This window comes from Streptomyces netropsis (assembly GCF_014203545.1).
Taxonomy (GTDB): domain Bacteria; phylum Actinomycetota; class Actinomycetes; order Streptomycetales; family Streptomycetaceae; genus Streptomyces; species Streptomyces netropsis.
Map to the genome: position 1 here is coordinate 57672 of NZ_JACHJG010000001.1, position 922746 is coordinate 980417.

Below are 922746 nucleotides of genomic sequence, written 5' to 3' on the forward strand. Positions count from 1 at the left end.
GTTCAACTACGTCGTCTCCTTCGCGACCATCTCCGGTATGTGGGCCTGGATCATGATCCTGGTCGCCCAGCTCCGCTACCGCCGCAAGGCCGACCGCGGCGAGCTCCCGCAGTCCGAGTTCCGCGCCCCCGGCGCCCCTTGGACGAGCCTCTTCGCCCTTGCCTTCATCTTCATGGTCATCGTGCTGATGGGCATCGACGAGAACTCGCGCGTCTCGCTCTACTGCGCGCCCATCTGGGCCGCGATCATGGTCGTCTCCTACTACGTCCTCAAGAGCCGTAACCCGCAGGCCTTCGCCCGCAAGGACTACACGGTCCACGTCGACGAGGTCGAGAAGACCCACTGACGCACCCGCCGTCCGAAGCACCCGGGCCCGTCCGTACCACTCTCGGTACGGACGGGCCCGTCTGCATATCCTGACGAACATGCTGACCATTACCCAGGCCCTGTACGACCAGATCGTCGCGCACGCCCGCGCCGACCACCCCGACGAGGCGTGCGGCGTGGTGGCCGGCCCGGCCGGCAGCGGCCGCCCCGAGCGGTTCGTCCCGATGCTCAACGCGGCCCGCTCGCCCACGTTCTACGAGTTCGACTCCACCGACCTCTTCAAGCTCTACCGCGACATGGACGACCGCGACGAGGAACCCGTCGTCATCTACCACTCGCACACCGCGACCGAGGCCTACCCCTCCCGCACGGACATCGGCCTCGCGAGCGAGCCCGGCGCCCACTACGTCCTCGTCTCCACCGCCGACACCGACGACGCCGGGCCCTTCCAGTTCCGCTCGTACCGCATCGTGGACGGCGTGGTGACCGAGGAGGACGTGCGCGTCGTCGAGGCGTACTGACCGACGTAACCCGGCCAACAAGATCCGATGGTCCGCAATGCGGGACGAACTTCCGGCGCGAGCAGGGGGAATCGATACCATGTGCCCATGGTTTTCCACGACGTGATCGAGAAGGCGCCGGGCACCCTGCTCGTGGCGCGGCGGCACGTCGATCTGTGCCGCCTCGCCGCCGCGCTGTGTCCGCGCGGCGCCGCCGAGTGAGAGCCGCGGCGCCCGCTTCGCCCGCGCCCCGCGCGAACCGACGAACTCCCCCGCACTCCGACAGGAGCACAACCATGGCCATCGAGGTCCGCATCCCGACCATCCTCCGCACCTACACCGACGGCCGGAAGGCGGTCGAGGGCAGCGGAGCCACGATCGACGAGCTCTTCAAGGACCTCGAGAGCCGCCACCCGGGCATCCGCGAGCGCCTGGTCGACGAGGCCGCCGGCGGCGAGCTGCGCCGCTTCGTCAACGTCTACCTCAACGACGAGGACGTCCGCTTCCTCGCCGGCATCGCCACCGAACTCGGCGACGGCGACAGCGTCACCATCCTCCCGGCGGTCGCCGGCGGCCGGGACTGACCGTGCGCTACGACAGCCCCCTGGCCGCGGTGGGCAACACCCCGCTCGTCCGCCTGCCCCGCCTGTCCCCGTCCCCGGACGTCCGGATCTGGGCGAAGCTGGAGGACCGCAACCCCACCGGCTCGGTCAAGGACCGCCCCGCCCTGCACATGATCGAGCAGGCGGAGAAGGACGGCCGGCTGACCCCGGGCTGCACCATCCTGGAGCCCACCTCCGGCAACACCGGCATCTCCCTCGCCATGGCCGCCCGCCTCAAGGGCTACCGCATCGTGTGCGTGATGCCGGAGAACACCAGCGAGGAGCGGCGCCAGCTGCTCGCCATGTGGGGCGCGGAGATCATCCCCTCGCCCGCCGCGGGAGGCTCCAACACGGCCGTGCGCATGGCGAAGGAGCTGGCCGGGCAGCACCCCGACTGGGTGATGCTCTACCAGTACGGCAACCCCGACAACGCCGGCGCGCACTACGCCACCACCGGCCCCGAGATCCTCGCGGACCTCCCCGAGATCACCCACTTCGTGGCCGGCCTCGGCACGACCGGCACCCTGATGGGTGTCGGCCGGTATCTGCGCGAGCAGGTCCCGGACGTCCGTATCGTCGCCGCCGAGCCGCGCTACGACGACGTCGTCTACGGCCTGCGCAACCTCGACGAGGGCTTCGTCCCCGAGCTGTACGACGAATCCGTCCTCACCACCCGCTACTCCGTGGGCTCCGAGGACGCCGTCCGCCGCACCCGCGAACTCCTCGCCGAGGAGGGCATCTTCGCGGGCATCTCCACCGGCGCGGTCCTGCACGCCGCCATCGGGGTGGCGCGCAAGGCCGAGCGGGCGGGGGAGCGCGCCGACATCGCCTTCATCGTCGCCGACGGCGGCTGGAAGTACCTCTCCACGGGCGTCTACACCGCGCCCACGACGGAAGCGGCCGTCGAGACACTGCACGGCCAGCTCTGGGCCTAGGCCTGTCCGGCGGATCTTCGTGGATCGGCGAGCGGCGTTGGGGGCACCTCCCGGCGGTAGCCGGTGGAGCGTGCGATCGCACGGCGGAGGGTCGCCCTCGTACCGGGCGCACTCGGGCGGCCCCGGCAACGCGGCGAGTGCGCGTGCCGGGCGCCGGGAGCCCACGAAGATCCGCCGGACGGGCCCGGGGAAGGCCCTGCCCTCCCCGGGCGCGGACCGGAGGGCCGGACCGGCCGTGGGTGCCGCCTCGGACGTAGGGGCTGCGCCCCGGCGGCCGGCTTCCGCCTCCGCGCCGGGCACGGCCCGAACGGCGACGGCCGGCCGCCGCCCGGGCGGCACCCGGATGCGGGCCCGCGAGGGTCGGCCCCGGGCCCCGGCCGGTCCCGCGGGGACGGGCCGACCACGGGCGCTGCCTCACCCGTAGGGGCTGCCCTGGCGGTCGGGCTCCGTCTCCGCGCCGGACACCGCCGAGCGGTGGTCCGGCCCCGGCCTCGAACCGGGCCGACGGTGGACGGTCCGACCGAGGGCCCGCCCCGGGCGGAGCGCTCGCGCCGAGCGGTCGGGCAGGGCCCGATCGGCGACGGCCGGGTACCGGCCGGGCGAACACCCCAGAGGGTGACGGCCGGCGTCAGCCCAGATGGCGCACCTGGTCCCACACGGCCGGGTCCACCTCGCCCTGACGGCGCCGGAAGTCCCCCAGCGGCACCCGGCGCAGCTCACCCGACTCCAGGAAGCTCTCCCGCCCCTGCGCGTCGACCACCGATCCCGGAGCGAGCGGGATCACCCCCGGGCGCTCGTCGTGGTACCGGCTGGTGATCTTCGCGACCAGAGCCGTGTTCCCGTGCACGGACAGCACCAGACACGGCCGGTCCTTGCCCCCGGGCCCGTCCTCGTACGGCACCCGCGCCCACCAGATCTCCCGGGCGCGCGGCCGCCCCGGCGTCGCCCGCGGCACCGGACGACGGGCCGGCGGGCGTCCCCGCACGCCCGTACGCCGCGCCCGGCCGCGCAGCCGGCCCAGCCCGTCCACCAACGCCGCCGCGAGGCCCAACGCCGCGGCCGCGGCCACCGCGAGCCACCACGAGGTGTCCACGCCCACTCCCTCCGGCCGTCGCCCATGCCGTGCCCGATGCCCCGACCGTACCGGTGCTCCCCCTCTCGTTCCCCCTGCCGGAGCACCCCTCACCCGCCCCGGCGCGACACGGGCAGCGGCGTCCTTACCGGTGACTTCGCCCACAACGTCCCCCCACGGAGGAGCGACCGCCCGTCCCGCGCTTTACGCTCGACGCACCGCATGGCCCCCCGTAACGAGCCCACGGAGGTTCAGGCCCGCATGAAGCTCACCGTCGTCGGATGCTCGGGGTCGTTCCCGTCCACGGAATCGGCCTGCTCGAGCTACCTCGTCGAGGCCGACGGCTTCCGGCTGCTCCTCGACATGGGCAATGGCGCCCTCGGCGAGCTACAGCGCCACATCGGTCTCTACGACCTCGACGCCGTGCTGCTGTCCCATCTGCACCCGGACCACTGCATCGACATGTGCGGCTACTTCGTCGCCCGCTACTACCGCCACGACGGCGGCCGCGCCGCGGCCATCCCCGTCTACGGGCCGGAGGGCACGGAGGAGCGGCTGAGCACCGCCTACGGCGACGTCCCGCACGAGGCCTCCATGCGCGAGGTCTTCGACTTCCGCACGCTGACCCCCGGCAAGTTCACCCTCGGCCCCTTCACGATCCGCACCGACCGGGTCCGCCACCCGGTCGAGGCCTTCGCCTTCCGGGTCGAGAACGGCGACCGCTCCCTCGTCTACTCCGGCGACACCGGCCCCTGCGAGGCCCTGCACGACCTCGCCCTGGACACGGACCTCCTGCTGTGCGAGGCGTCCTTCACCCACGGCAAGGAGGACATCCCGGACCTCCACCTCAACGGCCGCGAGGCCGGTGAACAGGCCGCCCGCGCCCGCGTCGCCCGTCTCGTCCTCACCCACATCCCCCCGTGGACCGACCCCCTCGCCAACCTCCGCGACGCCCGTTCGGTCTACGACGGCCCGGCCGAGCTGGCCCGCGCCGGAGCGGTGTACGAGCTGTAGCACCGGCGCCCGCCCGCGGGCATGACGAAGCCCCCGACAACCGTGCGCGTCGCGGGGGCTTCGTCGTCCAGGGGAGGACGGGAAGAGCTACTTGGCCTCGGCCTTCGCCAGCTCGGCGAGCTCGGCGTCGGACTCACGGCCCGGCGTCGGCAGGTTGAACTTGGTGATCGCGAAGCGGAAGACCACGTAGTAGAGGGCCGCGAAGCACAGACCCACCACGACGAGCAGCCAGGGCTTCGTGGCGATGCCCAGGTTCAGCACGAAGTCCACCGCACCGGCCGAGAAGCCGAAGCCGTCCTTCATGCCGAGCGCCCAGGTCAGGGCCATCGAGACACCGGTCAGCACCGCGTGGATCGCGTACAGCACCGGCGCGACGAACATGAAGGTGAACTCGATCGGCTCGGTCACACCCGTGACGAACGCGGTGAGCGCGAGGGAGAACATCATGCCGCCGACGACCTTGCGGCGCTCGGGACGGGCACAGTGCACGATCGCGAGGCACGCGGCCGGGAGGGCGAACATCATGATCGGGAAGAAGCCGGTCATGAACTGGCCGGCGTTCGGGTCACCGGCCAGGAAGCGGGCGATGTCGCCGTTGACGGTGCCCTTGGCGCCGTCGTACGAACCGGCCTGCAGCCACGGGAAGGAGTTGAGCAGGTGGTGCATGCCGACCGGGATCAGCGCGCGGTTGGCGACACCGAAGATGCCCGCACCGACGGCACCGGAGCCGACCAGCCACTCACCGAAGTTGTGCAGACCCGTGCCGAGCACCGGCCAGATGTAGCCGAAGACCACACCGATGAGCAGACCCGCGAAGGACGAAAGGATCGGCACCAGACGACGGCCACCGAAGAAGCCCGCCCAGTCGGGCAGCTTGGTGCGGTAGAAGCGCTGGTAGATCAGCGCGACGACGAGGCCTATCACCACACCGCCGAGGACCTTGGCGTCGACCGCCTGCTCCACCATGGCGACCTTGTGGTCGACCACGGCCTCCTTCTTGGGGAGGCTGCCGTCGGTGAAGGTGCCCAGCACCTTCTGGAAGACCAGGTAACCGGCCACGGCGGCCAGCGCGGTGGAGCCGTCGGACTTCTTGGCGTAACCGATCGCGACACCGACGGCGAACAGCAGCGCCATGTTGTCGAGGATCGCGCCGCCACCGGCGGACATGAACTCGGCGATCTTGTTGAGGAACGCCGGGAACGACTCCTTGCCCAGCATGTCGCCCTGGCCGAGCCGGACCATCAGGGCGGCGGCGGGCAGTACCGCGACCGGCAGCATGAGGCTGCGCCCGATGCGCTGGGCGACCGCCATCGCGCCGGCGCCGCGCTTCTTCTTCTCCGGTTGCGCCTCTTCGGGCGCCGCCTTGGTGGCCGTACTCATCGGATTCCTCCAGGTGAGGCGGGCGCTCGGGAAGGGGGTCGGCCCGCTTATGGTCTACACCACTCAGTGGTTTAGACCTGTTGTAGCACGTGAAGCGGGCATAAAGGAATCCATACTTCCATGGCCTGAGCCACACGCCGAACGGCCCCCGGGTCCAAGGACTCGGGGGCCGTTCCGCCCGGCGGGCAAGGGGTCGGCGCAGCGTCACGCTCCCCTCACTTCGCGTTCCGCTATTTGACGTTCTCCTGCTCGATTTCCTCCGCTACCTCCTCCGGCTCCCGCCCCGGAGTCGGCAGATCGAACTTCGTGATCGCGAAGCGGAAGATCGCGTAATAGACCACGGCGAAACACAGCCCGATCGGAATGATCAACCATGGCTTGGTCGCCAGCCCCCAGTTGATGACGTAGTCGATCAGCCCCGCCGAGAAGCTGAAGCCGTCGTGCACCCCCAGCTCCCACGTGATCGCCATCGACGCGCCGGTGAGCAGCGCGTGCACCACGTACAGCAGCGGGGCGATGAAGAGGAACGAGTACTCGATCGGCTCGGTGATGCCCGTGACGAACGACGTGAGGCCGACCGACAGCATCATGCCGCCGACCACCTTGCGGCGATGCGGCCTGGCGCAGTGCGTGATGGCCAGCGCCGCCGCCGGCAGGGCGAACATCATGATCGGGAAGAAGCCGGACGTGAACTGGCCCGCCGTCGGGTCGCCCGCCAGGAACCGGTTGATGTCACCGTGCACGACCGTGCCGTCCGGCTTGGTGTAGTCGCCGAACTGGAACCACACGAAGACGTTCAGGAACTGGTGCAGACCGATCACCAGCAGCGCACGGTTCGCGACACCGAAGATGCCCGCACCCAGGGAACTCAGATCGACCAGCCACTTGCTGAAGCTCGTCAGCGCATCACCCACCGGCGGCCAGATCCACAGGCACAACGCCGCGAAGCCGATCGCCACGAACGCCATGATGATCGGGACGAGCCGCCGGCCGTTGAAGAAGCCGAGCCAGTCGACCAGCTTCACCCGGTGGTACCGCTGCCAGAACCAGGCCGCCAGCAGACCCATCACGATGCCGCCGAAGACCCCCGGGTTCTGATACCCCGCCGCGGCCGGCTCGCCCCCCGCGGTGACGCACACCCCCGCCAGCAACCCGATCGGGATGTGCTTGGAACCGGCCGGGCAGCCGATGGGGAACTGGTGCAGCACCGCGTAATAGACGAGAAAACCCGCGACCGCCGCCAACGCCGTCGAACCGTCCGACTTCTTCGCCATGCCGATCGCCACACCGACGGCGAACAACAGCGGCAGCCCCAGCGACGAATCCAGCAGCGCACCGCCCGCACCCGCCATCACCTTGGCCACGTCGGTCCAGCCGAGGCCGTCCTTGCCGAACACATCGGGCTGGCCGAGCCGGTTGAGGATGCCCGCGGCGGGGAGGACGGCGATCGGCAGCTGAAGACTGCGGCCCATCTTCTGGAGGTTCTGGAAGAGTGTCTGCGTCCACTTCTTGCCCGACGCCCGCCCCTTCGCCCCCTCCGGCACCGCCGCCGCGTTCGAGCTCATCTGCGTCCTCCAGGCCGCCGCCCGGGCGACAGCTCCCTCGGTGTGTGCCGCATACTGGTGTAGACCACTCGTGGTGCAGTTCGGGGCCTCCCGGAACGCACCGCCGGGTGGTCGCCATCTTTCGTTAGATGGCGGACATATGCCCGCGTAGTTGGGCTGAACGTGGGTTACCGTGTGAAAGCCGGTCGGCGAGACCGCCGAAGGGCCGAGACAACCAGGAGTGCACATGGCTTCCAAGGCTGAGAAGATCGTCGCCGGGCTCGGCGGGCTCGACAACATCGAAGAGGTCGAGGGCTGCATCACCCGACTGCGCACCGAGGTCGTGAACCCCGACCTCGTCGACGAGGCCGCCCTCAAGGCAGCCGGAGCGCACGGCGTCGTGAAGATGGGCACCGCCATCCAGGTCGTCATCGGCACCGACGCCGACCCGATCGCCGGCGAGATCGAAGACATGATGTGAGCCACTGAGCTCCCCCCGAAGGGCCCCGCACCGGTTCACACGGAACCGGAACGGGGCCCTTCGCGATGCGGATAGGCTCATCACCATGTCTCGCATCGACGGCCGCACCCCCGAACAGCTCCGCCCGGTGACCATCCAGCGTGGATGGAGCAAGCACGCCGAAGGCTCCGTACTCGTCTCCTTCGGCGACACCAAGGTCTTCTGCACCGCCAGCGTCACCGAGGGCGTGCCCCGCTGGCGCAAGGGCAGCGGCGAGGGCTGGGTCACCGCCGAGTACTCGATGCTGCCGCGCTCCACCAACACCCGCGGCGACCGCGAATCCGTCCGCGGCAAGATCGGCGGCCGCACCCACGAGATCTCCCGCCTCATCGGCCGCTCGCTGCGCGCCGTCATCGACTACAAGGCGCTCGGCGAGAACACGATCGTCCTCGACTGCGACGTCCTCCAGGCCGACGGCGGCACCCGCACCGCGGCCATCACCGGCGCCTACGTCGCCCTCGCCGACGCCATCACCTGGGCCCAGGGCAAGAAGCTCATCAAGCACGGCCGCCAGCCGCTGACCGGCACGGTCTCCGCCGTCAGCGTCGGCATCGTCGGCGGCGTCCCGCTGCTCGACCTCTGCTACGAGGAGGACGTCCGCGCCGAGACCGACATGAACGTCGTCTGCACCGGCGACGGCCGCTTCGTCGAGGTCCAGGGCACCGCCGAGGCCGAGCCCTTCGCCCGCGACGAGCTCAACGCCCTGCTCGACCTCGCCGTCGCCGGCTGCGGGGCCCTCGACGTGGCACAGCGCGAGGCGCTGGCCGCGACGCTGTAGTCCGCCAGGACGAAAGGCAACCGTTCGACGCCGCGCGCGCGTTCATAGCAGTACAGAGATACGGGCGTATGGTCTCGAAGACCATGCGCCCGTAGCCCGTCAACGGGGAGGGAACCGTCCCATGTCCGTGCGCCGCACCAGGCCCGTACGCCACCGCCGTACCACCGCCATCGCCGCTCTCGCCGTCGTCGCCCTGGCCGTTCCGCTGGCCGTCGGGTGCAGCGCGGCGGAGAAGGCCGTCGACTGCGCGCGGCTGGTCGTCGACGTCGGCCAGGACGTCGACGACCTCCAGCGCGCGGTGGGCAACGCGGCCGACGACCCCGGCAAGGCCGACGAGGCCCTGGACACCCTTGACGCGGACGCGAAGAAGCTCAAGGACAAGACGGATAACCCGGACCTCGACAAGGTCGTCGACCACCTCCAGGGCGCCGTCGACAACGCCCGGAAGGCCGTCGACCGCAACGAGGTCCCCGACCTGAGCCCGATCAAGGACGCCGCCGGCGAGCTGACGAAGGTCTGCACGTCGAAGTAGGCCGGGCCCTCCGGTGCCGCGGCGTCCCGGCCCGGATAATCGGAACCATGAAGCGCCTGATCCTCGCCACCCGCAATGCCAACAAGGTCACCGAACTCCGCGCCATCCTCGAGGGCGCCGGCCTCGACATCGAACTCGTCGGGGCCGACGCCTACCCCGAGATCCCCGACGTGAAGGAAACCGGCGTCACCTTCGCCGAGAACGCCCTCCTCAAGGCCCACGCCCTGGCCCGCGCCACCGGCCACCCGGCCGTCGCCGACGACTCCGGCCTCTGCGTCGACGTCCTGAACGGCGCCCCCGGCATCTTCTCCGCCCGCTGGGCCGGCACCCACGGCGACGACAAGGCCAACCTCGACCTCCTCCTCGCCCAACTGGGCGACATCGCCGAGGAACACCGGGGAGCCCACTTCGCCTGCGCGGCGGCACTGGCCCTGCCGGACGGCACGGAACGCGTGGTCGAGGGCCGCCTGGAAGGCACCCTCCGCCACGAACCCGCGGGCTCGGGCGGCTTCGGCTACGACCCGATCCTCCAGCCCCTGGGCGAGACCCGCACCTGCGCGGAGCTGACGGCGGCGGAGAAGAACGCGATCAGCCACCGGGGGAAGGCGTTCCGGGGGCTTGCGCCGGTGGTTCGGGAGCTGTTGGGCTGACGAACGTCAAAAGTCCGGCTCGCGCTTTTGCGAGCCGGACCTTTGATTCAAAGGAATGCGGTCGGAGGGACTCGAACCCTCAAGGGATTTCTCCCACAACATCCTAAGTGTTGCGCGTAGGCCAGTTCCGCCACGACCGCTAGCCGCCAGCCATGGTAGCGGCTGGCGGCTGACGGGGCATCCGGGGGCCTATCGCTTACTTCGGTGGCTCCCCCCTCGGCACCAGGTCCTGGTGGTGGCATGGCAGTTGGGGCAGAGCAGTCGGAGGTTGTCCCGCCGGTCGTCGGTCCAGTCGCCGTTGATGTGGTCGACCTCCAGGGTCATGGGCTTCCCGCGCCATACGGGGCCGGTGCCGCAACTCCCGCAAACCTCGGGAACGCCGATCTCGCGCAACGCCCGGCGCAGCATCACCGTCTTCGTGCGCCGTGTACCGCTGTGCTTGACGAGTATCTGATCAGGAGCCCTTCTGGGCGTGGCCCCGGTTTTGCCGCGCTGGTGCGCCTGCCCGAGAAAGTGCGATGTCGAGATACCGTCGTCGGCTGTCCACTGGCGCAGTAGATCGCGCTGTCTGCTGCTGTTCGGCTTACCGAGCCGCCGCAGAGTGCCGGCTACGGAGAAGGATGCGGATACGGCTTCGCGGAGGGAAGTTTCCGACGGTCGGGGGGCGCTCCTGCGGTACTCACGGCGGCGGAAGTGCGACACATCGATGTCGAAGTGCGCGAAGCGCTCGAACAGATATCGGTGGAGACGGCCGTAGGGGCGGGTACCGAAGAAGGCTATGACGCCCTCGATGTCTGTGCACTGCTGTGCCGCTTCGGTCATCCGTTCCTTGGTGTAGCGGGCGCTGCTGCTCATCGGCTGTCACCAGTTTGCGAGGAGGTGGTAGCTGTTCGGCGCCGTTTGCCCCGTCCCCGATAAGTGTCGGTTGTCGAGTGGCAGTTGGGGCAGAGGAGTCGCAGATTCTCGATGTGGTTGTTCCGCCAGTTCCCATCGACGTGATCCACTTCGAGTGGGAGCGGGCAGCCCTGCCATATGGGGTGGGTGTCGCAGAGAGCACAACGGTCGGCGACCCCGCGTTCCAGCATGACTCGTTTGAGGCGATCGCTGTGTTCACGGCGAGCGCCGACAGGGTCCTGCAAGACCAAGAGCTCCTCGGGCGTCCGGTGACGTCGCTTCTTCCGCGTTCCGTGGACACCGCCGCGTGGCGGGAAATGCGAGGTGTCGATGCCGAGTGCTCGGATCCGCCGACTGATGTGGGTGTGATGGCCTCCCACGGCCTCCAGGCCGAGATTTCGTAGGACCTCACACATGTTCGTCGAAGCGGCGACTGCGGATTCGAGAATCTCTTGGGTCCAACGAGCCCCCTCGCGTTGGAAATGCGCGGTGTCGATGCCCATGCGCTTCATGCGGCCGTGGATATAGCGCCGTGTCGAGCTCTTCGGATCGACCCCGAGTCTCTCCAGTGCCTCCGACAGCGTCCGCGCCGCTCTCGCGGCCTCCGTGAGACGTTCCCGGGTGTACGGACTGACCGGCATGGTTTCCCCTCCGAACGACCGATGGATTCCTGGGTTCGAGACCACGCATCCGTTCGCAGCCTCGAACTCACCAACGAGGGGATCATCGGACAGTTACGCCGTCGGCGGGATATGTCAGAACTTCGGCTCCGGTGCAGCCGAGTTGACCATTTCCGCCGCCTCCTCCTTCGTCGCCACCGACGGCGGCGAGCCCTCCAGCGGCTGGCGGGCCGTTTCCTTCATGCAGGCCACCGCCACCATGCCCACCAGCGCCGCCGCCATCGTGTAGAACGCGGGCACCATGTCGCTGCCCGTGGCGCTGATCAGGCCCGTGATGACCAGCGGCGTCGTGCCGCCGAAGAGGGACGTGGAGAGGTTGTAGCCGATGGACAGCGAGCCGTAGCGGACGTGGGTGGGGAAGAGGGCGGGGAGGGCGGCGGACATGGTGCCGAGGAGGCAGACCAGGGGCAGGCCGAGCATCAGCATGCCGCCCGCCACCGCGACCGCGCTGCCCTGTTTCAGGAGCAGGAACGCCGGGGCCGACAGGGCGAAGAAGCCGGCCATGCCGGCCATCAGCAGGGGCTTGCGGCCTATTCGGTCGTTGAGGCGGCCCACGAAGGTGATGACGGCCATGAGCAGGACCATCGTGCCGATCAGGATCAGCAGGCCGTGGGTGTCGTCGTAGTCCAGTTGGTCCGTCAGATAGGTCGGCATGTACGACAGCAGCATGTAGTCGGTGATGCCGTACGCCCCGGCCAGGACGACGCACAGGGCCAGCCGCGACCAGTGGGTGACGAAGATCTGCCGCAGTTCGGTGGTCTCGCTGGTGAGGTGCTCGCCGGAGCCGTTCTCCTCCTCCAGTTTCTGGAAGGCCGGGGTGTCCTCCAGCTTCAGCCGCAGGTAGAGGCCGACGAGGCCGAGCGGGCCGGCGGCGAGGAAGGGGATGCGCCAGCCCCAGTCGCCCATGGTGTCGGCGCCGAGCGTGGCGGTCATGACCGTGACGAGGCCGGCCGCGCCGACGTAGCCCGCCAGGGTGCCGAATTCGAGGAAGCTGCCGAAGAAGCCGCGGCGCTTGTCGGGCGCGTACTCGGCGATGAAGGTGGCGGCGCCGCCGTACTCGCCGCCGGTCGAGAAGCCCTGGAGCATCCGGAAACAGATCAGCAGGACCGGGGCCCAGAAGCCGATCGTCGCGTACGAGGGGATGAGACCGATGGCGAAGGTGCCGACCGCCATCAGGATCATGGTCAGCGCGAGGACGCGCTTGCGGCCGACGCGGTCGCCGAGGGGGCCGAAGAAGAGGCTGCCCAGGGGACGCACGAGGAAGGCGACGGCGAACGTCGCGAGCGAGGACAGCAGCCGGACCGTGTCGTTCCCGGACGGGAAGAAGACATCGCCGATGGTGACGGCGAGGTAGCTGTAGATGCCGAAGTCGAACCACTCCATGGCGTTGCCGAGGGCCGCCGCCTTCACCGCGCGTCTGACGGTCTTCTCGTCCGTGACGGTGATGTCCGTGCGGCGCAGGCGGGGGTTCTTGCGGCGGGCGGCGGCCCGGAAGAGGGCTCTGTGGCGCCTGACCGCCTGCGGGTCGCGGTCGCGATCGGTTTCGGCGTCGGCCTCGGTGGTGCTGCCGGTGGGCACGGCTCGGCTCCTTCTCGGTCGGGTCGTCGGCGTCGGTTCCGTCCGTCGGCCGCGCTGCCGCGCAGTGCTGTTCGTACGGGACACGCACGAACAGCACTTCTGCGCGATTGCCGACGGCTCAAACCGTTCCCTCGCCTCTTCGCGAGATTGGTCACCCGGAGGACAGCTCGTCGGGTCCGGAGGGAACGCGCGGCGTGATTTCACCGTCACTCAACACGGGGGACGAACCATCCCCCCGTGAACGAGGAAGAGAGCCCGATGACCGACCGCGCCGCGCCTCGCTGGGCCACTCTGCGCACCGTTGTCGCGACCCTGGCGGTCGCGGCCGTTCTGGTCTGCGGCGGGCTGTGGTTCAGCGAGGCCTCGGAGCGGACGAGCACGGTGTCCAAGGCGCCGAAGACGGCGGCGGCGCAGAAGGCGCGGGCGGCCGAGGACGAGCCGACGGAGATCGAGGACTCGGAGCCGCGACAGCTGCCGGGTGTGCGGGAGTGCGGGGTCGGCACCCCGGCCGTGCGGCCGGAGAGCATCATTTTGAACTGCTCGAACGCCGGCATGGTGGCGAGCGGTATCAAGTGGGTCAGCTACGGGGCTGCGGGTGCCGAGGGCAGTGGGGTGGTGCAGGTGTCCGGTGGTGCGAACGGTGCCGCGTCGGCGTCGTACCCGGCGAAGTTCCGCCTCTACGGGGCGAAGAACGTGGACGGGAAGATGGCCTTCACGGGGCTCGAGGTCGAGTACACGGGCGCCACGCGCGTCGGGGACCAGACGGAAATCTTCTCGATCGCGTGATGGGTATCCGTGGCCGGATCGCCCTCGCGATCTCCTTCGTCGCCGCGCTGGCGGTCGTGTTCCTCGGCGTGGCCGTGCACCACATCTCCGGGCTGGAGCGCAGCCGGCAGGCCATGGCGTTCCAGGACGAGCTGCTGAGTTCGGCGCTCCAGGTGTACCACCGTGACGGGACGCTCGCGCTCGGCGCGCAGCTCGACGATTCGGCGCTGCCGTTCGCGTTGTCGCAGGCGGTGGCGCGGGGTGAGTCGGGGACGTACATCAGCACCGGTGGCGATCCGCGGGTGTGGGCGGCGACCGGGGTCGGTGACGACAAGGTGTTGTCGGTGTCGGCTTCGTACCCGGACCGGGATCCGTTGCAGACGGCGCTGGACCGGGCCCTGGTGGTGGCCGGTGTGGCGACGGTCGTGCTGATGGCGGTGGTGGCGTGGTTCGTGGCGCAGAGCCTGTCGCGGCGGTTGCGGCGTAGTGCGGCGGCGGCGCGGCGGATCGCCGCGGGTGCGGCGCCGGACGCGGAGGCGCTGGCGACGGGGGGCCGTGACGAGGTGGCGGAGCTGGGCCGCTCGGTGCATCACATGGCGGCGTCGTTGGCGGCGCGGGTGGAGGCGGAGCGGGAGTTCACGGCGGATGTGGCGCACGAGCTGCGGACGCCGGTGGCCGGGCTGGTGGCGTCGGCGGAGCTGTTGCCGCATCCGCGGGCGGTGGAGATGGTGCGCGAGCGTGCGCAGACGATGCGGGTGCTGGTGGAGGACCTGCTGGAGGTGTCCCGGCTGGACGCGGGGCGGGAGCGGGCGCAGCTGGACGCGGTGGAGCTGCCGTCGCTGGTGCACGGGATCGTCAAGCGGGCGCGTGGGCAGCGCGGTGTCGAGGACGTGGCGGTCGAGGTGGTCGGCGAGGGCCGGATCGTGGCGACGGACGCCCGTCGGGTGGAGCGGATCCTGGTGAACGTGCTGGGGAACGCGGCGAAGCACGGGAAGCCGCCGATCGAGATCCGGGTGGAGGGTACGCGGATCGTGGTCCGGGACCATGGTGACGGCTATCCGCCGGAGCTGGTGGACCAGGGGCCGCGGCGGTTCCGTACGGCGGCGCCGGAGCGTGGCACCGGGCATGGTCTGGGGCTGACGATCGCGGTGGGCCAGGCGGTGGTGCTGGGTGCGTCGCTGGAGTTCGGTACGGCGGAGGGCGGCGGGGCGCAGGTCGTCCTCGACCTGCCGGAGGCGGATCCGCCGCCGGCGGATGCGTAACGGGTCCCCGTGCGGGACCGTTGCGCCTGCGGCGGGCGTCCTCGAACGCCGGACGGGCTGGAAGATCCAGCCCGTCCTGGGTCGTGACCGGGGTCCGGGGCTTACAGCCCCAGATCCTTGATGATCTTGGCGACGTGGCCGGTGGCCTTGACGTTGTAGAGGGCGCGCTCGACCTTGCCCTCCTCGTCGACGATGACGGTGGAGCGGATGACGCCCGTGACGGTCTTGCCGTAGAGCTTCTTCTCGCCGAAGGCGCCGTAGGCCTCCAGGACCGTCTTGTCGGGGTCGCCGACGAGGGTGACCTTGAGGGATTCCACGTCGCGGAACTTGGCGAGCTTCTCCGGCTTGTCGGGGGAGACGCCGATGACGTCGTAGCCGTGGCCGGCCAGGAATTCGAGGTTGTCGGTGAAGTCGCAGGCCTGCTTGGTGCAGCCGGGGGTCAGGGCGGCGGGGTAGAAGTAGACGATGACCTTGCGGCCCTTGTGGTCGGCGAGGGAGACCTGCTTGCCGTCCGCGTCGGGCAGGGTGAAGGCGGGGGCGGTGTCGCCGGGCTGCAGTCGCTCGCTCATGGCTCTCCTCGAGGGTTTTCGCACGCCGTGTCCAGGACGTGTCGACTCCCGAGACTAGCCAGCTCCCCGATCGGGGGTGCCGCGGGGCACGGGGCCGGGCGAGCTGACAGACTGTCCATCATCAGTCTTAATCACTCTTATCGAGACGACGGAGGCAGCGCGGTGCCGGAAGCCAGGACCCCTGCGCAGATCGAGGCGGACATCGCCCGCAGGCGGAGCGAGCTCGCCGTGACGCTCGACGAGATCGGGGTGCGGATGCACCCCAAGACGATCATCGGTGACGCCAAGGCCAAGGTGGCCTCGAAGGTGGACCACACCGCCGGGCGGGCCTACGTGGCCGCGAACCGGATCGTCGAGGACGTACGGGCGCGGTTCGTGACGGAGGAGGGCGCGCCGCGGCTGGAGCGGATCGTGCCGGTGGCGATGGTCGTCGTGGGCGTGGTGGGCCTGCTCACGGTCTCTTCGCGGCGTAACAAGGCGTGATCGTTCCGTAGTGGACGGGGGTCGGCTGGTAGCCGGTGGGGAGTGTCGTCGTCCGTAGCCGGTACGGGCCGATCCGCGACCTATGGCCTCGGCATCCCGCGCGGCCAGGTACGGTCATGGCGTGAGCGCGAACACCACCCACGACAAGCTGCCCATCCGGATGCTCCACGACCGGGTGCTGGTCCGGACCGACATTCCCGAGGGCGAGCGCCGGTCCACCGGCGGCATCGTCATCCCGGCGACGGCGGCGGTGGGCCGTCGGCTGGCGTGGGCCGAGGTGGTGGCGGTCGGGCAGAGCGTCCGTACGGTGGAGCCGGGTGACCGGGTGCTGTACGACCCGGAGGACCGCGCCGAGGTGGAGGTGCGCGGGGTCGCGTACGTCCTGATGCGCGAGCGGGATCTGCACGCGGTGGCGGCGGAGCGCCTGGAGGGGTCCGAGGACTCCACGGGGCTGTACCTGTAATTCCTGACCTGTTGTTCCTGCGGACTTGTGAATCCGTGAATCCGTTCGGTTTGCTACGGTCGGGAGAACCCGACGAGACGCGCCGTACCGGGTCATGACAAGACGACGCACCCCTGTTGAAGCACGTTTCACGGAGGTGCCGTCATGGCATGGATCCTGCTCGCCGTCGCCGGTCTGCTCGAGGTCGGCTGGTCGATCGGCATGAAGTTCACCGAGGGTTTCACCCGGCTGTGGCCGAGCGTGTTCACCGTGGCGGGTATCGCGGCCAGCATGCTGTTGCTCGCGCAGGCCGCGAAGACCCTTCCCATCGGTACGGCGTACGGCGTCTGGGTCGGTATCGGCGCGGCCGGCGCGGCGGTGCTCGGCATGGTGGTGCTGGGTGAACCGGCGACCGCCGCGCGGATCTTCTTCATCGTGCTGTTGCTGGTGGCGGTGGTGGGTTTGAAGGCGACCTCAGGCCACTGATTCGGCTGGGGGTACGGGGGTTACCCCCGGGAGATTGCAGCATTGTGCTGCTGCTGGTCGCGGTGGTGGGTTTGAAGGCGACCTCGGGCCACTGACCCCCATGCGCCGCCCCTCGCTACAAGTCCCCCAGCAGTGACTCCCGGTCCTCCCCGCCGCGTCCGTCCTGCCCTCCGTTCGGGCCGGGGATGAACGGGATGTCCGGTGGGGACGGGAAGTCCGACGGCGGGCCGGGGGGCACGATCGGGGACGGGAAGTCGGTCGGCGGGCCCGGCGGCGTCGGGCGGGTGGTGGTCGGCGGGGCGGAGGAGGTCGGCGGGGCGCTGGACGTGGCCGGCGGCGGCGAGGACTCGGGCGTCTCCATGAGCGGGGCGCCGCCGCTCATCGTCTCCAGGTCGAACTCCTTGACGGGGGTGCCCTCCAGCGCGTCGGCGGTGTACGCGGCCCAGATCTCGGCGGGGTAGCCGCCGCCGTTGATGCGGGACAGGCCCGTCGCCCCGTAGAGCGGTTTCTGCTCGGCGCTGTCGGGGTCCTGGCCCATGACGGCGACGACGGTGGCGAGGTCGGGGGTGTAGCCCGCGAACCAGGCGGCCTTGTCCTCCTCCGCGGTGCCGGTCTTGCCGGCCGCGGGCCGCCCGGCCATCTGGGCCGCGGCGCCCGTGCCGTTGTCGACCACGCTCTGGAGGACGGACGTGGTGGTGTCGGCGGCCTCGCGGGGGACGGCCCGCTTGGTGTTCTTGCTGGGGAGCTTGACGTTCTCGCCGCCCTTGGCGAGCTTCTGGACCAGCGAGTACGCGCCGTGCCTGCCGTGGTTGGCGAGGGTCGCGTAGGCCTGGGTCATGTCCAGGACGCTCGCGGTGGCGACGCCGAGGGCGATGGAGGGGGTGGCGGTCAGGTCGGGGGTGTTGGCGGGGATGCCGAGGGCGATGGCGGTGTCCTTGACCTTGGCGGGGCCGACGTCCTGGGCCATCTGCGCGTAGACGGCGTTGACGGACAGGTCGGTGGCCTTGGTGACGGTGATGGGGCCGTAGGACTTGCCGTCCTCGTTCTCCGGGCTGTAGCCGACGGGCCCGCCGGGGCCCTGGACCTGACGGCCGTCGGTGCCGTCGTAGATCGTGTTCGGGGTGATGGGGCGGCCGTTCTGGGTGGTGGAGTCGTTCTGCACGGCGGAGGTGAAGACGAACGGCTTGAAGGTGGAGCCGACTTGGTAGTCGCGGCGGGTGGCGTTGTTGACGTACTGCTTGGTGTAGTCGACGCCGCCGTAGAGGGCGACGACCTTGCCCGATCTGGGGTCGATGGAGGCGCCGCCGGCGCGGACGTAGCTGTCGACCTTGCGGTCCGGGCTGAGTTCGTCCATCAGTTGCCGCTGCACGGCCTTGACGAAGGCGTCCTGCTTCTTGCGGTTGATGGTGGTGGTGATGCGGTAGCCGCCGGCGGCGAGGGTCTGCTCGTCCACGATCTTGTTGGCGGTGAGGTAGTCCTTGACGGCTTCGACGAGATAGCCGCGCTGGCCCGACATGCCGTTGCGGGCCTTGGACTTGCCCGGCGGCGGGAACTTCATCGTGGCGCGCTCGGCCGGGGTGAGCCACTTCTTCTTGACCATGCCGTCGAGGACGTAGTTCCAGCGGCTCAGGGCGCGCTGCTTGTTCTCGGGGTGGGCGCCGACGTCGAAGGAGCTGGGGGCGTTGAGGAGGGTGGCGAGGTAGGCGCCCTCGGCGGTGTCGAGCTTGTCGGAGTCCTTGCCGTAGTAGGCCTGGGAGGCGGCCTGGATGCCGTAGGCGTTCCGGCCGAAGTAGCTGGTGTTCAGATAGCCCTCGAGGATGTCGTCCTTCGTCACTTCGCGGTCGAGTTTGATCGCGATGAAGAACTCCTTCATCTTGCGGCTGATGGTCTGTTCCTGGCCGAGGTAGTAGTTCTTGACGTATTGCTGGGTGATGGTGGAGCCGGACTGCTTGCCCTTGCCGGTGACGGTGTTCCAGGCGGCGCGGACCATCGCCTCGGGGTTGACGGCCGATTCGGAGTAGAAGTCGCGGTCCTCGGCGGCGAGCACGGCGTGCTGGACGTTCTTCGAGACCTTGGTCAGCGCGACGCTCTCGCGGTTGATCTCGCCGTCGCGGGCGAGCTGGGTGCCGTCGGCGTAGAGGAAGACGTTGCTCTCGGCGACGGCGGCCTTGTTGGCCGGTGGGATGTCGACGAGCAGATATCCCGCGATCACACCACCCGCGATCAGCAGGATGATCAGCAGAACGCCACCGAGCAGCATGCGCCAGGTGGGCACGGCCCGGCGCCAGCCGGTGCGCTCGGGGCGGCGGGGCCTGCCGCCGCCCGGTCGGCCCGGCTGCCCCGGCCGGGCGCCGTGGCCCCAGGCCGCCCGGCCCGCCGACGCGTCACCGTCGCCCGGAGGCCGCTGCTGTGACTGCTCGTCGCTCATGTCTGTAGGGACTCCTCGGCCGTCGTCGCGGGTTCAGCCACGGCGAACGGTGTTGTCGGGCCGTTCCGATGTACGTCGTCTGCCCCGGGAAGCACTCTCGCACCATGCGGTCCGTGCCGAAGCGGCGTGGCGCACCTGCGGCAGCTGTAAAGAGCCGTTTGGGTCAGGCCGATCACTCCGAGGAGTGAAAAACGCATGGTCCGGGCTGGAGCCGTACGGCTAAGCTCCTGCGCTTTGGGGTCAACGGACTAACGAGGCTCAACGACAAGAGGTGACACGGGGATGCGCCTGTACGCCGCGGTGGCGGTCAGCGGATTCCGTCGGCACGCCACCTACCGGGTCGCCACGGCGGCGGGGGTCTTCACCAATACGGTCTTCGGCTTCATCGTCGCCTATACGTTCATCGCCCTGTGGGACGAACGCCCGCACCTGGGCGGCTACGACCAGGCGCAGGCCCTGACGTTCGTCTGGGTCACCCAGGCGCTGCTCGCCCCTGTGGCGCTGATGGGCGGCGGTTTCCAGGAGGAGTTGCAGGAGCGCATCCGGTCCGGTGACATCGCCGTCGACCTCTACCGCCCCGCCGATCTCCAGCTGTGGTGGCTCGCCGGTGATCTGGGCCGGGCGGCCTTCGACCTGCTCGGCCGCGGGGTCGTGCCGCTGGCCGTCGGTGCGCTCGCCTTCGATCTGGCCCTGCCCGTCGACCCCGCCCGCTGGCCGGCCTTCGCCTTCTCGGTGCTCCTCGGCATCGTCGTCAGCATCGCGCTGCGCTATCTGGTGGCGCTGTGCGCGTTCTGGCTGCTCGACGGCGCCGGCGTCAACATGATCAGCGTGCTGCTGAGCATCTTCTTCACCGGCATGCTGCTGCCGCTGAACGTCTTCCCGGGCCTCTTCGGCGAGATCGTGCGGATGCTGCCCTGGTCGGCGATGCTCCAGGTGCCGGCCGACGTCCTGCTCGGGCAGCACACCGGCACCGGTCTGGCCGGGGCGCTGGCGTTCCAGGCGGGCTGGGCAGTGGCGTTGCTGGCCGCGGGCCGGGGCCTGCAGTCGGCGGCCACGACCAAGGTGGTGGTGCAAGGTGGTTGAGGTGTCGGTGCGGAATACCGACGGCCCGGCGCGGGAGGAGGCCGAGGGCCCGGGCCCCCGGCTGCTGCACGGCTTACGGGCGTACGGGCTGATCGTCGCGATGTGGGTGCGCTCGACGATGGCCTACCGCACGTCCTTCGTGCTGATGGCGGTCGGGAACTTCCTCACCAGCGGGCTCGATTTCGTCGCCATCCTGCTGATGTTCTCGCACATCGACGCCCTCGGCGGCTTCTCCCTCCCCGAGGTCGCGCTGCTGTACGGCGCCACCAGTACGTCGTTCGGCCTGGTCGACCTCTTCCTCGGCAACGCCGAACGCGTCGGCCGGCGGGTGCGTGACGGCACGCTCGACTCGCTGCTGGTCCGCCCGGTGCCGGTGCTGGCGCAGATCGCCGCCGACCGCTTCGCGCTGCGTCGGCTCGGGCGGGTCGTCCAGGGCCTGGTGGTGCTGGTCTGGGGGCTCGCCCGGGCGGACATCGCGTGGACACCGGTCGACGTCGTGCTCGTGCCGGTGATGGTGGTCAGCGGAGCGGGGATCTTCGCGGGCGTCTTCGTCGCGGGTGCCGCCTTCCAGTTCTGGGCCTGCGACGCGTCGCAGGCCCAGAACTCCTTCACCTACGGCGGCACGACCCTCCTGCAGTACCCGCCGACGGTGTTCTCCCGGGAGCTGGTGCGCGGGGTGACCTTCGTCGTCCCCCTCGCCTTCGTCAACTGGCTGCCGGCGCTGCGGATCCTGGGCCGCGAGGACCCGCTGGGCCTGCCGGGCTGGGTGGACTTCTGCGGCCCGGCGGTCGCGGCTGGTGTGATCGCGCTCTCGGGGCTGGCCTGGCGGGCGGGCCTCAGGAGCTATCGAAGTACGGGGAGTTGAGCGTTCCGATGGGTGTCGGCGACCGCGATGAGGGATTCATCGAGCTGGACGGTGTCGAGAAGGTCTTCGACGTGCGCCGCAAGGCGGGCTTCCTGCGCCGGGAGCGGCATCAGGTGCGGGCGGTGGACGGCATCGGCTTCACCGTGCCGCGCGGGGAGATGGTCGGCTACATCGGCCCCAACGGCGCCGGGAAGTCCACCACGATCAAGATGCTGACGGGCATCCTCGTGCCCAGCGGCGGCCGGCTGCGCGTGGCGGGCATCGACCCCTCCCGCGAGCGCACCAGGCTCGCCCGGCGCATCGGGGTGGTGTTCGGGCAGCGCACCACGCTCTGGTGGGACCTGCCGCTGCGCGACTCCTACGGGCTGGTGCGTCGCATGTACCGCATCCCCGACGCCCGTTACCGCGCCAATCTGGAGCGCTGCGTCGACCTCCTCGACCTGGGGGCGCTCCTGGACGTGCCCGTGCGGCAGCTGTCGCTCGGCCAGCGGATGCGCGGCGACATCGCCGCGGCCCTGCTGCACGATCCCGAGGTGCTCTACCTCGACGAGCCGACCATCGGCCTGGACGTGGTCAGCAAGGCGAAGGTGCGGGAGTTCCTGCGGGAGGTGAACGCCGAGCGGGGCACGACGGTGCTGCTCACCACGCACGATCTGACCGATATCGAGCAGTTGTGCAAGCGGGTCATGGTGATCGACCACGGGCGGCTGGTCTACGACGGCGGGCTGGACGGGTTGCACGCGGCCGGCGAGAGCGAGCGGACGCTCGTGGTGGACCTGGAGCGGGAGCTGCCGCCGATCGAGGGGGTGGCCGGGGCGCGCACGGTCAAGGTGGAAGGGCCGCGCCAGTGGCTGGCGTTCGCGGCGGGGCAGAGCGCGGCGCCGATCGTGGCGGCGGTGGCCGAGCGGTATCCGCTGGTGGACCTGTCGGTGCGGGAGCCCGACATCGAGGCGGTCATCGCGAAAATGTACGCGCAGCGATCGGGGATGTAGGGGGCGCTCGTTAGGCTGTTCGTCATGATGAGCGAGCTTCCTGACATGCGGGCGTCCGACGCCGAGCGCGAGCGGGTCGCGGAGGCCCTGCGCGAGGCCGTGGCCGAAGGACGGCTGGACATGGAGGAGTTCGAGCAGCGTCTGGACGCCGCCTACAAGGCCCGTACGCACGGTGAGCTGGTCCCGCTGGTACGGGATCTCCCGGCGCCCGGGACGGCGTCCGCGCTCGTCCCCAGCACGTCGTCGGCTCCGGCGTCGGTGGCCGACGCGAGCTGGCCGGAGCGGATCGGCGGCCCGCCGACCTCGAAGGGTGCCGTCGGCATCCTGGGCGCTTTCTCACGCAAGGGCCGCTGGACCGTGCCGCGCGTGTTCACGGCCTTCTGTTTCTGGGGCGGCGGCGAGATCGATCTGCGGGACGCGCGGTTCGAGGACCGCGAGGTGGTCATCCGCTGCTTCGCCATCATGGGCGGGGTGCAGGTCACCGCACCGCCGGACCTCGACGTCGAGGTGTCGGGCATCGGCATCATGGGCGGCTTCGGCGACCGGGGCGGCGATGTGGCGGCCCCCGGCTCCCCGCGGGTGAAGATCACCGGCTTCGCCGTCTGGGGCGGCGTCGGTGTCGAGCGCAAGTGGGCGCGGGCCGAGCGCAAGCGGCTGCGCGAGGAGCTGCGGCGGGAGCGGCTGGAGGGCGGGTCGCGTGACGGCCTGGACGGCGGGGAGCCGCGCAAGAAGCTGGAGTGACGGGGCTTTGACGCGCGGACGGCCGGGTGGGGAGCCTCCCCACCCGGCCGTCCGCGCGTGTGCGTGCCTACAGAGCGGCCGAGGCCTGGCCCTTGAGGGTGTCGAGGTCCAGGGCGTCGGCCATCGCCCGGTAGCCGGCGTCGCTCGGGTGGAGGTGGTCGCCGGAGTCGTACAGCGGCAGCAGCCGCTCCGGGTCGGCCGGGTCACGCAGTGCCGCGTCGAGGTCCACGACGTCGTCGAAGACGTGCCCGGACCGGATCTGCTCGTTGACGGCCTGGCGCACGGCCTCCTGGACCGGCTTGCCGCCCCGGTGGCCGCCGAAGGGCATCAGCGTCGCGCCGACGACGCGCAGCCCGCGCGCGTGCGCCCGCTCGACCAGCTTCCGCAGCCCCGCCGTGATCCGGCCGGGGTCGGTCTGCTGCGGGAGCCGGAGGATGTCGTTGACGCCGAGCTCCATGACCACGGCCCGTACGCCCGTACGGGTGAGGACGTCGCGCTCGAAGCGGTCGAGGGCGCTCGGGTTGTTCGCGGGCACCGTGGCCGAGCTGCCGAGCAGGACGCGGTTGCCGCTGATGCCCTGGTTGAGGACGCCGTAGGCGGGTGCGCCCGGCTCGGTGCGCAGCCGGGCCGCGAGGAAGTCCGTCCAGCGGCGGTTGGTGTTGGGGGTGGAGGTGACGCCGTCGGTGATCGAGTCGCCGATCACGGCGACGGCGCCCTGCGCGTCCTTGCTCCAGACGTCCACGGCGGTGACGTAGCGCCAGTACTTGGTCTTCGTCGGGTAGGCCGCGCCGCCGAGGTCCTCGACCCGGTCGCCCTGGGCCAGGTAGGAGGTCTGGCGGGCGTGCGGGTGGTGGGTGACCGGGCCCGAGGGGGTCGGCGAGTACGTGGTGACGAGCAGATCGGTCGCCTGGGGGACGACGAGCCGGACGGGGTCGCTGACGACGGAGCGGCCGGCGGGGATCGTCACCGTGGGCCGTGCGCCGAAGGTCAGCCGGCGCATGCTGCCGGGCGCCGCGTCGGCGGTGCCGGGCCCGGCGGCGAGGGCGAGGGAGACGTGGGTGAGGGCCAGCGGCTGGGTGCCGTAGAGGTTGGAGAGCTGGATGCGTGCGCCGGTGCCGCCGATGGTGGTGTGCACGACGTTGCGGATCGACTGTCCGGCGTAGCCGTTCGGGGTGTTCGGCTCGGCGGAGGACGGCGAGGTGGACCAGGAGCCGATCCACGCTCCCGAGGCGGCCGACGTGGCGGGGCGGCCGGGCTCGGGCACCTTCGTCGCGGAGCGTCCCTCGGGGCCGCCGACCCCGAGGAATATCGCGGTCGAGACGAGGATCACGAGGGCCGCCAGCGCGGCGAGCACGGCATAGGCCGTACCGCGGGGCAGGGGAGGCCTGTTCATGGGCGGATTTCTCCTGGGGGGAATGCGGAGCGGACGGCTCCGAGGGGTCGGAACCGCGGGACGGGACTAGCACTGATCAGCAACAACGCCCTCGCGGTCCGATCGCCTCACCATGATCCCACGGTGGGGCGCGGGTGTGCTGAGCGGCAAACGGTCACGGGAAGGCCTCGGGAACGATCGGAGAACGGTCGGGAGAGCGCTCACGGATGCGGCCACGGAACGGTCAGGACTGTCACAGATGCGGTCACGAGACATGCCACACGTCGAGACACGTCACATGCGACTTGTCAGACGCCGGGAACTCCACGTCCGTTCCCCGAGTACCCCGGGTAGGGACAATGCACATGACGACAGCCGGAACGGGTGGTACGGATGAATCAGTCCAATTCGGGGGAGTCGGCTGCCGCCGAAAGGGTGATGCCCGCTCGGCCCGGCGGATTCACCTACAGCGCGGCGGACGAGGAGAAAAGGCGCGGTGTGCGCCGGATGAAGGCCACGGCGACCGGACTGCTGGCCGTCGTCGCCGTGATCTACGCCCTCGCGAAGTGGGCGCAGTCCTCCGGCGCGGGCGGCTGGGCGGCCTATGTGGCGGCCGCCGCCGAGGCGGGCATGGTCGGCGCGCTCGCCGACTGGTTCGCCGTCACCGCGCTCTTCCGGCGCCCGATGGGCCTGCCCATCCCGCACACCGCCATCATCCCGACGAAGAAGGACCAGCTGGGCGTCTCCCTCGGCGAGTTCGTCGGCGAGAACTTCCTCTCCGGCGACATCGTGCGCGGCCGGCTGCGCGCGGTCGGCATCGGCTCCCGCCTGGGCGCCTGGCTCGCCGAGCCGGAACACGCCGACCGGGTCACCGCCGAGCTGGCCACCGCGCTGCGCGGCGCGCTCACCGTCCTGCGCGACTCCGACGTCCAGGCGGTCGTCGGCGAGGCCATCAACCGGCGGGCCGACGCGCAGGAGATCGCCCCGGGCCTCGGCGCGATGCTGGAGAAGATCGTCACGGACGGCGGTCACCACCGGGTCGTGGACCTGGTGTGCGTACGGGCGCACGACTGGCTCGTCGAGCACAGCGACTCGGTGATGGACGCCGTCACGGGCGGCGCGCCCGGCTGGACGCCGCGCTTCGTGGACCGCAAGGTCGGCGAGCGGGTCTACAAGGAGCTGCTGCGCTTCGTGACCGAGACGCGCGACATGCCGGACCACCCGGCGCGCGGTGCCATCGACCGCTTCCTCGCGGACTTCGCCCAGGAGCTCCAGTCCGACACGGACACCCGGGAGCGGATCGAGCGGCTGAAGTCCGAGGTGCTGGGCCGGGCCGAGGTGCAGGACCTGATCGCCTCGGCGTGGAGCTCGGTACGGGCGATGATGGTCGCGGCGGCGGAGGACGAGCGCAGCGAGCTGCGGATGCGGGTACGGGCCTCGATCCTCTCCCTGGGCGCGCGCATGACGAGCGACGACCGGCTCCGCGCGAAGATCGACGGCTGGCTGGAGGACGCGGCCGTCTACGTGGTGACGACGTACCGGGACGAGATCACGCTGCTGATCACGGACACGGTGGCGAGCTGGGACCCCGAACAGACCACCCGCAAGATCGAGGCCCACATCGGCAGGGACCTGCAGTTCATCAGGATCAACGGCACGGTGGTGGGCGCGCTGGCGGGGCTGGGCATCTTCACGGTGTCGAGGCTGCTGGGGGCGTGAGCGACTCGGAGGACGTCCCGGTCGGGGACCTGCCGGGGAATGGCCTTGAGTCTCCAGTGACTGGAGACAGCAGGGTGGGGGACATGGACGTCACGACCCTCTACTCGATCGGGGAGCTCTCCCGGCGGACCGGCCTGTCCGTGCGGACCATCCGGTTCTACTCCGATTCGGGGGTGGTGGCGCCGACCACCCGAAGTCCTGCCGGCTATCGGCTCTACGACCTCGACGCACTGCTTCGTCTGGAACTCCTCCGTACCCTGCGCGAGCTGGGCATGGACCTGGCCACGATCCAACGGGTACTGGACCGCGAGCTCTCGGTGGCGGAAGTCGCCGCGGCGCACGCCGACGCCGTGGACGTCCAGATCCGGGTGCTGCAACTGCGTCGGAGCGTTCTGCGAACCGTGGCCGGACGCGGGTCCGATCCCGAGGAGACCAAGCTCATGCACAGGCTCACGCAGTTGTCCGGCGAGGAACGCCGACGGATGATCGACGATTTCGTGGACGGCACCTTTGACACCGTCGGCACCGGTGATGCCGACCCGGCCGCGGTGGCCATGGTTCGCGCCGCCACTCCCGACCTCCCCGACGATCCGTCCAGCGAGCAGGTCGCCGCGTGGGTGGAACTCGCCGAGCTGGTCGGCGACGAGGACTTCCGGGCCCGGATGCGCCGGACGGCCGGCCACCAGGCCGCCGGGCGCCCGCTCGGCATCGAGAGCGATGCCGGCGAGGAACTGATGGAGTACACCCGCCAGAAGGTGGCCGAGGCCAGGGAGTCGGGCATCGACCCGCTCAGCGACAGGGGCGCATCCGTCATCGACGACCTTGTGCACCGCTTCGCCGAGGTGTTCGCGCGCACCCCTGACACGGAATTCCGGAACTGGATGGCCCAGCAGTTCGAAGAAGCACACGATCCCCGGGTGGACCGGTACTGGCGGCTGGTGTGGATCGTCAACGGCTGGCAGGTCGTACCGCACCTGACCCCGGTGTACCCCTGGCTCGTCCAGGCCCTGCGCCATGACCGTGACGCGTAGTCACCGCAGCGGCAGCCGCCCCGGATCCCACGCGGTCCCTGTCACCCGCCGTCCCGTACGGACTTCTCGAGGAGCGTGAACGACTTGGGCGTACCGCCCGGCTGCGGCTTGCCGTCCTTGGTCCCGACGACCCGGTAGCCGGCGTCGACGTAGTACGCACGCAGACGGGCGTTACCGGCCAGGCAGTCCAGCCGTACCCACTCCCGGCCCGCCTCGGCCACGCGGCGCTCCGCGACGCGCAGCAGCTCCCGCCCCGTCCCGGGCGGGACACTGCCGTGGTCCACCATCAGCCGGTGCACATAGCCGGCCGTCGGCGGCTGCTGCCCCCAGGCGTCCTCGTCCTCCCACCACAGCTCCCAGGCCCCGACCACACGGTCGGCGGACTCCGCGAGCCATATCTCCCCACTCTCCATGATCTTGCGGAAGTGGTCCCCGCCCAGCTCGCCAGGGCGCCACTGACCAGTGACGCCCTGGGCAAGCATCCAGCGGGCGGCTTCGTCGCGCAGCCGCACGAGAGTGGCGAGGTCGGCGTCGTCGGCGAGACGGAAGCGTAGATCGTTCACGCCGGGATCCTCGCACGGGTGTTCACCCCTGTAGGGGCCGGCCGCCAGGCGCTACGGCAAGGGCCTAGTCTTCATCTTCGCCCTTCCAGAAAACGGTGACGACGTTCCAGCCACCCTCGCCGAGACCGACGATGACCACCAGCTGACCGTTGGCCATCCCGACCGTGTAGCGCCACTTGCCGTTCGACTGGCAGAAGGCCTTACCGGCGCCGATACGGACAGCGGCCGCGACCTCCGCCTCGCTCACGCCACGCTCGGCCATCCGATCCCGGGCGTGCCCGCTGATCCTGTTGTAGGTCGTCGGCCCCGCGTCCGAGTAGCAACGGTTGGTCGTCTCGTGTCCGCCCCGGGTGGGGGGACCCACGGTCGCCGTTGCGGCCACCGCCGGGCCGGAGATCGACGCCACCGCTGCGGTGACAAGGCTGACGGCCAGGAGGCGAAGGCGCTGCGAACTGTTCACGGTGTTTCCCTTTTCCGGTGCGGTTTGCGCGGCTTGTCGGCCGCTGAGGAAAAGGTGCCAGGCGCCGGTCTACGTGCGATTCACAGGCGATCAACAGCGGTCACCACGGGCCTGCGGCCTCAGACGGGTGCCGCCCAGCGCGGCGTCCGCACGCCGCTCGTCCCCCAGCGGATGCCGCGCCGCACGATGCGCGCCACGTGCCGGGCCGCCGCGCGGTCCGCCCGGTGGGCGCGGTGCGGGGACGGCGTGGCCGTCGGTGCCAGTTCGGGCGGCCGCACGGCGCCGTAGTCCGTGAACCGTCTGGTTCCGCAGTCGTTGCAGCGCGCCTCACCACGGGCCTGTGCCCAGCCCGACCGATGCCCGCAGTTTCCCGGCCGGCCGCCGGTCCCGCCCTTCACAGCGCGTGCGCCCTGCGCCGGTGCGAACGCACGGCGACGAGGGCGTCGCCGGCCTGCTCCTCGTCGCCGCCCGCGACGGCCCGTCGCCGGGCGGCATCGAGTTCGGCGCACTCGGCGCAGTTCATCGGACTCGTCTTCGCCGCGCGGGCCGCCGCCCGCTCTTCGCTCGTCGCCAATCGCAGGACGTCGGCAGGAACTTCCCACTCCAGCCCACCGCCGGGCGTTCTGACCTGTACGCGGTCGCCGATGTGTCCGATCACCTGCACCAGCCGATTCTCTCGGGTGTCCATCACGAACACACCGACTCTGTATGTCATTGCGGCGCCTCTCCCGTCACACCCTCGCTACGCACCGTAGCTGCACGCTCACGATGCACCCCCGCTGTGCGGTGCCGCAACTCGTTGAACTACACATTGCGGGACTTCACTCCTGAGGGTGACCGTCTCGACAGCACTTCGGAACAGGTCCCGCATCTCCACCACACTGGGCAACTCCGGTACCAGAAGGGGAGGAAGTCATGGGACAACCGGCACGCTGCACCGCCCGCCGTCGCAGGCTGGGGGCCGAGCTGAGAGCCCTTCGAGAGGCGGCTGACATCTCGCCTGAAGAGGCAGCGAGGGCCATTCACGGCGACAGATCCAAGATCAGCCGCCAGGAGACCGGGCGGCACCGCGTGACTCGCCTTGAGCTGGACGCGCTACTCGATCTCTACAGGATCCAGGACGAGAAGCTCCGCCACTGGCTCATCGCTCTGGCGTCTGAGGGCAGCAAGCGGAACTGGTGGCGTCGGCATGGTGAGATCCTGCGGGACGGCTTCAAGGAGCTGTTGACTCTGGAGTCCGACGCGGCGCGTATCGCAACCTTCCAGACGCAAGTCGTACCCGGGCTGCTTCAGACGCGGGAGTACGCCGCTGCTGTCCTCGCTGGGTCTTCCGAGCAATTAAGCAAAGAGAAGCTCCAGTTCTATGTCGACTTCCGCATGAAACGACAGAGCATCTTCGATCAGGAGAGGCCCCCGCACTATCTGTGCATCATGTCGGAAGGTGTTCTCCACCAGCAGGTCGGCGGACGCCGGGTCATGGCGGAGCAGCTCAGGCATCTGATCGCCGTGAGCCGGCCACCGGACATGACGATCCAGGTCATCCCTTTCTCTCAGAGCGCCTTCACGAGTACAGGTGGTTCATTCGCTTTGTACTCCTACCCGGACCCACTGGACTTCGACGTTGTGCAGGTGGCCTACCTCGACGGTGTGCTGTACCTGGAGGAGCATGAGACCGCGACGAAGTACCGAAAGGTGCTCGATGGGTTGCGGGCTTCGGCGTTGTCGGCACAGCAATCCATCGAGTTGATCGCATCGATCGCACGTGACCTGGAACATGAATGAGGTATGTCCCTGTGATACGCCACAATCTGCCACCGCACGGCTGGCGCAAGTCCTCGCATAGCGGGGACGACGAGCCTCAATGCGTCGAGGCACAACTGACCGACGACGGCCTCATAGCCATAGGCGACAGCAAGGACCGTGCCAGAGGCGCCTCCACCTTCACGCCATCCGCGTGGACGTCCTTCGTCGGCGCCGTCCAGCGCGACGTGTTCAGCAGACGGGATGTGGGGTGAGGAGTTGGGCGACCGGAACGAGCTCACGTTCAAGAAGAGCAGCTACAGCTCCGTCGTCGAGAACTGCGTGGAGATCGCCCTCCCCGAGGGGCCCGACCCCATAGCGATACGCGACTCGAAGATTCCGGACGGCCCCATACTCTGGTGCGGCCCCCGCGCCTACCGCTCGTTCACCCGGGCCGTCAGAGCGGGTGACCTCCGCCACCGGTAAAGGCGGGCTACCGCTACCGGTAAAGGCGGGCTACCGCTCACAGCGGGACCGGTAGAGGCGGGCTACTGCTCGTGGCGGGACCGGTAGAGAACCACCAGTGCCAGCCCGGCCCCCAGCATGACCATCGCGCCGCCGAGGGCCATCGACGCGCTCATCGGCGGTCCGCTGTGGGCCAGTTCGTGGCCGTTGCCCGCGACCGGGCCCGCGTGCGGGTGCAGGCTCGGCGGTGGCATCGGGCGGGGCAAGGGGGGCGGGGGCTTCGCCCCCGCCGTGGGGTCGGCGGCGGGGGTCGCCGACGGGCTGAACGATTCCTCACCCGCCGTCGGGGGCGACGTCACGCAGACGCCCACGCACGGGCCGGGCCGCGACGCGGCGGCCGCGCTCAACGCGGCCAGAGCGCACATGAGCAGTACGCCGCCGAGCGCGGTCGCCAGGACCGCCAGACCGGCCGTACGGGACCTTCCGCCCTGTTCCTTCCGCATGTACGAAAATATGCATGGACCGGCGCACGGAACCCGGCAGTACACGCACCGGTTCCCCCGGACGTACCCCTGGCGTTACGCCTCCTTGAGTACCTGCCGCTGCCGCCCCAGGCCGTCGATCTCCAGTTCCACCACGTCCCCGGCCCGCAGATACGGCTTGGGTTCCGGTTGGCCCATCGCCACGCCCGCCGGGGTGCCGGTGTTGACGATGTCGCCGGGGTGCAGGGTCATGTACTGGCTCACGTACCGCACCACCTGGGCGACCGGGAAGATCTGGTCCGCCGTGCTGCCGTCCTGCCGCAGCTGCCCGTTGACCCACAGGCGCAGCCGCAGGTCCTGCGGGTCGGGGACCTCGTCGGCGGTGACCAGCCACGGGCCCAGTGGGTTGAACGTCTCGCAGTTCTTGCCCTTGTCCCACTGGCCGCCGCGCTCCATCTGGAACGCCCGCTCCGAGACGTCGTTCGCCACCGCGTACCCGGCTATCGAGGCGAGCGCCTGCTCGTCCGTCTCCAGGTAGCGGGCCGTCCGGCCGATGACGACGGCGAGCTCGACCTCCCAGTCGGTCTTCTCGCTGCCGCGCGGCACGAGCACCGTGTCCTCCGGGCCGACGACCGTGTCCGGGGCCTTGAGGAAGAGGACCGGCTCGGCGGGGACCTTCACCCTGAGCTCGGTGGCGTGGGCGTGGTAGTTGAGGCCGACGCAGACGATCTTGCCGATGCGGCCGACGGGCGGGCCGATCCGCAGACCGGACGGGTCCAGCGCGGGCAGGACGCGGGCGCCGACGGCGGCCCGTACGCGCTCCAGCGCCGACTCGTCCGCGAACAGCCCGGCGTCCACGTCGGGCACCAGGGCCGACAGGTCGCGCAGCGTCCCTTCCTCGTCCAGCAGGGCCGGGCGCTCCGCACCCGCCGGTCCCACACGCAACAGCTTCATCCGTACGACTCCCACGGTCGAAGGGTCGGCCCGGACGGCCTCGTCCGGACCGGCCGATGGGGGACGGCCATCGAGTGAACTGGCCGATCGTGCAAGAACGGTGGCTCCCTCCGCAAGTCCGCGTCCGGCAGTTGGACCCTTACGCGCGGGCCTTGGCCACTGTCCGCGGGGTCCGAAGGGGCGTCAGGTACGCCCGTTCGGCCGCCGTCCAGGCCGTGGTGGTCGCCAGATAGAGGCCGGCTGCCAGCGGCACGATCGCCGCGGTGACCACGGTGCCGAAGGCGAGCAGCGGAAGGATCTTGGTCATGCTCGCCATGCCCGGCACCTGCTCGACCGCGGCGGTGTTCATCATGGGGGCCTTGCGGCTGCGGGTGTACGTCCACGTCGCCACGGCCGCGATGAGGGCGAACAGGGCCAGGTAGACCAGGCCCTGCTGGCCGAAGACCCCGCCGTCGCCGAGGGCGTCCGCCCACCGGCTGCCGAGCGGGGCGCCCAGCAGGGTGTGGTCGAGCAGGCCGTCGCCGCCGGAGCCCGTGGAGAAGAGGTGGTACATCACGTAGAACACGGGGAGCTGCACCATGGACGGCAGGCAGCCGGCCAGCGGCGACGAGCCGGCCTTGGCGTACATCTCGCTCGCCGCCTTGTGCAGCCTCTCCGGGTTGTTCTTGTGCTTGCGGCGGAGCTTCTCCAGTTCGGGCGCGAGCTCGGCCCGGGCTCCCTCGCCACGCGCGGCCGACCTGGCCAGGGGGTGCAGGGCGAGCCGGACGCCCAGGGTGAACAGGACGATCGCGGCGGCCGTCGCCGAGGCGCCGAAGACCGGGTCGATGACGTCGGTGAGATGGGACAGCAGGGTGCCGAGGAATGCGAAAACGGACATGGGGGAGCCCTCCACGGGGTCTCGTCGTGCCGGAAACAGAAGGGGTTTCGGCGTGACGAGCCGCGCGGGCCCGGCTCAGTGAAGTGCGATGCAGAGAGCGGAGCGCCTACGCGGCCGTCGGGAGGGGACGGCCGGGCGCTCGGGGCCGGGGACGGCCCTGGGCATCGGGATCGCGTTGGGCGAGGAACGCCGTACGCAGCTCCCGGTCCCGTATCGCGGTGCGTATGCGGGTCGGTGTGAGCGGGCCCGTGACGCGGGCGGCGAGAACGGCGCAGGCCAGCAACGCGGCCGCGACGGCGGTCGTCGCGGCCAGGGCCACGACGCCCACCAAGCCGCTCTGCGCGAGGAGCAGTTCGGCCAGCAGGAAGAGGAGCACGCTCACGTGCGTACGCATGCTGTCGCGCAGGACATGACGCATCGTGCTCTCCCTCCCCGTGGACCGTTCGTTCAGTCGTTCGTTCCGATGCTAGACGGTGCCACTGACAACCGGCACATCCGGGCCAGGATCCGTGGCCAACACCTCGGAGTCCGGCCGTTCGTCGGCCGTCTTCGGCCCCAGCCAGGAGACCGCCAGCGCGACCACCAGGTTCAACCCGAGGGCGACCGCCCCCGCGTTCACCCCCCACAGCGGATCGTTCTCGGTGAAGACGAGTGCACACACCAGGGTGCCGCCGGCCACCAGACCGCTCACCGCACCCCAGAGCGTCAGCTTCCGCCACACCAGGCCCAGCAGAATCATGGGGACGAGCTGCGCCATGCCCTCGTACGAGATGAGCGACAGCCGCACCAACGTATTGGGCTCGGTGTACGTGAGCAGCAGGGCCAGTCCGCCCGCCGCCACGACCACCACCTGGGCGCCCGTCTTCTGCCGGTCCGGGCGGCCGGCCAGCCCGGGCATGACGCCCAGCACGCTCTTGCCCCACATCGTCCCGATGACCAGCATGAACACCGCCATCGGCACGATCGACGACAGCGCCGCCGCGACCCCGATCACCCCGACCGCCCACGCGGGCAGGGAGTCCACCACGAGCTTGAACAGCGCCAGGTTCGACCCCGGGCCGGCCAGCCCCGGCACCACGAAGATCGCCGCCATGCCCAGCAGCATCGGCACGAACAGCAGCACGTTGTAGAACGGCAGCAGCATCGCGTTGCGGCGCAGTCCGTCGGCGCTGCGCGCGCCGAGGTAGCCCGCCACGGTCGTCGGGAAGATGACCACGGTCAGGGAGTTCAGGAAGCTCGTCGTGACGAACCAGCTCCCGCCCAGGCCGCTGCCGCCGTGTCCGGTGAAGGTGAGCCAGTCCGGCTTCTCCGCCACGAGGCGGTCCAGGAAGGGCCCGTAGCCGTCGAAGTAGTGGAGGGGGACGTAGATCGCGAGGAAGCCCAGGGTGCCGATGACCAGCACGTCCTTGAGCACCGACACCCAGGCGCTGCCGCGCAGCCCGCTCACCACGACGAAGCCGGTGGTGACGGCGAAGGCGATGAAGTAGGCCCAGTTCAGGCTGATCGCGCCGTAGGAGATGGTCGAGACGACCACGCCCATGCCGGTGATCTGCAATTGGATGTACGGCAGCAGGCACACCGTCGCCAGGATCGCGACGGCCGTGCCGAGCCACGGCCGCCCGTAGCGGTGGGCGACCATGTCGGTGATGGAGACGAGGCCGTGCTCGCGGGCGTAGGACCAGAGCATCGGCCCGACCACGTAGCCGATCGCGTAGCCGCAGGACATGTACGCGATGACGTAGAGGACCGGCGCGCCGTGGTTGTAGCCCCAGCCCGCCGCGCCGAGGTAGCTGAAGCTGGTGTAGCCCTCGCCGGCCATCAGCACCCAGATGAAGACCGTGCCCATGCTGCGGCCGCCCACCGACCACTCGGTGAGCCCGCCGCCCGAGCCCCGGCCCCGGACGGCGAAGAGACCGAGGGCGACGGTGAGGACCATGAAGACGCCGAAGACCGACGTCGCGACGGTGGCGTTCACACCCGGCCCCGCTTCCGGTCCCCGCGCCAGGCGAGGAAGACGGCGGCCGGTGTCAGCAGGGTCGCCAGGAGCAGCCAGAAGAAGAGGAAGGGGAGGCCGATCACCGTGGGGTGGACGCGGTCGACGAGGGGCAGTGCGCCGAGGAAGAGCGCGTAGGGGGCCAGCAGCCAGAGCAAGGCGGGACGTTTCAGCACATGGTCGACCCTAGGTCGTGGTGCGGCCGGCCCCTGCTCCGGCCTGTGCGCGATCCCGCCCTCAGGTGGTCAGCACCACCTTGCCCTCGACCTCGCGGCCTTCCAGCGCGGCATGCGCGTCGGCGGCGCGGGAGAGGGGGAAGCGGGTGATCAGCGGGACGAGGCGGCCCGCCGCGGCTTCGGCCAGGGCGCGGGTGGCGAGCTCGCGCATGCCGCCGGCGGGGACCATGGCCGGCCCGATCGCCCAGGTGACGGTGAGCGCGCGTTCGATGATGTCGCTCGTGGTGATCTCGGTGGCGGTGCCGGAGGCCCAGCCGTGCAGCAGGAAGCGGCCGCCGGGGCCGAGCAGTTCCAGGGCCTGACGGCCGGTCGCGCCGCCCACCCCGTCGAGCACCACGCTCACCTGACGCCCGCCCAGGGCCTCGCGGACGCGAGCCGGCCAGTCGGCGTCCCGGTAGTCCACCGCGACGTCGGCGCCGAGCTCCGTGACGCGTGCCGTCTTCGCCGGGCCGCCCGCCACCCCCACGACGGTGGCGCCGGCGTTCCGCACCGCCTGCACGAACAGGCTGCCCAGGCCGCCGGCCGCCGACATCACGAGCACCGTGTCGTCGGCGGTGATGCCCGCGACGGACAGGACCCCCTGGGCCGTGGAGCCGGTGGTGATCGCCGCCACGGCGGTGTCGGCGTCCAGATGGTCGGGGATCGGGTGGAGGGAGTCGACATCGGCGACGGCCTGTTCGGCGTACCCGCCGTACCCGCCCAACTGCGCCACCACGCGTCGGCCCAGCCACTGTTCGTCCACGCCCGGCCCCACCGCGGACACGACGCCGGCGACCTCCCCGCCGGGGGTGATCGGCAGTTGGGGCGGCTGGTGCGGGCCGACGGGGAGGCCGCGCCGGAGGGTGGTCTCGATCCAGTGGACGCCGCTCGCCTCCACATCGATCCGCACCTGACCCTCGGCCGGCACGGGGGCGGGGACCTCTTCGTGCTTCAGGTTCCCGGCGGGGCCGAAGGCGTGCAGTCGTATCGCGTGCATGGCGTGCGCTCCTGGATCGGTGCGTCCCGGGGGCGGGGCGTCGTGATCACCCTCCAACATCAACATTGCTTGAGGTCAAAGAAGCGAGGAAGCTGGGATCGACCCCGGTGATCGTGCCCGAATTCGGGCAGGATTATGGTGAACATCCATGACGATAAGCACAGCGCTATGGTCCTTCGCCTTGGTCGTGGGGCTCCTCACTCTCACCCCCGGCCTCGATACCGCTCTCGTTCTCCGCACGGCCGCGCTCGGCCGCCGCCGACGGGCCTGGGGAGTGGTCCTCGGCATCCAATCCGGCATCCTCATATGGGGAGCGCTCACCTCCCTCGGCGTGACGGCCCTGTTGACGGCATCTCAGATGGCGTACGAGATCCTGCGCTGGGCGGGCGCGGCGTATCTGCTGTGGATGGGCGCGCGGATGCTGGTCGACACCTGGCGCGGCACAAGGGCCGAGGGGGCGGCCGAGAAACGGGCCGTGGAGGACGCCGGGACCCTGTACGAGGGGTGGCGGCAGGGCGCCCTCACCAACCTCCTCAACCCCAAGGTGGGCGTCTTCTACGTCGCCGTCCTGCCGCAGTTCATCCCGGCCGGAGCCCCGCACTTCACGACCGGTCTTCTGCTGACCTGCGTGCACATACTGCTCGGCCTGCTCTGGTCGATCGCTCTGATCGCCTTCGCCCGGGTCCTGCGCGGCTGGCTCCAACGGCCCGCCGCGCGACGGACCCTCGACCGCGTCACCGGCACGGTCATCGCGGGCTTCGGTCTGAAGCTCGCCCTGGGCGACTGAGCCGGGAGGGTCGGCCGCTCAGCCGCCGAACTGCTCGCGCAGCCTGACCGTGCACGGGGGATACCCCTTGTTGGCCTTCTTCGGCAGGATCGAGAAGGAACCGTCGTCGTTGCGGACCGCCACGTGCGGAACGCCCTTGAGCGAGTCGGGCACGTACCTCTTGACGATCTTGTGCAGCTCGGCGACCGCCTGCTCACGCGTCTTGTGGGACAGGGAACGGAGGACGGTTATCTGCTGCTGCGCCAGCCCGTCCTTCACGACCGTTTCCTCCGCGCTGATCCAGTACGTGGCCATCGACATCCCTTCCCTCGGGTCCCGGGCATGCCTACCCATGGACACCGAACAGGAATCGCGCGCCCGCGCTCCGCCGGGCAGCGGATCCGGAGTCCGCTACGCGCCCGCGCGGGAGCGCCTGCGCAGCCACACCAGCGGTACCGCGCCCGTGAGGGCCAGTGCTCCCGGGGCCGTGGCGGCCACGGTGTTGATGCCCTTCTGGTCGAACGTGTCCGCCACCGGCAGCGTGGACCAGCGGTCGATCGGCCAGGCGACGACCACCGCGCGGCCCACCACGCTGTCGACCGGCACCATGCCGCCGCCGGGGCTGTCGCGGTGGAAGCGGGAGTCCGCCGAGTTCTGGCGGTGGTCGCCCATCACCCAGAGGTGCCCCTTGGGGACCTTGATCTTGAACTGGCCTTTCTCCTCCGCGCTGCAGGCCGTGTTCCCCGCGAAGACGTACGGCTCGACGAGCGCCTTGCCGTTGACCTTGACCGGGCCCGTGCCCTTGCACTCCACCGTGTCGCCACCGACCCCGATGACCCGCTTGATCAGGTCCTTCTCCTCGGCGGACGGCATCAGCCCGATGAAGCTGAGCACCTTCTGGGCGGCGTTGGGCTGCGGGGTCGGCTCGTACTTCAGCCAGTCGCTCGGGTCGTGGAAGACGATGACCTCGCCGCGCTCGGGCTCCGAGCCGAACCACGGGGTCAGCTTGTCGACCAGCACCCGGTCGCCCCGCTGCAGGGTGTTCTGCATGGAGTCCGAGGGGATCGAGAACGCCTGTACCAGGAACGTCTTGATCAGCAGGGCGAGCAGGAGCGCGACCCCGATGAGGATCGGCAGTTCCTTCCAGAAGGGACGCTGCTTCTTCTTCGTCCTCGTGCCCGGCCGGTCCGACGACGCCGACCCGCCCTCGGGCCCGTCGTGCTCCGACCGTGCGTCGACCGCCACGTCCCCCACGCCCTGCTCCTCACTCGTGCGTCCCGCCTGCCCCATGCCCGGCGCAGGCCCGCCACTCCCACAACGAGCGGGAGTTCCACGAGCTCGGGAGTCGGATCGTCGTGAACCGATCCTAGGTGACCTGCGGCTTCGCGGCTCACGGGGCGCGGATGTGGTTCACCGCGACCGGAGGCCGGTGCGGGGCACCGTGCGGCGATGGATGAATTCAGGCCGTGACGGTGAGTGAGGCCCAGTGGTGTTGTGACGGTGTGTGAGGGGTGGAGTGCGATGCGGCGGCGCGTGGCGGCGCGTGGCGGCTCTGTGGAAGTGACGGAAGCCACGGGGAGTTGACGGTCGGATATGCGGGCTCTGCCCCGACTTGCCGGGCCTTCAAGATCCCCTTTTCCACTACGCTCCGCGTTGTCGGCCACCTTGGGTAACCGATGGAGGTCGGCGAATTTTCCCCCCTCAACGGGTCGGTACGACCCGGAACTTGGAGAGACGCATGCGTCGTATTTCCGCGCTCGCCGTGACCGCCGCGCTGGCCGGTGGCGTCCTGTTCACGGCCCTGCCCGTCACGACCGCCACCGCGGCCCCCCACAAGACCTGCAACGTGGCCCAGATGGGTCAGCAGGTCGCCGACCTGAAGGCCAAGGCCGCCAAGCTGCGGAAGCTGGGCGAGCCCGAGGCGGCCAACCGCGCCCAGGCCCAGGCGAACGCGATCGCCAAGCAGCGCGCCGCCTGCATCAAGGCCGACGAGACCTCCGCGAAGCCGCGCTGGTAGTAGATCCCCCATCAGGCATCGCCCGTCCCGAGCTTCCGGGGGCGGGCGATGCCTGTTGTCCTGCGGACTGCCGGGGCGTGCGCACCTCCGCTGCGCGGCGGTGTCCTCCATCGCCGGACGGGCTTGATGTGGCTGAGCTCAGCCACATCAAGCCCGTCCGGCGATGGAGGGCGCGCCCGCAGGGCGCCCGCCGCCGCAGGCGGCAAAGACGGCCCCCGCCGGCCAGGCCCTAGCGTCCGACGCACTCCCGTACGGCCACGAGCAGGGAATTCGTCCGGGCGTCGCCGTTGCCGATCATCCGGTTGGTGACGTAGCCGAAGCCGACGCCGAACGCGTCGTCACCGAAGGCCAGTTGTCCGCCCGAGCCGTCGTGGCCGAAGCTGCGGGGGCCGAGCAGGGGGTGCCGTGCCGAGTCGAGGTGGAACCCGGAGCCCCACCGCGCGCCCAGGTCGGGGAACCCCGACCAGGAGGCGCCGGCCGACTGCTCCCGCACCGCGTCGGTGACGGTCTCCCGGGAGAGCAGCCGCGGCCCGCCCTCCACGCCGTGCGCGGCGGCCGCGTACAGCGTGGCCAGGCCGCGCGCCGAGGAGACGCCGCCCGTCGCGGGGAACTCGGCGGTCAGCAGCGCGGGGGAGTTGTAGCCGTGCGGATCGTCGAGGCCGGGGAAGGGGACCAGCCCGTTCGTCGTCAGGATCCGCATGATGAGCGTCTCTGGGTCCGGCAGCGCGGGCCGTCCGTCGGCCTCGACGAGCCGGGCCAGCGACGGGAGTTCGTCCTCCGGCACCCCGATCCAGGTGCTCAGGCTCAGCTCGTCGGCGACGGCCGCGCGGAAGTACGCGCCGGGGGTGAGCCCGGTGATCCGCCGGATCACCTCGCCGACCAGCCAGCCCAGGGTGAACCCGTGGTACTCGAGGGCGGTGCCGGGCTCCCAGAGGGGCTCCTGCTCCTCGAGGGCCTTGACGACCGGGGTCCAGGCGGCGAGGTCCTCGAAGGTCAGGGTGCGGTCGTCGACGGCGGGGAGACCGGCGCGGTGCGCGAGCACCATGCGCGTCGTGATCTTCTCCTTACCGCGCCGCGCGAACTCCGGCCAGTAGTCGCCGATGGGGGCGTCGAGGTCGAGTCGCCCCTCCTGCGCGAGCAGATGGGCGCAGATGCCGACGATGCCCTTGGCCGCGGAGAAGACGGGGACGGCAGTGTCCTCTTCCCAGGCCCGGCCGGTCCGCTGGTCGGCGATGCCGCCCCACAGGTCCACGACCTTGCGGCCGCCCGCGAACACGGTCACGGCCGCGCCGAGGTCACCGCGCTCGGCGAAGTTCCGGGCGAACTCGTCCGCGACGGCCCCGAACCCCTCGTCGGCCCATCCGCTGTGCTCCACTTGCCGCTCTTTCCCTCGCATCGGGGCATGCCGAACCGATGCCCCCCGTGTGCCTTTGGCCAGGCCACGATACGTACGCCGCGCGCGCGGATCGAGCGATATTCCGTGCGCCCGCCCCGGTCGCGCCGCTCCGCGTCACCCCTCGGCGAGGAACCGCTCCAGCGCCTCCACCACCAGCGCGTGGTCGTCCCCCTGCGCCAGCCCCGACACAGCGACCGCGCCCACGACGCCCGTGCCGCGCACCGTGACCGGGAAGGCGCCGCCGTGCGCGGCGTAGCGGTCCGGGTCCAGGCGGGAGGAGTCCTCGAAGGTGCGGCCCTTCGCGCGGAAGCGGGCGCCCACGAGGTAGGAGGACTCGGCGTAGCGCTCGACGACGCGGCATTTGCGGTCCAGCCAGGCGTCGTTGTCGGCGGAGGTGCCGGGCAGGGCGCGGTGGAAGAGGCGTTGCGCGCCGCGCCGGACGGTGATCGTGACAGCGGCGCCGCGCTCGCGGGCCAGCTCGGACAGGAGCGAGCCGAGGCGCCAGGCGTCGTCGTGGTCGAAGTGGTCGAGGACCAGGCGTCGTTCCTGCTCCTCCAGCCGTGCGATCTCCTCGCTCATCGGGTTGCCTCGATCCGCACCGTACGGGCCTGTGCCGCCGAGGCGCGGGCCGCCTCCAGGACGCGCAGGGCGTCCGCCGCCTCCGCCGCCGTGACCGGCGGCCGGCCACCCGTGCGCAGGGCCTCCTCGATCGCCGCGTAGTAGGCGGGGTAGTCACCGGGCAGGGTCGGTACGGGCTCCCCGCCGCCCGTCCGCGGGGACTCGCCCGCCCCGAGGCGACCCCACGCGGACTCGGCCTCGACGCCCCAGGGCGTGCCGTCGGCCGTGGGGCGCAGACCCTCGCGCAGGGCGGCTTCCTGGGGGTCGAGCCCGTACTTCACGTAGCCCGCCTCGCTGCCGAGCACGCGGAAGCGGGGGCCGAGCTGGGCGGTGGTGGCACTCACCCACAGGTGCGAGCGGACGCCGCTCACGTGCGTGATCGCGATGAACGTGTCGTCGTCGGCCTCGGCGCCCTCGCGCCGGACGTCGGTCTCGGCGTAGACGGTGGCGGCCGGGCCGAAGAGGTGCAGGGCCTGGTCCACGACATGGCTGCCCAGGTCGTAGAGCAGCCCGCCGATCTCGGCCGGGTCGCCGGACTCGCGCCAGCCGCCCTTGGGGTGCGGCCGCCAGCGCTCGAAGCGGGACTCGAAGCGCTGGACCCGGCCGAGGGCGCCGTCGGCGATCAGCTTTCGGACGGTACGGAAGTCGTTGTCCCAGCGACGGTTCTGGAAGGCACTGAGCAACAGGCCGCGGTCCTCGGCCAGGGCGGCCAGCTCCTCGGCCTCGGCGGCCGTCGCGGCGAGCGGCTTGTCGACGACCACCGGCAGCCCGGCCTCCAGGGCCGTGCGGGCGAGCGGGACGTGGGTGCGGTTGGGGGAGGCGATGACGATCAGGTCGAGCTCGCCCGCCCGCGCGAAGAGGGCGTCCGCGTCGGCGACCGTGACGACGCCCGGGTGCTCGGCCACGGCCTGCCGCTGCCGGTCGGGGTCGGCCGTGACGACCGTGTCGAGGGCGAGGCCCTCGGTCGCGGCGATCAGCGGGGCGTGGAAGACGGAGCCCGCCAGGCCGTAACCGATGAGGCCGACGCGAAGCGGGGTGCGGGGGGTGCCTGTGGTGCCATCCATGCCCTTCACTTTGGCAACGCTGTTGCGAAAGTGCAAGCGATGGCGACAATGGGCGGTGTGAACAACGGTGTGCAGGACGGTGCGAGCAGCGAGGGTGCGACCGGCGGCAGCTTTGCTTTTGGCGCCAACCTCGCCGCGCTGCGGGACCACAACGCCGCCCTCGTCCTCGGGCTGCTGCGGGACGCGGGCGCGGCGGGCGCGAGCCGCGCGGAGCTGGCCGGGCGGACGGGCCTGACCCCGCAGGCCGTCAGCAAGATCAGCGCCCGGCTGCGGGCCGCGGGCCTCGCCGCCGAGGCGGGCCGCCGCGCGTCCACCGGCGGCAAGCCCGCCACGACCTGGCGCCTGGTCCCGGACGCGGCCCACGCCATCGGCCTCCACCTCGACCGCGACGCCCTGACCGCGATCCTCGTCGACCTCACCGGCACCACCGTCGCCTCCCGGACGGCCCCGCTCGCCTTCGGCGCGGGCGCGGAGGCACTGCTGGGGACGGTGGCGGCGGAGGTGTCGGCGCTGCTGGCGGAGGCGGATGGGGGTGCCGTGGGCGCGGGTCCGGCCGCCGTGTCCCCCGGCCACGGCGGGGGTGTGCTCGCGGGTGACGGCCCGTCGCCGTCCGGGGCCGTGGACCCCCGAGGCGGGCCGCCCGGCTCGGGCGCGCCCCCTGCGGACACCCGCGAAGGCTCGCCGACCGCCGTGCGCCCCGCGCCCCGCGCGTCCCGCGCGACTGGCACCGCGTCCCGCGCGACTGGCACCGCGTCCCGCGCCGACGGCACCGTGCCCCCGGCGACCGGCACCGTGCCCCGCGTGAGCGGCTCCCTCCTCGGCGTCGGCGTCGCCGTGCCCGGGCCGCTCGATCACGCGAGCGGCGTGCTGCACCGGGTCACCGGGTTCCCCGAGTGGGACGGCTTCCCGCTGCGCGACGCGCTCGCCGAGCGGCTCGGGCTGCCGGTCGTGGTCGACAAGGACACCAACGCCGCCGCGCTCGGCCTCGTGCTGCGCGGCGCGGGCGGCGGCGTGCCCGCCGCCGACTCCTTCGCCTATCTGCACCTCGGCACGGGCCTCGGCGCCGGGCTCGTCCTCGGCGGCGGCGTGCACCGGGGGGCCAGGACCGGGGCCGGGGAGTTCGGGCACCAGGTGCTCCAGCTCGACGGGCCGCCGTGCCCGTGCGGCAACCGGGGCTGCATAGAGGCGCTGTGTCTGGGTGCCGTCGCGGCCGGCGACACCGCCCGCGCGGCGCGGCTGCTCGGCGTCGGCGCCGCCAACCTCGTACGGCTGCTGGACATCGACCTCGTCCTGCTCGGCGGCCGGACCGTGCTGGCCGAGCCGGAGCCGTATCTGCGCGGCGTGCGCGCGGTCCTCGCCGAGGACGCCGCCCGCGCGGACGGCCGTACGGTCCCCGTGGCCGTCGCCCCCGGCGGCGGCCGGACGGTGGTCGAGGGCGCGGCCGAGCTGGCGCTCGCCCCGCTCTTCGGGCGGTCCGGCACGGCCTTCGCACCCCGGTCCGATGAGACGAAAATCGTCACATCGGGCGGTATGTGACGGCCAGTCGGCCGCACGGGACCGTGCCGCGCCCGGCTCGTGCGCGCGGGGGGTGGGATGTTCCTGAGGACCCGGAGCCCCCACCCGCACCCCACCCGCAAAGGTCCCGCGATGTCCCTGCCCCGTGCCCTCGTCGCAGTCGGCGCCGCCGCGCTCGCGCTCGCCCCGGCGGCGGCACCGGCGGCAGCGGAGAAGGCCGCCGCGCACCCGGTCGCCGAACAGCCGCCCTGCGGCGACCCCGGCAGCGCCGCCTTCCCGATCAGCTCGCGGCTGAACGGCGGCCCCGAGGCGTACGGGCGCGGCGGCGCCCCGCACGGCTGGCGGCTGGAGCTGCGCAACGACACGGGCGCCGACTGCCAGGCCGTGCATCCCGTCGCCGTCCTCGCCGACCGGAGCCGCACGCTGCGGCCCGGCGACATCCACCTCGACTTCTACGACCGGGGCGCCGAGCGCTGGCGGCCCGTGCGCTTCGAGCGGACCGACGAGGCCGAGAACGTCGGCGTCTTCGACGGCTCCTCGCCGGACTTCCCGGGCTTCGCCGTCCCCGCCCGCCGCTCGGTCACCGTCGACCTGCGCCTGGCCTTCGCGGCCGGCGCCCCCGAAGGCCCGGTCACGGCCAATGTGACGGCCGTGCAGCGACGCGGGAACGACGGCGACTGGGTGGGGGAGTCCGACGACTACACCTTCGCCATCGAGGAGGGCACGCCCGAACCCGCCGAGGAGACCGGGCGGAAGGGGGCCGCCGGACACGCCGGGGACGCCATGGACCCCGGCGCCCCGGACCGCGTCCCGGCCCGTGGCGGCGACGCGAGCCCGTCCGCCGAGGAAGCGAGCCCGCCGGCACTCGCCGACACGGGCTCCTCGCACCACCTCTTCGGGATCGGCGCCGCAGCCCTCGCGCTGCTCCTCGGCGGGGCGGCGCTGATGTTCGCGGCGCGGCGGTCGGGCCGCTGACCCCTCCTACGTCGCCGCCTGGAAGGGCGCGACCGGGAGCTGATTAGGCTGGAGGGGTCAGGGCGGCGCACAAGAGGTGCCGCCCCGGCGTACCCAGCCCCGGCGAGGGGCGATTACGGCAGGAGTCCCACTGTGGCAGAGCGCAAGCCCATCGAGTCCTGGCTGACCGACATGGACGGTGTCCTGATGCACGAGGGCATCCCGGTGCCCGGTGCGGACACCTTCATCAAGCGGCTCCGCGAGTCCGGCAAGCCTTTTCTCGTGCTGACCAACAACTCCATCTACACCCCCCGTGACCTGCACGCCCGGCTGGCCCGCATCGGGCTCGACGTCCCCGTCGACAACATCTGGACCTCCGCGCTGGCCACCGCGCAGTTCCTGGACGACCAGCGGCCCGGCGGCACCGCCTACGTCATCGGCGAGGCCGGGCTCACCACCGCCCTGCACGACATCGGGTACGTCCTCACCGACCACGACCCCGACTACGTGGTCCTCGGCGAGACCCGTACGTACAGCTTCGAGGCGCTCACCAAGGCCATCCGGCTGATCAACGCCGGCGCCCGCTTCATCGCCACCAACCCCGACGAGACCGGCCCCTCCGCCGAGGGCGCGCTGCCCGCCACCGGCTCCGTCGCCGCCCTGATCACCAAGGCGACCGGCCGCGAGCCGTACTTCGTCGGCAAGCCGAACCCGCTGATGATGCGGGCCGGGCTCAACGCCATCGGCGCGCACTCCGAGACCAGCGCCATGATCGGCGACCGGATGGACACCGATGTGCTGGCCGGGCTGGAGGCCGGCATGGAGACCTTCCTCGTGCTGACCGGACTCACCCGCTCCGAGGAGATCGAGCTGCACCCCTTCCGGCCCTCCCGCGTCGTCGACTCGATCGCCGACCTCGTCGAGCTGATCTGACCCGGCCTCAACTGGCCCAAAGGCGATCTGACCTGCTCCGAGCCGATCGGGGGCCTTTGGGCACCGGATGGCGCAATACGGCTACGGAGCGGATGCGACGCCGGAGTCCACCGGGTGAACCTTCTGACGTACCCAGGAGGTTTCACCATGGATTCTGCCCGCTTCGCATTCTGTGGCGTCCTCGTGGCGGCGGCCGTCGTCTGCGCCGCCCCCGCGCACGCCGTCGACGACCCCGCCACCATGTCGGGGACCGTCGAACTCACCCCCGTCACCAGCCACCCCGGCGGCGAGGTGCAACTGCGCGTCTCCGGCTGCGGCAACAACAAGGCGACCGCCAGCTCCGAGGCCTTCGTCTCCGACGCCGTGCTGGCCAAGGACTCGGCCGGGCTCTTCGCCGAGGCGACCGTCCGCTCGACCGTCGCCCCCGGCGTCTACCCCGTCAAGGTCAACTGCGACGGCTACGACGCGATGGCCGCGGGCCGGCTGACCATCGTCAACGAGGGCGAGGAGCCACCCGGCGCCCGCGACCGGCAGGACGACCGCGTCGGAGCCGAGCCCCACGACCGGCCCGACGGCCACACCGTGCCCGACGGCCGGCTGCCCGGCAACCACACCCTGCCCGACTCCCCCACCTCCGAACTGCCCATCGCACCCGTCCCCGCGGGCGGCGGCGGCACGTCCTCGATGGCCACCGCCGAGGCACCCGGCACACCGGGGCTCGTCCTCGCGGGCGGTACCGCGCTGATCGCCGCCGGAGTGATCTGGTACCGCCGCCGCAACGAGGCCGCGCAGCGCCGCGACACCGACGAATCGCGGCACTGACGGAACGCGGCGCGAGTCGATGTCCGAACCGCGTGCCAGCGGCACCGGCCGCCTCCTGATCGGAGTGACCTGGGCCGTGCTGCTGCTGGCCCTGTGGCTGTGGGGGCGGGAGATCACCGAGGGGCACGGCTCCGCCACGCCCACCACCGGTGACGTCGCCGCGGCGGGCCGCCCGCTGGGGCGCTCCCTGCCCCCGGCCCACGAACCGCTGCCCGCTTCCCGGCCCCGGGGTCTGTTCATCAAGGCGACGGGCGTCTGGGCGCCGGTCGAGGAGCGCGGCCTCAACCCGACGGGGGCGGTGGAGCCGCCGCCGTACTCGCGGTCCAACGCCGTCGGTTGGTACCGCGGCGGCCCGCAGCCCGGCAGTCCCGGCGCCGCCGTCCTCGTCGGCCACCTCGACACCCCCCGCGCCCGTGCCGTCTTCTACGACCTCAGCGCGCTGAAACCCGGGGAGACGATCACCGTGGCCCGCGTCGACGGCTCGACCGCCGAGTTCACCGTCGAGGACGTCTCCGTCTACTCCAAGGACCGCTTCGACGCCCGGAAGGTCTACGGGCCGCGCGAGGCGGACCGGGCCGAGCTGCGCCTGATCACCTGCGGCGGCGATTACGACCGGGTCCGGCACTCCTACTCCGCCAATGTCGTCGTGTCCGCCTATCTGACCGGCACGGGCCGGGTGTGAACACCGGGTTCCGGCAGGCCGGTACGGCGGGCTCTGGTCCAACAGGGCGATATGACGCCAAGTCATACCCTGAGCACCCACTGTGGAGGACACGTCTGTGTCAGCATTGAGACGACCGGTCATGTCCCGCGCGGGTCTGGGGGCACCCCCAGGCAGTACAGCCAAGGGGGAGTGGATGTACGGCAGCTATACCGGCCACACACGCAGGGGCCGCACGGGCCCGGCGAGAGCGGCAGCCGCGGTGGGGGCGCTGCTGCTGCTCTCCGGGTGCTTCTCGTCCTCGGACTCCGCCACCCCGAAGGAGCGCGAGTCCTCCCGGCCGCCCACCCAGCAGCCCAAGGCCCAGGCCCCGTTCTGGGTCAATCCGCAGGCCACCGCCGCCCGGCGGGCCGACCTGCTGCGCCGCGACGGCAAGGCCCGGGAGGCCGAGCTGCTCGGGAAGATCGCCGCGCAGCCGGTCGCGGAGTGGATCGGCGTGGACGACCCGGAGGGCCAGACGCGGGGCTTCACCCAGGCCGCCGCCAAGGCCGACCGGGACGCGCTGCTGGTGCTCTACAACATCCCGCACCGCGACTGCGGCCAGTACTCCCGGGGCGGTGCCGCCGACGGCGACGCGTACCGCCGGTGGCTCGACAAGGCGGCCAAGGGCATCGGTGACCGCAGGGCGACCGTGATCCTGGAGCCGGACGCGCTGCCGCACATCGAGGACGGCTGCACGCCGCAGGAGTTCCACGAGGAGCGGTTCGCGCTGCTCAACGAGGCCGTCGGCAAGCTCAAGGCGCTGCCGCGCACCAAGGTCTATCTGGACGCGGGCAACCCCAGCTGGGTCAGGCCCGCCGGGCGGATGGCGGCACCGCTGCGGCGGGCCGGTATCGCCAAGGCCGACGGATTCGCGCTCAACGTCTCCAACTTCCAGACCACCCGGGCCAACAAGGACTACGGCCGCAGGCTCTCCGCCCTCGTGGGCGGCAAGCACTTCGTCATCGACACCAGCCGCAACGGCAACGGCCCGCTGAGCGGCGGCGACCACGAGAAGGCCTGGTGCAACCCCTCCGGCCGGGCCCTCGGCGTCCCTCCGACCACCCGGACCGGGGACTCGCTGGCGGACGCCTACCTCTGGGTCAAGCGGCCGGGGGAGTCCGACGGCGCCTGCAAGGGCGGCCCGGACGCGGGTCAGTGGTGGGAGACCTACGCCCTGGAGCTCGCCCGCAACGCCGACTGAGGCCGGGGCCCCGGCCGGCTAGTCCGGGTCCCCGACCCGGGGGACCTTGATCCAGACCGCCTTGGACGGGGTCCCCTGGTCGTCGATCACGTGCAGCATGTACCAGCCGGGGGGCATCAGGGACGTGTCCTCGGGCAGCGTGACGGTGATGTCGTTCGCGGTCTTGGTGAGTTCCAGTTCGATCGAGCGCTGTTCGATGTTGGTGACGTGGGTGAAGGAGCCGGGCCGGATCAGCCGCGCCTTGCGGATGGCCTGGGAGTGCGCCGTCCCGTAGGTGGTCTTCTCGCCCGCCTTCACCGTTCTCGGTGCGGTGTCCCGCAGCTCGGGGCGTGAGTCGCGGAAGAGGTAGGGCGGGGTGTAGAGGTCCATCTGCTGCTGGAACGTGGCGGGTTTGGAGTTGGCCCGGTCACCGAAGAGCGAGTCGGAGCCGAAGGTCATGACCCGCCCGTCGGGCAGCAGCAGCGCGCCGGAGTGGTAATTGCGGCCCACCAGCGGGTCGGCCACCGCGCGCTTGGTGTTGGACTTCGGGTCGTACAGCTCGGCCTTCAGGACGTTGGAGGCGCTGCGGCCGCGGTAGTCGCCCGAACCGTTGGTCGTCAGCACGGTGTCGTCGGGCAGGATGACGCTGCTCGGGTAGCGGGCCTTGGCGTAGAGGTCGGGGCCGTCCCGGAAGCGCGGCCGGGGGTCGTGCAGATCGACGATGCGGGTCTTGGCGGTGGACTTCTTGTTCTCGCCGACCCCGCCGCCGCCGAGCACCATGTACCGCTGGGCCTGGGCGGGCGGCAGCAGGACGGACATCGAGGTCTCCAGGGTGTCCGGGTCGCTCATCCCGGGCACCTCGGTGAACGCGTTGCTCTCCAGGTCCCACACCCCCGGCACCCGGCCCTTGTCGGCCGGGCCGTAGCCCGCGTTGGACCCGGTGTAGAAGATGCGGCCCTTGTCGGTGAGGAAGAGGGCGGGGTAGGTGGGGAAGAACCGCTCCTTGGGGAGGTAGCTCCACTTCTTGGTCTTCGGGTCGTAGACCTCGTTCTTCCCGGGGACGACCTGGCCGATGTCGTCCAGCCCGGAGACGGACAGGACCCTGCCGTCGGGGAGGGTGGTCAGGGTCGGATACCAGCGGGCCTCCCGCATCGGGTCGACCGGCACGTACCTCTCGGCGACGGGGTCGAACTCGAAGGAGTCCTTGATGCCCTGGAAGTCCTTCTTGTCGAAGGAGAGCTTGTTGGCGATGCCGTAGACGTTCTGGGCGTCCTTCCCCTTGAGCCCCTCGATGCGGTAGTTGTCGGTGAGGCCGGTCTCGTACTTGGGGCCCTGGCCGAGCGCCTCCACGTAGACGCGCGCGGTGCTGGCGCTGACGGTCACCTTGCCCCCCTCCCCTTGCGTCTTCTTGGCGCGGGGCACGAGCAGGGGGTCGTTGGACTCGAAGGTCTTGCCGCTCTTCCCGCCGGTGAAGCGGGTGCCCGCCGGGAGGGTCATGGGCTTGTCGGGGTCCTCGTTGTGGACGATCATCAGCCCGCCCGCCTTGGTGATGTCGCCCTCCAGCTTCTCGTAGCGCTGGGTGCCGCCCGCGACCAGCAGCTTGCCGTCGGGCAGCTGGGTGTGCCCGGCGCAGAAGAGGTCCTTCGGGGTGGCGATGTTCTTGTAGGTGTTGTGCGCGGGGTCCCACAGGACCGAGCGGAAGCTCTTGGCCTCGAAATTGGCGGCGTTGTTCCCCGAACCGGCGACGAGCAGCACCTTGCCGGTGTGCAGCAGGGCCGCGTGGATCGTGTTGATCCGGTATTCACGGGGCATGTCGACCGCTTGCCAGTGGCCGTTCGCCGCCTTGTACCCCGGTTGGTTGATCTTGTAGTCGTAGTATTTGGTGGAGGCGTAGCCCCAGATGGCGGGCCCGTTCATCCCCGCCAGGACGACCGCCACCGCCGCACCGATGCCTACGCGGCGGGTGCGGCGGCTGACGAGGAACGGGCGGGCTCTCATGCGCGGGCCTCCACGGCACGGTCGGTGTGGCGGAGGGTCCACCACCAGGCGACGATCGGCGCGACAGTGATCGCGAGGGCGAGCGAAGCCCAGGTGGTCATCGCAACATGGGTGTGGCCGAACCAGAAGGAGGCGGCCAGCGAGCCGCCGAATACCACCAGGAAGAACAGGTGCACACGGAACGTGCCGAACAGAGTGTCGGGACTGGCCGAGTCGCCCTTCGGCGTCACCACGAAATTGCTCTTGCGGCGCAGCACGGCGTCCATCAGCGAGCGGGCGTAGATCGGCGCGGACAGCGCGGACATCACCATGCCGGCGAGCCCGCCGGAGCCCTCGGGTTCGTGCGGCGAGACGTTGTGCCGGCGGTTCCAGATGTACAGGCCGATCTGCAGGGCGGCGGCGTCGCTGTAGAGCATCATCCAGATCTCCGAATTGATGGAGATGCCGGAGGCGCCGAGGCCGAGGAAGAGGGCGCAGCTCAGTGCGCCCAGCATCCAGTTGATGGCGGTCATCGGGTAATAGATGACCATCAGGGTGTAGTTGAGGAATTTCCCGGGGGAGAGGGTGAAGGGGCCCTTCCAGAACTGCTTGAGGATCGTCTCGTAGGTGCCTCGGGACCAGCGCAGCTGCTGGGTGAAGAAGTCGGTCCACGCGTTCGGCCCCTCGCCGACGGCGAGCACGTCGGGGGTGTAGACCGAGCGCCACTTCTTCCCGGTCGCCGGATTGCGGTGCCGGTGCAGTTCGAAGCCGGTCGCCATGTCCTCGGTGATCGAGTCGTAGAGCCCGCCGATGCCCTTGAGGGCGCTGATCCGGACGGCGTTGTTGGTGCCGACGAACATGGGCGCGCCGTAGCGGTTGCCGGCCCGCTGGATCAGGGCGTGGAAGAGGAACTGCTGGCTCTCGGCGGCCTTGGTGACGGCCGCGTCGTAATTGCCGTAGACCTGGGGGCCGACGACGAAGGCGATGTCGGGGTCGCGGAAATAGCCGAGCATCCGCTCCAGGAAGTTGGGCAGCGGCACGTGGTCGGTGTCGACAGAGGCAAAGAAGTCGTAATCGTCGCCGTGGGCGTCCAGCCAGGAGTTGTAGTTCCCGTGTTTGGTCTTGGCGCGGTGCGGGCCCTTCTTCTGGTTCCACTTCTCGACGCCCTTGCGGGAGAAGTGGCGCACCCCGAGCCGCCGGCAGACCTCCTTGACCTCGGGGTCGTCGCCCTCGTCCAGCAGCCAGACGTCCAGCGGGCCGCGGTGCCGCAGCCGCGTCGCGCCCTCCAGGGTCCGGGTGACCATCTCGATCGGCTCCTTGCCGGGCACGAACGAGGTCAGGAAGGCGACCTTGGTGCCGGTCTCGGGCACGACGGGGACCGGGTCGCGGGCGACCAGCGTCGCATGGGCGTTCGACGTGACGTTCAGGGTGCGGAACAGCTCGATGAGGCCGATGGAGACGAGCATCACGGCGTCCAGGGCCCGCATGGCGGTCGTGGCGTGGTCGCGCTCGGTCCAGTGCGCGGGCTGCATCAGCCACACCAGCAGCCCCAGCGACACGACGGGCGCGGCCCCGAGCAGCAGGGCCGCGCGGATCCGGTGCGGCTCGTCCGCGAGGAGGCTGCGGTAGCGGACGCGGTAGGGCCCGGTGGGGTCGGGCTGGGTCAGCGGGCCGGCCAGCCGACTGTAGTGCTCGTAGTCGAAGCGGGGCCGTGGCCTGCGCTGATGCGGCGGGGCGGCGCCGGGCGGGGCCGATACGGCCACCCCGGCCGGCCGGGCCGGATCCGGCGGGACCTGCGGGGCCGGCCGAGGGGGCCCCGATCCGGGCTCACGGGGCGGGCGCGGGCGCGGGCGCGTGGCCGAGGACGGGTCGTGGGACTGCTGCCGGGCATGGGCAGGCGTCGACGTCATGAGTCATCCCCCCGACACGCAGCGGGCTGCGTGTGTCAGATCCTGAGCCCGGCCGACCCCCCTCGGCCGCTCGGGCGCAGGGGCACCGGCTCCCCCCGGCGCCCCACCCGACTCACTGATCACACAGTGAGACCGAGTCGTTGCTGTCGGTTCAGGATCTCCGACCCCGCGTCATGATCGCAAGGGTGAAACGAGGTGGTTACCGGGCAAAGCGGTGCGCCGAACGGAGGAGTGTGCGAAAGGTGCCGAAGGGGGTGAGACGCATCCCGCGGCCCGCCCCGGACACGACGAAGGCCCTCACCGATGGTGAGGGCCTTCGTCTGTCTGTGCGCCGCCAGGGACTCGAACCCCGGACCCGCTGATTAAGAGTCAGCTGCTCTAACCAACTGAGCTAGCGGCGCCTGCTGACAGAGAAAACTCTACCTGATGTTCGAGGGTGCTCCCGACCACCCCGCGAGCCACCCGAGAGATCGGTGGATCTCCCGCCGTGATCGGCGGATCCGCGCCGACGTGCGGTTTCTCCGGGCCGTTGAGAAGCTGTGCCGAGTACGGACGCGTGCCGAGCGGTCCTACGGACCGCCGGGGCACGGCGGGTGCGGACCCATTGGCGGCCGCCCCGGACGGGCGTACGGAAAGGCGGTGGGGCGGTGCGGACTCCGGCATTCACCGATGAGATACCCGACGGGCCCGGATGCGCGCTCTGCGTGGACGCGGCGGCCTCCACCCCGACGCGGGCGGAGGAGAGTGACCCTGCTCACGCCCCTCGTGCCGGGCCCCACGCCGGGTGCGCCCGGCACCGGTGCGCCCTGCGCGGCGCGATCGTGGCGGCCGTGGGGGTGGCGGTCATCGCCGGCTCGGGAGCGGGTGCCGCGGCCGCGCCCGAGCCCGCGGACCCGGTGGGCGGGGACAGCTCCGTATACGAACCCGGCGACCCGGAGGATCCCGCGCTCCCCGGCGCCCCCCTCGCGGACGAGCCGCTGCCGGACGAGCCCGGGCCGCAGGAGCCGGGGCCGCAGGAGCCGGGGCCGGAGGGGGCGATACCGGAAGGGTCGGCCCTGGAAGGCGTGGCCCCGGACGGTTCCACGGCCCTGGAGCCGCCGTCCGAGCTCACCGCCCCGCTCAGCGATCAGGACATCCCCGGCGCCGCCGTCCTGCGGGCGCCCGGCGAGCCCGTGATCCCTCCCGGCCCCCTGGCCCCGCCCGACCCGGTGGCCCCGGAGGATCCCGACCACACGCCGCAGGCTCCCGCCGCCGCCAAGCCCAAGCTGGAGTCGGCCGTCACCTTCGCGCTGGCCCAGACCGGCGACCCGTACAAGCTGGGCGGCAACGGCCCCCGCGCCTGGGACTGCTCCGGACTGATCCAGCAGGCCTACCGCCGCGCGGGCGTGAAGCTGCCGCGCATCGCCGCCGACCAGTACCGCGCCACCCAGCGCATCACCCGCCGCGACCTGCGCCGCGGTGACCTCGTCTTCTGGTCGACCAACGGCAAGGCGTCCGGCGTCCACCACGTCGCGATCTATCTGGGCGGCGGCAAGTACCTCGAGGCGCCCCGGCCCGGCAAGAAGGTCCGCATCTCGACCTTCTCCTACTACAGCCCGAACCTGTACGGCCGACCGCGCTGAGGGGGCGGGGGGCTTGGCTAGGGTGCGGGCATGGGGATCATCACCGAACTGGCGGCCGACGCCTGGAATCTCACGGCGGCAGGCGACCGCCGTGTCGTCCTGGGCATCGCGGGCCCGCCCGGGGCGGGGAAGTCGACGCTCGCCCGGGCGCTGGTCGCCGAGCTGGAACGGCTGCACGGCTCCGGCGCGGCCGCGTATCTGCCCCTCGACGGCTTCCACCTCTCGAACGCGCAGCTGGAGCGCCTCGGCCTGACCGACCGCAAGGGCTCCGCGCCGAGCTTCGACGTGTGGGGCTACGCCGCGCTGCTGCGCCGGGTCGTGGAGGAGCGTGAGCGCAGCGTGTACGTACCGGACTACGACCGCGTCCTCCACGAGCCGGTCGCCGCCCGGCACGAGGTGCCGCCCGCCACCGGGCTGGTGGTGACCGAGGGCAATTACCTGGCCTGTGACGAGCCGGGCTGGCGCGAGGCCCGCCGGTGGCTGGCGGAGGTCTGGTATCTGGAGACGCCCGACGAGGTACGTCAAGGGCGTCTGATCGAGCGGCAGTTGGCCGGAGGACGTGACATGGCGGGCGCGCGGGCCTGGGAGCTGGGCAACGACCGGCCCAACGGTGAACTGGTCAAGTCCTCACGCGTGAACAGCGACCGGATTCTCGCTTCCTTTGGCCTGGACATGACTATTTCGGAGGACTAATCTCCGACTTGGTCTAGACCGCACACTCCACCCACCTCACAGAACCCCCCACGTTCTCGAGGGAGCGAAGCATGCGCAAAAAGATCAGTGCGGTGATCATCGGCCTCTCGGTCGCCGGCGTGTCCCTGCTCGCCACCGGCAGTGCCAACAGCCACGGTTACACCGACTCCCCCACCAGCCGGCAGGTGTTCTGCGCGAAGGGCACCGTGAAGAACTGCGGCGAGATCCAGTACGAACCCCAGAGCGTCGAGGGCCCCAAGGGCTTCCCGTCCCGCGGCCCCGCCGACGGCCGGATCTGCGCGGGCGGCAACAGCCGCTTCGCCCAGCTCGACGACCCGCGCGGCGGCCAGTGGCCCGCGACCAAGCTCACCGCGGGCCAGGGCTACGGCTTCCGCTGGAAGCTCACCGCCCGGCACGCCACGACCGACTTCCGCTACTACATCACCAAGGACGGCTACGACCCCACGAAGCCCCTCACCCGTGCCGACCTCGAACCCCAGCCCTTCATGACCGTGCCCTACGGGGGCCGCGTCCCCGAGGCCACCGTCACCCACCAGGGCACCGTCCCCACCCTGAAGACCGGCAAGCACGTCATCCTCGCCGTCTGGACGATCGCGGACACGCCCAACGCCTTCTACGCCTGTTCGGACGTCCAGTTCTGACCTGGGATCCGACCTGAGCCGAGACGGCCCCGGGCCGGCCGGGAGACCTTTCAGCGCGTCCCGCGCGCCGAGGTCTCCCGCGCCGGTCCGGTCACGTTTCGCGGACCGGTTCGGTCCGCCCGGCGGGCTCGGTCGGCTCGGCGGGCTCGGTCGGCTCGGCGGGCTCGGCGGGCTTGACCGGCCGCAGCGCGATCCGGGCCAGCACGCCCGCGACGACCAGCGCGATCACGGCCAGCAGGGCGTAGTCGGGCACGGCGTTACCGATCCGGGAGGCGAGCTGCTCCAGCTCGAACTCCTGGTCGGCGTCCAGGATCCCGGGCAGCCCGGTCGTCCCGTCGTAGGCGAGGAAGAGCACGCCGATGCCGATGAAGAACAGCCCGGACACCAGCGAGGTCGTGTGCAGCCGCAGCCTGCCGACGCGCAGTTCCCGGCCGCGCAGCCAGCCCCGGCCGCCGAGCTCGAACCGGTCCCAGAACACGGCCAGCACGAACAGCGGCAGCGCCATGCCCAGCGCGTAGACGGCGAGCATCGACGCCCCGTACACCGGGTTGCCGTTGACGGCGGTCACGGTCAGCACCGCGCCCAGGATCGGCCCGGCGCAGAAGCCCGCCAGCCCGTAGACGCAGCCCAGCAGGAACGTCGACGCGGCCGAGCGCGGGGTGATGCGCCCGGCGGCGGCCTGGGCCTTCCTCGACGCGAAGCCGAGGCCGAGGATCTGGGCGGCGCCCATGGCGATCACGACCCAGCCGCCGACGGTGATCAGCAGATCGCGGTGGCCGTTGAAGAGCCGGCTGGCGGCGGTGGAGGCCGCACCGAGCGGTACGAGCGTGGTCGCGAGCCCGAGGTAGAAGACGCAGGTGCGGGCCAGCAGCTTGCCGGGGCTCGCGAGGGAGTACGCGAAGAACGCGGGCAGCAGCAGCGCGCTGCACGGGCTGAGCAGGGCGAGGGCGCCGCCGAGGAAGGCCGCGAGGTAACCGATGTCGGTCACTTCTCGCTCTTCCCGCTGTCCCCGCCCTTGGCCGGGCCGGCCGTCTGCGCCGCCTTGGCCGCCTTGGCCTGGGCGATCGCGGCCTCGAAGGCGCTCATCGGCTGGGCGCCCGCGACGGGCCGCCCGCCGACGAGGAAGGAGGGGGTGCTCTGCACGCCGAGGGCGTAGCCCTCCTCCTGGTCCTTCTTCACCGCGGCCTCGGACGCCGAGCCGTTCATGTCCTCGCGGAACCGGTCGACGTCGGACACGCCGGCCGTGCGGGCCATCTCGACCAGCTTGTCCTCGGCGAGCGCGTCACCCTTGCGGAGCTTGGCGAACAGCTCGTGGTGGAACTGCGGGAAGCGGCCCTGCTGCCCGGCGGCCCAGGCGGCCCGCGCGGCCCGCATCGAGTCCTTGCCGAAGATCGGGAAGTTGCGGAACTCGATGCGCAGCACGCCCTCGTCCACGTACTTCTTGATCAGTTCGGGCTGGGTCTCGCGGGTGAAACGGCCGCAGTACGAGCACTGGTAGTCGGCGTACTCGACGAGCACGACGGGCGCGTCGGTCCGGCCGAGGGCGAGCGGGTCGCCGTCCTTGCGGCGGCTGGTGGCCTTCTCCGCCTCGTCGTAGGCGGACTGCTGGGGGTCGGCGGCGGGCTCGGCGGAGGCGGACGCCTCCCGCTTGCCGGAGCCGCCGGCGTTCTTGCCGATCGCGATGCCGGCCGCGACGAGCGCGATGACGAGGGCGAGGACCGCGCCGATGGCCGCGAGGCGGCGGGCGGGCGTGGTGAGCGTTGCGGACATGAGGAAGAGGCTCCATGGGTCTGACGGATTCTGGGCATGCCGGAGTACGGCCCGGGCGGGCCGTGGTGGGCGGGTCTAGATCCGTAGGACGGGGAGCAGCTCGGCGCAGCCGGCGACGGGTGCGGGCGGCGGCCTCGGCGCGGTGGCCGGCGGCGGGAGCGCGGCCGGCGGCGCCGTGCGGGTCGCGGCGGGTCCGGTGAGCGGGTCGCCGTGCCCGGCCGGGACGACGGCCTCGGCCCCCTTGAGCGGGAGGTCCTGCGGCCGGCACGTACCGCCGGCGTCGCCGGGGTCGGCGCGGACGGCGTGGGGGTCGCGGATCTCGGGCCGGGTGTCCTGCGGGACGGCGGCCGTGGTGCCGCTCGCCGCCCGCGCGTACGCGGACGGGACCGCACCGGAGAGGACCGGGCCGGACAGCGCAGGGCCGGAGAGGACCGCGAGGAGGAGCAGGAGCAGTGCGGCTGCGCCTCGACGGCGGTGCTGCGGCACGTGGCCCTCCTTCCCGGTCCCGGTCACGCGCGGCAGGGCCCGCCGCGGCCCTCCATGCTACGGCGGCCGGCCTCGCGGACCACCCTGGTGAGAGCACGACGAAGGCCCTCACCGATGGTGAGGGCCTTCGTCTGTCTGTGCGCCGCCAGGGACTCGAACCCCGGACCCGCTGATTAAGAGTCAGCTGCTCTAACCAACTGAGCTAGCGGCGCCTGCTGACAGAGAAAATAATACCCGGTCCGAACGGGTGCTCCGAACCACCCGTCGCCCGGACCCCTCCTGCCCCTCCGCGCAGGGGCCCGAGGGCCTCACAGGGCCATCGACAGCAGCAGGGGAGCCGCCTTCCGGTTCAGCGTCTCGGCGGCCTGCCGCAGCCGGTGGGCGTGCGCCAGCGGGAGGGAGAGCGCGAGGCAGCCGACCGAGTGTCCGGCCGTTATCGGGACGGCGGCGCAGACCGTGCCCACCGCGTACTCCTGGAGATCGAGGACGGGGACGGTCGCGGGCTGGGCGTCGAGCTTGCGGAAGAGGACCTTCTCGTTGGTGATCGTCCGGGAGGTGAGGCGGGCGGTCTTGTGGCGCGAGAGGTGGCCGCGCCGGTCGTCGTGGTCGAGCTGGGTGAGCAGGCACTTGCCCAGCGCGCTCGCGTGGGCGGCGGCGCGGAAGTCGACCCACTCGTTGACCTTGGGGGTGCCGGGGCCGTCGGCGTACTGCGTGATCCTGACCTCGCCGTCGATGTAGCGGCTCAGATAGACGGCCGCGCCGATCGAATCGCGCAGGGCGAACAGCGACTGCTGGAGCTTGCGCTCCACGGCCTTACCCCGGTCGCCGCCGGAGCCGAGCAGCACCAGGGACTCGCCGATGATGTAGGCGCCGTCGCCGACGCGCTCCACGTAGTCCTCGCGGCGGAGCATCAGCAGCAGATGGGCGAGGTGTCCGACGGGCAGGCCGGTCTCGCGTGCGATCTGGACCTCGGTGACGCCGCCGGAGTGTCTGGCGACCGTCTCCAGCACGCGCAGGGCGTACTGCACCGAGTGGAACGGCGCGGTCGGCTCGGGTTTGAGCGCCACGGTTTCCCCCTAGCGGTTTCCAGCGAGTATCCGCTCTCCACGATAAAGGCGAAAGGGGCCTTCCGGAGCGGGTGTTGAGGAGTTGGACCGGGATGTCGGGCGGTTGTCCTGGGACGCACCCTCTCGGCATATGCCCACGTCATAAAGAGGACGGTCTCGCGCGGCCGGGAATAAGCGGAGTGGTGCTCCGGTTGGGGTGGGCGTCGTGCGGGACACCACCGCGCGGCGGGACGAACGAGACGCAGCGCCAACCAGGGAGGCGGGCCACCGTGGCCGACGAGCGGGACGACATCATCCGGGCCGAGCCCAAGGGAAGCGCGCCGGTGCCGCTGTCCGTACTGGACCTGGCGACCGTCGGCAGCGGCCGGACCGCCCGGCAGGCGCTGGGCACCACGGTCGAGCTGGCGCGGCTCGCCGAGCGCCGGGGCTTCCACCGCTTCTGGGTGGCTGAGCACCACTCGATGCCCGGCGTGGCCAGCTCCTCCCCGGCCGTCATCCTGGCCCACCTCGCGGCCCACACCGACCGGATCCGCCTCGGCTCCGGCGGCGTCATGCTGCCCAACCACGCACCCCTGGTGATCGCCGAGCAGTTCGGCACCCTGGAGGCCCTCGCGCCCCGCCGCGTCGACCTCGGACTCGGCCGGGCGCCCGGCACGGACGGCGCGACCGCCGCCGCGCTGCGTCGCTCGGACCGGCTGCGGGAGGGGGCGGACGATTTCCCGCAGCAGCTCGCCGAGCTGACGCGGTTCCTGGACGACGACTTCCCCGACGGCCACCCCTACGCCCGCATCCACGCCATCCCCGGCCCCGTCCAGGGCAGGGTCCCCGGCGGGGTGCAGCGGGCGGACCGGCCCTCGGTCTGGCTGCTCGGCTCCTCCGGCTTCAGCGCTCGGCTCGCCGGGGCGCTCGGCCTGCCCTTCTCCTTCGCGCACCACTTCTCCGCGGCGAACACCGTCCCCGCGCTCCAGCTCTACCGCGACTCCTTCCGGCCCTCCGACGTCCTCGACCGCCCGTACGCCAAGATCGGCGTCCAGGCGTTCGCCGCCGCCGACCCGAAGGAGGCCCGCCGTCAGGTCCTCACCGGCGCGCTCGCGATGCTGCGGCTGCGCACCGGCCGGCCCGGGCTGGTCCCGACGCCGGAGGAGGCCGAGACGTACGACTTCGGCGCGGCCGAGCGGGAGTTCGTCGACGACTGGCTGCGCAATGTCGCCTTCGGTACCCCGGACGAGGTGCGCGCGGGCCTTGCCGCCCTGGTCGAACGGACCGGCGCCGACGAGCTGATGATCACGACCAACGCGCATACGCCGGGGCTTCGGCTGCGCAGCTATGAACTGATCGCGGACGCGTACGGCCTGCCGGACGCGTAGGGCCTGTCCGGCGGATCTTCGGCTGCGGGCCGTCCTTGCCGCCTGCGGCGACGAGCGCCCTGCGGGCGCGTCCTCAATCGCCGGACGGGCTTGATTTCTGCTGGGCTCAGCCGATTTCAGCCCGTCCGGCGATTGAGGACACCGCCGCGCAGCGGGGGTGCGGACGACACGGCCCGCAGGGCCCGGTCACATGACCCGCCGGACAGGCGCGGGGCCCTCAGGGCCGTACGCCCGTGCGCAGCAGCGCCGAGATGCGGTCGGCCGGCACCGGCCGGGAGTAGAACCATCCCTGGCCGGTGTCGCAGCCGATCCGCCCCAGCCGCTCCGCCTGCTCCGCGCTCTCCACGCACTCCGCCGTCACCGTGAGCCCCAGCCGGTGGGCGAGCTGGACGAGCGCCTCGACGATCGTCTCGTCGGCCGGGTTGGGGTGCTCGTCCGCACGGAAGCCGTGCACGAACGACCCGTCGAGCTTGAGGGTGGAGACCGGGAGGCGGCTGAGGTAGGCGAGGTTGGAGTAGCCGGTGCCGAAGTCGTCGATGGCGATGGCGATGCCCATGTCGCTGAGCTGCTGGAGCTGCTGGAGGGGGCGGCCCGCGGAGCCCATCAGCGCGGACTCGGTCAGCTCCAGCTGCAGCAGGTGCGGCGGCAGCCCGGTCTCGGCGAGGATCCGGGCCACGTCCGTGACCAGGTCGGAGTCCCACACCTGGCGCACCGCCACATTGACGCTGACGACGAGCTGCTCCTCGGGGTGGTCGAGCTGCCAGCGGCGCGCCTGGCGGCAGGCCGTCGCGAGGATCCAGCGGCCCAGCGGCACGATCGCCCCCGTCTCCTCCGCCAGGCCGATGAACCGGTTGGGGGCCAGGGTGCCGAACTGCGGGTGGCGCCAGCGCACCAGCGCCTCCACCCCCCGCACGATCCCGTCGCCCAGCCCCACCAGCGGCTGGTACTGCAGGACGAACTCGTCGCGCTCGACGGCGGGCCGCAGGGTGCTGGAGAGGGCCTGGCGGGTCATCCGATGGGCGTTGCGCTCCGGGTCGAAGAGCGTCCAGCGGGCCTTTCCGTCCGCCTTCGCCCAATACAGGGTGGTGTCCGCGGCCTGCATCAGCTCCGTCGCGTGCGTACCGGCCGCCGGGCGCTCGACGACGCCGATGCTCGCCGACACCGAAAGCCGCTGCCCGGCCACGTCGAAGGGCCGCTGGAGCGCGGTCTGTACGGCCGCGGCGAGGGTGACGAGCTGCTCGGTGCCCGCCGACCCCTCGACCAGCAGCGCGAATTCGTCGCCGCCGAGCCGGGCCACCAGATGGCCGTCGGGCGCCGCGCACTCGCTCAGCCGCTGGGCCACCAGCCCCAGCAGCCGGTCGCCGGCCCGGTGGCCGAGGGTGTCGTTGACGGCCTTGAAGCCGTCCAGGTCGAGATAGCACAGCCCGATCCGGCCGCCGCCGTCCCGGGACACGACCGCCGCGGTGAGCGCCGCGGCCAGCCGCTCGAAGAACAGGCTCCGGTTGGGCAGCCGGGTGACCGGGTCGTGCATCCGCAAGTGCCGCAGCCGGGCCCGCAGATCCCGCCGGTCGCTGATGTCGGCGACCGACAGCAGGGTCTCGCGGCTGTCGGGCAGCTGGGTGAGGGTCACCTCGGCCCACACGCCCCGGCCGCCGCGGTGTCTGAGGCGACGGGTGCAGTGCAGCACCTCACGGCGGCCGAGCAGCACCTCGCGGTACGCGCTCCAGGTGCGGGCGTCCTCGCGCAGGCCGGTGAAGTCGGCCGCGGGGGAGTCGGCCAGCCGGGCGGGGTCGGTGCCGAGCAGCGCGCCGAGCGCGTCGTTGGCGGTGCGGACGAGTCCGTCGCGGCCGACGACGGCCATACCCAGCCGCGCGGCATGGAAGGCGGCACGGAAATCGCTCGAAGGTACGTTACGTTGCGTGACGACTGAAGGCGTTGAACCGGGCGTGCCGCCCTGGCCGTCGAGGGTTCCGCTCACCGCTCGCTCCCACGTGGCATTCATTCCGCACTGGTTTCGTTTGGTTCTCGTGGATCTCGTACGCGTGGCCGAAAACGCGGCATATGACCGCCCTGTCGGGGGTATCCCGTGCTGGAAATGTGGCGATCATAGGGCTCGCGCAAGGACCGTTCCAGCGTCCCTCTCGTGAGGGCCCGAACCGCCGTCCCTGGTTTGTCCGTTTTTGCATGACCGTGCGCGCTCGTGCCTGAGTCCGGGTGTCCGCGTCTTCTCCATTGACCGTCAGTGACTGAGTGTGATGTACCCAGAAGTCGGCTTAGTCACTCGACTGGGGTAGTGGAACAGGGCATATCACCACAAACAATCAGAGGGTGGGTGAGGTGTCCCGAATCCGTCTCCGGAGGTCGACGTGGTGCGTCCGCAGACACCCATGGGAGTGGACCGGCAGCCCCGCTGGCGCCGTGCCGGAGCCGTGGTCACCTCGATGTGCGCGATCGCCGCCACGACCGTCGTCGCCGGACCGGCGCACGCGGCGGGGCCCGGCGGGCCGTGCGCGCTCCCCCGTAGCCAGGCCCACCACTCCGAGGGCCTCGACACCTGGAACCCGGCCTACCCCCGCCCCGTCGGCCACCTCGACGCCGTCATGGTCTTCCTGTCCTTCCCCGGCTCCCGCCCCCGCACCACCCCCGCCCAGCTCGCGGCCGACCACTTCCCCGGCACCTCCCGCTTCTTCGACCGGGCCTCCTACGGGCGGTTCTCGCTGCACCCCCACCCCGTGAACCGCTGGCTGCGCATGCCGCGGTCGGCCGACTCCTACCGGATACAGCGCGACTGGGACGGCGACCGGCGCGCCGCCTATCTGCGCGACGCCCTCGCCGCCGCCGACCGCGTGGTGGACTTCGCCCGCTACGACCTCGTCTACCTCGTCGCCGACCCCGACGCCCCGGGCGTCGACTCCGACGCGACGAAGGTCGTCAACCTCGACCGGCCCGTCCGGGTCGACGGCACCGTGCTGCGCCGCATCGTCACCGTTTTCGAGCACCACCCGCCGGACCGCAACGTCCTCGCCCACGAGACCGGGCACGTCCTGGACCTGCCCGACCTCTACCACCGGCCCACGGACGGCAAGGGCGACTGGGACACCCACGTCGGGGACTGGGACCTCATGGGCAGCCAGTTCGGGCTCGCCTCGGACCCCTTCGGCTGGCACAAGTGGAAGCTGGGCTGGCTCACCTCGCGGCACGTCCGCTGTGTCCGGTCCGCCGGCAGCAGCCTGCACGCCCTCCACGCGCTGGAGGCCCCGATGACGCCCGGCATCGACTCCCGGACCCGGATGATCGTGGTCCGCACCGGCGAGACGAGCGCCATCGTCATCGAGGCGCGGGGCGCGTCCGGCAACGACACCAGCACCTGCTCCGAGGGCGTGCTGGTCTACCGGGTGCTCAGCGACACCGCCTCCGGCGGCGGGCCCGTCCAGGTGCTGGACGCGCACCCCGACAGTCAGGCCTGCTGGGGCGAGTCCGTCTACCCACCGCTGGCGGACGCACCGCTGCGCGCGGGGGAGTCCCTGTCGACGGGCCCGGACGGGGTCCGGGTGCAGGTGCGGGAGCGGACGGCCGACGGGGCGTGGACGGTCGCGGTGGAGCGCGAGTGAGGGCCGGGCTCCCCGTGCCGCACGGGAACACGACGAAGGCCCTCACCGATGGTGAGGGCCTTCGACTGTCTGTGCGCCGCCAGGGACTCGAACCCCGGACCCGCTGATTAAGAGTCAGCTGCTCTAACCAACTGAGCTAGCGGCGCCTGCTGACGTGGAAGACTTTAGCACCCTGCTCCGGTGGAACGAAAATCCGTAGAGCCGCGCGCGGCCGCAGCCCGGGCGGGCCCCCGTTCAGAGCGGCGCGGGCGTGCGCACGAGGGCCGACGCGGCGACGGGAGCGGCCTCGGTACCGTCCCCACCTGCGGCCTGGTCCGCCGCCCCCTCGCGGGCGGCCCGTACGCACGCCCACAGCAGGACCTCCGGGCCCGGGAGCCAGGGGTGCCGCACCTCGGGGGCCACCAGCCAGCGGGAGACGGGAGCCGTCGGCTCGTCCTCGCCCGGCGGGTAGAGCGCGGGGGCGGTCACCGCGTCGCCCTTGCCGTGGCACAGCAGCGGCGGCACGGCGCGGGACCACTCCTCCCAGGCGAGCAGCGCGGGCAGCCGCTGGGCGGTGCCGGGGGCGGCGAACAGCAGCAGCCGGCCGCGCTGCGCGGCGACCGGGCCGGAGCCCGGGCCCGCGGACCATAAGCGGTCCAATAACCGGCGGCCGAACAGCGCCGGCGCGCTGATCACGTCGAACGCCGTGCCGCAGGGGAGCACGACCGGTGCGCTCGGCTGGTCGCACCACAGGGCGTGGACGCTCTGGGGGGAGGGGCTGGCCGAGGCGAGCCAGTCGGCCCCGGCGAGGGTGACGTAGGCGGCGGTCGCCCGGTGGGGGGACTGGCGAGGGGACTGATGAGGGGCTTTGCAGGAAGCCTGATGGGGGGAGGTGCGGGGGTGCGGGCGGGCGGGGCGCGGGTCGTGCGGCCAGGAGCTCATGGGTCCTATATTCAGCGCCATCTCCGGGGCCGCTGCCAGGAGTTGGCCGAACTCGGGACAAGGTGACGGGGGGTGCGCTACTTTGTGCGCCGCATATGCCAACGGCCCATGATCGAGGACCATGGGCCGCCGTGGCCACCGGGCGGTCAGTCGACCGCTCTGCCGCTGCGCAGCAGGTCACGGCCGAACTCGACCATCTTCTTCGTGTAGTCCTCGCTCCACTCGGCGCGCGCCGCGATCACGGCGGTGGGCAGCCGGTCGAAGCGCCGGGGGTCGGCGAGCTGGGCGGCGGCCACCGCCTGGTACTCCACCGCCCGGTCGGCCGCCGCGCGGAAGGCCAGCGCCAGCTCGGTGGAGCGGGCCAGCAGCTCGCGCGGGTCCTCGATCGACTCCAGGTCGAAGAAGTGCTCGGCCTCCGCGACGGCCTCGGGCGGCTCGAAGAGCAGCTGCGCGGGCTTCAGGCGGCGCGGCCCACTCTCACCGCGCGCGTCGGGAGCCGACTGCGGCTCGCACATGTACATACCTCCAGGATCGTCTCCACCGCCATCCATTGTCCTGCGCCGCGCAAGTACGCCCACGGGCTAGGGGTTCCCACGGGGGTTTCGGCCCCGGGAGCCGTGCCACTCGGTGGTCGGACCAGTGGTCCCAGTGGGGACCTCGCCGCCTGCTGCCCGTACGGGCCGCCGCCGGCGAGTCAGGCTGCGGCCCCTGTTCATGGCCGCCAGGCCACGCGGTGGTCGGACCAGTGGTCCCAGGTGGACATCATCGCCTCCCACCCGTCCGGGCTGTTTCCGTCGGCCGCCTGCGGCGGCGTGCCGGACTCCGTCCGGCGAGTCAGGGGGCAGCCCCTGTTCATGGCCGCCAGGCCACGCGGTGGTCGGACCATTGGTCCCAGGTGGACATCATCGCCTCCCACCCGTCCGGGCTGTTTCCGTCGGCCGCCTGCGGCGGCGTGCCGGACTCCGTCCGGCGAGTCAGGGTGCGGCCCCTGTTCATGGCCGCCAGGCCACGCGGTGGTCGGACCAGTGGTCCCAGGTGGACATCATCGCCTCCCACCCGTCCGGGAACTTCACCGTCACTCCCAGTTGCACGGGCTCCGCCGACGGGTGCTCGTCCAGCAGGCGGTCGACGCCTGCCCGGCACACCACGATGCACGCGTGCCGGTGCCGGGAGGCCAGCACGCACAGCCGGCCCGTCTCCAGGTGGAACGCCGTCGCGTCCGGGCGCCCCGACAGCGGATGCAGCATCACCGTCACATCGAACTCCCGGCCCTGGAGCCGGTTCGCCGTGTCCACCGTGACGCCGGACACCCCCAGCCCGGCGAGTGCGGCCCGGACGGCCGCGGCCTGGTCGCGGTGGGCCGTGCCCACCGCGATGCGGTCCGCCGTGAGCGGCACCGGGTCCGGCGACCGCTCGCTCGTCGCGACCCCGCCCCGGTCCAGCAGCCGCCGCACCACCAGCGCCACCGCGCCGACCGCCTCCGGGTCCGTCCGCGGCGTGTGGCGGGCGGGCAGCTCCAGCAGGCCCCAGCCCGACTCGGCCGCCTCGTCCAGCACCCGGTCCGGGCCCGAACCGTCGGAGGGGACGCCGAAGGCCAGCCGCCGGTCGCCGTGACCGGTGCCGCTGCGGAAGGGCGTGTACGGATAGAAGGCGTCCGAGACGAGCGGCGCGGCGGACGCGGGCAGCCGCCAGGACACCGGCAGCCGGTGCTGGGGCAGGCCGGGGTTGTGCGCCAGCAGCGTGGTCACCGCGCTGGCGGACGGGTCGTACGACAGCCCCGCCCACTGGGCCGAGCCGTCCGGGCCCACCACGCTGAACGGGTCCAACTGGCCGGGGTCGCCGACGAACAGCGCCCGCTCGAACAGCCCGGCCACCGCGAGCAGCGCGTCCGAGCGCATCTGGTACGCCTCGTCGACGATCGCGTGGCCCCACGGCTCGGTGACCTTGGTGTGCGCCCACTTCGCGGCCGTGGAGACGACGACGTCGAGCCCCGCGAGCTCCGCGGCCTTCGCGGACGTCACGACGGACGCGAGAGCGTCGAGCGCCGGGTCGTAAGGGCGCGCGTCACTGCTGTGCAGCCGCCCGACGGGCAGCTCCGGGTCCTGCTCGGCCAGCCGCAGCACCAGGTCGTCGACCTGGGCGTTGGTCTGCGCGACGATCATCAGCGGCCGGCCGGCGGCGGCCAGCTCGCGCGCGGCCCGTACGACCAGCGTCGACTTGCCCGCACCCGGCGGGGAGTCCACGACGACGCCGCGGTGCGGGCTGTGCAGGGTGTCCCGCAGGATCGCGTCCGTCGCGGCGGTGGCCGCCGCCGCGGGGTCGAACGACGCCGTGCGGGGTGCTCGCAGGGTCACAGGGCCACCCGCCGGGCAGGGGCGGGCGGCATCCGGTACTCGGTCACAGGATGTCCTCCGCGGTCACCGGGTCGGGGCCGTCCTCCGACGTGCCCGGCGGGCCGCCGTGGGTCCAAGGCGTCTGCTCGGGGTCGGGCAGCTCCGGGCCGCCCCGGGGAGCGTGCTCGAACAGAGTCCAGCACACGTGGTCGCCGGGGACCGGCACCGACCCCGGGTCGGGGACCTTGCCCCGGCCCATGCCACCGGTCAGCCGGACGGTCAGCGCGCCCAGCCGGTGTACGACGAACTCGGCCGACTGCGCCTTGCCGTCCGCCAGCGCACGGTGCACCTTCGCGCCCTCGGCGACGTGCGGGCCGTCGTCCGTCCGGACCGTGACCAGGGGGCGCGGACGCGGGACCTTCGCCTGCGAATACTCCATGACGACCTCGGTGACCTCACCCGCGAACGCCTCGCCGGCGAGCCGCCGCGCCGCCATGACCAGCGGATCGTCCAGCGCCTCCTGGGCCTCCAGCTGCGCCTGCGCGGTCTCCCGCGCCGCGAGCTTGCGCGCCGCCGTCACCGCGTCGTCCCGCTTGGGCTGCGGCGGCTCCCCGGCCCGTACGCGGTCGCGGTGCGCGGTGTACGACCAGCGGTCCCGCTTCCACCGCTCACCCACCCTGGCCCCCTCGGGGAGGGCACGCAGCAGGTCGACGCCGTGCCACACCGCGTCCCACGTGGGGCGCAGCTGCGACGTGAGGAGGGCGCCGATCTCGTGCTCGGCGCCGGCCAGCGCGTCCCGCGCGGAGGGGTGGTACGGGCCGGCCTCCAGGACGTCCGCCCGCGCCCGGTCGTAGCGGGCGACGGCGGGCGCCAGCCGCTTGTTGTCGAAGACCGGGTCGGTCGAGGGGCCGGCGGGCGGACAGAGCAGCAGCCCGTCCGGGCCGCGCCCGAGCTCCGCGCGGACGGCCGCCTCCGCGCCCGTCGTCCCCGCAGGGGGATCGATCCAGGCGAGCAGCGCGCCCAGGTGCTGGTCCTCGAGGTTCGACTGGCCCGTCGCCCAGTGGCGGCCCAGCAACTGCGTCATCGGCAGCAGCAGCGACGAGCCGGGCACCCGGGCCCGCTCGCCGAAGTGCGTCAGCCAGCGGCCGAGCAGCGGCACGCGCGGGGGAGCGGGGTAGGGGGTCTCCGGGTCCTGCTCGGCGGTACGGCGGAACCGCATGGAACGCCCCAGCAGCCGTACGTACTCGACGCCCGCGCCGCTCGGCACCAGCAACTGCGGGGCGTCGGCGCACAGCTCGACCTCGACCGGCACCTTCTTGCCCGTCTCCGGGTCGGTCTCCTTGCGCTGTTCCGCGACGACGTCGTCGGCGAAGGATTCGATGTACGGCAGCACGGCCTCGGCCAGCTCGGCGAGGAAAGCGGACCGCAGATCCCGGTCGCGCGGCTGCGCCACCATCAGCAACCGCGGCGCGTCCCGCTCGGTCCCGACCAGCGCGCCGAGCGGCGCCCCCGCCTCACCGGCGGTCGTCAGCGGCACGAACACGAGCGGCCGCCCGGCCACATGGCGATGCCGCACGGTCGCCATCGGCCGCGCCCGCCCCTCCCGCACCGCCTCCAGCCGCGCGAGCGTGGTGATCAGCGACATGCGGCCTCCGTACGGGTGCGCGGCGCCGCTGCGGCGGACGGGCCACAGGCGGGCGTGCGATGGGGGCGCCCGGGCGGGCAGTGTTCCGAGGCGCCGGCCCCGGCGCGACCGCCGGCGTGCCGGCCCGCGTCGGCCGGTGCGTCGGTCGGTGCATCGGCCCGCGTCGCCGGGCGGGTCACGACGCGCCTCCGGCGCCCGGTCCGGTGCCGCAGCCGGCCAGTGCCTCCGCGCGCAGCGCCGCCGCGCGGCGGAGGGCGGCGACGGTGGGGTCGGCGGGGTCGCCCGTCTCCCCCAGGGCGGCGGAGAGGACCGATCCGACCGTGGTCAGCGCGCCCAGCTCGCCACGCACCCCACGGCCCAGCGTCTCCACCGCGCCGGCCTCACGGGCCCGCGCCCGGCAGTGGAACGCCAGCTCGCACGCGGCCAGGCACTCCGGTGCGTAGGCCGCGCCGACCGACTCGACGGCGGTCGCCAGCTCCGCGGCGGGCCGGGTCGCGGTCCGGCCGTCGTCGGCCAGCCGCAGATCGAACGTGGTGTCGGGCGGCAGCGCGGCGGCGATGTCCTCGACCCGGGTCAGCCGGGCCAGCTGACGGCGGGTGGTGGCCAGCTGCTTGCGCACGTCGACGAGCTCGGCGGCGGGAAGGTTGGAGAAGTCCTTGGGGCAGACCAGCAGGATGTGATGGCGCACGCGCGCGGCACGGGTCCGGCCGGAGACCGGGGCGTCGTCGGGGTGGCTGCGGGCCGCACCGTCCGCACCGGCGGGATGCGGTGCGGTGGCGTGGCTGTCCTCGGGGAGGGCGAGCGGCCGCGCGGGGCCCGTGTCGTCGTGCTGCCGGCCCTGTGTCCGGTCGGCGACGGTCGCCGGATCGTCCGCCCGGGTGTGGGCGCCGGGCCCGCTGCCCGGGTTGTTCTCGTGGCCCAGTGGACGCGCCACCCCGTCCTCGTCGTCGCCCGGCCCGGAGGGCATGGGCAGGCGCCCCGCCACGTCCTCCAACGCCAAGGCGTACACCGCCGCCTGCCGCGCGGCCGCGCCCACCTTCGACGTGTCGGCCGCGCCGTCGATCATCGCGAAGGACTTGATCTCCACGACGGTCCAGCTGCCGTCGGGGTGGACGACCACCGCGTCCGGTTCCAGATAGACCGGGGTGCCGGCGACCGGGAGGGCCAGCAGGGGGTGGTCCAACAGCGTCCACCGGCCGGCGGCCGTGGCGTCGCGCAGGGCCAGGGCCGTCCGGGCCGCGCGGCCCTCGGGCCCGACGGCCGACAGATCGGGGGCCGGGGCGGGGTCCGGACCGGGCTCGTGCGAACCCTCGCCCAGCCGCTCCCGCAGCAGACGGATCAGCTCCGCGCCGCCGTCGCCCTTGACGCGGGCCTCGAAGGCGTTGCCCCGCACGAAGGCGAACTGCGACTGCCCGAAGGTCGCCGGCGAGCCAAGGGCCCGGGCCAGCGCGCCCTTGTCGATCCCGGCGCCGTCGAGCAGCGCCCGGCGGTGACAGCCGGGGTTGGCGGCCAGCGCCGCGAGGGCGCGGGCATCGAGCGGGTGCGGTGCGACGGCCGGGCCGCGCAGGTCAGCGAGTCGCTGCCGCAGCCCCGTCGGGGTGGCTGTCGACGGCCCCGCCGCGGGCCGGCTGTCGAGGGATCTGGTCACTGGCGTCCGCCTCGCGATGTCTCTCCGGCGCCCCCGGACGGTCCTCCGGGGCCCCTGCTCCGGAGGGCGTCGACCGGGGAAGCGCTGTACCCGCCGAAGTCTCGCACCCGCCACTGACACTCGCGGGCGTCTCGGTGGTTTCCACGTCGGCCGTCGCCCGGAAGCGAGCCTTGATCCGTTCGACGAGCCGCAGCACCGGACGGGCCAGCAGGAAGCCGACGCCCATCACGACGGCGCCCGCGACGGCGTCCAGGAAGTAGTGGTTGGCGGTGCCCATCACGATGATCGTGATGGCCAGCGGGTAGCCGACACCCGCGATCTTCGCCCAGGTCGTACGGCCGTAGCGCCACAGCACGACGCCGCACCACAGGGCCCATCCGACGTGCAGGCTGGGCATGGCCGCGTACTGGTTGGTCATCCCGCCGAGCCCGCGCGGGGCGCTGGCTTCGCCGCCCCACCAGCCGTAGGAGCCGTACTGGGCCATCGTGTCGACGAACCCGTAGCCGGGGTCGAGCAGCCGGGGCGGGCAGGTGGGCAGCAGGGTGAAGCCGATCAGCCCGATCAGGGTGGAGACCATCAGCCACGTCCGCAGCGGACGGTAATCGGCCGGGCGGCGCTTGAAGAGCCAGACGAGCAGCGCGGGGGTGAGCAGGTAATGCAGCGACGCGTAGGCGAAGTCGGCGGGTATGCCGAGGGAGGCGTGCTCGGTGAACAGCCGGTTGAGCGGGTGTTCGAAGTTTATTCGGAACGTTTTTTCAAGATCGAGAATTGACAGGCCGTGGTCGACGGCTGATTGCACGTCTCCCCGGACCAGCAGCCGCCCCGCCGAGTACGCGGCGTACACCACGGCGATCAGCGGCAGCTCGGTCCACCAGCGCGGCCGCTTCCCGAGTGGTGCGGTGCGGTACATCCGGACGCTCTCCATGTGTTCAGGCGGCCAACAAGCGCGCATGCAACCGTACGGTGTACGCCACTTGGCTTGCACACCGCCCCGTGACTTCTCGGTTGCACCCTGTTTGCCCGCTGTTGTGCGGTGGTCTACGGGTCGTGAGGAAGGAGACGCCTGAATTGCCCACAGGGTTGCCTGTGAAAGGGGTGAGCGATGATGGGGGTGGGACGAGCGAGTCTGTCGTTCTGTCGCCAAAATCACCCAAATCTTATGAAGGGGGCCCCTCCATGGCACCGCGCATCCTGCTGGCCCGGCACGGACAGACGGAGTGGTCGCTCTCCGGCAAGCACACCGGCCGTACGGACATCCCGCTCCTCGACGAGGGGCGGCGCGGGGCCAAGCTGCTCGGAGAGCGGCTGCACCGCGAGCCGTGGAACGCGCTGCCGGGCGTCGAGGTCCGCACCAGCCCGCTGGTGCGCGCGAAGGAGACCTGCGAGCTGGCGGGCTTCGGTGACCGGGCCACGTCGTGGGACGCGCTGATGGAGTTCCACTACGGCGCGTACGAGGGCATGACCCCGGACGAGATCAAGGCGGCGCGGCCGGGCTGGCTCATCTGGCGCGACGGCGTCCCCGAGGGCGAGACGCTGGCGGAGGTCGGCGCGCGGGCGGACGAGGTCGTGGAGTGGGCGCGCTCGGCCGACCGTGATGTGCTGATCTTCGCCCACGGCCACATCCTGCGCGTCATCGGCGCCCGCTGGCTCGGCCTCGACGTCTCCTTCGCCTCCCGCATCCGCCTCGACCCGACCTCGCTGTCCATCCTCGGCTGGGCGTACGGCGCCCCGGCGATCGAACGCTGGAACGACACGGGGCACCTCGCGTAGCGGTACGAGGTGACCCCGGCTTCGCGCTCGGCGCGCGGCCTGTGCGCGGGTGTCCTGACGACGGCGGCCCGGTCTTGCCGCCTGCGGCGGCGGGCGCCCTGCGGGCGCGTCCTCAATCGCCGGACGGGCTTGTTGTGGCTGAGCTCAGCCACCAAGCCCGTCCGGCGATTGAGGACACCGCCGCGCAGCGGAGGTGCACCCGTCAAGCCGGGCGCGCAGCCGACTGGCGTGACAAGAAGGACGCCACCACGGGATCGCGTTCGTACGGGCGCAGCAGGCGGGCCGTGGAGGCGAGCATCGCGCGGATGCGTGAGGAGCGGACCTGGTCGAGCAGGTCCAGGACGCGTTCGCCCGCGGCTGCCGCCTCGTCCGGGCGGCCGGCGCGGGCCAGGTCGCCCGCGAGTTGCGCGGTGAACAGCGCCGTGTTGCGCGCGAAGTGCGAGTCCTGGAGGAAGACCGCCTGCCGCGCGTGCTCCACCGCGCGCGGCCAGTCGCCGAGCACCGACCAGCACTGTGCCTCCAGCCCCTCCAGTTCCGCCTCGCCGAAGAACGTCATCCACTCCGGGTCCGTCGCCCCCGTGCCCCGCCCGAAGAGCGTGCGCGCCCGCAGCAGCGCCGCCTCGCACGCCGGACGGTCCCCGAGCCCGGCCCAGCCGCCGGCCTCGCGCAGCGTCAGCAGGGACATCAGCCGGGTCGAAGAAAGCTTCCGCCCCGCCCGCTGCGCGGCCTGCGCCGCGCGTACGGCCTCTCTCGGCCGGTCCGCGTCGCGCGCGAGGAACGCGGTGTTGCAGAACGCGTGCGCCTCCAGTGCCGCGTCCCCCGCGACCCGCGCGGTGGCGAGGGCCTCCGCGTAGTGGGAGCGGGCGTCGGCGAACCGGCCCGAGTCGTGGGCCAGCCAGCCGACCGAGATCGCCAGCTCGCCCGCGCTCGCGTGCAGCCGGTCCGCGACCGACTGCCGCCGGGTGCCCGCGTCGAGCAGTTCGTACGCCACCCGCAGGGGCTGCGCGGCGCGTCGGTAGAGGCCGTCGCCGCCGTGCCGGTCGTCGAGGACCCGGATGCGCCGCACCGCCCGTTCGACGGCGGAGGCCTCGGCCTCACCGACGCGGCGGGGCGGGCGGGCGCCGGGGACGCCGCCCAGCGAGGCGGTGGCCACCGCGGCCGTGCCGCTGGTCATGAACGCGCGACGCAACACGTCGCTCTCCTTGGTGCTGTCCGACCGGTGCCGGTCGAAGGGGTTGTCCAGGTGGAACTGGTGGTCGTGGTGCGGCGGATTATCGAAGGGGTCGAAGGGACTGCCGGCGTGGCCGCCGGCGATTCCGTCCGAGGGGGCGGAGCCGTGGGGCGCTTCGGGGATCTCGGATTGCGGGGGCGGCGTGCGTCCCACGTCGCGCGCCCCCCGTCCGCGTACCGCGTCCCGTGGCGCGAAGCCCATGTCCGCTGGCTCACGGCCGGGGAACATGTGCCGGAACACCCGTTCGTAGGCGTAGTTGGGGCAACGGATCTCCCCGGATTCGACACGTCCGATGTAGCGCGCGTCGCAGGAGACCTGCTCGCCGATCTCGCGGGCCGCACGCCGTACGGCCGCCGCGAACTCGCCAGGTGAGCGGTGCCCTCGCAACTGCCGGAAGGCGGTGTTCGGACGGGGTGACGAGGATGCGTGGGACGACGCCATGGCCGGACCCTCTCCCTGGCGAGTGCCGCCCCGCGCGTGCTCCGGGGCGGGCGGCTGTACTTGCCTTTGCGGCATGAAAACCGTACCGGCTGTGAGCCGTTCACTACGCTCGGTTTGGCTACAAAACGGATATCTCACGCACCATCCGCCATGAACTGCCATCCTTTGCGGCGGCTGTGCGCCGTAGCCGTTGACGCGATGGGGCGTTGGAATCCTTGGAGTGCGCTCGACGCGGAGTGCCACGGCGGAGGAGGCGTTTCCCTTGGTGGAGGCCGGAGTGGACATCGGTGGTTCGCGTACGACGGCCCTGCACCGGCCGCGCCAGGACCGCAGCCCGTTCCCGTACCCGCCCGTGACGTTCGACGACGCCGGCCCGTGCGACCTCGTCACCGTCCCCGCCCGCCAGGGCCTGGAGGCGGTCGACATCCTGCGGCTGCGCGACGGCGTGGGCCCCGTCCTGCACGACGGCACCTGCGACACCCTCGGCTTCCTCGTGCCGCCCGGCACCGCCGCCGGCTGGGACGTGCCCGGCAGTGCCTGTACGCAGACCTACGGCTGCGGACCCCGGGGCGTCGCCGAGACCCCCGTCACCGGCACCGGCTGGCTGGTCCCGCCCGACGTGGCCTTCACCGCTTCCACCGACCCCGCCGTGCTGAGGGCCGCGCTCGGCGAGGCGGCCCGGACGATCGAGGCCGTCGACCGCTGCCGCTAGCCCGGCCGCACTGCCACCGGACCGGAACGCAACGGGCCGCCGCGCGGGCCGCCGGGGCCACGGGCGATACTTGCCAGGTGGCGAAGGGCAAGCAGAAGCAAGGGCGCGGGCGTACCGCGGAGCCGGTATCGGCGCAGGTGGCCGGCGGTCTGGCGGAGCTGGTGCCCGACCGGGACCGGCCGCGCGGCCGCACCCTCCTGATCGACGGGGCCCCGCAGTCCCATGTGGACCTCGACGACCCCGCGTACCTCGACTTCGCCTATCAGCGGCGCCTCGGCCACATCGCCGACCTCGTGGCACCGCCCGGCAAGCCGATCCAGGCGCTGCACCTGGGCGGCGGCGCGTTCACCCTCGCCCGGTACGTCGCCGCGACCCGCCCCCGCTCGACCCAGCAGATCGTCGAGATCGACGCGCCGCTCGTCCAGTTCGTCCGCACCGAGCTGCCCCTGGACGGCGGCTGGCGGATCCGGGTGCGCGGCGGCGACGCCCGGGAAGGGCTCGCCAAGGTGCCGGACGGCTGGGCGGACCTGATCATCGCCGATGTCTTCAGCGGCGCCCGCACCCCCGCGCACCTGACCAGCGTGGAGTTCACCGGCGAGGTCCGCCGGGCTCTGCGCCCGGGCGGCTTCTACGCCGCGAACCTCGCGGACGGTCCGCCGCTCGCCCATCTGAAGGGGCAGATCGCGACCGCGGCCGCCGTCTTCCCCGAGCTGTGCCTGACCGCCGACCCGGCGGTGCTGCGCGGGCGGCGCTTCGGCAACGCCGTGCTGCTGGCCTGTGACCGGGAGCTGCCCGTCGCCGAGCTGACCCGGCGGGCCGCCTCCGACCCGCACCAGGGGCGGGTCGAACACGGCCGCGCACTGGCCGACTTCACGGGCGGCGCGGCGCCGGTCACCGACGCCGCGGCCCGGCCCTCGCCGGCGCCGCCGCCCGACGCCTTCGCGTAGGGCGGTGCTGGAAACAGCGCCGAACGGCGTTCAGAACGGCGGGAGTTGCCCGCTCCGCGCCACCTGGGAGTACCACCGGGCACTGGACTTGGGTGTACGGGCCTGGGTGGCGTAGTCGACGTACACCGCGCCGAAGCGCTTGCTGTAGCCGTACGCCCACTCGAAGTTGTCCAGCAGCGACCAGAGGAAGTAGCCCCGCACGTCCGCGCCGTCGGCGATCGCGCGCCGCACGGCGTCGAGGTGCGCGTGCAGATAGGCGATGCGGTCCGGGTCGTGCACCACGCCGTCGCCGTCCGGCTTGTCGTCGTAGGCGGCACCGTTCTCGGTGACGACGAGCGGCAGTCCGGGGGCCTCGCGGGCGAAGCGGGTCAGCAGGTCGTAGAGGCCGGTGGGGTCGACGGACCAGTCCATCGCGGTCCGTTTGCCGGGCGGTTGGTGGAAGGCGACGCGGTCCGCGCCGGGCCAGGGGGACCGCTCGCCGCCCCCATGGCCGTCCGTGCGCGAGGGGCGGCTGTCAGTGGTGCCTGATACCACTGTGGGTGCGTAGTAGTTGATGCCCAGCGCGTCGAGGGGGTGGTTGATGGTGTCCGGGTCGCCGTCGTACACGAACGACCAGTCCGTGATCCCCGCCGTGTCGGCCAGCAGGTCCTCGGGGTACACACCGTGGAGCATGGGATCGGTGAAGATACGCGTGGCCAGGGCGTCGACGCGGCGCGCCGCGTCCACGTCCTCGGGTGAGGCGGTGCGGGCCCTGACCGCGCTGGGGTTGAGGGCGACGGACAGCCGCGCCCGGCCGGGGAGGGCCGCGCGCAGCGCCGCCGCGCCGAGACCGTGCGCCAGGTTCAGATGGTGCGCGGCACGCAGCGCCGCGACCTCGTCCGTACGGCCCGGGGCGTGCACCCCCGAGCCGTAGCCGAGGAAGGCGCTGCACCAGGGCTCGTTGAGGGTCGTCCACAGCTCGACCCGGTCGCCCAGCGCCTCGGCGACGAGGTGGGCGTAGTCGGCGAAGCGGTGTGCGGTCTCGCGCTCCGGCCAGCCGCCGGCCGCCTCCAGCTCCTGCGGCAGGTCCCAGTGGTAGAGGGTCAGCATCGGCTGGATGCCGTGCGCGAGGAGGTCGTCGACGAGGGCGCGGTAGAAGTCGAGGCCGTGCCGGGAGGCCGGGCCCCGGCCGGTGGGCTGGACGCGCGGCCAGGAGACGGAGAAGCGGTACGCGCCCAGCCCGAGCTCCGCCATGAGTGCCACGTCCTCGTGGTGGCGGTGGTAGTGGTCGGTGGCGGTGTCCCCGGTGTCCCCGCCGAGGACCTTGCCGGGGATGCGGGCGAAGACGTCCCAGATGGAGGGGGTGCGCCCGCCCTCCCGCGCGCCGCCCTCGACCTGGTACGCGGCGGTGGCCGCGCCCCAGAGGAAGCCGGGCGGGAAGTTCACGGACGGGGAGGGGGATGTGGAGGGCGAGGAAGAAGGGGTCATCGAAACGCTCCCGAGGTGGGGGAAGGGGAGGGCGAGACAGGTGAGACAGGGGGACACCGGGGGCTCAGCCCTTGACGGCGCCCTGCATGATGCCGCCGACGATCTGCCTGCCGAACAGCGTGAACGCGAGGAGCAACGGCAGCGTGCCCAGCAGCGCGCCGGCCATGATCACGGCTTGGTCGGGCACATAGCCGCGGCCCAGCCCGGTGAGGGCCACCTGCACGGTCGGGTTCTCCTGGGTCAACGCGATGATCGGCCAGAAGAAGTCGTTCCACGCCTGGACGAAGGAGAGCATCCCGAGGACCGCCATCGCCGGCCGTGCGACGGGGAGGACGATGTGCCACACGACGCGCCAGCTGCTCGCGCCGTCCACGCGGGCCGCCTCGATCAGCTCGGTGGGCAGTGCCTCCACGAGGTACTGCCGCATGAAGAAGACCCCGAAGGCGCTGACGAGCGTGGGCAGCACCACCGACTGCAGTCGGTCGGTCCACTCCAGCTCGGCGACGACCATGAAGAGGGGGACCACGCCGAGCTGCGGCGGGATCATCATCGTGCCGATCGTCAGCATCAGCAGGACGCTCTTGAACCGGAAGCGCAGTTTGGCGAAGGCGAAGCCGGCGATGGTGCAGAAGAGCACGGTGCCCAGCGCGATGGCGCCCGCGACCAGCACCGTGTTGAACAGCGCGAGGCCCATGTTGGCGTCGGTCCACGCCGTCCCCAGGTTCCGCGGCAGATTGCTGCCGAACCACAACGGCGGCGGGGTCCGGGCGAGCCGGGAGCTGTCCCGCGAGGCGGCGACCGCCGTCCACACCAAGGGGAAGAGCGAGCCGACGGTGAAGAGCGCCAGCACCGCGTAGGCGACGGGGCCGCCGTGCAGCTGCCGGCCCGCGCGCCGGGTGCCGGGCCCCGGTCGCGGGCCGGGACGGCGGGCCGGGGCGGCCGCGGGAGCCGGCGGGTCGGTCGTCGTGGTCGTCGTCACGGCAGCCCCTCAATGACTCTTGCGCAGTCGCCGCGCGAGGGTGGCGTTGACCGCGGCGATCAGCAGCAGGATCAGGAACATCGTCCAGGCGACGGCGCAGGCGCGCCCGAGGTGGAAGGAGAACCACCCCTGTTCGTAGAGGTAGAGGCCGAGGGTCTGGAACTGGTGGGAGGCGCCGCCCTTCTGGCCGCCCGCCCCGCCGAACAGCAGCGGTTCGCCGAAGAGCTGGGTCGCCCCGATCGTCGAGACCACGATCGTGAAGAGGATCGTCGGCCGCAGCGCGGGCACGGTGACGTGCCGGAACTGCTGCCACCGGGAGGCGCCGTCGAGGGCCGCCGATTCGTAGCGGTCGTCCGGCACGGCCTGCATGGCGGCCAGGTAGATCAGTGCGTTGTAGCCCGTCCACCGCCAGATCACGATCGAGGAGACCGCGAACTGCGAGGTCCAGGTGCCGCTCTGCCAGTCGACCGCATCGATCCCCACCGCCCCCAGGGCCCAGTTGACCATCCCGTAGTCGCGCCCGTAGAGCAGCACGAAGACGAGCGTGGCGGCGGCGACCGAGGTGGCGTACGGGGTGAGCAGCGCGACGCGCCAGAAGTTCGCCGCGCGCAGCCGGTAGTGCAGCAGATGGGCCAGGCCCAGGGCCATCAGCAGCTGGGGGACGGTCGACAGGACGCCGATGGTGAAGGTGTTGCCCAGTGCGTTCCAGAAGAAGTCGTCGTCCAGCAGCCGGGTGTAGTTGCGCAGCCCCACCCACCGCATGTCGTCCGGGGCGGCCAGCTCCACCCGGTGCAGTGACGCCCAGCCCGTATAGAGGAGGGGGAAGAGCCCGAACGCGGCGAAGAAGAGGAAGAACGGCGCGACGAAGGCGTACGGGCTGTAGCGGACGTCCCACCGGTAGAGCCGGCTGCGCACACGGCCCGCCCGGCCGGGGCCGGGGTCATGGCCCGGGGGCCGCCGCGGGGTGCCGCCCTCGTCCCCGGCACCCGTGCCCCGGGCCGCGGTGGCGGTCGTGGTCATTCGTCCACCGCGTTCTCGATCTCCTTCTGCGTCGCCTTCCAGGCCGCGCGCGGGGACCTGCCCTGCTGGTCGATCTGGAGCAGCCCGATGTCGGTGAAGGCGGTGCCGATCTGCTGCTCGTCCGGGCCGATCACCAAGGTGGGGATGTTCTTGGCCGCCGCAGCGAAGATCCGTCCCGTCGGGGCGCCGCCGAAGTAGGGGTGCCTGGCGTCCCTGACCTGCGGCATGTCGTACGAGGACGGGGTGGAGGGGATGCTCGCCTGCCGGTCGAAGAGCTTGGCCTGCTGCGCGGGCGCGGTCAGCCAGACCGCGAGCCTGACCGCCTCGGCCTTGTGCCGGGCCGCCTTCGGCACGCCGATGAAGGAGCCGCCCCAGTTGGCGGGTCGGGGCGCGGCTGCCACGTCCCACTTGTCCTTGCCCGCGGCGCCCGCCTTCTCCTTGATGTAGCCGAGCATCCACGGCGGGCAGGCGACGGTGGCGAAGCGCGCGTTCGCGTACGCCTGGTCCCACGGCTTCTCGAACTGCTTGAGCCGTGCGGTCAGCCCGCCCCGCGACGCCTGCACGGCCAGGTCCCAGGACGCCTTGACGGCCGGGCTGTCCGCGTAGATCGCCTTGCCGCGCCGGTCGTAGTAGCGCTCGGGGTAGGCGTGGATCGACGCGTTGTAGACCCCGGCGGCCGAGTCGGTGAAGACCGTGCCGGCCGGTGCCCGCTTCTTGTACGCCTGGCCGGTGTCGATGTACTTCTGCCAGTCACCGGCCCACAGCCGGCCGACCGCCTCCCGGTCCGTGGGCAGTCCGGCCTTCTTGAAGAGGTCCTTGCGGTAACACACGGCGATCGGCCCGATGTCCGTGCCGAGCCCGACCGTCCGGCCCTTCCGGTCCGTGGCCTGCTGCCACTTCCAGTCCAGCCAGTCGCTCCTGCGCACCCCCGCCGCCTTCGACAGGTCCTCGAACTTGCCGGACAGCGTCGTGGCCACCTCGTTGATGTTGGCGACCTCCACGGCCTGGATGTCGGCGAGCCCGCCGCCCGCCGCGAGATGGGTGAGCAACTGCGGGTAGTAGGCGTCGTTGCGCTCGATCACGCTCTCCTTGATCGTGACGTCCGGGTGCAGCCGCTCGTACTCCGCGTAGAGACCGGCCTGCTTGTAGCCGAAGACGCCGAAGGTGCCGATCGTGATCGTGGTCTTCCCACTGCCGCCGCCCCCGGTGCCGCTCGCGGCGGTGCCGCCGTCCCGGGCGCAGCCACCGAGGAGACCCGCGAGCGCGGCGACGGCCCCGAGGACCACCGCCCGACGCCGGTAGGTGCCCGTGCTGCCGCGCAATTGCGTCCTCCTGATGCTGCCGACGGAACCGGTGGTGCGTCAGTGACGGGGCAGGCCCTAGAAGTCCGCGAGAGCCTCCTCGGGGACGCCCGCCCCCTCGATGACGCCGTGGACGGCAAGGCAGTAGTAGGTCCCGTCGATGTCGTCCGTCACCCCGTTCGTCGCCCTGCAGTCCGCCTCCGAGATCGGGCCCGGATCCGCCACGGACGGTGTCGCCCCGATGACGGCGAACGCCAGAGCGGTACAGGAGGTGACGATGATGGATGCGAGCCGACGGTGCATGGGGTGCCTCTTTCCTGGGAGAGGCGGGGCGGCTGCCCCGCCTCCCGCTCATTGAAGGGCCGCGCGTGTCGCCAACGCCGCCACTACCCGAAAGGGTGAGGGCGTGTCTCGTCGAAGTCACCGGGATGGGTGTGCGCGGGGGTGGCTCAGTGGACGGTTCCGGCGATGAGATCGGCCGCCCCTTGGCGGAGGAGCTCGGTGCTGACCCGGCCGCCGAGGTCCACCGGGTCGTCGGCCGGGCCACGGATATGGGCGCGGACGAAGGTGGACCCGGCCTCGTCGAAGACCATGCCGCGCAGCGAGAGCCGCCCGTCGACCTCGGTGTCGCAGTACCCCGCGATGGGCGAGTTGCAGTGACCGCGCAGGCCGTACAGCATCGCCCGTTCCGCCGTGGCCTCCGCCAGCGTCCGCGCGTCGCCCAGCTTCCGGAGCAGCCCGAGGAGATCGCCGTCGGCGCGGCGGCACTCCAGCACCAGGACCCCGGCGCCGACGGCGGGCAGGATCTCGTCGACGGTGAAGACCTGCCGGGCCCGCTGTCGCAGCTCGAGCCGCCCGAGTCCCGAGGCCGCCACGACCAGCGCGTCGAGCGCGGGGGTCATGGCCTTCGTACCGTCGAGCTTGCCGAGGCGGGTGCCGACGGTGCCGCGCACCCGGACGACCCGCAGGTCCGGCCGGGCGCGGCCGAGCTGCGCCCGGCGGCGCACGGAGGACGAGCCCACGTGCGCCCCGTCGGGCAGATCGGCGAGCGTGCGCACCGCCGAGTCCTCGGGCACGACGAGGACGTCACGGACGTCGTCGCGCGGCAGCATCGCCGCGAAGACCAGGCCCTCGGGGAGGGGCCCGTCACCGGGGACGTCCTTCAGACAGTGGACGGCCAGGTCGATGTCGCCGCCCTGCAGCCGGAGGTCGAGGGCCTTGACGAAGAGGCCCTTCCCGCCGAGCTTCGCGAGATCGCCCTGCCACTGGTCGGCCTCCGTCTCGATGGGGACCACGTCGATGTCGAGATCGGGTTGGAGTTTGAGCAACAGCTCGCGGACCCGCTCGGTCTGGGCCAGCGCCATGGGGCTCTTGCGGGTGCCGATGCGCAGCGGGCGGCTGTGGGGGGAGGGGTTCACAGAAAGCACCATGGCACGTCGCCCGGACCCCGGTACCGGCACCGGACACCGTCCCGCTGACGACGGATCAGCCGCAGGGGAGAGAAAACGGAGAGGAAGGGAGGGGAGAGGCAGAAGAGAAGAGGGGGCGCAGACACGACGAAGGCCCGGTCTGTTCTCACAGACCGGGCCTTCGTCATACAGGGTGAGTAACGGGACTTGAACCCGCGACATCCTGGACCACAACCAGGTGCTCTGCCAGCTGAGCTATACCCACCATGTCCGGTGCGTTTCCCACCGGCTGAGAAAAAGTGTACAGGGTCTTCAGGGGTGCTCGCTCCCAGATGACACGCGTTCTGGGAGCGAGCTGCGTCACTATCCCTGGGCGGGCAGGACGTGCTTGGCCGCGATGGCCTTCGCCGTGTCCGAGTCCGGGCCGGGCTGCGGTACGAAGATCGCCTCGCGGTAATAGCGGAGCTCGGCGATCGACTCCCTGATGTCGGCGAGTGCCCGGTGGTTGCCGCTCTTCTTCGGACTGCTGAAGTAGGAGCGGGGGAACCAGCGCCGGGCCAGCTCCTTCACCGAGGACACGTCGACGATCCGGTAGTGCAGGTGGTTCTCCAGCTCGGGCATGTCGCGCAGCAGGAATCCACGGTCGGTGCTGACCGAGTTTCCGCACAGCGGGGCCTTGCCCGGCTCCGGGACGTGCTCGCGCACGTACGCCAGGACCTGACGCTCCGCGTCCTCGAGCGTCGTCCCGCCGTCCAGCTCAGCGAGCAGCCCGGAGGCCGTGTGCATCTGGCGCACCACCTCGGGCATGGTGGTCAAAGCCTCGGCGGGCGGGCGGACGACGATGTCCACGCCGTCGCCGAGGATGTTCAGCTCAGAGTCGGTGACCAGGGCGGCCACCTCGATGAGCGCGTCGTTCGACAGCGAGAGCCCGGTCATCTCGCAGTCGATCCACACCATGCGATCGTTCATGCGTCTCACCCTACGGGGCGTTCCCGCTGACCGGGCAGGCGTGGGCTGTAGAGGTCGGACTCCGGCTTGCCGGGCTCGGGGCCGAGGCCGCCATGGCCGCCGGGGCCGCCATGACCGGTCACATGACCGAGATGACTGCCAGGTCCGGAATGGCCGCTATGTCCACCATGTGGTGGTGGAGGTGCCAGCGATGCGCCGGTCACGGCGTGGACGCCGGCCATGGCCGTCCGTCGCATCGCCATCACCGAGGACTCACCGGGCCGCTGCTCGGGCAGATCCTGCCGTTCGAAGCGGTCCCCTCTGTCCGGACGGTCCGGACGCTCGCCCCGCTCCGGCCGGTCGGCCGAACCGTTCTGCGGCCGGCGCGCCCGGTAGGCGGCCCGGTAGGCGGCGGGGGAGGACCCCAGCTGCCGGCGGAAGTGGCCGCGCAGGGCCACCGGCGAGCGGAAGCCGCAGCGCCCGGCGACCTCGTCCACGGAATAGTCCGAGGTCTCCAGGAGCCGCTGCGCCTGAAGCACCCGCTGGGTGATCAGCCATTGCAGCGGAGCGCTCCCGGTGAGCGAGCGGAACCTCCGGTCGAAGGTGCGCCTGCTCATATAGGCGCGCGCCGCCAGGGTCTCCACGTCGAACTGCTCGTGGAGGTGCTCCAGCGCCCAGGCGACGACCTCGGCGAGCGGGTCGGCGCCGATCTCCTCCGGTAAAGACCGGTCGAGATAGCGCTCCTGCCCGCCGCTGCGGCGTGGCGGTACGACGAGACGACGGGCCAGGGCCCCCGCCGCGTCGGCGCCGTGGTCGGTGCGGACGATGTGCAGGCACAGGTCGATGCCTGCCGCGGTGCCCGCGGAAGTCAGTACGTCACCGTCGTCCACGAAGAGCTCCCGCGGGTCCACGTGGACCGACGGATAGCGCTTGGCGAGCGTGGGCGCGTACATCCAATGGGTGGTGGCGGGCCTGCCGTCGAGCAGTCCCGCGGCGGCCAGTACAAAGGCACCGGTGCACAGCCCGACGATGCGGGCGCCCTCTTCATGGGCGCGGCGCAGCGCGTCGAGTGCTGCGGTCGGTGGCGGCTGGGTGATCGACCGCCAAGCGGGCACCACGACAGTGCCCGCCCTGGAGAGTGCCTCCAGGCCGTACGGTGCGGTCAGTTCAAGGCCGCCGGTTGTTCGCAATGGCACATCTTCGCCCGCGCACACCAGCAATCGGTAGCGGGGGACCCCTGCGTCCTGTCGGTCGATGCCGAACACAGAGAGCGGAATGGAGCTTTCGAAGATGGGGCCGCCGCTGAATAGCAGCACTGCGACGATCTCCCGGCGGCGGCGTCCGGAGAGCTTGCGCGCGGTCTCCGGTACGGTCGTGGAGTCCTGGCTCATGGCGCTAAGCCCCCCTCGGCGGTCGAGTCCTCTCGGTCCTGCACGTTTCCCCTCGGTCCTGAACGGTTCCCCCGCCGGTCATGGCCAAGATCGAATCTACTGCGTCGAATGGAGACGCGGTGACCAGTTCACCACCCGGCTCTATGTCGACATGACAACTTGGCGCGAAGCGTTCGATCACGAAGCGTTGCACTTGCAGGCCCCGGTGAAAAGTACGCCTCTCGCCCATGCCCACTCCCCGTAGGGCGCAACCGCCCTCAACGGTCCTTTCCTTGCTGGTCGACCGGCTGTTGGGAGGTGCTTTGGCCAAGGGATGGAGTTCGGCCCCAAGTTGGCTGAAAACCTACGGGTGCAGGCGTGCGAGGCCGTCAGTCGACCGGATGGGCGGCGCCGGGGTGACGGGCGCCGCGGTGGGAACCGGTACCGGTCCGGCCCCGCCTGCCGCGGTGCGGAATCGACTGTTCCGCCGCTACCCGGGCGGCACTGCGCTCCGACTGGCGCAGTAGGGCGTGGCAGGCGCAGGTGACCGCCACCAGACCGGCCGCCGTGCCCGCGGCGCCGCCGAAGGACTGACCGCACATCAGCAGGACGACGGGGACCAGGGCGCAGCTGAAGGCCGCCCAGCGGACTACGTCGCTCACCGGATCGGGGGATTCCCCTTCGGTGGCGTCGGCGCGGGCGGACTCGCGGGTTCCGGGCACGGAACGGCTCCCTGGTGGCGGCTGCTGGCGGTAGTACAACGCCCGGCCGGGCCCCGGGTCACTGGGGAGAGGGCATCAGGACCATGGTCGGGGCATTGCGTTGCGCGCCGCCCTCGTGCATGCTCCGGGGAACGCCCCGGGGGGTGTGGATCCGGCGGGCCTGGCCGGGCGGCCTCTGGGCAGCCGACGAGTGGCGCCGTACCCTGGGGGGTAAGCACTTGAAAAGATGAATCCCGGACGGATTTTTTCGTCCTTGATCATCTGGCCCGTCCCCCTCGACAACTCCAATCAGCCCCCGTCGATCCCCCTCCGCAAGAGGACTCCTTCGCCGAGACACCGATGGCCGGTCACGAATTCTCCGAACCCGCGGACCGCAAGCGGGTCGCCGATCAAGCGGCGCACCCCGAAGCGGCGGAAGAAACACGTCATGCCTGCGATCCGGCGTTCCAGCACGGTGTCGTGGTGGGCTTCGACGGATCCACGTCGAGCGAGCGAGCGCTTGCATATGCAATCGGGATGGCCCGGCGCTCGGGCTCCGGGCTGATCATCGTCCATGTGGCCAACCGGCTGCCGACGACCGTATGGGCGGGCTGTGAGCCGCCGGTCTTCGTGGACGTCCCCGATCACCGGACGGAAGTGCTCGGCCTCGAACTGGCCTGTGCGGACTATCTGTCCGAGGTGCCGTGGATCCTCGTCGAGCGCGGTGGGGACATTTGCCACGAATTGGAGGAAGTCGGCCGGGAGTACGCGGCGGACGCGATCGTGGTCGGCTCCACCCACGGCCTGGTCGGCCGGATCTTCGGCTCCGTCGCGGGGCGGCTGGCGCGGCGCGCTCAGCGGCCGGTCGTCGTCATCCCGTAATCGCCCCGTCGGCGCCGGGCGCTCGGCCATCCGTCAACTCGACCGTTCCGTACGGGAGACGGCGTCCCGGTGCGCCCGGAACGGCGCCGGTTCCGCCTTGACGGGCCGGATGAATCTACTCGCGCGTAGAGGTGGATAGTGCTCCGGTGACGGGTACAACCCGCTACATGTGACGTGCTGCCGGACGGGAGGTGACGGTTCCCGGGACCGGCGGCATCACCGTCGGCGTGAGGGCGACGCCGACGCAGGGGAGGCGGTCCTCCCCGCGCGCGTGGTGGCACGTGCGGGGAAGACCGTCCCTTTTTGCGGCGGGGCCGCCGCCGCTCTCGCGGCAGCGGCCGACCGCCGCCGGGTCGCTCAGTGATCGGTCGCGGGGACAGGCCGCTTCCGTCGAGCTCCCCGGGTCCTACTCAACCGTGACGGACTTCGCCAGGTTGCGCGGCTTGTCGATGTCGCGGCCCATGGCCTTCGCCGTGTAGTACGCGAGGAGCTGGAGCGGGATGCCCATGAGGATCGGGTCCAGCTCGTCCTCGTTCTTCGGCACCACGATCGTGTGGTCGGCCTTCTCCTGCACCTGGTGCGCGACGGCGAGGATGCGGCCGGAGCGGGCCTTGATCTCCTCGAGCGCGGCGCGGTTCTTCTCCAGCAGGTCGTCGTTCGGGACGATCGCGACCGTCGGCATGGCGGGCTCGATCAGGGCCAGCGGGCCGTGCTTGAGCTCGGACGCCGGGTAGGCCTCGGCGTGGATGTACGAGACCTCCTTGAGCTTCAGCGAGGCCTCGCGGGCGACCGGGTAGCCCCGGACGCGGCCGATGAACATCATCGACTTGGCGTCGGCGTACTCACCGGCCAGCTTCTCGATCTCGCCCTCGTTCGCCAGGATCTCGGCGATCTGCTCGGGCAGCTTGCGCAGGCCCGCGATGATCCGCTTGCCGTCGGCGACGGACAGGTCACGGGTGCGGCCCAGGTGCAGGGCGAGCAGACCGAAGGAGACCACCATGTTGGTGAAGCACTTGGTGGAGACGACGCAGACCTCGGGGCCGGCGTGCACGTAGATGCCGCCGTCGGTCTCGCGGGCGATCGCCGAGCCCACCACGTTGACCAGGCCGAGGACGCGGGCGCCCTTGCGCTTGAGCTCCTGGACGGCGGCGAGGACGTCGTAGGTCTCACCGGACTGGGAGACCGCGATGTAGAGGGTGTCGGGGTCCACGACCGGGTTGCGGTAGCGGAACTCGGAGGCCGGCTCGGCGTCGGCGGGGATCCGCGCCAGCTCCTCGATCATCTGGGCGCCGATCTGGCCGGCGTGGTACGAGGTGCCGCAGCCGAGGATCTTCACCCGGCGCACGGCGCGCGCGTCACGGGCGTCGAGGTTCAGGCCGCCCAGGTGCACGGTGGAGAAGCGGTCGTCGATCCGGCCGCGCAGCGCGCGGTCGACCGCGTCCGCCTGCTCGTGGATCTCCTTGTGCATGTACGTGTCGTGGCCGCCCATGTCGTACGACTCGGCCTCCCACTCCACGGTGGTCGGCTGTGCCGAGGTGGAGGAGCCCTCGGTGGTGTACGTGCGGTAGTCGTCGGCCCGGAGCGTGGCCATCTCGCCGTCGTCGAGGGTGACGACCTGACGGGTGTGGCTGACCAGCGCGGCGACGTCGGAGGAGACGAACATCTCCTTCTCGCCTATGCCCAGCACCACGGGGGAGCCGTTGCGGGCGACGACGATGCGGTCCGGGAAGTCGGCGTGCAGGACGGCGATGCCGTACGTGCCCTCGATGTACTTGACCGCCTCGCGGACCTTCTCCTCCAGCGTTCCGGCCTCGGAGCGGGCGATGAGGTGGGCGAGGACCTCGGTGTCGGTGTCGGAGACGAAGACGAAGCCCTCGGCCGTCAGCTTGGCGCGCAGGTCGGAGGCGTTGTCGATGATGCCGTTGTGGACGACGGCGACCTTCTCCTCGGCGTCCAGGTGCGGGTGGGCGTTGACGTCGTTGGGCGCGCCGTGGGTGGCCCAGCGGGTGTGGGCGATGCCGGTGGTGCCGTTGAAGCGCTTGGGCAGGCGCGCCTCCAGCTCACGGACGCGGCCCTTGGCCTTGGCGGACTTCAGGCCGCCCGTCTTGCCGCTCGCGTGCAGGGCGATACCGGCGGAGTCGTAGCCGCGGTACTCCAGGCGCTGGAGGCCCTCCAGCAGCAGCGGCGCGACGTCGCGCTTACCGATATAACCGACGATTCCACACATGGTGTTGACCCTCCCAGGCAAACGATCAGTGATGCTCGGCGGCGGCAGGAGCCGCCGGTCTCAGCCGTAGACGATGCGGCGCAGCTGCCGCAGCGAGAGCTCGGGTGGCGCCACCGCGCGGTGCGGCAGCTCTGCCGCGATCCGCTCGAAGATCTCCGCGTTGTTCAGTCCGCCGGACTGGAGCTCGCGGTGTCGGCGACGCACGAACGTCTCGGTCGTCTCGTCGAAGTACGCCAGGACGTCCAGGACCACCCGGGCGGCCTCGCCGCGCTGAAGCGGCGTGCTGCGCACCAGGTGGTCCACCAGGTCGTCATGGGTCATACGGCGTTCGAGCACCCGTTGATACTGAGGGGTACCGAGGGCTTTCGCAAGAATCCTGCCCGATATCGGGCAGGAGTGAAGATCGAAAGGGTCGGGAGAGCCCAGAAATGTCGGCTTAGAAGCGCTTGAGTACCGCCTGCTTCGCCGCCGCGAACTCCTCGTCGGTGAGGATCCCGCTCCGGTGCAGCTCGCCCAGCTCGCGCAGGCGCCGCAGCAGCGCATCGTGATCGGAGCCGGAGCCGGAGCCGGAGCCGGAGCCGGAGCCGGGGGAGCCGTCCGTGCCCGCGGTGGCGGGAGCGTCGGCCGGCAGGATCCCGGCGAGTGCGGGACGGTCCGCCGCGCCCGCTCCCGAGGGGTGCGGCAGCCGGGCCAGGACCGCGGCCGCGACCAGCGCCATCAGCGGGTCCTTCTTGAAGCCGTACAGCTCGATCGCGTGCGGGTCGTGTTTCGGCGGCGCCTTGGTCGCCCCCATGACCAGGACGAAGCGCAGATAGCCGTTCTCCAGGCCGTGGGAGGGCAGCCACTCCACCGTGGCGACGTCGGCCACCGCGAAGGTGCGCGTCCCGGCGGACTTCTTGCCCTCCTCGGTCTTCCAGTTCCACTCCAGCCGAACCCACTCGCCGTCGAAGGAGACCGTGCCGTCCCCGGCGCCCACCGACAACGGCACGGCCGGGCCCGGCAGCAGATAGCGGTCCGCGGGCCCCTCCGGCACCTGCTCCAGCAGCAGGGCGTTGCGCACCTCGTCCACGAAGTACTCCGCCACGCCCGTCCGGCCCGGCTCGACCGCCAGCTGATACGGATCGGCGCCGTCCGGCAGCCGGCCGCGCGTGGCCTGCGCCAGGGGGTCGGCCCCGTCGCGGAGCCTCAGCCGCAGCCGGCCGCCCTTGCGGCCCGGCTCGAAGGCGATGCCCGCCACTGCCGCCAGCGGCACGGCGAGCTCACCCAGCGTCTGGCGCAGCAGGTGCACCCCACGCTCGCGCCCGGGCACGATCCGTATCGTGTCGCCGTCGAACGCCCACGTACCGTCCTTCTGGAGGATCTCAGCCATGGGTGGGATTCTCGCAGGTGCGCGGGGGCGCCCTACAGGCCCAACTCCCGGGCGATCAGCATCCGCTGCACCTCGCTCGTGCCCTCGCCGATCTCCAGGATCTTGGAGTCCCGCCACATGCGCGCCACCGGGTACTCGTTCATGAAGCCGTAGCCGCCGTGGATCTGCGTGGCCTCGCGGGCGTTGGTGACGGCGATCTCGGAGGAGTAGAGCTTGGCCAGCGCCGCCTCCTTCTTGAACGGCTCGCCGTGCAGCAGCCGCGACGCGGCGTCGCGCCACGCGATCCGGGCCGTGTGCGCCCGCATCTCCATGTCGGCGATCTTGAACTGGATCGCCTGGTTGGCGCCGATCGGCCTGCCGAACGCCTCCCGGGCCTTGGCGTACGACACCGACTCGTCGACACAGCCCTGGGCGAGGCCCGTCGCCAGTGCCGAGATCGCGATCCGGCCCTCGTCGAGGATGCGCAGGAACTGGGCGTACCCGCGGCCTTCCTCGCCCAGCAGGTTCGCCGCCGGGACCCGGACGTCGGAGAAGGACAGCTCGCGGGTGTCCGAGGCGTTCCAGCCGACCTTGGAATAGGGGGCCGCGACGGTGAAGCCGGGCGTGCCGGAGGGCACGATGATCGACGAGATGCGCGGCTTGCCGTTCTCGTCGCGGCCGGTGACGGCGGTGACCGTGACCAGGCCCGTGATGTCCGTGCCGGAGTTGGTGATGAAGCACTTGGTGCCGTTGATCACCCACTCGTCCGTGGCCTCGTCCAGCCGGGCGGTGGTGCGCGTCCCGCCCGCGTCCGAGCCGCACTCGGGCTCGGTCAGACCGAACGCGCCCAGCATCTCGCCGGAACACATCTTGGGCAGCCACTCGCGCCGCTGCTCCTCGGTGCCGAAGCGGAAGACGGGCATCGCGCCCAGCGAGACGCCGGCCTCCAGGGTGATCGCCACGGAGGAGTCGACGCGGGCCAGCTCCTCCAGGGCGAGGCCGAGCGCCAGGTAGTCGCCGCCCATCCCGCCGTACTCCTCGGGGAAGGGCAGCCCGAACAGGCCCATGCGGCCCATCTCCCGCACGATCTCGTACGGGAACTCATGGCGCTCGTAGAAGTCGCCGATCTTCGGCGCGACCACGTCGTGTGCGAACTCCTGCACGGTGCGGCGGAGTTCCTCGTGCTCGGAGGAGAGGCGGTGGTCCAGCGACATGTCTCAAAGCTCCTGGGGGGAAAGGGCGCGGACAGTGCGGGACGGGCTGGGCCGCCCCAGGTGGCCGGCCATCCACACGCTGGTGGCGGTGAGCCGGCCGAGGTCGACCCCGGTCTCGATGCCGAGGCCGTCGAGCATCCACACGAGATCCTCGGTGGCGAGGTTTCCGGTGGCGCTCTTCGCGTAGGGGCAGCCGCCGAGGCCGCCGGCGGAGGCGTCGACGACGCGCACGCCGTGGCGCAGGGCGGCCAGGGTGTTGGACAGGGCCTGGCCGTAGGTGTCGTGGAAGTGCACGGCCAGCCGCTCGACCGGCACGCCCGCCGCGCCCAGCGCGGTCAGGACCGCGCCGACGTGGCCGGGGGTGGCGACGCCGATCGTGTCGCCGAGGCTCAGCTCGTCGCAGCCGAGGTCCAGCAGCCGGCGGGCGACCCGCGCGACCTGCCCGACCGGCACGGCCCCCTCCCAGGGGTCGCCGAAGCACATCGAGAGGTAGCCGCGCACGGTGACGCCGGCCTCCCGCGCCGTGGCCACGACCGGCGCGAACATCTCCAGCGACTCGTCGACCGTGCGGTTGAGGTTGGCCTTGGCGAAGGACTCCGTGACGCTGCCGAACACGGCGATCTCCCGCACGCCGAGGGCGAGGGCGCGCTCCAGGCCGCGCTCGTTCGGCACCAGGACGGGAAGGCGGGCCGCGACGCCGTCGAGCATCGGCATCAGCCGCTCGGCGTCGGCGAGCTGGGGCACCCACTTGGGGTGCACGAAGCTCGTCGCCTCGATGGTGGCGAGCCCGGCGTCGGCGAGCCGGCGGATGAACTCCGCCTTCACCTCGACGGGGACGACCGCCTTCTCGTTCTGCAGCCCGTCGCGGGGGCCGACCTCGTGGATACGGACGCGGTCCGGGAGGCCGGGCTCCGGCACGACCATCGGAAGTCCGTCGATCATGACTCCTCCTGAGGGGCGTCGGCGGGGGTGACGACGGCCAGGACCTGGTCCATGGCGACGGTGGCGCCCGCCGTCACGTCCAGTTCGGTGACGGTCCCGTCGTGCGGCGCGGAGATGACGTGCTCCATCTTCATCGCCTCCACGACGAGCAGGCTCTGCCCGGCGGTCACGACGTCGCCGACGGCGGCCTTCACGACGGTGACCGTGCCGGGCATCGGGGCGGTCAGCGCCCCGGCGTGCGCGGCCCCGGCGCCGCCGCGGGCGCCTGCGGGGTCGTGGTCCTGGACGTGCCAGGCGTCGCCGTCACGGCCGAGCCAGGTGCCCTCCGGGCCGGTGGCGTGGGTGAAGGTGTGGGTGAGGCCGTTCAGTTCGAGGGTGAGGGTGGTGGGGGTGAGGGTCACTATGCGGGTGGGGTGCGCGGGGTTCTGTTCCCCCACCGCTTCCCTTCCCGGAACCGAGGGCAAGCCTCCGGGCCCCCGGGGCGGCAGCGGCTCCGCGCCGGCGGGGAGGGGGCCGGTGCCGGCGAGCTGAGTCGCCGGGGCACCGCCCGCCGCGCCCGGCAGACGGGCCTCTGCCTTCGCCGCGCCGCCGCGCACCTCCACTGCCACCGGGTCCTGACCCGGAATGCGCAAGTGATGGACCGTCCACGCGGGCTCCCCGCCCAGGCGCCAGCCCGTCGGGAGCGAGAACGGGTCCACCCAGCCACCTGCGGGGAGTGCGCTCGGCTCCAGCGCCGCCTGCCGCAGCAGCGCCGCCGCCGCGTACACCTCGTCCGGGACGGACGTCCGCACCAGCGACGCCGCGTCCCGGTCGACCAGCCCCGTGTCCAGCGCGCCCGACACCACCGACGGGTGCGCCAGCAGCCGGCGCAGGAAACCGGCGTTGGTGTCCACGCCCAGGACGGTCGTCTCCGCGAGGGCGGCCCGCAGCCGGCGCAGTGCCGTCGGGCGGTCCGGGCCGTACGCGATGACCTTGGCGAGCATCGGGTCGTAGGAGGTGCCGACCTCCGTGCCCTCGGCGAGGCCGGAGTCCACCCGCACGCCCTCGCCCACGGGTTCGCCCAGGGCGAGCACCCTGCCCGCCGAGGGGAGGAAGTCCACCCGGCCGTCCGCCGTCGGCCGCGCGGTCTCCGCGCAGATGCGGGCCTCGACCGCGTGGCCGGTCAGGGTCACGTCGCCCTGGGCCGGGCCCAGCCGCTCGCCGGCGGCGACCCGCACCTGCCATTCGACGAGGTCCAGTCCCGTGATCAGCTCGGTGACGGGGTGCTCGACCTGGAGGCGGGTGTTCATCTCCATGAAGTAGTACGAGGCGGGGTCGTCGCCCGGCACGATGAACTCCACCGTGCCCGCGCCCGTGTACCCGCAGGAGCGCGCCGCCTGCACGGCGGCCTCGCCCATCGCCGCGCGGGTGGCCTCGTCGAGGAAGGGGGACGGCGCCTCCTCGATGATCTTCTGGTGGCGGCGCTGGAGGGAGCACTCGCGCTCGCCGAGGTGGATGACGTTGCCGTGGCCGTCCGCGAGGACCTGGATCTCGATGTGCCGGGGGCGGTCGACCCACCGCTCAACGAGCAGGGTGTCGTCACCGAAGGAGCCCCGCGCCTCGCGCCTGGCCGCGGCGATCTCCTCGCCCAGCAGCGATGCGTCGCGGACGAGGCGCATGCCCTTGCCGCCGCCGCCCGCCGAGGGCTTGAGCAGCACGGGCATGCCGATCTCCCGGGCCGAGGCCGCCAGCTCCGCGTCGGTCAGACCGCTGCCGGAGGAGCCCGGCACGACCGGCACGCCCGCCGCCCGCACGGTCTCCTTGGCGCGGATCTTGTCGCCCATCAGCTGGATCGCCTCGGCGGGCGGGCCGATGAAGGCCAGCCCGGCGTCCGTGCAGGCGCGGGCGAACGCGGCGTTCTCCGCGAGGAAGCCGTAGCCGGGGTGGACGGCCTGCGCGCCGCTGCGCTCCGCGGCCGCCAGCAGGCGCGGGACGGACAGATAGCTCTCCGCGGCCGCCGCGGGGCCGATCCGCACGGCCGTGTCCGCCTCGCGCACATGGCGGGCGTCCGCGTCGGCGTCGCTGAACACGGCGACCGAACGGATGCCGAGCGCGCGGAGCGTACGGATGACGCGGACCGCGATCTCGCCTCGGTTGGCGACCAGGACGGTGTCGAACATGGAGTCTCCGCTTGTCATGAGGGCGCTCACATCCGGAAGACGCCGTAGCCGGGCGCCGACGGGTCCTTCGCGGGCAGCGGGGCGTTGGCGCAGGCGGTCAGCGCGAGGCCCAGCACCTGCCGGGTCTCCAGCGGGTCGATCACCCCGTCGTCCCACAGCCGGGCGGTGGCGTAGTAGGCACTGCCCTGCGTCTCGTACTGCTCGCGGATCGGTGCCCGGAAGGCGTCCTCGTCGGCCGCGCTCCACTCCTCCCCGCGCGCTTCGAGCTGGTCGCGCTTGACGGTGGCGAGGACGGACGCGGCCTGCTCGCCGCCCATCACGGAGATCTTGGCGTTGGGCCACATCCACAGGAAGCGGGGGGAGTAGGCCCGGCCGCACATCGAGTAGTTGCCCGCGCCGTACGAGCCACCGACGACGACCGTGAGCTTGGGGACGCGGGTGCAGGCCACCGCCGTGACCATCTTCGCGCCGTGCTTGGCGATGCCGCCCGCCTCGTAGCTCCGCCCGACCATGAAGCCGGAGATGTTCTGCAGGAAGAGCAGGGGGATGCCGCGCTGGTCGCACAGCTCGATGAAGTGCGCGCCCTTCTGGGCGGATTCGGAGAAGAGGATGCCGTTGTTGGCGACGATGCCCACCGGGTGGCCGTGGATCCGGGCGAAGCCCGTCACCAGAGTCTGCCCGAACTCCGCCTTGAACTCCTGGAAACGGGAGCCGTCCACGATCCGAGCGATGATCTCGCGCGCGTCGTAAGGGGTGCGGGAGTCGACCGGGACCGCGCCGTACAGCCCCCGCGGGTCCGTCCTCGGCTCCTCGGCGGGCTCCACCGACCAGGGCAGCGGGCCGCGCCCGGGGAGGGTGGCCACGATGTTCCGCACGATCCGCAGGGCGTGCGCGTCGTCCTCGGCGAGGTGGTCGGTGACGCCCGAGACCTTGGAGTGGACCTCGCCGCCGCCCAGCTCCTCCGCCGTGACGACCTCGCCCGTCGCGGCCTTCACCAGCGGCGGGCCGCCCAGGAAGATCGTGCCCTGGTCGCGCACGATCACCGCCTCGTCGCTCATCGCCGGGACGTAGGCGCCGCCCGCCGTGCAGGAGCCGAGCACCGCCGCGATCTGCGGGATGCCGGCGCCGGACATCCGGGCCTGGTTGTAGAAGATCCGGCCGAAGTGGTCGCGGTCGGGGAAGACCTCGTCCTGCAAGGGGAGGAAGGCGCCGCCGGAGTCCACGAGATACAGGCAGGGGAGCCTGTTCTCCAACGCGACCTCCTGGGCGCGCAGGTGCTTCTTGACGGTCATCGGGTAGTACGTGCCGCCCTTGACCGTGGCGTCGTTGGCGACGATCACCACCTCGCGCCCGGACACCCGCCCGATGCCGGAGATGACGCCCGCCGCCGGGGCGGCCCCGCCGTACATCCCCTCGGCCGCCAGCGGCGCGAGCTCCAGGAACGGCGACCCGGGGTCCAGCAGCGCGTCCACCCGGTCGCGCGGCAGCAGCTTTCCGCGCGCGGTGTGCCGCGCGCGGGCCTTCTCGCCCCCGCCCAGTCGTGCGGCGGCGAGCTTCTCGCGCAGTCCGGCGGCCAGCTCGCGGTGGGCGGCCTCATTGGCCCGCCAGGCGTCGGACGCCGGATCTGCGGTGCTCCCCAGCACCGGTGCCTGCTGCATGGACTCGAGCTCCCTTGCTCGGTTAATGAGCGTTAACACGTTTCCTTCAGGTTAACGACCACTAACGCCGCTGTCTAGAATTGATTTCGTGACAGACGCAGCAACCCGCCCCCAGCCCGCCCCCGCCCTCACCCGCCGTGAGCAGATCCTCCGGGAGGCCGCCCGGCTCTTCGCCGAGCGCGGCTTCCACGGCGTCGGGGTGGACGAGATAGGGGCGGCGGTCGGCATCAGCGGCCCCGGTCTCTACCGGCACTTCGCGGGCAAGGACGCCATGCTCGCGGAGCTGCTGGTGGGGATCAGCGAGCGGCTCTTCGACGGCGGCTGCAGGCGGGTCGCCGAGGCCGCCGCCGAAGCGGACGGCGACCCGGCCGCCGTGCTCGACTCGCTCATCGACGGGCACATCGACTTCGCCCTGGACGACCGGGCGCTGATCACCCTCCACGACCGTGAGCTCGGCCAGCTGCGGGACAGCGACCGCAAGCTGGTGCGCTCCCTCCAGCGCCGGTACGTGGAGCTGTGGGTCGACGTCGTCCGCCGGCTCCACCCGGACGCCACCGAGGCCGACGTCCGCGGCGCCGTGCACGCCGTCTTCGGGCTGCTCAACTCCACCCCCCACCTCAGCCGGCCCGCCGCCCTCCCGGGCCGCGCGGCCACGGCGGCGCTGCTGAGGCGGTTGGCGCTCGGCGCGCTCGCCGCCCTGTCCGCGGGCGCGGCGTAGGCCGTGTCGTCCGCACCCCGCTGCGCGGCGGTGTCCTCAAGTGCCGGACGGGCTGTCATCGGCTGGGCTCAGCCGGAATCAAGCCCGTCCGGCGCTTGAGGACACGCCCGAAGGGCGCCCGCCGCCGCAGGCGGCACCCGGCGTTCCCCCGGAAGGGGCCCGGCTCTGGACAGCCTTGGTGACCCCTGGGTAACTTCAGCCGAGCAAGCGCTTAGTAGGGCGTGAGACGAGGGAGGGAGGCGCTGTGCGTCGCACGGTGTTCAACGAGGACCACGAGGCGTTCCGGGAGACCATCCGCGACTTCATCGCCGCCGAGGTCGTGCCGGTCTACGACGAGTGGCGCGAGGCGGGTTCGGCGCCCCGGGAGTTCTACAAGAAGCTCGGCGAGCTGGGCGTCTTCGGTATCGAGGTGCCCGAGGAGTACGGCGGCGCGGGCGAGACCAGTTTCAAGTTCCAGGCCGTCATCGCCGAGGAGTGCGCCCGGGTGGGCGTGAGCTTCGGCGGCAGCAGCGTGCACACCGCGCTCTGCCTGCCCTACCTCCTGAAGTACGCCACCGAGGAGCAGAAGCGGCGCTGGCTGCCCTCCTTCGTCTCCGGCGACATGATGACCGCCATCGCCATGACCGAGCCCGGCACCGGCTCGGACCTGGCCGGCATGAAGACCACCGCCAGGCTCTCCGAGGACGGCACGCACTACGTCCTCAACGGCGCGAAGACCTTCATCACCGGCGGTGTCCACGCCGACCGGGTGCTCGTGTGCGCCCGCACCGCCCCGCCCACCCCCGAGGACCGGCGCGGCGGCATCTCCATCCTCGTCGTCGACACCGCCTCCGAGGGCTACGCGGTCGGCCGCAAGCTGGAGAAGCTCGGCCTCAAGACCTCCGACACCGCCGAACTCTCCTTCACCGACGTCAAGGTGCCGGTGGAAGACCTCCTCGGCGAGGAGGGCAAGGCGTTCGGCTACCTCGGCCACAACCTCCCCCAGGAGCGGCTGGCCATCGCCGTCGGCGCGTACGCCCAGTCCGCCGCGGCCGTGGAGTTCGCCAAGGCGTACGTCCAGGACCGCACCGTCTTCGGGCAGTCGGTCGCCGCGTTCCAGAACACCAAGTTCGTGCTGGCCGACTGCAAGTCCGAGGTGGACGCGATGCAGGCGGTCGTCGACCGCGCCCTCGACGCGCACGACGCCGGTGAGCTGACCCCGGCCGACGCCGCGTCCGCGAAGCTCTTCACCACCGAGCGCGCGGCCGCCGTCATCGACAAGTGCCTCCAACTGCACGGCGGCTACGGCTACATGATGGAGTACCCGATCGCCCGCCTGTACGCGGACACCCGCGTGACCCGCATCTACGGCGGCACCAGTGAGGTCATGCGCTCGATCATCGCCAAGTCGATGGGCCTGTAGGCCGTCCCACCCATCCCGTAAGGAACCACCGGCCACATGAGCGAGCCACCCACCCCCCTGGACGATCTGCTCGGTCAGCTCGACCTCGAGCCCATCGAGCAGGACATCTTCCGCGGCACCACCGGCCGCCCCACCCTGGTGCCCCGGGTCTTCGGCGGGCAGGTGGCCGCTCAGGCCCTGGTCGCCGCGGGCCGCACCGTCCCCGACGACCGCGTCGCCCACTCCCTGCACTCCTACTTCCTGCGCCCCGGCGACCCCGAGGTGCCCATCGTCTACACCGTCGACCGCATCCGGGACGGGCGCTCCTTCGCCACCCGGCGCGTGGTGGCCGTCCAGCACGGGCAGCCGATCTTCCACCTCTCCGCGTCCTTCCAGACGTACGAGGAGGGGCTGGAGCACCAGGAGCCGATGCCGCCGGCGCCGGACCCGGTCACCCTGCCCACCGCCGCCGAGATGCTGCCCCGGCACGCCGGCCTCCTCGGCGGCCCCGACATCGTGGAGCTGATCCTCAAGGCGCGCGGAGCCGTCGACCTGCGGTACGTGGACGAGCCGCCGTTCGCCAGCATGGGGGAGCCGCGCGAGCCCAGGTCGCAGGTGTGGTTCCGGACAAACGGCAAACTGGCGGACGACCCGCTGCTGCACCTCTGCCTCGCCACCTATGTCTCCGACATGACGCTCCTGGACTCCGTCCTGCTCGCCCACGGGCGCGGCGGCTGGGCGGTCGGTGACGTCGTCGGCGCCAGCCTTGACCACGCCATGTGGTTCCACCGGCCCTTCCGGGCCGACGAATGGCTGCTCTACGACCAGGAGAGCCCGACCTCCCAGGGCGGCCGCGGGCTCGCCAGGGGCCGGATCTTCACACAGGACGGGCGGTTGGCGGTTTCGGTCATCCAGGAAGGCGTGGTCCGCGTCCCGCGCGGCTGAGCCAAGTACCCTCCTGGGGTTGATCTTTCGAGAACGATCTCGACTACAGGGAGGGATGCGGCATGTCGCGTGGGGGAGCGCCGATGGGGATGGCGGCCAGAGCGCTGCTGATGACCGTTGGGGTCGTCGGCATCGTCGCCGGCGGCGTAGTGCTGTTCTTCTGGCACGGCAGGATCGTCCAGCTCACCGACTGGCCCCGGCTGTACTCCGGAGTCCTCTTCCGGCTCGCCGAGGCCGCCGTCCTCTACGGAGGCAGCTGGCTGTGCGTCCGTGCGTGGAACGGCGGCCCGGGCAACCGGGAGGAAACGGCCTAGGCCTGTCCGGAGCCGGCTGGACCTGCTCAGGCCTCCGGCGACAACCCCGCCGCGGCCAGCAGGTACGCCGTCATCGGGTCGTAGAAGCGCGGACTCTGGACGTGGTCGTCGATCGGCACGGCGACCTGGAGGGTGCCCTCGGCCTCGGCGAGGAAGAGGGCCGGATCGTTGGAGTCCGCGTAACCGACCGCGTCCAGACCGCGCTGGGCCGCGCACCCCGCCCAGCCGTGGTCGGCGACGACCAGATCCGGCAGCGGGCGCCCCTCGCGGACGAGACCGTCGAGGATCGCGGCCATCGGGGCGGGGGAGTGGGTGTGCCACAGCGTCGCCCCGCGCTCGAAGACGGCGACGTCCGCGAACTGGAAGACGTAGCCCTCGTCCGCCGTCAGCCCGTCCGGGATCACGACGATCTCGCACCCCGCCGCCCGCAGCGCGGCGGCCGTGGCCCGGTGCACGTCCAGCAGCCCGCCGGGGTGCCCGGTCGCGAAGAGCACCCGCTGCCGGCCCATGGCCGCCTTGCGCAGCACGGCGGCCATGCGGTCCAGGGCCGCGACCGTCAGCTCGGGGTCGATGGTGTCCTGGCCCGCGCGGTGGTTCAGCTCGTCGCTGACGCCGCAGCGCTCCGCCATGACGGCCAGCACGTCCTGCTCGTCCGTCCAGCGGTCGCCGAATTCCAGCCCGAACCAGTAACGGCGATCACCGTTCGCGAGCTTGCGGTAGTGGTCGAGGTTGTTCTCGCGGGGCGTCGCGACGTCTCCCGCGATGCGCGTACGGACGAGATGATCGATCAGAGCGGTACGGCTGGGTATCGACATGGGCTCATTCTCCCCCGCGATGTGTGCGCGATGGACGACGCGTCCCCACGCGATGGACGTCGTGTCTATATGGCGAGGCCGGACCCTTCAATCCGTACATGTGCGGAATCCGTCGCCCTGCCTACCCTCGGGTACGTCCTCCACTGCCGCCCCGACGTTGCCCCGACCGTAATTCGTCCGTGATTCGAGAGGCCCCCGCATGACCCCCCAGAACAGCCCCGCCCCCCTTGAACCGCGTGGCCCCGTCGACTCCTCCCGCATCCCGCGCTACGCCGGTCCCGCCACCTTCGCCCGCCTGCCCCGGCTGGACGAGGTCGGCAGCACCGACATCGCCGTCGTCGGCGTGCCGTTCGACACCGGCGTCTCCTACCGGCCGGGCGCGCGCTTCGGCGGCAACGCCATCCGTGAGGCCTCCCGTCTGCTGCGTCCGTACAACCCGGCGCAGGACGCCTCCCCCTTCGCCCTCGCGCAGGTCGCGGACGCCGGTGACATCGCGGCGAACCCGTTCAACATCGACGAGGCCGTGGAGACCATCGAGGCCGCGGCGGACGACCTGCTGGGCACCGGCGCCCGCATGATGACGCTGGGCGGCGACCACACCATCGCGCTGCCCCTGCTGCGCTCGGTCGCCAAGAAGCACGGCCCGGTGGCCCTGCTGCACTTCGACGCGCACCTGGACACCTGGGACACCTACTTCGGCGCCGAGTACACCCACGGCACGCCGTTCCGCCGGGCGGTCGAGGAGGGCATCCTCGACACCGAGGCGCTGTCCCACGTCGGCACGCGCGGCCCGCTGTACGGCAAGAAGGACCTGACCGACGACGAGAAGATGGGCTTCGGCATCGTCACCTCGGCGGACGTCATGCGCCGCGGCGTCGACGAGATCGCCGACCAGCTCCGCCAGCGCGTCGGCGACCGCCCGCTGTACATCTCCATCGACATCGACGTCCTGGACCCGGCCCACGCCCCCGGCACCGGCACCCCGGAGGCGGGCGGTCTGACCTCCCGCGAGCTGCTGGAGATCATCCGCGGCCTGTCCTCCTGCAACCTGGTCTCCGCCGACCTGGTCGAGGTCGCCCCGGCGTACGACCACGCCGAGATCACGTCGGTGGCGGCGTCGCACGCGGCGTACGAGCTGACGACGATCATGTCCCGGCAGATCGCGGCGTCGCGCGCCTGACGCGGTGCCCCGGGGCTCCGCCCCGGACCCTGGTCCTCAATCGCCGGACGGGCTGGATCTCCAGCCCGTCCGGCGATTGAGGACACAGCACAGCGAGCCCGTCCGGCGATTGAGGACACGGCACGGCGTAAAGACCGCGTAAGGCGAGGCGGCCACGGCGCCAAGGGCCCGTAAGGACCCGATCACGGTCCGTGTCCGAACCGGTTGGCTGAGCGGATGCTCTACCGTGCCCCGCAACGCCGCACCCGCCACAGCCACCGCCGGGTCGCCGGCGGTCTCGTCGATCCCAAGCAGCTGATCGCCTCCTTCCCGGAAGCGGTCCGCAAGCTGCACCCGAGGGTGATGGTCAAGCACCCCGTGCTGTTCGTCGTCGAGACCGGGGCCGTCCTCACCACGCTCTCCGCCTTCCTCGACCCGTCCGTCTTCGCCTGGCTGATCAGCGTCTGGCTCTGGCTCACCGTGGTCTTCGCCAACCTCGCCGAGGCCGTCGCCGAGGGGCGGGGCAAGGCCCAGGCCGAGACGCTGCGCCGCACCCGCTCCACCACCGTCGCGCGGCGGCTGCGGTCCTGGCGGGTGGGGATCGGGCGCTACGACTGGGAGGAACAGCGGGTGCCCGCGGCCGATCTGCGGCCGTACGACTTCGTGGTGGTCGAGGCGGGCGAGACCGTACCCGGCGACGGCGAGGTCGTCGACGGGGTCGCGGCGGTGGACGAGTCGGCCATCACGGGCGAGTCCGCGCCGGTCATCCGCGAGGCCGGCGGCGACCGCTCGGGCGTCACCGGCGGCACGAAGGTGCTCTCCGACCGGATCGTCGTCCGGATCACCTCCCGCCCCGGCCACACCTTCCTCGACCGCATGATCGCGCTCGTCGAGGGCACCACCCGGCAGAAGACCCCCAACGAGCTGGCGCTCAACATCCTGCTCTCCTGCCTCACCGTCATCTTCATCCTGGCCGTGGTCTCGCTCCAGCCCATGGCCGGCTGGGCCGGCGCCCCGCAGAGCATCACCGTGCTCGTCGCCCTGCTGGTCACCCTCATCCCGACCACCATCGGCGCACTGCTGTCCGCGATCGGCATCGCGGGCATGGACCGCCTCGTGCAGCGCAACGTCCTCGCCCTGTCCGGCCGCGCCGTCGAGGCCGCCGGCGACGTCAACACCCTGCTGCTCGACAAGACCGGCACCATCACGCTCGGCGACCGGCAGGCCGCGTCCTTCGTCCCCGTCAACGGCATCGCCCACGAGCTGCTCGCCGACGCCGCCCAGCTGTCCTCCCTCGCCGACGAGACCCCCGAGGGCCGTTCCGTCGTCGTGCTCGCCAAGGAGAAGTACGGGCTGCGGGAACGCCCCGAAGGGGACCTGGCGCACGCGCACTGGGTGCCCTTCACCGCGCAGACCCGGATGAGCGGCGTCGACTTCGCCTACGGGGACGAGTTCTGCCGCATCCGCAAGGGCGCGGGCGCCTCGGTGACGCGGTGGGTCACCCAGCGCAGCGGCTCCGTACCCGCCGAGGCGGGCTGGATCGTCGACTCCATCGCGGCCGGGGGCGGCACCCCGCTGCTCGTCGCCGTGGAGGACGCGGACGGCGCCCGGGTGCTGGGTGCCGTCCACCTCAAGGACGTCGTCAAGCCCGGCATCGCCGAGCGCTTCGCCGAGCTGCGGGCCATGGGCATCAAGACCGTCATGATCACCGGCGACAACCCGCTCACCGCCAAGGCCATCGCCGCCGAGGCGGGCGTCGACGACTTCCTGGCCGAGGCCACCCCCGAGGACAAGCTGGCCCGGATCAAGGAGGAGCAGGCGGGCGGCAACCTCGTCGCGATGACCGGCGACGGCACCAACGACGCCCCGGCGCTGGCCCAGGCCGACGTGGGCGTCGCCATGAACACCGGCACCTCGGCCGCCAAGGAGGCCGGGAACATGGTCGACCTGGACTCCAGCCCCACCAAGCTCATCGAGATCGTCGAGGTCGGCAAGCAGCTGCTCATCACCCGCGGGGCCCTGACCACCTTCTCCATCTGCAACGACGTCGCGAAGTACTTCGCGATCGTCCCCGCCATGTTCGGCGGCGTGGCCGGCTACGAGGGCCTGGAGAAGCTCAACATCATGGGCCTGCACAGCTCGACCTCGGCCATCGCCTCGGCGATCGTCTTCAACGCCCTCGTCATCGTCGCCCTGATCCCGCTCGCCCTGCGCGGGGTGCGCTACGCCCCCTCCTCCGCGCACGCGCTGCTGCGCCGCAACCTGAGCCTGTACGGGCTGGGCGGGCTGATCGCGCCCTTCGTCGGCATCAAGCTCATCGACCTGCTGATCCAGTACCTGCCCGGCATCTGACGCGGACACGCAGCGCCATCGACGACGACCACTTTGTTGCGATGGGATGAAAATCGCAGCCCACAGCGTTGGGGCCTTCCGTCAGTGGAGAACAGCGGGAGGTCTCGGGTGGCGGCGACGGATACGACCGGTGCGGCGGAAGACGCCGGTCAGGGCTGGGCGAAACGGCTCGCTCAATACTGTTGGCGATACCGCCGCACGGTATTGCTCGCACTGGGCTCGTCGCTCGCGGGCATGGCCGTCATGGCCCTCGTACCGCTGATACCCAAGCTCATCATCGACGACGTCATAGGCTCCCAGGAGCGCCCCCTCGCCCCCTGGGCCACGCTCCTGATCGTGGCCGCGGTCGTCGTCTACGCCCTGACCTACGTCCGCCGCTACTACGGCGGGCGTCTCGCGCTCGACGTGCAGCACGACCTGCGGACCGAGATGTTCGCGTCGATCTCCCGGCTCGACGGCAAGCGGCAGGACGAACTCTCCACCGGCCAGGTCGTCGGCCGGGCCACCAGCGACCTCCAGCTGATCCAGGGCCTGCTGTTCATGCTGCCGATGATGATCGGCAACATCCTGCTCTTCGTCATCTCCCTCGTCGTGATGGCGACCCTCTCCCCGCTGCTCACCGTCGTCGCCCTCGCCGTCGCCCCCGCGCTGTGGTTCCTCGCCCAGCGCAGCCGCACCAAGCTCTTCCCCGCCACCTGGTACGCCCAGGGCCAGGCCGCCGCCGTCGCGGGCGTCGTGGACGGCGCCGTCACGGGCGTACGGGTCGTCAAGGGCTTCGGCCAGGAGGCGCAGGAGGCCGGAAAGCTCCGCGAGGTCAGCCGCAGGCTCTTCGCCGGGCGGCTGCGGACCGTGCGGCTCAACTCCCGCTACACCCCCGCCCTGCAGGCCGTGCCCGCGCTCGGCCAGGTCGCCATGCTCGCCCTCGGCGGCTGGATGGCCACCCGCGGCCAGGTCACCCTCGGCACGTTCGTCGCCTTCTCCACGTACCTCTCCCAGCTCATCGGGCCGGTGCGGATGCTGACCATGATCCTGACCGTCGGTCAGCAGGCCCGCGCCGGAGTCGAGCGCGTCTTCGAACTCATCGACACCGAACCGGCCGTCGAGGAGCGCCCGAACGCCCGCACCCTGCCCGAGGACGCCCCCGCCACCGTCGAATTCGACGACGTCACCTTCGGCTACGACCTCGCCCGCCCCGTCCTCGACGGCTTCTCCCTGCGCCTCGAGCCCGGCGAGACCGTCGCGGTCGTCGGCGCCTCCGGCAGCGGCAAGTCGACCGTCTCCCTGCTGCTCCCGCGCTTCTACGACGTGACGGGCGGCGCGGTGCGGGTCGGCGGCCACGACGTGCGCGAGCTGACCCTGTCCTCGCTGCGCGCCGCGATCGGGCTGGTCCCCGAGGACAGCTTCCTCTTCTCCTACAGCGTCCGCGACAACATCGCCTACGGGCTGCCGGACGCCACCGACGAGCAGGTCCGCGCCGCCGCCCGCGCCGCACAGGCGGACGGCTTCATCTCGGCCCTGCCCGACGGGTACGACACCAAGGTCGGCGAGCAGGGCCTCACCCTCTCCGGCGGCCAGCGCCAGCGCATCGCGCTCGCCCGCGCCATCCTGACCGACCCGCGGCTGCTGCTCCTCGACGACGCGACGTCGGCCGTCGACGCGCGCGTGGAGCACGAGATCCACGAGGCGCTGCGCGGCGTCATGGCAGGCCGGACGACGCTGCTCATCGCCCACCGGGCGTCGACGCTGGCGCTCGCCGACCGCATCGCCGTCCTCGACGGCGGCCGGCTCGTCGACGTGGGCACGGCGGAGGAGCTCGAGGACCGCTGCGAGCCGTACCGGCGGCTGCTGACCGACCCGGACACGCTGGGCGGCGTCCAGAAGGACCCGGCGGGCCTCACGGCCGCCCCGGTGGCGGGTGCCTTCGGCGGCGAGGCGTCGGCCACGGGCCTGGTGGAGCGCACGGACCTCGACGTCACCGACGTCACCGAGGCCGTGCCCGCCGGGCACGCGCGCGTGGACGGGGTGACCCCCGCCCTGTGGGTGCGCAAGGAGACGGCCGGCGCGTCGGCGGGCGACGGCATGGACGGGGCCCTGGCCGGGATGCCCGCCACGCCCGAACTGCTGGCCAAGGTGGCCGCGCTGCCCCCGGCGTCGGACGTACCCGCCATCGACGAGGAGCAGGCGGCACGGCCCGAGAAGGACTACGGCCTGCGGCAGTTGCTGCGCGGCTTCGGGGCGCCGCTGCTGGTGAGCCTGCTGCTGGTGACCGTCGACGCCGTCGCCGGTCTGCTGCTGCCCGTACTGATCCGGCACGGCATCGACCAGGGCGTCCAGCGCATGGCGCTCGGCGCGGTCTGGGTGGCCTCCGGGCTCGCGCTCGCCGTCGTGATCGGGCAGTGGGCGGCACAGGTCGGCGAGATGCGGATGACGGGACGCACCGGCGAACGGGTGCTGTACGCGCTGCGCGTGAAGATCTTCGCCCAGCTCCAGCGGCTCGGGCTCGACTACTACGAGCGCGAGCTGACCGGCAAGATCATGACCCGGATGACGACCGACGTCGACGCGCTGAGCTCGTTCCTCCAGACCGGTCTGATCACCGCCGTCGTCTCCGTCCTCACCTTCTTCGGCATCCTCGTCGCGCTCGTGGTCATCGACGTGCAGCTGGCCCTCGTCGTCTTCGCGACCCTGCCCCTGCTCGTCATCGGCACCGTCGTCTTCCGGCGCAAGAGCGTCAAGGCGTACGAACTGGCCCGTGAGCGCGTGGGCGTCGTCAACGCCGACCTCCAGGAGAGCGTCGCGGGGCTGCGCATCGTCCAGGCGTTCCGCCGCGAGGCCACCGGCGCCCGGCGGTTCGCCGAGCGCAGCGACGGTTACCGGCAGGCGCGGATACGCGGCCAGTGGCTGATATCCGTCTACTTCCCCTTCGTTCAGCTGCTGTCGTCCGTCGCGGCCGCCGCGGTCCTGATCGTGGGCGCGGGCCGGGTGAGCGCGGGCACGCTGACAGCGGGCGCCCTGGTGGCCTACCTGCTCTACATCGACCTCTTCTTCGCCCCCGTGCAGCAGCTCTCGCAGGTCTTCGACGGTTACCAGCAGGCGACCGTCTCCCTCGGCCGGGTGCAGGAGCTGCTGCGCGAGCCGACGACGACGCCCGTGCCGGCGCGGCCGCGCGAGGTGCGGGAGCTGAGCGGCGAGATCGTCTTCGACGACCTCCACTTCCACTACGGCGACGGCGAGGAGGCCCTCGCCGGCATCGGGCTGACGATCCCGGCCGGGCAGACCGTCGCGTTCGTCGGCGAGACGGGCGCGGGCAAGTCCACGCTGGTGAAGATGGTCGCCCGCTTCTACGACCCCTCCTCGGGCGCCGTCCTCGTCGACGGCCACGACCTGCGGGAGCTGGACCCGACGGGCTACCGGCACCGCCTCGGTGTCGTCCCGCAGGAGCCGTTCCTCTTCCCCGGCACCGTGCGCGACGCCATCGCCTACGGCCGTTCCGACGCCTCCGACGCAGAGGTCGAGACGGCGGCCCGGGCGGTGGGGGCGCACGAGATGATCGCCACCCTGGACGGCGGCTATCTGCACGAGGTCACCGAACGCGGCCGCAACCTCTCGGCCGGCCAGCGGCAGTTGATCGCCCTGGCCCGCGCCGAGCTGGTCGACCCGGACATCCTGCTGCTGGACGAGGCCACCGCCGCCCTGGACCTGGCGACCGAGTCCCTGGTCAACCAGGCCACGGACCGGCTGGCGGGCAAGCGCACGACCCTGGTCGTCGCCCACCGGCTGACCACGGCCGCCCGCGCGGACCGGGTGGTGGTCCTCGACCACGGCCGGGTCGTGGAGGACGGCACGCACGGCGAACTGCTCGCGCTGGACGGGCGGTACGCCGAGCTGTGGCGGACGTTCACCGGAGAGGCGGTTCCGGCGTACCGGGCGGGTGTCGTGGGTTGAGCCGGGAATGATCAGCTTGGGGGATCCGGGGTCGAAGTCCCTGACCGGGAGCCCGGATCCGGACGTCACCGTCTTCTCCGGCGACCCGGTGGAGCTGGTCCGTGAACTCAAGGGCCAGGAGGGCAAGGGGATCTACCTCTGCGGCGGCGGCAACCTCGCCGGGCAGCTCCGCCCGGAGATCGACGAGCTGGTGGTGAAGATCTATCCGTTCGTCGCGGGGGACGGCATCCGGCTGTTCTCGGGCGAGTTCTCGTCCGAGCGCTACGAGCTGGCGGAGTCGCGCACGTTCAAGAACGGCACGGTCGTGGTCCGGTACGTCAAGCGCAGCGGTTGATCATCTTCCGCTTGGCGTCGGTCGGTCGTTGATCAGACGGCGATCAGTCGGCGATCAGTCAAGGGAAAAGTCTGGCGTGGCGGATGACGCCCCCGGTAGGTTCGCGGCGACTTTTGCGAACCCAGGGGAGGGCGAATGCGCAAGGCGCTCAGATGGCTGCTGGCGCTGGTGGTGCTCATAGGTGCCATCGGTGTCGGCGGTGCGACGGCGGGGACGGCCACGGCCGCCACCGAGCCGGACATCAAGGAACGCATCCTGAAGATTCCCGGGATGAGTCTCGTCGAGGAGAAGCCCTACGAGGGCTACCGCTACCTCGTGCTGAACTACACCCAGCCGGTCGACCACCGGAACAAGGCCAAGGGGACCTTCCAGCAGCGCTTCACGCTGCTGCACAAGGCCACGGACCGGCCGACCGTCTTCTACACCTCCGGGTACAACGTCTCCACGACGCCCAGCCGCAGCGAGCCCACGCGCATCGTCGACGGCAACCAGGTCTCGATGGAGTACCGCTTCTTCACCCCCTCCCGGCCGAAGCCGGCGGACTGGAGCAAGCTCGACATCTGGCAGGCCGCCACCGACCAACACCGCCTCTACCAGGCCCTCAAGCCGGTCTACGGCAAGAACTGGCTGGCCACCGGCGGCAGCAAGGGCGGCATGACGGCGACGTACTTCCGCCGCTTCTACCCGAACGACATGAACGGCACCGTCGCCTACGTCGCGCCCAACGACGTGGCCGACAAGGAGGACTCCGCCTACGACCGCTTCTTCGCGAGCGTCGGCGACAAGGCCTGCCGCACCCAGCTCAACTCGGTCCAGCGCGAGGCGCTCGTCCGCCGCACCGAGATCGTGGCCCGCTACCAGAAGTGGGCCGACGACAACGGCCAGACCTTCAAGGTCGTCGGCAGCGCCGACAAGGCGTACGAGAACGTGGTCCTCGACCTGGTGTGGGCCTTCTGGCAGTACCACCTGCAGAGCGACTGCAAGACGGTCCCCGCGACCAACGCCTCCACGGACGACCTCTACAAGTTCGTCGACGAGATCTCCGGCTTCTCGGCCTACACCGACCAGGGCCTGGAGCGTTTCACCCCGTACTACTACCAGGCGGGCACCCAGCTCGGCGCGCCCACCTTCGACTCCCCGCACCTGAAGGGGCTGCTCCGGTACCCGGGGATCTACCAGCCGCGCAGCTACGTGCCGCGTGACATCCCGATGCGCTTCCAGCGCGGCGCGATGGCCGACGTGGACCGCTGGGTGCGCGAGGACAGCACCCGGATGCTCTTCGTCTACGGCCAGAACGACCCGTGGAGCGGCGAGCCGTTCCGCCTCGGCAAGCGCGCCGCGGCCCGTGACGACTACCGCTTCTACGCGCCGGGCGGCAACCACGGCTCGAACATCTCCCAGCTCGTCGCCGACGAGCGGATCAAGGCCACGGCCGAGGTCCTCGAGTGGGCCGGTGTCGCGCCCGCGGCCGTGAAGAAGGACGAGTCGCGCGCCAAGCCGCTCGCCCCCTACGACGCGAAGCTCGACCGGCAGAGCGTCGACCGGGAGCAGACCCTGCGGCCGTGACGTCCCTCGGACACGGCTGAGACGGCCCTAGGCCAGGCGGCGGGCACACCCGACGGGTGTCCCGCCGCCGACCTGTACGTACAGCGCCGTCGACGGCGGGCAGTCGGCGCGGGTGCGGACCGTGCGCGTCACCAGATACTCCGGGGGACGGGCGGGGGAGCCGTCGCAGGCGGTCTCCTTCACCACGCCGCGCCGCTCGGTGTAGACACAGTCGCCGACGACCGTGAGCGGGCCGCCGCCCATGCCGGGGTCGCCCGGGTGCGGCGGCCGCAGATTGCGCATGCAGGCGTAGCCCTCGGGCGCGCTGTCCTCCTCGGAGACGCCGTCGACGGCGGTGATGTGCAGGACGTAGTCGGTGGCGGCCGGGCAGCGCGGACCCTTCGCCAGCGGGCCGTTGAAGCGGGCGAGGACCCTCGCCGCGGCCGCCGGGCCCGCGCAGGTCACCTCTTCGATGGCGGCGGCCGCCCGGCCCCGGCTCGCGCACTCCTCCGCCGCCAGGAACACCGGGCCCTGCCCGGACCGGGTGGGTCCGGCTCCGGTCGGGGGGACGGCCGTCCCCGCCTCGGCGCGCCCGGCCCCCTGACACGCGGTCAGCGTGTACATCCCCACGAGCACCGCGCACACCAGCAGCGCCTTCGGCAGCGCGCCTCGGCGCATGAACTCCCCCGTCCCCGTGATGCGCGTACAGAGTGGCCCGCCCGGCCCCGTACCCGCCAGGCGTGGGCCGGGCTTCGCGGAGCGTGACCGCTCCTCCGGCGAGCCGCCGCCGACGCTCTCGAAGGGGGGTGCGCCGACGGCGGCGTGCTGCCGGTCGCAGGCGGCGGAGAGGGTGGCCGGCGGCGCGGCCAGCGGCGACGCCGGCACCGCTCTGCGAGGAATCAGCGACAGCACGCGCCTTGGACGGGCGGCGCCGCCGGGCGGTTCCGCGGCTGTCTGTCCGGCGGTCGTGGGGGGGCACCACCGCTGCGCGGCGGTGTCCTCAAACGCCGGACGGGCTGATTTGGCCGAGCTCAGCCACTACCAGCCCGTCCGGCGCTTGAGGACGCGCCCGCAGGGCGCCCGCCGCCGCAGGCGGCAAAACCGGCCCGCAGCCGAAGACCCGCCGGACAGGCTCTAAACCGTTCCCTCGGGAACGGACCGCACCGCGCGGCCCCGGCCGGGGAGCCGCATCGTGAGCAGCTTGGCGCGCGGCGCCAGCCGTCGGACCATCGCGAAGACCGACTCCGTACGGGAGTGGTCGGTGTCCAGCACGCTGAAGAGGTTGGCCCCGAGGTAGAAGGCGATCGCGGCGTTCGCGAGGTCGCGCGGCGGGGTGAGCCGGGCCAGCGGGGTGCCGCCGATGACCCGCTCCAGGGTCTCCTCGATGAAGTCCTGCCACGGCTCGGCCCGCGTCCTGATGCCCTCGCGCAGCTCCGGCTTGGCGACGGCGGCGGCGACCAGCTCGGTGAAGAGCGTGAGGTGGCCGCCCTCGACGTCGTCGCGGTAGATGCGAGTGGCGGCCTCGGCGAGCTCCTCGAGGGTGGCGGCGTCCGCGACGGTGGCGCTGTGCAGCGCCATCCGCTCGGCGGAGGAGCGGTCGAGGGCCGCGAAGAGCAGCGGGTCGACGCCGCCGAAGTGGTAGAAGACCAAGGCCGAGTTGACCCCGGCCTCCTTGGCGATCGTCCGGGCACTGGCCTTGCCGTACCCCTGCGTCCGGAGCACCGTCCCCGCAGCGGCGATCAGCCGTTCCTTGGTCTCCACCGTCATGTGCCGCCCTCTCGCAGAGGGCTCATCATACGGTCGGGGCGGGGCCCGAGAAGGAGCCGGAGCCGGGCCGACGCCGTGGTCGGAGGCCGTGGTCGGAGGCCGTGTCCGGGGTTGTGTCCGGGGCCGGGCACCGGTGTCTTCAGGCCGCCCCGGCGCCGTCGAGCAGGCCCAGCAGATACTGCCGTCCGGGCCCGGCCAGCTGGGCGAAGTCGGCCGTGTGGGGATGCCAGAGCTTCTCGTACTCCCAGCTGAGCCAGCCGTCCCAGCCCGCCCGGCTGAGCTCGCCCACGCAGGCGCCCAGCGGCAGCACCCCCGAGCCGAGGGCGAGCGGGGTCGGGTCCTCGGCCGAGGCGACGTCCTTGACCTGCACATAGCCCAGGTGCGGGGCGACCGCCGGGAAGCTGACGGCCGGTTCCTCACCGCCGAGCCAGGTGTGCAGCACGTCCCACACCGCGCCGACGCTGGGGTGCCCGACGGGACCCAGGACCCGGGCGGTATCGGCGGCCCGGGGGTGCGAGTCGTGCGTCTCCAGCAGCACCCGGACGTCCCGGTCGGCGGCGAGCGGCGCGACGGCCCCGAGCCGCCGGGCCGCTCGCGCGTCGGCCTCCGCCGCCGGCGACCCGCCACCACCGGGGAAGACCCGGACGTACGGCGCCCCGAGGTCCCCGGCGAGCCGGATCAGGTCCTCGAGCTCGCCGAGCACGGCCTCGTCGGCCTGCTCCGCGGCGACCCGCGCGTACCCGGCCACGGCCAGGATCCGCACCCCCGCCTCCGCGAACTCCCCGGCCACCCGGGCCCGCTCCGCCGCCCCGATCCCCGGATGCACGGGTTCCTCCGGGTGGGCCCGCAGCTCCACGCCGTCGTAGCCGTACGCGCCCGCGAGCCGCACCACCTCCGGGACGGGCAGACCGGGCACGGCGAGGGTCGAGAAGGCCAGCTTCATACGGGCTCCGTAGGTCGTCGGCGTGGCGCGGGTGGGCGGTGGCGGCCACCGCGCGTGTCCTTCGTGATCCGTTTCCCGCTGGGCCGACGAAAATGCCCCCGGGGCGGCAAACGGTGCGAATCGCCGCATGGGCACCGGCCGAGGTGCTAGCTTCGCAGGCGCTCGTGACAGGTCGTGGCCGGCGAGGAGAGGACCCCCTCCGATGACGCACAGAACGGCCGGGGCAGCCGGGGGCAAGGCCGGTGGTGCCGCCAGGACCGCCAGGACGATACGCATCGCGATGAACGGCGTGACCGGCCGCATGGGCCACCACCAGCACCTCGTGCGCTCCGTTCTCGCCCTGCGCGAGCAGGGCGGCATCGATCTCGGGGACGGGACCGCGCTGTGGCCCGAGCCGGTCCTCGTGGGGCGGAGCGAGGGCAGGATCCGGGCGCTCGCCGAGCGGTACGGCGTCCCGGAGTGGTCCACCGACCTCGACGCCGTCCTCGCCGACCCCAGCGTCGACGTCTACTTCGACGCCCAGATCACCGCCGCCCGCGAGGCCGCGCTGCGCAAGGCCATCGCCGCGGGCAAGCACGTGTACTGCGAGAAGCCGACCTCCCTCGACGTCGGCGGAGCCCTCGACCTCTACCAGCGCGCCCGGCGGGCGGGCGTCAAGCACGGCGTCGTCCAGGACAAGCTGTTCCTGCCGGGGCTGCGCAAACTCAAACGGCTCGTCGACGGCGGCTTCTTCGGCCGGGTGCTGTCCGTGCGCGGCGAGTTCGGCTACTGGGTCTTCGAAGGCGACTGGCAGCCCGCCCAGCGGCCCTCGTGGAACTACCGCGAGGCGGACGACGGCGGCATCACCGCCGACATGTTCCCGCACTGGGAGTACGTCCTGCGTGAACTCTTCGGGCCCGTACGGTCCGTGCAGGCGCACCTGGCCACCCACATCCCCCGCCGCTGGGACGAGCGCGGCGAGCCGTACGAGGCGACGGCCGACGACGCCGTCTACGCGATCCTCGAACTGGAGGGCGGTGTGGTCGCGCAGCTCAACTCCTCCTGGGCGGTGCGGGTGCACCGCGACGAGCTGCTGGAGTTCCAGGTCGACGGCACCGAGGGCTCGGCCGTCGCCGGGCTGCGCTCCTGCCGGGTGCAGCACCGCTCGGTCACCCCGAGGCCCGTCTGGAACCCCGACCAGCCGGCCACGGGCGACTTCCGGGCGCAGTGGCAGGAGGTCCCGGACAACGAGGACGACGGGGCCGGCGCCAACGCCTTCAAGGCGCAGTGGGAGCTGTTCCTGCGCCACGTGGTCCTCGACGAGCCCTGGCGCTTCGACCTCCTCGCGGGGGCGCGCGGCGTGGAACTGGGCCTGTTGGCCCGGATGTCCGCCGCGGACGGCCGCCGGATGGACGTAGGGGAGCCGGGGCGGTGATCCGGCTGCCGGACGCCGCCGGTGCCCTGCGCGCCTACGTGCCCCGCACCGTGCCCCCGGCCGTGCCCCCCAAAGGCCCGCCCCCGGCGTCCCGTACCGTCCTGGCCGCCGCCCACGTCGTCGCCGACCCCTTCGGCAACACCACCGGCCACGGCCCCGCCGACCTCGACTGGGACGCCACCCTCGCCTTCCGCCGCCACCTGTGGGCGCACGGCCTCGGGGTCGCAGAGGCGATGGACACCGCCCAGCGGGGCATGGGCCTGGACGCCCCGGCCGCCGCCGAACTCGTCCGCCGCTCGGCCGCCGAGGCGAAGGCCGTCGGCGGCCACCTCGTCTGCGGGGCGGGCACCGATCAGCTGACGCCCCCGTACGGCACCCCGGCCGACGTCGCCGCCGCCTACGAGCAGCAGCTCGCCCACGTCGAGGGACACGGCGCCACGGCCGTCGTCATGGCCTCCCGGGCCCTCGCGGCCGTCGCCACCGGAGCCGACCACTACAAGGAGGTTTACGGGCGGCTGCTGCGCCAAACGGCCCGACCCGTCATCCTCCACTGGCTCGGCCCCATGTTCGACCCCGCCCTGGAGGGCTACTGGGGCAGCACCGACCTGGACACCGCGACCGACACCTTCCTCGACATCGTCGCCGACCGGCCGGACAAGGTCGACGGCGTCAAGGTGTCCCTGCTCGACGCCGACCGGGAACGCGCGCTGCGCCGCCGCCTCCCCCCAGGGGTGCGCTGTTACACGGGCGACGACTTCCACTACCCCGAGCTCATCGAGGGCGACGCCCACGGCCACAGTGACGCCCTCCTCGGCGTCTTCGACCCGCTGGCGCCCCTCGCGGCCCACGCGACGCGGCTGCTGGACTCCGGTGACCGGCAGGGCTTCCGCGCCCTCCTGGACCCCACCGTCGCCCTCTCCCGGCACCTCTTCGAGCCGCCCACCCGGTTCTACAAGACGGGCGTCGTCCTGCTGGCCTGGCTGGCCGGTCACCAGGATGCCTTCGCGATGGCGGGCGGGCTGCACTCCGCGCGCTCCCTGCCGCACCTCGCGCGCGCCTACGAACTGGCCGACGGCCTCGGGCTGTTCCCCGACCCGGGACGCGCCGAGGACCGGATGGCGCGGCTGCTGGCGGTGCACGGGGTGGAGCGGTGAGCGGCCCCGCGCCTCCCGCCGCACCGGCGGGGTTCAGCCTCAACCAGCAGACCGTACGGCAGTGGTCGCTCCCCGAGCTGGCGGCGGGCTGCGCGGCGGCCGGGGTGCGGCGGGTGGGGCTGTGGCGCGAACCGGTCCGGGAGTACGGCGCCACGGCCGCCGCCCGGCTCGTGCGGGACGCGGGACTGACCGTCACCAGCCTGTGCAGGGGCGGTTTCCTGACCGCCCCCGACCCGGCCGGAAGGGCCGCGGCCCTCGCCGACAACCGGGCGGCGGTGGAGGAGGCCGCCGTGCTCGGCACCGACACCCTCGTGCTGGTCTCGGGCGGTCTGCCGCCGGGCAGCCGGGATCTGGCCGGGGCCCGCGAGCGGATCGCCGACGCGCTGGCCGAGCTGGGCCCGTTCGCGGCGGGGCACGGGGTGCGGCTCGCGATCGAACCGTTGCACCCCATGTACGCCGCCGACCGCTGTGTGGTCTCGACGCTGGGTCAGGCCCTCGATCTCGCCGAGCGGTTCCCCGCCCGGCAGGTCGGGGTGGTGGTGGACACCTACCACCTGTGGTGGGACGACACGGTGGCCGCACAGCTCGTACGGGCGGGGGAGAGCGGCCGGATCGCCGCGTTCCAGCTCGCCGACTGGGTCACCCCGCTGCCCGAGGGCGTCCTGCTGGGGCGGGGGCAACTGGGGGACGGCTGCGTGGATCTGCGCTGGTTCCGCGAACGGGTGGCCTCCGCCGGGTACACCGGGGCCGCCGAGGTCGAGATCTTCAATCCCGCACTCTGGGCGCGCGAGGGGGCCGATGTCCTCGCTGAGGTGCTGGATCGCTACCGGCACCATGTGCTCTGAGTGAGCAGGTGCGTCATTCCGGTCACGGACCGTCGCGATCGGTAACGGATCGATAACTCCTCGAAATCGCTGCAACCCTACGACGCCCGAGTGAGTCGTACATGGCATCGGGCTTCCCGGGGAGGGATCCGGGGGGATTCGGGGAAGCCGATTCTGGGGGGAACGCGAGGGGCCCGGTCGTCGGACCGGGCCCCTCGAATTTTCCCCGTGCGCCGACTCCTCAGGGGTTGTCCACAGGCCCGAACGCCTGTCGGACCCGGGCGGTACCGTCGGGACATGGTGCAACTGGCAGTGGTCGAAGGGGTCCTCGAGCGGATCACCTACGCCAACGAGGAGAGCGGTTACACGGTCGCCCGGGTCGACACCGGCCGGGGCAGCGGCGATCTCCTCACCGTCGTGGGCTCCCTCCTCGGCGCCCAGCCGGGGGAGTCGCTGCGCCTGGAGGGCCGTTGGGGCTCCCACCCGCAGTACGGGCGGCAGTTCACCGTGGAGAACTACACGACGGTGCTGCCCGCCACGATCCAGGGCATCCGCCGCTATCTGGGCTCCGGCCTCATCAAGGGCATCGGCCCGAGGATCGCCGACCGCATCGTCAGTCACTTCGGCACGGACACCCTGGAGATCATCGAGGAGGACCCGAAGCGCCTCATCGAGGTCCCCGGACTCGGGCCCAAGCGCACCAAGTCGATCGCTGCCGCCTGGGAGGAGCAGAAGGCCATCAAGGAGGTCATGGTCTTCCTCCAGGGCGTCGGCGTCTCCACCTCCATCGCCGTGCGCATCTACAAGAAGTACGGCGACGCCTCGATCTCCGTCGTCCGCAACCAGCCCTACCGCCTGGCCGCGGACGTGTGGGGCATCGGCTTCCTGACCGCCGACCGCATCGCCCAGTCCGTCGGCATCCCGCACGACAGCCCCGAGCGGGTCAAGGCCGGTCTCCAGTACGCCCTGTCCCAGTCCACCGACCAGGGCCACTGCTACCTCCCCGAGGAGCGGCTGATCGCGGACGCCGTGAAGCTGCTCCAGGTCGACACCGGGCTCGTCATCGACTGCCTCGCCGAACTCGCCGCCGACGAGGAGGGCGTGGTCCGCGAGCAGGTCCCCGGCCCCGAGGGCGGAGCGCCCGTCACCGCCGTCTACCTCGTCCCCTTCCACCGCGCCGAGCTGTCGCTGGCCGGACAGCTGACCCGGCTGCTGCGGACCGAGGAGGACCGGCTCGCCGTCTTCCAGGGCGTCGAGTGGGACAAGGCCCTGGCCTGGCTCGCCGACCGCACGGGCGCCGAACTGGCCCCGGAGCAGCAGCAGGCGGTCCGGCTGGCGCTGTCGAAGAAGGTCGCGGTCCTCACCGGCGGCCCCGGGTGCGGCAAATCCTTCACCGTACGGTCCGTGGTCGAGCTGGCCCGCGCCAAGAAGGCCAAGGTGGTGCTCGCCGCGCCCACCGGGCGGGCCGCCAAGCGGCTGTCCGAGCTGACCGGCGCCGAGGCCTCCACCGTGCACCGGCTGCTGGAGCTCAAGCCCGGCGGCGACGCCGCGTACGACCGCGACCGCCCGCTGGACGCCGATCTGGTGGTGGTCGACGAGGCGTCCATGCTGGACCTCCTCCTCGCCAACAAGCTGGTCAAGGCCGTGCCTCCGGGTGCCCACCTGCTGCTCGTCGGGGACGTCGACCAGCTGCCCTCCGTCGGCGCGGGCGAGGTGCTCCGCGACCTCCTCGCCCCGGACGGGCCCGTCCCCGCGGTCCGGCTCACCCGCATCTTCCGGCAGGCGCAGCAGTCCGGCGTGGTGACCAATGCACATCGCATCAACTCCGGGGTGCCGCCCATCACTCAGGGGATGACGGACTTCTACCTCTTCCCCGAGGAGGACACCGAGGAGGCCGGCCGGCTCACCGTCGACGTGGCGGCCCGGCGCATCCCCGCGAAGTTCGGCCTCGACCCCCGCCGCGACATCCAGGTGCTGGCGCCGATGCACCGTGGCCCGGCCGGCGCCGGCACCCTCAACGGCCTGCTCCAGCAGGCCATTACGCCCGCCCGCCCCGATCTGCCCGAGCGGCGCTTCGGCGGCCGGGTCTTCCGCGTCGGCGACAAGGTCACCCAGATCCGCAACAACTACGAAAAGGGACAGAACGGCGTCTTCAACGGCACGGTCGGGGTGGTCACCGCCCTCGACGCCGACGAGCAGCGCCTGACCGTGCGTACCGACGAGGACGAGGAGGTCGGCTACGACTTCGACGAGCTCGACGAACTCGCCCACGCCTATGCGGTGACCATCCACCGATCGCAGGGCAGCGAGTACCCCGCGGTGGTGATCCCGGTCACCACGGGTGCCTGGATGATGCTCCAGCGCAATCTGCTCTATACCGCCGTGACCCGGGCAAAACGGCTCGTGGTGCTGGTGGGCTCACGGAAGGCGCTCGGGCAGGCGGTGCGCACCGTGTCGGCCGGAAAGCGCTGCACAGCGCTTGATCATCGGCTCGGAGGTGGCGTTCGTCTCGGTTGAGTTTACCAATCAGGGCGAAGGGGGCAGGATGGGCAGGCTGGGCGGCACTGAGTGCCGCCTTTAGGCCCTATGGCCGACCCCGAGTGCACGTACATCGTCCAAATGGGGGAAGGTAGGGGTAGTCAGGGCACCTCGAAGAAGAGGCACAACGTCGGTGAGGGATGACGTGAGCGACAACTCTGTAGTACTGCGGTACGGGGACGGCGAATACACCTACCCGGTGGTCGACAGCACTGTCGGCGACAAGGGCTTCGATATCGGCAAGCTCCGCGCCCAGTCCGGTCTGGTGACCCTGGACTCCGGTTACGGCAACACCGCCGCCTACAAATCCGCGATCACCTACCTCGACGGTGAGCAGGGCATCCTGCGCTACCGCGGTTACCCGATCGAGCAGCTCGCCGAGCGCAGCACGTTCCTCGAGACGGCGTTCCTGCTGATCAACGGTGAACTGCCGACCGTCGACGAGATGGCGGCGTTCCAGGGTGAGATCACCCAGCACACGCTGCTGCACGAGGACGTCAAGCGCTTCTACGACGGCTTCCCGCGCGACGCCCACCCGATGGCGATGCTGTCGTCCGTCGTCAGCGCGCTGTCGACGTTCTACCAGGACAGCCACAACCCCTTCGACGAGCAGCAGCGCCACCTGTCGACGATCCGACTGCTGGCCAAGCTCCCGACGATCGCCGCGTACGCGTACAAGAAGTCGATCGGTCACCCGGTCGTCTACCCGCGCAACGACCTCGGCTACGTCGAGAACTTCCTGCGCATGACCTTCTCGGTGCCCGCCGCCGAGTACGACCTGGACCCGGTCGTCGTCAACGCGCTCGACAAGCTGCTGATCCTGCACGCCGACCACGAGCAGAACTGCTCCACGTCGACCGTGCGCCTGGTCGGCTCCTCGCAGGCGAACATGTTCGCCTCGATCTCCGCCGGCATCAGCGCCCTGTGGGGCCCGCTGCACGGTGGCGCCAACCAGTCGGTCCTGGAGATGCTCGAGGGCATCAAGGCCAACGGTGGCGACGTCGACTCCTTCATCCGCAAGGTGAAGAACAAGGAGGACGGCGTCCGCCTGATGGGCTTCGGCCACCGGGTGTACAAGTCCTTCGACCCGCGCGCGAAGATCATCAAGGCTGCCGCGCACGACGTCCTCTCGGCCCTCGGCAAGTCCGACGAGCTGCTGGACATCGCGCTCAAGCTGGAGGAGCACGCGCTCTCCGACGACTACTTCGTCTCGCGCAACCTCTACCCGAACGTGGACTTCTACACCGGTCTGATCTACCGGGCGATGGGCTTCCCCACCGAGATGTTCACCGTGCTCTTCGCGCTCGGCCGGCTGCCCGGCTGGATCGCCCAGTGGCACGAGATGATCAAGGAGCCGGGTTCCCGCATCGGCCGCCCGCGCCAGATCTACACCGGCGTCGTCGAGCGTGACTTCATCCCGGTCGAGCAGCGCTGACGCGTAAGCGTGACGTAGCCGTACGACGAAGGCGCCCCACCCCTGGAAGAGGGGGTGGGGCGCCTTCGTCGTGCTCGACGCGGACGCGGACGCGCAGAGAAGCTTCATGCGCCAATGTATGTACCAACTAGAAGGCGCCTCGGCTCCGATCCCCCCACGGGTCGGAGCCGAGGCACCTTCCGTTCCCCGGTTCGGATTCCCCCCACGGGATCCGGCCGGGCGCCTCGGCGTGCCGGGCGCGTGGCACCGGCGGACGCGATCTGCCGGGACGCGTACGGGAGGGCCGCTCAAAGCTCCCCAGGTACGTGCCCCGGCCACGCGTGGCCGGTTTCGTCCCCCAAGACGATCCAGCACTGCATGGTTAGACCATCCACCCCCCTGAATGGTTACCTGCATATTGCTGTGATCTAGGTCTCTTGCCATAACTGGACGTAAAAGGGCAAGCCCACCGTCCGCCAAATCGCACCGGGTGCGGTGCGGGTGTTGTGCCGGTTATGTGGATTTCGTGAAGCGTGGTCGCTGGGCGCTCGGCCCACGTACTGAGTTCTCCGGGGGCAACCGCCGGGCCTCCGGCCGGGGTCGTGGTTCGGCGGGGCCGTGCTGCGTTCTCCGGGGCACCCCCGGGCCCCGGGCCGGGGACGTGGTTCGGCGGGGCCCATGTGCCGTCCTCCGGGGGCAACCCCCGGACCCCGGCCGGGGGTGCAGGCCAGTGCGGCTTACGGGCTGTGTCCTCCGGGGGCAACCCCCGGACCCCCGGTCGAGGCCGCAGTCAGCGCGGCCTACGTGAAGCGCCGCAGGCGCAGACTGTTCGTCACCACGAACACCGACGAGAAGGCCATCGCCGCTCCCGCGATCATCGGGTTCAGCAGTCCGGCCGCGGCCAGCGGCAGCGCGGCGACGTTGTAGCCGAAGGCCCAGAAGAGGTTGCCCTTGATGGTCGCGAGCGTCCGGCGCGCGAGCCGGATCGCGTCCGCGGCCACCCGCAGATCGCCCCGGACGAGCGTGAGGTCGCCCGCCTCGATGGCGGCATCCGTGCCCGTCCCCATCGCCAGGCCCAGATCGGCCGCGGCCAGGGCCGCCGCGTCGTTGACGCCGTCGCCCACCATCGCGACCGTACGGCCCTCGGCCTGGAGCCGCCGGACGACGTCGACCTTGTCCTGCGGCATGACCTCGGCGATCACCTCGTCGATGCCGACCTCGGCCGCCACAGCCTCGGCGACCGCCGTGTTGTCGCCCGTCAGCAGCACCGGCGTCAGCCCCAGTGCCCGCAGCTCCGCCACGGCCCGGGCGCTCGTGGCCTTGACCGTGTCCGCGACGGCCAGGACACCGCGTGCCCGCCCGTCCCAGGCGACCAGCACCGCCGTGCGGCCCGCCGTCCGTGCCCCGGACACCGCCCGCGCCAGCTCGGCGGGCAGCTCGATCCCCTGCCGGGCGAGCAGCGGCTCACGGCCGACCAGCACCTCGCGGCCGTCGACGACGCCCCGCACACCGAGACCCGCCACGTTCTCGAACCGCTCCGGTGTCGGCAGCGGGCCGAGCCGCCCGGCGGCGGCCTGCGCCACCGCCCGCGCGATCGGGTGCTCGGAGGCGTGCTCCAGCGCCCCGGCGTACCGGAGCAGCTCGCCTTCGTCCACGCCGGGTGCCGCGACCATGTCGTGCAGACCCATGCGGCCGGTGGTGACCGTGCCGGTCTTGTCCAGGACGACCGTGTCGACGCGGCGGGTGGACTCCAGCACCTCCGGCCCCTTGATGAGGATGCCGAGCTGCGCGCCCCGGCCGGTGCCGACCATCAGGGCCGTCGGGGTGGCGAGGCCCAGGGCGCAGGGGCAGGCGATGATCAGTACGGCCACGGCGGCGGTGAAGGCCGCGGTGGCGTCGGAGCCGGCCAGCAGCCAGCCGGCCAGCGTGCCGAGCGCGATCAGCAGCACGACGGGGACGAAGACGCCGGAGACGCGGTCGGCGAGGCGCTGCACCTCTGCCTTCCCGTTCTGAGCGTCCTCGACGAGCTTCGCCATCCGTGCCAGCTGGGTGTCCGAGCCGACCCGGACGGCCTCGACGACGAGGCGCCCGGAGGTGTTCACGGTCGCGCCGGTGACCGGGTCGCCGACGGTGACCTCCACGGGCACGGACTCGCCGGTGAGCATCGAGACGTCGACCGCCGAGGCGCCCTCGGTGACCGTGCCGTCGGTGGCGACCGTCTCCCCGGGCCGTACGACGAACCGGTCGCCGACCGCCAGCCGTGAGACGGGCACCCGCTGCTCGCGCCCGTCGCGCAGCACGCTCACGTCCTTGGCGCCCAGCTCCAGCAGCGCCCGCAGCGCGGCCCCCGCCTTCCGCTTGGAGCGCGCCTCCAGGAAGCGCCCGGCGAGGATGAACGTGGTCACCCCGGCCGCCGCCTCCAGATAGATCGCCGACGAGCCGTCCGTCCGCGAGACGGTGAGGTCGAAGCCGTGCCGCATGCCCGGCATGCCCGCCGTACCGAGGAACAGCGCCCACAGCGACCAGCCGAAGGCGGCCAGGGTGCCGATCGAGACGAGGGTGTCCATGGTGGCCGTGCCGTGCCGGGCGTTGGTCCAGGCCGCCCGGTGGAAGGGCAGCCCGCCCCAGACCACGACGGGGGCGGCCAGCGTCAGCGACAGCCACTGCCACTTGTCGAACTGGAGCGCCGGGACCATCGCCATCAGCACGACGGGGACGGACAGCGCCAGCGAGACGGCCAGCCGCTGCCGCGCCCCGCCCGCCTCCCCGCCGCCGTCACCGTGATCCGCTTCCGCGGCCTCCGGCTCCGGCGGGCGGGGCACCTCGGCGGTGTAGCCCGTCTTCTCGACGGTCGCGATGAGGTCGGCGACCTCCACCCCGGGGCCGAAGGCGACGCGCGCCCGCTCCGTGGCGAAGTTGACGGTGGCCTCGACGCCGTCCATCCGGTTGAGCTTCTTCTCCACGCGGGCGGCACACGACGCGCAGGTCATGCCGCCGACGGCGAGTTCCACTTCGGCGGTGGGCGGTGTCGTCCGGGTGGGGGTCGTGCTGGTCATCGCGTCGCTCCTCGCGGGCGGGCGGGGGTGGGGGCGGGTCAGACGCGGCCGGTCAGTTCGTAACCGGCCTCGTCGACGGCGGCGCGGACGGCCTCGTCGTCCAGCGGGGCGGTGGCGGTGACGGTGACCTGGCCGGTGGCGGCGACGGCCTGCACCGAGGTGACGCCCGGGAGCGCGGTGAGTTCGCTGGTCACCGCGGACTCGCAGTGGCCGCAGGTCATGCCGGTGACGCGGTAGACGGTGGTGGAGGCGGTGTTCGTCCCGGAGGTCATGGTGGTGCTCCTCGGTAGATTTCGATCAACTCGACAGCGTCAACACCTTACCCCCTAGGGGTATTCCTTCGGGTGGGGGTCAGGGGTTTTTCCGCCCGGCCGCACGCCTGCCCGTACGCCTGCCCGCGCCCCGACGGGAACGGGCCCCAGGTCGAGGGGGAGCTCGACCTGGGGCCCGGCTGGTGGGGCGGGGGCGGGGGCGGGGAGGTTCAGTCCGTCGATCCGCGACGGGAGCGGTTGCCGGGCCGCCGGGCGACCCAGGCGCGGATGGTGTCCGCGAACCAGTAGGGCTTGCCGCCCTCGGTGAGGTCGGGCGCGGGGAGCAGTCCGTGCTTGCGGTAGGACCGCACGGTGTCGGTCTGCACTCCGATGTGCGCTGCGATTTCCTTGTAGGACCAGAGCCGACGGTCGGTCATCTGTCGCGCCTCTCCGCTGCGCCGCAGCCACGGAGGGGGGATCCGTCGGGAAGCTGCGGCACGGCCGTTCTTGATCACTGAGCCTGCCCCCAATGAACGACGCAGAGTGACCGGGCGAGCGGGGCTGTCGAACGCCTGTGACGGAAGGGCCATGTAAGCGTGACCACTGTGACGTGAAGGTGACACGGAGTCAGTCACGTTCTGGGGTAAGCATGATCAGGGAAACGGCCGGGGGGCGAAGGGGATGATCAGAGGGCAGGGACCCCCGCCCGCTCGGCCACCTCCGCCGGCCGCACGGGCCGGCCCTCCCGCCGGGACAGCTCACACGCCTCCGCGACGACCAGCGCACGCAGCCCCTCCCACCCGGAACAGGGGTTGGGCACCTCGCCGCGCGCGGCCCGCACGAAGGCGGCCAGCTCGGCGCGGTACGCGCCGTCGAACCGCTCCAGAAAGCCGCTCCACGGTCGTACGGGCGCCCCCGGCCCGCCCGGCTCGGCCGAGGTCATGGGCGTACGGTCGTCCAGCCCGACCACCCATTGGTCGCGCTCGCCGGACAGCTCCGTCCGCACGTCGTACCCCGCGCCGTTGTACCGGGTGGCGGTCGCGGTGACGAGCGTGTCGTCGTCCAGGGTGAGCAGGACGGCCGCGGTGTCCACGTCACCGGCCTCGCGGAAGCACGCCGCACCGCCGTCCGTGCCCCGGGCGTAGACCTCTGCCACCTCACGGCCCGTCAGCCAGCGGACGGCGTCGAAGTCGTGGACCAGGCAGTCGCGGATCAGCCCGCCGGACAGCGGCAGGAACTCCGCCGGTGGCGGCGCCGCGTCCGAGGTGACGGCCCGGATGGTGTGCACCCGGCCCAGCCGCCCCGCCCGCAACGCCTCCCGAGCGGCCCGGAACCCGGCGTCGAAGCGCCGCTGGAACCCCATCTGCAACAGCGTCCCCGCCGACTCGACCTCGCGCAGCGCGCGGACCGTGCGGCCCAGATCGAGCGCGACCGGTTTCTCGCAGAAGGTGGGCAGCCGGTTGCGGGCCGCTTCGGTGATCAGGTCGGCGTGCGCGGCCGTCGCGGCGGTGATCACCACGGCCTCCACCTGTGCGAATGCTTCTGCCGCTGACATGACCGAAGTCGCCGGGACCGCCGCCTCGGCGCCCAGCCGCTCGGCGAGCGCGGCGGCCCGCGCCGGGTCGGCGTCGGCGATGACGAGGCCGTCGACGCCGTCGGTGTGCGCGAGGGCGGTGGCGTGGAACGTGCCGATGCGGCCTGCGCCCAGGAGTCCGATCCGCATGTGGGGTGCCTCCGTTTTGTCTGTGGCGGTCCGGGGCCCCGTGCGGCGCCGTTTCGCCTGCGGCGGGCTGTGGGGGTTCGGGCCGTCGCGCCGCCGCGCGTTCGGTGGGGGCGGGCCCGGGACGCTCCGGTGGGTTGCGGGGCTGCGTCGCTTTACGCCCCGCAACCCACCTGCGCGCCCCGGGCCCTCAGGTCCGTGGGGCCCGCGGCGCCTCCGCCCCGTTGGGGGGGGGAGGAAACGTGCACCTCAGCGGTACATGACCGGCCGCTCCGGCAGTTCCACCGCCACACGCGTCCCCGCGGTTTGCGCTCGTACGCCCGCTTCGCAGACGACCGCGGCCGCATAGCCGTCCCAGACGCTGGGGCCCTCGACCAGGCCGCGCCGGGTGGCGTCGACCCAGTGGCGGACCTCGCGGTCGTACGCGTCCTCGAAGCGCTGCCGGAAGTCGGGCGCGATCTCCCCGCCCCACCGCCCCGCGGCGTTCACGGTCAGGCCGTGCGCGTCACCGATCAGCGCCGTGCCGCGCTCGCCGACCGCCTCGCAGCGCACCTGGTAGCCGAAGCCGCAGTTGACGAAGATCTCGACGTCGACGACCGCGCCGCCCGAGGTCTCGAAGAGGACGAACTGAGGGTCGCTCAGCGCTCCGGGCGCCGCCGACGAGGGGGTGGGTTTGAGGACGGTGACGGCGGTGATCTCCTGGTCGAGGAGCCAGCGCGTGGCGTCGATCTCGTGCACGACCGAGTCGTTGATCATCATCTGTTCGGTGAACCCGGGCGGCGTGGACGTGTTGCGGTGGCGGCAGTGCAGCATCAGCGTCCGGCCGAAGTCGCCCGCGTCCAGCAGCGACTTCAGTCGCATGTACTCCGCGTCGTAGCGGCGCATGAAGCCCACCTGCACCCGCCGGTGGCCCAGCCGGGTCTCCGCCTCCAGGACGCGCAGCGCGGACGCGGCGTCCGGGGTGAGCGGCTTCTCGCACAGCACCGGCAGGTCGCGGTCGAGCGCCTCGAGCAGTGCGGCCTCGTGGGCCGGGCCGGGCGAGGCGATGAGGACGGCGTCCACGTCGGCGGCGGCCATGGCGGCGGCCGGGTCCGTGTAGGCGGTGGCGCCGTCGAGGCGGCCCGCGATCGCTTCGGCGCGGTCGCCGTCGATGTCCACGACGGCGGCGACGTGGGCCCCGCCGACGACCTCGTCGAGCCGCCGGACGTGGTCCGCGCCCATCCTGCCCGTACCGATCACGGCTACGCCGAGTGTTCCTCGCTGCGTCATGGCTTCCCTCGTTCTCGTTCGACTGCGAGCCGTCCGTACCGCCTGCATGTCAGCCCGTCCGGCGATTGAGGACACCGCCGCGCAGCGGAGGTGCACTCGCGACGATCCGCCGGCCGGGCCTACGCGCCGCACGAGCGCAGATAGCGGCGGGTGCGCCGGGCGATGGGCAACGGCCGGTCCGGCGGGCAGGGGTACATGTCCTGTTCGACGATGGCGAAGAGGTCGACGTCGAGCTTGCGGGCAGCGGCCAGGACGGGCTCCAGGGCCGGTACGCCGCGCGGCGGTTCGCACATCACGCCGCGCCGGACGGCAGGCCCGAAGGGGGTGCCCTCGGCGAGGACGTCCGCGAGGACCACCGGGTCCACCTGCTTGAGGTGGAGGTAGCCGATCCGCTCGCCGTAGGTCTCGATGAGCTTGACGCTGTCCCCGCCGCAGTAGGCGTAGTGCCCGGTGTCCAGACAGAGGTTCACCAGGTCGGAGTCGGTGGCGTCGAGGAAGCGCTCGACGTGCGCCTCGGTGTCGATGTGGGTGTCGGCGTGCGGGTGGACGACGATGTCGAGCCCGTAGCGCTCGCGCACCTCGCGGGCCAGCCGTTCCGTGCCGGTGGTGAGGTGGCGCCACTGCTCGGCGGTCAGTTCGGGGCTCTCGATCAGCTCGGCGGTCTTGTCGTCGCGCCAGAAGGACGGGATGACGACGAGGTGCCCGGCGCCCGTCGCCCGGGTCAGCTCGGCGACCTGCGCGACGTGCGCCCAGGTGGAGTCCCAGGTGTCCGGGCCGCGGTGCAGGGACGTGAACACCGTGCCGGCGGAGACGGTCAGACCACGCCGTTCCGTCTCGTCGCGCAGCCGGGCGGGGTCGGTGGGGAGGTAGCCGTACGGGCCGAGTTCGATCCACGCGTAGCCCGCCTCGGCGACCTCGTCGAGGAAGCGCTGCCAGGGGACCTGCTGCGGGTCGTCGGGGAACCAGACGCCCCACGAATCCGGTGCGGAGCCGACCCGGATCCGGCCGGGGGAGCTCGGGGCGGGGGAACCGGAGGGGGGAGAAGGGGAGTGGGCGGCGGGCATGCGGCGGCTCTCCTCTCGCCGGTCGGCGGTGACCGGTCAAGGGCTGGTTCTCCCGTGCCGAAGGGCAGGGGTGGGGTTGCCGGTAGCTTCCCTGCCGGGTAGATGGGTGTCAAGGCTTCGTCCGGACATATGGACGTACAGTCAATGCCCCTTCGGGGGACGTCCATATGTAAGGACAAATCCTTGACAGGGTCCCGTGCGCCCGGCTAGACCTGACCGGAGCCGACCGGACCGGATCCGCCGGCGGAAGGACGGAGATGGCAGACATGAGCGAACCGGCCGGGCCGGCCGTGCCGTACGAGCCGGTCGAACCGTACGACCTGCTCACGATGGGCCGCGTCGGGGTCGACCTCTATCCGCTCGAGACCGGTGTGCCGCTGGCACGGGTGGAGACGTTCGGGCGGTTCCTGGGCGGCTCGCCCGCCAACGTCGCGGTCGCCGCCGCCCGGCTGGGACGGCGCACGGCCCTCGTCAGCCGTACGGGCGCGGACCCGTTCGGCGAGTACGTCCACCGGGCGCTGCGCGAATTCGGCGTGGACGACCGGCTGGTCCTGACCACCCCCGAATACCCCACCCCGCTCACCTTCTGCGAGATCTTCCCGCCCGACGACTTCCCGCTCTACTTCTACCGACGGCCCAAGGCACCGGACATGGAGCTGCGCGCCGACGAGCTCGACCTCGCCGCGGTGTGCGAGGCCCGGATCTTCTGGATGACCGGCACCGGTCTCTCCGAGGAGCCGAGCCGCACCGCCACGCTCGCCGCCCTGGAGGCCCGCACGGCCGCGAGGACCGGGGGCGTCACCGTCTTCGACCTCGACTGGCGGCCGATGTTCTGGGCCGATCCGGAAAGGGCCCGTCCCTGGTACGCCAAGGCGCTGGCCCACGCGACCGTGGCCGTCGGCAACCTCGACGAGTGCGAGATCGCCACCGGCGTCCGCGAACCGGCCGACTGCGCCCGGGCCCTGCTGGCCGCAGGGGTCGAACTCGCCGTCGTCAAACAGGGCCCCAAGGGCGTGCTCGCCGCACACCGCGACGGCACCGTCGCCGAGGTGCCGCCGGTGGCGGTCGAGGTCGTCAACGGACTCGGCGCGGGTGACGCGTTCGGCGGCGCCCTGTGCCACGGGCTGCTCGCCGGCTGGGACCTCGAACGCGTGATCCGCTACGCCAACGCCGCCGGGGCGCTGGTCGCCTCCCGGCTCTCCTGCTCGGCCGCGATGCCGACCCCGGCCGAGATCGACGAACTCCTGGCCCGCTCGTGCATCCGCCCGCGCCCGTCCGGCCATTGATCCACGTCCCCGCCCAGGACCCCCGCCAGTGAAAGAGGGCACCTCGTGAGCACCATCGGTATCTCCGACCTCGTGAAGGTGCGGAGCAGGCATCCCGAGGCCGTCGCCGAGGCGGCGGCCCGCCGGGCCCGGCGCCCGCTGGTCGGCGCCAACGGCCGACTCCTGATCATCGCCGCCGACCACACCGCGCGCGGCGTCCTCGCCGTCGGCGACCGCGCCCACGCCATGGCCAACCGGGCCGACCTGCTGGAACGGTTGTGCCTCGCGCTCTCCCGCCCCGGCGTGGACGGCGTCCTCGGCACCGCCGACATCCTCGACGACCTGCTGCTGCTCGGCGCCCTCGAACACAAGGTCGTGGTCGGGTCCATGAACCGCGGCGGTCTCGCCGGCGCGGCCTTCGAGATGGACGACCGCTTCACCGGCCACCGCGCCGCCGACCTGGCCGGACTCGGCTTCGACGCGGGCAAGCTGCTGCTGCGCATCGACTACGACGACCACGGCTCGCTGAGCACGATGGTCGCCACTGCGCGCGCCATCGACGACATGGCAGCCCACCGGTTGCCCGTGTTCGTCGAACCCTTCCTCTCCCGGCGCGTCGCGGGCAAGGTCCACAACGACCTGAGCGCCGAGGCCGTCACCAAGTCCATCGCCATCGCCTCCGGCCTGGCCGGCACCTCCGCCTACACCTGGCTCAAGGTGCCCGTCACCGACGACGCCGACGACATGGCGCGGGTGATGGAGACCTCCACCCTCCCGGCCGTCCTGCTGGGCGGCGACGTGGGCGACGACCAGGACGCGGCGTACGAGAGATGGCGGGCGGCGCTCCGTCTGCCGACGGTCCAGGGGCTGGTGGTGGGGCGGGCCCTGCTGTATCCCTCCGACGGGGATGTGGCCGGTGCGGTGGATACGGCGGTGGGGTTGCTGTGACGGGCCGAGAGACCTTCCCCAGCCCCGCCCCTTCCCGTAACCGGGGCTCCGGTCCGGCGACCCCGGACCGGGGTCCGGGGCGGAGCCCCGGTTTCCCTCACGCGAGCCACGAGACGAGGAGCGCATGACCTTCGCTGACCCACACGTACCGGCGGGGACCGCAACCGGTACGGACTACGCCGTGGACATCACCCCCGACCGCGCCGACTGGCGCTACTCCTCCCTGCGCACCCTGACGCTGCCCCAAAACGGCAGCCACACCTTCCCCACCGGCGACAGCGAATGGATCGTGCTCCCCCTCAGCGGCGGCTGCACGGTCGTCATCGACAGCGGCGAGTCCTTCGAACTCCACGGCCGTGACGGAGTGTTCAGCGCCGTCACCGACTTCGCCTACCTGCCGCGCGACGCGCACGCCACCGTCACCGCCCCGGCCGGAGGCCGGTTCGCGCTCGCCGGGGCGCGCTGCGAGCGCCGGCTGCCCGCCCGTTACGGGCCCGCCTCCGGCGTGCCCGTCGAGCTGCGCGGCACCGGGAACTGCTCCCGGCAGGTCAACAACTTCGCCGCCGCGGGCGTCTTCGAGTGCGACCGGCTCATCGCCGTCGAAGTGCTCACCCCCGGCGGCAACTGGTCCTCCTACCCGCCGCACAAGCACGACGAGCACCGCCCCGGCCTGGAGTCGGAGCTGGAGGAGATCTACTACTTCGAGATCGCCGGCGACGACACCGGCCTCGGCTACCAGCGGGTGTCGCCGTCGCGGGAGAAGGGGACCGACGTCCTCGCCGAGGTCCGCAGCGGTGACGCCGTGCTGATCCCCGACGGCTGGCACGGCCCGTCCATGGCCGCCCCCGGCCACGACATGTACTACCTCAACGTGATGGCCGGGCCGGGCGCCGAGCGGCAGTGGCTGATCTGCGACCACCCCGACCACGCCTGGATCCGCGGGACCTGGCCCGAGCAGCCCGTGGACCCGCGTCTGCCCCTCTACCCCGCCCCGCAGGAACCCGCCCCGCAGGAACCCGCCCAGGGAGAAGCCCGATGACCCGACGGCTCACGGTCGCGCAGGCCCTCGTCGCGTTCCTCGCCCACCAGTACACCGAGCGCGACGGCAGGCGGCAGCGGCTGATCGACGCCTGCTGGGGGATCTTCGGCCACGGCAACGTCGCCGGCATCGGGCAGGCGCTGCTGGAGTCCGAGGGTGCCCTGCCCTACCTCCAGGGCCGCAACGAACAGGCCATGGTCCACGCCGCCGTCGGCTACGCCCGCCAGCGCGACCGGCTCGCCGCGCACGCCGTCACCACCTCCATCGGCCCCGGCGCCACCAACCTCGTCACCGGTGCCGCGCTCGCCACGATCAACCGGCTGCCCGTCCTGCTGCTGCCCGGCGACACCTTCGCCACCCGGCCCGCCGACCCCGTCCTCCAGCAGCTCGAACACCCCGGCGCGGGCGACGTCTCCGTCAACGACTGTCTGCGCCCGGTGTCGCGGTACTTCGACCGGATCACCCGCCCCGAGGCGCTGATCCCCGCAGCCCTCCAGGCGATGCGGGTGCTGGCCGACCCGGTCGAGACCGGGGCCGTCACCCTCGCCCTGCCCCAGGACGTCCAGGCCGAGGCGTACGACTGGCCCGAGGAGTTCTTCGCCGACCGCGTCTGGCACGTACGCCGCCCGGCGCCCGACCCGGCCGCGACCGCCGAGGCGGCGGCGGCCGTACGGGCCGCCCGGCGGCCCCTGATCGTCGCGGGCGGCGGCGTCCACCACAGCGAGGCCGAGGACGCCCTGCGCGCCCTGGCCGAGGCGACCGGCATCCCCGTCGCCTCGACCCAGGCGGGCAAGGGCTCGCTGCGCCACGACCACCCCGCGGACGTCGGCGGCATCGGCCACACCGGCACGGCCGTCGCCGACGAACTGGCCCGCACCGCCGACGTGGTCATCGGCGTCGGCACCCGCTACAGCGACTTCACCACCGCCTCCGCGACCCTCTTCGCGCCCGGCGTCCGCTTCGTCAACCTGAACATCACCTCCTTCGACGCCCACAAGCTCGCCGCCCTGCCGCTGGTCGCCGACGCCCGCGCCGGGCTCCGGGCGCTCACCGAGGGCCTGGCCGGATACCGGGTCCCGGCGCCGTACGAGGCCGAGTACGCCGCCGGGAAGGCCGCCTGGGAGTCGGAGGTCGAGCGCGCCTACGCGGTGGCGGACCCCGACGCCCGCCCCACCCAGGCCCAGGTGCTCGGCGCGCTGGACGCCGTCGTCGGCGACGAGGACGTGATCGTCAACGCGGCGGGCTCGCTCCCCGGCGATCTGCACAAGCTGTGGCGGGCCCGCTCCCGCCGCCAGTACCACCTGGAGTACGGCTACTCCTGCATGGGCTACGAGATCCCGGCCGCCATCGGCGTCCGCCTGGCCGCCCCCGACCGGCCCGTGTGGGCGCTCGTCGGCGACGGCACGTATCTGATGATGCCGACCGAGCTCGTCACCGCCGTGCAGGAAGGCATCGCGATCAAGGTCGTCCTGGTCCAGAACCACGGCTACGCCTCCATCGGCGGCCTCTCGGAGGCGGTCGGCGGCGAGCGCTTCGGCACGGCCTACCGCTACCGGGCCCCCGACGGCACGTACTCCGGCGACCCGCTGCCCGTGGACCTGGCCGCCAACGCCGCCTCCCTCGGGATGGCCGTGCTGCGCGCCCGCACGGCCGGTGAGCTGCGCACGGCGCTCGCGGAAGCGCGCGCCTCGGACCGGCCCACATGTGTCTATGTGGAGACCGAAACAGCCGACAGTGTGTCCGGGGCGCCCCCCGCCCAGGCGTGGTGGGATGTGCCTGTCGCCGAGACCGCGACCCGCCCGGCGGCCGTCAGGGCCCGCCAGGAGTACGAGCGTCACGCCGCCGCCCGCCGCCGTTACCTTGGAACGTAAGAGAGGTCGCAGCAGATGAAGACCGTCAACCACTGGATCGGCGGCAAGTCCGTCGAGGGTGCCTCCGGCGCGTTCGGCCAGGTCACCGACCCGGCCACCGGCGCCGTCACCACCGAGGTCGCGTTCGCGTCGGCCGAGGAGGTCGACGCGGCCGTCGCGGCGGCCAAGGCCGCGTTCGGCACGTGGGGCACGTCCTCGCTGGCGGCGCGCACGGCGGTGCTGTTCCGCTACCGCGCCCTGCTCGACGCCCACCGCGACGAACTCGCCGAGCTCATCACCGCCGAGCACGGCAAGGTGCACTCCGACGCCCTCGGCGAGGTCGCCCGCGGCCTGGAGATCGTCGAGCTGGCCTGCGGGATCACCCTCCAGCTCAAGGGCGAGCTGTCCACCCAGGTGTCCGGCGGCGTGGACGTCGCCTCGATCCGCCAGCCGCTCGGCGTCGTCGCGGGCATCACGCCCTTCAACTTCCCGGCCATGGTGCCGATGTGGATGTTCCCGCTCGCCGTCGCCTGCGGCAACACCTTCGTCCTCAAGCCGAGCGAGAAGGACCCCTCGGCCGCGCTGCGCCTGGCCGAACTCGCCGCCGAGGCCGGGCTGCCGGACGGTGTGCTGAACGTCGTGCACGGCGACAAGGTCGCCGTCGACCGGCTCCTGGAGCACCCGGACGTCGCGGCGGTCTCCTTCGTCGGCTCCACGCCCATCGCCCGCCACATCCACGGCGTGGCCACGTCCCACGGCAAGCGCGTCCAGGCCCTCGGCGGCGCCAAGAACCACATGCTGGTCCTCCCCGACGCCGACCTCGACGCCGCCGCCGACGCGGCCGTCTCGGCCGCCTACGGCTCGGCCGGCGAGCGCTGCATGGCGATCTCGGCCGTCGTAGCGGTGGGCGACACGGGCGACGCGCTCGTGGCGAAGATCCGCGACCGCGCCGAGAAGATCAAGATCGGCCCCGGTGACGACCCCACGTCCGAGATGGGCCCCCTCATCACCAAGGCGCACCGCGACAAGGTCGCCTCCTACGTCCACGGCGCGGCCGCCCAGGGCGCCGAGGTCGTCCTCGACGGCACCGGCTTCACGGTCGAGGGCTACGAGGACGGCCACTGGATCGGCCTGTCCCTCCTGGACAAGGTGTCCACGGACGCGGACGCCTACCGCGACGAGATCTTCGGCCCCGTCCTGTGCGTGCTGCGCGCCGCCACGTACGAGGAGGGCATCGCCCTGATCAACGCCTCGCCGTGGGGCAACGGCACCGCCATCTTCACCCGCGACGGCGGCGCGGCCCGCCGCTTCCAACTGGAGGTCCAGGCGGGCATGGTGGGCGTCAACGTCCCCATCCCGGTGCCGGTCGGCTACCACTCCTTCGGCGGCTGGAAGGACTCGATCTTCGGCGACCACCACATCTACGGCAACGACGGCGTGCACTTCTACACCCGCGGCAAGGTCGTCACCACCCGCTGGCCGAACCCCGAGGACGGCGGCGTCGACCTGGGCTTCCCCAGCCACCGCTGACCTGACGTGAGCGGCCTCCCCCACGTGGGGGAGGCCGCTCACGCGCGCGGGGGGTCCGGCGGGGTGACCCCGCCGGTTGACTGGCGGGCATGAGGAACCACACGCGCACCCGGATGCGCCGCCGTCTCGTCACCCTCGGCCTGCTCGCCGGGCTGCTGGTCCCCACGACGCAGGCGGGGGCCGCGGAGGAGACGCCCGACGGTGACATCCGGGCCAGGGTCGAGGCCGTGCCCGGCATGCGGCTGACCGGTGAGAAGCCCGCCGCCCCCGGCTACCGCTACTTCGAGCTGAGCTACCGGCAGCCCGTGGACCACCGCCACCCCGAGCGGGGGACGTTCGAGCAGCGGCTGACCCTGCTGCACAAGTCCGTCCGGCAGCCGATGGTGCTGTACACGACGGGCTACGCGCTGGGCGCGGACCCCGCGTTCCGCTCCGAGCCCACCAAGCTCGTCGACGGCAACCAGATCTCCACCGAGCAGCGGTACTTCGGCACGTCCCGGCCCGAGTCCGGGGCCGTGGACTACTCGACGCTGGACATCTGGCAGGCGGCGAGCGACCACCACCGGCTGATCCAGGCGCTCAAGGCGCTGTACGGCGGGCCGTGGATCTCCACCGGCGGCAGCAAGGGCGGCATGACCTCCGTCTACCACCGCCGCTTCTACCCCCGCGACGTGAACGGCACCGTCGCCTACTCCGCCCCGAACAACACCGACGACCGCGACGACACCGCGTACGACGCGCTCGTCGAGCGGCTGGGCACCCCGTCCTGCCGCGCCGCGCTCAAGGCGGCACAGCGGGAGGCGCTGGTGCGGCGCACGGAGCTGGTGCACCGCTACGACGCGTGGGCGGCGAAGGAGCGGCGGACGTTCACCACGGTCGGCGGCGCGGACCGGGCGCTCGAACTCGCCGTGCTGCGCGCCGTGCCGATGTTCTGGCAGTACGGCGACGCCACCAAGTGCGCGGAGGTCCCGGCGCCCACCGCCTCGACGGACGAGCTGTACGCCTGGCTGGACGCGACGTCCGGTCTGAAGAACTACACCGACCAGGTGCTCGCGCCCCTGACCCCGTACTTCCACCAGCTGGGCACCCAGCTCGGATACCCGCAGTACCGGGCCCCGCACCTGGACGGACTGCTCCGCCACCCCGGCGTCCAGGACGTCCGCAGCTACGTCCCCCGGGACGTCCCGCTGCGCTTCCAGCCGGGCGCGATGGCCGACGTCGACCGCTGGGTGCGCCGCCACGGCAGTGAACTGCTCTTCGTCTACGGCGAGAACGACCCGGCCACGGCCGAACGCTTCCGGCTCGGCCGCGGCAGCCGCGACGCGTACGTGGAGGTCGCTACGGCCAACCACCGCGCGCGGCTCACGGACCTGACGCCGGAGGCCCGGGCCCGCGCCGAGGCGGCGCTCGGCCGGTGGGCGGGGCGGTAGCCCGGCCCACCGGTGGCGGGCGCGACGCCCGGGTCCGTGATCAGCGGGCGCCGAAGACCTGGGTCCACTTCGGGCCGCCGGAGTCGGAGGCGACGCCCACGCCGATCTCCTTGAACGAGCAGTTGAGGATGTTCTGGCGGTGGCCGGAGCTGTTCATCCAGGAGTTCATGACGGCCGCCGGACCGCTCTGCCCGGCGGCGACGTTCTCGCCGTACGTGCTCCAGCGGTAGCCGGCGGCGGTGATCCGCTCACCCGGGCCCTGGCCGTCGGGGTTGGTGTGGTCCATGTAGTCGCGGGCGGCCATGTCGTCGGAGTGCCGCTGGGCAGCCGTGGTCAGCTGCGGGTTGATCGTCAGCGCGGAGCAACCCACCTTGGCGCGCTCCTCGTTGACCAGGTTCACGACCTGCTGCGCGGTGCTGCCGCCGCCCGTGTTGCCGGTGGGCGGCTTCGGCTTGGGCTTCGGGCGGGCCGGGGCGGCCTCGGGCTTGGGCTTCGACGTCGTGGCGCTCGGCTCGGGCGCCGCCGACTTGGCCGAGGGGGAGGCCTTGGGCGACGGCTTCTTGGACGCCGACGGGCTGCCGGAGGGGGAGGGCTTGGCGGAAGCACTGGCGTCGGTCTTGATCGGCGACGGGGTGCGGTCCCCGAAGGGCACGGCCTGGCCGGGGGCGCTCGCGGTCTTCGGCTCGATGCTCTCGGAGGAGTCGGAGAAGAGGTACGAGCCGCCCACGACGGCGCCGCCGAGCAGGGCGAGCACCCCGGCCCCGATGCCCGCCCGTACGGCGGTGCGGTTGGTGCGGGCGCGGTGGCTGCGGGGAGCGGAGGGCTGGTTCGGTATGGAGGAACGATTCGGCATAGCGGCCTGATTCGGTATCGGGGACGGTTCCGGTGTCGGGGACGCGAGGACGGAGGTGTGCGGGTCGGTGTACGGGGCGGGGTCCGGGGGCGCGGAGTAGGCCACCGGCTGGGTGTCGAGCACGGAGCCGCCGCCCCACCACCCGAGCAGCGCGCCCGAGACGGGCACCAGGCCGAGGCCGACGAGCAGCCCCTCGGCGGGGACGAGGGACGCCCCGGCGCCACCGCAGCCCGCGCAGCCGCGCGTGTGCCGGGCGAGGCGCTTGCGCCACAGCGCGGAGGGGGTGCCGTCCCAGGGCCCGACGAGCTCGGCGAGCTCCTGGCAGCGCGGGGTGGCGGCGAGCGCCCGTACGACGCCCCGGGCGACATCGAGCTGGGCCTTGCAGCGCTGGACGCGCACGGCGGTGTGCTGCGGGGAGAGGTCCAGGGCGGCGGCGACCTCGGCGCGGCTCAGCTCGCCCGCGGCCTCCAGCCACCACAGGGACAGCACGTCCCGGTCCCCGTCGTCCAGCCAGCGGGTGGCCTCCGCGACCTCGCGCCGCTGGCCCGACAGGCCCAGTCGCACGATGGTGAGGTCGACGAAGTCGGCACCGGGATCCGGCACTTCGCGGCCGACCTCCTGGAGTCCGCCCACGGGGGTCTCCTCGCGTTGTCCGTCCCGCCAGTGGCTGCGTATCTGGTTCATCGTGATCGCGACGAGCCACGACCGGCAGGAGGCCGGATCCCGTAGCCCGTCAAGGCCGTTGATCATGCGGAGCATGGTCTCCTGGACCACGTCGTCGACGTCCGCGTGCCCGTTCAGCGCGCGGCCGACGATGTTGTAGACCAGCGGCAGGTACGCGGCGACGAGTTCGTCCTGCGCGGCGGTGTTCCCGGCCCGCGCCGCCTCGATCACGGCCACGGTCACGCTGTCACTCCGCACGTCCCGTCCACCTCTTTCCGCACCTGAGTCGATTGCCGTCCCGACACATGGGAGACCCGAAGCCGCTCATCCAATAACAAGAATGTGGAGATCGGTTCGGGCGGAAAGATCGAAACGGCGGATGCGCGCGGGTGGCGGCGCGCGGCCCCAGGCTGCCGGGCGAGGGTGGGTGCCTGCGGCGAACATCCAGCTCAGGGCGGGTTTCTGGAAGATCGACGGCGCGCCGGGCCGGGCCCGGCGACGGGCCGTGGATCAGTCCGCCGCAGGCCCGGTGTGAAGCACCTCACGTGTGCCTCAACTGCACCGGTGTGCCCTATATGCGCGCCTCGTCACTCGCGTTGCGGGGGTGATCGGCGAGCGGTGATCCGTCCAGGAACTCCGTCACGATCCCCGGCGTCGCCGTGTCCGCGAAGCCCGCCGCCTCCGTGGCCGACATGTCCCGGATGCGGTATCCGTCCTCGCCCGCCGCGACCCCGGCCGTCACGGTGACCACCCCGGACCGGCGGGAGAACGGCGTGTCCGAGAACGTCCACGCCAGCACCGCGTCCCGGCGCAGGGTGACGGTCTCCCGGCCGAACGTGCCGGACCGCACGACGAGATGGCGGCCCCGCACCGCGTGCCCGAGCGCACGGTAGGCATCGCGCGCGAGATGGCAGGCGACCGGGGTCGCGAGCAGCGCGTAGCCCGCCGCGCAGTACAGCAGTACGGGTGTGAGCAGCCACCCCAGCACGGCCAGCGCCACCGTCGGCGGCAGCACGCACCACGTCAGCGCGCGCACGACCCGCCGCCGCAGGGCCACCCGCGGGTGGGGGAGCAGCCCGTCCGTCGGGACCTCCTCGCCCAGCACCCCCGCGCACACCCGCAGCGCCTCGGCGCGGGAGGCGGGCGGCAGGACGGCGCTGCGCTTGCGGTTCTCCTCGCGGTTGCCGAGGCCGCCCGCGACCGCCCGTACGCTCGCCCCGCCGCCCGCGCGCAGCAGCATCGGCTCGCGCAGGGCCACTCCGCGCAGCCTGGCCCGCTCGATGGAGACGGAACGGGTCGTCAGCAGGCCGTGACGGACGCCGAGGGTCGCCTCGTCGGTCCACTCCAGGCGGTACCTCCCCCAGTTCTCGGCGTAGAGCAGCACCGAGCCGATCACGCCGGTCACCACCACCGCGAGCAGGGCAAGCGGGACGGTGAGCCACAGCGCGCTGTGGCCGAACTCCTCGAACGACCGGCGGACGAAGCCGATCCGCCAGGGCTTGATCCCTATCCCGTCGAAGACCCTCCACACGGCACCCAACGCGGCGAAGACACCTCCGAACACCCAGAACGTGAGCGGCGCGTAGCGCAGCCGGCGCGGATCGGCGGTGGCGAGCACCGGGTCCTGGGCGCTCACGGCCCCGGCGCGGGCCAGGAGTTCGGCCCGCAGCCGCACGGCCTCGGGCCTGGACAGGGCGTCCAGGGACAGCTCGCTGCGGCCGCCCGCCGAACCGGCCGTGCCCGCCCGCAGGACCGTGAGCCCCAGGACGCGCTGCACGGGGTTGGCGGTCAGGTCGACGTTGCGCACGCGGTGCAGCGGGACCGACCGCAGCCGCCGGGTGAACAGGCCCGTGCGCAGTTCGAGGGAGTCGCCGGTGACGCGGTAGCGGGTGCGCGACCACGTGACGAACCCGGCGGTGGTGATGACGGCGAAGACGACCCCGATGACACCGAGGGTGATCCAGCCGCGGAGATCCAGGTCACCGCCGGTGGCGAGCGCGGTCAGGGCCAGGGAGCCCAGCGGCGCGGCCATCCAGGCGCAGTGCACGAGGAGGGTGCGGGCGTCGAGCGACCGCCAGCCGTCGGTGTCCCGCCCGGTCACGCGGCGTCCCCCGGGACGGTGCGGGCGGCGGCGGTGATGCGCTCGGCCAGCAGCCGGGCGTCGGCGTCGGAGAGGCCCGCGATCTTCACGTCGCCCGCCGTGGAGGCGGTGGTGACGGTGACCGTGGCGAGGCCGAAGTACTGCTGGATCGGGCCGCGCCCGGTGTCGACGGTCTGGACGCGGGAGAGCGGGGCTATTCGGCGCTTCTGCCAGAACCAGCCGCTCGCGGCGTAGACCGCGGTGTCCCCCAGCTCCCAGGCGTGCACGCGGTACCGCCAGCCCGGCATGGTCAGCGTGTAGGCCAGCGCGGGCAGCACGAGGACGACGAGCAGCAGCGGGCCGAGCCAGGGCAGGGCGCCGGGGAAGAAGAGGAGGGACAGCACGAACAGCGTGAGGGCGGTCAGCAGCAGCGGGCCGCTGACGGTGACCAGCGACTGCACGGTCCACCAGCGCCGGGCGCGGGGATCGACGCTGTTGCGCGGCGGCCGGAGCCTGACGCGCGTGTGGTGCCGGTGTTCGACCATGACCGCCCCCGTATCTTTTACAAGTCAATCGTATTGGCAGGGGTTAAGGTATAGCAATACACTTGACCTGTAAAAATGAGGAAGGGGCGCCAGTGCCCAAGCGGGTGGACCACGAGGAACGCCGCCGGAAGATCGCGGAGGCCCTCTGGCGGATCGCGAGCGAGCGCGGGCTCGACGGCGCGAGCCTGCGCGACGTCGCGGCCGAGGCGGGCATCTCGCTGGGGCAGTTGCAGCACTACTTCTCCAGCAAGGACGAGATGCTCGTCTTCGCCCTCGACCACATCAGCGCCCTCGCGGCCCGCCGCATCGGCGAGCGCGTCCACGCCCTCGCCGAGACCCCCGCCCCGCGCGACATCCTGCGCGAATCGGCGGTGGAGATGCTTCCCCTGGACGACAGCAGCCGCACCGGCAACCTCGTCCAGATCGCCTACTTCGTACGGGCCGTCCACGACGAACGCCTGCGCCGCCACGCCAAGGAGGGCATCCCCGCCCTGCGCGGCCTCTTCGCCCACCAGATCCGGGACGGCATCGCCCGCGGCGAGGTCGCCGCCGACCGCGACCCCGACACCGAGGCGATGCTGCTGATCGCGCTGATCGACGGCCTGACGAACTACACCCTGCTGGAGGTCGTCTCCGGGGCGGAAGCGCTCCGTTTGGTGGACGCGCATTTGGAGGGGCTGTTCACGGCATAGCCGCTGGGTTTGTGCCGCTGCGGCGGCGGGCGCCCTGCGGGCGCGTCCTCACTCTCCCCCGGCTACCGCTGGGAGGTGCCCCCGGACGGGCTGGTTTTGGCTGGGCTTCCGCCCCCCGGGCGGACTGCTGGGGACGGGCTCGGCCGAATCCGGCCCGTCCGGCGATCGAGGACGACCGCCGCGCAGCGGAGGTGCGCGCCCCACGGCCCGCAGGGCCAAGCGCACGCCCGGTAAGGGCAGGGGCTAGCGCCGAGCGGCCCGGTTCCGGCCGCCGGGGCCGCGGGAGAGGACGCCCGCGAGCTCGTCGAGGGCGTCCACCAGGAGCTCCGCGGCGCGCACCGCCACCCCCTCCTCGCCCACGCGCGCCTGCCAGGCGCCGTACGCGTCGAGGGGCCCCGACCAGTCCAGGTCACGCCGTTCCCGGACGGCCGCGGCGGCGTCCGGGAGAGCCGCGCGCAGGGCCGCCGCGAACTCCTCGGCCTCCTTGGAGGGGGCGGCGTCGCGGTCCGGGATGTGCGCCTCCATCAGCATCGTCACCCGCCCCATCGTGGCCAGCGCCGCCTCCGCGCCCCGCTCCGCGTTGCGCGAGATCCCCCGGTGCCGTACGGGCTCCCGCTGGGCGCGGGCGACCGCGTCCTCCCAGGCCTGGCGCGCGGCCCGGGCGTCCAGCAGCGCCTCGCGCACCCGGCGCGGCTTGCGGTCGGCGGGGTGGGCGAACGCGTCGAGGACCGCGAGGGAGTAGCGGCCGTTGGCGGCCAGCCAGTCGGCGAGCCGGTCGCGCAGCTTGGGCGTCTCCCAGGCCGGGAAGAGCGCGTACGCGGCCATCGCGAGCAGCCCGCCCAGCAGGGTCAGGATCACCCGCTCCTCCACCGTCTGCGACCAGCCCTCGCCCGCGATGCCGAGCAGGAAGACGACGTAGGCGGCGATGCACGCCGACGCCACGCTGTATCCGGTGCGCATCAGCAGATACATCAGGGCGATGCAGACCACGGCGAGCGCCGCGCACACCCACGGGCCGGGGTGGGCGAGGGCCATCACCAGCCCGCCGACGAACACCCCGACCAGCGTCCCGACGAAGCGCGCGACCCCGCGCGAATAGGTCTGGCCGAAGTCCGGTCGCATCACCATGACCGAGGTCATCGGCGCCCAGTAACCGTGCCCCAGCGGCAACGCGCTGCCCAGCGCGTACCCGGCCAGCGAGACCCCCGCGACCCGCACCGCGTGCCGCCCGATCGCCGAGGACCAGCGGGCCTCCCGCCGCAGCGCCCGCAGGCCCACCGGCACCAGCCGGGGCACGGTGGGCCGCAGCAGATGGCGGTACTGCTCCTTCTCCCCGGACTTCTTGGGGGCCTTGGCGCCCTTGGGCTCCCCGTTGGCGGGACGGGCCTCCTTGACGGGCTCGTCGGTGGCTTCCACGGCGTCCGCGAGCAGCGCGATCAGCCGCAGCGCGGAGCGGCGGGCCGGCCCCGTGAGCATCGAACCGGACTCGGCCCCTTCCAGGACCGCCATCGCCTCCGGCGGCAGCCGCACCGGCTTGCCCCACCGGATCGACCGCGCCACCGCGTCCAGCACGGTCCCGGCGGCGGCCAGCAGATCCCGTACGTGGTCCCGCTCCGGCCCCTCGGCGGGCGCCCCCACGACGGGGTCGGCCAGCGAGGCGAGCACCGGCCGCAGCCGCTCGGCGACACCGCGCGGCCCGCCCAACTGGCGCGGTCTGTTCCTGGCCTGGCGCGGGGTCAGTTCGGCGGCGCTGCGGGCGTCCATCAGCGGCTGCGCGTCGAACCGCGCCACCGGGTCGTGCCGCAGCCGGCGCGCGTAGTCCGCCTCGGCGGCCAGCGCGTCCGCGAGCGCGTCGCGCTGCAACCCCCAGGGTCTGACCGGGAAGACGACGATGAGCGCTGCCTGGACCACCCCCGCGCAGACGATGATCCCGGCGTGCAGCAGCGCCCCCGCGACGGACGTCGGCAGCGTGACGGTGATGAGCATGACCGCGACGGTCTGCGTCGCGACCATCCCCGACACCGGCCCGACCGCCCACGCCATCCCCGCCAGCAGCGTCCAGACGGCCAGCAGCACCCCGAACACGAGCGGGTCGGCGGCGGCCATGTACCCCACGAACGTACTGACCGCGAGCCCCGCCGCCACCGCCAGCGCCAGCACGGGCCGTGGCCGCCAGCTCCGCTGGAAGGTCACCAGCGCGGAGGCGAAGGCCCCGAACGCCGACGACACCGCCAGTGTCGGCGTGGCGAGCCACAGCACGACCCCGATGACGATCGCCACCCCGGCCGCGCCCCGCACCGCGACCAGCGGCTGCAACTTGGTCCGCTCGACCGTCAGCCCGGTGCGGACGGTGTCCTTCAGCGCCTTCGACCAGGTCATGCCCCCGAGCTTACGGTCCTGACCGCAACTGAGCGGAATGCGACCGACCGCTTATTTCCATGGCTGTTTCCGTGCTCGTTTCCATGCCTGCTTCCCTGACCTGACAGGGATTCACGGGGTCGCACAGGCCCTTCCTCGCGCCCCCGGCCGCAGCGCGTCAGGCGAGGCCGGGCAGGGCCAGCGGGCTCCGGGCGCGCCACTGGTCGACGACGGGCTCCAGCATCGGGCCGATCTCCGGCATCCGCGGTACGAGCGCCAGGGCGCCCACCACCTGGAGCATCCGCGCGCCCTCCATGACGTCCAGGAGGGCCCGGTCCACCCGGGTGCCGCTCGCGCGCTCGTACACCTCGATCCCGCGCGGGCCGACGAGCGTCAGGTCCCACTCCACGGGCCCCCGCGTGACGTCCTCGAAGTCGTTGAACACATAGCCGTCGGCCGTCCGCAGGACGTTGTAGGACGGCGAGTCGCCGTGCAGCGTCTGCATGCGGGCGTCGGGGAAGTACGCGGGCAGATCGCCGACGAGCGCTTCGAGCACCGCGTACTCCCGCTCGACCCGGTCCAGCTCCGCCGTCGTGAGTGACTGCGGGTGCTTCTTGAGCTCCGCGAGCGCCGGCTTCAGCGCGGGCACCAGGGGCGACAGCGTCGGCAGCTCGCCGGGATACCCGGCCAGCAGGCCGTGCAATTGTGCGGCCCAGCCGGTCTGCTCGACGAAGCGGTCCTCCAGCGCCTTGGGGTCGGCGTCGGCCATGTCGGCGAGGCCGTCCGCCTCGCTGACGAACTCCCAGAAGGTCAGCGACCTGCCCTCGAACTCGACCGGTTCGCGCGGCACCAGCGGACTGGGCCGCACGACCGGGGCCCCGCTGTCGGCCAGCCACCCCGCCACGGCGAGTTCGTGCCGCTGCTTGGCGGTCTGTTCCTCGACGGACGCGAGCGCCAGTGTGGGGACCCGCACCACGACCGGGTCCGGCGCGAGATGGACCAGCACGTTGAAGACGTCGTGCAGCACGCGCGGCTCGTCCGCCCGCAGTCCGAGCCGCCGCCCGGCCCTGGTCGCGAGGCCTACGGCCTCCTCGGCACGCTTGCTGAGTGAGTTCGGGTTCACCATGGAACGATCCTGCCCGGGGGAGCGGCGCGGTGTCGACGAGGTTTTCCCGGCCCGGGGCCGCCTCGGCGAGGTGCGGCTGCGGGCTGCTGACATGATCGTCGGATGAACAACCGTTCCCGCGCCGGGGTCCGGCGGCGACTGCGGTCGCTGGCCTACCTCGAGCTGTTCAACATCCCCCTGCAGGCCGGCCTCTGGTTCGGGGTGATCGGCTTCCCGGTGACGGCGGCGAACGCCGTGGGCTTCGCGCTGTTCGCGCTCCTCCTCGTGGAAGGCGCCGCGTACTGGCTGGCCAAGCTCCGCCGGCTCGAGGCCCCGGGGGCGTCCCTCCCGGGCGCCGGGGCCTTCGCGGCCCTCCGTGTGATCAACGTGCCAATACTGGCGGCGGGGGTGCTGTTCACCGTGTGGGCGGCCGTCGACGACCCGGGGGCCGGAAGCTGGCCGGGCCTCGGCTTCGCGCTGTTCGCGGTGCTGGAGCACGTGAACTACTTCCACACCCAGCTCATGTACGACACCGCCGAGGACCGCCGCAATCTGCGGGAGAACGGTCTGCGCCGCGCGCACCTAGCCCGCGACCTCGATCGCGCAAAGGGGCGCGCGAAAAGACGTTTGGGTGCGCCGTCCTTGTAGAGCTAGATTTGCGCGGTTAGTTCGAATGACGGGGAAAGATCTGATGCGCAAAATCACGTGGGCTGCGGCGACCGCGGTGCTCTCGGTCGGCATGCTCACCGGCTGCTCGTCCGCTGACGGAGAGAGCGGCGACACCGCGAAGGCCTCGGCCGGCGCGACGAAGGACACCGAGAAGAAGGACACCGGCAAGAAGGACACCGGAAAGGCCGCCGGGAAGAAGGACGACGCCAGGATCGGCGTCGCCGGTACGGCCTGTGAGCTTCCGGTCTCGTTCGAGGTGGCGAAGGGGTGGAAGCCCGCGGCGTCGTCCGCCGAGGACGCCAAGATGCTGGCCAAGCTGAACGGCCGTACGTCGGTCACGGCCTCCTGCGTGGTCGACGCGAAGCCGGCGGGCCTGCTCGGCAACATGCGGGTCTGGACAGCGGGGCGCACCGACAAGTCGCCGCGCCAGGTCCTGGACGCGTTCATGGCCGAGGAGAAGCGCGTCAGCGAGCAGGAATTCAGCGAGACCAAGGTCGGCGACCTGCCCGCCGCGGAGGTCACGTACAAGGAGTCGAGCCCGCTGCTGGACGAGCCGTCCCCGCAACGGGCCCTCGCGGTGACGACCCCGAAGGGCACGGTGGTCCTGCACCTCACCGCGTTCGACGGCGGCGAGTACAAGGACATGCTCCCGGCCTTCGAGCTGGCCAAGAAGACCATGCTCCCCGCCTCCTGAACCTATCCTCGGAAGCGTCTCCCGAGCCGGATGGACGCAAACTGAGGAGCGGGTGTTATGCGCAAGGCCCCAAGGGCGTTCTGGGAAGTCGGAGCCGCCATCTTGTTCGCCGCCGTCGTGGTTGCGGTGGCCCTTGCGGTCATGGGTGCGTTCGAGGTCGATGAGACGGTGAAGCCGCGTCCCGACAGGGACACTTCCTCCGCCGACCTCGACCTCGACTTCCCCGACCCGCCTCGTCCGCCCGAGATGCCCCACCATCCGGAGATTCCCCGCACGGTGCGGTGAGCGGCTGTCGCCGCTCAGTGCGACATCCGGCCCTCGTTCACGGCGGCGATGAACGCTCGCCACGATCTGGCGGGGAAGAGCAGGGCGGGGCCGTGGGGGTCCTTGCTGTCGCGTATGGGGACGGTGCCGGAGGGTATGTGGGCGGGGGCCCACTCCAGGCAGTTCCCGCCGTTGTTGTTGCTGTAGCTGGACTTGACCCACTCCATGCCGGAGAGGTCTGCAGTGGCACTCATGAGGGAAGCTCCTCCATGGCGGTGTAGATAAGCGCCGCCGTGTCGCTTGGTGGCAGGGCGTATGCAGTGATCAGATCGTAGGTCCGTTGGCAGGTGCCAACAATCTCCGGATCTTCCAGCAACTGGCCCGTCGTGATGCTCTCCTCATAGGCGACTGTGGTGCCGTCGTCCATGGTGAGGAGGGACAGTGAACCGCCCAACAGTCCATGTTCCCCGTGTTCGAATGGCAGAACCTGCACGATGCACGTCGGGGTGTCCACAATGGCGGCCAGCTCGGCCAACTGTCCGCGCCAAGCATCGGTTTCACCGATAGGGCGCCGTAACACGGCTTCGTCGATGATGATCGACAGATCTGGTGGCGAGTCGGCCCGTAGCAACGCTTGACGGCCCATTCGGGCCGCGACTAGCTCTTCGATCCGGCTCACGGTCAGTTTGCGTCCGCCTGAGCGGAAGATCGCGCGAGCGTAGTCCTCCGTCTGCACGAGGCCTGGTACGAAACACCCCGAGTACTCCCGGATGATCCGGGCCTGTGCTTCCAGCTGCATCCGGCGCCGATATTGGTCCGGATGGACCTCGTGCCGTGCCAGCGCGTACAGCCGCTCGAAGTGCCCGTCCGTGCCGAACGCCGCGTCCAGCCGACCGGCCAGATCCGGCGGCGGCATGTGCTCCGCGACCTCGATGCGGGACAGATGGCTCCGGCTGTAGCGGACGACCTCCGCCAGTCTCTCCAAGCTCATGCCCGCGAGTTCGCGGTGTCGGCGGACCTCGGACCCGAACAGGTGGCGGGCGGACCGGTCCGGTGTCAGTTCGCGTGATCGTCGCGCCATGCGCGTACCCCCTCATTTTCCCAAGGTTGGGGTTGGGAAATGAATCTCTTCCGGAGCGTACTCGCGGAGCGCAACGCTGGGGGCACACACGGTCATTACCCCCCCCCACACGTGAGGCACAGGTACTCCCATGCCCGAAACGGCCATGCCCCGCAGCCCGCAGCCCCGACCCGCGCCCTGCCCCGAGTGCCGACTGATCAAGGCGGCCTACGTGCTCGTGTCGCGCGCGGGCGACCGCGTCGCCGCTCGTGGATGGATCGCGGCCATGGGCCGTCACCACCGGGCGGTGCACTGATGGCGGCCGCGCGGCCCTGCGCGCACGTATTCTCCGACCGGGCGGCAGCCCGGGAGTGCAGGCGCTGCGGGGTGCGGCGGTTCGAGGGGTACGGGACGCTGTGGCGGGACGTCGCCCCGGTCCCGCGGGAGCGGGCCACCGTGCGTGGCACCGGCACGGTCACCTTCCGGCCTCCGGGGGAGTTACCGGCGCGCACCGCCCTTCAGCGTCGCCCGCAGATACTCCCGGTTCATCGTCGCGATCGACGACAGCGGGATCCCCTTCGGGCAGGCCGTCGCGCATTCGCCGGTGTTCGTGCAGCCGCCGAAGCTCTGGTCGTCCATCGCGCCGACCATGTCCAGGACGCGCGACTCCCGCTCCGGGGCGCCCTGCGGCAGCACGTTCAGGTGCACCACCTTCGCCGACGTGAAGAGCATCGCCGAGCCGTTCGGGCAGGCCGCGACGCACGCGCCGCAGCCGATGCACTCGGCGTGCTCGAAGGCGAGGTCCGCGACGGGCTTGGGGACGGGCGTGGCGTGGGCGTCCGGCGCGGCGCCGGTGGGGACCGACACGTAGCCGCCGGCGCCGATGATGCGGTCGAAGGCTGAACGGTCGACAACCAGGTCTTTCACGACCGGGAAGGCCGACGCGCGCCACGGTTCGACGTCGACCGTGTCGCCGTCCTCGAAGTGCCGCATGTGGAGCTGGCAGGTGGTGGTCCGCTCGGGGCCGTGGGCCTGGCCGTTGATCACCATGCCGCAGGCGCCGCAGATGCCCTCGCGGCAGTCGTGGTCGAAGGCGACGGGCTCGTCACCGGCGAGGATCAGCTCCTCGTTGAGGTGGTCGAGCATCTCCAGGAACGACATGTCCGGGGAGATGCCCGTGACCTCGTACGTGGTCATGGCACCGGCGGAGTCGGGTCCGGTCTGGCGCCAGATGCGCAGGGTGAGGTTCACGCGTAGCTCCGCTGGGTGGGGTGGACGTATTCGAAGTGCAGGTCTTCCTTGTGGAGCACGGGCGCGGTGCCCGTGCCCGTGAACTCCCACGCCGCCGCGTAGGAGAACTCCTCGTCCTTGCGCGCCGCCTCGCCCTCCGGCGTCGCACTCTCCTCGCGGAAGTGGCCGCCGCAGGACTCCGTGCGGTGCAGGGCGTCCAGGCACATCAGCTCGGCGAGCTCCAGGTAGTCGACGATCCGGTTCGCCTTCTCCAGCGACTGGTTGAGCTGCTCGCCCGTGCCCGGGACCTTGATACGCCGCCAGAACTCCTCCCGCAGCGACGGGATGCGGCCCAGCGCCTTGCGCAGTCCGCTGTCGGTGCGGGCCATGCCGCACTCGTCCCACAGCAGCTCGCCCAGCTCGCGGTGGAACGAGTCGGGGGTGCGGTCGCCGTCGTTGTCCAGCAGGCGCCGCAGCCGGGTGGTGACGTCGGTGACGGCTTCCGTGACCGCCGGGTGCCCCGGGTCGACCGGCTCGTGCGGGTGGCGGGCGAGGTAGTCGTTGATGGTGGCGGGGAGGACGAAGTAGCCGTCGGCCAGGCCCTGCATGAGGGCCGAGGCGCCGAGCCGGTTGGCGCCGTGGTCGGAGAAGTTGGCCTCGCCGATCGCGAAGAGGCCGGGGACGGTGGTCTGGAGGTCGTAGTCGACCCAGAGGCCGCCCATCGTGTAGTGGATCGCCGGGTAGATGCGCATCGGCACCTCGTACGGGTTCTCGGCGGTGATCCGCTCGTACATCTCGAAGAGGTTGCCGTACTTCTCCTCGACGGCCTTGCGGCCCATCCGGGCGATCGCGTCGGCGAAGTCGAGATAGACCCCTTGCCCGCCGGGCCCGACTCCGCGGCCCTCGTCGCAGACGTTCTTCGCGGCGCGGGAGGCGATGTCGCGCGGGACGAGGTTGCCGAAGGCGGGGTAGATCCGCTCCAGGTAGTAGTCGCGCTCGTCCTCGGGGATCCGCGCGGCGGGCCGGGTGTCGCCCTTGGCCTTCGGCACCCAGATGCGGCCGTCGTTGCGCAGCGACTCGCTCATCAGCGTGAGCTTGGACTGGTGGTCGCCGGAGCGCGGGATGCAGGTGGGGTGGATCTGGGTGAAGCAGGGGTTCGCGAAGTACGCGCCGCGCCGGTGGGCGCGCCAGGCGGCCGTGGCGTTGGAGTTCTTGGCGTTGGTGGAGAGGTAGAAGACGTTGCCGTAACCGCCGGAGGCCAGCACCACCGCGTCCGCGAAGTAGCTGGAGACCTCGCCCGTGACCAGATCGCGGGCGACGATGCCGCGCGCCCGGCCGTCGATGACGATCAGGTCGAGCATCTCGGTGCGGGGGTGCATCTCGACGCTGCCCGCCGCGATCTGCCGGGTGAGCGCCTGGTAGGCGCCGAGGAGCAGCTGCTGCCCGGTCTGGCCGCGGGCGTAGAAGGTGCGGGAGACCTGGACGCCGCCGAAGGAGCGGGTGTCCAGCAGACCGCCGTACTCGCGGGCGAAGGGCACGCCCTGCGCCACGCACTGGTCGATGATCTCGACGGAGACCTGGGCGAGGCGGTGCACATTGGACTCGCGGGCTCGGAAGTCGCCGCCCTTGACGGTGTCGTAGAAGAGACGGTGGATCGAGTCGCCGTCGTTGCGGTAGTTCTTCGCGGCGTTGATGCCGCCCTGGGCGGCGATGGAGTGGGCACGGCGCGGTGAGTCCTGGTAGCAGAACTGCACGACGTGGTAGCCCTGTTCGGCCAGCGTGGCGCCCGCCGCCCCGCCCGCGAGCCCCGTGCCGACGACGATCACGGTGTGTTTGCGGCGGTTGGCGGGGTTGACGAGCTTGGCGTCGAAGCGGCGGCGGTCCCAGCGCTCGGCTATCGGCCCGTCGGGAGCCTTGGCGTCGATGACGGGTGCGCCGACGCCGTAGTGCGCGTACTCGGTCATGGTCAGCTCACGACTCCTGTCAGGACACCGAGGGGCGGGGCGAGGAAGCCACAGGTCAGCAGGGCCGCCAGGGCGTTGGCCACGAACTTCAGCGCGCGGTCGCGGCGCGCGGAGTTGGCGCCGAGGGTCTGCGCGGCACTCCAGAAGCCGTGCCGGATGTGCAGGCCGAGGGCGAGCATCGCGACGATGTAGAAGGCCGTGACGGCGGGACGGTCGAAGGACGCGACGAGGTTCTCGTACGGGCGGCCCTGCTGGGCGTTGGGGTTCACGGTGAGGGTGGTGAGGTCGAGGATGTGCCAGACGATGAACAGGGCGAGGATCACCCCGCCCCAGCGCATCGTGCGGGTCGCGTAGCTCGCACGGTGCCGCTTGCGCCGGTACTTCTCCGGTCGGGCTGCCCGGTCAAGCCGGCTCAGCTGGAACGCGGCCACGCCGTGCAGTACGACGGAGGCGCTGAGCGCCACCCGCGCCGCCCACAGGAACCACTCCCGGTGCAGGAAGGGCTCGCCGACGGTGCGGATCCAGTGCCCGTAGTGGTTGAACTCCCCGGCCCCGAAGAACACCTTCAGATTGCCCATCATGTGGGCGACCAGGTACGCCAGCATGATCAAGCCGGTGACGGCCATGACCGCCTTCTTGCCGACGGTCGAGTGCCACACGGTGCCGATGAGGGACGGAGGCCGTTCCGTCCGGGTCGCCAGTGCCATGGGTCCGACGCTAGGCAGCCGCGCTCGATCCGTCCAAGACATGATGGAGCTGGTTTCCATAGGCAATGGCTATCTATGCTGGACGGGTGCAACTCCAACAGCTCCGCTACTTCGCCACGGTCGCCGAAGTCCGGCACTTCACCCGGGCCGCGGAGGTGCTGCACGTCGCCCAGCCGTCGCTCTCCCAGCAGATCCGGGCCCTGGAACGGGAGCTGGGCGCCGAGCTCTTCCACCGGGCCCGGGGGAACATCACCCTGACCGACGCGGGGGAGGCGCTGCTGCCGCTCGCCCGGCGGATCCTCGCCGACACCGAGACCGCGCACCGCGAGGTCCAGGAGGTCGCCCAGCTGCGCCGGGGCCGGGTGCGCCTCGGCGCACCACCGAGCCTGTGCGCGAGCCTGGTGCCGGACGTGCTGCGGACGTACCACGCCCGCTACCCGGGCATCGAGCTCCTCATCGAGGAGGGCGGCTCGCAGGACCTCGTCCGCACCCTCGCCTCCGGCGGCCTCGACCTGGCCCTGATCATCACCCCGCTGGCCGTCGGCGCCCCGGCCCTCGCGACCACGGAACTCCTCCACGAGGACCTGGTCGCCGTCTCCGACCCCGCCTCACCCGCCCCGACCCGACGCCGGGCGCTGCGGGTCGCGGACCTGCGGGGGCTGCCGATCGTGATGTTCCGCCGCGGCTACGACCTGCGCGAGATCACCACCGCCGCCTGTCGCGCCGCGGGTTTCGAGCCGTCCTTCAGCGTCGAGGGCGGCGAAATGGACGCGGTCCTCGGCTTCGTCCGCGCGGGCCTCGGTCTCGCCGTGGTCCCCGGCATGGTCGCGGCCCGCTCCGGCCTGCGCGTCACGCCCTTCGACGACCCCCGCATGCGCCGCACCATCGCGATCGCCCACCGCAAGGACGCGACACCGCCGCGCGCGGCGCGCGAGCTGCGGCGGGTGCTGCTGGAGCACTTGGGGGTGGAGCGCGGCGCACTCGGGTCGTAGTCCCACGTCCAGTCGGTCACAGCCCCGCCTCGGCTTCTGCCGCCTCCAGGATGAGCCTGATCTCGGTGACGGCTTCTCTGCCCGCCTCGCCCTTGTCGATGGCTCGTTCCAGCTCGGGCAGGCGGGCAGCGCGCTCCGGCTGGCGAAGGTCCCTGCCTTCACCCCACCAGCGCCGCCCCCGCGCAGGCCGCGCCCAGGCCGCAGGCCACGCTCGCGACGACGTTCGCCGCCGCGTACGCGCGCTTTCCCTCCTCCGCCAGCCGCAGGGTCTCGTAGGAGAACGTCGAGTACGTCGTGAGCGCCCCGCACAGGCCCGTGCCCAGGGCCAGGTGGACGTCGGCCGTCGCGCCGGTGAGGAGGCCGAGGACGAGGGAGCCGGTGACGTTGACCGTGAACGTGCCCCAGGGGAAGGCCGAGGCGTGGCGGGACTGGACGGCGCGGTCGGTGAGGTAGCGCAAGGGGGCGCCGACCATCGCGCCGGTGATGACGAACAGCCACGTCACGACATCGCCTGCCGGTGGAGCAGGCGGCGGGTCGCCGAGGCCGTCGCCCAGACCGCCGCCAGCGCGGCGACCGGGGTGGCGGCCAGGTAGGCCAGGGCGGTCGCCGTGCGGTCGTCCGCCAGCAACTGCCGGATGTCCACCGCGTACGTGGAGAACGTGGTGAAGCCGCCCAGGATCCCCGTGGCGAGGAACGGCCGCAGCAGCGGGTGGGGCGAGGCGAGGTGGGTCACCACGGTCAGGACGACGCCGATCAGCGCGCAGCCGACGAGGTTGATCAGGAACGTCGTCCACGGGAAGGCGCCGCCGGCGGTCGGCCACAGGAGTCCCGCGCCGTAGCGGGCGGCGGCCCCCAGGCCGCCCCCGGCCGACACCGCGCAGAGCACCGGCCAGTGCTCGCGGACCGTGCCGCGCAGGTCCTCCGCTTCGACGTCGGGGTCGATCGGCTCGATCGTTTCCGCCGGTCCGGGCCGGTCCACGTCCGCCGTCTCCTCCTTCGCCGCCTCCCCTTCACAAGACGGCCCCAGGCTACCGCCGGACCGTGGCGGAGCCGATCGCCGCCAGATAGGCGTCGGCGCGGTCGGGGTCCGTCAGCCAGTCCTGGAAGCCGGCCGGATCCGCGTAGCCGTTCACATAGCGGTGGGCGATCTCCGGGTGGTCGGCCGCCGCCGTCAGTACGCGGCGTACGTGCTCGGGCCGTGGGCCCAGCATGAGGTTGGTGAAGGCGGTGACGTGCCGCGCGTGTTCCCAGAACGCCGCGAACGTCCCGCTCATCCACGCCCGGTCGAAGGCCCCCTCGCCCCGGTCCGCGACCGACCGGAGGTAGCCCGCCGCGCAGCGGGCCGCGCTGTTCGAGCCCTGCCCGGTGATCGGGTCGTTGAGGACCACCGCGTCGGCCATGCCCAGCACGTGCCGGCCCGGGGCGACCTCGGCGACCGGCCGGCGGACCGTCGGGGTGACGGCGCCGAAGAGCGCCGCGCCCGCGTCCGTCGGCTCCGCCTCCGCGCACAGCTCGTACTCCCAGGGCGCGTACCGCCGGAGCAGCTCCAGCGACCGTTTCAGCGTCGCCTCCGGGTCCGGGCGGTCCTGCCAGCAGTCCAACGGGCCGCCGGGGTGCCCCTCCCAGAACAGGATGTGGCACGGGCCCTCGGCGACCAGGGCGGGCAGCACGAAGAACTCGCCCGCCTCCCCGGCGGAGTAGAGCCGTCCGTGCGGGCCGGGCAGATCCGGGCCGCGCCCGACGCCGTGCAGATAGACGCAGGCCAGGGCCCGCTGCGGCCGGTCGTACGGGCTGTGCCGGTCGTCGCGCGCGAAGGTCTCGGCGAGCGCGCCGCGGCCGGAGGCGACCACCGTCAGATCGTGGGCCGAGGCCAGGTCCGCGAGGTCCGCCGGGGTGACCGCCCGGTACTCCACCCGGCCGCCGCGCTCTTCGAACAGCTCCAGCCAGCGTGCCGTCTTGACCCGCTGGTCGACGGACCGGGCGGGCTCGTCGAAGGGGGCGGCCAGGGAGCGGATCCGCGCGCCTGGCGGATCGATCGAGGCCATCGACATGCCCTCCAGGGCCGGGGCCGCGCCGTCCCACAGGTTCAGGCCCGCCGCCCGCTCCAGGGCGAGCGCGGGGCCGAACATCAGCTGCGTGGACATGACCCGCCCGGCCCGGATCCGCTCCGGCGTCCGGTCCGAGACCACGGTCACCTCGTACGCCCCCTCGGCCCGCAGCCCCAGGGCCAGTTGCAGCCCCGCCTGCCCCGCTCCGACGATCGCGATCCTGCGCATCGCTGCCTCCGTTGCCGGTCCCGTTGCCGGTCAGGTGCCCGTCCGTGGTCCCGCGGGGCCACGCCCGCACCCCGTTGTAGCGGTGCCCGGCGCGCGCTGTACAGATGGCGCGCGCCCCCGTCCACCGCCGTCACGACGGACGGCGTGTCCCGCTTCGGTCACCCGTCCGCGCGTTGTACGAAACCTTTGCGAGGTTTGGGCGTTTATCCGGCTCCCGACCGTCACCGGCCGGGAGCTCCTCCCCGTACGACCAAGCAAAGGTGTCTCCCCATGTCACGTATCGCCAAGGCAGCAGTCCTGACCGCCACCATGGGCGCCGCTATCGCTGGCTTCAGCGGCGGCGCCGTCGCCGACTCGGGCGCCAAGGGTGTTGCCGCCGGGTCCCCGGGCATCATCTCGGGCAACGTCATCCAGGTGCCCATCCACGTGCCGATCAACCTCTGCGGCAACACCATCGACATCCTCGCGCTGCTGAACTCGACGAACGGCAACACCTGCGTCAACGCCTGACCGGAAGCGGGCCGGGAGCGATCCCGGCGGCTCCGGGCGGGGCGCTCTCTCTTCGGCCCCCTTCGCCCCGGCCCCGGAACGTTTCGTGTGGCGCCCCCGACCTCGTCGGCGGGCGCCACACGCATGTGCGCGTCCGCCCACCCGACGACCGCATTAGCATGCGCACGTCATGGAGCGCTTCCCTCCGGAGCGCCTCCCTCTCTCGACGGAAGCAACGCATGCGAATCAAGCGGATACTCGCCGCGACCGCCGCCCTCACCGCCCTCGTCACCACCGCCGCCTGCGACGGCGGCAAGGGCAACGGCCACGCGGCCCCGGCCGGGGCGAACGGCACCGGTGCCGCCCGGCCCGACACCGGGCCGCCGTCCGCCGGTTCGCTGGGCGAGGCGCAGAAGTACATCCAGCGCCACACCTCGTGCGAGCAGCTGAGCACCGAGCCCGCGGACGAGCGACTGCCTTCCGACGATCCGGTGAAGCCCGGGGCGTGGTCCGTGACCGAGCGGGGCGTGTGCAGCGACCGGCGCGAGAAGGGCGAGATCCTCGTCTACCGCACCGCCGACATGAAGGAGTTCCAGGCGGCCTACAAGAAGCACGTCATGGACTCGATCGCCGGCGGGAAGGGCGACTACGGGCTCTTCAGCCGTCTCTTCGTCGGCAAGGACTTCGCGGTCGTCCCGAGCCGGACCGAGTCCGCGATGGCCCTCGCCAGGTCCGGGCTGCGCATCCTCACCTGCAACCCCACCTTCGGCGTCCCCAAGGGATACACGAAGGAGCCGGCACTGGTCGAACACTGCGGCCTGAGCGACTTCGTCAACAGCGAGGACGGCAAGGGCAGCGTGAACCACCAAAGCCCGGAGGAGGAGGGGCGGGAACGCGGGGAGAGCGCCCGCCCCAAGGAAGGCCGCAAGCCCGAGGACAGCCTCGGCCTGGCAGCCGCCGGCAGCCTCGCCGAGCTGAGGAAGCTCGTCCACCACGAACTCGGCTGCGAGCAGTTCTCCACCGACCCCGAGACCGTGTCCATCTCCTCCATCGACTACCTGCCCGCCATCGAGGGCGACCACAAGATGTGGGGCGTCGGCGAACGCGGCATGTGCGGCTACCCGGGCGGTGAGCGCCGGGCCCACGCCCTGTCCTGGCTCGACAAGGTCGACGACATGATCACCTTCCAGACCAAGGCCAAGGCCGCCCAGGTGAAGGAGCTCCGGGAGAACGGCGGCCGGCTCAAGGCGACCAGGAGCATGGTGCTCGTCGGGAAGAACGTCGCGGTCGAGACCAACGACGCGGCGTCCCGGCACGGTCTCTACCAGGCGCAGTTCCTCAACCTGAACTGCCAGGAGGGCTTCACCGCCCCCGAGGGCTACCGCTTCGAGAAGCACTGGTCAACGGCTGCGTCCTGACCAACTACGAAGGCAGCTGACCCTCCGTCAGCGCTGCCAGCTGTGCGGGGCGCGGAAGCCCTGCGTACGTTCAAGACGCCGCCACCGCGCCGAGGAGGCGTGATGGCCGCCGCCCCGGCCCCGGCCACCGCTCCCGGCCGCGGCGGCGCGGGCCAGCAGCACCGCCGTGAGGGCGGCGACCTCCTCCTCGCTCGCCCGGCCCCGCTCGACACGGACGAGGTAATCGCTGCTCATCGCTGTCCCCACCCCTCACTCGGCGGGCCCCGCGGGGACCGCGGGGCCGTTCGGCACCTCGGGACCCATCATGTGGGTGGGGTCATGGGGGACCGCTCGAGCCTCGATGGGGCCGCCGACGGTGTCCGGCGGGGGCCGGCGTCGACCGGCGGAACGAGGGCCCGCGACACCGCCGCGGCCCGCGGTCAGTCCTCGACGTCGACACCGTAGCCGCGGGCGAGCGCGGCGAGACCGTGGTCGTAGCCCTGCCCGACGGCACGGAAGCGCCAGACCGGGCCCCGGCGGTAGATCTCCGCGAGGAGCATCGTCCGCTCGGTGGTGGCCGCGTCCAGGGCGGACTGGGTGAGGGGCGCGGCGCTGCCGCCGGGGCCCGTGGTGACCTGGATCGCGCCCACGTCGCCGAACGTCGGGGTGCCGTCGATGGCGGCCGCCACCACCACCTTGCGGACGGCCGGCGGCAGCGTGCCGAGGTCGGTGGTGATGGTCTGCTCCGTCGGCCCGTCGGTGAGGAGCCGCACGGCCCCGCCGGGGCTCTCCGGCGCTCCGAAGAAGACGAAGTTCTCGTCGCGGGAGACCTGGTCGTCCTCGTCGACGAGGAACGCGACGAGGTCGATCTCGGACGTCGTCCCCTGGGCCCAGGAGGCGGTGACGGTCCACGCGGACGCCGTCGAACGGCCCGGCAGGTCGATGACGCCTCCTCTCGGCAGGACCCGTGGGACCCGCCGCCCGGCGGTGGACCGCGCGAGGGGCTCGGCGGTGGGCTCGTCGAGCCAGCCGGAGCCGTGGGCGGGGATCTCGAGCGCGGTGATCCGCCGCATGCGGCGGTCGGTGTCGGCCCCGTCGAGCAGCACCACGTCGGTCACGCCGGCGGACAGGTTGATCGCCGCGGCCCCGCCCAGTTCGACGATCCGCAGGCGCGCCGCCGCCGCGGCCGGGTGGGTGCCGCCCAACACGAGCACCCGCCGCCCCGCCAGGGGCTTGCCCGTATCCGCCGCCGTCGGCTCAGGCTCTCTGGCGGCGGGAACGGGCGCGGGCGGCGCCACGGCGGGTTCGGGCGCGGGAACGGGCGCCGCCGGCGTCGCCACGGCGGGTTCGGCCGGGGGAGCGGCCACGGCCTGCTGCTCGTGCGGCGTTCCGGGCCGTACGTCGCCCAGCAGCCGCAGGAAGGTGTGCTCGTCGACGACGGGCACGCCCTCGGCGACGGCACGCCGCGCCTTGGCGGATCCTGACGCCTGGTCATTGGTGACGAGGACGCTGGTGTGCCGGCTGACGGAGGACATCACGTTCAACCCGGCGGCGACCGACCGGGCGACCAGCTCGGCGCGGGACGTGGCGGTCTCCCCGGTGATGGCGACCTTCATGCCCTGGGCCAACGAGCCCCCGGCGGGCAGCTGTCCGGGGTTGCGGAAGGCGCACGGCGTCTTGGGCGGCTTCGGGGTGAACTGCGCGTCCTGCCGGGGCGGGCAGGTCACCAGGGGCAGCGGCAGATCGAGCCGGGCCGCCTCCCGCAAGGAGGCGCGCAGCACCCCGGCCAGCACGCGCGTGTCGTCCAGCGCGTCGTGTGCGCGGAGCTGGGGAACGCCGTAGTGGGCGGCCAGCGTGCCGAGCTTCAGATCGTCGGTCGCCGGGTCCACCCGTCGGTTCAGCGCCAGGGTGCACAGCCGCTGGGAGACCGGGAGCCACATCCGCGCCCGGGCGAACTCGTGGGCGAGGAAGTCGTAGTCGAACTGCGCGTTGTGGGCGACCAGGACACGGTCCTGGAGCATGGCCCCGATCCGCCCGGCCACCTGCTCGAACGTCGGGGCGCCCGCCAGCCGATCCGCCGTCAGCCCGTGCACGTGCACCGGCCCGGGGTCGCAGCCGGGGTTCAGCAGGGTCGAGAACTCCCCGGTCTGCTCGCCGTCCGGCCCGACCGTCACCACGGCGACGGACAGCACCCGATGCTGCCGCGCCACCAGCCCCGAGGTCTCCACGTCCACCAGCGCCCAGTCGAAGGCGTAGTCGCGCGCGTCTGGCACGGTGCCGGAGGTGCCGGAGGTGGAGGCGAGAGTCATGGCGACAAGGATGATCCGATATTCAACCCTCGTTCAACCCACATGGCCATTTGTCCGTGTCTGCACCCCGGAGGGGAGGGGCGCCAGGTGCGCGAATCGATCGGTCCGGGGGTCGGGTGCTTGCCTCATGGGCCACCGCCGTCACAGGCCTTCCCGGCGCTTACGCCGCCACTACGCGATCCTCGCTAAGGTGCCCCTGACCTGCGAAAAAGCCCTCCGGGAAGGAGGGCTGGACCAGCATGGGAAGAGCGCCCCCGGCAGGACTCGAACCTGCGGCCAAGCGCTTAGAAGGCGCCTGCTCTATCCACTGAGCTACGGGGGCCGGTGTGTGCGGCGGTCGCGGACGGCTGAAGCCCCGGGCTCGGTGGTGCCGTGACCTTGCCGGGGACAAGGATAGGGCTCCGCGTACCTCGTCCCGGTTGCTTCACCTCCGTGACACGATGTGGAGGTTCGGTGAAGCGGTCCTGATAATCGCAGGCAGGTGCGAATTTTGCATCGCTTTTGACGCCTCACGCGCCGGGTGTTGTGTACTCGTTATGCCTGGGCCTCATTCGCCACGCCTCGCGCGCCATGGGCTATACGCTTCAAAAACACAACAGAATTGGGCATTCTGCACGTGTGGCGACCTTGGACGTACGGCCCCGACTGCTCGACGCACTGTCCGCACTGCGTGACCGTGTCGACGCCGCACGCTTCCCGCTCCCCCTTCCCGGCGCCGCCCGCGCCCGTCGAAACCGTGCCGAACTCCTGGCGCAGCTCGACGACTACCTCGTGCCCCGCCTGTGCGCCCCCGAAGCGCCGTTGCTCGCGGTTGTCGGGGGATCCACCGGGGCCGGCAAGTCCACGCTGGTCAACTCCCTGGTGGGCCGTCGGGTCACTGAGGCCGGGGTCCTGCGGCCGACAACCCGTACGCCAGTTCTCGTCTGTCATCCGGACGACCACCACTGGTTCGCCGGGCCGCGGATCCTGCCGGAGCTGCGCCGGGTGTGGGTGCCGGCCCAGGACAACGTGGTCCGGGAGGCGTTCAGCGTGTTCGAGGGGGACGGCCGGGCCGGGATCGAGGAGGCGGCGGACGACGTGGGGGGCGGGGCCGACGAACCCGCCGCCCTGCGGATCGAGACCGACCGGTCCCTCCCCCGCGGCCTCGCCCTCCTCGACGCGCCCGACATCGACTCCCTCGTCACCCGCAATCGTGAACTCGCCGCCGAGCTGATCTGCGCCGCCGACATCTGGGTACTCGTCACCACCGCGACCAGGTACGCCGATGCGGTGCCCTGGCACCTGCTGCGGACCGCCAAGGAGTACGACGTCACGCTCGTCACCGTGCTGGACCGTGTGCCGCACCAGGTGTCCGTCGAGGTGTCCCGGCAGTACGCGGCGCTGCTGGAGGCGGCCGGGCTCGGAGACGTACCCCGCTTCACCATCCCCGAGCTCCCCGAGTCCGCCGGCGGGGGCAGCGGGCTGCTGCCCGCCACCGCCGTCGCGGGGCTGCACGCCTGGCTCGCCCAGCGGGCCCAGGACCCGGCGGCCCGGACCGTGGCCACCGCCCGTACCGTCCGCGGCGTCCTCGCGTCGCTCCAGTCGCGGCTGCCCGGCCTGGCCGGGGCATCGGCCGTCCAGCACGCGGCGGCCGTACGACTGCTCCAGCGGGTGGAGGACGCGTACGGGCGGGCCGCCGAGCGCGTACGACGGGAGACCGCCGCCGGCGAGGCGCTCGCGGGCGACGCCCTCACCCACTGGCGCGGCCAGCCGCTCGACAGCACCCCGGACGAGCTGCTGACCGCCCTCACCGGCTCCCTCACCGCCCTCCTGTGCTGCGCCGCCGACGCCGCGGACGAGGACATCGCCGTGGCCTGTGGCGCCGAGCCCGCCGCCGCGGCCGCCCTCACGCCGCGCGACCCGGACGGCGCCGCCGGCCGGATCGGGGTGGCCGTGCGCCGCTGGCGACGCTGTCTGGAAGAGATCGTGGAGGAGGAGGTACGGGCCCTCGAGCGCGGCGCGGCCCTCGACGCCGAGCGGATCGCCGGCCTCCTCGCCGCGGGTCTGCTGGGCGGCCGTCGGGCCCGTACGGCCGGGGAGACGCTCGCCGAGATGCTCGGGGCACAGGGCGCGCTGCGACTGCGCGACCGGGGCGGACAGTTGCTGGCCGCATGCCTGGAGCAGGTGCTCGACGCCGAGCGGGACCGGCGGACCGCCCACCTCGACGCCCTCGACGTGACCCCCGACCCGCAGGTCGAGCTCATCGCCGCGCTGTCCGTACTGCAGAAGGAAAGGTGACGGCCGTGCACTCCGCCGACAGCCGCGACGAACCCGAAGGCCGCACCGGACGACGTCACGAGCGCGGGGAGCAACAGTTTCCCGACCGCCCGCCCCAAACCTGGGACGACGGGCTGATCGCACGCCGGGCGCAGCCGGAGAGCTCCCGGCGGGGCGGCCGCGACGGCGCTCCCGCGCGGGACCACGGCCGTCCGCCCGCGCGGCCCCCGGCCGCCCCGCCCCGGGTCGCGACGCCCACCGGCAACGCCCTGCGGCCCCGTTTGGAGGCGCTGCGGGAACTGGTCGGGCTGTCGCGGGCGCGGCTGGACCGGCGAACGCTGGCCGAGGCGGGGCGGGTGCTGGAGGAGGCCGAGGCGCGGCAGCGGCACTCCCTCGACCTGACGGTGGTGGCGCTCGCCGGGGCGACGGGCAGCGGCAAATCGACGCTGTTCAACACGCTCGCCCGGGCGCCGCTCTCGGAGGCCGGGGTGCGACGGCCGACCACCGCCGCACCGGTCGCCTGCACATGGACGGACCGCGCGGACGGCCTGCTCGACCGGCTCGGCATCGCCCCGAGGGCGCGCCGGCTGCCGTCCCGCCCCTACGACCCGGGGCTGAGCGGGCTCGTCCTGCTCGACCTGCCCGACCACGACTCGGCGGCGCCGGGCCACCGGGAGCAGGTGGACCGGTTGCTGGGGCTGGTGGACGCGGTGATCTGGGTGGTGGACCCGGAGAAGTACGCGGACGCGGTGCTGCACGAGCGCTATCTGCGGCCGCTGGCGGGCTACGCCGAGGTGACCTTCGTCGTGCTCAACCAGGTGGACCGGCTCTCGGGCGACGCCGCCGACCAGGTGCTGGACGATCTACGGCGGCTGCTGGACGAGGACGGCCTCGCACTCGGCGAGCACGGTGAGCCGGGCGCGGCGGTGCTCGCCCTCTCGGCCCTGACCGGAGAGGGCGTCGGCGAACTGCGGCAGATGCTGGGACAGTTCACGGCGCGGCGCAGCGCGGCGGAGCTGCGACTGGCCGCGGACGTGGACGGCGCGTCGGCGCGGCTGCGCCCCGCGTACATGGCCGAGGGACGGCCGGGGCTCACGGAGCGGACGCGGCAGGAGTTCGAGGACCGGCTGGCGGAGGCGGTGGGCGCCCAGGCGGCCGGGCTGGCGGCGGAACGGGCCTGGCTGCGGGACGCGGAGCGCGCGTGCGGGACGGCATGGGCGCCGGTGCGTCGCCGGTACGAGCGGAAGCGGGCGGCGGCCAAGGGCGGCGCCGGACGGGGCGCGGAGACCGGGGTGACCGGCGCGGGGAGCGGTGGCGCACGGGTGCCGCGCGCCGCGCGGGCCGACGCGGCCCGTCGAGGTGCCACCACCGGGGCGGAGGGCAAGGCTCCGGTTGTCGCCGGGGCCCCGGGTTCCGGGCGTGCTGATCCTGCGACAGATTCCGCTTCGGGTTCCGTTTCGAGTCCCGTTCCGGGATCCGCCGCGGGTTTCGTCCCGGCCTCTGTGTCCTGGCCCGGATCCTCGGGGGCCGGAGCATCCGCGACCGGCGGCCCGGTCGGCTCCGGTCCCGGCATCCCCTCCTCGTCCCGCCGCACGGCCTCCCGGCCGCTCGTCGAGCAGGCCGTGCGGACCCTCGCGTACGAGGCCTCCGTGGGGCTGCCGGGCCCTTGGGCGCAGGCCGTGCGCGAGGCGGCGGGGCGCGGGACCGAGGGGGTGGCCCAGGCGCTGGACGAGGCGGCCTCGGCGGCGGCCGGGGCAGCGCGGCCGCCGCGGCCCAGGTGGTGGGCGGTGGTGGCGGTCGTGCAGGTCGCGCTGCTGACACTGCAACTGGCGGGCGTGGTGTGGCTGGTGGGGGCGGTCGCGGGAGTGTTCGGCGCCGAGTGGTGGGCCCCGGGCCTGCTGATCACGGCCGGCGGAGTGGGCGGGCCGATCCTCGCCTGGGGCTGCCGACTGGCGGCCCGCGGCCCGGCCCGCAGGCACGGGTCGGAGGCGGAGCGCCGACTGCGGGGCGCCGCGGCGGGGTGCGGGCGGGCTCGGGTGCTGGAACCGGTGGTGGCCGAGCTGCTGCGGTACCGGGAGGTACGGACGCAGTTCGTGATCGTGTCGGGAGACGCGCAGGCGTAGACGGGCTGGCGCGTGACGCCCCCTCACCCCTGGGTGTGCCGCCCCTCACTCCTGTGGGGGGCGGCCTTTTCCCCAACGGACCGGTCGTCCACAGGCCCCGGCGGACCCCGCCGATCCGGGGCAGCATGAGGTCACCGGTCAGGGCGGGTCAGTCGAACCATTCGGGGGGCGGTCGGTATGAACGAGACGTTGGTGACGGTCGTGGGGAACGTCGCGACGCAGCCGGACTTCAGGGAGTCGGCGAACGGGGCGGCGGTGTCGCGGTTCCGGCTCGCGGCCACAGTGCGCCGTTGGGACCGGGGCCGCGAGGAATGGGCGGACGCGTACACGAGCTTTTACACCGTGTGGGCATGGAGGACCCTGGCCGCGAATGTGGTCGCCTCGGTGTCCATCGGCGAACCCCTCCTCGTGCAGGGGCGGTTGAGAATTCAGGAGCAGGAACGCGAGGGGAAACGGTGGCTCTCGGCGGACATTGACGCCACGTCGATCGGGCACGACCTCGCGCGCGGCACCTCGGCGTTCCGACGGGTCTCGCCCGCCCGGCCCCTACCGCTCGAGCCCGTGCGGATGACCGGGGTGGCGGGCCCGGCCGACGCCGGTGAACCGCTCGCCGCCCGGGAGCCCGCGGGGGCGGCAACCGCCCAGTGAAATGAGGGGTTTGTCCCGGTGATTTATCGATAATGCCGGGACGAAAGAGCCTTCCCGGTAACGATTCCGATTCGGATCGGTTGAGCGCACGTATGGGTGGGCATCGGGCCGCGGCCGCTCCTTAGGATCCCGTTCGTATCAACGAGGGCTTCTGAGTTTTGAGTTCGCCGGCGAGCCGCACCGATCTGGGTCGATCCACGCTTGCCTGAAAGGAAATCGATGATTTCTGTAACGAGGCGCGGAGCTGCCCGCCTTACCGCAGTGGTCCTGGCCTCCGGAACGGCGGTGACGGGCGCGATAGCCGCCGGGGTCCCCGCCGCAGCGGACGAGGCGCCACAGAATGCGGGCGGTGTCAGCGCCTCGCTCGGCCGCATCACGGCCGGCTCCGAAGCCGTCGTGCGCGACGCGCGCAAGACCGGGAGCGTCCAGGCCGGCCTGTTCGAGATGAAGGTCGACGGCGGCGGCACGCTGCAGACGTACTGCGTCGACATCCGCACCAACACGGTGGAGGGCGCGCGGTACAAGGAGACCGGCTGGAGCGAGTCGTCCCTGCACGGCAACAAGGACGCGGGCCGGATCCGCTGGATCCTCCAGCACTCCTACCCCCAGGTGAACGACCTCGCCGCGCTCGCCAAGGACGCCGGGTCGGGCCCCCTCGACGCGAACACCGCCGCGGCGGGCACCCAGGTCGCGATCTGGCGCTACTCGGACCACGTCAAGGTCGATGCCAAGAACCCGGCGGCCCAGAAGCTCGCCGACTACCTCCACAAGAGCGCCGAGGACGTCGCGGAGCCCAAGGCGTCCCTCACGCTCTCCCCGCCGGCCGTCTCCGGGAAGTCCGGGCAGAAGCTCGGTCCCGTCACCGTCCGCACCAACGCCGGCAGCGTCTCCGTGGCACTCGCCGGTGACGCCGCGGGCAAGGGCGTGAAGATCGTGGACAAGGCCGGGAAGCCGGTCACCACCACCGGCAACGGCGGTCGGCTCTTCTTCGACGTGCCCTCCGGCGCGGCCGACGGCACCATCTCGCTCAAGGCCACGGCCGCCACCAAGGTCCCGGTCGGCCGCGCCTTCATCGGGGACCACACCAAGACCCAGACGCAGATCCTGGCCGGTTCGAGCGAGAGCACCGTCTCCGCCACCGCCACCGCGAACTGGGCGAAGAAGGGCGCCATACCGGCGCTGTCGGCCAGGAAGAGCTGCGCCAAGGGCGGTGTGGAGATCACCGCGGACAACAAGGGCGACCAGGCGTTCACCTTCGAGCTCGAGGGCAGGAAGCACACCGTCAAGCCCGGCGGCTCGGAGACCACGCTCGTGAAGGTGGCCGAGGACCAGGCCTACAAGTTCACGATCAAGGGGCCGAACGGCTTCTCCAAGACCTTCGCCGGGATCCTGGACTGCGAGACCGCGCAGAACACCCGGGTCACCCGGATCGGCACCCACGGCGCACCGGGCGCCGCCGCGCCCTCCCCCCGTCCGAGCAGGACCCCGGCCGGCTCCACCGGCGGCTCCCACGGCTCCACCGGCAGCGGTACCACCGCCGGTGACCTGGCGAGCACCGGCGGTAGCACCGCCACCCCGAAGATCGCGGGCGTGGCGATCGTCCTGGTCGTGGTCGGCAGCGGAGCGGTCTACCTCCTCCGCAGGAACAAGACGGCGGGCCAGTGACGCGAGGCGAGGGCCCCGGCGGGAGCCGGGGCGACGGCCGAGGTGTGAGCCGCGTGTGAGCGGCTCCGAGGTCCCGGCGGGCCCCGCCGCGCCGGGACCGCGCCCGCAACCCGTTTCCGCCCAGGGCGCCCGGTGCGGCAAGATGGGTTGTATCTGCCCACTCATCGATTGCCGGACGGTTTCTCTTGGCTGAGTACATCTACACCATGCGCAAGACGCGCAAGGCGCACGGCGACAAGGTCATCCTCGATGACGTGACGCTGAGCTTCCTGCCCGGTGCGAAGATCGGTGTGGTCGGCCCGAACGGCGCCGGTAAGTCCACCGTCCTCAAGATCATGGCCGGGCTGGAGCAGCCCTCCAACGGCGACGCGTTCCTCTCGCCGGGCTACAGCGTCGGCATCCTGATGCAGGAGCCGAAGCTCGACGAGTCCAAGACGGTCCTGGAGAACGTCGAGGACGGCGTCGCCGAGGTCAAGGGGAAGCTCAACCGCTTCAACGAGATCGCCGAGCTGATGGCGACGGACTACTCCGACGCGCTGCTCGATGAGATGGGCAAGCTCCAGGAGGAGCTCGACCACGCCAACGCCTGGGACCTCGACGCGCAGCTCGAGCAGGCCATGGACGCGCTGGGCTGCCCGCCCGGCGACTGGCCGGTCACCAACCTCTCCGGTGGTGAGAAGCGCCGCGTCGCGCTCTGCAAGCTGCTGCTCGAGGCCCCCGACCTGCTGCTGCTCGACGAGCCCACCAACCACCTCGACGCCGAGTCGGTGAACTGGCTGGAGCAGCACCTCTCCAAGTACGCGGGCACCGTCGTGGCGATCACCCACGACCGGTACTTCCTCGACAACGTCGCCGAGTGGATCCTCGAGCTGGACCGCGGCCGCGCGCTCGCCTACGAGGGCAACTACTCCACGTACCTCGAGAGCAAGCAGGCCCGTCTCAAGGTCGAGGGCCAGAAGGACGCCAAGCGCGCCAAGCGGCTCAAGGAAGAGCTGGAGTGGGTCCGCTCCAACGCCAAGGGCCGTCAGGCCAAGTCCAAGGCGCGTCTCGCTCGCTACGAGGAGATGGCGGCCGAGGCCGACAAGATGCGGAAGCTGGACTTCGAGGAGATCCAGATCCCGCCGGGCCCGCGTCTGGGCTCCATCGTCGTCGAGGTCAACAACCTCTCCAAGGCCTTCGGTGACAAGGTCCTCATCGACGACCTGTCCTTCACCCTGCCGCGCAACGGCATCGTCGGCGTCATCGGCCCGAACGGTGCCGGCAAGACGACGCTGTTCAAGATGATCCAGGGCCTCGAGACCCCCGACTCGGGCGAGATCAAGGTCGGCGAGACCGTCAAGATCTCCTACGTCGACCAGTCCCGCGCCAACATCGACCCGAAGAAGACGCTGTGGGCCGTCGTCTCCGACGAGCTGGACTACATCAACGTCGGCCACGTCGAGATGCCGTCGCGGGCGTACGTCTCCGCGTTCGGCTTCAAGGGCCCGGACCAGCAGAAGCCGGCCGGCGTCCTGTCCGGTGGTGAGCGCAACCGCCTCAACCTCGCGCTCACCCTCAAGCAGGGCGGCAACCTGCTCCTCCTCGACGAGCCGACCAACGACCTCGACGTCGAGACCCTGTCCTCGCTCGAGAACGCCCTGCTGGACTTCCCCGGCGCGGCAGTGGTCGTCTCCCACGACCGCTGGTTCCTGGACCGGGTCGCCACGCACATCCTGGCGTACGAGGGCAACTCGAAGTGGTTCTGGTTCGAGGGCAACTTCGAGTCGTACGAGAAGAACAAGGTCGAGCGGCTCGGAGCGGACGCGACGCGTCCGCACCGTGCCACGTACAAGAAGCTGACCCGGGGCTGACCGTGGCGCGCCACCTGTACTCCTGCCCCCTGCGCTGGTCGGACATGGACGCGTTCGGCCACGTGAACAACGCGGTCTTCGTGCGCTATCTCGAAGAGGCGCGCATCGACTTCATGTTCCGACTGGCGCCGGGGGAGGGCAGCGAGTCCTTCCAGGGCGGGTCCGTCGTGGCCCGGCACGAGATCGACTATCTGCGCCCCCTGGTCCACCGGCATGAGCCGGTGACCATCGAGACGTGGGTGACCAAGGTGGGCGCCGCCTCCCTGACCGTCGCCTACGAGGTCAAGGACGCGGACCAGGTGTACGTACGGGCCTCCACCGTCGTCGTCCCGTTCGACTTCGACCGGGGCAGGCCGCGGCGGATCACCGCCGAGGAGAAGATGTTCCTGGAGGAGTTCCGGGACGACGCCGATCCGGCGGCTCCTGACGCGGGCGGCCGGCGGGGCACCGCGAAGGAGGCCGTCGCCGTATGACGGCGTACCGGCCCGAGCACGGTGAGCGGCTGAGCTTCGCCGACGCCGGGGAGGCGGCCGACCTGGCCGCCTTCCTGGCCCGGCTGATCCACTACGACCGTGCCGCCGCCGTCCGTCTGCAGGCGGGCGGCGGGGTGCTCGGCGTCTTCGGCCGTCCGCCGTCCTTCGAGGTGCTCGCGATCCGCACCGCCCGGCTGACGGACGACGTCTCGCTGGACGTCACCGTTTCGGCCGGGCAGCTGGCCGACGCCCTCGACGCGGCCGGTGCCGGCCGCGCCGCCCGGGCCGACGGCCCGGACATCACCGTGCCCGAGTCCGTCACCGGCCCGCCGTGGGCCGGCCTGCTGCCGCCGCGCGGCGGCTGGCAGCGGGTGGCGGGCCTCCCGGACGTGACGGCCGCGCGGGGCGCGGTCGCCGCCGCGGTCGCGGAGTTCCGCGCCCGTGACGAAGCACTCCCCGAGCAGCACCGGACCCGTGCCGAGCGTGACCGCATCGGTCGTGAGATCTGGTCCCGCACCCTCGGTGACACCCGGCTGCCGCTGCGCGCGGTCCACGCCGCGCAGTCGCTGGGATTCCTGCGGCCCCCGCGGACCGTGCCCGTGCCCCGCACAGGGACCGGGGCCGCCGAGGCCGCGCACGAGGTGTCCACCGAGCCCCGCGCGGCCGTGGCGACGATCGTCGCCCCCGAGCCGCTGGCCCTCTTCGCCGCAGGCGGCTGGCTGCGGCTGCGCACCCCCTACGGCTCGATAGCCGTCCGTACGGGCGGGCTCCCCGGCCTCACCGTCACCCCGGCCTGACGGGCCGGCGGAAGCCCGGGGGCCGGCCCCGCCGGGCGCTCAGCCCTCGGTGTTGACCATCGACGCGGCGGCGTACGTCAGGTAGTTCCACAGCTGCTCGGCGTGGGCGGGCGAGAGCTCCAGCTCGTCCACCGCGTCCCGCATGTGCCGCAGCCACGCGTCGTGCGCGGCGCGGTCCACGGTGAAGGGCGCGTGCCGCATCCGCAGCCGCGGATGGCCGCGGTTGTCGCTGTACGTACGGGGGCCGCCCCAGTACTGGATGAGGAACAGCAGCAGCCGCTCCTCGGCCGGGCCGAGGTCCTCCTCCGGGTACATCGGCCGCAGCAGCGGGTCCTCCGCGACGCCCTGGTAGAAGCGGTGGACCAGGCGCCGGAAGGTCTCCTCGCCGCCGACCTGCTCGTAAAAGGTCTGCTCCTGAAGCGTGCCGCGTGGAATCTTGTTCACGCTCCCATGGTCTCAGACCGCCCGGCCGAGGACCGGCGATGTAGGACCACCGGTAACGGGACTCCGGCACCGGTCCGGCCGTATCCGGCCATACCCGCGAGTAGCCGCGGAGAGGGGCCACAGGAACGTTTCGGCGTCCCCGTGCCCGGCCATCGCCTGCGCCGTCCGCCCCCCCGCCGGGTGTCAGCCCCGGTGGACCGTGATCGTGGTCCACGCCCCGACGTGCACCCGGTCGCCGTCCTGGAGGGGGACGGGGACGTAGGGCTGGATCGAGTCCTCGGAGCCGTTGATCGTCGTGCCGTTGGTGGAGTCCTGGTCGACGACCGCCCAACTGCCGTCCGGCTGCTGGACGAACATGGCGTGCTGGTGCGAGACGCCCGGGTCCTCCGGCGGCCGGGACAGATCGATGTCGGGCGACTCGCCCGTGCTGTGCCGACGGCGGCCGATGGTGACCTGGTGGCCGCTGAGCTGGAGGCGCAGCTCGGGGGAGTACGCGGGGAGGTTGAGCCCGGACGCCTCGGGGCCGCTGCGGTTCATCATCGACCGGAAGTACTCGCGGTCCGGCGCGATGACGGCGACCCAGCCCGCGGGCGGCGCGAGCGGCGGCCCCTGCGACGGCACGGGCGGCGGGGCTCCCTCCGCGACGGCGGCCGGGGACTGCGGCTGCGGCTCGTATCCGTACCGCGGGGTGGACGGGGTGCTCGGCGGCGACAACACCCAGTCGCTCTCACCGAACGTCTGGGCCTGCGGTTGCGGCTGCGGCGTGAGCGGCTCGGCGGGACGGTTGATCTGGGACGGGCGTGAACCGTGGTACTCGAAGCTCTGCGGCGGCGGGGTCGGCCGCGACGGCGGCGGCGGTGCCGACTGGAAGCCCTGGACCTGCGACGGCGGGGTCGCGTACGGGTTCGTCGCCTGCGTCAGGAAGTTGTAGCGGCACTCCTCGCAGAACGGGGCCTGCGCCTCCCGGGGCGTGCGGCAGTGCGGACACAGCTCCGCCTGCATGGTGGCGTCGCCACCGGGATCCGGGAAGCCGTAGCCACCGGAAGCGTCACCGGGCACGCTCTGCGGGCCGCTCGCGCCGGTCAGGGGCGGTGCGGGAGGCGGGGGCGGGGGGACGGCACCCGTGGGTGCGGGAGCCCCCGACATCCGGTGGCCGCACACCTCGCACCAGTCCTCGGCCGCCGACTGATGGCCGTTCGGGCAGGTCGGCATCTCGGTTCATTCCCCCTCGTGTGCCGTTCGGCGACGATCTCCGCCGCGGCCGCCCACATGCGTCCGCCGCGCCCATTCTTCCCTGTTCAGGTCTTCACTTCTTGACGCGAACCGTCTTGGTGGAGCGGGTTTCCAGCGTCATCTGCGCCTCCGCCGAGACCTTCGCCTTCAGCCGCACAGTACCCGCCGCCGCGTCCACGACGTCCACGACCTTCGCGAGCAGTTTCGCGGTGTCATCGTTACCCGAACGGCTGGCCAATTGCACGGCCCGCCCCAGTTTCGCCGTGGCGCCGTCCAGGTCCCCCGACTTGCGCAGCTCCAGGCCCTGTTGGATGACCCGGGCCAGTTCTGCCTGGCCGGTGTAGTGGGCGACCTGCGCGTTGATGGAGGTCGACGCCGCCAGATCGTCCGTCCACACCGCCCGTACGAGCCCCTGCGCGAGCACCTGCGGCGGCGAGCCGTCCGGCGCGGGCAGCACGAGGGAGACCCGCGCGGCGAGCATCTCCTGTCCCACCTCGGCGTTCGGCACTCGAACGCACACGTGGTAGTCCCGCGACTCGTCGCCCCACGAGCCGGTGGGGTAGTCGCCCGCGCGCGGCCCGGCCTCGGTGCGGCGGCCGGTCAAGTCCTCCACCGTCGGTGCCACTTGCTTGACGAACCGCACCTCGGCGCCCAGCGGGGTCCACAGCCGCAGGGAGACGTCCGCGATCTCCTTGCCCATGACGGACTCCATCATTCCGGTGAAGTCCGCGGCCAGGCCGGCCGGGTCGGCGACGATGTCGGCGGTGCCCAGGAGCGCCGACGCGATGCCGGTGACCTCCTTGACCTCCCAGTCCGTCCCCACGCCCCGGGCGTCACAGGTGAACCGGCCCGCGCACGCCTCCAGTGTCGTCAGCAGCTCTTTGGGGCCCTCGTGTTCGTTGCGGCCGTCGGTGAGCAGGATGCCGTGACGTATCGCCGCGTCCGAGGAGGCGAGCAGCTTGTCGGCGAGGCGCAGCCAGGTGCCGATGGCGGTGCCGCCGCTCGCGTTGATCTTGCGCAGGGCCTCCTTGGCCTGGCCGCGGGTGGTGGCGTCCGCCACCGCGAGCCGGCCGCCGCCGGGGTAGATCTCCTTCGCCTGGTGGGTGCCGGAGACGACGGCGAAGGCGACGCCGTCGCGCAAGGTGTCGATGGCGGCGGCGGTGGCGTCCCGGGCGTTGCGCATCTTGGTGGGCGGGTACTCCATCGACCCGGAGGAGTCGACCATGATGACGACGGCCGCGTCCGGGGCCGCCGCGGGAAAGGACCCCGAGGGCGAGGACGAGGGCGAGGAGGAAGCGAAGGCCGGCACGGGCGTCTCTCCGGTGGTGCCGCCGCCGGTGGCGGTGACCGTGACGATCGCATTGACCTCACGGCCGCCCTCGGGCAGATGCGTGTTCTGGTAGACCTCGGCAGAGAACCGGGGCACGCGCGGCTTGGAGAAATTCGCCATCGGATCCGCTCCTTCGTTCCACGTGGACACATGGACGGGCGGACAGGCGCGCCGGTGCCCCGAAGTGACACCGGCGTGCGATCCCCCCCTGGGGGCCCCTCCCAGCGGTAGCTGGGGGAGCTTTGGGCCGTCAGGCCGATCCTGCCCCTTCCGACGGGGTGGGGAACGGCAGGATCGCCACTGTTACGTTGTCGTGGCCCCCTCCGTCCAGGGCGTGACCCAGCAGATGGCGTGCGCACTCCAGCGGCCGCGAGCGGGCGTCCGGCGGCACGACCGCGGCCATCTGCTCGGCGGATTCCGCGTAGTTCCACAGTCCGTCGGTGCACACCACGACCACGCCCGGCCGGTCGGGGTGGAAGGAGGCGGTGTGCGGTTCGATCTCGTACGCGTCCGCGCCGAGCCAGCCGGTGATGGCGTGCGCGCGCTCGTCGGCGTACGCCTCGGCCTCGGACATGAGGCCCGCCGCGACCATCTGGGCGGCCCACGAGTCGTCCTCGGTGAGCCGGGCGGGCTGGGTGGCGCGGTCGTCCGGCACCCAGTACGCCCGGCTGTCGCCGATCCAGCCGACGGTCAGCAGGTCGCCGGTGACGACCGCGCTCACGATCGTGCAGGCCGGGGCGTTCTCCTGGCGGTGCTGGTCGTGCTCGCGCGGCCGGTGGCCGGGCGCGGCGAGGGCGGCCACGGCCTCGGCGGCCCGCAGGATCGCCTCGTGGGTGGCCTCCCTCGGGGGCGTGCCCAGCGGCAGGGCCGTCATCAGCGTCTCGCGCGCGGCCAGGACGGCCGCGGCGGACGCCTCGTCGGGGCGGGTCGCGGACGACACCCCGTCGCTGACGACGGCGATGACGGCCGTGCCGCCGTCGCCCTGGGCCGTGGTGGACACGGCGTACGCGTCCTCGTTCCGGTGGTGGCGCAGGCCCCGGTCGCTGACCGCCGCGACGCCTGCCGACTCGTGCTCCATGTGATCCCGTTCGCGCGGCTGTGCATGCCCGCAGTGTTCGCAGTACCCGTCTTTGTCGATCATCCCCGCCCGGCAGGCCCCGCAGGTCCGGCCGGTGCCGGGACACGCCGGGCCCGAGCCCGGGGCGGCCGTCGGGCCGCCGTGCGCCTGGGCCGGCACCCCGGCCGGCACCCCGGCCGGCGCGTCGGTGGCGCGCGGGTCGGGGACGGTGTCGTGGCCGGGTGCCCGCCCGGGCCCGGCCGGCCCGGGGTGCGGCCCGGTGGCCGGCCGGGCCGCGGGGTCCGTACGGCCGGCCGGGCCCGGGGCGGCGAGGCGGTAGTCCCCTTCTTCGGGTCCCCCGTGCTCCGGCCGCAGCCGTGCCGCGACGGGCCCCGCGCCGTCCCGCGCGGGGGGCAGCGCCGAGAGGTCCGCACCGCAGCGGCCGCAGAAATTGTCGGCCGGCTCCAGGGGCTCGTCGCAGGCGGGGCACACCGTCAGCTGTGGGGGTTGCGGCAGTTGCGACATCGATCACACCCATGTCCTGGGGCGGAAACGGTTGGCCCGTTCCACCAGTTCGATCCTTTCGTCACCGCGCTGGGCGAGCCGGGCGAGCACGCGGTACGAGCGTTCCAGCCCGAAGCGCAGCCCCCGCTCGTCCAGGTCGCTGCCGAGCAGCGTGCGCGGGCCCGGTGGCGCGCCGGGGCCGCCCGGGGCGCCACGGCTGCCGGACAGCACCCAGTCCAGCGCGCTGCCCAGCACTTCCGTGGAGAGCTGTTCGCGGCGCACCGCGTCCAGGCCGAAGTCCGCGAGCCGCTCCACCTGCCCGGCGGCGGCCGTGAGGTCGTCCAGCAGCGCGTCCTGGGCGTGGCGCTGCCGCAGCCGGGCCCGGACCGCCGCGACGCGCGCCGCCGTGTAGTGGATGGAGGCTTCCGGTACGGACTCCAGGGTCCGTACCGCGCCCGTACGGTCCCCGGCGGCGAGGCGCACGCGGGCCAGCGCGAAGGCCGCGCTGACGAAGCTCGGGTCCGTCGTCCACACCAGGCGGTAGTACTCGGCGGCGTTGTCGAGCTGGCCGAGCACCTCGGCGCAGATCCCGAGGGCCAGCTTCGGGGCGGGTTCGCCCGGGAACGCGTCGTAGACGGCGTCGAAGGACAGCGCGGCGATCTCGTTGCGCCCGGAGGCGAGCGCGTGCAGCCCGCGGTACCAGACGACCCGCCAGTCGTCGGGGTGCGCGGCGTCGAGCTCGGCGACGGCCCGCGCCGCCTGCTCCGTCTCGCCGAGTTCCAGCTGGGCGCGGAGCCGGCGCAGCCGCAGCTCCGGGGAGTCCGCGGGCGCGGCCTGGAGCGCCGCGTACACCTCGGCGGGCTGGGAGGCGAGCAGACCGGCGAGGAATCCCGCGTTGGGGTCGGCCGGGTCGACGAGGGGGACCGGCAGGGCGAGGGCGGCGGCCCGGGCGTCGAGCGCGGCCCCCGAGGGGACCGCGGCGACCGGGCGGGCCCCGCCGGTCAGCGCGACCGTGGCGGTGGCCGTGCCTGCCGCGGGACCGGCCACGGACGGCTGTCCGGCGGGCAGGGCCGGCGGCGCGGGTGCCTTGGACCACAGGCGGCCGCGGTTCACCCGGCCGCCCAGCGTGGAGGTGACGTCGGACCGCTCCTCGAACAGCCGGGTGTCCACGACCCGCAGCTCCGGCCCGAACAGCGTGGACAGCGCGGGCCGCGGCCGTCCGGTCTGGAGCGCCACGACCTCCCGCAGCACGCCCGTCAGCTGGTCCGCCATCTCCGCGGCGGACGCGAACCGCCGCCCCGGGTCGGGGTCGGTGGCCCGGACGAGCAGCCGGTAGAAGGATTCGTAGCGGGTGAAGACCTCGATGTGCTCGGGGTCGGGGAGCCGGTCCGCGAAGACGTTCGTGTAGCCCTGGAAGTCGAAGGTGAGCACGGCGAGGGTGCGCGCGACGGTGTAGAGGTCGGAGGCGACCGACGGGCCCAGCTCGGCGATCTCCGGGGCCTGGTAGCCGACCGTGCCGTAGATCGCGCTGCTGTCGTCGTCCATCCGCCGGACCGCGCCCATGTCGATGAGTTTGAGCTGGTCCTGCTGCTGAATGGCGTTGTCGACCTTGAAGTCGCAGTAGAGCAGATTGCGGCTGTGCAGATGCCCGAGCGCCTCCAGCGCCTCGATGCCGTAGGCGCAGGCCTGCTCGACGGGCAGCGGGTCGCGGCGCCCGTCGGGCTGCCGCCGCTCGTTGGCGATCTCCTTGAGCGACTTGCCGCCGACGTACTCCATCACGATGTAGCCGTCGAGGCTGCCGGTCCGCTGGTCGAGGTGCTCGACGAAGTTGTAGATGCGGACGATGTTGGAGTGCTCGATCTCCGCGAGGAAGCGCCGCTCGGAGAGGGCGACGGCGAGCGCGTCCTCGTCACCGGTGTCGAGCAGGCCCTTGAGGACCACCCAGCGGTCGGAGACCGCCCGGTCGACGGCGAGGTAGATCCAGCCGAGCCCGCCGTGTGCCAGACAGCCCGTCACCTCGTACTGCCCGTGGACGACATCGCCCGGGTGCAGCTTCGGCACGAAGGAGTACGGGTGCCCGCACTTGGTGCAGAAGCCCTCGGTGCGCCCGGGGCGGTCGCCGCGCGAACGGCCGACCTGTGCGCCGCAGTCGCTCTTGCTGCAGAACCGCTTGCGCTCGGGCACCTCCGGGTTCGCCAGCACCGCCGCCCGGGGGTCCGGGCGCGGCACGCCGGGCATGGTGACCAGGCCCGCGCCCAGTTTGTTGCGCCCGGAGGCGGCGCCGGAGGAGTGCGAGCTGCGCACCGACACCGACTGGGACGCCGTGCCTTCGGAGCCCCCGGACAGCGACCGCGACAGCCGCCCCGAGACGGACCGGCGGGACCCCGACGACCGCGAGGAGCGTGACGAGGACCGCGAGGAGGCACCGGAGCCGGACGCCCCGGACCGCTCGGACGACTCCGACGGCACCGCCGCGAAGCCGCCGCCCGCGCCGGGGGAGCCGACGCGGCAGATGCCGGCCCGCCCGCCGCTCGTGACCCCCGTGGACGGCGAGGAGAGCGTCCCCACCGGGGTGACGACGGGCGCGAGCCCGCAGGTGTCGCAGTACCTCTCACCGCCGCCGACGTCCTCGTACGTCCCGGCACAGCCGGGCCGCTGGCAGGCGCTGTTCATGATTCCCCCCTACGGTCGGTGGGCTCGTGCGCCGCGGCCCCCGCGGGCGGCGACAGCGTCTCGGCCACCGCCCGCTGATAGCGCAGCACGGCCTCCTCGGCGGCCATCAGATCGCACGGCGCGCTCCACAGCCTGCGGCGCGCGTCGTCGTACCGCTCGGTGAGGAAAGGGTCCTCCGCCAGTCCGTGCCGGGCGACCTTCGCCTTGTACGCGTCGAGGCGGCCGCGGAGTTCGGCCCGCACGGCCAGCGGCGCGGTCACCGCCGTCAACGACTCGCGGGCGCGCAGCAGCTCCTCCTCGGAGCGCTCCTCCAGGCTCTCCAGGAGCGGGGAGAGCCGGTGCCACTGGGCGCGCCGGCGCTGGTCGGCGGCGGCCGACAGCTGTTCGTACAGCGCGGTCGGCGGGCCGGAGACGGCGGGCACGTCGGACCCGGCGATCTTCGAGAGGACCTCGACGCGGGCCTGCCGGGCCTCGTTCAGCGTGCGGTCCGCGCGGGAGAGCACGTCGCGCACCCGCATCAGCCGCTGCTCGGCGTCCTGCCGGACGTCGAGGACGGCCTCGATCTCGCGCCGCACCTCCTCCAGGGCGCGAGCCGCGCGGTCGTAGCGGGCGGTGTCCGGGCGGCCGCCGCCGGGCGCCGAGCTGGGCGAGGCGCCGTTCCAGAAGGCGAGCGGATCGGATATCACCTCGGCACGCAGCGAGGTCAGCTCGTGGGTGATCTGCTCCAGGTCGTCGCCGGAGGGGTGCTCGCCGGGCCGCACGCCCACCGAGTGGGCCAGGGAGCGGGTGCGCTGGAGCTCGGCGGCGAGCAGGTCGATCCGGGCGGGCAGCGCGGACCAGACGGCGTCGGCGGTGACGACCACGTCGAGCGCCTCCGCGTACCAGCCGTTCATCCGGTCGACCAGCTCGGTCAGGCTCAGCTGCTCGCTGAGCCGCGCGGCGGCGGGAGCGAGGGCGGGGGCGAGGGCCAGGGTGCCGCCGCCGGGCAGGGTGACACCGGAGCCGCGCAGCAGGTCGGTGAGTTCGGTCAGCTCGCCCTGGGTGGGCCAGCGGCGGCGGGCACGCAGCTCGCGGGCGGTGGTCAGGACGTCGGTGTAGACGTCGAAGTGCGTCCACAGCCGGGTGATGAGCTGCTCGGCGACCGCCCACCGGCTCTTGGTGACACCGGTCAGCTCGGCGCCCTCCAGGAGACGGCGGCCGGCGTGGTCCTGGAGGGCGAGCAGCGAGGATTCGACGGCCTCGTGCTCAGCGCCCAGTCTCGCCAACGCACGGTCCACCTCCTCGCGGCTCAAGGCCGGCCCGGTGGGCCCCGCGACCGCCATCGATCCCCTCTCCTGTCCGCGGCCCGTGCCGCGTACGTCCGCTGCTGCTCCCACCCTCGCGGGGATGCTCCCCCGAAGGCGTCCGGTCCGTGTCCTCCGGCCGGCGGTTCCCTTCCGACTCCTGTGCTCGTCGCGCCTGTCAGTCCTTGTACTTGGGCACCGGCGGGCCGGGGATTCCCGGGAGTTCGTGGGCGAGCCACTTCTCGTAGGCCCGCATCCACGCACTGGCGGTGCCGCCGCGGCGGTACTCCTCCAGAACCTCGTTGACCCGGCGTACCAGGTCGGCGTCCCGGAGATTCATCGCCACGCCGTACGGTTCGGTGGTGAACGGTTTACCGACGAGTCGCAGCGACGGGTCCTGGGCCGCCTGCCCGGCCGCCAGGGCGTTGTCGGTGATCACCGCGTCCACCCGGCCGAGTTGGAGCCGCACCAGGCAGTCGAGCTGATTGGGCACGGTCAGCACCGAGGCGCCGTGCGATTCGTCGGTCAGCTCGCTCTCCCCCGTGGATCCCTTGGCCGTACAGACCTTCTTCCCCTTCAAAGTGTCGTCGAATGCCTTGATCGGTGAGTCTTTGGGGGCCAGCACCTGCTGACCCGCCTCGAAATAGGCCGTGGAGAAGGCGACTTGTTTGATCCGGTCACAGTTGATGGTCATCGTGCGGGCGATGATGTCCACCTTGCCCTTTTCCAGGGCGGGTATGCGCTGGTTCGTGGGTATCGCGAGAAAGGTGACCTTGTCGGCGTCGCCCAGGATGGCCTTGGCGATGGCCCGTACGAGGTCGATGTCGAAGCCGCTCAGCCGGCCGTTGGCCGGGTCGCGGTAGCCCCAGCGGAAGCTGTTCTGGTCGACGCCCGCGATCAGCCACCCGCGGTTCTTGATGCGCTGCACGGCCGTGCCGTCCGTGCCGCCCGCGGGCCGGAGGCTGGCCTCGGGGTCCTGGCACTTCGCCGCGGCCGCCGGGACCCGGGGGCCGGCCGCCGCCCGGTCCACCGGGCCCTCGCCGCCCCGGGTGCCGTCGGTCCCGGCCGGGCCGGGCACCAGCAGCGCCGCCGTCGCGGCCAGTGCGCACACGGCCGCCGTCACGGCCGTCACGACCACCCCGCGCCGGGCTCCGTATCGTGTCGTCAACGCCCCGCCTCCCCGCGTCATCGGTACTCCGACAGCCTGCGGCCGATGCCGAGCACCGCGCCCGCCGCCCCCAGCACGGCCAGCACGGCGGCGCCGGCCGTCAGCCCGGCGAGCGCCCCGCGCCCGTCGTCCGCCGCGCGGCGGAACTCGCCCTGCTCGTGGGTCAGCGCCCGGCGCAGCGCGTCGTCCACCCGGTCGAAGGACTCGCCCGTGCTGCCCCGCTCGCCGATCACCTTCGGCAGGGCCCGTTCGTAGTTCCCGCCGTCGTCGGCGGTGCGGGCCTCGCCGTGCCGCTGCTGCCACCGGCGGACGTCCTCGATCGCCTTGTCGACCGGGTCGCCGCCCGCGGAGTCGTCGGCGAGCGACCGGGCCCGCTCCAGCAGGGTGCCGCGCTCGGGTCCGCCCCGGTCGCCGCCGACGAGCCGGCGCATGCCCGCGCGGTAGCTCGCCTCGTAGGCGTCGTCGCCGCCGGGGGTGAGCACGGCGCCGCGTGCCACGAGGGTGAGGTTCTCGTCGCCCCGGGCCTGGAGGGAGGCGATGCGGGCCTCGTTGAGCACTTGGAGGGACTTGGCGCCGTGCGCGTAGGAGTCCTCCAGCTCCGCGCGGGCCACGCCGTGCCCGACGACCAGCCACAGCAGCACCACCGTGGTGGCGGCACTCGCGCCGAGCAGACCGTGGTTGAAGACGCGGTTGGTGCGCAGGTACTCGCGGCGCTGGGCCCAGCCGAGCGCCGCGAGGGCCAGCACGCCGGTGCCGAGGGCGGCCCAGGGCCAGCGCTCGGCGTCGTCGTAGTCCGAGCCGAGCCGGCCGGTCTCCGCCTCGTAGAGCCGGCGGGCGGCGGGCAGCAGCTCCTCGCGCATGCGGTCGCTCGCGTAGCGCAGATAGGCGCCGCCGAGCGGGAGTCCCTGACGGTTGTTGGCGCGGGCCGACTCCACCAGACCGGTGTATTGCGGAAGTTGTTCGTTGAGCTTCGCTATCTGTTCGCGTGCGGAGGCCGAGCCCTTGGTGTTGGCCGCGGCCTTCACCAGCAGCTCGGACGCGACGGCGATGTCCTTCTCGTATCTCTGCCGGACCGCGCGCGGCTCCTGGCCGCCCGCGAGGAAGCCGCTGGCGGCGGTGGTGTCGGCGTCGGCGAGCGAGCGGTAGATGTCCGCGGCGTCGGCGCTCAGCGGCTGGCTGTTGCCGACCACGGCGTCCGAGGCCGCCGCCCGGTCGTCGACCTGCCAGGCGGTGACCGCCCCGAAGACGATCAGCAGTCCGGCCAGCACCGCCCCGATGCCGCGCAGCCGCCCCGGCTCGGTGATCGCCGCGGCCCGCAGTCGGTCGAGCCCCTCGCGCCATGCCGTACGCCCGGGTCCGGGACCCGGGGTGCCGGCGGTCGGCTGCGGGTATGACACGAGACCTCCCCCTCGGTCGCCAGGACACCCTCCGCCCGTCGGCGGGGTACGGATGCCCGGCCAGCAGTATGGCCGCAGGAACTGACAAAAACACCGGTAATGCATCGATCTTGTTCAGATCGCGATCTTGGTCGGTGGTGCCGAGTCGGTCCCCGAAGGCGCATCTCCGCTCGTTCCCTCCTTCTCTCCACGCGAGCGCTCCGCGTCCGGTTCCCGTGCGGCCTCCCGCGCCCGCACCACGCACCCGCGCCCGCCCCTCCGGCCGGGGGCCGGAGGGGCGGGCGCGGGCCTGCGAACTGTCAGCGGCGGACCGTCAGCGGTCGTAGGTGTAGAAGCGGGTGTGGTCGAGCATGTCGGCCGGGGTGACGTTGTTCCAGGGGCGCATGGTGTCGCCCAGGTCCACGACGTTGGCGGTACCGGCGGCCGGGAGGTAGGTCGAGGTGGGGTGGGCGCGCTGCCACTCCGCCCACAGCTTGTCTATGAAGCAGTGGTGCAGCCAGAAGACCGGGTCGTTCGGCGAGACGCCGGAGGACATCTGCCCGCCCATCCACACGTGCACCCGGTTGTGGAGGTTCACCCCGCGCCACCCCTCGAGGTGGTTGCGGAAGCCGTTCGAGGAGCTGTTCCAGGGGGCCATGTCGTAGGTGGCCATGGCGAGGACGGAGTCGACCTCGGCCCTGGTGGGCAGCTGGGCGACGCCGGCCCCCATCTCCCGCTGGAGGTATTGGCGGCTGTCGACGTTCACCGTGATGGGCCACTTGCCGCCGCTGTAGGCGAAGGGCCCGGTGGTCACCTGGGCGTCGCGGGGGCGGCCGTTGCCGCCGAGGAAGTCCGCACCCCAGATCGAGGCGGTGGTCGTGCGGTCGGCGGTCCAGTCCCAGTAGGGGAGCGTCACCGAGGCGTCGACGGTCTGGAGCTCCTTCTCGAACTGGATGAGGAACTGCCGGTGCCAGGGGAGGAAGGACGGCGAGCGGTGGCCCACGCGGTCCCCGTTGTCGGTGTCGCTCATGATGAACTGGTTGTGCGTCCGGACGAAGCCGTCGTAGCGCCCGCTCTTCTTGAGCTCCAGCAGGGCGTTGACGAAATTGCGCTTCTCGGTGGCGGTCAGGTTCGCCTGGTTCTTGCGCACTGCCATGGGGGTCGTGTTCCTTTCGGGGAGGGGATGGGGGGAGTGGCAGGCGGGATCAGGTGGCGATCGGGACGAGCGTCGCGCCGCGCAGCTTGTCCACGGCGGCACGGGCCACGGCGCGCGGGTCGGCATAGGTCTCGTAGTGGTTGATGACGCTGATGTAGGTGCCGTCGGCGTTCTGCATCAGGTGCAGTTCCTTGCCGTCGATCGAGACGGCGAAGCCGCCGCCGTGATGGGCCCCGTGGCCGCCTTCGGCGGCCTTGCCCACGATGCGACGCCCCTGGTAGAGCTCGTCGAACGGCACGGGCCCGCCATGGGTGGCCGGGCCGCCGTGACCGGAGTGGTCGGTGGTCGAAGCGGCCTGGGCGAGGGTGCCGGTGCCGGCCAGCACGCCCGGAACGGCCAGGGCCGCTCCCGCGACGGCCACGGCGGTTCCTCTGAGCACAAGACGGCGATTGACGTTGGACGACATGCGTGAACCCCTGGGGATGAGTGATCAGGAGCAGGGTTTGACACGAATGCACCGCAACGCCCTTTAGGCGGCGGTTGCTTGTCGTATTTCGTGATCAATCCGTGCGGAGCCGGATGCTCGCATGACCACCGAGAAGGGGGTGAAACGGATAAGCGGAATGTGGACATTGGGTATATGAAGGGTCAACAAGCGGGAAGAGAGGAATTGCTGCCCCATTGCGCTATTGACGCAGTGTCAGGAAAAAAGTCCGCTCGGAATGATCTTGGTCGAACGATTTGCGGCGCGGGGGCGCTTCGGGTGACGCCTCTCACGGCGCGAAGCTGACGTGAAGTCGCCACCGGCGAGGCGGTTCACGGCCGTTGGGTGCGGCCTCCGCGACGCCGGTGGCGACGGTGTGGGCGGTGCCGTTCGAGGTCGGCTCCGACCGTTGTGACGTGTAGTGCGCACGTGCCTACGTGTAGTGGGCACGCAATCGGCTGCGGGCGGTGTTCGGTGCTGCGACGTGGTCCAGTGCCAGCAGCGCCGCGCCCAGCACCGGCGGCGCCGTGACGACCACCGGCCGGGCCGCGGGGGCACGCTCCGCCAGCAGCGCCTCGATCTGGTCGAGCAGCAGGGGGTGCCGGGCCGCCAGGACGCCGCCGCCCAACACGACGGGCACCTCCGCCTCCAGCAGCTCCAGCCGGGCCAGCGCGACGGCGGCCATGGTGACGATCTCCCGCGCCTGCCGGCTGACGATCGCCCGGGCGACCGCGTCGCCGTCGGCGGCCACCGTGAACAGCAGCGGGGTCAGCTCGTGGCGGCGCCCGGACGGTACCCCGCCCAGATGCAGCGCCTCGATCAGCGCGGGCATGTCGGGCAGCCCGAAGTGCGCGGGTACGGCGTGGGCCAGGGCGCTCGCCTCGCCCCGGCCGTCGTGTGCCCGGGCCGCCCACCACAGCGCCTCCTCCGCCAGGTGCCCGCCGCCGCCCCAGTCGCCGGAGAGCCGGCCGATCGCGGGGAAGCGGGCGGTGCGGCCGCCCGGGGCCAGCCCCGCGCAGTTGATGCCCGCGCCGCAGACGACGGCGACGCCCGTCGGCTCGCCCTCGTCGGGCAGGCCCGCCCGCAGCAGCGCGAAGGTGTCGTTGACGACGGTGACCGAATGCCCCCACCCGTAGGCGGCGATCTCCGCGGTGAGCCGCTCCTCCTCCACGGGCAGATCGGCGTTGGCCAGACAGGCCTGGACGTGGTCCACCCGCAACGGCCCGGACAGCCCCGCCCGGAACGCGGCCTCGGCGACGAGCGGCACGAGTATCGCCACCGCCTGCTCGGTACCCACGACCGGTGGCTGGAAGCCTCCGCCGCGGGCCCGGCCGAGGACCGTGCCGTCGGTGGTCACCACGGCCACGTCGGTCTTGCTGTTGCCGGCGTCGATGGCCAGCACGGCGCCGGGGACGGCCGCCGGGGAGGCGGGATCCGTCCGGTTGCTCATGCCCACGCGAGGTGCTCCCGGTTGTGTGCGAGGAGGTCGTCGGTCAGTCGGTCCGCGTACTCGATCTGGCCCACCAGCGGGTGCGCGAGCAGCGCCTCGAACACCCGGTCGCGGCCGCCCTTCGTCGCCGCCTCCAGCGCGAGCCGCTCGTACGCCGTGACGTGCCCGATCAGCCCGGCGTACAGCGGTTCCACCGGCCGTACCGGCAGCGGGTGCGCGCCGCGCGCGTCCACCGAGGCGGGCACCTCGATGACCGCGTCGTCGGGGAGGAAGGGCAGCGTGCCGGCGTTGAGGGTGTTGACCACCTGGACGTCACCGGTGTCGCGCAGCAGGGACGACGTCAGCGCGACGGCGGCCTCCGAGTAGAAGGCGCCACCCCTCTTGGCCAGCAGCTCCGGCTTCTCGTCCAGCGCCGGGTCGCCGTACATGGCCAGCAGCCGCCGTTCCATCCCGGCCACCTCGGCGGCCCGGGAGGGGCCGGTCCGCAGCTCCTGGACGACGGCGTCGTGCTGGTAGAAGTAGCGCAGGTAGTACGAGGGCACGACGCCGAGCCGGTCCAGCAGTGCGCGCGGCATGCGCAGATCGGCCGCGATCGCGTCGCCGTGCTCGGCGATCAGCTGGGGCAGCACGTCCTCCCCGCCGACCCGCACCGACCGTTCCCAGGTGAGGTGGTTCAGCCCGACGTGCTCCAGCAAGACGTCCTGGGGGGCGACGCCGAGCAGGGCCGCGAACTTCCGCTGGAAGCCGATGGCCACGTTGCACAGCCCGACGGCCCGGTGCCCGGCGGTCAGCAGGGCCCGGGTCACGATCCCGACGGGGTTGGTGAAGTCCACGATCCAGGCGTCCGGGTTGCGCCGCCGGACCCGCTCGGCGATGTCGAGCACCACCGGCACCGTGCGCAGCGCCTTGGCGAGCCCGCCCGCGCCCGTCGTCTCCTGTCCGACGCAGCCGCACTCCAGCGGCCAGGTCTCGTCCTGCTGCCGGGCCGCCTGCCCGCCCACCCGCAGTTGGAGCAGGACGGCGTCGGCGCCGTCGACGCCCGCGTCCAGGTCGGAGGTCCAGGAGATCCGGCCGGGGTGGCCCTGCTTGGCGAAGATCCGCCGGGCGAGCCCGCCGACCAGCTCCAGCCGGTCCGCGGCCGGGTCGATCAGGACGAGTTCCGTCAGCGGCAGCACGTCCCGCAGCCGGGCGAAGCCATCGACGAGTTCGGGGGTGTAGGTCGAGCCTCCGCCGACCACGGCGAGCTTCATACGAGCCTCATGGACATCAGCCCTTTACTCCGGTGAGAGTGACGCCTTCGACGAAGGCCTTCTGAGCGAAGAAGAAAACGATGACGACCGGGGCCATGACCAGCAGCGTCGCCGCCATGGTCAGGTTCCAGTCGACGTTGTGCGCGCTCTTGAAGGACTCCAGCCCGTAGGCCAGGGTCCAGGCGCCCGGGTTCTGCGCCGCGTAGATCTGCGGCCCGAAGTAGTCGTTCCAGCAATAGAAGAACTGGAAGAGCGCGACCGCCGCGATCCCCGGCTTCGCCATGGGGACGACGACGCGCAGCAGGGTGCGCAGCTCACCGCAGCCGTCGATCTTCGCGGACTCCAGGTACTCGGTGGGGATGGTCAGCAGGAACTGGCGCAGCAGGAAGACGGAGTACGCGTCGCCGAACGCCATCGGAATGATCAGTGGCCACAGCGACCCCGACAGATGCAGCTGTTGCGCCCACACCAGATACATCGGTATGACGATGACCTGCGGCGGCAGCATCATCGTGGCGATGACGAGGGTCATCGCCGTGCGGCGCCCGCGGAAGCGGAACTTGGCGAGCGCGTAGGCGACCGGGATCGAGGAGCACACGGTGAAGAGCGTGCCCAGCCCCGCGTAGATCAGTGAGTTCTTCCACCAGTCGAGGAATCCGGGGGTGCGGAAGACCTCCGCGTAGTTGGACCACCGCCACTCGTGCGGCCACAGCTCACCGCTCATCGCCTGTTCGTCGCTCATGACGGAGGTCAGCAGGACGAAGACGAAGGGCAGGACGAAGAAGAGCGCGGCGGCGACGGCGGTGGTGTGCACGGCGATCCAGTGCAGGACGCGGGCGCGGGTACGGGCGGGGGTGCGCGCGGTGGTGATCATGTCGGCTCAGTCCTCCGCCGTCTGCAGGCCGGCGCTCTTGCGCATCAGGAGCGAGGTCACGGCCATCGCGATGGCGAAGAGCACGAGCGAGAGCACGCACGCGGCGCCGGTGTTGAAGTTCTGGAAGCCGAGCGAGTAGACGAGCTGCGGCACGGTGAGGGTGCTGTGGTCGGGGTAGCCGGGCTGGATGACCGAGCCCGGCCCGACGCTGACGCCGGAGGCGAGCTTTCCGGCCACGAGCGCCTGGGTGTAGTACTGCATGGTCTGCACGACGCCCGTCACGACCGCGAACATCACGATCGGGGTGATCGACGGCCAGGTGACATAGCGGAACTTCGACCAGGCGCCCGCGCCGTCCAGCTCGGCGGCCTCGTACTGCTCCTTGGGCACGTCCAGCAGGGCCGCCATGAAGATCACCATGAGATCGCCGATACCCCACAGCGAGAGCAGCACCAGCGACGGCTTCGCCCACGCCGGGTCGTTGAACCAGTTGGGCGCGGAGATGCCGATCGTGGAGAGGATCTCGTTGACCGGGCCGGTCCCCGGGTTGAGGAGGAAGACGAAGGCGACGGTCGCGGCCACCGGAGGCGCCAGATAGGGAAGGTAGAAGGCCGTGCGGAAGAACCCGACGCCGGACTTGATTCTGGTGACGAGCAGCCCGATGCCGAGGCCGAAGACCACGCGCAGGGCGACCATCACGACCACGAGCCAGAGGGTGTTCCACAGGGCGGGCCCGAACAGCGGCATCTGGCCGAGGACGTACTTCCAGTTCCGCAGGCCCACGAAGGTCGGGGCCTGGATCTGGTTGTAGTGCATGAAGGAGAAATAGACGGTGGCGAGGAGGGGGTAGGCGAAGAAGACGCTGAAACCGACCAGCCAGGGGGAGAGGAAAGCGAGGGTGCGCAGCCGTGCGCGACGGTGCTTGCGCCGCAGCTCGGGTGCGGGGTGCAGGGGGGCCATTGCGGACTCCGTCAATCCTGGGCTTGGAGGGTGTCGTCGTCTATCTGCCGGTCGAGCGCGCGCAGGCCCTTGTCGAGATCGCGGACCCTTCCCGCCTCGGCGTCGTAGGCGAAGTCCGTGAGCGTGACGATGTACTGCCCGCCGTTGACGGACGCGGGCATGCCGACGCTGTGGCGATTCCCGGCGATGTCGAGGAAGGTGGTGAAGGCGGGATCGCGGTGCAGTTTCGGTGAGGCGAGCGCGGCCTTCGTCGAGGGCACGTTGTGAATGGCGTTGGCGAAGGCGACGACCTGATCGGTGTCGGCGGTCAGGAAGCGCACCAGCTCCCAGGCGGCGTTCTGGTGCTTGCTGCTGTGCGCGATACCGGCGACGGTTCCGGTCAGATAGCCGCGCCCGTAGGTGCCGGCCTGGTCGTCCGGCACCGGCAGGGGCGCGGTGGCCCACCGGAAGCCGGGCTTCGCGTCGTCCAGCATCCCCACGCGCCATTCGCCGTCCAGGTGCATGGCGAGCTTGCCGGTCAGGAAGGCGTTCCGCGAGGACATCTCGTCGCCGACGGTGGTGCGGAAGTTCTCCAGCGGCCCGTATCCGCCGAGCGCGGTGATCAGATCCCGCTGGAAGGTGAAGAACTCCTTCGCCGCCGTGCCCCGGGCGAGCCGGGATTTTCCGTCACCGTCGAAATAGGTGGGCCCCCACTGGGCGAAGAGCCGGTCCGGGGCGTTCTCGTACAGCCGGAAGTTGGGCATGAATCCCACCCGCCGGTACGAGCCGTCCCCCGCCCGATCGGTGAGCTTCACGGCGGCCCGCTTGAACTCGGACATGGTGCGCGGCGGACCGCTGATGCCCGCCTGCTCGAACGCGTCCACGTTGTAGTACATGCCGAAGGCGTCCGCGAGGAGGGGCAGCGCGCACTGCCTGCCCTCGTAAGAGGTGTAGTCCAGCAGGGTTTTCGGGAAGACCGCCTTCTTGTCCAGGCCGGTCTTCCTCATGAACGGGTCGAGATCGACCCACATGCCCGACGAGCAGTACTGGCCGACGTTGTTCGTGGTGAAGGACGACGCGACGTCGGGGGCGTCGCCGCCGCCCGCCCGCAGGGCCTGGTTCACGGTCGCGTCGGTGACGTTCCCGGTGGACTTCACCCGGATGTTGGGGTGCAGCTTCTCGAACCGGGCGATCGACTCGTCGATCGCCTTGACATCTTTCTTCTCCGACCAGCCGTGCCAGAACTTCAGGGTGACGGGTGCCGTCGGGTCGTCCGCGTCGCTGCCGGTGGACGGATTGGCGCAGCCCGCCAGGAGGAGGACCGCGGTGAGGAGGAAAGCGGCGGGACGTATCGGCACCGGGCCGCCACGTGCCCTGCTGTCCGTCCGGTGGCGTGCCCGGCTGCGTATTCGGCTTCGTAGGCGCGGCATGGCGGGACTTCTTTCACTGCGGAGACAGGAGGGGCAGGAGGGCAGAGACGGGGAACGGGCGGGGTCAGGCGGTGTCGAAGACGGTGTCGCGGGTGGCGGCGAGCGCGGTCCGGAGCGCGCCGTTCAGGATGGGCGCGCCGTCGACGGTGCTCAGCCGCAACTGCGGCCGGGGCAGGGCCAGTCCGGACATCTCCGCCGCGACCAGCTCGCGCAGCCGCTCCCCGCCGGCCCGGCACACCTCGCCCGACAGCACCACGAGCTCGGGGTCGACGACCGCGACCACCGCCGCGAGCCCGAGGGCGATGCGCCGGGCCAGGTCGGTGAGGACGTTGTCGCCGGTGCCCGGCACGGCGGCCGCCCGGGCCAGCGCCTCGGCGGCGGTGCGGGCGTCGATGCCGTAGGTACGGGCGAGTCCGAGCACGGCGGGCGAGCTGACGAGCATCTGGAAGCCGCCGCCCCCGTCCGGCCCGATCGTGGCGTCCGGTCCGCCGCGCGCGAGCGGCGCGCCGGGCAGCGGCATGTAGCCGACCTCGCCCGCGCCTCCGGTCGCCCCCCGCAGTGGCTTCCCGCCCAGCACGATCGCCGCGCCCACGCCCTCGTCGGCCCACAGCAGCACGAAGTCGTCGAAGCCCTGGGCGGCACCGCCGTGTTGTTCGGCGACGGCGGCGAGGTTGACGTCGTTCTCGATGACGACGGGCGTGCCGAGCACCTCGGCGAGTTCCGCGCGGAGCGTGCGCGAGTGCCAGCCCGGCAGATGCGGGGCGTAGCGCAGTGTGCCGGTGCGAGGGTCGAGCGCGCCGGGCGTGCCGATGACCGTGCGGTGCAGCGCGTCCCACCCGAGCCCGGCGCCCCGCAACGCCCCGGCCACGGCCTCGGCCACCAGGGCGGGCGTCCGGGTGCGCACCTCCTCGGCGAGGGCGTCGGCCTCGACGTGGTGCTCGCCGGCGATGCGCCCGGTGATGTCCGCGACGGCCGCGGTGATCCCGTTCTCGTCGGCGACGAGCGCGGCCACGTGCGCGACGGCCGGGTTCACCTCGTACAGCCGCGCGCTGGGCCCGGGCCGCCCCGTGACGCTCCCGGTCGTCACGACCAGCCCGCCGGCCTCCAGCCGGCCGAGGAGCTGCGAGGCGGTGGGCTTGGACAGCCCCGTCAGCTCGCCGAGCCGGGTGCGGGTGAGGGGGCCGTGGGCGATGAGCAGATCGAGCGCGGCGCGGTCGTTCATGGCCCGCAGCACGCGGGGTGTCCCGGGGATCCCGGCCATGGCTTCGCACCCGCCCCTTCGACGTCTCGGGAAGGTCTGTTAGGAAACCTTCCTATTGGTCAGGGACGGTAGGGGCGGGTCGACGCGGCGTCAACAACCCCTCGGCACGCCGCCCGAAGCATGACGCGCGGCCAGGTTTTCCGGAACCGGCCAACCATCCTTCGCCCTGGCGGAATTCTTCCCTTGACGTGCGATTTTACCTTGGGAAATCGTTTGATCGCTGCGTGTAATGAGGCAGGGGTGAGGGCGTGTGGCGCCGCCTGTCCGGCCCCCTGCCACGGCTCTTCCCAAGGAGACCCCTTGTCCGGCGACAGCCACCTGCTCAAGGTCTACAGCGACCGCCCCTACGTCCACACCACCACGGTGCGCCATCAGGGCACGACCGTGGCCCTGGCCATGGACGACCAGCGGCGGCTCGTGTACACGGTGCTCGACCTTGCGCGGCACGACGAGACCAAGGGGGAACTCGACGCCGCCTACTGGTCGGAGAACCCCTTCCCGCTGCGTTTCCCGTCCGAGATCACCGATGTGGGCTTCGCGGCCGTCGGCGCCACCGCGCTGCCGACCGTCAAGCGCGGCGGCAGGGTCGAGGCCGCCCCCGCCGAGCGACTGGACGAGGACGAGGTGGACCCCTTCCTGTCCACGACGGCCAGGCTCACCGCCCTCGCCCCCTTCCACGCCGTATCCGACGGCACGCACATCGTGGTGCTGCGCCAGTCCGTCGGGGCGGCGCACCCCGACGCGGTCCACAAGCTGACCGGCGGCGCCTCCTCCGGCCTTGCGGACCGCGCGGACTACGCCAGGGACCGTGACGGCACCAAGGTGCCCCTGGTGGCGGACACGCTGCTCTGTGACCGCTTCCTGCTCGTCGGCGGCGAACTGAAGCCGGTCCTGGAGGCCCGCTACCGCCGCAGCCGCCACAAGACCCGCCCCGACTCGGCCAAGGACAGCCTCGGCACCACGGACATGGAAGGCCGCCCCTTCCACGAGCCGACCCAGGAGCTGTCGTTCGTCCACAACCTCTCCGGCGGGCGCTTCGCCGCCTTACTCGTCCCCACCGCCGTGCACGGACGGCAGCGCTGGCAGGTCTTCGCGCACAACGACGCCACCGGCCGCATCGACTCCTTCAACGTCGAGCAGGGCCGCGACGGGCTGTTCAACCTCCAGGGCACGCAGGCGTGGACCAGCCCCGACGCCGCGTACCGCGACGCGGTCCACGAGAGCGGCCCCGGCAGCTGCCCGTTCACCGGTCAGCCGCTCGTGCCCGTGGTCAGCACCGAGGGGCACGCCGAGACGGCGCTGGCCTTCGGCGAGGGCGACGCCCATGTGCGCGTCCCCGAGGGGCCGGAGCTGGCGGGCCGCGACTTCACCGTCGAGTTCTGGGCCCGGCGCACGGCCACGGGCCGTCAGGAGTTCCTCGTCGGCCACGGCGACGAGGGCGGCAGCCCCCTCAAGTCCCTGCACATCGGCTTCCGTGACGACGACCGCTTCACCTTCGCGTTCTACGCCGACGACCTGAACTCCGACGTCCCGACCGCGGACACCGCCTGGCACCACTGGGCCTGCGTCTACGACCACACCACCCGGCGCCAGACCGTCTACCGTGACGGCGATCCCGTCGGTTCCCGCACCACCGGCGGCGACTACACCGGCACCGGCGCCCTGCTGCTGGGCCGCGCCCTCGGCCAGACCGCCCGCGCCGAGCTGGACGAGGTACGGATCTGGAACCGCGCCCGCACCGCCGACGAGCTCAAGCGCGACAAGGGCGTCCGCCTCATCGGCAACGACCCCGGCCTCGTCGCCTACTACCGCTTCGACGAGGGCGCCGGCACCCGTCTGCACGACCAGACCGACCACGCCCGCCACGGCGAGTTCCTCGGCAACCCGAAGTGGGTGACCTCCGAGGCGCCCGTCGGCGACCACCCCGGCGTCCGCCGGGACAGCTTCGCGGTGGCCGGCCGCAAGACGGTCTCCGGGCTCTCCGCCGTCCTCTACCACCAGCAGGAGGACTCCGGCACGGGCTACGACCGGGAGCCGAAGCCCGCCAAGCGGCAGGCCCGGGTGCTGCTCTCGTACGCGACCTCCGGACCCGACCCGAAGTCCGGGGCGGCCGGTGACGAGTCGTACCTGGCCACGGTCGACTTCGGCGTGGGGCGCGACGGGCGGCTCGCCCAGATCCCCGACGAGCTGGCCCTGCCGGTGCTCACCGCGCCTGAGGGCAGCTCGGACGTGGAGGCGATCAGCGAGCTGGACGCCCGGGTCCGGGAACTGGTCGGGGAGATCACGGCCAAGGAGACCGAGGTCGCCGACCTCACCCGGAAGACCGCAGACATACCGGAGCTGGAGCGACTCCGCGAGGGCTTCTACGCCCGGTGGCAGGACATCGCCGGCTGGACGTGCCGACTCCGCTTCAAGAACACCCGGGACGGCAAGCCGCAGTACCTGGCCGTGAAGGACGACGGTGCCGGGAGCGAACCGCCGCTGGTCAGGACCTCCGACAAGGAGGCGAAGTCGGCGCTGTGGGCCGTCCTGATTCCCCCGGGGGCGTCCTGGAGCGGCCCCACGCCCTACCACCTGCACAATCCGCACACCGGCAAGGACATGAACGTCGCCGGTGAGCGCCGGGACGACGACGCGCCCCTGATCGTGTGGCCGCGGAGCGCCGGCGCCTGGAACACCCACTTCCACATAGACGAGCGGAGCGACGGCTACAGCACCGTCGTCAACCGGTACAGCGGGAAGGCGGTCTGCGCCCCCGACCGGCTCGGCGACCGCGTCGTCCAGTACGACACCGCCGCAGTCATCGAGTCCGGCGAAGGACTGATCGTCCTCGAGCGGGTCGCACTCCACGAGTTCGGGCACTCCGACATCCGCGACGCGGGCAGGCGCGTCGAGTCCCTCGACGCCCAGCTCGCCGAACTCCGACCCCAGCGTGAGCTGCTGGAGCAGCGGCAGCGGGAGATCGCGGCCCGCCAGGCCGAACTCACCGCCAAGCGCGACGAACTCGCCCGGCTCACCGGCGGTCTCAAGGGCGCCGCCGACATCGCGCTGCCCATGCCGCAGCTCTTCCTCGACCGCACCGGTCTGAGCTGCTCGGGCGCCCTGCTGGCCTTCGCCCGCTCGGCCGACCGGCCGTACCTGCTGGACAGCGCCACCGGAAACGTCGTGCTGTACTTCCGCGGCTCCAACGGACAGTTCTTCGCCGCCTACTACGACACCTTGGTCGTGCGCTCCTCCCGGCGCCTGGCGGCAGGCGACGGCACGGGTCTCACCTTCACCGCCCGCGACTCCGGCACCGACCTGGGCGCGGTACGGGTCCGCGTCACGGAGGGCGACGGGCCCGGTCTGTGCGACGTGAGCGTCGAGCGGGGCGAGGAGAGCGAGACCTGGGAAGGGCTGCCGCGCCGCGCCGCCGACTTCGCCGCGATCGTCAACGGGGCACCGGAGGAGCCCGTCACGGTGGGTGCGGTGAAGTCGTTCGACGCCACCACGCGACTCCTGTCCGGGGGCAAGGCCGGCGACGTCGTCGGGGGCGTCCTCCGGCTCGCCGAGGCCCTCACGGTTCCGCTTCCCGCCCGTACGCCCGTCACCGTCGGCGGCCACCTCTACCTCACGGAGGCCGACCACGCGCCGGGGGCCACTTCGCTCCGGCTGGGTTTCGGCGAGGGCGGACCCGAGCCCCGGCCCGGTGAGGCGGTCCAGCGGCTGCGCTACGACCACCGCCGGGCCGCCTCCAGCCGCCCCGGCGTCCCGCTGTCCGCGGGCTCCCGGCTGGTGTCCGCCGACCCGGGCGCGGCACAGGAGGTGCCGCTCGGCGAGGTGTCCGGCCTGGTCGCCGGGCACGGCTGCCGCTGGCGCGCGGACCAGCCGGGCCGGGCCTACTCCTTCGACGGGCAGCAGAACCTCCTCTCCCTGCCGGAAAAGCAGCTGGACCGGGTCGCGGTGACCCGTGACCTGACCCTGGAGGCGTGGATCAACCCCGAGCAGGTGTCCGGCGCGGCCAGGATCGTCCACGCCGGCACCGGCGAGGCCCCGTACACGCTGGGAGTGTTCGCCCCGGCCGCCGCCGACGTGCCCGCCCTGGACTTCGACGGCAAGAGCGGCGTGGCCATGACCGAGGCAGGCTTCAGCCTCGCCGGCAAGAGCTTCACGGTGGAGTTCTGGGCGCGGCGGAAGGTGGGCTGGCAGGCGCACCGCTCGCACTACGTCGTCGGCCACGGGGCGTCGCAGGGCGGTACGCGGAAGGCCCTGCACATCGGCTTCCGCGACACCGGCTCCTTCACGTTCGCGTTCTACGGTGACGACCTCAGCACCAACTACGGCTATGTGGACACCGACTGGCACCACTGGTCCTGCGTGTTCGACGCGGCCACCCGGGAGCAGATCATCTACCGGGACGGCGCCGAGGAGGCCAGGCGGGTCGCGTCGGGCACCTACGACGGGGAGGGCCTCTTCAGCTTCGGCAGCCACTTCGGCGGCTGGGTGGCCGACTACGCCGCGGTGGAGATGGACGAGGCCCGCCTCTGGGGCACCGCTCGCAGCGCCGCCGAGGTCCGGGAGCTGAAGAACCGCCGGCTGTCCGGCAAGGAGCCCGGGCTCATGGGCTACTGGCCGTACACCGACCCGGCCGCCCGGGTCGGCGGCAAGCCGGGCGTCCTGGACCGCTCGGGCCAGGGCCGGCACGTCTACCTCCGCGGTGGCGTCACCACCGCGGAGGCGCCCGCCGCCCTCGACCAGGCGGCGGAGGCGGCGTACCGCGTCGTCGCCGGGGTCGGCGACCGGCTGGTGGCCACCCGCGACTCCTTCCCCCTGCACGAGTGGGCCCACCTCGCGGCCGCCTACGAGCAGTCCTGGGCCGTCGCGCTCACCGACGGCGCCTACCTCGACGCCCCCGACAACGACGCCCTCGACATCCCCGACGACCTCACGATCGAGGTCTTCTGCCGTGTCGACGCCCTCGGCGGCACCCAGGGCCTGCTGTCCAAGGGCCGGGCCGCCGACGGCTCCGGCGGCAGCGTCCCGTACCGGCTGCTCCTCCTGCCCGACGGCAAGCTGGAGTTCGCCTTCGAGGAGCCGGGCGGGCGGCTCGTACGCCTGGCCTCCACCGAGGCCCTGACCGCCGGGACGTTTCACCGGATCGGTGTCGTCCGCAAGGGCGGCCGGTCGACGCAGGAGCGCAAGGGCAACAAGGAGATCACCGCCGTCGGCGCGGACGGCAAGCCCGTCCAGCAGACCGTGGAGCTCGTGGAGTCCGTCGAGGTCCAGGAGTGGCAGGACGTCCGCTTCTTCATCGACGGCCGCGAGGCCGGCACCGCCCGCTACGAGGGGCCCGGCCCCAAGGGCAACACCGGCACGCTCGACATCGGCCGGGCACGCGAGGGCCTGGAGACGCACGGCTTCACCGGTGTGATCGCCGAGATCCGGCTGTGGGGCGCGGCGCGCGACGCCGCCCAGCTCGGCGCGCCCGTCTCGGCGCGAGACCGGGGCCTGACCGCGCACTGGCGGTTCGAGGAGAACGCGGGCAACACCGCCGCCGACACCACCGGCTCGCACGCCCTGCGGCTGCGCGGCGCCCGCTGGACCCGCAACCCCGACCCGCGCGGCAGCGCCTTCCGGCTCTACCGCAACGGCGTCTCGGTGGCCTGCGACCCGCTGGAGTCGGCGGACTTCGCCGACTACGGCGACGCCCAGCTCACCCTCGGCGCCCGGACGAAGGGGGGCGGCCGGCCGGACCAGGCCTTCCACGGCGTCCTGGAGGACGTGCGGATCTGGCGCACCGCCCGCACCCAGGAGCAGGTCCTCGACAACCTCTTCAGCCGGCTCAAGGGCGAGAAGGAGGACCTGATCGCCTACTGGCCGTTCGACCGGGACTCCACCGACGAGGCGGCCGATCTCGTACGGGACGAGGGGCTGCGCGGCAACCACCTGTCCCCGCACGACGGCGTCTTCCGCCCCTCGGCCGTCCTGTCCACCGCGCCCGTCTCCACCGACACCGCCCAGGTCCGCTCCGCGCTCGCCGCGATGCGCACCCCCTTCCACGAGACGGTCACCGGTTCGCCGGCCGTCGCCGAGTACGCGGACATGCAGTACACCGCCAAGGGCGAGGCGTTCGGCGTCCTCAAGCGGGCGTACGGCTATCTGCGGGACGGCCGGTGGCACCTGGTCACCGGCTACAAGGTCGGCGACCTGGTCAGCGAGTGGGTCAGCCAGGTGCAGTTCGACCCGCAGCTGGTCGGCTACGTGGAGGGCGCGCCGCCGGTCCCGTCGGAGAACCTCACCCCCAACACCGTCGACCCCGACCGCGCGACCTACGACGGCATCGCGTCGGTGGAGTTCACCCAGGCCGAGGAGGTCGTCCACTCCCTGTCGTCGGCCAAGGAGCGCAGCGTCGACGCGGCGTTCGGCTTCGCCCTCTCCAACGAGGTCGACGTCGACATGTGGATGATCACCGCGCCGCTCGGTTTCGGCGTCGCCAAGTCGATGGTGAAGGCGAAGGTGTCGGCGGGCGTCCGGGGCAGTCTGGAGTTCTCCAACAGCTGGGCCGAGGAGACGGCCGTCTCGCAGGGCGAGAACACCGCCCGCTCCATGAAGGTCGACCTCTCGGGCAGCTGGGAGGATCCGCTGAAGCCCCTCAACCCGTCGCTGGGCCGCCGCTACGTGCCCGTGAACACCGGCTTCGCCCTGGTCCAGTCCCAGACCGCCGACGTCTTCGCGCTGCGGCTCGCGCACAGCGGCGCCCTGGTCGCCTACCGCATCCAGCCCAACCCCGACATCCCCAAGGACTGGAACGTCGTCCCCTTCCCCCTCAACCCCCGCTACACCAAGCAGGGCACCCTCGACGGCACGGTCGGTTTCGACGAGCGCGGCAAGGTCCTCGACCCGGACTACACCGCGGCCCGCGACCGCGGCGAGTACAGCTACTACAAGCCGCGCGAGGCCTACGCCATCAAGCGGCGCATCCAGCGCGAGCAGCAGCGGCTGCGCGGCTACTACGAGTCCGTCTCCACCGACACCCACGCGCCCGACCCCACCGCCGAGCGGGCGGGCCGGGTCCTGGGCGGCGCGATCGGCGGCGACACCGCGCCCGGCCGGGGCCGGGACACCACCGGCAGCTCCACCGGTGACGGCTTCTCCCGCCGCGACCTGGTCAACACCTACGTGTGGACGGCGGACGGCGGGTTCTTCGCCGAGACCACCGAGACCACCGACGCCGTCAGCGAGACCACCTCCGGCTCCTACTCGCTGTCCGGATCGGTGGGCACCTCCGTCGGCACGTCCTTCGACGTGATGGGCATCGGCGTCAACGCCCAGCTCGACGCCTCCGTCGGCGGCGGCATGACCGCCACCCGGGCGCGCGGGAAGGAGGCCACCCGCTCCTTCGGGCTCAACGTCACCTGCTCGCCGTCCGGCAACGTCCAGCAGTACGACGCCCACCGCAAGCCGGTCTTCGACTCCGACGGCAAGCCCGTCAACGCGCCCGGCAAGGTGGACGCGTACCGGTTCCTCAGCTTCTACCTCGGCGAGGACACCGAGCACTTCGACACCTTCTTCCACAAGGTCGTCGACCCGGCCTGGCTGGAGGGCGGCACCGATCCGAACGCGGCCGCGCTGCGCCAGGCCCGTCAGTCGGACCGCAAGCCGCCGTGCTGGCGGGTGATGCACCGCGTCACCTTCGTCAGCCGGCTCCTGCCGCCCGTCCCCGCCGCCGAGGCCGCGCCCCTGGAGCGGGCGATGCGGCAGCTGGACGTGGAGAGCAACTACGAGCTCGTCCGGCGCCTCGACCCGTACGTCAAGGGCGCGGCCACCGGGCTGCCCGAGCTCTCCCGGGCGGTGCGCGACGCACTCGCGACGCACCTGCCGGAGCTGAGCCCGCACGCGGAGGACGTGATCGGCTTCCTCGCGCAGTACTACGGCGTCGAGGGCTGACCGGCTGAGCGACGTCCCGCCGACGGATCCGCACCGTCGGCGGGACGGCCGGGCGCGAGGGCGCCGGCGCCCGGAAAATCATGCGACGTCCCGCCGGCACCGGTGTTAGCTTCAACCACCATGGAACCACTCGGCGAGAACGACATACGCGCCTCCTTCGTGAACTGCTCCAAGGGAGAGGCGCGCAGGCTCAGCCTGCCCAGGGGACTGGCCGAACTCCCCTGGGCCGACCTCGACTTCCTGGGCTGGCGCGACCCGGGCGCCCCGGACCGCGGCTACATCGTCGCCGAGCGGGCCGGGGAGCTGGTGGGGGTCACGCTGCGCGTTCCGCAGGGCGGCCCGCGGAGCATGACGAAGACGACGATGTGCTCGCTCTGCCTGACCGCGCACGTCGCCTCGGGGGTCTCGCTGCTCGCCGCCCGCAAGGTCGGCGCCGCCGGCCGCGACGGCAACACGGTCGGCGCCTACATGTGCGCCGACCTGGCCTGCACGCTGTACGTGCGGGGAAAGAAGAAGCCGCTGCTCGCGATGCGCTACAAGGAGACGCTGAGCGTGGAGGACCGGATCACGCGCACGCTGGTGAACCTGGACGAGTTCCTGGACAAGGTCTTCCGGGTCGAGGACGCGGCGGCGCGGGTCTGAGCCGCGCACGGGGCCTGAACGAGCGGGAGGCCGGGGCGATGCCCCGGCCTCCCGTGTACGGCGGTGCGGCTCAGGCCTGCTCGGCCCGGGCCCGGCGGCGGGCGAGCAGTGCCTCGCGGCGCTCGTCGAACTTCGTCGCCTGGTCGTCGAGGCCGCCCATGTACAGCCCCAGCTCCTCCTGGGCGCGCAGACCGTCCGGGCCGAGCCCGGTGATCTCCAGGACCTTCAGGAAGCGCAGCACCGGCTGCAGCACGTCGTCGTGGTGGATGCGCAGGTTGTAGATCCCGCCGATGGCCATCTGCGCGGCGGCCCGCTCGAAGCCGGGGATGCCGTGGCCCGGCATCCGGAAGTCGACCACGACGTCCCGCACGGCGCTCATCGTCTGGTCGGGCGCCAGCTCGAAGGCCTTGCCCAGCAGGTTGCGGTAGAAGACCATGTGCAGGTTCTCGTCGGTGGCGATCCGGGAGAGCATGCGGTCACAGACCGGGTCGCCGGAGTGGTGGCCGGTGTTCCGGTGCGAGATGCGGGTGGCCAGCTCCTGGAACGCGACGTACGCGACCGAGTGCAGCATGCTGTGCCGGTTGTCGGACTCGAACCCCTCCGACATGTGCTGCATGCGGAACCGCTCCAGCGCGACCGGGTCCACGGCGCGCGAGGTGAGCAGGTAGTCCCGCATCACGATGCCGTGCCGGCCCTCCTCGGCGGTCCAGCGGTGCACCCAGGTCCCCCAGGCGCCGTCGCGGCCGAAGAGCGACGCGATCTCGTGGTGGTAACTGGGGAGGTTGTCCTCGGTCAGCAGGTTGACGATGAGGGCGGTCCGCCCGATGTCCGTCACCTTCGACTGCTCGGGCGCCCAGGCCTCGCCGCCCATGACCCCGTCGAAGTTCCGCCCGTCGCTCCACGGCACGTACTCGTGCGGCATCCATTCCTTGGCGACCTTGAGGTGGCGGTTCAGCTCGGTCTCGACGACCTCTTCGAGTGCGTACAGCAGGCGGCTGTCGCTCCACACGGCCCGGGAATGGTGGCGGAGGGGGGCGATGGTCACAGACAGCTCCTGATGCGGGGACGATCTTACTTACGGATCCGTAGGTTACGACACCGTAGGTTAAGTGCACGGTAAACGGCAAGGGCCACCCTTCCGGGGGGACGGTGCGTGCGTTCGCCGTCACCGGGCGTGCGGGGGCGAGGGTGTTCCGGAAGCCGCCGCCGGGTGGGCCCGGGGCGCGGTGGGGCGCGTGAACCGATGCGGCGACGACTCAAGGGCGAGCCGGAGCTGTCCAACCGTCAGATCGAGGAAGCGGCGGTCGAATCGGGGGAGTTGCCGGCGCGCAGCACCTTGACGGGTGCGCCGGGGAGGGGCGCGAGGGCCCGGAGGATTCCCCCGTCGGTCTTGTGGGCCGTTGCCCGGGTACGACGAAAAGCCCGGCGCCCCCGTCCGTGAAGGACCGGGGATGCCGGGCGGCAGAGCTCAGGAGAACTCGGGAAAAAGGGTGGGACAGCCGTTACCGCGAAGTGCGCGGGTGGTGGGTGTCGTGCGTGTGGGGGTTGTCCGAGTGCCTGGCCGCGACCATGCAGAGGCCCGCGATGGCCAGGAAGGCGACGATCGGCGCGGCGACGTAGAGGCCGAGCGTGTTGATCACGCTCATGCCCGGACCCGGGTCGTCACCGTCGTCGCGGGTGAGCGCGAACGCGGGGGACGACATCAGCAGCATCAGCACAGTGCCGGCGGAGATGGCGCCGGCGCGCATGGCGTTCTTGTTGACCTTGTTGCTCACGGGCTCAACGTATCGGACCCGCGTGAGCCCCGCGCGCCCGGGGTCGCCTATGGGTGGCCGACCGGGCCGTTCGAGCCCGTAGCGGGCCATTCCCCCCACGCCCCGCCCCAGGTCTTTCCCCAGCTGCCACCGCTCGGCGCGGTACGCAGCTCGTCCATCAGGGCGTGCAGGCGCGGCGAGGCCGCCAGGTCCTCCAGGGAGACCGGCCGGCCGGTCGCGTCGGCGATGGGGAGCCGCCAGTTCGGGTACTGGTCCCACGTGCCCGGCAGGTTCTGCGGACGCCGGTCGCCGACCGCGTCCGGGAGCCAGACGCCGATCATCCGGGCGGGGGTGCGCAGCAGGAAGCGGTGGACGGCCTTGACCGCGGCCACCTCGTCGCCCGGGCCCTCCGGGAGCAGGCCCAGACGGCCGAAGAGCGCCATCCACTCCGCGATCGCCGTCGCGTCCTCCCGCTGCTCCACGCCGAGCGGACGGGCCAGCAGGCCGAGCCGGTGGCGCAGCTCCACATGGTCGCCGGTGAGGCGGGCGGCCGTGCTCGGCAGGTCGTGGGTGGTGGCCGTGGCCAGGCAGTCGGCGCGCCAGCGCTCGGGCTCCAGCGGCTCCGCGCGGCCGCCCGCACCGTCGTAGTCCCGCTCGAACCACAGCACCGACGTCCCCAGCACCCCCCGCTCGGCCAGCGACTCCCGCACACCCGGCTCGACCGTGCCCAGGTCCTCCCCTATGACGGTCGCGCCCGCGCGGTCCGCCTCCAGCGCGAGGACGCCGAGCATCGCCTCCGCGTCGTAGCGCACGTACGTCCCCCGCGTCGGCTCGCGCCCCTCCGGCACCCACCAGAGCCGGAACAGGCCCATCACATGGTCGATGCGCAGCGCGCCCGCGTGGCGCATCAGCGCGCGCAGCAGATCGCGGTACGGCGCGTACCCCGTGGCCGCCAGGGCATCGGGCCGCCAGGGCGGCAGCCCCCAGTCCTGGCCGTGCGGGCTGAACGCGTCCGGGGGAGCGCCGACCGACATGCCGGCGGCGAAGGCGTGCTGCTGCGCCCAGGCGTCCGCGCCCGACGGGTGCACCCCGACGGCCAGGTCGTGGACGAGGCCGACGCGCATGCCCGCCTCGCGGGCGGCCCGCTGGGCGGCGGACAGTTGCTGGTCGGTGAGCCAGGCGAGCCAGCAGTGGAAGTCGACGCGGTCGAGGAGCTCGCCGCGGGTGCGGGCCGTACGGGCCGAGCGGGGGTCCTTGAGGGCGCCGGGCCAGGTCCGCCAGTCCGGGCCGTGCACCTCGGCGAGCGCGCACCACGTGGAGTGGTCGTCGAGGGCCTGGCCCTGCTCGGCGAGGAAGTCGCAGTACGCGGCGCGGCGGCCGGGGCTCAGCGGCACGGCCCGCACCAGCTCCAGCGCCTGGCGCTTGGCAGCCCACACCGCGTCCCGGTCGATCAGCGCATCGCGCCGCAGCACGCCCTCACGCAGCGCGGCGGCCCGGCCGAGAAGCAGATCGGCGCGCTCGCGCGCCGGACCGCCGAGGTAGGCGAACTCGGCGATGTCCTCGATGCGCAGATAGACCGGATCGGGGAAGCGGCGGGAGGAGGGGCGGTACGGCGAGGGGTCGGTGGGCGCGCCGGGTACGGCCGCGTGCAGCGGGTTGACCTGCACGAAGTCCGATGCGAAGGCCCGGCCCGACCAGGCGGCGAGCTCGGCGAGGTCACCGAGGTCGCCCATGCCCCAGGAGCGGGCGGACAGCAGCGAATAGAGCTGCACGAGGAAGCCGTGGGCGCGCTCGGGCGGCGCGGGCAGCCGCTCGGGGGCGACGATCAGGGGCACACAGGCACTCCGGCCGTCGGGGGCGTGGGCACGCAGCAGGTGGCTGCCGAGCGGCAGGGCCTCCGCGAGGCACCCGCCGCCGGCCCCGCCGAAGAGCCCCGCCCCGTCCCACGCGAGCCCCCGCCCGTCCTCGGTGTCGACCCGCAGGGCCGTGCCCTCCGGCAGCGCGGGCAGCGCCGGACCGTGGGCGCGCGGCGTGCCGTCCGCCGCCGCCCGCAGGACCACCGCCCGGGGCAGCAGCCGGCGGCGCTCGGTCGTGGCGTGGGCGTCCAGGGCGTCCCGGACGGCACGAGGGGTGGAGGCGTCGACGCCCAGCGCGGCGAGGACCGCGACGACGGTGTCCTCGGGCACCTGGCAACCCTGGCCGGGCGCGGGCTCGTAGGAGGTGGCGACACCGTGCAGTTCGGCGAGCCGCGCTCGGCCCATTCAGACCTCCGAGGACTCCGTGCCGAAGGCCGGTCCGTGGACCGTGGCCGTCGGTTCGCTGGTGAGCGGCAGTTCGGTGGCCAGCGGGGGCTCGCTGGTGAGGGGGGTGGCATCGGCGAGCGGCGGCTCGCTGGTCAGCGGGGGCTCGGCCGGGGCGCCGGAGCCGGAGCCGGCCGGGACCGGGCCGTCGAACTCCGGGAGGTACGCGTCGTCGTGCGCGCACGCACACGGGGACGGCACCGGTTTGGACAGGGCGGACAGCAGGAGCTGGGCGGACGCGGCCACGGGGGCCTCCCGGGGTGACGGCAGTGGGTCACGTCTGCACTACCCACTCGGGGCGGTCGCAGACGTACCGGACCAAGGAACGTGTCCCGGGTCACATTACGTTCCTCTATGTCGATTTAGCGGTGCTTTCATGGGCTTCGTTTTCCGTTCCCTCATCGACTCGCCGGGCAATACCGGCACTTCGGTCACGTGCGTTGACACGCATCGCGCCTGGTGATGGGCTCACTGCCCACGAGCGTGCACCTTGGGGCGAGGAGAAAGCCGTGCGGTTCCCGGGTACCGAACCCTCGTACGACAGCCACGGCGGAGAGCGACAGACGGAGCAACCGGCAGAGCGGCACGAGCAGCGACAAAAGGGCCGCTCCCTGCGTGCCGTCGGCACCGGCCGTCTCGGCCGCCTGGGTGACCCCTTCGTCGCCCGCCCCCGCAAGGCCGGAGCCACCGTGCTGGCCGCGGCCCTCCTCGGCGGACTGCTCGGTGGCGCGCCCGGCGCCGTCGCCGACCCGCGCACCGGCGGCGCCACCACCACCGCGGGCCCCGCCGACCGGGAGAGCGCCGACGCCGCGCCCTCGGTCTGGCCGCGCCCCCAGTCGCTGAGCGCGCAGGGGTCGTACGCGCGGATCGGCGACGAGGTCACCGTCATGGCCGACTCCGGCGCCGACCCCTACGCGCTCGAGGCGCTCCGCGAGACGCTGCGCGGCCTCGGCGCCCGTACCGTCGTGGACGCCGGCGCCGGCGGCACCCCGCCGCCGCGCGGGCTGATCGTCTACGCGGGCGGGCAGCCGGCCGAGGACGCCCTGCGGGCCCTCGGTGCCCCCGCCGTCGACGACCTGCCGACCGGCGGCTACCGCCTCGCCACCGGGCAGTTGGACGGGCGGCCGACGGTCGCGCTCGCGGGGCAGGGGCCGGACGGGCTGTTCCACGCGGCGCAGACGCTGCGCCAGCTGGCGGTGGAGCGCGACGGCGGTAAGGCCTTCGCCGGCGTCGTGGTGCGCGACTGGCCGGGCACGGCCGTGCGCGGGCTGACCGAGGGCTTCTACGGCCGGCCCTGGTCACGGCAGCAGCGCCTGGACCAGCTCGACTTCATGGGCCGCACCAAGCAGAACCGCTATCTCTACGCCCCCGGCGACGACCCCTACCGCCAGGCCCGCTGGCGCGACGCCTACCCCGCCGACCAGCGCGCCGAGTTCCGGGCCCTGGCCGAGCGGGCCCGCCGCAACCACGTGACGCTCGGCTGGGCGATCTCGCCGGGGCAGGCGATGTGCTTCTCCTCCGCCTCCGACCTGCGGGCGCTCGGCCGCAAGGTCGACGCGATGTGGGCGTTGGGGGTGCGCGCCTTCCAGCTCCAGTTCCAGGACGTGAGCTACAGCGAGTGGCACTGCGACGCGGACGCCGACGCCTTCGGCTCCGGGCCCAAGGCGGCGGCCGCCGCGCAGGCCAAGGTCGCGGGCGCCCTCGCCCGGCACCTGGCGGCCAAGGGCCCCGAGGCGGCCCCCCTGTCGCTGCTGCCCACCGAGTACTACCAGGACGGGCGGACGGCCTTCCGGCGCGCGCTCGCCGAGGCCCTCGACCCGCGCGTGGAGGTGGCGTGGACGGGCGTCGGGGTGGTCCCCAAGACCATCACCGGCGGTGAACTGGCCGACGCCCGGGCGGCCTTCGGCCACCCGCTGGTCACGATGGACAACTACCCGGTCAACGACTACGCGCAGGACCGTATCTTCCTCGGCCCCTACACCGGCCGCGAGCCGGCCGTCGCCGTCGGCTCCGCCGCCCTGCTCGCCAACGCCTCCGCCCAGCCGGTCGCCTCCCGCATCCCGCTGTTCACCACCGCCGACTACGCCTGGAACCCGCGCCAGTACCGCCCCGAGGAGTCCTGGCGCGCGGCCGTCGACGACCTCGCCGGCCACGACCCCGCCACCCGCGAGGCCCTCACCGCGCTCGCCGGAAACGACCGCTCGTCCGTCCTGGGCGGCGAGGAGTCCACGTATCTGCGCCCCCTGCTGGACGCCTTCTGGGCGGCCCTGTCCACCACGGACACCGGACGGCTGACGGAGGCCGCGGACCGGCTGCGCACCGCCTTCCGGGCCATGCGCGACGCCCGGCAGCGCCTCTCGGGCTCCCTCGGCGGCCTCGATGCCGAGGTGCGGCCCTGGCTCGAGCAGCTGGCACGGCACGGCGAGGCGGGCGAGAAGGCCGTGGACATGCTCACCGCCCACGCGCGCGGCGACGGCACGACGGCCTGGCGGGCCCAGCTGGAGGTCCAGCGGCTGCGCGAGCGGATCCAGGACAGCCGGGTCACGGTCGGCAAGGGCGTCCTGTCCCCGTTCCTGGAGCAGGCGCTGGCCCGGGCCAACGGCTGGACCGGCATCGACCGGCCGCTGCGCACCACCGGCCCGGCCACCGACGGCGACCCGACGACGAGCACCCCGTCCGCCCCCGGCGAGACCCTGACCGTGCGGCTGCCGCGCCCCCGCCTGCTGACCGCCGTCACCGTGCTCACCGCCCCCGCCCCCGGGGTCCGCGGCACCGTCGAGGCACACGACCCCGACCGCGGCTGGCAGCCGCTCGCCACCGTGTCCGAGGGCGGCTGGACGCAGGCACCCGGCAAGGGCGTGCGGGCCGACGCGCTGCGCCTGGTCTGGGCCGCGGGCAGCACGGCGCCGGCCGTCCACGAGGTCACCCCGTGGTTCGCCGACGACCCCTCGGCCGACTTCGAGCTCACCCGCAAGGACGCCGAGGCCGAGATCGGCGGCCGCCCGGCCGTGGTCGACGCACGGATGATCGCCCGGCGGCCGGGGACGGTCCGCGAGAAGCTCACCGTCCTCGCACCCCCCGGGGTCACCGTCCGGGCGCCGGCGGAGATCACCTCGCCGCGCGGCGGCGTCACCACGGCCCGGATCGAGCTGTCGGTGCCCGCCGGGTCCGCCGCCCGCACCTTCACGGTGCCCGTCCGCCTGGGCGACCAGGAGCGGACCCTGACCGTCCGGGCCTATCCGCCGACCGGCGGTCCGAACCTGGCACACGGTGCCCGGGCGAGCGCCTCGGGCGAGGAGACGGGCCGTTTCCCGGCCTCGGCGGCCCTCGACGGCGATCCCGGGACCCGCTGGTCCTCGCCGGCCTCCGACGACGCCTGGTGGCAGCTGGAGCTGGCCCGCCCGGCCCGGCTCGGCAGGCTGGTCCTGCACTGGCAGGAGGCGCACCCCGCCCGCTACCGCGTGCAGGTCTCGCCCGACGGGCGCACCTGGCGGGACGCGGCGGTGGTGGCCGACGGCAAGGGCGGTGTGGAGAGCGTCCACATGGACGCGCCGGGCGCGCGCTTCGTCCGCGTGCAGGGCGAGAAGCGGGCCACCCGGTTCGGCTACTCCCTGTGGGAGGTCGAGGCGTACGCCGTACAGGAACGGCCGGGCCGGTCGGGTGAGGCCGCCGAGGAGGCGGGGGACAAGCGCTGAGACCGGGCCGTCGCCGCGTACGCGCCCTCGGGGCGGAGCCCCGGAACGCCGACGTACGCCTGGACGACGACGGCCCGGTCGACTCAGGCGGAAATGCCGTCGATCCGGGCCATCGCGTCCTGGGCGCCGTATGCCTCCAGGTAAGGCAGCCAGCGTGGATCCCTGTGGCCGGTGCCGATGATGCGCCACGCCAGCCCCGACGGCGGGGCCGGTTGGTGCCGCAGCCGCCAGCCCAGCTCCCCGACGTGCCGGTCTGCCTTGACGTGGTTGCAGCGGCGGCACGCCGCCACCACGTTCTCCCAGGCGTGCTGGCCGCCGCGGCTGCGCGGAACGACGTGATCGACGCTGGTTGCGACGCCACCGCAGTACGCGCATCGGCCGCCGTCACGGGCGAACAGGGCACGGCGGGTGAGCGGAACGGGCCCCCGAAAGGGCACCCGCACGAAGCGCTTCAGCCGGACGACGCTGGGTGCGGGGATGGTGCAGGTCGCGCTGTGCATAAAGGCGCCGGAGTCCTCGAGGCTGATGGCCTTCTCATTGAGGACGAGTATGAGCGCGCGGCGGAGCGGTACGACGCCGAGCGGCTCGTACGACGCATTGAGGACCAGGACATGCGGCACGGGTGCCTCCTTGTACGCCGGCGGCGCGTGGCTCGCGCCGGGACGATCTCCTGCAAGTGTCCCCTGACCCCCGCTCGGAGCGCCACCATCACCGGGTAACGGGCCACAGGTGTTTTCGAGCACACCGCGTTCATCCCCCGCCCAAGACCTGTTCCATCTCGAACACAGCAACGGAACACGACGTCTGCCCCGTTAGTGTGGTGAGTCCGCCCGTTCCGCTTCTCGGCGCGGGCGTGTCCCACACGAAGGGTTCCCTGCTGTGTTCTGGTCCGCTGCTCTGGGCGCAGACTCACCGACCACCCCGCCGCCCTCGTCCCTGGACGAGGCGCAGAGGACGGCGAACGACGCCGCCGGCTGGGTCGAGGAGAACTGGTCCATCTGGCTCAGCAATGGCCTGCGCATCATCCTGATCATCGTGATCGCCGTGGCCATGAGGCATCTGATCCGCCGGGCGATCACCAAGCTGATAGCGCGCATGAACCGCAGCGCCGAGGCCGTCGACGGCACGGCACTCGGCAGCCTCCTCGTCAACGCCGAGCGCCGCCGACAGCGCTCGGAGGCCATCGGCTCGGTGCTGCGCAGCGTCGCCTCGTTCCTGATCATGGGAACGGCGGCCCTGACGGTGCTGTCCGTACTGAAGATCAATCTGGCTCCGCTGCTGGCCAGCGCCGGTGTGGCGGGCGTGGCCATCGGTTTCGGCGCCCGCAATCTCGTCACCGACTTCCTCTCCGGCGTCTTCATGATCCTGGAGGACCAGTACGGCGTCGGTGACGAGGTGGACGCCGGTGTCGCCACCGGCACGGTCATCGAGGTCGGCCTGCGCGTCACCAAGCTGCGCGGGGGGAACGGCGAGATCTGGTACGTGCGCAACGGCGAGGTCAAGCGCATCGGCAACCTCAGCCAGGGCTGGGCCACCGCGGGCGTCGACGTCCAGGTCCGGGCCACCGAGAACCTGGACCGGGTCCGCTCGGTCGTCATCGCGGCCGGTGAGGAGATGGCGAAGGCCGAGCCCTGGAACGAGCGGCTCTGGGAGCCGGTCGAGGTCCTCGGCCTGGACGCGGTCTATCTCAATTCCATGGTCGTCCGCGTCTCGGCCAAGACCATGCCGGGCAAGGCGCTCGGCGTCGAGCGGGAGCTGCGCTGGCGCATCAAGCAGGCCCTGGACGAGGCGGGCATCCGCATCGTCGGCACCGCGCCCTGGGAGGCGGAGGACGAGGCCGGCAGCGACCCGAGCGCCGCCGTGGCGGCCCCGTCGGTGCTCGCCAACCCCACGTCCCCGCAGTCCCTGGCCACGGCCCCGATACCGGCCCCGCTCACTCCGGGCACGGGGGCCCCGCTGGGCAAGTAGGCACCACCGCAGAAACGCCGGGGGCGCCCCGGGCCGCAGTGGCCCGGGGCGCCCCCGTTTCTGTCGTCGCCTATGGGCGTCAGGCCGCCGCGGCGTCCGCCGCCCGGGCCTTCAGCGCCCGCTCGACACCCGCGCGGGACTCGGTGACCAGCCGGCGCAGGGCCGCGTTCGGCTCGGCTGAGGCCAGCCACGCGTCCGTCGCGTCCAGCGTCTCCTGCGACACCAGCAGGGACGGGTAGAGGCCGACCGCGATCTGCTGCGCGATCTCGTGGCTGCGGCTCTCCCAGATGTCCTTGACCACCGCGAAGTACTTCTCGCTGTAGGGGGCGAGCAGCTCGCGCTGGTCGGTCTGGACGAAGCCGCCGATGACCGCTTCCTGCACCGCGTTGGGCAGCTTGTCGGACTCCACGACCGCGGCCCACGCCTCGGCCTTCGCCTCGGCCGTCGGACGCGCGGCGCGCGCCGACGCGGCGTGCCGCTCGCCCGCCGAGGTCTTGTCGCGCTCCAGCTCCGCCGCGATCGCCTTCTCGTCGGCGCGGCCGGTGGCGGCGAGACGCTCCAGCAGCGCCCAGCGCAGCTCGGTGTCGACGGCGAGGCCCTCGATCACCTCCGTGCCGTCCAGCAGCCCCTGGAGCAGGTCGAGCTGGTCACCGGTGCGGGCCGTGGCGGCGAACGCGCGGGCCCACGCCAGCTGGTGGTCGCTGCCGCCCTCGGCGGCGCGCAGCTGCGCGAGCGTCGCCTCGGTCCACCGCGCCAGACCCGTCTCGCGCCAGTCGGGGGCCGCGTACAGGTCCAGGGCGAGCTTCGCCTGGCGCTGCAGCGACTGCACCACGCCGATGTCCGACTCCTTGGTGACGCCGGACAGCACCAGCGAGAGGTAGTCGCGGGTGGCCAGCTCGCCGTCGCGCGTCATGTCCCACGCGGAGGCCCAGCACAGGGCGCGCGGCAGGGACTCGGTGAAGTCGCCCAGGTGCGCGGTGACGGTCGCCAGCGACTCGGCGTCCAGCCGCACCTTCGCGTAGCTCAGGTCGTCGTCGTTGAGCAGCACGACGGCCGGGCGGGCCCGGCCCACCAGCGCCTCGACGGGCGTCAGCTCGCCGTCGACGTCCAGCTCGATCCGGTCCTTGCGGACCAGCTTGCCGTCCTCGTGCTCGTACAGGCCGATCGCGATGCGGTGCGGGCGGAGCGTTGGCTCGCCCTTGGCGCCGACGGGCAGCGCCGGGGCCTCCTGCTTGACGGCGAAGGAGGTGATGACGCCGTCGGCGTCCGTGGTGATCTCCGGGCGCAGGATGTTGATCCCGGCCGTCTCCAGCCACGCCTTCGACCAGGTCTTGAGGTCACGCCCGGAGGTCTCCTCCAGCGCGCCCAGCAGGTCGGACAGCCGGGTGTTGCCGAAGGCGTGCGCCTTGAAGTACGCCTGCACGCCCCGGAAGAACTCGTCCTGACCCACGTACGCCACCAACTGCTTGAGCACGGAGGCGCCCTTGGCGTAGGTGATGCCGTCGAAGTTGACCAGGACGTCGTCCAGGTCGCGGATGTCCGCCATGATCGGGTGGGTGGACGGCAGCTGGTCCTGCCGGTACGCCCACGTCTTCATGGAGTTGGCGAACGTGGTCCACGAGTGCGGCCACTTCGAGCCCGGCGCCGCCGCCTGGCAGGCGATGGAGGTGTACGTGGCGAACGACTCGTTCAGCCAGAGGTCGTTCCACCACTCCATGGTGACCAGGTCGCCGAACCACATGTGGGCGAGCTCGTGCAGGATCGTCTCCGCACGCACCTCGTACGCCGCGTCCGTCACCTTCGAGCGGAAGACGTACTGGTCGCGGATGGTGACCGCGCCCGCGTTCTCCATCGCGCCCGCGTTGAACTCCGGCACGAACAGCTGGTCGTACTTGGCGAAGGGGTACGCGTAGTCGAACTTCTCCTCGAACCACTCGAAGCCCTGCCGCGTGACCTCGAAGATGGCGTCCGCGTCGAGGAACTCGGCGAGCGAGGGACGGCAGTAGATGCCGAGCGGGACGCTGCGCCCGTCCTTCTCGTACGAGCTGTGCACGCTGTGGTACGGGCCGACGATCAGCGCGGTGATGTAGCTGGAGATCCGCGGCGTCGGCTCGAAGCGCCAGACGTCGTCGGCGGGCTCGGGGGTCGGCGAGTTCGAGATGACCGTCCAGCCCTCGGGGGCCTTCACCGTGAACTGGAAGGTGGCCTTGAGGTCCGGCTGCTCGAAGGAGGCGAACACGCGGCGCGCGTCCGGCACCTCGAACTGCGTGTAGAGATAGGCCTGCTGGTCGACCGGGTCGACGAACCGGTGCAGTCCCTCACCGGTGTTGGTGTACGCGCAGTCCGCGACGACCGTGAGCTCGTTGCGCCCGGCGAGCAGGCCCGGCAGGGCGATCCGGCTGTCGGCGAACACCTCGGCGGCGTCGAGCGCGGTGCCGTTCAGCACCACCTCGTGCACGGCGGGGGCCACCAGATCGATGAACGACTCCGCGCCCGCTTCGGCCGCGTCGAAGCGGACCGTGGTCTTCGACCGGTAGGTGCCGCCCTCCTGCGCGCCGGAGAGGTCGAGGTCGATCTCGTACGAGTCGACGGTGAGCAGGCTCGCCCGCCGCCGCGCCTCTTCGCGGGTCAGATTCGTTCCAGGCACCTGGGCATCTCCTTAACATCGCGACTTTCCGCCCATCCTTCCACGCGGACGGGGGCGGACGCCCGTGTTAATTCGCCTGCGGGCCACCCGTGCCGCCTGCGGGCGGCGAGCGCCCTGCGGGCGCGTCCTCAAACGCCGGACGGGCTGGTGGTGGCTGAGCTCAGCCACCACCAGCCCGTCCGGCGGAGCCCCGGGCGTCAGCCGTTGAGTTCCGCCGCCACCAGCTCCGCGATCTGCACGGCGTTGAGCGCCGCGCCCTTGCGGAGGTTGTCGTTGGAGAGGAACAGCGCGAGGCCGTTCTCGACGGTCTCGTCGACGCGGATCCGGCCCACGTAGCTGACGTCCCCGCCGGCCGCCTGGAGCGGGGTCGGGATCTCGGAGAGGGCGACGCCGGGCGCGTCCTTCAGCAGCTGCTGGGCGCGCTCGACGCTCAGCGGACGCTCGAAGCGGGCGTTGATCTGGAGCGAGTGACCGGAGAAGACCGGGACGCGGACGCAGGTGCCGGAGACCTTGAGGCCCGGGATCTCCATGATCTTGCGGGACTCGTTGCGGAGCTTCTGCTCCTCGTCCGTCTCGAAGCTGCCGTCGTCGACGATCGAGCCGGCCAGCGGCAGCACGTTGAAGGCGATGGGGCGCTTGTAGACACCGGGCTCGGGGAACGTCACGGCGTCGCCGTCGAAGGCGAGCTGGTCGGCGGCCTCGGCGACCTGGCAGACCTGGGTGTGCAGCTCGGCGACGCCGGCCACGCCCGAGCCGGAGACGGCCTGGTAGGTGGTGGCGACCATGGCGGTCAGCCCGGCCTCGTCGTGCAGCGGACGCAGCACCGGCATGGCGGCCATGGTGGTGCAGTTGGGGTTGGCGATGATGCCCTTGGGGCGGTTCGCGATCGCGTGCGGGTTGACCTCGGAGACGACCAGCGGCACCTCGGGGTCCAGCCGCCAGGCGGAGGAGTTGTCGATCACTACGGCACCGGCCGCGGCGACCTTCTCCGCGAGCGCGCGGGAGGTGGCGCCGCCGGCCGAGAAGAGCACGATGTCCAGGCCGGAGTAGTCGGCGGTGGACGCGTCCTCGACGGTGATCTCGGTGCCCCGCCACGGCAGCGTGGACCCGGCGGAGCGGGCCGAGGCGAACAGACGCAGCTCGGTGACCGGGAAGTCCCGCTCGTCGAGGATCTTGCGCATGACTCCGCCGACCTGACCGGTGGCTCCGACGATTCCGATCCTCACGGGCGCTCCCTACCTCATACGTTCAGTACGTCTGTACGCGAAAGACGGTGTTACCTGGCTCAACAGTTCCATCATGTGGTGCTACCCGCACCAAAAGTCCAATCCATTGCCGCAGGCCCCGGCCCTTCGGTGACCGGGATCACGAAGACGGGGCGGGCGCCCGTGCGGCGCCCGCCCCGTGTGCCGTTCCGCGAGGGTTACGACACGACCTTCTCGATCTTCACGCTGCCGCTGCCCGCAGCCGTTCCGGCCGCGTTGACCAGCTGGACGTCACCGAAGAAGGTGCGCCCTTCCGGGGCCGCTCCCGCGACCACGACCTGGGCCGTGACCTGGGCGGACGTGCCCGCGTCGAGCTTGACGACCGAGGCCGGGTCGACCTTGATCTCGCCCAGCGAGGGGGCGAAGTACACATCGCGGTAGTCGTACTGCGTGCTGCCCGTGGGCACCTCGTAGCCGGTGACCTCGACGGTGTACTCGCCCGCGGCGGGCTTGTTCAGGCTGACCAGCTCGTCCGAGCCGCCGCTGGTGGAGGCGCCGACGGGCTTGCCGTCCTTGAAGACGGCCAGGTCCAGGTCCGCCTTGGCGTCCGAGGCGCCGCCGATGGTGGCGTCGAAGCGGGAGACGCCCTCGCCGAGGGTGACCTTGGTGGTCCGCTTCTCCCCCTTCTTGATCGACGGCCGGTCGATCTTCGAGGAGCCGAGCTGGCCGCCCTTGAGCTTGCCGTCGAGCGCGGCGAAGCCGTTGGTGGCCTTCCACGACACGGCGGTGGGGTTGCCGATCTTCGCCTCGGGCACGGTCTGCGTGGCCGGGTCGAAGGTGACGCCCAGCACGGAGGCCGTCAGCGCGTACGGGTTCGCCAGGAGCGGGGAGGTGCGGCGGGACTCGACCTCGATCTCCCAGACACCCGGCATCGGGTTGGCGTACGTCCGCAGCTCGGGGCGGCAGGTGTTGGCCGGGTTCGGGTAGTTCGGGTAGCAGTTGACCGTGGAGGTCGGGTCGGCCGGGACGCCGTAGGGGCTGATGGCGATGAACCGGGTCTGGCTGCCCGTGGCCAGGCCGCCGAGCGAGACCTCGAGCGACTTGGCGCCCTTCGGCACGTTCACGAAGTACGAGGTGGAGGCGTTACGCGTGGCCGTGCCGGACGCCTTGACCACGTACGACGGCTGCGCGAGCGGCTGCGCGACGACGACGGTCGACAGGATCTGCTTGTCGACGCCCTCGGTGCGGCCGTCGTCGACGGTGAGGATCGCGCTGTGGATGCCGGCCGTCTTGGCCTTGGCGCGCACCTTGACGGTGACCGGCTCGTTCAGCGGCAGCTTGACCTCGTCGTCGCCGACGATCTTGAACGTGCCGTCGTTGTTCTCCCAGCCCAGCTCGTGCCAGAGGGCACGGTCGGGGCCGGTGGTGCGGGTGACGACGACGTCGTACGTCTTGCTCTCGCCCGCCTTGAGGCCGCCCTCGCGGTCGTAGACGCCGGTGCCGAAGCCCGGGGTCTTGAGCGCGCCGGACAGGGCCGTTGTGACCGGGGCCTTGACCGTGTAGGCGTGGGCGGTGGCGCCCGCGCGCAGCGCGTCCCAGGCGTCCTCGATCTGCATGAGGCCCGCACCCTGCTCGTGCGGCTGGAAGCCCTTGATCTTCTTCGCGGTGCTGGTGAGCGCCGTGCGCAGATCGGCCGGGGTGAGCTTCATCTTCTTCTGCTTGGCGGCCGAGATCAGCAGCGCCGAGGCACCGGCGGCCTGCGGGGAGGCCATCGAGGTGCCCTGCAGCATGCCGTAGCCCGGCGGGAGCTGGTAGCCGGACTCGGCGACGGGCGCGCCCGGCTCCCAGGTGGGAGTCGTGTTGATCGAGGCACCCGGGGCGGAGATCGTCGGGGTGAAGCCGCCGTCCTCACGCGGGCCGCGCGAGGAGAACGGCATCATCGCGTACTTGGCCTGGACCTCGGAGCCGTAGTTGGCCGCCCAGGTCTCCTTCGACACGGACGCGCCGACGCTGATGACCTTGTCGGCCAGGCCGGGGTCGCCGATGGTGTTGGTGCCGGGGCCGCTGTTGCCCGCCGAGATGACGAGCTGGACGCCGTACTCGTCGATGAGCCGGGTGTACAGCTCGGAGCGGGCGTTGTTGCCGTCGTTCAGCGCGGGCAGCCCGCCGATCGACATGTTGACGATGTCGACGCCGCGGTTGACGACGAGGTCGAGCATGCCCTCCGTGAGCGCCACGTTGGTGCAGCCGCCGGACCAGGTGCAGGCGCGCGAGGAGACGAGCTTCGCGCCCGGGGCCGCGCCGTTCATCTTCCCGCCGAACAGGCCGTTGGCGGCGGTGATGCCCGCGACGTGGGTGCCGTGCTCGGACTCGATGACGCCGATGTTGACGAAGTCGGCCTTCTTGCCGACCCAGTCGCCGCCCTTCGGCGTCATCGACACGTCCTTGCGGATCTGCACGACGAAGGGGATGCGCTCGGCGATCGGGGTGTCGGGGTTGTCGGTCCCGAAGTAGCCGATCTGGTACCCGTCCTTGTACGGCTTCATCTCGGCGTCGTTGCCGAAGTCGCCGTTGTCGTCGAGGTCGACGCGGACGGTGCCCTTGGCCTTGTCGTACAGGACCGCCCAGGAGTCGGTGGTGTCGCCGTCCCGGTTGAGGTCGCCCTTCATGTCGCCGCCGGTGGTCACGCTCTCCCGGAAGAGGCTGACGTCGTAGGAACCGGCGGGCACGGTGTAGTTGCGGCCGTTGAAGGAGAAGCTCGGCCCGGAGACGGAGTTCGTCATCGCCAGCCAGGTGCCGTCGGCGTCCGCGAGCGGGTCGGTGGCGGTGACCCAGTCGACGATCTTGCGCTCGCCGGTGGTGGTCCTCTGCAGCGCGGGGTGGCCGAGGTCGACACCGGAGTCGAGGATGCCGATGGTCACGCCGCGGCCGTCGGCCTTCGGGTGGTCCTCGACGAAGTCGACGGCACCGGTCTCGAAGGACGGCTGGTACGGGTTCTTGGCCGGGGTCTTCCTGTCCGGGCCGGGGTAGCTCTTGACCTTCGCGGTGCGCTCGCCCTTGACGGTGTCGGCGCGCGGCGTCGGGTCGGGCAGCTTGATCTCCTGCTGGAGGTCGATGCCGTGCACGGAGGCGAGCTTCTTCGCCTCGTCGATGGCGGCGTCGGCCTTGCCGGTCGGGACGGTGGCCCGGACGTAGCCGAGCTTGTCGTAGGACTGGCCGACCGAGGCGCCCTTGATGGCGCCGAGCTTGTCCTTGATCTGATCGGTCCGGCCGGGGGCCGTCGCGATCATCATGGTGACGGTCTTGTCGCCGTCGGCCTTGGCGTCGGCGAGCAGCTTCGCGTCGTGCGAACCGAGCTTGTCCGAGGACGACTTGACCGGGCCCGGGGCGGGGCGGGGGTCGTCGGCGAAGGCGGGCACGGCGCCCGCGGCGGTGAGCGCGGCCACGACGGAGGCCGCGACGGCTATTCGCGCCGCGCGTCTCGCGCCGCCGACGGGGGCGTTCTGGGGATCGGGGGTCATGAATATCCCTAGGTGACGACGTAGAAGGACATAGGAGGACGTGCAGGACCTGGCAGGACCTGGAAGGAGGCGTCCGGAAATCGGAGCCGGATGAGCGATCACTTTTATGGAAGTGACGGGGGTTTGGGGAGAGTTGTCGGGGCGAGAAAGTAAGGATGGCGTAAACCCGCCATGCGCCACACGGGATGAAGCATGCCGAAGGCCGTGAAGCGGTCAGGGGTGTTCTCGCAGCTCAGCGCGTGTAAGGCAAACGGACTACACCACCGGCCCCGTGACCGGCCGGACCGTTCCCCTCGCGGGTGAACGCTGAGTGAGCGTCAGCGCGCCAGGGGACGAGTGCTGTATGTCTGTTCGCAATCGCCAAGATCGATGTGAGGTGATCGGCGGCGGCCGTTGCGGCCGCGTTCACGCCCAGGTCACTCGCGCTGCCAACGATCCTCACTGACAGAGCCGACTCACAGGACCGCAGCTCAGCAGCCCGTCCCGCCTTCGCGTTCGCACCGGGGAGACCGCATATGCCTCGCAGATCCCGTAGACCCGCAGGACTCGACCGTCGCACGTTCCTCGCAGCGGCGGGCGCCGTCGGCACCGCCACCGCAACCGGGCTCGGACTCGCCCTGGGGCCGGACAGCCGCCAGGCCGCCGCCTCGCAGCCCACGGCCGACCCCACACAGAGCGCGGCCGCCACGGAGGAGGTCGCGGCGGCCGCCCCCACCGGGGCAGGCACCACGCTCGTCTCCGTCGCCGCCCCCAGGGGCACCACCGGCTACCGGCGGCTCGGCGAGGGCCCCGGCTGGCCGCGCGTCGTGCGCTCCGAGCTCGCCACGGGCCGGCCCGGCCGCGAGGACCGCCGCACCACACTGGCCTCCTTCGTGCAGTTCACGGACCTCCACCTGACGGACGTGCAGCACCCGCTGCGCTACGAGTTCTTCCGGGCCGGCGACGCCGGCGCGTGGCGCCCGCACGAGGCGCTCACCCTGCCGGGCGCCGTCGCCCTGGTCGAGCGCGTCAACAAGCTCCGCCGCGGGCCCGCCACCGGCTCGCCGCTGGGCTTCGTCATCACCACCGGCGACAACGGCGACGAGAACGCGAAGATCGAGGCGGAGTGGTTCCTGACCGCCCTCAGCGGCGGCCGGATGAACCCCCAGACCGGCGACCCGCGCCGCTACGAAGGCGTCCAGGACAGCGGCCTCAAGCTGTACTGGCACCCCGACAGCGCCCTGAACGACGACGACAAGAAGCTCGGCTACCCCCGCATCCCCGGCTACCTCCGCGCCGCCACCCGCCGCGTCGACAGCCCCGGCCTGCGGATCCCCTGGTACTCGACCTTCGGCAACCACGACCTCCTCTCCGGCGGCTGCTACCCCGCGAAGGGCAGCTTCATCGAAGAGGTCTGTGTCGGGAACAAGAAGCTCCAGACCATCTCCGCCGCCGAGGCCAAGTGGCTCATGGAGGGCGAGGTCGCGGGCGTCGACCCCAAGGGCGAGCGCATCAAGGCGCTGCTGCGCGAGCACAGGAAGAACCTGCGCACGGTCACCGCCGACCCGCGCCGGGTGCCGCTGACCGCCCGCGAGTACATCGCCGCCCACCTCGACCCCGCCCACAAGGGGCGCGGACCGCTCGGCCACGGCTACACGCGCGCCAACCTCGACTCCGGCGAGCTCTACTACTCCTTCCGGGTCTCGGACCGGGTCGTCGGCATCAGCCTCGACTCGACGGACCCCGGCGGGCACTACCAGGGATCGCTGGGCACCGCCCAACTGAACTGGCTGGAGAAGACGCTGAGGGACCATCGGGACGAGTACGCGCTGATCTTCAGCCACCACCCGAGCTGGAGCATGAACAACCTCACGCCCGACCCCGCCAGGCCCGGCGAGAAGCGGCACGACGGCAACGAGCTGATCGCCCTCCTCCAGCGCCACACCAACGTCCTGGCCTGGATCAACGGCCACAGCCACCGCAACCGGGTGCGACCGCGCGGCAGCTTCTGGGAGGTCTCCACCGCCTCGCACGTGGACTACCCGCAGCTCGCGCGGGTCATCGAGGTCGCCGACAACAAGGACGGCACGGTCTCGCTCTTCACCACCCTCATCGAATCGGACGCCCCCTACCGCACCGAGTACACGGACCTCTCCCAGACCGGACTCGCCTCCCTCTACCGCGAACTGGCCTTCAACGCCCCCGGGTCGGACGGCTCCCTCGCCGGTTCCCCCACCGACCGGAACACCGAGCTCCTGCTCGCCAGGCCCTGACGGACCCGGGCCGGCCGACGGCGGGCCTCACTTCGGCAGGACGACGACGTACGCGGCGGGCTCGCGGTCGGCCGACGCCATCAAGGCGGTACGGGCCACCGCGGCCTGCTGCTCCGGGGCCTCGCGCAGCTTCTTCGGCGTGACGTGCACGATCAGGATGCCGAGTCGCTCCAGGCGCTCGCGCTTGCCCGCCTGCTCCGCCCAGAGCGCGTCGTCGTCCTGGCGCGGCGTCCGGGAGTCGATCTCCAGCGCCACCCCGTACTCCGGCCAGTAGGCGTCCACGCCGCCGAGCCGCGGGCCGCCGGGCAGCCGCAGGTCCACGTTCCACAGCGGCTCGGGCAGCCCGTGCCCGCGCACCACGTCGTACAGTCTGCTCTCCGCGATGGCCCGGCTCTCGGCGAGCAGGGTGTCGACGGCGTCCACCACGGCGGGCCGGTTCAGCAGCCGGGCGCGGGTCAACTCCCGGACCACCGCGCCCGCTTCGCAGTGCCCGCCGCGCACCGCCTCGGTCAGCAGCCGGTGCACCGTCGTCGGCTCGGCCAGTCTTCCCGCCGCGTCGGCGACCGCGCGGGCGGGCGGGGCGACCGGCACCCCCGTCAGCCGGAGCGGACGCGGCAGGGTGTGGGCCCGCACCACCCGTACGAAGCCGGTCGACCGCAGCCGCCGGGTGCGCGGCACGAGGACGTCGATGTGGTCGAGGGAGATCAGCGGGGGAGCGGAGGTGAAGCCGTGCAGGGCGAGCGCCGCCAGCCCGGTGATCATGGCCTCGCCGTACGGGGCGGCCTCCGCCGCGGTGTCGGCGTCGCCCGGCCGCGGCCGGGCCGGTGCGGTCTGGGTGCGCGGCAGGGTGTACAGCAGGCCGGCGTGCAGCCGCTCCTCGCTGGTCGGCGGGCCGGGGCGGAGCAGGAAGACGCCGGGCAGCAACTGCTGCCAGGGGCCGCCGGGCCGGCAGCGCTCGGCGACCGTGGCCCCCGGGACGCCGTGCTCGCGCAGTTGACGTGTCGTCAAAACGCGGTGCCGGACGTCGGAGAGGTGGTGCAGGGGGCGGGGGGACAGGGGGGTGTCGGGGTTCATGCCCCGGCCATTCCCGCTGTCCGCCCACCTCCTAACCGCTGTTACACACCCGTCGGCAAATCAGGACAACTTCGCCCTAAAGTACGGGCGTTCGATGCCGATTACGGCCCGTCGCGCGTCCGTTACCGATGGTGATTCAGTGTGCCGTGCCCGCGTCGCAGTCCTGCGCCCGCAGCGCCCGCGCCAGATCGTCCCGCTCCTCCAGCACCAGCCGCCGCAGCGCGGGCGCCGCGTCCTCGTGCGCCGCGAGCCAGGCGTCCGTCGCCTCCAACGTCCGCCGGTCGTCCTGGAGCATCGGGAACAGTCCGCGCACGACGGCCATGGCGATCTCGATGGACCGCTCCCGCCACACCCGCTCGATCACCTCGAAGTAGCGTGCCGCGTAGGGCGCCAGCAGCTCCCGCTGCCCCGGCTGGTCGAAGCCCGCGATGGTGGCCTCGGCGAGGGCGTTGGAGAGGGCGTCGGACTCCACGACCGCCGCCCACGCCTCGGCCTTGACCTCCGCCGAGGGCCGGGAGGCCAGGCAGCGGACCTGGTGCCGCTTGCCGGTGGCGGTGTTGTCACGGGCCAGCTCGGTGGTGACGGCCCGCTCGTCGGCCGCGCCGTGCGCGGCGAGCGTCCCCAGGAACGCCCAGCGCAGCTCCTGGTCGACCTCCAGGCCGTCGATCTTCGCGTTGCCGTCCAGCAGCCCGCGCAGCAGCTGCAGATCGGCCGCGCTCTCGGCGGTCTGCGCGAAGAAGCGCGCCCACGCCAGCTGGTGGCCGCTGCCGGGCTCGGCGACCCGCAGCTCGCGCAGCGCGGCCTGGGCGAGCCGCCGGCCGCCCTCCTCGCGCCGGTCGGGCGCCACGTAGTGCACCAGGGCGGTCCGCGCGCAGCTCTGCAGCGTCTGGAGCACGCCGATGTCGCTCTCGGCCCCGGCGAACCGCTCCACCAGGCCCAGGTAGTCGCCGGCGGGCAGCAGACCGTCGCGGGTGAGGTTCCACAGCGCCGACCAGCACAGGGCGCGGGCGAGGGGGTCGGTGAGGTCGCCGAGGTGCTCCCGCAGGGTGGCGAGCGAGACCTCGTCGAAGCGGATCTTGCAGTAGGTGAGGTCGTCGTCGTTGACGAGGATCAGCTCGGGCCGCTCGGCCCCGGCGAGCTCGGTCACGACCGTGCGCGGGCCCGCGACGTCCACCTCGGCGCGGGCGTAGCGCACCAGCGCGCCACTGATGTCCTGCCGGCGGTAGAGGCCCACGGCCACCCGGTGCGGGCGCAGCTCGGGGTGCGAGGCGGGGGCCTCCTGGAAGATCGAGAGCTCGGTGATCCGGTCGGCGGCGTCGTAGGTGGCGTGCGGCGTCAGGGAGTTGACCCCGGCCGTCTGGAGCCAGGACCGGGACCAGGCGGTCATGTCCCGGCCCGAGGTCTCCTCCAGCACCCGCAGCAGGTCCGTCAGCCGGGTGTTGCCGAACGCGTGGCGCTTGAAGTAGCGCCGGGCACCCTCGAGGAAGGCGTCCCGGCCCGCGTAGGCGACCAGCTGCTTGAGCACCGAGGCGCCCTTGGCGTAGGTGATGCCGTCGAAGTTGAGCTTGGCGTCCTCCAGGTCACGGATGTCGGCCGTGACGGGGTGGGTGGAGGGCAGCTGGTCGGCGCGGTAGGCCCAGGCCTTGCGCTGGTTGGCGAAGGTGATCCAGGCGTTCTCGAAGCGGGTCGCCTCCACCTGCGAGAAGGCGCCCATGAAGTCCGCGAAGGACTCCTTGAGCCACAGGTCGTCCCACCACTCCATGGTGACCAGGTCGCCGAACCACATGTGTGCCATCTCGTGCAGGATGACGTTGGCCCGCCGCTCGTACGACGCCTGCGTCACCTTGCCGCGGAAGACGAACTCCTCCCGGAAGGTCACGCACCCCGGGTTCTCCATCGCGCCGATGTTGTACTCCGGCACGAACGCCTGGTCGTACTTCCCGAAGGGGTACGGGTAGTCGAAGTGGTCGTGGAAGAAGTCCAGGCCCTGCTTGGTGACGGTGAAGATGTCCTCGGCGTCGAAGTGCTTGGCGAGGCCCTTGCGGCACAGCGCGCCCAGCGGGATGTCGAGGACCGTCCCGTCGTCGAACGTGCGGCGGTAGTGGTCGCGGACGACGTGGTACGGGCCGGCGACGACGGCCGTGATGTAGGTGGAGATCGGCTTCGTCGGCACGAAGCTCCAGGTGGTGCCGTCGGTGCCGTCGTCGGTCGCCGGGCGGGGCTCCCCGTCCTGCTCGCCGTTGCCGAGCACGGTCCAGCCGGTGGGCGCGGTCACCGTGAAGGTGAAGGGGGCCTTGAGGTCCGGCTGCTCGAAGTTCGCGAAGACGCGGCGTGCGTCGGCGGGCTCGTACTGCGTGTAGAGGTAGACCTCGCCGTCCTCGGGGTCGACGAAGCGGTGCATGCCCTCGCCGGTGCGGCTGTACGCGCACTGGGCGTCCACGACCAGCGTGTTCTCGGCGGCGAGCGACGCCAGCTCGATCCGGGTGCCGTCGAAGACGGCCTTGGCGTCCAGCTCCGTGCCGTTGAGCGTGACGGCGGTCACCGACGGCGCCACCAGGTCCGCGAACGTGGCTGCCCCCGGCTCCGCGCAGCGGAAGCGGATGGTGGTCACCGAACGGAACGTGCGGGGCTCCGGGCCCGCGCCCACCGCGGACCGCAGGTCGAGCGCCACCTCGTAGCCGTCCACGGTCAGCAGTGCGGCCCGCTCACGGGCCTCATCACGGGTCAGGTTCTCACCGGGCACGACGGGACTCCCTCGGATGAATGTCTCGTATGTCGAATGTCGAACACCAGGAATCATGGCACGCGGGTTGGTTGTTGATTCAGCTACTGACCTGCCCGAATGAGGAGACCCACGTGACCGTTTCGGAGAAGACCCCCGTCGACTTCTGGTTCGACCCGATCTGCCCCTGGGCGTGGATGACCTCGCGCTGGATGCTCGAGGTGGAGAAGGTCCGCCCGGTCGAGGTGCGCTGGCACGTCATGAGCCTCGCGGTGCTGAACGAGGACAAGCTCGACCAGGTGCCCGAGGAGTTCCGCGAGTACCTGCGCACGGGCGCCTGGGGCCCGGTGCGGGTCCTGATCGCGGCGGCGAAGGAGTACGGCGACGAGGTGCTCGGCCGCCTCTACACCGCACTCGGCACCCGCTTCCACAACGAGGGCCTGCCGCGCGACCGCGAGACGATCGTGGCCGCCCTGGCCGAGGCGGGCCTGCCGGCCCGGCTCGCGGACGCCGCCGAGACCGACGCCCTCGACGCCGATCTGCGCGTCTCGCACAAGGAAGGCATCGAGAAGGTCGGTCAGGAGGTCGGCACCCCGGTCATCGCCGTCCCCGGCGCCGACGGCGGCCAGGTGGCCTTCTTCGGCCCGGTCGTCACCCCCGCCCCCAAGGGCGAGGCGGCGGCCAGACTCTGGGACGGCACGCTGCTGGTCGCCTCGACCCCCGGCTTCTACGAGCTGAAGCGCACCCGGACGCAGGGGCCGGTCTTCGACTGAGTGCGGTGACCGCACGGCCTCGGCTGCCGGGCGGCGTCCCCGTCCGAGTGGTGCCCCGGCCGGGCGCCGGGCGTCGACGGGCGACCGTGGACGAGGTCCCTTAGTGTCCCGATATGGGCCGGACCGACCTCTCCCGGCCGCTCGGCCGTTCCGGCGGCCGGGCGGAGGCAGGTATTCCTGCGGGCAACGCCGCTTATGCGGAGCTGTCCGTCCGCTGGTACGACCTGTTGCTGCGGGCCGTCCTTCACGCGCTGCCGCCGCTGTGGTCGGCGCTCGGTCTGCCACGGGCGGCCGGCACCCTGCGGCACTATCTGCGGGGCAACGGCGCCCCCTACCGGGTGGACGCCGCGGAGCTGTTGGCCCTGCCGGTGGTGCGGGCCGCCGCCGACACCCAGCTCGCCCGCTGGCGCGACGAAGCCCTGGAGCGCTGGTGCGCCGGGCCCCGCGCGGCCGCCGCCTACCCGGCCGACAGCGGCTGGCGTGGAGTGCTGCTCCCCCGGCGGGGCGGCACGGACTGGTGGCTGGCCCTGCGCGGTGTGCAGTACCGGCTGACGGGCACCGTCCGGGTGGCCGCCGACGGTTCCACGAGCGCCGAATACCGGTTCGCCGTCCACAAGAGCTGGAACTTCGACCGCGGCGAGTCGGAATTGGGCATTCCGTTCACCCCGTTCGCCCGGCTGCACGAGACGGGTCTCGCCAGGGAGTTCACCGTCACCGGAGAGGCTTTCGGGCACGCGTGAGGACCCCGGGCCGTGGCGGCGGGCGGGGACGGGGGCATGATGGGGGTCATGACGGGAAGGCCCCCGCGCGATGCGACCGTGCGGGGGCCTTCCCTGTGCCTGCCGCGTGAAGGGTGAGAAGACGATCACGAGCAGGCCGTGTGCGGGGTGCCGCTCGGGCACCCGGGGTGTTACGGGACCAGCAGGAGCGTGTTGCCCCGCTCCTTGGCCGCGGCGTAACGGGCGGCGACGTCCTGCCAGTTGACGACCTGCCACATGGCCTCGATGAAGTCCACCTTCTGGTTCTTGTACTGAAGGTAGAAGGCGTGCTCCCAGGCGTCGAAGACCAGGATCGGGACCGAGCCCTGACCGACGTTGCCCTGGTGGTCGTAGACCTGCTCGACGATGAGACGGCCGCTGACCTGCTCGTAGGCCAGCACGCCCCAGCCGGAGCCCTGGGTGGTGGCCGAGGCCTTGGTCAGCTGGGCCTTGAACTTCTCGAAGGAGCCGAAGGACTCGGCGATGGCGTCGGCCAGCTCGCCCACGCCGTCCTTGTCGAGGGGCTCGCCGCCGCCGTCACCGGTCATGTTCTGCCAGTAGATGCTGTGCAGGATGTGGCCGGAGAGGTGGAAGGCCAGGCTCTTCTCCAGGCCGTTGATCGCGCCCCACTGGTCCTTGTCGCGGGCCTCGGCGAGCTGGTCGAGGGTGTCGTTCGCGCCCTTGACGTACGCCGCGTGGTGCTTGTCGTGGTGCAGCTCAATGATCTTCGCGTCGATGACGGGCTGGAGTGCCGCGTAATCGTAGGGAAGTTCGGGAAGTGTGTAGATGGCCATGCCGAGCCCTCCGACTGCTTATTGCAATTAACTTGCAGGTAAACGCTATCAGCATGTGCGTCTGAGATGCCGTCACGGGGCCGGGACTCCGACCAAAGACCGAGGCGGGGTAGGTCCTGAAGATCAGGACCTACCCCGCCTCGGTGTGCGGACGTGGTGGAGCGTCAGCGCTGGGCGGCCGCCGAACGCTGCTTGAGGTAGCCGATCAGGGCGAGGACGAGCGTCAGCCCGGCCGTGAAGTACAGCTGGAGGCGGGTCTCCTCCTCGCGCAGCATCAGCGCCAGGACCCCGACGATGCCGGCCAGGGCCAGCCAGGTCAGGTACGGGAAGAGCCACATGCGCACGATGAGCTTGTCCTGCGGGATCTGCCTGCGCCCCATGAGCTGGGACACCGCGATGAAGCCCCACACCACGAGCGTGGCCGCGCCGACCATGTTGAGCAGCCACTTGAAGATGGTGTCCGGCCACCAGTAGCTGAGCAGGACGGCGACGAAGCCGAAGGAGGCGGAGGCGATGACCGCGAGGCGCGGCACGCCGTTGCTGACCTTGGCGAGGACCTTCCAGCCCTGGCCGCGGGCGACGAGCGAGTACGCGATGCGCGAGGAGCCGTAGATGTTGGCGTTCATCGCGGAGAGCAGCGCCACCAGCACGACGACGTTCATGATCTGGCCGGCGTGCGGGATGTCCAGGTAGTCGAGGACCGCGACGTAGGGGCCCTTGGCGGTCACCGACGGGTCGTTCCAGGGGATCAGGGTGACGACGATGGCCAGCGAGCCGACGTAGAAGAGGGCGATGCGCCACATCGAGGTGCGGACCGCGCGCGCGACGCCCTCACGCGGCTTCTCGGACTCGGCCGCCGCGATGGTCACGGTCTCCAGGCCGCCGTAGGCGAAGACGGAGGCGAGCAGGCCGACGACGAGCCCGTCGAGGCCGGTGGGGAAGAAGCCGCCGTTGCCGGTGAGGTTGTCGGCCCCCGGGGCGTCGGTACCGGGCAGGACGCCCATGATGGCGAGCACGCCGAGGACCAGGAAGAGGCTGATCGCGCCGACCTTCAGCGTCGCGAACCAGAACTCGAACTCACCGAAGTTCGCCACCGCGGCCAGGTTCGTGACCGTGAAGACGACCATGAACAGCGCGACCCACATCCAGGACGACGTGTCCGGGAACCAGCCGACCATGATCTTCGCCGCGCCTATCCCCTCGGCGGCGACGGCGACGCACAGCAGGGTCCAGAACACCCAGCCGGAGGTGAAGCCCGCCCACGGGCCGATCGTGCGCTCCGCGTGCACCGAGAAGCTGCCCGAGGCCGGGTTGGCCGCGGACATCTCACCGAGCATGCGCATCACGAGCATCACCAGCAGCCCGGACGCCGCGTAGGCGAGCACGACCGCGGGGCCGGCGGCGGCGATGCCGCCGCCCGAGCCGACGAAGAGCCCCGCGCCGATGACGCCACCGAGGGCGATCATCGACAGATGCCGCTGCTTGAGGCTGTGCGACAGGGCCTTGGCGTCGGTGCCGACGTCGTTGGCCGGAACGGCGGTGTTTGATTTCGCGTCGGAAGCCGCGCACTCAGGCGGAGAGGGGGGAATACCGGTCATGATCGTGTCTGCCCCGTTGGGTGTGAGCGGAAAGTTGCCTCAGTGTGAAGGCCACGTTCGCTCAGGACAACACCCTTTGCAGAGGTGTCCGATATTCAGACGTCGGTATGACCGTACGTACCTGATGTATCGCCAGAACAAACGTGTTTTACGGTCGATCTATCGGGCCGGTCGGCCCGTCGCGCGCAGCCGGAGCTCGCGCAGCCCCGCCACCGCGAGCACCGCGCCCGTCGCCGCCGCCGACCACAGCAGCTGCGGCCGGGCCTCGTCGTCGGTCAGCATGAGCACCAGCACGGCGCCCATCGCGGCCAGGGCGACCCAGGTCAGGTAGGGGAAGCACCACATGCGCAGCGTCAGCCGCTCCGGTGTGTCGCGCTCGATGCGCGGCCGCAGCCGCAGCTGGGAGACGGCGATCAGACCCCAGACGAAGAGCAGGACCGCGCCCACCGCGTTGAGTAGATAGTGGAAGATCGAATCCGGCCACTTGAGGTTCAATATGACCGAGATGAAGCCGAAAGCGACCGATGCGAAGACCGCTCGTCGGGGTACGCCACCGTCGGAGATCTTCAGCAGGGAGCGCGGCGCCTCCCCGCGCTCGGCGAGCGAGAAGACCATCCGCGACGAGCCGTAGAGGTTGGCGTTCAGCGCGGACAGCAGCGCCACGAAGACCACGATGTTCATGATCTGCCCGGAGCCCGGCACTCCGATGTGATCGAGGACGGCCACGTAGGGGCTCTGTCCCGGCTTCATCGAGGACCAGGGGAGAAGGGTGACGATGACGAGCATCGAGCCGACGTAGAAGAAGAGGATGCGGTACACGGCGCTGCGCACCGCCCGGGCCACCGCGCGCGCCGGGTCGTCGGACTCGGCGGCGGCGATCGTGACGACCTCCAGGCCGCCGAAGGCGAAGACGACGGCGAGGACGCCGGAGACCACGCCGCTCCAGCCGTTGGGCAGGAAGCCGCCCTGCCCGGTGAGGTTCGTGAACCCCACGGCCTCGGTGTCCGGCAGCACGCCGAAGATCGCCAGCAGGCTCAGGCCCAGGAAGAGGACGATCGCGCCGACCTTCAGCGCCGCGAACCAGAACTCGAACTCGCCGAAGTTCTTCACCGCGGCGAGGTTGGCGGTGGTGAACACCACCATGAACAGCAGCACCCAGCCCCACTGCGGCACCGACGGCACCCAGCCATGGGCGATCTGTGCGGCGCCGGTCGCCTCCACGGCGAGCACGACCACCAGCAGGAACCAGTACAGCCAGCCCACCGAGAACCCGGCCCAGCGGCCCAGCGCCCGCTCCGCGTGCACCGAGAAGGCGCCCGAGGCGGGCATCGCCGAGGACATCTCGCCGAGCATCCGCATCACCAGCATCGCGAGCGCACCCGCGATCAGATACGACACGATGATCCCCGGCCCCGCCACGGCGATCCCGGCACCCGACCCGACGAACAGCCCGGCCCCGATCACCCCGCCCAGGCCGAGCATGGTCAGATGCCGCTGCTTCAGCCCCGCGGACAGCGGTTCTCTCTCGTCGCCGGTACGGGACTCGGCGACAGGCGGTACGTCGTGCATGGGACTTCGTGCTCTCGGGATCTGTGCGGTGGGGCGATCTGTGTGATCTGTGCGATCTGTGCGGTGGGGGCCGCGGCGGATTCAGAGGCTCCGTATGTGTGGACTCCGCGAATCCGGCTACTTCCGACAGATTCTCCCGACCGGGTGGTATGTGCCAAGCTCCGCAGGTCGGGGGTGACGAGCATCACGGTGGCGCTGGGCGCTGGCCTTTGCGCGACGGGGTCCGCGTGCCCGCCTCCTGCCGGCGAGGGCGTCCGCGCCCCTGGCCCCGGCGGGCTCGGCTCGGTGATACCGGCCGTCGCGGCCGGTATCGCCGCCCTCCGGGGCGGGCGAGCTCCCGCGGCCCATCAGGGCGCGACGCCGCGGCCCGGGCGCCCCAGGGCCCGGCCAGAGCTGTCGCTAGGCCCGCGCGGAGAGGGGCGCAGCCGTCCGACGCCGTCGCCCTGCCGGGCGGCACCGGTCCGCGGTGGGGCCCGCGTCCCTGCTGTGGCCTACGCCGGAGGTGCCGGGCGGCACAGGCCCGCCGGGCGGGGCCCGCGTCCCCGCTGTGGCCCACGCCTCGCCCCCGCCCTGCCGGGCGGCACCGGTCCGCGGCCAGGCCCGCGCCCCCGCTGTGGCCCACGCCGGAGTGGCCGGGCGGTACCGGCCCGAGGCGAGGGCTCGGCTCCCCGCTGCGACCCACGCAGCGGCACCGGTCCGCGGCGAGGGCCGCGCCCCGCTGTGGCCCACGCCTCGCCCCGCCCCGCCGGGCGGCACCGGCCTGCCGGGCGGCACCGGCCTGCCGGGCGGCACCGGTCCGCGGTGGGGCCCGCGTCCCTGCTGTGACCCACGCCGGAGGTGCCGGGCGGCACAGGCCCGCGGTGGGGCCCGCGTCCCTGCTGTGACCTACGCCGGAGGTGCCGGGCGGCACCGGTCCGCGGTGGGGCCCGCGTCCCTGCTGTGGCCTACGCCGGAGGTGCTGGGCGGCACAGGCCCGCGGTGGGCCCGCTCCCCGCTGTGGCCCACGCCGGAGGTGCTGTGCGGCGGGCCCGCGTCCCCACTGCGACCCGCGCCGGAGGCGACAGGGTTCGGAAGTCTCCAAGGCTGAGGCCACCGCTTTGTCACGGCTGCCCGGTGCTCACGCGGTGACGCTCGGCTAACGTCAGCCTGTCCTTACTTGCCCAGTCACCTCGCGGAGTACCGATGGCCACCGCCGCTGCCTCAGTTTCCCGGACCGGTACGGTCCTCGCCGATCTGCTCCCCGCCTCCACCGCCGGCCGCGCCCGTGTCCGCGACGCCGCCCTGATCCTCGGCGGCGCGGCCCTCACCGGCATCACCGCCCAGATAGCCGTCCCGGTGCCCGGCTCGCCGGTCCCGGTCAGTGGTCAGACCTTCGCCGCGCTGCTGGTCGGCACCGCGCTGGGGGCCCGGCGCGGTTTCCTCTCCCTCGCGCTGTACGCCGTCGTCGGCATGGCGGGCATGCCGTGGTTCGCCGAGGCCAAGTCCGGCGCCGCGTTCCCGTCCTTCGGTTACGTCCTCGGCATGATGCTCGCCGCGACCGTCGTCGGCGCCCTCGCCCGCCGCGGTGCCGACCGTTCCGTGCTGCGCACCGCGGGCGCCATGGCGCTCGGCTCCGCGATCATCTACGCGGTCGGTGTCCCCTACCTCGCGCTGGCCACGCACATGTCCTTCGCGGACGCCGTCGCGAACGGTCTGACGCCGTTCCTGATCGGCGACGTCCTGAAGGCCGCCCTCGCGATGGGCGCGCTGCCCGCCGCCTGGAAGCTGCTGGGCCGCCGGGGCTGACGCCCCCGCAGGCACCTCTCCACGTACGGGCCGGGCCCGCACCTCTTGCGAAAAGGGGTGCGGGCCCGGCCCGTACACGCGTGCGCGGATTTTTGTTATCGGCGTCCGGCAGCCGCGTCTCCTGAGTGTTGGACTGGCCTCAGCAGACCCCGCACCGGAAGTGGATCCGCGTGAACCGTGAACCCGAGACTGTGACGTTCGACCCCGCCCCCGAGGGGAGCCGGCGCTCCCGCCGGAACCGGGGAAGGCGCCCGCGACGGGCTGTGATGCTGACCGGGGCGGTGGCCCTGATCGCCGTCGCCGGTGGCGGCTACGGCGTGGCCCAGGCGGTGGGGGGCCACGGCGGGGACAGCCGTCCGGCCGCCGGGGCGGCCTCGGTGCGGGCCGAGCGCCAGGTCACCGAGCCGGCCGCCGTCGCCGCCGGGAAGAACGCCGGGAAGGACAAGGCGGCCCCGGCCGCCACCGCCTCCCCGAAGCCGAAGAAGAAGCCCAAGGAGACCGGGAAGGACGCGGCGAAGGCCGGCAAGAAGAGCGGATCTCCCGCCTCGGCCAAGCCCAAGCCGACGAAGAAGCCCAAGCCGAAGCCCAAGGGCACCCCGGCGGGCGGGCGCAACGCAACGCTCGTGCAGCAGGTCGTGGCCATGGTCAACGCGGAGCGGGCCCGTAGCGGCTGCTCGCCCGTCACGGTCAACGCCAAGCTCCAGGCCGCGGCCCAGGGCCACTCGGACGACATGGCCGCCCGCGACTACTACGCCCACAGCACCCCCGAGGGCAAGGGTCCCGGTGACCGGGTGACGGCCGCCGGGTACCACTGGAGGACGTACGGCGAGAACATCTTCAAGAGCCCCAAGGACGCCCGTACGGCGATGGACGGCTGGATGAAGAGCAAGGGGCACCGGGACAACATCCTGAACTGCTCCTTCAAGGAGATAGGCGTGGGCATCAACCTCAGTGCGAACGGTCCCTGGTGGACCCAGAACTTCGGTGCCTCGCGCTAGAGCTCACCGCATACGGAACGGGCCGGGCCCGCACCCCTTGGTGAAAGGGGGTGCGGGCCCGGCCCGAAACGCGAGAGGGGTTACTTCGTGGCAGCCGCCTCGCTCTTGCGGCGGCGGTCCAGGACGATGCCGATGACCAGGACGATCACGCCCAGCAGCGTCGAGAGAAGGACCTGCTGACGGTTGTCGCCACCGTCGTAGACCATGTAACCGAGCACGAAGGTGATCATGCCGATGGTCAGCCACGTCAGGTACGGGAAGAGCCACATCTTCACGAAGTGCCGCTCCGGCGTCTCGCGCTCGATGATCTTCCGCATCTTCAGCTGGGTGAAGCAGATCGCCAGCCAGACGAAGAGGGCCACCGCACCGGAGGCGTTGAGCAGGAACTTGAAGACCGTGTCCGGCCACATGTAGTTGAAGAACACCGACAGGAAGCCGAAGACGACCGAGCCGAGGATCGCGGCCCGCGGGACGCCGTTCGGGCGGACCTGGGCGAACGCCTTCGGGGCGTCGCCGCGCTGGCCGAGGGAGAAGGCCATGCGGGAGGCGGTGTAGAGGCCGGAGTTCAGGCACGAGAGCACCGCGGTCAGCACGATCACGTTCATGATCTGGCCGGCGTGCGGGATGCCGATCGTGTCGAGGGCGGCGACGTAGCTGCCCTTCTCGGCGATCTCCTTGGAGTCCCAGGGGAGCAGCGAGACGACGACGAAGATCGAGCCCAGGTAGAAGACGCCGATGCGCCAGATCACGCTGTTGGTGGCCTTGGTGACCGCGCGCTGCGGGTCCTCGGACTCACCGGCGGCCAGGGTGACGATCTCGCTGCCCATGAAGGAGAAGACGACCATCAGCACACCGGCGAGGATGGCGCCCGGCCCGTTGGGCATGAAGCCGCCGTGCGCGGTGAGGTTGTCCAGCCCCGCGCCCGGGTTGTCCGAGCCCGGCAGCAGACCGAACACCGCGAGCCCGCCGATCACGACGAACGCGGAGATCGCGACGACCTTGATGCCGGCGAACCAGAACTCGAACTCACCGTAGGAGCTGACCGAGCCGAGGTTGGTCGCGGTGAGCACCACCATGACGATCAGGGCCCAGGCCCACTGCGGCACGGCCGGTATCCAGCCTTCGAGGATCTCGGCGCCCGCGGTCGCCTCGACCGCCAGCACCACGACCCAGAAGAACCAGTACAGCCAGCCGATGGAGAAGCCGGCCCAGCGGCCCAGTGCCCGGTCCGCGTAGGAGGAGAAGGAGCCGGAGGTCGGGTTGGCGGCGGCCATCTCGCCGAGCATCCGCATCACGAAGACGACCATCGCGCCCACGAGCGCGTAGGAGATGAGGATGGCGGGGCCGGCGGCGGCGATGCCGCTCTTGGAGCCCACGAAGAGGCCGGCGCCGATGACGCCACCAATGGCGATCATGGACAGGTGGCGGTTCTTGAGCCCGGCCTTCAGGCCGTCCTGGCCGGACGCGGGGCCCTGGCCGGGATCGCCGGCCGTCGGCGCCTTCGTCATTGTCGGCGGTGTCGCGCTCATGGAACGTTTCCTTTGGTTCTCGGGTTTCGAGCTTCCGCATTAGAACTTTTTGCAGGTGTCTTTCGGAAGACCCGAATCCGTATCGTTGTATTCACGGGGTAACCCCCGGCCCCGACGACGAGTGCCCCCCGCGAGTCGTGCCACACTCGGACGCATGCGCGTGTACCTCGGCTCCGACCATGCCGGCTACGAACTCAAGAACCACCTCGTCGAGTGGCTCACGGCCCAGGGCCATGACCCCGTCGACTGTGGTCCGCACATCTACGACGCCCAGGACGACTACCCCCCGTTCTGCCTCCGCGCCGCGGAGCGGACCGCCGCCGACCCCGACAGCCTCGGGATCGTGATCGGCGGCTCGGGCAACGGCGAGCAGATCGCCGCGAACAAGGTCAAGGGCGTCCGGGCCGCGCTGGCCTGGAGCGAGCAGACCGCCGCCCTCGGGCGTGAGCACAACAACGCCAACGTGATCAGCGTCGGCGGCCGGATGCACACCCAGGAAGAGGCGACGAAGTTCGTCGAGATCTTCCTCGCCACGCCGTACTCCGGTGAGGAGCGCCACACGCGCCGCATCGAGATGCTCAGCGCGTACGAGACCACCGGCGAGCTTCCGGCGATCCCCGCCCACCACCCGCAGCAGGGCTGATACCCCTTTGTCCTCAGGCGCCGGACGGGCTGGAGCAGCCTGTCCGGTGCCTGAGGACACGGCACAGCAGCCCGTCCGGGCGCAAACCAGCCCGCCCGGCGCTTGAGGGCCGGGGTCCGGGGCAGCGCCCCGGTCTTGAAGCCGCACCAGTCAACGCAACCCGTCCGGAGGACCCGCCTTGCCCGAGGGGCATACGATCCACCGCCTCGCGGCGGACCACCGTGACCTCTTCGCGGGCCGCCCCGCCCGGGTGAGCAGCCCGCAGGGCAAATTCGCGGACAGCGCGGCCCTGCTCGACGGCCGGGTGCTGGAGACCGCCGAGGCCCACGGCAAGCACCTCTTCCTCGGCTTCGCCGCGACCGGCTGGGTCCACATCCACCTCGGCCTCTTCGGCAAGCTCGGCTTCGGCGCGGGCCAGGCGCCGCCGCCCACCGAGACCGTGCGGCTGCGGCTCGCGAACCCCGGCGCCTACGCCGATCTGCGCGGGCCCACCACCTGCGCGCTGATCACCGACGGCGAGAAGCAGGCGATACACGACCGGCTCGGCCCCGACCCGCTGCGGTCCGGCGACGACCCCGACAAGGCGTGGCGGCGGATCTCCCGGAGCCGCACCACGATCGCCGCGCTGCTCATGGACCAGAAGGTCATCGCCGGCGTCGGCAACGTCTACCGCGCGGAGGTCCTCTTCCGGCACGGCATCGACCCGTACCGCCCCGGCCGCGACCTCACCCGGTCCGCGTGGGACGCGATCTGGGCCGACCTGGTCGTGCTGATGCGCGAGGGCGTACGGAACAACCGGATCGACACCGTCCGGCCCGAGCACATGCCCGAGGCCATGGGCCGCCCGCCGCGCGTCGACGACCACGGCGGCGAGGTCTACGTCTACCGCCGGGCCCACCTTCCCTGCCACGTCTGCGACGGCGAGATCCGCACCGCGGAACTCGCCGCCCGCAACCTCTTCTGGTGCCCCACCTGCCAGTGACCGGCCGGTGCCGCCCGGGGAGGTGTCAGAACCCGTGCGGCAGCCACGGCGCCACCGTGCTGCCGAAGGCCGAGGACGCCTCCTCCAGCGCGGACGGCCGCAGCTCCGTCACCAGGCCCGCGCCCGCCAGCGAGGTCAGTGACACCCCGCCCAGATACACCGTGCCCAGCTCCCGTACGGACAGGGCCAGATCCGGCGCGTCGTCGGTGCGCTCGCAGGACGCGCCCTTCGGGTCGCCGGTCAGCCGCCAGCGCCCGGCGTTCCAGGGGCAGAAGTCGTCCTCCACCTCGAACACCACGTCCACCGGCGTCCGGTACGTACGGGCGGACAACGCCGCGCCCACGTCGACCAGTCGGACGTAGAGCGAGTCCCGCACCCCGATGTCGCAGCGCCGGACGTCGCTCACCAGGTGCAGCAGCGGGTCGTCGACGGGGCGGTTCGTCGCGGTGACCCGCGTCGTCAGGTCGATCTCGGTCAGGAAGCGCCACAGCGCGGCGTACGCCTGCGGGGTCAGTGCCTCCAGGTCGCGCAGGACCACCGTGCCCTTCGCGCCGGCCATGTCCCAGTCGGCGCGCACCGCGTAGCGCGCGTAGCCCACCACCTCGCCGTCGGCCTCCGCGAGCACGCACTGGAGCGCCGAGGCCCCTTCGCGCCGGTCCACCGCGTCGAGCAGCGGCTGCTTCTCCCAGCCCGGCTGCCGGACGAGCATGCCCGGACGGGCGGCTACCCGGCGCGCGTAGACGGCCTCGCAGGCGTCACGCGCATCCTCGGGCTTCGAGTAACGCAACCGCACGCCCTTCGCACCGTCCGACGCGTCGGTACCCGGCGGCACCGCCACCCGCACCCGGGTGGTGTCGATGTTCGCGTGCAGGCTGTGCGTGGCGGCCCCGTAGCCGAACCGGCCGTAGATCGCGGGCTCCGAGGCGGTCAGCACGGCCAACGGCTCGCCCGAGGACCGCACGTCGTCGAGCAGACGCCGCATCATCTGCCGGAGCACCCCGCGCCGCCGGTACGTCGGCCGTACCCCCACCATCGTCACGCCGGCGGTCGGCACCGCCTCCCCGCCGGGCACCGTCATCCGGAAGGCGAACGAGCCCGCCGTGCCGACGACTTCGTCCCCCTCCCAGACACCGAAGGAGCGGTCGAAGCGCGTCAGCTCCCGCCACAGATCCCGCTCCTCGGCGGGCTCAGCCGCCCCGCCGAAGGCCAGTTCCAACGTGTCGTACCACTGATCCCAGTCGGAGGGACGCAGGACCCGAATTTCCATCGTCATGACCCATCCCTAGCAGCGCGTTCCCGGCCCACGCGAACGAATTTCGCCTAGGCTGTGGCTTTCCGAGTCGTTCCCGAGGCCCTCCTGGCGCCACACCGGCGCCTCCCGGGGGACGTGTCGGCGCGGCGTGAATCGACGCACCGCCGAATGGGTGGATAAGGTCCCGATGCAATGACTGGCGGCGCGGAGACCCCGACGGCCCGGATGCGCAAAAGACTGCACCGGGTCCGCACGAGCGTGCGCAAAGCCGGTGTCGACTATTTCCGCGGCGACGGCTCCGACTGGCTGGCCCTGACCGCGCTGCTGCTCGCCGTCCCCGCCCTCGCGTTCGGCACCGTCGCCAACCCCGAGTGGTGCGACCCCGCGGCGCTCGTCCTGCCCATCGTGGCCGGCGGGCTGCTGCTGCGGCCCGCGAGCCTGCTCGGTCTGTACGCGGCCTCGGCCGCCGCCCTCATCGTGGAGTCGGCGACGCTGGACGACCCCGGCTCCCACGGCGCCGACCGGGTCACCCCCGGCACCATCCTCGTCGTCGCCGCGGTGGGCTTCCTCGGGCTGCTCATCGCGCAGTTCCGCAGCCGCGTCGGGGTGCCCTGGCGGCGCGGCGGCACGATGCTCTTCGATCTGCGCGAGCGGATCCGCGTCCAGAGCAAGCTGCCGAAGCTGCCGCGCGGCTGGCACCGGGAGATGGCCCTGCGCCCGGCCGGCGGCCAGTCCTTCTCCGGTGACTTCGTCGTCGCCGGGCGGACGAACGGCGGCCGCACGCTGGAGGTCGTCCTGACCGACGTCTCCGGCAAGGGCATGGATGCCGCCTCCCGCGCCCTGCTGCTGTCCGGTGCCTTCGGCGGCCTGCTGGGCTCCCTGCCGCCCCCGCAGTTCCTGCCCGCCGCCAACGCCTATCTGCTCCGACAGGACTGGGACGAGGGCTTCGCGACCTCCGTCCACCTCGTCCTCGACCTCGACAGCGGCGACTACGAACTGCTCTCCGCCGGCCATCTGCCGGGGCTTCAACTCAGCGCGGGCACCGGCCGCTGGGAGGAGAAGGCCGCCGAAGGCCCCCTCCTCGGGGTCTACGACGGCGCGCGGTTCGACCCCGTCAAGGGCACGTTGCGCCCCGGCGACGTCCTCATGCTCTTCACCGACGGCCTCGTCGAGACGGCCGAACGGGACCTGACCGAGGGCATGGACCGGCTCACCGGCGAGGCCGACCGCTACGTCACCTCCGGCTTCCACGGCGCCGCCTGGCACCTCATCGAGGCCGTCGCCAAGGACGTCAACGACGACCGGGCGCTGCTGCTCATCTGCCGTGACTGAGCCACGCATTGTCACAAGCGCGTGACAGGCGACGGCTGATTCCGCGACGAATGCCACTGCTCGGTAACAGGTGTGCGAGTGCGCCCCCTACTCACGTTGCAGGTGGCAATGCGGGGTTGATAGACATGGCACGCCAGTGCGGGCCGTGGATGTTCGAGCGGCCTGTTGTGAGAGGTGACGGGGGTGAGCTCGTGAAGTTCGATATGGGTAACACGGCGTTGACGGGACTGATGTCTCGGACGCAGGGGTCGAGTGAAGACCTTGGTGGTCTGATCCGCCAGCTGATTGCCGCTGCCGCACCGTTGGAGGGCAAGTTCAACGGTTCGGGCAAAGTGGCCTTCGATCAGTTCAAGGAGCACTCGGACGATGTGACGGCCGCGCTGAACGGCTCGCTGCGCTCGATCCTGGGTGGTCAGTCGGGGATGGACACCTCGTTCGGTCAGGGTGACCAGGAGTCGGCCGACAACGCGAAGCAGCAGATGGCGGCGGCGAACTTCGACGCGGCTCGTTTCTCGGGCCGCTAGGAATACGGGGGTAGTTGACATGGGTGGCACGGGTACGGATCGGCGTAGTTACGACATCGGCGCCTCGACCGAGGTGCAGGGGTCGCTGGACGGCATCATCGGCCGGCTGGAGACGGTGCTCGGCGAGCGCGAGGCGGCAGTGAAGGCGGCGATGGCCGACTTCCAGGCCGACGGCGTCTCGGACGAGTACCACGGCAAGGAGCAGCGCTGGGACAAGGCCGCCGCCGAGGTCCGCTCGATCATCAAGCTGCTGCGCACGACGATGGACAAGAACGACGGCACGGCGCACCAGACGCTGGCCAGGGCCAAGGCCGCCGTCGACAACATCGGCTGACGCCGGGGCACAGGAAAGAAACGTTTTACAGAACGGGGGGCATCGTGTCCAAGTGGGACATCAAGCCGGATGGCGTTCGTGGAGTCCTGAGCAAGACCGCCGAGGCCGGCGGGAAGTTCGAGGAAGAGTTCAAGGCGTACGGCGAGGGCTTGGTGGGCGCCGCTACCTGGGCGGGCACGATGGTTCTGGGCGGGACCGAGATCCCCAAGGGGGGTGCGTTCGGTCCCGTGGCCCAGGCGCTGCAGGAGTTCCAGCAGAAGACTGAGAACGACGTGAAGTTCCTCCCCGTCCGGACGGGGAAGTCCATCACCGGGGCGCGCCTGGCCACTGAGGAGTACCTCAAGGGCGACCTGGAGATGGCGAAGAACAAGCAGGAGGAGTACTCCAAGGCTCCGACTCCGGAAGAGATGAAGGGCCCCAAGAAATGATCGATCTGGGGAAGATACCGACCTTCACGGGCAATCTGGAGACTTTGGAGACGCATGCGGCTTCGCTGAAGACGACTGCCTCCAGCATTCGTGGCACGGGCAAGGACGTCCATAACGCCTTTCAGGCGCTGGATCCGGTCTATGACGCTCCTGAGCAGGAGCATCTGCTCAATTCGACGATTCCGGTGCGGGACAAGGCGGACGAGTTCGCGAAGAAGCTGGAGTCCGTCAGCGGCGCGCTGACGACTTTCGCGTCGACCGCGAAGCCGCTTGTCGACAAGATGAAGCAGCTCCGCAAGGATGCGGAGAAGTTCGTCGCGGACAACAAGGATGACGACGACTGGCAGAAGGACCAGGGCAAGATCGACGAGAATGCGCGTCTTGTCCGTGAGGTCGGTACGACGTGGGTGGCGTTCCAGGGCGTCGAGCGTGATGCCGCCAACAAGATCACCACGCTGGTCGGGGGCACGCATTTCGTCGTCGACGACGGCTCGCACAAGGCCGGCATGTACGGCTTCAAGGAAAGCGACGTCAAGGACGCCAAGGAGACGCCTTGGGGGACGGTCGACGAGCGTGAGTACACGGGCCTGCGGGCCGCGTGGGAGTGGACGAAGGACAACGTCGGCGGTGCGCTGAAGGGGTTCTTCGTCGACGGTGTCTGGGGCACCATCAAGGGCCTGGGCAGCATGGTCAACGTCTTCGACTGGGACAACTTCAAGAAGACGTGGTCGAACATCGGCGACGTCTTCGGTGGTGTCAGCGCGTACATCGCAACGCCGTACGAGTGGGCCATGGACAAGATGTTCGGCCCGGTCGACCACAGTGACACCGACAAGCAGAAGGCGGCCCTGCGCAACTTCGGCAAGTCGATGGTCGCCTGGGACGAGTGGGGCAAGAACCCCTCGAAGGCGGTCGGGATCGTTGCGTTCAACGGTTTGACCCTCGGCGCGGGCTCGTTCCTCAAGCTCGGCAAGGCCGGGAAGGCCGGGATGATCTCCGAGGCCGCGACCGTGATGGGCAAGGCGGGTGTGCTCGTCGACCCGATGAGCTACTTGGGCAAGGCGGCGAGTGTCACCAAGCTCAAGGTCGGCGAGCTCATGGAGGGCCTGAAGGTCAGCCAGGCCGGCGTCGACGACATGGCCCGCAACCTCCCCACCGGCACCTCGCCGCACCCGGGCGAGGCGAACGTGCCTGGGGCCCACGCGGGCGACGGTTCTTCGACCCCTTCGACCCCTTCGACCCCTTCGACCCCTTCCCACTCGGGCGACGGTTCTTCGACTCCTTCGAACCCTTCCCACTCGGGCGATTCGTCCTCCACCCCCGCCGGCTCCGGCGACAAGACCCCCGCCGGCTCCGGCGAGACGACGCCTCCCGGCCGCGAGCACGTCGACCACGAGGGCAACAAGCGCGTCGTCGGCAACGACGGGCACATCCGGGACGAGAACGGCAACGTCGTTCCCGACACCGCTCCCCACAAGGAGCCGCACAAGGACGACCTGCCCAACGTCCACGAGCACGAGACCGCTCCGGCCAAGGAACCGGCCAAGGAGCCGGCCAAGGAGAAGGTGCTCGAGGGCGCGGGCGGCCCCAGCCGCGTGGAGAACGGGACGGGACCGAAGGGCGGCGACGGCACGTCCGGCACGCCGTCCACGGGCGGTCACGCCGCGGACCACCCGACCGGCAGCGGCGCGGGCTCGCACACGCCGTCCGGCGGGAGCGGCGGTTCGCACACCCCGAGCGGTGGCGGCGCGGGTCATGGCACCGGCGGTCACGGCGAGACGCCGGGCACGGGCGCCGGCGCCGGCGGGCACGGCGGCTCGGACGGGCCCGGTGGCTCGGGCAAGGATTCCGGTCACGCCGATTCGGGCTCCGGCTCGGACAAGGGCTCGGGTGCGGGTCACGGCGCGGGTGCGGGTCATACCGGTGACTCCGGCACGGGCTCCGGCTCCGGCTCCGGTGACTCCGGTTCCGGCTCGGGCTCGGGTGACTCCGGCACGGGTTCGGGCTCCGGTGACTCCGGTTCCGGTTCGGGTGATCACACGCCGCCCGGCTCGTACAAGCCGGGTCCCGCCGAAGAGATCCCGCCCCTCAAGCGTCATGACGCGGACTTCTCGGACACGCACAACAGCAAGGGGCAGCGCAAGAGCTACCTCAACGAGGACGGCGACCTCGTACCCGCCAACCCGAACGGTGACGCGACGATCGTCGACCACATCGTGGGACGGGAGCCGAAGAAGTCGGAGAGCCCCTACACCTCGACCAGTGAGGACGGCGCCAACGCCAAGGACTACGGCGGCCAGAAGATCCAGATCGATCTGCCCCGGCTCGTGGACGACATAGCCAAGGGCAAGGTCAAGGGTGTGGAGGTCTACTCGCCGAGGGAGGTCGAGGCGGCGATCCAGCAGGCTGCCGACAAGGTCGCCGGCCGGCCCGTGGACATCAGTGTCCCGCGGGACACACCGCACGCCGAGATCGACGCGAGGGCCGCCGAGATCGCCAAGGAACTCGGCCTGGGCAAGGCCAAGACGAAGAGCCTCGCGCAGCGCATGAAGGACATGATGCACACACGCCGGGACTCGGAGTGGCTCATCAAGGGCGTCGTGCCGCGTGACTACATCAGCGGACCGTGACGACGACCGACGGGCGGAATGCGAAAGGATGCCACTCATGACCCGCTTCAGTGAATTGCTCGGCACGGATTTCGACGGCGAGCCGACGACGGATATCGACGATGTGATCTTCGGGGCTTTCGATGAGCCCGGACACCGGGACCGCGTGCCCGGACTCGTCGAGCTGATGAACGATCCCGCCGAACCGGAGATCGAGCGTTTCCTGGCCTGCGTGGCGCTGGCGACCTGGGGCGAGACGGCTGGGTACGAGGCGGTCGTCCGGGCTGCCGCGGACCCGGAGAACACGCCTTGGTACGACTTCTCGGTCGACCGCAAGTTCTCGGTCGACAGCACGTTCGCGCAGCTCGCGGACGCGGTGGCCGACGGGGACCTGGCGCAGGAAAAGGGGACCGAAGGCCTGCGCGTGGAGGCGGCCCGCGCCTTGGTGCGGCTCGCCGACAGCCAGTATTTCGAGGACAAGCTGGGCGAGTTGTTCGACGACGCCACGCTGCGGGCCATGCTGGACGACATCAAGGAGGCCGTCGACCGGGGCGTGCGGTCCCTGGTGGCGGGCGAGAAGCTCCGGTTCGACCTGCCCACGCAGCTGGTCGACCTGGCCAGTGCGGTGTCGGTTCTCGATGGTCCCTTGGGCGTGGAGATGGCCATGCGCGTGCTGAAGGTCAGTTCCTCCCCCCGCACGTTGAACCATGCCGTCGCGCTCGTCTCCCGTGCCCAGGGCCCGGAGGGCCGGCAGTTCGGTGAGTACCTGCTGACGGTCGGCGATGAGAAGGTGCGCGCGGAGGTCCGCGAGGCGCTGGGCCGCGCCGCATAGGACGGCTGCTCGGCCGAAACGGCCGGCATGCGGAGGCGGCCGGTGCACCGCTACAACGGTGCACCGGCCAACCGGCCTTCCCCGGAATGCCGGCGACGGTGCGGCAGGAACGACGATGAGTTTCTCGGTCCGGGCAGGCTGCCCTTCTCGACGGACTGGTGCCCCTTCTTGAGGAGGTTTCAACGGCCGGAATTCTCGGAGGCCGAGGCCTTCTGGGGATCCGACACATTCCCGGCCGAATGGATAATCGTCCGGGCTCGCGGCTCGAGTCGACAAATCCTTCTCCCGGGGGCGGGTGCGCGGAGTGCCCGGCCCGGGAAGCGCGGACGGAGGGTCAGGGGGCCCGAGCCCCCGGCCCGTCCGGTTCGATGATCATCTGTTGGGGGTCGGCGACGGGGGAGTCCGGTGGCTGCCTGGCGGTGTACTACTGCCCGGCTACGGGTGGAATGTCGACGCGTTTTTGCGTTCCCCCGGTGAAAGTTGATAGTGATGGCGGCCGGTGTGTGTCATGACCGCGCCGTTCCATAGTGCAGTGATTGATTCGGGGGACTCTTGTGGCTACTCCGCCGCAACAGCAGCCATTTCCGGCGCAACAGCCGTTCCAGCAGCAGCCCGGTTTTCCGCCCCAGCAGGGTCAGGCACCCCAGCAGGGCTGGGGTCAGCAGGGCCAGCCCCAGCAAGGCTTTCAGCCGCCCGCGGGGCAGGTGCACTGCCGGCTGTGCGGCGGATTCCCCGCCGTCGAGGCGACCGTGCGTGGGCATCAGGGCATTCTGATCATGATGCGGTTCCTGTCCCTCAAGGGCCCGTTCTGCCGCAATTGCGGAACGTCCGTGTGGCGCGACATGACCGGTAAGACGCTGCTGCAGGGCTGGTGGAGCCCGCTGTCGCTGGTTCTCCTGACCCCGTTCACCCTGCTGTGGAACGTATTCATCAGGGTCAAGCTCAACAAGCTTCCGCCCCCGGTTCCCGGCCAGCCCGGTATGCAGCTGGATCCCGGTCTGCCGCTGCGTCGGCGCCCCGCCGTCTGGGGCTTGCTGATCCCGGTGTCCTGGCTGCTGTTCATGGCCTTTCAGATCGCCCGGGGTTCGTAGGTCCACACCGGCTCGTGGAGCCCGGCTGATCGGGGAATGATGGCGAAGGATTACGACAGTCAGCTGCTGGAGTCGGTGTCGGTACGGCGCCGGCGCATGCGGGACGCCCTGCTCTACGGGGCCCAGCGGGCCCGCCGTACGGCGGACGAGAAGCTCGGCAAGATATTCGCCGGCATCGCCGTCGCGGCGGTGCTGTGTGCCGGTTGTGTGGGGTGGTCGTTCATCCAGCACACCCTGGCCAAGCAGAAAGAGCAGCAGAAACAGCAACAGCAGCGCTATGCGCCGCAGGTGACGCCGTCACCGTCGTTGTCGCCTTCGCCGTCCGCCTCGCACGCGAAGTCTTCGCACACGAAGTCTTCCGTCTCGCATACGAAGCCGTCGGCGTTGCGCACGAAGTCTTCCGCCTCGCAGGCGAAGCCGTCCTCCTCGCATACGAAAACGGCGAAAAATCCGAAAGGAACGCACAAAGTGACGGAGCCGGCCCAGTGATAGGTTCTGCCGCGTGGTGAATGTGGGGGAAAAACAGCGTACGGAATTGAGCAGGATCACTCTCGTCGGCGACCGCCGGCGAGTGGATCTCGTGCTGCCCGCGGACGAGCCCATCGGGCGGCTCCTGCCCGACGTCCTGCGGCTGTTGGACGACAAGGTCGGCGGCCGCCCGGCCGCCCGGCATCTGATCACTGCTGAGGGAACGGTTCTGCCGCAGGACGGGACCCTCGCCGAGGCCGCCGTGCCCGACGGTGCCGTGCTCCGGCTCGTCCGTGTGCACGACGCGCCCTCCGCCCCCGTCGTGCACGACGTCACCGACGAGCTCGCCGAGGACCTGGACGTACGCGCATGGCGCTGGCGGCCCGAGGCCCGGCGGTGGACCGCGAGCCTGGCGACGATCGTGCTGGCCGTGACCGCCGGTGTGCTCGCGCGCACCAGCCTCGGCCCGGCCGCGGTGGCGGCCGCTCTCGCGGTGACGGCCGTGCTCGTCGCGGCCGTCGGCGCGGTCGCCGCCCGCATCGGCACCCGGGCCGGCCAAGCCGGCCGGGGCGGTCAGCGCTCCCAGGCGGAAGGCCTGGCCGGCCAGGCAGGCCAGGCCGGCCGCGACCTCGGCACCACCCTCATGCTGACCGGTGGCGCGCTCGGCGTGCTCGCCGCGTGGACCGCCGCCGACGCGCACGTCTGGACCGGGCCCGCGCGGCTCGCCGCCGTGGCCGGCGCGCTCACCGTGACACTCGCGCTCCTCGGGCTGTTCTCGCCGCTCGGCAAGGGCGGTCTGATCGGCGCCGGGGCCGTCGTCGCGACCACCGGGGCGTGGGAGGCCGTCGCCGCGCTCCAGCACGACCCGGCACGCGTCGGATCCGTCATGGCCGTCGTCTCCGTCGTCGTCCTCGGACTGCTGCCCCGCCTCGCGCTGATGGCGGCCGGCCTCACCGGCCTCGACGACCGCCGCTCCGGCGGCGCCTCCGTCAGCCGCCACGAGGTCGAGACCGCCTTGGCCGCCACCCACCGTGGGCTGGTCCTGGCCACGGTCGCCGTCGCCGTGTCCGCCACGGCCGGCGGGCTGCTGGCCGTCACCTCGCCCTCGTGGTGGACGGTCCTGCTCGCGTCCGTGGTGGTGGTCGTGCTGCTCTCCCGCTCGCGCGCCTTCCCCCTGATCGCCGAGGTCGTCACGCTGCTGGCCGCCGCCCTGGTGCTGCTCGTCCGCCTCGTGGTGCTGTGGATCGACCACATCCCCGGTACCCCGTACGGGCCGCTGGCCGCGCTCTGCGGGGTGGCGATCGTGCCGCTCGCCGTGCTCGCGGTCCGGCTGCCGGAACACGTCGGCGTCCGGCTGCGCCGCGCCGTCGACCTCGTCGAGACCATCGGCGTGATCGCGGTGTTCCCGCTCGCGGTCGGGGTGTTCGGCGTCTACGTACGTCTGCTCCACCAGTTCTGAGCTCCAGGAGAGACCGCATGTCCCAGGACGACTGGCAGGGCGACGTACTGCGCAACCTGCGCAACCTCACCGACGGCCCCGGCGAACCGGGTCCGCCCGGGGAGCCGGCCGGCCGGCCCCCGGCCGAATCCGCCGACGCGCCTTCGCGGGCCGAGGCGCCGGGCCGGCCCGTCGTCGACGCCCGCCCGGCGCCCGCCCCCGCCCCCAGGCCCCTGCCCACGCCCGTCACCATGGAGCTCCCGCTCCCCGACGAGCTGGTCAAGGGCAAGCCGCTCAGCGGGGACTCCGCCGCCAAGCGGACCTCCCGCTCGCTGCGCCGGCTCGTCGGCTCCTCGGCCACCCGCGAGGTGGAGGAGGCGACCCGCGTCGCGCAGGCGCTCCAGCAGCCCCTCACCACGGGCCGGCAGATCGTCGTCACCAGCATCCGCGGCGGCGCGGGCAAGACCACCGTCGCCGCGCTGCTCGGCCGCACCTACGCGCACTACCGCCAGGACCCCGTGCTGATGCTGGAGGCCGACCCGGCGCTGGGCACCCTCCCGGCCAGGCTCGGCGTCACCAAGGTGCGCTGGACGACGAGCGACGTCGCCCAGCTCATCGACCCGTCGATGCAGCTCACCGACGTCGTCGGCTACCTCGTCCAACTGCCCGACCGGGGCTGGCTGCTGCCCGGCAGCCAGGGCCGGGTGGGCAACCGGCTGGAACTGGCCGAATACCGCTCGGTGATGGTCGCGCTGCGCCGCTACTTCGGCATCACCGTCGTCGACTGCGACACCCTCCCGAGCGAGCTGTCCCGCACCGCCCTGTCGGCGGCACAGGCACGGGTGCTGGTCACCCCCGCCACCGTCGAGGGCATCACCACCACCCGATCGGTGCTGGACTGGATGGCGTCGCTGTCGCGACCCAAGATGCTGGAGGGAACCGTGGTGGTCGTCGCCGCGTCGTCCCCCCATATGACGCTTGATGTGACCGCGGCGCGCGAGCATCTCCAGCTCGACGGCGTGAAGGTCCTGATGCTCCCGTACGACCGGCACCTCGCCACCGGCGGCCCGATCCGCACCGACCTGCTCGGCCAGGTCACGCGCGAGGCCGTCACCGAGCTCGCCGCCGAAGTCCTCACCCGAGCCATGAGCAGGCGAAGCAACCGATGAGCACCCGCATAGTCCACCGCCCCGCCCGCACCACCCGGCCGCTGCCCACTCCCGGGGCGCGCACCATCGAGCCACCGCCCAACCTGCCCGAGGGCAAGACCGGCGGCGCCATGCACACCCTCATGCCCATCGCCGGCGTGATGAGCTCCGTCGTGATGATGACGATGGTGCGCAACAGCCAGTTCGCCGGGCTCGGCGCGATCGTGCTCCTCGTCACCGTCATCGGCTCGGTCGGCATGCTGCTGTCCCAGCGCGGCAAGGCCCAGCGCACCAGGCGCCAGCAGCGCGAGCGCTACCTGGAGTACCTGGAGGAGCTCCGCGAGGAGCTGGGCGCCGAGGAGCGCGAGCGCCGCGAGACGGCCCGGGTCCTCGACCCGCCGCCCGAGGCGCTCTACGACATCGTGCGCGACCCCGCCCGGCTGTGGGAGCGGCGCCGCCTCGACGGCGACTTCCTGCGCGTGCGCGTGGGCACCGGCCGGATGCCGGTGCGCCCGCTGGACATCGGCGAGCAGGGCAGCAGCGTCCTCACCCCGCCCGACCGGTTCATGCTCAACGAGGCCGGGGCGCTGAAGAATCGATTCTCCACAGCCACCGACCTGCCCCTGACCGTCCCCCTCGACCGCGCCGGCAACGTCAGCGTCGTCGGCGACCGCGAGGGCGTCCTGCGCGTCGTACGCGCCCTGCTCACCCAGACCGCGGTCGCCCACGCCCCCGACGACGTCGCCTTCGCCCTCGCCTGCCCGGGCGACCGCATGACCGACTGGGGCTGGGTCAAGTGGCTGCCCCACACCCTCGACCCCGACGAGCACGACGGGCCCGTCGCCGCCCGCCGCATCGCCCCCGCACTGGCCCAGCTCGCCCGGCTCATGAACCGGGACCTGCGCGCCCGCGCCTCCTACGCCGCCGAGGTGCGCCGCGGTCTGTCCGGCAAGGACGCCCTGGAGATGGCCGGCCGACTGCTGATCGTCAGTGACGAGTACGGCGAGGACGCGCACGAACTGCCCCGCCCCGACGACGCCGTGTCCCTGCGGGACATGGGCGTCACCGTGCTGCACCTGGTGGCCGAGCGGGTGCAGGAACCCGGCCAGGTCTCCCTGCGCATCACCGTCGACGGCGACCAGGTCCACATCGAGGACCTGCGCCCCGCCGAGCCCGTCACCGCCCACGGCACCGCCGACCGGGCCACCGCCCCCGGCGCCGAGGGCCTCGCCCGTCTGCTGTCCCCGCTGCGGCTGTCCGCCGAATCCCTCGTCGACGCCCCGCTCTCCGGCCCCGTCGACTTCGCCGAGATGCTCGGCGTCGAGGACCCGGCCGCCCTGGACGTCCGGGAACTTTGGCGGCCCCGCGGCGAACGCGCCTTCCTGCGCGTACCGATCGGCATCAGCGACTCCCGCCAGCCGGTCCTGCTCGACCTGAAGGAATCCTCCGAACTCGGCATGGGACCGCACGGCCTGTGCGTCGGCGCCACCGGCTCCGGCAAGAGCGAGCTGCTGCGCACCCTGGTGCTGGCACTCGTCGCCTCGCACCCGCCGGAGGACCTCGCCATGGTCCTCGTCGACTACAAGGGCGGCGCCACCTTCGCCCCCTTCGCCGACCTGCCGCACGTCGCCGGCGTCATCACCAACCTCGAGAACCAGGCCGGCCTCGTCGAGCGCGTCCACTCCTCCCTCGCCGGCGAGGTGCAGCGCCGCCAGCAGGTCCTCAAGGACGCCGGCAACATCGCCGACATCGGGCACTACGCCGCCCTGCGCGAGACCCGCCCCGACCTCGACCCGCTGCCGCACCTCTTCGTCGTCATCGACGAGTTCGGCGAACTCCTCACCGCCAAACCCGACTTCATCGACCTGTTCCTGTCCATCGGCCGCATCGGCCGCTCCATCGGCGTGCACCTGCTGCTCTCCAGCCAGCGCATCGAGGGCGGCAAGCTCAAGGGCCTGGACACCTACCTCTCCTACCGGCTCGGCCTGCGCACCTTCTCCGCCGACGAGTCCCGCACGGTGCTCGACACCACCGACGCCTTCCACCTGCCGCCCATCCCCGGCTTCGGTTACCTCAAGGTCGACACCAGCGCGTACGAGCGGTTCAAGGCCAGCTTCGTCTCCGGCCCCTACCACGGCCCGGTCGCCCGGGACGTCGAGGACGAGGGCCCGGCCGTCCACCTCTACCCGGACTTCAACACCCTCGGCGAGCCCGAGGCGGGCCCCGGCGAGAGCCAGCCGGCCATGCGCCACCGCAACCCCGGCCCCACCGTGATGTCCGTCGTCGTCGACCAACTCCGCGACGCCGCCCGGCCCACCCGCGCCATCTGGCTGCCGCCGCTGCCCCGGGCCATCGCCCTGGACACCTCGGCAGGCCCGCTCCGGGCCGGCGAGCGCGGCATGCAGCTGGCCGTCCGGCCGGGCCCGCTCAAGGTGCCGCTCGGCCTCCTCGACGACCCGGCCAAGCAGTGGCAGGGGCAGTGGGTCCTCGACCTCACCGTCGGCGGCGGCCACGCCGCCGTCATCGGCGGCCCCCAGTCCGGCAAGACCACCCTGCTGCGCACCCTGGCGCTGTCCCTCGCCATGACGCACACGCCGCGCGAGGTCGGCATCTACGGACTCGACCTCGTCGGCGGCGGCCTCGCCGCCCTCTCCGGGCTCCCGCACGTCGGCGGCATCGCCGGCCGCGCCGACCGCGAACGCGCCGTCCGCACGGTCGAAGAGGTCCGCGGCATGCTCGCCGCCCGCGAGGAACTCTTCCGCGAGCACGGCATCGACTCCGTCGAGCGGCTGCGCGAAATGCGCGCCGAAGGCCGGCTCCCCGAGCTGTCCTCCACCGAGATCGTGCTCCTCATCGACGGCTTCGGCGCCCTGCGCGACGACTTCGACGAGCTCGACGACGCCGTCACCGACCTGCTCAAGCGCGGCGGCGGCTACGGCATCCACGTCGTCGCGGGCATGCTGCGCTGGAACGACGTCCGCATCGCCACCCAGTCCCTGTTCGGCACCCGCGTCGAACTGCGCCTGAACGACCCCGGCGACTCCAGCATCGACCGCAAGCTCGCCGAGACCCTGGCCCCGGACGAGAAGGGCCGCGTCCTGACCGACGGCAAGCTCTTCGCCCAGACGGCGCTGCCCCGCATCGACTCCCTCGCCTCGGCCGCCGAGCTGGGCCCGGCCGTCGAACAGGCGGCCATGGTGATCCGCTCGTCCTGGTCCGGCGACGGCGCCCAGCGGGTCAGGGTGCTGCCCACCCGCATCCCCGCCGCCTCCCTGCCGTCCGTGACGTCCGAGCCCAACCGGGTGCCCCTCGGACTGGACCAGACGGCCCTCGCGCCCGTCCTGCTCGACCTGTTCAAGCGGGACCAGCACCTGATGATCCTGGGCGACAGCGAGTGCGGGAAGACCAACCTGCTGCGCCTGGTCACCCAGGGGCTCATGGAGCGCTACTCCGACGAGGAGATCGTCTTCGCGGTCATGGACCCGCGCCGGGGCCTGCGCAAGCTGGTGCCCGAGGAGTACCGCGGCGGCTACGCCCACAACTCCAGGCTGTGCGGCGCGCTGGCCGCGGGCATCGCCACCGAGCTCGAGAAGCGCATGCCCGACGACCTCGCCGCCCAGGACGCCCTCGTGTCCGGCACCTGGTACTCGGGTCCGCGCATCGTCATCCTCATCGACGACTACGACATCCTCACCACCGGCGGCCAGCAACCGCTCGCGCCGTTCATGCCGTTCATCCCCTCCGCGCAGGACATCGGCCTGCACTTCGTCGTCACCCGCCGGGTGGCGGGAGCCTCGCGGGCGCTGTACGAGCCGTTCCTGATGACGCTCCGGGAGAGCGGTTCGACGGCGGTCGTCATGACCGGCGACCGGCAGGAGGGCCAGCTCTTCCCCGGCGTCTACGCGAGCGCCCAGCCGCCCGGGCGCGGCAGGCTCGTGCGCCGGGGCGAGGCGATCCGGCTGGTCCAGACGGCGATCGCCGCCGCGGACGGCGACACCGAGACGACGGCCGACCACGCATGACCAGGGGGAACACCGCATGACCAAGGACGTGATCGCGCTCACCGAGCGCATGCCGGACGCGCTGAGCGTCCTGGCGGGCCTCCTCGCGGGCGGCCCGGACCTGCTGGTCGAGACCACCGGCGAAGGGGCCGTGGTCCAGCTGTGCGACGCCGAGGGCCGGCCGCTCGTCTCGATCGAGGCGCCGCTGATGCTCCAGGTGCCGGGCGAGGCGGCCCGGCTGCTCGGGCCCGGCGCCGAGCCGTCCGGCGACGGCCCGGCGTGGTGGATCGAGGCCCGCGCCACCACGGGCGTCCCCCAGGCCGAGCAGCTCGCGGGTGCTTTCGCGGCCCGGCTGACCATGCTTCTGGGCGGCCGGGTCTGGCCGCCGGACGCCCCCGGCACCGTCGGCGCGGCCAGCCCGGTCGACGTCTCGGGCCTCACGGCCGTCCCGGTCCCCGCCGCCGCCCAGCCGGCCGTCGACATGCTCACCGACGAGGCCGCCGTCGTCCTCCAGGACCGCCCGGTCGTCCCCATGACGAGCTGGCTCTCCGAGGCACTGCGGGCCACCGTGGAGAGCGACCGGTCCCTCCAGATCGTCACCCCGCCGCACTGCCGCCTCTCCCTGCCCACCCGCATGGTGCTGCAGTCCACTCCCTCGCGCTGGGTGGTGCAGGACGAGCGGTGCGGCTATTACGACGGGCTGACCGGCGCGGTACTGCGCTGGCAGGACGGCGCCTTCTCCCCGGACCGGGACGAGAGCGGCGAGACCCCGGTGGCGGACGCCTTCACGGACGTCCGGCCCACCGGCGAGCGTCAGCTCATCGTCTCCTTCCGCACCTTGCACCAGCCTGAGGCGGACCTCGTTCTCGGCGGCGCGCTGGAAGCCGCCTGGCAGGCGCTGACCGGCGGCCCGCCGGCCGGCTGGGGGACGTCGGAGCCGGCCGGTCTGACCTGGTCGCGGCGGCAGCTGACCGACCTGGCCTACGAGCGCGCCCCCCAGCCCACCTGGACGGTGGTCGTCGGCACCCCGGACCGGCCGGCCGTCGCCACCCTGCGTGTGATCCGCACCTCGGAGGGCGTGGAGGAGGACGTCACCCTCACCGTGGGCTACGGCCCCGGGGAGGAGCTGCCCCTGGAGGCACTGCCGAAGCTGGCCGACGAGCTGGTCACCCGGCACGGGCTGAAGACCATGATGTGCCAGCTGCGCGAGGCGCGCCGGGACCTGAGCGCCCCGCCCCGCTTCGAGCACCCGCCGCTGCCGTACGCCCTCGTGCTGGGCCCCGCGGAGGTCCGGGAGGCAGGGCGCGACACCGCGAGCAGGACACCGCTGAAGGAACGCCCGGTGCAGCTGGGCCCGAGCGCCCGGCCGGGCTTCTACTACCCGCTCGGCGACGGCGAGACCGCCGAGAGCTGGACGGCCCTGGAGCAGCTCGTACGCCATCTGCGCGGGGCGCCGCCGCTCTAGGTCCCGTCGTCGACCCGCACCACCGCTGCGCGGCGGTGTCCTCAAGCGCCGGACGGGCTGCTGTGCAGCCCGTCCGGCGCTTGAGGACGCACCGGCTGGGCCGAAGACGCACCGGCTGGGCCCTGGGTCAACGGCCCCGCGTCGCGGAAGCCTTCCCCGGGGCGGTGTCCTTGACGAAGGCCCACTCCATCTTCGGCTCCATCGCGAAGCGGAAGACCCTCCGCACCGGCTTGCTGCACAGTGCGGTCATCATGGCGATCGCGAGCAGTGTCACGACGACCTCACCCACCGGCTGCCGGATCCACGCGTAGGCGTCGTACCACTCCCACCAGCGCGACAGCTTGATCAGGAAGCCGTGCAGCAGATACCCGTACAGGGTCCCCGCGCCGAGCGCCGTGAACCACACCGTCCGCCCGGGCACCCAGGCGAAGAAGCAGGCGATCAGCACGGCCGCGCAGGCGAAGAGCGCGAGCTGCATCACGGGCGCGGCCCACAGCGGCGCATCGAGCTCCTGCACGCTGTCGTTGTGGTAGAACCACGCGGTGTCCATGGTCGGCGCCAGCCAGTAGGCGACCGCTACCGCGCCCGCGAAGACCGGCACCGCCGCGATCCGCACCCAGCGCTTGCGCACGAGGTGGAAGTGCTCGGGCTTCATGTGCAGCCCGATCACGAAGAACGGCAGGAACTGCATCACCCGTTGGAGATCGAAGTCGGTGCCGACCTCGGGGGAGAGCTCGGCGAGGATCGCGATGACGAAGGCGACCGGCACGGGCCACCGGATCAGCTTCCAGATCGGGGTGGTCAGCCGCCAGACGAACAGCGCGGCCAGGAACCAGTTCAGATACCAGGGGTTGAGCAGCGAGATCGGCTCGTTCGGGGAGTCGTCCTCCGCCCAGTGCTGGAAGTACGTGTACGCGACCTCGAAGATCAGGTACGGCACGACGACACCCGTGATGAGCCGCTTGAGCTTGGCGGGGCTCAGGTCGAAGCCACGGGAGAAGTAGCCGGAGATCAGGATGAAGGCCGGCATGTGGAACGCGTAGACCGTCATGTACAGCGCCGTCGCCGCCCGGCCGCCGTGGGTGAGCGGCTCCCAGGCGTGCCCCAGGGCGACCAGGACGATCGCCAGGTACTTCGCGTTGTCGAAGAAGGGGTCACGCTGTGGGGCGGGCGCCGGGCCGGGTGCCGGTATCGGCGGTGCGGCCGGCTGGGAGACGGCGGAAGCGGAGGCCACGGGGTGCGCGGGAGGCGTGGCGGTGGGGGACATTCGAGGCACCCTAGCGGCGGAAGCGGAACGCGTAAAACCTTGCCCGTACGTACGCACACGGCCCATGGCTTACCTCCGCGATACTCGGTAAACCGCCCTAAAAGCCGCCCCGGCACCCCCGCTGTGATTCCGCTGGCGAATCGTCACGCCGCCCCCCTGGTGGCCGAGTTGATGGCACGATGGTTGCCGAGAGGGGTTCCGGGGGCAGCATGTCCTCCGGGGGGCGGCCAGGGAATTCGACCGAGGGTGTGATCAGTTGTGACCACCGTTTCACTGTCTGTGGTGTTACTGCTGGCGATCATCCTGGTGGTGATGTACCGCGCGGGCAACATCAAGGCGGGCCCCGCGATCGTCGCCATACTCTTCGGCTTCTTCCTCAAGAACACGAGCATGGCGGAGCCGATCCAGCGGTTCCTCAACTCGATCGCCGAGACGATCAACAACATCAGGTTCTGAACCGCGGGCGCCCGGCCACGGATGCCCGCCCGCGTGCTCGCCGGCCTGGGGAACCGCGCCCGGCGGGCATGCAAAACGCCCCCGGCCGTGGCCGAGGGCGTGTGCTGGAGCGGGCGACGGGAATCGAACCCGCGTAGCCAGTTTGGAAGACTGGGGCTCTACCATTGAGCTACGCCCGCCGGGTCGGTGCTCCGCCTGTGCGGCGAAGACCGCGGTCATCGTATCAGGGGTGAGCGGCGAGGTGTTGTGGGCCTCGTTCGCCCGTGATCGCCCGGAAATGGGGCCCCGCTCCGATTGTCCGGAACGACTCGCCGACGACCGCGCCGGGCCGCCGGCCGACCGATCGCCAGACGATCACCATCCGCCCCCGCCGTCCCCCTGGGACCCGCCGGGGTGACCTGCGTGGAAATCGCGTGCACCAAGGGGCCTTCGGGCATGTACCCTACGTGTCGCACCGACGGGGTGTGGCGCAGCTTGGTAGCGCGTCCGCTTTGGGAGCGGAAGGTCGTCGGTTCGAATCCGGCCACCCCGACCAGCACGACATGTTTCCCGGGTTTTCTCGGTTTCTTGAGATCTCTCGCCGTTTCCGGACGTTTTCCGGTGTTTTCCGGAGCCTCCAGAGGTTTTCCGGCGCGTCCCGGTCATCTGTACGCGCCGCACGGCCAAGATCACATTGTGGGGCTCAACCAGCTTGCGGTTACTATGCAAGCTGCGCGCCTGTGTGTCTCTCTGCCGGGCGCGGAGCGCTGAACCTCAGCAGAAACCCAGCAGTCAGCCCCAAGGAGACCGAACCGTGAAGAGCGCCGTGGAGACCCTGAACCCGACTCGGGTTCGGCTCACTGTCGAGGTGCCCTTCGAGGAGCTCAAGGCCAGCCTCGACGCGGCGTACAAGAAGATCAACCAGCAGGTCACGGTGAAGGGCTTCCGTCAGGGCAAGATCCCGGCCCGCGTCATCGACCAGCGGTTCGGCCGTGGTGCGGTGCTGGAGGAGGCCGTCAACGACGCGCTGCCGAAGTTCTACACCGAGGCGGTCAACGAGGCCGACCTGAACCCGCTGGGCCAGCCCGAGGTGGACATCACGGAGCTGAAGGACGGCGAGCTGCTGGCCTTCACCGCCGAGGTGGACATCCGCCCGGCCCTCGAGATCCCGGACTACTCCGGCATCGAGGTCACCGTCGACGCCGTCGAGGTGTCGGACGAGGACGTCGAGAAGTCGCTCGAGCAGCTCCGTGACCGCTTCGCCACCACCTCCCCGGTCGAGCGCGCCGCCGCCGAGGGCGACATCGTCACCGTCGACCTGGAGGCCAAGGTCGACGGCGAGGTGCTGGAGGACGGCGTCGCCACCGGCGTCGACTACACCATCGGCTCCGGCCAGCTCCTGGACGGCATCGACGAGGCCGTGACCGGCCTCGAGGCCGAGGGCACCGCCACCTTCACCTCCGAGCTCAAGGGCGGCAGCGCCGAGGGCAAGGAGGCCGAGGTCTCGGTCGTCGTCACCGCCGTCAAGGCCCGCGAACTGCCCGAGCTGGACGACGACTTCGCCCAGCTGGCGAGCGAGTTCGACACGCTGGAGGAGCTGCGCGCGGACAGCCGCAAGCGCCTCGGCCGCATGAAGAAGTACGACCAGGCCACCCAGGCCCAGGAGAAGGTGCTCGAGGAGCTGCTGAAGCTCGTCGAGGTCCCGATGCCCGAGAAGCTTCTCGAGGACGAGGTCAACACCCGCAAGCACAACCTGGAGCACCACCAGCTGGGCCAGATGGGCCTGGACCTGGCGAAGTACCTGGAGATCCAGGGCAAGTCCGCCGAGGAGTTCGACGCCGAGCTCAAGGAGCAGGCCGAGAAGGGCATCAAGACCCAGTTCGTCCTCGACGAGATCGTCAACAAGGAGAAGCTGTCGGTCGGCCAGGAGGAGCTCACCGAGCACCTCATGCGCCGTGCGCAGTCCTCCGGCATGAGCCCCGACCAGTTCGCCCAGGCCGTCGTCGAGGGTGGCCAGGTGCCGATGCTCGTCGGTGAGGTCGCCCGCGGCAAGGCCCTCGCGACCGTCGTCGAGGCCGCCACGGTCAAGGACACCAACGGCGAGGTCGTCGACCTCGACGACGAGGACGAGACCGCCGAGACGGTCGAGGCCACCACCGAGACGGCCGAGGCCGCCGAGGAGAAGACCGAGGCCTGATCCACGGCCTCTGCGTAGCCCGCAGAACCCCTTACGGACGGGCCCGTACGTGTTTCGCACGTACGGGCCCGTCCGTGGTCTCAGGGGCCTGTCACGGCCCCTGGAACCTGCGCTCAGAGCGAACAGTTCCTGATGCGGGATGGCGCCCGCCGGACAGCGCGTTAGGGTCCGTAGATACGAGGGCAGGGGAGACGTTGGAGCGGGCCGGCCGGACTGGCCGCGCCACCCCCGACCTCAGGTAGAAGACGCGGAGACGGCCCGTTGCCGTCAGAGACGAGCAGGTGGATACGTGACGAATCTGATGCCTTCCGCCGCCGGTGAGATTGCCTTCGGTGGTGGCCTCGGCGACCAGGTCTACAACCGGCTGCTCGGGGAGCGGATCATCTTCCTCGGCCAGCAGGTCGACGACGAGATCGCGAACAAGATCTGTGCGCAGCTGCTGCTGCTGGCCGCGGAGCCGGACAAGGACATCTTCCTTTACATCAACTCGCCCGGTGGCTCGGTGACCGCCGGCTTCGCGATCTACGACACCATGCGTTACATCAAGAACGACGTGGTCACGATCGCGATGGGCCTCGCGGCCTCCATGGGGCAGTTCCTGCTGACCGCGGGCACCCCCGGCAAGCGCTTCGCGCTGCCGAACTCGGACATCCTCATGCACCAGGGCTCCGCGGGCCTCGGCGGCACCGCCTCGGACATCAAGATCCAGGCCGAGCAGCTGCTCCGCACGAAGAAGCGCATGGCGCAGATCACCGCGGAGCACACCGGCCAGACCGTGGAGACGATCATCCGCGACGGTGACCGTGACCGTTGGTTCACCGCGGAGGAGGCCAAGGAGTACGGGATCATCGACGAGATCATCACCTACGCCTCCGGCGTTCCGGGCGGCGGCGGCACCGGGGCCTGATACCCCCCGGCAGCACTGCCTCGAAGCCGAATCCCAGCCCACCGATCGCCACCAGGATGGTGAACACCCGCATGAACAACTTCCCCGGCAGCGGCCTCTACACCGGCCCGCAGGCCGAAGCCCGCTACGTCGTGCCGCGCTTCGTGGAGCGCACCTCCCAGGGCGTCCGTGAGTACGACCCGTACGCGAAGCTCTTCGAGGAGCGCGTGATCTTCCTGGGCGTCCAGGTCGACGACGCCTCCGCCAACGACGTCATGGCGCAGCTGCTGTGCCTGGAGTCGATGGACCCCGACCGTGACATCTCGATCTACATCAACTCGCCGGGCGGCTCGTTCACCGCGCTGACCGCGATCTACGACACGATGCAGTTCGTGAAGCCCGACATCCAGACCGTCTGCATGGGCCAGGCCGCCTCCGCGGCCGCGATCCTGCTGGCCGCCGGCACCCCCGGCAAGCGGATGGCACTGCCGAACGCCCGCGTCCTGATCCACCAGCCGTCCAGCCAGACGGGCCGTGAGCAGCTCTCCGACCTGGAGATCGCGGCAAACGAGATCATGCGCATGCGTACGCAGCTCGAGGAGATGCTGGCGAAGCACTCCAGCACGCCGATCGAGAAGATCCGTGACGACATCGAGCGCGACAAGATCCTCACTGCCGAGGACGCGCTCGCGTACGGTCTGGTCGACCAGATCGTTTCGACGCGTAAGACGTCTGTTTCGGTCTGAGTTCCGGTCCGGGCACCGTTGTCGGGTGGCAACCCCCTTGGACCGAGTAGGTCCAAGGGGGGCCCGCACAGGGGGCCCGGCAAGGTACCGTCGATAGGCAAGCACCCGGGTTCGCAGAGCAAGGCGGATCCCAGGCGAAGGGGAAGCACCTCGTGGCACGCATCGGTGACGGCGGCGACCTGCTCAAGTGCTCGTTCTGCGGCAAGAGCCAGAAGCAGGTGAAGAAGCTCATCGCGGGTCCTGGTGTGTACATCTGCGACGAGTGCATCGACCTCTGCAACGAGATCATCGAGGAAGAGCTCGCGGAGACCTCCGAGGTGCGCTGGGAGGAGCTCCCCAAGCCCCGTGAGATCTACGAGTTCCTCGAGGGCTATGTAGTGGGCCAGGAGGCCGCCAAGAAGGCCCTCTCCGTCGCGGTCTACAACCACTACAAGCGCGTGCAGGCCGGTGAGAACGCCGGAAACCGCGACGACGGCATCGAGTTGGCGAAGTCCAACATCCTGCTGCTCGGCCCCACGGGCTCCGGCAAGACCCTGCTCGCGCAGACGCTCGCCCGGATGCTCAACGTCCCGTTCGCCATCGCCGATGCGACCGCGCTGACGGAGGCGGGCTATGTGGGCGAGGACGTCGAGAACATCCTGCTGAAGCTGATCCAGGCCGCCGACTACGACGTCAAGAAGGCCGAGACCGGCATCATCTACATCGATGAGATCGACAAGGTCGCCCGAAAGAGCGAAAATCCGTCGATCACACGAGACGTCTCCGGCGAGGGCGTCCAGCAGGCCCTGCTGAAGATCCTGGAAGGCACGACGGCCTCCGTCCCGCCCCAGGGCGGCCGCAAGCACCCGCACCAGGAGTTCATCCAGATCGACACGACGAACGTCCTGTTCATCGTGGGCGGCGCCTTCTCCGGCCTGGAGAAGATCATCGAGTCGCGGGCCGGCGCCAAGGGCATCGGCTTCGGTGCCACGATCCGCTCCAAGCGCGAGATCGAGGCCAGCGACCAGTTCCAGGAGGTCATGCCGGAGGACCTGGTGAAGTTCGGGATGATCCCCGAATTCATCGGCCGCCTCCCGGTCATCACCTCCGTCCACAACCTGGACCGCGAGGCCCTCCTCCAGATCCTCGTCGAGCCGCGCAACGCCCTGGTGAAGCAGTACCAGCGGCTGTTCGAACTCGACGGCGTGGAGCTGGACTTCGACCGCCCGGCCCTCGAGGCCATCGCCGACCAGGCCATCCTCCGTGGCACGGGTGCGCGAGGCCTGCGCGCCATCATGGAAGAGGTCCTGATGTCGGTGATGTACGAGGTCCCGTCCCGCAAGGACGTCGCCCGCGTCGTCATCACCGAAGACGTCGTCCACTCGAACGTCAACCCCACCCTGGTGCCGCGCGAGCCCCGCATCGTGGGCAAGGACGAGCGGCACGAGAAGAGCGCGTAGCGCTGTCTGTACACACGGAAAGGGGGCGCCCGGCCGGTTTGGCCGGGCGCCCCCTTTTGCCGTGACTACCTCGCGGGTCAGCGCGCGAAACAGGCGAATTCCGCGTGCTGCGCCGTGACGCCGATGCGGCCCAGTTCTATCAGGCATTTCTGCCGGGCTGAGATGGGGTCACCAACGGAGCCGCTCATCCCGTCGTGAGCGAGGCGGCATGCTTTCTCTACCTTCACCCCGATCTGGTACCCCTGGCTGCTCAGGTATGTACGGCACTGAGCAGGGCTGGCCATGGCCGGAGCCGTAGCGGCAAACTGAAGTGCACCCGCGGCAACAACCATGCCTGCGGCTACCGCAACTCGTCGAGCTGCCTTACGCATTCGCGTAGTCCTCATTTCTGTGCGTGGTCAATCCCGGCTCGCGGCGTACCGACGTGGCGGAAGACCAAGATCATCGAATGCACAGCGTGAACCTATGGCTACAGGTTGGCGAGTGCCTTCTTCGCCAGATGTGGCGGATTTACGTTGCTGCGGCGTGCCCCATGCGCATGGATGGCTGGGGGATGTCCAGCAGCTCGTAGGCCCGGTCCGTCGCACGGCAGATGTCAGGCGGGCCTGCGTACGTCCCGGTAGATGCCTGCCGTGACCTTCGCGAAGGCCGTGAGGTCCACGGAGTCCGCCGAGAGTCGTTCGGGGTCGAAGTCGAGGACCAGCATCGCGTCCGACTCGCCCGCCCACGCGCAGGCCGGGGCGTAGGCGCGGTCGTACATCTTCACGACCTCGCAGGCGATGGCCGGGCCGGCATGGCCTTCCGGGGTGAAGTCGTGCCGCTCACTCGCCACGGACGGTTTCCCGGGGCCGCTCTCGAAGCCCTTGAACATGCCGTCCAGGACGGCGTCAGGCTCCCCGATGCCGCCGTACGCGCCCGACAGCGACAGCGTCACCGAGTGATCGGCCACCCGCTGGTAGCGGCCCAGTACGGAAACGGCGCCCTTGGGCATGCCGCCCTGGACGCCGAGTCCCTCCTTCTCCAGCTGCTTGGTCCCGGCATCGAGCCGGTACGCCCCGCCGACCAGCGTCGGCGGGGTGACGAGCGTGACCGCAGGCCCGTCGTCGCCCGGGACGAGCAACAGAACGGCAGCGACGACGGCCGCCGCGACGCCGAGTGCGACGGCCGCGGCGGGGACGAGGAGCCGGCGCCCGGTCAGCGGACTACTTCTTGATTTCCTTGCGCGAATCGGTGCGCACCTTGGCGGTCGCCTCGGACAGCTCCTTCGCAGACATCACCGGGCCGGTGGCGCCCGTGGGGCCCGTGGTGCCGGCGGATCCGGTCGGGGCGCCCGAGGACTGCGTGACCGAGTGCTCGACGACACCTACAGCGCTGCTGTCCCCCCAGACGCAGAAGCTGGTCTCGGACGAGGACGACATGGTGCCGAAGGTCAGGGTAGCCTTCTGCGCCTTGCACTTCATCACCGCGCCGTCGAAGCCACCGGGGTGGAACTCGGTCGTCTCGGTGACGGTCTCGACCTTGGCCTTGAACCTCTCCGTGGCCTTCTGCTGGTTCTCATTGATCTTCGCCAGCATCGCGTCGACCGACTTCTCCGGGTCGGCTACGTCGCCGTAGACAGCCGTCACCTTGAGCTTCTGCTTTTCCGGGCTGGTGTAGAGGGCACGCACGCCGGTGCCGTTGAGGATGCCCATCGCCTTGGCATCCTTGTCGTTGGCGAGGCTCTCCTTCTCCTTGGCCGAGCCGATCGACTCCTTGGTGTACTTCCCGTCGAGCAGAGTCTGCGGCAGCACGATCTCGTACGGCGCCACCTTCCCGTCGCTCCCGCTCCCGCCGCTCCCGCCCAGGAAGAACACCGCGCCGCCGACGATCGCGCCCACCACGACCAGCGCACCGATCACGATGCCGATCGTCTTGCCCTTGCCGCCGCCCTGCGGGGGCACCGGCGGCGGGTACTGGCCCGGGACGCCCGGCTGGCCGTACGGCGGCTGCTGGCCGTACGGGCCCGGCTGCTGGGGGGCGCCGTACGGGGCCTGGGGCTGGCCGTAGGGGGGCTGCTGGCCGTAGGGGGCGGCGGGGGGCTGCTGGGGGTAGCCGTAGCCGGGCTGTCCGGCGGCGCCGCCCTGGCCGTACGGGTTGGGCTGCTGGGGAGGCTGCTGGCCGTACGGGCCCGGCTGGGGGTAGCTCATCGTGTCTCTCTTCGAATGCGGGGGGACTCTCGCGTCAGATGCCCGTCATCCTTCCCGATGACTTACCCAGGCTTTACCGCGGGGCCGCAACGGTTTCGGAACAGTTGACGTCCGCCGTCACCGGTCGATCTCGACGCGCACGTCCTGACGGAGCTTCATCGTCCGGGCGGCGGCCTCGTCGAGGCCGAGGTCCTGGCCGCTGGCCAGCAGCGCCGCGTCCATGGCGAAGACGGTGCCGACCGTGTGTTTGTCGGCCCAGATGCACAGCGGCATCTTCATGGTCCGCGCGCCCGTGTTGCTCCACTTGCTGATCTGGCACTTCATCACGGCGTCGTCGCCGAGCCCGTCCGGGGACATCCGTTGGGGCGTGCCCTCGAATTCGGTCTTCGCGTCGGGGTTCTTCTCGTTCGTGGTAGCCCTGGTCACGCTCAGGAACAACCCGTCCACCATCACCTCGGGGCTCCGTACCTCATCGCCCCACGCGCCGGTGAACCTCAGCTGCTTCTGGGAGAGTTTGTCCTCGCCGGACTTGTACGCGCCCGAGACGCTCCGCGGGTTGGTGATTCCCAGGATCTTGAGATCGTCCAGCTCCTTCGAGCCGAACCCGCTCCCGGACTCGCCGGGGTCCTTCTTGTACTCGCCCGCGACCGTCTCGGGCGCGATGAGTTTGTAGCGCTGCCCGGTCGGTGACGCGGGGGCGCTGGGGGAGGGGCTCGCCGGGGCGGTGGGCGAGGCCTTGCCGTCGGCCCGGTGGTCCGCCTTCCTGCCGCCGTCCTTCAGGACGACGATGCCGCCCACGATCGCGCCGACCACGACGACCGCCCCGACCGCGAGGGCGACCGCTTTGCCCTTTCCGCCGCCCTGCGGAGGTATCGGGGGCGGGTACGGGGGCGGCATGCCCGGCCCCCAGCCGCCCGGCTGCTGAGGCTGTTGCTGCGGCCGGCCATACCCGTAGCCCGGTGGGCCGTACGGATTCGGCTGCTGAGGCTGCTGCTGCGGCGGCGCCCCGTACGGGCCCGGCTGGTGCTGGGTCATCGTCGTCCCCTGCGTCTACGGATGCGTCTACGGAAGATCGGTTCGCGACATCCTTACGGATCGCCCGGCCGCGCCCCGCCCCGGGGCGTAAACGGGTTCGTGAGCGGGCGGCGCCGCCCCGTAGAATCTCCCCGTGACCGAGAACACTCAGCAGAGCCCCGACAGCGGGCCGACGAACAGCAACCCCGAACTGCCGACCCAATACGCGCCGGCCGAGGTAGAGGGGCCGCTGTACGAGCGCTGGGTAGAGCGCGGTTACTTCGAGGCCGACGCCTCGAGCGACAAAGAGCCCTACACGATCGTCATCCCGCCGCCGAACGTCACCGGCTCGCTCCACCTGGGCCACGCCTTCGAGCACACGCTGATCGACGCCCTCACCCGGCGTAAGCGGATGCAGGGGTTCGAGGTGCTGTGGCAGCCCGGCATGGACCACGCCGGCATCGCCACGCAGAACGTGGTCGAGCGCGAGCTCGCCAAGGAGGGCAAGTCCCGCCACGACCTCGGTCGTGAGGCGTTCGTCGAGCGTGTGTGGCAGTGGAAGGCCGAGTCCGGTGGCCAGATCTCCGGGCAGATGCGCCGTCTGGGTGACGGTGTGGCCTGGAGCCGTGAGCGGTTCACCATGGACGAGGGCCTCTCCAAGGCCGTCCAGACCATCTTCAAGAAGCTCTACGACGACGAGCTGATCTACCGCGCCGAGCGCATCATCAACTGGTGCCCGCGCTGTCTGACCGCCATCTCCGACATCGAGGTGGAGTACCAGAACGACGAGGGCGAGCTCGTCTCGATCCGATACGGCGAGGGTGACGCGTCCATCGTCGTCGCCACCACCCGCGCCGAGACCATGCTCGGCGACACCGCCGTGGCCGTCCACCCCGAGGACGAGCGGTACAAGCACCTGGTCGGCACCGAGATCGAGCTGCCGCTCACCGGCCGACGGATCCCCGTCGTCGCCGACGAGCACGTCGACCCGGAGTTCGGTACGGGCGCCGTCAAGGTCACCCCTGCCCACGACCCCAACGACTTCGAGATCGGCCAGCGCCACAACCTGCCGTCGCTCACCGTCCTCGACGAGCGCGCGGTCATCACCGCCCACGGCCCCTTCCAGGGCCTGGACCGACTCGAGGCCCGCAGCGCCATCGTCGCCGCCCTGCGCGCCGACGGCCGCATCGTCGCCGAGAAGCGCCCGTACGAGCACTCCGTCGGACACTGCTCGCGCTGCAAGACGACCATCGAGCCGCGGCTGTCCATGCAGTGGTGGGTCAAGGTCGGCCCGCTGGCCGAGACCGCGAGCAAGGCGGTCCGGGACGGCGACGTCGCCATCCACCCCAAGGAGATGGAGTCCCGCTACTTCGGCTGGGTCGACAACCTCCACGACTGGTGCATCTCGCGCCAGCTGTGGTGGGGCCACCGCATCCCGGTCTGGTACGGGCCGAACGGCGAGATGGTCTGCGTCGGACCGGACGACGAGGCGCCCTCGGGCGAGGGCTGGCACCAGGAGACCGACGTCCTGGACACCTGGTTCTCCTCCGGCCTGTGGCCGTTCTCCACGCTCGGCTGGCCCGAGAAGACCGAGAGCGTCGAGAAGTTCTACCCGAACTCCGTCCTGGTCACCGGCTACGACATCCTCTTCTTCTGGGTCGTCCGGATGATGATGTTCGGGACGTACGCGATGGACGGCACCCCGCCGTTCCACACCATCGCCCTGCACGGCATGGTCCGCGACCAGTTCGGCAAGAAGATGTCGAAGTCGTTCGGCAACGCGGTCAACCCGCTGGACTGGATGGACAAGTACGGCTCCGACGCCGTCCGCTTCACCCTCGCCCGTGGTGCCAACCCCGGCGTGGACGTCCCGATCGGCGAGGACTGGGTCCAGGGTTCGCGGAACTTCGCCAACAAGATCTGGAACGCCACGCGGTTCGCGATGATGAACGGCGCGACCGTCGAGGGCGACCTGCCGTCCGTCGAGCAGATGTCGGCCACCGACCGCTGGATCATGTCGCGCCTGAACGCCACGGTCGCGGAGGTCGACGCGTTCTACGACGACTACCAGTTCGCGAAGCTGTCCGACACTCTCTTCCACTTCGCGTGGGACGAGGTCTTCGACTGGTACGTCGAGCTGTCCAAGACCACCTTCATTGCCGGAGGCGAGCAGGCCAAGGTCTCGGCACGGGTCCTGGGCGAGGTCCTGGACGTCACCCTGAAGCTGCTGCACCCCGTGGTCCCCTTCGTCACCGAGACGCTGTGGACGACCCTCACGGGCAAGGAGTCGGTCGTCATCGCCGACTGGCCCAAGGACTCGGGCTTCCGTGACGAGGCCGCCGAGCAGGAGATCGCCAGCCTCCAGCAGGTGATCACCGAGGTCCGCCGCTTCCGCTCCGACCAGGGCCTCCAGCCCGGTCAGCGGGTCCCGGCGCAGCTCGACCTGAACGGCACGGTGCTGGCGGCCCACGAAGGCGCCATCCGCCAGCTGCTGCGGCTGCAGCCCGCCGGGGACGGCTTCCACGCCACCGCGACCCTGCCGGTCGCCGGCGCCACCGTCGCCCTCGACCTCTCCGGCACCATCGACGTCGAGGCCGAGCGCAAGCGCCTGACCAAGGCGCTGGCCGCGGCCGAGAAGGACAAGGCGCAGTCCACGGCCAAGCTGGGCAACGAGGCGTTCCTCGCCAAGGCCGCCGAGGCGGCCGTGGCGAAGATCCGTAAGCGGCTGGAGACGGCCGAGGCCGACATCGAGCGGCTCACCGCCCAGCTGGCGGGCCTGCCCAAGGCCTAGTCCGGCTCGGGTCCCACAGAGGACCCCACGGCCCTTCCACAGGCCCCTCTTCCATCCGGTCGAGGGGCCTGTTCCGTGTCCGGCGGTCGTGCATCGGCCAGAACAGCACGTACGCCGTCGACACGGCCACGAAGCCGAGCCGGACCAGGCCCTTGGCCGATTCGTCGGGCACGACGAACACGCTCGCGTAGAGCGTGATCAGCGCGATCCAGCTCCACCACGGCACCAGCCGCCGCTGCCCGCACACGTCCCACAGGAGAGTGCCGAGCAGCACCGACGCCGTGTAGTAGGTGTAGACGCTGGGGTCGAGGAGGATGCGGGCGTTCGCGCCCAGCAGGACGACCCCCGCCCAGCGGCCCCGCCACACCGCGACCGCGCCGAGCGTGAGACCGAGCGCGGCCTGGGCCGGCCGGGCCCAGTCGGGCGTCTGGGGGTCGTCGGCACCCAGCCAGCGCAGCGCGGACGCCGGGTTGTTGGGGATCGTGAACTTCGCGGCGGCGAAGGAGTGCGGGTCGACGAGGAAGAACGGCAGCCAGGCCACCGCCACCAGACCCACGCACCACAGGCCCGCGCGCAGCCACTGCGTCCTGGGCAGGGCGAGGATCAGCGGCAGGAACGCCAGCGCGGTCGGCTTGGAGTCCATCGCCAGCGCCAGGGCGGCGCCGACGGCGGCGGCGTTGCCACGGGTCAGGAACCACACGGCCAGCGCGGTGAAGAACAGCGCGAGCACGTCGTCGAGGTGGCCGAAGCGGACCGAGACCTCGATCCACATGGGGATGAAGGCGAGCCCCGCGATCAGGACGCGCTGCCGCAGCCGCTGGTGGTTGGTGCCGGTGCCCAGGAAGTGCGTCGCGGCGCTGCGCCCGGCGAGGACCAGGATCACCAGGCCGAGCACGGACATGAACGCCGCCGCCAGGAACTGGCCCGTGTGCTCCGAGAAGGGGTTGAACAGGCCCGCCACCAGGAAGCTGATGGGCCCCATCTGGAGTTCGGGGTGGTGGGCGTAGAGGTTGAGCCCGCCGGTGCCGTCGCCCGACGAGCCCTGGTAGATCAGCTCGCCGCCCGTGCGCAGGTAGTGCCACGAGAACCCGCCGTTCGGCTCCACCACCGCGAACCACAGGACGGTCCACGCGGTGAGCAGCAGCAGGTGCATCCTTGTGCTGACTTCAGGTACCCGCACAACGCTCCCGTTTCCTCCGCCCGGAACGGCTCCGGGCAGCAGTCCCCGGCGGTCAGATGGCGACGGGGGACGGGAGGTTGTGCTGTGCGCGGGCTGTGTGACTCACCTCATGGTTTGCCGGTGACGGTCCGTAGAACGGTCCGTCAGCTCTCCACGGCCACCGGGCCGGAGAGGACCTGCTCGGCGTTGCGGCGCGTCTTGGCCCAGCCGTTGCGCCCCCGCAGCATCCGGACGAACCCCCGGGCGGACGCCGGGAACAGGTGGTACGCGTACAGCCACAGCGCGAGCCCCCACAGCAGCGCGACGAGCAGCGAGCGGCCCGGCGCGCGGTCCCGGCGGTAGACCGGGCCCCACAGCACGAACGGCAGCACGGAAATGACGGCCAGTGCGAGCACGAGCGGCCACAGGGCCAGAATGCCGCCGAGCGTCTCGCCCGCGCCCTCGTCGGCCATGGACAGGCCCAGGAGGACGAACATCACCGCGCACAGGGCCAGCGTGACCAGGTGGGCGACCGGCTGGAGGAAGGTGTAGAGCGTCTCCAGGACACCCTTGCCGCCGTAGTGGCGCGAGGAGACGATGCGCGGCGCGTAGCGGACGCACTGCAGGTTGCCCTGCGCCCAGCGGGTGCGCTGGGTGAGGAACCGGCGGCCGTGCGGCAGGCCCTCCTGGGAGACCCAGGTGTCGGCTATGTGGGCTATCCGGTCGCCGCCCAGGATCATGTGCAGACCCAGCTCGTAGTCCTCCAGCAGGGCACCGCGCTGCCACGGGCGGCGCTCGGCGGCCGCGATGCGGTCCAGGGCCGAGAGCCGGGTGAACTGGCCGTTGCCGCCGAGACCGACGGAGCCGGTGCGCCCGCGCAGCAGCTGCATCCCGGCGTTGGACACGGAGAACTCCATGTCCTGCATGCGTACCAGCAGCCGGGCGAAGGCGTTGCGGACGCGACCGCGGTCGGGCAGCGGGCGCGGATCCTCGGTGTTCCGCATCCGGACGCTGACCTGCACACCGCCGATCTCCGGGTCGCCGAAGCCGCTCGGGCCGCTGACCCGGGCCAGGGCGTGCGGGTCGAGCTGGCCGTCGGCGTCGATGACGCACACGACGACCCGCTCGCGGTCGGCGTCCTCGCCCAGGAACTGGTTCAGCTCGTCGTACGCGGCGTTGAGGGCCGCGCCCTTGCCGGTACGGGCGTTCGGGCGGTGCCGGCGCACGAGGTGGACCCGGCGGTCCGTCTCGGCCAGCTCCGCGACGATCGCGCCGGTCCGGTCGTCGCTGTCGTCGTCGATGACCCAGACGTGGGCGCCGGGGAAGTCGCTGCGCATCCGGCCGACGGTCGTGGCGACGACGGCCTCCTCGTCACGGCACGGCACGAAGAAGTGCCAGTCGTGGCTCGCGGGGTCGCCGGTGCCGGCCTCGGCCCGGCGCGTGTACGCGTGGCGGGCGCCGGCCCAGTACAGCAGGAAGCAGAGCAGGAGGAAGAAGGGGAAGACGAGCAGGAGGGGGTTGTCGAACATGTGGGGGAAGCTCCTGGGGGGGCAGCCCGTCCGGCGCTTGAGGACCGGGGTCCGGGGCGGAGCCCCGGGTACGGGAAGGGGCGGGGCGGGGGAGAAGGCCTAGGCCGCGGCGGCCAGCTGCTGCGGCGCGGCGACAGCCGCCAGCAGCGCGACGATCCGCTCCGAGGCCGACCCGTCCCCGAAGGGACTCGGCAGGGCCGCCAGGCGCTCCAGGCCCGCCGGGCCTTCCGCGAGGCGGCGCCGGGCGACGCGCCCGATCTCCGCCCCCGGCTCGACGAGGTCCGCGAAGTCCGCCATCGCCTCCGGCCGCTCGGTCGAGCGGCGGACGACGACCAGCGGACGGCCCAGGACCGTGCACTCCTCCTGGATGCCGCCGGAGTCGGAGACGAGCAGCGCGGCGTGCGCGGCCAGTGCGAGGAACTCGGCGTAGCCCAGCGGCGCGGTCACGAACAGCGGGGCCAGCAGCTCCGCCAGCCCGGCGGAGGCGATCCGGGCCCGGGTGCGCGGGTGCAGCGGCAGGACGACCGGAACGTCACCCGCGAGGGCGCCCAGCTCACCGAGGATCGCGCGCAGCGCCTCGGGGGAGTCGGTGTTCTCCGGGCGGTGCACGGTGGCCAGGACGAAGCCGTCGGCGTTCAGCCCGTGGCGGGCCAGGAGCGCGGCCCGCTCGGCGGCGTCGGGGAGCTGGTTGCGCACGGCCTCGACGACGGTGTTGCCGGTGACGGCGATCCGCTCGTCGGCGATGCCCTCGGCGAGCAGGTTGGCCCGGTTGTCCCCGGTGGCCGCGCACAGTACGTCCGCGATCCGGTCGATGAGGACGCGATTGTGCTCCTCGGGCATGTTCCGGTCGTGGCTGCGCAGCCCGGCCTCGACGTGCAGCAGGGGGATGCCGCGGGCGTTGGCGGCGAGCGCACCGGCCAGGGCGGCGTTGGTGTCGCCCTGGACGACGACGGCCAGCGGCGGCTCGGTGGTGAAGAGGGTGTCGAGCTGCGCGAGCGCCGCGGAGATCTGTACGGCCCGGGGCCGGCCGCCGATGCCGGTCAGGAAGGTCGGCTCGGGCAGGCCCAGCTCGGTCAGGAAGCGGCCCGACAGCTCCTCGTCGTAGTGCTGCCCGGTGTGGACCAGGTGCGCGGCGGGGCCGAGGAGGCGCACGAGGTCGGTGAGCTTGACCAGCTCGGGGCGGGTACCGAGGACGATGGCGATGCTGCGCGGGGGCAGGGACACGAGAGGACTCCTGGGGCTGGCAGGCGGTGACAGCTCCAGAGCCTGTGGTGCGTCGGTTGCGCGTCGGGACGGTCGTCGGTTGCCGGACGGTTGCGACCGCCGCGGGGGCGGCGAGTGGTGACTTCGGGCCCTCGCGGTTCCGGGACCTTCGGCCTGCCGGCCTCAGGGGCCTTCGGCTCCCTCCGGCCCCGCTTCGCCCTCCCCGTTCGCACGGTAGCGGTAGCCGAGCCCCCGTACGGCCTCCAGCGGGTCCGCCGCCTCGTCCCCGGCCGCCTGGCGCAGCTTCCGCCGCAGTCGCAGCACCGCGAACTTCACCCGCTCCCGGCCCCTGCCCTCCGGGTCGTCCCACACCCGGTCGAGCAGCTGATCGGTGGTGATCACCCGGCCCCGGTTGCGGACGAGCACCTGGAGCAGCCGGTACTCGATGTCGCTGAGCCGTGCCTCGTGGCCCTGCCAGACCGCCGAGCGGCGGTCGGGCACCAGCCGCAGCCCGTCGTCGAAGGAGTCGCCGGCCCAGCGGGTGGGCGCGCTGCGGCGCAGCAGCGCCTCGACGCGGGCGAGCAGCTCGTCGTTGCCGAAGGGCTTGGGCAGGTAGTCGTCGGCCCCTGCGCGGAGGCCCCGGACCCGGTCGCTCTCGGCGCCGCGGGCGGTGAGCAGCAGCACGGGCAGATCGCTCAGGTCCCGGGTGCGCTCCAGCACCTCCCAGCCGTTGAGCTGCGGCAGCCCGATGTCCAGGAGCATCAGCGCGGGCCGCTCGGCGAAGAGCAGCCGCAGTCCGTCGCGGCCGTTGTCGGCGTGGATGACCTCGTGGCCGGCCTGGGTGAGGAGGGTCCGCAGGGCGAGGGTGAGGTCGGCGTCGTCCTCGACGACGAGTACGCGGGTCATGCCGGTGCCTCTCGGGTGGCGGCCCCGGGGCGCGGGCCGGGACCGGCGAGGGGCAGCCGGATCCGGAACGCCGCCCCCTCGCCCTCCCGGCCGCCCGCCGTGATCGTGCCGCCGTGCAGCTGGACGATGGTGCGGCTGATGGCGAGCCCGAGGCCGGTGCCGGGGTAGCCGCCGTCCTGCGCGTTGGGGGCCCGGACGAAGCCGGTGAAGATCTCCTCCCGGTACTTCTCGGGGATCCCGATGCCGGTGTCGGCGACCTCGATCTCCCAGTGGCCGTCCCGGGGCGCCGCCGTGACGGTGATCCGGCCGTCCGGCGGGGTGAATTTCGCGGCGTTCTCCAGCAGATTGACGAGGACGTGCCGCAGCCGGTGCCGGTCGCCGCGGAGGGCGGGCCCGGGGGCGCAGTCCACCACGGTGAACACGCCGGGCTCCCGGCCCGTGCCGATCCGGTCCAGCACGGCGTCCTCCAGCATCCGGTCCACCTCCACGGGGCCGAACTCCAGCTGGGGCCCGGCGGCCCGCATCCGGGTGGTGAGCAGCAGATCGGAGATCACCCGCTGCATCCGCTCGGCGTTGCGCCGGATGGCGTCGAGGAAGGAGCGCTGGTCCCCGGTCAGTTCGCCGAAGGCGGGGTCGGCGAGCAGCTCGCAGAAGCTGCTGATGGAGGAGAGCGGGGTGCGCAGTTCGTGGGAGGCGGCGGCGGTGAAGGCGTTGCGCTGCCGGGCCAGCTCGGTGAGGGCCAGGTTGTCCCGTTGGAGATCGCGTTCGTTCCGCTTGCGCTCGCTGATGTCGTCGAAGAGCCACAGGGCCCCGAGGTAGGCCCCCTCGTGGCGCAGCGGTTCGACCTCCCGGCGGATGACGCGCCCGTCGTCGAGGGGGATCTCGGCCACCCGGTGGATACGACGGTGGGCCGGCATTCCGTCGAGGGCGCGGGGTCCCGTGTGATCGGCGGCGAAGAAGGCCCGTACGAGGGGGAGGACCGGCCGCAGGGGGGCGCCGGGGGAGAGGTCGACCCGGCCCGCCAGGTCGAACATGCGGACGAACTTCTGGTTGACCGCGAGCACCCGGTCGTCCGGGCTCTGCAGGAGCGCACCCGGGGGCAGCGCCTCCAGGACGGCACCGAGCCGTTCCCGGTCCTCGGACGCCATGTCGCTCACCCAGCTCTCCTCGGGCGGGGGCCCGCACTGCGGTCACCGGAGATTTCGGAAAAACCGTATGTCACGGATCCCGGCCCCGCTTGGCGTGAACCGGCCCCCGGTGGCGGCCAGTCGGGCGGCGCGGCGCCCTCCCGACGAGTGTGACCCCTGCCGCGCCAGCCCGTCCCCGGCCCCGCGCGCCGCCCCGGCTCCGTAGACTGGTCGGCGTGAGCGAGCGCCCCCTGAACGACGACCATGGCGACACGGAATCCGGTGAATCTGGCGGAAACGACCAGTTCGCCGAGATCGTCGAAGCCGAGACCGACCGCGACCCCGACCTCGCCGTGATCGAGGCGGGCAGCCGGACCCTGCGCACCCAGGGCGGGCAGCCGCAGGGCGACGACGTACCGGCCCGCCCGGCCGACCCCGAGGTGGACCGGGAGCTCCGCGAGGTGGAGGCCGAGCTGGCGGGACGCTGGGGTGAGACCAAGCTCGACCCGTCACGGGCGCGCATCGAGGCCCTGATGGACATCCTGGGCCAGCCGCAGCGCGCCTACCCCTCGATCCACATCACCGGCACCAACGGCAAGACCAGCACCGCCCGCATGATCGAGGCCCTGCTGGGCGCCTTCGACCTGCGGACCGGCCGCTACACCAGCCCGCACGTCCAGTCCGTCACCGAGCGGATCAGCCTCGACGGCGCGCCGATCGCGGCCGAGCGCTTCATCGAGACGTACCGCGACATCCAGCCGTACGTCCAGATGGTCGACGACCGCGAGGAGTACCGGCTGTCCTTCTTCGAGGTGCTCACCGCGATGGCCTACGCGGCCTTCGCCGACGCGCCCGTGGACGTGGCGGTCGTCGAGGTCGGCATGGGCGGCACCTGGGACGCGACCAACGTCATCGACGCCGGCGTCGCCGTGGTCACCCCCATCTCCCTCGACCACACCGACCGGCTCGGCGCGACCCCCGGCGACATCGCCGAGGAGAAGGCCGGGATCGTCAAGGCCGATGCCACCGTCGTGCTGGCCCAGCAGCCGGTCGACGCGGCGCAGGTGCTGCTCAAGCGCTCGGTCGAGGTGGACGCCACGGTCGCCCGCGAGGGCATGGAGTTCGGCGTCACGGCCCGCGAGGTGGCGGTCGGCGGCCAGCTGCTGACCCTGCGCGGCCTGGGCGGCGAATACCCGGACGTCTTCCTTCCGCTGTACGGGGCACACCAGGCGCACAACGCCGCGGTCGCCCTGGCCGCGGTCGAGGCGTTCTTCGGGATCGGCTCCCAGCACGCCCGCACGCTCGACATCGACACGGTCCGCAGGGCCTTCGCCTCGGTCACCTCGCCGGGCCGCCTGGAGGTCGTGCGCCGCAGCCCCACCGTCGTGCTGGACGCCGCGCACAACCCGGCGGGTGCGCGCGCCGCGGCCGAAGCGGTCACCGAGGCGTTCGGATTCAGCCGACTCGTCGGCGTGGTCGGCGCCAGTGCCGACAAGGACGTCCGGGGCCTCCTGGAGGCCTTCGAGCCGATCTTCAACGAGGTCGTGGTGACCCGGAACTCCACCCCGCGGTCCATGGATCCGGACGAGCTGGCGGGCGTGGCCGTCGAGATCTTCGGCGCGGACCGGGTCCAGGTCGAGCCCCGTCTGGACGACGCACTGGAGGCGGCGATCACCCTCGCGGAGGAAGAGGCCGAGTACGCCGGCGCGGGTGTGCTGGTGACCGGCTCGGTGATCACGGTCGGCGAGGCCCGGCTGCTGTTGGGAAGGCGCTGACATGAGAACGCTCTGCGCGAGCACCCTGATCGGTGAATTCTTCGTCATCGGTTTCGCCGGTCTGGTGGCCATGCAGACCTCCGACCTGTCCACCGGCACGGTCTGGGCGGTCAGCGGCACCGCGATGCTGCTGAGCGTGCTGCTGTGCGGCATGCTCACCCGGCCCGGTGGCGTACAGCTGGGCTGGCTGCTGCAGATCGGCCTGATCGCGAGCGGTTTCGTGGTCCCGATGATGTTCATCCTCGGGGTGGTCTTCGCCGGTCTGTGGTGGGCCTCGGTGCACTTCGGCCGCAAGGTCGACGAGGCCAAGGCCCGCTTCGCGGCCCAGACGGCGGCGTAGGCCTGGCCGGCGGGCGCCCTGCGGGCGCGTCCTCAGGGGCCGGACAGGCTTGATGTGGCTGAGCTCGGCCGCCGAGCCCGTCCGGCGTTCGAGGACACAGCACCGCTGTGCACGGGGGCCGGGCCGGGCCTGGTTCGGGAGCGCGCCCGGGCCCCTGTACTCTCTGCCGCACCACACCCTGCCTGCAAGGAGCCGCAATATGAGCCAGCGCACCCTCGTCCTTCTCAAGCCGGACGCGGTCCGCCGCGGCCTGATCGGCGAGATCGTCGGCCGGATCGAGCGCAAGGCGAACTGGACGATCAGCGCGCTGGAGCTGCGGACCCTGGACCGGGCGACGCTGGAGCAGCACTACGCCGAGCACGTCGGCCGTGAGTTCTACGAGCCGCTGATGGGCTTCATGGCCTCCGGCCCGGTCGTGGCGCTGGTCGTCGAGGGCGAGCGGGTGATCGAGGGCGTGCGCGCGCTGGCCGGTCCCACCGACCCGATCGCGGCGGCCCCGGGGTCCATTCGTGGCGACTTCGGCACCATCACCCGGGAGAACCTCATCCACGCCTCGGACTCCGAGGAGTCCGCCCAGCGGGAAATCAAGATTTTCTTTCCCGGCCTCGCCTGATACCGGATCAGGCCCGCGCCCATTCTGATCAGGGGCGACCGATTTCTTTTCGGTCGCCCTCTGGCATATGCGCGGCGAACGAGGGAACCTCTCACTCCGACACGACGTCACCATTACTGGGGCGCGCTCGTGTTCCGCCGACAATGGCGGAGGAACCCTCGCACCGTGTTCGAGCGGTCGAGACTACGATGAAGCTTCCGCGCCCCGCAGCGCACCACACCTGCCGACCTCAAGTAAGCATTCGCTCCAGCTGGGAAGGCCAGACGTATCCTCATGGGGAACAACATGTCGTTCATCGGCCGTGACATGGCTGTCGACCTCGGGACCGCCAACACGCTGGTGTACGTCAGAGGTCGCGGAATCGTCCTCAACGAACCGTCCGTCGTCGCCATCAATACCAACACCGGCGGTATCCTCGCGGTCGGCTCCGAGGCGAAGAAGATGATCGGCCGCACCCCGGGCAACATCGTCGCCGTCCGCCCGCTGAAGGACGGCGTCATCGCCGACTTCGAGATCACCGAGCGGATGCTCCGGTACTTCATCCTCAAGATCCACAAGCGGCGCTGGATGGCCCGCCCGCGCGTCGTGGTCTGTGTGCCCTCCGGCATCACCGGCGTCGAGCGGCGCGCTGTCATCGAGGCCTCCACCCAGGCCGGCGCCCGGCAGGTGCACATCATCGAGGAGCCCATGGCCGCCGCGATCGGCTCGGGCCTGCCGGTCCACGAGGCCACCGGCAACATGGTCGTGGACATCGGCGGCGGCACCACCGAGGTCGCCGTCATCTCGCTGGGCGGGATCGTCACCGCGCAGTCCATCCGCGTCGCGGGCGACGAGCTGGACAACGCGATCATCCAGCACATCAAGAAGGAGTACAGCCTCCTCCTGGGTGAGCGCACCGCCGAGCAGATCAAGATCACCATCGGTTCGGCGTACGACCTGGAGCAGGACGAGCACACCGAGATCCGCGGCCGCGACCTGGTCAGCGGGCTGCCGAAGACCGTGGTGATCTCCGCCGCGGAGGTCCGCAAGGCGATCGAGGAGCCCGTCAACTCCATCGTCGACGCGGTCAAGACCACCCTCGACAAGTGCCCGCCCGAGCTGTCGGGTGACGTCATGGACCGCGGCATCGTTCTCACGGGCGGCGGCGCCCTGCTGCGCGGCCTCGACGAGCGGCTGCGCCGGGAGACCGGCATGCCGATCCACATCGCCGAGGACCCGCTGGACTCCGTCGCCCTCGGCTCGGGCAAGTGCGTCGAGGAGTTCGAGGCGCTCCAGCAGGTGCTGGACGCCCAGCCGCGCCGCTGACGCGCGGCTGAAGACCTCCCCCGCCCGGGAGCGGGGGAGGAACGTTGCTCCGCCCCCCCCGGAGCGGCTTCCCGGACCCCTCTGCCGGGGGTCACCGGGGACCCCCGGGGGATTCGCCCCGAGGGCGTCGGCGGTCTTTGGCCGACCGCGCCCCGGCGCACCGGCGCCGCCGGGAAACAACCTGATATACAGGCAGAACGCTCCCGATGACCGGCCCGGACCCGCAGCCCGGCCGGTCCGATGAGAAGGGCACGCCGCCGCACGTGAGGGACACACGAGAGAGCCGGCTGCTGCTGGTGCTGCTGGTCGCCATCGCTTTCGCGCTGATCACGGTGGACATCCGTGGTGGCGAGCGGTCCCCGCTCGACGGTGCCCGGCACGCCGCCGCGTCGGCCTTCGGCCCGGTCGAGGAGGGCGTCGCCTCCGCCGTCGACCCGGTCGGCAACGCCATCGCCGCCGTCCGCGACTCCGGCGAACGCCACACCAGGATCAGCGAACTGGAGCGCGAGAACACCGCCCTGAAGCAGCGGCTCGGCAGCGACGACCGCAACCGCGGCCGGGTCCGCGACCTGGACGCCATGCTCAAGACCGCCGGAGCCGGCCAGTACGGCATCAAGGGGGCCCAGGTCGTCGCCATAGGAGCGGCCCAGGGCTTCTCCTGGACCGTCACCATCGACTGCGGTGCCAACGACGGCATCAAGCGCGACATGACCGTCCTCAACGGCGACGGGCTCGTCGGCCGGGTCACCACCGTCGGACCGTCCACCGCGACCGTCCTCCTCGCCAGCGACCCCAAGTTCACCGTCGGCACCCGGATGGAGAAGACCGGCGAGATCGGCTTCGCCAACGGCCAGGGCGACCGCTCCCTGCGCGTCGAACTCCTCAACGGCAAGGCCGCCGTGCGCGAGGGAGACCGCCTCGTCACCTTCGGCTCCAGCAAGGACAAGCCGTTCGTGCCCGGCGTCCCCGTCGGCGAGGTCAGCCGCGTCGAGCCCGCCGGCGGCGGACTGACCCGCACCCTCCAGGTCCGTCCCTTCGTCGGCTTCAGCAAGCTCGACGTCGTCGGCGTCGTCGTCCAGGCGCCCCGCACGGACCCGCGCGACACCGTCCTGCCGCCCAAGCCGGAAACCCCCAAGCCGGCCCCCACGGTGACCGTCACGGTCACCCCCTCCGCGAGCGCCAAGCCCAGGGACTGAAGACCGATGCGCCTCAACCGGATCCTGCTCTCCACCGTGCTCGTGGTGGTCGCCCTCGTCGTCCAGGTCAGCGTCTTCGCCCGGCTCCACCTCCCCGGAGCCGTCCCCGACCTGCTGCTCCTCGTCGTCATCGGCCTCGCCCTGGTCTACGGCCACACCAGCGGCGCCCTGATCGGCTTCGCCGCGGGTCTCCTCGCCGACCTCGCACCGCCCGCCGACCACGCCACCGGCCGCTACGCCCTCGTGCTGTGTCTCGTCGGCTATGTGGTGGGCCTCGCCCGGCCCGAGAACGGCCGGATGCGGTCGGCCACCGTGCCGATGCTCGTCGTCGTCGCCGCGGCCGTCGGCTCCACCCTGCTCTACGCGGGCGTCGGCTCCCTCGTCGGCGACACCGCCGCCCGCCACGTGGGACTGACCGGCCTCGTCCTCACCGCCGCCGTGTACGACCTGCTGCTCGCGCCCTTCACCGTGCCGCTGGTCATGGCGCTGGCCCGCCGCACCCACAACGACCCGCTCGCCGGCGACGGCTCCCCCGCGGGCGGCGATGGCTCCTACGGCTGGCTCTCCGGCGGCCGGGCCAACCGCATCGGCAGCCAGCGCGGCGGTCTGCTGGCCAAGTCGCCGAAGAACAAGGCCGGACGCATCAAGGGGGTCAAGCGACTGTGAGGCAGCGATTCACCGGTAGCCGGCGGGAGGCGGGGACACCATGAGCAACCTCCCCGAGACCGGGCGCACCTCGCGCGTCACCATCCGGCTCGTCGTCATCCAGATCCTCGTCTTCTCCCTCCTGCTCACCCTCGGCGGCCGCCTCTGGTACCTCCAGATCCGCAGCGGCGACCAGTACACGGCCGAGGCCGCCAACAACCACATCCAGCAGGTCGTCGCCCCCGCCACCCGCGGCTCGATCCTCGACGCCCGCGGCGTGCCGCTCGCCGACAACGAGACCCGCCTCGTCGTCTCCGCCAGCCGCACCGACCTGATGAAGATGAAGGACAAGGGCAAGGGCGTCCTCACCCGCCTCGCGGGCATCCTCGAACTCAAGCCCGAGGACGTCGCCGCCAAGGTGCGGCTCTGCGACGCCAAGACCCCCCAGCCCTGCTGGGCCGGCTCGCCCTACCAGCCCATCCCCATCACCGACGAGGCCACCACCCAGCAGGCCCTGCAGATCCGCGAGCGCGCCGAGGACTTCCCCGGCATCACCGCCGAGCCGACCGCCGTCCGCCGCTACGCCGGCCCCGGCGGCTCCAACACCGCGCAGGTCCTCGGCTACCTCTCGCCCGTCACCGACGACGAGATCATCAAGGCCAAGGACAGCCGCTCCCCGCTGCTGCGCTCCGACCAGATCGGCCGCTCCGGCCTGGAGCGCCAGTACGACACCGAGCTGCGCGGCAAGGCCGGCGTCACCCGCTACGAGGTCGACAACCTCGGCCGCGTCATCGGCAAGGCCAAGAGCGACAAGGCCGAGCCCGGCGCCAACATCGTCACCAGCGTCGACGCCCGTGTGCAGGCCATAGCGGAACGAGAACTGGACCAGGCGATGAAGGACGCCCGCAAGGAGATGGACCGCAACACCGGCGTCAACTACAAGGCCGACGCGGGCGCCGTCGTGGTGATGGAGTCCAAGACCGGCCGCATCGTCGCCATGGCCTCCAACCCGACGTACGACCCCAACGCCTGGGTCGGCGGCATCTCCGCCAAGGACTACCAGGGGCTCACCGGCAAGGACTCCAACTTCCCGCTGCTCAACCGGGCGATCCAGGGCCAGGCGGCCCCCGGCTCGGTCTTCAAGGTCATCTCCGCGACCGCCGCCGTCAACGCCGGCTACTCCTTCACCAACAACTACAACTGCTCCAGCTCGTACAGCATCGGCGGCCAGGTCTTCAAGAACTTCGAGTCCAAGGGCTACGGCCCCATCGACCTCGGCCGGGCCCTGGAGGTCTCCTGCGACACCGTCTTCTACGACCTGGCCTACCGCCAGTGGCAGAAGGACGGCGGCAACAACCCCAAGCACCCGGCGGACTGGTTCTACAAGACCGCCCACCAGTTCGGCCTCGGCAAGCAGACCGGCATCGACCTGCCCAACGAGGTCCGCGGCCGCGTCCCCGACCGCGACTGGAAGAAGAACTACTGGAAGTCCAACAAGGACTCCTGGTGCAAGCAGGGCAAGAAGGACGACGACAGCTACGCCGGGAAGATCGCCAAGGAGAACTGCGAGTCCGGCATGCGGATGCGCGCCGGTGACTCCGTCAACTACTCCATCGGCCAGGGCGACACGCTCGTCACCCCCCTCCAGATGGCCACCATCTACAGCGCCATCAGCAACGGCGGAACCCTCTACAACCCCACCGTCGGCAAGGCCATCGTCAGCCCCGACGGCAAGCGGGTCGAGGAGATCAAGCCCCGGGCCCACGGCAAGCTGCCCTTCGACCGCAAGACCCGCGACCAGCTCGACCGCGCCCTGGCCGGCGTCGCCACCAACGGCAGCGCCGCCTGGCGGTTCGGCGGCTGGCCGCAGAAGCAGATCCCGATGCACGCCAAGACCGGTACCGCTGAGGTCTACGGCAAGCAGACGACCTCGTGGTTCGCGACGTACACCGAGGACTACACCATCGTCATGACGATCTCCCAGGGCGGCACCGGCTCCGGCGCCTCCGGCCCGGCCGTACGCAAGATCTACAACGCGCTCTACGGCGCCGACGATAAGGGCAAGATCGACGCCAAGAAGGCGCTGCTGCCCAGGCCCGAGGCGAAGCTCCCCAGGATCCAGAAGGACGGGACCATCGAGGCCCAGGCGATCCCCAGCCCGCCCGCCCGCAAGGAGGACAAGGAGGACAAGGAGGAAGGCGCCGCGGAGAAGCCGCCCGGGACGGCGGACTCGACACGGAAGCCCGACGACCCGGACTCCACGGAGAAGCCGGACGGTCCCGACTCCACGGAGAAGCCCGACCCGGCAGCGGCAGGGGGGCAGGACGAGTGACCACCACCGACGGCTACAAAGTCCGCCGCTACAGCCCCGAGCGCGGCACCTGGGGCAAGCTCACCGCCCGCGACTCCGTCCTCCGCAGGCTCGACTGGGTCATGCTGCTCGCCGCACTCGCCCTGTCCGGCATCAGCACCCTGCTCGTCTACTCCGCCACCCGCGGCCGCACCGAGCTCAACCACGGCGACCCGTACTACTTCCTGCTGCGCAACATCCTCAACACCGGCATAGGGCTCGCGCTCGCCGTCGGCGCGGTCTGGCTCGGCCACCGCGCCCTGCGCGGCGCGGTCCCCATCCTGTACGGCATCTCCGTGCTGCTCACCGCCGCCGTGCTCACCCCGCTCGGCGCCACCATCAACGGCGCCCGGTCCTGGATCCAGCTCGGCGGCGGCTTCTCCATCCAGCCCTCCGAATTCACCAAGATCACCATCACGCTCGGGATGGCGATGCTGCTGGCCGCCAAGGTCGACGCCGGCGACCGGCTGCACCCCGACCACCGCACCGTGATGGAGGCCCTGGGCCTCGCCGCGCTGCCCATCGTCATCATCCTGCTGATGCCCGACCTCGGCTCGGTCATGGTCCTCGTGGTGATCGTGCTCGCCGTCCTGCTCTCCTCCGGCGCCTCCAACCGCTGGATCGCCGGACTGCTCGGCACCGGCGTCATCGGCTGCGTCCTCATCTGGCAGCTCGGCGTGCTGGACGAATACCAGATCAACCGCTTCGCCGCCTTCGCCAACCCCGCCCTCGACCCGGCGGGCGTCGGCTACAACACCAACCAGGCCCGCATCGCCATCGGCTCCGGCGGCCTCACCGGCTCCGGCCTCTTCCGCGGCAGCCAGACCACCGGCCAGTTCGTGCCCGAACAGCAGACCGACTTCATCTTCACCGTCGCGGGCGAGGAACTCGGCTTCCTCGGCGCGGGGCTCATCATCGTGCTGCTCGGCGTCGTCCTGTGGCGCGCCTGCCGCATCGCCCGCGAGACCACCGAGCTCTACGGCACGGTCGTGGCCGCCGGCATCATCGCCTGGTTCGCCTTCCAGTCCTTCGAGAACATCGGCATGACGCTGGGGATCATGCCCGTCACCGGCCTGCCCCTGCCTTTCGTGTCCTACGGAGGCTCGTCCATGTTCGCCGCCTGGATCGCCGTCGGACTCCTGCAGTCCATCAAGGTGCAACGCCCCGTATCCGCCTGAGGTCTGTCGGCCCGGCCGCCCGAGCATTAGATTCGCCCTATGGCGGATACCGTGCGAGAGATCGAGCGGAAATACGAAGCCGGTGACAGCGCGGGCGAGGCCCGGCTGCCCGACCTGAGCCGGGTCGCGGGCGTCGCGACCGTCGCCGACCAAGGACCGGCCGAGCTCGACGCCGTCTACTACGACACGGCCGACCGCCGGCTGGCGGCCGCGGGCATCACCCTGCGCCGCCGCACGGGCGGCTCCGACGCGGGCTGGCACCTCAAACTCCCCGTCGCCCCCGGCACCCGCGACGAGATCCGCGCACCCCTGTCACCCGGCGTGCCCCGCGCCCTCGCCGCCCTCGTCCGCGCCCGCACCCGCGACGCGGAGCTCGTCCCCCTGGTGCGGATCGTCTCCCGCCGCGAGGTCCACCTCCTCCTCGACGAGCACGGCGGGGTCCTCGCCGAGGCGAGCGCCGACGCGGTCACCGCCGCCCGGCTCGCCGACGGCGGCCGCACGGTCCACTGGACGGAATTCGAGCTGGAGCTCGGCAAGGACACCGACCCCGACTTCCTCGACGTCGTCGAACCCCATCTGCGCGAAGCGGGCCTGCGCACCTCGAAGGCCCCCTCCAAGCTGTCCCGCGCGCTCGCCGAGACCGACCCCGAGCCGCCCGTGAAGCGGAAGCCGCGCCCGGCCGAGCCGGGCAGGCCCACCGCCGGCGACCACGTCCTCGCCTACGTCCGCGCCCAGGCCGAAGCCGTCGTCGCGGGCGACCTCGACGTCCGGCGCGACGTCGACGACTCCGTCCACCAGATGCGCGTCGCCACCCGCCGGCTGCGCAGCGCCTTCCGCACGTTCGGGAAGGTGCTCGACCGCGAGGTCACCGACCCGATCGGGGCGGAGCTGAAATGGCTCGCCGGCGAACTGGGCGTCGACCGGGACCGCGAGGTCCTCTCCGCCCGCCTGCGGGAACGCGTCGACGAGGTCCCGGACACCCTCGTGCTCGGCCCCGTCCGCGCCCGGCTGCGCCGCTGGGCCGCCGGCCGCCACGCGGGCGCGCGCAAACGCCTGCTCTCCGTCCTCGACAGCGAGCGCCACCTCGCCCTCCTCGACACCCTCGACGCGCTCCTCGCCGACCCGCCCCTGCTCCCCGCCGCCGCCGACCCGGCGCGAGGGGTCATCGCCGAGGCCGTCCTGCGCGACTACCGCCGCCTCGCCCGCCGCGTCGACCACGCCCTGGCCACGGAGGCCGGGCCCGGCCTCGACACCGCCCTGCACGAGGCCCGCAAGGCGGCCAAGCGCGCCCGCTACGCCGCCGAGGCCGCGCAACCGGCCCTCGGCAAGCCCGTGAAGCGCTTCGCGCGGCGGATGAAGTCCGTACAGAGCCTGCTGGGCGAACACCAGGACAGCGTCATGGCCCGCGAAGCGCTGCGCGCCCTCGCCGTCCAGGCGCACGCCGCGGGGGAGAGCACGTACACGCTCGGGCTGCTGCACGGCCGGGAGGAAGCCCTCGCGGCCGGGTACGAGCGCGAGCTGCCGGGCCTGTGGGAGAAGGCGTCCGCCAAGCGGCACCGGGCCGCGCTGCGGGGGTGACCCCGCTCCCCCCCGGCGGTGGTGCCCGTTCGCGGTGGGGCGGGGGGTACCACTCCTCGCGTACGCTAGAGAGTCGCCCCCTGCCAGCTCCCGAAGGTCGAGATGTCTGTCGAGTCCGTCTTCCCACAGCTCGAAGCGCTGCTCCCGCACGTGCAGAAGCCCATTCAGTACGTCGGTGGAGAGCTGAACTCCACCGTTAAGCCTTGGGACAGCTGTGACGTCCGGTGGGCGCTCATGTACCCCGACGCCTACGAGGTCGGACTGCCCAACCAGGGCGTCATGATCCTTTACGAGGTCCTCAACGAGCGCGAGGGCGTGCTCGCCGAGCGCACCTACAGCGTCTGGCCGGACCTCGAAGAGCTGATGCGCGAGCACAAGGTGCCGCAGTTCACCGTGGACGCGCACCGCCCGGTCAAGGCCTTCGACGTCTTCGGGCTGAGCTTCTCCACCGAGCTGGGCTACACCAACATGCTCACGGCCCTGGACCTCGCGGGCATCCCGCTGGAGGCCAAGGACCGCACCGTCGACGACCCGATCGTCCTCGCGGGCGGCCACGCGGCCTTCAACCCCGAGCCGATCGCGGAGTTCATCGACTGCGCGGTGATCGGTGACGGCGAGCAGGCCGTCCTGGAGATCACCGAGATCGTCCGGGCCTGGAAGGCCGAGGACCGCCCCGGCGGCCGCGAGGAGCTGCTGCTGCGCCTCGCCAAGACCGGCGGCGTCTACGTCCCGGGCTTCTACGACGTCGAGTACCTGCCCGACGGCCGTATCGCCCGTATGGTGCCCAACCGCTCCGGCGTGCCGTGGCGGGTCTCCAAGCACACCGTCATGGACCTCGACGAGTGGCCCTACCCCAAGCAGCCGCTGGTCCCGCTCGCGGAGACCGTCCACGAGCGGATGTCGGTGGAGATCTTCCGCGGCTGCACCCGCGGCTGCCGTTTCTGCCAGGCCGGCATGATCACGCGCCCCGTGCGGGAGCGAAGCATCACCGGCATCGGCGACATGGTGGAAAAGGGCCTGAAGGCGACCGGCTTCGAGGAGGTCGGCCTGCTGTCGCTGTCCTCCGCGGACCACACCGAGATCGGTGACATCGCCAAGGGCCTCGCCGACCGGTACGAAGAGGACAAGATCGGCCTCTCCCTGCCGTCGACCCGCGTGGACGCCTTCAACGTCGACCTCGCCAACGAGCTGACCCGCAACGGCCGCCGTTCGGGCCTCACCTTCGCCCCCGAGGGCGGCTCCGAGCGCATGCGCAAGGTCATCAACAAGATGGTCTCGGAAGAGGACCTGATCCGTACGGTCTCCACCGCGTACGGCAACGGCTGGCGCCAGGTGAAGCTGTACTTCATGTGCGGCCTGCCCACCGAGACCGACGAGGACGTCCTCCAGATCGGTGACATGGCGGTCAACGTCATCGCCGAGGGCCGCAAGGTCTCCGGGCAGAACGACATCCGCTGCACGGTCTCCATCGGCGGCTTCGTACCCAAGCCGCACACCCCCTTCCAGTGGGCGCCGCAGCTCTCCGCCGAGGAGACCGACGCGCGCCTGGCGAAGCTGCGCGACAAGATCCGCGGCGACAAGAAGTACGGCCGCTCCATCGGCTTCCGCTACCACGACGGCAAGCCCGGCATCATCGAGGGCCTGCTCTCGCGCGGCGACCGCCGCGTCGGTGCCGTGATCCGCGAGGTCTACGAGTCCGGCGGCCGCTTCGACGGCTGGCGCGAGCACTTCTCCTACGACCGCTGGATCAAGTCCGCCGAGAAGACGCTGCCCCCGCAGGGCGTCGACGTCGCCTGGTACACCACGCGTGAGCGCACGTACGAGGAGGTCCTGCCCTGGGACCACCTGGACTCCGGTCTCGACAAGGACTGGCTCTGGGAGGACTGGCAGGACGCGCTCGACGAGACCGAGGTCGAGGACTGCCGCTGGACGCCGTGCTTCGACTGCGGTGTCTGCCCGCAGATGGACACCTCGATCCAGATCGGCCCGACGGGCAAGAAACTCCTGCCGCTGACGGTCGTCAAGTAGGCCGCTGAAGCCTCCCGTGAAGGCCCCGCCGCACCGGCGGGGCCTTCACGCGTTCCGACCCACCGGGGCGCGCCCCCGCGTGAGGCACGTACTCTAGGTAGCAGTACGACCGCTCTCACGAAGGACTGAACGACACTGGGCAAGCGACAGCCCGAAGGTCCGCCGCCCGCACCTGTGGTGCAGCGCATTCGTCTGCGCTACACCAAGCGCGGCCGCCTTCGGTTCACCAGCCACCGCGATTTCCAGCGCGCCTTCGAGCGGGCCCTGCGCCGCGCCGACGTCCCCATGGCGTACTCGGCGGGCTTCTCCCCGCATCCCAAGGTGTCGTACGCCAATGCCGCACCCACCGGCACGGGCAGTGAGGCCGAGTTCCTGGAGATCCAGCTCGCCGAGTTCCGCGACCCCGGGCAGCTCAGGGAGCTGCTCGACGAGTCGCTGCCCGACGGGCTCGACATCACGGACGCGGTGGAGGCCCACACCTCCTCGTTCGCCGACCGGCTGCAGGCCTCCCTCTGGGAGCTGCGGCTCGACGGGGTCGAGGTAGCGGACGCCGAGCGGGCCGTGGCGGCCTTCCTCGCCGAGGAGACCGTCGAGGTCCAGCGCCGGACGAAAAACGGGTTGCGGACCTTCGACGCCCGTGGCGCGGTGGCCCGACTCGAAGCGCGTCAGGCCCCGGCCGATAGGCCCGGCGGCGGTGCCTGTGCGATACTGCGGCTGGTTGTTCGGCATTTGACACCTGCCGTTCGACCCGACGACGTCCTGTCCGGTCTCCGCGCTACGGCCGACCTGGCGCCGCCGGTCCCCGCTGCGGTGACCAGGCTGGCGCAGGGGCTGCTCGATGAGGAGTCCGGCACGGTGACCGATCCGCTCGCGCCCGACCGCGACGCCGCCCCGGCCGCCCCATCCACGGCCGCCGGGCCGAGCGCCGCGAAGGTGCCGGAAGGTTCCGCGTAGGACGGCCGTCGTAGCGCCGCCGATCCACCAGGGAGCCACCCGGGTCCGGCAGGCGCACTGACCAGGAGACTTTCGCCGGTGCCGACAACTCGGCCCCGGCGAGCGAGACGACAGCTCCCGTGCGGCGACCGCGCCCCGGACGGCGGTACCGCGCACATCACGCGGACCGCCGGGTCGGATCACGACGCGGCGCCCGGGAGCGTGACGGGAGAACCGCCCGCATGCTCGAATCTATTGAGCCCACCGAGCCCGAGAACGCGCCCAGCGCACCCGGGAACAACTCCGACGCAAGCCCCAGCGACACGCTGCCGCCCCGACGCCGCCGCCGTGCGGCGTCGCGCCCGGCCGGTCCGCCGGTGGCGGAGACCGCCGCCGTGCAGCCGGCCGTGACGGCCGCCGCGACCGAGGCCGCTCCGGCCGAAGCCGCACCCGTCGCCGAGACCCCCGCCGCCACCGAGGCGGCACCCCCGGCCCGTCCCCGCCGCCGCGCGACCCGTAAGGCGACGGCTCCGGCCGGTGCGCCGCGTGCCTCCGCCGCGGAGACCGCCGAGGCCGCTCCGGCCGCCGCTCCCGCCGAGGCCCCCGCGCCGGTGGCCGTGGAAGCCGCCGCCGAGCCCGCCGCCGAGGTCCAGGACAGCAAGCCGGCCCGTACGCGCCGCCGCGCGGTCCGCAAGGCCACCGCACCGGCGGGTGCCCCGCAGGCCGCCGAGACCCCGGCCGAGGCCGCTCCGGCCGCCGCTGTCGCCGAGGCCCCCGCGCCGGTCGCTGCGGAAGCCGCCGCCGAGCCCGCCGCCGAGGCCGAGGAGGCCCCGGCCGCGAAGCCGGCCCGTACGCGCCGTCGCGCCACCCGTAAGGCCGGCTCCGCCGCCGCGCCGGAGGCGCAGCCCGCCGAGGCCGTGGCCCCGGCCGTGCAGGACGAAGAGGCCGAAGAGGCCGAGGAGACCGAGGACGAGGCCGTGGAGGCGGTCGCCGTGGAGGCGCCCGCGAAGCCGGCCCGCGGCCGTGGCCGTCGTCGGGTCGCCCCCGGTGACGCCGAGGCCGCCACCCAGGCCCTCGAGGCCGCGAAGGCGGAGAGCCGCCGTGCCGCCGAGGCCGCGGAGACCGTCGCCGAGCCGGCCGAGCCCGCCGCCACCGGTGGCCGCCGTCGCCGTGCCGCCGCCGCGGACGGGGAGCCGGAGGCTCCCGCGCGCGGCCGTCGCCGTGCCGTGCGTCCGCCGACCGCCGTGTTCCAGGCGCCGGTGTTCGCCGAGCCCATGTTCCAGACCCCGGAGACCGCCGCCGCGGCCGCCGCCGCCTCCGTCGTGGAGGAGGAGCAGCCCGAGGAGGAGCGCGTCGAGACCGAGCGGCCCGCCGCCGACCGCGGCCGCCGTCGCCGTCGCCGTCGCGGTGAGGCCGCCGAGGCCGAGCCGGTCGTGGCCGAGGAGCGCACGCCCGCCGCCGAGCCGGTGGAGGAGCCCGAGGAGGCCCAGGACGTCGAGGACGCCGAGGACGGCGCGCAGGACGACGAGGAGTCGGGCGACCGCCCCTCGCGTCGTCGCCGTCGTGGTGGCCGTCGTCGCCGTCGTGGTGAGGCCGCCGAGGGTGAGGGTGAGGGCAGCGAGGACGAGACCGAGCGCCGCGCCGAGGCCGCCCTGGAGCCGGAGGCCGAGCAGGACGCCGAGTCCGCCGAGGACGGAGCCGAGGACGAGGACGCGTACGGCTCCTCCAGCAGCCGCCGTCGCCGTCGCCGCCGTCGCCGCAGTGGCGACGCCGCGGAGGCCGAGGCCACCGGTGACGACCCGGAGCGCACGGTCGTGAAGGTCCGTGAGCCGCGTGAGTCCCGCAAGCGGGAGGAGCGCGAGCCCGGCACCGGCTTCGACGAGGTGCAGTCCATCAAGGGCTCGACCCGCATGGAGGCCAAGAAGCAGCGCCGCCGTGAGGGGCGCGAGCAGGGCCGCCGCCGCGTGCCGATCATCACCGAGGCCGAGTTCCTGGCCCGCCGTGAGGCCGTCGAGCGCGTCATGGTCGTGCGCCAGAGCGGTGAGCGCACCCAGATCGGCGTGCTGGAGGACAACGTCCTCGTCGAGCACTACGTCAACAAGGAGCAGGCCACCAGCTACGTCGGCAACGTCTACCTGGGCAAGGTCCAGAACGTGCTGCCGTCGATGGAGGCCGCGTTCGTCGACATCGGCAAGGGCCGCAACGCCGTCCTGTACGCCGGTGAGGTCAACTTCGAGGCGCTCGGCATGGGCAACGGCCCGCGCCGCATCGAGTCCGCGCTGAAGTCCGGCCAGTCCGTGCTGGTCCAGGTCACCAAGGACCCGATCGGTCACAAGGGCGCCCGCCTGACCAGCCAGGTCTCGCTCCCCGGCCGCTACCTGGTCTACGTGCCCGAGGGCTCGATGACCGGCATCAGCCGGAAGCTGCCCGACACCGAGCGCGCGCGGCTGAAGCAGATCCTCAAGAAGATCGTCCCCGAGGACGCGGGCGTGATCGTCCGTACCGCCGCGGAGGGTGCGAGCGAGGACGAGCTGGCCCGTGACGTGCAGCGTCTGCAGGCGCAGTGGGAAGAGATCCAGAAGAAGGCGAAGAGCGGCAACGCCCCGACCCTGCTGTACGGCGAGCCGGACATGACCGTCCGGGTCGTGCGCGACATCTTCAACGAGGACTTCTCCAAGGTCATCGTCAGTGGTGACGGCGCCTGGGAGACCATCCACGGCTATGTCTCGCACGTCGCCCCGGACCTCACCGACCGGCTGCAGAAGTGGACGTCGGACGTCGACGTCTTCGCCACGTACCGGATCGACGAGCAGCTGATGAAGGCGCTGGACCGCAAGGTCTGGCTGCCGAGCGGCGGCTCGCTGGTGATCGACCGGACCGAGGCGATGGTCGTCGTCGACGTCAACACCGGCAAGTTCACCGGCCAGGGCGGCAACCTGGAGGAGACGGTCACCAAGAACAACCTCGAGGCGGCCGAGGAGATCGTGCGCCAGCTGCGGCTGCGCGACCTCGGCGGCATCGTGGTGATCGACTTCATCGACATGGTGCTGGAGGCCAACCGGGACCTGGTGCTGCGGCGTCTGCTGGAGTGCCTGGGCCGGGACCGCACCAAGCACCAGGTCGCCGAGGTGACCTCGCTGGGTCTGGTCCAGATGACCCGCAAGCGGGTCGGCCAGGGCCTGCTGGAGTCCTTCTCCGAGTCGTGCGTGCACTGCAACGGCCGCGGCGTGATCGTCCACATGGACCAGCCGACGACCGTCGGTGGCGGCGGCGGTGGCAAGCGCGGCAAGAAGAAGGGCAAGGCCGGTGCCGGTCAGCCCGAGCACGACCACGTCCACGAGTACGCGGCGGAGGAGCCGGCCGAGCCGATCGAGGCCGCCCCGTCCGCCGAGGTCGAGGCCGAGCTTCCCGAGCTGGAGCCCGTCGCGGTGACCGAGGCGGACCTCCAGCCGTCGGTCGGCGGGGACGAGGAGTGGTTCGGCAGCCCGACCGAGGCGAAGGCCGCGGCGTCGCGCGGTGGCCGTACGCGCCGTCGGGCGACCCGCAAGGCGTCCGCCCCGGCGGGTTCGCCGAAGGCGGCCGAGCAGCCGGAGCCCGAGATCGTCGTGGAGCCGGTCGCGCCGGCCAAGGCCCCCGAGCCGGTCGTGGAGCCGGTCGTCGAGCCGGCCCCCGAGGCGAAGGCCGAGGTCCCGGCGGACGTCGAGAAGGAAGCCGCCCCGGCCGCTCCCGTCCGTACGCGCCGCCGTGCGGTCCGCAAGGCGACGTCCCCGGCCGGTTCGCCCAAGGCGGCCGAGGAAGCCGCTGTGATGGTCGTGGAGACGCCCGCGAAGGTCGTCGCCGAGCCGGAGCCGGAGCCCGTCCGGGCCGAGGAGCCGGCGGCCCCGGCCGAGCCGGTCGAGTCGGTCGAGGCGGCCCCGTCCGCCGAGGAAGCCGAGACGGCGGCGCCCGCCAAGAAGGCGGTCCGTAAGACGGCCGCCAAGAAGGCGCCGGCGAAGAAGGCCACCACCGCGAAGAAGGCGACGGCGGCCAAGAAGACGACGACCGCCAAGAAGGCCACGGCCAAGAAGACCGCCACGAAGACGGCGGCCAAGAAGGCCCCCGCGAAGCGGGCGGCGAAGAAGACGGCAGCCGCCGCCTCCTCCGCCGAGGACTGAGCTGTACGGGGTCCGGGTCCCTTACGGGGCCCGGGCCCCGGTTTGACCCCCCGGACAGGGCCCCGTAACCTTGTCCTTCGGCGTCTGTACGCCAACCCCTGAGCAAATCCCTTCCGGTGAATTCCGGGAGAGGCCGCTCGTCCATTCGGATATGCGCGGGCTGCACGCCCGTGTGAGCGGCTGGCATCAGAGGTCCCGATTACCAGCGAGAGAGTGAGATCCGCGTGTACGCAGTTGTGCGTAGCGGTGGTCGCCAGCACAAGGTTGCTGTCGGCGACATCGTCGAGGTTGACAAGATTTCCGACGGCAAGGTGGGCGACTCTGTCGAGCTCTCCACGCTGCTCGTGGTCGACGGCGAGTCCGTCACCAGCGACCCGTGGGTGCTGGCCGGGATCAAGGTCCAGGCCGAGATCGTGGACCACCACAAGGGTGCCAAGATCGACATCCTGAAGTACAAGAACAAGACCGGCTACCGCAAGCGCATTGGTCACCGCCAGCAGTACACGGCGATCAAGGTCACCGGCATCCCCACGGCTGCGAAGTAAGGGACTGAGACATGGCACACAAGAAGGGCGCATCGTCCACTCGGAACGGTCGCGACTCCAACGCTCAGCGGCTCGGCGTCAAGCGCTTCGGCGGCCAGGCCGTCAACGCCGGTGAGATCCTGGTCCGCCAGCGCGGCACCCACTTCCACCCGGGCACGGGCGTCGGTCGCGGTGGCGACGACACCCTGTTCGCGCTGGCCGCCGGTGCGGTGCAGTTCGGCACCCACCGTGGTCGCAAGGTCGTGAACATCGTCCCGATCGCTGAGTAATCAGCTTTTCGGCACGACATAACACCTTTCCGAGGGCGGGCCTGCTTTTTCCGGTGACGGGGAAGCTGGCCCGCCCTCGACGTGTTTAGTAACAGAGACATCCCCGTATTCATCTGGAGGCACCGCAATGACCACCTTCGTGGACCGCGTCGAGCTGCATGTCGCCGCGGGTAACGGAGGCCATGGCTGCGCCTCCGTTCACCGTGAGAAGTTCAAGCCGCTGGGCGGCCCGGACGGCGGCAACGGCGGCCGTGGCGGCGATGTGATCCTGGTCGTCGACCAGTCGGTCACCACGCTCCTCGACTACCACCACAGCCCGCACCGGAAGGCCGGCAACGGCGCGCCCGGCGCCGGTGACAACCGCTCCGGCAAGGACGGCCAGGACCTGATCCTGCCGGTGCCGGACGGCACCGTCGTCCTGGACAAGCAGGGCAATGTCCTCGCCGACCTCGTCGGTCAGGGCACCACCTTCATCGCCGGCCAGGGCGGCCGCGGCGGCCTCGGCAACGCCGCGCTGGCCTCGGCCCGCCGCAAGGCCCCCGGCTTCGCGCTGCTCGGCGAGCCCGGCGAGTTCCGTGACATCGTCATGGAGCTCAAGACCGTCGCCGACGTGGCGCTGGTCGGCTACCCGAGCGCGGGCAAGTCCTCGCTGATCTCGGTGCTCTCCGCCGCCAAGCCGAAGATCGCGGACTACCCGTTCACGACGCTGGTCCCGAACCTGGGCGTGGTGACCGCCGGTTCGACCGTCTACACCATCGCGGACGTCCCGGGTCTGATCCCGGGCGCCAGCCAGGGCAAGGGCCTCGGCCTGGAGTTCCTGCGGCACGTCGAGCGCTGCTCGGTGCTCGTGCACGTCCTGGACACGGCGACCCTGGAGTCCGACCGTGACCCGGTCTCGGACCTGGACGTCATCGAGGCCGAGCTGGCGCAGTACGGCGGCCTCGACGACCGGCCGCGCATCGTCGTCCTCAACAAGATCGACATCCCGGACGGCCAGGACCTCGCCGACATGATCCGCCCGGATCTGGAGGAGCGCGGCTACCAGGTCTTCGAGGTGTCCGCCGTCGCCCGTACGGGCCTGAAGGAGCTCTCCTTCGCGCTGGCCGGGATCATCGGCGCGGCGCGCGCCGCGAAGCCGAAGGAGGAGGCGACCCGTATCGTCATCCGCCCGAAGGCCGTGGACGACGCCGGCTTCACCGTCACCCTGGGCGAGGACGGCCTGTACCGCGTCCGCGGCGAGAAGCCGGAGCGCTGGGTCAAGCAGACCGACTTCAACAACGACGAGGCCGTCGGCTACCTGGCCGACCGGCTCAACCGTCTCGGTGTCGAGGACGCCCTGCTCAAGGCCGGTGCCCGGTCCGGCGACGGCGTCGCGATCGGCAGCGAGGAGAACGCGGTCGTCTTCGACTGGGAGCCGTCGATGGCCGCCGGTGCGGAGATGCTGGGCCGCCGTGGCGAGGACCACCGTCTGGACGCCCCCCGCCCGGCCGCCGTCCGCCGCCGCGACCGCGACGCGGAGCGGGACGAGGCGGACCAGGAGTTCGAGAAGTTCAAGCCGTTCTAGCGGATCGGGGTGGCTGCGAGGTCGCCCCGTGTCCCGGACGGAGTCCGGGAGAGCCGTAGAGGCCCTCGAGTGTGGGGCGGGACAGTCCGCCCGACGCTCGAGGGCCTTCGTGCGGGCCCGTACGGCCCGCTGAGGGCATGGGGAAGGCCCCGGGAGGAAATCCTCCCGGGGCCTTCCCCATGCCCTGTACGGACGGCTCAGGCGGCGCCGACCGGCGGCCCCGCGGTGAGCGTCTCGCGCTGGGCCGGGATCTCGGCCGCCATGCGGGCCTCCATCCGGACGCGGCGCTCGTCGGCCTTCTCGCAGAGCGCGAGGGCGGCCTGGTTGAAACGGACCAGCGACGGCGGATCGGACGGGCCGAGCAGCTCGACCTTCAGCTCCGCACGAGCCGCCGCGAGGGCGTCCTGGCCGGGCGCGCGGACGGCCGCGAGCAGCGTCCGCACCTCCTCCGCCTCGGGGCTGAGGATCGTGGCCGCGCTGACGGTCGGGAAGCCCGCGCGGAACTCCTCCTCGGTCATGCCGCTGGTGTTGGCCACCGCGTACGGCTTCTCACTGATCAGGTAGTCCGAGACGACGCTGGAGACATCGCTGATCAGCAGGTCGGACTGGTTGAAGCAGGTGTAGAGGGCGGGCCGGGCGGCCGTGATGATCTGGTGCTCCCAGACCGGCAGCGAGTCCCAGTACGCGGCCTCCCAGGCGGCGGTGGCGTCCGCCACGGTCGCCGCGCGGCCCTTCTCCGGAGCGCCCTGGAGGAGCATGCGCTCGACCTCGTCCGCGCTGGGGCGGAAGGTGCTCGTGGTGAGCCGATCCAGCTCGGCCGTGCGGCGCGCCAGCTCGGCGGCAGCCTCGGGACCGGGGCGGGGACCGCCGCGGCGGGCGTTGGCCTCGCGGATCATGGCCTGGATGCGCTCGTTGGCGCGGCCGGCGCGCGGGTCGACGGAGCCGGTCATCGGGTGCGGCTTGTAGAGCAGCCGGACCTTGGGGTCGGCGAGCAGCTCGCGGACGATGTTCTCGCCGGCCAGCATCACCGAGGTGTTGCCGGGCTGGCCGTCCCAGCCTTCCCAGGTCGGGGCGTACAGCACGGTGGTGAAGCCCTCGGCGGCGGCCTTGCCGCGCGGCGCGGTGTACGGCTGGATCGGCGCGAGCTGCGGGCGGCCGACCTCGACGACGTCACGGTCGTCGACGCCGATGTCGGCGAGCTGGTAGCGCTCGCGGGCGGCGGGGCCGGCGACCCAGATCTCGTCGTACGCCTTGGAGTACGGGTTGCAGCTGGAGAGCTTGTCGCTCTCGCCGTGGTTGGTGAAGGCGTGCTTGATCGACGGCATGCGCAGGACCTGCGAGGTCTTACCGGAGTTCGCCGGGTGCAGCAGCATCTTCAGCGACGACTTCTCCAGGGCCATCAGGTGCACGACCTTGGGGATGCAGACGATCGGCACGTCGGTGGCGTCGATCTTCTGCACCATGAAGCGCTCGCGGAGCACGATGACGGGGTTGCCGTCCAGCTCGGCGAGGGTCGAGAGCCACATGTTGGCCTGGTAGGCCGAGCTGGTGCCGCCGGAGAAGTACATGCCGGTGGTGGGCTTGTAGTCGGTCAGCCAGGCGTCCAGCCACTCCAGGGCCTGCTGCTCGTTCGCGATGCGCTTCTTGGGCCGCAGCCAGGTGGCCAGGTAGAGGGCGCCGCCGAGGGACAGGGCGAAGGCGATGCCGACGCCGATCTCGCCCCACAGGGCCTTCTCGGTGCCCGCGGTGATCAGCACGCCCGCCGTGGCGGGGGCGGCGAAGCGCAGCAGCCGGCGGCCCTGCTGGCGGGCCAGCAGGCGCGGCGGCGCGGCCGACAGGCGCAGGCCGGAGGTGTCGACGTTCCGGGTCAGGAACGGCAGGGTGCGGCTGCGGCGCACGAGGATCGCGACGGCCTGGCAGCCGAAGTGGGCGCCGTAGAAGAGCAGCAGCCCGATGAACAGCGGGGTGTACTCGTGCAGCGGGCCGTCGCCGTGCACGCGCAGCAGCCCGACCATGATCAGCATGTCGCGCAGCAGCTGACGCACGGTGACGTCGAAGCGGACCTTGCCGAGCAGCGAGAGCAGACCGGGGTCTCGGTGCTGGAGATAGAGATCGAGCGCGAGGCCCGCCGCCGAGGCGGTGATGAAGAGCGGCACGTTGGGCAGCAGCGCACCCACGAGCTGAGCGGCGAAGAACGCCAGCATCGCGAGCAGCGCCGCGAGCTGTACGACTCGGCGGGAGACGGATCCGGCAGAAGGCACTGGGCGGGCTCCTGGCAGGAGGGCTAGGGGGTGAGGGAGACCGCGATGGACAACGGTCGGCTACCGACCGTATGACGGCGGCTGGGCCAGGAGCAATCTTCCCCGACGGCAATCATCGCAAAATAGGGCCGAACGACCACAATCCTCAGGCGGTAGATTTGCGGGCCGGAAGCAGGCACACCAGCGGCGATCACAGGGGTGTACGTACGTGACAGGGGCAGGGACGCGGCAAGAGGCCGGTCAAGCGGTCGGTCGGGAAGCCGGTCAGGAGCTCCGGCAGGAGGTCGTGGGCGCCCGCAGGATCGTGGTCAAGGTGGGATCCTCGTCACTCACCACCGCGGGCGGGGGGCTGGACGCCGACCGGGTTGACGCGCTGGTCGACACGCTGGCCAAGGCCGGCGGGGAGAAGGAGATCGTGCTGGTCTCCTCCGGTGCCATCGCCGCGGGTCTCGCACCGCTCGGCCTGGAGCGGCGCCCCCGCGACCTCGCCCGCCAGCAGGCCGCCGCCAGCGTCGGCCAGGGCCTGCTCGTCGCCCGCTACACCGCCTCCTTCGCGCGCTACGGCCGCCGTGTCGGCCAGGTGCTGCTGACCACCGACGACACCAGCCGCCGCGCGCACTACCGCAACGCCTACCGGACGCTCGACCAGCTGCTGGCCATGGGCGCCGTCCCGGTCGTCAACGAGAACGACACCGTCGCCACGGACGAGATCCGCTTCGGCGACAACGACCGGCTCGCCGCCCTCGTCGCCCATCTCGTACGGGCCGACCTGCTGATCCTGCTCTCCGACGTCGACGCCCTCTACGACGGCGACCCGAGCATCCCGGGCACCACGCGGATCGCCGAGGTCACCGGCGAGAAGGATCTCGACGGCGTCTCCGTGGGCAGTGCGGGCAAGGCGGGCGTGGGCACCGGCGGCATGGTCACCAAGGTCGAGGCCGCCCGGATCGCGGCCGCCGCCGGCATCCCGGTCGTCCTCACCTCCGCCAGCCGGGCCGCCGACGCCCTCGGCGGCCGCCCGGCCGGCACGTTCTTCCACCGCACCGGCCGCCGCTCCGCCGACCGGCTGCTGTGGCTCGCGCACGCCTCCACCCCGCGCGGGTCCCTGACGCTGGACGACGGCGCCGTGCGGGCCGTGGTCGAGGGGCGCGCGTCGCTGCTCCCGGCGGGCATCGCGTCCGTCGAGGGTGAATTCACCGCGGGTGACCCCGTCGAGCTGCGGGACGCCTCGGGGCGGGCCGTCGCCCGGGGGCTGGTCAACTTCGACGCCCGGGAGATCCCCCGGCTGCTCGGCCGCTCCACTCGTGACCTGGCCCGGGACCTCGGACCCGCGTACGAGCGCGAGGTCGTGCACCGCGATGATCTGGTCGTGCTGCGCCCCTGACGGCCGTCATCCCGGGGCGAGAGTGTGAGGTAAGTCCAGCCTTTCCATGGAGACCTTGAGTAAAACCGCCACACGGCCGCCCGCAGACTGGTCAACTTTGAGCATGGGGGCCGTCGCGGACGGGCGGTGCCCGCGGGCAGCACGTGGTCCGCACCACCGGACACGGTAAGCACCACCGAAACCAGCAGCACCAGCAGCAGCCGGACCAGCACAGCGGGACCCAGAGCGGGAACCGGCACCACACCGCTCCGCCGCACGTGCGCGGAGCAGCGATCAACAGGAGGCCGTCGGTGGTGAGACGAGGGCGCCCAGGGGCGCTGCCCCGGGGGACGGCGGAGCGGACACTGACCAGCGTCGGGACGGGCGACGCGGTGGACGGGACGGCGGGGCCCGCGGGGCCGGACGGAGCGGGCGAGACCGTGCAGGACCGCGGCGAGGTGTCCCGGCTGTGGCACGTCACCCTCAGCGTCTCGGGGTCCGAGGCGCCGCTGGGGGAGGTGCGGCGGGCCCTCGAGCAGCTCGCCCACGACCACCCTTTCCTGCTGACCAGCCGCTACGCCAACGACCACGCCGAGATCCGCTACTGGGAAGAGGCGCGTGATCTGCACGACGCCGCGGCGGTGGCGCTGCGGCTGTGGGGCGAGCACCGCTCGACCGCCCGGCTGCCTCCCTGGGAGATCGTCGGCCTGGAGGTCATCGACCGCGAGACCTACCACCAGCGCATCGCGGAGGGCTACGGCCCGCTGCCGGCCACCCCGGTGGGCGTCCACCCGTTCTAGCCGGGGCAGCGGGGCCGGACGGGCCGGCCGGGGCGACGGCCGCCCCTCCGCGGTGTCCCGCACTGTGGAATGCGGAGTGGCTCCCGCGCGCGGCGGGGCTAGGCTGCCGCCATGAGCAGCAGTGTCTTCCCCTCCCCCCTCGCCGACCCGATGCCGCAGTCCCCGGTGCTGCGGGCCGCCTACCGCGCCCGCGCCGCCGCCGCCGACCTGGCGCCACTGCCGCGCTCGGCGAAGGACGAGGCGCTGCTGGCCATCGCCGACGCGCTGGAGGTCCGCACCCGGGAGATCGTCGAGGCCAACGCCGAGGACGTCGAGAAGGCCCGGGCCGCCGGGACCAGCGAGACCGTCATCGACCGGCTGACCCTCACCCCCGAGCGCGTCCGGGCCATCGCCAAGGACGTCCGGGACGTGGTGGCCCTGCCCGACCCGGTCGGCGAGGTCGTCCGCGGCTCCACCCTCCCCAACGGCATCGACCTGCGCCAGGTGCGGGTGCCGCTCGGTGTCGTCGGGATCATCTACGAGGCCCGGCCGAACGTGACCGTGGACGCGGCGGCCCTCTGCCTGAAGTCCGGCAACGCCGTCCTGCTGCGCGGCTCGTCCTCCGCCTACGCCTCCAACACCGCCCTGGTGCGGGTCCTGCGCGACGCCGTCGGCGGTGCCGGGCTGCCCGCCGACGCCGTGCAGCTGGTGCCGGGCGAGAGCCGGGAGTCCGTCCGGGAGCTGATGCGCGCCCGCGGCATGGTCGACGTGCTGATCCCGCGCGGCGGTGCCTCGCTGATCCGCACGGTCGTCCAGGAGTCCACGGTCCCGGTGATCGAGACCGGCACCGGGAACTGCCACGTCTACGTCGACGCCGAGGCCGATCTCGACATGGCCGTGGAGATCCTCCTCAACTCCAAGGCGCAGCGCCCCAGCGTCTGCAACGCCGCCGAGACCCTGCTCGTCCACCAGGACATCGCGGAGCGGTTCGTGCCGCGGGCCGTGGCCGCCCTGGCCGAGGCGGGCGTGACCGTGCACGCCGACGAGCGCTTCCAGGCGCTGGCGGAAGGGGGGCCCGCGACCGTCGTGCCGGCGACCGTCGAGGACTGGGAGACCGAGTACCTCTCGTACGACATCGCCGCCGCCGTCGTGGACTCGCTGGACATGGCCGTACGGCACATCCGGCTGTGGTCCTCCGGTCACACCGAGGCGATCGTCACCACCTCGCAGGCCGCCGCCCGCCGGTTCACCCAGCTGGTGGACTCCACCACGGTCGCGGTCAACGCCTCGACCCGCTTCACGGACGGCAGCCAGTTCGGCTTCGGCGCGGAGATCGGCATCTCCACGCAGAAGCTGCACGCCCGGGGTCCGATGGGGCTGCCGGAGCTGACGTCGACCAAGTACATCGTCACGGGTGACGGCCATGTGCGCGGCGGCGCCGGACCCGTCGCGTCCTGAATTCCCGTAGCGGCTGCGCGGATTGAGCGGTTCGGGTCTAATCTGGACGGGTGCCGGACGATGTGGGGGGCAAGCCGTTCCCGGACGGCGAAGAGCCCGACAGTCACCGCCACGGAGACGCGGACGAAGAGTTCGCCTCCGTGGTCTTCGATGAGGAGTTCGTGCGGTCCGCCGTGATCCACGAACCGTCCGCGGCCGAGCGGACGCTCGCCGCCGAGCGGGCGCGTGCCGAGGCCGACGCCGCCCGGGCCCGGGCGGGCGCCGGCCCCGCCGACGACGACCCCCGTGACGATGTTTTTGAGGGTTACGAGGGTCCCGAGGGCTACGACGGTTATGCCGGGCCCGGCCCCGAGGGCCGTCCCGCGACCGGCCAGCCCTCGGCCCGGCCGGGGGAGTGGCACGGTCTCGCCCACGACCTCGACCCCGACGACGCCTACGGCCCGTACGGGCGCTACGGCACGGCCCGGGGGCCCTACCGCGGCCATGCCCGCTGGCACCGCCCGGTGGCCTGGCTGCTCGCCGTGCTGATGGGCATCGGCGTGGTCGCCCTGGCCTTCGCCGCCGTCTACCGCGGTGCCTCCTCCGGCGACCGGGGGGATCCGGCGCCGCCCCCGGCGACCACCGGGGTGGACGCTCCGGCGGCCGGACGGCCCGGCCCGTTGCCCTCCGTGTCCGCCGATTCCGAGCCACCGGTGGCCTCCGCCGCGCCGGGCCGGAGCTGACACCTCCAGCCGGTCACCCACCGTGACCGCCCGGCGTGCGGTGACCGGCCGCCGAAGCATGGGCCAAGGCATGGGGTGCCGCTGCCCGGCGATCCGAACCCTCCGTGGAACTTGTCGTGTACCAGGGCGTTTACCGAAGCCCCGGCGGACCTACTCTTGGAGTATGGACGGGCCGCGAGACCCACCCGAGGGGCCGCCCGAGGGCGCCCCGGGTAGCGGGGACGACGAGTACCGATCGGTCGTCTTCGACGAGTCCTTCGTGCGCGCTGCCAGGCTCCAGGAGTTCTCGGCGCAGGAGCGTATGGTCGACCACGCCCACGCCGTCCGCAGCCGCCACGTCTGGGCGCGCATCGGCGCGTCCCGGCAGGTCCTCGTCCTGATACTGCTGATCACCATGGCCTTCGGCACCGCCGTCTACATGGGCCTGCGTCACCCGTACGAGGAGCCCCGGCCGCCGACGGCCGAGGCGCTGCGCACCACGCTCGTGCCGCTCGCGCCGCGCGACCCCGTGCCGGGCGGGATCTCGGCGCGGGAGCTGCTCGACCACAGCCCGGCGGCGCAGTTCCGCGACGGCGAGGAGGGCATCAATCTGCCGCCCGCCCGGCGCACCCAGCACTTCTCCGAGAGCCTGGTGATGACCGCGCTCGCCACCGCCAAGGAGTACACGCTGAAGTCGGCGCTCGACCGCGCCACGCTCACCGGTGGTGCCCAGCGCGGCGTCCGGCTGCTGCTCGACCCGTCCCAACTCGACCAGTTCGACCGCAGTTTCACCAAGCCCGTCGACGACGGGCGGCATGCCGCCACCGGCTGGCTGGTGCGCTTCGACCCGACGCAGATCGCGCTCGCCGACGTGCCCGTGCGGACCCAGGGGACGTTCTCCCTCACCGAGACGACGCCCGGCACGCTGGAGGTCGCCGCCGACCACACCTTCGTCTACGCCGTGCACGCCGTGCGGGCGGGCGGCGGGCAGCACGCGGGGGAGCCGGGGCAGGGCGAGGACCGGGCGTCGCTGTTCACGGTGCGGCGGCAGATGCGCTTCCGCTTCGACCGGGACGATCTGCAGGGGCACCACGTGGAGGTCCTGCAGAGCCACGTCCAGGCCGGGCCGCAGTCCTGCTCGGCCGACGACGCGAGCCATCTGCGGCCGCTGCTGGCCGGGCAGCGGGCCGGTACCGACCGGCCGGCCGACACCGACCCGTACGCGACGGGCCGGGAGTCGGCCGCCCTGTGCGGCGTCATGGCCCCCAGCGCCCAGCCGAGCCTGCCGGGGGCGTCCTGAGTTTCGCCGGGCCGGCGTCTTCGGCTGCGGGCCGTCTTTGCCGCCTGCGGCGGCGGGCGCCCTGCGGGCGCGTCCTCAATCGCCGGACGGGCTGGTTTGGGCCGAGGCCGACCACTCCCCCAGCGGGCTGGGGGAGATTGAGGGCACCTCCGCGCAGCGGAGGTGCGAACGGCCCGGCTAGGGCCGCGGCTCCCCAGGAGGGTCCTTCGGGTCCTTACCGGGCGCCCCGGGGCCTTCCTTGGGGGCGGGCCCAGGGCCACCGCCGAAGGCGTCCCGCAGCCGGCCGCCCAGGTCGGACGCCCCGCCCGCGATGTCCCGCACGAGGCCCATCAGCGGGTCCTTGCTGGAGCGCACCGTCTCGGCGTAGTGGTTCGCGGACTCCCGGAAGGAGTCGGACACCGAGGCGTCCTTGTCCTCCGCGCGGCGCGGGTAGTGGCCGTCCATGATGCGCTGGTAGTCGCGGCTCTCGGCCCACTTCTTCAGCTCGGCGGCGCGCACGGTCGTGAAGGGGTGGGTGCGCGGCAGCACATTGAGGATCTTGAGCACGGAGTCGCGAAGATCGCCGCCCGCCTCGTACTCCTCGGCCTGGGCGAGGAACGCGTCCACGTTCATCTCGTGCAGGTGGTTGCCGCCCGCGATCTTCATCAGACCGCGCATGGAGGCCCGCAGATCCTGTCCCACCAGCAGGCCCGCCCGGTCCGCCGACAGCTCCGACTTGCGGAACCACTCGCGCAGCGCCGTCACGATCGCCATCACCGCGAGGTTGCCCAGCGGAATCCAGGCGATCTTGATCGCGAAGTTGGTCAGGAAGAGCAATATCGTCCGGTAGACCGCGTGTCCGGACAGCGCGTGGCCCACCTCGTGGCCCACGACCGCCCGCATCTCCTCCTCGTCCAGCAGCTCGACGAGGCCCGTGGTCACCACGATGATCGGCTCGTCCAGGCCGATGCACATGGCGTTCGGCTGCGGGTCCTGGGTGACGTACATCGGCGGGACCTTGGGCAGGTCCAGGATGTAGCAGGCGTCCAGCAGCATCGCGTGCAGATGCTGGAACTGCTGGTCGCTGACCCGCACCGAGTCGGACAGGAACAGCAGCCGCAGGCTGCGCTCGGGCAGCAGCCCGCTGAGCGCCTTGAAGACGGTGTCGAAGCCGCTCAGCTTGCGCAGGGCCACCAGGGCCGAGCGGTCCGCCGGGTGTTCGTACGCCCTGGAGGAGATGTCCGGGAACCGCCTGCGCTCGCGGCCCGGCAGCCGCTTCCCGCCCCCGGCCTTGTCGTCGGCGTTGCTGTCGGAGCTGTTGTCACTCATCGAGACCCCCTCAATGGGCTGATCATGGCTCGTCCCCCGGCTTGCCGGACCCCACCCTAGGCGGTGGCACCGGCATGGCTACCGTGGGGACATGCCGCATATCAATGGTTTCGCCACGCAGCCCGGATTCACCGAGCTGCTCGCCGTGTCCAAGGGCGACCAGGGGCCGGGCACGCTGCTGCGCACGGTCCTCGTCGTCGGCGTGGTGGGCATCGTCCTCCTCGCCTGGTTCCTGTTGCGTGGTTACGGCAACAAGGACTGACGCGCCGGAGTCGGCGTGGGGTTGCGAACGGCCCCCGCATACGATGTGGCAGAAGTCTCCACCCGATCCCTGATCCCCGGATCCCATCCCGGATAGGTCCTGCCGACGATGAACCTCATCACCGCCCACGCCGCCGTCGCCACCCTCGCCTCCGAGGGCGAGCACGTCGACACCCACGAGAGCATCAGCCCGTACATGACCGGCGGCGCCGCCCTGGTCATCCTGCTGCTCCTGCTCTGGATCACCACCCGCTTCAACCGCGACCGCTGACCCCACCGGTCCCTGGGGGCTCGGCGTCGAGCCGCGCCCAGTAGGGTCTGCACGCATGGGAGAGCAGACAGGGCCCGTGAAGCGGCGGCTCGGCGTGATGGGCGGGACCTTCGACCCGGTCCACCACGGCCACCTGGTCGCCGCCAGCGAGGTGGCTTCGCAGTTCCACCTGGACGAGGTGGTCTTCGTACCGACCGGGCAGCCGTGGCAGAAGAGCCACAAGGCGGTGTCACCGGCCGAGGACCGCTATCTGATGACGGTCATCGCCACCGCGTCCAACCCGCAGTTCTCGGTCAGCCGGATCGACATCGACCGCGGTGGCCCGACGTACACCACCGACACGCTCCGCGACCTGCGCGCCCTCAACGACGACGCGGACCTGTTCTTCATCACCGGCGCGGACGCGCTGGCGCAGATCCTGACCTGGCGGGACACGGACGAGCTGTTCTCCCTCGCCCACTTCATCGGCGTCACCCGGCCCGGCCACATACTCGCCAACCCGGGGCTGCCCGAGGACCGGGTCTCCTTCGTCGAGGTGCCCGCGCTCGCGATCTCCTCCTCCGACTGCCGCTCGCGAGTGGCGGAGGGCGAGCCGGTCTGGTACCTGGTGCCCGACGGTGTGGTGCGCTACATCGACAAGCGCAAGCTCTACCGGCACAGCGGCTGAACCGGATCCACTCCGGATCCACAGGGCACTGAGGGGCACTGGTGAACGACCGACAGGACCCGTACGCGCACGACCCGTACGCACAGCAGCCGCAGGTGTACGGCTACGACGCCTACGGACAGCCGGTGTACCAGCCGAACGCCCCGGAGCGCGTGTACGACCAGTACGGCCAAGCGCTCCCGCAGCAGTACGGGCACGATGGCGGGCACGACGGACAGCAGTACGGGCAGGACGGCGGGTACGGCACCGGCGCGACGGGACAGCAGCAGGGCTACGGCCATGACTCGTACGGCGCAACGGGACCGCAGAGTTACGACGCGTACCCGGCCGCACAGCCGCAGACCCGGCAGCAGGAGTGGATCCCCCGGCAGGCGGCTGCCCCCGTCCACGAGGAGCCGGGCCACCGGGAGCAGACGCCGGAGCCGGTGCCGATGCCGGAGCCGCGGCGGGCACCGGACGCCTCCGACGCCCCGGCGGCGCCGGAGTACCGCACCGAGCAGTTCTCCTTCATCGAGGAGCCGGACGAGGACTCCGAGGACGTCATCGACTGGCTCAAGTTCAGCGAGAGCCGCACCGAGCGCCGCGACGAGCGCAAGCGCAAGGGACGCAACCGCGTCGTCGCCCTCGTCGTCGTGCTCGTCCTCGCGCTCGGCGGCGGCATCGGTTACCTCCTGCTCGGCGGCTCCGACGCGAAGAAGGACACGACCGCGAGCGGCGGCGGGCAGAAGCGCGACGTGATCGTGGTGCATCTGCGGCAGACGAAGGGCGGGCTCAGCTCCACCGCCCTCCTCGTCGACAACGAGACCTCCAAGAAGGGCACCACGGTCCTGCTGCCGAACGCACTGGCCGTCTCCAAGGAGGGCGGCGGTTCCACCACGCTCGGCAAGTCCGTGCAGGACGAGGGCACCGGCGCCACCCGGGACGCCCTGAACGCCCTGCTCGGCGCCGACATCAAGGGCAGCTGGCGGCTGGACACCCCCTACCTGGAGAACCTCGTCGACCTGGTCGGCGGCATCGTCGTCGACACCGACGCCACCGTCCCCGGCGCGAAGTCCGGCGACCGCCCGCTGGTCCGGCAGGGCAAGGGGCAGGACCTGAGCGGCCAGATGGCCGTCGGCTACGCCACCCACCGCGCGCCCGGCGAGAGCCCGGACAAGCAGCTGGCCCGGTTCGGCCAGGTCATGCAGGCCGTGCTGAAGAAGATGCCCGGCGACCCCGGCCCCGCCACCACCACGGTGGACTCGCTCGCCCAGATCCCCGACCCCTCCCTGTCGGTCAAGGAGCTCGGCGCCTCGCTGGCCCAGCTCGCGACGCAGGCCAAGAACGGCTCGTACGACACCGCCGTGCTGCCCGTGCAGAAGGACGGGACGCTCAGCGCGCAGGCGACCGACAGCGTGGTCAAGGACGTGCTCGGCGGCACCGTCCGCAACACCGCACCGGACGCGACGCCCCGGGTGAGCGTGAAGAACGCGACCGGAGGCAAGACCGCCACCCAGTCCGCCCAGGTCACGCTCGTCAACAGCGGCTACACCCACGTCGACGCCGGTACGGCCGCGGCCGTCGCCGCCGCCTCCACGGTGACCTACGCGGACGACAAGCGGGCGGCCGAGGCCAAGGAGGTCGCCAAGACGCTGGGCCTGCCGGCCGGCGCGGTGAAGAAGGCGGCGGGCGCGCCCAACGCGGACATCACCGTCACCCTGGGCAAGGACTACAAGGGCTGAGCCGCTGCTCCGGGCTGTTTCGCGGCGGGCTCAGGGCCCGTCCGAAACGGCCCGGAAAGCGGTTGGCGGGTCGTGAGACCCTTGAGAGGTACTGACCCTCTTTATCGAAAGCATGGCTTGTGACCGCCACGGACCGCTCCATCGAGCTGATCAAGGCCGCCGCCCAGGCGGCCGCCGACAAGCTCGCGCACGACATCATCGCGTACGACGTCAGCGACGTGCTGTCGATCACCGACGCCTTCCTGCTCGCCTCCGCCCCCAACGACCGCCAGGTCAAGTCGATCGTCGACGAGATCGAGGAGCACCTCAACAAGGAGCTCGGCGCCAAGCCGGTCCGCCGTGAGGGCGACCGCGACGCCCGCTGGGTGCTGCTCGACTACGTCGACATCGTCGTCCACGTGCAGCACAGCGAGGAGCGCGTCTTCTACGCCCTGGAGCGGCTGTGGAAGGACTGCCCCGAGATCGAGCTGCCGGCCGACGCCGTCGCCACCCGGGGCAAGGCCGCCGAGCACGCCGAGAGCCAGGCCGCCGCGGCCGACCTGGACGGTGAGCTGAGCTGAACGGCGCGGACACCGGCACCACGGCACCCGCCCGGGCCGACCGGGGCCGCCGCATCGTCCTGTGGCGGCACGGGCAGACCGCCTGGAACCTGGAGCGCCGCTTCCAGGGCTCCACGGACATCGAGCTGACGGACACCGGTGTCGCCCAGGCGCGCCGGGCCGCCCGGCTGCTGGCCGCGCTGCGGCCGGACGCCATCGTCGCCTCGGACCTGCGCCGCGCCACGGCGACCGCCGCCGAGCTGGCCGCCGTCACGGGCCTGGAGATCGCCTCCGACGCCGGGCTGCGCGAGACGTACGCGGGAGCCTGGCAGGGCCTGACGCACGACGAGATCATCGCGGTCTACGGCGAGCAGTACGCGGCGTGGAAGCGCGGCGAGCCCGTGCGGCGCGGCGGCGGCGAGCTGGAGACCGAGGTCGCCGACCGGGCCGCCCCGGTCGTGCTCGGCGCGGCCGAGAAGCTGCCGGACGGCGGCACGCTCGTCGTGGTCAGCCACGGCGGCACGATCCGCACCACCATCGGGCGGCTGCTGGGCCTGGAGCCGGGGACCTGGGAGTCGCTCGGCGGCCTCACCAACTGCTGCTGGTCCGTGCTGGGCGAGGGCGCGCGCGGCTGGCGTCTGCTGGAGCACAACGCCGGCACGCTCCCCGAGCCGGTGCTCGGCGACGACGTCTGAGCCGGCCCGAAGGACCGACGCCGGCGGCCTGCCGGGACCGGATTTCACATCTGGGCAGGTCGCAGGCTAAAGTTCTTCTTGTTCGCGGGAAACGCCGGGGGAAACGCCGGAAGACCTGAGAACAGCGGGGCTATAGCTCAGTTGGTAGAGCGCCTGCATGGCATGCAGGAGGTCAGGAGTTCAATTCTCCTTAGCTCCACAATCCGGACGATCCCGTCTCCCTCTCAGAGGGAGGCGGGATTGTTTGCTGTTGCGGCACGTTCCCATGGCAGAATCGGACGGCCGGGTGCGGACGGGGCCGAAGGGGAGGGAAAGCGTCATGTCGCTGTGCGTCCTCAAGGGGGTCGACGTTCCTCGCGGCGCGGCTTCCCGCCACGGGCACGATGCGTACAGACGCGTTCACGGACGCGTTCACAGCTGCGATTCCTCTCTCCGCACGGCCCGCCGCCACAGTGGGAGCTGACCGATGGGTGCACACAGCCGGAAGTGCGACTGGTGCGGCAGCGGAACGCCGATCGTCCGCGACATGGAGCCGCTCAACTCCGCGTATCAGTACTGGTGTGTGGAGTGCGCGCGGGCGCTGATCATAAAAGGCGACCCCATCGAGACCTACCGTGAGCTCGAGGGCGAGCCGATCTACGGCCGGCTGCTCGACGAGCACTGCGCATTGAAGCGCTTCTACTCCTTCGCCAGGGCCTGAGGCTCCGCCAGCGGCGCGCCCCCGGGCCGCGGGTGCCGTCGGCCGGTGAGCCCCACAACGGCCGCCAGCGCCAAGAAGGCCGCGCCGAATGCCGGATAGCCGGCGGACAGCAGCATCTGGCCGCCGTTCTGGTGGAGTTCGAGCCGGGCCTCGGAGACGTGCGGGACCCACCACAGGGCGTACGAGAAGAAGAGCGCGCCGGTGCCCGCGGCCACCGCCCACCACGCCGCGCTGCGCCGGGCCGCGGCCTCCGAGACGAGCAGCAGCGTCATCGGGACGCACCACACCCAGTGGTGCGACCACGAGACGGGGCTGACGATCAGCGCCGTCGCCGCGCAGGAGAGCGCCCCCCAGGCCGGCGCGGTCGGTGCGGGCCCCCGCAGCCGCGCCCTGACCGCGACCCCGAGGCCGAGCAGGGCCACGGCCGAGGCGACGACCAGCCACCACGGGCCGGGGTCGCCGGTGTGCAGCAGCCGGGCGAGGACGCCGCGCAGCGACTGGTTGGCGGTGTCCTCGGCGGGCCCGGCCCGCCCGGCGGCGAACACGGTGCCCGTCCAGAAGCGGCGCGCGTCGTAGGGGAGGGCGAGGGCGCCCAGGGCCACCGTGCCGGCGAACGCGGCGGTGGCGACGAGGGCCTGCCGCAGCCAGGAGCCCGCCCCGGGCCGCCGTGCCAGGCCCGAGAGGGCCAGGAAGACCACGAAGAGCGCCGGGGTGAGCTTGATGCCCGCCGCCAGGCCGGTGCCCACACCCGCCCAGCGGTGGTCCGACGGCCGGGTCAGATCCCACAGCACCAGCACGGCGAGCAGCAGATTCACCTGCCCGTAGCGCAGCGTCGTCCACACCGGTTCGCACCAGACGCACAGGGCGGCGGCCGCGAGGGTCACCGCCGCGCGCGGCGGGCGGTGGCCGATCAGCCGCAGCGAGAGGTGGACGAGCGAGATGAGCAGCGCGAGGTTGGCGAGCGTCGCGAGAACGCGCAGCGGGGTGGTGGCGAGCAGGGTGAGGGGGGTGAACAGCAGTGCCGCGAAGGGCGGGTAGGTGGCGAGGAGGCGCGCGTGGGTGGCGCGCATCGCGTAGAGGTCGCCCCCGGTGCGTACGGTCCATCCCTCCGCCCGGTAGACCAGCAGGTCGATCATCGAGACGTGGGCGAGGTGCTGGGCCAGCCAGAGGCAGCCGAAGGAGACCACGCAGCCCGCACCGGCGAGCAGCGTGCCGCGGCGGGCTGTCACGAGGCTCGGCTCCGGGAACCTCCGGGACAAATCGTCATCAGACGGACGACGCTACCCTGTGCGGGCTCGTTTCAAGCGCTGACGGGCCATCGATTTGGCAGATGGCGGGGAGGTCCGTGTAATGTAGTCGATGTCGCCGGGGGAACCGGGCGGGAAAACAAAACAAGGGGCTATAGCTCAGTTGGTAGAGCGCCTGCATGGCATGCAGGAGGTCAGGAGTTCAATTCTCCTTAGCTCCACAGTGAATGAACGGGTCGTCCGAATCGGGCGGCCCGTTCAGCGTTTTCCGGACCACCTTTCGGATCGCCGGTTCGGGTCGCCGTCGCGCGCCCGCGCCCGCTCTCGTTCCTGTTCCTGTTCCTGTTCCTGCCTCCCGGCCCTCCGGGCCCTCTGGTGCCCCCGTCCGGGTGGGGGAGGGCAGCGGCGGCACGCCCGCCGTGCCGCGCCCGCAGCCGCCGCCCAGGGCATGGGCCGCCAGCCAGTGCGCCACCCGCACGGTCTCGCCGAGCGGGCAGGTGTGCCCCGGCAGCGGCAGTACCGCGCCCGCGCCGAGCGTCCCGCCGGCGGTGGCGAGGGCGTCGTGGGAGGCGCCGGGTCAGCCCCTCCTCGGTGAGGCGCGGCACGGAACCGTGTACGGCCAGGTGCGCCCGGCGGTCCAGCCGCTCGGCCTCGTCGAACCCGGCCGTCAGCCGCGGCAGCCCGAGGCCGATGACGGCCGGCAGCTCGGGGAGCGGGCCCCCGGTCACCGGTTCCGGCCCGACGTCTCGCGCGCGAGGTGGCGCGGCGAGCGGGCGGCCGGGCCGGGCGCCCCGAGCGCGTACGGCGGGCGGGGGCGCGGCACGGCCGGTGCGCCGCGCCGGGCATGGGCGCCGCCCGCCGGGGCCGGGTGCCGGACGGGCACCTCGACCGCCCGGGGCGCCTCGGCCCGTCGGCGGCGGGCGCGCACGAACCGTGCGACGAGCGCCCCCGCCACGGCCGCGAGGCAGAGCGCGTAGCAGCCGGTCACCCAACCCGCCGGGGTGCGGCCGGACTTGAGGCCGTGCAGGACCGCGGCGCACCAGGCCGGGTACGCGCAGGCGTGCAGGGCGCGCCACCGGCGGGCGGCGTGCCCGCGCCCGGCGAAGGCGCTCCGCAGGGCACCGCTCGCCGCGGCGAGCACCATGAGGTACCCGGCGAGCGCACCGAGCCCGATCAGCCCGTCCGTGCTGCCTGGGCCGCCTGGGTCGCCTGGGCCGCCCTTCCCGTCCGCACCGGACGGGAAGGGCAGCAGCGCGGCAGGGCCCACCCGGGCGTCCGCCACCTTGAGCGTGACGTGCACGAGGAGGAAGCCGAGCGCGCAGACTCCGGTCGCGCGGTGCACGCCCTGGGCGAGCAGCCGGTCGCGCGGGGACAGCAGCAGCCGGTCGGTGGCGAGGAGCCCCCAGGCGACGGTCGCGGTGAGCGAGACCAGGGCGAGGACGCCGCCCGTGTGGTCGAGGAAGCGGTGCAGGTCCATGCCCCCGAACGCTAGGGAGCGCGTAGGGCGTACGTTCCGCTTCGCGCAACCTCGACGACCGGGGGCCTCGCGACTGCTAGCGTCGGTCCGTTCTGCGGTGTTCCGCCGGATAAACCCGGCCACCTTCGAACCCGCCCCGGGGGACTACGGCGGCGGCCGTCTGTGCGGGCCCTTCGGCCGCTGCGGTAACCTGACCCCATGCGTGCCGTACGCCTTCTGCTTAGCGGGCCGCGCTGATCAAAGCCGACCGGTGACAGTCCGGTCGGCATCGGCGCGGCGTCCCCTCCTGTGCGAGGGGCTTTTTCATTTCCCGGACCGCATGCAGAGACGACGATCGATGGAGCTTTGAGGACGATGAGCGAGACCACTTCCGCCGCCGAGCCGGCTGCCCCGCACCGCTACACGGCCGCGCTGGCCGCTGACATCGAGGCACGCTGGCAGGACTTCTGGGACGCCGACGGCACCTACGAGGCGCCCAACCCCACCGGTGACCTGGCGGGCGATGCCGAGATCGTCGCCCGGCCCAAGAAGTTCATCATGGACATGTTCCCGTACCCCTCGGGTGCGGGCCTGCACGTCGGCCACCCGCTGGGCTACATCGCCACCGACGTCTACGCGCGCTACCACCGCATGACGGGCCACAACGTCCTGCACACCCTCGGCTTCGACGCCTTCGGCCTGCCCGCCGAGCAGTACGCCGTGCAGACCGGTACGCATCCCCGGGTCTCCACCGAGGCCAACATCGACAACATGAAGGCACAGCTGCGCCGGCTGGGCCTGGGCCACGACAAGCGCCGGTCCTTCGCGACGATCGACCCGGACTACTACAAGTGGACCCAGTGGATCTTCCTCCAGATCTTCAACTCCTGGTACGACGCGGACGCGCGGAAGGCCCGGCCGATCAGTGAGCTGGTTGCCCAGTTCGAGAGCGGCGAGCGGGAGGTTCCCGGCACGCGCGCGTGGAGCGAGCTGAGCGAGGCCGAGCGCGCCGACGTCCTGGGCGAGTACCGCCTGGCCTACGCCTCCGACGCGCCCGTCAACTGGTGCCCCGGTCTGGGCACCGTCCTGGCCAACGAGGAGGTCACCGCCGACGGCCGCTCCGAGCGCGGCAACTTCCCCGTCTTCAAGTCCAAGCTGCGCCAGTGGAACATGCGGATCACCGCCTACGCGGACCGCCTGATCGACGACCTGGACGCGCTGGACTGGCCCGAGGCCATCAAGCTCCAGCAGCGCAACTGGATCGGCCGCAGCGAGGGTGCCCGCGTCGACTTCCGCGTCGCCGGCCGCGACGAGAAGATCACCGTCTTCACCACCCGCCCCGACACCCTCTTCGGCGCCACCTACATGGTGCTGGCCCCCGAGCACGGGCTGGTCGACACCGTCGTCCCCGCCGAGTGGCCGCAGGGCACCAAGGACGCGTGGACCGCCGGCGCCCGCACCCCGGCCGACGCCGTCGCCGCCTACCGCAAGCAGGCGCAGTCGAAGACCGACGTGGAGCGCCAGACCGAGGGCAAGGACAAGACCGGTGTCTTCACCGGCGCGTACGCGATCAACCCGCTGACCGGCGAGCAGATCCCCGTCTTCGTCGCCGACTACGTCCTGATGGGCTACGGCACCGGCGCGATCATGGCCGTACCCGGCCAGGACGAGCGCGACTGGGAGTTCGCGACCGTCTTCGACCTGCCCATCGTCCGCACGGTCCAGCCCCCCGAGGGCTGGGAGGGCGAGGCCTACGGCGGCCAGGGCCCGGCGATCAACTCCGCCAACGCCGAGATCGACCTCAACGGCATGGAGGTCGACGAGGCCAAGCGCACCGTCATCGCCCACCTGACCGAGCGCGGCATCGGCGAGGGCACCATCAACTTCCGGCTGCGCGACTGGCTGTTCAGCCGCCAGCGCTACTGGGGCGAGCCCTTCCCGATCGTCTACGACGAGGCCGGCGTCGCCCACCCGCTGCCCGAGTCGATGCTGCCGCTGGAGCTGCCCGAGGTCGAGGACTACTCGCCGCGCACCTTCGAGCCCGACGACGCGGACACCTCCCCCGAGACCCCCCTGTCCCGCAACGAGGACTGGGTCAACGTGGAGCTGGACCTCGGCGACGGCGTCAAGCGCTACCGCCGCGAGACCAACACCATGCCCAACTGGGCCGGCTCCTGCTGGTACGAGCTGCGCTACCTGGACCCGCACAACAGCGAGCAGCTGGTCTCCGCCGAGGCCGAGCAGTACTGGATGGGCCCGCGCGAGGGCCAGCCGCACGGCGGCGTCGACCTGTACGTCGGCGGCGCCGAGCACGCCGTGCTGCACCTGCTGTACGCCCGCTTCTGGTCCAAGGTCCTCTTCGACCTGGGCCACATCGCCTCGAACGAGCCGTTCCACAAGCTCTACAACCAGGGCATGATCCAGGCGTTCGTCTACCGCGACAGCCGGGGCATCGCCGTGCCGGCCGCCGAGGTGGAGGAGCGCGACGGGAAGTTCTTCCACCAGGGCGAGCCGGTCAGCCGGGTCCTGGGCAAGATGGGCAAGTCCCTGAAGAACGCCGTCACGCCGGACGAGATCTGCGCCGAGTACGGCGCCGACACCCTGCGCCTGTACGAGATGGCCATGGGCCCCCTGGACGTCTCGCGCCCCTGGGACACCCGTGCCGTCGTCGGCCAGTACCGGCTGCTCCAGCGCCTGTGGCGCAACGTGGTGGACGAGAACACCGGCGAGGTCACCGTCGTCGACGCCGAGCCCGACGAGGCGACGCTGCGCGCCCTGCACAAGGCCGTCGACGGTGCCGGCCAGGACATGGCGAACCTGCGGTTCAACACCGCCATCGCCAAGGTCACCGAGCTGAACAACTTCGTGACCAAGCTGTCGGAGGTGCCCCGCTCCGTCGCCGAGCGGATGGTGCTGCTGGTCGCGCCGCTGGCCCCGCACATCGCCGAGGAGCTGTGGCGCAAGCTGGGCCACTCCGGCTCGGTCGTGCACGAGGCCTTCCCCGTGGCCGACCCCGCGTACCTGGTCGACGAGGCCGTGACCTGCGTCGTCCAGATCAAGGGCAAGGTCAAGGCACGTCTGGAGGTCCCCCCGGCGATCTCCGACGAGGAGCTGGAGAAGGTCGCCCTGGCGGACCCGGCGGTCGTCGCGGCGCTGGGCGGCGCGGGCATCCGCAAGGTCATCGTGCGGGCGCCCAAGCTCGTGAACATCGTTCCGGCGTAACGGTCGTTCCGGGCGATCCACGGTCGTCACGGGCGGTCTGAGGGTTTGTCCCTACGGGCAGGTCGGGGGTTCCGCTGGAACCCCCGGCCTGCCCTTTCCGTTTACGGTGGAGGGGTAACGCAGATCGGTCCGACCGACCCCGTTGAGGAGCGCTCATGGAAGCCGTGGCCGTGATCGTCGCGCTGATGTTCGCGGTCTTCGTCGCGCTCGGGGTGATCGCCGTGGTCAGGTCCGTGCGAGCGGTCAAGCGCGGTGTGGACCGTACCGTCACCCAGGCCCGCCGCACCGTCGAGGACACGCGGCTGAAGGCCAAGCAGTACGTGCAGCCCGGAGCGCCCGGCGAGGTCGCCGAGCTGCGCCTGTCGCTGCGGACGTCGATGCGCGCCACCCAGGAGGCACTGCGGGTCGCGGCGCCGGACGACCCGTCGCTGTCCGAGGCCCTGGCCCTGTTCAAGCGGCTCAGCGCGCACGGCCAGGAGATCGACGCGGACCTCAAGCGGCTGGAGGCCGAGCCGGACAAGGCCCGCGTCGCCGGGAGCCTGCCCGAGCTGCGGGAGCGCGTGGAGCGCGTCACGCACGGGGCGGATTCGCTGCGGTGGGCGGCGCAGGACCGGGCGCGGCAGTTCGCCGACGACGATCTGGCGGTGCTCAGCGAGCAGATCCGGATGGAGGCCGGCGCGCTGCGGCACTGGACGACGGAGGAGGAGCCGCAGGCCACCCCCACGGCGGCCGGATCCGGGGCCCGGACGCCGGGCACGGCGACGGGCGTCGGCACGGAGGGCGCGGCGGCGCCCGGGGCGGAGCCGGAGCGGCCCGCGATCACCGCGCGGGACGCGTGGCGGCAGCCCGGGTACTCCTGGCAGAAGACCCGCAGGCCCGAGAGCACGACCTGAAGTGATCGCGGGCCCCCGGCCCGCACTGCCGTCCACCGGCCCCGGCGGGTAATCTCCGGAGCATGCCCCGCCATGTCGCGATCGTCACCGACTCAACGGCCTACCTGCCGCAGGAGGCGATGGAGCGGCACGGCATCACCGCCGTTCCGCTGGCGGTCGTCCTGGGCGACCAGGTGCTCGAAGAGGGCACCGAGATCTCGGCCCGTTCCGTCGCGCAGGCGCTCCAGAAGCGCAAGCCGGTGACCACCTCGCGGCCCGGCCCCGAGGTCTTCGCCGCCGCCTACCGCGCGGCGGCCGACGCGGGCGCCACGGGGATCGTCTCGCTCCACCTGTCCGCCGAGTTCTCCGGCACGTACGACGCGGCCGTCCTCGCGGCGCGGGAGGCGCCCGTACCCGTGCGGGTCGTGGACACCGGGATGGTCGCGATGGCCCTCGGCTTCTGCGCGCTGGCCGCCGCGGACACCGCCGCCGCCGGCGGCTCGCTCGACGAGGCGGTGGCCGCCGCCGAGAAGCGCGCGCAGGGCACGGCCGCGTACTTCTACGTCGACACCCTCGACTACCTGCGCCGGGGCGGCCGTATCGGGGCGGCACAGGCGCTGCTGGGCTCGGCGCTCGCCGTGAAACCGCTGCTGCAGCTGGACGGCGGCCGGATCGAGATGCGGGAGAAGGTCCGTACGGCCTCCAAGGCCATCGCCCGCCTCGAGGAGATCGCCGTGGAGCGGGCGGCCGCGGCCCCCGTCGACATCGCGGTCCACCATCTGGCCGCCCCCGAGCGTGCGAACGACCTCGCGGACCGGTTGCGCGAGCGGGTGCCGGGGCTGGTGGACCTGCACGTCAGCGAGGTCGGCGCCGTCATCGGGGCGCACACGGGGCCGGGGTTGCTCGCGGTGGTGGTCTCGGCGCGGTAGCGCCAGGGGCGGACCGGGTCGGACGGGTTTGGGCTGGGCTCGGGCTGGGACGGGCTGGACGGGCTCGGCTTGGGCTGGACGGGCTGGGCTTGGGCTGGACGGGCTGGGGCAGGCTGGGAACGGGCCGGGGCGGGTCCCCTGTTCGGGTGGCGGAGTTTTCCACAACCGGCGGGTTATCCACGGGATTTGGGCTGCCGGAGCGGGTTCGCGTGAAGGCGTCTACGGTCACGTTCCATGACGACTCGCTCACGTATCGCGATGCCTGTGGTGCCTTCTCCGTCCGCCGTCTCTGCCGCTTCCGTCTCCGTCTCCGCCGGGCCTGTCGGCAGTCCCGCTCCCGCGCCGCACGAGCGGGCGGTGGCGCTGTTCGGCGGGGCCGGGTCCGTGTCCGACGGTGGGGACGGGCCGGCCGGGGCGCGGCCTCCGGGGCACGGCAGCCCGGATCCGCCCGATTCCGCCCGGCGGCGGGCCGGTTGGCGCGCCGCCGTGGGGGAGCGGATGCCGATGTGGGTGCAACTGCGGTGCGGCATCGAGCCCAGGACCCTCGCCGCGCTGACGGTCGTCCTGATCGCCGCGAGCGTCTTCGCCGCGTATCACTTCTGGACGGGGCGCCCGCAGACCGTGCGGGCACCCGCCCGTGAGATGCCCGCCGCGATGGCGGCCCCGACCGCGGCGGCGGTGCCGACGGCCGTGCCCGCGGCCACAGCGAGCGTCCGCCCCGGCGGCGTCGTGGTGGTGGACGTGGCGGGCAAGGTGCGCAGGCCCGGCATCCAGCGCCTGCCACCCGGATCGAGGGTCGTCGACGCGCTGAACGCGGCGGGCGGATCCCGGCCGGGGACGGACACCACCGGCCTCAACCGGGCACGCGTGCTCACGGACGGCGAACAGATCGTGGTCGGTGCCCCCGCGAGCGCGCCGGCGGCCGGGGCGGCGGGAAACGCGGGCGGTCCGGGCGCGCCGAGCGGTTCAGGGAGCCCCAGCGGCCCGATCAGCCTCAACGCCGCCACGGTCGACCAGCTCGACACCCTCCCGGGCGTGGGCCCCGTCCTCGCCCAGCACATCATCGACTACCGCACCCGGCACGGCGGCTTCCGCTCCGTCGACGAACTGCGTCAGGTCAACGGCATCGGCGACCGCCGTTTCACCGACCTCCGCCCCCTGGTCCAGCCGTGAGCCCGTCGGCCCGCCACGGCCCGGGAGCGGCCTCCGTGGCGGCGGGGCCCGGCGACACGCCTGGAGCGCCTCCGCGGGCCCGGACGGCCGCCTTGCCCGGCGCACCCACCGGCTCCGGCGGCGATCCGGCCCGGGGCGCACCGCCCCGGGCGTCTCGCCCCCGGGCCTCTCGTTCCCGGACCACCGGGCAGGCCCCTTCCCCTGCCGCCGGGCAAGCCCGTGCCCGTCCGGACGGCCCCGCCGATCTGCGGCTGATGGTGCCCGCGCTCGCGGCGTGGGTGGCTGCGGCAGGGGCGTTGACGGCGGACGGGAGCGTGGTCGCCGTCGCCTGTGCGACGGCGGTGGTGGCCGCAGGGGTACTGGTGGCCGTGGCGCGGCGACGGACGGCCGCACGCGTGGGGACGGCGGTCGCGGTGGCGGCCGTACTGCTGTGTGCCGCCGCCGGCGCCGCGGCGGCCGCCCTGCGGGCTGCCGATACGCACCGGGGGCCGCTGCCGGAGCTGGCGCGGCGGTACGGGGAGGCCACCGTCGAGCTGACGGTCGGCACCGATCCCCGGCCCGTCCGTCCGCATGTGCGCGGAGCGGCCCGCACCACACCCGCCGTCGTGTTCGAGGCCGAAGCGGACCGCGTCGTCACCCCGCACGGCACGGTGGCCACCCGCACGCCCGTCCTGCTGATCGCCCCGCGCTCCTGGCTCGGGCTGCTGCCGTCGACCCGGCTCAAGGCCGACGGGAGACTCGCCCCGCCCGCCCGGGAGGGCGACCGTGTCGGCGCCGTGCTCCGCGTCGGAGGCCACCGGCCCCCGCAGGTCGTCGCACCCCCCTCCACGCTCCAGGTCGCCGCCGCCCGGCTGCGGTCGGGCCTGCGCAAGGCCACGGACGGACTCGGGCCGGACGCCCGGGCGCTGCTCCCCGGACTGGTCGTCGGCGACACCGCCCGCATTCCGCCCGATCTCGAGGACGCCTTCCGGGCCACCGACCTGACGCACCTTCTCGCCGTCTCCGGCAGCAACCTCACGATCCTGCTGGTCGTGCTGATCGGACCGCCGTACCTGGCCACCCGCGCCGAGCGCCGTGGGCTCGCCGCCCGGCTCGGGGTGCCGCTGCGGCTCACAGCGCTGCTGGGCGGCGTGCTCGTGCTCGGGTTCGTCATCGTCTGCCGCCCCGAGCCGAGCGTGCTGCGAGCCGCCGCGTGCGGGCTGATCACGCTGTTGGCGATCGGGACGGGCCGGCGCCGCAGCCTGCTGCCCGCGCTGGCGGCGGCCGTGCTGCTGCTCGTCCTCTACGACCCGTGGCTGGCCCGCAGCTACGGCTTCCTGCTCTCCGTCCTGGCCACCGGGGCCCTCCTGACCCTCGCTCCCCGCTGGGGCGACGCGCTGCGGCGACGGGGCGTGCCGGCCCGTGTCGCGGAGGTCCTCGCGGCGGCAGCGGCCGCGCAGGCCGTGTGCGCGCCCGTGATCGCCGTGCTGGCGGCACGCGTCAGCCTGGTGGCCGTCCCCTGCAATCTCCTGGCCGAGCCGGCCGTCGCGCCCGCCACCGTCCTCGGCTTCGCCGCACTCGCCGTGACCCCGCTCGCGCCGCCCGTCGCCGAGGGGCTCGCGCAGGTCGCCGGCTGGCCCGCGTCCTGGATCGCGACGGTGGCCCGCACCGGGGCGGAACTGCCCGGCGCGGAGCTCGGCTGGCCGGGCGGGTGGCCGGGCGGCCTGGCGCTGGCCGCGGCCACCGCCGTCGCCGCGCTCGCCGCCCGCAGGCTGATCCGCCGCCCCTGGGCGTGCGCGGGCTGCGCCCTGCTCCTGCTGGTCGCCGTCGTCCGCCCGGCCCCGCTGACCCGGGTCGTCACCGGCTGGCCGCCGCCCGACTGGCGGCTGGTGGCCTGTGACGTGGGCCAAGGGGACGCCTTGGTCCTCGCCGCGGGCAGCGGCACCGCCCTCGTCGTGGACGCCGGGCCCGAGCCACGGGCCGTCGACCACTGCCTGCGCGCGCTGGGCGTCGACAAGGTGCCGCTCCTGTTGCTGACCCACTATCACGCCGACCACGTCGACGGGCTGCCCGGCGTGCTGCGTGGCCGCGCGGTCGGCGTGATCCAGGCGACGCCGTTGGCCGAGCCGCCGGGCCAGGCCGCGTTCGTGCGCCGCGAGGCCGGGCGGGCGGGGGTCCCCGTCGTCGCCGCGGCGCCGGGGGAGCGGCGCCGCCTGGGAGACCTGTCGTGGGAAGTGCTGTGGCCACCGCCCCGGGGCACGTCCTTCGTGGCGGAGGAGGGACCCAACGACGCCAGCGTCACCCTCCTCGTACGCACCGCCGGGCTCACCCTCCTGCTGCTCGGTGACCTCGAACCACCCGCTCAGCGGGCCCTGGCGGAAGCCCACCCTGACCTGCCACCGGTGGACGTCCTCAAGGTCGCGCACCACGGATCCGCCTACCAGGACCCGCAGTTGATACGCGGCCTCCACCCACGGCTGGCGCTGATCTCGGCGGGCGCCGACAACCCGTACGGCCATCCCTCGCCTCGCACGGTCGAAGCCCTCCGCTCCCAGGGCGCGGTGGTTCTGCGGACCGACACCGACGGCCCGGTCGCGGTGACCGGCGCGGCCACCGCCGTCGGAGGGGGAAAGGCGAGGTCGGCGGGGCGGAGATGACCCGAAGACCCAGTGGGGGGACTCCGTCGGACGTAGGTCTGTGGGCTGATGCCACATCAGCTCGCATGAGGCATAACTGATCCATGGATGCGATCAACACCGATGCCTATCTCCGCCGGATCGACGCGACCCGGCCCACCGCCCCCGACGCGGACGCCCTCCGTGACCTGTGCCTGCGTCACCTGAGAGCGGTGCCCTTCGAAAACCTGTCCATTCATCTCGGTGAGGAGATCGTGCTCGACGGCAAGGCTCTCGTCGACAAGATCGTGCACGGTCGGCGGGGCGGCTTCTGTTACGAACTCAACGGCGCCTTCGCCGAGCTGCTGACCGCGCTCGGCTACCCCGTGACGCTGCTCGCCGGGCGGGTCATGGGGGAGGAGGGGCTCGGCGTGCCGTACGACCACCTGGTGCTGCGCGTCGAGACGCCCGAGCCCTGGCTGGTCGACGTCGGGTTCGGCCGGAACAGCCACCACCCCCTGAGCCTCACCGAGCGGGGCGACCAGAGCGACCCGGGAGGGGTGTTCCGGATCGCCGAGACCGAGGAAGGAGACCTCGACGTCTTCCAGGGCGACGTGCTGATCTACCGGATAGATCAGCGCCCCCGGCAGCTCACCGAGTTCGAGTGCGCCTGCTGGTGGCACCGCACCTCGCCGAAGTCCCACTTCACCCGGAACCTGGTGTGCTCCCGGCTCACCGAGAACGGCCGGGTCACGATCAGCGACCGTACGCTCGTGATCACCGGTGCCTCGGGCAGGCGGGACCGGACGCTGGCCGAGGACGAGATCCTGCCCGCCTACCGGACGCACTTCGGCATCGACCTGGACCGGGTGCCCGAAGTCCGCGCCACCCCGTCGGCCCGGTAGGCCCGAAGCGGCGAGGACCGCCGCGCCCGGAAGACCGCCACCCCGCCGCTACTCCGCTTCGAGCCAGCCCTCGTACTCCTCGGCGAGCGCGCGCAGTGCGGCGGGGTCCAGGGCGCCGCGCGGGTCGTCGACGACGACGACCCACTGGGCGTCCTCGGCGTCGTCCTCCCCGGCGAGGGCGTCGCGCACGAGTGGGGGCTCCTCCGTCAGACCGAACCGCTGCACGGCTTCGACGGCCACCTCCTCGGCGGCGTCGCGGTCGGGGAGCACCAGCAGGTGCCGGACGGGATCGGAGGCTTGGAAAGAGATGGGAGTGCTGCTCACCCGCCCATTGTGCGTCATATCCGGTCCGCCGCACGGGGAGCGTGTCAGTGGCGCGTGGGATGCTGGACGCGATGGCCAGGAAGACTGCAACCGACGACCCGCTCGCTCCCCTCACGATCGCCGTGGGCCAGGAGGATCTGCTCCTCGACCGCGCGGTGCGGGAGGTGGTGACGGCGGCCCGCGCCGCCGACGCGGACACCGATGTGCGCGACCTCATGCCCGACGCGCTCCAGCCCGGCACGCTCGCCCAGCTGACCAGCCCGTCGCTGTTCGCCGAGCGCAAGGTCGTGATCGTGCGCAACGCCCACGACCTGTCGGCGGACACGATCAAGGACGTGAAGAATTACCTCGGCTCGCCCGCCGAGGAGATCACCCTGGTCCTCCTGCACGCCGGTGGCGCCAAGGGCAAGGGCCTGCTGGACGCGGCGCGCAAGGCGGGGGCCCGGGAGGTCGCCTGCCCGAAGATGACCAAGCCGGCGGACCGGCTGGCGTTCGTCCGGTCGGAGTTCCGGGTGACGGGCCGCTCCGCGACGCCCGAGGCCTGCCAGTCCCTGGTGGATGCGATCGGCAGCGATCTGCGCGAGCTGGCGAGCGCCTGCGCGCAGCTCGTCGCCGACATCGAGGGCACCATCGACGAGGCCGTCGTCGCCCGCTACTACACGGGCCGCGCCGAGGCCTCCAGCTTCACCGTCGCCGACCGCGCCGTGGAGGGCCGGGCGGCCGAGGCGCTGGAGGCACTGCGCTGGGCGATGTCGACCGGCGTCGCCCCGGTGCTGATCACGAGCGCGCTCGCCCAGGGCGTGCGGTCGATCGGCAAGCTGGCCTCCGCCCCGCGCGGTGCCCGCCCCGCCGATCTGGCCCGTGAGCTGGGCATGCCGCCGTGGAAGATCGACCGGGTGCGGCAGCAGATGCGCGGCTGGTCGGCGGACGGCGTCGCGGCGGCCCTGACCGCCGTCGCCGAGGCCGACGCGGGCGTCAAGGGCGGCGGTGACGATCCGGAGTACGCGCTGGAGAAGGCCGTCGTGGCCGTCGCCCGAGCGGCCCGCAGCCGTTCGTAGCCTTGCGGCAGCCTTCGTGGCCTTGCGGCAGCCCCGCGGCGGTTCGTAGCCCTGCGGCCGTTCGACACGGGGTGGACCTGCGATCGGCCGGCCGTCGGTCGGCGGCGGTACAGGCCGTTGTCACCCGGTAGCCCCGCAGCGGGTCGCCCTTCCGGTCCACGGGTTCACCGGATCAGTTCGTCCGGCCATCGGCAGACCCCGGCCGGCCGTCGGTCGGCAGCGATACGGGCCCGTCGTCCCTCGGTACCCCCGCAGCGGGTCGTCCCCCGGTTCACGGGTTCATCCATCCGGCCATCGACAGACCCGGCCGGCCGCCGGTCGGCAGCGATACGGGTCCCTCGTCACCCAGCGGAGCGTCCCGCACCTGCCAGGGACCGGCCCGACCAACCCGGGCCGGTCGCCCGTTACCCCGAACGGCCCTCACCCAGCCCCGAACGGCCGAAGGCCCCGTGCCGCCCTGGGGAAGGGCAGGCACGGGGCCTTCGATATCGAACCGTCGAGCCGTGAGGCTCAGTGCGCCGCACCCGCGTGGCGAACGCAGGCCGCGTGCGGCGCGCATCGCAGCCTGGCTGCGATGGGGTGCCGGGACGGCGCGGTAGAGAGGGTCCGCGGAGTCCGTACCGACGGGGTGGGGCTCACGCCCCGGAATGGCTTCAGGCCTTGAGGGCAGCAGCCTGCTTGGCCAGCGCCGACTTCTTGTTGGCGGCGGCGTTCTTGTGCAGGACACCCTTGCTGGCGGCCTTGTCGAGCTTCTTGCCGGCCGCGGCAACCGCGGCGGTGGCCTTCTCGACGTCGCCGGCGAGCAGGGCCTCACGGGCCGCGCGGACAGCGGTCTTGACCGAGGACTTGACGGCCTTGTTGCGCAGGCGCGCCTTCTCGTTGGTCTTGTTCCGCTTGATCTGGGACTTGATGTTCGCCACGAAAGAGCCTTTTCAGCTTCGTCGGATTTCGATGAGCACCCCGGCCCGAGAGGGCACGAGGCACAGTGGACCAGGCTACCAGCAGCCACGACGGGCTCCCAAACCGGACCGAGGTCGCCGGTCATGGGACGATGGGGGGACGTATAAACCGCGACTCCCGCCGAGACCGCGTTCAAACGCCGAAGTCACCGAATGGACCTTGCGTGCCCGCGACCCCTACCAACGTGCCGGAGCCGAGCCGTACCGACCCGGCTCTGATCCGTAACTTCTGCATCATCGCGCACATCGACCATGGCAAGTCGACGCTCGCCGACCGGATGCTCCAGCTGACCGGCGTGGTCGACTCGCGGCAGATGCGCGCACAGTACCTCGACCGGATGGACATCGAGCGCGAGCGCGGCATCACGATCAAGTCCCAGGCGGTCCGCCTGCCCTGGGCGCCCACCGAGGGCGAGGAGACGGGGCAGACCCACATCCTCAACATGATCGACACGCCGGGCCACGTGGACTTCACCTATGAGGTCTCGCGTTCGCTCGCCGCCTGCGAGGGCTGCATCCTCCTCGTGGACGCGGCCCAGGGCATCGAGGCCCAGACCCTCGCCAACCTGTACCTGGCGATGGAGAACGACCTCACGATCATCCCGGTCCTCAACAAGATCGACCTGCCGGCCGCGCAGCCCGAGAAGTTCGCCGCCGAGCTGGCGCACCTGATCGGCTGCGACCCCTCCGACGTGCTCAAGGTCTCCGCGAAGACCGGCGTCGGCGTCGACGAGCTGCTCAACGAGGTCGTCAAGCAGGTCCCGCCCCCGGTCGGCGTCAAGGACGCCCCGGCCCGCGCGATGATCTTCGACTCGGTCTATGACTCCTACCGCGGCGTGGTCACCTACGTCAGGGTCGTGGACGGCGAGCTGAAGAAGCGCGAGCGCATCAAGATGATGTCGACCGGCGCCACCCACGAGCTGCTGGAGATCGGTGTCTCCTCGCCCGAGATGACGGCCTCCGACGGCCTCGGCGTCGGTGAGGTGGGCTACATCATCACCGGTGTGAAGGACGTCCGGCAGTCCAAGGTCGGTGACACGATCACCTCCCTGCACAACGGCGCCACCGAGGCCCTGGGCGGCTACAAGGACCCCAAGCCGATGGTGTTCTCGGGCCTGTACCCGCTGGACGGCTCGGACTACCCGGAGCTGCGCGAGGCGCTGGACAAGCTCCAGCTCAACGACGCCGCCCTCGTCTACGAGCCGGAGACCTCGGCCGCCCTCGGCTTCGGTTTCCGCGTCGGCTTCCTCGGTCTGCTGCACCTGGACGTGGTCCGCGAGCGCCTCGAGCGCGAGTTCGGCCTCGACCTGATCGCCACCGCGCCCAACGTGGTCTACCGCGTGGTGATGGAGGACGGCACCGAGCACATCGTCACCAACCCGAGCGAGTTCCCCGAGGGCAAGATCGCCGAGGTGCACGAGCCGGTGGTCAAGTCGACCGTCCTCGCGCCCAATGAGTTCGTCGGCGCGATCATGGAGCTGTGCCAGTCCCGCCGCGGCTCGCTGCTGGGCATGGACTACCTCTCCGAGGACCGCGTCGAGCTGCGCTACACCCTCCCGCTCGCGGAGATCGTCTTCGACTTCTTCGACCAGCTGAAGTCCAAGACGCGCGGCTACGCCTCGCTCGACTACGAGCCCACCGGCGAGCAGCAGGCCAGCCTGGTCAAGGTCGACATCCTGCTGCACGGCGACAAGGTGGACGCGTTCTCCGCGGTCACGCACAAGGACAAGGCGTACGCGTACGGCGTGCGGCTCGTCGCCAAGCTGCGCGAGCTGATCCCGCGGCAGAACTTCGAGGTGCCGATCCAGGCCGCCATCGGCTCGCGCGTCATCGCGCGTGAGACGGTCCGCGCGATCCGCAAGGACGTGCTCGCCAAGTGCTACGGCGGCGACATCTCCCGTAAGCGCAAGCTGCTGGAGAAGCAGAAGGAAGGCAAGAAGCGGATGAAGATGGTCGGCAGCGTGGAGGTCCCCCAGGAGGCCTTCATCGCGGTGCTGTCCACCGACTCCGACGGCGCGGAGAAGGGCAAGAAGTAGCCTCCGCGTGAACGGGAAGTAGCCGCGGCGGCTCCCGCCGCCCGGCCGAAAGGCGCCCGCCCCCTCGGGGGGACGGGCGCCTTTTCGTGCGTCCGCGCCCCGGTACGGTCCGGAACCCGCGCCCGATTCGGACCGGAAAAGGGCTGCTCCGGAGTGGTGTGTGCATATGACACTCACCACTGTGGTCACAGCTTGAACCCGTCGTCCACAGCCCCTTACGTGGTGACGGTGCGGGCTCTACTCTGATCACAGTTTGGAAGGTTACTCACGAGTCACCACAGCGAAGTGCGGGCCCCCGGAGGATGCCGTGACCGAGACACAGACTTTGATCGAGAGCCGGCCGCCCTCCGTGGCGACCCTCTTCCTCGACCGTGTCGGGGCGACCCCGGACGCGGAGGCGTACCGCTACCCGGTGCCCGCCGCCTCCGGCGAGGGTCCCGACACCTGGGCCTCGCTCACCTGGGGCGGCGCGGCCGAGCGGGTCTTCGCCATCGCCGCCGGCCTCCTTGACCTCGGGGTGCGCCCCGAGGAGCGGGTCGCGCTCGCCTGTTCCACCCGGGTGGAGTGGATCCTGGCCGACCTCGGCGTGCTCTGCGCCGGCACCGCGACCACCACGATCTACCCCAGCACCAACGTCGACGAGACGGCCTTCATCCTCTCCGACTCGGAGAGCAGGGTGCTCATCGCCGAGGACGCCGCACAGCTCACCAAGGCCCGGCAGCGGCGGGCCGAGCTGCCCGACCTCGCCCATGTCGTCGTGATCAACGCCGAGGACGCCGTCCCCGCCGACGGCGACCCCGAGGGCTGGGTGCTTTCCCTGGCGGAGCTGGAGCGGCGTGGCGCCGAGCATCTGCGCAAGCACCCCGACGCCGTGCGGGACAGCGTGGGCGCCCTGCGCGCCGACCAGCTCGCCACCCTCATCTACACCTCCGGCACCACCGGCCGCCCCAAGGGCGTACGGCTGCCGCACGACTGCTGGTCGTACATGGCCCGGGCGATCCAGGCCACCGACCTGGTGCTCCCCGACGACGTGCAGTACCTGTGGCTGCCGCTCGCGCACGTCTTCGGCAAGGTGCTGACCGCCGGGCAGATCAGCGTCGGACACGTCACGGCCGTCGACGGCCGGGTCGACAAGATCATCGATAATCTGCCGATCGTCCGGCCCACGTACATGGCCGCCGTGCCGCGCGTCTTCGAGAAGGTCTACAACGGCGTCGCGGCCAAGGCCCGCGCGGGCGGCGGTGCCAAGTACAAGATCTTCCAGTGGGCCGCGGAGGTCGCCCGCGAGTACGCCAAGGTCACGCAGGACAACTACCGCCGCACCGGGAACAAGACCGCCCCCTTCGGGCTCGCCGCCAAGCACAAGGTCGCCGACGCCCTCGTCTACTCCAAGATCCGTGAGGCGTTCGGCGGGCGGATGCGCGCCTGCGTCTCCGGCGCGTCCGCCCTCGCCCCCGAGATCGGTTACTTCTTCTCCGGCGCCGGCATCCACATCCTGGAGGGCTACGGCCTCACCGAGACCAGCGCCGCCAGCTTCGTCAACCCCGGCGAGGCGTACCGCACCGGCACGGTCGGCAAGCCGCTGCCCGGCACGGAGGTCCGCATCGCGGACGACGGCGAGATCCTGCTGCGCGGCCCCGGCGTCATGGAGGGCTACCACGGCCAGCCCGAGAAGACGGCGGAGGTGCTGGAGTCCGACGGCTGGTTCCACACCGGCGACATCGGCGAGCTGTCCCCGGACGGCTTCCTGAGGATCACCGACCGGAAGAAGGACCTGATCAAGACCTCGGGTGGCAAGTACGTCGCGCCGGCCGAGGTGGAAGGCCAGTTCAAGGCCGTCTGCCCGTTCGTCTCCAACATCCTGGTGTACGGGGCGGACCGTAACTTCTGCACCGCCCTCATCGCGCTCGACGAGCCGACGCTGATGTCCTGGGCCTCGGAGCACGGCCTGGCGGGCAAGTCGTACGCCGACGTGGTCGCCACCAAGGAGGCCGAGGAGCTGATCGAAGGCTATGTGCGGCGGCTGAACGAGGGCCTCCAGCGCTGGCAGACGATCAAGAAGTTCCGGCTGCTGCCGCGCGACCTGGACGTCGAGCACGGCGAGCTGACCCCGAGCCTCAAGCTCAAGCGGCCGGTGGTGGAGCGGGAGTACAAGGCCCTGATCGAGGAGATGTACGAGGGGGCCAGGGAGGGCTGAGACGGGGCCCGCCCTCGCCGGGCGGGCTTACCGGCGGCATGCCGGACAATGGACGCATGCCTTCCGTACTGCCTGATGGTGAGCCCATGCCCGAGGACGGGGCCCTGCCCCGGCACGCCCTGGAGGGCTCGGGAGCACGGCCCCTCGGGTTCTATCTGCACGTGCCGTACTGCGCGACACGCTGCGGGTACTGCGACTTCAACACCTACACCGCCAGTGAGCTGCGCGGCTCCGGTGGCGCGCTGGCCTCCCGGGACAACTACGCCGACACCCTCACGGAGGAGATCCGGCTCGCGCGGAAGGTGCTGGGCGACGACCCCCGCCCCGTGGAGACCGTCTTCGTCGGCGGCGGCACACCGACCCTGCTGCCCGCCGCCGACCTCGTACGGATGCTGGCCGCGATCCGCGACGAGTTCGGCTTCGCCGAGGGCGCGGAGATCACCACCGAGGCCAACCCGGAGTCCGTCGACCCGCGCTATCTGGCCGAGCTGCGCGAGGGCGGCTTCAACCGGATCTCCTTCGGCATGCAGAGCGCACGGCAGCACGTCCTGAAGATCCTGGACCGCAACCACACCCCGGGCCGCCCGGAGGCGTGCGTCGCCGAGGCCCGGGCAGCCGGCTTCGAGCACGTCAACCTGGACCTGATCTACGGCACACCGGGTGAGTCCGACGACGACTGGCGGGCCTCCCTGTCCGCCGCGATCGGCGCGGGCCCGGACCACGTCTCGGCCTACGCCCTGATCGTCGAGGAGGGCACCCAGCTCGCCCGGCGCATCCGCCGCGGCGAGGTCCCGATGACCGACGACGACGTCCACGCCGACCGCTATCTCATCGCCGAGGAGATGCTCACCGCCGCCGGCTTCGGCTGGTACGAGGTCTCGAACTGGGCCACCACCGAGGCCGGCCGCTGCCGCCACAACGAGCTGTACTGGCGCGGCGCCGACTGGTGGGGCGCGGGCCCCGGGGCGCACTCCCACGTGGGGGGCGTGCGGTGGTGGAACGTCAAGCACCCGGGCGCGTACGCCCAGGCCCTGTCCGAGGGCCGCTCGCCGGGCGCGGGCCGCGAGGTCCTGCCGGACGAGGACCGGCGCGTGGAGCGCATCCTGCTGGAGCTGCGGCTGATCGACGGCTGCCCGCTGTCCCTACTGGCCCCGGCAGGCGCGGCCGCCGCGGCACGCGCCCTGGCGGACGGCCTGCTCCAGACGGGTCCGTACGAGGAGGGGCGCGCGGTGCTGACGCTGCGCGGGCGGCTGCTGGCGGACGCGGTGGTGCGGGACCTGGTGGACTGAGATGCCGGGGCTCCGCCCCGGACCCCGGTCCTCAAACGCCGGACGGGCTGAAAATTCTTAGGGCACCGTCACGAAATCGATCAACTCCTCGACCCGCCCCAAGAGCTCCGGCTCAAGATCCTTGTACGAGCGCACGCTCGAAAGGATCCGCTGCCAGGCGGCCCCCGTGTTCTCCGGCCAGCCCAGGGCCCGGCACACGCCCGTCTTCCAGTCCTCACCGCGCGGCACGCGCGGCCAGGCCGCGATGCCCACCGAGGACGGCTTCACCGCCTCCCACACGTCGATGTACGGGTGGCCGACGACCAGCACGTCCTCGCCCGTGACCTGCGCCGCGATCCGCGATTCCTTGGAGCCCGGCACGAGGTGGTCCACCAGGACCCCCAGGCGCGCGTCCGGGGCGGGGGCGAAGGAGCGGACGATGGCGGGGAGGTCGTCGACGCCCTCCAGGTACTCCACGACGACGCCCTCGATGCGCAGGTCGTCACCCCACACCCGCTCCACGAGCTCCGCGTCGTGCCGCCCCTCGACGTAGATGCGCCCGGCGCGGGCCACCCGCGCCCGTGCCCCGGGCACGGCCACCGAACCGGAGGCGGTCCGCCGGGGCGCGCGGGGGCTCTGCGGGCCGGGGCGTACGAGCGTGACGACCCGGCCCTCCAGCAGGAAGCCGCGCGGCTCCATCGGGAAGACCCGGTGCTTGCCGAAGCGGTCCTCCAGGGTGACCGTCGGGCCCTGCGCCGTCTTCTCGCAGCGGATCACGGCCCCGCAGAAGCCCGTGGTGACCTCCTCGACCACGAGATCGGGGTCGGCCGGGACCTCGGGAGCGGGGGCGGTCTTCTTCCACGGAGGGGTCAGGTCGGGGCCGTACTGTCTGCTGCGCATGGAGCCGTTCCGGTCGGGGGATCCGGGGTCCGGGGTGCCCGGAAGTGCGCGACCTCTGCCGCGCACCAGCCCGACCATAGGAAAAACCGCGCTACAGGCGTTACGACACGCCGAAACGCAGCGCGAGCGCGTCACGTTGCGCCCGGACAAACCCGGCATCCACCACCGCGCCGTGGCCCGGCACGTAGATCGCGTCCTCGCCGCCGAGCGCCAGCAGCGCGTCCAGCGCCGCGGGCCACTGCGCGGGGTAGGCGTCCCCGCCCGCCTGCGGTTCCCCGGACTCCTCGACCAGATCCCCGCAGAAGACGACCTCGGGAGCGCCGCCGGAGTCGGTGACCAGCACCACCAGGTCGTGCCCCGTGTGCCCGGGCCCGACGTCGGCGAGCAGCACCCGACGGCCGCCGCCCAGGTCCAGGGTCAGCTCGCCGGAGACCAGATGGTGCGGCCGTACGAGCAGATCGGCGGCCTCCTCGGCGGCGTCGGCGTCCACCCCCTGCCGCACCGCGCTCGTGCGCACCTCTTCCCCGTCGCGGAGCGCCACGTCGATGCCCATCGCCCCGTAGACCTGCACACCCGCGAAGGCGGCGGTCCCCAGTACGTGATCGAAGTGCGCGTGCGTGAGAGCGATATGCGTCACGCGGCGGCCGAACAGCTCCTCGACCTCCCGACGGATCTCCGCGCCCTCCCGCAGGGACGATCCGGTGTCCACGAGCAGCACCCCGGAAGGCCCGGCGACGGCCCCGATCGTGCAGTCCCAGACCGGCATCCTGCGGCGTGCGATCCCCGGCGCGAGCGGCTCCCAGCGCTCCCGCGCGCCCCGTTCCCCATGATTTTCCATACCGAGACGCTAGCCGGAGCACGGTACGGTTTGCCCGCCAGGGAGGCGCGCGGCGGGACGGCCCTTGCCCTGGCCGTAGTACCCGGCCGTACACTGGCGGGAGGGATTTGGCACTCGTGACCTTCGAGTGCCAGGGACGACCCCGTGAGACGGCTGGACAGGGAGGTGCGCGCGGTGCTGAGCGAACGAAGGCTCGAGGTGTTGCGCGCCATCGTCCAGGATTACGTGGGCACCGAGGAGCCCGTCGGCTCCAAGGCCCTCACCGAGCGGCACCGGCTGGGCGTGTCCCCGGCCACCGTGCGCAACGACATGGCCGCGCTGGAGGACGAGGGCTTCATCGCCCAGCCCCACACGAGCGCGGGCCGCATCCCGACCGACAAGGGCTACCGGCTTTTCGTCGACAAGCTGGCCGGCGTCAAGCCGCTGTCCTCGCCCGAGCGGCGCGCGATCCAGAACTTCCTGGACGGCGCCGTCGACCTGGACGACGTCGTGGCGCGCACGGTCCGGCTGCTGGCGCAGCTGACCCGTCAGGTCGCCGTGGTGCAGTACCCGTCGCTGACCCGTTCGACGGTGCGGCATGTGGAATTGCTCTCACTCGCCCCGGCCCGCGTGATGCTCGTGCTGATCACGGACACCGGACGCGTCGAGCAGCGCATGGTCGACTGCCCGGCGCCGATCGGCGAGACCTCGCTCGCGGACCTGCGGGCGCGGCTCAACAGCCGTGTCGTGGGACGGCGGTTCGCGGATGTGCCGCAGCTGGTGCAGGACCTTCCCGAGTCCTTCGAGCAGGACGACCGAGGAACCGTTTCTACGGTGCTCGCGACCCTGCTGGAGACCCTGGTCGAGGAGACCGAGGAACGGCTGATGATCGGCGGCACCGCCAATCTCACCCGTTTCGGGCACGACTTCCCGCTGACGATCCGGCCCGTGCTGGAGGCGTTGGAGGAGCAGGTCGTGCTGCTCAAGCTCCTGGGCGAGGCCAAGGACTCGGGCATGACCGTTCGTATCGGTCATGAGAACGCTCACGAGGGACTGACCTCCACATCGGTCGTGGCCGTCGGATACGGTTCGGGCGACGAGGCAGTCGCCAAACTCGGCGTGGTCGGACCGACCCGCATGGACTACCCCGGAACGATGGGAGCGGTACGCGCAGTGGCACGTTACGTCGGACAGATCCTGGCGGAGTCGTAAGTGGCCACGGACTACTACGCGGTCCTGGGCGTACGGCGTGATGCCTCGCAGGACGAGATCAAGAAGGCCTTCCGCCGCCTCGCCCGCGAGCTGCACCCGGACGTCAATCCGGACCCCAAGACGCAGGAGCGGTTCAAGGAGATCAACGCCGCTTACGAGGTGCTCTCCGACCCGCAGAAGAAGCAGGTCTACGACCTCGGCGGCGACCCGCTGTCCTCCTCGGGCGGCGCCGGTGGCGCGGGTGGCTTCGGCGCCGGCTTCGGCAACTTCTCCGACATCATGGACGCCTTCTTCGGACAGGCCTCGCAGCGCGGCCCCCGGTCGCGCACGCGGCGTGGCCAGGACGCCATGATCCGGCTCGAAGTGACCCTCGACGAGGCCGCCTTCGGTACGACCAAGGAGATCCAGGTCGACACGGCCGTCGTCTGCACCACGTGCAGCGGCGAGGGCGCGGCCCCCGGCACGTCCGCCCAGACCTGTGACATGTGCCGCGGTCGCGGCGAGGTCTCGCAGGTCACCCGGTCCTTCCTCGGCCAGGTCATGACCTCCCGGCCGTGCCCGCAGTGCCAGGGCTTCGGCACCGTGGTGCCGACCCCGTGCCCGGAGTGCGCCGGCGACGGCCGCGTACGGTCGCGGCGGACCCTGACCGTGAAGATCCCCGCCGGTGTCGACAACGGCACCCGCATCCAGCTCGCGGGCGAGGGCGAGGTCGGCCCCGGCGGCGGACCGGCCGGTGACCTGTACGTGGAGATCCACGAGATCCCGCACAGCACGTTCCAGCGGCGCGGCGACGATCTGCACTGCACGGTCACCATCCCGATGACGGCCGCGGCCCTCGGCACGAAGGTGCCGCTGGAGACCCTGGACGGCATCGAGGAGATCGACATCCGGCCCGGTACCCAGTCCGGCCAGTCGATCCCGCTGCACCAGCGCGGCGTCACGCACCTGCGCGGCGGCGGCCGCGGCGACCTCGTCGTGCACGTCGAGGTGACCACCCCCGCCAAGCTCGACCCGCAGCAGGAGGACCTGCTGCGGCAGCTCGCGAAGCTGCGTGGCGAGGAGCGTCCGATGGGCGAGTTCAAGCCGGGGCAGCAGGGGCTGTTCTCGCGACTGAAGGACGCGTTCAACGGGCGGTAGGCGTCTGGCTGGGGGTTCCGGGGGTTGTCCCCCGGGCCGGCACAGTCCCAAGCTTGATCGACGCGTTCGGGCTTGGCCCGCGACGCACAGCTCGTAGTCGACTCCACGTCGGGCCGGGGCATTCGCCCCGGCCCGACGTGCGTTTCCGAGGGGCCGGCGTCAACGCCCGTTCCCCGTAAGCCAATACGCGGTGCGGTCGCGACCGCCGGTCGGGCCCACACCCGTACGGGTGGAGTCGGAGGTGCGGCCCCGGGGACGGGATCGGCGGCCGGGTTCGATTCGGCGCCGTGCGCGGGGCGTGACACGATGTGGTCATGGCTTTTGAATCCAGGGGGGCCTCGGCGCTGACGGGCCTGTTCCGGTATCCGATCGTGCAGGCTCCCATGGCGGGCGGCACCTCGTGTCCGTCGCTCGCCGCGGCCGTGTCCGAGGCCGGTGGCCTCGGATTCCTCGCCGCCGGGTACAAGACGCCGACGGCGATGCGCGAGGAGGTCGCGCGCACGCGCGCCCTGACCGACCGCCCCTTCGGTGTGAACCTCTTCATGCCGCAGCCGCCCGTGGCCGACCCGGCCGCCGTGGACGCCTACGGGCAGCGCCTCGCGGGCGAGGCCGCCCGGTACGGGGCGCCGCTCGGCGATCCGGACCAGAGCCGCGACGACGCGTACGGGGCCAAGCTCGCGATCCTCCTGGAGGATCCCGTTCCGGTCGTCTCGTTCCACTTCGGCTGCCCGGACCCCGAGGTCTTCGCGGCACTCGCCGGGGTCGGCACGCTGACCGTCGTGACGGCGACCTCCGCCGCCGAGGCGCGGGCCGCGCAGCGGGCGGGCGCCGACGCGGTCTGCGTCCAGGGCGTCGAGGCCGGTGGCCACCAGGGCACCCACCAGGACGACGCGGGGGCGGACGGGTCGGGCGTCGGACTGCTCACCCTCCTCGCGGAGGTCCGTGACGCGGTGACGGTCCCGCTGATCGCGGCGGGCGGTCTGATGCGCGGCGACCAGATCGCGGCCGTCCTCGCGGCGGGTGCGTCGGCGGCGCAGCTCGGCACGGCGTTCCTGGTCTGCCCGGAGTCGGGCGCCCACGACCTGCACAAACGGGCCATGACCGATCCGCAGCTCACCCGCACCGCACTGACCCGGGCCTTCTCCGGCCGCCCCGCGCGCGGTCTGGTGAACCGTTTCATCCGCGAGCACGGCCCGTACGCCCCGGCCGCGTACCCGCAGGTGCACCATCTGACGTCCGGCGTCCGCAAGGCCGCCGCGCAGGCGGGCGACCCGCAGGCCATGGCCCTGTGGGCGGGCCAGGGCCACCGCCTGGCGCGGGAGCTTCCGGCGGGGCGGCTGGTGGAGGTCCTGGCCGCCGAACTGGACGCGGCACGGGCGTCGTTGACGCGAGGCAGTGAACTGCGAGGGAGCGAGACATGACAGCACCGGTCTTCCTGGTCGAGGAGGACTCCCTGACGGGTGTCTTCCCCGGTACGGTCTTCCCCCTCGACGGCCCGGAAGGGCGGCACGCGGTCTCGGTCCGCCGTCTGCGGGTGGGCGAGGACATCGTCCTGACGGACGGCGCGGGCACGGGCGCGTTCGGCACCGTGGCCGCCGTCGAGGGCAAGGACCGCCTCGACGTCGCGGTCACCTCGGTCCGCGCCGAACCCCTGCCCCAGCCCCACATCACGGTCGTCCAGGCCCTGCCCAAGGGCGACCGGGGCGAGTTGGCGGTCGAGACCATGACCGAGACGGGCGTCGACGCGATCGCGCCCTGGTCGGCATCGCGCTGCGTCACGCAGTGGAAGGGCGAGCGCGGGCTGAAGGCGCTGGGCAAGTGGCGCGCGACGGCCCGCGAGGCCGGTAAGCAGTCCCGCCGCCTCCGATTCCCCCCGGTGTCCGACCTCCTGACGACCAAGCAGGTCTCGGCGCTGCTCGCGGACGCCGCGTTCGCGGCGGTCCTCCACGAGGAGGGCAGCAGCGCCCCCCTGGCCACGGCCTCGCTCCCGCAGACGGGCAACATCGTCCTGGTCGTCGGTCCGGAGGGCGGTGTCTCCCCGGAGGAGCTGGCCGCCTTCGCCGAGGCGGGCGCGAAGCCGTACCGGCTGGGTCCGAGCGTGCTGCGCACGTCGACGGCGGGCACGGCGGCGACGGCACTGCTGCTGGGCCGCACGGGGCGCTGGTCGTAAGGGATCGCTCTCCCGCGCCGCGCAGAAGGATCGCTCTCCAGCGCCGCACAGAAGCACCGCTCTCCAGCGCCGCACAGCCGGGTATACGGCTGTGCGGCGCTCGGCATATCCCGGCCGTTCACACCGTGGACATCCCCCGGACCGAGGCCGAGCGGCCGGAAACCGGTCGGTCCGGATCGATCAGTTTGACGAATCGAGCCATTCGAATATCGCTCTTGATGGTTGTTGCACGGACAAGCAAGATGTTCTCCGGAACACGCACGAAGTTGTTCGGCACGGGGGATTGATTGTGACTTCACATCTACGGTGGGCGGACCGTCCGCCGAGTAACCATCGTCATGCGGCCGCGGCGTCGCAGGGCGCGAGGGGCGTCGTACGCCCGTACCGCTCGCCCCGGCCCACTGCCACCGCCCCTGCTTGAGTTCTTCCGGGCACCGCATCGGGCCCGTAGCGCGCGCATCGGCAAACAGACGGATGTCTGTCGAAGGTCATGGGGTGCCGCACACCCCCACTGAGACCGGCCGGATCTGAAAACGCGCCGTATCCCCTCTCCCTGGTTTTCTTCGGTTCCCGTGCAAGGGGCCCGCCCGCCGGGCGGCCGCCCGCGCCCGGGCCGTATTCCCGCGCGCCCGGTCGGCATTTCGCACCCCGCCGCGTCGCGTTCTCGGTCGACCCGCTCTCATCTTTTTGGGGGAAGAGTGTTGCATCAGCCTTATTCCTACCGGCCCAAAGACCTCGTGGAGCCCGACTGGCGCAGAATTCCCGGTTGGCGCGAGGTCACCGAGCAGCAGTGGCGTGATCCGCAATGGCAGCGCACGCATTGCGTGAAGAACGTGCGGCAGCTCCGGGCGGCGTACGGCGATCTGCTGTCGGAGGCCTTCTACCAGGACGTCGAGCGTGACCAGGCGGAGCGGGCGACGATGTCCCTGCTGTTGCCGCCGTACGTGCTGAGCATGATGGTCCCGCACGCCACACCGACCGACGAGGCCATGTACGCCGACCCGGTGCGGCGGCACATGCTCACGGTCTTCTCCGACCGGGCGGAGGAATGGCCCTCGCACCCCTTCGCCTCGCGGGATTCCCTGCACGAGGCCGACATGTGGGCGGTGGAGGGCCTGACCCACCGCTATCCGACCAAGGTACTGGCGGAGTTGGTCTCCACCTGCCCCCAGTACTGCGGGCACTGCACCCGCATGGACCTGGTCGGGAATTCCACGCCCAGTGTCCCCAAGCTCAAGTTCTCGATGAAGCAGGGCGACCGGCACGACGCGATGCTCGACTACGTGCGCCGCACCCCCACGATCCGCGATGTCGTGGTCTCGGGCGGCGACGTGGCGAACGTGCCGTGGCCCCGGCTGGAGTCCTTCGTCGCCGCGCTCCTGGAGATGGAGCACGTCCGCGACATCCGGCTGGCCTCCAAGGCGTTGATGGACCTGCCGCAGCACTGGCTCACCGACGACGCCAAGGCCTCCGTGGCACGCCTGGCCGGCACCGCGCGCAAACGCGGCGTGAGCCTGGCCATCCACACCCACGTGAACGCCGCGCAACAGGTCACCCCGCTCAACGCGGAGGCCGCCAGGACCATGTTCGACCTGGGCGTGCGCGACGTCCGCAACCAGGGCGTGCTGATGCGCGGTGTCAACGACTCGCCCGCGGCGCTGCTCGACCTGTGCTTCGCGCTGCTCGACGGCGCGGGCGTGATGCCGTACTACTTCTACCTCTGCGACATGATCCCGAACGCCGAACACTGGCGGCTCGCGCTGTGGGAGACCCAGGCGCTACAGCAGGCGATCATGGGATATCTCCCCGGTTTCGGCACCCCACGGCTCGTCTGCGACGTGCCGTTCGTCGGCAAGCGCTGGGTCCACCAGGTCGAGGAGTACGACCGCGAGCGCGGCATCTCCTACTGGACCAAGAACTACTTCACGTCACTGGAGCGCGACGCCCCCTACGCGCTCGGCAAGACCTACGAGTACTACGACCCGATCCAGACCCTCGACGCCGATGGTCAGGCCTGGTGGCGCTCCCACACCACCGCGGCGTCGACGGCCGTCACCACCACCAGGAGTGTCAGTGAGTAACGCCAGCCCCGTAGCCCCCATGTCGGCGCGCCGAAAGTTCCTCACCGACCCCGACCTCGGTGCGGGCAACTTCCTCCAGCACGCCCTGGCGCTCAACCCCCACACCGACGTACCGCTGATCTACAGCCACCGCACCGACCCGCGCGGCCAGGTCTCCCTGCGCGGACACAGCCTGCGGGAGCTGGAGGCCATCCGCGACCAGTACGCCCGCTGGTACTGGGCGAACGGTGTGCGCCCCGGCGATCCGGTCGCGCTCTACATCGCCGAGGGGCTCCAGCCGATCCTGCACTTCCTGGCGCTCACCGCGCTCGGGGCGATCCCGGCACTGGTCAACGACGCGATGCCGATCACGACGGCCAAGCGCTACCTCGACCACGTCGGAGTGGTCGGCATCGTCGCCGACGACCCGCGCGTGATCACCGCGGCCTACCGGCCCGGCCAGCCCCGCCCGAAGTTCATCGCTCCGTCGGCGGAGGTACGGGCCCACGACCCGGAGTCCGGCGCGCTGCCCTCGCCCTACCCGTACCGGCACGCCGCCGACGACGTCGTGGCGCTCATCCACTCCTCGGGGACCACCGGCACGCCGAAGTCCACGATGATCGCCCACCGCCAGTTCTGGGCCGGCAAGGAGACGCGCATGCTGCGCTTCCCTGCCGAGCCGGACGACCGGCTGCTGTCCCTGATGCCGCACACGCACGCCGGCGGCCTCAGCTATCTGCTGACCACGGTCCTGCTGGGCGTGCCGACCCTGACCATGGGGGACTGGCGGCGCTCGGTGGTCGAGCCGGTGATGAGGGAATTCCAGCCGACCATGGTCGCCTCCTTCCCGCGCACCTTCGTGGAGCTGGCCACGGGCGACCTTCCCGTGGAAGCCGCCGCCCGGGTGCACACCTGGTTCAACACCGGCGACTCGGCGCACTACGGCCACATACGCCGCCTGGTGAGCCTCGGCGAGCGGCCCGCGGGCCTGATCCAGCCCTGGCTGCTCCCGGAGGGCGGCACGGACCAGAGCGTGCTGCCCGGATCCCGCTTCATCGACGGGCTGGGCTCCTCCGAGATGGGAATGGCGCTCTTCGGGCAGGTCACCACCCCGGAGACCGAACGGAACGACCGTTGCGTCGGGACGCCGGTGGAGGTGGTGGAGAAGGCCGCCGTCCTGGACGACGAGGGCAACGAAGTACCGGACGGCACGATCGGCAATCTCGCGGTGAAGTCACCGTCGCGCACCCCCGGTTACTGGAACGACCCCGAACTGACCAAGAGCTTCGAACTGGCCGGCTACTGGCTGACCGGCGACGTGGCGAAGAAGGACGGCGAAGGGCGCTTCTACCACCTCGACCGGACCCTCGACGTCATCCACACGACGACGGGACCGGTGTACACGCTGCCCATCGAGGAGGTGCTGCTGGCCGACTGCGACGACCTGGTCCGTGACTGTTCCGTCGTCGGGGTGCCCGGTCCGCTCGGCGGCGGCCAGCTCCCCATCGGAGTGCTGCGTCTCCAGGAGAAGGCCGTCGGGCACGACCCGGCGGAACTCCTTCCCCGGCTGAACCGGGAGCTGGTCGCGGCCGGACTGACGACCCTGGCGGCGGTGTTCGTGGCCGGGAGCGACGAGGAATTCCCCACCGGCCCCACCGGAAAGGTCCTCAAGCGGGAACTGCGCACGCGCTTCGCCACGGCACTGAGCGGCGCCGGCGAGGAGACGGGGGGCCGGTGAGCCGGACGACGACGATCTGCGTGATCGGTGCGGGCCCCCGGGGACTGTCCGTCCTGGAACGGCTGTCCGCCAACGCCGCGGCGGCGGAGCAGCAGGTCGTGCTGCACGTGGTGGATCCCTACCTCGGGCTCGGCGGCCGGGTGTGGCGGACCACGCAGCCGACGCACCTCCTCATGAACACCGTGGCCTCGCAGGTCACGATGTACACCGACCCCAGCGTGAACTGCGAGGGGCCCATACGCCCGGGGCCGAGCCTTTACGAGTGGGCGAAGTTCGTCACCCTGATGGAGCCCGTCGAATCCGAGTCCTACCCCGCATGGGTACGGGCCGAAGCCGCGGCGCTGGGCCCGGACTCCTACCCTTCCCGGGCGTTCTACGGCCACTACCTGAACTGGGTGCTGGACCGCCTGCTGTGCACGGCTCCCGAGCAGGTCAGCATGGTGCTCCACCACCACAGCGCGGTGGCGCTCGACGAGGACGAGGACGGCTCGCAGATCGTCACCCTGGACAACGGGGCGAGACTGCTGCTCGACCGCGTCGTCCTGGCGCAGGGCCACATCGAGATGCCGCTGTCCGACCGCGAGCGAAGCCTGCGGGACCACGCCGACTCCCACGGTCTCGACTACTTCCCGCCGGCCAGCCCCGCCGAAGTGGACCTCGATGCCATCGCTCCCGGCCGGCCGGTCGCGCTGCGGGGCCTCGGGCTCAACTTCTTCGACTACATGACGCTCCTCACCGAGGGGCGGGGCGGCACCTACGTCCGGGAGAACGGGCGGCTGTCGTACCGCCCGTCCGGCAAGGAACCGATGATGTTCGCCGGTTCCCGGCGCGGAATTCCCTACCACGCCCGCGGTGAGAACCAGAAGGGCGCGCACGGCCGCCACGGTCCGGGCGCGTTCACCCCCGAGACCATCGCCTCCCTGCGGGACCGACGGCGGTCCGGCGAACGCATCGAATTCCGCAAGCACATCTGGCCGTTGGTCGACCGGGAAGTCACCGGCGTCTACTACCACGCGCTGATCGCCGAACGGCTCTGCGACGACGAGGCCGGTGCGTTCCTCCGCGAATACACCGGCACCCCCCTCGGCACTCCGGCGGACGACCGATTACTGATCCGGTTCGGTATCGAACCGGGCGAGCGGTGGGACTGGGATCTCATCGCCCGGCCCTACCGGGACCACCGCTTCACCACCCCCGGCCGGTTCCAGGACTGGCTGCTCGACTATCTGCGGCGGGATCTGGCGGAGGCACGGCGCGGCAATGTCGACGGCCCGCTGAAGGCCGCCCTGGACGTCATGCGTGACCTGCGCAACGAGATCAGGCTCGTGGTGGACCACGCCGGTATCACCGGCGAGTCCTACCGGGACGAATTGCAGTCCTGGTACACGCCGCTCAACGCGTTCGTGTCGATCGGTCCGCCGCCGAGCCGCATCGAGGAACTGATCGCGCTCATCGACGCGGGCGTGCTGAGGATGATCGGGCCGGGCATGCGGGTGGTGCCGACGCCGGGCGGTGCGTTCGCGGTGAGTTCGGCCGACATCCCCGGCTCGGAGACGGAGGTGACCGCGCTCATCGAGGCCAGGCTGCCGGAGGTGGACGTCCGCACCACCACCGACCGGCTCATCCAGGGCCTGATGGTGCGCGGGGCCTGCCGACCGTATCTGCTGCCCACCGGGACCGACGGGCACGTCGAGGTCGGCGGGCTGACGGTGACCCGCCGCCCGTACCGCCTGGTGGACGCCGCCGGGCAGGCACACCGGTACCGCTTCGCGTTCGGCGTGCCCACCGAGACCGTGCACTGGGCCACCGCGGCCGGGATCCGGCCCGGGGTGGACTCGGTGATCCTCGGCGACGCCGACGCGATCGCCAGAGCCTGCCTGGCCACCGGGACGCCAGAGCGCCCGGCCGTGACGGAACGGGCCCAGGCCGCGCTGTGAACCGCACGGTACGGGCAGCCCCGACCGGCAGCGGACGCCACCGGACCGCACCGAAACCGCACTGAACAAAACGAGGTAGAGGCATGTTTCAGCACAACGGGCCCGATCGCACCGGGGGGAGAGCCCCGCTGGGCGGCGACACCGGGCTGCTCGCCCCGGTATGGGCCGGCACCGGGCTGGAGAGCGCCCTGAGCGACGAGGCATGGGTGGCGGCCATGCTGGAGGCGGAGGTCGCGCTGGCGCGGTCGCAGGCGGCGCTCGGGGTGATCCCGGCCGACGCGGTGGGCCCCATCACCGAGGGCGCGGGATCGGTCCGGATGGACGTCGCCGAACTCGCCCGTCAGTCCCGCGGCGCGGCCAACCCCGTTGTGGTCCTGGTGCAACGGCTGACCGAGGCGGTGGCCGCCGTGGACCCGGCCGCCGCCGAGTACGTGCACCTCGGCAGCACCAGCCAGGACATCCTGGACTCGGCCGCCATGCTGCTGTCCGCCCGGGTGCTGGCGCGCGTCGAGGAGGACCTGGCGCGGACCGCCGTCGCGCTGGCCTCCCTGGCCCGGGAGTTCCGCGACGTGCCGATGGCCGGACGCACCCTCGCCCAGCACGCCGTGCCCACCACCTTCGGACTGAAGGCGGCGGGCTGGCTCGGCTCGGTCCTGGACGCCTCGGAACGGGTACGGCGCACCGCCGAGAGCCTGCCCGCCCAGCTCGGCGGCGCCGCCGGCACCCTCGCCGCCTACGAGGAGTACGCCCGCACCACGGACGCCGCGGGCCCCGGGCACGGACTCGCCCTCGCCGCGCGCTTCGCCGGTGAACTCGGGCTGCGCGAACCGCGGGCGCCCTGGCACAGCCTGCGCATGCCCCTGTGCGACATCGGCTGGGCCCTCAGCGCCGTCACCGGGACGCTCGGCAAGTTCGCCCTGGACGTACAGAACCTGTCGCGCACCGAGGTCGCCGAGGCCGCCGAGCCGTCGGCGGCGGGCCGGGGGGTGTCCTCCGCCATGCCGCAGAAGCGCAATCCCGTGCTCGCCACCCTCATCGTGTCGGCGGCCCGTCAACTGCCCGCCCACGCGCTGGTCCTCGCGCAGAGCATGCTGGCCGAGGACGAGCGCGCGCCCGGTGCCTGGCACGCCGAGTGGCAGCCGCTGCGCGAGGCGCTCCGGCTGGCCGGCGGGGCGGCCCACACCGCGGCCGAACTCGCCGAGGGGCTCGAGGTCTTCCCCCGGCAGATGCGGCGCAACCTCGAACTGACCGGCGGCTCCATCGTCTCCGAGCGGCTCAACGTCGTGCTCGCACCGCTGCTGGGCAAGGCCGAGGCGAAGCGGGTGCTGGCCGCGCTCTCCCGCGAAGCCACCGCCGACGGCCGCCCGTTCGACGAGGTCCTCGCCAAGGATCCGGAGCTGACGGGGAAGCTCCCGGACGGGCTCACCGCGCGGGAGCTGCTGGCCCCGGAGCGGTATCTGGGCGCGGCCGAGGAGATCGTGGACCGCGTCGTGCGGCGGTTCGAGGAGTCCCGTCCGTGGGGAGACCGCTTATGAGTGGTACCCGAAGCCGCGGTGCCGCGGTGCACGCCCGGCCCCGGGGGATGTCGCGATCCGCCGCGTTCTGGCTGATCGGGCTCACCCAGTGCCTGATGTTGTTCGCCTCGAGCGCGCCCTCACCGCTGTACGTCGTCTACCAGGCCAGATGGAAGTTCTCCTCGATCGCGTTGACCGAGGTGTTCGCCCTGTACGCGATAGCGCTGCTGGTGGCGCTGCTCGTGGTCGGCGGACTGTCCGACTACGTGGGCCGCAAGCCGGTGCTCGTCACGGCACTGGTCCTCGAAGCGGTCAGCATGGTGCTGTTCATCGGCGCCGACGGAGTGGGATGGCTGCTGGCGGCCCGCGCCGTCCAGGGCGTGGCCACCGGCGCCGCGACGGGCGCGACCAGTGCCGCGATCCTCGATCTGCACCCCCCGGACAAACCCCGCCTCGGCCCCCTGGTCAACACCACCGCCCCCAACGTCGGCCTGGCGCTGGGCGCCCTGGGAGCCGGGCTGCTGGTCCAGTACGCCCCCCACCCGACGGTCCTGGTGTACGCCCTGCTGCTCATCGCGTTCGTCGTCCTGGCGTGCTGCGTGCCGGCGATCCCGGAGACCTCGCCGCGCGGCCCCGGCGCGCTCGCCTCGCTGGCACCGCGCATGGGGGTGCCGCGCCGGATCCGGCCGCTGTTCCTCGTCGTGGCGCCGTGCCTGTTCGCGGTGTGGGCCCTCGGCGGCCTCTACATGTCGCTGGGTTCCTCGATCGCGGCCGGGATCCTGCACCTGTCGAACCACGTCGTCGGCGGCCTCGTCGTCTTCGCCCTGACCGGAACGGGCGCGGTCGGTTCGCTGCTGCGGCGCAACCGGCAGCCGCGCCGGACGATGACCGGCGGCTTCGTCGCCTTCCTCGTGGGCGTCGGCCTCACCCTCGGCGCGCTGGAGACCACCTCCACGGCCCTCTTCTTCGTCGGGACGGTCGTCGCCGGATACGGCTTCGGCACCGGGTTCCTCGGTGCCTTCCAGACGATCGGGCCCCTGGCAGCACCGGCCGAGCGGGCCCAACTGGTCTCCAGCATGTACGTGGTGTGCTACCTCGGCTTCAGCCTGCCGGCCGTCGCCGCCGGCGTGGCCGTGCGCGAGGCCGGACTCCGGCCGACCGCCACGGTCTACGGCGTGGCGGTGATGGTGCTGGCCGCCGCGGCCACCCTGGGGCTCCTGGCCCAGTCGCGCCGGGACGCACGCCGGACCTCGCCCGTACCGGGGGATCCGGCACCCCAGGGCGCCGGATCCCCACCGTGACCGCGCCCGACCGGACAGAGCGCTGACCCCTCACCCACCCGAAGGTGCACTCATGACCGAGAACCACCGCCCGGCGGCTTCCGTCGCGCCCGCGGACCCCTCGGATGTCGTCGAGCTCTTCCTCCAGGCGGCCCGGCGCCACCCGGAGCGTGCCGCGATCATCCACAACGAACAGGAGCTGTCGTACGCCCGGCTGGAGGGCCTGGTACGCGGCATCGCGGGCCGCCTCGGCCCGGACTGCGGCACGGTCGGCGTGCTGACCGCACGGTCCGCGGACACGATCGCCGCCTTCCTGGGCGTGCTCGCCGCGGGCGGCGCGTACTGCCCGATCGACCCGGCCTTCCCGGCCGAGCGCAAGGAAGCGCTGGTCCGAGCCGCGGGCTGCCGGAGCGTGATCGCTCCGGACGCGGCCGAGGTACCGCTCGGCCTGCCCGCGCTGCGCCTGGCGGAGCCGCACCCGACAGGGCTGCCGCACGCGCCGGCCACGCCCTGGCCTGCGGTGGACCCCGAGGACCCCGCGTACGTGCTGTTCACCTCCGGCTCCACCGGAGCGCCCAAGCCGGTCGCCACACCGCGGCGGGCGATCGCGGCCGCCGTCGACTCCCTCGCCGGGCTGCTCGACATCGCCCCCGCCGACCGCGTGCTGCAGTTCGCGTCCCTCAACTGGGACACCTGCTTCGAGGAGATCCTGCCCGCACTCACCCGCGGGGCGAGCCTCGTCATCGACGACGACGCCTACTCGGCCTCCTTCCCGCGGTTCCTCCGGATGATCGAGCGCCGCCGGGTGACCGTACTGGACCTGCCCACCGCGTTCTGGCACGAGTTCGTCAACCACCTCACCGAGGACCGGGCGGCCCTGCCCGGGACGGTGCGGACGGTGGTCATCGGCGGCGAGGCGGCCCGCCCGGCCCGGCTCGCCGACTGGCGCGCGGTGCCCGGCGCCGACCGGGTCCGGCTGGTCAACACCTACGGGTGCACGGAGACGACGCTGGTCACCCACGCCATCGACCTCCACGGCCCGCTGGCCGTGGGGGACACCTCGCCGACCGCCACCCCGGCGGCCATACCGATCGGACACGCCCTGCCCCATGTGCGCGAGCACATCGGTGAGGACGGTGAACTGCTCATCGGCGGCCCGTCGTTGGCCCTCGGCTACCGGGGGTTGCCCCAGATCACCGGGGAGCGCTTCCGCGCCTTCGACCAGCCGGACGTCCGGGGCTGGTACTTCCGCACAGGCGACCGCGTCCGCCGCGAGGCGGACGGCGCTCTCGTCCACGAGGGCCGGCTCGACGACGAGCTGAAGATCCGCGGCATCCGGGTGAGCCCCGGAGAGGCCGAGGCGCAGATGTGCGGCCACCCGGACGTGGCCGCCGCGGTGGCCACCGGGACCGTGGTCGGCGACCACACCGCCCTGGTCGGCTATGTGCTGCCCCGCCCGCACGCCGACCCCGCCACCCTCGCCGCCGCCGTCCTCCGCCACCTGCGCGAGCGCAGCCCCCGCCATCTCGTGCCCACCCGCATCACCGTGGTGCCCGAACTGCCCCACACCGCGAGCGGCAAGGTCGACCGGGCGCGCACCCACCAACTGTACGCAATCCGCAATGAATTCAAGGAGGCAAGCCGTGCCCGCTGACCGCATCGTCGACGGCATCATCGACATCTTCCGCAGGGTCCTGGAGACCGACGGCGTCCACGCGGATTCCGACTTCTTCGAGACGGGCGGGGACTCGCTGCTCGCCACGCGGGTCCTCAGCGCGATCGTCCGCGACCACGGAACGGAACTGACCATCGCCGAGTTCATCGAGTCGCCCACCCCCAGCACGCTCGCCAAGCGGATCGAGAGCGTGACGCGATGACCGTGATCGTCGTCGGCGCCGGGCTCGCCGGACTCACCGCCGCCACCGCATTGGCCGCCGAGGGCATCGAGGTCACGGTCCTGGAGGCCCGGGACCGGGTCGGTGGCCGCACCCAGGGCATCGAGGTCGCCCCGGGGCAGTGGGCCGACGCCGGGGCCGCCTATCTCGGGGAGCGCCACACCGAGCTGAAGGCCCTCATCACCCGTCTGGGGCTGGCCACCGCACCCACCACCATGACCGGGCAGAGCAGGTTCGCCGTCTCCTCGGCCACGGAGAGCGTCGACGGGCGGTTCCCGCCGCTCAACGCCATCGCCCTGGGCGAGATGTTCGAGCTGCTCGACGAGCTGACCAAGTCCGTACGCGCCGACGCGCCCTGGCTCACGCCGGACGCCGAGCGGCTGGACCGCCTCACCGCCGCCGAGTGGGCCGAGAGCAATCTCCACCACCCCGACGCCCGGACGTTCTTCCCGCTGTTCCTCGGCGAGATGATGGCCGCCGACCCGGCCGACGTCTCGGTCCTGCACATGGCCTTCTACCTCAGCTCCGGGGGCGGAATCCGCTACCTGAACGCCTTCAAGGGCGGAGCGCAGGAGGACCGCGTCGACGGCGGCGCCCACCGGCTGAGCGAGCTGCTCGCCGCGAAACTGGGCGACCGGGTGCGGCTGTCCGAACCCGTCACCCTGGTCGAGCAGACCGGCGACGGTGTGAAGGTGCGCACCGGCACGGGCGTGTACGAAGGCAGCAGGGTGGTCATCGCCGTGCCCCCGCTGCTCGCCGACAGCATCGACTACAGCCCCGCGCTGCCCGCCCCCCGATCGAGCAACGTCACCGCACGGGGCTGCGCGGTCAAGGTGCATCTGGTCTACCCGAAACCGCTGTGGCGCGACCACGGGCTCTCCGGCTGGTCGGTGAGCGCCGACGGACCGCTGCTGTCGACGGTGGACGACTCGCCGCCGGGGGGAGTCGGTGTGCTGACCGGCTTCGTCACGGGAGCCGAAGCGCGCACCTTCGCCGCCCTGTCCGAGGCGGACCAGCGGGCCGCCGTCCTCGCGCAGGCACGCGGGCTCTTCCCCCAACTGCCCGACCCCATCGGGTACCACGTCACCGACTGGGTCAACGCCGACTACAGCCGTGGCTGCTACGCCGCGCTCTTCGGCCCCGGGGACTGGCTCCGCAACGGCCCGCACCTGACGCGCCCGCACGAGCGCGTGCACTGGGCGGGAACCGAGACCAGCACGGAGTTCTTCGGCCTGCTCGAGGGGGCCATCCGCTCGGGCCACCGGGCGGCCGCCGAGATCACGTCGGCCGTGCGCTGAACCGTGCCGCGCCGCGGCACGATGGCCGGGGCGGCGCCCACCCCCGGGGCGTCACCCCGGCCGGCCCCGGCAGGGGCGACCACCGGCCACCGACCACCGAGCCAAGGAGCCCTCTCTTGCCCCTCAACGGCGATGCTCTCAACGGCGATGCCCTCAAGGGCGATGCCATCGACAGCGACGCGGCGACCACGGCCCGGCGCTGCGCGGAAGCCATGTACCGAGGCGACAGGACCTGCCAGGAACTGGGCATCGTCCTCGACCACGTCGACCAGGGGCGCGCCACCGCCCACATGCGCGTCACCGACGCGATGGTGAACGGCCACGGCATCGCGCACGGCGGCTACCTGTTCCTCCTCGCGGACGCCGCGTTCGCCTACGCCTGCAACACGTACGACACCGTCACGGTCGCGCAAGGGGCGCAGGTGACGTTCCTGCGCCCCGCCCAGGTGGACGACGAGCTGACCGCGCAGGCCGTGGAGCGCTCCCGGTTCGGGCGCAGCGGGATCTACGACGTGACGGTGCGCAACGCCACGGGAAAGGTGATCGCCGAGTTCCGCGGGCAGAGCCAGGCCCTTTCCGGCCAGTCGATCCTGCCCTGAGCGTTCCGCGCCCGGCCCACGATCCGCGAACCATTCGACGAGGAGACCACTCATCAACGCCATACCCGATGTACGTGACGGGGACAGGGAAGCGCTACGGATCACCGAGGCCGTCGTCGGCCAGGTCAGGGCGGAGCATCTCGACCTGCCAACGCCCTGCGCGCAGTGGACGCTCCGCCGGCTCCTCGCCCACATGATCGGCCAGAATCACGGCTTCGCCGCCGCGGCCGACGGGGAACGGACCGATCGCACCGTGTGGGCCGACCGCGACTTCGACGACGTCGGTGCAGCCGCCGCCTTCGCCGAGTCCTCGGCCAGGGTGACGACCGCGTTCCGCAGGGAGGGCGTGCTGGACGGTGAGTTCTGGCTCCCGGAGGTGCGCGGCGGGCAGTCGTTCCCGGCCCGTACGGCCATCGGTTTCCATTTCGTCGACTACGTGGTCCACGGGTGGGACGTGGCCAGAACGATCGGCGTACCCGCTCCGTTCGAGCCGGAACTGCTCCGCCAGGTCCTGCCGATCGCCGAGGCTGTGCCGGACGGTGCGAACCGGCGGGAGGAAGGGGCATCGTTCCAGCCGGGCGTCGGGACGGCGAGCGGTGATCTGCTCGACCGGATCGTGGCCGTGCTGGGACGTTCTCCCCACTGGCCCGACGGGAGCGCCCCTCGCTAGGGCCTGTCCGGTGGCTCTACACGGGGCCGACTGTGGTGGGTCTGCCCCGGTCGTCCGGTCTGCGTGCCATCCGCGCCGCGCTCTCGGCGAGCGCCCGGATCCGTGTGTTCTCCTCGGCCGTACGCCAGATCAGGGCGATGGGCGCGACCGGCAGATCGTGAATGCGGACGAAGGCCACGTCCGGCCGTGCGTAATGGCTGGCGACGGACTCCAGCATCGGCGCGACCCCCTGCCCCGCGGCGGCCAGCGTCAGGATCTCCTGGCAGGTGGTCACCGTCTGGCCGCGGCGCAGCACCCTGCCCGCGGGCGTCACGGTGGGCAGGTGGAAAGCCCGCCAGTAGCCGGGTGCCGTGTTGGCCAATTCGAAGACGGTGTCGTCCGCGATCTCCTCGATGGAGATCGAACCGCGTTGCGCGGCGGGATGGTCCAGGGCCGTCGCCAGCATGCGCGGCTCGTGGGAGATCACCGGCCCCACCGTCAGGTCCGGTTCGTCGACCGGCAGGGCGGCCGCGAGGACGTCGACCTCGCCGCGGCGCAACGGCCCGAGGAGATCACCGCACGCCACCTCGCGCAGCACGATCTCCCACTCGGGGGCATCGGTCCGCAGCGCCCTGATCAGGTCGGCCACATAGCGCCCCCCGGCGGCTCCGGTGAATCCGAGCCGGGTGGCCCCCACGAGCCCGCGGGCGTCGCTGACCGCCTGGTCGTACACGGTGACCAGCTGCTTGTACAGCGGCTGCAGTTGGTCGATGAAGTGCGCACCCAGCGTGGTCAGCCGCACCTCGCGGCTGGTGCGCTCGAACAACCGTCCGCCGATGCGCTGCTCGACCTTGCGCACCGTCTGGCTGACGCGCGACTGTGACACCTGGAGCTCGCGAGCGGCCCGCCCGAAGTGCAGCTGCTCACTGAGCGCCAACAGGCACTGGACTTCCCGTAATTCGATCACCCGGCTCACGGTAGGTGGTCTCCCGAAAGGGTGCAACCATCTAGTTGGTTGGATCTTTCAAGAAGTGGTCATGAGCAGGTAATGACGAGGGGTGCGAGCGACGGCGGACCGGGCGGCCGGGCCCGGCCCCGCCGGGGCCGGGCGTGACCGAAAGTCGATCACCGTCGTGCCCGGGTCTCGCCCGGAACCCGCCCGGTCGGGATGCTTGCGGCCATGGCACAGCTCACCTCCCGGGATTACGAGCGCATGCTCGACCTTGTCGTCGCGGTCCTCGAGAACGACGACCCGGATGCGTTATGGCATCTGGTCGCCGGCCACCTCCACGAGGCCTTCGGCTGCAACACGGTGCTGTTCGCGGGGGTCGACCTGGCGGCGCAGGCCGGGCGGGCCGAGGGATGGGCGCCCGACCGGATCAGTCATGCGGTGGAAGACCTCATCGACCGGCGCATACGCCAGCGCCATCCGCTGCTCCCCTATCTCACGGCAGGTGAACGGCGACCGGTGACCATGAGCCAGATCTGCGACCGGTGGCGCCATTCCCAGTGGCGCAGTGAAGCCTTCCGCGACTTCGGTACGACGCAGCAGCTGGGGTTGCCGATGCCCGGCGGGGAGAACGCGCTGCGCACCGTCGTCCTCGGGCGCAAGGGCGACTTCACCGAGCGGGAACTCGCCTTCGCCGCGCGGATCCAGCCACTGCTCGCCGGCGTCGACAGCCATGTGCGGGAGCTGCGCCGGCTGCGCGACGCCGCCGGTCGGGGGGCGGGGGCCGTGGATGCCGACGGGCACGGGCTGACTCCTCGTGAGTTCACCGTCCTCGGGCTGCTCGCGGAAGGACTCACGGCCGATGTGATCGGCCGTCGCCTCACCATCTCCCGGCACACGGTCAACCGGCACCTGGAGAAGATCTACCGCAAGCTCGGCACCAACAACCGCGTCTCCACCGTATCGCTGGCGCGGCGGACCGGGCTCGTGGTGTGAGTAGGAAGTTCTTCCTATGGCGACGCGCCGGGGGCGTGGCCATGCTCTGAGGGCAAAGGGAGCCGACGTCGGTCGCGGGGGAACCGGCGTCGAACCGGGGCCCGGCTGCCCCGAGGCGGGGCAGCCGGTCGGCCACGGGCCCGACCACTCCGTCACCGGACCGGACCGAGTGGCCCGACGCGTTCTTCCGCGCCGCCCGCGCGAGTGGGAACCTCCCTCTATGAGGGCATTGAGGCGACTGCGGGGTCGGCGGGTGCTGTCCGCGGCGGGTGCCGCGGCGTTGACGGGCACGGCGGTCGTGGCTCTCGCCGCCTGCCGGCCCTCCGACGCGCTCGACACGGCGACCGTCTCCGTCACCACCGACCAGCTGGCCACCCGGCAGCTGGAGCGTGAGCACATCCCCGTGCGCTGGCTGACCTGCACCGGAAAGGCGGAGTCCGACGGCAGCACGGACAAGGACGGCAAGCGCAAGGTGACGGCCGTGGGCGTCGACTGCCAGGGCAGGACCGACAAGGACAAGAAGATCATCGCGTTCGGCAAGGTCACCGGCATCAACGGCCAGTCGTGCGTCACGGGCTCGCTGACCGTGAAGGTCGACGGGAGGACCGTCTTCGCGGGCGGTGTCCTCGGCGACTGCGGGCAGGCCGGCGGCGGCCAGGGCAAGCCCCCGCCGCACCCGTCCCCGACGTGCACCGACAAAAAGGGCGACGGCGGGCACGGCACTCACCACGGCGGCAACCAAGGCTCCCAGCAGGGGAAATAGGGACGCGCGGCGGCCTGCGCCGCCCCCGACGACGAACTGCCGGCCCATCCGGCCCGGGGCCGTCGCCGTCCGAGTGCGGCCCGGTAGCATCCGGACCGTACGAGCCGACGACCCGGGAGGAGCCCACCGGTGGCGGGAGAACCGCAGGCCGATTGCCTGTTCTGCAAGATCGTGGCGGGGGAGGTGCCGGCGACCGTCGTGCGGGAGTCCGAAACCGCCGTCGCGTTCCGTGACATCAACCCCCAGGCGCCCACGCACATCCTGGTGATCCCCAAGGTGCACTACCCGGACGCCGCCTCCCTGGCGGCGGCCGAGCCGCAGATCGCCGCGGACATACTGCGCGAGGCCGGTGAGGTCGCGGTGCAGGAGGGCGTGGACGAGAAGGGTTTCCGCATCGTCTTCAACACCGGCGCCGGCGCCGGGCAGACCGTCTTCCACGCGCACGCCCACGTGCTGGGCGGCCGGGGCCTCAACTGGCCTCCCGGCTGACCGAAGCACCCCGCACCACACCGAACAGAACGAAAGCAGTCCCTTGTCCGTACGCGAACTCGTCGTCCTCGGCACCGCCAGCCAGGTGCCCACCCGGCACCGCAACCACAACGGCTACGTCCTGCTCTGGGACGGCGAGGGCCTGCTCTTCGACCCCGGTGAGGGCACGCAGCGGCAGATGCTGCGCGCCGGAGTGGCCGCGCACGACCTGAACCGGCTGTGCGTCACCCACTTCCACGGCGACCACTCCCTCGGCCTCGCCGGGGTGATCCAGCGGATCAACCTCGACCGGGTGCCGCACCCGGTCACCGCGCACTACCCCGCGAGCGGTCAGCGGTTCTTCGACCGGCTGCGGTACGCCACCGCCTACCGCGAGACGGTGAAGCTGAGCCAGGAGCCGGTCTCCGGGCCCGGCGGGGTGCTGGCCGCGGCCCCCTCGTACACGCTGGACGCGCGGAAGCTCTCGCACCCCGTCGAGTCCTACGGCTACCGCCTGGTGGAGCCCGACGGCCGGCGGATGCTGCCCGCGCTGCTGGCGGAGCGCGGGATCGGCGGGCCGGACGTGGGCCGGCTCCAGCGCGAGGGCGCCGTCGGCGGGGTGACGCTGGACGAGGTGAGCGAGGTGCGGCCCGGGCAGCGGTTCGCGTTCGTCATGGACACCCGGCTGTGCGACGGCGTGTACGAGCTGGCCGAGGGCTGTGACCTGCTGGTCATCGAGTCCACGTTCCTCGACGAGGACGAGGGGCTCGCCGTCGAGCACGGCCATCTGACGGCCGGCCAGGCGGCGCGGGTCGCGGCGGAGGCGGGCGTCCGGCATCTGGTGCTGACGCACTTCTCGCAGCGGTACGGCGACCCCACGGTCTTCGAGCGGCAGGCCCGGGCGGCGGGCTTCGAGGGCGAGCTGACGGTCGCCCGGGACCTGATGCGCGTGCCGGTGCCGAAGAGGCGGTGACCACCGCCCCCTCGGCAGCGGAACCCTACGGGAGGAAGTACATCGGGTTGGGGAGCTTGAAGGTGCGGTCGGCGTAGCCGCCCTTCAGGTCGCTGTACTGGTCGCCGAAGTTGGCGACGATGTCGTACCCCTGGGACTCGATGTGCTTCCGCGTGCCCGCCTTGTACTCGACCGTGGTGCAGGTGGCACCGCAGGGCAGGTAGGCCGGCGGGTTCTTCTTGTTCTTCAGGAAGAAGTGCGCGGGGTCGGCGACGGGCTTGTAGCCGACGTTCTTGAGGTTGCGCGCACTCCACTCGCGCTGGTGCTCGCCGCGCCCGGTGACGTAGAAGACCTCGATCCCCTTGGACTTGGCCCAGTTGACGAGCTTCGGCATGCCGAAGACCGGGGACATGTCGGTGGACTTCAGATAGGCGTCCTGCGACTCGGGCGTGAAGTGGAAGCCGACCTGGAGCTCGTAGTTGTAGCTCAGCAGGGTGGTGTCGTCCAGGTCCAGGACGATGGCGGGCCTGGCCTTCTTGCCCCTGGCGTTCTTCGCGCCGTTCTTCACGACGCCCTCGAGGTGGGCCTTGGCCTTCTTCTCGATGTCCGCGACCTGCTTGGCGTAGTTGCTGTCGGGCGAGGCGTAGTGCTGGCCCGCCGCGTCGACGGTGTCGCCGTAGTACGCCTTGATCTTGTCGGTGACCTTGGTGAGGTTCGGGATCTCCTTGTCCGTGCGCGGCGCGGCGTGGTCGGCGGAGGCCGCACCGGCCGCGAACAGACCGGCGCCGACGGCCACGGCGGCGGTGGCGGCCGCTATGCGGACGCGCTTCGAGGAAGAAGAAAGGGTCACGTGCGGGCTCCTGGAGAACAGGGAAGTGAGGCGGTCAGAACAGTTATCTACGCGCGCAGACCCCCGCCGTCAATCTACGCGCGGAGACCGGGACCGACAGGCGGTGATGACGGCACGTCAGGCCCCTTCCGGCGGGCCGCGTCCGCTGCGCGTACGGTGTGGACTGACCAGTGATGAGAAGGGGACCCGCCATGGCGCAGGAAGTACGTGGAGTGATCGCACCCGGCAAGAACCAGCCGGTGCGGGTGGAGACGATCGTCGTGCCGGACCCGGGGCCCGGCGAGGCCGTGGTGAAGGTGCAGGCGTGCGGCGTCTGCCACACCGATCTGCACTACAAGCAGGGCGGCATCAACGACGACTTCCCCTTCCTCCTCGGCCATGAGGCGGCGGGCGTCGTGGAGGCCGTCGGCGACGGCGTCAGCGAGGTGGCTCCGGGCGACTTCGTCATCCTCAACTGGCGGGCCGTCTGCGGCCAGTGCCGGGCGTGTCTGCGCGGCCGCCCGCAGTACTGCTTCGCCACGCACAACGCCAAGCAGAAGATGACGCTGACCGACGGGACGGAGCTGTCCCCGGCGCTCGGCATCGGCGCGTTCGCGGAGAAGACGCTGGTCGCCGCCGGCCAGTGCACGAAGGTCGACCCCGCCGTCTCCCCGGCGGTCGCCGGGCTGCTCGGCTGCGGCGTCATGGCGGGCATCGGCGCGGCGATCAACACCGGCCGGGTCGGCCGTGGCGACTCCGTCGCCGTCATCGGCTGCGGCGGCGTGGGCGACGCGGCCATCGCGGGCTCCCGGCTGGCGGGGGCGGCCCGGATCATCGCCGTCGACATCGACGACCGCAAGCTCCAGACGGCCCTGACCATGGGCGCCACCCACACGGTCAACTCGCGCACCACGGACCCCGTCGAGGCGATCCGCGAGCTGACCGGCGGCTTCGGCGCCGACGTCGTCATCGAGGCCGTCGGCCGCCCCGAGACGTACGAGCAGGCCTTCTACGCCCGCGACCTGGCCGGCACCGTCGTCCTGGTCGGGGTGCCCACCCCCGAGATGAAGCTGGAGCTGCCGCTGCTCGACGTCTTCGGCCGCGGTGGCGCGCTGAAGTCCTCCTGGTACGGCGACTGCCTGCCCTCCCGCGACTTCCCGATGCTCGTCGACCTGCACCTGCAGGGGCGGCTCGACCTCGCCGCGTTCGTGACCGAGACGATCGGGCTGGGGGACGTGGAGAAGGCGTTCGAGCGGATGCACGAAGGCGATGTGCTCCGCTCGGTCGTCGTGTTCTGATCACGGGAGCCCAGTCCGATCAAGCCCGTCCGGCGAGTGAGGACGCGCCCGCAGGGCACCCGCCGCCGCAGGCGGCGAGACGGCCCGCGGTCGGCACGACAAACCGCAGGCGGCACGGACGGCCCGTAGCCGCAGATCCGCCGGACAGGCCTACGCCGGGCAGGCCCGGTCCAGGATGCGGGCCGCGACGGCCGGGGAGTCGACCAGGGGGTGCAGGGCCATGGCGCGCAGCGCGGCGCCGTGGTTCTCGCCCACGGCCGCGTCGATGGCGGCCCGTTCGACGGCCTTGAGCTGGAGCATCAGCCCCAGCTGGTCCTCACGCAAAGGGGCGCACGGCAACGGCCGTGCGCCCTTCGCGCCCACCTCGCAGACCGTCTCGATGATTGCCTCGGGGTCCAGCGCCGGCACCGTCGTGCCGTTGCGGACGTTGAGGATCAGCCGGGTGCGCTCGTCCCTGGCGACCGCCCGCATCAGGGCCAGGGCCACCTGGTCGTAGCCGCCGCCGTCCAGGTCGCACGAGTCGCGCTGCCAGCCGCCGCTGGCCGCCCGGCTCTCGGCCATGTACGTCTCCTCGCGGTGCAGCCGGGTCCGCTCCCACAGCGCGTACGCCCGCTCGGGCTCGGCCGCGGCCGCCGCGAAGAAGCCGCCCTGCTGCTGGTCGAGGAACTCGCCCCGGGTCTCCGGCGACTCCAGCACCGCGTGCAGGGTCTCCCGGCGGAAGTAGTAATAGTGCAGGTATTCGTTCGGCAGCGAGCCGAGGGCCTGGAGCCACCGCGCGCCGAAGAGCTTGCCCTCCTCGAAGGAGGACAGGGCCTCCTCGTCCGCCAGCAGCCCCGGCAGCAGGTCCCGGCCGTCCAGCGTCAACGAGCGCAGCCAGCCGAGGTGGTTGAGGCCCACGTAGTCGAATCCGACCCGGTCCGGGTCGGCGCCCGCCGCCCGCGCGGCGCGCCGCACCAGCCCCACGGGTGAGTCGCAGATGCCGATGACCCGTTCACCCAGAACGGCCGACATCGCCTCGGTCACCATGCCCGCGGGATTGGTGAAGTTGATGACCCAGGCGTTCGGGGCGAGCGCCGCGACCCGCTCGGCGATGTGCAGCGCCACCGGGATCGTCCGCAGCCCGTAGAGCACACCGCCCGCGCCCACGGTCTCCTGGCCCAACACCAGCTCGCCCAGCGGAATCCTTTCATCGCGCACCCGCCCGGCCGTGCCGCCCACCCGGATCGCGGAGAAGACGAAGTCCGCCCCGCGCAGCGCCTCGTCCAGGTCCTCGGCGGTCGTCACGACGGGGGCGCCCGGGACGCCCTCCGCCTGCTCGGCCAGCACGTTCGCGATCACCTTCAGCCGTGCGGAGTCGGTGTCGTACAGCGTGAGTTCGGTGCAGCGCCCCGGTGCCTCGCGCCGCGCGTCGTCCAACAGGGCCCGGTGCACCAGAGGCACCCGGAAACCGCCACCGCCGAGAATCGTCAGCTTCATGGCCCGGAACGTATCGCAGCATCGGGCAGACTGTCGGGACCCGCACCCCGTGAAGAGGAGCAGCGAGCGAGCATGACGATTTTCTCGCCTCATGCGGCACCGCAGACGGCACTGTCCGGCGAGCGTTCCGAGGGGTTCGAGGGCGCCGCCCCGGTCCTCGACCCGCTGGCCGAGGTCCGGGCGGAGGGCGACCCGGAGACGGACGTCTATCTGACCGGGACCGTCTTCCTCGACATCATCTTCACCGGCCTGGACTCGGCCCCCGTGCGCGGCACCGAGTCCTGGGCGCGCGGCATGGGCTCCAGCCCCGGCGGCATCGCCAACATGGCCACCGCTCTCGCCCGGCTGGGCCTGCGGACCTCGCTCGCCGCCGCCTTCGGCGACGACATGTACGGGGAGTACTGCTGGGAGGCCCTCTCCCGTGGCGAGGGCATCGACCTGGGGCTCTCCCGCACGGTCCCCGGCTGGCACTCTCCGGTGACCGTCTCCATGGCCTACGAGGGCGAGCGCACGATGGTCTCGCACGGGCACGAGGCCCCGCCGCCCGGCGAAGGGGGCGCGCCCGCCCCCGAGTGCCCGCCGCCCGCCCGCGCCTGCGTGGCGCTGCTGGTGCCCGGCCGGCAGGAGGAGTGGATCGGCACCGCGGCCCGGCGCGGCAGCCGGGTCTTCGCCGACGTCGGCTGGGACGAGACCGGCCGCTGGGACCCCTCGGACCTGGCCGATCTGGAGCACTGCGAGGCGTTCCTGCCCAATGCCGAGGAGGCCATGCGCTACACCCGGACCGACTGCCCGCGCGCCGCCGCCCGGGCGCTGGCCGAGAAGGTGCCGCTCGCCGTCGTCACGATGGGTGAGCGGGGTGCCTTCGCGGTGGACAGCCGCACCGGGGAGAGCGCCGAGGTGCCGGCCATCGCCGTCGAGGCGCTGGACCCCACCGGTGCCGGGGACGTCTTCGTCGCGGGCTTCGTGACCGGCACCCTGGCCGGCTGGCCGCTCGCGGACCGGCTGGCCTTCGCGGGCCTGACCGCCGCCCTGTCCGTACAGGAATTCGGAGGGTCACTCTCCGCGCCCGGCTGGGTGGAGATCGCCGCCTGGTGGCAGCACGTGCGGTCCTACGACGACTCCCCGTCCGCCCTGCGCCGCTACGCCTTCCTCGACGGCATCCTCCCCGCCGCCGCCCGCCCCTGGCCGCTGCGCCGGGCCGTGCCCACGCTCGGATTCCGCCAGCCGTGACCGGCGGCCACCGGCCTGCTGTGAACGGCCGCCACCGGCCTGCCGTAAAACCCCTCGGGCCGGCCGGCACACCGTCGTACCCTTGATATCCCAAGGATGTCCGGAGACATCGGGCGGATTTCGCTCCATCCGGGCACGTCGGAACGCAGGAAAAGAGGGGATGAGCAGGCCCGAGTGGCCGGCCCATGACTCAGACACCCACACGACCGCAGGCGACAGCCCGGTTCACGGTCCCGGCCAAGCACCCCATGGTGACGGTCCTGGGCTCCGGGGACGCGCTCCTGCGCGTGATCGAGAAGGCCTTCCCCCACGTGGACATCCACGTCCGGGGCAATGAAGTCAGCGCCGCCGGGGAGCCGCCGGAAGTCGCCCTCGTGCAGCGCCTGTTCGACGAGATGATGCTGGTGCTCCGCACCGGACAGCCGATGACGGAGGACGCGGTGGAACGCTCGATCGCGATGCTGCGGGGCGAGGGCGACGGGGACGAGACCCCGGCCGAGGTCCTCACACAGAACATTCTCTCCAGCCGCGGTCGCACGATCCGGCCCAAGACGCTCAACCAGAAGCGCTATGTCGACGCCATCGACAAGCACACGGTCGTCTTCGGCATCGGCCCCGCCGGCACCGGCAAGACGTATCTGGCCATGGCCAAGGCGGTCCAGGCCCTGCAGTCCAAGCAGGTCAACCGGATCATCCTGACCCGGCCGGCCGTCGAGGCGGGCGAGCGGCTCGGCTTCCTGCCCGGCACGCTCTACGAGAAGATCGACCCGTATCTGCGGCCGCTCTACGACGCCCTGCACGACATGCTCGACCCCGACTCCATCCCCCGGCTGATGGCCGCCGGGACGATCGAGGTCGCGCCGCTCGCCTACATGCGCGGCCGGACGCTCAACGACGCCTTCATCATCCTCGACGAGGCGCAGAACACCAGCGCCGAGCAGATGAAGATGTTCCTCACCCGCCTGGGCTTCGACTCCAAGATCGTCATCACCGGTGACGTCACCCAGATCGACCTCCCCGGCGGCACCAAGAGCGGTCTGCGGCAGGTCGTGGACATCCTGGAAGGCGTCGAGGACGTCCACTTCTCGCGGCTCACCAGCACGGACGTGGTCCGGCACAAGCTGGTCGGCCGTATTGTCGACGCGTACGAGCAGTTCGACGAGCGCAACGGAAAGTAAGTAATCGAAGCGATGGCAATCGACGTCAACAACGAATCCGGCACGGACATCGACGAGCAGGCGATCCTCGACGTCGCCCGCTACGCCCTGGCCCGGATGCGTATCCACCCGCTCTCCGAACTCTCGGTCATCGTCGTTGACGCCGACGCCATGGAGCAGCTCCACATCCAGTGGATGGACCTGCCCGGGCCCACCGATGTGATGTCCTTCCCGATGGACGAGCTCCGCCCGCCGGCCAAGGACGACGACGAGCCGCCGCAGGGCCTGCTCGGCGACATCGTGCTCTGCCCGGAGGTCGCGAAGAAGCAGGGCGAGGAGGCGCCGACCGGGCACTCCATGGACGAGGAGCTCCAGCTCCTGACCGTCCACGGCGTCCTCCACCTCCTGGGCTACGACCACGAGGAGCCGGACGAGAAGGCCGAGATGTTCGGCCTCCAGGCGGCGATCATCGACGGCTGGCGTGCCGAGCGCGGGATCGAAGGAGCCTCCCCGGCTCCCACGATCACGTGACCGGGCAGCTGATCGCCGCCGCGGTCCTGCTCCTGGTCGTCGCCTGGCTCGCCGCCTGCGCGGAGGCGGGCCTGGCCCGCACCACCCGGTTCCGCGCCGAGGAGGCCGTCCGGGCGGGCCGCCGCGGCAGCGCCAAGCTGATGGCCGTCGCCGCCGACCCGACCCGCTACCTCAATGTGGCGCTGCTGGTGCGCGTCGCCTGCGAGATGGCGGCCGGTGTCCTGGTGACGTACGTCTGCCTGCGGGAATTCGACAAGACCTGGCAGGCGCTGACGGTCGCCATCGCGGTGATGGTCCTCGTCTCCTATGTGGCAGTCGGCGTCTCCCCGCGCACCATCGGCCGCCAGCACCCGCTCAACACCGCGACGGTGGCCGCGTACGTCCTGCTGCCGCTCGCCCGGATCATGGGCCCGGTGCCGCGGCTGCTGATCCTCATCGGCAACGCCCTCACCCCCGGCAAGGGCTTCCGCATGGGCCCGTTCGCCTCCGAGGCGGAGCTGCGGGCCATGGTCGACCTGGCGGAGAAGGAGTCGCTGATCGAGGACGACGAGCGCCGGATGGTGCACTCCGTCTTCGAGCTCGGCGACACGCTCGTCCGCGAGGTCATGGTGCCCCGCACGGACCTCGTCGTCATCGAGCGCGGCAAGACCATCCGCCAGGCGCTGACCCTCGCGCTCCGCTCGGGCTTCTCCCGGATCCCGGTCACCGGCGAGAGCGAGGACGACATCGTCGGCATCGTCTACCTCAAGGACCTGGTCCGGAAGACGCACATCAGCCGTGACGCCGAGTCCGAGCTGGTCTCGACGGCGATGCGTCCCGCGGTCTTCGTGCCCGACACCAAGAACGCGGGCGACCTGCTGCGGGAGATGCAGCAGCAGCGCACCCACTGCGCGGTCGTCATCGACGAATACGGCGGCACCGCCGGCATCGTCACGATCGAGGACATCCTCGAGGAGATCGTCGGTGAGATCACCGACGAGTACGACCGCGAGCTGCCGCCCGTGGAGGAACTCGGCGACGACCGCTACCGCGTCACGGCCCGCCTCGACATCGGCGACCTCGGCGAGCTGTACGGCCTGGAGCTGGACGACGAGGACGTGGAGACGGTCGGCGGCCTGCTCGCCAAGTCCCTCGGCCGCGTCCCCATCGCCGGCGCCACGGCCGAGGTCGACCTCACCGACGACACCACCGACCCCATGCTGCGCGCCCTGCGCCTGACCGCCGAATCGGCGGCGGGCCGCCGCAACCGCATCGTGACGGTCCTGGTCGAGCCGGTCCGCCCGCCGGAACCGGACGAGGACTGAGCGAGCGCCTTTGCCGCACGCCGGGGTGGCCCGCGACGATCACCGATCGTCGCGGGCCACCGTCGTGCTGAGGCCGGATCAGGCGCGGGCCGCCCGGACGCGGGCGAGGCCGAAGGCGGCCAGTACCGCGATGACCGCGACGACGGCCGCGTCGACGCCGAGGGCCAGCTTGATGCCGCCCAGCGTGGCGTCCGCGAAGCTCGAACCGTCCTCGCGGAGGGTGGCGACGTGCGCGGAGGACAGCGCGCTCAGCAGGGGGATGCCGATCGTGAGGCCGACCTGCTGGGAGCTGGTCACCAGACCGGTGGCCAAGCCCTGTTCTTCGTCCGGCAGGCCGGACGTGGCGATCACGCCGTACGAGACGATCACCCACAGGTGGCCGATGCAGGCGATCGTCACGCCCGCCAGGGCCAGCCAGACACCGGAGTCGGCGCCGAGGCCCAGCAGGGCGGCGGTGAACGCCGCCTGGAGGAGGAGGCCCGTCACCAGGGTGTTGCGGGCGCCGAGGCGGGCGATGACCTTGGGGGCGGTGATGCCCGAGAGGGCGGCGAAGACACCCTGAACGCCGAAGATCAGCCCGCTCTGGAAGGCCGAGAGGTCCAGGACCTCCTGGAAGTACAGGGTGAGCAGGAAGACGACCGTGCTCATCATCGAGAACGTGGTCAGCCCGGCCACGTTCCCCCACGCCACCGTGCGGCGGCGCAGCATCGGCAGTGAGACGAGCGGCTCGGCCGCCCGGGACTCCACGATCACGAACGCGACGAGCAGGACGATCCCCGCCGTGAGCGTGACGATCACGTCCACGCCGCCGAAGCCCTGCTGGGCCGCGGTCGACAGTGCGTAGATCAGCCCCAGCAGACCACCGGTCACGGTCACCGCGCCCGGCACGTCGACCCGGGGGCGCCGCGGGTGCCGCGACTCGGTCAGCAGACCGGGCGCCACGGCGAGGATGCCCACGCCCGCCACGGCCAGCAGGCCCATCGTCGAGCGCCAGCCGAGGGAGTCGGTCATGACACCGCCGAGCACCATGCCGATGGTGAAGCCCAGGGAGAGCAGGGTGCCGCTGATGCCCAGCGCCCGGTCCCGCTGCGGCCCCTCGGCGAAGGTCGTGGTCAGCAGGGACATACCGGTCGGCACGATGACGGCCGCGCCCAGGCCCTGCAGGGCCCGCCCGGCGAGGAAGACCGCCGGGCTCCAGGCGAGCGTGGCGAGCACGGACGCGGCGGCGAAGAGGGCGAGTCCGATGAGGAAGAGCCTGCGGCGCCCGTAGAGGTCGGCGATCCGGCCGAACAGCAGCAGGAAGCCGCCGGAAGGCAGGGCGAAGGCGGTGACCGCCCACTGCAGGTCGGCCTGGCCCATGCCGAGGTCCTCGCCGAGGACGGGCAGGGCGACGTTCAGGATGGAGAAGTCGAGCGCCACGATGAACTGCGCGGCGCACAGCACCAGCAGGATCAGTTTCGCCCGGGCCGTCATGCGCGGTGCGGTGCCCGGTGGTGCGGAAGTGGGGGACGGGGAGGTGTCGATCGCCATGGTCACCACCCTCGGGCTCACGGAATACCCGTGGGGAGACGGTGCTTATGGTGGTGGTCGTACCACCAGGCCGGCCGGTACCGTCGGCCGGCCCACCGGGCGGGGGAGGCGACACGAGGGGGAGCGTTGACCGTCAGCAGGACCGAACCGATCACCACGCCGCACGCGCGCGGCGCCAAGTCGCGCCGCCGCCACGAGCTGCGTGAGTTCCTGATGAGCCGTCGGGCCCGGGTGAGCCCGGCCGAGGCGGGGCTGCCCGACGGCGGAGCCCGCCGCCGCACCCCGGGGCTGCGCCGCGAGGAGGTCGCGGTCCTCGCCGGAGTGGGGGCCTCCTGGTACCAGTGGCTGGAGCAGGGACGCGAGATCACCGTCTCCCCGCAGGTCCTCGACGCGGTCGCGCGGGTGCTGAAGCTGACCGGCCCCGAGCGGCGCCACCTCTATGTACTGGCCGGGCTCAACCCGCCGCGGCCCGAGTCCGCGCCCGACCCCGCGTATCTGTGCGACGGGCTGCACCGGCTGATCGACGCGTGGATGCCGCTGCCGGCGCACGTCATGGACGCGTACTGGAACACGATCGCCTACAACGAATCCGCCGCCCTCGTCATGGGGTTCCGCCCGGAGACCACCCAGAACTGCCTGACCACCTTCTTCACCGACCCCGTCTACCGGTCCCGCGTGGCGAACTGGGAGAGGAACGCGCAACGCGTCGTCGCCCAGTTCCGCGCGGCGCTCTCCGAGCGCCCGGACGACGAGGGCTTCCAGACGATCGTTATGGAACTGTCCGAGGAGAGCCCGGAATTCGCCCGGCTGTGGGCGCGCGGCGACGTGAGCGACAGCGGACAGATGATCAAGGAGATGGACCACCCCCTGGTCGGCACCCTGCGCTTCGAGACCACCCCGCTGCGCGTCCCCGCTCGCCCCGATCTGACTATCGTGATGCACAACCCCGTGCCCGGTACGGACACGGCGGCGAAGGTGGAGTGGCTGAACTCCCCCGAGGGCCGGCGCGGCGGGATGTCCTCGGTCGCGGGCTGACCGGGGCGAAAGCCCGGGCTGACCGGGGCGGGAGCCCGGACCACCCGAAGGGGGAGGGGCCGCCGGTTACCCTTGCGGGCCCGCCCCACCCGCCCACCCAAGGAATCCCTGTGCGTCCTCACCCCCGCCGTGGCGCGTCCGCCGTCCTCGCCGCCTCGGCCCTGCTGCTCGTCTCCGCCTGCGGCGGGGCGCCCGGCCGGGAGAGACCCACCGACGACGGGAGCCGCCCCGAGGCGACGCGCGACGCCGCGAACGGACCGACGAACGCGACGCCGCAGGTGAAGCCCCTCACCCGCGAGCAGACGAAAGCCGCGGTGCTCACCGCCGGGGACCTGCCCTCCGGCTGGAAGGTCATGGGGGAAGCGAGCGACGCCTTCGGCCCGGGGCTGCTGCAGATCGGCACCACGGAGAAGACGCCGTGCCAGCCGCTGCTCGACGCCTTCGTCGGCCGGAGCAACGGCCCGAAGCCGGCGGCCCACGCCATGACCGAGCTGGTCCAGGGCGGCGACGCGGGGTCCATGCTGGTCAACGGCGTCACCTCCTACAGCGCATCCGACGCGGTGAAGATCATGCGGGCCACGCTGGACGTCGACGCCTGCGAGAGCTTCAGCGGCAAGCTGGGCGACGACCGCAAGGCCGACTTCACGGCCGAGCCATTGGACGTCCCCAGGACCGGCGACGAGTCGCGCGCCGTGCGGGTGACCGTCGCGGAGACCGCGAACGAGGCCAGCATGCAGCACGACATCGCGGCCGCCCGGGTCGGCGCCACGATCGTGACCGTCGTGCGGACCAGCTTCAGCACCGCCGACAGCTCCAGCTTCGAGGACGCGCTCGGCAAGGTCGTCGAGAAGGTGAAGAGGACGGAGAGGACGGAGAGGACGGAGAGGACGGAGAGGACGGAGAAGGCCGCGCGGGCCGGCAAGGCCTCCTGACCGGCCCGGCCCGGCGCCCGGGGCCGGGGCACCGTTCAATATGCTCCGCCGTATGACGGACAACGCCACGCTGGACCCCGAAGACCGCAAGCTGATCACGCTCGCCCGATCCACGCGCGCCCGTAACGCCGTGGCCGAGGGCGCCGCCGTGCGCGACGAGAACGGCCGGACGTACGTCGCCGGGACCGTCGACCTGGACTCGCTGAAGCTCAGCGCCCTGGCCACCGCCGTCGCGATGGCCGTGGCCAGTGGCGCGAAGTCGCTGGAGGCCGCCGTCGTCGTCTCCGAGGCCGAGACCGCGTCCGACGCGGACCGCGCGGCCGTCCGGGACCTGGGCGGGCCCGCGACGCCCGTACTGCTCGCGGGCCCGGACGGGACCGTGCGCGCCGCGCTCACCGCGGGATAGCCGGGCCGCTGGTCGGCGGGGGCCCGGGGATCGGGGAGAATACCGAGTATGGACAGTGCTGCCTCCCCCTCCCAGGCCCCTCACCGCGCGGGCTTCGCGTGCTTCGTCGGCCGCCCCAACGCGGGCAAGTCGACCCTGACCAACGCACTGGTGGGGACGAAGGTCGCGATCACCTCCAACCGGCCGCAGACCACCCGCCACACCGTGCGCGGCATCGTGCACCGCCCCGACGCCCAGCTCGTCCTCGTCGACACCCCCGGGCTGCACAAGCCCCGCACGCTGCTCGGCGAGCGCCTCAACGACGTCGTGCGGACCACCTGGGCCGAGGTCGACGTGATCGGCTTCTGTCTGCCCGCCGACCAGAAGCTGGGCCCCGGCGACAAGTTCATCGCCAAGGAACTCGCGGGGATCAAGAAGACCCCGAAGATCGCCATCGTCACCAAGACGGACCTGGTCGACTCCAAGCAGCTCGCCGAGCAGCTCATCGCGATCGACCAGCTCGCCGTGGAGCTGGGCTTCGAGTGGCAGACGATCGTCCCCGTCTCGGCGGTGGGCGACAAGCAGGTCTCGCTGCTGGCCGACCTCATCGCCCCGCTCCTCCCGGAGAGCCCGCCGCTCTACCCCGAGGGCGACCTCACGGACGAGCCGGAGATGGTCATGGTCGCCGAGCTGATCCGCGAGGCCGCGCTGGAGGGTGTGCGCGACGAGCTGCCGCACTCCATCGCCGTCGTGGTGGAGGAGATGATCCCGCGCGAGGACCGGCCGGAGAACAAGCCGCTGCTCGACATCCACGCCAACGTCTACATCGAGCGGCCGAGCCAGAAGGGCATCATCATCGGCCCCAAGGGCGCGCGCTTGAAGGAGGTCGGCATGAAGTCCCGCAAGCACATCGAGGCCCTGCTCGGTACGCCGGTCTACCTCGACCTGCACGTCAAGGTCGCCAAGGACTGGCAGCGGGACCCCAAGCAGCTGCGGAAGCTCGGGTTCTAGGCGGGACGTCCTCCGCCGGTCGGAGGCCGGCGCAGTCGTCCGAAGCCCGGGAGGCCCCTGGGGCCGAGCGGTGCGAGGGCGGCAGTGGGGAGAGGTCCCCAAGCAGCTGCGGAAGCTCGGCTTCTAGCCCTTGCCGCACGCGTTGGGGATCACTCTGGTCCTTGCGTCACCCGTTACGCGCCTTCCTTCAGCACCAGCTGGATCAGCTCGCGCTGTTCCGGCGTGAGGTGCGGGTCGGCGCAGTGGACCGTACGGCCGTCCACCGTGATGTCGTAGTGGAATCCGTCCGGCACACCGCGCGCGGTGGCGCCCGTCTCCGGGCCCACGGCGAGTGCGCGGTGGGCCAGGGCCTGCACATGGGTCGCGTCGGGCCGGCCGGTCGTGTCCAGCTCGGCCCGGCGCTCGATACCGGCGAAACCGCCGGTACGGGTGATGGCAATCCGCATGACGCCATCCTTACCCCGTCCGACCGTCTCTACGAGGTGGGAACCCCCACCTGACCCCAGGCCTTGAGAACGGCCTGAATCTCGTCCCCCTCGCCGAACCGGGCCCGCGCCGCCTCCACGGTCAGCCGCGCGAAGTCCTTGAAGTCGGCGTCCGAGGCGAGCTCGCCGCCGGTCAGCGTGTCGTACCAGATGTGGCCCGCGCGCTCCCAGGCGTGCCCGCCGAGGGCGGTGGCCAGGAGGTAGAAGGCGTGGTTGGGGATGCCCGAATTGATGTGCACGCCGCCGTTGTCGCGTGAGGTGCGGACGTAGTCCTTCATGGTGGCCGGCTGCGGGTCCTTGCCGAGGACGTCGTCGTCGTAGGCGGTGCCGGGCGCCTTCATCGAGCGCAGGGCCTCACCGCGGTCCACGTTGGGGCCCAGCAGGCCCGCCCCGATCAGCCAGTCGGCCTGGTCGGCGGTCTGCCCGAGGGCGTGCTGCTTGATGAGCGAGCCGAAGACGTCCGCCACGGACTCGTTCAGCGCGCCCGACTGGCCGTAGTACTCCAGATTGGCCGTGTGCTGGACGACGCCGTGGGTCAGCTCGTGGCCGATGACGTCGACGGGGATGGTGAAGTCGAGGAAGAGGTCGTTGTCCCCGTCCCCGAAGACCATCCGCTCGCCGTCCCAGAAGGCGTTGTCGTAGTTCTCGCCGTAGTGGACCGTAGCGTTCAGCGGCAGCCCGGCGTCGTCGATGGAGTGCCGTCCGTAGACCTTGAGGAACAGCTCGAAGGTCGCGCCGAGCCCCGCGTGCGCGCGGTTGACCGTGCCGTCCTGGGACGGCTGGTCGCCCTCGGAGTGCACCTTCCGGCCAGGGATCGTCTCCTGGTGCCCGGCGTCGAAGATCGTGCGCCGTGGTGTGTCGGAGGGGGTGCCGGACGGTGCCGCGACACCGCGCAGCGCGGTGATCCGGCGGCGGGTGCGCTGGAGGGAGTCGTGCTCCAGGGTGCGCCGCGCGGGCCCGGAGCGCCGCTCGTCCTCGGACTGCGCGAGCTTGTCGAGGACGTGGGGCGGAACGATGGTGCAGAAGACCTTGTGAGGTGTGGCGTCCATGGCCTGAATGTGGCACTGGGTTTCCGCCGTGTCACTCCTTGCGGTCATGATTAATGAAATCGAGTGGTTGGCCTCCCTTTGGGTGGCACCGTTCCGGATCCCCGCCCGCATCCCGCATGCTGATACGGGGCCTGTCGAATCCGGTCATCTCGGTTAGTGTGCTGTGCATCATGCGTTACGGGCTGCTTCTTCTTAGCTGCCGCGGCGAGGGTCTGTAAGTCGTAGGCCGACCCCCTCCCCGCGGAGTTCGGTGGTGCGCCATTCCCGCCCCCCGTCGGCCGCTCGTTGCAGCGGACACATGAGGAGCCCTACGCAGATGACCGAGATTTCCGTCGGCAGGCCCACGCCCGTCACCGCGGCCACCGTGACCCAGAAGCCGTCCGGGATGCCGATCCACAAGTACGGCCGCTACGAGGCCGTGGACATCCCCGACCGCACCTGGCCGGACAACCGCGTCACCGCCGCCCCCCGCTGGCTCTCCACCGACCTGCGCGACGGGAACCAGGCGCTGATCGACCCGATGTCGCCGGCCCGCAAGCGCGAGATGTTCGACCTGCTGGTCCGCATGGGCTACAAGGAGATCGAGGTCGGCTTCCCCTCCTCCGGGGCCACCGACTTCGACTTCGTACGGTCGATCATCGAAGAGGGCGCGATCCCCGAGGACGTGACGATCTCCGTCCTGACCCAGGCGCGCGAAGAGCTGATCGAGCGGACCGTCGAATCGCTGCGCGGGGCGCACCGCGCGACCGTGCACCTGTACAACGCCACCGCTCCCGTCTTCCGCCGGGTCGTCTTCCGCGGCTCGCGCGAGGAGGTCAAGCAGATCGCCGTGGACGGCACCCGGCTGGTCATGGAGTACGCGGAGAAGATCCTCGGCGACGAGACCGCGTTCGGCTACCAGTACAGCCCGGAGATCTTCACCGACACGGAGCTGGACTTCGCCCTGGAGGTCTGCGAGGGCGTGATGGACGTCTGGCAGCCCGAGGCGGGCCGCGAGATCATCCTCAATCTGCCGGCCACCGTGGAGCGGTCCACCCCCTCCACCCACGCCGACCGCTTCGAGTGGATGTCGCGGAACCTGTCGCGGCGCGAATTCGTGTGTCTGTCGGTGCACCCGCACAACGACCGGGGCACGGCCGTCGCCGCCGCCGAGCTGGCGATCATGGCCGGGGCGGACCGGGTCGAGGGCTGCCTGTTCGGGCAGGGCGAGCGGACCGGCAACGTCGACCTGGTCACCCTGGGCATGAACCTGTTCAGCCAGGGCGTGGACCCGCAGATCGACTTCTCGCAGATCGACGAGATCCGTCGTACCTCCGAGTACTGCAACCAGATGGAGGTCCACCCGCGCCACCCCTACGCGGGCGACCTGGTCTACACCGCCTTCTCCGGCTCCCACCAGGACGCCATCAAGAAGGGCTTCGACGCCATGGAGGCCGACGCGGCCGCCCAGGGCAAGACCGTGGACGACATCGAGTGGGCCGTGCCGTACCTGCCCATCGACCCCAAGGACGTCGGCCGCAGCTACGAGGCCGTCATCCGCGTCAACTCGCAGTCCGGCAAGGGCGGTATCGCCTACGTCCTGAAGAACGACCACAAGCTGGACCTGCCGCGCCGGATGCAGATCGAGTTCTCCCGCACCATCCAGGCCAAGACCGACGCCGAGGGCGGCGAGGTCACCCCGCAGCAGATCTGGTCGGTCTTCCAGGACGAGTACCTGCCCACGCCCGAGAACCCGTGGGGCCGCATCGTCCTGCGCGACACCCAGACCTCGACGGCCGGCGACGGCGTCGACTCGCTGACGGTCGAGGCCGTGGTGGACGGCCGGGACACGATGCTGACCGGTACGGGCAACGGTCCGATCTCCGCGTTCTTCGACGCGCTCGGATCGGTCGGCGTCGACGCCCGCCTGCTGGACTACTCCGAGCACACGATGAGCGAGGGCGCCAGCGCACAGGCCGCCTCGTACATCGAGTGTGTGATCGACGGCGTGGTGCTGTGGGGCATCGGCATCGACCCCAACACCACCCGCGCCTCGATCAAGGCCGTCGTCTCCGCCGTCAACCGCGCCTACCGGAACTGACCTTGGCCTGATCTCGGCCTGATCTTTTCTCGACGGAGGCCCGGCACCGATGGGGTGCCGGGCCTCCGTCCATGCTCATCGTCAATCACGCGCAGCCGAAACCACCGGATCCGGTGGAGTCGGTGGCATGTTCAGCCTGCTCTTGCCCGAAGACCCCCCGCAGGAGGTGCTGACGGACATCACCGATGTGGCTAACATCACGTCAACGCGGCGACGAGGCCGTGGCGTTATGGAGGTGCGCCGTGATGCACGCGCAAGGCCGACACAGCCCGGACCGGTGTGTGGTGGGCGTACGCACCGTCTGGCGCACCGTCGGGGACGGCGACTTCTTCTGCCCCGGCTGTGGCGGTGACCGCAACTACCGGCGCCGCACGGGCCACCGCCGCCTCGTCGCCTTCGGGGTGCCCCTGCTGCCGCGCGGCCCCGTCGGGCCGATCGTCGAGTGCGCGGCCTGTCACGCCAGGTTCGGCATGGACGTCCTCGACCACCCCACCACCACCCGCTTCTCCGCGATGCTCCGCGACGCCGTGCACACCGTGGCCCTCGCCGTCCTCGCCGCGGGCGGCACCGAGGCCCGTACGGTCCGCAGGGCCGCCGTCGGCGCGGTGCGCGCGGCGGGCTTCGCCGACTGCAGCGAGGAACAGCTGATCACCCTGATCGAGGCGCTCGCCGCCGACACGGGGCGCCTGCCCGGCATGTACGCCGGCGGCGCGTTCCCGGCCGGGGCCGGGGGAGGGCGGGGCGGCTTCGACCCCTGCGGCACGGCCCTGGCCATCGAGCTCCACGAGGCGCTGGAGCCACTGGCCCCGCACCTCGCCCCTGCCGGGCGCGAGGCGATCCTGCTCCAGGGTGCGCACATCGCCCTCGCGGACGGGCCGTACCGGCCCGCGGAGCGGGAAGTCCTGTCGACGGTGGGGCGGGCCCTGCTGATCTGCCCGGAGGACACGGATCGCCTGCTGGCGGCGGCGCGGATGCCTATGTAGTGGGCTGCCGTGCCTTGTCCTCAAGCGCCGGACGGGCTGCCGTGCCTTGTCCTCAAGCGCCGGACGGGCTGCCGTGCCTTGTCCTCAAGCGCCGGACGGGCTGCTGTGCCTTGTCCTCAAGCGCCGGACGGGCTTTTCCAGCCCGTCCGGCGCTTGAGGACAACGGGGGCCTGGGGGCTTGCCCCCAGTTCGGGAAAGGGCGGGTAGGGGAGAAGGCCGCCGGAGGCGCCCGCGGACCGAGCCGCCCCGCCCGTACGGGACAATGGCCCCATGAGTCTCTTCCGCGACGACGGCATCGTGCTGCGCACGCAGAAGCTCGGCGAAGCGGACCGCATCATCACTCTGCTCACCCGCGGTCACGGTCGCGTGCGGGCGGTAGCCCGGGGCGTGCGGCGGACCAAGTCGAAGTTCGGGGCGCGGCTGGAGCCGTTCTCCCACGTGGACGTGCAGTTCTTCGCGCGCGGGAACGAGCTGGTCGGGCGCGGGCTGCCGTTGTGCACGCAGAGTGAGACCATCGCCGCGTACGGTGGCGGGATCGTCACCGACTACGCCCGCTACACCGCCGGCACCGCCATGCTGGAGACCGCCGAGCGGTTCACCGACCACGAGGGCGAGCCCGCCGTGCAGCAGTATCTGCTGCTGGTCGGGGGCCTGCGGACGCTCGCCTCGGGCGAGCACGCGCCGCACCTCATCCTGGACGCCTTCCTGCTGCGCTCCCTCGCCGTCAACGGCTACGCGCCCAGCTTCGAGGCGTGCGCGAAGTGCGGTATGCCCGGGCCGAACCGATTCTTCTCGGTCGCGGCGGGCGGGGTCGTCTGCGGGGAGTGCCGGGTGCCCGGAAGCGTCGTACCCTCCTCGGAGTCGATCGAACTCCTCGGCGCGTTGCTGACCGGGGACTGGGCGACGGCGGACGCGTGCGAGCCGCGCCATGTCCGGGAGGGCAGCGGCCTCGTGGCGGCGTATCTGCACTGGCACCTGGAGCGGGGGCTTCGCTCCCTCCGCTACGTGGAAAAGTAACTGGTATCGAGGAGAAGTGGCACGCATGGCACGACGCGGGATTCTGGGCCGTTCCCGACGCGAGTACCTCACCCCTGAACCGCACCCGTCCGGGGCGCGGCCGCCGAAGATCCCGGGCGACCTGGTCCCCAACCACGTGGCGATCGTCATGGACGGCAACGGCCGCTGGGCGAAGGAGCGCGGGCTGCCGCGCACCGAGGGGCACAAGGTCGGCGAGGGCGTCGTCATGGACGTGCTCAAGGGCTGTCTGGAGATGGGCGTCAAGAACCTCTCCCTGTACGCCTTCTCCACCGAGAACTGGAAGCGCTCGCCCGAAGAGGTCCGCTTCCTGATGAACTTCAACCGGGACGTCATCCGCCGCCGCCGCGACGAGATGGACGAGCTGGGCATCCGGGTGCGGTGGACCGGCCGGATGCCGAAGCTGTGGAAGTCGGTGGTCGAGGAGCTCCAGGTCGCCCAGGAGCAGACCAAGAACAACGACGCCATGACCATGTACTTCTGCGTCAACTACGGCGGTCGCGCGGAGATCGCGGACGCGGCGGCGGCGATCGGCCGGGACATCGCGGCGGGCCGGCTGGACCCGTCGAAGGTGAACGAGAAGACGTTCGCCAAGTACCTCTACTACCCGGACATGCCGGATGTGGACCTCTTCGTGCGGCCCTCCGGTGAGCAGCGCACGTCCAACTACCTGATCTGGCAGAGCGCTTACGCCGAGATGGTCTTCCAGGACGTGCTGTGGCCGGACTTCGACCGCCGTGACCTGTGGCGCGCCTGCCTGGAGTACGCGCAGCGCGACCGCCGCTTCGGCGGCGCGATCCCGAACGAGGACGAGCTCGTCAAGGATCCCGCGTCGAAGGCGTGAGCCCCTCGGCGGGGTGAGACCACGGACATGACACGGCACTGCTCCGGGCGTCGGACGACGCCCGGAGCAGTGCCGTATTCGTCAGCGTTCCGTCAGCTCCGGGAGCGCGCGGCGGCGCAGTCGCCGCAGGTGCCGAAGATCTCGATGGTGTGGGCCACGTCGACGAAGCCGTGGTCGGCGGCGATGGAGTCCGCCCACTTCTCCACGGCCGGGCCCTCGACCTCCACCGCCTTGCCGCACTCCCGGCAGACCAGGTGGTGGTGGTGCCCGCTGGAGCAGCGGCGGTAGACCGCCTCGCCCTCGCTCGTCCGCAGCACGTCGACCTCGCCGGCGTCGGCGAGGGACTGCAGCGTGCGGTAGACGGTGGTCAGGCCGACCGAGTCGCCGCGGTGCTTGAGCATGTCGTGGAGCTCTTGCGCGCTGCGGAACTCGTCCACCTCGTCGAGCGCCGCCGCGACAGCGGCCCGCTGCTTGGTGGACCGGCCGCGTACCGGGGGACCCGCGGTCGCCACAGTTGCCTCCTCAAGCTCGCCTGAACACGCATCCGCACGTGGTGCCCGGCCAATTGTGCCAGGCCCGGCGTCATCTCCCGTACGACTGAGCGTTCCCGGGCCCCTACGGGCGGCCGCGGGCGGGCCCGGTCAGGCCTCCACCCGTACGTCGTCCGCGGGGGTGCCGGGCACCTCCAGTGTGCAGTGCTTCTCGGCGTCGGCGGCGCGCCTGGCCCGTTTGCGGGCCAGGGGGGTGGCCAGCGCGGTCAGGGCCAGGAAGACGCCGATCGCGAGCAGCACGATGGTCGCGCCCGAGGGCACGTCCACGTAGTACGAGGTGGCGGTGCCGGAGACGGTCACCAGGACGCCGATGGCGACGGACAGCGCGAAGGTCGTCGCGAAGCTGCGGGCGATCGCCTGCGAGGCGGCCACCGGGATCACCATCAGGGCGCTCACCAGCAGCAGCCCGACCACGCGCATCGCGACGGTGACGGTCAGCGCGGCGGTGACCGCGACCAGCAGGTTCAACAGCCGCACGGGCAGCCCGGTGACGCGGGCGAACTCCTCGTCCTGGCAGATGGCGAACAACTGCTTGCGCAGCCCCACCGTGGTGAGGATCACGAAGGCGGCCAGCACGCAGATCGCGAGGATGTCCTCCTCCGCGACGGTGGTGATCGAACCGAAGAGGTAGCTGATGAGGTTGGCGTTGGAGCCGCCGGACAGGTGCATCAGCATGACGCCGCCGGCCATGCCGCCGTAGAAGAGCATGGCGAGCGCGATGTCGCCGCGCGCCTTGCCGGAGGAGCGGATCAGCTCCATGACCACGGCGCCGACCACGCACACGGCGGTGGCCACCCACACCGGGCTGGTGTTGAGGAGGAAGCCGAGGCCGACGCCGGTCAGCGCGACGTGGCCGATGCCGTCGCCCATCAGCGCCTGGCGGCGCTGGACGAGGTAGATGCCGATGGCGGGGGCGGTGATGCCGACCAGCAGGGCGGCGAGCAGCGCCCGCTGCATGAAGGCGGGATTCAGGATCTCCATCAGGTGAGCAACCCCGTCCGGATCGGTTCGGCAGCCGGGTCGGCGTGCGGGTGGACATGGTCGTGGCCGGGCAGCGCGTGCTGGCCCACGGCCTCCGGTGGCGGGCCGTCGTGGACGACGCAGCCGTCGCGGAGCACGACGGCGCGGTCGATGAGCGGCTCCAGGGCCCCCAGCTCGTGCAGGACGAGGAGCACGGTGGCACCCCGGGCGACCTGCGCGCGCAGGGCGCTCGCGAGGACCTCCTGGCTGGCCAGGTCGACGCCGGCCATCGGCTCGTCCATGATCAGCAGCTCGGGTTCGCCGGCCAGCGCGCGGGCGATGAGCACCCGCTGGTGCTGGCCGCCGGAGAGCGCGTTCACGGAGTCCTTGATCCGGTCGGCCATGCCGACCAGCTCCAGGGCCCGGACGACGGCCTCCCGGTCGGCCTTGCGGGTCAGACCCAGCTTCGTACGGGCCAGCCGCCCGGCGGCGACGACCTCGCGCACGGTCGCGGGGACCCCGCTGGCGGCGGTGGTGCGCTGCGGCACGTACCCGAGGCGGGCCCAGTCGCGGAAGCGGCGCTTGGGGGTGCCGAACAGCTCCAGCTCACCGCCGGTGAGCGGCACCTGGCCGACGATGGCCCGGACGGCCGTGGACTTGCCGGATCCGTTGGCGCCGAGCAGCGCGACGACCTCGCCGCGCCGCACGGTGAGGTCCACGCCGCGCAGCACGGGGCGGGAACCGAGCGAGGCCGTGGCCCCGCGCAGCGCTATGACGGGCTCCGCGTCCTCATGCGCTCGGATCGCCTCCGGGCGCTCGGATCCGGTGTCCATGTCGGCCTCCGTCGGGTTCGTCTGACTCACTTGGTGCCGAGTGCCTTCCGCAGGGCGGCGAGGTTGGATTCCATGACCTCGAAGTAGTCGTCGCCCTTGGACTCGTCCGTGATCCCCTCGAGCGGGTCGAGCACGTCCGTCTTCAGCTTGAGGTCCGAGGCCAGCGTCTTGGCCGTCTTCGGGCTGGCGAGGGTCTCGAAGAAGATCGTGGAGACGTGGTGCTCCTCGGCGACCTTGTGGAGGTCCTTCATCCGGGCCGCGCTGGGCTCGGACTCCGGGTCGATGCCGCTCACGGACTCCTCGGTGAGGCCGTAGCGCTCGGCGAGGTAGCCGAAGGCGGCGTGGGTGGAGATGAAGGTGTCGGAGGCCCGGTTCTTCAGGCCGGCCTCGAACTTCTTGTGCAGCCCGTCCAGCTTATTCGCCAGTGCGTCGGCGTTCTTCTCGAAGTCCGCCTTGTGGTCGGGGTCGGCCTCGCCGAGGGCCTTGGCGACGCCCTTGGCGACCTGGGCGTACTTCACCGGGTCGAGCCAGATGTGCGGGTCGCCGCCCTCGTGCTTGTGCTCGTGGCCCTCGTGGCCGTCGTGGTCGTCGCCGGACCCGTGCTCGTGGCCGTCGACCTCGGTGCCGTGCTCTTCCAGCTCGGTGAGGGAGGCCGCGTCGACGACGTGCTTGGCGCTCGACTGCTTGATCGCCTTGTCGACGGCGGGCTGCAGGCCCTTGAGGTAGACGATCGCGCCCGCCTCGTCGAGGGAGCCGGTCTGCCGGGGGGTGAGCTCCAGGTCGTGCGGCTCGACGCCGGGCTTGGTCAGGGCGGAGACGCTGACGTGATCGCCGCCGATCTCCTTGGCCAGGAACTCCATGGGGTAGAACGACGCCACCACCTTGAGCTTGCCCTCCGAATTTTTTCCGCTCGTCCCGGAGGAGCAGGCGGTGAGGGAGAGCAGCCCGAGGGCGGCGATCGCGGCGATCGCGCCGGTGGTTATTCGGGCGGATCGGGCGGATCGGGGAGAGGTCGGGCGTACGTTCATGACACTCATTTTCAACAAAAGTGGAAACGATTGTCAACAGCACGTTCGCCCGGGGGTGCGGGTGAAGCCCAGGCCAGTGCCGATTTGATTAGGGGGGTGGCGCCGCCGGTAACCTGAAGCATTCGCTGTTCGTCGTCGCAATGAAGAGAGCACCGTGGCCGCCGACAAGATCGACACCATCGTCAGCCTGAGCAAGCGCCGTGGCTTTGTCTATCCGTGCAGTGAGATCTACGGCGGCCAGCGTGCCGCCTGGGATTACGGACCCCTCGGCGTCGAGCTCAAGGAGAACATCAAGCGCCAGTGGTGGCGCTCCATGGTCACCTCGCGCGACGACGTCGTCGGCCTCGACTCGTCGGTGATCCTGGCCCGTGAGGTGTGGGAGGCGTCCGGTCACGTCGCCACCTTCTCGGACCCGCTGACCGAGTGCACCTCCTGCCACAAGCGCTACCGCGCGGACCACCTGGAGGAGGCGTACGAGGCCAAGCACAACAAGCTGCCCGCGAACGGCCTCGCCGACATCAACTGCCCGAACTGTGGCAACAAGGGCGCCTTCACCGAGCCCAAGCAGTTCTCCGGTCTGCTGGCCACGCACCTCGGCCCGACCCAGGACACCGGTTCGGTCACCTACCTGCGCCCCGAGACCGCGCAGGGCATCTTCACCAACTTCAGCCAGGTGCAGCTGACCTCGCGCAAGAAGCCGCCGTTCGGCATCGCCCAGACCGGCAAGTCCTTCCGCAACGAGATCACGCCGGGCAACTTCATCTTCCGCACCCGCGAGTTCGAGCAGATGGAGATGGAGTTCTTCGTCAAGCCGGGTGAGGACGAGGAGTGGCACGAGTACTGGATGGCGCAGCGCTGGAACTGGTACACCGGCCTCGGCATGCGCGAGGAGAACATGCGGTGGTACGAGCACGCCGCTGAGAAGCTCTCCCACTACTCGAAGCGCACCGTCGACATCGAGTACCGCTTCAACTTCGGCGGTTCGGAGTTCTCGGAGCTGGAGGGCGTGGCCAACCGCACCGACTTCGACCTCAAGGCGCACTCGAAGGGCTCCGGCCAGGACCTGTCGTACTTCGACCAGGAGGCCGGCGAGCGCTACTTCCCGTACGTCATCGAGCCGGCGGCCGGCCTCAACCGCGCCATGCTCGCCTTCATGCTCGACGCGTACAACGAGGACGAGGCGCCCAACGCCAAGGGCGTCATGGAGAAGCGCACCGTCATGCGCCTCGACCCGCGCCTCGCCCCGGTGAAGGTCGCGGTCCTGCCGCTGTCCCGCAACCCGCAGCTGTCCCCCAAGGCCAAGGGCCTCGCGACGGACCTGCGGAAGAACTGGAACATCGAGTTCGACGACGCCGGCGCCATCGGCCGCCGCTACCGCCGCCAGGACGAGATCGGTACCCCGTTCTGCGTGACCGTCGACTTCGACACCCTCGACGACAACGCCGTGACCGTGCGCGAGCGCGACACGATGAAGCAGGAGCGGGTGTCGCTCGACCAGATCGAGTCCTACCTGGGCGCGCGGCTGCTCGGCTGCTGACCCCTGTGTGACGGCCGAAGGCCCCGGCCCCGCTACGGCGGGACCGGGGCCTTCGGGCTTTGTCAGCCCTTCCAGTCGGCCGTGTCGAGCTCACAGTCGAAGGGGGCGGGGATCTGTACCTTGTCGCCGAATTTGACCTGCGTGTGGGTTCGGTAGCCCGTGTCGGAGGGGGACGAATAGACGGTGACGGTGGTCTCCAGCATGTCCACGAGCACGTATACGGGCACACCGGCCCTGCCGTACACCTCGACCTTGTCCCGCCGGTCGAAGTCCGCCGTCGAGCGGGACGTGAACTCACCGACGAGGGACAGGGCCTCGCCCGGCAGGTGGACGCTGTCGATGTCCGTCAGGGCCTCGTCGGAGACGTGGATGTCCGGCCCGAAACTTCTCCCGAATCCGGGGAAGGTGAAGAGGCACGGAGCGCTGTCGATCTCATGGCCGTCCGGCACATGTGGGCGGAGCTGGCGCATGAAACCGCGCATGATGCGCAGACAAGCGCCCTTGGACCACGGTGACACGACCACTCTCCCCCTGATGATCTCCGCCTTGTAGCCATCGGGGAGACCGGCGTCGATCTTCTCGAGAACGTGGCACAGCTCCTCGTAACCCCCATCGGGTTCCGAGGTGCGTCCTATCGTCCGAGGCGATGTCTCGACCATGGTTGCCATGATGCTCCTACGGGCGTCGGTGAGCGTCCTGACACACAGCGTAGTGGCGCCCGCTGACGGCCCTGCCCGGCTCCCTCACGGCCGCAACGACGTGGAGCGCAGCCGCAGGCGATCAGGCCACCAGGCCCCGCAGGACCAGCTCGCACACCGCGTCGAACGCGGCGTCGATGCCCGGGAGTGACCAGTCGGCCGCGTACGCCGGGTCGTGGAAGCGGTTGGTCGCGTCCCAGACCGCGCGGGCCGCCGTCGCCGGGTCGACGGGGCGGAACTCGCCCTGGCGTATGCCGTTCCCGACGATTCCCGCGAGCTGCTCGACCATCGTCTCGATGTGCCGGCCGACGACGGCGCTGTTCTCGCCGACGAGCACCATGTACGTCGCGAACAGCTCGGGGTCGCCGCCCGACTTACGGCGCTTGGCGGCGAAGAGGGCGGTGAGCCACTCGCGCAGCCGGGGCCCCGCCGGGCCGGCCGCTTCGGCGACGGCGGACAGTTCGGCGTGCGACTGGTCGAGCCAGCGCTCGGTGACGGCCTCCCGCAGCGCGGACTTGCTGCCGAAGTGGCGGTAGACACTGCCGTGGCTGACGCCCAGCGCCCGTGCCACATCGACCACGGTGGCCTTGGCCGGGCCGAAGCGGCGCAGCACGTCCTCGGTGGCCTCGAGGATGCGGTCGGGGGTCAGGGTCTCGGGCGGCATCGCGGGCAGTGCCTTTCGGTCGGGGCGGGGCGGCGGGAACGCCCCCTGGTAGAGGACCGTACCCGGCGGTGCCCCGGAGGGCCGAGGGTGCCGGACTTGTGCCCGCCCGGCACGCCACCGGGCTCCGCCGCGGTGGTTCCGGCCGCTGCCGCCCGGCCCGGGCGGACCGTTCCCCGGACCCGGCCCGGAGGGCTTACCGCTCGCTGTCGAGGTGCGCCATCTGGTCCGTCGGGTAGCGGTCGCCCGCGGCGGCCCCCGCCGGGACCGCTCGCTCGATGGCGGCGAGGTCGTCGGCGTCGAGGGTGACGTCCAGCGCGCCGAGCGCCTCGGTGAGGCGGTCGCGGCGGCGGGCGCCGACCAGGGGGACGATGTCCTCGCCCTGGGCGAGGACCCAGGCGATCGCCGTCTGCGCGACACTCGCGCCCTTCGACTCGGCGATCTTGCGAAGCGCCTCGACCAGGTCGAGGTTGTGCCGGAGGTTCTCGCCCTGGAAGCGCGGGCTCATGCCGCGGAAGTCGTTCGCGGCGAGCTGCCGGTCAGGGGTGAAGTGGCCGCTGATCAGGCCGCGCGAGAGCACGCCGTACGCGGTGACGCCGATGCCCAGCTCGCGGACGGTCGGCAGGATGCTCTCCTCGATGCCGCGCGAGATCAGCGAGTACTCGATCTGGAGGTCGGCGATGGGCGCGACGGCGGCGGCCCGGCGGATCGTCTCGGCGTTGACCTCGGAGAGGCCGATGTGCCGGACGTGCCCGGCCTCCACCAGCTCGGCGATGGCGCCGACGGTCTCCTCGATCGGCACGTTCGGGTCGAGACGGGCGAGGCGGTAGACGTCGATGTGGTCGGTGCCCAGGCGCTGGAGGGAGTACGCGGCGAAGTTCTTGACCGCGTTCGGGCTGCCGTCGACGCCGGTGAAGCCGCCTTCGACCGTGCGCAGGGCGCCGAACTTGACGCTGGTGAGGGCCTTCTCGCGGGCCCCGGCGGGCGCGGTGCGCAGGGCTTCGTTGATGAGCAGTTCGTTGTGGCCCATGCCGTAGAAGTCGCCGGTGTCGATCAGGGTGACGCCGGCGTCCAGCGCGGCGTGGATCGTGGCGATCGACTCGGCGCGGTCGGCTTCGCCGTACAGGGCGGACATGCCCATCGCGCCGAGGCCGAGAGCGGATACCTGGGGGCCGGTGGTGCCGAGAGTGCGGTGCAGCACGGGGGGACTCCTTCGGGGCTTCGGAGAGGAAGGGAGGGGAAACGGGGGGGGGAAGCGGACACCAGAAGAGTGACACATGGAATGACAGATTTCAATATCTGTCATTCCATGTGTCGTCGGGAGGTGTCCCCACGCGCTCTCCGAGGCCCCCGCTCACCCCACCGCGCGCGGCAGCCGCAGGCTCAGCAGCAGTGTCACGGCCACCGCCACCAGCTGAGCCCCGAGCGTGATCGTCAGCGCGTCGCGCATCCCGACCGAGGGGGCCAGCGAGAGGAAGAGCGTGCCGAGCGTGGCCACGCCGAGCGCCATGAACGACTGCTGCGTGGTGACCATGACGCCGCCACCGACCCCCGCCTGCGCCACCGGCACCTCACTGAGCACGGTCCGCAGCGTCAGCGGCAGCAGAATCCCCTGGCCCAGCCCCAGCACGGCGAGCCCGGGGCCGATCCCCAGCGCGCCGAGCCCGTCCCAGCCCCAGTGGAAGGTCGCCACCAAGGCGACCAGCCCGATCGCCTGGATCAGCGTCCCGGCGGTCACCGCCCGCCGCCCGTACCGCGCGCCCAGCCGGGGCCCGGCCATCGAGCCGATCAGGAACGTCACGCACAGCGGCACCAGCGCCAGCCCCGCCGCCATCGGGCCCAGCCGCAGCCCCTCCTGCAGCGCCACCGCGACGACGAACATGAAGCCGCCCCAGCCGGTGGAGAACGGCACGATCAGCGCCAGCCCGCTGCGCACCGAGTGGATCCGCAGCAGCGACGGCGGCACCAGCGGCGTCCGCCCGGCCCGCTCCTCACGCCGTTCCACCACCACGAACGCCACGGCCGCGAAGGGGAACACCGCCAGCAGCACCCACGACCACACCGGCCACCCCGCCGAGCGGCCCTCCGTCAGCGGCAGCAGCAAGGACACCAGCGTCAGTGACAGCAGCGCGGTACCGCGCCCGTCCACCCGTGTCGGGTGCTCCGAGCGCGTCTCGGGCACCGTGCGGGCCGTCAGCAGCAGCGCGAGCGCCGCGACCGGGGCGTTGACCAGGAAGATCGAGCGCCAGCCGGTACCGAAGAGGTCCACGGAGACCAGCACCCCGCCCAGCACCTGGCCGACCGCGCTCGCGACCCCGGCCGTGCCGCTGTACATGCTGAGCGCCTTGGTGCGGTGCGCGCCCTGGGTGGTGGCCTGGATGGTCGCCAGCACCTGCGGCATCATCAGCGCGGATGCCGCGCCCTGCGCGACCCGCGCCGCCACCAGCGTCCAGGCGTCGGGAGCGAGCCCGCACGCCACCGACGTCACACCGAAAGCGGCCGTGCCCCACATAAACAGCCGCCGTCGGCCCACCATGTCGCCCAGCCGTCCGCCGAGCACCAGCAGCACCGCGTAGGCGACGCCGTAGCCGCCGACCACCATCTCCAGCATGGCGGGGCCCGCGTTCAGATCGTGGTCGATCGTGGGCAGGGCGACGTTGACGATGAAGAAGTCCACCATCGGCAGCGCCGCGCCCATCAGCACGGTGAACAGCCCGAGCGGGCTCAGCACGGCTCTGGTGACGGGGGAGGAAGGGGCGGCCGGGCCGGCCGGGACAGTCGGGGCGACGGAGGTGTCGGGGGCGGACAGGACCGGGTTCGCTATCGGGATCTCACTCACGGATACGACGATGACGGCTCGCCAAGCCGGGTACCAGAGTGCCTTTATCCTGGTACAAGCAGTACCTGGCAACCGGCTGGGGCGTCCCGCACTCTTGGAGAATGACCACGATGGTGCAGGAGACCCCGGTAGTCACGACGGCCACGACAGCCACACTGGCCCCAGTCGTCGCGACAACCACAGCTGTTTCGGACGTCCGCCGCAGCGAACTCGCCGCCTTTCTGCGCAGCCGCCGCGAGCGCATCACGCCCGAGCAGGTCGGCCTCCCGCGCGGCCCCCGCAGGCGCACCCCCGGTCTGCGCCGCGAGGAGGTGGCGCAGCTCGCGGCCGTCGGCGTCACCTGGTACACGTGGCTGGAGCAGGCCAGGGCCATCCAGGTGTCCGCGCAGGTCCTCGACTCCATCGCCCGCGCCCTGCTGTTCGACCCCGGTGAGCGCGCCCACCTCTTCGCCCTGGCCGGCACCGCCGACCCGCTGCCCGACACCGCCTGCACGGGCGTCTCGCCGGCGCTCCGGCGGATCCTGGAGCAACTGGACCCGTTCCCCGCCTGTGTGCAGAACGCGCGGTACGACATCCTCGCCTACAACCGCACGTACGCGACCTTGATGTGCGACCTCGACGCCCTGCCGCAGGAGGAGCGCAACTGCCTGTGGCTCACCTTCACCAACCCCGACTGGGCCGCGAGCGTCGTGGACCGGGAGGAGCAGATGCGGGCCATGGCCGGCAAATTCCGGGCCGCCATGGCCGAGCACATCGCCGAACCGGCCTGGAAGTGCCTGCTCAAGAGGCTGCTCGACGCTTCGCCGGAGTTCCGGCAGATGTGGGCGCGACATGAGGTCGTCCAGCCCGTCGCCTACCGGACGAAGACCTACCGGCAGTCGCGCGTGGGTCTGCTGCGCCTGGACCACAACGGTCTGTGGACCGGCCCCCACCCCGGCGCCCGCGTGGTGACCTTCACCCCCGCCGACGAGGAGAGCCACGAGCGCCTGCGGCGCCTGCACGCCCTGGCACTCGCCGAAGCCTGACCCGAATGGGGGACAATGGACGGTCGACCCCCTCCGTACGAGCCCGAGGAAGCCCTCTTTCATGACGCAGCTCCAGATCGGCCCGCACTCGGTGCAGCCGCCGGTGGTCCTGGCCCCGATGGCCGGGATCACCAACGCGCCCTTCCGCACGCTGTGCCGTGAGTTCTCCGGCGGCAAGGGGCTCTTCGTCAGCGAGATGATCACCACCCGGGCGCTCGTCGAGCGGGACGCCAAGACCATGCGGCTGATCCACTTCGACGGCACCGAGAAGCCGCGCTCGATCCAGCTCTACGGGGTCGACCCGGTCACCGTCGGCAGGGCCGTCCGCATGATCGTGGACGAGGACCTCGCCGACCACATCGACCTGAACTTCGGCTGCCCGGTCCCCAAGGTCACCCGCAAGGGCGGCGGCTCCGCGCTGCCGTTCAAGCGGAACCTGCTGCGCTCGATCCTGCGCGAGGCGGTCGGCAACGCGGGCGCGCTGCCCGTGACCATGAAGATGCGCAAGGGCATCGACGACGACCACATCACCTATCTCGACGCCGGCCGGATCGCCGTCGAGGAGGGCGTCACCGCCATCGCCCTGCACGGCCGCACCGCGGCCCAGCACTACGGCGGCACGGCCGACTGGGACGCCATCGCCCGGCTCAAGGAGACCGTCCCCGAGATCCCGGTGCTCGGAAACGGCGACATCTGGTCGGCGGACGACGCCCTGCGCATGATGCGCGAGACCGGCTGCGACGGCGTCGTGGTCGGGCGCGGCTGCCTGGGCCGCCCCTGGCTCTTCGGCGACCTGGTCAGCGCCTTCGAGGACGGCGGGGCCTCCTACGCCGCGCCCACCCTCAAGGAGGTCGCCCGGGTCATGCTGCGCCACGCGGAGCTGCTGGGGGAGTGGCTGGAGAGCGAGGAGCGCGGTGTCATCGACTTCCGCAAGCACGTCGCCTGGTACACCAAGGGCTTCTCGATCGGCTCGGACATGCGCCGGAAGCTCGCTATCACCTCATCCCTGGGCGAAATGGACGCTCTTCTGAGCGAGCTGGACCTGGACCAGTCGTGGCCTGCCGGTGCCGACGGCCCGCGCGGACGGACCTCGGGCCGGAACCGGGTCGTCCTCCCGGACGGCTGGCTCAATGATCCGTACGACTGTGCGGCCGTGAGCGCCGACGCCGAACTCGACACGTCCGGCGGCTGAGAGCGGCGTGATTCTCGCCACCACTGATCGGTGGTCCGCTCAGATGAGCGGTTGAGGCGAGGGTCAATCTTTCTGAGGGGTGGCACTGCGTGCCACCCCTCTTGCGTTCACTTCCTGAAGTGAACTGCTCGATTTCTCGACACCCTGTGATGGTGCGAGTGTTTTCCGTGAGATTGGGTTCAAGCTTTGAAGTTGACGTCGTTGAACCACCACTAAATGGATCACTTTCGATCTGCTGGCGGACGGGTGGTTACAGCCGTATGACCGTGGAGTGGACCTGCCCAGAAGCCTTCGATCTGGGTACGCTCCCCGCCGTCAGCACGTTTGAGCAGGCCCTCCCCCAACTGTGTACGGGGGGACCCCAGTGAGGAGTCGAGTCCCGTGCCGGAAACCACAGATCGCCAGAAGTTCGTCTACGACTTCACCGAGGGCAACAAGGAGCTGAAGGACCTGCTCGGCGGGAAGGGCGCCAACCTCGCCGAGATGACCAACCTCGGTCTGCCCGTCCCTCCCGGCTTCACCATCACCACCGAGGCGTGCAAGGTCTACCTCGCCAGCGGCGCGGAGCCGCCGGAGATGCGTGACGAGGTATCCGCCCACCTCGACGCCCTCGAGGCGGGGATGGGCAAGAAGCTCGGCCAGGCCGACGACCCGCTGCTGGTCTCCGTCCGCTCCGGCGCGAAGTTCTCCATGCCCGGCATGATGGACACCGTCCTGAACATCGGCCTCTCCGACGCCTCCGTCGCCGGTCTGGCGGCCCAGGCGGGCAACGAGCGGTTCGCGTGGGACTCCTACCGCCGTCTCATCCAGATGTTCGGCAAGACCGTCCTCGGTGTCGACGGCGAGCTCTTCGAGGAGGCGCTGGAGGAGACCAAGCGGGCCAAGGGCGTCACGACCGACGTCGACCTCGACGCGGCGGACCTCCAGCGGCTCGTGGAGGAGTTCAAGGGCATCGTCTCCAAGGAGACCGGCCGGGACTTCCCGCAGGAGCCGCGCGAGCAGATGGACCTCGCCATAAGGGCCGTCTTCGAGTCGTGGAACACCGACCGCGCCAAGCTCTACCGCCGCCAGGAGCGCATCCCCGGCGACCTCGGCACGGCCGTCAACGTCTGCTCGATGGTCTTCGGCAACCTCGGCCCGGACTCCGGCACCGGCGTCGCCTTCACCCGTGACCCCGCGAGCGGCCACGCCGGCGTCTACGGCGACTACCTCCAGAACGCGCAGGGCGAGGACGTCGTCGCGGGCATCCGCAACACCGTCCCGCTCGCGGACCTGGAGCGGCTCGACAAGGCCTCGTACGACCAGCTGATGCAGATCATGCAGACGCTGGAGACGCACTACAAGGACCTGTGCGACATCGAGTTCACCATCGAGCGCGGCAAGCTGTGGATGCTCCAGACCCGCGTCGGCAAGCGCACCGCGGGTGCGGCCTTCCGCATCGCGACGCAGCTGGTGGACCAGGGCCTGATCGACGAGGCCGAGGCGCTCCAGCGCGTCTCCGGCGCGCAGCTCGCCCAGCTGATGTTCCCCCGCTTCGACGAGAAGGCCGCCACCGAGCTGCTGGGCCGGGGCATCGCCGCCTCGCCGGGCGCCGCGGTCGGCAAGGCCGTCTTCGACTCCTACACCGCGGTGAAGTGGTCGCGCTCCGGCGAGAAGGTCATCCTGATCCGCCGCGAGACCAACCCCGACGACCTCAACGGCATGATCGCCGCCGAGGGCATCCTGACCTCGCGCGGCGGCAAGACCTCGCACGCGGCCGTCGTCGCCCGCGGCATGGGCAAGACCTGTGTCTGCGGCGCCGAGGAGCTCGAGGTCGACACCAAGCGCCGCCGCATGACCGCCCCCGGCGGCGTGGTCATCGAGGAGGGCGACGTCGTCTCCATCGACGGCTCCTCCGGCAAGGTCTACCTGGGCGAGGTCCCGGTCGTGCCGTCCCCGGTGGTCGAGTACTTCGAGGGCCGCATGCACGCGGGCGCCGACGACGCCGACGAGCTGGTCCAGGCCGTGCACCGGATGATGGCCTACGCCGACCGGACGCGCCGCCTGCGGGTACGGGCCAACGCGGACAACGCCGAGGACGCCGCCCGCGCCCGCCGCTTCGGCGCCCAGGGCATCGGCCTGTGCCGCACCGAGCACATGTTCCTCGGTGAGCGCCGCGAGATGGTCGAGCGCCTCATCCTGGCCGACACCGACGCCGACCGGGACACCGCCCTCGACGCGCTGCTGCCGCTGCAGAAGGCCGACTTCGTCGAGCTGTTCGAGGCCATGGACGGGCTGCCGGTGACCGTGCGGCTGCTGGACCCGCCGCTGCACGAGTTCCTGCCGGACATCACCGAGCTGTCGGTGCGCGTCGCGCTCGCCGAGGCCCGTCAGGACGCCAACGAGAACGACCTGCGCCTGCTCCAGGCCGTGCACAAGCTGCACGAGCAGAACCCCATGCTGGGTCTGCGCGGCGTCCGCCTCGGCCTGGTCATCCCCGGTCTGTTCGCCATGCAGGTACGGGCGATCGCCGAGGCCGCGGCCGAGCGCAAGAACGCCAAGGGCGACCCGCGCGCGGAGATCATGATCCCGCTGGTGGGCACCGTCCAGGAGCTGGAGATCGTCCGCGAGGAGGCCGACCAGGTCATCGCCGAGGTCGAGGCCGCCACCGGCACGAACCTCAAGCTGACCATCGGCACGATGATCGAGCTGCCGCGCGCCGCGCTGACGGCCGGCCAGATCGCCGAGGCCGCCGAGTTCTTCTCCTTCGGTACGAACGACCTCACCCAGACCGTGTGGGGCTTCTCGCGCGACGACGTCGAGGCCAGCTTCTTCACCGCGTACCTGGAGAAGGGCATCTTCGGGGTCAGCCCGTTCGAGACCATCGACCGCGACGGCGTGGGCTCGCTCGTCCGCGAGGCCGTGAAGGCCGGCCGGGCCACCCGGCCCGACCTCAAGCTCGGCGTCTGCGGCGAGCACGGCGGTGACCCGGAGTCGGTGCACTTCTTCCACGAGGTGGGCCTGGACTACGTCTCCTGCTCCCCGTTCCGCATCCCGGTCGCCCGCCTGGAGGCGGGCCGCGCCGCGGCACTCGGCGGGGGCAGCGACAGCCGCTGAGGCGGTTCTGCGTCCTCAAGCGCCGGACGGGCTGGATTTCCAGCCCGTCCGGCGTTTGAGGACACCGCGCGTAGCGCGGGGTCGGGGGGCCTGGGGGCGCAGCCCCCGGCAGCCGCGTGACCGGCAGGTGACAGGTGGGTTTCACCCGGCGCCCCGGAGCGGAGCGGGCACGGCGAAGGGGCGGCGCCCGTGCGGGAGCGCCGCCCCTCTTTACTCCCCCACCGGGAGTTGTTGCCGCCCGCATCGGCTCGGGCGGCAACTCGCATACTCAGCGGCCGCTTTTTCGCTCGCCACCCCCCACGGGAACGAGCGGGTGCGGCCCTGAGTGCGTGAATAGCATTTCGCTTCTGCGATGTTCGCCGCGACTCCTTTCAACTGTGGCCAAAAGGGCGTGGTAACACCTCGTATCGGTGTGCATACTCAGTGAGCGGGGGGTGGTTGCGGATGTCTCATGTGGGGGTTTGGTGCTGCGTGTCCATTTCACTGGACTCGATCTGGCCCGGTTGCGCCTGGCCGGAGACCCGGACGCACTCTGGGAAACCGTATTGAGCTTGCACCGACTTCGGGACAAACAAGGCGAGTCGATCTTCGGGGATTGGCGCTCGGAAACCCGTGCTCGGTTGAATGGTGAAACTCGGCTTCTCGCGCCGCTGGTACCCTCGCGCGGATATTTCCCCGACTTCTTGACCCCGCCCGAAGGCGTACTCGGGCTCGAGTCGGGGATGCAGGCGCTGCGGGCCACGCCCGCCGACCGGGTCCACCAGGAGCTGGGCCGGGTGGCCGGCGCGCGGACGCTGCCCGCTTGGATACGATCGCTCGCCGAGGGCGACGCCCGGGCGTTCGGCAAGCTGATCGGCGCGCTGCACGCCTACCACCAGGCGGCCATAGAGCCGTACTGGCCGCACATCCAGGCGCAGATCGAGGCCGACCGCGCGGTGCGCGGCCGGGCGCTGCTGGACGGCGGAGCCGACGCGCTGCTGTCCTCGTTGCCGCCGATGATGAGCTGGCGGGCGCCGGTGCTGGAGTGCGACTACCCCGTGGACCGCGATCTGCACCTGAACGGGCGGGGGTTACTCCTCCTGCCGTCGTTCTTCTGCCGACGCACCCCGGTGGCCTTCCAGAACCCCGAGCTCACCCCGGTGCTCGTCTACCCCGCCCGGCACATGTCGGAGTCCGCGCCCGCCGTCCCGCACGCCCCGCGTTCGCTGGGCAAACTGGTCGGCCACACCCGCTCGGCGGTCCTCGGCTCGATAGGGGGCGGCTGCACGACGAGCGAACTGGCCCGCCGGGTGGGCGTGTCGGCGGCCTCGGCCAGCCAGCACGCCGGCGTGCTGCGCGAGGCCGGGCTGGTGCTCACCCTGCGCAACGGCAGCGCGGTGATGCACACGCTGACGCCCCTGGGCGCGGCCCTGCTGCGCGGCGGCCACCGCGGCACGCAGCTGTGCCCCAAGGACCGTTCGGCGAGGGTCCAGTCGTCGATCCCGGAGCGCTCCACCCCCGCCACGATGCTGCAGTCTCCCGGGGGGTGACCCCCGGACCCCCAGCCGGACCGTGGCGCGGGCCGGTGGGGACGTCAGCCGGACGGCGGGCGTTCAGTCGTCGATCCCCGAACGCTCCACCCCCGCCACGATGTAGCGCTGGAGCAGCAGGAAGACCAGCAGCAGCGGGACGATCGAGACGGCGGCCGCGATGAACAGCTCGTGGATGTTGACGCTCTGCGCGGTGGTGAAGGTGGACAGGGCGACCTGGACGGTCCACGCGTCGCGGTCCTGGCCGATGACCAGCGGCCACAGGAACGCGTTCCAGGCTCCGATGAAGACGATGGTGCCGACGGCGGCGAAGACCGGACGGGAGTTGGGGACGACGACGCGCCAGTAGGTGCGCCAGTACCCGAGCCCGTCCACTTGGGCCGCGTCCTCCAGCTCCCGGGGGAAGCCCAGGAAGTACTGCCGGAAGACGAAGCACGCGAACGCGCTGAACAGCGTGGGGACGATCAGGCCGCGCAGGGTGGAGACCCACCCGAGCGAGGAGACGAGCACGAAGGACGGCACGAACGTGACCGCCGCCGGGACCATCAGGGTGCCGAGGATCGCGTAGAAGACGGCGTTCGCGTGGCGGTAGGGGATGCGGGCCAGGCCGTAGCCGGCCAGGGAGGCGAGCAGCAGGGTGCCCACGGTCGTCGCCACCGCGATGAGCGTGGAGTTCAGCAGCGCGTGCGCCATCGGCACGTTCGGGTCGGCGAAGAGCTCGCGCAGGTTCGACCAGCGCAGCTCCCCGGGGAAGAACGTCCACCCCGGCGCCGTGATCTCCGACTCCGACGCCAGGCCGTTGCGCACGAGCAGATAGAAGGGGATCAGGAACAGCGCGGCCAGCGCGATCAGCAGCACCAGCCGCAGCGCCCGGCCGGCCCGTACCAGTGCGTCGTTCATCTACACCGCCTTCTCGTCGCGGCCGCCGAGTCCGAACCAGCGCGCCTGTACCACCGTCACCACCGCGATGATCAGCGCGAGGATGACCGCGCCCGCGCTGCCGAGGCCGAGGTTCTGCCCCTGGCCGAGGGCGGTGTAGTAGAGGTAGACCAGTGGCGGCCGGGCGTAGGGCGGGTAGCCGCGCGCGTCCGAGAGCAGGGTGTAGAACTCGTCGAACGCCTGGAAGGCGCCGATGACCAGCAGCAGCACCACCGCGACGGAGGTCGCGCGCAGCGCGGGGAAGGTGATGTACCGGAAGGTCTGCCACCCCGGCCGCGCGCCGTCGACGGCGGCGGCCTCGTACAGCTGGGGCGGGACGCGCTGGAGCCCGGCGAGGAAGAGCACCATGTAGAAGCCCGCCTGGAGCCAGAGCCGGACGGTGACGATGACCAGCCAGTACCAGGGCGGGTCGGTCGTCGACAGCCAGGCGATCTGGTCGGCGCCGAACCAGCCGAGGACGGTGTTGGCCAGTCCGAACCGCACCCCGTTGAAGATCGACAGCTTCCAGACCAGGGCCGCGACGACGTACGAGCAGGCGGTCGGCAGGAAGAAGACCGACCGGAAGAACGCCTGGGCGAAGCGCAGCCGGTTGACCGCCAGCGCGAGGCCGAGCGACAGCGCGTACGTGGCCGGGACGATGAAGGCGGTGAAGACCGCGAAGGTCAGCAGGGCGGCGCGGAAGGACGGGTCCCCCAGCATCGCCGTGTAGTTGTCCAGGCCGACGAAGTCCGTCGGGGAGACGGTGTTGTGGGCGTCGAAGAAGCTGAGGTAGACGCTCCAGGCCAGCGGTACGTAGGTGAAGAGGGCGAGCCCGGCCGCGAACGGGCCGACGAAAATCCAGAACCAGAGGGTACGGTTCCGCTGCCGCGCCGGGCGGGGTGTCGCGGCCCGGGGCGCCGTGCCGCGCCGTGCCGTTTCGGCCTCACTCCGCGTCGCCATTCAGGACGTCTTCTTCACGCGCCGCAGCTCGGCCTCGGTCGCGCGGACGGCCGCCCTCAGCTCGGCGCCGGGATCGGCGCCGTCCTTGATGATGCGGCTGAGAGCGTCCTGATAGGCGGTTTGGCTCGCGACCGTCCACAGAAGGGGCTGGGCGTAGCCGTGGTCGACGGTGAAGCGCACGATGTCGGCCGCCGCCCCCGATCCCAGCTTGTCGGCCTTCTTCGCCAGGGAGACGCGGGCCGGGATGTGGAAGCCGTAGGAGAGCGCGAAGTCCTGCTGGAAGTCCGTGCGCTCCACCCACAGCCACTTCACATAGGCCTTGGCCGCCTCCTTGTGCCGGCTGCGGGTGCTGACCGCGCTGCCGTACGCGCCGACGGGCACGGCGGGCCGCCCGTTCGGACCGTCGGAGGGGAAGGGCAGCACCCCGAAGTCGTCCCCGAGAGCCTTCTTCACCTGGGGCAGCGCCCACAGCCCCGACCATTGCATGGCGGTCAGTCCCTGGACGAGGGCGGACGGGTCGGACCAGTCGGCGGGGGCGCCCAGCAGCAGCGACTTGTCGGCGTACAGCCGGCGGATCTTGCCGAGGGTGCGGGCGGCGGCCGGGTCGTCGAAGCCGACCTTGCCGTCGGCGGTGACCAGGCTCAGGCCCGCCGCGTGCAGCGGGGTGCCGCCGAGGACGCCCGCACCGCCGTCGTTGCCGAGGAAGAGCCCCTTGGTTTTCTCGTCGGTGAGCTTCTTCGCGGCGTCGACCAGCTCGTCCAGCGTGCGGGGCGGCTTCACCCCGGCCTTCTCCAGCAGGCTCTTGCGGTAGTAGAGCACCTGGGTGTCGATCACCTGGGGGACGGCCCAGACGCGGCCGTCGTGGGTCTTGGGGGCGAGGGCCGCCGGGTGGAAGTCGTCCTTGACGCCGTTCACGAGGTCGGTGAGGTCGACGACCTGCCCGCCCCGGATCTGGTCCAGGGTCGGGCCGTTGACCTCGAAGACGTCGGGCCCCGAGTCGGTCAGCAGGGCGGCCGCGGTCTGCTGGTCGTAATTGCCGGGCCGCCACTGCACCCGGACGTCCGCGTTCCTGTAGGCCTTCGCGTACCGCCGCACCGCCGGTTCGGTGCCCGGCTCGCCGTACTGGTGGTACCACTGGGACAGCTGGGACCGGGAACCGTTGTCGTCGCGCCCGGTGTTGGAGCCGCAGGCGGCGGCGAGGCCGCCCGCGAGGGCGAGCCCGCCACCGGTGGTCAGGAGTCGTCTGCGGCTGATCGGCATGTCGCGTCCCCTCGCTGCGTTGACGTGTCACCGAGTGCCCGGATCCACTGAGCGCCCGGATCGTACGGCTCAACGATCAACGATGGACGGGGATTACGACAGACGCGTTACCGCCGCATGTCGGCCCTTCAGGCCGGTTCGCCGCCTTGCGCCGCGCCGATCCGGAACCGCAGGCGGCAGATCACCGCGTCCGTGTCCCGGCGCACCGCGTGGGCGACGACCGCGCCGCGCTGGTTCTGCAGCAGCCGCTGCCAGACGTGCGCGGGCTCGACCTCCGGGATGAGGACGGTGACGCGGTTGTCCGGGTGCCGGTCCGCGATCTCGCGTACGTAGTCCACGATCGGACGGCCCAAGGAGCGCGAGGGCGCGGGCAGTTCGACGAGGTCGACACCGGGACGCCACAGCTCCCAGTCGCGGCGCAGCGACTCCGCCGCCCGCCGCCCGTCCGGGTCGGCCTGGGTGACGGTCACCGCCACGACCTCGTCGCCGAGCGACACGGCGGCGGTCAGCGCCTTGCTGGTCAGCCGCGACAGCGAGGAGACGGGCACGACGACCACGGAGTGGCAGCGGCGGGGCGCCTCGGGCACCCGGCCCAGCTCCAGGCGCGCCCCGATCCGCCCGTACGCACGATGGACGGCCTCGAACGCCAGGACCAGCACCGGCAGCGCGACCACGATCAGCCACGCGCCCTCGGTGAACTTCGTCGCGGTGACGACGACGGCCGACACGCCCGTGAGCACCGCGCCGAAGCCGTTGAGGAGCGCCTTGCCCAGCCAGCCGGCGGAACGTTCCTGCCGCCAGTGCCGGACCATGCCGACCTGGCAGATCGTGAAGCCGACGAACACCCCGATCGCGAAGAGCGGCACCAGGGTGTTGACGTCACCGCCGGAGAAGACCAGCAGCAGCGCGGAGACGGCCGCGAGCGCCAGCACCCCGTGCCGGTGGACCTGCCGCTCGGCCTTGAGCCCGAAGACGTGCGGCAGGTAGTTGTCCCGGGCCAGCAGCCCCATCAGCACCGGCAACCCGCCGAACGAGGTGTTCGCCGCCAGCGCCAGCAGGACGACGGTCGCGAACTGCACGACGTAGAAGGCCCAGTTGTGGCCGAGCGAGGCATCGGCGAGCTGCGCGAGGACGGTGACGCCCTCGACCGGCTGGAGGTGGAAGCGGCCGATGAGGACCGACAGGCCGATGAGCATGACGCCCAGCAGCGCACCGAGCGCGACCTCCGTGCGCTGCGCCCGCCGGGCGGCCGGGGCGCGGAAGGACGGCACGGCGTTGGCCACGGCCTCGACGCCGGTCAGCGCGGAACAGCCCGCGGCGAACGCCTTCAGCAGGAGCAGCGCACCGACGGTCGTCGCGTTGTCCGACAGCGCGGACGCGTGACCGGCGGCGGCCTCGGTGCTGGCGGGCGCGTCCCGGAACAGCCCCACGACGACCACGGTCATGATCGAGCCGACGAAGACGGCGGTCGGCACGATGAACGCCTTCGCCGAGTCCACGATGCCCCGCAGGTTCACGGCCGTGACCAGGGCCAGCACACCCAGGCAGATCCACAGCCGGTCGTCGTAGAGAGAGGGGACGGCGGAGGTGAGCGCCGCGACGCCGGCGGTGACGGACACCGCGACGTTCAGGACGTAGTCCAGCACCAGGGAGGCGGCGGTGAACAGACTGGTCCGCCGGCCCAGATGGCGCTTGGCGACGGCGTAGCTGCCGCCGCCGTCCGGGAAGGCCGCGATGACCTGCCGGTAGGAGGCGACGAGCACGGCCAGCAGGGCCGCGATCGCCAGCGTCACCGGAAGCGTGAAACCGAGGCCGTGTGCGCCCGCCGCCGCCAGCACGAGGACGATCGCCTCGGGCCCGTACGCGACCGACGCCATCGCGTCGAGCGACAGCGCCGCCAGGCCCTGCGTCGCGGTCAACCGGTGCCGGTCGTCCGCCACGGGCCCGGCGGCCCCGGTATCAGGCGGCTGCTCGCCGGTCCCGGCGGGCCGGTCGTGCTTGTTGGCCAGCATGGACATGTGTGGTCGTACCTCCGTGACGATGGGTCGCCGCTCGGCGCGAGTCGCGCTTGGCGCTCCGGAGGCTCAGGTTGCGCCCGTGATGCCAGGGGGGAGCCCGGCATTGGCGGTGCCTTGGCGCGTTTTGGCGTTTTCTTCACGCGTCCTTGACGCCGGGGGGTGCTCTGTCGTCAGAGCGGCGTCAGGGTTGGGGGGCCCGGCATCAGTGCCGCGTCAACACCTCACATGGGGCGGTCACACCGGTTCTAGCGTCAGGACCATGGGACGCCGACAGACATTACGGGCGCGGATGCACGGTTCGCTGGCGCACGGCCGTTCGCTGGCACACGTTCGTTCGCTCGCGCACGGCCGCGGGGCTGTTTACGGGCGGGGCGCCGAATACGGGCGGGGCGCCGGTTACGGGCGGGGGCCGCACCCGCGCCCCACGGCCGGCGGGGTGCTCGCCTGGGACCGCGGCTGGCGGCGTGAGGCCCGGGCCGCCTGGCTGTGCGGCCTGGCGCTCGCCGGCGTCCTCACCGCGATCGATCTCGGGCGCGGTGGGTTCGGCTGGCCGCACGGCTGCTGCTGGGCGGCGCTCGGCGCCACCCTCGTCCTCGTCCTGCGCCCGGCCCGGATCACCGCCGGCGACGGCTGGCTGGCCTCGCGCGGCCTGCTGCGCGAGCGGCGCGTACGGACGGACCTGCTCACCCGGATCCGGCGGGCGGACGGCATGGCACCGCGCCTGGTGCTGATGGACATCACCGGGGGCCGCGTCGAACTCGACCCCCAGGTCCTCGCCGACAACCCACTCCTCTGGCACCACCTGGACGCCGGAGCCCGCCTCGCCCGTGAACGCGGCGTGCTGCTGGAGGGGGCGGGGGTGCTGACCGCGCTGGCGGAGCGGATCGACGGGGAGGGGGCGCGGAGGCTGTTGAGCTCAGCCAAAATCAGCCCGTCCGGCGATTGAGGACACCGCCGCGCAGCGGAGGTGCACACCAACGCGGTCCGCAGAGCAAAGCGCGTACCCGCGAAGATCCGCCGGACAGGCTAGCCGTACCGCACGCCGGTCAGCCGCTCCGACGCCGCCCACAAACCCGCGCTCGCCTTGTCGCTCAGCGTCCACTTCGCGCGGGCGGAGTGCGTGGGGGAGCCGCGCCAGAGCTGCACGTGGGGGCCGAAGAAGTCGTCCTGGCCGACGTCCGGCGCGGTGGCCGCGTAGAGCGAGGGGAGTGCGCCCTCCTCGGGGCTCTGCGCGAGGAACCGGTTGAGGAATTCGGCGCCGCGCTCCGCCCAGGCGCGTTCCTCCATCCGGGCCCCCGTGGTCTGGAGGTTGGTCGCCGCGTAGCCGGGGTGCGCGGCGGCGGCCACGATCCGCGAGCCCTCGGCGGTCAGCCGCCGCGCCAGCTCGTGGGTGAAGAGCAGGTTGGCGCTCTTGGACCGCCCGTACTGGATCCAGCGGCGGTAGCGGTGGTCCATGTTGAGGTCGCGCGGGTCGACGGTGCTCAGGAAGTGCAGCCCGCTGGAGACGGTGACCACCCGCGCCCCGTGCCCGGCCGCCCGCAGCCGGGGGAGCAGCAGCCCGGTCAGTGCGAAGTGGCCGAGATGGTTCGTCCCGAACTGCATCTCGAAGCCGTCGACGGTGCGGCGCTGTGGCAGCGCCATCACCCCGGCGTTGTTGATCAGCAGGTCCAGCCGGTCGTCCGTGAGTTCCGCCGCGAAGTCCCGTACGGACGTGAGGTCCGCGAGGTCCAGCGGCGCGAACACCACGTCCGCGCCGGGCGCCTCCGCCCGTACCCGTTCCTCGGCCGCCTTGCCGCGCGTCGCGTCGCGGCAGGCCAGCACCACCCGAGCGCCGCGTCGGGCCAGCTCCCGGGCGGTGATGTAGCCGATGCCGCTGTTGGCGCCGGTCACCACGGCGGTACGGCCGCTCTGGTCGGGGATGTCGTTCGCGGTCCAGCCAGTCACGTCTGCTGTGCTCCTCTGCTCGGCGAACCGGCGGTCGGTCGTCCGTAGCCGGTCGCTACGCGTCAGTAGCTTGCGTTCGTTCCAGCGTAGGCGAGGAAGGGGGCGCGCGGGCGGCCCGGGTACCTATCAATGCGCCGTCCGCGCTCCCTTGAGCCAAACGGGTGTGCCGACGAGGCATGGCTGACGCCCACCGACTTGTGCGGGAGCGGCCCTGGGTTGCCCGTACGATCGCGCCGGTGAGCCCCGACATATCGCTGACCACGCTGCTCCTGCTCTGCCTGGCCGCGGCCGCTGCCGGGTGGATCGACGCCGTCGTCGGCGGGGGCGGCCTCCTCCAACTCCCCGCACTGCTGGTGGGCCTGCCGCACCTGCCGCCCGCGCACATCCTCGGCACGAACAAGGCCGTCGCCATCTGCGGCACGACCGCGGCCGCCGTCGCCTACACCCGCCGCGATCCCATGACGCTGCGCTCGGGACTGCGCATCGGCCTCGCCGCCCTCGTCGGCTCCCTGGCCGGCGCCTTCTTCGCCTCCGGCATCAACAGCGCCGTCCTGCGCCCCCTGATCATGGCCGTCCTGCTCGCCGTACTCGCCTTCGTCCTCCTCCGCCCCACCTTCGGCGCGACCGCACCCTCCCCCGGCCCGGTCACCCGTCGCCGCGTCCTGACCGCGATCGCCGTGGCGGGCCTGGGCATCGGCTTCTACGACGGCCTCATCGGCCCCGGCACGGGCACGTTCCTCGTCATCGCGCTGGCCGCGATACTCCACATGGACCTGGTGACGGCCTCCGGCACGTCCAAGGTCATCAACGTCTGCACGAACGTGGGCGCGTTGGTGACCTTCTCCCTCCAGGGCGCCGTGGTGTGGCAGATCGCGGCCCCCATGGCCGTCTTCAACCTCGCGGGCGGCGCGACGGGCGCGCGGATGGCACTGAAGCGGGGGAGCGGGTTCGTGCGCGGGGTGCTGGTCGTGGTGGTGGTGTCGCTGGTGTGCAAGCTGGCGTATGACCAGTGGGGCTGGTGAGCGGGTCGGAGCGGCTGGTGAGGGAGTGTCACAGGGCCCGCAATGGGGCGATATTTAACCGGCTCATACACTTGGGCCTGCTTTGCAGGGGGGTCTCAAAGTGTCTCGGTTCCCCGCCCGTCCATGAACACATGAACAGAGGTAGCCGTATATGAAGTTGTCCCGGATCGCAGCGGCCGTCGCCGCCGCCTCCATAGCCCCGACCGTCTTCCTCGCCGCCCCTGCCCTTGCCGACGGCACCGACACCAAGTCGCCGGTGACGGCGACGCAGGAGCAGGTGTCTGCGCCGGGTCCGGCGGGCGGGGTCAAGGCTCCTGCCGATGAGGAGAAGAAGGCCGGTCCCACCGTGATGGTCAAGAACTTCCCCAAGACTTTCACGGCGGGCGGCGACTGGACCGAGTTCTCGTTCGAGGTCGACAACCAGGGCGATGGGCCCCTCAAGGACTTCACGCTGTCGTTCCTCCTCAACGGCCTGGAGAAGGACGGAGCAGGGAAGCTCGATCCGAGCGACCCGCGCGCCGCGAAGCTGCAGTTTCGGACGAACAAAGACGCCTCCACCTCGTCCTGGGACTCGATGGTCACATTCGTTAGCCATCAGAAAGTGCGCGGAGAGGCCAAGATCGGTGACATCGCCAAGGGAGGCAAGCTCACCATCGACCTGCACGTACTCCTGCCCAAGTCCTTCCCGGTGGGCCAGGCGGCCGCGGCCGTGACAGCAGGGGCAGTTCCGACTCCAGAGCTGGACGCGGTCACCGTCGTGGCCAAGGACGGCGGCAAGACGGATCCCACGGGCGACCCGAAGCCCACGGCCACGGCGACCACGGGCGGCGGGACTAAGACCAAGCCCAAGACCGAGCCCACCGCCAAGGTCACCCCGAAGGCGTCCACCACCCCGACGACGAGCGCCACGGCCACCGCCACCGCCACACCGTCCGCGAGCGCGACGACGGCCGCCGCAGTCGCAGGCAACACCACCACGACCAACAGCAGCAGCACGGAGCTGGCCAAGACGGGCGCCGGCTCCTCCACGCCGTGGGTCATCGCCGGCAGCGCGGCGGCGCTCGCACTGGGCACCGGCCTGGTCGTGATGGCCCGCCGCCGTCGAGGCGCAGCGCACAACTGATGCGGTAGTCGACTGCATGAAGACGAAGAGGCCCGGACCTGACGGTCCGGGCCTCGCGCGTTGCCTTACCAGTGGTAGCGCGCTGCTCCCCGATGTCCCGGTCACAGCACTCGCCTCGGTGGAGGCAAATACTCGACAGCGATGCCTAACCCTTGCCTTACTCGACGAGCTCTTGAAGGGCTCGGGGCGTCGCTACAGCTCCATCCTGAGCTGAGCGGAGGCGGAGTGGCTTGAATTGCTGCCATTCGGTGGCAAAAGAAGATCGTTGCAACGTGCGGTATATGCCGGATACGGTCTTGAGTACCAGCCTCGCTGGTTGCACGCAGGAGGAGATTGGTGGGGGCCATGACACTCCCTCTTGCCATGCATGCCGTGAGGTACTCGTTCGCAAAGCAGGGGGACTTGTGGACTGTAAGTCTGTGCACGAGATGACCGTCGTCGTCGACTCGCTGCTCTCGGCTGTCGAGATGCGCGGCGGACGCGGCGCCCAGGAATAACGCATCCTCCGGAATCAGCCGTGGTGGTTCTTCCGCTCAGTATCGGCTGTGGACTGTGAGTGGCTGAAGGTCTAGCTGATGGGTCGCTCTGCGCCTGGCACGGGAGGCGCTGCGACGGCTTGGCTTGATCAGTAATCGGCTTTATGGCTGGCTAGGTATCCGAGTTCATCGCGACTCGAGCCTCAGTATGACCTGGGTCGGTTGGGCGTCGAGTCATCTAGGCGGGAACGTGCGGGCCAGCGGTTTTTTGGTCGAAGGGGCGGCGTGCCGGGTGCGGCCGTTCCCCATTCAAGAGGTGGTTGGCGGACTTCACTGCCTCCGTATTGCAGATATTGAGGCGCCGACATGCGGCGTCAGAGGGGTTACCGAAAACAGCATGCGTAACAGACAGATCACCGCCGCACATGTGCGGAGGGTCATCACGCGCGGGATCGTAACCACCACGGCTCTGGCCGCCGTTGCCAGTGTGGCCGCACCGGGTGTCGCCGTTGCCAAGCCTGCGAACGCGGTTGCTGAGACCAGCGGCATCGGGACCACTGACGCGCAGAGGGTGGAAGCGGCGGCCGTGGTCCGCCTCGACCCGAGTCCAGACGTGCTCCTGCTCAGCGACTACGACTTCATCCACACGCTGTGGCAGAGGGCGAAGGACGCGGGAGAGAAGCTGGGGTCGGTACGTACGGCCGCCGAGGAGGCGATGGCCAGCACCTCTGCCGAGAATCACGTGCGGTTCATCACCACTGGTATCCACCAGGCGTACAAGCTCGACCAGCAGCGGGAGAAAGACAAGGCCGACGCCGAGCGCGCGGCCACCCTTGCCAAGTCACAGGCACTGCTCGCGTTAGGCATTCCGAGCACACCGACGCTGCTGGCGCTCAGCGAAGACAACTTCATCCGCGAGATCGCCAGGCACTCCGCGTCCGGTCCGGAGGTCCGGGGGGCAGCCGTCCGCGCGTTGGCCGGTGACGCGGCCGCCTGGCGTGAGTTCATCGTCAACGGCGCACGTGAGGCCCACCAGCGCGATGTGGCGAACGAGCTCAAGGAACTGGAGGAGAAGAACCGCCGGGAGGCCGAGCGGCGCCAGGAGCTGGCAGCCCGCACGAACGCGGCAGCACTGTTCCGCCTCACGCCCTCCGAGGCCATGCTCAGCCTCAGCGACGACAACTTCATCCGCGAACTGTTGCGCATCGCTCCCGAGGACGCTCGGAACACTGAGCTCTACGCCGCGGCTCAGCGAGCGGTGCTCAGCTCCAGCCCCGCGGACTGGAAGGAGTTCATCCACACCGGAGCCGATCTGGCATACAAGCGCGATGACGCGGCCCGCCTTAAGAAGATCGCCGAAGCCAACCGCAGGCTGGCACTGCAGATCCAGGCTGCGGCTGAAAAGTCCGGGGTGAACCCTGGTCTGGAGAGAGCGGCGCGCATAGCACTGCAGGGCAGTGATGAGGACGTTGCGCAGTTCCTGAAGGAGGACAGCCAGCACCGGGCGCGGCGGCAGTCCCTCATGGGAGGCAGTCGCGAGACGGCCCGCTGGTACATCAGCCAATCCACTGTCGATAAAGGAGAAGTCTTTCTCTCCCCCGTCGACAGAAGGAGCAAGCAGTCCGATCGTGAGGACGCCACCTGGGTCATTGTGCCCGCCCTCGCGAACCAGCCCGGCTGTTACTCCTTGGAGTCGGTGCGCAAGCCCGACCACTACCTGATGGTGCAGGAGGACCGCCGGGTTCGAATATCCGCGGACGATGGCAGTACGAAATTCCGCAAGAGCGCCACCTGGTGCTCTAACACGGAAACGGGCGCAGTGGCTTTCGAGTCGGCGACTATGCCGGGACATTGGCTGGATTCATCGCGAGGTGCTCTCTTTGCGATTGACCACGGCGACGATCGGTTTACGGATCACCTCTGGCTTATGGACTACCCGCTTGCACCCTGACCCGCTCCCTGCTGAGCTCACTCCTGCGAAGAACGGATCCCCATGACGTCGTCTCGGACCATCCGAGCCGCACTGGCCGTAGGCGCCAGTATCGCCGTGCTGGCTGGTGGCACAAATACTGCGCTTGCAGTGGAGCCCATGCCCCGTGCCGCCGCTGACGTGCCGGCATTCGTGCGGTTGCAAGTGGAGCACAGTGGCCAGTGCCTCACTATCGAAGAAGGGAGTTTCCAAGAAGGGGCTTACGCGCGCCAGTTGAAGTGCGCCGACGGATTGGACAACCAACTCTTCGAGCTGCTGCCCAGCGGCTCGGCGTCGTTCGAGGTGCGAGCCAAGCACAGCGGCAGGTGCCTTAGTGTCGACGCCGACCTCAAGTGGGCCGGACAGCGGTGGTGCTTCGGTTCTACCCCCCCTCAACACTGGAAGGTAGTCATGGTCGAGGTCACCAAAGAGCTGTACGAGCTGCGGCCCGTGCATGTCCCGAACTGGTGCCTGGACATCGCCGAAGCCAGCCTCGATGAAGGCGAGCACGCGCAAATTTTTCAGTGCAATGGCACAGACGCGCAGCGGTGGCGGATCCTGTCGGCTGTGTCCTGACATTCGTGGGCCGACTGGGAGATGCCAAGCGGCTACAGTCTCGTATTCCACTGTGTTGAGCACCCATCGCTATCGAAGAGAAAAGGATCCGTCATGGCGCGAATTACCCGAGCCGCGCTGGCTTTCGGGTTTAGTGTCGTTGCAATCGCCAGCAGCGCGACCACGGCCCGCGCGGAGGGGGCCGAACCTCGCTCTGTCGCCCCCGAGGCCACGCCGATGGCCCAACTGCAGGTGGCACACAGCGGAAAGTGCCTGGACATCGACCGCGCCAAGACGGAGAACGGCGTGCGGGCCCAGCAGTGGACCTGCAATGGCTCCCAGGCTCAACTCTGGTACGTGCTCAGCAAGGACGACTCCACTTTCGTGCTGATGTCCGGGAGTAGCAGAAAATGCCTTGAAGTGGAGAACAGCGGCACTCAGAACGGTGCTGCAGTCCAGCAGTGGGAGTGCACTTCAGGAAAGCAGATGCGGTGGCAGATGGTCCTGGTTGACCATACGCGGAAGCTTTTTCAGTTGCGTCCCGTGCATACCGAGGACCGTTGCCTGGACATCGATCGCTCCAGTATGCAGAACGGCGCCAAGGTGCAACTGTGGCGCTGTAATCAGACGGAAGCGCAATTGTGGCGGATTCAACTGGTCAGTTGACCGGAGCCTCCGGCGCCACGGGGGCCGCCCATTTAAAAATGCGCCCACTGTAATTACATTTATGTTTTGGAGAGAATCAGGTGAGTCGTCAGTGGTGGGCCGCACAGACGCTGACGGTCAGCATGCTGGTGGGGTGCGGTGCCCTGGCGGGGGCGGCACCGGCGTGGGCGAGCACTCGGATCCCGGCCGCCGTATTGGCCGACCAGTCGGCTGACCAGCCTTCTCTCATCACGGCGGCGGCGGCCCAAGAAGCGCGCGATCGAGTCCTCAAGTTGGCGAAGTCGTATCTGCCTGCCGAGATACGCGTATCGGCGTGGAACGCACTGCGCAGTTCCCGCGGCGACGAGGCGATCAGGGAGTGGCTGGCCCCTGGCGGTGGCTTCGAGGCGGCGATGCAGCGGATGAGGACCACCCAGTCCCGTAACAAGGCCTTCTGCGAACGGGTGGTGCGTACCCACACCGTGGAGTTCTCGCCCGCGGTGCGTGCCGCCGCCGACCGTGCGGTGAAGGGAACGGACGCTGACCGCGTGGCGTTCGTCAAGGCCGGCTACGCCGAGGCCCAGCAGCGAGACCGGGACGCCCGGGCTGCCGATGCACAGCACCGGCAGGAAGTGGCGGCCAAGGACCGGGACTTCGTGCGGACCGTCGCCGAGCGTGACCCAGGCGAGAACGTGCGGGTAGCTGCGCAGTGGGCATTGCGGCCCGGTACCACGGACGCGGACATCGCGGAGTTCTTCGGCTATGGCTGGATGACTGGCGCGACCCTGGACCTGGAGGGCTACCGGATACGGGTCGCGGATGCGGAGGTGCTGCGGCACAGCACACTTTCCCGTTTGATCCAGCAAGCCGTGGCTGCCGAACAGGCTCTGCAGAGCTCGGCTGATACGGCGAAGGCCCGGGCCGAAGCCGAACGGGCCTGGAGGACGGTGGCCGATCACGCCGACGCCGCTCGTACCGCATGGCTGGCCGAGCAGGCCACTGCCATGGCGCAGGCGGACAGCTGGAAGGTCATCGCAACGGCCGCCAAGGAGAGCACGGACGAGCTCTGGAAGAACATCACTGCACCGGCCGAGGCCAATCAGGGCTCCTGGGCCAAGGAACAGTCAGAGGCGGCCGGGACGGCCGAATTCTGGAAGGACATGTTCGACCGGGCCCAGGACAGCCAGAAGCGCGTCAAGGGATGATGCCCTGCCGTTCGGCGGGCCCGGCCCGCCGAACGAACACCGACAGCGTTTCTGCGGCTTCTCTCGTTTGATCCACCCCTGCCCGAATGCACAGGCAGGGGTTTTCCTTTTTCCTCGTACTGGGGGTTTCCCTTGTTAGGCAGATTCTGGCCACCGGCCGGAAGAACGCGCGTTGACGTGACCGGAGTCGCGAGAAAGGCAGTCACCACGGCGGTGGTCGTGGCGCTGCTGAGTGGTTTGACGCAACAGGCGGCCGCTACGGAGACATCCGGTCATGCGTCCAAGGCCGCCCGGTCGCTGTCCGCCGTGGACCGGGCGCTACTGAAGACAACCAAGGCCCCGGCTGCCCCTGCGCGTTCAGAGCTGGACAAAATCAGCGATGAGCGCGACCGGCAACTGGTGGAGGTATACGCGGAGTTCGACGAGGAGGAGGAAGTCCGCGAGGCCGCCAAAAAGGCCCTGGCAAGCAGTGACCCGAATGCGATCCGGGAGTTCCTGGAGCACGGCGAGGCCGACGCACGTAAACAGGCTCAAGAGAAGAAGGACGCCACCGACGCCGCGAACCGCCGCGAGATCGAGGCGCTGCGCGGCACCGGTGGGCCGTACTTCAACTCGGAGGTCGAACGTGTCCTGAAGGGCGCGGCGAGAGACCGTGCCGACTTCCTGGCGTTCGGCGCCGAGATCGCCCGGCAGCGGGACAAGGCCACCGGGCAGAACGACCGGAAGCGTGCGGAGGAGCTCCGCAAGCGGGTGGAGATGCTGGCCGCCTCCGGTGGGCCGGAGGTGAAGAAGGCCGCCCAGGCCGCGCTGGCCACCAACGACGATGCCAAGATCGCGGAGTTTCTGGAGAAGGGTTACCAGGTCGCGGCGCAGAAGGACGCCGACGCCCGTGCGGCCCATGAGAAGGCCCAGAAGGAGGCCCAAGAGGCTGCGGAGAAGCTGCGGGAGCTGGCCAGGAATGCCGCCCGCGCGGCTGAGGCCCGCACCAAGCTGATCGGCGTCCACGGCGATGCGGTCAAGGCGCTCAAGAACGCCTCCAACGCCATGTCGTCGGCGGCCCAGGCCGCGCGCGAGGCTGACCGGATGCTCTTGGCCGACCGGGCCGGCAAGCGCCTGTCCTCCTATGACAACGTCAAGGAGGAGGTGGCGCGGCAGGTCAAGTACGCCGATGAGGCCGCCAAGCAGGCCCAGGTCGCAGCAGCCCAGGCCAAGGTTCAGGCCGACGTGCTGGTGGAGACCGGCCTGACCTACGGCACCCAGTGGGCCGAGGTCGCCTCCGGTATCGCAGCGGCAGCGGATGCGGCGGTCAAGGCCGCCCAGACTGCCCAGCACGCCGTTGACGCCACTGCGGCAGACGCCGCCGGTTTGAATGCCAAGAACCAGGCCGAGTTGCATGAGCAGCAGGCCAGGAAGTGGCGGGCCAACGCTGAGGAGCACGCCAAGGCCGCGGCCAAGCTGGCCGAAGCGGCCGGCAACCAGGCCAAGATCGCCGCGAACGCCGCCGCAAGGGGCAAGCAGGCCCGCGTCGACGCGGAAAAGGCCGAGCAGGCGGCGTGGGACCACGCCAAGAAGACCCGAGACGCCAGGGAAGAGGCCCAGCGACAGGCCAAGGTCGCCGCGGAAGAGCGTGCAACCGCCGAGCGGGAACGAGGCCTGGCCGCCGAGGCGCGGGCTCGGGCTGAGCGAGAGCGGGATACCGCCACGGCAGCACGGGCACGAGCGGAGGCCGAGGCGCGTACCGCGTCAACGAAGAGGGCGGAGGCGCAGGAGGCCGCTGCTTCCGCGGCCAGGGCGCGAGAGTATGCCGTCGAGCAGGAAGGAAAGTCTGCCAAGGCGGATGAGCGAGCCGGTGGCGAGGAAGCCAAGGCCCGCGAGGCCAGGAACAAGGCGGTCGAGGCCGAGCAGAACCACAAGGCCGAAGAGGCCAGGGCCCAGGCCGCTGAGGCGATAGAGGCATCGCTCCGCGGCACCGAGGACGCCGCACTGGCGCATTCCTACGCGGTTGCGGCACGGGCGGATGCCAAGACGGCCGGTGAGGCGGCCGGTCAGGCCCGTAGTGCCGCTGATGCGGCCAGTGGTGCAGCCGTACGGGCACGCACGGCGGCCACCGAGGCTGCGGGAGCGGCCGCTCGGGCGCGCGCTGCGGCGGCGGAGTCCGTCGCGCACGCTGCCAACGCCAACGCCGCAGCGAACAACGCCGAAGCTGCAGCAGCCAACGCCAACGCGGCAGCGAACAAGGCCGCGGCCGAGGCCGCAGCCACCCGCGCCGCAGCACAGCGGGCCAACGCCAAGGCCGCGGTGGCCACGGCTCAGGAAGCCCGCGCGGGCATAGCCGCCCACGAAGCCGCCCGTCTGGCCGGCTTGGCCGCGACCGAGGCCAAGAACGCCGTGCAGGCGACCAACCGCACCAAGGACGAGGCTGACGGCGCTGTCCGCGAGGCCGCGATGGCCAAGATCCAGGCCACCATCGCCGTACAGGCGTCCATAGCGGCGCGCTCCACAGCGGCTGGCATAGCCGACCCCGCCAACACCGCGATTGCACTGACCGCGCCCTTCTCCGGCAAGGACGTCGACGCCGACTTCGCCGCCGCGGTGGCCGCCGCCGCCCAGGAGATTGGGCAGGAGCAGGTCGAGTCGGCGGAGGCCAAGGCCACCGAAGCGGTCAGGGCCGCCGAAGCCGCCGAAGCCGCCGCGCAGCGGGCCAACGCGCAAGTAGCCCCGGCCTTCAAGGCCGCCGCCGACGCGGCACGATCCTCGGTCAGTGCGGCACGCTCAACGGCGTCTGCCTTGAAGTCCGCGGCGCAGGCTGCGGAGGACGGCGATAAGGCAAGGGCCGCCGCGGCGCGGGCCAACCAAGCTGACGCCCAGGCCCAGGCCGACTCCAGTCTCGCCCGGCAGAGCGCCAACGATGCTTACGCGGATGCGGCAGCGGCGCGCCAGGCAGCCACGCAAGCGGAGGCCGAAGCAGAACGGGCACGCGGAGCTGCCACCGAGGCGGACAACCAGGCCACAGCCGCCAACAGTGCCGCCAGCATGGCGGAGAACCAGGCCACCGTCGCTCAGGGAGCGGCATCACAGGCGGCAGCGGACGCCACGGCCGCAGGCAAGCTGGCTGAATCCGCCGAAGAGCACGCCAAGTCGGCGGAAGCTGCGTCGAAGAACGCCGACAAGTACGCCCGCGAGGCCGACGCGGCGGCCAAAAAGGCCGAGGAATACCAGCGCGAGCAGGAGCGCAAGGATCGCGCAGAGGCGATCAGCCAGGATGACGAGGGCATCGGCTCCAAGCTGACTCCGGAGATAGAGAAGAAGCTCAGAGAAGCTGGCATTTCTCCGGAGCGGTACGAGGAAGATCGCAACCTTGCCGATAAGACGATCGAGGATTTCCTGGTCGATGTCGGCAGTGAAATCCTCCTAGAATTTATCCCGATCAGGGAAATCAAAAAATGCATCGGCGAAGGCGACGTCGTAAGCTGCGTCACTGCACTGATTGGGGCCATCCCTGCGTCCGCGCTGGCCAAGGCCGTCTGGAAATTGGATGAACTCTACGGTGCCGCCAAGCGTCTTGTCGGCATTGGGAAGCATCTGAAAAAGTCCGCTGAGGCAAGGAAGCGCGTAAAGGAAACCGAGGAGGTTATAAAGGAGATTCGGAAGAGGATTCGCGACTGCGACGACAGGGGTGGACGCGGCACGGGGAAGCCGAAAAAGTTCAATAGCGCCTCCTTTGTGCTGGAATCCTCGGTGAGGTCAGGAGCTGCACGTCCCAACGATTGGTTGACTGCCGAGAAGGGCCAGGGCATCTATGCGCAGCCAGTCGCTGACTCCCTAGCTGGCCGCACAAACTTTGTGCTGGCGAGCGAAGCACCGCCTTCGCTTCAAGGCTGCGGCGAGGTGGCGGTTGACACTAACCCTGTAACCGATGCACTGTCTGGCGTGAAGACCGCTGAGGTAGATGATGCCTTGGCGGGACGCGTACCCGTTCTTTCGCCGACCACTCATCGCGAACTACTCGAAGGTGGCCACTCGGCAGAGGCGATCAGTGCGTGGCTTTTGGCGAGGGGAGGCCGGATAGGTCCTGCTGCAACCAGTGAGGGTGTTGCCTCCCTTCAGGATCGCCTCAAGGCTATGTGGAAGGGTAAGGCCTTCAGGCCAATGATTGCCGATGACGACGCCGCAGTCTTGCATTCGGCCGTGCAGGACGGATTGTCGATAATCACAAATGACAAGAGGTTCTACAAGAATATTGAGAGGTTGGGGTATTCGCATGAGCGATATTAGCTAGAGCTGATTTGAGGGTAGCCTGCCTGATCGCTTGCGGGCTACCCTCGCTCGGCCAGGTAAGCGGGTTGGTATAAGGTGACTGCATGCGCGAAGATGAACTCGAAGAAATCGAGGAGCTGTGCTCTGCAGCCACTCCGGGCCCTTGGTTCGTCAGGACCTTGGATGATAGTCATGCCATGAATCTCGTTGCAGTTAGCACAGCCCCGGATTCCGGCCACGCTGAGAGATGGCCGGATTTTGACCATCGAGAAATTATTGCCGCAACTCTGGTTCAATATCCGCGCTATGTTGACTCCGGTGATGAGCGGTGGGACGAGAATGCAGCCTTCATTGCTATGGCGCGAGAGGCCATTCCGCGCCTCGTAGAGGAAATTAGGCGCCTTCGGAATGTTTCCGCGGACAAGGGAAGTGGCTAGGGAGCTGACGTCGCGAGCGGAGCGGCCTACGGGCCGGGCCGGCCTGCCAGCGCCATTCTTTATCGGATAGCCATCCTTTGCTCGATCGCCGTGGGAGAGGCGCAGCGCAGGGCTGATGCGTTAGCCGACTGCATAAAGAGGAGGAGGCTGCCGGAGGGTCTTCTGCCCAACGACCCGAACTCGTACGCGGCCTTCCAGAGTGTGTAATCACGAGGCGGAATAAGCAACATGGCGGATTCAGGGGAAAAGCGGCCAATTCTTCTGTGCGGCGAGGGCATCAGCCTGGTCCATGTCGAGCGTATTGAGGCGTTTCTCGCGGCGCGAACTGCACGGCTTGCCCGTGCGGAGCGCGGGTCTGATGAGCGTCAACTGGTGCGTTCCGTTAGGCGTACAGCAGTGCACCTCGCTACTACGCTCCGACATTTCTTGGCCTACTCGGGGCCGGACGATGAGGCGCAGTCGATGCTGCAGCTTCAGATCATGCTGTCATGGAATGCATTGTGGGCGTTGGTATCTCCGTGGCAGTGGCACGCGGACTACGATCACGAGCGATGGCGACCCGTTAAGCGCTGGGATGCGATGACTGACAGCTAACATCGCGACACCCCTGGGAGCGATGGTGAGTAGTCCCGAAGGTGATCGCCGCTGAGCGTGGGGGGAAGCAGTGGGGCCCGGCTGGAACACAGCCGGGCCCCACTGTGTGACTATTCGACCCGAATGGCCTTCTGTGGCTTCACTCCAGTCTCATCTGGGCGATTTTAATTGCCCAGATAATGAAGGCCGCTGGCAGATCGCCGGCGTTGGGATCGATGCTGACAGTCGCATCTCTCCATTGGCCTCCCTCCGGAATCGAGACGGCCAGGATCGAATCATGTCGACTAGCCCATGGGGCCCGGAATTCGATCACGTGCTCGCCGGAAGAGGCGTCATCGAAGTCAATGACATCGACGTTCCTTCCATCGAATTCTTCGCTTGGCATTTGCGGATCTCCACTTCGTCCCAAGAGCCGAGCCTGATTCTATCCGGCGGATGGGTTCGGGTAATTTGGCCGAGGCTACTGGATGGCCAGGCGGGTGAATCGCTCGCGGGTAAGATTTTCCTGTGGCGAGATAAGGCCCTGGGCAAAACAAAGCACTCCGGCCGAGGCCGCGCCTGTCGCGCGAACTTTCTTGAGTCGCGAAGCCTCTAGTTCAAGTCGCCGAGTGTTCCTCTCGGTCCCCCGTCGTTGAAGATGTCTTCGGGTGCCGTGGCCATGGTTGGAACGCCCTTGTCCCGTATGATTACCAGGTCTGGACACCGAAAATAGTGTCCGCCCAGGTATTCGCCGGTATCAGCCTATCGATCCAGGATGCGTGAGATTTCCTCAGGTGTCATGAACGTTGCGCTCCACTTGGTTCCGTTGGAAGCCGTGATGTGGGCGTCTACATTCTCTACTGCCGCGGCTTGGTCATCGGCGCCGAGCAGGAAGCGGGCTGTGAACTGAGTCTTTCTGACTACGTGATAAATGCTGTCGTCCATAGAGCTTCTTCAGTCTTTCCATAAGCTTAGGTTCGTTGCGCTTGTCGGCTTTTCCTGCAACTTGAATTTTGCCACCGACGTTCCAGAAGCCGCCACGCCGTCCGCGAGTGCGACGTCCTGGGCGCCGACGCGAGAACTGGTGCGGCCCGTACGCCCGCTCTGTAGAAGCTCCATAGTGAACCTGTGGCAATGACGACGATTCAGGTTCCCCGGGCGACTCGTGATCGCCTCGCCGAGCTCGCGAAGGAGCGGGGGCTGAGTATCTGGCAGCTGGTCGAGGCGCTGGCAGTCGAGCATCCGACGGCCGCGCAGCTTGCCGAGCGGCTCGCTGCCGACCGGGAGACCGTGCGTCGGGTGATCGGTGTCGGGATCAGCGATGAGGAGTTCGACCAGGCGCCTGACGTGCGGGGCAACATTTACGAAATCGCGGCGGACAAGGTTCGAACGACTCGGGGCACTGCCTCCTGATCGCCCGGCCCGGCGGGCCGGGCGGCCATCGGCCCCACGTCCCACCGCCGCTCCGCCGCACGGTGGAGGGGGACCACCCTCTGGTGTGATGTGGCGGTACCGGGGCCGGCGGCATCGTGGTGAGGGCGGTCAGCAAGTCGCTGTCGCCGCCCCATCAGGAGGATGCAATGTCCCGTGTTCGCCGCCCCTTCGGTGCCGCCGTCGCCCTTGCCGTATGTGCCGCCGCCGCGCTGACCTCGGGTGCGACCGGCCCGGCCGCGGCGGCCGGGAACGATACCCGGGCCGCCGCCCGGCAGACCCCGGACGAGCCCTCGCTCACGGGAGCCGCCAAGCTCAAGCGCAAGCCCGGCGACGATGTGCACTTCGCCTTCAACGCCCACGGCTTCGCCGATAAGGCTCGCGGCACGTTCTACGTCAGCCACCACATGGGCAAGGACTGGGGTGGCTACTTCAAGGGCCGCATCGACTGTCTGCTCACCGGCGGGCCGGTCGCCGTGGCGACGGGCATCGTGACCGAGTCCCACTTCGAGGCCGCGCCCGGCCTGCCGCAGGTCGGCGACCTGAAGGGCAAGCGGTTCGGCTTCACCGTGCTGGACGACGGCAAGAAGGACCGGCTGGGCTACAGCTGGGCGCTGGACGGGCTGCCGGAGAAGAGCGTCGGCCCGTGCCAGGGCAGTGCTCCCTTCGAGACGCTGGAGAAGGGCAACTACAAGGTCCACCACTGGATGCCGTCGCGCGAAGCCACCAAGGCGACGAAGGGCTGATCGTCGCCGAGCGTAAGGGGGGAGCAGCGGGGCCCGGCCGGAACACGGTCGGGTCCCGCTGCGTGTCCCCCGCTCAGCGACGGGTGCTCGGAACGTGGTCGTAGCAGTAGCCGCGGTGTTGGCCGGCGTTGTCCAGGATGCTGTTGCCGGTCGTGGGCCCGACGATGCCGTCCGCCGAAACCTTGGACGCCTTCTGGAACTTGACGACCCAGGTCTTCGTGGCGGGACCGAATTTGCCGTCCTCGCCGATCGGACGCCCCTTGCCCGTGCGCTCCGCCCAGTTGTTCACGGCCCGCTGAACACACCACACGCCGTGGGAGTTGCCGGACCCGACGGAGATGTTGGGGATACCGGGCTTGGCGTTCGCCGTACCGGCCAAGCCGCCGCCCACCATGCCTGCCGCCGCCGCCATGATGCCGATGGTGCATGCGGTCTTCTTGACGAGTGCCTTGAGTGCCATGTGCGCATGTCCTTTCCGAAGAGTGAGCCGCCGGTCGTCGGCGCGTTGGAAAAGTTATGCGCGGCGGGGCCATGGCCGCGTCCCGCAGGTGTTTGATCTCTGCCGTCCATCCGCTGCGGTACGCCGCGATCACCTCAACCCCGTGCGGTACGACGGCACGCCGCGCCGCATCCAAAACCACACCGTCTACCCCGGCGCCTGATCAATGCGCCTGCATTCGGGCCGAGTTACGGTCTGGACCAGGCTGCGGTTCGGCAGCTACCCACCGGAAGATCTACGGACGGAAGCGGTATTACGGCTCGGGTTTCCGCCTGCTCCGGGCCGACAACAGGCTTTCCGAGAAGATCGCCGCCATTGAACGATGCACTATCCACGCGGAGTTGTCTTCTTCTGATCAACGGACGTCTCGCCCCCTCTCCGGAGCCGTCCCCCGCTGCCAGCATGTGGCGGCACAGACGACGGGACGATCTCGTTCCGCCTCACGAAGAAACGTTCCTGCTGCGGACCTTCCGCCCGCGGGGGGACAGACGAGAGGAGAGACCGTGCAACGTCTCACCCGCCGCGACATGGTTCGACGGTCCATGCTGGTGGTGGCCGGTACCGCGCTCGCCGGCCAGACCGCTGTCGCCACTGCGAATGCCTCGCCCCAGAGCCCGCACGCCCCGCGCGCCGCCGACGTGCCGACTGCATTCGACGAGACCTATCTCGGCCGGCACATCGAAGGCTGGCCCGCCGAGGGGGGGCATGGCGGCCATACCGGTCATGGCGGAACCGACGGCCATGGTCTCGTCGAGTTCGTCGTCCGCATCGACAACGACGACCTGCACGTGATGCAGAACGCCGACGGCACCTGGATCAGCGTGATCGACCACTACGAGACGCACCCCACCCCCCGCGACGTGGCCCGCGCCGCCGTACGGGACCTCAACGGGGCATCACTCGTGCCCCTCGCCGTCTGACACCGCGCTCGGCACCCCTCACCGAAAGGATCCGTCGCCATGGCAGACCGCAAGAACCAGGCAGACCTGTCGGCCGCCGAGAAGCGGAATTTCATCGACGCCGTCATCGCGCTCAAGCGCCAGGGGCGCTACGACGAGTTCATCACCACGCACAACGCCTTCATCATGAGTGACACCGACGACGGCGAGCGAACGGGACACCGTTCACCGTCGTTCCTTCCCTGGCACCGCCGGTTCCTGCTCCAGTTCGAGCGGGCGCTCCAGAGCGTCAACCCCTCCGTCATGCTGCCTTACTGGGACTGGACGGTCGACCGTTCGCCCAGCAGCTCGTTGTGGGCGGACACGTTCCTCGGCGGTGACGGCCGCAGCGGAGACGGCCGGGTCACCTCCGGTCCGTTCGCCTTCGGAGGCGGTAACTGGCCCATGAACATACGGGTCGACGGCAGGACCTTCTTACGGCGGGCCCTGGGCGTCGGCACCCGCGAACTCCCCACCCGGGCGGAGGTGGACGCCGTGCTGGCCATGCCCACGTATGACGCCGCCCCGTGGAACAGCAGGTCCGACGGCTTCCGCAACAACGTCGAGGGATGGCGCGGCCCCAACCTGCACAACCGGGTCCACGTCTGGGTCGGCGGTCAGATGACCAGTGGGGCCTCGCCGAACGATCCGGTCTTCTGGCTGCATCACTGTTTCATCGACAAGCTGTGGGCCGACTGGCAGAGGCTGCACCCGTCCTCCGGCTACGTGCCCGTATCGGCCCCGCGCAATGTGATCGGGCTCCGGGACACGATGAAGCCCTGGAACGACGTCACGCCGGAGGACATGCTCGACCACACGAAGTTCTACACCTACCTCTGACGGACGTCATTCTCGTCCGGGACCGGGACCGGGACCGGGACCGCTCGTGGGTGGTTCAGGAAGCCAGTCGCGGGTCGGGTCGTACTCCAGCCATCGGCTTCGCCCTGCTTCCTCGGCGCAGGCGGCGGCGAGGCCGTTCAGCCCCGGGTGTCCGTTTCCGGAGCGCCACAGCAGCGACCAGGCGTACAGCGGCGTGGGATCGACCAGAGGGACGGAGCGCAACCCGGGGACCTCCGGCAGTGGCACATCGGCAGGCACCAGCGAGAAGCGGCGCGGGTCTTCCGCCACCTCGGCGAGGAAGTGGGCGAGCCCCAGGTTGATGCTGGTGGCCGTGTTCCGGATGCCGAACCGGTCGGCGAACCGGTGGAGGAAGTCGAGCCGGTCCAGCGCGCCGGGTGCCCACAGCGTGCTGTCGCGCAATTGGTCCGGCCGCAGAGCCGGTTCGGCCGCGAGCGGATGGTCCGTGCTCAGTACAGCGTCCACCGGTTCGAGGCGGACGAGGCGGTGTGCCAGCCCGGCGGGCAGCGGAGGGTGGGCTCGGCCGAAAGCCGCGTCGATGTCGCCGTGCAGCAGTGCCGTCGTCACCGACGGCAGATCGCGCCCGTGCCCCAGGGCCAGTTCCCCGGCCCGTCCGGCAACCTGGGCCAGCGTTCGCATCGGCGCGTAGAGGTGCCCCCAGACGTCTACGCGCAGCGGACGTTCCTTCCCGACTGCCGCTGCCACCGCGGCGTCGGCGGCGGCCACGGTCTGCCGGGCCGGTGCGAGAAAACGCTGTCCGGCCTCGGTGAGGCGTACGCCGTTGCCGCCGCGCTGGAACAGTTCGGTGCCGAGCAGGGATTCCAGCCGCGCGATCCTCTTGGACAGTGCCTGCTGGGAGATCGCGAGCGTCCCGGCGGCCCGACCGAAGTGCAGTTCCTCGGCGGTGCGCACAAAGGCACGTACCTGCGCCACGTCGAGATCCATGGCTCCCACCATAGGTGACAACCAAAGGTTGTCGGCTTTGCTTGTTCGTTGTTGGATCGCGGGGTGGCCGCGGGGGTTGCATCCTCCCCATGCAAAGACTGATTCCCACGGGAGATGCGGCGCGCCCGGTCGCCTTCGCCGAGGCCCCCCAGCCCGTGCCGGAGCCCGGTGAGGCACTGATCAAAGTCGAGGCGTTCGCCCCGAACCGGGGTGAGACGTTCCTTCTCGAGAACCCCCGGCCGGAGCTGCTGCCCGGCAAGGACATCGCAGGGCTCGTCGTACAGGCGGCAGCCGACGGTTCCGGCCCCGGCATCGGCACCCGCGTGGTCGGGCACCCTGCGCAGGGTGGCTGGGCCGAGTACGCCGCCGTGCCCACGCACTCGCTCGCGGTACTCCCGGACAGCATCGACAGTGCACGGGCGGCGGCTCTGCCCCTGGCCGGTATCACCGCCCTGCGGCTGCTGCGTACGGCCGGTTCCCTGGCCGGCCGACGGGTGCTGCTGACCGGTGCCTCAGGCGGCGTCGGCCACTACGTCACCGAGCTCGCCGTCGGGGCCGGAGCCGAGCTGACCGCGGTGACGGCCACGCCGGTGCGCGGCGAGCGGCTCGCGGAACTGGGTGCGAACGTGGTGCACGAGGTCGCGGCGGCTCAGGGGCCGTTCGATGTCGTGCTGGAGTCCACGGGCGGGCCGGATCTGGCACTCGCCCTGTCGAAGGTGCGCCCGGGCGGCATGCTCGTCTGGTTCGGCCAGGCGAGCCGCACCCCGGTGTCCCTCGACTTCTTCCAACTCCTCGGCGGACCCGAGCGCGTCACGATCCAGCACTTCCACTACGCCGGTGCCCCGTACGGCTCCGATCTCTCGGCACTGGTGAGCCTCGTGGAACAGGGCCGGTTGCACCCGGAGATCGGCCGCATCTCCGACTGGGCACAGACCGCCGACACCCTGGTCGACCTGCGAGAGCGCCGGATACGCGGCAAGGCCGTTTTGCTGACTGGAGGAGCACGATGAGCACCAACGAGTTCGCCGCCGCCCAGTGGACACGCGCCACCGGTGCAGGCGTGGACCCCCACGAGTACGGGCGCGTCACCGATGGCCTCACCTCCGTCGCCGAGTGGGGGCCGTCCTTCCTTCGCACCGGACACGACTACCTCCAGCGCGCGGAGAACGCGGGGTCATCCCGCACGGCGGGTGAGTACCTGCTGATGGCGGCCCGGTGGTTCCACCTGGCCACGCTGGCGCCGTACGCGGAAGCACACCGTGCTGCCGTCGAGGCGGATCACGCCTTGAGCAGAGCTCTCACCGTGCTGGAGCCCGGTGCGCGGCGGGTGAGCGGTGAGGGATTCACCGGCTGGCTGCGCGGCCCCTCCGATGCGCCGGGGACCGTGGTCGTCGTCCCCGGCCTGGACTCGGCCAAGGAGGAGTTCCTCGATCTGGTGTCCGCGCTGCTGGCCAGGGGGCTGGCGGTGTTCGCGATGGACGGCCCCGGACAGGGCGTGCTCGCGGCCACCACGACCTTCGTACCGGACTACGAGCGGGTCGTGGGCCGGGTCATCGACGCCCTCGGCGTCGCACGCATCGGGCTCGTCGGCCTGAGCCTGGGCGGCTACTTCGCGGCCCGGGCCGCGGCGCTCGAGCCGCGCGTGGCGGCCGTCGCCACCGTCAGCGGTCCCTTCCGCCTCGATTGGGATGAACTGCCTCCACCGGTACGGGACATCATGGGCCGACGCGCCGGAGGAGCCGACGCCGCCCACGAGTTCGTACGCCACGTGGACCTCGCGGCCCTGGCACCCCGCATCGCGGCCCCGCTGCTGGTCGTGGACGGTGGTCAGGACGTCATCCCCGGCGTGACGAACGGCGAGTCCCTGGCCCGTCTGGCGCCGCGCGGTACCTACCTGTCCGTCCCACACGGCGACCACCTGCTCGGTAACGCGCGGCCGGACTGGCTGCCCCATCTCAGCGACCACATCACGCACACCCTGACGGGAACACCGGCGTGAACCGCTTCACCGGGAAGACCGTTCTCATCACCGGCGGCACCAGCGGCATGGGTCTGGCGACCGCACACCGCCTCGTCGCCGAAGGCGCCCACGTCATCGTCACCGGCCGCACCCGTGCACGGGTGGACTCCGCAGCCCACCAGCTCGGCCCCAACGCCTCGGGGATCGTGGCCGACGTCGCCGACCTCGGCGCGGTGGACGCGCTGATGGAGACCGTCCGGGACCGTCACGGACAGTTGGACAGCCTCTTCGCGAACGCGGGCACCGGCACGTTCCTGCCGTTCGAGAACATCACCGAGCCGGACTTCGACCACGGCATCGACGTCAACTTCAAGGGCGTGTTCTTCACCGTCCAAAAGGCACTGCCGCTCCTGGCGGACGGAGGCTCGATCGTCATCAACGCCTCCTGGACCCTCCACCGGGGCAACAGCGTCCTGACCCTCTACTCGGCGACCAAAGCCGCCGTGCACAACCTGGCCCGAACCCTCGCCGCCGGACTCGCCCCGCGCGGCATCCGCGTCAACTCCGTCAGCCCCGGCTACATCGACACCCCGATGTACCCCGTCGCCGCGCTGACCACGGCGGAGGCAGAGGCGGTCACCGGCCAGATCGTCGCCGGCCGCTTCGGCCGACCGGAAGAGGTGGCCGCGGCTGTCGCGTTCCTCGCCTCGGCCGACGCGTCCTACATCAACGGTCAGGATCTCGTCATCGACGGTGGCCTGGTCGGTGCCGTGCCTGCCTGAACCGGGTATCAGAACGGACCCTTCTCCAGCTTGAGGGGCTGGAAGGGGTTCCCCGGTCCGTGAAGCTCGTTCTGGACGGGGTCCGCCGGTCCGTTATTCGTCGGCAACACAACCGACTCGTAGCGTTGCGCCTGGCCGGCCACCTTCGTCTTGTAACCGTCGCCCAGCTTGACGGGATACCATCCGTCGCTTGTTCCGCTGGTGATGTTCACCTCGACCCCGAATTCACAGTCGTTCGTTCCCGTGAAGAAGTAGAGGTCGAAGGAACGGGAATCTGCCTGCTTCCCGCCGTCAAGGTAGATGCCCTTCGAGAAGGCGTTCCCCTTGGCTCGCCAGACTTCCGCCTTCGTGGCGGAGCCGGAATCGTCTTTCCCTTCGTTTCTTCTCGGTCTGGGGACGGGTTCCGTGAGGTCGAAGACAACCTCCGTGGGTTCGATCTCTTCGCCACCGTCCCCGATGGGCGGCGGGACGACAGCGGTCCCCGCGTACCGCGTCGGCTGACACTTGAGATCGGCGATCCGCATGTTCTGGACCACCACGGTTCCCTCATGGAGCGGCGACAAGGTGATCCTGGTCGCTTCCACCCCGACGGGAGCGACCCGGTTCTTGGCGAACCATTTCGCGTACGCATCGGTCCCGTAGACCGCCGATTTTCCGTCCGCCAGATCAGTGGTTCGACCGGGGAAGGCGAAGCGGGCGCCGTAGAAGGCAGGGGCCCCGGCCACGCTCGCGATCGGCGGGCCCGCTTCCTTCTTCTTGTCCTCCGCCGCCTCCCCCTTCTCCCGATCCTCCGCTTCCCTCGCGATCTTCGCTGAATCCTCGCCGGCCTTCGTGCTGCGATCCTGGTACCAGAGGCCGAAAATCACTCCAGGTACCGCGACCAAGGCACTTAAGCCGCCGACCACGGCCATGACCTTGACCGTCTTCTTCCAGCGCGGGGTTTCCTGGTCCGGTCCGCCGTTCGGCGCCGCCGGAGGTGGAGGTGGAGATGCGGTCATCGTTTCCCCCGAGTGTTCTTCTGCTGTCCGAGGTCGACGTTCTAGCAGAAGGTGCGCACCCCATCAACTCATCGAAAGATCAAATGCGTTGACTGCCGACTCTGGGTGGCCGGAATTGCGTCACTCCTTGGAGTGAGCCGCTCAGCGGTTGAACGCGCCCGTCACGAGTGCTTCGCGGAAGGCGTTCCAGGGGGTGGGGGCAAGCCGGATGATCGGGCCTTCGGGGATCTTGGAGTCCCGTATCGCCACGATGTCGGGGATGTTGGTGGCTATCTCTACGCACTCGACTTCGGGGTTACTGAAGCTCGATTTGCGGAACCGGAAAACCGACTGCATCTACGTTTCCTTGCTCATGGCGCCGATGAACGCACGTGAGTCGGCAGGGCTGAGGGCCGCCTTGGCGACGTTGTCGAAGAGCGCGGCGTGCCGTGCGGTCTCCTCGCCACCCTCGGCCCAGCGCTGGGTGAGCGGTACCTCCATGTACATCACGTCCATCGCACCGGCGTCGGCGAACGAGAGGATGTTGATGGCGGCGCCCAGCGCCATGTGTGTTCCGGCGCTGAAGGGCAGTACCTGAAGGGTGATGTTCGGCTTCCTGGAGACTTGCACCAAGTGTTCCAACTGACCTCCCATCACGTCGCGTCCTCCCACAACGCACCGTAGCGCGGCTTCGTGCACAACGGCCCAGAGGGCGAGCGGGGGAGAGTCGACCAACCGGCGTTGGCGCTCGATCCTCGCGGCCACAAAGTGTTCGTCCGGCCGGAGGGCATGGATGTAATCGGGGGTCTGAAGCAGCCCCGGGACGTAGGACACTTGCCACGTCTTGATCGAGGTCGCGACGTTCTCCAGCTCGATGTACGCCTTCATGTTCTTGGGGAGGTCGTTCCACCAGCCCTTCACCTTGCGGCGCTCGCGGTCGAGACGGGCCAGCTCCAGCAGGCCGCCCACCATGGTCGGTTCAACCACCCCGTACAGCTCGCACAGCGCCCGGATGTCCGGATCCCGCATCGGCACCCAGCCGCGTTCCATCTTGGCGACCTTCGCCGTCGACGCGGTCAGCGCCTTCGCAGCCTGTCCCTGGGTGAAGCCCGCCTGGGTTCGGAGCTGGAGCAGCTCGCCGCCGAGTCTGCGGCCGAGGACGGTTGAGACGCGGTTGTCCTGGGCGGATTGATCCTCTGTCACGTTCCCAACTCCTCGCGTTTGCGCGCCCAGTCTGGATCTCTCGGGACTGCGGTCGCAACACGTTGGGATAATTTTCCCCGGGATCGGTTGAACGGATCACATCGACAGCCGTACGGTCCGTAGCGAACCGATCGCGCCACGCAAATCAGCCACGCGCGCCGATCCCCCACGCCCGGAGGAGACCGAAAATGCTCGCTCCCGAGGAAGCCCCCCAGCCCGTTCACTACGACCGCGTGAACTACCCGTCCAGCCTTCAGTGCGTCGCCATCGCCCGTCGCCACACCGCCCGTCTGGTCGACGTCTGGGGGTATCCCGAGGCCTCCGACGACGCCGCCGTCCTGCTGTCCGAGCTGGCGGGCAACGCCGTGCAGCACGGGCGGCTGCGAGGGCGGCTCTTCCAAGTGGAGCTGACCGTCACCGGGGCCGTCACTGGGGCCGTGACCGGGGCCGTCACCGGCCCCGACAAGGCATCCACCCTGCGGATCGCCGTCTCCGACGCGCGCGGCGAGATCCTGCCGAGGCCCCGGCACGCCACGCCGGAGGACGAATTCGGCAGGGGTTTGTTGATCATTCGTACGCTGGCCACGCGCTGGGGCGTGGCTCGGCGGACCGTGGGAAAAACGGTCTGGTGCGAGTTGGATCTTGGCGGATGCGGTTAGCCTGTCGCTTACCTTCCTGACGTGGTGGGGGTTCTTGTGCGTTTCTCCCGGTGGAGCCGAGGCCCGTGGGTTCGGGCCGTGCTCGCGGGGCTGTATGTCGTCGCGCTCGCCGCTGCCGTGCCGCACGGGGCCGGTGGGCACGGGCGGGACGGCAAATGGTCGAGCGAGGAGGCCCAGCGGTTCTGGGGGCCCTCGCGGATGTCGGCGTCGACGACGGCCGGGGACGGCGAGGACGACGACGCCGAGTCCCCGGCGCAGCGGATCACGGGGAGCGCGCGGCACTTCGACGGGGTTCCGTCGGTGGGAGTGCTGTTCTACGTCGGCGAGGACATGAAGGACCACCACTGCACGGCCAGCGTGGTGCACAGCCCCAAGGGCAATCTGCTCATCACCGCCGGGCACTGTTCGGTCGGCGACGACGCGGCCTTCGTACCGGACTACCAGCGCGGCAAGGACAAGCAGCCCTACGGGGTGTGGGCGGTGGACCGTACGTTCGTCGATCCCCGGCGTGAGGACTACGGCGACGGCTCCGATCTGGACTTCGCCTTCGCCACCGTCAAGCCCGATGTCCGGGGACGGCAGATCGAGCGCGTCACGGGCGCCAACCGGCTGACCCGTACGCCCGGGTACGTCAACCGGGTGACCGTCATCGGCTATCCGAACTCCGAAGACGACCCCGCCGACCAGGCCATTCGCTGTACGACCCTGACGTCTCGGCTCGAAGACCACAAGCAGCTGCGGATCCGCTGTGACGGCTTCTACTCGGGCACGTCGGGGAGCCCCTGGCTCGCTCACTTCAGCGAGAAGACGAAGACGGGCGAGCTGATCGGGGTGCTCGGCGGGCTGAACGGCGGCGGCCCCGACGGCGACGACAGCGACCAGCTGTCGTACAGCCCGGTCAACGACGAAGAGATCTTCAAGCTCTACCTGGACGCGATCAACGGCCGCGAGCCGCGTCGGTCCTGAGTTCCGGGATTTCCTCAGTCCTCGCCCGGCTCGTACAGGGGGAGGAAGTGGATGACCGGCTCCTCGTACGGGTGGGCGGCGCGGACGGCGCGGAGGACGGCGGCGGCCTGGTCCGTGTCGCAGAAGGACTCGATGCGGCTCTCCGTGGCGTGTTGCAGGACGCCGACCTCCCCGTCGTACGGGTCGGCGCCCGGCATCGGCTGCCACGTGCCGTCGATGCGCCAGACGCTGGTGCAGCGCTCGTAACCGCCGACTCGTCCCGCGCCGGAGGCGTGGAGGGCGGCCGTCACCTTCTCGACGTGGTCGTCCGGAACGGATATCTCGATCTTCAGGCGTGCCATGGCCGGACCTTAACAAGTGCCGCCACTGCGCCGTTCGGATCACTGTCGAGCGTCGCTGACCTCCTCGTACGTGCCCCGCGGTGTCCACTGGGCGTCTCGGCGAGGAGGGCTTGATGGACGGGCTGAAGAACGCGGGCGGCGGAAACGGGCCCGTCCCGACGTCGGAGGAGATCCAGGCCAGGATCGGCAAGCGGCTGGACGACGTCGCCAAGATCCTGGCCGGAGCCCTGGTCGCCGTGGCCGGGGTGATGACCGCGCTCGGGCTCAACAGCGAGTTCGTGTTCGTCGCTCTCAACAACGAGTCGTGGCCGATCTACGTGGCCTCGCTCTGCGCCATCATCGCCATTGTGTGCAGCATCGTGGCGCTGCTCATCCACCCCACACAGCGGGGCAACATGTGGGAGACCGTCGTGCTCGTCCTCGGGGTGGTCTTCTACATGGTTTCCCTGAGCGTGGCGGTGATCGGCGCGGCCAGGGCCGCCGGCGGGAACGGACGGCCGACGATCACCGACGTCAAGCTCGAAGGTCCGCGGTCCGATCTGAAATTGAGCTTCGACGTGCATGCCGACGGTGTCGAGACGTGGGCGAGCCTTGCCGTGTACGTCGAATCGGTGGACGCCCGGAGCGAGCAGCTCGACGGTTCCGACCTCTACGAGAGCTCGCTGCGGCCGAATGACAAGGGTGTGGTCGAGCAGCGGATCTCCCTGCCGATCTCACCCCCGGCACGCGCGGTCGGTGTCGCGATCACAGCCCTCAACGCGGGCGAAAAGGACACGGAGGACAACTGCCAGGCCCGCACGGAGCGTGGCCCGGCGTGCACGACTCTTCGGCTCCCCGGGAGCTGACCTGGGCCCGCGGCGTGGCCAGGGTGACCGTGCCGGGGAAGACGGCGACGCAGGGGTCGGCCGCCTTCCCCGGCAGGTCCGGCCGGGAGCCGGGTCGTTGGTCAGTCGTCGTCCTGGCCGGGGTCGCCGCTCTGGGCGGGGGAGTTGCCGGTGCCGGAGACGTCCCGGCTGTGTACGTCGATGGCGCCGCCGCCACCGTCGTGGTCACTGCCCGCGGTGCCCTTGCCGGCGAACAACGTGTTCAGCGTCCGGTCGACCTCCAGCCATGAGTCCGCGTGCGAGTTGTCGATGAACAGGAGCCCGGTGCGTGCCCCGCTGACGGAGGACGCCTCGGGTTCGTCGTCCGGGAGGACGGCGAGGGGTACCGGTGCCGGGTACGCGGCACCCGTGCAGAAGAGGACGGCCGCGGCGATCGTGACGGTGATGCCCGCCGTGGACGACCAGAGAGGGTGAGGTGGTTTCCCCGGCTTGCGGAGGCGACTTCTCACACCGCTCACGTCGCCGACGACTGTCGCGTCATACGGGGCCGGCTGAGGTTCTTCGCCAGAAGTTCCGTGGCGTCCCCGACGCCGATCGCCTCGGTCAGCCGGGGGTCCGGCAGCCGTCCGTCCGTCTTCCTCAGCTCCGCCAGGGCGCCGTCGATCGCGTGGTGCGCGGCGAACAGACAAGGCGTGCTGTAAATGGCGACGTCCACGCCCAGTTCCGTGAGTTCCGACAGGGAAAGGCGCGGCGATTTACCGCCCGCGATCTGATTGAACAGCAGTGGTTTGGTGCCGACGACCGAACGGATCTTCTGAATGCTTTCGACGCTTCTCACCCCGTCGACCAGGACGACGTCCGCCGCGGTCTCCGCCAGCGCCGCCGCCCGGCGCATGATCTCGGCCTCCTCGGTGGCGTCCGTACGGGCCACGACGACCAGGTCCTCCCTGCTGTCGAGGACCTGGTGGAGCTTTTCCAGATACTCGTCCAGCGGCAGGATCAGCTTGCCGTCCGCGTGCCCGCACCGGCGGGGGCGCTTCTGGTCCTCCAGGATCACCCCGGAGGCACCCGCCCGCTCCAGTCTCCGCACGACGTGGCAGGCGACCTCGGGGTCGCCGAAGCCGTCGTCGATGTCCACCAACAGGTGGTGGCCGGGAAAGGCCGCGCGCAGTCGTTCCGTGAAGGCCAGCATGTCCGGCCAGGCGATGAAACCGATGTCCGGAAGGCCGTAATGCGAGGCGGCGAAACCGAATCCGGATACGAAGAAGCCGTCGTAGTACCGGGCCGCCAGTGAGGCGGAGTACATATCGTAGATTCCGAGCAGGGGCATGGTCCGGGGAGCCGTGATCGCTTCACGTAAGGCGGTTCCGTGCAGCATGTCTTCTCCTTGCGGTGAATTCGCGGAGGCAGCCACTACGTGCGGATGCTGTCCGGGTCGCAGGTGGTGCAAACCGGCTTGCAATCCCCTTTTGCGGTCGAATATGTAAAAAGAGAACAAGAGTGTGGAGGCTGTTGGCGTCCAGGGGGCCGAGCTGCTTCTCGGGGGGCCCGGCGGTGTGCGGCCGTTCCGGGTTTACGCTGGCAGGACGCCCCGCTCCCGGCTGTCACGGACGTCAGGCCGCATACCGGACAGTCGTTACGGAAACAGGAACAGGAAAAGGTCCCACCGTGTCGCTGCCCCCGATACCCAAAGCAGAGCTGCACCTCCACATCGAGGGCACGCTGGAGCCCGAGCTGGCTTTCGCGCTCGCCGCGCGCAATGGCGTCGAGCTGCCGTACGCCTCGCAGGACGAACTGCGGGCCGCCTACTCCTTTGCCGACCTCCAATCGTTCCTGGACCTCTATTACGCACTGATGGCCGTGCTGCGCACCGAGGACGATTTCGCCGACCTCGCCGACGCCTATCTGGCCCGCGCGCAGGCGCAGGGCGTGCGGCACGCGGAGATCTTCTTCGACTCGCAGGCCCACACCGCGCGCGGTGTGGAGATCGGCACCGTGATCGAGGGCCTCACGCGCGCGCTCGACGCCGCCCCGTCGAAGTACGGCATCAGCACGCGCCTGATCATGTGCTTTCTGCGTGACGAGAGTGCGGAATCCGCGCTGGCGACTTTCGAGGCCGCCCGCCCCCATCTGCACCGCATCGCGGCCGTCGGGCTGGACTCGGCGGAGGTCGGCAACCCGCCGTCGAAGTTCCGCGAGGTGTACGCGCTCGCCCGCGAGGCCGGGCTCAAGTGCGTGGCCCACGCGGGGGAGGAGGGCCCGCCCGCATACGTCTGGGAGGCGCTCGACGTCCTCGGAGTCGACCGGATCGACCACGGGGTCCGCGCCATGGAGGACGACGCCCTGGTGGCCCGACTGGCCGTCGACCAAGTGCCGCTGACGCTCTGTCCGCTGTCGAACGTACGGCTGCGCGTCATCGACCGGCTGGCCGACCACCCGCTGCGCTCCATGCTCGACGCCGGACTGCTGGTGACGGTCAACTCCGACGACCCCGCGTATTTCGGCGGCTACGCGGACGACAACTTCGCGGCTGTGCGCGACGCCCTCGGCCTCGACGCCGAGACGCTGCGGATCCTTGCCCGGAACTCCTTCCGGGCGGCGTTCCTCGACGACGAGACGCGCGAGCTGTACCTGAAGGAAGTCGACGCGCATGGCCAGCCGGCCGCTTAGGGGCTGTCCGACGGGACTTCGGCTGCGGGCCGCTGCCCGCCCGCCTGCGGCGGGAGCGCCCTGCGGGCGCGTCCTCAAGCGCCGGACGGGCTGATATGGGCTGAGCCGCGCCCTACTCCCGCTCCGCCGCCGACAGGGCCCGCTCGACCCCCGGCTCGTGCGGGCCCAGGAACGTGGGGCTCGGGCGGACGACCGCGTCCAGCGCGGCCTTGCCCGCGGCGAGGACCTCGCGGGCCCCGCCCCCGTACCAGGTGACGTCGTGCACGGCGTCGACCCCGACGCCGTACGCGTCGATGCCCGCCGCCCCGCACAGCGCCAGCGCGCGGCGGATGTGGAAGCCCTGGCTGATCAGCACGGCCCGGTCCACCCCGAACACCCGCTTGGCGCGAGCGCAGGAGTCCCAGGTGTCGAAGCCCGCGTAGTCACTGACGACCCGCCCGTCGGGCACCCCGTGCTCGGTCAGATAGCGGCGCATCGCGTCCGGCTCGTCGTACTCCTCGCGGCCGTTGTCACCCGTCACCAGGATCACCCGGACCTTGCCCGCGCGGTACAGCTCGATCGCCGCGTCCAGCCGGTGCGCCAGATACGGGGACGGCTTGCCCTGCCACAGGCCCGCGCCGAAGACCATCGCGACCGGCGCCGACGGCACGTCGCGCACCTCCCGCAGCCGTGGCTCCGCCGCCGCGTACACCCACGTGACGGGCAGCAGCGCCAGCACACAGCCCGCCACCACGGCCCACAGCGCGCGCCGGCGCTCGCGTCTGGTCACCGGCAACCGCAGACGCTTCCGCAGATTTCGCGCCAACCTCATGTCGTTCTCCCCCGTTCACCAAAGCCTCAACGCCCCGCCTCCCGGTGCGGTTCCCGCCCCGGACGCCCCGGCGGAGGGGCTGATGAACCGTAGGAAACGAGCCGTCACCGGGACGCAACGACACGGCAACTCCGGCTCGTCAGACTCGGCACCATGAAGGAGCCGACACCCACCGAAGCTTCCGCTCCCGCCGGCCGCCGGGCCGATCGCCCCACCGGCCCGACCGGTTCCGGCACCTCCGATTCCGCAGGCGCGGGCGACTCGGACTGCCCGGGCGCGTCGGACTGCCCGGGTGACGCGGACTTAGCGCGCGCGGGCGGCTTGGCGCGCGCCGGCGACTCGGCGCGCGCGGGCGACGACTTCGGCCTGGAGGACTTCTCCGGCCCCGCGCAGCTGCTGAAGCTCATCAGCGCCCAGCTCGCCACCCAGCTCGCCGGGCTCTCCCCGACGACTGGCCCCGCACCCCACGGCCCCGCCCCCTCAGGCTGAGCAGACCGGGGCCCCGCGCGCCCCCGCCCGGCTCGCCCGCCCGGCTCGTTCCACACCGGTCGGCCGACAGCCGCGGCCGCACGCGGGCGCAGCTGTCACACCCGGCGGTTACGGTCGGAGTATGAACGGCACAGCACGGACCGCAACGGAAAAGCCCGGCATCGCCGGATACGACGCGCCGGACCTGGAGCGGTGGGCCACCGAGCCCGACAAACGCCCTGGTCGCACCGCCTTCCAGCGCGACCGTGCGCGGGTGCTGCACTCCGCCGCGCTGCGCCGCCTCGCGGGCAAGACCCAGGTCGTCACGCCGGGCGTCAGCGGTCAGGCCTGGGACGCCAGCCCCCGTACGCGCCTCACGCACTCCCTGGAGTGCGCCCAGGTGGGCAGGGAGCTGGGGGCCGCCCTCGGCTGCGACCCCGACCTGGTGGAAGTCGCCTGTCTGGCCCACGACCTCGGCCACCCGCCCTTCGGGCACAACGGCGAGCAGGCGCTCAACGAAGTCGCCGAGGCCTGCGGCGGCTTCGAGGGCAACGCCCAGTCGCTGCGCCTCCTCGCCCGTCTGGAGCCCAAGCGCTTCGTGCCGGAGACGCACGGGGGCGCCCCGACCGGGCGGCTGGTGAGCGTCGGCCTCAACCTCACCCGCGCCGCCCTCGACGCCGCCACCAAGTACCCCTGGCCGCGCGGCGGGCACCCCACCGACCCGGGCTCGCGGAAGTTCGGGGTCTACCCCGACGACATCCCCGTCTACGAGTGGTTCCGCCAGGGCGCCCCCGAGCACCGCAAGAGCTTCGAGGCCCAGGTCATGGACTGGTCCGACGACGTCGCCTACTCCGTGCACGACGTGGAGGACGGCCTGCACGCCGGCCACCTCGACCCCAACATGCTGCAGGCCGACCCCGAGCGCCGCGAGGTGTTCGCCGTGGCCGCCGCCCGCTACGCCCCCGGGGCCGACGAGACCGCGCTGGCCGAGGCCCTCGACCGCCTCCTCGACCAGGAGTGGTGGCCGCACGGCTACGACGGTTCGGCCGTCGCCCAGGCCCGCCTCAAGGACGCCACCAGCCAGCTCATCGGCCGTTTCTGCCTCGCCGCGGAATCCGCCACCCGTGCCGCGTTCGGGCCGGGCCGGCTGACCCGCTACCACGCGGAGCTGGTCGTCCCCCACGAGACCCGCCTCGAGTGCGCCGTGCTGAAGGCCGTCGCCGACCGCTACGTCATCCAGCGCGAGGACCAGGAGAAACTCCGCGCCGACCAGCGGATCGTCATCGCCGAGCTGGCCGAGGCGCTCATCGCCCGCGCGCCCGACGGGCTCGACCCGCAGTTCCGCTCCCTGTTCGCCGAGGCCGACGACGACGCGGGCCGGCTGCGTGCCGTCGTCGACCAGATCGCCGCGCTCACCGACGCCTCGGCCCGCTCCCTGCGGGCCCGCCTCGCGGCGGGGCGGCCTGCGGCCAGGCCCAGGGGGTGACCCGCACGCGTGGGGCAGGGCCCTCGGGTCACCGCCGGGGCTCCGCCCCGCCCCCCGGTCCTCCATCGCCGGACGGGCTGAGAGTGGACACCTGACCCGTCCGGGGTAGTCCCTCTTCCGGCGGCAGGCTCCGTGCGGGACGCTCGGCACTGCTGATTTACCACCGGGGGCGGTTGACGCAGACGTTCTGCGTGGCATCGAGGAGGCAGCAAGTGGTCGACGCACACCAGACGTTCGTCATCGTCGGAGGGGGCCTGGCCGGGGCGAAGGCCGCCGAGACCCTCCGGTCGGAGGGTTTCACCGGGCGGGTGATCCTCATCTGTGACGAGCGCGACCACCCCTACGAGCGGCCGCCGCTCTCCAAGGGCTACCTCATCGGCAAGGACGAGCGCGAGAGCGTCTTCGTCCACGAACCCGGCTGGTACGCCCAGGCCGACGTGGAGCTGCACCTCGGCCAGCCCGCCGTCCACCTCGACCGCGAGGCCAAGTCCGTGCGCCTCGGCGACGGCACCCGCATCCACTACGACCGGCTGCTGCTGGCCACCGGTGCCGAACCCCGCCGCCTCGACATCCCCGGCACCGGCCTCGCGGGCGTCCACCACCTGCGCCGCCTCGCCCACGCCGAGCTGCTGCGCGGCGTCCTCGCCTCTCTCGGCCGCGACAACGGCCACCTCGTCATCGCCGGAGCGGGCTGGATCGGCCTCGAAGTCGCCGCCGCCGCCCGCAGCTACGGTGCCGAGGTGACCGTCGTCGAGTCCGAGCCCACCCCGCTGCACACCGTCCTCGGCCCCGAGCTGGGCCAGCTCTTCACCGATCTGCACACCGAGCACGGCGTCCGCTTCCACTTCGGCGCCCGTCTCACCGAGATCGCCGGCCACGACGGCATGGTCCTGGCCGCCCGCACCGAGGACGGCGAGGAGCACCCCGCCCACGACGTCCTCGCCGCGATCGGCGCCGCCCCGCGCACCGCCCTCGCCGAGGCCGCGGGCCTCGCCCTCGTCGACCGGGCCGACGGCGGCGGCATCGCCGTCGACGCCTCGCTGCGCACCTCCGACCCCGACATCTTCGCCGCCGGCGACGTCGCGGCCGCCGAGCACCCCTGGCTCGGCACCCGGCTGCGCGTCGAGCACTGGGCCAACGCCCTCAACGAGGGCCCCGCCGCCGCCCGCGCCATGCTGGGCCAGGAGGTGTCGTACGACCGGGTGCCCTACTTCTTCTCCGACCAGTACGACGTGGGCCTGGAGTACTCCGGCTACGCGCCCCCCGGCTCGTACGACCAGGTCGTCTGCCGCGGTGACGTCGGCAAGCGCGAGTTCATCGCCTTCTGGCTGGCGGAAGGCCGGCTGCTCGCCGGGATGAACGTCAATGTGTGGGACGTCACGGACACCGTCCAGAAGCTGATCCGCTCCGGCGTCCGGCTCGACCCGAACGCCCTCGCCGACCCGGGCATCCCCTTGGAATCACTGCTTCCGTAGGCGGGGCGCCGGTAGTGCTTCCCCGGGGCGACCCGCCGGACGTAGCGTGATCCGTATGACGACCTCACCGGCCCGTACGGCCGTGGTACCCGTGGCGGAGATCTTCGAGCTGCGCCGGTCGGTGCTGCGGCCGGGCCTGCCGGCGCAGACGGCCGTCTTCGCGGAGGACGCGGCTCCGGGCACCTTCCACATAGCGGCGTACGACGAGCGGGGAACGGTACGGGCCTGCGTCAGCTTCTTCCCCGAGGCGCTGCCGGGGGAGGGGGACGGGGATGCGGCCTCCGAGGAAGGTGCCACCGCCTATCGCTTCCGGGGCATGGCCAGCGACCCGGCCGTCCGGGGCCTCGGCTACGGCGTCGCCGTCCTGCGGGCCGGGCTGGACCAGGCCGCCGCCCGCGGCGCCGGCCTCGCCTGGTGCAACGGCCGCACCTCCGCCCGGGGCTTCTACGAGCACCAGGGCTTCACCGTCACCGGCGAGGAGTTCGTCGTGGAGTCGATCGGCCCGCACTACCGCTTCACGATCAAGCTCCCGGGGTGAGCGGTCCGGACTGTCGGACCCCGGCCGTAGAATTCACGGCGTGGCAGGCAGGATCAACGATGACGACGTGAAGGCGGTTCGGGACGCGGTCCCGATCGACGCCGTCGTTTCCGAGTACCTCCAGTTGCGCAACGCGGGCGGCGGAAACCTGAAGGGCCTGTGCCCCTTCCACGACGAGAAGTCCCCGTCGTTCCAGGTCAGCCCCGCCAAGGGACTCTTCTACTGCTTCGGCTGCCAGGAGGGCGGGGACACCGTCGACTTCGTCATGAAGATCGACCACCTCTCCTTCGCCGAGACCATCGAGCGGCTCGCGGGCCTCGCCGGCATCACCCTGCGGTACGAGGAGGGCGGCTACACCCCCGGCCGCCAGCAGGGCGAGCGCATCCGCCTCGTCGAGGCGCACAAGCACGCCGCGAAGTTCTACGTCGAGCAGCTCGACAGCCCCGAGGCCGAGATCGGCCGCGCCTTCCTCGCGAGCCGCGGCTTCGACCAGGCCGCCGCCCAGCACTTCGGCGTCGGCTACAGCCCGGCCGGCTGGGACCACCTCACCCGCTTCCTGCGCGGCAAGGGCTTCAGCGACAAGGAGCTGATCCTCTCCGGCCTCGCCCAGGACAGCCGCAACGGCCGGCCCATCGACCGCTTCCGCGGCCGGCTGATGTGGCCCATCCGCGACATCACCGGCGAGGTCATCGGCTTCGGCGCCCGCAAGCTCCGCGACGACGACAACGGCCCGAAGTACCTCAACACCCCCGAGACCCCGCTCTACAAGAAGTCCCACGTCCTCTACGGCATCGACCTCGCCAAGAAGGACATCGCCAAGACCAGCCGTGCCGTCGTCGTCGAGGGCTACACCGACGTCATGGCCTGCCACCTGGCCGGCGTCACCACCGCCATCGCCACCTGCGGCACCGCGTTCGCGGGCGACCACATCAAGATCCTCCGCCGGCTGCTGATGGACAACTCCGGCGCCGAGGTCGTCTTCACCTTCGACGGCGACGCGGCCGGGCAGAAGGCGGCCCTGCGCGCCTTCGAGGACGACCAGAAGTTCGCCGCCGAGACGTCCATCGCCATCACCCCCGGCGGCATGGACCCCTGCGAGCTGCGCCTCGCCCAGGGCGACGCGGCCGTCCAGGCCCTCGTGGACACCCGCACCCCGCTCTTCGCGTTCGCCATCCGGCAGGTCGTCGCCCGGCACAACCTGGACACCGCCGAGGGCCGGGCCGCGGCCCTCGAAGCCGCCGCGCCCATCGTCGCGAACATCAAGAACGGCTCCATCCAGCACGAGTACGCCGTGCAGCTCGCGGGCATGCTCGGCATCCTCGACACGCAGTTCGTCGTCCGCCGCGTGGGCCAGCTCGCCCGCTGGGCCCGCGAGCGGGGCGTCCGCCCCGGCGAGGGGCAGGGCGGCGGCCGGCAGCACCGTGCCGCGCCCGCCGCGGCCCCCCAGCAGGCCCCCGCGCGCGGCGGCCCCGCCCTGAACCTCCGCAGCCCCGCCCACCGCACCGAGCGCGAGCTGCTGAAGCTCGCCCTCCAGCGCCCCGAGCTGGTCGCCCCCGCCTTCGACGCCTACGGCGAGGACGAATTCACCGCCCCGCCCTACGTCGCCGTGCGCCGCGCCATCGAGCAGGCCGGGGGAGTCACCCACGCCGCCGACGACTACCTCGCCCGGGTCCGCGACGTCGCCCCCGACGACACCGTCCGGGCCATGGTCACGGAGCTGGCCGTAGAGGCCATCCACAACAAGAACGTGGACGAGATCTACGCCGGCGTGCAGCTCGTCCAGGTCCGCCTGCGGGCGGTCGAGCGCCGCATCGAGGAAGTCCAGGGCAGCCTCGTCCGCCTGGGCCCCCAGGCAGCCCCCGAGCACCTGACCGCCGTGCAGAACGAACTGTGGGTGCTCGAGCAGTACGGCCGTTCCCTCAAGGACCGCGGCGCGGCTGCGCTCTAGCGCTGTGGGGTAGCCGTTGCCCGCCCCGGGCGGTGGCCGGGCATGCTCCTGCCGCGACTGCGGCCGTTGTGCTGCCCTCTGAGGACGCAGCCCGTCCGCTGGGCGCAGCCCGTCCTGCAGGGACACCCGTCGCCCCGGCCGGTCCGGCGACGAGGACACGGCGAGGGCCCCGTTCAGTAATCGGCCGGTCACCGTGCGGGCTCAGAAAATGCCCGCACGCCCCTCGTGGCGGGCCTGTGTCGTACCCCACACTGGTGGGCGGTGCCTGAGTCCTCGGAGCGCGGCAGGTCCGGGCGACTGGACCCGGAGCCCTTCGCGAAGTCGCTCTTGATCCCCGGGACGGACGGCGGCCCGGCCGTCTCCGTCCCTCCTGCGCATGCCGCCCCCGAATCGGCAGCGATCACCCTGGAGGTCGCCCCCGTGCAGACCCGGACCCCGACCCTGCCTCAGGCCCCGGCCGACCCGGCCCCGACCGTGCCACGGCAGTCCGAGCCACCCGCGTCCGAGACCTTCGCCGACGAGGCGGCCCCGGAGCCGGCGGTGCGGGCGGCCGACACCGGTGGCCCGTCCTCCGACCTCTTCCGCCAGTACCTCCGCGAGATCGGCCGCATCCCCCTGCTCTCCGCTGCCGAGGAGGTGGAGCTGGCCCGCCGCGTCGAAGCCGGGCTCTTCGCCGAGGAGAAGCTCGGCAGTACCCCCGACCTCGACTCCCAACTCGCCCTCGACCTCGACCGGTTGGTGGTCCTCGGCCGGATGGCCAAGCGCCGGCTCATCGAGGCGAACCTGCGCCTCGTCGTCTCCGTGGCCAAGCGCTACATCGGCCGCGGGCTGACCATGCTCGACCTCGTGCAGGAGGGAAACCTCGGGCTGATCAGGGCCGTTGAGAAGTTCGACTACGCCCGGGGCTACAAGTTCTCGACGTACGCCACCTGGTGGATCCGCCAGGCCATGTCCCGGGCGCTGGCCGACCAGGCCCGTACGATCCGGGTCCCCGTCCACGTCGTGGAGTTGATCAACCGCGTGGTGCGGGTCCAGCGCCGCATGCTCCAGGAGCGCGGCTACGAACCCACCGCCGAGGAGGTCGCCGCCTACCTCGACCTCTCCGAGGAGCGGGTCAGCGAAGTCCTGCGCCTCGCCCAGGAACCCGTCTCGTTGCACGCCCCCGTGGGCGAGGAGGACGACGTCGCGCTCGGCGACCTGATCGAGGACGGCGACGCCGCCTCCCCCGTCGAATCGGCCGCGTTCCTGCTGCTGCGCGAACACCTGGAAGCCGTCCTGTCCACCCTGGGCGAGCGCGAGCGCAAGGTCGTGCAGCTGCGCTACGGACTGATGGACGGGCGTCCCCGCACCCTGGAGGAGATCGGCCGGATCTTCGGTGTCACCCGCGAACGCATCCGCCAGATCGAGTCCAAGACCCTCAACAAGCTCCGCGACCACGCCTTCGCCGACCAGCTCCGGGGCTACCTGGACTGACGGCCCGCACCGGACGGCGGGCGCCGCCTCACGCGCCGCCCTGGAAGGCCCCGGGGTGGGTCTGCTCGCGCACGGTCACGTACTGCTGCCGCACGGCCTGCCCCACCGCCAGATCCTCACCCGGCTCGAACGCCTGGCTGGCCGCGGCCGGCCAGCGCGGCGGCTCGAGGTGCGACATCACGCCCTGCTGGACGCCCAGCGCCCACGCGGCCTGCCGGGCCGCGCCCAGCGCCGCGTAGTCCGCCGCCTGCGGGACGACGACCTGAGCGCCGAACAGCGTCGGCGCCACGGCCTGCACGGCCGGCAGCTCGGCCGCGGCACCCAGCAGGAAGACCCGGCGCACGTCGACGCCGCGCCCGCGCAGCACGTCCAGGGCGTCCGTGAGCCCGCACAGCATGCCCTCGAAGGCGGCCCGCGCCAGATGCTCCGGCTTCATGCTCTCGCGGCGCAGCCCCGCCAGCGTCCCGGCGGTGTGCGGCAGATGCGGGGTGCGCTCGCCCTCCAGATACGGCAGCAGCACCAGCCCGTACGCGCCGGGCGTGGACCGCAGTGCCAGCTCGGACAGCCCGTTCAGATCCGTACCGAGGATCTCGGCCGTGCCGCGCAGCACCCGTACCGCGTTGAGCGTGTGCACCACCGGCAGATGGCGCCCGGTCGCGTCCGCGAACGAGGTGATCGTGCCCGTGGGGTCCACCAGCGCCTCGTGGTGCACGGCGAAGACCGAGCCCGACGCGCCCAGCGAGATCACCGCGTCGCCGGGGCCGACGCCCAGCCCGAAGGCCGCCGCCATCGTCTCGCCCGTCCCGGCGGAGATCAGCAGGCCCTCCGGGGTGTGCCCGGCGGGCTCGGCGGGGTGCAGCACGTCGGGCAGCGCCGCCTGGCGGCCCAGCGCCAGCTCCACGAGATCCGGCCGCCAGCTGCCGGTCGCCGCCGACCAGTAGCCGGTCGAGGACGCGGCACCGCGGTCGGTCGTACGCCGCACGGGGCGCCCGAGCAGCTGCCACACCAGCCACTCGTGGGGCTGCATCAGCGCGGCCGCCCGCGTCGCCGATTCCGGTTCGTTGCGCGCCAGCCACCGCAGCTTCGCCACGGACTGCCCGGCCTGCGGCACCGACCCGACGGCCTCCGCCCACGCGGCCCGGCCGCCGAGCGCGTCGGTCAGATCGGCCGCAGCCGCCTGCACACGCCGGTCGTTGCCGAGCATCGCGGGCCGTACGAGCACCCCGCCGGCGTCCAGCACGAGCAGCCCGTGCTGCTGCGCGGAGACGCCGATGGCCTGCACCCCCTCCAGCAGTCCGCCCGCGGCGGCCTCGCCGAGCGAGACCAGCCACGCCTGCGGATCACCCTCGGGGCCCGTCGTCGGATGCGGGGCGTAGCCCTGCCTGAGCACGGTGCCCGTCTCCGCGTCGCAGACGACGATTCTCGTGCTCTCGGTGGAACTGTCCAGCCCCGCGACTATGCCCATGCGGAGGATGATGCCAAATCCCCGGCGCCCGTCCGTCATCGGTCAGGTGTTGGTGGTGCCCCAGTCGTCCTCGTTCTCCTGACCCTTCTCGCGCAGGCCGCGAATCCGGTCCGAGATCGAGGTCGGCAGGCGCTCACCGAGGCTGTGGATCGCCGTGGCCGTCATGGCCCGGCCGTTCTGTGCGGCGGACTCCGCCGTATTGCGCACCGCGGGGTTCTGCGCGACCCGCTGCGCGCCCTTGCGCAGCTGTTCGTAGCGCTCACGCCCGGCCCGTGCGCCGAGTACGTACCCGACGGCCGCACCGATGATGAACGTCAGCCGGTAGCGCATCGCGCTCCACCCTTCCCTCGGATCCCGCAGACCCTGACGACCCTCATGACCCTTGCGCCCCGCCGAGCCCCGCGCGTGTCGGCGGGGGCCGTGGGGGCTGTGCACCGCCTACCCGTCGGACCCGAAGGTCACTCACGGCATACCGATTGGCGGAGCACCCCCCTGCTTGCGCTAATGTATGTGTCGCAGCGAGCGCACGCCGCCCGGGAGACCGGAAGGCAGAGCATTCGAGGCACCGCAGCAATCCCCTGTAGCTCAATTGGCAGAGCAGCCGACTGTTAATCGGCAGGTTACTGGTTCGAGTCCAGTCGGGGGAGCGCAGTCCCCTGTAGCTCAATTGGCAGAGCAGCCGACTGTTAATCGGCAGGTTACTGGTTCGAGTCCAGTCGGGGGAGCAGTGAAGGAAGGGCCCCTACGGGGGCCCTTTTTTCATGCCCGGGGGGAACCATCCATGCGTGATCGAAGTCCTCATGGGCAGGCTGGTCACGCAAAGCGGACCCTCAGGGGCAGCAGATCGTATGAGCAGCTATGCTGCGGCAGACGGCGCGCACAGATGTGCGCGACGCGCCGTGAATGGGGCGGTAGCTCAGCCGGTTAGAGCAGCGGACTCATAATCCGTCGGCCGTGGGTTCGAGTCCCACCCGCCCCACCACACGGTTCCAGGAAGAAACGTTCTGACTTGCGATGTCGACGCCCCGGCCGGGTTTTCCCGGCCGGGGCGTCGCGCATCCGGGGCGTGTTCGCGCCCCCTGCCCGCGCCCTCCGGGGCCCCTCCGGCGCTCTCGTGGACCCTTTCGCGCCGGTGTGGCGCACATCGCACCACCGTCCGCCGCCGGCTTGGCACACTGAGTCCGCGAGATCACGACAGCGTGGGGGCCCGGCTCGGGCGCGTCGTGGCCGGAACGACGACGGGCGGGGTGCGTGGACTTCATCGGCAACGGCATTTCCGGCGGCACCTTCTCCGGGACGGTCATCCAGGCGCAGAACGTGCACTGGGGGCAGGCGGCTCCCGTCCGCACGCCCCGGATGCTGCTGCCCGAGCCGGAGGAGTTCGTCGACCGCGCCGCTCCCCGCGCGAAGCTCGACGACCTGCTGGCCGGACGGGACGACCGGAGAGCCCCGCGGATCGTGGTCATCACCGGCATCCCGGGCATCGGCAAGACCGCCGTCGCGCTGCGCTGGCTCTACGACGTGCGTGACGCCTTCCCCGGCGGCCAGTTCTACGCGGACATGAGCCCGCAGGGCCCGCGCTCCCCGATCGATCCGGTGAGCGTGCTCGAGACCTTCGTCGGCCAGCTGGGCACCCCGCGGGAGGAGCGACCCACCGGTCTGGCCGAACTGTCGGCGTACTTCCGGTCCCTGACGGCCGACGAGCCGAGCCTCATGCTCCTCGACAACGTCGTCGTCCCGGCGCAGGTCCGCCCCCTGCTGCCCGGGGCGCCCGGCAGCGTCGTGGTCGTGACCAGCCGCAATCGGCTCACCGGCCTGAGCGTCTCGCAGCCCGGACCGGACTACGTGACGCTGGACGCCCTGGACGACGACGCCTGCGCGCAACTGTTCGGCCCCGTCGCCGAGGACGGCCCGGACGGCGGGCACGACGGCGGGCAGGCGCTGCGCGAAGTGATCCGCGCCTGCGCCGGGCTGCCGCTGGCGGTCCGCATCGCGCGCGTACGCGCGGCGGAAGGGGCGGAGGCGCTGCGCGAGCTCGCGGACGAGCTCGCCGATCCGCAGACCGTATGGGAGGCGCTGTCCGTGGCCGACGAGATCCCCTACCCCAAGGTCCTCGACGTCGCCTACTCCGCCCTGGACGAGGGAGCGGCGGCGGTCTGGCGGATGCTCGGCGGACACCCCACCGGCGAGTTCGCGGGCGACCTGGTGAAGCGGCTGGGCGGCGACGGCCGCGCCGGGGCCAAGGCGTTACGGACCCTCGTGCACGAGCGGCTGCTGGAGCCCTCCACGGCCGGCCGCTACCGCATGAACGGCCTGGTCCACGCCTACGCGCGCAGGCTGCTGGACGAGACGCCCCCGGACGCCGCGGCGGGCGCGCCGGCTCCGTCCGACACGGCCACGGACGCGATCATCGACTGGTACCTGGAGCGGGCCGCGGCGGCCGAGTCCCTCGTCTCCGACCGGTGGCGCTTCGGCTCCCGCTTCACCCACCCGGCCCGGCCGGCCGCGGTCTTCGAGAGCGAGGCGGCGGCCCTGGACGCACTGGAGCCGGACGGGGAGAACGCGGCCGCCGTGGTCGCACTCGCCGCCCGCACCGGCCGCTCCACGCTCACCTGCGAACTCGCCGAGGCGCTGCGGGGCTTCTTCTTCCGCCGGAAGTACCACACACGCTGGATCGGCGTGTGCGAGCAGGCCCTCGAAGCGGCCGGGCGGCTGCGCGACGACCTCGTCCTCGCCCGGATGCACTACGAGACCGCCTTCGCGCTGTACGACCGCGCGGGTGACGGCGACAACGACGCCGCGCGGCACCACTACGAGCGGGCGCGCGCCCTCGCGACCGGCATCGGACACGCGCGCACCGCGTCCTCCGTGCTGGAGGGCCTGGGGCAGCTCGCGCTCCGCGAAGGCCGCCCCCACGACGCGATCACCCTGTTCCGCGAGGCCGCCACCGCGCTCGGCGACATCGAGCACCCACGGGGGCGCGCCCTGCTGGAGTACCACCGGGGCCGCGCCCACAGCGCCGCCCACGACCACGCGGAGGCGGCGCGGCTGCTGCTGAACGCCCGCCGCCTGTTCGCGTCCCTGACCGACCGCCACGACCCCGCCGTCGCCCGCCCGGACCGCTACAACGAGGCCCGCGCCCTCACCCGCTACGCGGAAGCCCGCCTCCGGGCCGACCGCCCCGACGAGGCGCTGGCGGGGCTCGACGAGGCGATGGCCCTGTTCCCGCCCCGCGTCGCCCCGAAGGAGCGGGCGGACGCGGTACTGCTGCGGGGCGACGTCCTGGCCGCGAGCGGCGATCACGAGGGCGCTCACCGGGAGTGGCGGGCGGCGCTGGAGACCTACACGGGCATCGGCAGCGTGAAGGCGGCGGCGGTGCGTTTGCGACTGGCCGCGGACGATGACGGCGCGTCTGCCGGTGGGCCTGCGGCCGGCTCGGGTTCGTAGGGCGGGGCGTGTCTTCTGATCTCGACGGTGGCGTCGTCGGGTGACCGGCTTGTGCCGGTGGGCCTGCGGCCTGCTCGGGTCTGTAGGGCGGGGCGTGTCTCCTGATCCCGGCTGTGGCTTCGTCCGGAGACCGACTGGTATCGATGGGTCGGTGGGTGGGGGCTTGTCGGTGGGTGGGGTGTGTCGACGTCGGTGGTGGGCTGGCCGCCGGTGCTGTGGTTCGGTCGGGTACGTCGGTCGGCGCCGACCGTGCTTCGTCCGGCGACCGGCCTGTGGCCGATGGGGCGGTGGGTGGGGGCTTTGCGGTGTGGCCGTCGGTGGTGCGGGTTCGTAGGGCAGTCGCGTCCGCCGCGCCCGGGGTGCCGCTCGGCCGACCGCGTCGGTATGGCGGTCCGGCCGGTGGCTCTTCCCCGGCGGGGCCGCACGGCAGGCGACCGGCCCCCGTCAGCCTCGGCGCACGGCGGCAAGGGTCAGTACGGCGGGCGCCAGGTGGTCACCCGTTCGGACCGTGATCTCGCCCTGCCAGGACGGGCCGAAGCGGGCCAGGCAGGCGTGGGCGGCGGCCGCCGCGGTCTGGGGCGTGGTCCACCACTGGGGGTCCCGCCAGCGGGCCGTGAGCTCCCGGCCGTCACGCAGGACGAGCCCGCAGTCCCCCGTCGGACCAGCCGACCCGGCCGGTCCGCCGTCCGTCGGCTCCGGGAAGGCGACCGCGCCGCACCCCGGATACCGGTCGAACAGCGGTCCCGCGCGTTCCCCCGTGGGCCGCCCCGTCGCGTCGGGGCGGGCCAGGACGACGTCCGCCGTGTGCAGCCAGCGGGTGTCCGGCTCTCCTTCGGCGGCCACGAGGTGGGGGTCGGGGAGGTGTCCGGCCTCGGCGCCCTGCACCGCCGCGGGGTAGCGGCGGACCGTGACCGTCGCGGTGCCCCCGTCGTGCTCCTCGAAGCGGGCGGTCACGAACACCGGGGGAGGGGCGGGGTCCCGGCGCCGGTCGTGCGGGCGGCGGGGGATCGCCACGGGCCGGACCACCGCCGGGTCGGCCGGCTCGGGCAGCCCGAGGTGCTCGTAGAACAGGCCGCGCAGCAGGGCCATCGACCGCATCGGACGGGACGTCACCAGGCCGCCCACCTCGGCCAGCCGTTCGTCGCCGGGCTGCGTGGCCGCGGCCTCGGCCAGCTGCCCGGCCAGCGGACGCCCCGCCGTGACGCGCGGCAGCAGCCCGCCGAGGAGGTCCATCGGTGAGCCGACCGCCACGACGCCGTCGTCGAAGGCGCCCAGCAGGCCGGGAAGGCCCAGCGCGACGCCGTAGAGGGTGACCGAGCCGTGGTCGCCGATGAACGCGTCGGCGGCGACCAGGGCGGCCTTCCAGGTGTCCGTCTCGGGGACGGGCAGGACGAGCCCCGCGCGGACGAACGGCGCGAGCCACGTGTGCACCTGCCAACCGCCATGGCCGTGCCAGGCGTTGGGGTGCACCGCGGCCACCACGCGGTATTCGTCCTGCGGCAGCTCGGCGAGCGCCCGGCGCACCGTGTCGCCGCCCTGCCCGAGGAGGGAGCGCCGACCCCAGGTCGACGTCAGGACCAGCAATTTCTGGCCGGGGTGTACGCCGAGGGCCGCTCGATAGGCGTCCCGGAACGGGGCGGAGGCCCGTAGCTGGTCGGCGCAGGGATCGCCGACGACCGTGGCGAAGGGCACCGCGCCGGGGCAGCCGTCGCGCAGGCGTTCGCGTTGTTCGTCGTGGGACAGGACGACGGCGGAGGGGATCAACCGGCCGTCATGGACCAGCCATTCGTCCGTCAGGCCGAAGGCTCCCGGCTCCCGGCTCCCGGCTCCCGGCTCCCGGCTCCCGGCTCCCGGCTCCCGGCTCCCGGCTCCCGGCTCCCGGCTGAGCTTTTTATTGTATCCGGCGCCGTGCGGCGCGCATATGAGTGGTGCGGAGATATTCTGCAATTCCCCGCCGCGGCTGCTGCTGACCGCGAGGTCGAATTTCAGCTCGCACGCCTCGTCCCACGGAACGCACGGCATTTCCCTCGCGGCGATGAATTCGCGCATTCCCCCGTCGAACGCCGACGAGCCCGTGCAGGTGAAATGCACCTGTATCCGCGTATCGCCTTCGAAGACGGAGAGGAGATCCAGCAGGCGGGTCGCGGAGGTGACGTTGTGGAGGACGCCGAGGACGTGGTGGGTCGCGCCGACCGTGCGCCAGCGCTCCGGCCCGCCGGGCGCGGCGAGGTGCGTCTGCCCGGGCGGCACCGGCACCGCGTCCTCCCCATGACGATCGCGTCGGCCGTGGCTCTCCGGACGGCCCCGGCCGACGATACCTTGCGCCTGTTCGGGTGCGGGGCGGTCCCGTTCGGCGGCTTTCGGATGCCGTCCGCGCGGGCCGGTGATTGTCTGCCAGGGGTAGGGAGGACATTCCTTCCGGAAGCTTCCGCGAGTTCGAAGGAGCCCGTCATGAAGGTGCGTGGAGCAGCCCCCGCGTGTGCGGTCGGGGCGGTCCTCCTGGCCGTGTTCCTGCCCGTCGGATCCGTATCGGCGGCCGCGGCCCCGGCCGACGAGGGGTGCGTCAAGGAACGCCTCGCCGCACTGGCCGCGGAGGAGGCCCGGGACGCGGGACTGAACAACCTCATGGCGGCGGAATCGGCGAATGACGGCGCCATGAAGGAATACCGGGGTTCCCTGAACCGGATCGATCTGTCGGGCGGTGTCCCCGCCGGGCCCGCCCCGCGCGACCTCAAGCGCCTCTCCGCCGCCGTGGACAAGACCCGGAAAGGGGTCGACGCGGCCCGCGGCAACCTGCGGGCGAAGATCAAGGCGCTCGGTGACGCCCGTGCCGCGTACGCGGAGTGCCTGAAGAAGCCGCTGCCCGCCCAGCCGGCACCTTCCGTGCAGTCGCCGCCCGCTCAGCCGGCGTCTTCCGAGCAACCGGCGTCTTCCGAGCAACTGGCTTCCTCCGAGCAGCCGCCGTCCCCCGAGCAACCGCCGTCCTCCGAGCAGCCGGCGGCACCCCCGCAGCCGCCGTCGCCCGTCGGTGGTAACTCCGTGGCGCCTTAGGAATACGACGTACCCCCGCCCTGTTGCCGCTGCCAGGGGCCCTGGACGACGAACGGAAGAGGCAGGCACGCGATGAGCGGCAGCACGGTGGAGCTCACCAAGGACAACTTCGACGAGATCGTCTCCGGCAGCGGATTCGTGCTCATCGACTTCTGGGCGGAGTGGTGCGGGCCGTGCCGGAAGTTCGCGCCCGTCTACGAAGGGGCGGCGGGGCGCCACGACGATCTGGTCTTCGCCAAGGTCGACACCGAGGCGCAGCCGGAGCTGGCCGCCGCCTTCGAGATCCAGTCGATCCCGACGCTGATGATCGTGCGGGACAACATCGCGGTGTTCGCCCAGCCCGGCGCGCTGCCGGAGGCCGCGTTGGAGGACGTCATCAAGCAGGCCCGCGCGCTCGACATGGACGAGGTACGGGCCTCGGTCGCGCAGGCGCAGGCGGACGCGGAGGCGCAAGCGGGCGGCGAGCGGCGCGACGGTGAGTGAGCTGCTGCTGGTCCGGCACGGCGAGACCGAGTGGAGCCGTTCGGGGCGGCACACCGGGCTGACCGATCTGCCGCTGACCGAGGTCGGGGAGGGGCAGGCGACGGCCCTACGGCCGCTGCTCGCGGAGCGCACGGTGTCCCTGGTACTGGCGAGCCCGCTGGGGCGGGCCGTGCGGACCGCCGAACTGGCCGGGCTCACGGGCGTACGGACCGACCCCGACCTGCGGGAGTGGGACTACGGCGGCTACGAGGGCGTGACGACCGCGGAGATCCAGCGCACCCGGCCCGACTGGTATCTGTGGGACGACGGGGTGGTCCCCGGGCCCGCCGAGCACCCCGGGGAGACGCTCGACGAGGTGGGCGCGCGGGCCGACCGGGTCCTGGCGCGGATCGCGCCGCGGTTGCGGTCGGCGGACGGCGGCGATGTGGTGCTGGTCGCGCACGGGCACTTCCTGCGGGTGCTGACCGCCCGTAGGCTCGGGCTGCCGCCCGCGGCCGGCGCGCTGTTCCGGCTGGACACGGCGACCGTCAGCCGGATCGGCACCGAGCACGGGCGCCCGGCGCTCGTGGCCTGGAACACGCCGTCCGCCGGGCCGTCCGGGAGGGGAGCCTCCGACGCCATACCCGACGGCGCTCCCGAATCGGCGTCCGAGGGGTCTTCCGGGCGTGTCGGAACCGGGGCGAGGGCCGCGTCGGCACGATGATCGGGACGTTGGGCCCGATCTTCATATGACTCGTTTGAACCGTTCTTGCAGGAGGAAGCCAGTATGGCCACGAACCGCATCGCGCACACGGTCTGGGAAGGCGAACTGCTCAAGGGCAGCGGCACCGTCACCTTCGACTCGTCCGGCATCGGCGACTACCCGGTCTCCTGGCCGTCCCGCGCCGAGCAGGCCAATGGCAAGACGAGCCCCGAGGAGCTGATCGCGGGCGCGCACTCCAGCTGCTTCTCGATGGCCCTCTCGCACGGGCTGACCGGCGCCGGCACCCCGCCGACCCGTCTGGAGACCAAGGCCGAGGTCACCTTCCAGCCGGGTGAGGGCATCACCGGCATCCACCTCACCGTGCGCGGAGAGGTGCCCGGTCTGGACGAGGAGGGCTTCGTCGCGGCCGCCGAGGACGCCAAGAAGAACTGCCCGGTCAGCCAGGCGCTCACCGGGACGACGATCACGCTCTCGGCCGAGCTGGCCTGACCGACGGCCCACTCCGGACGAGCCGCTCCCGGCCGCCGCACGGCGGCCGGGAGCGGCTCGTCTCACGACCGCAGGGAGGCGTAGACGATCAGGTTCTGCACGGGGTGCCCGTCGGAGTCGAGGTCGCCCGCGCAGGTGACCAGGCGCAGCGCCCGCTCCGAGGTCCCGCCGTAGACCTTCTTCGTCGGGAACGCCTTCTTGTCGACCTTCTCCGTGCCGGTCACCGCGAAGTGCAGCACCTTGCCGTCGCCGCGCTCGACGTCGATGACCGTGCCCTTGCCGACCTTGCCCAGGTCGTGGAAGACGGCCTTGCCGTCGCGGGTGTCGTTGTGGCCGATGATGACGGCCGCCCCGGGCTCGCCGGGCTTGGCGCCGCCCGTGTACCAGCCCGCGGTCATGCCCTTTTCCGGCGGCGGGACCTGCACGGTCTCGTCCTTGTTCAGCCCCAGGCGCATCAGCGGGCTCCGCACGCCGATGGCGGGGATGGAGACCCCGGCCGGTTCCTCGGCCGAGGCGGGGGTGCCGCTGGCCTTGTCGTCGGCGGTTCCGCCCATGGAGCAGGCGGTCAGCAGCGCGACCGGCAGCATCAGCAGGGCGAGGACGAGGGCGGAAAGGCGGGTACGGGACATGGGTATCCATCCGGGGTGAGGAAGCACCGCCCACGCTACGGATGCGCTCCGCGCTCTCACCTCGGGTAAATGGCCACTTCGGTCTCCGCCTAAAGGACGAGGCGCTTGTCCCCTGCGGGCCGTGCCGTGCGCACCACCGCTGCGCGGCGGTGTCCTCAATCGCCGGACGGGCCGGGTTGCGCTGGTGTCCCTGGGCGCCGGACCGGGCTGTGTGGTGCTACGACGCGCTGCAGCAGCCCCCAGCTGAACTCCGCCACGTACTCCGCGCGCTCCCCGGCGGCGTCCGGTGCCGTGAACGACAGCCGCCAGCGGGTGGGGGCCGTGCCCTCCATCGGGCGCGCGGGCGGGAAGGCACGCGCCACCTCGTCCACGGTGCACGCCCAGGGCCTCAGGTCGCGGACCGTACGCAGCGCGGGGCCGGGCAGGCCGGGGGCCCGGACCAGCCATTCGTTCCAGACCGCCCCGCCGGGCGCGCTCAGCACCTCGAACCTCAGATCGGGCCAGAGCGGCACGCGCCACATCAGGGCCTCGAAGGTCAGGTCCCCCACGCGGCGCTCGGAGACGGTCTCGGGCGGGCCGAGCACGGAGCGGTAGCGGGCGCCCGCCGCGCGGCGCCGCGGGGAGTGCTGCGCGGCCTGCCAGCGGCGGTTGGCCTCGCGCATCTCCGAGCGGTCGACGCCCAGTTCGCGCAGGGCGTCCTCGACCAGGCCGGGCTGGTGGTCGGCCATCCGGCGCAGCAGCACGAGCTGGAACGCGAGCGGGCCGAAGGCGGGGGTGGGGGAGGGCGCTGAGCTCATGGGGGCATCGTCGCGCAATCCGTCCGGCCCCCGGCACCCCGCCCGGGGGCTTCGTCCCCGGGCGCGGCGATATCGCGACACCGACCGCCGGGAACCAGCCACGCTGACGGATGATCAGCACCGCTACCGGGCGCCCCGTCGGCGGATGTCGTCGAAGCTTTACCCGCCGTCACCCCGGAGCTGGCCCGTGGGCCGCCTACGGCGCCGACCCGGCCGGTACGGTCTGGACATGACCGAAATCGACCCGCAGCGAACCGCCTTGGTGATCGTCGATCTCATGGAGCGCATCGTGGCGCTTCCGCTCGCGCCGCGCTCCGGTGACGAAGTGGCGGAGAGATCCGTGGAGTTGGCGCGGGCGTTCCGCAAGGCGGGGGCGCCGGTCGCGGTCGTACGGGTGGAGCGGCCGGGGGTGGTGGAGCAGCCGCCCGGCAGCGCGCTGCTCTCCGGGGTCGCCGAGCCGGGCGACATCGAGGTCGTCAAGGGGGCCGTCGGCGCGTTCCACGGCACCGGGCTGGACGCGCGGCTGCGGGAGCGCGGGGTGCGGACGCTCGTCCTCACCGGGATCGCCACCAACCTCGGCGTGGAGTCGACCGCCCGCGCCGCCGCCGATCACGGCTATGAGCTGGTGTTCGTGGAGGACGCGATGAGCGCCCTGACCGAGGCGGAGCACCGGGCGTCGGTGACGCTCGACATGCCCCGGCTGGGCACCGTCGTCACGGCCCGTGATCTGCGCCTGACCGGCTGAGCGGGCCACCGGGCGGGCCGCAGCGCCGCTCAGAGGTGCGTGTACGGGTCGTCGGGGTCCTCGCCCAGCATCCGCTTGAGCAGGTCGCGCAGGACCGTGCGCTCCTGCGCCGACAGCCCCGCCAGCGGTTCGCGCGCGAAGTTCAGCGACGCGCGCAGCCGGCCGGAGACCTCCCGGCCCGCTTCGGTGGCCGCGGCGAGCTTCACTCGGCGGTCGGCGGGGTCCGGTCGGCGTTCGACCAGGTCACGGGCCTCCAGACGGTCGACGATGCCGGTGACGTTGGACGGCTCGCACTTCAGCTGCTGCGCGATGCGGCGCATGGGCTGCGGCTCGCTGGCCAGCAGCGCCAGCACCCGCGCCTGGGCGCCGGTGAGGGAGTGCTTGGCCGCCGCCTCCTCGTACTCCTCGTGGTAGCGCGCCACGACGGTCGCGATGAGTTCGACGACTTCGAGGGTCAGGGCATCCGTTCGGGGGACCATGGGTCTCAGGCTACCGCGTTGCTTGACAACATGAAATATCGAGGAGCATGGTTGTTTCAGTTAGTGAAACATTAGGAGGCTTCGCTTCATGTCCGCAACGCCCACCACCGGCCGTGAATGGCACCTCGTCGCCCGCCCGCAGGGCTGGCCGAAGCCCGAGGACTTCGCCCTGCGCGAGGTCGCGGTGCCCGAGCTCGGCGAGGGCCAGGTCCTGGTCCGCAACGTCCACATGTCCGTGGACCCGTACATGCGCGGCCGGATGAACGACGTCAAGTCGTACGTACCCCCGTTCCAGCTCGACCAGCCCATGGACGGCGGCGCGATCGGTGAGGTCATCGCCTCCCGCTCCGAGAGCCTCGCGGTCGGCGACCACGTGCTGCACGGCCTCGGCTGGCGCGAGTACGCGGTGGGCGACGCCCGGCACGCCACCAAGGTCGACCCGGAGGCGGCCCCGCTCTCCACCTACCTCGGCGTGCTCGGCATGCCGGGCCTGACCGCCTACGCGGGCCTGCTGGAGGTCGCCTCCTTCAAGGAGGGCGACGCCGTCTTCGTCTCCGGCGCGGCGGGTGCGGTCGGCAGCCTCGTCGGCCAGATCGCCCGGCTCAAGGGCGCCTCGCACGTCGTCGGCAGTGCGGGCTCGGACGAGAAGGTCAGGATCCTCAAGGAGGAGTACGGCTTCACCGCCGCCTTCAACTACAAGAACGGCCCCGTCGCCGAGCAGCTGAAGGAAGCCGCCCCCGACGGCATCGACGTCTACTTCGACAACGTCGGCGGCGACCACCTCGAAGCGGCCATCTACTCCATGAACGTGCACGGCCGTGCCGCGCTGTGCGGTGCGATCGCCCAGTACAACGCCACCGAGCCGCCGCCGGGCCCGCGCAACCTCGGCATGATCATCGGCAAGCGGCTGCGCCTGAACGGCCTGCTCGTCTCCGACCACCAGGCGCTGCGCCCGCGGTTCATCGAGGAGGTCTCGGCCTGGGTGCGCTCCGGCGAGATCAAGTACAACGAGACGGTCGTCAAGGGCATCGACCACGCCGTGGACGCCTTCCTCGGCATGCTCCGCGGCGAGAACACCGGCAAGATGATCGTCAGCTTCGACGCGTAGCCCTTGCCGGGGACCGACCGGCGTCTTCACGGGGGTCCTCAATCGCCGGACGGGCTGGCTGTGCTGTGTCCTCAATCGCCGGACGGGCTGAAATCAGCCCGTCCGGCGATTGAGGACGCGCCCGCAGGGCGCCCCCCCCGCCGCAGGCGGGAAAGGAAGGTCAGGGCGTTCGCGGCAAGCGACTACGCTTTGCCGCCATGCGAGATCTTGTAGCGGGCATGACCTATCTGGCCAAGGGCCAGCGCTGGGTGGGGCGGAACCGGAAGCAGTGGGGGTTCGGACTGCTGCCCGGGCTGATCACTCTCGTCGGCTACGCGGGCGCGATGGTCGCGCTCGTCCTGTACGCGGACGACGTCGTCGACTGGGCCACGCCCTTCGCCGACGGCTGGGGCTCGCCCTGGCTCGGCCTCTTCCGCGGCGGCCTGACCGCCCTGTTCTTCGGCGGCAGCCTGCTGCTCGCGCTGATCTCCTTCACCGCCGTCACCCTGCTGGTCGGCCAGCCCTTCTACGAGTCGCTCTCCGAGAAGGTCGACCTGTCCGAGGACGGCACCGCCCGCGAATCCGGGCTGCCGCTCTGGCGCGAGCTGTGGATCTCCGCCCGCGAGAGCCTCGCCGTGCTCCTTCGGGTGGCGATCTGGGGCGTGCTGCTCTTCGCCCTCGGCTTCGTGCCCGTCATCGGGCAGACGGTCATCCCGGCGATCGGCTTCTGCGTCTCCGGGTTCTTCCTCACCGAGGAACTCACCGCAGTCGCCCTCCAGCGCCGTGGCGTCCCCCTGCGGGAACGCCTGCGGATGCTGCGCTCCCGCAAGCTGCTCGCCCTCGGCTTCGGTGTGCCCCTCACCCTGCTCTTCCTGGTGCCGTTCGTCGCGGTGTTCGTCATGCCCGGCGCGGTCGCCGGCGCGACGCTGCTCGCCCGCGACCTCACGGGCGAGGCGGCCTCGCGGGACGGGGACGACGGGGCCGGCGGGGCCGACGACGGGGACGACGGCCACCGGCGGTCGGACTACGCCGTCAGCTGAGCACGTCCGCCGGTACCAGCCCCGGCGCGGTGGCCGAGGCCTCGGCCAGCACGCCGCCGTCCGGGGACCACACCGCGCTGAGACCGCAGGCGTCGTACGGGCCCGCGGGGCCCGTGTGGTTGGCGAGCAGGACGTGCAGGCCGTGGTCCCTCGCCAGCGCCGGGAAGATCGCCACGCGTTCCTCGGCGCCGGCGCCCTTCGAATACAGCGAACTCGCCAGCAGCACCCGGCAGCCGTCGGCCGCCGCGCGGGCCGCGAGCTCGGGGAAGTGGGCGTCGAAGCAGATGGCCAGCCCGAACGCGACCTGGCCCAGCGTGAACCGGCCGTCCGCCGTCCCCGGGGCGAAGCCCGCGGCGCGCTCCGAATCCGTCACGTGCTGCTTGTCGTAGCGGGTGAGCAGCGCGCCGTCCGGCCCGTACACGTACGAGGTGATCGTCGGCCCCGCCGCCGAGCGCCCCGCGCAGTTGACCACCGCGGCGACCCCCGCCGCCGCGCAGGCCTGCCGGACCGGGGCCAGCCGGGGGTCGTCGGGGGCGAAGGCGAGCCGGTCCGGGTCGGCGGCTATCTGCGGCAGCTCGTAGCCGGTGACGGCCAGCTCGGGGAAGACGACCAGCGCCGCACCCCGCTCTCCCGCCTCGGTGACGAACCCGGCCATGCGGGCGACGTTGGCGTCGACGTCGCACGGCCGGGCGGTGAACTGCGCCGCTGTGATGATCATGTGCCCATCATGACCGAGGGGCGCCGCCCGCCGCCACGGTGATCACGGCCCGGATCTGCGCGGTGATCGCCTGCCGGTCCCGGACGAACGAGGGGTCCGTGATCCGCCCGGTGGCGGGATCGGTGTTGCCGGCGCCGAACCGCAGCACCGGCGTGTGCAGATGGCCGCCCGGGAGGTAGGGGCGCAGCGCGTCGCGCAGCAGCGTCGCCCGGTAGGCGATCTCGTTGGAGAGGTAGTCGCCCCCGCCGCCCTCGCGGGCCGTCGAGCCCGGCGTCGGCCCCTGGGCCCGGTGCACGGGCGTGGTGCCGCCCGCCGGGATCTCCGTGACGGCCGTGTTGTCGTACACCGGGTACGGGCCGGTCTTCGCGGCCAGGACCGCGTCGTAGGGCAGGGTCGTCGACGTCCACTGCGGCTGCGGGTGGACGGTCGGCACGCCCGGCGGCACGGGGACGGTCTCCGTGCGGGAGTCGCCCACGTTGTCCGGGAAGCCGCCGCGCCAGGCGCCGTTGGTGTGCTCCAGGTCGAAGCGGCCGTCCCGCCCCTGGCTGATCGTCGTGAACATGTCCGCCTCCCGCTGCCCGGACTCGAAGTGCGGCAGCAGAGTGCGCTCGACGTCACCGGCCGTGAAGTCCGCCCAGCGCACCGGGAAGAGCGCCGCCTCGATCCGCGCCGGACCGGTCGCCGTGTTCACGGTCGTGCCGTCCAGGGCGAGCGCGGCGGCGCCCGAGGGGTTGGAGCGCCGGATGTCGGAATCCAGCTGGAACGGGTCGAAGCCGGTGATCACGACGCGCTTGATCCCCCGGTCGCCCCGGGGCAGCTCGATGGAGTCCTGTCCGCGCGAGCCGCGCTCGACCTTCGCGACCAGCTGCTTCACCAAAGCCGCCCGCGCGTCCGCCGTCACGAACGCCGGCTTCCATTGGCGCAGCGCCCGCGTCATACCGAGGCGCGCCCAGTACAGCGGGCGGTCGTCGTCCCGGCTCAGGTCCCCGGAGCGCTCCGGAGCGGCCGAGCGGCCCTGCGCCCGGTCCACGGCCCGCTGCCACAGCCGCCGCCCCTCGGCGGTCGCCAGCTGCTCGGCCTGCCCGGGGGTGCGCGTACGCGCCAGCGCGCGGGCGAAGCCGGGCGCCACCCCGTCGAACCCCGAGCGGCGCAGGATCTCCTGCGGCACGGGGCCGGTGAGCCGCTCCTCCTCGGCGGTGAGTGGTGTGGCCGAGGGCTCCGAAGACGCTGCGGGAGCCGCGACGGCGGGGGTGGGCAACAGGGCGGCGCACGCGAGCAATGCGACGCCGAACGACATCCGGGCCTTCTCAATGGGTCTCATGAGCCGGAAGGAAATCATTGTGCGCGCATGGGCGGAAGGGAAGCACCCAACACCCGTTACGTACAGTCGGGTTCAGGCCACAATGACGAGATGCGAATAGCCGAGTACGCCGCCCCGCTGTTCTCGCCCGGGAGCGGTCAAGGGACCCGTCAGTTCGCCGAGTTGGGCATCGCGCTCCTGCTCGCCTCGCTCATCGGCCTCGAACGCGAGTTACAGCAGAAGAGCGCCGGACTGCGCACGCACACCCTCGTCGGTGTGGGCAGCGCGCTGTTCATGGAGGTGTCGGCGCACGGCTTCGGCGTGGCCGAACTGGCAGGCATCCGCCAGGACCCCTCGCGGGTGGCCGCGCAGATCGTCTCCGGCATCGGCTTCATCGGCGGCGGCCTCATCTTCGTCCGCCGCGACGCGGTGCGCGGCCTGACGACGGCGGCCACGATCTGGCTGACCTGCGCCGTCGGCATGGCGTGCGGCGGCGGCCTGCCGCTGCTCGGCGCGGCGGCGACCGTGGTGCACTTCCTGGTCGTCCGCGGCTTCCCGGTGATGACGAGGCGGATGGCGGTGGCCCCGGTGGCGGAACAGGTGGAGCTGAGACTGTCCTACCGGACGCGCAGCGGGCTGCTGGGGCGGGTGCTGGAGCTGTGCACGAAGCGCGGCTTCCGGGTCACGGACGTACAGATCGACGCCGAGAGCCCCCCGCGCGGGGGCGACAGCCGCGAGAAGGGCAAACACAAGGAGGCGGGCCTGGTGCTGAGCCTGGAGGGCAAGGGGTCCGCCCATCCGATCGTGGAGGAGCTGACGGACTGGGACGGCATCCGCGGCGTGGGCCTGCGCGCGCATCGCGACAGCACGGAGTGACGGCACGGGGCGGTACGGGCCGACACCCGGGGACGTCGTCGGGAGGCGGGTGCCGGTGGTGGGTGTCAGGCTGGCTTCGCAGGCATCTGCGAAGGGAACACCCATGATCACCACAGACTTCGTTCACGGCTCCCCCTGCTGGCTCGATATCGGCGCTCCGGACGTCCCCGCCACGGTCCGCTTCTACGGTTCGGTGTTCGGCTGGGAATTCCAGTCCTGGGGTTCGGACCCGGAAGCCGGTGAGTACGGCGGTTTCCGGCTGGACGGCAAGGGCGTCGGAGGCATCGGGCCGCTCACCGAGGAGGGGGCCCGCTCGGCCTGGATGATCTATTTCAAGACCGACGACGCCGATGCCACGGCCCAGGCCGTGGAGCGGCAGGGCGGCACGGTGCGGGTGCAGCCGTTCGACGCGAACGGGTGGGGCCGGATGGCCCAGCTCACCGACCCCCAGGGCGGGCAGTTCGCCGTCTGGCAGGCGGGGGAGAAGGCCCAGGGCGGCATGGAGGCCGCCGACCAGCCGGGCGCCCTGTGCTGGACCGAGCTCTACACCACCGACGCGGCCGGGGCGAAGGCCTTCTACGGCAGCCTCTTCGGCTGGACCACGCAGGACATGCCCCTGCCCGGCGACGGGGACGGGGCGTACTCCCTCATCACCCCGGCGGGCCAGCCCGAGGAGCGGATGCACGGCGGCCTCATGCAGCTCCCGGCCAAGGACCTGTCCGTGAACGGCGGCCGCCCCTACTGGCACCCCGTCTTCGCCACGACGGACTGCGACGCCACGGTCGCCAAGGTCACCGAGAACGGCGGCAGCGTGCAGATGGGCCCGGAGGACGCGGAGGGCGTCGGCCGCCTGGCCGTCTGCATCGACCCCAACGGCGCGGACTTCGTGGTGCTCAAGCCGAGCGAGATGTGAGCGCGGGTCGACGTCCCCGCGCCGAAGCCGGCGCGGGGAGGTTGACCGGCAACAACGTTCCGTAGATCCCTCTGCTTCGGCAGGGTCGTCCACGTGGTGGTTCACGGGGGCGGTCACGGATGGACGGGGGTGGGGAGGTGTCCGCACAGCAGAGTGACACCGCGGGCCTGTCGGTGACGCTGAATGCCGAGGCGTGGGCCGAGACCACCGCTCTCACTGTGGGGCCCGCGAAGTTCCGGTTCGCCGATGCCTCGGCCTTCAGGGCCCACATCGACGTCATGCCCTTCGCGGGGGTGCAGCTCTCGTTCATGCGCTATTCGGCGCTGGTCTCGCAGAGAACCCCGGAACTCATCAGACGGTCGGATCCGGAGCTGCTCCAGGTCGCTCTCATGCTGTCGGGGCGGCAAGGCGTCGAGCAGAACAGGAACAAGGTCCTGATCTCCCCGGGCGACATGGTGTTGTTCGACAGCTCACGACCGTTCGAGGGCTGTCTCGGCCCGCGAGAAGACGGCGGCTCGTCGGTGATGCTCCAGTTCCCCAGGCATCTGCTGCCACTGCCCGAGCCGCATATCGCGAGGGTATGCGCCGAAACGCTGCCCGGCACTCAAGGCGTCGGTCGCCTCCTGCGGCAATTCCTGCTGGGGCTGCACGAGGAATACCGGCACTGCACCCCCCACGACAGGCTGCGGCTGAGGAACACCACACTGGACATGGTGACCGCCATGCTGGCGCAATACACGGACGTAAAGGCGCCGTTGTCCCCGGAATCCCGTCGGCACCTCCTGTTCCGGACCCTCAGCTCCTTCATCGTCGAGAACCTGGACGACCCGGGCCTGACACCCGACAGCATCGCCCAGGCCCACCACATATCCGTCCGCTACCTGCAACGGGTATTCCAGGAAGAAGGCAGCACCGTCACGACCTTCATCAAGCAACACCGTTTGGACCGGTGCCGGCATGATCTGGCCGATCCGGACCTGGCCGGGACCGCGATCAGCTCCATCGGCAGCCGCTGGGGCTTTGCCCACCCCTCCGACTTCTCGCGCGCCTTCCGCGCCTACATGGGAATGACGCCACGCGAGTACCGTCGGGCCGCACATACGGGCTGACGGCCGAGCTCGGTGGAGGCCGCTCCGTACCCGGCGGTGGCCGGGCACGGAGCGGCGACTCGGCTCAAGGGGATGCGTCCCCCCGTAGGGCATCCCGTGAGAGCCGACTCCGAACCGCCCCCCCCAGCGGTTCCCGTCAGTAAAACTAGCGACCGTTGCCGTGTGCCATATATGGGCTCCGCGCACAGTCCTTGACGGGCAACGCACTGACGGCGGGGCGCACACGCCGCGGGCCCGGGACGAGTGATGTCCCGGGCCCGCCGTCATGCTCCGATCAGCAGGTGCGCCCGACGTAGTGCGCGCCGCCGATCTTGCCGGCGGACCCCAGCCACGTCGTGCCGGGAGCCACGCAGCGCTCGTAATCGGGTCCCCATGACACGTCCACCTTGATGACCACGCGCGAGCCGTCACCCGTGCAGTGGTTGTAGAAGGCGTCACTCCCCGTCTTGTAGAACCCGCAGGGGTTCAGGGCCGCGGGGGTGGCGGAGGCCGCCGAGGCCAGTCCGAGGGTGAGGGCCACGGCGCCGACGGCGGCGGTCAGGGAGCGGCGGACGTTCACAGATGTCTCCTCATGGGTAGGTGAGGCCCGGGGCGCGGTCTCCCGGGTGCACGCAGAGCGTCGCGCCCTTCGCCCCGGGCCGTCACGTGATCTCGCTCGTACGAGTGGCGGAGTCCACCGGTTCGAGTGCGGAACGGGCGCGCGGTCCGAATGTCACCGGGTCGGGGACGCGACGCGGGAAGTACCGTCTCCAACAGGGCAGTTGGCAAGTACCGCGAGACCGCGCACCGGCTCCAGGGGAGGAACCGCCCATGTCCGACGACGTGGTCGACACGCTCGACCTCGACACCAAGGCCCGGCTCCTCGCCGGGCAGGACATGTGGTCCCTGCCCGGCGTCCCCGCCATCGGGCTGCGCCCGATCGTCATGTCCGACGGACCCGTCGGCGTGCGCGGCGTCCGCTGGACCGCCGACGACCCCTCGCTCGCGCTGCCCAGCCCCACCGCCCTCGCCGCCACCTGGGACCCGTCGCTCGCCCGCCGCGCGGGCCGGGTCCTCGCGGCGGAAGCCCGCCGCAAGGGCGTGCACGTGCTGCTCGCGCCGACCGTCAATCTGCACCGCTCCCCGCTCGGGGGCCGGCACTTCGAGGCGTACAGCGAGGACCCCTACCTCACGGCGAGCATCGGCACCGGCTATGTGCGCGGCGTGCAGGACGGCGGGGTCGCCGCCGTCGTGAAGCACTTCGTGGCCAACGACGCCGAGACCGAGCGGTTCACCGTGAACAACAAGGTCTCCGGCCGCGCCCTGCGCGAGCTGTATCTGGCCCCCTTCGAGGCCATCGTCAAAGACGCCCGCCCGTGGGGCGTCATGGCCGCGTACAACCAGGTCAACGGCGTGACCATGACCGAGCACGGCCACCTCCTGAACGACGTCCTGCGCGGCGAGTGGGGCTTCGACGGCGTCGTCGTCTCCGACTGGCTCGCCGCCCGCGACACCGTACGCGCCGCGCTCGGCGGACTCGACGTGGCCATGCCCGGCCCGGCGACGGTCTACGGCCCGGCGCTCGCCGAGGCCGTACGGGCCGGAGTCGTGCCCGAGTCGGTGGTCGACGACGCCGTACGCCGCGTGCTGCGGCTCGCCGCCCGGGTCGGCGCCCTCGGCGGGGAACCCCCGCTCGCTCCGGACGGCGAAGACGGCGTCGCACTCGCCCGCGAGATCGCCGGTCGCTCCTTCGTGCTCGTACGCAACGCGCCCGTATGCGGCACGCCTGCCCTGCCCCTCGACCCCGCGCAGGGCCTGCGTGTCGCGCTCCTCGGCGGCGCCGCCCGTGACGCCCGCATCCTCGGTGGCGGATCCGCGCAGGTCTTCCCCGCCCGTGTCGTCCCGCCGCTGGACGGGCTGCGCGCCGCCCTGCCCGAGGGCGCGGTCACCTACGCCGTCGGCGCCGACCCCGGCGACGAACTCCTCGTCGCGGGCGCGGGATTCGCGCTGCGGGCCGTGTGCCGGGACGCCGCCGGGCGGGTGCTGGGGGAGGAGCGGATGCCCGACGGCATGGTGCAGTGGCTGGGCGATCTGCCCGCCGGCGTCGAGCGCGCCGCCCTGCACGCCGTCGAGGTGACCGGCACGTTCACCCCGCGGGAGAGCGGCGCGCACCTCTTCGGCACGAAGGGGGTCGGGGCCTTCCGGCTCGTCGTCGACGGGCGGACGCTCTTCGACGGGGAGCAGGGCGCCGATCACGCCGATCCCTTCGAAGCGTTCCTCGGCTCGCCCGTGGAGCGCGGCAGGGTCGCCCTCGAAGCGGGCGAGGCCGTCGAGGTCTCCCTCACCTACGTCGTCGCCGAACCGGCCGGGGCGCCCATCGAGGCCGTCGGCTTCTGTCTGCTCCACCGCGACCCCGAACGCGACGCGGAGGAACTGCTGGCCGAGGCGGTCGCCGCCGCGGCCTCGGCGGACGCGGCCGTCGTCGTGGTCGCCACCACCGAGCGCGTCGAGAGCGAGGGCTTCGACCGCAGCACCCTGGCCCTCCCCGGCCGCCAGGACGAACTCGTCGCCAAGGTGGCCGCCGTCAACCCCCGTACCGTCGTGGTCGTCAATGCCGGCTCACCCGTGGAACTGCCGTGGCGCGACGACGTCGCCGCCGTGCTGCTGGGATGGTTCCCCGGACAGGAGGCGGGCGGGGCCCTGGCGGACGTGCTCCTGGGCGTGTGCGAGCCCGGCGGCCGTCTTCCCACCACCTGGCCGGCCCGGCTCGCGGACGCGCCGGTGACGCGGGTCGCCCCGGTGGCGGGCGAACTCGCTTATGAGGAAGAGGTGTTCATCGGCTACCGTGCGTGGGAGAAGGCGCGGGCGACCCCCGCGTACGCCTTCGGTCACGGCCTGGGCTACACCGACTGGTCGTACGAGTCCCTTGGCATCGACAGGGGCGCAACGGCCGCTGCCACGGCCCGCGTCCGCGTCCGCAACACCGGGAGCCGCCCCGGGCGCGAGGTCGTCCAGATCTATCTGGCCGTCCCGCCCGGTGACGAGGCGGCGCGTCCGGCCCGGCGGCTGGCGGGCTTCGCCTCCGTCGAGGCGGGGCCGGGCGAGGCGGTGGAGGCGGTCGTCGCACTGGACCCCCGGGCCTTCGAGGTCTGGGACGACGAGGCGGCCGGCCGGCGCCGGATCCCCGGCACCTACACCGCCGAGGCCGGCCGCAGTATCGCCGACCGCCGTCTGACCGCACCGGTCGAGGTGCCATGAAAGACCGGGGGAGAGACCGGGGCGGGGCCACCTGACAGGCCCCGTCCCTCCTCCCCGCCGTGCGCCCGGCTCACGCGGGCGGGCCCTGTGCGGTGATCGTGCGGTACGCCATGTCGGCCAGCGTCCGCTGTCCCCTCTTGTTGGGGTGGAACCAGTCCCACTGGCTCAACTCCTCGCCGGTGAAGGCGTAGCCGCTGACCGTACTGTCGTAGCGGCACAGCTTGTCCCGCGCGCAGGCGCTCTTGAGCACGTGGTTGTACGCGGCGACCCGCTTGGCGACCTGGTCGCGGCGGTCCACGGCGGCCGCGTCCATCGCCTCGGAGTCGCCGAGCATCGACGGGCAGATCCCCAGCTTCCAGACCGTCTTCGCGTAGCCGTTCGTCCGTCCCTGCGTCCACAGGCGCTTGAGGTCCGGCACACCGGCCACGTACACCTGGGCCTTGGGCAGGGAGCGGCGGAGCTCCTTGAGGGAGGACTCGAAGTCCGCACGGAACCGATCCACCGGCGTCATGTCGGCCACCTCCTTGCGGCAGGCGTCATTGGCCCCGAGCAGTACGGTCACGAGCTGCGGTTTCCGCGCTATCGCCGACCGCATCTGACCGGGCAGGTCCGCCATCCGCGCGCCCGTCCTCGCGTAGTTCCAGCTGCTCGTCTGCGGGTACGGCAGCAGCCGTTGAGCCAGGCTGTTCACCGTGGTGCCGGTGGCCCAGGACGCCTCGGGGCAGTCGGAGAGCACGGAACAGGCGTCGAAACCACGGGTGATGGAGTCGCCGAGCGAGGCCATCGACGCGGGGCGGGCGTTCCAGGCGGGCTTGGGCGCGGCGCTCGGTTTCGCGGCCGCCTTGGCCGAGCCGCCGCTCGACCCGTCGTCGCAGCCCGCGACGAGGAGTGCGGCAGAGAACGCCGCCACCGCGGCCCGTACCATCCGGGACCGCCGCCCCGTGCTGCTGCGCATCGTGTTTCCCCCATCAGGCCGGGTGATGTCTGTCCTGGACCGACGGTACGTCACCCTGCCGGGGGCCGTCGTTGCCGCCTCTCGCCTGACCGGCGGGCCTTTGACTGCCGACCGCTGTGCCGCCTGCGGCGGCGAGCGCCCCGCGGGCGCGTCCTCAAGCGCCGGACGGGCTGGTTTTGGCTGAGCTCGGCAACCAGCCCGTCCGGCGCTTGAGGACACCGCCGCGCAGCGGTGGTGCGCATCGTGATCAGCCGGACAGCATTTGACTGGCAACACGTCATGCCCTGTCCCTTTTCAGGAGAATTGCTCCCGATGGTGTTTACTGTTGGTAACCTCGTGGGCTGGTACGGGAGTGGCTGTTGGGGCAAAATGCCCCGAGCTGTCCCGGGCGGGACCGGTATGTGCGCGAGGCCGCTGGGGAAGGCGAACCTCGAACCGCACTGGAGGTCCCGGTGACGACACGTGGAGTTCTGTACGTGCACTCCGCGCCGCGCGCGCTGTGCCCGCACGTCGAATGGGCCGTCGCGGGCGTGCTCGGTGTGCGCGTCACCCTCGACTGGATCCGACAACCCGCCGCGCCCGGCACCTGGCGCGCCGAGTTCTCCTGGCAGGGCGAGCCCGGCACCGCCTCCAAGCTCGCCTCCGCGCTGCGCGGCTGGCACCTGCTGCGCTTCGAGGTGACCGCCGAGCCCTGTGCCACGGCGGAGGGCGAGCGCTACAGCTCCACCCCCGACCTCGGCATCTTCCACGCCGTCACCGGCATCCACGGCGACATCCTGATCCCCGAGGACCGTCTCCGCGCCGCTGTGGCACGGGCCGGGCGGGGCGAGAGCGATCTGCGCGCCGAGGTCGACCGGCTGCTCGGCAAGCCCTGGGACGACGAGCTGGAACCTTTCCGCTACGCGGGCGAAGGCGCTCCCGTCCGGTGGCTGCACCAGGTGGTCTGAGTCACGCGATCGAACGTCTGTCTGTCACTGTTTGAGTGAACCCGGCTACATTTCCCCCGATGCCCCGCCCGCCTGGGGCGCCTCCCGCTGAGCGCGCCGAGCCCGCGGATCGAGGGAACGCGAAGGCCCGCCCGGTCGGACGACCGGGCGGGCCTTCGTCATGCGTCGACGAGCGGTGATCAGACCGAGCGGAGCGCGAGGACCACGTTGTGGCCGCCGAATCCGAAGGAGTTGTTGATCGCCGCGATGGAGCCCTCGGGGAGGGGGCGGGGCTCGCCACGGACGATGTCCGCGTCGATGTCCTCGTCCATCTCCTCGATGTTGATGGTCGGCGGGGCCATCCGGTGGTACAGGGCGAGGACGGTCGCGACCGTCTCGATGCCGCCGGCGCCGCCGAGCAGGTGACCGGTCATCGACTTGGTCGCGGAGATCGCGACGTGGTCGAGGTCGTCACCGAGGATCTTGCGGAGCGCCTTGACCTCGGCCGCGTCACCCTGCGGGGTGGACGTGGCGTGCGCGTTGAGGTGGACGACCTCCGACGGCTTGAGGTCGGTTGAGTCCAGCAGGTTCTGCAGGGCGGCGGCGATGCCGCGGCCCGTCGGCTCGGGCTGGGCGATGTGGTGGCTGTCCGCGGACAGACCCTGGCCCAGCACCTCGCAGTAGACCCGGGCGCCGCGCTTGGCGGCGTGCTCGGCCGACTCCAGGATGACGACGCCCGCGCCCTCGCCGAGGACGAAGCCGTCCCGGCCCTTGTCGTACGGGCGGGAAGCCTTCTCCGGCTCGTCGTTGTTCTTCGACATCGCCATCATGTTGGCGAACGCCACGATGGGGAGGGGGTGGATGGCCGCCTCGGTGCCGCCGGCGACGACCACGTCGGCACGGCCGGTGCGGATCATCTCGACGGCGTAGCCGATCGCCTCGGCGCCGGACGCGCAGGCGCTGACCGGGGTGTGCACACCCGCCTGGGCGCCCACCTCCAGGCCGACGTTGGCGGACGGGCTGTTGGGCATGAGCATGGGCACGGTGTGCGGGGAGACGCGGCGGACGCCCTTCTCCTTGAGCACGTCGTACTGGTCGAGCAGGGTGGTCACGCCGCCGATACCGGAGGCGATGACCGTGCCGAGCCGCTCGGGCGCGATGGAGGCGTCGTCACCGGCCTTGGCGGTGAAGCCCGCGTCGGCCCAGGCCTCGCGGGCGGCGATCAGCGCGAACTGCGCCGACCGGTCCAGCTTGCGGGTGAGCGGGCGGGGCAGGACGTCCTCGGGGTCGACGGCCACCCGGGCGGCGATGCGGACCGGAAGGTCGGCGAAGCGCTCACCCACCAGGGGCTTGACGCCGGAACGCCCGGCGAGCAGCCCTTCCCAGGTCGATGCGCTGTCGCCACCCAGCGGTGTGGTTGCGCCGATACCGGTGACGACCACGGTGCGATTGGTCGAGTTCACAGGAATTCTGTCTCCACGTGTAGAGGTGCTGGAACCGCCACCGCCGGGGTGGCGACGAACGCTTGGTCAGTCCTGGTGCTTCAGGATGTAGTCGGCAGCGTCACCGACGGTCTTGAGGTGCTTGACGTCCTCGTCGGGGATCTTCACGTCGAAGCGCTCCTCGGCGGCGACGACGACCTCGACCATGGACAGCGAGTCGACGTCCAGGTCGTCGGTGAAGGACTTGTCCAGCTGGACGTCCTCGACGGGGATGCCGGCGATCTCGTTGACGATCTCCGCGAGACCCTTGAGGATCTCTTCCTGAGTGGCGGCCATTGTGGCGCTCCTTCGATATTGCGGTGGAACTGCGATGTGAGAACTGCGTATGTGGTGAGGGTCCGCGGCGGCCGGTGGAAGCCGTTCCGCGCGGAACTCGCCTAGGGGAGGGTAACGACCGTCGCGGCGTACACGAGACCCGCCCCGAATCCGATGACGAGCGCGGTGTCCCCGCTCTTCGCCGCCCCTGTCGCCAGGAGCCGCTCCATGGCCAGCGGAATGGAGGCCGCGGAGGTGTTGCCCGTGGTCTCCACGTCACGGGCGACCGTGACGGTGTCCGGCAGCTTCAGCGTCTTGACCATCGAGTCGATGATCCGCATGTTGGCCTGGTGCGGGATGAAGACGTCCAGGTCCTCCGGGCTGACGCCGGCCTCGTCCAGCGCCTGCTGGGCGACCTTCGCCATCTCGAAGACGGCCCAGCGGAAGACCGCCTGGCCCTCCTGGGTGAGAGCGGGGAAGCGTACCTCGGTCTCCTCGCGGTAGGCGTCCCAGGCGATGGTCTGCTTGATGGTGTCGGCCTTGTCGCCCTCGGAGCCCCACACGGTGGGGCCGATCGCCGGCTCCTTCGAGGGGCCGACGACGACGGCACCCGCGCCGTCACCGAACAGGAAGGCCGTGGAACGGTCCTCCAGGTCGGTCAGGTCCGAGAGCCGCTCGACACCGATGACCAGCACGTATTCGGCGCTGCCGTCGGTGACCATGCCCTTGGCGAGGGTCAGGCCGTAGCCGAAGCCCGCGCAGCCCGCGGAGATGTCGAACGCGGCGGGCTTGCCCGCCCCGATCTTGTGCGCGATCTCGGTCGCGATCGCCGGGGTCTGCTTGAAGTGCGACACCGTCGAGACGATCACGCCGCCGACCTGCTCGGGGGTGATCCCGGCATCGGCGATGGCCTTGCCCGCGGCCTCGATGGACATCGCGGCCACGGTCTCGTCCGGGCCGGCCCAGTGCCGGGTGGCGATGCCGGAGCGCGAGCGGATCCACTCGTCGGACGAGTCGATGTGCTTGAGGATCTCCTCGTTCGGCACCACCCGGACCGGGCGGTAGCCGCCGACGCCGAGGATGCGCGCGTACGGAGTGCCCTTGGCGGGCTTGATCTTCGCGGTCATACTCTCGGGCTCCTTATTCGGCCGGGGTCTCGGCGGCGGCGGTGTGCTCGGCGATCAGCGCACGGGCGGCGTCGAGGTCGTCCGGGGTCTTGAGAGCGAGAGTCTTCACACCGGGCAGGGCGCGCTTGGCGAGGCCCACGAGGGTGCCGCCCGGGGCAACCTCGATCATCGCCGTGACGCCCAGCTCCTTGAAGGTATCCATGCACAGGTCCCAGCGGACCGGGTTGGCCACCTGGCCGACGAGCCGGGAGACGACCTCCTGGCCGGTGGCCACGGTCCGGCCGTCCTTGTTGGAGACGTAGACCGTGTGCGGATCGGTGACGGTCAGCTCCGAGACCGCCGACTCCAGTGCGGCGACGGCCGGGGCCATGTGCGGCGTGTGGAACGCGCCGGCCACCTTCAGCGGGACGACCCGCCGGGTGCCCTCGGGCTTGTCCTCGGCCAGCGCCGCCAGCTGCTCCAGGGTGCCGGCGGCCACGATCTGGCCCGCGCCGTTGACGTTCGCGGGGATCAGGCCGAGCTTCTCCAGGTGCGGCAGGACCACCTCGGGCTCACCGCCCAGCAGGGCGGACATGCCGGTCTCGGCGGCCGTCGCCGCCTCGGCCATGGCCAGGCCGCGGCGTCGTACGAGCGTCATGGCGGCCTGCTCGGACAGCACGCCCGTGAGCGCCGCGGCGGCCAGCTCGCCGACGCTGTGGCCGGCGGTGGCGCCGACGAGGCGCGCGAAGTCCTCGGGCTTCGGGATCAGCTGACCCGCGGAGACCAGGGCCGCCGCGACCAGCAGCGGCTGGGCCACCGCGGTGTCGCGGATCTCGTCCGCGTCGGCGTTCGTGCCGTAGTGGACCAGGTCCAGGTCGATGGCAGCCGACCACTCCCGGAGGCGGTCTTCAACACCGGGGAGGTCGAGCCAGGGGGTCAGGAAGCCGGGCGTCTGAGCGCCCTGGCCGGGAGCGACGAGTACGAGCACCCTCACACTCTCTCTCGTGGACGGCATCGGCCACCCGTGGGGACAGGGACGAAGAACCGTCAGGGGAATTGTTGACGTCTGACAAAAGACTAAGACTGCGACTCCGCGTCGGCCAGACGCCCCAGGATCAGTGCGACCCGCAGGGTAAAGGCGGAGCGCACATCGGAGGGTGACCATCCGGTGACGTCCGTCACACGTCGGAGGCGGTATCGCACGGTGTTTGGGTGGACGAACAACATCCGCGCCGCACCTTCCAGGCTGCTCGCCTGTTCCAGGTACACGCTCAGGGTCTCCAGCAGCGCGGAGCCCGCTTCCTCCAACGGTCTGTAGATCTCCTCCACCAGCTGGTCACGGGCGGTTGCGTCACCGGCCATCGCCCGCTCCGGCAGGAGATCGTCGGCCAGCACCGGCCGGGGCGCATCCGGCCAGGCCGCGCACGCCTTGAGCCCGGCGGCCGCGGCCTGCGCGGAGCGCGTCGCGGCCAGCAGGTCGGAGACCACCGGCCCGGCCACCACGGGCCCGGCCGCGAACGGGCCGATCAGCGCCTTCGCCGTCTGCAGCGGATTGTCCGAGCCGCCCGCGATCACCACCAGCCGGTCCCCGAGCACCCCGGTCAGCACCTGGAGCTTCGCGTGCCGCGAGGCCCGGCGGATCGCCTCGACCGTCAGCTCGCTGTCACCGTTGGGGGCGGTGCCCAGCACCACGCAGACGTGCGCGGGCGAGTTCCAGCCCAGGGCGGCGGCGCGGGAGAGCGCCCCCTCGTCGGCCTCGCCCGAGAGCACGGCGTTGACCACCAGCGACTCCAGCCGGGCGTCCCACGCGCCGCGTGCCTCGGCGGCCTGCGCGTACACCTGGGCCGTGGCGAAGGCGATCTCGCGGGCGTAGACGAGCAGCGCCTCGCGCAGCACCGACTCGTCGCCCGGGGCCGCCACCTCGTCGATGGCCGACTCCATGACCTCGATGGTCGTGCGGACCATCTCCACGGTCTGGCGCAGCGTGATCGCCCGGGTCAGCTCCCGGGGGGCCGTACCGAAGACGTCGGTGCTGATCGCCTGCGGAGTCTCCGGATGCCGGAACCACTCCGTGAAGGCCGCGATACCGGCCTGGGCGACCAGGCCGATCCAGGAGCGGTTCTCCGGGGGCATCGCCCGGTACCACGGCAGCTGGGCATCCATACGGGCGATGGCGGCGGCGGCCAGAGTGCCGGAGGACTTCTCCAGGCGGCGGAGGGTGGCGCTGTGCGAATGCGGGGTGTTAGCGGCGGGTTCAGGCACGGGACAAGCCTGCCTTATTCGGGTGCGGAGCGGGGTGGCCGGGCTACCGTAGCCCGATGACGCAGGGACGACCGATCATCCAACGGGCGGGGGAACGCTTCCGCGGCGGGGACCTACCGGCCGGTATCGAAACGTGGCACGCCTTCTCCTTCGCCGGCTTCTACGACCCGGACAATGTGCGCTTCGGTCCGCTCTCCGCCTGCAACGAGGAGCACCTGGCGCCCGGCGCCGGCTTCGCGGAGCACCCGCACCGGGACACCGAGATCGTCACCTGGGTCATCGAGGGCGAGCTCACCCACGAGGACTCCACCGGCCATGTCTCGGTGGTGCGCCCCGGCGACGTCCAGCGGCTCGGCGCGGGCGCGGGCGTGCGGCACGTGGAGCGCAACGCGGGGGCCGCTCCGCTGCGGTTCCTGCAGATGTGGCTCACCCCGTCGGAGTTCGGCGGGGATCCCTCGTACGAGGTGGTGCGCGGCCTCGCCGACGGCACGCCGTACGCCCTGACGCGGGGGGACGCGAGCCTGCGCGTGTGGCGGCTCGACCGGGGCACCGGCGCCGACCTGCCGGCCGCGCCGTGGCTGTACGCGCACGTGGTGCGGGGAACCGTCCGGCTCGGGGACGAGGAACTACGGGCGGGTGACGCGGCTCGCGTCGTGGACGCGAGCCGGCTGCGCGCCGAGGCGGTGGACCCCGCCGAGCTGCTCGTGTGGGAGATGCACGCCGAGCCGCACTTCGGGTGACCCCGGCGCGGGGCGCCGGGGCCTGACCGGCCCGGGTGTCCGTGGCGGGCAGGGCCCCGTCACCGGGTGGCGGGGCGGACCGGGCTCATGGGCTGACGGGCGCGGAAGGGTTACGCCCCGCGCAGCTCGGCGAGGACCGCGTCCGTGAGCGGGGGCCAGGCCTCGATCGCCCAGTCGCCGAAGGCGCGGTCCGCGAGGGCCACGCACGCGGCGTTCGCCTCCGGGTCCACCCACAGGAACGTGCCCGACTGGCCGAAGTGCCCGTAGGTCCGCGGCGAGGACGAAGTGCCCGTCCAGTGCGGGGACTTGCCGTCACGGATCTCGAAGCCCAGGCCCCAGTCGTTCGGCCGCTGGTGTCCGAAGCCCGGCAGCACCCCGGGCAGCCCGGGGAAGACCACCGACGTGGCCTCGTCCACGGTCTGCCGGGACAGCAGCCGCGGCGCCTGGAGTTCGGCGGCGAAGCGCGCCAGGTCGGCCACCGTCGAGACGCCGTCCTTGGCCGGGGAGCCGGGCAGGTCCGTCGCCGTCATGCCGAGCGGCTCCAGCACCGCCTGGCGCAGATACTCGGGGAAGGGGATGTCCGCGGCCTTGGCGAGATGGTCGCCGAGCGTCTCGAACCCGGCGTTGGAGTACAGCCGCCGGGTCCCCGGCTCGGCCATCGTCCGCTGCTCGTCGAAGGCCAGCCCGGACGTGTGCGCGAGCAGGTGACGGACCGTGGAACCGGCGGGACCCGCCGGTTCGTCCAGCTCGATCGCGCCTTCCTCGACCGCCACCAGCACCGCGTACGCGGCCAGCGGCTTGGTCACGGACGCCAGCGCGAACCGGCGGTCGGTCGGCCCGTACGACCCCGCCCAGCTGCCGTCGGCACGCACCACGGCGGCTGCGGCGTGCTCCACCGGCCAGTTTTCGATCTTGCGCAGGCTCTCCATGACGAGGAGCCTAACCCGGTACCCCACCAGGCCAAGATTGCCTCAAGTATCCGCTTGCTTGGAGTGCACTCCAACTCTCTAGCGTTGAGTCCGTCGCAAGGGCACAGACCGTGCAGCCATGCGGAGGGGTACTGATGGGGACTGCGATGACCGTGATCGACGACGCGCCGGCGGAAGTGCGGGCCTGCGGTGAGCTGGAGCGCCAGCGGCACCGGCGCCCGGAGGGGCGGGACCGCTTCACGATCAGTGAAGTGGCCGACTACACCGGTCTGTCCGCGCACACCCTGCGCTGGTACGAGCGGATCGGGCTGATGCCACTGGTGGACCGCTCGCACACCGGCCAGCGCCGCTACGGGCCCCGGGACCTGGACTGGCTGGACCTGGTGGGCAAGCTGCGGCTGACCGGCATGCCGGTGGCCGACATGGTCCGCTTCGCGGAACTGGTGCGCCAGGGCGAGGAGACGGTCGCCGAGCGCGAGCGCCTGCTGAGCGCGCACCGGGAGGACGTACGGCGGCGCATCGCCGAGCTGCGGAGCACGCTCGACGTCCTCGACTACAAGATCGATATCTATGCCGACGCCCGTCGCCGGGCGTCCGAAGGAGCCTCACGCACATGAGCAACGACAGGATCGACACCGTAGCGCTCGGCACCGGCGGACCGCTGGTCGGCGTGCAGGGGCTCGGCTGCATGGGCATGAGCGCCTCCTACGGGCCGACCGACGAGACCGAGGCCCGGGCCACGCTGGAGCACGCCCTGGAGCGGGGCGTCACGCTGTTCGACACCGCCGACATCTACGGCTTCGGGCGCAACGAGGAGTTCATCGCGCCCTTCGTCCGGGCCCATCGGGACCACCTCACGCTGGCCACGAAGTTCGCCATCGAGCGCCGCGAGGACGACCCGTCGTTCCAGGCGATACGCAACGACCGCGGCTACATCCGCGCGTCCGTCGAGGGCAGCCTGCGCCGCCTGGGCGTCGACCACATCGACCTCTACTACATGCACCGCCGCAACGTGGACGTGCCGATGGAGGAGAGCGTCGGCGCGATGGCCGAGCTGGTGGCGGAGGGCAAGGTCCGCCACCTCGGCCTCAGCGAGGTCTCCCCGGGCGAACTGCGCACGGCGCACGCGGTGCACCCGATCGCGGCGGTGCAGTCGGAGTGGTCGCTGTTCAGCCGGGACGTGGAAGCGGGCGTCGTCGACGCGGCCAAGGAGCTGGGCGTCGCCTTCGTGCCCTACTCGCCGCTCGGCCGCGGTTTCCTGACCGGCTCGTTCGTGAGCGCGGACAAGGAGCTGGACACCAAGGACTGGCGGCGCACGCAGCCCCGCTTCACGGGCGACAACGCCGCGGCGAACGCGGCGCTGCTGGAGCCGGTACGGAAGATCGCCGAGGCGCGCGGCATCTCCCTGGCGCAGGTCGCGCTGGCCTGGGTGCAGCAGCGCGCGGAGGTCCACGGCCTGTCCGTGATCCCGATCCCGGGCACGCGCAAGCGCACCCGCATCGAGGAGAACCTCGCGGCGACGCGCATCGTGCTGGACGCGGCGGAGCTGGCGCAGCTGGAGCCCATCGCCGGCAAGGTCGCGGGCAACCGCTACACGGACATGACGTTCACGGCGGTCGGCCGGGAGTAGCCCCTCCCTCCGGGCGGGGCCGGGAGGCGGGAGCCGGCGGGCCTTCGGCTGCGGGCCGTCTTGCCGCCTGCGGCGGGGGCGCCCTGCGGGCGCGTCCTCAATCTCCCCCAGCTACCGCTGGGAGGTGCCCCCAGCGGGCTTGATGCGGGGCTACCGTTCGCCCGGCGAGACCAGCCCCGACTCGTAGGCGTAGATCACCGCTTGGGCCCGGTCGCGCAGGCCGAGCTTGGCGAGGACGCGGCCGATGTGGGTCTTCACGGTCTGTTCGGCCAGGATCAGCGAGCCCGCGATCTCCTGGTTGGACAGGCCGCGGGCGATGAGTCCGAGGACCTCGGTCTCACGCGGCGTCAGACCGCCCAGGCGCAGGGCCGGGTTCTTGCGCGGCGCGGGGCGTTGCTTGGCGAAGTCCGCGATGAGGCGGCGCGTGACGGAGGGGGCCAACAGGGCCTCGCCGGCGGCGACGACCCGCACGGCCGAGATCAGGTCGGCGGGCGGGGCGTCCTTGAGGAGGAAGCCGGAAGCGCCCGCGCGCAGCGCCTCGTAGACGTAGTCGTCGACGTCGAACGTCGTGAGCATCAGCACCTTCGGACGGTGCGTCACCCCGATCGGCGGGTCCAGGAGTCGCCGGGCGGCCTCCAGGCCGTCCATCTCCGGCATGCGGACGTCCATCAGCACCACGTCCGGGTGCGTGCGGCGGCTCACCTCCACGCCCTGCCGCCCGTCCGGGGCGTCGCCGACGACGTCGATGTCGGGCTGGGCGGCGAGCAGGGCCGCGAAGCCCGCCCGCACCATGGCCTGGTCGTCGACGATGATCACCTTGATGGTCATGCGGTGAAGAGTTCCTCTTCTGTTCCGGTGGTGAGGGGAAGCCGGGCAGCGACCCGGAAGCCGCCGTCCGGCAGCGGGCCGGTGTCGAGGGTGCCCCCGACGAGGCGGACGCGTTCGCGCATGCCGACCAGGCCGTGACCCGTGCCGCTCGTCTCCAGGGGCGGCGCGTCCGCGTCCGGGGCGGTGGCGTTGACGACCAGGACCATCAGACCCGTACGGTCCGGGTCGACGGTGACCGACACCCGCGTCGCGGCACCGGGGGCATGCCGGACGACATTGGCCAGCGCCTCCTGCGTGATGCGGTAGGCGGACAGGTCCACGGTCTGCGGCAGCCCGGTCGGCAGCGGGTCCGGCATCGCCAACTCCACCGGCAGCCCGGCCCGCACGGTCGCCTCGACCAACTGCGGGATCCGCTCCACACCCGGCTGCGGCGCCCGCTCCGAGGCGCCGCCCTCGCCGGAGGCGTCCTCGCTGCGCAGCACGCCCAGCAGCCGGCGCATCTCGGTCAGCGACTCGCGGGCCGTCGAGGCGATCGAGCCGAACTCCTCCCGGGCTTCCGGCGGCAGGTCGGTGAGCCGGTAGGGCGCGCTGTCGGCCTGCACGGTGATCACCGACATGTGGTGGGCGACGACATCGTGCAGCTCGCGGGCGATGCGGGTGCGCTCCTCGAGGAGGGTGCGGCGGGCCCGTTCGGCCTCGCTGATGGTCTCCTGCTCGGCCAGCGCCCGCTGGGCGTCGCCCCGTTCGCGCAGCGCGCCGCCCACCACCATCAGCACGCCGCCCAGCACGACCAACGACACCCAAGTGCCGTTGTCCCGCTCGGGGGAGATGCCCTTGAAGACGACGCTCGCGGCGAGGACCAGCAGCCATACCGTCAGGAGCGTACGACGCCGCTCGCGCAGGCCGACGGCGAACATCAGCAGCAGCATGCCGATGATGGCCATCGGCGGCCACGGCCAGGGACGGTCCTCCTGCACCGGTACGGCCAGCAGCGCCGCCGCGCCCGCCACGTCGGAGACGAAGACGATCACCCAGGCCCGCAGCGGCCGGCGGACGGCCATCAGCAGGGGCAGGGTCTGCAGCACGGCGAGCGCGACGGCGAGGTCGGGGTGCAGCCCGTAGTCGTTCGAGAGCACCATGCCGGTGACGGGCAGCAGGATGGCGATGAAAAGGACCGCGACGCCGTACGGCAGCCGCCGCACCCATCGGCGCCGGGAATGGCCGAACAGGGGTGCCGGAAGCGGGGTGGTGGTGCGTGACTTGGACATGGCCCGTTCAGCGTAGGCGGCCGGGCCCGGCCGGACATCACACCAGGGTGCCGACCCGGGGGTCATACCCCGGTATCACCCGGCCCGGCCGGGTGCGGTCAGAGCTCGGCCAGCAACTGCGCCTTCTTCGCGCTGAACTCGTCGTCGGTCAGCAGCCCCGCCTCGTGCAGCGCGCCCAAGTGCCGGATGCGGTCGGCGATGCCGCCCGGGTCGGGGCGGCCGGCGTGGACGCGGCGCGGGGCGGGAACGGGCACGCCCCGGCCGGACTGGGCCCGCACGGCCTCGAGGACCGCCGCCGCGAAGGGCAGCGATTCGTGGACGAGGCCGTAACCCATGCCGAAGACGACGGCCGCCGGGTCCTGGTCGGTGTCGCCCGGCCGGCTGCCCTCGGAGCCGCGCGGGACGAGCCGCAGATGGCCGCCGAGGACGTCCGGGGAGCGCCACTCGACGCCCGCCAACTCCTCGACGGGGAAACGCTGGTCGCCGGCCTTCCACTTGGTGGAGGAGGCGCCGGTCCAGAACCAGCGGAAGGAGACGGCCCTGCCGTCGAAGGACGCCTTGCCGTCGTAGGCCTTGAAGGACAGCGGGGGGACGGGCGCGGCGACCAGATGCCGCTCGGCGGGCTCGGCGGCACGCGGGCCGAGCCGGGCCCGTATCTCGTCGGCGTAGTACTCCGCGAGCAGCTCGCGCTCGGCGGGCAGCACCAGCCGGTACGGATCGCAGCTCTCCTTGAGCTGCCCGTCCGACACGTCGATCAGCGGATCCGCGCCCGGTCTGGGCACAGCACGCAGGACCACCGTGCCGCGCTTCCCCGCGGCCGGCTCGACGGCCGCGAGCGCCTCGTAGGGGATGCGTCGCTCGCCGAGCGCCTGGAGCAGCTTCGGCGTGCGGATCCCCCGTTCGAAGCGGATGAGCACGGAGTCGGTGTCGAACTCCCAGGCGGCATGGAAACCGGCCAGCACATCACCCATGCGCTTCATCGTATGCGGCGGCCGCCCGCCCGTCCCCCCTCCCGGCGCTACGCGCGTCAATCCGGTGGCCTGAAGGGGCCGGTGGCCACCCGGGAGCGGCCCGGCTCCGCTCAGGCGGCGGAGCAGTCGGCGTCGTCCTTCGCGCAGGTGACGGAGGTGACGGCGCCGACCCCGATCCCGGCGAAGTTGGCCAGACTGATGGTGCCGGGCTCGAAGTACCCGGCGTGGCCCTTCGCGTCGCGGGCCGACAACAGCCGGGCCCCGAAGGCCGCGGAGACCGGGTCGGCGCCGTGGCCGAGGCCCCCGACAGCCAGGTGCGGAACGTCCTGAATCCAGTCGTCCGCATCACGCATCGCCCAGATCCGCGCGCTGGTGCGCAGTTCGGAGACCCGCTCGGCCCGCATGCCGGGGCTGCCGGCCACCGCGACGTCCGTGACTCGGGAGGGCAGCTCGCGGGCGGCGACGCCGCAGACGACCGAGCCGTAGCTGTGGCAGAACAGCGAGACCGGTGAGCCGCCGGGCAGCGCCCGCACGAGCGCCCGCAGCCGCAGGGCCCCCTCGGCGGCGAGCTTGCCCGTCGCCGCGTCCATGCCGACGCCGTTGGGGGAGGTGTAGTCGGCCCAGGCTATGACGGCGGTCCTGGTGCCGGGGGCGGCCTTCCGCTCGGCCGCGTAGAGCGAGCGGGCCATGCCCACGGGCGCGGTGTGGGCACGCTGGCTCTTCTCGAAGGTCAGCACATTGGTGTCGACGCCGGGCACCACGACCGAGACCCGGTCGGCCCGGTCGAGGTCGCCGAAGACCTCCGCGACCCGGCCGGAGCCGCTGGGGTCGAAGGCGAGGACCTGCCGGTCCTTGCTCATCAGCGAGGCGAAGCGGTGCATGCGTCGCCCCGCCTCGTGGCGGCCGGAGGGGGTGAGCCCGCTCGCGTGCCTGCGGTGCTCCTCGACCTTACGGGCCTTGGCGAGCGCGATCCGGTTGGCGCGGTAGCGCAGCTCGACCGGGGCGCCGTCGAGGTTGCCGACGACCAGGGGGTAGCGCTCCGCGAGCCGGGTCCGCTGGTCTCCGGTGAGGGAGCCGAGGAAACGGGCCACGGCGGCGGACCCCGCCTCGGGGGCGGGCAGCGGACGTCCGCCTATGGAGTCGTGCAGCCAGGCGCTCAGCGAGGCCGCTCTCGGGTCGGAGTCCCCCTGGTGCCCTCTGACCGCCGTCCAGCCGGTCGTGGCGAGCATGACGAACACCACGGCCAGGGCGAGCAGCGCGCGCATGGCCGTGGCCGAGTTCGTCCAAGGCAGGGAGGAGGGAGAGCCGAGCTCCGGGAAAGAAGTCACCGCCAGACACCCTAGGAGAAAGCTGTGGCTATCCGGGAAGCCGGTGAGCTATCTCACGTTTGATGAGGGGCAATTACGCACACTCGTGCTCACCCCGCTCAAGTACGCCAATTTTCCGCCAACGCGGGTCCGATCCGGTCGAGATGTCCGGTCCGGAGCCGGCGCTCCCGTCCTCCCGCCCGGAGCCGGCCCGTGACCGGCATCACCGTGCAGGACACCCGCCGGACACCCCGCCGGACGGGTTCCCCTATCCGGGCCCTGCGCGCTTTTCGCCCTTGGCAGCGGTGATCACCGACGAGGAGGATCGGCGTACGCCATTCCGATTCAGGGGAGTGATCCATATGCGGACGATCCGCACCGCGGCCCTCGCCATGGGCTTCGCTGCCCTCGCGGGGACTCTGACCGCCACGAGCGCGCAGGCCGCGCCCGCGCCGTCCCCGGCCCGCACGGCCCGCGTCACGCCCGGCGCCTGCGCCGCCGGGCAGCTGTGCCTGTGGCAGAAGACCGGGTTCCACGGCACCCGGTCCACGAGCGAACTCACGGACATCGCCATCGAGAGCTGCGTGACCTTACCGGCCGGTACGAGCGCGGCGTCCCTCGTCAACCGCACGGGGCGCCCCGTCACCACGTATCAGAGCGCCACCTGCGGGGAGACGGGCGAGTTCGACACGTACCCGTCCGGGAGCTGGGTGCCGGAGTCGCCGTACCAGGTGAGGGCGTACAAGGTCTGGGAGCACTAGGGACTGTCCGGCGGATCCTTCCCCGGTCCCGCCCCTTCCCGGAACGGGGGGCGAGCCCCGGGCCCCCTTTCCGTGCTCCGCACGGTGTCCTCAAGCGCCGGACGGGCTGATTTCAGCTCGTCCGGGGGCGTCGGCGCCCCGAACTGCCGCTGCCCCGGCCAGCAAGGGCTGGCCGGGGCAGCGGCAGTGGAAAGCGGGGGTGGTCTCCCGCCGGGTGCGAGCGACTACGCGTCGCCGCCCGCGGCGCCCGGGTCGGCCGCCGTGACGTCGAGGAGCTGGTAGCGGTCGATCGCCTGCTTCAGCGCCGAGCGGTCGACCTTGCCCTCCTTGGCGAGCTCGGTGAGCACGCTGAGGACGATCGACTGCGCGTCGATGTGGAAGAAGCGACGGGCCGCGCCACGCGTGTCCGCGAAGCCGAAGCCGTCCGCGCCCAGCGAGGTGTAGGTGCCCGGCACCCAGCGCGAGATCTGGTCCGGAACCGCCCGCATCCAGTCGGACACGGCCACCTTCGGGCCCTCGGCGCCCTGGAGCTTGCTCGTCACGTACGGGACGCGCAGGTCCTCCTCCGGGTGCAGGAGGTTGTGCTCCTCCACCTCGATGGCGTCCTTGCGCAGCTCGTTCCAGGAGGTCGCCGACCAGACGTCCGCCTTGACGTTCCACTCCTCGGCCAGGATCCGCTGGGCCTCGACGGCCCACGGCACCGCCACGCCGGAGGCGAGGATCTGCGCCGGGATGGCGCCCTGCTCGCCCGCCTTGAAGCGGTAGAGGCCCTTGAGGATGCCCTCGACGTCCACGTCCGCCGGCTCGGCCGGGTGCTGGATCGGCTCGTTGTAGACGGTCAGGTAGTAGAAGACGTCCTCGGCGTTCTCGCCGTACATCCGGCGCAGACCGTCCTTGACGATGTGCGCCATCTCGTAGCCGTACGCCGGGTCGTAGGAGACGACGGCCGGGTTGGTGGACGCCAGCAGCTGCGAGTGGCCGTCCGCGTGCTGGAGACCCTCACCGGTCAGCGTCGTACGACCGGCGGTCGCGCCCAGCACGAAGCCGCGCGAGAGCTGGTCCGCCATCTGCCAGAACTGGTCACCGGTGCGCTGGAAACCGAACATGGAGTAGAAGACGTAGACCGGGATGAGCGGCTCGCCGTGCGTCGCGTAGGCCGAGCCCGCCGCGATCAGGGAGGCCGTGCAGCCCGCCTCGGAGATGCCGTCGTGCAGCATCTGACCGGTCGGCGACTCCTTGTACGCGAGCAGCAGCTCGCGGTCCACGGCCTCGTACTGCTGACCGAGCGGGTTGTAGATCTTCGCGGACGGGAAGAACGCGTCCATGCCGAAGGTGCGGTACTCGTCGGGGGCGATCAGCACGAAGCGCTTGCCGATCTCCTTGTCCCGCATGAGGTCCTTCAGGATGCGGACGAAGGCCATGGTGGTGGCGATCGACTGCTGTCCCGAGCCCTTCTTCGCGGTCGCGTAGGCCTTGTCGTCCGGGAGGGCCAGCGGCTTCGCGCGCACGACGCGGGTCGGCACGTAGCCGCCCAGCGAGTTGCGGCGGTCGTGCATGTACTGGATCTCCTCCGAGTCGCGACCCGGGTGGTAGTACGGCGGCAGGCCGGACTCCAGCTCCTTGTCGGCGATCGGGATGTGGAGACGGTCCCGGAAGCGCTTGAGGTCGTCGACCGTCAGCTTCTTCATCTGGTGGGTCGCGTTGCGGCCCTCGAAGTTCGGACCGAGGGTCCAGCCCTTGACCGTCTGCGCGAGGATCACGGTCGGCTGGCCCTTGTGCGCCTTGGCCGCCGCGTACGCCGCGTAGATCTTCTTGTGGTCGTGACCGCCACGGCCCAGGTGCAGGATCTGGTCGTCGGACATGCCCTCGACCATCTTCCGCAGCCGCTGGTCGTCGCCGAAGAAGTGCTCACGGATGTACGAACCGGTCTCGGTCGCGTACGTCTGGAACTGGCCGTCCGGGGTGCTGTTGAGCTTGTTCACCAGGATGCCGTCGCGGTCCTGCGCGAGCAGCGGGTCCCAGGAGCGGTCCCAGACCAGCTTGATGACGTTCCAGCCGGCGCCGCGGAACTGCGACTCCAGCTCCTGCATGATCTTGCCGTTGCCGCGGACCGGGCCGTCGAGGCGCTGCAGGTTGCAGTTGACGACGAAGGTCAGGTTGTCCAGACCCTCACGGGCGGCGATCGACAGCTGGCCGAGCGACTCCGGCTCGTCCATCTCGCCGTCGCCCAGATACGCCCACACGTGGGACTTGGAGGTGTCGGCGATGCCGCGCGCCTCCATGTAGCGGTTCATGCGGGCCTGGTAGATCGCGCCGAGGGGGCCGAGGCCCATCGAGACGGTCGGGAACTCCCAGAAGTCCGGCATGAGCCGCGGGTGCGGGTAGCTGGACAGGCCGTAGGGGGCCTTGGACTTCTCCTGGCGGAACGCGTCGAGCTGCTGCTCGGACAGTCGGTCCAGCAGGAAGGCACGGGCGTAGACGCCGGGGGAGGCGTGGCCCTGGAAGAAGATCTGGTCGCCGCCGTCGCCCTCGTCCTTGCCACGGAAGAAGTGGTTGAAGCCGACGTCGTAGAGCGACGCGGAGGAGGCGAAGGTGGCGATGTGCCCGCCGACGCCGATGCCCGGGCGCTGGGCGCGCGACACCATCACGGCCGCGTTCCACCGGGTCGCGTTGAGGATCTTGCGCTCGATCTCCTCGTTACCGGGGAAGAACGGCTCGTCCTTGGTGGCGATGGTGTTGACGTAGTCCGTGCTGCGCATCTCGGGCACGGCCACACGCTTCTCACGCGCGCGCTCGATCAGGCGAAGCATGAGGTAGCGGGCACGTTCCCGGCCTCGCTCATCGACGGCTGCGTCGAGCGAGTCGAGCCATTCCTGGGTCTCTTCGGGATCGAAGTCCGGGACCTGGCTGGGAAGGCCGCCAATGATGATCGGGTTGCGATCGGATCCGGGAGCCACGCTGTTCCTTCGCTGTTCGGGTCGTTGTGTCCTGCACGCAAACGATGCTGCGCACGCGGTCACATACGGTCTTTGCTTATGTCGCGCCGTCCCATCGTGGACCGCGGCGGCGCAAACGTCATCTCTACTGATCGGTAACCACCGCTCGTGAGATGAAGCGCCGAAGGCCGACCGACGCGCGGCAGCCAAATCGCAACCATACGCCCCCTATGGGGGTCGTCCGCGTACGGCCGTTCGGACCCGATTGCCGTAATCGTGCGGTGCAACTTCACAAAACCGACAGAACGCTGTGTCGTGAATCACTCGCCCGTGCTCTTCCATGGTTGGAGTTGCGGCGAGACGTCAACGTTTGGGCGGGGTGGAGGGCCGGGTACTTGCGCGAACCGCCCGTCACGTGTGGACTACCGCCAATGCCTCGCGTAAGCGAGGAACAACAAGACATTTTCTCGAAACAAGACAGGAGGCAATCCGTGAGCGCGACCGCGGACCACGCGGAGGAGCGGACCAACCCTGCCGCCAGGCTGGGTTTCCAGCCCGGGCAGGTGGTCCAGGAGATCGGCTACGACGACGATGTCGATCAGGAGCTCCGCGAGGCCATTGAGGAAATCACCGGCCAGGATCTCGTTGACGAGGAATACGACGACGTGGCGGACGCCGTCGTCCTGTGGTTCCGCGACGAGGACGGCGACCTGACGGACGCGCTCGTGGACGCCATCGGCCTGCTCGAGGACGGTGGGATCATCTGGCTGATGACGCCCAAGACCGGCCGCGACGGCTACATCGAGCCGAGCGACACCAGTGAGGCGGCGCAGACCGCGGGTCTGAGCCAGACCAAGAGCGTCAGCGTGGCCAAGGACTGGACCGGCGCCCGCCTGGTCGCCCCGAAGCGCTAGCCCTCCAGGGCCGGCCTTCCCACCGCCGAGCACGACCACCGCGCCCCCCGGCAGCACCGCTGCCGGGGGGCGCGCTGTATCGCGCGGGGGGCGCAGTGACACACTGGCCGCAACCCGCCGGCGGGTAGGCCGTGATCGACCGACCCAGGGCCGGCATTTTGTCGAGACGAGGGATGCGAACCCATGGCGATTGAGGTCGGCACCAAGGCCCCGGACTTCGAGCTGAAGAACCAGCACGGCGAGACCGTCCGGCTCTCCGACTTCCGTGGTCACAAGAACGTCGTACTGCTCTTCTACCCCTTCGCGTTCACCGGCGTGTGCACCGGTGAGCTGTGCGCCCTGCGCGACGAGCTGCCGCAGTTCGCCAACGACGACGTGCAGCTGCTCGCCGTCTCCAGCGACTCCCCCTTCTCGCTGCGCGTCTTCGCCGAGCAGGAGGGTCTGGAGTACCCGCTGCTGTCCGACTTCTGGCCGCACGGCGAGGCCGGCCGCGCCTACGGCGTCTTCGACGAGGAGAAGGGCTGCTCGGTCCGCGGCACCTTCATCATCGACAAGGAGGGCGTCGTGCGCTGGACGATCGTCAACGGCCTGCCGGACGCGCGCGACCTGAACGAGTACTCCAAGGCGCTCGCCGCCCTCTGATCCGGCCGATGGTTCGCCCGGTGATTCGTCCAAGGAGCTCCGGGCATGCGACCGTCGTCCGTTTCGCTGTAGTTTGAGTCACTTCGAGGGCAATCCGAGCGCTCTCCGCGTGCCCTTGCGTGCAAGACCCTGTAATCGGTGGGAACCGGTCACTAGGATCAAAACGTTGATCGGATGCCATCGCACAACGGGGGCGCAGGTCTCGCCGAGTGGTTCCGGCCCCCTCAACCAATGGAGGACTCGTGGGAGTCAGTCTCAGCAAGGGCGGCAACGTCTCGCTGACCAAGGCGGCCCCGAACCTGACCGCGGTCATCGTCGGTCTCGGCTGGGACGCCCGTACCACCACCGGTACGGACTTCGACCTGGACGCCAGCGCCCTGCTGGCGAACGACCAGGGGAAGGTCACCAACGACCAGAACTTCGTCTTCTTCAACAACCTCAAGAGCCCCGACGGCTCCGTCGAGCACACCGGTGACAACCTCACCGGTGAGGGCGAGGGTGACGACGAGGTCATCAAGGTCAACCTGGCCGGCGTCCCGGCCGATGTGCAGAAGATCGTGTTCCCGGTCTCCATCTACGAGGCCGAGTCGCGCACGCAGAGCTTCGGCCAGGTGCGCAACGCGTACATCCGCGTGGTGAACGCCGCCGACAACAACGAGCTGGCGCGCTACGACCTGAGCGAGGACGCCTCGACGGAGACCGCCATGGTCTTCGGCGAGCTGTACCGCAACGGCGCCGAGTGGAAGTTCCGGGCCATCGGCCAGGGCTACGCCTCCGGCCTGCGCGGCATCGCCCAGGACTTCGGCGTCAACGTCTGACCTCGGCGGTCGCACTCGACCGATCATCCTGATCGCGTCCGGCGCCGCACACCCGCCCCAGGCCTTCGCCGTGGGCCGGGAGTGCGGCGCCGGACGCGCATGGACACCCATCTCGTTCCATCTCGGGGAGGAATCAAGATCATGGGCGTAACGCTCGCCAAGGGAGGCAATGTCTCCCTCTCCAAGGCCGCACCGAATCTCACCAACGTGACCGTCGGCCTCGGCTGGGACGCGCGCTCCACCACCGGAGCCCCCTTCGATCTCGACGCCAGCGCGCTGCTCTGCGCGAACGGCCGGGTGCTCGGTGATGAGTACTTCGTCTTCTACAACAACCTCAAGAGTCCCGAGGGCTCCGTCGAACACACGGGCGACAACCTCACGGGTGACGGCGACGGCGACGACGAGTCGATCCTGATCGACCTCGCCAAGGTGCCGATGTCCTGCGACAAGATCGTCTTCCCGGTCTCCATCCACGACGCCGACACCCGTGGTCAGAGCTTCGGCCAGGTCAGCAACGCCTTCATCCGCGTGGTCAACCAGGCCGACGGCGCCGAGCTGGCGCGCTACGACCTGAGCGAGGACGCCTCCAGCGAGACGGCGATGATCTTCGGTGAGGTCTACCGCTACGGCGGGGAATGGAAGTTCCGAGCGGTCGGACAGGGGTACGCGTCGGGACTGCGGGGCATCGCTCTAGACTTCGGGGTCAACGTTTCGTAAAGCCGCGCCACGGCGCGGGGGACCTCGTACTTACACGATTGGGTAGCCAGTGGTTCTGAAAACCTTCGGTTGGTCCTTCGGCATCACCGCCCTGGGACTGGTCGCAGCGTGGTTCTACGGGGGGTGGGAAGCGTTCGGGATCGTCGCGATCCTGTCCGTCCTCGAGATCTCGCTGTCCTTCGACAACGCCGTGGTCAATGCCGGAATCCTGAAGAAGATGAGCGCCTTCTGGCAGAAGATCTTCCTCACCATCGGTGTCCTGATCGCCGTCTTCGGCATGCGGCTGGTCTTCCCCGTGGTCATCGTGGCGATCAGCGCCCAGGTCGGCCCCATCGAGGCCGTCGACCTCGCGCTGAACGACAAGGACCAGTACCAGCAGCTGGTGACCGACGCCCACCCGGCGATCGCGGCCTTCGGCGGGATGTTCCTGCTGATGATCTTCCTCGACTTCATCTTCGAGGACCGCGACATCAAGTGGCTGGGCTGGCTGGAGCGCCCGCTGGCGAAGCTCGGCAAGATCGACATGCTGTCGGTCTGCATCTCGCTGATCGTCCTGATGGTCTCGGCGATGACCTTCGCGACGCAGGCGCACCAGCACGGCGGCACGCACGTCGACAAGGCGGCCACGGTGCTGCTGGCAGGCGTCGGCGGTCTGATCACCTATCTGATCGTCGGCGGTCTCTCCGCCTACTTCGAGGACAAGCTCGAGGAGGAGGAAGAGCGCGAGCACGAGCTCGAGGAAGCGGCCAAGAAGAGCGGCAAGAAGGCCCCGGCCATCGTGCTCGCCGGCAAGGCCGCGTTCTTCATGTTCCTCTACCTCGAGGTCCTCGACGCGTCCTTCTCCTTCGACGGTGTCATCGGCGCCTTCGCCGTCACCAACGACATCGTTCTGATGGCGCTCGGCCTCGGCGTCGGCGCCATGTACGTCCGGTCCCTCACCGTCTACCTGGTCCGCCAGGGCACCCTGGACGACTACGTCTACCTGGAGCACGGCGCGCACTACGCGATCGGTGCGCTGGCCCTCATCCTGATGGTCTCCATCCAGTACGAGATCCCCGAGATCGTCACCGGTGGCATCGGTGTGGCGCTCATCGGCTGGTCGTTCTGGTCCTCCGTGCGCCGCAACCGCGCCCTCGCGAGGAACGGCGACCCGGACTCCGGCGACAAGGCCGAGGTCCCGTCCGGCGTGTGACCGGGGCATAAACGAGGAACGCTCTAAGCGGGGCGGTCATGAGGCGAGTCCTCGTGGCCGCCCCGCAGCGGTTTCGGGGTGCGATTCGGGGCGAAACAGGGTGGGGGTCGAGGGATGGAGTTCCGGGACAGGTTTTTCGGCAACTGGGGGCGGGCGAGCGCACGCCAGTTCGACACCAGTGGCACCAACGGATCGGTGGAGCTGACCAAGCGCAATCCCACCTTTTCGCTGACCAAGCAGGGCGCCCTTTCGGGCAATCTGCGGGTCAATCTCTCCTGGCGGATGCGGACGTCGGACTTCGGTGACCGGCCCGCGTTCGGCACCGGGCTGCGTCATCCGTTCCGCAAGTTCCGACCGGAGATGGTGCAGGCGCAGGGTCCCGCCATGGTCAACGTGGACCTCGACCTCGCCTGTATGTATGAACTCCAGGATGGTGCCAAAGGCGTGGTCCAACCGCTCGGCAACATACTGGGCAGCCTCAACAACGCGCCGTACGTCCAGCTCAGCGGGGACGACCGGTTCGGCTCGGGGTCCGGCGAGACGATCTACGTCAACATGGACCACCGGGACAAGATCAAGCGTCTGCTGATCTTCGTCTACATCTACGACGGCACCCCGGCGTTCGACCGTACGCACGCCCTGGTGACGCTCTTCCCCGGCAACGGGCCCCAGATCGAGATCGCGCTCAACGAACGCGCCCCCGAGGCCCGCTCCTGCGCCGTCGTGATGCTGGAGAACGTGAAGGGCGAGATCATCCTGCGGCGCGAGATGAAGTACGTCTACGGCTTCCAGGCGGAGCTGGACCGGTTGTACGGCTGGGGCCTGCAGTGGGGCAGGGGGTACAAGACGAAGGTGTGAGCGGGGGTCCGACGGGTCGGAGCCCGCGCTCACACCTGGGTTCAGCCGTCCCTCACCGGTTCTGCTGGAACTGCGGCCCCTGCGGCGGCAGCCGGAAGGCCGGGTCGGGCACGGGCCGCGCCTGCGGATACCCGTAGGACGGCTGGTGCGGCTGCTGCTGCGGGTAGCCGTACGAGGGCTGGGCCGGCGGCTGCGCCGGGGGCGGGGTCACGGGCGCCGGGGGCTGCTGCGGGTAGCCGTACGCCGGTGCCCCCGTCGCCCCGGGCGCCTGGGCCGACGGCTGCTGGGGATAGCCGTACGCGGGCTGGGCGGCAGGCACCGACGGCGGCACCGACGGCGGTGCGGTGGGCGGTGGCGGGTAGCCGTAGCCGGGCGCCGACGTGGACGCGGGCGGCGTGGCGGGGGGCTGCGGGGCCGCTACGGGCTCGGAGGCGGGTGCGGGGATGATGGCCTGGGTCGCGTCCGTGTCGTCCGTGGCGGGGCCCTGTGCGCCCTCCGGGCCGGTTGCGGCCCGTGAGGCAGTCGGTGCGGCGGCGGACTCGGGTGCGGCCACGCCCTCGGCGCCCTCGGACTCGTCCACGGAGATCCCGTACTCGGTGGCCAGGCCGACCAGCCCGGACGCGTACCCCTGTCCCAGCGCCCGGAACTTCCAGCCCTCCCCGCGGCGGTACAGCTCTCCGCAGAGCATGGCCGTCTCGTCGCCCGTCTCCGGCTGCACCTCGAAGACCGCCACGGGGTCCCCGGAAGGCTGAGACGTCTGCGTGCCGCCCGCCGTGTCGTACAGCAGCACCCGCAGGTCCCGGACCTGCCCGAAGGAGCCGCCGTCCGCCGAGGCGGCCAGGACGACCCGGTGCACCGAGTCGTCCAGCATCGCCAGATCGGCCTCGATCGAGTCCGTCAAGCCTTCGACCAGCCGCTTTTTCGGCAGATGGCGGACCAGGCCGGACGGGTGCCGTGGCTGGTTGTAGAAGACGAAGTCCTCGTCCGAACGCACACGCCCCTCGTCGCCCAGGAGCAGCGCCGAAGCGTCCACGTCCGGGACGCCCGGGCCGGGAGTCCAGCGCAGTACGGCCCGTACGGTCCGGGCCTCCAGCGGGATGTTCGACCCCTTCAGCATCGCGTGCGTCATGCCCGCAATCCTGCCCTCCCGCGTGGGCCGCGGACAACGTAGGGGGCGGTTACGCGGTCGGCATCGGTGACACTGGACACCGGAAGGACCCACGTGAGTCATGAGATCGTCATGGACTTGGGGAACTCTTGACCCAACGCCGGACGTACCATAATCGGCCATGCTTCCGGCTGGACGGCCGGTGGAGCCGCAGCCACGGGGAGAGCGATGAGGCACTTCGGACATCTTGCGCCTGTCGTGCGGAATGGATTGTTCCATCAGGAGCCCGCGGAATTCGGTGCGGACTCCCCGGCCCGTACGCTCGCCGTCGCCCTCGGCGCCACGCTCTACAGCCCCGCGACCCGGCCCGAGCTCGCCCGGGACATCCTCAAGCAGGCCGACCGCGGTGTCGTGTCCATGGTCCTGTGCCTGGAGGACTCCATCGGCGACGACGAGGTGGCCGGCGCGGAGGAGAACCTCGTCCGGCAGTTCGCCGAGCTGGCCGCCGGTGCGACCGATCCGGCTGATCCGGGCGCGCCGGGCCGCCCGGGCGACGGTCGTGTGCCGTTGCTGTTCATCCGGGTCCGCGAGCCCGAGCAGATCACCGGCCTCGCGCGGCGGCTCGGCCCGGCTGGGCGGCGGCTGCTGTCCGGATTCGTACTGCCGAAGTTCACCGAAGAGCGTGGCGTGCCCTTCCTCGAAGCGCTGACGGAGGCCGAGAACGCCTGCGGCCGACGGCTTTTCGCCATGCCCGTCCTCGAGTCGCCCGAGCTGCTCCACCTGGAGACGCGGACCGAGACGCTGACCGGGATCGCCCGCACCGTCGAGAAGTACCGCGACCGGGTGCTGGCGCTGCGCCTCGGCGTGACGGACTTCTGCTCCGCGTACGGGCTGCGTAGGGCGCCCGACATGACCGCCTACGACGTCCAGCTCGTCGCCTCCGTCATAGCCGACGTGGTCAACGTCCTCGGCCGCGCGGACGGCAGCGGCTTCACCGTCACCGGCCCGGTCTGGGAGTACTTCCGGGTGCCGGAGCGGATGTTCAAGCCGCAGCTGCGCCGCAGCCCCTTCGCCGGCCCGGCCGAGGCGCTGCGCACCGCCCTCATCCAGCACGACATGGACGGCCTGCTCCGCGAGATCCAGCTCGACCGGGCCAACGGCCTCCAGGGCAAGACCTGCATCCACCCCTCGCACGTCGCACCCGTGCACGCGCTCTCGGTCGTCAGCCACGAGGAGTTCAGCGACGCCCAGGACATCCTGCGGCCGGAACGCGACGGTGGTGGAGTGCTGCGCTCCGCCTATACGAACAAAATGAACGAAGTGAAGCCGCACCGGGCCTGGGCCGAGCGGACCCTGCTGCGCGCCGAGGTGTTCGGCGTCGCGCGGGAGGACGTGAGCTTCGTGGAGCTGCTGGCGGCGGGTGTGCAGACCGTATGAGTACGAAACGCGAGCGTAAGGACGGTATGGGGAACGACGGCGCGGTGTGGTCGGGGAGTTGGGTCGCGGACCGGCTCGGGGTCGGGCTGGAGGGTGACGCGGCACTGCCGGAACTGCTGGGTCTCGCGCTGCGGCGCAACCCCAAGCGGGCGCATCTGCTCGTCTCCAACGTGCTGGGCAAGCACGTCCCCACGCGTCCCCGGGCCGTGTACGGGCCCGGGCTCGCTCTCGGCCGGCGGGTGCGGGAGCTGCTGGGCGACGCGGACGCCGCGCGGGCGGTCGTGCTGGGTTACGCCGAGACCGCCACCGGTCTGGGGCACGCGGTGGCGGACGGCATCGGGCTCGCCCCGTATCTGCACTCCACCCGGCGTCCCGTGCCGGGCGTCGCACCCGTCGGCGGCTTCGAGGAGGAGCACAGCCACGCGACCTCGCACCTGCTGCTGCCCGAGGACCCGGAGCTGCTGTCGGGCGACGGCCCGCTGGTCCTGGTGGACGACGAGTTCTCCACGGGCCGCACGGTCCTGAACACCATCGCCGCCCTGCACGCCCGCTTCCCCCGCGAGCGGTACGTGGTCGTGGCCCTGGTCGACATGCGCTCGGACGACGACCGGGCCGGTCTCGCGGAGTTCGCGGCCGGGCTGGGCGCGCGGGTGGACCTCGTTGCCCACGCCTCGGGCACGGTGCTCCTGCCGGAGGGGGTGCTGTCGCGGGGGCAGGAGCTGGTCGCGGAGTACGAGGCGGCTGCCGCTTCCCTGGAGGCCGAGGCGATCGATGTGCGGCGACGCGGCCTCCGGGGTGAGGCCGCCCCCGTGCGCGTCGACCTCGGCTGGCCGGACGGGCTGCCCGACGGTGGTCGGCACGGCTTCACGCCCGTCCATCGGGAGCTGTTGGAGGCGGCCCTGCCCGGGATGGCCGGCCGGATTGCCCGGGCCCTGCCGTCGGATGCCTCGCGGGTGCTCGTCCTTGGTAACGAGGAGTTGATGTACGCCCCTCTGCGGCTCGCCGACTCCCTCCAGAGCACGTCCGCCGACATCTCCGTGAGCTACTCCACCACCACCCGCTCACCCGTCCTCGCCGTGGACGACCCCGGCTACGCGATCCGCACGCGCATCCGCTTCCCCGCCCACGACAACCCCGCCGACGGCCCCGGCGAGCGGTACGCCTACAACGTCGCCGGTGCCCGCTTCGACGCCGTCGTGGTCGTCGTCGACTCGGTTGGTGATACTCCCGAACTGGGCGCCCCGGGCGGCCTGTTGGATGCACTGTCCGCACACATTCCGGACGTTGTGCTCGCTGTTGTCCCCTCGTACGTTCCCGCCCACGGACAGGTGCCGTCCATGCCCGAACCGCTCCGCGGCCCCGCGTTCTCCTCGTACGCCCCCGACGAGGTCGGCTGGCTCCTCCAGGACCTGTCCGGCGTATCGCTCGAAGCGCCCACCGAGGAGCGCGAGGAGGCCATCCAGAGCGGCGGCGCGCACTACGCGGAGTCGCTGCCGGTCGAGTACCAGCCGAGCGCGGACTACCAGGCGCTCTTCCGCTCCGCGCTCGACGCCTCCGCGTCCCGGATGGCGCGGGCGGTCGGCGTGGTCACCGAGACCGTGCTCGCCGAGCGGTCGCCCCGCCCGGTGCTGGTCTCGCTGGCCCGCGCCGGTACGCCCGTGGGCGTGCTGATGCGTCGCTGGGCGCACCACGCGCACGGCCTCGACCTGCCGCACTACGCCGCCTCCATCGTCCGGGGGCGCGGCATCGACACCACGGCCCTGCGCTGGATCGCCGCCCACCACGACCCGGCCGACGTCGTCTTCGTCGACGGCTGGACCGGCAAGGGCGCCATCACCCGCGAACTTGCCGACGCCCTGGAGGAGTTCGAGGGCTTCGACCCCCGCATCGCGGTGCTCGCCGACCCCGGCCACTGCGTCGAGACCTACGGCACCCGTGACGACTTCCTCATCCCGTCCGCGTGCCTCAACTCGACCGTCTCCGGGCTGATATCCCGTACCGTCCTGCGCGCCGACCTCGTCGGCCCGCACGACTTCCACGGCGCCAAGTTCTACCGGGAGCTGGCCGGCGCCGATGTGTCGGGAGCCTTCCTCGACACCGTTTCCGCCCGCTTCGACGAGGTCGGCGAGGACGTCACCGCCGACGTCAAGGAGCTCGCCGCCACCGACCGCACGCCCACCTGGGAGGGCTGGGCGGCCGTCGAGCGGATCAGCGAGGAGTACGGCATCCACGACGTCAACCTCGTCAAGCCCGGCGTCGGCGAGACCACGCGCGTCCTGCTGCGCCGCGTCCCCTGGAAGATCCTCGCCTCGCGCGGCGCCGGCGCGGACCTCGACCACGTGCGGCTGCTGGCCGCGCAGCGCGGGGTGCCGGTGGAGGAGGTCGACGGCCTGCCCTACAGCTGCGTCGGCCTGATCCACCCCCGCTACACCCGGGGCGCGACCGGCGCGGACGGCAAGGCGGTGGCGGCCAAGTGACCGTTCTCGTCGCCAGCGACCTCGACCGGACCCTCATCTACTCCGCCGCGGCCCTCGCCCTGGGCATGCCCGACGCGCAGGCGCCGCGCCTGCTGTGCGTCGAGACGTACCAGCAGAAGCCGTTGTCGTACCTGACGGAGACCGCGGCCATCCTGCTGGACGAGCTGGCCCGTACGGCCACGTTCGTGCCCACCACCACCCGCACCCGCGAGCAGTACGGCCGGATCCGGCTGCCCGGACCCGTGCCCGAGTTCGCGATCTGCGCCAACGGCGGGGAGCTGCTCGTACGGGGCGAGTCCGACCGGGACTGGCGGGCGGGCGTGGAGCGGCGGCTCGCCGACGAGTGCGCGACGCTGGCGGAGGTCCGCGCGCATCTGGTGCGGACCGCCGACCCGGCGTGGCTGCTCAAGGAGCGCACCGCCGAGGACCTCTTCGCCTACCTCGTCGTCGAACGGTCGCTGCTGCCGGACGAGTGGGTCAAGGAGCTCTCCGTGTGGGCGGGGGAGCGCGGCTGGTCCGTCTCCCTCCAGGGGCGCAAGGTCTACGCCGTGCCGAAGCCGCTGACCAAGAGCGCCGCCGTCGCCGAGGTCGCGCGCCGGACGGGCGCTTGTGAGGTGCTCGCCGCCGGTGACTCCCTGCTCGACGCCGATCTGCTGCTGGCCGCCGACCGCGGCTGGCGGCCCGGCCACGGCGAGCTGGCGGAGGCCGGCTGGACCGCGCCGCACGTCACCGCGCTGGAGACCAAGGGCGTGACGGCGGGCGAGGAGATCCTCCGGGCGTTCGGCTCGGTCGTGGGGCCGGAACTCCGCCCGTAGGGGAGTGGGGTGCGGCTAGGCTCGCGGTGCGGCTCCGCGGGCCTACCAGTGCCCCGCCGAGCCGTACTTTCTTCGACCGGCAAGCCGAGGAGATCGTCCGATGGAGATCAAGAGGCCACCGCTCACCCCCGAGCTGTACGCCTACGTACTCGCCCACAATCCCGCGCTCGACCCGACGCAGCGCGCCCTGGTCGACGTCACCCACACCGCGCTGCCCCGCGAGGCCGTCAAGCAGATCGCCGAGGAACAGGGGCCGCTGCTGGCCTTCCTCGTCCGGCTCACCGGCGCCCGGCACGTCGTGGAGGTCGGCACCTTCACCGGTCTGTCGGCGCTGTCCATGGCCCAGGCGCTGCCCGCCGACGGCACGCTGATCACCCTCGACATCTCGGAGGAGTGGACGGCCTACGCACGCGAGGCCTGGGCCAAGGCCGGGGTGGCCGACCGGGTCGACCTGCGGATCGCACCCGCCCTGGACTCCCTGCGCGCCATGCCCGCCGAGCCGCACATCGACCTCGCGTTCATCGACGCGAACAAGGACGGCTACATCGACTACTGGGAGGAGATCGTGCCGCGGCTGCGCCCCGGCGGTCTCGTCGTGGTCGACAACGTCCTCTTCGCCGGCCAGGTCGTCGACCCGGCCGCCACGGGCATGGGCGCGGCGGTCAAGGCGTTCAACGAGCACGCGGCGGCCGACGCGCGGATGGACGGCGTCATGCTCACCGTCGCGGACGGGCTGACCCTGGCCCGCCGGGTGTAGTCCTCAAGCGCGGGACGGTTCCCGGTTGGGGCTCAGCCAAAACTAGCCCGTCCGGCGTTTGAGGACGCGCCCGCAGGGCGCTCGCCGCCGCAGGCGGCACGGACGGCCCGCAGCCGAGGATCCGCCGAACGCCGCCTGGGCGCCGGTATCAGCCGCAGCAACCGCCCCCACAGCAACCGCCGCCTCCGCCGCCGCCCGACGGCGGAGCGGACGGCGCCGCGCCACCCGTGACGGCGACGGTGGACAGCAGCTTCACGGTGTCCGCGTGCCCTTCGGGGCAGGTCGCGGGAGCGCCGGACTCGGCCATGGGCCGGTTGAGTTCGAAGGTGTCACCACAGGCTTTGCAGCGGTATTCGTAGCGAGGCATGCGGGCAGCATAACCAGCCGGCGGGCCGGGGCGGCGGCCGATGGCCACGGCGCCAGCCCCTGTCCGGTGGATCTTCGTGGACAGCGAGCGGCACCGGGGGCGGCACCTCCCAGAGCCGGGCGTCGGGAGCCCGCGAAGATCCGCCGGACAGGCCTCAGCGGCCCCGCTCCTCGCGGATCTCCTGGACCACACGGGCGACGGACCGCCGTACCGCCTCCGTCTCGGTGAGGAAGTGCCACCAGTCGGGGTGGCGGCCCTCCAGGCCCGCGACCGCCCGGTCCAGCCGGGCCACCGCGTCGTCCAGGGGACGGGCGTGACGCGGGTCCGGGGTGCTGCGCCCGGCCATCGCGAGCCGCTGCGCGTCACGGATCGCGAAGCGGGTCCGGTCGACCTCCTTCTGGTGGTCGAACGACACCTCGTCCAGCCGCCGCAGCCGGTCACCCGCCGCCGACACGGCCTCCTCGGTGGTGTTCAGCAGGGCCCGTACGGTCGCGAGTCTCGCCGTGGCGTCCGCCCAGTGCTGCTCGTCCCGCGCGGTCCGCGCCTCGGCGAGCTTCTCCTCCGCCTGCCGGACGGCCCGCTCGGCCTCCTCCGGCACCTGCTGGAGGTCCTGCCAGCAGGCGGCGCTGTAGCGGCGGCGCAGCTCGCTGAGGACGGGGGCGACGCCGGAGGCGCGCGTGGTGATCGCCTGCGCGCGCGTACGCAGCGAGACGAGCCGCTTGTCGATGTCCGCGGCCTTCTGCGGCAGGTGGTCGGCCTCGCCGCGGATGGCCTCGGCCTCCCGCAGCACCCGGTCCGCGCGCTGGATGGTCTCCTGCACGCCGTGCTGCCCGGCGCCCTGGTTGAGCTTGGTCAGCTCGGGGGAGAGCGCGGCGAGCCGCGCGGCCAGGTCGTCGGCCTTGATCCCGGAGGCCCGGACGGCGTCCAGCGCGTTACTGGCGGCGAGCAGCCCCTGCCGGGCCCGCTCGACGGCCGGCGCGAGCCGTGCCAGCTGCGTCTCCGCCGTGCCCAGCAGCGGCCCGAGGCTCTGCCCGAACCGCTCCAGCTCGGCCTTGACCCGCTCCAGCTCGTCCTTGGCCTTGGTCAGGTCGCCCCGCGCACGGTTGGCGGCCGCGCCGTCGAGGCCCTCGCGGTCGAGGTCGTGCGCGTCGACGGCGGTGATGTAGGCGTGGGAGACCTGGTCGATGCGCTGCCCGAAGGCGGCGAAGTCGCCCGCCGCCTTGCGGGCGGCGGGGGAGGAGTCCACCGCGGTGATCGTCTCGATGGAGATCCGCAGATCGCGCTGCGCGGTGTCCAGCTCGTAGAACGCCGCGGCGGCCGCGTCCTTCGCCGCCTGCGCGTCCGCCCGCTGCTCCTCGCCGCGGCCCCAGCCCCAGCGGCGCGTGCCCCCGCCGGCGAAGGCGGCGGGCGCCACGGCGACCAACAGGGGGAGCGGCAGCAGCGCGAGCGCGACCGTCTCCCGGGCCACGGCCGCCACAGCGCTGAAACGGCGACGTGCCGGTCGTACGGACTGCGCGAAGGTCGCCGTCACTTGCCCTCTCCCGATGGATCGCCCCAGGCCCGGATGCCATTCTCCCACCCGTTAAGGACGAACACACAGGGCGGTTAGTTCGCCGATCGCACCGTGACTTCGCCGTTCTGGGTGCGCGCGGTCACCTTGCGGTGGCTGGCGCTGTCGCGCGGGACGTCCACGTCGACCTTGCCGTTCTGGCTCTCCGCGGTCACGTCGTACGTGGCGCGGGGCAGCTCGACCTTCGTCGCGCCGTTGTGGCTGGTCACCTCCACCCGGTCGGGGACGCGGGTCAGCGAGAGGCGGACCGTGCCGTTGGAGGAGGCCGCCTTCACCTTCAGGGGGGCGACGCGGGCGGCGACGACCTCGCCGTTCGAGGACGACAGGTCGAGGTTCCCCTTGGAGTCCGCGATGTCGATCTTCCCGTTGTCGGTGTGGACCTTGAGGTCGGTCTCGAAGCCGCGCGCCCGCACCACGCCGTTGTTGTCCCGCACGGTGACCTTCACCCCGCGCGGCACCTCGATGCGGTGCTTCGACGCGCAGTTGTTCATCAGCCCGTCGCACTTCTCCCGCAGCTTGAGCGTGCTGCCCTGCATCGCCCAGGTGGCCTTCGACTCCCCGCCCACGGTCCACCCGTCGAACCACCGGGTGACCTTGAGGCCCTTGGTCTTCCCGTCGACGGTCACCAGCTCGAGCTCGGAATTGTCCGCGTCCACGGTCAGCTCCCGCCCCTCCAGCGAGAACGTCCGCCGCTCCGGCTCCGCGTCCTCGGCGTTGGCCCCGCCGCACCCGGTCAGCGTGACCCCGGCGGTCAGCACCGCACCGACGACGAGGGACAGACGGACGGCGGCGCGGGTACGAAAGCGGGGAAGCACGTGGGACTCCGTGAGTTCGGCAGCGGGACTGCGGGTGCTCCCGACTCTAGGGACCGGCGGCCGGTGGGCGGCATGTAGCCCACTCCCTGCTTCGGGGTGGGGTTAACCCCACCCCGAATCGGGTTTGCGGGGATACGGGCCGGGCCATGTAGGCTGTCACCTCGTTCGGGGCGCATAGCTCAGCGGTAGAGCGCTGCTCTTACAAAGCAGATGTCGGCGGTTCAAATCCGTCTGTGCCCACAGATGAAACAGCAGGTGAAAGCCTGCGTCAGGCCCCCGGTCCACTCGGACCGGGGGTCTGTTTCATGAACGTCGGTCCACTCGCCGCTTCACGGGCCGATCTCGAAGCGGGGCGGCTTGAGGCCTTTGAGGCACCCGGTCTTCGGAGCGGTCGGTCTGTCGAAGAAGGAAGCGGTGATCTCTTGGGCGCACCGTGACGTGGCGATCACCACGTGGGGCTCGTAGGGGACCGTGACGACGGTGGCGCGGCTCAGCGTACGGGCGACGTACGGCCCGTTGGCCGCCCCGGTCTGCGCGTCGAAGCCGCCCGACAGGGCGAGGGTGGGGATGTCGCTCCGCGTGACGTCCCGGATCGAGCGCGGCGCCGCGGGGACGTTCCAGACGTCGCAGTCCGGACGGAGGAAGGTGAGCTGCGGAGCCTGGGCCAGCACCGAGCGGGGGAACGACGGGAACGCGTTCTGCCCGCCCCGCAGCGCCTTGGCCCGGCTCTCGTACGGCGTCCACTCGCTGCAGAAGATGCCGTAGGCGAGGCCGTGCGAAACCACTCCCATGCCCTGGGGGTTGAGCTTCCAGCCCGCCCACTGCTGCGCGATCCGCTGCGGTTTGCCGTGGGCCAGCTCGTCGAGGGCGCGGGGTACCTGGGTCGCCACGTGGGTGGCGGTGGTCAGCCAGTTCACCAGGGCTCCGCCGTCGAGGACGACCTTCACCGGCTTGTCGTTGCCGGGGACCTTGACGGTGGTGGTGACCGGCTTGGCTTCGAGGTCACGGACGAGCCGTTCGAAGGTGGCCGACAGGTTCGGATAGCGCTTGTTGCACGCCGACTGCTTCGCGCAGGCCTTGAACAGGCCGTCGAAGCCCTCCCGGGCGCTGCTCCAGGCCAGGGCCGACCCCGCCCTGGACGGCGGCAATATGCCGTCGATGCCCACCGAGCGGAGCCCCTCGGGGTGCAGGCGCATGTAGACCAGCGCCAGGTGGGTGCCGTAGGAGATGCCGAAGAGGTTCCACTGCTTGATGCCGAGCGCGGTGCGCAGGTCCGCGTAGTCGGCGGCGCTCTCGATGTCGTTGTAGGCACTGAGGTCGGCCCCGCGGTCCGCCAGCCGGTCGCGGCAGGCCTTCGTGGCCTCGACGTGCAGGCGCCCGGTGGACGGAGCGTCGTAGACGAGGCCGACCGCGCGTGCGTTGAACCGGTCGACGTTGGGGCAGAGGAGCGCCGGGTCGGCCGAGTACGTACCGCGCTGGGACATGAGGATCACGTCCCGGTCGCGGTTCAGACCGCCGTCGATGGCCATCTTCGCTTCCCCGACGGCGTCGTCGCCGGGGCCGCCGGCGAGCCACACGATGGGGTCGGGCTTCGGTTTGGCGGCCGCCGCCGGCACGATGGCGACACCGAGGGTGATCCGCCGACCGCCCGGCTTGGCGCGGTTCTCGGGCACGGTGAGGGTTCCGCAACGTGCCTTTTTGAGCTCGGCGATCGGCTCCGCCGTCTTCGGGCAGGGGCCCGGCTCGAAGCGGGCACCGCCCACCGTCCGGGTGACCGTGCCGACCGCCGCGCCGGTGGAGTGTTCTGCGCCCGCGGGTGTGGCGAGCAGCCCGGTGACGAGGATTCCGGTCACTACCGCGGCCGGCGCGGTGTGGAGCCGGCGCGCGGTACGGCGACGGCGGGGTATGTGGGTGAGTGCCATCTGCCTCTCCAGGTCACTTCGGGATGATCGTGAACGGTTTCGGCGTCAGACCGGCCACGCAACGGGTGTCGGGCGCGGTCGGACGGGCGAGGAACGAGGCCAACACCTTCTGCGCACAGGCCGATTGCGGGACCACCCAGTGTCCGATTCCGGGGACCCGTACGGAGGTCGAGCGGGACAGAGTGCGAGCCGCAGCCCGGGACCAGCTCGACCCGACCTTCGCATCGAATGTCCCGGCGACCAGGAGCGTCGGCACCGCGCTGGTGGTGGCCACCCGGTGGGAGGTGGCGCGGTCGGGAACGTGCCAGATGCGGCACACCTCGTGCTGGAAGGGAAGCTGCGGTGCCTGGGCCAGGACCGTGTCCGGCCACCCGGGGAAGGCCCGGCGCCCCGCCTTCAGCACGTCGGACTTCGACGTCCCCGGCACCCACTCGCTGCACACCACCGACTCCGTCAGGCCGTGCGCGGTCATGCCGACGACGGCAGCCGAGTCGGCCGCGCGGGCCCGCGCGAAGCGCTCCGGACGTCCGTGGGCGAGCTCCTCGATCGCCGCGGGGACGTCGGGGAACGGGATGGCATTGGCGACCAGGATGTTCAGCAGTGCGCCCCCGTCGAGGACGACCTTCACCGGGTCTCCGCCGCGTGGCGGCCGGGCGTTCAGCGTCAAGGGGTGCGCTTCCAGCTTGCGCACCTGCTCGGTGAGGGTTCGGCGGAGGTCCGGGTAGCGGCTCTTGCAGCGGGACTCGGCCGCGCACGCCTTGAGGACGTTGCCGATCCCCTCCCGGGCGCTGCTCCAGCCCCACGGCAGGGTGACGATCTGCGGAGCCGTGGCCGAGTCGAGTGCCACCGCGCGAATCCCCTGAGGGTTGTCGCGCAGGTAGGTGAGGGCCAGGTTGGTGCCGTAGGAGTGCCCGTAGAGGTTCCACCGGGGGATGCCCAGTGCCGTGCGCAGGGCGGCGAAGTCCGCGGCGTTCTCCTTGGTGTTGTAGGCGCTCAGGTCGATCCCGTCGGCTGCCAGGCGGTTCCGGCACTTCTTCACCGAGTCCAGCAGGAGCCGTTTCGCCTGCGGCGAGTCGTAGCCGAGCCCCACGTACCGCGCGTTGAACCGGTCCATCTCCGGGCAGGCGAGGCTCGGCCGGTCGTAGAGGTTGCCGCGCTGGGCCATGATGATCAGTTCGCGGTCCCGGTTCAGGCCGGAGTCGACCAGGAACGGGATGTCGTCGAACGTCTCGCCGCCCGGGCCGCCCGACATGAACACCACCGGGTCCTCGGCGGGCTTGGCCGACGTGGCGGGAATGACCGCCACGGCCAGCCGGATCGTCCGGCTGCCGCGGCGGGCGCGGTTCTCGGGGACTTCCAGGAAACCGCACCGCGCGGTGCGGAGCGCGGCGATCGGCTCGGGCGTCCTCGGGCAGGGACCGGGCACGAACCGCGACGGGCCGGTCGGGTGGGGCCCGCCGGTATGGCCTGGTGGTGACGCGGCACTGCTCGCTGTCGGGCAGCCGAACGCCGCCAAGGCCAGGGCGGCGGTGGCAGCCACCACATGGATGCCGTGCTTGGCCACGTGATCCCGTTCCTCTGCCGACACCCGCGGCTGCCCAGCCGGACAACGACGCGGCGATTTGGGTGGATTATGCGATATGGACGATACCGGGAGGGGCGGAAGGGTGCACTTGGACAGAAGAGGCGGAGCTGTTCCGGTGCGGATGCAGATGTCACAGCAGGTGAAGGCCTGTCCAAGGCTCTGGGGTCACTCGGGCCGGGGGCCTCTTGGGTGATCGGATCCCACCGTCGCCCCTCCCGCATCTGGAAGGCTGGGCCCCCTCTGCCGGTTCGCCTTACGGAAGGCTCCCATGTTGCGACACGTCTGGAAGCGCCACGGCCTGGTGGTGGCCGCGGGCACCGTGTGCATCGTCGTCAACGCCCAGGGCATCGGGCCGTTATGGTTCACCGGGGTCGCCCTGGTCATAGTCGGTCTGCTGATGCGCAGGGCGATGACCCTCGCGCAGCGCCCACCGCGCGACGAGGCCCCGCCGCTGGCGCTCGACGTCCCCATGAACGGCCGCTGGATGGCGCACAACGGGCCCGCCACCAAGGTGCCCAGCCACACCCACAACCTCGCGCAGACCTACGCCATCGACCTGGCCCGCCGTCCGGCGCCGAAGCCCGTGTGGTTCTGGCCGTTGGCGCGGCGCCCCGAGGCCTATCCGGCGTTCGGCGAGCCGCTGCTCGCCCCGGCGGACGGCCGGGTGGTGGCCGCCGGTGACGGGCAGCGGGACCACCTGTCGCGCTCCTCGCTGGCCGGAGTGATCTACGTGGTCCCGGAGGGCTTCGTACGTTCCCTCGGCTCTCCCCGCCACCTGCTGGGCAACCACCTCGTCCTCGACCTCGGCGACGGGACGTACGCCGTCTTCGCGCACCTGCGGCGCCGCTCGCTGAAGGTGGCCGTGGGCGACCGGGTCACGGCCGGGCAGCCGCTGGCGGAGTGCGGCAACTCGGGGAACTCCACCGAGCCGCACCTGCACTTCCAGCTCATGGACGGCCCCGACATCACCTCCGCCCACGGCCTGCGCTTCAGCTGGCGGTACCAGGACGACGACGGCCGGGAGCACGACGGCGTGCCCGCCGACAACACCTGCTTCACCCCCGCCCGGACCGCCACGACCGGACGGCCGGACCCCTACGCCCCGTAGCCGGGCTGGAGCACGAAGCGGACCAGCCGGACGCGGCCGTCGGGGGCGAACTCGCCGAAGGCGAAGACCTCTTGGCGCCGCGTCGGCTTCCCGTCGTGGCTGGTGGTGTAGCGGGCCGCGAAGCGATTGCCCTCGCGCAGCGTCTCGTGCACGTCCACCGGGTAGGTGTGGCCCAGCTTCCGGCCCTCCTCCAGGGCCTTCAGGACGCCGGAGCGCTGCATCACCTTCCCCCCGACCTGGTGCAGCGCGTCGGGGGTGTGGAAGCGGTCGTGGGCCTCGGCGGCCGGCACCGCAGGGTCGTACCCGGCGGTGTAGAAGGCCCGCAGGTAGTGCGCCGGGTCCTGGGCCGGTGTCGGCTCGGCCCCGGCGGCGGGCGGCGGCGCCGGGGCGGTGCCCGGCGCGGGGCGGGCCGCGCTGTCGAACGGATCGTCCTTGCCCGGCCCCGACCAGCCGGCGCGGCCGGCGGAGAAGATGCTGGTGCGGGCCACCCGCCCGTCCTCGGCCAGCTCGGCGAAGACGGCCGTGTCGGTGGCGCTCTGGACCTTCCACAGCATGGGCGTGCCGATCGTGTACCGGGCGGCGGCCCGGCGCCCCTCCACGGTCACCTCGTGGATGTACAGCTCGTACGACGCGCCGAGGGAGCGCCGGGAGCGGACGCCGCGCAGGATCTTCTTGCGGTCCCACTCCCGGCCGTTGACGTGGTGGGTGCCGTCGGGCAGGTGGTAGCGGTCCCAGACCTCCTCGACGGGCTCGTCCCCGTCGAAGGCGTCGGCGTGGTAGGCGCGGAGGTATCCGGCGAAGTCCTCCGCGGCGGTGGGGCGGTGCGTGCTGCTCATGGCGCTCTCCTGGTCTTCTCGATGGGGATGGCGCCGCCCTCGGGCCCCAAGGGCGGCGCTGTGGTGATGCGGAACTCGCGGCGGAGGGCGGCCCGGGCGGCGAAGTGGCCGCACATGCCGTGCACGCTGGGGCCCGGTGGCGTCGACGCGGAGCACAGGTACACCCCGGGCAGGGGGGTGCGGTACGGATTCCAGGCGGGCGTCGGCCGGAACACGGACTGCGTGAGCGTGATGGCTCCCGCGCCGATGTCGCCGCCGGGATAGTTCGGGTTGTACCTCTCGTACGCGGCCGCCGGCACGCCGCGCGACGCGAGGACCGTGTCGGCGAAACCGGGCGCGTACCGCTCGATGCGGCGGGTGATCAGCGGTACCGGGTCCCGGGTGTCGCCGTTCGGCACGTGCGCGTAGGCCCACACCGGGCGGCGGCCGCCCACGGCACGGCCCGGGTCGGTCACGGCCGGGTCGACCAGCAGCACGAACGGCTCCTCGCCGGCCTCGCCCCGGACGGCCGCGTTCTCCGTCGCGAGCGTCTCGGCGCGGGTGCCGCCCAGGTGCACGGTCCCGGCCCGGCCCACTTCGGGATCGGCCCACGGGATGGGCTCGCCGACCAGGAAGTCGGCCTTCGCCGCGCCCGGGCCGTAGCGGAAGCGTTCCAGCGCCCGGCGGTAGCGCGGCGGCAACCGGTCGCCGGCCAGGGCGAGCAGGCCGCGCGGGGTGGTGTCCAGCATGATCACCCCGGCGTCCAGCTCCGCGAGGTCGGTGACCCGGTGGCCGGTGTGCAGTACACCGCCGTGCGCCCGCAGGTCGTCGGCCAGCGCCTCGGCCATGCGGACGCTGCCGCCCTGCGGCAGCGGCCAGCCGGTCGCGTGCGCCAGGTGCCCGAGCAGCAGCGAGATGGCGCCGGCGGGCACGCTGGGCAGCCGGCCCACCGCGTGCGCCGCGACCCCGGTGAGCAGTGCGCGGGCCCCCTCGGTACGGAGTCCGCCGCCCCGCAGGAGGTGGTCGAGCACGCGCGGGCCGAGCAGCAGAGGGGCTGACAGGTCGGACGGCAGGGACCGTTGGCCGGACAGCAGGAAGTCGGTCACGCCCGTGCTGTGCCGCACCAGCGGCTCCATCAGCCGCCGCCAGCGCCCGCCGTCCGGGCCGAGCCGGGCGCAGGTCTGTGCGAGGTCGCGGTAGGCGAAGGCGGCGTCGCCGCCGTCCAGCGGGTGCGCGTAGCTGATCGGCGGCCGGAGCAGCCGGACGCCGCGGGCCGCGAGGTCGAACTCGCGGAAGAACGCGGACGCGGCCGCCATGGGGTGCACGGCGGCGCAGATGTCGTGCCACACCTCGGAGTCGAACAGCGCCTCGCCGCGCAGGCCGCCGCCGATCGCGGCGGCCTGCTCATGGACGTGCACGCTCAGCCCGGCGCGTGCCATGGTGACGGCGGCGGCCAGACCGTTCGGTCCGCTGCCCACGACGGCGACGTCGGCGCGCGTCATGTCAGCGCGTCCTCGGCGGCGAACTGCTGGCTGGCGAGCCGCCGGTACACCTCGTCGGAGGCGATGAGCTCCCGGTGGGTGCCGATCGTCCGCACGCGGCCCTCCTCCATCACGATGATGCGGTCGGCCTGCACGACGGTGGACAGCCGGTGCGCGATGGCCAGCACGGCGCACTCGCCGGCGGCTTCCGCCATCGTGTCGCGCAGCGCGGCCTCGGTGTCGCTGTCCAGGTGCGCGGTGACCTCGTCCAGCAGGATCACCTCCGGTCGTTGCAGCAACGTACGGGCGATGGCGAGGCGTTGCCGCTGGCCGCCGGACAGCCCGGCGCCGCGTTCGCCGAGCTCCGTGTCGAGCCCGTCGGGCAGCCCGGCGACGAAGTCCTCCAGGCTGGCGAGCCGCAGCGCGCGGGCGATGTCCGCGGCGTCGGCGTCGGGGTTCGCATACGTCAGATTCTGACGGATCGTGCCGCGCAGCAGCGGTGCGTCCTGCTCGACGTAGCCGACCAACGACCGCAGTTCGGCGAGCTTCAACGTGGCGGTGTCGTGACCCGCGACATGGATGGTGCCGGAGTCCGGGCGGTAGAAACGCTCGATGAGCTGGAACGTCGTGGTCTTGCCGGCGCCGGAGGGGCCGACGATCGCGGTCAGGCCGCGACGCGGCAGGGTGAAGGAGACGTCCCGCAACACCGGGGCGTTGTCGTGGTACGAGAAGGCGACGCCCTCGAAGCGGACCGCGGGCACCGACTCCGCGACGGCCGCGCGCTCCCGCCGCTTCCCGGGCGCCTTCTCGTCTTCCTCCTGCGGAATGCCCCCCAGCTCCGTCACGCGCTGGACGGCGGCGCGGCCCTGCTGGATCTGGCCGATCGACATGAAGAGCATCACCAGCGGCGAGACCACGTAGAAGAGGTACATCACGAACGACGTGAGGTCGGCGGGCGACAGCGACCCGGTGGCGACCCGGGCCATGCCCCAGGAGATGACGACGGCGAGCGAGAGCTGTGTGCCGACGTTCATCGCCGGGGTGAGCAGCGAACTGAACCCGGTGACCCGGATCCCGCTGTGCCGCACCCGGTCGGCCAGCCGCGCCAGCTCCTCGGTCTCCCGCTCCTCGGCGCGGGACGCCTTGACCGTGGTGATGGCGCCGAGCACGCGCTGCAGACCCGAGCCGAACGCGCCGATGTTCTCCCGGTTCCGCAGGGCGGCGATGCGCACCTGGCGGGCCAGCAGCAGCGCACCGCCGCTGGCCAGGCCGAGGCAGCCGACCGTGGCGAGCAGCAGCTTCCAGTCGAGCACGGCCATCAGCACGATGCCGCCGGCCAGCATGAAGACGGAGGTGACCACCTGCGCCAGCGCCTGCGCGATGACCAGGCAGGCGATGGAGGTGTCGGACACGGTGCGCGCGAAGACGTCGCCGTGCTCGAGGCGCGAGAAGGCGGGGAACTGGCTGCGCAGTAGTCGGCCGCCCAGGACGCGCCGGGCGTCGAAGACGATGTTCTCGCCGGCCCGGCCGATCGCGTAGGCGTGTCCGGCGCTCAGCGCCGCGTCCGCGACGAAGAACAGCGCGATGAACGTGACGGTCCAGGCGATCGGCTTGTCCAGGGCCACGGCCTCGATCAGCCGGCCCAGCATCCAGGGCTGGGCGAGCGTGGCCGCCGCGCCGACCAGGCCCATGCCGACGCCGATGATCAGCAGGGCCCGGTGGCGGCGGACTATCTCCCGGAGATTCATGCCGACTTGGTGTACGACGCGACGAACAGACCGGCCGCGGGCGAGTAGGCGGTCTGCTGCCAGTCACTGTAATGACCCTCGGGCAGCAGCCCCGCGTCCCGCGCGTAGCCGTCCACCTCGTCGGGCGTGAGCAGGCGCACGGCCTCGGTGCCGATGCGGTGCGTGCCGTCCGCCTCGAACCACACGGTGGACACCTGCCAGACCCGGTTGTCCATCAGCAGCGTGGCGTGCATCTGGATGCCCGTGTTCGGCTCCGGGTAGGGCACGAACATCGTGGTGCGCGTCAGCCCCTCGTGCTGGGCGACGATGCCCGGCCGGTTGTGCGTCTCGACCAGCAACCGGCCACCGGGCCGCAGGAGTTCGGCCGCCCGGGCGACGGCCTCCCGCTGGCCCTCGGGGTCGAGGATCTGCGCGAGCGTGGAGCAGACGCAGTAGACCAGGCCGTACTGCCGCTCGCCGCGGTAGGTCCGGATGTCGCCGAGCTCGGCGGTCACCTCGCCCTCGTCGGCCTTCTTCTCCAGGGCCGCCAGCATCTCCCGCGAGGAGTCCACGCCGGTGACCGGGCCGACGCGGTGCGACAGCGGCAGCGCGATCCGGCCGGTCCCCACGCCGAACTCCAGCGTGCCCGAGGCCGGGTCCGGGTGGAACCCGGCCAGGGCCTCGACGGCGACCCGCGCGGAGGCGTCGTCCTGGAAGATGCGGTCGTACCAGCCCTCGAACTGCTTGCCGTAGCCGATGTCCGCGATCGTCATGGGTTCTCCGTTTCTGTGTGCGTGAAACCCCCGCGACGGGGGTCCCGGTCTCAGGCGGCCCGCAGGAAGCCCGGTGAGACGGGGTTCATCGCCTGATAGGTGGAGACGTAGAGAACCTCGGGATCCTCGCTGTCGTCGTGCCCGCTGGCGCGCACCACGGAGAACTGGAAGCCGCGCACCTCGGACACGTTCGGGGCGTCCCTGATCTGCTTCCTGATGAACTCGGCCAGGACCCGGAAGGGCGGCGATCCGGTGGGGTCCTCGCCCTTGGCGATGTTCTTGATGATGGCACTGCAGATGTCGAACACCGCCTTCTCCGTACGGCGGGAGGAGAACCAGAACGCCTGGATCATCTTCCGGTCCTGGATCAGGTCGAGCTCGATCCAGGGGGACGTCTCACGGCTCTCGTCGAGGGTGCGGTAGAGGTAGTGGTAGTCGTGCGTCGCGGGGTTCGGCGCGAAGAACTTCCAGTTCGGCACGAGGGAGAACAGGTCCTTCTCCCGCCCGCGCTCGAAGGCCGGATGCGGGTGCTGCGCGGCCAGCGTCGTCAGCAGCAGGGCCGCGCCCGCGAGACGCGTCACGGCCCCGGGGCCGGTGAAGGCGTCCTTCAGGAGGCTGGTGGGGTTCACTTCTTCTCACTCGCCTTTCCCGGGAGTTCCGCGGCCGGGGATTCGGCGGCCGGCGTGGTCGGTGGCATGCAGTGCCCGGCCACGAAGTCCGCGATCCGGTCCGCCGCGGTACGCGCGTAACGGGCGTCGGTCAGGATCGTGTCGTGCCCGCCGCGCTCCACGACCGTGACGTCCCCGTGCCGGTCGGCCGCCCGGTGGGCCCGGATGATGTCGTGGTACATCAGCAACTGCTCGGGGTCGATGTCGACCGTCACCTGCGCCGCGACGACCAGGCCCGGGGCCGGCACCGGGGGCAGGTCCCCTTCGAAGGACCGGAACTCCTCGCGGACCGCCGTCCACTCCCGGGCCGCCGCCGTCCACAGCCGTGAGTCGGTGTAGAGGGCGAACGCCTTGTCCCGGTAGGCGTACGGCAGATGGTCCACCCAGCGGGGCCGTGTCATCAGCGAGCCGAAGCCCAGCTTCGTCCAACGCGCCATGTCCGTCAGGGAGTCGGTGAAGAGCTGGCTGCCCTTCCGCTGCTTGTCCGACCGGATGAGCTGCCCAGGGTGCGAGGGGTCGAGGTAGACGACACCGGCCACCCGGTCGCCGAGCTGCGCCACGGCCCGCCGGTTCAGCTCCGCGCCCAGGGAGTGCCCGACGAGCACCACCTCGCGGTCCTCGGGCAGGGCCTGGCGGATCAGGTCCACCAGGTCGTCCACGGACTCCTGGATGGTGTAGGGGGACTCCTTCACCCGGCGGCTCGGGCCGTAGCCGGCACGGGCGTAGGTCACCACGGGCTGGCCGAGGTCGAACGCCAGCCGCTCGACGATCCACGCGAAGTGCTCGGACGTCGAGGCGAGGCCGTGGTTGAAGACGAGGACCGGGCGGTCGGCGAGGTCCCGGCCGCCGGTGTCGTACTGCAGGACGTTGCCGCAACGCGTCGTGACGGTACGGGAGTTCGGCCACCCCGACACGGCGCGGGAGCGCCGCTGCGTGGCCAGCACGGCCGACACGGTGACGCCGCCGGCGAGCAGGACCAGCGCGGTCTTCACCATCCGGTCGTCCCGGCCGGCGACCACCGGGAACGTACGCGGCGCGGTGGTGTAGGCGACCATGGGGTGCATCGCGGGGAACGCGGTCATGAACCGGCCCAGGCCCATGACGAACGCGTTGGCGATGTGGAAGCTGCCGGCCGCGCCGATCATCGGCCGGGTCAGCTTCCCACCGGCCAGATAGACGACGGGGAAGAGGCATTCCATCGCCAGGACCGCGTGCTGCGTGAGCTTGCTGGCCCGGGGATAGCGCTGCGTCAGCCGGTACGCACGCTCGAAACCGTAGGTACGGGTCCGCAGCACGCCGGGCAGCGCCGAGCCGTCACGCCACTTCGTCCCCGCCAACTTCGCCCAACCGGACGTCGCGTAGGACATGTTGGCCTGGATCGCCAGATACCACATCAGGGCGTCCTTGACCTGCGGGCTGTTCGACAACCGGGCGAGACCGGTGACCGCCTGCACCTGCGTGGCGACCTGGTCCGAGCCGTCCGTGCCGTAACGGTGGCGGGCCTGCAGCAGTGTGGTGGAGACGCCGAGGTAAAGGTTGCCCGCCGCCCGCCACCTGCTGTTCCCCGGCAGGAGCATCCCCAGGCTGCAGGCGGCGCGCGTGGCGTGCAGGGCCAGCGTGGTGCGCCTGCCGCTCACGGCGTCGGTGAGCTTCTGGACGGCCGGAATCTTGCTCTCCGGCGTCTGTTTCATGATTTCCCAGTCATTGAGCCCGCCGGGGCCCAGATTCCGGTACTGGTGAAGGTATTCCAGGGAAGAAGACAGACTGGAAAGGGCCGCAAGACGTTCCGATATGCCTATCGCGCGATCCCGGGAAATCGGAATCGGAGAAAATAACGAAGAGGTGAGCTTCTTTATCAACTTCATGCCGAAAATTTGCTCCGCGTCGAATCGGCTGAGGGTAGAGTCGAGAGGCTGTCGGGCCGCGATTCCGCCGCGGCCCGACAGTCCTCTCCCGCCCCCCGGCAGGCAGCTCCGGGAAGGCACTCTCAGAAGCCCGCAGGGCTTCTCAACAGGTGGCGCTCAGTCCGGCAGGACGTCAGTCGTTGGCGCCGGCCTCGTACGCCTGGACGGTGACCCACGCGGCACCGGCACCGCCGGCGAAGCCCACGCCGAAGGCGACCAGGGCGGGGGTGGCCTGAATCGGCATCATCGCGCCGAACTCGCCGTGGGTATCGTCCGTCAGCTTCTCGGGGGTGACGGCGACAACGCTGTCGATAATCCTGCTCATCGCGTTTGTTTCCCTTCGGTGATTGATTATGGGGTGAAGGTTCAGCCGTTGACGCGGCCGGTGACGTACGCACCGACCACGCCGGCGGCGCCGGCGACAGCGCCGCCGACGTACCAGCAGGTGGCAACGGCCGCCACCGGGGTGGCCAGGACCGGACCGGCGTCGTCCTGGTAGCCCTGCTCCAGTGCACCGAGGTCCTGCTCGTTCATGAACGCGGCGATCTTCTGCTCCATGGTGCTGTCCTCCGTCTCTTCATCGCGAGGTAGTGCATTCGGGATATTGCGTGGTGGTTCTTTTGCACCGGGACGCGGATACGGCTTTTTCCGACGGGATCTGCGGGCAGCATCCCGAGAGGAATGGCAGGGATGTAGGACCTTCGGACGCACATGTGTCACAGGGAGAATTGGATTCGTTGTGCGCCATCTCGATGGGACGTGCGCGGCCTTGGGGTCCGGGTTCGGGGACCGAATCATCCCGGACATCGGCCGGTAATCCATGCGTCGGGTGGTGACGGTGCCTTCGAAATCGCTTTTCGGAGGCGATCGCCACACTAGCGGGCTGTCGATCAATGAGAACAGGCCATAAACGTATTCTGGCCGGATCCGTAGCGTGCCGCTCACCGCCGGCGCTACCCACGGTACGGGCCCGACCTGGGCTTCCGTTGTCGGGGCCCGGTACGCCGTCGGTAATGTACGGGTAAAGGAGTGGCTGATTCCGCTCCCCTGAAAGTCTCCGGAATCCCTATTTGTCCAAGAAGACGGAAATATCGATCGGAAGCGTTCGGGGCGCCGAGCAGTTGAACGCGGAACGCGCCGCATCTGTCATCGTCGGACCGTGCACTCACGGTCCGGCCGCCGGGGCGGCGTCGCATGCGCCTGCCCGCACCCTCAGCGCGGGTCGGCGGACCCGTCCTGCGCCCGGCGCAGCCGCCGGCGACCGCGCGGTTGACCTCCACCGTGAGCGGAACCGCCCGCGGCGTGTTGCCTCAGGCCGCGGGCGGTTCCGTTCTCGGGGGGCGGCCGGGGCGGCCCGATCGTTCCGGCTGGTCCGGCCGGTCCGGTACGCGTAGCAGCGGGCTGGTGTGGCGGTGGAGCCAGGCGCGGTAGGCGGGGTTGGCCCGGATCAGTTGCTCGTACGCGTCCTGGAGGTCGCCGAACAGGGCGTCGAGCTCCGCCGGGGGCAGCGAGCAGGGTCGCGACGCGAGGAACAGCCGGGCGGCCAGGGGGTCGCCGTGCAGGGGACGGAGCACCGTGCCGGGTGCGGGGTCGGCGGTGGGCTGGCAGGGGCGTACGGCCTCGCCGGAGGCGACGAGTTCGGCGGCGGTCGTGCTGTCGCGGACGTGCACGAGGCGGGGGTCGAGCCCCGCGGAGGTGAACGCCCGGCGCAGCGCCGCGCATTCGTCGTCGGCCGTCGGGTCCACGATCCAGGGTTCGTCGGCGAGGTCCGGCAGCCTGATCACCGGCCGGTCCGCCGCCGGGTGACCCGCGGCCAGGGCGACGAACCTCGGCTCGCGCGCGACGAGCATGCGTCGCTCCACCCCCGCCGGGACGTGCAGGGGGAAGCCGTCGAACTCGTGGACCAGGGCGACGTCGAGCTGGTTCGTCGCGAGCAGCTGGAGCAGAGTGTCCGCCGACACCTCTATATGGATCGTGGTGTCCGTGTCGGGCAGGCGCGCGTGGACGCGGCCCAGCCAGCCCGTCACGGCGCGGCTGCCGATGCTGCCGATCCGCAGGCGCAGGCCCCCCGCGCCCACCGCCGCGTCCCTCGCGGCCGTCACCAAAGCGGTCATCTCGGCCACGATGGGACGCGCCCGGGACAGCACGGAGTGACCCAGCGGTGTCGGCCGGCTCCCCGTCTGGCCCCGGGTGAAGAGGAGGCCGCCGATGGCCCCTTCGATCCGGCGGAGCTGAGTGGTGAGGGAGGGCTGGGTCATGCCCAGCTGTAACGCCGCTTTGCGCACACTTCCCGCGTCGGCTATGGCCAAAAGCGCACGGAGGTGCCTGACCTCTAGCTCCACGGGGGGAGCATAACCGCGCCTCGTGCGTCACACCAGACACAGCGGCGGGCAGGGTAGGTGATTGCTCGGTGCTATGGCCACTTGGCATCATCCGCACCGTTGATAACTCGTCAGAGACTCTCCGGGACCAAAGAGTTCACCCGGTGAACCCCGGCCGCCTGTCCCACCCTGTGCGGCCGAAGGTTCTCGGAACGAATGGAGTCCCCCACATGAACCGCTCCACGATGCTGCTCTCGGCAGCCATCGGTCTCGGACTGGCCGCGAGCATGACGGCCGTGCCCGCCTCCGCGGCGACGGCCCACACCGACCGGCAGTTCACGCAGTCCTCGTACGCCGGCTCGGCTGCCGAGGAGGCGAACAACAAGGCCTTCTTCGAGGCCGTGATGAAGTCCGCGAAGGCGAAGCAGGCCGCGAAGCCGGGCCTGCGCGGCGTCACGGTCACCTACGACGCCAGCAGAGCCCCCAGCTTCGCCGCCCAGATAGCCAGCAGCGCGCGGATCTGGAACAGCTCCGTGACCAACGTCCAGCTGCGTGCGGGCAGCAACGCGGACTTCACGTACCGCGAGGGCAACGACTCCCGTGGCTCCTACGCGAGCACCGACGGCCACGGGCGCGGCTACATCTTCCTCGACTACCGGCAGAACCAGCAGTACGACTCCACCCGCGTCACCGCCCACGAGACCGGCCACGTCCTCGGTCTGCCGGACCACTACTCCGGTCCGTGCAGCGAGCTGATGTCCGGTGGCGGCCCCGGCACGTCCTGCCGGAACCCCAACCCCAACAGCGCCGAGCGCAGCCGGGTCAACTCGCTGTGGGCCAACGGCATGACCGCGTTCAACAAGGACGCCTTCACCAAGGCGCACTGACAGCGCACCGATCCGCCGGGCCACGCGCACGGCCCGTAGGGCGCCCGCAGGGGCGCTCCACGGTCCCGAAAGGGGCTCTCAAGTGGTCTCCCGTCGATCCGGCGGGGGGCCACGGCGGCTTCTCCGCATGATCACCAACCGCCCCTGGGTGATCTTCCGGACGATCCCGCGACGCACGACGACGGCGGCCCGGCTCCTTCCCGGAACCGGGCCGCCGTCCCGTGCCAGCCACCCCGGGTCCGCCGAGGGCGCATACTGAGGCCAATGACGAAGCCAAGAGCGACCCGACGTTACTTGCCCACCAGCCCCTTCAACACCCCGCCCGTGACGCTTCCGGTCGAGCACTTCGCCGTAGGGGACCGCGTCACACACGACCGGTACGGTCTCGGACGGGTCATCGGCGTCGAGGACGGCATCGCCGTGCTCGTCGACTTCGCCTCGCGCCAGGAGCGGATTCCGGGGCCCTTCACCAAGCTGACCAAGCTCTGACCGCACCCGTGGCGCCGCGATTCACCTATCCGGAGGTGGGAGCCACCGGGCGGGAACCCCTGCCCGGCGGGTACTCCCACCTCCGCGTCACCACGCGCACCGGCCACGGCCGGGCCGTCTTCGAGGCGGCCGCCGACGCCGTGCTGACCTGGGGAATGCACCGGGCCGCGGGTGTGCAGATCGCCGACGGCACGCCCCCGGCCGCGTACGGCGTCACCGTGACCCCCGGCGTCGGCATCGGCCCGCTGCGGATCTCCGGCCCCTGCGCGGTGGCCTGGGCGTTACGGGAGGAGCGGCGGGCCGGTTTCGCGTACGGGACCCTGCCGGGCCACCCCGAGACGGGGGAGGAGGCCTTCGTCGTGACGATCGACGACGAAGGGGACGTCACGCTGACCGTCATCGCCTTCAGCCGCCCCGCGCGCTGGTTCACCAAGGCCGCCGGACCGCTGGTGCCCCTCTTCCAGCGGGCGTACGCGCGGGGCTGTGGACGCGCCCTGCGCAAGGAAGCCGCCCGCAGGGTGAGCCGGGCCTGATCGCACCCCCCTCGCCGCCGTCCCGACTGCGGGTGCCCCGCGCGCCCGCGTCCCACCGGCGTACGGAATCCCCTGTACCGCTCCACCGGCCCGGCTGCGCGGACCCGCTCGCGCGGCTTCGGTATCCCCGCCCTACCGCGTCGGGACCCACTTCTTACGGCCGGCGGCCGAAGCGAGCGCGTACGGGTGCGTAGCCGGTGCGTACGGGGACTACGGGGCGGCCTGCGCCTCGGCGGGCTGCGGGCGGCTCATGAGGAACGCCGCACCCGAGCCGGCGGCGAAGAGCGCGAAGACCGAGACGGCCGTGCCCAGCCAGGTCGCTCCCAGCCATTGGCCGCCGAAGTAGCCGAGGCTCACGCTGTACGCCGCCCAGGTCAGACCCGCCAGCGCGGACCAGGGGAGGAACTCGGCGACCCTGCGGTGCATCACCCCCGCGCCGAGGCTCACCACGGACCGCCCCGCGGGCGCGAACCGGGCCAGGACGACGAGCGGGCCGCCGCCGCGCAGCAGCGCCGTGCCCAGCTTGGCCTGGGCCGCGGTCAGCCGGCGGGAGCGGGAGATGGCGCGGTCGAAGCGGTCGCCGCCGCGCCAGGCGAGACGGTAGGCGACCAGGTCGCCGAGGACGGACGCGGTCGCGGCACACATCACGAGGGCCAACATGTCAGCGAATCCCGCGTGGCCCCGGGCGGCGTCGGCCGCCGCGTCGGCGGCGGTGCCCGCGGCCGCGGTGGCGGCGGTGATCACCAGGACCCCGCTCGGCAGCACCGGCAGAAAGACATCGAGGAGAACGGACAAGCCGACGATCACATAAATCCATGGCGTGGTGGCCAACGCCCCCAACTGCTCCAGCACGTCCTGATCTCCCGGTACGGTCCCCCGCCGCGACGTCGCAGGGGAGCGGCAGGGGCGGCCTTCACAACCGTACAGCGTACGCCTGGGGCTCCTGGGGCGTGGTCGTAGGGGTTGTGATGTTGTGAAAGTCACGGATCAAGAGGGAGCCCGGTCATGCGCCAGGAGGGGTCCGGCGGTGCCGGACCCCTCCTGGTGGCGGGCTGTGCGAGCGGCCGGGGGCCGCCCTCGCGGTCAGACCGCGCTGGGGGTGCGCTGCGCGGCGGACGCCGGGGCGTCCTCGCCGCGGGAGCGGGAGAAGAGGCGGTCCAGCGAGAGGGCGCCGGGACCGGTGAAGACGAGCAGGAAGAAGGCCCAGCAGAACATCGCCGAGGCCTCGCCGCCGTTCTGGATCGGCCACAGGGCGCTGCTCTGGTGCATGTCGAAGTACGCGTACGCCATGGAGCCGGAGGCTATGAAGGCCGCGCTGCGGGTGCCGAGGCCGAGCAGCACCAGGCCGCCGCCGACGAGCTGGATGACCGCGGCGTACCAGCCGGGCCAGGTGCCGGCGGAGATCGTGCCGCCGCCGACCGCGCCACCGAGGACGCCGAACAGGGAGGCGGCGCCGTGGCAGGCGAAGAGCAGGCCGACCACGATGCGGAACGCGGAGAGGACATAGGGGCGGGCGGCGTCGAGCCGGGCGGTGAGCGCCGAGGCCGAAGACGTGGGGGGCATGGTGGGGCTCCTCGTGACGGGGACGGGAAACGACGAGGGCTCCAGGTTAGGTACCCCTAACGATACTTGCAAGTTCAAGTTTCTTATTTCATTCGAACGCGCGCCCTGACTTCGGCGGGCTCCGCCACCTCGACGTCCATGTCCAGAACCGCGGACAGCCGCTTCCCGGAGTCGTTCGTCTCCGCGCGCGCCTGGTCGAGCCGCAGCCGGGCGGCGCGGCCGCGCAGGGTCAGTGTCATCAGCTGGTTGCCGAACCAGGGACCGCCGCCGACCCTGTCCCAGTCGAACGCCGGACGCACCGCCCGTCCGTGCCGCGTCAGCGCCCGCCCCAGCCACCGCCCCGGTCCGCTCCAGCCGAAGCGGAAACCGAGCCGCACGGCGGTGTGGATGTTGTTGTGCACCGGGGAGCAGGTGAGCTGGAGGACCCGGCTGCGCACGGCCTCCGGCAGGGCGGGCTCGGCGACGTACGCATGGTGGACGTCACCGGCCAGCACGCTGATCGTCGCGGGGGCGTCCGGCCCGCTGCCCACCGTCGCGATCAGCTCGGTCAGCTCCGTGAACGACGCGGGGAACGCCGCCCAGTGCTCCAGATCCGCCCGCTGGCGCATCGTTTCGGCCACGCGTGCCCAGCGCGGCCCACGCTCCCCGGCACACAGGGCCGCGTTCCACACCTCCGCGTCGTGCACCGCCGGTGGCAGCAGCCAGGGCAGCGACGTGCCGATGAGGAGGTGGTCGTACGAGCCGGGGCCCTCCAGCACCTCCCCGCGCAGCCAGTCCGCCTCCGACGGGGCGAGCATCGCCCGGGCGCCCTCCCCGAGGACGCGCGTCGTACGGGTGTCGACCATCACCAGCCGTACGCGCCCGAAGTCACGGCGATAGCTCCAGCGGGCCTCGGCCGGGTCGTCGTCGACGCGGGCGGCGAACTCCCGCAGCGCCTCGGTCCCGTCCGAGGCCGAGCTCACCGCCTTGAAGAGCTCGTCGCGGGCCAACTCGTCGGGGGAGAGGTTGCCCAGGTGCTGATACACCCAGTACGACATCAGGCCGCTGACCGCCCGCTCCCGCCACCACGGCGTCGCCCGCATCCGGGCCCGCCACGCCTCGCTGGTGTTCCAGTCGTCTATGACGTCGTGATCGTCGAAGATCATCAGGCTCGGGACGGTGGAGAGCAGCCAGCGGACCTCCGGGTCGCGCCAGGACTCGTCGTAGAGCCGGGTGTACTCCTCGAAGTCCGCGACCTGGTGCCCCGGCGGCTCGGTGAGCGGGCGTCGCTCGGCGATCCAGCGCCGGGTGGCCTCGGAGGTCTTGTCCGCGTACACCTGGTCGCCCAGCAGCACGAGGACGTCGGGCCGGTCGCCGGGGCCGGCGCCGCCTTCGGCGCGCATCGAGCCGCTCGCCATGTCGCTCGCCAGGGTGTCGAGCGCGTCCGGTCCGAACGGGCCGAAGGGTTTCAGCCGGGCACGCGCGGCGGCGCCTTCGGCCTCCGGGGGCGGCGCGGCCCACCGGCAGGACCCGAAGGTGACCCGCACGGTGTCGTCGGCGCCGCCGCCTGCGCCGATCGCGGGCGTGCGGATCGTGCTCGCGGGGAAGGACGAACCGGCGAGCGGCCACACCGGCTCGCCGTCCAGGAACACCTCGTACGCCGTCTCGCTCCCCGGCGTGAGGCCGGTGACCGGCACCAGGGCGTAGTGGTGACCGGCCACCTGCCAGGTGTGCGCCGAGCCGCCCGCGCCGTCGGCGCAGCGGACCTCCGCCTCGCAACTCCGGTCGCTCTCGACCCACACGGTGGCGCTCGTCCCGCTCTGCCAGTCGACGTACCGCAGCAGCGGGCCCAGTCGCAGGGCTGCCGTCATGCCGGTCTCCCCTCCGTCATTTCCGTACGGTACGAAACGAGGGAGGGGAGCACGGAGTTTCCCATTCCGGGTGAAGTTCGCGCGGGTCAGCAGCCGTTGAGGACAGCCGCCAGCTTGTTCTTCTCGGCGGGGTCGACGGTCAGCTTGTAGTGGTGCTTCACCGTGACCCACATCTGCGTGTACGTACAGGCGTAGGACGCGAGGGGCGGCATCCACTGCGCCGGGTCCTTGTCGCCCTTCGCCTGGTTCACCCGGTCGGTGACGGCGATCAGCTGCGAGTGGGTCAGGTCGTTGGCGAACGCCTGCCGCTGCGCGGTCGTCCAGGTGTTGGCACCCGAGCGCCACGCCTGCGCCAGCGGCACGATGTGGTCGATGTCGATGTCCTGGGCGTCCTCCCAGGTGGCGCCGTCGTACGGCGAGAACCAGCGGCCCTCGACGGCGGCGCACTTGCTGTCCTGCTGCACGTCCTCGCCGTCGCGCTTGAGGACGACCTCGCGGGTGTTGCAGGCACCGCCCTGGCTGCTCCAGTGCGGGAACTTGGCCCGGCTGTAGCCGTCCATGGAGCCCTCGCTCTGGACCGTCAGCTCGCCCAGGTACGTACGGGCGGTCGCGGCGTCCGCCGGGGCGGGCGGCGCGGCGTGCGCGGCCGGGCCGCTGAGGACGATCGTGCCGACCAGGGCGGCGAGCCCGCCGCCGACGGCCGCACGACGCGCGTAGACGCCGCGCAGAGGAGAGGTGACGCGTATACCGGACATGGGAACTCCCTTGAAGTGGGGGGTTGTCGGCCGTCGGAGCGCGGCCAGGATCGCGGCGACGGGTTGCCGAGGGGTGGTCGCCGGGTAACAGCGTGGCGACGCGACCATGTCAAAGCAAGGGGGCGGGAACGTGATCCACCCCTCGACGGGGCGCGCTGACATGCCGACGGGACGGGCTGACACGCCGCCAGCCACACGCGACGGAACGGATGTTCGCCGCCCGTAGGGTGGCCGCGTGCTCGCCGCCGAAGTCCTGCTGCCCGTCGACACCACCCTCGCAGTGGTCCTCGCGGCCCTGCTCGCCGCCGCCGTCACCGTCGCCGCGCTCGCCCGTCTCACCGGCGACCGGGGCCGGGGCTACGCCCGCCAGATCGCCGTCGCGGGGCTGCGGGCGGCCGTGCAACTGGCGGCGGTCTCCGCACTGATCGGCTGGGTGGTGCGGGCGGCCCCGCTGCTGCTGTGCTTCGTGCTGCTGATGTTCGCCGTCGCCGTACGGACGGCGGGGCGCCGCGTCACGGACAACGGCACGTGGTGGTGGGCGGCCGTGCCGATCGGGGGCGCGGTGCTGCCGGTCGTCGCCGTGCTGCTGCTGACCGGGCTCGTGCCGTACCAGGGCATCGCGCTGATCCCCATCACCGGCATCCTCATCGGCGGCGGTCTGACCGCGACGGTCCTCGCCGGGCGGCGCGCGCTGGACGAGCTGCGCACCCGGCACGGCGAGGTGGAGGCGGCCATGGCCCTCGGCTTCCTCGATCGCGAGGCGAGGCTGGAGATCGCCCGCCCGGCCGCCTCGGACGCCCTGCTGCCGGGCCTGGACCAGACCCGGACCGTGGGCCTCGTCACGCTGCCGGGGGCCTTCGTGGGCATGCTGCTGGGCGGCGCCTCGCCGCTGCTGGCGGGCGCGGTGCAGCTGTTCGTGCTGGTCGCGCTGATGGCGGTGCAGGTGGTGGCGGTGGCCGTCACCTTGGAACTGATCGCCAGGGGTCTGCTGCACCGGGCTGCCTCCACCGAGGTACCTGTACCCTGAAGGGAGCAGAAGGGGAGTAGCTCTTCGCCGGACCGTCGACATACTGCTGAGTTCGCTCAGCCGGCGCCCGGAGGCGGATGTCCTGCATCCGCCAGCGAGACCTTCGGCCGCAGTGTCCATGACGCTGCCGTGCCGAAGCGACCCCTGATCTCCACGCAGGCCCCGTCCCTCGGTGCGCGCAGCCCACACCGACAGAGGAAACCCTGTGTTCAGCTTCACCGTCGCCGCCCTGGTCTTCGGGGTCGTCTTCCTGGCCGAGCTGCCGGACAAGACCGCTCTCGCCGGCCTGATGCTCGGCACCCGCTACCGCGCGAGCTACGTCTTCGTCGGCGTCGCCGCGGCCTTCGCCGTCCACGTGGCCTTGGCCATCGCCGCGGGCAGCGTGCTGACCCTCCTGCCGCACCGCCTCGTCCAGGCCGTCGTCGGCCTGCTCTTCCTCGCGGGCGCGGCGATGCTGCTGCTGAAGAAGGACGACGGCGAGGAGGAGATCAAGAAGCCCGCCGACCAGTCCTTCTGGAAGGTCTCGGGCGCGGGCTTCATGCTGATCCTGGTCGCGGAGTTCGGCGACCTCACCCAGATCATGACCGCCAACCTCGCCGCCCGCTACGACGACCCCGTCTCGGTCGGCGTGGGCGCGGTGCTGGCCCTGTGGTCGGTGGCGGGCCTGGGCATCGTGGGCGGCCGCACGCTCATGAAGCGGGTGCCGCTCGCGTTGATCACGCGGATCGCGGCGGTACTGATGCTGGCGCTGGCGGGCTTCAGTCTGTACGAGGCGATCGCGGGCTGACGGGCGGGGCTCTGCCGCGCTCGGGCGGCGAGGCCCGGGAACCCGCCGCCTGAGCTCGACGCGGGTGCGCTCGCGCAGGACGCCGGCGAAGCCGGCGGCCACGGCGTGCTGGAGGCGGGACCCGCCGCTCACGCCTGACAGTCCTTCAGCTCCGCCAAGGGCTGAAGGGCTGAAAAGTTGTCAGGGGCACCCGCACCGCAGAACGGCATGCCTCGATCACAAAAGTTGACTGACCTCAAGCATGACATTTTGTCGTCACTCAGATGGCTCGTTAGTGCTCAGCCGTCCAGGGAATTGTCATATCGGCATATCGGAGAAATGCGATGGCATGTCATGGCATCCCGATAGGTAATCGCTCTGCGCCGACTGGGGTCGAGCCCGTGAGGTCTCGACGCGAGTACGGCGGCTTGTGGCCCGGCCAAGGTTCACCACGAGCGCCGCGAATCCCTTTCGGGGTCGGCAGGGCTCAACGGCGACAAGAAAGGTCTTGCTATGGCAGTTGATGCCATCCAGTCCAAACCACCAGGCAGGAGGTTCAGACGTTCCCGTCTGGCGGCCCTCGCCATGGCTCCCGGAGCGATGCTGCTGGCGGCGGTCACCATGCTCTCGAGCGTCGCGCACGCTCTGGAGGCTCCCGTCAACCTGGGGACGACCGCCAGTTACGGGGTACTGGCCGGTGCGACGGTGACCAACACGGGCCCGACGGTCATCAACGGTGACCTGGGCCTGCACCCGGGCACCTCGGTGACCGGCTCTCCGCAGGTCAACGGCTTTCAGCATGTGGCCGACGCCGAAGCGTCCCAGGCGAAGTCAGACCTGGTCATCGCCTACGACGACGCGGCCGGCCGGGCACTCACCGCCAGCGTGTCGGGTGACCTGACCGGACAGACGCTGACGACCGGCGTGTACAAGTCCACGTCGTCACTGGGCCTCACCGGCACCGTCACGCTGGATGCCCAGGGCAACCCCAATGCCGTCTTCATCTTCCAGATCGCCTCGACCCTGATCACGGGGTCGGCGAGCAACGTCGCCCTCATCAACGGGGCGCAGGCCTGCAACGTGTTCTGGCAGGTGGGCAGCTCCGCCACCCTGGGGACCCACTCCTTCTTCAAGGGCACCATCCTCGCCCTGACGTCCATCGCGGTCCAGACCGGCACGGTGGTCGAGGGCCGGGCCCTGGCGCGCAACGGCGAGGTCACGCTGGACAGCAACACCATCACCCGGGCCAGCTGCCTCACCGGCCCGCCCGGACCTTCCGGTCCTCCCGGACCCTCCGGTTCTCCCGGTGCCACTGGTCCTGCCGGGCCTTCTGGGAGTCCGGGTGCCACTGGTCCTGCCGGTCCTGCCGGTCCTGATGGGCCTGCTGGTCCTGCCGGACCTTCCGGGAGTCCGGGTGCCACTGGTCCTGCCGGTCCTGCCGGACCTGGCGGTCCTGCCGGTCCTGGTGGACCTGCTGGTCCTGCCGGTCCTGCCGGACCTGGTGGACCTGCCGGTCCTGCTGGTCCTGCCGGACCTGGCGGACCTGCCGGGCCTGCTGGTCCTGCCGGACCTGGCGGTCCCGCCGGTCCTGCCGGGCCTGCCGGTCCTGCCGGTCCTTCCGGGGGTCCGGGTGCTACCGGTCCTGCCGGGCCCGCCGGTCCTGGTGGACCTGTCGGTCCTGCCGGTCCTGGTGGACCTGTCGGACCTGCCGGTCCTGGTGGACCTGTCGGACCTGCCGGACCTGGTGGACCTGTCGGACCTGCTGGTCCTGCCGGTCCTGTCGGTCCCGCCGGACCTGCCGGTCCTGGTGGTCCCGGCCACGACCACGGCCACGGGCATGGTCACGGCCACGACCACGGTCACGGCCACGACCACGGTCACGGCCAGGACTACGGCCACGGCCACGGCCACGACTACGGTCACGGCCACGGCAATGGCCATGGTGGGCACGGGAAGGAGTGCCCCGACTACGGTCACGGCAACGGGTGGTTCTCGGCCTGGGGAACGTGCCCGACCTTCTGATCGCTCGGCCGTCGCGACGATGAGGAGGTAGTGACCACGAACGACCGGACGGCGGAATGAACCCGCCGCGTGGCCGGTTGCATCGCGGTTGCGTATGACGTTGGCCTCCACGACCCATGTGTGGTCGTGGAGGCCAACGTTGCGTTTGGGGGCGTCCGTGTCGTTGCGTGTCGAGGAACCAGCTGAGGCCCCTGCTGGGGCGACCCGTGGTGGGGGAGTCTCTCCGAGCCCGTTGTGGTCGTCGCGGGCGCAGTGCCGCCCACTACTTGGGCGATGAGATGGGGAGGCATCCTGTCGGATGGTGTGTGGCATGCCACTCGTGGCGTAATGGGGGCTTTGAGCCGACTGGGCGGGCCAGGCTGGGCTGCGTTGATCGCAGCCGTGTCAGGAGCCCGTGGTGGTCAGGTCGCGTGAGCGGATCTTCGTCCGGGACGCATCCGGGGATGGGGGGCGAAGGTGACCTCGCCGCATGCCCGGCGCCGGTCGTCGATATCCACCCTGTGCACGAGCGCCTACCGACACCTTCTGGCATCTCTGGCATCTCTGGCATCGCGAAGAAGAGGAACGGAACCAGCGCATGAAACCCATCGGCACCGCCAAGCCGGCCTCCGAACGGATCTTGGCCCGGATGCTGTTGCCCGCCCTCAGCGGGCGGTTCGTAGAGCTTGAGGCCACTGCACGGCGCGAACAGTCCTCCTACAGGCGGCTCCCGCTCGATCTGTGGCAGGCCGAGCGGGAGGCCGGTCCACCGCAATGACCGACGTTCTCACCGTCGACGCGCAGCGGGAGCTGGCCGCCGAAGCCCACCGCGTCGGTGTGGTCGACCTTCAGGTCCTCGTCCTGCTCAGCAACCTGCGTCAGGTGTTGCTGATCGAACACGGTCACCCCACCCTGTCCAGGGGTTTTCCGCCGCAATGGACGATTCCGAGCACCTTCGTCCTGCCCGGCGAGTTGATCTGCCACGCGCTGGAACGACTGTGCTGCCAGCAGCTGGGCCTCGACCCCGCCGCCTGTCCGTCCAGCTTTCTCGGTGCCACCACCCTCCAGGAACCCGAGGTCGAGCAGTATCTCTTCGCCCTCAACGTCAGCGATCTGCCGCACGTGCTCACCGGGTCCGACCTCGACATCGGAGCACGCCGCTGGTGGAACATCGAGGACGGCCAACCGATGAGCTTCGCCCCAGGCATCCGCCAAGCTCTGGCCTCGGTCCATTTGCTGTCGCCGACAGAATCCCTCGTCTGACGAGGACCTGGCCCTCTCGGCCCGCGCCTGTCAGGGGCGCGGGCCAGCGGGCCCGGGCGTTGAGAGCGGCGCGCGTCTACGCCCAGGCCTTCCCTGCTCGCCGCAGCGTTCCTGCGGCGGTTCACAACGCTCCGCCACTCCGCTTGTTCGCTTCTCGCACCTTTCTGAGCAGGGGTTCACGGGGCTGGCTCCTGTTGCCGGATGCAGCCTGCCAACTGCCATGGCTCGCGGTCAGGAGGCCGATGCCCGTGACGGTAGGTCCGTAGGGCTCGGTCCTCTCCGGTGGTTCGAGCGCGGGGCCGAGTGCCCGGAAATCGATGACGCGACGCGTTCCGCAGCCGGAGCAGGTCATCATCCCGTCGGCAGTCGCCCAGGCTTCCTCGGGATGGGGGCACATGAGGCTCGGTGGCCTGCGCTTACGTGATCCGTTGTCCGCCGTGACCCGGTGGGGCTTCGCCGGTGGATCGGTCCGTCCGGGCTCGCGGCGTGGGGCGGCGCTTGTGCCTGATGGTATGGGAGGTCGTCTGAGCATGAGGTGGCCGAACAGCCTTAGATTCGTCAAGAGCGTGATGGTTTCGGCGGCGGTCCGGACGACAGTCACGAGTGCTCCGCCCGGAGGTGCTGTCCCATCGCCACGGTCGTTGCCTCGGCCAGGTGGGTGTTGCCTTGGCGGACGGCTTCCCAGCGTTTTTCCTTGATCTCCCTGCACTGGGTGCAGGGCCCTGTCAGGGTTTGAACGGCCTTTGGCTCCGGACCGCTAGCCTGGATCTGCATCGAACCTCCTGCTTGCCTCAGGGGTGAGGTGTCAGCCTCGGCGGAGACCCACACGGTGTTACCAGCACCTGTGAGTCAGGATCCGCCGGGGCTTCTTCTTGTTCTCGTGCCGATCGCCGTCCCGGGGCGCGGCACGGCGGCGTCTCGGTCGCCGGAATGACAGCTACTCGCACTGTAACTGCGAAGTTACTCACAGTTTTTCTGCTAGTCAAGACACCCTGCGGCTACCCCTGTTGGGCGGGTTCTGACAGTCTTGGTGCGGCCCGAGAGGAGAGCGAACATGACCACAGGCTTTGGCCTGGTCGTACGCTTCACGCTGCGCGACGCCGATGCCGCGGGAGCCTTTGACGAACTGGTGTCCCGAACGCTGGACCGCATCAGGCGTTATGAGCAGGGCACGGTGGTGTACGTGAACCACCGCGTGCCGGGTGAGCCGAACGTCCGTGTGTTCTACGAGCTGTACGAGGACCGTGCCGCGTTCGACGCGCATGAACAGCAGCCGCACATCAAGCACTTCCTCGATGCGCGCGAGGAGTTCGTCTCCCGGGCCGAGGTGACATTCCTGGAACACATCGACGGAAAGGTGTGAGGAGGCCGGTGACCCCCGAAGGGCGGCGCGCGTTCGGCGCGCGGGTCGCAGAACTGCGTAACCGGTGTGGGCTGACCCAGCGGGACCTGGCGGCAGAGATCGGCCGCACCACAAGCTGGCTGTCCCAGGTCGAACGTGGCGTCCAGCCGGTCAACCGATTGGACGTCCTGCGGCTCCTGGCCGACGGCCTTGGCGTCTCACTGCAGGAGCTGCGACCGGATGCCCCGCAGCCCGTGGAGGCGGAGGAGCCCGCGCCACGACCGAACGACCTCGACCAGGCTCGGCTTCTCATCTCGGGACATCCGTCGCTCGATGTCCTTCTCTCTCCGGACAGCCCCTGTGAAGAGCAGCCGCTCGCCGTACTACGGTCGGAGGCCGACGAGGCCTGGTCCCTTGCGCACGGCGACCAGCTCTCGGAGCTGAGCGCCTCGTTGGGCTCCCTCATTCCCCGCTTGGAACGCGCGACGCGGACAGCCGACAGGCGTAAGCGCTCCGAGGTGTACGCCTTGCAGGCTCGCGCCTACCAGGCACTGTCGGCGGCCTTCGTCCAGCAGAACGAAGCGGACGCCGCCTGGGTGGCCGCGGATCGGTCCATCGCCGCTGCCGAGCGGTCCGGCCGTGTGCTGGACGTGTTCGCAGGCACTTTCCGTCTGGCTCATGCCTTTGTGCGCCTCAAGCGCTACGACCAGGCCGACTACGTGGCGCAGTCGGCTGTGGCCGCGCTGGGCCGGCACACCGACCACGCCGAGGCGTCCTCGGAGGCCTTGTCCCTCCTGGGTTCCCTGCATCTGGTGCTGGCCCTGGTGCACGCGCGGTCCGGGAACCGGGCAGACGCCCGACGCGAGACGGACCACGCCCGCCGAGTGGCCGTGCGACTCGGGGAGGACCGCAATGACTTCAACCTCGAATTCGGCCCGACCAACGTCGAGATCCAGGCGGTATCAGTCGCGGTAGACCTCGGTGACGCAGGCGAGGCCCTGGAGATCGGTGAGCGATTGGACGCCTCGGGGCTGTCCATCGAACGCCAGGCCAGGCTGGACCTGGACCTGGGCCGGGCGAACGCGCAGCTTCGGCGTGTGGATGACGCGCTCGAGTGCTTCACCAAGGCCGAACGGCTGGCACCGGAGATGGTGCACTCGCACGTGGCGGCACGCTCGGCGATCCGCGACCTGATGCTCGTCGCCGGCCGCACCGCTCCGCCAGAACTGCGGGCTCTCGCGCAACGTGCTGACGCGATGTCCTAACGAGGAGGCGCTCCATGAGCAGGCGTGACTTCGAGGACGCCCCGGTCGCCAACAGCCTCGTCCCGGCGGCTTCGACCGTCGTCGTGGGCGACGGCGGTCGTGCGCTGCTCCAGTGGCGAAGCGGCAACGGCACGGGCGGGTGCCCAGGGGCTGCCGGGCGGGGTGTCGGCGATCGGTGAAGCGTGGGAGGCAGATTGACGCCGGTCCGGACCGTGGAACATTGGCGCCCTGCCAGACGTGCGGGTCCGGCCCCCCTTGACCAGCACCGTGCGGCAGAGTGAAGGTCGTGCAACCAGGCGCAGCGCGCTCGACAGGGAGGGACGCCATGACCTTACGGTTCATCGGTAAAGACCCCGAGTCCGGAGATCACGGATCACCCGCTGTGTGGGTGGACGAGGACACACGAGATCTGGTGGTGCAGGGGTGGACGGCGAACGAGGAGACCACGAGCGCAAGCTCGCAGGATGTTCCGATCCCCGGCCACGAATCGGTGATCAGGGTTCCGAAGCGGATGCTCCCGCTTTTTCGGGAGGCGCTTCGTGTCGCAGAGTCTGACTGACTTCTCCGACCTCATCAGGTCGGTCCGGGAGTCGGCCGTACACCTCGAGATGCGGGACGCCTACGGCGTCGAGAATGAGATCGAAGGCTTCGCCGCATGGAAGAAAGGCCGCCGACTCAATCCTGACGACCGTTCCTCATGGTGGCGTCCCTGGCTCGACCTCGTGCAGGAGGTGACCGCGAAGGGAGTTGTCATCAGGCGGGCCCGGATCGTCTCCGAGCCTGTCAGCGATTACATCGCCTTCGAACACTCCGGCACCTTCACGAATGTGGTTGCTGGGGAACAGATCCGCTGGCTGCCCCGCCGCATGACCTCGGATCTTGCCCTCCCGGGCAATGACTTCTGGCTCTTCGACGGCCGCCTGGTCCAGTTCAACATCTTCGATGGGGCTGGTCGGTGGGTTTACACCGACCAGACAGAGGACCCCGCCGTAGCGGCGCACTGCGCGTCCGCCTTCGACGCAGTGTGGGAGCGTGGCATTCCGCACGAGAAATACACCGTCTGATTCCTGGTCGGTCAGCTCATGCCTACCTCTCCGCTCTCCAGCGCCCAAGCTGCGCGGGACGCCGTGGCGTCTCGCTTGCAAGGGCTCATGAAGGACGCTGGGCTCTCGGGACATGAGCTGGCCGCCAGGTGTGGCTGGCACAAGTCCAAGTCGTCCCGCATCGCACGGGGTAAGACGCCGCCCTCGGATGCCGACATCCGGGCGTGGTGTGTGGCCTGTGGTTCCGAGGATCAGGCGGCCGACATCATCGCCGCCTCCCGGAATGCAGAGTCGATGTACGTCGAGTGGAAGCAGATCCACCGCGACGGTATGCGGCGGATCCATGAGAGAACGGTCCCGCTCTACCAGCGGACCCGCTCATTTCGCGTTTACGCCTCGAACGTCATGCCCGGCATGCTCCAGACTGTCGGATACGCCACTGGACTCCTCAAGACGATCGCAGCCTTTCAGGGCACCCCCGACGACGTGGCTGACGCTGTGCGGGCAAGGATCGACCGCTCCCGAGTGATCAGAGAGGGTGACCACCGCTTCGGCTTGCTCCTTGAAGAGACGGTTTTGTACTACCGAGTCTCTGACGATGCCGCCATGGCTGAGCAGTTGGAGCATCTGCTCACGATCATGGGGCAGCCGAACGTGTCGCTCGGCATCATCCCCGCCAGGGCGCACCGGACCGTATGGCCGCTCGAAGCGTTCTATGCCTTCGATGACCAACAGGTGGCGGTCGAGACGCTCACGGCAGAGATCAACCTGACTGCCCCCGGGGAGATTCGTACATACCTCCGAGCTTTCTCTGAGTTGTCGCAGACGGCCGTACGAGGTGCCCCGGCCCGAGCCCTCATTGCGAAGGCGCTGGACGCTGTTGGGTGAATCCGTGCAACCGCGTGCAACAACGTGGCTGCCCCGCTGAGCCCCTCCTTAACGTCGTCCTCACACGGAGCGATGTCGAGCACCGCACAGGGTGCGAGTGCGGTTAGGGGTGCGCCATGGCGATGGCGAAGAAGGCAAAGGCTCATGAGTTCGACCGCGACGCGTGGGAGTACCTGACCTACGCGCCCGGATACGAGTGCTCCGCCTGCCAGCGGACCATCAGGTCTCTTGAACCCGTCCGTCGGAAGACCGTTGACCACCCCTCGGAAGCGCCCCTCACGGTCTACCGGCACAACCAATGCCCGGCCACTCCGGTCGTGGCCGTCTGATGGGCAGGCAAGCATGGACGGTTGCCCGCGCACGGGCCATTGACGCCGCCGAGCTCCAACCGGCGACCCTGGCCGCCTTCGGTTGTCCCCGGGCCTGTGCGGAGTGGATATCCGAGGCCATGAGGGTCCCTGGGACTTTCGCCCGATAGGGGGCGGAGGGCGGCCTCAACTGGGCCGTCAAAGCAGATCAGGAAGGGCACGACGATGACCGACCTGTACGGGCTCCCCATCAAGGGGGCCGAGTTCTCGAAGGCGTGCGGCGGCAATACGCATCCGGACGGCGAAGCCTGCGTGACGCTCGCGAAGATCGGCCCGGACGTCTGGGCCATGGGGGACACCAAGCGGCCGGCTGCGCAGCCGCTGCGCTTCACCACGGCTGAGCTGGACGCGGCCGGTATCGACCCGGCGAAGTTCGGGCTTTCCGCCTGACGCCCTGAGTACCCCCTCACTGGCGGCCCCGCCCACGCGCCGGCGGGCGGGGCCGCCGCCTTTCCCGGAACGGAGCACGCAGTGCACATCCACGGGTACGCCTGGCTGGGTGAAAAGAAGGCATTCGACAACGAGGCCCTGCGCCGGCCACCGCATCCCGAACCGCCCCTGCCTGCACTCCCCGGAGACACGGCCGGGCAGCGGCTTGTGGAGCGATACCGGGAAATCGTCGCGGAGTTCGACGTGACGGACCTACCACCGCTTCATACGGCGCACTGGCTGATGAAACCGGCGTCTATGGTCAAGGGCACGTGGGCGGAGCCGAAGGAGGCGGGGGAGTGGCTGGGGCTTCAGCTCGCCGAATTCGCCCCTCGGTTCGCCTCGGAAGGAGAGAGGGAGGCAACTCGCCTGGTGCTCCTGGTGAAGGCTGCTGCGGAGCGGCTGATGTCGGGCGGGGACGTGTCGCTCGGCCACTACCTGAACGGCACGGTCTTCCACTCGGTAGCGCTGGTGACCTGTTCCCCCAATCGCGGCAGCCCTGACCTGCCCTGTCCCATTCGCTAGCGCCTAGTAGGAGGTCGCCTGCCAGGTGGCGGCAACGCGCTGACCTGGCCCGGCTCATGTGGCCTTGCGACGGTCGACGGCTGATGCCGAGAGCGCCTGAAGTTCGGCCGCTTCCGGGGCCGGACGTCACGGGGGAGCGGCTCAGCCCTCGCCGGCCCCCTTGCGGGTGATCTTCCTTCCGGCGTCCGTCTCCACCAGCGTGAGTGCCCCGATCCAGTCGTCCTCCGGGTACTCCCAAGCGAGGGGATCCGCGAGCAGCTCGGGGAGGGATTCGCGTGGCAACGGGGGACCCGGTTGGAATCCCGCGCGGCCGTCGGGGGCGGTCCACGGCTCGACCTCGCACACGGCGATCCAGCCGCGATCGACCAGCCTCAGCAGAACCTCGGCAAGCGCGCCCGGCGGCGCCGACAGCAGCGGCTCCTCAAGGTCCCCCCACACCCCCGGCAGGATGTCGATCTCGTAGGAGTTGATGAGAAAGGCCTGCTCGTCCGATGTCAGGGCGTCCCACGGGGAGTCGTTCACCCCGCCGATGATCTCAGCCCGACCGCGGAGCAGGTGCGCACGCAGGAGCCGCCGGCCCATCGCGGTCCGCGCCAGCGCGCGCACGTTCACGAGGGCGGCGTCAGACCCCCGCGCCGCACCGATCGCGGCGGTCCGCCGCGTGCCACGCCGCGAGGAGGCGTTCGTACATCCTCCGCTCCGACCTGGTGAGCAGGCCCCGGCGCGTGGCCAGGAAGGCGCGGATGGTGTCGTTTATCTCCTCGGGTGACAGCTGGTCGGTAGTCGAGTCGAGTGACATGGGCCCAGGCTACGAGCAGGAGGCCTCCTTAAACCCCCAGACTCGATCAAGTTCGCGGAACGCTCATCAAACGGTCATCAAGACGAACGCTCACCGAGACCCGTGGCAGCTTCTTACCCGATCGTCAGCACGATGCCGCCGTCCGGCCCCGCCGTGACCCGGACCTGCTCCAGGTCCATGACGTGCGCGTCCGGCGCGTGGGCCGCGGCGCGCGGGCCGACGCCCACGACGCGCATGCCGGCCGCCTTGCCCGCCGTGATGCCCGCCTCGGAGTCCTCGAAGACGACGCAGTCCGCCGGGGCGAAGCCCAGGGCGGCGGCGCCCTTGAGGAAGCCCTCCGGGTCCGGCTTGCTCGCGCCGACGCTCTCCGCCGTGACGCGGACCTCGGGCATCGGCAGGCCCGCCGCGCCCATGCGGGCCGTGGCCAGGCCGCGGTCGGCCGAGGTGACGAGGGCGTGCGGGAGGTCGGCGAGGGCGGCCATGAAGGCCGGGGCGCCGGGCACCGGGACGACGCCGTCGACGTCGGCGGTCTCCGCCGCGAGCATGCGGCGGTTGTCGGCGTGGTTCTGCTCCATGGGGCGGTCCGGGAGGAGGACGGCCATCGTCGCGTAGCCCTGGCGGCCGTGGACGACCTTCATCACCGCGTCCGCGTCCAGTCCCTGCTCACCCGCCCACTGGCGCCAGCAGCGCTCCACGACGGCGTCGGAGTTGACGATCGTGCCGTCCATGTCCAGGAGCAGGGCCTGGGCGGTCAGCGTGGTCGGGGTGGGGGCGTTGGCCGGCATCGGCGGACTCCAGAGCGCGGGAGCAAAGACAAGTGGCTCCGCCCGCCGGTCAGGGTATACGGACGGAGCCACTTTGTTTCTCCACGATACAAAAAGGACACCGCGAACGCCAATGCCCCTGGTCGCAGCGGTCCGGGGGCTGCCAATGGCCTATCCCGGCGGGCCGCGGGCGTGGATCCGGATCACGATGGATGGACGCAGGGCGCGAGCGCCCCGCAGGACCCGAACCGACCCGGCGCCGGCCGCCGGAACCGAGCCGCATCCGAGGAGCGCTCATGGCGGAGGACACCCCGGGCCGAGCCGAGCACCCCCCGGGCCCCTCCCTGGCCGCGGAGCGCCCGTACGCACCCGGCGAGGGGCAGTCCACGCGCACCGTCCTGATCGCGATCGGCGCGCTGCTGCTCGGGCTGCTGCTGGCGGCGCTCGACCAGACGATCGTCTCCACCGCGCTGCCCACCATCGTCAGCGACCTCGGCGGCCTCGAACACCTCTCCTGGGTCGTCACCGCCTATCTGCTCGCCTCCACCGCCGCCACCCCGCTGTGGGGCAAGCTCGGCGACCAGTACGGGCGCAAGAAGCTCTTCCAGACCGCCATCGTCATCTTCCTCGTCGGCTCCGCGCTGTGCGGCGCCGCACAGAACATGCCGATGCTCATCGGCTTCCGGGCCCTGCAGGGCCTCGGCGGCGGCGGGCTGATCGTGCTGTCGATGGCGATCGTCGGCGACATCGTGCCGCCCCGCGAACGCGGCCGCTACCAGGGCCTGTTCGGGGCCGTCTTCGGTGGCACGAGCGTCCTCGGCCCCCTGCTGGGCGGACTGTTCGTGGACCACCTCAGCTGGCGCTGGGTGTTCTACATCAACCTGCCCATCGGCATCGTCGCGCTGCTCGTCATCGCCGCCGTCCTGCACATCCCCACCAGCCGCACCCCGCACCGCATCGACTACCTCGGCACGTTCCTCATCGCCGCCGTCGCCACCTGCCTGGTGCTGATGACCTCGCTCGGCGGGGTGAGCTACCCCTGGGGGTCCTGGCAGATCATCGGCCTCGGCGTGCTGGGCGTCGGGCTGCTCGTCCCCTTCGTGCTCGTGGAACGGCGCGCGGCCGAGCCCGTCCTGCCGTTGAAGCTCTTCACGATCCGCACCTTCGCGCTCTGCTCGGTCATCGGCTTCGTCATCGGGTTCGCGATGTTCGGGTCCATGACCTATCTGCCGACCTTCCTCCAGGTCGTCCAGGGCGTCTCCCCGACCATGTCGGGGGTGCACATGCTGCCGATGGTGGCCGGCATGCTGATCTCCTCCACCGCCTCCGGCCAGATCGTCAGCCGCACCGGCCGCTACAAGGTCTTCCCCATCGCCGGCACCGGGCTGACCGCCATCGGCCTGCTCCTGCTGCACCAGCTCGATCCCGCGAGCGGCGTCGGCGAGATGAGCGTCTACTTCTTCGTCTTCGGCTTCGGGCTCGGCCTGGTCATGCAGGTGCTCGTGCTGATCGTGCAGAACTCCGTCGGCTACGAGGACCTCGGCGTCGCCACCTCCGGCGCCACGTTCTTCCGCTCCATCGGGGCGTCCTTCGGCGTCTCCATCTTCGGCACGATCTTCGCCAACAAGCTCGGGCCGCGCATCGCCGACGCCCTCGCCGGTGCGAAGCTGCCCGCCGGCGTCACCCCGGAACAGCTCAAGGGCGACCCGCGCGCCGTCTCCTCGCTGCCACCGGCGGAACGGGCCGGGGTGCTCGACGCCTACTCCGTGTCGATCACCGACGTGTTCCTCTACGCGGTGCCCGCCATGGCCGTCGCCTTCGTCCTGGCCTGGCTGCTCAAGGAGGAACCGCTGCGCGGCAGCGTCACCGCACCCGACACCAGCGAGGTGCTCTCCAGCAACCCCGTCGAGCGCTCCTCGCTGGACGAGTGCGCCCGCGCGCTGTCCGTCCTCGGCAGCCGTGAGGGCCGCCGCAAGGTCTACGAGAAGATCACCGAACGGGCCGGGCTCGATCTGCACCCCGCGTCGAGCTGGATGCTGTTGCGCATCAACCGCTACGGATCCGCCGAACCCGCGATGCTCGCCGAGCGCGTGCCCGTACCGCTACGGGTCATCACCGAGGCGGCACGGGAGTTGGAGGTGCGCGGCCTGGCCGTCCGCGAAGGGCTGCCGCTCGTCCTCACCGACCGGGGGAGCGAGGTCGCGGCCAAGCTCTTCCAGGCGCGCGAGGAGTCACTCGCCGAGCTGCTCGGCGACTGGTGGTCACCGGACCGGCCCACCGATCTCATGGAGCTCGTACGGGAACTGAACCGCGAACTGTGCGGCTCGGACGCCGAACAGCCCCACAACGGTCAGACGGGCGACCACCGGCTCAAGCCGTAGCCGGACGTTGCGCTAGGCCAGCTCCTTGGCGAGCCACACCTCGGCGTACGGGCTCTCGTTGTAGCGCGGAATGGGCAGATACCCGTGCCGGGCGTACAGCGCCCGCGCCTCCACCAGGTCCATCCGGGTGTCCAGGACGATCCGCTCCACGCCCCACGCGCGCGCCGTCTCCTCGGCGGCGCCCAGCAGTACGGCCGCGCCGCCGAGACCGCGCTTCGTGGGCCGTACGTACATCCGCCGCAGCTCGGCCGTACGGGGGTCCAGTCGCAGCAGCCCCACACACCCCGCCTGTTCACCGCCGTGCCGGCCGACCAGCAGCACGCCGTGCGGCGGGGCGAGGTCGTCGCTCGGGTCCTCGGCGAGGTGCCCGTCGATCTCCTCGGGCGTGGAGGTCCGGTCGTGGTTCAGCTCGTACCAGCGGTCGGCCACATCGGTGAGGTACTCACGCAGCAGGGCGGCCGACTCGGCGGAGCCGACCGGCTCCGGGCCGACGGTCCAGGGCAGGCGGGTGGTCGCGGCATCGGTCATGCCGGGATCCTTGCACGTGGGACGCGTGTGACACCCGGGATTTACGCGGCGGGGGCGGGCCGGCCCGCCCCCGCCGGAGCGCGGGGCGGTCAGCCGTTCTTCGGCGCCGCCTGCTGGACGACCTCGAAGGACCACAGCGTGGAGCCGGACGCGGCGGGCTTCTGCTTGGGGGCGCCGTCCCCGCCCTCACCACCGCCGTGAGCGGCCTTCATCGAGCCGTTCATCCACGCCTGGAAGTCCTCCTCGCTGCGCCAGCGCGTGTAGACGAGGTAGGTGTCCGTGCCCTCGACGGGCCGCAGCAGCTCGAACCACTCGAAGCCGTCGGAGTTCTCGACGGAACCGGCCCGCGCCGCGAACCGCTTCTCGAGCGTCTCCCGCTGCTCGACGGGTACGGTCAGCACGTTGATCTTTACGACGCTCACATGACACCTCTCACCAGGAGGAGCCCCGGGTGGGCCCCTGATCCGGACCGTGTGGGTGCAGTCTCCTACACGGTCCGGCCGAGAGGCGCGGGGGCCGCCGGTCCGGAGGGCCGGAAACGGCATCACCGGCGCCGAACCGGCCCCCTCCCGCCTCCGCGGAAGCGCCCCCGGCGTCGGGTGATCGACGCCGGGGGCCGTCTCACCCCGTCTGCGGCCTCGGCCGTCCCGAGCCGAGGTCGGCCAGCACCGTGCCGAGTTGTTCGAAGGTCAGCGGGGGTGCCGGGAGCGGGCGGGCGGCCTCGGCGCGGAGGCCGTCGAAGAGGAGGGCGAGTTGGCGGCGCCAGGAGCCGGGGGCGACGGAGGCGGAGGAGGGGACGCAGCGGCCGACGGCGGCGAGGGCGAAGAGGAGGTCCTCGGCCACGATGTCGGGGCGCATCGCGCCCTGTTCCTGCGCGCGGCGGACGAGCAGGCCGACCGTCTCGTGGTTGTGCTCGCGGAGGGTGGCCAGGGTCGGGCCGGCCGGGATGGCGGTGGTCATCAGATCGATGGCGCCCCGGTCGGCGGCCAGGCCCTCGAAGACCGACTCCATGTAGCCGACGAGGGCCGCCCAGGCGTCGTCCGCCCGGCGGGCCTCCTCGCCCAGGCGCAGACCCGTGCTGAGGGTGTCGTGGAAGACCGCCTCGATGAGGTCCTCGCGGGTGGGGAAGCGCCGGTAGAGGGTGGCGTTGCCCACCCCCGCCCGGCGGGCGATGTCGTCCAGGGGGGCCTCCAGGCCCTGTTCGGCGAACAGCTCGCGGGCCGCCGCGATCAGCAGCTCCCGATTGCGTTGCGCGTCGCGCCGCAGGGGTGGCGGCTTGTCTGCACCGGTGCTCATGGTGCGCACCCTAACAAGTGTGGACTCATCCCCGTTTGTGTCGAGTCCGGTGCACGCTCGGCGCGGGCCCGCCCCGAGCGTGGCGGGCCAGGCCCGGTACGGCGAAATCAGGACTACCTGTGGGAGGTTGTCAAGTGACCTGGGGGTGACCTGCGTCTGTTCTTCAGGACTCAGTAAGGTCTCAAACAGCCCTACGAGGGTGACCGAGGTGGGCGAACTGGAGGAGCGGCGGGGCGTGGCGAATGCAGAGCGGGGCGGACTGGCCGGTTCGCCGAGAACGGTCTCGCGGATCGGCATGGCACTGGGCGCGCTCTGGCTGCTCGCCGCAGTCCTGGCAGTGCGTCAGGCGGCGGCGGTGCTACGGCTGCCGCCCGAGCGCCGCCTCACCGACCTCGAACGGTGGATCGGTGACAACGGTGTCCTGCACGTACGGGGCTCGCTGTACGACAAGGACAGCTTCACCGGCACCCCCTTCGCGGGCCTGGTGCTCAAACCGCTGACCCGGGCCGCCGAGCAGAGCCTCGGCATCGCCTTCACCTTCGGCACCCTGCTGCTCGTCGTCGCCCTCGCGCTCGTCGCCGCCCGCGCCCTGCCCGGCCCGGTCTCCCGTCGCACCGCCCTGCTCGCCGCCCCGGTCGCGATCAGCCTGACCGTGCTGTCGCTGCCCGTACGGAACACCTTCACGCTCGGTCAGACCAGCATCCTCCCCGTCCTGTTGGTGCTCCTCGGGTGCTGCCTGCCCCGGGCGGCACAGGGCACCGGGCGCACCACCGGCATCCTCGTCGGCCTCGCGGCGGCGCTGCAGCCCGTCGTGCTGCTCTTCGCGCCGCTCCTGTGGTTCACCGGGCGCCGCCGCGCGGCCCTCACCACGGGCGCCACCTTCCTGGCGTGCTCCGTGCTGGCGTGGGCGACCATGCCGGACGACTCGTGGACGTACTGGGTGCACCACATCGCCGGGGCCGGCCTCGGCCAGGCGCCCGACGGGCTCGCCAACCAGTCCCTGCACGGGCTGCTGCTCCGGATCGGCCTGCGCGGCCCCGTCGAGCTGGTGCTGTACGCGCTGCTCGCCGCCGGTGTCGCCGCGCTCGGCCTGCGCCGGGCCGTGAGCTACGCCAAGGACGGGCAGGCGCTGCTCGCGATCGCCATCACCGGCTGTGTCGCGGTCGCCGTCTCGCCCACCGCCTGGCAGCACCAGCAACTGTGGATCCTGCTCGCCGTCGTCGGCCGGGTCGGCAAACGCCGCGCCGACCGGCTGGTGTGGCCCGTGCTCGTCGTGCTCGTCATGACGCTCACGAGCACCGCCCTGATGCCGCACAACCGGGTCCAGGGACCCATCGCCGACCACGCCCCGCTGCTCGCCGCCCTCATCGCGGCCTGCGCGGTGCCGTTCCTGAGGCGCACCTCGCCTCTGTGGGAGAAGCCGCTGCCCACCCCGGTCAGCGAGCCGCGGCCGGGCCGCTTCTCCTGGGTGCCGCTGCTGCGCTTCTGGAAGCGCCCGCTGTCCCGCCCGAACGTGCTGCTGGAACTGATGCTGATACGCGCCGGTTACTGGCTCTACTCCTTCATCCGCTCCGAGGTGCCCGACGAGCGGACCCTCGCGGAGTCCCACGGCCGGCAGATCCTCGATGCCGAGCAATTCCTGCACATCGACATCGAACACGGCTTCAACCAGTTCGTGGCGGGCACCGGCTGGCTCACCGACAGCATGAACTACTACTACGGCACCTTCCACTTCCTGGTGCCCGTCTCCCTGCTTGTCTATCTCTACCTGCGCCGCCCCGGCACCTACCGCTGGGCGCGTACCGCGCTGTCGCTGGCGACGCTCATGGCGCTCATAGGCTTCTGGGCCTACCCGCTGGCCCCGCCGCGGCTCATGCCGGGCCTCGGCTACGTCGACACCGCCAACGGCCCGCAGGACCTGGAGAACCCCGACTTCGGGGCGCTGACCGAACTGTCCAACCAGTACGCGGCGATGCCCTCGCTGCACATCGGCTGGTCGCTGTGGTGCGGTGTCGTCATCGCCGTCATCGCGCCGAAGCTGTGGATGAAGGTGCTCGGCCTGCTCTACCCGCTGCTGACGTTCTCCGTGATCATCGGCACCGCCAACCACTACGTACTGGACGCGGTCGGCGGCGCGTTGGTCGTGACCGCCGGGTTCGTCATCCAGTACGCGCTGTGCGGCCCGGGCCGCATGGAGGGGGCGGCCCCGGCCGAGCGCCCGCGGAACGACGACACCGAGAGACGGGAACCGGCCGAGGTCGTCGGCTGACGCCGCTGGTGTGAAGGAGCGGGGTGCGCGTACGGGAACGGTCCGTACGCGCACCCCGCTCTCCTTCCACGGTGTCCGGGTCAGCCGCTCACCGTGATCTGGGAGGCCGGGTCCGTGACGTCCGTGACGTCGTACACCGCGTTGAACGCCGACGTCACGGCGCCGGTGGGACAGCCGAAGCCACCGGTGACCTTCACCGGGACCGCGGCGTTCACGAAGGTGATCTTGGAGGGGCTGCCGTTGGTCCACGTCCCGGTGACGGAGCTCGGGCCGGTGGGCGCGGACGTCACCGTGCAGCTGGCCAGCCCGCTGGTCTGCAGCACGAAGCCCGCGGTGGGAACGGTCAGCGTGGCGCTCGCCGGCGATCCGTTCTGCATCGAGACGCCCCAGGTGCCGGTGGTGGTGACGGTGGCGGTCACCCCCGGCAGGTTGGTCGTGCAGGACGAATACGTGGGCGGGTTGATGTCACTGGCCACCGGGCCCGCGGGGTTGGCGTTGTCCGGCGCCTGGGGGATCTGGTTGTTGGTGCCGGAAGCCGACGGCTGGGACGCGGACACCGCACACGTGAGGGTCACCGAACCGGCCTTGAAGGTGGCCTTGCCGTTGACCTTGGCGGTGAAGGCGTGGCCCGCCGGGGTCACGGTGGTCGAGTCGGCCGGGGCGGGCCGGGCGTCCGCGACCCCGGTGCCGGTCAGGGTGAGCGTGGCGGTGACGGCCAGTCCGGCACCGATTGCGAGCGCGAGGCGGGGACGTCGGCTGCGAGTGGACATGGGGTCTCCTTGTGTGGGAGGTGAGTGGGGGATGCGGTGCGGGTCTGCGGGGTGTGCGGTGCGCACCGTTGCGGGGCGGGCCCGTGCCGCTCCGGTGGGTCGCGGGGCTGCTTCGCTTGACGCCCCGCGACCCACCTGCGCGTCCCGGGCCCTCACGCCGGTGGGCCTGCGGCTGTCGGGCCGGTGCCCGAGCGTTTTCGGGCAGGCCGGGACACCGGACTGCCCGGGCTACCGGGCCGTCGGACTAGCGGGTGGGGCGTGACCCGGGAGGCTGCTCGGTCCCGAGGGTGGGTGGGGTGACGGCATCAGGCCCCTGATCGGGTGCGGGGTCGTGTCCTGACGTCGTTTCCGGGGCGGGTCCGGACTCGGGCCCGGGGTCCGGCCCCGTCGGCAGCGGTTGCCAGGCGAAGACCATGCCGCCGCCGATGACGCCGATGATCGTGCCGAACAGGAACCCGCCGAGGTTGGACATGACCAGTGCCGCCGTGGCGACCATGACCGTGAGCACCCCGGCGAGCGTGCGGTACTGCGGCGCGAACCACGCGGTCAGCCCCATCAGGACCATGACCAGGCCCATCAGGACCGACGGGATGCCCGCGATGCCCTGATGGAGCATGATCTTCAGCGGCGCGAGCGGGATGGCGCTGATCTCCGCGCCCGCGACGATCGTGGCCAGGCCGCCCCAGAAGGGGCGCCCCTTGCGCCACTGCCGCCACGCGGCCCACGGGCTGCGCCGCGCGGTGCCGGGCTCGGTGCCACGCCGAGAGGCAGTGGCCACGTCAGAAGCATTCCCGCTTGCCCTTGGCGACCTTCATGCTCAGACCGGCGAGCTTGAACGTGCCGGCGTTGGTCGCCCAGGCGACCTGGTGAAGGTTGGTGATCTTGACGCTGTCGGCCTGCTGGGCGAAGAGGTCCTGCATGCCCTGGGCATTGTCCGGGCCCTTGTCCACCGTGGAGGCGTCCCGGCCGATCTCGATGTTCTTGAAGACCGCGTTGCCGGAGAGCTGGGTCGCGTCCACGAACAGGTCGCTGGCCTCGACCGGGTCCTTCCCGCCACCCGCGGTGAGGTTCAGTGAGATGTCGCCGATGATGGGCAGATGGGTCACCACGGACTGGCAGAGCTTCCTGAGCTCGGCCTTCTTGATGGCGGTCACGGCGACGGGCAGCAGGTCGCCGCGGGCGTTGGTGTCCACGCTGCCGTACTGTGCGAACCCCTCACCCTCCAGGCTGTCGGCGGAGACCTTGAACTGCTGGCCCGACACGGCGAACGAGGCGGCCAGGGCCCCGTCGGCGAGCGCCACCGCCAGCGCGGCCGTGGCCGCGAAGCCCGGAACGGCCAGAACGGCGAACTTCCGCCACCGCACGCGGCCCGTCACGTGTCTTCCTTGAGCGTCTTTCATGCTGATTGTCCCCTCGGAGGCGTTGCACAGCGCAGGCAGCGCTGCTGGGGTGCTTGGGCCCGGTGGTGCGCACGGGGAAAGCGGCTCTTGCGGTGCGCGAAGCTGAGCACGGCGGCATGCGACGGGCATACGGTGCGGAGGTCGTGCGGCGCGACGGTCGTGCGGTGCGGCGCACACGCGACGTATCGAACATGCCACCCTCGAAGGTGTACCCGAGAGTAAGTCCGCGCATGACGGCTGACAAGGTTCTGGTACGGACCGATTCCGGCCTATCCAGGGCCAGTCGGGGATGCGCGGCTAGGCGTACCGCACCCGCAGTTCCTTGATCCCGTTCAGCCAGGCCGACCTCAACCGCCTTGGTTCACCGGCGAGTTGGATATCGGGAAGGGTGTCCGCGATCGCCTGGAAGACGAGGTCGATCTCCATGACGGCCAGCGACTTGCCGAGGCAGAAGTGCGGCCCGCCGCCACCGAAGCCGAGATGGGGGTTGGGGTCGCGGGTGATGTCGAAGTTCTCGGGGGCGTCGAAGACCTCGGGGTCGTGATTGGCGGAGGCGTAGAAGATCCCGACGCGCTGGCCCGCCCCGATCGGGGTGCCCGACAGTTCGGTGTCGCGGGTGGCCGTGCGCTGGAAGGAGACGACCGGGGTCGCCCACCGCACGATCTCCTCCGCCGCCGTCACCGGCCGCTCCCGCTTGTAGAGGTCCCACTGGTCGGGGTGGGTGAGGAAGGCGTGCATGCCGTGGCTGATGGCGTTGCGCGTGGTCTCGTTGCCGGCGACGGCCAGCAGCAGGACGAAGAAGCCGAACTCGTCGGAGCCGAGGTTGCCCTCGCCCTCGGCCGCCACCAGCCGGCTCACGATGTCCCGCGCCGGGCACTTCGCGCGGTCGGCGGCGAGGTTCATGGCGTACGCGATGAGTTCCATCGCGGCCTCGGCGCCGATCTCCTCGGTGATGGCCAGCTCGGGGTCGTCGTAGGCGATCATCTTGTTGGACCAGTCGAAGATCCGCGCCCGGTCGTCCTGGGGGATGCCGATGAGCTCGGCGATGGCCTGGAGGGGCAGTTCGCAGGCGATGTCGGCGACGAAGTCGCCGCTGCCGCGCTCGCGCGCCCCGGTCGCGATGGCGCCCGCCCGCTCGCGCAGGGCCGCCTCGAGGGCCCGGACCGAGCGCGGGGTGAAGCCGCGCTGGACGATCTGGCGGACCCGGGTGTGTTCGGGCGGGTCCATGTTGAGCATCATCAGCCGCTGGGCTTCGATCTCGTCGCGCCGGATGTGCTCGCTGAAGCGGATCACCGAGGTGTTCAGACGGGCGGAGAAGTCCTCCGGCCGGGTGGAGACCTCCCGGACGTCCGCGTGTCGGGTGACGACCCAGTAGCCCTCGTCGTCGAAGCCCGCGACGCCGCGCCGCTGGGCGTTCCACCACACGGGCGCCGTCCGGCGCAGGGCCGCGAACTCCGGGAGCGGCACGCGGTGCTGGTAGAGATCGGGGTCGGTGAAGTCGAAGCCCTCGGGCAGCGCGGGACAAGGCATCGGGCACTCCGTTCCTGACGGCATCGCTGCCGTCATTGCTGACGGCCCATCAGAAATGCCCGAAGGTAATGACGCCTCCCGAAGGAGGCAAGGCCGACGACGCCATCTGTTGCGCACGCGGTGGTTGCGCGACCCTTGCGTACCGAGGTGGCAGTCATAAGACTGCGAGCGGAACTAGAACGCGTACCAGTTCGGCCAGGGGTCGGTGGTGGTCAGGCAAGGCCCCGGGAAGACACAGCTCCGTGGGCGCCGGGACGTCCCGCGGCGCCCACGAGAGGACGAGTCATGGCCGCGGAACCCGTCATCGTCGAAGCCGTACGCACCCCCATAGGCAAGCGCCAGGGGGCGCTCGCCAACCTCCACCCCGCCTATCTGCTGGGGGAGACCTATCGAGAGGTCCTCGCCCGCACCGGCATCCAGCCCGACTGCGTCGAGCAGATCGTCGGCGGCACGGTCACCCACGCCGGTGAGCAGTCGATGAACCCGGCACGCACCGCCTGGCTCGCGATGGGCCTGCCCTACGAGACCGCCGCCACCACCGTGGACGCCCAGTGCGGTTCCTCCCAGCAGGCCAACCACCTGGTGGCCAACATGGTCGCGGGCGGGGTCGTCGACATCGGCATCGCCTGCGGGGTGGAGGCCATGAGCCGGGTCCCGCTGGGCAGCGGCTCCAAGCACGGGCCGGGCAAGCCCTTCCCCGACGAGTGGAACGTCGATCTGCCCAACCAGTTCGAGGCGGCCGAGCGGATCGCCCGCAAGCGCGGTCTGACCCGTGAGCGGGTCGACGGGCTCGGGCTGCTCTCCCAGGAGCGGGCGGCCCGGGCCTGGGCCGAGGAGCGCTTCAAGCGCGAGGTCTTCGCGGTCCAGGTGCCCACCACCGAGGAGGAGCAGTACGCCGGGCAGGGCATGTGGCGGCTCGTCGACCGCGACGAGGGGTTACGCGACACCAGCATGGAGGCGCTCGCCGGGCTCAAGCCCGTCATGCCGACGGCGGTCCACACCGCCGGGAACTCCTCGCAGATATCCGACGGGGCGGCGGCCCTGATGTGGGCCTCCAAACGCATGGCCCGTGCCCTGAAGCTGCGCCCCCGCGCCCGGATCGTCGCCCAGGCCCTGGTCGGGGCCGATCCCCACTTCCACCTCGACGGTCCCGTCGACGCGACGCGGGCCGTGCTCGGCAAGGCGGGCATGTCGCTGCGGGACATCGACCTGGTGGAGATCAACGAGGCCTTCGCGTCCGTGGTGCTGTCGTGGGCGCAGGTCTTCGACCAGGACCTGGAGAAGGTCAACGTCAACGGCGGCGCGATAGCGCTCGGCCACCCGGTGGGCGCGACGGGCGCACGGCTGATGGTCACCGCGCTGCACGAGCTGGAGCGCGCGGACAAGGAATTCGCGCTCATCACGATGTGCGCGGGCGGGGCGCAGGCGACGGGCACGATCATTCAGCGCCTGTAGCGCCTGTAGCGCTGTAGCGCCTGGCCCGGGGCACGCGGAAGCGGCCGGCACCGTGGGGTGCCGGCCGCTTCCGGGATGCAGGCGCTTCAGCGGCGTGGTGCCGCTCAGTACCAGTTGTGGGTCTGCCAGAAGGCCCAGGCGCCACAGGGGCTGCCGTAGCGGTCCTTCATGTAGTCCAGGCCCCACTTGATCTGGGTGGCGGGGTTGGTCTGCCAGTCGGAGCCGGCCGAGGCCATCTTCGAGCCGGGCAGCGCCTGGACCAGGCCGTAGGCGCCGCTGCCGGCGTTGGTCGCCTTGTGGTTCCAGCCGCTCTCGTGCTCCACGATCTTGCTGAAGCACTGGAACTGCGCGGAGTCCTTGATCATCTGCTTGGCGGTCTCCTGCGCGGCGGCCTTCGGGGCCGCGGTCGCGGCCTGGGCCGGCACGGAGGCGAACACGACTCCGGCGGTACCCAGGGCGAGGGCGGCACCGGCGACGGTGGCCAGCTTGCGGGAGGCGACGCGGCTGATGGTCGAGAACGTCACGAAGGAACCTTCCGTCGGGGACATGGGGCGCCGCCGGGCCGACTTGCGCTCCGGCGACTCAACCGACCATGAACGACGCGACGGGGCCTGGCAACGACCCCCCTCTACTAGCCGGCCTCGCAGGAAGGGGGGCGGGGGCCGGGCCGCCGGGCCCTGGGTGGAGGGGGACCCGCGCGTACGAAGCGGGACCGTATGTGAACGGGGTCACGTGGGGGCGTTCACAAATCGGTAATGCTCGGCGATGGGATTCGGCTGTTACTTGCGGTCGGTTCCGGCGTCCTCGAAGCGCACCGGGGCGTCGAAGGCCGCGCGGCGGGTGGCGCGGCGCAGGGCCTTCAGCACGGTGGGGCCCAGGGCGAGGGTGGCCGTCACCGTGACGATCGCGCGGGGCACGTCCCAGCCCAGGGACGTCGCCAGGCAGTACGCGATGAACCGGGCGAGGTTCTCGGACAGCGGATCGCCGGGGACGAAGGAGACGCCCGTGGCGAGGGAGCCGATGTAGGGCCAGCCCTGGAGGTTCATGATCGTGCCGTAGAGGAGGGAGGCCACCGCCCCGTACCCGGCGAGCAGCACCAGCTCCCGCCGCCCCCGCAGCCGGTCCGGCCCCGGCAGCAGGCCGGCCCCCATCGCCACCCACCCCATGGCCAGCATCTGGAACGGCATCCACGGCCCGACCCCGCCCGTCAGCAGCGCGGACGCGAACATCGACACCGAGCCGAGGACGAACCCGAAGCCGGGTCCGAGCACCCGCCCGGACAGCACCATGAGGAAGAACATCGGCTCGATGCCGGCCGTCCCGGCCCCCAGCGGCCGCAGGGCCGCGCCCGCCGCGGCCAGCACGCCCAGCATCGCGATGGCCTTCGCGTCCAGGCCGGTGTCGGCGATGGTCGCCGCGACCACGGCGAGCAGCAGCGGCAGCAGCGCCGCGAAGAGCCAGGGGGCGTCCTTGGAGTGCGCGAGGCCGGACGCTGTGTCCGCGAGCAGCGGCCAGCCGAAGGCGGCTACGCCTGTGGCGGAGACGAGTATCAGGACGGCGATGGACCGGGGGCCGAGCCGGACGGCTCGCGCCTGGCGGTCCGTGTCGGGGGTCCTGCGGACGGCTTGCGCCTGACGGTCAGTGCCGGGGGTCCTGCGGACGGCTTGCGTCTGACGGTCAGTGCCGGGGCTCCGCCCCGGACCCCGGTCCTCAAACGCCGGACGGGCTGGGTTTTCGGGCCTGCGTTCGTCCTCAAGCGCCGGACGGGCTGGGTTTTCGGGACGGGCTGGGATTTCGGCCGGTTCGTCGGGTGTCACGGTGTCTCCCGCAAGGCGGTGCGTACCTGCGGCACCGTGAGCCAGGGCAACGGTGCGAGGATCTTCGCGACCTGGGGTGCGAAGGCCGGGGAGGAGACCACGACCTCGGCGGTCGGGCCGTCCGCGACGATCTCTCCGTCGGCGATGACGACCACCCGGTGCGCCAGCTCCGCCGCCAGCTCCACGTCGTGCGTGGCCAGGACGATCGCGTGGCCCTCGGCGGCCAGGGCGCGCAGGATCTCCACCAGCCGGGCCTTGGCCGCGTAGTCGAGGCCGCGGGTCGGCTCGTCGAGCAGGATCAGCGGCGGCCGCGCGGTCAGCACCACGGCGAGCGCGAGCGCCAGCCGCTGGCCCTCGGACAGATCGCGGGGGTGGGTGGTGTCGGACACGTCCGGCAGCAGCTCGGAGACCAGGGCCCGGCAGGTGCCCGGCGCCGCCGCCGCGTCACCGTCGGCGGCCTCGCACTCCGCCGCGACGGTGTCCGCGTAGAGCAGGTCGCGCGGCTCCTGGGGCACGAGGCCGACGTGGCGCAGCAGCTCGGCGGGGGCCGTGCTCTGCGGGACCACGCCACCGACCCGCACCGATCCCGAGGTGGGCTTGTGCATGCCGACCAGCGTGCGCAGCAGCGTCGACTTGCCCGCGCCGTTGCGGCCCATCAGCGCGACGGTCTCCCCGGCCCGTACGGACAGCTCGACGTCGCGCAGGGCGACCACCCGGCCGTGCCGGACACCGAGCCCGGTCACCGACGCGGGCTCGGCGCCCGTGACGGCCGTGCCTTCCGGGGCGGCAGGGGCGTCGGGGGCGTCCAGCTGTGCCAGCCGCTCCCGCAGCGGGCCGGCCTTGCGGCGCGCGTCCCGGACGGACAGGGGCAGCGGCGACCAGCCCGCGAGCCGCCCCAGGGCGACCACGGGCGGGTGGACGGGCGAGACGGCCATGATCTCGGCGGGGTCCCCGACGACGGGGGCCGCGCCCGGCGCGGGCAGCAGGATCACCTGGTCCGCGTACTGCACGACCCGCTCCAGCCGGTGCTCGGCCAGCAGGACCGTCGTGCCGAGGTCGTGCACGAGACGCTGCAGCACGGCGAGGACCTCCTCGGCCGCGCCCGGGTCCAGCGCGGAGGTCGGCTCGTCGAGGACCAGCACCTCGGGGTGGGTGGTCAGCACCGAGCCGATCGCGACGCGCTGCTGCTGCCCGCCGGAGAGGGTGGCGATGGGGCGGTCGCGCAGGGTGGCGAGCCCCAGCAGGTCCAGGGTCTCCTCGACGCGGCGGCGCATCACGTCGGGCGCGAGGCCCAGGGACTCCATGCCGTACGCGAGCTCGTCCTCGACGGTGTCGGTGACGAAGTGGGCCAGCGGGTCCTGGCCGACGGTGCCGACGACGTCGGCGAGCTCGCGCGGCCGGTGCGCGCGGGTGTCACGGCCCGCGACGGTGACCCGGCCGTGCAGGGTGCCGCCGGTGAAGTGCGGCACGAGCCCGCTGACGGTGCCGAGCAGCGTCGACTTGCCGACGCCGGACGGCCCGACGAGCAGGCACAGCTCCCCTTCGGGGACGGTGAGGTCCACCCCCTGCAGAGCGGGGGCTGCGGCGTCGTCGTAGGTGACCGACACCTGCTCGAAGCGGATCACCGGGTCTCCTCGGAGTGGGGTGTGTGGGTGGGGTGGCCGGCGCCGGGCTCCCCGGTGGCGGTCGCGCGTCGTCGCGGCGGGGGAGCTTCCCCAGCCGGGGCATCCCGCTCGGCGACGGCGCGTGACCCCCGCCCGGGCGTCCGGTGCCCCGCCGGGGCCGGCGCCACGAACGCCGGCAGCAGGCCCAGCAGGATCGACGCCGCCGGCCACAGCGGCAGCTGCGGCGAGGTCAGCGGCACGGCCGGGGGGTGCAGGGCCTGCGGGGCGTACGAGCTCGCCCAGATCGTCAGGGCCGCGACCGCCGCGCCCGAGCCGGACACCAGCCACGCGCGCGTGCCCCACCGGTCGGGCCGGTAGCGGGTGCGGACCGAGCGTCGGCCGCCCAGCCACAGGCCCGCCAGCGCGGCGGCCAGTCCGGCCACCAGCACCGCCAGGCCGTAGCCCGCGCCCTGGTCGGCGAGCAGTCCGTACGTACCGGCGCAGACGCCCAGCAGTCCGCCCAGCGTCAGCGCTGTCGTGGTGTGCCGGACGGCGCGCGGGACCTCGGCGCTGCGGCCGTAACCGCGCGCGTCCATCGCCGCCGCCAGCGCCACCGAACGTTCCAGCGCGCCCTCCAGCACCGGCAGCCCCACCTGGAGCAGGGCCTTGAGGCCCCGGTCCGGGCGGCCGCGCAGGCGGCGGGCGGCGCGCAGCCGCTGTACGTCCGCGACGAGGTTGGGCGCGAAGGTCATCGCGACGACGATGGCCACCCCCGCCTCGTACAGCGCGGCCGGCAGGGACTTCAGCAGCCGGGCCGGGTTGGCGAGCGCGTTCGCCGCGCCGACGCAGACCAGCAGCGTGGCCAGCTTCAAGCCGTCGTACAGCGCGAAGACCAGCCCCTCCGCGGTCACCCGGCCGCCGATGCGCACCCCCTTCGCCCAGGCGGGGAGCGGGACCTCGGGGAGGGTGACGAGGATGTGCGTGCCCGGGATCGGCGAGCCGAGCACGATCGCGAAGACGAGCCGGATGACGATCACGGCCAGCCCGAGCTTGAGGAACGCCCCGTACGAGCGCGCCCACGGCGCGTCCGTGCGGCGCGCGGCCACCACATATCCGGCCACGGCGACCAGCAGGCCGAGCAGCAGCGGGTTCGTCGTGCGCGACGCGGCGGTGGCCAGTCCGAGCGCCCATATCCACCAGGCGCCCGCGTGCAGCGCGGACGCCCGTGCGGTGACGGGCGCCGTCGTCGGGTCACCGGCGTGCGGGGGCCGGTTCCTGTCGCTCATCCGCGCCGGCGGCGGGCCTGCCACACGGCGGCGGCGCCGAGGACGACCACGGCGGCGACACCGACGAGAAGACCGGCGGAGGGACCGCCGTCGTCCCCGTCGTCGGACTCGCCGGACTTCTCGGCACCGGACGCACCGGCGGACGGCCGCTGCCCGGACTCCTGCGCGCCCACCTGCTCACCGCAGCCCGACGTCGGGTAACCCGCGATGGCGCACAGGAGGGCACTGGAGTTGTAGCGCAGCGGTTTCGCGACGGCCGCCAGCGCGTCACCGGCGCTGGCGTCCTCACCCACCTGCGCGCACGCGGTGCGCCGCTCGGGCGGGCGCCGGCCGCCCGGTGCGTGCTCGGGCGTGCCGAAGTCGAGGACGACCGCGACGCGCTTGCTGCCGTCCTTCGCGGGCGTAGCGGCGCAGATCGCCGAGAAGTCGCCCTTGTCGCGGGGCTGCGCGGCGTGCGCGGAGTCCTCGCTGACCGCGAACCGGAAGCCGACGGTGTCCCCGTCGTCCGGCCTCAGCACCGACGGCCCCTGGGTGGCGTACGCCCAGCCGCTGCCGGTGTGCTCCCAGAACGACCAGTACCGGTACCCCGCCGCCTGTGCGGGCACGGCCCCCAGGACGGCGAGGAACCCGGCGATCAGCAGCGCGCCGACGGCTCGCGCGGCGGAACGCGCCACCGTCACAGCTGCTGCTTCTTGTTGCGGCCGCTGATCAGGAAACCGACACCGACGCTCGCGACGAAGAAGATGCCGACGATCCACCAGATGCCGATGGTGTCGTCGTCCTTCTTCTTCTCGTCCTTGGTTTCCGTCGATGACGGAGAAGCCTCCGCCTTGGGGCCCGTCGCGGTCAACTGCTGCACCAGGTCGACGCCGGCGAAGTCGCGCGGGTTGGCACCGGCGGCGTGGACGGCGAGGACGAGCTTGGAGAGGCGGCCGGGGTCGCCCTTGGCCCAGTCGGCGGTCTCGTTGGTCTCGGCGTGCAGCCACTTCAGGGGCTTGTCCGCGGCACCGAGGTGACCGCCCGCCGCAAGGGAGAGAGCAGCGTCGGTGGTGAGACCGGCGTCGGGTCCCTCGGCGGTACCGGGCATGGAGGTCCTGAGGAAGCCGCCGTTCGCGTCGAGCTTCGCGGCCAGGTAGGCGGCCGCGGCGGCACCGGCGGACGGCGCGTCCTTGGGCTTGGCCGACTCGTCGTCGGCGCACTCGAGCGGCTTGACGGGCATGTCGCCACCCTTGGCGGGCGCGACGAGGTAGCCCTTGCCGAGCGCGGCCAGCGCGGCGGCGGTCGTGGCCAGGTCGTTGGGGGCGAGCTTGCCCTTCTGGTCCGGGTAGGCGAAGACGCCGCGCTCGTCCTCCTTCTGGTCACAGCCCAGCTGGAAGCCGATCAGCGCGTCGTAGGGGGACTTGCCGCCCTTGGCCGTCGCCTTCGCGGGGTCCTGACCGGCGGCCGCGTACGCGCCGATCGCCGTGGAGGTGGAATTGGGGTCGCTGGGGGAGCCGGGGGTCATGCCCCAGCCGCCGTCCTCGTTCTGATGGGCCTTGAGCCAGTCCAGGCCCTTCTTCACCGCGTCGCCGTGCCCGCCGGCGGCCACGAGGCCCTGCACGGCGAGGGCGGTCTGGTCGGTGAACTCGCCAGCCTTGGGGTCGCACGCCTTGGCCGTGTCCGCCCGGTACGCGGCGAAGCCGCCGTCCGCGCACTGCTGCCCCGCGAGCCAGTCCGTGGCCTGCTTCGGCGGGGCGACGTTCGTCGCCTTCTGCGCGAGAAGGGCCAGGGACTGCCGGAAGACACCGTCGAACTGCGGGTCCTTCTTGCCGTACAGCCCCGGTGCGGTGGCCGGGGACGGTGAGCCGTCGGCGAACGCGGCAGGGGCCACGGCCGCGCTGAGGACGGCCGCGGTGGCCAGGGCCGCGGCGCCGCGGCGCGCGTGGACGGCGAAGGAGGGGGCCATGGAAGTCGGTGCCTCTCGGTGGGTGTCGCTGCGGTGGGCGGCATACGGCTGGGTGCTACGGGTGGTGCACAGCCTCGCACGGCCGCCCAGCCGCGCACCTCGCGCGGTGGCACCGGGACGTCGGCTCCGTATACCTCGACGGTGCCGGTGTCCGGACGGCACCGCATGCGGCACGACCGGCTCCGGGGACCTGCCGCCACGGAGCGGGAGCTCCGGCTCGCACGACCGCACCGGGGTGCGGGCCGCGCTCACGGTTGCGGGTCAGCGCCGGATTCGCACCGGCTTTCCCCGTTCCGAGGCGGGATGAAGTTGTCACGCACACTTTAGCTGTCGCATTACGGGCACCTGATGCCCTCCGGGCGGGTGGGACGGCGACGGCGCGGATGCCGTGTCGCGGCGCGGCGGGGCGGGTGGTGCTTTGTCCGTTCCGGACGGGATCCGCGCCCGCGGAGGCCCTCCGGGCGGGGTGCTGAGGACGGCGGGGGCCGTATCGCGGTGCGGCGGGCCGGGAGGCACTTTGCCCGTTCCCGACGGATGCGCATCCGCGTATGCCCTCCGGCGGGTGGGCGGTGATCGCGCGGTGTGCGGTGCGGGCGGGTGCCGCCGGGCCGGTAGGCGCTCTGTCGTTCCGGACGGGATCCGCGGAAGCCCTCTGGGCGGGGGTGTGGGGTGGGCGGGCTCCTCCGTCCCGGACGGGATCCGTGCCCGCGGAGGCCCTCCGGCGGTGGGCTGACGACGGCGCGGGCCGTATCGCGGCGCGGCGGGTGGTGCTTTGTCCGTCTGGGACGGGATGAGGCCCTCCGGGCGGGTGGGCCGGTGATGGCGTGGTGCGGGGCGGCCGCCGGGCCCGGAGGGGCCTGGCCGTTCCGGACGGATTCGCGTCCGCGGGGCTGCGGGCTGCGGGCTGCGGGCTGCGGGCGTTGGGTGGGGGTGGGCTCGTCCGCCCGGGGGCGGTCGCCGCGCGGGGCGGCGCAGGGGCTGCTCGCCCGTCCCGGGCGATCGCGGTCAGCCCGCTACGGCCCGCGCGGGCGGGCCACCGCGCGCGGTGGCGGGGCGCGGCCCCGGCGGGGCCACCCGCCCCGGCGGGGCGCCGGGCGCCGGCATCCGTGTCCTGCCCGCCGCGAAGCGATCCGTGAGGCGACTGTTGCCCCTGTCCATCGGAACTGCTATCAGTTCTGATGCAGCGTCAGATCGGGGTCGGGTCCCCGAACCGTCGTGGGAGGTGGTGCGGATGCGCGGAGTCATCGAGCACGGGCAGCTCTTCATCGGCGGGGTGATGGTCGATCCGGCCGGTACGGACACCATCGACGTCGTCTCGCCGCACACCGAGCACGTCATCGGGCGGGTGCCGCACGCCGGTCGGGCCGACGTGGACCGGGCCGTCGCGGCGGGGCGGGCGGCGTTCGAGTCCGGGGTCTGGGCCCGGCGGCCGCTCGGCGAGCGGATCGAGGTCGTCACGCGGATCAAGGACGCGATCGCCGCCCGGCACGAGGAGATCGCCAGGGTCGTCTCCGCGCAGAACGGTTCCCCTTACTCCTGGAGCGTCCTCGGGCAGGCGCTCGGCGCCATGATGGTCTGGGACTGTGCGATCACCGTCGCCCGGGACTTCCCCTACGAGGAGCGGCGGGCCGGCGTCCTCGGGCCGCTGCTCGTGCGGCGGGAGCCGGTCGGGGTCGTGGCGGCCGTCGTGCCGTGGAACGCGCCGCAGTTCGTGGCGGCCGCCAAGCTCGCGCCCGCGCTGCTGGCCGGCTGTTCGGTCGTCCTCAAGCCGTCCCCGGAGACGCCGCTGGACGCGTATCTGCTCGCGGAGATCGTCGCCGGGGCGGGGCTGCCCGAGGGCGTGCTGTCGATCCTGCCCGCCGGCCGTGAGGTCGGCGAGTACCTCGTCGGGCACCCCGGCATCGACAAGGTGTCCTTCACCGGGTCCGTGGAGGCCGGCCGTAGCGTCATGGCGACCGCCGCCCGCAACCTCACCCGCGTCACCCTGGAGCTCGGCGGCAAGTCCGCCGCCGTCATCCTCCCCGACGCCGACCTCGACGCGGCCGTCGCCGGCATCGTGCCGGCCGCCTGGATGAACAACGGCCAGACCTGCGTCGCCCAGACCCGCGTCCTGGCACCCCGCGCCCACTACGACGAACTCGCCGAACGCTTCGCCGCCGCCGCGTCCGCCTTCGTCGTCGGCGACCCCCTGGACCCCGCCACCCAGATCGGCCCGCTCGTCGCGGAGCGCCAGCGGCGCCGGTCGCTGGACTACATCGCGCTCGGGCAGCGCGAGGGCGCCAAGGTCCTCGCCGGGGGCGGCCGGCCCGCCGGGCAGGACAGCGGGTGGTACGTCGAGCCCACCCTCTTCGGCGACGTCGCCAACACGATGCGGATCGCCCGCGAGGAGATCTTCGGCCCGGTCGTCTGCCTCCTGCCGTACGAGGACGAGGAGGAGGCCGTCCGCATCGCCGACGACTCCGACTACGGACTCTCCGGCAGCGTCTGGACCCGCGACGTCGAGCGCGGCATCGACGTCGCGCGACGGGTGCGCACCGGCACGTACTCCGTGAACACCTTCAGCCTCGACATGCTCGGCCCCTTCGGCGGCTACAAGAATTCCGGCCTGGGGCGGGAGTTCGGGCCCGAGGGCTTCGCCGCCTACCTGGAACACAAGACGATCCACCTGCCCGCCGGCCACGAGGCGCTCTGATGGACGGGCGCTGGCAGGTGGAGGTCGACCGGAGCGTCTGCGTCGGCTCGGGGATGTGCGCGGGCCTCGCCCCGTGGGCCTTCCGGCTCGACACGGCCCGGCAGTCCCATCCGACCGAGCCGGAGACCGACGCGGCCGCGCCCGTACTCGCCGCCGCGGAGAGCTGCCCCGTCGAGGCCATCACCCTCCGGGCCCTCGGCGACGGCGCCGCGGTCTTCCCGCCCGAGGACGAATGACCGGCGCCCGGGGACGGCGCGAGCAACCGGAACGGAGAGCCGACAACCGGAACATGTGTCGCCTTGTTACTCGTGCGTTCCTCATAGCGGGTTCATGACATTCGCGACTGTCCCCTCCCGGTGACGCCGTGGAACCCTCACGACGTCACCGGACGAGGGAGTGCGATGAACAAGGGCTACGCCGTCTACTGCGACGCGGACCGTCGGTTCTACGACGCCCCGCACCGCCTGCCCGTCGACGGCGACGGCCCCTCCGCCTTCTACGCGATCGCCCGCCGTGAGCCGCCCGCCGACTGGCAGCGCCACCGCATCGGCGACTGGACGGCCTTCCGGCCCCTCGACACCCAACTGCCCAACCAGGGCTGGAAGATCCACGTCTCCGCGTGCCTGGACAACGCCGAGCGGATCCTCGCCGCCGTCTGGGACTACTGCGTACCGCGGCGCATCGCCTTCAAGTGCGTGCCGAGCCCGTACCTCCTGCACACCCGCAACGCCAAGTACGCCGACCGGGGCGGCAGCGGGAAGTTCATCACCGTCTACCCCGCCGACGACGCGCAGTGCCGGGCCGTCGCCGAGGACCTCGACGCCCTGCTGACCGGCGAGGCGGGCCCGTACATCCTCACCGACCTGCGGTGGGGCGAGGGGCCGGTGTACGTGCGGTACGGCAGCTTCACCGAGCGGCACTGCTACGACGACAAGGGCGAGCTGTGCCCGGCCGTCGAGAACGCCGACGGGGTGCTCGTGCCCGACCGCCGGGACCCGGCCTTCCACGTCCCGGACTGGATCACCCTCCCCGACTTCCTCGCCCCGCACCTCGCCGCCCGCTCGGCGACGACGGTCAGCGACATCCCGTACCGGATCGACCGCGCCCTGCACTTCTCCAACGGCGGCGGCGTCTACGTCGGCACCGACCTGCGCACGGACCAGCAGGTCGTCCTCAAGGAAGGCCGCCCGCACGCGGGCCTGGCCGCCGACGGCGCCGACGCGGTGACCCGGTTGCAGCGCGAACGGGACGCCCTGCAAAAGCTGTCGGGGCTGCCGTACACCCCCGAGGTGCACGACTACTTCACCCTCGGCGACCACCACTTCCTGGTGCTCGAGTTCGTCGAGGGCCGGCCGCTCAACACCTTCTTCGCCCGGCGGCACCCCCTCGTCGACCCCGACCCCGGCGCCGAAGCCCTCGCCGCCTACACGGACTGGGCGATGCGGCTGTACCGGCTGGTCGAGGAGGCCGTCGACGCCGTCCACGCGCGCGGCATCGTCTTCAACGACCTGCACCTGTTCAACATCATGGTCGCCGAGGACGAGGAGTCCGTGGTCCTCCTCGACTTCGAGGCCGCCGCGCACATCGACGAGGGCCGCCGCCAGACCATCGCCAACCCCGGCTTCGTCGCCCCGGCCGACCGCAAGGGCTTCGACGTCGACCGCTACGCCCTGGCCTGTCTGCGCATCGCCCTCTTCCTGCCGCTGACGAGCCTGTTCGCCGTCGACCCGCACAAGGCGGCGCACCTGGCGCAGACGGCGCGCGAGCAGTTCCCGGTGCCGCCCGGCTACTTCGACGAGGCGGTCGCGGAGATCGTCCACGGGCCGCGCGCCGTGCGTGCCGCACGTGCCGCCGCACCCGTCACCGCCGCCGACTACCTGCCCGTCGGCCTCGCCGACTGGCCGCGCAGCCGCGATTCCATGACGGAGGCCATTCTCGCCTCGGCCACCCCCCAGCGCGAGGACCGCTGTTTCCCCGGCGACATCGCCCAGTTCGCCACCGGCGGCGGCATCTGCTTCGCCCACGGCGCGGCCGGCGTGCTGTACGCCCTGGACGCGACCGGCGGGCGCGAGCGGTGCGGCGACGCCGAGGAATGGCTGCTGCACCACACCAAGAGCCCCCGACCCGGCACCCCCCTCGGCTTCTACGACGGACTCGCCGGCGTCGCCTGGGTCCTCGAACGGCTCGGCCACCGCGCCCGCGCCCTGGAACTCGCCGAGACGATCACCGCCCAGGACTGGGACCACATCGCCCCCGACCTGCACAGCGGCCTCGCCGGTATCGGTCTCGCCCTCGACTCCCTGGCCACGACCACGGGCGAGAGCGCCCTCCACGACGCGGCCCTGCGCTGCGCGGAACTGGTCATGACCAGGCCGGTCGGCGAGGCGGGCGGCAAGCCCCGCGCCGGCCTCCTCCACGGTGCCACCGGCACGGCCCTGCTCCTGCTGCGCCTCTACGAACGCACCGGCGAGCCCGCGCTCCTCGACCGCGCCGCCGACGCCCTCCGCCGCGACCTCGCCCGCTGCGTCCTCGGCGTGGGCGACGTCCTCCAGGTCGACGAGGGCTGGCGCACCATGCCCTACCTCGGCGCCGGAAGCGTCGGCATCGGCATGCTCCTCGACGACTACCTCGCCCACCGGCCCGACGCGGAGTTCGAGCAGGCGCGGGGCCGGATCGTCCGGGCCGCCCAGGCCACCTTCTACGCCCAGCCCAACCTCTTCCGGGGCACCGCGGGCATGGTGCTGTACCTGAGCCGCACCACGGCCGACGGACCCGGCACCGCCCCGGCCGACCTGCACCGCCAGATCGGCTCCCTGTCCTGGGGCGCCGTCCCCTTCCAGGGCCGTCTGGCCTTCCCCGGCGAGCAGATGATGCGCCTGTCGATGGACCTGTCCACCGGCACCGCAGGTTGTCTGCTCGCCCTGGGCAGCGCCCTGCACCCCACACCGGTGCACCTGCCCTTCCTCCCGCCGCTCCGGCGGCCCACAGAGCCGGCCCTTCGGGGTCGTACCGAAAAACACCCCGTCCCCACAAGTGAGAGGAACTGACATGACCCTTCTCGACCTGCAGACGATGGAGACCCCCAAGACCGAGGTGACCGGCGAGCTGGGCCACGGCGGCGGCGGTGGCAGCCGCGCCAGCCTGCTGCTCTGTGGTGACAGCAGCCTGTCGGTCGTCACCTGCAACTGATCGCGGGCGCACGGCGGTCGCAGACCGCCACGCCACGATCGTGGTGACGTAACCCACGCACACGGTCGAACCGGTCCCGGGCGCACCGCCGCCCGGGACCGGTTCGCGCCCCGGCCACGCCCACGGACGAGGACCCACCGCGTATGGCCACGACGCCCCGCACGCCGGGAGCCACGGACTCCGAACCGGCCGCAGAACGCCGGGCGGACGACGACGCACGGGCGCGCGACACCGCCGGGCGCGACGCCGACCGGCTGCTGCTGGCCGCCGCCCGGCACAGCGCCGGCCGCACCACCGCGATCTGCCTGCTCAGCACGGTGACCGCGGGCTGTGCCCTCGCCCTGCCCGCCGCGCTCGGCCACACCCTCGACCTGATCCTCGGCCACGGCGGCTCCCCTCACCTCTGGACGGCCCTGTGCGCGGCCCTGATCGGCGCCGAGGTCCTCCTCGAAGCCCTGACGGCCTTCGTCACCGGCACCACGAACGCGCGCGGCGGCTCCTGGCTCCGCCGCCTCGGCGCCCGCGGCCTGCTCGCCGCCGGCCCGCACCGCGCCTCCCGCTTCACCCCCGGCGACCTCGTCACCCGGCTGACCGGCAACGCCGCCGAGGCGGGCACCGCCCCGACGACCGCCGCCACCGGCCTCGCCGCGCTCCTCACCCCGCTCGGCGGGCTGATCGCCCTGGCCTTCATCGACCTCTGGCTGGCCGCCGTCTTCCTCGCCGGGGCACCGGCGCTCTTCCTCTTCCTGCGCGCTTTCGCCCGCAGCTCCTCCGACAGCGTCTCGCGCTACCAGCGCGTCCAGGGCGAACTCGCCGCCCGGCTCGTCGAGGCCCTGGGCGGCGCCCGCACCGTCGCCGCCGCCGGCACCGTCCGGCGCGAACGCGACCGGGTCCTCGCACCGCTGCCCGAACTGGCCGCCCAGGGGCGGCGCATGTGGCAGGTGTACGGGCGGGCCGTGGTGCAGGGCGGCATCCTGGTGCCGCTGTTGCAGACGGCCGTCCTCGCGGTCGGCGGAGTGCGCCTCGCCGCCGGCGACCTGAGCGTCGGCGAACTGCTGGCCGCCACCCGCTACGCGGCCCTCGCCGCCGGCGTCGGCTCGGTCGTCGGTCAGCTCAACTCCCTGGTGCGCAGCCGCGCCGCGGCCCGCCGCACCGCCGAACTCCTGGCGCTGCCCGCCATGCCGTACGGCACCCGGCCCCTGCCCCCGGACGGCCCCGGCCGGCTCGAACTGAGGGGCGTGAGCGTCACCCGCGGCGGCTGCGAGGTGCTGCGCGGCGTCGACCTGGTGGTCCCCGGCGGTACGACGACGGCCGTCGTCGGCCGCTCCGGCGCGGGCAAGTCCGTCCTGGCCGCCGTCGCGGGCCGGCTGACCGACCCCGGCAGCGGACAGGTGCTGCTCGACGGCGTGCCCCTGACCGAGGCGGACCCCGGGCAGTTGCGGCGGGAGATCGGGTACGCCTTCGAGCGGCCCGCGCTGTTCGGCGACACGGTCGGCGGGGCCGTCGCCTTCGGGGCGTACGCCCCCGACGCGCACGAGGTCGAGGCCGCCGCGCGGGCGGCCAGCGCGGACCGCTTCATCCGGCTGCTCCCGCGCGGGTACGCCACCGCCCTCGCCGACGCGCCGCTGTCGGGCGGTGAGCTGCAACGCCTCGGCCTGGCCCGGGCCTTCGCCCACGCGGGGCGGCTGCTGGTGCTCGACGACGCCACCTCCAGCCTGGACAGCGTCACGGAGGTCCAGGTGGGGCGGGCGCTGGTCGGCGAGGTCCGGGCGGGCACCCGGCTGCTGATCGCGCACCGCGTCTCCTCCGCGGCCCGCGCGGACCGCGTCGCCTGGCTGGAGAACGGCCGGATCCGTGCCGTGGGCCCGCACGAGGAGCTGTGGGAACTGGCCGATTACCGGGCGGTGTTCGCGGACGAGCCCGAGCAGGCGGAGGCGGCGGAGGGGCTGCCGGACATGCCGACGGAACGGGGGCGGGCCGGTGAATGACGTCGCGTGGGTCGTCCCCCCGGGGAGCGGGCGGGTCCGGGCCGCCGTCCCCGCCGCGGGGCGGCGGAGCACTCCGCCGGGACGCGACCGGGCCCGGGCCGCCGTCCCCGCCGGGAGGCGGACCGCCGAGCGGGGTGCGGTCCGGTGACCGGCACCCGCACCCGGCCCGGTCCCGCCCGCCGTGTCCTGCCGAAGGCCAGGCGCTTCCTGGCGGGCCGCAAGCGCGTTCTGCTGATGCTCGGCGGCTGGTCCCTGCTGGAGTCCGCGCAGACCTTCCTCGGCGGCTACAGCGTGGCTCGCGCCCTCGACGACGGGTTCCTGGCGGGCCGCACCGGCGTCGGGCTCGGCTGGCTGGCGCTCGCCGCCGTGACGATCGTCGTCGGGGGACTCGCCACGGGCGGGGTGTTCCGCGGCCTGGCCGATCTCGTGGAGCCGCTCCGGGACGGGCTGGTGCGCCGGGTGGTGACGCGGTCCCTGGGGGAGGCCGTGACCGGCGGAGGCCGGGCGGACAGCGCCGTGGTCTCCCGGCTGACCCATCAGACCGAGCTGGCCCGCGACAGCTTCGCGGGGCTGGTGCTGGTGGCCCGCTCGTTCGTCTTCACCGCGGCGGGGGCGCTGCTGGGCCTCGCCTCCCTCGCACCGCTCCTGCTGCTGGTCGTCGTGCCGCCCCTGCTGCTGGGCCTGGCGCTGTTCGTGGCCACCCTGGCGCCGATGGCCGACCGGCAGCAGGACTTCCTCGTCGCCGACGAACGCCTGTCCACCGAGTTCGGCGCGCTCGCCGAGGGGCTGCGCGACGTGGTGGCGTGCGGCGCGGAGCGGCATGCTGCCGGGCGGGCGGACGCGCTGATCGCCGCCGAGGTCCGGGCGGCCCGCTCACTCGCCACCTGGGCGGCGGTCCGCGCCCTGGCGCTCGGCGTCGCCGGGCAGCTGCCGGTGGTGCTGCTGCTCGTCGCCGCGCCCTGGCTGCTCGACCGGGGCCTGACCGCCGGCGAGCTGCTCGGTGCGCTCACCTACCTCGTCCAGGCGCTGCTGCCCGCCCTGCACACCCTGATGAACGCGCTCGGGGCGGCGGGTACCCGGCTGCTGGTGGTGCTCGACCGCCTCACCTCGGGGGCCGTCGGCGACCTGCCCGCGCACGGCGACGACAGGGCGCCGGCGGCGCCCGCGCACCCGCCGCGCGTCGAGCTGCGGTCGGTGACGTTCGCCTACGGGCCGCGCGCCCACCCCGTCGTCCGGGACCTCGACCTGGTGGTGGAGCCCGGTGAGCACCTGGTCGTCGTCGGCCCGAGCGGCATCGGCAAGTCCACCCTGACGGGACTCGTCGCGGGGCTGCTCGCCCCGGACCGGGGCGAGGTGCGGGTGGCGGGGGAGCCCGTGACCGGGCCGGCGGCGGCCCCGGGCCGGGAGTGGGCGCGGCAGCGGGTGCTGATCCCGCAGCAGGCCTACGTCTTCACCGGCACCGTCCGGGAGAACCTGCTCTACCTCCGCCCCGGCGGGGCGCCCCCGGCGGCCGTCGCGGCGTCGGTGGCGGCCGTGGGCCTCGAAGCGCTGGTGGAGCGGCTGGGCGGGCTGGACGCGCACGTCGACCCGGCCGCGCTCTCACAGGGGGAGCGGCAGCTCATCGCGCTGGGCCGGGCCCATCTGTCCCCCGCGCCGCTGGTGTTGCTGGACGAGGCGACCTGTCATCTGGACCCCGCTGCGGAGGCGCGCGCGGAGCGCGCCTTCGCCGAGCGGCCCGGCACCCTGATCGTGGTGGCGCACCGGATCAGCTCCGCGCGCAGGGCCGACCGGGTGCTGGTGATGGACGGCGCCCGTGCCGTCTGCGGGCGCCACGACGAACTGCTCGACTCCTCGGTCCTCTACCGCGATCTGGTGGGGCGCTGGCACGCGGGGCACGTGTGAGACGGGCCCGCCGCCGGCCCTCCGGCCACGGCTACACCCACCCCGCGCACTGGGAGATCCGTATGGCGTCCACCCGGTTGCGGGCGCCGGTCTTGCGGGTGATGGCGGCCATGTAGTTGCGCACGGTCCCGTTCGACAGACACAGACTGCGGGCGATCTCCCCGATGGAGGCGCCCTCGGCGGCCAGCGATAACACGCTGAGTTCGCGTCGCGTCAGTGGCATCTCCGACGCCTCCAGAAAGCCGAAGCCGAGTGACTCGTCGACGTAGCGCTCGCCCTTGGCGACATGCCGGATGCCCTCGACCAGCCGATCGGGAGAAGCGTTTTTGCTCAAGAACCCCAGGGCCCTCTCCTCATAGGCCCGGCGCAGGGGGCCCGGCCGTCCCGCGCTCGCCAGGGCCAGCAAGGAGAAACCGTCGCCCCCTTCGTAACATCGGCGGGACAGCTCCCGGATGCCGCGCGGGCCGACCGCGTCGGGGCTGTCCATGTCCACCACGCACACCTGTGGCCGCAGCGTCCGCGAGGTCGCGACGGCTCCCGGCCAGGACGTCGAGGAGACCTCGAGATCGGTCTCCCTACCGATCAGCGCTGCCAGCGCCGTCCTCAGCAGATAGGTGTCGTGCACCAGAAGGACCCGGATCACGTTCCCGCCTCTCCCCGCTCGCGCTCCCCGGGTAGCGAGCGCTACGTCGGGCACGTCGGTAAATACTTACCGGCGTGTGCCACTGTCACGGGTGCCGAAACCGAACGTGCGGGGGGCGCAAGGGCGCACGAATCTCGCGGCGTGCGCCCCAAGTGTGAGCGAATGCGCCTCCCCCTGCCCATGGACGCCGGAGTGGGAAGGTGGTCGTACGCGGCGGTCAGCGCCGTTTGGCGCGGCCCGGCTTGCTGCGACTCGTGGGGGTACGACCGGACTTGGCGCGCCCGCCGGCCGCTGCGCCCGCCGTCGGGCCGGTGGCCGGCGTCGTCAGGTCGATCAGCCGGCAGACCGTCTCGATGTCTATCTTCACCTGCGCGATGGAGGCCCGCCCCGACAGCCAGGTGATCAGCGCCGAGTGCCAGGTGTGCTCGATGACCCGTACGGCCGAGAGCTGCGCGGAGGTGGGCGGGACGGTCAGGCCCATCGCGTCCAGGATGATCGTCGTCGTCAGCCGGGAGGCGGCGTCGACCTCGGCGCTCACCGACCGGTCGGCGAAGGTGAGGGCGCGCACCATCGCGTCGGCCAGATGCGGCTCGCGCTGCATCGCGCGGAACGCCCGCATCAGCGTCTGCGCGACGCGGGCGGCGGGCTCCTCCTCGGTGGGCGGGCGCTTGCGCAGCGTCTCGTGCAGATGCTGGAGCTGGTCCTGCATCGTGGCGACCAGCAGATGGATCTTCGAGGGGAAGTAGCGGTAGAGCGTGCCGAGCGCGACGCTCGAGGACTCGGCGACCTCCCGCATCTGCACCGCGTCGAAGCCGCCACGGCTGGCCAGCTGGGCGGTGGCGTGCAGGATGCGGCGCCGCCGCGCCTCCTGACGCTCGGTCAGGGGGAGACCGGACGAGGCGATCGCGACCGACGTGGTCGCCGACTTGGGTTCCGTCGTCATATGTCCCATTCCGTGGCAATCCATCCAGCGGTGTCTGTACAGCCCGGACGGCACAGCATGGCAGGGGCCGGGTCGTGGCGCGAATCACCCGATCCGGATCCGGCGCGTCCCCGTGAGGCCGGTAGATTCGAGACTTCTGGACGACTCAGTCTGAAACTTGTTCTAGATTAGCGCGACCGGTTACGCTCCGGCGGAATCGCAGTGAGAAGGAGGCCGGGAGTGACCGCTGAGGCCGCTGAGGCAACGACACCCCACCTCCTGGACCAGGACGTCGGCCGACCGCTGCGCATCGCGATGCTCACGTACAAGGGGAACCCGTTCTGCGGCGGCCAGGGCGTGTACGTACGCCACCTCTCCCGTGAACTCGCCCGTCTCGGCCACACCGTCGAGGTCATCGGCTCCCAGCCCTACCCCGTCCTCGACGAGGGCACCGGACCCGGCGAGGTCAGCCTCACCGAGCTGCCCAGCCTCGACCTCTACCGTCAGCCGGACCCCTTCCGCACGCCCAAGCGCGACGAGTACCGCGACTGGATCGACGCGCTGGAGGTCGGCACCATGTGGACCGGCGGCTTCCCCGAGCCGCTCACGTTCAGCCTGCGGGCCCGCCGCCATCTGCTCGCCCGCCGCGGCGAGTTCGACGTCGTCCACGACAACCAGACCCTCGGCTACGGCCTCCTCGGCAACCTCGGCACCCCCCTGGTCACCACCATCCACCACCCCATCACCGTCGACCGGCAGCTGGACCTCGACGCCGCCGACGGCTGGCAGCGCCGTGCCTCCGTGCGCCGCTGGTACGGCTTCACCCGGATGCAGAAGCGCGTCGCCCGGCGGCTGCCGTCCGTGCTCACCGTCTCCGGCTCCTCGCGCCAGGAGATAGTCGACCACCTCGGGGTGCGCGACGAGCGCATCCACGTCGTCCACATCGGCGCCGACACCCAGCTGTTCTCCCCGGACCCGGCCGTCGCCGAGGTGCCCGGCCGGATCGTCACGACCTCCAGCGCCGACGTCCCCCTCAAGGGGCTCGTCCACCTCGTCGAGGCGCTCGCCAAGGTCCGTACGGAAAACCCCGACGCCCACCTCGTCGTCGTCGGCAAGCGCGCCGAGGGCGGCCCGGTCGCCGCCGCCATCGAGCGGTACGGGCTCGAGGGCGCCGTCGAGTTCGTCAAGGGCATCACCGACGCCGAGCTCGTCGACCTGGTCCGCTCGGCACAGATCGCCTGCGTCCCCTCCCTCTACGAGGGCTTCTCGCTGCCCGCCGCCGAGGCCATGGCGACCGGCACCCCGCTGGTGGCCACCACCGGCGGCGCCATCCCCGAGGTCGCCGGCCCCGACGGCGAGACATGCCTCGCCGTGCCGCCCGGTGACGCGGGGGCGCTCGCCGCGGCACTGGGCCGGCTGCTCGGCGACGCCGGACTGCGCCGCCGGCTGGGCACCGCGGGCCGCGAGCGCGTGCTGGCCCGGTTCACCTGGGAGCAGGCCGCCATCGGCACCGCCGAGCGCTACCGCGCCGCCATCGCCGCCCAGGGCCCCGGGCGCGGCGCCCCGGCCCGCGCCACCGCGAGACGCAAGCCCGCCTGACCCCGGCCGGCGGCCCGCCCGCCACCCGCTTCTCACCCCCCCCACGACCCCGCAGGACGCATTCCCCGAACCAGAAGGCAGAGCCCGTGCTGACCGTCGATTTCTCCCGCTTCCCGCTCGCCGCAGGCGACCGCGTCCTCGATCTGGGGTGCGGCGCAGGGCGGCACGCCTTCGAGTGCTACCGGCGCGGGGCGCAGGTCGTGGCCCTCGACCGCAACGGCGAGGAGATCCGCGAGGTCGCCAAGTGGTTCGCCGCCATGAAGGAGGCCGGTGAGGCCCCGGCGGGCGCCACCGCCACCGCCATGGAGGGCGACGCGCTGGCCCTGCCCTTCCCCGACGACAGCTTCGACGTCGTCATCATCTCCGAGGTCATGGAGCACATCCCGGACGACAAGGGCGTGCTCGCCGAAATGGTGCGCGTCCTGAAGCCCGGCGGCCGCATCGCCGTCACCGTGCCGCGCTACGGCCCGGAGAAGATCTGCTGGGCCCTCTCCGACGCCTACCACGAGGTCGAGGGCGGCCACATCCGCATCTACCGCGGCGACGAACTCCTGGACCGGATGCGCGAGGCGGGCCTCAAGCCGTACGGCACCCACCACGCCCACGGGCTGCACAGCCCGTACTGGTGGCTCAAGTGCGCCTTCGGTGTCGACAACGATAAGGCGCTGCCGGTCCGCGCGTACCACAAGCTGCTGGTCTGGGACATCATGAAGAAGCCACGGGCCACCCGCCTCGCCGAGCAGGCCCTCAACCCCCTCATCGGCAAGAGCTTCGTCGCCTACGCCACCAAGCCGCACACCCCGGCCGCCCCGGCCCCCCAGGCCACCGACGACGCTGCCCGCGAGGGACGAGCGTGACGACACCGGGCCGTACCGAGCGCCTCGTCCTCGCCGGGGTGCTCACCGCAGAGCAGGTCGCCCAGACCGTCGCGGGCATCGCCGCCACGCAGCGCCCCGACGGCGCCATACCCTGGTTCCGCGGCCACCACCTGGACCCCTGGGACCACGTCGAGGCCGCGATGGCCCTGGACGTGGCGGGCGAACGGGACCGGGCCGAGGCCGCCTACCGCTGGCTGGCCGAGCACCAGAACTCCGACGGCTCGTGGTACGCCGCGTACGCCGACGGCGACCCCGAGGAGCCCACCGACCGGGGGCGCGAGACGAACTTCGTCGCCTACGTCGCCGTCGGCGTCTGGCACCACTACCTCGCCACCGGCGACGACGCCTTCCTCGACCGCATGTGGCCGACCGTCTTCGCCGCCGTCGAGTTCGTCCTCGGCCTGCAGCAGCCCGGCGGCCAGATCGGCTGGAAGCGGGAGGACGACGGCACCCCCGTCGACGACGCGCTGCTGACCGGCTCGTCCTCCATCCACCACGCGCTGCGCTGCGCCCTCGCCATCGCCGAGCACCGCGAGGAGCCGCAGCCCGACTGGGAACTGGCCGCGGGCCTCCTCGGCCACGCGATCCGGCACCACCCCGAGCGGTTCCTGGACAAGGACCGCTTCTCGATGGACTGGTACTACCCGGTCCTCGGCGGCGCCGTCACCGGCGCCGCCGCGAAGGAGCGCCTGGAGGCGGGCTGGGACCGCTTCGTCGTCCCGGGCCTGGGCGTGCGCTGCGTCTCCGACCGGCCGTGGGTGACCGGCGGCGAGAGCTGCGAACTCGCCCTCGCGCTCTGGGCGATGGGCGAGTCCGACCGCGCCGTGGAGATCCTCCAGTGGATCCAGCACCTGCGCGCCGAGGACGGCATGTACTGGACCGGCTACGTCTACGAGGACGACGCCGTCTGGCCGGAGGAACTCACCTCCTGGACGGCGGGTTCCCTGCTGCTGGCCGTCGCCGCGCTCGGCGGCGACGAGGCGACCACGACGGTCTTCGGCGGCGAACGCCTCCCGTACGGCCTGGAACCGGACTGCTGCGCCTGACCCGGATGCCGGAGGGGCAGATCCAGCCCGCTGGGGGCACCTCCCAGCGGTAGCCGGGGGAGTTCGAGGACAATCAGGTACGGCACCCGGGGGCGGCCGCGTCCCGGGAGCCGACCCCACTCGAACGGACCCCTCCAGGTCGCCCGGCGCACCCGCACGCGCCACTCTGAAGAGGAACACAGCCCGCACCCCCGGAGGGAAACGCGCCCGCCGCCCGAACCGCCGCCCCGGCCAAGGGCGTTGTCGGAGCCCCGTTCTAGAGTGACGTCATGAGCCTTCTCAGTCACGACCGTTACTGTTCCGAGGTCGAAGCCCAGACCGGACTGCTGCGTTCGGCACTGCACGGCACCGACCTCTCCACCACCGTTCCCACGTGCCCCGACTGGTCGCTCAGCGAGCTGGTCCTGCACGTCGGCCGCGCGCAGCGCTGGGCCGAGACGATCGTGCGGACGCGCGCGAGCGAGCCCGTCGCACCCGAAGCGATCCCCGGCGTGGCCGGCCCGGACCCCCTCGACGCGGCCGGGCTCGACGCGTGGCTGGCCGAGGGTGCCGAGGCGTTCGCGCGGACCCTGCGCGCGGCGGACCCCGCCGAGGAGGTGTGGACCTGGGCGCCGAAGCAGACGCCGGGCTTCTGGGCCCGCCGGATGGCGCACGAGACGGTGATCCACCGAGCCGACGCGTTTCTGACCGCCGGCCTCGACTTCACCCTCGACGCCGATCTCGCGGCGGACTGCATCGACGAATGGCTGGAGATCGGCAGCTACCCGCAGACCGTGGAGCGCAAGCCGGAGCTCAAGGAGCTGCTCGGCCCCGGCCGCACCATTCATCTGCACGCCACGGACACCCCCGCCGAGCTCGAGGCGGAGTGGTTCGTCGACCTCACCGGTGAGCGGGCCACGTGGCGTCGCGCCCACGAGAAGGCGGCCGTCGCCGTGCGCGGGCCGCTCACCGACGTGCTGCGCGTCTTCTACCGCCGCCTCCCGGCGGACACCGACCGCGTCGAGGTGCTCGGTGACCGCGAGCTGCTCGACTTCTGGCTGGAGCGAGTCACCTTCTGATGAGAACCGACGAGCACATATCCGACGGCTCCATAGCCCGCACCGGCGGCGGGCGGCGGGCGCTCGCGCCGCGCCGGTTGCTGCGCGGCGCCCTGCCGGCGGTCCTGTTGCTCGTCGCGGCGTGTACGGGCGACGGCGGCGGTGGAGTGGCGGCCGCCGCCGGGCAGCCCGGGGTGGCGGGCGTCGGCGATCCGCTCTTCCCGCGCCTGGGCAACGGCGGTTACGACGTCCGGCACTACGGACTGACCCTCGACTACGTGCCCGAAGGGAACCGGCTGCACGGCATCGCCGTCGTCAAGTCCCGGGCCAAGCAGGATCTGAACGCCTTCAACCTCGACTTCAAGGGCCTGAAGGTACGGACCGCGCTGGTCGACGGAAAGTCCGCGCGGGTCTCCCGCAAGGGCGACGAACTGACGGTGACGCCCCGCTCGACGATCGGCAAGGGACGCGAGTTCGAGACGAAGATCGTCTACGACGGCAAGCCCCAGCGCGTCGTCGACGCGGACAACGGCAAGGAGGGCTGGGTCGAGACCGACGACGGCTCGGTGAGCCTCGGTGAGCCCATGGGCTCGATGACCTGGTTCCCCGGCAACCACCACCCCTCCGACAAGGCCACCTACGACATCAACGTCACGGTGCCCAAGGGCTTCACCGCCGTGGCCAACGGCGAGTTGAAGCGCAGGACGGTCGCCGAGGACGGGCGGACGACGTTCGCCTGGCGCACCGCCGAGCCCATGGCCAGCTACCTCGCCAGCGTCGCGGTCGGGGACTTCACCGTCTCCGAGACGAAGACGAAGGACGGCCTCCCGGTGTACGTCGCCGTCGACCCGGACGAGGCGGAGCGCAGCAAGGGCGTCGAGAAACTCATCCCCAAGGTCGTCGAGTGGGGGAGCGGGCTCTTCGGCCCGTACCCCTTCAGCGGCACCGGCGCCGTCGTCGACAACAACCCCGACGTCGACTACGCCCTGGAGACCCAGGGGAAGCCGTACTTCCCCCACGCGCCTGACGACCTGCTGGTGGTGCACGAGCTGGTGCACCAGTGGTTCGGGAATTCCGTCTCCCCCCGCACCTGGCGGGACATGTGGCTCAACGAGAGCTTCCCGACCTACGCCGAGTGGATGTGGGAGGAGAAGACCGGCGGCCGGACCGTGGCGAAGATCTTCCAGGACTTCTACGACGGCACCGACAAGCTCAGCGAGGACATCTGGGACTTCCCGCCCGGCAATCCGCCCGCCGACGACGTGTCCGGCGACCCCGTCTACGGCCGCGGCGCGATGGTGCTGCACAAGGTGCGCGAAGCCGTCGGCGACAAGACCTTCTTCGACATCGTCCGCACCTGGACGAAGCAACACCGGCACGGCAACGCCGAGACCCGCCAGTTCATCGAGCTGTGCGAGAAGAAGTCCGGCAAGGACCTGGGCAAGCTCTTCGAGGCCTGGCTGTACGGGAAGGCCAAGCCCCCGAGGGGCCGGGCCGCGTAGGCCGTGCCGGCGGTGTCCTCAATCGCCGGACGGGCTGGCTGTGCTGTGTCCTCAATCGCCGGACGGGCTATCAGCCCGTCCGGCGATTGAGGACGCGCCCGCAGGGCGCTCGCCGCCGCAGGCGGCAACGCTCACGCGTTGAGCTCGGCCAGCACCCGGAGCGTCCCGGGGTCGGGCGCGGTCACCAGCAGATCCGTGACCGGCCCCGCGCGCCACGCCGTCAGCCGCTCGGCGATCCGCTCCTTCGGCCCGACCAGGGAGATCTCGTCGGCGAAGGAGTCCGGCACCGCCTCCACCGCCTCCGCCCGCCGTCCCGCGAGAAACAGCTCCCGCACCCGCCGCGCCGCGTCCTCGAAGCCCATCCGCGCCATCAGGTCGGCGTGGAAGTTGCGGGTCGCGTGCCCCATCCCGCCGATGTAGAAGCCGAGCATCGCCTTCACCGGCCGCAGCCCCTCGGCGACGTCGGCGCACACCTGCGCCCGCACCATGGGCGCGACCATGAACCCCTCGGGCACCGCGCCCAGTGAGGCCGTGTAGACGTCCGCGCGCTCGGGCGACCAGTACAGCGGCAGCCAGCCGTCGGCGATGCGCGCGGTCTGGGCGATGTTCCGGGGGCCCTCGGCGCCGAGCAGGACCGGCAGTCCGCGGCGGAGCGGGTGGGTGACGGACTTCAGCGGCTTGCCGAGGCCGGTGGCTCCGGGACCGGTGTAGGGGAGGGGATGGAAACGGCCGTCGAGCGTGACGGGGGCCTCCCGGCGCAGCACCTGCCGGACGACGTCCACGTACTCGCGCGTGGCGGTCAGCGGGCTCGCCGGGAACGGGCGCCCGTACCACCCCTCCACCACCTGCGGGCCCGACAGCCCCAGCCCGAGCAGCACCCGGCCCCCGGAGAGGTGGTCGAGCGTCAGCGCGTGCATCGCCGTGGCGGTGGGTGCGCGGGCCGCCATCTGCGCCACGGCCGTACCGAGCAGGATCCGCTCGGTACGGGCGGCGATCCAGGTGAGCGCGGTGAAGGCGTCGGAGCCCCAGGACTCGGACGTCCACACCGAGTGGTAGCCCAGCCGCTCGGCCTGCCGGACGAGCTCCACGTGCCGCGGGTCGGGGCCACGGCCCCAGTAGCCGAGTGCCAGGCCGAGTCGCATGCCGTGCCGCCCCCTCCACTGGAACTAACGATCCGTCAGGCAAGGTCCGGCGACTGTACGGGCGACCGGCCGGCTCTGCAAGAGGGGCTCAGGGCTGGGGAAAAGCGAAGGCCCGCCGGGCGAACCCGGCGGGCCTTCGATGTGCGGAGCTTCCTCCGGGCGCGTGCCTCAGCCGCGCTGGATGCCCGTCGTGTCCTGCAGCACGCCGCGTCGGCCGTCCTGCGTCTGCGCGACGAGCGCCTGACCGCGCTGGTCCACCGCGAGGTACCACGTACCGGGCGCCAGCTCGGCGATCTGCGTCGGCGAGCCGTCCTCCCCGTACAGGGGGCGGGCCACCGGCACCGCGAACCAGAACGGGGCGAAGTCACCGGCGGGCGCCGGGGCGGGCTGTGTGGCGGCGGGCTGCGCCTGCGCCGGAGCCGGCTGGTCCTGCTGGGGCTGCGGCTGACCGGTCTGACCGGTCTGCGCGCCGTAGGGCTGCTGCTGCGCGCCGTACGGGGCCTGACCCTGCTGCATGCCACCCGGACCCGGGTAGCCGTAGCCGGGGCCCGCGCCGTACGGGGACGGGGCCTGCGGGGCCGGAGCGCCCACGAGCGGGGCCTTGAGCGCCGGGATCCGCTGCGTGAGCAGCGCACCGGCGGCCATCACGAGCAGCGCGATGAGCGCCAGGATGCGGCCGACGCCCGCACCGACCTTGTCGTTGTCCTCCAGCGCGCCGCCGAACATCGTCCACAGCGAGGACCACGCGGCGAACACCGTGAGAGCGGTGCCCCACTGGTCGAGCGTGAGCCCGAGGAGGTTGCGGCCCTGGGGCTGGAAGCGGCCCGCGATGATGAGCACCGCGCCGACGATCCCGGCGAGGACGACGGTGGGCAGCACCGGGAAGAGCTTCGAGTCCCACAGGTTGGGCAGGTCCGACTTGTCGCAGAACTGGCCACTGCAATCGACGGAGTAAAAATCGAGGAACGAGGCGATGAACAGCAACACCGCTGCTCCGATCACCACGCCGTCGCCTCGAGTGAGGGAGCGGATGTTCACCTAAAATCCTTTGTCAGATCTGTCAGAAGGGTCGCGGTCGCCGATACGCGAGATGCGGGGGGCGCGGGGGTGGCCGCCCCATCGTACGGGTGAACCTATCGCCTGGGCGGTCGGGGCGTCTCCTTCGTATCACCCTCGTGACACGGCCGTGGCCTGCTGGTATCTACCCCCGCAGGAAGTCCGTAATGCCGTCCGCGATCCCACGCGCCGCCTTCTCGCGCCACGTCGTATCGGTGAGCAGAGCGGCGTCCTTCGGGTCGCGCATGTTGCCGCATTCGATGAACACCTTCGGCTGGGTGGAGAGGTTGAGCCCACCCAGATCGGACCGGGTGTCCAGACCGGTGCCGCCCCCGATGTAGTTCGACGGCGCGCTCCCGGTCGTCCGTACGAAGTTCCCGGCGATCCGCGCGCCCAGCTCCTTCGACGGCCCGACGATCGGTGCGGTGTCCGCGCGGCCGCCGCGCACGTTCGCGGGCAGGATCACATGGAAGCCGCGATTGCCGACCGCCGAACCGTCCGCGTGCACGGACACGACGGCGTCCGCGTGCGCCTTGTTGCCGATCGCGGCCCGCTCGTCCACGCACGGCCCGTACGGCCGGTCGCCGTCGTGGGTGAAGCTGACGGTGACGCCCTGCTCCTGGAGCATCGCCCGGATCCGGTGCGCGACATCGAGCGTGAACGTGGCCTCGGCGTAGCCGTCGTCGGTGGACGTGCCGGTGGTGTCGCACTCCTTACGACCGGTGCCGATGTCGACGGAACGGTTGATCTCGGCGGTGTGGTCGACGTTACGGGTGTTGTGACCGGGGTCGATGACGACGACCTTGCCCTTGAGCGGACCGTCGGCGCGGGGCCGGCCGACCGGCGCCGCCGCCGTCGCCTCGTCGGCGGGGCGCGACGCCGGCGCCGTCGGCTTCGACGGCGTCACGAGCGGCGAGGGGCGCGCGGACGACGGCTTCCCCGACGGGCCGGACGGTGCGGGACGCGTCGCGGAGGAGGCCGCCACCGGGGACTTGGCGTCGTCCGCAGCACCGCCCGCGGCGGCGTCCCACAGCAGCCAGCCCGCCAGCGAGAGTGCCAGTAACGCGGCCAGCGCCACGAGAAGGGGGGTGCGAGGGATGCCGCCCAGGCGGCCGGGCACGCGGGAATTCCTGCCGTTGGACACCCGGCGATGCTAGCGCCGCCGCCCGCGCTCCGAGACCCCCTCCGCGAAGTAGGCGCCACCGCCCCCGGACCCACGCTCGCAGGGCGTGGCCGGCGGCGTCCGGTGCGTGCGATCCCGACAACGTGGTGAGCGTGCGTGACGAGGCAACCGGCGGTCGCGGGGGAGTCGCGGGTGGGAACGGGGCTTCGCGGTCACGCGCTACGCGGCGCGGGGACCGGCCACCCGGCGCAGCACGCGCAACGAGCGCGTCACCGAGACCTCGGCGAACTCGCCGGACTCCAGGGCCCGGAGGTAGACGCGGTACGGCGCCTGCCCGCCGTCCGCCGGGTCGGGGAAGACGTCGTGGATGACGAGCAGCCCGCCCGGCACGACGTGCGGGGCCCAGCCCTCGTAGTCGGCGTTCGCGTGCTCGTCGGTGTGCCCGCCGTCGATGAAGACGAGCCCGACCGGTGTCCCCCAGACCGCCGCGACCTGCGGCGACCGGCCGACGATCGCGATCACGTGCGGTTCCAGGCCCGCCTTGTAGAGCGTGCGGCGGAAGGTCGGCAGGGTGTCCATGCGGCCCACGCCGGGGTCGTCGTCCACGACGGACGGGTCGTGGTACTCCCAGCCGGGCTGCTGCTCCTCGCTGCCCCGGTGGTGGTCGACGGTCACGGCCGTCGTCCCGGCCTCCCGCGCGGCGGCGGCCAGCAGCAGGGTCGAGCGCCCGCAGTACGTACCGACTTCGAGCAGCGGCCCGAGCGCCGCCGCCTCCTCGGCGGCGGCATAGAGGGCGAGACCCTCGTCGACCGGCATGAAGCCCTTCGCCGCCTCGAAAGCGGCGAGTATCTCGGGTTTGGGGGGCATGCGGTCCTCCTGGCGATGCGGGTCGTGGCCTCATGCTGCCGCATGTCCGTGACGCGCGCCGTGCCGGGGCCGGGCCCCGGGCCTCCGGGGCAGGGGCCGGGCGGCCGTCCGGCCAGGGACGGTCGCACATAACAAGCCCGTCCGGCGATTGAGGACAGCGCCCTCCGGGCGCCTTCCCGGAGCTACAGCCAACCGTTCTGCCGAGCCGCCCGCACGGCCTCCATGCGATTGCGCGTCGCCGTCTTCCCTATGGCCGCCGACAGATAATTCCGCACCGTCGCGGGCGACAAGTGCACCTTCGCCGCGATGTCCGCCACCGTCGCCCCGTCCACCGCCGCGGCCAGCACGTCGCGTTCGCGCTGGGTGAGCGGGTTGGGGCCGGCGCTCAGCGCCGCCGCGGCCAGGGCCGGGTCGATGACGCGCTCTCCCGCCAGCACCCGGCGGATCGCCGCGGCGAGTTCCTCCACCGGGCCGTCCTTGACCAGGAATCCGGACGCCCCCGCCTCCATGGCGCGGCGCAGATACCCGGGCCGGCCGAAGGTGGTGAGGATCAGCACCCGGCAGTCCGGCAGCCGTTCGCGCAGTTCGGCCGCCGCGTCGAGGCCGCTGCGGCCCGGCAGTTCGATGTCGAGGAGGGCGATGTCGGGCCGGGTCGCCAGGGCCTGGGGGAGGATCTCGTCGCCGTTGCCGACCTGCGCGACGATCTCGATGTCGTCCTCCAGACCGAGCAGCAGCGCGAGCGCGCCCCGCATCATGCCCTGGTCCTCGGCAAGCAGCACGTTGATGACGCGGCTCATGCGGCCCGGTCCTCCTCTTCGTCGTCCACCGGAAGTTCCGCCACCAGGCGGAAGCCCCGCTTACCGTCGGGCCCGGCGGCCAGTGCGCCGCCCGCGGCGGCCAGCCGCTCGGTCAGTCCCTTGAGGCCCGTACCGCCCTTGGCGCTGCCCGGTTCGGCGGATTCCGAGCCTACGCCGCGACCGTCGTCGGTGATCTCCAGATGGACCCGGTCCGGCTCGCCGCGCACCTCGATCGCGCAGCGGGCCGCGGCGCTGTGCCGGACGACGTTGGTGACGCCCTCGCGCACCACCCAGCCGAGCAGCGCCGCGGTCTGGGGCGGCAGGGGCGGGCCCGACTGGCGGATGTCGGTGGCGATGCCGGAGGCGTCGAGGAGGGAGCGGGCGCGCTCGAGTTCGGTGGTGAGGCTGCCCTCGCGGTAGCCCGTGACGGCCTCACGGATCTCGGTGAGGGCCTGCCGGCCCACCGCCTCGATGTCGGCGGCCTGGCCGACGGCCGCGTCCAGATCGCGCGGGGCCAGCCGGCGGACGGCCTCGGCCTTGACCACGATCACGGACATGGTGTGGCCGAGCAGGTCGTGCAGGTCGCGCGAGAAGCGCAGCCGTTCGCGCTCGACGGCGGCGTGGGCCAGCTCCTCGCGGGTGGCGCGGAGCCGCTCCACCGTCTCGTAGAGGTTCAGTAAGGACGCCGCGACCAGGCCCGACAGCGCGGTGCCCCAGGCGATGGCCAGGACGTCCTCGGTGTCGTTGTGCACGGCCATCAGCACCCCGACCGTGGTGCCGAGCGTCCCCAGCGCCGCCCCGAGCCGGGGGCCGCTGCCGCGCAGCACGATGCCGGCGGCCAGGGACAGCAGGGGGAAGCACAGCAGCCAGTCACCGCCGTAGCCGATGGTGAGCGCGTAGGTCACCGCGGCCAGGGCGGCGAGCGATGCCAGCGGGGCGCGCGTCTCGCGGCGCTCGTCGAGGCCGCGGAAGACGGTGGTGACGTAGAGCGCGACGAAGGCCGCCAGTCCCGCGGCGCCGAGCCAGGGCAGCGGCAGCTTCCCCCGGCACAGGTCGATCACGTCCCCGGTGAGGATGAGGAGCCAGGGCAGGAAGGTCCGCCGGTCCGGCGGCCTCATCCGTTCGATCCGCTGCATCGCTCCACTCATGCTCCGACCCTATGGAACCGGGCGGTGAGCTGCGCAGATGAATATGTCCAGGGCGGGCGGTGACTTTTGTCATGGCATGTGACACGCCGTCAGACAATGCGGTCCGCGGCCTTCCGGCCCCCACGGCGATCGGCTATACAAGGGTGTCATCGGATCGGCTGGAACGCGTTCCAGTGCCGGACGCGTGCGGGCCGGCCCGGCAGCGACCCCGGCGCGGCCTGCGGTGCGGACGGCCGGGTCGGGGTCTTCGACCACACCGCGAAGGAGTCGTCGCCCCGATGCCCATCGACGTAAGCCAGGCGGTCGGGGCGGAACCCCGTAGCGTCGAACTCTCCTGGGACCACAAGGACGTCCTCCTCTACCACCTCGGCATCGGGGCCGGCGCGGCCCGGCCCACCGACCCCGAGGAGCTCCGCTACACCCTGGAGAGCGGGCTCCGGGTGCTCCCCAGCTTCGCGACCGTCGCGGGCGGCGGCATGGCCCTGGCCGGCGGCCTCGCCGCGCCCGGCGTCGACGTCGACCTCGCCCGGGTGCTGCACGGCGGGCAGGCCATCGAGCTGCACCGGCCGCTGCCCGCCCGCGGCTCCGCCACGCTGACCTCCCGCGTCGCCGCCGTGTACGACAAGGGCAAGGCCGCCGTCATCGTGCTGCGCGCGGACGCCGCCGACGCCGAGGGGCCGCTGTGGACCAGCGACTGCCGGATCTTCGTCCGCGACGAGGGCGGTTTCGGCGGCGAGCGCGGGCCCTCGGACCGGCTCCCGGCGCCCACCCGCGAGCCGGACCTGACGGTCCTGCGCCCCACCCGCCCCGACCAGGCCCTGCTCTACCGCCTCTCCGGGGACTGGAACCCGCTGCACGCCGACCCGGAGTTCGCCGCCCGCGCCGGCTTCGACCGGCCGATCCTGCACGGCCTGTGCAGCTACGGCATCGTCCTCAAGGCCGTCGTCGACACCGTGCTCGACGGCGACGTGACCCGCGTCCGGTCGTACGCGACCCGCTTCGCGGGCGTCGTCTTCCCCGGCGAGACCCTGCGCGTGCGGATGTGGCGCGAGAGCCCGGGCCCCGGCCGGGTCCAGGTGTCCGTGACGGCCGTCGAGCGCGAGGACGCGCCGGTCCTCGCCGACACCGTCGTCGAGCACACCTGAACCACGCCCGTACCCGCGAATCCTTAAACCCCGAAGGGATACGCATCATGCGCGCAGCCGTCCAGCACGAGATCGGCCAGGACAAGCTCGAAGTCCTCGACGACGTCGAGGCCGTGGGCTTCGGCCCGGGAAAGGTCAGACTGCGCGTCCGCGCCGCCGGACTGTGTCATTCCGACCTGTCCGCGATGAGCGGCGTACTGCCGCAGCCCGCCCCCTTCGTCCCCGGCCACGAGGGCGCCGGCGAGGTCCTCGAGGTCGGTGACGGCGTCACCGGCGTCAAGCCGGGCGACCGCGTCCTGGTCTGCTGGCTGCCCTCCTGCGGGACCTGCCCGTCCTGCCGGCGCGGCCAGACCCAGCTGTGTCTGGCCGGGCTCGCGGCCGCCGGCGCCCCCAACTTCCGGCGCGCGGGCGGCTCCCCGTCCGACGTCTTCGGCTTCGCCGGCACCGGCACCTTCGCCGAGGAGGTCGTCGTCGGGGCCGCGTGCGCCGTGCCGATCCCGGACGACGTGCCGTACGAGATCGCCGCCCTCATCGGCTGCGGCGTCACCACCGGCCTCGGAGCCGCCCTCAACACCGCCCGGGTCGCCGCCGGTTCCTCCGTCGCCGTCATCGGCTGCGGCGGCGTCGGCGTCAACACGATCCAGGGCGCGCGGGCCGCGGGCGCCGCCCAGATCGTCGCCGTCGACCCCGTCGCCTCCCGCCGCGACGCCGCGCTGCGCTTCGGCGCGACGGAAGCCGTCGCCCCGGACGCCCTCGCCGACGCCAAGCAGCGGATCACCGGCGGCGAGGGCTTCGACTACGTCTTCGAGGTCGTCGGCAAGTCCGCCACGGCCCGCACCGCGTACGAGACGACCCGGCGCGGCGGCACGCTGTGCGTCGTCGGGGCGGGCGCGCTGGACGACAACTTCCAGGTCAGCATGTTCGAGCTGTTCTTCGACGAGAAACGGATCCTGCCGTCCCTCTACGGCGGCGGAGACGTGCTGCGGTCGTACGAGCGGGCCATCGCCCTGTGGCGGGCCGGCCGGATCGACCTCGCCGGGCTCATCACCCACCGGGTCCCGCTCGCCGGGATCAACGACGCGCTCGACCAGATGCGCACCGGTGAGGCGCTGCGCACCTGCGTCGAGATCTGACCGGTTCGGCTCCGCGGCGAGGATCCGGGAGAGTTCGGGAAAGGGAGGCACATGCCAGCGCAAGCGGCCCTGCGGGGCCGGACCGCGATCGTCACCGGTGCCGGGCGCGGACTCGGCCGGGCCGAGGCCCTCGAACTGGCCCGGCTCGGCGCCCACGTCATCGTCAACGACTACGGCCAACCGGGCCGCGACGGCTCGGGCGAGGCCTCCGCCGCGCCCGCCGAGGCGGTCGTCGCGGAGATCCGGGCGGCGGGCGGCAGCGCCACCGCCCACCTCGGCGACGTCGCCGACTTCGAAGAGGCCCGCGCCCTCGTCCGGCTGGCCCTCGACACCGGCGGCTCGCTGGACATCCTGGTCAACAACGCGGGCATCCTGCGGGACCGGATGGTCTTCTCGATGACCGAGGAGGAATGGGACTCGGTGGTCCGGGTGCACCTCAAGGGCCACTTCAACACCGTCCGCTTCGCCGCCGCGCACTGGCGGGACCGGGCGAAGGCGACGGGCCGCCCGGTGTACGGACGGATCGTCAACACCTCCTCCGAGGCGTTCCTCGCCGGCTCGGCCGGGCAGCCCAACTACGCCGCGGCCAAAGGCGGCATCGTCGGCCTCACCACCTCGACGGCGGAGGCGCTGCGCAAATACGGGGTCACCTCGAATGTGATCTGCCCCCGGGCCCGGACCCGGATGACCGAGGACGTCTTCGAGGGCATCGAGGCAGCGGGCAAAGGGCCCGACCCGCTGGCGCCCGAACACGTCTCGCCGCTCGTGGGCTATCTCGCCTCACCGGCGGCCGCGCACATCAGCGGACAGGTCTTCGTGGTGCACGGCGGCATGGTCGCCGTCGTCGAACGGCCCAAGGTGGCGGCCAGGTTCGACACGGCCGGGGAGGCCTTCAGCGTCGAGGAGCTCGACGGGCTGCTCACCCCCTACTACGCGGAGCGGCCGCCGCGCGAGACCTTCGCGAGCGTGGAGGTGCTGGGCCTGTCCCACCGGACGGACGCCCGAGGCGGCCCGTCCGGCGGGTGAGGGACGTGCGGAGGGGACGGGGTCAGTGGCCGTCCGTCGTGTTGCGGCGGTGCTTGCCGTGGGCGGGGGCGCCGTGGTCGTTCGGGGAAGCCGGGCCGCGGTGCCTGCCGGGGCCGGTGGCTGCGGCCTGGGCGGACGCCTCGCGGGGGCGCGCCTCGGTCGTGTCGGTTCGGGCGTCGGGCATGGGAAGAGTCACTCCGTGGGAAGGGGATGCGTGCACTGCGCGTCGGGGGCCGTAGCAGTGGCGCACGGCATCGACGGACGTCAACACGCTTCTCACGTGCGACCGTTCGGTTCACCGTCGGTGCCCGGCCGGTACAGCCGCACAGCCCCCGCCCGATTCTAACGGGGACCTTGATCACGGAGCCACCCGGTTCGCCGGTGTGTTCGCATCTTCGCGGCGCCGGAACCGGGCGGAAACGGGCGTACACAGACGGGCGCCCGGCAACGCGATCGAGCGCGGTGCCGGGCGTCGTGGGCCCGTGGGGTCCGCCGGGACGGAGCCGCTAAGGGGTTCGGCCCAGGGGGGCTTGCTGGAGCGGGACCGGCCGGGGGGCGGCGCCCGGGTCCGGCTCCGGGAACCCGGTGCAGCCTTCCGTGAGCGTCGGCTGCACCGCCTGCCAGAGCGTCGGCGGTGCCGTGTGCGGCGCGGGCCGCGGTGCCGCCCCCGCAGCTGCCGCCCAGGCCGTGGGAGGTGCGGACTCGTCCTGCCCGTCCGGCTCGGCGGGCGCGGTCGGCTCCGCCGGCACCGCGGCCTCCGGCGGGACGCAGACCGGCCCCTGCGGTGGGCCGCCCGGCTCCTTCTCCTCGTCCTCCTCGCGGGGGCCCCGCTTGCCGTCCGCGCCCGGCAGCCGAAGCCGCGCCAGCCCGCAGGGCACGTACGGCGTGACGTACGGCAGCCGTAGCTCGCCGTCGGCGGTCCACAGGCCCGCGCCCGCCAGCCACCCCACCGGCGCCGGGAACTGCTGCACCCGCCGCCCCGACGGCCGCCACACCCCCACCCAGCTGCCCGCCGCCCCGTCGATCCGGAGCGCCACCGCGCACCCCTCGGGCATCAGCACCTGCCCCGGCTGCGCGGCGAACGGCGTCACCGCCGCGTCGGACATCCGCAGGCACTCCGGGAAGCGCACCGGCCGCGCCGAGCCGAGCACCCCCCACCCGAGCCGGTCCTGCCCGGGCGCGTCGGACCGTACGAGCAGCAGACCGCTGTCCGGGTCGGCCAGCAGCAGCCGGTCGTTGCTCTCCTCGGTGATCTGCAGCAGCGGGCTCGTCTCGCCGCCCCGGCCCAGGTCGACCACCACGGCCTTGGTGCGCCCGTCCAGCTCGCGGTCGAGGGCGAGCATCCGGCCCGTGCGGTCGAGCCAGGCGCCGCCCGTGCAGTGGCCGGGCAGTTCGGTCACCCGCTCGGGCCCGAAGGCGCCGCCGTGCACCCGCCACAGGGTGGTCGACCGCTCGCCGTGCACGAGGGCGAAGGCGGACGAGCCGTCGGGCGCGGGGGGCAGCAGGGACAGCCGGGGGCACTCGATCGCGCCGAGCGGCAGCTCGCCGGTGCCGGGCCCGGTGGGATAGAGCAGAGAGAGCGCGTACCGCTCGGCGACCCGGCGGCGGATCAGCACCCGGCCGTCGGAGAGCGGCAGCACCTCGCTGTCGGGCTCCTCGGGCTGGCTGCCGGGCAGCGGGACCGCGTAGGGCTCCGGGCCGCCGAGCGTCCAGCGCTCCGGAAACCAGCCACCGGTGCCACGGCCGAGAGCCAGCCGCGCGGCGTACGAACCGTCCGCCGTGACCGTGAACGGGGTGCGGCCGCGGTCCTTCGGTGGGCCGGATGGGGTGCTCGGTGGAGCGCTCTGGGGGACACAGACCGTCATGAAAAACGTCACCTCCGGCACTGAACGTAGTTATCGCACTACGTCCTGAACCTTGAGAGTGAGGCCGCTTCACGCGTAAGGGTGGTGTTCGCCCGAATTGCCTGAGGGGGTGGGGGTGGATGTGCTCCTCGCTGGGCGTCTGTTTAAAGTAAGGCGAACCTAAGTGGCCGCGGGAGTGGCCGAGCAGGCTCCCTTGACCACCCTGCCGCCCGGTGCGATTTCGCCTACCGGCCGGCCGGTCACCCTGATCCCCCCAACCAGGAGCACCAGATGTCCCTCCGCCGCCGCGGCACCGCCGCCGTCGCCCTTTCCGTCGCCGCCGCGCTCTCGCTCGCGGCCTGTGGTTCCTCCGACGGGAAGGACGGCGAGGCGGGCAAGGACGGGGGCAACGGCTCCAAGTCCGTCGCGCAGGGCGGCAAGGACTTCGGCAAGGCGGCCGAGCAGACCGCGAAGATGGGCACGGACGCCAAGCCCGGCCAGTTCCCGCGCACGGTCACCCACGCGCTCGGCAAGACCGAGATCAAGGAGATGCCCAAGCGCGTCGTCGTCCTGGACGTCGGCGAGCTGGACAACGTCGTCTCCCTCGGCATCAAGCCGGTCGGCTGGGCGCCGAGCGAGGGCAGCCAGGAGATCCCCGAGTACCTGAAGAAGGACGTCGGCGACCCCAAGAGCGTCGGCACCATCAGCAACCTCAACCTCGAGGCCATCAACGAGCTCAAGCCCGACCTGATCCTCGGCAGCAAGCTGCGCGCGGAGAAGAACTACAAGGACCTCTCGAAGATCGCCCCGACGGTGTTCTCCGTCCGCCCCGGCTTCACGTGGAAGGAGAACTACCTCCTCAACGCGGCCGCCCTGGACAAGACCGCCGACGCCAAGAAGCAGCTCGACGCCTACGGGGCCAAGGCCAGGAAGCTCGGCGAGGACATCGGCGACAAGAAGCCGACGATCACCATGCTCCGCTACCTGCCGCAGTTCACGCGCCTGTACGCCCAGCAGTCCTTCATCGGCACGATCCTCAAGGACGCGGGCCTGCCCCGGCCGAAGAACCAGCAGGCCGACAAGCTCGCGGAAGAGATCAGCCCCGAGAACATCGACCAGGCCGACGCCGACTGGATCTTCACCGGCGTCTACGGCGACCCGGACAAGACCAAGCGCGACAGCGCCCAGGACAACCCGCTCTGGAAGAACCTCAAGGCGGTCAAGGACGGCCGCGCCAAGGACGTCCAGGACGAGACCTGGTACCTCGGCCTCGGCGTCACGGCCGCCAACAGTGTCCTCGACGACCTGCGCGGATACCTGGTGAAGAAGTAGGGAGTAGGGGTCCGCTTGTCGCGGGCTGCTTGCCGCGGGCTGTGAACGATCCGACCGGGGGTCGGCCGTTCGGGCCTCTGTCCCGGAGGGAGCCCGGATCCGCCGCGCGGGCGTTGCCCGGCCAGCCCGGTCCGGCCTCCCCCGGGCGTCCCCCGGGCCGACCAGCCCGGCCGTGGCTGGATTCTCGGCACCCCGCCCAGGGGATTCGTGGCCCCGCCGCCGAGGCGGCTGGCGGCCCGGGCGGCTGCCCGACTTCCCCGGCGGAGCCCGGACCGGCCGGGGTCGGATTCTCGGCACCCCGCCCAGGGGAACCGTGGGGGCACGAGGGACAGGTAGCCTTTCCCCGTGCCCGTACTGTCTGAAGTCATCGCCGCCCTCGACGCCCTCTGGCCCCCGGAGCGGGCCGAGCAGTGGGACGCCGTCGGTACGGTCTGCGGCGACCCCGACGCCCCCGTCGGCCGGGTCCTGTTCGCCGTCGACCCCGTCCAGGAAGTCGTCGACGAGGCCGTGGAGCTGGGCGCGGACCTGCTCGTCACCCACCACCCGCTGTATCTGCGCGGGACGACGACGGTCGCGGCCTCCACCTTCAAGGGCCGCGTCGTGCACACCCTCATCAAGAACGACATCGCCCTCCACGTCGCGCACACCAACGCCGACCGCGCCGACCCCGGTGTCTCCGACGCCCTCGCCGGCGCCCTCGACCTGCGCGTCACCGGCCCCCTCGTGCCCGACCCGAGCGACTCCGCGGGCCGCCGCGGCCTCGGCCGGATCTGCGAGGTCGAGCCCCCGCTGACCCTCGCCGAGTTCGCCGCCCGCGCCGCCGAGCGGCTGCCCGCCACCGCGCAGGGCATCCGCGTCGCGGGCGACCCGGAGCGGATCATCCGTACCGTCGCCGTCTGCGGCGGCTCCGGCGACTCCCTCTTCGACGAGGTGCGGGCCGCGGGCGTCGACGCCTACGTCACCGCCGACCTGCGCCACCACCCCGCGTCCGAGGCCCAGCACCACAGCCCGCTCGCACTCGTGGACGCCGCGCACTGGGCCACCGAATGGCCCTGGATCGAGCAGGCCGCCGCCCAGCTCGACGAGATCTCCGACCGCCACGGCTGGGGGCTGCGCACCCATATCTCCCGTACGGTCACCGACCCCTGGACCGCCCACGCGGCGTCGTCCGCTTCCTCTTCCCACCACTAATCAGGAGCTTCCACTGAACGCCGCGCCCGCCGACCAGATCCGTCTTCTCGACCTCCAGACCCTGGACACCCGCCTCGCGCAGCTCGCCCACAAGCGCAAGAGCCTGCCCGAGCACGCCGAGATCCAGAGCCTCGAAGGCGATCTCACGCAGCACCGCGACCTCCTCGTCGCCGCGCAGACCGAGGAGAGCGACACCACCCGCGAGCAGACCAAGGCCGAGCAGGACGTGGACCAGGTGCGCCAGCGCGCCGCCCGCGACCAGCAGCGCCTGGACTCCGGCGCCGGCATCTCCCCGAAGGACCTGGAGAACCTCCAGCGCGAGATCGCCTCGCTCGCCAAGCGCCAGGGCGACCTGGAGGACGTCGTCCTCGAGGTCATGGAGCGCCGCGAGTCCGCGCAGGAGCGCGTCACCGAGCTGACCGGCCGCGTCGAGTCCGTGCAGGCCAAGGTCAACGACGCCGTCGCCCGCCGCGATGCCGCCTTCGCCGAGATCGACGCCGAGGCCGCCTCGGTCACCAAGGAGCGCGAGATCGTCGCCGGCTCCATCCCGGCCGACCTGATCAAGCTCTACGACAAGATCCGCAACAAGGAGGGTGGCGTCGGTGCCGCCCGCCTCAACCAGCGCCGCTGCGAGGGCTGCCGCCTGGAGCTCGACATCACCGGGCTCAACGAGGTGCGGGCCGCGGCCCCGGATGAGGTCGTCCGGTGCGAGAACTGCACCCGCATCCTCGTCCGCACCCGCGAGTCGGGCCTGTAAGCCCCATGGCGAATCGCTTCATCGTCGAGGCGGACGGCGGTTCCCGGGGCAACCCGGGCCCCGCCGGGTACGGTGCCGTCGTCCTGGACCCGGTGACCGGTGAGGCCCTCGCCGAGGCCGCCGAGTACATCGGCACGGCCACCAACAACGTCGCCGAGTACAAGGGCCTCATCGCCGGCCTCAAGGCGGCGAAGGCCCTCGACCCGGAGGCCACCGTCCAGGTCCGGATGGACTCCAAGCTCGTCGTGGAGCAGATGTCCGGCCGCTGGAAGATCAAGCACCCGGACATGAAGCCGCTGGCCGCCGAGGCCCGGAGCATCCTCCCGGCCGGCCAGGTCACGTACCAGTGGATCCCGCGCGAGCAGAACAAGCACGCGGACCGGCTCGCGAACGAGGCCATGGACGCGGGCAAGGCCGGCAAGCGCTGGGAGCCCGGGGCCTCGGCCGCGGGTCTCCACACGCGGATGACGCCGGAGCCGGCCGTCCCGGCGCCCGCCACCCCGTCCTTCGAGGACGCCTCCGGCACGGCGGCGCTCGCCGAGCCGAAGGCCGTGCCCGTCGGGTGGGCCGCCCCGGCCGACCTGGGAGCGCCGACGACGTTCGTCCTGCTGCGGCACGGCGAGACGGCACTGACGCCCCAGAAGCGCTTCTCCGGCAGCGGCGGCAGCGACCCCGAACTCTCGCCCGCCGGGCGCCGCCAGGCCGAGCAGGCCGCGGCCGCCCTCGCCGCGCGGGGCACCGTCCAGGCCGTCGTGTCGTCGCCGGTGCGCCGCTGCCGGGAGACCGCGGCGGTCGTGGCCGCGCGCCTCGGGCTCGAGGTCCGGATAGACGAGGGGCTGCGCGAGGCCGACTTCGGCGCCTGGGAGGGACTGACCTTCGCCGAGGTCCGCGAGCGCCACCCCGACGACCTCGACGCCTGGCTCGCCTCCTCCAAGGCCGCGCCGACGGGCGGCGGCGAGAGCTTCGCCGCGGTCGCCCGCCGCGTCGCGCTCTCGCGGGACAAGCTCATCGCGCGTTACGCGGGCCGGACGGTCCTTCTGGTCACCCATGTGACGCCGGTCAAGACCCTGGTACGGCTGGCGCTCGGGGCCCCGCCGGAGTCGCTGTTCCGCATGGAACTCTCCGCGGCCTCCCTGTCCGCCGTGGCCTACTACGCCGACGGCAACGCCTCGCTCCGGCTGCTGAACGACACGTCCCACCTGCGCCAGTGACACGACGAACCACCTGCGCCCGGTGACATGACGAGCCATCTGCGCCTCGTGACGTGACGAAGGGCCCCTGCCACACGGCGGGGGCCCTTCGTCGTACCCGCCCGGCCTACTCCGCGCACAGCCCGATGGCGTGGTCCAGCAGGGCGAGCGCCTCCAGGCGCTGCCGTTCACGGTCCTCGATGTCCTGGGCGCTCTCCCCGGTGGCGGCGACCCGCGGGCAGTCCGGGCACTGCCACCGGTCCGGAGCACCGAGGGGCGGTGGCCGCATGGCGATGCGGCAGTGGGGGCACTCCACGATCACTCCTTCCACGTGGCCGCACGACGCGCAGACCCAGACCGGGCCCTCGGCGTCCTGCTGCCGCCACGCGGTGCGGTGGCACTGCGGGCAGCCGGTCGTGACGATCCCGGCCCGGCTCATGACCGGCGGTTCCGGGGTGGTGTCGGCGTACTCGATGATCCGTGCCCGGACCCTGTCGTCGGTCGTGTTGGCCATCCGGAGCAGGTGGGCGACTCGCGAGCGTGCTTCGTCAACGAAATCGTTCATGGCAGCGGCAGGCTATGACAGCCGGCCGGGCCCCCGGCGCCGGTCCCCGGCCGATCACCCACCGGCCGGGGGCGCGTTCACCGGATGGAGTGGCGGGCGTTCCCCGTGCCTTCCCCCGGGCGGTGTCAGGGGCGCCGCGACACCGGGCCGCCAGCGGCTGGGCTCCGCCCGTGCCGACGACGCCAAGCAGCTCGACCGGCTGCCCGGCTCGCCCGTCCTCCTCGTCACCACCCGCTACGGCCCGGTGTCACGGGCGCCGCGTCACCGGGCCGTCAGCCGTGCAACGTCGGCAGCCGTGCAACGCCGTCAGCAGTGCAACACGCCGTCAGCCGCGCAACGCCGACGCCTCGCGGGCGAGTTCCTCGATCCGCGCCCAGTCCCGGTCGCGGAGGGCGTCGGCGGGCAGCATCCATGTCCCCCCGACACAGCCGACGTTGGGCAGCGCCAGATACGCGGGCGCCGAGCCGGGCCCGATGCCGCCCGTGGGGCAGAAGCGGGCCGTGGGCAGCGGCGCGGACAGCGACCGGAGGTAGGGCACACCGCCGGCGGCCTCGGCGGGGAAGAACTTCATCTCGCGCACGCCCCGCTCCAGCAGCGTCAGGACTTCCGAGGCCGTCGACACCCCCGGCAGGAACGGCACCCCCGCCGCGCGCATCGCCTCCAGCAGCCGGTCCGTCCAGCCGGGGCTCACCAGGAACCGTGCCCCCGCCCCGACCGCCGCGCTCACCTGGCCGGGCGTGAGGACCGTGCCGGCGCCCACCACGGCGCCCGGCACCTCCGCCGCCACGGCCCGTATCGCGTCGAGAGCGGCGGCCGTGCGCAGGGTCACCTCGATCGCGGGCAGACCACCGGCGACGAGGGCGCGGGCGAGGGGGACCGCGTCCGCCGCGTCGTGGAGGACGACGACGGGGACGACGGGCGCGAGATCGAGGACGGACACGGGCGAGGCGGGTGCGGCGGCGCGGGTCACGCAGGCATCCTCACCCTGCCTGCCACACACCGCAACAGTCGTTGCACAGTGCGCAACGGGATGGGTGCTGTGCCTACAGCTCGGTGACCACGACGTCCAGCGCCCAGGGCTTTCCGCCCTTGGCCGGAGCCTCGCCCTCCACCGCGTAACCCAGGTCCCGCAGCGCCGCGGCCAGCTCTCCCGGCCCGTCCGGCTCGACGCCGGCCGTCAGCAGGTCCCGTACGAGCCGTCCCTTGGTGGCCTTGTTGAAGTGGCTCACGACGGACCGCTTCTCGACCCCGTTCACGACCTTCGACTGGAGCACCCGCACGGTCGCCGTCCGCTCGGCGACGTCACCGGCCGGCTTCCACGCGGACGCGTACGCCGCGGACCTGAGATCCAGCACCAGCCCCTCGCCCGCCGACTCGGGCAGGGCCCGCGCCATCGGCCCGCGCCAGTACGCGCCGAGCGCGCCGAGCCCCGGCAGCTTCACCCCCATCGAGCAGCGGTAGGAGGGGATCGCGTCCCCGATCCGCACCGCTCCCCACAGCCCGGAGAACACCAGCAGCGACCGCTCCGCCCGCCGCCGGGCCGCCGGGTCCAAGGTGGCCAGGCCCAGCGCGTCGTACAGCACGCCCGTGTAGATCTCCCCGGCGGGCCGGGTGCCGGCGCCCGGCAGCGCGGCGTTCTTGGCGATCTCGCCCCGCAGCCCCGGGCTCAGCCCGAGGACCTCCGCGGCCTTCTCCTCGTCGCCCGCGCACAGCTCCACGAGCTCCGCCAGCACGGCTCCGCGCGCCTCGGTCAGCCCCGGCAGGGACAGCGAACCGAGCTCCAGCGGGGCACCGCCGGAACCGCCCTCGACGGGCGCGGCCTTCCCCTCGGACGGCGGCAACAGCACGAGCACGGTCGTTTCTCCTTCAGTACGTACGCCCGCACGGCCCCGTGGGCGACGCGGAACGGGCAAGGGGCCCCGTCGAGCCTAACGCCGCCCGCCACGTTCACCGTGCCGCGTGCCCGTACCCCGCCTACGCTCGGTGCCATGCCCCGTCGCCACATACATGTGACGGATACGGACGGCGCCCCCCTGCGCGCCGCGCTGCGCGAGCTGCGCGCGAAGTCGGACGTACCCGCCGAGTTCCCCGACGCTGCCCTCAGCGAGGCGGAGCAGGCCGCGCGGCGACCCCGCCTTCCCGCGCACGACGCCACGGACATCCCCCTGTTCACCATCGACCCGCCCGACTCGATGGACCTCGACCAGGCCATGTTCCTGGCCCGCCGCGACGCCGGGGGCTTCCGGGTGTACTACGCGATCGCCGACGTCGGCGCGTTCGTCACCCCCGGCCGGGCCCTCGACGCCGAGGCGCACCGCCGGGTGACGACCCTCTACTACCCCGACGAGCGGATCCCCCTCCACCCCGACATCCTCGGCGAGGGCGCCGCCAGCCTCCTCCCCGACCACACCCGCCCCGCCCTGCTCTGGCAGCTCGACCTCGACACGGACGGCCGTGTCGTAGGGGCCGACGTCCGCCGGTCCCTCGTCCGCAGCAGGGCCAAGCTCGACTACGAGGGCGTCCAGCGGGCGATCGACTCCGGCACGGCCGAGGAACCGCTGTCGTTGCTGCGCGAGATCGGCATGCGCCGGGAGGAGCTGGAGCGGACGCGCGGCGGCATCTCGCTCAACGTCCCCGAGCAGGAAGTCGTCCCGCGCGGCGACCGCTACCGGCTCGAATACCGCGTCCCGCTGCCCGCCGACGGCTGGAACGCCCAGATCTCCCTCATGACCGGCATGGCCGCCGCCGAGCTGATGCTCACCGCGGGCACCGGCATCCTCCGCACCCTGCCGCCCGCCCCCCAGACCGCCGTCGAGCGGCTGCGCCGCGTGGCCCGCTCGCTCGGGGTGAACTGGCCCGACGGCATGCCGTACGCCGTCGTCCTCCGGGCCCTGGACCCCAAGCACACCCAGCACGCGGCGTTCCTCCAGGAATGCACCTCCCTCCTGCGCGGCGCCGGCTACACGGTCTTCGACCGCGACCGCCCCACCGAACGCCCCCTCCCCGTCAGCCCCGGCGCCTCCTTCCACGCCGCCCTCGCCGCCCCGTACGCCCACTGCACCGCCCCGCTGCGCCGCCTCGTGGACCGCTACACCGGCGAACTGTGCCTGGCGGCCGCCGCGGGCACGGACGCGCCGGAGTGGGTCCGTGCCGCGCTGGACGCCCTCCCGCAGGAGATGGAGTCCGGCGCCCGCCGCGCCGCCCAGGCCGAACGGGACTGCGTGGACCTGGTCGAGGCGGCGCTGCTGCGCGACCGGATCGGCGAGGTCTTCGACGCGTACGTCGTCGACGTCCGCGAGGACCGCCCGACCGCCGGCACGGTGCACCTGTACGAACCGGCCGTCGTCGGCCACGTCGAGGGCGACGGCGACGGCCCCCCGCTGCCACTGGGCCACCGGCTGCGGGTCCGGCTGATCGAGGCGGCCCCGGGCCGGGAGAAGGTCTGGTTCGCCCCGGCGTGACGGGGACGTCGCCCCTGCCGGGTAGCATGGTCGACACGGCGGACGAGCCGGCCGGGCGGCCGCGTGGGATCTTCGGATCCCCCGAGGAACGTCCGGGCTCCATACGGCAGGGTGGTGGGTAACGCCCACCCGGGGTGACCCGCGGGACAGTGCCACAGAAAACAGACCGCCGGAGGCCGCGAGGCTTCCGGTAAGGGTGAAACGGTGGTGTAAGAGACCACCAGCGACCGAGGTGACTCGGACGGCTAGGTAAACCCCACCCGGAGCAAGGTCAAGAGGGTCGTCGCAAGACGGCCTGCGCGGACGATCGAGGGCTGCCAGCCCGAGTCCGCGGGTAGACCGCACGAGCCTGTCGGCAACGGCAGGCCTAGATGGATGGCCGCCTCCCCGCGGGCCGCGAGGCCCTCGGGAGACAGAACCCGGCGTACAGGCCGACTCGTCCGCCGGCCATCTGAAGCGAGGGCCTCTGACCTGTGTTTATGCAGGTCAGGGGTCCTTTCGCTATCCCACGCGGCTGTAGCCGGTTGTTGACTCTTCGTGTCTATCGCGGGGTGCTTCCGAGTGCTGTGTGGCGATTGTGTGGCGGCGAGAGAGGCTCCGAACCGGCGCCGGGACCACTACTGGCGGGCTAATTGGGGACGTCGAAATTGCCCTGACCAAAGCCCAGCTGGGCCCCTTCCCGAGGGGCCTCCTGGGGGACCTGAGGGGCGAACTCCTGCGGCGCAAACCCCTGTGGGGCAAACTGCTGCTGGATGGGCTCGTTGATCACAACGAACTCCGGCTGGGGAGGCTTGCTCGTACGGACCAGTCCATCGATCACGTCGAGGTCGCCGTTGAGGGCACCGTTCTTGATGCTCTTGGGCAGCTTGCCGTGGCCTCCACCTCCCCCGAACGGAATGGCCGCGAACGGAAGGAAGCCGCCGAAGCCGCCGAGACCACCGAGACCGCCCACGTTGTCATCGTTGAAGCTCGCCTGGTTCATTCCGTTCTGCCCGTTGGTGCTCTTGTCACCGGTGTTCCAGAAGACGCTGGAGTCGTCGTTCAAACCGACCCCGGCCTGGGCGGGCGCCGCAACGCCTCCAATGAGGGCCGCTGCGAGGACCGTGCCGACCGTCAGATGTGACTTCCTGAAGATGCTCATGGGCGGTCAAACGATGGTGGGCGGCACAGGTCACCCCCGGAGGTGCCGAGCCTCAGGCGACCGACGGTGAGGGCTCCTGTGCGCGCACCGGGGAGAGAGCGGTGACCCGCGCTCGGTCGGCAAGGGGCACGGCGGCAGTTGACGGAATCGGGGTGCCGCGGTCACTGCCAGAAGAGTTCTTCGATCACGATTTGCGGGTCTGCGGTGCGTCGGATGAAGACGAAGCGGGCCCATCCGCGACCGCTGTCGAAGGTGAGGACGTGGGGGCCTCGGCGGCGGGTGGACCTGGCGGGTTCGACCGGGATGTGGTCGATCTGCCACGGCGGGCCCATGAACCCGTCATCGGTCACTGGCCGGGTTCCGTATGTCCGGCCTCCCGCCGCAGATGCGCGGCCTGTTCGAGAAGGGCGTGGGCCTCTGCGGTGTCGTCGGCTTCGGCGGCGCGGTCCTCGAGGTCGGACACCCGGGTGTCCAGCCGGGGATCCCGGGCGAGGGCGTACTCGGTCCACCAGCGGGCCATGAACGCCGGGACCGGTGTGAGGTCGCGGGAGCACCGGATGCGACGTGGTTAGCATGGCGGGATGAGCGACGACACGTCCGATGACGCTTCCTGCGGCCAGTCACCGACCTCGCGGCCCGGAAAACCCGCATCGCTGCGTACGCTCCGGCGCGCGACCCGGTGGGAGACGTTCGCCGTTCTCGTCGTGCTGCTCGTCCTCGCCTTCGCCTTCGCCTAGCCGTACGGCCCAGGAGGGCCGCCGCGCTCCGTGGACGCTTCCGGTGCGCCGCCGTGGGTTCCGCCGGGAGCGGTCACCGAGGTCCTCGATCGGCCCGAGCCCAACCCCTTTCCGTCACCCGGAACTCGGCGCTAGGCTGCCGCCGTCATCAGGAGTCCGGGCCCGGCGTCCCGGACGGGCCGGGGGATACCGGCCGTTCCTGTGGTGGGGGTACCCGAGGAGGGGACGCCCGCCGTCCGTTCTGCGTGCTGGCCGCGCGCCACCTGAGTTCTGAACGTCGGCAGAGCCTCAGCTGAGATCACACGTCTGTACGTGGTGGTCGAGCTGAGGACAGCCCCGGTTCGGCCGCCTTCGTGGGAAGGTCGTCGAACCGATGGACGCAGCCGTCGTCTGGATTCTCGCCGCAGCAGCCGTTCCGGGCTGCGCTCTCTTCGCCCTCAAGGGGTTACTCGATCAGCTCCCGGACCTCTTCCGGGCCTGGCACAAGGCCCGGCAGGCCTGGCACGGTGACGATCCGCGGCCGTGACGGTAAGGGATCGGGGCCGGTCAGGAGACCTCCAGCGGTACCTCGTGGATCTCCTCGACCGGGTGGCCGGCCCGCGCGTGGACGCGCTTGACCGCGTCCGCCGAGGGGGCGTCGGACAGGCAGTAGACCGTTCCCGACTTCGGGTCGGCCCACGCGTGTTGGAAGCGCACCCCTTCGTCGCCCTGGATCGCCGTGTCCGCCCGGTGCGCGGCGGAGAGCTGGTCGGGCGTGATGCCCTTCATGCCGTGGTGGACATCCATGTACTTGCTCATGTCCCGGCACCTCCGGTGTCGTCTGTCGTCACCCCGGTGGGGAGCCCGGGGAGCCCTCCTCCTTCCATCGTCCGCTCGCGGCGGCTCCGGCGCGACCCCGTGGCTCGTTCTCGTCCGATCCGGTTGCCATGATCACAACGTGGGGACATGATCACGTGCCGTAGCGGCAACTTCACCGAAAGGGAGAGAAACGTGTCAGTTCGTACCGCGTTCCGTGCCACGGCGATAGTCATGGCCACCGCGGCCCTCGGCCTCGGTCTGGCGTCGGGTGCGCAGGCCGGGACGGCCGTCGCTCCGGACGCCCGGGACAGCGCCGCTGTGGCCCCCGCCGCCGATCACCCCTTCGAGGCGATGGAGCTGGACGGGCTGAAGGTCAAGCGGCTCACGATGTGGCCCGCGGGGCACCCCGTGTCCTTCTGGGCGCTGGTCCTCGACGACAAGCGTGCCGGTGAGGAGTACTCGGGCGGGAAGTTCTTCGTCTACGCCCCGGCCACCAAGGAGTTCGGGTGGTTCCTCAACATGGACATCGTCCGGCGCACCGTCTCCCACCCCGGTCAGGTGGTGATCGTCGACAGTGAGTTCCTGAGGTCGCACCCCCGGGTGGAGGTCCGTTACGGCAACCCGGACCGTCCCGAGCAGGCACGTTTCGTCGCCTCCGCCACCACCTGGATGTAGCGGGGGCGCCCCGCGGGATCAGGTCAGCGGACCGTGACCGTGAACTCCGGGGACGTGGCGCCGCCGCCCGTGATGCGCAGGGCGTTCTTGCCCTTGATGCCGAGCTTGACGCGCATCGAGTACGCGGAGTTCTTGTTGATCGTCACGCTCGCGGGGAGCGAGACCCACTTGGCGCCCTGCTTCTGCTGAAGGGTGACTCTCGTGCCGGTCTTGATGCCGGTCGCCTTGCCGCTGACGCGGAACTCCTGCCACGCGGCCACCGTGCCGGTGCTCGGCTGCGCCGTCAGCGCGGGCGTCGGGGCGGGGGCCTTGGTGACGGACGCGGTGGGGGCCGGGGCGGCCGCCGTGGCGGTGGCCGCGGCTCCCGCGACGAGGGCGGCGGCGAGGGCCGCGGTGGTGGTCAGGCGGTATGCACGGTTCATGTCGTGTTCCTCCCTGGTGGGCCGTTTAGGGCCTGCACTGAGGAACACGTGGAAAGCGGGGCGTTGGTTGCGTTACCCATCGAATTTTCGTGCGGCCGTCCGAACTAGGCGAACGTGAAGTTCGAGTGGTTCGTCGCCAACTGCCGGCCGTCCGAGCCGTACGCCGTCACCTGGAGCTGCCAGCGCACGGCGGGGTTGGTGACGAGGAACGTGGGGTGCCAGTTCGTGCTGTCCCACTGGAAAACGGGGGACGGGATGGTGCTGACACCGCTCATCACTTGCTTGGTCACGTCGTTGTAGACGTACCACCGCAGGTAGCCCGTCCGGCCCTTGAGTCCGTTGAACACCGCGTTGACCTGCACCTTGGTGACGGCCGACGTGACCGGACCCAGGGCGCGGACGTCGGCGATCCGTGCCGAGACCCGCACCGAGGCCGAGGGCGACGGGCTGTCCGGCGGCGACACACGGACCGTGGGCGACGACGGCGGGCGCGTGGAGGCGACCGGGGGCGTCGTGCGCGGTCGTGGCGTCGGGGTGTCGTCGTCCTTGGGGTCGGGCGGGTCGTCGTCCTTCGAGGGCGACGGATCCTCGACGGGTGTGGTCGCCGGTGGCGGCGTGGGCGGGTCCGAGCCGCCGCCCCCGGCGAAGGGTCCCGCCTTCACGAACACCGGGATCACCGCCGCCACGACCAGCGCCAGCCCCGCGGTCACCCAGTACTTCCAGACGTGCGTCCAGAAAGGACTGCCGGGTGGTGAAGGGGGAGGGTCACCGTCCGAGCTCACACCGCTCACCCCCCAAGGTGTCGCCCCTCGTCTGTCAGGACGCTACACCGGGAACCGGCCGTTCAGGCAGGAGTGTGCATGCCGCCGGAGGCGCACGACGGAAGCCGTGCGCCGGGCCTGATCGGCGTGCACCGCAAGGCGGTTCAGACGATCCGGGTGGCCGTTCCGCTGACCCTGACCCGGGGGTCGCCCGCGCGCAGCCCGACCTCCAGCAGACCCGGCCGGCCGAGGTCCTCGCCCTGGTGCAGGGTCAACACCGCGTCCGCGCCGACCAGTCCGTACTCCCGCAGGTACGCGCCGAACGCCGCGGCCGCGGCACCCGTCGCCGGGTCCTCGACGACCCCGCCGACCGGGAACGGGTCGCGGACGTGGAAGACGCTCTCCGACTCCCGCCACACGAGCTGCACCGTCGTCAGGTCGAGGGAGCGCATCAGGGTGCCGAGCCGGTCGAAGTCGTAGTCGAGATCGGCCAGTCGCTCGCGGGTCGCGGCGGCCAGCACGAGGTGGCGGTTGCCCGCGAAGGCGATGCGTACGGGGAAGCCGGGGTCGAGGTCGGCGGCGGGCCAGGCCAGTGCCGCCAGGGCCTCGGCCACCGCCTCCGGCGCCACCTCCTCGGTGTGCGGCTCGACGCTGGTGAGGGTGGCGCGCAGCGTGCCGCCGCTCTCGGTCACGGTGACCGGGACCGTACCGACCGGGGTCGCGAAGACGAAGTCCCCCGCGCCGAGCCGCTCGGCGAGCGCCACGGCCGTCGCGACGGTGGCGTGTCCGCAGAACGGGACCTCCGCCAGCGGGCTGAAGAACCGCATCGTGAACGCCCGTCCGCTCTCCCCGAGTCCCTCGGGCGGTGCGGTCAGGAACGCCGTCTCGCTGTACCCGACCCGGGCGGCGATCGCGAGCAGCGCCGCGTCGTCGAGTCCCGTGGCGTCCGGCACGATGCCGGCCGGGTTGCCCCCGGCCGGGTCGTCGGAGAAGGCCGTGTAGCGCAGCACCTCGACGCCGTTTCCCGCGTCCGGAGTGCCGTTGCCCGAAGGGCTGTTCGTCGTCATGGCCGCTCCAACCACCCGCGCCCCGCCCGCATTCCCGCACCACCCCGCGTCCCACGGGTATTCCGCGCCGGGCGTCTTCCCAGTCGCCCCAGCCGCGCGCACATTGAGAGCATGACCCCCCAGAGCAGCACCGAGAATCCGTTCACGCTGGGCGTGGCCTCCGGTGATCCGCTGCCGGACTCCGTCGTGCTGTGGACCCGACTCGCCCCCTGCCCGCACGAGCCGGGCAACGGGCTGCCGCGCGAGGGCGCGATCCCCGTCGACTGGGAACTCGCCCGCGACGAACACTTCCGCCGCGTCGTACGGTGCGGCACCGCCCAGGCCCGCGCGGAGGACAGCCACACCCTCCACGTCGACCCGCGCGGCCTCGACCCCGACAGCGTCTACTGGTACCGCTTCCGCACCGGCCCGTGGATCAGCCCCGCCGGCCGCACCCGCACCGCCCCCGAACCCCACGCCACCGTCGCCTCCATGCGCTTCGGCATGCTCTCCTGCCAGCAGTACGACGAGGGCTACTACACCGCGCTGCGCCACCTCGCCGACGAGGACCTGGACGCCGTCTTCTTCCTCGGCGACTACATCTACGAGAACGCCATCGACGCACAGGCGGGCGTCCGCAACTACACCGACCAGCCCCTCCCCGACTTCTACAACCACTGGCTGATCGACCTCGACGACTTCCGGCAGCGGTACGCCCTCGGCAAGACCGACCCCGACCTCCAGGCCGCGCACGCCGCCCACCCCTGGTACGTCACCTGGGACGACCACGAGGTCGAGAACAACTACGCGGGCGACATCTCGCAGGGCAACCTCCCGCCTGAGCAGTTCCGTGCCCGGCGCGCCGCCGCCTACCGCGCCTACTGGGAGAACATGCCGCTGCGCAGGGCACAGCGGCCCTCGGGCGCCGATCTGCGGCTCCACCGCCGGTTCCAGTACGGGCGGCTGGCGCAGTTCGACATCCTCGACACCCGCCAGTACCGCTCCGACCAGGCCTACGGCGACGGCTGGAAGTACCCGGGCCCCGAATCCGAGAACCCCGCCCGCACCCTCACCGGTGCCGAGCAGGAGCGCTGGCTCCTCGACGGCTGGCGCGAGTCCACCGCCACCTGGAACGTGGTCGCCCAGCAGGTGGTCTTCTCGCAGCGCAAGAACACCACCGCCGCCCGCTCGAAGGTCTCCATGGACGCCTGGGACGGCTACCCGGCCTCCCGCGCCCGCGTCCTCGCGGGCGTCGAGCAGGCGGGCATCGAGAACCTCGTCGTCCTCACCGGCGACGTCCACGTCAACTACGCCATGGACATCAAGAAGGACTTCAACGCCCCCGACTCGCGCACCCTGGGCGTCGAACTGGTCGGCACCTCGGTCTCCAGCGGCTTCGACGGCGACGACAGGCCCGACGACTGGTCCGGCATGCTCGCCGCCAACCCGCACATGAAGTTCTACAACGGCCGCCGCGGCTATGTGATCGTCACCCTCGACGCCGAGCGGCTGCGCGCCGACTTCCGCACGGTCTCCGGAGTCGTCGTACCCGGCGCGCCCGTCACCACGGCCGCGTCCTTCGTCTCCCCGGCCGGAGCCCCGGGATTCCGGCCCGCCTGACCCCTACCGGTCCGTAAGGGCCGGGAGCCGTCTTCGCCCATGACAATATGTACTTTCAATCAAAACCATGGAGCGAGCATGACGGACCCCGGCCCCCGTACCGCCGAGCCCGCGACGGACGAGGAACGGATACCCGCCGACCGTCGTACGAGCCTGCTCGTCACGCTCGTCCTCGGCGGGCTCTCCGCCCTTCCGCCGCTCTCCATGGACATGTACCTCCCGGCCCTGCCGGAGGTCACCGACTCCCTGCGCAGCCCCGCCGCGACCGTTCAGCTGACCCTCACCGCCTGCCTCATGGGCATGGCGCTCGGACAGCTCGTCGTGGGCCCCATGAGCGACAAGTGGGGCCGCCGCCGCCCGCTGCTCGCCGGCATGGTGATCTACGTCCTCGCCACCGCGGTCTGCGCCTTCGCCCCCACCGCCGAGCTGCTCATCGCCTTCCGGCTGATCCAGGGCCTCGCCGGCGCGGCCGGCATCGTCATCGCGCGCGCCGTCGTCCGCGACCTGTACGACGGCGTGGCCATGGCCCGCTTCTTCTCCACCCTCATGCTCATCTCCGGCGTCGCCCCGGTCATCGCGCCCCTCATCGGCGGCCAGGTGCTGCGGCTGACCGACTGGCGGGGCGTCTTCGTCGTCCTCACCGTCATCGGGATCCTCCTGACCCTCGTCGTCTGGCGCTGTCTGGACGAGACCCTGCCGCCCGGGCGGCGGCAGACCGGAGGCCTCGGCGGGGCCCTGCGCGCCATGCGCGGCCTGCTGGCCGACCGCGTCTTCACCGGCTACATGCTCGCGGGCGGCTTCGCCTTCGCCGCGCTCTTCGCCTACATCTCCGCGTCGCCCTTCGTCGTCCAGGACATCTACGGCGCCTCCCCGCAGACCTTCAGCCTGCTCTTCGGCGTCAACTCCATCGGCCTCGTCCTCGTCGGCCAGATCAACGGCAAGGTGCTGGTCGGCCGGGTCAGCCTCGACAAGGCCCTCGCCGCCGGGCTCGCCGTCGTCGTCCTGGCCTCCGTCGCCCTGCTGCTGATGACCGCGGGCGTCTTCGGCAAGGCCGGTCTGCTGCCGATCGCCACCGGCCTCTTCGTGCTGATGTCCGCGATGGGCCTCACCCTGCCCAACACCAACGCCCAGGCGCTGATGCGCTCCCGCGACGCCGCGGGGTCCGCCTCCGCGCTGCTCGGCACGTCGACGTTCCTGCTCGGCGCGATCGCCTCACCGCTCGTGGGCATCGCGGGCTCGCACACGGCTGTGCCGATGGCTGTGGTCCAGGTGGTGTGTGCGCTTGCGGCGGTGGGCTGTTTCCTGGGGTTGTGCAGGCCCTTCGCCCGGGGGGCGGCCGGCCGGTAACGGTTGCTTTGCCGTTTCGCCTGCGGCGGGCTGGTGGGGGTTTGGGCCTTCGCCCCGCGCGTCGCCGTTTCCCGCCTTCAGCGGGTGGGTGGGGTTTGGGCCGTCGGCCCTTGTGCGGGCCCGGCCGGAGGTCGGGCCCGTGGGCCTGCGGCGCCTCCGCCCCTGGGGGGAAGGATCGGGCGCGCGGCACGCTGACGCAGCCGTTCGGTCGGCGGCATAGAATTCCTCAAATGCACGCCCCCGAATACGCGCCGACCGGCGAGAACCTGCGCGCCGCGCTCGCCGACCTCCTCGACGGGCTGCCGCCCAAGCAGGCGGCACAGGCGGTCGAGCGGCTCATCGCCAATTACCGGGGGCGCACCCCTACCGACGCCCCCGTCCTGCGGGACCGCTCCGACGTCGTCGCGTACGCCGCCTACCGCATGCCCGCGACCTTCGAGGCCGTGCGGTCCGCGCTGGAGGCGTTCCGCGACCGGCTGCCCGAGTGGGAACCCGCCTCGCACGTCGACGTCGGCGGCGGTACGGGCGCGGCGAGCTGGGCGGTGGCGGCCGCCTGGCCGTCGGGGGAGCGGCGGACCACCGTCCTGGACTGGGCCGAACCCGCCCTCCAGCTCGGCGCCGAGCTGGCCCGCGGCGCGTCCTCCACGGCCCTGCGCGCCGCGCACTGGCGCCGCCAGGCCATCGGTGGCGGGCTCGCGATCCCGGACGACACCGACCTGGTCACCGTCTCGTACGTCCTGGGCGAGCTGACCGAGACCGACCGGAACGCGGTGGTCGACGAGGCGGCTCGCGCCGCGCGGACCGTCGTCCTCATCGAGCCCGGCACCCCTGACGGCTACCTCCGCATCCGGCAGGCGCGCGACCGCCTGATCGCGGCCGGGTTCCAGATCGTCGCGCCGTGCCCGCACAGCGCGGAGTGCCCGATCGAGGTCGGCGCGGACTGGTGCCACTTCTCGGCCCGGGTGAGCCGTTCCTCGCTGCACCGGCAGGTCAAGGGCGGCTCGCTGCCGTACGAGGACGAGAAGTTCTCCTACGTCGCCGCGGTGCGCGGCCTCGACGTCCCGGCCGCGCCCGCACGGGTCGTCCGCAAGCCGCAGATCCGCAAGGGCCAGGTCCTCCTCGACCTCTGCACCCCTTCGGACGCCCTCACCCGGGAAACGGTGACCAAGCGCCACGGCCCCCTCTACCGAGCGGCCCGTGACACGGACTGGGGCGACGAATGGCCCCCGAAGGACGCCGACGACTGACCGGCAGCAACTGTTGCCCCTCCCCCCCCCAGGGGCGGAGACCCACCCGCTCACTGACGTGAGGGCTCGGGACGCGCAGGTGGGTCGCGGGGCGTAAAGCGAAGCAGCCCCGCGACCCACCGGAGCGACACGGGCCCGCCCCCCACCGAACGCCCGGTGGCGCGACGGCCCGAACCCCCACCAGCCCGCCGCAGGCGAAACGGCGGAGGCCCGAACCCCCACCAGCCCGCCGCAGGCGAAACGGCGGAGGCCCGAGCCTCACCAGCCCGCCGTCAGGCGAACCGTCAAGCCGAGCGCAGCTCAAGCGTGCAGCACTTCACGCTTCCGCCCCCCTTGAGCAGTTCCCCCAGGTCCATCCCGATCGGTTCGTACCCCCGCTCCCGCAGTGGTGCGAACAGTCCCACCGCCGCCTGCGGCAGCAGGACATGGCGGCCGTCGGACACGGCGTTGAGTCCCAGCGCCGACGCGTCCTCCTCCGTGGCGATCAGCGCGTCGGGGAACAGTCGCTCCAGCACGGCCCGGCTGCCGGGGGAGAACGCGCCCGGGTAGTACATGACGTCGTCCCCGTCGAGCACGGACAGTGCCGTGTCGAGGTGGTAGTAGCGGGGGTCGACGAGGTCGAGCCCGATGACGGGCCGGCCGAAGAACTCCTGGGCCTCCGGGTGGGACAGCGGGCTGCTGCGGAAGCCGCGCCCGGCCAGCAGCCAGGAGGCGGTGACCGCGAAGTCGCCCTCGCCCTCGTTGATGTGCTCCGGCTCGCGCACGTCCCGGTAGCCGTTCGCGCGGAACCACTCCGTGTGGACGGCCGCTTCGGCGGCCCGCTCGGGGTGCGCGAACCGGGCGCCGAGCACCCGGCCGTCGACGACCGTGGCGCCGTTGGCGGCGAAGACCATGTCGGGCAGGTCCGGGCGGGGCCGCAGCTCCGCGACGGTGTGGCCCAGAGCGCGGTAGCGGTCGCGCAGGTCCTCCCACTGCGCGAGGGCGAGCGGCAGGTCGACCGGCTTGTCCGGGTCCATCCAGGGGTTGATCGAGTACGTGACCCTGAAGTGCGTCGGGGGGCACATCACGTAGTGGCGCGGGGTGGCTGCACGAGCGGCACGAACGGCACGAGCGGCTGTACGCAAGGAGCGCTCCTCACAGGGGCGTTGGGCACGTACGGAGGTAGCCGTACGTGCCCAAATCGTCCACGTTCACCGCCCACCGCGCATGAACCGTACGGGTGGTTTAGTGGTGGCTCGTTCACGCTCCCGTGGTTCCGGTTCGGTCTTCCCGCAACTTGCGCAACAGCTCCCGCTTCTGCGCGTTCGCATCCGCGCCGCCCCCGGCCCGGCTGCCACGGCCGCCGCCGCGGAGCGCCTTGCGGGAGAGGTTGCTGCGCGTACCGCCGACTCCGAGCATTCCGCCCGCATTGCCCCGGCTCATGGGGGTCTCCTCTCACTGGAGTAAGCGAGACGGTTCGTCTCGCGATGACTCCACTTTGGGCGAGACGGTTCGTCTTGTCAAGCACCTTGAAGACGATACGGTCCGCCTCGAATCTGGCTAGACTGCCCGGCATGGCCACCACCAAGACCCCCGACGCCACCCGCCGCAGCGAGCGATCCCGGCGCGCGATCTTCGACGCAGCCCTCGAACTCGTGGGCGAGGTGGGGTACGACAAGCTCACGATCGAAGGCATCGCCGCCCGCGCGGGCGTGGGCAAACAGACGATCTACCGCTGGTGGCCGTCGAAGGCCGCCGTGCTGCTCGACGCGTTCACCGCGGAAGCGGGGGACGGCGAGGCCGAGCTGCCCGACACCGGCGACCTCGCCGCCGACCTCAAGCGCGTGCTGCGCGCGACCGTCGACGAATTCAACGACCCCAAGTTCGAGGCCCCCTACCGCGCGCTCGCGACCGCGGGGGCGAACGACCCCGAGCTCTCCCAGCAGTTCGTGATCAAGCTCCAGGACACGGGCGTCCAGGCCTACGTCAACCGGCTGGGCAAGGCCAAGGAAGCGGGCCACATCGCCGAGGACGTCGACGTGCGGATCGCCACCGAGATGCTGCTGGGCCCCTTCACCCAGCGCTGGCTCATGCGCTCGGGCCCGCTCACCTACGAGTTCACCGACACCCTCGTCGACCTCGTGATGCGCGCCGTCACCCCCCGCTGACACCACCGCGGGGCCCCGCCGCACGGCCCGGACGCGTCCGGTCTCACACCCCCCGGATGCGTCCGACGGTCACACCAGGAGCAGGATGGTGGCAGCATTGACCGGAGACCGCGGTCGAAGTGAGGGGATAGATGGAACGCATGAGCAGGTTCTCCCAGTGGCTGCGCCGTCCCAGGGGAGCGGGCGGCGATACGGGCACGGGGGCGGCCCTCGCGGCCGCCCGCGAGGAACTGCTCCTGGCCGCGGCCGCCGCGGGGTACCCCCTGGCCCCCGCCGCGCACCCTTCCGGGTACGGCTGTTCGTGTGAGCGCATCGGCTGTCCCACCCCCGGCCGGCACCCCGTCTCCTTCGCCTGGCAGACCCTCGCCACGACCGACCCCGAGAAGGTCACCAAGTGGCTGCGCGCCCAGCCGGAGGCGAACTTCATCACCGCCACCGGCATCGCGCACGACGTGCTCGACGTACCGGCCGAGGCGGGCCGGCAGGCCTTGGCCCGGCTGGAGGAGGCCGGCGTCGACGTCGGCCCCGTCGCCACCGTCACCCCCGACCGCATGCTGTTCTTCACCGCCACCCGCGGCACCCCGGACGACGAGGACGAGTGGTGGCCCTGCGAGCTGGACAGCCATCCCGAGACGATGGACGAACATCCGGGGCTGCGCTGGCACTGCCGGGGCAGCTATGTGCTGCTGCCGCCGTCGCAGCTGCCCGATGACGGCAAGGTGGCCTGGCTGGCCGGCCCGGAGCGGCCGCTGCCCGATCCGCTGACGCTGCTGGAGGCCCTCACCGACGCCTGCGCGCAGTACGTGGGAGAACGCCCCGACCACGATCACCACGACTCCGCCGCCTGGCCGATCGGCCGCTAGCGCCTCAAGCCTGCTGGGGGCACCTCCCAGCGGTAGCTGGGGGAGCTTGAGGACGCGCCCGCAGGGCGCTCGCCGCCGCAGGCGGCAAAGACGGGCGTGTTGCCGAAGTCCGCCGGCCAGGCGAGCGGCGCTCGCCGCCGCAGGCGGCAAGCCGGGGCCCGCGGCCGGAGGTCCGCCGGACAGCCGCTATTCGCCCTTCGCGGCCGTCAGGGACTCGATGCGGTTGAGGAAGACGACCCGGCGGTCCGCCGACTTCGCCGGCACCTTCACCGCCGACTCCGAGACCCGCACGAAGGTGACCGCGCTCTTGAGGTCGCCGGACAGCAGGGCCTTCGTGCGCCGCTCGGTGAGCGTGGGCCGCAGGCCCTTGGCCATGGTGCGCTTCTCCCGGTGGTGCGCGGTGAAGAACACCAGCGCACCACCGTCGTCGGTGCGCAGGGCGAACGAGGGGAAGCCGGGGGCCCGCTCGGGGGTGTCGATGAACTCGGTCCAGTAGTTCGGGGTCCGGACCCGCTTGCCCCGGTCCTCACGGACCCCCGAGGTCGCCTTGCCCGGGGCGAAGACCGAACCCCGGCCGGTGTGCAGGTAGTCCGTGTACGCCCCGCTCACCGCGGCGGGGGCCGTGCTCAGGCCCGCGGTCGCACCGGACTTGCCGCCCGCCCCGCCCGTGGCCGGTACCGGCTCGGCCCAACCGTCCTTGTCGGTGGTGAACTTCGGTATCTCGTTGTCGCTGAGGATCGACAGATACGCGGCCTTCCACGGATCCTTCGCCCCCGCGCGCGTGAACACCACGAACCAGCGGTTCTTGTCACGGTTGCTCCGGGCGTCCGCCACGAAGAACTTCGGCCACCCGGCCATCTTCGGGATCGTGAAGCGGGCGTCCGCCAGCGCCAGGGCGGGATAGCCCGGGTTGCCGTTCGGCGTCAGCGCCCGCTGGGCCGTGACGTCGGCCTTGCCGATCTCGGCCAGGGCACCGGTCTCGACCCGCTCCACGGCGGCCGGGTCGAGCTCGCGGTACGCCTCGTTGTAGCCGTCGGTGAAGCGTTCCAGGACCTTCGGGGCCTCAGCCCTGCTCACCGACGGGATGATCTCCCGCTCGCCGTGCACCGTCATGCACCCGGTCACCGCCAGCAGCGTCGTCGCCGCCAGAGCTGTGGACAGTCGACGGGGCAACCGGCGTCTCATCTGGCTTCGACTCCTCGGGGGCTGCTTGGGACGGCGCAACCCTACCCGGGGCGAAGAAGAAGACAAGGGTGGGGACCAGGTACAGCGCCCACACCGCGACCTGGACCCACGTCGGATCCGGCTGGAAGTTGAAGATGCCCTTGAGCAGCGTGCCGTACCAGCTGTCGCTCGGGATCTGTGCACTGACGTCGAAGGCCCGGTCGTGCAGCCCCGGCAGGAACTCCGCCTCCTGCAGATCGTGGAAGCCGTAGGCGAGCACGCCCGCCGCCACGACGATCAGCATCGCGCCGGTCCACGTGAAGAACTTCGCCAGATTGATCCGGAGCGCGCCGCGGTAGAACAGCCAGCCCAGCACCACCGAGGTGAGCAGACCCAGCACCGCGCCGACCAGTGGCCGTACGCCGTCGTCCGTGGCGTCCACCGCGGTCCAGATGAACAGCGCGGTCTCCAGGCCCTCGCGGCCCACCGCCAGGAACGCCGTGACGACCAGGGCGGTCGTGCCCATCGCCAGTGCCGCGTCCAGCTTGCCGTGCAGCTCCCGCTTCAGATGCCGCGCGGTGCGCCGCATCCAGAAGACCATCCAGGTCACCAGGCAGACCGCGACGATCGACAGCGAGCCGCCGAGCAGCTCCTGCGCCTCGAAGGTCATCGTCCGGGAGCCGAACTGCAGGAGCGCCCCGAAGGCCATGCTGAGCAGCACGGCGGTGCCGATGCCGAGCCAGATGGGCAACAGCGCGTCCCGGCGCCCGGTCTTCACCAGGTACGCGACGAGGATGCAGACGACCAGGCTGGCCTCCAGCCCCTCGCGCAGGCCGATCAGGTAGTTGCCGAACACGCGGCTTCCCCTTCCGTTTCAGTGGAAAGACCGTCGATCACGCCGCCGGTCACGAGAAGAGTGCCTTGCCCCACCAGTCGCCCTTGTCCCGGACGCCCGGCGGAACGGCGAAGACGGCCGAACCCACGTGCTGGATGTACTCGTTGAGCGCGTCGTTCCGCGAGAGGCGGGTCTGCACCGGCACGAAGCCGTCGCGCACGTCGCGCTGGTAGGCCAGGAAGAACAGGCCCGCGTCCAGCCGGCCCAGCCCGTCCGTACCGTCGGTGAAGGAGTAGCCGCGGCGCAGGATGGTCGCCCCGCCGTTGCTGTCGGGGTGGGCGAGGCGTACGTGCGAGTCCGGCAGCATCGCCTTGAGGTTCGGCTCGTCGCGCTCGCGCTGCTTGCCCTGCGGGGCACCCTCGACCTTGTCGCGGCCGAAGATGTCCTCCTGCTCCTTGAGCGAGGTCCGGTCCCAGGTCTCGATGTGCATCCGGATGCGGCGGGCGACGAGGTAGGACCCGTCGACCATCCACTCGGGTCCGTCCTTCTCGCCGACCCAGACGTGCTTGGCGAGGGCGGCCGTGTCGGTGCCCGCGATGTTCCGGGTGCCGTCCTTGAAGCCCAGCATGTTGCGCGGGGTCTGCGCGTCGGGCGTCGTCGAGGACGTCTTGCCGAAGCCGAGCTGCGACCAGCGGATCGCGACCTTGCCCATGCCGATCCGGGCGAGGTTGCGGATCGCGTGCACCGCGACCTGCGGGTCGTCCGCGCAGGCCTGGACGCAGAGGTCGCCGCCGCTGCGGGCCGCGTCGAGGTTGTCGCCGGGGAACGCGGGCAGGTCGATCAGGGCCTTCGGCCGCCGGGACTTCAGCCCGAAGCGGTCCTTGCCGTCCTTCTCGAAGAGGCCGGGCCCGATGCCGAAGGTCAGCGTCAGCCGGGACGGCTTGAGGCCGAGCGCCTCGCCGGTGTCGTCCGGCGGCGCCTCCGGCTGGGTGCCGGCCGTGCCCTCGCCGACCTCGTGCCCGGCGGTCATGAGCGCGGCGGCCGCGGTCCACTCCTTGAGCAGGGCGATCAGCGCGTCACGGTCACCGGTCGTCACGTCGAACGCCGCGAAGTGCAGCCGGTCCTGGACGGGCGTGGCGATGCCCGCCTGGTGGGTGCCGTGGAAGGGCACCGCGTCGCCGCTCAGGGCGGCCGGCACTGCGTCGCTGCCGGTGCGCAGCGCGGCCGCGGTACCGCCGGCGGCGACGGCGCCGAGCGCGAGCCCGGCACCGCCCCAGCCGATCAGCGAGCGGCGCGAGGGCGCCGTCCCGCTCTTCGCGGTGGTCTCCGCGGCAGTCTCTGTGGTGGTCTCTTCAGACATCCGGACCCCCTACTTGGCGACGACGGCGGCGAGCTTGGACAGCGGCTCCGCGAGCGCGTTGACCGCGTCGGAGAGCTTCTTGCGGTCGTCCTTGCCGACGGTGTCGGTGTCGTACGACTTGAAGCCGTCGCCCTCGCGGTACTCGTCGAGCAGCTTCTTCAGACCGGCGAACTGCTTGTCCAGCTCCTTGGCGAGCGCCGCGTCGTTCTTGGCGGCGACCGGCTTCAGCAGCTCGTAGGACTTCTCGGCGCCCTCCACGTTGGCGTGGAAGTCGACCAGGTCGGTGTGGCTGTAGCGCTCCTCCTCGCCGGTCACCTTGCCGGTGGCCACCTCATCGAGCAGCTCCTTGGCGCCGTTGGCCATGCTGGTCGGGGTGATCTCGGCGGTGCCGACGCGCTTCTGCCAGTCCTTGAGGTCGGCCATCAGCTGGTCGGCCAGCTTCTTGTCGTCCTCAGTGATCTTCTTGTCGTCCCAGAGGGACTTCTCCAGCTTGTGCCAGCCGGTCCACTTCTGGCCCTTCTCCAGGCCGTCCTCGCGGACGTCGACCTTCGGGTCGATGTCGCCGAAGGACTCGGCGACCGGCTCGGTGCGCTCCCAGCCGATGCGGGAGGGGGCGTAGAGCTTCTTCGCCTCGTCGAGGTCGTCCTTCTTGACCGCGTCGACGAACTTCTGGGCGGCGGGGATCGTCTCCTCGGCCTGCGCCAGGACGTACTTGCGGTACTCCGCGACGGCCTTGTCCAGCTCCGGGTCGCGCTTCTTCGGCGCACCGCCGCCGGTGGCGGTGATCTTCTGCCGGATGCCGTCGCCCTTCATGCCGGGCTTGCACGCGATCTCGTACGAGCCGGCCTTGATCTCGGCGGCGATCTCCACCTTGGTGCCGGGGCCTATGTTCTCGCGCTCGGTCACGATGCGGTCGCCCGGGGCGTAGACGTAGACCTCGGTGACCTTGTCGCCCTTGTTCTTGACGGCGAGCTTCACATGGCCGGCCGGGAAGGAGGACTTGGAGACCTCGCACTTGTCGTCGGAGGCCGTGACCTTGATCGCGTCGGAGCCCTCGGCGTCCGACTTCTCGGCACAGCCGGACACGGCGGTCAGGGCCGCCACGGCCGAAACGGCGGCGACGACGGAGGAGCGGAGGACGCGCATGGAAGCTCCAGGCTTGTGGACGGGGGGCGGAAACAGGGCATGGCTGAATTAAGCCGCCTCAACTTATCTGAGGCTTGCCTAAATAGTTCCCATGGGGGTCCGTGATCCTGCTCTCACGAGGCAAAGTCTCGTCAATCCCGGCACGGCACCACCAGGGGCCCGCCGGTTCGCGGATGCGGAATCACTTCTACCGGTTGTTGGTATACACGACCGAGCAGCTCCGGTGCGAAGATACGACCGGGCGGGCCGTCGGCGGCGATGCGGCCCTCGTGCAGCACGGCCACCCGGTCCGCGTACGCACCGGCGAGTCCGAGGTCGTGCAGGACGACGACCACCGCGGCCCCGGCCGCGGCCCGCTCCCGGCAGATCCTCAGCACCAGTTCCTGGTGGCGCAGGTCCAGCGCGGCCGTCGGCTCGTCGAGCAGCAGCACCGGGGTCCGCTGCGCGAGGACCCGGGCCAGTGCCACCCGGGCCCGCTCACCCCCGGAGAGCGCCGAGAACGGCCGGGCGGCGAAACCGGTCACCTCCGCCGCGGCCATCGCCGCCCGTACCGCCTCCTCGTCCTCGTCCTCCGCGGCCGTCCCCGCCCAGGGTGCGCGCCCCATCCGCACGACCTCCTCGACCGCGAAGGGGAACGACAGCGCCGCCGACTGCGGCAGCACGGCCCGGCGCAGCGCCAGTTCACCGGCCGTCCACGCCCGCGCGGGCCGCCCGTCGATCCGCACCTCGCCGGACTCGGGCGTCAGATCGCAGGCGAGCGCGGCCAGCAGCGTCGACTTCCCGGCGCCGTTCGGCCCGACGAGCGCCAGCACCTCGCCCGCCGCGACGTTCACATCGACCCCGTCCAGGACGGTGCGAGCACCCAACCGCACTCTCACGTCCCGGGTTTCGGCCAGCACGGTGCCCGGCGGCACGGGGGCCGGCAGCCGACGGGTGCGGGCGGTGAAGAGGGTGCGGAGCACGGTCGCCGTCCTTGTGGCTGACGGGTGGTGAGGGGGTGTCATGCCCATCCCCCCTGCTTGCGTCGTGTCTTCCTCAACAGCCAGAAGAAGAAGGGGCTGCCGAAGAGGGCCGTCAGTACGCCCAGCGGCAGTTCCGCCGGCTGGGCGGCCGTGCGGGCCGCGAGGTCGGCGGCGACGAGGACGAGCGCGCCGCCCAGGGCGCTGCCCGGTACGAGGAAGCGGTGGGCGGGGCCCGCCGCCATGCGGAGCAGGTGCGGGACCAGCAGGCCGACGAAGGAGATGATGCCGGCCACCGCGACCGCCGCGGCCGTCAGCAGCGCGACGACCAGGACCAGCACGAGGCGCAGCCGTTCGACGTCCACCCCCAGATGGCGGGCGGGGCGCTCGCCGAGCGCGAGCAGATCCAGCTTCCGCGCGTACAGCGGTGCCACGGCCAGTCCGGCCAGCGCGCACGGCAGCACCGCGAGCACCTTCGGCCAGGTCGCCTGCGCGAGCGAGCCGAGCTGCCAGAAGGTGATCTGTGTGAGCTGCGCGTTGTCGGCGAAGAAGATGAACAGGCCGATGAGCGCGCCCGCGAACGCGTTCACGGCGATGCCCGTGAGGATGAGGGTGACCACCTCGGTCCGGCCGCCCGATCGCGACAGCGTGTAGACGATCAGGACCGTGACCAGCCCGGCGGCGAACGCGCAGGCCGTCACCGTCCAGGTGCCGAGGAAGTTCAGCCCCAGCGCGATCGCGCCGACCGCCCCGACCGCCGCCCCCGCCGAGATGCCGATGACGCCGGGCTCGGCGAGCGGATTGCCGAACACGCCCTGCATCAGCGCCCCGGCGCACCCCAGCGACGCCCCCACCAGCAGCGCGAGCACCAGCCGGGGCAGCCGGACGTTCCACAGCACGCTCTCGCCGACCCGGTCCAGCGCGGCTGTGCCGAGCCCGAGCCGGTGTGCCACCGACCCGAGGACGTCGCCGACCGGGATCCCGTACGCGCCGACGCCCGCCGAGAGGAGACAGAGCAGGATCAGGGCCGCGGCCATCGCGCAGACGAGGGCGGTGGCGCGGCCGCGGCGGCGGGTGGGCTGCCCGGCGGGCGCGGCCGGATCGACGGCCCTGGCCAGTACGGCCATGTCACTCGCCTCCGGAGTGGAGCTGCCGGACGAGGGAGCCGAGCACCTCGTCCGTGCGCGGGCCGAAGTTGAGGAGCACACCGTCGTCGACGGAGGCGATCCGGCGGTCCATGCCCGCCGGGGTCTCCCCGACACCGGGGATCTTCACCAGGCCGTCCACACCGCCGACCGAGTCGAGTCCCTTCGTCATCACGAGGATCACATCGGGTGCGGCCTTGACGAGGGCCTCGCTCGTGATGGGGGTGAAGTCCTTCTTCAGCCCCGACTCCTTGCCCGCGTCGACGCCGCCCGCCGCCTCGATGAGCGAGTCGGCGCCGGAGCCCGCGCCACCCAGGAGGTAGACGGCGGCCGAGCCGCGCAGATAGAGGAAGGCGACCCGCGGCTTCCGGCCGTCGCCGTGCGGGATGCCCTTCTCGGCCGCCCGGAGCCGCTGCTCGGTGCGCCGGCGCAGCTCGTCGCCCGCGGCGCGGACGCCGAGCGCGGCGGCCACCTTGTCGATGCGGGTGCCGACGTCGTCGAGCTTCTTCGCCGGGTCGAGGACGACGAGCGGGATGCCGGCGGCGCGGATCTGGCCGATGGCCTCGGCGGGCCCGTTGGTGGTTTCGGCCAGTACGAGCGTGGGTTTGAGCGACAGCACGCTCTCCGCGGAGACGTCGTGCGCCCGGGTGACCACGGGCAGCTTCCGCGCCTGCTCGAACGTGGCGGTGACGTCCCGGCCGACGACGTCGCCGCCGAGGCCGAGGGTGAAGACGATCTCGGAGAGCGAGCCGGTCAGGGGCACGATCCGGTCCGTGGAGCGCACGGTGACCTCGCGTCCGTCGGCGGACCGGACGGTGACGGGCAGCCGGGGCCGGGGCTCCTTCGCGAGGGGTTCGATCCGGTCGGCCGCCGCTCTCCGCCCGCCCCCGGAGTCACCTCCGCCCCCGGAACCACCCGTCGAACCACAGCCGGTGAGCCCTACAACAATGGCCAGAAGTGACAGCAGGGCGGCGAGTACGCCGAGATGGCGTGGGGTACGTACCGGTGTACCCGCGGACTGCCGTTGAAGCACGGTTCCTGCCTTTCGCTCCGGCCGGGGGTTTCCGACCTGATGGGACGTAGCTTAGGTTAGCCTTACCTAAATCGCCACGGCCCCCTCGCGTCGAGGATGCGCTGCGCGATGTCTGCCGTCCTGCCCGGAAGGGGCCCTTCGATGCTGCCCTCCAGACCTGCCCGCGCACCCGTGGCCGTGCTCCTCGCGGTGCTGTCGGCGGTCCTGCTGTCCCCGGCCGCCGCGCGGGCGGCGGAGCGCCACGAGGTCTCCGGCGGGCGCCTGGACTGGGGCATCAAGTCCTCCTTCCAGAGCTATGTCACCGGCCCGGTGGCCCAGGGGAGTTGGGAGCTCCAGGGCGGTGCGGCGACCGTCGGCGACAGCAGATTCCGCTTCCACTCCGCCCAGGGCACCTACGACCCTGACACCGGTGACTTCGAGGCGGGCTTCTCCGGCGCGGTGCACTTCACCGGCCACAAGAAGCCGGACGGTTCCCATGAACTCGACCTCACCATCAGCCGCCCCACGGTCCGCATCAAGGGCGGCAACGGCACCCTCCAGGCCGACATGACCAGCAAGGCGAAGGGGACGGGCCGAGTCACGACGGCCACCGACGTCCCCTTCGCCTCGCTCGACCTCACCGGTGTGAACCTCCGCGGCGGCGGCACCGCCGTCACCCTCGCCGGCATCCCCGCCACGCTCACCGCGCGGGGCGCCGAGGCCTTCGCCGGCTACTACACCGCCGGTACACCGCTGGACCCCGTCGGCCTCTCGGCCGACGTCGTGGCCGCCGCGAAGCCGACCCCGGGCGCCAGTCCTTCCGCGTCCGAGGAGGCGAGGGGAAAGCCGTCCGCCAAGGGCGACTTCACGGGCGCGGCCGTCGACTGGGGCGTCCGCCGTACGTTCCGCGAGTACGTCACCGGCTCCATCGCCCAGGGCTCCTGGAAGCTGAGCGACGGCGCCCAGGACGGCGGCGCGCTGTTCCGCTTCCCGCGCGGCAAGGGCTCCTACGACCGCGGGTCCGGCGACGACGCGAAACCCACGCTCGACGCGGCCTTCGAAGGCACCCTCCGCTTCACCGGCAAGGACCTCGACCTCGCGCTGAGCGGGATCCGGGTCGCGGTGAAGGACGGCAAGGGCACCCTGACGGCGGACGTGACCCGGGGCGGGACCAGCGCGGAGAAGGACGTCGCGCTCGTCACCTTCGACGCCGCGGAGCTCGCGGAGAAGGACGGCCTCGCGTCCGTCACGGAGGCCCCGGCGAAGCTCACGGCGGCCGGTGCGAAGGCGTTCGGCGGCATGTACCAGGAGGGCGCCGCCATGGATCCGCTCTCGCTCGCCGTCCCCCTCGACGCCAAGGCGAAGCTCCCGGCCCTGCCCGACCTCGGTAGCGCACCGAAGCCTTCCGCGGCCGCCGCCGCGAAGGGCCGGACCGAGCCCGTGGCCGAGGCCGGCTCGTCGTCCTCCTTCCCCGTCCTCCCGGTCACCGCGGCGGGCGTCGGAGCCCTGCTCGTGGCCGGCGCGGCCCTCGCCGTGGTGCGCAAGCGCCGCACCACGGCCGCCACCTCGTCCCCGTCCCCGGCCGAGCCGCCGGCACCCCGGGCCTGACCTGCCCGGTCCACGCGGCGCGACCGTCCTTCACCCCCGTACACAAGGAGAGAACCCACGATGACCGTCACCTCACGTCGCTCCCGTGGCGGCAAGCGCAGCGCGCTCGCCCTCGCGGTCACCGCCGCCACCGCGACGGTCCTCGGGGCCACCGCCCTGACGGTGCCCGCCCACGCCGCCCCGGCGGCGGACGCACCGAAGCTGGACCTCAAGGACGGCACGCTGGAATGGGGCGTGAAGGAGTCCTTCCGCGGTTACGTCACCGGCCCCATCGGCGGCGGCAGAATCGAGGTCGCCGACGGCGCGAAGCAGGCCGCCGACAACGGTGCCTTCACCTTCACCGACGGCAAGGGCACGTACGACACCTCCACCCACGCCGTCGCCACCACCTTCAAGGGCAGCGTCCGCTTCCTCGCGCACGCCAAGGGCGACGCGTGGGAGCTCGACCTCAAGCTTGCCGACCTGAAGCTGTCGACGCAGGGCAGGACCGGCAGCATCACCGCCGACGTCACGGCCGCGGGCAAGACCGAGAACGACGTCGCCATCGCCTCGCTCGACCTGTCCGCCGTCCGGCCGGGCGGCGGCGCGGACGGCGCCATGACGTATCCGAACATCCCCGCGAAGCTGACGGCGGGCGGTGCGAAGGCCTTCGCCTACCACAAGGACGGCAAGGTCATCGAGTTCTACAAGGAGGGCCAGGCCCTCGACCCGGCGACCCTCTCGGTGAAGGCGGCCGGTGGCGGCGGGCCGCAGCCGTCCCCCAAGCCGACGCAGAAGCCGACCCAGAAGCCGACCCAGAAGCCGACCGTCAAGCCCGAGCCGAGCGCCACGCCCACCGTCAAGCCGACGCAGAAGCCCGGCGGCTCCGGCAACGTCCTCGACGGCAACCTCGACTGGGGCGTGAAGAAGTCCTTCCGCGACTACGTCACCGGCCCGATCGCGGGCGGGAAAGCCGAACTCTCCGCCGGTGCCGTGAAGTCCGGCGACACCTACCGCTTCCCCAAGGGGCGCGGCACGTACGACGCGAAGGCGTCCTCCCTCGACGCGAACTTCACCGGCGCGGTCCGCTTCACCGGCCACGAAGGCCAGTTGGACCTCAAGTTCAGCGACCTCAAGGTCAAGGCGAAGGGCACCACCGGCACGCTGCTCGCGGACGTCTCCGCCAAGGCGCGCGCCACGGGCGAGGTCACCAGGACCGACGACATGCCGGTGGCCAAGCTCAAGCTCCCCGCGGGCGGCCTCAAGGCCAAGAACGGTGTCGTCTCCCTCTCCGCCGTCCCGGCGACGCTGACCGCCCAGGGCGCGAAGGCCTTCGACAACATGTACAAGGAGGGCCAGGCCCTCGACCCGCTGACCGCCGCCGTCTCCGTCGACAAGAACGCCAAGCTCCCGGGCGGCACGGGCAAGAGCACCGTCGCCGGTACGACCGGTGGCTCCGGCGGCGTCACGGGCGGCACCGGCACCGCCGCCCTCGCGGCCACCGGCGCCGACACCCCCACCGGCCCGCTGCTCGGCGGGGCCGGAGCACTGCTGCTGGCGGGCGGCGGAGCGGTCTACGCGGCGCGGCGCCGGCAGACGACGCGGGTCTGACGTCCAGCGGTCCTCAAGCGCCGGACAGGCTGCTGTGCTGTGTCCTCAAGCGCCGGACGGGCTGCTGTGCTGTGTCCTCAAGCGCCGGACGGGCTGCTGTGCTGTGTCCTCAAGCGCCGGACGGGCTGGGTGCAGCCCGTCCGGCCAGGCCTACGCGCTCAGCGGGAACTCCCGCCCCAGCTCCTGGAAGACCGCCGTGTTCAGCGCGAAGGCACGCTTGCACTCGTCCACCACGCGCTGCTTCTCCAGGTCGTCGACCGGCAGCGCGTCCAGCAGCTCGCGGTACTCGCGCTTGAAGGCGGCGGGGTTGCCGATGCCCTCGAAGACGTAGAAGCGGACGCCGTCGCCCTTGCGGGCGAAGCCCCAGGTCTTCTCGGCGGTGCCGCGGATGATCTGGCCGCCGGACAGATCGCCCAGGTAGCGCGTGTAGTGGTGGGCGACGTACCCGGCGGGCCAGGTGCGGGCGCACTCCTCGACCCGGGCCGCGTAGGCCGCCGTCGCGGGCAGCGGCGCGAGCCCCGCGTGCCAGTCGGGTCCGCCGAGGTGGGCCAGGTCCCGCTCCAACTGGGCGGTGCGGGCCAGCTCGGGCCGTATGAACGGGCCGGCGACGGGGTCGGCGGCCAGCAGGGCCGACGCGGACTCCAGGGCGCGGTAGACGAACCAGAGCTGTTCGGTGTAGCGGCGGTAGGCGGCGACACCGAGCCTGCCGCCGAGCATGTCGCTCATGAACGACGAGTTCTCGGCCTCCGTGTGCTGCTCGTGCGAGGCGGTACGGATCAGGGTGGAGAACGGCGTCGTGACGGGCGAGTCCAAGGCGGACCTCCGGTGACCGAGGGGGCGGGAGGGGACGGTGCCGGGGGCGCGCGAGCGCGTCGACACCGCCGATTCTCTCTAGTTAGGCTTACCTAAGTCAATGTCTTCCCGACGTGCTGTCGGTAAAACCCTACCGCCCCCGGCCGCACTACGGCAGGGTGAGGATCTCCGCTCCCGTGTCCGTCACCACGAGCGTGTGTTCGAACTGGGCCGTGCGCTTGCGGTCCTTCGTGACGACCGTCCAGCCGTCCGCCCACATGTCGTACTCGTACGTCCCGAGGGTGAGCATCGGCTCGATCGTGAACGTCATGCCCGGCTGGATCAGGGTGTCGTGGTGGGGGCTGTCGTAGTGCGGGACGATCAGGCCGGAGTGGAAGGACGAGTTGATGCCGTGGCCGGTGAAGTCGCGCACGACGCCGTAGCCGAAGCGCTTGGCGTAGGACTCGATGACCCGGCCGATGATGTTGATGCGACGGCCGGGCTTGACCGCCTTGACGGCCCGGTTCAGCGCCTCGCGCGTGCGCTCCACGAGCAGCCGCGACTCCTCGTCCACGTCGCCGCAGAGGTAGGTGGCGTTGTTGTCGCCGTGCACGCCGCCGATGAACGCCGTCACGTCGAGGTTCACGATGTCGCCGTCGCGCAGCACCGTGGAGTCCGGGATGCCGTGACAGATGACCTCGTTCACGGACGAGCACAGCGACTTGGGGAAGCCGCGGTAGCCGAGCGTCGAGGGGTAGGCGCCGTGGTCGCACATGTACTCGTGCGCGACCCGGTCCAGCTCGTCCGTCGTGACGCCGGGGGCGATGTGCTTGGCCGCCTCCTCCATCGCCCGCGCGGCGATGCCGCCGGCGATCCGCATCAGCTCGATGGTTTCGGCGTCCTGGATCTCGGGGCCGGTGTAAGGGGTGGGCGCGTCCTTACCGACGTACTCGGGCCGCGGGATCGAGGCGGGGACGGGGCGGGCGGGGGAGAGGGTCCCCGGGGTGAGAAGCGACTGGCCAGACATGTCAGCGAGTGTAGCCAGCGGCTTTCGGGGACCATGTGGTCGAGCACCCAAGCTGGAGGAGAGACCTGATGGCACTGTTCAAGCGGCGCACGGCCGGCAAGCCCGGTGAGTGGTACTACTGCCTCAAGCACGGCACGGTGGAGGAGGGCCCCGAGTGCCGCGCCGCGGACCGCTTCGGCCCGTACGAGACGCGCGAGGAGGCGGCGCACGCGATGGAGACGCAGCGCGAGCGCAACGAGGAGTGGCGCGAGGACCCGCGCTGGAACGACGGGGACACGGACGGGGAAAAGAAGGCCTGATCCTCGGCCCGTCCGGCGTTTGAGGACCGGGGCCCGGGGCGGAGCCCCGGATCCTCAAGCCGCTGCCGCCACCTTCGCGCGAGCGTCGCGCATGCGAACGGCGTGCTCGTCCGTCCGCTCGTCGTACGCCATCAGCTTCGGCAGCGTGAGGGCCAGCAGCCCCACCGAGGCGACGCAGGCCAGACCGCCCGCCCACACCGAGGTGCGGACATTGGTCAGGGTGGCCATGCCGCCCGAGCGGACCTGGCCGAGCTGGGGGCCGACCGAGTACGAGAGCAGTTCGATGCCGGCGAGGCGGCCGCGCAGCTCGTCCGGGATCGTCTGGTCCCAGATCGCCGAGCGGAAGAGACCGCTCACCATGTCGCAGCCACCGGCCACGGCCAGGAACACCAGCACCAGCCAGATGTTGTGCATCCAGCCCGCCAGGGCCATCGCCAGACCCCAGCCCGCCGCCGCCAGCACCACCATCCGGCCGTGCCGGTGGATGCTCGAGACCCAGCCGCTGGTCAGGCTCACCACGAGCGAACCGACCGCCCCGGCCGCGTACATCAGGCCCAGCGCCCAGGGGGCGTCCAGGTCGTCGGCCAGGAACGGGAAGATCGCGGTGGGCATGGCGAAGAACATCGCCGCCATGTCGACGGCGTACGTACCGAGCAGTTCCTTGCGCCGCCACGCGTAGCGGGCGCCCTCCAGGACGCCGCGCAGCGACGGCTTGTCGGCGTCGTGGGAGGCGGGCGAGGCGGCGAGGCCGACGGTGAGGGCGAGCGAGACCGCATAGGTCACGATGTCCAGGACGTACGCCCACGGCAGCCCGGCGAAGGCGATGATCACGCCGGCCAGGGACGGGCCCGCGATGGCGCCGACCTGCCAGCGCATCGAGTTCAGGGCGATGGCGGCGGGCAGCTGCTCGTGCGCGACGATCCGCGGCACGATCGCCTGGAGAGCCGGGCGCTGGAGCCCGGTCAGCGCGCTGACCAGCGCGGCCACCACGTACAGGGGCCAGACGAGCGGGTGCGGCAGCAGGGTGTTGAGCAGCAGGATCCCGGACAGGACGCCGAGCCCGGCCTCGGTCCACAGGATCAGCTTCCGCCGGTCCATGGCGTCGGCGAGCGCGCCGCCGTAGAGACCGAAGACGATCAGCGGTACGAGTTCCACGGCGCCGACCGCGCCGACCGCGAGTGCCGAGCCCGTCAGCTCCTTGAGCTGGAGCGGTACCGCGATGAAGGTCAGGAAGCTGCCGAAGACCGTCACCAGTCCCGCCAGCCACATGCGGCGGAAGTCGGGGGAGGCGTGCCAGGGGGTCAGGTCGGGCAGCAGGGCGCGGAATCTGCCGGAGGGGGGCGCGGAGTCCTCGGAGGCCTCAGGAGGCACGGAGGGTTCGGAGGGGGGATGGTGCTCGGTCACGGGAGACCATGGTCCGCTACGGGACGAAGGGGAGCAAACGAATTTTCGGGTCGCCGTCACCGGCGGGGCGGCGTCACCAGCGGGTTGCCGTCACCAGCGGGGCGGCGGCGGTGCGGTCAGCTGCTCCGCGAGCCGGGCGAGCCGGTCGAGGAAGCGGTGGCGACCGCGCGGCGCGGGCGGGGCGTTCTCCCCGGCGGCGGCGCTGACCAGGTGCTGGACGGTGTCGAGGTCGAGCTCCGCCGCGGCCGGCACGGGCAGCGCGTCGTGCGCGAGCGCCCGCAGATCGCCGCCCTCGTCGCCGCCCGCGCCGTCCAGGGCGAGCACGGTCGCCCCGCCGCGCCGCGCGTCGTGCACCCGCTCCAGCAGCCCCTCGCCGGGGTCCTCGGCCGTCACCACCAGCAGCGTCTCCCCGCGCCGCGCGGCCTCCAGCCGGGCCAGCCCGACCGCCAGATGCGCGGGGACGCCGCCCGGCACCCGGTGCCGGACGAGCGTGGGGGACAGCTCCGGCAGCCCGGACCAGGCGGCCTCGTCGTCCAGGTGGGCGGCCAGGTGCCACGGCTCGTACTGCGGGCTCCCGACGAGCAGCAGCCCGCCGCCGTGCCGGGTGACCGAGGTCCGTAACGTCCCCGCGAAGTGGCGCGTGGTGCGGAGCCACTCGGTCCCGGCGAGCGCTTCGCGCAGCAGCGCGACCCGTACGGCGTCCATGCGCCCGCATCCTGCCGCAACCGTCGCGCGGGCAACGCGGGTTACGCGGGGCCTCACCCGTACGGGCGTCCGGGCCGGTGCGCGCGGGGCGGGCCGGCAGCCGTCCGTACCGGGTACCGGGAACACCGGGACCACTTGCAACCGCTTCGGCGGCAGGCCTCGCCGGAAGGGAAAAGGCAGCGTGACAGTATCGCTGTCATGACTACTCCTGATGACGTGAAGAAGGCCCCCGCCAAGGACCCTTGGGACCTCCCCGACGTTTCCGGCCTCGTCGTCGGCGTGCTCGGCGGCACCGGTGACCAGGGCCGCGGCCTCGCCTACCGGCTGGCCAAGGCCGGCCAGAAGGTGATCATCGGTTCCCGTGCCGCCGAGCGGGCGCGGACCGCCGCCGAGGAGCTCGGCCTGGGCGTCGAGGGCGCCGACAACGCCGAGTGCGCGCGGCGCAGCGACGTCGTGATCGTCGCCGTGCCGTGGGACGGCCATGCCAAGACGCTGGAGTCGCTGCGCGCGGACCTCGTCGGGAAGCTCGTCATCGACTGCGTCAACCCGCTCGGCTTCGACAAGCAGGGCGCCTACGCCATCAAGCCGGAGGAGGGCAGCGCCGCCCAGCAGGCCGCCGCCCTGCTGCCCGAGTCGCGCGTCACCGCCGCCTTCCACCACCTGTCCGCCGTGCTGCTCTCCGACCCGGAGATCGCGGAGATCGACACCGATGTGATGGTGCTCGGCGAGAAGCGGGCCGACACGGACATCGTCCAGGCCCTGGCCGGCCGCATCCCCGGCATGCGCGGCGTCTTCGCCGGGCGGCTGCGCAATGCCCACCAGGTGGAGGCCCTGGTCGCCAACCTGATCTCCGTGAACCGCCGCTACAAGGCGCACGCGGGCCTGCGGGTCACGGACGTCTAGGGCGCCCTGGGCCGCTCGGGGGCGTGGGGGACACCTGGGAGATAATGGGCGGGATCCACGCACAGGGATCCACGCACACGCGTCCGCCGGACCAGGAGCCGCCCCCATGCCCCGCCTCGCCCTCTACGCCATCGCCGTCTGCGCCCTCGCGCTCGCGGCGGCCGTCGTCTCCTTCGCGCGGGGCAGCTGGCTCGGCGTCATCTGGATCCTGCTGCTCGGCGTCTCGTCGAACATCGCCTGGTACTACGTGCGCAAGGAGAAGAACGACCGGGCCGCCGAGCAGGCCGGCCGCGTGGAGTGAGCGGTCTCACAGACCGATGTCGACCGAGGTGAGCGGCGGGATGTCCGGCGTTCCCTGCCAGAAGCGGAACAGCTCCTGGCCCCAGTAGGTGTCCCACTCGGTCACGCCCAGGCCGCGCAGAATCGCGTCGATCATGTCGAAGAAGGCGTGGTTGACCCCGGGGATCCACAGGAAACCGAAGACCGCGATCAGCCCGAACGGCGCGAAGGGCTCCACCTGCCGCCGCAGCTTGTGCGACAGCCACGGCTCGATCACCCCGTAGCCGTCCAGGCCGGGCACCGGCAGGAAGTTCAAGATCGCCGCCGTCAGCTGGAGCAGTGCCAGGAACCCCAGCGCGTAGCGGAAGTTGTCCGGCACCCCGTCCATGGCGTCCAGCCAGAACGGCGCGCTGACCACGGCCGCGAACAGCACGTTCGTCAGCGGGCCCGCCGCCGAGACCAGGCTGTGCTTCCAGCGCCCCCGGATGCGGTGCCGCTCGATGAACACGGCCCCGCCCGGCAGGCCGATCCCGCCCATGATCACGAAGATCACCGGCAGCACGATGCTGAGCAGCGCGTGCGTGTACTTCAAGGGGTTCAGGGTCAGATAGCCCTTGGCGCCGATCGAGATGTCCCCGCCGTGCAGGGCCGTGCGCGCGTGCGCGTACTCGTGGAGACAGAGCGAGACGATCCAGCCCGAGACGACGAACAGGAAGACGGCGAAGCCGGGGCTCGCCGAGAAGTCCGTCCACACCGCCCATATGGAGACCGCCATGATGGCGACGAGGGCGAGGAAGACGGGGCTCACGCGCGCCTCGCCGCGGGTCGCTGTGGATGCCATACCTGATGCTCCTGTGATTCGCGGTGGACCGCCGGGACGCCGGTGGGACACGGCCCGGGGCGTACGAACGTACCGGGCGACGTTACTTGCTCGCTCCGGCGTGTCGTACCGCCCCGTGTGCGCCGGGTGAGAATGGGTCCGTGCGCTATGGCATTCTCGGCACCACCCAGGCCCATTCCGCCGACGGCCGGTCCATCGCCCTCGGCGGTGCCCGGCTGCGCGGCCTCCTCGCCGCGCTGGCCCTGCACCCCGGCCGGCCCCGCCCCGCCGAAGCGCTGATCGACGAGGTCTGGGGCGACGCGCCGCCGGCCGACGCCCCGGGCGCGCTGCAGGCGCTCGTCGGGCGGCTGCGGCGGGCGATCGGCCACGCGGCGGTGGACTCCGTGGCCGGCGGCTACCGTCTGCGGGCCGAGCCCGACGACGTCGACCTGCACCGCTTCCGCCGGCTCGCCGAGGAAGGGGCCCGCGCGCTGGACGACGGCGACCCGGCCAAGGCCGCGGTCCTTCTCGACGACGCCCTCGCGCTGTGGCGCGGCCCGGCCCTCGCCGACCTCCCGGACTCAGGCGCCCTGGCCGTCCGCCACGAGGCCCGCCGCCTCGACGCCCGCCGCCACCGCGCCGCGGCGGCGGTCGCCCTCGGCGACGCGGCGGCGGTCCTGCCGGAGCTGGCCGAACTCTGCGACGCCCATCCCCTGGACGAGCCCCTCCAGGCCCTCCGCCTCCGGGCCCTGCGCGCCGCGGGCCGCCCGGCGGAGGCCCTCGCCGCGTACGAGGGGATCCGCACCGGCATAGCCGACCGGCTCGGCACGGACCCCGGTCCCGAACTGCGCGCCCTGCACACGGAACTGCTGACGCCGGAGCCGTTGCCCGAGGCGGCGGACGGGGGGCGGGCGACGCCCGGCGGGGCGGGTGCCACCGAGGCCACCGCACCCTCCGGCGCCGGGACGCCCGTACCGGCGCCGCCCGCGCCCGTGCTCCCGCCGCCCGGCAATCTGCGCGCCCGGCTCACCTCGTTCGTCGGCCGGGAGGACGATCTCGCGCTGATCCAGGGGGATCTGGCGCGGTATCGGCTCGTCACCCTGCTGGGGCCCGGCGGGGCCGGGAAGACGCGGTTGTCGCAGGAGGCCGCCGAGGCGGCCGCGCGGGCGGACGGGGCCTGGCCCGACGGTGTGTGGTTCGCGGAGCTCGCGCCCGTCGACGACGGCGCCACCGTGCCCGAGGCGGTGCTGACCGCGCTGGGGGCCCGGGAGACCGTCGTGCGGGGCACCACCGCCGAGGGGCTGCGGGCCGCGACCGACGCGACCGCGCTCGACCCGCTGGCACGGCTCGCCGAGCACTGCGCCCGCCGCCGCATGCTGCTCGTCGTCGACAACTGCGAGCACGTCGTCGACGCCGCCGCCCGGCTCGCCGAGACGCTCCTCGCGCACTGCCCCGGCGTCACCGTCCTCGCCACGAGCCGCGAACCGCTCGCCGTGCCCGGCGAGTTGGTCCGGCCCGTGGAGCCCCTGCCCGACCCCGTCGCCCTGCGGCTGCTCGCCGACCGGGGCGCCGCCGCCCGCCCCGGTTTCCGGGTCGAGGACGACCCCGCGGCGTGCGCCGAGATCTGCCGCCGCCTCGACGGCCTGCCGCTCGCCATCGAACTCGCCGCCGCCCGGCTGCGGCTGCTCACCCCCCGCGGCCTCGCCGACCGCCTCGACGACCGCTTCCGGCTGCTCACCTCCGGCAGCCGCACGGTCCTGCCGCGCCAGCAGACGCTGCGGGCGGTCGTCGACTGGTCCTGGGACCTCCTCACCGGCCCCGAGCGCGCCGTGCTGCGCCGGCTGGCGGTCTTCGCGGGCGGCTGCGACCTGTCCGCCGCCGAGGAGGTGTGCGCGGCCGACGGCCCCGGCGCCGTCCACGCGCGGGACGTCGCCGCGCTGCTCGGCTCCCTCGTCGACAAGTCGCTGGTGGTCGCGGCGCCCGCCGCCGACGGCCAGATGCGCTACCGCCTGCTGGAGACCGTGGGCGAGTACGCCGCCGAGCGGCTGGACGAGGCGGGGGAGCGGGCCGCGGCGGAGCGACGGCACCTGGTCGCCTACCGCGAACTGGCCCGTATCGCCGACCCGTTGCTGCGCGGCCCCGAGCAGCGGCGCTGGCTGGAACGGCTGGAGCTGGAACACGACAACATGCGGACCGCGCTGCGGCACGCCGTCGCCGCGCGGGACGAGCACGAGGCGCTGTGCCTGGTGCTGTCCCTGGGCTGGTTCTGGCAGCTGCGCGACCACCGCACCGACGCCCGGGCCTGGGCGGAGGCGGCAGCGGCACTCGGCCCCGACCCGTTCGCGGCGCCCGTCGCCCCGGCCCCGCCGCTGCTCGTCCCGTGCACGGCGGCGCCGCCGCCGATGCCGCCGGACCTGCTGGAGGAGGCCCGGCGCGGGGTGCGGCTGGTGGCGCTCGCCAATATGGAGAGCGACATGCGGGTCTTCGCCGACCCCGGGATGCAGGCCAGACTGCGCGGCATGGTCGAGGCCTACGGGGAGGGGCAGCCGCAGAACTGCCGTGTCCCGGGCATGGCGTGGTTCTACGCGGCCCTGCTGACCGGTTTCGCCGACAACCTCTACGCGATGATCGACAGCGGGGTGGAACGCTGCCGTCGGCTCGGCTACGACTGGGAGCTGGCCAACGCGCTCCAACTGCGCGCCAAGCTCTTCAACGACAGCGCGAACCGGTCCGACCAGGGGGCCCTGGACGCCGACGAGAGCCTGGAGATCTTCCGTCGGCTCGGTGACTCCTGGGGCGTGGCCGAGGCCCTGTCCGGGCGCGGCGAGGCACGCGAACGGCGCGGTGAGTACGCGCTGGCGGCGGAGGACTACCGGGAGGCCATCGACCGGGTCCGGGACCTCGGATCGACCGCGATGGTGCCGATGCTGCGCGGCCGCCTCGTCGAGGTCCGCACGGAGGCGGGGCTGATCGACGCGGAGGAGGCCCAGCGCACGCTCCGCGAGATCATCAACGAGGCGCAGCGGGGCAGCCCCGACGCCGCTCTCTTCGCCCGTCTCCAACTCGGCGTGCGACTCGCCCAGCACGGCGAGACCGCGGAGGCGCGCGAGATCCTCGAAGCGCTCGACACGGAGTTCGGGGGCCGCGCCATCGAGATCCTCCGGAGCACGATCGGCGGGCTGATCGCCTGGGTCGACACCCTGGAGGGCCGCCCCCACGAGGCGCTGCCGAGGCTGCGGACGGCGCTGGCGCACGGGGCCGATTCCCTGTCCCAGCTGATCGCGCCGCACCTGGTGACGGTGCAGTTGCTGTACGCCGCCAACGCCCACGTCGCACTGGGCGACGAGGAGCACGCGCTGACGGCGGCCCGGCTGCTGGGCGCCAGTGCCGCGCTGCGCACCCCGGGCGTCCATTTCGTCTCCGTCGAGCGGGAGGTGCGGGCGGCGACGGAGGCCGCGACGCGCGCCGCTCTGAGCGAATCCGCGTACGAGGGGGCGCACGCCGAAGGCGGCGGCCTCACGCTGGAGGAGGCCACCGCCCTCGTATGACGCGCCACCTGGGGCGGGCCCGGGCCCTGCGGCCCGGCCGTCGCGGCTCAGTTGGTCTTGTTGCGGAACTTGGAGATCGCGACCGGTGCGGTCACCAGGGTGATGGCCGCGGCCCAGGCCAGCGTGATCCACACCGAGTGGGCCACCGGACCGCCGTTGATCAGATTGCGGGAGGCGTCGGCGAGGTTGGACAGCGGGTTGTAGTCGGTGAAGGCCTCCAGCCAGCCCGGCATCTTCGTGGTCGGCGCGAAGATCGAGCTGCCGAACTGCAACGGCATCAGGACGATCATGGCAACCCCCTGGACGGCCTGCGCGGTCTTCAGGGTCAGACCCAGCAGGATGAAGATCCACATCAGCGAGGCGCCGAAGACCATGGCGAGCGCCACCGCCGCGAGCAGGTGAAGGACCGAGGTGCTGATGGTCAGGCCCAGGATGAAGCCCATGACCAGCAGGATCGTGGTCGCGATGAGCATCCGCCCGACCTCGACGACGATCTTCGCGATGAGGACGGAGGACCGGGCTATCGGCATCGTCCGGAAGCGGTCCATCACCCCCTTCTTGAAGTCGTCGTTGACTCCCGTGCCGACCGCCATGGCGATGTTCATGCCCATCATCGCCATCAGGCCCGGTACGAGATAGGTGACGTACTCCCGCTCGTGGCCCTTGCCGGCGATGTTGCCGCCGAAGACGTACGTGAACAGCAGGATGAAGATGATCGGCATCATCACGGCGTCGAACATCGACTCCGGGTCCTGCTTGATCTGGAGCAGGTTGCGGCGGGCGAGGGCCCCGATGTGCCGCAGATTGGCCCGCGGGCCGATCCGGCCCTCGCCGGCCGACGCCTTCACGGGCGTCCGAATCGTCGCCGCGCTCATGCCGCGACCTCCTGGAGTTCGTCGGTACGGTCCTGCGACGCGGCGCTCTTGGAGGTCTTCTGGCCGGTGACGGCCAGGAACACCTCGTCGAGGCTGGGCAGATGGGTGCTGATGCCGGCGATGGCGAAGCCCCGCTCGCCCAGCAGCCCGATCACGGCGGTCAGCTGCTCGTCGCTGACGATCGGGACGTTGACCACGCCCTCCGCGGCGTCGGCGGTCGCGCCGGCGATGCCGTCGAGACCGGCCTGGGCCACCGCGCCCACCATCCGGGGCAGTTCGGCCGGGTCCGCCGGGCGGATCTGCAGGGTGCGCCCGCCGACCTTCGCCTTGAGCTCGTCGACCCCGCCGCCGGCGATCACCCGGCCGCGGTCGATGACGGTCAGCTCGTCGGCGAGCTGCTCCGCCTCCTCCATGTACTGCGTGGTGAGCAGCACGGTGACACCCTCGGAGACCATCCGCCGGACCTCTGCCCACACCTCGTTGCGCGTGCGGGGGTCGAGGCCGGTGGTCGGCTCGTCCAGATAGAGCACCGACGGCAGGCCGATCATCGAGGCGGCCAGGTCGAGCCGGCGGCGCATACCGCCCGAATACTGCATGGCGGGCCGCTTGGCGGCCTCCGTGAGGGAGAAGCGCTCCAGCATCTCCGCCGCGCGGCGCCGGGCGTCCTTGCGGGAGAGGTCGAGCAGCCGCCCGATCATGTAGAGGTTCTCGGTGCCGGACAGCTTCTCGTCGACCGAGGCGTACTGCCCGGTCAGGCCGATCACCCGGCGCAGCTGCCGGGGCTGGGTCGCCACGTCGTAGCCCGCGACGCGGGCGCTGCCCGCGTCGGGCCGGATCAGGGTGGACAGGACCCGCACGAGCGTGGTCTTGCCCGCGCCGTTGGGGCCGAGGACGCCGAGGACGGTGCCCTCGCGTACGTCCAGGTCGACCCCGTCGAGGGCTTTGGTCTCGCCGTAGTGCTTGACCAGCCCCCGGACCTCTACGGCGTTCCCGCCGCTTCCAGGGATGTCGTTTCGCGTCATGGATGCAACGGTGCCAGTGCCCACTGACAGCGCGCCGATATTCAATCGACAGCCCGCCGACATCCTGCCGATGGGCCGACACGGGCATCGCCGGACGGGCTGCTGTGCTGTGTCCTCGATCGCCGGACGGGCTTTCAAGCCCGTCCGGCGACCCAGGACCCGGGTCCGGGGCGGAGCCCCGGTTAATGGAAGGCGTGCTCCTCCGCCGGGTAGAGACCGCCGACCACGTCGTCCGCGAAGGACTTCGCCGCGTCACCGAGCACCTCGCGCAGCTGCGCGTACTGCTTGACGAAGCGCGGCACCCGGCCCGCCGTCATCCCCGCCATGTCCGTCCACACCAGCACCTGGGCGTCGCACTCCTGGCCGGCGCCGATGCCGACCGTCGGGATGTGCAGCGTCCGGGTGACCTCCGCGGCCAGCTCGGCCGGGACCAGCTCCAGGACGACGGAGAAGGCGCCCGCGTCCTGGACGGCCTTGGCGTCGCGCAGCAACTGCTGCGCGGCCTCCTCGCCGCGGCCCTGCACGGGGTAGCCGCCGTAGGCGTTGACGGACTGGGGGGTGAGGCCGATGTGGGCCATGACGGGGATGCCGGAGCGGACCAGCAGGTCGATCTGGTCGGCGGAGCGCTCGCCGCCCTCCAGCTTGACCGCGCCGACGCCCGCCTCCTTCACCAGCCGGGTGGCGTTGCGCAGCGCCTGGACCGCGCCTTCCTGGTACGAACCGAACGGCAGGTCGCCGACGATCAGGGCGCGCTTGGTGCCCCGTACGACGGCGGCCGAGAGGAGGGCGATCTCGTCCATCGTGACGGGCACGGTGGACTCGTAGCCGAGGTGACAGTTGCCCATGGAGTCGCCCACGAGCAGGACGGGGATGCCGGACTCGTCGAAGACCGAGGCGGTCATCGCGTCGTAGGCGGTGAGCATCGGCCACTTCTCGCCGCGCCCCTTGGCTGCGGCGATGTCGCGGACGGTGACGCGCCGGGAACTCGTACCGCCGTACAGCGCCTTCGGGTTGGCGGGGCTGCTGTCGGGCTGGTTCGCGGCTTTCGAGGCATGCGTCATGGCAGTGGCTCCTGTGAAGTGTCTCGAGGCGCCCTCACGGCGTCCCCGGATCACCTCCCATGCTGACACGCCGCGCGCGGGCGGGGAAGGGAACCCCCTCCGCCGGGGTCCGGGGTCGGCGGCGGGCAACCGTTCGCAAAGAATTTCCAATACGATACGGACCCGTATCGAAAAGGTTTATGGTGGTGTCCATGGCAGCTCCTTCCGGCACCCCCGCTCCCTCCGGCCCTCCCGGACCCTCCGGTTCCCCCGGCGCGGCGCCGCCGCGCCGGGTCCCCGAGGCGGTCCACCGCAGACGCTGGGCGATCCTCGCCGTCCTGCTGTTCAGCCTGCTGATCGTGGTGCTGGACAACTCGATCCTCAACGTGGCGATGAAGACGATCGCCGCACCCGCCCCCACCGGACTCGGCGCGACGCAGAGCCAGCTGGAGTGGGCGATCAACTCCTACACCCTCGTCTTCGCCGGGATCCTCTTCACCGCGGGCCTGCTGGGCGACCGGCTCGGCCGCAAGAAGGTGCTGCTCTTCGGCATGGTCGTGTTCGGCATCGGCTCGGTGCTCTCCGCCATGGCCAGCTCGCCCGGTGAGCTGATCGCCTTCCGCGCGGTGATGGGCTTCGGCGGCGCGTTCGTGATGCCCGCGACCCTCGCCATCCTCATGAACGTCTTCGAGCGGGACGAGCAGCCCAAGGCCATCGGGATCTGGGCGGGCGCGGTCGGTCTCGCCATAGCCATCGGCCCGGTCACCGGCGGCATCCTGCTCGACCACTTCTGGTGGGGCTCCGTCTTCCTCGTCAACGTGCCCATCGTCATCGCCGGTCTGATCGCGATGGTGCTGCTCGTCCCCGACTCCAAGGACCCCAAGCCCGGCCGCCTCGACCCGATCGGCGTGCTGCTGTCCGTCGTCGGTCTGGTCCTGCTGGTCTACGGCATCATCAAGGGCGGTCAGCTCGCCGACTTCTCCGATCCGGAGGTCTTCGGCACCGTCGGCGGCGGTGTGCTCGTCCTCGTCCTCTTCGTCCTGCACGAGCGGCGCAGCACGCACCCCGCCATCGACGTGCGCTACTTCCGCAACCCCGCGTTCTCGGCGGCCGTCTCCTCCATCGCGCTGGTCTTCTTCGCGCTGATGGGCACGACGTTCTTCATCGTCTTCTACACCCAGAGCGTGCGCGGCTACACCCCGCTCCAGAGCGGTCTGCTGCTCCTGCCGATCGCCGTGGCGCAGATGTTCTTCGCGCCGCGGGCCCGGCTGGTCGTGGAGCGGTTCGGCGCCCGCGTGGTGTGCACCCTCGGCATGCTGCTGGTCGCCGCGACCACGGCGGGCTTCCTGCTGCTCGACCGGGACACCCCGATCTGGGTCCTGGAGGTGCTGTTCTTCTGCCAGGGCACCGCGATGGCACACATCATGCCGCCCGCCACCGTCTCGATCATGCAGTCGCTGCCGCGCGAGAAGGCCGGCTCCGGCTCCGCCGTGAACAACACCTTCCGGCAGGTCGGCGGCGCGCTCGGCGTCGCCGTGCTCGGCTCGCTGCTCTCCACCACCTACCGCGACGGCATCTCCGGCGCGCTCGACGACGTACCGGGCCTGTCCGACTCCGCCCGGCACGCGGCGGGCGAGTCCATCGAGGGCACCCTCGGCCTGGCCGAGAAGCTGGGACCGGCCGGCAAGGCGCTGGTCGCCCCCGCCCAGGACGCCTTCATCCACGCCATGCACGTCACCGTCATCGGCTCCACCGCCGTCGCCCTGCTCGGCGCGGCCGTCGTCGCGGTCTTCCTGCCGGGCAAGGAGGCGGCCGCGGCCGCCGGCCAGCCGCGGCCGGAACCCGAGAAGGAGCAGGCGGGAGCGGACGCGTGACCGAAGACCCGGGCGCAGTGGCCCACCGGCCGGACGGGACGGGCTGTGGGGCCGGCGGGGCGGCGGCCGAGCGGCGGGGACGCCCGCGCAACGCCGCCGTCGACACCACCGTCATCGAAACGGTGCTGCGGCTCCTGGAGGACGGCGTCACCATCGGCGACCTGTCCATGGAGCGGATAGCCCGCGAGGCGGGCGTCGGCAAGGCCACCGTCTACCGCCGCTGGGCGGGCAAGGAGGCGCTGATGCTCGACGTCATGCGCTCCCTCGACGGCGGCGCCCAGCAGCCCTCGCCCACCGGGGAATCGGTCCGGGACGACCTCGTCGCCATGCTGGAGTTCCTGCGCCGCCGCGGCCTCGCCAAGCGCTCCTCGGCGTTGCTGCGCACGGTGGTCACGCAGATGCAGGCGCAGCCGCAGCTGTGGAAGGAGTACCACGACACCGTCGTCACGGCCCGCCGCGAGGCGATGCTCGCGGTGCTGCGCCGCGGGACGCTCACCGGGGAGATCCGCACCGACCGGGACCTCGAACTGCTCGCCGACCTGTTCGTCAGCCCGATGCTCACCCGGGCGATGCTCCACGAGTGGAAGGAGATGCCCGAGGGGCTGGCGGAGCAGATTGTCGACACCGTCCTCGAGGGCGCGCGGCCGCCGGGGGAGTGACCGGCGGAGAGGCGCCCCGGTCCGCTGCCGGGCCGGGGCACCCGCCGACGGCGAATATGCCCGTTCTGTCACAGCAGGCCCGCACAGCCGCTCGACAGGAACCCGGGCGGGCCGTGCCCTCGTCCTCCAGACCGACGCCCCTGCCAGGGGCGCCGCGGAGAAACCCGGCCAACGGTGATCACTTATCGTCAGGTGGCGGGGACGCAGCAGCTGAAGAGTTAAGGACGACGGATGTCGCAGGCGTACATGGAGGAGACGGGCCCGGGCGGGCCGGCCCCGGAGCGGACCGGATCCAGGTTCGAGCGCTTCGTGAGCGAGTGGCGGGACCGGGGCGTCTGGCGGCGCGGACTCGTCGTCGCCGCCTTCGCCGCGCTGCTCGGACTGCTGATGCTGTTCCACTCCGGGCTCCCCAACCGCGTCGGCAACCTCGGCAGCCTCACCGAGACGTTCCTTCCCTGGCTGGGCCTCGGCATCCCGGTGCTGCTCGTCCTCGCCGTGCTGCGCCGGTCGGCCACCGCCCTGGTCACGCTGCTGCTGCCCATCGTCGTCTGGACGAACCTCTTCGGCGGGCTGCTCAGCGACAAGTCGGGCAAGGGTGGCAACCTCACGGTCGTCACCCACAACGTCAACGCCGAGAACCTCGACCCGGCCGGCACCGCCCGCGCCGTCGCCGCCTCGGGCGCCGACATCATCGCGCTGGAGGAGCTCAGCGACGCCTCACGGTACGAGCGGGCTCTGGCGAGCACGTACAAGTACCACTCCGTGCAGGGCACCGTCGGGGTGTGGAGCAAGTACCCGCTCGCCGACGCCCGTCCGGTCGACATCCAGATGGGCTGGACGCGCGCCCTGCGGGCCACGGTCAGCACCCCCCAGGGCCCCGTGGCCGTCTACGTCGCCCACCTGCCTTCCGTGCGGGTCAAGTTCAACGCGGGCTTCACCGCGGGCCAGCGCGACAACAGCGCCGAGGCACTCGGCCAGGCCATCGCGCGGGAGCCGGTGCGGAAGGTCGTCCTGCTCGGCGACCTCAACGGCACGATGAACGACCGCTCGCTCGCACCCATCACCTCGCAGCTGCGCTCGGCGCAGGGCGCGGCCGGTGACGGCTTCGGTTTCAGCTGGCCCGCGAGCTTCCCCATGGCCCGCATCGACCAGATCATGGTGCGCGGCATGGACCCGGTCTCGGCCTGGACCCTCCCCGAGACCGACAGCGACCACCTGCCGGTGGCCGCCCGGGTAAAGATCTGACCAGCTGTTCACTTCTCCGTTCGCGGGCGGGAACATTTGGCCTGAGAGACTTTGTTCCGGAAAGGAACATCCTCTGAAAGGTCTTACATGCCTCTGGCGCTGCTCGCCCTGGCGATCTCCGCGTTCGGTATCGGCACCACCGAGTTCGTGATGATGGGCCTGCTGCCCAATGTCGCCGGCGATCTGGGCACCTCGGTGCCCACCGCCGGATACCTGGTCTCCGCCTATGCCCTCGGTGTCGTCATCGGCGCCCCGCTGCTCACGGCACTGGGCTCGCGCATCCCGCGCAAGCGGATGCTCGTCCTGCTCATGGGCCTCTTCACCATCGGGAACCTCGCCTCCGCGCTGGCCCCCACCTTCGGGCTGCTGGTCGCGGGGCGGGTGCTGGCGGGGCTGCCGCACGGCGCGTTCTTCGGCGTCGGCGCGGTGGTCGCCGCCCGGCTGGTGACCCAGGGGCGGCAGGCACGGGCGGTCGCGACGATGTTCCTCGGCCTGACGGTCGCCAACATCGTCGGCGTCCCCACCGCCACCCTGCTCGGCCAGCACCTCGGCTGGCGCGCCACGTTCCTGGTGGTCGCCGGCATCGGGCTGGTGGCGATGGCCGCGCTCACCCTGCTCATCCCGCAGCTCCCGCGCGAACGGCACGAGGGTCTCGGCCAGGAACTGCGTGCCCTCCGCGACCGGCAGGTGCTGCTCGGTCTGCTCACCGCGGTCTTCGGCTTCGCCGGGGTCTTCGCGGTCTACAGCTACCTCGCGTCGATGATGACCGAGGTCACGGGCTTCTCCGAGACCTCCGTCACGCTCGTGCTCGCCCTCTTCGGCATCGGTATGACCCTCGGCGCCCTCGTCGCCGGCCCGCTCACCGACCGGGCGCTGCGGCCCACGCTCTACGGGTCGCTGGCCGCGCTGGCGGCCGTGCTGGTCCTCTTCGACTTCACCGTGCACGTGAAGTGGGCGGCCCTCGCGACGGTCGTCGTCCTCGGGGCGGTCGGCTTCATGACCACGACCCCGCTCCAGATGCTCGTCATGAACAAGGCCCAGCACGCCCCGACCCTGGCCTCCGCCTCCAACCACTCCGCCTTCAACCTGGCCAACGCCGGCGGGGCCTGGCTCGGCGGCGTGGCCATCGCCGCGGGCTGGGGCTGGACCTCCCCGACCCTGGTGGGCGCGGTCCTCGCGGTGATCGGCCTGGCCATCGCGGTGACGGCGGGGTTGCTCGACCGGGGCGGCCCGGGCGCGTCCCGACTGGTCGCCGCGGGCAGTGAGCGGATGCGGGAGGCGGAGCGCGTCGGCTGACGCGGCCGGCCCCCGTGCGGGGCTGCCGGGAGGACGGCGTCGGCCCAGGGGGTGGGCCGGGCCGGCCCACCCGGCTCATCGCTCAGGCCGGCTGTGCGGGCCGCGCCGTCCGCCAGACGCCTTCGATGACGAACGAGACCATCGTGCCGCCGTGGTGACTCGGCTCCACGGCCCATGCGTCGGTGAGCAGATCGACGAGCAGCAGCCCCCGCCCGCGCGGGTCGTCGTCCTGCGGGCGCCGTAGCCGGACCCGCTCCGGCGGCCCCGCGCTGTGGACGTCGACGCGCAGCCCGTCCCGCACCCGCCACCAGTCGACACGGATCTGCCGGGTGCCGTCCCCGTCGGCGTGGTCGACGGCGTTCGTGACCAGCTCGGAGACCAGCAGGACGCAGTCGTCCACCGGGAAGCCCAGCTCGTGGGCGCCCGTGAGCTCGCGGAACAACCGCCGGGCCAGGGCGACCGACTCCGGCACCGCCTCCACCGTCATGCAGCCGAGCGGCTCCGGTCTCACCCCGGTGCCGACGATGCTGGCCACGCGCGCCATGCCGCCCTCCCCTGATCGGTGCGGTGCACCCACGGGAACGTCTCTAGACAACTCCAGTGAACCCGACGTCTCTAGAGATGTCAATGGCGACCCTGGGCCTCACCTCCCCGCCGCACGCCGCTTAGGGTGGTCTCTAGAGATGACGAGGAGGCGCGCAGTGACCGAGCCGAAGTACCGGCGGATCGCCGCCGCGCTCAAGGACGCCATCGCCGCGGGCGAGTACGGCCCCGGCGACCGGCTGCCCGGCGAGAACGACCTGATGGCCGCCCACGGCGTGGCGCGCATGACCGCCCGGCAGGCCCTCGGCGTCCTCCAGAGCGAGGGCCTCGCCGAGGCCCGCAAGGGCGCCGGGGTGTTCGTGCGGACGGCCTCCCCGCTGCGCAGGCTGAGCATCCAGCGGCTCGCCCGGCGGCAGTGGGGCTCGGGGAACTCCGTCTGGGCCGCGGACACGGCGGACCGGGACCTGGTCGTCGACCAGGTCGCCGTCGACGAGCAGCCCGCCCACCAGCGCATCGCCGCCGTGCTCGAGGTCGCGCCCGCCGCCCCGGTGTGCGTCCGCCGGCGCCGCTACGTCCTGGACGGCGAGCCCGTCATGATCTCGACCTCGTACCTGCCCACCGCGCTGGTCGCGGGCTCGCCCATCACCCGCCCCGACACCGGGCCGGGCGGCACGTACGCCCGCCTCAAGGACCTGGGGTACGAGCCCGTCCGCTTCCGCGAGGAGATCCGCTCCCGGATGCCCACCGCCGAGGAGGTCGCCCGTCTCGCCCTGCCGGGCGGCACGCCCGTCATGCTCGTCTGCCGTACCGCGTTCACCGCGCGGGGCGACGCGGTCGAGGTCAACGAGATGGTCATGGACGCGAACGCGTACGTCCTCGAGTACGACTTCGAGGCGTAGCCGGACGCCCGTCGCCCGATCAGTCGACGACGGACCGGTAATGGGTGGTCAGCCGCCCGTTGTCCGCCAGGATGTGGAAGGCCAACGCGGGCGGCTGGTCGAGGTGGATGTGCTCCTCCGGGTGGGCGGGCCGCTCCCAGGGGAGCCGGAGCGTGGAGACGACCCCGGGGGCCACCAGCAGCGGCCGCCCCGCGAAGGTGGTCGCCGCCGGGGTGTGGGCGTGCCCGCACACGAAGCCGGCGATCTGCGGCCGGCGTTCCACGAGGGCGGCGAGCCGCTCCTCCCCGAACTGGCGGATGCCGTCCACGAAGGGCGTGTGCAGCGGCACCGGCGGGTGGTGGAAGCCGACCAGTACGGGCATGCCCGCCGGGGCCCGGTCCAGGACGCCGTCCAGCCACCGGAGCGTCTCGTCCTCGAGGAAGCCCTCGTCCTTGCCCGGCACCGAGGAGTCGCACAGCGCGATGACGCAGCCCGCGGTGCGCAGCACTTGGTTGACCGGCGCCCCCGACCCCGGCTGCCCCAGCAGGAACTGCCGGAACGCGCTGCGTTCGTCGTGGTTGCCGGGGCAGACCAGCACCGGGTGCCGGGATTCCAGCAGTTGACGGGCCTGTTCGTACTCGGCCGCCCGCGCGTGGTCGGCGATGTCCCCGGTGACGAGGACGGCGTCCAGGTCGTAGGGGAGTTGCCCGAGGTAGTCCATGACGGCCCGGGTGCGCTCGGCGCTCCGCCGCCCTCCGTCGATGTGGGGGTCGCTGAGGTGGGCGATGACGATCATCGCTGTGGTCCCTTCTTCGCATGCCGGGGGATGGGGGCGGGCGGCCGGGAGGGGACGGCGACGGTGGAGCATTTCCCCGTCGGGTGCCGTGCTCGAACTCCCTTCGCCCGGGCGCTCGTCACGAACCTAGAGGCCGACCGGACCATGGTTAAGATCCACTTTCATGCCGAAAGACTGGTCCGGTTCCCGCCTCGACCTCCACCTCGACATCGACGCCACGGGCGGGCGGCGGTCCGGCCTGGAGGCGGCCCTTCGCGCCGCGGTCCGGGAGGGCCGTCTGACCGCCGGGACACGGCTGCCCTCCACCCGCGGGCTGGCCCGCGAGCTCGGGCTGTCGAGGGGCACGGTCAGCGCCGCCTTCGGCCAACTGGCCGAGGAGGGCTACCTGTCCACGCGCCCGGGGTCGGGCACCACCGTGGCCGACGTGCCGCCCCGCGCCGCGCACCCCGTCCGCCCCCGAGAGCCTGCCCCCACGGCCCCCCGCCACGACCTGCGCGCCGGGCTCCCCGACATCAGCGCCTTCCCCACCCGGGCCTGGCTCGCCGCCACCCGCCGGGTGCTCACCCGGGCCCGCCCCGAGGTCTTCGGAGCCGGGGACCCGCAGGGCCGGATCGAGCTGCGCACCGCGCTCGCCGACCACCTGGGCCGCACCCGCGGCGTGGTCACCACCCCGGACCGGGTCGTGATCACCTCCGGCCACTACCAGTCCGTGGGCCTGCTCGGCGGTGTGCTGGCCGCGAACGGCACGGGCGTCGCGGCCGTGGAGGACCCCGGCCACCACCTCTACCGCGAGGCCGTCCGTCGCGCGGGGCTCACCGCGCTCCCCCTGCCGGTCGACGGCCGCGGGGCCCGCGTCGACGCCCTGCCCCGGGACGCGGGAGCGGTGTTCCTGACCCCCTCGCACCACTACCCGACCGGTGTGCCGCTGCACCCGGTCCGCCGGCAGGCCGTGTGCGCGTGGGCGCGCGCCACGGGCGGTCTGATCGTGGAGGACGACTACGACGGCGAGTTCCGCTACGACAGACAACCCGTGGGCGCCGTGCAGGGCGTCGCCCCCGACCACGTCGTCTACTGCGGCACCGCGTCCAAGACGCTGGGTCCCGCCCTCCGGCTGGCCTGGATGGCCCTGCCGCCCCACCTGGTGGGACCCGTCGTGCGGGCCAAGCGGGAAGCCGATCTGTACACCGAGACCCTGGGCCAGCTCGTCCTCGCCGACCTGATCGCCACGCACGCCTACGACCGTCACATCCGCGCCGCCCGTCTGCGGTACCGCGGGCGCCGCGAACTCCTCCTCGACCGGGTCGCCGCCATCGGCGGCCTCACCGCCCACGGGGTCCCGGCCGGGCTGCACGCCCTGGTCACCCTCCCGCCGGACGGGCCCGCCGAGCACCGGCTCCTGACCGACTGCGCCCGCCACGGCCTCGCCCTGCGCGGACTCTCCGAACTCCACCACGACCCCGAGGGCCGCCCGCAGGGCCTGCTGATCGGCTTCGCCGCCCCGTCCGACCGCGCCTACCCGCAGGCCCTCGACGTGCTGTGCGGGGTCCTGACCCGGTCCGTCCCGGGACAACACACCTAGGGCCTCCCGCGCCGGGCGCGGCACACTGGGGGTATGTGCCGCAGCATCAAGACGCTCAGGCCGCCCATGACGCCCGAAGCGGGCGAGGACGACATCAGGGCGGCCGCCCTGCAGTACGTGCGCAAGGTGTCGGGCTTCCACGCGCCGGCCGCGCACAACCAGGCGGTCTTCGACGAGGCCGTGGACGCGGTGGCCGAGGCCACGGCGCGACTGCTGGACGGGCTGGTCGTGCGCGGAGGGAAGTGAAGCCGCCCCCTCCCGCCCCTTCATCGTTTCCCGTCCTCAAGCCGGACGGGGCGGCGTCGTGCCCGTCCCGCGCCCCCCCCGCCCCGGTCAGACGCTCTCCCGCCAGGCGTTCGTGATCGGCAGCCGGCGGTCCTTGCCGAAGCCCTTCGCGGAGATCTTCGTGCCCGGCGGGTACTGCCGGCGCTTGTACTCCGCCGTGTCCACCAGCCGCAGGATCCGCGTGACCAGCTCCGCGTCGAAGCCCGCCGCGACGATCGCGTCACGGCCCTGGTCGCGGTCGACGTACAGCTCGAGGATCCGGTCGAGCACGTCGTAGTCCGGGAGCGAGTCCGTGTCGACCTGGCCGGGGCGCAGCTCGGCGCTCGGCGGCTTGGTGAGGGAGTTCTCCGGGATCGGCGGGGTCTCGCCGCGCTCGGCCGCCGCCTGGTTGCGCCACCGGGCGAGGCGGAAGACCAGGGTCTTGTAGACGTCCTTGATCGGGCCGTACGCGCCGACCGAGTCGCCGTAGAGGGTGGAGTACCCGCAGGCCAGCTCGGACTTGTTGCCCGGCGCGAGCACGATGTGGCCCTCCTGGTTGGAGAGGGCCATCAGCATCGTGCCGCGCAGCCGCGACTGGAGGTTCTCCTCGGCCAGGCCGGTCAGGCCCAGCGCGCCCATGTACGCGTCGAACATCGGGCCGATCGGCACCGTGCGGAAGTTCAGGCCGGTGCGCCGGGCGAGCTCCTCGGCGTCGCCGAGGGAGTGGTCGGAGGAGTAGCGCGACGGCATCGCCACGCCGTGGACGTTCTCCGCGCTGATGGCGTCACAGGCGAGGGCGGCGACGAGCGCCGAGTCGATGCCGCCGGACAGGCCGATGACGACGCTGCGGAAGCCGTTCTTCACGACGTACGCGCGCAGGCCCTCCACCAGCGCCTTGTACACCTCCTCCACGTCGTCCAGCCGGGGTGCGAGACCGCCCGGCGTCTCCGGCTCGTACGCCGGGAGCGGCTCGGCGGAGAGGGTCACGTGGTCGATGCGCAGACCGTCGTCCACGACCCCGGAGGGGGCCTCGGGCGCGGCGGCCGGCAGCTCGAGGTCGATCAGCACACAGCCCTGCTCGAACTGCGGGGCGCGCGCGACGACCTCGCCGTCGCGGTCCACGACGATCGTGTCGCCGTCGAAGACCAGCTCGTCCTGGCCGCCGGTCATCGCGAGGTAGGCGGTCGTGCAGCCGGCCTCCCGGGCGCGCTTGCGTACCAGCTCCAGACGGGTGTCGTCCTTCTCGCGCTCGTACGGGGAGGCGTTGATCGACAGCAGCAGCCCGGCCCCGGCGGACCGCGTCGCGGGCACCCGGCCGCCGTCCTGCCACAGGTCCTCACAGATCGCGAGCGCGACGTCGACGCCGTGCACCCGCACCACGGGCAGCGTCTCACCGGGCACGAAGTAGCGGAACTCGTCGAAGACGCCGTAGTTGGGAAGGTGGTGCTTGGCGAAGGTCAGCGCGACCCTGCCGCGGTGCAGCACGGCGGCGGCGTTGCGCGGGGCGCCGGCGGGCTGGCCGAAGCGGGCACTGCCCTGCTCGCTGCGGTCGAGATAGCCGACGACGACGGGCAGTTCCCCGAGGCCCTCGGCGGCGAGGCGGGCGGCGAGCGCGCGCAGTGCGGCCCGGCTGGCCTCGACGAAGGAGGACCGCAGCGCCAGGTCCTCGACGGGGTAGCCGGTCAGCGCCATCTCGGGGAACGCCACGAGATGGGCGCCCTGCTCGGCGGAGTGCCGGGTCCAGTGCACGATCGTGTCGGCGTTCCCGGCGAGATCGCCGACGCGGGAATCGATCTGGTTCAGGGCGAGACGAAGTTGAGGCACGCCGTTCAGTGTAATCGTCTGTCTGACGCAATGGGGGTGGGCGCGGCCACGTGGCCGACGGCCGACAGGGGGACGACAGGGCCCTCGCGGCCGCTCTGATCGCTCCCCGGAGCCGGGGCCGGCCTTACGTACGCGGGCCCCGTCCGCGCCGACGGTGTCGGCGTCGGCGCGGACGGGCGCTGCCGCCGCTACTTCCGGTAGCCGAGGACCGTCATCATCCCGGACTCCGCGTGGTAGACGTTGTGGCAGTGGACCATCCACCGGCCCGGGTTGTCGGCGTCGAAGTCGACCGCCAGCCGCCGCCCCGGCAGGACGATCGCGGTGTCCTTGCGCGGCCCCCGCCCGGGCAGGGCGAAGGTGTGTCCGTGCAGGTGCATGGGGTGCCACATCTCCGTGTCGTTGACGAAGACCAGCCGGACCCGCTCGCCCCCTCCCACGAGGTGACGGGGCTCCGGCGTGTACTTCCGGCCGTTGATCGCCCAGTCGTACTTCGCCATCGAGCCCGTCAGCCGGAGGGTGATCGTACGGTCGGGGCGGCGCTCCCCGAGCGCGACGGAACGGTCGGCCCGCAGCCGGTCGGCGGTGAGCGGCGCGGCCGCCAGCTCCCTGGGGCGCACGTCGGCGTCGGGCGCCGCGCCCCCGCCGGTGCGCAGGAGCGCGAGGGCGGACCGCTTCTTGCCCTCGGCCAGCGCGGTCAGCGGGAAGACGCCGTCCTTCACCTCGACCAGCACGTCGTACCGCTCGCCCATGCCCAGCAGCAGCGCGTCGGTCTGTGTGTGCTCGACGGGGAAGCCGTCGGTGTGCGTGACCGTCATGCGGTGGCCGCCGAGGGCGACCCGGAAGGCCGTGTCGCCACCGGCGTTGACGAACCGGATCCGCACCCGGTCGCCGGGGTTCGCCGTGAAGGTCTCCGGGTCCTCGGGCGTGCGGCCGTTGACGAGGTAGTGCGGGTAGGCCACGTCGCCCGCGTCGCCGCCGAGGAGCGGGCTGGTCGCGCCCATCATCATCCGGGACGGGCCGGTGGGCGACGGCCCGGCGGATGCCGGCGTCCTCGACGTCATCGACATGTGCGACATGTCGTGCCCGCCGTGGTCCATGCCGCCGGTGCCCCCGCCGTGGTCCATGCCGCCCATGCCCCGGCTCAGCTCCGCGAGGACCGCGTCCGGAGTGCTGCCGTCCACCCCGTCGACCCAGTCGTCCAGGACGACCACCCATTCCTTGTCGTACGCCAGCGGCTCCTTCGGGTCCTCGACGATCAGCGGCGCGTACAGCCCCCGGTCCTGCTGGGTGCCCGAGTGCGGGTGGAACCAGTACGTGCCCGGGTGGGCTACCGCGAAGCGGTAGTCGAAGGACGCCCCCGCCTTGACGGGCCGCTGGGTGATGCCCGGCACGCCGTCCATGTCGTTGCGCAGCGCGAGTCCGTGCCAGTGCAGGGAGGTGGGTTCGGGCAGGTGGTTGGCGAGGGTCACGGCGAGCGTGTCGCCCGCGGTGACCCGGATCTCCTTGCCGGGCAGCCGGTCGCCGTACGCCCAGGTCGTGACGGTACGGCCGCCCAGGTCGAGCCGGGTCGGCGTGGCCGTCAGGGCGACCTTCCGTACGGGGCCGCCGCCGCGTTTCCCCTCGGCGGCGGCGACCTCCTTCCCGTCCGGGGAGACCAGGTCGGTGGGGGCCGGTGCGGCGGAGGGGCCGCTGTCCGAGCCCTTCGAGCAGGCGGCGAGCAGGCTGCCGCCGGCAGCGGCGATTCCCGCGCCGAGTACGGCGCGGCGGGTGGGGTTACGCATGGGAGTGCACCTCGTGCGGTGTCGATCGGGTACGGGTCGGAGCGCGTCCGCCGCGTGCAGGGAGCAGCGGCGGGACGCGGCTCTACACGCGCAGTACCGACAACCGGGCGAGGGCTTTGTGACGTGGTGGCGGTATGGGCCACAGGGTGCGCAGGAGGCGGGCGCGGGCCGCGGGAGTGAGCGTGCCGGACCGGCGGCGGAGGGCGGCCAGGCCGAGGAGGAGGGCGACGGCCCAGCCCGCGGCGAGCACGGCGAGGCAGACCGCCATGGGGTCCATGCCGCTGTGCGGCGGGGGATCGGTGCGGGGGGTGCCGGCCGCCGGGCCGGTCGCCGTGGCCGTCGTACCGTCATCGGCCCGGGCGTGCGCGGCGTGGGCCGGCATCGCGTGCGCGGCGGGCTGTGCCGCCGTCGGCCCGGGCGGCCCCGAGCCGTGCTCGCTCGGGTGGCCGAGGGTGTGCATCGTGACGATGCCCAGGAGGAGCGCCGCGAACAGCAGCAGCCGGCCGCACCAGGCGGTGGCCTTCCGCCGTTCGTCCATCACGAGCCTCCACAGCCCCGGGAATCCTCGCCCGCACCCTACCCCCTCGGGGTATCGGCGTCCGAGGGCGAGGGTGACGGATGTGCGTGGAGGGGGTCCAAGGGCCGATTATGGGGCGATTCGATTCCCCGTCTCATATCGCCGCACCGCCCGAAGGACGCTCCACCCCATGACCCTCACGGAACCGGCCCGGGAGACCCCCGCCGCCGGGACCCACCCGACCCCGTCCGCCCCGCAGGCGCAGCAGTTCATCTCATGGGTGACCCTCGCGATGATGACCACGGCCTCGGTGGCGAACCTGCGGCCCTCCCCGTCCATGGCGCTGTACGGGCTGGCCGCCGTCTTCCTCTACCTCGTCCCCGCCGTGGTCTTCCTGCTGCCCACCGCCCTGGTCTCGGCCGAACTGGCCTCCGGCTGGACCGGCGGGGTCTACCGCTGGGTGAGCGAGGGGCTGTCCAAGCCGCTCGGCTTCCTGGCCGTCTGGTGCCAGTTCGCGATGACGATCGCCTACTACCCGAGCCTGCTCGCCTATGTGGCGAGCACGTTCGCGTACGTCATCGACCCGAGGCTCGCCGACAACGGCCTCTACATCGCCGTCGTCATCGTCGTCGTCTACTGGGCGGGCGTGTTCATCTCCTCGCGCGGCACCAAGGCGGTGGCGGGACTCGCCGGCATGGGGCTGGTGATCGGCACCCTGATCCCCGGCGTCGTCCTCGTCGTCCTCGGTCTGGTCTTCCTCGCCCAGGGCAACCCGTCGGCCGCCCCCATGGACTCCGGCCACTTCCTCCCGCCGTGGACCGGGCTGGCCAGCCTCGTCCTGATCGTCAACAACTTCCTGTCCTACGCGGGCATGGAGATGAACGGCGTGCACGTCGCCTCGCTGCGCGAGCCCGGCAAGCAGTTCCCGCGCTCGGTCTTCGCCGCCACCGGTCTCGTCCTGCTGATCTTCATCCTCCCGGCGCTGGCCATCAGCTGGGTCATGCCGGGTGAGGACCTCAGCCTGACGGCCGGTGTGATGCAGGCGTTCCAGGGCTTCTTCGACCACTTCGGCGTGGGCTGGCTCACCAAGGTCGTCGGTGTGCTGCTGGTCGCCGCCGCGCTCGGCGGCATGCTCACCTGGCTGGCGGGACCGGCCAAGGGGCTGCTGATGGTCTCCCGCCAGGAGGGCTATCTGCCGCCCGTCCTGCAGAAGCTCAACCAGCGCGGCGTGCCGCGGAACATCATGGTGGCCCAGGGCGTGCTCACCACCCTGATCGCCCTGCTCTACGCGTTCATCCCCGATGTCTCCAGCGCCTACTGGATCTTCTCGGTCATCACCACGCAGATCTACCTCGTCGTCTATCTGCTGATGTTCGCCGCCGTCGTCCGGCTGCGGCGCACCCAGCCCGACCGGCCGCGCGGCTTCCGGGTGCCGGCCGTGCGGCTCGTCGCCGGTGCCGGTTTCGTGGCATCCGTCGCGGCCATGTGCATCGGCTTCGTACCGCCGGAGCAGTTCGGCGGCGGCCCGCTGTGGCGCTATCTGCTCACCGTCGGCGGCGGGCTGCTGGTCCTCGGCTTCCTGGCGCCCCTGGCGTTCCTGAAGTTCCGCAAGCCCCACTGGGTGGACCCCGAGCACCGCGCGTAGGCCTGTCCGGCGGTTCCTCGGCTGCGGGCCGTGGCGTGCGCACCTCCGCGCAGGGCGCTCGCCGCCGCAGGCGGCACAGACGGCCCGTAGCCGAGGAACCGCCGGTCAGGCCCAGGTACGGTCATCCCAGGTCGGGGATCCGCTCCGCGGCCGGCGCCGCGCACGTGCGGCGGCGTGTACGACGAACCTTCAGGGGGCGACGGGATGAAGCGGCCACCAGGGCGCATGCTGCGGGTCGACGGGGTGCCGCTGCACGTACTGCGCGAGGGCTCCGGTCCGGTGTGCGTGCTCAGCGCCGGGCTCGGCATGGGCTGGTTCGACTGGGAGCCCGTCGTGCCGCTGCTCACCGAGCACCGCACGGTCGTCCGTTTCGACCGGCCCGGGCTGGGGTTCAGCGCACCGGCCGTCGAGCCGCCCACCGCGGTGGGCGAGGCCGCCCGGATAGCGGGTGTCCTGGACGCGCTGGAGCTGCCCGGCCCGGCGACGGTCGTCGGCCACTCCCTCGCCGGGTTTCACGCCGAGGCCTTCGCCCGGCTGTACCCGGAGCGCACGGCCGGGGTCGTCCTGGTCGACGGCAGCGTGGAGGAGGACGTCCGGCCCATTCCGGCCCGTGACCTGCGCACCGCCGCCGCCCACGCGCGCGGCCTCGCCGTCGCCGCCACCGGACTGCCCCGCGCCCTGGGCCCCGCCCTGCGCCGCCTCGCCGTCCGTGTCTCCTCCGTCAAGCGCCACGACCCCACCCCGTCGGAACTGGTGCGCCGCACCTACGGCACCGGCCGGGTGGCGCGTGCCCTGCTGATGGAGAACGCCCGGTACTACGACGTGGCCGCCGAGCTGGACGAACTGCGGGCCCTGCATCCGCTGCCGCCCGTCCCGGTGACCGTCCTCGCGGCCTCCCCGGGCACCGGCTCCTGGCTGGAGCGCCGCTGGCTGGAGCGCCAGCGGGCCCTCGCGGACCGCCTCGACGCCCGCTTCGAGGCGGTCGCCCCGGCCGGCCACCTGGTGATGTTCGACCGGCCCCAGTCCATCGCGGCCGCCGTCCTCGCGATGCCGCCCGTACGGGCCTGAGGGGCCGCTACGGGGCGAGCGCCGTCCGCAGCCCCTCGGCCAGGGGTACGCACGGGCCGAACGGCAGACGGCCGACGGCGCTCGTCCACGCGGGGTGCGCGGCCTCGGCGACCTTTCCGGGGTTGAGCGCGGACGCGCCGCCGAGGGTGCGGGCCACCGTCAGCGCCAGCCTCAGGGGGATGTGGACGACCCGCGGCGGGCGTCTGCCGAGCACCTCGGCGGCGGTGGCCCCGATGTCGTCCCAGAGGTGTTCGACGCCGTCGCTGACGTGGTAAGTCGCGCCGGGCGCACCGGAGTCGGCGGCCGTGAGCAGCGCGCGGCACAGGTCATCGACGTGGAGGAGGGAGTAGTGGCGCGGGCCCGGCCGGCCGACGGCCGGGAGCAGCCCGGCACGTACGGCGGTGGCCAGGCGCGGCAGGAACTCGCGGTCGCCCGGCCCGTAGACGATCGGCGGGCGGACGACGACGGCGGGTGCCCGGTCGGCGCCCTCGCGCAGGGCGAGTTCACCGCCGAGCTTGCTGCGGCCGTAGGCGGAGACCGGGGCGGGTGGATCGTCCTCGTGGCGCCGCCGCCCGGGGCCGGCGGCGGCCAGCGACGAGCAGTAGACGAGCCGCGGCGGCTCCGGCCGGGCGGCGACGGCGGCGAGCAGCCGCTCGGTGCCGACGGTGTTGACCAGGGCGTAGAGGCGCGGGTCGGCGGCCTTGGTGACCCCGGCGAGATGGATGACGCGGTCGACGCCCCGCACGGCCGCCGCCAGTCCCTCACCGGTGACGAGGTCCCCGCGCACGGTCAGGGACCCGAAGACGCGTCCGTCGCGACGGACGAGGGCGGTGACGTGGTGGCCGCGCTCGACGAGGTGCCGGGCCAGATGCCTGCCGATGAAGCCGGTGGCCCCGGTGATCAGGTACCTCACCGCTCCTCACCCCGCCCGCCGGGCGCCCTGGTGGCGCCCGCCTGCCGCGGTGTGTCGTTGATGTCTGGCATGTCGGCCTTCGGCCTCCGTCGGCTGATGGGCGGGGTGAGGGCGGCTGGCCGGCGCCGGTCGTGTCCGGCCCCGGCTGCCGGGCCGGCGGCACGCAACGCGTCGTGGATCCCGGCGAGTTCCCCCGGGCCCGAGTCCGTGCGCCCACGCCGCATGGGACCTGGAGGATCCGCACCGGCAGCCTGCCCCGACCCGGCCGGCCGCAGCCTGCCCGGCGGGCCGTTTCACCCGCCCGTGGCGCTCGTGTCGCGTTTCCCCGCCCGGTTCTATAGGGTCGCGGCCCCGCCCGGGCGGCGGTCGCCGTACGTCACCGGCGATCACGGAACGTAGGGCTCGGAAGTGTGGGTCGACCAAGATCAGGGCGTGTCCCACAATGGAGACAAGTCGCACGTGCTCCGGGGTGCTCCACGAGTACCCGGGGCGCGGGCTGGCGGGCAGTATGGGGAGGGAGCGGTACACCCACGTGATGCGGGACGTTCAGACGCTTGTACGCAACGCAGTCGAAACCGTGTGGTGGGATGCTCATGTGCCCCCGCGCTCCGCGGCCTGGGAGCAGGGGGCCGAACCGGCGAGGATTGGTGGAAATGGATAAGCAGCAGGAGTTCGTGCTCCGCACCCTCGAAGAGCGCGACATCCGCTTCGTGCGGCTGTGGTTCACCGATGTGCTCGGCTATCTGAAGTCGGTGGCCGTGGCACCCGCCGAGCTGGAGCAGGCCTTCGACGAGGGCATCGGCTTCGACGGATCGGCCATCGAGGGCTTCGCCCGGGTGTACGAATCAGACATGATCGCCAAGCCGGATCCGGGCACCTTCCAGATCCTGCCCTGGCGCGCCGAGGCCCCGGGCACCGCCCGGATGTTCTGCGACATCCTCATGCCGGACGGCTCGCCCTCCTACGCCGACCCGCGCTACGTCCTCAAGCGCATCCTCGCCAAGACCTCCGACCTCGGCTTCACCTTCTACACCCACCCCGAGATCGAGTTCTTCCTGCTCAAGGACAAGCCGGTCGACGGCACCCGCCCGGTGCCCGCCGACTCCTCCGGCTACTTCGACCACACCCCGCAGAACGTGGGCATGGACTTCCGCCGCCAGGCCATCACCATGCTCGAATCGATGGGCATCTCGGTCGAGTTCAGCCACCACGAGGGCGCCCCCGGCCAGCAGGAGATCGACCTGCGCTACGCCGACGCGCTCTCCACCGCCGACAACATCATGACGTTCCGCCTCGTCATGAAGCAGGTCGCGCTGGAGCAGGGCGTGCAGGCCACGTTCATGCCCAAGCCGTTCTCCGAGTACCCCGGCTCCGGCATGCACACCCACCTCTCCCTCTTCGAGGGCGACCGGAACGCGTTCTACGAGTCCGGCTCGGAGTACCAGCTCTCCAAGGTCGGCCGGTCCTTCATCGCCGGACTGCTGCGGCACGCCGCCGAGATCTCCGCCGTCACCAACCAGTGGGTGAACTCCTACAAGCGCATCTGGGGCGGCTCCAGCCGCACCGCGGGCTCCGGCGGCGAGGCCCCCTCGTACATCTGCTGGGGCCACAACAACCGCTCGGCGCTGATCCGCGTCCCGATGTACAAGCCGGGCAAGACCGGATCGGCCCGCGTCGAGGTCCGCTCCATCGACTCCGGCGCCAACCCGTACCTGACCTACGCCGTGCTGCTGGCCGCCGGTCTCAAGGGCGTCGAGGAGGGGTACGAACTCCCCGCCGGTGCCGACGACGACGTCTGGGCGCTGTCCGACGCCGAGCGCCGCGCCATGGGCATCGAGCCGCTGCCGCAGAACCTCGGCGAGGCCATCGAGCTCATGGAGCGCAGCGAGCTGGTGGCCGAGACCCTCGGCGAGCACGTCTTCGACTTCTTCCTGCGCAACAAGAAGCAGGAGTGGGAGGAGTACCGCTCCGAGGTCACCGCCTTCGAGCTGCGGAAGATGCTGCCGGTGCTGTAGGCACCGGTTCGGGGTTCGGCGGGGCGAGCGGACGAGAGGGTTGTCGATGACGGTGCCGCAAGGGCGTCGCAGCAGCGCGTACACCCGGCTGCTGAAGTACGGCTTCACCGACGCGTCCGCCGCCGAGCGATTGCTCGACGCCCCCGAGCTGGCCGCCGTCCGGGACGACACTGCTCTCCTCGACGCGCTCGGGGCCACCGCCGACCCCGATCTCGCGCTGCACGGGCTGGTCCGGCTCGTGGAGGCGCTCCAGGCGCGGGACCCCGGCCGGCGGCAGGCGTTCCTGGACACCCTCGTCTCCGCCAAACCGCTGCGCGACCGGCTGCTGGGCGTGCTCGGGGCGTCCGAGGCGCTCGGCGACCACCTCGTGCGGCACCCCGACGACTGGCACGCGCTCGTCACCTACGAGGCGGCCGACCTGCACCCCACGACACCGGAGTTCGAGAAGGCCCTCGCCGAAGGGGTGCGCGGCGAGCGCGGCGCCGGGCTCGCGCCCGCCGACGCGCTGCGCGCCGCCTACCGCCGCGCCCTGCTGGCCATCGCCGCCCGGGACGTCTGCGGCACCATCGACGTCGCCCAGACCGCCGCCGAACTCGCCGACCTGGCCACCGCCACGCTGCGCGCCGCCCTCGACATCGCCGCGCGGGAGCAGCCGGCCGACGCCGCGGCCTGCCGGCTCGCCGTCATCGGCATGGGCAAGTGCGGCGGCCAGGAGCTGAACTACGTCTCCGACGTGGACGTCATCTTCGTGGCCGAGGCCAGGAGCGGCACCGCAGAGGGCGCGGCGGTGCAGGCCGCGACCCGGCTCGCCTCCCGGATGATGCGGGTCTGCTCCGACGTCACCCCCGAGGGCACCATCTGGCCCGTCGACGCCAACCTCCGCCCCGAGGGGCGCAACGGCCCCCTCGTGCGGACCCTCTCCAGCCACCTCGCCTACTACCAACGCTGGGCCAAGACCTGGGAGTTCCAGGCCCTGCTCAAGGCCCGCCCGGTGGCCGGCGACCTCCAGCTGGGCCAGGAGTACGTGGACGCCGTCGCGCCCCTGGTGTGGCAGGCCGCCGAGCGGGAGAACTTCGTCGCCGACGTGCAGCAGATGCGCCGCCGCGTCGTCGCGAGCATTCCCGCCACCCAGGTCGACCGTGAGCTGAAGCTCGGCCCCGGCGGGCTGCGCGACGTCGAATTCGCCGTCCAGCTCCTGCAGTTGGTGCACGGCCGCAGTGACGCGACCCTGCGCGGCGGCAGCACCCTCGGCGCGCTGGCCGCGCTCGCCGCCGGCGGCTACGTGGGCCGGGCGGACGCCGCCTCGCTCGACGCCGCGTACCGCTTCCTGCGCACCATGGAACACCGCATCCAGCTCTACCGGCTGCGCCGCACCCACCTCGTCCCCGAGGAGGAGCCCGATCTGCGCCGGCTCGGCCGCTCCCTGGCCCGCACGTTCCGGTGGGCGAGCGGCAAGGAGCCCGTCGACGAACTGGGCAAGGAGTGGAAGCGGCACGCCCGCGAGGTGCGGCGGCTGCACGAGAAGCTCTTCTACCGGCCCCTGCTGGACGCCGTCGCCCAACTGGAGCCCGGCGAGATCCGGCTCAGCCCCAAGGAGGCCGGCCACCGCCTGGAGGCCCTCGGCTACGCCGACCCGGCCGCCGCGCTGCGCCACCTGGAGGCCCTGGCCTCCGGCGTCACCCGCAAGGCCGCCATCCAGCGCCATCTGCTGCCCGTGCTCCTCGGCTGGTTCGCGGACTCCGCCGACCCCGACGCCGGACTGCTCAACTTCCACAAGGTCTCCGACGCGCTCGGCAAGACCCCCTGGTACCTGCGGCTGCTGCGCGACGAGGGCGCGGCCGCGGAGAACCTCGCCCGGGTGCTGTCCGCCGGGCGGCTCGCCCCCGACCTGCTGCTGCGCGCCCCCGAGGCGGTCGCCCTGCTCGGCGACCCCGAGGGGCTGCGCCCGCGCGGCCGGGAGCCGCTGGAGCAGGAGGTGCTGGCCGCCGTGGGCCGTGCCGAGGACGCGGAGGCGGCGATCGTCGCGGTGCGCGGTGTCCGGCGCCGCGAGCTGTTCCGCACCGCCGCCGCCGACATCATCGGCGCGTACGGCGGCGCCGGCCCCGACTCCGGGGCACACGCCGCCGAGGAGCACGGCTTCCGGGCGTACCGGGCGGGCGAGGCGGTGGGCGCCGGTCCGCGCGCGGCCGTCGACACCGTCGGCAAGGCCGTCTCCGACCTCAACGCCGCCACCATCGCCGGCGCGCTGCGCGCCGCCGTCCGCGCCGAGTGGGGGGACACCCTCCCCACCCGCTTCGCCGTCATCGGCATGGGCCGCTTCGGCGGGCGCGAACAGGGCTACGGCTCGGACGCCGACGTGCTGTTCGTGCACGAGCCACGGGACGGCGTCAGCGACGAGGAGGCCGCCAAGGCCGCCCACGCCGTCGCCACCGAGATGCGGCGCCTGCTGCAACTGCCGACCGCCGACCCGCCGCTCCTCGTCGACGCCGATCTGCGGCCCGAGGGCAAGGCCGGTCCCATGGTGCGCAGCCTCGCCTCGTACGCCGCCTACTACCGCCGCTGGTCGCGGGTGTGGGAGAGCCAGGCGCTGCTGCGCGCCGAGCCGGTGGCGGGCGACGTGGAACTGGGGGCGCGGTTCGTCGATCTGATCGCCCCGCTGCGCTACCCCGCCGAGGGGCTGGGCGAGGACGCGGTGCGCGAGATCCGCCGGCTCAAGGCCCGTATGGAGACCGAGCGGCTGCCGCGCGGCGCGGACCCGACCACGCACGCGAAGCTGGGCCGGGGCGGGCTGTCGGACGTGGAGTGGACGGTGCAGTTGCTGCAGATGCAGCACGGCTGGGCGGAGCCGGGGCTGCGCACGACGCGCACCCGCGAGGCACTCGCGGCGGCCTGCGCGGCGGAGCTGCTGGCCACGGAGGACGCCCGCATCCTGGACGAGGCGTGGGTGCTGGCGACCAGCGTCCGCAACGCCGTCATGCTGGTCCGGGGCCGGCCCGGCGACACCTTCCCCGGCGACCCCCGCGAGCTGGGCGCCGTGGGCCGCTACCTCGGCTACGAGCCGGGGCACGTGGGGGAGATGCTGGACGACTACCGCCGCACGACGCGACGGGCCAGGGCCGTGGTCGAGGAGCTGTTCTACGGGGCGTAGGGCCTGGCCGGCCGGTCTTGGCGGGCAGGCGTCGGCCTCTGCGTGCCGTGGCGTGCGCACCACCGCTGCGCGGCGGTGTCCTCGAACGCCGGACGGGCTGCATTGGCTGAGCCCAGCCGAAACCAGCCTGTCCGGCGCTTGAGGACGCGCCCGCAGGGCGCTCGCCGCCGCAGGCGGCAACGACGGCCCGCAGCCGAAGATCCGTCGGACGACCCCTAGCGCCGCGTAGACGCCGCCACATGACGGGCCAGCCGGTGCGGGAACGCCCGGTACCAAGCGTAGGACAGGCCGAAGCCGAAGGCGAGGCAGAGCAGACCGCCCACCGCGTCCAGCCAGAAGTGGTTGGCGGTCGACACGATGACGACCAGCGTCGCGACCGGGTACAGCAGGCCCAGCACCCGCACCCAGACCACCCGCGCCAGCAGGGCGATGGTGATGCCGCACCACGTGGACCAGCCGATGTGCATCGACGGCATCGCCGCGTACTGGTTGGACATGTCGGCCAGATTGCCCGAGGCCATCGAGCCCCAGGTGTGGTGCACCACGACCGTGTCGATGAAGTCGCCGCCGCTCATCAGCCGTGGCGGAGCGAGCGGGTACAGGTAGTAACCGAGCAGGGCCACACCGGTGGTGGCGAACAGAATCAGACGCGCGGCCGCGTACCGCCCGGGATGCCAGCGGTACAGCCACACCAGCACGCCGATCGTCAGGACGAAGTGCAGCGTGGCGTAGTAGTAGTTCATGCCCACGATCAGCCACGTCACCGAATTCACGGCGTGGTTGACGGTCTGCTCGACCGCGATGTGCAGGGACCGCTCGGCCTGCCAGATCCAGTCGGCGTTGCGCAGGGCGGCGGCCCGCTGCTCCGGTACCGCGTTGCGGACAAGGGAGTACGTCCAGTAGCTCACCGCGATCAGCAGGACCTCGAACCAGAGCCGTGGCCGTCGCGGTGAGCGCAGACCCGCCAGGACGCGTCGGTCCCGGGACGGCCGCTCCACGCTCTCCTCGGTGGGTGGCAGGGGGGCCGTCCGGCCTTCCGCGGTCCTTACTGTCGCTTCACCCATAGGGAAACAGTCTGCCAGAAAGCCGTCGAGGGCAGATCATCCCCAAGTCTCGTCTTCGCGGCTTTGCGTACGATTCAGGACGTCGTGGTGGTGGCAGTCCGACGAGGCCCTGGCACAGAAGCCGTTGAACCCCGAACCACCAGTTCGGGAAGGAAGACGAACTCGCTGTGCGGGGCCGGGGTGCCGCCGATCTCCTCCAGCAGCGCCCGCACGGCCGCCTGGCCCATCGACTGGACCGGCTGCCGGATCGTGGTCAGCGGCGGGTCCGTGAAGGCGATGAGCGGCGAATCGTCGAAACCCACCACCGAGACGTCGCGCGGCACCTCCAGCCCGTGCTGCCGGGCCGCCCGCACCACGCCCAGCGCCATCATGTCGCTCGCGCACACCACGGCCGTGCAGCCGCGGTCGATGAGGGCCGCGGCGGCCGCCTGGCCGCCCTCCAGGGAGAACAGCGAGTGCTCCACCAGCTGCTCGGCCTCGGCCTCCGCCACCCCGAGCTGCTCGCGCATGCTCAGCAGGAACCCCTCGATCTTCCGCTGTACCGGCACGTAGCGCTTGGGCCCCAGCGCGAGACCGATGCGCCGGTGGCCCAGTGCGGCCAAATGGGTGACGGCGAGCTTGACGGCCGCGCGGTCGTCGGGGGAGACGAACGGCGCCCGCACCTTCGAGGAGAAGCCGTTGATCAGCACGAACGGCACGCCCTGGCCGCGCAGCCGCTCGTAGCGCTGCATGTCGGCGGAGGTGTCGGCGTGCAGCCCGGAGACGAAGATGATGCCCGCCACCCCCCGGTCGACGAGCATCTCCGTCAGCTCGTCCTCCGTCGAGCCGCCCGGGGTCTGCGTCGCCAGCACGGGGGTGTACCCCTGGCGGGTCAGGGCCTGCCCGATGACCTGCGCGAAAGCCGGGAATATCGGGTTGTCCAGCTCGGGGGTGATCAGACCGACCAGCCCCTCGCTGCGCTGCCGCAGCCGCACGGGCCGCTCGTAGCCCAGCACGTCGAGCGCGGCCAGCACGGACTGGCGGGTGGAAGCGGCGACCCCAGGCTTTCCATTGAGGACGCGGCTGACGGTTGCTTCGCTGACACCCGCCTGGGTCGCGATATCGGCTAGCCGGGCGGTCACAGGACTGGACCTTACCCGTCGCATCTCAGACTGCCCACCAGACGCATGAGTCGGCGGGGACCCGCACCGTGCCCCCGGTGAACTCGAGGGCGGCGGTGGCGAGCACCGGGCGGCCCGGTACGGGCAGTTCGGCCTCGGCCTCGCCCGTGTTGAGCGTGCACACGAAACCCGGGCGGGAGAACGCCAGCACCCCCTCGGGCGCCTCCAGCCAGGTCATCTCCCCGTCCCCGAGCCCCGGCAGCTCATGGCGGAGCGCCAGCGCCGAGCGGTAGAGCTCCAGCGTCGAGCGCGGGTCGCCCGACTGCGCCTCGGCCGACAGCCCCCGCCACTCGGCGGGCTGCGGCAGCCAGCTGCCGCCCGGCCCGAAGCCGTACGGCGCCTCCTCGCCCGACCACGGGAGCGGCACCCGGCAGCCGTCGCGGGTGCCGTCCTGGCCGTCCCCGCGGAAGAAGGCCGGGTCCTGGCGCACCTCGTCCGGCAGTTCCACGACCTCCGGCAGCCCCAGCTCCTCGCCCTGGTAGACATAGGCGGAGCCGGGCAGCGCCAGCATCAGCAGCGCCGCGGCCCGGGCCCGATTGAGGCCCCGCTCGCCACCGCCGTAGCGGGTGGTGTGCCGCACCACGTCGTGGTTGGACAGCACCCAGGTCGTGGGCGCCCCGACGGAGCAGGTGGCGGCCAGCGACTCGTCGATGACGGTCCGCATCGCCCCGGCGCCCCACGCGCAGGTCAGGAACTGGAAGTTGAACGCCTGGTGCAGTTCGTCCGGGCGTACGTACAGCGCGAGCCGCTCCGAGGTCGGCGCCCAGGCCTCGGCCACCCCGATCCGCTCGCCCTCGTAGGAGTCCAGCAGCCGCCGCCAGGAGCGGTGGATCTCGTGCACCCCGTCCTGGTCGAAGAACGGCAGCACCTGCGCGCCGATCAGCTTCGCCTGCTCCTTGCGGCCGATGTCCGGCAGCCCCGGCGCCTTGACCATGCCGTGCGCCACATCGATCCGGAATCCGTCCACGCCCAGGTCCAGCCAGAACCGCAGGACCGAGTCGAACTCCTCGCGGACCTCCGGATTGTCCCAGTTCAGGTCCGGCTGCTCGGGCGCGAAGAGATGCAGGTACCACTCGCCCGGGGTGCCGTCGGGACCCACCGTCCGCGTCCACGCCGGACCGCCGAAGACCGACTCCCAGTCGTTGGGCGGCAGCTCGCCGGCCGCGCCCTTGCCCGGCCGGAAGTGATAGCGCTCGCGGGCCGTCCCCCCGGCCCGGTCCGCGAGCGCCGCCTGGAACCACACGTGCCGGTCGGAGGTGTGGTTGGGAACGATGTCCACGATGACGCGCAGCCCCAGCCGGTGGGCCTCGCGGACCAGGTCGTCGGCGTCCGAAAGATCCCCGAACAGCGGGTCCACGGCACGGTAGTCCGCGACGTCGTAGCCGCCGTCCGCCTGCGGCGAGGCGTAGAACGGCGTCAGCCACACGGCGTCCACGCCCAGCGAGGCCAGGTGCGGCAGGCGCTCGCGGATCCCGCGCAGATCACCGATGCCGTCGCCGTCACTGTCGGCGAACGAGCGCACGTACACCTGGTAGATGACGGCGCTGCGCCACCACCCCTCCGGCCGGCGGGCGGCGGGGGCGGCGGCGTCGCGGACGGAGGGCGCGAGGTCCTGGGTCATGTACTTCCCTATCGGGTGGGCCCAACCAACGGGGCTGCGATGCGTAAGGCGATGCGTGACGATGCGTAAGAGCTGTGCGGGGAACGGTGCGTAGGAGCCGCGCGTACGTACGCGAGCGAGTCGGCGAGCAGGGGGTACGAGCGAAAGTGGTACGAACTGCTCAACGCGCGGTCACGCGACCGGTGACGGATGGAATCAGCCCTTGGTGCCGCCCGCGGTCAGTCCGGCGACCAGGTGCTTCTGCGCGAGGAAGAAGACCAGCCCGGCGGGCACGGTGATCAGCACCGCGGCGGCCGTCATCAGGCCCCACTCGGCCTTCTGCTGGCCGACGAAGGTCTGCAGGCCCACCGCGAGCGTGTAGTGCTTCTCGCTGCTCATGAACTGGGTCGCGAAGGCCACTTCGCCCCAGGCGGTGATGAAGGAGTAGAAGCCGGTGACGGCCAGGCCCGGCCGGGCGAGCGGCAGGATCAGCCGCCAGAACGTGCCGAACGGGCTCAGCCCGTCGACCCGGCCCGCCTCGTCGATCTCGGCCGGAATGGTGTCGAAGTACCCCTTGAGCATCCACGCGCAGAACGGCACCGAGATCGAGCAGTACGTCAGGATCAAGCCGGTGTAGGAGTCGAGCAGTTCCAGCCGGCCGAGAATGTTGTAGAGCGGCACGATCAGCACCGCCATCGGGAACATCTGGACGACCAGGAAGGTCCACATCAGCGGCCGGTGGCCGGGGAAGCGCATCCGGGAGACGGCGTAGCCCGCGGTCGCGGCGACGAGCACACCGAGCACGGTCGCCCCGAGCGCGATGATCACGGAGTTGCCGAACCAGGTCAGGAACTCGGTGTTGTTCAGGATGTGCGTGTAGTTGGAGAGTTCGAAGCCGACGAACTTCGTGGGCTCCTGCCAGCCGTCGCGCCCGCGCAGGGACACGAAGACGACGAACAGGACGGGGAAGACCGAGACCAGGGACGCGACGATCAAAGCCGTGTGCAGGGCGACGGAGACACCGCGGGAACGCTCACCGCGCGGGCGGGACTTCGCGGGGCCGGTGGTGCCGGGACTCATCGCACTCATCGCACAGACTCCTGTCGGGAAAGCATCCGGCGGTAGAAGACGGCGAAGACCAGCAGCAGCGAGAGGATGAGGATTCCGTACGTCGCCGAACCCGCGTAGTCGCGCACGCCCTGGAAGGCGAGCCGGTAGGAGTAGGTCACGAGGATCTCGCTCTCCGAGCTCGCACCCTGCCCGATCAGCAGGTAGATCACCTGGAACATGTTGAACGTCCAGATGACGCCGAGCAGGATCACGGTGCCGCTCACCGGCCGCAGCCCGGGCAGCGTCACATGACGGAACCGCTGCCAGGGCGTCGCGCCGTCCATCTCCGCGGCCTCGTGCAGCTCGGCGGGTATCGACTGCAGACCGCCCAGGATCGCCACCATCATGAACGGCACGCCCAGCCACACGTTGACCGCGACGGCCGACAGCTTCTGCAGCGTCTCGTCACCGAGCCAGTCGACCGGCCCCGCTCCCAGCTTGGCGAGAAATGCGTTGAGGACGCCGTACTTCTCGTTGAAGATCAGCCGCCAGGAGAACGTGGCGACGAACGCGGGCACCGCCCACGGCAGGATCAGCAGCACCCGGTACAGCGAGCGGAACCGCATCCGGCGGTTGAGCAGCAGTGCCAGCCCCAGGCCGATCGTGTAGTGGAGGAAGACACAGGACGCGGTCCATACGACGGTCCAGGTGAGCCGGGAGTAGAAGTGGCCCTCCTGGCCGGAGAGCACCTTCCAGTAGTTGTCCAGGCCGACGAACTCGTACGTCGAGGGAATGTGGTTGACGCCGATCGTCCGGCCGATGTTGGCCTCGTTGGCGTCGGTGAAGGACAGATAGATGCCCCGGCCCAGCGGATAGCCGACCAGCACGGTCAGGACCACGACCACCGGCAGCACCATCGCCCAGGCGTACCAGTGGGTGTCGAACGAGCGCCTGGCCCGGGTGAGCAGGCCGGGTCGGCGCACCTGTCCCTCGGGCGGGCTTCCGGTCTCGGAAACGGCTGTGGTCATGGCTCGGCGGCTTTCCTCGGGGGAGAAGACGGGGTGGGGGCGGGAGCAGGGGGGCAACGCGACCGGCCCGGCGGTGTCCTCAAGCGCCCGGACGGGCTGGTTCGGCTGGGTTCAGCCAATGCAGCCCGTCCGGCGTTTGAGGACGCGCCCGCAGGGCGCTCGCCGCCGCAGGCGGCAACGACGGCCCGCAGCCGAAGGTCCGCCGGTCAGGCGAGAGGCGGGCCGGCTACTCCTGGATCGCGTAGTCCTTCAGGAGCGCGGACTTCCAGGCCTTGGCCGTGGCGTCCAGACCCGCCTCGGGGTCCTCCTTGAGGGTCAGGATCTTGGTGTAGTGCTGGAGCCAGTCGGTGAACAGGTCGCCGCCCTGGGGGATCGCGGGCCGCGGGTGGGCCTTGTCCAGCGCCCGGTAGTAGGCGTCGCGCACCGGGTCCGACAGCACGGCCTTGGTGTAGGCGGACTTACGGGTCGGCAGCACACCGATGGTCGTCGAGGCCGTCTCCTGCTGGGTCGCCTCGGTCATGAACTTGGTGAAGAGGTACGAGGCGTCGAAGTTCTTCGTGCCGGCGTAGACGACGAGGTTGTGCCCGCCGACCGGGGCGCCCGCCGTGCCGGTGGAACCGGCCGGGACGGCCGCGATGCCCAGGTTGTCCTTCGCCTTGTACGCCTCGCCGCCGAAGATCTCCTTGGTCGCCCAGGGACCGTCGATCAGCATGGCGAGCTTGCCGTTCTTGAAGTCCGTCTTGAGGTTGTTGTACCCGTCGGTACCGGCCGGCTTGGGCGCGGCACCGGACTTGACGAGGTCGACGGCGGTCTCGATGCCCTTGCGGGAGGCGGCGTCGGAGATGGTGATCTTCTTCTTGCCGACGTCGACCATGTCGCTGTTCTCGCCGTAGAGGAAGGGCAGCGAGTAGTAGCTGTCGGGGTTGAGGCCGATGCCGGCCGTGCCCGTCTTGTCCTTGATCTTCTCCGCGGCCTCCTTGACCTCCTTCCAGTTCGTCGGCGGCTTGTCGACGCCGGCCTTCCGGAAGAGCTCCTTGTTGTAGAGCAGCCCGAGGGTGTCGGTGACCTGCGGAACGCCGTACGTCTTGCCCTGGTACGCGGCGTTCTTCAGCGGCCCCTCGAGGAAGTCGTCGGTCTTGTCGAGGGCGGGCGTGCCCGTCAGGTCCTTGAGGTAGCCGAGCTGGGCGAAGCCCGCGGTCCAGCCCACGTCGGAGCGGAGCACATCGGGCGCGCCCTGGTTCGAGGAGGCGGCCGTCTTGAACTTCTGCTGTGCCTGGTCGAAGGGCACGTTGACGTAATTGACCTTGATCTTCGGGTACTTCTTCTCGAAGTCCGCGACCAGCTTCTTGAACGTCGGCGCCTCGTTGGTGGCGTCCGAGGTGTCCCACCAGGTGATGGTGCCGCTCACGCTGCTCGGATCGCTCGCCGCCTTGGAGCCGTCACCGGCGCCACCGTCGCTGTCACCGCCGCACGCGGTCGCGGTGAGGGCCAGCACGCCGACGAGGGCGGCGACCGATATGCCTCTTCGCATATGGGATCTCCTCTTCAAGGAGGCCGACCTGTCGCGGGCGGCCCGAGCTGAGGAGGAAGCTAACAGGCTGCAATCTCTTGCGAAAGACCTTGCAAGAAGGAAACGGTGAGATTTCCGGGTCGTAACCTGACTGTGTCCAAAGGCTTGACCAGCGACAGGGCGCCTCGTACGGTCCAGTGCGCGGCAAGTGACCGCTGTCGTGCGGGCGGCCTTGCAGCAAGAACCGCAAGAACCTTCATGGGCCTTACGGGCACGGCGCGTTGCCCTCGGAGGCCGTGTCCCGCTGGTTTCCCCCCGCCTTGTGCTCCTCACCCCCCAGGAGAACCCATGGCCCCCACCGCCATGTCCACATCCCCTCGAAGAGCCCTCTCCGCCGCCCTCGCCCTCGTCGCGAGCGCCCTGTTCTGCGCCCCGCCGGCCCGGGCGAGCGCACCCGGAGACCCGGCCGAAGGACCCGCGACGGCCGTCCTCTTCGAGTGGAGATACGACTCGGTCGCCAAGGAGTGCGCGGACACCCTCGGCCCCGCCGGCTACGGCTACGTCCAGGTCTCCCCGCCCCAGGAACACATCCAGGGCCCCCAGTGGTGGACCTCCTACCAGCCCGTCGGCTACCGGATCGCCGGCCGCCTCGGCGACCGCGCGTCCTTCGCCCGCATGGTCGGCGCCTGCCACACGGCCGGCGTCAAGGTCGTCGTCGACGCCGTCGTCAACCACATGGCCGCAGGCTCCGGCACCGGCACCGGCGGCTCGTCGTATACGAAGTACGACTACCCCGGCGTCTACCAGCGCCAGGACATGGACGACTGCACCTCGGTCGTCACGGACTACCGCGACCGCGGCAACGTCCAGCGCTGCGAACTGGTCGGCCTCGCGGACCTCGACACCGGCGAGGAGCACGTACGGGACCGTATCGCCCGCTACCTCGACGACCTGCTGTCCCTCGGCGTCGACGGCTTCCGCATCGACGCCGCCAAGCACATCGCCGTGGAGGATCTCGCCGCGATCAAGGGCAAGTTGAGCAGACCCGGCGTGTACTGGAAGCAGGAGACCATCTTCGGCGCGGGGGAGGCCGTCCGGCCCGACGAATACCTCGGCAACGGCGACGTCCAGGAGTTCCGCTACGCCCGCGACCTCAAACGGGTCTTCCAGAGCGAGCGGCTCGCCTACCTCAAGAACTACGGCGAGGGCTGGGGCTACCTCCCCGCCGGCAAGGCATCCGTCTTCGTCGACAACCACGACACCGAGCGCGGCGGCGACACCCTCAGCTACAAGGACGGCGCCGACTACACCCTCGCCAACGTCTTCATGCTCGCCTGGCCCTACGGCTCACCGGACGTCCACTCCGGCTACGAATTCACCGACCGCGACGCGGGCCCGCCGAACGGGGGCAACGTCGGTGCGTGCTGGCGGGACGGCTGGAAGTGCCAGCACAAGTGGCCGGAGATCAAGAGCATGGTGGGCTTCCGCAACGCGGTGCGGGGCACGGCGGTGACCAACTGGTGGGACAACGGCTCCCAGGCCATCGCCTTCGGGCGGGGGAGCAAGGGGTTCGTCGCCATCAACCACGAGACGTCCGCGCTGAGCCGCGCTTTCCAGACGTCGCTGCCGGGGGGTGAGTACTGCGACGTGCAGAGCGGACGCGGTGTCCGTGTCGGGGACGACGGGCGCTTCACGGCGACGCTGGCCCCGAACACGGCACTGGCTCTGTACCCCCGTGGATCCTGCCCCTGACCCGCCGCCTCCCGTACCGGGGCTCCGCCCCGAACCCCGGTCCTCAATCGCCGGACGGGCTGCTGTGCCTTGTCCTCAATCGCCGGACGGGCTGAATTCAGCCCGTCCGGCGATTGAGGACACCGCGCGGAGCGCGGTCCCGCCCTCAGCCGAAGGAGCACCGTTCCATGAGACGACTGGCCACCCTGGCGGCAGCAATCGCCCTCGCCCTACCCCTGGCAGGGACCGGCACCGCCCACGCCGCCGTCCCCACGCCCGCCTCCCAAGGGGCCAAGGTCCATTGGATCGACCAACACACCATCGCCTGGCCCAAAAACCTCGGCACCCCCACCCGCCCCCACCGCCTCACCCACGACCGCGGCAGCTTCGAGCTGACCGCCCGCCCCGGCGGGCTGACCCCGCAGCAACGCACGAAATACCCGCACCTGGCGAACTACGACGCCTTCCGCGTCGACGCCCACGGCCAGGAGCGCACCGCCCTCACCGGCCGGCTCGTCGCCGAGACGGACGGCGTCGCCACCGGCGTGCAGATCCCCGGCGTGCTGGACGACCTCTACGCCGCGGCCGCCGGCAAGGCGAAGCTCGGCCCCCGCTTCCGCGGCGGCCGCCCCACGCTCTCCGTATGGGCACCCACCGCCCGGCGCGTCGCCCTGGAACTCGACGGCCGCACCGTCGCCATGCGGCGGGACGCCGGCAGCGGTGTCTGGAGCGTCACCGGTTCACACGACTGGGCCGCGAAGCCCTACCGCTACGCCGTCACCGTCTGGGCCCCCACCGTGGGGAAGGTCGTCACCAACCACGTCACCGACCCGTACTCCACCGCCCTGACCGCCGACTCCACCCACAGCCTCGTCGTCGACCTCGCCGACCCCGCCCTCGCCCCCGAGGGCTGGTCACGGCTGCGCAAGCCGAAGGCCGTGCCGCTGCGCGACGCGCAGATCCAGGAACTGCACATCCGCGACTTCTCCGCCCAGGACCGCACCTCGGCCCACCCCGGCCGCTACCTCGCCTTCACCGACCGGGCCTCGGCGGGCATGCGGCACCTGCGCTCGCTCGCCGCCGCCGGCACCTCCTACGTCCATCTGCTCCCGGCCTTCGACTTCGGCACCGTCCCCGAGCGGAGCGCGGACCAGGCCACCCCCGACTGCGACCTCGCCGCCCTGCCCGCCGACTCCGAGCGGCAGCAGGAGTGCGTGGGGAGGACGGCGGGCCGCGACGCGTACAACTGGGGCTACGACCCGCTGCACTACACCGTCCCCGAGGGGAGCTACGCCTCCGACCCGGACGGGCCGCGCCGGACCCGTGAATTCCGGCAGATGGTGCAGGGCCTCGCCGGGGCGGGGCTGCGGACCGTCATGGACGTCGTCTACAACCACACCGTGGCCTCCGGGCAGGACGCGAAGTCCGTACTCGACCGGATCGTCCCCGGCTACTACCAGCGCCTCCTCGACGACGGCGCCGTCGCCACCTCCACCTGCTGCGCCAACACGGCGCCCGAGCACGCGATGATGGGCAAGCTCGTCGTCGACTCCGTCGTCACCTGGGCGAAGGAGTACAAGGTCGACGGCTTCCGCTTCGACCTCATGGGCCACCACCCCAAGGCCAACATCCTCGCCGTGCGCAAGGCCCTCGACGCCCTCACCGTCGCCGAGGACGGGGTCGACGGGAAGGCCGTCGTCCTCTACGGCGAAGGCTGGAACTTCGGCGAGGTGGCGAACGACGCCCGCTTCGTCCAGGCCACGCAGAAGAACATGGCGGGCACCGGCATCGCCACCTTCGCCGACCGCTCCCGCGACGCGATCCGCGGCGGCGGCCCCTTCGACGAGGACCCCCGCGTCCAGGGCTTCGCCTCCGGACTGTTCACCGACCCCAACGGCTCGCCCGCGGGCAGCCCCGACGAGCAGCGGGCCCGGCTCCTGCACGCCCAGGACCTCATCAAGGTCGGCCTCACCGGCCATCTCGCCGACTACCGCTTCACCGACTCCACCGGCCGTGACGTCCGCGGCGCCGACGTCGACTACAACGGTTCGCCCGCCGGTTACGCCGCCGCCCCCGGCGACGCCCTCGCCTACGCCGACGCCCACGACAACGAATCCCTCTACGACGCCCTCGCCTACAAACTCCCGCCCGCGACCCCCGCCACCGAGCGGGCCAGGGCACAGGTCCTCGCGATGGCCGCCGCCGCGCTCTCCCAGGGACCGTCCCTCTCCCAGGCCGGTACGGACCTGCTGCGCTCGAAGTCCCTGGACCGCAACTCCTACGACAGCGGCGACTGGTTCAACGCGATCCACTGGGACTGCGCCGACGGCAACGGATTCGGCCGCGGACTGCCGCCCGCCGCCGACAACCGGTCCAAGTGGCCGTACGCCGCGCCGCTGCTCGCCGACCCGGCCCTGCGGCCCGGCTGCGGGCCGATCCGGGCCGCCTCCGCCGCCTACCGGGACCTGCTGCGCATCCGGACGACCGAGCGGGCGTTCCGCCAGGCGACCACCGCCGACGTCCAGCGGACGCTGTCGTTCCCGCTGTCCGGCACCGGTGAGACGCCGGGCGTCGTCACGATGCGGCTGGGGAACCTGGTCGTCGTCCTCAACGCCGCACCGCAGGCGCGGACCCAGCGGATCGAGGCGCTCTCGGGAACGGACTACGCGCTGCACCCCGTCCAGGCGCACGGCTCGGACGCCATCGTCAAGTCCGCCTCGTACGCAGCGGGATCGGGCACCTTCACGGTCCCGGGCCGCACGGTCGCCGTCTTCCGCCGGGGCTGACCGGCGGGAGGCAGGGCGGGGGTCAGGACGGCTGCGGCGCGAGCGCGGCCAGCCGTCCGACCAGGTCTCCGAAGGGCCCGTCGGCGGGCTCGTCCCGCAGCACGCGGCGCAGCACGGCCGCCATGTCCTCGTCGTAGGCTGCGCTCACCGCCGTGAGGGCCGCGAAGTGGTGGACGAGCTGCAACTCCAGCTCCACGCGCGCCACCGGGCAGCCGTCCAGCCAGAGCAGCGCCGTGGTCTCGGCCAGCGATATCCAGGACCGGACGGCCAGCTCCAGGCGCGGCGCCGGGGCGCGTACGCCCAGGTGCCCGATCATCTGCTCGTACGCGGCCCGGCGCACCCCGTCGATCAGGGCGCTCGCCCGGCCGGTGCCCGCCGCCGGGCCGCCGCGCATCAGCGCCGAGAACCCCGGCCCGTGCGTCTCGACGAAGTCGAAGAACCGTCCCATGACGCGCAACAGCCGGGCCCCCAGCGGGCCTTCGCGCGGCTCGTCGAAGAGCGAGGTCAGCTCTTCGGCGGCGCGGCCCAGCGCGGCCTCGTACAGGCTCTGCTTGCCGGGGAAGTAGTGATAGACCAGCGGCCGGGAGATCCCGGCCGCCTCGGCTATCTCGTCGATGGAGACATCGTCGGGGCAGCGCCTGCTGAAGAGGTCGAGCGCCACCGCGATCAGCTGCTCGCGTCGCTGCTCGACGCCCATCCTGCGGCGCACCCCGGTCGTCATGCGGTCATCCTAATGCCGACGCGCAGCGGCCCCACCGGGCGGGAAAGCCCGGTGGGCCGGTCAACAGGGGCCGCTCACCGCAGAGTCGTGAGCTTCTTCCCGGCGGTGGTCAGGGCGCTCAGCTCGGCGTGCGCGCCCGCCCGCGCCGGGACGGCCAGCAGGGCGCCGCGCGCGCTGCCGCGCACCCCGCCCGTCGCGGTGATCGACGCGACGTCGTCGCTGCCCGCCGCCAGCGCGTACCAGGCACCGGCCTTCGACTTCCACAGCACGCCCGCCAGGACGTGCGGATCGCGGGCCCCGCACGCAGCGGAGTCCTCGGCGCGGGCGACGACCGCCCCCGGCGCGCCGGGCCGGGAACCGGGGACCTGGAACTGCGCCTGCACCCTGCTCCCCGCGCCCCGCCACGTCTCGGCCCGGGTGCACAGCCAGGCCGCGCTCCCCGCGCCTCCGGGCAGCGGCTGCGTCGCGAACTGCCAGGCGTTCACCGACCGCACGCCCTGCGAGCGCACGCTCTGCAGGTGGCAGGCGGAGTGCGCCCACCCGGCCAGTGCCTGCGCGCCCGCCACGTCGCGCGGGGAGCCGGGGGCACCGACGGTGAGCCGGGCGGGGACCAGCTCGCCGAGGTCGGTGACCAGCCGGCTGCCGAGCCGCAGCGCCGGCCAGGCGCGGCAGCCGCCCGACGGGGCGGGGCTGGGCGTCGCGTCGGTCACGCCCTCGGCGTCCCGGTGCAGCGGCTGCCCGGCGGCGGCCGGTGCGAGCAGGTCGCGCACGGCCGTGCCGGTCACCCAGGGGGCGGTCAGATAGCGGACGTTGCCGTCGGTGCGGCCCACGACGATCGCGGTGGAGGTGTCGGCGTCCGCCGCGTCCGTGCGCGCGAAGTCCAGCGCGGCGGCACCGGCCTCGCCGCTCTTCGCCTCCGCGTAGCGCACCACGCGCACCCCGTCGTGGAGCAGCACGACGGCCGCCGCGTCGACCTCGCCCGCGAACAGCAGCTGGGGCGGCCCGGAGGCGGGTCCGACGGGGGTGCCGGGCGTCGCGGTGACCCGCACCGCGCGGCCCGGCCGGGCCCAGGCGGCGAGCGCCCGGCGCAGCAGCTCCCGGTCGCCCGTGCGGTCGCCGCGGGCGGGCCAGGTGGCGAAGCCGGGGCGGTCCGCGCTCTTCCACGCCGAGGAGGTGGCCTGGGTCAACTTGGCCGGGTCGAGGGCCGCTTCGGCCGCCGCGTTCTGCGCGTACGGGGGCGCGGCGGCGCCGTCCCGGCCCCAGCCGTCACCGGGCAGACCCAGGAGCGTGGCGCACACCACGGCCGCGGCGGCGGCCGTGAGCGCGGCCCGGGTGTGCTGGCGGCGGCGCATCAGATCCGTCGGCCGGGCCTGGAGGGAGCACGGGTCGAACTCCACCGACTCCAGCAGCGGGGTGTCGCGGCTGCCCGCCGGGGTGCGGACGCCGTCCGCCTCGGCCAGTGCCGCGCCCGGGTCCTCGACCCCGGCCGCCGACAGCACCCGGCGCACGTCCCGGTCGTCCGACAGCTCCAGCCCGCGCAGGACGTACGCGGCCCGGCCGGGCCCGGACAGCGAGGAGAGCGCCTGGTCCAGGGCGAGTTCGTCGGCGCCGCCGGAGCGGGGGAACAGCCGCAGCCCCCACACGCGCGGCAGCAGCGGCGGGAGCTGGCCCGGCCGCGGCGGCTGCCAGCGGCCGCGCGGCCGCCCCGCGTCCAGCGCGGCCCGCAGCACCCGCTGGCGGACGTAGGTGTAGCCCGGCTCGCTCGGCACGCCGTCGGTGCCGCGCGGCGCCGGCACGGTCAGCTCCGCACCGCCCACCCGGTTGCGCGGCAGCGCCCGCTGGACGAGGGCGTGCGCGGTCAGCACACGGCGGTTGCGGCCCAGCGCGGGCGGCAGCACGAGATAGCCGAGCCGCACCAGGCGCGGGTAGTGCTCGATGAGCGCGGCCTCGGCCTGCTCGACGTCGACGGGGGCGATGGACCGGGGGCGGGGGGCTGTCGCTTGCTGCTCCACGATCCATAGAACGAGTGAATGGTGGGATGGTCACCTCACCCGTGCCGGGGACCGGCTCAGGCGCTCGGGGCGGCCTCAGGCGACGTAGCGGGCGCGGATCCGGTCGACGGCGTCGTCGGGGACGCCGAGCCCGTCACGGACGTACGTCTCCACATCGCCGTACGTCCGGTCCATCTCCTCCAGCGCCGCCGCGAGATAGGCGGGGCGCACGCCGAGGATCGCGTCGGCGATCCGGGGGTCGCCGCCCGCAGAGGTGAACCGCTCGATGACCGGCGCGAAGGCCGCGCGCACGGCCGGGTTGACGTCGAGGTACTCGCGCTCGGCCGTCGCCTCGTCCGCGCCGAGCAGCAGCAGGATCACGGTGGCCGCCCAGCCGGTGCGGTCCTTGCCGGCCGTGCAGTGGAAGAGGAGCGGGCCGCAGTCCGGCTCGGCGAGCGCGGACAGCAGCAGCCGGTAGGCGTCACAGGCGGGCTGGGAGGACACGAAGGCGCGGTAGGAGTCGCAGAGCAGCTTCTCCGCCTTGCCGCCGCCGAGGTGCTCCTCCGCGAGGGCGGGGCTGCCGAGCACCGACTCGATCCGGGCGGGCACCTGATCGCCCTGGACGGCGGCGGGCACCGCGCCCGCCAGCACGTCCGCGACGATCAGCCGGGCGCCGTCCGGCACGCGGTCGGGCCGCTCGCGCCGCTCGTGCTCGGTGCGCAGGTCCACGACCGTGTGGATGCCGAGGGCGGCGACGGCGGGGTCGGTCATCGGGTCGATCCGGTCCAGCTGTCCGGACCGGAGCAGCAGACCGGGGCGGACGGCGGAGTTTCCGGCGAGCGCGATGCCACCGAGGTCGCGGAGGTTGACGATGGTCGAGATATCGAACTGGTGTGGCATGCGCGCATCTCCTTATCGGATATCTACCGTTATTGTGACGAACGGTGGCCGAGTGCGCGACGCCGCCCCGGCCCGAAGCCGACGCCCAGCGTCAGCGCGAGGAGATGCCCCAGGTCGGTGAAGCCGGGGCGATGAGCGCCGCCGCGCAGCAGGGGGCGCGCGCCGAGCGCGAACAACGCGGCGTACGCGCCCGTACGGACCGGCCCGCGCGGCAGGGTCGTGGCGAGGGCGCCCGTCACGGCGTTGAAGCCGTAGCTGGTGCCGACGTCGATCGCGGACCGCGTGCGCGCCCCCGCCCGCGCGGCGCGCAGCACCCCGTAGACCAGGAGGGTCGCGCCCACGTGCCCGTACGTGAAGGCCCCCGCCGCCCACCAGGCGCCGTGCGCGTACTCGGCGTAGCCGAGGACGGCCAGCAGGAGCAGGGCGTACGGCAGCTCCATCGGCTGCTCGACGACCAGGGCGCTGGTGGCGAGGGTGTGCCAGCGGCGGCCCCGCAGGTTGTCCACGTTCGTCGAGCAGTGCCGCAGCACCCGCTCCCGCACGGCGGGCGCGAGCAGCCGCCCCACGGCGTACGCGCCGAGCTGCACGCCTGCCACGTACGCGGGCGCGAGGCGCGGCAGCCGGAGGACGGGCGGCCGCGCCCATCGGGGGGAAGGGCCGGGGACACCACGGGCGCCGGAGGAACCGGACGGACCGGAAAACAGAGGGGCCATCCGGCCATGATCGGCGGTGGCCGCCCCGGGCATCAGGGCCGGGGGCCGGATCCCCGGCGCGGCTTCCCCGCCCCGGCCGCTAGCCCAGCCGCCAGCCGCTGAAGTACGCCGTCCCCCGCTCACCGCTGCCGTCGTTGCCGGCCGTCATGAACAGGCCCACGTCCAGGTCCCGGGCCGCGCCCGGGACGGTGACGGACGCGACCGTCCGCCAGGTCGCGCCGTCGTCCGTGGAGCACTCCGCGGTGAAGCCGCCCGTGGTCGTACGGGTGAGACGGAGGTGGACGGGGGCCTTGAGGCCGGTGATGCGGCGGTAGCCGTCGAAGGTGCCGTCGCCGTTGGTGTCGTAGGACAGCACGACGCCCTCCGCCGGGGTGACGGCGAGGTTGACCGCCCCCGGGGAGCGGCCCGCCAGGGTGTTGCGCACGATGATGCCCGTACGCGCCCAGCCGCCCGTGTCGCTCTGCTCGTCGACCCGGACCGTCGCCGACCCGCCCACCGCCAGCGCGCCCGGCCGGTAGACGACGCCGAAGGCCTCCGTGCCCTTCCACAGGTCGTCGCCCGAGCCGTCGACGGCGAAGCGGTCGTCCCCCAACTGCCCGAAGACGGCCGCGTTGTTGGTGGACGTCCGCCATCCGGCGGCGAGCGGGCCCGCCACGAACAGCGTGCCGGTCAGGGCGGTCCGGATCCGGTCCCGCCCCTGCGGCCCGTAGCGCGCGCTCGCCTCGTACGGCAGGGCGAGCAGCGGGCGCGCCGGCGGCCCGGCGGGTGCGGTGACGCTCCAGCGGGCCGTGCCCGTGGCGCCCGGCGCGAGGCGGTCCAGCGACGTGGGGCCCTGCGGACGGGCCTGGAGGCCCGAGACGGCGAGGTCGACGCGGCCGGTGGCCCGCAGACCGTTCACGTTGGTGAGGGCGACGGTCAGCGTCGCGACCCCACCGGGCGGCACGGCGGCGGGGACGGGCGTCGTCGTCAGCGTCCCCTGGTAGGGGGCGACGGCCAGGGTGTCCCGGACCCGCAGCGCGGTGCGGTACGGATCGGCCACCGGACGCACGGGGTACTCCTTGCGCTCCCGCGTCCACGGCTCCTCCACCGCGAACCAGTCCACGGCCCGCGGCGCCCGGCCCTCCCGCAACGCGTCCTCCAGCTCCTCCAGCCACCGCCGCCAGCGCGGCAGGTAGAAGTCGCCCATCAGACCGTGCCAGTCGCGGTTCGCGTACTCGTGCAGCTTTCCGCCGTCGGACGTGGCCCGGCCGCCCCACACCGTGATCAGCACCCGCGCCGTCCGCTCCAGCTCCGCCGCCTCCGCCGCGCCCGACCCCATCGCCCGGGCCGCCGCCGTCCACGGCCCGAGCAGGAAGTCCCGGTGGGTGCCCGCGATGTCGTCGGCCAGCGGCATCAGCCGCAGCCACAGCGCGGACAGCGCGCGGAAGGCGGGCAGGTCCTTGCGGGCGTAGGCGTTCCGCAACTGCGGGAGGAGCTGCCGGCTGCGGTGCGCCAGGGCCTGCCGGGCGACGTCGACCAGGTCGTAGCGGTACGCGTCGCCGGTGCGCAGCCCGGCGGCGACGCCCAGCAGCCCGGTCAGCGCGGCGTCGAAGCGCGACGGGTCGTAGGACAGGGCGCTCGGTGCGTACTCGCCGGCCCGGTTGGCGCCGAGGTCCGGGCGGGCGGCGAAGAGGCTGTCGTGGGGGTCGCTGCGCTCGGGCGCGCTCTGCCGGTAGGCGGTCTCGCCCAGCACGGCCCAGGCGTCCCGCGCGCCGCGGTCCGCCCGCCCGTAACGGGCGTCGGCGTACGCGCCGAACCACCGCTGCCGGTCCGGGGCCCTCTCCTGCCAGGCCAGGTCGGCGAAGTACGCGAAGGCGGCCGGGTCGCGGTCGGCGGCCTCCGGCATGTACGCCGTGCCGGCCAGGGCGCTGCCGGGCTTGTCGCGCCACGCGAAGAACTTCTCGTCCCAGATGTGCGTCCGGGCGCCGAGCGTCGTCCGCCCGCCGAAGTTCGGGATCGAGCCGAAGGCGTACGGGGTGCCGCCCCAGTCCTTCTCCCGGTCGGTGACGGACCGGTAGCGGTCGGAGGCACCGTCGACGATGAGCATCCTGCTCCGGTCGACCGCGCCCAGCAGCGCGGGGAGCGGGTTGTCCTGCCAGCCGAGGATCACCCACGTCGCGTCCGGGTGCGCGGTGCGCAGCGCCTTCTCGACGCTCCGCGCGGCGTCCGCGACGGGCACGCCGCCCGCCGTGCCGCCCTCGTGCAGCAGATCCATCTTGAAGTGCGCAGCCCGGCCGAGGAGTTCTGCCTGGTGGCGGTAGAACGACGCGGCGACCGCGGCGAAGGGCGCGGTGCGCGGGTCGAGCCAGTCCGGGCGCTGGAAGCCGTGCCAGATGCCCTGCGGGACGACCCGGGCCCCCGGGTTCCGCTCGGTGAAGCCGTCGGGGACGTGCCCGTAATAGCCGGGGAAGACGGGCGCCATGCCCAGCTCGCGCAGCCGGTCGGCGATCCGCCGCCCCAGCGCGGCGCGCCGGGCGAGGAGCGCGGGGCTCGGCGGGCCGCCGAAGCCGCTGAGGTTCTGCAACAGCCACCACGGCTGGTGCGAGGGCGCGGGCAGCCACGCCCGGGCCTCGGCGTCGCTGTACCCGAAGTCCATGAGGACCCGGTGGTAGACCGCCTCGTGCCCGGCGATCACCAGCACCTCGTTGCAGCCGTGCAGGGCGAGGACGTCGATCATCCGCTCCCAGTACGGCCAGTCCGCGTACGGGAAGGTGTAGCCGTCGTTGGTGTCGTTGAGCGCGAAGCGGTGCCGCAGGCGCGTCGAGCGCGCCAGCGGCCGGGCCGGGGCGGGCAGGGTGCGCGGCAGCGCGGGCCGTCTCGCACGCCAGCCGAGATGGACCCGGCAGGTGTCCCTCAGATAGTGGTGCACCCCGGTCAGCAGCACCCCCGCGCTGGTGCCCGCCACCTCGATCCGCCCCGCCTCGCCGGTGACCTCGAACCGCTCCTCGCCGCCGGTCAGCGCGCGCAGCCGGAACTGTTCCGCGTGGTCCCCGAGCAGCCGCCGCAGCGCGGCCCGCGCCGGGGCGATCTCGAACGGCCTCGCCGCACCCTCGGCCCTCGCGGGGGTGAGGGAGGCGACGGCGGCTCCCGCGCCGATCGCTCCGGCGGTACCCAGTAACAGGCGTCTCGACAGATCGGTCATGGCGCTCCCCAGTGTGCGAATGCAACAACGGACGCATGCGCAGCGCACGGTAACTGCCGTTACGGGGCACAGCAATGGGGCGTGCCATGGCCTTATGCCGTGTCGTCAGCACCGCCGCTGCGCGGCGGCCTCAAGCGCCGGACGGGCTTGCTGTGGCTGGGCTCAGCCGACTTCAGCCTGCTGGGGGAGTCTGAGGACGCGCCCGCAGGGACACAAGGTCAGCCCCGGTCGAGGTACGCCAGTACAGCCAGCACCCGGCGGTTGTCGTCGTCGGACGGCGGCAGCGCCAGCTTGGCGAAGATGTTGGAGGTGTGCTTGGCGACGGCCCGCTCGGTGACGAGGAGCCGCGTCGCGATCGCCGCGTTGGACCGCCCCTGCGCCACCAGCTCCATCACCTCACGCTCGCGCGGGGTCAGCTGCCCCAGCGGCTCGTCCCGCGAGCGCCGCGTCAGCAACTGCGAGATGACCTGCGGATCCATCGCCGTACCGCCCGCCGCCACCCGCCGTACGGCGTCGACGAACTGGTCCGCGTCGAAGACCCGGTCCTTCAGCAGATACCCGATCCCGCCACTGCCGTCGGCCAGCAGCTCCCGCGCGTACAACTGCTCCACGTGCTGCGACAGCACCAGCACCGGCAGCCCCGGCGTCTCCCGCCGCGCGGCCAGCGCGCACTGCAGCCCCTCGTCGGTGAACGACGGCGGCAGCCGCACGTCCACGACCGCCACATCGGGCTTCGACTCGGCCAGCGCCCGGGCGAGACCGGGCCCGCTGTCCACCGCCGCGACGATCTCGAAGCCGTACGCCTCCAGCATCCGGACCAGGCCGTCCCGCAGCAGGAACAGGTCTTCGGCGATGACGACGCGCACGGAAACTCCATGATCGGCTAGAGCGACGCCCCTCCTCCGCGGCAGGAGAGCCGGGGCCGGGCCCCCATCGTCGCCGATGCCGCTCGCGCACGGCACTTCGGCCCCGAAGGCGCCCGCGCCCTCACCCCGGACACGTCACCGCAGGGCGCAGGGGATCTCGATCGTGACCATGGTGGGCCCGCCGGCCGGGCTGCTGACGGCCAGGACGCCGTCGAAGGCACCCAGCCGGCGCTCGATGCCGAGCAGGCCCGTACCGCCGGCGATGCTCGCGCCGCCGCGGCCGTTGTCGGTGACGGCGATGCGCAGTGCCCCCTCGGCGTGGTGCGCGTCGATCCACACCCGTTCCGCGCCCGAGTGCTTGCTCGCGTTCGTGAGCACCTCGCTGACCGCGAAGTACGCGGCCGACTCCACCGGTTCCGCCGCGCGGCCCGGCAGCTCGACGTCGACCTCCACGGTCAGCGGCATGCGCAGCGCCAGGGCCCGTACCGCGTCGGCGAGACCGCGCTCGGCGAGGACCGGCGGGTGGATGCCGCGGACGAGGTCGCGCAGTTCGGTGAGGGCCTCGGCGGAGTCGGCGCGGGCGGCGGCCAACAGCCGCTTCGCCTGGGCCGGGTCCTTCTCGACCAGCGCCTCGATCGTGCCGAGGCTCATACCCATCGCCACGAGCCGGGCCTGCGCGCCGTCGTGCAGATCCCGCTCGATGCGGCGCAGCGCGGCGGCCGAGTCGTCCACCGCGTCGTGCCGGGACTCGGTGAGGTGATCGACGCGCAGGGCGAGTTCCCGCTCGCGGCTGGGGCGCAGCAGCGGCTCGGCGAGGAGGAAGTGCGCGCGCAGCAGAGCCGGGCCCGTGAACAGGCCGACGGCCCCCAGCGCCAGCCCCGTCGCCGCCGCCAGGAAGGCGGTGCCCTGGCCGGTGACGGGAACGAAGAGGAACCAGAAGGTGCCCTCGGCCCGGACGAGCGGCTGCCACACCCCGCAGGCCAGCACCACACCCCACGGCGCGTACACGAGCATCGCGGCCGGAAGCAGCGCGAGAACCGCGCCGATCGTCATGTCCATCAGCAGCCACTGCACATCGCGCCAGGTCGCCTTGTCCTTCAGCAGCGCCGAGCACAGCTCGACCTGCCCGACCACCCCGCCGCGCCGCGCGGCGGGCCGCCGGTACGGCGTGGGAATGCGCACCCCCGCCCACTCGGCGGCCTGGACGCGGCGCAGACCGGCGAACGCCCGTACCGCGCCGAGCACGACCGGGGTGGTCAGGACGCCGATCCCCAGCAGGATGAAGCCGATCGACACCACCGTCAGCGTGAACAGCACGACCGACCCGACGATGCCGAAGACCGCGAGCCACAGCCCCCGGGCACCGGCCAGCAGCGCATCGCGGACCCTCATCTGCCGTCTCCCCGCATCCGTCCCCGGGGCCCGGCCGTCGCGCCCCGCATCAGTCTGCGCTGCGCGGGCACCTCCGGTCACTGGTGCCACCCGCCGGGTCCGTGGTGTAGCCAGCACCACCCCCTGACCTCGTCCCGTGCCCCGGAACCCGGAGGTTTCGACGGGCGGTCCGGCGACCCGGCGAGCAGCCGACGGGGCGTCAGTATCCGAGCGGAGGCGCGTACTTGTAGCCCACGCGGCGGACGGTCACGATCGACGCGCGGTGCTCCGCCCCCATCTTGCGGCGGAGCCGGGCGACGTGGACGTCGACCGTACGGCCGTCGCCCACGTGACCGTAGCCCCAGACGTTGGTCACCAGCTGGTCGCGGGTGTGCACCCGGTGCGGGTGCGCGACGAGGTGGGCCAGCAGCTCGAACTCGAGGTAGGTGAGGTCCAGCAGCCGGTCCGCGACCCGGGCCGTCCGCTGCTCGGGGTCGATGCGCACCAGCGCGTCCCCGTGCGTGGCGGCCGCGGGGGCCTCGGGCGCCGGCTGCTCGGCCGGTACGAGCACCAGGTAGCCGACCATCGGCGGCTGGCCCGGCAGGCTCGGCACCGTGTGCGGCGGGGCGGGCAGCCAGGTCGCCCCGGAGTGCAGCAGCTCGGCGACCGGCGGCACCTCGTCCGGGGCGACGGCCCGCAGTCGATGGCGGTGCGCGGCACCGACGGCGGTGGGGACGCCGGTGGGATCGACGGCCGAGGAGCCGACGGTCGCCGAGGTGATGGAGGGGGACGCGGTCAGGGTACGGAGGTTCGTCATGGAGCTCAGCTCTTTCGCGCGAGAGACCGTCGAGGGGTCGTGCTGGTGCGCGGGGCCGTTGGCCGGAACTGATGACCGGCGGCTGACTTCGACGTGAGGGTCAGCGGGAGGAGTGGGCCTGCGCGAACGTCGCGCGGCAACACACTCGGTCGAAGTCGTGGTGCTGACGGGAAGGCCAGAAGGGCTCGAGGTCGCTGCGACCCGTCGCGGTGTTCTGATAGCTGGCCATGCCCCCTATTGAAACATGACCTGCGACGGGGCAGCAGAGCCCTCCGGCACTTGATACGGAACCTTGGTGTTCGCCGGACGGCCGTCGGCCGTCCGGCAAAAGCGGAACGTACCGCTCAGTAGGTCGGCAGCCGCTTGCGCCAGTCCAGCGGGTCGACCTCTATCGCCTGGCCCGGGTCGCCGTCCCAGACCACGCCCAGCCCCGCCTCGACGAGCGCGGCCGCGACCTCGCGGCCGATCGAGGCGGTGTCGCCCTTGCCGCCGGAGCCGTCGCCCTCGCCCGTACCGTGGTGGACGCCGTACCGCAGGCACAAGGCACCGCCCTCGACGGCCCGTTCGGTGTCCTGGTAGTGGAAGAAGACGAACCCGCGGTCACCCTCGGCCGCCTCGGCACCGATCTCCGCCAGGCCGCAGTTCCCGCAGCAGGTGAAGTTCATCCGGGCGGTGATGCCCCGCTCCGCCAGCGCGTCGAAGGCGGTCCCGACCCGGTCGGGGTCCGTCACCTCGGGCCACGTCGCCTGCTCGGCCAGCCGCTCGCGCCACAGCGGACCCACGATCCCGCGCGCGGCCGCCACGGACACCGGGGTGCCACCGTCCTCGTAGAAGTAGTCGGACACCGCCTCCGCGATCTCGCCCGGCAGCTCGAACCCGCCCCGGACCAGCACCCCGGCGTGCTCCTCGGCCTCTTCCCGCAGCTCGGGGTCGAGGGCGTCCGCCGCCCGGGCGTCGGCCTCGTCGTCGAACCCTTCCGTGGCGTCGATGTCCGGAGCGTCCTCCCCGTCCTCCACCTCGGAGGAGAAGTCCACCTGCTTCCAGTCGTGCCCGTCGGCCCAACCGTCCGTCTCCAGGGCCCAGCCCACGAACACCGCCACGACGGCCTCCGCGTCGGCCAGCCGCGCCGCGAAGTGCCGCTCCTGCGAGCCGTCGCGGTACTCCACCTCGTAGGCGCCACCGCGCTCGTGCCAGGTCTGGATGTAGTAATCGGCGTCGCCGGACGTCCGCTCGACCACCGCGAACCGGTCGTCCTTCCCGCCCAGTCGGCCGATCACGGTGGCCAGTTCCTCGGCGGTGATCCCCGAAAGGACTTCGCCGGGCTCGGTGTTCACGGTGATGGGCAGCATGGGTCCCCCTCGCTTTGAGGGCCGCTCATGATCAGCAACCCACGTAGGAGCATCCTGACATCCCCCACTGACAGTTCCGGCCACGAGGCCCCGGCCCGTTCGCACGGGCCGGGGCGGCGGGCGGAGCGGGGGCGGAGGGTCAGCTGGCGCCGCCGACGACCGGGTAGTGGTCGCTGAGGTTCGTGTACGTGTACTCCTTGCCCCAGCTGGAGACGGTCCACGGCGCGGACGACTCCTTGACCACGTCGTTCCGCCACGTCGCGGGGCGCGCGTGGCCGTTGCGGTGGAGGACGTAGTCGAGGTCCTCGCGCCCGTCCGTCGGGTAGCGGTAGGCGGCGATCGAGTTCTCCTTCGTGTCGAAGGAGTACGGGTGGCCCGTGCGCGTGGTCGCGGGCGCGAAGTCGCCGTCGGCGAGCATCGACCGGTACTCGGCGCTGTGCGAGTCCACGTTCAAGTCGCCCGCGACCATGACCTGTTCGCCGGCGGGAATGTTCTTCGCGTCCAGGAACGCGTCGATCTGCCGGAACTGCTTCGCGCGGTCGGCGGCCGCCTCGCCCGCCCCGCAGCCGCCGTCCGTCGACTGCGCGTGCGTGCCGACCAGGTGGACCTTCGTGCCGTTCACGTTCAGAACCACGTACGCGAAGCCCTTGTTGGACCACCAGTCCGCGCCGCAGGCGTCGCTGAAGACGACCTGCTCCTTGCGGACGATCGGCCACTTGCTGAGCACGGTGACCCCGCCGTCCTCCGGCGTGGTGGTGGAGTAGTTGCCGCCGGTGGCGTCCCAGCCGCTCTTGCTCCGCCCGACGACCGGGGTCTGGTACGGGTACTGGCCGGCCGCGTCGGCCTTGAGCGCGTCCGAGGCGCCGTTGTCGAAGGCCTCCTGGAGCACCACGACGTCGTTGCCCTTGAAGAAGCCGGCGGCGGGTATCGCCTTGGCCCGGTGGTCCTGGCCCCAGTTCGGGTAGAGGCTCTTGTCGAACAGGAAGGTGTTGTAGGTGAGCACCTTCAGCTCCGGCACCGCGGCGGCCGCCGGAGCGGCCGCCTGGGCCGTCTGCGGCAAGGCCACGACGAGCGCGGCCGAGGCGAGCGCGGCGGCGAGTGCGGAGGACTTCGTGAACGGCACTGCGTCTCCCTGTGGGGTGGGGGCCCTGGGTGGGGTGAGATGCGGAGGGGCGGGATGTTCGAGCCGTCGACATCCCATCAGCCGCACTTACTTCCAGGTAACCCCCAGGTGATCAATTCACCTATGGAAGCCGTCGAATTCCCTTCGGCGTCACATCGCTCACCATTTCCCCACACCCGCCCCGCTGTTACGCCGTGCCGCTATGCCTGGTGCCGCTATGCCTTGGGGCCGCTATGCCTTGGGAAAGCTGAACCCGTATCCCTCCTGCGTGAACCAGGGCAGCAACTGCTCCAGGGCCGCCATGGACTGCGAACGGTCCCCGCCCCCGTCGTGGAGCAGCACGGTGGGCCCGCTGGGCAGCTGCTCCTTCACGGACCGGACGATGTTCTCGGTGCCGGGCCGTTTGTAGTCGCTGGGGTCGACGTTCCAGCCCAGACTCCGCATGCCGTACGCCGCGGCTATCTGTCGGCTCGCGGGTGTGAACGCGCCGCCGGGGGCACGGTAGTACCAGACCCTCTCGTTCCCGGAGGCCTCGTCGATCATCCGCTTCGCGTCGAGGATCTCCTTCGACTGGTACTCGACGGACTTCTTGTCCATGGCGACGTCGTGGCTGACGGAGTGGTCGCAGAGCCGGTGCCCCGCCGCGACGATCTTCTTGATCAGGTCCGGGTGTGCCTTGGCGTTCGGACCGGTGACGCAGAACGTGGCCTTCACGTCGTGCTTCGCGAGCAGCTCCAGCGCCTTCGGCGTCCACCTCGGGTCGGGCCCGTCGTCGATGGTGATGTTGACGACCTTGCCGCTGTCCTCGGCCTCCCGGACGAGGTCCATGTTCACCTTCGGCGCGGGAAGCGACGGGTCGGGCGTGGAGGTCTGGCCGGGCTCGGGGGTCCGCAGCGGTGCGGGACCGGAAGGACGACGGCTCTCGGCGGCACCCGCCGCGGTATGGACGGAGAGGGCGACCACGCTCGTCAGCGCGGCCGTGACCACCGACACGGACGCGATCATGCCGGCACGCTTCATTCGTACCCCCCGGATTTTGTTGTTTTCCTTTTCCGTCATGTGGCTGCCCAATCCGTGCATCTCGTACGCCTCTTGCCCCATCGAGACAAACACGGGAAAGGAGCGGAAATGGGGGTAGTCATCATTCCGTCACGGAACGGGTACCGGGGCATCATCAATCGGGCAACGGCCCGTTTCGGAAGGGCTACGGTGTCCTGATGGTGCGCGTGCGAGAGATGACCGAAGCGGATATAGAAGCCGTCTCCGGGATCCGGGTGACGGGATGGCAGACGGCGTACGCGGGCGTGGTCCCGCAGCCTTACCTGGACGCGATGACGGTCGAGGACGACGCCCGGCGGCGCAGGACGTGGTTCACGCCCTCGCGCGGGCAGGCACTGGACCTGGTGGCCGTCGACGACCGTGCGGTAGCCGTGGGTTGGGCCAGCCTGGGGCCGTACCGGGAGGAGGCGGGGGCGGCGGGGGAGTCGTACGGGGAGTTGTACGCCCTCTACGTCCGCCCGGACCGGATCGGCACGGGAGTGGGCCGGCTCCTGCTCCAGGAGGTGCACCGGCACGCGGCGGCCCTCCGGTTCGACAGCCTGCTGCTGTGGGTGCTCACGGACAACCCCCGCGCCCGCCGCTTCTACGAAACGGCGGGCTACACGGCCGACGGGGCGGTGCAGAGCGATCTGTACGACGAGGTGGAACTCACCGAGGTGCGCTACAGAAGGGCCCTGTGACCCCTCAAGGCCTCAACGGGACGTCCGGTTCAACGCGTCCCGTACGGCCTCCTCGGTGCGCGCCACCACGGCCGAGCCGTCGTCCGCGGTGATGATCGGCCGCTGGATCAGCTTCGGGTGCCGGGCGAGCGCCGAGATCCACCGCGCCCGCTCGTCCGCCTCGCGCGGCCAGTCCCCCAGACCGAGCTCCTTCGCCTCGGCCTCCTGCGTCCGCGTGATGTCCCAGGGCTCGAGCCCGAGCCGGTCGAGGACTGCGCCGATCTCGTCCTCGTCGGGCACGTCGTCGAGGTAGCGGCGGACGGTGTAGCCGGCCCCCTCGGCGTCGAGCAGCTTGATCGCGCTGCGGCACTTCGAACAGGCGGGATTGATCCAGATCTCCATGTCGGCCACCGTACCGCGAGGACCGTGAAATGCCGTCTGAGCTGGGGCGATTGTCAGTGCCCGGCAGTAAAATGGGGGGTGTTGAGAGAGGGCGCACACGCCCCTGTCGGGAGGAAGCCGATGCCCATAGCCACACCTCTTCCGAACCTGCCCAGTGTCCCCACCCTGCCCAAGAAGCGCCTGCCCGCCGGGCACCCGCGCGCCTGGTACGAGTCGCACAACCGCCGGCTGAAGGCGATGCGCCTCGCCATCGCGCTGCTCCACTCCGGCGTGTACCGCCCCGAGCAGGCGGACAACCGCAGGATCCGCAGGGTCGCCACCAAGATCGGAGTGCACTCGCCCTCCAACACGACCTGCCGCATGGTGCGCTCGCTCATTCCGCGCGAGGAAGGCCGCTGATCGCAGGGGTTCGCTGTTCGTCGCTCGGCCCTTGCCTGCCGGAGGGGCAAGGGCCGAGCCGGGTGTCGATCAGGGACAACCCTCGCTGAACTTCACCGCTTCGAGCCGTACGGGCCGCCCGTCCAGCTTCGCGCCCGCTGCGGGGTCCTGGGCGCAGACCTGCCAGTTGGACTCGACCAGGACCATACGGCCGCTGCCGGAGGCGTCCTTCACCGTGAGGCTCGTCGACCTGTCGAGGGCTTCCCGCGCGACCTTCACGGACTTCCCCGTGAACGCGGGCATTGTGCCGCCGGCCTTGGTGGGTCCGCGCTCACCCGAGTCGCCCTTCGCCGGGCAGTCCTCGGTGAGCTTCACCGCGCCGAAGTCCACCCTGGTGTTCGTCGGCCGGGTGCCGGGCGTGGGGGTCTGCGAGCAGACCTTCCAGTTCCGGTCGAAGGCCTGCGTACGGCCACGGCCGAGCGCGTCGTGCGAGGCGAGGCGACGGAAGCCCGCGGCCTGCGCCTGGTCCTGCGCGGACTGGAGCCCCTTGCCCACGAGGTCCGGGAGGACAGCAGTGTCGCTGCCGCTGCCGTCTTTGCCACGGCCGTCTTTGACCTGCGTGGGCTTGGCGCCGGTGTCGGCGCCCTCGCAGGCGGTCAGCGTGAGCAGGGCTGCCGTGGCGAGGAGGGTGAGGACTGAGCGAGTACGCATGATGCCTCATCATGCGCGACCGGGGGACGGTACGGGGGGAAATGGCGAAGGTGTCCCCGGGGCCCACGATCCGGGGTGAATAACCCTTCACTACCCTCGGGCGGCCGTGCCGCGGGAGTAGCGTGCGGGTCCCGATTCGCAGGGGACCGTGCCGCAGGGGGAGAACCAACCGTGCAACAGCCCTACCCGCATCCGTACGCCGTGCCACCGCCCCGGCCCAGGCCGAAGTGGCAGCACCCCGTGCTGATGGTCGGCCTCCTCATCTTCCTGCCGCCGGTCGGGGTCTTATGGGTGTGGCTCAGCCGTTGGCCACGACGCAAGAAGATCATCGCGACGGTCCTGTCGCTCCTGTGGTTCGCGCTGGTGCTCGCGTCCGACCCACCGGCCGAAGGCAAGAAGGCGGACGCGGCCCCGAAGCGGGTGACGGCGGTGACGAAGCCGAGCGCGAGCCCGACACGGTCGTCCAGGCCCGAGCCTTCGCCTTCTCCCTCCCTTTCCGCCTCCCCTTCTCCGTCCTCCAAGCCGACGCCGACCGGGAGCCCGAAGCCGAAGCCGCTGGTTCTGCCCGAGGACAGGCGCTGGACTTCGTGCGAAGCGGCGTGGAAGGGCGGCGTGCCGCGCGACTCGGGCCTGACGCGTGACGAGCACCGGGGCTACAGGTCGGCACTCGACGCGGACGGCGACGGCCATGCCTGCGGCAGCGACTACCCGGAGGAACCGGAGGCGGAGCCCACGGCAGCCGACGACGGCGGAGGCTCGTCCGGGGGTTCATCCGGAGGTTCGTCGGGCGGCTCGTCCGGTGGCGGCGGCGCCTACTACGGCAGCTGCGCGGCAGCCCGCGCCGCAGGCGCGGCCCCGATCCACCGAGGCCAGCCGGGCTACCGCCCCGGCCTGGACCGCGACGGTGACGGCGTCGCCTGCGACAGATGAGGGCCGACACTGTCGACGGCCTTTTCCGGGCTGCCCTGATGGTCGCGTTCATCGATGACGGGCACGACCCTGCTGGTACGGGGGTTGAGGTGCAGCCGGTCGACGGTCGTCCATTCCACGGCCACGGGGTGGATCAGGCTTCGGGCGATGTGGTCGCGGTAGGGGACGTGACTGGTCTGCAGGCGCTCGTGCAGCGCGCGGGCGCAGTCGGCCGGGTCGGTGACCTGGGCTGCGACGCGTAGGAGGAGTTCGTCCTTGGTGTGATGACGGCGCAGGACGATCTGCATCGGCGGGGGTTCCTGGCCGCCGAGGATCTCGGTGAGGTGGGAGTTCAGAACGGCGAAGGAGATCTTGGCGGTGCCGACGCGGGCGTGGTCGCTGCTGCGGCCGAGCAGACGCAGAAGCCCGCGGTGGGGGTCGGCCCATTGGGCGAGGTCGCCGACGGGGTAGCGGATGACGGGCATGAGCCGCCGCAGGAGGTTGGTGGCCACGATCCGACCGGTGCGGCCGGGCTCGAAGATCGGCCTACCGGTGTCGGGGTCGGCGATCTCGAGGGTGGTGTGGGGGGAGTTGGTCCGGTACAGCCGTGGGTCGTCCTGGTCGGGGACCGGGGTGGCGAGGACGCCCACGTCGGCGGTGACGTAGGCGAACGGGCGCGCCTCGGCATGGGGGTATGCCTCGGTGAGCAGAGCCCGCTGGTCGGCGTAGAGAGCCTCGCCGGCGTACAGGAGCAGCCGCAGGCCCGGAAGGGTCAAGCCGTGTGCGCGCAGGTGGACGGCAAGGCGGACGAGGAAGCTGGGGGTGGCGAAGACGACGCCGGGCGTCTGCTCCTGCAGGATCCGGGCGATGTTGTCCAGGTCGGTGTGTGCGGCAGCCCTAGGCGTTGACCCCCGGCGGCATTCCCTGTGCTGGGCAACGACACGTCAAGGGGAAACGTCACACGGCCCGACGCCCACCACCCGTTGGGGAAGCGGCCGGCGGTCACATCTACGGGGCAATGCCGGGCAAGGAGCGATCCATAACGCCCTGACTGGAGCCTTCCTCGCTACTCCCGGCCCGTCGAACGATGGCGGAAATGCCGTGAAGCACCTCCGCCACCGTCCGGTCAGGTGGCCGGGCCTGCGACCTGGGTGAGCAAGTCGGAGTTCGCCTTCACATCGTGTCCAAGGGACAGGGTGTGCCGGGGGAGCGCGTCGAGGAGTTCGAGCAGGGGCTCTGTGCCGGGGTTGTCGTCCCGGAGGAGGCCGAAGACATCGGGGTAGCGGTCCTCGGTGCCGAAGGTGAAGAAGTCGCCAGACCTCACCCTGCGGTCCTCGTCGAGAAGGGCGGGTTCAGCGCCGGGGGTGATCCGGGGGAAGAGGATGCGAGCAGCGTGTCCTTCGGTGGCCAGGGTCAGGCCGAGCCAGGTCGCGAGCTGGTCGGGGAAGAACTGCGGCTTGAGCTCCTTGCCGGATGCCTTCCACAGGGGTGTGCGGCTGCCGGAGTGGAGGGCGTCGGTGACCTTCCGGTGCTGGGTGGGATGGAGCTGTTCGCCGCGCTGGACGCGTTCGCGGACCTGGTCGTACCACCCGAGGGCGTCGAGGAGGCCGAGGCCGATGGCGGCGGCCGAGGGCCAGGGCAGGACTCGCAGCCGGTCTCCGTCGGGGCGGACGAAGACGCGGTCGTTGGCCAGCAGCTTCCAGCCGACCCGTGCCAGCAGGAGGGCGGTGGTGGTCTTCCCGGCGCCCTTGTCGCCCAGGGTCAGCACGGTGTGCCCGTCGCGGACGACGGCGGAGGCGTGCAGGATCGACCAGCCGTCGGCCAGCAGCCGGCCGCGGACGACCTCGCGGGCGAGGCGGGCGGCGGCCAGGGCGACGGGGACGTCCTCACAGCCGTAGACGTGCAGGGGGCCGCCGGGCTCGGCCCGGTAGGCGAGCTTGTCCTCGGGCTGCGAGGCAAGGACGGTGCCGTCGCCGTCCCGGGCGAGGAGCATGGCCGAGTTGGCGTAGACGGTCTCGTCGTCGGAGTCGTCGGTCACGCGCTGGGCGATCTCGGTGACCTTGCCCGGGTTGACGTCGGCGATCACTTGCGGGCCGTCGTCGGTGGTGGTGCCGGTGGCGTTCCACCAGGGGCCGAAGTAGCGAAGGGCCCATTCGGTGACCACCGTGCTGTTGCTGGTGACGGTTGCGGCCTGGGTGGCCGTGGCGATGCGGGTAGCGGTCCTGGTCACTGCGGTTTTCTCCTTCCGTGAGGGACATGCGACGACGTACAGGCGGGCCAGTGGTTGGTAGGCGTTGCGGAGCTTGGCGTCCGCGGCGGCCAGTTGCCGGGCCTCGGCGGCATCCAGGCTGGGGAGGCACACGGTTGGCCTTCCGACGTTGAAGCGCAACGGGATTCCCCTCCACCGGCCCTCGTGGTTGACGGACAGCTCCACCACGCGGTCGTCCAGGCCCAGGCCGGCGCGGAGGGCGGCGACCACGGCGCCGGCGGGCCCGCAGCGGGTGCGGCCGAGTCCCGCATTGATGCGGGCTGGGCGGGCGGACAGCTCCTCGCGGACGCGCCACACCGGCACGGGGACGGGCAGACCGCCCGCGCGGGTGGCCGAGGCACAGATCACCGACTGGTCGCCGTGCTCGCCGATCACGTGCCCCTCCACCGCCTCGACAGGCACCCCGAGGAGGTGGGCGAGGGCGATCCGGTAGCGGGCGGTGTCGGTGTTCGAGCCGACCCCGTAGACCCGGGGACAGCCGGAGACCTCGGCGAACAGGCGGGCCATCACGTCGACCGGGTTGGTCACCATGACCACCAGCCCCTGGTAGTGGGCCAGGCTCCGGGCCAGGTCGGCGATCACCGGGGCGTTCGCGTTCAGCCCGGCCATCCGCACATCCGAGCGGGCGGTGTTGGTGAAGTCGGCCCTGGGGCAGACCACGATCGCCTCGCAGGAGACGAGCTGCCCGGCATCCGCGGCGTGAACCGCCCGGACGGGGGAGGCGACCACCTGGCACATGTCCTCCAGATCGGTCACCAGCGCCTGAGCCGATACGCCCGTGCGGGAGACGATCCGTACGGACTCGCACCAACCGGCAGCCGTCAGCAGCATGGCCACACTCTGGCCGACGGCTCCGGCACCGATGACGCCGATGGCACCAGCTGTCGCCGTCACCGGTCCGCCGCCTTCGCCGCATCGGTCAGGGTCAGCCGCCACACCGCCCGCGGGTCCGTACCGGCGATGAGGTGGGCGGTGGTGCGGTCGAGCAAGGTGACCACTGCCTTCGCCTGACGGGAGATCTTGCCGCCGTGTTCGGGCAGGGGCAGATCGGGCGGGCAGGTCAGGTAGGTGCTGAGGATGTTGGTGGTATCCATCAGCCACAGCACCACCAGGTGCTTGATCCATGCGGCCCGTTCGTCGGGGCCCAGGTCGGCCGTCATCGCGTCGGCGAACACCCCGATACCGGCGATCGTCGCGTCGGCCGCTGCCCGGTCCGGCGGGGAGGCGATCAGGTTCAGCACGATCCGGGAGACCAGCTTCGCCATGTCAGTCTGGGCTGGGCCGTGGGCCAGCCCGGGGTCAAGGAAGACCGGCCGCCCCTCGGGGCCGTCGGGGAAGACTGCGTGGTCGGGCTTCAGGTCGCCGTAGACCACCGGCTGCCGCCCTGCCGCTGGGGTGACCCGAAGCCGCCGCAGTCGGCCGACCACGGTGGCCAGCACCTCGCCCGCGTCCCCGGCTTTGCGCAGGTAGGTCGGGCCGCTGATGCCGTTGAACTTGCGGTGGAAGGTGGAGCGGATGCCGCGTTCGGTGATCGCCACCTCGTCGACCGCACGGGCAACGGCGGATCGCTGGAGGCCCGCCAGCTCGACGAGGACGCGGGTCATCAGCTCGCCCGTGCGGTGTGGTTCCTTGGCCAGCAGGTCGGCCAGTGTCGGCCCCGCCACCGGCTCGGTGAACAGCACTCCGCCTTGGTGCCCGGCCACCGGGCAGGCCAGCACTCCGGCCTCGTCGCGCAGGATGGCCAGGGCTTTCGCTTCCCGTTCCAGCAGCGTCCCCGGTGACCCCCGGTAGGCGACCTGGGCGGCCCGGACCGTGTCCCAGTCCCCGGCCGTGCCTCGCAGCACCGACACCAGGGACAGCCCCAGCAGCGAGACCTTCGCGAACAGGGGCCGGCCGTCCACCGTCAGGCGGCGGACGTAGGTCGTCACGCTCGGCGTGTGCTGGCCCAGTTGTACCTCGGCGCCCGGCCACACCTCTGCTGCTGCCCTCTTGATCTGCTGGTCCGCGTAGACGAAGACGTCCGCGGCAGATAGTGCGGCGTTCGATGCCATGTCACTGGCCCCCTGGTGTGGAGGGCACCTCGCCGTCCGGCACGGACAGCGAGGCGGGGGCATGCCCGGGGCGGTTTCGATCGGTGTGGACGACGGCGGCCAGGCCGCCGACGGCGGCGATCGTGCCGAGGGCCCAGGCCAAGCCGAGGATCACCCCCGGCCAGTCGTCGCGGACCTTGACCGACCTCGCCGATCACATTGGCACTGAGCAGCAGCATCGCGACGCCCTCACCCGGTGGGACCCGGTGAAGTACAAGCGAGTTCACATGCTCAGTTACGCCGACCTTGGCGACAGCCTCGCCGCCCAAGCCCGTGCCGACGAGGCGGTAGCTGCCTGGACCCGTGCCCTCAACCTCATGGACGGCATGACCTCAGATCGCACCCGCAAGGCGAGCTTCCTTACCGTCGTCTTCGCCGCCCACGAATGGGCTGGCGAGCCCGAGAACCGTGAGCCGCAGAAGCATGCGCAGGTCTGCTGGATCGATATCGATGCCATCCCTGAAACCTTCGTGGCTACAACCGCGACTGCTCTTCACCGCTACCTTGCCAAGGGGGCTGACGTCTCTCTTGACGGGTGGGGCTGACCGATTTCGAGCGAGCTGCCCTGATTGGATCCCACTGTCGCAGGGTGGTCGTAGCCTCAAATCCGTTGTGCTCATGAACGAAGCGGATGGAATATCTACCGAGGTGCAGCGCATGTTTGAGGAGGCGCGAGCCGTGATGACTGATGAGGTCATCGAGGAGATGCCGCTTTCCAGGGTCGGTACCGATTCCACAGCCGTGGCCGCTCTTTCAGCCCTAACATGAGACCAGTAACTATGGGGCTGCATGGATGTCTGTCACGGCTACCGTCGCGAGGCGGTGCGTGGGGCGTGGACACGGGGCGGGTGCTGTTTCGTGGGGAACTAGTGGCCTTCTGGACGCGGTGACGGATGCGGTGGTTGGGGTACTCGTAAGTCGGCGGCGCCCGGAGTTCGCTGATCCAAATGAACCCCCGACCCTTCGTTACATCTGACGCCACGGCGCATGCCACCCATGTTCGCGGCATAGCTCATCGAAGGGCTCGTCTACCCCCTGAAGTAGGGGGTGTTCGTAGATGTCATTGATCCTCATTCCGAGGAAATGTTTCCGATTGATCCCGGTGTTTGGGTAACCCAAGTCCCGGCGTGCGGCAATAACAAAATCTGCATAGAGTCGCATAAGGATTGCAGGCGGCGGGTCTGCGTAGGCCGCCTGCATGAAATTGTGGAATGCCTTGACGGCGTCGTCCGAGCCGAAAATGCTAACCCAATTCGAGAACTCTGAGATCCTCTCCCGGAGTTCTTGTTCCTCTGGATGGTGGCGGTCCAAGATGTCCCTGAACAGATTGATCATCGGGCGGTAGGTTTCGTATTTCTTCTCCGCGATTCTGCTCTCCAGGTCACGAATGTGCTGGGCATCGATTTCTGCACGCTTCGCTCCCCTCGCGGAGCGGGCTGCAATGACGGCAGCCACGATTGAAGCCAGTCCAGACACCATGGCCAGTGCCAAGGGAAGCTTCCATGCTCCGCTGCCTCCGGTTGCTGCCGCCTCCAGTGCTGCTCCGTACTCCACTATGGATGCACCCTCCCCCGTGGTGTGTTCGTACGTTGCTCAATCGTCCTGCAGGTGAAGTGCTCTTGCGCGATTATCCGCATATTCGACTGCTCCTCCACCGGGCCGCTGGCGGCGACCAGCCCTCCTGCCGGTTATGGTGCCTCTTCTGGCGCACGGTGCGGCGGGGCTGTTTAGTGAGGCAGCTGACTGAGTCATTCACGTCCCGCCGGGCCCCCCGCGGGTATGCGTTGGCGATCGGCGATCAGTGTTGCCTGTGAGAGTTCGATGGAAGCCGACCTGGCCGTCACGTGCGTCAGGGGCGCTATCACGATCCGTACATCAACGGACAGGCCTTTGCCGAGGGTGAATGCCTACGGTGGCTACGCCAAACCTACCGTCCCTCCGAGGATGGATTTTGATCTGCCCGGCCGCTGGTTGTGCTGGGAGGGCAGACTCCCAGCACCCGACTTGGATCTCCATCGCATGGCGAGACCAGGATGGCTGGCGGCCGCTCTGGGGCCGAAGCGCCCTCTGCCTGGCGCTCAAGGGCAGCCAAACCAAAGCACTTGAGCCCCGTTACCACCCGTTGGGGAAGCGGCCGGCGGGTCACATGTGCTGGTTGAGGGAATGACTGGCAGGCAAAAAGGTTGAGCCCCGTCACCACCCAAGGGCAGTGACGGGGCTCAACCAGCGTTCCGTGACCGGGTCAGAGGCCCCTCACAGGGCCTCCTCCCAGGTCACCGGACCACGCGGTTTAGATGTCGAAGTACAGCTCGAACTCGTGCGGGTGCGGCCGCAGCTGCATCGGCGCGATTTCGTTCGTGCGCTTGTAGTCGATCCAGGTCTCGATCAGGTCGGACGTGAAGACGCCGCCCGCCTGGAGGTACTCGTTGTCGGCCTCGAGGGCCTCGAGGACCGCCGGGAGGGAGGTCGGGACCTGGGGGACGCTCGCGTGCTCGTCGGGGGCGAGCTCGTAGAGGTCCTTGTCGATCGGCTCGGCCGGCTCGATCTTGTTCTTGACGCCGTCGAGGCCCGCGAGGAGGAGGGCCGAGAAGGCGAGGTACGGGTTCGAGGACGGGTCCGGGGCGCGGAACTCGACGCGCTTGGCCTTCGGGTTCGAGCCCGTGATCGGGATGCGCATGGCGGCCGAGCGGTTGCGCTGGGAGTAGACCATGTTGACCGGGGCCTCGAAGCCGGGGACCAGGCGGTGGTAGGAGTTCACCGTCGGGTTGGTGAAGGCCAGCAGCGACGGGGCGTGCTTGAGGATGCCGCCGATGTAGTAGCGGGCGGTGTCGGAGAGGCCCGCGTAGCCCTGCTCGTCGTAGAAGAGCGGCTCGCCGCCGGTCCACAGCGACTGGTGGACGTGCATGCCCGAGCCGTTGTCGCCGAAGATCGGCTTCGGCATGAAGGTCGCGGTCTTGCCGTTGCGCCAGGCGACGTTCTTCACGATGTACTTGAAGAGCATCAGGTCGTCGGCCGCGGCGAGCAGCGTGTTGAACTTGTAGTTGATCTCCGCCTGGCCGGCCGTGCCGACCTCGTGGTGCTGGCGCTCGACCTGCAGGCCGGCCGCGTCCAGCTCGAGGGAGATCTCGGCGCGCAGGTCGGCGAAGTGGTCGACCGGCGGGGCCGGGAAGTAGCCGCCCTTGTAGCGGACCTTGTAGCCGCGGTTGTTCTCCACCGCACCGGTGTTCCAGGCGCCGGCCTCGGAGTCGATGTGGTAGAAGGACTGGTTCGCGCTGGTCTCGAAGCGCACGTTGTCGAACACGTAGAACTCGGCCTCGGGGCCGAAGTACGCGGTGTCGGCGATGCCGGTGGAGGCGAGGTACGCCTCGGCCTTCTTCGCCACGTTCCGCGGGTCACGGCTGTACTGCTCGCCGGTGATCGGGTCGTGGATGAAGAAGTTGATGTTGAGCGTCTTGTCCTTGCGGAACGGGTCGAGGCGGGCGGTCGACAGGTCCGCGCGAAGCGCCATGTCGGACTCGTGGATGGCCTGGAAACCGCGGATCGACGAGCCGTCGAACGCCAGCTCCTCGGCCGGGTCGAACGCCTTCGCCGGGATCGTGAAGTGCTGCATCACGCCGGGCAGGTCGCAGAAGCGGACGTCGACGAACTTGACATCCTCGTCCGCGATGAACTTCTTGGCGTCGTCGCCGTTCTGGAACATCCAACTCCTCCTAGCCCGGCCGAGAGCGGTCGGGGGTTGCTTCGGTGGCGCAGTCCATGTGCGGGTGACGCGCTGGGGCCGACCCTAGAGAGACGGGATTTCCCAAGCATGACCCATTTGTTTCGCCGAGGTTAACCGGAGTGAGGCACTCTCACTGCGGGGACAGGCTGACGGCCGACCCGGGCCGAAAGGAACGTATGCGGTCGCAGTACCGTGGACGGGTGGACAACAGGCAAGCAATCGGCTCGTGGCTCTCGGGTCCCCGCGCCGCCGCGGAGGAAATGGGCGTCGAATTCGGCTACCGGGGCGAAGGCCTCGGGCTGCCGGAGAAGGGATCCGGGTCCGTCGCCCCGCTCGGGCGGCGTTTCGGGGCCCTCTTCATCGACTGGGCACTGTGCATGCTCATCGCCTACGCGTTCCTCGCGGACGGCGAACCCCAGCGGGCGGGCAACTGGGCTCTGCTCATCTTCTTCCTGCTCAGCCTCCTTACCGTCGGGACGGTCGGCTGCACTCCCGGCAAGCGCCTGCTGGGCCTGCGGGTCGTCGGAGAGGACGGCGGGCGGCTCAGCCTGCCCCGGGTGCTGCTGCGCAGCGCCCTCATTGCCATCGTAGTCCCGGCGGTCATCTGGGACCGCGACACGCGGGGGCTGCACGACCGGCTCGCCCGTGCCGTCCAGGTGCGGATCTGAACGAGCGGACGCCACGCAACGAGCGGACGCCACGCAAAGGGGCGGGGCGGGAACCTTTCGGTTCCCGCCCCGCCCCTTGCACGTGAAGACGTGTGTAAAGGCCCTCAGCGGCCCTTCGGCATCCGCATGCCCTTGGGCATCGGACCCTTCGGGATGGGCATGTTGCTCATGAGGTCGCCCAGCGCCCGGAGGCGGTCGTTGACGACCGTCACCTGCGCGCCCGGCAGCACCCGCGGCAGCTTGAGCAGCGTGGTGCGCAGCTTCTTGAGCGGCACCTGGCCCTCGCCGTCGCCCACGACCACGTCGTGCACCGGCGTGTCCGCGACGATGCGCGCCATGCGCTTCTTCTCGGCCGCCAGCAGGGTCTTGACCCGGTTCGGGTTGCCTTCGCCGACGAGCACGATGCCCGCCTTGCCGACGGCCCGGTGGACGACGTCCTGGCTGCGGTTCATCGCCACCGCCGGAGTCGTCGACCAACCACGGCCGATGTTCTCCAGCACTGCCGCCGCCGCTCCCGGCTGGCCCTCCATCTGCCCGAAGGCAGCACGCTCGGCCCGTCGTCCGAAGACGATCGCCATCGCGAGGAAGGCAAGCAGGAAGCCCAGGATGCCGAGGTAGATCGGGTGATCGATCAAGAAGCCGATGGCGAGGAGTACACCGAAGGTGACAATTCCCACAGCCGCGACGACAAGACCGACCTTCGAGTCGACCTTCTTGGTCATCTTGTAGGTAAGGGCGATCTGCTTCAGTCGCCCGGGGTTCTCGGATGTTTCCTTCCTCGCCATGTAGCGAAGTTTACGTGGCCTGCGGACCCGGGGCGGCCACGGCCTCCAGTACGTGCTGTGCCTCGCGTCGGTCCTTGGCCCGGCGGCGGTCCTCGAGGACCGCGGTCCAGGCGTTCCTGCGGGCGGTGCGCTGGCCCCCGCGCAGCAGCAGCCCTTCCAGGGCGCGCAGGGCGCCGGTGACGGACGGAGGCCGTACGGAGAGCGTGGTGGGAAGGGCGGAAGGCGGTGCGGAAACGGCGCGTACGGTCGCGGCCTGCATTGGCGAAGTCCCCTCGAGAGCGGAAGTGAGGAATGAGGCGCGGGGGGCTGAGTACTGCTGTGTGTGCTTCTATCGTTACCGAACGGTGTTACCAATGGATGACCTGTTGGTCAAACACCTATGAAACGTTGACGCGGCCCGCACCGCCCCGCGCTCTTGCGGGGGGTGCGGGCCGCGTTGTACGGCATGCCGGGCGGCGGCCGGAGGCCTGCGTGGGCCGGTCAGAGGCCTTACGCCGACGCCACGGTCTCGCGCCGCTCGATGGCCTGCTGGAAGAGCCGGCCGGCGCGGTAGGAGGAGCGGACCAGCGGCCCGGACATCACACCGGAGTAGCCGATCGCGTCGGCCTCGTCCTTCAGCTCCACGAACTCCTGCGGCTTCACCCAGCGCTCGACGGGGTGGTGCCGGGGCGAGGGGCGCAGGTACTGGGTGATGGTGATCAGCTCGCAGCCCGCCTCGTGCAGATCGCGCAGCGCCTCGCTGACCTCCTCACGGGTCTCGCCCATGCCCAGGATCAGGTTGGACTTGGTCACCAGGCCCGCCTCACGGGCCTTGGTGATGACCTCCAGCGAACGCTCGTAGCGGAAGCCGGGGCGGATGCGCTTGAAGATCCGGGGCACGGTCTCCACGTTGTGGGCGAGCACCTCGGGGCGCGCGGAGAAGACCTCGGCCAGCTGCTCGGGCACCGCGTTGAAGTCGGGGATCAGCAGCTCGACCTTGGTGTGGCCGCCCTCGCGCCCCGCCGTCATGGCGTGGATCTGGCGCACGGTCTCCGCGTACAGCCAGGCGCCGCCGTCCTCGAGGTCGTCGCGCGCGACGCCGGTGATGGTGGCGTAGTTCAGGTCCATGGTGACGACGGACTCGCCCACGCGGCGCGGCTCGTCGAGGTCCAGCGCCTGCGGCTTGCCCGTGTCGATCTGGCAGAAGTCACAGCGCCGGGTGCACTGGTCACCGCCGATGAGGAAGGTGGCCTCGCGGTCCTCCCAGCATTCGTAGATGTTCGGACAGCCGGCCTCCTGGCACACGGTGTGCAGGCCCTCGCTCTTCACGAGGTTCTGCATCTTGGTGTACTCGGGGCCCATCTTCGCCCGGGTCTTGATCCACTCGGGCTTGCGCTCGATGGGGGTCTGGCTGTTCCGGACCTCCAGGCGCAGCATCTTGCGTCCGTCGGGTGCGACAGCGGACACGTCCGGCTCCCTACGACTTCGATTCTTCGGCGGACACCAGGGTACGCCCGTTAATTGTGCGTCTTTACGTGCAGACCAACCTGGGGAGACCGGGGGCCATTCCCCGGACTGATCCCAGCGGGTCCTCGGCCGGCCGTCAGACCGGTCGTCCAGCGGCCCCCGAGTCCGTCGTCACACCGCCCGTGGCAGGGGTTCCGCCGACTCCAGGATCTCCCGCAGGTGCTTCTCCACGACCGGCAGGACCTCGGCGACCGGCACGCGCCGGCCCAACTCGTTGGAGAGCGAGGTCACGCCCGCGTCGCGGATGCCGCAGGGCACGATCCGGTCGAACCAGGTGTTGTCGGGGTCACAGTTCAGCGAGAAGCCGTGCATCGTCACGCCCTTGGCGATGCGGATGCCGATCGCGGCGAGCTTGCGGTCCTCACGGCGCTGGCCGGCGTTGGACGGAGCGTACTCCGGGCCGTTCAGCCGGGCGTCGAACTCCTCGTCCGTCAGTCGCGGGTCGAAGTCCAGGCTGAGGCCGCCGAGAGCCGGGCGGTCGGCCACGGGGTCGCCCAGCACCCACACCCCGCTGCGGCCCTCGATCCGGGTGGTCTCCAGACCGAAGTCGGCACAGGCGCGGATCAGTGCCTCCTCCAGGCGCCGCACGTGCGCGATGACGTCCACCGGGCGCGGCAGCTTCAGGATGGGGTAGCCGACGAGCTGTCCCGGGCCGTGCCAAGTGATTTTTCCGCCACGATCGACATCGATCACGGGGGTGCCATCCAGGGGGCGCTCGCTGTCCTCCGTGCGCCGTCCCGCGGTGTAGACCGCCGGGTGCTCCAGCAGCAGGCAGGTGTCCGGGAGCTCGTCCGCGAAGCGGGCCGCGTGCACCCGTCGCTGCTCCTGCCAGGCCTCCTGGTACTCGACGGCGTCCGTTCCGAAGCCCAGGTGGACAAAGCGCAGCTCACTCACGGCAGCTCCTCTTCGAACCATTTCGAACCTTGCGTGGTCTGTCTCGGTGTTCCCGCGCCGTTTCCCGCGCCCCTGCAACTGTACGGCGGGGCTCCGACAACCCTGCGGGCGGCCGACTCCGGGAGCGGTCGGGGCACCACCAAGATCGACCCGGACGGCCCTCCGGGCGTATTTGATCTGTCCTCACACGATCGGATGAATGCGGGGCGAAGGCGGCGATCGGGGCGGCGGACGACGCTAAATTCACGCCGTTCCAGAGGGCGATCAGGGAGACCGGCAGGCTGATGACGGAACGACCCCCACAGCGCATCCCCAACCGTCAGCTCGCCGCGCTCATCGCGGAGGCCGGCTTCTCCAACGCGGGGCTCGCTCGTCGTGTCGATCAGTTAGGGCTGGAGCACGGCCTTGACCTGCGATACGACAAGACGTCCGTCACCCGGTGGCTGCGCGGACAGCAGCCACGCGGTACGACCCCGGCGCTGATCGCCGAGGTCTTCACCCGACGGCTCGGGCGGCGGCTGTCCGCACAGGATCTCGGGCTCGACGCGTGTGCGCCGGTGTACGCCGGTCTCGAATTCGCCGCGTCCCCCGAAGAGGCCATTGACATCGTCAGCGGGCTCTGGCGCAAGGACTCCGGGAGCCATACCGAGCTCCGGAAGATCGCGTTCACCCCGGCCGGGCTGGTGGTGCCCAGCCGCGACTGGCTGATCGGGCGGGCCGACGAGCGCGTGGCGCGCGGCGGTCCGCCGCCCGCGGCGGACACCGCCCGGGTGCCCCTCCAGGCGCGGGGCGCCCCGTCCCGCCAGCGGAGCGCCGAGCGGGGGCCGGGCGGCCGGGTCTCGATGGGCGACATCGCGGCCCTGCGGTCGGTGGGCGAGCTGTTCCGCACCCTCGACCACGCCTATGGCGGCGGCCACGCCCGGCAGGCCCTGGTGCGCTATCTGGAGCACGAGGCCGAGCCGATGCTCCGGGGCACCTACGGGGAGGCCATCGGCCGCCGGCTGTTCGCGGCGGCCGCGGACCTCACCCGGCTCGCGGGATGGACGTCGTACGACATCGCGGCCCACGGGCTGGCGCAGCGGTACTTCGTCCAGGCGCTGCGGCTGGCCCAGGCGGCGGGCGACCGGGCCTACGGGAGCTATGTGCTGGTCACCATGAGCCGGCAGGCCGTGTACCTGGGGCACGGGCGCGAGGCGGTGCAGCTCGCGCGGGTGGCGCAGCAGGGCGTGGGCTCCGGCGCGCCGCCCGTCGTCCAGTCGCTGCTGCACGCCGTGGAGGCGCGCGGGCACGGTGTGCTCGGCGAGGTGCGGGCGTGCTCGGCGTCGCTCGCGCGGGCCGAGCGGGCGCTGGAGACGTCCCGGCCGGGCGACGACGTGCCGTACTGGGCGCGCTTCTTCGACGAGGCGCAGCTGGCGGACGAATTCGCCCACTGCCACCGCGATCTCCAGCAGTACCGCGCGGCGGCGCAGCACGCGGAGCGCTCGCTCCAGCTGCGCAGCGCGTCCTACGCCCGCAGCAGGCTCTTCTGCAAGGTGGTGCTGGCCTCGGCCCGGCTGGGGCTCGGGGAGCTGGAGCAGGCGTGCGCGCTCGGCGTGGAGGCGGCCCAGCAGGGCGCCGAGATGCGCTCGGTCCGCGCGCTGGAGTACATCCGCGACTTCGAGCGGCGCCTGGAGCCGTACCGCGACGCGGCGCCGGCGAGGGCGTACCGGGAGAAGGTGGCGGCTCTCTGAGCCTCCCTCCGGGCCGTGGTGGGTGCACCTCCGCTGCGCGGTGGTGTCCTCAATCGCCGGACGGGCTGGATTTGGCTGGGCTCAGCCGAAACCAAGCCTGTCCGGCGCTTGAGGACGCGCCCGCAGGGCGCTCGCCGCCGCAGGCGGCACGGCGGACCCGTAGCCGGAGATCCGTCGGCCAGGCGAGAGGCGCTCGCCGCCGCAGGCGGCACGACGAGCCCCTGCCGGAGATCCGTCGGCCAGGCCTACGCCACCTGCAAGGTATGCGCGTCGAAGTCCGAACGGATGCCGAAGTCGCGGAGGACCGCGTGGGCGGCGCGGCGGCCGGAGTGCAGCGCGCCCTGGACGGTGCTGGTGTCGCGGTGGTCGCCGCAGACGTACAGGCCGTCCAGGATCCGCACCGGGCGGCGTACGTCGTGGGGCGCGGGCATGGCCGGGACCGCGTCGGGGTCGTGGTGGGCGGCGAGGAGCCGCCAGCCCGCGGTGGACGTGCCGTAGACGCGGGCGAGTTGGGCGCGGGCCGCACGGTCCAGCTCGGCGGTGGGCAGCCCGGCGGCCGCGCCGAGCACCGTCGAGGTGATCAGCGGCCGGCCGTCGGGTGCCCGTGAGGGGTCCACCTCGCTGGCGACCGTGGTGTGCGCGACCGGGCCGCGGCCGGTGGTGAGGACGAGCGACGCGTCGCGCAGCGGCGGTTCGTCGGCCGTGTGGTGCAGCACCGTCACGGGGTGGAAGTCGGGCAGCCGCAGGCCCGGGATGAGTTCGGCGGCGGCGCGGGCCCCGGTGGCCACGATCACCGAGCGGCAGCCGATCTCGCCGTGCCCGGCCGTGCTGACGGAGGTGGTGCAGGCGGCCTTGGCGTGGATGCCCGTCCGGACCGTGCCGGGCGGCAGCGCCGCCGCCAGCAGCGCCGGGACGGTGTCCGCGCCGCCGGCCGGCAGACACAGGCGGCCCCGCGCGTAGCCACGCAGCACGAGGTCGGCGCAGCGGCTGGAGGTGGTCAGGTCCGGGTCGCACAGCAGGGACGTCAGCAGGGGGCGCAGGAAGCCCTCGACCGTACGGGCCGGCAGGCCGCGGGTGGTGAGGGTGTCGGCGGTGGGCCGGTCGGGCCGGGCCAGCATCCGGTTGGTGGACAAGGTGGCGAGGCGGGCCAGCGCCGCGCCGAGCCGGGCCTGGTCGAGGCCTCCGCCGCGCGGCGCCCGGGCGGCCGTGGCGAAGGCCCGCGCGGTGGTGAACGCGCGGCGGGCGCCACGGGGTTCACCGGTGCGCTGGATGCGGCCCCCGGAGTGGACGAGCACACCGGGGGTGAAGGGGCGCAGGGCGAGCGCGCCGAGCCCGGGTGCCAGCAGTTCGGGGAAGGAGGTATTGAGCAACTGGCCCGTGCGGTCGAGCCGGAAGCCGTCGACCGTATCGGTCGTCATCCGGCCGCCCACGTAAGGAGCGGCCTCCAGGACCGTGACTGTTACCCCGGCGCTGGTGAGCTGATGAGCCGCAGAGAGACCGGCGAGGCCGGCTCCCACGATGACGACGTCAGCGTGCTGTGCGGTGTCGCGTGCGCTGCTGAGCACGTGCCCTCCCGGGGTCGGTCCGCTCACTCGGGGGCCTGATGCCCTCAACGGGCGGCGGGGAAGCGCGAGTTTGCCTCGACCGTAGAGAGAAATTCGGTCAATAACAGTCGCGCACAAACAGGGCACGGTCGCACAGCGGTCGCACGGTGCACAGTCCGCTGCCCGGACCCCTGGCTGAGGCCCCTCCAAGGACCCGAAGCGCGCCCGGCTCACACCGGTGGCCCGCGCCGGTGTTCCGCCAGGTACGGGCCCCGTGGAGCGGCCCGGGTGTCAGCGCGGAGCCGTCAGCGCCGCCCGTAGCGCCCCCTCGATGTCCGGGAAGGCGAAGTCGAAGCCGGAGTCCAACAGCCGCCGGGGCAGCACCCGCTGACTGGCCAGGACATCCGTGGACATCTCGCCCAGCGCCAGCTTGAGCGCGGGGGTGGGCACGGGGAACGGGGTCGGGCGGCGCAGGACGCGGCCCATGGCGGCCGTCACCTCGCGGTTGGTGACGGGGTTCGGCGCGGTGAGATTGACGGGCCCCGACAACCCCGCGGTGTCCAGAAGGTGGCGCAGCGCGGCGATGTGGTCCCGCAGGGCGATGAAGCTCCAGTACTGGCGGCCGCTCCCCAGCCGTCCCCCGAGGCCCAGCTTGAAGAGCGGGAAGAGCCGGCCCCACGCGCCGCCGCCCCGGGCCACGACCAGCCCGGTGCGGGCGAACACGGTCCGTACACCCGCCTCCACGGCCGGGCCGGCCGCCGCCTCCCACTCCCGGCAGAGGTCCGCGAGGAAGCCGTGGCCGGGAGCCGCGGCCTCGTCGACGGCCCGGTCCCCGGTGTCCCCGTAGATGCCGACCGCGCTGCCGCTGATCAGCACGCGCGGCGGGGTGGGGAGGACGGCGAGGGCCTCGGCGATCGTGGCGGTGCCCAGCACCCGGCTGTCGTGGAGCTCCCGCTTGTAGGCAGCGGTCCAGCGGTGGTCCCCGATGCCCGCGCCCGCCAGGTGCACCACGGCCTCGCACCCGGCGAGGCCGCCGGTGTCGACCCGGCCGCCCTTCGGGTCCCAGGTGACCTCGCCCTCCCGCCGTGGCGGTCGTCGTACGAGCCGCACCACGTGGTGGCCGTCGGCCTCCAGGGAGCGTACGAGCGCCGTGCCGATGAGCCCGGTCGAGCCGGTGATCGCGATCCGCATGACGCCCATCCTGCACGGAATTCCGGGCAGGGGGTGGGTACCCGGCCGGGTGCGTGGCACAGTGACCGCATGCCCGAGCCGGTCATCCGCCCCGCCACCCACGCCGATGACGAGGTGCTCGCCGAGCTGGACCGGCGCGCCTGGTCGCCGCTGCACGCGGTGAAGCCACGGCCGCGGGCGCCGTACGAGCCGTTCTTCGACGCCCGGCACCCACCCGAGCACCTCCTCGTCGCGGAAGCGGCGGAAACGGAAGAGGGAGCGGCGGGCGAGGGCGGCCGGGCGGCCGCCACCGGCCCGCGGCTCGTCGGCTACATCCGGCTCGCCCCTGCCACCCGGCTGGTCTGCAACGCCCATGTCCGCCAGATCCAGGGGCTGGTCGTGGACGACCGCTTCCGGGGGCGGGGGGTCGCGCGCGCGATGCTGCGGGCGGCGTGCGCGGAGGCGCGGCGGCAGGGGGCGCTCCGCGTCACGCTGCGGGTGCTCGGGCACAACGCGCCCGCCCGCGCGCTCTACGCCTCGGAGGGCTTCGCCGTGGAGGGCGTGCTGCCGGGCGAGTTCCTGCTGGACGGGGCGTATGTGGACGACGTCCTGATGGGCCGCACGCTGTGACCCGCCCCGGCCGGCCGGGGCGGCCCGGGCGCGGCGGTCTCAGGCCCTGAACCGGTCCCACAGCCTGGGGAACCGTTCCTCCAGAACCGTCTCGTCCTCCAGGTCGAACGGCGAACCCATCGGCTCGGCCGGGGGGCCCGGCAGCCCCAGGTCCGGGGTCTGCGCCCCCGTCAGCTGCTCGTACGCCTCGTCCGCCGCGTAACCCAGGTCCTCCGCGTCGCCGTCCACCTCTTCGTCGAACTCGTCGAGGAGCTCCGCGAGGTTGTCCGGATCGTGCACCGCGCCCTCGAAGACCTCGCGGCCCTGCCCGATGAGCCAGCAGCGGAAATAGTCGAACGCGTCATCGCTCGCACCGTTCAGCAGCACGGCGGCCGCGCCCCACAGATCCCAGAGGTACGCACGGTTGTAGCGCGCCTCGAAGTGCCGGGCGAAGTCCACCACGCGGTCGGGGTCGAGCTGCACCAGCCGCTCGACCAGCAGGTCGGCCTGATCCTCGGCGTCACCGCCGGCGGCCTCGCGCGTGCTGTCGACCAGCTCCCAGAACTCCGTCTCGTCCATCACGCCACCAGCATCGGGCCTGGCACCGGGCGGCGCACGCGGAGCGGAGCGGATGCGGCCGTGTCGTTACGTCCGGCTCGTAGGAGCTCGGCCGTGGCACGGGGGACACAGGAGGAAACGCCGGGAAATCAGGACGGAAGGTGTCGGGTTTCGCTGGCAGGGTCGTCCTGACGGAGAACGGCGGAACGAGAGGACTGAGGGACGTGCAGCCACAGGGTGGGCAGGCCGGAGGACTGGCGGGCAGGATCGCGCTCGTCGCGGGCGCGACGCGGGGAGCGGGCCGCGCGATGGCCGTGGAGCTGGGCAGGGCGGGCGCCACCGTCTACGTGACGGGCCGCAGCACGCGCGCCCGGCGCAGCGAGGTGGACCGGCCCGAGACCATCGAGGACACCGCCGAGCTGGTGACGGCAGCGGGCGGCACCGGCATCGCCGTACCCACCGACCACCTGGAGCGCGAGCAGGTGAAGGCGCTCGTCGAGCGGATCGACGAGGAACAGGGCCGGCTCGATGTGCTGGTCAACGACGTCTGGGGCGGCGATCACCTGATCGAGTTCGACACCAAGGTGTGGGACGCGGACCTGGACAAGGGGCTGCGGATGCTGCGGCTCTCCGTCGAGACGCATGCCGTCACCAGCCACTACGCGCTGCCCCTGCTGATCCGCCGGCCCGGGGGACTGGTGATCGAGGTGACCGACGGGACGGCAGAGTTCAACAAGACCTACCGCGGCAACCTCTTCTACGACCTTGCCAAGAACGCCCCGATCCGGATGGCGTACGGCCTCGCGCAGGAGCTGAAGGAGCACGGGGGCACGGCCGTCTCGGTCACTCCGGGCTTCCTGCGCTCGGAGCAGATGCTCGAACACTTCGGGGTCACCGAGGCCACCTGGCGGGACGCGATCGAGAAGAGCCCGCACTTCGCCATCGCGGAGTCCCCGGTGCTCATCGGCCGGGCGGTCGCCGCGCTCGCCGCGGACCCGGACAAGGCCCGCTGGAACGGTTCCTCCCTCTCCAGCGGCGAGCTGGCCAAGGTCTACGACGTCGACGACGCGGACGGTTCTCGTCCGGACTGTTTCGCGTACTTCAAGGACGTCGTCTTCGGGGGGAAGGAGGCGAGCGCGGAGGAGTACCGGTAAAGGGCACCCCGGCCCCGCCCCTTCCCGAAACCGGGGCTCTGCCCCGGGCCCCGGGCCTCAGGCGCCGGACGGGCCGGTGCGTCCCTGCCGTCCGGCATACAGCTGTGCGCCCCTCGCCGCCGCCTCCGCGAACCGCTCGCGCAGGTCCGGCGGCCCCAGCACCTCCGCCTCCGGGCCGAGGGCGAGCAGCTGCTCGTACGCGACGTCGAGGCTCTCGACGGGCAGGGTGACGGTGACCCGCCCCTGCCCGTCCGGGGCGGCCGCCCCGGTGAGCGCCTCCCGCGCGGCCGTACGGTCCATCACGTACGGCAGCCGACGGGCACCGTCGGGGGTGAGGCGCAGCTCCACCCGCTCGCGCAGCAGCGACCGCGTGAACTGCGCCGCCCGCTCGTCCCAGAAGGCGGGCAGGTCGAAGTCGTCCGCGCGGAGGAAGCGCCGCTCGTCGGCGGCGACCGCTGTGAAGCGGTCCACCCGGTAGACGCGGTGGTCGCCGTCCGTCCGGGCCGCCAGATACCAGACGCCCGCCTTCAGGACGAGCCCGTACGGCTCCAGCTCCCGCTCCACCTCGGTGTCCGACCGGCGGTAGCGGGCCGTGATCCACCGGTCGTCCCACACGGCGTCCGCGATCGCGGGCAGCAGCCCGGGGGGTTCGGCGGGCTGCCACCAGCCGGGGGCGTCGAGGTGGAAACGCTGTGCCGCGCTCGTGGGGGCGTCGCTCAGCTCGGGCAGCAGGGCCGCCGAGACCTTGAGGCGGGCGGCCGAGGCGGCGTCCGCCAGGCCCATCTCGCGCAGCGCGGACGGCACCCCGGACAGGAACAGTGCTTCGGCTTCCGTGCGCCCGAGGCCGGTGAGACTGGTGCGGTAGCCGCCGATGAGGCGGTAGCCACCGCTCCGGCCGCGGTCGGCGTAGACCGGGACACCGGCCTCCGACAGCGCCGACACGTCCCGCGCGACCGTGCGCTCCGAGACCTCCAACCGCCGCGCCAGCTCGGCACCCGTCATCGAGGGCCGGGACTGGAGCAGCAACACCATCTTGATCAGCCGGGCCGCTCGCATGAGGACATCATGGCGGGCCGTACTGACAGTGAGGACAGGACCCGTGCGCCGGCCAGGGCAACGGATGACGTACGGGTTCCTGTCCTCACCCTTGAGCTGCGCCGTGTCACAGGACAGGGCGGCATGGCGCAGCTCAGTTCAGGGGTGGGGTGTTACGTCCCGCGGAGACGATACGCCTCTGATCGATGATCGATCAATGCGGGATGCAGGAAAGTTTCGGCCGGGGACGGCGACAGGCCGGAAAACGCCCGCTCAGACCCGGGGCGCGCAGTTCAGGACGTGGGTCCGCAGCAGCTCGCCGATCCGGGGATCGCGCCGCCGGAACGCCGCCACGATCTCCGCGTGGTCCTCCGCGTGCGCGCGCGGCTCCGGGCTCAGCCAGCGGATCGAGAGCGTGGTCCACACCTCGATGCCCAGCGACTCCCAGGTGTGCAGCAGGACGGAGTTCCCCGCGGCCTTGACGATCTCGCGGTGGAAGGCCACCGTGTGCCGCACCTGCGCCTCGCCGTCGCCGGCCCGGTCCGCCTCGTACAGCGCGGCCACCTCCGGCTCCAGGGCCGAGACGTCCTCGGCCAGGACGGGGGCGGCCAGCTCGGCGGCCACCTGCTCCAGGCCCGCCCGCACCGGATAGCTCTCCCGCAGGTCGGCGGCGGTCAGATCGCGGACCCGGACACCCTTGTTGGGCGCCGACTCGATCAGTCGCAGCGACTCCAGCTCGCGCAGCGCCTCGCGCACCGGCGTCTGGCTCACCAGCAGCTCCGCCGCGATCCGGCGCTCCACGATCCGCTCACCCGGCTGCCAGCGTCCGCTGACGATCCCTTCGAGGATGTGCTCGCGGATCTGGTCGCGCAGCGAATGGACGACGGGTGGGGCCATGGGTGACGTGCTCCTCGGGCGGGCGAGCGGTGGCTCGTAGCCCCATTATCGCGGCAGTACGGCAGGTGGTGGGCATGTGGGGCATGCAGGGCATGCGAGGCACAGTGGGCGCGGTGTGCACGGCGGGCACGGAGAAGGGCGCGGCCCCGGCTCGTACGGATACGAAGACCGGGGCCGCGCCCTCAAGGCAGACGCCTCACGAGACTCAGAGGCCGATCTCGGCCTCGAACTCGGCAGCCTCCAGGAGCTGCTTGACCGTGGTCAGGTAGCGGGCGGCGTCGGCGCCGTCCACCAGACGGTGGTCGTAGGAGAGCGCCAGGTACGTCATGTCGCGGATCGCGATGGTCTCGCCGAGCTCCGGGTGGGTGATGACCACCGGGCGCTTGACGGTCGCACCGATACCCAGGATGCCGACCTGGTTCGGGGGCACGATGACGGTGTCGAACAGCGCACCGCGCGAGCCGGTGTTGCTGATCGTGAAGGTCGCGCCCGACATGTCGTCCGGGCTGATCTTGTTGGTGCGGACCTTGCCGGCCAGCTCCGCCGTCTTCCGGGCGATGCCCGCGATGTTGAGGTCGCCGGCGCCCTTGATGACCGGGGTCATCAGGCCCTTCTCGGCGTCCACCGCGATGCCGATGTTCTCGACGTCGTGGTAGGTGATCGTGCCCTCGTCGTCGTTGATCCGGGCGTTGACGACCGGGTGGGCCTTCAGCGCCTGGACGGCGGCCTTGACGAAGAACGGCATCGGGGACAGCTTGACGCCCTCACGGGCGGCGAAGGCGTCCTTGGCCTTGTTGCGCATGCGCATGATCTTGGTGATGTCCACCTCGACCACGGAGGTCAGCTGAGCCTGACCGTGCAGCGCCTTCATCATGTTCTCGCCGATGACCTTGCGCATGCGGGTCATCTTGACCGTCTGACCGCGCAGCGGCGACGCCTCGACGGCGGCGGCCTTCGGCGCGGCGGCGGGAGCCGCGGCGGCCGGGGCAGCAGCGGCGGCCTTCACGGCCTCGGCGGCGGCGATGACGTCCTGCTTGCGGATGCGGCCACCGACGCCGGTGCCCTGGACCGTCGCCAGGTTGACACCGTTCTCGGCGGCGAGCTTGCGCACCAGCGGCGTGACGTACGCGCCGTCGGCCTCGGCACCGGAGACCGGGGCGGCCGGAGCAGCCGGGGCGACCGGGGCAGCCGGAGCGGCCGGCGCCGGGGCGGCGACGGGCGCGGCGGCCTGGACCGGAGCCGGGGCGGCAGCGGCGGGGGCGGCCTGGACCGGGGCGGGCGCCGGGGCGGCCGGAGCCGGGGTGGGCTCGGGCTGCGCGACCGGGGCCGGAGCCTCGACCGGAGCGGCCGGGGCCGGGGCGGCAGCGGCGGCCGGAGCGGCACCGGCGACACCGATGACGGCGAGCTTGGCGCCGACCTCGGCGGTCTCGTCCTCACCGACGACGATCTCGAGCAGGGTGCCCGCGACCGGGGCCGGGATCTCGGTGTCGACCTTGTCGGTGGAGACCTCGAGCAGCGGCTCGTCGACGTCGACGCTGTCGCCGACCTCCTTGAGCCAGCGGGTGACGGTGCCCTCGGTGACGGACTCGCCCAGCGCGGGGAGCACGACCGGGGTGCCCTCGGCGGCACCGGCGGCAGGAGCGGCCGGAGCCTCCTCGGCGGGCGCGGCCGGGGCCGGGACCTCGGCGACGGGCGCCGGGGTGGGCTCGGGCTGGGCGGCCGGGGCCTCGGCGGCGGCCGGGGCCGGAGCCTCGGCCGGGGCGCCGGAGCCGTCGTCGATGACGGCCAGCTCGGCGCCGACCTCGACCGTCTCGTCCTCGGCGACCTTGATGGAGGCCAGGATGCCGGACGCGGGGGCCGGGATCTCGGTGTCGACCTTGTCGGTGGAGACCTCGAGCAGCGGCTCGTCGACCTCCACTCGCTCACCCTCGGCCTTGAGCCAACGGGTGACGGTGCCCTCGGACACGCTCTCGCCGAGCGCCGGCAGGGTTACGGAAACCGCCATGGTTGCGGTTGCTCCTTACGAATAGTGCGGATGGTCTAGCGCCCGGACTTAGTCGTGCGAGTGCAGCGGCTTGCCGGCCAGGGCCAGGTGGGCCTCGCCAAGGGCCTCGTTCTGCGTCGGGTGCGCGTGGATGAGCTGCGCGACCTCGGCCGGCAGCGCCTCCCAGTTGTAGACCAGCTGGGCTTCGCCGACCTGCTCACCCATACGGTCGCCGACCATGTGGACGCCGACGACGGCACCGTCCTTGACCTGGACGAGCTTGATCTCGCCCGCGGTCTTGAGGATCTTGCTCTTGCCGTTGCCCGCGAGGTTGTACTTCAGGGCGACGACCTTGTCCGCGCCGTAGATCTCCTTGGCCTTGGCCTCGGTGATGCCCACGGAGGCGACCTCGGGGTGGCAGTACGTCACCCGGGGCACGCCGTCGTAGTCGATCGGCACGGTCTTGAGACCAGCCAGTCGCTCCGCTACCAGCATGCCCTCGGCGAAGCCGACGTGCGCGAGCTGGAGGGTCGGGACGAGGTCACCGACGGCCGAGACGGTCGGCACGTTGGTCTGCATGTACTCGTCGACCAGGACGTAGCCGCGGTCCATCGCGACGCCCTGCTCCTCGTAGCCCAGGCCCTGCGAGACCGGGCCGCGGCCGATGGCGACGAGCAGGACCTCGGCCTCGAACTCCTTGCCGTTGGCCAGGGTGACCTTGACGCCGTCGGCGGTGTACTCGGCCTTCTCGAAGAAGGCGCCGAGCGAGAAGTTGATGCCGCGCTTGCGGAAGGCGCGCTCGAGCAGCTTGGAGCTGTTCTCGTCCTCGACCGGGACGAGGTGCTTGAGGCCCTCGACGACGGTGACGTCGGTGCCGAAGGACTTCCACGCGGAGGCGAACTCGACGCCGATGACGCCGCCGCCCAGGATGATCGCGGACTTCGGCACGCGGTCCAGGGTGAGCGCGTGGTCCGAGGAGATGATGCGGTTGCCGTCGATCTCCAGGCCCGGCAGCGACTTCGGCACGGAGCCGGTCGCCAGCAGGACGTGGCGGCCCTGGATGCGCTGGCCGTTCACGTCGACGGAGGTCGGGGACGACAGACGGCCCTCGCCCTCGATGTAGGTCACCTTGCGGGAGGCGACCAGGCCCTGCAGGCCCTTGTACAGGCCGGCGATCACGTCGTCCTTGTACTTGTGGACGCCCGCGATGTCGATGCCCTCGAAGGTGGCCTTGACACCGAACTGCGCGGCTTCACGAGCCTGGTCCGCGATCTCACCGGCGTGCAGCAGCGCCTTGGTGGGGATGCAGCCGTTGTGCAGGCAGGTGCCGCCAAGCTTGTTCTTCTCGATCAGGGCGACGTCCAGACCCAGCTGCGCTCCGCGCAGGGCAGCGGCGTAACCGCCGCTACCGCCTCCGAGGATCACTAGGTCGAAAACGGTGCTGGCGTCGTTCGCCACGTCACGTCCTCCATGCATGGAATACGCCGGAGCCGGTCGTCGATGACCGGGCGGCGGCTGTTGTTCGGCCGCTTTTGCTTCGGCCCTGGGTCAATGGGGCCCTGTCCTGCCGAGACAACATCTTCGCACTTGTTGACGGACGGCGGGACGCCGGGCCGGGCTGTGGGGCGACGGATGCGTCACCTTCACGGGTTACTCGCGCGTACGAGTGTGTGGATTTCGTTAAGGGCGAACGAACGCCCGGCGACCCCGGACGGAACACGCCCGGGGTCGCACGGTTGTGCGAATGACTCAGCCGAGGTCGCCCGCGGCGGTGCGCTCCGCGAGCCGGACCAGGGTGCGCACCGCGGATCCGGTGCCGCCCTTCGGGGTGTAGCCGTACGGGGCGCTCTCGTGGTAGGCGGGGCCCGCGATGTCCAGGTGGGCCCAGGTGATGCCCTCGCCCACGAACTCCTGCAGGAAGAGGCCCGCCACCAGGCCGCCGCCCATCCGCTCGCCCATGTTGGCGATGTCGGCGACGGGCGTGTCCATGCCCTTGCGCAGCTCGGCGGGGAGCGGCATCGGCCACGCCTGCTCGCCGACCTCCTCGGCGATCTCGTACAGCGACGTGCGGAACGCGTCGTCGTTCGCCATGACGCCGAACGTGCGGTTGCCGAGCGCGAGGACCATGGCACCGGTGAGGGTGGCGACGTCCACGATCGCGTCGGGGTTCTCCTCCGAGGCGCGGGTGAGGGCGTCGGCCAGGACCAGCCGGCCCTCGGCGTCGGTGTTGAGTACCTCGACGGTCTTACCGCTGTACATCTTCAGCACATCACCCGGGCGGGTGGCGTTGCCGGACGGCATGTTCTCCGCGAGGGCCAGCCAGCCGGTGACGTTGACCTCGACCCCGAGCTTCGCAGCGGCCACGACCGAGGCGAAGACGGCGGCGGCGCCGGCCATGTCGCACTTCATGGTCTCGTTGTGGCCGGCCGGCTTCAGGGAGATGCCGCCCGAGTCGTACGTGATGCCCTTGCCGACCAGGGCGACGGTCTTCTTCGCCTTGGCGTGGGTGTAGGCGATCCGCACCAGGCGGGGCGGGTTGAGGGAACCCTGGCCGACGCCCATCAGGCCGCCGTAGCCGCCCTTGAGCAGCGCCTTCTCGTCCAGGACCTCGACCTTGAGGCCGTGCTCCTTGGCGGCGGCCTGGACGGCCGCGGCGAAGGACTTCGGGTGCAGGTCGTTGGGCGCCATGTTCACCAGGTCGCGGGCGCGGTTGACCTCTTCGGCCACGGCGACGGCGCGCTCGGCGGCGGCCTTGGCCGCCTTGTCGCGGGGCTTGGCCCCGAGGACCGCCACCTCGGCGAGCGGCGCGCTCTTGTCGGCGGCCTTGGCGTCGCCCTTCTTGGCGGAGCCGGTGCCGTTGGTGCGGTAGGCGTTGAAGGCGTACGCGCCGAGCAGCGCGCCTTCCGCGACGGCCGCGACGGCCTCGGCGTCGTCGACCGGCAGGGCGAACGCGGCCTTCTTCGTACCGGACAGCGCACGGGCCGCCACGCCGGCGGCGCGGCGCAGCGCCTCCTCGTCGTAGCCGTCGCCCTTCGCGGGGACGTCGCCGAGGCCGACCGCCAGCACGACCGGGGCCTTGAGGCCGGACGGGGCGGGGAGCTTGGTCACTTCACCCTCGCCGCCGGCGGCGCCGAGGGTCTCCAGAACGGCGGCCAGCTTCCCGTCGAACGCCTTGTCGACGGCTTCGGCGCCGGGTGCGACGACGGGGCCCTTCGGGCCCTTGGCCACACCGACGACGACGGCGTCCGCGCGCAGCGTCGCCGCACTGGAAGTGCTGAGAGTCAGAGCAGTCACGGTGGTTGGGTCCCTACTTCCGTTGAGTTTTGACGGCCGGGGGGTGGGCGGCCGCACCCTGCGCATCGTATGCGGCACGCCCGCGCCGCCGGGGTCCGGGCCAGCCGGGCACGCGCGAGCGTATCCCCGCCGGGCCGCGAGGGGTTCGCCCGTGACCGCACCGATTTGCCGGGGTCCGCCGGTCGCCGGGGTCGGCGCACGTCGGACGGGGGAGGGAACAACGGCCGTGACGAGCCTGTTCCGCCCCCGCGTTGCGATGGGCGGGCGCGGCGTGTCAGCCGAGCGTCAGCGCGAGCAGCGCGACCGTCGCCGACGTCTCGGCCAGGGCGCCGAAGACATCGCCGGTGACGCCGCCGAAGCGGCGCGTGCAGTGCCGCAGCAGCAGTTCGCCGCCGACCAGGGCGGCCAGCGCCGCGGCACCCACCCGCACCGCCTCGAACCCGAGGGCGTACGGGCCTTGGCGCGGGTCCTCGTACGTACTGAGGAGCGCGCCCGCGGCCGCCGCCGCGCAGACGACCAGCGCCGCCACCAGCAGCGCCGAGCGCGTGGACACCACCCCCGCCACGGCGGCCCCCAGCCCCTCCGGCCGCGCCGCGGGCACGCCCGCACGCGAGGCGAGGGTCAGGGCGCAGCGCGCGGCGAGGGCCGCGACCAGCGCCGCGAGGGCGCCGCGCGCCCAGCCGTCGGTGTACAGCTCGTGGAGGGCGGCCACTTGGCCGAGCAGGGTCAGCAACAGGGTGACGACGCCGAACGGGCCGATGTCCGACTGCTTCATGATCCGCAGCGCGTCGGCGGCGGGCTTCCCGCTGCCCAGTCCGTCGGCGACATCCGCGAGACCGTCCAAGTGGAGTCCGCGGGTGAGCACGGCCGGGACGGCCACCGTGGCCACCGCGGCGAGCATCGGACCCGCGCCCAGCAGCAGGAACAGCGCCCCGGTCAGAGCCGCGAAACCGCCCACGACCAGGCCCGCCAGTGGTGCCGCCAGCATTCCGCCGCGGGCCGCCGGGCGGTCCCAGCGGGTGACGCGCACCGGCAGCACCGTCAGCGTGCCGAAGGCGAAGCGGAGGGAGTCGCCGGGCGTCGCGGGGGCAGGCCGTGCCGGCCCGGGGTCAGGTCTCGTGTCGGTCATCGCGGGCAGGGTATCCCGCCCGTCGCGGGCAGTAGGTTGCCGATAGGGCACAGATCGGGAGCGGGAGTCATGGGTCACTGGTTGGGTCGCAACATCGTCGAACCGGGCAAGCTGCCGCTGCTGCTGGCGCTCACCGCGTTCGTGCTGACCTTCCTGGTCACCCGTGTCATCACCCGGCTGATCCGGGCCGGTAAGGGCCCCTTCCGCAACGTCAGCGCCGGCAGCGGCGTGCACGTCCACCACGTCGTGCCGGGCATCGTGCTGATGGTGGTCGGCGGCTTCGGCGCGGTCGCCGCGGGCCGGCACGGCTTCGCGGCGGCGGTCTGCGCCGTGCTCTTCGGCACCGGCGCCGGTCTGGTGCTGGACGAGTTCGCGCTCGTCCTGCACCTGGACGACGTGTACTGGACGGAACAGGGCCGCAAGAGCGTCGAGATCGTGGTGCTGACGGCGGCGCTGGTGGGACTGGTGCTCGCCGGCTCCTCGCCGTTCGGGGTGAACGAGCTGACCCCGGACGAGCTGCACAACCGCGGCATCGTGCTGACCACCGTCGGCATCAACTTCCTGATCGCCCTCTTCGCCCTGGTCAAGGGCAAGCCGCGGATCGCCCTGATCGGGGTGCTGGTGCCGTTCGTCGCGATCGTCGGCGCGGTGCGGCTGGCCCGGCCCGGCTCACCGTGGGCCCGGCACTTCTACCGCCACCGGCGCCGCGCCCGGGCCAAGGCCCGGGCGCGCGCCCGCCGGCACGACGAGCGCTGGGAGGCCTTGCGCAACCGGCTTCACGACCTGGTCGCGGGTGCCCCGGACCGCTGACCGCCCTCGTCCCGGTCCCGGTAGGCGTCCCGCCGCGGCTTGCGCCGCCGCAGCGCCTCCTCCGCGGCGCACAGCACCAGCATCGCGGCCACGGCGGCCACGTGCTCCTTGCCCGCCAGATTGGGCTTGACGACGGCCTCGCCCACCATGGCGAGCACCACCAGCGCGCAGGTGAACCAGGCGCGGTAGCGCCAGGTGACGTACACCGCGAGCCCGACGACCGCCGCCGACGGGCCGGTGTCGATGACCTTGGCCGCCTCCGGCGGCAGACCGAAGGCGGAGTCGGGGCCGATGTGGACGGCCAGCCGCGCGTACATCGTGCCGGCCAGGGTGGCCACGTAGGCGACGACCAGCGTGCGCCACTTGCCCAGGGCGATCTCGGCGATGCCGAAGACGAGCAGCACCTGGGCCAGCGCCCCCCACACCGGAAGGTCCAGCGCCGGGACGAACAGCGACAGGGGCGTGCGCAGCAGCGCCAGCCACCACGGCAGCCGCGCCTGCACCGAGCCGAGCTTCTGGACCGGCTCGAAGCCCCAGGACTGGTTCTGGACGATCTGGAAGACCGCGGTGAGGGCCACGGCGGCCAGGGTCATGGGAAAGGCCCCGAGACGCTTGGTCGTCAGCGCGTGCCACACGGTGCCGACCAGCGGACCCCACTCGGTGCGCGCGGCGCGACGCAGCGCCGCGCGGTTCATCGCCGGCTCTCCAAGTGCTTGCGGTTGAGCCACTTGGGGAGCCCCGGGGCCTCGAGGAAGCCCTCGGCCCGGGCGCTGGAGACGCCGATCCGCAGCAGGTCACTGCTCTTCTCGAACAGCATGAACCGAGGTTCCCAGATGGGGCGGTATTTCGCATTTGCTCGGTACAGCGACTCGATCTGCCACCAGCGGGAGAAGAAGCTGAGCAGCGAGCGCCACGCCCGCAGCACGGGCCCCGCCCCGAGCTTCGAGCCGCGCTCGAAAACCGACCGGAACATCGCGAAGTTCAGCGACACCTGGGTGATGCCGAGCCCCTTGGCCTGCTGGAGCAGCTCGATGACCATGAACTCCATCAGGCCGTTCTCGGACTCCCGGTCACGCCGCATCAGATCCAGCGACAGCCCCTTGGGCCCCCACGGCACAAAGCTGAGCACCGCGCGCAGTTCACCCTGGCCGTCGTGGCATTCGAGCATCACGCAGCGCCCGTCGTCCGGGTCGCCGAGCCGGCCCAGCGCCATGGAGAAGCCGCGCTCGGTCTCCCCGTCGCGCCAGTCGTCGGCGCGCACCAGCAGCTCGGCCATCTCCGCCTCGGGGATGTCCTCGTGACGCCGGATCCGGACGGTGTAACCGGCGCGCTTGACCCGGTTGAACGCCTGGCGGACCGTGCGCATGGCCCGCCCGTCGAGGGTGAACTCGGCGGTCTCCACGATGGCCTCGTCGCCGATCTCCAGGGCGTCCATGCCGTGCCGCGCGTAGATGGTGCCGGCCTCCTCGCTCGCGCCCATCACGGCCGGGATCCAGCCGTGCTCCCGGGCCTCGGCCAGCCACGGCTCGATGGCGCCGGGCCAGGCCTCGGGATCGCCGATCGGGTCGCCGGAGGCCAGCGACACCCCGCCGACGACGCGGTAGGTGACGGCGGCCTTGCCGGTGGGGGACCAGATGACGCTCTTCTCGCGGCGCAGCGCGAAGTAGCCGAGCGAGTCGCGGTCGCCGTGCCGGTCCAGCAGGGCGCGCAGTCGCGCCTCGTCCTCGGGGGTGAGCGGATCGGTGGCCCGGCGGGCGCGGAAGGCCGCGAAGACCACGAGGAGCAGCAGGACCATGCTCATCACGTTGATGAAGACGTCGACCCAGCCGGGGATGGAAATGCCGCGGTAGCGGCTGTCGTCTGCGGCCAGCGAGACCAGCCGCATGACGCCGTAGTGCCAGCGGTCGAGGAACGTCGAGCGGTATTCGTCGGTCGCCTGATTGGTGGCGGTGACCAGCAGCGCGGCGATCAGCGAGGTGACCAGCAGCCCGCCGGCGGCGACGGCCGAGGCGAGCTTGGGGTTGGCGCGGTCGCCCTTGGCGTAGAACTCGCGGCGGCCCACCAGCAGCGCGGCGACGAACAACGCGGTCGCCACCAGCGAGAACCAGTTCAGCGGGTGCCGGTTGAACTCCCGGAAGAACATGGCGAACGCCAGGATCGCCAGCAGCACCCCGGACAGTACGAGGTTCAGGATCCACGAGGCCCGCTTGCGCCGGCGCAGGGTGACCGCCATGACGAACGACCACAGCGCCGACGCGAAGCCCGCCGTCAGCAGATAGGGAGTGAAGAACTCCTCGACGTTGTGCCGGCGGATGTCCGCGCCGAACGACACCCAGACGGCGCTGAGCAGGTTGACGAACGTCACGGCACGCAGGTACCACACCGCGAACGCGGCGGCGCGCCGTGGCCAGGCGCCGCTAGGGGTGGCTTCATCCGGAGTCACGCGGACTTCTCCCATGAAAAGTGAGCATATGGGGCGTCATCCACGGGGAAGTCCGAAGCGCGACGACGAGGTCGGTCAGGTGCGCTCGGGGAGTTCCGCCGCCAGGGCCGCGGCCGCCTGCACCAATGGCAGAGCGAGCAGCGCCCCTGTCCCCTCGCCCACAGTGACGCCGTGATCGAGCAAAGGGTTGAGCGCCATCCGGTCGAGCGCCTTCGCCTGCGCCGGGTCGCCGCTCGCCTGCCCCGCCAGCCACCAGTCGGGGGCCCGGAAGGCCACCCGCTGGGCGACCAGGGCACACGCCGCGGAGACGACGCCGTCGAGGATGACCGGGGTGCGCCGCACGGCGCTCTGCAACAGGAAGCCGGTGATCGCCGCGAGGTCCGCGCCACCGCACGCGGCCAGCAGCTCCAGCTGGTCGCCGAGGACCGGCCGGGCCCGGCGCAGCGCGTCCCGGATCGCGGCGCACTTGCGCATCCACGCCAGGTCGTCGATGCCCGCGCCGCCGCGGCCGGTGACCACCGAGGCGTCGGTGCCGCACAGCGCGGCGATCAGGGTGCCGGCCGCCGTGGTGCCGCCGACGCTCAGATCGCCGAGCACGACGAGGTCGGTGCCGGAGTCGGCCTCCTCGTCGGCGACCGCCATCCCGGCGCGGAACGCGGCCTCCGCCTCCTCGGCGGTCAGCGCGTCCTCGATGTCGATCCGGCCCGAGCCGCGCCGCACCCGGTGGCGGGTCACGTCCTCGGGCAGCTCGGCCGGGTCGCAGTCGAGCGACATGTCGATCACCCGCAGCCCCGCGCCCAGCCGTCGGGCCAGGATCGCGGCACTGCTCCCGCCGTCCAGGGCGGCCCGTACGAGCTCGACGGCACCGCCCGCCGGGCCGCCGGAGACGCCCAGCCCGGCGATCCCGTGGTCACCGGCGAAGACCAGCAGCTTCGCCCGCTCGACCGGCTTGACGGGCACGGCTCCCTGCGCGGCGGCGAGCCACTCGCCCAGCTCGTCCAGCCGCCCCAGCGAGCCGGGCCGCGGGCCGATCCGCTCCCGGCGTTCCTCGGCGTCCCGCCGCACGCCGGAGTCGGGCCGCTCGATCAGTGTGGCGAAGTCATCAAGATTCAGACCGCTCATCCGCCGAACACTACCTGTCGCCCTTGGCTCTGCGGGCTGTGGCGGGTGTACCTCCGCTGCGCGGCGGTGTCCTCAATCGCCGGACGGGCTGATTTGGCTGAGCTCAGCCAAATCAGCCCGTCCGGCGATTGAGGGCGCGCCCGCAGGGCGCCCGCCGCCGCAGGCGGTAGGACGGCCCGCGGTCGGCAGGACACTAGGCCCCCGTTGCTGACCGCACCGGCAGGGACGCCCGCACCCGGAACCCGGGGGCGCCGAGGTCGCGGGGCCCCGCCTCGCAGGTGCCGCCGAGGGCGGCCGCGCGCTCGCGCATGCCGATCAGGCCGAGACCCCCGACGTCCCTGCCGGCGGGGGCCTCGGCCGTCGCGAGGGCGGTGCGGCCGGCGCCGTCGTCGAGGACGGTCAGCAGAAGGCTGTCCGGGGCCCGCAGGAGGGCGACCTCGGCGCGGGCGCCGGGCCCCGCGTGCTTGTGGACGTTGGTCAGGGCCTCCTGGAGCACCCGGTAGGCGGCCAGGTCGACGGCGGCGGGCAGCGGTCCCACGAGGCCCGCCGCCCCGGCGGCGCCGGTGGCGGTGGCCGGACCGTGGGGCAGGGTGGAGGCCGCGGCGATGTCGACGCGCAGCCCCACCCGGGCGAACCCGTCGACGAGCTGGTCGAGGACGCCGAGGCCGGGGGCCGGTTCGGTGGGGGCCTCGGGGTCGCCGTGCTGGCGCAGCAGGCCCACGGTGGCGCGCAGCTCCCCCAGGGCCGACCGGCTGGCCTCGCGGACGTGCGCGAGCGCCTCCTTCGCCTGGTCGGGGCGGCTGTCCATGATGTGCGAGGCGACCCCGGCCTGGACGTTGACCAGCGCGATGTGATGGGCGACGACGTCATGGAGCTCGCGGGCGATGCGCAGCCGCTCCTCGGCCACCCGGCGGCGGGCCTCCTCCTCGCGGGTGCGCTCGGCCCGCTCGGCCCGCTCCTCGATCGCCGCGATGAAGGCCCGCCGACTGCGGACGGCGTCGCCCGCGGCGGCGGCCATGCCGGTCCAGGCGAACAGGCCGAGGTTCTCCTGCGCGTACCAGGGCCGGACGCCGAAGAGCATGACGGTGCCGGTGAGGACGGCGACGGTCACCGCGGCGATCCGCCAGGCGGTGGGCCGGTCGGTGCGGGCGGCGACGGTGTAGAGGGCCACCACGGCGGCGAGCGCGATCTGGGTGTGCGGCGGGTCGTCCCCGGAGGTGACGGTCTCCAGGACGGTGAGCGCGCAGGTGAAGGCGAGGACGGCACGCGGCATCGGGCGGCGCAGGACGAGACCCGCGCAGGCGCACAGCGACAGCAGGACGTAGGAGGGTCCCGGCCGGTGCGCCGCGGCGTGCGGGCCGACGTACGCGCCGAGGAGGACGATCGTGAGGACGGCGACGGCCAGGACCGCGTCGGCGGCGTAGGGGTGCGCGCGCAGCCAGCGGTGCGGGCGGGCGAGACCTGTGGTGGCGAGGGAGGTCATCGGGGTCCCATCAGGAGTGCCTGGTGCTGCCGCGGCCGGGAATCGCGCTCGGGAGGCGTCCGCGACCCGAGCCCGCCGCGCCCCCGTCCCGGGTGGGGACGGGGGCGCGGCGAGGTGCTGGAGTGTGCGGGGAGCGGACCGGGGAGGTCAGCCGGGGATGAGCCCGTCGTCGCTGAGCATCTCCTTGACCTCGTCAAGGGTCGCGTCGGGTGCGGGAAGGATCAGCTCCGAGGGTTCGAGCGCCTCGTCGGGCAGCGGCTCGCCCAGTCGGCGCACGGCGTCGAGCAGGGCGCCGAGGGTCTGGCGGAAGCCTTCCCCGTCACCGCTCTCCATGTCCTGGAGCAGCTCGTCGTCCAGCTTGTTGAGCTCGGTGAAGTGGCCGTCGGCCAGCTTCCACTGCCCTTCCCCCATGATCCGCACGATCATGACGGTCTCCCTCGGTCGGATGCCTGGTGGCGCACTGCCGGTGCTACTGCTTGTCGAAGCGCGGCTGCTCCTGCGGGCGGCCCTGCTCGGCCTGGCCTCCGGTGCCGCCCTCAATAGCCTGCTTCGGACCGCTGCTGCCCGCCAGCTCGGCCTTCATCCGCTGGAGCTCCAGCTCCACGTCCGAGCCGCCCGAGAGACGGTCCAGCTCGGCGGTGATGTCGTCCTTGGCCGTGCCCGTCGGGTCGTCGAGGGCGCCCGAGGCGAGCAGCTCGTCGATGGCACCGGCGCGCGCCTGCATCTGCTGGGTCTTGTCCTCGGCGCGCTGGATGGCCATGCCGACGTCGCCCATCTCCTCGGAGATGCCCGAGAAGGCCTCCCCGATCCGGGTCTGGGCCTGGGCGGCGGTGTAGGTGGCCTTGATGGTCTCCTTCTTCGTGCGGAAGGCGTCGACCTTGGCCTGCAGGCGCTGCGAGGCGAGGGTGAGCTTCTCCTCCTCGCCCTGGAGGGTCTGGTGCTGCGTCTGAAGGTCGCTGACCTGCTGCTGCAGCGCGGCCCGCCGGGACAGCGCCTCACGCGCCAGGTCCTCACGGCCGAGCGCCAGCGCCTTGCGGCCCTGGTCCTCCAGCTTGGACGACTGGCCCTGCAGCTGGTTCAGCTGGAGTTCCAGGCGCTTGCGGGACGTCGCCACGTCGGCGACCCCGCGGCGTACCTTCTGGAGCAGTTCGAGCTGCTTCTGGTACGAGTAGTCAAGGGTCTCGCGCGGATCCTCGGCCCGGTCCAGGGCCTTGTTGGCCTTCGCGCGGAAAATCATCCCCATACGCTTCATGACACCGCTCATGGGCCTCGCGCGCCCCCTTCTGACGGACTTTTCGGCTCCAGCACATCTCTCAGAACCCACAGTACGGGCCCTGCTTCCATTACCGCACTGTTCGGCCCCGGATGCGCTCCTCCTCCAGGACGATCACAAGGTCGTCGCCCTCCGGCGCAAGGAGTAGACGTACCCCCGGGAAGCGGTCCGGGGCCCCCGCCGGGGGGCCGCCGTTGCCGGATCGTTCCCCATGGGGCTGGGGTACACACCCGGATACCCGTACCCTTGGGTTTTGTGTTCCGAAGCCGTTCGAAGGATGAGCAGGCCGCCGCCGCCAAGGTGACCGCGGACCAGCCCCAGCAGCCCCGTGACCCGCAGGCCCCCAAGGGCCGCCCCACCCCCAAGCGCAGCGAGGCGACGTCGCAGCGCCGCAGCCTGGCCGGCACGCCGACCAATCGCAAGGACGCCGTCAAGCGTCAGCGCGAGGCCCGGCGCGTGGACCTGGCCAAGCAGCGCGAGGCCCTCGCCAGCGGGGACGAGCGCTTCCTGCCCGCCCGCGACAAGGGCCCGATCCGCCGTTTCGCGCGCGACTTCGTGGACTCGCGGTATTCCGTGGCGGAGTTCTTCCTGCCGCTCGCCGTGCTGATCCTGATCCTCAGCATGATCAACAAGGGTGACTTCCAGTCACTCGTGCTGCTGCTGTGGCTCGTCGTGATCCTCCTGATCGTGATCAACTCCGCGATCACGGCCATCAGCCTCAAGCGCGCCCTCAAGCAGCGCTTCCCCGACGAGAACCTGCGCGGCGCGGTGCCGTACGCCCTGATGCGTACGCTCCAGATGCGCCGACTGCGGCTGCCGAAGCCGAAGGTCAAGCGCGGGGAGCGGCCCTGAGCGCCCTGGCGTCGGGCTTCGGCGGCGGTGCGCAGGGCTGGCTGAGCGGTCTCGGCGGGTTACGGAACACCGTCCGCCAGGAGCTGGTCGCCCGCCAGCTGGACGAGCAGATAGCGGCGCGGTTCCCGGTCGGCCGTCGGCTGCGCGTGCTCGACGTGGGCCTCGGCCAGGGCACGCAGGCGCTGCGGCTGGCCCGCGCCGGCCATGAGGTCACGGGCCTGGAGTCCGACCCCCGCATGGTGGCCGCGGTCCGCGAGGCGCTGGCCGCCGAGCCCGAGGGCATCCGCGAGCGGGTGCGGCTCATCGAGGGCGACGGCCGGGACACCGGCGCGCATTTCCTCCCGGGCGCCTTCGACGTCGTGCTCTGCCACGGCGTCCTGATGTACGTACCGGAGCCGGACCCCATGCTCGCCGGGCTCGCCCGGGTGCTCGCGCCGGACGGCCTGCTCTCGCTGGTCGTCCGCAACGCGGACGCGCTCGCGCTGCGGCCGGGGCTGAGCGGGGACTGGGAGCGTGCCCTGGCGGCCTTCGACTCGCCCGCCTACACCAACCGGATCGGCCTGCCCGCGCGGGCGGACCGGCTGGAGACCCTGACGGCGACCCTGGCCGGGATCGGCGCACCGCTGCACACCTGGTACGGCGTGCGCGTCTTCACCGACCAGGCGCCCGACGACCGTCAGCCGCCCCCGGCCGCGGAACTGGAGCGGCTCCTGGCCGCGGAGGACCGTGCCGGCCGCACCGACCCCTACCGCCGCGTGGCCGCGCTGCTGCACCTGTGCGGCGTGCGGGGTTAGCCGTTCCATCTGCGACGGGCTGCGCGCTGCTTGCGGGCCGTCGTGCCGCCTGCGGCGGCGGGCGCCCTGCGGGCGCGTCCTCAAGCGCCGGACGGGCTGATTGCAGCCCGTCCGGCGCTTGAGGACAAGGCACAGCAGCCTGTCCGGCGTTCGAGGACACCGCCGCGCAGTGGAGGTGCGGGCGACACGGCTCGCAGCGGTCCTCGGACCGGGAGACCGTGGCGCCCCCGCTCCGGCGCGAGCCGGTCAGGCCTCCGCGGCCGCGGACAGGCTCATCTCGTAGATCTTCGTGTCGTCCTCGAAGAGCGTCACCCGCTCCGCGCCGCCGTCGAGCAGTTCCTTCCAGACCTCGCCGATCCAGGACTCCGCGTCCCCTTGCGTGGTGAACTCCTCCGGCTCCACCGCGGGCGTCGTCTCCGTCCCGTCGGCCTTCTCGAACCGCCATGACCACACCATGTCCGCCTCCTGAGTTCTGCCTACGTACCTCAAGTGCCACGTGCTGTGCAGCGCAGCCTAACGGTCCGTAAAGGACGTGAAAGGGTGAGCCCCGCGCGCCCGTCGCGCGGGGACGCGAGACGATCGACCTGTGGAACTGACTCTGCTCGGCACCGGAGCCCCCGACGGGCTGCCGCGCCCCGGCTGCCCCTGCGCGTCCTGCGCCACCGCCGTCGGCGACGAGGCGCGGGCCGCGACCGCGCTCCTCGTCGACGGGGCGCTGCTCCTGGACCTCACCCCGGGGCCCGCCTTCGCCGCCGCCCGGGCGGGGCGGTCGATCGCGGGGGTGCGGCAGGTGCTGCTCTCGCACCCGCACGACGGGCCCGCCGTGGAGTTCCCGGCCGGGCTGCCCGCGCCGGGGCGGGTGCCGGACGGGCGCGAGCTGGCGGTGATCAGCGGGCACCGGGTGCGGGCGATGGCCCTGGACGCCCCGGGCACCGGATACGAGGTGACCGGCCCGGAGGGCGAGCGGCTGCTCTATCTGCCGCCGGGCGCCTCCCCGGCGGGGTTCGCGCCCCTCGGCGCCTCCGGCCCGTACGACATGGTGCTGCTCGACGTCCTCGGCCGGCCCGACGCCCTGGCCCGGCTGCGCGAGACGGGGGCGGTCGGCGCGACGACGGACGTGCTCGCCATCCACCTCGACCACGACGTCCCGCCGGGCCGTGAGCTGCACCGCAGGCTGGCGGCGCTCGGGGCGAGGACCGTGCCGGACGGCACGACGCTCGTGGTCGGCGACTACCACGCGGTGCCGGATCTGCCCCGGCGGACGCTGGTGCTGGGCGGGGCCAGATCGGGCAAGTCGGTGGAGGCCGAGCGGCGGCTGGAGGGGTTCCCCGACGTGGTCTACGTCGCCACGGGCGGCACGCGCGAGGGCGACCGGGAGTGGGCGGCGCGGATCGCCCTGCACCGCGAACGCCGCCCGGGCTCCTGGCGCACGGCCGAGACCTGCGACCTGGTGCCGCTGCTGGCGGAGGACGGCCCGGCGCTCCTGATCGACTGCCTCGGGCTGTGGCTGACCGACGCGATGGACTCCGTGGAGGCCTGGGACGACGCCGTCTGGGCGAACGGCGGCGCGCGGGCCCTGGCCAAGCGCGTCGCGGAGCTGGCCGCGGCCGTCCGCGCAACCCCGCGCACGGTCGTCCTGGTGAGCAACGAGGTCGGCTCGGGCGTCGTCCCGGCCACTGCTTCCGGCCGTCGCTTCCGCGACGAGCTCGGCCGGCTGAACACGGCGGTGGCCGCCGAGTGCGAGCACGTCCTGCTGGTGGTGGCGGGCCAGCCGCTGCCGCTGCGCGGCTGACCCCCCAACTCCGCCCGGAGCCCCGGCATCTGACGGGCCACCCGCTGCGTACGCTGGGCGTATGACTGTGCCCAGCGGCGATCGGCCCGTACGCCCCATCCGAGTCCTTCTCGCCGACGACCAGGCACTGCTGCGCAGCGCGTTCCGGGTGCTGGTGGACTCGGAGCCGGACATGGAGGTGGTGGGGGAGGCGGCGGACGGGGCGCAGGCCCTCGAACTCGCCCGCGGTCAGGCGCCCGACGTGGTCCTGATGGACATCCGGATGCCCGGCACCGACGGCCTCGCCGCGACCCGCGCGATCTGCTCCGACCCCGCGCTCGCGGAGGTGCGGGTGGTGATGCTGACGACGTTCGAGGTCGACGAGTACGTGGTGCAGTCGCTGCGGGCGGGCGCCTCGGGGTTCCTCGGCAAGGGCGCGGAGCCGGAGGAACTGCTGGCGGCGATCAGGATCGCGGCGGCGGGGGAGGCACTGCTGTCGCCCGCCGCGACGAAGGGGCTGATCGCGAAGTTCCTGGCGCAGGGCGGGGACTACGAAGGTCCGGCCGGTGCCGCCGTGCGGCTCGACGTGCTCACCGGACGGGAGCGCGAGGTGCTGGTCCAGGTGGCGGGCGGGCTGTCCAACGACGAGATCGGCGAGCGGCTGACGGTCAGCCCGCTGACCGTCAAGACCCACGTCAACCGTGCGATGGCCAAGCTCGGCGCCCGCGACCGGGCGCAGTTGGTGGTGATCGCGTACGAGACCGGGCTGGTGCGGCCGCGGGGGGACTGACCTCGTCCTCGATCGCCGGACGGGCTTGATCCAAGCCTGTCCGGCGACCGAGGGCGAAGGGGTCCGGGGCTCGCCCCGGTTCCGGGAAGGGGCGGGCAGGGGAACGGGTCCGCTACGGAAGCGCCAGCATCCGCTCCAGGGCCAGCTTGGAGAAGCTCGCGACCTCGGGGTCGACCTCGATCCGGTTCACGACCTTGCCGTCCGCCAGCGACTCCAGCGCCCACACCAGGTGCGGCAGGTCGATGCGGTTCATGGTCGAGCAGAAGCAGACCGTCTTGTCGAGGAAGACGATCTCCTTGTCCTGGTCGGCGAACCGGTTCGCGAGCCGGCGGACCAGGTTGAGCTCGGTGCCGATGGCCCACTTCGACCCGGCCGGGGCGGCCTCCAGGGTCTTGATGATGTACTCCGTCGACCCGACGTAGTCCGCCGCCGCCACGACCTCGTGCCGGCACTCGGGGTGCACCAGGACGTTGACGCCCGGGATGCGCTCGCGCACGTCGTTGACCGAGTCCAGCGAGAAGCGGCCGTGCACGGAGCAGTGGCCGCGCCACAGGATCATCTTCGCGGCGCGCAGCTCCTCGACGGTCAGGCCGCCGTTCGGCTTGTGCGGGTTGTACAGCACGCAGTCCTCGAGCGTCATGCCCATGTCGCGGACGGCGGTGTTGCGGCCCAGGTGCTGGTCCGGCAGGAACAGCACCTTCTCGCCCTGCTCGAAGGCCCAGTTCAGCGCACGCTCGGCGTTGGAGGACGTGCAGATCGTGCCGCCGTGCTTGCCGGTGAAGGCCTTGATGTCGGCCGAGGAGTTCATGTACGAGACCGGGACGGTCACGTCGGCTATGCCGGCCTCGGTGAGCACGTCCCAGCACTCGGCGACCTGCTCGGCGGTGGCCATGTCGGCCATCGAGCAGCCCGCGGCCAGGTCCGGCAGGACGACCTGCTGGTCGTGCGTGGTCAGGATGTCCGCGGACTCGGCCATGAAGTGCACACCGCAGAAGACGATGTACTCGGCGTCGGGCCGGGCGGCCGCGTCGCGCGCGAGCTTGAAGGAGTCCCCGGTCACATCCGCGAACTCGATGACCTCGTCGCGCTGGTAGTGGTGGCCGAGCACGAAGACCTTGCTGCCGAGCTTCGCCTTGGCCGCGCGGGCGCGTTCCACCAGGTCCGGGTCGGACGCCGCCGGCAGGTCGCCGGGGCACTCCACGCCGCGCTCGCTCCGGGGGTCGGACTCACGGCCGAGCAGCAGGAGGGCGAGGGGGGTGGGCTGGACATCCAAGGGTTGGGCGGTGGTCACGACACGCACCCTTTCTGTTCTGCGGACGGCCGATCCGGCCTTGTCGTCAAGTTGACGCTATCTATCATAACTGCTTCACGTCAGTTTGACGATGACGATCGCGTCTATGTGACGCATTCCCGATCCGGCGGGCTGTGTGCGAGCATGAAAGGCGGAAGTCACAGTCCAGGCCCGGAATGAATCCGCGGCCTCGCCGGTTGCAGCCGACGGCAAGCAGTCCGCACCAAACCCGGGAGTGAAGCAGATGTCCGTTCAGGACGAGAAGACCACTGTGAGCGACGGCATCCTCCTGTCCGACGCCGCCGCCGCCAAGGTCAAGGGCCTGCTCGAGCAGGAAGGCCGCGAGGACCTCGCGCTGCGCGTCGCCGTTCAGCCCGGTGGTTGCTCCGGCCTGCGCTACCAGCTCTTCTTCGACGAGCGCTCGCTCGACGGCGACGTGGTCAAGGACTTCGACGGCGTCAAGGTCGTCACCGACCGGATGAGCGCCCCGTACCTGGGCGGCGCCTCCATCGACTTCGTCGACACCATCGAGAAGCAGGGCTTCACCATCGACAACCCGAACGCCACGGGCTCCTGCGCCTGCGGCGACTCGTTCAGCTAGTCCGGCCCGGGCCGGGACACCCGGCCCCCGTCGTACGCACGAAGGCGGCGCCCCCACCTCGGGGGCGCCGCCTTCGTACGTACGGGCGCTGCGGCTACTTCGCCTGCTTCTCCGCCACGCGCTCGCCGCTCTTGGCGTCCACGACCTTCCGGTCCTCCAGCGGCTCGTCCAGCGTCACCGTCTGCTCGAACGTCTTCGCCATCATCACGCAGACCTTGCCGGGCTCCTTCTCCGTGCCCGTGATCTTCACCTTCACCTCGTCCGAGGACTCCTCGGCGGAGGCGGAGAAGTCACTGCACACCCCGCCCCAGAAGCGCAGGGTGAGCTTGTCGCCGTCCACGGTGTAGGACTCCACCGGCAGCGGCCCGGACTTCGGCGGGACCGACGACGGCTTACCGGTGGGCGCCGTCGGCGCCGGCGCCGGCTTGGCGATGAACTTCGGGTCCACCGCCGGCTGGGCGATCGTGATCGTGCCCTTCTTGTCCGCCTTGTCGGCGCCGGGCTGCTGGACCTGGAAGAGCCACGACGGCACCAGCGCCTGCCGCCCGCCCACCGAGTGCGCGGCCAGCGCGAACGACGCGCCGCGCACCAGCGCGGGCTCCCGCTGCTTCGTCTTGCCCAGGCTCTTCTCCAGGCACGGCGGGGTCGGCTCCACGGCGGTGCCCCCGTCCGTACCGTGCGGGACCGCCGACGCGCAGCCGCCGATGACGACCCGGCCGGTGCCACCGCCCTTGTTCAGCTCCTTGAGCGCCTCCGCGGCCGTGATCAGCGGATACGTGGCGCCCTTCGTCGGGCTCTGGAGCGTCCCGCTGCCGCCCACCAGCTGCGCGTCGGCGCCGACCTTCAGGCTGGTCTGCCAGCCGTAGGTGGTCACACCGCCGAGCACCGGCTCCGCCGCGACGGTCCGTACGGCCCCGAAGAGCCCGCTCGCGTCGATCTTGGCGTCGTCCTGGCCGAGCGCCTTGAGCACGGGGGAGGCGGCCTGCTTGGCCTTCTCCTCCGACACGGGCCCCTCACCGCCGTCCGACGGTGAGGAGGAGCCGTCCCGGAAGGACGGGCACGGCTTCGACGACGTCGTCCCCGAGGGGTCGGCGCCGGACAGCTCCATGGTCTTCTCCGGCCCGTCACCCGACGGCGGCACACAGGGCTTGCCGCCCGGGATGCCGTACCGCGAGAACGACCAGTTGCCCGGCCCCGTCCGCTGCACCTGAAGGGTCGGCCCGGCCGCGTCCGGCGTGCCGCCCACCTGCCACACGTCCTGGACGAGCCGGGGCGTGCCCGCCACCTTCAGCACCTTCGCCAGGGCCGCCACCTCGCTCCGGTCGACCTCGCGCCCCGGCAGATAGACGGGCGCGGTCCGCGGCCCGTCGGGCAGCTTCCCCTCGGCCCGGTACCGGGTGCCGTTCGGGTCCGGCTCGCCGACCGCGATGCCCCGGGAGGGGCCGCTGCCGCCGCCCGACCGCCCGTAGCCGTCCAGGGCCAGCGGCGCCGGGGCGCCGGTCCCGCCGGGCGGACTCGCGTCCTTGCCGTCGGCCGCGGTGGTGGCCCAGTACGCGCCGCCGCCACCGGCCAGCAGCACCGCCGCCGCCACCGATACGACCGCCAACGGCGAATGCTTCCGCCGGCGCTTGCTGTCGGGGGTGCCGCCTTCGGTGCTCACCACATCGCTCCTTCGCTCCGCTCAATGTGTGTACTGCTCCATCCCCCGTGAGGGGGACGCCGCTTGGACGGAACGCAGGAGCGAGCGGTTCCACGAAGCCCTCCGGGGAGCTCCGGGGGCCGTCAGTCGCCGTAGTCCGACATGGCGTCGATCAGCCGCGCGGAGGCCACGGGGACCGAGACGCCGTGGATGCTCGACGGCGGTACGGGCGCGGGCGCGGGGGCCGGGGCGGTGCTGGTCCAGTGCGGTGCCATCGCCGCGCAGCAGCCGCGCAGCTCGTCCAGCGACTCGGGATCGTTCGCGGAAGTGAGAGTGACGTCCTTCACAGGGTTCGGCATACCCGCACCGTAGGCACCATGCGGCACGCGGAGAAAGGCCTACTATTTGGTAATTTTGGCCGTTCAGTGGCTTGAAACGAGCACGGCGACGGTATCCGGACCCGGTAGCGTGGTGTGGCTCTTCTTGTTTTTCTCGTTATGTCACCTCGCCCCGCAGGGAGCAGACCAGCCGTGCGTATCGCAGTCACCGGCTCCATCGCCACCGACCACCTGATGACATTCCCCGGCCGCTTCGCCGATCAGCTCGTGGCGGACCAGCTGCACACCGTCTCGCTGTCCTTCCTCGTCGACGAGCTCGACGTCCGCCGGGGCGGCGTCGGCCCCAACATCTGCTTCGGCATGGGCGTGCTCGGTCTGCGCCCGGTCCTGGTCGGCGCCGCCGGCCAGGACTTCGCCGAGTACCGCGCCTGGCTCGACCGGCACGGCGTCGACACCGCGTCGGTGCGGATCTCCGAGGTCCTGCACACGGCCCGCTTCGTCTGCACGACGGACACCGACCACAACCAGATCGCGTCGTTCTACACCGGCGCGATGAGCGAGGCCCGCCAGATCGAGCTGCACCCGGTCGCCGAGCGGGTCGGCGGCCTCGACCTCGTCCTGATCGGCGCGGACGACCCCGAGGCGATGCTGCGCCACACCGAGGAGTGCCGCACCCGCGCCATCCCCTTCGCGGCCGACCCCTCCCAGCAGCTCGCCCGCCTGGAGGGCGAGGACATCCGCCTGCTGATCGAGGGCGCCACGTACCTGTTCACCAACGAGTACGAGAAGGCCCTGATCGAGTCCAAGACGGGCTGGACGGACGCCGAGATCCTCGCCAAGGTCGGCACCCGGGTCACCACCCTCGGCGCGCGCGGCGTCCGCATCGAGCGCACCGGTGAGCCGGCCATCGAGGTCGGCTGCGCGCAGGAGGAGGCCAAGGTCGACCCCACGGGCGTCGGCGACGCCTTCCGCGCGGGCTTCCTCGCGGGCCTGACCTGGGAGCTCCCCCTCGAGCGCGCCGCGCAGCTGGGCTGCATGCTCGCGACCCTCGTCATCGAGACCCTCGGCACCCAGGAGTACGAGCTGCGCCGCGGCCACTTCATGGAGCGCTTCGCCAAGGCGTACGGCGAGGCCGCAGCCGCCGAGGTCAAGGCCCACCTGGCCTAACCGGGGCTCCGCCCCGGACCCCGGTCCTCAAGCGCCGGACGGGCTTTCAAGCCCGTCCGGCGCTTGAGGACGGAGCACAGCAGCCCGTCCGTCGCTCGAGGACGCGCCCGCAGGGCGCTCGCCGCCGCGGGCGGCAACGACGGCCCGCAGCCGAAGACCCGGCCGGCCACGCCCTAGACGCGACGCCGCACGACGTACGCCGCGCCCCGCTCCGCCGGGCGCTCGCCCACGTACTCCTGGCCCCGCATCCCGCACCACGCCGGGATGTCCAGCCGGGCCGCCTCGTCGTCGGACAGCACCGTCACCAGGCCGCCCACCGGCACGTCGCCGATGACCTTCGCCAGCTCGATCACCGGGATCGGGCACCGCTTGCCGAGCGCGTCCAGGACCAGCTCCGAGGCGCTCCCGGCCGAGGTCGTGGCCCCCGTCGGCGCACCCAACTGCTCCCGTACGGACGACACCGCCCGGGGGAGCACCTCCAGGAAGCGCTCGACGTCCTCCTCCGTCGTGCCCGTCGGCAGCGACACCCGGATGTTGCCCTCCGACAGCGCTCCCATCGCCCGCAGCACATGGCTCGGGGTCAGTGTGCTGGAGGTGCAGGAGGACCCGGAGGAGACCGAGAACCCGGCCCGGTCCAGGGCGTGCAGCAGGGTCTCACCGTCGACATACAGACACGAGAAGGTGACCAGATGCGGCAGTCGCCGCTCCGGGTCGCCGACGACCTCCACATCCGGTACGAGCTGGGGCACCCGCTCCCGGATCCGGTCCACCAGCCCCCGCAGCCGGGCCCCTTCGGCCGCCGCCTCCTGTCGTACGGCCCGCAGCGACGCGGCCGCCGCGACGATCGCGGGCAGGTTCGGGAAGCCGGGCGCCCGGCCCGACTCCCGCTCGTCCGCCGGGCCTTGGGCCGCGAACCGCACGCCCTTGCGCACGGCCAGCAGGCCCACGCCCGACGGTCCGCCCCACTTGTGCGCGCTCGCCGTCAGCAGGGACCAGCCGTCGGCGACCGGACCCCAGCCGAGCGACTGGGCGGCGTCCACGAGCAGCGGCACCCCCGCCGCCCGGCAGGCCTCGGCCACCTCGGCCACCGGCTGCTCCGTGCCCACCTCGTGGTTGGCCGACTGCAGCGCGGCCAGCGCGGTGTCCGGGCGCAGCGCCGCCGCGAACGCGCCGGCCTCGACCCGGCCGGTACGGTCCACCGGGACCTCGGTAACGGCCCCGCCCGCCGCCTGAAGCGCCGCGGCGCTCTGCAGGACGGCGGAGTGCTCGACGGCGGACACCGTCAGATGACGGCCGACGCGCCGACGGCCCGCGAGGGCGCCGGCGATCCCGTCGTGCAGGGCGCGGGTACCCGATGGGGTGAAGACGAGCTCGTCGGCCCGGCACCCCACCGCCTCCGCCGCGGCCTCGCGCGCGGCGTCCAGCAACAGCCGGGCCCGGCGGCCCTCCCGGTAGAGCCGCGCCGGGTCGGCCCAGCCCTCGTCGAGGGCCGCGAGCAGGGCCTGACGGGCGACGGGGTGCAGGGGAGCGGCGGACGCGGTGTCGAAGTAGGGCACGTGAGGAACGCTAACGCCCGGCGCGACCGGACGGGGCGCCGCCCGTCCGTGCCCTCGCGCGGCCGGGACGCCCGGCCCCCCGGAGGGCGGTGTCCGCGGGGACCGGGCCCGGTCGGCCCGCGAGCTCCCGTCGGCGACGCAGCCGCAGGTCGGGGCCGTCTGACGGTCCTCCAGATGGCCCACGGAGCCCTAGATTCCATCCCTTCGGGGTGCGACCCGGCGCGTTGGGCACCCTCCCCGCGCGACCCCAAATAGCGTCCAGTAGGGTTTGGTCCGCATAAACATCCAAACCCCTGCCCGCAGCGGGCCGGCGACCGACCCGAGACGGCCGCAGCCGGCCGCACGGGCGAGACTCTCGGGAAGGCGCTACGTGAGTCCCAACGGCTCCGACCGCTCGTCGCGGCGCCCGGTGCGGCGGAAGCTGCTGCAGGCGCTGGCCGCGGGCGCTGTCCTTGCGACCGCCACCGGTTGCACATCGAAGGACTTCCCCCGCCTCGGAATGCCCACTCCCGTCACGGAAGAGGCGCCGCGGATCCTCTCCCTGTGGCAGGGCTCCTGGGCCGCCGCCCTCGTGGTCGGCGTTCTGGTGTGGGGCCTGATCATCTGGAGCGTCATCTTCCACCGGCGCAGCCGAAGCAAGGTGGAGGTCCCCCCGCAGACCCGGTACAACATGCCCATCGAGGCGCTGTACACCGTGGTCCCGATCATCATCGTCTCGGTGCTCTTCTATTTCACCGCGCGCGATGAGAACAAGCTCCTGACCAACCCCGCGAAGCCGCAGCACGTCATCAACGTGGTCGGTTTCCAGTGGAGCTGGGCGTTCAACTACATGGAGAACGTCGACGGCAACGCCGCCACCCCGGCCAAGCCGCTCCGCGAGAACAAGGACCTGGACGCGATCCCCGACCGGTTCCTGAAGAAGGCACCGGCCGACGCCGAGGGCGTCTACGACGTCGGCGTCCCCGGCGACCGGAACCCGCAGACCGGCAACCCGGGCCCCACGCTGTGGCTGCCCAAGGGTGAGACGGTCCAGTTCATCCTGACCTCGCGGGACGTCGTCCACTCCTTCTGGGTGGTGCCGTTCCTGATGAAGCAGGACGTCCTCCCCGGGCACACCAACAGCTTCACGGTGACCCCGAACAAGGAGGGCACCTTCCTGGGCAAGTGCGCCGAGCTGTGCGGCCAGGACCACTCCCGCATGCTCTTCAACGTCAAGGTCGTCTCCCCGGAGCGCTACAAGGCGCACCTGGAGGAACTGGCGAAGAAGGGCCAGACCGGTTACCAGCCGGCGGGCATCGCGCAGACCCCTCACGCGAAGAACGCGGAGACCAAGAACCAGTGAGCATCCTCAACGAACCCCAGGGTGCCGCCGCCGCGACAGCCACGGCAGCACCGCCCGTACGCCAGAAGCAGCCCGGCAATCAGGTGATCAAGTGGCTCACCACCACTGACCACAAGACGATCGGCACGCTGTACCTGGTCACGTCGTTCGCGTTCTTCTGCATCGGCGGCGTGATGGCGCTCCTCATGCGCGCCGAACTCGCCCGTCCCGGCACGCAGATCATGTCGAACGAGCAGTTCAACCAGGCGTTCACGATGCACGGCACGATCATGCTGCTGATGTTCGCGACGCCGCTGTTCGCCGGATTCGCGAACTGGATCATGCCGCTGCAGATCGGCGCGCCCGATGTGGCGTTCCCGCGGCTGAACATGTTCGCGTACTGGCTGTACCTCTTCGGCTCGCTCATCGCGGTGGGCGGCTTCCTCACCCCGCAGGGTGCGGCCGACTTCGGCTGGTTCGGTTACTCCCCGCTGTCGGACGCCGTCCACTCGCCGGGTGTCGGCGCCGACATGTGGATCATGGGTCTGGCCTTCTCCGGCTTCGGCACGATCCTCGGTTCGGTCAACTTCATCACCACGATCATCTGCATGCGCGCGCCCGGCATGACGATGTTCCGCATGCCGATCTTCACCTGGAACGTCCTGCTGACCGGTGTCCTGGTCCTGCTGGCCTTCCCGGTGCTGGCGGCCGCGCTGTTCGCCCTGGAGGCGGACCGCAAGTTCGGAGCCCAGATCTTCAACGCGGCCAACGGCGGCGTCCTGCTCTGGCAGCACCTCTTCTGGTTCTTCGGACACCCCGAGGTGTACATCATCGCGCTGCCGTTCTTCGGCATCATTTCCGAGGTCATCCCGGTCTTCTCCCGTAAGCCGATGTTCGGCTACATCGGTCTGATCGCCGCGACGATCTCGATCGCCGGTCTGTCGGTGACGGTGTGGGCGCACCACATGTACGTCACCGGTGGTGTGCTGTTGCCCTTCTTCTCCTTCATGACCTTCCTGATCGCGGTCCCGACCGGTGTGAAGTTCTTCAACTGGATCGGCACCATGTGGAAGGGCTCGCTGTCCTTCGAGACCCCGATGCTGTGGGCCGTCGGCTTCCTGATCACCTTCACCTTCGGTGGTCTGACCGGCGTCATCCTGGCCTCGCCCCCGATGGACTTCCACGTCTCCGACTCGTACTTCGTGGTCGCGCACTTCCACTACGTCATCTTCGGCACCGTGGTGTTCGCGATGTTCTCCGGCTTCCACTTCTGGTGGCCGAAGTTCACGGGCAAGATGCTGGACGAGCGACTGGGCAAGATCACCTTCTGGACGCTGTTCGTGGGCTTCCACGGCACGTTCCTGGTGCAGCACTGGCTGGGTGCCGAGGGCATGCCGCGTCGCTACGCGGACTACCTCGCGGCCGACGGCTTCACCCTGCTGAACACCATCTCGACGATCAGCTCGTTCCTGCTCGGTCTGTCGATGCTGCCCTTCATGTACAACGTGTGGAAGACCGCGAAGTACGGCAAGAAGGTGGAGGTCGACGACCCGTGGGGTTACGGCCGTTCGCTGGAGTGGGCGACGTCCTGCCCGCCGCCGCGGCACAACTTCCTCACTCTGCCGCGGATCCGGTCCGAATCCCCGGCGTTCGACCTGCACCACCCGGAGATCGCGGCTCTCGAGCTCGAAGAGAACCTCTCCGCGGATGACAAGGCCCTCGCGGGTGGCAAGGAGGCCGGCAAGTGAAGATCCAAGGCCGGATGTTCATCTGGCTCGCCGTCTTCATCCTCGCCATGGCGGTCGTCTATGGCGTGTGGTCGAAGGAGCCGGTCGGCACCACGGCGCTGTTCCTGTCCTTCGGTCTGAGCATCATGATCGGCTACTACCTGGCGTTCACCGCGCGCCGGGTGGACACCGGTGCCCAGGACGACAAGGACGCGGACGTCGCGGACGACGCCGGCGAGCTGGGCTTCTTCGCCCCGCACAGCTGGCAGCCGCTGTCCCTGGCCATCGGTGGCGCGATCGCCTTCCTGGGCGTCATCTTCGGCTGGTGGCTGATGTACTTCGGAGCGCCGATCATCCTGATCGGTCTCTTCGGCTGGGTGTTCGAGTTCTACCGCGGCGCGGACCAGAACCAGTAGGTTCACCGCGACCGTCGGCGATCGGGCCCCGCACACCCTCCGGTGTGCGGGGCCCGACGTGTATGCACCCGTTCGGAGTCACCCCGCGAGCCCCGGCTCGCGTTCCTCCCTACGGTTGTGACCATGAGCCACTCACCTCGACGCCGCACGGTGCTCGCCTGCGCCCTGCTGGTGATTCCCGTGGCGCTGGGGGCCACCGCGTGCGGCGGCTCGTCCAACCCACTGGCCGCCAAGCCCTACGACGCCACCCGGAACGTGGCCCTCACCAGCACCCGGGAAGGCAAGCCCGCCGACCCGAGCAAACCCCTGGAAGTACGGGCCGAACACGGTGACAAGATCACCGACGTCACCGCGACGGACGCCGCCGGGCGGTACGTCAAGGGCGAGCTGGCGGCCGACGGTTCCAGCTGGCACAGCACCGGCGCGCTGGCCGCCGGCGCGCACTACACCGTGCGCGTCAGCGTGGAGGACGAGGACGGGGCCCAGGGGCGCCGGACGATCGGCTTCGACACCAGTGCGGCCGACCGGCTGCTGCGCGTCGCCTTCGGCCCGCAGAAGGGCACCTACGGCGTCGGACAGCCCATCACCGCGGAGCTCAGCGCCCCCGTCCAGGATCCCGCCGCGCGGGCCGTCGTCGAGCGCACCCTGCGCGTCGACTCCACCCCCGCCGTCGAGGGCGCCTGGCACTGGGTGGACAACAGGACGCTGCACTACCGTCCGCGCGAGTACTGGCCCGCCCACGCCACCGTCGACGTGCGCTCCAACCTGAACGGCATCAAGGTGGGCGGCGGCCTCTACGGCGGCCCCTCCACACCCTTGAGGATCACCACCGGCGACCGCATCGAGGCCGTCACGGACGCGAGCGCGCACTACATGACCGTGCTGCGCAACGGCCAGCAGATCCGGTCCATCCCGGTGACCACCGGCAAGCCCGGCTACGCCACCCGCAACGGGGTCAAGGTGATCCTCGGCCGGGAATCCTTCGTACGGATGCGCGGCACCAGCATCGGCATCGCTGAGGGCAGTTCGGACTCCTACGACCTGCCGGTCTACTGGGCCACCCGGGTCACCTGGAGCGGCGAGTACGTGCACGCCGCCCCCTGGTCCGTGGGCTCGCAGGGGGCGGACAACGTCAGCCACGGCTGCACGGGGATGAGCACCGACAACGCCAAGTGGTTCTTCGACACCGTCAAGGTCGGCGACATCGTGAAGGTCATCGGCAGCGCGGGGGCGACCATGACGCCGTTCGACAACGGCTTCGGCGACTGGAACATGCCCTGGGAGGCCTGGCGCCAGGGCAGCGCCCTGGTGGCCGGGACCGGGAAGCCGGACGGGAGCAGCCCCGCCGATGCGGCCCGCCTGCGACCGAGGGTGTAGGCGGCGACGGGCCGTGGCGGGCCCGCCGGGCCCGCCACGGCCGTCGGGAGTGCCGTCAGACCTCCACGGCCGGTCCGGTGCGCAGCAGCCCCGCCAGCGCGTCGGCGAACGCCACCGGGTCCACCGGGTGCGTCACCACCGCCTCCGCCCGGCTCCAGGTAGCCAGCCAGGCGTCCTGCGGGCGCCCGATGAGCAGCAGGACGGGCGGGCAGCGGAAGACCTCGTCCTTGAGCTGCCGGCAGACGCCCATGCCGCCGGCGGGGGCCGTCTCGCCGTCCAGCACGCACACGTCTACGTGGCGCTCCTCCAGGGTCGTGAGGACGGCGGGCAGGGTCGCGCATTCCACGTACGTAACCGGCGGCACATCGGCCGCGGGACGCCGTCCCGCGGCCAGCCGCACCTGCTCCCGGGTGCCCGCGTTGTCGCTGTAGACCAGCACCGTGGCAGTCGGCTGCATCGTTCCTCCAGGCTCGTGAACAAGATCGTGAACAGTCTTGAGAACAGGCTCGTGAACAGAAGTGCGGACAAGCGTGCGGGCGGATTCACGGGAACGGGCGCCGCCCAGCGGATGCTACTCCGCGAGCGCCGCGCCGGAGGAGGGGTCGGCATCGGGGAAGATCGGCCGGACACGCCGTCAGCACCGGTCGCGACGGGGGTCGTGAAGCCCTGCGGAACGCCTGCTTCCCCCCTTTGGGGGACGCTCGCAATGGGCCGTACGAGCAGGGCATACGCTCTTGACACACCGAACGGCACCCCCCGGAGTGAGCGCGAGATAAGCGACCGACATAATGTCGGTCGTGGCGACAGCAACAGCAGTAGATACCGGGCACGCGCACCCCTCGGTCAACCGACCGAACCTCACCAGCGTCGGAACCATCATCTGGCTGAGTTCCGAGCTGATGTTCTTCGCGGCCCTCTTCGCGATGTACTTCACCCTGCGATCGGTGATGGGCCCCGACCACTGGAAGGAAATGGCGGACAGCCTGAACCTTCCGTTCTCGGCGACCAACACCACGATCCTGGTGCTCTCCTCCCTCACCTGCCAGCTCGGTGTGTTCGCCGCCGAGCGTGGCGACGTGAAGAAGTTGCGCACGTGGTTCGTGATCACCTTCGTGATGGGTGCCATCTTCATCGGCGGCCAGGTCTTCGAGTACACCGAACTGGTCAAGAAGGACGGGCTCTCGCTCTCCTCCGACCCGTACGGCTCGGTCTTCTACCTGACGACCGGCTTCCACGGCCTGCATGTGACGGGCGGTCTCATCGCCTTCCTGCTGGTCCTGGGCAGGACGTACGCGGCCAAGAGGTTCACCCACCACCAGGCGACGGCGGCCATCGTCGTGTCCTACTACTGGCACTTCGTCGACGTGGTCTGGATCGGGCTCTTCGCCACGATCTACTTGATCAAGTAATCGGTCCCGCACCGGACCAACAGTCCAGCATCGACGCAGAAGATCCTGACACCGGGGTAATCCGTGAAAAAGCTCTCCGCACGACGACGCCATCCGCTGGCGGCGGTCGTCGTCCTACTCTTCGCGCTGGCGGTAACTGGGGGGCTGTACGCCGCGTTCGCGCCCGCGGACACGGCCAAGGCCGATGACACCGCCCAGTCCCTTGCCATCGAGGAGGGCAAGAAGCTCTACTCCGTGGGCTGCGCAAGCTGCCACGGCACCGGCGGTCAGGGCACCTCCGACGGCCCGAGCCTGGTCGGCGTGGGTGCCGCGGCCGTCGACTTCCAGGTCGCCACCGGCCGTATGCCGCTGCAGCAGCAGGGCGCCCAGGCGCCCAAGAAGAAGGCGATCTACTCGCAGGCCGAGATCGACCAGCTCGCCGCGTACATCGCCTCGCTCGGCGCCGGCCCCTCGGTGCCGTCCAAGAGCCAGTACAGCCCGGACGGCGCGGACATCGCCAAGGGTGGGGAGCTCTTCCGTACGAACTGCGCCCAGTGCCACAACTTCACCGGCAAGGGTGGCGCCCTCTCGAACGGCAAGTACGCCCCGCCGCTCGACGATGTCGACCCGAAGCACATCTACGAGGCCATGCAGACCGGCCCGCAGAACATGCCTTCCTTCCCCGACACCACGATGACGGAGAAGAACAAGAAGGACATCATCGCGTACCTCGACACGGTCAACAGCAGCAAGTCGGAGAGCCCGGGCGGCCTCGAACTGGGTGGGCTCGGCCCGGTCAGTGAGGGTCTGTTCGCGTGGGTCTTCGGTCTGGGTGCGATGATCGCCGTCGCCATCTGGGTCGCGGCCCACACCGCTAAGGCCAAGAAGTCATGAGTAGCCAAGACATTCCAGAAGAGAACCTGCCGAGCACGCAGGGCGACGCGCACGCCACCGCCGTAGCCGTCGCGGGCGACCCGTTCGCCGACCCCGGCCTGCCGCCGCACGAGCACCGCATCCAGGACATCGACGAGAGGGCCGCCAAGCGCTCCGAGCGCGTGGTCGCGTTCTTCTTCGTCCTGTCGATGCTGGCCACCGTCGGCTTCATCGCCTCGTACGTGACCCTGCCGGTCGACAAGATCGTCTACATCTTCCCGATCGGTCACATCAGCGCGCTGAACTTCGCGCTGGGCATGACCCTCGGTGTGGCGCTGTTCTGCATCGGCGCGGGCGCGGTCCACTGGGCCCGCACCCTGATGTCCGACGTCGAGCACGCCGACGACCGGCACCCCATCGCCGCCGAGCCCGAGGTCAAGGCCAAGGTCCTGGCCGACTTCAAGCAGGGCGCCGAGGAGTCGACGTTCGGCCGCCGCAAGCTGATCCGCAACACCATGTTCGGCGCGCTGGCCCTGGTGCCGCTCTCCGGTGTGGTGCTGCTGCGCGACCTCGGTCCGCTGCCGGGCACCAAGCTCCGCAAGACCGCCTGGGCCGCGGGCAAGATGCTGATCAACCAGAACACGAATCAGCCGCTGCGCCCCGAGGACATCCAGGTCGGGTCCCTCACCTTCGCCATGCCCGAGGGCATGAAGGAGGAGGACCACGACTTCCAGAAGGAGATCGCCAAGGCGGCCCTGATGATCGTCCGGCTCCAGCCGGAGAACATCAAGGACAAGAAGGAACTCGACTGGTCGGTCGACGGCATCGTCGCGTTCTCCAAGATCTGCACGCACGTCGGCTGCCCGATCAGCCTGTACGAGCAGCAGACGCACCACGTGCTCTGCCCGTGCCACCAGTCGACCTTCGACCTCGCCGACGGCGGACGAGTGATCTTCGGTCCGGCCGGTCACGCGCTTCCGCAGTTGCAGATCAAGGTCAATGACAAGGGCTACCTTGAGGCCATGGGCGACTTCGCCGAGCCCGTCGGTCCTGCCTACTGGGAGCGCGGATGAGTACTACAGCAGCTGACAACCAGCGCAAGGCGCCCGCCGGTGAGCGGATGGCCGACTGGGCGGACGGCCGACTGGGCATCTACGGCCTGGCCAAGGCCAACATGCGCAAGATCTTCCCGGACCACTGGTCCTTCATGCTGGGTGAGGTCGCGCTCTACAGCTTCATCATCATCATCCTCACGGGTGTGTATCTGACGCTGTTCTTCCACCCGAGCATGAACGAGGTCGTCTACCACGGCTCGTACGTCCCCATGCAGGGCATGCGGATGTCCGAGGCGTTCCAGTCGACGCTCAACATCAGCTTCGACGTCCGTGGCGGTCTGCTGATCCGGCAGATCCACCACTGGGGCGCGCTGATCTTCCTCGCGGCGATGTTCGTGCACATGATGCGCGTCTTCTTCACGGGTGCCTTCCGCAAGCCGCGTGAGGTCAACTGGCTGTTCGGCTTCCTGCTGTTCGTGCTGGGCATGTTCACCGGCTTCACCGGCTACTCCCTGCCGGACGACCTGCTCTCGGGCACCGGCGTCCGCTTCATGGAGGGCGCGATCCTGTCCGTGCCGATCGTCGGTACGTACATCTCGTTCTTCCTGTTCGGCGGCGAGTTCCCCGGCTCGGACTTCGTGCCGCGGTTCTTCTCCATCCACGTCCTGCTGCTGCCGGGCATCATGCTCGGTCTGCTGGTGGCGCACCTGATCCTGGTGTTCTTCCACAAGCACACCCAGTTCCCCGGCCCCGGCCGGACGAACAAGAACGTGGTCGGCATGCCGCTGCTGCCGGTCTACATGGCCAAGGCCGGAGGCTTCTTCTTCCTGGTCTTCGGTGTGATCGCGGCGGTCTCCGCCATCGCGACGATCAACCCGATCTGGGCGATCGGCCCGTACCGGCCGGACCAGGTGTCCACCGGCGCGCAGCCCGACTGGTACATGGGCTTCTCCGAGGGCCTGATCCGTGTCATGCCGGGCTGGGAGATCAACCTCTGGGGCCACACCCTGGTCCTGGGCGTGTTCGTCCCGCTGGTGATCTTCCCGCTGGTCCTCGCGGCCATCGCGGTCTACCCGTTCATCGAGTCCTGGGTGACCGGCGACAAGCGGGAGCACCACCTGCTGGACCGCCCGCGCAACGCCCCGACGCGCACCGCGTTCGGTGCCTCCTGGATCAGCGTGTACTTCGTGCTGCTGGTCGGTGGTGGAAACGACCTCTGGGCCACCCACTTCCACCTCTCGATCAACGCCATCACCTGGTTCGTCCGGGTCGGCTTCTTCGTGGTGCCGGTGCTGACCTTCATCGCCACGCGACGGATCTGCATGGGTCTCCAGCGCCGCGACCGGGACAAGGTGCTGCACGGACGCGAGTCCGGCATCATCAAGCGCCTGCCGCACGGCGAGTTCGTCGAGATCCACGAGCCGCTGTCGCAGGAGGCCCTGCACACCCTCACCGCGCACGAGCAGCCCAAGCCGCTCGAGCTCGGCCCCGAGGTCGACGAGAACGGTGTGAAGCGCAAGCTGAGCGCCACGCAGAAGCTCCGGGTGAAGCTCTCGAAGGGCTTCTACGGCGAGGGGACGCACATCCCCAAGGCCACCGCGGAGGAGTACGAGGAGATCACCAGCGGCCACGGCCACCACTGATCCCCGTCTGACCGATCACTGATCGCCACGGCAAGAGCCCCGTCCATGCGCTGGACGGGGCTCTTCGCCGTCCCCGGTCCTGGATAGGCTGGACCCGCGAACACCGCGAACACCGCGGCATCACGGATTCGACCACCAGGAGCGTGGACCATGAACGTTGTGACCCCGGCAGGCGGCGACAGCGCGACGGCCCGCACCTGGCCGGGTGTGCTCGACGCCCTCCTGGACGGTGTGGACCTGAGTGCGGACGACACCGCCTGGGCCATGGACCGGATCATGCGCGGCGAGGCGACCGACGCCCAGATCGCGGGCTTCGCGGTGGCGCTGCGCGCCAAGGGTGAGACGGTCGCCGAGATCTCCGGTCTCGTGCGGACCATGTACGCGCACGCCAACCTCATCGAGGTGCCCGGCCCGAGCGTGGACATCGTCGGCACGGGCGGCGACGGCGCCAAGACCGTCAACATCTCCACCATGTCCGCGATAGTCGTGGCGGGCACCGGCGCGAAGGTCGTCAAGCACGGCAACCGCGCCGCCTCCTCCGCCAGCGGCGCCTCGGACGTCCTGGAGAAGCTGGGCGTCAATCTGGACCTCGCCCCGCGCCGCGTCGTGGAGGTGGCCGAGGAAGCGGGGATCACCTTCTGCTTCGCGGTGAAGTTCCACCCCGCCCTGCGCCATGTGGCGCCCGCGCGCCGCGAGTTGGGCATCCGCACCACGTTCAACGTGCTCGGCCCGCTGACCAACCCCGCGCGGGTGAAGGCCCAGGCGACCGGCGTCGCCGATGCCCGGATGGCCCCGATCCTGGCCGGCGTCCTCGCCGAACGCGGCGCCTCCGCGCTCGTCTTCCGCGGCGACGACGGGCTGGACGAGCTGACCACCACCGCGACCTCGCAGGTGTGGATCGTCGGCGGCGGCGAGGTGCGCCGGGAGCCCTTCGACCCGCGGGACGTGGGGATCGACCTGGTGCCCGTGGAGGCGCTGCGGGGCGCGGACGCCTCGTACAACGCCGACGTCGCCCGACGGCTGCTGGACGGCGAGACCGGCCCCGTACGGGACGCGGTGCTGCTCAACTCGGCGGCGGCGCTGGTCGCCCTGGAGCCCACCGGCGCCCCGCTGGCGGAGCAGATCACGGCGGGCCTCGCGAAGGCGGCGGAGTCGATCGACTCGGGCGCCGCGAAGCGTGCCCTGGAGCGCTGGGTCGCGGCCAGCAACGGCTAGCCCGGCCGGCGGATTCTCGGCTACGGTCCGTCCTGCCGACGGCGGGCCGTCTTGCCGCCTGCGGCGGCGGGCGCCCTGCGGGCGCGTCCTCAATCGCCGGACGGGCTTGTTGTGGCTGAGCTCAGCCACAACAAGCCCGTCCGGCGATTGAGGGCACCGCCGCGCAGCGGAGGTGCATACGCCACGGCCCGCAGGGCCGCCCGCCATGCGGACGCCCGTACCGCCGGGCGATCAGCTGTGCCATAATCTTCGCCAGGTCACGAGTGACAGCGACATAGGCCCCGGCCCGCTGTCCGGCAACCCTCCTTCCGTGGCGGGGTGCCCCGGGTGATGACCGGGCCGCAGACAAGAGGTCTGCGGCAAGCGCGGATCCCTCGCCAGGGATCCTGGTCGTCGAGGGAGCTTCTTCCGTGATTCAGCGAATGCGATAGGGCCTACGGCCCGTTTCCCGTGAACTCCGCGCGCCTGTGCCGCGCGCCGGAGTTCGGTTTCCCGCACGCCGGTGACGCCTTCCCGCGTGCGTATCCGCAATCCCCCCTGTCTCCAGGAGAATTCGCCATGTCCGCATGCCCTGTTGCCGCCACCGCTCCCGCCGCTCTCGCCGACGCGCCCCTGCCGGTCCTCGGCCACGACGTCCGGGTGCCGCTCGTCACCGGGGGCGAGGTGCCGTACGCGGCGCTCGACTACGCGGCCAGCGCCCCGGCGCTGCGGCGGGTGTGGGACGACGTCGCCGCGTACGCGCCCTACTACGGGAGCGTGCACCGCGGGGCCGGTTACCTCTCGCAGCTGTCGACCGACCTGTTCGAGAGCAGCCGGGCGGACGTCGCCGCGTTCCTCGGCTGCCGCCCGGCCGACCAGGTCGTCTTCACCCGCTCCACCACCGACTCGCTGAACCTGCTCGCGGCCGTGGTCCCGGCCGGCACCCGGGTCTTCGTCTTCGAGACCGAGCACCACGCCTCGCTGCTGCCGTGGGAGCGGCGCGAGGACGTCGAGGTCACCTACCTCGACGCGCCGCGCACCCCGGGCCAGGCGGTCCGGACCCTGGAGGAGGCCCTCGCCGCCCGGGAGCCGTACGGCCCGGCCCTGGTCTGTGTGACCGGTGCGTCCAATGTGACGGGCGAGCTGTGGCCCGTGCGGGAGCTGGCCGCCGCCGCGCACGCGCACGGCGCCCGGATCGTGCTGGACGCCGCGCAGCTGGCCCCCCACCACCCGGTGGACGTCACGGAGCTGGACGTCGACTGGGTCGCCTTCTCCGGACACAAGCTGTACGCGCCGTTCGGCGCCGGTGTCCTGGCCGGGCGGGCGGACTGGCTCCAGGCCGGCGAGCCGTATCTGGCGGGCGGCGGAGCGAGCCGCAAGGTCGCGCGGCGCGACGGGGGCGGGGTGGACGTCGAGTGGCACGACACCGCTGCCCGGCACGAGGCGGGCTCGCCCAACGTCATCGGCGTGTACGCCATCGCCGCGGCCTGCAAGGCGCTCACGGAGGCCGGTTTCGAGCGGCTCGTCGAGCGCGAGCAGCGGCTCGTGGAGGCGGTACGGGCGGGCCTCGCGGAGGTGCCCGGCGTCAAGGTGCTCTCGCTGTTCGGCGACGACGCCCCGCGCGTGGGCGTCATCTCCTTCGTCGTGGAGGGCTGGAACAGCTCGCACTTCGCCGCGGCGCTCTCCGCGGAGTACGGGATCGGGGTCCGCGACGGGCTCTTCTGCGCGCACCCGCTGGTGCGGACGCTGCTGGGGGACGAGTCCGTTGAGCCGGGCGAGTGTGGTGCGCCGGAGGCGGGTCCTTCGCTCAACGCTCTGCGCGTCAGCTTCGGCGCGGGCACGCCGGACGAGCACGTCGAGCGGTTCGTGACGGCGGTGGGGGAACTGGTCCGGGACGGCGCGCGGTGGTCCTACCGGACGGAAGCCGGACGCTGCGTTCCCGTGTAACCGGGGCTCCGCCCCGGACCCCGGTCCTCAAGCGCCGGACGGGCTGGATTTGCCAGCCTGTCCGGCGGTTGAGGACACAGCACAGCCAGCCCGTCCGGCGCTTGAGGACACGGCACGGCAGCCCGTCCGCTGCTGTGGCGGCGGTGCCGGACCGGGTGCGGCCCGGAGCGTGTGTTCCGGCCGGACTCGCTACGAGTCGAGGCCGATCGCGAAGGCCGCTTCCAGGTCGTGGCTCGAGTACGTGCGGAACGCGATGTGCGTCTCCGTCGAGGCCACGCCGGGGACCTTGCTGATGCGGCCGGGGATGACGTCCGCGAGGTCGTCGTGCCGGGCCACCCGCACCATGGCGATCAGGTCGTGCGCGCCGGTGACCGAATAGACCTCGCTGACGCCCTCCAGCGCGGCGATCTTCTCGGCGATCTCGGGGATCCGGTCCACGTCGGTCTTGATGAGCACGATCGAAGTGATCACGGCTGGCTCCTATCGGGGATCCCGGGTTCGCCCCCGGGAGCGGGCGACTCCTCATGGGACCTGGCTGCGGCCTTCACTCTATCCGCAGGCCCGCAGCGGGCCCACGCGCAGAGGAAGCCGAGGCAGAAGCCCACCACGTGGGCCAGGTAGGCCACTCCGGGGCGGTCGCCCGCCGTGCGCGCGGCGAGCCATTGCAGTGCGAACCAGAAGAGCAGCACGGCCCACGCCGGAAACCGCAGCGGCAGAAAGAAGAGGAACGGGAAGAGGCTGGTGACACGGGCCTTGGGGAAGAGATAGAGGAACGCGCCGAGCACCCCGGAGATCGCCCCGGACGCGCCGACGAGCGTCTGGGCGGAGTGGGCGTGCACGGCCGCGTAGCCGAGCAGCGCCAGATAGCCCGTGGCGAGGTAGAAGAGGACGAAGGGGATCCGGCCCAGCCGCTCCTCCGTCATCGCGCCGAAGACGTAGAGGAAGAGCATGTTCCCCAGCAGGTGCAGCCAGTTGCCGTGCACGAAGAGGGCGGTGAACGGCGTGCACAGCTCCAGCGGCGGGCCGAGCCACAGCTTCTCGGGCACGACGCCCCAGCGCTCGAAGTAGGCGGTCTGCGCGGCGATCAGCTCGGCGCCGGTGCCGTAGGAGGTGTTGAAGCCCGAGGCGGGGCCGAGGAGGAAGACGACGCAGCAGATGCCGAGGAGGGTGTAGGTCATCACGGGGGTCGGCACGGGGGTCGGCACGGGGGTCGCACGGGCACCGTCGGAGGGGCCGGGGAGTGCCGCCTTCCCGAGACGTACTACCTTTCCGATCATGGTCAGATCATTGCGTACCGTGCGCAACCTGCCCAGAGTGCCTCGCCGGGCCGTCCGCGCGGGCCTGCGCACCGCGTCGCGAGACCGGCAGGCCGTAGGGTTACGGGGAAGACACTCCCGCGGTTCGACGACGCGGCCCGCCCGGGGGCCGCGGCAGCAGACGACGAGGACGGACGACACGATGGGTGTTCCCCAGCCGACAGCCGAGACCCGGTGGCGCTGCACGCTGTGCGGCAATCTCACCCGGTTCGACGTCACCCGCTCGACCAGGGCCGTCGAATACGTCCACCTCGACCTGGCGGGAGAGCCGAACGTGGAGGAGCGCGAGGTGGTCAGTGAGACCATCGAGTCCGTGCGTTGCCGTTGGTGCAACGCGGTCGACCAGATCGAGCTGGTGGACCGGCCGGGCGCGGGCGCCTGAAGAACGGGAGCGTTGAACGGTGGTGGAGCACACAGGCGGCGAGGCGGCCGGTGACGCCGGCGGGGCCGACGGTGTTGCCGAGGTGCTCGACCGTCCGTTGCCCGAGGGGATCAGGCGACGGGTCGTCGGGCTTGTCGCGGAGGCGTTCGGCGGGCTGACGGTCGCCGAACTGCCCCCTCAGCTACGGCAGTACGCCCGGTTCACGCCGAGCAGGCGGGCCAAGTTCGCGGGCAACGCGATGGCCGCCGCGGTGGAGAACGACGCCGTCTTCCGGCAGCGCATCTCCGCCCGGCTGCGCGAGGGCGGGTCCGAGCTGGCCGAGGCGCTGGACGCCGGGTCCCCGCCGGCGGCCGCCGACCCGGAGGACGTGGCGGCCATGGCCTATGTGCTGCGGCCGCTCGGCTGGGTCAAGCTGGTCACCGCGGCCGGCGAGGAGGCCCAGCGGGCCGGCGCCGAGCGGGCGGGCCAGGAGGCGCAGCGCGAGTTGCGGCAGCTGCGCGAGGAGCTGGCCGCCGCGCGCGCCGAGGCCCGTACGGACTCCGACCGGGCCCGCGCGGAGCTGGACGCGGTGCGCAAGGAGGCCGAGGCCGCGCAGCGCAAGCTGCGCAGCGCGGTCAGTGACGTGCGGCGCGGTGAGGCGGCGCTGCGCAAGGCGCAGGCCGAGCTGGAGACCGTGCGCTCGGCTGCCGCCACCGAGAAGACGGCGGCCCTGGGTGAGGCGCGACGGCTCAAGGCGCGGCTGGCGGAGGCCGAGTCGGCGCTGGAGGCGAGCCGTCGTGCGGTGCGCGAGGGGCGCAGCGTGGAGGACATGCGGCTGCGGCTGCTGCTCGACACCGTCCTGGACGCGGCGCAGGGGCTGCGGCGCGAGCTGGCCCTGCCGCCGGCGTCCGTGCGCCCGGCGGACACGGTGGACGCGGTGGAGCCGGGCCGGATGACGCCCAAGGACATCGCCAACCGCGCGCTGTCGGAGACCGATCCGGCACTGCTGGACCAGCTGCTGGCGCTGCCGCAGGCACACTTGGTGGTCGACGGCTACAACGTCACCAAGACCGGCTACCCGACGATGCCGTTGGACAAGCAGCGGCTGCGGCTGCTGGGCGGGCTCGCGATGCTGGCCGCGCAGACGGGCGCGGAGATGACGTGCGTCTTCGACGGCGCCGAGCTGGCCGCGCCGGTGCTGCTCGCGCCGCCGCGCGGGGTGCGGGTGCTGTTCAGCAAGGCCGGGGTGACGGCGGACGAGCTGATCCGGCAGCTGGTGCGGGCCGAGCCGCCGGGCCGACCGGTGGTCGTGGTCTCCACGGACCGGGAGGTGGCCGACGGGGTCGCGAAGGCGGGCGCGCGGCCGGTCGCATCGGCCTTGCTGCTCAAGCGACTTGCGCGTACCTGAGCGTGGGGCGGCGGTCACCTACTGTGTCGTCTTCGTAAAAGATGCGTCGGCGGCCGGAATTTTTCGCAGCAGAGTTTGAACGGACTGCGGGAAGGTCACTAAGGTCGGGCCTCGAACCTTCGCGCGGTTGTTCATCCATTCGGGGTGACGGCGAAGGTCCCGCCGAGCCCGCGGAGCCTGCGCGGTAGGCGGCCCCCAGGAAAAGGAGCTCGTCTCCGTGGCGTCCCACCGTCGACCCAAGCAGCCGGGCCGCACCCGGGTGACCGTGCTCACCGCGACCGCCGCGGCGGCCGTCGCCCTCTCGGCCCAGGCCGCGCACGCCGATCCGCAGGCGTCCAAGCAGGACGTCAAGTCGAAGGTCGACAAGCTCTACGAGGAAGCCGAGCAGGCCACCGAGAAGTACAACGGGGCCAAGGAGAAGCAGGACAAGCTGGACAAGCAGGTCGGCGATCTCCAGGACAAGGTCGCCCGCGGCCAGGAGGAGCTGAACAAGCTCCGCAACAGCCTCGGTTCGATGGCCACCGCGCAGTACCGCACCGGCAGCATCGACCCCGCCCTGCAGCTGCTGCTGTCCTCCGACCCGGACAGCTACCTGGAGCGGGCCTCCACGCTCGACCAGCTCACCACCAAGCAGGCGGAGACGCTTCGTCAGATAGCCGGCAAGCAGCGCACCCTGAAGCAGGAGCGCCAGGAGGCCGCCGACAAGCTCGCCGACCTGGAGTCCACGCGCAAGGCGCTGGGGGACAAGAAGAAGGAGATCCAGGGCAAGCTCTCCGACGCCCAGGAACTCCTCAACACCCTCACGGCCAAGGAGAAGGCCGAGGTCACGGGCGAGGACAAGGCGCAGGAGGGCAAGGGCGGCGACCGCGCCGACCGCTCCGGCGGGAGCCGCACGGACCCGGGGGACCAGGGCAAGCCGGTGCCCGAGTCGCAGCGTGCCGGTGGTGCGCTCGGCGCCGCGCAGGGCAAGATCGGCTCCCCCTACGTCTGGGGTGCGACCGGCCCCAGCTCCTTCGACTGCTCCGGGCTGACCTCCTGGGCGTACGCGCAGGCGGGCGTCACCCTGCCCCGCATGTCGCAGGACCAGGCGAACGCCGGCACCCGCATCTACGACCAGGGCTCCCTCAAGCCGGGCGACCTGGTGATCTTCTACGGCGATCTGCACCACGTCGGCCTGTACGCGGGCAACGGCCAGGTGCTGCACGCCCCGAAGCCGGGCGCCAACGTGCGCTACGAGGCCATGGGCAACATGCCCTTCCAGTTCGGGGTGCGCGTCGGCTGACGTCTTCCGCCGAGCCCTCGGCCGCCGTCCCGCGACCTCATGAGCCCCATCCGCACCCCGGGTGCGTCCCAAGCCCGTCCTCCGTGCCGGGCCCGAGCGACACACCGCCCTTTCGGGCGAATCCCGGAACCCTTCGCTGACTCCACGCCCCGCCGGTGACCTGCGTCTCCGGCGGGGCGTCACGTTTCCCGCCCCGCGCGGTCTTTGAACCCGGGGTGATCGCGCCGCTACTGTCTGGCGCGCGGTGCCCCGCTGTCGTACGCCCGTCCCGGGCGGCAGGGGCCGCACACAGTGAAAGGGAGTGCGGCTTCCCGTGGCGTTCCATCGCCGTCCCGCGCCGACCGGTATCAACCGGTCCGTCCGGGTCACCGTCCTGTCCGCCGCCATGGCCACCGCGGCCGCCGCCCTGTCGGCGGCCCCCGCGGACGCCCGGCCCGGCGAACCCGTGGACGACACCCGGGCCTCCGGGACGGTGAAGGCACAGGTCGACCGGCTCTACGAGGAAGCGGAGCGGGCCACCGAGAAGTTCAACGCCGCCGACGAGCGCACCGACGGCCTGCGGGAACGGGTGGAGCGGGCCGCCGACCGGGTCGCGCGCGGCCAGGAGCGGGTCAACCGGCTGCGCACCGCCCTCGGCATGATCGCCACGGCCCAGTACCGCACCGGCGGCGCCATGGACCCGGCCATCGAACTGCTGCTGTCCTCCGATCCCGACGGCTATCTGGAACGGGCCGCCACCCTCGACCGCGTCACCGGCCGCCAGGCCGACCAGCTGCGGGTCCTCCAGGGCGCGCAGCGCGAACTGCGCCAGGAGCGGGCGGAGGCGTCCCGGATCCTCGCGGACCTCGAGGACGGCCGCCGGGCCGTCGTCCGCCACAAGCAGGAGGTCGAGCGGAAGCTCGCCACGGCCCGCAGGCTGCTGAACTCGCTGCCCACGGCGGACCGGGAGGAGTACGGCCGCGCGTCGCGGTCCGACCGCGGCGACGGTGTCCTCGCCGCCGCGCTGCCGAGCCTCGCCCCCACCTCCTCGCGGGGGGCCGCGGCCGCCATGGCCGCGCGCTCCGCGGTCGGCTCCCCGTACGCCTGGGGAGCCACCGGCCCGAGCGCCTTCGACTGCTCGGGGCTCACGCAGTGGGCGTACGGGCGCGCGGGCGTGGGCCTGCCGCGCACCTCGCAGGCGCAGCGGAACGCCGGCCGGCACGTGTCGCTGTCGGAGGCCCAGCCCGGCGACCTGGTGATCTACCGGGCCGACGCCAGCCACGTGGGCATGTACGTGGGCAACGGACAGGTCGTGCACGCCCCCTACCCCGGTGCCCGGGTCCGCTACGACCCGGCCAACATGATGCCGATTTCCTCCGTCACCCGGCCATGAGCGTGCCCTGAACACCTGCCGCCCGCCCCGCGGCTCGTACGATGCGGGGCGTGACAGGGCGACAGCGGTGGGGCGGAAGACGCGTGGCGTGCGGCCTGGCGGCGGCCCTGCTCGGGGTCCAGGCCCTGACCGGCTGCGGGGCGATGGGCTCCTCCGCTGGCCCGGACGCCGACGACAGATCGGTGCAGCGCCTGCTGGACCGGTGGGCCGACGCGGTGCGCGGCCGTGACGAGGCCGCCTTCCTGGCCGCCGTGGACCCTCGGGCGGCGGGCTACCGTGCCGCGCGACAGCGGGTGTTCGCGCAGCTCAAGGACGTACCGCTGGCCGCCTACGGCTACCGGCTCGTGCGGCGGGGAGGGTTCGCCCCCGCGCCCGGCGACGGTCACCGCGTCGCCGTCGAGGCCGAACTGCGCTACCGGATCGCCGGCTACGACACCGCGCCCGTCACGGCACCCGCGCGCCTGACGCTCGTCAAGCGCGACGGCCGCTGGTACATCGCCGCCCAGGACGACCGCAACGGCGGCCGGCAGCTGTGGGAGCAGGGCACGGTGGCGGTCGTGCGCGGCGAGCACAGCCTCGTCCTCGGCGTCGGCCAGGACCGGGCGCGGCTGCGGGCCCTCGCGGACCTCGCCGACCGCGCGGTGCCCGCCGTGGGCGCGGCCTGGCGGGGCAAGTGGGCGGGGCGGGTGGTGGTCGAGATGCCGGCCTCCCTGGACACCATGGCGGCCCTGCTGGGATCGCCCGCCTCCGGCTACCGGGGCATCGCGGCGGTGACCACCGGAGAGGTCGGCGGCGCCGGCGCCGCCCCGGCCGACCGGATCATCGTCAACCCCGAGGCGTACGGCGTGCTCGGCGACTTCGGCCGCCGCGTCGTGCTCACCCACGAGACCGCCCACGTCGCCACCCGCGCGCTGACCTCCCCGGCCACCCCGCTGTGGCTCTCCGAGGGCTTCGCCGACTGGGCCGCCTACCGCGACACCGACCGCACACCGCGCCAGGCCGCCCCCGAGCTGGCCCGCGCCGTCACCGGCGGCGAGCTGCCGCGGCGGCTGCCCGAGGACGCGGAGTTCGGCTTCGCGGGTGAGTCCGGGCGGCTGGCCCGCGCCTACGAGGAGGGCTGGCTGGCCTGCCGCATGATCGCCGACGAGTGGGGCGAGGAGAAGCTCGTCGCCTTCTACCGCGCGGTCGGCGGGCACAGCCGACGGGCGGGCGCCGTCGAGGCCGCCCTGCGCGACGTGCTCGGGGTGGGCGTCGGCGACTTCACCGCGCGCTGGCGCGCCTATCTGGAGGCCGCGCTCGGCTGACGTAGGCCGGCCGTCACTTGGCGACCAGCGCGGACGACCGCTCGGCGGGCGGCTCCGGCGTCCCGGTCGGCCCCGCCTCGGTCACCGTCTCCCGCCACAGCCGGGCGCACGAGAGCAGGGTCGCCACCACCAGCAGCAGATTGCGCAGCGTCAGCGTCGTCACGCCCAGCTTGTCGCTGGCCACGACGTGCGAGAACCAGATGGGGAACTCGAGCTGGGTGAGCGGCGCCGCCAGCAGCACCAGGGCGACGGGCAGCCCCTGCCGGGTCGTCCGCATCGTCATGCACACCGCCGCCAGGCCGATCAGCCAGATCAGATACTGCGGGCTGATCACCCGGCTGGTGGTGGTGAACAGCAGCACGGCCGCGAAGGCCGCGTCGAAGGGCGTGCACGCGGTGAACCGCCGCGCGCGCACCCGCCACAGCAGCAGCCAGCCGAAGGCCAGCACGCTCAGCCCCAGTGCCAGCCGGCTCATCGTGCGGACGTACGGGCCGAGGAACTCCACCGAGCCGTAGTGCAGCTGCGCGTGGCCCTGCCACCCGAAGTGCCGCCCCAGATGGAAGACCAACGACCCCAGCGACTCGATCTCCGTGCCGCGGTCGCGCTGGAAGGTCAGGAACGCCAGCGCCCCCGGCATCGCCGCGGCGAACAGCAGCCCCAGCACGAGCGCCGTGAGCAGCGCGGCGCCCCAGGCGGAGCGGGTGCGTGGGCCGCGCGGGGTGCCGGCGAGCAGCAGCACCGGCCAGACCTTCAGCAGCGCCCCGAAGCCGGCGAGCGCCCCCGAGAGCCGGGCCCCGGCCGGGCGCGCGGCGGCCAGCAGCGCCGCGACGGACACGGCGGTCACCATGACGTCGTAGCGGGCGTAGACGATCGGGCCCAGCAGCGGCACCCCGACCACCCAGACCCACACCCCCGCCCGGCTGCGTCTGCCGCCGCGCACGGTGAACAGCAGCATCGCGAAGACCAGCACGTCCGCCAGGAAGCACATCAGGAAGAACGCCGGGGCGTAGTCGAGGAACGGCAGCAGCCCGGGGGAGAGCACGGCCAGCGCCGCGGCCGGCGGGTACTGCCACGTCACGTCGTCCAGCGGGAAGGTGCCCGTCCGCAGCACCCCGTACCAGCCCTGGTAGATCACCTCGATGTCGATCCCGACATCCGATCCGGGCAGCACCCACACCCGGAACACACACAGCAGCAGAACGGCCCGGGTGACGGCCCACACCACGATCGAGAGCCGCAAGCCAGTGCCCGCCATGATTCACCTCGTCCATTCACGGTCCACGCACGGTTCACGTTCCACGCACGTCCCTACACGCTCCGTCACTCCAAGGAATGATGCCGGTCGAGGCGGCCTGTGCGCGGTGACGTGGCGGGACGCGGGTCCAGATAGCCGCCCCGGGGGCACCCCCGGCGGTGGCCCGAGCGCACCCGGTACTGTCGGCGGCGCGATGTCACGGCCCAAGGCCACCCGCCGAGCGACCCCCAGCCGAAAGACCCCCGTGCACAAGACCTTGATCGTCACCAACGACTTTCCGCCCCGGCCCGGCGGCATCCAGGCGTTCCTGCACAACATGGCGCTGCGCCTGGACCCGGCGGATGTCGTCGTCTACGCCTCGACGTGGAAGCGCGGCCGGGAAGGCGCCGAGGCCACCGCCCGCTTCGACGCGGAGCAGCCCTTCGAGGTCGTCCGCGACCGCACCACGATGCTGCTGCCCACCCCCCGGGTCACGCGCCGCGCCACCGCGCTGCTGCGCGAACACGGCTGCACCTCCGTGTGGTTCGGGGCCGCCGCGCCGCTCGGACTGATGGCACCCGCGCTGCGCCGCGCCGGGGCCCGGCGACTGGTCGCCACCACCCACGGGCACGAGGCGGGCTGGGCCCAGCTGCCCGCCTCCCGGCAGTTGCTGCGCCGGATCGGCGAGGGCACGGACACGATCACCTATCTGGGGGAGTACACCCGCTCCCGGATCGCCGCCGCGCTGACGCCCGAGGCGGCCGGGCGGATGGTCCAACTGCCGCCCGGCGTGGACGAGAAGACCTTCCACCCGGCCTCCGGCGGCGACGAGGTCCGCGCCCGCCTCGGGCTCGCCGACCGTCCCGTCGTGGTGTGCGTCTCCCGCCTCGTACCGCGCAAGGGCCAGGACACCCTGATCGAGGCCATGCCACGGATCCTCGCGGCGGTCCCGGACACGGTGCTGCTCATAGTCGGCGGCGGGCCCTACGCGAAGGACCTGCGGGCCCTCGCCGAGCGCACCGGCGTCGCCCACGCGGTCCGCTTCACCGGGCCCGTCCCGTGGGAGGAACTGCCCGCGCACTACGGCGCCGGCGACGTCTTCGCCATGCCCTGCCGTACGCGCCGCGGCGGCCTGGACGTCGAGGGACTCGGCATCGTCTACCTGGAGGCGTCGGCGACGGGACTTCCGGTGGTCGCGGGCGACTCCGGCGGTGCGCCCGACGCCGTCCTGGACGGCGAGACGGGCTATGTGGTGCGGGGCGGCTCCGCCGAGGAGTCCGCCGACCGGATCGTCACGCTGCTCCGGGACCCCGAGCTCCGCCGTCGCATGGGCGAGCGGGGCCGCGCGTGGGTGGAAGAGCGGTGGCGCTGGGACCTTCTGGCGAACCGCTTGCGGGAACTGCTGTAGAAGAAAGCCCTCAATCGCCGGGCAGGCTTGTTTATCGAGCCCGCCCGGCGATTGAAAGCAATCTTTTAACCCGCACCGCTACGCGTGGTAAATCGCTTCGATCTCGCCCGCGAAGTCCTTCGCCACCACGTTCCGCTTCAGCTTGAGCGACGGCGTCACATGCCCGGATTCCTCCGTGAACTGCGCGGGCAGGATGCGGAACTTGCGCACCGACTCCGCCTTGGAGACCGCCGCGTTGCCGTCGTCCACCGCCTTCTGCACATCGGCCAGCAGCTCGGCGTCGTCAGCCAGCTCGGAGGGCGTCGTGCCGGCCGGGCGGCCGTGCTCCGCCAGCCAGCGCGGCAGGAAGTCCTCGTCCAGGGTGATCAGCGCGCCCACGAACGGCCGGCCGTCGCCGACGACCATGCACTCGGCGATCAGGGCGTGGGCGCGGATCCGGTCCTCGATCACCGCGGGCGCGACGTTCTTGCCGCCCGCCGTGACGATGATCTCCTTCTTCCGGCCCGTGATCGCGAGGTAGCCGTCCTCGTCGAGCGTGCCCAGGTCGCCGGTGTGGAACCAGCCGTCGGAGAGGGCCTCCTTGGTGGCCTGTTCGTTGTTCCAGTAGCCCGTGAACAGGTGCTCGCCGTGCAGCAGGACCTCGCCGTCGTCGGCGATCCGGACCACCGAACCCGGCAGCGGCTGCCCGACCGAACCGATCTTCTGCCGGTCCCAGGGGTTGAAGGCGGTCGCGGCGCACGTCTCGGTCAGGCCGTAGCCCTCCAGGACCGTGAAGCCGATGCCGCGGTAGAAGTGGCCGAGCCGCTCGCCCAGCGGCGCGCCGCCGGAGATCGCGTGGGTGGCCCGGCCGCCCAGCACCGCGCGCAGCTTGCTGTAGACCAGCTTGTCGAAGATCTTGTGCTTGATCCGGAGGCCGAACGACGGGCCCGCCGGGGTGTCCTGCGCGCGGCTGTAGGCGATCGCGGTGTCCGCGGCCCGGTCGAAGATCTTGCCCTTGCCGTCCGCCTGGGCCTTGGCCCGCGCGCCGTTGTAGACCTTCTCGAAGACCCGCGGCACGCCCAGCACCAGCGACGGGCGGAAGGACTGGAGGTCGTCGGTGAGATTGCGGATGTCGCTGACGAGGCCCAGCCGGATCGGGGCCATCACCGAGGCGATCTCGACCAGCCGCCCGAAGACATGGGCGGCGGGCAGGAAGAGCAGCACGGACGAGTCGCCGGTGCGGAAGAGCGGCTTGAGCCGCTCGACCACGTTGCCGCACTCCGCGAAGAAGCTGCGGTGGGTCAGCACACAGCCCTTCGGGCGGCCGGTGGTGCCCGAGGTGTAGACGATGGTGGCGGGGGAGTCGGCGGTGGCGACGGCGCTGCGCTCGTCGACGGCCTCGTCGGTCAGGTCCTCGCCCGCGGCCCGCAGCCGGTCGAGCGCGCCGCGCTCGATCTGCCAGATGTTCGCGAGGTCGGGCAGCCGGTCCCGCACGGACTCCACGGCGGCCTCGTGCGCGGGGGACTCCACCAGGCAGGCCACGGCACCGGAGTCGCCGAGGATCCACTGGATCTGCTCCGGCGAGCTGGTCTCGTAGACGGGCACGGTCACGCCGCCCGCGCTCCAGATGGCGAAGTCCAGCAGCGCCCACTCGTAGCGGGTGCGGGACAAGAGGCCGACCCGGTCGCCGGGGCGGATGCCGGAGGCCATCAGGCCCTTGGCGGCCGCACGGACCTCCGCCAGGAACTGGGTGGCGGTGACGTCCTGCCACCGGCCGTCGACCTTGCGCCCTATGACGGCGACGTCAGGATGCTGCGCGGCGTTGCGGCGGATCAGATCCGTCAGGTTTCCGTCCGCGGGGACCTCGTACAGGGCCGGAAGGCTGAACTCGCGCAAGACTGCTGCTCCTCGTCGGGCGCCGGCGCCGCCGCGTCTTCGAGGGGCGCTGTGTCGGCTGCGGTCCATGATCAGGCAAGGGGGGTATTGGACTGCCCGGACGTTACCCACCGGTACGGCTATTCGAATAGGGGTCGCGTCCAGATGTTCTATGCGTCACATGCCACGGGACTGCTGTCCGAACCCTAGCCCCTAGCTTTGGTAACCCGGAAGTAACCGCAGGTCGGGGCCCTTCCGAAGGCCGGGCCGAACACCCTAGGGTGATCCGCATGCGAGGTCGCTTCAGGATTCACGTGGTCAGCGATGTGCACGGCAACAGCGAGGCCCTCGCCCGGGCGGGCGACGGCGCCGACGCCTTGGTGTGCCTGGGGGACCTGGTCCTCTTCCTCGACTACGCCGACCACTCGCGCGGCATCTTCCCCGAGCTGTTCGGCGTCGAGAACGCCGACCGGATCGTCGAGCTGCGCACCGCCCGCCGCTTCGAGGAGGCCCGCGAGCTGGCCCGGCGCCTGTGGGACGGGATAGACCGCGACTCCGCCGTCGAGAAGGCCGTGCGCGGGCAGTACGCCGAGCTCTTCGCCGCGTTCCCCACCCCCACCTACGCGACCTACGGCAACGTCGACATCCCCGGGCTGTGGCCCGAGTACGCCCGGCCCGGCACGACGGTCCTCGACGGCGAGCGGGCCGAGATCGGCGGCCGCGTCTTCGGCTTCGTCGGCGGCGGCCTCCGGTCGCAGATGCGCACCCCCTACGAGATCGACGACGAGACCTACGCCGCGAAGCTCGCCGCCCTCGGCGAGGTCGACGTGCTCTGCTCGCACATCCCGCCCGACGTGCCCGAGCTCTGCTACGACACCGTCGCCCGCCGCTTCGAGCGCGGCAGCTCGGCGCTGCTGGAGACGATCAGGGCCACCCGGCCCAAGTACGCCCTCTTCGGCCACGTCCACCAGCCGCTCGCGCAGCGGATGCGGATCGGCGACACCGAGTGCGTCAATGTCGGCCATTTCGCGTCGTCCGGTACTCCGTGGGCACTGGAGTGGTGACCGGCCGCGCGATGTAGCCTTCACCGGCAGGCACACGAGGCACATGAGGCAGCGGGACCCCGGTACGGAGGAGCCACGGCGATGGCGGAACACACCAGCTCGAGCATCACGATCGAGGCGGCCCCGGCCGAGGTCATGTCGGTGATCGCCGACTTCGACCGCTACCCGGAGTGGACCGGCGAGGTCAAGCAGGCCGAGGTCCTCGCCAAGGACGAGCAGGGCCGTGCCGCGCAGGTGCGCCTGGTCCTCGACGCGGGTGCGATCAAGGACGACCACACGCTGGCCTACAGCTGGCCCGCCGACAATGTGGTGAGCTGGTCGCTGGTCAAGTCCCAGATGCTGCGTCAGCTCGACGGCTCGTACAGCCTGGCCCCCGTGGCGGGCGGCGCGCACACCGAGGTGACGTACCAGCTCACGGTCGACGTCAAGATCCCGATGCTCGGGATGATCAAGCGCAAGGCGGAGAAGGTCATCATCGACCGCGCCCTCCAGGGCCTCAAGGAGCGCGTCGAGAGCGGCGCGAAGTCCTGACCCGGCCCGGCCCGGCGGCGCGGACGGCGTCAGGACGTCCGGCCGCCGCCGCGCCGACCGCGTAACCATGCACTTCATTGCCGGAGGCTCCACCTTGCGTACGGTCCTCGTCACCGGTCCCGGCGGCGCGGGCCGCACCACCGCCGCCGCGGCCACCGCGCTCGCCGCGGCCCGCCAGGGGCGGCGCGTGCTGCTGCTCACCTCCGACCGCGGCCCCGCGCCCGAGGCGGTCCTCGGCGTCGCGCTGCCCGCGCCGCCCGTGGGACACGAGAGCCCCGCGCCCTGGGCGCAGCCCGTCGACGTCGCCCCCGGTCTCGAGGCGGCCCGGATCGCCGTCGGCGAGCACTTCCGCGACCGTGCCCGGGAACTCCAGGACCGCGGCGCCTCCCTCTTCGACCTGCTCGGCGCCACCCCGCTCGATGCCGAGGAGCTCACCGAACTCCCCGGCGCGGAACCCCTCGCGATCCTCACCGCGCTGCGCGCCGCCCACACCGGTGACGCCCCCTGGGACCTGCTCGTCGTCGACATGCCGCCCGCGCCCGAGACCATACGGCTGCTCGCGCTGCCCGAGCAGCTGCGCCGCTATCTGCGCCGGCTGCTGCCCCCCGAGCGGCAGGCCGCCCGCGCACTGCGGCCGATGCTCGCGCAGCTCGCCGGGGTGCCGATGCCCGCACAGCGGCTGTACGAGACCGCCGAGCGCTGGGAGGCGGAGCTGGCCGCCGTGCAGCGGGTGATCGAGGCGAGGGACACGACCGTGCGACTCGTCGTCGAACCCGGGCCGGTCGCCGCCGAGGCGGTGCGCGTCGCCCGCGCCGGACTCGCCCTCCAGAGCTGCCGGATCGACACCCTCGTCGCCAACAGGCTGTTTCCCGAGCTTCCGGAAGACACAGCCGGCTCCTGGCTCGCCGGGCCGGTCGCCGAGCAGCGGACCGCGCTGAAGGCGTTGCGCGAGGAGTTCCTCGTCGACGCCGTCACCGTCTGCGAGCTGCCGCACCTCGGCCGTGGCCCGCGGGGCGCCGAAGACCTCGCCGAGCTGGCGGGCCGCGCCCGGTCGACCACGATCGGCGGGTCCGGGATCGTCGAGGGCGACGGCCTCACCGACGAACTCGACGGCTGGAGCGGCCCCGGTCCGGACGGCCCGGGCGGTGCGGAGGAGTCCGAGGCCTGGTCCGTGGAGGACCGCATCGCCGTCGACGGCGTCCTCGTCTGGCGGCTGCCGCTGCCCGGCGCCGACCGGGAGGGACTCGACCTGGTCCGCCGGGGCGACGAGCTGATCGTCGGCGTCGGACCGTTCCGCCGCGTCCTGCCCCTGCCGTCCGCGCTGCGCCGCTGCGCCGTCTCCGGTGCCGCGCTGCGCGACGGCGCCCTGTGCGTACGGTTCACCCCCGACCCCGGCCTCTGGCCGCGGAGCAGCTGAACGGCACTACGCCGTTCGGGTAACGTCGAAGGAAAATCCAGCCGCAGGAGTCCGCCATGAGCGAAGCCACCGAGCGCCCCGCCTCCGACGGGGCGGCCGACCACGACGCCTGGGAGCGGGCCTGCGCCGAGGATCTCGCCGCAGAGAAGGCCCGCCGCCGCGCGGAGTACGGGCAGGGCCCGGCCACCGGCACCGCCGCCGAGGAGCTGCGCAAGCTCGTCGACGCCGTCGCCGACAAGGTCGCGGGGCTCCAGCTGCCGCTCGCCGGGGCGGCCGCGCAGGGCGCCGTGCAGCAGCTCATCACCCAGGCGAAGGCGGTGGTCGAGCCCGTCATCGAGCGCAACCCCGACGTCTTCGACCACCTGGCCTCCGCGGGCTCCGAGCTGCTCGCCGCCTACCGCGCCGCCGTCCAGGGACAGGAGGGCCGCTGGACCCGGGGCGAGCGCCCGGCCTCCGCGCCCGCCGACCGGCCCGGCGCGGACGGTGACACCCCGCCCGGCAAAGGCGACGGAGCCGCCGGCGGGACCGAGCGCATCGACCTGGACTGACCTGGCCCTCCGGTACGGTGGGCCGTGGCGGGGTTCGAGCGAATAACTGAGGGATACATGGGACTCACCATCGGCGTCGACATCGGCGGCACGAAGATCGCGGCCGGCGTGGTCGACGAAGAGGGCAAGATCCTCGCGACCTGCAAGGTGCCCACCCCCCCGACCCCCGAAGCGGTCGTCGACGCCATCGCGGACGCGGTGCGCACGGTCAGCGTCGGCCACGACGTCGAGGCGGTCGGCATCGGTGCCGCGGGCTACGTGGACGACAAGCGGGCCACCGTCCTGTTCGCCCCGAACATCAACTGGCGCCACGAGGCCCTCAAGGACAAGGTCGAGCAGCGCGTCGGCCTCCCGGTCGTCGTCGAGAACGACGCCAACGCCGCCGCCTGGGGCGAATACCGCTTCGGCGCCGGCCAGGGCCACGACGACGTCATCTGCATCACCCTGGGCACCGGCCTCGGCGGCGGCATCATCATCGGCAACAAGCTGCGCCGCGGCCGCTTCGGTGTGGCGGCCGAATTCGGCCACATCCGGGTCGTCCCCGACGGCCTGCTGTGCGGTTGCGGCAGCCAGGGGTGCTGGGAGCAGTACGCCTCCGGGCGCGCGCTCGTCCGCTACGCCAAGCAGCGCGCCAACGCCACCCCGGAGAACGCCACGATACTGCTGGGTCTCGGCGACGGCACGGTCGAGGGCATCGAGGGCAAGCACATCAGCGCCGCCGCCCGGCAGGGCGACCCGGTCGCCATCGACTCCTTCCGCGAGCTGGCCCGCTGGGCGGGCGCGGGCCTGGCCGACCTGGCCTCGCTCTTCGACCCCTCCGCGTTCATCGTCGGCGGCGGTGTCTCGGACGAGGGCGACCTCGTGCTCGACCCCATCCGCAAGTCCTTCAAGCGCTGGCTGATCGGCGGCCAGTGGCGCCCGCACGCGCAGGTGCTCGCCGCGCAGCTGGGCGGCAAGGCGGGACTGGTCGGCGCAGCCGACCTGGCGCGCCAGGGCTGACGGCACCGCCCGAGAGGGCTGATCACACCTTGTAGCACCTTCGGAGCAACAGGAGAGTGGCGATGCTCGCGGACCTGCCCCCGTCGCGTACCGAAGGCGACGGCTCGGCCGTCGTCCGCGTGCTCAGCTACAACATCCGCTCCATGCGTGACGACACGGGGGCGCTGGCCCGGGTCATCCGGGCCTGCGCCCCCGATGTCGTCTGCGTCCAGGAAGCGCCGCGCTTCTTCCGCTGGCGCAAGGCCGCCGCCCGCCTCGCCCGTACCTCCGAGCTGGTGTACGTCACCGGCGGGGCCACCGCCTCGGGCCCGATGATCCTGTCCTCGCTGCGCGCCACCGTGGAGCACACGGAGGACGTCCTGCTGCCCCGCACCCCCGGCCTGCACCAGCGCGGCTTCGCCACCGCCGTGCTCCGCTTCGGCCGGGCCCGGCTCGGTGTCCTCAGCTGCCACCTGAGCATGAAGGACGGCGAGCGCTTCGGCCAGGGCAAGCTGCTCCTCGACCGGCTCGCCTCGCTCGGCGTCCCGCACGCCGTCGCGGCGGGCGACCTCAACGACCGACCCGACGGGCGTACGTTCGGGCTCCTCGCGGACGCCCTCCAGGACGGCTGGGCCACGAAGCCGTGGGGCCGCGAGCACACCACTCGGCTCGGTGACCCCCTCCAGCGCATCGACGCGGTCTTCGCGACCCCCGGCGTCGAGGTCCTCGGCTGCGGCGTCCCGATGGGGCTGCCGGGCATCGCGGAGCGGGATCTGCGGGCCGCCACGGATCACCTGCCGGTGTTGGCCGCACTGAGGGTGCCTGCTGTGTAGCCCCGGGGCTCCGCCCCGGACCCCGGTCCTCAAACGCCGGGCGGGCTCGAACGAGCCTGTCCGGCGTTTGAGGTCGGCGAAGCCCTACACGACCGCGCCGCGCCCCGGGTCGTCGTCCTCGTCGTCGTCGCCGTCCTTCATGCGCAGCACCAGCGTGGCGAAGCCGCCGAGGAAGCCGCCGACGCCGAGCGTGGTCATCCACCACGTCAGCTCCTGGCGCAGCAGCACCATGACCAGCAGCAGCAACGGTCCGCCGAGCACGGCGATCCAGGCGAAGCGGGCGGTGACGTCGCCGGTCGGCAGCGGCGGCGGCTCCGGCGGGACGAAGTGCCCCTCGTCCGCGTCGGCGGTGCCGTCCTTGCCGCCGTCGGCCCCGGGCTCGCTCCAGTCGCGGGGGCCGACACCGGGGGCGTAGACGATGAAGCTGCCCGGCCGGTCCGGCTGCCCCGGGGCGGCCGTGGCGGTCTTGGTGGTGCCGTCCCGGTCGTCACCGGGGCCGTCCGGCCCGTCGGAGGCGCCGGCATCCTCGGCCCCGTCCGGAGCGGGACGGTCCTCGGCCCGCTCGCGGTCGTCGAGCTCGTCCGTGACGTCACCGGAGGCGGGCCAGCGGCCCGTGGCGGGATCGGGCTGTTCGCCGTACGCGGCGACGAGCTCCGCCCAGGCCGCGTCCTCGTCCAGCGGATCGCGGCTCTCGTCGCGGCCCGCGTCGCGCTCAGCCACGGGTGGCCGTCCCCTCCTTGCCGGCGTCCGCGTCGGCACCGGCGCTGAGCCGGTTGATGAACGCGTACGTGTCCTTGAAGATCAGCTCGGCGTCGTGGTCCAGGGTCGCCACGTGACGGCTGCGCTCCAGCAACCGCTCGGTGACGTCCCGGGAGGAGACCCGGGCCAGGATGCGCGCCGAGTCGGCGGCGGGGACGACGCGGTCGTCGGGGCTGTGCAGGAGCAGCAACGGCTGGGTGACCTGCGGAAGTTCGGAGTCGACCAGATGGAAGAAGCGGCGCAGCGAGTGCGCGGCGTGCAGCGGCACCCGGTCGTAGCCGACCTCGGCCGCGCCCGGCTTGGCGATGTCGCTGGCGATGCCCTTGGTGCTGCGCAGCAGATGGCGCGCCACGGGCAGCGCCTTGGCGGCGAGGCCGTGCACCTTGTTCCCCGGGTTGACCACCACGACGCCGCGGACCGCGTCACCGTGCAGGGCCGCGAGCCGCAGCGCGAGCGCCCCGCCCATCGACAGACCGCACACGAAGATCTCGGAACAGTGCTCACGCAGCGACCGCAGTTCGCGGTCCACCTCCGCGTACCAGTCCTGCCACCCGGTGAGCTGCATGTCCTGCCAGCGGGTGCCGTGGCCGGGCAGCAGGGGAAGCGACACCGTCAGGCCGCGTTCCGCGAGATAATCGGCCCAGGGCCGTACGGACTGCGGGGAACCGGTGAAGCCGTGACACACGAGGACGCCGACCTCTCCGCCGACGTGGCGGAACGGCTCGGCGCCGGGGAGGAGCGGCACCGGGATCTCCGATCGATGGAACGGGAAAAAGGGGTCTGGCCCTCAGCGTACGCGGAGCGCCGCACGGCGGGTAGGCAGGTTAAGGTCTCCTCGTCACTACAGGAGGTTCTGGGTTGTTCTACGGCGCTATGAAGCTGTCCATCGGCGGGTCGCTGAAGCTTGCCTTCCGGCCGTGGGTGGAGGGCCTGGAGAACATCCCGGCCGAGGGGCCCGCGATCCTGGCGAGCAACCACCTGTCCTTCTCGGACTCCTTCTTCCTCCCCGCGGTGCTCGACCGGAAGGTCACGTTCATCGCGAAGCAGGAATACTTCACCTCCCCGGGGGTCAAGGGGAAGCTGACGGCCGCCTTCTTCAAGGGCGTCGGCCAGCTTCCCGTCGACCGTTCGGGCGGCCGCGGCGCGGGTGAGGCCGCGATCAAGAGCGGCATCGAGGTGCTGGAGCGCGGTGAGCTGTTCGGCATCTACCCGGAGGGCACCCGCTCCCCGGACGGCCGTCTCTACCGCGGCAAGCCCGGCGGGCTCGCCCGGGTGGCGCTGCTGTCCGGTGCGCCCGTGATCCCGGTCGCGATGATCGACACGGAGAAGGTGCAGCCGCCCGGGAAGGTGCTGCCCAAGATGATCCGGCCGGGCATCCGGATCGGTGAGCCGCTCGACTTCAGCCGCTACCACGGCATGGACGGCGACCGCTTCATCCTGCGCTCGGTGACCGACGAGGTCATGTACAAGATCATGGAGCTGTCGGGCCAGGAGTACGTCGACATCTACGCGACGGCGGCCAAGCGGCAGATCGCGGACGAGGCCAAGCGGAAGGCCGAGGAGGAGAAGGCCGCGAAGGCGGCCGGACTCGACAAGGCCGGCAAGCAGCCCGAGGCCTGAGCGCCCGGCTGGGGGTTGGGTCGATGACTCAGGGGACTCGTGCGGCACCGGGCATATCGCGCGCACCGGGCGGCAAGCGCCCGCGCGCCGTGCGCATGTCCGTGGAGCTGCCGCTGTGGCGCGCGCTGACCGGCTACCGGATCATCACCCTCGGCTACGCCCTCGCGCTCTTCTTCCTCAACTACCGGGAGTACGCGCACCCGCTCGGCGCCGCCCTCTACATGGGCGCGCTGACCGTATGGATGCTGCTGACCTGGAACCGGGTCACGGCACCCGAGCGCTGCACCAGGGGGTTCCTGGCCGCCGATCTCGGCATCGCGCTGGCCGGCATCCTGCTCACCGCCGTCATCGACTCCGCCGAGCGCATCGCGAGCGGCGCGGCCACCCTGCCGTCCATCTGGGCGGGCGGCGCCGTGCTGGGCTGCGCCATCAAGGGCGGCTGGCGCTGGGCGGCCGTCGGATCGACCCTCGTGGCCGTCGCCAACCTCGTCGAGCGCGGCGGCGCCGCCCGCGACACGATCCACAACGTGCTGCTGGTGTGGGTCTCCAGCATCGCCATCGGCTACATCGTCGAGGTGGCCCGGGCCAGTGAGCGCACGCTCGCCCGCGCCCTCCAGATCGAGGCCGCGACCCGCGAGCGCGAGCGGCTGGCCCGCGACATCCACGACGGCGTCCTGCAGGTGCTGGCCATGGTGCAGCGCCGGGGCGCCGCGATCGGCGGCGAGGCCGCCGAGCTGGGCCGGATGGCGGGCGAGCAGGAGATCGCGCTGCGCACCCTCGTCGCCGGCGGCCTGCTGCCCCCGCAGCGCTCGGCCGCGCAGCTCGCCGAGGACGCCGAGCTGGTACGGACGGTCACCCCCGCCCCGGCCGCCGCGCCGTCGGGCCCCTGCGACCTCCAGGCGCTCCTCGCCCCGTACGCCGGGGCCACCGTCTCCTTCGCCGGGCCCGGTACGCCCGTCCTGCTGGAGGCGGCCGCCGCGGCGGAACTGGCGGCGGCCGTCGGCGCCGCGCTGGACAATGTGGCCAAGCACGCCGGCGACGGCGCACGGGCCTGGATCCTGCTGGAGGACGAGCCCGGCGAGGTGATCGTCACCGTGCGGGACGACGGCCCGGGCATCGCCGAGGGCCGGCTGGCGGACGCCGAGCGGGAGGGGCGGATGGGTGTCGCGCTGTCGATCCGCGGCCGGCTGCGGGACCTGGGCGGCAGCGCGGAGCTGGTGTCCGTGCCGGGGCAGGGCACCGAAGTCGAATTGAGAGTTCCGCGCGCCGGCGCGTGAGCGGAACCGCAAGGGAAGGCACCGGGGCGACGAGCCCGGTGCGGGTGACGAGCGATGAGTGAAGTCCGATGAGTGAAGAGCAGGCCGTACGGGTCATGGTGGTCGACGACCACCCCATGTGGCGGGACGCGGTCGCCCGCGACCTGGCCGCCGCCGGGTTCGACGTCGTGGCCACCGCCGGGGACGGCCCGCAGGCGGTCCGGCGCGCCCAGGCCGTGGTCCCCGACGTCCTCGTCCTGGACCTCAATCTGCCCGGTCTGCCCGGCGTGGCCGTCTGCAAGGAGCTGGTCGGGGAGAACCCCGCGCTGCGCGTCCTGGTGCTCTCCGCCAGCGGCGAGCACCAGGACGTCCTGGAGGCGGTGAAGTCCGGGGCGACCGGCTATCTGCTGAAGTCGGCCAGCACGGAGGAGCTGGTGGACGCCGTGCGCCGGACCGCCGTCGGCGACCCCGTCTTCACCCCCGGGCTGGCCGGACTGGTGCTCGGCGAGTACCGCCGACTCGCCTCCGACCCGGCCCCCGCCGCCCCCGACGAGCCGAAGGCCCCCCGGCTCACCGACCGGGAGACCGAGGTGCTGCGCCTCGTCGCCAAGGGCCTCTCCTACAAACAGATCGCCGAGCGGCTGGTTATTTCCCACCGCACGGTGCAGAACCATGTTCAGAACACCTTGGGCAAGCTCCAGTTGCACAACCGCGTGGAGCTCGTGCGCTACGCGATAGAGCGAGGTCTCGACGACGCCTGACCCTTCGCGGCCGGGCGTACCCGGCTGAAGGGAAGGTGTCATGCGGGTCGGAGTACTGACCGGTGGCGGTGACTGCCCCGGGCTCAACGCGGTCATCCGCGCCGTCGTCCGCAAGGGCGTCCAGCGTTACGACTACGAATTCCTCGGCTACAAGGACGGCTGGCGCGGGCCGCTCCAGGGCAGGGCGACGCGCCTCGACATCCCGGCCGTGCGCGGCATCCTGCCGCGCGGCGGCACCGTGCTCGGATCGTCGCGGACCAACCCCTTCAACGAAGCGGACGGCGTCCGCCGGATCAAGGACAACCTCGCCAAGGACCGGGTGGACGCCCTGATCGCCATCGGCGGCGAGGACACCCTCGGCGTCGCCGCCCGGCTCTGCGCCGAGTACGGCATCCGGTGCGTCGGCGTCCCCAAGACCATCGACAACGACCTCTCCGCCACGGACTACACCTTCGGCTTCGACACCGCCGTCAACATCGCCACCGAGGCCATCGACCGGCTGCACACCACCGCCGAATCGCACATGCGCGTCCTCGTCGTGGAGGTCATGGGCCGGCACGCCGGCTGGATCGCCCTGCACTCCGGCATGGCCGGCGGCGCCAACGTCATCCTCATCCCCGAGCACCGCTTCGACCTCGACGAGGTGTGCGGCTGGGTCACCTCCCGCTTCCGCGCCAGCTACGCCCCGATCGTCGTCGTCGCGGAGGGCGCCATGCCGAAGGACGGCGACCTCGTCCTCAAGAACGCCGCCGCCGAGGACGCCTTCGGCCACGTCCGCCTCTCCGGGGTGGGGGAGTGGCTGGCGGGCGAGATCGAGCGCCGCACCGGCAAGGAGGCGCGCACGATAGTGCTGGGCCACGTCCAGCGCGGCGGCACCCCGAGCGCGTTCGACCGGTGGCTGGCGACGCGGTTCGGGCTGCACGCGATCTCCGCGGTGCGGGACGGTGACTTCGGGACGATGGTGGCGCTGCGGGGCACGGACATCGTGCGGGTGCCTCTCGGCGAGGCGACGGCCCGTTTGAAGACGGTGCCGGCTGATCGGTACGAGGAGGCGAAGGTGCTCTTCGGCTGAGATCCCGGCTACCGCCGGGTGTCCTCGATCGCCGGATGGGCTTGCTGTGCTGTGTCCTCAATCGCCGGACGGGCTTGCTGTGCTGTGTCCTCAATCGCCGGACGGGCTTGATACGGCCGGCGTCGGCCGTCGCCCGTCCGGCGATCGAGGACAAAGGCGTCCTAGACCAGCACCGATGCCAGCAGATCCGCCACGATCGGCGCACCGTTCAGCGTCAGCACCGACTCCGGGTGGAACTGCACACCCGCGAACGTGGGCCCCCGCAGCGCGTGAACCTCGCCGGAGGCGTCCCGGCTGACCTCCACCCGGTGCATCGCCAGCTCCGCCTGCGCCGTGTCCGTGCAGCGCGCCGTGAACGTGTTGTAGAAGCCGACCGTCTCCGGGCGCCCGAAGAAGTCGATCCGCTGCTGCGCGCCCTGGGCCGGGTACGCCTTGCGGACGATCTCCAGGCCCAGCTCCGCCGCGATCAGCTCGTGGCCCAGGCACACCCCCAGCACCCCGTGCCGGTGCTCGCGCAGCAGCTCCGCCGCGAGCCCGCGCAGCAGCCGCATCTTGGGGTCGGCCGAGTCCGACGGATCGCCGGGGCCGGGCCCCAGCACCACGGGGCCCTCGTGGCGCAGCGCCGCGTCCCGCAGGCCCGGCTCGTCGTAACGGCGCACCGTGACGGACAGGCCCGACGTGCGCAGCAGATGCGCCAGCATCGCCGTGAAGGTGTCCTCGCCGTCGACGACGAGCGCGTGCCCCGACAGCTTCGCCGTCGACGACGTGGCCTGCATGCGCAGCCAGAACGGCGCCAGGTCCGCGCGCCGGGCGTCGAGCGCGGCCCGTACGCGCGGGTCGTCACCGAGCCGGGCCGAGGGCCCCGCCGGCGCGGACCCCCGCGCGTCCCGGACGCCGAGCGCCGCCAGCACGCCGGCGGCCTTGGCGTGCGTCTCGGCGACCTCGCCGGCGGGGTCCGAGTGACGTACGAGCGTGGCGCCGACCGCTACCCGCAGCCGGCCGCGCCGGTCGATGTCGGCGGTCCGGATGAGGATCGGCGAGTCGAGCGTCTGCGCGCCCGCCGCGTCCCGGCCGATCAGGGCGAGCGCCCCCGCGTAGTAGCCGCGCCCGTGCGGCTCGTACCGCCCGATGACCCGGCAGGCGTTCTGCACCGGCGAGCCGGTCACGGTCGCCGCGAACATCGTCTCCCGCAGCACGTCCCGCACGTCCAGCGAGGAGCGCCCGCGCAGCTCGTACTCGGTGTGCGCGAGATGGGCCATCTCCTTCAGCCGGGGGCCGACCACCACGCCGCCCATGTCGCCGACCGTGCACATCATCTTCAGTTCCTCGTCCACCACCATGGACAGCTCCTCCACCTCCTTGCGGTCGTGCAGGAAGGCCAGCAGCCCCTCGGCCGTGGGGCCCTCGGCGGGGTAGCGGTACGTGCCGCTGATCGGGTTCATCACGACCGTCCCGCCGGTCATCCGTACGTGCACCTCCGGGCTGGCCCCCACCAGCGTCCGGTCGCCCGTGTGCACGACGTACGTCCAGTAGGCGCCGCGCTCTCCGGCCAGCAGCCGCCGGAAGAGGGCCAGCGCGTCGGCCGCCCCGAAGCCGTGGATCTCACCCTCGAAGTTCCGCCGGATGACGAAATTGGCCCCCTCGCCCGTACCGATCTCGTCTTCGATCACCCGCTCGACGATCCGCGCGTACTCCTCGTCGCTCACGTCGAAGGCCCCGCCGTCGACCCGCACCTCGTGCGCGGGCAGCGCGGCGAGGACCTCGGCGAGCGGCAGCGCGTACGACTCCTCGGGCCGCAGCACCAGCAGCGGGGTCCCGTCGTCGCGGACCTCGAAGCCGCGCTCGCGGATCTGCCGGAACGGCACGAGCGCGAGCGCGTCGTGCGCGGGGGCGCCCCCGGCGGGGACGCCGGACGGCAAGGGGATGTCGGTCAGGCGCCCGGCCTCGTCCACGGGGCCGAGCAGCAGCTCGACGCGGTCGGCCGCCGCGCTGTGCGGGCGGCCCGGGGTGCTGCGGCGCAGCAGGGCGAAGGGCGGGCAGGCGGGGTCGGTCAGCCGTGCGAGGAGAGCGGAGGTGTCGGGCATCTGAGGAGTTCCTTCCGGTGGGAGGAGGGAACGGCCCGCGAAACACGGAAGGCCGCCCCTCGGGGCGGCCTTCGCGGTGAGTGTGCTGCTACGCGCGATCAGTGGGCCGCCTGAGAGCGGTCCACCACCAGTTCTGGGTCATCGGCGCGAACATGCTGCGCACCCTACCGGAAGCCCGACATCCGAGTGCGGACCGTCTCAGATGTCGGTCCCGGCGGATGGACAGATGCATCGACCCCGTAATGTTGGAGTGTGACCGTGAACGCTGAACTCCACGCCGGTGGCAACACCTGGCGCTCCCTGCCCGCGGCGCAGCAGCCTGACTGGCCGGATCAAGAGGCTCTGCGCGATGTGATCGCCGAGCTCGAGTCCTATCCGCCGCTCGTCTTCGCGGGCGAGTGCGACCAGCTGCGCCACCGCCTGGGAGCCGTCGCCCGTGGTGAGGCGTTCCTGCTCCAGGGCGGCGACTGCGCGGAGGCCTTCGACGCCGTCGGCGCCGACCAGATCCGCAACAAGCTGAAGACGCTGCTGCAGATGGGCGCCGTGCTGACCTACGCCGGGTCGGTGCCCGTCGTGAAGGTGGGCCGCATCGCCGGCCAGTACAGCAAGCCCCGCTCGAAGCCGACCGAGACCCGCGACGGCGTGACCCTGCCGACCTACCGCGGTGACTCCGTCAACGGCTTCGCCTTCACCCCCGAAGCCCGTACGCCGGACCCGCAGCGGCTGAAGCGGATGTACAACGCCTCCGCCTCCACCCTGAACCTGGTCCGCGCCTTCACCACCGGTGGCTACGCGGACCTGCGCCAGGTGCACGCCTGGAACCAGGACTTCGTGAAGTCGTCCCCCTCCGGGCAGCGCTACGAGGCGCTCGCCCGCGAGATCGACCGCGCGATGAACTTCATGAACGCCTGCGGGGTGGACCCGGAGGAGTTCAAGACGGTCGAGTTCTTCTCGTCGCACGAGGCGCTCGTCCTCGACTACGAGTCGGCGCTGACCCGTGTCGACTCGCGCACCGGCGATCTGTACGACGTCTCGGGCCACATGGTGTGGATCGGTGAGCGCACCCGGCAGCTCGACGGCGCGCACATCGAGTTCGCGTCGAAGATCCGCAACCCGATCGGTGTGAAGCTCGGCCCGACGACGACGCCCGAGGACGCGCTGACCCTCATCGAGCGGCTCGACCCCGAGCGCGAGCCGGGCCGGCTCACCTTCATCACCCGCATGGGTGCCGACAAGATCCGGGACAAGCTCCCGACCCTGGTCGAGAAGGTCACGGCGTCCGGTGCGCAGGTCGTCTGGATCAGCGACCCGATGCACGGCAACACCTTCGAGGCGGCCTCGGGCCACAAGACCCGCCGCTTCGACGACGTGCTCGACGAGGTCAAGGGCTTCTTCGAGGTCCACAAGGGCCTCGGCACCCACCCGGGCGGCATCCACGTCGAGCTGACCGGCGACGACGTCACGGAGTGCGTGGGCGGCGGCGACGAGATCTTCGTCGACGATCTGCACCAGCGCTACGAGACGGCGTGCGACCCGCGCCTCAACCGCAGCCAGTCCCTGGACCTGGCGTTCCTGGTCGCGGAAATGTACCGGGACCAGTAAAAAACCCGGCGGAACGAACAGTGGGGCGCGGATCGAAGTGATCCGCGCCCCACTGCGTTGTCAAGCCCCGACCGGGCCGGGTAAGGTAAGGGTAACCTTATTGATCAACCCGGTGAGGCGGTGAACCGCGTGTACGTCTGCTCATGTTTCGGGATCACCGAGCAGCAGGTGCGCGAGCACGCGGACCGGGGGGCGTGCACCCCCCGGCAGATAGCCTCCGTAAGCAAGGCCGGCACCGACTGCGGCAGCTGTGTCCGCCGCATCCAGGGCATCCTCGGGCGTGGCGCGTGCCCCCGCCGGGAGCTCGCCGATCAGGGCGACCCGGAGGTGCTCGGCGCCGGGCTGACCGCGATACCCGAGGCGCAGGCGGCCTGACTCAGCTGTCCGGCTGCTCGATCAGCTGGGCGAGGTACAGCGGCTCGCCGAGCTTCTCGACCAGGTCCAGCTGGGTGTCGAGATAGTCGATGTGACTCTCCTCGTCCTCGAGGATCGACTCGAAGATATTCGCCGAGGTGATGTCGCCCTTGGCCCGCATGACCTCGACGCCGCGCTTGAGGCGGTCGATGGCCTCGACCTCCACCTGCCGGTCGGCCTGGAACATCTCGGTCACCGTCTGCCCGATCCGGACGTGGAAGAGCCGTTGGTAGTTCGGTAGCCCGTCCAGGAACAGGATCCGATCGGTCAGGATCTCCGCGTGCTTCATCTCGTCGAACGACTCGGCCCGGGTGTGCTTCGCGAGCTTGGGCCAGCCGAAGTTCTCCTGCATCTTCGCGTGCAGGAAGTACTGGTTGATGGCCGTCAGCTCGGCAGTCAGCTGTTCATTGAGAAATTCGATGACCTCGGGGTCGCCCTGCATTGCAGAGGCTCCTTCCAAGAGGATGACTGGCAGGTAGGCCGCATCCTCGCACCGCCCCTCGAAAGCGTCCAGTAAGTGCACACTTAGTGGGAGTTGCCCCAATAGCGGAACCCCTGGTCATCACCACAGCGGAAGGTCTGACACCATGGACCCATGGGTCAGTCGGAAAGCCGCAAAGGGGAACATCTTCAGCTGCCTCCGGGGCAGCGTCTCCAGCGCGGCTGGCCGGTGACGCACTACGGACCGGTGCCGAAGTTCAAGCCCGACCGCTGGGAGTTCCGCGTCTTCGGTTCGACCGCCGACGGTGACAAGCGCTGCTGGAACCATGACGACTTCTCCGCCCTGCCGTATTCGACGGTCGTCGCGGATCTGCACTGCGTCACGAAGTACAGCATGCTCGGCGCGGAATGGGGTGGCGTTTCGGCCCGGACGATCCTCGAACTCGCACCGCCCGCACCCGAGGTCACGCATGTGATGGTGTGGGCCGAGTACGGTTTCAGCTCAAATCTGCGGCTTGCCGATTTCACCGCCGAGAAGACCATGTTCGCCACCCACAAGGACGGCGAACCGCTCACCGCCGAGCACGGCTTCCCGGTCCGGCTCGTCGTACCGCACCTGTATGCCTGGAAGGGCCCCAAATGGGTGCGCGGCGTCGAATACATGACCACCGACCGCCGGGGTTTCTGGGAAGAGCGCGGCTATCACAACGTCGGCGACCCCTGGCGCGAGCAGCGCTACTCCTACCAGGAGGAACCCGGCGACGGCCCGGAGCTGTGACGGTTCGCCCTTGCGTACGGTCCTGGGGCGTCCGGCGGTTCCTCGGCCGCGGGCCGTCTGTGCCCCTGCGGCGGCGGGCGCCCTGCGGGCACGTCCTCAAACGCCGGACGGGCTTGTTGTGGCTGAGCTCAGCCACGCCGCCTAGCCGGCGCAGCCGTCCCGCAGTTCCTTCAGCCGCGCCACGTCCGCGGCGTGTCCCTCCGTGCCGCCCGGCGTCTCGATCGTCAGCGGCACCCCCTCGGTCGCCGGGTGCGTGAACAGCTCCGCGAAGGGCTCGGCGCCGATATGGCCGGAACCGATGTTCTCGTGCCGGTCCCGGTGCGCGCCGACGGCCTCCTGGGAGTCGTTCGCGTGGATCAGCCGCAGCCGCCCCTCGCCCACGACGGAGACCAGCTCGTCGAGCGTCCGCTTCATCCCGCCGGTCTCGGCGAGGTCGTGCCCCGCCGCGAAGACATGGCAGGTGTCCAGGCAGACCCCGAGCTTCGGGTGGTGCTCCAGCGCTTCGAAGTACGGGCCGAGATCCGCCACCAGTGAGCAGAGCGAGGCGCCCTGACCGGCCGTCGGCTCCAGCAGCAGCCACGGGTCGTCGTCGTGGGTCAGCTCGTCCAGCAGCGGCAGCAGCCGCTCGTGGACCTGCGCCAGGGCCTCGTGGCGCGGCCGGCCGCCGGTCGCCGAGCCGGTGTGGACGACGACGCCGCGCGCCCCGATCGCCCGCCCCCGGCGCAGTGAGTGCCGCATCGACTCCACGGACTTCTCCGCCGTCGCCTCGGTGTGCGACCCGAAGTTGATCAGGTAGGGGGCGTGGACGAAGACGGGGAGGGACTCGGCCGCGCAGGCGGCGCGGAATTCCTCGTCCTGCCGGGCGTTGCCGGGCGGGGTCGCCCAGCCGCGCGGGTTGGCGACGAAGACCTGCACGGCCTCGGCGCCCATCTCCCGGGCGTACGGCAGACCGACCTTGGCCAGCCCGCCGGCCACCGGGATGTGGCCGCCGACGGGGTTACGGGTGCGCGCGGACAGCGGTTCGCTCACGGCCTCGTTCATGGCCTTGTTCGTGGGCTCATTCATGGCTCAGAGACCGCCCTTGAGGCGGATGGTGATGGTGTCGCCCTTGGGGGCCTTGTCGCCGCCCTTGACCGACTGGCCCTCGACCGAGTCCCGGGGGAAGAGGAACGGCCGGTCCACCTTCACCGCGAAGCCCGCGGCCGTCAGCGCCCTCTTCGCGTCCGCCTCGCTCCGGCCGGTGACGTCGGGGACCTCGACCATCTCCTTGCCCTTGGAGACCGTGATGGTGACCGTGTCGCCCTTGGCCGCCTGCTCGCCCTTGGCGGGGGACTGGCCGGCCACCGCGCCCTTCTCCTTGTCGGAGAAGACGGGGTCGTCCGCGACCTTGACCTTGAGACCCCGGCCCTCCAGCGCGGAGGTGGCGTCCCCGATGGACAACCCGCTCACGTCCGGCACGTCCAGCGCCTCGCCCTTGCTGACGGTCAGGGCGACGGCCGTGCCCGGCCGGCGCTCCACGCCCGGCCTCGGGTCGGTCGCGAGCACCGAGTTCTGCGGGGTCTCCCCGCTGAACTGCCGGCCGACCTCGCCGACCGTCAGCCCCGCGCCCTCGATCTTCCGCTTCGCCGCGGCGAAGGGCATGCCCACGACATTGGGCACCTCGGCCCGGGCGGGGCCCTTGGACAGGACGATCGTCACCTTGCCGGTGTTGCGGATGCGTCCGCCCGGCCCGGGGTCGGTGGAGATGACGTGACCGCGCTCGATCGTGTCGCTGACCTCCTCCTTGACCTTCACCCCGAGACCGGCTCCGCGCAGCTCCTGCTCGGCCTTCTCCCGCGTCATGTCCAGGACGGCGGGGACCTTCGTGAACTGGCCGGAGTTGATGTACCAGACACCCGTGCCCGCCAGCACCAGCAGCACGGCGGCGAGCACGGCGATCAGCCCGCGACGCGGGCGCGGCCGGCCCGCGCGCGGCGCGGCGCCCGGCGGTACCGGCGGGGGCGGCGGCGCGGGTACGTGCTCCAGCCGCGTGGTGTGGTTGAGCTGATCGCCATCATCGCCGCGGGCGGGCGGTGCCGCGGAGGTCCGCGGGATCACGCTCGTACGGTCCTCGGAACCGGCGTGGTCCGGGCCCGGCTCCTCGTCGCGGCCGTCGGCCGCGGCTCGTGGCGGCACCACGTCCAGCTGCTCGTCGGACAGGCTCTCGCGCACCCCGCGGACCAGCCCCAGCAGCGCGATCGCGTCGGCCGGGCGCAGCCGCGGGTCGCGCGCGGTCGCGGCGGCCACGAGGGCGTCCAGCTCGGCCGCCAGCCCCGGGACGGCACCCGACGGCGGCGGCACGTCCTCGTGGAGGTGCCGGTAGAGGACCTGGGCGGGGGTGCTGCCGGTGTGCGGCTTGGCGCCGGTGAGCATCTCGTAGAGGACGACGCCGCAGGCGTAGACGTCCGCGCGGGTGTCGGCGGTGCCGTGCTCCAGCTGCTCGGGCGCGAGATACGACACGGTGCCCAGCACGGACCCGCTGTTGGTCGTGGTGTTGGTGTCCACGGCCCGCACGAGCCCGAAGTCGGCGACCTTGACCCGGCCGTCGTCGCCGATCAGCACGTTCTCCGGCTTCATGTCCCGGTGGACCAGCCCGGCCAGGTGCGCGGCGCCGAGCGCGGCCAGCACGGGCTCCGCGATGTCGAGTGCGGCGCGCGGCTGGAGCGCCCCGCGCTCGCGCAGCACGTCGCGCAGCGTGCATCCGGCCACGTACTCCATCGCCAGGTAGACGTAGACGCCGTCGGTGCCCTGGTCGAAGACACCCACCACATTGGGGTGGTCGAGCCGCGCCACGGACTTGGCCTCACGGATGAAGCGCTCCACGAAGGCCTCGTCGGCGGCGAGGCCGGGATGCATCACCTTCAGCGCGAGCACACGGTCGAGCCGGGTGTCGACGGCCCGGTAGACCGTGGCCATGCCACCGACGGCGATCCGCGCCTCGACGCGGTAGCGGCTGTCGAGCACGTGCCCGACGAGCGGGTCCCCCAGGGTCGTATCCACGGCATACGAGTCTACGAGCCACGGCGAGCAGGTCGAACGCGGTGCGCCTACGGCGGGCATCCGCAGCCGAACGGTGACATTCAGCAGGCTGCTGCCCCTGCGTATTCGGGTTGCCGTTGTCGTGTACGGCGCTGCCGCGTGTTCGTTTTCGGCTGCCGCGCGTCCGGGGGCCCAGGGCCCTGAGAGCTGCGCGCCGTCGTCCCGTGCGGCCCCGGGCCGCTCCGGGGGGTTGCGGGGCCGCTTCGCTTTACGCCCCGCAACCCCCCTGCGCGTCCCGGGGCCTCCCGCGGTCGGGGGCCGGGCGCGGTCGGGGATGCGCGGATCCGGGCGGGCCTCCCGCCGTCGGGGCCCGGGGCCCGGGGTGCCGCCCCCCTAGAACGCCGGACGCTCCGGGTCCAATCGTGCCAAGCCCTCCGCAGGAGAAGACGCCTCGGCGAAGTGGCGGCGGGGGATGCGGCCCGCCCGGTGGGCCAGGCGGCCCGCGTTCACCGCGTGGCGCATGGCCTCCGCCATGAGGACCGGTTCCTGGGCGCGGGTGACGGCCGAGGCGAGCATCACCGCCGCGCATCCCAGCTCCATCGCGAGCGCCGCGTCGGACGCCGTGCCCGCGCCCGCGTCGAGGATCACCGGGACCCCGGCGCGCTCGGTGATCAGCTGGAAGTTGTGCGGGTTGCGGATGCCGAGGCCGGAGCCGATGGGCGAGCCCAGGGGCATGATCGCGGCGCAGCCGACGTCCTCCAGCTTGCGGGCGAGGACCGGATCGTCGTTGGTGTACGGCAGGACGGTGAAGCCGTCGTCCACCAGGATCTCGGCGGCGTCCAGCAGCTCGATCGGGTCGGGCAGCAGGGTGCGCTCGTCGGCGATCACCTCGAGCTTGACCCAGTCCGTGCCGAGCGCCTCCCGGGCCAGCCGCGCGGTGAGGACGGCCTCGCCGGCGGTGAAGCAGCCCGCCGTGTTCGGCAGCACGCGGATGCCGTGCTTCTCCAGGACGGAGAGCACCGAGCCCCGCACACCGGCGTCCAGGCGGCGCATGGCGACCGTGGTCAGCTCGGTGCCTGAGGCGAGCAGCGCGCGCTCCAGCACGTCGAGGCTGGGCGCCCCGCCCGTCCCCATGATCAGCCGGGAGGAGAACGCGGTGCCCGCGATGGTGAGCAGATCGTCTGCCATCGGTACGGATCAGCCCCCCTGCACGGCGGTGAGGACCTCGACCCGGTCACCGTCGCCGAGCGTCGTGGCGGGCCACTGGCCGCGGGGGACGACGGTCTCGTTGACGGCGGCGGCGACGCCCGCGCGCGCGGTGGTGAGGGCCGTCACGAGGCCGTCGAGGGTCAGCCCCCGGGGAACCTCGCGGCGCTCGCCGTTGACGCTGATGCCGACGTTGGCCCGGGGGCCGTCGGTGGGGTCGGTGGGGTTCATGCGGGCAGCTCCTGGAGCGCGTTCGAGAAGCGTCGGGGGGAGAAGGGAAGGGCCGTCTCGGGCAGCCGTCCGGTGGTCAGCACCTCGGCCATCACCTCGCCGGTCAGCGGGGTGAGCAGGATGCCGTTGCGGTGGTGGCCGGTGGCCGTGAGCAGGCCGGGCAGCTCGGTCGGGCCGAGCAGCGGCGCGTTGTCGGGGGAGCCGGGGCGCAGCCCGGCGCGGGTCTCGACCAGGGGCAGCTCGGTGATGCCGGGCACCAGCTCGTGGGCGTCGCGCAGCAGCTCGTAGACACCGCCGGCGGTGACGGTGGTGTCCCAGCCGAGCTCCTCCGTCGTGGCGCCGACGACCAGCTCGCCGTTCTCGCGCGGCACCAGATAGACGGGGCCGCCGCGGACGACCGCCCGTACGGTCCGGGAGAGGAAGGGCGCGTACGGGCCGGGCACCCGCAGCCGCAGGATCTGGCCCTTGACCGGGCGGACCGGGGGCAGGACGTGCTCGGGGACCCCCGCGAGAGCGCCGCTGTGGCTGCCCGCGGCGAGCACGGTCGCTCCGGCGGCGACCCGGGTGCCGTCGGAGAGCACGGCCCCGGTGGCGCGCTCCCCCGTGAGCGTGATCCGTGCCGCCTCCGCGCGGTGGAAGCGCACCCCGGCCCGCTCACAGGCGACGAGCAAGGCCTTCGCGAGCCGCCGGGGATCGGTCTGGTGGTCGCCGTCCACGCGCAGACCGCCGCTCACCCCCGGCGCGAGCATCGGCTCCAGCCGGCGGCACTCGCGCCCCGACAGCCACTGCGAGTCCAGCCCGGACCGCTGCTGGAGGGCGTGCAGCTCACGCAGATGGGCGCGGTCGTCGGCGTCGAGGGCGACGGCCAGCGTGCCGCAGGCGCGGTAGCCGGTGTCCTGGCCGCTCGCCTCCTCCAGCTCGGCCGTGAACGCCGGATAGCGCCGCGCGGAGGCCAGATTCAGGGCGAGCAGCCGCTGCTCGCCGTGGTGCAGCTCCGTCACGGCGGCCAGCATGCCCGCCGCGACCAGGGCCGCACCGCCGCCGGGCGCGGGGTCGGCGACGACCGTGCGCAGACCGCGCTGCGCCGCGCGCCACGCCGTGACGAGACCGATGACACCGCCGCCGACGACGAGCACGTCGCAGACGGTGTCCGACGGCGTGCCCGGACCTTCGGGCATGGTGGAAGACGCGTGCATGGGCGTCCAGCCCCTCCCTTCGCCGGCATGACCCGGATCAGGTTCGTACGGTCGGAGGCCGTCCAGCCTCCCTCTCAGCCCGGTCGTCCGGGCTCCCGCGAGTGCTTTGCACGGCCACCCTAGTACGCGCCGCGAAAGGACCGGAAGGGCGGCCGGACGGGGGAGCCTCGCACCGTTCTGCGGCCTCCGACGGCCAAACGTTGTGACGCTGTGTCAGAGGTCTCCGTACAGGGTGCTCCGGTACGGACCGGCCGCAGCCCTACAGTGATCGGGTGAGCGAGCACGGGAAAGCAGCGAAGACCTCCACCGACCGGCGGGTCGTCATCGTCGGCGCCGGGATGGCCGGGGTGCAGACCGCCGTCGCCCTGCGCGAGCAGGGCTGGCGCGGCGCGATCTCCGTCCTGGGAGCCGAACCCCACCAGCCGTACGACCGGCCGCCGCTCTCCAAGGCCGTCCTGCTCGGCAAGGCGGAGGGGTCGGCCTTCGAGGTGGACTTCGAGTCGCTCGGCATAGAGCTGGAACTCGGGCGGGAGGTCACCGGCCTGCGCGCCGCCGAGCACCTGCTGGAGACCGAGGCCGGGCCCGTGCCGTACGACGTGCTGGTCGTCGCCACCGGCGCCGAGCCCCTCGCGCTGCCCGGCAGCGAGGGCGTGCCCGGGGTGCACCTGCTGCGCACCCTCGACGACGCCGAGCGGCTGCGCCCGGTGCTGGCCCGGCAGCACGACATCGTGGCGGTCGGCGCGGGCTGGATCGGCGCGGAGTTCGCGACCGCCGCGCGCGAGGCGGGCTGCCGGGTGACGGTCGTGGAGGCCGCCGAGCTGCCGCTGGCGGGCGCCATGCCGCCCGAGGTCGCCGTCCACATGGCCCAGTGGTACGCCGACAGCGGAGCCCGGCTGCTGACCGGCGCGCGCGTGGCCGCCGTGGAAGCGGGCGCGGTGCTGCTGGCCGACGGCACCCGCCTCGTGGCGGACGCGGTGGTCGTCGGCATCGGGGCGCGGCCCACGACCGGCTGGCTGGCCGGCTCCGGCATCGAACTCGCGGCGGACCACTCCGTCGTCACCGACGACCGGCTGCGCACCTCCCTGCCCGACGTCTACGCCGTCGGCGACTGCGCGTCCTTCCCCTCCGCCCGCTACGGCGAGCGGCTGCTGGTGCACCACTGGGACAACGCCCTCCAGGGCCCCCGGACCGTCGCCGCGAACATCGTCCACGGCCCGGCCGAGGGCCCGGTCTACGACCCGGTGCCCTATTTCTGGTCCGAGCAGTTCGGCCGCTTCGTGCAGTACGCGGGCCACCACGCGGCCGCCGACGAGCTCCTGTGGCGCGGCGATCCCGACGGCGCCGCCTGGACGGTGTGCTGGCTGCGCGCGGGCGTCCTGGTGGCCCTGCTGGCCGTGGGCCGGCCCCGCGACCTGGCCCAGGGACGCAAGCTCATCGAGCGCGGCGCGGCCATCGACCGGGCGAAGGCCGCGGACGCGTCCGTGCCGCTGAAGACCGCCGCTCTTTGACGTGCCCTTCGCCTGTCCGGCGGACCTTCGGCCACGGGCCGTCTGTGCCGCCTGCGGCGGCGAGCGCCCTGCGGGCGCGTCCTCAATCGCCGGACGGGCTTGATTCGGCTGAGCCCAGCCAAAACCAAGCCCGTCCGGCGATTGAGGAGGACGGTTCCGGACCCGGCTCGGGTCAACCCGGCTACCCACTGTCAGTCCTAGATGGCAGGCTTGTCCCGTGACCGAGATTGACGCAAAGATTGATGCTCTCGTCCCCGCCTGGCTCAACCTCCCCGACATCGCCGAAATTCTCGATATCGAGGTGACGCGCGTCCGGCAGCTGGTCAAGGAAGGCCAGCTGATCGCCGTGCGCCGTGGCGAGAACCGAGTGCTCCAGGTGCCCGCCGACTTCGTCGGCGAGGGCAAGGTCGTCAAGGGCCTGGCCGGGACCCTGACGCTGCTGCGGGACGACGGCTTCAGCGACGAGGAAATGCTGGAGTGGCTGTTCACCCCGGACCCGACCCTGCCCGGGACTCCCGCGCAGGCGCTGCGCGAGAATCGTGGCACGGAGGTGAAGCGCCGCGCCCAGGCGCTCGCCGTCTGACGCGCCCGTAGGCGCCGTAGACGCGAAGTGAAAACCGTCCGGCGTACGGGCACGGGGAGCATCCCGTGCCCGTACGCCGCCGACCCGGGGGGACCCACCACATGTCCGTCACCGCACGCGAGCGGCTCGCCGACGCCCGGCTGTATCTGTGCACCGACGCCCGCAAGCGCCAGGGCGACCTGCCGGAGTTCCTGGACGCCGTGCTCGGTGACGGAGGCGTCGACATCATCCAGCTGCGCGACAAGGGCATGGAGGCGGGGGAGGAGCTGGAGCACCTCGCCGTCTTCGCCGAGGCGGCCCGCCGCCACGGCAGGCTCCTCGCGGTGAACGACCGGGCCGACGTCGCGCACGCCGTCCGCGCCGACGTCCTCCACCTGGGCCAGGGCGACCTGCCGGTGCCGGCCGCGCGGGCGATCCTCGGCGACGACGTCCTGATCGGCCGCTCCACGCACGCCGAGGCGGAGGTGGCCGCCGCGGCCGCCGAGCCCGGTGTCGACTACTTCTGCACCGGCCCCTGCTGGCCGACCCCGACCAAGCCCGGCCGGCACGCGCCCGGCCTGTCCCTGGTGCGCTACGCCGCGTCCCTGGAGGCCGCCGGCCCCGTGCGGCCCTGGTTCGCCATCGGCGGCATCGACGCCGGCAATCTGGACGAGGTGCTCGAGGCGGGCGCCCGACGGGTCGTCGTGGTGCGCGCGATCACCGAGGCGGACGACCCGGGCGAGGCCGCGGCCCGGCTCGCGAAGCGCGTGCGCGACCACGCGGGGTAAAGCCCCCGGGCCGACCGTGGGACGCCCACGATATTTCCACGGAATGTCCAAGGTGTGGACAGTGGTCGGGCGAAAAGGGCATATCGAAAACAATGGTTGGGGCGTCCGCCGCACCGCTGGTTAACTTGCCGGTATGGCCCTTGGCACTGCTTCCACCAGGACAGACCATGCGCACACGGTGCGTGAGCTACTCGCCCGAGGCGAGCGGTCGTATTCGTTCGAGTTCGCGGCTCCGAAGACCGAGAAGGGCGAGCGGACGCTGTGGAACGCCATTCGCCGCATCGAGGCCGTCGCGCCCACGTTCGTCTCCGTGACCTACGGTGCGGGCGGCTCCTCCCGTGAGGGCACCGTGCGGGCGACCGAGCGCATCGCGACCGACACCACCCTCACCCCCGTCGCGCACCTGACGGCGGTCAACCACTCCACGGCCGAACTCCGCAACGTCATCGGCCAGTACGCCGACGTCGGCATCCGCAACATGCTCGCCCTGCGGGGCGACCCGCCCGGCGACCCCATGGGCGACTGGGTGCGCCACCCGAAGGGCATCGACCACGCCGCCGACCTGGTGCGGCTCATCAAGGAGTCCGGCGACTTCTGCGTCGGCGTCGCTGCCTTCCCCGAGATGCACCCACGCTCCACCGACTGGGAAACCGATATCGGGCACTTCGTGGACAAGTGCCGCGCGGGTGCGGATTTCGCCATCACCCAGATGTTCTTCTACCCCGAGGACTATCTGCGGCTGCGTGACCGCGTCGCGGCGGCGGGCTGTGACACCCCGATCATCCCGGAAATCATGCCCGTCACGAATGTGCGCCAGATCGAACGATTCGCACAGCTCAGCAACGCGGCGTTCCCGCCGGATCTGGCGGAACGGATCCTCGCGGTCAAGGACGACCCGGCGGCTGTACGCTCGATCGGGATCGAGTACGCCACGCAGCTGTGCACTCGGTTGATGGCCGAGGAGATTCCCGGGCTGCATTTCATTACCCTGAACCACTCCACGGCGACTCTGGAAATCTACGAGAATCTGGGACTGCACCAGCGGTCCTGACGGCCGGCCCGCGAACGGCGGCTGTACGAGAGGGGCGTTAATGGGCTGGACGGTCCTCTACATCGCGTTCGGCGTCGTCGCGCTCTGGCTGCTGGGCGAGGTGCTGCTGCAGTACAAGGCGCGGTTGCGCTGGCGGCTCCTCGCCTTCTTCGGCTTCCTCGGCGTGGTCGTGGGCGTGCTCATCCCCTCCGTGGTGGTCATCGCGGTGGGCGCGATCGCCTTCGCGATCGGACAGACGTATGTGACGCTCTCGTTCCGCCGCGGCTTCTCCACCGGCTGGGCGATCCGCCGCGGCAAGGACGACGCCGGGGACGGCAAGGAGTCCGCGGCCGGGTCCGCGGCCGCGGAGAAGACCCGGGCCGGCCGCCGGCGCCGGGGCGGGGGCACGGCCCCCCTCGCCGAGCCGACCCTCGAGGTCTCCGGTCTCGAAGTCCACCCGGTCCCCGAGGCCGACCCGGGCCCCGCCCTGCTGCCCAACGCGGCCCACCAGCCCGTCCCCGAACCGTCGGACGAGGCCGCCCCCGGTCCGTACGGCGGCTACGGCGACACCACCGGTTACGACCAGGGCCAGGACACGAGCGTCTTCGGCACCTACGACCCGTACGGCGGTCAGGCCCCCGACGTCCCCGGCGCCCCCGTTCAGGGCGGCCAGAGCGACCAGGGCGCCTATGCCGGCCAGTTCGACTACGGGCAGGGGCAGTACGCGCCCTATTCCGACCCCTACATCGGCAATCGCCAGCAGTCCTACGAGACCTACGAGGGCTACGGACAGCAGGACGCCTACGCCCAGCAGCAGCAGTACGGCACGGCTGCGCCCGCCGGCTATCCCCTCGACGCGTACGGCATGCCGCAGCAGTACGAGATCGACACCCCGCCCGGCGGTGTCTGGGTGCCGCAGCAGCGCGACAACGACACCCCGCCGCCCCCCGGGCAGCAGCCGCCCTACCCCGAGCAGCTGCCGGGCCACGGCTACGACGGGCAGCACTACCGCTACTGACGCACGGCCACAGCTCACCTCGCCTCCCGCACCCGCCCGGCGGGTGCGGGAGGCGACGTTCACTGCGAGCCGCGCCAGTCCGCCCCGGACACGATGAGACCGGCGACCAGCGCCCCGGACATTCCGGCGTGGGCGAGTCCGCCACCGGGGTGGGCGAAGCCGCCCGCGAGATGGAGACCGGGCACCGGGGTCGCGTTGCCGGGGCGGAGGAAGCCGCCGTCCGCACCCGCCAGCACCGGCGCGGGCACCCCGCCGCCCTCGGCTCCGACGGCCGCTTCCGTATCGGCCGGAGTGCGGACCTCCCGCCACAGCAGCCGCTCCCGCAGCCCCGGTACGGCCGCCGCGGCGGCGTCGACCATCCGGTCCGCGAAGCCGTCGGCGGTCGGCACGTCGGCCCAGTCGACGCGTCCGTGCGGTGCGACCGTGGCGACGAGCGTGACGGCCTCGTGCCCGCCGTCCGGCCGGGTGGCCGGATCGTCCGGACGCAGCACGGTCACCGTCGGCCGGTAGTCCCCCCGACCGGAACCGGAACCGCGCCCGGCGGCCGGTCGGTCGTCGTCGCCGAAGACCGCGGCCAACTCCGCCGCCCGGTCGCCCGTGTGGACCACCGTGCGGTGGACGACGCCGTCGGGCCGGGCCCCGCCCAGCGCGAGGAAGACCGTGAACCTGCCGGGCGGCACTGGCGCCTGGGGCTTCGCTGCCGCGCCCGGCGCGATCGCCGCCAGCCGCCCGGGCGAGACCCCGGCGACCACCATGTCCGCCTCGGCCACGCTCCCGTCGGCCAGCTCCACCCCGGCGGCACGCCCGTCCTCCTCCAGCAGACGGACCACCTCCGCCTCGAAGTGGAACTCCACCTTGCGGGCCCTGCACCGCTCGTACAGTGCGTCGGCGAGCGCCCGCACGCCGCCGCTCACGTACCAACTGCCGAAGGTCTGCTCCATGTAGGGCAGCACGGTCGCGCTCCCGGGGGCGCGGCGCGGGTCCAGTCCGTACGCCAGGGCGTGGCTCTCCAGGAGGGCGGCCAGCCGCGCGTCCCCGAGCTCCCGCTCCGCGACGGAGGCGAGGGTGACCGGGCCGCGCCGCCTGAACAGACCGCGCTTGCGCACCGCGGGGTAGGGGTCCTGGCCCAGGGCCGCGTGGTCCTCGCGCAGCGGCTCCTCCAGCAGCGGCCGGCGGGTGGCGTCCCAGACCTCGCGCGCCCGGTTGACCAGGTCGCTCCAGCGCTCGCCCGCGCCCGGGCCGACCGCGTCGTCCAGCGCCCGGACGACCCCGGCCCGGGAGGCGTTGGGCAGCGAGACGTCCGTGCCGTCCGCGAAGACGTGCCGGCTCGCCGGGTCCACCTGGGACATGCCGACGCAACGCTCCAGCGGCTCCTTGCCCGTCTTGACGAACAGGTCGCGGTAGACGGCGGGCAGATGCAACAGCCCCGGCCCCGTGTCGAAGACGAAGCCGTCCCGCTCGAAGCGCCCCACGCCGCCACCGTGCGTCGCCGCGCGCTCGTACACCGCCACCCGGTGGCCCGCGACGGCCAGCCGGGCGGCGGCTGCCATCGCGCCCATCCCGGCGCCGATCACCACAATCCGTGCCATGCCAGTGACTTTATCCGGCGGCACCGACACCGCCGCCCGGCGCCTTCCCCCGGCCGTCCGGCCGCTCACGGCCGTCACCGCCGCTGAGGCTGAACGCTCAGGCTTGAGTACACGTACTCAGTACCGGAGATGAGTAGCTGCGCGGATGGGACGGGGGCCGCGCGGAAGGAAGAGTGGTGCCCACGGAAGAGCCGGAGCGCCGGACCGCCGACACGGGGCGGCGGAACGGCGCGACGGCTCGGCCGTGACGGGGGAGAACCGGGTCTCCACGGGGGAAACGCGGAGGCCCGGGGGTTCGGGGGAGTACCGGGGGAGCACGGGGGAGTACGGGGGAACGCTGTTCCGGTGCGGGCCGAGGGGGATCGGACCGCACCGGAACAGCGCCGTTTCCGTCCGGCGCCCGCCGTCCGCGCGTGTGCGCTCCCGTCAGCGGCCGGCGCCGCCGACCCGCCCCTGCAACAGCCGTGACAGCGCCGAGTGCACCTCCTCGACCGACCGCTCCGGCTGGTACGACTGCCAGTCCAGGGCCGCCACCAGCACCATCCCGAACAGTGCCGACGCCGTCAGCGGCACGTCGATCTCCGGGCTCAGCTCACCGGCGGCGACCGCCTCCCGCAGCACGGACTCGATGACCGCGATCGCCTTCTGCCGCACCTGCATCAGCGTCGACTGCCAGGCCCGGTTGGTGCGCCACAGCTCGGCCACGTACAGCTGGGTGAGCGCCGGATAGCGCGAGATGAAGTCCAGCCCGGCCCGGACCATCGCGTCCAGCGCGTCGACCCTGCGGCCGCCGCGTTCGGCGCTCTCGTCGGCGGCCCGCTGCAGGGAGTCGGTCAGCAGCTCGATGCCGTGCCGCAGCAGCTCCTCGAACAGCACGGACTTGCTGGCGAAGTTGTAGTAGACCGTGCCCTTGGCGACGCCGGCCCGTTCGGCGATCTCGTCCACCGTGGTGGAGGAGAAGCCCTGCTCGGCGATGAGGGTGACCGCCGCCTCGAAGAGCTTCCGCCGGGTGTTCTGACGGCGCGTACCGCTGCTGTCCATGGGGATGATTCTCCCTGTCGGCGAGGTGTCGTCGCTCACAGGGCTCACAGGCTCAGCTCCGGGTGCAGCCGGTCCACCGTCCAGACCTGCTTGCGCCGTGCCGTCCACGCGGTGAGCGTCAGCGCGCCCAGCGTGAACGCGGCCAGCACGCCGCACGCCTGCCACACCGGGGCCGGGCCGCCCCCGGTGATGAGGTGGCGCAGCCCGTCCACCACGTAACTCATCGGCAGGAAGGGGTGGACGGCGTTGAAGAACCCCGGGCTGGTCTGCACCGGATACGTGCCGCCGGCCGACGTCAGCTGGAGCATCAGCAGCGCCAGGACGAGAATGCGCCCGGCCGGACCGAAGCGGGCGCCCAGCCATTGCACGATCGCGGCGAAGCACGCCGTGACCAGGACCAGGAAGCCCATCGTGGCGGCGGCGCGCGGCAGTTCCAGCCCGAGCAGCCAGTGCAGCACGGACAGCAGCGCGCCGGCTTGGAGCACCCCGATCGCGGCGACCGGCAGCCAGCCGGCGAGGGCGATCCGCCAGCCGCCCGCACCGATGGCCAGGGCACGCCGGTTGAGCGGCTGGATCAGCATGTAGGCGACCATCGCCCCCACCCACAGGGAGAGCGGGATGAAGTAGGGCGCGAAGCCGGTGCCGTAGTTGGCCGCCTTGTGCGTGGCCTCGGAGGCCAGCGCGACCGGGTCGGCCATCACCCGGGTGCGGGCGTCACGCTCCTTCTTGCCGTAGTCGGGGATCCGGTCCACGCCGTCCCGCAGCCCGTCGGCGAGTTCGGCGGAGCCGTCGGAGAGTTTGAACATGCCGCCCTGGAGGGTGCCCGCGCCTTCGCGCAACTTCCCGATCCCGCCGTCCAGATCGCCGGCCCCCTCCTTGGCGGTGCCGAGCCCGCTGTACAGCCTCCCGGCCCCGGAGTGCAGCGCCCCGGCGCCCTCGGCGACCTTCCGCGCGCCCGCGTCGAGGGCGTTGACCTTGCGCACGGCACCGTCGATGTCCCGGGCGAGGTGCGGGGCCTCCTCGGCGAGCCGCACGGCGTAGGTGTGGAGGGTGTCCAGCGTGCCCGGCAGCCGGTCCAGCGCGCCGTTCTCGTTGTGGACCAGGGCGCTCAGGGCCGCGGCGCCGTCGGCCGACTTCCCGGCGGCGAACACCGCCTTCCGCAGCTCCGGGCAGACGGTGTCGGGTGCGGCCGGTTTCCCCGCCCCGCACGACGTGTCGTAGGCGGCGGCCAGGGCGTCCGCGGCGCGGCGGCTGCCCTCGGCGAGCCGGGCGGCGGTGGCGGGGGAGGGCAGGTCGTCCAGGTGGTCCCGCAGTGTCTTCGTCTCCCTGGCGACGACGCGGGCGGTGCGGCCGATCTCCTCGGCGTTCTCCTTGACGAAGGCGCCCTCCTCGGCCGCGACGCCGTTGACCTTGTCGGCCAGTTGCCGGGTGCCGTCCGCGACCTTCCGCGCGCCCGTGGCGAGCTCCTGCGACTTGGTGTCCAAGGTGCCCGCCCCGGTGTGCAGTTCGTCCACGCCGTCCTGGAGGTCGCCGCTGCCCTTCTTCGCGTCGGCCAGCCCCTTCTCGAGGTCTCCGGCGCCCTTCTGCGCCCTGCCGATCCCGTCGTCGAGCTTCCCCGCGCCCGCCGCGGCCTTCGCCGTCCGGTCGTGGAGGTCGGAGAAGGAGACGAAGATCTTGTCGTAGAAGGACCGGGAGGTCTTGCGGGAGGCGGCCGCCCGCACTTCGGCGAAGACCGTGCGGGAGATCTGGCCGACGATGTAGTTGTTGGAGTCGTTCGTCCGCACCTGGAGCGCGCCCGTCCGCGGGGTCCGGCCCGAACTGGAGGCGACCTGTTCGCTGAAGTCGGCGGGAACGGTCAGCGAGAGGTAGTAGGTGCCGTCCTCGACGCCCTTGCGCGCCGCCTCGGCGCTCGTCTCGTGCCACTGGAACGACTTGCTGTCGCGCAGCCCCTTGGCGATCGTGTCGCCCGCGCCGAGCTTCCGGCCGTCCACCGTGGCGCCCCGGTCCGCATTGACCAGTGCCACGGGCACCTTGTCGAGGCGTCCGTAGGGATCCCAGAAGGACCACAGGTACAGCGCGCCGTAGAGCAGCGGCAGCAGCAGGAGCGCGACGAGTGCCGCGCGGGGGAGCCTTCCCCTGCCGAACCGCCTCAGCTCAAGGGCGGCCAGTTTCGGCGAGCGCATCTGCCGCGTCCTCCTCGTCGGTGGTGTCCGTCCCGGCTTCGCGGCGGGCGGTCGAGACGACGACCGTGCCCTCGGGCGGCGCCGTGCCGCACACCGCGAGCACGGTCGTACCGGCGTCGGCCACCGACCGCAGCAGCGCCCACGCGCGCGTGCGCTCCGCGTCCGAGAGCTTGAGGTCGGTGTCGTCCACGGCGAGCAGCCGTGGACCGCCGATCAGCGCGAGGGCCACCGACAGCCGCAGCGACTCCAGCCGCTCCAGGTCCCGTACGGCCGTGCGGTCGCCCTTGGGCAGGGCCGTCAGGTCCAGCCCGGCGGCCGTCAGCGCCGCCTCGACGCGGGCCCCGGCCTCGGCCGCCCGCTCGGCGCGCGGCCGCAGCAGACCGCGCAGCGGGCCGCCGAACCGGCGGCGCAGCAGCGTGCGTTCCCGCAGGTGCTCGGCGACGGTCAACGAGGTGTCGAGCTCGGCGACACCGGGTACGTGCGCGAGAGCGCTGATGCGCCGGACCGCCGCCATGTTCCGCCGGTGCGCGCCGCGGCCCGTTCCGGACAGCGGCAGTCCGGCGACCTCGGCCCGGCCGGCGCCGGCCCGCATCCGGCCGGTGAGCGCGAGCAGCAGACAGGTGCGGCCCGAGCCGGAGGGGCCCTCGACGGCGACGAGCGCGCCGGGTGCGGCCGTGAGGTCCACGTCGCGGAAGGCCCAGCCGCGAGGGCCCCGGACGCCGAACCCCTCGGCCGTGACGGCGGCCCCGGGCGGGGCGTCGGTCGGCGGAGCGCTGTTCACACGAACCTCCCGTACCAGAAGCTGCACTGACCGGTCAGTGCAAAAGGATGCGGGGGGAGCCCCCGCGGCCGTCAACCACGGACGAAGGTTTTCGGCCTCCACCGCCCGCGACCGAACGCGCCAACTGCCCCCACGCACGGTGTTCGCGCAGGTCAGGGCGATTGTCAGTGGTGTGCCCCACGATGGGGGCATACGGCGGCCCCGCCCGCGTGCGGACCGCCCCCGACGAAGGAGGTTCGTCATGGCCGGTAGCGCGAGCGACGTCCGTCCCGTCCCGCCCCTCCAGCCCGTCCCGCGCCGCGCGGCGACCCCGCCCGCGGCCCTCGACCTGCTCACCCAGGCCCAGCACGGGCTGGCGGAAGCCGCCACGCTGCAAGCCCCTCACGAGCGGTACGCCACCGCGCACCTCGCCGCCCTGCGCACGGCGGCCGCCGTCCTCGCCGTGCGGGGCCGCCCCGAGACCTCCGAGCGGCGTCGCCGGAGGATCCGCAGCGCCTGGGAGGTCCTGCCGGAGGTCGCCCCCGAACTCGCCGAGTGGAGCGCCCTGTTCGCCTCCGGCGCTCCCCGCCGGGCCCGCGCGGAGGCGGGCATCCGGTCCGCCGCGAGCCGCCGTGACGCGGACGATCTGCTGCGCGACGCCTCGGCCTTCCTCCGGCTCGTCGAGCGGATGGTGGTGCTCCAGCCGAAGTTGCCGCTGGAGCAGCCGGCCCGCCCGGCCCACCCGGCGCTGCCCCGGCAGCCGGCCGCCCCGCGCGACAAGGCGGGCTGACGCGGCGGACCGGAACCGCGGCGTCCCCGCCGGAGGCGGGCGAGGGTTGTGTGGCCCCGCCGCGCCGCCCATTAGGCTGGGCCCCGCCGACGACAGTCCTTCGTCGCCGCCGCCGAGGCGGCGGCGACACCGCGCCGAGGAGCCACCCGCCGTGTCAGACCCGCTGCGCCCCCGGGCGTCCCTCCGTACCGCCGTGGTCTGGGAGGTCCTGCGGGACGCCCTCGGCCGTCGGGCCAAGGCCGTCGGCGGGGACGCCGCGGGCGAGCTGGAGGTCCTCGACACCGGTGGCGGCTCCGGCTACTTCGCGGTGCCCCTCGCCCGTCTCGGACACCGGGTCACCGTCGTCGACCCCAGTCCCAACGCCCTGTTCGCGCTGGAGCGCCGGGCCGCCGAGGCCGGGGTCGCCGACCGGGTGCGCGGGGTCCAGGGCGACGCCCACGGCCTGTTCGACGTGGTCGAGCGCGGCGGCTACGACGCCGTCCTGTGCCACGGCGTGCTGGAGTACGTCGACGACCCCGCCGAGGGCGTCCGCAACGCCATCGACGCGCTCCGCCCGGCCGGCACCCTCAGCCTGCTGGCGGCGGGCCAGGGCGGCGCCGTCCTCGCCCGCGCCCTCGCCGGTCACTTCACCGAGGCCCGGCAGATCCTCTCCGACCCGGCCGGCCGCTGGGGCGACGGCGACCCGGTCCCGCGCCGCTTCACCGCCGACCAGCTCTCCGAGCTGGTCACCGAGGCCGGGCTGGCCGTCAGCTCCGTGCACGGCGTGCGGGTCTTCGCCGATCTGGTGCCCGGTGTGCTCGTCGACACCGAGCCCGGAGCCATCGACGCGCTGCTCCAGCTGGAGGCCGCGGCGGCCGAGCTGCCCGCCTTCCACTCCGTGGCCACCCAGCTGCACGTCCTGGCCGAGCGTGGCTGACCGCACGCGGTAGGTCACAGGCCACCCGATCAGCCCGTTCGCCCCGTATGATCGGTGGACACCGTCCGGCATGGCGGATCGGCGGGCAGGGAATGTACGTCCCGACGTCATCGATCGCCACACCGCATCGGTGGGCGGATTGGCGCAGAGGGGCGGGTTTCACGGGGGCGATTCCCTGCCTATCCTGAAAGGGTCGCACCCCGGTCGCCCCCCGCGACCGACGAGTAGGAGGACTCCGTGCCGCTCTCGGAGCACGAGCAGCGCATGCTCGAGCAGATGGAGCGAGCGCTGTACGCCGAAGATCCCAAATTCGCCACAGCGCTCGAGGGCAGCGGCCTGCGCACGTACACCCGGCGACGGGTCTACCAGGCGGTCGCGGGTTTTCTGGTGGGCATCGCGCTCCTCATGGCCGGAATGGTCGCCCAACAGATCTGGATCAGCGTGGTGGGGTTCCTCGTCATGCTGGGATGTGCCGTGCTCGCGGTGACGGGGTGGCGCAAGGCGCCCAGGCCCGGAGCACAGGCCGGACCCGCCGCGATGGGCGGGGCACCCCGGCGACAGGCCCGACAGCGCCGTACCGTGATGGACCGGATCGAGCAGCGCTGGCAGCGCCGCCGTGACGAACAGGGCCACTGAGCCCCGCATTTCTCGCAGGAACGCGCGCGGCTGACGCGCGCAGAGGTCCGTGAACGACAGGGGGCCGGGACATCACGTCCCGGCCCCCTGTCGCATACCCGAGTTCCGCACACCCGTCGGCGGAAGCCCCCCAGCGGCCCTCAGCCCCGCTGGCGCGAGGGGCGCAGCGCCCCGCCCGCCCGGCGCCACACCGCCACGATCCGCCCGGTCCGCAGCCGTTCGAGCGCGGCCGACCAGCGCCGCGAACACGCCCACGCCACACGGGCGGCCGAGCGCGGAGCCAGCACGGCCCGCAGCCGCGCCCCCCGCCCCGCCGCCGCGCGCAGCCCGGCCCGTACCGACTCGACCTCGGCCGCCAACGCCCCGACCGGTCGGGGTGTAGGCGCGTACAGCGCCTGCTCGACCGCGGTGGCCACCCGGACGGCGGACTCGGCCGACGGCCCGTCCAACGCGCCGATCCGCACGATCCGCGCCGCCGCCTTCCGCGGGGTCTGCGCGTCGTCCGGCAGGATGCCGTAGTCCCAGGCGGAGTCGGTCAGCTCGCGCCAGGCCGCCAGCGTCCGCTCCACCGTCTCCCGCGGATCGTCGTCCGGCAGCACCGCCGGCCCCACGGGCCGACCGCCCGGCCCGGACGTTGCCGCCGCCGCGGCCTCTCCGGCGGGGCCACGCCGACTCGCGCCCGCGGTGCCGAGGCGCCGGGCTCGTACCCGTCGGCGCCAGAGCATCGGCAGCACGGGCAGGACGAGGACCACCAGCGCGGCCACCGCGACGGCCGTCACCGTGCCCGCCCGCGGCCCGCCGTCGGACGCACCGCCGCCCGGCTGCTGGGCGAGGGCCGGGCAGCCGTCGACCTTCTTCAGCCGCGGGGTGCAGTCGTCACCCGACCTGGCCGGCGCCGACGGCGCGGCGGACCGGTCGGGACGCGGGGAGGGCGCGCCCGGGTCCGACCCGGCGGGCGTCTCGGCGACCGTGTACTCGGGCGGGGTGCCGCGGCTCGGCGTGGGCTCGAAGCGGGTCCAGCCGGCCCCCTCGAAATACAACTCGGGCCAGGCGTGCGCGTCTTTGGAGCCGACCGACATCGAGCCGTCCGCCTGCGGGGTGCCCGGGGTGAAACCGACCGCCACCCGCGCGGGGATGCCCAGCGTCCGCGCCATGGCCGCCATGGAGAAGGAGAAGTGGACGCAGAAGCCCTCCTTGGCCTGGAGGAACCTGGCGATGGCGTCGGGTCCGCTGCCCGAGCGCACCTCCGTGTCGTAGCGGAAGCCGCCGTCGACCGCGAACCACTCCTGAAGCTTCACGGCCTGCTGGTACGGGTTCGCCGCCCCCGCCGTCACCTTCCGCGCCGTCTGCGCCACCACCTTCGGCAGCGAGCCCGGCACCTTGGTGTACTCGCGCAGCAGCCGCTGCGGGGCCGCGGGCGCGGTGGAGAGCTGAGCCGCCGTCGGCTCCACCAGCAGGCTCGTCACCTGATAGCGCGCGCCCCGGGTGGTCTGCGCGTGGCCGCCGACCACCATCCGACCCTCCGGCTCGTACCGCCACCGGCCGCCGATCCGCACCTGCTGGGCCGGATAGGGGAGGGGCAGATAGGTCTGCGCGTACGAACCGGACGCCGCCACGGAGGTGTTGACCGGGTCCGTACGCACCCCGGGGGCCAGCCCGGCGGGGGTGGGCAGCGGGTCCGGCACCTCGGTGACGGGGCGGCCGGGGGACGTGCGCCAGGTCGAGCCGTCGAACTGATCGAGCGTCACGATGCGCAGATACAGGTCCCCGGTGTTCTGCGTGGAGGTGCGATAGCGCAGCACCTCGCGGTTCTCCGGCTGCCGGAGGCTGTCCTGGAGGGCGACCAGCGGGCTGACCGCGCCACTCCCGCCGCCTGTGCCGCCCTCGCCGGGGCTCTGGCCGCGCGCCTGGAGCAGCCCGCCGTCCATGGTCGGCAGCGCGGCCGGCACCAGCAGCGCGATGCCGAGCGCGAGCGCCCCGATCCGCCGGCCCGTACGGACCGGCGCGATGGCGGGCCCCTGGCCGGGGCCCAGCGGATGGGCCGCCGGGCCCGGCCGGGCACCCCCACCGCCGAAGACCCGGCCCCACTGCGCGAGCCGGTCGCGGCCCTCGGCCAGGAGCAGCAGCAGATAGCCGGCCGCCGCGGCCAGGAACCACAGCCAGTCGGTGCCCTCCGCCAGCCCGGCCGCCACGGAATACAGCGCGAGCAACGGCAGCCCGGCCGGTGCGGCGCTGCGGTACGTGACCGCCAGCGCGTCCACCACCAGGCCGATCACCAGCACCCCGCCGACCAGCATCAGTCGGATGGCCGCGGTCGCCGGCGCGGGGATGGCGTACCGCCCGATGTCGGACGCGCCCTCCCGCAGCAACTGCCCGAACTCCTGGAAGACGTCCGGCCCCGGCAGCAGCCCGCCGACCGCCTGCGCCCGCGCGAAGACCACGGTGAGCAGCAGCAGCGCCACCAGGGCCTGCACCGCCACCGTCAGCGCCCTGGCCAGCGGCACCCGGCGGGCGAGCACGCCCACCGACGTCTGGATGGTCAGCAGGAACGCCGCCTGCACGATCCACGCGGACCTGTCCACCAGCGGCAGCAGCGCACCGGCCGCCGCCAGCGTGGCCGCCGCCGCGCACACCGCCAGCCGAACTCCCCCGCTCATGACCTGCCTCCCGCCACGCCGCCCCAGCCGCCCGTCGTCCCGCCCGCCGCGTCGTCACGGCCCGGGGCCGGGCCGGTGGAACCCGCCAGCCGCCACAGGTCCGCCAGCGGCGCGCCCGGGGTGACGGCCAGCGCCGTCCACCCGGCCTCCCGCAGCACGCGCAGCCGCCGCTCGCCGTCGAACCGCGCCCGGGAGCCTTGGCCACGCGGGTCGTACGCCCACGCGGCGGGATCCAGGACGAAGGCGACCGCCGTCACGCCGCGCTGCCGCATCCGCCCGGCCAGCATCGTCTGCTCCTCGTCCAGCTCGCCGAAGAACGCCACCAGCAGCCCGCCGGCACCGCCGCGCAGGGTGTCGTAGGCGGCGGCCAGCCCCGTCTCCTCGGAGTGGCCCACCACCGCGAGGGTGTCCAGCATCAGCCCGGCCGCGTCCGCGGAGTCGTGCGCGGAGCCGCCGTAGCCGCCCATGCCGTCGGGGCCGGGCACCGAGCTTCCGGTGTCGGTCAGCAGCCGCACGGAGAAACCCCGCTCCAGCAGATGGACCGCCGTGGAGGCCGCCCCCGACACCGCCCATTCGAAGGGGGAGGCGGGCCCGGCGCCCTCGTAGGCGATGCCGCGGGTGTCCAGCAGCACCGTGCAGTGGGCCCGGTGCGGCTGCTCCTCGCGGCGCACCATCAGCTCGCCGTAGCGGGCGGTGGAGCGCCAGTGCACCCGGCGCAGGTCGTCGCCGTGGCGGTAGCCGCGCGGTATGACGTCGTCCTCGCCGGCCAGCGCGAGGGAGTGGTGCCGGCCGTCGCCGTAGCCCGCCGCCTCGCCACCGAGCCGCACGGGCGGCAGCGGATCCACGCGCGGCACGACCGTCAGGGTGTCGAAGGCGCTGAAACCCCGGGTCAGCTCGCACATCCCGAACGGGTCCGTCAGCCGCAGCTGCAACGGCCCCAGCGGATAGCGGCCGCGCAGATCCGAGCGGACCCGGTAGGACACCTCGCGGCGGCCGCCCGGCTCGATCCGGTCCAGGACGAAGCGCGGGCGCGGCCCCAGCACGTACGGCACCCGGTCCTGGAGCATCAGCAGCCCGGTGGGGAGCCGCGAGACGCTGTCGATCCGCAGGTGCACCCGCGCCTCGGCGGTCGCGGGCACCCGCGACGGCGACAGCCGTCTGCTGCCGGTGACCCGGTGCCGGGTGCGGTGCAACACGATCACGCACACCACGGGCAGCACGGCCAGCAGCAGCCCCACCCGCAGCAGGTCCGACTGGCCGAGGACGTACGAACACCCGGCGGCCGCGACGCCCGCCGCCAGGAAGGAGCGGCCACGGGTGGTCAGCCCGCCGAACGCCGCCCACAGGCCGCTGCGCGCGGCCCCCCTCTCCCCGGGCTCTCCCGGGCCTCGCGAGGGGGCTCCCCCGGATGCCATCACAGCCTCCGCGCCCCCGGGGGCTGGTGGCCGGGCGGCTGCGGCTGACGCCACGCCTGCGCCGACGGATCGGGCACCGGGGTCCGCTGGAGGATGTCGACGACGACCTGCTCGGCCGTGCGCCGGCTCAGCTGGGCCTGCGCGGTGGGCAGCAGCCGGTGCGCGAGCACCGCCACGGCCAGCGACTGGACGTCGTCGGGCAGGGTGAAGTCCCGGCCGGCCAGCGCCGCGGCGGCCTTGGCCGCGCGCAGCAGGTGCAGTGTCGCCCGCGGCGACGCCCCGAGTCGCAGATCGGGGTGCTGCCGGGTCGCGCCCACCAGGTCCACCGCGTACCGCCGCACGGACTCGGCGACGTGCACCGCCCGGACCGCCTCGACGAGCTTGACGATGTCGTGCGCGTGCGCGACGGGCTGGAGGTCGTCCAGCGGCGAGACGCCGCCGTGCACGTCCAGCATGCGCAGCTCGGCCTCCGGGTGCGGATAGCCGATCGAGACCCGGGCCATGAAGCGGTCGCGCTGCGCCTCGGGCAGCGGATAGGTGCCCTCCATCTCGACCGGGTTCTGCGTGGCCACCACCATGAACGGGCTGGGCAGCTCGTAGCTGTGCCCGTCGACGGTGACCTGGCGCTCCTCCATCGACTCCAGCAGCGCCGACTGGGTCTTGGGCGAGGCGCGGTTGATCTCGTCGCCGATGACGATCTGGGCGAAGATCGCACCGGGCTTGAACTCGAAGTCCCGACGCTGCTGGTCGAAGACGCTCACACCGGTGATATCGGACGGCAGCAGGTCCGGCGTGAACTGGATGCGCCGCACCGAGCAGTCGATGGACCGCGCCAGCGCCTTGGCGAGCATGGTCTTGCCCACCCCCGGCACATCCTCGATCAAGAGATGCCCCTCGGCGAGCAGCACGGTCAGCGAGAGCCGTACGACCTCCGGCTTGCCCTCGATCACGCCCTCCACCGATCTGCGGACCCGCTCCGCTGTGGTGGTCAGATCGCTGAGGCTCGCTCGTTCGTCATAGGTCGTCACCCGGCCCTCCTCGGCCCTTCCCCACGCTCCTTCGGGAGCAGGGGATACCCCAATCCGAGCCGGGCCCGTGGGTACGGACCGGCCCTCCCCGAAACGTGTCCGCCGCGCCCCCGCCGTTCGCGGAGGCGGGCGCCACGTACGCATTCTGGCCGCTCAGGCGGTGTTGCGTCACCGCCTGTGGACAATCAGCGCTGCGGGTCGATCTCGCGCAGCAGACCCGTCGTCACGTCGAAGACGAAGCCGCGCACGTCGTCGGTGTGCGGCAGGAACGGCGAGGTGCGGACCCGCTGCATGGACTGCCGGACATCCTTGTCGAGGTCCTTGAACGCCTCCACCGCCCACGCCGGACGCTGCCCGACCTCGGCCTCGATCTCGTGCCGGAAGTCCTCGGTCAGGTTCAGCAGACCGCAACCGGTGTGGTGGATCAGGACCACCGAGCGGGTGCCGAGCGCCCGCTGGCTGATCGTCAGGGAGCGGATGATGTCGTCGGTGACCACACCGCCGGCGTTGCGGATGGTGTGGCAGTCGCCGAGCTCCAGGCCCAGTGCGGCGTGCAGGTCGAGACGGGCGTCCATGCAGGCCACCACGGCGACCTTCAGCACGGGACGGGCGTCCATGCCCGGGTCGGTGAACGCGGAGGCGTACTTTGCGTTGGCCTCGACCAGACGGTCGGTGACCGTCTTCCCGGAGTGGTCGCGGTCGGAGGTCGGCTGCGAGGGCTGAGACGCGGATATCGACATATGCACGAAGGTAGTCGGCGCGCGGCTCATCGGCCCGCTATAAGGGCGGGCAAACGCCGCCAACACGGCCTCCTGTGAGGTATGCCACAGGCCGGGCGCCCCTGCCGCCGTCCGGGTGAAGGCACCCTCCTCCCGGGCCGGTCACGGAGCCCGCCCCCCGCTCCCGACGCGTTCGCGCGGCCGCGCCCAAGGCCGGGGCGGGACGCGCTGGCCGGTTGATTGACCGAAGGGACGAGTGGACTAAAGTGGCGCGAAGTGGGAGGCCTGACGCTCCCCTTGGAACCGAAAACCCGCACGTGCGCGCCGCGTACGTACCCCTCGGCCTCCTCCCGCTCCCCGGTCGCCCGACACCACTTCCCCGGTGCCGGACCGGCCGCTTCCCCTTCGAGCGGGTGGGGACCCGGGGATGCGTACGCCCGCGGACCTCCCCGGACTCTCAGAAGGGCGCATGAGCAGCAACGCGCGACACGTCCCCGTCATGCTCCAGCGCTGCCTGGACATGCTCGCCCCCGCTCTCGCCGAGCCCGGCGCGGTCGTCGTCGACTGCACCCTCGGCGCCGGCGGACACAGCGAGGCGCTGCTCACCCGCTTCCCCGAGGTCCGGCTCGTCGCCCTCGACCGCGACCCCACCGCCCTGGCGCTCGCCGGGGAGCGGCTCGCCCCCTTCGGCGACCGCGCCACGCTGGTGCGCGCCGTCTACCACGAGCTCCCCGAGGTGCTGGAGAAGCTGGAGATCCCGCGGGTCCAGGGCGTCCTCTTCGACCTCGGCGTCTCCTCCATGCAGCTCGACGAGGCCGACCGCGGCTTCGCGTACGCCCAGGACGCCCCGCTGGACATGCGGATGGACCAGACGACGGGGCTCAGCGCCGCGGAGGTCCTCAACACCTACGCGCCCGGCGAGCTGGTGCGCATCCTGCGCGCCTACGGCGAGGAGAAGCAGGCCAAGCGGATCGTCAGCGCCATCGTCAAGGAGCGGGCGAAGGAGCCCTTCACCAACAGCGCCCGGCTCGTCGAGCTGATCCGCGACGCGCTGCCGCAGGCCGCCAAGCGCACCGGCGGCAACCCCGCCAAGCGCACCTTCCAGGCCCTGCGCATCGAGGTCAACGCGGAGCTGGCCAGCGTCGAGCAGGCCATCCCCAACGCCGTCGCCGCCCTCGCGGTCGGCGGCCGGATCGCCGTGCTGTCCTACCAGTCGCTGGAGGACCGCATCGTCAAGCAGGTCTTCGCGGCGGGCGCCGCCAACACCGCGCCGCCCGGACTGCCGGTCGTCCCCGAGCGCTACCAGCCGCGGCTGAAGCTCCTCACCCGCGGCGCCGAGCTGCCCACCGAGGAAGAGATCGCCGAGAACCGGCGCGCCGCACCCGCCCGGCTGCGCGGCGCCGAGCGCATCCGCGAGGACGCCCCGTGACAGTGGCCGCCCGCGGCCCGGGCGCGCGCCTGATCCGGCTGCTGCCCGCCGGAGCCGTCGGAGCGAAGCGGACCCCGTTCGTCCTGCTGGTCGTGGTGCTGCTCGGCTCCGGGCTGCTCTCGCTGCTGGTGCTCAACTCCTCACTCAACCAGGGCTCCTTCGAGCTCAGCCGGCTCCAGCGCAAGAGCACCGAGCTGACCGATGAGCAGCAGGCGCTGCAGCAGGAGGTCGACCAGCTCGCCGCCCCGGACGCGCTGGAGCGCCGCGCCCGCGAGCTCGGCATGGTCCCCGGCGGCAGCCCCGTCTTCCTCGACCCGGACGGCACCGTCCACGGCGCCCCGTCCCCGGCCGCCGCCGACCCCGCCTCCTTCACCACCTCGTTCGACCCGGCCGCCCCGGCCCCCGCCCCGCCGCCGCTCCCGGTCCCCGCTCCCCAGGTCCCCGCCCCCGACGCCCGTACGGCAGTGAAGCCCATTCCGACCACCGGCAGGTGACGCAGTGCCGCAAACCCCCGGGGTACGGCCCCCGCGCTTCTCGCAGGCCCCACCGGCCGCCGGGCCGGCCGGGCCCACGGCCGCGTACCGGCGGCGGCCCCGGAGGGTGAGCGCGACATGACGGCCCCCCGTCGCCCCCGAGAGCCCCGCGACCCCCGCCGCCGCGTCCCCGGGCCCGCCCGCCCCGCCGCCCGCCCCGCCCGCGCCCCGCGCCCCGCGGCCTACCGCGCTGGCGCCCGGCCGCTGCGGCTCGGCAGCCCCCGGCCACGGCTGCGCATGGTCGGCGCCGGGCTCACGCTCGTCCTGCTGGTCTTCACCGTGCGGCTGCTCCAGGTGCAGGCCGTGGACGCCAGCGCCTACGCCGCCAAGGCGAACGTCAACCGCTACATCCCCGTCACGCTGGCCGCCGAGCGCGGCGCCATCACCGACCGGGCCGGCATCGACCTCGCCACCACCGTCGACGCGTACGACATCACCGCCGCCCCCGACCTGCTGACCCCCGAGCGGATCAAGACGGCCGGCGCGGCCCGCCAGGCCGCCGAACTGCTCGCCCCCCTGCTCGCCGAGCGGCCGGCGGTGCTGGAGCAGAAGCTCACCGCCAACCCCAAGTCGAAGTACGTCGTCCTCGCCCGCCGGCAGGCCCCCAAGGTCTGGAACCGGATCAAGGAGCTGAAGAAGACCACCGCCGACCGGGCGAAGGCGAAGCAGGGCGTCGACGTTCTCGCGGGCGTCAACCGCGAGTCCCACAGCAAGCGCGTCTACCCCAACGGTGACCTCGCCGCCGGGATACTGGGCTTCGTCAACGCCGAGGGCCAGGGCGGCGGCGGCATCGAGGCCCAGCTGAACAAGGAGCTCGCCGGCAAGGACGGCAAGCTCGTCTACGCCCAGTCCGGCGGCCGTCAGGTCCCCACCGGCGACCTCAAGGAACAGCCCGCCGTGCCCGGCTCCGACGTCGAGCTGACCATCGACCGCGACATCCAGTGGGCCGCCCAGAACGCCATCGCCGAGCAGGTGAAGGAGTCCGCCGCGGACCGCGGCTACGTCGTCGTCCAGGACACCCGCAGCGGCGAGATCCTGGCCATGGCCAACGCCCCCGGCTACAACCCCAACGACCTCGCCCACGCCGACGGCAACGCCATGGGCAACGCCGCGCTCCAGGACGCGTACGAACCGGGCAGCGTCAGCAAGGTGATGACCATGGCCGCCGTCCTGGAGGAGGGCAAGGCCACCCCGGCCACCCATGTCGAGGTGCCGAACCGGCTGCCCCGCGCCGACCGGGCCTTCGCCGACGACATCGACCACGCCACCTGGCACCTCACCCTCAACGGGGTGCTCGCCAAGTCCAGCAACATCGGCACGATCCTCGCCGCCGAACAGCTCGGCAAGGACCAGCCGCAGGCCAACCGCGTCCTCCACTCCTACCTGCGGAAATTCGGCATCGGCGGGCCCACCGGCCTCGGCTTCCCGGGCGAGACGCCCGGCATCCTCGCCAAGCCGCAGAAGTGGAGCGCCTCCCAGCAGTACACGATCCCCTTCGGCCAGGGACTCTCCCTGAACGCCGTACAGGCCGCGTCCGTGTACTCCACCATCGCCGGCGGCGGGGAGCGGGTGCAGCCCACGCTCGTACGCGGCATCAAGGGCCCCGACGGCCGCTTCACCCCCGCCCCGGCCCCGCCGCGCACCCGTGTGGTCAGCGAGCGGACCGCCAGGACCCTGGCCACCATGCTGGAATCCGTCATCGACGACCGGGAGGGCACCGGCACGAAGGCGAAGATCCCCGGCTACCGCGTCGCGGGCAAGACCGGCACGTCCAACCGGGTGGATCCGCAGACCGGGCGCTACCACGGCTACACCGCCTCCTTCGCCGGATTCGCCCCCGCCGACCAGCCCCGGATCACCGTCTACTGCGCCATCCAGAACCCCACCGAGGGCAGCTATTTCGGCGGCCAGATCTGCGGCCCCGTCTACAAGAAGGTCATGGAGTTCGCGCTCAAGACCCTCCAGGTGCCGCCGTCCGGCACCCAGCCTCCCCGGCTGCCGGTGAACTACGGCGACCGCTGAACCGGGGGCGGCCGTGACGACGATCACTCCCGATCCGGGGAACCACGGCCCGGCGCGCCCCTCGCTTCGCGGCCGGGCGGGTGCGCCCGGTACGCTCACCGCCGTGCCCCACGCTGATCAGTCCCACACCAGCCCCACGGACGCCCCCGCCACGTACCCGGGAGCGCCCCGCCCCACCCAGGTCCGCCCCGCGCCCCTCGCGGAGCTCGCCGGTCAGCTGGGCATCGCCGCCACCCGTGACGCCGCAGCCGCCGACGAGGCTCCCGCGACCGCCACGGTCACCGGCATCACCCACGACTCGCGGGCCGTGCGCCCGGGCGACATCTACGCCGCCCTGCCCGGCGCCCGCTTCCACGGCGCGGACTTCGCCGCCCAGGCCGCCGGGCTCGGCGCGGTGGCCGTGCTGACCGACCCGGCCGGCACCGACCGCGCCGCGGCCGCCGGCCTGCCCGTCCTCACCGTCGACGACCCGCGCGGCCGGATGGGCGCGCTCGCCGCGACGATCTACGGCGAGCCGGGCCGCGATCTGCTCCAGATCGGCATCACCGGCACCTCCGGCAAGACGACCACCGCCTACCTCATCGAGGGCGGGCTGAAGGCCGCCGCCGGCGCGTCCGGGGGCCTGACGGGCCTCATCGGCACGGTGGAGTCCCGGATCGGCGACGAGCGCATCAAGTCCGAGCGCACCACGCCCGAGGCGACCGACCTCCAGGCGCTCTTCGCGGTCATGCGCGAGCGCGGCGTCCGCTCGGTGGCCATGGAGGTCTCCAGCCACGCCCTGATGCTCGGCCGCGTCGACGGCTGCGTCTTCGACGTCGCGGTCTTCAACAACCTCAGCCCGGAGCACATGGAGTTCCACTCCGGCATGGAGGACTACTTCCAGGCCAAGGCCCGGCTGTTCACCAAGGCCCGCAGCCGCCTCGGCGTCGTCAACCTCGACGACGAGTACGGCCGGCGCCTCGCCGAGGGCGCCTCCGAGGTCCCGGTCGTCACCTTCTCGGCGGAGGGGCACCCCGACGCCGACTGGCGCGCCACGGACGTCCACGTCGGCCCGTTCGACTCGGACTTCACCGTCCTCGGCCCGCAGGGCCAGTCGGTCACCGCCCGGGCGCCGCTCGCCGGCCCGTTCAACGTCGCCAACGCCCTCGCCGCCATCACCGCGCTCGTCGCCGCCGGCATCGACCCGCAGACCGCCGCCGACGGCGTCGCGGCCGTGCCCGGCGTGCCCGGCCGGCTGGAGCGCGTCGACGCGGGCCAGCCCTACCTCGCCGTCGTCGACTACGCCCACAAGACGGACGCCGTCGAATCGGTTCTCCGCGCCCTGCGCAAGGTCGGCAAGGGCCGGATCCACGCCGTGCTCGGCTGCGGCGGCGACCGCGACCGGACCAAGCGCGCCCCGATGGGCGCGGCCCTGGCCCGGCTCGCCGACACCGCCGTACTGACCTCCGACAACCCCCGCTCCGAGGACCCCCTCGCGATCCTCGCCACCATGCTCGCGGGCGCCGCCGAGGTGCCCGTCCACGAGCGCGGCACGGTCCTCCTCGCGGAGGAGCGGGCCGACGCCATCGCCGCAGCCGTCGCCCGCGCCGAGCCGGGTGACACCGTCCTCGTCCTGGGCAAGGGCCACGAGCAGGGCCAGGACATCGCCGGAGTGGTCCGCCCCTTCGACGACCGCCAGGTGCTGCGCGAGGCCATCGAGGCCGAGCGACTTCGCCTGTCGACCAAGCACCGGAACGACCAGGGATGACAGACCGCCATGCGCGCACAACCCTCCCCACGGAAGCCCTCCCGAACGGCCGGAGGTAAATCTCAGTGATCGCTCTGTCCCTCGCCGAGATCGCCGCCATCGTCGGCGGGCAACAGCACGACATACCGGACCCGGGCGTCGCCGCCGACGGCCCGGTCGTGATCGACTCCCGTGACGTGCGGCCCGGCAGCCTCTTCGTGGCGCTGTCCGGGGAGAACGTCGACGGCCACGACTACGCCGAGCGCGCGGTCGCCGCGGGCGCGGTGGCCGTACTGGCCTCCCGGCCCGTCGGCGTGCCCGCCATCGTCGTCGAGGACGTCGTCGCCGGCCTCGGCGCCCTCGCCCGCGCCGTCGTGGAGCGGCTCGGCACCACCGTCGTCGCGCTCACCGGCTCGGCCGGCAAGACCAGCACCAAGGACCTGATCGCCCAGCTCCTGGAGCGCCTCGGCCCGACCGTGGGGCCGCCCGGCAACTTCAACAACGAGATCGGCCTGCCGCTGACCGCGCTCCGCGCGCAGGAGAGCACCGCCCACCTCGTGCTGGAGATGGGCGCCCGCGGCGTCGGCCACATCCGCTACCTCGCCGAGCTCACCCCGCCGCGCATCGGCCTCGTCCTGAACGTCGGCACCGCGCACATCGGCGAGTTCGGCGGCCGCGAGCAGATCGCCCTGGCCAAGGGCGAGCTGGTCGAGGTGCTGCCCACGGCGGCGGAGGGCGGCATCGCCGTGCTCAACGCCGACGACCCCCTCGTCCGGGCCATGAGCACCCGCACCAAGGCCCGTACCGTCCTGTTCGGCGAGGCCGAGGACGCGGACGTACGGGCCGAGAACGTCCGCCTCACCGCGACCGGGCAGCCCGCCTTCACGCTTCACACACCCACCGGGTGCGGGGACGTGACCATGCGGCTGTACGGTGAGCACCACGTGTCGAACGCGCTCGCCGCCGCCGCCGTCGCCCATGAGCTGGGCATGCCCGCGCACGAGATCGCCACCGCGCTCTCCGAAGCGGGCCAGCTCTCCCGCTGGCGGATGGAGGTCACCGAGCGTGCGGACGGCGTGACGATCGTCAACGACGCCTACAACGCGAACCCCGAATCCATGAGAGCCGCGCTGCGCGCGCTGGCCGCCATGGGCCAAGCCGCCACGGCGAAGGGGGGCCGCACGTGGGCCGTGCTCGGTCAGATGGCCGAGCTCGGCGAGGACTCACTCGCCGAGCACGACGCGGTCGGGCGGCTCGCCGTCCGGCTCAACGTCAGCAAGCTCGTGGCAGTCGGGGGCAGGGAAGCGGCCTGGCTGCAAATGGGTGCCTATAACGAGGGTTCGTGGGGTGAGGAGTCGGTGCACGTGTCCGACGCGCAGGCGGCGGTCGACCTGTTGCGCAGCGAGCTGCGTCCGGGAGACGTCGTGCTGATGAAGGCGTCCAGGTCGGTCGGCCTGGAGCGGGTCGCGGCCGCGTTGCTCGCGGCCGATGGTGAGGTCTCCGGCTGATGAACCAGATCCTGTTCGCGGGTGTCATCGGCCTGCTGCTGACCCTGGTCGGCACCCCGCTGCTGATCAAGTTCCTGGCCCGCAAGGGCTACGGCCAGTTCATCCGTGACGACGGCCCGCGCGAGCACCACAGCAAGCGCGGCACGCCCACCATGGGTGGCATCGCCTTCATCCTGGCCACGCTCATCGCGTACGCCCTGACCAAGGTCATCACCAGCCACGAGCCGACGTTCTCCGGCGTACTGGTGCTGTTCCTGATGGCGGGCATGGGCCTGGTCGGCTTCCTCGACGACTACATCAAGATCGTCAAGCAGCGGAGCCTGGGCCTGCGCGCCAAGGCGAAGATGGCCGGCCAGCTCATCGTCGGCATCGCCTTCGCGGTCCTCGCGCTGCAGTTCGCGGACACCCGGGGCCAGACCCCGGCCTCCACCAAGCTGTCCTTCACCCAGGACTTCGGCTGGTCCGTCGGCCCCGTGATCTTCGTGGTCTGGGCGCTGTTCATGATCCTCGCGATGTCGAACGGCGTGAACCTCACCGACGGTCTCGACGGCCTCGCCACCGGCGCGTCCGTGATGGTCTTCGGCGCGTACGTCTTCATCGGCACCTGGCAGCACGGACAGTCCTGCGGCAACCCGCTGACCGCCGGCGCCGCCTGCTACGAGGTCCGCGACCCGCTCGACCTCGCCGTCGTCGCCTCGGCCCTGATGGGCTCCTGCTTCGGCTTCCTGTGGTGGAACACCTCGCCCGCCAAGATCTTCATGGGTGACACCGGCTCGCTCGCCCTCGGCGGCGCCCTCGCGGGACTGGCCATCTGCTCCCGCACCGAGCTGCTGATCGCCCTCCTCGGCGGTCTGTTCGTCCTGATCACCATGTCCGTCGTGATCCAGGTCGGCTCGTTCAAGCTGACCGGCAAGCGCGTCTTCAAGATGGCCCCGCTCCAGCACCACTTCGAACTCAAGGGGTGGAGCGAAGTCCTTGTGGTGGTCCGCTTCTGGATCATCCAGGGCCTCTGCGTGGCCGTCGGCCTCGGACTCTTCTACGCCGGATGGCTGGCCATCAAGTGACCCCCACCACCTCTTCCGCCGCTGCCACCACGGAGTGGGCCGGCCAGCACATCACCGTCGCCGGCCTCGGCGTGAGCGGCGTCAGCGCCGCCCGCGCCCTGGCCGGCCTCGGCGCGCGGGTGACCGTCGTCGACGGCGGTGACAGCGGCACCCACCACGAGCGCGCCGCCGAGCTGGAGCGCGAGGGCATCGCCGTCCGCCTCGCCGACGCCGAGACGCTGCCCCCGGGCACCGAACTGGTCGTCACCTCGCCGGGCTGGAAGCCGGGGAGCCCGCTCTTCGCCGCCGCCGCGGAGGCCGGCGTGGACGTCGTGGGCGACGTCGAGATCGCCTGGCGGCTGCGCGGCGCCCGCGGCGAGCAGGCGGCCCCCTGGCTCGCCGTCACCGGCACCAACGGCAAGACCACGACGGTGCAGATGCTCGCCTCCATCCTGGAGGCCGCCGGGCTGCGCACCGTCGCCGTCGGCAACATCGGCACCCCGATCATCGACGTGGTGCTCGCCCAAGGACGCGACGGAGCCGAGCCGTACGACGTGCTCGCCGTCGAACTCTCCAGCTACCAGCTGCACTGGGCGCCGTCCGTGCGCGCCCACTCCGCGGCCGTGCTCAACCTCGCGCCCGACCATCTCGACTGGCACGGCTCCATGGAGGCGTACGCCGCCGACAAGGGCCGCATCTACGAGGGCAACGAGATCGCCTGCGTCTACAACGTCGCCGATCCCGCCACCGAGCGCCTGGTCATGCAGGCCGACGTCGAAGAGGGCTGCCGTGCCATCGGCTTCACCCTCGGCACCCCCGGCCCCTCCGAGCTCGGGGTGGTCGACGGCATCCTCGTCGACCGCGCCTTCGTCGAGAACCGACGGGACCAGGCGCAGGAGCTGGCCGAGATCTCGGACGTGACCCCGGCCGCCCCGCACAACATCGCCAACGCCCTCGCGGCGGCGGCCCTGGCCCGCGCCTTCGGCGTCCCGGCCACGGCCGTACGGGACGGACTGCGCGCCTTCCGGCCCGACGCGCACCGCATCGCCCACGTCGCCGACGTCGACGGCGTCGCCTACGTGGACGACTCCAAGGCCACCAACACCCACGCCGCCCAGGCGTCCTTGGCGGCCTACGAGTCGATCGTCTGGATCGCGGGCGGCCTCGCCAAGGGCGCCACGTTCGACGGCCTGGTCACCGCCTCCGCGCGACGGCTGCGCGGCGTCGTGCTGATCGGTGCCGACCGGGAGCTGATCCGCCAAGCGCTGGCGCGACACGCCCCCGATGTCCCGGTGGTGGACCTCGACCGGACCGACACTGGGGCGATGGCGGCGGCGGTCCGGGAAGCCGCGCGGCTCGCCCGGCCCGGGGACACCGTCCTCATGGCCCCGGCGTGCGCCTCGATGGACATGTTCGCCAACTACAACAAGCGCGGCGAGGCGTTCGCCGACGCCGCCTTGGAACTGGCCTCCGGCCGACACCCGGAGGAGTAGCCGCCGGGAACCCCCGCGGCGCGGGCCGGCGGCGCAGGAGACCAGCGGAGGGGACACCCGGATGCACGCCGACGACATCGCGCGCCCCGGGGGCGCACCGGGCGGCCTGTGGGCCCTGCGCGGGGCCCCCGCCCGGCCCCGGCCCCAGCGCGCCCCCCGCCCCGCACGGATCCGTGCGGGGGGCTCACGGCCGCCCGGGCGGCCGTCGGGCGGCGGACTGCGCGGGCTGCACGCGCGCGTGAAGCGCGCCTGGGACCGCCCGCTGACCGCGTACTACCTGATCCTCGGCGGTTCCCTGCTGATCACCGTGCTCGGCCTTGTGATGGTCTACTCCGCGTCCCAGATCAAGGCCCTGCAGAACGGCCTGGCGCCCAGCTTCTTCTTCCGCAAGCAGCTGCTCGCCGCCGCCATCGGCACCGTGCTCCTGCTGGCCGCCGCCCGGCTGCCCGTCAAGCTGCTGCGGGCGCTGGCCTACCCGCTGCTCGCCGGGTCGCTCTTCCTGCTGTGCCTGGTCCAGGTGCCCGGCATCGGGGAGACCATCAACGGCAACACCAACTGGATCTCCCTCGGCGGGCCCTTCCAGCTCCAGCCCAGCGAGTTCGCCAAGCTCGCCCTGGTGTTGTGGGGCGCCGACCTGCTGGCGCGCAAACAGTCCAAGAAGCTGCTCACCCAGTGGAAGCACCTCCTGGTGCCCCTGGTGCCCGTCACCTTCCTGCTGCTCGGCCTGATCATGCTGGGCGGCGACATGGGCACCACTGTCGTCCTCACCGTCGTCCTGCTCGGCCTCCTGTGGGTGGCGGGCGCCCCGACCCGGCTCTTCGCGGGGGTCTTCGGCGTCACCGCCGTGCTCGCCGCGCTGTTCATCAAGACCAGTGCCAACCGCATGTCCCGCCTCGCCTGCATCGGCGCGACCGAACCGGGCACCGACGACCGGTGCTGGCAGGCCGTGCACGGAATCTACGCCCTCGCCAACGGCGGCTGGTTCGGCGCCGGACTGGGAGCGAGTGTGGAGAAATGGGGTGAACTCCCCGAACCCCACACCGACTTCATCTTCGCCATCACCGGCGAGGAACTCGGTCTCGCGGGGACGCTGTCGGTACTCGCCCTCTTCGCGGCTCTAGGCTATGCGGGTATCCGCGTGGCCGGACGCACGGAGGACCCCTTCGTGAGGTACGCAGCGGGAGGTGTGACCACCTGGATCACGGCGCAGGCCGTGGTCAACATCGGTGCGGTGCTCGGCTTGCTGCCGATCGCCGGTGTCCCCCTGCCGCTGTTCTCCTACGGAGGTTCCGCCCTGCTGCCGACCATGTTCGCCATCGGACTGCTGATCGCCTTCGCGCGCGACGAGCCCGGTGCGCGGGCAGCGCTCGCCATGCGGCAGCCTGGGGTGAGATGGAAGACGATGAGACGGCGCGTCAAGAAGCGACCGTCCGGAGAGCGGTGAATTTCGGTGCATGTCGTACTCGCCGGCGGGGGGACCGCCGGCCACATCGAGCCCGCGCTCGCCCTCGCGGACGCCCTGCGCAGGCAGGACCCGACCGTGGGGATCACGGCGCTCGGCACGGAGCGGGGCCTGGAGACCCGGCTCGTGCCCGAGCGGGGCTATGAACTGGGGCTGATCCCCGCCGTACCCCTGCCCCGCAAGCCCACGCCCGAGCTGATCACCGTCCCGGGACGGCTGCGCGGCACCATCAAGGCCGCCGAGCAGATCCTGGAGCGGACCAAGGCGGACTGCGTGGTGGGCTTCGGCGGCTACGTGGCGCTGCCCGGCTATCTGGCCGCCAAGCGGCTCGGGGTGCCGATCATCGTCCACGAGGCCAACGCCCGGCCCGGCCTCGCCAACAAGATCGGTTCGCGCTACGCCGCGTCGGTCGCGGTGAGCACCCCGGACAGCAAGCTGCGCAACGCCCGCTACGTCGGCATCCCGCTGCGCCGCACCATCGCCACCCTCGACCGGGCCGCGGTCCGGCCCGAGGCGCGCGCGGCGTTCGGGCTCGACCCCAACCTGCCGACGCTGCTGGTCTCCGGCGGTTCGCAGGGCGCCCGCCGGCTGAACGAGGTCGTCCAGGCGGTCGCGCCGATGCTCCAGCGCTCCGGCATCCAGATCCTGCACGCGGTCGGCCCGAAGAACGACCTGCCGCACGTGGACAACATGCCCGGAATGCCGCCCTATATCCCGGTACCGTATGTGGACCGGATGGACCTCGCGTACGCCGCGGCGGACATGATGCTCTGCCGCGCGGGCGCGATGACCGTCGCCGAGCTGTCCGCCGTCGGGCTCCCGGCCGCCTACGTCCCGCTGCCCATCGGCAACGGCGAACAGCGGCTCAACGCCCAGCCGGTGGTCAAGGCGGGCGGCGGTCTGCTGGTCGACGACGCCGAGCTGACCCCCGAGTGGGTCCAGAGCCACGTGCTCCCGGTGCTCGCCGACCCGCACCGGCTGTACGAGATGTCCCGCGCCGCCTCCGAGTTCGGGCGCCGGGACGCCGACGAGCTGCTCGTCGGCATGGTGTACGAGGCGATTGCCGCACGCAGGGCCCGCTGACGGCCCGTAGGAGCAGGAGGCGGGGAGCGTGGCCGGACCGACGACCGCCCGGCGCGGTGGCGGCAAGAACGGCAAGCCGCCGCGATCGCGGCCATCCCCCAGCCCGCCCCGCTCCGGCGGGCGGCCGGGCAAGGCGAAGCCGCGCCGCCCCTGTCTCCGACCGCGTCGGCGCAAGCTGCTCGGCTGGGCGGCCGTCACCGTGGCTCTCGGTGCGGCCGTCGGCTGGGCGCTCTACGGCTCCAGCTGGCTGCGGGTCACCCACGTGGAGGTCAGTGGCACCGCCGTACTGACGTCCGGTGAGGTCCGCCGGGAGGCCGCCGTCCCGTTCGGCGACCCCCTCGCCTCCGTGGACACCGACGCCATCGCGGACCGGCTGCGCGACCGGCTGCCGAGGATCGAGGCGGTGGACGTCGAACGTTCCTGGCCACGCGGGATCAGTCTGAAAGTGACCGAGCGGCAGCCGAAAGTCGTCCTCGAAAAGGGCGGGAAGTTCATCGAAATCGACGGTACGGGCGTGCGGTTCGCCACAGTCGATCAAGCCCCCAAGGGGGTGCCCCGGCTGAGGATGGCGGCCGAGGACTCGCCCGGTACGCACCGGTTCGGCCCCGAACGACTCGAACGGGAGGCGGTCCGGGTCGCCGTGGACCTGCCCCCCGCCGTCCGCCGGGACACCCTGGCGATCCGCGTACGCTCGTACGACTCCATCACCCTGGAACTGACGGGCGGTCGGACGGTCGTCTGGGGGAGTGGTGAACGGGGGGACGTGAAGGCCCGTACGCTCACGGCATTGCTCAAAGCCGCCCGGGGCGCGGACCACTTCGACGTCAGTGCTCCCGGGGCTCCGGCGGCGTCGGGGAGTTGACGCCGATCCGTGCCCGCCAGCACCCTGGTTGGCTACGACTATGGGTGATCACATAGGGTGAAAAGAAAAACGGGAGGTTCGGCGTGTTCATTGAACGCGCACCGCTTGTCGACTTAGTGTCCTGTTCAGAGAACCCAGACAACAGTGACACCGGTAACCCTAAACTTCAACGTTAGGGTTCGGGTCGGCATTGAGAACCGCCCCCAGGCATACGTAACTCGAGGCGAGAGGCCTTCGACGTGGCAGCACCGCAGAACTACCTCGCAGTCATCAAGGTCGTCGGTATCGGCGGCGGTGGCGTGAACGCCATCAACCGGATGATCGAGGTCGGTCTCAAGGGCGTCGAGTTCATCGCGATCAACACCGATGCGCAGGCTCTCCTGATGAGCGACGCCGACGTCAAGCTCGACGTCGGCCGGGAGCTCACCCGCGGCCTCGGCGCCGGCGCCAACCCCGACGTCGGCCGCAAGGCCGCCGAAGACCACCGCGAGGAGATCGAGGAGGTCCTCAAGGGGGCCGACATGGTCTTCGTGACCGCGGGCGAGGGCGGCGGCACCGGCACCGGCGGTGCTCCCGTCGTCGCCAACATCGCGCGTTCGCTGGGCGCCCTGACGATCGGTGTGGTCACCCGCCCGTTCACCTTCGAGGGCCGCCGCCGCGCGAACCAGGCGGAGGACGGCATCGCCGGCCTGCGGGAGAACGTCGACACTCTCATCGTCATCCCGAACGACCGGTTGCTGTCCATCTCGGACCGTCAGGTCAGCGTGCTCGACGCGTTCAAGTCCGCGGACCAGGTGCTCCTGTCGGGTGTCCAGGGCATCACCGACCTGATCACCACCCCCGGCCTGATCAACCTCGACTTCGCCGACGTCAAGTCCGTGATGTCCGAGGCCGGCTCGGCGCTCATGGGTATCGGCTCGGCGCGCGGCGACGACCGCGCGGTGGCCGCCGCGGAGATGGCGATCTCCTCGCCGCTCCTGGAGGCGTCCATCGACGGCGCCCGCGGTGTGCTGCTCTCCATCTCCGGCGGTTCCGACCTCGGCCTGTTCGAGATCAACGAGGCCGCGCAGCTGGTCAGCGAGGCCGCGCACCCCGAGGCCAACATCATCTTCGGCGCCGTCATCGACGACGCCCTCGGTGACGAGGTCCGGGTCACCGTCATCGCCGCCGGCTTCGACGGCGGCCAGCCGCCGGCCAAGGGCAGCCGCGACAAGGTGCTCGGTTCGCCGTACGGCGGCCGTGACGAGAGCGCTCCGGCCGCCGCGGCTCCGAGCCGTCCGGCCGAGCCGTCCCGCCCGTCCTTCGGTGGTCTCGGCAGCGTGACCCCGCGCACCGAGGAGCCCGTACCGGCCGAGAAGGCCCCGGTCAACGAGATGCCGGCGCCGCCGGTCTCCTCGCCGCAGGTCCCGCCGGCCCGTCCGTACCAGGACTCGACCGCCGAGGAACTGGATGTCCCGGACTTCCTGAAGTAGTCCGGCGGCAACGAGTGAGCGGCCCCCAGTGATAGGGCAACAGCACGCAGTGACATCCGAAGAGCACGCGAGCGGCGCGCACTTCGCCTTCACCGACAGGTGGGGCGGGGTGAGCGCCGCTCCGTATGACGAGCTGAACCTCGGCGGTGCGGTCGGCGACGACCCCGAAGCCGTGCGGGCCAACCGCGAGCGGACGGCGAAGGCACTCGGCCTCGACCCGGCGGCGGTGGTCTGGATGAACCAGGTGCACGGCCGGGACGTGGCAGTGGTCGACGGGCCGTGGCACGGCTCCGGTTCCACCGCCCCGATCCCGGCCGTCGACGCGTTGGTGACGGCCCGCCGGGGTCTGGCCCTCGCGGTTCTGACCGCGGACTGCACCCCCGTACTGCTCGCGGACCCCGTCGCCGGGGTCGCGGGAGCGGCCCACGCGGGCCGGCCGGGCCTGGTCGCCGGAGTCGTCCCGGCGGTCGTCGAGTCGATGACCGCGCTCGGCGCGGACCCCGCCCGGATCGTCGCCCGGCTCGGCCCCTCGGTCTGCGGACTCTGCTACGAGGTGCCCGAGGAGATGCGCGCCGAGGTGGCGAAGTCCGTGCCCGAGGCCTGGGCCACCACCCGCCGGGGCACTCCGGCGGTGGACGTCACGGCCGGGGTCCGGGCCCAACTCGCCCGAGCCGGCGTGGAGATCAGCGGACAATCTCACATTTGTACGCTGGAGTCGAAGGACCACTTCTCGTACCGACGCGAGCGCACCACGGGTCGACTCGCGAGTTATGTCTGGTTGGACGCTGAGCTGTGACGGACCGTAGAACGCAACTGGCCCAGAACCTGGCTCAGGTGGAGGAACGTATCTCCTCCGCCTGCGCGGCCGCCGGCCGCGCGCGCGAGGACGTGACCCTGATCGTGGTCACCAAGACCTACCCCGCGAGCGACGTCCGGCTCCTCGCCGAGCTGGGTGTCCGTCACGTCGCGGAGAACCGCGATCAGGACGCGGCCCCCAAGGCCGCCGAATGCTCGGATTTGTCCCTTACTTGGCACTTCGTCGGACAGCTGCAGACCAACAAGGTCCGGTCCGTGGCGAATTACACTGATGTGGTGCAGTCGGTCGACCGGCTCAAGCTGGTCAACTCCCTTTCCGCGGCGGCCGTCCGGACCGGCCGGAAGCTCGACTGCCTGATCCAGGTGGCTCTTGACGCCGAGTCGGGACAGACCGGGAGGAAGACGGCGGATCGCGGCGGTGCCGCGCCGGACGAAGTGGCGGCGCTCGCCGACGCCCTCGCCGAAGCCGAAGGGCTGCGGCCGGCCGGGCTGATGACGGTCGCTCCGCTCGTCGGACCATATGCGGGGCGGCAACGGGCCGCCTTCGACCGGCTGATGGAAATCGCAACGGACCTGCGCTCGGCCCATCCTGCTGCGAACATGGTGTCAGCAGGGATGAGCGCGGACCTCGAGGACGCCGTTGCTGCCGGGGCGACACATGTACGTGTCGGCACAGCGGTACTCGGAGTCCGACCCAGGCTCCGGTAACGTCGCCAAGAAGTCGGACCACAGCAGAAAATATGGTCATTACCGTCAAAAGGCGGACAGACCAAGTGGATCCAAGGCGCCCGTTGGCGGAGCCGATCCACCACAGAGCGGAGGACGCAGAGAATGGCCGGCGCGATGCGCAAGATGGCGGTCTACCTCGGCCTCGTGGAGGACGATGGGTACGACGGCCCGGGGTTCGACCCCGACGACGAGTTCGAGCCCGAGCCGGAACCCGATCGGCGCCGACAGCAACACCAGCCACAACAGACGCAATCGGACGAACCGGTTCGAGTCGCCCAGCCCCCTGCCCAGCGCGAACCCGCTCCGCTCGTAGCGGAAACGGGACGACCCGCGCGAATCGCCCCCGTGGCGTCCATCACACCAGAACGCCACTCTTTGGAGAAGAACGCACCGGTGATCATGCCCAAGGTTGTGTCCGAGCGGGAGCCCTACCGCATCACGACATTGCACCCCCGGACCTACAACGAGGCCCGTACCATCGGGGAACACTTCCGTGAGGGCACCCCGGTGATCATGAATTTGACGGAGATGGACGACACCGACGCGAAGCGACTTGTCGACTTTGCCGCCGGTCTGGTCTTCGGTCTGCACGGGAGCATCGAGCGGGTGACGCAGAAGGTGTTTCTGCTGTCTCCTGCTAACGTCGATGTCACGGCGGAGGACAAGGCCCGTATCGCAGAGGGCGGGTTCTTCAACCAGAGCTGAGACGCAACACCGGGCAAACCGGGTGAAACGGCCAATGGGCCGAGTACGGGCAAGGGGAGAGGGAAGCGCGGGAGATGGACATCGCACTGCAGGTGATCTACATCGCGCTGTATTGCTTCCTGGTTGTGCTGATCTTCCGGTTGGTGATGGATTACGTCTTCCAGTTCGCCCGCTCATGGCAACCCGGTAAGGCGATGGTGGTCGTTCTGGAGGCCACCTACACTGTCACCGATCCGCCACTCAAGCTTCTGCGGCGGTTCATTCCGCCGCTGCGTCTCGGGGGCGTGGCGCTCGACCTGTCCTTCTTCGTATTGATGATCATCGTCTACATCCTGATCGCCGTCGTCAGGCGGGTGTTGGTGTGAACGATACGGTCTTGCCGGTTGCCGACGACTACGTTGAGGTGAAGAAGAGATGCCGTTGACCCCCGAGGACGTGCGGAACAAGCAGTTCACGACCGTCCGTCTCCGAGAAGGCTATGACGAGGACGAGGTCGATGCCTTCCTGGACGAGGTCGAGGCCGAACTGACCCGTCTGCTGCGGGAGAACGAGGACCTGCGCGCCAAGCTGGCCGCGGCCACGCGGGCCGCCGCGCAGAACCAGCAGCAGGGAATGCGCAAGCCCGAGCAGCAGGATCAGCGACCGGGCGCTCCGGTGCCCGCCGCCATATCCGGACCGCAGCCGGTGCCGCAGCAGCAGCAGATGGGCGGCCCGCCGCAGCTTCCGGGCGGTGCCCCGCAGCTGCCGGCCGGCCCCAGCGGTCACGGCCACGGCCCGCAGGGTCCCCACGGTCCGGGTCCCATGGGACAGAACGGTCCGATGGGCGGCCCCATGGGCGGTCCGATGGGACAGAACGGTCCTATGGGACAGAACGGCCCGATGGGTCAGAACGGCATGGGGCAGAACGGTCCCGGTCCCATGGGCCAGGGCATGGGCCAGAACGGCCCGATGGGCGGCCCCGGCCAGCAGATGCAGCAGCAGGGCCAGGGCCCGGGCGGCGACAGTGCCGCTCGTGTGCTCTCGCTCGCGCAGCAGACCGCCGACCAGGCGATCGCGGAGGCCCGTTCCGAGGCCAACAAGATCGTCGGCGAGGCGCGCAGCCGCGCCGAGGGCCTGGAGCGGGACGCCCGCGCCAAGGCCGACGCGCTGGAGCGGGACGCGCAGGAGAAGCACCGCGTCGCGATGGGCTCCCTGGAGTCCGCTCGCGCCACGCTGGAGCGCAAGGTCGAGGACCTGCGCGGCTTCGAGCGCGAGTACCGCACGCGTCTGAAGTCCTACCTGGAGAGCCAGCTGCGCCAGCTGGAGAACCAGGCGGACGACTCGCTCGCCCCGCCCCGTACCCCGGCGACCGCGTCGCTGCCGGCGGCCCCCTCGATGAGTGGGTCCATGGCCTCGGCCGGTGCGGGCATGGGTGGCCACAGCATGGGCGGTAACCCGTCCATGGGCGGTCACGGCGGTGCGACGGGTGCCCCGTCGTACGGCGGTCAGCAGCAGATGTCCCCGGCGATGACGCAGCCGATGGCACCGGTCCGGCCGCAGGGCCAGCAGCCGATGCAGCAGGCTCCGTCCCCGATGCGCGGCTTCCTGATCGACGAGGACGACAACTAAACGCTCGGCGTCAGACGTCGGCAATCAACGGGCCGGGCCCGGGACTTCACGTCCCGGGCCCGGCCCGTTTTTATCTGCGTCCCGTCGCCGCGCGGGCCGCGGTACGACAAGACCCGGTGTGCCCAAGGGCCTTGGCCCCCGGGCGCACCGGGTCTTGTGTCAGGCGGCCGATGCCGCCCGGGAGTTACGCCTTGCGGAGGCGGAACGCGAGGCCGAGCCCCTCGTCCTCGAACGACTCGCCGTAGGAGTCGTCGCCCTCGCCCTGGGCGAAGTCGAGCGCGAGGACCTCGTCCGCGATCAGGCCCGCGTGCTCGGCCAGCGCCTCGGCCGTCTCGGCGCCCGGCGCGGACCAGCGGACCGCGATCCGGTCGGCGACGTCCAGGCCGCTGTTCTTACGGGCCTCCTGGATCAGGCGGATCGCGTCACGGGCGAGACCGGCGCGACGCAGCTCCGGGGTGATCTCCAGGTCCAGCGCCACGGTGGCACCCGAGTCGGAGGCCACCGACCAGCCCTCGCGGGGGGTTTCGGTGATGATGACCTCGTCGGGGGAGAGGGGGACGGTCTCCCCGTCGACGACGACCGAGGCGGTGCCCTCGCGCAGGGCCAGCGACAGCGCGGCGGCGTCCGCTTCGGCGACGGCCTTGGCCACCGCCTGGACGCCCTTGCCGAACCGCTTGCCCAGGGCGCGGAAGTTGGCCTTGGCCGTGGTGTCGACCAGCGAGCCGCCGACCTCGCTCAGCGAGGCCAGGGAGGAGACGTTCAGCTCCTCGGCGATCTGCGCCCGCAGCTCCGCACCCAGCGACTCGAAACCGGCGGCCGCGACCAGCGCGCGGGACAGCGGCTGACGGGTCTTGACGCCCGACTCGGCGCGCGTCGCGCGGCCGAGCTCGACCAGGCGCCGTACGAGCAGCATCTGCTGGGACAGCGTCGGGTCGATGAGGGCGGTGTCCGCCTTCGGCCAGGTGGAGAGGTGGACCGACGCCGGGGCCTCGGGGTCGACGGGCACGATCAGGTCCTGCCACACCCGCTCGGTGATGAAGGGCACCAGCGGGGCCATCAGCCGGGTGACCGTCTCGACGACCTCGTGCAGCGTGCGCAGCGCGGCCTTGTCGCCCTGCCAGAAGCGACGGCGCGAACGCCGCACGTACCAGTTGGACAGGTCGTCCACGAAGGAGGACAGCAGCTTTCCGGCGCGCTGGGTGTCGTAGGCGTCCATGGCCTGCGTGACCTCGTCGGTCAGCGCGTTCAGCTCGCTGAGCAGCCAGCGGTCCAGCAGCGGCCGCTCGGCGGCCGCCGGGTCGGCGGCGGACGGCGCCCAGCCGGACGTACGGGCGTACAGGGCCTGGAAGGCGACCGTGTTCCAGTAGGTGAGGAGCGTCTTGCGGACGACCTCCTGGATCGTGCCGTGCCCGACGCGGCGCGCGGCCCACGGGGAACCGCCGGCCGCCATGAACCAGCGGACGGCGTCGGCGCCGTGCTGGTCCATCAGCGGGATCGGCTGGAGGATGTTGCCCAGGTGCTTGGACATCTTCCGGCCGTCCTCGGCGAGGATGTGGCCGAGGCAGACGACGTTCTCGTAGCTCGACTTGTCGAAGACGAGCGTGCCGACCGCCATCAGGGTGTAGAACCAGCCGCGCGTCTGGTCGATGGCCTCCGAGATGAACTGCGCCGGGTAGCGCTTCTCGAAGATCTCCTTGTTCTGGTACGGGTAGCCCCACTGCGCGAACGGCATCGAACCCGAGTCGTACCAGGCGTCGATGACCTCCGGCACGCGGACGGCGGTGTGCGAGCAGCCGTCGGCGGTGCAGGTGAAGGTGACGTCGTCGATGTACGGGCGGTGCGGGTCCAGCGCGCTCTGGTCCGTGCCGGTCAGCTCGCCGAGCTCGGCCAGCGAGCCGACGCAGGTGAGGTGGTTCTCCTCGCAGCGCCAGATGGGCAGCGGGGTGCCCCAGTAGCGGTTGCGGGAGAGCGCCCAGTCGATGTTGTTGTTCAGCCAGTCGCCGAAGCGGCCGTGCTTGACCGACTCGGGGAACCAGTTGGTCTTCTCGTTCTCCTCGAGAAGCCGGTCCTTGACGGCGGTGGTGCGGATGTACCAGGACGGCTGCGCGTAGTAGAGCAGCGCGGTGTGGCAGCGCCAGCAGTGCGGGTAGCTGTGCTCGTAGGCGATGTGCTTGAACAGCAGGCCGCGCTCGGAGAGGTCCGCGACGAGCTTCTCGTCGGCCTTCTTGAAGAACTCGCCGCCGACGAGGCCGAGACCCTCCTCGAAGGTGCCGTCCGGGCGGACCGGGTTCACGACCGGCAGGCCGTAGGCGCGGCAGGTCTTGAGGTCGTCCTCACCGAAGGCCGGGGCCTGGTGGACGAGGCCGGTGCCGTCCTCGGTCGTCACGTACTCGGCGTTGACGACGAAGTTCGCGTTCTCCAGCTCGACCAGGTCGAACGGGCGGCGGTAGGCCCAGCGCTCCATCTCGCGGCCGGTGAAGGACTGGCCGGTCGCCGTCCAGCCCTCGCCGAGGGCCTTCTCCAGCAGCGGCTCGGCGACGACGAGCTTCTCGTTGCCGTCGGTGGCCACGACGTAGGTGACGTCCGGGTGCGCGGCGGCGGCCGTGTTGGAGACCAGGGTCCACGGGGTGGTCGTCCACACCAGCAGCGCGGCCTCGCCCGCGAGCGGGCCCGAGGTCAGCGGGAAGCGGACGAAGACGGACGGGTCGACGACCGTCTCGTAGCCCTGCGCCAGCTCGTGGTCCGACAGGCCGGTGCCGCAGCGGGGGCACCAGGGGGCGACGCGGTGGTCCTGGACCAGCAGCCCCTTGTTGAAGATCTCCTTCAGCGACCACCACACGGACTGGACGTACGCGGGGTCCATCGTGCGGTACGCGTCGTCCAGGTCGACCCAGTAGCCCATGCGGGTGGTCAGCTCGGTGAACGCGTCGGTGTGGCGGGTCACGGACTCCCGGCACTTCGCGTTGAACTCGGCGATGCCGTACTTCTCGATGTCCTGCTTGCCGTTGAAGCCCAGCTCCTTCTCCACCGCCAGCTCGACCGGCAGACCGTGGCAGTCCCAGCCGGCCTTGCGGCCGACGTGGTAGCCCTGCATGGTGCGGAAGCGGGGGAAGACGTCCTTGAAGACGCGGGCCTCGATGTGGTGCGCGCCCGGCATGCCGTTGGCGGTCGGGGGGCCCTCGTAGAAGACCCACTCGGGGCGTCCCTCGGACTGCTCGAGCGTGCGGGCGAAGACCTTGTTCTCGCGCCAGAAGTCGAGCACGGCGTGCTCGAGGGCGGGTAGGTCGACCTGTGCGGGCACCTGGCGGTACTGCGGCTGCGGATTCATCTGGGTCTGCCTCCGGCGGAACGTCATTGCGCTGTCGCGCTCTCCGTCGGAGGGACGAGAGCCTCCGGCTCCCGCGGTACCACCCTCCTTGGCCGCAGGCAGCCCGCCTGTGGCCCCCTCATTGGGCCGCGACACCGGTTCTACTGACCCCACGGGGGGCGTTCTTCCGGCGGCTCGGGGGTGATCTTCACACCGCGCACACCTCCGGGCTCGCACCGTCCCCGGATCGCTCATGGCTGCGTGCGGCGCTACTCGTCCCTTCCACGCCTTTCGCTGCGCCCAGTGTAAAGGGCCGCGCCCAAGACGGCCGACCGATTTACCCCCGCCGGGCGCGGGCCGCCGATTACAGGGCCGGGTGCGGGGCACAAGGGTTGAGACCGGCGTGGCCCGTTGCCGCGTGCCCGGAGCCGATTTATCGTTCCGGCACGATTCGCGCGCAAGATCATAAAATGTGAAGGGGTCGCGGCCATGGCGGCGAAGAAGTCCGTGAAGACGGCCGCACCGGCCAAGAAGGCCGCGCCCGCGGCCAGGAAGACCACCACGACCGCCCCGGCCGCCGCCAAGAAGACCGCCGCCGTGAAGAAGGCAGCCCCGGCCGCCCCGACCTCCAAGGCCGCTCCATCGAAGAAGGCCCCTGCCAAGAAGGCCCCCGCCAAGAAGGACGCGGTCAAGAAGGACGCGGTCAAGAATGCCCTCGCCAAGAAGGACGCTGCCGGGAAGACCGCGAAGAAGGCGGTCGCACCGGTGAAGCGGACCGCGACCGCGAAGACCGCCGCGAAGACCGCGCCCACGAAGGCCGCCAAGAAGACGATCACCAAGGCCGCGGACAGGACCACGACCAAGGCCGCGACCAAGATCTCCACCAGGACCGCGGCCAGGAAGGCCGCGCCCGCCGAAGCCACGGCCGCACAAGCCGTCCGGGCCGAGGCCGCACCAGCCGCTAAGGCCGCGCGAGCGGCATCCGCACCTGCCGAGAAGGCGGTGCCCGCCAAGAAGACGGGAGCCAGGACGGTGGCCGCGAAGAAGACGACGAGCGAGGCACAGGCCGCGAAGACGGTGCCGGGGGCCCGTGCGGGCGCCGCGGAGCCCGGTGCCCTCGCCGTACGCCCCGGTGAGGAGCCCTGGTCGCCGGAGGAGGTGGCCGAGGCCCGGACGGAGCTGCAGAGCGAGGTCATCCGGCTGCGGTCCGAGATCGACACCGCCCAGGAGGCGATCAGCGGCCTGATGCGCGATTCGGGCGACGGCGCGGGCGACGACCAGGCCGACACCGGCACCAAGAACATCACCCGCGAGCACGAGCTGGCCCTGGCCGCCAACGCCCGGGAGATGCTGGAGCAGACCGAGCGTGCGCTGGAGCGGCTCGGCGCCGGTACGTACGGGGTCTGTGAGAACTGTGGCAATCCCATCGGAAAGGCCCGGATGCAGGCCTTCCCGCGGGCCACGCTGTGTGTCGAGTGCAAGCAACGTCAGGAACGTCGCTGACCGGGCGCCCACGCCGTGCCGTACCCTCGACCTCAGCCAGGCAGGGCCCTGGTGTGGGACGACGTCGAGGGACTCACGTGACAGAGGCGGAACAGGCCACCGGTATGCCGGAGGGCGTCGACGGGGCCGGAGAGGCGACGGCCGGCGAGAGCGGCGGGGCCAAGGGCAAGCGGCGGATCGGCGTGCTCCTCACGGTCGCCGTCTGCGCCTACCTGCTCGACCTGATCAGCAAGCTGGTCGTGGTCGCCAAGCTGGAGCACCACGACCCGATCGAGGTGTTCGGCACCTGGCTCCAGTTCAACGTGATCCGCAACCGCGGTGCGGCCTTCGGTATCGGCGAGGCGATGACCATCGTCTTCACCGTGATCGCCACCGCCGTGATCGTGGTCATCGCGCGCCTCGCCCGCAAGCTCTACAGCCTGCCGTGGGCGATCGCGCTCGGTCTGCTGCTCGGCGGCGCCTTCGGCAACCTCACCGACCGGCTCTTCCGGTCGCCCGGCGGCTTCCAGGGCGGGGTGGTGGACTTCATCGCCCCCGCGCACTTCGCGGTCTTCAACCTCGCGGACTCCGCGATCGTCTGCGGCGGCTTCCTGATCGTGATCCTCTCCTTCCGCGGCCTGGACCCGGACGGCACGGTCCACACGGACGACTGACGGCTTCGTCGCACGCCTTTCGGCCCGGCCCTCGACGGGGCCGGGCCGTCGTCGTCCCGGACGGGCGTACGGGTGGGTCCGGCCCGTCCGGCATACTCGACGGGTGAGCACCATTCCCGAGATCCGCGCCCTTCCCGTCCCCGATGGCCTCGAAGGCGAGCGCGTCGACGCCGCCATCGCCCGCATGTTCGGCTTCTCCCGCACCAAGGCGGCCGAACTCGCGGCCGCGGGCAAGGTCCAGCTCGACGGGGCCGAGGCCGGGAAGTCCGACCGGGTCACCGGCGGGGCCTGGCTGGAGGTCGAGATGCCCGCCGCGCCCGCGCCGGTGCAGATCGTCGCGGAGCCCGTCGAGGGCATGGAGATCGTCCATGACGACGACGACATCGTCGTGATCGTCAAGCCGGTCGGCGTCGCCGCGCACCCGAGCCCCGGCTGGACCGGCACCACCGTCATCGGCGGTCTCGCCGCCGCCGGCTACCGCATCTCCACCTCGGGTGCGTCCGAGCGCCAGGGCATCGTGCACCGCCTGGACGTCGGCACCTCCGGCCTGATGGTCGTCGCCAAGTCCGAGCGCGCCTACACCCTGCTCAAGCAGCAGTTCCGCGAGCGCACGGTCGACAAGCGCTACCACTCGCTGGTCCAGGGCCACCCGGACCCGATGAGCGGCACCATCGACGCCCCCATCGGCCGGCACCCCAACCACGACTACAAGTGGGCCGTCACCGCCGAGGGCAAGCCGTCGGTGACCCACTACGACCTCATCGAGGCGTTCCGGGCCGCCAGCCTCCTCGACATCAAGCTGGAGACCGGCCGCACGCACCAGATCCGGGTGCACATGGCCGCGCACCGGCACCCCTGCGTCGGTGACATCACCTACGGCGCCGACCCGACCCTCGCCAAGCGGCTGGGCCTCACCCGGCAGTGGCTGCACGCCATGCGGCTCGGCTTCGAGCACCCCGAGGACGGGCGCTGGGTGGAGTTCGAGAGCGCCTACCCCGAGGACCTCCAGCGCGCCCTGGACATCGTGCGCGCCGAAAGCGCGTGAGCCGGGACGCCCCCTACGTCATCCGCCCGGCGGGCCCGGCGGAGCTGGCGGACTGCTTCGCCGTGCGCCGTGAGGTCTTCGTCGTGGAGCAGCGGATCCCGGAGGCGGAGGAGATGGACGCGTACGACACCGACGCGGTCCATCTCCTGGCCACCGGCCCGGCCGGCCCCGTCGGCACGGTGCGCTTCCTGCACGGCGGGCCCGCCCGGCGGAAGTACGCCCACGCCGGCGTCGACGACGACACCACGGCCGTCCTCGGCCGGCTCGCCGTCGGCGGCGCCGCACGGGGCACGGGCCTCGGTGCCGCGCTCGTGCGGGCGGTGGAGGACGAGGCCCGGCGACTGGGCCTGGCCCGGGTCTACCTCGAGGCGCAGACGCACGCCCTCGGCTTCTACGAGCGCATGGGGTACGCCGCGTACGGACCGGAGTTCGACGAGGGCAGCGGCATCCCGCACCGGGCGATGGCCAAGCTGCTCTGAGGTGCTCTGAGGCGCCCGTCATCACGGGGTTTGCCCCGTTCCATGGCAGGCTGGGGCCTGAACGTCTGTTCCCCCACCTGCCCGGAGGGCATCCGTGGACCAGCTCGCCCTGCTGTTCGTCCTGCTCATCGGGGCCGTGGTCACGGTGCCGCTCGGGGACCGGCTGGGGCTGCCGTCACCGGTGCTGATGACCCTGGGCGGGATCGTCCTCGCGCTGCTGCCGTTCGTGCCGAACGTGGACATCCCACCGGAGTTCATCCTCCCGCTGGTGCTGCCGCCCCTGCTCTACGCCTCCGTGCAGCGCACCTCCTGGCGGCAGTTCGCGGCCAACCTGCGGCCGATCTTCCTGCTCGCCGTCGCGCTCGTCTTCGTCACGACCGCCGCGGTCGCCGCCGTCGCGGGCGCCATCGTGCCGGGCCTGCCCATCGCTGCCGCCGTCGCCCTCGGCGCGCTCGTCGCCCCGCCCGACCCCGTCGCCGCCACCGCCGTCGCGGGCTCCCTCGGGCTGCCCCGCCGTCTGGTCTCCATCCTGGAGGGCGAGGGGCTCTTCAACGACGTCACCGCCATCGTGCTCTACCACGTGGCCATCGCCGCGGCCGTCAGCGGCAGCTTCTCGCTGCCGCGGGCCGTCGCCGAGCTGGTGCTGTCCGCCGTGGTGGCCCTGGCGGTCGGGCTGGCCCTCGGCTGGGCGGCCAAGAAGCTCTTGGACGTCCTCGGCGACGCGACGCTCCAGATCGGGCTCACCCTGCTGGTGCCGTTCGTCTCCTACGTCCTGGCCGAGGAGTTCAAGGGCTCCGGCGTGCTCGCCGTGCTCGTCACCGCGCTGTTCCTCGCCGAGTACGCCACGGACCCGGACGACGTCCTCGGGCGGCTGGCCGGTCACACCTTCTGGGAGGTCGTCGACACCCTCGTCACCGGCGTCGCCTTCGGGCTCATCGGCCTGGAGCTCCACACCGTCTTCCACGCCGCCTCTGGCCGCTGGCACGAGATGCTCGGCACGGGGGCCGTCGTCGTCGCGGTCGTCATCGGCGTACGCCTGCTGTGGCTGCTGCCCGCCGCGTGGCTCGCCAAGAAGCTGCACCGACGCCGGGACCTCGACGAGGAGATCCCGATGAGCTGGCGCGAGACGGTCGTGATGTGGTGGTCCGGGATGCGCGGCGTCGCCTCCGTCGCGCTGGCCCTCGCCATCCCGCTGCGCACGGACGACGGCTCGCCCTTCCCCGCCCGCGACGAGATGCTCTTCATCGCCTTCGCCGTCATCGTCGCCACCCTCGTCGTCCAGGGCCTCACCCTGCCCTGGCTGGTCAAGCGGCTCGGCGTGGAGCCCGACGCCGACGCCGAGCGGGAGCTGTCGCGACGGCTCGCCGTGCGCGTCGCCAAGGCCGCCAAGCGCCGGCTCAAGGAGATCGAACAGGACGAGGACCTCCCCGAGGACCTCGTCGAACAGCTCCACCGGCGGGCCTACGAGGTGGGCGCCCGGATCAGCCCCGACATGGTGGACGAGGAGCGCCGCGAGGCCCACGCCCAGCGCGTCGAGCGGATCCGCACCGTGCAGCGCATCCAGAACGAGATGCTCTCCGCCGCCCGGCACGAGGTGCTGGCCGCGCGCAGCGAGCCCGGCGCCGACCCGGAGGTCGTCGACCGGGTGCTGCGCCAACTGGACGTCCGGAGCCTGCGCGGCTAGCGCCTGGGCCTGGCCGATGCGCACCTCCGCTGCCCGTCGGTGTCCTCGCTCTCCCCGGCTGCCGCTGGGGGCGGCTTCGACTGCGGGCCGCCTGTGCCGCCTGCGGCGGCGAGCGCCCTGCGGGCGCGTCCTCAATCGCCGGACGGGCTGCCATCGGCCGGCCCTAGTTCGTCCCCGGACCCGGGCCGATGTCGTCGGCGGTCGGCGGGGCCTGCCGACGGGAGGGGGCCTCCTCCAGGCCGGGCGCGGGCGCGGTGTTGATGCGCGGCAGCGCGTACGGATGCTCCCGCCGCAGCCACTCGATGAGCTGTTCGCGCACCAGGCAGCGCAGCGTCCAGATGTCGTCGGCGTCCTTGGCGGTCACCAGCGCCCGCACCTGGATGGTCGAGGGGGTGGTGTCGGTGACGACCAGGCCCCAGGACCGTTCGTCCCACTCGTGGCTGCTCTTGAGCACGTTGTGGAGGTGGTCGCGCAGCAGGTCTATCGGCGTCGAGTGGTCGAGGTGGAAGAACACCGTGCCGGTCATCCGCTGGTTGCCGCGCGACCAGTTCTCGAACGGCTTGCTGGTGAAGTACGACACCGGCATCGTGATCCGCCGCTCGTCCCAGGTGGTCACCACCAGATAGGTGAGCGTGATCTCCTCGACCTTGCCCCACTCGCCGTCGACCACGACCGTGTCACCGATGCGGACCAGGTCGCCGAAGGCGATCTGCAGCCCGGCGAAGAGATTGCCGAGCGTGGACTGCGCCGCGACACCGGCCACGATGCCGATCACACCGGCCGAGGCCAGCATCGAGGTCCCCACGGTCTTCATCGCCGGGAAGGTCAGCAGCATCGCCGCCACGGCCACCACACAGATGGCGGCCGTGACGATCCGCTGGATCAGCGTGACCTGGGTGCGCACCCGGCGCACCCGGGCCGGGTCCGCCGCGTGCGCGGCGTAGCGGGCGTACGTCGACTCGACCACGGCGGTGGCCACCCGTACCACCAGCCAGGCACACGCGCCGATCAGCACCAGGGTCAGCGCCTGGCCCACCCCGGCCTCGTGCCCCTCGGCCACCCCGGAGGACTCGTAGCTGCCGCGCAGCAGCGCCGCGCACAGCACCAGGCGCAGCGGCAGCCGGCAGCGGCCCAGCAGGCCCCACAGCGGCATCTCGGGGTGCCGGGCGGCGATCCGGCCTAGCACCTGGTCGGCCACCCAGCCGACCACCGCGGTGATGAGCACCGCCCCACCGACGACGATGAGCGGACGCAGCACGTCCTCCATGGACACGTGTGGCTCCTTCCGGCCTGCGGTCCTCGCTGCTCTCCGGTGGGCGTCCTCCCGACCGTAACTGGCACGATGGGTGACACGCGATCCACCTGTAAGGAAGTGACTCCAGTGGCGTCCCCTACCACGATTGTCCTGTTTCATTCAGCGTTCGGGCTGCGGCCCGCGGTGCACGCCGCCGCCGAGCGCCTGCGCGCCGCCGGTCACGAGGTGCACGTTCCGGACCTTTACGACGGCCGGACGACGGACACCGTCGAGGAGGGCATGCTGATCAAGGACGAGATCGGCAAGGAGGAGCTGCTGCGCCGGGCCATCACCGCGGTGGCGCCGCTGTCCGACCGCGGCCTCGTCTACGCGGGCTTCTCGCTCGGCGGATCGATTGCGCAGAACCTCGCGCTGGGCGACGAGAAGGCGCGCGGCCTGCTGCTCCTGCACGGCACCTCCGACCTCGCCGAGGACGCGGCCGTGGACGAGCTGCCCGTGCAGCTGCACGTCGCGGACCCCGACCCCTTCGAGCCGCACGACTGGCTCAACGCCTGGTACCTGCGGATGCAGCGGGCGGGCGCGGACGTGGAGGTCTACCGCTACGCCGGGGCCGGGCACCTGTTCACCGACCCCGAGCTGGCGGACTACGACAAGGAGGCGGCCGAGGCCGCCTGGAAGGTGGCGCTCGGCTTCCTCGACGACCTCGGGTAGGGCCTGTCCGGGAGACGGTCCTAGCCGACGGGGGTCTTCACCCGCTCGACGCGCTGGGTGCCCGTGCGCGTCCGGTAGGACCGGGACCAGGAGGACGTGGCCTTCGGGTCCCTCTTGTCGGACAGCACGTAGTAGTCCATCTGGGCGTGCTCGGCGGTGATGTCGAGGACGCCGTAGCCGTGCGAGTCCATGTCGAGCCACTTCACATGCCGGTTGGCGGCCTTGATCGCGGTGGCGGCGGCGAGGGAGACCGTGTGCGGCGGCACGTGCAGGAGGTCGTCGAGGTTGTCCGAGGTCACCGAGGTGACCACGAACTCGGTGGCCACGGACGGCGATATCGGGTACGTCGCGGCCGTACGGGGCACGTCGTTGGCCCAGGCCATGTGGATGTCGCCGGTGAGGAAGACGGTGTTGCGTATCGCACGGTCGGCGAGGTGGGTGAGCAGCTCGCGCCGGTCGTCCGTGTACCCGTCCCACTGGTCGGTGCTGATCGGGACGCCGCCCGTGGGCAGCCCGAGCAGCTTGGTGAGCGGCTCCAGCAGATGGGCGGGCAGGGCGCCGAAGGCCACCGGGGAGATCATCACGGAGTTGCCCACGAGGCGCCAGGTGGTGTCCGACGACGCCAGGCCCGCCTTGAGCCAGTCGAGCTGGGCCCGGCCGGTGATGGTGCGCTCGGGGTCGTCGACCGCGCCGCCCTTGACCTGCTGCGAGCGGAACGAGCGCAGGTCCATCAGGTGCAGGTCGGCGAGCTTGCCGAAGCGCAGCCGCCGGTAGGTGGTGCCCTCGACGGACGGGCGGACCGGCATCCACTCGAAGTAGGCCTGCTTCGCGGCGGCCATGCGGGCGGCCCAGTCGCCCTCGGCGCCGGGCGTGTGGTTCTCGGCGCCGCCCGACCAGGCGTCGTTGGCGAACTCGTGGTCGTCCCAGATGGCCACGGTCGGGTGCGCCTGGTGCAGGGCCTGCAGATCGGGGTCGGTCTTGTAACGGCCGTGGCGGACGCGGTAGTCGGCCAGGCTGACGATCTCGTGGGCGGGGGAGTGCGGGCGCACGACGTACTTCGCGGCCGGGTAGGTGCCGGTCCCGTACTCGTAGATGTAGTCGCCGAGGTGCAGCACCGCGTCCAGGTCTCTTCGCCCGGCGAGGTGGCGGTACGCGGAGAAGTGGCCCGCCTCCCAGTTGGCGCAGGAGACCACGCCGAAGCGGACGCCCGTGGTGGCCGCGCCGTGGGCGGGGGCCGTGCGGGTGCGGGCGGCGGGGGAGGTGACACCGCCGGCGGTGAAGCGGAAGTGGTAGCCGGTGGCCGGACGGAGGCCGCGGACGTCGGCCTTGACGGTGTGGTCCGTCGCGGCCGACGCGGTGGCCGTGCCGTGCGCGACGACCCGGGCGAAGGCCGCGTCCTCGGCGACCTGCCAGCGGACCTCGACGTCCGGCCCCAGCCCGGAGCCGGGAACGGCTTCGGGGGCGGGTGTGACCCGGGTCCACAACAGGACGCCGTCGGGGAGCGGGTCGCCGGAGGCGACTCCGTGCAGGAAGCCGGTGGCCGCGGTGGTCCCGGCGGCGGGGGCCGCGGCGGGCGCGGGCACGGCGGGCCGCGCGTGGGCGGCGGGGGCGGTGGCCAGGGGCAGCAGGGCCGCGGTCGTGGTGGCGGCTACGGCCGTGACGGCCGTGCGGCGCGAGATCTGGTCATATGGGGTCACGAGCCGTCATATTACTTATCGGTAAAACCCGGGGTAAGGCCATGGGGCGGACGGACTCGAAGAGTTCGCCCGCCCGTCGGCTCGACGACCACTGATCATTACCGTGGCCGCCGGTACGCGGCTACTTCTTCAGCGCCTCGTCCACCAGCGAGGTGAACTCCTGGGGCGAGCCCGGGGCGCCGCCGCCCGCGCCCGTCAGCTTCTGGCCGTTGAGCTTGAAGGTGGGCGTGCCGGTCACGTCCTTGGCCTTCTTGAAGTTGTCGGCGACGGCCAGGGCCCACTTGTCGTAGGTGCCCTTCTCGACGGCGGCGTCGAAGTCCTTGTTGCCCTTGAGTTCCTTGACCGACTGGGCGATCTCGATCAGCTTGGCGTCGTCGGAGTAGGCGTCGTCCGTCTCCTGCGGGTGGTTCTTCTTGTCGAAGAGCGCCTTCTTGTACTCGAGGAAGACGTCCGGGCCGACGTTCAGCGCCGCGCCCAGCGCGCTCAGGGCGTTGCGCGAACCGGAGCCCGCGATCTGCGGGTTGTCGTCGAGGAAGGCGCCCATCGTGAACTGCGCCTTGTACTTGCCGTCCTTGATGTCCTTCAGGATGGTGTCGCCCGTGGTGGCCTCGAAGTCCGCGCAGATCGGGCAGCGCATGTCCTCGAAGATCTCGAGGGTGTTCTTCGCGTCCTTCTTGCCGATGACGACCGTGGCGCCCTTGTCGCCGGTGGTGTTGGCGGGCTGCTTGTAGTCCGTCTTGTCGGACGCGGCCTTCCATGCCTTGGCGGAGACCTTGTTGTTCTTGCTGCCGTTGGTCATGTTGGTCACCGCGTAGCCGATGCCGCCGGCTATCGCGAGCACGACGACGATCGACCCGGCGACGACGAGCTGGCGGCGCGTCTTGTCCTTCTTGGCCTGCCGCTCCCGCTCGGCGCGCAGCCGCTCGCGGGCGGCCTGCTTGTTCTGCTGGTTGTTGCGGTTGCTCATGAGGTCTTCTCCGGGTGATGAACGTACGAATGAGGGGGAACGCTGGTGCTCAGGCGACTGCCGGGCACAGGGGCGGACCGCGTCGCACGACGGAGTGGACGAGCAGGGGCAACGAGCGGGGCACGCGCGCGTGGCGTGCGGGCCGCGGACGCGCGTCGGCGGGACGCGCGAGGGGGACCACCGCGGCGGCGACCAGCAGCAGCGGGCGGAAGGCGCTCGCCGCGACCGCGCGCAGCAGCCGGGCCAGCGCCACCTCGCCGCGGCGCAGCCAGGCGGCGGCCAGCAGACCGACCGCGATGTGTCCGGCGAGCAGCAGCCACGGGGTGGCGGACCCTGCCTCGGGTGGCGCGGGGAGCGGGCCGGTGCCGCTCCGGGCGGCCATCCGGGCCAGCGGGGTGCCGAAGTCGCCGCCGCGGCAGACCAGATCGACGCCCATCGAGCGCAGCGGGCCCGCGATCGGACCGCCCGCCTGGCCGTAACAGGTGTGCTGCCCGGCGGTGAAGACGGTGTCGGCCGCCAGCTCCAGGGGGACGAGGAGGGCGGCGATCTGCCCGTAGCCGCGCTCCCGGCCGGCCAGCGCGTAGGCGATCGTGAAGAACGCGGCGGCCAGCACGGCGACCGTGGACAGCGGCAGCGGCATCCGCGAGAGCAGCACGTGGGAGGCGGCGGACAGCGTGAGACAGAAAGCCGTGAAGAGCGCCGCGCGCAGTGCTCTCAGTCGAACTCCCGTCCCCTCCATGAGGCCGAAGTTTGCCACGATCGTGGGTATGTGTCGTGTCAAGATTCGGCATCGACGGCGGGGACGGGACACCCCGGGCGAGGGGGCTCAGGACTTCAGCTCGGCCTCGACCGCCTTGGTGTACTGGTCCGGGGTGATCGGGACGTTCTTGCCGTCCGTGGTCAGCTTCTTGCCGTCGAGCTTGAGCGTCGGGGTGCCGGTGACGTCCTTGGCCTTGTCGAATTCGGCGGACACCTCCAGCGCCCACTTGTCGAAGGTGCCGTCCTCGACGTTCTTGCGGAACTCCGCGTTGTTCTTGAGCGCCGGGACCTCGTTCGCGATCTTCAGCAGGACGTCGTCCTTCGCGTAGTCGTCCTTCGTCTCCTGCGGGTGGTTGGCCTTGGCGTAGAGGGCCTTGTTGTAGGCGCTGAACGCCTCGGGGCCGACGTTCAGGGCCGAGCCGAGCGCGCTGAGCGCGTTCTTCGAGCCGTCGCCGCCGAAGTTGCGGTCGAGGAAGGTGGCGACGTGGTACGAGACCTTGTACTTGCCGTCCTTGACGTCCTTGTCGAGCGTGCCGCCGACGTTCTGCTCGAAGACCGAGCAGATCGGGCAGCGCATGTCCTGGTAGAGGTCCAGGGTGTGCTTGGCCTTCTTGTCACCGATGACGATCTCGGTGCCCTTGGCGCCGGCGGTGTTGGCGGGCTTGACGAGCTCCTTCTTCGCCACCGCCGCCCAGTCGGAGTCCTTGCCCCCGCCGAGCTGGGTGACGGCCACGGCTATGCCCGCCGCGACCGCCAGGATCGCGGCGACCGACCCGCCGACGACGAGCTGGCGGCGCGTCTTCTCCTTCTTGGCCTGCCGCTCCCGCTCGGCGCGCAGCCGCTCGCGGGCCGACTGCTTGTTCTCCCAGTTGTTGCGCTTGCTCATGTTCCGACTTCTCCGTGCTGTCAATGCTGTCTGCGTGGGGATCCGTACCGCTCAGGCGAGGGCGAGGCCGAGCGGTGGTCCGCGACGTACGACGGAGTGCAGAAGCAGGGGAGGGGCGGCGGGCACGCGCGCGTGGCGCACGGCCCGGACGCGCGGGCCGCCGGGGCGCGCGAGGGGGACGGCCGCCGTGACGGCCAGCAGCAGCGGGCGGAAGGCGAGGGCCGCGACGGCGCGCAGCAGCCGGGCCAGCGCCGCTTCGCCGCGCCGCAGCCAGGCGGCGGCGAGCAGCCCGACCGCGAGGTGCGCGGCGAGCAGCAGCCAGGACGCCGTGCCCGGGCCGGTCACGGGGGCGAACGGCCCGTCGATCCCGCCACCGCCGCACAGCGCGGTGAGCGCGCCCGGCACGGGACGGCCGTCCGCGCCGTAACAGGTCCGCTGCCCGGTGGTGAAGAGGGCGTCGGCGGCCAGCTCCAGCGGGACGAGGAGGGCGGCGATGTGTCCGAAGCCCCGCTCCCGGCCCGCGAGCGCGTAGGCCGTCGCGAAGACGGCGACGGACGCCGCAGCGACGGTCGGCAGGGGCAGCGGCCTGCCGGACAGCAGCACGTGGGAGGCCGCGGACAGCGTCAGGCACAGCGCTGTGAACAGCGCCGCGCGCAATGCCCGCAACCGTGCCGCCGAAATGTCCATGACTGACAAGTCTGGCACGGCCTGCGATAAAGGCGGATTAAGCCCCTCATCAGGGCCCGGAACCGCCCGTAGGGCCCGGAATCCCCCACCGGGCCCTACGGTGTCCTGTGCTTCCCGGCCGCTACAGGCCCGGGATCCGGCCGTTGCGGAAGAGGTCCACGAAGATCTGGTGGTCCGCGCGGGCCCGGGCGCCGTAGGAGTGGGCGAAGTCGACGAGCAGATCGCCGAAGCCGTCCTCGTCGGCGGCGATCACGGCGTCGATGGCCCGCTCGGTGGAGAAGGGGACGAGCGAGTGGCCGCTCTGGTCGTCGGCCGCCGCGTGCATGGTGGCGGTGGCCCGGCCCAGGTCGGCGACGACGGCCGCGATCTCGGCCGGGTCGTCGATGTCCGACCAGTCGAGGTCCACCGCGTACGGGGAGATCTCCGCGACCAGCTGCCCGGCCCCGTCCAGCTCGGTCCAGCCCAGCCACGGGTCCGCGTGCGCCTGGAGGGCGCGCTGCGAGATGACCGTGCGGTGGCCCTCGTGCTGGAAGTAGCCGCGCACCTTCGGGTCGGTGATGTGCCGGGAGACCGCCGGGGTCTGCGCCTGCTTCATGTAGATGACGACGTCGTTCTCCAGGGCGTCGCTGTTGCCCTCCAGGAGGATGTTGTACGAGGGCAGGCCGGCGCTGCCGATGCCGATGCCCCGGCGGCCCACGACGTCCTTGACGCGATAGGAGTCGGGGCGGGCCAGGCTGGTGTCGGGGAGCGTCTCCAGATAGCCGTCGAAGGCGGCGAGGATCTTGTAGCGGGTCGCGGCGTCCAGCTCGATGGAGCCGTCGTCCGCCAGGAAGCGGCGCTCGAAGTCCCGGATCTCGGTCATCGAGGACAGCAGCCCGAAGCGGGTCAGCGAGCGGGCCTCGCGCAGCGCGTCCAGCAGCGGGCCCTCGGCGGTGTCCAGGGTGAAGGGCGGCACCTCTTCGTTCTTGGCGCCGGTGGCCAGCGCGTGGATGCGCTCGCGGTAGGACGCGGCGTAGACGCGCACCAGCTCGCTGATCATCTCGTCGCTGAGCGCCTTGGTGTAGCCGATGAGGGCGATGGAGGCGGCGAAGCGCTTGAGGTCCCAGGTGAAGGGGCCGACGTAGGCCTCGTCGAAGTCGTTGACGTTGAAGACCAGCCGGCCGTTGGCGTCCATGTAGGTGCCGAAGTTCTCGGCGTGCAGATCGCCGTGTATCCACACCCGGCTCGTGCGCTCGTCCAGATACGGGCCCGCGGCGCCTTCCTCGTGCTCGCCGGACCGCGCCAGGTCGGCGTAGAAGAGGCAGGCGGTGCCGCGGTAGAAGGCGAAGGCCGAGGCCGCCATCTTGCGGAACTTCACCCGGAAGGCCGCGGGGTCGGCCGCGAGGAGCGTGCCGAAGGCGGTGTCGAAAACAGCGAGTATGTCCTCGCCGCGCTGCGTGGCCCGGACGTGCTCGAGCGCCATCGCTGGTCCTCCTGGTGGGGGCACCCCAGCCGTAGCCGGGGGAGGGTCATGAAACGGACAGGTGTCCTGCCGCTCTCAACGAGCGAGGCTACCGGCGCGTGCCCGCGATTGTCGGTGGGGGCCGGTAACCTTCAAAGCTGTCTCCCCCGCTGTCGCCGACCGTTCGCCGGAGGTCTTCCACCGTGACCAAGCCGCCCTTCACGCACCTGCACGTACACACGCAGTACTCCCTGCTGGACGGTGCCGCGCGGCTGTCGGACATGTTCAAGGCCTGCAATGAGATGGGCATGACGCATATCGCCATGTCCGACCACGGCAACCTGCACGGCGCGTACGACTTCTTCCACCAGGCCAAGAAGGCCGGCGTCACCCCGATCATCGGCATCGAGGCGTACGTGGCGCCCGAGTCGCGGCGCAACAAGCGACGCGTCCAGTGGGGACAGCCGCACCAGAAGCGCGATGACGTCTCCGGTTCGGGTGGTTATACGCACAAGACCATCTGGGCGGCGAACAAGACCGGTCTGCACAACCTCTTCCGGCTGTCCTCCGACGCGTACGCCGAGGGCTGGCTGACCAAGTGGCCGCGCATGGACAAGGAGACCATCTCCCAGTGGTCCGAGGGCCTGATCGCCTCCACCGGCTGCCCCTCCGGCGAGGTGCAGACACGGCTGCGGCTCGGCCACTTCGACGAGGCGCTCAAGGCCGCCTCCGACTACCAGGACATCTTCGGCAAGGGCCGCTATTTCCTGGAGCTGATGGACCACGGCATCGAGATCGAGCGCCGGGTCCGCGACGGCCTGCTGGAGATCGGCAAGAAGCTCGGCATCCCCCCGCTGGTCACCAACGACTCCCACTACACCTACGCGCACGAGGCGAGCGCGCACGACGCCCTGCTCTGCATCCAGACCGGCAAGAACCTCTCCGACCCGGACCGCTTCCGCTTCGACGGCACCGGCTACTACCTGAAGTCGACGGACGAGATGTACGCCATCGACTCCTCCGACGCCTGGCAGGAGGGCTGCGCCAACACGCGCCTGGTCGCCGACCAGATCGACACCGAGGGCTGGTTCCAGGAGCGGAACCTGATGCCGAAGTTCGATGTGCCCGAGGGGTTCACCGAGGTCACCTGGTTCCGCGAGGAGACCATGCGCGGCATGGCCCGGCGCTACCCCGGCGGCATCCCGGAGGACCGGCTCAAGCAGGTCGAGTACGAGATGGGCATCATCATCGAGATGGGCTTCCCCGCGTACTTCCTCGTGGTCGCCGACTTCATCATGTGGGCCAAGAACAACGGCATCGCGGTCGGCCCGGGCCGAGGCTCGGCGGCCGGTTCGATCGTCGCCTACGCCATGGGCATCACCGACCTCGACCCGATCGAGCACGGGCTGATCTTCGAGCGGTTCCTCAACCCCGAGCGCATCTCCATGCCCGATGTCGACATCGACTTCGACGAGCGTCGGCGCGGTGAGGTGATCCGGTACGTCACCGAGAAGTACGGCGCCGACAAGGTCGCCATGATCGGTACGTACGGCAAGATCAAGGCCAAGAACGCGATCAAGGACTCCGCCCGCGTCCTCGGCTACCCCTACGCGATGGGCGACCGGCTCACCAAGGCCATGCCCGCCGACGTCCTCGGCAAGGGCATCGACCTCAACGGCATCACCGACCCGAGCCACCCGCGCTACAGCGAGGCGGGCGAGATCCGGGGGATGTACGAGAACGAGCCGGACGTCAAGAAGGTCATCGACACCGCGAAGGGCGTCGAGGGCCTGGTCCGCCAGATGGGTGTGCACGCGGCCGGTGTGATCATGTCCAGCGAGACGATCACCGACCACGTCCCCGTCTGGGTGCGGCACTCCGACGGCGTGACCATCACGCAGTGGGACTACCCGAGCTGTGAGTCGCTCGGCCTGCTGAAGATGGACTTCCTCGGCCTGCGCAACCTCACGATCATGGACGACGCCGTCAAGATGGTGAAGGCCAACAAGGGCGTCGACATCGACCTCCTGGCCATCCCGCTGGACGACCCCACCACGTACGAACTGCTCTGCCGCGGTGACACGCTCGGCGTCTTCCAGTTCGACGGCGGCCCCATGCGCTCGCTGCTGCGCCTGATGAAGCCCGACAACTTCGAGGACATTTCCGCCGTCTCGGCCCTCTACCGGCCGGGCCCGATGGGCATGAACTCGCACACCAACTACGCCCTGCGCAAGAACGGCCAGCAGGAGATCACCCCGATCCACCCCGAGCTGGAGGAGCCGCTCAAGGAGGTCCTGGGCGTCACCTACGGCCTCATCGTGTACCAGGAGCAGGTGCAGAAGGCCGCGCAGATCATCGCCGGGTACTCCCTCGGCGAGGCCGACATCCTCCGTCGCGTGATGGGCAAGAAGAAGCCCGACGAGCTGGCGAAGAACTTCGTCTTCTTCAAGGACGGCGCCAAGAAGAAGGGCTTCTCCGACGAGGCCATCCAGGCCCTGTGGGACGTGCTGGTCCCCTTCGCCGGCTACGCCTTCAACAAGGCGCACTCCTCGGCGTACGGCCTGGTCACCTACTGGACCGCCTACCTCAAGGCCAACTACCCGGCCGAGTACATGTCCGCCCTGCTGACCTCGGTCAAGGACGACAAGGACAAGTCGGCGACGTACCTCAACGAGTGCCGTCGCATGGGCATCAAGGTGCTGCCGCCCAATGTCAACGAGTCCGAGTCGAACTTCGCCGCCCAGGGCGACGACGTGATCCTCTTCGGCCTCACCGCCGTCCGCAACGTCGGACAGAACGTGGTGGACTCGATCATCCGCTGCCGTAAGTCCAAGGGGAAGTACAGCTCCTTCCCCGACTTCCTCGACAAGGTCGAGGCCGTCGTCTGCAACAAGCGGACCGTGGAATCCCTGATCAAGGCCGGCGCCTTCGACGAGATGGGCCACACCCGCAAGGGCCTCACCGCGCACTACGAACCGATGATCGACAACGTGGTCCAGGTCAAGCGCAAGGAGGCCGAGGGCCAGTTCGACCTCTTCGGCGGCATGGGCGAGGCGGACAGCGACGAGCCCGGCTTCGGGCTCGACGTGGAGTTCTCCGACATCGAGTGGGAGAAGTCCTACCTCCTCGCGCAGGAGCGCGAGATGCTCGGCCTCTACGTCTCCGACCACCCGCTCTTCGGCATCGAGCACGTCCTGAACGACAAGGCCGACGCCGCGATCTCCCAGCTCACCGGTGGTGAGCACGCCGACGGCGCGATCGTGACCATCGGCGGCATCATCTCCGGCCTCCAGCGCAAGATGACCAAGCAGGGCAACGCCTGGGCCATCGCCACCGTCGAGGACCTGGCCGGTTCCATCGACTGCATGTTCTTCCCCGCCACCTACCAGCTGGTCTCCACCCAGCTCGTCGAGGACGCCGTCGTCTTCGTCAAGGGGCGGCTCGACAAGCGCGAGGACATCCCCCGTCTGGTCGCCATGGAGCTGATGGTCCCCGACCTGTCCAACGCCGGGACCAACGCCCCCGTGATCATCACCATCCCCACCGTCAAGGTCACCCCGCCGCTGGTGGAGAAGCTCGGTCAGGTCCTCACCCACCACCGCGGCTCCACCGAGGTGCGGATCAAGCTCCAGGGCGCCCGCAAGACGACGGTGCTGCGCCTGGACCGCCACCGGGTGACACCGGACCCGGCGCTCTTCGGCGACCTCAAGGTGCTGCTCGGCCCCTCCTGCCTGGCGGGCTGAGCGGGCTGAGCGGATCAGGCCGGACACGCCGGACACGCCGGACCGGCCGGGCCTGATCGAGCCCGAATCGAGACAGGCTGACAATTCCGTCATATGGCAACGTGGGGCGCGCCCGGGTCAACCGGGCGCGCCCCACGCGCACTTCAAGGCGCCGGACCGGTTCCGGCCGGGCGGCCCGCGGCCGGAAGCCCGTGAGCCCTGCCCCGGCGGTCCGGCGACCGCTCAGTTGTGACCGAAGCGCTTCTGCCGGCCCTTGCGCGCCATATCCCCCGGGGTCACCTGGGACTGCCGCTGATCGGCCTGGGCCTCCATCGAGGAGCTCTTCGCCTGCTGCGTACCGCGCTCGGCCGCGCTGCTCTTCTGCTGCTCCCGGTTCTGCTTCCTGTTCTTGGCCATGCTCGTGTGCCTCCAGTCGGGGTTACCCCCCGCCGAACACACTGGCACGCGCCGGCGAACCGTGCATTTCGGGTAATTACCGTGCGTGATAGATGCACTTATCGATCTGTGCCCGTATCCGCCACGCCGATGATCCAGTTCGGACTGATAACCCCCGTGCGGTCGGGCAGACTCCAAGGAAAGCCAAGGCAAACCAGGGGCACGACCGTGCCGGGGGGCGACCGCACTTCTGGACTGACAGAAAACTGACAGAAAGAGGGTGGAACGTGGACCGCTGCGTCGTCCTGGTGGACGCCGGCTATCTGCTGGGCGCCGCCGCGAGCCTGCTGGCCGGGGAACCCGCCCGGTCCCGCATCACCGTCGATCACGCGACCCTCATCCAAGGGCTGCGCGAGCGGGCGGAAGCCGAGACGCAGCGCCCGCTGCTGCGGATCTACTGGTTCGACGGGGCCCCCGACCGGGTGCCGCAGCCCGAGCACCGCAGGCTCCGCGTGATGCCCCGCGTCACCGTCCGGCTGGGGGCCCTGACCCGCAGCGACGGCCGGTGGGCCCAGAAGGGGGTCGACGCGGCCATGCACGCCGAGCTCACCGAGCTGGCCCGCAACCGCGCCTGTTCCGACATCGTGCTCGTCACCGGCGACGGCGATCTGCTCCCGGGCCTGATGTCCGCCAAGGAACACGGCGTGGCCGTCCACCTGTGGGCCGTCCAGGCCGCCGACGGCGACTACAACCAGTCCGAGGACCTCGTCGCCGAAGCCGACGAGCGGCGCGTCCTGGACCGCACCTGGATCACCCGGGCCGTCCGCGCCAAGGAACTCACCGGCATCTGCGCCCCGCAGCCCGCGCCCCGCCCCGAGATCGCCGCGATCCTCTCCGCGCCGCTCCCCGAGACCGCGGCGGCCGCCGCTGCCGCCGCCGCGAGCCGCGCGGCCGACGCCCGCCCCGCCCAGCGCAACGGCACCCGGCCCGCCGCCCCCGCCGAGCCCTGCCCCGACACCTGCCCCGAATCGGAGCGCGGCACCGAGGCCCCCGGCAGCAAGGGCGTGCCCACCCCGAAGGACCTCGCCGGCCTCGCCCGCGGTCTGGCCGGGGCGACACCCCAGAACGGCGGGGACCGATCGGGCCAGTCCGCGGGGCAAGGCGGCCAGGGGACCGCCCCCGCCCCCAACGCCACCCTCCGCTGGTCCTCCGACAAGGGCTGGGTCGAGCGCGGCGCCGGAAACGGCCTGGGCGAGCCGCCCGAAACGGCCTCGCTCCCGATGCTCGCCCAGCTCACCAGCGCCGAACAGCGCTGGGCCGACCGCGAGGAGGACATCACCACCGTCGGCGGCGATCCCTTCGAGGTCGGCCAGGTCTTCGCCCGCCGCTGGACCGAGCGCCTCACCGACTCCGTCCACCTCCAGCACCTCTCCACCGAGTACCCGCGCATCCCGCACCGCATCGACGGCGAGCTGTTGCGGTACGCGGCCCGCTTCGGGTTGCTCGCGCACAAGGACGACCAGATCGACGAGCACGACCGCTATGCGATCCGGGCCGGATTCTGGCGCGAGATCGACGCGCGCACAGCGGCCGAGCACGCCCCCGCGGGGGACTGAGCCGACATCCGGCCGGATCGGTACGGCCGGATCGGCACGGCCGGATCCCACCGCCGTGGCCCGGCGCCGTCGAGACGGGGAGAACGCGGGGCCCCGCCCCGGACCCCGAAGGGCCGGGGGCTCGCTCCGGTCACGGGAAGGGGCGGAACCGGGGACTCCTTCCCACCGCAACGGCGACCACCCGCGAGGGCGGGACCCGGCGGCGCCGAACCCACCCCGGGTGCGCCACCCCAAAGCAAGCCGCAGGCGCCGGAGCGCGTACCCTCATAGCTCGTGAGGATGGGCGCGAAACAGGCGGAGCGGGGCTCCCCAGGGCGGGCGACGGACGACGCGGTGTGCACCGTGCGCGGCCTGGTCAAGACCTACCCCGCCGCGCGCGGGCGGCGGGGCGCCCCCGGCGCGGCCGCCGTGCGGGCCAGTGACGGCATCGACCTCGACGTCCGACGCGGTGAGATCTTCGGGCTGCTCGGCCCCAACGGCGCCGGCAAGTCCACGCTCGTACGCCAGCTCACCGGTCTGCTGCGGCCCGACGCGGGCAGCGTCGACCTGCTCGGCCACGACCTCGTACGCCACCCCGAGCGGGCCTCCCGGCTCGTCGGCTACCTCGGCCAGGAGTCCACCGCGCTCGACGAGCTGACGGTGTCCCTGGCCGCGGAGACCACCGGGCGGCTGCGCGGCCTCACCCTGCGCGACGCCCGCGCCGAGCGCGACGCCGTCATCGACGAACTGGGCCTCGCCGCGATCGCCGGCCGGCCGCTGAAGAAGCTCTCCGGCGGCCAGCGCCGGCTCGCCTGCTTCGCCGCGACCCTCGTCGGGGAACGGCCCGTGCTCGTCCTGGACGAGCCCACCACCGGCATGGACCCCGTCGCGCGCCGAGCCGTCTGGGCCGCCGTCGACCGGCGGCGCGCCGAGCGCGGCGCGACCGTGCTGCTCGTCACCCACAACGTCATCGAGGCCGAGACCGTCCTCGACCGGGTCGCGGTCCTCGAACGCGGCCGGATCATCGCCTGCGACACCCCCACCGGCCTCAAGGAGCTCGTCGGCGACGAGGTCCGCGTCGAACTCGTCTGGCGCGCCGAGCCCCCGCTGGACGTCCCCGAGGTCGCGGCGCTGCGCGACGCGGCCCACGAGTCGGGCCGCCGCTGGTCGCTGCGGCTCGCCCCCGCCGAGGCGCGGGCCGCCGTGGCCGCCGTGACCGGCGGCCCCGCCTTCGCCGCCCTCGACGACTTCACGCTGGCCACCCCGAGCCTGGAGGACGTCTATCTGGCGCTCGGCGGCGACCGCACGGAGGGGCTGGTGAAGGGGTGACCCATTCATGAGGGGCCACTGGACCGGACCGAACAGGAGCTGTGCCGGGTGACTGCTGTATCCGCAGAGGTGGTGTCCGGCCGTGCCGGGGCCGAGGACCCGGCACGGTCCGAGGGCTGCGCCCGGCCCTGGTCCGACGGCGACGGCGCCGCCCCGCTCGCTCCCCGGGCACGGCTGCTGCCCGCCCTGGTCGCCGTGTACCGGGCGCAGCTCTCGCGCGCCCGGGTGGCACGGATCCCGCTGCTGTTCGTCGCGACGTTCCAGTCCGTCGGGATCATGGTCCTGATGCGCGGGGTCGTGGACGGCGGGGACGAGGCGCGGGCCGTCGTCGCCGGGTCCAGCGTGCTGGTCGTGGCGTTCGTCGCGCTGAACCTCCTCGCCCAGTACTTCGGGCAGCTGCGCGCCAGCGGCGGCCTCGACCACTACGCGACCCTCCCCGTGCCGCCCGCGGCGGTGGTGCTGGGCGCGGCGGCGGCGTACGCGTCCTTCACCGTGCCCGGCACGGCCGTCACGGCGGTCGTCGGAAGCGCGCTGTTCCACCTGCCGATGACCCACCTGTGGGTGCTCGTCGCGGTGATCCCGCTGGCCGGGGCGGCCCTCGCCGGGCTCGGCGCGGCGCTCGGGCTGCTCGCGCCCCGGCAGGAACTGGCGACGCTGTGTGGCCAGTTGGGCATGTCCGCGGCGCTGCTGCTGGGCGTGCTCCCGGCCGCCCACCTGCCCGCCCCCATCGGCTACGCGCGCGATCTGCTGCCCTCCACCTACGGCGTGGAGGCCCTGGCGCGGACCTTCGACGAGCGGCCCGACTGGCTGCTGGTGGCCGCGGACCTCGGGGTGTGCGCCGCCGTCGGCGTGGTCTCGCTGGCCGTCGCCACCTGGGCGTACCGCCGGGCGGCCGTGCGGTGACGCGCCGCAGCGGCGGTCCTGCCGCCGACGGCACGTCGTCGACCTGGCACGATGGCAAGGTGACCGCACCGCTGACGCCGCACGAACCCCCGCACGAACCCTCACAGGTCCCCCCGCACGGGCTCGTGCACCGGGAGTCCGCCGACCACGGGGGCGCCGACGGCCCGGGGCTCCGCGTCGAGCTGAGCCAGGCCGCGGTCGTCGCCGCGCTGGTGAGCCTGGCCGGGGTGCTGCTGGGGCTGCTGTGGCTGTGGCTGGCGCCCCGCGTACCGCTGATCTCGGACGGCAAGGCCGTCTACCTCAAAGCCACCGAAGGCGAGCAGGCGATCGGCGCGGACGGCACGTTCGTGCTGCTGGCGGTGGGCTTCGGCGCGCTGAGCGCGGCCCTGGTCTTCTGGTTCCTCCGCCGCGGCGGGATCCCCCTCGTCATCGGGCTGGCGCTCGGCTCGCTGCTCGCGTCGGTGATCGGCTGGCGGCTGGGGGTGTGGCTCGGCCCGAGTTCCGATGTGGCCGCGAGCGCCCGGGCCGCCGGCAGGGGCGTGGTCTTCGACGCCCCGCTCCGGCTGGCCGCCAAGGGTGCGCTGCTGTTCTGGCCACTGGCCGCGATGGCCGTCCACCTCGGCCTCACGGCGGCATTCGGCCCGCGCGACCCCGAGCCGGACTGGGCTGCGCCCGGCCTTCCGCCGAAGCCGTAGCCTGTCCGGCGGAGCTTCGGCGGGGCCGTCTGCGGCGGTAAGCGCCCTGCGGGCGCGTCCTCAATCGCCGGACGGGCTCAAAAGAAGCCCGTCCGGCGATTGAGGACACCGCCGCGCAGCGGAGGTCCACGTGACGTGGCCCGAGCGCCCGGCGCTACGCCGGGCGCCTCCCGTGGTTGGCGCGGTTCTTCTTCAGGCGCCAGCGGCGCTTGCGGGTGCGCTTCGACATGGGCGTCCCTCCCTGGGCGGGACGCGCGTACGGCGGCCCGCCCCTCGGTCGTAACGGAGGGACGCGCAACAGTCCAGCCCCACGGCAAGGAGCACGGGAGCGGACGGGTGGCTCAGGGGCGGGCGATCGGCGCGAGCACCGCGCCCGTCAGCGCCGCGAGGTCGTCGGGCGACAGCTCGACCTCCAGCCCGCGCCGCCCCGCCGAGACACAGATCGTCGCGAACGCGCCGGCCGAGGCGTCCAGCGCCGTCGGCAGCCGCTTGCGCTGGCCGAGCGGCGAGATCCCGCCCCGCACGTACCCCGTGGTGCGCTCGGCGGCCGCCGGGTCGGCCATCGCCGCCCGCTTGCCGCCGACCGCGACCGCGAGGGCCTTGAGGTCGAGCGAACCGGAGACGGGCACGACGGCCACGGTCAGCACGCCGTCCACATCGGCCACCAGTGTCTTGAACACCCGGCTCGGGTCGACGCCCAGCGCCTCGGCGGCCTCCTCGCCGTAGGAGGGGGCGGCCGGGTCGTGCTCGTAGGCCCGCACGGAGAAGACGGTGCCCGCCTTCTCCAGGGCGACGATCGCGGGCGTGGCACCGGACTGCTGTTTCCTGGGCTTCTTCGCCAAGGCCGGGCCTTTCGTGGGGTCCGTCGGGGCTCAGTTGGGGCTGGTCGGCCGCCGGGTGAGTTCCGTGGCCGGGATCGACGGGAGCTTAGCGATCACCGCGGTCTCGGCGCGCAGCATTTTCAGCTCCGCCGCCAGCCGGGCCGCCGTGTCCGGGGCCTCCAGCAGCCGCTGCTTGGCCGGGGTGTCCAGCACCGTCGCGGCCGCCACCAGATAGGACAGCACCGACGGCTCGCCGGGCAGGTCCGCCTCACCGTTCAGCGAGCGCTCGCGCGCCCCCGCCAGCCGCTTCTGGTAGGCCCGGAAGGCCCGCACGACACCGGAGGCGAGCGCGCCCGCCTCCTCGCCCTGCTCCTCCTCGATGCTCTCCACCTCACCCGTCAGATACGGGCCCGAGGCGTCGACGGACAGCAGCCGGAAACGGGTGGTGCCGGTGGCCAGCACCTCGTACGTGCCGTTCTCGCGCTCGCGGATCGTCGCCGCGTCCGCCGTGCAGCCCACCAGGTGGAACGCCTTGATCGGGTCGGCGCCGAAGCCGGAGGCCGGTCCCGGCTCCGGCCGGGCGCCCTCGGGCAGGCCGGGCGCGCTGGGCGCGACCTCGCTGCCGTCGCGGATGGCGACGACGCCGAAGCGGCGCGGCTCGTCCTCCGGCAGCGCCGACAGATCGCGCATCAGCGCGCGGTACCGCTGCTCGAAGACGTTCAGCGGGAGGACGAGTCCCGGGAACAGCACCGAGTTCAGCGGGAAGAGCGGAAGGCGCGCGGTGGTCACAGCCGGTAAGCCTAATGGCCCCGGAAGGCGGCGAACGCGGACGGGTTTTCCGCGGACCGCGGTTTCACTGACGGCGCAGCAATCGGGAGGCACCGGCGGCGACCGTGGTGGCCAGCACCCAGCCGAGCAGGATCAAGGCCGTCACCACCCACTGGGCGGCCCCGGTGGGTTTCCAGAAATTGCCCTGCCCCAGGTCGATGACCGGCAGCAGCAGATCCAGGGTGTACAGCACGGGGCTCCAGTCCGGCCCCTCGCCCTCCTTCAGGGGCGCCACCGGGCGCCATGTGAAATACACCGTGCCCAGCGCCCACAGCACCGCCATCCACACCGCGGCCCGCCCGGGGCGGTAGCCGTACGCCACCGTCCAGTCCTGGAGGTAGCCCCACGCCTTGCCCGCCAGCGGCAGCGTCTCGCGTCTGCGGCGCTGCTTGGCGAGCAGCACCGCGCGCGCGTCCGCGTCCTCGCCGCTGGCGCGCAGGGCACCCGCCAGCCGCTCGTACGGCTCGGGGGCGTACTCCGGGGTGGCGGCCGCCACCCACTCCAGCCGGCGGGCGAGCGGGAAGTGGCCGAGCGGTATCAGGTGCTCGTAGAAGAACCCGGCCATCACCAGGCCGCCGGGCCCCGGCCAGCTGTCCGCCCGGTCGACCAGATTGGCCACCCGCGCCCCCGACAGCACTACCCGTCCGCGCTGCTGCCGCTCCCCGAGGAAGCGCAGCTCCGGCGTCTGGACGCGGCGCAGGGAAAGCTCCTGGTCCGCTTCCATCACGAAGCGGGCCTGGCTGAGGTCCACCGCGTCGCCGAACCGCCCGTCGTCGAGCCGCACCCCGCCCTGGCACTCGAAGCTCTGCAGCCGGGTGCCGTGCTCGGGGGTGTTGGTGATGCCGTACGGGGGAGTGGCGCCGGCGAAGGGCGAGCCGCTGACGCCGGCCGCCGTCAGATACAGGGTGCGCTCCACGGTCAGCTGCGGGGCGTTGAAGGCCCGCCGCCCGAAGGGGTTGTTCAGCGAGCTGCCGCGCAGGCTCAGCGAGGCGCCTATCTTCGCGCCGCGCATGCTCAGCTCCCCGTCGGAGCGCATCATCTCGGCCTGGAGGTCCTGCCCGACGGTCATCCCGTCGGCGGCGATGGACAGCCCGCGCCGGTCGCGGCGCACCATCAGCTGGTTGAGCAGCAGATCCGACCCGATGTGCGCGTCCGTCAGCCGGATGCCGCTCGGGATGACACAGCGCGGCAGATGCAGATCGCCCTCGGTGGTCAGCCGGGCGGCCTCCAGCCGGGGGAGCGCGCAGCCGACCAGCCGCAGGGTGGTGAAACGGCTCTCCGGTAACAGGATCTGCTGCTCGAAGCGGCAATTGTGCATCTCGACATACGGGACGACCGTCCCGCCCGAGAGGTCCAGCGTGCCGGTGACGTGCACACCGTTGAGCTTCAGGGCGCAGACCCGCCCCGGCTGGGCGGGCGGGCCGTCCAGGAGCAGCAGGGCGACGACCCGGGCGCGCACACTGCGCTCGGGCCCCCAGGTGTGCGGGCCGGTCGGGTCGTTGCGCTCGGGATAGGGGGTGCGCAGATCGTGGGTGCTGCCATTGCGGAACGCCTGCCACATGCCCCACTCGGCGGTGGTGAGATCGAGCCCGGTGGGCGGTTCGCCGTCACGTGGCTCGGTCACGGCCGTTTCCCTCCCGTCACCTGTACCACTTGTACAGGTCCCCATTCCCGCTCTGTGCCCGCTTGAACGCCGATAGTGATGATCAACTGTTCTTCGGGCACCCGTCAACGGCGAACGGCCGCGACGCGACGTATCACTGAGTGGTACGGCGCGCCATGTGTCGGGACGGGTCTGAGACAATTGGCGGTGTGATCTCCCGAATCGATCTGCGCGGTGCCGCCTCGGGCGTCGACCGCGACCTGCTGCCCCGAGCCGAACTCGACGTCGAGGCCGCCCTGGAAAAGGTGCGGCCCATCTGCGAGGACGTGCATCATCGCGGCACCGCGGCCCTGATCGACTACGCGGAGCGGTTCGACGGCGTCCGGATCGACCGGGTGCGCGTCGCCCCCGAGGAGATCACCGGCGCCCTGGAGCGGCTGGATCCGGCCGTACGGGCCGCGCTGGAGGAGTCCATCCGCCGCGCCCGCATCGTCCACCGCGAGCAGCGGCGCACCGACAAGACGGTCAAGGTCGTCCCCGGCGGCACCGTCACCGAGCGCTGGGTGCCCGTCGAGCGCGTCGGGCTGTACGTGCCCGGCGGCAACGCCGTCTACCCCTCGTCCGTCGTGATGAACGTCGTCCCCGCACAGGAGGCCGGCGTCTCCTCGCTCGCCGTCTCCTCACCGCCGCAGAAGGACCACGGCGGTCTGCCGCACCCCACGATCCTCGCCGCCTGCGCCCTCCTCGGCGTCGACGAGGTCTACGCCGCCGGTGGCGCCCAGGCGATCGCCATGTTCGCCTACGGCACCGACGAGTGCCGTCCCGCGCAGCTGGTCACCGGCCCCGGAAACATCTGGGTCGCCGCCGCCAAGCGCCTGCTCAAGGGCCGCATCGGCATCGACGCCGAGGCCGGCCCGACCGAGATCGCGATCCTCGCCGACGACACCGCCGACGCGGCGCACGTCGCCGCCGACCTGATCAGCCAGGCCGAGCACGACGTGCTGGCCGCCGCCGTCCTCGTCACGCCCTCCGAGGCGCTCGCCGAGGCCGTCGAGGCCGAGCTGAAGACCCAGGTCGCCGCCACCAAGCACCAGGAGCGGATCACCGAGGCGCTCGCCGGACGCCAGTCCGGCATCGTCCTCGTCGACGACCTCGACCAGGGCCTCGCCGTCGTCGACGCCTACGCGGCCGAGCACCTGGAGATCCAGACCGAGAACGCCGCCGACGTCGCCGCCCGGGTGCGCAACGCCGGAGCGATCTTCGTCGGCCCGTACGCGCCGGTCTCCCTCGGCGACTACTGCGCCGGCTCCAACCACGTACTGCCCACCGGTGGCTGCGCCTGCCACTCCTCCGGCCTGTCCGTGCAGTCCTTCCTGCGCGGCATCCACGTCGTCGACTACACCCGCGACGCGCTCGCCGAGGTCGCCCACCACGTGGTCACCCTCGCCGAGGCCGAGGACCTGCCCGCACACGGAGCCGCGCTCAAGGCGCGGTTCGGCTGGAAGGTACCGAAGTAAGTGACCGGCAACCCCACCACGTCCCCCTGGGACGACCTCCCCGTCCGGGACGAACTGCGCGGCAAGTCCCCCTACGGGGCGCCCCAGCTCGACGTGCCCGTCCGCCTGAACACCAACGAGAACCCCTACCCGCTGCCCGAGCCCCTCGTCGCCCGCATCGCCGAGCGCGTCACCGAGGCGGCCCGGCACCTCAACCGCTACCCCGACCGGGACGCGGTAGAGCTCCGCACCGAGCTGGCGAAGTACCTCACCCGCACCGCCGGACACGAGGTCGGCCCCGCCAACGTGTGGGCGGCCAACGGCTCCAACGAGGTCCTGCAGCAGCTGCTCCAGACCTTCGGCGGCCCCGGCCGCACCGCGATGGGCTTCGAGCCCTCGTACTCCATGCACGCCCTGATCTCGCGCGGCACCGGCACCGGCTGGATCGCCGGCCCGCGCACCGCCGACTTCACCATCGACGTCGACGCGGCCGTCCGGGCCATCGGCGAGCAGCGGCCCGACGTGGTCTTCATCTGCTCCCCGAACAACCCCACCGGCACCGCCGTCGACGCCGACACCGTCCTGCGGCTGTACGAGGCCGCGCAGGCGGCGAAGCCCTCGATGGTGGTCGTGGACGAGGCGTACGGCGAGTTCAGCCACCACCCCTCGCTGCTGCCGCTCATCGAGGGCCGCCCCCACCTCGTCGTCTCCCGGACCATGTCCAAGGCCTTCGGCGCGGCCGGGCTGCGCCTGGGCTATCTGGCCGCCCACCCCGCCGTGGTCGACGCCGTCCAGCTCGTCCGACTGCCGTACCACCTGTCGTCCGTCACCCAGGCCACCGCGCTCGCGGCCCTGGAGCACACCGATACGCTGCTCGGCTACGTCGAACAGCTCAAGTCCGAGCGGGACCGCATCGTCACCGAGCTGCGCGCGACCGGCTGCGAGGTGACGGAGTCCGACGCCAATTTCGTGCAGTTCGGACGCTTCGAGGACAGCCACGCGGCGTGGCGGGCCATCCTCGACCACGGTGTCCTGGTCCGGGACAACGGCGTACCGGGCTGGCTGCGGGTCACCGCGGGCACCCCGGCGGAGAACGACGCGTTCCTCGACGCGGTACGTGCCATTCGCAAGGAGATCAACCGATGAACCGCGTGGGCCGCACTGAGCGCACCACCAAGGAGACGTCCGTGCTCGTCGAGATCGATCTCGACGGGACGGGGCAGGTCGACGTGTCGACAGGCGTCGGCTTCTTCGACCACATGCTCGACCAGCTCGGCCGGCACGGCCTCTTCGACCTCCGGGTCAAGACCGACGGCGATCTGCACATCGACACCCACCACACCATCGAGGACACCGCCCTCGCGCTCGGTGCCGCCTTCAAGCAGGCGCTCGGCGACAAGGTGGGCATCTACCGGTTCGGCAACTGCACCGTCCCGCTGGACGAGTCCCTCGCCCAGGTCACCGTGGACCTCTCCGGTCGCCCGTACCTCGTGCACACCGAGCCCGAGAACATGGCACCGATGATCGGCGCCTACGACACGACGATGACCCGGCACATCCTGGAGTCCTTCGTCGCGCAGGCCCAGATCGCCCTGCACGTCCACGTGCCGTACGGGCGCAACGCCCACCACATCGTGGAGTGCCAGTTCAAGGCCCTCGCCCGCGCCCTGCGCTACGCCAGCGAGCGCGATACACGCGCAGCTGGAATTCTCCCGTCTACGAAGGGCGCCCTGTGAACGGCCTGTCCACCATCCTGATCGTCGTGGGCCTGTTCCTCGTCGGCGGGATCATCTCCTTCGCCAAGCAGGGCATGCCCAAGGGCCTGATCGTGCTGCTCGGTATAGCGTCCGCGATGTGTCTGGTGGCCGGTGTGCTGCGACTGCAGGGGGTCTGGGAATGAGCGACCGCAAGAAGGTCGTCGTCTTCGACTACGGATTCGGCAACGTCCGCTCCGCCGAGCGTGCCCTCGCGCACGTCGGTGCCGATGTGGAGATCACCCGCGACTACGACCGGGCGATGACCGCCGACGGGCTGCTCGTCCCGGGTGTCGGCGCGTTCGACGCCTGCATGAAGGGTCTGCGCGCCGCCCGCGGCGACTGGATCGTCGGGCGCCGGCTGTCCGGCGGCCGGCCCGTGATGGGCATCTGCGTCGGCATGCAGATCCTCTTCGAGCGCGGCATCGAGCACGGCGTCGAGACCGAGGGCCTGGACGAGTGGCCCGGCACGGTCGAGCCGCTCAAGGCCCCCGTCGTGCCGCACATGGGCTGGAACACCGTCACCCCGGCGGCGGACTCCCGGCTCTTCGCGGGCCTCGACGCCGACACCCGCTACTACTTCGTGCACTCCTACGCGGTGCGCGAGTGGGGCTTCGAGATCACCGCGGACCACATCCGGCCGCCCCAGGTCACCTGGGCCACCCATGGCGAGCCGTTCATCGCCGCGGTGGAGAACGGACCGCTGTGCGCGACCCAGTTCCATCCCGAGAAGTCCGGCGACGCCGGCGCCCAGTTGCTGACCAACTGGCTCGCCACCCTCTAGCCCTCTCGACCCTGCTATCTAGGAACATGCCTTGAGCGCCAACCGCCTCGAACTCCTCCCCGCCGTCGACGTCCGTGACGGCCAGGCCGTCCGCCTCGTCCATGGCGAGTCCGGCTCCGAGACGTCGTACGGCGACCCGCTGTCCGCTGCCCTCGCCTGGCAGCGGGCGGGCGCCGAGTGGCTGCATCTGGTGGACCTGGACGCCGCCTTCGGCACCGGCGACAACCGTGCGCAGGTCGCCGAGGTCGCCCGTTCGATGGACATCAAGGTCGAGCTGTCCGGCGGCATCCGTGACGACGCCTCGCTGGCCGCCGCCCTCGCCACCGGCTGCACCCGCGTCAACCTCGGCACCGCCGCCCTGGAGAGCCCCGAGTGGGTCGCCAAGGTCATCGCCGAGCACGGCGACAAGATCGCCGTCGGCCTGGACGTCCGGGGCACCACCCTGCGCGGCCGCGGCTGGACCCGCGACGGCGGCGACCTGTACGAGACCCTCGCCCGTCTGGACGCCGAGGGCTGCGCCCGCTACGTCGTGACCGACATCGCCAAGGACGGCACCCTCCAGGGCCCCAACCTGGAGCTGCTCCGGGGCGTCTGCGCGGTCACCGACAAGCCGGTCGTCGCCTCCGGTGGTGTTTCGTCCCTTGACGATCTGCGGGCGATCGCCACTCTGGTACCGGAGGGTGTCGAAGGTGCCATCGTCGGCAAGGCTCTCTACGCCAAGGCGTTCACCTTGGAAGAAGCCCTGGAGGCAGTTTCCGTATGACCGAATCCCCAGCCCCGCGGCGCGTGCAGACAGACAGCTCCTGGGAGGAGTCGATCGGCTTCGCACGTGCCGTGGCGGCGGGGGACCGGGTCCTCGTCGCCGGGACGATGCCGCTGGTGCACGGCGTCCTGCAGGGCGAGGGCGATCCGTACGAACAGACGCTCGCGGCCTTCGGCAACGCGCTCGCCGCGCTGCGCGAGTTCGGCCTCGGCGTCGAGTCCGTCATCCGCACCCGCATGTATCTGACCCACGCGCGTGACGTGGACGCGGTCGGCCGCGCCCACAAGGAACTCTTCGACGCCGTACGGCCCGTGGCGACCCTCGCCGTGGTCTCCGGCTTCGTCGACTCGCGCGTCCTGGTCGAAGTAGAAGTAGAAGCTTACCGAGGAGCATCGAGCACATGACCCTGGCGGTCCGAGTCATCCCCTGCCTGGACGTGGACAACGGCCGGGTCGTCAAGGGCGTCAACTTTCAGAATCTGCGCGACGCGGGCGACCCCGTCGAGATGGCCAAGATCTACGGCCGGGAGGGCGCCGACGAGCTGACCTTCCTCGACATCACCGCCTCCTCCGGCAACCGCGAGACCACCTACGACGTGGTGCGCCGCACGGCCGAGCAGGTCTTCATCCCGCTGACCGTGGGCGGCGGCGTCCGCACCCCCGGCGACGTCGACAAGCTGCTGCGGGCCGGCGCCGACAAGGTCGGGGTCAACACGGCGGCCATCGAGCGGCCCGAGCTGATCCGGGAGATCGCGGAGCGCTTCGGCCGCCAGGTGCTGGTGCTGTCCGTGGACGCCCGCCGCACCCCGTCCGGCAGCTTCGAGGTCACCACGCACGGCGGCCGGCGCGGCACGGGCATGGACGCCGTGGAGTGGGCGCACCGGGCGGCCGAGCTGGGCGCCGGCGAGATCCTGCTGAACTCGATGGACGCCGACGGCACGCAGGGCGGCTACGACACCGAAATGATCACGGCGGTGCGCCGGCACGTCACGGTCCCCGTGATCGCCAGCGGCGGCGCCGGCAAGCTCGCGGACTTCGCCCCGGCCATCGAGGCGGGCGCGGACGCGGTCCTGGCCGCGTCGGTCTTCCACTTCGGCACGCTGCGCATCCCGGAGGTCAAGACGGCCCTCCAGGAGGCGGGTCACCCAGTGCGCTAGGTGCGGCCGCCTTCGTCCTCAATCGCCGGCGGTCAAGCCCGTCCGGCGATTGAGGACAGGGTCCGGGGCGGAGCCCCGGTCTCGGGAAGGGGGCGGGTAGGGGAAAGCCGCTCGCTGAGCCACGAAGATCCGCCGGGCAGGCGCTAGTCCCGGATCAGCAGGACCACCGCCCCCGCCACCAGCGCCAACGCGATCGCCGCCACCCCGTACGCCAGCCGGTTCGCCCGTAGTACCGGCAAGTAGTGGTCGGCCGCGTACCGGCCCGGCCCCGTCAGTGCGAGAGACGTCGCCGCCACGGCGACCAAAAGGGTGAATTCCACTCCCTTCGGGAGGAAGAATCCGCCGTCCCAGGTCACATCGAGCGCATTGATCATCGTGCCCAGCACGGCGGCGGCCGCCAGCGGTGTGAGCAGGCCGAGGGCGAGCCCCAGACCGCCGAGCGTCTCGCTGAGCCCGGCGATGAAGGCCATGGCCTTGGGGGCGGGATAGCCGTAAGCGCCGAAGAACTGCGCCGTCCCGTCGATACCGGGCCCGCCGAACCAGCCGAAGAGCTTCTGCGTGCCGTGCCCCACCATGATGATGCCGAGCATGAGGCGCAGCAGCAGGAGCCCCAGCGAGACGCCGGTGGGTGGCAGTGCGCCCGCGTGGTCGCCGAGAATGCGGGTTCTGCTGGGGAAAGTCATGGTGGGAACCTTTCTCCGAGGCGGTGTCCGGGCCGGCCCCCGAGCCCTCAGATTCCCAGTTTCGCCTCGAGCAGTTCCGTCTGCGCGTCCTTGTCGCCCTCCAGCCCGACCCGGGCGGCGCCCTGGCGGCCGAAGACGAACAGGGTCAGCTCGCCCGGCTCCCCGGTGACCGTGACCACCGGGGTGCCGCGGTGCGCCACGGCCGTACGGCCGTCGGGCCGGCGCAGCACCAGGCCCACCGGTGACCGGCGGCCCAGCATCCGCGCCATCCGCTCGATCCGGCTCCACAGCGCGTCCGAGAAGACCGGGTCGAGCACCCGCGGCGTCCACTCCGACTGCGCGCGGCGGACGTCCTCGGTGTGCACGTAGAACTCGACGGTGTTGGCCGCCTCGTCGACCTGCTTGAGGGCGTACGGCGACAGGCGCGGCGGGCCCGTACGGATCAGCTGGAGCAACTCCTCGTACGGCTTCGCGGCGAACTCGGCCTGCACCCGCGCCAAGCGGGCGGCCAGCGGCTTGAGCACCAGGCCCGCCGCCGCGTCGGAGCGGCGCTCACGGACCACGACGTGCGCCGCGAGATCACGGGTCCGCCAGCCGTCGCAGAGCGTCGGAGCGTACGGCCCCGCCGTCTCCAACAGATCGGCGAGGAGGAGGCGTTCGCGCTGAGCGTGGGTTGACATGCCGTCAGCCTACGACCGTCACCTCGGCAGTGCCATGGCGCCGCGCCTGCCCCCGTGCCCCCATCGGCCCCTACTCCGGCAGCGGTGCGGTCAGTTTCGCGCCACCCCGGGTGTTGCTGAGGGTGATCGTGCAGGACAGCTGGTTCTGGCCGCGGTCGTAGGTCGTCTTGGCGGGCATCAGTGTGTACGAGTAGTACCGGCGGCCGTCGGCTATGGAGCGCACGCGCTTCTCCGCCTCGGTGTTGCACAGCTCAACGGCCTTCTCCTGGATGTCCCGCTGCGTCGCGAACGTGCCCGTCAGGGTCTCGTTGGCCACCACCTCGCCGTCGTGCGAGCTGTCGCACGACCGCGTCTCCACCCTGGTGACCGTGCTGCTGAGCGCCGGGTGGTCGTAGCACTGGCCGGGCTTGAGGACCACGTACGGAACCATGTTCGGCAGGGACGGCGTGCTCGGGTCGGCCGACCTGCCGCCGTCCACCGCGCCGCCCTCGCCCGGGGAGAGACCCGTGGAATCCTGGGACGCCGAAGGGGCCGCCGACGGTGAGGCACTCGGCGAGGACGTCCCCCGCGCGGCCGGCTTGTCGTCCCCGTCGCCGCTCTGCGAGAGGATCACACCACCGACGGCCAGCCCCACCACCAGCACCGACACGACCACGATCGCGGCGACCTTCGCGCCGTTGCCACCCGAAGGCGGCGGGGGCGGCGGCATGGGAGGCGCGAACTGCCCGTACTGCTGGCCGAACCCCGGCTGACCGCCGTACGGCTGCTGGGCGCCGTACCCCTGCTGCCCGTACTGCGGGCCCGGCTGACCGGGCGCCCCCTGCGGGCTCTGCTGCCCGTAGGGCTGGCCGAAACTCTGCGGTGGGCCGAATCCACCGCCGTCACCGGGCGATCGGGGTGTGTTCGGCGGAGGCGGAGAGGTCATGGGCGAAGCATGCCGCATGCCACTGACAGCCCGGCCAGTGGGTTACGGCAACCCCACCGGCCCGAAGCGGCAGAATGGCCACATGACCGGCAACGCCCTCCCCAGCACCCCCGACGCCCCCCGCCCTCCCGGCGCACCTTCCGGATCCGGCCGCCTGGACCCCGCCATCGCCGCCCGCCTCAAGCGCGACGCCGACGGACTGGTCCCCGCCATCGCCCAGCAGTACGACACCGGCGAGGTCCTCATGCTCGGCTGGATGGACGACGAGGCGCTCCACCGCACCCTCACCACCGGCCGCTGCACCTACTGGAGCCGCAGCCGCCGCGAGTACTGGGTCAAGGGCGACACCTCCGGACACGTACAGCACGTCAAGTCCGTTGCCCTGGACTGCGACGCGGACACCCTCCTCGTCAAGGTCGACCAGGTCGGCGCCGCCTGCCACACCGGTGACCGCACCTGTTTCGATGCCGACGTCCTGCCCCTGGGCAAGTAGGCTCCGCTGCCATGGCTGCCACGACCTCAGGCGTCCCGGCCCCCCGCGCCGCGACCACGGGTACCACCACGCCCGACGCCGACACCTTCCGCACGCTCGCGAAGGACCGTCGGGTCATCCCGGTCACCCGACGCTTCCTCGCCGACGGCGACACGCCCGTCGGCCTCTACCGCAAGCTGGCGGCCGAACGGCCCGGCACCTTCCTGCTGGAGTCCGCCGAGAACGGCCGCACCTGGTCCCGCTACTCCTTCGTCGGCGTCCGCAGCGACGCCACCCTCACCGTCCGCGACGGGCAGACCCACTGGCTCGGCACCCCACCCGTCGGCGTCCCCACCGAGGGCGACCCGCTGGAGGCGCTGCGCGACACCGTGGCCACCCTGCACACCCCGCGCGACCTCATAGAGGGTTCCGGGCTGCCGCCCTTCACCGGCGGCATGGTGGGCTACCTCGGCTACGACATCGTCCGCCGCCTCGAGAAGATCGGCGAGCACGGCGAGGACACCCTCGGGCTGCCCGAGCTCACGATGCTGCTCACCTCGGACCTCGCGGTGCTCGACCACTGGAACGGCACCGTGCTGCTGATCGCCAACGCGATCAACCACAACGACCTCGACACCGGCATCGACGAGGCCTACGCCGACGCCGTCGCCCGGCTCGACGCGATGGCCGCCGACCTCCACCGGCCCACGCCCACCGCCCCCACCGTCCTGCCGCCCTCCGAACTCCCCGAGTACACCGCCCGCTGGGGCGGCGCCGACTACCGGGCGGCCGTCGAGGACATCAAGGAGCGCATCCGCGCGGGCGAGGCCTTCCAGGTCGTGCCCTCCCAGCGCTTCGAGACCCCCTGCACCGCCTCCGCCCTCGACGTCTACCGGGTCCTGCGGGCCACCAACCCCAGCCCGTACATGTACCTGTTCCGGTTCCCCCACGAGGACGGCGGCGCGTTCGACGTCGTCGGTTCCAGCCCCGAAGCGCTCGTCAAGGTCGAGGACGGGCACGCCATGGTGCACCCCATCGCGGGCACCCGCCCGCGCGGGGCGAGCCCGCAGGCCGATGCCGCGCTCGGTGACGAACTCCTCGGCGACCCCAAGGAGCGCGCCGAGCACCTGATGCTCGTCGACCTCGGCCGCAACGACCTCGGCCGGGTCTGCGAGCCCGGCAGCGTCGAGGTCGTCGACTTCATGTCGATCGAGCGCTACAGCCATGTGATGCACATCGTCTCCACGGTCACCGGACGCCTCGCCGCCGGCCGTACCGCCTTCGACGTGCTCACCGCCTGTTTCCCCGCCGGCACCCTCTCCGGCGCGCCCAAACCGCGCGCCATGCAGATCATCGAGGAGCTGGAGCCCGCCCGCCGCGGGCTGTACGGGGGCTGCGTCGGCTACCTCGACTTCGCGGGCGACTCCGACACCGCCATCGCCATCCGCACGGCGCTGCTGCGCGACGGCACCGCCTACGTCCAGGCGGGCGCGGGCGTGGTCGCCGACTCCGACCCCGCCGCCGAGGACGCCGAGTGCCGGAACAAGGCCGCGGCCGTGCTCCGCGCCGTCCACACCGCCAACCGGCTCGCCTCCGGCTAGGGGTCCGGCGGATCTTCGGCCTGCGGGCCGTCTTGCCGCCCGCGGCGGCGGGCGCCCTGCGGGCGCGTCCTCAATCGCCGGACGGGCTTGAGAGCAAGCCCGTCCGGCGATTGAGGACACAGCACGGCAGCCCGTCCGGCGATTGAGGGCACCGCCGCGCGGCGGAGGGGCGACGCCACGGCCGGCCAGCCCCCCGCGTTGGGGCCGGGCGCGCGGGCGGGGGATAGTGGTAACCGTGAGCGCAGCCGTTCCCCACCCCCGCCCCGTATCCCAGCCCGCCCCGCGCACCGGCAGCGGCGCCAGACGCAGCGTCGGCGTCGCCCTGCTCTTCGGCGCGCTCGGCGCCGCGCTCGTCCTGCTCTCCGGCGGCCGCACCTGGGCCGAGGGCACCGCCGCCGTGGCCCAGGGCAGCGTCGTCCGGCAGGCCAGCGGCCAGGACGTCAGCGGCCTGCCCGGCGCGCTGGCCATCGTCGGCCTCGCCGCGCTGGTCGCCGTCTTCGCCGTACGCGGCGCCGGCCGGATCGCCGTCGCCGCGCTGCTCGCCCTGAGCGGCGCCGGCGTGATCGCGGGCGCCTTCGGCGGTGTCTCCGACACCGCCGCCCTGGAGGAGAAGGCCAGCAAGGTCGGCGGCCTCACCGACGGCGCCATCGAGAACGTCACCCACACCGCCTGGCCGTGGGTCGCCCTCGTCGGCGGCGTGCTGCTGCTCCTCGCCGGACTGCTCGCCCTGCGCTACGGCCGCCACTGGCCCGCCATGTCCGGCCGCTACGAGCGCGACGGCACCCCCCGCCCGCGCCGCGCCCGCACCGCCCCCGACCCGGACCGCCCCGAGGAGCTGTGGAAGGCCCTCGACCGCGGCGAGGACCCCACCGGCGAAACCACCGGGGACACCCCCCGGACGTAGCCGGGAAAGACACGCCCACCCCAGCTCAAGGCAGCCCCGGCCGTCGGGGACAATGGCATCGAGCGTTCTCTCTGCGCCCGCAGGCGCGATACAGCAACGAGGAGTCATACTCATGTCGGGTAGCAGCCACGGACACACTCCGGCCGCCTGGACCGGTGTCACCATCGCCTTCATCGGCTTCTGCATCTCCGGCGCGTTCACGGTGATGGCCAAGCCGATGGGCTTCTGGGCCGGAATGGTCGTGATCGCCCTCGGTGGCGTCGTCGGCATGGGCATGCGGGCCGCGGGCCTGGGCCAGGCCCCCAAGCGCCCCGCCCGTGCGCAGTCGCACGCGCAGACGCAGGGCTGACCCTCCGCACTTCGCGAACACCCACTCGCCGCCGCCCGGCACACCACGGGCGGCACCGCGGGCGCACATGGCGCGGCCCGGGCCCGTACGGCTGTATGTACGCGGGCCCTGAGCTGCGCCTTCGTCGTTCCCGGGGGAGACTCGACGGTGTGAGGGACCACGCGAGCCGTCCTCGGGATGCCGGGGCCCCCGGCGGCACCACCGCCCCGCCCGAGCCCCTGGCGCACCGCCTCGCCGCCCCGCTCGGCGTCGCGGCGGCGCTTGCCACGGCCGCCGGCTACGTCGGCGCCGTGGACCCCAACGAGCCCGGCCACTACCCGGTCTGCCCGCTGCTGCACCACACCGGGCTGTACTGCCCCGGCTGCGGCGGGCTGCGCGGCGTCCACGCCCTCGCCCACGGCGATCTGACCACCGCGCTCGGCGCGAACGCCCTGGCCGTCGCCGGCTACGCGGCCTTCGCCGTGTTCTGGGCCGTGTGGCTGGCCAGGGCCCTGCGGGCGGTTCCCGCCGGGCCCGTACGGACCCGCCCCGGTCACTGGTGGGCGCTGGGCGGTGTCGTCCTCGTCTTCACCGTCGTACGGAACCTGCCGTTCGGGTCGGCTCTGATCCCATGAATGTCCACCTGGCGGGACCTGCGTCAACCGGATGCGGGACCTTCGCCCTACGGCAAGTACCATCGCAAGTCCTGGTGGGGTGATTTCCAGCCGCCAGCCCAGACCATCCGAGTCCGGAAGGGGGCCGCTCGCGTGAGTGTGCTCGACGAGATCATCGACGGTGTCCGTGCCGACCTCGCGGAGCGGCAGGCGCGCGTCACCCTCGACGAGCTCAAGCAGCGGGCCGCCAAGGCCCCGCAGGCCAAGGACGGCGTCGCGGCCCTCAAGGGCGAGAACGTCACCGTCATCTGCGAGGTCAAGCGCTCCAGCCCCTCCAAGGGCGCGCTCGCCGCGATCGCCGACCCCGCCGGACTCGCCGCGGACTACGAGGCGGGCGGCGCGGCCGTCATCAGCGTGCTGACCGAGCAGCGCCGCTTCGGCGGCTCGCTCGCCGATCTGGAGGCCGTCCGGGCCCGGGTCGACATCCCCGTCCTGCGCAAGGACTTCATCGTCACCGCCTACCAGCTGTGGGAGGCCCGCGCGTACGGGGCCGACCTGGCCCTTCTGATCGTCGCCGCCCTCGAGCAGGAGGCCCTGGTCTCCCTCATCGAGCGGGCCGAGTCGATCGGCCTCACCCCGCTGGTCGAGGTGCACGACGAGGAAGAGGTCCAGCGCGCGGTCGACGCCGGCGCCCGGATCATCGGCGTCAACGCCCGCAACCTCAAGACCCTCGAGGTCGACCGCGATAACTTCGCCCGCGTCGCGCCCGAGATCCCGGACCACATCGTCAAGATCGCCGAGTCCGGGGTGCGCGGCCCGCACGACCTCATCGCCTACGCCAACGAAGGCGCCGACGCGGTGCTCGTCGGCGAGTCCCTGGTCACCGGCCGTGACCCGCGCGGCGCGGTCGCCGACCTCGTCGCCGCCGGCGCGCACCCCGCCCTGCGGCACGGCAGGGGCTGACCCCTCCCATGATCCGCCGCCGCAGCCGTCCGGGGCCGAGCACGCACTCGGCCCCCGTCGGCATGGCGGCGTACGCGCGACTCGCCCGCGGCTGCCGCCCCCGCGGCTGCCGCGCGCCCGCCCGCCGGGTCCACGGCCGCCGGGTGCGCTACCACATCGGCTGTGAGCCGGGTCAGATCAACGGCATGCGATGGCGTCGCCCCACGATGCGCACGACGACGGACCGCACCCACCGCGCCACGGCCTAGGGTGTGTCCGCGAAGTCGCGCCTGGCCCGCGACGCCTGGCACTGGGGGCACCTCCCAGCGGTAGCTGGGGGAGCTCGCTGCGTTGTCGGGCTCGCCCGAGTACGCCCAGTACGAGGGCGACCCTCCGCCTTGCGATCGCACGCACCAGACGCCGCCGGCCACGCCCTTCGGGCGTACGCCGCGACTTCACGGACACACCCTGCCGCGCGCGGAAGTCGCGGTCGGCGGTCGTCCTCTCCGCATAGCGTGATGCCCGTCCATCGAGACCTAGCGGGGCCCGCGGGCCCCGACTGAGGAGTACGTCGGATGTCGTCTGACTTCTTCATCCCGGACCCGGAGGGTCACATCCCGAGCCCCGAGGGCTACTTCGGCGCCTTCGGTGGCAAATTCATCCCCGAGGCGCTCGTCGCCGCCGTCGACGAGGTCGCCGCGGAGTACGAGAAGGCGAAGGCGGACCCCGCCTTCGCGGCCGAGCTCAACGAACTGATGGTCAATTACACCGGTCGGCCGAGCGCCCTGACCGAGGTGGCGCGCTTCGCCGAACACGCGGGCGGCGCCCGGGTGTTCCTCAAGCGCGAGGACCTCAACCACACCGGCTCCCACAAGATCAACAATGTGCTGGGCCAGGCGCTGCTCACCAAGCGCATGGGCAAGACCCGCGTCATCGCCGAGACCGGCGCCGGACAGCACGGCGTTGCCACCGCGACCGCCTGCGCGCTCTTCGGCCTGGAATGCACCATCTACATGGGCGAGGTCGACACCGAGCGCCAGGCGCTCAACGTCGCCCGGATGCGGATGCTCGGCGCCGAGGTCATCGCGGTGAAGTCCGGCAGCCGCACCCTCAAGGACGCCATCAACGAGGCGTTCCGCGACTGGGTCGCCAACGTCGACCGCACCCACTACCTCTTCGGCACCGTCGCCGGCCCGCACCCCTTCCCGGCGCTGGTGCGCGACTTCCACCGGGTCATCGGCGTCGAGGCGCGCCGCCAGATCCTCGAGCGGACGGGCCGCCTCCCGGACGCCGCCGTGGCGTGCGTCGGCGGCGGGTCCAACGCCATCGGCCTCTTCCACGCCTTCCTGCCCGACACCGGTGTCCGGCTGATCGGCTGCGAGCCGGGCGGACACGGCGTGGACAGCGGCGAGCACGCGGCCACCCTCACCGCCGGCACCCCCGGCATCCTGCACGGCTCCCGCAGCTACGTCCTCCAGGACGAGGACGGCCAGATCACCGAGCCGTACTCGATCTCCGCCGGGCTCGACTACCCCGGCATCGGCCCGGAGCACTCGTACCTCAAGGACCTCGGCCGCGCCGAGTACCGCGCCGTCACCGACGACGAGGCCATGCAGGCGATGCGGCTGCTGTCGCGCACCGAGGGCATCATCCCCGCGATCGAGAGCGCCCACGCGCTCGCGGGCGCCCTCGACCTCGGCAAGGAGCTCGGCCCGGACGGCCTCGTCCTGGTCAACCTCTCCGGGCGCGGCGACAAGGACATGGACACCGCCGCGCGCTACTTCGGGCTGTACGACAACGACGCTGCGGGGGCGAAGTGATGGCGGGCAACATCGAACTGCTCAGCTCCGTACTGGCCACGGCCAAGGCCGAGGGGCGCGCCGCGCTCGTCGGCTACCTCCCGGCCGGCTTCCCGACCGTGGACGACGGCGTACGGGCCGTCACCGCCATGGTCGAGGGCGGCTGTGACGTCGTCGAGGTCGGGCTGCCGCACAGCGACCCGGTCCTGGACGGCCCGGTCATCCAGACCGCCGACGACATCGCCCTGCGCGGCGGCGTCAAGATCGTCGATGTGATCCGCACGGTCCGCGAGGCCCACGCCGCGACGGGCGCCCCGGTGCTCTGCATGACCTACTGGAACCCCGTCGACGCCTACGGGGTCGAGCGGTTCGCCGCCGATCTCGCCGAGGCCGGGGGAGCGGGCTGCATCCTGCCGGACCTGCCGGTCGAGGAGTCCGAGGTGTGGCGCAAGGCCGCCGAACAGCACGGCCTGGCCACCGTGTTCGTCGTCGCGCCCAGCAGCCGCGACGAGCGGCTCGCCAAGATCACGGCAGCGGGCAGCGGCTTCGTCTACGCGGCCTCGCTGATGGGCGTCACCGGCACCCGTGAGTCCGTCGGGCAGGAGGCCCAGGATCTGGTGCGGCGCACGCGGGCGGTCACCGAGCTGCCGGTCTGCGTCGGACTCGGCGTCTCCAACGCCCGGCAGGCCGAGCAGGTCGCCCAGTTCGCCGACGGCGTCATCGTCGGATCGGCCTTCGTGAAGCGGCTGTTGGACGCTCCCGACCTGGAGACGGGCCTGGCCGGAGTACGCGCACTGGCGGGTGAACTCGCCGCGGGCGTCGCCAAGCGCGCGTAATCCGTTTGAAGGAAAACGCGGCCGGGGGCGCGCATGGGCGCGCCCCCGGTTCGTTGTAGCGGGATGTGAGCCAGAAGAACAGCGACGGAAAGCGCAGCGCCCGCGAGCGGCTGCAGGAACAGCGTCAGAGGGAGGAGTCCCGCGCCAAGCGCAAGCGGGCCCTGATCGCGGGGGCCGTGGTCGTGGGCGTCCTGGGAATCGCGGCCGGGGTCGGCGTTCTGGTGGCGGGCGCCGGCAAGGACAAGAAGGAGAGCGCCGGGCCGCTCGTCCACCCGCAGGGCGCGATGGGCAAGGACGCCGTCACCATCCCGGTCGGCAAGCCCGCCTCCAAGGCCACCCTCAGCGTCTACGAGGACTTCCGCTGCCCCGGCTGCGCCCAGTTCGAGAACGCCTTCCGCGACACGATCCACGCCCTGGAGGCCAAGGGCCAGCTGAAGACCGAGTATCACCTCGTCACACTGATCGACAACAACCTCGGCGGCACCGGCTCGCTCAATGCGGCGAACGCGGCGGCGTGCGCGCAGGACGTGGGCAAGTTCTCCGCCTACCACGACCTGCTCTACAAGAACCAGCCGGCGGAGACCGACGACGCCTTCGGCAAGAAGGCGCGCCTGCTGGAGCTGGCCGGCCAGGTCCCGGGCCTGGACACCCCGGCGTTCCGTACGTGTGTGAACGAGGGCACCCACGACAGCTGGGTGAAGAAGTCCCACGAGGCCTTCGGCAAGTCCGCCTACCACGCCACCCCGACCGTCCTCCTCGACGGCAAGAGCATCTACGGCGACCAGGCCAACCCGCTCACCCCCGAGAAGCTGCGGCAGATGGTCGCGGGGGCGGCCAAGAACTGAGACCCCCAGGGGCCGCTGCCGACGGCGCGACGGCCCCTGTGACGCCCGGCGGCCGGAGGGCCGTTACGCAGCCGTTGCGCCGGGTGGGTTGCCGTGGCCGCGTCCCGGCAAGGTAGCGTCGGTGCTGCCATGGACATCGCTTACATTCCCAGCCCGTCGACCGGTGTGATCCACCTCGGACCGGTCCCGCTGCGCGGCTATGCCTTCTGCATCATCATCGGCGTCTTCGTCGCCGTCTGGCTCGGCAACCGGCGCTGGATCGCGCGCGGTGGGCGGACCGGGACGGTCGCCGACATCGCCGTGTGGGCGGTGCCCTTCGGGCTCGTCGGCGGCCGCCTCTATCACGTGATCACCGACTACGAGCTGTACTTCGGTGAGGGGCGGGACTGGGTCAACGCCTTCAAGATCTGGGAGGGCGGGCTCGGCATCTGGGGTGCCGTCGCGCTCGGCGCGGTGGGCGCCTGGATCGGCTGCCGACGCCGCGGGATCCCGCTCCCGGCCTGGGCGGACGCGCTGGCGCCCGGCCTCGCGGTGGCGCAGGCCATCGGCCGCTGGGGCAACTGGTTCAACCAGGAGCTCTACGGCAAGGCCACGGACCTGCCGTGGGCACTGAAGATCGACGCGGACCCCGGGATCGGGCGGATCGCGGGGACGTACCACCCGACGTTCCTGTACGAGTCGCTGTGGTGCCTCGGCGTCGCGGCGCTGGTCATCTGGGCGGACCGCCGGTTCACGCTCGGCCACGGCCGGGCCTTCGCCCTGTACGTCGCGGCGTACACGGTGGGCCGCTTCTGGATCGAGTACCTGCGCGTCGACGACGCCCACCACCTGCTGGGCCTGCGGCTCAACGGCTGGACCTCGATCGTCGTGTTCCTCGCCGCGATCGTCTACATGATCGTCTCCGCGAAGCTCCGGCCCGGCCGGGAGACCGTGGTGGAGCCCGCGGCCGCCGAGGACGGCCCCGAGCCCACGCCCGGCGACAAGGCGGGGACGGCGCAGAGCGCCGCCGGGAAGCCGGCCGCGAAGCCGGTCAAGGAGCTGCCGCGCAAGCCGGTCAAGAAGCCCGGCGAGAAGCCGGCGGACACCCCGTCCGGCCCGGCGGACCCCGCCAAGGGCGCCGGCACGGCCGCCGGTTCCGACGCGTCGGCCGACAAGCCGGGCAAGAAGCTCTGACCCGAGACGTCGTCACCCCCGAGGGCCGCCGGACCGCCAAGGTCCGGCGGCCCTCGGGCATTTCCGGGGGAATTTTTCCGGGCCTCCCGCGTTTGTGCAGGTCAGAGAGGTAAGTTCGGCCTTCCTTGCTAGCGGATCACCGCAATTCGTGCGTACCTTCGACTCATTGAGGGGCGGGCGGCAGGCCCACCCCTGGGGAAGGGAGCACGAGCGAAGATGTCTGTCCTCGATACGGCTGAGGCACCGCACATAGCGCACCGAGACAACCACACGCACCGCGATGTGAACGGCGGCTGGCTGCGACCCGCGGTCTTCGGGGCCATGGACGGACTGGTCTCCAACGTGGCCCTCATGACGGGCGTCGCGGGCGGTTCCGCGTCTTCGCAGACGATCGTGATCACCGGGCTGGCCGGGCTCGCGGCCGGTGCCTTCTCCATGGCGGCCGGTGAGTACACCTCGGTCGCCTCCCAGCGCGAGCTGGTGCTGGCCGAGCTGGACGTGGAGCGGCGCGAGCTGCGCAAGCACCCCGCCGACGAGCTCCAGGAGCTCGCCGCGCTGTACGAGTCCCGCGGCGTCGAGCCCCACCTCGCACGGGAGGTCGCCCGGCAGCTGTCCGCCGACCCCGAGCAGGCGCTGGAGATCCACGCGCGCGAGGAGCTCGGCATCGACCCCTCCGACCTGCCGTCGCCGACGGTCGCCGCGGTCTCGTCCTTCGGCTCGTTCGCCCTGGGCGCCCTGCTGCCCGTGCTGCCGTATCTGCTGGGCGCCACCCAGCTGTGGCCCGCGGTGCTGCTCGCCCTGCTGGGACTGTTCGCGTGCGGTGCCGTGGTGGCGCGGGTGACGGCGCGGTCGTGGTGGTTCAGCGGGCTGCGCCAGCTGCTGCTGGGCGGAGCCGCGGCGGGTGTGACGTACGTCCTGGGTATTGCCTTCGGCGCCACCTTGGGGTGATGCTTTATGCGCGCAGCCGCATAACATGCAGGTAACCCCGCTGTTTCAAGTCCGCGCGGTCCGGGCATAGACCGGAAGCGCCGCAGGCAATGTCGCCACCGGCTGCACAGACGTCCGGTACGAGCCGGGCCGGGCGCTCCCACCACTCCAGGGATGCCCCGCCTCGCGCACACGGTGTCCACATGCTGGAATGAAGTAGCCCGCCTTTCGAGAAGCGGGTCATCCTGTAACCTGCACCAAATTCTTTCGCAGAGGGCCAACGTCGTCCCTCGGCACCACAAATGCCATGACGACGACGGGAGAGCCGATGCGCCCCTTTTTTGCCGCATCCCACCCCGCCCAGCAGGGGATGTACGACCCGCGCAATGAGCACGACGCCTGTGGCGTGGGCTTTGTCGCGACCCTGACCGGCGAGGCGAGCCATGCGCTCGTGGAGCAGGCCCTCACCGTCCTGCGCAATCTGGAACACCGCGGCGCCACCGGCTCCGAGCCCGACTCCGGGGACGGCGCGGGCATTCTTATGCAGGTCCCCGACGCCTTCCTGCGCGAGAGCGTCACCTTCGACCTCCCCGAGGCGGGCGCGTACGCCGTCGGCATCGCCTTCCTCCCCGCGGGGGAGGACGGGGCGGGCCCGCAGGCGGACGCCGCCGTCTCACAGATCGAGGCCATCGCCGCCGAGGAGGGCCTCACCGTCCTCGGCTGGCGCGAGGTTCCCGTCGCTCCCGAACTGCTCGGCAACGGCGCGCGCACCACCATGCCCGCCTTCCGCCAGCTCTTCGTCACGGATCAGCCCGGCGTCACGGATCAGCCCGGCGTTTCGGATCAGCACGGCGCGACCGACGGCGCGAGCACCGGCCTCGCCCTCGACCGCAAGGCCTTCGTCCTGCGCAAGCGCGCCGAGCGGGAGGCGGGTGTCTACTTCCCCTCCCTCTCCGCCCGCACCATCGTCTACAAGGGCATGCTCACCACCGGGCAGCTGGAGCCGTTCTTCCCGGACCTCTCCGACCGCCGCTGCGCCACCGCCATCGCCCTGGTGCACTCCCGGTTCTCCACCAACACCTTCCCCTCCTGGCCGCTCGCCCACCCGTACCGCTTCGTCGCCCACAACGGCGAGATCAACACGGTCAAGGGCAACCGCAACTGGATGCGGGCCCGCGAGTCCCAGCTGGCGAGCGAGCTGTTCGGGGACCTGGACCTGGAGCGGATCTTCCCCGTCTGCACCCCGGACGCCTCCGACTCGGCCTCCTTCGACGAGGTGCTCGAACTCCTCCACCTCGGCGGCCGCTCGCTGCCGCACAGCGTGCTGATGATGGTCCCCGAGGCCTGGGAGAACCACGCCTCCATGGACCCGGCCCGGCGCGCCTTCTACCAGTACCACTCCACCCTGATGGAGCCCTGGGACGGCCCGGCCTGCGTCACCTTCACCGACGGCACCCTCGTCGGCGCCGTCCTCGACCGCAACGGCCTGCGCCCCGGCCGCTACTGGGTCACCGACGACGGCCTCGTCGTCCTCTCCTCCGAGGTCGGCGTCCTCGACATCGACCCCGCCAAGGTCGTCCGCAAGGGCCGCCTCCAGCCCGGCCGGATGTTCCTCGTCGACACCGCCCAGCACCGCATCATCGAGGACGACGAGATCAAGGCGGAGCTCGCCGCCGAGCGGCCCTACGCCGAATGGCTGGAGAGCGGCCTGATCGACCTGGCCGACCTCCCCGAGCGCGAGCACATCGTGCACACCCACGCCTCGGTCACCCGCCGCCAGCAGACCTTCGGCTACACCGAGGAAGAGCTGCGCGTCATCCTCGCGCCCATGGCCAAGGCCGGTGCCGAGCCCATCGGCTCGATGGGCACCGACTCGCCCATCGCCGCCCTCTCCGAGCGCCCCCGGCTGCTCTTCGACTACTTCACCCAGCTCTTCGCGCAGGTCACGAACCCGCCGCTGGACGCCATCCGCGAGGAACTGGTCACCTCGTTGATCTCCTCCCTCGGCCCGCAGCGCAATCTGCTGGAGCCGACCGCCGCGTCCTGTCGCAGCGTCACCCTGCCCTTCCCCGTCATCGACAACGACGAGCTGGCCAAGCTCATCCACATCAACGCCGACGGCGACCTGCCCGGCCTCAAGGCCGCCACCCTCTCCGGCCTCTACCGGGTCAGCGGCGGCGGCGAGGCGCTCGCCGCCCGGATCACCGCGATCCACGCCGAGGTCGACGCCGCCATCGAGGACGGCGCCCGCCTGATCGTCCTGTCCGACCGGCACTCGGACGCCGAGCACGCACCGATCCCCTCCCTGCTGCTCACCTCCGCCGTCCACCACCACCTCATCCGCACCAAGCAGCGCACCCAGGTGGGCCTGCTGGTCGAGGCCGGTGACGTCCGCGAGGTGCACCACGTCGCGCTGCTCGTCGGCTACGGCGCCGCCGCCGTCAACCCCTACCTGGCGATGGAGTCCGTCGAGGACCTGGTCCGGGCCGGCACCTTCCTGCCCGGCATCGAGCCCGAGACCGCCATCCGCAACCTCATATACGCCCTCGGCAAGGGCGTGCTGAAGGTGATGTCCAAGATGGGCATCTCCACCGTCGCCTCCTACCGCGGCGCGCAGGTCTTCGAGGCCGTCGGCCTCGACGAGACCTTCGTCGACACCTACTTCCACGGCACCGCCACCAAGATCGGCGGCGCCGGCCTGGACGTCGTCGCCCAGGAGGTCGCGGCCCGCCACGCCAAGGCCTACCCGGCCACCGGCATCGCCGCGACGCACCGCCGGCTGGACATCGGCGGCGAGTACCAGTGGCGCCGCGAGGGCGAGCCGCACCTCTTCGACCCCGACACGGTCTTCCGCCTCCAGCACTCCACCCGCTCCCGGCGCTACGACATCTTCAAGCAGTACACCGAGCGCGTGAACGAGCAGTCCCAGCGGCTGATGACCTTGCGCGGGCTGTTCGCGCTCAAGGGCGACCGCACCCCCGTGCCCCTCGACGAGGTCGAGCCCGTCAGCGAGATCGTCAAGCGCTTCTCCACCGGCGCCATGTCGTACGGCTCGATCTCCCGCGAGGCCCACGAGACCCTCGCCATCGCCATGAACCAGCTGGGCGCCAAGTCCAACACCGGCGAGGGCGGCGAGGACCCCGACCGCCTCTACGACCCGGCCCGGCGCTCCAGCATCAAGCAGGTCGCCTCCGGCCGCTTCGGCGTCACCAGCGAATACCTGGTCAACTCCGACGACATCCAGATCAAGATGGCGCAGGGCGCCAAGCCCGGCGAAGGCGGCCAGCTGCCCGGTCACAAGGTCTACCCCTGGGTGGCCAAGACCCGGCACTCCACCCCCGGCGTCGGCCTGATCTCCCCGCCCCCGCACCACGACATCTACTCCATCGAGGACCTCGCCCAGCTGATCCACGACCTGAAGAACGCCAACCCGGCGGCCCGCATCCATGTGAAGCTGGTCTCCGAGGTCGGCGTCGGCACGGTCGCGGCGGGCGTCTCCAAGGCCCACGCCGACGTCGTGCTGATCTCCGGCCACGACGGCGGCACGGGCGCCTCCCCGCTGACCTCGCTCAAGCACGCCGGCGGCCCCTGGGAGCTCGGCCTCGCCGAGACCCAGCAGACCCTGCTCCTCAACGGCCTGCGCGACCGCATCGTCGTGCAGACCGACGGCCAGCTCAAGACCGGCCGCGACGTGATCATCGCCGCCCTCCTCGGCGCCGAGGAGTTCGGCTTCGCGACCGCCCCCCTGGTCGTCTCCGGCTGCGTCATGATGCGCGTCTGCCACCTGGACACCTGCCCGGTCGGCATCGCCACCCAGAACCCGGTGCTGCGCGAGCGGTTCTCCGGCAAGGCCGAATTCGTCGTCAACTTCTTCGAGTTCATCGCCGAGGAGGTCCGCGAACTCCTCGCCGAGCTGGGCTTCCGCACCCTGGAGGAGGCCGTCGGCCACGCCGAACTCCTCGACACGGCCAAGGCCGTGACCCACTGGAAGGCCCAGGGCCTGGACCTGGCACCGCTGCTGCACGTGCCCGAGCTGCCCGCCGGCGCCGTCCGGCACCGGGTCACCGAGCAGGACCACGGCCTGGCCAAGGCCCTCGACAACGAGCTGATCGAGCTCGCCGCCGACGCCCTCGCCGCCGGGTCCGCCGAGGACGCCCAGCCCGTACGGGCCCAGGTCGCGATCCGCAACATCAACCGCACCGTCGGCACCATGCTCGGCCACGAGGTGACCAAGAAGTTCGGCGGCGCGGGACTGCCCGACGACACCATCGACATCACCTTCACCGGCTCCGCCGGCCAGTCCTTCGGCGCCTTCCTGCCGCGCGGCGTCACGCTGCGCCTGGAGGGCGACGCCAATGACTACGTCGGCAAGGGCCTCTCCGGCGGCCGCGTCGTCGTCCGCCCCGACCGCGGCGCCGACCACCTCGCCGAGTACTCCGTCATCGCCGGCAACACCCTCGCCTACGGAGCCACCGGCGGCGAGATGTACCTCCGCGGCCGCGTCGGCGAACGGTTCTGCGTCCGCAACTCCGGCGCCACCGTCGTCTCCGAGGGCGTGGGCGACCACGGCTGCGAGTACATGACGGGCGGCCGGGCCGTCGTCCTCGGCGAGACCGGACGCAACTTCGCGGCCGGCATGTCCGGCGGCGTCGCGTACGTCATCGACCTGGACCCCCACAACGTCAACAAGGAGCTGACCGCCGCCGTCGACACCCTCGACGCCGACGACCGGCAGTGGCTGCACGACGTCGTGCGCCGCCACCACGAGGAGACCGCCTCCACCGTCGCGGCGAAGCTCCTCGCCGACTGGGACACGGCCGTGACCCGCTTCAGCAAGGTCATCCCGGCCACGTACAAGGCAGTGCTCGCCGCCAAGGACGCCGCCGAGCGAGCGGGGCTCTCCGAGACGGAGACCCACGAGAAGATGATGGAGGCGGCGACTCATGGCTGACCCCAAGGGCTTCCTGACCACCGGCCGCGAGGTCGCCCGTACCCGCCCCGCCGGCGAGCGCGTCAAGGACTGGAACGAGGTCTACGTCCCCGGCTCACTGCTGCCGATCATCGGCAAGCAGGCCGGGCGCTGCATGGACTGCGGCATCCCGTTCTGCCACAACGGCTGTCCGCTCGGGAACCTCATCCCCGAGTGGAACGACTACGCCTACCGCGAGGACTGGCGGGCGGCCAGCGAGCGGCTGCACGCCACCAACAACTTCCCCGAGTTCACCGGCCGGCTGTGCCCCGCGCCGTGCGAGTCCGCCTGCGTGCTGGGCATCAACCAGCCCGCCGTCACCATCAAGAACGTCGAAGTCACCATCATCGACAAGGCCTGGGACACCGGCGACGTCACCCCGCAGCCGCCCGAGCGGCTGTCCGGCAAGACCGTCGCGGTCATCGGCTCCGGCCCGGCGGGCCTCGCCGCCGCCCAGCAGCTGACCCGGGCCGGCCACACCGTGGCCGTGTACGAGCGCGCCGACCGCATCGGCGGGCTGCTGCGCTACGGCATCCCCGAGTTCAAGATGGAGAAGCGGCACATCAACCGCCGCATCGAGCAGATGCGCGCGGAGGGCACCAAGTTCCGTACGGAGGTGGAGATCGGCCGGGACATCGACGCCGCGAAGCTGCGCAAGCGCTACGACGCCGTCGTGATCGCCGCCGGTGCCACGACCTCGCGTGACCTGCCGGTGCCCGGTCGTGGGCTCAACGGCATCCACTTCGCCATGGAGTACCTGCCCGTCGCCAACAAGGTGCAGGAGGGCGACCTGACGGTCTCCCCGATCAGCGCCGAGGGCAAGCACGTCGTCGTCATCGGCGGCGGCGACACCGGCGCCGACTGCGTCGGCACGGCCCACCGCCAGGGCGCGGCCTCCGTCACCCAGCTGGAGATCATGCCCAGGCCGGGGGAGGAGCGGAACGCGAACCAGCCGTGGCCCACGTTCCCCATGCTCTACAAGGTCACCTCCGCGCACGAGGAGGGCGGCGAGCGGGTCTACTCCGTCTCCACCACCCACTTCGAGGGCGACGAGGACGGCAACGTCCAGTGGCTGCACCTGATCGAGGTGGAGTTCACCGGCGGCAAGCCGGAGCAGAAGCCCGGCACCGAGCGGCGGATCCCCGCCCAGCTGGTCACCCTCGCCATGGGCTTCACCGGCACCGACCGGGAGAACGGCCTCGTCGACCAGTTCGGCCTGGAGCTGGACGAGCGCGGCAACATCGCGCGCGACGGCGAGTACGCCACGAACGTGCCGGGTGTGTTCGTCGCGGGCGACGCGGGCCGCGGCCAGTCGCTCATCGTGTGGGCCATCGCCGAAGGCCGCTCCGCGGCCCGCGGTGTGGACCGCTTCCTCACCGGCACCAGCACGCTGCCGGCACCGGTGCGGCCGACGGACCGTGCACTGACGGTCTGACCCGGCCGACTCCCGGCGGCCTTCGGCCCGCCGGGCCCCTGCACGCGGCGCCCGCCTTTCCCCGACCGGGGGCGGGCGCCGCGGTCATTCCCGGGGCTCCGCCCGGACCCAGGTCCTCGAACGCCGCGAAGGGGCGGGTAGGGGAAGTCCCTCCTCAGCCGTCCAGCTTCCGCGCCACCAGGTCCCGGAACTCCACCCGCGCGTCCTCCGTGTACACCCCCACGTTCCCCTTCAGCAGCGGGCGCTCCCGGTCCTCGAAGGCGACCAGCCCCCGACCGTCCACGCTGACCTCCATCCGGGCCCCCCGCTGGGCGACCCGGACGTCGGACCACGAGCCGATCGGGAACTTCCCGCCCCCGGTCGCCAGGAAGCGCTGCCCCCCGGGGTAGGCGGGGTCGCGCTTGCCCAGCTCCCAGCCGTTCGGCTTGAGGGTGATGTAGTAGAAGTGCTCCGGGTCGGTGTACGCCCAGACCAGCCACGGCACCTCCCACGGGTTGGGCCGGGGCACGCGCAGCTGGGCGACCGTCCGCATCCTGGCGCGGAAGTCCACGTCGGTGTACGCGGCGGTGGAGACGATCAGCCCCGCGTGGGTCTCCTCGGGCACCCGGGACGGCATGGGGGAGAGGGCCAGGGCGTCCTCGCTGCCCACGTTGTCCCCGTGGCCGTCGAACACCGACCGCCACGGACCGTGGACCGACCCCTCGGCCCACGGCCGGTCCGGCGCGTCGTCACCGCCTCCCCACAGACCGTTCACCGCGAAGGCGACGCCCACGAGCACGGCGGCGGCGAGCAGCGTGAGACCGAGGAGCCGGTGAACTCTCGTCATGCCGTCGAGTATGACCCCGGACCGTCGGGGCGACTGGCGATCAGCGGACCCGACGGCGGTTCCGTCCCGGCGTCCGCCCCGAAGTCCTCGGCGAGTTGGGCCACGATCCGGTCGGTGGCGTGCCCGTCCCCGAAGGGGTTCCCGGCGGTCGCCATCCGCTCGTACGCCTCCGCGTCATCCAAAAGGTGGACGGCCGCGTTGAGGATGACTTCCGGCTCGGTGCCCACCAGTTTCGCCGCGCCCGCCTCGACGGCCTCGGGCCGTTCGGTGGTCGTCCGCAGGACCAGGGCCGGCTTGGCGAGGCTCGGTGCCTCCTCCTGGATGCCGCCGGAATCGGTCAGTACGAGATCGCAGGCGGCGAGGGTCGCGGAGAAGTCGAGATAGCCCAGCGGCTCGACGACACGGATGTTCGGGTGGTCGGTCAGCTCCGGGAGCAGCGCGTCGCGGACGGCCGGGCTCTTGTGGAGCGGCACCACCATCTCGACGTCACCGCGGTCGGCGAGCCGCCGCATGGCCTTGCCCATGGCCCGCATCTTGTCGCCCTGGTTCTCCCGGCGGTGCAGGGTGAGCAGGACCCGCCGCAGCTCCGTGCGGAAGAGGCTGTGCCCGGTGCCCTCCTCGAGCACCCACAGCAGGTTGTCGATGACGGTGTTGCCGGTGGTGAACACCTGGGTGGCCGGGACGCCCTCGGCGGTCAGGTGCTGGGCGGCGCGGGGCGTGGGGGCGAAGTGCCAGCGGGCGAGCCGCCCGATGAGCCGCCGGTTGGCCTCCTCGGGGAAGGGGTTGTCCAGCACCCCCGTGCGCAGCCCGGCCTCCACGTGGGCGACGGGGATGTGTTCGTAGAAGGCGGCGAGCGCGCCGGTCAGCGCGGTGGTGGTGTCGCCCTGGACGACGACGAGGTCCGGGCGCTGCTCGCGGACCACGTCGCCGAGGCCGTCGACGAGCCGGGCCGTCAGCTTCGAGAGGTCCTGCCGGTCGCGCATCACGTCGAGTTCCGTGCGGACCTCGACCCGCAGGAGGTCCAGCATCTGGTGCAGCATCTCGCGGTGCTGGCCGGTGGTGACGACGATGGGTTCGAAGAGCGGGGAGGCGGCCATGGCGCGGGCCACGGGCGCCAGTTTGATGGCCTCCGGACGGGTGCCCAGTACGAGCATGGCCCGTACGGGCGCACTGATGATGTTCGGGGACATGGGTCTCCCTAGGCAGGGGTAACTGCGGGCGGATGGCGGGTGGTTGCCGTGCGCGTGGTGCGCCGCGTGGTTCGTCGCGCGTGATTCAGGTGCGCGCGGTCTTGAGCCAGGTCTGCTTGCCGGTGAGCATCCGCCACAGGCCCATCCACCCGGCGGCGAACCAGATGTAGCCGTAGAAGATGAAGACGTGCGAGAGCAGGATCGCGCGCAGCAGCCCGAGGTCGCGTTCGCGCCGGTGGTAGACGAACCCGTACGCGTACGCCGCCGTGAAGGACAGGACGTACGGTCCGAGGATCCACATCGGGGAGATCAGCGGGTGTCCGGCCTGGACGGAGCCGACGACCGTGCCGGCCGTGGCGACGAGGAAGGACAGCGGCAGCAGTGAGGTGAGCAGGATCAGCACCGGGCTGGAGAGGTGGTACAGCAGGTCCAGCGCGGGCCGGGTGGGGATGTCGCGCAGGATCGTCGGCACCAGCCCCGCCGACTGCAGATGGCCCTGGAACCAGCGGGACCGCTGGCGCACCAGCCGGCGTACGTCGAGGACGGCCTGCTGGGAGACCGCCGCGGCGGTGCAGTGCTGATTGGTCCAGCCGTGCGCGATCAGCCGCACCCCGAGGTCGAGGTCCTCGGTCAGGGAGTCGCTCCACGGGCCGCTGCCGTCCTCGCCCATGAGGCTGTCGAGCGCGGCGAGCCGCATGAACTGGCCGTTGCCGCCCATCCCGACGCTGCCGATGTAGCGGCGGGCCTTCTGGAAGATGTCGCCGTAGATCACGAACTCCATGTCCTGGAGCCGGGCGAGCAGGCCCTTGTCGCGGTTGTACATCCGGACACCGATCTGGGTGCCCCCGGTACGCGGGTTGTCGAAGAAGGGGTCGACCGACTGGACCACGTGCTGGTCCAGTCGGCCGTCCGCGTCCACGACGCAGACGATGACGTCGCGCGGATCGTGGCCGTCGAGGATGCCCGACGCCCGGAGATGGCGGATGCCGTTGTTGAGGGCCGCGCCTTTTCCTTTCCGGGCGTCCGGTAAATACCGCTGGAGCAGATGGACCCGCTCGGGGTCGGCGGCCCGCGCGATGGCCGCCGTGCCGTCGTCCGAGGCGTCGTCGATGACCAGGGCGATGAATTTACCGGCTGGCAGGGCAGTAATACGGGCGAGACTTTCGGCGAGCACCGTCTCCTCGTTCAGACAGGCGAGGAGAAAGATATAGAAACGCTCCTCCCGGGGGCCGCGTTTACGTCGGGTGCGGCGTCTGGAGAGAACGAAGAGCGTGGTGTTGTAGCCGCCGGCCATCACGATGATGGCAATGCTGGCCCAGATGAGGATTTGGGAGATCATGACCGTTCACCGAGATTTCGCACGGCGAACCACAGTTTGACCGATATAAGAGTCAGCGCGATCGCGCAATACAGCAGGAATCCGGCCCCGGCAGCTTCCTGCAGTCCCCGGGCAAAGGGGATGCCCGGCAGCACCTCGGGAGCCGCCGTCAGCCCGGCCATAGGCAGGACTGTCCCCAGAGCGGGTTTTCCGTACATGGGTTCCCCCCCATTTTTCGCCTCACTTGAGGCGTGCGGAGGGAAAGTATCAGACTCAACCGGTCTTCTTGTCTGACTTGGTGGGAGTTGTTTGATCGGAATCTCAAATTCTCGGGACCTAACGGTAATTAGGCCTGCTGGGGCGAGTGTGTGACGGGTGTGATCTATGGTCTGTACCAATGTGGCTGTCGGGAAATGAACGCTCTGGATCGTTGTTGTCTATTGACATCGGTGAAACCCGACAAGAAGAATCTGTCAACTGTCGGGCCTCCGAACTCGCGGAGGTGGCGGCACGGGTTCGTGAAAACAGGGGGGAACCTCGTGATGAGGAAAATGAGAAGGAGATCAGGGATTTCCCGGATCTCCATGGTCTTCATGCTGATCGCCGCCCTATGGGGCGGCGTTGCGCTTTCCAGCGCGCAAGCGGCAAAAGACCCGGGTGACCGGCCGTGGCCGCAGCATCTGAAGGGCATCGACCCGGTGTCGCTGTCCGGCCCCAAACCCGCCGAGCTGAAGGCCTGGGCCAGGGCCCGGCTCGCCAACGACAAGAAGCGCCGCGCGGGCACCCTCGCCATCCGGCCCGCCAAGCCCGCAGCGCCGGCCGGGACGGCCACGCCCGCGGCGAAGCCCGCGAGTTCGTCCGGGGGCACCACGACGCGCACGGCGCTCTTCACGAAGCCGGCCGCTCCCGCCAAGGCGGCCACCCGGGCCGTCCAGGCCGCCGCCCCCGCCCAGGCCTCGGCCCTCGTGCTGTACGACACGGCCGGTCCCTACGGACACCTGGGTGAGCTGTACGCGATGGCGGCGGCCAACCTGGCCGGCCACTTCGGCACCGTCACCGCCAAGCCCGTCTCCGCCTACACCCCGGGCATGGTCGAGCAGTACACCGCCACGGTCTACCTCGGCTCCACCTACTACGGGGGTTCCCTCCCCGACGCCATCCCCGCCGCCTTCTACCAGGACGCCCTGGCCACCAGCCGTCCCGTAACCTGGATCGGCGACAACATCTGGGGAATGGCCAACGCCGTCGGCGTCTCGGCCTTCCAGCAGGCGTACGGCTGGGACCCGACCAACTCGTACTACGAGCAGGGCGGCACCGTCGGACGGATCGACCGCGTCGACTACAAGGGACAGCAGCTGACCCGGAAGATCCCGACCGGCTTCGACAGCGGAGTGCTGCACCCCGCCCTCTCCACCGGCCCCGGCTTCCCCCAGGTCACCCAGCTCGCCGAGGCCACGGACGCCATCTCCGGCGACACCAGCCCCTGGGCGATCCGCTCACGCAATCTCACCTACCTGGGCGAGATCCCGTTCAGCTACGTCTCCGAGACCGACCGCGTCATCGTCTTCGAGGACCTGCTCTTCGACGTGCTCGCCCCGCAGACCGCCGAGCGGCACCGGGCCTTCGTCCGGCTGGAGGACATCAGCCCCGAAGCCGACCCGGCCCAGCTGCGGGCCATGGCCGACTACCTCCGCTCCGCCCAGGTCCCCTACGGGATCAACGTCATCCCCGTCTACACCGACCCCAAGGGCGCCTACAACAACGGCGTGCCCAAGACCTCCACCCTGGCCCAGCGCCCCCAGGTCGTCGCCGCCATCAAGTACATGCTCCAGCGCGGCGCGGTCCTGATGAACCACGGCAACACCCACCAGTACGGCAACGTCGCCAACCCGTACAACGGCGTCACCGGCGACGACTTCGAGTTCTTCCGCGCCCACGTCGACGCCGGCGACAACGTCGTCTACGACGGGCCGGTCCCCGAGGACTCCACCGTCTGGGCACAGGCCCGCGTCACCAGCGGCCTCGCCGCCTTCACCGCCGCGGGACTGCCCAAACCCACCCTGTGGACCACCCCGCACTACGCCGCCTCCGCCACCGACTACCGCGTCTTCGGGCAGAACTTCTCCGCCCGGCTCGAACGGTCGCTGTACTTCGCGGGCACGCTCAGTGGCGGCACCGTGAATCCCGGCCGTTACATCGGCCAGTTCTTCCCGTACGCGGTGAAGGACGTCTACGGTACGACCGTGCTCCCCGAGAACCTCGGCAACTACGAGCCCGAGCCGTACAACAACCACCCGGCCCGGCTGCCCGCCGACCTGATCAACTCCGCCAAGGCGAATCTGGCGGTGCGGGACGGCGTGGCCAGCTTCTTCTACCACCCGTACTTCGCGGTGGAACCGCTCAAGCAGACGATCGACGGCATCCGCGCCCTCGGCTACACCTTCGTCGCCCCAGCGGACCTCAGCCAGTGAGTGCGAAGAAGGGGACGGCCGCCCTGCTGGCCGCGGCCGTCCTCTTCCTCGCCGCGTGCCAGTCCGACGGCACGGCCGGGCGGGACGCACCCACCGGCCGGGCGACCGGCCGCGGCGGCGGAACACCCGACGACAGGAAGGTGAGCGGACTGCGCGGCATCACGCTCCCCTCGTGGAACACCGACGACTACAGCAGCCCCGAAGCCGCCGGCTACCTACGGCAGATCGCGGCCACCGGCGCCCGCTGGGTGACCTTCACCCCCACCTGGTACCAGGGCCGCGTCACCGACTCCGACCTGCGCACCACGGACGAGACCGCCGACGACGACAGCCTGCGCCACATCATCGGCCTCGCCCACGCCGCCGGCCTCAAGACCATGCTCAAGCCGCACGTCGACCTGGTGCGGGGTGGCGACCGGGCCGAGATCCGCCCCCGCGACACCGATGCCTGGTTCGCCGCGTACGAGCGCTTTATCACCCACTACGCGCGCCTGGCCGCCGACACCGGCGCCGAGCAGCTCGCGGTCGGCACCGAACTCGCGGGCACCTCCGGCGACGGCCGGCGCTGGCGGCGGGTCATCGCCGCCGTCCGCGGGCGCTACCACGGCCCGCTCACCTACGCCGCCAACTACGACGAGTACCAGAAGGTCCCGTTCTGGAAGGACCTCGACGTCATCGGCATCGACGCCTACTGGCCGCTGTCCGGCAAGGCCACCGCCGACGTCGCGCGGCTGCGCCGGGCATGGCAGCCGATCACCGAGGAACTGGCGGCCTTCGCCGCCCGCCGGGACCGCAAGATCCTCTTCACCGAGGCCGGCTACGTCAGCCAGCGCGGCACCACCACCGCCCCCTACTCCTGGACGATCAGCAAGCGCGCCGGCGAGGACGAACAGGCCGCCGCCTACGAGGCGTTGCTCGCCACCTTCGCCAAGAAGCCCTGGTGGGCCGGGGTGTGCTGGTGGATGTGGGACGACTGGCCGGACAGCGGTGAGACGGCCGAGCGGCTCGCCTACACCCCGCACGGCAAACCCGCCGAGAAGGTGCTGCGTCGCTGGTGGTCGCCCTCCAGCCCGTCCGGCGACCGGGGGTGACATTACCGTCGGCGGCGTGGGGGCGCTGAGCCCAGCCACAACCAGCCCGTCCGGCGTTTGAGGACGCGCCCGCAGGGCGCCCGCCGCCGCAGGCGGCATGACCCGCAGTCGAAAGGTCCGCCGGTCAGGCGAGAGGCGGCACAGCGGGCGGCAGTCGAAGGTCCGCCGGACGGCACTACGTGTCGCAGTCCAGCACCGTGCGGCACAGCCCGCACCGCGCGTGCAGCCGTCCCTGGACCGGCACCCGGATGCGCTGGTGGCACGTCGGACAGGGAAAGCTGACGCGCGGCGGGTCGTGGCCCTCGAAGGCGTAACCGTCGGCAGGGGAACTGCGCGCGGTACGGCGGTCCCGGGTGTAGCGGTGGTGGGCGAGCCGCCCCGCGGCGGCGAGCGGCGGGCGCCGCTCGTCCCGGCGCGCCCGGGCCAGGCCCTTGGTGTACGCCTCGTACGCCTGCGGGCTGGTGAACCAGGGGGAGGGGTCCTCGTCGAAGACCCGCGCGCGCTTGGCGAGGACGTAGCCGAACTCCTCCGGGGTGAGATAGCCGAGCTTCTGCGTCGAGACCGAGGACTCGCGGTAGGCGTCCAGCAGCAGCCAGCCCGCGCCGAGGTAGGCGGCCGCGGTGTCCGTGAGGATCTCGTTGTCACGGGTGCCGGCGAAGGCGAGGTCCAGGCGGTGCAGATAGACGTGCATCACCTCGTGCGCGAGGGCCGCGCCGATGTCCTCGCGGTGGGACTTGAAGCGTGAGTTGAGCTCGATGAAGTACTCGGGCCCGGCGGTGAGTTCGATGCTGCCCGCGTGCCGCATCTCACGGAAGGAGACGATCATCCGGGCATCGGGCAACCGCAGATGCCGCACCATGGCTCCGGCGACGCGCTGCACCCCCAGATACGGGTCCTCGTCGGCCGAGAAGGCCACGTCGACCGGGAGCACGCTGACGCCGAAGGTCTGCACCGTGTCGGGGGAGAGCCGTTTGTACAGCGCGGTGATCGCGGTGCGCACGGTCTCGAGATGCGGGAAGCCGTGCTCGATCTCGACGTCCGTCCCCACCCCGTGCCCCCCCGTCAGGTTCCCCGGTCCCATCCCACTTTACGGGCGTGGGCTCCGCGCGGAAGGGGACCCGCCCGAGACGGACTGAGCCCGAATGTGACCGCATGGGACTGGCTGAGACCGAACCTGACAGAACTCGACTGGCCGAAACGCCACCCTTGTTGCTGCCGTCACACGCCCTCATAATCGCACCGCGCTCCGAAGGGGCATGTCCGCATATCGGATTGACATGATCCTGACAAGCGCGCAACCTCCCACGAAAGGAAGCACGTTGCGCAACTACCTCAAGGCGTTCAAGAGAGCGGCGGCGGTCGGCGCGGTCGCCCTCGCCGTGTTCAGCCTCCAGCCCGGCAGCGCGCAGGCGGCCCAGGACCGGGACCCCGGCGCCCGCCCCAGCCCCGGTGTCGTCGGCGGCACCCGCGCCCAGCAGGGCGAGTTCCCGTGGATGGTGCGGCTGTCCATGGGCTGTGGCGGCGCCCTCTACACCAAGCAGATCGTCCTCACCGCCGCGCACTGTGTGAACGGCAGCGGCGCCAACACCTCGATCACCGCCACGGCCGGTGTCGCGGACCTCAACTCCTCCTCCGCGATCAAGGTCAAGTCCACCCGGGTCCTGCAGGCCCCCGGCTACGACGGCCAGGGCAAGGACTGGGCGCTGATCAAGCTCGCCAAGCCCATCGACCTCCCCACCCTCAAGATCGCCGACACCGCCGCGTACAACTCCGGCACCTTCACCATCGCCGGCTGGGGCGCCGACCGGGAGGGCGGCAGCCAGCAGCGCTACCTGCTCAAGGCCACCGTCCCCTTCGTCGACGACGCCACCTGCAAGGGCGCCTACGGCAACCTCGTCGACGCCGAGGAGATATGCGCCGGATACCTGCAGCAGGGCGGCGTGGACACCTGCCAGGGCGACTCCGGCGGCCCGATGTTCCGCAAGGACAACGCGGGAGCCTGGATCCAGGTCGGCATCGTCAGCTGGGGCCAGGGCTGCGCGCGGCCCGGCTACCCCGGTGTCTACTCCGAGGTGAGCACCTTCGCCGCGGACATCAGCAGCGCCGCCGCGAGCCTGGGCGGATGACCCGGCACCAACCCCGCTGACCTGGCCTTTCCGGGCACTCGCGGCCTCTTCGACGAGCCGCTGCCCGACGGCCTGGTACGACGTGAGACGGCCCGCCCGCGCGACTTCGGTATGACGCGGACGGGCCCCCCTCATCCTTTCGGCCGAGGTGGGACGGGCCGAGAATGGGTCGGACAGTCGAGGTGTGGGGCGGACAAATGTCCGTAACGTGAGGGGCGTGGTGCGGCGGCGATCGGAAGGTGATCGGAAGCAGTGTGATCCTTCGGGGCCCGGCACCGCGGTCCGAGCCGCACGAACGGAAGGCACTCCGTGTCCGCCAAGTCCCGCATCGTCGCCGTCACCGTCCTCACCGCAGCCGCCGGCGCGGTGCTCTGGCCGGCGGCCGACGCCCTCGCGGCGGACAAGGACACCCGGCCCGCCCGCACGGTCACCCAGCAGGTGCTGCTGCCCGACGGCAGCCGGGCGCGCCTGCACTCCGGCAGCGCCGGCACGAGCGTCGACGTGACCTCCCGCGGCACACAGCGGACCCTCGACGCCACCCGCCCGGCGGCCGACGTCAACCGGCTGCACCTGCGGATCCTCGGTGGCGACGGCACCCACCCCACCCTGCGCGCCTCGCTCGACGGGTCCCGGCTGACCCACTACTACGACTTCGCCTCCGGCTCCCTGCGGTACACGCCCGACGGCTCCGACCTCGACCGCCTCGCCGCCACCGGCGACACACTGAAGGACTACCGGCACGGCGCCAGGACCGCCGCCGCCCCCGCGACCCGCGCCACCCCGGCCGGCGACGCGGCCCGCGCCGACCTCCGCACCGGGGATCACACGGACGCGGGCGGCGATCACGCGGACGTACGCAGGGACGACCGCGAGACCGGCGGCAAGGTCACGGGCAAGGCCACCGGCAAGGCCGACCGGGCGGAGCACGGGACGCGCCTCGCGACGTCCAGCAACCCCGTCAAGCGCGTCGTCCAGGCCGGCGCGGCCATCAACGGCCGGCACGACATCGGCACCCCCGCCCTCGCGGGCGCCGTCCTGCTGACCCTCGGCGGCGGCGCGTACGCCGTCCGCTTCGCGGTCCGCCGCTCCGGACGCGCCGACGCCTGAGACGGGCCCGCACCCGCCGCCGCGCTGCGGTTGCGGCACCACGACGCCACCGGTGACATGGAGGGACGCCCCGGCCCGGGGCGCACACCCCTCCGGCACCGACGACCCATCACGCGTACGCGGGCGGCCTCCCTGCGTACCGACCAGCACACGAGCCGAACGCAGGCAAGGGGACAGCATGGCGATCACCGTGGTCATCGCGGACGACCAGGAAATGGTCCGCACCGGCTTCCGGATGATCCTGGAGAGCCAGCCCGACATCGACGTCGTCGCCGACGTCGTGGACGGCGAGGCCGCCCTGGCGGCCGTCGAGGAACACCGGCCCGACGTGCTGCTCCTCGACATCCGCATGCCCAAGCTGGACGGCCTGGAGGTCACCCGTCGGCTCTCCGACCTCGCCGCCGCGCACCCCGAGCGCGGCCAGCGCCCGCGCATCGTCATCGTCACCACCTTCGACCTCGACGAATACGTCCACACCGCCCTCCGCAACGGCGCCTCCGGCTTCCTCCTGAAGGACGCCAGCCCCGCCATGCTCGTCGAGGCCGTCCACGCCGCCGCCGTCGGCGACTCCCTCATCTCGCCCGCGATCACCGTCCGGCTGCTGCGCGACATGGCCCCCGGCACCACGGCGAGCCCGGCCCGGCAGCCGTCCGAGCCGCTCACCGAACGCGAGGCGGACGTCGTCCGCTGTCTGGCGCGCGGGGCCACCAACGCCGAGATCGCCTCCGAACTGTTCGTCTCCCTGTCCACGGTGAAGACCCACCTGGCCAATGTGCAGATCAAGCTCGACGCCCGTAACCGCGTCGAGATCGCGGCCTGGGCCTGGGAGAGCGGGCTGGCCACGGGCGGCACGTGAACAGACTGGCCGGGTGGGCCGCCCGGCACCCCCGGCGCGCGGCGGTCGCGAAGGCGGCTCTCGGAGCCTTCCTGCTCTTCCTCGTCGGCTTCGAGAGCATCGCCCTCGCCCGGCAGCCCAGCCCACCGCACGCCATGGTCCTGGCCTCGGGCGTCGCCGTCTGCCTGTGCGCCGTCCCCTACGGCTGGATCCCGCTGGAGGTACGGGCCGCCGTCGCCGTCGTGGTCTCCTGGGGCACCACCGTCACCCTCACGATCGGACCGCACCCGACCGTCGTGTGGGGCATGGGCGAGGCCATCGCCCTGCTCGTCCTGCTGACCGCCGTCGTCCAGCGCTCCACCACCCGAACGGCCGCCGTCCTCGGCCCGATGCTCGCCGTCGCCTGCGTCGCCGCCCCCATGCGCGACCTCGACCCGGGCCGCTTCACCGCCCTGTTCGCGGTGCTCACCGCCGTCGTCGGCACCTACTCCCTGCTGCTGCGCAACCAGTCCGGACAGCGGGTGCGCGACCTCGCCGCCGTCCGTACCGCAGAACGGCTCGAACTCGCCCGCGAACTGCACGACCTCGTCGCCCACCACGTCACCGGCATCGCCGTGCAGGCCCAGGCCGCCCGCTACACGGCCCTCGACGGCCGTGCCGCCGCCGTGGCGTTCGAGCGGATCGAGACCTCGGCGAGCGAGGCCCTCGGCGCGATGCGACGGCTGGTCGGCGTCCTGCGCGAAGGCGACGCCGAGACCGAACCCGTCGCGGGCCTGCCCGAGGTGCGTGCCCTGACCGAGGCGTTCGCCCGCACCGGCCCGCCCGTCGTCCTCTACATCGAACAGGGCATGGAGACCTGGATCCCCGGGGAGGTCGCGGCGGGCGTCCACCGTGTCGTCCGCGAGGCCCTGACCAACATCCGCAAGCACGCCGCCGACGCCACGGCCGTACGCGTCGGGGTGCGCGGCGTCGCCGCGGGCGTCGAACTGCGCGTCGCCGACGACGGCAGGAGCGCGGCCGGGCTCGCGGAACAGGCCCAAGGCGGCGGCTTCGGCCTGGTCGGCCTCAGCGAACGGGCCAAGGCCATGGGTGGCCGGCTGCACGCGGGCCCCGCACCGGAGGGCGGCTGGGAGGTCACCGCGCTCTTCCCCCTGGACCGCCGCCGCCCGGAGCCGGGCTGAGCCCGACGGCCGAGCCGGGCCGATCCCGGCGGGGGAAGCGGGGCGAGCCCGACGGCCGAAGCCGGGCTGATCCCGACGGGGAAGCGGGCGTACCGATCCGTTCGCCCGGGGCTCAATCCGCCGTGGGCGCAAACGATTTGGGACCGCTCTCGTGGTCATTAACGTGATCCCCATGGACATCTCACACGTCACCCAGGACATCTGGATGCTGCGCTTCGCCGTCGGTCAGGCCTACGCCGTGCGGCTGCCCGAGGGCTGGGCGCTCGTGGACTGCGGGAGCGCCGGATCCGAGGGGGAGATCCTCGACGCCCTCGCCGGCCTCGGCTGTGCCCCCGGCGAGCTGCGCGACATCGTGCTCACCCACAGCCACAAGGACCACACGGGCGCGGCCGCCGCCGTCGCCACCGCCACCGGAGCCCGCGTGCTGGCCGGCGCCGCCGACGCCCCCGTCATCCGCGGCGACGCCCCCGAACCGCCGCCCGTCCTCCTCGACTTCGAGGTCCCCCTCTACGAGAGCATCGCCCCCACCGTCCCCCCGGCGCCGCCGTCCCCCGTCCACCGCGAGCTCGTCGACGGCGACACCCTCGACTGGGGCCAGGAAGCACGGATCGTCCACGTCCCCGGTCACACGGCGGGCAGCATCGCCGTGCACCTCCCGGCGGCCGGGGTGCTGTTCACCGGCGACACCATCGCCTCCCACGAGGACGCCGTCATACTCGGCGTCTTCAACGTCGACCGGGAGCAGGCCGTCGCCTCCTTCCGGCGCCAGGCCGCCCTCGACATCGAAACGGCCTGCTTCGGCCACGGCGACCCGATCGTCAAGGGCGCCGGGGACGCCCTGCGCGCCGTCGCGGCCGACCTGAGCTGAGGCACGGGACGTCCGACGAGGCCCCCCGCGGCCTCAGCCGTACGTCAGGGCTCAGCTCCGCCCGTCGGCCTTCGGTTCCTGCCCGTAGCAGAGGCAGAACGGATGGCCGGCGGGGTCGGAGAACACCCGGAAACCCGACCGCTCACCCCCGCTGTCGTGGAGGAACGTCGCCCCCAGCGCGATCACTTCGCGCTGCGCCCGCTCCATGTCCTCGAGCGTGGGGACGTCGAAGTCCAGATGCATCTGCTGCGGACGGGCGGGATCCGGCCAGCGCGGCGGCTGGTGGTCCTCAGCGAGCTGGAAGGCGATCCGACGGCCGTCCTCGGCGGTCAGCCACACCCACTCCGGGTCCTTGTCGTCGACCCGCCAGCCGAGGATCCCGGCGTAGAAGGCCGCCAGCGCGACCGGGTCCGGACAGTCGATGACGGTGCACTGAAGTTTCGCGATCATGAGGAGATCCTGCCCGACCCGGGCCGATGGTCCAGCTACCGGCCCACCCGGCCCACATTTGTCCAACAGCACGCTCTCCTTTGTCCATGGTCCCACCCGCCACTACCGCCCCACGGTGTCCGTACGTCGTCGCAACCCGTCGACGTGACGCGACCCATCGGTGTACGGAGGCGAGCAGCGTGGACCCGGAAGACGTGCAGATACCGGCGGAGCTGCGAGACACCACCGGCCCCAGCCGGCGGGCCGTCGTCGTCACCACCGCACTCGCCGGCCTCGGCACCGCCCTCACCGCCGCCGGCGCCGCCCACGCCCGCACCGCGGGCGAGACCACCCTGCGCTCCACCGCGCTGGAGGTGCGCCTCGACACCGCCTTCCCCCGGATCCTCTCCTACACCGACCGCGCCACCCGAGCCGTGCTGTACGGGCAGGAGGACCCCGTCACCTCGGTGCTCATCGACGAAGCCCCGCACACCCCGGACGTCACCCTCACCCTCGCCCCCTCCGGTGACCTGGCGGCGTACGCTCTCGCCTTCAGCGGCGGCACCCGAATAGACATCGAAATCCGGGTCACGGACCGGCAGGTGGACTGGCGCGTCACCCGCATCGCCGACACCGCCTCCCTCCGCGTCGGCACCCTCCGGATCCCCGGGCTGGCGCTGCTCGGCGTCCGCAGCACCCAGCCGGGCGCGACGCTCCTCGCCGCCCGCGTCGAGCTCGACAAGGCCAAGAGCGGCGACACCCTCATCGACCTCACCCCCGACACCCCGGCCGAACCCACCCCCACCGGCTGCGCGTACGCAGTCGTCAGCACGGACCTGCTCGCCGCCGCCCTCGAGACCAACACCGTCCACGACACCCCCGACGCCGCCTCCGCCTGGGAGAACGGGCGCCTGTGGCGGCAGACCCTCAAGCGCCCCGGCCACACCGAGGCCCGCCTCGGCTGCGGCCAGTGGACGCACCGGGCCGCCACCGCACCCGTCGAAGCCACCGAGCCACTGCCCTACGCGACGGTCGTCCTCACCGGCGACCGCAACGGCGACGGCAAGGTCGACTGGCAGGACGCCGCCATCGCCATGCGCGACATCATGGTCAACCCCCTCGGCGCCGACGAACAGCACCTGCGGGTCGTCCCGCACATCGCGTTCAACTTCGCCAGCCAGGCCACGAACCCCTTCCTCACCACCCTCGACAACGTCAAACGGATCTGCCTCGCCACCGACGGGCTACGCCAGTTCACCCTCCTCAAGGGCTACCAGTCCGAGGGCCACGACTCCGCGCACCCCGACTACGGCGGCAACCACAACAGCCGCGCCGGCGGCCTCGACGACCTCAACACCCTGGTCCGCGCCGGGAAGACCTGGCACAGCGACTTCGCCGTCCACGTCAACACCACCGAGTCCTACCCCGTCGCCCGCGCCTTCTCCGAGACCCTCGTCGACAAGGACGACCGGCAGTGGGACTGGCTCGACCAGTCCTACCGCATCGACCCCCGCCGCGACCTGGTCTCCGGCGACATCGCCCGCCGCTTCCGGCAACTGCGCGACGAGACCGACCCCGCCCTGAACACCCTCTACATCGACGTCTTCCGGGAATCCGGCTGGAACTCCGACCGCCTCCAGCGCCATCTGCGCGACCAGGGCTGGCAGATCACCACCGAATGGGGCCACGGTCTGGAACGCTCGGCCCTGTGGTCCCACTGGGCGAGCGAGACCGACTACGGCCCCGACACCTCACGCGGCATCAACTCCCGGCTGATCCGCTTCATCCGCCACCACCAGAAGGACGTCTTCGCCGACAAATGGCCCCTCCTGGGCACGGCCAAGCTCGGCACCTTCGAAGGCTGGCAGGGCAAGACCGACTGGGCGCCGTTCTACCGCCGCATCTGGACCGAGAACCTCCCGGCCAAATACCTCCAGGCATTTCCCCTCCACACCTGGGAGGAGCACCGCATCACCTTCGCCGGCCCGACGCACACCACCGTCACCTCCCGGCCCGGCGGGGACGGCACCCGCCGGATCACCACCGACGGCCGCACGGTCTACGACGGCGACACCTACCTCCTGCCGTGGGAACCGCGGGAGGCCACCGACCCCGCCAAGCTCTACCACTACAACCCCCGGGGCGGAGCCACGACCTGGACCCTGCCCCGCGGCTGGTCCGCATGCAGGAGCGTGGTCCTGCACCGCCTCACCGACCAGGGCCGCACCGACCCCCTCGAACTCCCGGTGCACGACGGAGAGGTCACCGTCCGAGCCGCTCCGGACCAGCCGTACGTCCTCACCCGCGAGGCGTCCCGGACCCGCCGCGACCCCGCCTGGGGCGAGGGCACCCCCCTGCGCGACCCCGGCTTCAACTCCGGGACCCTGGACGCCTGGACGGCCACCGGGCCCGCCGCCGTGGCCCTCGGCGAACGGGGCGAGTGGGAACTCGTCATCGGCGCCGGACCGGCGGCCACCGTGAGCCAGCGGCCCGCCCGGCTGAAGCCCGGCACCTACGCCGCCTCCGTACAGGTCGAGGTCGGCTCACGCGCGGGGGAGCGGCGCCGGGCGGCCCTCCGGGTCCGTACGGCCGACGGGATCACGGCGGTGAACTGGACGGACACCTCCACCGCCGGCAACCACGTGGCGGCGGACCGCAAGCACGGCACCCGCTACCAGCGGATGTTCACCCACTTCACCGTGGCCCGCGGCGGGGGACCGGTGACCCTGTCCCTCACGGCCGCCGCGGGCAGCGCACGGGTCCGCTTCGCGAACGTACGGATCGTGGCCGTGCGCGAACGGCGCCGCCCCCCGGCACCCGGCGCCCTCGTCCACGAGGACTTCGAGAACGTGCCCCAAGGGTGGGGCCCGTTCGTCAAGGGCGACGCGGGCGGCACCACCGACCCCCGCACCCACATCGCCCAACGGCACGCGCCCTACACCCAGCGCGGCTGGAACGGAAAGGCCGTCGACGACGTCATCGACGGCACCCAGTCCCTCAAATCACGCGGCGAGAACACGGGCCTGGTCTACCGCACGGTCCCGCACACCGTCCGCTTCACCCCCGGGCACCGCTACCGGGTCGCCTTCCGCTACGAGAACGAGACGGCCGGCCAATACGCCTGGATCACGGCCGTCGACGAACCCCGGACGCGGGAACTCACCCGCACGCCCCTCCCCGTCGCCACCCGGCCCACCACCCACACCCACGAATTCACCGCCCCGCGGACGGGCGAGGCATGGGTGGGCCTGCGGAAGGTGGGGGACAGCGGGACCGCGGAGTTCGTCCTCGACGGCTTCACCGTGCACGACCTCGGCCGGTAGCCCCCCCACAGGGCCCGCCCCGGTGGTCACCGCCATCGGCCGGTGATCACCGGGGAGAACGGGCCCCGTCCCCTCCCGCCTCCGGAACCCACGCCTTCCGGCCGATCGCCCCCGCCCCCTGGCGGGCGACCGGCCCATCGGCGAAGATCGGCGCTGCGTGCGACGAACCGGCAGGCGGAGCAGGAGGCCCGGACGCGTGTATCACACCTGGATGCGGTACTTCACGCCCCGCCCGGTCCACCACCGGCTCGGACTGGTCTGCCTCGGCGTCGGCCTCCAGCACGGCGCGCTCCCCCCGGTCGGACCCCGCACCCTCGACCACCACGTCGCCGTCGTCGTCAGCGCCGGGGCCGGCTGGCTCCGCACCCCCGACGGCCGCACCCGGCCCGTCACCGCCCCCGCCCTCCTGTGGCTCAGCCCCGGCGTCCCGCACCACTACGGCGCCGGACCGGACAGCGGCTGGGACGAGAGCTTCGTCGACTTCACCGGCCCCGCCGTCGCCGCGTACACCGAACTCGGCCTCATCGAACCCGACCGGCCGCTGGTCCCCCTCACCGAGACCACCGCCGCCCGCGCCGCCATCGCCCGCATCGCCCGCGCCGCCCACCGCGGCAACCCCCTCCTCGAAGTCGAGACCTCCGCCGCCGTCCACGAACTCCTCGTCGCCCTCCACCGCGCCCGCGCCGACCTCGGCGGCGACGGCGAACCCGTCCTGCGGGCCCTCGCCCGCGACGCCTTCCTGCCGCTGTCCGTCACCGAACACGCCGCCCGGCACGGCATGACCCCCGCCGAACTGCGCTCCGCCGTACGCCGCGGCGCCGGGTGCAGCCCGAAGGACTACCTCCTGGCCATCCGCCTGGGCCGCGCCAAGGAACTCCTCGCCGCCACCGAACTGCCCGTCTCGGCCGTCGCCCGCCGCGTCGGCTACGACGACCCGGCCTACTTCAGCCGGCTCTTCACCCGCCGCGTCGGCACCGCCCCGGTACGGTTCCGCGAGCGCCAGGGCCGCAGCGTCCCCGGCGGCTGGAGCCGGCGGATACCCGACCCGGAGCACCCACCGGTCATCGGAACCCTCCCGCCCGCATAGGGTCGGTGGACATGACCGACAGTGCCAACAGCTTCAGCGGTGCCCCCGGCACCGACGACGAGTCCGTACGCGCCGAGCTGGGCCGGCTGCGCGACAGCATCGACAACATCGACGCCGCGGTGATCCACATGCTCGCCGAGCGGTTCAAATGCACCCAGCAGGTCGGCCACCTCAAGGCCGCCCACAAACTGCCCCCCGCCGACCCCGCCCGCGAGGCCCGGCAGATCACCCGGCTGCGCGAACTGGCCGAGAACGCCAAACTCGACCCCGCGTTCGCCGAGAAGTTCCTCAACTTCATCATCGCCGAGGTCATCCGCCACCACGAGACGATCGCCCGGGCGTAGGACGCGCTCCGCGCGGGGCCCTCAAACGCCGGACGGGCTGGCTGTGCTGTGTCCTCAAACGCCGGACGGGCTGGCTGTGCTGTGTCCTCAAGCGCCGGACGGGCTGGAAATCCAGCCCGTCCGGCGATTGAGGACCGGGCGGAGCCCCGCAACGGCGCGCGACTCCCAGCACCGCACCAAACCCCCATAGGCCAGCGCCCAGCGATACGGCAGCATGACGACATGCCCGTACTCACGCGCGACGAAGCGCAGACCCGAGCCCGACTCCTCGACGTCCACCGCTACGAGATCGACCTCGATCTCACCCGCGGCGACGAGCACTTCGGCTCCACCACCGTCATCCGCTTCACCGCCCGCGAAGCCGGCGCCACCTTCCTCGAGGTCCGCCCCGCGGCCCTGCACCGCGCCACCCTCGACGGCCACGCCCTCGACATCGCCACGCTCGACGACAACCGGCTGCCCCTCACCCTCACCCCCGGGGACCACGAGCTGCGCGTCGAGGCCGACATGCGCTACTCCCACACCGGCGAGGGCATGCACCGCTTCACCGACCCCGCCGACGGCGAGACCTACCTCTACACCCAGTGCTTCCTCGACGACGTCCAACGCGTCTTCGCCGCCTTCGACCAGCCCGACCTCAAGGCCGTCTTCGACGCCACCGTCACCGCCCCACCGCAGTGGACCGTCCTCGGCAACGCCCTCGCCACCCGCGTCGGCGCCCCCGCCGACGGCCGCTGGCGGCTCGCCACCACCGCACCGCTGAGCACCTACTTCGTCGCCTTCGCCGCCGGCCCCTGGCACACCGTGCGGACCGAACACGCCGGGCTGCCCTTCGCCCTCCACTGCCGCCGGTCCCTCGCCCCCCACCTCGACGCCGATGCCGAGGAACTCTTCGACATCACCCGCCGCTGCTACGACCGCTACCACCAGATCTTCGACGAGCCCTACCCCTTCGACTCCTACGACCAGGCGTTCGTCCCCGAGTTCAACGCCGGCGCCATGGAGAACCCGGGCCTCGTCACCTTCCGCGACGAATTCGTCTTCCGCTCCGCCGTCACCGACACCGAGCGCCAGACCCGCGGCATGGTCATCGCCCACGAAATGGCCCACATGTGGTTCGGCGACCTCGTCACCCTCCAGTGGTGGGACGACATCTGGCTCAACGAGTCCTTCGCCGAATACATGGGCTACCAGGTCCTCTCCGAAGCCAGCCGCTTCACCGGCACGTGGACCGACTTCGCCGTCGCCCGCAAGAGCTGGGGCTACGACGCCGACCAACGCCCCTCCACCCACCCCGTGGCCCCCGCCCCCGACGCCGTCCGCGACACCGCCTCCGCGCTGCTCAACTTCGACGGCATCTCCTACGCCAAGGGCGCGAGCGCCCTGCGCCAGCTCGTCGCCTGGCTCGGCGAGAAGGACTTCCTCGCCGGCATCAACGACCACTTCGCCCGCCACCGCTTCGGCAACGCCACCCTCGCCGACTTCATCGACTCCCTGGCCCGCGCCACGGACCGCGATGTCCACGCCTGGGCCGACAGCTGGCTGCGCACCAGCGGCGTCGACACCCTCACCCCCCGCATCACCGAAGACGGCCCCGAAGGCGCCCCCGGCGAGGCCGGAGCCGACGGCACGAGGGGCTGGCGCCTCGACCTCCACCACGACGGCACCCGCCCGCACCACCTCGCCATCGGCCTCTACGACCACGCCCCGGACGACCCCCGGGCCCTCGTGCGCCGCGACCGCGTCGAAACCGACCTGCCCGCCGGCGGCGGCACCCGGACCCTCACCTTCACCGGCCCCCGCCCCGCCCTGCTGCTCGTCAACGACGGCGACCTCACCTACGCCAAGGTCCGCCTCGACGCCGGGTCCTGGGACACCGCCCTGCGCACCCTCTCCGGCCTGCCCGACCCCGTCGCCCGCGCCGTCGTCTGGAACGCCGCCCGCGACATGGTCCGCGACGGCGAACTGGCCCCCGCCGCCTACCTGGACGCCGCCCGCGCCCACATCCCGCACGAAACCGACATCGCCATCGCCCAGGCCGTCCTCGGCTTCGCCCGCACCCAGATCGCCGACCGCTACACCCCGGCCACCGCCCGCCCCACGGTCCTCACCACCCTCACCGACCTCGGCCACGACCTCCTGCGCCGCACCGACGGCACCGGCCGGGCCGACGCCCAGGGCCTACGGCTGATCGCCGTCCGCACCCTCATCGACAGCGCCACCACCCCCGGCACCCTCCAGGACTGGCTCACCGCGGGCACCGTCCCCGGTGGCCCCGCCCTCGACCCCGAACTGCGCTGGCGCACCCTCGCCCGCCTCGCCGTCCTCGGCGCCACCACCCCCGACGCCATCGACGCCGAACTCGCCCGCGACCCCAGCGCCACCGGCCAGGAAGGCGCCGCCCGCTGCCACGCCGCGCTCCCCGACGCCACCGCCAAGGCCACCGCCTGGCAGGCCATGTACCCCGCCGAACCGTCCGGGCCGGCCGAACCCGCGGAGCTGTCCAACTACCTCTTCACCGCGACCGCCCAAGGCTTCTGGCAGCCCGAACAGCTCGACCTCGTACGCCCCTACCGCGAGCGCTACTTCCCCGCCGCCGTCACCGTCGCGGCCCGCCGCGGCCCCGCCCTCGCCATCGCCGCCGGCTTCCACGGCTTCCCCCACCCCCTGGTCGAGGCCGAGACCCTGCGCCTCGGCGAGGACTGCCTGCGCGACGCCGACCCCACCCCCGCCCTGCGCCGCAAGCTCGCCGACCAGCTCGACGACCTGCGCCGCGCCCTGAGGATCAGGGAGACCCCCGCCGACATCCGGCCGCAGGCGTAAGCGCCCGCGCACGAGGCTCCCCGGGGGCTGCCGGGAGCACCCCGGAAAACGACGAGGCTCCCGCACCCCTCAACGGGGTGCGGGAGCCTTGGCCGGTTGTCTCGACGGTCAGGCGCGCTTGTCGGTCGCGGCGTCCGACGGCTGGGCCGTGCGCAGCTCCTCCAGGAAGCGGTCCACGACACCGCTCTCACGGGCGAAGTCCGTGACCGGCTCGCCGACGATGCGGCCCGACAGATCGGTGGCCAGCACGCCGACCTGCTGACGCAGCTCGGCCTCGGCGACCGCGCGCTCCGCGTCGATCACCGCGTGACCCGCGGCGATGATCTCCTCGCGCTGACGCTGACCCTCGGCGCGCAGCTCGGCGATGATCGCCGTGCCCTGCTCGACCGACTCCTGACGCAGCCGGGCGGCCTCGTGCCGCGCCTCGGCCAGCAGCTCCTGGTACTCGGCGTGGACCCGCGCGGCCTCGGCGCGCGTCTCCTCGGCCTCCTCGAAGCGGCCGTCGGTGGCCTCCTCACGCTCGGTGAGGACCTTGTTGATCCGGGGCAGGATCACCTTCGCCATCACGGCGAAGAGGATGAAGAAGAGCGCCAGCCCCAGGATGAGCGGCGCGAGCTCGGGCTTGAGCGGACCGACGTCGATAGCAAGTTTCATGGCCATGGGGTGCAGATTAGTCGAAGCCGAGCCCCGAGTCCGCTTCGCACCCCTCTAGCAGATCCCACGCGACCGCGCCCCAGGGCGGTACCACCATCGGGCGAAACCCCGAGGCCCCATGGTCACCGAGTGTGCGACGCCAGTAACTTGAGGCGATTAGCCCTGCCCGGACCAGTCGGAACACGCGACATCCCAACCCCAAAGGGGCACACCCATGCCTGCGCCCGGCGCCGACCAGACCCCCGCACCCCTCGCGGGCGGCACCGAAGGACCCCGCGCGCTCCGCCCCCTGCTGGACACCGTCCTGCACGCCCTCGGCCAAGGCGCCACCGCCCGCGGCGGCCCCTTCCCGCCCGGCGGCCCCGACGCCGTCACCGCCCGGCTGCGCACCGCCGTCGGCCCCGCCCTCCCCGAGCACGGCACCGGCGCCCACGAAGCCCTCCGCACCCTCGTACGGGCCCTCGCCGAAGGCTCCGCCGACCCCGCCGACCCACGCTGCGCCGCCCATCTGCACGGCCCGCCCCTCGCCCTGGCCGCCGCCGCGGACCTCGCCGCCGACGCCCTCAACCCCTCCATGGACTCCTGGGACCAGGCCCCCGCCGCCTCCGCCCTGGAAACCCTCACCACCCGCGCCCTCGCCACCCTCGTCCACCCCACCGGCCCGGCCCCCGACGCCCTCGTCACCACCGGCGGCACCGAGTCCAACCAGCTCGCCCTGCTCCTCGCCCGCGAAGCCGCCCGCACCCGCACCGCCGCCCCCCTGACCGTCGTCTGCGGAGCCAACGCCCACCACAGCGTCCACCGCGCCGCCTGGCTCCTCGGCCTGCCCGCCCCGCAGACCCTGCCCACCCCCGCCGGCGTCCTCGACCCCGCCGACCTCGCCGCCGCCCTCGACGCCCGCCACGGCGCCCCCACCCTCGTCGTCGCCACCGCGGGCACCACCGACACCGGCCGCATCGACCCGCTCCCGAAGCTCGCCGACCTCTGCGACGCCCACGACGTCCCCCTCCACATCGACGCCGCCTACGGCGGGCCGCTCCTGTTCAGCGACACCCTCCGCCCCGCGCTCGACGGCCTCGACCGCGCCCGGACCGTCACCCTCGACCTCCACAAACTCGGCTGGCAGCCCGTCGCCGCCGGGCTCCTCGCCGTGCCCGACGCCACCTGGCTCAGCCCCCTCGCCCACCGGGCCCCCTATCTCAACCCCGCCGACGACATCGAGGCCGGTCATCCCGACCTCCTCGGCCGTTCCCCGCGCACCAGCCGGCGCCCCGACATCCTCAAGATCGCCGTCACCCTCCGCGCGCTCGGCCGCCGCGGCCTGGGCGACCTCGTCGAGCGGGTCTGTGCCACCGCGCAGCTCCTGGCCGACCGCATCGAGGCCCACCCCGCCTTCGAGCTCCACTCCCGCCCCACCCTCAGCACGGTCCTCTTCCGCCCCACCGGCACCGACGACCGCGCGCTCGCCGACACCAGACGCCGCCTCCTGGACCACGGCACCGCCGTCCTCGGCCGCGCCTCCACCCCCGAGGGCCTCTGGCTCAAGGCCACCCTCCTCAACCCCCACACCCGCCCCGACGACCTCGACGCCCTGCTCGAACTCGTGGAAGGCCACACGCCCCGATGACCAACCCTCCGCCCCCCGCCGCCGCCCCCGACCAGCCCTTCGACCTCGCGGGCATCGGCATCGGCCCCTTCAACCTCTCGCTCGCCGCCCTGGCCCAGTCCCTCCCCGACCTCCGCACCGCCTTCTACGACCAGAGCCGCGTCTTCCAATGGCACCCCGGCCTGCTCATCGACGACACCTCCCTCCAAGTCCCCTTCCTCGCCGACCTCGTCACCCTCGCCGACCCCGCCAGCCCCTGGACCTTCCTCAACTACCTCAAGGCCCGTGAGCGCCTCTACCCCTTCTACTTCGCCGAGCGCTTCCACATCCAGCGCGCCGAATACGACGCGTACTGCCGCTGGGTCAGCGAATCCCTCCCCGGACTCCACTTCGGCCACCAGATCGACGCCGTCCGCTGGAACCCCGAGCGCGCCCTGTTCGAGATCGACTACACCCGGCTCGACACCGACGGTGAAGCCGAGGCCCTCGGCCGCAGCTACGCCCGCAACCTCGTCCTCGGCGTCGGCACCGCCCCCTACGTCCCCGACCCCCTGCGGCCCCTCGTCGACGCCCCCGCCGTCCCCGTGATCCACTCCGCCGACTACCTCGACCACCGCGAGCGACTCCTCGCCGCCGACCACATCACCGTGATCGGCGCGGGCCAGTCGGGCGCCGAGGTCTTCCTCGACCTCCTCCGCAACCGCCCCGCCGGCCGCGAGAAGCTCCACTGGCTCGCCCGCAGCCCCTCCTTCGCCCCCATGGAATACAGCAAGCTCGGCCTGGAGCACTTCACCCCCGACTACACCCGCTACTTCCACGCCCTGCCCGAGTCCGTGCGGGACCAAGCCCTGCCGCGCCAGTGGCAGCTCCACCGGGGCGTCGCCGCCGACACCCTCGCCACCATCCACGACGAGCTCTACCGCCGCAGCCTGCACGGCGGCTGGCCCGACACCGTCCTGACCCCCGGCGTCTTCGTCCGCACCGCCGGCCGCGTCGGCACCACCCGCGTCGAACTCCACCTCGAGCACGCCCAGCAGGGCAGCCGCTCCCGCCTCACCACCGACGCCGTCGTCCTCGCCACCGGCTACCGCGAGCGCCGCGTCGACACCCTCCTCGCCTCCCTGGACCCCTATATCCGCCGCGACTCCGCCGACCGCCCCCGCATCGACGAGAACCACCGGCTCGTCCTCGACCCCCACGTCAAGGGCGCCGTCCACGTCCAGAACGCCGAGCGCCACACCCACGGCGTCGGCACCGCCGACCTCGGCCTCGCCGCCTGGCGCAGCGCCGTCATCCTCAACGCCATCACCGGGAAGACGGCCTACACCCTCCCGGAGCGCACCGCCTTCACGACCTTCGGGCTGGAGCCGCGCCCCCAGTCCCGGCCGCAGCACAAGACCTCGGAGAACCGGCGCACCATCCCGCGCCAACTGCCCGTCCACTGACGGCGGCCCGGCGCCCCGAGGCATCGCCCCGGGGCGGGCCGCGCCCGCCAGGCCTTTCGGCCACTGGCGGAAGGGGACCGGTCGCGTTTGGATGGGCGGTGGCCGAGGAAGGACAGTGAACTATGAGCATGCTTGATGAAAACCGGGCAAGACGTGGCAGTCGTGGCAGTCGTGGCAGGGGAGCCGGGGGGCGTCGCGCGTGAGCTCGCCGTTGTTCATCAAGATCTGTGGGCTGCGCACCGCCGAGGACGTGGACGCCGCGGTCGAGGCCGGAGCCGACGCGATCGGCTTCGTCTTCGCCGACAGCCCGCGCCATGTGGACGCCGCCACCGCGGGGAAGCTGGCCCAGCGGGTCCCCGAGCACGTACTGACCGTCGGTGTGTTCCGTCGGCAGCCCGTGGCGCAGGTGCGTGACCTCGCGCTGGCGAGCGGGGTCCGCTCCGTACAGCTGCACGGCGACGAGGGCCGTGACTACTACGACACCTTGCGGCCGCAGGGGTGGACGCTGATCCGTGCCACTTCCTCCGACGGCGGGCGGACCCCCCGCTGCGGCGAGTTGGGGGAGGACTACCTCCTGCTCGACGCCCCCGACCCCGGGGCGGGCCTGCCGTGGAACTGGGCCGACGACCGCTTCACCCCACCGACCGGCCACTGGCTCCTCGCCGGTGGCCTCACCCCGCAGAACGTGGGGCGGGCCGTGCGCACGATCGCGCCGTGGGGCGTGGACGTCTCCAGCGGGGTGGAAGCCCGTCGTGGCGTCAAGGACCCTGCTCTGATCAGGGAGTTCATCGAATCCGCCCGCTCGGCGGAATGACCGGGGCCCGCTCGGGGCCTGTCCTGATCTAGAGCCAACTCCCTTGTGTGGGGGTAGACTTCAGCCACCGGTAAGCGGCCGGACTCCGCCTGCCCGCTTACGGACGACCTCATCCCGCAGCGTCCCGTCGACGCTTCGTACCGTTCCTGTCGGCCACTGAAAGCACGTGTGCGCGTTCTCAGCCGATGCGGCAATGCCGCCTCGTATTGCTCCTAATTCGGAATCAGCGCTCCCGGTTCCGAACCGGCACATGGATCTTCTTCAAGCCTTGTGTTCCCGGGCCGGACACTGATAAATCTGTATTTCAGCACCCCAAGATCTCAAAACAAGATCATCTATGGCCAGAGATCTTGCGCGACCGGAGAGTGAGGGTACGTGACCACCGCAAACTCCTGTAAATTGACCCACTGTTGGGTCAATGAGATCGACCTCAAAGCGATCGGTGACCAGGTAGGCACGCCGGTCTTTATCTACAGCGAAGCACAGATATTAAAGAACGTCGGCCGCATCCAGGACGCCGCCAAAGCCGTCGGACTCGACTCCCGGGTCGAATTGTATGTCCCCTTCTTTCCGAACTCTAATCCACATGTATTGAAGCCGCTCCAGCAGATGGGAGTCGGCCTGCTTCTGCAACTGCCCAGCGAATACCGGATCCTGCGCGAGTACGGATTCGACAAGTTCATCGTCTCCCCCGGCCACGTCTCCGACGAAGAGATCGGCTTCTGGGACCAGGCGGGCTACCCGACCTTCCTCTCCAGCCTCGACGAGGTCGCCTACTCGCTGCGGACGAACGCGCCCACCATCAGCGCCCGCATCGACAGCCTCGACTCCGGCAAGCCCGGCATCAAGTACAGCGAACTGAAGCGCCTCTCCGACCTGCTCGAGCAGCACGGCCGCGAACTCGAATGCTTCGAGGTCTACTGCGGCAGCGGAAACTCGCGCGACGAGATGATCAGCGTCATCGAGAAGCAGTTCGAGATCTTCAAGACGCACTTCCCCCACGCGAAGTCCATCAACTTCGCCGGCGGCCACGGCTTCGTCTACGAAGCCTGGGACGAATCCACGAAGCACTTCGACTGGAACGAATACTTCAAGGCGCTGCGGGAAATCGCGGACCGCATGGAGATCCCGGACCACGTCAAGTTCCTCTTCGAGCCCGCCCGGGACGTACTCGCCGACACCGGCGCCCTCCTCCTCGGCGTCAAGCGCAACGTCATCACCAACGCCGTCGGCAGCCTCGTCGTCACCGACGGCTCGCGCATGCTCATGCCGTCCGCACAGCTGCGGGACCGCCGCCACAACGTGGTCTTCCTCGACGCGGACATGAAGGAGATCCCCCTCGCCGACGACGCGGACGGCGTCTCGGCGGCACTCCGCGGCCGCAGCATCCTGCGCCACGACTACATCCTCCCCGGCGAATACCGGGTGCCCTCCGGCGTCGACGCCGACAGCCACCTCGTCATCCTCGACGTCGGCGCCTACTGCGCGACCCAGCACATGGAATTCCTCAACATCCCGCCGGCCGCGGAAGTACTCGTCGACGCCGCCGGTACGGCACACGTGGTCACCTCCCGGGGCGACGACCTCGACAAGTGGCGCAACCTCCTCGCGGAGAAGAAGGAACTCAAGCGCTGAAGCAGACCGGAGCGCCGGGGGACAACACCCCCGGCGCCCGACGCTTCCCTCCTTCACCCGTGAATTCGCCAGCGAGGAGCAATCCCATGCAGCCCCCGACGCCCGACGCCCCCGCGCAGGACATCCCGTCACCGCACGACGCCACGGACCCCATCACCCTGTTCGGCCAATGGCTCGAAGCGGCCGAAGCCAGCGAAATCAACGATGCCAACGCCATGGCGATCGCCACCGCCGCCACCGACGGCCTGCCCGACGTACGCATGGTGCTGCTCAAGGGCTTCGACGCGGACGGCTTCGTGTTCTACACCAACACCCAGTCGCAAAAGGGCACCGAACTCCGCGACAACATGCAGGCCGCAGGCGTACTGCACTGGAAGTCCCTGCGACGCCAGGTGCGCTTCCGCGGCCCCGTGGAGCCCACCACCGCCGCCGAGGCCGACACCTACTTCGCCTCCCGCCGACGCGACAGCCGCCTCGGCGCCTGGGCCAGCCGGCAGTCCCGCCCCCTGGCCAGCCGCGCCGAGCTCGAAGAAGCCGTGGCCCGCGAAGCCACCCGCTTCCCCGACGACGTACCGCGACCGCCCCACTGGTCCGGCTATCGCATCAGGCCCCTGTCCATCGAGTTCTGGTCGGACAGGCCGTTCCGTCTGCATGACCGGCTCGTTTTCCAGAGGGACAAGCCGGAAGGCGACTGGAACACCACACGGCTCTACCCGTAAGGCAATCGAGGACAGTTCACATGTATTTCACGCACGCCGATTCGGTCTGGACCGCTCACCCGAGCCTGCACGCCCTGACGATGGTCATCGACAACGTCCTCGGCATGAAGAGCGACCCCCAGCGACTCGAGAAGCTCACCCCGAAGGTCGAAGAACGACTCGCCTCGGGCACCGAATCCGAGATGCCCGCCATCGCCTCCTGGCGGGAAGCCTTCTCGAAAATGGGACTGAAGCCCACCCAGTACCGGTGCGCCTCGGAAGCACTGCTCAGGCGGTACCGCAAGGACCGCAGCATGCCGAGCTTCCACCCGCTCGTGGACTACCTCAACTTCGCCTCGATGTCCTCCGCCATCCCCATCGCCGCATTCGACTGCGCGAAGATCTCGGAAGGCATCACCGTCCGCCACGCCGACGGCACCGAGACCTACGAAACGTTCCAGGGCGACATCGAGAACCCCCTGCCGAACGAGGTCGTCTTCGCCGACCCGGCACACCACGCGCACTCCCGGCGCTGGACCTTCCGGCAGAGCGCCCGATCCGTCGTGTCGGCACAGACCGACCGCGTACTGATCGTGGCCGAGGCCCATCACGCCGCCGCTCCACAGGACATCGACGCGCTCGAACACGAGCTGAAATCCGGGCTGACCGAAGCCGGCGTGCACATCACCAGCGCCCTGCGGATCAGCACCGTGGAGCGCCGACTGGAATTCTGATACGTGTGTGAGGAGACCCTCTGATGTCCACACCCGGCAACATATGTCGACCTGACCCGACCGACGGGCTCGAAACGGTACGGCGCGCCATCGCCGACGCCTGCGCCCGCGCCCAGCGCGACATCGCATCGGTGACCCTCGTCGCCGCCTCCAAGACGGTCCCCGCGGACACCATCGAGCAGACCGTCCTGGCCGGCCACCGGGTCTACGGCGAGAACCGCGTCCAGGAGGGCAAGGCCAAATGGCCGGCCCTCCGGGAGCGGTTCCCCGAGGTCGAACTGCATCTGATCGGGCCACTGCAGTCCAACAAAGCCCGTGAAGCGGTGGCGCTGTTCGACGTCATCCACTCCGTCGACCGCCCCGGCCTCTGCGAGGCCCTCGCCAAACAATGCGAGAAGCAAGGCCGCCGACCCAAGCTGTTCGTCCAGGTCAACACCGGAGCGGAACCGCAAAAAGCGGGAATCCTGCCCGACGCCGCCGACGACCTGCTGACCACCTGCCGCGAAACCTACGACCTCGACGTCGTGGGCCTCATGTGCATTCCCCCGGCCGGCGAACCCCCGGAGGCGCACTTCGCCCAACTCGCGAAGATCGCCGCCCGCAACGGACTCGACGGCCTGTCCATGGGCATGAGCACGGACTACGCGACGGCCATCGAATTCGGCGCCACCCACGTCCGCGTGGGCAGCGCCATATTCGGCGCAAGGGCCTACCCCACCCCGTAGCACCGTCCGCCGAAGAATCCGGAACACCGCGACAGCTGCGCCACGCAACGGAGAACCACATGACCCGCCCCACCCGCTACGACATCCTTTTCGAACCTTTACGGATCGGCCCCGTCACCGCCAAGAACCGCTTTTTCCAGGTACCCCATTGCAACGGCATGGGACGTGCCTTTCCCAGTTCTATGGCCGCGATGCGGGGAATGAAGGCCGAGGGCGGCTGGGGCGTCATCTCCACCGAGCAGTGCGACGTGCACTACTCCGGGAACCACCAACGGGAACTCCGCCTCTGGGACGAGAAGGACATCCCCTACCTCGCCCGTGCCACGGGCCTCATCCACGACCACGAGGCCCTGGCAGCGGTCGAGTTGGTGCACAACGGTTCCCACGTCGGCAACCTCGAGAGCCGCGCGATACCCATCGCCCCGAGCCTGCGGCCCACCAGGGGCGTCTTCCCGGCCACCGCCCGCGCCATGGACAAGAACGACATCCGTGCCGCCCGCCGCTGGTACCGCACCGCCGCGATCAACGCCCAGCGCGCCGGCTTCGACATCATCTACGTCTACGCCGGCCACGACATGACGTTGCCCATCAACTTCCTCTCCCGCCGCCACAACCACCGCACCGACGAGTACGGCGGCAGCCTCGAGAACCGCGCCCGCTTCCTGCGCGAACTGGTCGAGGACGCCAAGGAAGCCGTCGGCGACACCTGCGCGGTCGCCATCCGCTTCGGCGTCGACGGCCTCACGGGTGCCGGCGGCGACGAGGACGAGGGCCGCGACGTCATCGAGATGCTCGCGGAACTCCCCGACCTGTGGGACGTCAACCTCAGCAACTTCGACTACGACGGCAGCACCTCACGCTTCAGCGACGAGGGATACCAAGAGCAGTACATCAAGTTCGTCAAAAGCGTCACCAGCAAACCCGTCGTCGGCGTCGGCCGCTTCACCTCGCCCGACACCATGGTTTCCATGATCAAGGGCGGCACCCTCGACCTCATCGGCGCCGCCCGCCCCTCCATCGCCGACCCCTTCCTGCCCCGCAAGATCGAGGAAGGCCGCTTCGACGACATCCGCGAATGCATCGGCTGCAACATCTGCGTCGCCGGCGACCGGGCCGGCGTGCCCATGCGCTGCACCCAGAACCCGACCATGGGCGAGGAATGGCGCCGCGGCTGGCACCCCGAGCGCATCGCACCCAAGGACACCGACGACACCGTCCTCGTCATCGGGGCCGGTCCCGCCGGACTCGAAGCCGCCCGCGCCCTCGGCCAACGCGGCTACAGCGTCATGCTCGCCGACCGCAGCCGCGAGCTCGGCGGCCGTGTCAACCGCGAATGCCGCCTGCCCGGCCTCGGCACCTGGGCCCGCGTGCGGGACTGGCGCCTCACCCAGCTCCGCAAGATGCCCGGCGTGCAGCTCCTGCCCGACAACGACATCACCGGCGAGATGGTCCTCGAAGCCGAGTCCTCCCTCATCGCCATCGCCACCGGCGCCACCTGGCGCGCCGACGGCGTGGGCCGCTACCACAGCGACCCCATCACCGGCCTCGGGCAGATCCCGGTCTTCACACCGGACGACATCATGGACTCCCGCCTGCCCACCGGACGCGTCGTCCTCTTCGACGACGACCACTACTACATGGGCGGCGTCATCGCCGAACGCCTCGTCGAACACGGCTGCGAGGTCACCTTCGTCACGCCCGAGAGCACCGTCTCGGCCTACACCCAGTTCACCGCCGAACAAAAACGCGTCCAACGACGCGTCATGGAGATGTGCGCGGACGTCCGCACCGCCACGGCACTGCGCCGCACCGAACCCGGCACGGCCCACCTCTCCTGCGTCTACACCGGCCGCGAAACCACCGCACCCGCCGACGCCATCGTGGTCGTCACCGGCTCCACCCCGCGCGACGAGCTCTACACGGACCTGCAAGACCGCGGCGAGAGCGCCCTCACCGCCGTCGGCATCCGCCGCGTCGTACGCCTCGGCGACTGCCTCGCCCCCGGCATCATCGCCGCCGCCGTCTACAGCGGTCACCTCTTCGCCCGCACCCTGAACACCGCACTCACCGACCGGACACCCTTCCGGCGCGAGAACGTCGAACTCGGCTGGGACCAGCCCCTGCCCGCCACCGGCGACTCACCCGGCCCGGGCAGCGTATTCGGCTGAAACAGCACGCCCGACCGACCACACACCGTGACAACCGCCGCACACGGACGCCACCATGGCCCCGACGATCGATGACGCCGGGGCACAGCGCGCATCGTGCCGTCGGACCGGGGCCCGCCCCAAGGAGAAGCCCATGGAAGAATTCAAGGCCCTGATCGGCAAGGTCGCGACCGGCGCCACGCTGACACTCGAGGAATCCGCCCAGGCCTTCGACCGCATGATGACGGGCGAAGCCACCCCCTCGCAGATGGGCGCCCTGCTGATGGCGCTGCGCATGCGCGGCGAGACCGTCGAGGAGATCACCGGCGCCGTCACCACCATGCGCTCCCAGATGCTCACCGTCGACGCACCCCCCGGCGCCATCGACCTCCTCGGCACCGGCGGCGACTCCTCCGGCTCCTACAACATCTCCACCTGCGCGGCCTTCATCGTCGCCGGAGCCGGCGTCCCCGTCGCCAAACAGGGCAACCGGGCACTGTCCTCCCGCTGCGGCGCCGCCGACGTCCTCGCCGCCCTCGGCATCCGCATCCACCTCACCCCCGAGGCCATAGAACGCTGCCTCACCGAAGCCGGAATCGGCTTCATGTTCGCCCCCGACCACCATCCGGCGCTCAAGCACATGAGCCCCACCCGGATCGAACTCGGCACCCGCACCATCTTCAATCTGCTCGGTCCCCTCCTCAACCCGGCCGGCGTACGGCGACAGATGGTCGGCGTCTACGCCGAACACTGGGTCGAGCCCCTCGCCCAAGTACTGGGCAAACTCGGCTCCGTACGCGCGTACGTCGTCCACGGCTCCGACGGACTCGACGAAATCACCACCACGGGCCCCACCACCATCGCCTCCCTCGACCACGGGACGATCCGCACCTTCGAGGTCACCCCGGAGGACATGGGCCTCGCACGCGTCACCCCCGACATGCTCAAAGGCAGCGACGCGCAAGGCAACGCCGAAGCCCTCCGCGGAGTCCTCCAAGGAGAAAAGGGCCCCTACCGCGACATCGCCACCTTCAACGCGGCCGCCGCACTCGTCGTCGCGGGCCGGGCCGAGGAACTGCCCCACGGCATCGAACTCGCCACGAAGTCGATCGACACCGGAGAAGCCCACCGGCGCCTCGACCGACTGATAGCCGTCTCGAACGCCTGAGCACCCCACGCGGAACACGGCCCGAACCGACGAGAGGACCCCCGACATGGCAGACATCCTGACCAAGATCGAAAGCTACAAGCGCGAAGAGATCGCCGCCGCCAAGCGCGCCCGGCCCCTCTCCGCACTCGAAAAGGAAGCCCAGGCCGCCCCCGCCCCCCGCGGATTCCTCGCCGCGATCGAACGCCGCATCGCCCAAGGCGACTACGCACTCGTCGCCGAGATCAAGAAAGCGAGCCCCTCGAAGGGCCTCATCCGCGCCGACTTCGACCCGCCCGCCCTCGCCACCGCCTACGAAGCCGGCGGAGCCGCCTGCCTCTCCGTACTGACCGACACGCCCTCGTTCCAAGGGGCACCCGAACACCTCGCCGCCGCCCGCGCGGCCACCGCACTCCCGGCCCTGCGCAAGGACTTCATGTTCGACCCCTACCAGATCGTCGAAGCCCGCGCATGGGGCGCCGACTGCGTACTGATCATCCTCGCCGCCGTCGACGACGCCACCGCCAAGGACCTCGAGGACACCGCCCACGACCTCGGCATGGACGTCATCCTCGAAGTCCACGACGGAACCGAACTCGACCGGGCACTCAACCTGCGCTCCCGCATCATCGGCATCAACAACCGCAACCTCAAGACGTTCGAAACGACCCTCACCACCAGCGAGACCCTCGCACCCCGCGTACCGGACGGACGGGTGATCATCGGCGAAAGCGGGGTCGCCGGCCCCGCCGACCTCGCACGCCTCGCTAAGGTCGGCATCTCGACCTTCCTCGTCGGCGAGAGCCTCATGCGCAACGAGGACGTCGAAACGGCGACCCGGGCGCTACTCGCCCAAGGTTGATATCAGCACAATAGGAGCGCTGCCCATGAGCATCGAATTCTTAGTCACCTCATTCATCGTCACCGCCTCACCCGGCACCGGAGTCCTCTACACCCTGGCCACCGGCCTCTCCAGAGGATTCCGCCCGAGCATCGTGGCAGCATTCGGATGCACCCTGGGCATCGTCCCCCACATGGCCGCCACCATCATGGGACTGGCAGCACTCCTCCAGGCCAGCGCCCTCGCCTTCCAGATCTTCAAATACCTCGGCGTCGCCTACCTCCTCTACGTCGCCTGGAGCACCCTCCGCGAAAGCGGCACCCTCAAGGTCGAAGAGAACAACGGCACGGACGCCGCCCCCTCCGCCACCAAAGTCACCGTCACCGGCGTACTGATCAACATCCTCAACCCGAAGCTGACCATCTTCTTCCTGGCGTTCCTGCCCCAGTTCGTCAGCACCGACGAATCCAGCCCCGTCATGCGCATGCTTGAACTCAGCCTTGTCTTCATGCTGATGACCTTCGTGATCTTCGTCGGCTACGGCCTGCTCGCCGCCGCCGTCCGCGACCACGTCATCTCCCGCCCCAAGGTCCTCACCTGGATGCGCCGCACCTTCGCCGGAGCCTTCGTCGCCCTCGGCGCCAAACTCGCCTTCACCAATATCTGAACCGCACCGAGGACCCACTGACAGGCTCTGCGTCAGTGGGTCCTCACGTGCGTCGGGGGCCGCGCCCGAAATCTAGGACGATATCGCCCACTTCAGCTGAGCCGGCGCCGACGCAGGACTTCCCGTGTACTTCGTGGTGTACGCGGGCGCCTTGCCGTAGTCGTCGCCTCCCGTGCCCAAGTACCAGCCGTTCCCTTCGTTCTTGACGAGCTTGGTGGCGGCGTCGTAGGACCACTTCAGCTGTGGGGGAGCGGCTGCCGGTTCCCCGGAGTACTTTGTGGTGTACGTGGGGGCCTTGGCGGACGAGGACTCGCCGCCGCTGCCGAGATACCAGCCGTTCGCCTCGTTCTTGACGAGCTTGGTGGCAGGGTCGTAGGACCACTTCAGGTTGCCGGGCGCCGACGCGGGTTCTCCCGCGTACTTCACGGTGTACGTGGGGGCCTTGGCAGAGGTTGTTTCACTGCCACTGTCGAGGTACCACCCCGACCCCTCGTTCTTGATGGGTTCCGGGGAGGCGGCGGCATGGCCCACGCCGGGAGCCAAGGCCACCAATGCTGCGGCAGCTGCGAGGGTCACGGACCGCCGGACGAGCGGATGCACTGGCATGGTTCTGTTCTCCTGCCGTTTCAGCGCGTGGCTTCGAGAAGGCGAACGGTGCGCCTCAGAACCGTACTGTCCGTAAATCGACACGGGCGAGTGTTCGTTGGCGCACCCACCGGAAGCGTTCCACCGCCGGTCCGTGCAAGGGCGTGCGGCTCGGCAGAGGGCAACAGCGGCGGCGCCACGCGCTCGCGGCACCCGACATACGCGCGAGGGCGCCGCCCGCCCACCCCGCCCCGCGCACACCAGTTCGCCCGCGCGTGATCAGGGCCCTGCTCCCGCCGCCGCGCCGGAGCCCGGCCCGGGGCCGAGACCAACGGCCCCGGCCCCGCACCAGCACCTCAGAACACCGGCACACCATCCCGCGTCAGCTTCCAGTCCACCGAAGCGAACCGCGCCACATCGATCGCCCCCTGCGCCTTCACCCACCCGATGATCGTGTTACGAATCTCCTCCGAATTCGCCCACACCTGCTTCGCACCCGCCACATGCGGGAAATTACCGCCACCACTCGCCCGATAATTGTTCACCGCCAGCACGAACTGCGCCGCATCATCCAACGGCTTCCCCCCGAACGACAGATTCACGATCCGCGAACCCGGCGCCTTCGCGATGTCGATCTCGTACGACAGACCACTCACCGCGTCATAGTTGTAATCCGGGATGCTCTCCGCATTCGTCAACTTCGCCGGATCCACCGGAACACCCGCAGCCGTCCGCACGTAATAACGAGCCGAGAACTCCAGATACGCCCGCAGCTGCGCACCCGTCAGCACCCGCGCCTCCAGCGTGTTCTCGAACGGATACAGCCCCGCCACCTCACGGATCGTCACCTTCCCCGCCGGCACCGCAGCCGTCCGCGAGAAACACGAAGCCTGCGACAACACCGGCAACGACGCATACGCCGTCCCCGCCAACGCGGACCGCACCGTCTCCGCCTGCACATGGTTGATGAAATCGATGATCGCCGTGTCCTTCACCGGCGCCTCCGCCGCCCCCATCGCAGCCGACGACGTACCGATCACCTGATTCACATACGCCACGACCTTCTCGTGCTCATCGCGCAGCAGACCCGTGATCTTCCTGTCCTCGGCCACCGTATTGGAGTTCAACACCTTCGCCGACACCGACTCGACCTGCCAGCACCCCTTGCCCCACACCAGCTCGAAGTCGAACAACGTCAGCCGCTGCCCCCACTTCAGCGGCTCCGACAACACCACCGACTTGCCCGACTTCTTGTTCGTCACCCGGTACTCCGGGATCTCCGTGTGCGCATGCCCGACCAGAATCGCGTCGATACCCGGCACCTGCTCCGCCACCAAAGCCGCCGCGTTCTCGATGTGCGGCAACTGATCCCCGTACGACGACGTACCGCTGCTCCCCGAGTGAGCCGACACGATCACCACATCCGCACCCATCGACCGAAGCCTCGGCACCCACTTCGCCGCCTGCTCCTCCAGCCCCGGGAACGTCATCTTCCCCTGCACATTCGCCTTGTCCCAGATCGCGATCCCCGGGTTCGTCAGCCCCAGCACCGCCACCTTCACATCACGACCGTGCGGCGTACACACCCGCTTCATCACATACGGCGCGAACGCCGGACGCAACGTCTTCGCATCCAGCGCGTTCGCACCCAACAACGGGAAATCACACTGCTTCTCGAACTTCCGCAGCACCGGAATCCCGTAATTGAACTCATGATTGCCCAGCGCCGCCGCGTCGTACCCGATCGCGTTCATCGCCTGCGCCATCGGATGCACCGGACCACCGACCCGCGTGATCGGATCGACCTTCGCGTAGTAGTACGACAACTGCGTACCCTGAATCGTGTCACCCGCGTCGATCAACAGCGTGTTCCGCCGGCCCTTCTCCTTACGGACCTGCTCCACCAACGTCGAGATCTTCGCCAGACCCACATCGTTGTGCGCCTTGTCATCGAACTCGGCATCGGTGAAATAGTCCCAGTTGAAGACATTGCCATGCAGATCCGTAGTGCCCATGACGGTGAACGCATACCGCTTCTTCCGCCGATCCCGGTGCCCCAGATCCTGCGCCTCGGCCGGCCCGGCAGCCGCCGCCCCCGCCAGCGCGACCCCCGCACCCGTCGCGGCGGTACGCCCCAGGAACTTCCTACGGTTGAGCGGCATCTCTTCTCCCCATCAGTGACGGCCGAAACCTCGGCAAACAGCACAACGCGCGTAGATTCTGACCCAGCCCGCCACATCCACGACAGACCCCCAAGGTTGCGATCCGGTGACTCCCCAGTAACCCGGCACACCACGCCCGCCACACCGGTCACCCACACCACCCACCTGAGACGCTGACCCCATGACGACACCACCGGCACCCCTCCCGTACGGCACCCCCGAAGCCCCCCGACTCGCCGTCCGCGGCGAAGCCCGCCTCGAAGTCGACCCCGAAATCGCCCGCCTCGGCATCACCGTCACCGCCCGCGGCACCGACCGCCGCACCGCCCTCGCCGACCTCACCCACCGCAACAACCAAACTCTCGAACTCATCAAGTCCTACGGCCAAGCAATCGAACAACTCGAAACCGGCTCCTTCACCATCACCCCCCAACTCACCGACAAAGGCCGCCACGAACGCATCCGCGCCTACCACGGCACCGTCCACCTCACCGCCACCCTCAACGACTTCACCGCCCTCGGCGAACTCACCACCCGCCTCGCCGACCTCGACCTCACCCGCGTCGACGGCCCCTGGTGGGCCCTGCGCCCCGACTCACCCGCCCACCGCGAAGCCCGCCAACAGGCAGTTCGGGAAGCCGTGCAACGCGCCCGCGAATACGCCGGAGCACTCGGCGCCGAACTCGTCGCCGTCGTGGAACTCGCCGACATCGGCGCCGAGAACGCGGGCCCCGCCGGACTCCCGCCCGCCCCCGGCGGAATGATGCGATCAGTCGGCTACGGAGGCGAAGCACCCGCCCCCGCCCTCGACCTCGAACCCCAGCGCCAATTCGTCTACGCCCAAGTCAACGCCCGGTTTACGATGACCCGCCCCGCCCTCTGACACCCCCCGCGCGGGGGACAGCCGGAACCGCCCCCGACGCTCATCGGAGCACCCCCGCGCACGTTTCACTAATTGTCAACAACCTTTCGCTAAAACGACGTTGGGCAGTTGCGGACGTCCAATTGTCTACCCGCCGGTAAGTCATAAGCTCGTGCCATGCGCCGAGCAAAAATCGTCTGCACACTGGGCCCCGCCACCGACTCGTACGAGCAGATCAAGGCACTCGTCGAAGCCGGCATGGACGTCGCCCGCCTCAACCTCAGCCACGGCACCTACGCCGACCACGAGACGCGCTACGAGCGGGTACGCAAAGCCGCAGAGGAAACCGGCCGCAACGTCGGCGTCCTCGCCGACCTTCAAGGCCCGAAGATCCGCCTCGGCACCTTCCGCGAAGGCCCTGTACTCCTTGAACGCGGCGATGACTTCACCATCACCGTCGACGACGCCGAAGGCGACCGCCACATCTGCAGCACCACCTACCCCGGCCTCGCCGCCGACGTCACCAAGGGCGAACGCATCCTCGTCGACGACGGCCGCGTCACCCTCGAAGTCACCGAAGTCGACGGCCCCCGCGTCAGGACCATCGTCATCGAAGGCGGCATGGTCTCCGACCACAAGGGCCTCAACCTCCCCGGCGTCGCCGTCTCCGTCCCCGCCCTCTCCGACAAGGACGTCCACGACCTCCGCTGGGCCATCAGGACGGGCGCCGACATCATCGCCCTCTCCTTCGTACGCAGCGCCCACGACATCGAGGACGTCCACCGCGTCATGGACGAGGAAGGCTGCCGCCTCCCCGTCATCGCGAAGATCGAAAAGCCGCAGGCCGTCGCCAACCTCGACGCCATCGTCGCCGCCTTCGACGGCATCATGGTCGCCCGCGGCGACCTGGGCGTGGAGATGCCCCTCGAAACCGTGCCCATCGTCCAGAAGCGCGCCATCAAGCTGGCCAAGCGCAACGCCAAGCCGGTCATCGTCGCGACGCAGATGCTCGACTCCATGATCGACGCGTCCCGCCCCACACGTGCGGAGGCCTCCGACGTCGCCAACGCCGTCATCGACGGCACGGACGCGGTCATGCTTTCGGGTGAGACCAGCATCGGCAAATACCCGGTCGAGACCGTGAAGACCATGGGCCGCATCGTGCGGGCGGCCGAGGAGGACGTCCTCGCCAAGGGCCTGCCGCCCCTGACCGAACGCAGCAAGCCCCGCACCCAGGGCGGCTCGGTGGCCCGTGCGGCGGCCGAGATGGGCGACTTCCTCGGCGCGAAGTTCCTGGTGGCCTTCACTCAATCCGGTGACACGGTCCGTCGGCTGTCCCGCTACCGCTCACCGATCCCGCTGCTGGCCTTCACCCCGGAGCCGGCGACACGGTCGCAACTGAACCTGACGTGGGGCGTGGAGACCTTCCTCGGCCCGATGGTCCAGACGACGGACGAGATGGTCGACCAAGTCGACGAGTACCTGCTGCGGATCGGACGCTGCCGGAAGGGCGACATGGTCATCATCACGGCGGGATCGCCGCCCGGGGTGGCGGGAACGACGAACCTGGTGCGGGTGCACCACATCGGGGAAGAGGAGTAGCTCAGTACTTGGGCCCGATGTGGGCGTCCATGAGGGCGACGGAGTCCTTACGGGCGACGGAGATGTTGAACGGGTCCTTGCCGCGCCGCGTCATCGTCCATTCGACGCCGACGATGTCGAGGGTGTCGGCATAGAGGCAGAGGATGTCCTCGGACTTGTTGGTGAAGAAGTACCGCGGGTACTCGTAGCGCTTGCGCACGCCGCCGACGAGGCGGGTGGTCCAGTTGGTGATCCGGCAGCCGTCGGAGTGGATGAGCCCGCGTATGAACTCCCAGGGGTACTCGTCCACGATGGCTTCCTGCCAGGGTTCGAGGGCGATCAGCCGCTCGTGCTTCTTGCCGGGGCCGTGTTGGGGGAACAGGCACCACAGGTGCTTGGAGTAGATCTTCACGTTGTGGCAGCCCGTTCTGCGGACGCGGCAGACGGAGTTGTTCGGGAGGACCGCGCGCATGGCCTTCTCGCACTCGTCCATGAGGCCTGGCCAGTCGTTGGCGCACGTGATCATCAGACTCGGCACTCTGTGCTCGGAGTACTGGATGATGTGTCCGTCACCCAGGTACAGGCCCAGGAGGTAGGAGTACGCGGACTTGTCGAGCTCGCCATCGCAACGCGGGCACTCGGTGACGTGAGCTCCTGGGCATTCCCCGCGCTTCGCCCGGTCCATGTGTAACCAGTAGCCGACCGTGCCGAGGGGGACGTCCAGGGCGCGGGCGACGTCCGCGTTCTTGGAGCCGTTGCGGAGGAGAGTGAGGGCTTTCTGGCGCACCTCGGAGCCGTGCATCTTCATGCCATCACCCTGCGCCACGAACTGGATGCACAGGGTGAAATGGATGCATCTTCACGAGAAGGTGAAGGTCCACTTTGGATCAGGGTGCCGGGTGCGGGATTCGAACCCGCAAGCCCTTTCAGGCAGAGGTGTTTGAGACCTCCGTGTATACCGTTCCACCAACCCGGCGAGGTGTAGCGCGGATAGCTTACCCTGTGGGGCTCGGCGAAGTCGCGCGGGTAGGCTCATGGGGCACCACCTGTCCTGAGCGAGGAGACCCGTGACCGCCGCCGAGCCCACGCCCGTCGACGACGAGCAGCCGCACACCCCTCCCCACACGACCCGTGTCGTCATCGCCGAGGACGAGGCCCTCATCCGTCTCGATCTCAAAGAGATGCTCGAAGAAGAGGGGTACTCCGTCGTCGGTGAGGCGGGTGACGGCGAGACCGCCGTGGCGCTGGCGCGGGAGCACAAGCCCGACCTGGTCATCCTCGATGTGAAGATGCCCGTCCTCGACGGGATCTCCGCCGCCGAGCGGATCGCCGCCGATTCCATCGCGCCCGTCCTGATGCTCACCGCCTTCTCGCAGCGCGAGCTCGTCGAGCGCGCCCGGGACGCCGGTGCCATGGCCTACCTCGTGAAGCCCTTCAGCAAGAGCGACGTCGTGCCCGCCATCGAGATGGCGGTCTCGCGGTTCACCGAGCTGAAGGCCCTGGAGCAGGAGGTCGCGGACCTCTCCCAGCGGCTGGAGACGCGCAAGCTCGTGGACCGGGCGAAGAGCGTGCTGCAGACGCAGTACGGGCTGACCGAGCCCGCCGCGTTCCGCTGGATCCAGAAGACGTCGATGGACCGTCGGCTGTCGATGCAGCAGGTCGCCGAGGCGGTCATCGAGGACGCCCAGGAGAAGCAGAACAAGCAGGCCGCGCCCAAGGACTCCCAGGAGTAGCAGTCCCGCAGCGCTCGCGAAGGGCCCCGTCCGGCATCGGACGGGGCCCTTCGTATCAGTCCTCGCCCAGATAGGCCTTGCGTACGGACTCGTCGTGCAGCAGGTCGGCCCCCGTGCCCGAGAGGACGATCCTGCCGATCTCCATGACGTGGCCCTGGTCGGCGAGGGAGAGCGCGGCCTGGGCGTTCTGTTCGACGAGCAGGATGGTCGTGCCGGAGGCCTTGAGTTCGGTGATGGTCTGCATGATCTTCTGCATCATGATCGGGGAGAGGCCCATGGAGGGCTCGTCGAGCATGAGCAGCTTGGGGCGGGACATCAGGGCGCGGCCCATGGCGAGCATTTGTTGTTCGCCGCCGGAGAGGGTTCCGGCGGCTTGTTTGGCCCGTTCGCCGAGGATGGGGAAGAGCTCGTAGGTGCGCTGGATGTCGTGGGTGATGGCGGCGGTGTCCTTGCGGAGGAACGCTCCGAGCTGGAGGTTCTCGGCGATGGTGAGCCGGGGGAAGATGTGGCGGCCTTCGGGGGAGTGGGCGAGGCCGCGGGCGACGATCTGGTGGGCGGGGACTCCGGTGAGGGGGGTGCCGTCGAAGCGGATGGTGCCGGCGAGGGGTTTGAGGAGTCCGGAGAGGGTGCGCAGGGTGGTGGTTTTTCCGGCGCCGTTGGTGCCGATGAGGGTGACGACCTGGCCGGCTTCGACGGTGAAGGAGATGCCTTTGACGGCTTCGATCTTGCCGTAGGCGACGCGGAGGTCGTCGACTTCGAGGAGGGGGGTCACGGGGTGTCCTCCGTGAGGTCGGCGCGGGCGTCGGCTTGGGCTTCGGCGGCTTCGACTTCGGCGAGTTCCTCTTGGCCGGGTGCGCCTTCGAAGGGGGTGCCGAGGTAGGCGGCGATGACGCGTTCGTCGGCCTGGACGGCGTCGGAGGTGCCTTCGGTGAGTTTTTCGCCTTGGACGAGGACGGCAACGCGGTCGCAGAGGTTGAAGATGAAGCGCATGTCGTGCTCGATGACGAGGACGGCGATGCCTTGGTCGCGGATGGCGCGGACGAGGGCTTCGGTGGCGCGGGTTTCCTGGGGGTTCATGCCGGCGGTGGGTTCGTCGAGGAGGAGGAGGCCGGGGTCGCTGGCGAGGGCGCGGGCGATTTCGAGCTTGCGTTGTTCGCCGTAGGGGAGGTTGCGGGAGAGGTGGTCGGCTTTGTCGGCGAGGCCGGTGAAGTCGAGGAGTTCCATGGCGCGTCGGGTGGATTCGCGTTCGGCTTTTTTGAAGCCGGGGCCGCGGAGGAGGGCGGAGAAGAGGCCTTCTTTGGTGCGGGTGTGGCGGCCGACGAGGACGTTTTCGAGGACGGTCATGTTGGCGAAGAGGCGGATGTTCTGGAAGGTGCGGGCGATGCCGGCTTGGGTGACGAGGTGGGGTTTGGGGGGGAGGACGGTGTCGCGGTAGGTGACGGTGCCTTCGGTCGGGGTGTAGAGGCCGGTGAGGCAGTTGAAGAAGGTGGTTTTGCCGGCGCCGTTGGGGCCGATGAGTCCGACGATTTCGCGGGGGTGGACGGCGAGGTCGACGGATCGTACGGCGGTGAGTCCGCCGAAGCGCATGGTGACGCCGGTGGCGTGGAGGACGGGGTGGGTGCCGTCGGGGGCCGGGGTTGTCGTCGGGCTGGTCGTCATGCCGGTCACGCCTCCGCCTTGGTGACGCCGACTGCCCCTTCGGGGAGGCGTGGTTCGGGTACGGCGAGTTGGTCGGTCTCGTGGAATTCGAGCTGTTTCCGGCGGTCGGCGACCATGCCTTCGGGGCGGAAGCGCATGAGGAGGACGAGTGCGAGGCCGAAGAGCAGGAGTTGGTAGTCCTGCATGAATTCCATTTTGTTCGGGATGAGGTAGAGGAGTGCGGCGCCGATGACGGGGCCGCTGATGGTGCCCATGCCGCCGAGGATGACGGCGGCGAGGAGGAAGGCGGAGTTGGGGGGTACGGTCCCGGCGAATTGGTAGCTGTCGGGGGTGGTCGTGGTGATGACGTGGGCCTGGACGGTGCCGGCGAGTCCGGCGAGTGCGGCGCCGAGGGCGAAGGCGAGGAGTTTGAGCCGGAAGGCGTTGATGCCCATGGCGGTGGCGGCGGTTTCGTCTTCGCGGATGGCGACCCAGGCGCGGCCGATGCGGGATTCGGCGGCGCGGCGGAAGACGAGGACGACGACGGCGGTGGCGAGCAGCATCAGCAGGTAGTAGTTGCCGAAGCGGCCGATGGGGACGCCGAGGATGTCGTGGGTTTTGCCGAATTTGAAGCCGAGGATTTCGAGGTCGGGGATGTTGGGGATGCCCATGGAGCCGTTGGTGACGTCGGGGCCGGTGGTGCCGTTGAGGTTGAGCATGGTGATGCGGAAGATCTCGCCGAAGCCGAGGGTGACGATGGCGAGGTAGTCGCCGCGCAGGCGGAGGGTGGGGGCGCCGATGAGGACGCCGAAGACGAGGGAGGCGCCGATGCCGGTGAGGACGGCTGCCCAGAAGGGGAAGTGGACGCCGAGGGCGGATTCGGGGGAGCCGGAGACGAGGGCGGCCGCGTAGGCGCCGACGCCGAGGAAGGCGACGTATCCGAGGTCGAGGAGGCCGGCGAGGCCGACGACGACGTTGAGGCCGAGGGCGACGGTGGCGAAGATCAGGATGCTGGCGGCGAGGTTGGTGTAGGTGTCGTTGGTCTGGGTGAGGGGGAAGCAGGCGGCGGCGGTGAAGGCGGCGGCGAGTGCGATGTTGCGGTGTTTGGCGGTGAGGTGGCTGAGGCGGGTGGTGAGTCCGGCGCGGCCGAGGGCGGCGATGGTGAAGCAGGCGAGGATGAGGTAGCCGACGAAGAGTTCGCCGTATTCGGTGTCGATGCCGTAGGTGAAGGCGTAGAGGCCGGTGGCGAAGGCGGCGGCGATGATGAGGATTTCGGCCCAGGTGGGGAGTTCCTTGGGGCGGGGTGGTCGGTTTGTGGTGAGGGTGTGGCGGAAGCGGTTCCAGAGGGTGGGGGGTGTGGTGCCGCCGTGGTCGTCGTAGGGGCGGTCTGCGGGGAGGGCGAGGGCGCCGGCGAGGGTGAGGAGGGTGGCGAGCGCGGCGATGTGTCCGCCGGGTTCGAGGTTGGCGAGGCCGCCGAGTTGGTTGCTGATGGCGCCGAGGGTGTACCAGGTGGTGGCGAGGGTGCCGAGGGCGAGGAGGAGGGTGGGGGCGGTGGTTCCGGCGGGGGTGAGCCAGCGGAGGCCGCGGGGGCGGTAGGTGGTGAGGGCGTGGAGGAGGGTGAGGATGCCGCCGGTGAGGGTGATGGTCTGGAGTCCGCCGGGGTAGCCGGTGACGGTGAGGTTGCCGGGGAAGGCGGTGGTCCAGGTCCAGGCGAGGAAGGTGGAGAGGATGGTGAGTGCGGCGCCGGTGATGGTGGTGATGCGGGCGATGTTGGTGGGGAGGGGTATGAGTGAAGTGGCGTCCCGTGAAGGGGAGTCGGGGGTGGTGTTCTTGGCGGTCATGGGTATCACGCCCGATCCGCGACGCGTTCGCCGAGCAGGCCTTGGGGCCGTAGCAGCAGGACGAGGATGAGGAGGACGAAGGCCCAGACGTCCTTCCAGGAGCCGCCGCCGAACTGGGTCATGCCGGGGATCTCCTCGATGTAGCCGGTGGCGAGGGCTTCGGCGACGCCGAGGACGACTCCGCCGAGCATGGCGCCGTAGATGTTGCCGATGCCGCCGAGGACGGCCGCGGTGAAGGCTTTGAGGCCGGTGATGAAGCCCATGCGGAAGTCGATCTGGCCGTATTTGAGGCCGTGGGCGACGGCGGCGATCGCGGCGAAGGTCGCGCCGATGGCGAAGGCGATCACGATGATGCGGTCGGTGTTGATGCCCATGAGTTTGGCGGTGTCGGGGTCCTGTGCGGTGGCCTGCATGCCGCGGCCGGTGCGGGTCTTGGCGACGAACAGGCCGAGGGCGGTCATGCACAGGGGGGCGGCGACGAGGAGGAAGATCTCGCCGCGTTGGACGGTGGCGCCGAGGATGTCGATGGCGTCGCCTTGGAACTGGGGGAAGACGCGGGCCTTCTTGGCGTCGGGGTACCACTTCCAGATGGCTTGCTGGAGGGCGATGGACAGGCCGATCGCGGTGATGAGGGGGGCCAGCCGGGGGGCGCCGCGCAGGGGTCGGTAGGCGAAGCGTTCGGCGGCGACGGCGATGGCGGTGGAGGCGACGATACCGCCGATGATCATGAGGGGGAGCGCCAGCAGCAGGCCGGTGCCGTCGGGGAGGACGAGGTAGGCGGTCAGTGCGCCGAAGCCGCCGACCATGAAGATCTCGCCGTGGGCGAAGTTGATGAGCTGGACGATGCCGTAGACCATCGTGTAGCCGATCGCGATGAGTCCGTACATCGCGCCGAGGATGAGTCCGTTGGCCAGCTGTTGCGGCAGTTCGTGCACCGCCGGGCCTCCGTGGTGGGAGAAGGGGTACTGGGCCGGTCGACTCGGGCCGTGCGGGGTGCGGGTGGTGTCGTCGTCCCGCACGGCCCGGGCTGTCGATGGGTGGTGCCGGGTGGGGCGGGATCAGCCCTTGTACTCCGCGCTGTGGCGGGATTTCCAGGTGGTTCCGTCGACCTGGTAGGCGGTGATCATGGTGTTGGTGGTGTCGCCGTACTTGTCGAAGGAGACGGGGCCGGAGACGCCGTCGAACTTGACCTTGTTGAGGGCTTCCACGACCTTGGCGCGGGCGTCGGTGGGCAGCTTGCCGTCGTTGTCGGTGACGGTGGCCTTGACGGCTTGGATGATGGCCCAGGCGGCGTCGTAGGCGGTGCCGCCGTAGGCCTCGTAGGCGTCCTTGTAGCCGGCGGCCTTGTAGTCGGCGATGAACTTCTTGGCGGAGTCGAGTTGTTCGACGGGCTTGCCGACGGAGGTGGCGTAGTCGCGGTCGGCCTTCTTGTTGAGGTTGATGTAGTGGGGGCTGTAGAGGGCGTCGCCGCCGAGGGTGGGTGCCTTGACGCCGCCGTCCTTGAGTTGCTGGCTCAGCGGGGCGGCGGCGGGGTATTCGCCGCCGTAGAAGACGAGGTCGGGGTTGGTGCTCTTGGCCTTGGAGACGATGGCCTTGAAGTCGCGGTCCTCGGGGTTGACGTGTTCGGTGCCGACGACTTTTCCGCCGAGGGAGGTGAATTTGGCGGCGAAGGCGGCGGCGAGGCCGACGCCGTAGGTCTTCTGGTCGTCGATGACGTAGACCGTCTTGGCTTTGATCTTTTCGTAGGCGTACTGGCCGCCGAAGGCGCCTTGGACCTCGTCGGTGGTCGAGGTGCGGAAGTAGGTGGTGAATTGGCGCTTGCGGTTGTTCTGCTTCCAGTCCTTGCCCTGGGTGAGGTCGGGGGTGGTGTTGGCCGGGGATATGAGGGCCATGTTGTTGGCCTGGGCGACCTGTTGCATGGACTGGGCGACGCTGGAGTTGAGCGGTCCGACGGTGGCCACGACGTTCTTGTCGCCGGTGAGTTTGGTGGCGTTCTGCTGACCGGAGGTGGGTTGGCCCTGGTCGTCGAGGGCCTTCATCTCGAAGGTGACGCCGGGGACTTCCTTGGCCTTGTTGGCGTTCTTGATGGCGAGTTCGGTGGAGTTCTTTATGCCTTGGCCGAGTGGGGAGAGGTCGCCGGTCAGTGGGGCGTCCACGCCGATCACCACGGTGGTGTTCTTGCTTCCGCCGGCGTCGCCCCCTTTGTCGTCGCGTGATCCGCAGGCGCTGAGGGTGAGGGCCCCGGTGGTGATCGCGGTGGTGAGGATGAGCAAGGAACGGTGTCGCACGGTGCTTCCTTTCCCTGGCGAGGCCCCCTCTGCTGAGGTGCCGTTCGCGTGCCGGGCGGCGTGGTGGAGGCGTGCCTGATGTGCGAAACCGCCCGGCGGGGTGGTAACTGGCCGTGACTCTAGGGGTGGGCGGCGATCTGGGGCAGAGGTGCTGGCCATGATGTGACTGTCTTGTTATGACGAAGGTCACTCAAGGGTGTCCGTGTAGCGGAATTGACCGGATGATTGGGGTGTATCGGGTGATAACCGTTGTCCGGATATCGTGAAGGTGCAGTTCCGCTAAGGAGTCGGCGATGCTTCGGCGGCCGATGCGGGAGGGGCGGGCGGCTGCGCGCGCGAAAGATCGTCGGCGGGCGGACCGGGCGGAGTGGATCTACGGACCACGCGGTGCGGGGATGTCACGCACCGTTACGGATCGCGGGGCCGGCCGTGTCGTGCGCACCCCCGCTGCGCGGTGGTGTCCTCAATCGCCGGACGGGCTTGGATGGGGCTGGGCTCAGCCAGTCCCAGCCCGCTGGGGGCACCTCCCGGCGGTAGCTGGGGGAGATTGAGGACACGCCCGCAGGGCGTTCGCCGCCGTAGGCCAAGACGGCCCGAAGCCGCATATCCGCGATCAGGCGTCGGGCTCGGGTCTCACCGCTGGCATCGGCCTTCGACTAGGCCTTCGCGTCAGCCACGCTGTCCTGGTCGCGGATGAGGCAGGTGAGGCGGGCGGTGCACACCCGCTTGTCCTGGTCGTCGGTGATGACGATCTCGTAGGTGGCGGTGGAGCGGCCGCGGTGGACGGGGGTGGCCACGCCCGTCACCATGCCGGAGCGCGCCCCGCGGTGGTGGGTGCAGTTGAGGTCCACGCCGACGGCGAACCGGCCCGGGCCGCCGTGCAGCATGGCGCCGACCGAGCCGAGGGTCTCGGCGAGCACGGCGGAGGCACCGCCGTGCAGCAGCCCGTACGGCTGGGTGTTGCCCTCGACGGGCATGGTGCCGACGATGCGCTCGGGGGCGGCCTCGACGACGGTGACGCTCATGCGCTCGCCGAGGTGCCCGGCGGAGAACAGGGCGGCCAGGTCGAGGCCGCTGCCGGCCCACTCTTCCAGGATCTCCTGCGGGAACGTGGTCGTGCTCTGCTCGCCCATGCGTCGCGGCTCCGATCGTCCTTGGTGGTCACGGTGTGCACCACGTGTTCAGATGAACCGTCCTACCAGGTCGTCCGGTCCGTGCTCAGGCCGGGTCCGCCTGTTCGAGCCTGACGACCAGGGACTTGCTGGCGGGGGTGTTGCTGGTGTCGGCGGTGTGGTCCAGCGGGACCAGGACGTTCGTCTCCGGGTAGTAGGCGGCGGCGCAGCCGGGGGCGGTGGGGTAGTGGACGACCCGGAAGCCGGGTGCCCGCCGCTCGGTGCCGTCGGTCCACTCGCTGACCAGGTCGGCGTAGGTGCCGTCGGCGAGGCCCAGGGCGTGGGCGTCGTCGGGGTGCACGAGGACGACGCGGCGGCCGTTCTTGATGCCGCGGTAGCGGTCGTCGAGGCCGTAGATGGTGGTGTTGTACTGGTCGTGGGAGCGGAGGGTCTGCAACAGCAGTCGTCCCTCGGGGGCCTTGGGGTATTCGACGGGGGCGGCGGTGAAGTTGGCCTTGCCGGTCGCGGTGGGGAAGCGGCGTTCGTCGCGGGGGGCGTGGGGCAGGGTGAAGCCGCCGGGGCGGGCGACGCGGGCGTTGAAGTCCTCGAAGCCGGGGACGACGCGGCTGACGCGGTCGCGGATCGTCCCGTAGTCCTTCTCGAACTCCTCCCACGGGGTGGTGCTCGCCGTGCCCAGGACGCGCCGGGCGAGGCGGCACACGATGGCGGGCTCGGAGAGCAGCTGGGGGCTCGCGGGTTCCAGGCGTCCGCGGGAGGCGTGGACCATGCCCATGGAGTCCTCGACGGTGACGAATTGGTCGCCGCCGCTCTGCCGGTCGCGCTCGGTGCGGCCGAGGGTGGGGAGGATCAGGGCGCGGGCGCCGGTGATGACGTGGGACCGGTTGAGCTTGGTCGACACGTGGACGGTCAGCCGGGCGCGGCGCATGGCGGCCTCGGTGACGTCGGTGTCGGGGGAGGCGGCGACGAAGTTGCCGCCCATGGCGAAGAAGACCTTCGCGTCGCCGTCGCGCAGGGCGCGGATGGCGCGGACGACGTCGAGGCCGTGTTCGCGGGGCGGGGCGAAGCCGAATTCCTTCTCGAGGGCGTCGAGGAAGGCGGCGGAGGGGCGTTCGAAGATGCCCATGGTGCGGTCGCCCTGGACGTTGCTGTGGCCGCGTACGGGGCAGACGCCGGCGCCGGGGCGGCCGATGTCGCCGCGCAGGAGGAGGAGGTTGACGACTTCCTTGATGGTGGGGACGGCGTGCTTGTGCTGGGTGAGGCCCATGGCCCAGCACACGACGGTGCGCCGGGAGGCGAGGACCATGCGGAGCGCTTCTTCGATCTCCTCGCGGCGCAGTCCGGTGGCGCGCAGGGTCTCGTCCCAGTCGGCGGCGCGGGCGGTGCGCTCGTACTCCTCGAAGCCGTGGGTGTGTTCGCGGACGAAGTCGGTGTCGACGGCGCCTTCGGTTTCGAGGACGAGGCGGCCGAGGGTGCGGAAGAGGGCCTGGTCGCCGCCGAGGCGGATCTGGAGGAAGAGGTCGGTGAGGGGGGTGCCGCCGCCGGCGAGGCCGCGGGCGTTCTGCGGGTTCTTGAAGCGCTCCATGCCGGCTTCGGGCAGCGGGTTGACCGTGATGATCTTCGTGCCGCCGGCTTTGGCCTTCTCCAGGGCGCTGAGCATGCGGGGGTGGTTGGTGCCGGGGTTCTGTCCGGCGACGATGATCAGGTCGGCCTGGTAGAGGTCTTCGAGGAGGACGCTGCCCTTGCCGACGCCGATGGTGTCGGTGAGGGCGGAGCCGGAGGACTCGTGGCACATGTTGGAGCAGTCCGGCAGGTTGTTGGTGCCGAACTCGCGGGCGAAGAGCTGGTAGAGGAAGGCTGCTTCGTTGCTGGTGCGCCCTGAGGTGTAGAAGAGGGCCTCGTCGGGGGAGGTGAGGGCGTGGAGTTCTTCGGCGATGAGGTCGAAGGCGCGCTCCCAGGTCACCGGCTCGTAGGTCTCGGCGCCCTCGGCGAGGTACATGGGGTGGGTGAGCCGGCCCTGCTGGCCGAGCCAGTAGCCGCTGCGGGTGGCGAGGTCGGCCACGGGGTGGGCGGCGAAGAAGTCGGGGGTGACGCGGCGCAGGGTCGCTTCCTCGGCGACGGCCTTCGCGCCGTTCTCGCAGAATTCGGCGGCGTGGCGCTTGTCCGGCTCGGGCCAGGCGCAGCCGGGGCAGTCGAAGCCGTCCTTCTGGTTGACCTTGAGGAGGGTGAGCGCGGTGCGTCGCACGCCCATCTGTTTCTGCGCGATGCGCAGGGTGTGGGCGATCGCGGGCAGCCCGGCGGCGGCGTGCTGCGGGGCGGCGACGTCGGGTGCGTCCTGGACGGGATCGCCCGTGGGCGGCTTGCCTGCCATCTCGCTCCCCCTTGAGCGGGTCGGTGTGTACGTGGAGTCGTACGGGGTCGATCCTGTCACGGCCCGGTGACGGCCGGGTCGCCGAGGCGGTGGGCCGGGTGCCGGGGGTCGGCGTGTGGCCGGGATTGTCAGTGGGCCGTGGCAGGATCGGGGGCGTGGCAGCAAAGGCATCGAAGACGAACGAGACGACCGGCACCGAGGCAGTGGAGGGAGGCCGTCCGCGTCTGCTCCTGATGGACGGGCACTCCATGGCGTATCGCGCGTTCTTCGCGCTGCCGGCGGAGAATTTCACGACGTCCGGCGGTCAGCCGACGAACGCGGTGTACGGCTTCGCGTCGATGCTGGCCAATACGTTGCGTGACGAGCGGCCGACGCATTTCGCGGTGGCGTTCGACGTGTCGCGCAAGACGTGGCGGTCGGAGGAGTTCCCGGAGTACAAGGCGACGCGTTCGAAGACGCCGGACGAGTTCAAGGGGCAGGTCGATCTGATCGGCGAGCTGCTGGACACGATGTCCGTGCGGCGGTTCGCGGTGGACGGCTTCGAGGCCGACGACGTCATCGCCACGCTGGCCACCGAGGCCGAGGCCGAGGGTTTCGACGTCTTGATCGTCACCGGTGACCGTGACTCCTTCCAGCTGGTCAGCGATCGGGTCACGGTGCTGTATCCGACGAAGGGCGTCTCGGAGCTGACGCGTTTCACCCCGGAGAAGGTCGAGGAGAAGTACGGCCTGTCCCCGCAGCAGTATCCGGACTTCGCCGCGCTGCGCGGTGACCCGTCGGACAATCTGCCGGGCATCCCGGGTGTGGGGGAGAAGACCGCCACCAAGTGGATCACCCAGTTCGGGTCGTTCGCCGAGCTGGTGGAGCGGGTCGACGAGGTCAAGGGCAAGGCCGGGCAGAACCTCCGTGATCATCTGGAGGCCGTCAAGCTCAACCGCCGGCTCACCGAGATGGTGCGGGACGTGGAGCTGTCGACCCGTCCGGAGGACCTGTCCCGTGAGCCGTACGACCGGCTGGCGATGACGACGTTCCTGGAGCGGCTGGAGATCCGTAACCAGGGTCTGCGGGACCGGCTGCTGGCGGCGGACCCGGGTGCGGAGCAGGCCGAGGAGGCCGCTCCGGCCGCCGGGGCCGAGGTGGACGGCGTGGTGCTGGGCGCGGGTGAGCTGGCGCCGTGGCTGGCCGAGCACGGTGGTGCCCCGCTGGGTCTGGCCATGGTCGACAGCTGGTCGCAGGGCAGTGGCCGGGTCGCCGAGATCGCCCTGGCGACGGGTGACGGTCCCGCGGCCTGGTTCGACCCGTCGCAGGTGGACGAGGCCGACGAGCGGGCGTTCGCCGCGTGGAGCGCGGACGCCGCCCGGCCCAAGGTGATGCATGACGCGAAGGCCGCCATGCGGGTCTTCGCGGAGCACGGCTGGTCGGTCGCGGGCGTCTCGATGGACACCGCGCTGGCCGCCTATCTGGTCAAGCCCGGGCGTCGTTCGTTCGCCCTGGACGCGCTGTCGGTGGAGTATCTGGGCCGCGAGCTGGCCACGGCCGCCGCGGGCGACGGCCAGCTGGCCTTCGGTGCCGACGAGCAGGCGGAGGCCGACGCCCTCATGGGCCGGGCCCGTACGGTCCTCGATCTCGGTGAGGCCTTCACGGGCCGGCTGAAGGACGTGGGCGCGGCGGAGCTGCTCACGGATGTGGAGCTGCCGACGAGCGCGATGCTGGCCCGGTTGGAGCGGGCGGGTATCGCCGCGGACCGGGGCTGGCTGGAGCGGATGGAGCAGCAGTTCGCGGCCGCCGTGCAGCAGGCCGTGCAGGAGGCGCACGCGGCGGCGGGCCGCGAGTTCAACCTCGGCTCGCCCAAGCAGCTCCAGGAGGTGCTGTTCGGCGAGCTGGGTCTGCCGAAGACGAAGAAGACCAAGACCGGGTACACGACGGACGCGGACGCGCTGGCCTGGCTCGCGGCGCAGACGGAGAACGAACTCCCGGTGATCATGCTGCGGCACCGGGAGCAGTCGAAGCTGCGGTCCACGGTGGAGGGCCTGATCAAGGCCATCGCCGTCGACGGGCGCATTCACACCACGTTCAACCAGACGGTGGCGGCGACGGGCCGGCTGTCCTCCACCGACCCCAATCTGCAGAACATCCCGGTGCGCACGGACGAGGGCCGGGCCATCCGCCGGGGCTTCGTCGTGGGCGAGGGCTTCCAGTCGCTGATGACGGCCGACTACAGCCAGATCGAGCTGCGGGTCATGGCCCATCTGTCCGAGGACGCGGGTCTGATCGAGGCGTTCGCGTCCGGTGAGGACCTGCACACCACGGTCGCCTCCCAGGTCTTCGGCGTCGCGAAGTCCGAGGTCGACCCCGAGATGCGCCGCAAGATCAAGGCCATGTCGTACGGCCTGGCGTACGGGCTGTCGGCGTTCGGTCTGTCGCAGCAGCTGAACATCGCGCCGGACGAGGCGCGCAGGCTGATGGACACGTTCTTCGAGCGGTTCGGCGGGGTGCGCGACTATCTCCAGCGGGTCGTCGAGGAGGCCCGTGCCACGGGCTACACCGAGACGATGCTGGGCCGTCGCCGCTATCTCCCGGATCTCAACAGCGACAACCGTCAGCGTCGTGAGATGGCCGAGCGGATGGCGCTGAACGCCCCGATCCAGGGGACGGCCGCCGACATCGTGAAGATCGCGATGCTGCGGGTGGCCGAGGCGCTGGAGGCCGAGAAGCTCACGTCGCGGATGCTGCTCCAGGTGCACGACGAAATCGTGCTGGAGATCGCGCCGGGTGAGCGTGAGCGGGTGGAGGAGCTGGTCCGCCGCGAGATGGCGGGGGCCGTCGAGCTGCGTGCGGCGCTGGATGTGTCGGTCGGTGTCGGCGGGGACTGGGAGTCCGCCGCGCACTGACGCGCCTTCCGTCGGCGTGCGTTCACCGCCCCCTCACCGCAGTGCGGTGCGGGGGCGGTGGTGCGTCGGCCGCCCGGGGGTGCCGGCCGGGGGGAGTTCCCTCGCGGCACGTGTTCTCATCTCCGCCCGGCGTTGCTACGGTGCCCGCACCCCCGTCCCCTGACGCACCATCAGCTTCCGGGAGGCCGAGCATGCGCGCACTGGCCGCCGCGGCCGTCGGACTGACCGCCGCCCTCGCGCTCGTCTTCACCCTCACCGCCGTCGGCCCGCCCGACGGCGAGACCTCGCCGAAGCCCCTGCTGAGCTCCCCTCCCGCGCACCCCTAGCGGGAGGCCCCGCCATGCGCCGTAAAGCGAGCCTGGTCCTCCTCGCCCTCGCCGTCTTCTTCGCCGCCCTGTCGCCGCTGCTGCGCTGGTACGCCTTTCCCCGGCTGGCGAAGGTCCCCGCCGGCCGCTACCAGGCGGTCGTCACGGAGGCGAAGGACGCCACCCTCGTCGACTACGCCACCCTCGAACCCAAGAAGGTCCCCAAGGTCACCGTGATCCAGACCCTCAAGGGCAACGTGGAGCAGGCCAGGAAGGTCAAGAAGGAGACCGGCCGCGACGCCGTCGTCTGGGACACCCTCACCTACATCGCGGGGCCCGACGGAAAGATGGTCTCCCGGATCCCCGAGCGCTACGTCTTCGACGGTCACACCCAGCAGCCCGTGCACGCGGGCGGCGAACACGTCGACGGCACCCCCGTGCGCCGCGAGGGCATCGCCTACAAGTGGCCCTTCCTCGTGGAGAAGCGCGACTACCGGTACTTCGACATGCAGACCCGCACCTCCGCGCCCATCCACTACAAGGGCACCCGCACCTTCCGCGGCCTGGAGGTCTACTACTTCGAGCAGACCGTCCCCTGGACCAAGGTCCCGCTGCCCCGGACGCTGCCGCTCGGCATCAGCCCCGACACGGTCCGGCAGCTCGGCCTGGAGAACTGGTACACCACCAAGCGCATGTTCTGGGTCGAACCCACCACGGGCGCCCCCGTCAACGCCGAGGAGTTCCACCACACGCAGATGCGCTGGACCGGCCACCCGGAGAAGAAACCGATCACCGCCTTCGCCGGCCATGTGAAGATGCGCCCGGACTACGCCGACGACACGGTGGCGCTCGTGAAGTCCCAGCGGCAGCTGGTCCTGCTGCTCACCACGTATCTCCCCTGGGGTTTCCCGGCCCTCGCCGCCGTCCTGCTGGCCCTGTCCGTCGCCCTCGAAGCCCGCTCACGCCGTCCCGCCCCGGGCGGTACTCGAAATCCGGGGCGAGATCGTCGTGCGTTTGCCGGGGAACGGGCACAGGATGGAGGGAAACCCGAAGCGCCGGGCCCCTGGCAGGGGCACGCCGACCAAGGAGGCTCACCGTGAAGGAGAGTCCAGAGGAGCAGTCCACCGCATCCAGGCCCCGGCAGCTCTACACCGGGGGAGAGCGGCCGTTCGACCCCGAGGACCTGGTCATGGCATCCGGCCGGGACGTCACGCCGGAGCGGGTCGAGGCCGCCAAGCGCCTCATGGAGGAACAGGGCTCCGCCGCCATCGAGAGGTACCTGCCCTGACCGCCCTCCCCCAGGGATCCCCGGCCGGCGCCGCCCGTCGGCCGTCACCCTCCGGCCCGCGCCTACGCGCCCGACCGACGAGCGTTGGTCCGGCGCGTGGGCGCGGCCGTGGACGGGTCCTCCGGCCACGGATGCCGGGGGTAACGGCCCCGCAGCTCAGCCCGTACGGACCGGTAACCGTCCTGCCAGAAGGACGCGAGATCCGCCGTGACGGCCGCCGGGCGACCGGCCGGCGACAGCAGGTGCACGAGGAGGGGGACGCGCCCGCCGGCCAGCCGCGGCGTCTCCTGCCAGCCGAAGAGCTCCTGGAGCTTGACCGCCAGTACGGGCTGCTCGCCCCCGTAATCCACCCGCACGCGTGACCCGCTCGGCACCTCGATCCGCTCGGGGGCCAGCTCGTCCAGGCGGGCGGCGTCGCCGGTCGCCCACGGAAGAAGCCGTTCCAGTGCCGTTCCGGCGTTCAGCCGCTCCAGATCGGCCCGTCTGCGGGCCCGGCTCAGATCCCAGCCGAGCCATTCGTCCGCGCTCTCCAGCAGGGCCGCGTCCGACACGTCCGGCCACGGTGCGCCCACCGCGCCGTGCAGGAACGCCAGCCGCTGCCGGAGGACGACCGCCTCGGGCGTCCAGCGCAGCAGACCCAGCCCCTCGCGCCTGAGCCCTTCCCGCAGGGCCGCTGCGACGCGCTCCGGGTCCGGGGACGACAGCGGACGCTCGGCCAGCTCCAGCGCCCCCAGCCGTTCGACCCGACGCGCCACCACGTCACGCCGCTCCTCGGACCAGAGGATCTCCTCGCCCTGCGCGTGGAGCGCCGCGGCCGCCGCCCGGGCCGTGCCCTCGTCGATCACCGCACCGAGCCGCACCCGTGCCGACGCGGCCGTGACCGGCCGGTCCGCCACGGCCACCGCGAGCCAGCGCGCGCTGCGCAACCGCGACCCCTCGCCCAGCTCCGCCCCCGTCCCGGACGCCATGAGATAGGCCCCTTCCCCCCGCGCCCGCGCCACCCGCTCCGGAAACGCCAGTGCGGCGATCAGCCCGGCCACCGCGTCGTCGGTGGGGGGAGTGCCCGTGCCAGCGGGGTCCTCGGCGGTGGAGGCCCCGTCCGGCCGGGCGCCTCGGGCCGCGCCTTCCAGCCGTCGGGCCTCCGCGCGCCAGCGGGCGGCGTAGGCGTCGCCGCCGCGCCGAGCCGAGCGCCACGCGGCCGCCAGATCGTCCCCGTACTCCCGCGGCGGCTCCTCGCTCAGCAGCGCGACCACCTCCGCCGCCCGGCGCTCGCCCACGTCGCGGGCCCCGTCCAGCAGGGCCCGTGCCAGCCGCGGGTGCAGGCCCACCCGGGCCATCCGCCGGCCCCGCCGGGTCGGGCGGCCGTCCGCCGAGACCGCGCCCGTGGCCACCAGGACGTCGCGCGCGGCGGCCATCGCACCGGACGGCGGCGGGTCGAGCAGCGCCAGGCCCGACGCGTCCGGGTCGCCCCAGCACGCGACCTGGAGCGCGAAAGCCGTCAGGTCCGCCACGGTGATCTCTGCCGCCGGGAACCTCGGCAGCCGGGCGTCGTCCGCCTCCGCCCAGCAGCGGTACACCGCGCCCGGCGCCTCACGCCCCGCACGGCCCGCGCGCTGCCGGGCGGCCGCCCGGGACGCCCGTACGGTCGTGAGCGCGCTCAGCCCCCGCGCGTGGTCCGTGCGCGGCTCCCGCGCGAGCCCGGCGTCGACCACCACGCGCACGCCCGGCACGGTCAGACTCGATTCCGCGACCGAGGTCGCCAGCACCACCCGGCGGCCCCCCGAACCGCCCGCCAGCACCGCGTCCTGCACGGCGGCCGGAGCCCGGCCGTGGACCTGGAGCACCTCGGCGCCCAGGGCCTCGGCCCCGCCCAGCCGCCCCGCGACCCGCGCGATCTCCCCGACGCCGGGCAGGAAACACAGCACGTCGCCCTCACGCTCGCGCAGCGCCCGCCGCACCACGCCCGCGACGTGCTCCAGCAGGGCGGGATCCACCCGCATCCCGTGCGGCGGCCGGACCTGCCGCTCCGGCGGGGACCACACCACCTCCACCGGATGGGAGACGCCCTGCGCCTCGACGACCGGCGCGCCGCCGAGCAGCCGTGCCCAGCCCTCCGCGTCGGTGGTGGCGGAAGCCGCGACGAGCCGCAGATCCGGCCGGAGGGTGTCGCGCACGTCGAGGAGGAACGCGGCCGAGGTGTCGGCGTCGAGATGGCGTTCGTGGCACTCGTCGAGCACGACCACGTCGACACCGGCCAGCTCGGGATCGCGCTGGAGCCGCTGCAACAGCACGCCCGTCGTGACCACCTCGACCACGGTCCGCGGCCCGACCCGGCGCTCCCCGCGCACGGTGAAGCCGACCCGCCCGCCCGCCGGGCCCCCGGCCCCGCCCCCCGGCACGGTCTCGCCGAGCAGCCACGCCATGCGCCGCGCCGCGGCCCGCGCGGCGATCCGGCGCGGCTCGGCGACCAGGACCCGCCGCACGGGCGCGTCCGCGCCCGGCACGTCGTGGTCGGTGAGCCCGGCGAGCCCGGCCAGCACCAGCGGTACCAGCGTCGTCTTGCCCGTCCCCGGCGGTGCGCACAGCACGGCCACGCCGTGCTCGTCCAGCGCCCGGGTCAGCGCGGGCAGCACGGTCCGTACGGGGAGGCGGTCGAGGGCTTCGGTCCGGATCACACGGCCCAGTCTCGCCCAGCGGCACGCGCGGCCGGACCCGGGGCTTGCCCGTCCCGCTCGCGGAGCGGCCGCGCCCCGGTGCTTCCCGGCTCCGGCCAGGCCTTGTCCGGTGGATCTTCGCGGGCTCTCGGGCGCCCGGCACGCGAGCCCGCCGCGTTGTCCGGAAGTCGCCCGGGTGCGCCCGGTGCGAGGGCGGTCCTCCGCCTTGCGATCGCAACCGCCGGACCCCGATCCACGAAGATCAGCCGGACAGGCCTTGGTCCCGCTCGCAGACGAAGATCGCCGTGCCCGGGATCAGGTTGCCGCGCAGCGGGGACCAGCCGCCCCACTCCTGGTGGTTCCAGGCGGGCCATTCCGGTTCGACCAGGTCGATCAGCCGGAAGCCGCCGGCGACGACGTCCCGTACCCGGTCACCGAGTGTGCGGTGGTGCTCCACATAGACGGCCCGGCCGGTCTCGTCCTGTTCCACATAGGGCGTGCGGTCGAAGTAGGAGGCCGCCACCGACAGGCCCTCGGGGCCCGGCTCGTCCGGGAACGCCCAGCGGATGGGGTGCGTGACGGAGAAGACCCACCGGCCGCCGGGGCGCAGCACCCGCCGCACCTCCCGCATCACCCGCACCGGGTCGGCGACGAAGGGCACCGCGCCGTAGGCCGAGCACGCGAGGTCGAAGGAGCCGTCGGCGAAGGGCAGCGCGCCCGCGTCCGCCTCCACCAGGGGTACGTCCCCGCCGATGCGCAGGGCGTGCTGGAGCTGGCGGTGGGAGAGGTCGAGGGCCACCGGGCGCGCGCCCTGGGCGGCCAGCCAGCGCGAGCACTGCGCCGCGCCCGCGCCGATCTCCAGGACGTCGAGCCCCTTGAGGTCGGCCGCCGGGCCCAGCAGCGCCGCCTCGGCCTCGTCGAGGCCCTCCGGGCCCCAGACGAAGCGGTCGTCCCCGAGGAAGCCGCCGTGCTCGCTCTGGTACTCGTCCGCGTTGCGGTCCCACCAGCCACGGCTGGCCCGGCTGCTCTCCGCCTCGTCGCTGTTCCGCCGTGTCGCTTCCGGCTCGTACTCGTGGATCATTTCGACCGTGGCGCCCTTGGCAGTAGTCTCTTCGTCTTCACCCGAGCGGGAGCTACGGGCTGCGGCGGGGCCTTCGTGGCCTCGCGACACATGAGTTGTGCCGGTTATGGGGTGTTTCATCCCGGGTGTGCGCCTTCGCGCATTGACCCTGTCCGGCTGCCCCCGTATGCTACAAGTTGCGCTGCGGGCCTGCGCGCCTCAGACCTAGCAGGCCGCGCTCGCACTTGTTGTATGTCCCCTCGGTTGTCGAGGAGCTCCCGGTGTCTTCGGATTCGTCCGAAGCCCCCGGAAACGAGCCCCTCCAAGGCTGTCCGGCTTCGGCGGTGCGATACGGGCTCTCGGCGTAGCAGTACCTACGACTCACTGTCCGTACCGGAGCCCTTTCCCACATGACGAGCAGCACCGAGACCACCGCCACCACTCCGCAGGTTGCGGTCAACGACATCGGTAACGAGGAAGCCTTCCTCGCCGCGATCGACGAGACGATCAAGTACTTCAACGACGGCGACATCGTCGACGGCGTCATCGTGAAGGTCGACCGGGACGAGGTCCTGCTCGACATCGGTTACAAGACCGAAGGCGTCATCCCTTCCCGCGAGCTTTCGATCAAGCACGACGTCGACCCGAACGAGGTCGTCAAGGTCGGCGACGAGATCGAGGCCCTGGTTCTCCAGAAGGAGGACAAGGAAGGTCGTCTCATCCTGTCCAAGAAGCGCGCTCAGTACGAGCGTGCCTGGGGCACGATCGAGAAGATCAAGGAAGAGGACGGGATCGTCACCGGTACCGTCATCGAGGTCGTCAAGGGTGGTCTCATCCTCGACATCGGCCTCCGTGGCTTCCTCCCGGCCTCCCTGGTCGAGATGCGCCGCGTCCGCGACCTCCAGCCCTACGTGGGCAAGGAGCTCGAGGCCAAGATCATCGAGCTGGACAAGAACCGCAACAACGTGGTCCTGTCCCGCCGTGCCTGGCTGGAGCAGACCCAGAGCGAGGTCCGTCAGACCTTCCTCACGACCCTGCAGAAGGGCCAGGTCCGCTCCGGCGTCGTTTCCTCGATCGTCAACTTCGGTGCGTTCGTGGACCTCGGCGGCGTCGACGGTCTCGTCCACGTCTCCGAGCTCTCCTGGAAGCACATCGACCACCCGTCCGAGGTTGTCGAGGTCGGCCAGGAAGTCACCGTCGAGGTCCTCGACGTCGACATGGACCGCGAGCGTGTCTCCCTGTCGCTCAAGGCGACGCAGGAAGACCCGTGGCAGCAGTTCGCCCGGACCCACCAGATCGGTCAGGTCGTCCCGGGTAAGGTCACCAAGCTCGTTCCCTTCGGTGCGTTCGTGCGCGTCGACGAGGGCATCGAGGGCCTGGTCCACATCTCCGAGCTGGCCGAGCGCCACGTGGAGATCCCGGAGCAGGTCGTCCAGGTCAACGACGAGATCTTCGTCAAGGTCATCGACATCGACCTCGAGCGTCGTCGCATCAGCCTCTCGCTGAAGCAGGCCAACGAGTCCTTCGGTGCCGACCCGTCCGTGGTCGAGTTCGACCCGACCCTGTACGGCATGGCCGCGTCCTACGACGACCAGGGCAACTACATCTACCCCGAGGGCTTCGACCCCGAGGCCAACGACTGGCTCGAGGGCTACGAGAAGCAGCGCGAGGAGTGGGAGCGCCAGTACGCCGAGGCGCAGCAGCGCTTCGAGCAGCACCAGGCGCAGGTCATCAAGTCCCGCGAGGCCGACGAGCAGGCCGCGGCCGAGGGCGCTGCCGCTCCGGCCGGTGCCTCCTCCTCGACCGGCGGCGGCAACGTCTCCGGCGGTTCGTACTCCTCGGAGTCGGCCGACAACTCCGGCGCCCTGGCGTCGGACGAGGCGCTCGCCGCGCTCCGCGAGAAGCTTGCCGGCGGCCAGAGCTGAGGCTCTGACCGGCAGCAGCTGACAGCTGACTGAAGTAAGGCCCGTTCCCTTAGGGGGGCGGGCCTTACTGCATGTCCGGGGGCACGTGGGGGGCGGGCCTGGAGCATCGTGGGACGACAGCGCGGCCCGCAGCCACCCGCCTGCCACTTCTGATGACTTCTGATGCCCCGTCAACCTCATGAGGCGTCCACAGCCTCATGACGCCCCGTCTCTTCCTCCGAGACACGCGGGCTGACGGGAATGAGCCGGACCTCCACGGACGTTCCCTGATACGGAACATGAGGAGGAACGGTCACTGTGTTGGATCCGCAGGGTTTGTACGAATGGGAGCCCAAGGGGCTCGCCGTGGCCGACCTGGCCCTGGCCCAGGACACGGCCGGTCTGGTCATGCTCTACCACTTCGACGGCTACATCGACGCGGGTGAGACCGGCGAACAGATCGTCGAGCGGCTGCTGGACGGCCTGCCGCACCAGGTCGTGGCCCGCTTCGACCACGACCGGCTCATCGACTACCGCGCGCGCCGCCCCTTGCTCACCTTCGAGCGGGACCACTGGAGCGCCTACGAGACGCCGAAGATCGAGCTGCACCTGGTGCAGGACGCGACGGGCGCTCCCTTCCTGCTGCTGACCGGTCCCGAGCCGGACGTCGAGTGGGAGCGGTTCGCGGCGGCCGTCCGGCAGCTGGTGGAGCGGCTGGGCGTGCGGCTGTCGGTCAACTTCCACGGCATCCCCATGGGCGTCCCGCACACCCGGCCCGTCGGCATCACCCCGCACGGCAACCGCACCGACCTGATGCCCGGTCACCGTGGCTACTTCGACGAGGCCCAGGTGCCCGGCAGCGCCGAGTCGTTCGTCGAGTACCGCCTGGCGGAAGCCGGCCACGACGTCCTCGGCGTCGCCGCCCACGTCCCGCACTACGTCGCCCGCTCGTCCTACCCCGACGCCGCACTGACCGCGCTGGAGGCGGTCACCGCCGCCACGGGCCTGGTCCTGCCGAACGCCGCGCACGCCCTGCGGACCGAGGCCCTGCGCACCCAGGAGGAGATCGAGCGGCAGATCGACGAGGGGGACGAGGAGCTCGTCGCGCTCGTCCGGGGCCTTGAGCACCAGTACGACGCGGTGGCCGGCTCCGAGACGCGCGGCAACCTCGTCGCCGAGCCGGTCGAGCTGCCCTCTGCCGATGAACTGGGCGCGGAATTCGAGCGTTTCCTCGCCGACAGGGAGGGCGACGGCGGCCGTTGACGGTCGGGCCGATAGCGTGGGGCCCATGCTGAAGGTGGGCCTCACGGGCGGTATCGGATCCGGCAAGAGCGAAGTGTCGCGGCTTCTCGCCTCGTACGGGGCGGTGATCGTCGACTCCGACCGCATCGCGCGGGAGGTGGTCGAGCCGGGAACGCCCGGACTGGCCGCCGTCGTCGCCGAGTTCGGCCCCGGCATCGTCACCGCCGACGGCACCCTCGACCGGCCCAAGCTCGGCTCGATCGTCTTCGCCGACACCGGCCGCCGCACGGCCCTCAACGCCATCGTGCACCCCCTCGTCCGCGCCCGCTCCGCCGAGATCGAAGCGGCGGCGGCCCCGGACGCCGTCGTCGTCCACGACGTCCCCCTCCTCGCCGAGAACGGCCTCGCCCCCCTCTTCGACCTGGTCGTCGTCATCGACGCGACGGAGGAAACCCGCCTCGACCGCCTCGTCCGGCTGCGCGGCATGACCCCCGACGAGGCCCGCGCCCGGATGGCCGCCCAGGCGACCCGCGAGGAGCGGCTGGCGGTCGCCGATCTCGTCATCGACAACGACGGCCCGCTCGAAGCACTGCAATCGCAGGTCGCGAAGGCCTGGACGGACCTGCTCGCCCGGTCGGCGCACCACGCCGAATAGGCGTCGCCGCCGTGACGGCTCCCTACCGCCGCTTCGGCTCCCGCACGGGGTCGTACGGCGGGACGTTCCGGCCCGGCTGATAGTGCGGCCCCTGGCGCATGTGCCGTACCACCATGATCAAATCGGTGGCGGTCACCGCGATCAGCACCGCGCAGGCGATCGCCCATCCGGGCTGCCCGGCCGCCGCGAAGAGCACGGTCCCCGCCACGGCCCAGACCAGCCCCCACAGGGCCAGCCCGCAACGCAACCGCAGCGGACTCCGCGCGGTCATCGGTTCGCTGCCCGTACGCATGGCACCCATCTCCCACTCCCCAGGATCCACCCGGCGCGAGCGATACGGAACGGTCGGCGGGCCGGCGCCCGAGGCCGCCACCCTCGCCGCCGGAAGGGCGCCCCGGCCCCGGCGCAAGCGGCGGGGGACCGGACGCCCCAGGTGGTCTCTCAGCCGGCGGATACGGGACCGGGCCGGGCCCGGGCGTTCGCGGACCGGGCCGCCGGCGCCGACCCACCGCGGGCCGCCGCCGTTCGGCGAGGGCCGCCGACCGGCCGTGGCCCGGTGATGTCAGAGCCTCTCCGTAGACTCGGTCCTTGTCGTTGCGAGTGCCGCGGAAGTCCGGCGATCACACGATCAGGGCAGCGGTGAGTCGCACGAGACGGGCGAGGTGATGGGCGGGTGGCACAGCGACTGCCCTCGCGGGCGGACCACGGTCCGGCCGAGCCCGGGGACCCGCGGACCGAGCCGCTGGCCCGCTGCGCCGCGGTTCTGCTGCCCGCCGACCCGCCGAGGGCCACCACGGTCGCCTTCTGGCGGCCGGACGGCGGCCCCCTGCCGGCGACGAGCACGGCCGACGCAGCGGACCTGACGGCCGCCGAGCTGACCGTCGTGCGCCCCCACGGACGCGGTGTCCGGCGGCACACCGTGCCCGCCGTCGTGCTGCCACTGGAGCAGGCCCTGCCGCTCCTCGCCCGGGCCCGGCACGACCCGAACGCCCACCCGGCGACCGCGTGCTGGGGAGCTGCTGTGCTGCACGCGATGCGCCTCGTCGCGCGGGGACGCTTCCTGCCGGGACTCACCCCGGCCGGGCACGACGCCTGGCGGGCCGGCCCGCTGGACGCCGACGACCTCACACACGTCCGGGCGATCGCCGCCGCCATGCCGCCCGAGGCCCACGCGGTGCCCGTGCCGGGCTCCAGCCCGCTTCGGCTGCCCGCCCCGGAGGGGCTCGTGCGGGAGCTGCTCGACGCCGTCGCCGACCGTCTGCCGCGCACGCCCGCCGCCGTCCACGCGGCCGGAGCCCTCTACGCGGCGCCGGGCCGCCCGTCCCGCCCGCCCGGCTCACCGGCCCTGAGCTCCTGGTGCGCCGAGGCCACGGCCGGTGCGGACACGGGGGTGCGGATCTCGTTGCGCCTGGACCTGGGAGCCCACGACCTCTACGACGAGGAGGGTGGTCACGCGACGCTCCTCGTGCAGGTCCACAGCCTGGTCGACCCGGCCCTGCTCACCGATGCGGCCGAGCTGTGGGCGGGGCGGGCGGGGGAGCACTTCGGGGCGCGCAGCCGCATCGACACGGTCCTCGCCCTGCGGCGCGCGGCCCGCCTCTGGCCGCCGCTCGCCAGGTTGCTCGACCGGCCCGTGCCCGACGTCCTGGCCCTCGCCGAGGACGAGCTGTACGAGCTGCTGGGGCCCGTCGCGCGGCGCCTGTCCGCCGCGGGGGTCGCCGTGCACTGGCCCCGGGAGCTCGCCCGTGGGCTGACCGCCACGGCGGTCGTCCGGATGGCACCGGGCACCGCGTCCGACGAGCCCGCCTTCTTCGACACCGCGCGGGCACTGGAGTTCGGCTGGCAGCTCGCGCTGGGCGGGTCACCGCTCACCGAGCGGGAGATGGACGCCCTCGCGGAAGCGCACCGGCCCGTGGTGCGCCTGCGCGACCAATGGGTGCTGGTGGATCCCGCGCTCGTCCGCAAGGCGCGCGCACGCCGCCTCGGCCGGCTCGACGCCGCCGAGGCCCTGTCCGTGGCCCTCACCGGCACCGCCGACATCGACGGTGAGCGTACCGAGGTCGTACCGACGGGAGCGCTCGCCGCCCTCCGCGACCGGATCACCGGCCAGGCCCGGCCGGTGGGCCCGCCGCCCGGGCTGCACGCGACGCTGCGCGACTACCAGCTGCGCGGACTGGCCTGGCTGGACCTGATGACCTCGCTCGGCCTGGGCGGCTGCCTCGCCGACGACATGGGCCTCGGGAAGACCGTCACGCTCATCGCCCTGCACCTGCACCGCGCGTCGCGGACGGCGGGCCCCATGCCCCCGACCCTGGTGATCTGCCCGGCCTCCCTCCTCGGCAACTGGCAGCGCGAGATCGAACACTTCGCGCCCGGCGTCCCCGTCCACCGCTTCCACGGCACCGGCCGGGCCCTGGACGCGATGACGAGCGGCTTCGTCCTCACCACCTACGGCACGATGCGCGCCAGCGCCGACCTGCTCGCCGAGCACCCGTGGGGCCTGGTCGTGGCGGACGAGGCCCAGCACGTCAAGAACCCGTACTCCCGGGCCGCCGTCGCCCTGCGGACCATCCCCGCGCCCGCCCGTGTCGCCCTCACCGGCACCCCCGTGGAGAACAACCTCTCCGAGCTGTGGGCGCTCCTGGACTGGACCACCCCCGGCCTGCTCGGCTCCCTGAAGAACTTCCGCGCCCGCCACGCCCGAGCCATCGAGAGCGAGGACCAGGGCGAGCGGGCGGAGGCGGTGGAGCGCCTCGGCCGTCTCGTACGGCCCTTCCTGCTGCGCCGCAGGAAGTCGGACCCCGGCATCGCCCCGGAGCTGCCGCCGAAGACGGAGACCGACCACCCGGTCCCGCTGTCGCGCGAACAGGCCGCGCTCTACGAGGCGGTCGTGCGGGAGACCCTCGCGCACATCGAGGAGGCCGCGGGGATGGCGCGCCGCGGCCTGGTGATGAAGCTGCTCACGGACCTCAAGCAGATCTGCAATCACCCCGCCCAGTACCTGAAGGAGGACGCCGCCCGGCTGACGGGGCGTTCGGGCAAGCTGGAGCTCCTCGACGAGCTGCTGGACACGATCCTCTCCGAGGGCGGTTCGGTCCTGGTCTTCACCCAGTACGTCTCGATGGCCCGGCTGCTCTCCGCGCACCTCGCGGCACGCGGCGTGCCGTCCCGGCTGCTCCACGGCGGCACGCCGGTGGCACGGCGCCAAGAGCTGGTGGACGAGTTCCAGTCCGGTGGGGTGCCGGTGTTCCTGCTGTCGCTGAAGGCGGCCGGCACGGGCCTGAACCTCACGCGGGCGGGCCATGTCGTGCACTACGACCGCTGGTGGAACCCGGCGGTCGAGGAGCAGGCCACCGACCGCGCCTACCGCATCGGGCAGACGCAGCCGGTCCAGGTGCACCGCCTCATCGCCGAGGGCACGGTCGAGGACCGGATCGCCGACATGCTGGAGAGCAAACGCGCACTGGCCGACGCGGTGCTGAGCGGCGGCGAAGCCGCGCTGACCGAGCTCAGCGACGCCGAGCTCGCCGACCTGGTCGCCTTGCGGAGGCCGGCATGAGGAGACCGGAATGACCAGTGCCACGTCCTGGTGGGGCCGTGCGTGGATCGAGGCCCTGGAGACCATGTCCCTCGACGAGGGACGTCTCTCCCGGGGCCGTTCGTACGCCCGCGGGGGCCATGTCCACGACATCACGGTGGCTCCCGGCCGGGTCACGGCGCGGGTCGAGGGCAGCCGCTCGCGCCCGTACCGCACGGGCATCGGGCTCCGGACGCTCTCCGACGACGACTGGGACCGTTTCCTGGCCGCCGTCGCGGTCCACCCGGACCACCTCGCGGCCCTCCTCGACAAGGACATGCCACGCGCGCTGGCCGACGCGGCCACCACCGCGGGCGTCCGTCTGCTGCCCGGCCCCGGTGACCTGTCCCCGCACTGCACCTGCCCCGACCGCGGCCACCCGTGCAAGCACGCGGCAGCCCTCTGCTACGAGACGGCCCGGCTGCTGGACGGCGACTCCTTCCTGCTGCTGCTGATGCGCGGCCGTGACGAGCGGGAGCTCCTCGACGACCTCGCCCGCCGCAACGCCGCCCACGCGGCCCGGGAGACACCCACCCCGGCCACCGGGGTCAGCGCCCGCGCGGCACTGTCGGCCGCCCACCGCCCGCCGCTTCCTCCGCCGTTGCCCGTGCCCGCCCACCCCGGCAGGCCGCCGGCGCTCCCCGACGCGGGGGGCCTGCCGCTGGACCCGGACCTCCTCGAATTCCTCGCCTCGGACGCGGCGTCCCGGGCCCATGCCTTCCTCGCCACCGGCGGTTCGCCCTTCCCGGACCTCACCCCCTGGCAGGACGCGGTGCGCCTGGCCGCCGCCCGCCCCACCTCCGGCCTGACCTCCTCCACCCGGGCCCTCTACCGCGCCCTCGCGGCGGGCACCGGCCGCACGCCCACCGACGTGGCCCGCGCGGTGGCCGCCTGGCGCCAGGGCGGCCCGGAGGGCCTGTCCGTCCTCGAAACCCCCTGGGACCCCCCGGCCGGCCCCTTCGACCGCGCCCGCTCCACCCTCACCGCCGCCGGCCTCCCCCCGCTGCGCCCCCGGCACAACCACCTCACGGACGAAGCCCGCGGCATCCAGCTCCGCTACGGCCACGACGGCCGCTGGTACCCCTACGAGGCCGACCCCCCGGGCCCTGCCCCCGTCTGGTGGCCGACGGGGGCGGCCGCCGAGGACCCGGTGAGCGCCCTGGAGGGGCTGCTTCAGGCGTCGGCGGCGTAGGGCGTGCCCGACGGGTGATGCGAACGGGTGAGGTGACCGGGCACCTTCGCCCTTCCGCCCTGCGCGGGCGGGACCCGTTGCCGCGACTGTCGTTACGGGCCGGCCACAGCCGCCTGTCCCGACGGCGCCTCGGGCGCTGCTGCCGCCACCGGACGCGGCACGGCCCGCGATCCACGAGGTGCCGCCCAAGCCCTGTGGTGCACCTGTGTCTCAGTGGGGCTGACGGCCACTCGATGGGGCGATTTCGGCTCGAATCGCTCTTCCTGCCCTATGCCTCCGGCCTTAGCCTCCCGGCATGTTCGGCCGCAGCTGAGGGGCCTGTGTGGCTCGGGCGCTCCTGGGAGGATCCATTGACCGTTGACGGCAACACCCCGGATCAAGCCGCCGGTCAGCAGGATCCCGAGGCCGCCGGTGCAACCCGTTGGTCGTGGCTCGGCCGTCATGGGCCGCAGACCCTTGTGGGCGCATTGGTCGTGGCCGTGGTGGGCTCGGGGGTCGGCGCCTTGATGACGTCGTTGACCAGCGGCGGCGGCGAAGACGCCAAGGCCCGCCCGCCGGCGGCGTCCGCAGCGCCCGCGTCGGCCGCCGTCCCGGCCTGCTTCAACGCCACCTGCACAGGCGTGGACCCGAAGGACGCCGGATGCGGGGACGGGGCCGTGACGATCGCGGACGACTGGGTGTCCACGATGCACGTGGAGATCCGGTACAGCGGTCGTTGCCGGGTCGTCTGGGGCAAACTCACCGGAGCGCAGGTCGGCGACACGATGGAGATCGCGACATCACCCTCGCAACGGCAACGTGCCACGGTGATCACGGGCCACACCAAGTACACACCGATGCTGCCGGTCGGACGGCAGTTCTCGACCCAGGTGTCCGCCGTATCGGTCAAGGGGGATCCGGAGCACGACATCCCGGCCGACTACACCCTCCGTGTCGGCGCGGACCAGGACGACGTCGGCACGAAGTCCGGTCGTGGCTGAAGTGCCGTGCGGCCGAGCCGGCTCGCGCGTTCGTCGTCGCACCGGGCCAGTGGGGCGATGCCCGCACTCCGCCGGCCCGGCAGACGATGCCTTGGACAGGCCCTGGGGGCCGTTCCTGCACGAGGCCCCCGGCCGGGCCCGGCCGGGGAACGGCCTCGGATCAGCCGAGGTGCCGGAGGGCTCCGCGAGGGTGTCCGCCGGGGGCGCAGGGGTGTCGGCCTCGACACCCCGGCCGTCAGACCAGCCGCTTGATCTCCCCGCGCACCCGGTAGAAGCCGCTGGAGGAGGGCGAGAGGGCGTCGACGACGTAGCGGGCGCCCGGCTGGCGTATGTGGCGGGGGAACTGGACGTTCCAGGTGGGTTCGTAGCCGTCGGAGACGACGTGCACGCGGAGGCGGCCGCCTTGTTGGGTGCACTCGACCACGATGCCCGTGGCGGTCGCGGTGGTGACCGTCCGGACGGTGGTGGCCGGGGCGTAGGTGGGGAGGGCGGCGGCCGACTTGACGTCCAGGGGGACCGGGACGGAGCCGGTGCGGGCGGCGGCGATGGCCGCGTCGGTGGCGTCGATGCAGACCAGGGAGCCGTCCGTGGTGACCATGTAGAGCTTCTCGTCGAGGTACTGCATCGACAGCGCCGAGCCGCCGCCCGTGCCGAGCTTCCACAGCCGGGTGCCGTCCGCGGTGAAGCAGTAGACGGAGGAGGCGGAGTCGCCGGCGAAGACGTAGCGGCCTCCGGGGGCCGTGGCGCAGGAGTAGACCGCGGTGTCGCACTGGTACGTGGCCTCGACGGTGCCGTCGGCCTTCGACAGGCGCTGGACGACGCGGTGGTTGGTGCCCGCGTAGACGGACGTGTCCTCCTGCCACCCGAAGAGCACCGCGCCCTTCGTCGGTGTGTGCCAGAGCTCGCCGCCGCCGTCCGGGGCGTAGGCGGTCACTCCCTCGATGTGGCCGTGATAGACGGCGTCCTCGTCCCGGCGCACCATCCACGCGTGCGCCCCGGCGCTCTTGCGTGACCACTGGTACTCGTCCTCGTGGTCGATGACGGTCAGTCCGCCGGCGCGGTCGGCGACGTTGAGGACGCCTTCGCGGATGTCCAGCCAGAAGATGTCGACGTCGGAGGCGATCTCGTAGGCGGCGAAGGGGAGTTTGGCCGAGAGGTCGTAGACGGTGCCGTCGTCGCAGCCCGCGTAGATCCAGAAGTCGTCCGCCACCAGGCACTTGACGCCGTCCGGCAGTTGATAGCGGGCCAGCACCTCGCCGTCGTGGCCGAGGGTGTAGACGTCGCCGGACTGATTGCCGACCCAGCAGCGGTCCTCGCCGATGTGGATGCCGAACGCGGCGGCGCCCGTGCGGAACCTCCACAGCACCGGTGCGACCGCCCGCGCGGTCGACGGGGCGGAGGCGACCTCGCGGCGGGTCACCGGGCGGGCCGCCCGGCCGCCGGCCACGGCGGGGGCGTACCCCTTGCGGACCTTCTCGCCGATCTTCCGGGCCGCCGCGGCCTTCGCCTTCTCCGCCGTGGGGAACGTGGAGGTCTGCGTCTGTCCCGCCGCCCCGATCCGGCCGTAGCGCACCGCGACGGTCGTGCCGGCGACCGTCACCTCGTAGAACTTGTGTGCCCCGCCGCCGTCTTGAGACAGCTCCAGATACGTCTTGGTCCCCGTCACGACACGCCCCTCTCGCACCGGCCGCCACGGCCGGTCTCCACGTGCCGAGAACGCTAGGGCCCACCACTGACAATCGGCCCCGGGCCGGGGAGGAGCCTTCAGAAGAGCGGCTCGGGCAGCACCCCTTCGAGGGCCAGCAGGTCCCGCTTGGTCTCCAGGCCCGGGCCGAAGCCGCCCAGGCCGCCGTTGCTCTCGATGACGCGGTGGCAGGGCACCACGATGGGCAGCGGGTTGCTGCCCATGGCCACGCCCACCGCGCGCGCCGCGCCCCGCTCGCCCACCCGGTCGGCGAGGTCCTGGTAGCTGGCCAGGGTGCCGTAGGGGACGTGGGCGGCCAGCTCGCGCAGCACCCGGCGGTTGAACCCCGAGGTCAGCGACCAGTCCAGCGGGACGGAGAAGGTCCGCAGCCGGCCGTCGAAGTACGCCGTCAGCTCGGCCGACGCCGTGCCGAGGACGTCGTGCGCCCGATGGGGAGGCGGGACGGGTCCGGAGCCGAGGCGGCGGGTCAGCCGGGCGACCGTGTCGCCCGCCGTCGCCGCGTCGGCGTGGAAGGCCACGCACAGCAGGCCCTTCGGCGTCGCCGCGAGCCCCAGGGGGCCGACGCGCGTGCCGACCGTGGTCCAGGCCCACGCCGGTGGCACCGCCGTCGCCGCCGCCCGCCCGGCACCCGTCACATCGGTCGCGTCCGTCACTTCGGTGTCCGTCACAGCATCCAGCGTAGAACGGACGCTCCCCTCCGGTTCCCGTCCGAGCCACTCGCCTCCCGGCGGCCCCGGGCGCCCCTAGAGCGCGTCCACGACGCCCATGGCCGAGATGATGCCGGATTCCTCGTCGAGCGCCTCCTCCACCACGTGCGGCGCGTTGCTGATGATGCCGTCCACCCCCAGGCGTGCGAGGGCCACCGCCCGCTTGCCGTCGTCGACGGTCCACGCCGAGACCGTCAGCCGCTTGCCCTGCGGGCCCTTCAGCGCGTGGACCGCCCTGACCCAGTCGGCGGTGACGCTCTTGTGGCTGGGGTTGATCTGGTCGACGAACTTCGCGTACGAGCGGAGGTCCGCGGCCTTCGGGGCACCCAGGAAGCCCGTCCTCACGTCCGGGCGGAGCCGGTGGAAGGCCTTCAGGGAGCTCGCGTCGAAGCTCTGGACGACCAGCCTGCGCGCCACGTGCCGCCGGTCGAGCCACCCCGCCCGGCGCAGCTCGGTGACCAGCTGGGCCTCGATGCCCGGGTAGAGCCCGGGCTCCTTGACCTCCAGCAGCAGCTTCTGCCGGTTGTGGTCCACCCGCCGGAGGTAGTTCCGCAGCGTGGGCACCCGCTCGCCCTTGAACCGGCGGTCGAACCAGCTGCCCGCGTCCAGCTTCTGGATCTCGGCGAGCGTGAAGTCCGCGACCTTCCAGGGCGCGCGGCGCGGATAGCGCTGTTCGACGTCGGTCGTCCGGGCCAGGCTGGTGTCGTGCATGATGATCAAGGCGCCGTCCTTGGTGCGCTGGACGTCGTTCTCCACCCATTCGATACCCAGCGCGGCGGCTCTGTCGATCGACGCGAGGGTGTTCTCCGGTGCCTCGACCGGTACGCCCCGGTGGGCGATCGCGATGGTGTTCAGCGGTGCGACGGCCGCGGGGGCGGCGGGCTGCGCCGTGGCGGGACCGGCGAGGAGCAGGGCGGGCAGGGACAACCCGAGAATCGCACTGGTCACGGTGGAGACGGGGCGGATGCGCATAGGGGGCTCCTCGCGGCGTCTGGGATCGCGGACGCGGTGGCGTCCAGGCCCTGTGTCTACGGAAAAGATGTACAGAAGACAAGTACGCGATCGCGCCGTCGCGGACACCCGGAGCCGGAGACCTTTGCCGACTCTTCGCCGCCCGTTCGCCTGGAAAACAGGGGCCGAACGCGGGCAGCCCGCCGGTTGTCAGTGGTGGGCCGTACGGTGGTCTCATGCGGCCCGTATCAAAGATCGAACGCACGGTGGCGCCCTTCGAGGTCGTCAGTCCCTTCCAGCCCAGCGGTGACCAGCCCACGGCCATCGCCGATCTGGAGCGGCGCATTCGCGCCGGTGAGAAGGACGTCGTCCTGCTCGGTGCGACCGGCACCGGCAAGTCGGCGACCACGGCGTGGATGATCGAGAAGCTCCAGCGGCCGACGCTCGTCATGGCGCCGAACAAGACCCTCGCGGCCCAGCTCGCCAACGAATTCCGCGAGCTCCTGCCCAACAACGCGGTCGAGTACTTCGTCTCGTACTACGACTACTACCAGCCCGAGGCGTACGTCCCTCAGTCGGACACCTACATCGAGAAGGACTCCTCGATCAACGAGGAGGTCGAGCGGCTGCGCCACTCCGCGACGAATTCCCTGCTCACCCGGCGTGACGTGGTCGTGGTGGCCTCGGTCTCCTGCATCTACGGCCTCGGTACGCCGCAGGAGTACGTGGACCGCATGGTGCCGCTCAAGGTCGGCGAGGAGATCGACCGGGACCAGCTGCTGCGCCGCTTCGTGGAGATCCAGTACACGCGCAACGACGTGGCCTTCACGCGCGGCACGTTCCGGGTGCGCGGCGACACCATCGAGATCTTCCCGGTCTACGAGGAACTGGCCGTCCGGATCGAGATGTTCGGTGACGAGATCGAGGCGCTCTCCACGCTCCACCCGCTCACCGGCGAGGTCATCTCCGACGACCGGGAGCTGTACGTCTTCCCCGCCAGCCACTACATCGCCGGCCCCGAGCGGATGGAGAAGGCCGTCGCGGGGATCGAGGCCGAGCTGGCGGAGACCCTCGCCCGGATGGAGAAGCAGGGCAAGCTCCTCGAGGCCCAGCGGCTGCGCATGCGCACCACGTACGACATCGAGATGATGCGCCAGGTCGGCTCCTGCTCCGGCATCGAGAACTACTCGCTGCACATGGACGACCGTGAGCCCGGCTCCCCGCCGAACACCCTGATCGACTACTTCCCCGAAGACTTCCTGCTGGTCATCGACGAGTCGCATGTCACCGTCCCGCAGATCGGCGCGATGTACGAGGGGGACGCGTCCCGCAAGCGCACCCTCGTCGAGCACGGCTTCCGGCTGCCCTCGGCCATGGACAACCGGCCGCTCAAGTGGGAGGAGTTCGTCGAGCGGATCGGACAGACCGTCTACCTCTCCGCGACCCCGGGGAAGTACGAGCTGTCCCGCGGTGACGGCTTCGTCGAGCAGATCATCCGGCCCACCGGCCTCGTCGACCCCGAGGTCGTCGTCAAGCCCACCGAGGGGCAGATCGACGACCTGGTGCACGAGATCCGCACGCGCACGGAGAAGGACGAGCGGGTCCTGGTCACCACACTGACCAAGAAGATGGCCGAGGACCTCACGGACTACTTCCTCGAGCTGGGCATCGCCGTGCGCTATCTGCACAGCGACGTCGACACGCTGCGCCGCATCGAGCTGCTGCGCGAGCTGCGCGCCGGTGAGTACGACGTCCTGGTCGGCATCAACCTGCTGCGCGAGGGCCTCGACCTGCCCGAGGTGTCCCTGGTCGCCATCCTGGACGCCGACAAGGAGGGCTTCCTGCGCTCGGGGACCTCCCTGATCCAGACCATCGGACGCGCGGCGCGCAACGTCTCCGGTCAGGTCCATATGTACGCCGACAAGGTCACCCCGGCGATGGAGAAGGCCATCGAGGAGACCAACCGCCGCCGCGAGAAGCAGATCGCGTACAACAAGGAGCGGGGCATCGACCCGCAGCCGCTGCGCAAGAAGATCGGTGACATCGTCGCCACGATCGCCCGCGAGGAGATCGACACCCAGGAGCTGCTGGGCTCCGGCTATCGCCAGTCCGACCAGGGCAAGGCCCCCGTCCCCACGGCCGCCTCCGACAAGGCGGGCGCCAAGGGGGCCAAGGGGGCCAAGGGGAGGGGCAAGGCCAAGGCGGTCGTCGCGACGGACCGTCCCGCGGCGGAACTGGCCCAGCTCATCGAGGACATGACGGACCGCATGCGGGCCGCCGCGGCGGAGCTGCAGTTCGAGGTCGCCGCGCGGCTGCGCGACGAGGTGGGCGAGTTGAAGAAGGAGCTGCGGCAGATGCGCGAGGCCGGCCTGGCCTGACGGGAGGGGCACCGGCCGGTCGCGCCGGCGGGAGATGTTGCAAGACCGCCACAAACCCTCCTCGGGTGTGCTCGCCGCCGGTGACAGTGCGTAGGGTCGTGGAGGAGACCGCGCCCAGCGCGCGGTCCACGGGGCAACACGAGAGAAAACGAGAAGGGACTGCGCGTGACGGTCAACTTGTCCAAGGGTCAGGGCATCAGCCTGCAGAAGGCCGACGGGGGCACCCTGACCGCGGTACGGATGGGGCTGGGCTGGCAGGCCGCTCCCCGCCGCGGACTGTTCGGGTCGCGCACGAGGGAGATCGACCTCGACGCGTCGGCGCTGCTCTTCGCCGACAAGCAGCCCGTCGACGTGGTCTTCTTCCAGAAGCTGGTCAGCGACGACGGCTCGGTGCGGCACACCGGCGACAACCGCGTCGGCGGTGCGGGCCAGGGCGGCGACGACGAGGCGATCCTCGTCGACCTGCAGCGCGTTCCCGTGCACATCAACGAGATCGCCTTCACGGTGAACTCCTTCACCGGCCAGACCTTCGGCGAGGTGCAGAACGCGTTCTGCCGCCTGGTCGACGAGACCACCGGCCAGGAGCTGGCCCGCTACACCCTCGATGGCGGCGGGCAGTACACCGCGCAGATCATGGCGAAGGTGCACCGCTCGGGCAACGGCTGGGCGATGACGGCCATCGGCACCCCGGCCAACGGCCGGACCTTCCAGGACCTCGTCCCGGCGGTCCAGGCGAGCCTGTAGGGCTCGGCGGCACGACAGTCAGCGGTAGGACCGGGCCCGGCGGAGACAGCTCCGCCGGGCCCGCTGGCACAAACGAGCGCGGCGCGACGAGCGCGACACAACAAGGGGGAACGGCGATGACGGCCGAGCTGACGCGGGGGCAGAACCACCCGCTGTCCGAGACCCGCCTGGAGATCAGGGTCTCGGCGGGCACTCCGGTGGTGGCGGGAGCCACCCTCGGTGACGCGGACGGCAAGGTCGCCGACGCCGCGTGGGTCGCGCACCCCGCCTCACCCCAGCTCCCCGGCCTCGAGGTGTCCCGCCAGGCGGCCGCCGACCACCGGCTGGCCGTCGACCTGGACGCCGTCCCGGACGCCGTGCACCGTGTCAACGTGCTGCTCGCCCTGCCGGCCGGAGTGGGCGGACCGGCCCGCTTCGGCGACATGGCGGCGCCTTTCCTCGCGGTCACCTCGCTGGAGGGTGCCGAGGTCGCCAGCTACACCATCACCGACCTGGACGCGGAGTCGGCCGTCGTCGCCCTGGAGCTCTACCGCCGGCAGGGCGCCTGGAAGGTGCGGGCCGTCGGCCAGGGCTACGCGGGCGGTCTCGCCGCGATGCTCGCCGACCAGGGGCTGCCCGGTGCGGCCGAGACGGCCAAGGCCATCGACGAGGCCGTCGCCGGGGGCATGGCCCGCGCGATCGCCCCACCCCCGTCCCGCCAGTCCCAGGGAGAGGGCGCCGTGCGGCGGGCGGCACAGACCGGCGGGAACGCCATGGACGCCGGCCTGGCGGCCGTACGGCCCGACCACGACCCGCAGCCGGCCCCCGGTGACGGTCTCGCGGGCGGCCCGGCGGCGCAGCAGCCCCCGGCCACGGGCGGCCCCGTCAGCTACCAGCACCCCCGCCGCCGGACGTCGACGCCGCCGGAGCCGGCGCCCGCCGCCCCGCAGGCCGAGCCGGGTCAGCCCGCCCGGCCCGTGGCGGGTGACGCCAGCGGCTGGACGATGAACGAGCGGCTCTACAACCAGGTCTGGGGCATGTTCGAGGACCTGGCCCGCACCACCGCCGCGTACCGCAGCGCGGTCGACTTCGCCGAGTCCCGTCTGGAGCAGGAGCTGGACCGGGTGCTCTCCGACCCGCGCACCCGCGTCGGGCCCGCCGCCGACGCCGCCCGGCAGGAAGCGCGCGCCAAGCAGGACGCGCTCGTCGAGCAGGCCCGCGCCGCCCTCGACCGGGACCTCGCCCAGCTCGCCGCCGAGTCCGAGGTCGTCGAGCACGCCCTCCCGCCCGCCTTCGCCCGCTGGGACAGCCCGGTCTGGCAGGGCTACCAGGCGCCGCTGGAGACCCCGATGGCGCTGCGCCTGGGCGATCTGCGGCTGCCGGAGCGCACGAATCTGCGCATCCCCATGCTGGTGCGGCTGCCGCTGGAGCGCGGGCTGTGGATCGACAGCGGCCGGTCCGACGGCACGGACGCCGGCCTGGTGGACTCCGCCGAGCTGCGCAGGCTGGCGATGGACACGGCGGTCGCGCACGCCGCGCGGCTGCTGGCCGTCTACCCGGTCGGTGACCTCACGGTGCACGTCATCGACCCGGCGGGGTCGGCCGGTGCCGCCCTGGCGCCGCTGCTGCAGTCCGGGGCGCTGAAGGAGCCTCCGGCGGCCGGGGCCCAGGGGGTGACCGCGCTGCTGGCGCAGCTGACGCGGCGCGTCGACCTGGTGCAGATGGCGGTCCGCAGCGGGGCCGTCGACTCCCTGCCGCCGGACCTCGACGTCGCCGAACAGCTGCTGATCGTCAACGACTTCCCGCACGGCTTCGACGACCGGGCCGTCACCCAGCTGCGGTACCTCGCGGACGAGGGCCCGGCCGTGGGGGTGCACCTGATGATGGTGGCCGACCGGGAGGACTCCCGGGTGTACGGGCCGGTGCTCGACCCGCTCTGGCGTGCTCTGCTGAGGATCACGCCGGTGCCCTCCGACCACCTCGCCGATCCCTGGGTGGGGCATGCCTGGACCTATGAACCCTCGCTCGTGCCCGCCGGGAGTGAGGTGTTGCGGCAGGTGCTGTGGCAGGTCGGCCAGGCCCGGCGGGCCTACGGCCTCTAGCTCCCGGCCCTGACTCACCAAACAGCATCTGACCAGGGGTTTTGGGGGATTCTTTACTATTTCTTGGGTCTTCCTGTACTGTTTTTGGTACGGAGGAAGCCCCGTGGGCCGAATGCGGGTGAACGTTCCTCCGGCAGCGACGACGCTGGTAGTTGCCGTACAGAGTGCCGGAGGAACAGTGGACGTTTCCCTGACCCTGTGGGTGCTGACCATTCTTGGTCTGTGCGCCCTCATCGCCGCCGACTTCTTCATAGGGGGCCGCAAGCCCCATGAGGTCTCCATCAAGGAGGCCGGGATCTGGACCGTGGTCTGGATCGTCCTCGCGGGACTCTTCGGGCTGGGGCTGCTGTTCTTCGGCGGCGGTCAGCCGGCCGGTGAGTTCTTCGCGGGCTTCATCACTGAGAAGTCCCTGAGCGTCGACAACCTCTTCGTCTTCGTCCTGATCATGGCGAAGTTCGCGGTCCCGCCGATCTACCAGCAGCGCGTGCTCATGGTCGGTGTGCTGATCGCCCTCGTTCTGCGGGCCGGTTTCATCGGGGCGGGCGCGGCGATCATCGCCAACTTCTCCTGGATCTTCTACCTCTTCGGCGCCTTCCTCATCTGGACCGCCTGGAAGCTCATCCAGGAGGCGCGGGCCGACGCGGAGGAAGAGGAGTTCGAGGAGAACCGCTTCCTGAAGCTGGTCGAGAAGCGCTTCCCGTCCACCGACAAGTACCACGGCACCAAGCTCTTCGTCGTCGAGAACGGCAAGCGCCTGATGACCCCGATGCTGATCGTCATGCTGGCGATCGGCACCACCGATGTGCTCTTCGCCCTGGACTCGATCCCGGCCATCTTCGGCCTCACCCAGGACCCGTACATCGTCTTCACCGCCAACGCCTTCGCCCTCATGGGTCTGCGTCAGCTGTACTTCCTGATCGGCGGCCTGCTGCGGAAGCTGGTCCACCTCTCCTACGGGCTGTCGATCATCCTCGGCTTCATCGGCGTCAAGCTCGTGCTGCACGCCCTGCACGAGAACGGGGTCGGCGTCCCCGAGATCAGCATCCCGGTCTCGCTCGGCGTCATCTGCGCGGTGCTGGTCGTCACGACCGTCACCAGCCTCTACGCCTCCAAGAAGCAGGAGCCGGCGGAGCCGGCCAAGGACAAGGACAGCAGCCTGGTCTAGGGCCTGGGAGATGTCCTCAGCGGGCTGGTCGTGGCTGAGCTCAGCCACGACCAGCCCGCCCGGCGATTGAGGACACCGCCCGCGCAGCGGAGGTACACACGGACGCGGTGGCCTGCCGGGCCCTACGCGGTCGCGTACTCCGTCGCCGGGCCGGGGGCCGCCGCCGTGGGGCGGGTGTCGGGCAGGAGCGCGAAGCAGCCGAGGCTCAGCAGGGCGATCCCGGTCAGATAGCCGGCGACGCCCCAGGGCGGTCCGTCGCCCTGGGACGCCGCGGTCGCCACGATCGGGGTCAGGGCGCCGCCCAGGACGCCCGCCAGGTTGTAGCCGACGGCCGCGCCCGTGCAGCGCACCCGGGGCTCGTACAGCTCGGGGAGATAGGCCCCGGTCACGGCGAACATGGTGGTGAAGGCCAGCATCGCGACGACGAAGCCCGCCAGCATCAGCACCGGCCGGCCGGTCTGCAGCAGCGCCACCAGCGGGACCATCCACACCACCACGACGGTGCAGCCGATCAGGCACAGCGGGCGGCGCCCGTAGCGGTCGCCCAGCAGGGCGACCAGCGGGGTGGCCACGCCCGAGGCGGCGACCGCGACCATGATGCAGGCGAGCATGACCGTGCGGTCGACGTGGAGCTGCTCGGTGGCATAGGCGAGCGACCAGGTCGTGACCGTGTAGAAGACGGCGTAGCCCGCCGCGAGGCCGCCCGCGGTCAGCAGGACGAGCCGCCAGTGCCCGCGTACGATCTCGGCCAGCGGCAGCGAGGCACGGGTCTCGTTGGCGGCCAGCTCCTGGAAGGCCGGCGTCTCGCTGAGCTGAGTGCGCAGCAGCAGCCCGGCCGCCGCCAGCAGACCCGCCGCCCAGAACGGCACCCGCCAGCCCCAGGACAGGAACTGCGCCTCGGTGAGCGTGGCCGACAGGGTGAGCGTCAGACCGTTGGCCAGGACGAAGCCCACGGAGGGGCCGACCTGCGGGAAGCTCGACCACAGGACACGCCGGTGGGCGGGCGCGTGTTCGGCGGTCAGCAGCACCGCGCCGCCCCACTCGCCCCCGAGCCCGAGGCCCTGTACGAAGCGCAGGACGAGCAGCAGCACCGGGGCGGCGATGCCGATGCTGTCGTAGGTGGGCACCAGGCCGACCGCGACCGTCGCCACGCCCGTCAGGAGCAGGGACGCGATGAGGACCGGGCGCCGCCCGTGACGGTCGCCGATATGGCCGAAAAGAATGGAGCCGAGCGGGCGGGCGAGGAACCCGACGCCGAAGGTGCCGAAGGCGGCGAGCGTGCCGATCAGCGGTGAGACGGTGGGGAAGAAGAGCGGGCCGAGGACGAGCGCCGCGGCCGTGCCGTAGACGAAGAAGTCGTAGAACTCGATGGCGGTACCGGCCAGCGAGGCGGCCGCCAGCCGGAACATGGACGGTGAACTCTGGGAACGGTCTCGTTGCATGTAATGCCCAACTTCCATGGAGATGGCAGGCAACGGGGCGTGGGGGAGCGCGGCTCGGGGCGCGGCGGGTATCGGCCGGTCCGTCGGTACGACGGCGGTACCCGCCCCCTCCCGCCCCCCGTCCGCGGCCCTGCGCCGCCTCTCCCTGGCGGTACCTCCGCGCTGCCGCCCCCTCGGGCAGCGCAGAGGGGTAAGGACCGGCGGCCATGGGCCGCCGGTCCTTACCGTTCAACATTCTTCAACGTTGTCGTTCGCCCGGCCGTGGGGCCGGGGCGGCGTCACCAGCCGCGCTCGCGCCATTCCGCGAGGTGCGGGCGCTCGGCGCCCAGTGTGGTGTCGTTGCCGTGGCCCGGGTAGACCCAGGTCTCGTCGGGCAGAGCGCCGAAGATCTTGGTCTCGACGTCGTCGAGGAGGTTGGCGAAGGCCTTGGGGTCGTCGTGCGTGTTGCCCACGCCGCCGGGGAAGAGGCAGTCGCCGGTGAAGACGTGCGCGTGGCCGTGCGGGTCGTCGTAGACGAGCGCGATGCTGCCCGGCGTGTGGCCGACGAGGTGGCGGGCCGTCAGCTCCACGCGGCCGACCCGGACGGTGTCCCCGTCCTCGACGAGCACGTCCGTCGGCACCGGGATGCCCTCGGCGTCGAAACGGCCCGCCAGGGTGCGGGCGCCGGTGGCGGCCACCACCTCGGCCAGCGCGCCCCAGTGGTCGGGGTGCTGGTGGGTCGTCACCACGGAGGCGATGCCGCTGTCGCCGATCAGGGCGAGCAGGGTGTGCGGCTCGGCGGCGGCGTCGATCAGCAGCTGCTCGTCCGTCGCCCGGCAACGCAGCAGATAGGCGTTGTTGTTCATGGGGCCGACCGCGACCTTGGAGATCATCAGATCGGCCAACTCGTGTACGTCCGCAGGTCCGCCGACCTCTACCGCTCCGCTGTACGTCATGGGATCACCCTATAGCGGAGGCAGAACGGGCAGCGGAGCGCCACCGGTTTCGAGATCCGAGCCGTCGCACCGTCCGGCGAGCCAGCCCATCAGTGCCGCCGGGGTGCCGGTGACCGGGGTGGGCTCGCCCTCGCGCCGGCCGGTGGCCCACTGCTTGCCGTCGTGCCCGCCGCCGGTGGCGGTCAGCCGCAGCGCGGGGACGCCGGGGTTGCCGGTGAAGCGCTCCGCGAGGAACTCGATCTCCCGGGCGGTGAACTCGTCGGACAGGTCGGTCAGTTCGTAGCCGATGCCGAGGTCGACGTGGTGCAGCTCGACCTCGACGAGGCGGCGGAAGGGGACGCGCGCGGCGGAGTCGGTCACGCCGTTGCGCATCTCGATCGTGCGGCTCCAGTCCGCGGGCGCGTCGGCCGTCCGCAGGAAGCCGGCGGAGCTGTCGCGCAGGTCGGCGAGCTGGACCTCGAGCGGACGGGGCGCGTCCCGCTCGATGTCGGCCTCGCGTGCCTCGCCGCTCACGTACATGGGGCGGCCCTCCAGGACGTTCACGAGGGCGTCCGCGTTACGGGCCAGATGGGCGAGGAGGTGGCCACGGGTCCAGCCGGGAAGCCGTGACGGCTCGGCGACGGCGGCGTTGTCCAGGTCGCCGATCGCGGAGAGCAGCCGGTCGGTGGCTTCACGTACAGCGGCGAGGTCGTGCACATGATCAATCATGCCGCCGACGATAGCCGGGCCACACCTTCGGGTGAAGGTGTCCGATCCCGCCCCTGAATCGAATGTACGTGCTATATGGTCGGGAGCGTCGCTGACGGCACCGCGGGGCCGCACCGATCCGGTGCCCGCCTTCGCACGACCCTCGCTTGTCAGTGGCCCCCCGTACTCTGGATCGAGGGGCAGCGAACCCTCCCCGCAGCTCCTCGGAAGCTCCCCGGAGCCGACTCTCAAGAAAGGTGCCGACCGGCGTGGCAGACCGTCTCATCGTCCGTGGCGCTCGCGAGCACAACCTCAAGAACGTCTCGCTCGACCTTCCGCGTGACTCCCTCATCGTCTTCACCGGACTCTCGGGGTCGGGCAAGTCGTCCCTCGCGTTCGACACGATCTTCGCCGAGGGGCAGCGTCGTTACGTCGAGTCGCTCTCCTCCTACGCACGCCAGTTCCTGGGCCAGATGGACAAGCCCGATGTGGACTTCATCGAGGGCCTGTCCCCGGCCGTCTCCATCGACCAGAAGTCGACCTCGCGCAACCCGCGCTCGACGGTCGGCACCATCACCGAGGTCTACGACTACCTCCGCCTGCTCTTCGCCCGCATCGGCAAGCCGCACTGCCCCGAGTGCTCGCGGCCCATCTCCCGGCAGTCGCCGCAGGCGATCGTCGACCGGGTCCTCGAGCTGCCCGAGGGCAGCCGCTTCCAGGTGCTCTCGCCGCTGGTGCGCGAGCGCAAGGGCGAGTTCGTCGATCTCTTCTCCGACCTCCAGACCAAGGGCTACAGCCGTGCCCGGGTCGACGGCGAGACGATCCAGCTCTCCGAGCCGCCCAAGCTCAAGAAGCAGGAGAAGCACACCATCGAGGTGGTCGTCGACCGCCTCACCGTCAAGGACAGCGCGAAGCGTCGTCTGACGGACTCGGTCGAGACCGCGCTCGGCCTCTCCGGCGGCATGGTCATCCTCGACTTCGTCGATCTCGCCGAGGACGACCCCGAGCGTGAGCGGATGTACTCCGAGCACCTCTACTGCCCGTACGACGACCTGTCCTTCGAGGAGCTGGAGCCGCGCTCCTTCTCCTTCAACTCGCCCTTCGGCGCCTGCCCGGACTGCACCGGCATCGGTACCCGCATGGAGGTCGACCCGGAGCTGATCGTCCCGGACGAGGACAAGTCCCTCGACGAGGGCGCGATCAACCCCTGGTCCCACGGCCACACCAAGGACTACTTCAGCCGCCTGGTCGGCGCCCTGGCCGACGAGCTCGGCTTCCGTACGGACCTCCCCTGGGCGGGGCTGCCGCAGCGGGCCAAGAAGGCGCTGCTGCACGGCCACAAGACGCAGATCGAGGTCCGCTACCGCAACCGCTACGGGCGCGAGCGCGCTTACACCACGTCCTTCGAGGGCGCGGTGCCGTTCGTGAAGCGGCGGCACTCGGAGGCGGAGAGCGACTCCAGCCGCGAGCGCTTCGAGGGCTACATGCGCGAGGTGCCCTGCCCGACCTGTGAGGGCACGCGGCTCAAGCCGATCGTGCTCGCGGTCACCGTGCAGGAGCGGTCCATCGCGGAGGTCGCCGCGATGTCGATCAGCGAGTGCGCCGACTTCCTCCGGGACATGAAGCTCACCGGCCGCGAGAAGAAGATCGCCGAGCGGGTGCTCAAGGAGGTCAACGAGCGGCTGCGGTTCCTGGTCGACGTCGGCCTGGACTACCTCTCGCTGAACCGGGCGGCCGGCACCCTCTCCGGCGGTGAGGCCCAGCGCATCCGGCTCGCCACCCAGATCGGCTCCGGCCTCGTCGGCGTGCTCTACGTCCTGGACGAGCCGTCCATCGGCCTGCACCAGCGCGACAACCACCGCCTCATCGAGACGCTCGTACGCCTGCGCGACATGGGCAACACCCTGATCGTCGTCGAGCACGACGAGGACACCATCAAGGTCGCGGACTGGGTCGTCGACATCGGCCCGGGCGCGGGCGAGCACGGCGGCAAGGTGGTGCACAGCGGCCCGTTGAAGGAGCTGCTGACCAACAAGGAGTCGATGACCGGGCAGTACCTCGTCGGCAAGAAGTCCATCGCCATGCCGGAGACCCGCCGGCCGGTGGACCTCGACCGTCGGCTGACGGTGCGCGGCGCCCGCGAGAACAATCTGCAGGACATCGACGTCTCCTTCCCGCTCGGCGTGCTCACGGCCGTCACCGGTGTGTCCGGGTCGGGCAAGTCGACGCTGGTCAACGACATCCTCTACACCCACCTGGCCCGTGAGCTGAACGCCGCGCGGACCGTCCCCGGACGGCACACGCGCGTCGACGGCGACGACCTGGTCGACAAGGTCGTGCACGTCGACCAGTCGCCCATCGGCCGTACGCCGCGCTCCAACCCGGCCACGTACACCGGCGTCTTCGACCACGTCCGCAAGCTCTTCGCGGAGACGATGGAGGCGAAGGTCCGCGGCTACCTGCCCGGCCGCTTCTCCTTCAACGTCAAGGGCGGCCGCTGCGAGAACTGCTCCGGCGACGGCACCATCAAGATCGAGATGAACTTCCTGCCGGACGTGTACGTGCCGTGCGAGGTCTGCCACGGCGCGCGCTACAACCGGGAGACCCTGGAGGTGCACTACAAGGGCAAGTCCATCGCCGAGGTGCTGGACATGCCCATCGAGGAGGCGCTGGACTTCTTCGAGGCCGTGCCGACCATCGCGCGCCACCTGCGCACGCTCCACGAGGTCGGGCTCGGGTACGTCCGGCTCGGCCAGTCCGCGCCGACGCTCTCCGGCGGCGAGGCCCAGCGGGTGAAGCTCGCGAGCGAGCTGCAGAAGCGTTCGACCGGCCGCACGGTCTATGTGCTCGACGAGCCCACCACCGGGCTGCACTTCGAGGACATCAGCAAGCTGATCAAGGTGCTGTCCGGGCTGGTCGACAAGGGCAACAGCGTGATCGTCATCGAGCACAACCTCGATGTGATCAAGACGGCGGACTGGGTCGTCGACATGGGCCCGGAGGGCGGCAGCGGCGGCGGCCTCGTCGTCGCCGAAGGAACGCCCGAGGAGGTCGCCTCGGTCCCGGGCAGCCACACCGGAAAGTTCCTCCGTGAGCTGCTGGGCGACCGCGTGAGCGACGCGGCGGTGACCAAGGCGCGCGGGAACGGAGGCCGGAAGGCCCCGGCGAAGAAGGCCGCGGCCACGAAGAAGACCGCGCCGGCCGCGGTGAAGAAGACCGGGGTCGCGAAGGCGACGGTCACGACGACCGCGGCCGCCAGGAAGGCCACGGCGAAGAAGGCCACGGCCAAGACCGCGACGGCGAAGAAGGCCGCGGTCAAGAAGACGGCCACGCGGGCGCCGCGCGCCTGAGCGCGGCCGCGTACGCGCTGTTCCGGCCCCGCCGCCGAGCGTCCCCTGGACGCCCGGCGGCGGGTCCGGCCGCGTCCGGTCGGCAGCAGCGGCTACGGCGGACGATGCCCGCGCATCCGGGGGACCGCGGCGCGCAGGGGCCGCACCACCGCTGCGCGGCGATGTCCTCAAACGCCGGACGGGCTGGTTCTGGCTGGGCCCAGCCGAGATCAGCCCGTCCGGCGTTTGAGGACGCGCCCGCAGGGCGCTACCGCCGCAGGCGGCGGCGAGGTCGCAGCCAGGCCCCCACCATGGTGGCCGCTACCCGTCCTGCTCCACCGCGGGGCTACCGCAAAGCTCCGCCGCGTACGGCGGCTCCGCCCCCGCCCGGGAGCAGGTGATCGCCGCCGCGCGGGCGGCGAAGGCCAGGACGTCGAGCCAGTCCGCCCGGGTCAGCTCCGCCACGGCGGCGGGCGACAGCGCGCCGTGCCCCGCGAGGCGGTGCAGCAGCGCGGCGTTCACCGTGTCACCGGCGCCGATCGTGTCCACGACCCCGCCCCCGACCGCCGCCGCGGGAACGGAGTGCCGCTCGCCGTCCCGGGTGAGGACGGACAGCCCCGCCGCGCCGTCCGTGAGGACCACCGCCGCCGGTCCGGCCGTCAGCCACTCCCGCGCCGAACCGCCCAGCCACCGGGCGTCCTCCACGGACAGCTTGAGCAGGGACACCTGGGGCAGCCACGAGCGGAAGCGGGCACGGTAGGCGTCGGCGTCGACGATCAGACCGGGCCGGACGTTGGGGTCGAGCAGGGTGAACACCCCGCGCCCCGCCTCGCGCCGCAGCAGCGCCTCGTACGCGCTCGCGCCCGGCTCCAGCACCAGCGAGCAGGTCCCCAGGCACAGGGCCGTGGCCCCCTCCGGCAGCGGCCCGGGCAGCTCGAACAGACGGTCCGCCGTGCCCTCGGCGTAGAAGTGGTAGCCCGCCGACCCGTCCGCGCCGACGGCCGCCACCGCGAGCGTCGTCGGCTCGGGACCGCGCCGTACCGACGCGACGTCCACCCCCGCCGCCCGCAAGCCGTCCAGCAGGGCCTCGCCGAAGCCGTCCGTCGAGACCCGTGAGCAGAAGGCCGTCGGGGTGCCCAACCGCCCGAGCGCGACCGCCGTGTTGTACGGCCCGCCGCCGCGCCGGGGCAGCAGCGCCGGCAGGTCGCCGTCGCCCCCGGCACCGCCGGGCACGAGGTCGATCAGGGCTTCTCCGGCTACGACGATCACGAGAGGGCGTCCTTTCCGATGCCGATGTGGCAGGGCGGCGCGAGGCCGACAGGGATGGCCAAGCCTGCCACGTCGCAAGCGGACGAAAGGGTGCCGGTATCGTCGAGGCGTCCTCTTCGCAGCTCAGCCGTTGGAGCCTCCATGACCAGCCAGCCAGCCTCCCGCCGTACCGTGCTGCGAGGAGCGGCGCTGGCCGGTGCCGCCGGGCTCGGCACCGCGGCCTGCGGGGGCGGCGAGTCGGCTCCCAAGGGCCCTCCGACGCCCACCGCCCCGGTGGACCTCGGTGCGCCCTCGGCGGTCCCGGTCGGCGGGTCGCGGCTCTACCGGGAGCAGCGGCTGGTCGTCACGCAGGCCGCCAAGGGCGAGTTCAAGGCGTTCAGCGCGGTGTGCACGCACGCGGGCTGTGTGGCCGACAAGATCGAGGACGGCAAGATCCACTGCCCGTGCCACGGCAGCCTGTTCGACGCCGCCACCGGCAAGGTCCTCCAGGGCCCGGCCGGAGCCCCGCTGCCGGCCGTCCCCGTCAAGGCCGCCGACGGCAAGCTGATCGCGGGCCCGGACGCCTGACCTGACGGGCAGAGCCCTGGGCCCCGTCCTGCGGATCATGTGAAGGGCTCTGCGGGCCCGTGTCGCCCGCACCACCGCTGCGCGGCGGTGTCCTCAATCGCCGGACGGGCTTGGCGGCTGAGCTCAGCCGAATCGAGCCCGCTGGGGGCAGGGCACCTCCCAACGGTAGCTGGTGCCCGCTGTCGGCAGGACAAACCGTTCAGGTCCAGTCCCAGGCGATCCCCAGGATCCCCGGGCGCACCCCCTGCTCCACCAGGTGCACCCCGCGGTGCCGCCCCGCCAGCGTCAGTTCCTGCTGCCCGGCGCGGGGCGCGTTGGCCGAGGCCTGGGTGAAGCGGCGGCAGCGGACCGGCAGGGCGGCGGCGTCGAAGCGGACCTGGAGCACGTACTGTCCGCCCGCGAAGCTGAACCCGCGGACGTATTCACTGCTCGTACCGGCGGTCCCGTCGTCGAAGCCGTAGCCGAAGACATAGGTGTCCCCGGCCCGCAGTCGCACGTCGAAGAGCAGCTCGGCGGCGAGGACACCCGACGCGGCGTGCCACCGCACCCGCCCGACCCGGCAGTTGTCGAACGCCCGCACGGTCACCCGTTCGGGGTCGCAGCCGGTGTCCCCGCGGTGGATGGCCAGATAGCGGTCCACCCCGTCGCGGTGCGCCCGTACGACGTGGTGGGAGTCGCGGCTCCGCAGCTCCCGCCGGTCGCCGATGAGGACCCGCTCCAGATGGCAGACGGTGTGCAGCCCGCCGTCGGCCGGTGACTCCAGCTCCGCGAGCAGCCGCTCCACCGCGCGCGGGCCCTCCACCAGGGAGCGCAGCGACCGCGCCGCAGGACGCCCGGTCTCCTCGGTGGACGAGGGGGCGAGCAGCCGGGTCAGGGACCCGGCGGGCAGGTCCAGGACCTCCTCCAGCATCCCCACCGCCCGCAGTGACTCCGGTCGTCTCGGCCGCCGGGCGCCCTGCTGCCAGTAACTGAGGCTCGTCAGACCGACCTTCACCCCGCGCTGCGCGAGCCGGTGCTGCACCCGGTGCAGCGCGAGGCCCCGTACCGACAGCGCCGTCCGCAGGGCAAGATGGAACGGGCCCGAGCGCAACGCCCGCGCGAGTTCCGCCTCGGCCGCTTCGGCCTGTGTGCCGCGCCGTCCCATCCGCCGCTCCTTAGTGAATATTCACGAGCGGTGGAGAGATCTCCGGTCGCCGGGACCGCCGTGATCCTCCTGTGTGGGCACGGGCCGTTCACTTCCGGTTCGAGCTGTTCACACCGCTGTCTCACTCCGCATTGAAGCTGGTTGACCAGTCACCGACAACACCTTGATGCTCCCACCAGCGTCCGGACGCGCTCCTCCACCACAAACCCCCCGCCACGGGAGGAACGCCATGACCCGTGCCTCGGCACGACCGAAAGCGACCCGCATACGCGGCAGACGGCTGACCGCGCTCGCCCCTCTCCCCGCAGCCACCCTCATCGCCTCCGCGCTGCTCGCCGTCCCCACCACGGCGAGTGCCGCGACCGGCGACAAGGCCGGGCTGCAGGCGAGCAAGAGGCTTAACATCACCATGCAGGCCCAGCAGAAGAGCAATTGGTGCTGGGCCGCCTCCGGCAACACCATCGCCACCTGGTTCGGCCGCAACTACAGCCAGAACCAGTTCTGCAACGCGGCCTTCAACCGGCAGCAGGGCACCGAGTGCCCCAACAGCCAGGCCACTCTGGGCAATGTGCAGACCGCGCTGCGCTGGGCGGGCATCAACCCCGGTTCGTACGTCACCGGATGGCTGCGCTACCCGACCGTGCAGACCGAGATCAACGCCGACCGGCCGATCGAGACCCGCATCCAGTGGTCCTCCGGCGGCGGGCACATGCACGTCCTGTACGGCTTCGACGACGCCAAGAGCTGGGTCTACTGGGGAGACCCGTGGGGTTCCAACAGCCGTTACAACTGGGCCTCGCACGACTGGTACGTCAACAACAACGAGTTCTCCTGGACCCACTCCCTCTACCGGATCGGGGCGTGAGGTCATGACCGGGAAGAACCCGACGAACGCCCCGAAGAGCACCGTGAGGAACAACGCGGCCCGTGCGGCGGCCGCGGGTGCCCTCACCGCG

At 71.8% G+C, this 922746-nt stretch carries 816 protein-coding genes, 15 tRNA genes, 1 other RNA gene, 4 pseudogenes and 4 riboswitches (2 of these 840 running past the window's edge); of the genes and pseudogenes, 453 read left to right on the top strand and 383 right to left on the bottom strand.

The annotated features are described in order from the left end of the window. The 5 genes from FHS38_RS00260 to FHS38_RS00275 form a co-directional block, all read left to right on the top strand. A protein-coding gene (locus FHS38_RS00260; RefSeq protein WP_184729447.1) for an amino acid permease crosses the window boundary here: on the top strand, positions 1-346 show its end. The gene continues 1145 nt to the left of window position 1, outside the view; only the last 346 of its 1491 coding nucleotides appear in the window; its start codon lies off the left edge, out of view; the stop codon is at positions 344-346. 79 nt (positions 347-425) lie between these two features. After that, entirely contained in the window at positions 426-848 is a 423-nt protein-coding gene (locus FHS38_RS00265) for a M67 family metallopeptidase (protein ID WP_184729449.1), read from the top strand. An 87-nt stretch (positions 849-935) separates the two neighbouring features. Beyond that, on the top strand, positions 936-1049 hold the full coding sequence (locus tag FHS38_RS35945; RefSeq protein ID WP_311775264.1) for a putative leader peptide: 114 nt from the start codon (positions 936-938) through the stop codon (positions 1047-1049). 74 nt (positions 1050-1123) lie between these two features. Continuing rightward, positions 1124-1411 carry a MoaD/ThiS family protein gene (locus FHS38_RS00270; protein WP_184729451.1) on the top strand — a complete coding sequence of 96 codons (288 nt, stop codon included), beginning with the start codon at positions 1124-1126 and terminating at the stop codon, positions 1409-1411. A 2-nt stretch (positions 1412-1413) separates the two neighbouring features. Next, the gene (locus FHS38_RS00275; RefSeq protein ID WP_184729453.1) at positions 1414-2364 is read left to right on the top strand and encodes a PLP-dependent cysteine synthase family protein; all 951 of its coding nucleotides are present in this window, start codon (positions 1414-1416) and stop codon (positions 2362-2364) included. Between the two features lie 628 nt (positions 2365-2992). Here the strand turns inward: FHS38_RS00275 and FHS38_RS00280 are convergent. Beyond that, a complete protein-coding gene (locus FHS38_RS00280; protein WP_184729455.1) occupies positions 2993-3457 on the bottom strand; it encodes a type II toxin-antitoxin system PemK/MazF family toxin in 465 nt (154 codons plus the stop codon). Between the two features lie 240 nt (positions 3458-3697). Between FHS38_RS00280 and FHS38_RS00285 the strand changes: the two genes are divergently transcribed. Beyond that, positions 3698-4450: an MBL fold metallo-hydrolase gene (locus tag FHS38_RS00285; RefSeq protein WP_184729457.1), complete on the top strand. Its 753-nt coding sequence runs from the start codon at positions 3698-3700 to the stop codon at positions 4448-4450. 87 nt (positions 4451-4537) lie between these two features. On the opposite strand, the gene FHS38_RS00290 is transcribed toward FHS38_RS00285, so the two are convergent. Together FHS38_RS00290 and FHS38_RS00295 are read right to left on the bottom strand one after the other, a co-directional pair. Continuing rightward, positions 4538-5830, bottom strand: a complete 1293-nt coding sequence (locus FHS38_RS00290; protein ID WP_184729459.1) for a PTS transporter subunit EIIC — start codon at positions 5828-5830, stop codon at positions 4538-4540. A 230-nt stretch (positions 5831-6060) separates the two neighbouring features. After that, entirely contained in the window at positions 6061-7395 is a 1335-nt protein-coding gene (locus FHS38_RS00295; RefSeq protein WP_184729461.1) for a PTS transporter subunit EIIC, read from the bottom strand. A gap of 226 nt (positions 7396-7621) precedes the next feature. Between FHS38_RS00295 and FHS38_RS00300 the strand changes: the two genes are divergently transcribed. From FHS38_RS00300 to rdgB, 4 genes are all read left to right on the top strand, one after another. Then, the gene (locus FHS38_RS00300; RefSeq protein ID WP_130878031.1) at positions 7622-7855 is read left to right on the top strand and encodes a PTS sugar transporter subunit IIB; all 234 of its coding nucleotides are present in this window, start codon (positions 7622-7624) and stop codon (positions 7853-7855) included. 85 nt (positions 7856-7940) lie between these two features. Continuing rightward, the gene (gene rph / locus FHS38_RS00305; protein WP_184729462.1) at positions 7941-8672 is read left to right on the top strand and encodes a ribonuclease PH; all 732 of its coding nucleotides are present in this window, start codon (positions 7941-7943) and stop codon (positions 8670-8672) included. Positions 8673-8793: 121 nt separating this feature from the next. Next, the gene (locus FHS38_RS00310; protein WP_184729464.1) at positions 8794-9204 is read left to right on the top strand and encodes a hypothetical protein; all 411 of its coding nucleotides are present in this window, start codon (positions 8794-8796) and stop codon (positions 9202-9204) included. 47 nt (positions 9205-9251) lie between these two features. Further along, entirely contained in the window at positions 9252-9854 is a 603-nt protein-coding gene (rdgB, locus tag FHS38_RS00315; RefSeq protein ID WP_184729466.1) for an RdgB/HAM1 family non-canonical purine NTP pyrophosphatase, read from the top strand. A 56-nt stretch (positions 9855-9910) separates the two neighbouring features. Here rdgB and FHS38_RS00320 read toward each other — a convergent pair. The 4 genes from FHS38_RS00320 to FHS38_RS00335 form a co-directional block, all read right to left on the bottom strand. Continuing rightward, a tRNA-Leu gene (locus FHS38_RS00320) sits at positions 9911-9994 on the bottom strand. A 49-nt stretch (positions 9995-10043) separates the two neighbouring features. After that, complete coding sequence (locus FHS38_RS00325) at positions 10044-10709, bottom strand: HNH endonuclease signature motif containing protein (RefSeq protein WP_184729468.1); 666 nt, start codon at positions 10707-10709, stop codon at positions 10044-10046. Continuing rightward, entirely contained in the window at positions 10706-11389 is a 684-nt protein-coding gene (locus tag FHS38_RS00330; RefSeq protein ID WP_184729470.1) for an HNH endonuclease signature motif containing protein, read from the bottom strand. The genes FHS38_RS00325 and FHS38_RS00330 overlap by 4 nt, the downstream gene beginning before the upstream one ends. Positions 11390-11503: 114 nt before the next feature. Next, a complete protein-coding gene (locus FHS38_RS00335) occupies positions 11504-13006 on the bottom strand; it encodes an MFS transporter (protein ID WP_184729472.1) in 1503 nt (500 codons plus the stop codon). Between the two features lie 237 nt (positions 13007-13243). Between FHS38_RS00335 and FHS38_RS00340 the strand changes: the two genes are divergently transcribed. Both FHS38_RS00340 and FHS38_RS00345 read left to right on the top strand, forming a co-directional pair. Continuing rightward, positions 13244-13792 (top strand): hypothetical protein, encoded by a 549-nt coding sequence (locus FHS38_RS00340; protein ID WP_229821914.1) that lies wholly within the window; start codon positions 13244-13246, stop codon positions 13790-13792. Continuing rightward, the gene (locus FHS38_RS00345) at positions 13792-15033 is read left to right on the top strand and encodes a sensor histidine kinase (RefSeq protein WP_184730988.1); all 1242 of its coding nucleotides are present in this window, start codon (positions 13792-13794) and stop codon (positions 15031-15033) included. Before FHS38_RS00340 ends, FHS38_RS00345 begins: the two co-directional genes overlap by 1 nt. Positions 15034-15134: 101 nt before the next feature. Here FHS38_RS00345 and bcp read toward each other — a convergent pair whose 3' ends face one another. Further along, a complete protein-coding gene (bcp, locus tag FHS38_RS00350) occupies positions 15135-15602 on the bottom strand; it encodes a thioredoxin-dependent thiol peroxidase (RefSeq protein WP_184729474.1) in 468 nt (155 codons plus the stop codon). A gap of 162 nt (positions 15603-15764) precedes the next feature. Here bcp and FHS38_RS00355 point away from each other — a divergent pair, with 162 nt between their 5' ends. From FHS38_RS00355 to FHS38_RS00365, 3 genes are all read left to right on the top strand, one after another. Further along, positions 15765-16085: a DUF3618 domain-containing protein gene (locus FHS38_RS00355; RefSeq protein ID WP_184729476.1), complete on the top strand. Its 321-nt coding sequence runs from the start codon at positions 15765-15767 to the stop codon at positions 16083-16085. Between the two features lie 82 nt (positions 16086-16167). Beyond that, positions 16168-16548 (top strand): GroES family chaperonin, encoded by a 381-nt coding sequence (locus tag FHS38_RS00360; protein ID WP_130878020.1) that lies wholly within the window; start codon positions 16168-16170, stop codon positions 16546-16548. Positions 16549-16596: 48 nt separating this feature from the next. Continuing rightward, a riboswitch (guanidine-III (ykkC-III) riboswitch) is annotated at positions 16597-16660 on the top strand. Between the two features lie 32 nt (positions 16661-16692). Beyond that, positions 16693-17013, top strand: coding sequence for a DMT family transporter (locus FHS38_RS00365; protein WP_130878019.1), 321 nt, complete (start codon positions 16693-16695; stop codon positions 17011-17013). Between the two features lie 115 nt (positions 17014-17128). On the opposite strand, the gene FHS38_RS00370 is transcribed toward FHS38_RS00365, so the two are convergent. Further along, on the bottom strand, positions 17129-19441 hold the full coding sequence (locus tag FHS38_RS00370; protein WP_184729478.1) for a transglycosylase domain-containing protein: 2313 nt from the start codon (positions 19439-19441) through the stop codon (positions 17129-17131). A gap of 282 nt (positions 19442-19723) precedes the next feature. Here FHS38_RS00370 and FHS38_RS00375 point away from each other — a divergent pair, with 282 nt between their 5' ends. The 4 genes from FHS38_RS00375 to FHS38_RS00390 all read left to right on the top strand — a co-directional run bounded on the left by FHS38_RS00375 (position 19724) and on the right by FHS38_RS00390 (position 23122). Next, entirely contained in the window at positions 19724-20524 is an 801-nt protein-coding gene (locus tag FHS38_RS00375; RefSeq protein ID WP_184729480.1) for an ABC transporter permease, read from the top strand. Between the two features lie 100 nt (positions 20525-20624). Further along, entirely contained in the window at positions 20625-21389 is a 765-nt protein-coding gene (locus FHS38_RS00380) for an ABC transporter permease (protein WP_184730990.1), read from the top strand. 8 nt (positions 21390-21397) lie between these two features. Beyond that, positions 21398-22381: an ABC transporter ATP-binding protein gene (locus FHS38_RS00385; RefSeq protein WP_184730992.1), complete on the top strand. Its 984-nt coding sequence runs from the start codon at positions 21398-21400 to the stop codon at positions 22379-22381. A 45-nt stretch (positions 22382-22426) separates the two neighbouring features. Further along, positions 22427-23122 (top strand): DUF1707 SHOCT-like domain-containing protein, encoded by a 696-nt coding sequence (locus FHS38_RS00390; RefSeq protein ID WP_184730994.1) that lies wholly within the window; start codon positions 22427-22429, stop codon positions 23120-23122. Between the two features lie 67 nt (positions 23123-23189). On the opposite strand, the gene FHS38_RS00395 is transcribed toward FHS38_RS00390, so the two are convergent. Further along, positions 23190-24515 carry an SGNH/GDSL hydrolase family protein gene (locus tag FHS38_RS00395; protein WP_184729482.1) on the bottom strand — a complete coding sequence of 442 codons (1326 nt, stop codon included), beginning with the start codon at positions 24513-24515 and terminating at the stop codon, positions 23190-23192. A 372-nt stretch (positions 24516-24887) separates the two neighbouring features. On the opposite strand from FHS38_RS00395, the gene FHS38_RS00400 reads away from it, so the two are divergent. Both FHS38_RS00400 and FHS38_RS00405 read left to right on the top strand, forming a co-directional pair. Beyond that, entirely contained in the window at positions 24888-26213 is a 1326-nt protein-coding gene (locus FHS38_RS00400; RefSeq protein ID WP_184729484.1) for a DUF445 domain-containing protein, read from the top strand. 83 nt (positions 26214-26296) lie between these two features. Continuing rightward, on the top strand, positions 26297-27244 hold the full coding sequence (locus FHS38_RS00405; protein ID WP_184729486.1) for a MerR family transcriptional regulator: 948 nt from the start codon (positions 26297-26299) through the stop codon (positions 27242-27244). Positions 27245-27285: 41 nt separating this feature from the next. On the opposite strand, the gene FHS38_RS00410 is transcribed toward FHS38_RS00405, so the two are convergent. From FHS38_RS00410 to FHS38_RS00425, 4 genes are all read right to left on the bottom strand, one after another. After that, positions 27286-27807 (bottom strand): GNAT family N-acetyltransferase, encoded by a 522-nt coding sequence (locus FHS38_RS00410; protein ID WP_184729488.1) that lies wholly within the window; start codon positions 27805-27807, stop codon positions 27286-27288. 64 nt (positions 27808-27871) lie between these two features. Beyond that, the gene (locus FHS38_RS00415) at positions 27872-28267 is read right to left on the bottom strand and encodes a DUF4258 domain-containing protein (RefSeq protein ID WP_184729490.1); all 396 of its coding nucleotides are present in this window, start codon (positions 28265-28267) and stop codon (positions 27872-27874) included. Between the two features lie 119 nt (positions 28268-28386). Continuing rightward, entirely contained in the window at positions 28387-28665 is a 279-nt protein-coding gene (locus FHS38_RS00420; RefSeq protein WP_184729492.1) for a DUF6255 family natural product biosynthesis protein, read from the bottom strand. After that, positions 28662-28982, bottom strand: a complete 321-nt coding sequence (locus tag FHS38_RS00425; protein WP_184729493.1) for a hypothetical protein — start codon at positions 28980-28982, stop codon at positions 28662-28664. Before FHS38_RS00425 ends, FHS38_RS00420 begins: the two co-directional genes overlap by 4 nt. Before the next feature lie 200 nt (positions 28983-29182). Between FHS38_RS00425 and FHS38_RS00430 the strand changes: the two genes are divergently transcribed. Genes FHS38_RS00430 through FHS38_RS00440 form a run of 3 tightly spaced genes read left to right on the top strand, consistent with a single transcriptional unit; the run spans position 29183 to position 30493 of the window. Beyond that, on the top strand, positions 29183-30049 hold the full coding sequence (locus FHS38_RS00430; protein WP_184729496.1) for a helix-turn-helix domain-containing protein: 867 nt from the start codon (positions 29183-29185) through the stop codon (positions 30047-30049). Positions 30050-30060: 11 nt separating this feature from the next. Next, a complete protein-coding gene (locus FHS38_RS00435; RefSeq protein WP_229821913.1) occupies positions 30061-30282 on the top strand; it encodes a DUF397 domain-containing protein in 222 nt (73 codons plus the stop codon). Positions 30283-30286: 4 nt separating this feature from the next. Beyond that, the gene (locus tag FHS38_RS00440) at positions 30287-30493 is read left to right on the top strand and encodes a DUF397 domain-containing protein (RefSeq protein WP_229821912.1); all 207 of its coding nucleotides are present in this window, start codon (positions 30287-30289) and stop codon (positions 30491-30493) included. Positions 30494-30555: 62 nt separating this feature from the next. On the opposite strand, the gene FHS38_RS00445 is transcribed toward FHS38_RS00440, so the two are convergent. From FHS38_RS00445 to FHS38_RS00475, 7 genes are all read right to left on the bottom strand, one after another. Further along, complete coding sequence (locus tag FHS38_RS00445; RefSeq protein WP_184729501.1) at positions 30556-30975, bottom strand: hypothetical protein; 420 nt, start codon at positions 30973-30975, stop codon at positions 30556-30558. 75 nt (positions 30976-31050) lie between these two features. Next, on the bottom strand, positions 31051-31908 hold the full coding sequence (locus FHS38_RS00450) for a fumarylacetoacetate hydrolase family protein (RefSeq protein WP_184729503.1): 858 nt from the start codon (positions 31906-31908) through the stop codon (positions 31051-31053). A 139-nt stretch (positions 31909-32047) separates the two neighbouring features. Beyond that, the gene (locus FHS38_RS00455) at positions 32048-32785 is read right to left on the bottom strand and encodes a YidC/Oxa1 family membrane protein insertase (protein WP_184729505.1); all 738 of its coding nucleotides are present in this window, start codon (positions 32783-32785) and stop codon (positions 32048-32050) included. A gap of 106 nt (positions 32786-32891) precedes the next feature. Next, positions 32892-33203: a DUF6412 domain-containing protein gene (locus tag FHS38_RS00460; RefSeq protein WP_184729507.1), complete on the bottom strand. Its 312-nt coding sequence runs from the start codon at positions 33201-33203 to the stop codon at positions 32892-32894. Positions 33204-33251: 48 nt separating this feature from the next. Beyond that, the gene (locus FHS38_RS00465) at positions 33252-34760 is read right to left on the bottom strand and encodes a sodium:solute symporter family protein (RefSeq protein WP_184729509.1); all 1509 of its coding nucleotides are present in this window, start codon (positions 34758-34760) and stop codon (positions 33252-33254) included. Further along, positions 34757-34954: a DUF3311 domain-containing protein gene (locus FHS38_RS00470; RefSeq protein WP_229821911.1), complete on the bottom strand. Its 198-nt coding sequence runs from the start codon at positions 34952-34954 to the stop codon at positions 34757-34759. Before FHS38_RS00470 ends, FHS38_RS00465 begins: the two co-directional genes overlap by 4 nt. A 61-nt stretch (positions 34955-35015) precedes the next feature. Then, positions 35016-35990, bottom strand: a complete 975-nt coding sequence (locus FHS38_RS00475) for a zinc-binding dehydrogenase (protein WP_184729511.1) — start codon at positions 35988-35990, stop codon at positions 35016-35018. Positions 35991-36138: 148 nt separating this feature from the next. On the opposite strand from FHS38_RS00475, the gene FHS38_RS00480 reads away from it, so the two are divergent. Then, complete coding sequence (locus tag FHS38_RS00480) at positions 36139-36777, top strand: LysE family translocator (protein WP_184729513.1); 639 nt, start codon at positions 36139-36141, stop codon at positions 36775-36777. Positions 36778-36795: 18 nt separating this feature from the next. Here the strand turns inward: FHS38_RS00480 and FHS38_RS00485 are convergent, their stop codons facing one another. Together FHS38_RS00485 and lepB are read right to left on the bottom strand one after the other, a co-directional pair. Then, complete coding sequence (locus FHS38_RS00485; protein WP_184729515.1) at positions 36796-37071, bottom strand: hypothetical protein; 276 nt, start codon at positions 37069-37071, stop codon at positions 36796-36798. A 96-nt stretch (positions 37072-37167) separates the two neighbouring features. Next, positions 37168-38046: a signal peptidase I gene (gene lepB, locus FHS38_RS00490; protein ID WP_184729517.1), complete on the bottom strand. Its 879-nt coding sequence runs from the start codon at positions 38044-38046 to the stop codon at positions 37168-37170. A 448-nt stretch (positions 38047-38494) separates the two neighbouring features. On the opposite strand from lepB, the gene FHS38_RS00495 reads away from it, so the two are divergent. Next, on the top strand, positions 38495-38773 hold the full coding sequence (locus tag FHS38_RS00495; protein ID WP_184729519.1) for a hypothetical protein: 279 nt from the start codon (positions 38495-38497) through the stop codon (positions 38771-38773). A gap of 229 nt (positions 38774-39002) precedes the next feature. Here FHS38_RS00495 and FHS38_RS00500 read toward each other — a convergent pair whose 3' ends face one another. The 3 genes from FHS38_RS00500 to FHS38_RS00510 all read right to left on the bottom strand — a co-directional run bounded on the left by FHS38_RS00500 (position 39003) and on the right by FHS38_RS00510 (position 41851). Continuing rightward, a complete protein-coding gene (locus FHS38_RS00500; RefSeq protein WP_229821909.1) occupies positions 39003-40148 on the bottom strand; it encodes a serine hydrolase domain-containing protein in 1146 nt (381 codons plus the stop codon). Positions 40149-40283: 135 nt separating this feature from the next. Continuing rightward, positions 40284-40748, bottom strand: a complete 465-nt coding sequence (locus tag FHS38_RS00505; RefSeq protein WP_184729523.1) for a heme-degrading domain-containing protein — start codon at positions 40746-40748, stop codon at positions 40284-40286. Further along, on the bottom strand, positions 40745-41851 hold the full coding sequence (locus tag FHS38_RS00510; protein ID WP_184729525.1) for a Gfo/Idh/MocA family protein: 1107 nt from the start codon (positions 41849-41851) through the stop codon (positions 40745-40747). Before FHS38_RS00510 ends, FHS38_RS00505 begins: the two co-directional genes overlap by 4 nt. A 48-nt stretch (positions 41852-41899) precedes the next feature. Between FHS38_RS00510 and FHS38_RS00515 the strand changes: the two genes are divergently transcribed. The 6 genes from FHS38_RS00515 (at position 41900) to FHS38_RS00540 (ending at position 47979) form a co-directional block, all read left to right on the top strand. Next, positions 41900-43387, top strand: coding sequence for an ROK family protein (locus FHS38_RS00515; protein WP_184730997.1), 1488 nt, complete (start codon positions 41900-41902; stop codon positions 43385-43387). Between the two features lie 111 nt (positions 43388-43498). Continuing rightward, on the top strand, positions 43499-44341 hold the full coding sequence (locus FHS38_RS00520) for a hypothetical protein (RefSeq protein ID WP_184729527.1): 843 nt from the start codon (positions 43499-43501) through the stop codon (positions 44339-44341). 132 nt (positions 44342-44473) lie between these two features. Next, the gene (locus FHS38_RS00525) at positions 44474-45253 is read left to right on the top strand and encodes an HAD-IIA family hydrolase (RefSeq protein ID WP_130877986.1); all 780 of its coding nucleotides are present in this window, start codon (positions 44474-44476) and stop codon (positions 45251-45253) included. 147 nt (positions 45254-45400) lie between these two features. Further along, entirely contained in the window at positions 45401-46075 is a 675-nt protein-coding gene (locus FHS38_RS00530; RefSeq protein WP_184729529.1) for a hypothetical protein, read from the top strand. 19 nt (positions 46076-46094) lie between these two features. Continuing rightward, entirely contained in the window at positions 46095-46757 is a 663-nt protein-coding gene (locus FHS38_RS00535) for a class F sortase (RefSeq protein ID WP_184729531.1), read from the top strand. Positions 46758-46932: 175 nt separating this feature from the next. Further along, a complete protein-coding gene (locus FHS38_RS00540; protein WP_184729533.1) occupies positions 46933-47979 on the top strand; it encodes a glycoside hydrolase family 6 protein in 1047 nt (348 codons plus the stop codon). Between the two features lie 18 nt (positions 47980-47997). Here FHS38_RS00540 and glxA read toward each other — a convergent pair whose 3' ends face one another. From glxA to FHS38_RS00555, 3 genes are all read right to left on the bottom strand, one after another. After that, entirely contained in the window at positions 47998-49956 is a 1959-nt protein-coding gene (glxA, locus tag FHS38_RS00545; protein ID WP_184729535.1) for a radical copper oxidase GlxA, read from the bottom strand. Further along, entirely contained in the window at positions 49953-51845 is a 1893-nt protein-coding gene (locus tag FHS38_RS00550) for a glycosyltransferase family 2 protein (RefSeq protein ID WP_184729537.1), read from the bottom strand. The genes glxA and FHS38_RS00550 overlap by 4 nt, the downstream gene beginning before the upstream one ends. Positions 51846-52172: 327 nt before the next feature. After that, positions 52173-52246: transfer RNA gene (locus FHS38_RS00555), tRNA-Lys, on the bottom strand. 246 nt (positions 52247-52492) lie between these two features. Between FHS38_RS00555 and FHS38_RS35950 the strand changes: the two genes are divergently transcribed. The 3 genes from FHS38_RS35950 to FHS38_RS00570 all read left to right on the top strand — a co-directional run bounded on the left by FHS38_RS35950 (position 52493) and on the right by FHS38_RS00570 (position 54822). Further along, positions 52493-53467 carry a C40 family peptidase gene (locus FHS38_RS35950; RefSeq protein ID WP_184729539.1) on the top strand — a complete coding sequence of 325 codons (975 nt, stop codon included), beginning with the start codon at positions 52493-52495 and terminating at the stop codon, positions 53465-53467. Positions 53468-53497: 30 nt separating this feature from the next. Next, entirely contained in the window at positions 53498-54160 is a 663-nt protein-coding gene (locus FHS38_RS00565) for a nucleoside/nucleotide kinase family protein (protein WP_221494454.1), read from the top strand. 71 nt (positions 54161-54231) lie between these two features. Beyond that, complete coding sequence (locus tag FHS38_RS00570) at positions 54232-54822, top strand: lytic polysaccharide monooxygenase auxiliary activity family 9 protein (RefSeq protein ID WP_184729541.1); 591 nt, start codon at positions 54232-54234, stop codon at positions 54820-54822. 91 nt (positions 54823-54913) lie between these two features. Here FHS38_RS00570 and FHS38_RS00575 read toward each other — a convergent pair whose 3' ends face one another. The 5 genes from FHS38_RS00575 to FHS38_RS00595 all read right to left on the bottom strand — a co-directional run bounded on the left by FHS38_RS00575 (position 54914) and on the right by FHS38_RS00595 (position 58145). After that, a complete protein-coding gene (locus FHS38_RS00575; RefSeq protein WP_184729543.1) occupies positions 54914-55810 on the bottom strand; it encodes a cytochrome c biogenesis CcdA family protein in 897 nt (298 codons plus the stop codon). Continuing rightward, positions 55807-56592 (bottom strand): DsbA family protein, encoded by a 786-nt coding sequence (locus FHS38_RS00580; protein WP_184729545.1) that lies wholly within the window; start codon positions 56590-56592, stop codon positions 55807-55809. Before FHS38_RS00580 ends, FHS38_RS00575 begins: the two co-directional genes overlap by 4 nt. 75 nt (positions 56593-56667) lie before the next feature. Next, positions 56668-57078, bottom strand: coding sequence for a hypothetical protein (locus tag FHS38_RS00585; protein WP_184729547.1), 411 nt, complete (start codon positions 57076-57078; stop codon positions 56668-56670). A gap of 138 nt (positions 57079-57216) precedes the next feature. Continuing rightward, a tRNA-Lys gene (locus FHS38_RS00590) sits at positions 57217-57290 on the bottom strand. A gap of 96 nt (positions 57291-57386) precedes the next feature. Then, positions 57387-58145, bottom strand: coding sequence for an IclR family transcriptional regulator (locus FHS38_RS00595; RefSeq protein ID WP_184729549.1), 759 nt, complete (start codon positions 58143-58145; stop codon positions 57387-57389). Between the two features lie 269 nt (positions 58146-58414). On the opposite strand from FHS38_RS00595, the gene FHS38_RS00600 reads away from it, so the two are divergent. Then, on the top strand, positions 58415-59512 hold the full coding sequence (locus tag FHS38_RS00600) for an LLM class flavin-dependent oxidoreductase (protein WP_184729551.1): 1098 nt from the start codon (positions 58415-58417) through the stop codon (positions 59510-59512). A gap of 217 nt (positions 59513-59729) precedes the next feature. On the opposite strand, the gene FHS38_RS00605 is transcribed toward FHS38_RS00600, so the two are convergent. Then, positions 59730-61514 carry a putative bifunctional diguanylate cyclase/phosphodiesterase gene (locus FHS38_RS00605; protein ID WP_184729553.1) on the bottom strand — a complete coding sequence of 595 codons (1785 nt, stop codon included), beginning with the start codon at positions 61512-61514 and terminating at the stop codon, positions 59730-59732. A gap of 385 nt (positions 61515-61899) precedes the next feature. Here FHS38_RS00605 and FHS38_RS00610 point away from each other — a divergent pair, with 385 nt between their 5' ends. After that, on the top strand, positions 61900-63123 hold the full coding sequence (locus FHS38_RS00610) for a M6 family metalloprotease domain-containing protein (protein ID WP_184731001.1): 1224 nt from the start codon (positions 61900-61902) through the stop codon (positions 63121-63123). Positions 63124-63195: 72 nt separating this feature from the next. On the opposite strand, the gene FHS38_RS00615 is transcribed toward FHS38_RS00610, so the two are convergent. From FHS38_RS00615 to FHS38_RS00645, 7 genes are all read right to left on the bottom strand, one after another. Next, positions 63196-63269 (bottom strand) — tRNA-Lys (locus FHS38_RS00615). Positions 63270-63357: 88 nt separating this feature from the next. Then, a complete protein-coding gene (locus FHS38_RS00620) occupies positions 63358-64044 on the bottom strand; it encodes a bifunctional DNA primase/polymerase (RefSeq protein WP_184729555.1) in 687 nt (228 codons plus the stop codon). Positions 64045-64190: 146 nt separating this feature from the next. After that, positions 64191-64559, bottom strand: a complete 369-nt coding sequence (locus FHS38_RS00625) for a DUF8844 domain-containing protein (RefSeq protein ID WP_184729557.1) — start codon at positions 64557-64559, stop codon at positions 64191-64193. A gap of 477 nt (positions 64560-65036) precedes the next feature. Next, a complete protein-coding gene (locus FHS38_RS00630; RefSeq protein ID WP_184729559.1) occupies positions 65037-66398 on the bottom strand; it encodes an AAA domain-containing protein in 1362 nt (453 codons plus the stop codon). 43 nt (positions 66399-66441) lie between these two features. Next, positions 66442-68022 carry a hypothetical protein gene (locus tag FHS38_RS00635; protein ID WP_184729561.1) on the bottom strand — a complete coding sequence of 527 codons (1581 nt, stop codon included), beginning with the start codon at positions 68020-68022 and terminating at the stop codon, positions 66442-66444. Positions 68023-68197: 175 nt separating this feature from the next. Then, positions 68198-69670 (bottom strand): hypothetical protein, encoded by a 1473-nt coding sequence (locus FHS38_RS00640; protein WP_229821908.1) that lies wholly within the window; start codon positions 69668-69670, stop codon positions 68198-68200. Further along, the gene (locus FHS38_RS00645; protein ID WP_184729563.1) at positions 69591-70580 is read right to left on the bottom strand and encodes a phosphatase PAP2 family protein; all 990 of its coding nucleotides are present in this window, start codon (positions 70578-70580) and stop codon (positions 69591-69593) included. The genes FHS38_RS00640 and FHS38_RS00645 overlap by 80 nt, the downstream gene beginning before the upstream one ends. A gap of 266 nt (positions 70581-70846) precedes the next feature. Here FHS38_RS00645 and FHS38_RS00650 point away from each other — a divergent pair, with 266 nt between their 5' ends. Next, entirely contained in the window at positions 70847-71440 is a 594-nt protein-coding gene (locus tag FHS38_RS00650) for a histidine phosphatase family protein (RefSeq protein WP_184729565.1), read from the top strand. Positions 71441-71642: 202 nt separating this feature from the next. On the opposite strand, the gene FHS38_RS00655 is transcribed toward FHS38_RS00650, so the two are convergent. Then, complete coding sequence (locus tag FHS38_RS00655; protein WP_184729567.1) at positions 71643-73112, bottom strand: NsdA family TPR-like regulatory protein; 1470 nt, start codon at positions 73110-73112, stop codon at positions 71643-71645. A 265-nt stretch (positions 73113-73377) separates the two neighbouring features. On the opposite strand from FHS38_RS00655, the gene FHS38_RS00660 reads away from it, so the two are divergent. Beyond that, positions 73378-73824, top strand: coding sequence for a hypothetical protein (locus tag FHS38_RS00660; protein ID WP_373301763.1), 447 nt, complete (start codon positions 73378-73380; stop codon positions 73822-73824). 77 nt (positions 73825-73901) lie between these two features. Then, positions 73902-74771: a spermidine synthase gene (locus FHS38_RS00665; RefSeq protein WP_184729569.1), complete on the top strand. Its 870-nt coding sequence runs from the start codon at positions 73902-73904 to the stop codon at positions 74769-74771. Between the two features lie 30 nt (positions 74772-74801). Here the strand turns inward: FHS38_RS00665 and FHS38_RS00670 are convergent, their stop codons facing one another. From FHS38_RS00670 to FHS38_RS00715, 10 genes are all read right to left on the bottom strand, one after another. Next, complete coding sequence (locus tag FHS38_RS00670; protein WP_184729571.1) at positions 74802-76238, bottom strand: GH1 family beta-glucosidase; 1437 nt, start codon at positions 76236-76238, stop codon at positions 74802-74804. A gap of 64 nt (positions 76239-76302) precedes the next feature. Beyond that, positions 76303-77217: a carbohydrate ABC transporter permease gene (locus tag FHS38_RS00675; RefSeq protein ID WP_184729573.1), complete on the bottom strand. Its 915-nt coding sequence runs from the start codon at positions 77215-77217 to the stop codon at positions 76303-76305. A gap of 9 nt (positions 77218-77226) precedes the next feature. Next, positions 77227-78237: a carbohydrate ABC transporter permease gene (locus FHS38_RS00680; protein WP_184729575.1), complete on the bottom strand. Its 1011-nt coding sequence runs from the start codon at positions 78235-78237 to the stop codon at positions 77227-77229. Beyond that, entirely contained in the window at positions 78234-79559 is a 1326-nt protein-coding gene (locus tag FHS38_RS00685; protein WP_184729576.1) for an ABC transporter substrate-binding protein, read from the bottom strand. Before FHS38_RS00685 ends, FHS38_RS00680 begins: the two co-directional genes overlap by 4 nt. Before the next feature lie 57 nt (positions 79560-79616). Then, a complete protein-coding gene (locus FHS38_RS00690; protein WP_184729578.1) occupies positions 79617-79841 on the bottom strand; it encodes a hypothetical protein in 225 nt (74 codons plus the stop codon). Positions 79842-79987: 146 nt separating this feature from the next. Beyond that, positions 79988-80956, bottom strand: a complete 969-nt coding sequence (gene hemC, locus FHS38_RS00695; protein WP_229821906.1) for a hydroxymethylbilane synthase — start codon at positions 80954-80956, stop codon at positions 79988-79990. Positions 80957-81139: 183 nt separating this feature from the next. After that, positions 81140-81212 (bottom strand) — tRNA-His (locus tag FHS38_RS00700). A 98-nt stretch (positions 81213-81310) separates the two neighbouring features. After that, positions 81311-81916 (bottom strand): oligoribonuclease, encoded by a 606-nt coding sequence (orn, locus tag FHS38_RS00705; RefSeq protein ID WP_184729582.1) that lies wholly within the window; start codon positions 81914-81916, stop codon positions 81311-81313. A gap of 5 nt (positions 81917-81921) precedes the next feature. Then, positions 81922-83286, bottom strand: coding sequence for a helix-turn-helix domain-containing protein (locus FHS38_RS00710; protein ID WP_184729584.1), 1365 nt, complete (start codon positions 83284-83286; stop codon positions 81922-81924). A 368-nt stretch (positions 83287-83654) separates the two neighbouring features. Further along, positions 83655-83987, bottom strand: coding sequence for a hypothetical protein (locus tag FHS38_RS00715; RefSeq protein ID WP_229821905.1), 333 nt, complete (start codon positions 83985-83987; stop codon positions 83655-83657). A gap of 339 nt (positions 83988-84326) precedes the next feature. Here FHS38_RS00715 and FHS38_RS00720 point away from each other — a divergent pair, with 339 nt between their 5' ends. After that, complete coding sequence (locus FHS38_RS00720) at positions 84327-84848, top strand: universal stress protein (RefSeq protein ID WP_184729586.1); 522 nt, start codon at positions 84327-84329, stop codon at positions 84846-84848. A 406-nt stretch (positions 84849-85254) separates the two neighbouring features. Here FHS38_RS00720 and glmS read toward each other — a convergent pair whose 3' ends face one another. The 7 genes from glmS to FHS38_RS00755 all read right to left on the bottom strand — a co-directional run bounded on the left by glmS (position 85255) and on the right by FHS38_RS00755 (position 94396). Then, on the bottom strand, positions 85255-87075 hold the full coding sequence (glmS, locus tag FHS38_RS00725; RefSeq protein ID WP_184729588.1) for a glutamine--fructose-6-phosphate transaminase (isomerizing): 1821 nt from the start codon (positions 87073-87075) through the stop codon (positions 85255-85257). A gap of 60 nt (positions 87076-87135) precedes the next feature. Then, complete coding sequence (locus FHS38_RS00730; RefSeq protein WP_184729590.1) at positions 87136-87411, bottom strand: hypothetical protein; 276 nt, start codon at positions 87409-87411, stop codon at positions 87136-87138. Positions 87412-87511: 100 nt separating this feature from the next. Continuing rightward, positions 87512-88444, bottom strand: coding sequence for a DUF4429 domain-containing protein (locus tag FHS38_RS00735; protein WP_184729592.1), 933 nt, complete (start codon positions 88442-88444; stop codon positions 87512-87514). Positions 88445-88476: 32 nt separating this feature from the next. Continuing rightward, complete coding sequence (locus FHS38_RS00740) at positions 88477-89637, bottom strand: acyl-CoA dehydrogenase family protein (RefSeq protein WP_184729593.1); 1161 nt, start codon at positions 89635-89637, stop codon at positions 88477-88479. Positions 89638-89640: 3 nt separating this feature from the next. Continuing rightward, positions 89641-90579 carry a hydroxymethylglutaryl-CoA lyase gene (locus tag FHS38_RS00745; protein WP_184729595.1) on the bottom strand — a complete coding sequence of 313 codons (939 nt, stop codon included), beginning with the start codon at positions 90577-90579 and terminating at the stop codon, positions 89641-89643. Continuing rightward, entirely contained in the window at positions 90576-92738 is a 2163-nt protein-coding gene (locus tag FHS38_RS00750; RefSeq protein WP_184729597.1) for an acetyl/propionyl/methylcrotonyl-CoA carboxylase subunit alpha, read from the bottom strand. Before FHS38_RS00750 ends, FHS38_RS00745 begins: the two co-directional genes overlap by 4 nt. A gap of 26 nt (positions 92739-92764) precedes the next feature. Beyond that, the gene (locus FHS38_RS00755) at positions 92765-94396 is read right to left on the bottom strand and encodes a carboxyl transferase domain-containing protein (RefSeq protein ID WP_184729600.1); all 1632 of its coding nucleotides are present in this window, start codon (positions 94394-94396) and stop codon (positions 92765-92767) included. Between the two features lie 88 nt (positions 94397-94484). Between FHS38_RS00755 and FHS38_RS00760 the strand changes: the two genes are divergently transcribed. The 4 genes from FHS38_RS00760 (at position 94485) to FHS38_RS00775 (ending at position 97754) form a co-directional block, all read left to right on the top strand. Next, complete coding sequence (locus FHS38_RS00760; RefSeq protein WP_184729601.1) at positions 94485-95114, top strand: SACE_7040 family transcriptional regulator; 630 nt, start codon at positions 94485-94487, stop codon at positions 95112-95114. A 244-nt stretch (positions 95115-95358) separates the two neighbouring features. After that, the gene (locus FHS38_RS00765; protein WP_184729603.1) at positions 95359-96516 is read left to right on the top strand and encodes an acyl-CoA dehydrogenase family protein; all 1158 of its coding nucleotides are present in this window, start codon (positions 95359-95361) and stop codon (positions 96514-96516) included. Between the two features lie 36 nt (positions 96517-96552). After that, positions 96553-97440 carry an acyl-CoA thioesterase II gene (tesB, locus tag FHS38_RS00770; RefSeq protein WP_184729605.1) on the top strand — a complete coding sequence of 296 codons (888 nt, stop codon included), beginning with the start codon at positions 96553-96555 and terminating at the stop codon, positions 97438-97440. Between the two features lie 62 nt (positions 97441-97502). Further along, positions 97503-97754 (top strand): hypothetical protein, encoded by a 252-nt coding sequence (locus FHS38_RS00775; RefSeq protein ID WP_184729607.1) that lies wholly within the window; start codon positions 97503-97505, stop codon positions 97752-97754. Between the two features lie 26 nt (positions 97755-97780). Here FHS38_RS00775 and FHS38_RS00780 read toward each other — a convergent pair whose 3' ends face one another. After that, positions 97781-98569, bottom strand: coding sequence for a phosphatase (locus tag FHS38_RS00780; protein WP_184729609.1), 789 nt, complete (start codon positions 98567-98569; stop codon positions 97781-97783). Between the two features lie 199 nt (positions 98570-98768). Here FHS38_RS00780 and speB point away from each other — a divergent pair, with 199 nt between their 5' ends. From speB to FHS38_RS00805, 5 genes are all read left to right on the top strand, one after another. Next, positions 98769-99749, top strand: coding sequence for an agmatinase (gene speB, locus FHS38_RS00785; RefSeq protein ID WP_184729611.1), 981 nt, complete (start codon positions 98769-98771; stop codon positions 99747-99749). Between the two features lie 216 nt (positions 99750-99965). Continuing rightward, positions 99966-102080, top strand: a complete 2115-nt coding sequence (gene kdpB, locus FHS38_RS00790) for a potassium-transporting ATPase subunit KdpB (protein ID WP_184729613.1) — start codon at positions 99966-99968, stop codon at positions 102078-102080. A 108-nt stretch (positions 102081-102188) separates the two neighbouring features. After that, positions 102189-106025, top strand: coding sequence for an ABC transporter ATP-binding protein (locus FHS38_RS00795; protein WP_184729615.1), 3837 nt, complete (start codon positions 102189-102191; stop codon positions 106023-106025). A gap of 7 nt (positions 106026-106032) precedes the next feature. Continuing rightward, positions 106033-106359, top strand: coding sequence for a dihydrofolate reductase family protein (locus FHS38_RS00800; protein ID WP_184729617.1), 327 nt, complete (start codon positions 106033-106035; stop codon positions 106357-106359). Positions 106360-106494: 135 nt separating this feature from the next. Next, a complete protein-coding gene (locus FHS38_RS00805) occupies positions 106495-107925 on the top strand; it encodes a S28 family serine protease (RefSeq protein ID WP_184729619.1) in 1431 nt (476 codons plus the stop codon). A 27-nt stretch (positions 107926-107952) separates the two neighbouring features. Here the strand turns inward: FHS38_RS00805 and FHS38_RS00810 are convergent, their stop codons facing one another. The 3 genes from FHS38_RS00810 to FHS38_RS00820 form a co-directional block, all read right to left on the bottom strand. Further along, positions 107953-108816 (bottom strand): hypothetical protein, encoded by an 864-nt coding sequence (locus FHS38_RS00810; RefSeq protein WP_308433488.1) that lies wholly within the window; start codon positions 108814-108816, stop codon positions 107953-107955. Positions 108817-109038: 222 nt separating this feature from the next. Then, positions 109039-109671 carry a TetR/AcrR family transcriptional regulator gene (locus tag FHS38_RS00815; RefSeq protein ID WP_184729621.1) on the bottom strand — a complete coding sequence of 211 codons (633 nt, stop codon included), beginning with the start codon at positions 109669-109671 and terminating at the stop codon, positions 109039-109041. Positions 109672-109810: 139 nt separating this feature from the next. After that, a complete protein-coding gene (locus tag FHS38_RS00820) occupies positions 109811-110614 on the bottom strand; it encodes a sugar phosphate isomerase/epimerase family protein (protein ID WP_184729623.1) in 804 nt (267 codons plus the stop codon). A 202-nt stretch (positions 110615-110816) separates the two neighbouring features. On the opposite strand from FHS38_RS00820, the gene FHS38_RS00825 reads away from it, so the two are divergent. The 5 genes from FHS38_RS00825 to FHS38_RS00845 all read left to right on the top strand — a co-directional run bounded on the left by FHS38_RS00825 (position 110817) and on the right by FHS38_RS00845 (position 117979). Beyond that, positions 110817-112028 carry a Gfo/Idh/MocA family protein gene (locus FHS38_RS00825; RefSeq protein WP_184729625.1) on the top strand — a complete coding sequence of 404 codons (1212 nt, stop codon included), beginning with the start codon at positions 110817-110819 and terminating at the stop codon, positions 112026-112028. Further along, positions 112025-113182, top strand: a complete 1158-nt coding sequence (locus tag FHS38_RS00830) for a dihydrodipicolinate synthase family protein (protein ID WP_184729627.1) — start codon at positions 112025-112027, stop codon at positions 113180-113182. Before FHS38_RS00825 ends, FHS38_RS00830 begins: the two co-directional genes overlap by 4 nt. Further along, the gene (locus tag FHS38_RS00835; protein ID WP_184729629.1) at positions 113179-114027 is read left to right on the top strand and encodes a sugar phosphate isomerase/epimerase family protein; all 849 of its coding nucleotides are present in this window, start codon (positions 113179-113181) and stop codon (positions 114025-114027) included. Before FHS38_RS00830 ends, FHS38_RS00835 begins: the two co-directional genes overlap by 4 nt. Positions 114028-114303: 276 nt before the next feature. Beyond that, entirely contained in the window at positions 114304-116523 is a 2220-nt protein-coding gene (recD2, locus tag FHS38_RS00840; protein WP_184729631.1) for an SF1B family DNA helicase RecD2, read from the top strand. Between the two features lie 166 nt (positions 116524-116689). After that, the gene (locus tag FHS38_RS00845; protein WP_184729633.1) at positions 116690-117979 is read left to right on the top strand and encodes a citrate synthase; all 1290 of its coding nucleotides are present in this window, start codon (positions 116690-116692) and stop codon (positions 117977-117979) included. 779 nt (positions 117980-118758) lie between these two features. Here the strand turns inward: FHS38_RS00845 and FHS38_RS00850 are convergent. The 6 genes from FHS38_RS00850 to FHS38_RS00875 form a co-directional block, all read right to left on the bottom strand. After that, positions 118759-121014: a heavy metal translocating P-type ATPase gene (locus FHS38_RS00850; RefSeq protein WP_184729635.1), complete on the bottom strand. Its 2256-nt coding sequence runs from the start codon at positions 121012-121014 to the stop codon at positions 118759-118761. Positions 121015-121052: 38 nt separating this feature from the next. Then, positions 121053-121286 carry a heavy-metal-associated domain-containing protein gene (locus tag FHS38_RS00855; RefSeq protein ID WP_184729637.1) on the bottom strand — a complete coding sequence of 78 codons (234 nt, stop codon included), beginning with the start codon at positions 121284-121286 and terminating at the stop codon, positions 121053-121055. 209 nt (positions 121287-121495) lie between these two features. Continuing rightward, positions 121496-121702: a helix-turn-helix transcriptional regulator gene (locus tag FHS38_RS00860; protein WP_184729639.1), complete on the bottom strand. Its 207-nt coding sequence runs from the start codon at positions 121700-121702 to the stop codon at positions 121496-121498. A 248-nt stretch (positions 121703-121950) separates the two neighbouring features. Beyond that, entirely contained in the window at positions 121951-122988 is a 1038-nt protein-coding gene (locus FHS38_RS00865; protein WP_184729641.1) for a Gfo/Idh/MocA family protein, read from the bottom strand. Positions 122989-123234: 246 nt separating this feature from the next. After that, on the bottom strand, positions 123235-124254 hold the full coding sequence (locus FHS38_RS00870; RefSeq protein ID WP_184729643.1) for a Gfo/Idh/MocA family protein: 1020 nt from the start codon (positions 124252-124254) through the stop codon (positions 123235-123237). 119 nt (positions 124255-124373) lie between these two features. Next, positions 124374-125318, bottom strand: coding sequence for a sugar phosphate isomerase/epimerase family protein (locus FHS38_RS00875; protein WP_184729645.1), 945 nt, complete (start codon positions 125316-125318; stop codon positions 124374-124376). Between the two features lie 257 nt (positions 125319-125575). Here FHS38_RS00875 and iolC point away from each other — a divergent pair, with 257 nt between their 5' ends. From iolC to FHS38_RS00905, 6 genes are all read left to right on the top strand, one after another. Next, positions 125576-126604 (top strand): 5-dehydro-2-deoxygluconokinase, encoded by a 1029-nt coding sequence (gene iolC, locus FHS38_RS00880; protein WP_229821904.1) that lies wholly within the window; start codon positions 125576-125578, stop codon positions 126602-126604. 45 nt (positions 126605-126649) lie between these two features. Further along, the gene (locus tag FHS38_RS00885) at positions 126650-127531 is read left to right on the top strand and encodes a Cgl0159 family (beta/alpha)8-fold protein (RefSeq protein WP_184729647.1); all 882 of its coding nucleotides are present in this window, start codon (positions 126650-126652) and stop codon (positions 127529-127531) included. Between the two features lie 124 nt (positions 127532-127655). Further along, positions 127656-128570, top strand: a complete 915-nt coding sequence (gene iolB / locus FHS38_RS00890) for a 5-deoxy-glucuronate isomerase (RefSeq protein ID WP_184729649.1) — start codon at positions 127656-127658, stop codon at positions 128568-128570. Beyond that, positions 128567-130441, top strand: coding sequence for a 3D-(3,5/4)-trihydroxycyclohexane-1,2-dione acylhydrolase (decyclizing) (gene iolD / locus FHS38_RS00895; protein ID WP_184729651.1), 1875 nt, complete (start codon positions 128567-128569; stop codon positions 130439-130441). Before iolB ends, iolD begins: the two co-directional genes overlap by 4 nt. A 15-nt stretch (positions 130442-130456) precedes the next feature. Beyond that, positions 130457-131950, top strand: a complete 1494-nt coding sequence (locus FHS38_RS00900) for a CoA-acylating methylmalonate-semialdehyde dehydrogenase (protein ID WP_184729653.1) — start codon at positions 130457-130459, stop codon at positions 131948-131950. 89 nt (positions 131951-132039) lie between these two features. Continuing rightward, positions 132040-133380, top strand: coding sequence for a S28 family serine protease (locus FHS38_RS00905; protein WP_184729655.1), 1341 nt, complete (start codon positions 132040-132042; stop codon positions 133378-133380). 40 nt (positions 133381-133420) lie between these two features. Here FHS38_RS00905 and FHS38_RS00910 read toward each other — a convergent pair whose 3' ends face one another. The 3 genes from FHS38_RS00910 to FHS38_RS00920 all read right to left on the bottom strand — a co-directional run bounded on the left by FHS38_RS00910 (position 133421) and on the right by FHS38_RS00920 (position 137521). Continuing rightward, complete coding sequence (locus FHS38_RS00910) at positions 133421-135154, bottom strand: sigma-70 family RNA polymerase sigma factor (protein ID WP_229821903.1); 1734 nt, start codon at positions 135152-135154, stop codon at positions 133421-133423. A gap of 313 nt (positions 135155-135467) precedes the next feature. Continuing rightward, entirely contained in the window at positions 135468-136997 is a 1530-nt protein-coding gene (locus FHS38_RS00915; RefSeq protein ID WP_229821902.1) for a PH domain-containing protein, read from the bottom strand. Then, entirely contained in the window at positions 136994-137521 is a 528-nt protein-coding gene (locus FHS38_RS00920) for a PH domain-containing protein (protein ID WP_184729657.1), read from the bottom strand. Before FHS38_RS00920 ends, FHS38_RS00915 begins: the two co-directional genes overlap by 4 nt. A 92-nt stretch (positions 137522-137613) precedes the next feature. On the opposite strand from FHS38_RS00920, the gene FHS38_RS00925 reads away from it, so the two are divergent. Further along, positions 137614-138213, top strand: coding sequence for a TetR/AcrR family transcriptional regulator (locus tag FHS38_RS00925; RefSeq protein ID WP_184729659.1), 600 nt, complete (start codon positions 137614-137616; stop codon positions 138211-138213). Between the two features lie 243 nt (positions 138214-138456). Here the strand turns inward: FHS38_RS00925 and FHS38_RS00930 are convergent, their stop codons facing one another. Beyond that, positions 138457-140592 carry an FUSC family protein gene (locus FHS38_RS00930; protein WP_184729661.1) on the bottom strand — a complete coding sequence of 712 codons (2136 nt, stop codon included), beginning with the start codon at positions 140590-140592 and terminating at the stop codon, positions 138457-138459. Between the two features lie 157 nt (positions 140593-140749). Beyond that, the gene (locus tag FHS38_RS00935; protein ID WP_184729663.1) at positions 140750-141697 is read right to left on the bottom strand and encodes an aminoglycoside phosphotransferase family protein; all 948 of its coding nucleotides are present in this window, start codon (positions 141695-141697) and stop codon (positions 140750-140752) included. A gap of 102 nt (positions 141698-141799) precedes the next feature. Between FHS38_RS00935 and FHS38_RS00940 the strand changes: the two genes are divergently transcribed. The 3 genes from FHS38_RS00940 to FHS38_RS00950 are packed head-to-tail and all read left to right on the top strand — an operon-like array spanning position 141800 to position 143324. Next, positions 141800-142324 (top strand): hypothetical protein, encoded by a 525-nt coding sequence (locus tag FHS38_RS00940; RefSeq protein WP_229821901.1) that lies wholly within the window; start codon positions 141800-141802, stop codon positions 142322-142324. A gap of 43 nt (positions 142325-142367) precedes the next feature. Then, positions 142368-143039 carry a lipoprotein gene (locus tag FHS38_RS00945; RefSeq protein ID WP_184729666.1) on the top strand — a complete coding sequence of 224 codons (672 nt, stop codon included), beginning with the start codon at positions 142368-142370 and terminating at the stop codon, positions 143037-143039. A 57-nt stretch (positions 143040-143096) separates the two neighbouring features. Then, a complete protein-coding gene (locus FHS38_RS00950) occupies positions 143097-143324 on the top strand; it encodes a hypothetical protein (protein WP_184729668.1) in 228 nt (75 codons plus the stop codon). Positions 143325-143338: 14 nt separating this feature from the next. Here FHS38_RS00950 and FHS38_RS00955 read toward each other — a convergent pair whose 3' ends face one another. After that, entirely contained in the window at positions 143339-143557 is a 219-nt protein-coding gene (locus FHS38_RS00955) for a DUF397 domain-containing protein (protein ID WP_184729670.1), read from the bottom strand. Next, positions 143554-144384: a helix-turn-helix domain-containing protein gene (locus FHS38_RS00960; RefSeq protein WP_184729672.1), complete on the bottom strand. Its 831-nt coding sequence runs from the start codon at positions 144382-144384 to the stop codon at positions 143554-143556. Before FHS38_RS00960 ends, FHS38_RS00955 begins: the two co-directional genes overlap by 4 nt. Before the next feature lie 130 nt (positions 144385-144514). Here FHS38_RS00960 and FHS38_RS00965 point away from each other — a divergent pair, with 130 nt between their 5' ends. Continuing rightward, complete coding sequence (locus FHS38_RS00965; RefSeq protein WP_184729673.1) at positions 144515-144679, top strand: hypothetical protein; 165 nt, start codon at positions 144515-144517, stop codon at positions 144677-144679. A gap of 182 nt (positions 144680-144861) precedes the next feature. Here the strand turns inward: FHS38_RS00965 and FHS38_RS00970 are convergent, their stop codons facing one another. From FHS38_RS00970 to FHS38_RS00980, 3 genes are read right to left on the bottom strand one after another with little or no spacing between them, the layout of a single operon-like run. Beyond that, positions 144862-145614 carry a succinate dehydrogenase/fumarate reductase iron-sulfur subunit gene (locus FHS38_RS00970; protein ID WP_184729675.1) on the bottom strand — a complete coding sequence of 251 codons (753 nt, stop codon included), beginning with the start codon at positions 145612-145614 and terminating at the stop codon, positions 144862-144864. Then, a complete protein-coding gene (locus tag FHS38_RS00975) occupies positions 145611-147557 on the bottom strand; it encodes a fumarate reductase/succinate dehydrogenase flavoprotein subunit (protein ID WP_184729677.1) in 1947 nt (648 codons plus the stop codon). Before FHS38_RS00975 ends, FHS38_RS00970 begins: the two co-directional genes overlap by 4 nt. A 2-nt stretch (positions 147558-147559) precedes the next feature. Continuing rightward, positions 147560-148264 (bottom strand): succinate dehydrogenase cytochrome b subunit, encoded by a 705-nt coding sequence (locus tag FHS38_RS00980; RefSeq protein WP_184729679.1) that lies wholly within the window; start codon positions 148262-148264, stop codon positions 147560-147562. A gap of 86 nt (positions 148265-148350) precedes the next feature. On the opposite strand from FHS38_RS00980, the gene FHS38_RS00985 reads away from it, so the two are divergent. Then, entirely contained in the window at positions 148351-149256 is a 906-nt protein-coding gene (locus tag FHS38_RS00985) for a LysR family transcriptional regulator (protein ID WP_184729681.1), read from the top strand. 158 nt (positions 149257-149414) lie between these two features. Here FHS38_RS00985 and crcB (FHS38_RS00990) read toward each other — a convergent pair whose 3' ends face one another. Genes crcB (FHS38_RS00990) through FHS38_RS01000 form a run of 3 tightly spaced genes read right to left on the bottom strand, consistent with a single transcriptional unit; the run spans position 149415 to position 151532 of the window. After that, positions 149415-149759, bottom strand: a complete 345-nt coding sequence (gene crcB, locus FHS38_RS00990; RefSeq protein ID WP_184729683.1) for a fluoride efflux transporter CrcB — start codon at positions 149757-149759, stop codon at positions 149415-149417. After that, entirely contained in the window at positions 149756-150235 is a 480-nt protein-coding gene (gene crcB, locus FHS38_RS00995) for a fluoride efflux transporter CrcB (RefSeq protein ID WP_373301758.1), read from the bottom strand. Before crcB (FHS38_RS00995) ends, crcB (FHS38_RS00990) begins: the two co-directional genes overlap by 4 nt. 49 nt (positions 150236-150284) lie before the next feature. Further along, positions 150285-151532 (bottom strand): styrene monooxygenase/indole monooxygenase family protein, encoded by a 1248-nt coding sequence (locus FHS38_RS01000; protein ID WP_184729685.1) that lies wholly within the window; start codon positions 151530-151532, stop codon positions 150285-150287. A gap of 270 nt (positions 151533-151802) precedes the next feature. Here FHS38_RS01000 and FHS38_RS01005 point away from each other — a divergent pair, with 270 nt between their 5' ends. Together FHS38_RS01005 and FHS38_RS01010 are read left to right on the top strand one after the other, a co-directional pair. Further along, the gene (locus FHS38_RS01005) at positions 151803-152042 is read left to right on the top strand and encodes a chaplin (protein ID WP_184729687.1); all 240 of its coding nucleotides are present in this window, start codon (positions 151803-151805) and stop codon (positions 152040-152042) included. A 218-nt stretch (positions 152043-152260) separates the two neighbouring features. Then, positions 152261-153439, top strand: a complete 1179-nt coding sequence (locus FHS38_RS01010; RefSeq protein ID WP_184729689.1) for a hypothetical protein — start codon at positions 152261-152263, stop codon at positions 153437-153439. A 27-nt stretch (positions 153440-153466) separates the two neighbouring features. On the opposite strand, the gene FHS38_RS01015 is transcribed toward FHS38_RS01010, so the two are convergent. The 3 genes from FHS38_RS01015 to FHS38_RS01025 all read right to left on the bottom strand — a co-directional run bounded on the left by FHS38_RS01015 (position 153467) and on the right by FHS38_RS01025 (position 156049). Next, positions 153467-153673: an acyl-CoA carboxylase epsilon subunit gene (locus FHS38_RS01015; RefSeq protein WP_184729690.1), complete on the bottom strand. Its 207-nt coding sequence runs from the start codon at positions 153671-153673 to the stop codon at positions 153467-153469. Between the two features lie 185 nt (positions 153674-153858). Beyond that, entirely contained in the window at positions 153859-155727 is a 1869-nt protein-coding gene (locus FHS38_RS01020; protein ID WP_184729692.1) for a TerD family protein, read from the bottom strand. A gap of 249 nt (positions 155728-155976) precedes the next feature. Continuing rightward, a tRNA-Arg gene (locus FHS38_RS01025) sits at positions 155977-156049 on the bottom strand. Between the two features lie 305 nt (positions 156050-156354). On the opposite strand from FHS38_RS01025, the gene FHS38_RS01030 reads away from it, so the two are divergent. The 7 genes from FHS38_RS01030 (at position 156355) to FHS38_RS01060 (ending at position 165539) form a co-directional block, all read left to right on the top strand. Further along, complete coding sequence (locus FHS38_RS01030; protein WP_184731022.1) at positions 156355-158004, top strand: dynamin family protein; 1650 nt, start codon at positions 156355-156357, stop codon at positions 158002-158004. Beyond that, positions 158001-160106 carry a GTPase gene (locus FHS38_RS01035; RefSeq protein ID WP_184729693.1) on the top strand — a complete coding sequence of 702 codons (2106 nt, stop codon included), beginning with the start codon at positions 158001-158003 and terminating at the stop codon, positions 160104-160106. The genes FHS38_RS01030 and FHS38_RS01035 overlap by 4 nt, the downstream gene beginning before the upstream one ends. Before the next feature lie 177 nt (positions 160107-160283). Further along, positions 160284-160754, top strand: a complete 471-nt coding sequence (locus FHS38_RS01040; RefSeq protein WP_184729695.1) for a single-stranded DNA-binding protein — start codon at positions 160284-160286, stop codon at positions 160752-160754. 219 nt (positions 160755-160973) lie between these two features. Next, positions 160974-162419, top strand: coding sequence for a Cys-Gln thioester bond-forming surface protein (locus tag FHS38_RS01045; RefSeq protein ID WP_184729697.1), 1446 nt, complete (start codon positions 160974-160976; stop codon positions 162417-162419). A 185-nt stretch (positions 162420-162604) separates the two neighbouring features. After that, complete coding sequence (gene ettA, locus FHS38_RS01050) at positions 162605-164269, top strand: energy-dependent translational throttle protein EttA (RefSeq protein WP_184729699.1); 1665 nt, start codon at positions 162605-162607, stop codon at positions 164267-164269. 2 nt (positions 164270-164271) lie between these two features. After that, complete coding sequence (locus FHS38_RS01055; RefSeq protein WP_184729701.1) at positions 164272-164742, top strand: acyl-CoA thioesterase; 471 nt, start codon at positions 164272-164274, stop codon at positions 164740-164742. Then, complete coding sequence (locus tag FHS38_RS01060) at positions 164739-165539, top strand: DUF8010 domain-containing protein (RefSeq protein ID WP_184729703.1); 801 nt, start codon at positions 164739-164741, stop codon at positions 165537-165539. Before FHS38_RS01055 ends, FHS38_RS01060 begins: the two co-directional genes overlap by 4 nt. Before the next feature lie 39 nt (positions 165540-165578). Here the strand turns inward: FHS38_RS01060 and FHS38_RS01065 are convergent, their stop codons facing one another. The 16 genes from FHS38_RS01065 to FHS38_RS01140 form a co-directional block, all read right to left on the bottom strand. Then, positions 165579-165983, bottom strand: a complete 405-nt coding sequence (locus FHS38_RS01065; protein WP_184729704.1) for a globin — start codon at positions 165981-165983, stop codon at positions 165579-165581. A gap of 183 nt (positions 165984-166166) precedes the next feature. After that, positions 166167-167195, bottom strand: a complete 1029-nt coding sequence (locus FHS38_RS01070; protein WP_184729706.1) for an FHA domain-containing protein — start codon at positions 167193-167195, stop codon at positions 166167-166169. A 94-nt stretch (positions 167196-167289) separates the two neighbouring features. After that, positions 167290-168666, bottom strand: coding sequence for a vWA domain-containing protein (locus FHS38_RS01075; protein ID WP_184729708.1), 1377 nt, complete (start codon positions 168664-168666; stop codon positions 167290-167292). Between the two features lie 130 nt (positions 168667-168796). Beyond that, entirely contained in the window at positions 168797-170128 is a 1332-nt protein-coding gene (locus tag FHS38_RS01080; protein ID WP_184729710.1) for a protein phosphatase 2C domain-containing protein, read from the bottom strand. A 3-nt stretch (positions 170129-170131) separates the two neighbouring features. Then, positions 170132-172780, bottom strand: a complete 2649-nt coding sequence (locus FHS38_RS01085; RefSeq protein ID WP_184729712.1) for a serine/threonine-protein kinase — start codon at positions 172778-172780, stop codon at positions 170132-170134. Beyond that, positions 172777-174102: a coiled-coil domain-containing protein gene (locus FHS38_RS01090; RefSeq protein ID WP_184729715.1), complete on the bottom strand. Its 1326-nt coding sequence runs from the start codon at positions 174100-174102 to the stop codon at positions 172777-172779. The genes FHS38_RS01085 and FHS38_RS01090 overlap by 4 nt, the downstream gene beginning before the upstream one ends. Positions 174103-174241: 139 nt before the next feature. Then, entirely contained in the window at positions 174242-175252 is a 1011-nt protein-coding gene (locus tag FHS38_RS01095) for a glutamate ABC transporter substrate-binding protein (protein ID WP_184729717.1), read from the bottom strand. Further along, complete coding sequence (locus FHS38_RS01100) at positions 175249-176628, bottom strand: GlnX family signal transduction membrane protein (protein ID WP_184729719.1); 1380 nt, start codon at positions 176626-176628, stop codon at positions 175249-175251. Before FHS38_RS01100 ends, FHS38_RS01095 begins: the two co-directional genes overlap by 4 nt. 313 nt (positions 176629-176941) lie before the next feature. Beyond that, positions 176942-177763 (bottom strand): tyrosinase MelC2, encoded by an 822-nt coding sequence (melC2, locus tag FHS38_RS01105; protein WP_184729721.1) that lies wholly within the window; start codon positions 177761-177763, stop codon positions 176942-176944. Between the two features lie 49 nt (positions 177764-177812). Beyond that, positions 177813-178229: an apotyrosinase chaperone MelC1 gene (gene melC1 / locus FHS38_RS01110; protein WP_184729723.1), complete on the bottom strand. Its 417-nt coding sequence runs from the start codon at positions 178227-178229 to the stop codon at positions 177813-177815. Between the two features lie 451 nt (positions 178230-178680). Further along, positions 178681-179697, bottom strand: coding sequence for an N-acetylglucosamine kinase (locus tag FHS38_RS01115; RefSeq protein ID WP_184729725.1), 1017 nt, complete (start codon positions 179695-179697; stop codon positions 178681-178683). Further along, complete coding sequence (locus tag FHS38_RS01120) at positions 179694-180947, bottom strand: 6-phospho-beta-glucosidase (RefSeq protein ID WP_184729726.1); 1254 nt, start codon at positions 180945-180947, stop codon at positions 179694-179696. The genes FHS38_RS01115 and FHS38_RS01120 overlap by 4 nt, the downstream gene beginning before the upstream one ends. A 16-nt stretch (positions 180948-180963) precedes the next feature. After that, positions 180964-181821, bottom strand: coding sequence for a carbohydrate ABC transporter permease (locus tag FHS38_RS01125; RefSeq protein WP_184729728.1), 858 nt, complete (start codon positions 181819-181821; stop codon positions 180964-180966). 6 nt (positions 181822-181827) lie between these two features. Then, a complete protein-coding gene (locus tag FHS38_RS01130; protein WP_184729730.1) occupies positions 181828-182781 on the bottom strand; it encodes a carbohydrate ABC transporter permease in 954 nt (317 codons plus the stop codon). 11 nt (positions 182782-182792) lie between these two features. Next, a complete protein-coding gene (locus tag FHS38_RS01135; protein ID WP_229821933.1) occupies positions 182793-184112 on the bottom strand; it encodes an ABC transporter substrate-binding protein in 1320 nt (439 codons plus the stop codon). 142 nt (positions 184113-184254) lie between these two features. Continuing rightward, positions 184255-185451: an ROK family transcriptional regulator gene (locus FHS38_RS01140; RefSeq protein ID WP_229821898.1), complete on the bottom strand. Its 1197-nt coding sequence runs from the start codon at positions 185449-185451 to the stop codon at positions 184255-184257. Positions 185452-185751: 300 nt separating this feature from the next. On the opposite strand from FHS38_RS01140, the gene FHS38_RS01145 reads away from it, so the two are divergent. Next, the gene (locus FHS38_RS01145; RefSeq protein ID WP_184729735.1) at positions 185752-193377 is read left to right on the top strand and encodes a LamG-like jellyroll fold domain-containing protein; all 7626 of its coding nucleotides are present in this window, start codon (positions 185752-185754) and stop codon (positions 193375-193377) included. A gap of 120 nt (positions 193378-193497) precedes the next feature. Then, complete coding sequence (locus FHS38_RS01150; RefSeq protein ID WP_184729737.1) at positions 193498-194019, top strand: FBP domain-containing protein; 522 nt, start codon at positions 193498-193500, stop codon at positions 194017-194019. Positions 194020-194089: 70 nt separating this feature from the next. Here FHS38_RS01150 and FHS38_RS01155 read toward each other — a convergent pair whose 3' ends face one another. The 4 genes from FHS38_RS01155 to FHS38_RS01170 all read right to left on the bottom strand — a co-directional run bounded on the left by FHS38_RS01155 (position 194090) and on the right by FHS38_RS01170 (position 198319). Then, entirely contained in the window at positions 194090-195064 is a 975-nt protein-coding gene (locus FHS38_RS01155; RefSeq protein ID WP_184729739.1) for an acyl-ACP desaturase, read from the bottom strand. A 457-nt stretch (positions 195065-195521) separates the two neighbouring features. Beyond that, positions 195522-195794 carry a hypothetical protein gene (locus tag FHS38_RS01160; protein WP_184729741.1) on the bottom strand — a complete coding sequence of 91 codons (273 nt, stop codon included), beginning with the start codon at positions 195792-195794 and terminating at the stop codon, positions 195522-195524. Between the two features lie 47 nt (positions 195795-195841). Beyond that, positions 195842-198034 (bottom strand): 4-alpha-glucanotransferase, encoded by a 2193-nt coding sequence (gene malQ / locus FHS38_RS01165; protein ID WP_184729743.1) that lies wholly within the window; start codon positions 198032-198034, stop codon positions 195842-195844. Then, complete coding sequence (locus FHS38_RS01170; RefSeq protein WP_184729745.1) at positions 198035-198319, bottom strand: hypothetical protein; 285 nt, start codon at positions 198317-198319, stop codon at positions 198035-198037. Between the two features lie 263 nt (positions 198320-198582). Here FHS38_RS01170 and FHS38_RS01175 point away from each other — a divergent pair, with 263 nt between their 5' ends. Then, positions 198583-201768 (top strand): glycoside hydrolase family 84 protein, encoded by a 3186-nt coding sequence (locus FHS38_RS01175; RefSeq protein WP_373301755.1) that lies wholly within the window; start codon positions 198583-198585, stop codon positions 201766-201768. Between the two features lie 83 nt (positions 201769-201851). Here the strand turns inward: FHS38_RS01175 and FHS38_RS01180 are convergent, their stop codons facing one another. After that, complete coding sequence (locus FHS38_RS01180) at positions 201852-202388, bottom strand: HNH endonuclease (protein WP_184729747.1); 537 nt, start codon at positions 202386-202388, stop codon at positions 201852-201854. Between the two features lie 259 nt (positions 202389-202647). On the opposite strand from FHS38_RS01180, the gene FHS38_RS01185 reads away from it, so the two are divergent. Next, a complete protein-coding gene (locus FHS38_RS01185; RefSeq protein ID WP_184729749.1) occupies positions 202648-203736 on the top strand; it encodes a mechanosensitive ion channel family protein in 1089 nt (362 codons plus the stop codon). A gap of 79 nt (positions 203737-203815) precedes the next feature. Here the strand turns inward: FHS38_RS01185 and pepN (FHS38_RS01190) are convergent, their stop codons facing one another. The 3 genes from pepN (FHS38_RS01190) to FHS38_RS01200 form a co-directional block, all read right to left on the bottom strand. Then, positions 203816-206383: an aminopeptidase N gene (gene pepN / locus FHS38_RS01190; protein ID WP_184729751.1), complete on the bottom strand. Its 2568-nt coding sequence runs from the start codon at positions 206381-206383 to the stop codon at positions 203816-203818. Between the two features lie 197 nt (positions 206384-206580). Next, positions 206581-207609 carry an aspartate-semialdehyde dehydrogenase gene (locus tag FHS38_RS01195; protein ID WP_184729753.1) on the bottom strand — a complete coding sequence of 343 codons (1029 nt, stop codon included), beginning with the start codon at positions 207607-207609 and terminating at the stop codon, positions 206581-206583. Positions 207610-207806: 197 nt separating this feature from the next. Then, positions 207807-211109, bottom strand: coding sequence for a S8 family serine peptidase (locus FHS38_RS01200; RefSeq protein ID WP_184729755.1), 3303 nt, complete (start codon positions 211107-211109; stop codon positions 207807-207809). Between the two features lie 515 nt (positions 211110-211624). Here FHS38_RS01200 and FHS38_RS01205 point away from each other — a divergent pair. Next, positions 211625-213361, top strand: coding sequence for a TIGR03767 family metallophosphoesterase (locus FHS38_RS01205; RefSeq protein ID WP_184729757.1), 1737 nt, complete (start codon positions 211625-211627; stop codon positions 213359-213361). A gap of 27 nt (positions 213362-213388) precedes the next feature. Here the strand turns inward: FHS38_RS01205 and FHS38_RS01210 are convergent, their stop codons facing one another. Together FHS38_RS01210 and pepN (FHS38_RS01215) are read right to left on the bottom strand one after the other, a co-directional pair. Next, positions 213389-214435, bottom strand: coding sequence for a hypothetical protein (locus tag FHS38_RS01210; RefSeq protein ID WP_184729759.1), 1047 nt, complete (start codon positions 214433-214435; stop codon positions 213389-213391). A 136-nt stretch (positions 214436-214571) separates the two neighbouring features. Then, positions 214572-217178 (bottom strand): aminopeptidase N, encoded by a 2607-nt coding sequence (gene pepN, locus FHS38_RS01215; RefSeq protein ID WP_184729761.1) that lies wholly within the window; start codon positions 217176-217178, stop codon positions 214572-214574. A gap of 113 nt (positions 217179-217291) precedes the next feature. Here pepN (FHS38_RS01215) and FHS38_RS01220 point away from each other — a divergent pair, with 113 nt between their 5' ends. Both FHS38_RS01220 and FHS38_RS01225 read left to right on the top strand, forming a co-directional pair. Beyond that, complete coding sequence (locus FHS38_RS01220) at positions 217292-217930, top strand: DsbA family oxidoreductase (RefSeq protein ID WP_229821897.1); 639 nt, start codon at positions 217292-217294, stop codon at positions 217928-217930. A gap of 113 nt (positions 217931-218043) precedes the next feature. Then, on the top strand, positions 218044-218670 hold the full coding sequence (locus FHS38_RS01225; RefSeq protein ID WP_184729765.1) for a hypothetical protein: 627 nt from the start codon (positions 218044-218046) through the stop codon (positions 218668-218670). Between the two features lie 170 nt (positions 218671-218840). On the opposite strand, the gene FHS38_RS01230 is transcribed toward FHS38_RS01225, so the two are convergent. From FHS38_RS01230 to FHS38_RS01240, 3 genes are all read right to left on the bottom strand, one after another. Further along, complete coding sequence (locus FHS38_RS01230) at positions 218841-219482, bottom strand: superoxide dismutase (RefSeq protein ID WP_184729767.1); 642 nt, start codon at positions 219480-219482, stop codon at positions 218841-218843. Positions 219483-219646: 164 nt separating this feature from the next. Further along, a complete protein-coding gene (locus FHS38_RS01235) occupies positions 219647-221080 on the bottom strand; it encodes an amino acid permease (protein ID WP_184729770.1) in 1434 nt (477 codons plus the stop codon). Positions 221081-221239: 159 nt separating this feature from the next. Beyond that, positions 221240-222649 carry an amino acid permease gene (locus FHS38_RS01240; RefSeq protein WP_184729772.1) on the bottom strand — a complete coding sequence of 470 codons (1410 nt, stop codon included), beginning with the start codon at positions 222647-222649 and terminating at the stop codon, positions 221240-221242. A gap of 1182 nt (positions 222650-223831) precedes the next feature. Here FHS38_RS01240 and FHS38_RS01245 point away from each other — a divergent pair. After that, positions 223832-224434, top strand: a complete 603-nt coding sequence (locus FHS38_RS01245) for a biotin transporter BioY (RefSeq protein ID WP_184729774.1) — start codon at positions 223832-223834, stop codon at positions 224432-224434. A 266-nt stretch (positions 224435-224700) separates the two neighbouring features. Next, entirely contained in the window at positions 224701-225432 is a 732-nt protein-coding gene (locus tag FHS38_RS01250) for a CAP domain-containing protein (protein WP_229821930.1), read from the top strand. 80 nt (positions 225433-225512) lie between these two features. Here FHS38_RS01250 and FHS38_RS01255 read toward each other — a convergent pair whose 3' ends face one another. After that, complete coding sequence (locus tag FHS38_RS01255; RefSeq protein WP_184729778.1) at positions 225513-226961, bottom strand: amino acid permease; 1449 nt, start codon at positions 226959-226961, stop codon at positions 225513-225515. A 154-nt stretch (positions 226962-227115) separates the two neighbouring features. Between FHS38_RS01255 and FHS38_RS01260 the strand changes: the two genes are divergently transcribed. Continuing rightward, positions 227116-227604 (top strand): ribose-5-phosphate isomerase, encoded by a 489-nt coding sequence (locus tag FHS38_RS01260; RefSeq protein ID WP_184729780.1) that lies wholly within the window; start codon positions 227116-227118, stop codon positions 227602-227604. 178 nt (positions 227605-227782) lie between these two features. Continuing rightward, positions 227783-228586, top strand: coding sequence for an Fpg/Nei family DNA glycosylase (locus FHS38_RS01265; protein ID WP_184729782.1), 804 nt, complete (start codon positions 227783-227785; stop codon positions 228584-228586). Between the two features lie 25 nt (positions 228587-228611). On the opposite strand, the gene FHS38_RS01270 is transcribed toward FHS38_RS01265, so the two are convergent. After that, on the bottom strand, positions 228612-229859 hold the full coding sequence (locus FHS38_RS01270) for a GNAT family N-acetyltransferase (protein ID WP_184729784.1): 1248 nt from the start codon (positions 229857-229859) through the stop codon (positions 228612-228614). Between the two features lie 171 nt (positions 229860-230030). Here FHS38_RS01270 and FHS38_RS01275 point away from each other — a divergent pair, with 171 nt between their 5' ends. The 12 genes from FHS38_RS01275 (at position 230031) to FHS38_RS01330 (ending at position 245508) form a co-directional block, all read left to right on the top strand. After that, complete coding sequence (locus tag FHS38_RS01275) at positions 230031-231170, top strand: PP2C family protein-serine/threonine phosphatase (RefSeq protein ID WP_184729786.1); 1140 nt, start codon at positions 230031-230033, stop codon at positions 231168-231170. A 191-nt stretch (positions 231171-231361) separates the two neighbouring features. Next, positions 231362-231694, top strand: a complete 333-nt coding sequence (locus FHS38_RS01280; protein ID WP_184729787.1) for a hypothetical protein — start codon at positions 231362-231364, stop codon at positions 231692-231694. Between the two features lie 19 nt (positions 231695-231713). After that, the gene (locus FHS38_RS01285) at positions 231714-232028 is read left to right on the top strand and encodes a pore-forming ESAT-6 family protein (RefSeq protein ID WP_130877746.1); all 315 of its coding nucleotides are present in this window, start codon (positions 231714-231716) and stop codon (positions 232026-232028) included. A 44-nt stretch (positions 232029-232072) separates the two neighbouring features. After that, positions 232073-232456 carry a DUF6507 family protein gene (locus FHS38_RS01290; protein ID WP_184729788.1) on the top strand — a complete coding sequence of 128 codons (384 nt, stop codon included), beginning with the start codon at positions 232073-232075 and terminating at the stop codon, positions 232454-232456. Beyond that, the gene (locus FHS38_RS01295; RefSeq protein ID WP_229821896.1) at positions 232453-235086 is read left to right on the top strand and encodes a hypothetical protein; all 2634 of its coding nucleotides are present in this window, start codon (positions 232453-232455) and stop codon (positions 235084-235086) included. The genes FHS38_RS01290 and FHS38_RS01295 overlap by 4 nt, the downstream gene beginning before the upstream one ends. A gap of 37 nt (positions 235087-235123) precedes the next feature. After that, positions 235124-235897 (top strand): hypothetical protein, encoded by a 774-nt coding sequence (locus FHS38_RS01300; protein WP_229821895.1) that lies wholly within the window; start codon positions 235124-235126, stop codon positions 235895-235897. A gap of 554 nt (positions 235898-236451) precedes the next feature. Further along, positions 236452-236988: a hypothetical protein gene (locus FHS38_RS01305; protein WP_184729789.1), complete on the top strand. Its 537-nt coding sequence runs from the start codon at positions 236452-236454 to the stop codon at positions 236986-236988. A 36-nt stretch (positions 236989-237024) separates the two neighbouring features. Beyond that, on the top strand, positions 237025-237477 hold the full coding sequence (locus tag FHS38_RS36275) for a hypothetical protein (protein WP_373301754.1): 453 nt from the start codon (positions 237025-237027) through the stop codon (positions 237475-237477). Between the two features lie 13 nt (positions 237478-237490). Continuing rightward, entirely contained in the window at positions 237491-238915 is a 1425-nt protein-coding gene (eccD, locus tag FHS38_RS01315; RefSeq protein ID WP_373301753.1) for a type VII secretion integral membrane protein EccD, read from the top strand. 17 nt (positions 238916-238932) lie between these two features. Continuing rightward, entirely contained in the window at positions 238933-240063 is a 1131-nt protein-coding gene (locus tag FHS38_RS01320) for a MinD/ParA family ATP-binding protein (RefSeq protein ID WP_221494460.1), read from the top strand. Next, positions 240060-244064, top strand: a complete 4005-nt coding sequence (eccCa, locus tag FHS38_RS01325) for a type VII secretion protein EccCa (RefSeq protein ID WP_184729790.1) — start codon at positions 240060-240062, stop codon at positions 244062-244064. The genes FHS38_RS01320 and eccCa overlap by 4 nt, the downstream gene beginning before the upstream one ends. A gap of 16 nt (positions 244065-244080) precedes the next feature. Then, entirely contained in the window at positions 244081-245508 is a 1428-nt protein-coding gene (locus tag FHS38_RS01330; protein WP_184729791.1) for a DUF6177 family protein, read from the top strand. A gap of 127 nt (positions 245509-245635) precedes the next feature. Here the strand turns inward: FHS38_RS01330 and FHS38_RS01335 are convergent, their stop codons facing one another. Next, positions 245636-246775, bottom strand: coding sequence for an acyltransferase family protein (locus tag FHS38_RS01335; RefSeq protein ID WP_184729792.1), 1140 nt, complete (start codon positions 246773-246775; stop codon positions 245636-245638). A gap of 258 nt (positions 246776-247033) precedes the next feature. Here FHS38_RS01335 and FHS38_RS01340 point away from each other — a divergent pair, with 258 nt between their 5' ends. Next, positions 247034-247231, top strand: coding sequence for a hypothetical protein (locus FHS38_RS01340; protein WP_184731192.1), 198 nt, complete (start codon positions 247034-247036; stop codon positions 247229-247231). 105 nt (positions 247232-247336) lie between these two features. On the opposite strand, the gene FHS38_RS01345 is transcribed toward FHS38_RS01340, so the two are convergent. Continuing rightward, positions 247337-247410 (bottom strand) — tRNA-Gly (locus FHS38_RS01345). A 279-nt stretch (positions 247411-247689) separates the two neighbouring features. Here FHS38_RS01345 and FHS38_RS01350 point away from each other — a divergent pair. The 5 genes from FHS38_RS01350 (at position 247690) to clpX (ending at position 252478) form a co-directional block, all read left to right on the top strand. Then, positions 247690-247766: transfer RNA gene (locus tag FHS38_RS01350), tRNA-Pro, on the top strand. Positions 247767-248024: 258 nt separating this feature from the next. Then, a complete protein-coding gene (tig, locus tag FHS38_RS01355) occupies positions 248025-249407 on the top strand; it encodes a trigger factor (RefSeq protein ID WP_184729793.1) in 1383 nt (460 codons plus the stop codon). Between the two features lie 289 nt (positions 249408-249696). Beyond that, positions 249697-250314: an ATP-dependent Clp protease proteolytic subunit gene (locus tag FHS38_RS01360; protein WP_370419281.1), complete on the top strand. Its 618-nt coding sequence runs from the start codon at positions 249697-249699 to the stop codon at positions 250312-250314. A gap of 56 nt (positions 250315-250370) precedes the next feature. Further along, entirely contained in the window at positions 250371-251039 is a 669-nt protein-coding gene (locus tag FHS38_RS01365; RefSeq protein ID WP_130877735.1) for an ATP-dependent Clp protease proteolytic subunit, read from the top strand. A gap of 152 nt (positions 251040-251191) precedes the next feature. Then, positions 251192-252478, top strand: a complete 1287-nt coding sequence (gene clpX, locus FHS38_RS01370) for an ATP-dependent Clp protease ATP-binding subunit ClpX (protein ID WP_130877734.1) — start codon at positions 251192-251194, stop codon at positions 252476-252478. 595 nt (positions 252479-253073) lie between these two features. On the opposite strand, the gene FHS38_RS01375 is transcribed toward clpX, so the two are convergent. The 3 genes from FHS38_RS01375 to FHS38_RS01385 form a co-directional block, all read right to left on the bottom strand. Next, positions 253074-253598, bottom strand: coding sequence for a hypothetical protein (locus tag FHS38_RS01375; protein ID WP_184729794.1), 525 nt, complete (start codon positions 253596-253598; stop codon positions 253074-253076). 82 nt (positions 253599-253680) lie between these two features. After that, positions 253681-254664: a sulfur globule family protein gene (locus FHS38_RS01380; protein WP_184729795.1), complete on the bottom strand. Its 984-nt coding sequence runs from the start codon at positions 254662-254664 to the stop codon at positions 253681-253683. A 117-nt stretch (positions 254665-254781) separates the two neighbouring features. Then, entirely contained in the window at positions 254782-255699 is a 918-nt protein-coding gene (locus FHS38_RS01385; protein WP_184729796.1) for a hypothetical protein, read from the bottom strand. A gap of 133 nt (positions 255700-255832) precedes the next feature. On the opposite strand from FHS38_RS01385, the gene FHS38_RS01390 reads away from it, so the two are divergent. Next, positions 255833-258469, top strand: a complete 2637-nt coding sequence (locus FHS38_RS01390; RefSeq protein WP_184729797.1) for a valine--tRNA ligase — start codon at positions 255833-255835, stop codon at positions 258467-258469. Here the strand turns inward: FHS38_RS01390 and FHS38_RS01395 are convergent. The 5 genes from FHS38_RS01395 to FHS38_RS01415 form a co-directional block, all read right to left on the bottom strand. Then, positions 258435-259622 carry a hypothetical protein gene (locus FHS38_RS01395; RefSeq protein ID WP_184729798.1) on the bottom strand — a complete coding sequence of 396 codons (1188 nt, stop codon included), beginning with the start codon at positions 259620-259622 and terminating at the stop codon, positions 258435-258437. The genes FHS38_RS01390 and FHS38_RS01395 overlap by 35 nt on opposite strands. A 170-nt stretch (positions 259623-259792) precedes the next feature. Continuing rightward, positions 259793-261157: an XrtP-associated glycosyltransferase gene (locus FHS38_RS01400; RefSeq protein ID WP_184729799.1), complete on the bottom strand. Its 1365-nt coding sequence runs from the start codon at positions 261155-261157 to the stop codon at positions 259793-259795. A gap of 99 nt (positions 261158-261256) precedes the next feature. Then, positions 261257-262381, bottom strand: coding sequence for a non-hydrolyzing UDP-N-acetylglucosamine 2-epimerase (wecB, locus tag FHS38_RS01405; RefSeq protein ID WP_184729800.1), 1125 nt, complete (start codon positions 262379-262381; stop codon positions 261257-261259). 162 nt (positions 262382-262543) lie between these two features. After that, positions 262544-263266 (bottom strand): response regulator transcription factor, encoded by a 723-nt coding sequence (locus FHS38_RS01410; protein ID WP_184729802.1) that lies wholly within the window; start codon positions 263264-263266, stop codon positions 262544-262546. Continuing rightward, positions 263263-264414 carry a sensor histidine kinase gene (locus FHS38_RS01415; protein WP_184731033.1) on the bottom strand — a complete coding sequence of 384 codons (1152 nt, stop codon included), beginning with the start codon at positions 264412-264414 and terminating at the stop codon, positions 263263-263265. The genes FHS38_RS01410 and FHS38_RS01415 overlap by 4 nt, the downstream gene beginning before the upstream one ends. A 215-nt stretch (positions 264415-264629) precedes the next feature. Between FHS38_RS01415 and folC the strand changes: the two genes are divergently transcribed. From folC to obgE, 15 genes are all read left to right on the top strand, one after another. Continuing rightward, positions 264630-266168: a bifunctional tetrahydrofolate synthase/dihydrofolate synthase gene (gene folC, locus FHS38_RS01420; protein WP_184729804.1), complete on the top strand. Its 1539-nt coding sequence runs from the start codon at positions 264630-264632 to the stop codon at positions 266166-266168. Position 266169: 1 nt separating this feature from the next. Further along, on the top strand, positions 266170-266508 hold the full coding sequence (locus tag FHS38_RS01425; RefSeq protein WP_184729806.1) for a DUF4233 domain-containing protein: 339 nt from the start codon (positions 266170-266172) through the stop codon (positions 266506-266508). A gap of 199 nt (positions 266509-266707) precedes the next feature. Then, on the top strand, positions 266708-267121 hold the full coding sequence (gene ndk, locus FHS38_RS01430; protein WP_130877723.1) for a nucleoside-diphosphate kinase: 414 nt from the start codon (positions 266708-266710) through the stop codon (positions 267119-267121). A gap of 285 nt (positions 267122-267406) precedes the next feature. After that, the gene (locus FHS38_RS01435) at positions 267407-268426 is read left to right on the top strand and encodes a rod shape-determining protein (RefSeq protein WP_130877877.1); all 1020 of its coding nucleotides are present in this window, start codon (positions 267407-267409) and stop codon (positions 268424-268426) included. Between the two features lie 263 nt (positions 268427-268689). Then, complete coding sequence (gene mreC, locus FHS38_RS01440; protein WP_184729808.1) at positions 268690-269622, top strand: rod shape-determining protein MreC; 933 nt, start codon at positions 268690-268692, stop codon at positions 269620-269622. Between the two features lie 6 nt (positions 269623-269628). After that, positions 269629-270288, top strand: a complete 660-nt coding sequence (mreD, locus tag FHS38_RS01445) for a rod shape-determining protein MreD (RefSeq protein WP_184729811.1) — start codon at positions 269629-269631, stop codon at positions 270286-270288. A gap of 40 nt (positions 270289-270328) precedes the next feature. Then, the gene (gene mrdA / locus FHS38_RS01450) at positions 270329-272599 is read left to right on the top strand and encodes a penicillin-binding protein 2 (RefSeq protein WP_184729813.1); all 2271 of its coding nucleotides are present in this window, start codon (positions 270329-270331) and stop codon (positions 272597-272599) included. Continuing rightward, entirely contained in the window at positions 272596-273795 is a 1200-nt protein-coding gene (gene rodA / locus FHS38_RS01455; RefSeq protein WP_184729815.1) for a rod shape-determining protein RodA, read from the top strand. The genes mrdA and rodA overlap by 4 nt, the downstream gene beginning before the upstream one ends. Before the next feature lie 39 nt (positions 273796-273834). Next, entirely contained in the window at positions 273835-275373 is a 1539-nt protein-coding gene (locus tag FHS38_RS01460) for a CYTH and CHAD domain-containing protein (RefSeq protein ID WP_184729817.1), read from the top strand. A gap of 102 nt (positions 275374-275475) precedes the next feature. Continuing rightward, positions 275476-277401, top strand: coding sequence for a TIGR03960 family B12-binding radical SAM protein (locus FHS38_RS01465; RefSeq protein ID WP_184729819.1), 1926 nt, complete (start codon positions 275476-275478; stop codon positions 277399-277401). 177 nt (positions 277402-277578) lie between these two features. After that, complete coding sequence (locus FHS38_RS01470; protein WP_184731035.1) at positions 277579-278355, top strand: TIGR03936 family radical SAM-associated protein; 777 nt, start codon at positions 277579-277581, stop codon at positions 278353-278355. A gap of 221 nt (positions 278356-278576) precedes the next feature. After that, complete coding sequence (locus FHS38_RS01475) at positions 278577-282488, top strand: ribonuclease E/G (protein ID WP_184729821.1); 3912 nt, start codon at positions 278577-278579, stop codon at positions 282486-282488. Positions 282489-282712: 224 nt separating this feature from the next. After that, positions 282713-283033 (top strand): 50S ribosomal protein L21, encoded by a 321-nt coding sequence (gene rplU, locus FHS38_RS01480; RefSeq protein WP_130877714.1) that lies wholly within the window; start codon positions 282713-282715, stop codon positions 283031-283033. A gap of 11 nt (positions 283034-283044) precedes the next feature. Then, a complete protein-coding gene (gene rpmA, locus FHS38_RS01485) occupies positions 283045-283302 on the top strand; it encodes a 50S ribosomal protein L27 (RefSeq protein ID WP_116211787.1) in 258 nt (85 codons plus the stop codon). Positions 283303-283429: 127 nt separating this feature from the next. Continuing rightward, on the top strand, positions 283430-284866 hold the full coding sequence (gene obgE / locus FHS38_RS01490; RefSeq protein WP_184729823.1) for a GTPase ObgE: 1437 nt from the start codon (positions 283430-283432) through the stop codon (positions 284864-284866). A gap of 197 nt (positions 284867-285063) precedes the next feature. Here obgE and FHS38_RS01495 read toward each other — a convergent pair whose 3' ends face one another. After that, positions 285064-287127 carry a hypothetical protein gene (locus FHS38_RS01495; RefSeq protein ID WP_184729825.1) on the bottom strand — a complete coding sequence of 688 codons (2064 nt, stop codon included), beginning with the start codon at positions 287125-287127 and terminating at the stop codon, positions 285064-285066. Positions 287128-287431: 304 nt separating this feature from the next. On the opposite strand from FHS38_RS01495, the gene proB reads away from it, so the two are divergent. From proB to FHS38_RS01520, 5 genes are all read left to right on the top strand, one after another. Then, a complete protein-coding gene (gene proB / locus FHS38_RS01500) occupies positions 287432-288511 on the top strand; it encodes a glutamate 5-kinase (RefSeq protein WP_229821929.1) in 1080 nt (359 codons plus the stop codon). A 293-nt stretch (positions 288512-288804) separates the two neighbouring features. After that, complete coding sequence (locus FHS38_RS01505; RefSeq protein WP_184731037.1) at positions 288805-289290, top strand: DUF8830 family protein; 486 nt, start codon at positions 288805-288807, stop codon at positions 289288-289290. Between the two features lie 111 nt (positions 289291-289401). Then, entirely contained in the window at positions 289402-290727 is a 1326-nt protein-coding gene (locus FHS38_RS01510; protein ID WP_229821894.1) for a glutamate-5-semialdehyde dehydrogenase, read from the top strand. 50 nt (positions 290728-290777) lie between these two features. Then, positions 290778-291449 carry an SCO2584 family spore wall biosynthesis protein gene (locus tag FHS38_RS01515; protein ID WP_184729829.1) on the top strand — a complete coding sequence of 224 codons (672 nt, stop codon included), beginning with the start codon at positions 290778-290780 and terminating at the stop codon, positions 291447-291449. A 163-nt stretch (positions 291450-291612) separates the two neighbouring features. Next, positions 291613-292728 carry an SCO2583 family membrane protein gene (locus tag FHS38_RS01520; protein WP_184729831.1) on the top strand — a complete coding sequence of 372 codons (1116 nt, stop codon included), beginning with the start codon at positions 291613-291615 and terminating at the stop codon, positions 292726-292728. A gap of 177 nt (positions 292729-292905) precedes the next feature. Here the strand turns inward: FHS38_RS01520 and FHS38_RS01525 are convergent, their stop codons facing one another. Beyond that, a complete protein-coding gene (locus FHS38_RS01525) occupies positions 292906-294036 on the bottom strand; it encodes a M48 family metallopeptidase (RefSeq protein ID WP_184729833.1) in 1131 nt (376 codons plus the stop codon). 91 nt (positions 294037-294127) lie between these two features. Here FHS38_RS01525 and FHS38_RS01530 point away from each other — a divergent pair, with 91 nt between their 5' ends. The 8 genes from FHS38_RS01530 to FHS38_RS01565 all read left to right on the top strand — a co-directional run bounded on the left by FHS38_RS01530 (position 294128) and on the right by FHS38_RS01565 (position 298890). Next, complete coding sequence (locus FHS38_RS01530) at positions 294128-294298, top strand: hypothetical protein (RefSeq protein ID WP_184729835.1); 171 nt, start codon at positions 294128-294130, stop codon at positions 294296-294298. A 108-nt stretch (positions 294299-294406) separates the two neighbouring features. Next, positions 294407-294568, top strand: coding sequence for a hypothetical protein (locus FHS38_RS01535; RefSeq protein WP_184729837.1), 162 nt, complete (start codon positions 294407-294409; stop codon positions 294566-294568). A 55-nt stretch (positions 294569-294623) separates the two neighbouring features. After that, positions 294624-295235, top strand: coding sequence for a nicotinate-nucleotide adenylyltransferase (nadD, locus tag FHS38_RS01540; protein ID WP_184729839.1), 612 nt, complete (start codon positions 294624-294626; stop codon positions 295233-295235). Positions 295236-295276: 41 nt separating this feature from the next. Beyond that, complete coding sequence (locus FHS38_RS01545; RefSeq protein WP_184729841.1) at positions 295277-296956, top strand: LCP family protein; 1680 nt, start codon at positions 295277-295279, stop codon at positions 296954-296956. Between the two features lie 119 nt (positions 296957-297075). After that, the gene (gene rsfS, locus FHS38_RS01550; RefSeq protein WP_130877705.1) at positions 297076-297516 is read left to right on the top strand and encodes a ribosome silencing factor; all 441 of its coding nucleotides are present in this window, start codon (positions 297076-297078) and stop codon (positions 297514-297516) included. Beyond that, the gene (locus FHS38_RS01555) at positions 297513-298190 is read left to right on the top strand and encodes a histidine phosphatase family protein (RefSeq protein ID WP_184731041.1); all 678 of its coding nucleotides are present in this window, start codon (positions 297513-297515) and stop codon (positions 298188-298190) included. Before rsfS ends, FHS38_RS01555 begins: the two co-directional genes overlap by 4 nt. A 126-nt stretch (positions 298191-298316) precedes the next feature. Continuing rightward, positions 298317-298389 (top strand) — tRNA-Ala (locus tag FHS38_RS01560). Between the two features lie 267 nt (positions 298390-298656). Then, positions 298657-298890 (top strand): hypothetical protein, encoded by a 234-nt coding sequence (locus tag FHS38_RS01565; protein ID WP_130877703.1) that lies wholly within the window; start codon positions 298657-298659, stop codon positions 298888-298890. On the opposite strand, the gene FHS38_RS01570 is transcribed toward FHS38_RS01565, so the two are convergent. Continuing rightward, the gene (locus FHS38_RS01570) at positions 298869-300119 is read right to left on the bottom strand and encodes a glycosyltransferase 87 family protein (protein ID WP_229821893.1); all 1251 of its coding nucleotides are present in this window, start codon (positions 300117-300119) and stop codon (positions 298869-298871) included. The genes FHS38_RS01565 and FHS38_RS01570 overlap by 22 nt on opposite strands. A 166-nt stretch (positions 300120-300285) precedes the next feature. Here FHS38_RS01570 and FHS38_RS01575 point away from each other — a divergent pair. After that, positions 300286-300358: transfer RNA gene (locus FHS38_RS01575), tRNA-Ala, on the top strand. A gap of 503 nt (positions 300359-300861) precedes the next feature. On the opposite strand, the gene FHS38_RS01580 is transcribed toward FHS38_RS01575, so the two are convergent. Further along, a complete protein-coding gene (locus FHS38_RS01580) occupies positions 300862-301614 on the bottom strand; it encodes a hypothetical protein (RefSeq protein ID WP_184729843.1) in 753 nt (250 codons plus the stop codon). A 354-nt stretch (positions 301615-301968) separates the two neighbouring features. On the opposite strand from FHS38_RS01580, the gene leuS reads away from it, so the two are divergent. The 6 genes from leuS (at position 301969) to FHS38_RS01610 (ending at position 311288) form a co-directional block, all read left to right on the top strand. Continuing rightward, positions 301969-304815: a leucine--tRNA ligase gene (leuS, locus tag FHS38_RS01585; RefSeq protein ID WP_184729846.1), complete on the top strand. Its 2847-nt coding sequence runs from the start codon at positions 301969-301971 to the stop codon at positions 304813-304815. A gap of 155 nt (positions 304816-304970) precedes the next feature. Continuing rightward, complete coding sequence (locus FHS38_RS01590) at positions 304971-305708, top strand: hypothetical protein (protein ID WP_184729848.1); 738 nt, start codon at positions 304971-304973, stop codon at positions 305706-305708. A gap of 62 nt (positions 305709-305770) precedes the next feature. Continuing rightward, positions 305771-306616, top strand: coding sequence for a DegV family protein (locus FHS38_RS01595; RefSeq protein WP_184729850.1), 846 nt, complete (start codon positions 305771-305773; stop codon positions 306614-306616). 234 nt (positions 306617-306850) lie between these two features. Beyond that, entirely contained in the window at positions 306851-307789 is a 939-nt protein-coding gene (locus tag FHS38_RS01600; protein WP_229821892.1) for a ComEA family DNA-binding protein, read from the top strand. Positions 307790-308043: 254 nt separating this feature from the next. Next, positions 308044-310425, top strand: coding sequence for a ComEC/Rec2 family competence protein (locus FHS38_RS01605; RefSeq protein ID WP_184729852.1), 2382 nt, complete (start codon positions 308044-308046; stop codon positions 310423-310425). A gap of 83 nt (positions 310426-310508) precedes the next feature. Next, positions 310509-311288: an arylamine N-acetyltransferase family protein gene (locus FHS38_RS01610; protein ID WP_184729854.1), complete on the top strand. Its 780-nt coding sequence runs from the start codon at positions 310509-310511 to the stop codon at positions 311286-311288. 48 nt (positions 311289-311336) lie between these two features. On the opposite strand, the gene FHS38_RS01615 is transcribed toward FHS38_RS01610, so the two are convergent. Then, a complete protein-coding gene (locus tag FHS38_RS01615) occupies positions 311337-311612 on the bottom strand; it encodes a hypothetical protein (RefSeq protein ID WP_229821891.1) in 276 nt (91 codons plus the stop codon). A 71-nt stretch (positions 311613-311683) separates the two neighbouring features. On the opposite strand from FHS38_RS01615, the gene holA reads away from it, so the two are divergent. Continuing rightward, complete coding sequence (holA, locus tag FHS38_RS01620; protein ID WP_184729857.1) at positions 311684-312670, top strand: DNA polymerase III subunit delta; 987 nt, start codon at positions 311684-311686, stop codon at positions 312668-312670. A gap of 653 nt (positions 312671-313323) precedes the next feature. Here holA and rpsT read toward each other — a convergent pair. Next, complete coding sequence (gene rpsT, locus FHS38_RS34990; RefSeq protein WP_087928167.1) at positions 313324-313590, bottom strand: 30S ribosomal protein S20; 267 nt, start codon at positions 313588-313590, stop codon at positions 313324-313326. Positions 313591-313793: 203 nt separating this feature from the next. On the opposite strand from rpsT, the gene lepA reads away from it, so the two are divergent. The 3 genes from lepA to hemW all read left to right on the top strand — a co-directional run bounded on the left by lepA (position 313794) and on the right by hemW (position 319151). Continuing rightward, complete coding sequence (lepA, locus tag FHS38_RS01630; RefSeq protein WP_308433483.1) at positions 313794-315665, top strand: translation elongation factor 4; 1872 nt, start codon at positions 313794-313796, stop codon at positions 315663-315665. Between the two features lie 307 nt (positions 315666-315972). Then, positions 315973-317862, top strand: a complete 1890-nt coding sequence (locus tag FHS38_RS01635) for an AMP-dependent synthetase/ligase (RefSeq protein WP_184729859.1) — start codon at positions 315973-315975, stop codon at positions 317860-317862. Between the two features lie 56 nt (positions 317863-317918). Then, positions 317919-319151 carry a radical SAM family heme chaperone HemW gene (gene hemW / locus FHS38_RS01640; protein WP_184729861.1) on the top strand — a complete coding sequence of 411 codons (1233 nt, stop codon included), beginning with the start codon at positions 317919-317921 and terminating at the stop codon, positions 319149-319151. Positions 319152-319208: 57 nt separating this feature from the next. On the opposite strand, the gene FHS38_RS01645 is transcribed toward hemW, so the two are convergent. After that, positions 319209-320030 carry a DUF3097 domain-containing protein gene (locus tag FHS38_RS01645; RefSeq protein ID WP_184729863.1) on the bottom strand — a complete coding sequence of 274 codons (822 nt, stop codon included), beginning with the start codon at positions 320028-320030 and terminating at the stop codon, positions 319209-319211. Between the two features lie 100 nt (positions 320031-320130). After that, positions 320131-320868, bottom strand: coding sequence for an MBL fold metallo-hydrolase (locus FHS38_RS01650; protein WP_184729865.1), 738 nt, complete (start codon positions 320866-320868; stop codon positions 320131-320133). A 174-nt stretch (positions 320869-321042) separates the two neighbouring features. Here FHS38_RS01650 and hrcA point away from each other — a divergent pair, with 174 nt between their 5' ends. The 4 genes from hrcA (at position 321043) to FHS38_RS01670 (ending at position 325366) form a co-directional block, all read left to right on the top strand. Continuing rightward, positions 321043-322059: a heat-inducible transcriptional repressor HrcA gene (hrcA, locus tag FHS38_RS01655; protein ID WP_184731049.1), complete on the top strand. Its 1017-nt coding sequence runs from the start codon at positions 321043-321045 to the stop codon at positions 322057-322059. Next, positions 322060-323196, top strand: a complete 1137-nt coding sequence (gene dnaJ / locus FHS38_RS01660; RefSeq protein WP_184729867.1) for a molecular chaperone DnaJ — start codon at positions 322060-322062, stop codon at positions 323194-323196. 314 nt (positions 323197-323510) lie between these two features. Next, positions 323511-324617, top strand: coding sequence for a nitronate monooxygenase (locus FHS38_RS01665; protein ID WP_184729869.1), 1107 nt, complete (start codon positions 323511-323513; stop codon positions 324615-324617). After that, positions 324614-325366 carry a 16S rRNA (uracil(1498)-N(3))-methyltransferase gene (locus tag FHS38_RS01670; protein WP_184729871.1) on the top strand — a complete coding sequence of 251 codons (753 nt, stop codon included), beginning with the start codon at positions 324614-324616 and terminating at the stop codon, positions 325364-325366. The genes FHS38_RS01665 and FHS38_RS01670 overlap by 4 nt, the downstream gene beginning before the upstream one ends. Positions 325367-325484: 118 nt before the next feature. Here the strand turns inward: FHS38_RS01670 and FHS38_RS01675 are convergent, their stop codons facing one another. Continuing rightward, on the bottom strand, positions 325485-325643 hold the full coding sequence (locus FHS38_RS01675) for a hypothetical protein (RefSeq protein WP_184729873.1): 159 nt from the start codon (positions 325641-325643) through the stop codon (positions 325485-325487). A gap of 424 nt (positions 325644-326067) precedes the next feature. Between FHS38_RS01675 and FHS38_RS01680 the strand changes: the two genes are divergently transcribed. The 10 genes from FHS38_RS01680 to FHS38_RS01725 all read left to right on the top strand — a co-directional run bounded on the left by FHS38_RS01680 (position 326068) and on the right by FHS38_RS01725 (position 338357). Further along, complete coding sequence (locus FHS38_RS01680; RefSeq protein ID WP_221494463.1) at positions 326068-327447, top strand: KamA family radical SAM protein; 1380 nt, start codon at positions 326068-326070, stop codon at positions 327445-327447. Continuing rightward, positions 327440-329164, top strand: coding sequence for a class I adenylate-forming enzyme family protein (locus FHS38_RS34995; RefSeq protein ID WP_184729877.1), 1725 nt, complete (start codon positions 327440-327442; stop codon positions 329162-329164). Before FHS38_RS01680 ends, FHS38_RS34995 begins: the two co-directional genes overlap by 8 nt. Further along, on the top strand, positions 329161-331101 hold the full coding sequence (locus tag FHS38_RS01690; RefSeq protein WP_229821890.1) for an FAD/NAD(P)-binding protein: 1941 nt from the start codon (positions 329161-329163) through the stop codon (positions 331099-331101). Before FHS38_RS34995 ends, FHS38_RS01690 begins: the two co-directional genes overlap by 4 nt. A gap of 83 nt (positions 331102-331184) precedes the next feature. Further along, a complete protein-coding gene (locus FHS38_RS01695; RefSeq protein WP_184729879.1) occupies positions 331185-332636 on the top strand; it encodes a class-II fumarase/aspartase family protein in 1452 nt (483 codons plus the stop codon). Next, on the top strand, positions 332633-333916 hold the full coding sequence (locus FHS38_RS01700; protein WP_184729881.1) for an MFS transporter: 1284 nt from the start codon (positions 332633-332635) through the stop codon (positions 333914-333916). Before FHS38_RS01695 ends, FHS38_RS01700 begins: the two co-directional genes overlap by 4 nt. Positions 333917-333968: 52 nt before the next feature. Continuing rightward, positions 333969-335549: an amino acid adenylation domain-containing protein gene (locus FHS38_RS01705; RefSeq protein WP_184729883.1), complete on the top strand. Its 1581-nt coding sequence runs from the start codon at positions 333969-333971 to the stop codon at positions 335547-335549. Then, complete coding sequence (locus tag FHS38_RS01710) at positions 335539-335772, top strand: phosphopantetheine-binding protein (RefSeq protein WP_221494464.1); 234 nt, start codon at positions 335539-335541, stop codon at positions 335770-335772. Before FHS38_RS01705 ends, FHS38_RS01710 begins: the two co-directional genes overlap by 11 nt. Continuing rightward, positions 335769-337088, top strand: a complete 1320-nt coding sequence (locus tag FHS38_RS01715) for a flavin monoamine oxidase family protein (protein ID WP_184729887.1) — start codon at positions 335769-335771, stop codon at positions 337086-337088. The genes FHS38_RS01710 and FHS38_RS01715 overlap by 4 nt, the downstream gene beginning before the upstream one ends. 212 nt (positions 337089-337300) lie before the next feature. After that, positions 337301-337687: a hydroxyphenylacetyl-CoA thioesterase PaaI gene (gene paaI, locus FHS38_RS01720; protein WP_184731053.1), complete on the top strand. Its 387-nt coding sequence runs from the start codon at positions 337301-337303 to the stop codon at positions 337685-337687. Positions 337688-337748: 61 nt separating this feature from the next. After that, positions 337749-338357: a TIGR03086 family metal-binding protein gene (locus FHS38_RS01725; protein WP_184731055.1), complete on the top strand. Its 609-nt coding sequence runs from the start codon at positions 337749-337751 to the stop codon at positions 338355-338357. 16 nt (positions 338358-338373) lie between these two features. Here FHS38_RS01725 and FHS38_RS01730 read toward each other — a convergent pair whose 3' ends face one another. After that, the gene (locus FHS38_RS01730) at positions 338374-339303 is read right to left on the bottom strand and encodes a LysR family transcriptional regulator (RefSeq protein ID WP_184729889.1); all 930 of its coding nucleotides are present in this window, start codon (positions 339301-339303) and stop codon (positions 338374-338376) included. A 213-nt stretch (positions 339304-339516) separates the two neighbouring features. Here FHS38_RS01730 and FHS38_RS01735 point away from each other — a divergent pair, with 213 nt between their 5' ends. The 4 genes from FHS38_RS01735 to FHS38_RS01750 all read left to right on the top strand — a co-directional run bounded on the left by FHS38_RS01735 (position 339517) and on the right by FHS38_RS01750 (position 342485). Then, complete coding sequence (locus tag FHS38_RS01735) at positions 339517-340281, top strand: helix-turn-helix transcriptional regulator (RefSeq protein ID WP_184729891.1); 765 nt, start codon at positions 339517-339519, stop codon at positions 340279-340281. A 220-nt stretch (positions 340282-340501) separates the two neighbouring features. Then, a complete protein-coding gene (locus FHS38_RS01740) occupies positions 340502-341044 on the top strand; it encodes a hypothetical protein (protein WP_184729892.1) in 543 nt (180 codons plus the stop codon). A 129-nt stretch (positions 341045-341173) separates the two neighbouring features. Then, on the top strand, positions 341174-341533 hold the full coding sequence (locus FHS38_RS01745) for a histidine triad nucleotide-binding protein (protein WP_184729895.1): 360 nt from the start codon (positions 341174-341176) through the stop codon (positions 341531-341533). A 43-nt stretch (positions 341534-341576) separates the two neighbouring features. Further along, positions 341577-342485 (top strand): ribonuclease Z, encoded by a 909-nt coding sequence (locus FHS38_RS01750; RefSeq protein WP_184729897.1) that lies wholly within the window; start codon positions 341577-341579, stop codon positions 342483-342485. 25 nt (positions 342486-342510) lie between these two features. Here FHS38_RS01750 and FHS38_RS01755 read toward each other — a convergent pair whose 3' ends face one another. Continuing rightward, positions 342511-343314 carry an HAD family acid phosphatase gene (locus FHS38_RS01755; protein WP_184729899.1) on the bottom strand — a complete coding sequence of 268 codons (804 nt, stop codon included), beginning with the start codon at positions 343312-343314 and terminating at the stop codon, positions 342511-342513. A 191-nt stretch (positions 343315-343505) separates the two neighbouring features. Here FHS38_RS01755 and FHS38_RS01760 point away from each other — a divergent pair, with 191 nt between their 5' ends. Further along, the gene (locus FHS38_RS01760) at positions 343506-344591 is read left to right on the top strand and encodes an S-(hydroxymethyl)mycothiol dehydrogenase (RefSeq protein WP_184729901.1); all 1086 of its coding nucleotides are present in this window, start codon (positions 343506-343508) and stop codon (positions 344589-344591) included. Positions 344592-344741: 150 nt separating this feature from the next. On the opposite strand, the gene FHS38_RS01765 is transcribed toward FHS38_RS01760, so the two are convergent. After that, positions 344742-346067 carry a family 4 glycosyl hydrolase gene (locus tag FHS38_RS01765; RefSeq protein WP_184729903.1) on the bottom strand — a complete coding sequence of 442 codons (1326 nt, stop codon included), beginning with the start codon at positions 346065-346067 and terminating at the stop codon, positions 344742-344744. 72 nt (positions 346068-346139) lie between these two features. Here FHS38_RS01765 and FHS38_RS01770 point away from each other — a divergent pair, with 72 nt between their 5' ends. The 4 genes from FHS38_RS01770 to FHS38_RS01785 all read left to right on the top strand — a co-directional run bounded on the left by FHS38_RS01770 (position 346140) and on the right by FHS38_RS01785 (position 350289). Continuing rightward, a complete protein-coding gene (locus tag FHS38_RS01770) occupies positions 346140-347297 on the top strand; it encodes a PfkB family carbohydrate kinase (protein ID WP_184729905.1) in 1158 nt (385 codons plus the stop codon). Positions 347298-347482: 185 nt separating this feature from the next. Beyond that, a complete protein-coding gene (locus FHS38_RS01775) occupies positions 347483-348475 on the top strand; it encodes a PhoH family protein (RefSeq protein WP_184729907.1) in 993 nt (330 codons plus the stop codon). Between the two features lie 12 nt (positions 348476-348487). Then, a complete protein-coding gene (ybeY, locus tag FHS38_RS01780) occupies positions 348488-348985 on the top strand; it encodes an rRNA maturation RNase YbeY (protein WP_184729909.1) in 498 nt (165 codons plus the stop codon). After that, the gene (locus FHS38_RS01785) at positions 348982-350289 is read left to right on the top strand and encodes a hemolysin family protein (protein ID WP_184729911.1); all 1308 of its coding nucleotides are present in this window, start codon (positions 348982-348984) and stop codon (positions 350287-350289) included. The genes ybeY and FHS38_RS01785 overlap by 4 nt, the downstream gene beginning before the upstream one ends. A 78-nt stretch (positions 350290-350367) precedes the next feature. Here FHS38_RS01785 and FHS38_RS01790 read toward each other — a convergent pair whose 3' ends face one another. Further along, positions 350368-351819: an MFS transporter gene (locus FHS38_RS01790; protein WP_184729913.1), complete on the bottom strand. Its 1452-nt coding sequence runs from the start codon at positions 351817-351819 to the stop codon at positions 350368-350370. A 213-nt stretch (positions 351820-352032) separates the two neighbouring features. Between FHS38_RS01790 and FHS38_RS01795 the strand changes: the two genes are divergently transcribed. The 4 genes from FHS38_RS01795 (at position 352033) to era (ending at position 355182) form a co-directional block, all read left to right on the top strand. Then, positions 352033-352854, top strand: coding sequence for a helix-turn-helix transcriptional regulator (locus FHS38_RS01795; RefSeq protein ID WP_184731057.1), 822 nt, complete (start codon positions 352033-352035; stop codon positions 352852-352854). Between the two features lie 110 nt (positions 352855-352964). Next, positions 352965-353786: a hypothetical protein gene (locus FHS38_RS01800; protein ID WP_184729915.1), complete on the top strand. Its 822-nt coding sequence runs from the start codon at positions 352965-352967 to the stop codon at positions 353784-353786. Between the two features lie 52 nt (positions 353787-353838). Next, complete coding sequence (locus FHS38_RS01805; protein ID WP_184729917.1) at positions 353839-354192, top strand: cytidine deaminase-like protein; 354 nt, start codon at positions 353839-353841, stop codon at positions 354190-354192. A gap of 48 nt (positions 354193-354240) precedes the next feature. After that, positions 354241-355182 carry a GTPase Era gene (gene era / locus FHS38_RS01810; RefSeq protein WP_130877674.1) on the top strand — a complete coding sequence of 314 codons (942 nt, stop codon included), beginning with the start codon at positions 354241-354243 and terminating at the stop codon, positions 355180-355182. A gap of 173 nt (positions 355183-355355) precedes the next feature. On the opposite strand, the gene FHS38_RS01815 is transcribed toward era, so the two are convergent. Then, complete coding sequence (locus FHS38_RS01815; protein WP_184729919.1) at positions 355356-355628, bottom strand: protealysin inhibitor emfourin; 273 nt, start codon at positions 355626-355628, stop codon at positions 355356-355358. A 29-nt stretch (positions 355629-355657) separates the two neighbouring features. Next, on the bottom strand, positions 355658-356716 hold the full coding sequence (locus tag FHS38_RS01820) for a M4 family metallopeptidase (protein ID WP_184729921.1): 1059 nt from the start codon (positions 356714-356716) through the stop codon (positions 355658-355660). Between the two features lie 316 nt (positions 356717-357032). On the opposite strand from FHS38_RS01820, the gene leuA reads away from it, so the two are divergent. The 4 genes from leuA to FHS38_RS01840 all read left to right on the top strand — a co-directional run bounded on the left by leuA (position 357033) and on the right by FHS38_RS01840 (position 361658). Then, positions 357033-358796, top strand: coding sequence for a 2-isopropylmalate synthase (leuA, locus tag FHS38_RS01825; RefSeq protein ID WP_184729923.1), 1764 nt, complete (start codon positions 357033-357035; stop codon positions 358794-358796). Positions 358797-359041: 245 nt separating this feature from the next. After that, a complete protein-coding gene (locus FHS38_RS01830) occupies positions 359042-359779 on the top strand; it encodes a TerB family tellurite resistance protein (RefSeq protein WP_184731059.1) in 738 nt (245 codons plus the stop codon). Between the two features lie 270 nt (positions 359780-360049). Continuing rightward, positions 360050-360796 (top strand): DNA repair protein RecO, encoded by a 747-nt coding sequence (gene recO, locus FHS38_RS01835; protein ID WP_184729925.1) that lies wholly within the window; start codon positions 360050-360052, stop codon positions 360794-360796. A gap of 25 nt (positions 360797-360821) precedes the next feature. Beyond that, complete coding sequence (locus tag FHS38_RS01840) at positions 360822-361658, top strand: isoprenyl transferase (protein WP_184729927.1); 837 nt, start codon at positions 360822-360824, stop codon at positions 361656-361658. 92 nt (positions 361659-361750) lie between these two features. Here FHS38_RS01840 and FHS38_RS01845 read toward each other — a convergent pair whose 3' ends face one another. From FHS38_RS01845 to FHS38_RS01860, 4 genes are all read right to left on the bottom strand, one after another. Continuing rightward, on the bottom strand, positions 361751-362170 hold the full coding sequence (locus FHS38_RS01845) for a Fur family transcriptional regulator (protein ID WP_184729929.1): 420 nt from the start codon (positions 362168-362170) through the stop codon (positions 361751-361753). Between the two features lie 129 nt (positions 362171-362299). Then, positions 362300-363190 carry a metal ABC transporter permease gene (locus FHS38_RS01850; RefSeq protein WP_184729931.1) on the bottom strand — a complete coding sequence of 297 codons (891 nt, stop codon included), beginning with the start codon at positions 363188-363190 and terminating at the stop codon, positions 362300-362302. Further along, positions 363190-364002 carry a metal ABC transporter ATP-binding protein gene (locus FHS38_RS01855; protein WP_184729933.1) on the bottom strand — a complete coding sequence of 271 codons (813 nt, stop codon included), beginning with the start codon at positions 364000-364002 and terminating at the stop codon, positions 363190-363192. Before FHS38_RS01855 ends, FHS38_RS01850 begins: the two co-directional genes overlap by 1 nt. 26 nt (positions 364003-364028) lie before the next feature. Further along, on the bottom strand, positions 364029-365030 hold the full coding sequence (locus FHS38_RS01860; RefSeq protein WP_184729935.1) for a metal ABC transporter substrate-binding protein: 1002 nt from the start codon (positions 365028-365030) through the stop codon (positions 364029-364031). A 154-nt stretch (positions 365031-365184) separates the two neighbouring features. Here FHS38_RS01860 and FHS38_RS01865 point away from each other — a divergent pair, with 154 nt between their 5' ends. After that, positions 365185-366567 carry a glycine--tRNA ligase gene (locus FHS38_RS01865; protein ID WP_184729937.1) on the top strand — a complete coding sequence of 461 codons (1383 nt, stop codon included), beginning with the start codon at positions 365185-365187 and terminating at the stop codon, positions 366565-366567. Between the two features lie 62 nt (positions 366568-366629). Here FHS38_RS01865 and FHS38_RS01870 read toward each other — a convergent pair whose 3' ends face one another. From FHS38_RS01870 to FHS38_RS01885, 4 genes are all read right to left on the bottom strand, one after another. Continuing rightward, entirely contained in the window at positions 366630-367226 is a 597-nt protein-coding gene (locus tag FHS38_RS01870) for a Uma2 family endonuclease (RefSeq protein ID WP_229821889.1), read from the bottom strand. A 121-nt stretch (positions 367227-367347) separates the two neighbouring features. Next, complete coding sequence (locus tag FHS38_RS01875; protein WP_184729941.1) at positions 367348-367929, bottom strand: TetR/AcrR family transcriptional regulator; 582 nt, start codon at positions 367927-367929, stop codon at positions 367348-367350. A 193-nt stretch (positions 367930-368122) separates the two neighbouring features. Further along, the gene (locus tag FHS38_RS01880; protein ID WP_184729943.1) at positions 368123-369127 is read right to left on the bottom strand and encodes an aldo/keto reductase; all 1005 of its coding nucleotides are present in this window, start codon (positions 369125-369127) and stop codon (positions 368123-368125) included. 153 nt (positions 369128-369280) lie between these two features. Next, complete coding sequence (locus FHS38_RS01885; RefSeq protein ID WP_229821927.1) at positions 369281-370624, bottom strand: MFS transporter; 1344 nt, start codon at positions 370622-370624, stop codon at positions 369281-369283. A 251-nt stretch (positions 370625-370875) separates the two neighbouring features. Here FHS38_RS01885 and FHS38_RS01890 point away from each other — a divergent pair, with 251 nt between their 5' ends. The 4 genes from FHS38_RS01890 to FHS38_RS01905 all read left to right on the top strand — a co-directional run bounded on the left by FHS38_RS01890 (position 370876) and on the right by FHS38_RS01905 (position 377607). Continuing rightward, entirely contained in the window at positions 370876-371790 is a 915-nt protein-coding gene (locus tag FHS38_RS01890; RefSeq protein ID WP_184731062.1) for a helix-turn-helix transcriptional regulator, read from the top strand. A 61-nt stretch (positions 371791-371851) separates the two neighbouring features. Continuing rightward, positions 371852-372982 carry a tRNA dihydrouridine synthase DusB gene (dusB, locus tag FHS38_RS01895; protein WP_184729947.1) on the top strand — a complete coding sequence of 377 codons (1131 nt, stop codon included), beginning with the start codon at positions 371852-371854 and terminating at the stop codon, positions 372980-372982. Between the two features lie 381 nt (positions 372983-373363). After that, a complete protein-coding gene (gene ppdK, locus FHS38_RS01900; protein WP_184729949.1) occupies positions 373364-376078 on the top strand; it encodes a pyruvate, phosphate dikinase in 2715 nt (904 codons plus the stop codon). A gap of 464 nt (positions 376079-376542) precedes the next feature. Further along, positions 376543-377607, top strand: coding sequence for an ArsR/SmtB family transcription factor (locus FHS38_RS01905; RefSeq protein ID WP_184729951.1), 1065 nt, complete (start codon positions 376543-376545; stop codon positions 377605-377607). Between the two features lie 63 nt (positions 377608-377670). On the opposite strand, the gene FHS38_RS01910 is transcribed toward FHS38_RS01905, so the two are convergent. From FHS38_RS01910 to FHS38_RS01925, 4 genes are all read right to left on the bottom strand, one after another. Further along, complete coding sequence (locus FHS38_RS01910; protein ID WP_184729953.1) at positions 377671-378507, bottom strand: carbohydrate ABC transporter permease; 837 nt, start codon at positions 378505-378507, stop codon at positions 377671-377673. After that, positions 378508-379485, bottom strand: coding sequence for a carbohydrate ABC transporter permease (locus FHS38_RS01915; RefSeq protein ID WP_184729955.1), 978 nt, complete (start codon positions 379483-379485; stop codon positions 378508-378510). Continuing rightward, positions 379486-380745 carry an ABC transporter substrate-binding protein gene (locus FHS38_RS01920; protein ID WP_184729957.1) on the bottom strand — a complete coding sequence of 420 codons (1260 nt, stop codon included), beginning with the start codon at positions 380743-380745 and terminating at the stop codon, positions 379486-379488. A gap of 128 nt (positions 380746-380873) precedes the next feature. Then, entirely contained in the window at positions 380874-382763 is a 1890-nt protein-coding gene (locus FHS38_RS01925; RefSeq protein ID WP_184729959.1) for an APC family permease, read from the bottom strand. Between the two features lie 259 nt (positions 382764-383022). Here FHS38_RS01925 and FHS38_RS01930 point away from each other — a divergent pair, with 259 nt between their 5' ends. Next, the gene (locus tag FHS38_RS01930) at positions 383023-383709 is read left to right on the top strand and encodes a hypothetical protein (protein ID WP_229821887.1); all 687 of its coding nucleotides are present in this window, start codon (positions 383023-383025) and stop codon (positions 383707-383709) included. A gap of 80 nt (positions 383710-383789) precedes the next feature. Here FHS38_RS01930 and FHS38_RS01935 read toward each other — a convergent pair whose 3' ends face one another. Beyond that, a complete protein-coding gene (locus FHS38_RS01935) occupies positions 383790-384707 on the bottom strand; it encodes an oxidoreductase (RefSeq protein WP_184729961.1) in 918 nt (305 codons plus the stop codon). 236 nt (positions 384708-384943) lie between these two features. Here FHS38_RS01935 and FHS38_RS01940 point away from each other — a divergent pair, with 236 nt between their 5' ends. The 8 genes from FHS38_RS01940 to FHS38_RS01975 all read left to right on the top strand — a co-directional run bounded on the left by FHS38_RS01940 (position 384944) and on the right by FHS38_RS01975 (position 396396). Beyond that, positions 384944-385729 (top strand): sulfite exporter TauE/SafE family protein, encoded by a 786-nt coding sequence (locus tag FHS38_RS01940; protein WP_229821886.1) that lies wholly within the window; start codon positions 384944-384946, stop codon positions 385727-385729. Between the two features lie 151 nt (positions 385730-385880). Continuing rightward, a complete protein-coding gene (locus tag FHS38_RS01945) occupies positions 385881-386852 on the top strand; it encodes an LAETG motif-containing sortase-dependent surface protein (protein ID WP_184729979.1) in 972 nt (323 codons plus the stop codon). Between the two features lie 873 nt (positions 386853-387725). Then, complete coding sequence (locus FHS38_RS01950; RefSeq protein WP_184729981.1) at positions 387726-389279, top strand: AbfB domain-containing protein; 1554 nt, start codon at positions 387726-387728, stop codon at positions 389277-389279. A 138-nt stretch (positions 389280-389417) separates the two neighbouring features. Next, positions 389418-389873: an RICIN domain-containing protein gene (locus FHS38_RS01955; protein WP_184729983.1), complete on the top strand. Its 456-nt coding sequence runs from the start codon at positions 389418-389420 to the stop codon at positions 389871-389873. A gap of 93 nt (positions 389874-389966) precedes the next feature. Then, entirely contained in the window at positions 389967-390518 is a 552-nt protein-coding gene (locus tag FHS38_RS01960; protein ID WP_184729985.1) for an RICIN domain-containing protein, read from the top strand. A gap of 80 nt (positions 390519-390598) precedes the next feature. Further along, positions 390599-391702: a hypothetical protein gene (locus FHS38_RS01965; RefSeq protein ID WP_229821885.1), complete on the top strand. Its 1104-nt coding sequence runs from the start codon at positions 390599-390601 to the stop codon at positions 391700-391702. Between the two features lie 177 nt (positions 391703-391879). Further along, complete coding sequence (locus FHS38_RS01970; RefSeq protein WP_184729987.1) at positions 391880-395977, top strand: ALF repeat-containing protein; 4098 nt, start codon at positions 391880-391882, stop codon at positions 395975-395977. An 86-nt stretch (positions 395978-396063) separates the two neighbouring features. Beyond that, entirely contained in the window at positions 396064-396396 is a 333-nt protein-coding gene (locus FHS38_RS01975; protein WP_184729989.1) for a hypothetical protein, read from the top strand. A gap of 733 nt (positions 396397-397129) precedes the next feature. Here FHS38_RS01975 and FHS38_RS01980 read toward each other — a convergent pair. Further along, positions 397130-397375: a hypothetical protein gene (locus FHS38_RS01980; RefSeq protein ID WP_184729991.1), complete on the bottom strand. Its 246-nt coding sequence runs from the start codon at positions 397373-397375 to the stop codon at positions 397130-397132. A 728-nt stretch (positions 397376-398103) separates the two neighbouring features. Here FHS38_RS01980 and FHS38_RS01985 point away from each other — a divergent pair. Continuing rightward, positions 398104-398382, top strand: a complete 279-nt coding sequence (locus tag FHS38_RS01985; protein ID WP_221494469.1) for a hypothetical protein — start codon at positions 398104-398106, stop codon at positions 398380-398382. A 167-nt stretch (positions 398383-398549) separates the two neighbouring features. After that, a complete protein-coding gene (locus FHS38_RS01990) occupies positions 398550-399146 on the top strand; it encodes a hypothetical protein (RefSeq protein ID WP_184729995.1) in 597 nt (198 codons plus the stop codon). 73 nt (positions 399147-399219) lie between these two features. Here the strand turns inward: FHS38_RS01990 and FHS38_RS01995 are convergent, their stop codons facing one another. Continuing rightward, on the bottom strand, positions 399220-399606 hold the full coding sequence (locus FHS38_RS01995; protein WP_184729997.1) for a peptidoglycan-binding domain-containing protein: 387 nt from the start codon (positions 399604-399606) through the stop codon (positions 399220-399222). Between the two features lie 542 nt (positions 399607-400148). On the opposite strand from FHS38_RS01995, the gene melC1 (FHS38_RS02000) reads away from it, so the two are divergent. After that, on the top strand, positions 400149-400565 hold the full coding sequence (gene melC1, locus FHS38_RS02000) for an apotyrosinase chaperone MelC1 (RefSeq protein WP_229821884.1): 417 nt from the start codon (positions 400149-400151) through the stop codon (positions 400563-400565). A 39-nt stretch (positions 400566-400604) separates the two neighbouring features. Further along, positions 400605-401423 carry a tyrosinase MelC2 gene (gene melC2, locus FHS38_RS02005; protein WP_184729999.1) on the top strand — a complete coding sequence of 273 codons (819 nt, stop codon included), beginning with the start codon at positions 400605-400607 and terminating at the stop codon, positions 401421-401423. A gap of 6 nt (positions 401424-401429) precedes the next feature. Here melC2 (FHS38_RS02005) and FHS38_RS02010 read toward each other — a convergent pair whose 3' ends face one another. Continuing rightward, positions 401430-402386 carry a LysR family transcriptional regulator gene (locus FHS38_RS02010; RefSeq protein ID WP_184730001.1) on the bottom strand — a complete coding sequence of 319 codons (957 nt, stop codon included), beginning with the start codon at positions 402384-402386 and terminating at the stop codon, positions 401430-401432. Between the two features lie 89 nt (positions 402387-402475). Here FHS38_RS02010 and FHS38_RS02015 point away from each other — a divergent pair, with 89 nt between their 5' ends. The 3 genes from FHS38_RS02015 to FHS38_RS02025 are packed head-to-tail and all read left to right on the top strand — an operon-like array spanning position 402476 to position 405128. After that, on the top strand, positions 402476-403396 hold the full coding sequence (locus FHS38_RS02015) for a zinc-binding dehydrogenase (protein ID WP_184730003.1): 921 nt from the start codon (positions 402476-402478) through the stop codon (positions 403394-403396). Further along, positions 403393-404385, top strand: a complete 993-nt coding sequence (locus FHS38_RS02020; protein WP_184730005.1) for an alpha/beta hydrolase family protein — start codon at positions 403393-403395, stop codon at positions 404383-404385. The genes FHS38_RS02015 and FHS38_RS02020 overlap by 4 nt, the downstream gene beginning before the upstream one ends. After that, positions 404382-405128, top strand: a complete 747-nt coding sequence (locus FHS38_RS02025) for an SDR family NAD(P)-dependent oxidoreductase (RefSeq protein ID WP_184730007.1) — start codon at positions 404382-404384, stop codon at positions 405126-405128. The genes FHS38_RS02020 and FHS38_RS02025 overlap by 4 nt, the downstream gene beginning before the upstream one ends. An 8-nt stretch (positions 405129-405136) precedes the next feature. Here the strand turns inward: FHS38_RS02025 and FHS38_RS02030 are convergent, their stop codons facing one another. The 3 genes from FHS38_RS02030 to FHS38_RS02040 all read right to left on the bottom strand — a co-directional run bounded on the left by FHS38_RS02030 (position 405137) and on the right by FHS38_RS02040 (position 407308). Next, on the bottom strand, positions 405137-406039 hold the full coding sequence (locus FHS38_RS02030; protein WP_184730009.1) for an ATP synthase subunit e: 903 nt from the start codon (positions 406037-406039) through the stop codon (positions 405137-405139). Between the two features lie 228 nt (positions 406040-406267). Beyond that, positions 406268-406462 (bottom strand): DUF397 domain-containing protein, encoded by a 195-nt coding sequence (locus FHS38_RS02035; RefSeq protein WP_184730011.1) that lies wholly within the window; start codon positions 406460-406462, stop codon positions 406268-406270. Further along, the gene (locus tag FHS38_RS02040; protein WP_184730013.1) at positions 406463-407308 is read right to left on the bottom strand and encodes a helix-turn-helix domain-containing protein; all 846 of its coding nucleotides are present in this window, start codon (positions 407306-407308) and stop codon (positions 406463-406465) included. Between the two features lie 188 nt (positions 407309-407496). Here FHS38_RS02040 and FHS38_RS02045 point away from each other — a divergent pair, with 188 nt between their 5' ends. Both FHS38_RS02045 and FHS38_RS02050 read left to right on the top strand, forming a co-directional pair. Beyond that, the gene (locus FHS38_RS02045; RefSeq protein ID WP_184730015.1) at positions 407497-407967 is read left to right on the top strand and encodes an ATP-binding protein; all 471 of its coding nucleotides are present in this window, start codon (positions 407497-407499) and stop codon (positions 407965-407967) included. A gap of 78 nt (positions 407968-408045) precedes the next feature. Continuing rightward, positions 408046-408933, top strand: a complete 888-nt coding sequence (locus FHS38_RS02050; RefSeq protein WP_229821883.1) for a trypsin-like serine peptidase — start codon at positions 408046-408048, stop codon at positions 408931-408933. Positions 408934-408947: 14 nt separating this feature from the next. Here FHS38_RS02050 and FHS38_RS02055 read toward each other — a convergent pair whose 3' ends face one another. Then, the gene (locus tag FHS38_RS02055; protein ID WP_184730017.1) at positions 408948-409274 is read right to left on the bottom strand and encodes a YqfO family protein; all 327 of its coding nucleotides are present in this window, start codon (positions 409272-409274) and stop codon (positions 408948-408950) included. Between the two features lie 113 nt (positions 409275-409387). On the opposite strand from FHS38_RS02055, the gene FHS38_RS02060 reads away from it, so the two are divergent. Then, positions 409388-410119, top strand: coding sequence for a hypothetical protein (locus tag FHS38_RS02060; protein ID WP_184730019.1), 732 nt, complete (start codon positions 409388-409390; stop codon positions 410117-410119). Positions 410120-410220: 101 nt separating this feature from the next. Here FHS38_RS02060 and FHS38_RS02065 read toward each other — a convergent pair whose 3' ends face one another. Further along, positions 410221-410607 (bottom strand): hypothetical protein, encoded by a 387-nt coding sequence (locus tag FHS38_RS02065; protein WP_221494658.1) that lies wholly within the window; start codon positions 410605-410607, stop codon positions 410221-410223. A 5-nt stretch (positions 410608-410612) separates the two neighbouring features. Beyond that, positions 410613-411476: an isocitrate lyase/PEP mutase family protein gene (locus FHS38_RS02070; protein WP_184730021.1), complete on the bottom strand. Its 864-nt coding sequence runs from the start codon at positions 411474-411476 to the stop codon at positions 410613-410615. A 296-nt stretch (positions 411477-411772) separates the two neighbouring features. On the opposite strand from FHS38_RS02070, the gene FHS38_RS02075 reads away from it, so the two are divergent. Continuing rightward, a complete protein-coding gene (locus tag FHS38_RS02075; protein ID WP_184731072.1) occupies positions 411773-412768 on the top strand; it encodes an adenosine deaminase in 996 nt (331 codons plus the stop codon). 112 nt (positions 412769-412880) lie between these two features. Here FHS38_RS02075 and FHS38_RS02080 read toward each other — a convergent pair whose 3' ends face one another. After that, positions 412881-413579 (bottom strand): SanA/YdcF family protein, encoded by a 699-nt coding sequence (locus tag FHS38_RS02080; RefSeq protein WP_184730023.1) that lies wholly within the window; start codon positions 413577-413579, stop codon positions 412881-412883. Between the two features lie 153 nt (positions 413580-413732). On the opposite strand from FHS38_RS02080, the gene FHS38_RS02085 reads away from it, so the two are divergent. The 6 genes from FHS38_RS02085 to FHS38_RS02110 all read left to right on the top strand — a co-directional run bounded on the left by FHS38_RS02085 (position 413733) and on the right by FHS38_RS02110 (position 420967). Continuing rightward, the gene (locus FHS38_RS02085) at positions 413733-414068 is read left to right on the top strand and encodes a hypothetical protein (RefSeq protein ID WP_184730025.1); all 336 of its coding nucleotides are present in this window, start codon (positions 413733-413735) and stop codon (positions 414066-414068) included. Between the two features lie 121 nt (positions 414069-414189). Beyond that, on the top strand, positions 414190-415533 hold the full coding sequence (locus FHS38_RS02090; protein WP_184730027.1) for a deoxyguanosinetriphosphate triphosphohydrolase: 1344 nt from the start codon (positions 414190-414192) through the stop codon (positions 415531-415533). A 212-nt stretch (positions 415534-415745) separates the two neighbouring features. Next, positions 415746-417008: an NAD(P)/FAD-dependent oxidoreductase gene (locus FHS38_RS02095; RefSeq protein ID WP_184730029.1), complete on the top strand. Its 1263-nt coding sequence runs from the start codon at positions 415746-415748 to the stop codon at positions 417006-417008. A 55-nt stretch (positions 417009-417063) separates the two neighbouring features. Continuing rightward, the gene (locus FHS38_RS02100) at positions 417064-417546 is read left to right on the top strand and encodes a GNAT family N-acetyltransferase (RefSeq protein ID WP_184730031.1); all 483 of its coding nucleotides are present in this window, start codon (positions 417064-417066) and stop codon (positions 417544-417546) included. A gap of 40 nt (positions 417547-417586) precedes the next feature. Next, positions 417587-419494 carry a DNA primase gene (dnaG, locus tag FHS38_RS02105; protein WP_184730033.1) on the top strand — a complete coding sequence of 636 codons (1908 nt, stop codon included), beginning with the start codon at positions 417587-417589 and terminating at the stop codon, positions 419492-419494. A 261-nt stretch (positions 419495-419755) separates the two neighbouring features. Next, positions 419756-420967: an RNA polymerase sigma factor gene (locus FHS38_RS02110; protein ID WP_373301752.1), complete on the top strand. Its 1212-nt coding sequence runs from the start codon at positions 419756-419758 to the stop codon at positions 420965-420967. 28 nt (positions 420968-420995) lie between these two features. Here the strand turns inward: FHS38_RS02110 and FHS38_RS02115 are convergent, their stop codons facing one another. Continuing rightward, positions 420996-422432, bottom strand: a complete 1437-nt coding sequence (locus tag FHS38_RS02115; RefSeq protein WP_184730035.1) for an FGGY family carbohydrate kinase — start codon at positions 422430-422432, stop codon at positions 420996-420998. A gap of 42 nt (positions 422433-422474) precedes the next feature. Beyond that, positions 422475-422762 (bottom strand): YtxH domain-containing protein, encoded by a 288-nt coding sequence (locus tag FHS38_RS02120; RefSeq protein WP_184730037.1) that lies wholly within the window; start codon positions 422760-422762, stop codon positions 422475-422477. A gap of 244 nt (positions 422763-423006) precedes the next feature. Between FHS38_RS02120 and FHS38_RS02125 the strand changes: the two genes are divergently transcribed. From FHS38_RS02125 to FHS38_RS02140, 4 genes are all read left to right on the top strand, one after another. Beyond that, a tRNA-Asn gene (locus tag FHS38_RS02125) sits at positions 423007-423079 on the top strand. A gap of 5 nt (positions 423080-423084) precedes the next feature. Then, positions 423085-423157, top strand: a tRNA-Asn gene (locus FHS38_RS02130). 180 nt (positions 423158-423337) lie between these two features. After that, positions 423338-423414, top strand: a tRNA-Ile gene (locus FHS38_RS02135). Positions 423415-423683: 269 nt separating this feature from the next. Beyond that, positions 423684-425879, top strand: a complete 2196-nt coding sequence (locus tag FHS38_RS02140; RefSeq protein WP_184730039.1) for a tetratricopeptide repeat protein — start codon at positions 423684-423686, stop codon at positions 425877-425879. A 444-nt stretch (positions 425880-426323) separates the two neighbouring features. Here the strand turns inward: FHS38_RS02140 and FHS38_RS02145 are convergent, their stop codons facing one another. Further along, positions 426324-428135: a hypothetical protein gene (locus FHS38_RS02145; RefSeq protein ID WP_184730041.1), complete on the bottom strand. Its 1812-nt coding sequence runs from the start codon at positions 428133-428135 to the stop codon at positions 426324-426326. Between the two features lie 195 nt (positions 428136-428330). Here FHS38_RS02145 and FHS38_RS02150 point away from each other — a divergent pair, with 195 nt between their 5' ends. The 4 genes from FHS38_RS02150 to FHS38_RS02165 all read left to right on the top strand — a co-directional run bounded on the left by FHS38_RS02150 (position 428331) and on the right by FHS38_RS02165 (position 430605). Beyond that, the gene (locus FHS38_RS02150) at positions 428331-428930 is read left to right on the top strand and encodes a hypothetical protein (protein ID WP_184730043.1); all 600 of its coding nucleotides are present in this window, start codon (positions 428331-428333) and stop codon (positions 428928-428930) included. Between the two features lie 72 nt (positions 428931-429002). Further along, positions 429003-429413: a thioredoxin gene (gene trxA, locus FHS38_RS02155; RefSeq protein ID WP_184730045.1), complete on the top strand. Its 411-nt coding sequence runs from the start codon at positions 429003-429005 to the stop codon at positions 429411-429413. Then, the gene (locus FHS38_RS02160; protein ID WP_184730047.1) at positions 429406-430116 is read left to right on the top strand and encodes a histidine phosphatase family protein; all 711 of its coding nucleotides are present in this window, start codon (positions 429406-429408) and stop codon (positions 430114-430116) included. The genes trxA and FHS38_RS02160 overlap by 8 nt, the downstream gene beginning before the upstream one ends. Before the next feature lie 63 nt (positions 430117-430179). Further along, positions 430180-430605 (top strand): OsmC family protein, encoded by a 426-nt coding sequence (locus FHS38_RS02165; RefSeq protein ID WP_184730049.1) that lies wholly within the window; start codon positions 430180-430182, stop codon positions 430603-430605. A gap of 62 nt (positions 430606-430667) precedes the next feature. Here FHS38_RS02165 and FHS38_RS02170 read toward each other — a convergent pair whose 3' ends face one another. Both FHS38_RS02170 and FHS38_RS02175 read right to left on the bottom strand, forming a co-directional pair. Further along, positions 430668-431234, bottom strand: coding sequence for a class F sortase (locus FHS38_RS02170; protein ID WP_184730050.1), 567 nt, complete (start codon positions 431232-431234; stop codon positions 430668-430670). 155 nt (positions 431235-431389) lie between these two features. Beyond that, on the bottom strand, positions 431390-432031 hold the full coding sequence (locus tag FHS38_RS02175; protein WP_184730052.1) for a hypothetical protein: 642 nt from the start codon (positions 432029-432031) through the stop codon (positions 431390-431392). A 229-nt stretch (positions 432032-432260) separates the two neighbouring features. On the opposite strand from FHS38_RS02175, the gene FHS38_RS02180 reads away from it, so the two are divergent. Then, on the top strand, positions 432261-432776 hold the full coding sequence (locus FHS38_RS02180) for an isochorismatase family protein (RefSeq protein WP_184730054.1): 516 nt from the start codon (positions 432261-432263) through the stop codon (positions 432774-432776). Positions 432777-432805: 29 nt separating this feature from the next. Here FHS38_RS02180 and FHS38_RS02185 read toward each other — a convergent pair whose 3' ends face one another. Further along, positions 432806-433255, bottom strand: coding sequence for a MarR family winged helix-turn-helix transcriptional regulator (locus FHS38_RS02185; RefSeq protein ID WP_184730056.1), 450 nt, complete (start codon positions 433253-433255; stop codon positions 432806-432808). An 88-nt stretch (positions 433256-433343) separates the two neighbouring features. Here FHS38_RS02185 and FHS38_RS02190 point away from each other — a divergent pair, with 88 nt between their 5' ends. Together FHS38_RS02190 and FHS38_RS02195 are read left to right on the top strand one after the other, a co-directional pair. Beyond that, entirely contained in the window at positions 433344-434363 is a 1020-nt protein-coding gene (locus FHS38_RS02190; protein ID WP_184730058.1) for an NADP-dependent oxidoreductase, read from the top strand. 197 nt (positions 434364-434560) lie between these two features. After that, positions 434561-435382, top strand: a complete 822-nt coding sequence (locus FHS38_RS02195; protein ID WP_184730060.1) for an EI24 domain-containing protein — start codon at positions 434561-434563, stop codon at positions 435380-435382. Here the strand turns inward: FHS38_RS02195 and FHS38_RS02200 are convergent. Together FHS38_RS02200 and FHS38_RS02205 are read right to left on the bottom strand one after the other, a co-directional pair. Beyond that, the gene (locus FHS38_RS02200; protein WP_184730062.1) at positions 435375-436100 is read right to left on the bottom strand and encodes a carbon-nitrogen hydrolase family protein; all 726 of its coding nucleotides are present in this window, start codon (positions 436098-436100) and stop codon (positions 435375-435377) included. The genes FHS38_RS02195 and FHS38_RS02200 overlap by 8 nt on opposite strands. Positions 436101-436107: 7 nt before the next feature. Beyond that, positions 436108-437421 carry a PA0049 family protein gene (locus FHS38_RS02205; RefSeq protein ID WP_229821882.1) on the bottom strand — a complete coding sequence of 438 codons (1314 nt, stop codon included), beginning with the start codon at positions 437419-437421 and terminating at the stop codon, positions 436108-436110. A 90-nt stretch (positions 437422-437511) separates the two neighbouring features. Between FHS38_RS02205 and FHS38_RS02210 the strand changes: the two genes are divergently transcribed. The 3 genes from FHS38_RS02210 (at position 437512) to FHS38_RS02220 (ending at position 440298) form a co-directional block, all read left to right on the top strand. Beyond that, positions 437512-438276: an MgtC/SapB family protein gene (locus FHS38_RS02210; protein WP_184730064.1), complete on the top strand. Its 765-nt coding sequence runs from the start codon at positions 437512-437514 to the stop codon at positions 438274-438276. 103 nt (positions 438277-438379) lie between these two features. Beyond that, positions 438380-439189, top strand: coding sequence for a VOC family protein (locus tag FHS38_RS02215; RefSeq protein ID WP_184730066.1), 810 nt, complete (start codon positions 438380-438382; stop codon positions 439187-439189). 137 nt (positions 439190-439326) lie between these two features. Further along, positions 439327-440298: an AraC-like ligand-binding domain-containing protein gene (locus FHS38_RS02220; protein WP_229821881.1), complete on the top strand. Its 972-nt coding sequence runs from the start codon at positions 439327-439329 to the stop codon at positions 440296-440298. Positions 440299-440572: 274 nt separating this feature from the next. On the opposite strand, the gene FHS38_RS02225 is transcribed toward FHS38_RS02220, so the two are convergent. Further along, positions 440573-440857 carry a DUF6355 family natural product biosynthesis protein gene (locus FHS38_RS02225; RefSeq protein WP_184730069.1) on the bottom strand — a complete coding sequence of 95 codons (285 nt, stop codon included), beginning with the start codon at positions 440855-440857 and terminating at the stop codon, positions 440573-440575. A 251-nt stretch (positions 440858-441108) separates the two neighbouring features. Between FHS38_RS02225 and FHS38_RS02230 the strand changes: the two genes are divergently transcribed. Next, a complete protein-coding gene (locus tag FHS38_RS02230; protein WP_184730071.1) occupies positions 441109-443535 on the top strand; it encodes a glycoside hydrolase family 3 protein in 2427 nt (808 codons plus the stop codon). Positions 443536-443605: 70 nt separating this feature from the next. Here the strand turns inward: FHS38_RS02230 and FHS38_RS02235 are convergent, their stop codons facing one another. Continuing rightward, complete coding sequence (locus FHS38_RS02235) at positions 443606-444490, bottom strand: SGNH/GDSL hydrolase family protein (RefSeq protein ID WP_184730073.1); 885 nt, start codon at positions 444488-444490, stop codon at positions 443606-443608. 452 nt (positions 444491-444942) lie between these two features. Between FHS38_RS02235 and FHS38_RS02240 the strand changes: the two genes are divergently transcribed. Then, positions 444943-445437, top strand: coding sequence for a DUF3145 domain-containing protein (locus FHS38_RS02240; protein ID WP_184730075.1), 495 nt, complete (start codon positions 444943-444945; stop codon positions 445435-445437). Between the two features lie 179 nt (positions 445438-445616). On the opposite strand, the gene fabF is transcribed toward FHS38_RS02240, so the two are convergent. From fabF to FHS38_RS02265, 5 genes are all read right to left on the bottom strand, one after another. Next, positions 445617-446879 (bottom strand): beta-ketoacyl-ACP synthase II, encoded by a 1263-nt coding sequence (gene fabF, locus FHS38_RS02245; protein ID WP_184730077.1) that lies wholly within the window; start codon positions 446877-446879, stop codon positions 445617-445619. A gap of 66 nt (positions 446880-446945) precedes the next feature. Beyond that, positions 446946-447194 (bottom strand): acyl carrier protein, encoded by a 249-nt coding sequence (locus FHS38_RS02250; protein ID WP_130877605.1) that lies wholly within the window; start codon positions 447192-447194, stop codon positions 446946-446948. Between the two features lie 101 nt (positions 447195-447295). Further along, positions 447296-448300, bottom strand: a complete 1005-nt coding sequence (locus FHS38_RS02255) for a ketoacyl-ACP synthase III (RefSeq protein WP_184730079.1) — start codon at positions 448298-448300, stop codon at positions 447296-447298. Positions 448301-448313: 13 nt separating this feature from the next. Then, complete coding sequence (locus FHS38_RS02260) at positions 448314-449267, bottom strand: ACP S-malonyltransferase (protein WP_184730081.1); 954 nt, start codon at positions 449265-449267, stop codon at positions 448314-448316. 89 nt (positions 449268-449356) lie between these two features. Further along, a complete protein-coding gene (locus FHS38_RS02265) occupies positions 449357-450541 on the bottom strand; it encodes a PucR family transcriptional regulator (protein ID WP_184730083.1) in 1185 nt (394 codons plus the stop codon). Between the two features lie 56 nt (positions 450542-450597). On the opposite strand from FHS38_RS02265, the gene FHS38_RS02270 reads away from it, so the two are divergent. Next, entirely contained in the window at positions 450598-451281 is a 684-nt protein-coding gene (locus FHS38_RS02270) for a pirin family protein (RefSeq protein WP_184730085.1), read from the top strand. Between the two features lie 110 nt (positions 451282-451391). On the opposite strand, the gene FHS38_RS02275 is transcribed toward FHS38_RS02270, so the two are convergent. Then, a complete protein-coding gene (locus FHS38_RS02275) occupies positions 451392-452210 on the bottom strand; it encodes a serine hydrolase domain-containing protein (RefSeq protein ID WP_184730087.1) in 819 nt (272 codons plus the stop codon). A 146-nt stretch (positions 452211-452356) separates the two neighbouring features. Between FHS38_RS02275 and FHS38_RS02280 the strand changes: the two genes are divergently transcribed. Both FHS38_RS02280 and FHS38_RS02285 read left to right on the top strand, forming a co-directional pair. Continuing rightward, entirely contained in the window at positions 452357-452827 is a 471-nt protein-coding gene (locus FHS38_RS02280) for a MerR family transcriptional regulator (RefSeq protein ID WP_184731078.1), read from the top strand. Beyond that, the gene (locus FHS38_RS02285; protein WP_184730089.1) at positions 452824-453840 is read left to right on the top strand and encodes an aldo/keto reductase; all 1017 of its coding nucleotides are present in this window, start codon (positions 452824-452826) and stop codon (positions 453838-453840) included. Before FHS38_RS02280 ends, FHS38_RS02285 begins: the two co-directional genes overlap by 4 nt. Positions 453841-453990: 150 nt before the next feature. Here the strand turns inward: FHS38_RS02285 and FHS38_RS02290 are convergent, their stop codons facing one another. The 4 genes from FHS38_RS02290 to FHS38_RS02305 form a co-directional block, all read right to left on the bottom strand. Beyond that, positions 453991-454668: a response regulator gene (locus FHS38_RS02290; protein ID WP_184730091.1), complete on the bottom strand. Its 678-nt coding sequence runs from the start codon at positions 454666-454668 to the stop codon at positions 453991-453993. Next, positions 454665-455936 (bottom strand): sensor histidine kinase, encoded by a 1272-nt coding sequence (locus FHS38_RS02295; RefSeq protein WP_229821880.1) that lies wholly within the window; start codon positions 455934-455936, stop codon positions 454665-454667. The genes FHS38_RS02290 and FHS38_RS02295 overlap by 4 nt, the downstream gene beginning before the upstream one ends. A gap of 98 nt (positions 455937-456034) precedes the next feature. Continuing rightward, entirely contained in the window at positions 456035-456907 is an 873-nt protein-coding gene (locus FHS38_RS02300) for a DUF4429 domain-containing protein (protein ID WP_184730095.1), read from the bottom strand. A 110-nt stretch (positions 456908-457017) separates the two neighbouring features. Next, positions 457018-458235 carry an alpha/beta hydrolase gene (locus FHS38_RS02305; protein ID WP_229821879.1) on the bottom strand — a complete coding sequence of 406 codons (1218 nt, stop codon included), beginning with the start codon at positions 458233-458235 and terminating at the stop codon, positions 457018-457020. A 341-nt stretch (positions 458236-458576) separates the two neighbouring features. On the opposite strand from FHS38_RS02305, the gene FHS38_RS02310 reads away from it, so the two are divergent. Next, positions 458577-458975, top strand: a complete 399-nt coding sequence (locus tag FHS38_RS02310) for a peptidase inhibitor family I36 protein (protein ID WP_184730097.1) — start codon at positions 458577-458579, stop codon at positions 458973-458975. A gap of 224 nt (positions 458976-459199) precedes the next feature. Here FHS38_RS02310 and aceE read toward each other — a convergent pair whose 3' ends face one another. After that, complete coding sequence (gene aceE / locus FHS38_RS02315; RefSeq protein WP_184730099.1) at positions 459200-461932, bottom strand: pyruvate dehydrogenase (acetyl-transferring), homodimeric type; 2733 nt, start codon at positions 461930-461932, stop codon at positions 459200-459202. Between the two features lie 470 nt (positions 461933-462402). Here aceE and FHS38_RS02320 point away from each other — a divergent pair, with 470 nt between their 5' ends. The 6 genes from FHS38_RS02320 (at position 462403) to FHS38_RS02345 (ending at position 467052) form a co-directional block, all read left to right on the top strand. Continuing rightward, positions 462403-462825: a DUF3052 domain-containing protein gene (locus FHS38_RS02320; RefSeq protein WP_184730101.1), complete on the top strand. Its 423-nt coding sequence runs from the start codon at positions 462403-462405 to the stop codon at positions 462823-462825. 183 nt (positions 462826-463008) lie between these two features. Beyond that, positions 463009-463467, top strand: a complete 459-nt coding sequence (locus tag FHS38_RS02325; RefSeq protein ID WP_184730103.1) for a peroxiredoxin — start codon at positions 463009-463011, stop codon at positions 463465-463467. 242 nt (positions 463468-463709) lie between these two features. Continuing rightward, the gene (locus FHS38_RS02330; protein ID WP_130877592.1) at positions 463710-464285 is read left to right on the top strand and encodes a TerD family protein; all 576 of its coding nucleotides are present in this window, start codon (positions 463710-463712) and stop codon (positions 464283-464285) included. 141 nt (positions 464286-464426) lie between these two features. Further along, positions 464427-465002, top strand: a complete 576-nt coding sequence (locus FHS38_RS02335) for a TerD family protein (protein ID WP_184730104.1) — start codon at positions 464427-464429, stop codon at positions 465000-465002. A 49-nt stretch (positions 465003-465051) separates the two neighbouring features. Beyond that, positions 465052-466194: a DUF475 domain-containing protein gene (locus FHS38_RS02340; RefSeq protein WP_184730106.1), complete on the top strand. Its 1143-nt coding sequence runs from the start codon at positions 465052-465054 to the stop codon at positions 466192-466194. Positions 466195-466308: 114 nt separating this feature from the next. After that, positions 466309-467052, top strand: coding sequence for a TerD family protein (locus FHS38_RS02345; protein WP_184730108.1), 744 nt, complete (start codon positions 466309-466311; stop codon positions 467050-467052). 52 nt (positions 467053-467104) lie between these two features. Here FHS38_RS02345 and FHS38_RS02350 read toward each other — a convergent pair whose 3' ends face one another. Continuing rightward, positions 467105-468181, bottom strand: a complete 1077-nt coding sequence (locus FHS38_RS02350) for a TerD family protein (RefSeq protein WP_184730109.1) — start codon at positions 468179-468181, stop codon at positions 467105-467107. A gap of 207 nt (positions 468182-468388) precedes the next feature. Between FHS38_RS02350 and FHS38_RS02355 the strand changes: the two genes are divergently transcribed. The 4 genes from FHS38_RS02355 (at position 468389) to FHS38_RS02370 (ending at position 473646) form a co-directional block, all read left to right on the top strand. Further along, entirely contained in the window at positions 468389-469597 is a 1209-nt protein-coding gene (locus tag FHS38_RS02355; protein ID WP_184730111.1) for an HpcH/HpaI aldolase/citrate lyase family protein, read from the top strand. 26 nt (positions 469598-469623) lie between these two features. Next, on the top strand, positions 469624-472074 hold the full coding sequence (locus FHS38_RS02360; RefSeq protein ID WP_184730113.1) for a phosphoribosyltransferase: 2451 nt from the start codon (positions 469624-469626) through the stop codon (positions 472072-472074). After that, positions 472071-472889: an HAD family hydrolase gene (locus FHS38_RS02365; protein ID WP_184730115.1), complete on the top strand. Its 819-nt coding sequence runs from the start codon at positions 472071-472073 to the stop codon at positions 472887-472889. The genes FHS38_RS02360 and FHS38_RS02365 overlap by 4 nt, the downstream gene beginning before the upstream one ends. 100 nt (positions 472890-472989) lie before the next feature. Continuing rightward, positions 472990-473646, top strand: coding sequence for an O-methyltransferase (locus tag FHS38_RS02370; protein WP_184730117.1), 657 nt, complete (start codon positions 472990-472992; stop codon positions 473644-473646). Positions 473647-473794: 148 nt separating this feature from the next. On the opposite strand, the gene FHS38_RS02375 is transcribed toward FHS38_RS02370, so the two are convergent. From FHS38_RS02375 to FHS38_RS02385, 3 genes are all read right to left on the bottom strand, one after another. Continuing rightward, positions 473795-474013, bottom strand: a complete 219-nt coding sequence (locus tag FHS38_RS02375) for an FmdB family zinc ribbon protein (protein ID WP_184730119.1) — start codon at positions 474011-474013, stop codon at positions 473795-473797. A gap of 154 nt (positions 474014-474167) precedes the next feature. Next, on the bottom strand, positions 474168-475490 hold the full coding sequence (locus FHS38_RS02380; protein WP_184731082.1) for a hypothetical protein: 1323 nt from the start codon (positions 475488-475490) through the stop codon (positions 474168-474170). 128 nt (positions 475491-475618) lie between these two features. Continuing rightward, positions 475619-476398 (bottom strand): DUF4097 family beta strand repeat-containing protein, encoded by a 780-nt coding sequence (locus FHS38_RS02385; RefSeq protein WP_184730121.1) that lies wholly within the window; start codon positions 476396-476398, stop codon positions 475619-475621. A 168-nt stretch (positions 476399-476566) separates the two neighbouring features. Between FHS38_RS02385 and FHS38_RS02390 the strand changes: the two genes are divergently transcribed. Further along, positions 476567-476638, top strand: a tRNA-Val gene (locus FHS38_RS02390). An 89-nt stretch (positions 476639-476727) separates the two neighbouring features. On the opposite strand, the gene FHS38_RS02395 is transcribed toward FHS38_RS02390, so the two are convergent. Both FHS38_RS02395 and FHS38_RS02400 read right to left on the bottom strand, forming a co-directional pair. Then, positions 476728-478320, bottom strand: a complete 1593-nt coding sequence (locus FHS38_RS02395; protein ID WP_184730123.1) for an alpha/beta fold hydrolase — start codon at positions 478318-478320, stop codon at positions 476728-476730. Positions 478321-478333: 13 nt separating this feature from the next. Next, positions 478334-479884 (bottom strand): alpha/beta fold hydrolase, encoded by a 1551-nt coding sequence (locus FHS38_RS02400; RefSeq protein WP_184730125.1) that lies wholly within the window; start codon positions 479882-479884, stop codon positions 478334-478336. Between the two features lie 289 nt (positions 479885-480173). Between FHS38_RS02400 and FHS38_RS02405 the strand changes: the two genes are divergently transcribed. Continuing rightward, a complete protein-coding gene (locus FHS38_RS02405; RefSeq protein WP_184730127.1) occupies positions 480174-481013 on the top strand; it encodes a M23 family metallopeptidase in 840 nt (279 codons plus the stop codon). Here FHS38_RS02405 and FHS38_RS02410 read toward each other — a convergent pair. The 9 genes from FHS38_RS02410 to FHS38_RS02450 form a co-directional block, all read right to left on the bottom strand. Further along, the gene (locus FHS38_RS02410) at positions 481001-481849 is read right to left on the bottom strand and encodes a nuclear transport factor 2 family protein (RefSeq protein ID WP_184730129.1); all 849 of its coding nucleotides are present in this window, start codon (positions 481847-481849) and stop codon (positions 481001-481003) included. The genes FHS38_RS02405 and FHS38_RS02410 overlap by 13 nt on opposite strands. Next, positions 481846-483330: a phytoene desaturase family protein gene (locus FHS38_RS02415; protein ID WP_184730131.1), complete on the bottom strand. Its 1485-nt coding sequence runs from the start codon at positions 483328-483330 to the stop codon at positions 481846-481848. The genes FHS38_RS02410 and FHS38_RS02415 overlap by 4 nt, the downstream gene beginning before the upstream one ends. Continuing rightward, on the bottom strand, positions 483327-485057 hold the full coding sequence (locus FHS38_RS02420) for an ABC transporter ATP-binding protein (protein ID WP_184730133.1): 1731 nt from the start codon (positions 485055-485057) through the stop codon (positions 483327-483329). The genes FHS38_RS02415 and FHS38_RS02420 overlap by 4 nt, the downstream gene beginning before the upstream one ends. Then, complete coding sequence (locus FHS38_RS02425; protein ID WP_184730135.1) at positions 485054-485809, bottom strand: class I SAM-dependent methyltransferase; 756 nt, start codon at positions 485807-485809, stop codon at positions 485054-485056. The genes FHS38_RS02420 and FHS38_RS02425 overlap by 4 nt, the downstream gene beginning before the upstream one ends. 50 nt (positions 485810-485859) lie before the next feature. Further along, positions 485860-486438: a hypothetical protein gene (locus FHS38_RS02430; protein WP_184730137.1), complete on the bottom strand. Its 579-nt coding sequence runs from the start codon at positions 486436-486438 to the stop codon at positions 485860-485862. After that, on the bottom strand, positions 486435-488168 hold the full coding sequence (locus FHS38_RS02435; protein WP_184730139.1) for an alpha/beta fold hydrolase: 1734 nt from the start codon (positions 488166-488168) through the stop codon (positions 486435-486437). The genes FHS38_RS02430 and FHS38_RS02435 overlap by 4 nt, the downstream gene beginning before the upstream one ends. Positions 488169-488514: 346 nt before the next feature. Beyond that, positions 488515-488706: a hypothetical protein gene (locus FHS38_RS02440; RefSeq protein WP_184730141.1), complete on the bottom strand. Its 192-nt coding sequence runs from the start codon at positions 488704-488706 to the stop codon at positions 488515-488517. Between the two features lie 41 nt (positions 488707-488747). Continuing rightward, positions 488748-488939: a hypothetical protein gene (locus FHS38_RS02445; protein WP_184730143.1), complete on the bottom strand. Its 192-nt coding sequence runs from the start codon at positions 488937-488939 to the stop codon at positions 488748-488750. A 752-nt stretch (positions 488940-489691) separates the two neighbouring features. Further along, positions 489692-490723, bottom strand: a complete 1032-nt coding sequence (locus FHS38_RS02450; protein WP_184730145.1) for a LysR family transcriptional regulator — start codon at positions 490721-490723, stop codon at positions 489692-489694. A 209-nt stretch (positions 490724-490932) separates the two neighbouring features. On the opposite strand from FHS38_RS02450, the gene snpA reads away from it, so the two are divergent. The 3 genes from snpA to FHS38_RS02465 all read left to right on the top strand — a co-directional run bounded on the left by snpA (position 490933) and on the right by FHS38_RS02465 (position 492611). Next, positions 490933-491589, top strand: a complete 657-nt coding sequence (snpA, locus tag FHS38_RS02455) for a snapalysin (RefSeq protein ID WP_184730147.1) — start codon at positions 490933-490935, stop codon at positions 491587-491589. 264 nt (positions 491590-491853) lie between these two features. Next, positions 491854-492078 carry a hypothetical protein gene (locus FHS38_RS02460; protein ID WP_130877559.1) on the top strand — a complete coding sequence of 75 codons (225 nt, stop codon included), beginning with the start codon at positions 491854-491856 and terminating at the stop codon, positions 492076-492078. An 8-nt stretch (positions 492079-492086) separates the two neighbouring features. Then, positions 492087-492611: a DUF1990 domain-containing protein gene (locus FHS38_RS02465; protein WP_229821878.1), complete on the top strand. Its 525-nt coding sequence runs from the start codon at positions 492087-492089 to the stop codon at positions 492609-492611. Positions 492612-492821: 210 nt separating this feature from the next. Here the strand turns inward: FHS38_RS02465 and FHS38_RS02470 are convergent, their stop codons facing one another. The 4 genes from FHS38_RS02470 to FHS38_RS02485 form a co-directional block, all read right to left on the bottom strand. Further along, positions 492822-493463 carry a DedA family protein gene (locus tag FHS38_RS02470; protein ID WP_184730149.1) on the bottom strand — a complete coding sequence of 214 codons (642 nt, stop codon included), beginning with the start codon at positions 493461-493463 and terminating at the stop codon, positions 492822-492824. Positions 493464-493694: 231 nt separating this feature from the next. Continuing rightward, entirely contained in the window at positions 493695-494174 is a 480-nt protein-coding gene (locus FHS38_RS02475; protein ID WP_184730151.1) for a DoxX family protein, read from the bottom strand. An 83-nt stretch (positions 494175-494257) separates the two neighbouring features. Next, a complete protein-coding gene (locus FHS38_RS02480; RefSeq protein WP_184730153.1) occupies positions 494258-496024 on the bottom strand; it encodes an alkaline phosphatase D family protein in 1767 nt (588 codons plus the stop codon). Between the two features lie 86 nt (positions 496025-496110). Beyond that, on the bottom strand, positions 496111-496752 hold the full coding sequence (locus FHS38_RS02485; RefSeq protein ID WP_184731086.1) for an HNH endonuclease family protein: 642 nt from the start codon (positions 496750-496752) through the stop codon (positions 496111-496113). Between the two features lie 262 nt (positions 496753-497014). On the opposite strand from FHS38_RS02485, the gene FHS38_RS02490 reads away from it, so the two are divergent. The 6 genes and pseudogenes from FHS38_RS02490 to FHS38_RS02510 all read left to right on the top strand — a co-directional run bounded on the left by FHS38_RS02490 (position 497015) and on the right by FHS38_RS02510 (position 501836). Continuing rightward, positions 497015-497806: an ABC transporter permease gene (locus tag FHS38_RS02490; protein ID WP_184730155.1), complete on the top strand. Its 792-nt coding sequence runs from the start codon at positions 497015-497017 to the stop codon at positions 497804-497806. A gap of 205 nt (positions 497807-498011) precedes the next feature. Beyond that, positions 498012-498593, top strand: a complete 582-nt coding sequence (locus FHS38_RS02495; protein ID WP_184730157.1) for a TMEM165/GDT1 family protein — start codon at positions 498012-498014, stop codon at positions 498591-498593. A 600-nt stretch (positions 498594-499193) separates the two neighbouring features. Continuing rightward, positions 499194-499754: pseudogene (locus FHS38_RS35000) on the top strand (ice-binding family protein); the annotation flags it as partial. A 160-nt stretch (positions 499755-499914) separates the two neighbouring features. Then, a complete protein-coding gene (locus FHS38_RS35005; RefSeq protein ID WP_229821877.1) occupies positions 499915-500625 on the top strand; it encodes a hypothetical protein in 711 nt (236 codons plus the stop codon). 546 nt (positions 500626-501171) lie between these two features. Beyond that, a complete protein-coding gene (locus tag FHS38_RS02505) occupies positions 501172-501351 on the top strand; it encodes a hypothetical protein (RefSeq protein ID WP_184730158.1) in 180 nt (59 codons plus the stop codon). Next, a complete protein-coding gene (locus FHS38_RS02510) occupies positions 501348-501836 on the top strand; it encodes an NUDIX hydrolase (RefSeq protein ID WP_184730160.1) in 489 nt (162 codons plus the stop codon). The genes FHS38_RS02505 and FHS38_RS02510 overlap by 4 nt, the downstream gene beginning before the upstream one ends. A gap of 121 nt (positions 501837-501957) precedes the next feature. On the opposite strand, the gene FHS38_RS36280 is transcribed toward FHS38_RS02510, so the two are convergent. Next, positions 501958-502368, bottom strand: coding sequence for a DUF6255 family natural product biosynthesis protein (locus tag FHS38_RS36280; protein WP_376700021.1), 411 nt, complete (start codon positions 502366-502368; stop codon positions 501958-501960). 522 nt (positions 502369-502890) lie between these two features. On the opposite strand from FHS38_RS36280, the gene FHS38_RS02515 reads away from it, so the two are divergent. From FHS38_RS02515 to FHS38_RS02550, 8 genes are all read left to right on the top strand, one after another. After that, positions 502891-503199 (top strand): putative quinol monooxygenase, encoded by a 309-nt coding sequence (locus FHS38_RS02515; protein ID WP_184730162.1) that lies wholly within the window; start codon positions 502891-502893, stop codon positions 503197-503199. 8 nt (positions 503200-503207) lie between these two features. Continuing rightward, positions 503208-504443 (top strand): helix-turn-helix domain-containing protein, encoded by a 1236-nt coding sequence (locus tag FHS38_RS02520; RefSeq protein WP_184730164.1) that lies wholly within the window; start codon positions 503208-503210, stop codon positions 504441-504443. Between the two features lie 14 nt (positions 504444-504457). After that, complete coding sequence (locus FHS38_RS35010) at positions 504458-504622, top strand: hypothetical protein (protein WP_229821876.1); 165 nt, start codon at positions 504458-504460, stop codon at positions 504620-504622. A 360-nt stretch (positions 504623-504982) separates the two neighbouring features. Then, a complete protein-coding gene (locus FHS38_RS02530) occupies positions 504983-505507 on the top strand; it encodes a DUF6879 family protein (RefSeq protein ID WP_184730166.1) in 525 nt (174 codons plus the stop codon). A gap of 18 nt (positions 505508-505525) precedes the next feature. Continuing rightward, positions 505526-506374 carry a helix-turn-helix domain-containing protein gene (locus FHS38_RS02535; RefSeq protein ID WP_184730168.1) on the top strand — a complete coding sequence of 283 codons (849 nt, stop codon included), beginning with the start codon at positions 505526-505528 and terminating at the stop codon, positions 506372-506374. A gap of 122 nt (positions 506375-506496) precedes the next feature. Beyond that, positions 506497-506703, top strand: coding sequence for a hypothetical protein (locus FHS38_RS02540; RefSeq protein WP_184730170.1), 207 nt, complete (start codon positions 506497-506499; stop codon positions 506701-506703). 204 nt (positions 506704-506907) lie between these two features. Further along, on the top strand, positions 506908-507132 hold the full coding sequence (locus tag FHS38_RS02545) for a DUF397 domain-containing protein (RefSeq protein ID WP_184730172.1): 225 nt from the start codon (positions 506908-506910) through the stop codon (positions 507130-507132). Between the two features lie 81 nt (positions 507133-507213). Then, on the top strand, positions 507214-507696 hold the full coding sequence (locus FHS38_RS02550; protein ID WP_184730174.1) for a hypothetical protein: 483 nt from the start codon (positions 507214-507216) through the stop codon (positions 507694-507696). Between the two features lie 141 nt (positions 507697-507837). Here FHS38_RS02550 and FHS38_RS02555 read toward each other — a convergent pair whose 3' ends face one another. The 3 genes from FHS38_RS02555 to FHS38_RS02565 all read right to left on the bottom strand — a co-directional run bounded on the left by FHS38_RS02555 (position 507838) and on the right by FHS38_RS02565 (position 509280). Beyond that, entirely contained in the window at positions 507838-508308 is a 471-nt protein-coding gene (locus FHS38_RS02555) for a hypothetical protein (RefSeq protein WP_184730176.1), read from the bottom strand. A 10-nt stretch (positions 508309-508318) separates the two neighbouring features. After that, positions 508319-508495 carry a hypothetical protein gene (locus FHS38_RS02560; protein WP_184731194.1) on the bottom strand — a complete coding sequence of 59 codons (177 nt, stop codon included), beginning with the start codon at positions 508493-508495 and terminating at the stop codon, positions 508319-508321. 113 nt (positions 508496-508608) lie between these two features. Continuing rightward, positions 508609-509280 carry an HAD family hydrolase gene (locus FHS38_RS02565; protein ID WP_184730178.1) on the bottom strand — a complete coding sequence of 224 codons (672 nt, stop codon included), beginning with the start codon at positions 509278-509280 and terminating at the stop codon, positions 508609-508611. A 275-nt stretch (positions 509281-509555) separates the two neighbouring features. On the opposite strand from FHS38_RS02565, the gene FHS38_RS02570 reads away from it, so the two are divergent. Then, the gene (locus FHS38_RS02570; RefSeq protein ID WP_184730180.1) at positions 509556-511640 is read left to right on the top strand and encodes an MFS transporter; all 2085 of its coding nucleotides are present in this window, start codon (positions 509556-509558) and stop codon (positions 511638-511640) included. Positions 511641-511652: 12 nt separating this feature from the next. Here FHS38_RS02570 and FHS38_RS02575 read toward each other — a convergent pair whose 3' ends face one another. The 3 genes from FHS38_RS02575 to FHS38_RS02585 all read right to left on the bottom strand — a co-directional run bounded on the left by FHS38_RS02575 (position 511653) and on the right by FHS38_RS02585 (position 513464). Continuing rightward, complete coding sequence (locus tag FHS38_RS02575; protein ID WP_184730182.1) at positions 511653-512168, bottom strand: GNAT family N-acetyltransferase; 516 nt, start codon at positions 512166-512168, stop codon at positions 511653-511655. Between the two features lie 89 nt (positions 512169-512257). After that, complete coding sequence (locus tag FHS38_RS02580) at positions 512258-512590, bottom strand: antibiotic biosynthesis monooxygenase family protein (protein ID WP_184730183.1); 333 nt, start codon at positions 512588-512590, stop codon at positions 512258-512260. Between the two features lie 199 nt (positions 512591-512789). Next, positions 512790-513464: a TetR/AcrR family transcriptional regulator gene (locus FHS38_RS02585; RefSeq protein ID WP_184730184.1), complete on the bottom strand. Its 675-nt coding sequence runs from the start codon at positions 513462-513464 to the stop codon at positions 512790-512792. 295 nt (positions 513465-513759) lie between these two features. Between FHS38_RS02585 and FHS38_RS02590 the strand changes: the two genes are divergently transcribed. Further along, a complete protein-coding gene (locus tag FHS38_RS02590; RefSeq protein WP_184731090.1) occupies positions 513760-515733 on the top strand; it encodes a bifunctional glycosyltransferase 87/phosphatase PAP2 family protein in 1974 nt (657 codons plus the stop codon). An 80-nt stretch (positions 515734-515813) separates the two neighbouring features. Here FHS38_RS02590 and FHS38_RS02595 read toward each other — a convergent pair whose 3' ends face one another. The 4 genes from FHS38_RS02595 to FHS38_RS02610 form a co-directional block, all read right to left on the bottom strand. Further along, a complete protein-coding gene (locus tag FHS38_RS02595) occupies positions 515814-516503 on the bottom strand; it encodes a hypothetical protein (RefSeq protein WP_184730186.1) in 690 nt (229 codons plus the stop codon). 244 nt (positions 516504-516747) lie between these two features. Beyond that, positions 516748-517281 carry a DUF6114 domain-containing protein gene (locus FHS38_RS02600; protein WP_229821874.1) on the bottom strand — a complete coding sequence of 178 codons (534 nt, stop codon included), beginning with the start codon at positions 517279-517281 and terminating at the stop codon, positions 516748-516750. Between the two features lies 1 nt (position 517282). Next, positions 517283-517903: a DUF6230 family protein gene (locus FHS38_RS02605; protein WP_184730188.1), complete on the bottom strand. Its 621-nt coding sequence runs from the start codon at positions 517901-517903 to the stop codon at positions 517283-517285. A gap of 297 nt (positions 517904-518200) precedes the next feature. Then, positions 518201-519433 carry a cytochrome P450 gene (locus tag FHS38_RS02610; protein WP_184730190.1) on the bottom strand — a complete coding sequence of 411 codons (1233 nt, stop codon included), beginning with the start codon at positions 519431-519433 and terminating at the stop codon, positions 518201-518203. 285 nt (positions 519434-519718) lie between these two features. On the opposite strand from FHS38_RS02610, the gene FHS38_RS02615 reads away from it, so the two are divergent. Further along, entirely contained in the window at positions 519719-520888 is a 1170-nt protein-coding gene (locus FHS38_RS02615) for a steroid 3-ketoacyl-CoA thiolase (RefSeq protein WP_184730192.1), read from the top strand. Positions 520889-520992: 104 nt separating this feature from the next. Here the strand turns inward: FHS38_RS02615 and FHS38_RS02620 are convergent, their stop codons facing one another. The 6 genes from FHS38_RS02620 to FHS38_RS02645 all read right to left on the bottom strand — a co-directional run bounded on the left by FHS38_RS02620 (position 520993) and on the right by FHS38_RS02645 (position 527540). After that, on the bottom strand, positions 520993-521412 hold the full coding sequence (locus tag FHS38_RS02620) for an aggregation-promoting factor C-terminal-like domain-containing protein (RefSeq protein ID WP_446556001.1): 420 nt from the start codon (positions 521410-521412) through the stop codon (positions 520993-520995). A 255-nt stretch (positions 521413-521667) separates the two neighbouring features. Next, on the bottom strand, positions 521668-522450 hold the full coding sequence (locus FHS38_RS02625) for an ECF transporter S component (protein ID WP_184731092.1): 783 nt from the start codon (positions 522448-522450) through the stop codon (positions 521668-521670). A gap of 251 nt (positions 522451-522701) precedes the next feature. Further along, positions 522702-524330 (bottom strand): ABC transporter ATP-binding protein, encoded by a 1629-nt coding sequence (locus FHS38_RS02630; RefSeq protein WP_184730196.1) that lies wholly within the window; start codon positions 524328-524330, stop codon positions 522702-522704. Further along, a complete protein-coding gene (locus FHS38_RS02635) occupies positions 524327-525595 on the bottom strand; it encodes an energy-coupling factor transporter transmembrane component T (RefSeq protein ID WP_184730198.1) in 1269 nt (422 codons plus the stop codon). Before FHS38_RS02635 ends, FHS38_RS02630 begins: the two co-directional genes overlap by 4 nt. Beyond that, positions 525592-526275 carry an SCO2322 family protein gene (locus FHS38_RS02640; protein ID WP_373301751.1) on the bottom strand — a complete coding sequence of 228 codons (684 nt, stop codon included), beginning with the start codon at positions 526273-526275 and terminating at the stop codon, positions 525592-525594. Before FHS38_RS02640 ends, FHS38_RS02635 begins: the two co-directional genes overlap by 4 nt. After that, a complete protein-coding gene (locus FHS38_RS02645; protein WP_184730200.1) occupies positions 526272-527540 on the bottom strand; it encodes an SCO2321 family membrane protein in 1269 nt (422 codons plus the stop codon). The genes FHS38_RS02640 and FHS38_RS02645 overlap by 4 nt, the downstream gene beginning before the upstream one ends. Before the next feature lie 219 nt (positions 527541-527759). Beyond that, positions 527760-527877, bottom strand: a riboswitch (cobalamin riboswitch). Between the two features lie 894 nt (positions 527878-528771). On the opposite strand from FHS38_RS02645, the gene FHS38_RS02650 reads away from it, so the two are divergent. The 6 genes from FHS38_RS02650 to FHS38_RS02675 all read left to right on the top strand — a co-directional run bounded on the left by FHS38_RS02650 (position 528772) and on the right by FHS38_RS02675 (position 537311). After that, positions 528772-530232, top strand: coding sequence for an aldehyde dehydrogenase (locus tag FHS38_RS02650; protein ID WP_184730202.1), 1461 nt, complete (start codon positions 528772-528774; stop codon positions 530230-530232). Then, the gene (locus FHS38_RS02655; RefSeq protein ID WP_184730204.1) at positions 530232-530468 is read left to right on the top strand and encodes a ferredoxin; all 237 of its coding nucleotides are present in this window, start codon (positions 530232-530234) and stop codon (positions 530466-530468) included. The genes FHS38_RS02650 and FHS38_RS02655 overlap by 1 nt, the downstream gene beginning before the upstream one ends. Positions 530469-530633: 165 nt before the next feature. Beyond that, on the top strand, positions 530634-533279 hold the full coding sequence (lanKC, locus tag FHS38_RS02660) for a class III lanthionine synthetase LanKC (RefSeq protein ID WP_184730205.1): 2646 nt from the start codon (positions 530634-530636) through the stop codon (positions 533277-533279). A gap of 1 nt (position 533280) precedes the next feature. Then, positions 533281-533421 carry a SapB/AmfS family lanthipeptide gene (locus FHS38_RS02665; protein WP_184730207.1) on the top strand — a complete coding sequence of 47 codons (141 nt, stop codon included), beginning with the start codon at positions 533281-533283 and terminating at the stop codon, positions 533419-533421. 143 nt (positions 533422-533564) lie between these two features. Continuing rightward, positions 533565-535409: an ABC transporter ATP-binding protein gene (locus FHS38_RS02670; protein ID WP_184730209.1), complete on the top strand. Its 1845-nt coding sequence runs from the start codon at positions 533565-533567 to the stop codon at positions 535407-535409. 234 nt (positions 535410-535643) lie between these two features. After that, complete coding sequence (locus FHS38_RS02675; protein ID WP_184731096.1) at positions 535644-537311, top strand: ATP-binding cassette domain-containing protein; 1668 nt, start codon at positions 535644-535646, stop codon at positions 537309-537311. A gap of 31 nt (positions 537312-537342) precedes the next feature. On the opposite strand, the gene FHS38_RS02680 is transcribed toward FHS38_RS02675, so the two are convergent. After that, positions 537343-537954, bottom strand: coding sequence for a response regulator transcription factor (locus FHS38_RS02680; RefSeq protein ID WP_184730211.1), 612 nt, complete (start codon positions 537952-537954; stop codon positions 537343-537345). A gap of 217 nt (positions 537955-538171) precedes the next feature. Further along, on the bottom strand, positions 538172-538897 hold the full coding sequence (locus FHS38_RS02685; protein ID WP_229821873.1) for a TetR family transcriptional regulator: 726 nt from the start codon (positions 538895-538897) through the stop codon (positions 538172-538174). 219 nt (positions 538898-539116) lie between these two features. Between FHS38_RS02685 and FHS38_RS02690 the strand changes: the two genes are divergently transcribed. The 5 genes from FHS38_RS02690 (at position 539117) to FHS38_RS02710 (ending at position 544938) form a co-directional block, all read left to right on the top strand. Continuing rightward, positions 539117-540475, top strand: coding sequence for a glycosyltransferase family 4 protein (locus FHS38_RS02690; protein ID WP_184730213.1), 1359 nt, complete (start codon positions 539117-539119; stop codon positions 540473-540475). Between the two features lie 86 nt (positions 540476-540561). Then, positions 540562-541332: a class I SAM-dependent methyltransferase gene (locus FHS38_RS02695; protein ID WP_184730215.1), complete on the top strand. Its 771-nt coding sequence runs from the start codon at positions 540562-540564 to the stop codon at positions 541330-541332. Continuing rightward, a complete protein-coding gene (locus FHS38_RS02700; protein ID WP_184730217.1) occupies positions 541329-542399 on the top strand; it encodes a prenyltransferase in 1071 nt (356 codons plus the stop codon). Before FHS38_RS02695 ends, FHS38_RS02700 begins: the two co-directional genes overlap by 4 nt. 269 nt (positions 542400-542668) lie before the next feature. Beyond that, positions 542669-543457, top strand: coding sequence for a maleylpyruvate isomerase family mycothiol-dependent enzyme (locus FHS38_RS02705; protein WP_184730219.1), 789 nt, complete (start codon positions 542669-542671; stop codon positions 543455-543457). Then, the gene (locus FHS38_RS02710; protein WP_184730220.1) at positions 543457-544938 is read left to right on the top strand and encodes a M1 family metallopeptidase; all 1482 of its coding nucleotides are present in this window, start codon (positions 543457-543459) and stop codon (positions 544936-544938) included. Before FHS38_RS02705 ends, FHS38_RS02710 begins: the two co-directional genes overlap by 1 nt. 131 nt (positions 544939-545069) lie before the next feature. On the opposite strand, the gene FHS38_RS02715 is transcribed toward FHS38_RS02710, so the two are convergent. The 6 genes from FHS38_RS02715 to FHS38_RS02740 all read right to left on the bottom strand — a co-directional run bounded on the left by FHS38_RS02715 (position 545070) and on the right by FHS38_RS02740 (position 551071). Continuing rightward, positions 545070-546080 (bottom strand): LLM class F420-dependent oxidoreductase, encoded by a 1011-nt coding sequence (locus tag FHS38_RS02715; RefSeq protein ID WP_184730222.1) that lies wholly within the window; start codon positions 546078-546080, stop codon positions 545070-545072. 168 nt (positions 546081-546248) lie between these two features. Next, positions 546249-547118, bottom strand: a complete 870-nt coding sequence (locus FHS38_RS02720) for a hypothetical protein (protein ID WP_184730224.1) — start codon at positions 547116-547118, stop codon at positions 546249-546251. A gap of 163 nt (positions 547119-547281) precedes the next feature. Next, entirely contained in the window at positions 547282-548280 is a 999-nt protein-coding gene (locus FHS38_RS02725) for an N-acetylmuramoyl-L-alanine amidase (RefSeq protein WP_229821872.1), read from the bottom strand. 198 nt (positions 548281-548478) lie between these two features. Further along, complete coding sequence (locus tag FHS38_RS02730) at positions 548479-549126, bottom strand: class I SAM-dependent methyltransferase (RefSeq protein WP_184730226.1); 648 nt, start codon at positions 549124-549126, stop codon at positions 548479-548481. A gap of 182 nt (positions 549127-549308) precedes the next feature. Further along, the gene (locus FHS38_RS02735; protein WP_184730228.1) at positions 549309-549923 is read right to left on the bottom strand and encodes a response regulator transcription factor; all 615 of its coding nucleotides are present in this window, start codon (positions 549921-549923) and stop codon (positions 549309-549311) included. Further along, positions 549920-551071 carry a sensor histidine kinase gene (locus tag FHS38_RS02740; protein WP_184730230.1) on the bottom strand — a complete coding sequence of 384 codons (1152 nt, stop codon included), beginning with the start codon at positions 551069-551071 and terminating at the stop codon, positions 549920-549922. Before FHS38_RS02740 ends, FHS38_RS02735 begins: the two co-directional genes overlap by 4 nt. A 278-nt stretch (positions 551072-551349) precedes the next feature. On the opposite strand from FHS38_RS02740, the gene chsH3 reads away from it, so the two are divergent. From chsH3 to FHS38_RS02755, 3 genes are read left to right on the top strand one after another with little or no spacing between them, the layout of a single operon-like run. After that, positions 551350-552216, top strand: a complete 867-nt coding sequence (gene chsH3 / locus FHS38_RS02745) for an enoyl-CoA hydratase ChsH3 (protein ID WP_184730233.1) — start codon at positions 551350-551352, stop codon at positions 552214-552216. A 47-nt stretch (positions 552217-552263) separates the two neighbouring features. Further along, positions 552264-553349: a Zn-dependent alcohol dehydrogenase gene (locus tag FHS38_RS02750; RefSeq protein ID WP_184730235.1), complete on the top strand. Its 1086-nt coding sequence runs from the start codon at positions 552264-552266 to the stop codon at positions 553347-553349. 51 nt (positions 553350-553400) lie between these two features. Further along, the gene (locus tag FHS38_RS02755) at positions 553401-554375 is read left to right on the top strand and encodes a 3-oxoacyl-ACP reductase (protein WP_184730237.1); all 975 of its coding nucleotides are present in this window, start codon (positions 553401-553403) and stop codon (positions 554373-554375) included. 22 nt (positions 554376-554397) lie between these two features. On the opposite strand, the gene FHS38_RS02760 is transcribed toward FHS38_RS02755, so the two are convergent. After that, entirely contained in the window at positions 554398-554559 is a 162-nt protein-coding gene (locus tag FHS38_RS02760) for a hypothetical protein (protein ID WP_184730239.1), read from the bottom strand. A gap of 322 nt (positions 554560-554881) precedes the next feature. Further along, positions 554882-556240 carry a hypothetical protein gene (locus FHS38_RS02765; protein ID WP_184730241.1) on the bottom strand — a complete coding sequence of 453 codons (1359 nt, stop codon included), beginning with the start codon at positions 556238-556240 and terminating at the stop codon, positions 554882-554884. A gap of 270 nt (positions 556241-556510) precedes the next feature. Between FHS38_RS02765 and FHS38_RS02770 the strand changes: the two genes are divergently transcribed. From FHS38_RS02770 to FHS38_RS02785, 4 genes are all read left to right on the top strand, one after another. Then, complete coding sequence (locus FHS38_RS02770; protein WP_184730243.1) at positions 556511-557551, top strand: ABC transporter substrate-binding protein; 1041 nt, start codon at positions 556511-556513, stop codon at positions 557549-557551. Between the two features lie 345 nt (positions 557552-557896). Then, on the top strand, positions 557897-558742 hold the full coding sequence (locus FHS38_RS02775; RefSeq protein WP_184730245.1) for a Nif3-like dinuclear metal center hexameric protein: 846 nt from the start codon (positions 557897-557899) through the stop codon (positions 558740-558742). A gap of 13 nt (positions 558743-558755) precedes the next feature. After that, positions 558756-559499: a zinc ribbon domain-containing protein gene (locus FHS38_RS35955; protein ID WP_184731100.1), complete on the top strand. Its 744-nt coding sequence runs from the start codon at positions 558756-558758 to the stop codon at positions 559497-559499. A 5-nt stretch (positions 559500-559504) separates the two neighbouring features. Further along, positions 559505-560710, top strand: coding sequence for a bifunctional RNase H/acid phosphatase (locus tag FHS38_RS02785; protein ID WP_184730247.1), 1206 nt, complete (start codon positions 559505-559507; stop codon positions 560708-560710). A gap of 106 nt (positions 560711-560816) precedes the next feature. On the opposite strand, the gene FHS38_RS35025 is transcribed toward FHS38_RS02785, so the two are convergent. Further along, positions 560817-561254 carry a hypothetical protein gene (locus FHS38_RS35025; protein WP_229821870.1) on the bottom strand — a complete coding sequence of 146 codons (438 nt, stop codon included), beginning with the start codon at positions 561252-561254 and terminating at the stop codon, positions 560817-560819. Positions 561255-561411: 157 nt separating this feature from the next. Here FHS38_RS35025 and FHS38_RS36285 point away from each other — a divergent pair. Further along, positions 561412-561549 (top strand): annotated as a pseudogene (locus FHS38_RS36285) (GntR family transcriptional regulator); the annotation flags it as partial. 30 nt (positions 561550-561579) lie between these two features. Here the strand turns inward: FHS38_RS36285 and eda are convergent. Further along, positions 561580-562224, bottom strand: coding sequence for a bifunctional 4-hydroxy-2-oxoglutarate aldolase/2-dehydro-3-deoxy-phosphogluconate aldolase (gene eda, locus FHS38_RS02795; protein WP_184730249.1), 645 nt, complete (start codon positions 562222-562224; stop codon positions 561580-561582). Positions 562225-562297: 73 nt separating this feature from the next. Further along, the gene (gene yaaA / locus FHS38_RS02800) at positions 562298-563107 is read right to left on the bottom strand and encodes a peroxide stress protein YaaA (protein ID WP_184730251.1); all 810 of its coding nucleotides are present in this window, start codon (positions 563105-563107) and stop codon (positions 562298-562300) included. 135 nt (positions 563108-563242) lie between these two features. Between yaaA and FHS38_RS02805 the strand changes: the two genes are divergently transcribed. Both FHS38_RS02805 and rnpB read left to right on the top strand, forming a co-directional pair. Continuing rightward, a complete protein-coding gene (locus tag FHS38_RS02805; RefSeq protein WP_184730253.1) occupies positions 563243-564715 on the top strand; it encodes an RNB domain-containing ribonuclease in 1473 nt (490 codons plus the stop codon). Positions 564716-564758: 43 nt separating this feature from the next. Beyond that, positions 564759-565158, top strand: an RNA gene (gene rnpB / locus FHS38_RS02810) — RNase P RNA component class A. A gap of 185 nt (positions 565159-565343) precedes the next feature. On the opposite strand, the gene FHS38_RS02815 is transcribed toward rnpB, so the two are convergent. The 3 genes from FHS38_RS02815 to FHS38_RS02825 all read right to left on the bottom strand — a co-directional run bounded on the left by FHS38_RS02815 (position 565344) and on the right by FHS38_RS02825 (position 566376). Continuing rightward, the gene (locus FHS38_RS02815; RefSeq protein WP_184730255.1) at positions 565344-565856 is read right to left on the bottom strand and encodes a hypothetical protein; all 513 of its coding nucleotides are present in this window, start codon (positions 565854-565856) and stop codon (positions 565344-565346) included. 161 nt (positions 565857-566017) lie between these two features. Continuing rightward, on the bottom strand, positions 566018-566206 hold the full coding sequence (locus FHS38_RS02820; protein WP_184731196.1) for a hypothetical protein: 189 nt from the start codon (positions 566204-566206) through the stop codon (positions 566018-566020). Beyond that, positions 566203-566376, bottom strand: coding sequence for a hypothetical protein (locus FHS38_RS02825; protein ID WP_184730257.1), 174 nt, complete (start codon positions 566374-566376; stop codon positions 566203-566205). Before FHS38_RS02825 ends, FHS38_RS02820 begins: the two co-directional genes overlap by 4 nt. A gap of 61 nt (positions 566377-566437) precedes the next feature. Between FHS38_RS02825 and FHS38_RS02830 the strand changes: the two genes are divergently transcribed. Then, positions 566438-566593: a hypothetical protein gene (locus FHS38_RS02830; protein ID WP_184731198.1), complete on the top strand. Its 156-nt coding sequence runs from the start codon at positions 566438-566440 to the stop codon at positions 566591-566593. A 373-nt stretch (positions 566594-566966) separates the two neighbouring features. Next, positions 566967-567119, top strand: a complete 153-nt coding sequence (locus FHS38_RS02835) for a hypothetical protein (RefSeq protein ID WP_184730259.1) — start codon at positions 566967-566969, stop codon at positions 567117-567119. Positions 567120-567139: 20 nt separating this feature from the next. Here FHS38_RS02835 and FHS38_RS02840 read toward each other — a convergent pair whose 3' ends face one another. Then, positions 567140-567391, bottom strand: coding sequence for an SCO4226 family nickel-binding protein (locus tag FHS38_RS02840; RefSeq protein WP_184730261.1), 252 nt, complete (start codon positions 567389-567391; stop codon positions 567140-567142). Positions 567392-567583: 192 nt separating this feature from the next. Between FHS38_RS02840 and FHS38_RS02845 the strand changes: the two genes are divergently transcribed. Next, complete coding sequence (locus FHS38_RS02845) at positions 567584-568066, top strand: hypothetical protein (RefSeq protein WP_184730263.1); 483 nt, start codon at positions 567584-567586, stop codon at positions 568064-568066. A 23-nt stretch (positions 568067-568089) separates the two neighbouring features. Here the strand turns inward: FHS38_RS02845 and FHS38_RS02850 are convergent, their stop codons facing one another. The 3 genes from FHS38_RS02850 to FHS38_RS02860 form a co-directional block, all read right to left on the bottom strand. After that, a complete protein-coding gene (locus tag FHS38_RS02850) occupies positions 568090-568488 on the bottom strand; it encodes a hypothetical protein (protein WP_184730265.1) in 399 nt (132 codons plus the stop codon). Positions 568489-568592: 104 nt separating this feature from the next. After that, positions 568593-569198, bottom strand: a complete 606-nt coding sequence (locus tag FHS38_RS02855) for a hypothetical protein (RefSeq protein WP_184730267.1) — start codon at positions 569196-569198, stop codon at positions 568593-568595. Between the two features lie 215 nt (positions 569199-569413). Next, positions 569414-570316, bottom strand: a complete 903-nt coding sequence (locus FHS38_RS02860; RefSeq protein WP_184730269.1) for a PhzF family phenazine biosynthesis isomerase — start codon at positions 570314-570316, stop codon at positions 569414-569416. A 111-nt stretch (positions 570317-570427) separates the two neighbouring features. Between FHS38_RS02860 and FHS38_RS02865 the strand changes: the two genes are divergently transcribed. The 3 genes from FHS38_RS02865 to FHS38_RS02875 all read left to right on the top strand — a co-directional run bounded on the left by FHS38_RS02865 (position 570428) and on the right by FHS38_RS02875 (position 574509). Then, the gene (locus tag FHS38_RS02865) at positions 570428-571915 is read left to right on the top strand and encodes an alkaline phosphatase D family protein (RefSeq protein WP_184730271.1); all 1488 of its coding nucleotides are present in this window, start codon (positions 570428-570430) and stop codon (positions 571913-571915) included. A 78-nt stretch (positions 571916-571993) separates the two neighbouring features. Beyond that, entirely contained in the window at positions 571994-573262 is a 1269-nt protein-coding gene (locus FHS38_RS02870) for a multidrug effflux MFS transporter (protein WP_184730273.1), read from the top strand. A 230-nt stretch (positions 573263-573492) separates the two neighbouring features. Next, positions 573493-574509 carry a small ribosomal subunit Rsm22 family protein gene (locus FHS38_RS02875; protein WP_184730275.1) on the top strand — a complete coding sequence of 339 codons (1017 nt, stop codon included), beginning with the start codon at positions 573493-573495 and terminating at the stop codon, positions 574507-574509. A 284-nt stretch (positions 574510-574793) separates the two neighbouring features. On the opposite strand, the gene ddaH is transcribed toward FHS38_RS02875, so the two are convergent. After that, positions 574794-575633, bottom strand: a complete 840-nt coding sequence (gene ddaH, locus FHS38_RS02880; protein WP_373301749.1) for a dimethylargininase — start codon at positions 575631-575633, stop codon at positions 574794-574796. 115 nt (positions 575634-575748) lie between these two features. Further along, positions 575749-575931, bottom strand: a complete 183-nt coding sequence (locus FHS38_RS02885; RefSeq protein ID WP_184730277.1) for a DUF6243 family protein — start codon at positions 575929-575931, stop codon at positions 575749-575751. A 131-nt stretch (positions 575932-576062) separates the two neighbouring features. On the opposite strand from FHS38_RS02885, the gene FHS38_RS02890 reads away from it, so the two are divergent. Both FHS38_RS02890 and FHS38_RS02895 read left to right on the top strand, forming a co-directional pair. Further along, positions 576063-576656, top strand: a complete 594-nt coding sequence (locus FHS38_RS02890; RefSeq protein ID WP_184730279.1) for a TetR/AcrR family transcriptional regulator — start codon at positions 576063-576065, stop codon at positions 576654-576656. A 131-nt stretch (positions 576657-576787) separates the two neighbouring features. Continuing rightward, entirely contained in the window at positions 576788-577519 is a 732-nt protein-coding gene (locus FHS38_RS02895) for a bifunctional DNA primase/polymerase (protein ID WP_184730281.1), read from the top strand. A 186-nt stretch (positions 577520-577705) separates the two neighbouring features. Here the strand turns inward: FHS38_RS02895 and FHS38_RS02900 are convergent, their stop codons facing one another. The 7 genes from FHS38_RS02900 to FHS38_RS02930 all read right to left on the bottom strand — a co-directional run bounded on the left by FHS38_RS02900 (position 577706) and on the right by FHS38_RS02930 (position 585161). Next, positions 577706-578644 carry an SCO2278 family lipoprotein gene (locus FHS38_RS02900; RefSeq protein ID WP_466777642.1) on the bottom strand — a complete coding sequence of 313 codons (939 nt, stop codon included), beginning with the start codon at positions 578642-578644 and terminating at the stop codon, positions 577706-577708. Continuing rightward, the gene (gene efeU, locus FHS38_RS02905) at positions 578583-579539 is read right to left on the bottom strand and encodes an iron uptake transporter permease EfeU (protein WP_184730283.1); all 957 of its coding nucleotides are present in this window, start codon (positions 579537-579539) and stop codon (positions 578583-578585) included. Before efeU ends, FHS38_RS02900 begins: the two co-directional genes overlap by 62 nt. A 49-nt stretch (positions 579540-579588) precedes the next feature. Then, complete coding sequence (gene efeB, locus FHS38_RS02910; RefSeq protein ID WP_184730285.1) at positions 579589-580878, bottom strand: iron uptake transporter deferrochelatase/peroxidase subunit; 1290 nt, start codon at positions 580876-580878, stop codon at positions 579589-579591. Positions 580879-580887: 9 nt separating this feature from the next. Beyond that, positions 580888-582024: an iron uptake system protein EfeO gene (gene efeO / locus FHS38_RS02915; protein WP_184730287.1), complete on the bottom strand. Its 1137-nt coding sequence runs from the start codon at positions 582022-582024 to the stop codon at positions 580888-580890. A 131-nt stretch (positions 582025-582155) separates the two neighbouring features. After that, the gene (locus FHS38_RS02920; RefSeq protein WP_373301748.1) at positions 582156-582986 is read right to left on the bottom strand and encodes a heme ABC transporter ATP-binding protein; all 831 of its coding nucleotides are present in this window, start codon (positions 582984-582986) and stop codon (positions 582156-582158) included. A 38-nt stretch (positions 582987-583024) separates the two neighbouring features. Beyond that, positions 583025-584110 (bottom strand): FecCD family ABC transporter permease, encoded by a 1086-nt coding sequence (locus FHS38_RS02925; protein WP_184730291.1) that lies wholly within the window; start codon positions 584108-584110, stop codon positions 583025-583027. A 1-nt stretch (position 584111) separates the two neighbouring features. Then, a complete protein-coding gene (locus FHS38_RS02930; protein ID WP_184730292.1) occupies positions 584112-585161 on the bottom strand; it encodes a heme/hemin ABC transporter substrate-binding protein in 1050 nt (349 codons plus the stop codon). 141 nt (positions 585162-585302) lie between these two features. Between FHS38_RS02930 and FHS38_RS02935 the strand changes: the two genes are divergently transcribed. Continuing rightward, positions 585303-586748 (top strand): HtaA domain-containing protein, encoded by a 1446-nt coding sequence (locus FHS38_RS02935; RefSeq protein ID WP_184730294.1) that lies wholly within the window; start codon positions 585303-585305, stop codon positions 586746-586748. A gap of 60 nt (positions 586749-586808) precedes the next feature. Further along, positions 586809-588338 (top strand): HtaA domain-containing protein, encoded by a 1530-nt coding sequence (locus tag FHS38_RS02940; RefSeq protein WP_184730296.1) that lies wholly within the window; start codon positions 586809-586811, stop codon positions 588336-588338. A 150-nt stretch (positions 588339-588488) separates the two neighbouring features. Here the strand turns inward: FHS38_RS02940 and FHS38_RS02945 are convergent, their stop codons facing one another. Further along, on the bottom strand, positions 588489-589151 hold the full coding sequence (locus FHS38_RS02945) for a biliverdin-producing heme oxygenase (protein ID WP_184730298.1): 663 nt from the start codon (positions 589149-589151) through the stop codon (positions 588489-588491). Positions 589152-589299: 148 nt separating this feature from the next. Further along, complete coding sequence (gene map, locus FHS38_RS02950) at positions 589300-590157, bottom strand: type I methionyl aminopeptidase (protein ID WP_184730300.1); 858 nt, start codon at positions 590155-590157, stop codon at positions 589300-589302. Positions 590158-590225: 68 nt separating this feature from the next. On the opposite strand from map, the gene FHS38_RS02955 reads away from it, so the two are divergent. Continuing rightward, on the top strand, positions 590226-590456 hold the full coding sequence (locus FHS38_RS02955) for a hypothetical protein (RefSeq protein WP_184730302.1): 231 nt from the start codon (positions 590226-590228) through the stop codon (positions 590454-590456). Positions 590457-590510: 54 nt separating this feature from the next. Here FHS38_RS02955 and FHS38_RS02960 read toward each other — a convergent pair whose 3' ends face one another. Beyond that, on the bottom strand, positions 590511-591827 hold the full coding sequence (locus FHS38_RS02960; RefSeq protein ID WP_229821925.1) for an MFS transporter: 1317 nt from the start codon (positions 591825-591827) through the stop codon (positions 590511-590513). Between the two features lie 123 nt (positions 591828-591950). Continuing rightward, entirely contained in the window at positions 591951-592565 is a 615-nt protein-coding gene (locus tag FHS38_RS02965; protein ID WP_184730304.1) for a hypothetical protein, read from the bottom strand. A 198-nt stretch (positions 592566-592763) separates the two neighbouring features. Here FHS38_RS02965 and npdG point away from each other — a divergent pair, with 198 nt between their 5' ends. Both npdG and FHS38_RS02975 read left to right on the top strand, forming a co-directional pair. Further along, positions 592764-593468 carry an NADPH-dependent F420 reductase gene (gene npdG, locus FHS38_RS02970; RefSeq protein ID WP_184730306.1) on the top strand — a complete coding sequence of 235 codons (705 nt, stop codon included), beginning with the start codon at positions 592764-592766 and terminating at the stop codon, positions 593466-593468. A gap of 106 nt (positions 593469-593574) precedes the next feature. Beyond that, entirely contained in the window at positions 593575-593769 is a 195-nt protein-coding gene (locus FHS38_RS02975) for a hypothetical protein (protein ID WP_184730308.1), read from the top strand. Positions 593770-593775: 6 nt separating this feature from the next. Here the strand turns inward: FHS38_RS02975 and FHS38_RS02980 are convergent, their stop codons facing one another. Beyond that, positions 593776-594588: a site-2 protease family protein gene (locus FHS38_RS02980; protein WP_184730310.1), complete on the bottom strand. Its 813-nt coding sequence runs from the start codon at positions 594586-594588 to the stop codon at positions 593776-593778. Positions 594589-594728: 140 nt separating this feature from the next. On the opposite strand from FHS38_RS02980, the gene FHS38_RS02985 reads away from it, so the two are divergent. Then, complete coding sequence (locus FHS38_RS02985) at positions 594729-598115, top strand: AfsR/SARP family transcriptional regulator (protein WP_184730312.1); 3387 nt, start codon at positions 594729-594731, stop codon at positions 598113-598115. Between the two features lie 47 nt (positions 598116-598162). Here FHS38_RS02985 and FHS38_RS02990 read toward each other — a convergent pair whose 3' ends face one another. From FHS38_RS02990 to panB, 3 genes are all read right to left on the bottom strand, one after another. Beyond that, positions 598163-598990, bottom strand: coding sequence for an ABC transporter permease (locus FHS38_RS02990; protein ID WP_184730314.1), 828 nt, complete (start codon positions 598988-598990; stop codon positions 598163-598165). After that, positions 598987-600012: an efflux ABC transporter ATPase subunit, DrrA-related gene (locus FHS38_RS02995; protein ID WP_184730316.1), complete on the bottom strand. Its 1026-nt coding sequence runs from the start codon at positions 600010-600012 to the stop codon at positions 598987-598989. Before FHS38_RS02995 ends, FHS38_RS02990 begins: the two co-directional genes overlap by 4 nt. A 182-nt stretch (positions 600013-600194) precedes the next feature. Continuing rightward, positions 600195-601073, bottom strand: coding sequence for a 3-methyl-2-oxobutanoate hydroxymethyltransferase (panB, locus tag FHS38_RS03000; protein WP_184730318.1), 879 nt, complete (start codon positions 601071-601073; stop codon positions 600195-600197). A 191-nt stretch (positions 601074-601264) separates the two neighbouring features. Here panB and FHS38_RS03005 point away from each other — a divergent pair, with 191 nt between their 5' ends. The 4 genes from FHS38_RS03005 to FHS38_RS03020 all read left to right on the top strand — a co-directional run bounded on the left by FHS38_RS03005 (position 601265) and on the right by FHS38_RS03020 (position 606126). After that, complete coding sequence (locus FHS38_RS03005) at positions 601265-602926, top strand: MFS transporter (RefSeq protein ID WP_229821868.1); 1662 nt, start codon at positions 601265-601267, stop codon at positions 602924-602926. Beyond that, positions 602923-603585 carry a TetR/AcrR family transcriptional regulator gene (locus tag FHS38_RS03010; RefSeq protein ID WP_373301747.1) on the top strand — a complete coding sequence of 221 codons (663 nt, stop codon included), beginning with the start codon at positions 602923-602925 and terminating at the stop codon, positions 603583-603585. Before FHS38_RS03005 ends, FHS38_RS03010 begins: the two co-directional genes overlap by 4 nt. Before the next feature lie 231 nt (positions 603586-603816). Then, positions 603817-604830 carry an endonuclease/exonuclease/phosphatase family protein gene (locus FHS38_RS03015; RefSeq protein ID WP_184730322.1) on the top strand — a complete coding sequence of 338 codons (1014 nt, stop codon included), beginning with the start codon at positions 603817-603819 and terminating at the stop codon, positions 604828-604830. An 87-nt stretch (positions 604831-604917) separates the two neighbouring features. Next, positions 604918-606126 (top strand): MFS transporter, encoded by a 1209-nt coding sequence (locus FHS38_RS03020; protein ID WP_184730324.1) that lies wholly within the window; start codon positions 604918-604920, stop codon positions 606124-606126. 82 nt (positions 606127-606208) lie between these two features. Here the strand turns inward: FHS38_RS03020 and FHS38_RS03025 are convergent, their stop codons facing one another. Continuing rightward, positions 606209-606670, bottom strand: a complete 462-nt coding sequence (locus tag FHS38_RS03025) for an ATP-binding protein (RefSeq protein ID WP_229821867.1) — start codon at positions 606668-606670, stop codon at positions 606209-606211. Between the two features lie 139 nt (positions 606671-606809). On the opposite strand from FHS38_RS03025, the gene FHS38_RS03030 reads away from it, so the two are divergent. Then, on the top strand, positions 606810-607568 hold the full coding sequence (locus FHS38_RS03030; protein ID WP_184730326.1) for a GntR family transcriptional regulator: 759 nt from the start codon (positions 606810-606812) through the stop codon (positions 607566-607568). Positions 607569-607587: 19 nt separating this feature from the next. Here the strand turns inward: FHS38_RS03030 and FHS38_RS03035 are convergent, their stop codons facing one another. Further along, positions 607588-608343 (bottom strand): metallophosphoesterase, encoded by a 756-nt coding sequence (locus FHS38_RS03035; RefSeq protein ID WP_184730328.1) that lies wholly within the window; start codon positions 608341-608343, stop codon positions 607588-607590. A gap of 163 nt (positions 608344-608506) precedes the next feature. Between FHS38_RS03035 and pdxR the strand changes: the two genes are divergently transcribed. After that, the gene (pdxR, locus tag FHS38_RS03040; protein ID WP_184730329.1) at positions 608507-609922 is read left to right on the top strand and encodes a MocR-like pyridoxine biosynthesis transcription factor PdxR; all 1416 of its coding nucleotides are present in this window, start codon (positions 608507-608509) and stop codon (positions 609920-609922) included. A 33-nt stretch (positions 609923-609955) separates the two neighbouring features. Beyond that, positions 609956-610168, top strand: a complete 213-nt coding sequence (locus tag FHS38_RS03045) for a DUF2277 domain-containing protein (protein WP_184730331.1) — start codon at positions 609956-609958, stop codon at positions 610166-610168. Positions 610169-610255: 87 nt separating this feature from the next. Here the strand turns inward: FHS38_RS03045 and FHS38_RS03050 are convergent, their stop codons facing one another. From FHS38_RS03050 to FHS38_RS03060, 3 genes are all read right to left on the bottom strand, one after another. After that, entirely contained in the window at positions 610256-612010 is a 1755-nt protein-coding gene (locus FHS38_RS03050) for an NAD+ synthase (RefSeq protein ID WP_184730333.1), read from the bottom strand. Between the two features lie 188 nt (positions 612011-612198). Beyond that, positions 612199-613791 carry a multicopper oxidase family protein gene (locus FHS38_RS03055; protein WP_184730335.1) on the bottom strand — a complete coding sequence of 531 codons (1593 nt, stop codon included), beginning with the start codon at positions 613789-613791 and terminating at the stop codon, positions 612199-612201. Positions 613792-613873: 82 nt separating this feature from the next. Next, a complete protein-coding gene (locus tag FHS38_RS03060; protein ID WP_184730337.1) occupies positions 613874-614329 on the bottom strand; it encodes a hypothetical protein in 456 nt (151 codons plus the stop codon). Positions 614330-614498: 169 nt separating this feature from the next. Between FHS38_RS03060 and gadC the strand changes: the two genes are divergently transcribed. Then, a complete protein-coding gene (gene gadC, locus FHS38_RS03065) occupies positions 614499-615953 on the top strand; it encodes a glutamate/gamma-aminobutyrate antiporter GadC (protein ID WP_184730338.1) in 1455 nt (484 codons plus the stop codon). Positions 615954-616157: 204 nt separating this feature from the next. Continuing rightward, positions 616158-617021 carry an alpha/beta fold hydrolase gene (locus tag FHS38_RS03070; RefSeq protein ID WP_184730340.1) on the top strand — a complete coding sequence of 288 codons (864 nt, stop codon included), beginning with the start codon at positions 616158-616160 and terminating at the stop codon, positions 617019-617021. A gap of 7 nt (positions 617022-617028) precedes the next feature. Here FHS38_RS03070 and FHS38_RS03075 read toward each other — a convergent pair whose 3' ends face one another. Further along, the gene (locus FHS38_RS03075) at positions 617029-617934 is read right to left on the bottom strand and encodes an NAD-dependent epimerase/dehydratase family protein (RefSeq protein WP_184730341.1); all 906 of its coding nucleotides are present in this window, start codon (positions 617932-617934) and stop codon (positions 617029-617031) included. Between the two features lie 653 nt (positions 617935-618587). Between FHS38_RS03075 and glnA2 the strand changes: the two genes are divergently transcribed. Beyond that, complete coding sequence (gene glnA2 / locus FHS38_RS03080; RefSeq protein WP_130877445.1) at positions 618588-619949, top strand: gamma-glutamylpolyamine synthetase GlnA2; 1362 nt, start codon at positions 618588-618590, stop codon at positions 619947-619949. Positions 619950-619995: 46 nt separating this feature from the next. Beyond that, positions 619996-623097, top strand: coding sequence for a bifunctional [glutamine synthetase] adenylyltransferase/[glutamine synthetase]-adenylyl-L-tyrosine phosphorylase (locus FHS38_RS03085; RefSeq protein WP_184730343.1), 3102 nt, complete (start codon positions 619996-619998; stop codon positions 623095-623097). Between the two features lie 215 nt (positions 623098-623312). Here the strand turns inward: FHS38_RS03085 and FHS38_RS03090 are convergent, their stop codons facing one another. From FHS38_RS03090 to FHS38_RS03115, 6 genes are all read right to left on the bottom strand, one after another. After that, on the bottom strand, positions 623313-624161 hold the full coding sequence (locus FHS38_RS03090; protein WP_184730345.1) for a phosphatase PAP2 family protein: 849 nt from the start codon (positions 624159-624161) through the stop codon (positions 623313-623315). Between the two features lie 74 nt (positions 624162-624235). Next, complete coding sequence (locus FHS38_RS03095) at positions 624236-625282, bottom strand: LacI family DNA-binding transcriptional regulator (protein ID WP_184730347.1); 1047 nt, start codon at positions 625280-625282, stop codon at positions 624236-624238. Between the two features lie 25 nt (positions 625283-625307). Further along, positions 625308-626942, bottom strand: coding sequence for a glycoside hydrolase family 13 protein (locus FHS38_RS03100; protein ID WP_184730349.1), 1635 nt, complete (start codon positions 626940-626942; stop codon positions 625308-625310). A gap of 195 nt (positions 626943-627137) precedes the next feature. Then, positions 627138-628010: a sugar ABC transporter permease gene (locus FHS38_RS03105; protein WP_184730351.1), complete on the bottom strand. Its 873-nt coding sequence runs from the start codon at positions 628008-628010 to the stop codon at positions 627138-627140. Then, positions 628007-628999, bottom strand: a complete 993-nt coding sequence (locus FHS38_RS03110; RefSeq protein WP_184730353.1) for a carbohydrate ABC transporter permease — start codon at positions 628997-628999, stop codon at positions 628007-628009. Before FHS38_RS03110 ends, FHS38_RS03105 begins: the two co-directional genes overlap by 4 nt. A gap of 226 nt (positions 629000-629225) precedes the next feature. After that, complete coding sequence (locus FHS38_RS03115; protein ID WP_184730355.1) at positions 629226-630530, bottom strand: extracellular solute-binding protein; 1305 nt, start codon at positions 630528-630530, stop codon at positions 629226-629228. Between the two features lie 327 nt (positions 630531-630857). On the opposite strand from FHS38_RS03115, the gene FHS38_RS03120 reads away from it, so the two are divergent. Continuing rightward, positions 630858-632261 (top strand): alpha-amylase, encoded by a 1404-nt coding sequence (locus FHS38_RS03120; protein WP_184730356.1) that lies wholly within the window; start codon positions 630858-630860, stop codon positions 632259-632261. Between the two features lie 113 nt (positions 632262-632374). Beyond that, a complete protein-coding gene (pulA, locus tag FHS38_RS03125) occupies positions 632375-635026 on the top strand; it encodes a pullulanase-type alpha-1,6-glucosidase (RefSeq protein WP_373301761.1) in 2652 nt (883 codons plus the stop codon). A 22-nt stretch (positions 635027-635048) separates the two neighbouring features. Here the strand turns inward: pulA and FHS38_RS03130 are convergent, their stop codons facing one another. The 12 genes from FHS38_RS03130 to FHS38_RS03180 all read right to left on the bottom strand — a co-directional run bounded on the left by FHS38_RS03130 (position 635049) and on the right by FHS38_RS03180 (position 649063). Further along, a complete protein-coding gene (locus tag FHS38_RS03130; protein ID WP_184730360.1) occupies positions 635049-635747 on the bottom strand; it encodes a TetR/AcrR family transcriptional regulator in 699 nt (232 codons plus the stop codon). A 74-nt stretch (positions 635748-635821) separates the two neighbouring features. Then, positions 635822-637759 (bottom strand): hypothetical protein, encoded by a 1938-nt coding sequence (locus tag FHS38_RS03135; RefSeq protein WP_184730362.1) that lies wholly within the window; start codon positions 637757-637759, stop codon positions 635822-635824. Between the two features lie 75 nt (positions 637760-637834). Then, positions 637835-638638: a tyrosine-protein phosphatase gene (locus FHS38_RS03140; RefSeq protein WP_184730364.1), complete on the bottom strand. Its 804-nt coding sequence runs from the start codon at positions 638636-638638 to the stop codon at positions 637835-637837. Between the two features lie 29 nt (positions 638639-638667). Next, positions 638668-639351 carry a rhomboid-like protein gene (locus tag FHS38_RS03145; protein WP_229821865.1) on the bottom strand — a complete coding sequence of 228 codons (684 nt, stop codon included), beginning with the start codon at positions 639349-639351 and terminating at the stop codon, positions 638668-638670. Positions 639352-639430: 79 nt separating this feature from the next. Then, the gene (locus FHS38_RS03150) at positions 639431-642532 is read right to left on the bottom strand and encodes an alpha-N-acetylglucosaminidase (RefSeq protein WP_184730366.1); all 3102 of its coding nucleotides are present in this window, start codon (positions 642530-642532) and stop codon (positions 639431-639433) included. Positions 642533-642750: 218 nt separating this feature from the next. Next, on the bottom strand, positions 642751-643398 hold the full coding sequence (locus FHS38_RS03155; RefSeq protein ID WP_184730368.1) for a LuxR C-terminal-related transcriptional regulator: 648 nt from the start codon (positions 643396-643398) through the stop codon (positions 642751-642753). Between the two features lie 135 nt (positions 643399-643533). Then, positions 643534-644790, bottom strand: a complete 1257-nt coding sequence (locus FHS38_RS03160; RefSeq protein WP_184730370.1) for a sensor histidine kinase — start codon at positions 644788-644790, stop codon at positions 643534-643536. 199 nt (positions 644791-644989) lie between these two features. Then, positions 644990-645586, bottom strand: coding sequence for a winged helix-turn-helix domain-containing protein (locus tag FHS38_RS03165; RefSeq protein WP_184730372.1), 597 nt, complete (start codon positions 645584-645586; stop codon positions 644990-644992). A gap of 100 nt (positions 645587-645686) precedes the next feature. Beyond that, entirely contained in the window at positions 645687-645815 is a 129-nt protein-coding gene (locus tag FHS38_RS35035) for a hypothetical protein (protein WP_260420551.1), read from the bottom strand. 115 nt (positions 645816-645930) lie between these two features. Continuing rightward, a complete protein-coding gene (locus FHS38_RS03170) occupies positions 645931-646935 on the bottom strand; it encodes a DUF6891 domain-containing protein (protein WP_184730374.1) in 1005 nt (334 codons plus the stop codon). A 139-nt stretch (positions 646936-647074) separates the two neighbouring features. Further along, positions 647075-648058 (bottom strand): sphingomyelin phosphodiesterase, encoded by a 984-nt coding sequence (gene sph, locus FHS38_RS03175; RefSeq protein ID WP_229821864.1) that lies wholly within the window; start codon positions 648056-648058, stop codon positions 647075-647077. Positions 648059-648289: 231 nt separating this feature from the next. After that, positions 648290-649063 carry a polysaccharide deacetylase family protein gene (locus FHS38_RS03180; RefSeq protein ID WP_184730378.1) on the bottom strand — a complete coding sequence of 258 codons (774 nt, stop codon included), beginning with the start codon at positions 649061-649063 and terminating at the stop codon, positions 648290-648292. A gap of 212 nt (positions 649064-649275) precedes the next feature. Between FHS38_RS03180 and FHS38_RS03185 the strand changes: the two genes are divergently transcribed. Continuing rightward, positions 649276-649797, top strand: a complete 522-nt coding sequence (locus FHS38_RS03185) for a GNAT family N-acetyltransferase (protein WP_184730380.1) — start codon at positions 649276-649278, stop codon at positions 649795-649797. Between the two features lie 12 nt (positions 649798-649809). Here the strand turns inward: FHS38_RS03185 and FHS38_RS03190 are convergent, their stop codons facing one another. Beyond that, positions 649810-650178: an ArsC/Spx/MgsR family protein gene (locus FHS38_RS03190; RefSeq protein WP_184730382.1), complete on the bottom strand. Its 369-nt coding sequence runs from the start codon at positions 650176-650178 to the stop codon at positions 649810-649812. Between the two features lie 120 nt (positions 650179-650298). Between FHS38_RS03190 and FHS38_RS03195 the strand changes: the two genes are divergently transcribed. After that, positions 650299-650577 carry a hypothetical protein gene (locus tag FHS38_RS03195; protein ID WP_184730384.1) on the top strand — a complete coding sequence of 93 codons (279 nt, stop codon included), beginning with the start codon at positions 650299-650301 and terminating at the stop codon, positions 650575-650577. Positions 650578-650646: 69 nt separating this feature from the next. Here FHS38_RS03195 and FHS38_RS03200 read toward each other — a convergent pair whose 3' ends face one another. Next, positions 650647-651267, bottom strand: coding sequence for a PASTA domain-containing protein (locus tag FHS38_RS03200; protein WP_184730385.1), 621 nt, complete (start codon positions 651265-651267; stop codon positions 650647-650649). A gap of 171 nt (positions 651268-651438) precedes the next feature. Between FHS38_RS03200 and FHS38_RS03205 the strand changes: the two genes are divergently transcribed. Then, positions 651439-652197 (top strand): excalibur calcium-binding domain-containing protein, encoded by a 759-nt coding sequence (locus FHS38_RS03205; RefSeq protein ID WP_229821863.1) that lies wholly within the window; start codon positions 651439-651441, stop codon positions 652195-652197. On the opposite strand, the gene FHS38_RS03210 is transcribed toward FHS38_RS03205, so the two are convergent. The 4 genes from FHS38_RS03210 to FHS38_RS03225 all read right to left on the bottom strand — a co-directional run bounded on the left by FHS38_RS03210 (position 652146) and on the right by FHS38_RS03225 (position 656638). Then, positions 652146-652952 carry a phenylacetate--CoA ligase family protein gene (locus FHS38_RS03210; RefSeq protein WP_184730387.1) on the bottom strand — a complete coding sequence of 269 codons (807 nt, stop codon included), beginning with the start codon at positions 652950-652952 and terminating at the stop codon, positions 652146-652148. The two genes, FHS38_RS03205 and FHS38_RS03210, sit on opposite strands and share 52 nt — an antisense overlap. 350 nt (positions 652953-653302) lie before the next feature. Next, complete coding sequence (locus tag FHS38_RS35960; protein WP_308433474.1) at positions 653303-655339, bottom strand: lactate/malate family dehydrogenase; 2037 nt, start codon at positions 655337-655339, stop codon at positions 653303-653305. After that, positions 655336-656496: a heavy-metal-associated domain-containing protein gene (locus FHS38_RS35045; protein ID WP_229821862.1), complete on the bottom strand. Its 1161-nt coding sequence runs from the start codon at positions 656494-656496 to the stop codon at positions 655336-655338. Before FHS38_RS35045 ends, FHS38_RS35960 begins: the two co-directional genes overlap by 4 nt. 1 nt (position 656497) lies before the next feature. Beyond that, complete coding sequence (locus FHS38_RS03225) at positions 656498-656638, bottom strand: hypothetical protein (RefSeq protein ID WP_184731200.1); 141 nt, start codon at positions 656636-656638, stop codon at positions 656498-656500. A 22-nt stretch (positions 656639-656660) separates the two neighbouring features. Here FHS38_RS03225 and FHS38_RS35965 point away from each other — a divergent pair. The 3 genes and pseudogenes from FHS38_RS35965 to FHS38_RS03240 all read left to right on the top strand — a co-directional run. Beyond that, a pseudogene (locus tag FHS38_RS35965) lies at positions 656661-656888 on the top strand (tetratricopeptide repeat protein); the annotation flags it as partial. Between the two features lie 3 nt (positions 656889-656891). After that, positions 656892-657080 (top strand): annotated as a pseudogene (locus tag FHS38_RS35970) (NUDIX hydrolase); the annotation flags it as partial. Positions 657081-657153: 73 nt separating this feature from the next. Continuing rightward, positions 657154-657303 (top strand): hypothetical protein, encoded by a 150-nt coding sequence (locus FHS38_RS03240; protein ID WP_184730389.1) that lies wholly within the window; start codon positions 657154-657156, stop codon positions 657301-657303. A gap of 198 nt (positions 657304-657501) precedes the next feature. Here FHS38_RS03240 and FHS38_RS03245 read toward each other — a convergent pair whose 3' ends face one another. Further along, positions 657502-658089, bottom strand: a complete 588-nt coding sequence (locus FHS38_RS03245) for a hypothetical protein (RefSeq protein WP_184730390.1) — start codon at positions 658087-658089, stop codon at positions 657502-657504. A gap of 736 nt (positions 658090-658825) precedes the next feature. Continuing rightward, positions 658826-660235 (bottom strand): type I glutamate--ammonia ligase, encoded by a 1410-nt coding sequence (gene glnA, locus FHS38_RS03250; protein ID WP_130877418.1) that lies wholly within the window; start codon positions 660233-660235, stop codon positions 658826-658828. A 221-nt stretch (positions 660236-660456) separates the two neighbouring features. Between glnA and FHS38_RS03255 the strand changes: the two genes are divergently transcribed. After that, entirely contained in the window at positions 660457-660924 is a 468-nt protein-coding gene (locus tag FHS38_RS03255) for an RDD family protein (RefSeq protein ID WP_184730392.1), read from the top strand. A gap of 104 nt (positions 660925-661028) precedes the next feature. Here FHS38_RS03255 and FHS38_RS03260 read toward each other — a convergent pair whose 3' ends face one another. The 4 genes from FHS38_RS03260 to lipB all read right to left on the bottom strand — a co-directional run bounded on the left by FHS38_RS03260 (position 661029) and on the right by lipB (position 664109). Continuing rightward, positions 661029-661709 (bottom strand): DUF4191 domain-containing protein, encoded by a 681-nt coding sequence (locus tag FHS38_RS03260; RefSeq protein WP_184730394.1) that lies wholly within the window; start codon positions 661707-661709, stop codon positions 661029-661031. A 10-nt stretch (positions 661710-661719) separates the two neighbouring features. Beyond that, positions 661720-661968, bottom strand: a complete 249-nt coding sequence (locus FHS38_RS03265; RefSeq protein ID WP_184731201.1) for an SCO2195 family GlnR-regulated protein — start codon at positions 661966-661968, stop codon at positions 661720-661722. 230 nt (positions 661969-662198) lie between these two features. Beyond that, positions 662199-663155 (bottom strand): lipoyl synthase, encoded by a 957-nt coding sequence (gene lipA, locus FHS38_RS03270; RefSeq protein ID WP_184730396.1) that lies wholly within the window; start codon positions 663153-663155, stop codon positions 662199-662201. 171 nt (positions 663156-663326) lie between these two features. After that, the gene (gene lipB, locus FHS38_RS03275; protein ID WP_184730398.1) at positions 663327-664109 is read right to left on the bottom strand and encodes a lipoyl(octanoyl) transferase LipB; all 783 of its coding nucleotides are present in this window, start codon (positions 664107-664109) and stop codon (positions 663327-663329) included. A gap of 284 nt (positions 664110-664393) precedes the next feature. Between lipB and FHS38_RS03280 the strand changes: the two genes are divergently transcribed. Beyond that, entirely contained in the window at positions 664394-665839 is a 1446-nt protein-coding gene (locus FHS38_RS03280; RefSeq protein WP_184730400.1) for an NsdA family TPR-like regulatory protein, read from the top strand. Positions 665840-666084: 245 nt separating this feature from the next. On the opposite strand, the gene FHS38_RS03285 is transcribed toward FHS38_RS03280, so the two are convergent. Both FHS38_RS03285 and FHS38_RS03290 read right to left on the bottom strand, forming a co-directional pair. After that, positions 666085-667404 carry an NAD(P)/FAD-dependent oxidoreductase gene (locus tag FHS38_RS03285; RefSeq protein WP_184730402.1) on the bottom strand — a complete coding sequence of 440 codons (1320 nt, stop codon included), beginning with the start codon at positions 667402-667404 and terminating at the stop codon, positions 666085-666087. A gap of 270 nt (positions 667405-667674) precedes the next feature. Then, the gene (locus tag FHS38_RS03290; protein ID WP_373301746.1) at positions 667675-668574 is read right to left on the bottom strand and encodes a TIGR01777 family oxidoreductase; all 900 of its coding nucleotides are present in this window, start codon (positions 668572-668574) and stop codon (positions 667675-667677) included. 69 nt (positions 668575-668643) lie between these two features. Here FHS38_RS03290 and FHS38_RS03295 point away from each other — a divergent pair, with 69 nt between their 5' ends. Next, positions 668644-669183, top strand: a complete 540-nt coding sequence (locus FHS38_RS03295) for a GNAT family N-acetyltransferase (RefSeq protein WP_184730405.1) — start codon at positions 668644-668646, stop codon at positions 669181-669183. Positions 669184-669222: 39 nt separating this feature from the next. Here the strand turns inward: FHS38_RS03295 and FHS38_RS03300 are convergent, their stop codons facing one another. Next, complete coding sequence (locus tag FHS38_RS03300; RefSeq protein ID WP_184731119.1) at positions 669223-669741, bottom strand: DUF4240 domain-containing protein; 519 nt, start codon at positions 669739-669741, stop codon at positions 669223-669225. Positions 669742-669944: 203 nt separating this feature from the next. Here FHS38_RS03300 and FHS38_RS03305 point away from each other — a divergent pair, with 203 nt between their 5' ends. Continuing rightward, positions 669945-670874: an SDR family oxidoreductase gene (locus FHS38_RS03305; protein WP_184730407.1), complete on the top strand. Its 930-nt coding sequence runs from the start codon at positions 669945-669947 to the stop codon at positions 670872-670874. A 57-nt stretch (positions 670875-670931) separates the two neighbouring features. On the opposite strand, the gene FHS38_RS03310 is transcribed toward FHS38_RS03305, so the two are convergent. The 6 genes from FHS38_RS03310 to FHS38_RS03335 form a co-directional block, all read right to left on the bottom strand. Further along, positions 670932-671930, bottom strand: coding sequence for a helix-turn-helix transcriptional regulator (locus tag FHS38_RS03310; RefSeq protein WP_184730409.1), 999 nt, complete (start codon positions 671928-671930; stop codon positions 670932-670934). A 252-nt stretch (positions 671931-672182) separates the two neighbouring features. Further along, positions 672183-672806 carry a GntR family transcriptional regulator gene (locus FHS38_RS03315; protein ID WP_184730411.1) on the bottom strand — a complete coding sequence of 208 codons (624 nt, stop codon included), beginning with the start codon at positions 672804-672806 and terminating at the stop codon, positions 672183-672185. A gap of 205 nt (positions 672807-673011) precedes the next feature. Next, complete coding sequence (sucB, locus tag FHS38_RS03320) at positions 673012-674811, bottom strand: 2-oxoglutarate dehydrogenase, E2 component, dihydrolipoamide succinyltransferase (protein WP_184730413.1); 1800 nt, start codon at positions 674809-674811, stop codon at positions 673012-673014. Between the two features lie 48 nt (positions 674812-674859). After that, positions 674860-676248, bottom strand: coding sequence for a dihydrolipoyl dehydrogenase (gene lpdA, locus FHS38_RS03325; protein WP_184730415.1), 1389 nt, complete (start codon positions 676246-676248; stop codon positions 674860-674862). 291 nt (positions 676249-676539) lie between these two features. After that, positions 676540-678084 (bottom strand): leucyl aminopeptidase, encoded by a 1545-nt coding sequence (locus FHS38_RS03330; RefSeq protein ID WP_184730417.1) that lies wholly within the window; start codon positions 678082-678084, stop codon positions 676540-676542. Between the two features lie 274 nt (positions 678085-678358). Further along, the gene (locus FHS38_RS03335) at positions 678359-679213 is read right to left on the bottom strand and encodes an adenosylcobinamide-GDP ribazoletransferase (protein ID WP_184730419.1); all 855 of its coding nucleotides are present in this window, start codon (positions 679211-679213) and stop codon (positions 678359-678361) included. Between the two features lie 69 nt (positions 679214-679282). On the opposite strand from FHS38_RS03335, the gene FHS38_RS03340 reads away from it, so the two are divergent. Beyond that, positions 679283-680023 (top strand): hypothetical protein, encoded by a 741-nt coding sequence (locus FHS38_RS03340; RefSeq protein WP_184730421.1) that lies wholly within the window; start codon positions 679283-679285, stop codon positions 680021-680023. On the opposite strand, the gene FHS38_RS03345 is transcribed toward FHS38_RS03340, so the two are convergent. The 6 genes from FHS38_RS03345 to FHS38_RS03370 form a co-directional block, all read right to left on the bottom strand. After that, positions 679990-680718, bottom strand: coding sequence for a hypothetical protein (locus FHS38_RS03345; RefSeq protein ID WP_184730423.1), 729 nt, complete (start codon positions 680716-680718; stop codon positions 679990-679992). The genes FHS38_RS03340 and FHS38_RS03345 overlap by 34 nt on opposite strands. Then, the gene (locus FHS38_RS03350) at positions 680715-682481 is read right to left on the bottom strand and encodes a phosphatidylglycerol lysyltransferase domain-containing protein (RefSeq protein ID WP_184730425.1); all 1767 of its coding nucleotides are present in this window, start codon (positions 682479-682481) and stop codon (positions 680715-680717) included. The genes FHS38_RS03345 and FHS38_RS03350 overlap by 4 nt, the downstream gene beginning before the upstream one ends. Before the next feature lie 60 nt (positions 682482-682541). Further along, complete coding sequence (gene cobT, locus FHS38_RS03355; RefSeq protein WP_184730427.1) at positions 682542-683588, bottom strand: nicotinate-nucleotide--dimethylbenzimidazole phosphoribosyltransferase; 1047 nt, start codon at positions 683586-683588, stop codon at positions 682542-682544. 193 nt (positions 683589-683781) lie between these two features. Next, a complete protein-coding gene (locus tag FHS38_RS03360; protein ID WP_184730429.1) occupies positions 683782-685071 on the bottom strand; it encodes a sensor histidine kinase in 1290 nt (429 codons plus the stop codon). Positions 685072-685218: 147 nt separating this feature from the next. Continuing rightward, positions 685219-685497, bottom strand: coding sequence for a PspA-associated protein PspAA (pspAA, locus tag FHS38_RS03365; protein WP_184730431.1), 279 nt, complete (start codon positions 685495-685497; stop codon positions 685219-685221). A gap of 43 nt (positions 685498-685540) precedes the next feature. Beyond that, entirely contained in the window at positions 685541-686335 is a 795-nt protein-coding gene (locus FHS38_RS03370) for a PspA/IM30 family protein (RefSeq protein ID WP_184730433.1), read from the bottom strand. Positions 686336-686599: 264 nt separating this feature from the next. Here FHS38_RS03370 and FHS38_RS03375 point away from each other — a divergent pair, with 264 nt between their 5' ends. Next, positions 686600-687196 carry a DUF3043 domain-containing protein gene (locus FHS38_RS03375; protein WP_184730435.1) on the top strand — a complete coding sequence of 199 codons (597 nt, stop codon included), beginning with the start codon at positions 686600-686602 and terminating at the stop codon, positions 687194-687196. 59 nt (positions 687197-687255) lie between these two features. Here the strand turns inward: FHS38_RS03375 and FHS38_RS35055 are convergent, their stop codons facing one another. Further along, the gene (locus tag FHS38_RS35055) at positions 687256-687402 is read right to left on the bottom strand and encodes a hypothetical protein (RefSeq protein ID WP_229821944.1); all 147 of its coding nucleotides are present in this window, start codon (positions 687400-687402) and stop codon (positions 687256-687258) included. Between FHS38_RS35055 and FHS38_RS03380 the strand changes: the two genes are divergently transcribed. Next, positions 687337-687990 (top strand): class I SAM-dependent methyltransferase, encoded by a 654-nt coding sequence (locus tag FHS38_RS03380; RefSeq protein WP_229821922.1) that lies wholly within the window; start codon positions 687337-687339, stop codon positions 687988-687990. The two genes, FHS38_RS35055 and FHS38_RS03380, sit on opposite strands and share 66 nt — an antisense overlap. Before the next feature lie 246 nt (positions 687991-688236). Here the strand turns inward: FHS38_RS03380 and FHS38_RS03385 are convergent, their stop codons facing one another. Continuing rightward, on the bottom strand, positions 688237-688446 hold the full coding sequence (locus FHS38_RS03385) for a hypothetical protein (RefSeq protein ID WP_184730437.1): 210 nt from the start codon (positions 688444-688446) through the stop codon (positions 688237-688239). Between the two features lie 130 nt (positions 688447-688576). Between FHS38_RS03385 and FHS38_RS03390 the strand changes: the two genes are divergently transcribed. Both FHS38_RS03390 and FHS38_RS03395 read left to right on the top strand, forming a co-directional pair. Beyond that, entirely contained in the window at positions 688577-689782 is a 1206-nt protein-coding gene (locus FHS38_RS03390; RefSeq protein WP_184730439.1) for a bifunctional adenosylcobinamide kinase/adenosylcobinamide-phosphate guanylyltransferase, read from the top strand. A 61-nt stretch (positions 689783-689843) separates the two neighbouring features. Next, complete coding sequence (locus FHS38_RS03395) at positions 689844-690551, top strand: response regulator transcription factor (RefSeq protein ID WP_184730441.1); 708 nt, start codon at positions 689844-689846, stop codon at positions 690549-690551. A gap of 112 nt (positions 690552-690663) precedes the next feature. Here the strand turns inward: FHS38_RS03395 and nadA are convergent, their stop codons facing one another. Further along, positions 690664-691851, bottom strand: coding sequence for a quinolinate synthase NadA (gene nadA / locus FHS38_RS03400; RefSeq protein ID WP_184730443.1), 1188 nt, complete (start codon positions 691849-691851; stop codon positions 690664-690666). A 235-nt stretch (positions 691852-692086) separates the two neighbouring features. Between nadA and FHS38_RS03405 the strand changes: the two genes are divergently transcribed. Then, positions 692087-692443, top strand: a complete 357-nt coding sequence (locus tag FHS38_RS03405) for a HesB/IscA family protein (protein WP_130877393.1) — start codon at positions 692087-692089, stop codon at positions 692441-692443. Between the two features lie 94 nt (positions 692444-692537). Here the strand turns inward: FHS38_RS03405 and FHS38_RS03410 are convergent, their stop codons facing one another. Both FHS38_RS03410 and FHS38_RS03415 read right to left on the bottom strand, forming a co-directional pair. Then, a complete protein-coding gene (locus FHS38_RS03410) occupies positions 692538-694103 on the bottom strand; it encodes a hypothetical protein (RefSeq protein WP_184730445.1) in 1566 nt (521 codons plus the stop codon). 122 nt (positions 694104-694225) lie between these two features. After that, positions 694226-694441, bottom strand: a complete 216-nt coding sequence (locus FHS38_RS03415) for a hypothetical protein (protein WP_184730447.1) — start codon at positions 694439-694441, stop codon at positions 694226-694228. Between the two features lie 171 nt (positions 694442-694612). Between FHS38_RS03415 and FHS38_RS03420 the strand changes: the two genes are divergently transcribed. Further along, on the top strand, positions 694613-695587 hold the full coding sequence (locus FHS38_RS03420) for a carbohydrate kinase family protein (protein ID WP_184730449.1): 975 nt from the start codon (positions 694613-694615) through the stop codon (positions 695585-695587). A 173-nt stretch (positions 695588-695760) separates the two neighbouring features. Here the strand turns inward: FHS38_RS03420 and FHS38_RS03425 are convergent, their stop codons facing one another. Continuing rightward, positions 695761-697143 carry a cysteine desulfurase/sulfurtransferase TusA family protein gene (locus FHS38_RS03425; protein WP_184730451.1) on the bottom strand — a complete coding sequence of 461 codons (1383 nt, stop codon included), beginning with the start codon at positions 697141-697143 and terminating at the stop codon, positions 695761-695763. 370 nt (positions 697144-697513) lie between these two features. Here FHS38_RS03425 and ctaC point away from each other — a divergent pair, with 370 nt between their 5' ends. The 4 genes from ctaC (at position 697514) to FHS38_RS03445 (ending at position 701984) form a co-directional block, all read left to right on the top strand. Next, a complete protein-coding gene (gene ctaC, locus FHS38_RS03430; protein ID WP_184730453.1) occupies positions 697514-698485 on the top strand; it encodes an aa3-type cytochrome oxidase subunit II in 972 nt (323 codons plus the stop codon). Continuing rightward, positions 698482-700212: an aa3-type cytochrome oxidase subunit I gene (ctaD, locus tag FHS38_RS03435; RefSeq protein WP_184730455.1), complete on the top strand. Its 1731-nt coding sequence runs from the start codon at positions 698482-698484 to the stop codon at positions 700210-700212. The genes ctaC and ctaD overlap by 4 nt, the downstream gene beginning before the upstream one ends. Further along, positions 700209-700607, top strand: coding sequence for a cytochrome c oxidase subunit 4 (locus FHS38_RS03440; protein WP_184730457.1), 399 nt, complete (start codon positions 700209-700211; stop codon positions 700605-700607). Before ctaD ends, FHS38_RS03440 begins: the two co-directional genes overlap by 4 nt. Before the next feature lie 123 nt (positions 700608-700730). After that, on the top strand, positions 700731-701984 hold the full coding sequence (locus tag FHS38_RS03445) for a L,D-transpeptidase (protein WP_184730459.1): 1254 nt from the start codon (positions 700731-700733) through the stop codon (positions 701982-701984). A gap of 55 nt (positions 701985-702039) precedes the next feature. On the opposite strand, the gene FHS38_RS03450 is transcribed toward FHS38_RS03445, so the two are convergent. Next, the gene (locus FHS38_RS03450; RefSeq protein WP_184730461.1) at positions 702040-702441 is read right to left on the bottom strand and encodes a hypothetical protein; all 402 of its coding nucleotides are present in this window, start codon (positions 702439-702441) and stop codon (positions 702040-702042) included. A 331-nt stretch (positions 702442-702772) separates the two neighbouring features. On the opposite strand from FHS38_RS03450, the gene ctaE reads away from it, so the two are divergent. The 6 genes from ctaE (at position 702773) to FHS38_RS03480 (ending at position 710084) form a co-directional block, all read left to right on the top strand. Continuing rightward, the gene (ctaE, locus tag FHS38_RS03455; protein WP_184730463.1) at positions 702773-703393 is read left to right on the top strand and encodes an aa3-type cytochrome oxidase subunit III; all 621 of its coding nucleotides are present in this window, start codon (positions 702773-702775) and stop codon (positions 703391-703393) included. Positions 703394-703456: 63 nt separating this feature from the next. After that, positions 703457-704266, top strand: a complete 810-nt coding sequence (gene qcrC / locus FHS38_RS03460) for a cytochrome bc1 complex diheme cytochrome c subunit (RefSeq protein WP_184730465.1) — start codon at positions 703457-703459, stop codon at positions 704264-704266. Then, positions 704263-705318 carry a cytochrome bc1 complex Rieske iron-sulfur subunit gene (gene qcrA / locus FHS38_RS03465; RefSeq protein ID WP_184730467.1) on the top strand — a complete coding sequence of 352 codons (1056 nt, stop codon included), beginning with the start codon at positions 704263-704265 and terminating at the stop codon, positions 705316-705318. The genes qcrC and qcrA overlap by 4 nt, the downstream gene beginning before the upstream one ends. Then, positions 705315-706943 carry a cytochrome bc1 complex cytochrome b subunit gene (qcrB, locus tag FHS38_RS03470; protein ID WP_184730470.1) on the top strand — a complete coding sequence of 543 codons (1629 nt, stop codon included), beginning with the start codon at positions 705315-705317 and terminating at the stop codon, positions 706941-706943. The genes qcrA and qcrB overlap by 4 nt, the downstream gene beginning before the upstream one ends. Positions 706944-707093: 150 nt before the next feature. Then, positions 707094-708158 carry an anthranilate phosphoribosyltransferase gene (trpD, locus tag FHS38_RS03475; RefSeq protein ID WP_184730472.1) on the top strand — a complete coding sequence of 355 codons (1065 nt, stop codon included), beginning with the start codon at positions 707094-707096 and terminating at the stop codon, positions 708156-708158. Positions 708159-708413: 255 nt separating this feature from the next. Then, positions 708414-708530, top strand: a riboswitch (SAM riboswitch). 186 nt (positions 708531-708716) lie between these two features. Beyond that, positions 708717-710084 (top strand): aminotransferase class V-fold PLP-dependent enzyme, encoded by a 1368-nt coding sequence (locus FHS38_RS03480; RefSeq protein ID WP_184730474.1) that lies wholly within the window; start codon positions 708717-708719, stop codon positions 710082-710084. A gap of 189 nt (positions 710085-710273) precedes the next feature. Here FHS38_RS03480 and FHS38_RS03485 read toward each other — a convergent pair whose 3' ends face one another. Both FHS38_RS03485 and FHS38_RS03490 read right to left on the bottom strand, forming a co-directional pair. After that, positions 710274-710555, bottom strand: coding sequence for an Lrp/AsnC family transcriptional regulator (locus tag FHS38_RS03485; RefSeq protein ID WP_130877377.1), 282 nt, complete (start codon positions 710553-710555; stop codon positions 710274-710276). Beyond that, on the bottom strand, positions 710552-711262 hold the full coding sequence (locus tag FHS38_RS03490) for a rhomboid family intramembrane serine protease (RefSeq protein ID WP_229821921.1): 711 nt from the start codon (positions 711260-711262) through the stop codon (positions 710552-710554). Before FHS38_RS03490 ends, FHS38_RS03485 begins: the two co-directional genes overlap by 4 nt. 280 nt (positions 711263-711542) lie before the next feature. Here FHS38_RS03490 and FHS38_RS03495 point away from each other — a divergent pair, with 280 nt between their 5' ends. The 5 genes from FHS38_RS03495 to FHS38_RS03515 all read left to right on the top strand — a co-directional run bounded on the left by FHS38_RS03495 (position 711543) and on the right by FHS38_RS03515 (position 717127). Continuing rightward, positions 711543-711782, top strand: coding sequence for a hypothetical protein (locus FHS38_RS03495; protein ID WP_130877375.1), 240 nt, complete (start codon positions 711543-711545; stop codon positions 711780-711782). A gap of 19 nt (positions 711783-711801) precedes the next feature. Further along, positions 711802-713169, top strand: coding sequence for an NYN domain-containing protein (locus FHS38_RS03500; RefSeq protein ID WP_184730478.1), 1368 nt, complete (start codon positions 711802-711804; stop codon positions 713167-713169). 217 nt (positions 713170-713386) lie between these two features. Then, positions 713387-714451 carry a C40 family peptidase gene (locus FHS38_RS03505; protein ID WP_184730480.1) on the top strand — a complete coding sequence of 355 codons (1065 nt, stop codon included), beginning with the start codon at positions 713387-713389 and terminating at the stop codon, positions 714449-714451. A gap of 313 nt (positions 714452-714764) precedes the next feature. After that, positions 714765-715823 (top strand): C40 family peptidase, encoded by a 1059-nt coding sequence (locus tag FHS38_RS03510; protein WP_184730482.1) that lies wholly within the window; start codon positions 714765-714767, stop codon positions 715821-715823. Positions 715824-715864: 41 nt separating this feature from the next. Then, positions 715865-717127: a hypothetical protein gene (locus FHS38_RS03515; RefSeq protein ID WP_184730483.1), complete on the top strand. Its 1263-nt coding sequence runs from the start codon at positions 715865-715867 to the stop codon at positions 717125-717127. A 13-nt stretch (positions 717128-717140) separates the two neighbouring features. Here the strand turns inward: FHS38_RS03515 and FHS38_RS03520 are convergent, their stop codons facing one another. Beyond that, positions 717141-718382, bottom strand: a complete 1242-nt coding sequence (locus tag FHS38_RS03520) for a glycosyltransferase 87 family protein (RefSeq protein WP_184730485.1) — start codon at positions 718380-718382, stop codon at positions 717141-717143. A 244-nt stretch (positions 718383-718626) separates the two neighbouring features. Between FHS38_RS03520 and FHS38_RS03525 the strand changes: the two genes are divergently transcribed. Then, positions 718627-719769: a glycosyltransferase family 4 protein gene (locus FHS38_RS03525; protein WP_184730487.1), complete on the top strand. Its 1143-nt coding sequence runs from the start codon at positions 718627-718629 to the stop codon at positions 719767-719769. Positions 719770-719847: 78 nt separating this feature from the next. Here the strand turns inward: FHS38_RS03525 and FHS38_RS03530 are convergent, their stop codons facing one another. Next, positions 719848-721644 (bottom strand): AMP-dependent synthetase/ligase, encoded by a 1797-nt coding sequence (locus tag FHS38_RS03530; RefSeq protein WP_184730488.1) that lies wholly within the window; start codon positions 721642-721644, stop codon positions 719848-719850. A gap of 269 nt (positions 721645-721913) precedes the next feature. On the opposite strand from FHS38_RS03530, the gene FHS38_RS03535 reads away from it, so the two are divergent. The 6 genes from FHS38_RS03535 to FHS38_RS03560 all read left to right on the top strand — a co-directional run bounded on the left by FHS38_RS03535 (position 721914) and on the right by FHS38_RS03560 (position 726994). Beyond that, a complete protein-coding gene (locus FHS38_RS03535) occupies positions 721914-722687 on the top strand; it encodes a metallophosphoesterase family protein (protein WP_184730490.1) in 774 nt (257 codons plus the stop codon). Positions 722688-722768: 81 nt separating this feature from the next. Then, positions 722769-723218, top strand: coding sequence for an SRPBCC family protein (locus FHS38_RS03540; RefSeq protein ID WP_184730492.1), 450 nt, complete (start codon positions 722769-722771; stop codon positions 723216-723218). 94 nt (positions 723219-723312) lie between these two features. Beyond that, on the top strand, positions 723313-724635 hold the full coding sequence (locus FHS38_RS03545) for an ArsA family ATPase (RefSeq protein WP_184731123.1): 1323 nt from the start codon (positions 723313-723315) through the stop codon (positions 724633-724635). Between the two features lie 56 nt (positions 724636-724691). Continuing rightward, entirely contained in the window at positions 724692-725183 is a 492-nt protein-coding gene (locus FHS38_RS03550; RefSeq protein WP_184730494.1) for a DUF5304 domain-containing protein, read from the top strand. A gap of 57 nt (positions 725184-725240) precedes the next feature. After that, positions 725241-726182, top strand: coding sequence for an ROK family glucokinase (locus tag FHS38_RS03555; protein WP_184730497.1), 942 nt, complete (start codon positions 725241-725243; stop codon positions 726180-726182). A 62-nt stretch (positions 726183-726244) separates the two neighbouring features. Next, positions 726245-726994: an endonuclease/exonuclease/phosphatase family protein gene (locus FHS38_RS03560; RefSeq protein ID WP_184730499.1), complete on the top strand. Its 750-nt coding sequence runs from the start codon at positions 726245-726247 to the stop codon at positions 726992-726994. An 84-nt stretch (positions 726995-727078) separates the two neighbouring features. On the opposite strand, the gene FHS38_RS03565 is transcribed toward FHS38_RS03560, so the two are convergent. Together FHS38_RS03565 and FHS38_RS03570 are read right to left on the bottom strand one after the other, a co-directional pair. Then, the gene (locus FHS38_RS03565; RefSeq protein WP_184730501.1) at positions 727079-727714 is read right to left on the bottom strand and encodes a hypothetical protein; all 636 of its coding nucleotides are present in this window, start codon (positions 727712-727714) and stop codon (positions 727079-727081) included. Further along, positions 727707-728498, bottom strand: coding sequence for an alpha/beta hydrolase (locus tag FHS38_RS03570; protein ID WP_184730504.1), 792 nt, complete (start codon positions 728496-728498; stop codon positions 727707-727709). Before FHS38_RS03570 ends, FHS38_RS03565 begins: the two co-directional genes overlap by 8 nt. Positions 728499-728626: 128 nt before the next feature. Here FHS38_RS03570 and FHS38_RS03575 point away from each other — a divergent pair, with 128 nt between their 5' ends. From FHS38_RS03575 to FHS38_RS03590, 4 genes are all read left to right on the top strand, one after another. Further along, positions 728627-729373 carry a lysophospholipid acyltransferase family protein gene (locus tag FHS38_RS03575; RefSeq protein ID WP_184731124.1) on the top strand — a complete coding sequence of 249 codons (747 nt, stop codon included), beginning with the start codon at positions 728627-728629 and terminating at the stop codon, positions 729371-729373. Between the two features lie 23 nt (positions 729374-729396). After that, entirely contained in the window at positions 729397-730650 is a 1254-nt protein-coding gene (macS, locus tag FHS38_RS03580; protein WP_229821860.1) for a MacS family sensor histidine kinase, read from the top strand. Positions 730651-730718: 68 nt separating this feature from the next. Then, positions 730719-731390, top strand: a complete 672-nt coding sequence (locus FHS38_RS03585; RefSeq protein WP_184730506.1) for a response regulator — start codon at positions 730719-730721, stop codon at positions 731388-731390. 40 nt (positions 731391-731430) lie between these two features. Beyond that, positions 731431-732462 carry a 6-phosphofructokinase gene (locus FHS38_RS03590; protein WP_184730508.1) on the top strand — a complete coding sequence of 344 codons (1032 nt, stop codon included), beginning with the start codon at positions 731431-731433 and terminating at the stop codon, positions 732460-732462. Between the two features lie 161 nt (positions 732463-732623). Here the strand turns inward: FHS38_RS03590 and FHS38_RS03595 are convergent, their stop codons facing one another. Beyond that, positions 732624-734546 (bottom strand): anthranilate synthase family protein, encoded by a 1923-nt coding sequence (locus FHS38_RS03595; protein ID WP_184730510.1) that lies wholly within the window; start codon positions 734544-734546, stop codon positions 732624-732626. 252 nt (positions 734547-734798) lie between these two features. On the opposite strand from FHS38_RS03595, the gene FHS38_RS03600 reads away from it, so the two are divergent. Together FHS38_RS03600 and FHS38_RS03605 are read left to right on the top strand one after the other, a co-directional pair. Then, the gene (locus FHS38_RS03600; RefSeq protein WP_184730512.1) at positions 734799-736148 is read left to right on the top strand and encodes a class II 3-deoxy-7-phosphoheptulonate synthase; all 1350 of its coding nucleotides are present in this window, start codon (positions 734799-734801) and stop codon (positions 736146-736148) included. A 120-nt stretch (positions 736149-736268) separates the two neighbouring features. After that, positions 736269-736523 carry a (2Fe-2S)-binding protein gene (locus FHS38_RS03605; RefSeq protein WP_184730514.1) on the top strand — a complete coding sequence of 85 codons (255 nt, stop codon included), beginning with the start codon at positions 736269-736271 and terminating at the stop codon, positions 736521-736523. A 1-nt stretch (position 736524) separates the two neighbouring features. On the opposite strand, the gene bfr is transcribed toward FHS38_RS03605, so the two are convergent. Then, the gene (gene bfr, locus FHS38_RS03610) at positions 736525-737004 is read right to left on the bottom strand and encodes a bacterioferritin (RefSeq protein WP_130877354.1); all 480 of its coding nucleotides are present in this window, start codon (positions 737002-737004) and stop codon (positions 736525-736527) included. A gap of 153 nt (positions 737005-737157) precedes the next feature. On the opposite strand from bfr, the gene FHS38_RS03615 reads away from it, so the two are divergent. Continuing rightward, positions 737158-737781, top strand: a complete 624-nt coding sequence (locus tag FHS38_RS03615) for a sulfite oxidase-like oxidoreductase (protein ID WP_184730516.1) — start codon at positions 737158-737160, stop codon at positions 737779-737781. Between the two features lie 141 nt (positions 737782-737922). Here FHS38_RS03615 and FHS38_RS03620 read toward each other — a convergent pair whose 3' ends face one another. The 5 genes from FHS38_RS03620 to thiO all read right to left on the bottom strand — a co-directional run bounded on the left by FHS38_RS03620 (position 737923) and on the right by thiO (position 743432). Next, positions 737923-738822, bottom strand: a complete 900-nt coding sequence (locus FHS38_RS03620; protein WP_184731128.1) for a deoxyribonuclease IV — start codon at positions 738820-738822, stop codon at positions 737923-737925. Between the two features lie 27 nt (positions 738823-738849). Then, complete coding sequence (gene pknB / locus FHS38_RS03625; RefSeq protein ID WP_184730518.1) at positions 738850-740820, bottom strand: Stk1 family PASTA domain-containing Ser/Thr kinase; 1971 nt, start codon at positions 740818-740820, stop codon at positions 738850-738852. Between the two features lie 372 nt (positions 740821-741192). Continuing rightward, complete coding sequence (locus FHS38_RS03630; protein ID WP_184730520.1) at positions 741193-741987, bottom strand: thiazole synthase; 795 nt, start codon at positions 741985-741987, stop codon at positions 741193-741195. A gap of 9 nt (positions 741988-741996) precedes the next feature. Next, positions 741997-742236 (bottom strand): sulfur carrier protein ThiS, encoded by a 240-nt coding sequence (gene thiS / locus FHS38_RS03635; protein ID WP_184730522.1) that lies wholly within the window; start codon positions 742234-742236, stop codon positions 741997-741999. Beyond that, positions 742233-743432: a glycine oxidase ThiO gene (gene thiO / locus FHS38_RS03640; RefSeq protein ID WP_229821859.1), complete on the bottom strand. Its 1200-nt coding sequence runs from the start codon at positions 743430-743432 to the stop codon at positions 742233-742235. The genes thiS and thiO overlap by 4 nt, the downstream gene beginning before the upstream one ends. Further along, positions 743430-743541, bottom strand: a riboswitch (TPP riboswitch). (Overlaps the previous gene by 3 nt.) Positions 743542-743704: 163 nt before the next feature. Here thiO and FHS38_RS03645 point away from each other — a divergent pair. The 5 genes from FHS38_RS03645 to FHS38_RS03665 all read left to right on the top strand — a co-directional run bounded on the left by FHS38_RS03645 (position 743705) and on the right by FHS38_RS03665 (position 748338). After that, complete coding sequence (locus FHS38_RS03645) at positions 743705-744940, top strand: NAD(P)/FAD-dependent oxidoreductase (protein ID WP_184730524.1); 1236 nt, start codon at positions 743705-743707, stop codon at positions 744938-744940. Positions 744941-745157: 217 nt separating this feature from the next. Then, positions 745158-745523: an Rv2175c family DNA-binding protein gene (locus FHS38_RS03650; protein WP_184730526.1), complete on the top strand. Its 366-nt coding sequence runs from the start codon at positions 745158-745160 to the stop codon at positions 745521-745523. Between the two features lie 101 nt (positions 745524-745624). Next, on the top strand, positions 745625-746290 hold the full coding sequence (gene thiE / locus FHS38_RS03655; protein WP_184730528.1) for a thiamine phosphate synthase: 666 nt from the start codon (positions 745625-745627) through the stop codon (positions 746288-746290). A gap of 133 nt (positions 746291-746423) precedes the next feature. Next, positions 746424-747341 (top strand): methylenetetrahydrofolate reductase [NAD(P)H], encoded by a 918-nt coding sequence (metF, locus tag FHS38_RS03660; RefSeq protein WP_184730530.1) that lies wholly within the window; start codon positions 746424-746426, stop codon positions 747339-747341. A 40-nt stretch (positions 747342-747381) separates the two neighbouring features. Next, complete coding sequence (locus FHS38_RS03665; RefSeq protein ID WP_184730531.1) at positions 747382-748338, top strand: hypothetical protein; 957 nt, start codon at positions 747382-747384, stop codon at positions 748336-748338. Between the two features lie 59 nt (positions 748339-748397). On the opposite strand, the gene FHS38_RS03670 is transcribed toward FHS38_RS03665, so the two are convergent. From FHS38_RS03670 to FHS38_RS03685, 4 genes are all read right to left on the bottom strand, one after another. Next, positions 748398-749927 carry a phytoene desaturase family protein gene (locus tag FHS38_RS03670; RefSeq protein ID WP_184730534.1) on the bottom strand — a complete coding sequence of 510 codons (1530 nt, stop codon included), beginning with the start codon at positions 749925-749927 and terminating at the stop codon, positions 748398-748400. A 426-nt stretch (positions 749928-750353) separates the two neighbouring features. After that, complete coding sequence (locus FHS38_RS03675) at positions 750354-750968, bottom strand: TetR/AcrR family transcriptional regulator (protein WP_184730536.1); 615 nt, start codon at positions 750966-750968, stop codon at positions 750354-750356. A 44-nt stretch (positions 750969-751012) separates the two neighbouring features. Further along, positions 751013-753151 (bottom strand): YhgE/Pip family protein, encoded by a 2139-nt coding sequence (locus FHS38_RS03680; RefSeq protein WP_184730538.1) that lies wholly within the window; start codon positions 753149-753151, stop codon positions 751013-751015. After that, positions 753123-753932: an ATP-binding cassette domain-containing protein gene (locus FHS38_RS03685; protein ID WP_229821858.1), complete on the bottom strand. Its 810-nt coding sequence runs from the start codon at positions 753930-753932 to the stop codon at positions 753123-753125. Before FHS38_RS03685 ends, FHS38_RS03680 begins: the two co-directional genes overlap by 29 nt. A gap of 241 nt (positions 753933-754173) precedes the next feature. Here FHS38_RS03685 and FHS38_RS03690 point away from each other — a divergent pair, with 241 nt between their 5' ends. The 3 genes from FHS38_RS03690 to FHS38_RS03700 all read left to right on the top strand — a co-directional run bounded on the left by FHS38_RS03690 (position 754174) and on the right by FHS38_RS03700 (position 756253). Continuing rightward, entirely contained in the window at positions 754174-754701 is a 528-nt protein-coding gene (locus FHS38_RS03690; protein ID WP_184730542.1) for an SAV_6107 family HEPN domain-containing protein, read from the top strand. 151 nt (positions 754702-754852) lie between these two features. Next, positions 754853-755617 (top strand): methyltransferase, encoded by a 765-nt coding sequence (locus tag FHS38_RS03695; RefSeq protein ID WP_184730544.1) that lies wholly within the window; start codon positions 754853-754855, stop codon positions 755615-755617. Positions 755618-755854: 237 nt separating this feature from the next. Next, the gene (locus FHS38_RS03700) at positions 755855-756253 is read left to right on the top strand and encodes an SCO2097 family morphological protein (protein ID WP_130877337.1); all 399 of its coding nucleotides are present in this window, start codon (positions 755855-755857) and stop codon (positions 756251-756253) included. 140 nt (positions 756254-756393) lie between these two features. On the opposite strand, the gene FHS38_RS03705 is transcribed toward FHS38_RS03700, so the two are convergent. The 4 genes from FHS38_RS03705 to FHS38_RS03720 all read right to left on the bottom strand — a co-directional run bounded on the left by FHS38_RS03705 (position 756394) and on the right by FHS38_RS03720 (position 762093). Beyond that, the gene (locus FHS38_RS03705; RefSeq protein WP_184730546.1) at positions 756394-758910 is read right to left on the bottom strand and encodes a transglutaminase TgpA family protein; all 2517 of its coding nucleotides are present in this window, start codon (positions 758908-758910) and stop codon (positions 756394-756396) included. Then, entirely contained in the window at positions 758907-760325 is a 1419-nt protein-coding gene (locus tag FHS38_RS03710) for a DUF58 domain-containing protein (RefSeq protein WP_184730547.1), read from the bottom strand. Before FHS38_RS03710 ends, FHS38_RS03705 begins: the two co-directional genes overlap by 4 nt. Beyond that, on the bottom strand, positions 760325-761353 hold the full coding sequence (locus tag FHS38_RS03715; RefSeq protein WP_184730548.1) for an AAA family ATPase: 1029 nt from the start codon (positions 761351-761353) through the stop codon (positions 760325-760327). Before FHS38_RS03715 ends, FHS38_RS03710 begins: the two co-directional genes overlap by 1 nt. Positions 761354-761538: 185 nt before the next feature. Continuing rightward, the gene (locus FHS38_RS03720; RefSeq protein WP_184730549.1) at positions 761539-762093 is read right to left on the bottom strand and encodes a beta-class carbonic anhydrase; all 555 of its coding nucleotides are present in this window, start codon (positions 762091-762093) and stop codon (positions 761539-761541) included. Positions 762094-762541: 448 nt separating this feature from the next. Here FHS38_RS03720 and rsmH point away from each other — a divergent pair, with 448 nt between their 5' ends. From rsmH to FHS38_RS03800, 16 genes are all read left to right on the top strand, one after another. Continuing rightward, the gene (gene rsmH / locus FHS38_RS03725; RefSeq protein ID WP_184730550.1) at positions 762542-763501 is read left to right on the top strand and encodes a 16S rRNA (cytosine(1402)-N(4))-methyltransferase RsmH; all 960 of its coding nucleotides are present in this window, start codon (positions 762542-762544) and stop codon (positions 763499-763501) included. Continuing rightward, on the top strand, positions 763498-763995 hold the full coding sequence (ftsL, locus tag FHS38_RS03730; protein WP_184730552.1) for a cell division protein FtsL: 498 nt from the start codon (positions 763498-763500) through the stop codon (positions 763993-763995). The genes rsmH and ftsL overlap by 4 nt, the downstream gene beginning before the upstream one ends. Positions 763996-764112: 117 nt before the next feature. Further along, positions 764113-766056, top strand: a complete 1944-nt coding sequence (locus FHS38_RS03735; RefSeq protein WP_184730554.1) for a peptidoglycan D,D-transpeptidase FtsI family protein — start codon at positions 764113-764115, stop codon at positions 766054-766056. 13 nt (positions 766057-766069) lie between these two features. Further along, positions 766070-767803 carry a UDP-N-acetylmuramoyl-L-alanyl-D-glutamate--2,6-diaminopimelate ligase gene (locus FHS38_RS03740; RefSeq protein ID WP_184730556.1) on the top strand — a complete coding sequence of 578 codons (1734 nt, stop codon included), beginning with the start codon at positions 766070-766072 and terminating at the stop codon, positions 767801-767803. Positions 767804-767868: 65 nt separating this feature from the next. Further along, on the top strand, positions 767869-769290 hold the full coding sequence (locus FHS38_RS03745) for a UDP-N-acetylmuramoyl-tripeptide--D-alanyl-D-alanine ligase (RefSeq protein WP_184730558.1): 1422 nt from the start codon (positions 767869-767871) through the stop codon (positions 769288-769290). Beyond that, the gene (gene mraY, locus FHS38_RS03750) at positions 769290-770354 is read left to right on the top strand and encodes a phospho-N-acetylmuramoyl-pentapeptide-transferase (RefSeq protein WP_184730560.1); all 1065 of its coding nucleotides are present in this window, start codon (positions 769290-769292) and stop codon (positions 770352-770354) included. Before FHS38_RS03745 ends, mraY begins: the two co-directional genes overlap by 1 nt. Further along, a complete protein-coding gene (gene murD, locus FHS38_RS03755) occupies positions 770336-771826 on the top strand; it encodes a UDP-N-acetylmuramoyl-L-alanine--D-glutamate ligase (protein WP_184730562.1) in 1491 nt (496 codons plus the stop codon). Before mraY ends, murD begins: the two co-directional genes overlap by 19 nt. Before the next feature lie 61 nt (positions 771827-771887). Further along, on the top strand, positions 771888-773270 hold the full coding sequence (gene ftsW / locus FHS38_RS03760) for a putative lipid II flippase FtsW (protein ID WP_184730564.1): 1383 nt from the start codon (positions 771888-771890) through the stop codon (positions 773268-773270). A gap of 6 nt (positions 773271-773276) precedes the next feature. Then, positions 773277-774371 carry an undecaprenyldiphospho-muramoylpentapeptide beta-N-acetylglucosaminyltransferase gene (murG, locus tag FHS38_RS03765; RefSeq protein ID WP_130877325.1) on the top strand — a complete coding sequence of 365 codons (1095 nt, stop codon included), beginning with the start codon at positions 773277-773279 and terminating at the stop codon, positions 774369-774371. A 28-nt stretch (positions 774372-774399) separates the two neighbouring features. Continuing rightward, on the top strand, positions 774400-775233 hold the full coding sequence (locus FHS38_RS03770) for a cell division protein FtsQ/DivIB (RefSeq protein WP_184730566.1): 834 nt from the start codon (positions 774400-774402) through the stop codon (positions 775231-775233). Between the two features lie 239 nt (positions 775234-775472). Next, positions 775473-776705 carry a cell division protein FtsZ gene (gene ftsZ / locus FHS38_RS03775; protein ID WP_184730568.1) on the top strand — a complete coding sequence of 411 codons (1233 nt, stop codon included), beginning with the start codon at positions 775473-775475 and terminating at the stop codon, positions 776703-776705. A gap of 28 nt (positions 776706-776733) precedes the next feature. Next, on the top strand, positions 776734-777501 hold the full coding sequence (pgeF, locus tag FHS38_RS03780) for a peptidoglycan editing factor PgeF (protein ID WP_184730570.1): 768 nt from the start codon (positions 776734-776736) through the stop codon (positions 777499-777501). Next, positions 777498-778229 (top strand): YggS family pyridoxal phosphate-dependent enzyme, encoded by a 732-nt coding sequence (locus tag FHS38_RS03785; protein ID WP_184730572.1) that lies wholly within the window; start codon positions 777498-777500, stop codon positions 778227-778229. Before pgeF ends, FHS38_RS03785 begins: the two co-directional genes overlap by 4 nt. A gap of 123 nt (positions 778230-778352) precedes the next feature. After that, entirely contained in the window at positions 778353-778955 is a 603-nt protein-coding gene (locus FHS38_RS03790; protein WP_130877828.1) for a cell division protein SepF, read from the top strand. A gap of 74 nt (positions 778956-779029) precedes the next feature. Then, entirely contained in the window at positions 779030-779320 is a 291-nt protein-coding gene (locus tag FHS38_RS03795) for a YggT family protein (protein ID WP_130877321.1), read from the top strand. A 49-nt stretch (positions 779321-779369) separates the two neighbouring features. After that, positions 779370-780563 carry a DivIVA domain-containing protein gene (locus tag FHS38_RS03800; protein ID WP_130877320.1) on the top strand — a complete coding sequence of 398 codons (1194 nt, stop codon included), beginning with the start codon at positions 779370-779372 and terminating at the stop codon, positions 780561-780563. A 184-nt stretch (positions 780564-780747) separates the two neighbouring features. On the opposite strand, the gene ileS is transcribed toward FHS38_RS03800, so the two are convergent. Next, positions 780748-783891 carry an isoleucine--tRNA ligase gene (gene ileS, locus FHS38_RS03805; RefSeq protein ID WP_184730574.1) on the bottom strand — a complete coding sequence of 1048 codons (3144 nt, stop codon included), beginning with the start codon at positions 783889-783891 and terminating at the stop codon, positions 780748-780750. 468 nt (positions 783892-784359) lie between these two features. Here ileS and FHS38_RS03810 point away from each other — a divergent pair, with 468 nt between their 5' ends. From FHS38_RS03810 to FHS38_RS03830, 5 genes are all read left to right on the top strand, one after another. Further along, positions 784360-785373 carry a TraR/DksA family transcriptional regulator gene (locus FHS38_RS03810; protein WP_184730576.1) on the top strand — a complete coding sequence of 338 codons (1014 nt, stop codon included), beginning with the start codon at positions 784360-784362 and terminating at the stop codon, positions 785371-785373. A gap of 77 nt (positions 785374-785450) precedes the next feature. Next, positions 785451-786026, top strand: a complete 576-nt coding sequence (lspA, locus tag FHS38_RS03815; RefSeq protein WP_184730578.1) for a signal peptidase II — start codon at positions 785451-785453, stop codon at positions 786024-786026. Between the two features lie 103 nt (positions 786027-786129). After that, entirely contained in the window at positions 786130-787071 is a 942-nt protein-coding gene (locus tag FHS38_RS03820) for an RluA family pseudouridine synthase (RefSeq protein ID WP_184730580.1), read from the top strand. Further along, a complete protein-coding gene (locus tag FHS38_RS03825) occupies positions 787068-787550 on the top strand; it encodes a GNAT family N-acetyltransferase (RefSeq protein WP_184730582.1) in 483 nt (160 codons plus the stop codon). The genes FHS38_RS03820 and FHS38_RS03825 overlap by 4 nt, the downstream gene beginning before the upstream one ends. Before the next feature lie 94 nt (positions 787551-787644). Continuing rightward, on the top strand, positions 787645-789234 hold the full coding sequence (locus FHS38_RS03830; protein ID WP_184730584.1) for a Na+/H+ antiporter: 1590 nt from the start codon (positions 787645-787647) through the stop codon (positions 789232-789234). A 163-nt stretch (positions 789235-789397) separates the two neighbouring features. On the opposite strand, the gene FHS38_RS03835 is transcribed toward FHS38_RS03830, so the two are convergent. Next, positions 789398-790501, bottom strand: a complete 1104-nt coding sequence (locus tag FHS38_RS03835; RefSeq protein ID WP_184731132.1) for a mechanosensitive ion channel family protein — start codon at positions 790499-790501, stop codon at positions 789398-789400. 75 nt (positions 790502-790576) lie between these two features. Here FHS38_RS03835 and FHS38_RS03840 point away from each other — a divergent pair, with 75 nt between their 5' ends. Next, complete coding sequence (locus FHS38_RS03840) at positions 790577-791200, top strand: dienelactone hydrolase family protein (protein ID WP_184730586.1); 624 nt, start codon at positions 790577-790579, stop codon at positions 791198-791200. A 20-nt stretch (positions 791201-791220) separates the two neighbouring features. Here the strand turns inward: FHS38_RS03840 and FHS38_RS03845 are convergent, their stop codons facing one another. The 6 genes from FHS38_RS03845 to FHS38_RS03870 all read right to left on the bottom strand — a co-directional run bounded on the left by FHS38_RS03845 (position 791221) and on the right by FHS38_RS03870 (position 797658). Beyond that, positions 791221-792897 (bottom strand): alkaline phosphatase D family protein, encoded by a 1677-nt coding sequence (locus FHS38_RS03845; protein WP_184730588.1) that lies wholly within the window; start codon positions 792895-792897, stop codon positions 791221-791223. Positions 792898-793018: 121 nt separating this feature from the next. Beyond that, complete coding sequence (locus tag FHS38_RS03850) at positions 793019-793864, bottom strand: thioredoxin domain-containing protein (RefSeq protein ID WP_184730590.1); 846 nt, start codon at positions 793862-793864, stop codon at positions 793019-793021. A 49-nt stretch (positions 793865-793913) separates the two neighbouring features. Beyond that, on the bottom strand, positions 793914-794603 hold the full coding sequence (locus FHS38_RS03855) for a hypothetical protein (RefSeq protein ID WP_184731134.1): 690 nt from the start codon (positions 794601-794603) through the stop codon (positions 793914-793916). Positions 794604-794690: 87 nt separating this feature from the next. Beyond that, positions 794691-795509, bottom strand: coding sequence for a thioredoxin domain-containing protein (locus FHS38_RS03860; protein WP_184730592.1), 819 nt, complete (start codon positions 795507-795509; stop codon positions 794691-794693). A gap of 51 nt (positions 795510-795560) precedes the next feature. Continuing rightward, entirely contained in the window at positions 795561-796196 is a 636-nt protein-coding gene (locus FHS38_RS03865; protein WP_184730594.1) for a hypothetical protein, read from the bottom strand. A 121-nt stretch (positions 796197-796317) separates the two neighbouring features. Further along, positions 796318-797658: a DUF2252 domain-containing protein gene (locus FHS38_RS03870; RefSeq protein ID WP_184730596.1), complete on the bottom strand. Its 1341-nt coding sequence runs from the start codon at positions 797656-797658 to the stop codon at positions 796318-796320. Positions 797659-797840: 182 nt separating this feature from the next. Here FHS38_RS03870 and dnaE point away from each other — a divergent pair, with 182 nt between their 5' ends. Next, positions 797841-801380 carry a DNA polymerase III subunit alpha gene (dnaE, locus tag FHS38_RS03875; protein ID WP_184730598.1) on the top strand — a complete coding sequence of 1180 codons (3540 nt, stop codon included), beginning with the start codon at positions 797841-797843 and terminating at the stop codon, positions 801378-801380. 222 nt (positions 801381-801602) lie between these two features. Here dnaE and FHS38_RS03880 read toward each other — a convergent pair whose 3' ends face one another. After that, positions 801603-801776: a hypothetical protein gene (locus tag FHS38_RS03880; RefSeq protein WP_184730600.1), complete on the bottom strand. Its 174-nt coding sequence runs from the start codon at positions 801774-801776 to the stop codon at positions 801603-801605. A gap of 266 nt (positions 801777-802042) precedes the next feature. Here FHS38_RS03880 and FHS38_RS03885 point away from each other — a divergent pair, with 266 nt between their 5' ends. From FHS38_RS03885 to FHS38_RS03900, 4 genes are all read left to right on the top strand, one after another. Beyond that, positions 802043-803371, top strand: a complete 1329-nt coding sequence (locus FHS38_RS03885; protein WP_184730602.1) for an NYN domain-containing protein — start codon at positions 802043-802045, stop codon at positions 803369-803371. A gap of 279 nt (positions 803372-803650) precedes the next feature. Further along, the gene (locus FHS38_RS03890) at positions 803651-804679 is read left to right on the top strand and encodes an ABC transporter ATP-binding protein (RefSeq protein ID WP_184730604.1); all 1029 of its coding nucleotides are present in this window, start codon (positions 803651-803653) and stop codon (positions 804677-804679) included. 48 nt (positions 804680-804727) lie between these two features. Further along, a complete protein-coding gene (locus FHS38_RS03895; RefSeq protein ID WP_184730606.1) occupies positions 804728-805582 on the top strand; it encodes an ABC transporter permease in 855 nt (284 codons plus the stop codon). Between the two features lie 59 nt (positions 805583-805641). Further along, a complete protein-coding gene (locus tag FHS38_RS03900; protein WP_229821856.1) occupies positions 805642-806277 on the top strand; it encodes an ABC transporter permease in 636 nt (211 codons plus the stop codon). Positions 806278-806431: 154 nt separating this feature from the next. Here the strand turns inward: FHS38_RS03900 and FHS38_RS36585 are convergent, their stop codons facing one another. From FHS38_RS36585 to FHS38_RS03915, 4 genes are all read right to left on the bottom strand, one after another. Further along, a complete protein-coding gene (locus FHS38_RS36585; RefSeq protein ID WP_430542707.1) occupies positions 806432-806506 on the bottom strand; it encodes a 50S ribosomal protein bL37 in 75 nt (24 codons plus the stop codon). Positions 806507-806618: 112 nt separating this feature from the next. Beyond that, positions 806619-807119 carry a Cys-tRNA(Pro) deacylase gene (gene ybaK / locus FHS38_RS03905; RefSeq protein WP_184730608.1) on the bottom strand — a complete coding sequence of 167 codons (501 nt, stop codon included), beginning with the start codon at positions 807117-807119 and terminating at the stop codon, positions 806619-806621. Between the two features lie 30 nt (positions 807120-807149). Beyond that, complete coding sequence (locus tag FHS38_RS03910; protein ID WP_184730610.1) at positions 807150-807887, bottom strand: LON peptidase substrate-binding domain-containing protein; 738 nt, start codon at positions 807885-807887, stop codon at positions 807150-807152. A 64-nt stretch (positions 807888-807951) separates the two neighbouring features. Beyond that, positions 807952-809550, bottom strand: coding sequence for an oxidoreductase (locus FHS38_RS03915; RefSeq protein ID WP_184730612.1), 1599 nt, complete (start codon positions 809548-809550; stop codon positions 807952-807954). 188 nt (positions 809551-809738) lie between these two features. Between FHS38_RS03915 and hisD the strand changes: the two genes are divergently transcribed. Genes hisD through hisF form a run of 8 tightly spaced genes read left to right on the top strand, consistent with a single transcriptional unit; the run spans position 809739 to position 815482 of the window. Next, a complete protein-coding gene (hisD, locus tag FHS38_RS03920; protein WP_184730614.1) occupies positions 809739-811046 on the top strand; it encodes a histidinol dehydrogenase in 1308 nt (435 codons plus the stop codon). After that, on the top strand, positions 811047-812171 hold the full coding sequence (locus FHS38_RS03925; protein ID WP_184730616.1) for a histidinol-phosphate transaminase: 1125 nt from the start codon (positions 811047-811049) through the stop codon (positions 812169-812171). Then, positions 812168-812761: an imidazoleglycerol-phosphate dehydratase HisB gene (gene hisB / locus FHS38_RS03930; RefSeq protein ID WP_184730618.1), complete on the top strand. Its 594-nt coding sequence runs from the start codon at positions 812168-812170 to the stop codon at positions 812759-812761. The genes FHS38_RS03925 and hisB overlap by 4 nt, the downstream gene beginning before the upstream one ends. Next, entirely contained in the window at positions 812758-812925 is a 168-nt protein-coding gene (locus tag FHS38_RS03935) for a CG2302 family histidine operon protein (RefSeq protein ID WP_165451513.1), read from the top strand. Before hisB ends, FHS38_RS03935 begins: the two co-directional genes overlap by 4 nt. Continuing rightward, positions 812922-813563, top strand: coding sequence for an imidazole glycerol phosphate synthase subunit HisH (hisH, locus tag FHS38_RS03940; protein WP_184730620.1), 642 nt, complete (start codon positions 812922-812924; stop codon positions 813561-813563). Before FHS38_RS03935 ends, hisH begins: the two co-directional genes overlap by 4 nt. A gap of 31 nt (positions 813564-813594) precedes the next feature. Then, positions 813595-814326, top strand: a complete 732-nt coding sequence (priA, locus tag FHS38_RS03945; protein WP_184730622.1) for a bifunctional 1-(5-phosphoribosyl)-5-((5-phosphoribosylamino)methylideneamino)imidazole-4-carboxamide isomerase/phosphoribosylanthranilate isomerase PriA — start codon at positions 813595-813597, stop codon at positions 814324-814326. Continuing rightward, positions 814323-814730 carry a RidA family protein gene (locus tag FHS38_RS03950; RefSeq protein WP_184730624.1) on the top strand — a complete coding sequence of 136 codons (408 nt, stop codon included), beginning with the start codon at positions 814323-814325 and terminating at the stop codon, positions 814728-814730. The genes priA and FHS38_RS03950 overlap by 4 nt, the downstream gene beginning before the upstream one ends. Further along, positions 814727-815482: an imidazole glycerol phosphate synthase subunit HisF gene (gene hisF / locus FHS38_RS03955; protein WP_184730626.1), complete on the top strand. Its 756-nt coding sequence runs from the start codon at positions 814727-814729 to the stop codon at positions 815480-815482. Before FHS38_RS03950 ends, hisF begins: the two co-directional genes overlap by 4 nt. Positions 815483-815625: 143 nt before the next feature. On the opposite strand, the gene FHS38_RS03960 is transcribed toward hisF, so the two are convergent. From FHS38_RS03960 to FHS38_RS03970, 3 genes are all read right to left on the bottom strand, one after another. Next, positions 815626-816165, bottom strand: coding sequence for a DoxX family protein (locus FHS38_RS03960; protein ID WP_184730627.1), 540 nt, complete (start codon positions 816163-816165; stop codon positions 815626-815628). A 47-nt stretch (positions 816166-816212) separates the two neighbouring features. Continuing rightward, positions 816213-816845, bottom strand: coding sequence for a TIGR03085 family metal-binding protein (locus FHS38_RS03965; RefSeq protein ID WP_184730629.1), 633 nt, complete (start codon positions 816843-816845; stop codon positions 816213-816215). A 70-nt stretch (positions 816846-816915) separates the two neighbouring features. Beyond that, a complete protein-coding gene (locus tag FHS38_RS03970; RefSeq protein WP_184730630.1) occupies positions 816916-817770 on the bottom strand; it encodes a septum formation family protein in 855 nt (284 codons plus the stop codon). Between the two features lie 82 nt (positions 817771-817852). Here FHS38_RS03970 and hisI point away from each other — a divergent pair, with 82 nt between their 5' ends. From hisI to FHS38_RS04040, 14 genes are all read left to right on the top strand, one after another. Further along, complete coding sequence (gene hisI / locus FHS38_RS03975; protein WP_229821855.1) at positions 817853-818263, top strand: phosphoribosyl-AMP cyclohydrolase; 411 nt, start codon at positions 817853-817855, stop codon at positions 818261-818263. An 11-nt stretch (positions 818264-818274) separates the two neighbouring features. Further along, complete coding sequence (locus FHS38_RS03980; protein ID WP_184730632.1) at positions 818275-819843, top strand: anthranilate synthase component I; 1569 nt, start codon at positions 818275-818277, stop codon at positions 819841-819843. A 235-nt stretch (positions 819844-820078) separates the two neighbouring features. Further along, entirely contained in the window at positions 820079-820747 is a 669-nt protein-coding gene (locus FHS38_RS03985; protein WP_184730634.1) for a TIGR02234 family membrane protein, read from the top strand. A 112-nt stretch (positions 820748-820859) separates the two neighbouring features. Then, a complete protein-coding gene (locus tag FHS38_RS03990; RefSeq protein WP_184730636.1) occupies positions 820860-821096 on the top strand; it encodes an HGxxPAAW family protein in 237 nt (78 codons plus the stop codon). A gap of 149 nt (positions 821097-821245) precedes the next feature. After that, a complete protein-coding gene (locus FHS38_RS03995) occupies positions 821246-821710 on the top strand; it encodes a DUF2752 domain-containing protein (RefSeq protein WP_373301745.1) in 465 nt (154 codons plus the stop codon). A gap of 132 nt (positions 821711-821842) precedes the next feature. Further along, positions 821843-822652: an indole-3-glycerol phosphate synthase TrpC gene (gene trpC, locus FHS38_RS04000; RefSeq protein WP_184730640.1), complete on the top strand. Its 810-nt coding sequence runs from the start codon at positions 821843-821845 to the stop codon at positions 822650-822652. A 62-nt stretch (positions 822653-822714) separates the two neighbouring features. Further along, positions 822715-822900 carry a tryptophan biosynthesis modulator TrpM gene (gene trpM, locus FHS38_RS04005; RefSeq protein WP_184731140.1) on the top strand — a complete coding sequence of 62 codons (186 nt, stop codon included), beginning with the start codon at positions 822715-822717 and terminating at the stop codon, positions 822898-822900. Between the two features lie 306 nt (positions 822901-823206). Further along, the gene (gene trpB, locus FHS38_RS04010; protein WP_184730642.1) at positions 823207-824451 is read left to right on the top strand and encodes a tryptophan synthase subunit beta; all 1245 of its coding nucleotides are present in this window, start codon (positions 823207-823209) and stop codon (positions 824449-824451) included. Continuing rightward, positions 824451-825266 (top strand): tryptophan synthase subunit alpha, encoded by an 816-nt coding sequence (trpA, locus tag FHS38_RS04015; RefSeq protein WP_184730643.1) that lies wholly within the window; start codon positions 824451-824453, stop codon positions 825264-825266. Before trpB ends, trpA begins: the two co-directional genes overlap by 1 nt. A gap of 65 nt (positions 825267-825331) precedes the next feature. Continuing rightward, the gene (locus FHS38_RS04020) at positions 825332-826111 is read left to right on the top strand and encodes a DsbA family protein (protein WP_184730645.1); all 780 of its coding nucleotides are present in this window, start codon (positions 825332-825334) and stop codon (positions 826109-826111) included. Positions 826112-826240: 129 nt separating this feature from the next. After that, positions 826241-827284, top strand: a complete 1044-nt coding sequence (gene lgt / locus FHS38_RS04025; protein ID WP_184730647.1) for a prolipoprotein diacylglyceryl transferase — start codon at positions 826241-826243, stop codon at positions 827282-827284. Between the two features lie 216 nt (positions 827285-827500). Further along, complete coding sequence (locus FHS38_RS04030; RefSeq protein ID WP_184730649.1) at positions 827501-828232, top strand: VIT1/CCC1 transporter family protein; 732 nt, start codon at positions 827501-827503, stop codon at positions 828230-828232. A 286-nt stretch (positions 828233-828518) separates the two neighbouring features. Continuing rightward, complete coding sequence (gltB, locus tag FHS38_RS04035; RefSeq protein WP_229821854.1) at positions 828519-833162, top strand: glutamate synthase large subunit; 4644 nt, start codon at positions 828519-828521, stop codon at positions 833160-833162. Next, entirely contained in the window at positions 833155-834615 is a 1461-nt protein-coding gene (locus tag FHS38_RS04040; RefSeq protein ID WP_184730650.1) for a glutamate synthase subunit beta, read from the top strand. The genes gltB and FHS38_RS04040 overlap by 8 nt, the downstream gene beginning before the upstream one ends. Before the next feature lie 154 nt (positions 834616-834769). Here FHS38_RS04040 and FHS38_RS04045 read toward each other — a convergent pair whose 3' ends face one another. The 4 genes from FHS38_RS04045 to FHS38_RS04060 all read right to left on the bottom strand — a co-directional run bounded on the left by FHS38_RS04045 (position 834770) and on the right by FHS38_RS04060 (position 838131). Beyond that, positions 834770-835441, bottom strand: a complete 672-nt coding sequence (locus FHS38_RS04045) for a LamG domain-containing protein (protein ID WP_184730653.1) — start codon at positions 835439-835441, stop codon at positions 834770-834772. Further along, positions 835438-836631: a non-hydrolyzing UDP-N-acetylglucosamine 2-epimerase gene (wecB, locus tag FHS38_RS04050; RefSeq protein ID WP_184730655.1), complete on the bottom strand. Its 1194-nt coding sequence runs from the start codon at positions 836629-836631 to the stop codon at positions 835438-835440. The genes FHS38_RS04045 and wecB (FHS38_RS04050) overlap by 4 nt, the downstream gene beginning before the upstream one ends. Before the next feature lie 85 nt (positions 836632-836716). Further along, positions 836717-837970 carry a glycosyltransferase gene (locus tag FHS38_RS04055; protein WP_184730657.1) on the bottom strand — a complete coding sequence of 418 codons (1254 nt, stop codon included), beginning with the start codon at positions 837968-837970 and terminating at the stop codon, positions 836717-836719. Next, the gene (locus FHS38_RS04060; RefSeq protein ID WP_165451512.1) at positions 837967-838131 is read right to left on the bottom strand and encodes a hypothetical protein; all 165 of its coding nucleotides are present in this window, start codon (positions 838129-838131) and stop codon (positions 837967-837969) included. The genes FHS38_RS04055 and FHS38_RS04060 overlap by 4 nt, the downstream gene beginning before the upstream one ends. 402 nt (positions 838132-838533) lie before the next feature. On the opposite strand from FHS38_RS04060, the gene FHS38_RS04065 reads away from it, so the two are divergent. Together FHS38_RS04065 and FHS38_RS04070 are read left to right on the top strand one after the other, a co-directional pair. Then, positions 838534-840420 (top strand): DUF2334 domain-containing protein, encoded by a 1887-nt coding sequence (locus FHS38_RS04065; protein WP_229821851.1) that lies wholly within the window; start codon positions 838534-838536, stop codon positions 840418-840420. Continuing rightward, positions 840417-841511, top strand: a complete 1095-nt coding sequence (locus FHS38_RS04070; protein WP_184730661.1) for a glycoside hydrolase family 113 — start codon at positions 840417-840419, stop codon at positions 841509-841511. Before FHS38_RS04065 ends, FHS38_RS04070 begins: the two co-directional genes overlap by 4 nt. A 175-nt stretch (positions 841512-841686) precedes the next feature. On the opposite strand, the gene FHS38_RS04075 is transcribed toward FHS38_RS04070, so the two are convergent. Next, positions 841687-842559 (bottom strand): hypothetical protein, encoded by an 873-nt coding sequence (locus FHS38_RS04075; RefSeq protein WP_229821850.1) that lies wholly within the window; start codon positions 842557-842559, stop codon positions 841687-841689. 271 nt (positions 842560-842830) lie between these two features. Between FHS38_RS04075 and FHS38_RS04080 the strand changes: the two genes are divergently transcribed. The 5 genes from FHS38_RS04080 (at position 842831) to FHS38_RS04100 (ending at position 847628) form a co-directional block, all read left to right on the top strand. After that, positions 842831-843637: a S1 family peptidase gene (locus FHS38_RS04080; protein ID WP_229821849.1), complete on the top strand. Its 807-nt coding sequence runs from the start codon at positions 842831-842833 to the stop codon at positions 843635-843637. A 309-nt stretch (positions 843638-843946) separates the two neighbouring features. After that, entirely contained in the window at positions 843947-844744 is a 798-nt protein-coding gene (locus FHS38_RS04085) for a hypothetical protein (protein WP_184730667.1), read from the top strand. Positions 844745-844922: 178 nt separating this feature from the next. After that, positions 844923-845600: a response regulator gene (locus FHS38_RS04090; protein WP_184730669.1), complete on the top strand. Its 678-nt coding sequence runs from the start codon at positions 844923-844925 to the stop codon at positions 845598-845600. Further along, positions 845597-846760 carry a sensor histidine kinase gene (locus FHS38_RS04095; protein WP_308433464.1) on the top strand — a complete coding sequence of 388 codons (1164 nt, stop codon included), beginning with the start codon at positions 845597-845599 and terminating at the stop codon, positions 846758-846760. Before FHS38_RS04090 ends, FHS38_RS04095 begins: the two co-directional genes overlap by 4 nt. A 172-nt stretch (positions 846761-846932) precedes the next feature. Continuing rightward, a complete protein-coding gene (locus tag FHS38_RS04100; RefSeq protein ID WP_184730671.1) occupies positions 846933-847628 on the top strand; it encodes an MBL fold metallo-hydrolase in 696 nt (231 codons plus the stop codon). Between the two features lie 51 nt (positions 847629-847679). On the opposite strand, the gene FHS38_RS04105 is transcribed toward FHS38_RS04100, so the two are convergent. Continuing rightward, positions 847680-848078 carry a VOC family protein gene (locus FHS38_RS04105; RefSeq protein WP_184730673.1) on the bottom strand — a complete coding sequence of 133 codons (399 nt, stop codon included), beginning with the start codon at positions 848076-848078 and terminating at the stop codon, positions 847680-847682. 179 nt (positions 848079-848257) lie between these two features. On the opposite strand from FHS38_RS04105, the gene FHS38_RS04110 reads away from it, so the two are divergent. From FHS38_RS04110 to pepN (FHS38_RS04125), 4 genes are all read left to right on the top strand, one after another. Next, on the top strand, positions 848258-851380 hold the full coding sequence (locus tag FHS38_RS04110) for an endo-alpha-N-acetylgalactosaminidase family protein (protein WP_229821848.1): 3123 nt from the start codon (positions 848258-848260) through the stop codon (positions 851378-851380). Between the two features lie 196 nt (positions 851381-851576). After that, positions 851577-852467 (top strand): helix-turn-helix transcriptional regulator, encoded by an 891-nt coding sequence (locus tag FHS38_RS04115; protein ID WP_184730677.1) that lies wholly within the window; start codon positions 851577-851579, stop codon positions 852465-852467. Positions 852468-852478: 11 nt separating this feature from the next. Beyond that, on the top strand, positions 852479-852811 hold the full coding sequence (locus FHS38_RS04120) for a chorismate mutase (protein ID WP_130877266.1): 333 nt from the start codon (positions 852479-852481) through the stop codon (positions 852809-852811). A gap of 222 nt (positions 852812-853033) precedes the next feature. Further along, the gene (pepN, locus tag FHS38_RS04125) at positions 853034-855634 is read left to right on the top strand and encodes an aminopeptidase N (protein ID WP_184730679.1); all 2601 of its coding nucleotides are present in this window, start codon (positions 853034-853036) and stop codon (positions 855632-855634) included. A gap of 108 nt (positions 855635-855742) precedes the next feature. Here pepN (FHS38_RS04125) and FHS38_RS04130 read toward each other — a convergent pair whose 3' ends face one another. Next, positions 855743-856294, bottom strand: coding sequence for a F0F1 ATP synthase subunit B (locus FHS38_RS04130; protein ID WP_184730681.1), 552 nt, complete (start codon positions 856292-856294; stop codon positions 855743-855745). Between the two features lie 208 nt (positions 856295-856502). Between FHS38_RS04130 and FHS38_RS04135 the strand changes: the two genes are divergently transcribed. The 11 genes from FHS38_RS04135 (at position 856503) to FHS38_RS04185 (ending at position 868747) form a co-directional block, all read left to right on the top strand. Next, on the top strand, positions 856503-857915 hold the full coding sequence (locus FHS38_RS04135) for a pyridoxal phosphate-dependent decarboxylase family protein (protein WP_184730683.1): 1413 nt from the start codon (positions 856503-856505) through the stop codon (positions 857913-857915). Beyond that, positions 857912-859339 carry a lysine N(6)-hydroxylase/L-ornithine N(5)-oxygenase family protein gene (locus tag FHS38_RS04140; protein ID WP_184730685.1) on the top strand — a complete coding sequence of 476 codons (1428 nt, stop codon included), beginning with the start codon at positions 857912-857914 and terminating at the stop codon, positions 859337-859339. The genes FHS38_RS04135 and FHS38_RS04140 overlap by 4 nt, the downstream gene beginning before the upstream one ends. A gap of 199 nt (positions 859340-859538) precedes the next feature. After that, entirely contained in the window at positions 859539-860153 is a 615-nt protein-coding gene (locus FHS38_RS04145; RefSeq protein WP_229821847.1) for a phosphoribosylanthranilate isomerase, read from the top strand. A gap of 375 nt (positions 860154-860528) precedes the next feature. After that, positions 860529-861788 carry a diaminopimelate decarboxylase gene (locus FHS38_RS04150; protein WP_184730687.1) on the top strand — a complete coding sequence of 420 codons (1260 nt, stop codon included), beginning with the start codon at positions 860529-860531 and terminating at the stop codon, positions 861786-861788. 86 nt (positions 861789-861874) lie between these two features. Continuing rightward, the gene (pdxH, locus tag FHS38_RS04155; protein WP_184730689.1) at positions 861875-862507 is read left to right on the top strand and encodes a pyridoxamine 5'-phosphate oxidase; all 633 of its coding nucleotides are present in this window, start codon (positions 861875-861877) and stop codon (positions 862505-862507) included. Positions 862508-862527: 20 nt separating this feature from the next. Then, entirely contained in the window at positions 862528-863220 is a 693-nt protein-coding gene (locus FHS38_RS04160; protein WP_184730691.1) for a B3/B4 domain-containing protein, read from the top strand. Positions 863221-863243: 23 nt separating this feature from the next. After that, on the top strand, positions 863244-863945 hold the full coding sequence (locus tag FHS38_RS04165; protein WP_184730693.1) for a YggS family pyridoxal phosphate-dependent enzyme: 702 nt from the start codon (positions 863244-863246) through the stop codon (positions 863943-863945). Between the two features lie 59 nt (positions 863946-864004). After that, the gene (locus FHS38_RS04170; protein ID WP_184730695.1) at positions 864005-866113 is read left to right on the top strand and encodes an oxidoreductase; all 2109 of its coding nucleotides are present in this window, start codon (positions 864005-864007) and stop codon (positions 866111-866113) included. A 133-nt stretch (positions 866114-866246) separates the two neighbouring features. Further along, entirely contained in the window at positions 866247-867260 is a 1014-nt protein-coding gene (gene trpD / locus FHS38_RS04175; protein WP_184730696.1) for an anthranilate phosphoribosyltransferase, read from the top strand. 46 nt (positions 867261-867306) lie between these two features. After that, complete coding sequence (gene trpC, locus FHS38_RS04180; RefSeq protein ID WP_184730698.1) at positions 867307-868101, top strand: indole-3-glycerol phosphate synthase TrpC; 795 nt, start codon at positions 867307-867309, stop codon at positions 868099-868101. A gap of 25 nt (positions 868102-868126) precedes the next feature. Next, positions 868127-868747, top strand: a complete 621-nt coding sequence (locus FHS38_RS04185) for a LysE family translocator (protein ID WP_184730700.1) — start codon at positions 868127-868129, stop codon at positions 868745-868747. A gap of 72 nt (positions 868748-868819) precedes the next feature. Here FHS38_RS04185 and FHS38_RS04190 read toward each other — a convergent pair whose 3' ends face one another. Then, positions 868820-869353: a hypothetical protein gene (locus tag FHS38_RS04190; protein WP_184730703.1), complete on the bottom strand. Its 534-nt coding sequence runs from the start codon at positions 869351-869353 to the stop codon at positions 868820-868822. 335 nt (positions 869354-869688) lie between these two features. Further along, complete coding sequence (locus FHS38_RS04195) at positions 869689-871494, bottom strand: bifunctional metallophosphatase/5'-nucleotidase (protein WP_184730705.1); 1806 nt, start codon at positions 871492-871494, stop codon at positions 869689-869691. Positions 871495-871675: 181 nt separating this feature from the next. Here FHS38_RS04195 and FHS38_RS04200 point away from each other — a divergent pair, with 181 nt between their 5' ends. Both FHS38_RS04200 and pyk read left to right on the top strand, forming a co-directional pair. Beyond that, the gene (locus tag FHS38_RS04200; RefSeq protein WP_184730707.1) at positions 871676-872377 is read left to right on the top strand and encodes an SIMPL domain-containing protein; all 702 of its coding nucleotides are present in this window, start codon (positions 871676-871678) and stop codon (positions 872375-872377) included. Positions 872378-872533: 156 nt separating this feature from the next. Beyond that, complete coding sequence (gene pyk, locus FHS38_RS04205) at positions 872534-873958, top strand: pyruvate kinase (protein ID WP_184730709.1); 1425 nt, start codon at positions 872534-872536, stop codon at positions 873956-873958. A gap of 1 nt (position 873959) precedes the next feature. Here pyk and FHS38_RS04210 read toward each other — a convergent pair whose 3' ends face one another. Both FHS38_RS04210 and FHS38_RS04215 read right to left on the bottom strand, forming a co-directional pair. Beyond that, entirely contained in the window at positions 873960-874745 is a 786-nt protein-coding gene (locus FHS38_RS04210; protein WP_184730711.1) for an RNA polymerase sigma factor sigma-70 region 4 domain-containing protein, read from the bottom strand. An 85-nt stretch (positions 874746-874830) separates the two neighbouring features. Continuing rightward, positions 874831-874913: transfer RNA gene (locus tag FHS38_RS04215), tRNA-Leu, on the bottom strand. Positions 874914-875004: 91 nt separating this feature from the next. Between FHS38_RS04215 and FHS38_RS04220 the strand changes: the two genes are divergently transcribed. Further along, a complete protein-coding gene (locus tag FHS38_RS04220; protein WP_184730713.1) occupies positions 875005-875670 on the top strand; it encodes an ANTAR domain-containing response regulator in 666 nt (221 codons plus the stop codon). A 55-nt stretch (positions 875671-875725) separates the two neighbouring features. On the opposite strand, the gene FHS38_RS04225 is transcribed toward FHS38_RS04220, so the two are convergent. The 7 genes from FHS38_RS04225 to FHS38_RS04255 form a co-directional block, all read right to left on the bottom strand. Then, positions 875726-876442 (bottom strand): ABC transporter ATP-binding protein, encoded by a 717-nt coding sequence (locus tag FHS38_RS04225; RefSeq protein ID WP_184730714.1) that lies wholly within the window; start codon positions 876440-876442, stop codon positions 875726-875728. Continuing rightward, complete coding sequence (locus FHS38_RS04230) at positions 876439-877329, bottom strand: ABC transporter ATP-binding protein (protein WP_184731148.1); 891 nt, start codon at positions 877327-877329, stop codon at positions 876439-876441. The genes FHS38_RS04225 and FHS38_RS04230 overlap by 4 nt, the downstream gene beginning before the upstream one ends. Before the next feature lie 5 nt (positions 877330-877334). Continuing rightward, positions 877335-879149, bottom strand: a complete 1815-nt coding sequence (locus FHS38_RS04235; RefSeq protein ID WP_184731153.1) for a branched-chain amino acid ABC transporter permease — start codon at positions 879147-879149, stop codon at positions 877335-877337. A 5-nt stretch (positions 879150-879154) separates the two neighbouring features. Next, the gene (locus FHS38_RS04240; RefSeq protein ID WP_184731151.1) at positions 879155-880084 is read right to left on the bottom strand and encodes a branched-chain amino acid ABC transporter permease; all 930 of its coding nucleotides are present in this window, start codon (positions 880082-880084) and stop codon (positions 879155-879157) included. A 123-nt stretch (positions 880085-880207) separates the two neighbouring features. Then, a complete protein-coding gene (locus tag FHS38_RS04245) occupies positions 880208-881422 on the bottom strand; it encodes a branched-chain amino acid ABC transporter substrate-binding protein (RefSeq protein WP_184731155.1) in 1215 nt (404 codons plus the stop codon). A 671-nt stretch (positions 881423-882093) separates the two neighbouring features. Continuing rightward, entirely contained in the window at positions 882094-882570 is a 477-nt protein-coding gene (locus FHS38_RS04250) for a PaaI family thioesterase (protein ID WP_184730716.1), read from the bottom strand. A gap of 85 nt (positions 882571-882655) precedes the next feature. After that, complete coding sequence (locus FHS38_RS04255) at positions 882656-884938, bottom strand: FdhF/YdeP family oxidoreductase (protein ID WP_184730718.1); 2283 nt, start codon at positions 884936-884938, stop codon at positions 882656-882658. A 233-nt stretch (positions 884939-885171) separates the two neighbouring features. Between FHS38_RS04255 and polA the strand changes: the two genes are divergently transcribed. The 4 genes from polA to FHS38_RS04275 all read left to right on the top strand — a co-directional run bounded on the left by polA (position 885172) and on the right by FHS38_RS04275 (position 889422). Continuing rightward, positions 885172-887829 carry a DNA polymerase I gene (gene polA, locus FHS38_RS04260; RefSeq protein WP_184731157.1) on the top strand — a complete coding sequence of 886 codons (2658 nt, stop codon included), beginning with the start codon at positions 885172-885174 and terminating at the stop codon, positions 887827-887829. A gap of 191 nt (positions 887830-888020) precedes the next feature. Continuing rightward, positions 888021-888155, top strand: a complete 135-nt coding sequence (locus FHS38_RS04265) for an SPW_0924 family protein (protein ID WP_184730720.1) — start codon at positions 888021-888023, stop codon at positions 888153-888155. Between the two features lie 14 nt (positions 888156-888169). Next, the gene (gene pgfA / locus FHS38_RS04270) at positions 888170-889234 is read left to right on the top strand and encodes a cell envelope lipid trafficking protein PgfA (RefSeq protein WP_184730722.1); all 1065 of its coding nucleotides are present in this window, start codon (positions 888170-888172) and stop codon (positions 889232-889234) included. Beyond that, positions 889231-889422 carry a hypothetical protein gene (locus FHS38_RS04275; protein ID WP_184730724.1) on the top strand — a complete coding sequence of 64 codons (192 nt, stop codon included), beginning with the start codon at positions 889231-889233 and terminating at the stop codon, positions 889420-889422. Before pgfA ends, FHS38_RS04275 begins: the two co-directional genes overlap by 4 nt. A gap of 62 nt (positions 889423-889484) precedes the next feature. On the opposite strand, the gene hrpB is transcribed toward FHS38_RS04275, so the two are convergent. Together hrpB and FHS38_RS04285 are read right to left on the bottom strand one after the other, a co-directional pair. Beyond that, positions 889485-892097 carry an ATP-dependent helicase HrpB gene (gene hrpB, locus FHS38_RS04280; protein WP_184730726.1) on the bottom strand — a complete coding sequence of 871 codons (2613 nt, stop codon included), beginning with the start codon at positions 892095-892097 and terminating at the stop codon, positions 889485-889487. Positions 892098-892338: 241 nt separating this feature from the next. Then, entirely contained in the window at positions 892339-893157 is an 819-nt protein-coding gene (locus FHS38_RS04285; RefSeq protein ID WP_184730728.1) for a class I SAM-dependent methyltransferase, read from the bottom strand. A gap of 389 nt (positions 893158-893546) precedes the next feature. Between FHS38_RS04285 and rpsA the strand changes: the two genes are divergently transcribed. The 3 genes from rpsA (at position 893547) to coaE (ending at position 896937) form a co-directional block, all read left to right on the top strand. Beyond that, a complete protein-coding gene (gene rpsA, locus FHS38_RS04290; RefSeq protein WP_130877236.1) occupies positions 893547-895061 on the top strand; it encodes a 30S ribosomal protein S1 in 1515 nt (504 codons plus the stop codon). A gap of 297 nt (positions 895062-895358) precedes the next feature. After that, complete coding sequence (locus tag FHS38_RS04295; protein WP_184730730.1) at positions 895359-896303, top strand: PAC2 family protein; 945 nt, start codon at positions 895359-895361, stop codon at positions 896301-896303. A 25-nt stretch (positions 896304-896328) separates the two neighbouring features. Next, positions 896329-896937, top strand: a complete 609-nt coding sequence (gene coaE / locus FHS38_RS04300; RefSeq protein WP_184730732.1) for a dephospho-CoA kinase — start codon at positions 896329-896331, stop codon at positions 896935-896937. A 22-nt stretch (positions 896938-896959) separates the two neighbouring features. On the opposite strand, the gene FHS38_RS04305 is transcribed toward coaE, so the two are convergent. Further along, a complete protein-coding gene (locus FHS38_RS04305; protein WP_184731159.1) occupies positions 896960-897229 on the bottom strand; it encodes a DUF6343 family protein in 270 nt (89 codons plus the stop codon). A 381-nt stretch (positions 897230-897610) separates the two neighbouring features. Here FHS38_RS04305 and FHS38_RS04310 point away from each other — a divergent pair, with 381 nt between their 5' ends. From FHS38_RS04310 to FHS38_RS04320, 3 genes are all read left to right on the top strand, one after another. Beyond that, positions 897611-900496: an SCO1167/SCO6262 family helicase gene (locus FHS38_RS04310; RefSeq protein WP_373301744.1), complete on the top strand. Its 2886-nt coding sequence runs from the start codon at positions 897611-897613 to the stop codon at positions 900494-900496. Between the two features lie 10 nt (positions 900497-900506). Continuing rightward, the gene (locus FHS38_RS04315) at positions 900507-901706 is read left to right on the top strand and encodes an SWIM zinc finger family protein (RefSeq protein WP_184730734.1); all 1200 of its coding nucleotides are present in this window, start codon (positions 900507-900509) and stop codon (positions 901704-901706) included. Between the two features lie 506 nt (positions 901707-902212). Continuing rightward, positions 902213-902686, top strand: a complete 474-nt coding sequence (locus tag FHS38_RS04320; protein ID WP_184730736.1) for a DUF2690 domain-containing protein — start codon at positions 902213-902215, stop codon at positions 902684-902686. 235 nt (positions 902687-902921) lie between these two features. On the opposite strand, the gene FHS38_RS04325 is transcribed toward FHS38_RS04320, so the two are convergent. The 3 genes from FHS38_RS04325 to FHS38_RS04335 form a co-directional block, all read right to left on the bottom strand. Then, positions 902922-904352, bottom strand: coding sequence for a WGR domain-containing protein (locus FHS38_RS04325; RefSeq protein WP_184730738.1), 1431 nt, complete (start codon positions 904350-904352; stop codon positions 902922-902924). 98 nt (positions 904353-904450) lie between these two features. After that, positions 904451-905026 (bottom strand): methylated-DNA--[protein]-cysteine S-methyltransferase, encoded by a 576-nt coding sequence (locus FHS38_RS04330; protein WP_184731163.1) that lies wholly within the window; start codon positions 905024-905026, stop codon positions 904451-904453. Positions 905027-905134: 108 nt separating this feature from the next. Beyond that, positions 905135-906070, bottom strand: coding sequence for a glycerophosphodiester phosphodiesterase (locus FHS38_RS04335; protein WP_184730740.1), 936 nt, complete (start codon positions 906068-906070; stop codon positions 905135-905137). A gap of 215 nt (positions 906071-906285) precedes the next feature. Here FHS38_RS04335 and uvrB point away from each other — a divergent pair, with 215 nt between their 5' ends. From uvrB to FHS38_RS04355, 4 genes are all read left to right on the top strand, one after another. Continuing rightward, the gene (gene uvrB, locus FHS38_RS04340; RefSeq protein WP_184730742.1) at positions 906286-908427 is read left to right on the top strand and encodes an excinuclease ABC subunit UvrB; all 2142 of its coding nucleotides are present in this window, start codon (positions 906286-906288) and stop codon (positions 908425-908427) included. 165 nt (positions 908428-908592) lie between these two features. Beyond that, positions 908593-909171 (top strand): TerD family protein, encoded by a 579-nt coding sequence (locus FHS38_RS04345; RefSeq protein ID WP_184730744.1) that lies wholly within the window; start codon positions 908593-908595, stop codon positions 909169-909171. 116 nt (positions 909172-909287) lie between these two features. Continuing rightward, on the top strand, positions 909288-911252 hold the full coding sequence (locus tag FHS38_RS04350) for a TerD family protein (RefSeq protein ID WP_184730746.1): 1965 nt from the start codon (positions 909288-909290) through the stop codon (positions 911250-911252). Between the two features lie 178 nt (positions 911253-911430). After that, a complete protein-coding gene (locus FHS38_RS04355; protein WP_184730748.1) occupies positions 911431-912417 on the top strand; it encodes a TerC family protein in 987 nt (328 codons plus the stop codon). 122 nt (positions 912418-912539) lie between these two features. Here the strand turns inward: FHS38_RS04355 and FHS38_RS04360 are convergent, their stop codons facing one another. The 3 genes from FHS38_RS04360 to FHS38_RS04370 form a co-directional block, all read right to left on the bottom strand. Next, positions 912540-913826: an MFS transporter gene (locus FHS38_RS04360; protein WP_184731165.1), complete on the bottom strand. Its 1287-nt coding sequence runs from the start codon at positions 913824-913826 to the stop codon at positions 912540-912542. A gap of 311 nt (positions 913827-914137) precedes the next feature. Then, complete coding sequence (locus tag FHS38_RS04365; protein ID WP_184730750.1) at positions 914138-914794, bottom strand: MBL fold metallo-hydrolase; 657 nt, start codon at positions 914792-914794, stop codon at positions 914138-914140. Between the two features lie 9 nt (positions 914795-914803). Continuing rightward, positions 914804-915502 (bottom strand): maleylpyruvate isomerase family mycothiol-dependent enzyme, encoded by a 699-nt coding sequence (locus tag FHS38_RS04370; RefSeq protein WP_184730752.1) that lies wholly within the window; start codon positions 915500-915502, stop codon positions 914804-914806. Positions 915503-915750: 248 nt separating this feature from the next. On the opposite strand from FHS38_RS04370, the gene uvrA reads away from it, so the two are divergent. Continuing rightward, a complete protein-coding gene (uvrA, locus tag FHS38_RS04375; protein WP_184730754.1) occupies positions 915751-918831 on the top strand; it encodes an excinuclease ABC subunit UvrA in 3081 nt (1026 codons plus the stop codon). A 300-nt stretch (positions 918832-919131) separates the two neighbouring features. Here the strand turns inward: uvrA and FHS38_RS04380 are convergent, their stop codons facing one another. Further along, the gene (locus FHS38_RS04380; RefSeq protein ID WP_184730756.1) at positions 919132-920079 is read right to left on the bottom strand and encodes a carbohydrate kinase family protein; all 948 of its coding nucleotides are present in this window, start codon (positions 920077-920079) and stop codon (positions 919132-919134) included. A gap of 141 nt (positions 920080-920220) precedes the next feature. On the opposite strand from FHS38_RS04380, the gene FHS38_RS04385 reads away from it, so the two are divergent. Further along, on the top strand, positions 920221-920646 hold the full coding sequence (locus tag FHS38_RS04385) for a Rieske (2Fe-2S) protein (protein ID WP_184730758.1): 426 nt from the start codon (positions 920221-920223) through the stop codon (positions 920644-920646). Between the two features lie 199 nt (positions 920647-920845). On the opposite strand, the gene FHS38_RS04390 is transcribed toward FHS38_RS04385, so the two are convergent. After that, a complete protein-coding gene (locus tag FHS38_RS04390) occupies positions 920846-921790 on the bottom strand; it encodes a hypothetical protein (protein WP_184730760.1) in 945 nt (314 codons plus the stop codon). Between the two features lie 229 nt (positions 921791-922019). Here FHS38_RS04390 and FHS38_RS04395 point away from each other — a divergent pair, with 229 nt between their 5' ends. Both FHS38_RS04395 and FHS38_RS04400 read left to right on the top strand, forming a co-directional pair. After that, the gene (locus tag FHS38_RS04395; RefSeq protein ID WP_184730762.1) at positions 922020-922655 is read left to right on the top strand and encodes a papain-like cysteine protease family protein; all 636 of its coding nucleotides are present in this window, start codon (positions 922020-922022) and stop codon (positions 922653-922655) included. Between the two features lie 4 nt (positions 922656-922659). After that, a protein-coding gene (locus FHS38_RS04400) for a hypothetical protein (RefSeq protein ID WP_184730764.1) crosses the window boundary here: on the top strand, positions 922660-922746 show its 5' portion. It continues 774 nt past the right edge of the window; the window shows 87 of its 861 coding nt (coding positions 1-87); it begins with the start codon at positions 922660-922662; its stop codon lies off the right edge, out of view.

What these genes read in the sequence shown, in the direction of transcription:
- FHS38_RS00265 (WP_184729449.1), top strand. Translation starts at nt 426, where the DNA reads ATGCTGACCATTACCCAGGCCCTGTACGACCAGATCGTCGCGCACGCC.
- FHS38_RS35945 (WP_311775264.1), top strand. Translation starts at nt 936, where the DNA reads ATGGTTTTCCACGACGTGATCGAGAAGGCGCCGGGCACCCTGCTCGTG.
- FHS38_RS00270 (WP_184729451.1), top strand. Translation starts at nt 1,124, where the DNA reads ATGGCCATCGAGGTCCGCATCCCGACCATCCTCCGCACCTACACCGAC.
- FHS38_RS00285 (WP_184729457.1), top strand. Translation starts at nt 3,698, where the DNA reads ATGAAGCTCACCGTCGTCGGATGCTCGGGGTCGTTCCCGTCCACGGAA.
- FHS38_RS00290 (WP_184729459.1), bottom strand. Translation starts at nt 5,830, where the DNA reads ATGAGTACGGCCACCAAGGCGGCGCCCGAAGAGGCGCAACCGGAGAAG.
- FHS38_RS00295 (WP_184729461.1), bottom strand. Translation starts at nt 7,395, where the DNA reads ATGAGCTCGAACGCGGCGGCGGTGCCGGAGGGGGCGAAGGGGCGGGCG.
- FHS38_RS00300 (WP_130878031.1), top strand. Translation starts at nt 7,622, where the DNA reads ATGGCTTCCAAGGCTGAGAAGATCGTCGCCGGGCTCGGCGGGCTCGAC.
- rph (WP_184729462.1), top strand. Translation starts at nt 7,941, where the DNA reads ATGTCTCGCATCGACGGCCGCACCCCCGAACAGCTCCGCCCGGTGACC.
- FHS38_RS00310 (WP_184729464.1), top strand. Translation starts at nt 8,794, where the DNA reads ATGTCCGTGCGCCGCACCAGGCCCGTACGCCACCGCCGTACCACCGCC.
- rdgB (WP_184729466.1), top strand. Translation starts at nt 9,252, where the DNA reads ATGAAGCGCCTGATCCTCGCCACCCGCAATGCCAACAAGGTCACCGAA.
- FHS38_RS00325 (WP_184729468.1), bottom strand. Translation starts at nt 10,709, where the DNA reads ATGAGCAGCAGCGCCCGCTACACCAAGGAACGGATGACCGAAGCGGCA.
- FHS38_RS00330 (WP_184729470.1), bottom strand. Translation starts at nt 11,389, where the DNA reads ATGCCGGTCAGTCCGTACACCCGGGAACGTCTCACGGAGGCCGCGAGA.
- FHS38_RS00345 (WP_184730988.1), top strand. Translation starts at nt 13,792, where the DNA reads ATGGGTATCCGTGGCCGGATCGCCCTCGCGATCTCCTTCGTCGCCGCG.
- bcp (WP_184729474.1), bottom strand. Translation starts at nt 15,602, where the DNA reads ATGAGCGAGCGACTGCAGCCCGGCGACACCGCCCCCGCCTTCACCCTG.
- FHS38_RS00360 (WP_130878020.1), top strand. Translation starts at nt 16,168, where the DNA reads ATGGCCTCGGCATCCCGCGCGGCCAGGTACGGTCATGGCGTGAGCGCG.
- FHS38_RS00365 (WP_130878019.1), top strand. Translation starts at nt 16,693, where the DNA reads ATGGCATGGATCCTGCTCGCCGTCGCCGGTCTGCTCGAGGTCGGCTGG.
- FHS38_RS00370 (WP_184729478.1), bottom strand. Translation starts at nt 19,441, where the DNA reads ATGAGCGACGAGCAGTCACAGCAGCGGCCTCCGGGCGACGGTGACGCG.
- FHS38_RS00375 (WP_184729480.1), top strand. Translation starts at nt 19,724, where the DNA reads ATGCGCCTGTACGCCGCGGTGGCGGTCAGCGGATTCCGTCGGCACGCC.
- FHS38_RS00380 (WP_184730990.1), top strand. Translation starts at nt 20,625, where the DNA reads ATGTGGGTGCGCTCGACGATGGCCTACCGCACGTCCTTCGTGCTGATG.
- FHS38_RS00385 (WP_184730992.1), top strand. Translation starts at nt 21,398, where the DNA reads ATGGGTGTCGGCGACCGCGATGAGGGATTCATCGAGCTGGACGGTGTC.
- FHS38_RS00390 (WP_184730994.1), top strand. Translation starts at nt 22,427, where the DNA reads ATGCGGGCGTCCGACGCCGAGCGCGAGCGGGTCGCGGAGGCCCTGCGC.
- FHS38_RS00395 (WP_184729482.1), bottom strand. Translation starts at nt 24,515, where the DNA reads ATGAACAGGCCTCCCCTGCCCCGCGGTACGGCCTATGCCGTGCTCGCC.
- FHS38_RS00400 (WP_184729484.1), top strand. Translation starts at nt 24,888, where the DNA reads ATGAATCAGTCCAATTCGGGGGAGTCGGCTGCCGCCGAAAGGGTGATG.
- FHS38_RS00405 (WP_184729486.1), top strand. Translation starts at nt 26,297, where the DNA reads ATGGACGTCACGACCCTCTACTCGATCGGGGAGCTCTCCCGGCGGACC.
- FHS38_RS00425 (WP_184729493.1), bottom strand. Translation starts at nt 28,982, where the DNA reads ATGACATACAGAGTCGGTGTGTTCGTGATGGACACCCGAGAGAATCGG.
- FHS38_RS00430 (WP_184729496.1), top strand. Translation starts at nt 29,183, where the DNA reads ATGGGACAACCGGCACGCTGCACCGCCCGCCGTCGCAGGCTGGGGGCC.
- FHS38_RS00445 (WP_184729501.1), bottom strand. Translation starts at nt 30,975, where the DNA reads ATGCGGAAGGAACAGGGCGGAAGGTCCCGTACGGCCGGTCTGGCGGTC.
- FHS38_RS00450 (WP_184729503.1), bottom strand. Translation starts at nt 31,908, where the DNA reads ATGAAGCTGTTGCGTGTGGGACCGGCGGGTGCGGAGCGCCCGGCCCTG.
- FHS38_RS00455 (WP_184729505.1), bottom strand. Translation starts at nt 32,785, where the DNA reads ATGTCCGTTTTCGCATTCCTCGGCACCCTGCTGTCCCATCTCACCGAC.
- FHS38_RS00460 (WP_184729507.1), bottom strand. Translation starts at nt 33,203, where the DNA reads ATGCGTCATGTCCTGCGCGACAGCATGCGTACGCACGTGAGCGTGCTC.
- FHS38_RS00475 (WP_184729511.1), bottom strand. Translation starts at nt 35,990, where the DNA reads ATGCACGCGATACGACTGCACGCCTTCGGCCCCGCCGGGAACCTGAAG.
- FHS38_RS00480 (WP_184729513.1), top strand. Translation starts at nt 36,139, where the DNA reads ATGACGATAAGCACAGCGCTATGGTCCTTCGCCTTGGTCGTGGGGCTC.
- FHS38_RS00485 (WP_184729515.1), bottom strand. Translation starts at nt 37,071, where the DNA reads ATGGCCACGTACTGGATCAGCGCGGAGGAAACGGTCGTGAAGGACGGG.
- lepB (WP_184729517.1), bottom strand. Translation starts at nt 38,046, where the DNA reads ATGGGGCAGGCGGGACGCACGAGTGAGGAGCAGGGCGTGGGGGACGTG.
- FHS38_RS00495 (WP_184729519.1), top strand. Translation starts at nt 38,495, where the DNA reads ATGCGTCGTATTTCCGCGCTCGCCGTGACCGCCGCGCTGGCCGGTGGC.
- FHS38_RS00505 (WP_184729523.1), bottom strand. Translation starts at nt 40,748, where the DNA reads ATGAGCGAGGAGATCGCACGGCTGGAGGAGCAGGAACGACGCCTGGTC.
- FHS38_RS00510 (WP_184729525.1), bottom strand. Translation starts at nt 41,851, where the DNA reads ATGGATGGCACCACAGGCACCCCCCGCACCCCGCTTCGCGTCGGCCTC.
- FHS38_RS00515 (WP_184730997.1), top strand. Translation starts at nt 41,900, where the DNA reads ATGGGCGGTGTGAACAACGGTGTGCAGGACGGTGCGAGCAGCGAGGGT.
- FHS38_RS00520 (WP_184729527.1), top strand. Translation starts at nt 43,499, where the DNA reads ATGTCCCTGCCCCGTGCCCTCGTCGCAGTCGGCGCCGCCGCGCTCGCG.
- FHS38_RS00530 (WP_184729529.1), top strand. Translation starts at nt 45,401, where the DNA reads ATGGATTCTGCCCGCTTCGCATTCTGTGGCGTCCTCGTGGCGGCGGCC.
- FHS38_RS00535 (WP_184729531.1), top strand. Translation starts at nt 46,095, where the DNA reads ATGTCCGAACCGCGTGCCAGCGGCACCGGCCGCCTCCTGATCGGAGTG.
- FHS38_RS00540 (WP_184729533.1), top strand. Translation starts at nt 46,933, where the DNA reads ATGTACGGCAGCTATACCGGCCACACACGCAGGGGCCGCACGGGCCCG.
- glxA (WP_184729535.1), bottom strand. Translation starts at nt 49,956, where the DNA reads ATGAGAGCCCGCCCGTTCCTCGTCAGCCGCCGCACCCGCCGCGTAGGC.
- FHS38_RS00550 (WP_184729537.1), bottom strand. Translation starts at nt 51,845, where the DNA reads ATGACGTCGACGCCTGCCCATGCCCGGCAGCAGTCCCACGACCCGTCC.
- FHS38_RS00565 (WP_221494454.1), top strand. Translation starts at nt 53,498, where the DNA reads ATGGGGATCATCACCGAACTGGCGGCCGACGCCTGGAATCTCACGGCG.
- FHS38_RS00570 (WP_184729541.1), top strand. Translation starts at nt 54,232, where the DNA reads ATGCGCAAAAAGATCAGTGCGGTGATCATCGGCCTCTCGGTCGCCGGC.
- FHS38_RS00580 (WP_184729545.1), bottom strand. Translation starts at nt 56,592, where the DNA reads ATGTCCGCAACGCTCACCACGCCCGCCCGCCGCCTCGCGGCCATCGGC.
- FHS38_RS00605 (WP_184729553.1), bottom strand. Translation starts at nt 61,514, where the DNA reads ATGAATGCCACGTGGGAGCGAGCGGTGAGCGGAACCCTCGACGGCCAG.
- FHS38_RS00610 (WP_184731001.1), top strand. Translation starts at nt 61,900, where the DNA reads ATGGGAGTGGACCGGCAGCCCCGCTGGCGCCGTGCCGGAGCCGTGGTC.
- FHS38_RS00620 (WP_184729555.1), bottom strand. Translation starts at nt 64,044, where the DNA reads ATGAGCTCCTGGCCGCACGACCCGCGCCCCGCCCGCCCGCACCCCCGC.
- FHS38_RS00625 (WP_184729557.1), bottom strand. Translation starts at nt 64,559, where the DNA reads ATGTGCGAGCCGCAGTCGGCTCCCGACGCGCGCGGTGAGAGTGGGCCG.
- FHS38_RS00635 (WP_184729561.1), bottom strand. Translation starts at nt 68,022, where the DNA reads ATGTCGCTGATCACCACGCTCGCGCGGCTGGAGGCGGTGCGGGAGGGG.
- FHS38_RS00645 (WP_184729563.1), bottom strand. Translation starts at nt 70,580, where the DNA reads ATGTACCGCACCGCACCACTCGGGAAGCGGCCGCGCTGGTGGACCGAG.
- FHS38_RS00650 (WP_184729565.1), top strand. Translation starts at nt 70,847, where the DNA reads ATGGCACCGCGCATCCTGCTGGCCCGGCACGGACAGACGGAGTGGTCG.
- FHS38_RS00655 (WP_184729567.1), bottom strand. Translation starts at nt 73,112, where the DNA reads ATGGCGTCGTCCCACGCATCCTCGTCACCCCGTCCGAACACCGCCTTC.
- FHS38_RS00670 (WP_184729571.1), bottom strand. Translation starts at nt 76,238, where the DNA reads ATGACCCCTTCTTCCTCGCCCTCCACATCCCCCTCCCCGTCCGTGAAC.
- FHS38_RS00680 (WP_184729575.1), bottom strand. Translation starts at nt 78,237, where the DNA reads ATGACCACGACCGCCACCGCGGCCCGGGGCACGGGTGCCGGGGACGAG.
- FHS38_RS00690 (WP_184729578.1), bottom strand. Translation starts at nt 79,841, where the DNA reads ATGCACCGTCGGCTCGCATCCATCATCGTCACCTCCTGTACCGCTCTG.
- orn (WP_184729582.1), bottom strand. Translation starts at nt 81,916, where the DNA reads ATGAACGATCGCATGGTGTGGATCGACTGCGAGATGACCGGGCTCTCG.
- FHS38_RS00710 (WP_184729584.1), bottom strand. Translation starts at nt 83,286, where the DNA reads ATGAGCCAGGACTCCACGACCGTACCGGAGACCGCGCGCAAGCTCTCC.
- FHS38_RS00720 (WP_184729586.1), top strand. Translation starts at nt 84,327, where the DNA reads ATGGCCGGTCACGAATTCTCCGAACCCGCGGACCGCAAGCGGGTCGCC.
- glmS (WP_184729588.1), bottom strand. Translation starts at nt 87,075, where the DNA reads ATGTGTGGAATCGTCGGTTATATCGGTAAGCGCGACGTCGCGCCGCTG.
- FHS38_RS00735 (WP_184729592.1), bottom strand. Translation starts at nt 88,444, where the DNA reads ATGGCTGAGATCCTCCAGAAGGACGGTACGTGGGCGTTCGACGGCGAC.
- FHS38_RS00740 (WP_184729593.1), bottom strand. Translation starts at nt 89,637, where the DNA reads ATGTCGCTGGACCACCGCCTCTCCTCCGAGCACGAGGAACTCCGCCGC.
- FHS38_RS00745 (WP_184729595.1), bottom strand. Translation starts at nt 90,579, where the DNA reads ATGATCGACGGACTTCCGATGGTCGTGCCGGAGCCCGGCCTCCCGGAC.
- FHS38_RS00750 (WP_184729597.1), bottom strand. Translation starts at nt 92,738, where the DNA reads ATGTTCGACACCGTCCTGGTCGCCAACCGAGGCGAGATCGCGGTCCGC.
- FHS38_RS00755 (WP_184729600.1), bottom strand. Translation starts at nt 94,396, where the DNA reads ATGCAGCAGGCACCGGTGCTGGGGAGCACCGCAGATCCGGCGTCCGAC.
- tesB (WP_184729605.1), top strand. Translation starts at nt 96,553, where the DNA reads ATGAGCGAGCCACCCACCCCCCTGGACGATCTGCTCGGTCAGCTCGAC.
- FHS38_RS00775 (WP_184729607.1), top strand. Translation starts at nt 97,503, where the DNA reads ATGTCGCGTGGGGGAGCGCCGATGGGGATGGCGGCCAGAGCGCTGCTG.
- FHS38_RS00780 (WP_184729609.1), bottom strand. Translation starts at nt 98,569, where the DNA reads ATGTCGATACCCAGCCGTACCGCTCTGATCGATCATCTCGTCCGTACG.
- speB (WP_184729611.1), top strand. Translation starts at nt 98,769, where the DNA reads ATGACCCCCCAGAACAGCCCCGCCCCCCTTGAACCGCGTGGCCCCGTC.
- kdpB (WP_184729613.1), top strand. Translation starts at nt 99,966, where the DNA reads ATGCTCTACCGTGCCCCGCAACGCCGCACCCGCCACAGCCACCGCCGG.
- FHS38_RS00800 (WP_184729617.1), top strand. Translation starts at nt 106,033, where the DNA reads ATGATCAGCTTGGGGGATCCGGGGTCGAAGTCCCTGACCGGGAGCCCG.
- FHS38_RS00805 (WP_184729619.1), top strand. Translation starts at nt 106,495, where the DNA reads ATGCGCAAGGCGCTCAGATGGCTGCTGGCGCTGGTGGTGCTCATAGGT.
- FHS38_RS00815 (WP_184729621.1), bottom strand. Translation starts at nt 109,671, where the DNA reads ATGACGGTGGAGACCAAGGAACGGCTGATCGCCGCTGCGGGGACGGTG.
- FHS38_RS00820 (WP_184729623.1), bottom strand. Translation starts at nt 110,614, where the DNA reads ATGAAGCTGGCCTTCTCGACCCTCGCCGTGCCCGGTCTGCCCGTCCCG.
- FHS38_RS00825 (WP_184729625.1), top strand. Translation starts at nt 110,817, where the DNA reads ATGACGCACAGAACGGCCGGGGCAGCCGGGGGCAAGGCCGGTGGTGCC.
- recD2 (WP_184729631.1), top strand. Translation starts at nt 114,304, where the DNA reads ATGGTGCAACTGGCAGTGGTCGAAGGGGTCCTCGAGCGGATCACCTAC.
- FHS38_RS00850 (WP_184729635.1), bottom strand. Translation starts at nt 121,014, where the DNA reads ATGACCAGCACGACCCCCACCCGGACGACACCGCCCACCGCCGAAGTG.
- FHS38_RS00855 (WP_184729637.1), bottom strand. Translation starts at nt 121,286, where the DNA reads ATGACCTCCGGGACGAACACCGCCTCCACCACCGTCTACCGCGTCACC.
- FHS38_RS00860 (WP_184729639.1), bottom strand. Translation starts at nt 121,702, where the DNA reads ATGACCGACCGTCGGCTCTGGTCCTACAAGGAAATCGCAGCGCACATC.
- FHS38_RS00865 (WP_184729641.1), bottom strand. Translation starts at nt 122,988, where the DNA reads ATGCGGATCGGACTCCTGGGCGCAGGCCGCATCGGCACGTTCCACGCC.
- FHS38_RS00870 (WP_184729643.1), bottom strand. Translation starts at nt 124,254, where the DNA reads ATGACGCAGCGAGGAACACTCGGCGTAGCCGTGATCGGTACGGGCAGG.
- FHS38_RS00875 (WP_184729645.1), bottom strand. Translation starts at nt 125,318, where the DNA reads ATGCCCGCCGCCCACTCCCCTTCTCCCCCCTCCGGTTCCCCCGCCCCG.
- iolC (WP_229821904.1), top strand. Translation starts at nt 125,576, where the DNA reads ATGGCAGACATGAGCGAACCGGCCGGGCCGGCCGTGCCGTACGAGCCG.
- iolB (WP_184729649.1), top strand. Translation starts at nt 127,656, where the DNA reads ATGACCTTCGCTGACCCACACGTACCGGCGGGGACCGCAACCGGTACG.
- iolD (WP_184729651.1), top strand. Translation starts at nt 128,567, where the DNA reads ATGACCCGACGGCTCACGGTCGCGCAGGCCCTCGTCGCGTTCCTCGCC.
- FHS38_RS00900 (WP_184729653.1), top strand. Translation starts at nt 130,457, where the DNA reads ATGAAGACCGTCAACCACTGGATCGGCGGCAAGTCCGTCGAGGGTGCC.
- FHS38_RS00905 (WP_184729655.1), top strand. Translation starts at nt 132,040, where the DNA reads ATGAGGAACCACACGCGCACCCGGATGCGCCGCCGTCTCGTCACCCTC.
- FHS38_RS00920 (WP_184729657.1), bottom strand. Translation starts at nt 137,521, where the DNA reads ATGGTCGAACACCGGCACCACACGCGCGTCAGGCTCCGGCCGCCGCGC.
- FHS38_RS00930 (WP_184729661.1), bottom strand. Translation starts at nt 140,592, where the DNA reads ATGACCTGGTCGAAGGCGCTGAAGGACACCGTCCGCACCGGGCTGACG.
- FHS38_RS00935 (WP_184729663.1), bottom strand. Translation starts at nt 141,697, where the DNA reads ATGGTGAACCCGAACTCACTCAGCAAGCGTGCCGAGGAGGCCGTAGGC.
- FHS38_RS00940 (WP_229821901.1), top strand. Translation starts at nt 141,800, where the DNA reads ATGAACAACCGTTCCCGCGCCGGGGTCCGGCGGCGACTGCGGTCGCTG.
- FHS38_RS00945 (WP_184729666.1), top strand. Translation starts at nt 142,368, where the DNA reads ATGCGCAAAATCACGTGGGCTGCGGCGACCGCGGTGCTCTCGGTCGGC.
- FHS38_RS00950 (WP_184729668.1), top strand. Translation starts at nt 143,097, where the DNA reads ATGCGCAAGGCCCCAAGGGCGTTCTGGGAAGTCGGAGCCGCCATCTTG.
- FHS38_RS00955 (WP_184729670.1), bottom strand. Translation starts at nt 143,557, where the DNA reads ATGAGTGCCACTGCAGACCTCTCCGGCATGGAGTGGGTCAAGTCCAGC.
- FHS38_RS00960 (WP_184729672.1), bottom strand. Translation starts at nt 144,384, where the DNA reads ATGGCGCGACGATCACGCGAACTGACACCGGACCGGTCCGCCCGCCAC.
- FHS38_RS00965 (WP_184729673.1), top strand. Translation starts at nt 144,515, where the DNA reads ATGCCCGAAACGGCCATGCCCCGCAGCCCGCAGCCCCGACCCGCGCCC.
- FHS38_RS00975 (WP_184729677.1), bottom strand. Translation starts at nt 147,557, where the DNA reads ATGACCGAGTACGCGCACTACGGCGTCGGCGCACCCGTCATCGACGCC.
- FHS38_RS00980 (WP_184729679.1), bottom strand. Translation starts at nt 148,264, where the DNA reads ATGGCACTGGCGACCCGGACGGAACGGCCTCCGTCCCTCATCGGCACC.
- FHS38_RS01000 (WP_184729685.1), bottom strand. Translation starts at nt 151,532, where the DNA reads ATGCGCAGGATCGCGATCGTCGGAGCGGGGCAGGCGGGGCTGCAACTG.
- FHS38_RS01005 (WP_184729687.1), top strand. Translation starts at nt 151,803, where the DNA reads ATGTCACGTATCGCCAAGGCAGCAGTCCTGACCGCCACCATGGGCGCC.
- FHS38_RS01010 (WP_184729689.1), top strand. Translation starts at nt 152,261, where the DNA reads ATGCGAATCAAGCGGATACTCGCCGCGACCGCCGCCCTCACCGCCCTC.
- FHS38_RS01015 (WP_184729690.1), bottom strand. Translation starts at nt 153,673, where the DNA reads ATGAGCAGCGATTACCTCGTCCGTGTCGAGCGGGGCCGGGCGAGCGAG.
- FHS38_RS01020 (WP_184729692.1), bottom strand. Translation starts at nt 155,727, where the DNA reads ATGACTCTCGCCTCCACCTCCGGCACCTCCGGCACCGTGCCAGACGCG.
- FHS38_RS01040 (WP_184729695.1), top strand. Translation starts at nt 160,284, where the DNA reads ATGAACGAGACGTTGGTGACGGTCGTGGGGAACGTCGCGACGCAGCCG.
- FHS38_RS01045 (WP_184729697.1), top strand. Translation starts at nt 160,974, where the DNA reads ATGATTTCTGTAACGAGGCGCGGAGCTGCCCGCCTTACCGCAGTGGTC.
- FHS38_RS01060 (WP_184729703.1), top strand. Translation starts at nt 164,739, where the DNA reads ATGACGGCGTACCGGCCCGAGCACGGTGAGCGGCTGAGCTTCGCCGAC.
- FHS38_RS01070 (WP_184729706.1), bottom strand. Translation starts at nt 167,195, where the DNA reads ATGCCGACCTGCCCGAACGGCCATCAGTCGGCGGCCGAGGACTGGTGC.
- FHS38_RS01075 (WP_184729708.1), bottom strand. Translation starts at nt 168,666, where the DNA reads ATGGCGAATTTCTCCAAGCCGCGCGTGCCCCGGTTCTCTGCCGAGGTC.
- FHS38_RS01080 (WP_184729710.1), bottom strand. Translation starts at nt 170,128, where the DNA reads ATGTCGCAACTGCCGCAACCCCCACAGCTGACGGTGTGCCCCGCCTGC.
- FHS38_RS01085 (WP_184729712.1), bottom strand. Translation starts at nt 172,780, where the DNA reads ATGAACAGCGCCTGCCAGCGGCCCGGCTGTGCCGGGACGTACGAGGAC.
- FHS38_RS01090 (WP_184729715.1), bottom strand. Translation starts at nt 174,102, where the DNA reads ATGGCGGTCGCGGGGCCCACCGGGCCGGCCTTGAGCCGCGAGGAGGTG.
- FHS38_RS01095 (WP_184729717.1), bottom strand. Translation starts at nt 175,252, where the DNA reads ATGACGCGGGGAGGCGGGGCGTTGACGACACGATACGGAGCCCGGCGC.
- melC2 (WP_184729721.1), bottom strand. Translation starts at nt 177,763, where the DNA reads ATGGCAGTGCGCAAGAACCAGGCGAACCTGACCGCCACCGAGAAGCGC.
- melC1 (WP_184729723.1), bottom strand. Translation starts at nt 178,229, where the DNA reads ATGTCGTCCAACGTCAATCGCCGTCTTGTGCTCAGAGGAACCGCCGTG.
- FHS38_RS01115 (WP_184729725.1), bottom strand. Translation starts at nt 179,697, where the DNA reads ATGAGCAACCGGACGGATCCCGCCTCCCCGGCGGCCGTCCCCGGCGCC.
- FHS38_RS01120 (WP_184729726.1), bottom strand. Translation starts at nt 180,947, where the DNA reads ATGAAGCTCGCCGTGGTCGGCGGAGGCTCGACCTACACCCCCGAACTC.
- FHS38_RS01125 (WP_184729728.1), bottom strand. Translation starts at nt 181,821, where the DNA reads ATGATCACCACCGCGCGCACCCCCGCCCGTACCCGCGCCCGCGTCCTG.
- FHS38_RS01130 (WP_184729730.1), bottom strand. Translation starts at nt 182,781, where the DNA reads ATGGCCCCCCTGCACCCCGCACCCGAGCTGCGGCGCAAGCACCGTCGC.
- FHS38_RS01140 (WP_229821898.1), bottom strand. Translation starts at nt 185,451, where the DNA reads ATGGCCGGGATCCCCGGGACACCCCGCGTGCTGCGGGCCATGAACGAC.
- FHS38_RS01150 (WP_184729737.1), top strand. Translation starts at nt 193,498, where the DNA reads ATGGAACCACTCGGCGAGAACGACATACGCGCCTCCTTCGTGAACTGC.
- malQ (WP_184729743.1), bottom strand. Translation starts at nt 198,034, where the DNA reads ATGGGCCGAGCGCGGCTCGCCGAACTGCACGGTGTCGCCACCTCCTAC.
- FHS38_RS01200 (WP_184729755.1), bottom strand. Translation starts at nt 211,109, where the DNA reads ATGACCCCCGATCCCCAGAACGCCCCCGTCGGCGGCGCGAGACGCGCG.
- FHS38_RS01205 (WP_184729757.1), top strand. Translation starts at nt 211,625, where the DNA reads ATGCCTCGCAGATCCCGTAGACCCGCAGGACTCGACCGTCGCACGTTC.
- FHS38_RS01210 (WP_184729759.1), bottom strand. Translation starts at nt 214,435, where the DNA reads ATGAACCCCGACACCCCCCTGTCCCCCCGCCCCCTGCACCACCTCTCC.
- FHS38_RS01225 (WP_184729765.1), top strand. Translation starts at nt 218,044, where the DNA reads ATGGGCCGGACCGACCTCTCCCGGCCGCTCGGCCGTTCCGGCGGCCGG.
- FHS38_RS01230 (WP_184729767.1), bottom strand. Translation starts at nt 219,482, where the DNA reads ATGGCCATCTACACACTTCCCGAACTTCCCTACGATTACGCGGCACTC.
- FHS38_RS01235 (WP_184729770.1), bottom strand. Translation starts at nt 221,080, where the DNA reads ATGACCGGTATTCCCCCCTCTCCGCCTGAGTGCGCGGCTTCCGACGCG.
- FHS38_RS01240 (WP_184729772.1), bottom strand. Translation starts at nt 222,649, where the DNA reads ATGCACGACGTACCGCCTGTCGCCGAGTCCCGTACCGGCGACGAGAGA.
- FHS38_RS01245 (WP_184729774.1), top strand. Translation starts at nt 223,832, where the DNA reads ATGGCCACCGCCGCTGCCTCAGTTTCCCGGACCGGTACGGTCCTCGCC.
- FHS38_RS01250 (WP_229821930.1), top strand. Translation starts at nt 224,701, where the DNA reads ATGCTGACCGGGGCGGTGGCCCTGATCGCCGTCGCCGGTGGCGGCTAC.
- FHS38_RS01255 (WP_184729778.1), bottom strand. Translation starts at nt 226,961, where the DNA reads ATGAGCGCGACACCGCCGACAATGACGAAGGCGCCGACGGCCGGCGAT.
- FHS38_RS01260 (WP_184729780.1), top strand. Translation starts at nt 227,116, where the DNA reads ATGCGCGTGTACCTCGGCTCCGACCATGCCGGCTACGAACTCAAGAAC.
- FHS38_RS01270 (WP_184729784.1), bottom strand. Translation starts at nt 229,859, where the DNA reads ATGACGATGGAAATTCGGGTCCTGCGTCCCTCCGACTGGGATCAGTGG.
- FHS38_RS01275 (WP_184729786.1), top strand. Translation starts at nt 230,031, where the DNA reads ATGACTGGCGGCGCGGAGACCCCGACGGCCCGGATGCGCAAAAGACTG.
- FHS38_RS01285 (WP_130877746.1), top strand. Translation starts at nt 231,714, where the DNA reads ATGGGTGGCACGGGTACGGATCGGCGTAGTTACGACATCGGCGCCTCG.
- FHS38_RS01295 (WP_229821896.1), top strand. Translation starts at nt 232,453, where the DNA reads ATGATCGATCTGGGGAAGATACCGACCTTCACGGGCAATCTGGAGACT.
- FHS38_RS01300 (WP_229821895.1), top strand. Translation starts at nt 235,124, where the DNA reads ATGACCCGCTTCAGTGAATTGCTCGGCACGGATTTCGACGGCGAGCCG.
- FHS38_RS36275 (WP_373301754.1), top strand. Translation starts at nt 237,025, where the DNA reads ATGATGGCGAAGGATTACGACAGTCAGCTGCTGGAGTCGGTGTCGGTA.
- FHS38_RS01320 (WP_221494460.1), top strand. Translation starts at nt 238,933, where the DNA reads ATGTCCCAGGACGACTGGCAGGGCGACGTACTGCGCAACCTGCGCAAC.
- eccCa (WP_184729790.1), top strand. Translation starts at nt 240,060, where the DNA reads ATGAGCACCCGCATAGTCCACCGCCCCGCCCGCACCACCCGGCCGCTG.
- FHS38_RS01330 (WP_184729791.1), top strand. Translation starts at nt 244,081, where the DNA reads ATGACCAAGGACGTGATCGCGCTCACCGAGCGCATGCCGGACGCGCTG.
- FHS38_RS01335 (WP_184729792.1), bottom strand. Translation starts at nt 246,775, where the DNA reads ATGTCCCCCACCGCCACGCCTCCCGCGCACCCCGTGGCCTCCGCTTCC.
- FHS38_RS01365 (WP_130877735.1), top strand. Translation starts at nt 250,371, where the DNA reads ATGGTGAACACCCGCATGAACAACTTCCCCGGCAGCGGCCTCTACACC.
- FHS38_RS01380 (WP_184729795.1), bottom strand. Translation starts at nt 254,664, where the DNA reads ATGAGCTACCCCCAGCCGGGCCCGTACGGCCAGCAGCCTCCCCAGCAG.
- FHS38_RS01385 (WP_184729796.1), bottom strand. Translation starts at nt 255,699, where the DNA reads ATGACCCAGCACCAGCCGGGCCCGTACGGGGCGCCGCCGCAGCAGCAG.
- FHS38_RS01395 (WP_184729798.1), bottom strand. Translation starts at nt 259,622, where the DNA reads ATGCACCTGCTGCTGCTCACCGCGTGGACCGTCCTGTGGTTCGCGGTG.
- FHS38_RS01400 (WP_184729799.1), bottom strand. Translation starts at nt 261,157, where the DNA reads ATGTTCGACAACCCCCTCCTGCTCGTCTTCCCCTTCTTCCTCCTGCTC.
- FHS38_RS01410 (WP_184729802.1), bottom strand. Translation starts at nt 263,266, where the DNA reads ATGACCCGCGTACTCGTCGTCGAGGACGACGCCGACCTCACCCTCGCC.
- FHS38_RS01415 (WP_184731033.1), bottom strand. Translation starts at nt 264,414, where the DNA reads ATGGCGTCCGAGGACCGGGAACGGCTCGGTGCCGTCCTGGAGGCGCTG.
- FHS38_RS01425 (WP_184729806.1), top strand. Translation starts at nt 266,170, where the DNA reads ATGAGAACGCTCTGCGCGAGCACCCTGATCGGTGAATTCTTCGTCATC.
- ndk (WP_130877723.1), top strand. Translation starts at nt 266,708, where the DNA reads ATGAGCCAGCGCACCCTCGTCCTTCTCAAGCCGGACGCGGTCCGCCGC.
- FHS38_RS01435 (WP_130877877.1), top strand. Translation starts at nt 267,407, where the DNA reads ATGTCGTTCATCGGCCGTGACATGGCTGTCGACCTCGGGACCGCCAAC.
- mreD (WP_184729811.1), top strand. Translation starts at nt 269,629, where the DNA reads ATGCGCCTCAACCGGATCCTGCTCTCCACCGTGCTCGTGGTGGTCGCC.
- mrdA (WP_184729813.1), top strand. Translation starts at nt 270,329, where the DNA reads ATGAGCAACCTCCCCGAGACCGGGCGCACCTCGCGCGTCACCATCCGG.
- FHS38_RS01460 (WP_184729817.1), top strand. Translation starts at nt 273,835, where the DNA reads ATGGCGGATACCGTGCGAGAGATCGAGCGGAAATACGAAGCCGGTGAC.
- FHS38_RS01465 (WP_184729819.1), top strand. Translation starts at nt 275,476, where the DNA reads ATGTCTGTCGAGTCCGTCTTCCCACAGCTCGAAGCGCTGCTCCCGCAC.
- FHS38_RS01475 (WP_184729821.1), top strand. Translation starts at nt 278,577, where the DNA reads ATGCTCGAATCTATTGAGCCCACCGAGCCCGAGAACGCGCCCAGCGCA.
- rpmA (WP_116211787.1), top strand. Translation starts at nt 283,045, where the DNA reads ATGGCACACAAGAAGGGCGCATCGTCCACTCGGAACGGTCGCGACTCC.
- obgE (WP_184729823.1), top strand. Translation starts at nt 283,430, where the DNA reads ATGACCACCTTCGTGGACCGCGTCGAGCTGCATGTCGCCGCGGGTAAC.
- FHS38_RS01510 (WP_229821894.1), top strand. Translation starts at nt 289,402, where the DNA reads ATGAGCAGCAGTGTCTTCCCCTCCCCCCTCGCCGACCCGATGCCGCAG.
- FHS38_RS01520 (WP_184729831.1), top strand. Translation starts at nt 291,613, where the DNA reads ATGGACGGGCCGCGAGACCCACCCGAGGGGCCGCCCGAGGGCGCCCCG.
- FHS38_RS01525 (WP_184729833.1), bottom strand. Translation starts at nt 294,036, where the DNA reads ATGAGTGACAACAGCTCCGACAGCAACGCCGACGACAAGGCCGGGGGC.
- FHS38_RS01530 (WP_184729835.1), top strand. Translation starts at nt 294,128, where the DNA reads ATGCCGCATATCAATGGTTTCGCCACGCAGCCCGGATTCACCGAGCTG.
- FHS38_RS01535 (WP_184729837.1), top strand. Translation starts at nt 294,407, where the DNA reads ATGAACCTCATCACCGCCCACGCCGCCGTCGCCACCCTCGCCTCCGAG.
- nadD (WP_184729839.1), top strand. Translation starts at nt 294,624, where the DNA reads ATGGGAGAGCAGACAGGGCCCGTGAAGCGGCGGCTCGGCGTGATGGGC.
- FHS38_RS01565 (WP_130877703.1), top strand. Translation starts at nt 298,657, where the DNA reads ATGGGTGCACACAGCCGGAAGTGCGACTGGTGCGGCAGCGGAACGCCG.
- FHS38_RS01580 (WP_184729843.1), bottom strand. Translation starts at nt 301,614, where the DNA reads ATGGACCTGCACCGCTTCCTCGACCACACGGGCGGCGTCCTCGCCCTG.
- leuS (WP_184729846.1), top strand. Translation starts at nt 301,969, where the DNA reads ATGAGCGAGACCACTTCCGCCGCCGAGCCGGCTGCCCCGCACCGCTAC.
- FHS38_RS01590 (WP_184729848.1), top strand. Translation starts at nt 304,971, where the DNA reads ATGGAAGCCGTGGCCGTGATCGTCGCGCTGATGTTCGCGGTCTTCGTC.
- FHS38_RS01595 (WP_184729850.1), top strand. Translation starts at nt 305,771, where the DNA reads ATGCCCCGCCATGTCGCGATCGTCACCGACTCAACGGCCTACCTGCCG.
- FHS38_RS01600 (WP_229821892.1), top strand. Translation starts at nt 306,851, where the DNA reads ATGACGACTCGCTCACGTATCGCGATGCCTGTGGTGCCTTCTCCGTCC.
- FHS38_RS01605 (WP_184729852.1), top strand. Translation starts at nt 308,044, where the DNA reads ATGGTGCCCGCGCTCGCGGCGTGGGTGGCTGCGGCAGGGGCGTTGACG.
- FHS38_RS01610 (WP_184729854.1), top strand. Translation starts at nt 310,509, where the DNA reads ATGGATGCGATCAACACCGATGCCTATCTCCGCCGGATCGACGCGACC.
- holA (WP_184729857.1), top strand. Translation starts at nt 311,684, where the DNA reads ATGGCCAGGAAGACTGCAACCGACGACCCGCTCGCTCCCCTCACGATC.
- hemW (WP_184729861.1), top strand. Translation starts at nt 317,919, where the DNA reads ATGCCTTCCGTACTGCCTGATGGTGAGCCCATGCCCGAGGACGGGGCC.
- FHS38_RS01645 (WP_184729863.1), bottom strand. Translation starts at nt 320,030, where the DNA reads ATGCGCAGCAGACAGTACGGCCCCGACCTGACCCCTCCGTGGAAGAAG.
- FHS38_RS01650 (WP_184729865.1), bottom strand. Translation starts at nt 320,868, where the DNA reads ATGGAAAATCATGGGGAACGGGGCGCGCGGGAGCGCTGGGAGCCGCTC.
- FHS38_RS01665 (WP_184729869.1), top strand. Translation starts at nt 323,511, where the DNA reads ATGGCTTTTGAATCCAGGGGGGCCTCGGCGCTGACGGGCCTGTTCCGG.
- FHS38_RS01670 (WP_184729871.1), top strand. Translation starts at nt 324,614, where the DNA reads ATGACAGCACCGGTCTTCCTGGTCGAGGAGGACTCCCTGACGGGTGTC.
- FHS38_RS01695 (WP_184729879.1), top strand. Translation starts at nt 331,185, where the DNA reads ATGTTTCAGCACAACGGGCCCGATCGCACCGGGGGGAGAGCCCCGCTG.
- FHS38_RS01700 (WP_184729881.1), top strand. Translation starts at nt 332,633, where the DNA reads ATGAGTGGTACCCGAAGCCGCGGTGCCGCGGTGCACGCCCGGCCCCGG.
- FHS38_RS01705 (WP_184729883.1), top strand. Translation starts at nt 333,969, where the DNA reads ATGACCGAGAACCACCGCCCGGCGGCTTCCGTCGCGCCCGCGGACCCC.
- FHS38_RS01715 (WP_184729887.1), top strand. Translation starts at nt 335,769, where the DNA reads ATGACCGTGATCGTCGTCGGCGCCGGGCTCGCCGGACTCACCGCCGCC.
- paaI (WP_184731053.1), top strand. Translation starts at nt 337,301, where the DNA reads ATGTACCGAGGCGACAGGACCTGCCAGGAACTGGGCATCGTCCTCGAC.
- FHS38_RS01735 (WP_184729891.1), top strand. Translation starts at nt 339,517, where the DNA reads ATGGCACAGCTCACCTCCCGGGATTACGAGCGCATGCTCGACCTTGTC.
- FHS38_RS01740 (WP_184729892.1), top strand. Translation starts at nt 340,502, where the DNA reads ATGAGGGCATTGAGGCGACTGCGGGGTCGGCGGGTGCTGTCCGCGGCG.
- FHS38_RS01760 (WP_184729901.1), top strand. Translation starts at nt 343,506, where the DNA reads ATGGCGCAGGAAGTACGTGGAGTGATCGCACCCGGCAAGAACCAGCCG.
- FHS38_RS01765 (WP_184729903.1), bottom strand. Translation starts at nt 346,067, where the DNA reads ATGAAGCTGACGATTCTCGGCGGTGGCGGTTTCCGGGTGCCTCTGGTG.
- FHS38_RS01770 (WP_184729905.1), top strand. Translation starts at nt 346,140, where the DNA reads ATGACGATTTTCTCGCCTCATGCGGCACCGCAGACGGCACTGTCCGGC.
- FHS38_RS01775 (WP_184729907.1), top strand. Translation starts at nt 347,483, where the DNA reads ATGACTCAGACACCCACACGACCGCAGGCGACAGCCCGGTTCACGGTC.
- ybeY (WP_184729909.1), top strand. Translation starts at nt 348,488, where the DNA reads ATGGCAATCGACGTCAACAACGAATCCGGCACGGACATCGACGAGCAG.
- FHS38_RS01790 (WP_184729913.1), bottom strand. Translation starts at nt 351,819, where the DNA reads ATGGCGATCGACACCTCCCCGTCCCCCACTTCCGCACCACCGGGCACC.
- FHS38_RS01795 (WP_184731057.1), top strand. Translation starts at nt 352,033, where the DNA reads ATGAGCCGTCGGGCCCGGGTGAGCCCGGCCGAGGCGGGGCTGCCCGAC.
- FHS38_RS01805 (WP_184729917.1), top strand. Translation starts at nt 353,839, where the DNA reads ATGACGGACAACGCCACGCTGGACCCCGAAGACCGCAAGCTGATCACG.
- era (WP_130877674.1), top strand. Translation starts at nt 354,241, where the DNA reads ATGGACAGTGCTGCCTCCCCCTCCCAGGCCCCTCACCGCGCGGGCTTC.
- FHS38_RS01815 (WP_184729919.1), bottom strand. Translation starts at nt 355,628, where the DNA reads ATGCGGATTGCCATCACCCGTACCGGCGGTTTCGCCGGTATCGAGCGC.
- FHS38_RS01820 (WP_184729921.1), bottom strand. Translation starts at nt 356,716, where the DNA reads ATGGACGCCACACCTCACAAGGTCTTCTGCACCATCGTTCCGCCCCAC.
- leuA (WP_184729923.1), top strand. Translation starts at nt 357,033, where the DNA reads ATGACCGAGATTTCCGTCGGCAGGCCCACGCCCGTCACCGCGGCCACC.
- FHS38_RS01830 (WP_184731059.1), top strand. Translation starts at nt 359,042, where the DNA reads ATGCACGCGCAAGGCCGACACAGCCCGGACCGGTGTGTGGTGGGCGTA.
- recO (WP_184729925.1), top strand. Translation starts at nt 360,050, where the DNA reads ATGAGTCTCTTCCGCGACGACGGCATCGTGCTGCGCACGCAGAAGCTC.
- FHS38_RS01840 (WP_184729927.1), top strand. Translation starts at nt 360,822, where the DNA reads ATGGCACGACGCGGGATTCTGGGCCGTTCCCGACGCGAGTACCTCACC.
- FHS38_RS01850 (WP_184729931.1), bottom strand. Translation starts at nt 363,190, where the DNA reads ATGGAGATCCTGAATCCCGCCTTCATGCAGCGGGCGCTGCTCGCCGCC.
- FHS38_RS01855 (WP_184729933.1), bottom strand. Translation starts at nt 364,002, where the DNA reads ATGGACACCGGATCCGAGCGCCCGGAGGCGATCCGAGCGCATGAGGAC.
- FHS38_RS01860 (WP_184729935.1), bottom strand. Translation starts at nt 365,030, where the DNA reads ATGAACGTACGCCCGACCTCTCCCCGATCCGCCCGATCCGCCCGAATA.
- FHS38_RS01870 (WP_229821889.1), bottom strand. Translation starts at nt 367,226, where the DNA reads ATGGTCGAGACATCGCCTCGGACGATAGGACGCACCTCGGAACCCGAT.
- FHS38_RS01875 (WP_184729941.1), bottom strand. Translation starts at nt 367,929, where the DNA reads ATGCCGCCCGAGACCCTGACCCCCGACCGCATCCTCGAGGCCACCGAG.
- FHS38_RS01885 (WP_229821927.1), bottom strand. Translation starts at nt 370,624, where the DNA reads ATGGGCGCGGCGCTGCCGATGGTGGACTTCTTCATCGTCAACGTCGCC.
- FHS38_RS01890 (WP_184731062.1), top strand. Translation starts at nt 370,876, where the DNA reads ATGGTGCAGGAGACCCCGGTAGTCACGACGGCCACGACAGCCACACTG.
- dusB (WP_184729947.1), top strand. Translation starts at nt 371,852, where the DNA reads ATGACGCAGCTCCAGATCGGCCCGCACTCGGTGCAGCCGCCGGTGGTC.
- FHS38_RS01910 (WP_184729953.1), bottom strand. Translation starts at nt 378,507, where the DNA reads ATGAACGACGCACTGGTACGGGCCGGCCGGGCGCTGCGGCTGGTGCTG.
- FHS38_RS01915 (WP_184729955.1), bottom strand. Translation starts at nt 379,485, where the DNA reads ATGGCGACGCGGAGTGAGGCCGAAACGGCACGGCGCGGCACGGCGCCC.
- FHS38_RS01920 (WP_184729957.1), bottom strand. Translation starts at nt 380,745, where the DNA reads ATGCCGATCAGCCGCAGACGACTCCTGACCACCGGTGGCGGGCTCGCC.
- FHS38_RS01925 (WP_184729959.1), bottom strand. Translation starts at nt 382,763, where the DNA reads ATGTCCATGCTGGCCAACAAGCACGACCGGCCCGCCGGGACCGGCGAG.
- FHS38_RS01930 (WP_229821887.1), top strand. Translation starts at nt 383,023, where the DNA reads ATGGGACGCCGACAGACATTACGGGCGCGGATGCACGGTTCGCTGGCG.
- FHS38_RS01945 (WP_184729979.1), top strand. Translation starts at nt 385,881, where the DNA reads ATGAAGTTGTCCCGGATCGCAGCGGCCGTCGCCGCCGCCTCCATAGCC.
- FHS38_RS01950 (WP_184729981.1), top strand. Translation starts at nt 387,726, where the DNA reads ATGCGTAACAGACAGATCACCGCCGCACATGTGCGGAGGGTCATCACG.
- FHS38_RS01955 (WP_184729983.1), top strand. Translation starts at nt 389,418, where the DNA reads ATGCCCCGTGCCGCCGCTGACGTGCCGGCATTCGTGCGGTTGCAAGTG.
- FHS38_RS01960 (WP_184729985.1), top strand. Translation starts at nt 389,967, where the DNA reads ATGGCGCGAATTACCCGAGCCGCGCTGGCTTTCGGGTTTAGTGTCGTT.
- FHS38_RS01975 (WP_184729989.1), top strand. Translation starts at nt 396,064, where the DNA reads ATGCGCGAAGATGAACTCGAAGAAATCGAGGAGCTGTGCTCTGCAGCC.
- FHS38_RS01980 (WP_184729991.1), bottom strand. Translation starts at nt 397,375, where the DNA reads ATGCCAAGCGAAGAATTCGATGGAAGGAACGTCGATGTCATTGACTTC.
- FHS38_RS01985 (WP_221494469.1), top strand. Translation starts at nt 398,104, where the DNA reads ATGACGACGATTCAGGTTCCCCGGGCGACTCGTGATCGCCTCGCCGAG.
- FHS38_RS01990 (WP_184729995.1), top strand. Translation starts at nt 398,550, where the DNA reads ATGTCCCGTGTTCGCCGCCCCTTCGGTGCCGCCGTCGCCCTTGCCGTA.
- FHS38_RS01995 (WP_184729997.1), bottom strand. Translation starts at nt 399,606, where the DNA reads ATGGCACTCAAGGCACTCGTCAAGAAGACCGCATGCACCATCGGCATC.
- melC2 (WP_184729999.1), top strand. Translation starts at nt 400,605, where the DNA reads ATGGCAGACCGCAAGAACCAGGCAGACCTGTCGGCCGCCGAGAAGCGG.
- FHS38_RS02010 (WP_184730001.1), bottom strand. Translation starts at nt 402,386, where the DNA reads ATGGATCTCGACGTGGCGCAGGTACGTGCCTTTGTGCGCACCGCCGAG.
- FHS38_RS02015 (WP_184730003.1), top strand. Translation starts at nt 402,476, where the DNA reads ATGCAAAGACTGATTCCCACGGGAGATGCGGCGCGCCCGGTCGCCTTC.
- FHS38_RS02020 (WP_184730005.1), top strand. Translation starts at nt 403,393, where the DNA reads ATGAGCACCAACGAGTTCGCCGCCGCCCAGTGGACACGCGCCACCGGT.
- FHS38_RS02030 (WP_184730009.1), bottom strand. Translation starts at nt 406,039, where the DNA reads ATGGCCGTGGTCGGCGGCTTAAGTGCCTTGGTCGCGGTACCTGGAGTG.
- FHS38_RS02035 (WP_184730011.1), bottom strand. Translation starts at nt 406,462, where the DNA reads ATGCAGTCGGTTTTCCGGTTCCGCAAATCGAGCTTCAGTAACCCCGAA.
- FHS38_RS02045 (WP_184730015.1), top strand. Translation starts at nt 407,497, where the DNA reads ATGCTCGCTCCCGAGGAAGCCCCCCAGCCCGTTCACTACGACCGCGTG.
- FHS38_RS02055 (WP_184730017.1), bottom strand. Translation starts at nt 409,274, where the DNA reads ATGGCACGCCTGAAGATCGAGATATCCGTTCCGGACGACCACGTCGAG.
- FHS38_RS02060 (WP_184730019.1), top strand. Translation starts at nt 409,388, where the DNA reads ATGGACGGGCTGAAGAACGCGGGCGGCGGAAACGGGCCCGTCCCGACG.
- FHS38_RS02070 (WP_184730021.1), bottom strand. Translation starts at nt 411,476, where the DNA reads ATGCTGCACGGAACCGCCTTACGTGAAGCGATCACGGCTCCCCGGACC.
- FHS38_RS02080 (WP_184730023.1), bottom strand. Translation starts at nt 413,579, where the DNA reads ATGAGGTTGGCGCGAAATCTGCGGAAGCGTCTGCGGTTGCCGGTGACC.
- FHS38_RS02085 (WP_184730025.1), top strand. Translation starts at nt 413,733, where the DNA reads ATGAAGGAGCCGACACCCACCGAAGCTTCCGCTCCCGCCGGCCGCCGG.
- FHS38_RS02090 (WP_184730027.1), top strand. Translation starts at nt 414,190, where the DNA reads ATGAACGGCACAGCACGGACCGCAACGGAAAAGCCCGGCATCGCCGGA.
- FHS38_RS02100 (WP_184730031.1), top strand. Translation starts at nt 417,064, where the DNA reads ATGACGACCTCACCGGCCCGTACGGCCGTGGTACCCGTGGCGGAGATC.
- FHS38_RS02115 (WP_184730035.1), bottom strand. Translation starts at nt 422,432, where the DNA reads ATGGGCATAGTCGCGGGGCTGGACAGTTCCACCGAGAGCACGAGAATC.
- FHS38_RS02120 (WP_184730037.1), bottom strand. Translation starts at nt 422,762, where the DNA reads ATGCGCTACCGGCTGACGTTCATCATCGGTGCGGCCGTCGGGTACGTA.
- FHS38_RS02150 (WP_184730043.1), top strand. Translation starts at nt 428,331, where the DNA reads ATGAAGGTGCGTGGAGCAGCCCCCGCGTGTGCGGTCGGGGCGGTCCTC.
- trxA (WP_184730045.1), top strand. Translation starts at nt 429,003, where the DNA reads ATGAGCGGCAGCACGGTGGAGCTCACCAAGGACAACTTCGACGAGATC.
- FHS38_RS02165 (WP_184730049.1), top strand. Translation starts at nt 430,180, where the DNA reads ATGGCCACGAACCGCATCGCGCACACGGTCTGGGAAGGCGAACTGCTC.
- FHS38_RS02170 (WP_184730050.1), bottom strand. Translation starts at nt 431,234, where the DNA reads ATGTCCCGTACCCGCCTTTCCGCCCTCGTCCTCGCCCTGCTGATGCTG.
- FHS38_RS02175 (WP_184730052.1), bottom strand. Translation starts at nt 432,031, where the DNA reads ATGAGCTCAGCGCCCTCCCCCACCCCCGCCTTCGGCCCGCTCGCGTTC.
- FHS38_RS02180 (WP_184730054.1), top strand. Translation starts at nt 432,261, where the DNA reads ATGACCGAAATCGACCCGCAGCGAACCGCCTTGGTGATCGTCGATCTC.
- FHS38_RS02185 (WP_184730056.1), bottom strand. Translation starts at nt 433,255, where the DNA reads ATGGTCCCCCGAACGGATGCCCTGACCCTCGAAGTCGTCGAACTCATC.
- FHS38_RS02190 (WP_184730058.1), top strand. Translation starts at nt 433,344, where the DNA reads ATGTCCGCAACGCCCACCACCGGCCGTGAATGGCACCTCGTCGCCCGC.
- FHS38_RS02195 (WP_184730060.1), top strand. Translation starts at nt 434,561, where the DNA reads ATGCGAGATCTTGTAGCGGGCATGACCTATCTGGCCAAGGGCCAGCGC.
- FHS38_RS02200 (WP_184730062.1), bottom strand. Translation starts at nt 436,100, where the DNA reads ATGATCATCACAGCGGCGCAGTTCACCGCCCGGCCGTGCGACGTCGAC.
- FHS38_RS02205 (WP_229821882.1), bottom strand. Translation starts at nt 437,421, where the DNA reads ATGAGACCCATTGAGAAGGCCCGGATGTCGTTCGGCGTCGCATTGCTC.
- FHS38_RS02210 (WP_184730064.1), top strand. Translation starts at nt 437,512, where the DNA reads ATGCGAATAGCCGAGTACGCCGCCCCGCTGTTCTCGCCCGGGAGCGGT.
- FHS38_RS02215 (WP_184730066.1), top strand. Translation starts at nt 438,380, where the DNA reads ATGATCACCACAGACTTCGTTCACGGCTCCCCCTGCTGGCTCGATATC.
- FHS38_RS02230 (WP_184730071.1), top strand. Translation starts at nt 441,109, where the DNA reads ATGTCCGACGACGTGGTCGACACGCTCGACCTCGACACCAAGGCCCGG.
- FHS38_RS02235 (WP_184730073.1), bottom strand. Translation starts at nt 444,490, where the DNA reads ATGCGCAGCAGCACGGGGCGGCGGTCCCGGATGGTACGGGCCGCGGTG.
- FHS38_RS02250 (WP_130877605.1), bottom strand. Translation starts at nt 447,194, where the DNA reads ATGGCCGCCACTCAGGAAGAGATCCTCAAGGGTCTCGCGGAGATCGTC.
- FHS38_RS02255 (WP_184730079.1), bottom strand. Translation starts at nt 448,300, where the DNA reads ATGACCGCGAAGATCAAGCCCGCCAAGGGCACTCCGTACGCGCGCATC.
- FHS38_RS02270 (WP_184730085.1), top strand. Translation starts at nt 450,598, where the DNA reads ATGACGCAGGGACGACCGATCATCCAACGGGCGGGGGAACGCTTCCGC.
- FHS38_RS02275 (WP_184730087.1), bottom strand. Translation starts at nt 452,210, where the DNA reads ATGGAGAGCCTGCGCAAGATCGAAAACTGGCCGGTGGAGCACGCCGCA.
- FHS38_RS02280 (WP_184731078.1), top strand. Translation starts at nt 452,357, where the DNA reads ATGACCGTGATCGACGACGCGCCGGCGGAAGTGCGGGCCTGCGGTGAG.
- FHS38_RS02285 (WP_184730089.1), top strand. Translation starts at nt 452,824, where the DNA reads ATGAGCAACGACAGGATCGACACCGTAGCGCTCGGCACCGGCGGACCG.
- FHS38_RS02290 (WP_184730091.1), bottom strand. Translation starts at nt 454,668, where the DNA reads ATGACCATCAAGGTGATCATCGTCGACGACCAGGCCATGGTGCGGGCG.
- FHS38_RS02295 (WP_229821880.1), bottom strand. Translation starts at nt 455,936, where the DNA reads ATGTCCAAGTCACGCACCACCACCCCGCTTCCGGCACCCCTGTTCGGC.
- FHS38_RS02300 (WP_184730095.1), bottom strand. Translation starts at nt 456,907, where the DNA reads ATGGGTGATGTGCTGGCCGGTTTCCATGCCGCCTGGGAGTTCGACACC.
- FHS38_RS02310 (WP_184730097.1), top strand. Translation starts at nt 458,577, where the DNA reads ATGCGGACGATCCGCACCGCGGCCCTCGCCATGGGCTTCGCTGCCCTC.
- FHS38_RS02325 (WP_184730103.1), top strand. Translation starts at nt 463,009, where the DNA reads ATGGCGATTGAGGTCGGCACCAAGGCCCCGGACTTCGAGCTGAAGAAC.
- FHS38_RS02335 (WP_184730104.1), top strand. Translation starts at nt 464,427, where the DNA reads ATGGGCGTAACGCTCGCCAAGGGAGGCAATGTCTCCCTCTCCAAGGCC.
- FHS38_RS02345 (WP_184730108.1), top strand. Translation starts at nt 466,309, where the DNA reads ATGGAGTTCCGGGACAGGTTTTTCGGCAACTGGGGGCGGGCGAGCGCA.
- FHS38_RS02350 (WP_184730109.1), bottom strand. Translation starts at nt 468,181, where the DNA reads ATGACGCACGCGATGCTGAAGGGGTCGAACATCCCGCTGGAGGCCCGG.
- FHS38_RS02355 (WP_184730111.1), top strand. Translation starts at nt 468,389, where the DNA reads ATGAGGCACTTCGGACATCTTGCGCCTGTCGTGCGGAATGGATTGTTC.
- FHS38_RS02360 (WP_184730113.1), top strand. Translation starts at nt 469,624, where the DNA reads ATGGGGAACGACGGCGCGGTGTGGTCGGGGAGTTGGGTCGCGGACCGG.
- FHS38_RS02370 (WP_184730117.1), top strand. Translation starts at nt 472,990, where the DNA reads ATGGAGATCAAGAGGCCACCGCTCACCCCCGAGCTGTACGCCTACGTA.
- FHS38_RS02375 (WP_184730119.1), bottom strand. Translation starts at nt 474,013, where the DNA reads ATGCCTCGCTACGAATACCGCTGCAAAGCCTGTGGTGACACCTTCGAA.
- FHS38_RS02395 (WP_184730123.1), bottom strand. Translation starts at nt 478,320, where the DNA reads ATGGCACTCACCCACATACCCCGCCGTCGCCGTACCGCGCGCCGGCTC.
- FHS38_RS02405 (WP_184730127.1), top strand. Translation starts at nt 480,174, where the DNA reads ATGTTGCGACACGTCTGGAAGCGCCACGGCCTGGTGGTGGCCGCGGGC.
- FHS38_RS02410 (WP_184730129.1), bottom strand. Translation starts at nt 481,849, where the DNA reads ATGAGCAGCACGCACCGCCCCACCGCCGCGGAGGACTTCGCCGGATAC.
- FHS38_RS02415 (WP_184730131.1), bottom strand. Translation starts at nt 483,330, where the DNA reads ATGACGCGCGCCGACGTCGCCGTCGTGGGCAGCGGACCGAACGGTCTG.
- FHS38_RS02420 (WP_184730133.1), bottom strand. Translation starts at nt 485,057, where the DNA reads ATGAATCTCCGGGAGATAGTCCGCCGCCACCGGGCCCTGCTGATCATC.
- FHS38_RS02425 (WP_184730135.1), bottom strand. Translation starts at nt 485,809, where the DNA reads ATGACGATCGCGGACATCGGCTACGGCAAGCAGTTCGAGGGCTGGTAC.
- FHS38_RS02435 (WP_184730139.1), bottom strand. Translation starts at nt 488,168, where the DNA reads ATGAAACAGACGCCGGAGAGCAAGATTCCGGCCGTCCAGAAGCTCACC.
- FHS38_RS02440 (WP_184730141.1), bottom strand. Translation starts at nt 488,706, where the DNA reads ATGAGCAGGATTATCGACAGCGTTGTCGCCGTCACCCCCGAGAAGCTG.
- FHS38_RS02445 (WP_184730143.1), bottom strand. Translation starts at nt 488,939, where the DNA reads ATGGAGCAGAAGATCGCCGCGTTCATGAACGAGCAGGACCTCGGTGCA.
- snpA (WP_184730147.1), top strand. Translation starts at nt 490,933, where the DNA reads ATGAACCGCTCCACGATGCTGCTCTCGGCAGCCATCGGTCTCGGACTG.
- FHS38_RS02460 (WP_130877559.1), top strand. Translation starts at nt 491,854, where the DNA reads ATGACGAAGCCAAGAGCGACCCGACGTTACTTGCCCACCAGCCCCTTC.
- FHS38_RS02475 (WP_184730151.1), bottom strand. Translation starts at nt 494,174, where the DNA reads ATGCCCCCCACGTCTTCGGCCTCGGCGCTCACCGCCCGGCTCGACGCC.
- FHS38_RS02480 (WP_184730153.1), bottom strand. Translation starts at nt 496,024, where the DNA reads ATGACGGCAGCCCTGCGACTGGGCCCGCTGCTGCGGTACGTCGACTGG.
- FHS38_RS02505 (WP_184730158.1), top strand. Translation starts at nt 501,172, where the DNA reads ATGAAACCCATCGGCACCGCCAAGCCGGCCTCCGAACGGATCTTGGCC.
- FHS38_RS02510 (WP_184730160.1), top strand. Translation starts at nt 501,348, where the DNA reads ATGACCGACGTTCTCACCGTCGACGCGCAGCGGGAGCTGGCCGCCGAA.
- FHS38_RS36280 (WP_376700021.1), bottom strand. Translation starts at nt 502,368, where the DNA reads ATGCTCAGACGACCTCCCATACCATCAGGCACAAGCGCCGCCCCACGC.
- FHS38_RS02515 (WP_184730162.1), top strand. Translation starts at nt 502,891, where the DNA reads ATGACCACAGGCTTTGGCCTGGTCGTACGCTTCACGCTGCGCGACGCC.
- FHS38_RS35010 (WP_229821876.1), top strand. Translation starts at nt 504,458, where the DNA reads ATGAGCAGGCGTGACTTCGAGGACGCCCCGGTCGCCAACAGCCTCGTC.
- FHS38_RS02535 (WP_184730168.1), top strand. Translation starts at nt 505,526, where the DNA reads ATGCCTACCTCTCCGCTCTCCAGCGCCCAAGCTGCGCGGGACGCCGTG.
- FHS38_RS02540 (WP_184730170.1), top strand. Translation starts at nt 506,497, where the DNA reads ATGGCGAAGAAGGCAAAGGCTCATGAGTTCGACCGCGACGCGTGGGAG.
- FHS38_RS02545 (WP_184730172.1), top strand. Translation starts at nt 506,908, where the DNA reads ATGACCGACCTGTACGGGCTCCCCATCAAGGGGGCCGAGTTCTCGAAG.
- FHS38_RS02560 (WP_184731194.1), bottom strand. Translation starts at nt 508,495, where the DNA reads ATGTCACTCGACTCGACTACCGACCAGCTGTCACCCGAGGAGATAAAC.
- FHS38_RS02565 (WP_184730178.1), bottom strand. Translation starts at nt 509,280, where the DNA reads ATGCCGGCCAACGCCCCCACCCCGACCACGCTGACCGCCCAGGCCCTG.
- FHS38_RS02570 (WP_184730180.1), top strand. Translation starts at nt 509,556, where the DNA reads ATGGCGGAGGACACCCCGGGCCGAGCCGAGCACCCCCCGGGCCCCTCC.
- FHS38_RS02575 (WP_184730182.1), bottom strand. Translation starts at nt 512,168, where the DNA reads ATGACCGATGCCGCGACCACCCGCCTGCCCTGGACCGTCGGCCCGGAG.
- FHS38_RS02585 (WP_184730184.1), bottom strand. Translation starts at nt 513,464, where the DNA reads ATGAGCACCGGTGCAGACAAGCCGCCACCCCTGCGGCGCGACGCGCAA.
- FHS38_RS02590 (WP_184731090.1), top strand. Translation starts at nt 513,760, where the DNA reads ATGGCACTGGGCGCGCTCTGGCTGCTCGCCGCAGTCCTGGCAGTGCGT.
- FHS38_RS02595 (WP_184730186.1), bottom strand. Translation starts at nt 516,503, where the DNA reads ATGTCCACTCGCAGCCGACGTCCCCGCCTCGCGCTCGCAATCGGTGCC.
- FHS38_RS02605 (WP_184730188.1), bottom strand. Translation starts at nt 517,903, where the DNA reads ATGAAAGACGCTCAAGGAAGACACGTGACGGGCCGCGTGCGGTGGCGG.
- FHS38_RS02610 (WP_184730190.1), bottom strand. Translation starts at nt 519,433, where the DNA reads ATGCCTTGTCCCGCGCTGCCCGAGGGCTTCGACTTCACCGACCCCGAT.
- FHS38_RS02615 (WP_184730192.1), top strand. Translation starts at nt 519,719, where the DNA reads ATGGCCGCGGAACCCGTCATCGTCGAAGCCGTACGCACCCCCATAGGC.
- FHS38_RS02635 (WP_184730198.1), bottom strand. Translation starts at nt 525,595, where the DNA reads ATGAGCGACAGGAACCGGCCCCCGCACGCCGGTGACCCGACGACGGCG.
- FHS38_RS02645 (WP_184730200.1), bottom strand. Translation starts at nt 527,540, where the DNA reads ATGGCCCCCTCCTTCGCCGTCCACGCGCGCCGCGGCGCCGCGGCCCTG.
- FHS38_RS02650 (WP_184730202.1), top strand. Translation starts at nt 528,772, where the DNA reads ATGCGCGGAGTCATCGAGCACGGGCAGCTCTTCATCGGCGGGGTGATG.
- FHS38_RS02655 (WP_184730204.1), top strand. Translation starts at nt 530,232, where the DNA reads ATGGACGGGCGCTGGCAGGTGGAGGTCGACCGGAGCGTCTGCGTCGGC.
- lanKC (WP_184730205.1), top strand. Translation starts at nt 530,634, where the DNA reads ATGAACAAGGGCTACGCCGTCTACTGCGACGCGGACCGTCGGTTCTAC.
- FHS38_RS02665 (WP_184730207.1), top strand. Translation starts at nt 533,281, where the DNA reads ATGACCCTTCTCGACCTGCAGACGATGGAGACCCCCAAGACCGAGGTG.
- FHS38_RS02670 (WP_184730209.1), top strand. Translation starts at nt 533,565, where the DNA reads ATGGCCACGACGCCCCGCACGCCGGGAGCCACGGACTCCGAACCGGCC.
- FHS38_RS02675 (WP_184731096.1), top strand. Translation starts at nt 535,644, where the DNA reads ATGCTCGGCGGCTGGTCCCTGCTGGAGTCCGCGCAGACCTTCCTCGGC.
- FHS38_RS02685 (WP_229821873.1), bottom strand. Translation starts at nt 538,897, where the DNA reads ATGACGACGGAACCCAAGTCGGCGACCACGTCGGTCGCGATCGCCTCG.
- FHS38_RS02705 (WP_184730219.1), top strand. Translation starts at nt 542,669, where the DNA reads ATGAGCCTTCTCAGTCACGACCGTTACTGTTCCGAGGTCGAAGCCCAG.
- FHS38_RS02710 (WP_184730220.1), top strand. Translation starts at nt 543,457, where the DNA reads ATGAGAACCGACGAGCACATATCCGACGGCTCCATAGCCCGCACCGGC.
- FHS38_RS02715 (WP_184730222.1), bottom strand. Translation starts at nt 546,080, where the DNA reads ATGCGACTCGGCCTGGCACTCGGCTACTGGGGCCGTGGCCCCGACCCG.
- FHS38_RS02730 (WP_184730226.1), bottom strand. Translation starts at nt 549,126, where the DNA reads ATGCCCCCCAAACCCGAGATACTCGCCGCTTTCGAGGCGGCGAAGGGC.
- FHS38_RS02735 (WP_184730228.1), bottom strand. Translation starts at nt 549,923, where the DNA reads ATGAGCCGCGTCATCAACGTGCTGCTTGCCGAGGACCAGGGCATGATG.
- FHS38_RS02740 (WP_184730230.1), bottom strand. Translation starts at nt 551,071, where the DNA reads ATGAGTGGAGCGATGCAGCGGATCGAACGGATGAGGCCGCCGGACCGG.
- chsH3 (WP_184730233.1), top strand. Translation starts at nt 551,350, where the DNA reads ATGCCCATCGACGTAAGCCAGGCGGTCGGGGCGGAACCCCGTAGCGTC.
- FHS38_RS02750 (WP_184730235.1), top strand. Translation starts at nt 552,264, where the DNA reads ATGCGCGCAGCCGTCCAGCACGAGATCGGCCAGGACAAGCTCGAAGTC.
- FHS38_RS02755 (WP_184730237.1), top strand. Translation starts at nt 553,401, where the DNA reads ATGCCAGCGCAAGCGGCCCTGCGGGGCCGGACCGCGATCGTCACCGGT.
- FHS38_RS02760 (WP_184730239.1), bottom strand. Translation starts at nt 554,559, where the DNA reads ATGCCCGACGCCCGAACCGACACGACCGAGGCGCGCCCCCGCGAGGCG.
- FHS38_RS02765 (WP_184730241.1), bottom strand. Translation starts at nt 556,240, where the DNA reads ATGACGGTCTGTGTCCCCCAGAGCGCTCCACCGAGCACCCCATCCGGC.
- FHS38_RS02770 (WP_184730243.1), top strand. Translation starts at nt 556,511, where the DNA reads ATGTCCCTCCGCCGCCGCGGCACCGCCGCCGTCGCCCTTTCCGTCGCC.
- FHS38_RS02785 (WP_184730247.1), top strand. Translation starts at nt 559,505, where the DNA reads ATGGCGAATCGCTTCATCGTCGAGGCGGACGGCGGTTCCCGGGGCAAC.
- FHS38_RS35025 (WP_229821870.1), bottom strand. Translation starts at nt 561,254, where the DNA reads ATGAACGATTTCGTTGACGAAGCACGCTCGCGAGTCGCCCACCTGCTC.
- FHS38_RS02805 (WP_184730253.1), top strand. Translation starts at nt 563,243, where the DNA reads ATGCCCCGTCGCCACATACATGTGACGGATACGGACGGCGCCCCCCTG.
- FHS38_RS02815 (WP_184730255.1), bottom strand. Translation starts at nt 565,856, where the DNA reads ATGAGCATCTTCAGGAAGTCACATCTGACGGTCGGCACGGTCCTCGCA.
- FHS38_RS02825 (WP_184730257.1), bottom strand. Translation starts at nt 566,376, where the DNA reads ATGGCCCGCTGGTGGACCGAGTACGCCCTCGCCCGGGATCCCCGGCTG.
- FHS38_RS02830 (WP_184731198.1), top strand. Translation starts at nt 566,438, where the DNA reads ATGAGCGACGACACGTCCGATGACGCTTCCTGCGGCCAGTCACCGACC.
- FHS38_RS02835 (WP_184730259.1), top strand. Translation starts at nt 566,967, where the DNA reads ATGGACGCAGCCGTCGTCTGGATTCTCGCCGCAGCAGCCGTTCCGGGC.
- FHS38_RS02840 (WP_184730261.1), bottom strand. Translation starts at nt 567,391, where the DNA reads ATGAGCAAGTACATGGATGTCCACCACGGCATGAAGGGCATCACGCCC.
- FHS38_RS02850 (WP_184730265.1), bottom strand. Translation starts at nt 568,488, where the DNA reads ATGAACCGTGCATACCGCCTGACCACCACCGCGGCCCTCGCCGCCGCC.
- FHS38_RS02860 (WP_184730269.1), bottom strand. Translation starts at nt 570,316, where the DNA reads ATGACGACGAACAGCCCTTCGGGCAACGGCACTCCGGACGCGGGAAAC.
- FHS38_RS02865 (WP_184730271.1), top strand. Translation starts at nt 570,428, where the DNA reads ATGACCCCCCAGAGCAGCACCGAGAATCCGTTCACGCTGGGCGTGGCC.
- FHS38_RS02870 (WP_184730273.1), top strand. Translation starts at nt 571,994, where the DNA reads ATGACGGACCCCGGCCCCCGTACCGCCGAGCCCGCGACGGACGAGGAA.
- FHS38_RS02875 (WP_184730275.1), top strand. Translation starts at nt 573,493, where the DNA reads ATGCACGCCCCCGAATACGCGCCGACCGGCGAGAACCTGCGCGCCGCG.
- FHS38_RS02885 (WP_184730277.1), bottom strand. Translation starts at nt 575,931, where the DNA reads ATGAGCCGGGGCAATGCGGGCGGAATGCTCGGAGTCGGCGGTACGCGC.
- FHS38_RS02890 (WP_184730279.1), top strand. Translation starts at nt 576,063, where the DNA reads ATGGCCACCACCAAGACCCCCGACGCCACCCGCCGCAGCGAGCGATCC.
- FHS38_RS02895 (WP_184730281.1), top strand. Translation starts at nt 576,788, where the DNA reads ATGGAACGCATGAGCAGGTTCTCCCAGTGGCTGCGCCGTCCCAGGGGA.
- efeB (WP_184730285.1), bottom strand. Translation starts at nt 580,878, where the DNA reads ATGTCTGAAGAGACCACCACAGAGACTGCCGCGGAGACCACCGCGAAG.
- efeO (WP_184730287.1), bottom strand. Translation starts at nt 582,024, where the DNA reads ATGCGCGTCCTCCGCTCCTCCGTCGTCGCCGCCGTTTCGGCCGTGGCG.
- FHS38_RS02925 (WP_184730291.1), bottom strand. Translation starts at nt 584,110, where the DNA reads ATGGCCGTACTGGCCAGGGCCGTCGATCCGGCCGCGCCCGCCGGGCAG.
- FHS38_RS02935 (WP_184730294.1), top strand. Translation starts at nt 585,303, where the DNA reads ATGCTGCCCTCCAGACCTGCCCGCGCACCCGTGGCCGTGCTCCTCGCG.
- FHS38_RS02940 (WP_184730296.1), top strand. Translation starts at nt 586,809, where the DNA reads ATGACCGTCACCTCACGTCGCTCCCGTGGCGGCAAGCGCAGCGCGCTC.
- map (WP_184730300.1), bottom strand. Translation starts at nt 590,157, where the DNA reads ATGTCTGGCCAGTCGCTTCTCACCCCGGGGACCCTCTCCCCCGCCCGC.
- FHS38_RS02955 (WP_184730302.1), top strand. Translation starts at nt 590,226, where the DNA reads ATGGCACTGTTCAAGCGGCGCACGGCCGGCAAGCCCGGTGAGTGGTAC.
- FHS38_RS02965 (WP_184730304.1), bottom strand. Translation starts at nt 592,565, where the DNA reads ATGGACGCCGTACGGGTCGCGCTGCTGCGCGAAGCGCTCGCCGGGACC.
- npdG (WP_184730306.1), top strand. Translation starts at nt 592,764, where the DNA reads ATGACTACTCCTGATGACGTGAAGAAGGCCCCCGCCAAGGACCCTTGG.
- FHS38_RS02975 (WP_184730308.1), top strand. Translation starts at nt 593,575, where the DNA reads ATGCCCCGCCTCGCCCTCTACGCCATCGCCGTCTGCGCCCTCGCGCTC.
- FHS38_RS02980 (WP_184730310.1), bottom strand. Translation starts at nt 594,588, where the DNA reads ATGGCATCCACAGCGACCCGCGGCGAGGCGCGCGTGAGCCCCGTCTTC.
- FHS38_RS02990 (WP_184730314.1), bottom strand. Translation starts at nt 598,990, where the DNA reads ATGAGCGCGGCGACGATTCGGACGCCCGTGAAGGCGTCGGCCGGCGAG.
- FHS38_RS02995 (WP_184730316.1), bottom strand. Translation starts at nt 600,012, where the DNA reads ATGACGCGAAACGACATCCCTGGAAGCGGCGGGAACGCCGTAGAGGTC.
- panB (WP_184730318.1), bottom strand. Translation starts at nt 601,073, where the DNA reads ATGACGCATGCCTCGAAAGCCGCGAACCAGCCCGACAGCAGCCCCGCC.
- FHS38_RS03005 (WP_229821868.1), top strand. Translation starts at nt 601,265, where the DNA reads ATGGCAGCTCCTTCCGGCACCCCCGCTCCCTCCGGCCCTCCCGGACCC.
- FHS38_RS03015 (WP_184730322.1), top strand. Translation starts at nt 603,817, where the DNA reads ATGTCGCAGGCGTACATGGAGGAGACGGGCCCGGGCGGGCCGGCCCCG.
- FHS38_RS03020 (WP_184730324.1), top strand. Translation starts at nt 604,918, where the DNA reads ATGCCTCTGGCGCTGCTCGCCCTGGCGATCTCCGCGTTCGGTATCGGC.
- FHS38_RS03025 (WP_229821867.1), bottom strand. Translation starts at nt 606,670, where the DNA reads ATGGCGCGCGTGGCCAGCATCGTCGGCACCGGGGTGAGACCGGAGCCG.
- FHS38_RS03030 (WP_184730326.1), top strand. Translation starts at nt 606,810, where the DNA reads ATGACGAGGAGGCGCGCAGTGACCGAGCCGAAGTACCGGCGGATCGCC.
- FHS38_RS03035 (WP_184730328.1), bottom strand. Translation starts at nt 608,343, where the DNA reads ATGATCGTCATCGCCCACCTCAGCGACCCCCACATCGACGGAGGGCGG.
- pdxR (WP_184730329.1), top strand. Translation starts at nt 608,507, where the DNA reads ATGCCGAAAGACTGGTCCGGTTCCCGCCTCGACCTCCACCTCGACATC.
- FHS38_RS03045 (WP_184730331.1), top strand. Translation starts at nt 609,956, where the DNA reads ATGTGCCGCAGCATCAAGACGCTCAGGCCGCCCATGACGCCCGAAGCG.
- FHS38_RS03055 (WP_184730335.1), bottom strand. Translation starts at nt 613,791, where the DNA reads ATGCGTAACCCCACCCGCCGCGCCGTACTCGGCGCGGGAATCGCCGCT.
- FHS38_RS03060 (WP_184730337.1), bottom strand. Translation starts at nt 614,329, where the DNA reads ATGGACGAACGGCGGAAGGCCACCGCCTGGTGCGGCCGGCTGCTGCTG.
- gadC (WP_184730338.1), top strand. Translation starts at nt 614,499, where the DNA reads ATGACCCTCACGGAACCGGCCCGGGAGACCCCCGCCGCCGGGACCCAC.
- FHS38_RS03070 (WP_184730340.1), top strand. Translation starts at nt 616,158, where the DNA reads ATGAAGCGGCCACCAGGGCGCATGCTGCGGGTCGACGGGGTGCCGCTG.
- glnA2 (WP_130877445.1), top strand. Translation starts at nt 618,588, where the DNA reads ATGGATAAGCAGCAGGAGTTCGTGCTCCGCACCCTCGAAGAGCGCGAC.
- FHS38_RS03085 (WP_184730343.1), top strand. Translation starts at nt 619,996, where the DNA reads ATGACGGTGCCGCAAGGGCGTCGCAGCAGCGCGTACACCCGGCTGCTG.
- FHS38_RS03090 (WP_184730345.1), bottom strand. Translation starts at nt 624,161, where the DNA reads ATGGGTGAAGCGACAGTAAGGACCGCGGAAGGCCGGACGGCCCCCCTG.
- FHS38_RS03100 (WP_184730349.1), bottom strand. Translation starts at nt 626,942, where the DNA reads ATGACCCAGGACCTCGCGCCCTCCGTCCGCGACGCCGCCGCCCCCGCC.
- FHS38_RS03105 (WP_184730351.1), bottom strand. Translation starts at nt 628,010, where the DNA reads ATGAGTGCGATGAGTCCCGGCACCACCGGCCCCGCGAAGTCCCGCCCG.
- FHS38_RS03110 (WP_184730353.1), bottom strand. Translation starts at nt 628,999, where the DNA reads ATGACCACAGCCGTTTCCGAGACCGGAAGCCCGCCCGAGGGACAGGTG.
- FHS38_RS03115 (WP_184730355.1), bottom strand. Translation starts at nt 630,530, where the DNA reads ATGCGAAGAGGCATATCGGTCGCCGCCCTCGTCGGCGTGCTGGCCCTC.
- FHS38_RS03120 (WP_184730356.1), top strand. Translation starts at nt 630,858, where the DNA reads ATGGCCCCCACCGCCATGTCCACATCCCCTCGAAGAGCCCTCTCCGCC.
- FHS38_RS03130 (WP_184730360.1), bottom strand. Translation starts at nt 635,747, where the DNA reads ATGACGACCGGGGTGCGCCGCAGGATGGGCGTCGAGCAGCGACGCGAG.
- FHS38_RS03140 (WP_184730364.1), bottom strand. Translation starts at nt 638,638, where the DNA reads ATGCCACACCAGTTCGATATCTCGACCATCGTCAACCTCCGCGACCTC.
- FHS38_RS03145 (WP_229821865.1), bottom strand. Translation starts at nt 639,351, where the DNA reads ATGGCCCCTCTGTTTTCCGGTCCGTCCGGTTCCTCCGGCGCCCGTGGT.
- FHS38_RS03150 (WP_184730366.1), bottom strand. Translation starts at nt 642,532, where the DNA reads ATGACCGATCTGTCGAGACGCCTGTTACTGGGTACCGCCGGAGCGATC.
- FHS38_RS03160 (WP_184730370.1), bottom strand. Translation starts at nt 644,790, where the DNA reads ATGAGGGTCCGCGATGCGCTGCTGGCCGGTGCCCGGGGGCTGTGGCTC.
- FHS38_RS03165 (WP_184730372.1), bottom strand. Translation starts at nt 645,586, where the DNA reads ATGACGAACCTCCGTACCCTGACCGCGTCCCCCTCCATCACCTCGGCG.
- FHS38_RS35035 (WP_260420551.1), bottom strand. Translation starts at nt 645,815, where the DNA reads ATGGCCAGCTATCAGAACACCGCGACGGGTCGCAGCGACCTCGAGCCC.
- FHS38_RS03170 (WP_184730374.1), bottom strand. Translation starts at nt 646,935, where the DNA reads ATGCTGCCCATCACCGTGAACACCGAGCCCGGCGAAGTCCTTTCGGGG.
- FHS38_RS03180 (WP_184730378.1), bottom strand. Translation starts at nt 649,063, where the DNA reads ATGATCGCGTCCGTGTCGGTGGTCACGGCCGCGCTGACGAGCGTGGTC.
- FHS38_RS03185 (WP_184730380.1), top strand. Translation starts at nt 649,276, where the DNA reads ATGGTGCGCGTGCGAGAGATGACCGAAGCGGATATAGAAGCCGTCTCC.
- FHS38_RS03190 (WP_184730382.1), bottom strand. Translation starts at nt 650,178, where the DNA reads ATGGAGATCTGGATCAATCCCGCCTGTTCGAAGTGCCGCAGCGCGATC.
- FHS38_RS03195 (WP_184730384.1), top strand. Translation starts at nt 650,299, where the DNA reads ATGCCCATAGCCACACCTCTTCCGAACCTGCCCAGTGTCCCCACCCTG.
- FHS38_RS03200 (WP_184730385.1), bottom strand. Translation starts at nt 651,267, where the DNA reads ATGCGTACTCGCTCAGTCCTCACCCTCCTCGCCACGGCAGCCCTGCTC.
- FHS38_RS35045 (WP_229821862.1), bottom strand. Translation starts at nt 656,496, where the DNA reads ATGGCATCGAACGCCGCACTATCTGCCGCGGACGTCTTCGTCTACGCG.
- FHS38_RS03240 (WP_184730389.1), top strand. Translation starts at nt 657,154, where the DNA reads ATGAACGAAGCGGATGGAATATCTACCGAGGTGCAGCGCATGTTTGAG.
- glnA (WP_130877418.1), bottom strand. Translation starts at nt 660,235, where the DNA reads ATGTTCCAGAACGGCGACGACGCCAAGAAGTTCATCGCGGACGAGGAT.
- FHS38_RS03260 (WP_184730394.1), bottom strand. Translation starts at nt 661,709, where the DNA reads ATGGCGAGGAAGGAAACATCCGAGAACCCCGGGCGACTGAAGCAGATC.
- FHS38_RS03265 (WP_184731201.1), bottom strand. Translation starts at nt 661,968, where the DNA reads ATGCAGGCCGCGACCGTACGCGCCGTTTCCGCACCGCCTTCCGCCCTT.
- FHS38_RS03280 (WP_184730400.1), top strand. Translation starts at nt 664,394, where the DNA reads ATGACGGAACGACCCCCACAGCGCATCCCCAACCGTCAGCTCGCCGCG.
- FHS38_RS03290 (WP_373301746.1), bottom strand. Translation starts at nt 668,574, where the DNA reads ATGCGGATCGCGATCACCGGCTCGACCGGGCTCATCGGCACGGCGCTC.
- FHS38_RS03295 (WP_184730405.1), top strand. Translation starts at nt 668,644, where the DNA reads ATGCCCGAGCCGGTCATCCGCCCCGCCACCCACGCCGATGACGAGGTG.
- FHS38_RS03300 (WP_184731119.1), bottom strand. Translation starts at nt 669,741, where the DNA reads ATGGACGAGACGGAGTTCTGGGAGCTGGTCGACAGCACGCGCGAGGCC.
- FHS38_RS03310 (WP_184730409.1), bottom strand. Translation starts at nt 671,930, where the DNA reads ATGCGAGCGGCCCGGCTGATCAAGATGGTGTTGCTGCTCCAGTCCCGG.
- FHS38_RS03315 (WP_184730411.1), bottom strand. Translation starts at nt 672,806, where the DNA reads ATGGCCCCACCCGTCGTCCATTCGCTGCGCGACCAGATCCGCGAGCAC.
- sucB (WP_184730413.1), bottom strand. Translation starts at nt 674,811, where the DNA reads ATGGCGGTTTCCGTAACCCTGCCGGCGCTCGGCGAGAGCGTGTCCGAG.
- FHS38_RS03335 (WP_184730419.1), bottom strand. Translation starts at nt 679,213, where the DNA reads ATGACCGACACGAGACCTGACCCCGGGCCGGCACGGCCTGCCCCCGCG.
- FHS38_RS03340 (WP_184730421.1), top strand. Translation starts at nt 679,283, where the DNA reads ATGGGTCACTGGTTGGGTCGCAACATCGTCGAACCGGGCAAGCTGCCG.
- FHS38_RS03345 (WP_184730423.1), bottom strand. Translation starts at nt 680,718, where the DNA reads ATGAACCGCGCGGCGCTGCGTCGCGCCGCGCGCACCGAGTGGGGTCCG.
- FHS38_RS03350 (WP_184730425.1), bottom strand. Translation starts at nt 682,481, where the DNA reads ATGGGAGAAGTCCGCGTGACTCCGGATGAAGCCACCCCTAGCGGCGCC.
- cobT (WP_184730427.1), bottom strand. Translation starts at nt 683,588, where the DNA reads ATGAGCGGTCTGAATCTTGATGACTTCGCCACACTGATCGAGCGGCCC.
- FHS38_RS03360 (WP_184730429.1), bottom strand. Translation starts at nt 685,071, where the DNA reads ATGACCTCCCTCGCCACCACAGGTCTCGCCCGCCCGCACCGCTGGCTG.
- pspAA (WP_184730431.1), bottom strand. Translation starts at nt 685,497, where the DNA reads ATGATCGTGCGGATCATGGGGGAAGGGCAGTGGAAGCTGGCCGACGGC.
- FHS38_RS03370 (WP_184730433.1), bottom strand. Translation starts at nt 686,335, where the DNA reads ATGAGCGGTGTCATGAAGCGTATGGGGATGATTTTCCGCGCGAAGGCC.
- FHS38_RS35055 (WP_229821944.1), bottom strand. Translation starts at nt 687,402, where the DNA reads ATGGCCGGCGCGGGCCAGCCGCAGCGCCTGCGTGCCCTGGCCGAGGCC.
- FHS38_RS03385 (WP_184730437.1), bottom strand. Translation starts at nt 688,446, where the DNA reads ATGGTGTGGTCATGGCGGTTCGAGAAGGCCGACGGGACGGAGACGACG.
- FHS38_RS03395 (WP_184730441.1), top strand. Translation starts at nt 689,844, where the DNA reads ATGACTGTGCCCAGCGGCGATCGGCCCGTACGCCCCATCCGAGTCCTT.
- FHS38_RS03405 (WP_130877393.1), top strand. Translation starts at nt 692,087, where the DNA reads ATGTCCGTTCAGGACGAGAAGACCACTGTGAGCGACGGCATCCTCCTG.
- FHS38_RS03415 (WP_184730447.1), bottom strand. Translation starts at nt 694,441, where the DNA reads ATGCCGAACCCTGTGAAGGACGTCACTCTCACTTCCGCGAACGATCCC.
- FHS38_RS03445 (WP_184730459.1), top strand. Translation starts at nt 700,731, where the DNA reads ATGAGCCACTCACCTCGACGCCGCACGGTGCTCGCCTGCGCCCTGCTG.
- FHS38_RS03450 (WP_184730461.1), bottom strand. Translation starts at nt 702,441, where the DNA reads ATGCAGCCGACTGCCACGGTGCTGGTCTACAGCGACAACGCGGGCACC.
- ctaE (WP_184730463.1), top strand. Translation starts at nt 702,773, where the DNA reads ATGTCGGTCGTGGCGACAGCAACAGCAGTAGATACCGGGCACGCGCAC.
- qcrA (WP_184730467.1), top strand. Translation starts at nt 704,263, where the DNA reads ATGAGTAGCCAAGACATTCCAGAAGAGAACCTGCCGAGCACGCAGGGC.
- qcrB (WP_184730470.1), top strand. Translation starts at nt 705,315, where the DNA reads ATGAGTACTACAGCAGCTGACAACCAGCGCAAGGCGCCCGCCGGTGAG.
- trpD (WP_184730472.1), top strand. Translation starts at nt 707,094, where the DNA reads ATGAACGTTGTGACCCCGGCAGGCGGCGACAGCGCGACGGCCCGCACC.
- FHS38_RS03480 (WP_184730474.1), top strand. Translation starts at nt 708,717, where the DNA reads ATGTCCGCATGCCCTGTTGCCGCCACCGCTCCCGCCGCTCTCGCCGAC.
- FHS38_RS03490 (WP_229821921.1), bottom strand. Translation starts at nt 711,262, where the DNA reads ATGACCTACACCCTCCTCGGCATCTGCTGCGTCGTCTTCCTCCTCGGC.
- FHS38_RS03495 (WP_130877375.1), top strand. Translation starts at nt 711,543, where the DNA reads ATGGGTGTTCCCCAGCCGACAGCCGAGACCCGGTGGCGCTGCACGCTG.
- FHS38_RS03515 (WP_184730483.1), top strand. Translation starts at nt 715,865, where the DNA reads ATGCGGGGCGTGACAGGGCGACAGCGGTGGGGCGGAAGACGCGTGGCG.
- FHS38_RS03520 (WP_184730485.1), bottom strand. Translation starts at nt 718,382, where the DNA reads ATGGCGGGCACTGGCTTGCGGCTCTCGATCGTGGTGTGGGCCGTCACC.
- FHS38_RS03535 (WP_184730490.1), top strand. Translation starts at nt 721,914, where the DNA reads ATGCGAGGTCGCTTCAGGATTCACGTGGTCAGCGATGTGCACGGCAAC.
- FHS38_RS03540 (WP_184730492.1), top strand. Translation starts at nt 722,769, where the DNA reads ATGGCGGAACACACCAGCTCGAGCATCACGATCGAGGCGGCCCCGGCC.
- FHS38_RS03550 (WP_184730494.1), top strand. Translation starts at nt 724,692, where the DNA reads ATGAGCGAAGCCACCGAGCGCCCCGCCTCCGACGGGGCGGCCGACCAC.
- FHS38_RS03555 (WP_184730497.1), top strand. Translation starts at nt 725,241, where the DNA reads ATGGGACTCACCATCGGCGTCGACATCGGCGGCACGAAGATCGCGGCC.
- FHS38_RS03560 (WP_184730499.1), top strand. Translation starts at nt 726,245, where the DNA reads ATGCTCGCGGACCTGCCCCCGTCGCGTACCGAAGGCGACGGCTCGGCC.
- FHS38_RS03575 (WP_184731124.1), top strand. Translation starts at nt 728,627, where the DNA reads ATGAAGCTGTCCATCGGCGGGTCGCTGAAGCTTGCCTTCCGGCCGTGG.
- macS (WP_229821860.1), top strand. Translation starts at nt 729,397, where the DNA reads ATGACTCAGGGGACTCGTGCGGCACCGGGCATATCGCGCGCACCGGGC.
- FHS38_RS03585 (WP_184730506.1), top strand. Translation starts at nt 730,719, where the DNA reads ATGAGTGAAGAGCAGGCCGTACGGGTCATGGTGGTCGACGACCACCCC.
- FHS38_RS03590 (WP_184730508.1), top strand. Translation starts at nt 731,431, where the DNA reads ATGCGGGTCGGAGTACTGACCGGTGGCGGTGACTGCCCCGGGCTCAAC.
- FHS38_RS03595 (WP_184730510.1), bottom strand. Translation starts at nt 734,546, where the DNA reads ATGCCCGACACCTCCGCTCTCCTCGCACGGCTGACCGACCCCGCCTGC.
- bfr (WP_130877354.1), bottom strand. Translation starts at nt 737,004, where the DNA reads ATGCAGGGCGACCCCGAGGTCATCGAATTTCTCAATGAACAGCTGACT.
- FHS38_RS03615 (WP_184730516.1), top strand. Translation starts at nt 737,158, where the DNA reads ATGGGTCAGTCGGAAAGCCGCAAAGGGGAACATCTTCAGCTGCCTCCG.
- FHS38_RS03620 (WP_184731128.1), bottom strand. Translation starts at nt 738,822, where the DNA reads ATGAACGAGGCCGTGAGCGAACCGCTGTCCGCGCGCACCCGTAACCCC.
- FHS38_RS03630 (WP_184730520.1), bottom strand. Translation starts at nt 741,987, where the DNA reads ATGGCAGACGATCTGCTCACCATCGCGGGCACCGCGTTCTCCTCCCGG.
- thiS (WP_184730522.1), bottom strand. Translation starts at nt 742,236, where the DNA reads ATGAACCCCACCGACCCCACCGACGGCCCCCGGGCCAACGTCGGCATC.
- thiO (WP_229821859.1), bottom strand. Translation starts at nt 743,432, where the DNA reads ATGCACGCGTCTTCCACCATGCCCGAAGGTCCGGGCACGCCGTCGGAC.
- thiE (WP_184730528.1), top strand. Translation starts at nt 745,625, where the DNA reads ATGTCCGTCACCGCACGCGAGCGGCTCGCCGACGCCCGGCTGTATCTG.
- metF (WP_184730530.1), top strand. Translation starts at nt 746,424, where the DNA reads ATGGCCCTTGGCACTGCTTCCACCAGGACAGACCATGCGCACACGGTG.
- FHS38_RS03665 (WP_184730531.1), top strand. Translation starts at nt 747,382, where the DNA reads ATGGGCTGGACGGTCCTCTACATCGCGTTCGGCGTCGTCGCGCTCTGG.
- FHS38_RS03670 (WP_184730534.1), bottom strand. Translation starts at nt 749,927, where the DNA reads ATGGCACGGATTGTGGTGATCGGCGCCGGGATGGGCGCGATGGCAGCC.
- FHS38_RS03675 (WP_184730536.1), bottom strand. Translation starts at nt 750,968, where the DNA reads ATGGACAGCAGCGGTACGCGCCGTCAGAACACCCGGCGGAAGCTCTTC.
- FHS38_RS03680 (WP_184730538.1), bottom strand. Translation starts at nt 753,151, where the DNA reads ATGCGCTCGCCGAAACTGGCCGCCCTTGAGCTGAGGCGGTTCGGCAGG.
- FHS38_RS03690 (WP_184730542.1), top strand. Translation starts at nt 754,174, where the DNA reads ATGGCCGGTAGCGCGAGCGACGTCCGTCCCGTCCCGCCCCTCCAGCCC.
- FHS38_RS03705 (WP_184730546.1), bottom strand. Translation starts at nt 758,910, where the DNA reads ATGAGCGGGGGAGTTCGGCTGGCGGTGTGCGCGGCGGCGGCCACGCTG.
- FHS38_RS03710 (WP_184730547.1), bottom strand. Translation starts at nt 760,325, where the DNA reads ATGGCATCCGGGGGAGCCCCCTCGCGAGGCCCGGGAGAGCCCGGGGAG.
- FHS38_RS03720 (WP_184730549.1), bottom strand. Translation starts at nt 762,093, where the DNA reads ATGTCGATATCCGCGTCTCAGCCCTCGCAGCCGACCTCCGACCGCGAC.
- rsmH (WP_184730550.1), top strand. Translation starts at nt 762,542, where the DNA reads ATGAGCAGCAACGCGCGACACGTCCCCGTCATGCTCCAGCGCTGCCTG.
- FHS38_RS03735 (WP_184730554.1), top strand. Translation starts at nt 764,113, where the DNA reads ATGACGGCCCCCCGTCGCCCCCGAGAGCCCCGCGACCCCCGCCGCCGC.
- mraY (WP_184730560.1), top strand. Translation starts at nt 769,290, where the DNA reads ATGAACCAGATCCTGTTCGCGGGTGTCATCGGCCTGCTGCTGACCCTG.
- murD (WP_184730562.1), top strand. Translation starts at nt 770,336, where the DNA reads ATGGCTGGCCATCAAGTGACCCCCACCACCTCTTCCGCCGCTGCCACC.
- ftsW (WP_184730564.1), top strand. Translation starts at nt 771,888, where the DNA reads ATGCACGCCGACGACATCGCGCGCCCCGGGGGCGCACCGGGCGGCCTG.
- FHS38_RS03790 (WP_130877828.1), top strand. Translation starts at nt 778,353, where the DNA reads ATGGCCGGCGCGATGCGCAAGATGGCGGTCTACCTCGGCCTCGTGGAG.
- FHS38_RS03795 (WP_130877321.1), top strand. Translation starts at nt 779,030, where the DNA reads ATGGACATCGCACTGCAGGTGATCTACATCGCGCTGTATTGCTTCCTG.
- FHS38_RS03800 (WP_130877320.1), top strand. Translation starts at nt 779,370, where the DNA reads ATGCCGTTGACCCCCGAGGACGTGCGGAACAAGCAGTTCACGACCGTC.
- ileS (WP_184730574.1), bottom strand. Translation starts at nt 783,891, where the DNA reads ATGAATCCGCAGCCGCAGTACCGCCAGGTGCCCGCACAGGTCGACCTA.
- FHS38_RS03810 (WP_184730576.1), top strand. Translation starts at nt 784,360, where the DNA reads ATGGCGGCGAAGAAGTCCGTGAAGACGGCCGCACCGGCCAAGAAGGCC.
- FHS38_RS03835 (WP_184731132.1), bottom strand. Translation starts at nt 790,501, where the DNA reads ATGGAGGACGTGCTGCGTCCGCTCATCGTCGTCGGTGGGGCGGTGCTC.
- FHS38_RS03840 (WP_184730586.1), top strand. Translation starts at nt 790,577, where the DNA reads ATGGGTGACACGCGATCCACCTGTAAGGAAGTGACTCCAGTGGCGTCC.
- FHS38_RS03850 (WP_184730590.1), bottom strand. Translation starts at nt 793,864, where the DNA reads ATGAGCAACCGCAACAACCAGCAGAACAAGCAGGCCGCCCGCGAGCGG.
- FHS38_RS03855 (WP_184731134.1), bottom strand. Translation starts at nt 794,603, where the DNA reads ATGGAGGGGACGGGAGTTCGACTGAGAGCACTGCGCGCGGCGCTCTTC.
- FHS38_RS03860 (WP_184730592.1), bottom strand. Translation starts at nt 795,509, where the DNA reads ATGAGCAAGCGCAACAACTGGGAGAACAAGCAGTCGGCCCGCGAGCGG.
- FHS38_RS03865 (WP_184730594.1), bottom strand. Translation starts at nt 796,196, where the DNA reads ATGGACATTTCGGCGGCACGGTTGCGGGCATTGCGCGCGGCGCTGTTC.
- FHS38_RS03870 (WP_184730596.1), bottom strand. Translation starts at nt 797,658, where the DNA reads ATGGCGCTCGAGCACGTCCGGGCCACGCAGCGCGGCGAGGACATACTC.
- FHS38_RS03880 (WP_184730600.1), bottom strand. Translation starts at nt 801,776, where the DNA reads ATGGCCAAGAACAGGAAGCAGAACCGGGAGCAGCAGAAGAGCAGCGCG.
- FHS38_RS03890 (WP_184730604.1), top strand. Translation starts at nt 803,651, where the DNA reads ATGGGCGCGAAACAGGCGGAGCGGGGCTCCCCAGGGCGGGCGACGGAC.
- hisB (WP_184730618.1), top strand. Translation starts at nt 812,168, where the DNA reads ATGAACCGCGTGGGCCGCACTGAGCGCACCACCAAGGAGACGTCCGTG.
- hisH (WP_184730620.1), top strand. Translation starts at nt 812,922, where the DNA reads ATGAGCGACCGCAAGAAGGTCGTCGTCTTCGACTACGGATTCGGCAAC.
- FHS38_RS03950 (WP_184730624.1), top strand. Translation starts at nt 814,323, where the DNA reads ATGACCGAATCCCCAGCCCCGCGGCGCGTGCAGACAGACAGCTCCTGG.
- hisF (WP_184730626.1), top strand. Translation starts at nt 814,727, where the DNA reads ATGACCCTGGCGGTCCGAGTCATCCCCTGCCTGGACGTGGACAACGGC.
- FHS38_RS03960 (WP_184730627.1), bottom strand. Translation starts at nt 816,165, where the DNA reads ATGACTTTCCCCAGCAGAACCCGCATTCTCGGCGACCACGCGGGCGCA.
- FHS38_RS03965 (WP_184730629.1), bottom strand. Translation starts at nt 816,845, where the DNA reads ATGTCAACCCACGCTCAGCGCGAACGCCTCCTCCTCGCCGATCTGTTG.
- FHS38_RS03970 (WP_184730630.1), bottom strand. Translation starts at nt 817,770, where the DNA reads ATGACCTCTCCGCCTCCGCCGAACACACCCCGATCGCCCGGTGACGGC.
- hisI (WP_229821855.1), top strand. Translation starts at nt 817,853, where the DNA reads ATGACCGGCAACGCCCTCCCCAGCACCCCCGACGCCCCCCGCCCTCCC.
- FHS38_RS03980 (WP_184730632.1), top strand. Translation starts at nt 818,275, where the DNA reads ATGGCTGCCACGACCTCAGGCGTCCCGGCCCCCCGCGCCGCGACCACG.
- FHS38_RS03990 (WP_184730636.1), top strand. Translation starts at nt 820,860, where the DNA reads ATGTCGGGTAGCAGCCACGGACACACTCCGGCCGCCTGGACCGGTGTC.
- trpM (WP_184731140.1), top strand. Translation starts at nt 822,715, where the DNA reads ATGGCGGCGTACGCGCGACTCGCCCGCGGCTGCCGCCCCCGCGGCTGC.
- trpB (WP_184730642.1), top strand. Translation starts at nt 823,207, where the DNA reads ATGTCGTCTGACTTCTTCATCCCGGACCCGGAGGGTCACATCCCGAGC.
- trpA (WP_184730643.1), top strand. Translation starts at nt 824,451, where the DNA reads ATGGCGGGCAACATCGAACTGCTCAGCTCCGTACTGGCCACGGCCAAG.
- lgt (WP_184730647.1), top strand. Translation starts at nt 826,241, where the DNA reads ATGGACATCGCTTACATTCCCAGCCCGTCGACCGGTGTGATCCACCTC.
- FHS38_RS04030 (WP_184730649.1), top strand. Translation starts at nt 827,501, where the DNA reads ATGTCTGTCCTCGATACGGCTGAGGCACCGCACATAGCGCACCGAGAC.
- gltB (WP_229821854.1), top strand. Translation starts at nt 828,519, where the DNA reads ATGACGACGACGGGAGAGCCGATGCGCCCCTTTTTTGCCGCATCCCAC.
- FHS38_RS04040 (WP_184730650.1), top strand. Translation starts at nt 833,155, where the DNA reads ATGGCTGACCCCAAGGGCTTCCTGACCACCGGCCGCGAGGTCGCCCGT.
- FHS38_RS04045 (WP_184730653.1), bottom strand. Translation starts at nt 835,441, where the DNA reads ATGACGAGAGTTCACCGGCTCCTCGGTCTCACGCTGCTCGCCGCCGCC.
- wecB (WP_184730655.1), bottom strand. Translation starts at nt 836,631, where the DNA reads ATGTCCCCGAACATCATCAGTGCGCCCGTACGGGCCATGCTCGTACTG.
- FHS38_RS04055 (WP_184730657.1), bottom strand. Translation starts at nt 837,970, where the DNA reads ATGATCTCCCAAATCCTCATCTGGGCCAGCATTGCCATCATCGTGATG.
- FHS38_RS04060 (WP_165451512.1), bottom strand. Translation starts at nt 838,131, where the DNA reads ATGGCCGGGCTGACGGCGGCTCCCGAGGTGCTGCCGGGCATCCCCTTT.
- FHS38_RS04065 (WP_229821851.1), top strand. Translation starts at nt 838,534, where the DNA reads ATGGTCTTCATGCTGATCGCCGCCCTATGGGGCGGCGTTGCGCTTTCC.
- FHS38_RS04090 (WP_184730669.1), top strand. Translation starts at nt 844,923, where the DNA reads ATGGCGATCACCGTGGTCATCGCGGACGACCAGGAAATGGTCCGCACC.
- FHS38_RS04100 (WP_184730671.1), top strand. Translation starts at nt 846,933, where the DNA reads ATGGACATCTCACACGTCACCCAGGACATCTGGATGCTGCGCTTCGCC.
- FHS38_RS04105 (WP_184730673.1), bottom strand. Translation starts at nt 848,078, where the DNA reads ATGATCGCGAAACTTCAGTGCACCGTCATCGACTGTCCGGACCCGGTC.
- FHS38_RS04120 (WP_130877266.1), top strand. Translation starts at nt 852,479, where the DNA reads ATGACCGACAGTGCCAACAGCTTCAGCGGTGCCCCCGGCACCGACGAC.
- pepN (WP_184730679.1), top strand. Translation starts at nt 853,034, where the DNA reads ATGCCCGTACTCACGCGCGACGAAGCGCAGACCCGAGCCCGACTCCTC.
- FHS38_RS04130 (WP_184730681.1), bottom strand. Translation starts at nt 856,294, where the DNA reads ATGGCCATGAAACTTGCTATCGACGTCGGTCCGCTCAAGCCCGAGCTC.
- FHS38_RS04135 (WP_184730683.1), top strand. Translation starts at nt 856,503, where the DNA reads ATGCCTGCGCCCGGCGCCGACCAGACCCCCGCACCCCTCGCGGGCGGC.
- FHS38_RS04140 (WP_184730685.1), top strand. Translation starts at nt 857,912, where the DNA reads ATGACCAACCCTCCGCCCCCCGCCGCCGCCCCCGACCAGCCCTTCGAC.
- pdxH (WP_184730689.1), top strand. Translation starts at nt 861,875, where the DNA reads ATGCAGCCCCCGACGCCCGACGCCCCCGCGCAGGACATCCCGTCACCG.
- FHS38_RS04160 (WP_184730691.1), top strand. Translation starts at nt 862,528, where the DNA reads ATGTATTTCACGCACGCCGATTCGGTCTGGACCGCTCACCCGAGCCTG.
- FHS38_RS04165 (WP_184730693.1), top strand. Translation starts at nt 863,244, where the DNA reads ATGTCCACACCCGGCAACATATGTCGACCTGACCCGACCGACGGGCTC.
- FHS38_RS04170 (WP_184730695.1), top strand. Translation starts at nt 864,005, where the DNA reads ATGACCCGCCCCACCCGCTACGACATCCTTTTCGAACCTTTACGGATC.
- trpD (WP_184730696.1), top strand. Translation starts at nt 866,247, where the DNA reads ATGGAAGAATTCAAGGCCCTGATCGGCAAGGTCGCGACCGGCGCCACG.
- trpC (WP_184730698.1), top strand. Translation starts at nt 867,307, where the DNA reads ATGGCAGACATCCTGACCAAGATCGAAAGCTACAAGCGCGAAGAGATC.
- FHS38_RS04185 (WP_184730700.1), top strand. Translation starts at nt 868,127, where the DNA reads ATGAGCATCGAATTCTTAGTCACCTCATTCATCGTCACCGCCTCACCC.
- FHS38_RS04190 (WP_184730703.1), bottom strand. Translation starts at nt 869,353, where the DNA reads ATGCCAGTGCATCCGCTCGTCCGGCGGTCCGTGACCCTCGCAGCTGCC.
- FHS38_RS04195 (WP_184730705.1), bottom strand. Translation starts at nt 871,494, where the DNA reads ATGCCGCTCAACCGTAGGAAGTTCCTGGGGCGTACCGCCGCGACGGGT.
- FHS38_RS04200 (WP_184730707.1), top strand. Translation starts at nt 871,676, where the DNA reads ATGACGACACCACCGGCACCCCTCCCGTACGGCACCCCCGAAGCCCCC.
- pyk (WP_184730709.1), top strand. Translation starts at nt 872,534, where the DNA reads ATGCGCCGAGCAAAAATCGTCTGCACACTGGGCCCCGCCACCGACTCG.
- FHS38_RS04210 (WP_184730711.1), bottom strand. Translation starts at nt 874,745, where the DNA reads ATGAAGATGCACGGCTCCGAGGTGCGCCAGAAAGCCCTCACTCTCCTC.
- FHS38_RS04230 (WP_184731148.1), bottom strand. Translation starts at nt 877,329, where the DNA reads ATGACGACCAGCCCGACGACAACCCCGGCCCCCGACGGCACCCACCCC.
- FHS38_RS04235 (WP_184731153.1), bottom strand. Translation starts at nt 879,149, where the DNA reads ATGACCGCCAAGAACACCACCCCCGACTCCCCTTCACGGGACGCCACT.
- FHS38_RS04250 (WP_184730716.1), bottom strand. Translation starts at nt 882,570, where the DNA reads ATGGGCGAGCAGAGCACGACCACGTTCCCGCAGGAGATCCTGGAAGAG.
- FHS38_RS04255 (WP_184730718.1), bottom strand. Translation starts at nt 884,938, where the DNA reads ATGGCAGGCAAGCCGCCCACGGGCGATCCCGTCCAGGACGCACCCGAC.
- polA (WP_184731157.1), top strand. Translation starts at nt 885,172, where the DNA reads ATGGACGGGCACTCCATGGCGTATCGCGCGTTCTTCGCGCTGCCGGCG.
- FHS38_RS04265 (WP_184730720.1), top strand. Translation starts at nt 888,021, where the DNA reads ATGCGCGCACTGGCCGCCGCGGCCGTCGGACTGACCGCCGCCCTCGCG.
- pgfA (WP_184730722.1), top strand. Translation starts at nt 888,170, where the DNA reads ATGCGCCGTAAAGCGAGCCTGGTCCTCCTCGCCCTCGCCGTCTTCTTC.
- FHS38_RS04285 (WP_184730728.1), bottom strand. Translation starts at nt 893,157, where the DNA reads ATGATCCACGAGTACGAGCCGGAAGCGACACGGCGGAACAGCGACGAG.
- rpsA (WP_130877236.1), top strand. Translation starts at nt 893,547, where the DNA reads ATGACGAGCAGCACCGAGACCACCGCCACCACTCCGCAGGTTGCGGTC.
- coaE (WP_184730732.1), top strand. Translation starts at nt 896,329, where the DNA reads ATGCTGAAGGTGGGCCTCACGGGCGGTATCGGATCCGGCAAGAGCGAA.
- FHS38_RS04305 (WP_184731159.1), bottom strand. Translation starts at nt 897,229, where the DNA reads ATGCGTACGGGCAGCGAACCGATGACCGCGCGGAGTCCGCTGCGGTTG.
- FHS38_RS04315 (WP_184730734.1), top strand. Translation starts at nt 900,507, where the DNA reads ATGACCAGTGCCACGTCCTGGTGGGGCCGTGCGTGGATCGAGGCCCTG.
- FHS38_RS04320 (WP_184730736.1), top strand. Translation starts at nt 902,213, where the DNA reads ATGACGTCGTTGACCAGCGGCGGCGGCGAAGACGCCAAGGCCCGCCCG.
- FHS38_RS04335 (WP_184730740.1), bottom strand. Translation starts at nt 906,070, where the DNA reads ATGCGCATCCGCCCCGTCTCCACCGTGACCAGTGCGATTCTCGGGTTG.
- uvrB (WP_184730742.1), top strand. Translation starts at nt 906,286, where the DNA reads ATGCGGCCCGTATCAAAGATCGAACGCACGGTGGCGCCCTTCGAGGTC.
- FHS38_RS04350 (WP_184730746.1), top strand. Translation starts at nt 909,288, where the DNA reads ATGACGGCCGAGCTGACGCGGGGGCAGAACCACCCGCTGTCCGAGACC.
- FHS38_RS04360 (WP_184731165.1), bottom strand. Translation starts at nt 913,826, where the DNA reads ATGTTCCGGCTGGCGGCCGCCTCGCTGGCCGGTACCGCCATCGAGTTC.
- FHS38_RS04365 (WP_184730750.1), bottom strand. Translation starts at nt 914,794, where the DNA reads ATGACGTACAGCGGAGCGGTAGAGGTCGGCGGACCTGCGGACGTACAC.
- FHS38_RS04370 (WP_184730752.1), bottom strand. Translation starts at nt 915,502, where the DNA reads ATGATTGATCATGTGCACGACCTCGCCGCTGTACGTGAAGCCACCGAC.
- FHS38_RS04385 (WP_184730758.1), top strand. Translation starts at nt 920,221, where the DNA reads ATGACCAGCCAGCCAGCCTCCCGCCGTACCGTGCTGCGAGGAGCGGCG.
- FHS38_RS04390 (WP_184730760.1), bottom strand. Translation starts at nt 921,790, where the DNA reads ATGGGACGGCGCGGCACACAGGCCGAAGCGGCCGAGGCGGAACTCGCG.
- FHS38_RS04395 (WP_184730762.1), top strand. Translation starts at nt 922,020, where the DNA reads ATGACCCGTGCCTCGGCACGACCGAAAGCGACCCGCATACGCGGCAGA.